The sequence below is a fragment of the Kangiella taiwanensis genome (assembly GCF_020005165.1).
GTDB lineage: Bacteria > Pseudomonadota > Gammaproteobacteria > Enterobacterales > Kangiellaceae > Kangiella > Kangiella taiwanensis.
This window is the reverse complement of record NZ_JAHCLT010000001.1, coordinates 229781-1152526: the sequence shown is the minus strand read 5'-3', so window position 1 is coordinate 1152526 and position 922746 is coordinate 229781. Positions and strand designations below refer to the sequence as shown.

Below are 922746 nucleotides of genomic sequence, written 5' to 3'. Positions count from 1 at the left end.
GCTTTTACCCAGTTGTGGTGGATGTTGAAACGGGTGGTTTTAATGCCCAAACCGACGCCCTACTCGAAATTGCAGCCGTCACCACACGATATAACGACGACGGCCAACTTGAAGTGCATAAAAGCTACCACTTCAACGTCGAACCGTTTGAAGGCGCTAATATTGAGCAACGAGCGTTAGAGTTTACCGGCATCGATCCTGACAATCCGTTGCGTAACGCTGTCAGCGAAGAAGAAGCACTTAAGTCGATATTCAAAGGTTTACGTAACGAGCAGAAAGAAGCCGACTGTAACCGCTGTGTTTTAGTCGGCCATAACGCTTGGTTCGATCAAAGCTTTCTTAATGCCGCAGTTGAGCGCGCCAACATCAAGCGCAGCCCGTTCCACCCGTTCACCAGTTTCGACACCGCATCCTTATCAGCCTTGATGCTGGGCCATACGGTGTTAGCTCAGGCTTGTAAACGCGCAGAGATTGCGTTTAGCCAGAAAGAAGCCCACTCAGCACTGTATGACGCGACCAAAACTGCTGAGCTATTTTGTCATCTGGTTAATCGCGCCAACCTCGCACAAGCCGACGCGCCCTTCGTAAGCGAGCTTGAGCAATCAAAAGACGATTAACTTACTGAGCTCTTACAAATTGACCTCTTACAAAATCAGCTTTGATACAAGCAGCGCCCGCACAACTCTTCGCAGGTCACCTCCAGAATCAAGGCTTTCACTAGCTTTTTTAGTTGCGTCTGGCTGCTTGTTTGCAACTCTTGGTAACTAATCAGGCCAGAGTTAAACAGCTCCTGCAACCTTCGCCCTTGCCAACGACGGACTACCTGCCCGCTATTTTGCTCCACTAATTCCAAGTGCGGCTGACGTTTATCCAGCCACGCATTCACCATGTAATGAATCATCCTGCTTTCTCCTTCGGTAATCGTATTGTTATAAAACAGCATTGCCCAAACCCTCAAATGAGAATAATTCTCATGCGCATCAAAATCAAGTGAAACTTCCTCAATTCTGCGAACCATCACAGATCAGAGTTAACAACGCGCTTACCATGTGATAGAACGTTAAAACTTCAATAAAAATTAAATATGCCGATTATGACCAAATTACTAAAAACATTGACATTAACCGCTCTCCTCGCAGCAAGTTTCAGTGCATTGGCGACAAAACCTGAACGCCCTTATGGCCTAGTGATTCACGGTGGCGCAGGCACTATCCTGAAAAAGAACATGACGCCGGAAGCTGAAAAGGCGTATCGTGAAAAGTTGGATGAAGCCTTAAACGCAGGCTACGCGGTATTGGAACAAGGCGGCAGCAGTATTGACGCTGTCAAAGCGTCCATCGTCATTATGGAAGACTCTCCCCTCTTTAACGCTGGCAAAGGCGCCGTATTTACCCACGAAGGCGTTAACGAACTGGATGCCTCAATTATGTACAGCAAAGATTTATCCGCAGGCGCTATCGCTGGCGTCAGCCATATCAAAAACCCGATTTTATTAGCGGACACGGTTCGCACTGACTCGGTTCACGTCATGATGGCGCGCGAAGGCGCGGAAGAGTTTGCTAAAGAGCAAGGCTTTGAACTAGTTGATACTAAATACTTCTTCACTCAGCGCCGCTGGGACCAGCTAGAAAAAGTCTTAAAACACACGCCAGAAAAGCCTGAGCTTTCAGAAGACGAAGCCAAGAATTCTAAGTTCGGCACAGTCGGCGCAGTAGCCCTCGACAAAGACGGTAACATCGCTGCAGCAACATCCACAGGTGGCATGACCAACAAACGCTATGGCCGTATTGGAGATTCGCCAGTAATTGGTGCAGGAACTTACGCCGACAAAAACTGCGGTGTGTCCGCCACAGGCCACGGCGAATACTTTATCCGTGCTGCCGTGACCTACGACATTTGCGCACGTGTGAAATACAAGCGCCAAGGCATTCAAGAGTCTGCCGACGAAGTAATTCATGACAAACTGGTCGAGATGGGTGGTGACGGCGGCGTTATCGGCTTAGACGCAGGCGCCAACATCATGGCAAGTTTCAATACCGAAGGCATGTACCACGGCTGGAAAACCAGCAACGGCCAAGCCGCAATCAAGATTTACAAAGGCGAATAAAGAGCGATTCACCATGGCACTTTCTCAAACATTATCTAAAAGTCTGATTACGATTCTAGCGCTAGGCGCACTATACGGCTGCTCTGAAGACCCAAAGCCGCAACAGCAACCGCCCGCAGAAAGCGAACAAGAGCAAGTTCAGACTGACGAAGATGTCAGCTCTGAAGGATCTGACACAACCGAAACTCAGCCGGAGGCAGTAGAAGAACCCGTGGCTGGTACCACCGAGATCAAAAAAGGCTTATACGTCTACGACACCGACAACGCCACCTTCACTGACTGTAGCAATAACCAAACTTACCCTGTCGCACAAGAAGGCAACTACTACGAACTCGAAGCAACCTACCTCGCGCTCAAAGACGAAGCGAAGCAAAAGCTTCTGTTTGAAGTTAAAGGTGAATACGACATGCGCGCGCCAGAAGAGGGCGACGACGTCGACATGCTTATTCCCTCTGAGCTAATTGGCGTGGTGCATAAGGAAAGCTGTCTTTGAAAACATTGATTGGAGCTTTGCTCTGCCTAACTGCAACACTTACGCATGCTAACCACGATAGTACAGAGTGGATTGATGCTCCTCATGTACAGATAAGAATTAGCGAGTTAAAGCCCGGCGAAATGATGACAGTCAACTGGGCTGATTACCCTGTTAGCATCCTAAAGCCAACAAAAAATCAGTTGGCAGAGTATCGCTCCATCAAAGGTCAACAACTTGGTGCGCCTTACCCTGCAATGGATATAGGGAACCAATTAAACGACCTACCCTATAATTCAGCAGAAAAGATTATTTTTGCTTATAAGATGCTGGAACAAAGGTTCCAACAAGACATTTCTGTTTTTATCAACATTTCACCCTATATTGGTTGCTCAACGCAATTTAAAACATCCAATGACCCTAAGTACCAATTAAATAATTATCTCTACGACCCATGCGAAGATGTACACTTTGATATTAGCGGAAGAGTGTTATTAGGTCACAAACACCAAACGCAAGAAAACCTCGAACTTCCTCCCTATACCATTGACGGCGATGTCATTACTATTGGAAACACTCTTGATGTAAAAAACTCTGATGTAAAACAATTACTTTCAACTATTGATAAGCGTCCAATAAAAACCGAAGAGGACTTTTTCCACGCGATTGGCTACGGACATATAGAGCAGATAAAAAAATATATTGCGAACAATGATGTAGACCTATCGAAGGAAATTAAAGGGAAATATATAAAATCTCCACCTTTTTCAAAAGCTATAATGCTTAAACATTACGAGGTGGCAAAAGTCGTTAACTATAAAGAAGCTTTCGATTGGGTTGCCCCAAGTGGTGTAGCACTAGGCTGTACAATGCAATACTTTTCTGACGATGACCTCGAAGCATTATTTAGTTTAGGCTTAGATCCCAACAAAGCATACTGCAACTATGAATATAACGGTTGTAAAACGCCTATAGTTTTTCATAGCCCTACTGAATATGGAGACAAAGAAGCCGAGCTACCTAGATTAGCCCAGCATATCAACAATGGTTATAACCTAAGCAATAGACACTGTGGCAAAACCCTCGAAGAAAAATTATCAGAAGATGGATATGCTCACTGGTATTCAGAGCTTCTACGAAGAATAAAAAAGTAACATTACAATTATATAAACCACCACCAGTTAAGGCTTATACGCTTTAATTGATGGCTAAAACACTCGATTTAATACCCTTCTGCATTAGACTAATCCGAACAGTGAATTACCCTTTGTTTATCTTACTTTTCTGTTGCTATACTCAAAAAATCTAGTTTTCTGAAGGGATGCAGAAAACGATCCATACCCCCCTTCTAAAGCTAGCAAAATAATAATCATCAATACCATATAGCATAGAAGGAATCATCGAATGACGTTTAACTACAGTAAGTTTGTCAAAGGAGTCGATCCCGAGCCAGCAGGCGAAAGTCAGGGCTATCCCGTTCCCGGGCCTCAAGGCGCGAGCGCCGACCAAATCGCGGGCAACGCGTTTTTTGCGTCACAGTGCGACTGGAAGTCCATCGTTAACCAAGTCTATGACTACATCGTGATTGGTACTGGCCCAACGGGCGTGGCCTTTATCGATCAAATTTACAAAGAAAACCCAAGTGCGAAAATCTTAGTGCTTGAGCGTGGCGGCTTCTGGCTCCCCGTGCATTATCAAATGCTACCCGATGCGTTTGCCGCGACAACTGGCTCACCACCGACGACGTATCCTTGGTCACGCACCACTGAAATGGTCACCACAGCACCTGAGTTCTTCCAAGCCGGTTACATTCCCGTGGTCGGCGGACGTTCGACTTACTGGAGCGCATGGAGCCCTTCTCCATCACCAGATCTAATGCGCGACTGGCCTCAGTCCATGATCGATACCACGCTTGAGCCTGATTTCTGGCCACGAGCGAAAGAATTTCTACACGTCACTTCGATGGACCAGATTAACGATGGCGTCTACGCTAACCTACAAGCCCAGCTCGATCAAAATATCGCGAAGAACTTTAAAGACTTTGTGCCATCCGCGGAAAACGCCTATCCCGCGCCCATCGCCGTCGATAACTCCGAGTGGAAAACCGTCAAGTTTTATAAGTATTCAACCGTAGGTACGCTACTTAATATTCACCAGCGCCAACAACAACTGGCGAAAGAAGGCAAAGCCACCGAACTGACCATCGTTGACCAGTGTGTAGTGCAAGAACTTCTGCATGACGACAAAGGAACCGTCATCGCTATCGACACTGATCGTGGCACCCTCAATGTATCCAGCGCCCAAATCATTCTCGCCATGGGCGCGATTCCGCCAGCGACCTTGCTCATGAACTCGTTCGGCGACCAACTACCAAACGCAGGCCAACGCTACACAGGCCACTTCATGTCCCACGTCACCGCCCGAGTTAAACGCTCCGCCTATAAAGACCTCTCGGACTTAGAAATCGGCGCCGTGTATCTCGACGGCAAAGACGATTCGGGCTACCAGTATCACGTTCAAGCCAGCGTCTTCGCCGAAACTAACCCTGAACAAGACAAAGTCACCACTGCGCGTGAGTGCCCCGATGCTGCCGCCGCACCCACCATGCAGCAGCTTATCGGCTCGGAAGACTACGTCGTCTTTGTCTGCGCAACCCTAGGAGAAATTAGCGAAAAGAACAGTGACAACTGGATCAAGCTCAACAAAGGCGAAGACCCAACGACCAACATCTCGCTACAATTAATTCTCGGCAACGAAGAAAAAGCCCTGTGGGATCAACTCGACACCGCCACCTACCAAACCATCGCAGCGTTAGCCACGTCTGACGACACCACACCTGAGGTCGAATACTGGATCGACACCCCAGATGGTAGCGGCTACTGGACCACAGACAAACCACCTATCGACCAAATCCGCCTCAACATCATCGTCCACGAAGCCTCACAAATCTGGGCAGGCGAAGATCCCGAAAGCTCTGTGGTTGGTTTAGACTACCGCCCACATGGCGTGAACAATGTCTACGTCACGGGTGCAGGAATTTTCCCAACCTCAGGCTCCTGGAACCCAACCCTCACCATGTGTGGTTTCGCTCAGGACTTGGCGATAAAGCTTACAAAGAAGTCAATATAAAAGGTCAGCACGCACAAAAAAGCCCCAAGCAAAGTTTGGGGCTTACACCCTCACAACTTTACTAAGAATTATTATTACTAGCTCAGCTCCCTAAAGCCTTAACTAAGCTAGCATCAACGCGGCACGAAAAATAACACAATACCGTGACAACAGTTTTACCTTATTTAACAAAAAATGTGATCGCAGCTGTAGATACCAATCGCTAAATCACGCAACCTTAGATGCATTCGTAACATCTTATCGTTAATCGATACATAGGGAGCTATCTATCTATGTACATGTTATTCCGCTCAGGGCTGTTATTTCGCTCAGGGCTGCTATTGATTTCATTGTGCCTGCTAACTGTAATGACAACCAAGGCCAAGCAGCCAAAAACGTATCAGTTGCAATACCACGCCACCATTAATCCTGAGACTGAGCAGGCAGAGGTCCAAATTACCCTGCCCGATGCCAAACTGATCAATAGTATTAATTTCCGTCTCGACGAGGGCTTTCATAGCAACGTTCAGGGCAATGGCGAGCTAGAACTAAAAGATGGCCGAGCAATTTGGCAGCCACCGGAAAAAAACGCTCGCCTGAGTTACAAAGTGAACCTTAATCATGAACGCGCCCCCGGCGAGTATGACTCTATTTATCAAAAAGATTTTGCCATATTCCGTGGCGACGACCTTATTCCGCCGGCCACGGTACGTACCAAACCAGGTGCCCAAAGTAAGGCGACTCTCACCTTTGAACTGCCTCAACATTGGAACAGCGTCAACAGTGGCTGGCCTAAAAAAGACGATCGACACTTTGTTATTGATAATCCAGAACGCCGCTTCGATCGCCCCATCGGCTGGTTTATCGCGGGTAAACTTGGCACCCGCCGGGAGAAATTAAATGGCACTCACATCGCCATCAGCGCGCCTCAAAACATGGGTGTAAAACGTATGGATTTAGTCAGTTTTATACTGATGAATTGGCCACAGCTTCGCGAATTGGTGGATGAATTACCCCCTAGAATACTGATTGTGACCGCACCAGATCCTATGTGGCGCGGTGGATTATCTGGCCCCAACTCACTATTTTTCCATGCTGACCGCCCCATGGTCAGTGAAAACGGTACTAGCACCCTACTTCACGAACTGTTCCACACCCTAACCGGTATTACCGATAAAGGTAACGACGACTGGGCGGTGGAAGGCCTGGCTGAATACTACGCCATTGAAATCCTTTACCGTAGCGGTGGCTTGAGCGAAAACAGACGCAAACGTGTTTTCGACTGGTTAGCAGACTGGAGTAAAGATATCACAAAACTTCGCGGCAAATCCTCAACGGGGCAACAAACCGCGCGCGCAGTCATTTTGCTGGAAGCACTGGCGCAAGAAATAAGCGAAAAGACCGAGGGCCAAAAATCTCTGGATGACCTTACCCGAGCACTCATTAAAGAAAAGCACATCGACCTCGCCATGATAAACGACATTGTGGAAGACCTTATCGGCACACCTGCCGACACCCTGGATTCACCACTATTGAAATAACAAAGGTGTATTTTTTACAGCTAAGGCCGCATTATGAGGTTTTGAATTTTACTCTGTACTCAATTATTAATTATTGAGTGCATAGATTCGCTCGATTTCTTTTTGGTCTAGTTTCAATAATGCAACCTCAACCTCTTCTATTGTGTGTTTTTGGTCTAAGTGCATTGTATGAATCTCACCCTGCTCGTTTTCACTTATGGATAGACTATTCCAATCAAGGTCGCATTCCTCTGTAATATAGTCGTCAATGAAATCGAAAAGCTCATAATCCTCTACAGAAACAGCTACCGCTCCGTACTGATCATGTCCGATTTCAATGTGAGGCAAAACTTTCTTCATAGCATTTAATAAATGTACTCTGACCCCATTAATTCTGCCAAGACTAAGGGAACAAAATTTTGCACATCCACTCGATTTACCTTTTATTAATTTTAATGTTCATCCTCACTATCGAGCAAAGGATTGGTACTACTTGAAGGAAGCTCCTCTGCTCTTGCCTGAGTTCTCCATGCAATTTGGGATAACTCTCTTATTCTATCTACAAAAGGCTTAGCCTTCTTTCCAAATTTACCAATTGCTATACCAGCATCACCAACCAGCCCCCAGATCCGATCAACATCACTCATCTTTTTATGCATTTCTGACTGTAGCGCCTCTAAACGCCTTAATAAACGTCTTCGATGATCTTCTTCAAAGAACTCTGACTCACTTATTTGCTCTCTTAACTCATTAATTATCACTTGAATGCGCTTCAGATCTCCATCGGTAAACTCATAGAAAAATCCTTTATCAAGAATCACCTTCTTCTTGTTTATTTCCGACAGGAACTGATTCCTTCTATTTGAACCAACCTCATCATCAATTAATGGCTGTATAATCTCCCTAATTAAAGCAACATATCCAATAAATTCTTTTAAATTTTTTGTATTGTTGTGTCCCACATCGGGCAAAGGTGGTAACTTTAAATGATTGAAGTAAGGCTCTTCCTCAACATTCGCGACGATTTCAGCAACAAGCTCAACAATCTGTTGATACTTATGTTGGAGCTTCGCATACGACATCGTCTCTAAAGCTTTTCCAAGATAGTCCAATACAGATGTATTCTCTTTTTTTGATGCCACAATAGACTGGTTTACTTGAGGTACACCAGCTACGGCGAGAATGTTGTCAAATTTCCTTATTAACTTTTCTACTTGTATTGCAGGGTTACTCACTTCTTTATCCAGCTTATTAGTCATTCTAAACCTCGTATATACTCTTCGATATAATGTCTGTAGCAAATGCAAAATTGGAGCGTGTAGAACCTTTGCACTGCCGACTCTAATTTTTATTAGTATTATCTGGATCAAACATATGGAATTTTATTTTCTTAGCCCACGCCGACACACTATAAATAGAATTAAGCACTACTAGGTTAAAGCTACCTTCGGCTCGAAGAGTTGAAGGGTACTTTAATAATTGGGGGCAGAGCATCATTTACTTCTACTCACCCCACTTAGAACGATAATTGTACTCTGACCCCATTTATTTCTGACCCCATTTATTTGCGGTGGAAGCCACGCTTTTTGTGGTCGGAACGAATTTGAGCGGTTTGTTATGCCTTTTCACGATTTTTCTTTAACCGCCTCGCCGCTGAACAAACTTGATTAACTAGCTTTGCCCCAGATGTACTGAGTAAATATGCAGATTTATCTACTTCTGACATTGACTTAGTACCGTCAGCCATTGCGTGAGTTAAATCGTTTCGATCTTCTTTCCATTGATGGATACGATCCATAAGAGGATCGTTAAAATATGCAGCCAGTAACGGATCATTCCGCTTTCGCTGCCGAATTTCCTGCATTTTTTTACCTAGCATCCTAATTGGGCGATGGTTAGCGTAAGTAGCGCCACCCGACTGACGAAGAGCAGACAAAAGTCGGTCTTCTAGAACGGTATATGCAAACCAACATGCTTCGAGATAGAACTCATGTTCATGGGCAGCCTTCATTCTGTTCATAAGCTCTTTGTAATGGTTGGTTTTCTCGTTCAAACTCGGAAGCTCCTTTTAGGCATAATATGAGAATACCCGAATTGGATTATAACCCACTAATTTATAAAGTATTATTTTACAATACTAAAAAAGTGGCTAATACCCTAGTAAAGGAGGTCTTGAAGTGCAGTATCGCTCGGAGTTCCAATAAAATGTGTACTTGATGGCGAATGTCCTTCAGCCTTATTCCTATATTCTTAGTTTTGTTTATTTAGTGTTCAAGAAGAGATTACTGTAAGTTTTGGGGAGTGTCAAAAAAGTACCCTACTTTCTCGGCAGGCTTGTCATCCTGACGGAAGTCAGGATCTTATTAACACTTACAATAGCTCTGCCAGATCCTGAATCAAGTTCAGGATGACATTCCTTATTTTTTTCGAGCCCACAAAAAAGCCCCGAGGCTTTCACCTCAGGGCTTCGATCTTTAACGTTGATAGATTGTTTCGAGTTCGCGGCAGAAGTTGTTTTAGGAGCGGAGGTGACCAATTAGGTCATCGAGCACTTCGGAACAACTTCTAACAAAGAAATCGGACAATCTAGCTCGTTAAATTATAGTTTGTCAGCTGACTCAGAAAGATACTTCGCAACACCTTCAGGGCTCGCGTCCATACCTTTGTCACCTTGGTTCCAGCCTGCTGGGCAAACTTCGCCGTGCTCTTCGTGGAACTGAAGCGCGTCTACCATGCGGATCATTTCGTCGACGTTACGGCCTAGTGGTAGGTCGTTGACGACTTGGTGACGTACTGTGCCTTCTTTGTCGATTAGGAATGAACCACGGAACGCGACGCCTGCTTCTGGGTGCTCAACGTCGAACGCTTGGCAGATTTCGTGCTTAACGTCTGCAACTAGCGTGTATCCTACTTGGCCGATACCACCATCGTTGATGGCTGTGTTACGCCATGCGTTGTGCGTGAAGTGTGAGTCGATAGAAACACCAACAACTTCTACGCCACGCTTTTTGAACTCTTCTAGACGGTGATCAAAAGCGATTAGCTCTGATGGACATACGAATGTGAAGTCTAGTGGGTAGAAGAATACAACTGTTGGCTTCCCTTTTGTTGCTTCACCGAAGTTATAATCTTCAACGATCTCGCCGTTACCTAGAACAGCTGCTGCAGTAAAATCTGGTGCCTTACGGCCTACTAATACTCCCATTATTTCCTCCAAGAGTTTATGAATGTTTAAATTTGTGGACGTATTATACGCTTTTGTCCGTCGATGTCTTAAGCCTTTTCACAAAAGATTAACTTTCTCTATAGCTTTATAGAGAATGCCTAATTTGTTTATTTATTAGGCAGTTATGGCTTCTTTTGTGCGCCTTACACTATCACGCATAAGGCCTCTAAACCATTGATGAAGCGCCATCTGATGTTGGCGTTCATGCCAATACAGATATATGTCTAATAGCGGCATTTTCAAGGGTAATTCTTTAATCACGAGGCCATAACGTTCGGCATCTTTTTCGGCAACCAGTCGCGGCATGGCGAAGATTAGGTCCGTCCGACTACAGATATCGAGTGCGAGGTGGAACGTTGGTACGAATAAGGCGATATTACGGCTCAGGCCATCGTTACTGAGTAGTTTGTCGATAATGCCTTGGCCTTTACCCGTTACTGTGACTAGACCGTGGCGCTGCTCGGTATATTGCTTCAGTGTGATTTTGTCTTTTGTGGCTAACGAATGCTGCTCTGACATCACCATCACGAAGTCATGGCGTACTAGATGAAAGTTATGATATTTGGTGCTTTCGAGCGACTTGTTCTCGTCACCAATCAGAAAGTCGATCTCGCCCTCTTCGAGCAAGGTCACGGCATCGGGGCGATAACCGATCGAGCGCATAGCGACGTTGGGCGCTTCTTTTTGTAGATCTTGCCATAGATTCGGCAGGAACAAACTGACTTCCGAGTCCATGGACATAATGGTTAATTCACCTTTGGCCAGCTCTGGCACAAACTCTTCGGGCTGCATCAGGCACATAAAGTCAGCCAGCCAACTTTTGAGCTTGGGCTGGATCTGTAACGCGCGTTCGGTCAGCTGGTAACCATTACCAACACGAATTAACAGTTGGTCGCCGAGCATATCCCTCAACCGTTGCAACGAACGGCTGGCGGCTGGCTGGCTCATATTGAGCCTTAGGGCTGCATTGGAGATGTGCCTTTCTTCTAGAATCACATCGAGCAACAACAGCAGGTTGAGGTCCATGTTTCTGAAATTCTCTATTTGCATAATAGATATCCATTAAATTCATTTCATGCATAACTATAAACCCTATAGATTAGCGGCATCAAGTGAATTAATTGGAGAATGTTATGAGTCACTCAATTGCCGTGGTTTACCACAGTGGTTACGGCCACACCAAAGTTGTCGCTGAAGCGGTTGCGCAAGGCGTAGAAGAATCGAATGCAGAGGTTAAACTCATCCCCGTCGAAGATGTCGATAACCACTGGGATGATTTAGCGGAAGCGAAAGCCATCATTTTCGGTAGCCCGACTTATATGGGTAGCGTGAGCGCTGACTTTAAAGGCTTTATGGATAAGTCATCCAAGGTCTGGGGCGAACAAGGCTGGAAGGATAAGCTGGCTGCAGGATTTACTAACTCGGCATCTTTTAGTGGCGATAAGCTCAATACGCTGATCCAGATGTCAGTATTCGCTGCTCAACATGGCATGATTTGGGTTGGATTGGGCCTGATGCCAGGCAATAACACTAGCGAAGGCTCACCGGAAGATCTTAACCGCATTGGTAGCTATTTAGGCGCCATGGCGCAAAGTAACGCTGACCAAGGCGCTGACGTAGTTCCGCCGAATGCTGACAAAGAGACGGCAAAAGTCCTTGGTCGTCGTGTCGCTGAGATGGCAGCTCGGTTCCAATAGTTTTTAGACTCTCCTATAAGTCCCCTAAACCTACTTACTCCTAGTAGGATCTTTTGGCCACGAAAGTGGCCTTTTTTTTGCTCAGCTTTTTATTTGCTAGTTTGTATTTGCCTAACTTTAGACGTCATTCCCGCGAAGGCGGGAATCTATTTAACAACACTTCTGAAGATTCCCGCCTTCGCGGGAATGACGCAATATCGGTAAGTTAGAAGTGTTTACTCACGCTTGAGTACTTAGGCCTTCCACCGCCTTAACAAAGGGTCAGCTGCTAAGTACAACAATTCCCAAATAACAATACTAAAATTATTGACAATCATTCTCATTTGTAAGAAAATTTCACCCAGACAGTTAAGTAACATCGATTTTAATGGTTCTACCCTATGTACGTTTGCCTTTGTAAAGCAGTCACAGACAAGCAGATTAAGCAAGCAGCCTGTGAAGGCGCCTGTTCTATGCGTTGTTTGAATAAATTAGGTGTTGCCACTCAGTGCGGCAAGTGTGCTCGTGATGCGAAACAAATCTTACGCAGCACTCGTGCTGAAATCGATATTCGATTAAATGCCGACTCAGGCCGAATCGCTATCCAAGCCGCTTAAACAGCGGCTTTTTTGTACCTAATAGCTAAAAAGTTCTCTTCTTCCGCTTTCTTCGACGCAAGCACGATAGCCTACCCTTACCCGCTTTACCTGACTGAGAAACATCATCAAACAAGAATCTTTATTAATTGATAACGTTTCTAATTTCCATTACATTTCAATAACTTATATAACTTTTCCCTTGATAAAGCTGTGTCGTCTTCCTACAATGAAAAGATAGCATGTAAACGAATTGGAGAGAGCCATGAAAGGCGACGCAAAAGTTATTGAGGTTTTGAACAAAGTATTAGGCAACGAGCTGGTAGCCATTAACCAGTACTTTTTACACGCTCGCATGTACAAAGACTGGGGCCTGAAAGAGCTGGCTGATCACGAGTATGAAGAATCAATCGACGAGATGAAGCATGCGGATTGGTTGATCGAGCGTATTCTCTTCTTAGAAGGCCTACCAAACCTACAGGACTTAGGCCGTTTACGCATCGGCGAAGACACCAAGGAAATGCTTGAGTGCGACTTGTCTCTTGAAATGGACGCAATTCCTGATTTACGCGACGGTATTAAGTACTGCGAAGAAGTTAGAGATTATGTTAGCCGTGACCTTCTGAAAGAAATTCTTGAAAGCGAGGAAGACCATGTGGATTGGCTCGAAACTGAGCTAGGTCTCATCGAGAAGATTGGTATTCAAAACTACCTTGCTGAAAAAATGAAAGAAGGCGGTAACTAAAACGTTTGAGTCCGTTACTTACCCTAAGTAACTACTGTTTAAGGCGCTTTTAGCGCCTTTTTTATTGCCGCTGTAGATACGCCAGAACACGATCCGGATAATCGGTAAAAACACCATCAACCTTCATTAATCTCGCTTGATCGATCTTCTCGAGATCATTCACGGTATGCACATACACCTTCATACCCGCGTTGTGGGCATCATCGACTAGTTGTTCATCAAGAATTGAATAACTCGGATGGAAGCTGTAGGCATCCACTTCGTCAGCAAAGTCTAAAGCGATCAGCGGTTGGTCATCGGCAATAACGCCAATTTGAATCTCAGGATCCAATTCGTGCACCAAGTAAAGCTCAGAGAACAGATAAGACGAAATAATAAACTGTTCTTTCTTGAAGCGTTTTTTATCCAGCAACTTTACTAAATCCATAACCAAGCTCGCCGTGTCCAAGCCTTTCAGTTCAATATTGATAAAAGCTTGATCACCAATCAGCTCGACGACTTCGGCCAAGGTAGGGATCTGCTCGCCCTTCCCCGCATCAAGTTTGCGAAGGTGCTCAACCGAATGGTTCAGCAGCTTACCTTCGCCATTAGTGGTACGTTCGAGCGACTCGTCATGAAAAACCAGCAGTTCGCCATGGATATTTTGCACATCGAACTCAACGCCATTAACGCCGAGCTTCAAAGCCTTATCAAATGATCGAAGCGTGTTCTCTGGCTCCAACCCCGTGGCGCCACGATGACCAATAACATCAAACTGTCGCATACAAGCTCTCTATCAGCTTAAGTTAAGCCCATGGTAGCGCATCTTTTTGTCGCTTTGAACTTAGCCCTTACTGATATTGCCATTCGCTCGATTGACCATACGCCCTACTTTCTGGCTAAACAACCAAACAGCGCCAAGCGTAAAGCATAAGGTCATCAATAAGAACTCAGCTTTAAACACCACAATGCTCCCTGATAATACGAGAATCCAACCAGCTATAGTCACGCTACTGGGCCACTGTAATTTGTTACTCATGACCGTATAAATCACTGCGATTAATGACAAGACACCGAGAGTTGTATAGTCGCCTGGGTTAAACAACTCGGTAAAAACAACACCGAACACAATAGCCATTGAACCCGCCAAAATAACCGCTTGGCTTAATTTCGTCACGACCAAATCGCTCGTTGAAAAACCTTTATCACGAAGTCGTAACGACTTGATGGTTATGCCCGTCACCATTACCAATAACAGCGCTAGGGTTAAAAACCAGTAAATCAGTTTGAGCCAAGTACCGCCAAAGCTAGCGAAGTGTAAACTTGGTAAGGCGCTGTACATGTAGCCGCCAGCGCCCTTATCGGTAAAGTCCGTGACGAAAGTGACGCCGCCATTAATGGCGTCAAACGTCACGTGCTGCTGAGTTAGGAACCCGTTCATGAGTTCGCCTTCAAACGTCACGCGCATCGCGGGGTCAGCATAGTTGTGGATTTCGATGGTGCTGATTTTGTATCCTTCCCACTGCTGCTGCGCCAGCTGATACAACGAATCAAGAGAAATAAAGTCTGTCACGCCACCGACAGGTTTCGGCTGGGTTCCTAAAAAGTCGGCAAAGAGCGCCTTAACATCACCGCCATAAGCCGCCATGGCTAATACCAATAACACAATCGAGAATAAGCCCAACAATGCTCCCGTGATTGACATTAAGCCACTAAACACTAAACTCCAGTTGCCTAACAATTTATGCAAGTCCGTGGCGAAAATTTGCCGTCCTTTATGCAACCTTAACTGATAAAAATTCTTACCAATATTTTTATGCGCTAAAAATCCTGTAAATACCAAGTACATCAACAGTAAACCCATCAAGCCGACGAGATACTTACCGATTGAGGTTGGCAGGAGCAGCTTTAAATGCAGATCGTACACGGTTTCACTAAAGCTCGAATGACTCGAATCCAACGCTTCGCCAGATGTCGGATCCATAAAAAGCATATTCTCGGTGCCATCGGTTTTATTGAAAAACAGTACGAAATCGCCGTAACGTTCTTTGTCATGGATACTGAAATCCGAATAGACAAAACCGTGTTCATCGCGTGCTATATTCACCAGCTCTTGCAAGCTTTTGCGCTTAGCACTTGATGCCTCTTCAGTTTTGGGGATTTCTGTTGCTGGAAACTGAAAACTCGACTCGCCCAGTTCAAAATGCGGAAATTGCCACTGGAGCAACTCTGCGCGAAACAGCGACCAAGCACCCGTGATCACAATTACCAGCAGTAAAGGCATAAAAAACACGCCAACTTTACGGTGCACTTTGGTGAAGCTTTTGATGTTTACTGCAGTGCCGTTCTTTTTGTTGTGCTTCTTATTGTCCTGCTTGTTGTTTTGTTTTTTAAGATCCATACGCTAACCTCACTGCAATCAATCCAGCCATGACAATTAGAGCAATCGTCAGATATGCCAACATTCGCTTCATATTGTTTTTTTGCGTCACCCACAGCGCAATGCCTAGCCAAATTGGGGCAACACAAACCACGGTTAACAACAGTCGGTTATGCAGCTCAAAGGGCAAAAACAGCACCATAATCATGCTGAGTGCTATGGCCAGTAAAAACGCCATAATGGTCGTGTTAAACGTTCGTAACATAGGTCTTTTCCAATATTTTTTATTTCAATGTATCGACTTTTTATTCTTCGAATTAAAGTAACTCGAAAGCCTTCAAGTAGCCTCAAGAAGCGTAAGCGGCTTTATTGTGTAGGGTCGCTATCCACACTACCGATGCACATAGTCCAAAAATCACGATGGCAATGAGTAGCATCGGCAACCACCATAGTGAAAACTGTCCATAGCTTAATCCTGCGAATAAACTCCCCAGTGGATAGCCGGCGGTGTGTGCCACTGCTAACTTGCCACTGATTTGACCTTTAGAAGCTTGCGATAAGGACATGGCAAAGCGGCTGTATATCGGGGTAATTAGTGCGATAGCCATTGCGATGGGCACCATCAGCGCCACCACCATCACCTCAGACTGAGTAACACCCAGCGAGAAGGTCGCTAGAATTAACAGTAACGATAAAACCAGCAATACTTTAGGCGAGCGCCAATTCAAACGCTTAACTAATAATAACTGACACAACAACGCCGTTGTCGCGACCACTGTCATGGTGACACTCATCATGAAGGTTGCTTTATCAGCATCCACCAGCCAGTCTAAAAACAAAGGGCCCAACACAAACTGTAAATATCCCACCAATAAAGTGACGCAAAAGGCCAAAGCAAAAAATAACCATAATTCTTTGACGGCGACGGGCTTTGCTCCTTTATCCGTATTCATGCCAGTGCTTTTGTCCAGCCTCAAGTGACTCGACATTGCTCGGCTATATTTCATCACGCCCCACACTAACGGCACTGTAATCAGGCTGTAAAACCCAAGCATCCAATCAATTTGTGAAGCCACCAGAATTAGCACCACCGGTCCACACAGTCGTCCGATAGACAGCGAAGCCGAAACGAAACCGAGACGTTTTAGCGATTGGTCCTCCTTAACGTTGCCAAACTCTTGCTCCTGATGAGAAGCATCTATCGCTAACGACTGACAAACCGGCATCACACCACTGGCACTAACGCCATACAACACTCGGCTCACAGCGATAGTGACAAACCACAGCCAAGGTGCAAAAGACCAGCTTAATCCACACCACCACACGAGTGCCAAGACCACAATCGACAAAGCTAAACCTAAAGCTGAATAACGAATAACATAGCTCGCCCCACGGCGATCCGCCCAGCGCCCCCATTGGGGTGACAGGAACAAAAATAGTAAGGTTGGTAGTGATAGCAATAGCGACCACTCGACCGTCGACAAGCCTGTTATGGACATGAACGTTGGCGTTGCTGCAATTAGCGTACTTTGAAATAACCCCATCAGTATGGGCAACCAATACCAACTGGGCTTACTCCAACGACTTCCTTTATGAGCTTTTGGCTTTTCTTCTTGCTGAGTTTTAGGCTTTGGCTCGGTGTTTTGCGTTCTTTCTGACATAAGTGCTTCTGACATAAGTGCTTTCGGTATCAGTTCTCAAAAAATTAGACAGACATCAAATTAAAGCGAAATTTATCATAAATCATTCTTATTTGCTATTGATAATGATTCTCATTCGATCTATTGTATGCGCAAAAATAAACACTCCACCATGAAAAGGAAATGCTATGTTCGATTCAGGCGCGAACTGCTTTTTGAATGCCTTAGTTCGTGAATTCGACCAATGGGAGTATACGAAGCTTCCAGAAAAACTATCAAAATCAACAGGCTATCGCTACGGCTTCTATTGTAATGTCGATAATCAAAGTTCTCTATATTTACCACTGATTGCGTACTCAGCATTTGGTAGAAGCTACTTTTTCGATAAACAATACCAAGTTGACAACTCAACCAATGACACGAAAGAACTCACATTTTTTGAATTTCTCCAAACTTTAACAAAACATCCTGAGCTATTCAGTGATGACAAGTTAGGGCTACCGGAGTTGAAAAACCTTAACAAAGTTCTTGAGCGTTCAAAGGAAAGTCAGCTCAACATCCAAAAAGTTCTTAAGTACAGGCAAAGTGATTTAGACCGGATATTTAATCAAAACCTCGACTTTATCAACAGCGAGCAAAGCTTGCTGGTCGGCCATTCGATTCACCCCTGCCCTAAATCCAGAAGCGGCTTTGATGAAAAAGACGAGCAAACCTATGTTCCAGAATACGGTAATGAATGTCAGCTGGCGTGGTTTGCGGTCGATAAAGACATTTTGTATGTGTTCGCAGGCAATACAAAACCCATTGAAGAGTACTGCCAAGAACTTGTTGCTAACGATAGTCAGCTTACCCAGCTGTCACATGATCTGCCTAACGGCTATTTATTAATACCCTGCCACCCTTGGCAAGCCAAGCACTGGGAATCGAATCCTCAGTTGGCGGATTACTTTACAAAGGGACAGTTGAGAAACCTTGGGACTTATGGTCAGCCATGGCGCGCCACCTCTTCGTTGCGAAGCCTATACCAAGCAGACTCGCCATGGATGCTCAAGTTTTCACTGAGTACACAGCTTACCAACTCCATTCGTCACCTACAGCCGGAAGAAATGATTCGCGGGCAAGTGATTGAAAAGGTACTCGCTTCGGAAAAGGCTCAGGAAATGGAGCGAGAGCAAAACTGCTTTAGGATTATGCGTGAGCCGATCAGCATTGCACTAAAAGGCTCAAATGGTAAAGCTTTGGATAGCACTGCGATTATTTGGCGCCAAAATCCTTTCTATAACCAGCGCTCAAACTCAACGGAAGTGTTATCAGGCTTATTACAGGATTTACCTAATACTCCTGATAACCGTTTAAGTCTACGCTTGAAGGCACAAGCAGAAAAAACACAGACTGAAACCCGTCACCTAGCTCAAGCGTTTTTGCGAAGCTTTTTGCAGGTAATTATCAAGCCAATCATTGCAGCCCAAGCAAAATACGGTTTGTTGTTTGGCGCACACCAGCAAAACATCGTGATTCAGTTTGATGAGCAAATGATCCCCATTAAAACCTACTTTAGAGACTGCCAGGGTACGGGGTTTTCCGCCTTAGCAAAACAACTCTATGGCGAAGAACTCCTTAGCGACACCGCCGATAGTGGTAATTTGTTTGAAAACGATACGGTAATCCATCTGTTTACCTACTACCTATTGGTTAACTCATGCTTCAACACCATCAGCAGTTTGACCTTAACTAACCTGTTAAGCGAAGAGGAAGCACTGAACATCTACCGAGAGTTTTTAATACAGCTGAAAACTGAGAATTGGCCAGACCAACGTGTCATTGATTATTTATTAGAGTCAGATCACATTTGGTCAAAAGGCAACTTTTACTGCAATCTGCACGCCATTAATGAAAACACCATGGCCGATCCATTTTTAATTTACCACCAACTTCAAAACCCACTAAAAGCTGCTATGAATACAGCTGGAAATGTAGCATAAGGAGTTGACCATGACCGCCTTAAATACACAAAAAACGGAACAGCAAGCTCCTTTTAAGGAATACCCAAATAATGTCCTCTACCGTTATTTCGACCAGTCATCAGGGCAACAGTTTGAATTACGCAAACTGGATATGGAGCAGCACTTAGATCTATTCCATCATTGGCACAACCAAAAGTACGTTTACGAATTTTGGGAGCTAAACCAGTCGAAAGAGGAACTGCAAGATTACCTTACTCAACTCTTTCAACAAGATTTTGTCGAGCCTGTTATTGGTTACATTGACGATACACCCTGCGCTTATTTCGAAATTTACTGGGCGTATTACGACCACATAGCGCCTTATTGTGACGCCACACTTTACGACCGAGGCTACCACTTATTGATTGGCGATAAACGTTTTCTTGGGCACCACAATACAACCCTGTGGCTAAACCTTGTTAATGATTTCATTTTTAAAGATGAACCAAGGACACAACGTATTGTGGGCGAGCCCCGTGCCGATAACTCAGGTCTTTTGAAGTATCTTGAACACACCAGCTTTGTTAAAACCAAAGAGTTTGATTTTCCTCACAAGCGCGCCGCCCTACTCGAATGTTATCGCGAACAGTTCTACCGTGAGGTGACGCTATGAGCTTACCCAAACCAGCTCACAATAAGTCGTTGTGGGTAGTCGCCAATCAACAATTGATTGCGCGCTCGCTATCAGAGTTTGTGTATGAACAGGAGCTTACGGCAACGACATTAGCTACCGACACTTACCATGTTGAGCTAGGAGATGTGTCGTATCAATTTAACGCCAAACTATCCTTGTGGGACCTGTTGATTATCGAACCAGAATCATTAACTCGGAATGACCAAGTTGCTACCGATGCATTACAGTTTTGCTTGGACCTAAAAGTAGAGTTATCGCTAGACGACATTATTTTTGGTAACTGGTTGGAAGATGTGCAAAACACGCTCAATAACGAATTCCAACGCTTGCAAAAACTCGCACCTTATAATGCGACAGAACTGCTACCTATGGATGAGCCAAAACTCCAAGGATTGCTGGATGCTCATCCTAAAATCATCGCCAACCGTGGCCGTTTAGGCTGGGGTGCTGATGACAACCAATCCTTTGCTCCGGAATCTCTGAGCAGTTTCCAGCTAGAGTTTCTTGCAGCACACAAAAGCATTCTGACGACAGGGCATCTTGGCGAGCTAAACAATCGCGACTTGATGCACTCAATGATGACAGATGCCAGTTACCATGAACTGCTTCAGTCGTTAGAGCAATCATTGGTCGAAACAGAATTGAAGGCTGAGGACTACGCCTTTATACCCTGCCACCCATGGCAGTTCCAACACCACATACGTCCTCAGTTCCAGTGGGCTTTACAGCAGAAAAAACTGATTCATCTCGGCCAAGCGGGTGATAATTATCAGCCTCAACAGTCCATCAGAACGCTCAGTAACGTGACTCGACCTGAGCAGTACGATATTAAGTTGGCGATCACTATTTTAAACACATCCTGCTACCGCGGTGTTCCCGAAAAATTTATTGCCGCTGGTCATCATATTTCAAACTGGCTGCAGCAACTCACCAAAACTGATTCACTCTTTGCCAAGCGTAACTTAAGAATTTTAGAAGAGCCCGCAGGTTATTACGTCAGTCACCAGTATCAAAAACAAGTCATGGGCTCCCCCTATCGCTACCATGAAATGCTCGGCTGCATCTGGCGCCAGTCTGCTCCAGCCAAACAGCACGATGGCGAGCACCATATGCTACTGTCGGCGCTGTTACAAAAAGATCTCAACGGTAACTCACTGGTAAAAGAACTTATCAACTCCAGTGAGCTAACAACGCAAGAATGGTTACAACGGCTCTTTAGGGTTATGTCTGTACCGCTTTACCATTTATTGGTTAAGTATGGTGTCGGCGTGATTGCGCATGGTCAAAACGTCGTGGTTTACTTTAAGGACTCCATCCCTAGCGCCATCGCCATCAAAGACTTCCATGGCGATTTACGTTTACTCGATATGGAACTACCCGAGCAATCGGCCCTAGCGCCAGAGGCTCAAGCGCTGCTTGGAAAACTGCCAAAAGAACATTTAGTCCATGATCTACTAACGGGGCACTTTATCAGCGTCTACCGCTTCTTGTCGCCATTAGTCGCGTCTCAGACAGATGTTTCAGAAGACACTTTCTATCAACTACTCGCCGAGCAAATAAACGCCTATCAAAAGGCTCACCCTGACTATCAAGAGCGCTTCAAATGGTTTGATTTATTTAGACCTAAAGTTGAACGAATCTGCCTTAACAATGTGCGCTTTGACATTGGCTATCAAGATAACGCTGAGCGCCCCTTACCAAAGCTTGGCTCGGATTTAGCAAACCCGATTTATCAGGGTTTAAAGAAGCTTCAACACATACAAAACCATAATAGCGAACTAAACATTGGCGCTGATGCTCACACTGGCGCCTCACAACCAATAACAAATTTATCGAAGGAAATCTCACTATGAACACAAAAGATTTAGTCGGGATCGGCATTGGTCCATTTAACTTATCCATCGCAGCGCTCTGTCACGACAGCCCCAAACTCGACGTTGCCTTTTATGATAAAAAGTCGAGTTTCTGTTGGCATCCAGGCATGCTATTGCCGAATACCTACCTGCAAACATCCTTCTTAAAGGATCTGGTGACGGCGGTTAACCCTAAAAGTCCTTTTAGCTTTTTGAACTATCTCGTGAGTAAGAAACGCTTTTATGCCTTTTTAAATAATGATCGTCCGGCGATCAGTCGCCAGGAATACAACGACTATTTACAGTGGGTTAGTAAGCAGATCGATTACCTTAACTTTGGCCAAGGCATCAATGCCGTGGACTTCAAGAATAATCAATTTGAAGTACATTTAGAGAACCATGACCAGCCTATTCAGACACGTAACTTATGCTTAGGCACGGGTAAGCGCCCACATATTCCACAAGCCATTAAAGCTCAACAACACCCAACCCGCTGTTTCCATGCCATCGAAATGGCGAATCAAAAACGTGACTTTACTAACCAACGGGTTACCGTGATTGGCGGTGGGCAAAGTGGCGCAGAGATATTTTTGCACTTGCTCAGCGGCTATGACGGCGCGCCAAGCGAAATCAATTGGATTTCACGCCGCAGTAACTTTTTGCCGATGGACGAAACCTGTTTCACTAACGAATGGTTCTCACCGAACTATATCGACAGCTTTTTCCCGCTACCTTCTAGCACCAAATACGATATTGTCGATGAGCAGAAACTGGCGTCAGACGGCATCTCAGAGTCCACGCTAAAAAGTATTTATGACATGCTATATGAAAAACGCGTTAATGGTGACGAGCAAAACTACCGCTTGCGTCCGAATCGCGATTTAATTGCTTCGCATCAGTCTAACGGCGTGGTTTTAGAAGCACATAACAAGTTTGATGGTTCTACCGAACACTATCATAGCGACATCATTATTCTCGCCACGGGCTTTGAAAATGCTGTGCCACACTATTTGGAACCGATGAAACACCGCCTCGATATTAGAGATGACCAGCAGTTTTTACTTGGGCGAGATTACTCCATTCAATGGGATGGGCCGGCACAGAATAAACTTTATGCGGTAAATGCTGGGCGCTACAGTCACGGTATTTCAGAGCCACAAATGAGCTTAATGTGCTGGCGTTCGGCGACGATTGTTAATGACTTGCTGGGTGAGGACTTCTACGACTTAAAGGACGACTGCTCTTTTGTTGAGTGGAATAACCCTGAGCAACGGGTAGAACAGACCCAGAAACTCTCAGCTTGAAGTGATAATTAACATCAAGCACAAAAAAGCCGCTTATGACAAAGCGGCTTTTTCAATCACAACAAGTGCTTACTCAGGCTTTTTACCGTAAGACTCGTCTAAAACCTGCTGCAATTCGCCTTGCTGGAACATTTCTAAAATAATGTCACAACCGCCGATTAACTCACCATCAACCCACAACTGTGGGAATGTCGGCCAGTTCGCGTACTTTGGCAATTCCGCACGGATATCAGGGTTTTGTAAAATGTCCACGTAGGCAAACTCGTGGCCACACTCCATTAGCGCCTGAACTGCCTGGGCAGAAAAGCCGCACATAGGAAGTTTTGGCGAACCCTTCATATACATAACAACTTTGTTGTCAGCAATTTGCTGCTTAATCTGCTCGATCGTTTCGCTCATGAAATCCTCAACTAAAATTTTGCACTGTCTTTTAAGTGGCGGCGATTATAACGCTTTTCAAGGCGCTTTAGCACCCCTAGCTCCGCTTTCTTTAGCGATTCCGCGCTTGAAGCGCATTAACTCTTTGTTAAACCACCAATGTTCACCCATCAAGTTTGTTTGATTTGCCAATAAATCCCAACAATAACTAGGCATCTGACCTGATGATGGTTACAATGCCAAGCTTAATGAGAATGAATACCACTTCAATTAACGCATGAGCGAGCAGCACCCTCTTCTCCAACTGAATCAAGTTGAGTGTCGATATGGCGATCAGGTGATCGTGAAAGACATCAATTTTTCTTTGAATTATGGAGATAGCGCCTGCTTATTGGGCGCCAGCGGCTGCGGTAAAACCACCTTGCTCAGAGCTATTGCTGGCTTAGAGCCGATTTATAATGGCTCAATCAGTATTCACGGTAAAATCTGTTCAACAGCCAAACACATGCTCCCTCCGGAACAGCGTGACTTAGGCTTGGTATTCCAAGATCATGCCCTCTTCCCTCATTTGAGTATTTTCGATAACGTCGCTTTTGGCTTACGCAAAATGAAGCGTAAAGATAAGATAGCGCGCGTTAACGAATGTCTTGAATTAGTTGGTCTCGATGGCATGGGGCAGCGCTACCCGCATCAACTATCTGGCGGACAGCAGCAACGTATCGCGTTGGCTCGAACCATTGCACCGAAACCGAAATTGGTCCTGATGGACGAACCCTTCTCCAGCTTGGATACGCACCTGCGTCGTTCGTTGGCTCGTGAATTAAAAGCAGTATTAGCCGATCAGGGCATTGCTCACTTGTTAGTGACTCACGATCAGCAAGAAGCTTTTGCCATGGCGGACTATATTGGCGTCATGCATGAGGGAAAACTGCTGCAGTGGGACAGCCCTTATAACCTGTATCACAAGCCGCAAGATGCCCAGATCGCGACCTTTATTGGCGAAGGTTATTTTATCGCAGGTAAAGTGTGCGATCAGAACGATACGGTATCGACAGTCCTCGGTGATTTTAATATCGCCAACGGCACTCACTTCCAGCCGAATCAAGATGTTTTGGTCTTGATGCGCCCGGATGACTTGAAGCCCAACTCACAATCAAAACACCGCGCCAAGGTCAGTCACAAGGTATTTAAGGGTGCCATTATCGAATACGAACTGGAATTACCGAATAAAGAACGCCTTAAAGCGATTTTCCCGAGTCACCACGATTATGCCCTATCACAAGATATAGGGTTCGATCTAGACATCCAACACCTTATCGTCTACCCGAACTTGATTTCTGTCTAAAACATCAAAAAATAAAAAATTCATAAAAGTGCTTGATCACGCGCAAAACCAGACGCCACAAGGGCTGTAAAGTTACACCCCTGTTTCACACAAGTTATCCACAGCAAATTACACAAGATATGCTCTTGCTTCTAATGCAAAAACGCACTATCTTGTATGTATTGGCTTTTAGCACACTATATATAGTAAGTTAATAAGTTGTCCTAACTTATTGATTTATTGCAAAAGCGCATTGATTTTGTATAAAAAACGTACACAACAATAGTAATCAATCCAACGATTCAATCTCTTGGACGAAAGAGTCGTTACAAAGCATCAAAATGTCTGTGGAGGCAAGATGGAAACCGAAGTCAGCAAAGCGCAAAAAACCGCTGCACCAACCCCAACTCAACGTTCTGACGCAAGCCCAGAAATCCAAGCGAATAAACCCGGTGAATTACGAGTCATTCGTCGTAATGGCAAAGTAACACCGTATGACGACAGCAAAATTGAAGTGGCAATGACAAAAGCTTTTCTTGCTGTGGAAGGTGGTAACGCGGCTGCATCGTCACGTGTTCACGAAACGGTTCGTCAGTTGACCAAACAAATCACGGAAGCATTTGAGCGTCGTATGCCGGGTGGCGGTACCATTCACATTGAAGACATTCAGGATCAGGTTGAGCTGGCCCTAATGCGCAGCAGTGAACAAAAAGTCGCTCGAGCTTACGTTTTATACCGCAACGAGCGTGCCAAAGAGCGTGCCGCACGCGATAACGACAAGCTTGATGCCCTTGTTGGCGATAACGCTGTAACCGTTACAGGCGCCGACGGCCAACAAAAACCTCTCGACGTCCAACGCCTACACACCGTTGTGGTTGAAGCCTGTAAAAACTTGAATGACGTTGATGCAGAGCAAATCATCAAAGAAACCATGCGTAACTTATATGATGGTGTAGCGTTAAGCGATGTCTATCAAGCTTTGGTGATGACGGCTCGCACCATGATTGAGGTTGAGCCAAACTACTCTTACGTGACAGCGCGCTTGTTGCTCGACAACATTCGTACTGAAGCGTTACGTGAGCTAGGCGTGACCAAACGCGCGACTCAAAGCGAAATGGCGGCAATCTACCCACAAGCCTTCAAAGCTTATTTAGAGCTGGGTGTTGAGCACGAGTTGTTGAGTCCTGAATTACTATCGTTTGACCTTGAGAAACTTGGCAACGCGATTCAAGCAGACCGTGATTTATTATTTACATACCTTGGTATTCAGACGCTTTACGATCGCTACTTTATCCATAAAGACGAAGTTCGTATCGAGCTACCACAGGTCTTCTGGATGCGTGTTTCGATGGGCCTAGCGGTCAACGAAGACAACCGTGAAGAACGTGCGATTGAATTCTATAACATTCTGTCGACGTTCCACTACATGAGTTCAACGCCAACATTGTTCAACTCAGGTACGTTACGTCCACAGCTTTCAAGCTGCTACTTAACCAACGTTCCTGATGACCTAGACGGTATTTACGGTGCGATTAAAGATAACGCCCTACTATCTAAGTTCGCCGGCGGTTTAGGTAACGACTGGACGCCAGTACGTGGTCTTGGCGCTTACATCAAAGGCACCAACGGTAAATCACAAGGTGTCGTGCCATTCTTGAAAGTGGCTAACGATACGGCAGTGGCTGTAAACCAAGGCGGTAAGCGTAAAGGTGCGGTTTGTGCCTACTTAGAAACATGGCACATCGACATCGAAGAGTTCCTAGAGCTGCGTAAAAACACCGGTGATGACCGCCGTCGTACACACGACATGAACTCTGCGAACTGGGTACCAGATTTATTCTTGAAGCGTGTCAGCACTGATGGCGAGTGGACTTTATTCAGCCCGAACGAAGTGCCAGATCTTCATGACCTTTACGGTAAAGAGTTCGAAGAGCGTTACGAATACTACGAAGAAATGGCCAAGTACGGCAAGATGAAAACGGCCAAAACCATGCAAGCGAAAGACTTGTGGCGCAAAATGTTATCGATGTTATTCGAAACAGGCCACCCATGGATTACCTTCAAAGACCCATGTAACTTGCGTTCGCCACAACAACACGCTGGCGTGGTACACAGCTCAAACTTATGTACCGAGATTACGCTAAACACCAAAGCTGGCGAAGAAATCGCGGTGTGTAATCTAGGTTCGGTTAACCTGCCGAAGCACATGGTTGACGGCAAGCTGGATACAGTACAGCTTGAAAAAACCGTCACTACAGCAGTACGTATGCTGGATAACGTAATTGACATTAACTTCTACCCAGTAGAAACAGCACGTCAGTCAAACATGCGTCACCGCCCTGTTGGCCTTGGCATGATGGGCTTCCAAGACGCGCTTTACGTACAGAACATTCCGTACACATCTGAAGATGCAGTGACATTTGCTGATAACGCGATGGAAGCAATTTCATACTACGCGATTAAAGCATCAACAGACTTAGCCGAAGAACGTGGTTCTTATGAGACCTTTGCCGGTTCGCTATGGTCACAAGGTATTTTACCAATCGACTCGATTCAAAAGTTAATCGAAGAGCGTGGCGAAGAATTTGTTGAAGTCGATACCAGCAGCACTATGGACTGGGATACGCTTCGTGACCGCGTCAAGAGCGTTGGCATGCGTAACTCCAACGTCATGGCGATTGCACCGACAGCAACGATTTCAAACATCACAGGCGTTTCACAATCGATTGAGCCGACGTATCAGAACCTTTACGTGAAATCGAACCTCTCAGGCGAGTTCACCGTGGTTAACCCTTACATGGTTCGTGAACTGAAGAAACGCAACTTGTGGGACAACGTCATGGTTAACGACCTGAAATACTACGAAGGTAGCTTGAAGCAAATCGACCGTGTACCACAAGAGCTTAAAGACTTGTTCGCTAACGCGTTCGAAGTCGAGCCTAAGTGGTTAGTCGAGTCAGCGAGCCGTCGCCAAAAATGGATCGACCAAGCGCAATCACTGAACCTTTACATGAGCGAGCCATCGGGTAAGAAGCTTGACATGGTTTACCGCATGGCATGGTTCCGTGGCCTTAAAACCACTTACTACTTGCGCTCTATGGGCGCGACAAGCACTGAGAAGTCAACTATCAGTGATGGCAAGCTTAACGCCGTATCCGCAGCGCCAGTAGGCTCAGCGGCACCGCAAGCCTGCTCTATCGATGATCCAGACTGCGAAGCTTGTCAGTAATACTATTCGGGGAGCCACGGCTCCCCTTTTAGACATTGAGAACGAATGTGTAACACAGCGAAATTAATGAGGTAGAAATATGTTCAACTGGGACGACTACGAAAAAGAAGAAAAAGCGGAACAAAAACAACCGCCACAACAGCCTAAAGCTGAGCCAGCGGTAAAGCCAGAGCCAACGCCACAAGCTACGGAAGCAGCGAAACCAGCAGCTCCAACAACCGAAGAGTATGTTGAGCCTGAAGCTCTGGATAACGTTGCCAAAGCTCAAGCATCGCTAGACAAGCTTGACGTCGCCCCAGGTTTAGAAGAATTAGAGATGGGTGCTGAGCGTATTGAAGTTGATGACAAAAAGATGATCAACTGTCGTGCCGACTTAAACCAGTTGGTTCCGTTCAAGTACGACTGGGCATGGCAAAAGTATTTAGACGGTTGCTCAAACCACTGGATGCCACAAGAAGTCAACATGACTAAAGACGTTGCCACGTGGAAAGATCCTAACGGTCTCACTGAAGATGAGCGTCGTATCGTCATGCGCTCTCTGGGTTACTTCTCAACCGCCGACTCGCTTGTTGCTAACAACCTCGTTCTTGCGATTTACCGCTTGATTACCAACCCAGAGTGTCGCCAGTACATCTTGCGCCAAGCGTTTGAAGAAGCAATTCACACGCACGCATATCAGTACTGTATCGAGTCTTTAGGCATGGACGAAGCGGAAGTCTTCAACATGTACCGCGAAGTTCCAAGCATCGCTAAAAAAGCCGCTTGGAGTATTAAGCACACTCAAGGTATTTCAAACCCAGCGTTCACCACAGGTACGCCAGAATCGGATCAAGAATTGCTACGCAACCTCATCGGTTTCTACTGCGTCACTGAAGGTGTCTTCTTCTACTGTGGCTTTACGCAAATCCTATCAATGGGTCGTCGTAACAAGATGACTGGTGTTGCTGAGCAATTCCAATACATTCTGCGTGACGAGTCTATGCACCTGAACTTCGGTGTTGACGTGATTAACCAAATCAAACTGGAAAACCCACACTTGTGGACTGAAGAGTTCCAACAAGAAGTGATCCAAATGATTCTTGAAGGTACACAGCTTGAAATCGAATACGCACGTGACACTATGCCACGCGGCGTATTAGGCATGAACGCCAACATGATGGAAGAGTACTTACAGTTCATCTGTAACCGTCGTCTAGCTCAGCTTGGCCTTCCTGCACAGTTCAAAAACGTCTCAAACCCATTCCCATGGATGAGCGAAATCATGGACTTGAAGAAAGAGAAAAACTTCTTCGAAACACGCGTTATCGAGTATCAAACTGGTGGCGCCCTTTCTTGGGATTAATATAATCACCAAGAAAATCTTTGGGGGAACGGAGAAGCTCTAGCAGCTTCTCATCCGAAAGCCTGACAAGAAATTGTCAGGCTTTTTTTGTGGGGCTTTTGTTTGTAGGGATTATGTTTATTGAACCAGATACTGAATTGCATACAATAGACCCCAACGTTACAACTTTTAACTTGGACTTTTTATGACAACCCGTGGCATCGGTGGAAAAACACCTCAAAAAGCGCTATCAGCGCTTAGTAACATGATGCAAGACATTGAGCCAATCAGTGCTGCAGAGCATCAGCAAAGAATCGATAAAGCACAATCATTAATGCGTCGTCACAATATTGATGCCATCTATTTGAACGCAGGGACCAACTTAACCTATTTCACGGGCTTGCGCTGGTACCCGAGTGAACGCCTTGTCGGTGCTATTTTGCCTGCAACCGGCAAGATTCAGTACATAGCACCAGACTTTGAGGTCGGGAGCTTAAACGGTTACATGATGCTTGAGGGACCGATGCACACTTGGCTGGAACATGAGTGCCCTTACAAACTGACAGCACAGGTACTTAACAAGTTGGGCTATGGCTATAACGCGACCATTGGCATTGATGAAAGTACGGCATTTTTTATCGCGGACGGCTTCAAGCAAGCGGCACCACACATTAACTTTTTCAGCGCTAAAGCGATTACGGCTGGCTGTAGAATGCAAAAGTCAGAAGCGGAGACCGCGCTTATCCAGCGAGCGATGGACATGACGTTAGAAGTTCATAAAGCCGCCGCCAGCATTTTACGGGAAGGTATCAGCACCGCTGAAGTGGTTGAGTTTATTGAGCAGGCACATCGAAAAGTCGGCGCCAGTGGCAGCTACTTCTGTATTGTTTTATTTGGTGAAGCAACGTCTTATCCTCACGGCGTGAAGCATGAACAATACCTAAAGCCTGGGGATATGGTGCTGATTGATACCGGTTGTAAAGCTCACGGCTACCTTTCGGATATCACGCGCACTTATGTGTATGGTGAGAGTACAGAAAAACAACAACAAGTATGGCAGCACGAAAAAAATGCACAATTAGCTGCTTTCAAAGAGGCTCAACTAGGCACACCATGCGAAAAGGTCGACCAAGCTGCACGCTCCTATTTGGTAGAGCAAGGCTATGGTCCTGAGTACCAACTACCGGGCTTACCTCATCGAACTGGGCATGGCATAGGTCTCGACATTCATGAATGGCCTTATCTTGTCGGTGGCGATAAGACACCATTAGACATCGGAATGTGCTTTAGTAATGAACCCATGCTGGTGATTCCAAATGAATTTGGTATTCGATTAGAAGATCACTTCTATATGACAAGTCAGGGTCCTAAGTGGTTCACGCAACCTAGCGAAAGCATTGAGAACCCTTTCAATCTTCCTGTGTAAGGATTTAATGACGTCGTGTAAGTATTTTATTAAATGCAATAGCCGTTACCGCAGTGACGGCTAGCGTTACGACAACTAAAACCCAAGGAGCAGCATTAATGACACCGACGAAAAGTGCAGATTTTTTTACCACAACCAAGAACGTCATTACCGCTGCCACACTGAGTGCTGCAATCGCCACCCAAGCAGACAACGCTTTTACTTTTTTATAACGCTGCAACGTCTTAACTTTGTGAGAAACCACACTGACAAGCCGTTCATTAGGTTGCAACTTATCGGCAGCAACATTATCCAATAACTGATACAGTTGATAATAGCTCTGCGTATCTTCATCCTGTGATTTTTGCATTCCCTGATCACTTTTATAATCATCAAAAGCTGCCTCTTGAGCCCGCCATAGCTCTTTATCAAGATCATTTTTCATAAAATACTTCTCCTACTTTCCAGTAAGGTTTTGAGCCGTTCACGAGCTCTAGACAAGTGACTTTTAACCGTCCCTTGCGGCATATTGCAGATTTCTGAAATCTCTACAGTCGTCATGTCATTAAAGTGATACAAACCAATAATGGTTCTTTGTTCAGGAGGAAGTTGTTTCATAGCTTTGCTTAGCGCGTCTTTTATAGCTTGCTGCTGCAAATCATCCAGTTGACCGCTTTTAGTATCGCCTTCTTGCTCTACAGGGTGCTTTTCATCAACTGCAGGTGCTCTTTCCTGCTTTTGTAAAAACCTTAAGCCAAAGTTATACGCGATTCGACCAATCCACGTCGCAAGTGAACTGTCTCCTTTGAACTGCTCAAGCTTATAGTACACTTGCAAAAAAACCTCCTGACTTAGCTCAAGTGTATCATCCTGATTTTGAACCAGTCTTGAAATAACTTGCCAGACAAGTCGTTGATGAGATCGCACAAGTTCATCAAAGCTCCCCGGCTCGTTACTCAACACTCTTTTCACAAGAGCTAAGTCATTCATACTATGATAGATACCTATAATGATGAGCTGGTTGCACTTTTATCGAAAAAAATGCAACCGAACCACAACAGTACGCATCTATTGTATTAGACATTCATTCAAATCCTTTTCATTGAGGCGTTTATGTTCGACATTATTGCCATACTTATACCCATCATATTAGCAATATGCATTGTGCTGGTCATTCGTATCATTAACGATACCAGCCTCAGGAAACGCCTTGCAGAAACGCAAACAGAAAAAGACATCGTTGAAAAGCTGCTAGACACACAGTCGGAACAACGCTCAAGGTCTCTGATTAGCTGGGCTGCTTCAATATTATCTATCGGAATCGCCACTACCATTGTCGGTCTATTGGAGCTAGATGCCAGTGACCCAACAGCTTACGGCATTATATTTATTGCCTGTGGCTTATCGTTACTGATTGCTTATCTCTTAACTAAGCCAAAACACTAACACTTAACTTATACCTCAAGGAAATTGATATGTTCAAATTGCAACATAGGACAACACTCGCCTGTACTTTATGTTTCTTTGCCTTAACAGCTTGTGCAAACCAAGATAAAGAAAACAGTGACACCAATACACAAACCGCGCCTCTCTCGGTAGTCAGCGCTGTATCGGACTGGTCAGAAGCAGCGTCTATTCCAGGCGTGGCCATTGCTTATATTCATGACTCTGAAATCCAGTGGATTTACACACAGGGGCAAGCTACTGCTAATCAAACAGTCACCGAAGACACGCTATTTAATATCGCGTCACTCACAAAGCCCATGTTTAGTATGATGAGTTTACAACTAGTTGAACACGGTAGACTTAACTTGGACGAATCGCTGTCTCAGCACTGGGTTGATCCCGATATAAAGGGAGATCACCGTCATGAAAAACTAACGCCTCGTTTAGCGCTGAGTCATCAAACAGGGTTCACCAATTGGCGTGGCGATAAACCTTTATCTTTTATGTTTTCGCCTGGTCAACGACATGAATATTCAGGTGAAGGTTTCGAATACTTAAAAAAAGCCATAGAACTCAAACTTGATACAAGCATGCCACAACTGATGCAACACTATGTCGTCAAACCATCAGGGATGAATAACACTTACTTTGGGTGGAAAGACAACTTAGGCCACACTATCGTAGAGAGGTTTGACGAAGCAGGAGAAACTATCCAGCAACAAGGCTTTTATCGTGAAAGCTATTCAGCCGCATGCTGCACGCTTTCAAGTATCAAGGATTATGCAGCATTCATTCGGTGGGTTTCTCAAGGTGCAGGACTTTCTGATGACTTACTACAGCAGTTACAAACGGCTCAAGCACAGCATGGCAATCCTATAGAATACTTCAGCTTAGGCTGGCGACTCGTGACAACACCTTCCACAACCTACTTGGTTCATGACGGGAGAGAGCCCGGCGTGCGCGCTTTAACAATTGTCTCGCCGAGCACAGGCGAAGGCTTAGTTATATTGACCAATAGCTCTAACGGCGAACTACTCTACAGACCACTCGCTCAAGTGATGCTTAAAAACCCTCAACACTATTTAAGTCAAACTGACAATGACACATGGCAATACCTAACCTCCATCCCTAGCGAAATGCAGCCCCGTATGATTCAGTTTATTGCACAATCGCCTTCATTTACGTCAAAAGCATTGTACGCAGCAAACGAAGCCGTATTTGCGCAATCTAGAATTAATATTGCCCATGAAAAAGCTGCATTACTGAAGAAAAGAGCAGTGGCTTTAATTGATGCCTTCGTATTGGAGCAGCTCTCCGCTACCCAACCACAAACCCAAGAGCAACTCCGTCAGAACTTTATTGCAGGCATGACGTTTTTATCGACCAACGATAAATCTTTATCCCTTTCGCAGACATTAGACACAAAAGTAACGATAGAAGAATGGATGGTGCAACTAGAGACGATGTCTGAACTTGAAGAGTTACGTTAGTGGAATATAAGAATTTAGGGCTATTGTAGAGTGATAGTCCTAAGCTCTCAGTGCAAGATGAGTAAAAACTAATGCTTTGTATGGCTTTCTTCCTTTTGAAATGTGTAAATCAAGAATCTTTACGACGGCTTGATTATCACTTGGAAGGTAGTTTAAACACTGTTCGCGAGTGAGCTCAAAAGGATTCCTAATAATTTGATAACGGTTAAGTTGGTAATTGTAAAGTCTGACGGCTTGAGTTGATTGTTCAGCATTCGGTATTTTAATAGTAACTTTAACATTAGCACTACCACTAAAGCTTGGAGCGGATAAAACGTATAAGATAATACACAGCGCTAATGCCTTCATCGTACTAACTCCTCGGAAAGTTTAAGTGATAAAACTTAAACCACGTCAAGAGATGAGATATGGCTATTTTGTCTGGCGGCTTAAGTTGTGAAGAGATGATTGAACAATAGTGGATGATTAAAGAAATCCCCCTCACATGATGTGAGGCAAATATGATGGGTTGTGTCCTTACGCTTGCAATTTTTCCACTCTGTATAGTTATAGTTGTATTTTGCATACAACTTAAGGCTATCGAAATAGACTTATAATTTCAAGTTACATGAACTGGATCACATTTTTATAACTGTAACGAAATATTTCAGAGTAGCCGTTTATTGTTTTGTTTGAGTCTCCAGATACTCTTTTATGGGTAATCCGTCAACATAGAGCTCTTTTAGCGTGGCCTTACCATCTAAAACGCTGACTTCAACGTACACGTCATCAACGGTTTCACGCCGCCACACCGCTCGCTCAATATTCGGTGCAGTTTCCTCAGAAGCATAGTATCGGTTAAAAGGAACGTCGACATAGTGCCCTCTATCTTGACCTCCCCAACTAACTTCAACTGTAATGTAGTCTTGCCCTGCGTTTGGTTCATCAGCAACTAATTTCGTGAACATAGCATAGCCTTCACTATCTACCGACAGCAATGCATATGCCCAGTCGCCGCGTTGGAATGTTTGCTCAGTAGGAATTGGGTTCGCATTAATATTATAGGTTAGTGTGACATAGCGTCCCCGAAATGGATCATATGGGTCAATCGGCTGGGTTTTAAACTTATAAACCTCGCCGTGACTTAATATCTGTTGTTGTTCAAAAATCATATAACCAGGAACAGCCAGTTGCACCACGAACAAAGCAACTATCCATATTTTTGAATATTTCATGATTGGCTCCCCTTTACATGTTGCTTCTTTTTAAACCAGATATTGGTGGCAATAAAAGCACTGCCAATCACAATAAAAATCACGCCTTTGTATACAAAAGGTATGTCACTATCGAAGAACCTAAATAGCACCAATAGACTGAACCAAATTAAACCACCATTTAGTAGTAGCAAGCGGTTTCTGTTAATTCCTTGGAACATCAAAAGCACAGAGCCCGTCAAAATATAGAGATTCGAAGCGATGACGAAGACATTCTGATTTTGATGGATAAAGAAGCCCGTTATCCCTAGTAGCACAAAAGCAAAGCTCGACAATGCCACCCAGTTTGATACAGACAATACCTTCCAATTCCGTGTGATAAATAATGCCGTAAACACAATAGAGACCGTAAAGATCGTTAAAATAGCATATTCATTCAACGTCATCGGTGATTCAACCTGCCATAAGTCAGATGGCAAGGTTCTGCCATACCAAGTGAACATTAAACTGATCAATCCGATGATGAGTATTCCGAGGCTCGTTGGGGCATTTGTCCAGAACTTGGTGTTATCAAAACCAAACCACCAATAGCCCAGCGCATAAAATGCACAGCCAAGCGCTAGCGCGATGTAAATTCCCCAGTGATCAAGTGGCGAAGCGTAGTAGCTACTACCGTAAACCACAGAAATGGTGAGCCCGATTAGGCCAATCCATAACGACCAATGCAATAATAATCGGCTATTCTGCCGGTGGAGCTTGTAAAGGTAAGGAGCTAACGCGATATAGAGTAACCAGTAAGGCTCTCGCTCCAAGCAACATAGCCACAGGATAATAGCACTGATCAGCATCAACGTCGTGGCAGATCGCATTAAGTAAACAATAGGCAAAGTCAGCAATAACCAAACAACCAGGAACCGTTCAAGATCACCGTAAATATGATAGGTTTGGCTAATTAAAGCGATGCTCGCGGCTACAGCAAAAAATAATAGTACGGCACCTGATTCTCTTAAAGGCCGTGACTGAGGTTGATACTGCACACCGTACCAACACAAAGCTTGTGCCAAAACTAACGGCAAAAATGACAAGAAAGTTCGCAGCCCTTTTCCGAAGTTTTCCCAATTATGCGCCAATAACAGAATAATACCGCCGCCTATCAATAAAGCACCGAGTGAAACTAAAAGGATATTGCTTAGTGCTGACCGCCGTTCGTCGCCATCCTCTTGGCTACGATAAAGATCAAGAATCGAGTTCTTGGCTTCATTAGAAACTAATCCCTGCTCTTGCCAGAGGTTTGATTCACGTTTTAACCACTGTAACTGTTCAGTAGTGACTATTTTCTTGTTCTGATTGTGCTGAGTCATTCAACCTCCTGAGTTTCATAAACTATAGCATACCGTCTTTTATATTCTATATCCTTGTTTTTGCAAGAAAATCATGGTGTTGACCACTCATTTAAAAATAACGGTAATGCGAATCATTATTATTTACATATCTTTATGTCAGGAGTAGAATGTGCCCCCTATTACAGGACATCAGAAAAACAAGGTACTCAATAATGAACTATCGATTAGGATTCAGCCTTGCTGCTGTGGCATTGAGCGTTTCCATGGGCTTGCAAGCAAACGAAACAACCGCACCTGACGATACTGTCGTGGTCGTCGGCTCACGTACACCAACCAAAATCAGCGAAATCCCAGGCTCTGTCTGGGTTATTGACCGTGCTGGTATCGAGCAACAATTGGAGACCGGAGCAGACTTAAAAACTATGTTGGGCAAGTTAGTTCCAGGCTTGGACTTGGCACCACAAGGCCGTACTAACTACGGTCAAAATCTTCGAGGTCGAAGTGTCCAAGTCTTGATAGACGGTATTTCACTCAACAACTCTCGCGGATTATCACGACAATTTGACTCAATTGATCCGTTCAACGTAGAGCGAATCGAAGTCATCTCAGGCGCGAGTAGCTTATACGGTGGTGGCGCGACAGGCGGTATCATTAATATCATCACTAAGAAAGGCTCTAGCGATGGAGTGGTCATGACGACTCAGATTGGCGCTTCAAGTAGTCTTAACGGTAGCGATGATCTGAGCAAACGCATCAAGCACTCCATCAGCGACGGTAATGAAGACGTTCAAGCATACCTCGGTTTGGCTTACGAAGAAAACGGTCGCTTTTATGATGGTAATGGCGATGAAATCTTCCCAGACATCACGCAAACTGACTTACAAGACAACCGCACCGTCGATATTTTAGGTAGTGTAGACATCAAACTGACTGACGACCAGTCGCTGGAATTAGGCGCACAGATTTACCGCTCAAACTATACAGGTGAACGCGGCCTGTTCTTCCCTAACATTGATGCAGTACCTGTCGGTAGCTTAGCCGATGCTGAAATTCGTGATGGCTTCCGCTCGGATCGCGCACCAGCGACAGATCGCGAAATGCTGAACCTACAATATCACCACGGCGACTTATTAGGACAAGACTTCTACTTACAAGCATTTCACCGTAACGAAGAGTCAAGCTTTAGTGCCTTCCCTCGCCCACGCATTTTACCGGCAGAAGGTCGTTATGCGATTGAGTTTGGTACTTCAAAACAAAATACCCAGCTTTCAGGCATGAAAGCGTTATTCGATACCAACATCAGTGCTTCGACGCACCTTACCTATGGCCTAGACTTTGACCGTGAGAAATTTGACGCAGATCAAATGTTCTTCGACTTAGAAACGACCGACGCTACCGGGGGCTTAGTGCAAAATAAGTCACGCCTTGAGCCACGCTACCCTAGTTATGAAGTAGAAGGCTTATCAGGTTTTGTGCAAGCTGACTGGGCTTTAAACGATAACTGGAAACTTGCAGCGGGTCTTCGCCAACAAAAGATGGACGTTACGGTTCAGGACTTTGATAAATTCAGCTACGATCCTGTTGGCCAACGTGTAAGCGTATTAATTCCAGGCGGTAGCAACGATTATGATGCGACTCTTTTCAACGCGAGTATCATGTATAATGCAGCAAACCACCAAACGTGGTTCCGCTTTAGCCAAGGCTTTGAACTGCCCGATCCAGCGAAATACTACGGCAAAAGCCCTGATGTAAACGTCAACGACAATCCATTAAGCGCCGTGGAAACCGATCAAACCGAGTTCGGCTGGCGTTACTCTGGCGACAGTTGGCAAGCACAAACTTCGATCTACTACTCATGGTCTGATAAAGCAGTAAGCAACGACGCTAACTTAAACGTAGTCGTGGTCGATAACAAAACTCGTGACTATGGCTTTGAAGGTGCTTTCACTAAATATTTGGATCAAGGCTTCGAAACAGGCGCAACACTGCACTGGGTGCGATCTGAAGAAGAAGATGATAACGGCGACTGGCTAAAACGTGACATTCGTTACGCATCGTTATCTTCTGCAACGGCCTTCCTCGGTTGGACCAACTACGACTACACCGCTCGCTTACAGGCGAATCATGCATTTGATGCCGAAGACGCTTCAGATCGCGAAATCGACGGTTACACAACGTTGGATTTAGCCCTGAGCACTGAAACCACAGCTGGCAAATTTAGTTTTGGTATTACCAATTTGCTGGATAAGCAATACTCGACGGTTTGGGGACAACGCGCAACCGCATTCTACTCCCCCGCTTATGGCCCTGAGTACTTATTCAATTTCCAAGGACGTGGTCGCACCTACACACTGAACTGGACGGCGACTTATTAAACACTAGTCTGAAAGGCTAGCTCGTTTGAGCTAGCCTCACCGCGCTGACCAAAACCCTATTTTACATTAACCCCCCTATTTATTAGGATATATCCCCATAGGATAATTTTAATAAATATAAAAAGGGGGAATCTGTGAAGTCACTTCTTTACATATCACTATTGCTAGTTTTACTTACCCATAACACAAAACTGCTTGCTTCCGATAAAAATATAGATACCAGTTCACTTGACTCTGATGAAGGCTACCTACTTTTAAAAGTTTCATTCAATAATGAGTACGTATTCTCTAATCAAGACTCTGGTATTTTGCGCTTATCACTAACTGGCGAAGATGATCACCACTTCAAGAATATTAAATACGGCAATAATATTTATATCGCCAAGCTTCCTGAGGGCAATTATTACTTCGAGAGTATGACCGTTTGGGGTAACAGGGTCTTTGAGATAGATGATATTCCTTATAAAGCAGAGGTTGTTGCTGGGAAAATTGCCTATGCAGGCGACTTAATCATTCATAACAAAGGTGACGGTAGAGCCACATTCGTCTATAAAAATAGAGCTATGAGCAACTATAAATATCTAGAAAAGGAGTACTCTGACTTTTTGAGCAACTACCCATTGGTTTATACCGGATTGGGTAGCGACTACTTATTCACCTACCTTGAAACTGAAGAAAAAGGTGAATTACATGACTAATATTAACCGTTTTTTCATACTCGCAATTTTAATAGCTACGTCCCCACTTTGTATTTCTAACAGTGATGATGACACGCAAGAAAAGTCGAATGAAAAAAAGTCCATACATGAGATTCTATTTTCACCAAATACAATTTACGACTATAGCCTTAGTCCCGATGGCGATAAATATTTGTATACCACGTTCGATGGTTCCGTGTATAAGTATTATGTGAAACTCATTAACTCTGACCAAGAGGCTGTATTTTTTGCGAAGGCTAATGCAGCTTGGGTGGGACCGTCAACGAAAGTGGAGTGGATAGATAATAACGATATCCTAGGTCAGTTTTACAAAAGAGATGTTGGAATCAATAGTTTTATCTATAGCATAAAACACGATGAATCCGGCATAGAAGTGGCAGAAAAACACTTAACAAAAAGGACCTTTATACTTATAAATCCACTTCCACACATTGAAGATAGAGCAATATTTGCAAAGCACAGTAGCGATGTGGGGTTAAACCTACACAAAGTTGATATCAAAGCTGAGCACTTCCCTATGGAGTTTAGAGCTCAGTATCGCATGAACAGAGGGACTGAAGACGTTGAAGGCTGGCTTTTCGACCATTCGGGTGATCCAATCATTTCTCATGAGATTGAAGATGATATCACTACCGTGAAGCAAAACAGATATGGCTCATGGAAAACTATTTTTACCAGTAAAGCCGAACAAGAAGTGTTACCTATTTCGATAGAGTCTAATAATACCACATTGAACTTAATGATTTCCGATAAGAACGCTAGTGTTCTAAGAAAGGTTGACTTAGAGTCTGGTAAGCTACTTGACTATAGATACCCACTTCAAAGAAAAGACTTTTCTTCATTTAAATTTAACCCTGAAACTGGAACAGTTATTGCTGCTGTTTATGTTGAGGATGGTATTCATAAGCATGAATATATCGGCGAATATAAACCTGAGTTACGTGAAAAAATCATACCGTTACTTGATAGAGAGCACTTTAACATCTTAGAGACAAACGTCGAAAAAGGCGTCTCAATTCTTGTTACAAGAAGCTCTGACAACCCAGGAGCTTATTACCTGTACCAAGAAAAGGAAAACAAGCTCACTAAGTTAAACGATATATATCAAGACCTTTCCGGGTTATCACTACAAAAGTCCATAAAACTAGTCTCCAAAGCCAATGATGGGGTTGTCACTGAGTCATATCTACTACCTGCTTTAAATGCAAGTGACGACAACAAATCACCATTGATTGTAATGCCCCATGGCGGTCCTATCGGTGTTAGAGACTACAATTACTTTAATAAACATGCACAACTTCTATCTCAGCTTGGGTACTCAGTATTGATGCCCAATTACAGGGGGTCTTCAGGGTTCGGTACAGAATTTCTTGAGTCAGGGCAAAAACAATGGGGTAGAATGATCGAGGAAGATATCTACTTTGCATCCCAAGAAGCTTTAAAAACTGGCTATATAGACAAAAACCAAGTTTGTATTTTTGGAATTAGCTATGGCGGGTATTCTGCTCTGATGAGCGCCATCAAATATCCAGATTTTTATCGCTGTGCAGCCTCTTATGCGGGTGTGACAGACTTATCTCTTCTTTATAGTAAGCACCAGTTTCATGTTGATGATGATCTCAAAGAGTTTTTTGTGACTTACATTGGAGATCCTGACACGGAAATGGATCAGTTAGTCGCATACTCACCTGTATATAATGCTGAAAAAATCAAAATCCCAGTTTTGGTAGCACAAGGTGGCAACGACTCAATCGTCGACTTTGAACATTATAATCGCATGCTTTACTTCTTAAAGAAGAAGGGAGTGAAACATGAGTCACTTTTTTTGCCTTACGAAATCCACGGGTTTAAGAAAGTTGCCTCTGGTGTTAAGTTCTTTAAAGCTTTGGATACTTTCTTTAAACAAAGCCTGAATCAATAGCCCTAACCACAAAAAAGCCCAGCAATTGCTGGGCTTTTTTAGGAACGCTTTGGATTATGCGAAGTTTTTCTCTGCAAAGTCCCAGTTCACTAATTCCCAGAAGTTTTTTAAGTACTCTGGGCGAGCGTTACGGTAGTCAACATAGTAAGCGTGCTCCCACACGTCTACTGTAAGTAGTGGTGTAACACCTGCGTCAGTGATTGGCGTATCAGCATTGCTTGTGTTAACGATTTCAAGTGAACCTGAAGCATTTTTAACTAACCAAGTCCAACCTGAACCGAAGTTGCCCGCTGCGCTTGCTGTGAACTTCTCTTTGAAGTCAGCGAATGAACCGAAAGCAGCGTTAATTGCGTCAGCGATAGAACCTGAAGGCTCGCCACCGCCGTTAGGGCTTAAGCTATTCCAGTAGAAAGTGTGGTTCCAAACTTGTGCAGCATTGTTGAACACACCACCTTCAGAAGTACGGATGATGTCTTCTAGCGACTTACCTTCGAAATCAGTACCTTCAATCATCTTGTTTAAGTTAGTCACGTAAGCATTGTGGTGCTTGCCGTAGTGATAATTGATGGTTTCTTCCGAGATATGTGGTGCTAGTGCATCACGACCATAAGGTAATTCTGGTAGTTCAATTGCCATGTTAATCTCCTGATTAATTCACGCTATAAATATAAAGGGTTCATTCTACCACGATCATTTTATCGACCCAATAGAATATAAGTATCAGAATATTAAGGATTTATATATTTCAGCGGCTTTTCACAAACTTTGACATTTATGCGCATTCGCTTATTATCAGGTGAACCAATAAATTCTATAACACAGTCTATGAATACTCTTGTTTTGATTTGCGCCTTTATTATGGGCTTCTCCATTATGACGGTTGAGCTCCTCGGAGGGAAAATTCTATCGCCCTACTTCGGTGGCAGCGTCTATGTCTGGGGCAGTATCATCACCGTTTTTATGCTCGCTTTATCTATTGGCTACCTTTTAGGGGGCAAACTGTCATTAAAAGAGCCTAATACCCGTAAATATGGGGTTATCTTCATTGCAGCATCATTAACGACCTTACCACTGGACATATGGCACTCAGAACTATCAGACTGGGTATTCATGCAGATAGAAGACCCTCGCTACGGTTCATTAGTAAGTTCCGTCATTTTGTTTCTAATACCGACCACTATTATGGGTATGGTTGCTCCCTATTCGGTACGTTTACTGGTTGCGAACGCTGAAAGTAGCGGCCAAACTGCTGGCTTCCTTTATTTTGTCTCCACGCTGGGGAGCGCGCTTGGCACCATTATGACTTCTTTCTACTTAGTTTTATGGTTTGAATTAGACTCTATTTTGTACGGTGTGACCATCGTCTTAGCCATTGTTGGCATCATTGCTATGCTATTCCCTAAGCCACTACCTAAAGCTGAGAAAGCGGAGCTGATTAATGAATAAGTTACTATTTGCCCTTTGCGCAGCCTTTATTGTCTTATGTGTTGCGCCAATGGACGGCGAAGCAAAAATCGTCGAGGAAGAACGCTCCCTCTATCAGAACGTCTATATCGTTAAAGAAGTTGGCCTCACCTGCATGCGCTTCCGAAAAAAGAGCCATAACGATCTCAGCCAGTCTTGTATCTTCGATGAAAGACCCAAAGAGTTGGTGTTCGATTATTACAAACTTGCCATGGGCGCGACATTCTTCCTAGACGACCCTAAAGACATGTTAGTCATTGGCTTAGGCGGTGGTGTTCTCGTTAATCGCTACAAAGAGGTGTATCCCAATGCAAACATCGTTTCTGTCGAAATCGATGATGTCGTTGCGGATATGGCGAAAAAATATTTTGGTTACACCGATGATGGCGAACAGTACGAGACCCATGTGCGCGACGGTCGAGTCTTTGTCAAACGCGAGCTACGAAAAGATCGACGTTATGATTTCATATTATTAGATGCCTTCAACAGTGACTATATTCCAGAGCACATGATGACCAAAGAATACCTAGAGGAAGTCAAAGGCTTACTCAAGCCTGGCGGCATCATCATGGCGAATACTTTTAGTTCAAGCGCCCTATTCCACCACGAATCTGAAACTTACCACCAGGTCTTTGGTGACTTGTACCAAATCCACTTTGAAGACGAAAAGACCAATCGCGTTATCGTGGTCAGTAATGACAAGCTACCTGAAATAAAAGAACTACTCAAAAAAGCAAACCACTACAAGCCACTACTATCCGAGTATGGCGTAGATACGCTTCGAGTCTTCGACGCCATTAGTGATGAAGTTAACTGGGATACTGACGCTAAAATACTGACCGACCAGTATTCGCCAGCAAATTTGTTGAAGTAAGCCGATCACCTTTAAAGCTTTGTGTGACTCAATGGCACAAAAAAGGCGCCTAATCAGCGCCTTTTTCATTGATTCCAGCTGTCACTTAGAACTTTAAAGCCGAGTCTAGATCTTCAAGAATATCATCAATATCCTCAACACCTACAGATAAACGCACCAAGTTATCCAAAATTCCAATCTCTTGGCGAATTTCGTAGGGTACAGCAGCGTGGGTCATGATCGCTGGGTGATTGGATAAGCTTTCAATACCGCCCAAACTCTCTGCCAGAGTAAAGACTTTTAGCTTCTTCATGAACTCATGCGAGTTCTTCGCCGCTTCTTCTTCCGTGTCGCCTTTAACCAACACCGACACCATACCGCTAAAGCCTTTCATTTGGCTTTTGGCTAATTCGTGCTGTGGGTGTGATTCTAAACCTGGGTAATACACTTTATCGATTTGTGGATGGTTGCTTAGGAACTCAGCCACTTTTTGACCATTTTCGTTATGCTGGCGCATACGCAGAGCCAATGTTTTCAAGCCACGAAGCGCTAAATAGCTATCAAAAGGCCCTTGAATCGCACCTGCTGAGTTGTGCAAGAACGCCATTTGTTCGCGCAACTCATCATTATCGCCAACAACTGCAACACCACCAACGATGTCTGAGTGACCGTTTAGGTATTTTGTCGCCGAGTGCATCACGATATCGAAACCAAAGTCTAAAGGTGTTTGGTTAAACGGTGTGGCGAAGGTGTTGTCCGCAACAGCGATTAAATTGTGCTTCTTAGCGAAGTCAGCAATCGCTTTCATATCAACCACTTTTAACATTGGGTTTGTCGGACTTTCGACCCAAATCATCTTAGTGTTTGGTTTAAGCGCCTTCTCAAGGTTACTTAAGTCAGACAAGTTCTCGAAGCTGAACTCTAGATTCGCCGTACGTTTACGAACTTTATCGAACAATCGGAAGGTACCGCCATACAAGTCATCCATAGCGATAACGTGCGAACCTGCGTCAAGTAGCTCAAGGATAGTGCTAGTTGCCGCCATACCAGAAGCGAAGGCATAGCCCTGCTTACCATTTTCCAAATCAGCAATACAGCGCTCATACGCCATACGCGTTGGGTTTTGGCTACGCGAATACTCATAACCCGTGTGCTCACCTGGAGATGGCTGGGCATAAGTTGACGTAGTGAAAATTGGTGGCATGACTGCGCCTGTGATCGGCTCAGGCTCTTGACCAGCATGAATCACGCGGCTGGCAAACTTAAATTTCTTGTCTGACATATAATACCTATTGGTTATATCGTTTAGCTCGTTTTAGCTAGAGAATGACTAGATGCATATAACATCTAGTCATTACAGAAAATTTCAAGGGTAGGACAGTTTTATTTCACAAAATCAGATTTCACTCAATAAGCGCTTTAAAAGTCAGGACGATCCTTTTTGGCGAGTTCTTTCTGATACTGCTTAACCTTTCTAAACAAGCTAAAGACCTGCTTATGAAAAGGAATCATCAATAAAACACCCACACCCATGATAATCCAAGGATAATGTGGCCAACTAAAATGCTCGGCTAGAATGCCAGAGTTCTTTTCGTTGATTAAATAGATCTCATAACCCGCAAAGACCACTAACGCCATACCCAAAATATCCAGTAATAACAACCAGATAGAGATATTAGCAGTGGGTGGCGTTAACTGTTTATCCTGACTCATGATAAAAAGCCCTGCTCTTTCATCCACTCGTCGTTATACATTTTCGACAAGTAGCGATTGCCCGTGTCACAAATCAGTGTCACAACATTCTTAGGCTCTGTTTGGTCTTGGCAATACTTCAAAGCCGCCGCCACTAAAGTACCCGTCGATGAACCACCCATCACAGATTCTTTCAGCATCAATTCACGCGCAGTATTTAAAGACTCTTTGTCAGTCACGGTATACGCTTTTGTGAATAAGCTCATGTCGCAAATATCAGGAATAAAGTCTTCACCAATACCTTCGATCACCCAGCTACCCGCTTCAGTCATTTCGCCCGTTTCATGGTAGTGCGTCAAAATCGAACCATCTGGATCTGCTAATACAATATCGATATCAGGGTTCTGCTCTTTCAAGAAACGCCCCACACCCGTTACCGTACCGCCAGAGCCAACGCCGAGCACCACAGCATCTATCTTACCATCTAACTGCTCCCACATTTCTGGCCCCGTGGTCATGTAGTGTGCAGCAATATTTGACGAGTTCGAGAATTGGTTAATGAAGTACCAACCATTTTCTTCCGACAAGCGTTTCGCAACGTCTTGGTAATATTCAGGATGACCTTTGCCAACGTCCGAGCGCGTACGCATGACTTCGGCACCAAAAGCACGCAGGTTATATTCTTTTTCCATGCTCATTTTGTCTGGCATGACGATTTTCAATTTATAACCTTTTTGCGAAGCAACCATGGCTAGACCAAGGCCTGTATTACCCGCTGTCGCTTCTATCAAAGTATCACCCGGCTTAATCCAACCTTCTTTTTCGGCTGTTTCTATCATAGTGATAGCGATACGATCTTTGATCGATGCACCGGGGTTTTGCGACTCAAGCTTACCGAATAATTGACACTTACCAGTGTCCATCTTCTGCAATTTAATCATTGGCGTGTTGCCAACCATCTCAAGAATATTGTTATAAACTTTCATACCGTTCCGATATAACCTAACCTTATATAATGTTGGCGCTACTTTAACACATTCGCGGTTCCAATGAACCTATCCAGAGTTAATGTTTGTAAAGGCTGCGCGATCTGCTCCAACCAGTTGTGCTTGGAGTGACATCCTTATATCCATAAAGCATACTAATCCCCAACTTAGAATCACATAAAATTATTACAATGCTCGACCGTGCCAGTGTCATCGATCAGAACTTCCTCATTGCACTCAAAACCGCTAAATTCCCAAGTAAACTCAGCAACATACCTGCCAGTGCCTCACAGCTGTCACCGCAAGAGTTTGTGCAGTTATTCGAGTCGCAACTGATCAGTCGGCACTTAGATCTGAGAGCCAGAATCTTAAAAGATCAGGGCATCGGGTTTTATACCATTGGCAGTAGCGGCCACGAAGGTAATGCAGTACTTGGGAAAGTGTTTAGGCACAACGACATGGCGTTCCTACACTACCGCTCTGGTGCCTTGATGGCCGAGCGCTCGCGCAAAGTACCTAACATTGACCCGATTCAAGATCAAATTCTGTCGCTAGTAGCCGCTAAAGACGATCCGATTTCACAGGGTCGCCACAAGGTTTTTGGCTCCGCTAAACTGTTTGTGCCACCACAAACCAGTACCATTGCATCGCATCTGCCTAAAGCCATGGGGGCGGCTTGGTCTTTAGGCCGAGCTTATCGCACAGGCTTTGATGCTTCAGTCCCGGGTGATGGCGTGATTTTATGTAACTTTGGCGATGCCAGCTTTAACCATGCCACTTCACAGTCAGCATTTAATGCCGCACAGTACTTGGCCTATAAAGGTGAGCCATTACCGTTGGTGTATATCTGTGAAGATAACGGCATCGGTATTTCGGTATCCACGCCTGACAACTGGATTGAAAACAACGTCAAAAATCGAGAAAGCATCGAATACATTCAGTGCAACGGTCTGCACTTGCCTGACGCTTATATGGCAGCACAAGAAGCCGAAGAGATCGCTCGTTATGAAAAACGTCCAGTATTCTTGCACATGAAGACTGTCCGCTTAATGGGTCATGCCGGCAACGATACCGAAAGTATGTATCACACCGTAGAGCATATAGAAGCTACCGAAGCACAAGATCCACTGCTGCACTCCGCACGCCTATGTATTGAAGCAGGCTATTTATCGACCGATGACATTTTGACCATGTATGAAGATACTCGTAAGAAAGTCGAAAAAGCAGCAGAACAAGCAATCAAACTACCTAAACTTTCTAGCGCCGAAGAAGTATGTGCTTCCGTCGCTCCCGAACGTCCGGCTAAAGAAAAACCTGCTTTACCGACTATCAGCAAACGCCATGAATTATTTGATATTGGCCGTCAGTTCAAGTTTTTGGATAAACCCAGAAGCATGGCACAGCTCATCAACTACGCTTTAACTGACCTGATGGAACAGTACTCAAACATCATCATGTTTGGTGAAGACGTGGGTAAAAAAGGTGGCGTTTATAGCGTATCGACCAATTTACAAAAGCGTTTTAGCGAGAACCGCGTGTTCGATACTATGCTAGACGAAACCAGCATTTTAGGTAACGCTATTGGCGCATCTCATCTAGGTTACCTACCGATCCCAGAGATTCAGTTCCTAGCTTATACCCATAATGCGGTGGATCAGATTCGTGGCGAAGCGTCGACCTTATCCTTCTTCTCGAATAATCAATTTACCAACCCAATGGTAATCCGCATTGCAGGCCTAGCTTACCAAAAAGGCTTTGGCGGTCACTTCCATAACGATAACTCGATTGCCTTCTTGCGTGAAATACCAGGCGTTATCCTTGCTTGTCCTTCCAATGGCCAAGACGCAGCCAAGATGCTTCGCGAAGCCGTTCGCTTAGCTGACGAACAAAAGCGTGTGGTGATTTTCTTAGAGCCTATCGCGCTGTACCATGCCAAAGATCTGCATGAAGCTGGTGATAATGGATGGCTCGGTGTCTACCCAGAGCCCAATGAAGTGGTTAACTTTGGTGAGCCTGCGTTATATCCAAGTGAAGCTAAGAAACCAAGCAAAACCTTAATCATTAGTTATGGCAACGGACATTATTTATCACAGCAAGCGCAGAAGATTTTAAAAGACAAATACAAAACTGCGGTAGATGTCATGGATATTCGCTGGTTAGCGCCACTCAATCACCGAGCTATCGCCGACGTTGCTAAGAATTATCAAAACATCTTAGTTGTCGATGAATGCCGTAAAACTGGCTCTTTGAGCGAGGAGCTGATTACAGGATTAGTTGAACATACAGATAAGATACCAAACATTAAACGCATTACAGGCCATGACACCTTCATTCCGATTGGCACCTCTTGGGAGTTTGTGCTGCCAGGTAAAGACGATATCGTAAAAGCGGTTAGAGAGCTGATTTAAACAGCTCTCTAATTTCACCCTTTAGCTGAAAAGCTTCAGTTGGTCTTTCCTGTCAATAAATTAAAGCGCCTTATAGCGGCTTCTTCATGGCCCCGAGCTTGGGCTTTTAAGTACCACGCGATAGCAGTTTCAATATCTTTGGCCACTCCTAGCCCCTTCTCATAAGACATGCCCAAATTATACATCGCATACTTCTCTCCATCCTCAGCGGCCAACTGGAATAACTGATTCGCTTTTTCGTAACTCTGTTCGAAATATTCGCCTTCTTTATATAATAATGCTAATTCATTATTGGCTGAAGCATGCCCGTTTTTCGCCGCTCGTTCAAACCATTCCACAGCAAGCGGATAGTTTTGTTCAATACCACGGCCTTTAAGAAGCATATATCCATAATTGAACATTCCCTGCGCGCTACCTTGCTCAGCAGCTAAACTATACATTTGAACAGCACGTGTTAAATCCTTTTCAACACCCCTACCCTTTTCGTAGTTATACCCAAGACCAACGATGGCAGGAAGACTCCCCTGTTTAACGGCCATACTTAACCAACGAACTGATTGAGCTAGATCTCGACCGGTGATATCTCCATCATCATAAGCATTTGCTAATTCGTATTGAGCTGCTACAAGTCCTTTTTTTGCAGCCTGCTGCAGATACTTAAATGATAAGTTTTTATCACTGGCTTGAAGGAATTTATATAGAATATAGTCAGCTTTTGGGTGATGTTGTGACTGTGCTTCCTCTATCAAATCTAGGAACTCTTCCTGAACGTCTTCCCACTCTTTAGACTCATCCATAACTAAAAGAGATCCCTTCAGTACTAAGGCTTCTGCGTACTCAAGTTCAGCAGCTAACTCAAGGTATTTTAGAGCTACCTCATCTTGCTCTTTATCATTGAAGTAGTTATATAGGTAATAAGCGCTTCTGCCGTTACCGGCTGATGCAGCCCTTTTAAATGCCTCAACTAGCTGCCCTTCTGGAAGATCGTAAAGAGTAGAGACTAATGCTATCTCACCAAAAGTGCGATCTTCCCCTATAAGTTCTACAGACTTCTGCTCTAATTGTTTGGAAACTGCAAGATCTTTATCAGTATTTATTCCATGCTTGAAAATGACTGAAAGCCTAACAAAAGCCGTAGCTAAACCCGCCTCCGATGCTGAAATAAGCTGATCAATCGCATCATCTATATCATAGCCGTTGATTTTGTCACCGATAATTAATTTATCAGCCAACATTTGCTGAGCCATAGAGTTACCCGCACTAACTGAGCGCAGTAACCGCTCTACAGCTACATCATTATTTTGAGCCCATAATACTCGGGCAGTCCCTAAATCGAAAGCAGAGTTGGTTTCATGCAACTCTTCAAACGTTGCAGTGGGCAGAAAGTTTAACGAATAGATGTCTACAGGCTCTTCCGAGCTTGAGTATAGGATATCTAAAGCGTCCCAGACATTGAAATGAAACGACCTTTGTTTACCAGTATCTTCAGAGTTCGCTACTACTGCATATGAAAACATTGAACCCGCAGCATAAGGCTGAATATAATATTCAACAACCTCATACCCAAGAGCTTTGATAAGATCCGTTGGTTCACCAAAGTCCGTAACTTTTACTGCACTATAATAATTTTTTGCATCGCCATTTTTGAAATAGCCAAGCACCAAGTAGTCGATCATGCTTTCATGGAATTCAATAGCTGTACTATCGTTTGACATTTGTGCACAGTCAGCTGCAAGTTGATGCACACGAATAGATAGTGGCAGAGTTTTTAACCTATTGATGAAGTCAACTGATTCACAAGCAGCTTTTCCGCTGTAAATATCGCTTTCTAGCTGAACAAAACTGTTAAATGCACTACCATTATTTAGGAAGTAACTCGAGTTTAAATAACTCTCAAACAGCCTATCAAAGGGTACTGAGCTTGGTTCAATTAATAGCTGATTAAATACTTTTGTATAGATATTATCATTCTCTACCTGAGGGTCTACTGGCTCTACCGTTTTACAAGAGCTTAATATGAATAGCGCTGTAGTTACTATCAATAGTATCTTTTTCATGTTTTATCCTTTGATAAGATCTTGTAATCGTTTTTTTCGTTGTTGCTTTTGTTGAGACTTACTCGCAGGGAATATCAGTCTATAATTTAAATGGTTTTGCACCTCTATTAGAGACTCGTAATAATTATCCAGCACATCAACATTGACTTCTTTTTCCTTGGCCTTATAGTCAAAGCTCAAATTCATTGAGTTTTGTTTTACAGCTACATTTCTTTCAAAAGAAAAACTCTCGTGATTAATTTCTTTATTCGTTTTCTTTGAGTCTAGAGAATATGTTTCTGGCAAAACCACCCTAATGTTATGAGTTATTTTTTTAGGGAAAGGTATGGCTAGACCGACGTCACGCTCAGGCCTTTCAGGATAATAAATATGATTGTTCATTTCATATGACGAAAAATCCGAATAATAATGATTAGAGTTGAAGCTCCATAAACTTGGAACTATGTATGATTCTTTTATCGTAACAATATTCAGGTCTTCATCATCATTAATATCGATTTCCCCATCAATTTTTAGGGTCGGGTACACTTTCTTGTAAAAGTTAAAATAATTATCTTGAATAACCTTCTTACTATTAACCTTGTACCAACTTCTAACTCTATCAGCCTCGATTCCATAGTAAGTAGATGATATTGAATAACTAGCAGGTTTTGACATGCTACTAAGTTTAAATAGCTCTTCTATATGAATTTTATGCTCGTAATCATGTTGAGGTACTGAGACAATGCCCTGCTCTAACTGAGAGTCAATGACCAATACTTTCTCGAACGGCAATAGGCTTATTGACTTTAAGCTACCTCTTTGGGCTGTTTTAGTCGGATCAACGAAGTAGAATTGTTCCCCATATTCTATCCCTACAATTACATGATCAAATACGCCAGGGCTAGGCAACATTGTTTCAAAACCGCTATTTAAATCTGTCGAGACTAAAGCAGGATATGCAGTTACACCCAGTTGTCTAAGTAACGCAACCAACATGACCGTTTTATCCTTACAATCCCCATACTTTCTGTCGAAAACTGTGTTCGGATGGTGGGGTTTGTGTGAATTAACTCCAAGCTCAATACCAAAGTATCGGATATCGTCCTGAACGTATTGAATAGCTGCTGTAATTTGAGACTCTAAGTCACCTGGGAACTGCTCTTTCCAGCCATTAGCAAGACGGAGTAAAGAGTTGTTTAATTCAAACTTATCTTGATAGTGCGGTAAAGCCCATTCAACAACCTCATCCCATGATTCAAACTCACTCCCCTGGATGTAAGGAAAATAGTGTACTCTATTAGGAATGCCATCGAGTGACTTCTTAGTGGTTACATTATCAATGGATAACTTATACTGATACCTACCAGCCACTTTTTCCGTGTTAAGTTTATCATCATAGGCCGTTGCCTTAATTTGAAGAGGGTTGTCCGATACGGCTTTAAGAAAGAGCTTTTTTATTGGTGATGACCAACCCAAGTTTTGCCTGAAAAATGTTTTGCCTTCAAAAATTGGATTCTGCCCTTTAACCGTATAAGCAAAGTCAACAACATCATTTACTTGCAAACCTTTGATCTGTGTCGAGGCAGTTGCCTTTCCTGTCAGCATGAGACTTTCTTCAGTATCCTCACTTTGAGCAACTGTAATATCTTCTATGGCCAGACGGTTAACAACCTTCCCGTTACGGATAACATTAATATGGTGAACCTCTAGTCTTTGAAAACTAGGGTTATAGTCAATAATGACCTGTGAGTTATCTGCTAACGCTTCCTTTTGATCTATAGAGTAAACCAAACGAAAGTAGTCTTCTGAGTCATTGCCAAAGTCTAGTTGGCGCTCAAGCAAGTAATATGTAACGCCATAATTACCATCTTGATTAACGCCTTTTGGAATGCCTTGCTGGGTCACCCAGCTTGGTACAGGCTGAACTGAATATGTGTCTTTAAGCTCTATCGACTTGTCAGCAGAAACGCTAGCGCAACAAAATACCCATAGTATTATTATTTTATATAATCCATTCATAATCTTATTCTATTAATATTTAAAGTACAGATATTACCAAGGCTCAAAATGGATAACAACTTGCTAAAGGTACCACTCAGCCTTGGCAATACGTCTTACTTACTTGAATGAAAAAAGGAGCCCTGAGGCTCCTTTCTTTGTTTTGAATCAGTAAGATTCTAGTGGCAGCTAGCCAAAGGTGTAGCTTGATTGAATACCTAATGGCATACCTAAGCCCCAATAAGCCAGTAAGAACAAACTCCAGCCGATTAAGAATGCTATCGAGAATGGTAACATCATCGCAATCAAAGTGCCGATACCTGTGTCTTTAACATACTTCTGGCAATAAACCACAACTAACGGGAAGTAAGGCATCAGTGGCGTGATAATGTTAGAGCTTGAATCCCCGACACGATAAGCCGCCTGCGTGAGATCTGGCGAGATACCGAGTTGCATTAGCATTGGAACAAAGATTGGTGCTAACAGTGCCCATTTGGCTGATGAAGACCCTACGAATAAGTTCACAAAGCCCGTCAATAAAATAATACCAACAATAGTCACACCGCTTGGAAGTGACATAGCTTTTAATACCTGAGCGCCTTCAATCGCTAGAAGCGCACCTAAGTTTGACTGAGCAAAAGCTGAAATAAATAGAGCACAGAAGAAAGCCATTACAACGTAGTACGCCATGCCTTCCATCGCTTTGGTCATGGCATCAATCATGTCTTTTGACTTCTTAAAGGTACCGGAAGCAAAGCCATAGATGGCGCCAGGAATCCAGAACAACAAGAAAATCAAAGGAACAATCGACTTCATCAAAGGAGCCGCAAAGTTAGTCAAAGAGCCATTATGGCTTAACGGAGAGTCTTCTATTAACGATGCCCATGCCAGCAAACCCAGACCTGCGATCATGACAGTGGTAGCGATGAGGAACGAGCGCTTTTCTTCTTTAGTAACAATATCAAACTCAGGTAGATCTTCCGTATCACCATCAACTTTTGTTCTTTGTAGGCGTGGCTCGATAATCTTATCGGTAATGTACCAACCCACTAAAATAATGAAGATACTCGATACGGAGGTGAAGAAGTAGTTGTTCAGCGGATTAACTTGCATACCTTCTTCGATGATTTGAGCTGAGCTTTGCGTGAAGCTTTGTAGCAATGGGTCAATGCCCGAAGGAATAAAGTTAGCACTAAAACCACCGCTCACACCAGCAAACGCCGCCGCGATACCAGCTAATGGATGACGCCCCATGGCATAGAAAATCACACCAGCAAGCGGAATCACCAATACATAACCCGCATCTGTCGCAGTATGGCTCACAATACCTACAAGGATAATCATCGGTGTTAGCAACGCTTTTGGTGTGCGCTTTAACATCAATTTAATACCCGTATTGATGTAACCTGAGTGCTCTGCCACACCCACACCCAGCATAGCGACCAATACCACTCCCAACGGCGCGAAACCTGTAAAGGTAGTGACCATGGTCGATAGGAAGTTGGCTAAAGAATCACCGGTTAGAAGGTTTTTAACCACGATGGGATCGCCTGTACGCGGATCAATCGCAGAGAAATCAACACCAGAAAATAACCACGACAAAATCCAGATCGTGATCATGGCAAATAAGAAAATAATGGCGGGATCAGGAAGCTTATTACCGACCCTTTCAATGCCATTCAGAAAGCGGGCTATGGCACCCGTCTGTTGTGCATTATCGTTATTCATGAGTATCCCCAATAGAAGTAAACCTGATTTATACCCTAATTGCCTCACTTCCTTCAAGTTTTAGGCTCATATTGTCGCTCTGACCAGTGCCTTTGTACTCCAACGAAGCTCAGATGCCACTATCTTGAAAAAGACAACAAAGTCCCAATAACACTTATTAGTATCCATTAGTAGGGCTCGCTATGCTCCCTCTTTATATATTCCTTATATGTTGTGCAGCCCTTATCGCCTGGATTGCAACCTCTAGTATTCGCAAACGGCGTAAACGTCAACAGGTCGCCAGCGAGCCATTTCCAAAAGAGTGGCGCCAAATCCTGCGTAAAAACTTAAGCTTTTTTTACAAGATGCCCACAGACTTGCAGCTACAGCTTAAGGACAAGATGAAAGTCTTTCTCGCAGAGAAAGAGTTTAGTGGCCATCAAGGTCAAGAAGTCAGTGATGAAGTGCGCGTCACTATAGCAGCGCAAGCCTGTCTACTGCTTCTCAACCGACACACAGACTTCTATCCTTTCCTACACACCATCTCGGTCTATCCCGCCGCCTTTATCACTAACCGAGCGATGCAGGACGGCTCTGGGGTTGAGCAGCGTGATTCTCGTGTGATACTTGGCGAGTCTTGGAATCGTGGAAAAGTGATACTGTCTTGGAAAGATTCCGCCAGCGGCGGTGCAGATTTCGAAGATGGCCATAACTTGGTGATTCATGAGTTCGCCCACCAGCTTGATGGCGAATCCGGTACAACAAATGGTGCACCACCATTAGGAAAAGAACAGAATTATGACAAGTGGTCAAAGGTATTGTCGACGGAGTTCGAAAAACTTCGCCAACAGGCTCGGCGTGGTGAACCCACGTTAATTGATAAGTACGGCACCACAAATCCAGCAGAGTTTTTTGCAGTCACCAGCGAAGTGTTTTTTGAACGCCCGAAGGATCTGAAAAGCCACCATCCCGAGCTATATAAGCAATTTCAGCTATTTTATAAGATTGACCCAGCAAGCTGGTAAGCCTTACTGGTAAGTCACCTCAGAGTGCATAGGTGCTAGCGTTGATAATAACCGATTCTGGGTCACGTAGGGTATTTGCTGTTGAGTCATCGCCTCCCTTAAATGTGTTACTAATCGATTAAACTCAGCATCACTGATATTGAGGCCTCTGTGCACCTCAGACATGGTTCCCCCAGTATACTCACAAGGTCCGTCTGCTACTTGGCACAGCTGCTCAATTAAGTGCTCTCGAAATATTGGTATATCCACATCCACGAAGCGCTTATTAAGCAGTTCATCCCTAGCAATGAGAACAAGTAACTTATCCACGACCCCGGTTATACCTTGTTTTTCACCAAGTTGTTGATACATGGTGCCCTTATCAGCATGATATGCGCACGCTCCTAGCCATACTACCCAAAGCATGAGGCCACTTTTTAGTAGACTTTTTAGACCACCACTCATTAAAAATACCCTTGGAAGTTAATATAGTAACCGGTCTGATCAGGCAACCCAGCAATAGAACCCAAGTCAACATACGCAGCACTAATGCTCAGGTGTTTATTTACAAACCAAGCTACAAAAAAATCCTTCCAGCTATCTTCTTCAACAGAAGCTAAGACATTGGGTTGCTGGCGATACTCCATGCCTACGGCAATATCCTCTCTAGGCATAACAGCAAAGCTTGCTTCAGCCAACCACTCCCTATCATCATTGTTGATGTCCCCGAAACCCAGTAATCCATTCTGGTTTGCGTTGGAGTAACGTGCTGAGGCATTAAATAGCCAATTATAACCACCGGCACCATGTAAAAATAACTTACTCGCGGCCACATAATAGTCAGTACCGGTATCTTTTCTAGCCCCCAATAACTGCGGGATAGTTGGATCTTTATTTTCCTTATAAATCAATCCAGCAGAAACTTGAGGCCAATTACCGTAAATGATGTCGCCATATAAACGCGCTTTAACCGAATACATCTGTTGCTTAATGCTGCTATTCAGAGGAAGTACGTCTAAGCTCTGTTGGGCAACAGCAATCTCAACGCGATTGTCAAAACTCAATGAAGCGCCTTGAACATCAAGCTTAAAATCATCAAGATTTACCGCCGAGTAATGCGCAGTTGCGCTCCATTCATCAGAGCTACTGTAACCGCTGATCACAGCCCATGGTGTAATTCCGCCACCAGCGATACCTTCAATCGAATTCAAACCACCGGTCGCTAAGATTCGACTACCAGCCCATGAGTCAGGACTCGATAAAATAACTAGTAATAAACCAACGCGAATACCATACTTCAGTTTTAACAAACGATACCCTTACCCACTTAATCAGTTAACACAGTATTGCTATTGAACTTCTCACACCATGCCTCAAAATCATTCGCTCTCAATGCACGCGTAAAGAAGTAGCCTTGGCCTAAATCGCAGCCAAACGTCTTGAGTTGTTGTAAGCATGACTCTGTTTCAACACCTTCAGCAACGACTTTCATACCAAAACTATGCGCCAGTTCCACCGAGGTTTCAACAATCATTCTGTCTTCCTCGTTATTATCAAAATCGATAACAAATGATTTATCAATTTTTAGCTCACTAGCCGGCACTTTCTTCAGATAACTTAATGACGAATAGCCCGTTCCAAAATCATCGATAGCAATGCTGATACCAAGATCTTTAAATATGTTCATTGACTCAACAGCCAGCTCTGGATCCGACATGATGACGCTTTCTGTGATTTCAAAACTTAGACAACGGGGGTTGATACTGTATTTCTCCAACAAACTTCGAACTATAAACCTAAAACCTTTATCCAATAAGTCATCGACCGAAATATTGACCGAAACCCTCAAGGATAAGCCTTTTGCTTGCCAAAGGATAATCTGTTTTATCACCTCTTCTATCACCCAGTTTGTTACCGCTCTAATATTCCCCGATAGTTCTGCTAACTGAATAAACTCTTCTGGTGATATGAAGCCAAGTTCTTTATCCTGCCACCGTAGCAACGCTTCTGCTTCCGTACACTGACCGCTATTAAGGTTCACCTTTGGCTGATACTCAAGGTACATGCTGCCATCAGCCATAGACTCTTCGAAAATACCAATAATGTGCAGCTGTCTTTGGTAATTCTCATCCTGACCTTGTTGGTACAACACAAAAGAGTCCGCGCTGCGTTTTGCTTTACTTAATGCTATATCAGCGCAACGCAGCATATCATTAATGGTTTGAGAGCGATTATTGAGATAATACACTCCAGCGTTAACATAAACGTTAACCTGGCTATCATCAATATTGATGCCTTGTTGTAAAGCAGGCAGTAATTGCTCAGCAAAAAGTTTGCAAATATCGTAATCCGCAGCAATTAAAAATTCATCACTTGCTAACCTAGCCTTAAACACGTCCTTAGGAAGAGTTCCGGTTAATCGCTTGGCAATCGCCTTTAGGATCAGATCGCCATTAGCGTAACCAATCGAGTCATTAATCAAGCGGAATTTTTTTATATTGAGAATAATTAACGTTCCGCGTCCTTTATCCAAAAGCCTCTTTAAATATTGCTCAGCAGCATTTCGGTTTGCCAGTCCAGTTAACATATCGTGCGTGTTGTTATATACAATTTCTTCTTGGCGCTGTTTAATATCAACATTCATTTGCTGCAGTGTTGAGGACAATAAACTTAGCTCTTTGGTTTTGACCTGCGGTGCCTTGGATGACTCGCCTTTTCCGATTCGTCGAGCAAATCTAACCAGCTTTTCTACCGGACGGCTTACTTCCTTGGCGAGCCATATAGCAACCCCTATAGCCACCAGCAATGCACCCAAGAAAACCCAAAGCTGGTAATTTCTAAGTTCATAGTAACGCTTTAACCAGCTGTTACTAGAAACATACATAAAGCTATAAAGCTTAGCGCTCTCTGTCGGACTTGATAATTCACTGACAAAAAGCAGATCATCACTTTCCAGCCTTGACAGGCCTAGAATCGATTGTTGCTGACCCTGTTCATGAGGACTAACTTGCGATTCAAAATAATGCTCTATGCTAGGCTCATCAATCGTGGTGTTCAACGTTGCTCTGGAGCCACTCATAGCTACAAACCCAACATCCAACCCAGTAATTTGCTTGGTCTCCTCCGCAACATCTTTATCAAGTAAAAAACCCATACCTACCCAAGCAACAGTAGTCGGCGCTTTAACTGGAGCAAAAACAATCATGTAAGGCTCTTCGTTTATAACCAAGTTGCGACTAAAGGCACTGCCATTTCGATAGAAATCTTGTGAGCCCTCAACCAATCTCTCCACCTCCTGAGCGGAAACCACTGGTGCAGATAACAGGCGCTCTAATGAATTATTCAATAACAATACGAGGTCTGCGTTAATACGACGGCTGTGGTTCTCTAGTGCTGTCGCTATGGTAGGTCTATCCTCTGTGGCAATAGCAGATTTGAAGCCGAAGTCGGAGACGAGAACCTGGGTTGCTGACCGATATTGAGCTTCTTTTTGCTCCAAACCTTCTCTCAAGATTTTTGAACCGACTTTCACAGATTGTGAAGCTTGCTCTTCTGACAAATTCCGAATCACTTGAAGCGTTGCAAATGATGACCCAAGTTGGACTAGCGATAGGGCCAGAACCATCAATAAAATGAGCTTTCCTCGATAGCTCTTAATCATTGAATGTCCTTAAATAAATCTTGCCACTTATTATCTGGTGGCGAAGGTTTCTCCTTTTCCTCAATATGAAATGTAATGCTGATATCCTTAGTCTCGCTATCTAGCACGATTTGCTGTTGTTCAAAGCTATCCAGCTGCCAAGGATGCCATAGATTCAGTTGATACGTGCCCTTGGGTAACTCTTCAAAACTTACAACACCAGAAGCTGTTGTTTTACCTAACCAAGGACTGCCGCCAACATAGATGTAAGCTTGCATGTAATCATGGATATTACAACCAATAGCGACAATGCCCGCTTTATTAAATCTGATCGTGGTATCAGGACGCCCCACATACAACTTTAGCTCAAAGGTTTTAGCCTCAGAGAAAGAATATACATGATGGCGGGTTTTGTCATAGTTTGGAAAATCAACTTCACTACCGACGGTGACTGCACTAATGAAAGGTACAAAGGTACGGTTTTTTTGTCCGATTTCATGAAAGTCTTGACTAAGGTTAGAATCAGCTTGCGCCGGTTGCTCGTCCAGTTTTTCTGGCAATAACTCAACTACTACATCAGCGATAGGTTGCTGTTGAGCATCCACAACGGTCACAGACAAGCCACTCGCTTTTACAGCAAGGCCTATTACCCCAAGCAAGCCAACGTACAAGCTTTTAATAGCCAGTTTAGTTTTCATACAGTTACTATGCCCAATTATTACTGTTATAGCAATAATTTAGCACTACAACTCTTGCCCACAGGCATGGCCTGAAGCCCAAGCCCATTGGAAGTTGAAACCTCCTAAATGACCTGTGACATCAAGGACTTCACCAATAAAGTAAAGCCCCGGAACTTTTTTGGCTTCAAAGGTTTTAGAAGAAACTTCATCTGTATCAATACCGCCCAAGGTTACCTCAGCGGTACGATAGCCTTCGGTTCCTGTAGGCTTCAATGACCACGACTGACATTGTTTGGCAACCCGCTGTAACGATTCATTCGACAGCTCCGCAAGAGGCTTATCTTTAATATCACCGAACCACATATCAGTTAGGCGATCCGCCAACTTTTTGGTTAGCGTTTCCGCCAATAACGTATTGATATGTGATTTAGGACGCGCTTGCTGGCTGTCTTTTAGTGCTTGGAATAAATCTATATCAGGAAACAAGTTAATTTGAATGCTATCACCCGGCTTCCAGTAGGAAGAAATCTGTAAGATAGAGGGTCCGCTTAATCCACGGTGAGTAAACAAAATGTTTTCACGGAAACTCTCTCCATTACAGCTTACGCTTGCATCAGCAGATGTCCCTGACAATCCCTCAAATTGCTCCAACAGGCTGGGCGTCAGCGTAAATGGAACCAGTCCTGCAGTGGTCGGTAAAACAGTCAGTCCGAACTGTTTGGCGATATCATACCCAAAGCCAGTTGCGCCCATGGTTGGAATCGACAAGCCTCCTGTCGCGATAACCAGGGAGCGGCATTGCCACTTACCTTGGCTTGTAGTCAGTAAAAAACCCTGCTCAGTTTTCTCGACCTGTTCAATAGCACAATGAGTCCTGACATCAGCACCAACGTTGCTACACTCGTCCAATAGCATATTAACGATATCTTTGGCTTTGTTGTCGCAAAAAAGCTGGCCCAGTTTTTTTTCATGATAAGGAATACCATGCTTTTCCACTAACCCAATAAAGTCCCACTGGGTATAACGACTTAGGGCTGACTTACAGAAATGTTCATTATGTGACAGGAAGTTACTAGGCTCGGCATAGTAGTTAGTGAAATTACAGCGGCCACCGCCCGACATCAATATCTTTTTGCCAACTTTGTTGGCATGATCTAAGACAGCTACAGACTTACCTCGTCCGCCAGCACTGATCGCACACATCAACCCAGCTGCGCCAGCCCCAATAATAATAACGTCTTTTTCTTGCATGCCGCTTAATCACTTCGCTATATACTAAAATATTCGAGCAGAATTCTACCATCTATGGCATCATCTGCACATTAAAAGCACCAGCAGTTCCTCAGGCCAGATTATGAAGTTATTGATGTCTACCAGCGTTCTCTACGCTCTTTGTGTTCTAATTTGGGGGAGCACTTGGTTTGCCATTGAATATCAGCTGGATGGCGTTGCACACGAATACTCGACCTTTTACCGATTCGCTCTTGCCGCAGCAATGTTATGGCTCTACTGCATGGTCAAAAAGCTGCCTCTGAAATTTAGTTTAGTACAACACTTATGGCTTCTGTTATTGGGTGTTTGCATGTTCAGCTTGAACTATATGCTGCTGTACCACGCACAAGAGTACCTTAGCTCAGCAATGGCTTCAGTCATCTTTTCATCGGTGCTAATTGTTAATATTATCAACTCTAGGATCTTCTTCAAAACACCGATTACTCCAAGACTCGCCATTGGATCGACCCTAGGGCTTATTGGCATGGTATTTATCTTTTGGGACGAGCTTAGTGATTTTAGTTTTGAAAACACTGCGGTTTTAGGACTCACACTAGCCATTTTAGGCGTACTTGCAGCATCTGTGGGTAATCTCGTTTCAGTCCAAACACAAAAATACGATCTCCCTGTCATACAGATGAACACCTATGGTATGGCTTATGGTGCTCTATTCAGTCTGATAGTGGGCCTAGTTCAAGGCAAAGAAATGACCTATAACTGGTCATTGTCCTATAACGTGAGCTTAGTTTACTTAGCTCTATTCGGTTCTGTGTTTGCTTTCGGGTGTTACTTAACGCTATTGAGACGAATTGGCGTCCACAAGGCTTCTTATGCCGTCGTGCTATTTCCTGCTGTCGCCTTAATTATTTCAACATTATTCGAGGGCTTTCAGTGGACGTGGCCTGTAGCAGTGGGAATTGTATTTATTGCAATTGGTAATACTTTTGTTATCAACCGCAGGGATCTTAAGAAACCTTAAGTCCCTGCCCTGATGTATTGGCTTAGCTGTTCGAGCGGAGCAAAAGAGGCTTCTTACCGCGTACCAGCGTATAAAAACCTAAAGTGATGAGCATCAGCCAAGGTAAGCTCCCCCCGCCGCCACCGCTGGACTGTGGCTCTGATAACGTTAGATTTTGATTAGACACTTTGAGGTTATACGAAGAGTCAGTTCCGCCGGTAATGCCGGCTTGACCGTTTGAGTTTTCGTAATTAGTCCAGGAACCATTATTCCAATCAACACTAGTCGCTGGGTTGGCGTCTAGCTCCAAACCGGCTAAGTCCTGAGCCGCAATATTTATCGTAATATCAGTATTCCCGCTCGTTGAGCTAACAGGAATGTTGGTTGGCAAAGTGAACTCCACTTTAAATGCATCATCGTGATATTGGTTGAAAGTAAAGCCGTCAACACTTTGATTGAGCCAGCTATTATTACCAACATTGATAGCGCGTGTAAAATTACCGCTACCGCCATTACCCGTGATAGTGACGGTAGGTGAAATACTCACCGACTGCCCAGTGTACTGCGAAATATTGCCTGAACTATTGCGTACCCGCATTGGTTTACTGAAGCTAACATATAGGGTATAGGTTTCTCCACCTTGAAGAGTATTGTTAGTCGCAACGTTTAGATTACGACTAGCTCCACCACTCCAACTGGCCAAATAGACATCATTACCACCACTATCAACCAACTGAACCTTGGTTACATAAGCAGGTCCAGCCTGATGGTAAAACATCAATATTTGTGCAGGAGCTAGCTGATTTCGTGTACGCGCGATTTCACTGTCCGGCATAATAAAACCTGAATGACTGGCGCCAGTTCCACCATAAAATGCCCCACCATTGGGCTCACCCGCAAAACCTTGTGGTGGCTCAATCTCTAATGTCCAAGCCGGAATCAAGTCAGTGTAAGCAAAGTAATCAGCTGTGGTAGGAATACCACTGCCGACTTGATCGATGACTGGGAAGTAATTAGCGCCCTGCACTTGTGTTGTACTTTGAAACTTTGCAGCTATGCTATTGGTTATTGTGTTTCTGTTTGCATTATTAGGTTGCGGCACGAAAAGAACTCGCGAAAACGAATGTGTGTCTTGGTAGAAGCGCAAACGATTTCTTGGACCTAACTGAGCAGCAGCTAGCAGCGCTTGGGTTTCTGGCTCGGACTGAGCCGAAGGGCCACCGTATATCAAACTGGTTGCAACGCTGTTATCTGGCTGAACGCCAAAGAATACTGAGCCGTTACGGTTCAGATCAACGCCATTAAGGCGATCTCCTTCTGTTGATAGAACCTCATCCACACTGGGCATATTTTTTCGACGCATACGTCCATCACGAGGCTGGGCAAACTTCTGACTTGGAGTCGAACCTGCGCTGGTGCCAGGCGACTGCGTGACCTGTGTAGGAAAACGTTGAGTTTGCAGAAAACCATCAACGTTCATCACAGGTAAGATAATGATATTGGTATTGTCCAGTAGGTACTGCACCACGCCTTGGTCATCTTTCTGCTCTGTCAGTTGCTCCATCAACTCAGTTACAACTTCTGGACTCTGCCATTCACGAGCGTGAATCGTGCCATTAATCAGAAAAGCAGGCTCTGCTAGGCCATCAGTGGTTTGATTATTGCTATCACCAAATCGATAGACATAGATATCACGATTGTTATGCGTTTGACCAACCACACTGCTCCTGACTTCTGGATGCGTGACCGCCAATGATTGATGTTGGCTGTGCAAACTGTCATAGGTTCTAAAGCCGTCAACCGCCGTCAATGAATCTACCGGTACAGGAACGGGATAGCCAATGGCTAGTTGATTACTCGAGTTTGTATTTTCTGTGTAATTGAGGACCTCAGCTACCGCAGCTCCAGATGAAAAGACTAAAGCTGAGGTTACCATGCAAGCGGTTAATTTACCCATGTCTTTACCTCCGTCTTCATATCGTCAAACTGGATAGAATCATTTTCAAGAATTGTCTTTAATAAGGCTCGTGAATCAGGAGTGTCTACTAACTTCAGTGTCAGTAGGCCATTAGCCACAGCGTGTCGGGAAGATGCTTTCTGTTTTAGGTGGTCGACAACAGCCGAGTAATCAGAACTCTGTTTTAATAGCCTTGAAAGAGCGAGAGCACTACTCGAGCCCAGCTTGTTGTCCGAGAGTTTCGAGTATAAGACCTCCATATTCAGCACGTTTAATGGCAACTTTCCGTACTCAATAAGTGCTTGTGAAGCTAGCTTTGGTTGGTTTAAAGCGTACTCTCTTAACAGCTTTTCACACTCGGTTGCTGAGAAATGCTGCCTCAGTTGGCTCATCACTTGATGTTTAAGCGGTGAATCATACTCTGAGCTAAGTAACGCTGCTGCCGCGGGATAACTTTTATAAGACTCCACTAAAGTCCTAAGCAACACGAAACTAGCTGAATTCATATTATGCTTATAGCCGTCCACCAAAACATCAATGGTCACAGGAGACAAATGACCACGACTCTGATTCAGAACGAGTTTGGCAGCTTCTGTATGAGTTGGTGTTAAAAGGCTAGATTGAGCAAACTGTGCTACGTTTGTATTCAAAACCTTCAAAAGTTCGGGCTTTTTTAAGTAAATGCCTCTCAAAAACAACTTATGTTTGGCAAGAGAAGACACATCAAAAATTGGCACTGCTATAGGTCCTTCTGGGTGTTGTTTATAGGCTAATGCTTGATGCTTTGATGCTTGCTGTAGAAACTCGACCTCATCTTGAGATAACGACTCAGCATCAAGATTGTAGATTTTTCTAGTAAGCAAATACTCATCGACCAAAGGGTCCCCTGCTCCAGACTTTAATGCTGCCAAGTCACGATTCTTTATTCGCTCAATATGAGCATCCGTATAAACCTGCCCAGCTGGCACATCAGAAATCAACAAAGGGCCACTTTCGACTGCATTTGAGCTACTGAATACTGCTAACCCTGCGGCTAAACAGAGTAGCTTCAACCATCTGTTTTTCATCATATTACCCACCCCTACCTATTGCCTGAACCTTAATCTAGTTTACCCAAAAATAACTTAAACGGTATAAAATTTAGACTGCAGAGCAGTGTTTAAGTTTAAGTTAGCTTTTTTGGATCCAAAATTTTCTCTAACTGATTACGCGACAGTGACGTAATTTCAAGTGCCACCTCAAGGATACTTCGCTCTTCTCGCCTAGCCTGATAGACAACTTCAGATGCTTTTTCGTAACCGATTTCAGGCGCCAAAGCGGTTGCTAAAATGGCATTCTTACTCAGCTGTTGCTCCAAGTAGTCAGCGTTAGGCTCAAAGTCTTTTATCGTTCCTGCAATTTGCAGTGATGCTTTTGTGGCTAGAGTTAATGACTGATGCAAGTTATAGGCAATCATTGGTAACATCACATTTAATTGAAAATTACCTGACTGAGCGCCTACAGTAATACTGGTATGGTTTCCCATAATTTGAGCCGCAGCCATAGTCACCGCTTCAGGGATCACTGGATTAACTTTACCGGGCATAATACTGCTCCCTGGTTGAATGGCCTTGAGTTTCACTTCGCCCAAACCACTCACTGGCCCGCTGTTCATCCAGCGCAAATCATTGCTAATTTTCATCAGTGCTGTTGCCAAAGTATTTAATGCACCAGAAGCTGTAACACTAGCATCTTGCCCAGCAATACTCGCGAAAGCGTTTCCTGACTTTTTGTAAGGTAAGCCTGTTTTTGCTTTTAAATTTTTAGCAAACTGGGTGCGAAATTTTGCCGAGCTGTTGATACCAGTGCCGATCGCCGTTCCGCCCTGAGCGAGCTCGCTGACTTGTGGAACGATATTCTTTATATTTTTTAGAGATAACTGAATTTGGTAAGCCCAACCCGACAGTTCTTGTTGCATACTTAACGGCATCGCGTCCATAAGATGCGTGCGACCTGTTTTAATTACTGACTTTAGAGACTTCCCTTTTGCTTTAATGATCGTAACCAAGTTGTTTAAAGCTGGTGTTAAGTGTTTCACTAACTGCTCTGTTGCCATCATGGATATCGCCGTTGGGATCACATCGTTGCTACTTTGCCCCATATTAACGTCATCATTAGGATGAACCTTGGTACGCGAATTTGAAGCTAAGTGCGCAACAACTTCATTCACATTCATATTGGTACTGGTACCCGAACCGGTTTGAAAGACGTCCACAGGAAAGTTGTCGGCAGTTATTAAGCCTTTCTCTAATATCTGCTTGGTCGCTTTAACAATAGCGTTAGACTTTGTTTTAGATAACTCACCCAGCTGATGATTGGTTTCGGCGGCAGTTTGCTTGATCAGAATAACTTGTCGTATGAAGTCCGCTGGTAAGGTTAAGGGGCTGATTTGAAAGTTCTCGACGGCCCGTTGAGTTTGGGCGGCATAAAGGGCATCTTTAGGCACTTTCATTTCGCCCATGCTATCTTTCTCTATTCTGTACTGCTGAGTATTTTTGCTATTCGCTAATGTTTTAGCGGATGGCTTTCTATTAGACAAAGCGACCTCCTTTGGGACTCATAGCTCAGAGGGCCAATAGCCTGATAGCTACTAATAATGTGGTGGCACCTCGTCACTTGGGTTAAAAGGCTTATTCGGTAAATGAGCTTCAATATCTTGAATCTTATCGCCGATAAGGGAGAATTTGCCTTGCATCAAGCGAATGATTTCATCTTGTTTAGTGACGATACGATTCAATTGTTCAATCGTATCGTCCTGAAACGAAAGCTTGGTTTGAAGCTCATCAATTTGATGTTGTAACGATTCCAGTGTGCTCATGGTGTTTTGTTTATGAGGTTATGCTTCCTCAAGTTTTACCATGCGCGTCCCTAAAATAAAAGCGACCACACCGATTGCCAATAAAATTAATACCGGCGTCATCATTTCTGTGTAACTAAAGTTGCGCCAAATTGCACCTTCAAACGCAACGATCGCCCACTTTACGGGACTAAAGTTGCTGATGGCCTGCATCCAGCCCGGCATTACAAACAATGGAATCATAGCACCACCAATCATCCCCATCATGACTAAGAAGGCATTGGTAATACCAGCTACGGAGCGCTCTGTTTTCGCTAACGAAGCGAAGAACATCATTAAGCCGACAAAACATACTCCTGAGGCCACAGCGGCTAACACTAATTTAGGTAAATTAAACCGGACGCCCAGAATGAAATAGGCCACTAAGAACAATAAAGTGACCACAGCAATTTGTGCCATAAAGCAACCGAGGGCTTTACCTGCGACAATTTGTGTACGACTAATTGGCGCAACGATTAAGCGATTCATGGTTCCTAGCGTTTTTTCTTGCACGAGACTGATAGCAAAACCTATAACACACCCCATGATTGCCCAAATAACACCCTGTGGGATCGTGATAGAAAATGCATTTTTAGGTCCAGAACGCTGAACCACCTCTTCCTGCTTGGTCACCTTCAATGGCATCATCGGATTAGCTTCACCATCCCCACCAAAGGTAAATTCTGAATTATCCCCTAACTCTTGCTCAGTCAGCTGCTTCATTTTAGGCAGGTAATCCCCCAGCAAAGACTTCCACTCAGCAGGAATGTCATCACTTTGTTGAATTTCAGCCATTGAAGTATCTAATTGTTCAATCATCGCAGAAGGATCGGAGAACGCTTGCTCAAAGCGATTAATACCAAGCTTCATCAATGAGCCTTCAAGATAACCCGCCTCAGCGGTTCGTGAAGGGTCAATACCGACGAGTACCTCTGGAGGACTTCCAGAAAAGACACCTTTGTAATCTTCGCCAAAACCTTTAGGCAAAATAAAGTAGGCCACGCGCTTTCCACGGCGAACCAAATCTTTTGCTTTCTCTTCAGTAGCCAAAGTTACGGTGAACTCATCGGCATCTTCAATGCTTTTTACAAACTGTTGAGACTGCTCTGTTTGGTCCAAGTCCACAACAGCAACTTTCAAAGCTTTTGAGCCTCCACCGTCGCCGGAGAAAATAGAACCGAATATAAAAGCAAATATGAGAGGAAAAACAAAAGTAAAGAATACAGCCATCTTATCCCGAAATAGCAACTTAATATCTTTTTTCATCAAAGCTACAATTTTTTTCATATCGCTACTCCCTTTAATCCCTTAATTGACGGCCAGTTAGATTTAAGAATACAGCTTCAAGATCCGGTCTATTAACCGAGATATCATAAACCTTGTCACTCGATTGTAGCGCTTGGATAAGATCATTTGAGACATCGTTAGATTTAAATTCTTTAACACCTTGATCTGAGCTGATACTAATCTGCGTTTCACCACCATGTTGATTTAACAACTCCCCGACAGTGCCTAACGCTAATAACTGTCCATGATCAATGATCCCGACTTGATCACATAGTTTTTGAGCTTCTTCCATGTAGTGAGTGGTATAGATAATCGTTTTTCCGAGCTCCTTCAATTCCAAAACGCTATCAAACAGTTTATTTCGCGACTGAGGATCAACACCTGCCGTTGGCTCATCCATAAAAATATAGTCGGGGTCATGCAGTAATGAAGCTGCTAGATTCAACCGACGTTTCATGCCTCCTGAAAAACCAGAAACGCGATCGCCAGCTCGATCTTTCAACCCAACGAAGTCCAAAGCCCACTCCATTCTTGACTCCAATTGGTTCTTAGGAATGTCGTAAAGCGACGCGAAGAATGACAAATTATCGGTCGCTGTCAGCTCTTCATATAAAGCGATACTTTGAGGGATTAATCCAATTTTATAACGAGCCTCTTTAGACTGTGGGTTTAAACCCGATAAATTGACTGAACCTGAGTCAGCATCAATTAACCCTGTCATCATAGAAATACTGGTACTTTTACCAGCACCGTTTGGACCCAGCAAACCGAATATCTGCCCTGGATGTATTTCTAATGATACATCTCTGACAGCATGAATATTACCAAACCGTTTATTTAAAGACTCTACTTGAATCATTCCTTCCCCTCGTGAGTTATTTTCCAACATCTAATCTACATTAGATGCTGGAAAAAAGGAAAAGGTTTAGCTGGTTAAAAGAAAAGAGAAAAAATTAAAGGCAGCAGCGCTTGGCTTTAAGGCCACTGCCACAGGGACAAGGCTGGTTTCGATTAATTTTTTGCGACGTTTTAGGCTGGAATTGACCATCTGTATACAGCCAGTAACCATTCTCTAATACAAAATTTGAAACTTCGTGGAGAGTATGGAGCTTGTCTTTATCGATAAAATTGGCTTTGAACTCGACAACTCCAGAAGTACCCTGTGCAGAACTTTGCACTACCTGCAATCCACACCAATGAGTTGATTTTGCGCTTTGGGTAAACTCATCCGGCGTAACACCACCACGGTAGTCAGGATGATGAGTATCGTGAATGTATTGACCTAAAGCAAAATAATAAGCGCTGTATCGTGATCGCATGAGTTGCTCAGGATGTGATGCAACCTCTTTCCCTAAATGCAATGGCTGACAACACTCCTCATACTTTAGAGCAGTGTTGTTGCTGGTTTTGCCGCAGGGGCATGGTGCGCCATTCATAATAACTCAAACCTTAATCAGTAAGTCGTCCCAGTCAGGGTTGCAAGACTCAATAAGCTCTATCTTCCACTGTCTTCGCCAAGCTTTTAATTGTTTTTCGCGATAAAGGCACTCTTTTATATCGCTGCTTGATTCAAAATATACTAATCGCTTCACTCTATATTTTTTTGTGAAACCTTCAACAAGTCCGTTCTGATGTTGATAAACTCGATTTTGTAGATTTCCTGTGACCCCAATATAAATCACGCCTCTTTTCCTTGAAGCCATAATATAAACATAGTATTCCCTCATGCTAAAACTCCCTTCCCCTATCTTATGAGATCCTGAGTCAAGCTCAGGATGACAAGACTCCCTTATGCGATGGAGGTATGTCATCCTGACGAAAGTCAGGATCTACTCCTTACAAGCCACTACTGCTCTGGCAACTCGCAGTAACCAAACATACAACGAGCTTTGATCTCTTCGCGAATTTCTTCAGGCAGCTGCTGCTCCCAGTCACCTTGCCCTAAAGGAATCTTTGTCGCGATATGGCGCGCTGATATATGCAAGTTTTCGTCATTCCAATTCTCTACTGGAACTAAGAGCTTATTGTGGGTCAGGTGACGTAGCAGATACTTAGCGTTGTCTTCTACTTCAACATTATCCAGCGTGATCAAAGTGTTTTCGCGTCGCGTCGGGTAGACATAGACGTTGGTATTGCCTGAAAATAGCTTACCCATCGCTTCTAAGATGCCACCTTCAAGACCTTTATAGTACTTAGCATCAAACAGCTGATCGAAATCTAAAATACTTAACACGATCCCGATACGGTTTTGTGTGTAGCGACGCATCCAAGAACGCAATCTAAAGAAGCGGAGATAGTCTGAGATGAGGACGTTATAGCCGAGTTTGTTGAGCAAATCGACTCGCGCTAAAAAGTCTGCATCTTCAGTTTCAACATCACTGTCCAACTCGGCCATGGTGATTTCGGCAACGGTGCAAACTTTGTCGCTTTGAACACCCTCTTCTTCTAAAAACTGCTTCATAGCAGCTTCCGTCATATCGACATGAACCTTAGTTGGCGGTTTAAACGAACCACGAATAACAAGTACGTCTTTTTTACGAAGTAAACTCATAGGCACTTCTGAATCGCCTTTGGCATCGAACATAACTGCACGACAACACCAAGAACGCACTAGGTGTAAATTCATTAAGCGATTTTCAACCTGATCAAACTTGTGACCAGAGAAGTGAATCAAGTCAATCTCAATGCGCTTTTGACCAAATGGATTGATCAAGTTGTCCAGCAACGACTCAATAAATACTTTGGGGGCGGAATGATAATTAAATGCACCATAGACAACGTTAACACCTAGAATACCCAGCGCCTCTGACTGCTCACGATTGGTTTCATCTAACATTCGAACGTGCATGAGAATTTCACTGGGTGGCGCACCGGGCTCTAACTGTAAACGTATACCAATCCAGCCATGACACTCGTTCTTTTGGCTGTAGCTTTTCGCTGTGACGGTTGCGGCATAGCTAAAGTACAAGGTTTCTTGTGAGCGAACCGCATCCAAACGCTTATGCAATAGATCATATTCATAATCCAGCATTTGCTCCAAGCGCTCACGGCTAACATAGCGACCTGCTTTACCGTAGATATCATCGCTAACCTGCATATCGTATGCTGACATGGTTTTTGCGACTGTACCCGCAGCTGCGCCCGCCGAGAAAAATTGCCTTGCGACCTCTTGCCCGGCACCGATTTCAACAAAAGTACCGTACTGTTGGTTATTTAAGTTAACCGCGAGAGCTTTTTGCTCGGTTGTTAAGGTTTTATCGTGTTCTACCACAGTTATTCCTTATCAGTATTCACTTTGAAGTGCTTTATCAGCTCTTTGATAAATTGTGCCATAGTTTGTGTCATCAACACAAAATCAGCGTCGAAGCGCGCTAAGCGCTCTTGTGAGTCAATATCGTCATTTTCCTTGAGCAACTCGTCATCAAACTTAATGCTTTTCAATAACAAGTCACTGGTTAATACTGCACTAAACTCATCCGCGCGTCGAATCCCCAGCTTTTGAACCCAGTAACCATCATCCAGCAATTCTTGTACCAACCCTAGATCTTGCTCACCTTTAATTTTCACCACGCGGTCATCTTTGGGATCTTGAAGATCAAACTGTCCCGTCATCTCGATACCGTCAGGTAAATCGCCTAATACCCATTGATTCATGATAGCGCCTGGACTCTCTTCACCCATCAGGCGCACAGCCCCAAGCGATCCTAGCGACTCAATTAATAGTTCTATGAAGGCATCTGCAGCGCTGGCACTGCCGGCGTTAACCACAAGTAGCTCATGACGTGTATCAATATAGCCATAAATATGGCTCGACTTCGTTAAGGCTTTGGGTTTAAGCAAGCTTAAAATATCGTCTTTCAAGGTCGCTTTTTCTTTGCCGTAGACTTTTCTCCCTTCAGCGTCTTCGATTTGTGCGACGCGGTCTTCTAAGGCTTCCTTTACCATACTGGCTGGAATCACTTTCTGCTCCTTGCGCATCGATAACAAGTAAGCACCGTTAGCACCATAAACCAATGACTCATAGCCTCGGCCCAACGGAGAAACCCATCCAAAAGCGTCGGTTTCCTGCCGTCCTATTTCTTTAAATGACTGATTTTGAAGAAGTTCTTGAAGTGACTCTTGAGAGTGCTCGAAGTCTGAGCTGAGATAATAAATAAAACAATTTTTAAACCACATAACGCTGAGTCGATTGGAGTTGAGAGGGGCTATTATGCCAAAACCTTGGTCTGTGACCAGTCATCTTTTACTGTTTTTACATTAAACTAAAGAATTCACGCTACAAGCGCTTTAAATCCTCGCTTTCGCCCCCATTAGTACACCTTAGACACAATATTGGAGACAACATGTCAACTACTGACTTTTCTACAACTGAAGCAAAAGCTTCATACGGTATTGGCCTTCAAATGGGCCAACAGGTAAGCGGCGCATTCCCAGGCGTTACCATTGATGCAGTCATCGCCGGCATCCAAGACGCTTTCGCAGGCAACGAATCACAAGTTTCGAATGAAGACCTAAACGCGGCCTTCCAAGAAATCCAAAAAATAGTTGAAGAAGAAAACGCTAAGAAAGCAAAAGAATTTGCTGCCGAAGGCGAAGCTTTCCTTGCTGAAAACGCGAAGCGTGATGAAGTAACAGTACTTGATAGTGGCCTTCAATACGAAGTGATCACAGAAGGCTCTGGCGAAGTTCCTACTGCTGACTCTACGGTAAAAACTCACTATGCCGGCACATTGGTTAATGGTCAAGAGTTCGACAGCTCGTATAAGCGCGGCGAACCAGCCGAGTTCCCTGTTGGCGGCGTAATTGCTGGTTGGACTGAAGCACTTCAAAAAATGCCTGTTGGCTCTAAGTGGAAACTTTATGTTCCATATAACCTTGCTTATGGTGAGCGTGGCGCTGGCGGCGCTATCGGCCCTTACCAAGCATTAGTTTTCGAGATTGAATTATTAGACATCGTCGCTTAATAATTTTCTTCGAACGTAAAAAAGGTGAGCACTTGCTCACCTTTTTTTGTTTAGTATCTCAAACTATCTACACTGAACCGGTCGATACTTTTCTGCGACAGTACCGCCAGTACAATCCCAGTAACTAATTCGGTCGCCATCAAACATCGGGACATAGACCAAAGTCTGGGGACCATAACCCAAGCGTTCATTCTTGAAGAACATGGTAATCACACCATCATTGACCACAATCTTCTCAATCAATGAGTTTTCGTATTCTTCTGCTGCTTGAATACTTTCATAGCCATTGTCCAAATCCTCAACCTTAGCACCCAGCATCAAAGCCTGCGTAATTTGCACCTTCACAGCTTCAGCGGCATAAGTCGCAGCAGACATTTGAGCTCTTACGGTATAGTCTTGATAAGCCGGTATTGCAACAGCGGCCAAGATACCGATAACCGCAATTGAGCTAGTTGAGCCAAGACCGTGTAGTAGGTCAGTGCCACCATTCTCAAACGCAAACTCCAAACCTAAGATGCTCTTGTCTGAACGTAAGCCAAAACTGATCGCACCTTTTTCAGGGAACCCTAGCTGATTAGCCGTAGGGAAAGACAGTAAATCTACATCCGCACCCGTCAAATCCGATAGAATCATTAACAACTCAAGGTAATAGTGGTAACTGCTTCGTGATAAGCCGTCAACTGATGACGAGAATCCAAGCAAAGTCCCTTCTGGATTATAACCCTGTTGGCTTTTTAGCCAGTCACCAATAGACGTGTCGGCACCGCGCTCCTGCCTCTCCAATAGTAGCTGTGGAACAGATGCAAAAATCACCTGGCCTCCCTCAACTACCCAAAAAATGTTTTCGTGATAGTTTTTCATTAAAGCAACAGGGAGTTTTGACTCTCCATTCGACTGACTATCAAAATCATTAGCTCCGCCAAGAGCTGCTATCGACAGGTGGTGTATTTCCGTTGAATTTTTAGAATACGTTTTGTATTCGACTTCTACTGATTCTCGAGCTTTCTTAAGCAAAGCATCTATGCTGCCTTCGTTATAACTAACGGCTGCAAACATACCAACCTTGTCACTGAAAAAGGTCACTTCTGGCCCAAAGGTATTGAGTAATGTCTCTAAACTCAACCCAATCTCTTTTTCCATGCCGGTATTGATATCCTGCCAAGACTGCACATCTTCTACTCCAGCCTCATAGAGCTTAGTGATAAGTTTTTCACTTTGCTCAGCGGTTGGAATCGAAATAACAGAAGCCCATTTTGGTGTACCAACCGATTTAACATTAATAGTATTGCTGACAGCTGGAAGGTAACGGTTCTGATCGTCAATCGGCATATCCAGCAGTAGCTTTAAACGCGTCTTACCGCCACTGACGCCGTAACCGAACGCAACACCTTCCGCTTTATCAAAGCCAAGCTCTTTTAGCTTTGCTAGTTGCTGTGGCTGCATGCCCATTTGCATAAACGGCAGGGCATTCTTCGGACTTGCCCAGAAGAATAAACCTTCATGGCTGGAATCTATGTCCCCTTCTAGCTTTAGCATTTCATGTTTTTGATTTGGCTTGATAGTCGAGGCGGCATTCTCAAGGCTAGTCACAGACGTTCCCATGCCGCTAATTAACAACAACTGTTGCTCACTCGAGTTATAACGGTAATACACCGCAGCGCCTCTACCAAAGCTCACGATGCCTTTGGCTTCGCCTTCTTGGGGCATCACGTTAGCATTCGGTATATTTTTTACCAGCTCAGAAAAACCCGCATTGAAGCTTTTGTCATCGCTATAATCTAAACGCGTCCCCACAAATACTACTGGCTGGCCATTTTGACTAACGAATGCCAGTTCCACGGGCCCTTTGGTATGCTCCACATAAAACTGCGCTAAAGGCTTAACCTCATCCCCTAGATGGCTAATGATATTGTCATGCACCCCTTTCTGGATCTGCTTAACAGCTTTCACGTGATGTTCGTTACCAAGAGCATACTTGAAGCTATCGTCTTTAGCTGAAAAGCCCGCCCAAGGGTTAGGCACTCGCGCGTAAGCCACGGTGTTTTCGGGCAAAGCACTATATAACCAAGCACTCTGAGTTAATTTCTCGACATCAAAACTTGGCTTCGCTGTACTTTTTTTCTCTGAGTCTGAGCACCCAGTAAGAATCAATCCCCAAACAAGCGAAGCGACCAACACTTTCTTAAGCGATAAACCGCCAGTAAACAATGTATTCATGGAATCCTCTGTATCTTTTTTATATAACGTCCTTTAGGGAAGGCCCCTGCAAAATCATCGCTCAGTGTATTACGGTCCGTTATTTTTCTCAATTAACACAAAGCCAATACGGGTTTTAAATTCACATAATATTCAGGCCGATGGGTTAGTATTCATATTTTGATACAGGATATATTTGCTAAATAACTGTTAATTGCCTAGGTTATAGTCACATTCACAAGAGGATCAACATTTGAAGTCCCCAACAAGAATTATCATTATCGCGCTGGCACTTTTTTCCCTACAGGGCTGTGGCTTTCAGTTTTGGTATAACCGTATTGCTTGGCTATCGACTTGGTACGCGGATGATTACGTCACTTTAAGCTCCGAACAAGAAGAACGTATCGAAGCGCTGGTAGAAAAGCACGCCTATTGGCACCGCACCACTCAATTACCCCGCTATAACCAGTTTATTGATGACGTTACTGCAGATCTAAGAAACAGAACAGTCCCCGAAAACTACGATGCCTACGGTGATCGATTACTCAATTTCTACCACACCATCCTCGATAGAGCACTTGACGATATGATCGCTGAACTCGCTCAGTTAAACGATGAGCAAGTTGATGAGTTGATGAAAAACATCAGCGCATCTGCCAAAAAGCAGTCCGAAGAATATTTTGAAGAATCACCAGAGGAACGTTTAGACAATGCTATTGATAGCTCAATAGAAGGTTTTGAAGAATGGTTTGACGATCTGACTGATGAGCAGGAAGCGCTAATCACTGAGATGACTCGGAGCATGAAGCCTACCGGTGAATTACGCTTTGAATACTTGAAGCAATGGCGAGAAGCATTCTCTTTAGCTTTAAAAGAACGTCAGTCTAAGTCAGGTCAAAAAGCACTGCGTAGCTTACTTCGCAATCCACGACAGCTGCGCTCCCCCGAGCTCGTAAAGCGTTCTGAGACCAATGATAGTCTTCGAAAGGATTATCAACTTAAACTCTTCAACACCTTGTCCGATGAACAAATTGAACACTTCGTTGAGTACCTTGATAATTATCGCGAAGACTTTAAGGATTTAATCAAAGACGCGGATTAAACCAGAGCTTTGAAATAGACATAACCTAAACTGATAGCGATGGCCAAACCAAAGCTGATCAAGGTTCCAATCAAGATGTATTCGGTTAAACGGCGGTCATGAGCTTCTTTCAGATCGCCAAATCGAAAGACTGATTTCGCGGCAAGAAGAAAACCAACCCCTTCCCAGTGGTTAGTCACGATAAACACGAAAATAAACAACCGCTCTAAAAAGCCTATATAACTTCCAGCATTCGCCAATGAATGGTTAGTTTTTCCAGGATCATCGACATTCAGCGGCGTCCAACGTGAAATGAGCACCTTGATAACGATAGACGATACTCTGGTCAGCAATAACAGAGCAATCGCCAGTAACCATAACTGCTCTAGGTTAAAAGATACTTGATATAGGTCTGGGAAGTAATAGCCGACTACTGCAAAAATAATGGTGATATGTAGTAATTGGTCAATGATGAATAAGCTACGACGGTTAAAGAATAACGATTTATCCTGTACCACAGAACGATGACAAATCGATTTCAAGCCATCAATCAGGTAATGCGATACCACCAAAATCAACCAACCCAGCCAGTATTGTGGCGCAAAAGCAAAAGCCATAGCGTATAACAGCGCATGAACCAAGGAGTGCCAGATCAGCTTTTTCGAGACAAAAGCTTTCTGCTCCTTATCCTTAATCCAAGAAAGTGGTTGGATTAGAAAGTCAGCGACTAAATGTGCCATCAATAATTTTAATAATAATATGGTCATGACCTACCCTGTATTCGTTTTCATCTCGCTTCGCGGCTATAATCTTTTTAATATCGCTTCGCGATAATAGCGCTCCACATCCTTTATCGCGTCGAAGCCTGCGCGCGACAGGCGCTCACTGACCCGACTTTGAGGAATAGACAGTAGCGCGGCTATTTCTTTTTGTGTTGCTTGCGGGTGCTCTAAGCTCGCGGCAACTACGTCAGCGCTGGTTTCAGGCCAATCATCGATTGTTAACAACGCTAATTTGATCAACAGGTTAATCGCTTTATCGACATCTTGCCAAGGAGTTTTTACAGCCAGTGTTTGTTTTTTGAGAGAATCGAACTTTCGTCCCGAATAAACGAAGGCTTCGCCATTCGATTGCAACACTTGATCAGCATGGTGCTCTAGGGTGCCGACCCCGATCGCCATTCGCACATCCAAATCTTTTAAGCGTTTAATTACGGCTTTTAGATGCAGAGCCACGCGGAAAGCATCTTCTGGTTGGTACACTATCAACTGAAAACTATCGCCTCGATATACCTGCCAGTCTTTGGGGCTACCACCATACCGTGATAAGTAGTCTTTCAACACTGAAAGCCACTCAAGGCTCTGCTCACTCTGTTGCGAGTTAACGATATCGCCTGTAATAACGGCTACTTGAGGAAGCTCTTTCTCAAAGTGACCGGCTTGATTATTCATAAACTTGGCCTCGGTAAATATACGCTAATTTACGTATATGAGCAAATATACGCTTTTTTACGTATAATATCAAGTATACGCTAATTTCCGTATAACCCCCTTAAGGCAACGCGCTTCCATCAAATTGATCAAAATCTATGCCAAGAATGTGCGCTAAGGTTGGTGCAATATCAGTAGTACTAACGCTTTCCGTAACATGCGCTGGCTTCAGTCCCCCGCCAATAAAGGCAATCGGTACATGCTGATCGTACTTATGGATAGAGCCATGAGTTGTTCCAAGACTGCGGTTGGCAAGATAGTTTTCTTTATAGATCCAATAAATATCACTTGAGCGAGGCTGGTAATAAGCTTTAGCAACGTATCCAGAGACTTCATCTTGCGACGTATCAAGTTCGTCACCAATCACCACTCGCTCAATATAATCAAGCTTCTCTACTTCCTCCGCAAAACGACGCTTCTGCTGAGGAGTTAACTTAAGATGAAAGAAAGGATACGACTCCTCTTTAAACTCAATTAGCGGCTCATCGAAACCAAACTCAAAACGGAGGTTAGACTCTATCGCAGCGATATCATCAAGAAGTGTCATTGTCGGAATACGACGAGCATCCGTACCTTGCTGTGCCAAATATTCAGGTAATGGTTGTACCCCATGATCCGCAGATAGTGCGATCACGACATCTTGTCCAAATTGCCGTGTTAATGTCTCAAAAAACTGTCCCAAGGACTGATCCAAACGGAGCATATGGTCCAAAGCTTCCTGACTATATGGCCCCCATGTATGCCCAATATAGTCAGTTGCAGACAAACCAATCGCCAACAAGTCCGGGGCATCATCCAGCCCTAAATCTTGCGAATCAATAATGTATTCTGCAGCATCTAAAATATACTGATCAGCAAAAGGTGTTCGTTTGACCATAGAGTAAAAGTAGCGGTCATCGCTTGACTTAGTCGCCAATTGATAGGGGAAGTTTTTGTTTCCTACAAGCTTCTCACCAGCAAATAAATCCTGACGGGAATACTGAAGATAGAACGACTCGGCCTTTAATCGACGCCAAGCTTTGGGGTTAAACTTGTCAACAGGACTAGCCAAGTTATAAGACTGAATAAAATCTGGCAACGTTTCTTCATAATAACTGGATGTCACAAGTTGCCCAACTGACGACTCATACCAATAAACACCGTCGGCCTTTTTACCCGCCATTAAAATACCTGAGCGGTCTTTCCCCGATACTGCGAAGACTTTAGCGTCTGGGTTTGAGTCTTTTAGTAAATCACCTAATGTCGGAACCAAAAGATTTTTGGGCGACACGCCGGTTTCATCTAGCGCCCCATCGGAACCAATCACTCGACTATGATGGTCTTCGACACAATAGAGCTTTTCTTCAGCTTCACGATCGTAGAAATAGTTGCCCGTAATACCCGTTTTTGCTGGGTATACCCCAGTAAGTAAGACTGAGTGCCCTGGGCCGGTTAAAGTTGCGGCATGGTCGTGGTAAGCATTGGTGTAAAAACGACTATCCTCCCAAATGGTTTTAAAGCCACCGGTATAATGTTCCTGATAACGCTCCAATAAATCTCGATGCCACTGGTCAATCGAGATAAACACCACTAGCTTCGGTTGGTTTACTTGGTGAGGGTTGCGAGTATTAGAAAAGCAAGACTGAAGCGAAATGAACGCTACTAAAATGACAAAAATGGTACGCATGATCACTGGAAATCTTAGAGGGTGACCAAACAATAGCACAAACGTTTTACAACATCAGCAACCTTAGTATAACTCAGGCTTGCACTAGTCAGGGAGCTAGCTTTTCACCTTCATCTGTACACTTAACACATCACAAGGTGCACCATGCAGTACACCATTTGCTGTTGAGCCTAGTAATAGCTCCCAACCATTTTGCCCATGGGTACCGATAACAATTAAATCGCACTGATGATCTGATGCGAACTTTTTAATGACCCGAGACGGTTTACCGACTTCAATGTGCTGCTTACTTTCAGAAATATTGAAGTGCTTTCCTAGCTCTTTTAAGCGCTTTTTCTTGGCTTTAAGCGCTTCTTGCTCTAGGTCTTCCGTATTAACCACCACTGCACCGAACGGAGCGCCAGCCCAAAGACCTGCATCAATCGGTTCAGCGACGTGCAATAATTCAATCACGCCACCGTCTTCAAGAACGCTTTGTGCTTTTTTGATGACCTTTTTACTTTCTTTACGTAAATCGACCGCAACAACGATATGGTGAAATAATGACATAATTAACTCCTTGGTTAATAAAGCCTCTTTCTAAACTTTATCATAGGCATTTTGGGAAATCTCCTAACCTTAAGACTTTAAGGGACAGTGTCGCACGGGCAAAAAAAACGCCCAATCAAGGGCGTTTTTTAAATGCGTTGTGGCTATTGGGCAAACTCATCAAGAGCGTCACCTGTTAAACGATAGCCTAACCACTCTTTCTGTGGCTTTGCACCAATCGAGTCGTAGAAGTTGATCGCAGGTTCATTCCAGTCTAAAACCGACCAATCTAAGCGTTTACAGTCGTTCTCTACCGCAATTTCTGCAAGACGCTTTAACAAGCCCATTCCGATTTTTTTGCCACGGAACTCAGGCTTAACAAACAGGTCTTCAAGATAGATACCATGCTTACCCAAGAACGTTGAATAGCTGTAAAAATACAGTGCGAAACCAGCCGCTTGGCCATCACTCTCAGCAATTAAACAGTATGCTTTAGGCTGATCTGCAAAGACGGTAGACTCGATATCCTGAACCGTCGCCACGACGTCATCTGACATTTTCTCGTAGTCAGCCAGATCTTTAATGAACTCTAGAATCAGCGGCGCGTCTGAACGCACCGCTTCTCTAATCACAAAGTTACTCATTAACTTTTATACTTCTTAAATTCATTGCTGTACCACTCGAATTGATTGGCAGTTTGCTCACCAACCGTGGTCATTTTACTGACAATGTATATCGTCAATGCTGCAATGATAAAGCCAGGGAGTAGCTCATACAGGCCAAATAACGCGATATCGGTATTATTGCCGATATAGTCCCAAATTAGGACTGAAGCACCACCAGCGATGATACCGGCTAAAGCGCCTTGACGTGTCATGTGCTTCCACAGTAGCGACATAATAATCACAGGTCCGAAAGCAGCACCGAAACCAGCCCATGCTTGGCCTACAAGATTAAGGACGTTCTTGCTACCGCTCATGGCAACGCCAATACCGATACCCGCAACCAGAATCACGACAAAGCGGTTAACCCAAACCAGCTCTTTCTCAGAAGCGTTTGGACGCATGTGTGGTTTGTAGATATCTTCAGTGACCGAGCTTGAAACGGCTAGAAGCTGTGAATCAATGGTACTCATCACTGCCGCCATAATCGCTGCTAACAGGAAGCCCGCTAACCATGGATTAAATAGTGCTTGCGTGAGCAATAAGAAAACTTTCTCGGCGCCCTGCGAAGTATTTAACTCAGCGACTTCTTCTGGCGTCAGTAACTTGTATTCGCTTGCTGTGAAATCACCGCCAAAATAAGCAATACCGGCGAAACCGATAAATACCGCACCAAGGACACAAATCGCCATCCACGTCATACCAATGCGACGCGCTTGTGGCACAGTGTTAACGCTCTTAATCGCCATGAAACGTGCCAAGATGTGTGGCTGGCCAAAGTAACCCAAGCCCCACGCCATTAGCGATAGGAAGGTGATCCACTTAAAGGCATTGTTTTCATCAAACAAGCCAGCAGTAAAGCTCGCTAGGTTTTCTTTGCCAAGGTTCTCACCCGTCGCTTTAACACCTTCAACGATACCCGTCAGACCATTGTATTCAACGAGTAAGACAATAGGTGCCACCACGAGTGAAATCGCAATGATTAAGCCTTGGAAGAAATCTGTCCAGCTTACTGCCAAGAAACCGCCTAGGAAGGTATAAGAAATAATCACGATAGTGCTGACGAGCAATGCCGTGTTGTAATCGTAGCCGAAGCTTGATTCAAACAGCTTGCTACCTGCAACAAGGCCCGAGCCGATGTAATAACCGTAGAACACGATCATGACGATAACCGCAGCAATACGTAGCCACTTGCCGCCATCGTGGAATCGACCCGCAAAATAATCAGGAAGGGTTAAAGCATTGTCCGCAATTTCTGTGTAAGAACGCAGACGGCCAGCGATGAACTTCCAGTTGATATAAGCACCAATGACGAGGAACAATGCTAACCAAGATTCAGACAAGCCAGAAAAATAGATAGCGCCAGGGAGGCCCATCAAGATCCAACCACTCATGTCAGATGCACCAGCACTTAGTGCCGTTACCGCGCCGCCTAGGCCACGGCCACCCAACATATAATCGCTGGAATCATTCGTTCTTTTATAGGCCCAAATACCGATGGCCAACATGAAAACCAAATAAAGGCCGAAGGCAATCTCAATCGGCCCTATGCTCATCCCCCAAAGCTCAAAAACAGATGTACTACTCGAGTCCATACTACTCCTCTACATTTAAGTTAGTTTGGCCCAGCAACTCTTAATTGAGCATATAATTCAACAACTGACTCTGCGAACTATTCAGCAAAGTATTGCTCAAGATATTCTTCAAAGCTGAGATTTTCACTCTTTTCAATCAACTGTTGATCAATGATTGATTTCTCAGCTTCCTGCGCAAATAAATCCTGTATTCGCGGCTCGACTGCTTGTGATAAAAACTGTTGCTGAGCTTTCGTTGAAAGCTCCATCGTATAGCCAAAATATCCTTTACCACTACGCTTTATAGCGTCGTAGTAGAGGCCCGATAGGGTCTTTGATGGATCGTTAGCCATCTCGATGGCTTCCGACAGTGCTTTCGTGTAAGCACGCGTATGGTTACATTTATCGAGCAAGACTGCAACCGGACGCATTTCTTCGAAAATCTGCAAACTGGCGTCTTTTAAAGGCAAAGAGCGGTTATTTCGCAATAAATTAAGGTCAGGTTTGCGACCATAGTAAACCACTCGGCGGAAGTTCTCGTCGTTCTCAGCATTTTCACGATCCGATTGATTTTTACTTTCCTGCAATAAACAGAACAGCATGAAGACATCTAAGAAATCGACCTGAGACTGGCTGATCCCCAAGGGATCAAACGGATTCAAATCTAACGAACGAACTTCAATGTACTGAACACCACCACGGTTTAAAGCTTGTGTCGGACGCTCACCACTATTAATCACACGCTTCGGACGGACTTTAGCGTAGTACTCATTCTCAATTTGCAACAAGTTAGCGTTAAGCTGACGGTACTCGCCATCCACCTTAACCCCTAATTCCTGATAGAACTCGTCAGGGGTTCGAATCGCACGCTCTAACTCAGCTGTATATTCATGCAAGTCGTTGTGACGTATCGAAAATTTCGCTTGAGCATTATTCTGGTAACCTAAGTCACTCATGCGCAGTGACGTCGCATAATCACCGTACATGGTGCCGTCAGGCTCTTCCGTCAAGAAAGCACCACCCTCACCTTTAGTGAAGGACTTACAAATCGCGGGTGACGCACCAAACAAATAAGGCAACAACCAACAATAACGTAAATAGTTACGGATCAGCCCTAAATAATGCTCAGAGATAAAGTCCTGTAAGTCAGAAGAGTCACCATAGAACCGTTGATATGCAGGCCAAAAGTCGTCAGGAAGCGAGAAGTTATAATGCACCCCTGCAATGGTCTGCATGTATCGGCCATACCGATACCCCAGGCCGCGGCGATAAACATGCTTCATCATGCCCACATTCGATGAACCGTATTCCGCCAGAGGCACATCATCTTCCTTGGTCATAATACACGGCATACTGCCCACCCACAGCACCTCATCCTCCATGTGTTGATAAATATAGCGATGAATATCATCTAACCACTGACGAGGGCCTTCGCGACCTTGAGTCACAGGTGTAATCAACTCAGGCAAAGCTTCCGAATAATCGGTCGTAATGTATTGATTGGTTAACGCCGAACCCCACTCTTTAGGGTGTGGACGCTTAGATAAATAGCCATCAGGCGTCACTCGTAGGCTTTCTTTTTCCACACCACGGTTAATCCGCGTCAACGTTTCCGCAGCTTCTGACTCAATAAAGGATAAAGCAGACCTATTTAATTTAGGCTCAAACATAGCTCATAGGCGGGATAGAAAATAGTCCGCTTACTATGCCACAGTGTTTCATAATTTTGAAGATAAGTGTTTGTTATATAATGTATACAGACTATGCATATATTGGAGATTTCTATCGTAGAATGGCATACTTCGCCGTCGGACAGATACTAATAGCATGGAACAACAATGAAATTTCTACTCAAAATTATTCTAATCATTATCATTCTTGGAGTCGTCCTTCTTGGATTGCTGCAAATTGATGACGACTTAACCCCAGAAACAAAAGCCTGGATCGAAAACACGCAAAAAGCCGTCGCCACTGACAATGACGCCTATTTCTACTTTCTAGGGCTGATGGCACCAGAAAATGCAGATCCCATTGAAGTCGGCAAAACAATTCACCAAAAAGTATTGGCACAGCCTATTCCTGAAGTTACAGGAAAGCCTCAGCCAGATAATGACTACTTCGGTATCTACCAAGTTGATAATGGGCTAAGAGTACAACCTAATAGAATTTGCAGGGTGTTTAACGCCATTTGTTTCAATGAGCTTGTTAATAAGAAAGGTAAGATTGAAAAGCTTATTCAGAATAACGCAACGTTACTGACGCGCTATCAAACCTTTTTAGACATGCCTGATTATCAACTTATGCACCCTATCGGTAATTGGCAAAGTATGCCCCGTTACCAACATTTAGTTGAAGCCAACAATATTAACTTAATAGCACTACTAGCAATCGACGACGAAAATCAACTCAATCATCAATTCTCTCAGTTACTTAAACAGACGCGGACAAAGTTAGCACAGTCTGGTTCTTTAATAGAGAAAATGATTTATGTGGCACTGGTAAACCATAACCTAGAGTTTTATAACCTATTGTACATCAACAATATCATCCAAAAACCTCAAAGCTTTACAAAGCTATCTCTAGAGGAAAAAAGTTTAAAAAACGTCATGGGGTACGAAACTTTGTCTGGCTCAGCGATGAGTAATCACTTTGAATTTCCATGGTACTCACTAATTAAAAAAGCCGTCATAAAGAAAAATATGACACTCAATTATCGTTATGAGTTCGTCAGACAGTATAGTGAGTTGAGCCTTCTTCCTCCTCACCAACAATTAGACGCTGACGATACAGAAAAGTATAAGCCATCAGAACTCAGCTTAATGGATAAATACAGAAACTATTCGGGTTGGGTGCTGAACACTGTTGCTGACGCAGCTTATGACGACTATATATTTAGAGTTTCTGATTTAGACGCAAAAATTGCAGTCCTCAACTGGCGATTACAGCAGCCTCATAATGCAGACATAAATCAGTCGTATCTTGAACAGTATGACACAGCAAAACTTAACCCATACAAAACGGGCAGCTTCTTCATTAAAGAAGAGTCGGACAAACAAAGACTCCTCTGCGTACCACTTGAGCAGCATAGAGACCCAAGAAACGTACGATGCGTACAACTATAAAAGGAAATTAATATGAGTAATAAGAACAAACCCTCAATGGCACAAATGTTTGTCGCCTTCCTAATCGCATTTTTTGGCTCAAAAGCCATTTTTCACTTTATGGACTTTAACTACAGTTTATTCAAAGATCCTTTTGATATAGGCAAGCTACTTATCGATATCGGCGTGTTCTTTGGTCTGTTCTTTATCGGTATGATGGTTTACAACTTATTTTCTGCGAGAAAAGCATCATGAACCTTACTAAGAAGGCTTTAAGTATCATTGCCCTTACCCTAACAGCGCCGTTTGCTGCTGAAGCAACCACAGATGACGAACTGTTTATAACAAAAGATTTAGAAAAGTTAGTAGGGACCGCTCAACTCTATACAGAGTTTAAAAATAGCTCATGCGGAGAACTGCTCGATAAAGACTTTCCGAACCTGGTCAAGAAGATACATACTTCGCTTAGAGAAATTGAAACTGAGGTGAAGCCTCAATATCCCAAAGTATGGCAAGAGGTCACAGCTGAAAATAGCAAGATGAATAAACAAGCCAAGAAGTGGATATCACAAAGAATCGAGAAAATCCCTAGCTTAAGCAGCAACCAAGACTTTGGTTGTGGCGTAATCTTTGGAGAATTACTCAGCTTTGGTTACCGGTTTGAGAGGGATCGCGTTAGTTTGATGATCAACCTTAGAAAAGCGTCAGACAATCAATTAGAATCGACTCCTTAGGCAAATAAAAGAAGGAACCCGATATGGAAGCATTAATCAGTTTAATAATTGTAGTTGTCCTACTTGTATTACCACTAAAGTTTGCCGCACAGTTCATCGGCGCCAAAAATACAGGCTTCTTCAACTGTCTTTTCGCCCTAATCGTCTCCGCCCTATTCCAATATGGCGTAAACTACTTCTTCCCAAACTTAGACAATACCTACGGTTGGCTTGTCACCGTGCCTGTCGCAGCCATCGCCTATATGCTCGTTTTAGGCACAAGCTTTATCAAAAGTGTACTGATAGCCATCGTGCAGGTTATCTTAGCTGTGTTATTGACTGCTTTAGTCGCGAGTTTAATGGCGGGAGTATAGGTTAATAGTGGTTTCGCTCTTACAGCGAGTTACTTTCTCTTGTTTGGTCAAGAGAAAGTAACCAAAGAGAAGCCCACCCCAGACGCTAGGTGCTTCGCACTCCCCTCGCTCAACAAAGTTAATCACGCGTCGCTAAACGAAACATCCATGTTTCGTTTTAGCTAAATTAGGCTTCCTGCCTAATTTACGCTATAACTTTGCCTCACTCGGCTAGCTTTAAGGGGTAATTGGAGCTAGCCTTATAGTTAAAACAAAACAGCTAGACTACGATAATATATTACGAGTAGTTTAGTAAAAAATTACAAAAATCGTATTAAGGAGTTCACTATTAAGTGGGAAGTATTTAAAGAAATTGACTGTCCATGTTCGGATATCTCCTACCAATGGAACGCTGAACGAGATCCAAAGTTAATAATCATAATGCATTTTTCTAGAGTTATTGGTGGCCTTAATAAAGACCTAAAGTTTGTCTTCACTAACCCCATAGCTTTGCAGTGGGAAGATGAAAGCTATGGTATTATTGAGCTACCACCTGATTTACCAACATGCTCCAGAGAAGGATTCGAGAATTGGACATATCCCACTCTAATTATTTCAAACTCTAAGTGGGCTAACCAATATGCAGCAACCATTTACACAGAGGTAGAATATATAAACCACAATGTAACTCACTTTTCTTTTATATCAATGGACGACATACTAAACGTACTTTCAGAGAACAAGCCGACTGTGAGCTGGGTCAATGAAAAATAGCTACAGCTTAGCCTCGAAAGAACGTTAGTGATTTCGAGGTTTTAGCGCTAGTTTTTGAGATTCCCGCCTACGCGGGAGTGACGTGAAATTTAGAATGGCTTCGGTTAGGTGAAAGCTTAGATTTTTGTTTAAGACAAGGCGTAAAGCTTTTTAGCTCGCGGAGTTTGCTAGTAGCAAATGAGCACTTTAACCCCAAAGTCCTCCCAAACTGTAAAATCAGAGTTTTCTTTCAAGGCGATATCTCAGTTTAATCAGTAGCTTTTAAAGCAGGATTTTTTCTTCAAGACAAGGCATAAGACTTTTTGAGACGCGGAGCTTACTAGCAGTAAGTGAGCACCTCGAAAAAGTCTTATAACGCAGTATTGGAGGGAAAAGACTATTTAAAATTTAGCCAATGTGCTTGCGGGCGTTGTAAAAGATCCTCTGCCAAGCCCCATCTTCCCTCCACTCATCCGGTCTCCATGAATTCTGCACCGTACGCGCAACACGCTCTGGGTGTGGCATCATGATAGTAACGCGGCCGTCTGTCGTGGTTAGGCCGGTAATGCCGTGTGGTGAGCCGTTTGGATTGGCTGGGTAAGTGTCAGCGATATCGCCGTAGTTGTTAACGTAGCGTGCTGTGACTAAGCCTGATTCGTTAACTTGTTGCGCGGCTTGGTCTGAGCCGAATTGCGCGCGACCTTCACCATGCGATACGGCGATTGGTAGGCGCGAACCTTCCATGCCTTGCATAAATAACGATGGTGACTTAGCGACTTCAACCATGGCAAAGCGTGCTTCGAACTGAGCCGATTCGTTTTTGACGAAGTGTGGCCAATGATCAGCACCAGGAATCAGTTCTTTCAAGTTCGACATCATCTGACAGCCGTTACAAATACCTAAGCTGAAAGTGTCTTCACGCTTAAAGAAGGCTTCGAACTCGTCACGAGCACGGCTGTTAAATAGAATTGACTTAGCCCAGCCCTCACCAGCACCAAGTACGTCACCGTACGAGAAGCCACCACAAGCGACGGCACCGATAAAGTCTTTCAGGCTAACGCGACCGCTCAAAATATCGCTCATGTGAACGTCGATACATTCGAATCCAGCTTTGGTTAACGCCGCCGCCATTTCTAGGTGACTATTAACACCTTGTTCACGCAATACTGCAACACGCGGACGAACACCACCGTTGATCATTGGTGCTGCAATGTTTTCGTGAATATCGAAAGTCAGTTGTGGCTTAAGACCTGGGTTATCAAGATCTAGTTTCGTTTGATACTCTTCTTCGGCGCACTGAGGGTTATCACGTAGCTTTTGCATGTGATACGTCAGTTCAGACCAAATCGCACGCAAGTCTTTCATCTCGCGAGAGATAATGTCTTGATCGTCTTTAGTCACGCTGAAGGTTTTGGTTTCTGCTGGCACGCCAATGAAGTGACTGTATTCATCAACATTATGCGCTTTCAGTAGTGCTTCAACGTCTTGACGCTTAGAAGCAGGAACCTGTAGCACAGCACCCAGCTCTTCATTGAATAGAATTTCTTCTGCCGTGCCGTTTAGACCTGTTAAATCTACGCTAACACCACAGTTACCAGCAAAGCCCATTTCAACTAGAGTCGTTAATAGACCGCCATCTGAACGGTCGTGGTAAGCGCTGACTAGGCCCGACTGATTCAACTCTTGTACGGCATTGAAGAAGTTGCGTAGGTCATCACTTGAATCAACGTTAGCTGGTTCTTTACCTAATAATTTATAAACCTGAGTAAAGGCCGTTGCGCCTAGACGGTTTTTGCCGCGACCTAGGTCGATTAATAGCAGCTCAGTTTCTCCGATGTCGGTTCTGAGTTGTGGCGTTAAACTTTTGCGCACGTCAGTTACTGGTGCGAAAGCAGTGATAATCAATGATAGTGGCGAAGTAACGCTTTTCTTCTGTCCGTCTTCTTCCCATACAGTCTTCATCGACATCGAGTCTTTACCGACAGGAATGGTAATGCCTAATTCAGGGCAAAGCTCCATGCCGACAGCTTGCACTGCTTCATAAAGGTTCGCATCTTCGCCTGGCGCGCCCGCAGCCGCCATCCAGTTTGCTGACAAACGAATCTTTTTAATGTCATCAATTTTTGATGCCGCGATATTCGTCACCGCTTCGCCGACCGCCATACGCGCTGCTGCGGCGCTATCGAGTAATGCCGCAGGCGTACGTTCGCCCATAGCCATGGCTTCGCCCGTGTAGCTGTTGTGCGTCGAAGTCGTTACCGCACAATCCGCCACTGGTACCTGCCATGGACCAACCATCTGATCGCGCGACACCATACCACCAACAGTCCTATCACCAATAGTGATTAGGAAGGTCTTATCTGCAACCGCTGGCAATGCCAAGATACGATCAACGGCTTCGTTAATATCATCAATTTTTGGAAGCTCAGTCGAAGGTTTTGATAACGTTTTCGCTTCACGATGCATCTTCGGTGGTTTGCCAAACAAAATGTCCATCGGCAAATCAACTGGCTTGTTGTCAAAGTGCTCATCGTTGAGTTCAAGATGTAGTTCTTCAGTCGCCTCACCTACAATCGCAAACGGACAGCGCTCACGTGAACAAATCGCTTCAAACTGTTCAACATTATCTGGAGAAACCGCCAACACATAACGCTCTTGCGCTTCGTTACACCAAATTTCTACTGGCGCCATGCCTTTTTCAGCGTTAGGCACACGGCGTAATTCGAACTTACCGCCACGCTCGCCATCGTGCACTAGCTCAGGGATAGCGTTGGATAAACCGCCAGCGCCAACGTCGTGAATAAATTCAATCGGGTTACGTTCGCCCATCGCCCAACAGCGATCAATCACTTCTTGGCAACGACGCTCCATTTCTGGGTTATCACGCTGGACTGAAGCAAAATCTAAATCTTCTTGGCTCGAACCTGACGCCATTGATGAAGCTGCACCGCCGCCTAAGCCGATAAGCATGGCAGGACCGCCGAGTACCACAACTTTGTAGCCTGGCTTAATTTCTTTCTTTTCGACGTGTTGCTCGCGAATGTTACCCATACCGCCAGCAATCATGATTGGCTTGTGGTAACCACGAACTTCTGTGCCATATTCAAAGGTAAACTCTTCTTCAAAGGTACGGAAATACCCGTTAACCGCAGGACGACCGAACTCGTTATTAAAGCTCGCACCACCAATCGGGCCTTCCAGCATAATGTCCAGAGCCGTTACGATACGCTCAGGTTTACCGAAATCAGTTTCCCAAGGTTGCTCATAACCTGGAACTCGTAAGTTGGATACCGTAAAGCCGGTTAAGCCGACTTTTGGTTTACCACCAATACCTGTCGCGCCTTCGTCACGAATTTCACCGCCCGAACCGGTTGATGCACCTGGATACGGAGAAATACAAGTTGGGTGGTTGTGTGTTTCTACTTTACACAACACATGAACGGGCTCTAAGTGGTACTCGTATTCGTTAGTTTCTGCGTTAGAGAAGAAACGGTGCGCGCTAAAGCCTTCAAATACCGCAGCGTTATCTTTATATGCCGATAATACGCCTTCAGAGTTGGTGGCGTAGGTGTTTTTAATCATTTTGAATAATGACAAGTCTTTCTCAATACCGTCGATGGTCCAAGAGGCGTTGAAAATCTTGTGGCGGCAATGCTCTGAGTTCGCCTGCGCAAACATCATTAGCTCAACATCAACAGGGTTACGACCTAGTTGAGTAAAGCTATCGACCAAATAATCAATCTCGTCTTCTGCTAACGCCAAACCGATTTCAACGTTGGCAACCTCTAGCGCTTGACGCCCACCGTTTAGAATATCCACTGTCGAGTAAGGTTTTGGGCTTTCCTGAACAAACAACTGCTCAGCTTCGCTGTGTTCCGTAAGCACGGCTTGAGTCATGCGGTCATGAACCAGCGGTTTCAGTTTCTCAGCCAGTTCAGCGTTAAGAGGCTGACCTTCAGGGTTATTAAAGTAAACCGCAACGCCACGCTCAATGCGAATGATTTTATCCAAACCACAGTTTTGCGCGATATTCGTCGCTTTCGACGACCAAGGCGAAATCGTACCCGGGCGAGGCACCACAATCATACGGTGTCCAGTATGCTCACTGGCAGCGCGATCAGGCCCGTACTCAAGTAAGCGCTTTAATACCTGTAATTCGTCATCTGTCAGTTCCGCACTGACATGAACATAGTGCACAAATTCGCCGTAAACCTCAGCAATTCTAGGTTCTATAGCGCTGGCTTCTTCGAGTAAACGTTGTTTTTGGAACTGTGAGTAGGCAGGATTTCCGCGTAGTATGAGCATAAACTTCTCGGCTTCTCTAAACTGTATGAGGGGTGGATACCAATTAGTGCGCAAATTTTACTCCATCTGGGACTTTTTGATAAGTCATTGAGGAAATTTAAACGCTTAAATTTGCACTTTTTTAGTATTTACCTTCATAATGCAGGTAGTTACTCAACAAGTAATAATAGTTAATGATAACAAGCTTCTATAAAAAACTTGCCCATATTACGCTATTTCTCATCGCCACCGGCGGCCTGACTTCATGCGATTATCAGCAAAAAACACAACTACAACGCATCCAAGAACAGGGCTATATCAAGGTCTACAGCCGAATCTCGCCAACCACTATGTCTGTCGGTGAGAAAGGGTTTTCAGGTTTTGAGTATGAGCTGGTCAAGTTATTTGCCGAAGACTTAGGGGTTCGAGTCGAAATCGTAACGCACAACGATATCGCAAAAATCCTTAGCGAAGTCGAAAATGGTAAAGTGGACTTCGCAGCGGCTGGTCTAACGGTAACCAAGCAGCGCCAGGAGCGTTTACGCTTCGGCCCTCCTTATCAGAGCATCACCAGTAAGCTAGTCTATCTTAAGGGTACCGACCGCCCGCGTGACTTTTCACAAATTGATCAACAGTTGACCGTGATAGCGAATAGCTCTCACTCTGAAGATTTATATGAAATTCAAAAAGACTATCCTGAACTGAGCTGGACCGAGCGCACCGATTTAACATCGCAGGATCTGTTAGACATGGTGCTCTCAGGAGAAATTAAATACACCATTGTCGACTCTAATGAACTTGATTTAATGCGACAGGTGCAACCCGAGCTCGCAGTTGCCTTTAGTGTTTCTGAGCCTGAAGAGCTGGCTTGGGTATTCAACAAAAATGGTGACAACAGCTTGTTCATCAAGGCCATCGAGTTTTTTAGCAAAATACGAGAAGATGGCACCTTATCATACCTTGTTGAACGTTATTACGGACATTTATCTAAATTTGACTATGTCGGCAGCCGTGCTTTCCACCGCGCTATCGAAAGTAAACTACCGGAGTTTAAGTCTTTCTTCTATGAAGCTGCCGGTGATGACCTTGATTGGCGCTTCTTAGCGGCCATGGGCTATCAAGAGTCCCACTGGGAACCTGATGCTCGCTCCCCAACAGGTGTACGTGGTCTGATGATGCTTACTCTGGATACCGCTGGACAATTAGGTATTGAAAATCGCTTAGACCCTGAGCAGAGCATTAAAGGCGGCGCAGATTACTTTAGACTAATGAAGCAAAAGATTCCTGAACGGATTGGTGACCCAGATCGCACATGGTTTGCTTTAGCAGGCTACAACGTTGGTTTCGGCCACCTAGAAGATGCTCGTCGGTTAGCCGATCAGGCTGGAGAGAATCCTGACAAATGGTTAGTCGTTAAAAAGTTCTTGCCATTGCTGCGTCAAAAGAAATGGTACTCCAAGACACGGTTTGGCTACGCTCGCGGTGATGAGCCCGTAAAGTATGTGAATAACATTCGTCGTTATTATCAGGTGTTAAAGAAAGTCGAGGAACCAAAACCTGGAATCATTGAGCTAGAAGAAGAAACAACAGACGGCGAAATCGAGCCTGCAGATGAAGTCATCGAAGAAGCGATGAAACAGCAGGGAGATGTTGACGAGGAAACGGAAGAGAGCAATTAATTCTGAGTTTGAGGCTGGACTCCCAGCCTCGTTCAGCTTCTAGCCTAATTGTTGTCTCTTGGAGATACCCTCAAGACTTCTTCTATGGTCGTGACACCGCTAGCGACTTTATATGCACCACTGACTCGAAGTAAATTCATACCTTGGCTTTGCGCTAACTTCCTTAATGTTCTTATTTCAGCATCATCATGCACCAGAGTTTTTAACTCATCGGTAACGCTCATCAACTCATAAATCCCTTGTCGCCCCTGATATCCAGTATGTCGACATTCATCACAACCAACAGGTTCATACACATGCTCAGGCATGTCTAGAGAGGCCGCATGACTGTTATCAGGTACATCACCGACAAGCGTTTTCCATGCTTCAGGATTAACATCGGTTTGGCGCTTGCAATGTGGGCACAAGGTTCTGACCAAACGCTGCGCCATCACGCCTAACATGGTGGCGTTCAATAAATAAGGTTCTACCCCTATTTCAATTAAACGGGTCATGGCTGAAGGTGCATCGTTAGTATGAAGCGTTGAAATGACAAGGTGCCCCGTTAAAGCTGCTTGAACCGCCATCTGCGCAGTCTCTTTGTCTCGAATCTCACCGATCATGATAATATCCGGGTCTTGACGTAGCAGAGCTTTAACGCCAGCTGCGAAGTCGAGTTTAATATCATGATGCACCTGCATTTGATTCAACTTTGGATCGACCATTTCAATTGGGTCCTCAATGGTGCAGACATTCACTTCTGAGGTCGCCAGCAATTTCAAAGAGGTATACAGTGTGGTTGTTTTACCCGAACCAGTTGGTCCAGTCAGCAACACAATCCCCGTAGACTGTCCAATCATTTCGCGCCAAGTATGCTCAGTTTCAGGCTCTAAACCCAATTCAGCAAACTCACGTGTTAATACCGTTGGATCAAAAATACGGCCAACGAACTTCTCGCCAAATGCCGTGGGTAATGTCGATAAACGAAGCTCAATCTCCTGCCCGTTGGGAGCTTTAGTTTTCACACGCCCGTCCAATGGCTTGCGACGCTCGGCTAAATCCATGCGCCCAAGAATTTTCAGTCTTGAAATCACCGCATGAGTAATGGCGATTGGTAGTTCATACACGTTATGCAAAACACCATCAATACGAAATCGAATTTTGCCAACTTCACGGCGTGGCTCAATGTGAATATCACTAGCGCGTTCTTTAAAAGCGTACTGCAATAACCAATCCACAATCTGCACGATGTGCTTATCATTGGCATCCGCCTCTTCGCTGCCTTTGAGTTCTATCAGTTGCTCGAGATTGGTAACGCTATTCTCACTCTGCAACTTTGTGTTTTTTGCTCCAGCGACTGAAGCTGACAACTGGTAAAACTCACGCTGGTATCGTTTAATTGCAGCAGGATTAGCAAATACTGGAATGATATCCTTACTAACTACCTGCCCTAAGCTTTCTTTCCAAGCGAGGTCATCAGGGTTCATCACAGCGACCTTAACGCTGTTTTCCTCCTCATTAACTTCTACCGCTAGAATACTGTGACGTTGCGCGTAAGCATAGGACATGACTTGTGTAATCTGATCAACATGAACTTTAAGAGGGTCAATTCGGTAGTAAGGTAATTTATAAAGCCCAGCCAAAAAGCGTGTTAAGACTTCCTCATCAATGATCTTCTGATGGTGGTCATGGCGTGTCAGTGATAAATCAGCGACCTGCTCAATAGGATGAAGTTTAGGATCAACCTGACGCAAGTGGATCTTTGCTGCCTCAAACTGTTTATCCGAAATCCAATCGGCATTGAGTAACAGTTTTAAGATGTGAAAGGTTGATAATGGTGACGTCATGTTATCGCTTAGTCCGTGATTTATTACCTCCCAGATTAAAGCATATTGTCCTATTTTCAAAGAGTTAGTCGTTAGCACTGTGAAAAATTCATCGTTGTTCAACCCTGCGAAGGGGTTTTCTGTAGGAGCAGGCACAAAAAATGGGGCCGAAGCCCCATTCTTATTTGATGTCTATCGACTTAGAACTTCATTTTAATCGAAGCATAAGCAAATACACCTTCAGGGTCGTAGACCGATGGATCATAACCGTTTAATGAACAGCTATAACATGCTGGTGGTTCTTCATCTAAGAAGTTATTGATACCAACATTAAGCTCCATATCCATACCATCGACATCAGGGAAGTAACTGAACTGAATATCGTTATAGATACGAGAGTCCAGCGTATTCTTAGACTGTGACTCATCAGCAGTATTTGGATTCGAGCACAGACCTAATGCTGTCAAGCTATCAGGAGAACCATCCAAGAAGTCAGTACAATCTTCTGTCAAACTATCGACATAACGTACTGTCCAACTTACGCCCCAATCATCTTGATTAAGCCCAAACGTCAATACAGACTTCCACTCAGGAATACCGGTATCATTACGCTCGATACCTGCTAAATCCACACGATTTCCTAACGACTCTTCAACATACTCACTAACAAAGGTGTTGAACCAAGTTACCGAGAACATGCCCCAGTCAGACTCTGGTGCAGTATATGAAATGCTTAAGTCGTAACCTGAAGTCTCAATACCACCAATATTCACCAAGCGGTTATTGAAGCCATTAATCGCACCTGTTGAAGCACGACTGATACCGTCACAGTAGAGAGAGTCAAGGGTATTAATACACAAATCTAATTGAGTTTGAGCATCAATCGCCTGCACTGCCCCATCAATTTCATGCTTGTAGTAAGTACCTTTGAAGTCTAACGTATTAATCCAATCCACTGAATTAACCCACTGTGGACTGTATACAAAACCAAGCGTTTGGCTATCTGATGTTTCAGCTTGCAACTCTTCGTTACCACCTGTGGTGACGGAAATTTGGCTGTTTAGCTGGGTATAGGTATCAGGAACACCCAATGTTTGACAATTTGCTTCAAACTGAGTACCGCTATAGTCACTACAGCGATCGGCTAATGTCGCATCAAAGCGTGAACCAGAAGAATACAATTCACCAATACTTGGTGCACGGAAGCCTTCTGACACGGAGCCACGCAGCATGAACTCCTCGTTAATACGCCATAATACGCCTGCTTTTGTTGTCGTTTCTGAACCGAACGTACTGTAATCTGAGTTACGAGCAGCCAGCGACAGAGTTAACTCTTCAGCTGCCGCCATATCTGCTAGCAGCGGTACTTTAAACTCAGCGTAGTACTCATCAACTTCATAAGAACCACTGGTTGGTGATGACGGTACGCCATTACTATCTCCAGCAACCACGATTGGGTCTGGTTCAAAGAAGCCACGATACTCACGTGACTCAACACCGGCTGCAAACGAGAAGTAACCCGCTGGCATTTCAAATAAATCACCTGAAATATTTGCCGAAATCGTATCGATAACGTTTTCACTGGCATCCTTTTGGATGAACTGGATATAGTCCAACATTTCTTGTGTGATAGTTCCAGAACCATTGCCCTGACCACCAAACAAGTTCAGAGGGACACAGCCAGCCATAGCTTGGCAATCCGCCAATGGACCTAAAGCATTTTTGATGCGACGGATGTTATAACCACCACGCTTAATCTGTGTAGCGTAGTTCTTACCGTGATTGTAGTTAACATCCCAGAAGAACACGTTATCCCCAGCGACGAAGTCACCTTCGAAACCTAAACCAATATAGCTAGTATCAACATTTTGACGGAAGATACGAGGGCCACCTTCAATTGGACGACGTCCAGCGAAAATGAAGTTCGACGAATCTAGCGTCATGCCAAATGGGTTGTAAGGGTTAGTTTCGTGAACAATAACCGTGTCAGCCAAACCACCTGTTCCTGCATCAGGACCGATAAAAATAGGCTCTGGGGCTGCTTGGTTAGTTGACTTACGGTTGTTATACAACGCTTTTGCGTAAAAATTAACGTTATCCGTTATTTGATAGTCCGTTTGTCCAAAAATCGACGTTCTTTGACTAGGTGTGACATACAAGTTGTATGAAGCAAAGTTGAAGCGATCAGCGTTAGTGAACACATGGAAATCATCGTTAGGACCGCCAGGGTTATTCGGATCATAACTTGGTATTCCTGTAACACCATCGTTAATCGTCAAGTTAACAACATCTGGATCACCGTCATTATTATTGTCTTGTCCGAAGAACAAGAAACGGCCTTGAGGCGTGCCCGAACTACCGCGAGTTAGCCCTGTTCCAGGCGTTGGGAATCGAGAAAGCTCACGCTCAAAAGAGTCAACCTTTTGTTGGTCGTAGTGGCTAATGCTGAAGAATACTCGATGGCGATCACCTTGCGCACCAAAAGCTAAATCAAACTGACCGGTTTCACCGTCACCTTCATCGTACATGCCGCCATAGGCATTAAACTCCATACCATCAAAGTCTTTACGCGTGATCACGTTAACAACACCAGCAATCGCATCCGAACCATAGATTGATGATGCGCCATCCTCTAGGATTTCAATGCGCTCAATGATACTGATTGGAATGGTATTTAAGTCAACAGAGTTGGAAACACCAGAAGCTGATGAACCGTTTACCCAACGAACACCATCAACTAGAACCAAAGTTCTCTTTGCATCTAGGTGACGAAGCGCAACCTCCGCAGCACCAGCACCGATACCACCCCCATCAGGTGGGAAACCGAAGTTACCGCTACTATTAAAGCGGGTGTTCAACGCAGAACCAGCGGCAGGTAAACGTTGCAAAATATCGCCAACCGTTTTTAAACCTGTGCGTTCTAAGTCTTCACGTGATAATACTTGAACTGGGTTAGCGCCTTCTGCCTGCGCTTGTCGAATACGCGAACCAGTAATAACAATGCTTTCAGCTTCAGCACCATCATCCTCTTCCGCAGCTATAGTTGTGTTACTGAAGCCTAACGCAGCAAAAACAGCGCCAGCCACCAGTAACTTTTTGACGGGTGGAAAAAAGTTACTTTGATCCATAATGATCCCCATTTGTTATTTATTAATTGATTATAAGTGCTTGATCTTTATAGAAACTAAAAGACACAAGCCTTCGGCTTTATAGCTTAATCAATACTGAATAACAATTGAGATATATTTAAAATGTGAAGTGCTTGGTTTTTGTACATTAGGATACGCGAAGCGCATCAAGAGAGTTTTGAGTGGTCTGCTCAGCAATAACTTCTGATGACTCTTCGCGAAGCTCGACCAACGTATTAAAGTTCTGAAAAATATTGAGTGGACTGTTGTGATCTTTCTCGCATCCAGCTGGCATCATGTCTGGTGCGTCCGTCTCTAAGACAATATCTGTTAAAGGAAGGTTAGTAGCTAAGTCCCTAAGCTTCACAGAGCGTTCATAGGTCATGGCACCACCAAAACCTAATTTAAAACCTAAGTCACGGTAACGTTCAGCCTGCTGCATTGAGCCGTTATACGCGTGCACAATACCCCCCTCCTGAAATTTCATGGTCTTCAAGTACAACAAAACGTCTTCGTGCGCTTTGCGTACGTGTAGAACGATGGGGAGTTTACAAGACTTGGCTATCTCAACTTGAGCTTTGAATAAGGCGATTTGGACCTTTCTGTCGAGACTTTTCTCATAAAAGTCGAGACCAATTTCACCAATCGCTGCCAAAGGCTTAATGCCTGCGGCTAACTCAAGGTCATGAATATGTTCCTTTCGATGTTCTTTCAGAAACATCGGATGCAAACCTAAAGCGACGTAAACACCCTGCTTAATTGCCGCTAACTGGCGAATAAAGCGCCAGTTATCTTTTTTAACGCCAGGAATTAAAACACCTTCAATGCCGACTTTTCGCATTTGCTCAAAAATTGCATCTCGATCATTGTCAAAAACGGAAAAGTCCAGATGGCAATGACTATCGAATAACTTGATATTCGGTGCTTTTCGTTTCGGCTTAAACATCGACTTTAGCGGTTCCTAGTTAGTGCTCTCGTGTTTCTAAGAAGTTAACATCAGGCCAGCGTTCCATGGCTAAATTCAAATTAACCATTGTCGGCGCTAAGTAACTCCAATTGTCCCCACCATCAAGAGCAATATTATCTGCGTTTTTGCGTTTAAACTCTTCAAACATCTTTTCATCATCACAAGTGACCCAGCGAGCAGTCGCCACATTCACCTGATCATAGATACACTCTACTTTATATTCGTTCTTTAAGCGAGCCGCAACCACGTCAAACTGCAACACACCAACGGCCCCAAGGACTAAGTCGTTAGAGTTTTGGGGTCTAAAGACCTGCGTCGCGCCCTCTTCTGAAAGTTGAACCAGCCCTTTCAGTAAAGCTTTATTCTTCATTGGATCACGTAAACGAACACGACGGAACAGTTCTGGAGCGAAGTTTGGAATGCCCTTAAACTTCAACTCTTCACCCTCAGTAAAAGTATCACCAATTTGAATGGTGCCATGGTTATGCAAACCAATAATATCGCCCGCATACGCTTCTTCTAAATGCTCACGGTCGCCGGCAAGGAAGGTTAGTGCATTATTCACGGCAATATCACGCCCCAAACGAGCGTGACGCATTTTCATACCCTTTTGGTACTTTCCGCTACAAATCCTCACAAACGCAATACGGTCGCGATGTTGCGGATCCATATTCGCCTGAATCTTAAACACAAACCCCGTAAACTTTTCTTCGGTCGCCACAACCTCTCGATGCTCAGTCTCGCGTGGCAACGGAGCGGGTGCCCACTTCACGAGCCCAGTCAGCATATGGTCAACACCAAAGTTACCTAGTGCTGTACCAAAAAAGACTGGCGTCAACTGCCCATCAAGGAACTCTTGTAGGTCAAATTCATGGCTCGCCCCTAATACTAATTCTAATTCGTCGCGCAAATCACCCGCCAAACTGCCGATGGCCTCATCCAACTCAGGGTTGTCTAAGCCCTCAATGACTCTCTCTTCTTGGATCGTGTGGCCTTGCCCTGATTTATACAGGTAGGTTTTGTCTTCAAGTAAGTGATAAACACCTTTAAACTGCTTACCCATGCCAATCGGCCATGATACGGGTGCACATTTAATTTTTAGAACATCTTCAACTTCGTCTAAAAGTTCAATAGGATCACGAATATCGCGATCCATCTTGTTCATGAAGGTAATAATCGGCGTATCACGTAAACGACACACTTCCATCAATTTAATCGTTCGTGCCTCGACACCTTTAGCGCCATCAATCACCATTAATGCCGAATCCACAGCAGTCAGCGTACGGTAGGTATCTTCCGAGAAGTCTTCGTGGCCTGGCGTATCCAAAAGATTGACAGTCTTACCGCCGTATGGAAACTGCATGACCGAGGTGGTCACCGAGATACCACGCTCCTTTTCCATCTCCATCCAGTCAGACGTCGCATGCTTACCCTTGCGTCCTTTTACCACACCAGCTTCTTGAATTTGCTTACCAAAAAGTAAGACCTTCTCGGTAATGGTGGTTTTACCCGCATCTGGGTGCGAAATAATCGCAAAAGTTCGACGGTTTTCAATTTCAGACGTCAGTTTAGACATGCCACTCTCTTAACAATTAAACAGTTTTATAGGCCGAAGCCCGCAAAAGCGGGCATTATAAGCTAATTATCGGTCGTTTCGCGAGCCTGTTCCGTGTTTATTTGTCTCGCTGCCAGCTTAGAAAAATCATGCCCGGTGGGTGACTGGTGCAAACGCAAACCAAACTCTGGCAAGACGGCAAAGATATGATCAAAAATATCCGATTGAATATTTTCATACTCAGCCCACTTTGTCGTCGCAGTAAAGGCATACACCTCCAGAGGGATGCCTGTGGATGATGACTGCCCCTGCCTCACTAAAAGTGTTAGGTCTTGTCGAATATCGTTTCGATTTTTTAAGTAATTCAGTAAATACGCTCTAAAGGTCCCAAGATTGGTCATACGGCGCCCGTTTGCTCGGGAGCTTAAATCAAACTTGTTCTCTTCGTTGTACTTACTGATTTCCTGATGGCGTTCAGCCAAGTAAGGTTCCAACAGGCGAGCTTTTTTCAAGCGACTCATGTCATCGTCTGACAAAAACTCAACACATGTAGCATCAATCAATACTTGGCGCATGATACGGCGACCACCCACTTCCATCATGCCTCGCCAGTTTTTGAAAGAATCAGAAATCAATGCATAGGTTGGAATGGTCGTAATGGTTTGATCCCAGTTGCGTACTTTTACGGTTGTCAATGCAATTTCTATCACATCACCATCTGCACCATAAGATGGCATTTCTAGCCAATCGCCAACTTCGAGCATATCATTAGCCGATAACTGAATACCCGCGACCAGCCCCAGAATCGGGTCTTTGAACACCAGCATGATGACCGCTGTCATCGCACCTAATCCGCTCAAAATCAACAATGGCGACTTACCAATCAGCGCAGAGACACCCAATATAATGACCACGATTGTGGCAACCAGCTTAACGCTTTGAAATAAGCCTCTTAACGGCAAGCCCTTTAAGCGCGACTCTCCCGATGAAATGTCCAGTAGCGCATCAAGCAGTGAAAAGGCAGCCAGTAGGATAAATAATAACACCCAGAGGATAGAAATCGTTTGCACCCACTGCAACACTTCTGTCTCAGGTTTAAGCCAAAGCCCAGCTTGGACATAAATGATAATTCCCTGAATAGCGAGGGCAATTCGTGTGAAGAGTTTTCTCTCAAAGAAAGCCTTACGCCATCGCTTCTGTGACTTTTGCGCCATTTTATCAAGGAACCGTAACACCACACGATGGAAAATGAAGTGTATGGCAACAGATATTACGAGGATTAAGCCCAATACCATGATCAATGCCGTGATATCGGTAAACTCATACCCTTGAGCCTGTAACCACTGACTAAAACGTTGCTGCATCCTACAAACCTTCAATAACAATAAGTGATGCCTAGTCTATCAATTCGAAGGGAACTGTTGAAGAATCAAGAATAATCCAGTTGGACTTTTGGAGTTGGTTACGCTTCGAGCAACGCTTTTCTCATCACGATGGCTGCTTCACGACCACCTGTCGCAGGATAATAACCAAGGCGTTGACCAATGACTTCAAATTGCTGTCGCTGATAAAACGCTATAGCGGGTTGGTTCGATTCGCGCACTTCCAATAACACACTTTTCATACCCGCAAGCTTCGCATGACTATACAGCGACTGGATCAACTGGGTCGCTATGCCTTGGCCTTGGTGGCTACTCTGAGTCGTTATGTTCATTAAATGGCATTCGTCATACAAGTAATTAAAGATAACGTATGCAAGGATTTGCCCCTCACGCTCTAACACGAGACTTGGGTATTCCTGCTCGATACAGCTGAGGTGAATACTTTTCTTCCATGGGTATTCGTGAGCTTCCTGCTCGATCGTCACCACTTGCTCTAAATCAATCACCTCAAGCGGACGAATAACACTATTGGATTCCATTAGGATAAACGCTGGAGAAGACTCCACCAGTCTTTTTTACTGGCCTGAGAAAGGTTTAAATGTGGTGCAGGAATACTTGGGACATCATGGGAGGATAAATCTTGCCCACAGGCAATGAGCTTACCGCCTAATGCTTCTATTGAGTGTCCTTCATCTGACTGAGCACTTAACTGAGCAATCGCCGCAGAGAACGGCTGCTCAAGCCAGGTGCGCCAAGCAAACTCGAACTGCTTCAGCGCTGCCCGACATTGGGTCAGCTCAGCATCATGAGGTACGACAAAGATGAAATCTGCGTTGACTTGCCCTTCTAACAACACAAGCGTTGTTGCGGTGTCATTGCTTAAGCTCTGACTTGTTACCGACTCTTTAGCTTCGGCCGTGGCGGCAGCTGCTTCATTCTTGGCATCTAAACTTTTCGTATTTTCAGGCTCCTGATCGTTTAGAGGTACCCAAATAGGTACCTCTAACGCATCAAGATAAGCTCGATTCCAATTCGTCATGACATTAACGCTTAACCAAACTCAACAAGTCTTCATCTAAAATGTCATGCTTGCGATCGGCAAGCTCTTTGAATGCTACAAATGCTTCTTTCAGATCATCGTTGTTCTCGAACTGGATACCCAGCTCTGCTAAATGACTTTTGAATGCATTACGACCCGAGTGCTTGCCTAAAACCATACGGTTGTTAGCCCAACCCACGTCTTCAGCACGCATAATTTCGTAGGTTTCACGATTCTTCAAAACACCATCTTGGTGAATACCTGACTCATGAGCAAATGCATTATCACCGACGATAGCCTTGTTAGGCTGTACCGCAAACTCGGTCACTTTTGACACAAGCTGTGAGGTTGGAACAATGTGGCGCGTATCAATATCCACATCCACATTAAAGTAATCTGGACGGGTTTTGATGGCCATGACCACTTCTTCAAGAGAAGCATTACCCGCGCGCTCACCCAAACCGTTAATGGTACATTCAACCTGACGTGCGCCTTTCTGTACCGCTGCCAGCGAATTTGCTACCGCCAAACCTAAGTCATTATGGCAGTGCACTGAGAAAATCGCTTTATCAGAGTTAGGAATACGCTTGATCAACTGCTCAATCGTATTAGCGTATTGATCGGGCATGTTATAGCCAACGGTATCAGGAATGTTAATCGTACGCGCCCCCGCATCGATTACTTTCTCAATAATGCGGCACATGAAGTCTAGCTCCGATCGGCCAGCATCTTCACATGAGAATTCGACGTCATCACACAGACTACGAGCCAATGTTACCGATTTAACGGCCTGCTCAATCACATCCTCAGGTTCCATTTGAAGCTTATACTTCATGTGGAGCGGAGATGTCGCGATAAACGTATGAATCCGCCCGGAGTTAGCGCCTTTTAAGGCATCTCCCGCGACTTCAATATCCTTTGGCACTGCTCGTGATAACGAACAAATAGTGCTATCTTTAATATTATCAGCGACTAATTTAACAGCCTCAAAGTCTCCTGGACTTGCTACTGCAAAACCCGCCTCGATAACATCAACCTTCATTTTTTCTAACTGCTGCGCGATTTCTAGTTTTTCTTCTTTATCCATTGACGCACCAGGACTCTGCTCACCATCGCGCAAAGTCGTATCAAAAATGACTAATTTATCTTTTGACATATATTCGGTCTCTTCAATCTCTTTATGTTGGATGTGGGGCAACGCTTACTATAGCTCTTCATAGTTCTACCCCATATCATAAACTCAATACCTTAGAATACCAAATTATGGTCAATATAGATAAGCCTTGAATACTGGTTAGACATGTACTATTACAGTGATTGCTATAAAAAAGGCGCCAGATGGCGCCTTTGATACGTTTAAGCTAGAGCTAATCCACAACACCAGAAATTTGGTCATTGGAGTAATCATCCACCTGAATCACGTCCATACGGGCCGTTTCTGCATCGGTAAGGATTTGCTTCTCTTCCTCGTTAATGATGCCTTTTTCAATAGCCTGTTCAATACGCTCCATGTTGGTAAGATTTTTATCCAACTCTTTAGCCTTCATTGCTTTACGAAGCTTGTAACGAACGTTATCCGCTGCCAAGACTTTCTTGAAGGCTAACTCGACGCGTCCAGTGATGTCATCGTCGGTGTTACCGACATAGGCGTATTGCGTAATACGATCACGAATTTCGCAATCTTTCATCATCGGTAGAACCAGCTCACGCTCAAGCTTATCCGAAGGTCTGCGATAACTTTTACCATACGGGAACGCGATAAACTGCAACGCTTTACCCACGACCTTGTTCGGGAAGTTTTCATAAAAATCATAGAATGCTTCTTGGATTTTATGTAAGCCATACTCCATGTTCCAACGCACATAAGGCAAATCAGCTAATGGACGCTCATGATCCTCGTAGTACTTCAAAACGGTTGAGCAAAGGTATAAATGACTTAAAACATCCGCTAAACGTGCCGACAAGCGTTCTTTACGCTTTAAGTCGCCACCGAGCGTACCCATCGCAACATCCGAAGTTAGCGCCAGCGCTGAGCTCATGCGCGTCAGTTGCTGATAATAACGACCGGTTTCACCAGCGACAGGTTTGTCCGCAATTTTTGCTGCAGTCAGACCTAAACCTAATGTACGGAAGAAGTTACTGACACCATAACCAATATGACGGAATAACAAGCTATCAAAGCGTTTGACACCTTCTTCTTCATCGTCCAATTGCGCCGCTAACATTTCACGCAAGACATACGGATGGCAGCGTATCGCTCCTTGACCAAATATCATCAGGTTTCTGGTCAGAATATTGGCACCTTCAACCGTGATACCAATCGGTTGGCTCATGAAGCCATTTGCAAGATAGTTACGCTCACCCATGATAATCGCCCGACCAGCATGAACGTCCATGGAGTGATTCATGATATCGCGACCCATTTCAGTCATATGGTATTTAGCGATTGCCGATACAACCGATGGCTTCACACCTAAATCAACTGCACCAGCCGTCATCACACGACTCGCTTCTGTACGATAAGCGAGGCCAGCGATCTGCGCCATCGCCTCTTCAACCCCTTCAAAGCGGCCAATCGGCAACTTAAACTGCTCACGGACCAAGGCATAAGCACCTGTCATGCGGTAAGCCAACTTAGCAACCGCGGTACCCATAGCTGGCAATGAAATCGAACGACCGGCAGCTAAGCTCTCCATCAACATGCGCCAGCCTTGGCCAGCATAATCTTGCCCACCAATCAGCATGTGCATCGGAATGAAAACATCTTTACCTGTTGTTGTACCATTCATGAATGCTTGATTCATGGGTAGGTGACGACGACCAATTTCGACACCAGGGTGATCCGCCGGAATCAATGCACAAGTGATCCCATAGTCTTCTTTATCAGAGTCACCTAACAGGCCCTCTGGGTCATATAACTTGAATGCCAGTCCAACAATCGTCGCCACTGGTGCTAATGTAATGTAGCGTTTATTCCAAGTGATACGAATACCTAGCGTTTCTTCACCATTAAATTCGCCCTTACACACAATCCCTTTGTCCGGAATAGCACCAGCATCAGAACCAGCGACAGGCGACGTTAGTGCGAAACATGGAATTTCTTTGCCTTCCGCTAAACGAGGCAAGTAATGATCTTTTTGCTCTTGCGTACCGTAATGAAGTAATAACTCACCCGGACCAAGTGAGTTCGGAACCATCACTGTTACCGCTGCACTACCGCTACGAGTCGCAATTTTTGTTACTACAGTTGAGTGGGCCAATGCAGAAAAGCCTTTGCCGCCATACTCTTTAGGGATGATCATGCCTAAAAAGCCTTTCTCTTTAATAAAAGCCCAAACTTCTGGTGGCAAATCTTTACGCTTATGAACGATATCCCAGTCATCAAGCATAGAACACAACTCTTCTGTTTCATTATCGACAAAAGACTGTTCTTCTTCAGTTAGCTGGGGCTTTTTATAGTTTAATAGCGTATTCCAATCAGGTTTACCGCGGAATAGCTCACCCTCCCACCAAACATCACCCGCTTCTAACGCAGTTTTTTCTGTTTCATTCATTGGAGGTAATACTTTCTGCATGAAGCGATAAAGTTTGCGTGAGATCCAGTCAACTCGTAGATCTGGCAGGAAGTAAAATAAAGACACCACACCATAAATCAGAAGCGATGCAAAAAAGCCCCACGAATTATCGAAAACAAATAATAGTACGACTAGCGCCACACCATTAATCAGCATCACGGTTTTCATTGCAAGTCTTTGGTAAGCGCAATAAGCAACTACCAATAACATGATGACTAGCTCAATTAACCCTATCATTATCTTTCCTCAATACCTTAAAACTTGTTTATGCCTTCATACCCGCAGCTAAGAAAGGAACCATTTCTTGGATCACATCTTTAACTTCAAGGCTACGGTTAAAATCTGCTTCAGAAATTTGACGTAGTGCATCGCTGCCTGCCAAGGTAAAAATCAAACTGCCTAACATGTAATGCAAACGCCAGAAGATCTGATCATTACTCAACTCAGGATATCCCTTCTGAAATAAGTGTGTAAAACGAACCAATACATGACCATAACGCTCAGTAACATAACGACGTAAGTGCCCTTGAGTTTCAGCGTAGGCTCGACCCAATAATCTCATAAAGATTGAAACCGCATTATTACGTGTCGTATTCAGTGACAATAGCGGATCGATCAGAGCTGAAAGTAACGTTTCAGCTTGCAGCTCTTCTGCAGGCTCACGTTCTAATTGATCCAAGTGACTGCTCAGTTGGGCAGTAAACTCCTGCAAAAAACGGTCAAAAACCGCCTGGATTAGAGATTTCTTTGATCCAAAGTGATAATTGACGCTCGCCAAGTTAACCTTAGCGCGACCAGTAATAGTCCTTAGGCTGGTCTCTGCAAACCCGCGTTCAGCGAATAAAAACTCTGCAGCATCAAGGATCTTGGTTTGGGTAGTATCATGTAAACTCATAAATTCTAGTCTATGGCACAGTAAAACACTTGTTTGAAACATACGTTCAAAACGCAATATTGTCAAGCATCTAAAGCAAACCTTCTAACAGGCATGGGTTAAAGACACGAGCTAAGAAAAAGGTTTTCTATGATTAGAACCCTATAGATAGCGGGACCACCCAGAACCATCTACACAACGAAAAGCTGGCACGAGTGAAATTAATATCGGAATAACGGTTATATAAGAATGTGATTTGATCTACTTTTATCAAAACTAAAGAACAGCAAAAGACCGTGGTTCAAAAAACTATCGTTTTAAAAAAAGAGCCATATAAAATTTAAAGCACTAAGTTAACCACTGGTCCAATTCTTCAAAGCTAAAAGGCCAAAATAATTCTTTTTGAGTAACGGCATTTTTTAATACAGGAATGGTTGTTCGATATTGCTCTAAAATTTTTTCATCATCAATGATATCGTAAGCAATAATATCGAAGCGAGCAGCTAAATTTTTTTGCTGATTTAAAGCAAAAATCATTGCTTCAACTTGTTCGCATAAATGACAACCAAAAGTGGTATAAAAAATTATTTCTTGCTTATTTGGCATAGTTTTTATTAAAAAACATCAAAAAACACTTCAATAAGGCAACTTTATCATAATTAATGTTTAACATTACAAAATTCTTTTCGTATAATTTGATTGAAATTTAATCAAAACATCACACGACAAATAGGGGAAACAACCATGGCTAGACAACCTATTAAGGCTACTGCAAAAAAAGCAAAGTCTAAACCGCAAACTGTAAAGCAACTTGAAGCTGCTGCACAGAAAGCTACCAACGCTACGAAGAAAGCTCGTGACGCTGCAAAAAAAGCTGGCGAGAAAGCGGCAGCTGCAGCTAAGAAAGCGAAAGATAAAGCAAACAAAACTAACAAGGCTGCAGCTAAGAAAGCTAAAGATGCAGCTAAGAAAGCTAAAACAGCTGTTAATCAAGCTGTGAAAGCTCAAGATAAAGCTAAAAAAGCTCTAGCCGATGGAAAAGCTGCAGAAAGAAAGCAAGCTGCTTTAGATAAAGCTATCGCTAAGTTTGAAAAAGATTGGGCTGCTAAAGAAGCCAAAAAAGAGAAAGCCGCGGAAAAGAAACGTATTGCTCGAGAAAAAGCTGCCGCTAAAAAAGCCGCCGCTAAGAAGAAAGCTGCAGAAAAGAAAGCTGCTGCTAAGAAAAAAGCAAAAGCTGCTGCCGCTAAGAAGAAGGCAACGGCGAAAAAGAAAGCTCCTGCTAAGAAAAAAGCAGCGACCAAAAAGAAAGCCGCAACAAAGAAAAAAGCTCCTGCAAAGAAAAAGTCACCTGCTAAAAAGAAAGCCCCAGCTAAGAAAAAAGCTCCGGCTAAGAAAAAAGCAGCCACTAAAAAGAAAGCTCCTGCTAAAAAACGTGTTACTAAGAAGAAAAAGTAATTCGATTGCAGAGCCTTGTGTCCATCAAAAAGCCCAGCACATGCTGGGCTTTTTGTTATTTATGTTGAATCAACCAGCACCGATGATGGTTGCGGCTGTTTTTAAAGTCTGGAGGCAAGGTTTTGCCTGTGATTTCGTGAATGTCAAAAGCTTCAGTTAAACTCTTTTCTAAAGCAAATTTTTTGAAATTATTTGAAAAATAGAGTTTGCCGCCCTGTTTTAACAAACTCATGGTCATCGTAATCAGTTTTTCCTGATCTCGCTGCACATCAAAAGTGGTGTCCATACGCTTTGAGTTTGAGAACGTTGGTGGATCAAGAAATATCAGATCATACTGTGACTGATCTTGATTCTCCTCTAACCACTGCATGCAATCAGATTGAACAAAACTGTGTCCGTAAGGCGAAATACTATTCAAACTAAAGTTCTTCCGAGCCCAATTGACGTAAGTTTTAGACATATCCACCGTTGTGGTAGAAGCCCCACCCATAGCTGCATAGACGCTCACTGAGCCGGTATAAGCAAATAGGTTTAGGAATTTGGCACCATTAGCTTCACCATGAATCTGCTTGCGTGTTTTACGGTGATCTAAGAACAATCCGGTATCTAAATACTGCTTTAAGTTCACCTGAAACTTAAAGCCATTCTCTTGCACCACCTTGAAATCCTCATCAGAAGACTGCTTAGTGTACTGTTGCTTGCCTTTTTGGCGCTGTCTTTGCTTTAAATGAACGTTCACTTCTGGTATTTCGAGCAAACCTGCGGTCACTCGAACGATATCCTGCAATCGCTTACGGCTCACTTTTTCGGGGATATCTTTTGGTGGCAAATATTCTTGAATGTGCGCCTCATCCTCGTACACATCAATAACAGCGGCATACTCAGGAAGATCGGCGTCATACAACCGATAACAAGTCACCTCATTCTGCTTGAGATACGACTTCAATCGTTGCGTATTTTTCTTAAGACGGTTTTTCAGCATCACCGCACCCTCTGGAAGATTTTTATCCCAGTCTGGGTTCCAGCGAGTTGGATCAAACGGTTTGTAATAGTTTTCCGGCGCAACCTCAAATAGATATAGCTTGCAGTCTAAGGCACCATTTTTAAACTTGTATTGCTTATGCGAGCGAATACCAACAGCCTTAGCAAACTGTTCATCGGTGGTAATAAAGCCCGCCTGCCAATTTTGGCATCGAGCCTTCATGTAATCACCAAAATCACGATACAACTGGGTCACTTGCTCTTCCTCGCCTAACCTCTCGGCATAGGGTGGGTTAGATAGCAGTAAGCCCTTGTCGCTCACCGGTGCTTGTTTAGGGTGACGAATGTCTTGCTCGTCGATTTGTATAAACTCTAACAGCCCACTCTTTTCAGCGTTGTCTTTTGCCAACGGTAAGCTTTTACGAAAACTATCGCTACCGTAAAAGTGATTGCTTAGCGTTTGCTTTCCTTGTTCAGCTTTATCCTTAGCGGTGGTTAATACTTCTTGCCACAGCTCCTCATCATGCTGTTTCCATTGATGAAAAGCATAATCATGATTGAGCAAACCTGGAGCCACGTCCGCCGCCATCATTGCAGCTTCAATCAGTAACGTACCACTACCACACATGGGGTCATGGAAGTCGTAGCCTTCTGCCGCTAAACGCGGCCAGTCAGCACGCATCAGAAGCGCTGCAGCCAAGTTTTCTTTAATCGGTGCGCGACCACCTTCTTCACGATAGCCGCGTTGATTTAAACCATGCCCACAAAGGTCAATACCAATTTTAATCTGATTGCCATTAACGACTGCATGAACGCGGTAATCTGGATTGTCTTTATCGATCGAAGGGCGCTGTTCATAACGCTCCATGTAGTAATCAACAATCGCATCTTTTACTTTCTGACCACCGAAGCCGGAGTGACGAATATGTTTGTTCTTTCGCGCAACGCAAGACACAGCAAAGGTTTGCTTGAAGTCAAAGTGCCAACTCCACTCTAGGCTATTCACTTTGCGATAAAATTCATCCAGTGTGTCAAACGTATCATCAAGCAAACACAAATAGATGCGATTGGCCAAGCGAGAATTCAGGCAACTGGTGTACGCCAGCTTCAAGTCTCCTTCAAATGTGACATGAGTAGGATGTTCTTTAAGGTTGGTTGCACCAAAACTTTCTAGCTCCGTAGCCAGTAGTGACTCAACACCTTTGGGACAAATTGCGTAAAACTGCATAAAATTCTCGATATTCAATAAATATTAGCGACTGTAACGTTGCTTAATAGCTTTCGCGGCGTCATGGATTAACTGCGGACCTTCATAGATAAAACCTGAATACACTTGCACTAAAGAAGCACCGGCTTCAATTTTCTCGACGGCTGTTTCACCATCATGAATGCCGCCGACACCTATCACTGGGATTTTGTGATTCATAGCTTCAACTAGGCTCTTAATGACTTTAGTCGACTGAGTTGCCAATGGCTTACCGCTCAAACCACCCTGCTCATCGGCATGCTCCATGCCTTCCACCTGACTACGATCAAAAGTCGTATTGGTTGCTATGACCCCATCCATTTCAAATTGAAGGAATGTTTCGGCTAACTCTTGAATATTATCACTAGACAAGTCAGGTGCTATTTTAATAGCCAACGGTTTATAGGTACCGTACTCTTTTTCAAGTTGCTGCTGCTTTTCTTTTAAGGCGCTGAGTAACGCTTTCAAAGTCTCACCAAACTGTAAATCACGCAATCCAGGCGTATTCGGAGACGAAATATTGACCACCATGTAATCAGCCTTGGTATAAATCTTTTCCATACCAATTAAGTAGTCATCCACCGCCTTTTCGACAGGGGTATCAAAGTTTTTGCCTATGTTAATTCCTAATACGCCGTCATAACTCGCACTGTTGACGTTTTCCAGTAGCTGCTCCACGCCATCATTGTTAAAACCCATGCGATTCACAATAGCTTCAGCTTCCTTAATACGGAATAAGCGTGGCTTTGGATTGCCTGGTTGTGATCGTGGAGTTACCGTTCCCACTTCCACAAACCCGAACCCCAAGCTACCCAAGGCATCAACATACTCACCGTTTTTATCGAGACCAGCAGCCAAACCGACACGGTTCGGGAATTTGATGCCCATCACTTCCACCGGATCGTCCACTAAAGGCTTCGCCAATAAGCCCGTTAAACTCAGCTTTTTAGCAAGCTTGAGTGAATTCAGTGATAGGTGATGCGAACGCTCTGCATCGAGCTGGAATAAAATAGAACGGAGTAAAGAGTACATGTTTTGCCCAGAAATGACTGTCAATTACAGAAAAGATTGCCGTTATATCGTCACGAGCGATAGCAAGACGCGGCGAAATCCACTTTATAAGACGGAGTTTACACTAGTAATCGAGTACTTATAAAGTGGATTTGAACAAAGTATGGCTGAGCGCAGTAGATATAACCAGTTATTCTTTCTCCTGCCACTTACCATTCTTATAAAACGCCGCCCAACCACTGGCTTTACCGTCTTCTTTAACGCCAGCCACATACTGCTCTTTGGTTTTACGGCTAAACTTAACAAAAGTACGGTTACCGTCTGGATCTTTAGTCGGAGCCTTGGCTAAGAATTTATACTTAGGATCGAGCTGGTCTTCAACTTGTTGAACTTCATCGACCGCCGGTGCGCGTGTTTCACGGTTTTTCGGAAACTTGCTCGCAGCCAAGAAGATACCCGCAGCGCCATCACGCAAGACATAATGGTCATCAACTTTTTCACACTGAAGATTTGGCATTGGGATTGGATCGGCTTTCGGCGGAGCTGGTTCACCATTCTTCAGAAGTTTCCGCGTATTTTTACAGTCTTCATTGGTACAACCAAAATACTTTCCGAAACGGCCAGTCTTAAGCTGCATTTCACTGCCACACTTATCACAGTCGAGAACAGGGCCATCGTACCCCTTGATTTTATACTCGCCTTTTTCGACTTCGTAACCATCGCAATCAGGGTTATTGCCACAGATAAACAACTTGGTTTGTTCATCAACCAAATAATCATCCATGGTCGAATTACACTTTGGACAACGTTTGCGGCTGTGTAAGTAACGCGCTTCTTCGTCTTCATCCGCGGCGACAAATTCTTCGCCAGGGATTAGATTAACCGTGTTTTTACAACGCTCTTTAGGTGGCAACGAATAACCTGTACAGCCTAAGAAGACGCCGGTACTCGCATTGCGGATAGCCAGCTTATGTTCACCACACTTCTCACAATCAAGCTCCGTTTCAACCGCTTCATTGCGACGCATGCCACCTTCGTCTTGCGATTGATCGGCTTTTTTCAGCTGCTCTGAGAACTCTTCGTAAAATTCGTCTAAAGTAATGCGCCAATCAGAACGACCCTTGGCAATTTCATCCAAGTGTTTTTCCATCGTCGCTGTAAACGAATAGTCCAACAAGTCATCAAAACTCTCGACTAAACGGTCGGTAACGATTTCGCCCATCTTTTGCGCGTAAAAACGTTTATTCTCCAGACGCACATAGCCGCGATCTTGAATCGTAGAAATGATCGAAGCATAGGTTGAAGGTCGGCCAATGCCTCTTTTTTCCAATTCTTTAACCAGCGCAGCTTCTGAATAACGTGCTGGTGGTTTGGTGAAATGCTGCTTTGGATCAAGCTTCTGTAAGCTCAATTCTTCGCCTTCTTTGACGTCCGGTAATTCTTGATCTTCTTTGCCACGGCTTTGCATCGACTGAACTTTTGTCCAACCATCAAAGCTCATCACACGACCACGAGCTTTTAATTCATAATCACCCGCTTTAACTTTCAAGCTCGTCACGTCGAACTCAGCAGGCATCATCTGACACGCAACAAACTGACGCCAAATCAACTCATACAAACGCTCAGCATCTTTTTCCATGTTTTTCAGTTGCGATACGCGCACACCAACATCCGACGGGCGAATCGCTTCGTGTGCTTCTTGTGCGCCTTCTTTACTGGAATAGACGTTTGGCTCTTTTGGCAGATATTTTGCGCCATATTGATCGTTGATATGATCACGGCAGGCTGACACAGCGTCCGCACTCAAATTCATCGAGTCTGTACGCATATAAGTGATATAACCCGCTTCGTACAAACGCTGAGCCATCATCATGGTTTTCTTTACCCCGAAGCCTAAGCGAGTGCTCGCTGCTTGCTGCAATGTCGAGGTAATAAAAGGTTTGGGCGCTTTACTTTTCTGCGGCTTATCTTCGCGTGACAGAACGCTGTAAGTCGCTTTTTTCAGTTCTTCAAGCGCAGCGTTGGTATCAGCTTCATTGGTTGGCTTAAAGCTTTTGCCTTGATGTTTACTGACCATCAAGCGCAGATCATTATCGCCTTGCGTTAACGTATCGGCATGAACATCCCAGTATTCCTCTGGGATGAAAGCTCTGATCTCGCGTTCACGCTCAACCAATAAACGAACAGCCACTGACTGGACTCGACCAGCTGATAAACCACGAGAAATTTTACGCCATAACAATGGTGACACCATGAAGCCTACCACGCGGTCGAGGAATCGACGCGCTTGTTGAGCATGAACATAATTCATGTCCAATATGCCAGGCTTTTGGAATGCTTCTTGAATCGCTTTCTTCGTAATTTCGTTGAAAATAACACGCTTGAAGCGGCTATCATCACCACCTAAAGATTCGCGCAAGTGCCACGCGATGGCCTCTCCCTCTCTATCCAAATCCGTTGCGAGGTAGACCTCGTCGGCGTCTTTAGCCAGTTTCTTTAATTCATTTAAAACTTTTTCTTTGCCAGGCAAGACCTCATAGGTCGCATCCCAGCCTTCTTCGGGGTTAATCCCCATCCGATCAAACAGCGCCTGCTTTTCTTTACGGGCTTTATGCTTGGCCTTTTCTTCAGGCGATAGCTTTCGAGTCTCGGCAGCTTTTCGCGCGCGTTCTTTGGGATCAACAGGCTTTTTTTTCGAGCCTGTTGGCAGGTCACGAATGTGACCAACACTAGACTTAACAACAAAGTCATTACCCAGATATTTATTAATGGTCTTCGCCTTTGCTGGCGACTCCACTATCACTAAGGATTTACCCATAAAAGAATCTTTTCTTAAAAATCAAACACTTAATTGTTTTATATATACAAAAAACAGGGCAACTTGTAGCGGCTGACCTGTTTATCCTTTTTTATTAATAACAACCAAAGCTAGTCGGTGTCTACCTTTATTTTACTTTAGCGACCTTTTTGTTGGCCTGCTCACATGCTTTTGAACAGGCCAGGTAAGGAGTAAGTAAGGAGTTAGTACTCTCTTAACACCTGATGAGCAGGTTGGTTTAAAAGGTGCCTTAAACCCAACCAGCCAACGATGCCGATAAAGCCCACACTAATCATTGGTACCCATAACCAATACCAAGGGTGCAACACGAGATCGATATCGAATGCTTGTGAGTACAGAATGTTGACCAACACCTCACCCCCGATAACGCCCAGCACGCCAGAGAACGCACCTAGCAATATCAGCTCAGCTAAAATACTGGCGCGAATAAACTTCTTACGGGCACCTAACGCTTTGAGCAACGTTGCTGATAATAGCCGCTCTTCTCGGCTCACCTGAAGCACGGCATACAGCACCGCGATACCCGCCAACAACACGAACAGCATAATAAACTCTACGGCCATGGTGACTTGGTCCAGAATCGACTGAACCTGCTCCATGATGGCATCAAGTTCAATAATGGTGACTGTCGGCATTTCTCTTAAGATCTGGTTCAGCACACCCTTATCTTCCACAGGCAAATGGAAACTGGTGATATAACTCGCTGGAAAGCCATCTAGGCCACCCGGTTCGAAAATAATAAAGAAGTTTGGTTGGAACGAATCCCACTGAATCGAACGCAAGTTAGTAATCTCGCCTTCCACTTCTAAACCGCCAATGGAAAACTTCAGTACGTCACCAATTTCTAGCCCCAATCGTTGTGCAAGCTCCTCGCCAACCGAAAGCTCCGCGCGGTCATCAGCTACATCAGACTCAGACCACCACTCTCCTTGCGTCACTTTATTCGCTTCAGGCACATCCGCCATCCAGGTTAAATTCAGCTCTCGACGCACCGCACCAACTCGCTGTTGATTTTCGTCCAACGCTTCTTCTAACGTCATGTCATTCAAGCCAACGACACGGCCACGAACCATCGGGTAAATACCTTTAGTGCTAACGCCGCTCTCCTGCAAAATCGATTCTAATGGCTCAACTTCTTGCTCTTGAACATTAACCAAGAAATGGTTCGGCGCACCTTCTGGTAACTGGCTCTGCCACTCACTCAAGAGTTCGCTGCGCAACAACACCGTTGATAGCATAATGATAAACGCCAGACCAAAAGCACTGATTTGGCTGATGGTAAAGGCTGGGTATTGTTTTAGTTGGCCCACGCCAAAGCGAACAGGCAAAGAGCCTCGCTTACCCAGCCAGACGCCAATCTTGAAAATAAACCAAGCAATCAAGCGAATCAGTAAGTAAGTCACCACCGCTACCGCTAATAAAATTCCCACCAGCAATAAGGAGTTGCTCTGCCACCACATCAGCAGCGCCATGACACCAATCGAGAGTAAATAAATAACCCAGCTCGACATGGCTCGTGGCAATAATTCTTTACGCAAAACACGCAGAGGCGGTACTTTCGCAATTTGTAAAAATGACGGCAAGGCGAAACCTAAAAGCACCACTAGACCACTCAAGCTACCAGTAATCACTGGTGCCAAACTGATACCCACCATTGGCTTCGGTAAGTAGTCGGAGAATTGATTAATGATCAACGATTGCAATCCTAAACCCAGCGCAAGGCCTAGGCCCGAACCTATCAAACCAATCATTAACAACTGCCACAAATATAGCTTGTGAACCTGACGAATCTGCATGCCTAAACAGCGGTAAATCGCCGAATAGTCAAAGTGACGCTGGCTGTAACGACCAGCAGCAACGGCAATCGCCACACCTGCTAGCACCACTGAAATTAAGCTCGCCAAACGCAAGAAAGTTTCTGCACGCTCTAGCGCTGCTTTTAATGCCGGCGTCCCTTCTTTACCACCGGTAATTTCTTGCGTCGGGTTCTTTTGTGATTTTAACCATTGGATGTAGGGTTCACGCGCCGCGGGCTCACCTGCGATAAACAATATGTGCTCTAAACGGCTTCCTTCTTGAACAATATTGGCTTTTTCGACGTCATCAATGTGTATCAACACTTTAGGCGCGACGTTAAACACTTCGCTGGCTTGTCCCGGTGCTGCGACGATCACGCCATCCACCGTTAGCTGTATCGAGCCAAAATCAATGGTATCGCCAACTTCAACGCCCAGCACACCAAGGATTCTTGGCTCAAGCCAAATAGTGCCCGCTTTGGGCTGCGCTTGCTGCACTACCCCCTGAGTAAACGGCTTTTCTGCAATTTCGATAGTCCCTTTTAACGGAAACTTCCCATCGAGCGCTCGCACACTCACTAATTGAAAATTGTCGTCGCTGGATAAAACCGTGGCGAAAGATTGTGATCTCGTAATCTCCAAACCATCGTTTCGACCACGCTCAATCCACGCATCATCAATAGGACGCGGTGACTCAAAGGTATAGTCGGCCCCTAGAAACTCACTGCTTTGTTCGCCCATCGCACGGTGTACACGATCAGTAATCGAACCAATCGCCACCATCGCCATCACAGCAATAGTCAGCGCGAACAGTAAAACTTTAACTTCGCCAGCTTTCCAGTCACGGCGAAAGGTTCTTAACGCCATATTCAACATGATTATTGCTCCGCAGTGGCAGCTTGAGTTGCTTCGGTTTGAGTAGCTACTGCATTATCAGCAACCACCTTGCCGCCCTCGAGGCGCACAATGCGCTGACAGCGTTCTGCTAAACGGTCATCATGCGTTACCAGAACCAAGGTTGTTCCTAGTTGCTTGTTTAAATCAAACAGCAGGTCACTGACTTTATTACCATTTTTTGTATCAAGGTTACCCGTTGGCTCATCCGCAAACAAAATCTTTGGCTCACTCGCAAAGGCTCTAGCGATAGCTACACGCTGCTGCTCACCACCTGACAGTTGGTTCGGATAATGCTGCAAACGATCTTTCAAGCCGACCTTTTCCAACAACTCTGTGGCACGTTCTTTCGCGCGGTCTTGCTCCTTTAGCTCGATCGGCAACATCACGTTTTCCAATGCACTCAAGCCCGGCAACAAGTGGAATGACTGAAACACAAAACCCACGTTTTGCGCACGAACCGCTGCTCGCTCGTCCTCGTCGAGTTGATGTAAAGGTTCGCCAGCCAAGTGAACTTCACCGCCACTCGGCAGGTCCAAACCCGCCAGTAACGATAGCAATGTCGACTTACCAGAACCCGAGACTCCAACAATCGCCACCGTATCTTGTTCATTTACGGTTAAACTAACGTCAGATAGAATGGTCAAATCTTGACCTTGTGAGTTAACAGTTTTCGTTAATTCTTGTGTTCGCAGCATAGTTTTGACAAACCTTGAGATTATTAATCGGATAATATGAATCAAAAAATGAGTAACAAATTTACCATGTTTAAACAGTTTATGGGCTGGATTTTGTTTCCAGTTGTTACAGCATTGACTTTAATGCTGTCCGTTCCAAGCCACGCAGAAACCACTGACCAAGGAAAAATCCTTGTCCTAGGCGACAGCCTAAGCTCCGGCTATAACTTCAGCCCCGATAAAACATGGGTAGCCCTATTAGACAAAAAGCTGAGTGAAGAAAACATCAATTATCAGGTTATCAACAGCAGCATTAGCGGCGACACCACCACTCAAGGCCTTCAAAGGCTGCCCAAATTACTTGAAGTTCACCAACCTGACATGGTGATTATCGAGCTTGGCGGCAACGACGGTATTCGCGGCTTCCCGCCAAACAGCATTAAAAGTAACCTCGATAAATTGGTCAAAATGTCCAAACAGTCCGGCGCTGACGTCCTACTTCTAGGGATCCGCATTTTCCCTAACTACGGCGAACGCTACGCCGACGCCTTCTTCAACAACTACCAAAAAGTCGCTGACAGCAATGAAGTCGCCCTAGTCCCCTTCTTCCTAGAAAACGTCGGAGGCAAAGACAACCTCATGCAAAAAGACGGCATCCACCCCAATGAAAAAGCACAACCCATTCTGCTCGACAACGTCTGGCCGAAAGTTCAGGAAGTGTTGAAGGCTGAGTAAAACCTTATAAGTAACTGAGTCCCGCTACCTAGTAGCGGGATGACAAAACTAAATTCATAGCACCAGTTACCCCATAATATTGAGCTGAAAAATAATTTAGACATAGCAAATCAAATCTTGGATGATTTGATTAGTGAAATTCAGGCCAAGGATGGACTGTATTTCACGGTGCGTTAAATGGATAAATTGTTACGAAGGTAGCCATTTATGGCCTCAATATTTGGGCGTGCTTCTCTTTAGTTACTTTCTCTTGCACGCACAAGAGAAAGTAACTCGCTGTAAGAGCAAAATCATCATTCAAAATGAATAAAGGATTAAAAACTCCAAGCAAACCCTAACATCGCCACCCATGGATCAATTTCAATATCCACCGTGGTGGCTGTTGCTCCATTGACGATAACATCAGCGTCAGTATCAATATCCACATACCAAACACCGGCATTAATAAACCAGTTATCACCAACTTTCCAATCAGCACCTAACTGCGCCGCTAGACCGACCGAATTATCCAGCGCTAACTCGACATCATCAGAACCTAGAGCTGTCTTGAGTTCTGGCGATGCTTCTTCGTCTAAAAACAAGGTGTAGTTAACGCCTAAACCAAAATACGGATTAAAAATGTCACCATCGACATCAGGGTAATATTGGAACGAAACCGTTGGCGGTAAATGCTTAACTGTTCCGATTGGCAAGCCCGATAAGCTCCCCGTCCCCTCCACATCATGCTCAAAAGGCAACGCCGCGAGTACTTCAAAGCCCCAACGATCGCTGAGCATCCAAGTGCCACTAAAGCCAAGTCCAGTCGCAGAGTCGACCGTGACTCCATCGTCTGTACCTAAAACATTAGAGCTTTCATCGTTCGGGCTTACATGTGCCGCTCCAACCCTTAGAATAAAATCACCTTCCTCGTGAGCTTGCGTTTGAATTGACCCCAGTGAAATGAATGTTCCTACAGCAACTACAGTGAGATTTTTTAAAGATTTGATCATTATTAGCTTCCTTTTATTGTTAAAATCTCATTAACAATAATCAGCTTTTTATTCAAAAAAGTTGAACTAGATCAAGGAATTATTGACTGGTCAGATATGCATTGAAATTTTTATTATTTGATCAAAAAAGGCTCCTTTTTGGAGCCTTTTTCACTGCAATTTTGACTTAAACTTAGCTAACTAAATTCGAAATTGCTTTATCAAAGCGAGCTAAGCCCTCTTCGATGTCTTTATCGGTGATCGTTGCCGCTGGTGCAAAACGTACAACATCAGCGCCAGCGACTAGGCACATAACGCCATTCGCCCAACCTGCTTCTAGGAACTGGCGTGCTTTACCTTTCCACTCATCAGACAAAACCGCGCCAAGCAACATACCTTTACCACGAACTTCTGAGAATACACCGTACTTCTCGCCAATCGCTTCAAGGCCACTTTTGATTTTAGCGCTTTGCTCTTTCACATGACTCATCATTTCTGGTGTGTTAATCGCTTCAAGTACCGCCAACGATACAGCACAACCCAGCGGGTTACCGCCATAGGTACTACCGTGAGTACCTGGCACAAAGCTCGCTGCGATCTTCGTCGTAGTGATCATGGCACCAATCGGGAAGCCACCACCCATTGATTTTGCTGTGGTTAAGATATCAGGAGTAACGCCCATACCCATGTATGCGTACAAGTCGCCTGTACGGCCAAAGCCTGTCTGAACTTCGTCGAATACTAGCAGTGCGTTGTGCTTGTCACACAATTCACGAACCTGCTTAACAAATTCAGGATCCGCAGGAATAATACCGCCTTCACCTTGAATCGGCTCCATCACAACGGCACATGTTTTGTCAGAGATTAACTCTTTGAACGCTTCGATGTTGTTGTATTCTGTGTGCAAAATACCGCCTGGAAGAGGCTCGAAACCTTCTGTATATTTTGGCTGGCCACCGACACATACCGTAAATAAAGTACGGCCGTGGAATGATTTTGAGAAGGAAATGATTTCACTTTTCTCTGGGCCATAGTTGTCATGCGCATAACGACGAGCCAACTTGAATGCAGCTTCGTTCGCTTCGCCGCCAGAGTTAGCAAAGAATACTTTGTCAGCAAAAGTCGCTTCGGTTAATTTATCCGCAAGCTCCAACGCTGGCTTATTCGTAAATACGTTACTTAAGTGCCAAATTTTGTCTGCTTGATCTTTTAGCGCTTTAACCATACCAGGGTGATTATGGCCTAGAATACTGACCGCAATACCGCCAGCGAAGTCTACATATTCGTTTCCATTCTGGTCCCATACACGAGAACCTTCTCCGCGCTCAGGAAGAATTTCTGACGGGTTGTAATTCGGAACCATGACCTCGTCGAAGGTCGCTCTAGTATAATTATCGGACATAAAAACACCTTATTGTTGTCTTAGCTGACGAACTCAGCATACATATTCACCAAAGATTAATCGCACATGATCCCTGTTTTCAACTCAAAATTCCAGCCTTCGCTGGAAAAATACCCATTTTTACTTCAGAATAACGCTTTTACTCAAGGGAACTTTTGTCTATCATCCCTTTCCCTGACTTTCAAATACTAATATTGCATAGTAAAACTTTAAGGACTTAGGTCGCATAGTATGGTAATTCGCCCCGCACAAAACATTGATTTAGAAGACATTCTGGAGTTAGCTGCCAGCGCAGGCACTGGGTTAACGACCCTGCCTAACAACCCTGAAACGATTTCAAACAGAATCTCGAACTCGCAGCAAGCGCTTTCACAAGAAATCAAGCAGCCCGGTTCTGAATGCTACTTTTTTGTGCTGGAAGATAGCGAAGATAATAAGGTTATCGGAACCAGCGCCTTAGTGTCTGCGGTAGGCTTGGACGATGCTTTTTTCAGTTACAAACTTAGCACCCAAGTGACCGCTAGCCCTGACTTAGGTATTTATAATCCCCATCAAATGCTCGTTCTAGGAAATGATTATACCGGAGCCACAGAAATCGCCACGTTATTCTTGGCGGAAGGTCATCGAGGCGGCACCAACGGTCACTTACTATCAAAGTCACGTTTTTTATTCCTCGCAGACCACCCTGAGCGCTTTTCTGAGAAAATTATCGCAGAAATGCGTGGCTACTCAGACGACAATGGCTTTTCACCGTTCTGGGAAGCTTTAGGTAAGAAGTTCTTCAAAATGGATTTTGCTAAAGCCGATGCCGTTCGCGGTCTTGGAAGTAATACCTTTATTTCTGAACTGATGCCGAAACACCCTATTTATGTGGATATGTTGCCGGAAGAAGCTCGCGCCGTTATCGGCCGAGTGCATGCTGACACAGCCCCTGCACTGTCGCTGTTAAAGAAAGAAGGCTTTACGCATCAGAACTACGTAGATGTCTTTGATGGTGGTCCTACGGTTGAAGTTCAGAGAAATGCCATCAGAACTATAGCAAACAGTCACATAGTCGAGCTGGTCGCTGGCGAGCCCACGGGCAACACCTTGCCAATCATGATTAGCAACCGTAAATTAAAAGACTATCGATGCATCGTGGCACAAAGCCGTCTTGACGGTGATCAATTAGTGATCCCTCAGTCATCGATAGATTCTCTTGGCTTAAATGCTGGTGACACAGTGAGAGCAGTCGAATTGTTCAACAAACGACGCACTCCAGTCTCAACTAAAACTCAATAAATTCAGGTTTATTAACATATGTTGCATAAAAACTTATTCATTAACAATCAATGGCTTGCTGGCGAAGGCAAGTCGTTCAAATCGATTAACCCAGCTGACGGCAGTACCGTTTGGGAATCCAACAGCGCAACACCTGATCAAGTCGGCGATGCTATTATGGCAGCGCAAAAAGCAGGCTGGGAATGGAGCCAGAAGACGCTTGATGAACGTATTGAGGTTATCAAAAAGTTTGAAAGCCTAGTTAGAGACAATAAAGAGAAGATTGCAGAAATCATTTCTCAAGAAACCGGCAAGCCATTCTGGGAAACACTAACTGAAGCTGGCGCCATGGCAGGTAAAATTGATATTTCAATCAAAGCCTACCACGAACGTACCGGCGTTAAAGAAACCGAAACAGCCACAGGCCAAACAGCAATCCGCCATAAGCCACACGGTGTTTTAGCCGTATTCGGCCCTTACAACTTCCCGGCACACTTGCCAAACGGCCACATAGTGCCAGCGTTAATCGCAGGTAACACCATTGTCTTTAAGCCAAGCGAACTGACTCCAGCCACAGCTGAGTTGACGATTCGTTTGTGGGAAGCTGCGGGCTTACCAGAAGGCGTAATTAACTTGGTTCAAGGTGAAGTTGAAACTGGTATTGCGTTGGCCAACCATCCACAGGTAGACGGCATCTTATTTACGGGTAGTGAAACCGTCGGCAAGATTTTGCACCAACAGCTTGGTGGCCAACCTGGCAAAGTATTAGCACTTGAAATGGGCGGCAACAACCCATTAATCGTTGGTGATATTAAAGATGTCAATGGCGCGGTTTACCATACTATTCAGTCAGCCTTTATTTCAGCAGGCCAACGTTGTACCTGTGCCCGTCGTTTGTTTGTACCAAACACCAAAGAAGGCGACATCTTCTTAGATAAACTGACTGACGCCACAGCCAACATTCGCGTGAGCCATTACAACGATGATGACCAACCGTTTATTGGGCCAGTAGTGTCAGAAAAAGCTGCTCTTGATTTGTTAGCGGCGCAAGACAAATTGCTCGCTAAAGGAGCTAAACCGTTAGTTAAAATGGAGCACTTAGAAAAAGGCACAGGTTTTGTTAACCCTGCTATCTTAGACGTTAGCAATGTTGAGCTTGAAGACGAAGAATACTTTGGCCCATTGCTACAAGTCATTCGTTATGACAACTTCGAAGACGCGATTGTTGAAGGTAACAATACACGCTTCGGTTTATCAGCAGGTTTATTAAGTGATGACAGAGCCCAATTCGACGAATTCTATACAAAAATTCGCGCGGGTATTGTCAACTGGAACAACCAAACGACTGGTGCCGCTGGCACAGCTCCGTTTGGCGGGGTAGGTAATTCAGGCAACCACAAGCCAAGCGCTTATTACGCAGCAGACTACTGTGCGTACCCGGTTGCGTCGATTGAGAACAATGCATGTTCTCTACCTGAAAACCTAACACCAGGGGTGAAATTGTAAATGAGCAAAAAAGCTTTTGAGTTTAATTTTGATGGCCTCGTCGGCCCAACGCACAACTATGCGGGTCTATCGCACGGTAATGTAGCCTCTACTGCGAACGCTAACCTCGTCGCTAAGCCTAAAGAAGCAGCAAAGCAAGGCCTTGCCAAAATGAAGGCATTGCACGACATGGGCTTAAAACAAGGTGTCTTAGCGCCTATGGAACGCCCTGACGTACATACTTTGCGTAAGCTCGGGTTTACCGGCAGTGACGCCCAAGTCATCATCAAAGCCTCAAAGCAAGCTCCAAAAGTATTAGCAGCGTGCAGCTCCGCATCCAGCATGTGGACTGCAAACGCCTGCACCATGGCGCCATCAAGCGATACAGGCGACGGTAAAGCACATTTCACACCGGCTAACTTAGCTAACAAATTCCACCGCTCAATTGAGCACGCCACGACGGGCCGTATTTTACAAGCGATGTTCAGCGACGATAAGCACTTCGCGCACCACCCTGCTCTACCGATGGGCGATCACTTTGGTGACGAAGGTGCAGCGAATCACACGCGTTTCGTCGATATCAACGCTGATAAAGGCTATGGAAAGAAAGGTTTGCATTTCTTTGTGTACGGCAAACATGCTTTTGATACCAGCAAGCCAGCGCCACACAAATATCCAGCACGTCAAAGCTTTGAAGCATCACAAGCAGTATCACGCTTACATCAACTCGACATGGACAACACGGTATTTGCACAGCAAAACCCGCATGTCATTGATAAAGGCGTTTTCCACAATGATGTTATCGCTGTGGGCAATGGCAATGTTTTGTTTGCTCACCAAAAAGCATTCTTAAACCAAATGCAGGTTTACACCGATCTTGAGCAAGCCTTTGACGGCGAAGAGTTCCACGTGGTGGAAGTTGGTTCTAACGACGTGCCAGTAGAAGACGCGGTAAAGTCCTACTTATTCAATAGTCAGCTAGTGACTATGGATAATGGCGATATGGTAATTATCGCGCCAGGTGAATGTGAAACCACACCATCGGTCAAAGAGTACTTAGACTGGTTAGTTGAGCAAGACACGCCGATTAAAGAAGTTAAAATCTTTGACGTTAAACAATCAATGCAAAATGGCGGCGGTCCAGCATGTTTGCGTCAACGTGTCGTTCTGAATGAGACGGAAGTCGACGCCATGAACCAAAATGTTCTGATGTCAGACGATCTCTTCGCTCAGCTCAACACTTGGGTCGACAAGCATTATCGTGAAACCCTAGAAGAAGATGACTTAGCCGATCCAAGTTTATTAACAGAGTCACGCACAGCGCTTGACGACTTAACACAAATTTTAAACCTTGGTTCCGTCTATCCATTCCAGCTCGATTAATGATTTGAGCCTATTAAAAAGCCCGCCTCACTTTACCGTTAGGCGGGCTTTTTTGTACCTCGAAGTTTTATTTGCTTAAGTCTTTCGTGTCCAAAGCAAACTTCATTTTATATTTCATGCTTTTTTTGCCGTAATCTTTTTCAGCAAAAGTCCACTGCTTAATCGCATCAATCGCGTCTTTATTAAATAAACCGTTATCACTAGACTCAGTAACGCGGATATTGGTCGCTTTCCCGCTGTCGTTGATATCAAACTTTAGATTTACATAGCCCTCAATATTTTGTTCTAACGCAGCTTGAGGATACTCAGGACTCGGCTGATGTATTGGCTTAACAGGAGGTTGAGGTGGTTTAGGCCCTACCACAGAACGCTCTTTGAACACACGCGTAGCCATATCAGGTTTTGGTGGAGCTGGTGGTTTAGGAATAGCTTTCACTTTTTCCTCAAAGAAAGCTTTCTCTTCAGCTGTCATGTCTCTTTCTTTGCCGTCGACCTTAACTCGATAATCACCGTCGGCTTTGATATAAGTTTTACCGCTGTCATCGACCAACTTAATCACATGACTTGAGTGGCTATCAGATTCAAACACTTTTCCATCAACAACAATCCTACGATGCTTATCACCACCTGGGGCTTTACTCACTCGCTTTAGTCGCTTTTCTCGAATATCGACCTTAGCGCGCTCTAAATCCTTTCGCGCACGTTCAATATCAACGCGAACAAACTCTCTATCGCGAGCCATTTCTTCGCGAGCACGGTGCAAGTCTTCTTTAATCTGGTGCATCTGCTCTTTAGTCAAGTTCCCTTTTTCGAACTCTAGCTCTATCTCTTCTTGAGCCTCAGCAATAGCGTCATGAGCGCTTTCCATTTCCACCTGAGCCATTTCGATTTCTTCAGCATGTAACTCCAGTTCTTTATGAGCCTCTTCGATTTCTTTTTCAATCAGAATTAACTCTTCTTCGGATAGCGCTAACTGTTCCATCGCTTCCTCATGTTTACGCTCGAACTCTGCACGTTCCGCCTCCGTCATTTCGCGGCGCTTGCCATTTTCCTCGACGTAAAACTTTCCGTTTTCCTGAATATAAACACCACTATCATCTTGATACTCAACGACGATCTTTTCGTTGTTCTTATCATCAACTAGGATGTTTTCTGAAACAATAATGCGTTCTTCTTTAATCTCCTTATTCGCCGCGTAAACAGCACAGCAACTAAGCACTAAGCCAGCGCCGAGTGTTAAAGCAGCCTTACCTCTACGGTTAATGGGTTTAGTAATATTCATAATACGCTCCTCAAGTTGGTTAAAAACCTTCCATGAGCAAAGCAAACTTACAGAGTGAGTGGCAGAAACTGTTGAAAGCAGCGCATGACCATAATCCTTAGTACGTGACTGGCTGGTTTTATTCAGCACTAAATAATCACAGAATAGCTCTTGGTCATGACGAAAATCTTTTCGAGCAATATAAATCAATGGATTGAACCAACCGACACACACCAACACGTCCCAAAGTAAATTCAACCATAAGTGCTTTTGCTTAATGTGCTGTTCTTCATGCTCAATAATTAACTGAACCTGCTTCATCGAAAGCTTTTCAGCAACGTGGATGGGGAAGTAAATGGTCGGTTTGATAAAGCCGTATACCGCTGGCGACATATCCTTATGATCTACTGCGACAACACGGTATTGACGCGAAGCGAACATGTCAGCTCCAGGTAGCTGGCTCAACGGTCGTTGAATATTCTTTAAATCTTTGCGTAATTCCACATGCTGAATAATCAGTCTCAGCAATAGCAAGGTTGTACCTGAAAGCCATAAAGCTCCCAGCCACCAATAATTCTGTAGGGTTTCCACCGGTTTAATGATCATGGCGCTGACAGCCTGTCCAATATAACTGGAGCTAGCGGTACTGAACTCTATTGACGCGATAATTTTAGCGACAAGAAACCCAACAGGGATGGCTAACCAAAGTAAGTAAGAATTATAACTTTTGGTTGTTTTACGTATAAAGAAACGGACCAGTAAAACCGTTAATACGACCACACTCAGGTCGAGATTAAACTGCCAAAAAGCATCTAACCAGCCGTTAAATTTTAGTTCACTCAACATTGCCGCTCTCCTTGTCACTCTTATTGTCGTCAAGCAAACCTTTTAAATAATCCAATTCGTTCTGCGACAACTGCTTGTTTTCGACAAACGTTGCCAGTAATTCTTTCATGTTGCCTTTAAAGACTTTATCTAAGAAACCTTCGCTTTCGTCGGCTAAGAACTCTTCTCGCTCTATGGCGGGAGAGTACAAATAACGACGCCCGTCTTTCTCAAAAGATACTACACCTTTCTTTACTAAACGATTAAGAAAGGTTTTTACGGTTTTTTCACTCCACTCTTGCGACTGGAGTTTTTCTACAACTTCAACACTGGACAATGGAGATTCCTGCCACAGAACATCCATCACACTTTTTTCTGCTTCACTCACTCTGATCGTCATACTCGACTCATTTCAGCTTTAAGTAGTTCTAAGTTTCGTTAAGTTAATTGATTACAAATGTAATCCAAAGTTAAAGATTACACCTGTAATCCTTATTATGCAAGTATATATTTGCAGTTTTTTGTGCAATGACTTAGAGTTCATGAAATCTTCAATAAACGACTAAAACAATGAACTTAAGCGTTAAAATTCTAATATTCATGGTTCTTGGGGCCATCGTTGGGGTGCTTTTCCTGCAGTTTGGTGATTATCAGTGTGCCAAAGATCTAGCAGAAGCAGAATGTCAGCTCATTCAAGAAAAGAGCTGGGCCTACACCTATTTTGTCGAGGGTTTGTTCAATATTGGCGGTAGCCTTTTCATTAACGCCTTGAAAATGCTGATGGTTCCATTGGTTTTAGTGTCGCTGGTTTGCGGGGTTTGCTCACTGGCTGATCCGTCTAAATTAGGTCGTTTAAGTTTAAAGTCAATTGGCCTGTACCTTCTCACTACCGCAATTGCGCTTACTCTAGCGTTAACGTTAGCTTCCATTTTCCAGCCTGGAGTCGGTATGCCGGTCGGTGAAGCCAGCTTTGATGCGAGCGATAAGCCGCCTTTGTCTGACGTTATCATCAATATTGTACCAACCAACCCTTTCGAGGCCATGGTTAGCGCTAATATGCTACAAATCATCGTCTTTGCGATATTAGTCGGTTTAGCCATTACCCTATCTGGCGAGCAAGGAAAGCGAATTGGTAACTGGTTTGAAGACGCTAACAAAGTAGTGATGGAATTGGTCAACATCATCATGCGATTCGCACCATACGGTGTTTTCTTTTTAATCGCTAAAACCTTTGCCACCTTCCCGTTCTCGGACTTGGTTGGCTCATTGGGCAGCTACTTTATTCTTGTCATCGTTGGGTTATTACTCCATGCCTTGCTGACCTACAGCGTACTGATCACACTGTTTACGCGCTTGAATCCGATTAAATTCTTCAAAGGCATGTGGCCAGCGATGTTAACAGCCTTCGGTACTTCAAGCAGTAACGCAACGCTTCCAGTAACCATGCGCTGCGCAGAGACGAACCTTGGCGTTCATAAAAACACCTTCTCGTTCACCTTACCGCTAGGCGCCACTATCAACATGGATGGCACGGCAATCATGCAGGGTATTGCCACGCTCTTCATTGCGCAGGCTTACAGCGTTGACCTCAGCATGGCGCAACTGTTAACGGTTGTACTCACGGCAACCCTAGCCTCTATCGGTACCGCAGGTGTTCCGAGCGTTGGCTTGATTCTTCTTGCTGGTGTTCTGACACAGGTGAACTTACCAGTAGAAGCTATCGGTATGATTCTTGGTATCGATCGTTTACTGGATATGACGAGAACCGCTGTCAATATTACGGGCGACGCCGCGGTGACCACTATCGTCGCTAAGTCAGAAGACGAGATAGACCTTGAGACGTTTAACGATACCAATAACCGCAGTAACTTCGACGATTAACTCTTATCTTTAAAGTTAAAGGGCAGAACTAACTGCCCTTTAACACCATGGCTACTGTAACTAGAAACTAGCCATAAACAAATTACCCATAAACAAACGTTACAGTTCCAATATCTTCTAAGTTTTTACAATGGCTTTTTAAGTCAGCTGGTGTAATAAAGTCAGCTTGATACTTTTTCGCCAGCGCAAATCGTTTCTCCGCAGAATCCCAGTCTTCAGGCTTTAAACCTAATGCCTTAGCGTTCATGGTAAAGAACAGATCTAAGAAGCTATCGCTGACACTGACCAGCTCCCCAAATAGGTGATTATGTTCATCCATGTTTAGCAATTTAGACTCGTCATCATACGATTCGATAAGCAACTTGATGTCTTCTGATGTAGGTTCAGAAATATCTTCTGTCTGAAGTGTCGTCACTGGCTTTGAAGCCAGTTTGCTGTTTGTCAGGCAGTAATCGATTAGAGTGGTTTCTTGTGCTAATGACTTTGCCTGCAAATTTCCTCCCTCAACCTCTAAAGCATATTGCTCGCCAGCTTCTTCAAAACAAGTCGCTACAAACTGCGAACAAATAAAGTAACGGGTACCGGCTTTATGAGTATGCTTATCGATGTACACTACGGCTTTCTTTAGGAAATAGAGTAATGTTCTATGGTAGAGATCATTGTCCGTCATTTTTTTGAAGAGCAACAAAAATCCAACCATTGCTAGCAGTTCCCAGTCATAGGCTGTGGACTCACCCTCATATTTTTTGGCGATATCTAAAACAGGCGATAGAGGTTGATCCGTTGTTGGCCTTCTAACATACCATAGTACAGGCTCTCCGCCCTGGTGTGTCATGGTGTGTCGCTCTATCCCCTTCAAGCCATCATCAATCAAGTAATGAACGTCATCAACCTTACCTAAATATAAAGCTCCATGCGTCACGTCCGAGTCCGTCAGCCACATAATAGCTTTGTCCAATGCCAAATGTAACGACATGTCTTTCCAGCCCTTGGGGCCCTGCATGACGAGAACGTCACCATCAACTAAATCGTTTAACGTTATTATTTTATTATCCGCGGTCATTATTATCTCCTTCAGTTTTATGAGCCTACATCATAAAGGCGGCAAGCTTTAAAGCCTATCACCCGAAAGAAGGATATGTTCAAACCTAAAGAAGTGTTTAGACAGCGATACCGGCTCGCTTAAGGCTAGCTAAATAATCATGCATCAATTCAGCAGGAACGATCTTACTCGCTACCCCCAGGCTCGCCTGAATAATCTGAGGAGTAATATTTAGGCGTTGAATGTCGGTAAGACAGGTTGATAAGCTCAATTGATCTTGCTCAATTTCAGCAATACTGATCAAGTTAAGGAGTAACGGGACTTTCGGTGAATCTTGATACATCAGCGCACGATGTGCGGCTTGCTTGCTGTTCTCATAATCTTTTGCACAGTAATAGAGAAGTGATAAAGCACCGTAACACAAGCCATCTGCCTCACTTCGAGGAAATTTACGCAGCATCTCATGATAAAGTTCAATGCCTTCTTGTGTATTTCCCTCTAGGGCGAGAACTTGCCCGAGAAAATGCATAGCTTTATATTGACAAGGGTTTGCCTCCAGAGAAGCACGCAAGTGTTTTTTTGCTAATTCCAGATCTGAGCTAAGCATCGCAAAGTAAGCAAAAGATAGCTGTGACCATGAGCTATCTGGGTTTATAGAAAAAGCTGTTTTGGATGATGCAGCCAACTCCATTAGCACATCCTTTTCGTTTTTCGCTTGGCCGAGAGTCACCATTCGATAGAGAAGCGACGACTTAATTGCATAAGGAAGGTGCCAGTTAGGACACTGCTCAATCAACAGTTGGCATAAAGCTAATGCTTTGTCCTGCTTATCAAAGCTTATCGATTCACTCAAAGCTAGCGCTTTTAGCAATAACTCTGATGGGCTAGCGTGCGAATCCTCAATACCCTCAACAAAATGCATCAACATCTGCCGATAACATTGTACGACCGTTTGCACTAAGCCGTCTGTATTGCCTTCAGCACTTTCATGTTCTTTCTTCTCTAACTGTCTTTGCGTACTACTCGCCTCGAATAAAACCACTTGCACCTTCGACTGATCGGCGGCACTGGCTTGAATCTTAACGCGATAGTCAGGTGACAACACTTGGCTTGAGTCTTGCTGAAAGTCTTTAGAAGGATTTGTGATGACTCCAATCGCTTCATAAGCATTCAGTAACTGTACAAAGTTTTCTGAAAATTGATTAAGTTGTGACGACGAACTTTCGACACAAAGCTCGACGAGAATACGCTCAGGAGAGGTGTCGTTCGACGAAGTTACTGCGGTTTCTGGCTGGTGACCTAGGTGTTGTTGAAAGAATACGGATGCTTCAGTACGGTTTGAAACGTTTAATCGCTCTAAAATCGTAGCAATATGAGTCTTTACTGTGTTGGGTGATATGGAAAGTAGTTGTGCAATATCACCGTTCGAGCAGCCTTTACTGACGAGCTCTAAGATTTCCTGTTGCCGACTGGTGAGATCGGACTGTTCCTGAGTTTTAGTCCCCATAAATCCATTATCCTTTCTTATTTATGGGGACATTATAACAAGATTTATATTAAATACTGCTGATAAAAAGCCAATTCGGCTTCAAAGGCCCGGATTATCGTCTCTGGCTTTCTAAACCCATGGCCCTCACCGTCAAAAGTAATGTATTCGTACGGTAACCCTTTGTTTTCTAAAGCGTTAACCATAGCTTGCGCTTGATTCGGTGGCACCACTTTATCCTCCAATCCTTGCAAAATTAAGATAGGACAGGATAGTTTCTCCGTATGATTGACAGGAGATCGCTCATGGTAAATCTCAGCCTTCTCAGGATAAGGGCCAACAACACTATCAAGATAACGAATCTCAAACTTGTGGCTATCTTGCGATAAAGACACTAAATCCGCCACGCCATAACGACTCATGCCGGCTTTAAAAGCATCATGGAAGGTTAGAGCACACAAAGTCGTGTAGCCGCCCGCAGAGCCTCCACGAATCGCCATTCGATCACCATCAATCAAGTCCTGCTCAGCTAAATACTGTCCCATAGCAATGCAGTCATCAACATCAACCAGCCCCCATTGCCCTTTCAGCTTGTCACGGTAGGCTCGACCGTAGCCTGTACTGCCTCGATAGTTAACGTCGGCTACAGCGAAGCCGCGGCTAGTCCAAAACTGCACTTTAGAGTCAAAGCCGCTATCTGCCATGGCTGTAGGGCCACCATGGCTCATGACGATGAGGGGCGGACGTTCACCCTCAGGTCCTTGAAACTGACTATTGATTGGTGGATAAAAGAATCCATGTGCTTTATCACCACCAGAGGTTGGGAAACTAACGTGTTTGGCTTTCGATATATCGTCATCACGAGTATTTTGTTCAAGCTCTGACAAGACTCTGCGGTCAATAATCTGATAACGATCACCGAGCGTAAGCTGGATTACTGATTCGGGCTGTGTCGGGTTAGCTGCTAAAAAGTAAACCCGAATATCATTTTGGTTTGAGCTAACCACCATCTGCCCACTAAACGCCGTCCATTCATCAGTCAGCAATGTGATACGTTTAGTGTCCAAATCGATAAGGTATAACGCTTGATTGCCCTCCTGTGTGCCAATCGCTAATAAGGTTTTCTCATCCAACTGTTGCCATACGCGACAACCAAAGATCCATTGTGGCAACGCGAATTCTATATGTTCAGGCTCATGCAACACATCGGATGCACCCTCCTGGTACAGATGCCACCAGCCGTCATAATCGGCAGCATAAAGCAGCTCATTTTGCTGCGTCCAGTCGGGTTGATAGGCTGAAAGCTTACCTTGCCTCACCACAGCTTTAGGGTTCTTGATCTGCCCATTCGTGATATCCGCAGTCCAAACCTCTGTTTCATCCCAAGGCATGTTGGGGTGATTCCAGCACAACCAGCTTAAGCGCTTTCCATCAGGACTGATTCTGGGGTTAGAGTAGAAGTCATAACCTTCAGCAACGATCTCGATAGTCTGTGATCCATCAAGAGCAATTTTTACTAACTCATTGAGCACCTCATCTGACTCGTGACGCTCACGAACACAAATCGTGAACTCTGATGCTGAGTCAATTGTGCCGTCGTTATAACGCCAGCTTCTTTTACTGGGTGGCTCAGGCGTTAATGCTAAAACTTCTAAAGTCTTCAAATCTTGGCGATACAATTGTTGATGCTCATCATCAACAAATAGTAGATAGTCTTGATTCAGCCAAAAATCGCCGCCTCCATACTCATGAACCCGGGTTCTGACGTTATAACCGTCAGGGGTGATATCTTTTCGCTCACCATCTTTATACCGAACAATCACTCCCCTTCCCTGTTCTTCTGGCCGTCCCTCTAACCAATACAATGCTTCCGTGGTTGCTTGGATTTGGCCAAGTCGGGTTGACTTGCTGGCTAACTGTTCAGCGCTAATTGAAGAATCCCACAAGCCATAAGCTTTTACTGTTTTCTGTTGTTCAGTCATACACTCTATCGGTTAATTAATGTGAATTTCATATAAAACTTCATCGAGGCGGCTTAGCTCGAGCTCACGCCACCTAGGATGTGAATCCAATATACTGATACGATCAAGTTCTTGGATGGATGCCTGAGGAAATAGCTGTTGAAGTTCTTGTTTCGACACAAAGAAAGGTGGCCCAGACATTTCCTCGATGTCATAGTCCATAGTAACAAGCAGTATGTTGCCACCTGGCGATAAAAAGCTGGCTAGATGTTGAGCATATGAAGGCCTTAAGTCATCGGGAAGTGCGACCAAAGCTGCACGATCAAAAATGATTGCAAACTCACCTAAATCTTCCTTTGACAGCTCAAAGAAATCACCACACCACACATCAATACGTTCAGAACGGTATCGTGTTGATGTGCCAGACTTTATCACTTGAGGTTGTATACCACTATCACTAAAAAATGACTCGACAGCTACCGGGTTAAATTCAACACCGATGGCTGAAACGCCCTGCTGAGCTAAGAAGTTAAGGTCTTGGGTCTTACCACAAAGTGGTAGTAGCGCTCGAGAATGCTGGGCAACGTGCCGAGAAAAATAATTGACTAAGAAATGATGGGGAGCCGTTAAGTGGAACGGTTGCGTTGGACGTGCCCAGCAGTTATCCCAAAAATCGTAATCCATAGCTCCCCGTTTTCAATAATTACTTAAATAGATCTTGTCTTGAAGAGCGATGAATCAGCTTAGTAATCAGCTTTTCGACACCGCGCGTCAAGCTAACCGATAAGCGCTCACTGATGGGCTTCTTAATGGTGTACTTAACTGCGTATACGTCTTTCTCTTCCAAAGCCTTCACAATTAAATCATCACTGGTTCCTAGGTCATCTACTAAGCCCAACTCTTTGGCTTTAGTACCATACCAATGCTCACCAGTAGCCACTTTTTCCAGATCAAGCTCAGGACGATTCTGATTAATAAACGACTTAAATAGCTGGTGCGTTTCTTCAAGGTCTTCTTTAAATTTATCACGGCCATGTGAAGTGTTTTCGCCAAACATGGTCAAAGTACGCTTAAAGTCACCCGCCGTATGCTGCTCATAATCCACGTAGGATTTTTTCAACAAACGGTTAAAGTTCGGAAGTTCAGCGACCACTCCAATAGAGCCGATTACTGCAAATGGTGCTGCAGTAATCGTATCGCCAACACACGCCATCATGTAGCCGCCACTCGCCGCCACTTCGTCAACAGCAATCGTTAGCTTATGTCCAGCTTGTCGAATACGCTGCAATTGCGATGCCGCAAGACCATACGAATGTACCATGCCCCCGGGACTTTTCAGGCGTAACATGACTTCATCGCCTTTGTTGGCGGCGGATAGAATCGCAGTGATTTCTTCGCGCATTGACTCGACGTCACTGGCCTCTACATCACCATCAAACTCAATCACATACACTCGAAGCTTGTCATCAGCTTCTGATGACTCACCACCATCACCCTCAGACTCTTGCTTTCCAGCTTTCTTTTGTGCTTTTAACTGCTGCTTTTCTTGTTTATCCTTTTTCTTATCTTCTTGCTTTTCATGTTTTAAAGCCTGCTTATACTGATGCTTCGACATGACTTCGTTTTTAATGGTCTGGCTATTATCCTTAATCGTCTCACCCAGATTGGTAACTTTAATCTCGCCCCTAGTTACCGCTTGCTGGCGATGGCCAGCGTTGATGATCATGGCTAATATCACCATGATACCTACAATAATGGTCGCGGTTTTTAACAAAAATAAGCCGTACTCAGTGATGAACTCTATCATAATAACCTTTAATTAATGCTTGTCGGTTACTCCGTGCGACACGACTAAGCTTTAGCGTAAACAGTGATTTTACTGTAATTTGCTACAAATTGGATCAGAAACAATCACCCACAAAAAAGCCCTCACGAGGAGGGCTTTTCATCCTAATGGATAAGTCCTTACGGTTCAATCAAAGAAGGATCCGTAATTTCAATCAAAGTACCGCCAGAAGCGATAAACTTAGCCGTCGCATTCTGGATTAGTGTGGTCTGATCTAGGAACTGAGTTGCACCGCCAGGGCCAGCTGGCGTCAATGGCGTTGCGTGAGTACCTGTTGAAACCTTAATAGAACCACGGGCTTGCATTGCAGTATCCGTAACAACTGGCAAGCCGTACAGTGCTGCATGTGGCGTGTTACCTGCCAGTGGCGCGCCATCTACAAGGTTTGGTACTACCGTGTCGCCTTGAACCTGAATGCCTAGCGTTGGCTTATTGTTAGCAATCGCTATCGCTGCATAGTTTACTGGGTCAGCTGAATCAACCACCGTTTGCGCTGCAAACATAAATGGTGCCAATACTTCAGTAGCAAATGCAGGATCATCAACGGCGATGCCTGTTGACGCTGATAAACCACCACGAATCACAGGACCAAAGGTTGGTGACCCGTTAAGAAGTTGTGCAATACTGCCTGAAGTAGTCGCTAATACGCCCTGCTTCACGTTGGCAGACAAAGCCATGTAGTCTGAACCAACAATTCCGCCTAGTGAATGACCGAAGAAACTAATGTTATCAGGGTCAAAGTCAGGCGTCGTGTCACCATCAACGTCCATATTGCCAATTTCAGCTTCTAGAGCCAATAGGTCTAGAGCACCTTGACGCACGTTGTCACGCGAGACTAATAGATTTTGTAAGTTAATAAAGTGAGCACCTGAATCATCAGCCATGCCGTCTTGGCCTGGTTGAGTTGGGCTTGAGTCATTGACTACGTAATCTACGCCAAAAGTACGTTCACGCACACCACCTGGCGCATAATCTTCGAAAATACCAATTAAACCACCGCTCGCTTGCTGTAGGCCTAAGTGAACTTGATTATCAGCAGCGATGCCGTGCAATGGTAAATCCATTGAAACGACTGCAGTACAAGCGCTCGCCATAGTATCAGCGATACCTAACATGGCGGTACGGTCACTAGTAATACCGTGCTGGAAAATCATTACAGGGTAAGGCTTAGGACACTGTGGGTTCTTAGGTAAAGAAACCAGTAGTGGAACCGTCTCATCACCAGTTTTCTGTGGTAGAGGGTTAGCGTAGGTAATATTTCCACCAGCGAATGGATTCGCCATCATGCCGCCCTGACCATCTGGTACCATGTCCGCGCCGACCCACTGAGCATTCAATGGTGCAGTAGGGTTAGCCATTGATGGTGCTGACAATAAATAAGGTAATGAGAACTCGCCCTTATAGAGGTTTGCTGCTCCAATACCAGTAAATGGTGTGGTGTCAGTCATTAAGCTTGAGAAGCTTGATGCGCCAGCTGTAGCCAAAGGCGAATCGACATAAACCGTTTTAGACGCAACTAAAGAGTCCGCCACTGATTGGACTGTAAATTGATAAGCAAGAACTACGTCTTCACGCACAACACCTGAACTTTCCGCAGCGGCCAACATCGCGTTGACTAACTGGCGAACCGGCTCTAGGCCTGCTGTGGCCGAACCTTCTGGAATTGGGTCAGTTGATTTAGCAATCGAAAACTGAGTATCAGAAATTATCGCGTTCCCGTTAACATCAGTAACACCATTCGTAACCACGACCATATAGCTTGCTTGAGGTTCTAGTGGTGCTAGAGGCACAACGCCAATAGCAGCTGGACCATTCGGCACTGCCACAAACTCTGTACCAGCAGTTAGCTCAGCTTCAACGCCTGTCACAGGGCCTGTTGGACCAGGAATACCTGGAGCAACTTCTCCGCGAGCAGTCGTTACCTTGAAAACACGAACGTTTTGACCTGGAGCGATAGAACTACCATCGATCGCACCGCGAAACTCTATGTTAAATGGTGCGTGTGTAGACCAACCGTCAAGACCGCTGACAGCATTCTGCGGATCAGACATATCTGTAGGATCATCGGTCGGGATGTTCAAAGTTAAGTCCGCAGAACCGCTGAATAATAAGTCGTTAGGAACTGGAATTTCACCATCCCCAGGAGCATAAACTGGAGCAATAAATTTTGTACTACCGCCACCTGAACCCGGTACTTTTGGTTCTGCAGGCCCATCACTACACGCAGTCAGCACAAGGCTACTGATTAGCGCGACTCCGTAAAATGCTTTTTTCATTTCTAACTCCCGTTTTGGTGAAACGTTTTATACGGTTTTAGTAACCGATAGTTATGTTTATATAAAAAACTGTTCTAATTCAGAAAATTAATCTAATCCTACTCTGTAAAGCCCCCTATTGGCAAGTGGACTTACCAGATGAAAGTTAGCCAATTTCGCTAAAGGATGTCATCTCACCTTTGGCTTTATTCCACAGCTCTCCGCTTTGATGTCCGTATTCCCAAAGAATCTCTACCGCCTTGTCGGCATCTTGTTCTTTAATTGCAGCTTCTAACTGGCGGTAATAATTATGAGCTAGTCGGCGTGTTTGCTCCCAACCGAAATAAAAACGTCCAATTTTGTAATACACAGACTCAAAACCGTTAAGCAATAAGGTATAAATAGGATTGCCTGACGCTCGTGTCGCCGAGTGATGGAAGTGCCAATCAAAATCAATGTAGGCCTCAGCGGTATTCGCCACACTATCAAGGCCCGACAGCACTTCGAGTAACAACTCAGGATTATTTTTTACGGAATCTCGTAAGAAGATGCTCGCAATTGAGGTTCGTGCACGTAGTAAGTTATCTGCTAATGTCATCGAGCCTGCGTCATCTAAAGTAACCAAGGTATCGAGTACATTAAGTGTTGCAGACTGCCAGATATCATTAACCTTCGTTGGCTTGCCGTGCTGAATAGTCAGCCAACCATCGCGCGCCAAGCGTTGTAACACTTCGCGCAGGGTAGTCCTCGTGACCCCTATAATTTCTGCCAGCTCTCTCTCTGCCGGTAAAATAGAGCCTGCTGGAAACTTGCCATTCCAAATAGACTCAACGATATATTGCTCAGCAAATGCTGCTGGCGTTAGTGCTTTAGCTGTAGAAGCCATCAGCGATCCCCGCTTGTATTAATATTGAAATAACTGGTAAGAGGACATCTCTCACCTTGTTTGTAGCATATAGTGTGGAGCTTTTCCAGCGGCAACAAGGTGCTACCGCGATTCTCAGAGCTGGTGGCAACTTTGTAGTACCAAGCTCCTAAATGTAATTATCAGTATACAATCGCAGTAAAATACCCTAAAAGCCAATAAAGATAAACCTTATTACTATAACCACAGATTAAACCTAGAGGTCTAACTTAGGTATATTCACCACTTTTTAAAAACTCGATATCTCTATTGCCCCTTGAATCTTAACGCCCTTAAACTTTCATTAACTAAACATTAACCCAGAATGCTAGCCAAAGCAGGCGACTATACATAGACTTAAGCTGTGCTTTTAAAGCCACAATAAGATTAAAACAATTTGAAAACATAACCTACTCGAAGGAGATCTAGAATGAAATCATTACTTGCGGCAGTTATTGCTTTATTCATTGGCATTGGTTATTCATCAGTGAGCAACATAACGAGTGACACAACTTCAGCAACAAATCTGATGTCGTTTCAAGCAGATGAGCCGCCAGCGACAGGCAACGATAGTGAAGACACCTCAGAGCGTGGCTTGATGTGCCGCTTATTCGGTTACTTCTGTTAAGCTACTGGCCATTGGTAGAAAGCCTTGAAATCGAATCTTCAAGGCTTTAATCGTACTAACGATGACTGCGCTTGAGTGTTACGCTGATAGAGCAACTTATCAGCTTGATGGGAAATGGAAATGAGCCAAGGTGAGCCGTAATAACGCTGAATGAACTCGCGTTTTTGGGTCTGTAGGTCATACCGATAAATTGCCATCTTAGGGAATTTATCGGATAAATAATACAAATCACCCTCTCTCAAATAAATGCTGTTGCTACTAAAAACATCAATATTATCAACAACTAAAACTTCCTGCTTAGAGTCGTAACGTTGATACCACAATCCTTTAGCATGGTATTTCAGATAAAAAATTCCCTGTTGTTCTGGCGACTCAAAAGCTCCATAACCACCTTTTTGAGTCAATCTTTCAACTTCAGCGGTCCCCGAAAGTGGCGTACGATAGATTTGCCAGTCGCCATCTCTATCCGATGAAAACAATACCTGCTTTCCGTCAGCAGTCCAGGACTCGCCTTCTACAGACTCGCCAGCACGAGCTTCATACACAGCAGTTAGCAAAGGCTCCTTATCCTCAATATTGAGAACATACAGTGTTCGGTTGTGCATAAATAACAACGCCTGATCCGAAGGAGACCAGCGCAAGCGGCGAATATCAAAATTGCTTTCGAATTGAGTCAGCTGTCTTTCTCTACCATCGGTACTTTTAAGCCAAACTTGGGCCTCCCCCGTTCTTCTGGAAACGAAAGCAATTCGGTCTGACGTGTTGGCATATTCAGCATAATTATCAATTGAGCTCGAAGAGATAACGGTTAGTGCTTTTTGAGACTCATTAAGTTCGCGCCCGAGCGCTTCTGCCACAATATCCACGACCTTGCGCCCTGTCACCACAACTAACTCCTTATTGACCGGTGAGTAGGTCGGGAATGTTATGGCGTCTACGCTTTTAGCAATATTCTTCTCGATTTTTATCGACAAATCATAAGCGTCGATTTCTTTAGAGTTACGGTTGTAAATCAATGAACGGCCATCATTTGACCAATCAAAGTATCGATTCCAGCCGACAAGTTTGCGTTCCGTTTCACTGGTTAACGTGCCTAGCTCCATCACATCGATGTGGCTATCACGCCAATTCACATCTCTTTGGATAGCCAGACGCTGATTGTCAGGAGATAGCTTAATACTCAAGGCTCCCCGGCTTTCTCCTTGAGTATAATTTGTCAGCTGCTCTGTTTTTCCCGTCTGAATCGTCAACCTAAACACTTGTAACGGTGACACTTTCGTTTCTGCGCTGGTATAGAACACATGCTTATCATCACCTGACCAAGCTAAGTCGTTATGCTGAAGCACGCCCGAACATTGCGTCAAAGTTCCTTCAGAAAAGTTGCTGGCTTGGGCAAAATCGTCCACAACGGGTACATTCACAACGTCTATCAAACAACGCTGATTATCGTATCGTATTAAGGCCAATTGTTGGCCATTAGGCAACCAAGTTGGGCTGAGCTCATCCGTTAAGTCATCAGTAATCTGGTACATGCGACCATCAATTAATGACTCGACATAAATATCCCAGCTTCCTCCAGTTTTTTCTTGGTAGCTAAAAGCCACATAATTACCATTGGGAGAAAAGCTAGGATCGCGAATTGTTCCTTCTAACGTGATAAGCGGAGTGGCCCGATAAAAGCTGGTCATTGAGTGGTAAAAGTAAAACTTCACCGCAAAAACACTGATAACCATCAAAACTACGACAGCCACAGCCCATTTAATCGCTTTTGACCACTTAAGTTTCAGGGCTTTAGTCTTCCTGTTAGTGTTTGAGGCAGCGCTTAAGGTGAGCTCTTGCTCGTGCTCAGTTAACTCCGTATTAAAAGACTCCAAAAGAAGCTCTTGACTGTTCGAGCGCTCTTGCTTTGGCTGTCTGAGCTGGTGCTCTACAGTACAAACCAACTGATAGCCTTTCTTCCGAATTGTTTTGATGTATTCCTGTGTCGTATCTTTAGCGAGAGTTTGACGTAATTTATTAATGATGCGATAAACCGCGTGGTCACCAACAACCCTACCCTTCCAGACAGCATCGATAAGACGGTCCCGACTAACCACCTCATCAGGGTGCTCGGCAAAAAAAACCAACACATCCATGGCCAGTGGCTCTATAAAGAAATCCGTGTCATCGAAACGTAATTTGTTGTTATCGGGATAAACGTACCAATTCCCAATTTTGATTGTTGTGGGCATACAGTAGAGGCTTCTCTTTCAGCTATACAGTTACAAACAGCGCAAATTATTGATTATAAAAGTAAAATACTATTTTTCTAATTGTGTAATTAAACTACCATTAAATTACAATTAACGAAATATCACAACGACATCAGCTAAGTTTTTACCGAATGTGAGACTTTTTTATTGCCTAATTCACAAATAAAAAAGGTTGATACAATCTATGAAAACATTGAAATGTCTCACGGTTGCCTCATTGGTGCCCTTGCTATGGATTTCCTCAGCACAGGCTCAAGAGAAAACTACCGTAAAAAGTCAAAAAGCTGAGATCCAAAGAATCGAGCCTTGTTTAGAGCCACTAAGCGAACCAGGTCAAATTCAACCCAGCAATGAACTCACTCCAATCGATGACTGCGATGGTGGCGGTGGCTCAACAGGGCCTTATGCTCCTCCAGGCACTCCAAGTAACTTGAAACACCCAAACTATACTAACGATAACAATTATCGTGTGACTTGGACTAGCGGTTACGGTGCTGGCTACCCCGTCCGTAACGAACTTTATCAGCAAACCAATAATGGTAGCTGGGTAAAAATATACGACGGTTACGGTAGCAGCAAATATATTTCTATAACGGGTAAAGCCTCAAAACGTTACCGTGTTCGCTCTTGTAATACCAAAGGTTGTAGTAGTTATCGCTACGGCAACAAAATGATTGTGAATCATAGTCCAAAACCGAATCTTTATTCAAAATACAATTTCTTGTCAACGTTAGACCAAAAAACAGCAGCCTATAAATCCTCTGCTCAAAGCTTCAAAAGCGCTTTGATTCGTGAAGATGTTGTTGGTCAATCAAGTGGCGCTTTTACCACCACAAGTGGTGATGAACGTTTCTATCTAGGTGATGGCTATGACTTGGTACGTGGCGCTTTGAAAGAGACTTGCTTGAATGTAGAGCATCCTGACTTTGAGATTACACAAACAGCACCTCTTCAACCAAGTACCTTTAGCATCGACTACGTCAACGACAATAGACATTTAGCAGAGCTTCTAGAAGTGTCCTCTTCAGCTAAAGTTGGCTTTACCAGTGATGATTACAGCTTGGGCTTATCAGGCGAAAAAGAGCGTTACTCTAAATCTGTAACTGACGATCAGCATGTTCGATTTGTAGTAAAAGTTAAAAATCGTCGACAGTTTTGGAAATTAAACACTCCGACCGATGCAATTTATCCAGAACTAGTCAACCAGGTCTTATCACCAAATGACGACGAAGCTAAAGCAGATTTCCGTGAGCGTTGTGGTGATAATTTTATTAACAGTGCTAACTTAGGTTCTGCTTTATACTTGGTATTCGTGTTTGATGCTAAGAAATATAGCTATGAAGAACGTGAGAGTAAAAAAGCTGAGTTAGGATTGAAAATCACTGAATACTTCTCCGCAGGTGGAGCCGTATCTTCATCTTACTCATTAGAGCAAACGTTAAATAATCTTCAAGTTACGATTAACGCTGATCAAGTCGGTGGGCCTCCAGGCTTAGCCGCTAGCATCACTACTTCAAACGTCACTGATAAGTACAATCAGTTTGTTCAAGACACAAACTCTAGCAACTGGGCAGCGGTGGACTTCTCTACCAATAACTACCAGCGTCCAACGGTTTATAACAATTATAGTCACTCAGAGATCTTTGCAGATTACCGCGGTAACCAAGGAATTCTTGCACAAATGAAGCGTTGGCTAGATCTTAGTGTGCAGCACAAAGAACGTTGCTCACCATGGGCAGACTATGATCAATCGACACCATCACAGTGTGGATCGTCTGAAGCAGAGTTGAGCATTGCCATGGATGCCTGCCGTGATACGCGTGAGTGGGCTAACTGTAAACACCCAAGTGTCTACACCACAGGCAGTGTCAATACAACAGGCTCAAATATCAACCTTTATAACTGGCTCAATGCTAACGTTAAAAAATTGAACCGCGAAGAAGCCTCTCAATATTATGATCACCACGTTCACAAAGGCTCGATTTATGTGAATGATCAAACATGCTTATCATCAAGCGCCTGTTTTGCAAACAAACATCGCGGTAGTGGCGTAGGAATGGGTAATGGCTTCAATGTGACCACGTTCTATTACGACAACCCTAAAGGCTCCAATAGAAAGCACAGCATCTCTCCTCAAAGCTGCGTTCGCTCTGAGGTTAACTTGAAAACTGGTACCGGCTGGTTCAGCGACACCACAGCTGACTGGGAATATCGAGTAAACTTTGAAGGTGTATGCCCAGAAACAGAAAACTTTGTTTTAGTTCTATAAGTGTTAACAATAAAAATACCGCTAGTAGCATACTGACCCAAATCACCATACTACCTGATAATTGTGTTCTCGAAAGAATACCGTCTGGCTCATGGCGAGAAATAATACCTAACACACCATTCACGCCGCGCATAAAGACACCGCGAACCGCTCGGTCAATCGCCCAGAACATATTAAAGAATGGCGTTAATATCGCCGGGAATAACCGACGATAGAACCAATCAATATCTAAGTTAACTGAAGGTAATTCTGGCGGATACATCTTCTTCAGGTTAAGCCATACAAAAGCCAACGCTGAGAAGAACAGTAACTGCGTCTGCGTCAGTACGTGTGTCGCGTCGTAAGGGTTGTAGCCCGTGTCGAACGGCAGCAAGCTATACAGCGCCTGCGGGTAAACACCAATAGCGATACACAGAACCGCAGCAATAGTCATGGCGAATAGCATATTCTTTGGTGGCTCAGTGGTACGAATACCTGAATCATGCGCAAAGAATGCAAAGTATGGGATCTTGATACCTGCATGGTGGAATACACCTGCTGCCGAGAACAGTAGCAACAACCACGCCCAACCATAACCGTTGTTTAAGGCAGCCGACATCACCATCGATTTACTGACGAAACCGCTAAACAACGGGAACGCTGAAATCGACGCAGCACCGACCATACACAAAATCGCCGTCTTAGGCATGGTCTTATACAAACCACCTAAGCGCGAACCGTCTATCTTTCCTGTCATGTGCAATACCGCACCCATCGACATGAACAGCAAGCCTTTAAACAGAATGTCGTTGAAAGCGTGTGAAACAGCCCCGTTGACCGCTAACGCGGTACCAATACCGATACCCACCACCATAAAGCCAATCTGGTTGATCATGCTGTATGCCAATACGCGACGCAGATCGTTTTCAATCACCGCGAAGAAGATTGGGAAACACGCCATAATCACGCCGATATAGACCAATAACTCAGTCCCTGGATAGGCTCGTGCTAATGCGTATACCGCCACTTTGGTGGTAAAGGCACTTAAGAATACGGTGCCTGTTGGTGTCGCTTCTGGATAAGCATCCGTCACCCAGTTGTGAAGCATCGGGAAGGCACACTTAATACCAAAGGCGATAAAGATTAACCAGCTGGCCGTATCATTCAGTCCAATAAACTCGAAATCAATCGACTGATGCACATGAGCATAGAAGATGATACCTGCTAACAATATAACACCAGATAGAACTTGAATGATCAGATACCGTAAACCCGCCAAGTAAGCGCGCTCAGTACGTCTTGCCCAAATCAAGAACACCGATGTTACCGCTAGTAATTCCCAGAACACGAATAGGGTTAATAAATCACCTGCAAACACAGCGCCCACAGCACTACCCGCATAGAGCAAACCACTAACTTGCTGTAGCGTGTCTTTGACATGCAACGCAAACAACATGCAGATAAATGCCGCGATATGGAAAATATACCCAAACAGTAGGCTCAACTTATCAACTTCAAACACTTCCAACTGGAAGTTCAAGAAATTAAAGCTCAAAATGGTTCCTGCTGGTACCGTCAATAAGTGCAAACCACTCAACACAGGCGTCAGCAATAATACTGCCTGACGAAGTTTACCCTTGGTTACCAGCGCAATTAACGCGCCAATAAAAAATGGAACAAACGCCGGCAACTCAGCCATCCACATGGTTGCCTCCTTGCTTTTGCTCAGCTTGGTTTGATTCGCTGTCAGCATCTGCAGTCGACTCACTCTTCGCTGGAGCCGGATGCTGCTTTTTCTCTAATTTGTCGTAATAATCTTCGTCACGCATTAAGAAGGTTCTCATCCACTTAGCGACCAATACCAATAACACACAGCCGATAAAGCCGTAGATTGGGTAGAAGGCAAATAAATCTTCCCACGAATGATAAATATGGCGATGAATGACAAATTCCAATAACACCAATACGGCACAGCAGACGTACAAGCCATACAGAATGCGCTTCACATTCTTGGGGTTATCAAATAAGTACTTTTTTTCGCTATTGTTATTACTCTCGTGATTAGCCATTCGTACCTCCAGCGACGCTCGCAAGCGACTCAGCTAGCCCGTAGAAGACTTGCGGCCAGAAAAATAAAACCAGTGTCATAATCGCAGTAATGCTCAATGCTAATAAACTTGGCCAAGGCGCTTCTTTGATGTGCTCGCGTTTAATTGAAACCACACTTCTGTTGCCATCAAAGAAAGCTCGTAAAGGAATCGGTAGTAAGTATGCGATATTCAACAGCGAACTGATCATCAGCACGATCATCACTGCCCATTGATGCGCTTCGAGCGATCCCATCAATAAATACCACTTACTCCACATACCCGCAGCAGGCGGTAAACCAATAATGCTCATGCTGCCGATAAAGAACGCAATCATGGTAATTGGCATAGTTTTACCCAAGCCACGCATATCGCTAATTTCTGTTTTATGGGCTGCGACCATGATCGCACCTGCACAGAAGAACAACGTAATCTTACCGAAAGCATGCGCTACGATATGCATCGCACCACCAAGCACGCCAGCCTGTGTCGCGAGCAAAGCACCGACGGTAATGTAACCCAGCTGCCCTACTGTCGAGTAAGCTAACCGCTTCTTAAGGTTGTCCTGACGCATGGCTACCAGCGACGCAAGCAAGACGCCAGCCGTAGCCAAATAAAGCAACCAGTCAGTCACGTCTAAATCGGCCAATAAGTCGATGCCGAAGACATAAACGCAAACTTTCAATATGGTGAACACACCCGCTTTAACCACAGCTACAGCATGGAGCAACGCACTCACTGGCGTTGGCGCTACCATCGCTGCTGGTAACCAACGGTGGAATGGCATCACTGCCGCTTTACCGATACCGAAGATAAATAACACCAGCAACACCGACATCATCGTTTTAGAGGTTGTGCTGTCGAACACACCTCCTTGTGCAAAGGTTAAAGTGCCGGCCTCTGCCCATGTGCCAATAATCGCGAACAGGAAGAATAAAATCGAGGTCGATAGCAAGATCGACAAATAAACTCGACCACCGTGACGCGCCTTATCCGTACCAGCGTGAGTCACTAGCGGATAGGTCGATAGCGTTAATACTTCATAGAAAACGAACAATGTAAAAAGGTTATCCGCAAAGGCCAAGCCCATCACACCCGAAATCGCCACCGCAAAACAGGTGTAGAATCGAGTTTGGTTGGCTTCACCGTGGCCACGCATGTAACCGATGGCATAGATCGAGGTCACCAGCCATAAAGAGCCAGCAACCAAGCTGAATAAAACACCCAAAGGCTCTGCTCTAAAGGCGATATCCAGCCCCGGCATCAACTCCCACCAATGGACATAACTACCACTTGTCGCATCAAAACCTTGGTAGAACGCAACCACCGCAATGAGCAGCAAAGCGCCTACGATCAAGGTCGAGGCTTCACGTAAGTTTGGCTTCTTATGGAACAGTAGAATCCCTGGGATTGCCAACAAAGGCAATATGATGATCCACTGCATTAACGTTTCTTGATTCATCATGTCACCCATTACTCAGCCACTCCAAACAACAGCTCTGCCGTTGCCTCAGACACACCAGCGGTAAAGCTGGTATCAATACCAAAGTAAATATTCGCTAACACGAAAATCCACGCTGGAATTAAGATGGCGAGCGGCGCCTCTTTGTATGACTGATTATTTTGTAGCGCAGGCTTAAAGTAAGCCACCTCAACAATCCGCCAGATATAAGCGATAGCGAGTAGCGAACCGATTAAAACCAGCACCGCAATTGGCCACCAGTTGCTTTCTAGAAGTGCTAACACCAAATACCACTTACTGACGAAACCAACCGTTAACGGCACACCAATCAAGCTCAAGCCACCAATCACAATCGCCGCCATGGTCCAAGGCATCTGTCGCCCTAGCCCTGCAAACGCTTTAATGTTGACGCTACCAACACGGTAAACCACGCCGGCTAACGCCAAGAAAATCGCACTTTTCATTAGGGCATGGTTAAACAGGTGCAACATGGTCGCAGTTAAACCGGTTTTGGTACCGATGCCAATACCTAGGATCATGTAGCCAATTTGACTGACACTGGAGTAAGCGAATAGGCGCTTCACGTTGGTTTGATAAATTGCCACAATCGAAGCGGCGATAATCCCCAGCAAGCCTAAGCTGACTAAAATTTCTGTCAACGGCAGGTGCGAGAACGAAAACTCGAAACCGTACACCGAGAAAATAAAGCGCAATAGTACGTAAATCGCTACTTTGGTCGCGGTCGCTGCCAAAAATACCGTCGCGATAGAAGGCGCGTAAGCATAGGCATTCGGTAGCCATAAATGCAGCGGGAACAAAGCAAGCTTTAAGCAAACACCAACCAAGAAGAAGGCAAAGGCCGTAAAGACGGTTTTTGTATGCTCAACTTCTGGCAAACGCTCCGCCAAGTCGTACATGTTCAAGGTACCTGTCATCATGTACATCAAGCCAATACCGATCAGAATAAAGGTCGCACCGATAGTGCCCATGATCAAGTATTGATACGAAGCCCACAACGAACGCCGGTCATTACCCATAGCAATCATGGTATACGACGCTAACGACGAAATTTCCAAGAAGACGAAGACGTTAAACGCATCACCAGTCGTCACAATGCCCAGCAAGCCCGTCAAACACAGCATGTAGGCGATGTAGAAGTAGGTAATTTTTGACTCTGAAATTTCTTTGGTCAGGCTTTTACCTGCCGCCATCAAGGTGATGGTGCTGATCGACGTCACTAAAATTAACAAATACGCATTGAGCTTATCAATACGGTACTCGATGCCAACCGGTGCATCCCAGCCACCCAGCGAATAGACCAGTGTGCCGTTTAAGTTGACTTGTTGTAGCAGCATAATACTGACCACAAAAGCCATGACGTTGGCGATTAAAACGAACCAACGAACCAGTCGAGCTTCTTTTAGAATAAAACAGATTGGAGCTGCAAGTAATGGAATAATTACCTGCAAAATCGGTAAATGTTGTATCACTCTGCAGAACCCTCTTGCTGTAAATCTTTTTCTTGAATCACATCTTCTTCAACCGTGCCGTAGGCTTCTTTAATGCGCACTGCGAGTGCTAAGCCTAAGGCTGTCGTCGCGACGCCAACCACAATCGCGGTCAGAATCAAAACGTGCGGCAAAGGGTTCGAATAAACCGTGTATTGATCGTTTAATATTGGAGCAGTACCGCCAATCACCTTACTCACACTGATATACAGGATAAATACCGATGTTTGGAAAATCGTCAACCCCATCAACTTTTTAACCAAGTTACCGTGTGCAATCACGATATAAAAACCACTCATCATGAGCAGAATCACAATCCAGTAATTGTATTGTTCTAAGAAATTCATGCAGTCCCCTCCTTCGTACCAGAATTGGAGTTGCTTTTGCCAATTCGTCTAGCAAAGGTTAAGAAGATCAGAATCATTGCTGTGGCGACAGTAATACCAACGCCAAGCTCAATAATAATAATACCGACGTGTTGCCCCGTGATGTCATTCTCGAACAAAGCATTGTAGTCGAGATAGTTACCGCCATTAAGCATACTGACAATACCCACACTGCCGTAAATCAATACACCCAGTGCAGCGAAGACTTTAACCACGGGCATTGAAACTGCTTTACGCGTTTGTTCAACGCCAAACAACATCGCGTACAAAATAATTGCTGATGCGAAAATCACCCCCGCCTGGAAGCCGCCACCCGGCCCATACTCACCGTGGAACTGAACATACAGGGCAAACAGCATAATAGGCGGAATTAAGATCTTACTGACAATGCGTAAAATCTTGTGCTGGAACATAGGCGCAGGCTTTTCCGTGATATCGCTTTCTTTACGCGAAAACTCCAACAAGGCTAAAACGCCAACAACAGCAGTGAACACCACCACGACTTCACCAAAGGTATCGAACCCTCGATAGCTCGCTAAAACCGAGGTCACGATGTTTGGAATATCAATATCTTCACCTGACTGCATAATGTAGTAAGGCGCGACATGCACTTGCGCTGGCGCAACATCTGAACCAAACGCAGGCATATCCATGGTACCGATAATGAGCATCACACCAGTAACCGCGACCACACAGAGTGCAATGAGAGGATGGTGCAATTTACGATTTTCATAACGCCCAGTCATAGTGAGGGTCGTCACCATCAAGATGGTCGAAATACCTGCACCAACTGCAGCTTCTGTGAAGGCCACATCCACCGCATCCATCAATACGAAAAATGCCGCAGATAGAAGGCTATAAATACCGGTTAACATCACTGAGGCGAATAGGTCCTTAGTGAAGGCTAAGGACAGAGCAGTAATTGCTAGGAACGCCAACAGGATGACATTAATTAAAATCTCTATGGCTCTACTCCTTATCTTTTTCTGATTCGAACGCGCTAGATTGGCGTCCAAAATTATTCAACACATCAGCATCCTGCTCATCTTGTTTGTTCCCAAGCTTGGGTCTCAAACCACCATGCAGTGCGGCTTTAGCCAAAGCATGGCTGCCCGTTGGACTCGTAATCAAAATAAACAACAGCACCAAAACTAATTTCACTAAAACCAGGTACTGACCTTCGATTTGAAGCATTAAGCCCAAGAGAATCAAGGTGCCGCCTAGCGTATCGGTGACACTAGCAGCATGCATTCTGCTGAAAAAATCTGGAAAACGGTGCATGCCGATAGCGCCTGACACACAAATGAAGCCACCTAAAACCAACAGCCCCCAACTCAAACCATCAAGAAGTTCACTCATAAGTTCTCCTCGCTTTCTTTTGTAGTAGCGGCTTTAGAATCAGCACTTTTTTCAACGACATCCACTTGCTTGTATTCAAAGAAACGCAATACACCGATCATGGCAATAAAGTTAATCAAAGCGTAGACCAAGGCGATATCCAAAAACTCTGGACGCCCCATGAGAAAACCTAAGACAGCGATGAACAAAACAGTTTTTGTACCAAACACATTGACCGACAAAATACGGTCATACAGTGTTGGCCCCATGAAGGCTCGCAATAAAGCAAGCGCCATGGCAACTAAAATAGCAATAGCAGCGGCTAGAAACATTATTCCTCCAAGCGCTTAACACGACGATCCATCTCGCCACCTTGCAGGTAACGGATACCGTCGTAAGACAATGCATAAACAATCAGAGTATCGCCTTGAATATCCAACGTTGTGGTTCCAGGCGTTAATGTAATTGAGTTAGCGTAAATGGTTTGGCCCATCTCAGTTTTCTGACTGGTTGGGATACGTGCCACAACAGGATTGATCGCCTTCGGTCCTTGCCAAATACGTTTAACCACAGTGATATTAGATTGAACCAGTGTTTTCAAAAGCCACAACCAATACACGATGATGCGGCGACTAACGCTCAATGGCTGTGACTCTTCATCAACAATACCAAGTCGGTAAGCCATAAAGACAACAAAAGCAACTGACACGGCGCCAAGTGACAACAACAAACCGTTAAAGTAACCCGAATTACCGATCCATATAAGCGACAGCACGACAATCAAACTGATAATGTAACGAAGGCTGATATTTTTTTTCATCTCGTCTTAACGTACCTAATCCGAACAATAAAAAAGCTCCGCAAGTGCAAGGAGCCTTCACCACAAAAAGTGTGTGGTTCACAACAAACTCAAATGATTGTAGCAACCCCCAAAATACCGCGCAAGCAACCCCCAGACTACTTTCTGAGCAAAACGCAGCTCTCGATAACTACATAAATAAGCTGTATAGATTGTGCAATTTTTTTGAGGTTTTGAGCAGCGATAAAACGAATTGAAACGTTTTGAGAGCTAAAAAGATGCAAACAGAGTAAAATGCAGGCTGTACAAAACGGCTCAAATTGATTATTTTTTGAACCGTATTACAGCGATACAAGGCAAGTTTTTCAATTTTTGGACTAGTTATTCTCACGAGACCCATAAGAAAAACTAATTGAAATTCTATTCCCAAAGAGCGTTAGTTAAACTTTTGAGTTTGGCGTTATGGGCTTTAAGCTCTTCATCAGATGCTTGAATGACCTTCAAACTCGGGCGGTTCGTGCCAATTTTCCTGACGGGCAACTCACCCGTTTCTGCACTTGGGCTAGATTGTCGTCCGAGCGTCAGATTGGTTTGACCGCCAGTCATTCTTAAGTAAACGTCGGCTAGAATTTCGGAATCCAGTAAAGCGCCATGTAACTCACGGTGACTATTGTCGATTTCATAGCGCTTACATAGCGCATCTAGACTGTTACGCTGCCCGGGGTGCATTTGACGCGCTAATACTAAAGTGTCTAAAACCGAACAGTAATCTGTGGTTTTACCTTTTGATGGATCCCATAACTTGAGTTCATGATCGATAAAACCGACATCGAACGGTGCGTTATGGATGACTAGCTCGGCGCCATCAATATACTCTAAAAACTGTGGCGCAATATCTTCAAACCTTGGTTTGTCCTCTAGAAATTCATTGGTGATACCATGCACTTCAATCGCACCCTCGTCGATGTCACGATCAGGCTTGATGTATTGATGATAATGATTGCCTGTGAGTTTACGATTGACCAACTCAACGCAACCGATCTCGATGATACGATGCCCGTCTGCAGGCTCTAGACCCGTGGTTTCAGTATCCAGTACAATTTGTCTCATGCGCTACCTACTTATTCTCTTTCAAAGCTTTTTCAACGCCTAAATTGGCCAGTTCATCCGCTATTTCGTTTTCAGCGTGCCCGCTATGGCCTTTAACCCAGTGCCAGTTAACTCGATGCTTAGCGACTTGTTCGTCCAAAGCTTGCCACAGGTCTTGATTCTTTACCGGCTTTTTAGATGCCGTTTTCCAACCTTTGGCTTTCCAGCCCTCAAGCCACTGATTAATACCGTTTTTGACATATACCGAATCCGTGGTTAACTCAACGCTGCAAGGCCGTTTCAAGGCTTTTAGCGCCTCAATAGCCGCCGTTAGTTCCATCCGGTTGTTGGTGGTTTCGAGTTCCCCACCGTATAAACGTTTCTCATGTTTCCCATAGCGCAGCAAAGCACCCCAGCCACCAGGGCCAGGATTACCTTTGCAGGCACCATCGGTATAAATTTCTATTGTTTTCAAAATATGAAACAGCCTTATTGTGAGCGTTAAATATTGGCTAATTTGCCACCAATCGCCAGCGCTTCTTGTTCCAGCGGGCGTAATGGCGTCATTGTAGAGACTTTCTTTTGCGCTTTGACCATGTAAGCAATAGGTGCTGAGAGCCAAGCCTTAGACATGTCTGACTTTTTCTCAAACTCTTTAAAGCCGCGCCACCAAGGACAGCCCACCACTTCAGTTTCTAATGTTTTGAACCCCAGCAGGTTCAGCCACTCCTCGTAGCGATGAATACCAATGGTGTGAGCCGGTAACTCTTTTTTGGTTCGAGACAAACGTCCACGAGCCTTCAGCATCCACGGATTCAGGGGGGCGTACAATAACGCATACAAAATGCCTTGCGGTGCTAAAGCACGATGCACCTCGCCCAACAGCACGCTCGGTTGCTCGGCATATTCAAAGACATTACTGAGTACGACGGCTTGTATTGAGTCCGTCATTATCGGCAACTCATCAGGTTTCGCCTCTACTGAGTGACACAAACCATCTCCCAGGCGCACATGATACTCGAAAACATTGTCAGGCAAGCTCAAACTTTGTGTCAAACTGTCGAGAGTCAGCAGGTAGCCTCCATGGTACTCTTCCATGTGCAGCTGCAACCACTCCTGCCAGAGATACCGTAACCGGTTCCCCGCGGGCATTTTAGGCCAACTCAACTCAAATAATCGTTCCATTGCTACCCGTTTGTTGCTAGGTTTTAGCCTGTCTTGTAGAGTATTCTCATGCTAACCTGAGATCTGCATGCACGCAAATACACTTACTCGATATTGTGAATAATACTATGAAAGTCATACCATTAAGCGCATTTAGCGATAATTACATCTGGGTCATTCACTCTTCTAACTCCAACGCCGTAACAGTGGTCGACCCAGGCGATGCTAGCCCAGTTATTGACTATATCGAAGCCAACCAACTATCGCTTGAAACTATTTTAATCACACACCACCACAATGACCACATCGGTGGCGTAGAAACCTTAAAAAATCGCTATCAGTGTCAGGTTTTTGTCCCTAAGCGCGATAACCAATCGTTTTCTGATCGCGATTTGGTCGAAGGTGATAAGGTGTCTGTGCTTAATGATGAATACCAGTTTCGAGTGATAGAAGTTCCCGGCCACACCATGGGCCATATTGCCTTTTACGGCCATGGTGCCCTATTTTGCGGTGATACTTTGTTTAAAGCAGGCTGCGGCCGCATGTTTGAAGGCACACCTCCTGTGTTTCATGAATCGTTACAAAAACTGGCAGATTTACCAGCAGAAACAAAGGTTTATTGCGCTCATGAATATACTTTAGCCAACCTTAAGTTTGCTCAATCGGTCGAGCCGGACAACCCTGCTATCACAAAAGAAATAGAATACTCTCAGTCACTTAGGGACAAAAACCAACCGACGCTTCCTTCTACAATTGGACAAGAATTAGAGTTCAACCCGTTCCTCAGGTGCCACAAACGTAGCGTCCAAGAAACTGCTACAGAAGCCGCAAAAGAAAAAACTTTCTCCGATCCGGTACGAACTTTTGCTACAATCCGTCGACTAAAAGATAATTTTTAAACAATAATTACTTATGAAGCGCATTGCCATTTTATCGCTATTGGTGCTAAGTGCCTGTAGCAGCTTACAAAAAAAATCTGATGACGATATAGCTGATAACAAACCATCAAGCCGTAGTGAGCCATTACCAACGCCTGATATTGCTCAAGATGAGCTCTCTCCCGAAGTGGAGTTGGTCACAAAAGATTTAACGCCACCTCAGCCAATTAACTTATGGGATGAGCTTGCTAAGAATCAATCGTTGACGCATATCACCAATTCACGCGTACAATCGCACCAAAAACGGTTTTTGCGTCGTACAGACCACCTTGTGGACCGCGCTAATAAAGCGGCTCCTTACCTACACTACATCATCACAGAGCTTGAAAAGCGCAATATGCCGGTCGAGCTAGCGTTCACTCCAATGGTCGAGAGCAATTTCGACCCACTGGCGCATTCAGTAGTACAGGCAGCAGGATTGTGGCAATTTATGCCTCGCACAGCCAAAGGCTTCGGTCTAAAGATTGATCAATGGTATGACGGTCGCCGTGATGTGGTGGCCTCGACGCATGCCGCACTCGACTACTACGAATACCTCAATAAGCTGTTTGATGGTGATTGGTTACTAACCGTCGCGGCCTATAACGTGGGACAAGGTAACGTCCTAAAAGCCATGAAACGCAACCGCCGCCAAGGCAAACCGACCGATTACTGGTCACTAAGCCTACCACGCGAAACCATGCGTCATGTGCCGAAGTGGATAGCTTTATCGAACATCTTTTTGAATGCCAAGGACTTCGGGGTTGATTTACCTTTTATCGAAAATACTCCTGCTTTCCGCGAAGTCACGATTGAAGCCCCAGCAAACCTGATGGAGTTAGCGAAAATCGCCAACATCGATAAAAACGTCTTTTATCGATTAAATCCAGCCTACAATAAGCTCTTTATCCCTGAGGAACATGGTCAAGCTAAGATTTTGGTACCGACTAAAAACGTTCAGTTGTTCCAAAAAGGCATTATGGAGATTGAGCCGGGCAAAGCGCTTGGCTTACTGACTTATACGGTCAAGTCAGGCGACAACTTGAGTACCATTGCCAAAAAGCACAACACCTCAGTGTCTTATTTAAAAAATCTTAACAAGTTAAAGTCAGACTTTTTAAAGATCGGCCAAGTGCTAAAAATGCCAGGGTTCGCCAATGCTTCAGAACACGAACTTAAGTTCATGGCAACCTTGGATAAAAACCGTCAGCGCCGTCGATATCAAACCTATCGCGTTCGTAGTGGCGACAACTTATGGAGTATTGGCAAGCGTTTCGGTGTAAGCTCAGCACAAATAGCTCGCTGGAATAATATCAATAGAAACAGCACTTTACGTGTGGGGCAGCGCTTAAAAGTATGGCCTAAGCGCTACTCTCAGTTTGCATCGGCTAAAACCTCATATACGGTAAAAAGTGGTGACTCACTATCGGCCATTGCACGAAAATTTAAAGTTAAAGTGAGTGATATCACTAAATGGAATCGCTTGAGCAAGCGCAGCATTATTCGCCCAGGACAAACCCTAACAATTTATCAATAAGCGTTACACGATACTCTTTATAAAAAAGGGGTTTATAAAAAAGCGTTTACAAAAAAGGGCCCTAGCGGCCCTTTTCTTTTTCCTGTATTCCGCTAAACAATCAAACGGGACACAAACTAACGTCCAGAAACTAGCTTCTAAACAACACTTTTTCTTTCTTGAAGAATTGTGTGGTGAAGTACAGTAAGGCTCCAGCAATCACTACTGTTGAGCCCAGAAGCACCATGATCATGGTGTAATCAACCGTACCTTTAACCAAGTCTTTCATTGCTAAAGCCACGTTAGTAATAGGAATCATCGCGGTTTTAACATCAAGCTCCATACCGGGAACAAATGCAACGATAACTGGCATAAAACCAAGCATGAATATCGGCGACATGTAGGCTTGCGCTTCTTTCATGTTTTTAGCATAGATCGAAGCACTTAACATGATCGATGCGAAGATACTGGTTAACGGCACCAGCAGTACAGCCACTAACAACAGATCCAGTCCAGAAATATTAGACAAGAAGTCGAGGCCGCCCATCTTGCCACCCATGGTGAAAATATAGGTCCATATGAAGTAACTGAGTAGCGTCACAATGACCGTGAAAAAGCTCGCTGTAAAAATCACCCCAAACTTAGCCATGACAATCTTACCTTTCGTCATTGGCGTTAATAGTAAGGTTTCTAATGTACCGCGCTCCTTTTCACCAACACCAAGCTCTAACGCTGGATACATAGCACCAGAGACCGCCAGTGCAATCAAAATGTAAGCAATTAGAGGCCCAGCAAACTCACCCATACGTTCACGTTCTGAGGCAAAATTCTGGTTCTCTACAGCGATAGGTTTATTGAAAGCCTTAATATTGTCCGTGGACAAATTAAAACGCGCACCGAGCGCCAAACGCTCAGTGTTGTTATACGCTTCAATAATGTCTTTTACACGTTTACTAGAAATATTATCGAGCTTGGAAGAACCTTTATAGTAAAGATTAATCACTTCTTGTTTACGGCTGTTTGACGGCAGCGATGTACCCTCTGGAATTTCGATGATGAAATCAACGTTATCTTCCAAGATTTCAGCTTTGTAATCATCACTTTCAATAGTTACTTTCTTGAAGTGTTTTTCAGCTGTAAACAACGTCGACAAGCCTTCAAACGCGCTAGCATTCACAAATGCCACTTTAAGTTCTTTGGTCTCAGCTTCTTCTGTTTTACTTTGCGTAAACTTACCAATACCGAAAAACAGCACAGGGAAGATAATGGTTGGTAATAAAATCGAAAAAATTAACGTTTTTTTGTCGCGTAAAATTTCCAATAATTCTTTTTTATAAACTAACCACATATTAAGCCACCTCTTCCTTTTTATTCACATTATTCAAGAAGGCATCGTATAAGTTGCCGGACGCTGTTTGCGCTGCGAACTCTTGCGTACTTCCGAAGAACTTGGTTTCACCCAAATCAATCAAGCAAACGTCGTCACACAAACGTTCTACTTCATGCAGGTGATGCGTTGAGAAGATCACCGACATTTCGGTTTCCTTGTAACTCTCGATAAAGTCGAGAACCGTTTTAGCTGAAATTACGTCTAAACCAGTGGTTGGCTCATCAAACACTAAAACTTTTGGATCATGGATCACTGCGCGTGCGATTGAAGCACGCTGCATCATACCTGTTGATAAATCATCGGCGCGCTTGCCAGCAAAGGTGTGCATGTCCAGCATGCTGAAAATCTTATCAATGCGCTCATCCATCACTTGTTTGGACAAACCATGCATACGGCCAAAATACTCAACGTTCTCACGAACGGTAAGGCGATGATATAAACCCGTTTTCCCGGACAAAAAACCGATAAGCTTTTGTGCGTAACGCGGCTCTTTGGTCACATCATGACCATTGATTAAGATTTCACCTTGAGTTGGCTCTAATGCTGTCGATAACATGCGAAGCGTGGTCGTTTTACCGGCACCGTTAGGTCCTAATAGGCCTAAAACTTTGCCTTTATCGCAGCTAAAGCTGACGTCTCTCACCGCATGAAAAACACCATCACCTTCACGTGGGTCAGTCGCCACCTTATTTTTTTTCTTCTTTGCTTCTTTTTTGTCATAAGCAAAGCTTTTTGCCAAGCCTTTGATTTCTATCATGATTTATCGTTCCCCTATTTCTTCTTTTCAATTGCATCGTCACTTTTATCAGCTTTACCAGCCGAGGCAGTTTTAACTAAACCTACGACTTTGTGGTAAACCGACTTCCGTATCTGCCCCAACTTTGGCTTATCATCCTGACCAAAAGGTATGGGGCGACACAAATGCATCGTCTGTAAGCCCATTCGAGCGATTAACACCCCAACACCTATGCCTTGGGCTGCTTTAGCAGAGATCGTTGCTGTCAGGCTCTTACCTAGTAACTCTACGCCAGCATCAGCAACAAGTTCGCTGGCACCGGCCAACATCATATTCTTAAATACTCTTTTCGTCATCTCAAATCTACCCAAAGCTGTTTGTGGGCAACCATAAAGCTGAGATAACTGTTCAATCATTTTGCTACTGCGCCACGCAACCAGCGCCATGTCCGCTGCAGCTAGAGGGCTCAAGGCAACCATCGCGGCGGCTTCTGATGCATGCTTAGTCACAACATCCAATGCCATCTTATCCAGCCCCTGAAGAACTGAACTAGAATAAATGTGTATTAACTCCTGATCGTTGTGCACCTGTTGCTTCTTTTGCTCATACGAAGTTTTGAGCGCCTCTATGCGAACATACTGTTCAACTTCGTCTGTTACTGAGGCGATGAGTTGGTTAGCTTGACCGTAAGACTTACCCTTAAGCAACTGCTCAAATTGTTGCTGTTGTGTCTGTCTATGCTTAAATCGGCGCCTAGCTTTCCAGCCTTTAAATAAACTGTAGCCTCCGCTGATGACTACAATACCCGCTAACAAGCCGACACCAGAACCCAGCAACCAGTTTTCCTGTAGCAAGCCAGTCACAAACTGATAAGCTTCATATCCAGCCGCAGTGATAATAAAAGCTGACAATGATGGCCAGAACAAGCGTTTGTACCATGGCTTTTTTCTATCACTCAAAAGCTGTATTTCTGAGGCTTTGGTAGTGGCTAGAGACTGACCTTGGAACCCATCATCACTCGCTCGCGAGCTTGTTACAGCTTCATTGACAAGCTTTTCCGCGGCTTGATGTGCTTTATCTTTACTGTAAAACTTGACTGGCTTGTCGCTCATAAAAATTTATCTCCGAGCAAAAACTGAATAACCTTATCCATTCGTATCTGTGGCAATGGTTCATCAGGCGTTAGGTTTGGCAGTGCAAAAGCTGAAAAATCAATCTCTAATTCGTCCCAGTGCTGACGTGATAATGGTTTGTCAGGCACAATGCCTGGATAGTGGAGCACAGACTCTCCTGTCCGCTCTTCTTTTCCCTTTACGCATAGTAGTTTCTTGCCCGCATGCTCTGTCGCTACCGCTTCAGAAGTCGCTATGGCGCTTATTGCCATAGTTTCAACTTCCACTCCTTCATAGCCCACATTGTTTTTTGCTTGGGCAACCATCTTTTGCATAAATGACTCAAGCGCAGCATGCTGATCCGGAGGCACCAAATCCGCTTTCGTACTGGCTATCATTAGTTTATCAATCGATGGTGCAAAAAGACGTTTCAACCAGTGCGCGCGACCATAACTAAACCCTTCTAACAACTTTTCTATCGTAAGCTTTAAATCTTGGTAGGCTTCATAGCCTGATTCCAAAACTGTGCATGTATCAATTAGAACAATTTGACGATCGACTCTTGAAAAATACTCATTGAAAAAAGGTTTAATCACATTATCTTTATAATAATCAAAGCGTTTTTCTAATGTTCTCAGCAAAGAATTTTCTTCGAACTGCTCCCAGTCCAGCGACAAAACATCGTCATTAAGCACAGGAAAAAAATCAAGCGTCGGCGCACCCTTAAGCTCACCTGGCATGATAAATCGCCCAGGTAAAGCTAGGCCATAATCATTATAATCAGCTCGGTAGTCTAGTAACGCTGCTTTATACTCAGTAGATAATCGAGCAACTGACTCAGACAGTTCTACTTCATCTTGATGCTGAGATTGATAGTTTTGATTTGAGATTGTTGACGCAATCTTTTGAGTATACTCTTGTCGTCGCTCGCTTTTGAGATAGTCCCTACAAGCTTTAGACCAATCCTTAAAGCTCATATGGAGAAGTGGCAGGTCAAGTAACCACTCTCCAGGGTAATCAACAATATCAATGGTAACCGTACTCTGAGCCTGAATTTTCTTTAACCAAGAGTGTTTTACATTGAATCGGCACTTGAGTTGGGCCTGAGACACACCATTGGTCGATAAAGGCCATTTAGCGGTCTCGTTAGTTAGGCGCTTAATAGCACCAGAGTAATCAAAGCCAGGGATGTGCAATTCATTATGCTGAGAAAGCTTACTGCCTCTTAATCGGTTTTCAGAGTCCGCTTGAAAAAAAGTTAATTGCGATGTTAATGGAGCATGCAGTAATTGATTGATAAAAGAAGTAATAAACGCAGTTTTGCCCGAGTGGCTTAAGCCAGTAACTGCAACCCGAACATTGCGATCTAAACTCCGATCGACAATATCACTAGATTTTTTTGCTATTTTATTTAACCAATCCATACTAACCCCGAAACATTAACAATTAAGTATAGATCAATACCGTCAGCCAAAATATTAATAAACGTAATAAATTATTAATGGTTAGTTGCCAAAGAGCCCTATAGGCAAAAAAAAAGCACTACATGCGTAGTGCTTTTAATTAATAAGATAAATTTCTTATTATTCGCCACCATCTGGAGATGGTGAATCGTCTTGCAATTCCATAGCTGCAATTGACTCTTTCATTTTCTTAAGATCGCTTATGTATTTAATGTATGCATTTGCATTTCGTGCGACCTTTGGGAACTTTGCAGCTTGTTTCATTGTTTCTACAGCCGCGGTCTCACGACCTAAACGGAACTGTGAAACACCAAGGTTCATATACGCATAACCCAAATCACCATCACGTAAATTACCTTTGCGAATCGCAGATTGGTACTTTTTCACCGCATTTTCGTAATCATCTCGATCTTGGTACATGATAGCGACCTTATAGTCGTATTTACCTGACGAGGTGAAAGATGATGCTTTGTCGTACGCTTTTACAGCATTTTCTAAATCTTTCGCATAGAAGAAGTTGTCAGCTACACGCTTCCAATTATCTTCATTAGACTCCACTACACCTTTTTCAATGCCTTCTTGTAAACGCTCAGCAGCAAGGCGTGGCGTTTTATTGTTTGCAAAAAGTGCAGACAGCTGTTTGTAGTTCGTTTCGCTTGTCCAGATGCCATTCATACGCGCTAGTTCAGCTAGAGCCAACATATCCGCTTGCTTACCGCGACGGCTGTAAACTGCGAACAAGTTGTTATAGACCGACTTTTCAGCAGGATAAAGCTCAACCATTTCTTCACCAATGACCTCTGCTCCAGCATTATCATTAAGCTTAATATGGGCACCAAACATCATGCTATATAACGGTTTTTTTGAACTTGAGTTCATCTGCAACGCTATATATGCAGGGCAAATTGAACCTCTGTAATCACCACTGTTGTACTTTAAGCTCGCGTATGAAGCGTAGGCATTTGCCGGTGGCTTAATGACGTCTTGAAAGTACTTATCCATCCAGTTGATTGCTTCAGAAAAGTTCTCTTCAATCGAGTACGTTTGGGCAATAATTCGACGCATTTGAACAATATCTTGCTGTCTTAGAAAACCACTTTCGATGGCTTTTAAGAAAGAACTTCGCGCAGCTCTATAGTTCTCTGTAGCTTGATAATTAACACCCAAAAGTTGATGCGCACGGCCTACGGCAACTTTGTCGCTAGAGTTAGCAATTAAGTCTTTTAATATAGTGATAGACTCATTGTATTTACCGTCAGCATATGCTTCGTTACCAGCGGTAATTTTTTTGAAAGCTGACTCAGAAGAAATAGTGCCTACGCCCTTACCTTCTTCGTACTTACCTTCTGTAGGAGCTAATGGCTTACAAGAGCTAGTATATTTTGTTTGAGGTAACGCCATAGCGCTACCCGCAAATAATAAACCAGCCGCTCCAAATACTAATGATAATTTTTTCATACTCACCACACTGTTATTACTCATCTAGCTGGAATTCCATTTTGTAACGCATGTTACGCTGTGGAATGGGCTGACCATTTACAATTCTCGGCTTAAACTTCCACTTACGGATAGCGCGCATAGCATTTCTTCTAAAGACTCCTCGAGGACTTTCATCTTCTACAGAGATATTTGAAGGAGTGCCGTCAGGCCCGATGTCCATTGTGAACAGTACATAGCCTTGAATACCCTTCAGCTGAGCTTGAACCGGGTATTGAGCTTGTGGTTGATACACTGGAATAGCTTCACCATCGCCCATGCCAGAAAAGTCAGTTTGGCCTTGTCCTAAACCACCGATGTAAATACCAGTTCCATCCATCGACGCATCAATATTATCGATCTTGATGTCGACCAAAGCCGTTACAACTTTTTGCTGCTTTTGCTGCACTTGTTGCTGTGGCGGTGGTGGTTCTTTTGGTGGTGGTGGCTTTTTAGGTGGTCGACGCTCTTTGCGTTGCACCTGCTTGTCTTCCTCAACAAAAGCTACTTCGACTTTAATGTTTTCAACTTCTTTTTTCGTATCTTGGGACGAAATTAAGAAATTCATTAAAAGAAATAGCCCAACCACAATACCAAAGGCGAACAGTGCACTTAATAAAACTCTCAACATAGCTTACTGTACCTTGTCTGTAGCCACTGAGACTTTAGCGCCAGAACTTTTTGCAAAATCGATGACCTGTAACACAAGTCCGGCTTTTGCCTTTTGGTCTGCCTGGATGACGACCTCGCCTTCCAGGTTCTCAGTGCGCAATGATTGGATTTTTGCCTTAACTTCAGCTGGCTGAACAGTCGTTTTATCAATAGTAATCGTATTTTTTTCATCAATTGCGACAAAAATATACGCATTTTTACGCTCTTCAGCCGTCTGCGCTAATGGTTTGACAACATCAACGCCCGCTTGTTTCACAAAAACCGTTGTTACGATGAAGAAAATCAACATGATGAATACGATGTCGAGCATCGGAGTCATATCAATCTCTACATCTTCTTGTTTTCTTTTGTCTTGAATCGCCATCTAGTTTTCACCCAATAATTAATGGTGTGAAAGGTTATCGGCCAACTGGTGACTCTTCATGTAAGACGTTTGCTCTAAACGGCTACTGAAGAAAATACCAGATAATGCAGCAACCATTCCCGCCATCGTTGGAATTGTAGCTTTGAAGATACCACCCGCCATTTGGCGAGCACTACCCGAACCCTGACCAGACATACCATCAAATACATCGATCATACCAGTCACTGTGCCTAGTAGGCCTAGTAACGGACAGATTGCAATCAATGTTTTAATTAACAACATTCTTTGGTTCAAAGCTTCTCTAGCTATTGAGATCCAAGCATCACGAATTTGCTTCGCTCTCCATGATGTTTGGTCTTCTCTCGCGTTCCAACGTGCAATAATTGAACGTGCCTCTTTAGGATATTGACCATAAATGTACCAATAACGTTCAATTAAAAATGTCCACATCAGGAAGAGAACGAGTCCTATCCACCATAGGACCCATCCGCCTTTACCGATAAACTCTAATATCGTATAGATTAATTCCATAAGGAAATTCCTATGCGTTATTCTCGTCGTGTTGAGCCATTAAACCCGTGCTCTGTTCTTCCAAGACATGAATAATGCTTTTACTTTTACCAGCTACAACAGCGTGCAAGAAGGTTAATGGAATTGCTGCTAATAGACCCCAAACAGTAGTTACCAATGCTTGTGAGATACCATCAGCCATCAAACGTGGGTCACCTGTACCGTGTAGAGTAATCGATTGGAATACCTCAATCATACCAACAACAGTACCTAATAGACCTAGAAGCGGACCAAGTGCAGCAATTACCTTGATCAGGTTAATACCACGCTCAATCTTAGGTGTTTCTTTCAACACGGCTTCATCTAGTTTCAACTCTAGGTTTTCAACATCTTCATCTTTGTTCGCTAAGTAAACTTTCATTACGCGACCAAGAGGGTTGTTACCTGGAGTGCTTGATTTCTTTTGCGAAGCAACTTTAGGACCAGTAACCATGTACAGAGTGAATAGACGCTCTAATGCGATTAAAATACCAATCGCAAGCAGGATCATTACAGTCGAGCCAGCGAAGCCTTTAAATTTCCAAAGGCGATCTGGCAAGCTCATTTTTAACTTTTCTAACTGAAGAATACCGCCCTTAGTAGGGTCAATATACAAACCAGCATAACCCGAGTTCGCAGACTCGTAGTCTGATGCTAAGTTACGTACTTCTGCAGAAGGCTGAACTTGTAAAGTTTTGATCTGGCCTTTTTCAAAGATTAAGTAATCTTTGCCTGATAGAAGGTTGAAAGTACCGATACGCTCAACAGTTTGAGTTTCAGTACGACCAGCTTCGTTTACAACGTCCGCAGCAAAGCTCGCTGTGTTGCCTTGCTCAGAAAGCTCTTGAAGCATCAATACGTAAAAACCACGAAGGTCGTCCATTTTAGGAAGCTCTTCTGCTTCGATTAGCTTATTAAGCAATGAACCACGACCTGGGTATTGTGCACTAACCAGTGATGAAGAAATATCGCCAGACAAGCTGTTAGCTGCTTGACGTACAACACCGAACAACTCACCTAAGTTACCTTGCTTAATACGAAGGTCTTCGGCAATTTGCGTTAATTGCTTTTCGTTTTCATCAAACTCAGCTTTCAAACGCTCACTTTTCGCCTCTTCTTCAGCAAGACGTGCTTTAGCGTCAGCCAAAAGGCGGTCTTGTTGATTTTTTTGACGTTGGAATGTTTGAACGCGCTGGTTGTTAACCTGTTCTTGGATACGCTCTTTGTCTCTTACTTTTTTAAGTAAGTCAGCGTGCGACAAACTTTCAGCGGCATTAGATACTGCTGAAACACTGAACGCTAGGACGCCAGCTAGTGATAATGCTAAAACGTTTCTCATTGTGCTGCCTCCGTAACTGGGACTGGTACTTTAAATAGTTCTTGAGTTGCGACACCTTTGGCCATGTTGATTGCTTCATTTACAGAGTCTAAATACTCTTCTGGTAAATCAACCCACTGACCTGATGTTTTGTCCCAATAAGCACCACTCTTACCATCTACAGATAAGTATACGTACGACAAACGTCCAACACGTAAGAAATCTACGCTTAAGTCTTCACCATCTTTCTGGATGTTACCAGAGCTTGCAGATACAGCGTTACCGTACTGCATTTCGATTTGGTAAGCTTCTAAGATTTTACGGTATTTTTCAGAAACCGTAACGTTTGCATCGTCCATCAAAGCGTACAAATTTTGTACACGATCTTGACGCTGCTGAATATTGAATGGAATGTCTAACTGTACGAACTCATCAAGGGTTTTGATCATTTCGTCCATTAAAGGAAGAACACCCTTCTCAGTTTCATCAATCGTTTCCATTTCTTGGCTGCTCTCAGTAATTTGTTTTTCCTGAGATGCAATTTGACGCTCAAGTTGAGTGTTATAGATACGCAAGCTATCAACTTGTTGCAAAGTATTTCTGTACTCTAGCGCCAAGTCAGTGGTTTGCTCTGCTAGGCGATCTACAGTTACTTGTGTGCTCGCTGCTTTTTTATCAATTCGTTTCTCAGTAGTCATAGAAGAACTGAATTCGCCAGCAGCCATCGTGCTGCCCATCACAGCAGAGGCAAGAATGGCAACAGCCGTTTTCTTAAAAAGTACTTGTTTTTTCATAAACTTACCCAAATTTCTGTTCAGAAATCGTTTCATTAAAAAGTCGATGCTAAAGAAACTTAGTAGGTTCGAGACCAAAAATCAAGGAATTAAAGGTCTGAACTGTTAAAAGAGTCTCTTTAAACTTAAACTTTAACCAATTGGTGTTTCTCTGGTGAAAGAAATCAACTATAAAGGACAAGGACTGTAACGGTCAACAAAACATTACAGTTAATTTACATTTAGAAATGTTTTCAGATAACTTTTATTTATAGGGCGATGCAAAGATGTTCTTTACTCTAAAAAAGCATTGCAGAAGTGATTAAAAATTAATGCTTCCGCTCAGTTTGATATACTTTGGCGAGTCAAAAGTATAAGGCATCAATCCCTTCTCATTGAAGTCGTTGACAGTATTGTAAGCGCTATCTTGACCCAGCAAATTCACTAAATCAATGCGTATGACTAACCCCATATCCTGCCAACGCCCTTGATACTGAACCCCGATATCTAAAGTAGTGCTATCAAAGTCTAGACGACTTGATTCTTCACTCACTAGCGATACGATTTGGGGTGATTTCTGTTGATAGCTTTTATGTGTAAGCTGTGTATCTATTGACCATTCTGATGAAAAGTCGATTTGGCTGAAAAGAGAAATACCACTTTCTTTCAGTTCGCTAGCAATCGACTCAAAGCCTTCCAGCTGAAAAGGCTCCCAATCAAATGAATTATTATTTTGAAAAAGGGTACTGCCTACGGATAGCGTCTCACCCACTTGGCGAGTCAAACGGATCTCAATCCCATCGGACGCCTTATCAAAGCTTGGTGCTATGCCTAAATCTGAAAATAGATTAACGGCTTCTGGAAGACCATCTTTATTTAGGTCAAACCAATATTGCTGGTTAATAGGAGCCCCTGACTCGACGCTAAAAACACTGTTGTCAGCGCCTGACTGTTCTAGCTCTGACTTAGTATAACTAATACTTACCGCCCAGTTATCGTTTACATTTTGTTCAAAGCCCAAAGCCATGCCAGAACCCTCTGGGCCGACTTTGTTATAGTCGAGGAAATTATCTACTTTGATTGATACGGGAACACGACGATTCCCATAATTAATATAGAAAGTGGAGTCCCCGCTTTCAGGGCTGTAGGAAGCATTCAGCTGGTACTGCTCTTCTGAAAACATTGACGTTTGTGGCTGTTTAAGATCGAGCGAGAACTTCCAGAATCCTTGATTCTCATCCTCAAGCCCTATTGATAAGGCTTCTGAGTCTAAATAGTCAACATCAAACTCATTAGAATATAGTGGAACAGCGTAAGATGTATCTGCGTCAAAGGAGTACGGAGTCCAATCAGTTGCCGAATGATTCACTTGAGTAACTTGCTCTTGAGCAAAGGTAACGCCCGATATCGACATTAACACTAATGCAGCAGCTGTTTTGAACCGGTTACTAGATTTCATACTGTCACTCAAGTCACTTGGTCTCACCGCCGGTATCATTTTTAGTAACGGCAATGTTATTGGTATAGTTTGAGCAGTTCTGAAACGATGATTTTCGTATGACAGAACAGCCTGACACTCTTACTTTAGTATAGCAGTTTCCCTTGCCCTTTCAACTTGTTACGCTCGAAACTTAGCGCCTGTTCACAGCTTGTTACAAGTCATTACTGACCGCTGAAACAAAACCAAACTCATCCAAGTCTAGGCACTCGGCAATAAGCTTGTTATGATTGATAAATCTAACGAAAACAATGACCTGATGATAAATCGTAGTCTGAACAGAGACACCTATTGGCCAACGACGCTTTTAATGTCGTTAGCGGCCTTAATTTGCTGTTCTTGCACAAGCGACAACAGTCAAAATAAAAGAAGTCAAAAAGACTTGCTCGTTTACTGCTCAGAAGGCAGCCCGGATAGCTTCAATCCTCAACTTGTTACCTCCGGTACTTCCTACGACGCGACGGCGAATATTATTTATAACCAACTGGTTACTTATAAACCCGGCACTACCGAAATAGCCCCCTCGCTAGCAGAGTCATGGGAGATTAGCGCCGATGGGCTACGCTATACCTTTAATTTGAGGGATGATGTTCCATTTCATGGCAGTCAAATCTTTACCCCTAGTCGCACCTTAAATGCCGATGACGTTCTCTTCAGTTTTAATCGGCAGCGCCTCAGCGATCACCCCTATCACGGTATTTCAGGTGGCCGTTATCCATATTTTACAGCTCAAAGTATGGGGCAACTCATCAAAGACATTCGTAAGACTGGTGAGCACCAAGTTGAGTTCGTCCTAACTCGCCCAGAAAGTCCCTTCCTATCGATCTTAGCTACACCATTCGCTTCAATTTTATCGGCGGAGTACGCCAAGCAATTGAACCGGTTGCGTCAGCCAGAATGGATTGATAGCAAGCCGATAGGCACAGGCCCGTTCCGCTTCGAACGATACGAGCCCGATGCGTATATTCGTTACAAGCGGTTTGATGATTACTTCTCTGAAAATAAGCGCGTTAAAAACTTGGTTTTTGCCATTACGCCAGACGCCGCGATGCGCTTCGCTCGGTTCAGTGCTGGCGAGTGTGACGTCATGAGCTACCCGTTACCCGTCCACCTCCGCGTCGCTCAAAAGAATGACTTGGAAGTCGTACAAACCCCAGGGCTCAATGTGGCGTACTGGGCTTTCAATACTGAGAAACCTCCGTTTCATGATGCCAAGGTTCGACAGGCTTTGACCATGGCTGTCGATCGTGAGGCCATTCTACAGACGGTTTATGATCGCCAAGCGACACAAGCAACCAACCCCATTCCACCCTCATCCTGGGCCTATAACAACTCCATAAGTAAAGTCACTTACAGTAAACGTAAAGCAATGGAGTTGCTCAAAGAAGCGGGGTATGAAAATGGTTTTTCGATTGATATCTGGGCCATGCCGATTCAGCGAGCTTACAACCCAAACGCCAGGAAAATGGCTGAAATGATCCAACAAGATCTCGCGGACATTAATGTTGATGCACGTATCATTACCTATGAGTGGGGAACCTTTCTTTCAAGGCTCTCCCAAGGGCTGCATCACAGTGTCTTACTGGGCTGGAATGCCGATAACGCTGATCCAAATAACTTTTTCAGCCCGTTACTGAGCTGTAACTCGGCTATCAGTGGCAATAACTACGCGAAGTGGTGTAACAACCAGTTTGACGAATTAATACTAAAAGGTAGAACCTCTTCCGAACAAGATGAAAGGAAACAGTACTATTTAAAAGCACAAGAAATCTTTAAGCGGGAAGCACCATGGCTGACCATCGCCCACGCTAACAACAGTGTTTTAGTACAACCAGAAGTTTCGGGGATGATGGTATCCCCCATCGGCAATATTAATTTTGAGGGCGTGACACTCGAGCAACAAAGCGTTGATTCTGGTACACAAGGAGTAACGCCATAATGTTTGCCACTTTGCTCAAGCAACTAAGTACTTTAGTCATCAGTTTGCTGGGGCTAACGGTATTAACATTCATACTCAGCCTCCAGTCTGAAACTCCAGTTCACCAATTTCAAAGTGATCATGTCGTAGTGCAATACTTTGAATACTTGCAGTTCTTACTAAACGGTGACTGGGGTACATCGAGTATCCACAAACGTAGTGTTCTGAAAGATTTTCTGCAGCATTTCCCCGCCACTATTGAGTTAATCGTGTTTGCCATGGTCCTAGCAGTAACCGCTGGTCTAGGGTTGGGAATTCTCGCCTCAACACGCCGCGGCGGCTGGCTTGATAATACGTTAATGACCTCATCGCTTGTCGGCTACTCCATGCCTATCTTTTGGTGGGGTATGTTGTTGGTCTTATTATTTTCACTGACTCTGGGCTGGACTCCCGTGGCAGGACGTATCGACTTTGCTTATGACATAGAGCCTTATACTCGCTTCATGCTGATCGATACGCTATTGCATCATAATCAATATGGCTTTGCTGCTTTTCTGAATGCATTGCATCATCTGATCTTACCCGCCGTGACCTTAAGCACCATCCCCATGGCAATCGTCGCGCGCATGACGCGGTCATCCTTACTCGCCGTACTCAAGTCGGAATACATTCGAACGGCCCGCTCAAAAGGTATCAGTAAGCAAAGAATTATATGGGTCCATGCATTACGCAACGCTTTACAACCAATTTTGACCATTGGTGGCGTTCAGATCAGCATTATCATGTCAGGCGTCATCATTACAGAATACATTTTCGCTTGGCCAGGCATTGGTAAATGGCTCCTAGAAGCTGTTTCACGTCGAGACTTCGCGACTATCCAAGGCGGCGTTTTGGCATTGTCCATTATTGTTATTGCCTTTAACTTGGCTCTCGATTTTATTGGTATCTACCTTAATCCACGATTAAGGAGGCCGTCATGATAAAGCCTATGGTCACTAGTCAGCCTAAACCTTCATGGGTGATTTTCAGCCAAAATAAAGGCGCCATGATTGGCTTGGTTGTGCTACTGCTTATTCTTTTGATGGCTCTTATTGGCCCTTGGATAGCACCTTATGATCCAGCTCACCAATTTAACAGCAAGGTTTTAATCCCGCCTATTTGGGATAGCGCAGGCGATTTCCAGTACTTTCTTGGAACCGATGATTTGGGACGAGATATGCTCTCCCGCTTACTGTATGGGGCTCGACTGTCATTACAGTTAACTTTCGTAGTGGTACTCATCGCCGCATTGGTTGGGGTGATGATTGGCGCTGCAGCAGCTTTCATCAATCCAACGCTTCGCTCATTACTTATGCGAATCATGGATTTGTTACTGTCATTCCCTTCGTTACTTTTGGCGATTGCTATTGTCGCCATTATTGGTCCTGGGTTACCGAATGCTATATACGCAGTCATTATCGTGCTCATCCCGCAATTCGTACGCATCACCCAGTCGTCCATCTCTGAAGAGCTGAATAAAGATTACGTTATGGCTGCAAAACTTGATGGGGCGAAACGACTACGCTTACTGACCCATCATGTCTGGCCCAATATAGTCCCAGCCCTTATTGTCCAATTAACCTTCAGTTTTTCAACGGCACTTCTCGATATTGCAGCTTTGGGCTTTTTGGGCCTAGGCGCTCAGCCACCAATGGCAGAATGGGGTACCATGCTTTCTGAGTCTAGAGCCTTTATTCAATTCGCACCTTGGACCATGACGCTACCCGGTCTTGCGATATTCATGACCGTCCTTTCAATCAACTTAGTCGGTGATGGTGTCCGTGACGCACTCGACCCAAGACTTAATCGCTGAGGCTAACGACGATGAGCTTATTACAAGTAGAAAACCTAAGCGTCGACTTTAAAACTGATAGCGGCATTATCCCTGCGGTCGATAGCGCTAAAATTGCGATTAAAGCTGGACAAGTCCAAGGCGTCATTGGTGAATCAGGCTCAGGCAAAAGTGTGATGGCGCTAGCCATTGCAGGCTTACTGTCCCCCGCTGCCACAATGCGAGCCGACTTGTTCAATCTTGATGGGCATGATTTAACTCGAATGAGCCCGGCTGAACGTCAAAAATTAATCAGTAGCAATATTTCCATCATTTTCCAAGAGCCGACATCCAGCCTCAATCCCTCTCTAACTATCGGGTACCAACTGGATGAAACCATACGTTTTCACGGCGGCGGCACGCGTAAGCAACGTTATGACAAAGCCCAGGAGCTTTTGTCGCAAGTAGGTATTATAGATGGTAAACGCCGCTACAAAGAGTACCCGCACCAGTTGTCAGGGGGGCTAAACCAACGCGTCATGATAGCAATGGCGTTAGCCTGTGAGCCTAAGCTTCTGATTGCTGATGAACCAACAACGGCTCTCGACGTGACGGTTCAGTCGCAAATATTAGACTTACTGTTAAAGCTCAACGAAGAGCATAATATGGCACTTATGCTGATCACACACGACTTCTCAATTTTATCGGAAACCACCGATAAGGTTTATGTGATGTATGGTGGCCAAATTGTCGAGTCTGGAAGAACCTATAATTTATTAAGTCAGCCTTACCACCCCTATACAAAAGCTTTGCTAGACAGTGTGCCACACTATGGCTTGCACTATAAAAAAGGGCGACGCCTGTTTAACCTCAAAGGGAGTACGCCCTCGCTGGATCATTTACCTGTAGGCTGCTATTTGGGACCTCGCTGCCCTTATGCCAATAAACAATGTGTCCAGCCACCAGAGCTGCGTTCGCTTAAGGGACGTAAAGTCAGGTGCCACTTCCCGTTGTTGGAGGAAGATAACTAATGCCCAACTTATTAAGCGCAAAAGATATCCGAAAAAGCTATAAAGTCTCCAATAATCCACTGAAGAAGGGGCAGCTTGAAGTACTGCATGGAGTTAACTTTAGCCTCAACGCAGGCCAAACACTCGCGGTGGTGGGTGAGTCAGGCTCTGGAAAATCAACACTTGCCAGAATTTTAGTCGGTGCCGACAAACCGGATAGCGGAGAATTGTTTTTCGAAGGAAAAGATATCCTTAAGAAAAGAAACAAGTTTGAGTGGTACAAAAACATTCGCATGATCTTTCAAGATGCTGCAGCATCCCTAAATCCGAGAGCCACTATTCGTCAGAGCTTGGAAGAACCATTACACAATGGTACACAGTATACCGCGAGTCAGAGGCGGGAAAGGATTGCTGAAGTATTAGAAATGGTTGGATTACGTCCAGAGTATGCAGAACGATACCCCCATACCTTCTCTGGCGGCCAAAGGCAACGTATCGCAATCGCCAGAGCATTACTATTAAGGCCTAAAGTCATCGTTGCTGATGAGCCAGTTTCCGCTCTCGATGTTTCTGTTCAAGCTCAGATCATCAACTTGCTACTCGACCTACAAGACCAACTCGACTTAGCTTATGTGTTTATTTCGCATGATCTAGGTCTTGTCCAGCACTTCAGCAATAAGGTGCTGGTATTGAATAACGGAACCCAAGAAGAATATGGGCGTGTTTCAGATGTGTTCAGTCAACCAAAGTCTGAGTACACACTAGAGCTACTAAACGCGTCAGCAGGATATAAAAAGTCGATCACGTAAAATGTACCCTATTCTGACCAGATATAAAAAAAGCCACTTAAAGTGGCTTTTTTTATGCTTTTTTCATTATTGCGTGACTTCGACCGTATTTCTAAAGTCCTCAATAACCCCTGAAGTTTCAGCTTGTACGCTAAGGCTTTTTGCCGTTTGTTGCAATTGAGCTTTGGTTGCTTCATCCATAGAAGCGACATCAGGATAATTCACGGCCTTTAATTCAATAACAGCATAGTCACCATTAAATAGAGGCTTAACGCTTCGTGCCGCTTCATCTCCATTAGGTGCAGACATCTGGTAAGCAGCCGATACAAGAGCAAAATCCATACCTGAATCACGACGTTTCAATGCAGAGTTCTCTTGCCAGTCCAACTCTTGCTCAGCAATTAAGTCATCAACTGACTCGCCTGACTCCATAGCTTCCAACACTTTATTAGCAAATGCTTCAGCATCTTTAGCTGCTTTTTCTTTGGTTAAGGTTGCAACTATCTGCGGCTTAACGTCTTCTAGAGGCTTTACCGACTCAGCTTTATAGTTTTGTGCCGTAACGTATACGATATCTTTACCACTTAACACAATCTTGTCGCTTACTTGCTGAGAATCTATAACCTGTGCAGAGAAAGCCTTTTCTAGTAACGCTGGTTCAGCTGCAACACCTGTAGCACTCTCACGGCTGAACATGCCTGTTTCTTGCACGTCTAAACCTGCTTGTTGAGCAAACTCTTCGATATCATCGCCGTACTCAAAAAGAACTTCGTCAAGCTTCGACTCTTTCGAATAAAACTCTTCATCAGCTAGATCTGTCGCTAACTTCGTAACGATCTCATCACGTACGTCAGCTAGAGGAGTGGTTTCTCCTTCACGACGCTCAAGCAATTTAATAATATGAAAACCAAAATCAGTTTCAACAACTTCAGTGACATCGCCTTGGTTCTCTAGAGCTAGCGCCGCTTTTTCAAACTCAGGAGCCCAGCCAGTTCCAGCAGAACTATCGCTTTGCTCAACAGCATCAACCCAGTCTAATTGACCGCCATTTTCACCACTGAAAGTATCGCTTGAGTGCTCTTTGGCCAGAGCGCCGAAATCAGCCCCTTCTTTAATTTGCTGCAATAACTCTTCAGCTTTAGCTTCAGCGCCATCTACAGAGTTATCGATCAAAATGTGTGCGACTTGAATTTCACCCGTTTCACTGTAGCTTGATTTTTGCTGCTCATAGTAAGCCTGAATATCTTCTTCAGTTACTTCAGCTTTTTTAGCTTCGATCAATTCATCAGCAGACAAGCGTACATATTTTAAGTCAATTTGCTCTGGTTGCATAAAACGACTTTTGTTTTTGTCGTAGTAGCTTTGGATCTCACTATCATCTAAGGAAACATCATCTGAAAAACTCGATACAGGAACGCGTAATACTCTCACATCACGTGTTTGCTCTTGTAGTCGGTATAATGTTTCAACTTCGTAGTCTAAAGCAAAGCCGCTTGAGTTAAGACCACTTTGTAACTGCTCTGCAGCGATACGCTCTTGGGCGTATTCATTTAAATACTCCTCAGACCAGCCATTGGCTCTCAAAAACTCGCGCGCCTGACCAGAAGAGTACTCACCACCCAGTTGAAATGGCTCAAAAGTACGAATCCACTGCTTAACCTGCTGTTCAGAAGCTGTCATCCCAGCTTTGGCAATACCGGCATTAACCACTTCTTGATTAATTAACTGTTGAGCAATTGACGCGCGTAATTGTTCACGGCTTGCATCAGTAGGGTAGCGCTTTTCGAACTCAGCACCATCACGTTGGCGCATATTATCAATACGACGCTGAACGGTTTGTCCGCTGATTGATACACCTTCAACTTCTGCAATTTGCTCAGGGTCGCCGCCAAACATATTAGCGCCGAAATAACCTGCTCCAATGAAAAACACAATAATAATGAACATCAACGCCTTCATTATTGGGCTTTGCATGCTCTGCTGAATTTTTTCCAACATCATGGCTGAAATTACCTTTCGTTTATCTTTTCACTTGCTTATGACTGACTCTATAACTTGCGCTCTCAATTACAGTTTAAGACCGTAGTTATAAAAAACGCGCCATTAAGGCGCGCTTTAAAGTGGCGGAGCGGACGGGACTCGAACCCGCGACCCCCGGCGTGACAGGCCGGTATTCTAACCAGCTGAACTACCGCTCCGAATTTTTAAGTCCTCACCACAAGCGTTCAACGAGACCTGTGGTGGAAGACTGGTGGGTGGTACTGGGCTCGAACCAGTGACCCTCGCCTTGTAAGGGCGATGCTCTCCCAACTGAGCTAACCACCCGCAAAAAACGGCGCTTAGTTTACCGCGTCTTTAAGCGCTTTACCAGCTTTAAAACCTGGAACTTTAGCTGCTTTAATTTGGATAGTTTCGCCAGTTTTTGGGTTACGACCTGTACGAGCTGCGCGCTCTTTTACAGAAAACGTACCAAAACCTACTAGAGAAACACCTTCACCTTTTTGTAAAGAATCTGTTACTGCGTCAAGCATTGAGTCTAGTGCACGACCTGCTGCTGCTTTAGAGATATCTGCGCCTGCTGCGATAGCATCGATTAATTCTGATTTATTCACTCACTTTCCCCTTTAATTTTTAGAAAATCTGTGATTAAAAAATATACTGCGTTTCTTAGAGTTTTTATGCATAACTCAAGGTGCTCTGTTATATCAACTGACTGTTAAAACTGTCAAGATAATTTAGAGCAATATGGCTAAAAGTCTCTAGAAATCAGCATTTCCCGCTTAATGTGGTTGAATTTTGTTCTGTTCACCTTGCTTCGAAGAAGAGGATTCAGGCTTCGGTTCAACCGGTTTACTGATCGGTTCAGGAAGTCTCTCAAGTGCAATATCAATCACTTCATCGATCCATTTTACCGCAATAATTTTTAAATCCTGTTTGATATTTTTTGGAATATCCTCGAGGTTCCGCTCATTCTCTTTTGGAATGATCACGGTCTTAATACCGCCTCGGTGAGCTGCCAATAACTTCTCTTTAAGCCCTCCAATCGGTAATACCTCACCACGAAGAGTAATTTCCCCTGTCATGGCGACATCTTTTCTTACCGGTATGTCCGTTAAGCTTGAAATAAGCGCAGTACACATACCAATACCCGCACTCGGGCCGTCTTTTGGCGTCGCACCTTCTGGTACGTGGATGTGTAAGTCTTTGGTTTCATAGAAGTCTGGCTCAATGCCAAGGGCTAAACAGCGACTTCTCACCACAGTCATGGCAGCCTGAATCGATTCTTTCATCACATCGCCTAATTGGCCCGTAAAGACTGGTTTGCCTTTACCGTTCACCACGACAGACTCAATCGTTAGCAATTCACCACCAACCGACGTCCAAGCAAGCCCTGTTACCTGCCCTACTTTGTTCTTCTCGCCGGCACGTCCATAATCATGTCGTTGAACACCAAGGTACTTATCAATATTCTTATCGGTGACTTTCACCGTCTTTTTGGCTTTTTTAGCTAGCAGCTGCTCTTTAACTGTTTTACGGCAAATTTTTGATATTTCACGCTCTAAGTTACGAACACCTGACTCACGAGTGTAATAGCGTATGATGCTACGGATGCCATCTTCGGACAAATCTAACTCGTTTTTCTTCAAACCTGCATTTTTCACCTGCTTCGGTAGCAAGTATCGCTTCGCGATCTCAACTTTTTCATCCTCTGTGTAGCCTGGAATTCGAATCACTTCCATACGGTCTAACAATGGCGCAGGAATATTCATTGAGTTGGATGTCGCGATAAACATCACCTCCGATAGATCGTAATCCACTTCAAGGTAGTGGTCGCTAAAGGTGTGATTTTGTTCAGGGTCTAAGACTTCCAACAGCGCTGATGACGGATCACCACGCATATCCATTGCCATCTTATCGATTTCATCCAGCAAGAATAATGGGTTTTTAACGCCGACTTTGCTCATGCGCTGCATTAACTTGCCCGGCATAGCACCAATGTATGTACGACGGTGACCTCGGATTTCCGCTTCGTCACGAACACCACCCAGCGCCATACGCGTATATTTACGACCTGTAGCACGTGCAATCGACTGCCCCAAAGAAGTTTTACCTACACCTGGAGGCCCTACTAAGCATAAAACCGGACCTTTAAGCTTTTTAACACGTTGCTGTACTGCTAAATACTCAAGGATACGATCTTTAATTTTTTCCAAGCCGTAATGATCTTCATCTAGTACTTCTTCGGCTTTAACCAAGTCATGCTTTACTCGGCTACGTTTCTTCCAAGGAATCCCTAGCAGCCAGTCAATGTAACCACGCACAACCGTCGCTTCTGCAGACATAGGTGACATCATTTTTAGCTTTTTCAATTCAGCTTCAGCTTTTTCCTTTGCCTCTTTCGACATCCCTGCTTCTTCAATCTTTTTCGCCAGCTCCTCATGTTCTGAGGCTGTTTCTTCACCATCACCCAACTCTTTCTGAATGGCCTTGATCTGCTCATTCAAATAATACTCACGTTGGTTTTTCTCCATCTGGTTCTTAACGCGACCACGGATTCGCTTTTCAACCTCAAGCAAATCCATCTCGCTTTCCATCTTGCTCATCAAGTGCTCAAGACGCTCCACCACAGATTCCATCTGTAGGATTTCTTGCTTGTCTTCGATGTTCAACGACATATGCGCCGCGATGCTATCGGCAAGACGGCTTGGATTTTCGATTCCGGATAAAGTCGTTAGAATCTCGCTTGGGATCTTCTTATTGAGCTTAACGTACTTGTCAAAGCTATTAAGTGCAGCACGTGCCAATGCATCTTCTTGATCTTCTTGGCCTGTCTGGTTATCGACGTAGCTCACTTCCGCCACAAACATAGGATCCGTTTGTGTATAGTTCACCACTTTTGCACGCTGTACGCCCTCAACGAGTACTTTTACATTACCGTCAGGCAGTTTGAGCATCTGTAAAATGGTCGCCACACAGCCATAGTCATACACTTGGTCTGTATCAGGCATGTCTTCAGTGGCTTCTTTTTGCGCCACTAGCATCACTTGCTTATCGCCGTTAGTGGCTTCCTCTAAAGCTTGAATAGACTTTTCTCGACCAACAAACAGAGGAATAACCATGTGTGGGAACACCACCACATCACGCAGCGGTAACAATGGAAGTTGTTTCGTTTCTAATGGCATGAATTCAATTTTCCTGGGATTGTATCAATCAGTGGGACATGACTGCGCGCAAATATGGCGCAGTCAATCGTATTTATTACTCTGATGCAGCTTTTGATTGATTATCGTAAATCAATAAAGGCTCAGCTTCGCCTTTCACCACTGCACCATCAATACATACTTTGCTCACACCTTCTAGCGAAGGTAAGTTATACATGGTGTCTAATAGAATTTCTTCAAGGATTGAACGCAAACCTCGAGCACCGGTACGGCGAGCCATTGCTTTGTGCGCAATAGCCGTTAAGGCGTCTTTACGGAACTCTAAGTCAACATCCTCGAGCGAGAACAGCTTACTGTACTGTTTTGTCAGTGCATTTTTCGGCTCAGTCAAAATACGTACCAGTGCTGTTTCATCCAACTCTTTTAGAGTCGTCACAATTGGCAGACGACCTATAAACTCTGGGATTAAACCAAACTTCACTAGGTCATCTGGCTCTACTTTCTGTAGCATCTCGCCAACTTTTATGCTGTCGTTAACTTCTTTAACGTCTGCACCGAAACCTATACCACCTTTTTCTGTACGCTCTTGAATGACTTTTTCAAGACCTGCGAAAGCACCACCACAGACAAATAAGATGCTACCTGTATTGACCTGTAGGAACTCTTGTTGTGGGTGTTTACGCCCTCCTTGAGGAGGAACAGACGCTACGGTACCTTCGATCAGCTTCAATAATGCCTGTTGAACACCTTCACCTGATACATCACGGGTAATAGAAGGGTTATCAGACTTACGTGAAATTTTATCGATTTCATCGATGTAAACGATACCACGCTCTGCTTTTTCAACGTCGTAATCGCACTTCTGCAATAACTTCTGGATGATGTTTTCAACATCTTCACCAACATAACCGGCTTCGGTTAACGTTGTCGCGTCAGCCATGGTGAAAGGAACATCAAGCATGCGTGCTAAAGTTTCGGCAAGTAAGGTTTTACCGCTACCAGTTGGGCCAATCAGAAGAATATTACTTTTACCCAACTCAACGTCTTGATGCTCACTGGAGTGCGGTTCGTGTTCTAATCGTTTGTAGTGGTTATATACCGCTACTGACAATACTTTCTTGGCATCTTCTTGCCCAATAACGTATTGCTCTAAGAATTCTGCAATTTCTTTGGGTTTTGGGAGTTTATCTTTTGCTTCTTTAGAGGCAATTTCTTGGATTTCTTCAATAATAATGTCGTTGCAGAGATCCACGCATTCATTACAAATAAATACACGTGGTCCTGCGATCAGCTTTTTAACTTCATGCTGACTCTTACCACAAAATGAACAATAGAGTGTTTTATCGTCGGAGTTCTCGTTACTCATTTTCTACCTCAAGCATGCGCCATAGGTTTATAGCGGGGGCTTTATTTAGTGCTTATCACCTATCTCTATAAAACAGGCTCTATCAAAGCGGCTCTTCCACAAAAGAGAAATAAGGCTGAATCTGGATTTTTCAAGTACGTCTGAGGTACTGAATCTGGCTTCAATGCCTTAATTTCCTCATCGTCATAACTTAACAGTACCAAATAAATCCCAGCAACAAAAGCAAAAAGCCCACGGCGTGGGCTTTTTACAGCGATTTTCAGCGGTTAACTCAGGAAATATTACTTTCTAGAATTGATAATAGAATCGACTAATCCGTAATCCACCGCTTCTTCAGCAGACAAGAAATTATCACGATCAGTATCTTTCTCTACTTGTTCAATTGGCTTATCACAGTGGTGCGCCAAAATGCCATTCAAGCGCTTTTTCATTTCGTAAATTTCTTGTGCATGAATTGCGATGTCAGACGCTTGACCTTGGAAGCCACCCAGTGGCTGGTGAATCATCATGCGAGAGTTAGGTAGACAATGACGTTTGCCAGCGGCGCCGCCAGCCAACAACAAAGCACCCATGCTCGCTGCTTGTCCAACACAGACCGTTGAAACGTCCGGACGTATAAACTGCATCGTATCGTAGATACCCATACCTGCAGTGACAACACCGCCTGGTGAATTAATGTACAAATAGATGTCTTTATCAGGATTGTCTGACTCTAAAAACAGCATTTGAGCCACAATAGAGTTAGCCATATTGTCTTCTACAGGGCCAACACAGAAAATGACACGCTCTTTTAACAAGCGCGAATATATGTCGTAAGAACGCTCGCCTCGAGACGTTTGCTCCACGACCATTGGAATTAAAGCATTGCTGATGGGTTGATCAATTTTGCTCATTATCGACATATTCCTTAATCTAAAAACAAAAGAAGCGGATAAAATCCGCTTCTAATGAACTCTGTGACTGATGCTACTTACTGTTTATTAGTGTTTAGCATCTCGTCAAACTTAACGGCTTTCTCGGTTACTTTAGCTTTTTCTAGCACCAAGTCAACCACAGTATCTTCTAATACTAATGACTCAACTTCACGTAAACGCTGAGGGTCGCCATAGTACCAGTCAATCACTTCTTGTGGCTCTTCATAAACCGAAGCCAAATCTTCAACTTGCTCACGAACTTTCGCTTCATCAGCTTTAAGCTCTTCTGATTTAATGATTTCAGCAACCACTAAACCAAGTTTTACACGACGAGTGGCTTGCTCTTCAAACAGGTCAGCAGGAAGATCAGGCGTTTGATCTTTAGGTGCATTCATACGCTGTGCCATTTCTTGACGCATACGGTCGATTTCTTGATCAACCATCGCTTTTGGCATATCGAATTCATGCTTTTCAATCAGTTTGTCCATCACTGCGCCTTTAACGCGTGACTTGATAGCGTTACGAAGCTCACGCTCCATGTTTTTCTTAACGTCATCTTTCAAAGCTGCTAGGTCGTCAGCACCTAACTGTTCAGCTAACTCAGTAACCGTTGGTAATTCTTTCTTGTTTACTACGTGCACGTGAGTTTCGAAAGTTGCTTCTTTACCTTTCAAATCTTCAACGTGATAGTCTTCAGGGAAGGTCACTTTGACTTCAACGTCGCTACCAGCTGAAGCGCCTACTAGCTGGTCTTCAAAACCTGGAATCATGTTGCCAGCGCCAATTTCCAACGGGAATTCTTTCGCTTCACCACCTTGGAATGCTTCGCCATCCATAAAGCCTTTAAAGTCGATAACAACCTGGTCACCCTCTTTTGCTTTACGCTTGACTTCAACCCAAGATGCACGCTGTTCACGTAGCGTATCCATCATCTTAGACAAATCATCGTCTGAGACGTCAGATGTTGGCTTTTCGATTTCTAAATCTGATAAATCCGCAACTTCGACTTCTGGGTACACTTCAAAAGTTGCCGAGAACTTTAAGTTTTCGCCATCTTTATTGTCGATTAACTCAAGCTGAGGATAGCCGGCAGGTGTTAACTCTTCTTTTTGAATCGCTTCAAAGTAGTGGCGTTGCATAACTTCACCAAGAACTTCTTGACGAACGGCATTGCCATAACGCTTTTTAACGACTTTAAAAGGGACTTTGCCTGGACGGAAACCGTTCATCTTAACGGTACGTGTCATTTCCTGAAGGCGTTTTTGTACCGCGCCGTCAATATTCTCGGCAGGTACATCGATAACTAATTTTCTTTCTAAACCGTTGCTGGCTTCAACTGAAACTTGCATTCGCTGATCTCCGATAGGCTATTTAATAATAGCTAGTAATTAATGACCAGGTTTTCAGATGAAGACTGTTAGGGAGGAGCCATCTTTACCAACCTTTATAGACTGAGATAAAGATGGTGCGAAAGGAGAGACTCGAACTCTCACGCCTCGCGGCACTGGAACCTAAATCCAGCGTGTCTACCAATTCCACCACTTTCGCGTTTTGACTGCGGGCCCTGAGCCCTCATCGAACCATATTGTAATTCCTGCTCAGCGTAAATGCTGGTTTACAAGAATCTGGGGTGGACGATGGGATTTGAACCCACGACAACCGGAATCACAATCCGGGGCTCTACCAACTGAGCTACGCCCACCATCAACCTCTACTCTCCTCGATTCGGCCGCCCATTTCAGCTTAAAGCAATGGCGCGTCCGGCAGGATTCGAACCTGCGACCCACGGCTTAGAAGGCCGTTGCTCTATCCGACTGAGCTACGGACGCATGTTTATCCTGACGTCGAGGCGAGAAATAAATTGGTCGGAGATGAGGGATTTGAACCCCCGACATCCTGCACCCAAAGCAGGCGCGCTACCAGACTGCGCTAATCTCCGATTTTTGTCTCAAGGGGCTTGCCCCTGCGAGACGCGCATATTACTGATTTCCCCCATACCCGTCAACACTTTTTGTCGCTTTTTTTCTATTTTCTTCATTGCTTATAAAAGCATTGAGTAAGTTGCTCAATATTGCGACAATAGCGCCTTTCAAACAATCATTTGAATTTAATCTGCATGACTGCTCAAATCCTTGATGGCAAAGCCATCTCAGCCAAAGTTAAAGACGAATTAGCCCTAAAAGTAAAGGCTCGCCTAGACAAAGGCCTCCGTGCGCCGGGTCTAGCGGTGATCCTTGTTGGAGTGGATCCCGCGTCTCAAATCTATGTTAACAAAAAGGTCGAAGCTTGTGAAAAGGTTGGCTTCATTTCACGCAAAATTGTGATGGAAGATGACACCACACAGGAGGCGCTTCTTGAACAGATCGATTTGCTTAATGATGACCCTGCGATTGACGGTATTTTAGTTCAGTTACCGCTTCCGGAGCACTTGGATTCGAACGTCATTCTAGAGCGCATTAAGGCTGATAAGGATGTCGACGGCTTCCACCCTTACAATATGGGCCGTTTAGCGCAGAAAATGCCAACCATGCGTCCTTGTACGCCTTACGGTGTAATGGTGATGTTAAAAGAAACCGGCATCGACCTTATCGGCAAAGACGCTGTAGTCGTTGGTGTATCCAACATTGTGGGCCGTCCTATGGGTTTAGAGTTACTGATGGAGCGCTGCACAGTGACCTTTACTCACAGTAAAACCAAAGACTTAGCGAAAAAAGTGTCGGAAGCAGATATTGTGGTGGTTGGCGTAGGCATTCCTAACATGGTCAAAGGCGACTGGATCAAGCCGGGCGCCATCGTGATTGATGTGGGTATTAACCGTCTTGAAAGTGGCAAACTGGCTGGTGATGTTGAGTTTGACGTTGCTAAAGAGCGCGCCTCATGGATTACACCCGTTCCAGGCGGTGTAGGCCCGATGACTGTCGCGATGTTGATGAGCAACACCCTGTTTGCCTGCGAGCACCTGCACGACTAAACCTTTCTGGTCGAGCCAGTTCCACTGAGTGTGAATTGGCTCACCTTTTACTACAAAAAACCTATTTGAGTTCAATGACTTGCGCTAATCTTTATGCAACTCATTCTAAAAAAGGACTCAAAGATGGACATTCTCATACCTATACTTGCCATAATCGGCGGCTTACTGGCAGCATCTAGCCTTATCGCGCAAAAGTCACAAGACGCAGGTAATGCTCTAAAAAAGCTAGCGCCTTACCAGGGCATCATCGGCGTTATTTTATTGGTTTTAGGGCTGTATTACTTCTTGTTCCACAGCTTGCCTCATTTGAGCGCGCGCATCCAATTTACAGCAGGGCTGTTTAGCCTTATCACGCAAATCCTAATGATTCTAGTCGGCTTTATTCTTTCTTACGGATTGCTGTCGGAAAAGTTATTGTCAAAAAATGAAACCGCCCAAGAAAAAGGCGCTCAAGCAGCACGGAAATTAACCTCTATCCAGATCCCTCTCGGTATCGCATTAGCGGTTTGTGCACTCTTAGCATTAATCCTTTAAGTACTTTTCGGTGTGTCCCTAGGGCACGCCGCCTCAATTACCCGAGCCCTTTTTATGAAGGGAAATAATAAAAGTAAGATGTATACACGGTAATCCAAGTGATTAACCAAACCACCGTGACTCCCCGTTTGCTCATTTGAATTCTCGACATGAGTAAAACGCTAGCCGCTCTAGCAATGTACGCGATGAGTAAAAAGCGTATAAATCTCGCCACAACAGAGACTGCTATAAAAAGAATCAAACCGATATCAGCGCTTGCAGCTTGTACGGAATACGCCTTGTAAGGCAACCCTTGAAATGGCCCTAGAATAATTGCCAAAGCTCCCTTGTCTTCGAGCTGCTTCGCAACCGTGTCCATGAGATCAGTATTTATTGCTGGTACGGCCTCGACCCAGCTCCAACTGGTTTTAGGCGACATCACTCCCCATGTGAACATGATAACTCCACCAACAAGAGCTCCTAATAAGGCCCAAGCGATAAGGGGCAATAACTTTGCTTTTCGCTCTAAAGCGAAATAGCTTAATAACACGTCAGGTAAAATGAAGAACAATGTTGCTTCAGAAAATCCCCAAATTGACGAACTATATTTCTTGAGCGAAGCATTCATGATCAATCCCACTTTGGCAACTTTACCGACTCCTGCATTCCAACAAACCGTGCTTTTACTGTCTCGTAAAAGCCATCACCCTGAGCTTCATAGCTCAAAGGTTCAGAAAACACTACATCACAAAAGAATGGTACAAATAGTGCATCGCCTTTGGGCAAAGTCTTTCCTAGGCCGTGCATATAAATTGGGTAAAGTGGCACTTTAGGACAGCGCTCAGCCAGCTTTACCACGCCATATTTCAAATCGGTCATCTTCTCTGGCTCGCCACGCGAACCTTCTGGGAAGAAAATTAAGATCTTGCCGCTATCGAGTGCTTTCGCGCACTGCTCAATTGGGTTAACGCTTTTATCTTTACCCTGACGCTCAATCGGCAAAATACCGATAATATTTAAGGCAAACCACGCCAAAAATTTATTTTTTAAGAAATAATCCGCAGCGGCTACTGGTTGCACTTTATGCAATATGTTCAGTGGTAATAATGAAATCAACACCATGGTATCAAGGTGGCTATTATGATTGGCGATCAAAATTGCAGGCCCATCCTTCGGAAGAATAGGCGTATTTTGATAACGCAAGCCAATAACGATTTTGACGATAGGCTTAATGATCACGGCAAAAAACAAACAACGAAGTGCTAAGTTAATGTACTTCATACTCATTCCCTCCTTAGAAGTAAAAGTAGCGCATAACGTGGAAGAACAAGGGCGCAGTAAACGTCAGACTATCGAGGCGATCCAAGATACCGCCATGACCAGGGATTAACTGACCTGAGTCTTTAATACCAATATCACGTTTAATCGCTGATAGAGATACGTCACCAATAAAGCCTGCGATACCAATACCCAAACCAACCAACAGGCCCTGCCACCAGATCATTGGCGTTAACAACCCTGCTAAAATCATGGCGAGTACACCTGTGGTAATGACACCACCGATTAAACCTTCACGGGTTTTGTTAGGGCTAATAGTCGGTGCAATTGGCGTTGTGCCCAAAATCTTACCCCAAACATATTGCGCCACATCATTTAGCTGAGTCAGCATCACTAGGTAAAGAAGTAACGCTGCTCCGTCGCCTGACATGGTTAACGACTGGTACTCCCCTTCACTCGGTAACATCACCAAATACGCCAAGTGGCTTAGAGTAAATACCGTTAACATTAAACCCCAATGGATATTACCCACCGCGCGTAAATAGTTTTTCGTTTCACCAGCAAGCACCATGCGGAACGGTATAAATAGGAAGGCATACACAGGGATAAAAATAATAAACATGCCGTACCAGCCAGTCGCAATCCAGTAGTACTGAAGCGGAATGGTCAGGTAGGCCCAGAACAATACTTTACGATCCACCAAACGCGTCGGTGTCATTGAAAAGTACTCTTTTAGCGCGATAAAACTCAGCATGGCAAATAGCATGACCGTCACTAACGGCCCCATAAGCAGTGCCAAACCGAAAATACCAATCATGATCCACCATGAATTAATGCGTTGCTTTAACTCGGTATAGTCTTTTTCTTTATTCGCTAGCGATAAAGCCCAGCCAATCACGGTTGCTAATGATAATCCTGCCAGTAAAAATACAAAGACTTGGGTTACGGTTCTCATACTGTCGAAATCAAATAACATAACGTTCTCCTTAGAATTCTTTTTGTCCGCTTTTAAAGCGCTGCTTTGATGCGGTTAATCATTGTTAACACCGATAGCGCAACCACACCCATCAGCACATAATTAAGATAACTGCTCACCGCCGGCCAAAGCGGTAATACAATTCCTAATAGACCTAACACTAATGCTCGATCACTTTTCCCCATAGGCCCTTGATATTGACGCTCTTTACCCACCATGGGTGCGATAACACCGACAAACTCAACCAGTACAGCCATAAAAATAAAGGCACCGATGAACCATGGCGAAATGTTTGGCACCATAAATAAAGGCAACAACAAGGCGACGTCAGACACCACATCGCCTAGCTCATTCAGGTAAGCCCCTAACTTTGATTTCTGGTTATGCTCACGCGCCAACATGCCATCGATTGCATTGAGTGCCATGCGTACAAATAACACGACAGGTAGCAGATAAAACCACACTAAACTTTGTTGCCACACAACCACAGCACCTGTCGCTATGCTTAGAAGCATTGCGAAAACCGTTACTTGATTAGCTGTGATGCCAGCTTTGGCTAGACCGTTAGTTAGCGGACGTAAAAGCTGCTGGAACTTGGGTTTAAGTTGATAAACTGAAATCATATTGAATCCTTTTCTTGCGCGCTGTTCTCGCGCCATAACTAAGTTTTGATGATGCCAACTTCCCACAAAGACGATCAAAAGACGACCTTTTGTGCTATAGTCGCCATAAAGTAAGCCTAAAGTATCGTATTAATATACTTTTCACCCTAACACACAGCCAAGGTAACCGCGATGAGTCGACAAACGACACAGCTCATAGAAACGTTAAAACAACACCTGCGCAGCCAAGGTGTGACTTATAAGGACTTGGCCAAGCACTTATCCATGAGCGAAGCCAACGTTAAGCGGATGTTTTCACAAAATAAGCTCTCTTTGGAACGTTTAGAAACGATTTGCAACCTACTTCACATGGATATTCTGCAACTGGCGCAAAGTGCACAAAATCAGCAGCATAACATTTCAGAACTTACCTCAGAGCAAGAAAAAGAACTGATCACAGATTTCAGATTATTATTAGTGGCTCAGCTCTGTTTATCAGACTGGACTTTCGAGGATATGTTAGCGCGCTACCAGTTTACAGAACATCAACTGATTCGGTACTTAGCCAAACTGGATCGCATACATTTCATTGAGCTGCTCCCCAATAACCGGATACGGCAAAGAGTAAGCCCACATTTTAAATGGCAAACGGATGGCCCAGTACGCAAGTTCTTCGCAGACCACATTCAAAGTGAATTTTTTAACTCACGTTTTGATCAACCCACGGAAAAGATTTTGTTTATTTCAGGCATGCTGAGCGACGAATCCAACAAAAAGATTCAGGGATTAATTGAAGAGCTTGGCACGACTTACCGACAACAGTTACGCCAAGACAAAAGTCTATCCTTGGATCACAAGAAAGGGACAAGCTTAGTGGTTGGATTACGAAATTGGGAGTTATCGGTATTTAATGATTTACGGCGGTGATTTATTCATCATTTTGCCATACCGCGGTTAAACCGCGGTATCCAGAAATTAAAAACCTAGATTCCGTATCGTGGTACGGAATGACAATAAGTTAATTACGACTACTTCCGACGCCAACTGGTACCACCCGAGCCATCTTCTAGCTCAATATTCAGAGCATTAAGTTGGTCTCGAATTTTATCGGCAAGCGCCCAGTTTTTATCGGCGCGAGCTTGTAGACGCTGTTGGATCAAGGCATCAATTTCGTCATCTGACACATCGCTGTCACCAGCAGCAGACTTTAAGAACTCTTCAGGATCTTGCTGCAACAAACTCAACACGCCAGCGAGCTCTTTCAGTTTCACCGCGATAGTTGCCGCTTTTGGCATGTCGCTAGCTTTCAGGCGGTTTACTTCTTTGGCTAAGTCAAACAACACAGGCATGGCTTCTGGCACATTAAAATCATCATCCATCGCTTTGACAAAATCAGTTTGTGCTTTTTCCATAATGTCCAAAGACTCGCCTGTGGCTTGCGATAAATCCACACCTCTTAGTGCCGTGTACAAGCGCTCTAAACTGGCGTCAGCAGATTCAATATTAGCCTGCGTATAACTTAACTGACTACGGTAATGTCCGCTCATCAAGAAATAGCGCACGGATTCCGCGCGGTACTGTTTCAGTACATCGCGGATGGTGAAAAAATTACCAAGCGATTTTGACATCTTTTCTTTATCCACTTGCACCATACCCGTGTGAATCCAAGTATTGGCGAATGTGCAACCGTTAGCACATTCCGACTGAGCGATTTCGTTTTCATGGTGTGGGAACTGTAAGTCCGAGCCACCACCATGAATATCAAAAGTTTCACCTAAGCACTTTTTGCTCATGGCAGAACATTCAATATGCCAACCAGGACGACCTTTACCCCATGGCGAATCCCACGAAGGCTCACCCGGCTTTGCCGCTTTCCATAAGGCAAAGTCCATAGGATCTTTTTTCGAGTCACGCACATCAATACGCTCACCCGCATTGAGCTGGGTTAAGTCTTGGCGACTTAATTTGCCGTAATCATCATAAGCAGGAACATGGAAATAGACATCACCATCTTCCGTGGCATACGCCGCGCCCTTTTCAATCAAAGTTTGATTCATCTCGATGATTTCAGCCATAGTAGCAGTGGCACGAGGCTCAATATCTGGACGTTGAAGGCCAATGGCATCAAAGTCTTGATACATTTCGCCAATAAACTTTTTCGTCACATCCTCAAATGCTTGGTCAGTTTCATTGGCGCGATTAATGATTTTGTCGTCAATATCCGTGATGTTGCGAACATAGTTGACGTCATAACCTTTAAACTTCAAATAGCGATTAATCACGTCAAAAGCCGCATAAGTACGCGCATGTCCAATATGACACAGATCATAAACCGTCACGCCACACACATACATGGATACCTTGCCTTCTTCTAATGGCTTAAAAGGTTCTTTTTGACGGGTTAAGTTGTTGAAAATCTGTAACATGCTCACTTCTCTTCTGACTTTTCTATGTCGACTATTTTTCGCTAAAATCGCAATTTAATACTAAAATAAGTATCATATGCGCCAAACAGCCTAGCATTGTAGCGTTCAAGTTACGTGCAGGCTAGCTTAAACAAGGCTAAATCACTAATTTTGAGGAAATCCCCATGAGCAATCCTACGGTCACATTCACCACTAACCACGGCGACATCACTCTTGAGCTATATCAAGACAAAGCGCCTGAAACGGTTAAAAATTTCTTGAGCTATGTTGAAGAAGGTCACTATGACGGTACGATTTTCCACCGCGTGATTCCTAACTTTATGATTCAGGGCGGCGGTTTTACTGCGGATATGGAGCAAAAAGAGACTAAAGAGCCTATCGCTAACGAAGCCAACAACGGTTTAAGTAATGAAGTTGGTACCGTAGCCATGGCCCGCACCATGGAGCCTCACTCAGCCTCATGTCAGTTCTTTATCAACGTTAATGACAACGACTTCCTGAACTTTAAAAATGAGTCTATGAACGGCTGGGGTTACTGTGTTTTCGGTAAAGTCACTGAAGGTATGGACGTGGTTAACGCTATTAAAGAGGTTCCTACAGGCAGTTACAGCATGCACCAAGATGTTCCGACTGAGACAGTGCTTATCGAGAAAGCTGAGATTAACGGATAAGTATGACGTTAGTAATATCCGATCTACACCTTTGCGAAGAGCGCCCAGACTTAACGGCGCTCTTTGAGCATTTTATGCAGGAAATCGCGCCACAGTCTAACGAACTGTATGTGCTTGGTGATTTATACGAAAGCTGGATTGGCGATGATGATGACTCTGCATTTGTTGAGTCGACTATCGCACTCTTCAGAGCTTACTCTGACAGTGGCAATAAGTTGTACTTCCAGCACGGAAACCGTGATTTCTTGTTAGGCGATACATTCGCTCAAAAAACAGGTGGCGAGCTATTACCCGAAGTGCACCCTATCCAGCTTGGCGATAAACAAGCCATTATGATGCATGGCGACAGCCTATGCTGGGATGATAAAGAATACATGCAGTTTCGTGAAATGGTGCGTTCTGAGCAGTGGCAACAACAGCTATTGTCACAACCGCTAGAAGTACGCAGAGGTATCGCGGCTGACTTACGTCGTAAAAGTCGCGAAGCTCAAGAAAACAAGGCCAGCGCCATTACAGACGTTCATCCGCAAGCGGTTGAAGAAGTTCTGAAAGACCACAAAGCGCAGGTATTAATTCATGGGCACACTCACCGTCCAGACTTTCATGACATTGAGGTCGATGGCAAACATTGTCAACGCATTGTCCTTAGCGACTGGGGTGAGAAAGGTCATTACCTGACGATTGAGGGTGATTCGGTCACCGAGCACTATTTTGAAGCCAGCTAAACGCTGGCTTTTTTGTGCGAATGTAAAACTAACAAAAAGGCTTTTCTAAAAACCTCTGCTCTGCCAAGGTACTTTTCCGGCCTAACGCTTTATTCCGATCAGGGAAGCGTCCAAAACGAATGATTTGATCACGGTGACACAAGGCATGACTGGTCGAGTTGCTATCGCCCAAATTAATAAACAATTGAACGCTTCGATCTTGTAAAGCAAGATCTTCTGCATGTTCAAAAGGAAGATACATAAACTTGCGTTGAACCGTTAACAGCCCTTGGTCAAAGTTTTTATTTAGTGCATTCTCTGCAACCTGTCTAGCTTTAGCATCGTTAGCAAAAGCTTCTGCTTGCCCTCGATAAATATTCCTCGAAAACTGATCCAGTAAAATAATTAACGCTAGCGAGCCTCGTTGAGTTTGCATCATGGCATCCAGTTGACCAGCAGCGGCTTGCTGATTGGCTTCCCCAAAACGCTGGCGGACTTCGTCATCAAAAGCTGGATTCGAATCAAACCAAATCGCGCGATTGGCACCCAACTCGGCTGAGTCGGGTGCACCAAACCAAAAGGTAATGACCTCTTCGGTTAGCTCTTGATAATAAGCATGTTCGAGAGGCATGACTAATGAGCTTTTCGCTTCAAAGATGCGTTAACTTTCATTGAGTCTTCTTGGTTCATGGCATTTAAAGCTGCCTGCCACATCGGAATCGCCTTAAACGCGGTGACCATATCGTAATCCAAGGCCACCTGCTTCGGGTCCATCGGCTCGTTACCTGCACGGCTTTGGAACCACTTCATCCATAGCGCAGAACCTGGCTCGGTAAGCACCAAACCACTCTTTGGGCCGCTGGACAGCGGTGGCGCACTGGCTTGTGGTGGTTGCGTAGTCGATGGTAGCAGGAAAGACATCATGTTTGGCTGATCCGTAGTTAAGCTTTTCGGATTGTATTGCGCTGAGCTGTGGCAGCCTAAGCAGCCTGCTGTTGATAGACCTGCTGGGTAATAATGGCCACCAGCCCAAGCTGGCGTCACTACCGCGCCATCGTTAGGTCCCGATAAACGACCGTCCCAACCAAGCGTAGAGCGTGCGTACTCTGGCGTGTTCATATTAATCCAGTTTTGAGTAAGCTTGGTATTGACCTGCGCTGGCGGCGTTAAGGCAGAGCTTGATGTATTAATCACATCTGGATTACCGCCCCATGTCGCGCCCAACGGCACCATTTTATCCCATGAGTCGTCACCTGGAGCATTCTTGTCATAGATCAACGTCGAGAATACCCAGCCGGTTTCAGGTGCCGCTTCGCTATCCTTAACAATAATATCGAACTGCATTAAGTAAATATTGGTCAGCGATGGCTCAGACACCGAGCCTGCGGAACCATTATTAGGGCACTGTGACTTATCAGGGTTATTCCCTGAGCCATTACTTGCGTTCAAAGGCGCGTAAATAGGGAGCATTGCGGTCCCTTCCATTGGTGACCAATCAGCGCCGCAGGGTGTCACGAACGCAAACTTAACGATCACACTCCCTTCAGCGTATTGAGCACCAGGGTTGGTAATGTTGGGGGCGTAGGCTTGTTCAAGCGTGGTTCCCCAAATATTGCCCAAGGTCGCGGCTGCGGTGTTGTCGTAAAGAGTCAATACGTATGTCGTCAAATCAAGCTTTTGATGCGTCAAGGTGCCCGCGGGGAATCCAGAGCCGACATAAAAGCCATGGATAGGCTCACGCTCCGTACCTAACCAAATTGACTGCCACCAAGGTTCTTGGCTTGCATTCCAATTATCGTAATCGAAAAGCAACTTACGCATATCATCAGTGACATAACTCTTCAAAGCTTCCACATAGGCCATAGCATTTTGCTGTGTGATTGGCCCATTATTGGTGACTTTTTTCCAAGGCGGTGATGTTTTTACCGCTGCTGTGCTTGGATAATCATGACGCAATTGAAACAAGTTGCCGTCGTAAACATTATCAGGTGGATTGGGTAGCGCAGAATTGGTAAAAGGATGGATGGGGGAATTTGCGTCGCTAAAATCTATTGAGGTTGAGGTCAGAAACGGAACCTTCCCAACTAAGTTCTCATTACTGTGATTACTTCCTGCAATCGTTGTTATGCTTGATGTCGTCAAAGCCAACGACATCAATGCCAAAATGGATCTCTTCATTGTTATCTCCTTCAGTGCTATAAAGTAATACCATGGAAGGTATCGCTTTTTATTATCACCTTCCATGGTGATTTCACACTAGCCCATTCGGGTGATAGAAGGAAGAATTATTTCAACAAATCCAACCACTTAAGTCATTATTGCAACTAAAGTAGCCAGCTTATGTCAGTATTGCATTTGATTGGTCGTGTTTTTTCTCCGTCACGAAAAACTAACCCCAGCTTTTCACCAACCAACGTCAAATGATTATCCTTAAGTTGCAAGGCTGTACCTTCACGTGTACCTACGACATAACGGTGTGGGTTAGCTCGAACGTATTCGAACAATCGCTCGGCGCGTGTTTCGCCATTGTGGTTCGGCGGCTGATAGTCTGTATAGTGTGGATTGATCTGAAAATTGACTAGCGCCAGTGCCTTAAAACTTCTCGGCTCGACGATCGGCATATCGTTGGTGGTACAAATTGTTAAGCCGGCAACATTCGAGCCAGCGCTCCAGCCCATGTAAGGCATACCTTCAGCAACACGTTGACGAATCGCGTCAATTAGCTCGTTATCATACAGCTCTTTCAACAGATGGAATGTATTTCCACCACCAATAGCGACTGCATCAGCTTGCTGCACCGCTTTAACTGGATCATCAAAGCGGTGGATCGAAACCACTTTTTTGCCAATAGTCTGCAACGGCAGATTAACTTTTTCTTCATAGGCATCGTAGCCCATGGCAAAACCCGCGTAAGGAATGAATAAGACTTCTTTAATGTCTTTACTCAAGAAGTCATCAATTATTGGCAAAGCGTGCTCTAAATACTCCGTTTGCCCTTCTCTTGATGAACTTAACAGTAACAAATTCTTCGACATAACCCACCTTTAATCTAATACAGGAACGCCAGAGTGGAACCTGAACAATGGATCTGGCGATTCAATCAGCTCTTTTTCTTTTGTTAAGAAAAACTGTAAGCGTTGCTCAATCGACTCGCTCGCATACTGCTTTGCCAAATCGATATAATCCATAAAGTGACGCGACTCTGACTTCAACAAAAACCGGTAATATTTGGCTAACTCTGGATGCGAATCTTTGAGGTAAGGCACCAGCGCATGAAAGCGCTCACAGGAGCGAGCTTCGATAATGCCGCCGATAATCAAGCTATCAACAAACCGGTTCGGCTCGTCTTTTTCAACATACTGATGTAAGCCAGCAGCATATCGAGATGGTTTGATGGCTCGGTATTTAATACCTTGTTGCTCTATGAACTCTAAGACTTGCTCAAAATGCAGCACTTCCTCACGAATCAATTGCGATAGCTTTTTCAGCAAGTCAATGCGTTCAGGGTAGCGAAACATTAATTTGACCGCAGTAGCCGCTGCTTTTTTCTCGCAGTGCGCATGGTCAATAAGTAATGTTTCTAAATCTGAAACAGCATGCTCTAGCCATGCCTGCGGGGTATCACAGTGCAAAAACTGCTGAATAGGACTGATATCAACGGCTTTCTCAGCCAGCTTTTCTGTCATGAAGGCGCCAAATAATCAAACATAAAGCGCCGCATTATAACGGTTAGGCCGTCGCTTGTCAGTTGGCTAGACTCTGGATACTTGCTGTTTAAAGCGCTTCAACATCGTGCTATCTATCGCCTCCTGTTGATAACGCAGCGCAATATAAGTCTTTAAAGCGGGAGCGGCTTTTGCATAGGTTTTTTGTGACGTCGCCCTAGTCACTTGTAGCACATCCTTCGGGCCCATAGTTCGATCACAAGGAATGCCTAGCTTCTCTAGTTTTTTCAATAGTAGCAAATAGTGCTTAGTTACAGGTTCTAATCGTTGCGCGCTGCGTAGCACAAAATATCCAAAGATCAGCCCTGCGAGGATAATCGTTGCTAATAAACCGTAACCGAGATAGCGATACTGATGTCGCTCTATTCCAAGCTTACGCAACCATCCAAATTGCATGTCTTGACTATAGCCCATCACCGTTTCACTCCAGAAGCTTTGGATTGCATCCCAGCGCAAGGCTAAGTTTTGAAGCAGTCCTTCAGGAGCTTCGAAGCCTACATCGGCTCCAAACTCTTCCATCCAACCGTCTCGTGAGCTGGCATCGCCACGTAAATCTTCTTCAACTCTAGAAGGATGAATTGCTGCCGTCGGATCAATACGACGCCAGCCTTCCCCATCTAGCCACACCTCTGTCCATGCATGGGCATCCGACTGCCGGACGATGTAATAATCTCCATAGGGATTATATTCAGCGCCCTGATAGCCGGTCACCACTCTGGCAGGAATACCCGCTGCTCGCATGATATACACAAAGGCACCAGCATAATGCTCACAATACCCCTGCTGAGAATCAAACCAGAACCCATCGACGGAATCAATTTCAATCACGGGCGGACTGAGTGTGTAATAAAATTCATTCTGGTGGATGTACGACAATATCCAGCGGATAAATGCTTCGTTACTCGGATGATTCTGTCGCTGCTCTTGCGCCCATTCTCGTGTATCTTCATTACTGCCAGTCGGCAACTGTAAGTAGCGGTCAAGCTGAAGCTCGCTCAATGGTTTTTGGCTAAAATCTATATCGTAGGCTGTGGCAGAATAAATAAATCGCTGAGTCGTCTGGCGGCGTCGATTCCATGTAAAGTCGCTAAATAGGTAAGCGCCATCAGGTGCCTCAGCCAAGTCTTCTAGGCCAAAAATCCAGTTTCGATTATTCGGCTCCATTTGAATTCGGTACTGATAAGTCTGCGTCATTGGCAAGTCCAACTCTTGGCGAATGGGACTGTGTTGATCCTTAAACCAAGTAAACCCGTCGAATTCTGACAGCACCAAACCACGCCAGTACATTTCAGAACGCGCTGGAACCTCACCATCAAAGTCAACTCGGAAAGCAATATCATCAAAGGTATGCAGTGCGCCAATACTGCCGGGGCTCATCGTATCATCGATACCGCTACCGGCTTGAGTATCTGTTGGCATGGACCACAAAGGTGTCGAGCTTCGAGGGAAGAAGAAAAATAGCAGCACCATGATGGGAATGGCTTGCAGCAATGTCACCCCGGATAATTTACCGAGGCTTCCAATCCCCTGAGCACCTTGCGGACTGTTTAAAGCTACCAACCCTAACAAAATGGCCAAAACCGCAATCAGCAAGTAAACACCCATCCAGATTGCTTCGCTATAAAAAAACGCGGTTACTACGATAAAGAAAGAAATAAATAGAATCAACGATGCATCACGATAACTGCGCGCTTCGAGCAGTTTAAAGGCATACATCAAACTAATTAAACCAATACCCGCATCTCGTCCGTTTAAGGTTTTGAACTGCAGAAACACACCACCAACGCAGAGCAGCACAACCACCAAGAGTATCCATCTTGGCGCATGAACACCCTGACGATACATATAATACTTTCCCAACAAGATCGCGATAGTGGTCGCACTAATCCAGCTTGGAATAAAGAACCACAAAGGCAATAACACTATCGCTTGCACGATAATCAGCAAGGGAATAACACCGCTACGAGTGATGGGCAATTCTTTTACATTCATGACGATAACTTTCCTAGCTTACATTAGCGCCAATGCTTTGAGACAAGAATGCATATGTTCAGCACCTTGCCCCGTAGCAATGGTTTGTTGAGGCAGTTCGAGTCCATAGTGTTGCTGACTTTCCTCTGCACTCAACACAGCATCTGCTAAGTACGAAATGGCTAACTCTTTTTCATAGTGAGCGACGCTATCCCAACTAAGTGTCTGCTGCTCACCGACATAGTCTTCAAACTCTTTACTGTATAAACCCCGCTCTCGTGCATATGCTTTCCACATGACCTGTTTAATTGGATCACCGGCTTGATAGTCACGCAAGCTGTGAAAATCTTCAGCACCTTTTTCTCTGGTATTACCGTCTTCGATACCACGATTTGAAGCTACTAAAGGCTCAGGGCATGGAATGGGTTTGGGGTAGACTAACACTTGATATGGTGATCGCACCCATGACCAAGCCTCGAAAATACCAAAAGGAAACATGGTAGTACACGCTAGCCGCGGCACATCTAGCAAGCCACGCTTATTGGTAGCCAAGTTCACTTGAACGCTGGATTTAGACTCTGCCGCAACATCCACATAACGCACGGACTTTTTGCTTAAACCAAGGCCAATTCCAACACGTTGGCTTTGAGTAGTATTGAACAGCTGTACAGTTACAATTGCATCATTACTCGCAAAAACAGGTGCTGACTTGAGGCACCTGACCTCAATACCTTTAAGGTTTCTGAACGTATAAAATAAAGACAAGAATCCCACTGCCAACAATACAAACCCAGCCATAAACCCCATGTTATTTTGGTAATTAGTTGAAGCAATCAATATTAAGACCAAAATACCTAACATTAACCAGCCGTATCGCGTTGGCAATATGTAAATGTTCTTTTGACGGAGAACTGTCGCACTTTGCCTTGGCGAACGCTTATCCACCCAAGAAAAAAAAGATTTCTTAATTGCAGACAACATTACGCAGGCACAGGAACGTCTTTAACTAAAGCCTCTATCAACTCGATAGTTGACGCTGACGACGTCTTAACTGACTGCAGACGGTGACGCGCAGCAGAGACGAAGACTTGTTGGATATCTTCGGGCAATACGTAATCACGACCGTCGACAAAAGCCCAAGCTTTTGCCGCGCTGACGATGGCTAATCCTGCTCGAGGCGACAGTCCATGCGCAAAGTCTGGGCTTTGTCGCGTCGCTAAGATCAAGTCCATGACGTACTGTAACAAATGCTCTGTAACCGTTAGGTCAGAAACCGACTTTTGTAAGCCTTCGAGTGTTTCCAAATCGAGTAAGGACTCTAATGATGGCATTTTAGTTCGTCCAGACTCCCCTTTAAGCAACACTTTCTCCAGCGCAGGATCGGGATAGCCCAAATTAATTTTGAACAAAAACCGGTCAAGCTGAGATTCTGGTAAAGGGTACGTGCCAATCTGATGAGTCGGGTTTTGTGTTGCAATCACAAAGAATGGGTGCGGTAGCTCATAGGTTTTGCCTTCAACCGTCACTTGTTGCTCTTCCATTGCTTCCAATAAAGCACTCTGAGCTTTAGGTGTTGCACGGTTAATCTCATCCGCTAACACTAACTGAGAAAACACTGGTCCGGGATGAAACTCAAATGCAGATTTTTCCCGATCAAAAATATTAGCACCAACGATATCTGCTGGCAGTATGTCACTGGTGAACTGAATTCGTTGGAAGTCTAGTCCAAAAACTTTAGCCATAGCCTGGCCCAACGTTGTTTTGCCCATCCCAGGTAAGTCTTCGATCAGTAAATGTCCCTTGGCTAATAAACACACAACGGCTAATTTCACTTGAAAAGGTTTACCTAACACCACTTTATTAAGTTGTTCAAGTACCGGCAAAATCGGTGAATTCATAAGATTCCTTATTGTAATAACATGTTTTATTGAGAATTTTGTGAATGACTTCTCAGTAAGATACCACTATGGATTTTCAGTTCAGTCAGAATTCAGTTTACTAGAACCATAATACACTTGCATTATTTAACAAGAATTTATGAGGAGACGACAATGTCACTTAAGAAATTATTTGTAGCAACAAGTATCGCACTATCTTCAAGCCTAGTTATGGCTAACGGCGTTAGCTACGACTATGTACAAGGTGGTATTCAGGACTATGATGACCAGTTTGATGGTGTTGAATTTGAAGGCGCTATGTCTTTCAACCAAAACTGGTACGGTAAAGCTGAGTTATTCAAGGGCGACACCAATGTGGGTGATGCTGATGTTGACCGCATTCGCCTAAACGTTGGTTTCCATACACCAATTAACAATGCCGTAGACTTCGTTGGTGAAGTTGGTTTTGAAGATTATGAAGTTGGTGGTTTTGATGATTCTGGCTTCAATGCACTAGCAGGCCTTCGCGGTATGGCCAGCCAAAACTTTGAGCTAGGTGGTTATGCTCAGTACTCAGATGTTTTAGAGTCTACTGACTTGATCTTAGAAGGTCGCTACCACTTCAACCGCAACATGTCTGTCGGTGTGGAAATTGGTAACGATGACGAGTTGGACAACCACTATGGTGCTAACTTCCGTTACAGCTTCTAATGAGTTAGAACTGGAAAGGCCGCTCAAAGCGGCCTTTTTTATGTCCACGTGCAAGTTTCTACACCCAAAACTTTGTAGTACACTAAGCACAAATTTTGTTCGTTTACCAAAAACATCACAATGAAAAAATTATTAACAATAGCAACATTAGCTCTGGCCTCAGTCGCAACTCAAGCAAGCGACAAACTGCGTTACGATTATATTGATTTCGGCTACCTTCACAGCGAAGGCGAGCGTACTAGCGATAAAACTGGCTATGAGCTCAATTTATCGTTGGCTTTTGACGAGACTTGGTATGTCCGTACGACTCTTCAGTCGCAGTCTGCAGATGTTTGGGCCGCCGGCTCAAGAGGTGATGTCTCATCAAAAGAATATGAAATGGTCTTTGGCTTCCATGCTCCAAGCTCTCGTACCGATGACTTCTTCATGGAGGCAGGCTACGTTAAGTTTGATGGGGATGGCATTATTCCACAATCGACTTACGGTAACGATGAAGACGGTTTTTTAGCCAACTTAGGCTTTAGAGGCCGCTTATCGACCAACTGGGAATACAAGCTTTTTGCTGGCTATAAAGATTACGATTTTTCAGAATACGTGAACGAAGCACAGCACGAAGACTCAACGTCGACAACCTATGGGCTGGAAGGACGCTACTACTTGTCAAAAAACTGGTCATTTGGCGTTAAGGTTTCTGAAGAAATCACCGGTTTAACCTCAGGTTTTGACTTTAGGCTCAATCTATAAGACTATAAAAACAAAAGGTTATGGCGTTAATGAGCACCAACTGACACTTTTTATGAGTGTGTAAATGTTCTAGACGCCATTAATCTTACTTTTGCAAACTTGTTCACACAAAATCAAGGTTCTGTGAGACTTAGACCACAGAACCTTTTTTATGAACTGTTAAAATTTCAGACACTGTTAAACGAATCCATTGCAAAAGGTAATAGTCATGAAATACGTGCTTGCTGTTATAGCTGGAGTAGTGGGCATCAAATTCTTAATCGAAGAGCCCATGATCTTAGAAACTGCTCAACAAAATAAAGAGCTTTTGGGTGCTTTGGTGCTAACCTTGTTAGCCAAACCTTTGCTTAAAAGAGTTTTTGATTAAAAAAGCGTTCTTTCCTATAGAGATTTAAAGGTAGCTTAGGCTGCCTTTATTTTTGCCTGCTTGTTTTACAGACATGTTTTACTGACATGATTTACAAAAGAAGTTTTACAAAAAAAAGCCCTGAAAGGTTTTAGCTTCAGGGCTTTTAGTATCAAGGTCTAACTGCTTAAGAGTGGAAAGACTCTGAGTTACTCTTCATTTTGACCAGTACCTCAGCAGGTGCAAAACGGTCTCCATGAAGCTTTTGGTAGTGTTCGAGACGCTCTACCACTTTATCAACGCCTAAACTATCCATGTAACGGAACGGCCCTCCGTGGAATGGCGGGAAGCCAATCCCGAAAATAGCACCAATATCGCCGTCACGCGCACTTCTGATAATGTTTTCATCCAAACAACGAGCGGCCTCATTCGCCATCAACAAAAGACCTCGCTCAGCAATTTCCTTTGCGTCAACGTGCTTATCAGGGCTCACACCAAGCACAGAATAAACACTTTCGTCCACCTCTTTACCTTTAGAGCTGCCATCGTACTTGTAGAAACCACGCTTGTTCTTTTTACCTTTGCGATCATCGTTCTTAAGCTTTTCAAAGGCTTTAGGCGTCGCCATACGTTCGCCAAAGGCATCCTCTAAAATTGGGGCGACTTTCGTGGCAACATCAATACCAACTTCATCCAACAATGTGATTGGCCCCACTGGGAAGCCCGCCTGAACCATGGCTTTATCCAGCTTCTCAATCGCGACACCTTCGCTGAGTAAAATGCCTGCCTCGTTGATATAAGGCGCTAAAATACGATTCACGTAGAAGCCAGCACCATCATTAACCACAATCGGCGTTTTACCTTGTTTCTTTGCTAACTCAACACAGGTAGCGATAACCCAGTCTTCGGTTTTATCAGTTGAAATGATTTCAACCAAAGGCATTTTCTCCACTGGGGAGAAATAGTGTAGCCCAACTACTTTTTCAGGCTTTTTAGCGCCTTCTGCTATCTTGGTAATTGGAATCGAAGAGGTATTTGTTGCAAAGATAGTATTATCAGAACAATGCTTCTCCACGTCTTGAACCATTTTATGCTTCAAATCCAGGTCTTCAAAGACCGCCTCTATGACCATGTCTGTATCTTTGAAGCCCGAATAATCCGTGGTTCCAGTTAAATTCGACATGGTTCGGCGTGCATCTGAAGGGCTAACGATACGTTTCTTCATCTTCTTAGAAATCAATTTCCAAGTGTAATTCAAAGCACTGTTCACGCCCTCTGGGCTAATGTCTTTGATACGGACTTGCTTGCCCGCTTTGTCGACAGAGACATACGCAATCCCCGAGCCCATCAGACCACCACCTAGGACGCCTACTTTTCTTAAAGCGACAGCTTCAGCATCGGAGTCAACGCCGTTATCTTTTTTCAACTCAGTTGTGGCGAAGAAGACACTAATCAAAGCCTTAGCTTCAGGAGAAACAACCAGCTGTCCAAAGTTACGAGCCTCAATTGCTAGCCCCGCCTCCATTCCTTGAGACATACCTTTTTCAACACATTCGATGATTTTTTTCGGCGCGGGATAGTTGCCCTTGGTTTTCTTCTCAACGGTCTTACGAGCCTGATCAAAAATAATGTTACGGCCAATAGGGTTCGACTCTAGAACCAACTTTTGCATGCCTTTCATTGTGAAATAGCTACCAAAAGATGTTTTCTTTTCTTTCCCTTTTCGCAAATCGACTATTCGTTTACGAGCCGCTTTCATTAAGTTGGCTTCTGGCACCACCTCATCAGCCAAACCCAGCTTTTTAGCTTGTTTAGGAAATAGTTGCTTACCTGTCAGCATCATATCTAATGACGGTGCAATTCCGATCATCCTTGGTAAACGCTGGGTACCACCACCGCCAGGTAAAACACCTAACTGCACTTCTGGTAAACCGAGCTTTGTTTTTGGGCTATCAGAAATCACACGACCGCTGCAAGAGAGAGCTAACTCTAGCCCGCCGCCCAAACAGGCGCCGTGTATTGCCGCTACGACAGGCTTATTAAGCTTTTCTAGCGCGTTGAAGAACTTGTGGCCTGTGGTAGAAAGCTGCTCTGCGTCATCAGCAGTATCAACCTTACCGAACATGGTAATGTCCGCTCCAGCAATAAAACTGCCTTCTTTACCACTTTTAATAATTAAGCCTTTAATAGAGCTATCTGTCTTGATTTGCTCAACCACTGGCTCGAGTTCTTCGATAAACTCCATCTTCAAGACATTTTGCGCCTCACCGGGGAGATCAATTGATATAACGGCAATACCGTCATCTTGGTGCTCAAACGTAAAAAATGTATTGTCCGACATTATTCAACCTCCAAAATCATTGCTGCACCAAGACCGCCAGCAGCACACGCAGTGGTTAAACCCAGTCCACCGCCACGGCGCTTTAATTCATGTAACATTTGCGTAATCATTCTTGAACCTGTTGCGGCAAACGGATGCCCGTATGCGATAGAGCCACCAAGCACATTAAACTTATCCATATCAATCTCACCAATCTTGGTACGCTGCCCCAGCTTTTCTTTCGCGAACTGAGTTGAGCCAAAGGCCTGAATATTTGAAATGGTCTGTGCCGCAAATGCCTCGTGCATATCAATTAAGTCTAAGTCACTCAGCTTCAACTTCGCTTTCTTTAAAGCCTTAGGAGTGGCGTAAGACGGCCCCATCAACATGTCATGATCCGCCTCAATCGCCGAAAACGCATAGCTTTTGATATAACCCAAAGGCTCATACCCCAATGCTTTCGCTTGCGATTCTTTCATCAGAATCACCGCTGCCGCACCATCACTCAACGGCGTTGAGTTGGCCGCAGTCAAGGTGCCGTATTTCTTATCAAACGCAGGACGCAGTTTTGCATACCCCTCTAACGTTGAGTTAAAGCGTACAATATTGTCACGAGTTAAAGGTTCTTTGGTGTAGGGCTCTACGTAGGCAGTCATCACCTCATCATCCAGCTTACCCTCTTCCCAAGCCTTCGCCGCCAACGTATGAGAGCGATGCGCCAACTCGTCTTGCTCCTGACGAGTAATACCGCGGTCACGAGCCATCTGCTCAGCATTTTGGCCCATGGTCAGTCCTGTGGAATACTCTTTAATCGCAGGAGGTACAGGCATTAAATCCTTAGGACGCAAATTTTTCAAAATCGACATCTTTTGTCCAAAGGTTTTCGCTTTCTGCAAATCTACCAGCGCTAACGATAATTTTTTACTGACACCAATCGGCACTACCGATGATGAATCCGCACCACCAGCGATACCCACGCTAACGTCACCGACCATGATCGACTCAGCCAAGCTGGCGACACTTTGAAAACTGGTTGCACAAGCGCGGGATACGGAGTACGCATCGGTGTGAACATCCATCGGCGTGCCTAGGACAATTTCGCGTGCAATATTCGGCGCTTCAGGTAATACAACCACTTGCCCGAAAATCACTCGCTCGATTAACTTTGGATCCAGTTCCGTTTTTTGAATAAGTTCATTCACCACCATTTTGCCCAACTCAATGGCGTTAATACCACGGTAGTGAGACGCTTGTTTGGCGAATGGGGTTCTTAAACCCGAAACGATGGCAACACGATCTTCCTTCTTGCTTCGCGTTGTTTTCTTAGCTGTGCTTTTCTTTTCTGTGACTTTACTGTCAGTTTTTGAAGCGTTTGTCTCGCTCATGATGACTCCTGATAAAATATTCTATTCTTGATTCTACCGAAACATTGCCATATTTCAAACACTCGTTTGAATTTATTCATAATCTTACAATTCACCTCAAAGTGAGGCTAAAAGTCTCTAGTCGTAACAATTAGTTGCAACTTTTTATGGTTTTTTGATACAAAACAGCCAGTAAATCCATTACATTGTGACCCATGCAATCGATAAGTGCACAAAGGCAATCATGAGTACAAAAGAACAATTTATTCAACTTGATGAATTTCTAAAATCACGAATTATTGGCCAAGAGAGCTTGGTGCATAAAATGATCATCGCACTTCTTGCGGATGGCCACTTGCTCGTCGAAGGTGCACCAGGCCTGGCTAAGACTCGTGCGATTAAAGAATTATCCACCGCGATGGAAGGCAGCTTCCACCGTGTGCAATTTACGCCTGACTTATTACCGGCTGATTTAACGGGCACCGAGATCTATCGCCCCCAAGACGGTAGTTTTCACTTTCAGAAAGGGCCATTGTTCCATAACTTGATATTGGCCGATGAAATCAACCGTGCGCCCGCCAAGGTGCAGTCTGCGTTGTTGGAAGCCATGGCCGAACGTCAAATCACCGTGGGTCGCGAAAGCTTTGACCTACCGGCCTTTTTCTTGGTGATGGCAACGCAAAACCCTATTGAGCAAGAAGGAACTTACCCGCTCCCAGAAGCTCAGTTGGATCGTTTCTTGATGCATGTCGAAGTTGGCTACCCTGATCATGAAGCCGAAGCACAAATTCTAGCCGTGAATCGACAAGAAGCCCTATCGGGCGAACCGCCAAAGGCATTAAGCATCAGCCAAGACGATTTGTTCACAGCTCGTAAAGAAGTGCTTACGGTTCATATGGCGCCTGAGGTTGAACAATATCTAGTGCAACTGATTATTGCCACCCGAGATCCCGAGCAGCATGCACCAGATTTAGCGAATTACATTGAATATGGTGCTAGTCCGCGTGCCACTATCGCCTTAGATCGATGCGCGCGAGCACAAGCTTGGCTCGATAACCGCGATTACGTCACTCCTGGCGACGTTCAATCGATCTTAGGCGAAATTCTTCGTCATCGAATTATCCTCAGTTATCAGGCGGAAGCCGAAGGCGTGAGTACCAATGACGTGATTGAGCAACTGATTCGCTTAGTCCCGACCCCTTAAACGACTGAATATAGTGTTGCATGACTGAACACAACGTTACGGCAAAACAAGCACGTGAGCACAGTATTGAACTGAGCTTAGAGCAACTGATTGCCTGCCAGTACTGGGCCAAAGAATCGATTCCGCTGCCACACAAGAAAACCCGGGCGCACTTAGTCGGTGGTCACTTGTCGCCTTTCAAAGGTCGTGGCATGGAGTTTGCCGAAGTTCGCCAATACCAGCCTGGCGATGACATTCGCACCATTGACTGGCGAGTGACGGCGCGTACTGGAAAGGTGCACACCAAGATTTTCCAAGAAGAACGCGAACGTCCTGTATTTATTCTCACCGACCTGCAAGACACCATGTTCTTCGGATCGCGTCATCGATTTAAATCAACGCTAGCCTGCTTACATTCGGCACGTGCTTTCTGGGCTGCTTTTAATAGTGGCAACCGTGTCGCTGGACTATTCAGCACGGCGAATGAGCATATTGAGCTAAAACCATCGAATCGTCGTCAGAACGGACTACGCCTTCTGCAACATCTTATGGAACTGCACAACCAGCGTTTAGACTCCGTTTACTCAGAGGCTAACGCTTATGACGTCAATCAGAACTCACTAGAAGATATGTTGATGCGGCTTCGCCACTTGGTAAAAGGTGGCAGCTTGATTTATATCTTCAGTGACTTTATGAACCTGACTGATGACTGTCGCCAACACTTGACCTATTTATCGCAACATAATGATATTTATGGAGTGATGATCGCCGATCCCTTAGAAGCCTCGATTCCCGTCCCAGGTCAATACACATTGACCGATGGCTTACGCCATATTCGAATCGACGCCAGTAATAAACGTGATATGCAGCGGCACCAACAAGCCTTTTTGCAACGCGTCGCCGATATTCGACAAGAGTTTACGCGCGCCCAATCATCTTTTGCATTGTGTAGCACTGCTGACTCGATTACTGACTTATCGCTGGATCCTTCTATTCAAAGTAACCTGCAATTAAAAAACGCTGACATGAACACAGCTTCAACGCTAAGCGAGGAGCAACGATGAACCTGGCGATAGTGAACTCAACTCAAAGCCAACTGTTACAGCAGCTACGCGATGTTCATGTGCCTGATAGCGTGAGCTGGTGGCCACTCGCCATCGGCTGGTGGGTCATTATTGGTTTGGTCGCTTTAATTGCTTTATTGCTACTGATCCGCGCCTTGATCAAAAAGCATCACTACCGTTACGTTCGTTTCGCCGTCGTGGAGCTAAAAGAATTACAACATAACCATGATCCTCGCTGGCTCGCTAAAAGCCAACACATTATGCGTCGATTAAGCTTATGCTACGTTGATCAAACCAAGATATGTTCACTGAGCCAGTCAGAGTGGATATATTTCTTGAAAGCCACTCGTGGCGAGGCACTCAGTGACAGTACTCTTGATGCCTTTGTCGACCTTCCCTACAAACCAGACTCTGCCACAAGCCAGCTCGATAAACCTTTAATCATGAACGAGATTATTCGTTGGGCTGAAAGCTTACCTGAACAGGTGAGAGGCTATGAAGAGCAAAAGGAGCTGGTCCATGTTTGAGTTCCAGTGGCCTTGGTTATTACTTCTTATTCCGCTGCCGCTACTCGTTTGGTGGCTTGAGGAGCGTAAGCAACGTCAACAGGCGTTGCGTGCGCCGCTATTTTTGTACTGGAAAATGCAGCGTGAGCAAGGCAAAAAAGTCAAAAGCCACTTCCCTTGGTACAACTTTTTGTTATGGCTATTACTGGTGGTAGCGATTGCCCGCCCTACTTGGGTTGGAGACTCTGTCGCGCTTCCAAGCAGCGGACGAGACTTGATGGTCAGTATTGATATCTCGGGCTCCATGGAGATGGAGGACATGATGATTGATAATCAACAAGTGAATCGCTTAATTGCTGTAAAAGCCCTGATGAAAGAATTTATTCAGCGTCGAGATGGCGATCGCTTAGGTTTGATATTATTTGGTGAGCAGGCATACCTCCAAACACCACTCACTTTTGACTTGGAAACCGTTCAGCTAATGCTGGATGAAACGGAAATCGGCTTGGCTGGCTCATCTCGTACCGCTATTGGTGACAGCATTGGTCTAGCAGTTAAGCGCCTAAAAGATCGAAATGCTGAAAACCGTGTTCTTATTTTATTAACCGATGGACAAAACAACACAGGTGTTTTGAATCCTATCCAAGCCGCTGAGTTGGCTGAGCATGCTGGCGTTACTATTTATACCATCGGCGTCGGCGCCGATAGAATGGTGGTTAGAAACAGCTTCTTTGGTAATCGTACCATCAACCCTTCCAAAGAGCTGGATGAAGAAACGTTAAAGGCAGTTGCTCAAAAAACTGGCGGACAATATTTCCGAGCAAAAAATACTCGGGAACTGGAACAAATTTATGAAACGCTCGATCAGTTAGAACCAGTAGAAGACTTGGATCAAAGTTATCGTCCAAGCAAAGCGTTATTCTTTATTCCATTGTTGTTAGCAATTGCTTTCAGTTTTATTAAAGTTTTGCTTCGTGTTTTAGTAAATCCGAGAAAGTCCCAAGCTACTCAACAGGAGATTGATAATGCCTGATTTGAGTCTTTTTCACTTCATTAGACCATGGGCTCTTCTGCTTATTATTCCAGCGGCTGTACTTTATTGGCTGTATAAAAAGCACGGTTCTTCTGAGCAAGGCTGGGCCGCAATTATTGATCCGCACTTGCTGAACTGGATTATGCCACGTTCGGATAAAAGCAAAGGGTTAAAGCACTTACCAGTTATGCTCCTAGTTTTCTGGATCATAGCAAGCATTGCGCTAGCAGGACCTACGTGGAAGAAAACACCACAACCGGTTTTTTCAAGCAAAGCGACACAAGTAGTCCTTTTAGATTTATCGCTCTCTATGGATTCAGACGATATTAAACCCAGTCGCTTGGAGCGGGCCAAGTTTAAAATTAAAGACTATTTAAAGTTACACCATGAAGGACTAACCGGTTTAGTCGTTTATGCTGGCGATGGCTTTATCCTGAGCCCACTAACCAGTGACAAAGACACCATTGAAAACTTGCTCGGCGCGGTATCAACAAAAATCATGCCAATTTTAGGTAGTCGTCCCGAAACAGGTTTTGAGCATGCTATTAACCTACTTGATAATACGGGGCTCGCTCAAGGTAAAATTTTGTGGTTTACGGACGGCGCTGACCAAGAAAGCTTAGATAGAATCACGGATTTACTGGATGGCACACCCTACCAACTTAATATTTTGGCTATTGGCACGGAAGATGGTGCGCCGATTAAGCTTTCGGATGAAGAAGGCTTCCTCAAAGACCGCAACGGTAATATTGTCATCCCTCAACTCGATTACTCGAACATGGTCCGTTTTGCGGAAACGGTTAACGCGGTTCTAACTCCAGTAACCGTCGATAATCAAGATGTTGAGCTCATGGCCGAAGCCTCCAGCATCCCAACTGAAGCTGCCGACAAAGACAATAAGTTTGCTGATGACTGGTTCGACCTAGGCTATTGGTTAATCATTTTATTACTGCCCATTGTGCTCTTGAGCTTCAAGCACCGCAGTCTATTGGGCTGTTTATGCATCATGATGTTTGCAGGTTTTGCAACACCGAATGTCCATGCAGCGCAACCGAACGAGCCGGTGATTGAAAACGATGCAACAGAGATAGGCATCATAGAGGAGCTTTTTTTAAATAAAGATCAGCAAGGCAAAAAACTATTCGACAACGATAATGCAACTGCAGCTTATAATACATTTGAAGACTCACGCTGGAAGTCTTTATCAGCCTATCGCATGGGTAGTTACAAGGCAGCTGAAAGCCTTCTTGACAAAATCCCTGAAGATTCTCTTGTAGCAGATGACTATTATAATAAAGCCAACGCTCTCGCTCTTAATGGTCAGTACGAAGAAGCGATTTCTGCTTATGACCAAGCGTTACAAATGGAGCCTTCTCACGAGGATGCGCAGTACAATAAAAAGATTATTGAAGATCTGAAGCAGCAGCAAGATCAACAACAGCAACAAGATCAAAATCAAAATGGCGAGTCTGAGCAACAGCAGGACCAGCAGCAGTCTCAGCAAGAGAACCAGCAAGACTCTCAACAAGATTCCAAGGAAGAATCTTCAGAGCAACAAAATCAGCAACAGCAAGAAGAGCAACAGCCACAAACTCAACAAAGCAAACAACAACTGGAGGATCAGTTTAAGGAAGAGGAAAAAGATCAGGAGATGGAACAGTGGCTCAAACGAATCTCCGATGATCCTGGTGGTTTATTACGACGTAAAATGTACCGTGAGTACCAGCGTCGCGGCCATAAGCAGCATGTTGAAGAAAACTGGTAATAACTGATGACAAAACTAAAGCATCTTATTTCTAACATCACCTTTATGCTTCTCACGGTAGTAGCTGCTAGCGCATCAGCAGAAATCACTCTATCGTTGGATCGAACCGATATCCATGAAAATGAGACCTTTCATTTACGTGTTCAAGTCGAAGAGTCCAATACGTTGAATGCAGGCGCCGGTGTTAACTTTATTCCGGAAGAAATTACTATTCGTGGCCGTCAAGAATACAACAGCAGCATTATTGTCAACGGACAGTACAATACTCAAATGGGCTGGGACTTTGAGTTGCTTGCCACCGAATCTGGAACTTACACAATTCCTCCGCTAAGTATTGGTAACGAGCGCTCTGACGCTTTTACTATCCGTATTTTGCCGCAACAGGATGATATCGGCGACGCCAGTAATGCCAAGATTAAACTTCGAGCCAACCTTAGCGATGAGGAAGTCTACGTTCAACAACAATTATTATTCACAGTCCGTATTTATCGTTCGGTTGTTGCGCGTAATCAAAACATAACCCCTATTCGCGTGACCAATGCGCTTGTTGAGCAACTCGGTGAGAACAAAACCTTCGACGTAGTCAAAGAAGGAAATAACTTTCGAGTGGTAGAACAGCGCTATGCTATTTTTCCACAACAGAGTGGAGAAATGATCATTGAACCTATGACCTACAGTGCAACCGTGCTAGAAGAGAGCCAAGGTCGCTCTCCCTGGCAGCGCTCACAACTGAAACCAATCAGCCTCAGCACTCAGAAGTACACCGTCAACGTTAAACCTAAACCACAAAATGCGCTTGAGCCATGGCTGCCTGCTAAAAAACTTGAATTAGAAGCGGAATGGCAGCCGAAAAACCAAACTTTCCGTGTTGGTGATCCTGCTAATCTCGACTTAATCATCAAGGGAACAGGGTTACTGACAACTCAACTCCCTACTGTGACATTTCCGGAAGAGGATGGTGTGACGATTTACCGTGATACTCCGCAGTACCGTCAACGAATCAATCGATTCGGTGTGAATAGCTACCACTTTGAAAAAATCGCGGTCATACCCAACAAATCTGGAGAGATTACGATTCCTGAGGTCAAGGTTCCTTGGTGGAACGTGACCACAGATCAACAGGAGTATGCAACGCTTCCTGCGCAAACCATTCGTGTAGAGCAAAGTAGTCAACAAATTAATAATAACCAGCCTCAGACGGTGATCCCAGAAGCACAAAAACAAGCAATGCGACCAGACGCTGGACCTGCCAATAATCAAGATACCTCGGCCACGGACAGTACTTATGACTACTGGAAATACATAACGTTTGCATTAGCCGCTATGTGGTTGGTAACTCTAGTGCTCTTCTTGAGACAAAAAAGTCAATCACGCTCGCTAATTCCTCAGGACCGTGACGCCAGTAATGAACAACTTCGTCAAGGTCCACACTCGACACTCAGAGAGGCTATTGCGGCTGCCAAGGTAAACGATGCGAAAAGCACTATTCAACATTTAGCATCATGGCTGAAAAACGATAGCAGCCCCGCTCACCTTGTTAACGTGACGCAATTGATTCGTTACTGTCGAGAACACCAGTATCAAGCTCTCGCGGAAGAACTCGAAATGTTACAGTCAGTATGTTATTCCGCTCAATCAAATCAAAAACAACCCCGTCAGTGGAAAGGGCGTGAGTTGGCAAAACATCTTTCAGGGTTCAATACTGATGATCAAGAGCGTCCAGCAGACAAACTTCCTCAGCTTTACGATAAACGTTAGCGTTATTCGAAAATTGGCATCAGTCACTGGGGTTGGTACAATGCCCAACCTCATACAAACTTCATGACGAGTAACTGACGATGGATTTCTCGCAATCAAAAGCTTTAATTAGTGGCGGTGCCTCTGGCTTGGGCCTGGCTACTGCAAAACACATTATCGCTGCTGGTGGAAAGGTCGCCCTTCTAGACATCAATCAAGAGCAAGGCGATGCTGTCGCCAAAGAGTTGGGTAGCAATGCCGTATTTATAACCACCGATATCAGTAAAGAGCAGCAAGTTGAAGATGCTGCGGACAAAGCTGCAGAATTTATGGGTGGTATCAACCTAGCTGTAGGGTGTGCAGGAATCCTTGGCGCTGGTCTTATTCATAGCAAAAAAGGACCCATGCCAGCTGATTACTTTCAAAAAGTCGTTGATATCAATTTAGTTGGAAGTTTCTTACTGACTCGCGCAGCATCTCGCCACATGCAGGAAAATGAAGCAGTGAATGGAGAGCGTGGAGTGATTATCCACACCGCTTCTATTGCGGCTTATGAAGGACAAATAGGCCAAACGGCTTATTCAGCAACAAAGTCTGCTATTGTTGGGATGGTTTTGCCACTTGCTCGTGAGTTTGCAAGAATTAACGTTCGAGTCATGGCTGTGGCTCCGGGTGTGTTCGAAACCCCAATGATGGAAAAGATCACTCCTGAAGTATGCGAACAAATCGCTGCGGGTATCCCTAACCCATCGCGCTTCGGTACTCCTGAAGAGTACGCAAAGCTTGTTCAACATATTACTGAAAACGCTTACCTAAACGGAACCACGATTCGTTTAGACGCTGCCGCTCGACTTCAATAGCCAGCGGTTTAATCAGTTACGCTTTATAGCAAAGCACCAGCGTTACTGTCTGGTGCTTTTTTTGACCATACTCAAGAACGATCGGTCCTGCACACGTTCTGCTGCCACTAGCTCAGAGCTGTCTTTTTGTTGCTCTTTCCAATAGGCTTCAAAAACTTCCGTATATTCCTTAGACTGTTTCATCTCATCTGGCACTACCAAGACACACATGATTAACTCCTAGTTTCTCTAAATATTGCTGTATTAATCGTTTTGTTGAGTCTAGTAGAACAAAGGATTCTGAAGTTTCAATGAATCAATTATGGCGAATTATGGCAATTATGACTTTCCATTGCCCGTTTCGCGATATAACACGAAAAAGCCCGATTTCTCGGGCTTTAGGAAGGGTTTATAGAATGTTTGATGTGACTTATTTGATCAAACGATGGCTTCGCTGTACCAGAATCTGCAATTCTCTCAATGCTACTGAGAATTTGGCGAACTCATGGGTATTGCTTTGCTTAAAGTCACTCACCATTTCGCTCCAACGGGATAGTAAGTCATCATGATCAGCCAAGAAGTGCTTAATGCGTGTTTCTGGTGACTTATACTTAGCCGTTAAAGGTAGCGCAGCCTCAATCAAGTTCCGCTGCTGATAGTCCAACTCCTCGCGGAATGCCGCACGAGCAAATGCTTGCCAATGATTAGATACCGGTTGTGCAATAATCTGATTCAAGAACCAGTGCAGCTCGATTTCGGCTCCTAATTTATAGTAAACCTCGGCAACTGTGAGGATAGGCAGATCATACTGAGTCGCTAGCTCAATAATGTCCATCGCAGAGAACATGGTGCTGAGATAGCCCACTTGTCTCGCCAGCTTCTCTGGAACGCCTTGCGCGACCAACTCTTTGATGTCCTTCTCGATACCTTGCGCCTCTTTCGCTTCAAGTGTTTTATGAACGTTCTTCTGAAGCTCGGAGACACCTTTCTTAAAGAAGCTAATAACCTCGTCGATACTTTGGTCTTTACGACGATTACGCACAAACCAACGTGTCGCACGGCGTACGATACGGCGAGCCTGGAACATCATTTTGGTTTGAACTTCTGCAGGAACCTTATTATCCAGCGCTTCAATGCTTTCACACAAGCCCGTCAAATTAAAGGTTTCCTTTGCCATGACGTAGCACTGAGCGACTTCGCCAATGTTGGCGCCGACTTCGTCGATCACCCTGAAAGCAAAGTTAGTCCCCATCAAGTTAACCATTTCATTCGCTAGGCACATGGCGATAATTTCATCCTTAAGCGGATGCTTAAGCATGTTATCAACATAATTTTTGCGCAATGGTTTCGGGAAATACTCCAGTAAATAGCTTTCAAAATAACTATTTTCGGTCACTTCAGGAATACATAACGAGTCTTTCAACTCAATTTTGCCATAAGCCAACAACACCGCTAGCTCGGCACGGGTCAAACCACGACCATTCGCTTCACGCTCTAACAGCTCTTCATCCGTTGGTAAAAACTCTAAGCTTCTATCTAGCCCGACAGTTTTCTCCAGGCCATGGATAAAGCGCATGTGCTCTTTAACCATAGACGGCGCTCTCGACTCAGTAATACTGATCGATTGAGTCTGACGATAATTGTCCTTGATTACGATCTCGGACACTTCATCAGTCATTCGCGCCAGTAAGTTATTACGACGCTTAACCGTTAAACCATCATCCGCAACAACACCATTCAATAGAATTTTGATGTTAACTTCGTTGTCAGAGCAGTTTACCCCGCCTGCGTTGTCAATAAAGTCTGCGTTCGCTCGGCCACCATGCTGCATGTATTCAATACGTCCCAGCTGAGTGCAACCTAAGTTACCCCCTTCGCCAATGACCTTAACTTGCATATCTTTACCGTCTACACGCAGATTATCATTCGCTCGGTCACCTACCTGCTGGTGCGTTTCTTTGGATGACTTAACATAAGTTCCAATACCACCGTTCCAGAACAGATCGGCCTTCATTTTCAGAGCCGCGTTAATAAACTCGTTAGGTGCCAAGGTCTTAGCTTTCACGCCAAGCATTTCTTGAATTTCTGGCGTCAGCTCAATCTTTTTGGCACTACGCTCAAAAACGCCACCGCCTTTCGAAATCAGCTTGGCGTTGTAATCGCTCCATCCAGAGCGCGGCAGATTGAACAGTCGTTCACGCTCTTTATAACTTTCTGCTGCATCTGGATTTGGGTCAACGAAAATATGCATATGGTTAAAGGCCACTTGCAATCGAATATGCTTCGATAGCAACATACCATTACCAAACACATCACCCGACATATCACCACAGCCAACCACTGTGAAGTCTTCGTTCTGACAGTCAACACCCATTTCACGGAAATGCTGCTTTACTGACTCCCAAGCACCTTTAGCGGTAATACCCATGGCTTTATGGTCATAACCGTTGCTGCCACCTGATGCGAACGCGTCGCCCAACCAGTGCCCGTATTCTTCAGAGATACTATTCGCAATATCTGAGAAAGTTGCAGTACCTTTATCAGCTGCAACCACAAGATAAGCGTCAGGCTCATCGTGAACTACCACATCGCGTGGGTGAACAAGCTTGTCATTGACGTAGTTATCAGTAATATCGAGTAGAGCTCGAATAAACGTTTTGTAACACTCAACGCCTTCAGCAAAGAAGGCTTCGCGACCGCCAGTTGATGGAAGTTGTTTACAAACAAAGCCACCTTTTGCGCCGACCGGAACAATCACAGAGTTTTTCACTTGCTGAGCTTTCACCAAGCCTAAAATCTCAGTTCTAAAGTCTTCACGGCGATCAGACCAACGTAAACCACCACGTGCGACCTTGCCACCACGAAGGTGAACACCTTCTACTCTAGGTGAATATACGAAAATCTCATACATCAATACCGGCTTTGGCATTTCAGTAATGATGCTAGGATTCAGCTTGAATGAAATGTAAGGTTTATCTTTACCACTCTCATCAGCTTGGAAGAAGTTTGTACGTAATGTTGCTTCGATAAGCTCGATGTATTTGTTGATGATTTTATCTTGGTCAAGGCTTTCGACGTCTTGCACATCTTTCAACAACTGGCTCTTCTTCAAGGCATACTTACGCTGGCTGAACTCTTCATGAGGATTAAATTTTAGCTCAAATAACTCAACCAACCCCGTCGCAATTGCTGGGTATTGAGATAAAGTCTGCTCAATATAAACCTGGCTGAAAGTGAAATTGATTTGCCACATGTACTTAGCGTAAGCTCGGAGTACTGCGACTTGTCGCCAGTCAAGCCCAGCCGCCATAATCAAACGGTTAAAACCATCGTTTTCAGCTTGCTTGTACCAAGCTTTACCAAAGGCCTTGTGGAACTTGTCACGAATCGTTTCTACGTCGATTTCAGATTCTTCATAGCGAACATCAAAGTCTAAAATCCGGTAATCACCTAAAAATTCAGACGATACTTCATACGGCGTTTCATCAATCACCGTCAGGCCCATGTTCTCAAGCATTGGCATGACTGCTGATAGGGCAAGCGGCGTATCTTTGTGGTACAACTTAAAGCGTAGTGACTCATCATCACCCGAGCGATATAAGAACATGCCAAGTGGCCAGTCATCGCTTAAGTTTTCGATATTCTTGATATCGATCATGGCCGAATCAACACTCTGCTGATTCTGGAAGCTTGGCGGGAATGCTTGGCGATACTTTTTCAGCAGTACTGCCGCCTGCTCACCTTCGTATTGCTTATTGATTTCGTCAGATAAGACTTCTTCCCAACTTAACGCAGATTTTGCAAGCTTAGACTCTAAACTATCTATATCATACTCAATCGTTTCCGTATTCTCGACTGGCACACGGAAGTGAGTACGAACCAGATTTGATTCAGAGAAATAAGTCGTAAACTCAATTTCGCCTTTACTGTCGAAGGTATCAGACAAAATTTCCGTCATTTTCAAACGAATACGAGTGTTGTAAGTATCTCTTGGTACAAATGTCAGTACAGAGAAATAACGACCAAAGGGGTCACGGCGAACGAAAGCACGTACCTGACGGCGTTCCTGAATGTGTAAAATACCCATCACAACATCAAGGAGTTTTAGCGTCGGAATTTGGAACAACTCATCTCGTGGATAGGTTTCCAAAATATTCTTTAACGCTTTATAGTCATGCCCACCCGGCTTTAATTTTGACTCTGTTAAAACGTTATTTATTTTCTTACGCAATACAGGGATTAACTGCGGGTCCATGTTGTAGGCCGCAGAAGTGAACAAACCAAAGAAGCGGTGCTCACCAATTACCTCACCCTTATCGTTAAATCGCTTAACACCAATATAATCAACATGGCTTGAACGATGTACCGTGGATAATGTACTGGTTTTAGTCAGCACTAGAATATGGTCCGTTGACAAGGCTAATTTCTGAGCGCCTTTTGGGGAACGAGATAAGTGATACTCTGAATATTTTCGCTCATCAGCAAGAATACCAAGTCCAGAACCTTTTACCGATTTCAAATGAAGATCGTCGCCCTCACCTTTAAGGTCATACGTTCTAGCACCCATAAAGACAAAGTGGTTCTCTTTTACCCAACGTAAAAAGTCCACAGCTTCCTGGATTCGGTCCTGGCGCATTGGCGGTGGAGCAGATTCAAGCTCTGACACAATGCTGTTCATTTTCTCACGCATCGGCTTCCAGTCAGTCACTGCAGAGCGTACATCACGTAAAATCCGAACTAAATCTTCTTCCAATGACTTCATGAACTTAGGGTCAATCATTCGATCAACTTCTAAGTACATCGGGGTTTCGATATTTTCACCTTCTTTGGTGCCTTTATCGTAAGAAACGTCGACTTTTGAGACTTTGCCGTTCTTCGTACGTTTGATGTACATCGGCACATGAATATGGAGTAGGACATCGATGCCATGACGGTTGAGCTCCATTCGAATGGAATCAACCAAAAACGGCATATCCTTGTGGTTGACTTCAATAATAGTATAGCGAGACTCCCAGCCATCGTTTTTCAGGTCTGGGTTATAGACTCGTACTTTTGAAGAACCATCAAAATCTTGTATGAAACTCCATAGGCTGCTGATGGAGTTAAAATACTCTTCAGCACTACGTTCACTGAATTCATATTCAGAGACGCTGGAGTAAATAAGTTCGGAGAATTGTTTTACAAGCTCGGCTTGACGTTTTGAAAATTTTTTATCGCAGATTTGCTGGACGTTTTCCAACAATTTGGAACTATCACTTACACTGGCCATTGTCCTGTCCAAGAATAAAATGTGGGTTAAATCACGTTACTGCAACGTTACCTAATTCTAGGACATTTAGAATAGAAATGGCACCTTAATTTGGTATTAAGGTGCCATTTTTTACAACTGCTACAACCAGTTCCGATTGTTTAGCGACGATAGAGTAATGCAGCTAATGCGGGTAATAAGAAAATTGCACCCAACATGTTCACTAGGAACATGAACGTCAGCATAATTCCCATGTCGGCTTGATATTGAAGCGCTGAGAAAATCCAGGTACTCACACCAATCGCAAGGGTTAAGCCGGTAAATAGTACCGCATTACCCGTCAGCTTTAGAGTTTCAAAGTAAGCATCTGATACCGAGCGTCCCGCACGGATAAAGCCAACCATCCTTGAGAAGATGTAAATACCGTAATCAACACCGATACCAACACCTAATGCAATCACCGGTAACGTTGCTACGGTCAGGCCAATTTCAAGCCATGTCATTAACGTTTGAGCCAAGAGTGATACCACCACCAATGGCAATACAACACAAATGGTGCCACGGACCGAGCGGAAGCTTATTAAGCACAACAAGGTTACTGCTAAGTAGACCCATATCATCATCGGCACCTGAGCGGCTTCGACAGCTTCGTTAGTCGCAGCCATAACGCCCACAGCCCCTGTCGCTAGTCGGAACTTAACAGGTTTGAAACCACTTGGGGGTAATTGCTCTTTCAGCGTCGCCTCAATCTCTGTCACCTGCTCAGCACTAATGTCAGAACTCTTTGCTAACTGCTCCGTCACGTAGTCTTCGAGTGACGGACGATCAGAGTCTTCACTATAAGATAATTCAGAATAATCGGTCATTAAACTGTCTAAATGACTTGTGATCACAGTTTTCTGACTATCGTCAAGCTGGGTGAAGCTCGCTGACACTGCATTAAGCACTTTTGCTTTTTCTTTTGCTAAATAGTCCGCTTTAAACGATTTTACAGAGCCTACCACCCGTTCAATCGTTTCTGCTTTGTGATCTTTCAAGAACACCATCACTGGCATGACGCTACAGCCAGAGTTTAATAATCCCGTGCTCGTTTCAACGCGAGCAATGGTGTAAGGAAGTACAGCTTCATCTTTCGGAAGCATTTTCCATTTCAGGTTACCTTCACTTAACAATCCGTTCACGACCTTCGAAATCTGCGGCAAACTTAATGTTGATTGAACCCCTTCAACATTCGCTAACTGCCACTGAAAGTCATCAATGGTCTCCATAATATTGTAGAAAGTACAACCATCAGCTCGCGTCTCAGCCAAAATCGAGATAACGTCCGTGCCAATAGAGTACTTGTCTGTCACGAACTTGGTATCAATGTTATAGGGCGAGTCTTGCTTCAACGCCGGCGCACCAGCATGCAAGTCTCCGACCTTCATGTTTTGCGAACCCCAGTAACCCAATAAACCTAACACGATGCCAATAACCACAACCACCGTCGCCATAGGACGCTTTGCAAAAACCGCTAATTTATTCCAAATGGCTTCATGAGACTTTTCACGTTTTTGTACGCTCTGCACAAAATTATCGCTGAAGTGTGTGTATGAGATTAACAGTGGCAGCAAAATCAGGTTGGTTAGAATCAATACCGCCACACCAATACTGGCCGTTACCGCCAACTCTCGAATAATATCAATTTCAATCAGCTGCAAAGTCAGGAAGCCTATGGTATCACTCAACAGCGCAACACCACCCGGTACAATAAGACCTGCACACGCCATGATTGACGCATCAAAAACTTTTAATCCCTTGCCAACATTGTGCTGAACGCCATTGATCATCTGCACACCATGGCTGACACCAATGGCGAAGATTAGAAACGGGATCAAGATCGACATTGGATCGATGCCGTAGCCCATAGCAGTCAAAATACCTAACTGCCATACCACCGCAACGCTGGAAGTCAGTAGCGGTAAAATGGTGAGCTTTATCGAGCGAGAATACCAATAAACCAATAAGGCGGTAATCAAGAACGCGATCAAGAAGAAGAAAATAACATTACCCGCGCCATCGCTCACATCACCAATCATCTTAGCAAAGCCGATGATATGAACTTCAATGTTTGGGTATTCGGCTTCGATATCAGTACGCAGCTTTTCAAGCTGGTGCGCAACCTTTACATAGTCTGTCTGCACCATTTGCGACGCAGCCTGACCATTTTCATCGAGCTTAAGTTGAGCATTAGGATCGTTATACTCAGAGAATAATTGCGCTGAAATCATCGCTGAAGTGAAATCATTCGAGACGAGACGACCACGTATACCTGCTTTTAAAATGTTTTCTCGAACTTTTGCGAAGGCTTTATCTTTATTAACTTGCTCAAATTCAGGTGGTATGACTGGCCCACCCTCTAGTCCCTGCTCGCTTGCCTCAATGTAACGCACCGATGGCGAAAAAAGTGACTGAACCTGAGATTGATTAACCCCTTCAATGCCCTCAACGCGGTCATCCGCTTGACGTAAAGCCTCAAAAAAGTTTTCGGTAAAGATCTCGCCTTCTATTGCCTCTAGCGCTACAAATACTCGGTTAGCGCCACCAAACTCTTCCTGATACTGTAGGTACGTTTCCATGTACTCATGCTTCAGGGGAATATTTTTTTCAAAACTCGCATCAATTCTCAGTTGTGAGACAAAATAAGCCATCACTGCCGTGATAATGGCGAATAACCCCACCCATAAACCACGTTTAGAGAAAAATAAGGATTTTACTAAAGGTTCTAGTGTATTTTTTGCCATCTTATTGACCTTTATCTACTGATTGCTTGTCTTTTGACTGCGAGTAGGTTTCTACACCACCTTCGCCAACAATGATGTAATGACTATTATTTACATGAACTAACGCAGCGCGTCCTTTTAGATCGGTTCGTTTATTGAGAGTTAAATCGCTTCCTTTCTTAGTAACCATAACGCCGCCGGTGCCGACCAGTACCAAAGTATTGTCCTCGGCTATGAGCATATCGTGGAAGCCTGATTCACTGCCCAGTTTAATCGATTGCCACGATGCCCCATCATCCGTTGAGTGGAATAGGTTACCTCTTAGCCCATAGACGTAAATATCGCTATTCTTTACCTTTATACCAAAAAAAGACCCTTCATAAGGTGAGTTCAGTTTTTCCCAAGTTTCACCACCATCTTTTGTAACAGCAATCATGCCTTTACTGAATTCATCACCATCTTCGTTAGACTCAGCAATATACTTTTCACCCGCCATGTACCATGTCTCGGCATCAAGCTGCTCAATGTCATAAAAGTGGCTAAAACCATCATAGACATCGCTCAAAGTACTCACTTCACGACTGCCCCAGCTCTCACCACCATTTTTGGTTTCTAGATACAAGCCATAGGACCCTACTGCCGTGATGGAATTTTCAGAAGTATATAAGACACTGAACAGTGCAGGCTGAAAGTTAGAAATCTCTTGATGGCTGATAGACCAAGTCTCACCAGCATCTTCGGTCAATAAGACCGTCTGATCAAATCCGACAGCCACACCATGACTATCGTTTAGAAAATCCACCGCAGTTAAATTAACATCAACAGGAACAGCTACCTGTCTCCACGTCATGCCTTTATCGTCCGACACCAGAATGTGGCCTCTCTGTCCGACCGTGACAAACCGTTCGTCTGTCACTTTGACAATGTCTAACAACAGGGAATCTTTAGCTTTTGGTGCGATTACGGCTGGCTCTGCTTGAGTCAAAAAAGATGCTACTAGAGCCAAGCTACTAAATAGAACTTGTAGGAAACTTTTCATTGTTTTGATATTTTCTTGGTGTTAATAGCAAAGCGGCCGGTGAACCCGACCGCTTATATTGTAGTTATCGACGACCAATTCTACGCAGTGCCGATGGAGTAAAGTGTGACCCTCTGAAGTCAGCATTGAAATTATACATGTCTTCTTGGTTATCTAAGCCAATAACAAGGTAGCGGCCAGAAGGAAGATCATAATAAGTTTCTAATGTAGACCACAGTGTAGGCACATCATAATAGTTAATTGGATATGCTTGTGCTACACGCCATAGTTCACCGCGCTCGTCATACATTTCTTCAGCTACAATCTGATAGCTATCTTCATCAATGTAGAAGACACGTTTCTTGTACTGATGACGGGTCTCAGATTTTAAGTTAGCTTCAAGCACCCACACACGATGTTTCTCGTAGCGAACAAGGTCTGAGTTGATAACGCCCGGCTTGACGATTTCTTCATACTCTAACTCATCCGAGTGAAGTTTATAGTTGTTATAAGGAATATAAACTTCTTTTTTACCTTTGATTGTCCAGTTGTAACGATCTGGCGCACCATTGAACATATCAAAATCATCAGTTGTTCTCAGGCCATCAGAGGCAGTACCTGGCGCATCATAAGCGACATTTGGAGCTCGACGTACACGACGTTGACCTGGGTTATAAGTCCAAGCTTTACGAGGCTCTGCTACTTGGTCCATCGTTTCATGGACTAAAAGTGCCGTACCCGCAAGACGAGCTGGAGCTTCTACGATCTGACGGAATAAAAACAGAACGTTCCCTTCAGCCAACTTCTCAGGAGTCATATCAGGTTCATTATAAATGTGGTGAAGCTCGTCTTTCAGTTTAACTAAGACAAAGTCACCGTCTGGCAGTGGTGCTGCCTGACCTACTTCACGCTCTACTGATACGCCACGATAGCGAGTAATCGAATTCCAGATAAGTTGTAGACCGTTTTCAGGGAAAGGGAAAGGCACACCAATTGAAGCGCCTTTAATACCGTTACCGCCCTCTACCAACTCTGCTCGAGGAGCATTCGCTTTAATAGCATCATAAACCCCTTGTGGGAATGAAGCTGAGCGGCGACTTGGATAGACGTGCATCTTGAAGTTTTCAGGGTAGGTTTTAAACAAAGCTACCTGACCAACGGTTAAGAAGTCTTCATATTCTTTATAGTTAGACGCAGTAATCGTGAATTGAATCTCGTCTTCAGCAAATGGATCAGGATGGTGGTCACCAACCTCATACCCTTCAGGAGCTTGCTGAATACCGCCAGTCCAAGCTGGAATAGAACCATCAGCATTACCCGCTCTTTCCGAGCCCATTGGAGTATAGATGTCTCCGCCTAGTTGAGCAGCTTTTTCCTCTGACACTTTTGCGGTAGCCACGCCTGAAAAGAGTACCGAAGCGACTGAACTCGCCAATAACCATTTATTCATAATCTTAGCCATAAACTGTTAATACCCTTTTATTAGAATGAGTAACTTAGTGCTAGAGAAACGTAATCTCGGTCAGAGATTAAGTTCTTATCTCCAGCGCCAAAGAATGAGTTGTACGCAAAATCAACTTTCCAACGGCGTTGATAATCGAAACTAGTACCTAGTGCTAAAGACTGACGATCTTCTAAGAAGTTCGAAATCGGCGCAGGCGTATTACCTTTGACATCATGTTGGAAGACGATGCGCGGCTGCATGTTCCAACCACTGAAGACATCATTGTAATCCCAACGCATGGCAACACGATAACCCCACGAGAAGTCGTGAGCAAAGCCGTCTGTAGTGCCTTCACACTCAGTTGTTACACGCTGACCATTCGATGGGTTTGTAAAGCCACAAGGAGTACTACCAGGAGGTGCCAATTCAAAAACACCGCCTACGGTGCCGTTTCCGTTTGCGTCAACGCCACGAGCAGGGTTGCCTGAACGGAAGGTGCCTTCAGCCTCATAACGAAGTTCATTTTGCTCTGGCATATCTAAGATCTTGTTCATACCGAATTCCACTAAGAACACAGTTTGATCAGAACCCCATACAGAGCCGAGTAAATTCGTTATGGTCATTTGCGCTTGAATCGTATCGTGTAAACGGTAGCCTGAAATTTCTTCGCCTAGGCCTACACCGTTAGCCACTTGACTTGTACCGCTTGGTATTTGCCCAATTGGCTCTAATGTCGCGAATAACAATTCAACATCATCCACCTGCAAAGGCTCATCAATACGGTATGAGACTTCACCCGCGAGAGAAACACCGCCATCAGTAGCAGTATTAAAGCTAACACCCGCCATTTGAATATCTTCTGGGTACTCTAAGAAACCGTAGACTGTACCAGTATTATCCGCTGCGTTAGCAGAAATAATAGGACGACGGTTGTGGTAGTTCATGTAATAGAAGCCCCACTCAGTACCACCTTCGGTAAAGTAGCCCAACTTCATACCATACTGGCCGTTATCGTCTGCTTCACGAGTATCCCTACGAATTGCCACAGTACCGGGCTGACCCTCTGGGAATTGTGCAAAACCTAAGTGAACCTCAGATCCTTTAAGACCTAGGAAGTCACGGGTTGCAAAATAAGTACCTGGCTCATCGGTGCGAACTGGCTCCCACTCAAACTGATAAAAAGCTTGAGCCGACCAGCTTTCAGAAAGATCGATAGATGCCCATAACATACGCGATGGGATAAATGCTTCTTTTAATTCAGCACCTGGGTTTCTTAACGTTCTTAAATCGACAGCATTCGCTTCCGATAAACTGTGCTGGATAAATGTACTCTCACCCCAGCTAACCACTTGCTCACCAAGACGTACTTGTAGAATGCTGTAATCACCAACTTCAAAGTTTGCCCACGCATATACGTCTAACATGCGAGCATCATAACCCTGTTCTTTTCGAGCAGTCGTTTCGCCAGCACCATAAGCACCTTCTGGATAAGTATCTAAGTCACGGAACCGCAACTCCTTATCCATTAACACGCGGTCGTAGTACCAAAGACCACGAGCAAAGAAACCGTAGTCACCATCTTCGTGGCGCATATCAAATTCATGTGTGCCTTTGATGACTTGAGAGAAGAAATCACCTTTATTGAAGTTCAGGTTACCGTCGTCTGAATTATTCGACCAAGCACCGTCAGGCACCACACCCGAACCATACAGATTCGTAATCGACATGCCTGTTTCTTGCTGATAAAGGTTAGCCTTACCCACCAGATTACGATCACGTTCCTCGACACGCATACTAGCACCCACTGAAATTGTTGAGTCTAAGCTAAACTCAAAGTTCTCACTTTCCCAATTAACAGCTTGAGATGCAGAAGCAGCAACCGCTAGTGAAACACCAGCAGCTATCTTAGATAAGGTCATTAGAGGTTTATTTCTATTCATACAATTCCTTCCCCCATCGACAGGAATTAACTGTTTATTTCGTTATTCGGAAGCGGTTTTCCATAAGACGTCATACCACTTGTTAATTTGCATACTATCAATAATTTCCACTTTTAAGCAAGAAATATAACGGTGAGAAGGATTTAGACGTCTAAACTCAATAATTTTGATACAAAATCATCTCGGTTTTAGGGTAACAGGGGAGTATTAATCGTCGCTGAATATTATCCCAGGTAAACAACGCCTTGTTATTAAAGCTGGGGGCTTCCTTAAAATGTAGCTAGAATACTACCCCATGTTAAACCGCCCCCAAAAGCCAACATAAGCACCCGACTTCCCTCTTTTATTTGGCCGCTTTGCATGGCTTCATCTAGTGCTAATACAACTGAAGCTGCTGAAGTGTTCCCATACTTTTGGACATTAAGAAACACCTTAGCTTGGGGCAACTTATACCTTTTTGCCACCGAATTGATAATACGAATATTAGCTTGGTGTGGAATCAGCATGTCGATATCATCGAGGTGAACACCTTTTTTGGTTTGAACACTTTCAATAAGATCGACAAATTTGCTCACAGCGGTTTTAAAGACATCCTGTCCCTGCATCTGTAAGTATGCATTATCTCCATCTGTTGTATAAGGAAGGCGCTCCTGATGTTTTGCGGTTAAAATATTGCTCCTACCGCCATCAGAGCCGAGTTCAGTGTACTCAATTCCAGGGGTATCACTGAGCTTAATAATAGCGGCGCCAGCACCATCACCAAACAAGATGCTGGTATTGCGATCTTCGGGGTTGCATAATCTTGAGTAGCGATCTACGCCAATGGTTAACACGCATCGAGCCTCAGCAGTTCGAATAAACTTATCGGCAACGCTCACCGCGTAAATAAAGCCTGAGCAGGCAGCAGCCACATCAAAAGCTGTTGCTCCCGCAATACCTAAGCCCGCAGCGACCTCGCATGCCGTGCTCGGCATAACATAGGTAGATGTGGTGGTTCCGACCACCACCATGTCAATTTCGTCAAGGCTTACTCCAGCAGCATCGATGGCCTTTCTTGCTGCTTCAATTGCCATATAAGACGATGACTCTGTATCAGAAGAAATCCGCCTTTCCTCAATTCCAGTACGAGAAACAATCCACTCGTGGCTTGTATCCAGGGTCTGCTCTAACATATGGTTTGACACCACATGCGCTGGAACATAACTCCCCACTCCTTTAATTTTACTGTATAACTCCACAATAGGTTCCCTATCAATGTCGCTTAGCGACTTCGCTTCAAGACACTCTTGGTAAAAGAACTGTCGTCATAACCGTTTCTAAAAGAAAACTCCTTCCAGTACATGGCGGTGCTTTTTTGCGTCTGATGATTTGTCATCACCATTTCTTTTGCTCGCCAAAACTTATCTAGGAACTGTTCATATTCACTAAGAACAAGTGTTTTAAGATGCGAATCCTGATGGTCAAAGTATTCTATTTTTTGGTAACGGAAATGCTCTTTGTCGATCCAGACCTTTTGCTTATTATAGCCAGAGCTTTCATAGCGTGGCTTACGTTCTACTACATAACACTCAAGTCCATTGAACGTATCCTCACCGATAAACACATGCTCATACTTCTCAACTTCTTGTGATAACATATCCTCATAAGCAAACTCACTGCCTACGAAAGGCCCTGACTTGTTGCTAGATGAAATTCGTTTAACACGCTTCAAAGCAGGTAAGAATAGCCACTGCTCATCATCTTCAAGAATATGTGAGTAAGTGAGTAGTGCTGTTCCAGATACATCACTAGGCTCCTTAAACACTAGTAACCGCTTATCACCATCATTCTTAACCTCTAAATTCTTCACTTCCATTAAACGCGTGCTTTTATTTCCATTATTATCTTCTAATACCATCGAGATTTTCGCTGAAAAATCGTCAAACCCCTCATCACGCAGATCAACCTCGGTCATAATTTCTAAACCTTTACTTTTGTCCGTTTCTGCTACTAGTGCCCCCGCGCTGATGGCTAACGTCAACGTAGCTATTGCTCTTATCAGTCTCATAACAACTCCTGTTAGATTTAGTATTTATTTTCTTCAGCAAGTTGTGCTGAAGCTGCTTGATTGAAAATATGCTTACCACTACTTTGGTTAGACTGCTTGGCTAATTCGAGCTCAGCGTCTGTCGCTAGGTTTTGATCCCAGTAAGCCAGTTTGGGTGCCGTATACTGATGCCACAAAGGAGGAATCATCGCTAAAATCATGTGCGCGATGTACCCATACTTCAGTTCCATCACATTCGGGTGCGCTTTTAGCTCCCAAAAAGGCGTTGTTGCACTTGCATGATGATCTGAGTGACGACTTAAGTTATACAATACGTAAGACGCTGCTCGAGTATTGCAGTCCCAACTATGTTTAGGCTCTACTTTGGAGCCTTTTTCTCTAAGCAATCCGTAATGCTCAATATAGTTAACAGTTTCAAATAAGAACTTTGACGTGAGCAATAACACCCCATAAGCTAAAAGCCCCAGCCATCCAGCAATCAAGGTAGTACAAGCTGCAATCACTACCGTCATTGCAACCCCCGTTAACACCCGGTTTCTAAAGGACCAGAAAGAGACGCCTTTATTGGTCAAGCGACGCTTCTCAATCTCACAAGACTCTTGATATTGCCCAATACTTGAGCGAAAAAAGAACGCATAAAGCGATTCACCACGGCGAGCAGTTGCTGCATCTTCGTAAGTAGCGACATTCAAATGATGTGCGTAAACATGCGAAATCGAAAACTGGGCATCACCAACAATCGCAAGTAACCAGCGTCCAACAAACATGGAGAACTTATGGCTAGTACGATGTACCAGTTCATGCCCGACCAATGTATTGGTACTTAGAATAAAGCCCACAGCGAACGCTGCAGACAGTAACTGACTTAAGCTCATCTCATTGTGAGCTTGCAATAAATCAAACGACGTTAGTCCTGATAGCCAAGCACCGAAACCAAGAAAGTCACCAGGGGCAGCTTGCCAGACTAGTACAAAGACTAAAACCAAGGATGCAGGGAGATGCATATACAACATAAAGTTCAGTATCCCTTTATGCTTTATTGGGCGCGTCTGTAAGTCTGGCGATGACACATTGTCATAAATTAGGTGGAACAGAATTACCACATTTGGTGCAATCAAACTCCACCAGCCTCCAGCTAATACACAAACAGCCGTTAATGGTATAAACACCAGTAGTAAATAACTGTATTTCAAATAATCATTCATGGCTTAATCCGTTAGTTTCCTGTCTCTGTCAAAGGTTTTGCTTCCACCACTGTCTGCTCATCACTGACTTTCTTTGCCGAACGATCAAATATCATCATCAAGCACGGTAATAAGAAGAAATCGCCAACAAATGCTATAACAATGGTGATCGCTGTTAGAGCTCCCATTTGTGAGTTAATTTCGAAACCAGAGGTCGCCAGCATGGTAAACCCAGTAGCCAAGATCACTGTTGTACCGAATAAAGCAGGCCCTACTGTGATAATGGTTTCTTTTACGGCCGCAGCGGTGTTCATCCCTCGCTCTCGTCGATAATGCAAATACTTACTCAAAAAGTGAACCGTATCATCGACAACAATGCCTAGGGTCATACCTACAACAATCGAAATGGCCAAACCAACCTGCCCCACAAGTAGCCCCCAAATACCAAAACCTAATAGCGCAGGTAATAAGTTCGGTATTAAGCTCATCACACCAAACTTAACGCTGCGTAATGGCGCAATCAGAAGAATTGAAATCAAAGCCAAAGCAATCAGAGTCCCGCCAAGCAATGCTTGGATGTTTCTTTTAGAAATATTGGCGAAAAGAATACTGGTACTCGCTGCTTCGCTGACCATGCTTTCAGGAGCATTCTCTGTTAACCATTCTTTGGCTCGGTGCTCTAGTGACAACAATTCTTGTGAATCCATATTACTGGTGCGGATCACGAATTTGGTCGCTGATTTAGAAATATTGACTGTATTAGTCAAGTCTAATCCTTTGGGTAATGAAAGCTCATAAACTAAGAGTAATTGTGAGGCCAGCTCTTTTGATTCAGGGACTCTATAATACTCTTGGTCGCCGCCATGCATCTTCATATTCATTTCTTTAAAAATATCAATCATGCTATGAACATGAACAACGCCTTCCTGACTTCTCGCCCAAGCGGTAAATTTCTCCAAAACCTGTAGGTATTCAGGTGACGCAATACCGTTACTTTCACCCGACTCAAGAGACCAATCCAAACGATACAAGCCGGTTAGGTTTTCATTGATAAAATCACTATCTTGTCGGAACTCATAACGGTCATCCAACCATTCGACAAACTTATCGTTAAACTCTAGTTTGCTAACTCCTAACGCCAAGAATGTTGCTAAAAATACAAAAGCGGTCATTACAACTTTATATCTGGTAACGATAAAGTCAGCCAATCTTGCATAAATACCTTCTCGATTTTGAGCCGCCACTTTCTTCGGCTTCAGAGGGAAGATATTCATGATCGCTGGTAGTACAAACAAGCTAAATAAAACCACAAATATTAAACCTCCAGCCACCATATTCCCCAAATCACGGTAAGGTGGTACATCACTAAAGTTCATGGTTAAAAAGCCAATGGCCGTTGTTACATTAGTGACAATCACTGGTGAAATATTAATTTTGTACGTTTCTATGATCGCTGACTTTTTATCAACGCCAGGTCTAAACTTTTGATAAAAAGTCACCAGAAGATGGACACAGTTAGCCACCACCATAGTCATAATAATGGTCGGCGCACTCAAAGAAGGTGCCATAAGAACAATACCAGCCCAGCCTGCAGCCCCCATGCTCGCAATCAACGAAATTATGATCATGAGCCATGTTGCAAACACACCACCAATGGTTTTCAGTAAACCCCCTAATAACACCAATGCGGCCAAATACATCAAAGGCATGACAGATTTGAGGTCCTGCTTAGAGGCATCAGTTAAAGCATAGTTATAAGGTACTGCGCCGGAGATATGGATTTTCACGCCTGGGTATTTGGCTCTAAAGTCGTCTGCCATCTGATAAACATACTCACCAATTTCCTGAACTTGTGCGCGGGGCTTTTCAGACAACAATGTGGTGACATTAACCGCTGCGGTTGTACCTTTTGGATTAATTAACCGGTTGACCAGCAACGGATGCTCTGTTGCCACCCGCTGAATGTAAGTTAATTGCTCTTCGTTAAGAGCGGCCGTTGACTCAACAAGGTCATCAACCAATAAGTCATCACCTTGTGCCTTGATATCTTGGAAGTTGGTAATTGAATCTACACGAGTAGCATAAGGAATTTCCCACGAAGCTTGTGTAAGCTCATGAATGACTTGTAACCTACCAGCAGAAAATACAGTCCCCTCCTCAAAGGTCACCGCAAACAAAACATTGTCCGTCTTTGAATAGACTTTTTGTAGCTCTTCCCATTCTACTAACTGTGGGTTTTCTTCACTAAAAAAGTCACGATAATCGTTACTAAAAGTAAAGTTTTTAACGCCAGCACCAAAAGCAAAACTGATCAATAGTGCGGCAACTAAAACAAGCCATGAATACTGTAGAGAAATCCGCTCAATAAACTTTATAAACATAATATAATCCTAATTCTTATCTGATTAGACAGCCTGCTTTATCGCTACCTTTTCAGCCTCCAGACAATTCGTACTTATCAAAAGCAATATGATTTTTTCTAAAGCCCATATCATCTAACACAGTCAGAGAGTCATCGATTAAGCCCGGTGCTCCACATAGCAAAACACTCCAATCCTCGAAATCACTGCTCAATGAACACTGCTCAAGTAGCTTGCTCAGCTCCTGCTTCAGTTGGAGAGGAATTCTCCCGATCCTCGTATAGCCACTCTGTGTTTGAATGTCGTTAGGTTGGGCTTGGGTTAGAAACGGAATGTAATGACAATCACTCAATTGATTCAACTCATCGATATCACTTTTGGAGTACTGTCCACTCATTGTTTTAGTGCTGCACATAAAAAAGACAGGGCGATGTTTCAGCGTTTCTTTTGAGCTTCTAAGAATGTTCATCACAGCTCCCTGACCACTGCCAGCCACAATACACAATACAGGTCCCTTTGCATTACTGAGGGAGAAGCATCCGTGGGGCTTGCTAACTTTAATCTCGCTTCCAATAGCGGCTTGTGACAACAAGTGTGCAGAAACACGGCCAGCTGCATGATGAGTAATATCAAAACTATAGAGCATTTCGATATCATCCTGCTCTGAAAAAGAATATGATCGGTACTCTCCACTTTCGGGCAACATTAGATTGCAATATTGACCTGGCTTTGGGTAAATCGGTTTTTGCGACCTTACCGTCAAGCGCTTTATCTTTGGAGTTAAGCTTCTAATCGATTCAACCGAAACGGTCGCGTACCCATCGGTATCGCTAAAGTCCTTCAAGGACTCAATCACAACACTTGTTTTCGCAACTGATTGGCACGGTAAAAAGTAACCAGCCTCGATCTCTTCCTTGTCAAAAAGGTAATCTAGCTCTACGTGAGATTTAATATCCCCTTCAATAAGTTTGCAGCAACATTCTTTACAAGATCCCACCTGGCAGTTATGTGCCATAGTCACTCCAGCATTCATTGCTGACTGAAGAATGGTAGCTTTGTCTTGTAAGTCGAATGCAAACCCTGAGTTTAGAATCTCACAACTCAGAGTTTCCCTAGATTTACGTTGGAATAGATGTTTAAGCACAGGCCAACTCCAACTCTTCCTCTGTTAACTGAAGCTGTACATACCCAGCAATAGCCCTTAAGGTTCTTAATTCAATAATGAACTTTTCCGTTGGCACATCCATACCGAACTTCTCACTCAGAAGTTCCTGAAACATCACTACACCCATCGAATCAATGATGCCGCTCTCTAGTAAATCAGCATCCAATTGATGTTCGATATTATTTGCAGGGATAATTTCATACTCTTGGCAGAGTGAAATCAGCTTATATAAGAATGTCATCCGTGACTCCTTAAATCTCTTCAGCTAAATGCAAGCGCTCCAACTCAAACAAAAACTTAATTTTGTGCGTAGGTGTGCGCTCTAATGACTTGGGCAGTAAGTAGATGGTTTTCTTACTTAACTCTGGAGTGATATTCACTATAGATTGAGCATAATCAATCGCTTCCTCAATTCTTTTTCTTAATGCTTCTTTTGGCGACAAACCAGCCTTAAGATCTTCCTGATACTCTTTATCTTTATTAAGACGCTTGTAATCGGGGTAGACATAAACACTTAAGAAATCATCTTCAGGCTTGAGACGCGTTACTAAAGCATCTTTGATGAAGATACTTCGCACCATAATATTCGATAAATGTTGAGGATCAATGTAACTACCATCATCCCACTTGGTCAGCTCTTTTTGTCTGCCCACTATGTAAAGATACCCTTCACTATCCAACCAACATAAGTCACCAGTACTATAAAAGCCGTCACTATCAAGATGGGCACTTTTATCCATACCTAGATAGGAGTGCATGATGGTATCTCCCTTAATTTGTAGCTCACCCACTTCCTGATCAATACCCGGAATCTCCACCATATTGGCGAGCCGGTGCTGCAATGGTTTGATAATTCTGCCGCAGGAACCTGGCTTTACATCGTTGAGTTTATTTCTGGCAATGATTCCGCAGGCTTCTGTTGCACCGTAGATATCAATTACGGTAATTCCAAGCTTACCGAAGATCTCGACCAAGGCGCCATCCAGCTTCATTGAAGAAGACACACCATAACTAAAGTATCCACCGAGCTTATTGCGTAGCAAGGTCCTCATAGCAGTCAACTTCGTTTTATCTAGAGTACCTATATCATGTAAGTTTGCGTTCTTCTCGATGCTAATCAGGTAGTTGTAAAGATTTCGAAGGACTGGCTTCCCTTTCATTTCCTCCAGCAACTCTTTAAGCACGTAGATCCAAAACTTTGGCACAGCCATTAACGCCTTAATTCTTATCCCAAGCTTCTTAAGCTTTTTAATTTCATCTTCAAGAACATCATCTTCATCAGGCTCTCTGGTAAAATAAGTCACCGAAAAGCCTCGAGTCTTAGTCATTAAAAACTCAACCAATGTTGCGATGTGGGTATAAGGCCCGATATTGAGAACTTCTTCATTAGAACGTAGGTTGATAACATCTACGGCTTCATTAACCTCGGCGACAATATTACCGTGAGTGATCTGAACGATTTTAGGTAAACTTGTCGTACCAGAAGTTGGATAGTTTCCCAAAATTGTGTCATCTTTTTTTAGTAATGGGCTCGACACAACCATGACATTATCATCGCACGCCTCAATAATGGACTGAGTAGACAGCTCCCCTTCACGTAACTCAGGCACTTCAAAGCCGATATCTTCGAACACTTCATAGCTATCTGCCAGAAGGATAGTGGTCTCTAGTTCTAGCTCTTCAATAAGCCCTCTAACACGCTCTAGCTGTGCACGTGGCGTTAACATATACTTCGGTGGATTCAGAGTTAATAAGTGCTTTAACTCAGTGTCATTGGTTTTGGTGTCCAGTGGAAAAATGACATTGCCGGTGTAAAACGTTGCCATTGAGGTCATATCCCACTCCGGTCTGTTTTTACACAAAGTGGCGATCACCTGCTGCTCACAGTTTTCCGTCACAAAAAACTGAATCATGGCTTTAATATTCTTGCGATACTGCTCAAAGTTCATGTACTCATAGGTTGATCCATTGTCATAACGTATGGCAACGGACTTGCTGTATGACAGCATTTGCTCATCAAAAATATCAGCGACACTACTAATCGAGTTATAAACCTTGAATGACGTATCTTTTTTCTTAAATGTACTAAACTGAAACATCGTTATGTCCTTATGCGTTCACGGTTGTACTGTCTTTGGTAGTAAGAAGTACATTGTTATTCAATTTCAAGTTACCCAGCTCAAAGCCATGTTCTTCTGCCATAGACATTACTTGGTAAACGTGCTCAGAGCTTAACGGTCCTTTACAGAAAGAGTGGTTTTGGCCCTCAAATCCTAAAATTAATGTTTCAGCCAAACAGCCATATGCTAGGCCGTTTTCGGGCATGCCAACGAACTTAATTTCAGACTGCTCGGGTAATGCAGATAGACCTCCATCAAAAGCAAGGTATTTGTTCGTCTCTTTCTCGAAGCTCTGACTAAGGTTTGATGGGACTGAGGCACAGCAGACTACGGCGCCAGGACGAACCATGTCGGTTTTAATTAATTCGTCGTCTGGTGAGTTTGTCGCAACAACGACAATATCGCTTGACTTTAACTGGCTAAAATCAGCGCGGATCAAAAAAAGCTGTTCGTACTCATCCGAGTGATACTGGGTTAGAATTAAATCTAGTTGCTTGCTCAAATAATCAATATCTGCTTGTTCTTGAACATCGTTAAAGAATTTCAACTGCTGGCTTTCACCTGAGCTTAAAATCAGCTCGTATACCCTTTTACCCACACCAGCCAACTGAGTATGCTCAAACGTTACACCAGCGTTCAATTCTGTCTTTATCGCTTTGATGATTTCAGCTAGACAAGTTTTGCGTGCGTACTTGAGTCGTAATTCGCTGGTTGAACTGCCACTACCTACTAGGCATAAACGCCCGACTTGCAAAGCAAGAATTTGCGACAAGACTGAACCAATATTTCCCGCGGCACCAACAACTGACACTTCAGCTTGAGTAATATCTATCGGGGGCTGCACATTATTTGCAGCAAACATCATACCCTGAAGCGTTAAAGCTGCCGTGTAAGCATTGCCTGTTGTGATAGGAGACTCGTAATCATTTACTGTAATACCATTGTTAGTCACGATAGAGCTATAAGCACCTAACCCGATAATTGATACTGGGATATTGTCATCGCCCAACTCTTTGGCAATAGTGACTGCATCCTGAACCTTATCGCGAACTTCCTGCTCAAGATACGCTTCTTTTTCCTGTACAAGGTACTCGGGTAGGTAAGGTACAAAAACTAAGTTGTTTTCTAAAATAAAGTCCCTCGACGTAATGTAATTACGCTTCACATGCACCGGCTCCAAGAAGCGTGCAATGTTATTCCACCACCCTTTCATTGCACTTTCAGACCATTCGTAACGCTCAAAAGACGGGAAGAAGTAGTCAATTAAGTGCTGTACTTTGGTTGGGTGGACAATAAAACCTGTACGGGCATCAATATGACTTTGCTCTTCATTAAACGGCCATTTAACTTCCATCGTAACAGGTGTTTGACGCTGCTCAGGGGACAGCTTTTGCTCAATCAAATGCGCAACGAGTAAGTACTCATTATTGCTCTGAATAATATCTAATACTTCAGTGAACGCTGTTAATAATGCATCTATTTCTTCGTCGGTAATTGTTGCTGGTGGCTGGACCCGCAGAATCGACATCCGATTTTTTCCCGGATTGCCTTTTAACATGGTTGTAAGAGGTGCCAAAAGCCGAATGTTGTGGTACTCAAGCAAATAACTTGCCACCAACATCGATAAAACACCCTGCTTACCGGTCGCCCTAAAGAATGGTGAGCGGGAGCGTAATGGCGTGAGTTCAACACCTATCATCAACCCCTTGCCGCGTACATTTTTAATGATCTCAGGGTAACGTTTCTGCAGGGTCTCAAGACTCGATAGCAACTTTCCTCCTTGCACATTAACGCGCTTAAGAAGCTCACTATCGTTTTCTTTTAGTAGCTCTAGAGCTTTAATTGCAACTCTCGCAGACAAATCATCTTCAGCAAAAGTAGAAGTATGCAAAATTCCAAAATCTTGATCGTATATATCGCCTCGGATTAGCGTTGCACCGATTTTAACCAGCCCCCCACCAAGAGATTTGCTGAGAGTGATATACTCGGGAGCGATAGCATTCAGAGCCGTGTTTTGATAACTATAGATACTACCAAGGCGGCCACACCCAGTTTGAATCTCATCAATAATAAAAGGTATTTTTAATTCATCGTGAATACTGGCCAATTGAGACAGGGTTTCTTCAGGAACAGGCTTGATACCACCTTCCCCCTGCAAAGTTTCCATGATAAAAGCCATGACACGAGTTATTTTCAGGGTGTGAATTTCAACTTTCCCCCCAACTAAAACTGGGTAATAGAAGACACACGCCATCTCGTTGACTAGCTCTTTTAAACGCTCAGGCTTATCATGATCAACAAATGCAGATTGAATTGAGGATAAGCCTTCAAAACCTTCCCGATAAGATTTATTGAATGTCACCTTCAAAGGTGAGCATGTCTTGCCATGATAACTTCCTTTGAGCCCTGCTATTACCGGCGACTTTTGAAAGCTCTCAAATTGATTAAGGTTGTACTCATCAAGATCGTTGCGGAAATCAATTAAATCATTCTCATCACCAGGTAACTCTACATCAATCCCTTCGCGCTCAACTTTATAGTAAAAGTCATTGAGTATTCTTGTAATCCGCTCGTACTCTCGACGAACTTTATCGAAGTGTACTTTATAGGCATGCTTTATCGCTGCCTCAACACTTTCTGCACCACTATTACTAAAATTAACCTTATAGTTTTGACCATTATCTATGTATTCATTCAGCAACTGAGCCAAGTTAGCCGACTCACTTCTTACCGAACACTGGCTGTTAATAGCGACCCTATTGTCTAGCGCAGCCTTCATCTCATTAATCAACGTCGGATGATTATGTCCTAGAATAGAAACCCCAAAGCCACCGACAAAGTCGATCACTTCCTTTCCATCGTCCGTAAAAAGATAATTTCCTTCAGCTTTGATGTAGTTCTTATCTAACTTTAAAGCAGATAAGAGCTTGTTTAATTTTGGCTTACAAAAGTCATTATAATTATGCTGCACAGTCATTTATTGTCCCTATTAAATTCGTTTCATTGTTAATATAACGTTGGCGTATTACCTTTCGGCGTTTTTTGCCACTTGATGTTTTTTCAATGGTTCCGCGTTCACAGAAAACAATTTTCGTGAGCAACAGATCGCATGTCTGGTATACGTAAGATTGGATATCAAGTTTTTTCTTTTTGAGATCATGACTTGACGTATTCTGCTTCTCTTCAACTAATAATGTCATTTCTAGGACACCTGTTTCTTTGCTTTCTATACCTAACAAGCACGTCCTACCCACTCCAACACCATCTATTTCTTCAGCCGCAATTTCGACGTCATCTGGAACGATATTGCGGCCGTTAGTAATCAACATGTCGTCTTTACGAGAGTAAAAATAGAACTCTCCAGCATAACTAAAGCCAAGGTCACCTGTTCTGAGGCGACCACCACCCACAGATAGTTCTGTTGCTTCAGCATTGTTGTAATAACCCGGTGTCACACAATCACTGACAATACTGATTTCACCCAAAGTTAAATCAGGAAGTATTTCATCGTCCTCGCCTCGAATGGTAATGACATGATTAACGTTGGGAATACCAACAGAAACAAGCTCAACTTGGTCTTGATCGTCTTCTCGAGCTAATGAGACTTTCTCATTAGCAATAACAACGTTTAATGTTTTTATAATTCCGTGAGGAGTTCGCGTACACCCTAATGCGTTTTCCGCCATGCCATAACCGATATGGAAACTTTCGGCCGGCATCCCCAAATTACTGAACAATTTTTGAGCTTTTCGCAGAATGTTTGGATGCACTTTTTCAGCAGCCACGTAGATATGCAGTTTTGATAGATCAACTTCTTTTTCGAGCAGACGTTTGATACTTTTTAAACTCGAAAATAAGACTGAGTTCGTGGTGAAGTTTAAATCCACTTCATGTTCGGACATCAGCTTGAACCAGCGTGCTGGATTGCGCATATAGTACGAAGTCGGCACAAGAATATTTGAACAGCCATCAAACAGCGGCAGTAAAAAACCAATGAATAACCCCATATCATGATTTAACGGTAACCACGAGCCAGATGCTTCGACCTTCCTTCCTTGCCGCGAGTAAAAGTGATTACCATGCAACTGTTCGAGCTGCTCAATCACCATTTTATGGGTGACTATTACCCCTTTTGGCATACCCGTGCTGCCAGATGTAAACTGTAGTACAGCCAGATCGTCCTTGTTCGGCACTGCTACTTCAATATTCCCAATCTCATGCTCAAAACCGTCCAGAATAGTGGTAGCAAAAACCTGCTTGCCGCTTTCTTCAGCCCAAGCAGCCATTGCTTCTTCAGGGATCTCAGGATCATGAAAGAGAACTTTAAGATCACAGATATCATCAATACCCGAAAGGTAAGCATTATACTTAATGTACTTGCCACCCTGTGGCCTTAGTGGAACAACAACAGCATTTAGCATCCAACTCGCTAGCATCAGCGATATATATTGGGATGAATTGCTCATCACAAAGCCGATTCGATCCTGCGCTTTCACCCCACGACTTAATAAAAATGCTGCGGCTGTCTCTGCATCCTTGAGTATCTCAGACAACTGTAGTTGCTTAGATTCCGCCGGAAACCTCCACAATGGATTAGTTTCAACAGCGTGCTTGTATGCTGTAGAGATAATCGAATGATTACTCATACCCCCTCCAATATTTACAAAACTATACGGTTCAATTTATATTTAGATGCATCCTTGTCTGCGCAAGAATATACACCAGTAAAAACTGTAAAAACAATATATTTTTCAATAAAACACCTGAGATAAGACCAGTTACATTGAAAAACTATACGGTACAGTTTACTATATGTAGCAATTCAAAGTTACAGGAATATGACGATGGGTAGCGTAGAAACAAATATCGATGAAGCAATTACACTTAAGGGAAATACTAAGCAGTCGAGCCACCCAATAGCGAAGGCCTTACACCTCTTTTTTAAACTCGGTGATAAATTATTTGTTAACAAGGCAGGCAAAATAGCTAGTGATTTGTGGTTTAAACCTAGGAAGTTTAAACCATCATCTGCAGAAATCAGTATCATCAAGAAGGCAGAGCACCGCACTTTCAAATTGTCTGATGACAAAACGGTTAAGCTGTATCAATGGCAAACTTCCAACGAGTCTCTACTCTATGATAATACTGTTCTCTTAGTTCATGGTTGGGAGGGACGTGCAAGCCAGTTTCATGAGTTTGTATTCAAGCTTTTAGAAGCAGGATATAACGTTATCTCATTTGATGCGCCTGGACACGGCCTCTCTTCAGGGAAGCACACAGATATTCTAGAGTTTCATCGAGTTATAGTATATTTGCAAAACCAGTTTGGTCGGTTTGCAGGGGTCATCGCCCACTCTTTTGGGGCTATTTGTACCGCCTACTCTATCAATAATGGTCTCAATACCGATAAAGTTGTAACTATCAGTACACCGTCTCATTTCAAAGGACTGGTCTATAAGTTTCAAGCAATTCTTGGCTTAACTAACAGGGTCACAGAAAGTCTGTCTCAGCATATCGAGCATCGGTTTGTTACACAAAATACAAATATATGGAATGAGTTTTCAACTTACATGAATGCTCGCAAAAGCTCAGCTAAGGCTATGATAATTCATGATAAAAATGATAAAGAAGTTCCCTACGAAGAGGGGGTTTTAATTCATGAAAACTGGGAGGGAAGTGAGCTACAGTTAACCGAGGGGCTGGGACACAAACGTATCCTCACAAACCCCGAAGTAATCAACGCTGTAGTGCATTTTTTGTCAGATACCCAAGCCTTAGAAACTGTGCTAGACTGAGCTCGTCTAGTGCATTGACAGCGATAGCCATATAAAAAGAACTTATAATATGCCCCAGAAGAAACAATTACCGAAAAGAGAACATATTCTTGATACCGCTATCAAAATGTTTTTGAAGCAAGGCGTATCTAAGACAAGCATTGAGCAAATCGCATCAGCTGCCAAAGTATCAAAGATCACACTCTATAATCATTTTGATAATAAAGAGTCCTTATTTATTGCAGGATTAGAAGAAGTCAATAAACGCGTTGTCAGTAAGATACCAGATATTGACCATATGTCGGGCTCACCAGAGGAGCGTCTACGAAAGTTCTCTCAGAGAATTGTTCGAATTTTAGTTCAGCCTGATACGGTGGCTCTATTTCGAGTAATCATATCGGAAGCCGAGCACCACCCACAGGTACCGATTAACTTCTTACAGTACGTTAAAATTCCGATTATGCAGTCTTTGACCAAATTATTATCGGAATTTACCTTCGATGAGACCGTGGTGAAGAAAGCTGACATCGCAGCAGAGATTTTTTTCGGTATTCTCAAAGAACGCGTCCTTTGGCCACTACTTCTCAAACTGAAAGTCCATTTTAGTGAAAGTGAGCTTGAGTCCATCGCAGACGAATCTGTGTCAGGACTCATGCACTGGGTAAGAAACTAGCTTAATCCAACGTTACAAAAATATTTTTTATTCCCTTATGGATAGACTCAACCGTTTCTAAGCTGTTGAGAACACCCACCTCTGGTTGTACGCGGTTCAGCTTTGCAGCGATGGTATACCCTATTGCTGCAATGGCTATATACAAACAGATTTGACTCACACGTTTACTGGTTTTCCTGTTATACGTCATAAGTGCCTCCTTAAATTATCATCGCACTCAATTAAAATGCTTCGTCACGGAAACGACGGATGTATATCGCACCAGCAATCATCGCCGCACCAAGTAATAAACCTATCCAAAAACCTGAGTCCTGAAACTGCTGGCCAAAACTTAGAAATTCAAACTCGTCGAAAATAGGTAGATCATCTTCGATTTCAGCGCGCTTCTGTGAAAACTCACGAGCTAGTGAGTTAAATGGTGCAATTAACGCCTGCACAACTCCGAACAATTTCTCGCCTAAAAATGATGCAACATTCGCCGTCTTAAAAATCATACCTTCAGCGATCACGACCAGAACAGGCGGTACTGTCGCAACTAGAAACGGTACTTTTTTGGTCCAGCTAGAAATCAGTAACAAGTAGCCAACAAAAGGAATTGCCCACAACATTGCCATATAAATAGCACCGAACTGGTAAATCGCTACTTTGAAGAATCCTGAATTAGCCCACAGTGCGCTCCACGCGTCTACACCCGATAACCAAGCGAAAATCGTACCGATGACCAACATCATGAGGTTAGTCGCTATAATCACCAGCCAGTATAAGAACGGTGCGACCACAGCAACAGACACAAATTTTGATAACACAGTCTGTGAATCTGACACAGGCATCGACTTCCAGAACAGAATACTTTTGTCTTTTCGATCGTCATACAAAGAGCCTAAGCAGTAGAAAAAGCCAACTATCGCCAACACTAGATAATAACTATAGACGCCAGAATAGAGTGCACTTTGTGTCGCAAAGGCTTTTATATCTGGATCAACGGACACATCATAGAGCTTGAATAAGCTGCCCAGATCGTGCGAGCCAAACTCGCCCGTTTCGATATTGCCTGTTGATGCAATAATTAACCCAAGCACCGCAGTGAATATGGTGATTCCCGTAATCACTAACGGAACCCATAAAAAGCTAGTTTTGCTTTCCCAGTACTCACGTTTCAATAACGTTACGAAAGTATTCATGCGACATCTCCTTTCATTTTTGCCACAAACAGATCCGCCACACTGGGTTTCCTCACTTTACCGAATTCCTCAACTTGGCTACGTTCGACACCGTTAAAAAGGCATACTTTTTGCCCAAAAACTTCACGTACATTTATTGGCTTCAATGCTAATGCCGCATCTTCAAACTCCTTCTCTACCATCACCTCGAAGTATGACTGCCCTACCTCTTCCATGCTGTCATCCAATACAATTCGTCCGTCTTGGATAAACACCAAGTCGCTTAGAATGTGCTCGATTTCTTCAACTTGGTGCGTGGTGATAATAATCGTACGCTCAGAATCAAAGTAATCATTGAGCAACGTTTCATAAAATGACTTACGGTAAAGGATATCTAAGCCCAAAGTCGGCTCATCCAGTATCAATAAATCTGCGTCAATTGCCATGATCAGCGCCAAATGTAGCTGCGCCACCATGCCTTTCGATAAGGCTTTGACTTTGCTGTCACGCTTTATTTTGGTTTCAGCAAGGTACTTTTCGCACAGCTCTCTATTAAACTTAGGGTGGACTCCCTCCACAAAATCTATGGCTTGGCTGACTTTAATCCAACGCGGCAATACCGCCACATCAGCCACAAAGCATACCCGCTGCATCAGTTCATCACGTTGCTTGTGTGGGTCTAAGCCAAGAACCTTTAAATCCCCAGAATAGTTAGTCAAGCCTAAAACAGCCTTTAACAAGGTCGTTTTGCCTGCGCCGTTTGGGCCAATCAGTCCCAAAATACGCCCCTTGTCTAAGCTAAAGTTGACATCATTTAATGCTTTAAAGTCGCCGTACGACTTGTTCACATTATTTGCTGAAATGACACTAGCCATTATCCAATTCCTCCTTATCGAGCGCATCCAGCAGCTCTTCTCTTGTAATATTTAATCGTTTTAATTTTCTTAACAAGGCAGGCAGCTCAGTGGTTAAAAACACTTCACGTTCCTGCTGCAATAATTTATCTTTTGCGCCATCTACTACAAACATACCTAGTCCTCGCTTTTTCTCTGCCAACTGATCATCCACTAACAACTGGTAAGCCTTTGACACGGTAATTGGATTCAGCTGATATTCCGCTGACACCGTTCTTACCGACGGCAAAGCTTCACCTTCCGCTAGATTTCCCTCGAGAATCATGTTTTGTACACGATCCCTCAGTTGGAGGTAGATTGGTTGTGAGTCATCCCACTGTATCTGCATACCATCATTACCTTTTACGTCTCAGCCCCTCATATTGTGACTATGTCAGAGCCTGCTTAAGAGTCAGTATGTCGCCGAGCCAGTTGTTAAACCTGTCACGTGTCATACCGATATGGTGTTATACTTACATATAACACCTAATCAGTAAAGCATTTTTAGCATATTTTTTAATCTCAGCCTCAATTAGTAGGTGAATATAAGTGCTTAGAAGCGTACACTGTGCGCCTAAGTTTAAGAGTTTCTAATATAAGAAGATGGCTTTGCAGGACTATAAAAACTTTCAGCGTCTATCAAATATCTTATTGATTATCCTCACAATTTTATGTGTGGTTGGTTTTTTGAAAGCCAGTTACGCATTAGCAGCTGGACTCCTTTGGGGTTGGTTTTTCTCAGGTTCTCACAGTCTTCCCCTAGGCTCTTGGGCCAGCCTGTTACTTAAAGTCGCCATTGTTTTACTTGGCTTTACCCTGCCCTTCGGTGAGCTGGTCAATAACGCTGGGGACAGTTTTTGGCTTACCGTAATCGTTATCGCAAGTGCCATTCTCTTAGGACTGCTTCTTGGAAAACTCTTTCAGTTGGACAAACACCAAAGTTGGCTCATCAGCTCTGGTACAGCGATTTGTGGCGGTAGCGCCATCGCTGCCGTAGGTTCCTCTATCAAGGCCGACCAACAACAAATGGTTGTCTCTTTGGCCATCGTGTTTTTACTAAACGCAGTAGCGTTATTTGTTTATCCCGCCATCGGGCATTGGTTAGAACTCAGCCAACAACAGTTTGGTATCTGGGCAGCACTCGGTATCCACGATACTAGCAGCGTAGTCGGGGCAGCAGCAGATTATGGTTCCGAGGCTTTGGAAATCGCAACCACGGCGAAACTAGCACGCGCACTGTGGATCATACCTGTAGCACTCATAGCATCCTTTGCAGTTCGTTCCGGCAAGTTCCGGTTAACGATTCCACTCTTTATTCTGTTTTTCTTGCTCGCCAGTAGCATCGGAAGTTTCGTCAATCTAAGTACGTTTGCCGAGTATATTCAACCTGCGGCTAAGAACCTCTTTGCTTTGAGTTTGTTATGGATGGGCACCAGTTTGAATAAACAAGCCATCAAAACCATCCCTATTAAAGCTATGCTGCTTGGGTTAATCTTATGGCTCATACTTTCTATCACTACCCTGCTGGTAGTTTTATATTGGTAATGGACTGATCGCATGTTTGCATTTCAGACAAACCCTCTCAATCGCCACGGCGATGTTCGACATACTGACGACTTTATTACACCTATCATCTCTAGCAGCGACGCCTATTATCTACCTGTTTATCAACAATCTATCGCTTGTGAGGTAAATGATAAGCACTTGGCTCCACTTTGGTTAAGCTACCGGCAACTGCACTTCAAATCCCAGCCTCCCGCCCGAAAGCACCTGATATACCTAGGCGAAGTCGATAGTAAGCACTACTTTACATACCGCCTGAAATCAGTCGACTTACTCAATCATGTGACTTTGGATGACCAAGCCCCATCAATTGAGCTATGTGGACTAAGGGAGCTTTTCAAACGTCTATCACCGGAAGAAGCACACGTTTGTAATGTGGCTATTGCTATCGAACATTGGCACAACACCCATCAATATTGCGGATATTGCGGCCATAAAACTTATGCGGCCCAAGCGGGATTTGTACGAATATGCAGTCATGCTCAGTGCCAACAACAGCATTTCCCACGTACCGATAGTGCCGTTATCTGCGCCATAACCTATCAAGACGAGCTACTACTTGGACGACAGAAGTCTTGGCCAGAAAAACGCTACTCCGTCATTGCTGGCTTTGTTGAGCCAGGAGAAACGTTAGAACAAGCAGTTGTTCGCGAAGCCTATGAGGAAACAGGGCTGGCTCTGAGCCAAGTCCGTTATTACCAGTCTCAACCATGGCCATTTCCTCAGTCATTGATGGTCGGCTTTACAGCAGAGGCACAAAGCAACCAAATTTCACTGCTGGATAAAGAGTTAGAGGATGCTCGATGGTTTTCTCGTACCGCCCTCAAGGAAGCTGTGGAGACAGGTGAACTGGTACTACCTTTTGAATACTCAATTTCTAGAAAGCTTATAAATCAATGGCTTATAGAGAGTGTTTAGACAAACCTTTACTTTTGAGATACAAAAAACCTTGAATTGCGTCACATTTAGGAGTATGACTGTAATAACAGTACAAATAATAAACAATGTATCACCATAGCTGAATAAGGAAATACCCCTCATTGAAGGGCGACCATAACATGTGTCAAGGAGGCAATAGGCCATGTCAAAAGTAACAATACTAGCAGGTGATTTTCCCAGAGGGACTGGGTACTTTACATTCCGCAATTTCACGTTGCCGGGCGATCAAAATCATTATCTATGCGAAACTGTCTGCGTTACTCAGGTTGAGTTTATTAATACAGCGAACCCTAAAATGGCTTTACTGCTTAATAAAGATCCTGCCGTCGCTGAAGAGATACAGTTAGAGTTAGAAGAAAAGATAAAAATCGCGGACGAACATGAAATTATCTTTATGGTCAGGCTCTCTGATCAGAGGCGATTTATTGCTGAGACTGACGATGTCACTTTCCATAAAATTAAAAAGTCGATCAAACGGAGTCAAAACGCCGATCAAGTCAGCATGGCGACTAGTGCTTAAATCGATTTTTTGATGCATTTTTAACTTACACTTCAAGCAGTTACGCTTTAACTGCAAGTCAAATTTGCACAAAATAATAACCCCGTCTCAACTCTTTGATGAAAAGAGCCTATTTGTTTGACTGTTTATTTTTCGTTCGATAAAAATAGATAAAAACAACTTTCAAATACATCTTTTAGTTGTAGAAGCAAACTTCAAGATGGATTTAAGAGTCATTCACTTAGTTTGAAGGAATCATGAGGTAAGAAAATGTCCAAACTCACCGTTATAGCTGGAGACTTTCCTACTGGAGTCGGTCGTTTTACCATTCGAAACTTCACTTTGCCTGGTGATGAAAATCACTACCTTTGTGAAACCGTCTCGGCGCAACAAGTAACATCAATAAGCAAAGCCACAGAAGAATTCTTGTTACTATTGGACACTGATGAAGCAACCAAAGAATACATTGAAACAGCTAGTCGAGATCAAGTGTTTTTCATGGCCAAACTTGAAGATAAGCGACGTTTGATCGCTTCAACTGACCAGCGAACCTACATCAAAATTATTAAAGCAGTAGAAAAGGAGGCCAATATTTCACCAGAGCTTACCCCGACGGCAGCCTAAGGGCTTAGGCCCTATTTGCAGGGAATGCAATCACTTCGGTCAGATCACTTAGCTCCAACAAAATCATAATAAGACGATCGAGACCCAAGGCTACGCCAGCACACTCGGGGAGGCCAACATCTAGGGCTGCCATAAAGTGTTCGTCTATGGGCATCTGAGGCAGCCCATTTTCTTTGCGCCATGTATTATCCGCTTCAAATCGACGACGTTGCTCTGCCACATCAGCCAACTCATAAAAACCGTTCGCCAACTCAACTCCATGCCAATAGACTTCAAAGCGACACGCTGTGTCAGGATTGTTTTCATCAACCCTAGCCAATGCGGCCTGACTCACCGGATAACCGTGCACAAAACATACTTCATCGCCCTTCCCCAATTCTGGCTCGATACGGTCTTCGAACAATAAGGCTAAATGGTCATCTCGCTCTAAATCTTGAGGTAAGTCACCTAACAACTGCTCACTCAGTGCCTGTAGCTCAGCATCTGAAATAGTAAAAAGATTGATATTGAGGTAGCGCTCAAAAGCACTTTGATAAGTCAAAGATACCTTTTTTAGTGGACTTGAAGATAAGGTACCCAGTAATTCAAACAGCTGCTCCATGAGCTGATGGTGGTCAAATCCCTCAACATACCACTCCAGCATTGTAAACTCTGGGTTATGCCGACGACCCAGCTCATCCTGACGAAACGCTTTGCAGATTTGATAAATCGAACCTGAACCAGCCGCTAGTAAACGCTTCATCGCATACTCAGGTGACGTTTGAAGATAACCGTCCTCACCCATGAAATCCTTTACCGCGAAAGACTTCATATAGCGATCCGTCACACTGTACTGACTCAGTAAGGGTGTTTCTACTTCTAGGATATCCCGCTCTGAAAAAAACTGACGCACCTGCGCCATAATCTCAGCGCGCGCTTTAAGAGTTTCGATTGAAGCGGTTGGTTTCCAGTTAGGCATAATGATTATGAGTTAGAAGAGAATAAACACTTACTAAGGGAATACTCCTAGCGTCAAAAAATTCTTGCTAGACAAGGCGCACTTACATTTAAAACGCCGAGCCAAGTCCAAACAAAACCCTAATGGAGATAAAATTTGCTTGGACGCGGCGGATAATAATTATTTTGCGGAGTTTACGAACAGTAAATGAGCAAAAAATAATTCCAAACAAAACACAAACGAATCTTCTCACACTAGCGCCGGCAAATTCTTGCTAGACAAGGCTTGTTGCTTTTTGAAACGCGGAGCTTAGATCAACTAAGTGAGCATTTTCAAAAAGCAACGTAACGCTGTATAGCGAGAATTTAGCAAGCTAGGCGCGTGAAACGTACTCCCCATTTCGCGTATCAACCTTCAGCTTATCGCCAATATTCACAAACAACGGTACTTTAACTACAGCACCGGTATGCATGGTTGCTGGCTTTGAACCACCGCTTGAGGTGTCGCCGCGTAAGCCTGGGTCTGTATCCGTCACTTCAAGAATCACGAAGTTTGGAGGCGTCACAGCAATTGGGCTACCGTTCCATAGAGTAACTTGGCACTTATCTTGCTCGATCAGATAATTTTTAGCATCACCCACTGCGTTAGCGTCCGCTTGAACTTGCTCAAAAGTATTTGGATCCATGAAATACCAGAATTCACCATCGTTGTAGATGTAATCCATATCGGTATCAATTACATCCGCTGTTTCGATGCTTTCGCCTGATTTAAAAGTTTTCTCAACAGTACGCCCAGTTAACAAGTATAATACTTTTGTTTTACTGAATGCTTGGCCTTTGCCGGGACGAACAAACTGGTTGTCAACAACCGTGCAAGGTTCGCCATCTAAGATCAGTTTGGTACCATTGCGCAGGTCGTTTGTCGTAATTGTTCCCATGAGTTCCTCTAACAATTGATATATTTATGATTCAAAACGTGCAGATTTTAACGCGAAATGACTCTTATTGGCAGGATAATGAGTGGAAAAAGTTGCTTTCTGGGGCATTTTCCTCACCAATTCAGCTTTTAAAACACCTAGAGCTGTCGCCTGAGTCCCTACCCTACCCTATTTTGGACAATCACGCTTTTGCTCAGCGCGTTCCTCAAGGCTTTGTCGATCGTATGACAAAAGGCAACCCATTTGACCCTTTATTGCTTCAAGTGTTACCGCTTGCGGAAGAGACGAAAACGGTTCCGGGTTATGTTTCAGATCCGCTGGATGAGCATGAAAGCGCTATACCAGGGCTACTGCATAAGTATAAAAGTCGCGTTTTGGTCATGCTCTCCACTGCCTGCGCTATTAATTGCCGTTATTGTTTTAGGCGCGAATTTCCTTACTCTGATAATCAGCTGAGTAAATCTGGGTGGCAAGACATTGTAGACTATCTTCAGGCGCACCCTGAAGTCAACGAGGTTATTTTGAGCGGTGGCGACCCTTTAGCTGTCAATGACGGATATTTCGCCGAATTTATCCGCTTAATAGGCGAAGTTGCTCACATTAAGCGCCTTAGAATTCATAGCCGTCTTCCTGTGGTTATCCCTCAGAGAGTTACTCACAGTTTGGTCGAAACCCTTGAAAATTGTCGCTTTCAGACGGTTTTTGTCACACACGTCAATCATCCCAATGAAGTCGATAAGTGGTTTGGACTTGCTATGGAACGATTGTCTAAAGCCGGGGTAACGTTACTCAATCAAACCGTATTGTTAAAAGACATCAATGATAATGCAACAACTTTGGCGAATTTGAGCGAGAAGCTGTTCCAGCATAAGATTCTACCCTATTACCTTCATTTACTTGATAAAGTTTCTGGCGCACATCACTTTGATGTATCCGAAACTGAAGCCCAAACTCTAACCCAACAACTCCAAGTTGAACTAGCCGGGTTTCTCGTTCCAAAGCTAGTGCGAGAAGAAGGCGGGAAACCGCATAAATCTTGGATTGATTTAGGCAATAATAATCAATAACTTAAGCTTAAAAATAACTAGCACAGGCAGGTGCTTTTCGCTAATATAGAAGTTAATAGACTAGCCAGAATTATAAGGAGAAAATGGTGGCGCTAACCAAAGGAACCTTGGGGTTGACCGTTCGGGTCAAAAACAGTTCGATGATCGCCGATATACCTTCGTCGGTCAAAGCTGCTAAGCAGTGGCTCGAGGAGCTACCTGCTGCCGATATGGGCGAGACAGCGTCTAAGATTTTCCATTACCTGTATGATTTAAACCAATCGCCAGTCTCTCCTAAAATTCGCTTGCAAATTTTAGAAGCCATTAAAAATTCATGTCTAAATACCTTAAACTCTTTGGCAACGGTCTATATCCATAGTCCCTTAAAATACTCACAAAAATTACAGTCCGCATCTGAGTTAGTGCATGCTATTTCTTCTGAGGTAGTATTTGGTTTTAACACAGTGATAGAAGACTTATACGATGATAAAGTGGCTCTGGACAAGTACCAAAAGACCATTTTACCTGCAGCCTGTGCAAACAGCCTTCAATTTCAAGGCTTCATTCAATTACAGCGTTACCAACTTTACAAAACTGTTGGTTCCAAACTCTGGGCTCAACAAAACATCATCTTCAAGCTGGCCCAAGAGTACGACTTGCTTGAGCACAAACTTCGAAAAGACTCTGCATCACTAGGGACCATAAAAAAACAACTTCTGATCAATCTAATTTTACCGGTTTCGAACCCGTATCAGCTGAAGCATGGCGAAATAAGCGATGTCTACAACAGCTTAGAGGAGCTCGCCACCCTCTCGGATTTAAGGCTCAATGACACACAAGACTGTTTATTTGCTTATCTACCCGATAGTGATATCCCTCCCCAACCTGTGAACTCTATTGAGAAGGAAGGGCAAACCGTTATTGGCCTTAGTTTACAGCCGTTAGCAGAGGCCCTTGAGAAAAGTTTAAAGAATGAATCAGGGGGCTTCTTTAGCCGCTTCACACAAAAAGCGCCGCAAGTTGAGTTGGATCAAGAGCTATCTGAACACTTGATTACGCACTGGAGCCAACAACTCAATCGTAACTTTATCCGCATGAACTCGCAGGCAAATACAGAAGTCTGTATTGGGCTCGCCGCTTCGCACCATTTCCTAGTCGAAAAACTCGGCAAAGAAACTGAGCAACGCTTTTTCGGCCAAAAGAAGAGCGTCACTCACAACATTGAACCTGATTCACTGCAGCTTGAGCAAGAAGAAGATAGCCAACACAGCTTTGTTTGGAAAAACCGTTCAAGCGGCTCAACCTTGAGTGGCGATCAACAAAAAGATGCCTTTGCTTCTATTTACAAGCCTCAGAGCAAAGAAGACAAGCAACATCAGATGGAAGATAAGCCATTTAAAGACATTAAAACCAAATCACGCTACCAATGGTCACAAGGCATCGTAAGAGACGTTAGTCCGGCGGGTTTTTGTTTAGGCTTTGAAAAAGCTCCTTCTAGCTACGCTGAAGCCAATGAATTGATTACGATCAAAAACATTAAGAACAGCCAAGAGCAGTACAACCTTGGCATGATTCGTTGGAATCGTTGGCATAAAAACTCGGTTTTTCTGATCGGTGTTGAAATCATAGCTCCTGAAGCCACTCCGGTGCGAGCTACTTTGGACTGGGACTATGCTAAACCAGCCTACCATCATAATGGCTTACTACTGCCTGAAATGCCCAATATTGGTATTGATGCCTCGATTATTTTGCCGCCGCTGGGTTATCGCTCAGGTCAAACTGTAGCCATCATGACACCTGAAGATGAATATAAGGTTGAACTCAATAAAAAAATCATTGAAACGGATAACTTTATTCAGTTTCAGTTTCGTAAAAAATAACAGTTTATGAGGTCACAGGCTTGCGATTATGAAGCTCCTTATTTATTGTAAGGATTTGTGGCCTAGTTACAGTAAGTTCCTAAGAATCTCGTTACAATAATTCTTTGGAGATCAATAAATAACAAGCAGATAGCAATGATGAAAGAAAAGGTTAAGCAGTCACCAATCAATACACTCATCTTCTCCTCTTCACCAAATGATAGTGAGCAGGTAGCGAGCCATCTGAAAAACATGGGGCTACCCATTCGTCACCAGCTTATTTCTGATAGTGAACAATTAAAAGACGCTACCGACACTAAGCACTGGCAACAAGCCATATTTATTGATGAGCTGAACAATCTCCCGATAAAACAGGCCCTGAAGCAACTAAAAAACCAGCCTGTGTTGGTCCCAGCAGTGTTATTATCCAATGAGTATGACGAAGAAAAGCGCTTTGAACTCATAGCTCAGGGACTTAAAGACTATATCCCAGCGAAATCTCTCGACCTACTTGCCATGATCATTAAGCGTGATCAGCAGCTCGTGAATTCTCTCCAATCACTAGAGCAGGCAAATAAAATCGTTTATGAAACGAATAAACGCAACGAACTGCTTCTAGACAGCTCAAAAGATGCCATTGCTTATATCCATGAAGGCATGCACATCTATACCAACCCAACCTATATCAAGCGTTTTGGGTATGAAGAAGATGAAATTATCGTAATGAGCATCATGGATATTATTGCTGATGACGATACAGACGCCATAAAGTCTTTGCTTAAACGTCAAGCCCAAGAAGGTACGGAAGTGAGTGAAGTTTTGAAAGGTAAAACAGCCAACGGGGAAGAGTTTGAAGCAGACTTCATCATCAGTTCGGCAATTTATGATGACGAAGAATGTGTCCAGTTATTGGTTCGGGATATTGGTGATCAGCAAGAGTTGATGAAAAAATTAAAAGAAGTCAGTCAAATTGACCAAGTCACAGGTGTTCTCAACCGTCCAGCGTTTATGGATCACCTAAACCAGACCGTAGATACAGCAAGAACAACAAACACTAATGCACTGTTGTACTTGATAGAGATTGATAACTTTACCAATTACCGTAGCAAATTTGGCATTGCTGACTGCGATGTGTTGCTAAAAGATGTGGCAGACTGGTTGAGAGACCATTGTGATAGCAGCGATGTTATTGGCCGTATTAGTGATACCAGTTTTGCGATTATGCTCAGTGATACCTCAAAGTCACCAACAGAGTTACCTAAAAAGCTGATTGGCGATATCGAAAACCAATTATTTGAAATCTCTGGTCAAACGCTGAAGATCACGTTCAGTATTGGCGGTGTACCTTGTACTGACAATGACGTTGAGCCAAGCAAGCTACTTTTACACGCAACAACTACAGCTCATCACTTGCAAGAGAAAGGTGGCAATAACTACCAAATTTTCAACCCATCGATTGATAGTCTGCTTGATGAACACGAGCGCAAAATCTATGAAGAATTCACTATTGCTCGTGAAGAAGGCAATATGACATTGTTCTACCAGCCAATGATGAGCCTTAAAGGCAGTCCAAGTAAACAATATATGTGTTACTTCCGCTACCAACTAAAAGACGGCGGCTGGGGACTTGGTGAAGATATTTTCCATGTTTTTGAAAAGGTGGGGATTGATGCTGAAATTGATAAAATCACACTGAAACATGCACTTAAAGTTTTAGCTAAGGATAAAGCCGAAAATAATAGCAACAAATTATTTGTAGCTCTTAGTCCAAATACTTTATTGAGAGACGATTTAGAAGACTGGCTAGAAAAGCTTATTACTGCCGCAGGTATTAGTAGTGACAACCTTGTTCTGACATTGAAAGGTAAAACCGCACAAACCTATCTCAAAAAGGTGATTGAACTTAAAGCTGGGCTAAAGAAGATTGGCGTCCCATTCTGCCTTTCAGGCATCGAGACTGACAGTAGTGAATTGGTTCGCTCTATAAAGCCACAGTTTGTCGCTATGGCGCCGCCATTTATCGAAACACTTAAAGAGCATGGCTCCGAGAAAGTTCAACCTATCGTCAACGCTGCAGCCGAAATTGAAGCTAAAACGATTATCACCAGTCTGGAAGATGCATCAACACTGGCTCAAATTTGGCCACTTGGAATCGACTTTGTTATGGGTAACTATGTTTCAAAACCAATTTCAAAGCTTAACTATGACTTTGCTGATAGTGACTTCTAAGAGCTAAAGGCATCCCCCTGATTAAGCCCGTAAGCTGTATGCTTGCAGGCTTTTTTGATCTTGAAATATACCCTTCGCCCCAGTTTAAGCTCTAAACCGCAATACCACCTTAAGAATATCAATCAAGCCATTCATTTCTCCATACTGAATGACACAGTCAGCTTTTTGACGTAACAATGGCTTCGCCTTGTATGCAACTCCTAGGCCAGCGACTTCCATCATTTTGCTGTCATTAGCACCATCGCCCACCACCATGATCTCGTTGCTCCCTATACCTAACTCAGCTTGCCATTCCTTAACCTGATGTGCCTTCACTTCAGCATTGACAATAGGCTCAACGGCTTGTCCTGCCAGCTCATCACTGTCAAACAATAAAGTATTAGAACGAATTTTCGTAATAGGGGCTAACTCTGCCAAAGCTTTTGCAAAAGGCTCAAAGCCGCCAGATGCAATACCAACAACTGCCCCGTGATCAACTAGGTGAGCAATTAACTGCTCCACACCAGCATTAAACGTTAAGCGAGACTTGACCTCACCTACTGCTTGTTTTGACATGCCTCTGAGCAAAGACAGGCGCTTCTTAAAACTTTGATTAAAATCCAAATCTCCCTGCATTGCTTGCTCTGTAATTGCAGCAACCTCCTCTTTAACGCCGGCTTCGGCTGCTAGCTCATCAATGACTTCCATCGGTATTAGTGTGGAATCCATGTCAAATACCGCTAACTTTATGGCTGTAACCTGCTCTGGTGAACTGAGCAAACAGTAGTCGAACTTTACGATTTGGGATAGATGTTCAACTGTCACTTTGATGTCTGAATCAGGAGTATTCGTCGGGATGTTCAAACTCAAGGCAGCAGCGCTTCGATAAAACGCCAAGTCCTCAGAAGCTATAGTATGGATTGCCCGAACCTCAAGACCTGAGTCAAAGCTCTCGGTCTCCCCCGAACTGGCTACGAGTTGTGTCACTAGGGCCTCAAGGTCCAACGCTTGTAAAGAAAAAATAAAACAGGTCACATTTTTTGTCATTGTTTTTGAATATCCCAACCACTTGTTAAGTCACATCTCACAATGGTACTAAGTTAATAGATCTATGATATATTACCAACAAACAAGAACTTCACGAAACTTTGTGAATAAATCGAATCATACAGAGCGCAGTAACCTGCAAACTATTCGTTTACCGATCCTACTATCGACAGCGATTGTTGTTATTATCCTCTGTTCTTCAATGTTTTCATGGTATCAAGAATCCCTGGATAACCAGACTCATGAGTTCAGCCTGCAATATAATCAAGGCATGGCAGATCTCAGTGCGGCTTATCTAGGTCATTTAATTGAAGACGAGAATACAGATGCTATCGAATCCATCGGGTTGCGCTTAAACAACAATGAAAACATCCAAAAGCTAGCAATTTATCGTCGTAACGGTGAGCTCATATACTCAGCCGGTGACGCTGCTAAGCCACACAGCGCTCCCGTCATCGCAAATATCTCTTATGAAGATAATTATAACGGGTATTTAGTAATCTACTTCATCCCTGCAACTGATCTCGTCCAGTCGGAGCCCCCGTTCTGGCTCAAACCCTTTATGATTTGGGGTATTGGTGCTACTTTATGGCTTCTTTTGTTCTTTTTATTGACTTTTATACGTCGTAAAAAAGAACCAACTCAAACAACTCCTGACCAAACGTCAGTAGTGCCGCCTCAAACCGCTAAAAAGAATGAGGTGGTATTAAAAGAGCTGATTAAGCGAAACCGCAAACAACTTCAAAACAAAACGATTCAGCATTCCCTCGTAATAAAAGCTGAGTGGTCCAAATTAGACGCCGAAAGCAATGCTCTATTACTCAGAGTTTTAAGCCGATGGCTGCCACAGAATGGCCTATTAGCCACTCAATTTAGTGATGGTCTCTTGGTACTTGGCCTTGATCCGACCTCAACACCCCTCAACCGAAACCCACTGCATGCGTTGGAGCGATGCTTACAGCAATTACAGCTGCAGCCCAAAATTCTTCTGCATCATCTAAACTTTGATCGCGAAATCTATCACATGTTTTTTGATATTATTGAACCTGGAGTGTGGTTCGAGAAAAAACTCAGACAAAAAGATGACAACTATGATTGGCCATCAACAAAATTGATAGACATTGAGCTAGATACACATGACATCATTGAGCTGTGTCAATTAGAAGAACCTGACGCCGAACAGCGTGGCTTAATCGAGCGCCAGGTACGTTTCTTAAGCGAAGACTAAAGGAGTGTGAGCCCTAAGCCCATTACTTAGGCTCAACCTCCATCGACTCTACACGCTGGAAACCTCTCGGTAGCTTACTTCCTCGACGCCCCCTCTCACCTCGGTAATGCTCAAGATCTTTCGGTTTTAATGTCAAATGGCGCTTGCCCGAATGAATTACCAAGCTATCCTCGGTACTAACAACAGCTATCGAAACCACAAACTCTTCTCGATTTTTTGCTCTCGCCGTGGGGATGCTGATAATTTTATTACCCTTACCTTTGGCTAACTCTGGCAAGTCTTGCAGAGGGAATACCAACATGCGCCCTTCATTGGACACTGCCACACAGTACAAATCACCGTCAGCAGGAATACGTTTCGGCTTGAGTACTTTAGCCCCTGACGGCAGGTTTAAGAAAGCTTTACCGTTTTTAGTTTTCGACACCAAATCGCTAAACTTCCCAATAAAACCGTAACCGGCATCCGATGCGAATAAAAACTTATCGTCATCTTCACCCATGATAGTCGACAAAAACTCTGCACCAGCAATAGGGTTTACTCGTCCTGTCACAGGCTCACCTAAGCCCCGTGCCGAAGGCAGTGTGTTAGCAAGTAATGAGAAGCTTCGACCTGTTGAATCCAAAAAGACGGCATATTGATTGCTTTTGCCTTGTGTCGAGTCTAGATAACCATCGCCAGATCGATAGTTCATGCCTGTTGCATCAATATCGTGACCTTTAGCGCAACGCACCCAACCTTTCTCGGATAATACCACTGTTACAGGCTCTGTAGGCATCAGATCCGTTTCAGAAAGAGCTTTTGCATCTTCACGTTCAACGATTGGTGAACGACGCTCATCACCATGCTCATCCACCACCTCTTGCAGCTCTTTTTTCACAACAGTTTTCATGCGCTGCTTAGAGCCAAGCGTTAATTGTAACCAGTCGGCTTCATCTTCTAATTCAGCCTGCTCACCCTTAATCTTCATCTCTTCAAGTTTCGCCAAGTGACGCAACTTGAGTTCAAGAATCGCTTCAGCCTGCACGTCAGATAATTTAAAGCGCTCCATTAATTTGAGCTTTGGCTTATCTTCTGTGCGAATAATATGAATCACTTCATCAATGTTGAGATAAGCGATTAAAAGACCGTCTAGAATATGTAAACGGTCCATCACTTTATCTAAGCGATATTGTAGACGTCGGCGCACTGTCTCAAGACGGTAGTCGAGCCATTCTTTGACAAACATCTGCAAGTTTTTTACTTGTGGCCGACCATCAAGACCAATCATGTTCATGTTAACGCGGTAGGTCTTTTCTAGGTCTGTTGTCGCGAACAAGTGCTTCATTAATTCATCAGTGTCGACACGATTAGAACGAGGAATAATCACTAACCGCGTTGGGTTTTCATGATCTGATTCATCACGAAGATCGCTGACCATCGGTAACTTTTTCGACTGCATTTGCGCAGCAATTTGCTCCAACACCTTCGAGCCTGACGCTTGGTGTGGTAAAGCAGTTACTATAATTTCACCGTCATCTTTTTCAAAGTGTGCACGCATACGAATCGAACCGCGGCCTTTTTGATACATCTCAAGGATATCGGCCTTAGACGTGATAATTTCAGCATCTGTTGGATAGTCTGGTCCTTGCACATGCTCCATCAAATCTTCTACTGTTGCCTTCGGATTATCCAGCATGTGAATACAGGCATTAGCAACTTCTGTCAGATTATGAGGAGGAACATCCGTCGCCATACCAACGGCAATACCCGTGGTACCGTTCAACAATAAATTAGGAACACGAGCCGGCAGCACCTTAGGTTCTTTCATGGTGCCGTCGAAATTTGGAATCCAATCAACAGTACCCTGCGAGACTTCTTTAAGAAGAACGTCAGAGTAAGCCGCTAAACGCGATTCGGTGTAACGCATCGCGGCAAAAGATTTAGGATCGTCTGGCGCGCCCCAGTTACCTTGACCATCAACCAACGGGTAGCGATAGGAAAATGGTTGTGCCATTAACACCATCGCTTCATAACAGGCAGAATCACCATGCGGGTGAAACTTACCCAAAACATCACCCACGGTACGCGCTGATTTTTTGTATTTAGACGTAGCCTTCAAGCCTAATTCGCTCATGGCATAAACGATACGACGTTGTACCGGCTTTAAGCCATCACCAATATGAGGCAAAGCACGATCCATGATGACGTACATCGAATAGTTTAAGTACGCCTCTTCAGTAAATTCGGCTAGAGAACGTTTCTCAATACCTTCGTAATCTATTTCTTCCACGTTAACTCACTATTCGTTTAAACTTCAATTTCGGCTTTATTGCCTTTTTCTTCTAACCAATTTTTGCGGTCAGCAGAGCGTTTTTTGGACAGCAACATATCCATCACCTGCTCAGAGTTATCACCACCATCAATGGTTAACTGAACCAGGCGACGTGTTGCTGGATCCATGGTCGTTTCACGTAATTGTTTTGGGTTCATTTCGCCCAAACCTTTAAAGCGCGTGACCTGAATTTTTCCTCGCTTTTTCTCAGCTTTGATTCGGTCCACAATGCCTTGCTTTTCGTCTTCATCTAGTGCGTAAAACACCTCTTTACCAATGTCCACGCGGTAAAGCGGTGGCATCGCAACATAGACATGTCCTGCTTTGACGAGTGGTTTAAAGTGACGCACGAAAAGTGCACAGAGCAAAGTCGCAATATGCAAGCCATCAGAGTCCGCATCGGCAAGAATACACACCTTTCCATAACGTAACTTTGATAAATCATCAGTATTTGGATCGAGGCCAATGGCAACGGAAATATCATGAACCTCTTGCGAACCCAGAATTTGCTCAGGCTCGACTTCCCATGTGTTCAGAATCTTTCCTCGTAACGGCATGATTGCCTGAAACTCTTTATCTCGCGCCTGTTTCGCCGAACCACCCGCAGAATCACCTTCCACTAAGAAGAGTTCACTACTCGAGCTATCTTGGCCGACACAATCAGCAAGCTTGCCCGGCAGCGCAGGTCCTTGAGTAACTTTCTTGCGCACCACTTTTTTACTTGCGCGCATTCGTTTGTGTGCATTGCTGATGGCTTTTTCCGCCAAAGCATCACCAATTACAGAGTGCTGATTTAACCACAGGCTAAAAGCGTCTTTGACCGTCCCAGAAACAAACGTTGCGCACTGTCGTGACGATAAGCGTTCCTTGGTTTGTCCCGAAAATTGTGGATCGTCCAGTTTGACTGACAGTACATAGCTGATTCGGTCCCAAACATCATCCGCGGTTAACTTAACGCCGCGAGGGAGTAGGTTTCGAAACTCGCAAAACTCTCGCATGGCTTCAAGTAAACCATTACGCATACCATTAACATGCGTACCGCCTTGAGCTGTTGGGATCAAGTTAACGTAACTTTCTGCTAAACACTCACCACCTTCCGGCATCCAGAAGAATGCCCAGTCAACGGCCTCCGTCTCACCAGCTAAAGAGCCAACAAAAGGTTCTTCTGGTAACTTCTCAAAGTCCCCGGCTTGCTCTAGTAAGTAATCGGTCAAGCCATCTTCATAATACCACTCATCTTTTTCGCCACTACTTTTGTTATCAAAGATAACTTTTAAACCAGGACACAAAATGGCTTTAGCTTTGAGCAGGTGTTTCATTTTAGAGATTGAGAACTTCGGGCTATCGAAATACTGAGGATCGGGCCAGAACTTAACGCTTGTGCCTGTATTGCGCTTGCCCACCTCGCCAGTGACCTCTAGGTCGGAAACTTTTAGGCCATGCTCAAACGCCATTTCATATTGTTGACCACCGCGCTTTACGGTAACTTCTACACGTTTAGACAGTGCATTGACCACTGAAATACCAACGCCGTGCAAACCACCTGAAAACTGGTAGTTCTTATTCGAGAACTTACCACCTGCATGGAGCTTACTCATGATGAGCTCTACACCTGGGATCCCCTCTTCGGGATGAATATCCACAGGCATACCACGACCATCATCTTGGATTTCTAATGAGTTATCTTTGTGTAGAATCACTTGGATGGACTTCGCATGACCTGCCAACGCTTCATCCACACTATTATCAATAACTTCTTGCCCCAAGTGATTTGGACGCGATGTATCGGTGTACATCCCAGGGCGCTTTTTAACAGGGTCTAAGCCACTGAGGACTTCAATATCATCAGCGGTATACTCTTTATTTGCCATAGAGGTTCTTTGCCGTAATTCTTGTATGTTCTATGTGATTTTGTGCTATTTAGCTCAAGAAGACGCTATATCTTGTTATTACGCCTTATCCTATAAAGGCAGATCTTTTTGTGCAAGCAAAATATTTGTAAAGCCAAAGAACAGTTAGATAGTAGCAATAAGATGATGCAACTGAGGGGATTTCAGTCGGAATTTCGTACAACTAGTAACCAGATATTGCTAGGTTCACTGATGGTAAATAACTGTCTGCACGGAAACTGTCGACACTGATAATGCCATCATTATTGCAGTGGTATAAGTTATAGCCAGGCTTTTCTTGGCTCGCCGAAAAATCCACGGAATGCTGTTTAAATTGCACACAAGTTGACGGAACAGAACAGTAACTAACCTCTTTGTGGCGACGGTCAGTGGATTGGTGTACATGCCCAAAAGCGCACATTTTGACTTGTGGATGCTCAGATAGTATATCCACCAAACGCTGCCCATTTTCAATTCCAATCTGATCCAGCCAGTGACTACCGACAGGAATGGGGTGATGATGCGTGAAGACCATAGTTGGTAAGTCCTGGTTGTCACGTAAACACGACTCCAGCCACGATAGCTCTTCGTCAGCCAAGTGACCATGAACTTTACCTGGAACATGGCTGTTCAACATCAATAATTGCCAATGCTCTGTGAGCAACTGCTCAGCTGATGAGAATGGCTTCTGCGATAAAAAACGTTTGAGTTTCGGTCTTTCGTCATGATTGCCTGCTAAACTTAAAACAGGCTTACCAAATGGCGCTAAGTAGTCGACAAATTTCTGGTATGACTCGGGCGTATAATCTTGAGAAATATCTCCTGTGACCACGAAAAGGTCAGGAGTAATGCCACGGCGTTTGATATCGTCCAATACCGCGAGAAGGCTCTCGTCCGTATTGACGCCCAACAACGTTGAAGTGTCATCTGCAAATAAATGCGGATCAGACAAATGCAAGACCTTCATGGTCGAGCGCCCGATAAAAAGGCGTGCCTGCTCTTTATTTAAATACTTTTTGTCCAAAGATTGATTATTCAAACCATGACCTCTTGTGACTTAATTATTATTATCGCTTGATTTCTAATCAAAAAAAACCAATTGGGTCTTGTTTAAACTGTGAGATTGCCCAAATTCTAGACAAAAATTGAGCCATTCGGCTAAAAACCGATTCAACTGAATTTTTTCATCAGGCTGTTTCATTTGTTTGTTTGGATAGGGGAACACTGGAGGTAACATCCCCTGATTCAGGCCAGACAAGACTTCAGCTACTTTCGCATCGTGGTACATTCTGACCAAATAACGTCTTTTTAAACTAATGTTTTGCGATTCCTGTAAAAGCTCGTAGGTGGCGGTGTGTTCACTTCGCTGCTTTAACGAAATCAAAAGGTTAGGTTGCCCATCAATATGTACTGAAAATGATTGTTCGAGTTCAATATCCACTAGATTGACAATGCGAGAGAGCTTGGCATAGTTACTCGAACAAAGCGCCATAAACTCTTTGAGGTTAGGGGTATATTTACGTTTTACTGCTGTCATATCGTATTCACACACTTCTTTAACGGCTTAACACAGTCCTCTTAATGGGTTAACACGGTTTTCTCGTGTAATAAGAACCATTGTACCGCAATTAGCGCCATAGCGTTATTGATCTGCCCACGCTCCATAAGAGTGAACATTTCCGAGCGCTCGAGTACTAAAACTTTGATATCTTCATGCTCAGTTTCTAATCCAGCAAACGCTGCGGCATTATCACTATCCACCAAGCCTAAATATAAATTCACATACTCCGTTGTTCCGCCAGGGCTGACCCAATAACCGGGCATAGGAATTAACCTCTGAATATCACAGCCTGCCTCTTCCTGCACTTCACGGTATGCCACATCTTCCGGCGCCTCTCCTTCTTCAACCATTCCAGCAACAATCTCAACCAGCCAAGGCGTATCCTTACCAAGCAAAGCACCTGGACGACATTGTTCAATCATGACAAAGCAGTCTTTCTCTCGATCAAACAACAACACACCAACGGCATTACCACGCTCAAAGATTTCCCGCTCAACCACAGGGCTCCAGTCACCTTGGTAGCGTCGGTGTTGGTATCGGTATTTTTTCATCGAGAAGAAACCGTTATAAAGCTCCTCTTCACCTAATATTTTAATGTCTTCCTGTGTAAATTGGGTCATTCGATATATTCCTCTACCCTAAATAATCTCGTTGAAATACGCTGGGCGACTGGTTGGTCACTAAAACCACTCCCAATAACATAACACTCTTTCATAATCTGTTACACTTAGCGTGTTGTTTGAAATATAAGAAATGACTATTCTTTAAGCTAACTGTTAAGAGTAAGCTGAGATAGTGAGTCAAAAACCTTAACTAAGTGGGGTATGAATGACAAGCGCAGCAACCGATTTCGAAACAGCAAGACACAATATGGTTGAGCAGCAAATCCGTCCATGGAATGTGCTCGACCAAAGAGTATTGGATAAGATTCATGGCTTGGCACGTGATAAATTTGTACCTAAAAAGTATAAGTCTATTGCTTATGCTGATACGCAAATTCATATCGGCCATAGCCAAATTATGATGACGCCTAAAGAAGAAGCTCGGATGTTACAAGCTTTGGCGATAAAGCCTACTGATATTGTTTTAGAAATTGGTACAGGCACCGGTTACTGCACGGCTCTTTTAGCCAGCCTTGCCGAAAAAGTATACAGCGTCGATATTATTGAAGAATTCATAAACTCAGCTAAAACGGTCACCGAAGAGCTAGGGTTAACGAATATCGAGTTTGAAGAAGGCGATGCAGTGAATGGCTGGCCCCATCACAAGCCCTATGATGTTATCGCGATTACCGGGAGTTATTACCAGCTTCCTGAGCAGTACTTAACGCACCTTACTGTGGGCGGGCGTTTATTCTGTGTCACCGGCACAGAGCCAGCCATGAAGGCAGAACTGATTACGCGCTTAGGCGAGGATGAGTGGCATTATGAAAGCCTCTATGAAACCGTTATTCCAAGCCTAATTAACAGCAAACCCAAACCGCAGTTCAACTTTTAGTACTGCGCTAACCGAACAATAAGCACCAGAGAGACAGTTTCTGATGAAGATGACAACCACATATAAATTAATTGCCGCGGCGTTGATTGGTAGCTTTGCCAATGCCAGCCTTGCAGATACAGACTTATTAACGGTCTATAAAGATGCTCTGCAAAACGATACGCAATACAAAATAAGCGAAGCCAATTTAAAAGCGACTGAGCAAGATCATAGAATTTCGCGCTCAAGCCTTTTACCACAGATTGGCGGCAGCATCAGTCGCTCGCGCTCTGACTCTGATAGCGAAGGACAAGGGGTGGACGGCGCTCCCTCAGATCCTTTCAACCGAGAAGTGAACTCCACGAGCTACGGGGTGCAGCTCGATCAAGTGATATTTGATTGGGGACAATGGATTGCGCTCGATCAGTCGGAAATGCGTGTTCGTGCCGCTGAATTGACCCATGCAGCTAACCTGCAAAGCCTTATCCTAAGAACCGCTCAAGCATACTTCAATGTTTTGGCGGCTGAAGAATCCCTAGAAATCACGCAAAATGAAAAATCCGCACTGCAAAAGCAGCTCGATCTGACGCGTGAGCAGTATGAATCAGGGCTTGCAAACGCCACTGATTTTTTAAACGCACAAGCCAATTATGATCAAGCCGTGGCCAATGAAATAAGTCAAGAAACGGCTTTAATCAATGCCCAAGAGTCCTTGCGCGAAGTTACGGGGCAATATTACAGTGAGCTTGAAAGCGTTGGAAACTCAATCGCCATGCAACAACCTAGTCCATCAAACATGGACGACTGGATGCGTGTAGCTACAGAGTCTAATCTAGGCTTGAAAGCCCAACAAATGAACGTACGAGTAGCACGAGACGAAGTTAAGCGTAATCGCAGTGGTCATTACCCAAGAGCTGACTTCCGCGTAAGCTACTCCGATAGTGATAGCGATACAGACACAACATTCCCTCAGGGAACAACTGGCACACCAGCTTTACCGCCAGGATTTGTTAGCAGTTCTAGCCAACAATCAAATGGTTATCAAGCAGGCATTACCATATCTGTCCCCTTATTTTCGGGCTTTAGGACTTCCGCTCAAACTGAAAAAGCGAAACAGAACTACCTACGAACCACTCATGAGTTAGAGCAAAACACTCGCTCAGTACAAAAAAATGTCCGTTCTGCCTACACCACTTTGGAAGCATCGATTCAATCTTTTAATGCGAATAAGCGAGTTCTTGAGTCAAGTCAAAGCTCTCTTGAGGCAACTCAAGATGGCTACCAAGCTGGTACTCGTAATATTATTGATGTACTACAAGCCACACGCTCACTATATGCTGCAGAGCGCTCACTAAGCAGAGCTAAGTTTGATTATCTGATTAACGGTTTAATCCTAAAGCAAGCTGTTGGAACACTAACCGAACAGGATATTGAGCAAGTAAATGAATGGCTATTAAATAACTAAAGGCTAAAGTCTGATACTGCTTTAGTGCCTTTCCTTCCATTAAAGAAAAGGTACTAAAGCCTTTACGGTACGCTTTAATGCACCACGGCTTTTTTCTACAACCGCTTTTGCTTGGTTTCCTACCTTTTCCCTATACGCTTCGTTTTTGAATAACTCAATGACTATATCGCTGATTTGACGAGCTGTTCCTGCTTTAAACGCACCACCACCTTCCTCTAGCTCTCGGAAAATTTCTTGGAAGTTATGAACATGAGGGCCAGAAATAATCGGTTTCCCTAATACGGCTGGCTCAATCATATTATGTCCACCTACAGGCACTAAGCTACCAGCCACAAAGGCAACATCCGCTAACTCATAAGCTAGCATTAACTCGCCCATGGTATCGCCTAGTAGCACGTCAACCGAGGACTCCCAACTTTCAGCATCAGAACGTCTTGCATAACTGAAATCATTATCCTCTATCATCCTTGCAACATCATCAAAGCGCTCAGGATGTCGCGGAACAATGATCAGCTTAGCCTGAGGAAAAGCATCAATCACAAAGCGATGGGCTTCTAATAGCAGCTGGTCTTCGCCCTTATGGGTACTAGCCGCTAACCAAACAGCGTCTTGATGAGATGACCAAGGCGGAAAATACCCGTTAGCCCCATTCAACTGAAACTCCTGGTCAAACTTAATGTTTCCAGTAGTTTGACAGTTCTCTGGACTAACACCGAGCTTGATAAACCGCTCACAATCATGTTCGCCAACGGCCAGAACCTTTGAAAATGACTGCATCATGCTCGTGCTCAATGACTTTATTTTTAAGTACTTATCTGCAGACTTTTGTGACATCCTCGCGTTGGCTAACACCACGGGGATGTTTTCTTTCCGCATGTGATGCAGCCAGTTTGGCCACAGCTCTGTTTCCATAATAATCAACGCCTTAGGCTTGATTCTTCGCACAAAGCGCTTAATTGTCCCCGGCAGGTCACAAGGAGAAAAGTGATGTGTCACTTTGTCACCTAACCCTTCGATTATTTGTCTAGCACCTGTCGGAGTGGTCGTCGTCACCACGATATTTAAGTGAGGCTGTTGCTTCAATAGCTCGGTAATGATTGTTTTCGCCGCTATAGACTCCCCCATAGACACTGCGTGAAACCAAACTGACTCTGATTTTTGTTTAGCCACAAAACCAAATCGTTCACGCATAGGTTCTCGGTATTGAGGTGGTTTAAAACTCTTATAAACCCATCGAATACACAACAAAGGTGCACAAAGATAATAAATAATAGTATAAAGGTAGCGTAACAATTAGGTTTCCTTTTTTTGTTTTTCTGCTTCTTGCTTAGCTTTTAAAGCTCTCTGTTTTCTCACTTCTTTTGGATCAATTAATAGCGGACGATATATTTCAACTCTGTCTCCATCGTGGAGCGTATCTGACAGCTTAGCGAGTTTACTAAAAACCCCAACTTTATCCTTTTTAAGGTCAATCTCCGGATGTTTCTCTAATATCCCAGAGCGCTCAATAACAACTTGAATAGTCGTATCTGCTGCGACCGATAGCTGAAGTAACGTTTGCTTCTCCGGCAAAGCATAACAAACTTCGACATTGATAAGCTTTTGTGTGGCGCCGTTACCTAACTCAGACATTAAGAATTCCCTTATGCACCATATACCTGCTTTGCCCTACGTGAAAAAGCTTCAACAAACGACTCTGCCAAATGATTAAAAATACTACCAAAAGCCATACTTGTTAGCATATTTGAAAACTCAAAGTTCACTTCAAGCTCTATTTTACAAGCTTTATCATCTAATGAGGTAAAGCTCCAGTGCCCTGTTAAATGCTTAAAAGGACCATCAACTAACACCATATCAATAGCACTATAAGGCGTATTAGTGTTCTTTGTTGTAAACTCTTTCTCAAAACCACCTTTAGATACCGCCAAACTCGCAATAACGGTGTCACCTGTCCTTTCAATCTCTCTAGCGCCTGCGCAATTAGGCAAGAATTCCGGATACTTGTTAATATCATCCACCAACTCAAACATTTGTTGTGCAGAATAAGGAAGTAAAGCCTGTCTTTTAATGGTTTTCATAGTCAAAACACCCTAAAATCATGGCGCAATTGTAACATTGGCCTTTTAAAAAATCCTAGACTATTGAGGCCTAACTCATTGCATCCTATAATCCCTTTACACTAATTTTATGTATATCTAAAACTATAGAGAGCGTTTGTGGCCAAAAAAGGTAAAAAAAAGACGTCAAGCAGTGCGATTGCTTTAAACAAGAAAGCACGTCATGATTATTTCATAGAAGAGACGTTTGAAGCAGGACTCGCGCTCCAAGGCTGGGAAGTAAAGAGCCTTCGTGAAGGCAAAGTCAATTTATCAGAAAGCTATGTTCTGCTAAAGAATGGTGAAGCTTTTTTATTCGGATGCCACATCACTCCCCTTATCAGCGCATCGACCCATGTGGTAGCGGACCCTCTTAGAACTCGCAAGTTATTGTTAAATAACCATGAACTTGCGAAGTTATTCCGAGGTGTAGAGCAACAAGGATACGCTGTCGTAGCACTAAAGCTTTATTGGAAAAAGTCACTTATCAAGTTAGAAATTGGTCTTGCCAAAGGTAAAAAGAAACACGATAAGCGGGCTACCGAGAAAGAGCGTGAGTGGAACAAAACAAAAGAACGCATTATGAAGCACAGTGTGTGACACAGTTCTTAAAATGACTGGCTGGGACTCTGAAAATACTAGATTCCTGCTACTATGATTTGATAAAAATTACTAGGAAATTGAACGGTTTGAATGCACAAAAGCAGTTATCATTGCCCTTTTTAAAGACAGCGAAGCTTTCTGCGATTGCTGTCGCTGTCGTTTTGTCAGGATGTTCTTTTAAAGAAGACCGGAACGATATTGTTGTGCCTATTATCGATGCGCAACCTGCACAGTCATCAAAACTACAATTTCCACAAGAGACCCAGCAAAAAACGAAAACCGTTCCAACGTACAGTTATACCGTGCGCTCTGGTGACACGCTCGGGATCATCGCACAAAAATACCTTGGTTCCTCACAGCGATATACAGAAATATTAGCGCTGAATGAATTAAAGTCTTCGGATGCTATTTACGTCGGCCAAAAACTACAGCTTCCAACAAAGGGGCTCAAGCAACCAGACGAGCTCCAATCTTCAAACAGCAATAAAAAAAGCTCTGACATCGAACCTAACAAGACCTACCCAGAACTTAATGAGCTAGTGGATTCTCAACAATACAATCAAGCGATTCAGTGGATTTTGAATCAACCGGAATTAAGCAACAACGTCGAGTTGCAGGAACAATTGGTTGAGCTGGCATTAACGCAATCAAAAATTTATAAAAGACAACAGCAGGTAGCTGACGCTGAGACGTTACTTTCAGGGCTAATAAGCGAAGCGCCTTTGACACAAAATAACCAAAAGGCCTTAATTAGCGAGCTTTCAACACTCAAAGCTGAGCAAGAGCTCATTACTGCTAAACGCTTTGCAGATCAATCAAAGTTCGATGAGTCATACGATATTTTGTTAGTGGCATGGCAACAAGTAGGACAGCCACTGGAAAATAATATCCTCTTCACGACGACTAGAAACAAAGTTTCTGAACACTATCACCAAAAAGCTCTTCGCCACTATCGAAGTCAAGAGCTTGAGAGTGCTCTGGTCTACTGGAAAAAGATCCTAGCTGTGAATCCTAATGATGATTTAGCGCTGGTCTACCAAGACCGGGTTAAAGCGCTGCAAAATAAGCTGGAAAACCTTTAATGAACCCTTAGCTAAAAGCTAGGGCTTTTCATTTTTTTCAACGTCAGAAGCATCGCCGTTCCTTGATTCGCTAGAGTCTGAAGACTTAGACTCAGGGTAGTCCAATAGCATAGTTTTCTCGACCTCTGTTAAATCACTCAGTGACGAGTCAATGTCAGTAGTACCCATATGTTGGGTTTTTGTTAGGCCTGCAATCTTATGAGTAAGATCATTCACTTCCTGTTGCAAACGGCCGACTTCATCGTGAGTATCAACCTTGATCAAATCAGCTTGTCCATGAGCTCTGATATCTTTGATGATTTGGCGAGTTTTATTAATACGTCGGGTAAACTTATTTGCCAGCCAATACACTCCTGAGAATACAGCTAACATAATCACAAACATCCATATGATCATGGTAAGAAGCGATGAGCGCGTCGCACTAATCAGATTGTTGCGGCCAATGGCGATGTTGGCATAACCAATTTGTTTATCTTGAAACATAATCGGCGTATCAAAAATAAAAGCTTCTTGCGAAAATTCACTCAAATTTTCAAAGATCTGATTATTTCCCCTACGACCAATCAGCTTGCTATTATCTGAACTCCTATAATTTTTTCCGATTTGCTGAGGTTGGCTACTGCTTTGTACTAGCCCATCTTTATCACGAATCGAGAGATAGAGAATCTCAGAGCTATCAACAATATCAACAGTAATAGCTTGCAAAGCCACATCTTCATCCAGCAACAAAGGTTCTGCTGTTTCACTAGAAATGATTTGCACCATTGAACTGCCGTAGTCGTACACTAATTGGTTCATTAAGGTGTTTTGCTTGTTATAAACCCAAATCATTCCCAACACCATCACAACCAAAACAAGTGATGACAGTGATATCGCCCAGCGAGCCCGCATTGAAACAAAACGGATACCAGCTATCCCTTTCCGCTCCTGCTCGATCTCGTCAGACAACGCATCGAGCTCATCAATAAGCTCTTCCGTTTTGCTATAACGCAAATCTGGATTTTTCTGTAGAAGCCTAAAAATGATACTTTGCCAAATAAAACCCTGCTCGGAGTAAGCATTCAATGGTTTGGGGTTTTGTTGTAACACTGCCTGCATCATTGCGCCGTAATTAGCAGCCTGAAAGGGTAACTCTCCTTTAGTGACTTTGTACAAAATAACACCAAGGGAATATAGATCCGTCTTGAATGTGGTTTCGTTACCAGAGATTTGCTCTGGTGACATGTATGCAGGCGTTCCCATCACTTTTGCCTGCTCGTCTTCACTTTCACCCTCTAAGAACTGGTGCTCTATACGAGCGATACCGAAATCGGTAATTTTGAAACGCTTACCATCGTCCAGCACCAACACATTTTCAGGCTTTATATCTCTGTGTACCACGCCTTTATTATGTGCGTAGTCCAAAGCTTGAGTTAACTGCTGCGCTAGGTCTAAGGCCTCGCTAATGGAGAAAGTTCCGTGCTCTTCAAGATAGTCATCTAGGTTCTGACCTTCAAGTAACTCCATAGCGATATAGGGTCTATTTTGCCAAATTCCTACATCATAAATAGTGACAATACCAGGGTGGCTTAAACCACCAGCAGCACGAGCCTCTCGTAAAAATAAATTACGGTACTCATCTTCTTCGACTAAATCATGTTTGAGCAGTTTAATAGCCAAGGAGCGGCCAATCTCGGGATCTTTCGCTAAATAAACAACAGACATGGCGCCACGGCCGATCTCTTCGATCAGCTCATAGCGACCAATAGTTAATTTATCAGACATGAAGGATGGTTTCTAAAGGAATAACCAGACCAAAACACCAATTAACAGTAACGCTGCCACACCGAAAGATCCAGCAAGCATCCAGTTAATTTCAGCCTTATCATCTTCTTCATCTTCCTGCGCATCGACCAAAGTGAATAAAAACTCAGTGTGCCCAATCTGTATTTTATCGCCAAAAGACAGCTCTCGTTCCGAGATTTTTTCACCATTAACGATGGTGCCATTAGAAGACAATAAATTTAAAATTTTCCACTCACCATTATAGTAAGTAATCTGCGCGTGAGTTGACGAAGCAGCAGGGTCATAAATAGTGACACTGTTGCCCTTCCCTCGACCAATAACATTTTTCCCATAGTCTAATAAAAATGCAGTCCCAGCATGAGGTTTTGTTGTTGCTAATAAAGCAGGTACTTTTGTTCCATCATCTTCTAACTTCTGAATTTCAGCAGCAATCATCCTATCGACTTCTTTCGAGTCAAAAACCAGTGTCCCCTGTGGCCCAGCCTTATCTTCTCGGTACCCTTTATTTGAGTCGGGCTTATTATTTGACGAATCTTGTGACGACATACTTACCTCACGTTTAACCTATTTTTAATAATTCTTTAATTTGTTCGATAAAGCTCTTTTTCTTCTTTTTCCGCGCTTTCTTGATTGGCGAGGAAATAAGAATGACAGAAACATTATCGCTACCCCCATTTTTACATGCAAGCGAGACCATATATTCTACTTTGGCCTGATTATTTCGCTGCATGCGTAAAGCACCGATTAGCTCGGTACGCGAGAGCTCATCATACAAACCATCGCTAGCTAATAACAAGTGCTCCCCATAATCCCACTCTCGGCTCAAAAAGCCAATATTTAGTTGATGATCATTTTCTATTCCCAAACATTGCGTTATAACATGGCGCTTTGGATGGTGTTTGACTTGCGAGGGTTCAAGCAAACCTGCATTCAGTAATTTTTGAACAAGAGTATGATCCTCAGTAAGTTGAGTTAACTCTCCGGTTACTTCGTTCCATAAGTACGCACGACTATCTCCAACCCAAGCTATATCATAAGCTTCATCCTTCGAATGCACAGCAACTACCGTTGCTCCACGGTCTTCTTCTTCGTGTCGATTGTATGCTTTAATAACCGAGTGCGCCGAATGCACTGCATTAAACAGATTAGAGCCGTTGGCAATTGACTTGCGGATTTCTTTAACTGTATAAAGGCTGGCTTGCTCCCCCTGTTTCAGGCCACCGACCCCGTCCGATAACAACCATAAGCCTAGCTCTGAGGAACCATAAACTTTATCGTCATTATTCTCGCGAGATACACCTTTATGAGACAGCATCGCCGACTCAAGGCGTTTTTTATTTTGCTCTGACATTAACCCTCCTACCTATAACCCACAAAGTGTAACCTTTTGTTTAACAAAGGAATGTTAACCAACCCACAAATTACTTTTAGTAATATAATCATTGAAGTCTGTATACACAATCCCCATATCAGTTATAATGCGTTGTTCCATGGGGGCGAATTGGCTTCGACGTGGATTACGAAACTTTAGGTGCATGTCGAGATGTTCAGCGAATCTCGTAAAATCAAAGCTGAAAACTTATAGTTGCAAACGAAGACAACTACGCTTTAGCCGCTTAATAGGCTAACTGTCTACTCTGAGCGTCCTTGGTAGGAGCTAGACAGTCATATACAGGGACTCGCAGGTAACTGTGCTCGGCAGCCAACTGTTAAACTTTCCTCGAGACCGCCTTTGAAAGCCTGGCCATTGGCTCATCATCGGTTAAATTAACAATGGTTCTAAACATGTAGATCCTGAAGCAGAGGATTCGCGGACGCGGGTTCGAGTCCCGCCGCCTCCACCAAATAAACAAAAGCTCACCGAAAGGTGGGCTTTTTTTATTTGTGTGCTTGATATGGGCGAGAACCCGCAGAAGGGTTCGACAAAATTGTCGGGAACAATTTTGAATAGCTTTAGCTAATCCTCGCTTTCGAGGGCGAGGCTCAGGAAGAGCCGAGTAATCCCGCCGCCTCCACCAATTATCAATAAAAAGGTCACTATGAAGTGACCTTTTTTATGTCTGGTGCAAATTGCAAGAATCAGCAGCTAGCTGAGCTCACTCTGCATCAACTGTTTTGCTCGCGCTTCAATACCTGGGTAAGCTTGCTCGCTTAAAAACTCGCGCAACTCATCAAGTCGTTTCCCTAGGTCATGTAACGTGGTAGCACTCACATTAATATGGCCCATTTTACGACCAGGCTTTACTTTTTTACCGTACCAATGACTGCGAACATCATTTGTTGCTAATACTTGCTGAGGAATCGCTTCTTGTCCCAATACATTAATCATTGCACTGGGCTGTTGTAAGTCAGTGCTGCCCAACGGCAAACCAGCAACCGCACGCACATGATTCTCGAACTGGCAACAGAAAGCTCCTTGCTGCGTCCAGTGACCTGAGTTATGGACTCGTGGTGCGATTTCGTTAACCAGCAAGTCACCACCAACGTCAAAAAACTCGATTGCCAACACGCCAACATAATCCAGTGCTTTAGCAACTTTATGGTACGCATCAACCGCTTGGTCTTGGATGTCTTGATTAACGATACCCGCAACTGATAATGTCAAAACACCATCAGTATGTTCATTTTCGGTCACAGGGTAAACCTTCACATTACCTTGCGCATCACGCGCGCCAATTACTGACACCTCACGATCAAACGGAATCATCTTTTCACAAATAATGCTATGCGCCGCATCCTTGTCCAGAAATGCCTGCATTTCTTGCCAGATACCATCGGTTTGGTCGGTAGCTTTTAAACGCCATTGACCTTTACCGTCGTACCCCGCCTGACAGGTTTTAATGACCAAAGGTAATCCTAGCTCTTCGATGGCGCTATCAAAATGAGCACGTTCTGTTACCAATACATAAGGAGCGCTGGGTACGCCCGCCCCATCCAATAAGGCTTTCTCTTTAGCGCGATCCCCACCGCATTCGATGGCTTTTTTACCTGGGAAAAATTTACCGCTTTGCTCACACAGCGCCAAGACATCTGCTGGGACATGCTCAAACTCCGCAGTAATACGGTCGCTGGCAGCAATTGCTTGCTCTAGGGTCTGCTCGTAGCGCTCTCCGGTAACTGGGTGCAGCACTTGCTCACTGACAACGTCGTAAGCACGAATATGAATATCTAGGGGAGTCGCTACAAGCGCCATCATGCGTGCGAGCTGCCCCGCTCCGAGTACTAACATTTGCATATCAGGCTCACTATTCGGCTGGGTTTGGGTTGGCTAAAATAGTGTCCGTTTGTTCGCTTCGGAACTGGTCAATTTTCGCCAGAAGCTCTGGTTGCTGACAGCCTAAGATTTGTGCAGCAAGTAAGCCAGCATTGGCTGCACCAGCATCACCAATGGCTAATGTTCCCACCGCTACACCTTTTGGCATTTGGCAAATGGACAACAACGAATCGACACCATTTAAAGCTTTAGACTTCACCGGCACCCCTAACACTGGCAACGACGTAAAAGCCGCCGCCATTCCAGGAAGGTGCGCAGCACCACCAGCACCAGCAATAATAACCTTAATACCGCGCTCTGCAGCGGAAGAAGCATAATCTGCAAGTAATTGAGGAGTGCGATGAGCTGAAACAACTTTAGTTTCATACTCTACACCGAATTTATCGAGCATGTCTGCTGCATGTTGCATAGTGGGCCAGTCAGACTTAGAGCCCATTATAATACCTACTTTCATTGTCACTCCTCATGAGAACGGTACAAATTTAGGTTACGCAGCTCGATGGCAGTACGTCATAGCTGTGCATCGAGGGGCCGCGCCAGCGATTTCTATCTCGCTGTAAAAATTGTTGCGCAATTATACAAAAAACCCCGATAAAAAGCATGGCTAAGTTTCTTATCTCACAGTCTCCGCAGCTAGCGCCTCTTAATTTCACATGTCTAAGTGTCAGCTAATCAGCACGACAACTCCTAGACGACTTCTCTCAACCAATAAAAAAGCTACCCTTGAGGTAGCTTTTATGAGGTCAGTAATGGTCTAAAGCTCGGAGAGTTCCCAGTAGGCATGGTAGCTTTTGCCTTGCCAATCTTGGACTGTGACCCATAACTTGTCGGAGTCAGTGAGACGTTCAGGGAATGGTGCATGAGCATGTTTCACGTCGCCAACTCCATGAATAGCGCCATCAGCATCATGGGGCATTGGCGCAGGCTCTGGGCCTACACTCATATAAGCATAGCGAATGTTCTCAACGCATCCTTGGCAAAATGTCAGGCTAAAGTCTTTAAAGTAATCGTCACCATAATCATACGCAGGCAACTCGTTCAAAGGCATAGGCTGCACACTGTATGGCCCTATGTCCTTTTTTTCTAACGGTGGCGGAAACGTTGGATTCAGCTGTTGGTAGAGATACCAAAAAGGAAGGACCAGCAACAAACCACTCAGACAATAGTACCAACGTTTAGGCGAACCCATCTTCGCTTTACTGTTCTTTTTAGTCATGTGTTACTTCCTCTATATGCTTTTTAGCCCCTGTTTGCTTTTTCGGGGTTTTAACCATGCGTTTACTGTAAATAACAAAGCCGCTGATCGACATAGTGGTGAGTAGCAAACCAAACAGGAACCATATAACTTTGGTCCAAACACCGCCTAAAGTGCCGTAATGCAGTGGATCCGTGATGTGGACCATCGTTTGCAATACATTCATCCGCTCAGGGGTTCTCAACTCATCAACCTCGGCAGTCCATGGGTTAACATAAGCTTGGTGACTGTATTGATCATAAAAGATCTCGCCACCCGATCCCATAATCGTGAAGTGGCCACGACTATGCTCTGGCATGGCAATGTAACTCGGTTGAAAGCCTGGCATGGCTCGCTTAGCACTGTCCATTGCTTGCTCAAAGCTAATTTGCTGTGGAGCATCAGTGCTCGCCTGATTTAAAGGGACTTCACCAATGGCCAAAGCTTTAGGCTCCTCCCAGACATCTGCACCGTTATGCCAGCCTATCGCTTGAATAAAGTAGCATAATCCAGTGATCCCCATGACCAATAAGAACCAAATTGACCAAACACCACTCAACCGGTGATAGTCGCCAAAAAACGTCCGAGCGCCTTTTTTGCGGCGAAGTCTCGGTTGTGTGAAGGACTTCCAAAACTTTTTGTACACCACCAGCCCAGTAATCAGCGCGCCCAAGGTCACGAAAGACATGATAGACACAAGATAATATCCCCAGCTATACCCTTCCTGCCAAGGAAATAACAACCATCCGTGTAGAGAACGCATGAACTCTACAAACGTGACACCGTTATTGATCTCCTGAACCTCGCCGGTATATTGGTTAACGTAAGCCAAGCCAACTGGGTGGTCTTGGCTGCTGAAACGTATCGGCGTCACCAAGTAAGGCTCAAGAACCATAAGCCCTTGAATCTTCGCGTCAGGGATTTCATCCGTAACCACATCAACCAGCTCATACACTGGCTTAGCCTCAAGTTGTTCTGGATTTGTCGCTCTCGCGTTGGGGTTGGTCAGCCACGTTAACTCATGACTCAACACCGCAATCGTCCCTGTTAAGCAGATAAAACTAAACAGAATCCATATGGGTAACGACAACCAGCCATGAACTTGGAACCATAAACGTCTGTTTTTAATTGCCATTTTCTTAACCTTTTTTATCTAGCAGTACTCTTTATGCGAAAAAGCACGGCGCCTGCTTTCACAGACCCGCGCTATTTCGTTTTACGACTACAAGAACAAACTGAATTACATACCCCAACGTAGGGTTAATAGATAATTACGGGGTGCACCATAAAAACCTTGTTCCCAGTACAGACTGGTCAAGTATTTTTCATCGGTCACATTGTCGATATTCAAGGTCGCCGACAAATTATCATTAATCTCATAGCTGGCCATTAAACCGACCAAAGCATAACTATCTTGCTCAATAGTGAAAGGCTGGCCCGCATTAGGTCCATTCGAGGCAGTTCCTTGATTGCGATAAATATCACCCTGCCATCTGACGTTCATACCCAACCTCAGAGCTTCAAATTCAGGAAGCGTATAAGTGCCTGACAAACGTAGTGTGTTCTTTGGTGTAAAACTTCTCACATCACCACCATCAGGACCTTCAATATCCACGTGAGTGAAGCCACCAGAAACTTGCAAGCCTTCAGCGACAACACCCATGATATCCAGCTCATAACCCTTGCTAGATACACCATCGACGGCTGTAAAATAGTCTTCGCCGGTTTGCTGGTTCGTTCCAGCAAACTCAGCAACATTATTTTGCTTAGTGCTAAAGATCGCCACGCTAGCATTCAGCATCTTGTCGAAGAACTCCCCTTTAACACCGAGCTCATAATTCTCACCATCAACAGGATCTAAACGATCACCATTAATGTCTTTTTCGCGTTGCGGGTTAAAGATCTTGGTGTAGCTACCGTAAACCGACATGCTGTCGTTTAAGTCATAGACTAAACCTGCATAAGGCGTGATCTCATTATCAATACGGTACTCTTTTGGCGTACCGTAATTCGTTCCTTCAGAATCTAAGCTGGTTGAACGCGCACCAGTGACTAGCGCCCAATCTTCAGCAAGCGAGAGTCGTGCAGCAGCATAGAAGCTATTGATCTTGTCGGTAAAGTCACTGCCGCCAGTGGCTGGACCAAAGTCTGGTACTGGGTAGTCACCATTCCAGTCATCAAACGAGGGTAACGGCGTGCCAATATCTTGACCATAAACCGACAAGTCATCGGTCTCTGAGCGTGACCAGTTATAGCCTAGAGAAAGTAAGTGATCGCGACCACCTAGCATAAATGAGCCATTCAGAGCGATATCGGCTAATAGCTGATCATTCTCAAAACTGTATAGGCTTGAGTAAGCGTACAACCCCGTATTATCGTCATTCAAACCGCCTAACGCATACTGATAGAATAAGCGGCTATCACTGTCATCTTTACGTTCAGTAATGGTAGTGACGAGCTCCCAGTCATGCCCTAAGTCGTAGACCAGTTCGGCAAACGTGCGTGAGCTGACGTTGTCCCAATATGACCAGTCAGATGCTGTGCTACGTGAGGCATCGAAATCAACTTGAGTGCCGTCGGTATAATTTAAGGTCAAAGCGCCCCACATTGGGCTATTGGGCTTATTGTCCTGTTTCGCATGACCAACGGTAAGTGTCGCAGCCTCAGACAAGTCAAACGCGAGGACACCATAATAAATCGATTTTTCAAGACTGTAGCGGTTAAGGTAGGAGTCCTTATTTTGATAAGCACCAACAAATCGTCCGCGAATCGAACCCTCTTCATTCAGGCTACCCGACACGTCACCCTCAATTCGCTGATTACTCCACGACCCTAAAGAGCCAGCAACAGAAGCCTGAAACGCTTCCGTTGGACGCTTGCGCACAAAGTTAACGGTTGCAGAAGGGTTGCCCGTACCCGACATCAGTCCGTTTGCACCACGAATCACCTCAATACGATCATAAATCGCAACATCGATGTCACCGTAGGTGTTGCCATAAACAAACGGTGTGCCGACACCATCGTATTCAAAATTCGTGATGTCAAAGCCGCGCGCACTGTAATAAGTACGGTCAGTTTCGACCTTCTCGACACTAACGCCTCCTGTCACTGCCAACACATCGTTAATATTCTGCAAAGCAAAGTCATCCATTTGCGCTCGGGTAACGATGGAAATCGCTTGCGGCGTCTCCCTTAATGACAGAGCTAACCCCGTAGCGCTACTGGCGTCTTTTTCGACATACAATCCTTGTTGATCAATGCCTTCACCTAAAACCTGGATGACTTCCGCTTTCTTTTCTTTGTCTTCTTCGCTAGAAGCTTGCTCTTCGGCATAAGCCACTGAGTTAAGCGAACCGAGAATCGTCGCTACTGCAAAATACACTTTTTTAGTTATCACTTGTCACAACTCCAATACTTCATCGGGAACTAACAATGCAACACTGCATTAATTTGCGCGAATGATAACCTTTCTCATTTGCATCTGCAATAGCGTTTGGAGATCTTTTTTATATAATGTTTTAGATAACACCTTAAAAACAAAACGCGGCTCATTGGCCGCGTTTGTCGTAATCGAAAAGGAAAAGCTGTTTTTATAGAATTATCTTGGAGGATCGACGCGATCGGCCTGACTGGTATTTAAACGATACCAGCCCGCTATCGAATAGCGGTCACGAGCAGCGGGCAACACTTCATGTGGAAATTCTTCGCTCAAAAACGCCACTACAGTACCGAAGCTTGGCGTTACCTTAGTTCCTTCTAGGTCTGTTTCGTCTTTATACAGGACCAATTCCCCCTCATCTTCCGGTAACCAATCAGGATTTAAATACACTACCAAAGACAAGACTCGGTTCGACTCGCCTTTAAATGCATCAACATGGCGCTTATAGAAATCTCCGGGAGCATAATGGGCGAAATGACTTTCGAAGGAAAATAAGCCCAGAAACAGTTGAGAATTCAAATATTCTCGTAACTCAGAAGCCCAAACCAACCACTGCTCTCCCGCGCTAGAGCTGCCATCAATCCAACAAATTTCATCGGTACGGACGAAGTTATTCACCATATGATCCTGCTGGCGACCGATACCGGCGGTATCGAACTCGCTCGAGCTCATTAGGTGTAACTGCTCCAACAACCGCTGAGAGAGCTCATAAGGCAAGGCATTGGGATTAATACTGTAGCCTTGCTGCCTAAGATCATCTGCAACTTTCTGAAAAAGAAAGGAAGTTTCGAGTGACGGCGTGCTTATTGCAGCCATAGACTCAGTTTCAACACTGCCCAATAGCGGATTCCTCAAGTAAAGTTACGCGTACAAATTTTGGCTACTTTATATGCTTATTTTTTGTACAAGGCAAGTATTATTATCAGAAATGGTAGGTAGCCGATAATCTTACCGTTCTAGGTTCCAATACATGGTAATGAATATCCTCGGTACCAACACCGGAAGCTTCTGATGACAGGCGTGATGGATAATAATAGTCAATATCATGATCGTTACTATCCAATGCGTTGAGAACATCAACTTTAAAAGTCCAATTGTCTTCCCTGAAGCCCAAGCGAATATTGGCTAAGGTACTAGAATCAGATAAAACTGTTCCCGTCTCTTCCAGCGGGCGTTCACCAAAATAGCGAACACGGCTATTCATAAACCAACCATTAGCAAAATTAGCACTCACACCAGCCTGCAGGACATGCTCAATAGCGCCAGGAATTTGGTCGCCTTCGCCAGCAGCGACGTCACTGTATTTAGCGTCGGTATAAGCATATTCAAGATCAAAAGACCAAGTGTCATTCAGTCGATAATAAGCTGTCCACTCTAATCCAAGCCGTTCCGAAGCACCATTTGCTTCAGTATTACCCGCATCACCAACAAAAAGTAGTTCACTGTCTAGATCTAGAGCCCAAAGCGAGAGCGATGTATTCAGTCGGTCAGTAATAAACCCTCTAATGCCCAGTTCATAGCCGAGCGAACGAACTAATGGGTCAACGCTATCGATGGGCTGCCCCGTCGCAGGGTCGACCCTGCCAGTCACTCCCCGAGCATCATTTGAATGAAAACCTTGTCCTACGGATAGGTACGTTTCCCACTCTGGACTCATTGAATAAATTAAACTAGCTTTAGCAGACAGCAAGTCATCAGTATCTTGACCGTTATTCTGTGTCAGATCGACACCATTAATGTTTGAGTTAGATAGACTGTTAACATCAAAATCATAGTAGTCGTAACGTAACCCAGTGACACTTTTTAGGTTCTCTGTCCACTGAACCGTTGCCTCATAATAAGCACCTAAGCTCAACTCTCCGACCCTGTCACTGCGAATAACACCCAATCGATCTCGGTCCTGCGTCTTATAAAGTCCGACTTCATCAATATCATCGTAGCGGACTTCAGCTCCGACAGAATGTGTAACGATAGAATCTGACTGAGGGAATGTATAATTGAACGAACCACCATAGATTGTTCGCTGATCAACTTGTTCGAACTGATCACCATTATTTTCGTCGTCAAGAAAGTAGGTAAAGTTTGACCACAGATTTAAGTTATACTCAATGGCATAAATATTTGCTGAAAAGTTTTCGTTGTACCATTGCAGATTTAGACTATAACGATCTGACTCCCCTCCTACCGTCGTGTCTAAAGACCCAAGCTCACCAATAATGCCTTGCTCGACGGCTCTTCTCGGGATTTGGTCGGCACTATTCCAGCTATTGTCATACAACATTAATGTGGCATCAAAAGTCATATCATCAAATGTCTGACTGCGCTTTAACCATACATTTTTTCTGTTAAGATCTTCTTCAATGTCAGTCCATGGCCCGTCATAATAGTTGAGATTTAGAGCGTATAGCCAAGACACATCATCACCTTGAAAAGAGTTCACTGACGTGAGTTCCTGATATGAATCCTCCCCTAACGTCAGCTCGACGAACCCTTGCTCAACTCTTTCTTGAGTATTGATTAAAGCTGTACCAGCACCACTAAAGTCACCAACATCGGCGTAATACGACCCTTTTTTGTAGGTTATTTGCTCGATCGCTTCCTCAATAATAAAGTTTAGATCTGTATACCCTTGTCCATGTCCATGACTTCTCATATTGATTGGCATACCATCAATAGAAGTAGCAAAGTCGGTACCATGATCGAGATTAAAGCCCCTTAAAAAATACTGATTTGCTTTGCCTGTTCCGCTGTGTTGCGTGACCACCAGTCCTGGGACCATTTCAAGTATTTCACCAGTCCGAAGCATGGGCCTTTGCGACAGTTCAACCTGACCAATGACACCTTCCGAAGCAGATTGAGAACTTCCAATAAGATTGGTTCTCTGCCCCTCTATCACCATGACCTCGTAACTTTGGTCGGTTGTCAGGGTATCCGATGTTTCATCATTCGCATTAACCGCTGTAGCAGTTATTAGTATCGTTAGTGCCGATAGTTTCATTTTCATCATTATTCCATTCGCGTTCCATCAACTTAAACTCACGCTAGAACGGATGGAGTGAATACTGTGTGAATGTCTAAAAAAATTTTCTAAATCAAGCGGTAACAGCCAACTCATCGGATGTGATTATTTACATAATTTTCACATCGAAGGCTTTAGTGTGGACACAGGTACAAGCTTTCACGATTTGTACTGTTTAAATAGACGGGGGTATCAATGTTGCATACGACTTCACACACACATCCATCGTAATACAACAAAAATACCCCACAGAAACTAGAGGTATGTACAATGAAGAAGCATATTATAACAAGTGCTGTATGCTTATGCATAACTGGCGCTTACATAGCACAGGACGCGGCCGCTTCAAGTCACCGCGAAGCCCCAAATATTACACGATATCCAACACTCGATTCTACTGATTTTTATGTGTTCAACAGTTACGAATCTGGTAGAGAGGATTACGTTACCCTTATCGCAAACTATGTTCCACTCCAAGATGCTTATGGTGGTCCTAACTACTTTGCGCTCGATCCAGCAGCACACTATAACATCCACGTTGACAGTGATGGTGATGCTGTAGAAGATCTGACGTATCAGTTCAAATTTGATAACAACCTTGCAGCCAACGGCGCAGGCATTCAATTAGCGATTGGCCCAGACGGCGATAAGAAACAAATTGCTATTCCGCTTAAAAACGCAGGCGGTATTTCTGCTGGGGATAGTTCAGTTCTTAACTTCATCGAAGAGTACTCTATCGATCTAGTAGAAGGCCCTGTAAGTACGGGTACAAAAACGTCGGTCACTGCTGCAGGCGGTGAAACGACATTTACCAAGCCATGGGACTACATTGGTGACAAAACATTCTCATCATCGGCAGACTACCAAGCTTACGCTGATCAGTATGTTTATGACATCAGTGTTCCAAACTGTGCCCAGACCGGTAAAGCATTCGTTGGACAACGTTCAGACGCGTTTGCCGTGAACTTGGGTGAAAGTTTTGACTTAGTCAATTATGTTCCAGTTGAGGGTGACAGCTCACCAGGTGCTGGTGATGGAAACGGTTTCCCTGGCGGTATTACTCAAGATACAGCAAACGATGACCTTCGTGATAAAAACGTTACAACTATTGCGCTTGAGCTACCAAAAAGTTGCTTAATCGGAGAAGGTAACGGTGTTATCGGTGCGTGGACAACAGCCTATGTACCACAAGCACGCATCCAAAACCCGAACGCAACTTTTGAAAAGCCAGAAGTAAATGGCGGTGCTATGGTGCAAATTTCGCGTCTTAGTAACCCACTAGTGAACGAAGTTGTGATCGGTCTTCCCGACAAAGACAAGTTTTCAACTGCCGCCCCAAGTGGTGATGGTCAATTTGCTGACTATGTGACGCATCCAAGTTTCCCAGAGTTGTTAAACATCTTATTCAAAGATGCTGTTAACGCGACTCTAGGCACAAACTTTGAGACCATTGCACCGACAAACTTTCCACGTACAGATTTAGTCGCTGCATTCCTTACTGGCTTCCCTGGTGTAAACCAACAAGCCACCGTGACAGCGTCTGAAATGTTACGTTTAAACACAGCTATTCCAGCAGTGCCAGCGTCTCAGCAATCACCCTACGGTGTGGTTGGTGATGATTTAGCAGGCTTTCCGAATGGCCGTCGCCCAGGTGACGACGTAGTCGATATCGCTCTACGCGTAGTGATGGGTCGCTTGTGTTACGAGTTTCCTGTCAATGGCACGCCTACAAACCTAGGTTACTGCTCACCATCAGATGCCAATGTCGGTGATGCACCATTTACGGATGGAGCACCGTTATCAGCAGATGATGTGGACGAGAGCTTCCCTTACTTGAAAACTCCAGTAGCGGGTTCACCTAACTAATCATAGGAGTCATTCATGAATACTTTGAAAACATTCAAGTATATGGCAATCGTCTCCTCGGCGTTAGTCCTAGCGGCTTGTAGCGACGATGATAACGCGGGGCCTGATATGAATCAGGCGCCCGTAGCCAGTAAACTATCCATCATGACGGAAACCGACACCCCCGTCATGGACCAACTCCAAGCAGAAGATCCCGATGGTGATGCGCTGAGCTTCGTTATCGTTAATGATCCGCAGTCGGGTACCGTTGAGCTGAGCAATGATGGCAGCTTTACTTATACGCCTGACAGTGAATTTACAGGGTCTGATGTGTTTACTTTTTTGGCAAGCGACGGTCAATCTAACAGTGCAACGACCGAAGTGGATGTCACAGTAAACGTCAAACAGGAAGTGTTTAGCTCATACAGCCGTGAAGCTTATCAAAAGCAAGCTGGCGATGAGCCTTCCGGAGTCAATGGTCGTGAGTTTATATTCGACGTAACAACCACTGATACTTATCAGGACTTGGTTCAAGATGGCGAACAGTAAACTCAAACTAGTAACATCAGCAGCCTTACCGCTGCTGATGTTTTTTCATAGTTCGGAAATATTCAGCAAAGAATGGACTCCGGAAAACCCCACAGACATTATTCTTACTTACGACAAAGACTTCGTTTCCGCCCAAGATGAGTCTCAAGGGCCGATAGACGCACAGAGTACACTGAGCAAAGTTGAACAATTAATTAAGTCAGCGAAGCTGCCAGGTAACAGTCAGAATCTAATGACTGCAAAACAGTGGCTAGCAAAAATTGATTCTCAAGGTCTCAGTAGTCAGCAAAAAGATCGTTACTACTTAGCTCAAGCTAACATTGCGCAGAGTCAGCATGATTTTGAACAATCATTGACCCTGCTCAACAATATTGGACAAAGTAGTCTTTATTTCCCACAAAGCCTTCTGGTGGCTGCAAGGGTTTATATTATTCAAAACCAGCTGGATGCTGCTGAACAGCAATGTCGTCGGCTGATAAGTTACAACTTACCCGCAAGCGAGCTATGTTTAATTGAGGTAAAGGTACACCAGGGAGAACTAAGTACAGCCAAACAGTCAATCCAGCGCCTTGCTAAACGCTACCAAGAACAAAGCTCTCCACTCTCTCAATACTTTCATCAGATTAGCGGTACGCTGTACCGAATTGAGAAGGACTACCAACGCGCTCAAGCAAGCTTTGCAAACAATCTTGCACAAGCACCAGTTAGCCAGTGGTATAGATGGGCAGATATGGCGTTTCAAAACAGCGATACCAAAAAAGTCTATCAAGCAATCCATGAATTAGAGCAAAACCACTCTTCTATTGAAGACGGTTTATTGATCCGTCTGGCAAGAGCCGAACAAGCTACCAATTCAGGTAATAAATATCAGAGCTTAGCCAAAGATAGAGTCCAGCTCAGACAGTTAAGGAAAGACGATCTGCATGCCGCTGACATAGCCTATTACTATACCTACGTCTCTCCAGATTCAGAATTAGCGTCACAGTGGGCACAGAAAAACTGGGAGCATGTAAAAGAACCTGCAGACAAAGAGCTATTGCTACAGGCACAATCATTAGATCACTGAGGGATTTATGCGCAACTTAATCATGATAGCGCTATTACTCGTTGCAACATCATTAAAAGCACACGAGTTTAGTACAGCAAACTTAACACTTGAGCAATCATCAGAAGGCCATCACCAAGGATATATTGCACTATCAGTGAGCGACCTTCATCATACTTTAGGTCTAGATCCCAATAAAGATGGTAACCTCACTTGGGCTGAACTGTCTCAGAGTCATTCAATCATTACTGAGTATCTAAGGAAGCACTTACAGTTCAATACTCCAAATAGCAGCTGCCCTATTACTTTTGGCTCTGATATCAGCTTATTAGATAGTTATGGCGAAACGTTACTAAAACAGCCACTTAACTTTAATTGCACCTTGCCTTTAACGGTACATTATACGGCTTTGTTTGACTCAACATCAGATCACAAGCTACTCATTAACTGGTCGTTCGAAGAAGGGCAAACTCAAACCATTATTGATAAACCTGCTCAGCATTGGGAAGTAGAAACATCGTCTCAATCTGCATGGGATACGTTTCTCTTTTATCTTTACCAGGGAATGATCCACATTTGGATTGGATTGGATCATGTATTGTTTGTTCTCACATTGCTTCTGCATTATGTAAACAAACCCCGCCAGACAACCAGCACCCCGAGCAGGAATACGATTAATCTTAAATCCATGATTTGGTTAGTCACTGGCTTTACGATTGCTCACTCCATCACCTTAACCTTAACCGCTCTTGATTGGATCTCGGTTTCTTCAAAGTGGGCAGAGGTCGGGATTGCGATATCCGTGGCTTACTCCGCTTTAAACGTTGTCACCCATTGGATTAAACGTCTGATGCTTATGACGGTAGCGTTTGGTTTACTGCATGGATTGGGTTTTGCTGGCGCGCTGAGCGAGCTGGGTCTTAGTAAAAGTCACCAGCTCACTAGTATCATAGGTTTTAACCTAGGTGTGGAAATAGGACAAATCGCTATCATTCTAGTGGCAATACCTTTGCTTTTGTTACTGAACAAGCATGAAAAAGTGAGGAAGGTTCTAGTACCTTTCGTCTCAATAGCGATATTCTTACTGGGAATCCTTTGGGTATGGCAAAGAGTCTAAAGCGACTTAAATCTATTAGCTAACGTTGCTGATAGGAATCACATTATTATCATTAAGCGAATCAAGGCCCAGAATTTCTGCGGCCTTTTTCTCATCACCTTTAACGATAACGTCAGCAAGAGTATACTCACTCAGCTTCTTGATAAAAGAACTTAAAGCATTACCAAGAATAGACTTCAGTTCACAAACAGGAGTGATCACACAGTTGCCGTTATGAGAAAAACATTCAACGAGATTAAAGTCTGGTTCTAGCTCTAAAACGAGTTTTCCGATATTAATATTTTCAGGATTTTTACTGAGGCGCATACCACCTTTTTTGCCTCTTAAGGTTTCAATATAACCACACTTATTTAAGTTGTGTACAACCTTCATTAAGTGATTTTTAGAAATGCCATAACTGTCAGCAATATCTTTAATGGTTGAACGCTTGTCAGTATTCAACGAAAGATAAATTAATACCCGAAGCGAGTAATCCGTGTATCGAGTTATATGCATGGTAGTTCCCTGAGTTTAGCTAAGACCTTATAAATAAACACTATTATATTAGAATATAGGTTTACAGCTTCATTTCAGTATACATTAATACCTGAATGCTTGAAGCGCAATTGTCATAAATTTTACATTAACGTGAACAGGTACAAGTCACTTACGACTTATGAAATGCAGATTGTACTTTATAAGCTGGCAGTGCGTCGGAAAACGCACTGCCGGAAGATATTAAGCAGCCCAACCAAGCTCATGCGCTTTTGCTGCAGCTTTCTTTGGAATATCTTGTTTAACAAAGTGATGATGCAGAAGCTGAACGCCAAGAACATGATTCAAGATTGCATCCATCTGAACTTTCGAGTCACGCGACACTGTTGGGTCATCATGGCTTCTGAGCATCGCTTGTAACGCACCATAATCAATCAAACCAGCTTCCTTGATCTTCTCTTCGTTGGCAAATTCCTCCATAAGCTCCATCAGAGCATTCCACTTTTTCTCATCCGTATGAGCTGGTGGCGCCATAAAGGCAAATTTTTGGCGCTTATAGAGTGTTTCAGGTAGCAAACCTTTCATCGCTTCCTTAAGCACATACTTTTCAACAGGACCTTTAATGCGCATTTGTGGTGGAATATTTACCGCATAAGCGGCCAAATGGTGATCTAAAAATGGTGGGCGGGCTTCCATCGAGTTAGCCATATCAACGCGGTCACCACCCCAGGTTAAGATCTGCCCTTCGAGCATGGTTTTAATCCACACATATTGCGCTTTATCCAGAGGATGACGACCTTCAAGTTGCGTCTCGTCAAACTGCTCTGCCATTGCTGTTCCCGGATCATAATCCTTAATATTGGCTTGGTGGTCCTTCGTCATTAAGTCCCGCGCAAAGTTATCGCAACCCATCCAACTCTGGATACAGGTTGGCGTAAATCCTACCTTTTTATCAATGGCTTCTGAGTGAAACTCTTCACGTGGCAACATGGCGCCTTTGAACAACTCATTGGATTCAGCCAATGTTGACTGCAAATCACTTCGTAGATTGTCTGGCAAATCAGACAATCCATATAAGAACATATCTTTTCGGAATGCAGGGTAGCCCGCGAATAGTTCATCGCTCCCCTCACCGGTTAGCACGACTTTGTAACCTTGCTCACGAACCTTTTGACTCATCAATAACTTAGCTACGCCAAGCGTGTTATAAATGGTTCGTTCAGTATGCCAAATAGTGCGTTCAAAATGATCGTATAAGTGTTCAGCCGATAAAGGTAGAACGATTTGTTCTGCATCGGTCATTTCCGCCATTTCTGTGGCGATAGGCGTTTCATCATAATCAGCATCATCAAAACCAATAGTGAAGGCTTTTACTGGATCTTGGCGAACTGCTGCCGACAAACCAAGAATCGAACAAGAGTCGATTCCTCCTGACAAATAAGCTCCAACCGGAACATCAGCATTTAAACGTAGGTGTACTGCTTCAAGTAGATTTTCGCGAACACCCTCAATATATTCTTGCTCTTCTTTTACTTTTAAATGCTCTTCCGCTTGCGGGAAATCAATATCCCAGTATTTGTGCTGCTCAATCTTTAGCTTGCCATCTTTGCGCTGAATCTTAATCCAATGCCCTGGCGGTACTTGATTTACACCTTTAAAAGCGGTCGAGCCCGGTACCATGACTTGAATCAGTTGGTGATACAAACCCTCCGAGTCAATTTCGCGCTTAACGTCAGGGTGTGCAAACAGTACCTTTAACTCAGAACCGAAAACCACACCATGTTCTGTCTCAGTCCAGTAAAGCGGCTTAATGCCAAAGCGATCGCGCACTAAATACATGGTTTCTTCTTCTCGATCATAAATCGAGAAAGCAAACTCGCCACGCAGGTTTTCTACTGTCTTTTCGATACCATAGTGTGGGTACATTTGTAACACGAGTTCAGAATCACTTTTACTCTGAAAGCGAGCTCCTTGTGCTGTCATTGACGCACGAATTCGCTGGAAGTCATAAAACTCGCCATTGTGCACCATCATGTAACGACCATCATCGCTGACATGCGGTTGGCGCCCTCTTTCTTCATCCAAGTCAATGATGGTTAAGCGTGCATGGCTTAAACCAACACCGGCGCCTTGAGGGTTATGATAACCAAAGTTGTCAGGCCCACGATGATATTGAATCGCTGCCATATTAACTAACGTTTGAGAATCAATGGTTCTACTTTTATCACTGTGAATCACACCCGCGATTCCACACATACACTAAATCTCCTCGGATTTAAGTTAAAATAATAAAGTCGTATTGATAGGAAATATTAAACGACGTCGAGTACTCGCTCCGTTCTTTCAACCATACAAGTCAACAACGCCATACGCAGAAATACAGCACCGCGTGCTTGTGAGAAATACCAGTTATGTGACGTTTCATCTAAGTCTGTAGACAATTCATCTCCACGCGCTAAAGGATGTAAAATAATAGCGTCTTCTTTCAATGGAGAGTTCTTATCAAGCTTAAACTTGGTCCCATGCTCTTCATATGAATCACCAACCCAAGCAATGGCGTTTATATAGACTACGTCTAATGTGGGTAAGACATCATCTAAACTTCTGCTTAAGGTTAAGTTCAAGCCCTTCTTTTCTAATTTTTCACGCTGGCCTGGAGTAAAGATTTCATCTTCACCACTGTCATGAATTAAAACAACTTCTGAAAAAATATCAGGGAACAGCGCAAATAATTTTAATAAACTTCTCACCGTTCGCATAAAGCTAGGCACACCAATCACACCAATTTTTATTTTGGTGCCATTATTTTCAAGTAGCTCTGGCTTCCATTTGAAAATCGTATAGAGATCGGCCATTGCCTGTGTCGGATGCTCACGCGTACCGTTACCCGCATTAATGATAGGAATCCGAAGTGTCGAGGTCATCTCCGTCACTGACTCTTCGTTTGATTCACGCAGAACAACGCAATCACCATAGTTGTTAAACATTTCACCGACGTCAGCTAAAGACTCACCTTTCGCAATGCCGGTTGTTGCACGATCAGTGATCGACATAATATCGCCGCCTAAACGATGCCACGCACTTTCAAAAGACAAACGTGTTCGGGTACTGGGCTCATAGAATGCACTGATCAGGATTTTGCCTTTAAGGGGGTCACTAAAACGCAAAGGGTTGCTTTCATACTTACTGGCTAACCTAAACAACTGCAATATTGTGTCCGCATCAAACTGCTCTGCTGAAACAATATGCTGATTAGCAAGTACCTGTAGCTTGTCGCCATCTTCTTGTATTCGCTTTAATAAAGCTTTTGGGTGCGCGTCTCCAAACACATCAGGTTTCACACGCGAGAACTTCATACTTTCATCAACCATTGGGTTCACCATAATTCTTCCTTCAACCAATCCTTGATCATCAAGATAATTAATATTACTGGTGACAAGCAGGTTACGCCCATCGCCACCAGCACTAATGTTTCTAATGCTTCTAGAGAAATAATCACTGTGGTTTCTCCATATTCTTCAGACGTTGCCAATCAAAGTTATCGTTTTTAACCAACAAGCCAATCATGCAAATCACAAATGACACGATACAACTAAAGAGCGCTGCAACGTAGTCACCGACAGTATAGTAACCAATAAGTCCTGCCACACTTCCTAAAACAAAGGCACCTGTAGCAAACTCTCCAGACAATCTCTTTTGGTATAGACCTAACGTTATAGGCCATATAGTGCTAGCCACAAATCCTGCAGTTAGCAGTAAAACACCACCTAATGTTGACAGTCTCGGTAGACAAATTAACCAAGTTACAAACCCAAGTCCAAGAATCACTAACTTACTGATACGGTGTAACTTTTCTTTGCTGGCTTTTTTATCAACTAGGCCGTTATAAATATCTCGTGTGACTAAGTCACTGGTCGCTGCTAACAAAGAATCCAAGCTCGATGCTAGTGCCGAAAAGACTACAATAAAGACAAAAATAGCACCAATATCACCCAGTAAATTCGCAGCCACCATGGGGCCTACCATATCACTAGATTCAGGATACAAACCAAGTGATGGCGCCGCTAGTGCGATGAACCCTGTTACAATTGGTATGGGGAGCCACAACAAGCCAGACATAAGATATGCTTTTTTTCCAATTCCAGATCTAAATGCTAACGCTCGTGACCACCACACATTGGAGTGAAAAATCTCACCAAGTCCAAAAAAGATATTGTTAAACAGAAACAATAATGATGCTGGGAATAATAAATCTAGTAATTTTGGATGATACTGTTTGTTGTATTCATATACGGTCTCTAAGCCAACCGTCTGATAACAAACAAAACCGATGATTAATATGCCGACAATAATGATGATAGTTTGCACATAATCTGTTGCAATTACTGCTTTAAGACCACCCAATAGAGTATAACCAACACAGATCGCTAAAATCACCGTCATCCCAACGTGGTAACTCAAGCCACTTAAAGTACTCAGTAAAACTCCACCGGCCATGCCGAGACTGACTAACCATCCCATGGCATAACAAAAAGAAACTACTAAAAATGCAACCCAAGCAGCTTTACCATAACGAACGCGAATAAAGTCTCCGCAGGTATAACCTTTTGGCATCAACTCTTTGATTCGCTTTGCCATAGGAGCAAAAAATATTAAACCTAACGCAGCTAGCGAGTAACCTACCATGCCCCAAATACCATACTGGTAAGTAAGTTGTGGTGCCACAAGCGTCGTATTACTGGTAATCCAAGTTGCCATTGCTGTTGCGCCAGCAAATGCTAACCCGACGTTACGCCCCGCGAGCATAAAGTCATCTAAGGATTTATTCTTTCGGCCTAACCACCAGCCAAAGAAAATCCATACGACTCCAAAAAGAACCAATAACACTAACGCCGTTGTAATCGAAATCGGGTTATAGTCCATAATTACGCTTCTTCTTTATGACGGAAAACTTTAGTCACCATATAGCCAATCAGAATTAAGAATAATACGGCTCCAGAAGTAAAAATAATCCAAACTTTGGTCATAGAATGATGCTCGACAGTAACTTTCACTTGATTACTCACCGGTTGATCGTTGTTATCAAATAACTGTGCGTAATAAATACCATCGGAGAATCCGGTCAGACTTATTGCACGCTGCGTTGAGTGAATATCAATGGAGTGACTAATTGTCGTGAGAGATTGTTCCGAAGAAATTTTAAGTTGTTTTGCTGGGTGCTGTTCGTAATCGATTAAAGCACCTTTTATATTAGAAGTGTTTTTTTTAGAATTTTTAGCTACAGAAGATTCATCTTCCCTGTCACCCTCAGACTCTTGCGACTCTGAAGTGGTCGACTGCTTTTCGATGGGCCAAACTAAATTAAAGTGGCCTGATGTAATTGCCTCATCCTTGCCTTCTTTGAGTTGTAAGTCTAATGCGCATTGTCGCTCACCACACTCACTACTTATTGCCCCGCTACTCATCATCAGCAGGAACAGGAAGACCGATACCATGTATTTGGTCATAACCTAAGGTTGATGTCTCTGCGAAAGACAACCCACCTTAGCAAAGCTTTGAAATCAAATCAAACGGGTAGATCTAAGGTTCTAATTAAGGTATATATTTTAGACATGACTCACACTAATTAAGGTAATCATTATCAATCCAATCAATATTGAACGAATAGAAAATGATTTATACGAGTTATCAAAGTTTGGTTTCAACGAAAAAGACAAAGGCATTTATCGGCAGGGATTAACCGATATTGATATGCAGGCGCGGCGGTGGATAATGGAGAAATTTAAAAGCTGCGGTCTGACAACTCACATGGACGGTGCAGGCAATGTATGTGGACGCTTAGGCGACCCTGACCAACCAGCCGTTCTTATCGGCTCCCACCTTGACTCAGTCCCTGCAGGGGGGATGTTTGATGGTACTCTGGGCGTAATCGCGGGCCTAGAATGCATTCGAGTTATTCAAGAAAACAATATCGAGGTTAATTGCCCAATCGAAATTATCGGCACCAGCGAAGAAGAAGGCCGTTTTGGCGGCATGCTCGGCGCACAAGCTTTAAGTGGTCATTTAACTCTAGACTGGCTGGAGTCTGCTCGCGACCCTAAAGGAGAATATTTAAAAGATGCCCTGAAAAAATGTGGGCTAGATATTCACGATACTCTTCGTGCCCGACGCGACCCTTCCAGCATGAAGGCATTTTTAGAACTTCATATTGAGCAAGGTCCAGTCTTAGAAAATTCACAAAAATGCATCGGTGTGGTTGATGGTATTTCTGGTGTCTTTAAGTGGTTAGTTAAGCTTAAAGGTAAAGCGGATCATGCAGGTACAGCACCTATGGATATGCGCAGCGATGCTTTTATGGGACTGGCAGACTTTGCTCATGAGATCAGCCGTATTATTGATGAAGAAGGTACCGATAAAAGCCGTCTAACGATTGGACGAGTTGACTTAAAGCCTGGCTATGCTCACACCATTCCTGGCGAAGCACACTTCACCATTGTTGGTCGTGATATGCAGGAAGATATCATGCACCAACTGGCTAACAGTTGTCGCAAAGTTCTTTCCTCCATTGCTCGCAAGCATAAGCTTTATTTTGAGTATGAACAAATGAGTTGGCTTGAACCAAAATACTTTAGCCCTGAAGTGGTTGACCTGATCGAGGAAGAAGTTAAGGCATTGGATTACTCTTACATGAAGATGCCAAGCGGAGCAGGTCACGATATACAGTTCTTTACCGATTTAACACCAACAGGTTTGATATTTATCCCTAGTGTTGGTGGCGTCAGTCACGCACCAGATGAGTGGTCGCACTGGGATGATGTGGAAAAAGGCACACAAGTCCTACTCAACACACTCCTCCGTCTTGCCAAAGATTAAATCAAAATAAAAGGGGCCACCGGGCCCCTTTTTTCTATAAGCAAGATTTAGATGAATGGATCAGTTGATGCTAAGCAGCTTGTTCGCTTTTATCAGACTGATGCTCAATGGTTTTTGCATCGGATTTACCGATAGAAATTTTCTTAGGCTTCATAGCCTCAGGGATCTCTTTAACCAAGTTAATGGTCAGCAAACCGTTATTCATGTTTGCTTCTGTGACCTCAACGTAGTCCGCTAAATTAAACTTACGCTCGAAGGCACGGTAAGCAATTCCTTGATGTAAAAAGTTACGTTCTTTATCAGCATCAGCTTTACGACCACGAACGGTTAGAACGCCTTTTTCAGTCTGAATATCTAATTCATCTTGCTCAAAACCAGCCACCGCAATGGTAATTGCATACTGGTTTTCATCAAGAATTTCAATGTCATAAGGTGGGTAACCACCACTTGTTTGTTCGCCACGTAATGTGCTGTCGAGTAATGACGCTAAGCGGTCAAAACCTACACTACTACGGTATAATGGTGATAGATCGATTCTGTTCATAATTCATATCCTCCAAAAGAAGCAATATTGTTTAAAGTTAATGGCGTTAATCTCTCAGAGACTTAACGCTCAAAATAGATATAGGAACGAATTATTTTTTTTCAAGTGATTTTTTTGCAAACATAAAAAAAGCCACCCTCAGGTGGCTTTAATAAGCAGTTAGATTTACTTACCGATATGCTCTTCAAGGAAATCAAAAATCTTCTCAAAAGACTCAATGCGATAGTCAACATTTTCGAACCCATGACCATCTTCTCTATAATACGTCTTAACCTCTTTTCCTGCCTTCTTTAATGCCTCCTCCATCACGTAAGCATTCTCGATAGGTACACGAATGTCATCCTCACCATGAATTAAAAAAACTGGAACTTTTACTTTATCCGCATTGAATGCTGGAGATCGCTCTTTTAAAACCTCATCTTCTGATGAGCTATAATATCTTTTGAGATATGCGTTTTTTACTGCTTCGCTTGCATTTCGGAAAGAATCAGCTTTATCCCATTGAAGCCTTATATCATATATACCAGCCTCAGGAATGACACATTGATATAAATCTGGATGCCTAACCGCGGCATGCATTGAGGCATAGCCGCCATAACTGATGCCGTGCATACAAACACGATCTTTATCTGCATAGCCTTGCTTAATAGCCCAAAGGGTAGCATCGGCTAAGTCATCTTGCATTTTTGCGCCCCACTCCCCATAGCCTGCATTTCTAAATTCAGTACCGTAGTTACCAGAGCCTCTATAGTTAAGCTGAAGGACTAAATACCCCCTATTGGCTAAGAGCTGAGCTCTCCAGTCAAAGCCCCAGTAATCAGTTACTCCATATGGCCCACCGTGTGGGTATACAACCATAGGCAAATCTTTCAACTCTTTACCTTTTGGAATGGTTATTTGACCATACATTTTTAGACCATCACGTGCCTGCATTACAAATGGCTCGACGATAGACATTTGTCTTGGCTTAATGTGCGGCATAGAACTCGCAATGTACTTTGCTTTATTAGTTTCACGGTTAAAAAGATAAAAATCGCCAGCGCTTCTATCGCTCGATACGCTTGCAATAGTTAACCTACCATCATCGCTATAATTTGTTGTGAAGACTCTTGCTCCCTTAAAGCTTGCCCGAAGAGATTTATGAAACTGCACTTCAGCAGCTACTTCCTTATCCTCAAGATAATAGTAGCTTGGGTACCCAGGCTCATAATAAGCTCCAATAACCTCGCCTTCTGAGCCTCGAATAGGTGCTAAAACACTAGCATCTGGATGTCTAAATAGTTTCTCTATAGATTGATCTTCTGTATCTAATACGAACAACCCTAACGGACCCTCATAGTCTAAGTCGTAATTAGATCTAAAGTAAAACTTAGTATTATCTTTATTAAAGCCAACCCCAAGAACCACCGGCGGCTTTTCTCTATTTTTTGGGAGCTTTAATGTCTGCCAATCACCAAACTTATTTTTAATATGGAGTCTAGAAATATCGTCATTAATATCATCAGCATCTCTTGGGTCGTACTCCAAAGCGACACGAGGTACATCGTTCAAATCAACATCAATTGTTCTAATTGAAGCATCCTCACCTCCCACAGGTCTTGGAGAGTCAGTACTGTAATATAACTCTCCTTTATAAACGTCGAAGCGATGCAACTTTACATCACGCTCTGACCAGTGATACTTTCCCACCAAAATTTTTTCAGGATCGCTGTCAAGAACAGAAACTGTTTCGATATTTGAACGCTGGAAGTCCCACAAAAGAGAACGCCTTGTTCCATCGATGTTTCCAGCTACTAACTCAGACTCTTTTGGAGCACCATCTAGCCAACCTGTAATATTTTCTTGTAGCATCACAACACGTTCGTTATTAGCCCAAAAGAACATGATAACTTCTCGCTCTTCTCCAGCTTCAAAAGAAATTGTTATTTCTTTGCTTTTTAGATTCATAACAGCCAAGTTAACCTGACTACCGTCCTCGTAGGTAAAAGCAACATGTTCGCCATCTGGTGATATTTTTGCGGATTTGAATTGGGACTTTTTCGCAAAGTCCTCTATTGGAATATTTTTAGCTTGGGCCAACCCCAATGTCATCAAGCCTAAAAGGAAAGCTATCGCACTTCTCATTGTAAGTCCTTGTTATTTAATTAATAAATTTAACGCCAAATTATTCTACTTGACTATGCAGCCATCTTTTAGTGTTTTTTTGTAACAAGCTTCTTAAGCAATAGCCCCACAGCGAAGTAACCAAAAGTTGCTGTAATATGTGTCGCAGAGCCCATACCAACGTCGCATGCCATGCGCAGGGCGCGGTCAGAATCTGGCTTCTGTTGCGTTATTCCCCCATCGGGCAGCGGGTAAGAGAGTTGCTCAGTGGAATACACACAGGGAACTTGATATTTACGCTTCAAGTTGCTTGAAAAGCCATAGTCATAACGCAAAATTGAGCGAGTTTTTGCTAACAACGGATCATTATGAGTTCGCGTGATATCAGCCACTGTAATTTGTTGTGGGTCGATTTGACCACCAGCACCGCCGATACAAACGATATGAATTTTATTACGCTTACAGTGACGAATTAATGCCGCTTTGCTCCTAGCGCTATCAATTGCATCTACCACATAGTCAAACTTAGTGCCGATCAATTCACGCGTATTTTCCGGCTTCAATAAGTCTTCGATAACATTGATCTCACACGCTGGATTGATATCAGCGACTCGCTCAACCAGCACATCGCACTTCCCCTTCCCTACAGTGCTCTCTAATGCCACCAGCTGACGATTGATATTACTCTCGCTGACCTCATCAGGGTCAATCATAGTAATCTTGCCGATACCTGAGCGGGCCAAGGCTTCAACAACCCAAGAACCTACGCCGCCAACACCAATCACACACACGTGAGATTGTTTAAACTTTTCTAACCCAGCCTGGCCGTACAGCCTTGCTATGCCGCCAAATCGATTATCCAAAATAATACGCTTATCTATTAAGAAGTCACAATTATAACAATTGAATCGTCATAAAGTCAGGAGAGATAACGGGTTAGGTATTTTTTAGTGTTAAAAACCTTTAAAATAGCATCATCAATATAGAGAGGAGTCCTTATGACATTACGAACATTAATTACAGCTACAGCGCTTATCACAGCTTCAAGCGCAGCAAGCGCTGACTTTCTAGGTGTTTACGCCGGTGCTGATCGCTGGAATTACGATACCGAAGGGTTTATTCGCTCAGGTGGCGAAAACGTCGACTTGAATAACGACCTTGGCTTTAGCGATGACGATGACAACGTCTACTACCTTGCCTTTGAACACCCGGTTCCGTTCCTTCCAAACGTTAAGGTTCAGCAAAATAACTTAGAAGGTAGCGCCGTCGGCACAGCCTCGCAAACCTTCACGTTTGATGGTGTAACCTTCGCTGAAGGTAGCGAACTCACATCCAGCTATGACTTAACTCATATCGACTATACGCTTTATTACGAGCTGCTAGACAACTGGGTAAACTTAGATCTAGGCCTTACAGGTAAAGACTTCGATGGCTTTGCTGAAGTGAACTACACGGCCACGACAGGCGTTGTTGGCTCTCGTGTTGACTTAAAGGGCACGGTTCCAACAATCTATGGTAAAGCTCAGTTTGACCTACCGTTTACGGGGCTGAAAACTGGCGCTATCGTTAATATTGGCGAAAAATCTGGTGACAAACTTTCTGATATCAAAGCTTACTTGGCGTATGAAGGCGAAAGTGGTTTTGGCGTTGAACTTGGTTACCGAACGTTTGATGTTGAGTTTGATGACTTTGATTCACTTGCAAGCGATATTACTTTTGACGGTTTTTATGCGGGTTTCACTTTGCACCTGTAACCGCGAGTCAAAATACGAAGGCGCTGAAAAGCGCCTTTTTTCATTCTTTTTTACTTAGGGTCTTTTCCCGATATAACAATGCCAAAATCAATAATAAAGCAGGAATCCCTAACGAAGCCGCATAAGTAAAAAACATCGGGTAGCCCCAATTATCAATATTAACCCCACTAAAGCCCCCTAGAATTTTTCCTGTCAATGTCATCAGTGAGGTATAGAGTGCAAACTGTGTTGCAGTGAACTCTTGGTTAATTAAGGTCGCGAAATAAGCCATCAACACTCCCATGGAAAAGCCACCAGCCATGTTATCAGCACTGATCACAGCAATAAGAAAGCCAACATCTTTGGGCTGGCTTGCCATATAAGCAAACAGTAAGTTTGTTAAAATGACGAGGATAATACCCCATAACAAACACCACAAAATTTTAACCTTATTGACGACGTAACCACCAATGAAGGCGCCTAGAATGGTCATGATGACACCGTATATCTTCGAGTAATCAGCGATTTCATCTTTAGTAAAGCCCATATCGTCATAGAACACATTGGTCATCACGCCCAGCACGATATCGCTGACGCGGAAAGAAAGAATAAAGGCGATAATCACAAGCCCCCACCACTTGTAGCGGCGGAAGAAATCTACGAATGGTGATAATATCGCCTTAACGAAATACATGAAGGCTGGATGGTTCTGTATTTTGCCTTTGAGCGTTTCTTTATTTTGAGCCAGTGGCTGGAGTAACTTTTCAGAAATATCTTTTTCTAACTCAGTTTCACCAAGCACTTGTTTTTTATGTGGCGGCTCAGGCGATAGTAAACCACCCAAGATACCCACCCCCATACAAATCGCCATAATCTGATAGCTCACTTCCCAGTCGTAACTGGCAGCTATTTTTAATGCGCCCGCACCAGCAACAATCATGCCGATTCGATAACCCATAATATAAGTCGCTGCGGCTGCACCTTGCTTTTTATCATCGTTCGATTCAACTCGAAACGCATCAATGACAATGTCTTGGGTCGCCGATAAAAATGCTGTGATCAACGCAAAGATAACTAGTCGCTGAGTATCTGTTCCGGCATCAGTTTTAGAAATCATGTATAGCCCAAGAGCAATACCAATTTGTGCAAATAGAAGCCAGCTCTTACGTTTACCCAATAATCTACTGAGAATAGGGAGCTTAAAGTTATCGACAACAGGTGACCAAATAACCTTGATCGAGTAAGCAAGGCCTATCCACGATGCAAAACCTATTTCGCTTCGTGAAATACCAGCGTCTTTCAACAGTAGTGACAAAGTCCCCAAAACCAACAACAGTGGTAGCCCCGCGGAGAAGCCAAGGAATAACATTCTGAACACTTCAGGCTGAAAGTAGACGAAGTTTTTAACGCTTTTAGGGAGTTTTATTCTTGTTAAAATCACTATAAGATAATTCTCATTGTATTAAACAGTGTTGCTTATGATTTCAATTCTTGGTGCTGGCGCTATCGGCCAACTGCTTGCCCATAAACTAACTGAAGCGTCTATTGATTGCCAGTTAATTGTCAGAGGCGATAACCAGTATCATTCCAAGCAGTGGGCGTTGGTTCGCCAAGACCATCAAACTTACCACGAAATTCCCGTAAAAACTGCTTCTAATTGTGGGGAATTGAGGCATCTATGGCTCTGCGTCAAAACCTCACAGCTTGAATCGGCGCTTGATTCTGTAAAAGACTCGATATCCTCGAGCACGCAAATAGTACTGTTTCAAAACGGCATGGGTAATGACAACGTTGCTTTGCAATATGTCAGCTCCGAGCAGATTTATTTCGCCAGCAATACCCACGGCGCATTCCGTTCAAGCACACAAACAGTGACCTATGCCGGCGAAGGCTCCGTCACCTTCGGTCGCCTAGCACAAGGATCACAGCCTGAATGGCTAACTGATAAGCTACTCAAAGCTCTGGATGCCACTTGGCATGATGATATCCGTAGCGTTTTATGGCAAAAGCTATTCATCAATGCAGTCGTCAATCCACTTACAGCGCTATATCAATGTAAAAATGGCGAATTGCTTGACGCGGATAAACAATCTCGTGTTCTCGCACTGATTAACGAAAACCGACAGGTTGCAAAAGCATTGAAGCTTGATATTGCCGATAACCTCAAAGAAGTAACGTTGCAGGTGATAAAGTCTACTGCCAAGAACCAGTCGTCAATGCTGCAAGATGTTCTGAACCAACAAACGACTGAAATTAATGCGATTAATGGCTATTTACTGGATCAAGCATCATCATTGGGAGTTGCCGTACCGCATCACTGGAGACTATGGAGTGACTTCCATATCGCCTACCCGCCATTGAAGTCTCTGGCCCAAGAAAAGGCTGAGTCGCTGGATGCCCTAAGTTACCAGGTTACGCAACAACATGGGACTGAACCGCCATTTTCAGGGAGTTATAACCTACATCACGAACAAGGCACGTACCACTGCGTTTGCTGTAACTCGCCGCTATTTAAAGACACTTCAAAATTTGATGCAGGTTGTGGTTGGCCAAGTTTTGATCGTGCCCAAGATAACAAAGCCATTGCTTACAAGCTCGACACTAGCCACGGCATGACACGTACCGAAATTCTCTGTTCGCAATGTGGCTCTCACTTAGGTCATGTCTTTGAAGATGGCCCCACCGACACCGGTCAGCGCTTTTGTGTTAATTCAGTTAGTTTACAATTCCAACAGGAAACCTCATGATGAAACTTACGCTCCTTTTCATATTATCATTAATGATCTTAACGGGTTGCAAGACTACTGAGACACCTTCTAGTGATCACTCACAGCATAGCCGCTTTAGCCAGCACATGGACGCTCAAGGCCCTATCACCATAAATGAATTGCAAAGTGAGTACCCGATATTTGCCGTCAAGCGACAACACGAATTAAATACTGATGCTGTGTATGCCCTCAATCAAATCACAACACCAACCCAAATCATTGCATTCTTTGGTACTTGGTGTCATGACAGCCAACGTGAGATTCCAAACCTTCTCAAACTCAAAAAAGCATTGAACAACCCAAATATTCAACTGCAACTGATCGCACTGGATAGACAAAAAACTGACAATCAAGGACTTGCCGAAAAAGCTGACGTCGAGTACACGCCAACGATAATCGTGTACCAAAATCAAGAAGAGCTCGGGAGGATTGTAGAAACGACTTCTGAGCCTATAGAACTAGAGCTACTGAATATTTTACGCCAAGAGTAATAGGTAACGCTCTGAGTTAAGGCACTAACACACGCTTCAAAGAAGCACCGCTACGCACCCAAGGAGAAACATCAGGGTGTCGACTTTGTATGCCCGCGGCAAACTGCTGCGCTTCAAGCTGCGTCTCAAAGCCGACTGCCACCACTGTAAAGTAGCGGTTCCCCTTTACTTCCGTTTGGAACAACTCGCCTGTATTAAGCCGAGCCATTAGAGCTAATGCCGAAGATTCTTGACTGTAAGCTCCAAGCTGAACAACCCACCATGAAAGCGCACTTTCCTCGTCAGTAACCGGAACGATAGTTTCGTCCGACTCAACAGCTTGCAACTCCTCCGGCTTCTCAGCGTCAGGGCTAGGGAGTTCAGGCTCAACAAAACTGTTCTCAATATCCACGCTTTCAGAGGAACTCGTTTCATTGACCACTACAGGCGACTCATTAAGTTCGAGCTTCTCTGTGGTACTCGACTCTTTGTCTTCAAGACGCTCTCGTTCCGCTAAACGTTGTTTAGCTATACGTTTAAACTCAGCGCTTGATTCTTGGCAGCGCCACTCTTCTTCACTTTCAGGCGTGCAAAACCACTGCTCGTCTTGCGCCTTAATTTTAAATACATCAGGTTTGCTGGCACAGCCAGTCAGTCCTAACAAGGCAAGACTTATCATGAAAACGATTACTGCGAATGAACGAGTCACTGTCATAAATTTTCCGTTAATTAAGCCCAACAAACAACTTGTTGATTTATTTAACAATATTACTTAAACAAATCATCTTCAAGCGGTTTTTGTTGACGGTAACGGTCTAAATGTTCTTGATAGTACTTAATGAGATGTTCAGAACAATGCTCACAGTCGTCAGATTGAGCCAAAGACAACGCTTGTTCCTGAGTGGTGATAGCGGCATTAAAATCATTATTAGCCGCATAGGCCGCAGCTAAAGTATCTAGGTAGCCATGACTTTTAGGGTGTTTCTTGACGGCTTTTTTGGCCAAAGCAATTGCGCCGTTAGGATCAAACAAATCGCTATCACGCGCTAGAGCCTTAATCCATGCCAAATTATTCATTGAGCGGTGGTTGCCCTGCTCTACAGAAAGCTGATACCAATAAGTCGCCTCGTTTGGACTTCGCTTCTGTTCCATATAACCGAACAAAAATACATTCCCCATCCAGAACTGAGCGACATCATCTCCAGCTTCAGCGTATTCTTGCATCTGCTGTATTGCTTTTGTTGCAGTCGCATCATCCACGTCTTTTGATAAAAAAGTCCAGACAGTGCTATGAAAAATGGCTTTTTGAAAGCCTGCCTCGGCTGACCTCTCAATCAACTCACGCCCTTCTTGCCTTTGGCCTTGTCGAAGATAAATCATGCCCAAGAAATATTGCGAAGCACTATCACCATCATCGGCTGCTTTTTGACAATGCTTTTGCGCAATTTTAAAGCTATCAGTATTAAAGTGCGTTTCGCAAAGACGGGAATGTTTTTTAGCCTCACCACACGCCACCAACAACAGTAGGCACAAAGGCGCTACGGCTGCGACCTTGAGGGCAGATAGGTTTTTAAGACTAAAAATCATCGGGATTTACTAAAATTCACGCTATAGATACCTTTATTATGGTAAAACAATCGGTAAAATGCACCATAAATTAAGAAAATATAGAGGAAAACATGTCTGAACACAGTAAAAAGCATGCTCAACCATTAAGCCAAGACGCACTTGATACACTCTTTAACGACGCTCGTACCTATAACGACTTTGAAGATACCGAAGTCTCTGACGAGCTTCTACATAAGCTGCATGACTTAGTGGTTATGGGCCCGACTTCAGCTAACTGTCTTCCAATGCGCGTGGTTTTCGTGAAAAGTGACGAAGCCAAAGAAAAGTTAAAGCCTTGCTTGATGGAAGGTAACGTTGATAAAACAATGAGCGCACCAGTTTGTGCAATCATTGGCATGGATATGGAGTTCTATGAGCACTTACCGAAGCTCTTCCCGCACACTGACGCTAAAAGTTGGTTTGTGGGCAATGACAAATTCATTGAGTCTACCGCCTTCCGCAACAGCTCGCTTCAAGGCGGCTACTTCATTATGGCAGCGCGCGCGCTTGGTCTTGATTGTGGTCCTATGTCTGGTTTCAGCCCCAAAAAAATCAATGAAGCCTTTTTCGATGGTACTAGCACTAAAGTGAACTTCCTGTGCAACTTGGGCTATGGAACGAAAAAAGACTTATTCCCTCGCAGCCCACGCTTTGACTTTGATGAAGCTAACTCTATCGTATAGAGGGTAACCTAATGGACAATAACAACGAGTTTATTCACGAGGACGAGCAAAAGCCGAGCGACTTTGAGCCAGCGCAAAGCCAGACGATCTCGCCCATCCGTGGTTTTTTCTGGTTAGAGCGGAGTTTGAGTGATATTTATGCACCAAACTTCAAAGGCTGGTTTGTTGCTGCTTTGATTTACTCACTGCTGACTAATTTTATTCCGGCGTTGCTACCAGCATCATCGTTTATCATGGCTATAGTAAACCCGTTATTAATTGCTGGGTTATTACTCGGTGCCGACGCTGTGTACAAGAAGCAAGGCAGTGTGAAACCATTGCAAATGTTTGAAGCATTCAAGCATAAAAACATCGGTCAACTCGTGTTATATACCATCGCGGCAATTCTGATGGTGTTTATCGCGACCATGATATTAATGTCTTACATTGGTCTTGAAGTGATTAATGGTATCGACATGGCTCGTATTGAGGCAGGTGATGAGCAATACGGTATGTCTGTTCTCAAAAAAGTCGCGCCAGCGATCCCTTGGGCAGCATTACTGGCCATTCTAATTTCATTAGCTACTTGGTTTGCCGTCAGTTTAATACTGTTTAGTAACCAAAAAGCACTACCTGCTATTGGGAATAGTTTTGTTGGTGGCCTCAAGAACTTCTTTGCTGTGTTGGTTTTTGTCGTTGTTCTCATCGTTTGTTTAGTTGTGATTGTCCTCATCACATCACTCATACTGTCGATGTTTGCTGCGCTAATAGCAAACCCTTACATACAGGTATTAATTAATGTAGTGATCAATGCGTTAGCCGTCCCAGTCTTTATTGGCGTGACCTATATCGCTTATCGCGAGATCTTCTTGGGCGACATTACTAAATCAGAGAACAGTTTGTAAGTTATAAAATAGCTTTATACAAACACATAAAAAAGAGGAGCCGAAGCTCCTCTTTTTTATTACGAACTTGAATCAGACGGTTAGTCTTTCAAGTGCTCTTCAAACAAATAATAAATACGCTTGTATTCATCCAACCAGCTCGATGGCTCTTTAAAGCCATGAGGTTCGATCGGATAGATTGCAGTTTCAAAGTACTCCGTTTTTTCCAGCTCAATTAAACGCTGTACTAAACGTACCGTGTCTTTGAAGAATACATTGTCATCGACCATGCCATGCGCGATCAGCAATGGCTTATTCAAACCCTCTGCGAACTCAATCGGAGAGCTACGCTCGAATGCCACAGGGTCAACTTCTGGTGTGTTTAGGATGTTCGAAGTATAAGGGTGATTGTAGTGTACCCAGTCCGTCACAGGGCGTAACGACGCACCCGCGGCAAACTCGTCTGGCGCTGTAAACAAGCCCATAAAGGTTAAGAAGCCACCGTAAGAGCCGCCATAGATACCGACGTTTTGGCGATCGATGTTAGCGTTAGCCTCCATCCAATTTGCACCATCAACTAAATCCACTACCTCAGGCGTGCCCATTTTACGATAGATTGCTGTTCTCCAGTCACGACCATAACCGGCTGAACCACGGTAGTCGATATCAAGGACAACATAGCCTTGCTGGTTCAAGAAGGTATGGAACATGAACTCACGAAAGTAAAGAGACCAACCTTGGTGCGCATTCTGTAAATAGCCCGCACCGTGAATAAAGATCACCGCAGGATACTTTTCTTCGAGATTCGCGTCATATCCAGCAGGCTTATACAAGCGCGCATAAATCGGCTGATCCACTTCACGCGATGGAATTTCAACGTACTCGGGCTTTGACCATGGCATTAACTTAAATTTTTCAGACGTCGTAAAGGTCACCTGCTTAGCGGCATTGCCTGACACCGACGTTACAAACAACTCAGGCGGGCTCAACGCTTCAGAGTGACTAATGATTAGCTGTTGTCCATTTGGAGATAGCACATAGTCGTTTTTACCACCCAAATCAGTAACTGCTTCAGAGTCACCACCGGATGCCTTAACGCGATACACTTCATAAATACCAGGGTGTTTCTTGTTTGCACGGTAATACAAATAATCGCTGTTTGGATCTTTGCTTACACTATCGACCACGTAACGGCCTTTGGTTAATGCATCAGGGCGGTCACCAAGCTCCTTAACGTATAAGTGGCTATACCCTGTGTCTTCGGCAGTGAAGTAAATGGTTTCGTTATCAACCCAGCCAAAATCATTAAAGTTCCAGTCATTGACCCACGCCATGTCACGTAAATGATGCTCAGTATCCAGCTCTTTATCATCCGTATCGACACTCACTAACCAACGATCTTTATTGTCATCTGAGTAGAGCATTACTAACGCAGTGTCGCCATTGTCGTTCCACTCAATGCCACGGTTAGCAATCCAATCGAACACAGCAACACCACGAGGCTCTTTGCTTGGTTTGTATTTTTCACCATTACGCTTCGCTGTCGCACGCTTAATGTCTGCTAAAGGGTCATCATCCAGCTCAGGTAAGTCATCGTACTTTAGCTCCGTTTTTTCGCCGGTGGTTAAATCCAGCAAATACAAAGTTTCATGACGCGGCGTGTAAGTTCCCACTAAAGGACGAACTTCCTCATTTCTGACATAACCATCTTCAGTTACAAAATGTGGCATGTTGTCATTTTTGCCTTTTTTATCAGACTTATCGTAAGTGCCGACTACGACAAACTTACCATTAGGCGATAAACTTAACGTATGAATTTCTTTCTTTCCTAGATACCAAGGGTCACTTACAGCCCGAGGACTGCTTCCAGCGATATCCTTCTGACGCTGCTTATTATAATCGCGCTCTTCTTGCTGCTTGCGGATATAGTCAAAGTAACGCGTTTGCTGCCTTTCTAAGTAACCGTCTTCTTTGTCTTTATTCGGGTCGTCTTTTAAGCGAATATCAAGCAATTGCGAGACTAACCCAGAAGACAAGTCAATCGTGTAAAAAGAGTTATTATCACGGTAAGCAACTGTATCGTTACCAATAAATTGTGGGTTACCCTCATTGGCATGAGTTTTAGTGAGCTGACGGACATCGCCAGAATCTAAGTACTTAACGTATAAGTCACCACGAAGGTTATAGACTTTAAGCTTCTTATTTGGGCTAATATCACCGCCACGGCTGTCGACTTCGAATAACTCTTCGTCGGTAACGGCTTGTAAATCATTGTTGGCTAAATTCAAATGCCAGAGCTTACGCTCATTATGCCCTTTGACCTTTTGGTGATAGTAAATCGATTGACCATCATCAGCCCAGTAAGGCGACTCAGGCGCATTACCAATCCAGTCAGGATCGGCCATCACTTGTTCTAGGGTTAACTGAGTTTTAACCGTGTCTTTAGCCTCTAGGCTCGCCGCAAACGAAACCGCCGCTGCAACACCCGTCGCCACAACCCAGTTTTTGATTGATTGTTTTATGACCACTTAACTACTCCACACATAACAAATTTTTACTAAGCTTACGCGCCTAATGCTTCCAGTCAAGTCAAAAGGCTGGTGACGTCACAGATACATTAGAGCATGCTTATGTAGAAACAGCTTTCACCAGCAAACCATTGAGATTCGGCCACGCCATGGGTAATATGAGCCCACTAAATCACAAAAAGGTAGCATCATGAAAAAAACAACCTTGAGTTTATCCATTGCTGCGCTTTTATTGACGGCATGTGGTGATAACGACTCAGCGAAAAAAGCTGACGCATCACAAACCGCTGAAAAAGCTCCAGTAAAGGTAGAGCAGTCTGAAAAAGCCTCTGATAAAACTGAAAATAAACATCAGAACAACTTCTTAACAGCTTACGACAATATTGACTTGGACATTTACAAAGATCGCGTAAAAACACTGTCTAGTGATGAATTCGAAGGCCGTAGCCCAGCTACAGAAGGTGGTCGTAAGACTTCTGAATACTTGAAAGAGCAATTCAAAGCCGTAGGTGCCGAGCCGGGTAATGGCGATAGCTATTTCCAGCAAGTGCCACTCATTAGCATTGAAGCAGACGCAGACATGCAGTTACAGCTTGGTGATGCGACACTTGAATACAGTAAAGATTTCGTTGCAGGCACCTCACAAACTGTTGAGTCGATCAGCCTTAAAGACTCGGACTTAGTCTATGTTGGCTATGGCGTAGTCGCTCCTGAATACGATTGGAATGACTATGAAGGCGTTGATATGGAAGGTAAAACAGCGGTCATCCTAATTAATGATCCAGGTTTTGCACAGCCGGATGCCGGCATTTTCCAAGGCAAGGCCATGACCTACTACGGTCGTTGGACTTATAAGTACGAAGAAGCCGCACGCCAAGGTGCAGCAGGCGCTATCATCATCCATGACACAGCCCCAGCATCTTACGGCTGGAACGTAGTTTCAAGTAGCTGGTCAGGTCCCCAATACCACCTGCCAAGCACTGGCGACACGCCAAAGCTGGACGCCGAAATGTGGATTACGCTAGACCAAGCTCACAGTTTATTTAAACAATCAGGTCTCGACCTAGCGCAGCTCCAAAAAGATGCGCTGAGTAAAGATTTCAAGCCAGTTCCACTAGATAGTAAAGCCTCAGTCGATATTAAAAACACTATCCAAGAATCGCAGTCAGCGAACGTTATCGCGACCATTCCAGGTAAGAAACGTCCTGACGAGCATGTAATATATATGGCTCATTGGGATCACTTAGGTTCTCGCGATGGAATGGAAGGCGACCATATTTATAACGGCGCGATTGATAATGCTACTGGTACTGCCGGTATTATTAGCATTGCTCAAGCATTCAAACAGCTACCAGAAGCACCTGATCGCAGCGTAACTTTTGTAGCAGTCACTGCGGAAGAGCAAGGCCTGCTGGGCTCTAAATACTTCGCGGCGAATCCAACTGTACCTTTGACTCAAATCGTTGGCGCATTCAATATTGATAGTATGAACGTCAGTGGTCGCATGAAGGATTTCACGGTTGTAGGTTACCCTAAGTCAGAAGTTGAAAGCTACGTCGAACAAGCAGCCAAGCGTCAAGGTCGTGAATTACGCCCTGAAAGTGCGCCAGAGCGCGGTGGTTATTATCGCTCAGATCACTTTAGCTTAGCCAAGTTTGGTGTTCCGGCAGTGTATGGCGGCGGCGGTACTGAGTTCCGTGATGATGCCGATAAAGACGCTGCTGACAAATGGACTAAGATGCGTGGAGAGTGTTATCACTCGCTATGCGACGAATACCACGAAGATTGGGTATGGCAAGCAGCACTTGACGATATCAAAATCTTCTTCGAAGCAGGCTACTTGTTAAGCAACTCAGAAGACTTCCCAAATTGGTATGAAGGTACTGAGTTCAGAAGTATTCGTGACGAGAGCATGAAGCAAAAATAGATCCACTTCACTGAACGACATAACAGAGGGAGGCGTCAAAACCCTCCCTCTAGTTTTAAAGTTTTAGAAACATGAATATCAAGCCATGATAAGCCTATGACGTAATCAAGTGGCAAAGGCTTTGCAAAGACTCAGGGATTGACATAGTATGCCATTAGGAGGGCGTGTTATTAACCACATACTGTTTACTCTATTTCTTTATATATTCAGCCTTCTCTGTGCTGATACGCTCTCTGCTAACCCATTATCAACCACCCAAACGATAGAACTCAAAGAGTACTGGACTTTGTGCATCCAACATACCGAGGCGCGGAATGTTGAATGTAAAACTCAAGAGTCTGTTGGCGCTATCGAACAAAGCTTTGAAGATTTCGACGGTATCGCTATTTACCGGACTGACTTTACAGTCGATAAGTCATATCAAAACATTCCGCTTACCCTTTATATTCCACACTTACGAGATGCGGATGAAGTGTTTCTAAACGGTTACCTGATTGGCCAAAGCGGACAGTTTCCACCAAACTTTGAAAAAGCCACGCTTTATTCAAGAAGCTACCCATTACCAAATTCTAGACTACACTTTGGCAGCGACACCTATAACGAGTTAGTCATTCGAGTTTACAATCATGCTCGCCAAGGTGGTCTCAGTAGCGGTGCGCCTATTATTCAAAGCTCTCAAACCATCACGGATCAGCAGGTCGCATCGGAAGGCTTACTCATGCTGTACGTTGGTGTGATGCTAATTATCGCTGCGGTTCAAGGGTTTTACTTTGCAGCCCAGCCGCAAAGCCGCGATCATTTATATTTCGGATTGTTCTGTGTTGCCGAAGCAATATACATACTCACCTACTCACACTTTGCATTTGCTTCAGGCCTGAACCTCAACATCATTTTTAGAGCTAACATTGTTTTATTTGGTTTATTAACCATGCTCTTTTTTATGTTCATGACCTCGTTTTTTAAGCGCCGAACATCAAACTGGTTCAAAATACCGTTACTAAGCTTTTTGCTAGCATACTGTGTCGCTTCAATTTTTATTGACATTGACTTGATTTATCACTTAGTACACTTACTGCAAGCGCTTAGTGTTTTTGTGTTAATTCCATTTTATTTATATCTATTCTATAACGCGATCCGCGATAAGCTCCCCTACGCCAAACTTATGGCTTCAACTTTGGCTGCTTTTATCATCGCTGTATTCTTTGATATTTTGGTTGATTTACAAATTCTACCTACATTCATAAACGAACTAGAGGGATTAATATCGCCTGTATTCCTCGTTGCCATATTTATTGTTCTAACCTTAATATTAATTCATAAACACTGGTTATATTATCGTAACGCCACATATGATTACCTGACGAACTGCCTTCGTCGTTCTGCTTTTATAGAACGATTGGACGAGGAGTTACATCGAATCCATAGAAGTGAAAACACCTTGGTTTTAGCGCTACTCGATTTAGATCACTTTAAACAAATCAACGATCAGTATAATCATATTGTTGGTGATAATATTTTGCGTGCCGTGGCGACACGAACCAGCGATGCGTTACGTGATTTTGACTTGTTGGGTCGTTATGGCGGTGATGAGTTTATTATTGCAGCACAAGTATCCAACGAGCAGGATGCCTCTCAACTCCTCAAAAGGATACATATCAGCATTACTGAAAAGCCCGTTATGAATGGTGATAAAAAGCCACTCTACGTTACCGTTACTATTGGTGGAGTGACAACCGATCCAAAGACTCCTAGTTCCGCAGAAGAACTTATTGAGAAAGCAGATGATATTTTAGTTAAAGGAAAAATTAAACAAAAAGGGCGTGTTCATATTTAACTTCTTCGCAACACGCACTTTATTGTTAGCTACTTTATATTCTAGCGAACTAGGTTACTTTAGCTTTTCGGACAACTCTAGCAAACACTTTAGGTAACAACCGCTTCAATAGAACCGCCTTTGTTTCACGACCACCAATATAAGCTTCCGCGTTTCCTTTTGAATAAGCTTTAAGAATCCTTTTAGCACAAACCTCCGCAGACATGCCCTTTTCTTGAGCCTGATCCATGGTGTTTTGCTCAGTACCATCACCAAGCAATGCTTTATAGGTTAAGTTTGTTCGTATAAAGCCTGGGTAAATTGTTGTGAACTGAATACCTTTTCCATGCAGTTCCGCGCGCAGGCTATCCATATAAGCCGTGATAGCATGCTTTGAGGCCGAATAAGCCGACCGAAGCGGTGTTGTAAACTTTCCAACCAGCGAGCTGACAGTAATAACACCGCCCTTCCCTTGCAACAAAAGATGCGGTAATAAAGCTTGAGTCAGAGCAACAGTCCCAAAATAGTTTACTTCCATGATACGGCGATGCACTTCCATCGAAGTTTCCATTACCAACGATCGTTGACTCAGCCCCGCATTATTAATTAATAAATCAACACCCGACATGTCATGCCAAACCTGCTCCACGATAACGTCATAATTAGCACTATCCGACAAATCCAGCTCAACGATTTTATGCTGCTCAGAGTTGCGGCACTGCGCACGTACCCGCTCCAACTCCTCTTTTCTCCGAGCAGAAAGCACGAGTATTGCACCTTCATTGGCGCACTCGTAAGCTAAAGCCTCGCCGATTCCTGATGATGCGCCCGTGATCCAAACAGTTTTATTTTTAAAAAAACTCATACAAAAGATTATTGGTGAAGATTACCTTGTTATAACGAATATCAGTGGCTCCGACTAGGGGTATTTACATTTCTGTTATTTTATATTCAATCCAGCACGTGTTATAACCATGGGCATTATTTACAAAGACTTAGTTCAAGGATTATCTCATGTCCGAACAAATTTATGACGACGCATTGGCTCGAGTCCGAGAAGTTGGTGAAAGTGCTGGTGTTAATGCCGAAGTGATTGAAAGCTTAATGCACCCGATGCGAACCATGATTGCATCACTACCGGTGCGTATGGATGATGGCTCGACAGAATACTTTACCGCTTACCGTTGCCGTTACAATAACGCACTTGGCCCAACCAAGGGCGGTATTCGTTTCCACCCTGAGGTCAACCAGCCTGAAGTACAGGCTCTAGCACTGTGGATGACCATTAAGTGCGCAGTTGTTGGCTTACCCTATGGTGGCGGCAAAGGCGGTGTTACCGTTGATCCTAAGAAGCTCTCTCGCATGGAGCTTGAGCGTCTTTCACGCTCCTATGTGCGTCAAATGGCTGACATCATCAGTCCAGACCGAGACATCCCAGCACCAGATGTTTACACTAACGAACGCATCATGGGCTGGATGATGGATGAGTACGAACACATTACACGTCAAAAATCTCCAGGTGTCATTACTGGTAAGCCGATCAGCCTTGGTGGCAGTTTAGGACGCGACGATGCAACCGGACGCGGTGCCTATCTGTGTATTTTAGAACTTGAGAAACAACATGGCTGGAACCCGTCAGACATTAAAGTGGCCGTTCAAGGCTTTGGTAATGGTGGTTACCATGCTGCCCGCTTACTGCATGAACGTGGCTACAAAATTGTTGCTATTAGTGATTCCCGCGGCGGTATCCACTCAGACACAGGTTTCGATGTCCCAAGCGTTTATGAAGAAAAGCAACGTTCGCGTCAAGTTAAGGCGGTGTATTGCTCACAGTCGGTTTGCGAACAAGTCGAGCACACAACCATTACTAATGAAGAACTGCTTGAGCTTGATGTTGATATTTTGATTCCCGCAGCATTGGATGGGGTTATCGGAAAACACAACGTCGACAACATCAAAGCAAACTACATTGTTGAGGTTGCAAACGGTCCTGTACTTAGCGACGTTGATGCGATTCTTCACCAGCGTAACATTCATGTCGTGCCCGATGTTCTAGCAAATGCAGGTGGCGTCACCGTTTCTTACTTCGAGTGGGTACAAAACCGTTCAGGTTATGCTTGGGACCTACCAACAGTTCATCAGCGATTAGGCGATATCATGTCGAAAAGCTTTAACGAAGTATGGGAGCTAGCCCAGTCAGAAAACCGAAGTATGCGCAACGCGGCTTATACGCTAGCCTTCCGTCGTATTGGTGAGGCTGTCAGCGCACACGGAACCAGAGACTATTTTAACTCTAGTGACGCATAGACCTAAGTTTTCGACCAACAAAAAAGGCGCTAAGAATAGCGCCTTTTTTTATTACTCGCGATACGTACTGAGTGCGTGTCGAGAACTAATATAACACTTCGTCATCGACGTCTTCGTTCACTTTCGAAAGAAGCCACTCTCTAAACGCAACGATCTTTGGACGGTCATGTGAGTTTTCAGGGCACACTAGGTCGTACGAGTGTCCACTGTCGACCACGATGTCAAACGGAGCGACCAATCGTGCTGTGTCTAAGTCCATTTGTGAAAGGACGCTGTGGCCCATCGCTACGCCTTGACCATGACGCGCTGCCTGCAACACCATTCCAGAGTGACTGAACACAGGGCCTTGATCAGGATTAACACCTTTTACATCAGCATGTTTAATCCAAGTACGCCATTCTTCAGTCGTCGCATCATGCAATAAAGTATGATTAGCAAGATCTTGAGGAGTATTTAAACTGCCCGATTCAGCGAGCGCTGGAGAGCATACTGGCGTCAAGTGCTCTTGGAACAGCTGTTCACAGTGCAGTCCAGGGTACTCACCCTTTCCATAATATACTGCAATATCAACATCTTCTCGCACAAAATCAACGTCACTATCCGAGGCTTTAATACGAACATCAATCTCTGGATAGAGTTGACTGAACTCAGCTAAGCGCGGGACCAGCCATAAGGTTGCGAACGTTGGTATGACACTCACCGTCAACGAACCTGTGGCACCTTGCGCTTTCACCTGCTCTGTCGCATTGACCAATTTCTCAAAAATATCACGAATCTTCGGCCAATAAAGCTGGCCTTCGTCGGTCAACAAAAGTTTCCGATTCCTTCGGATAAATAGTTCTACGCCAAGATAATCTTCTAAAGCCTTGATTTGGTGGCTAATTGCAGCTTGAGTCACGAATAACTCTTCAGCCGCTTTTGTAAAACTTAAATGGCGCGCAGCAGCCTCAAAAGCTCTTAGGCTATTCAATGGGGGCAACCGTCTAGGCATCACCGCTCCTTACATTAGTTTTTTTAATTTGAACCATGAAAATATATCGTTTGAATCTGGTCATACTACTGTATATTATTTGACCTGCCTTGAGGGGCAACGCCAAACTAACTTTTAAGGTTCGCTTGGTCTAGACAAATATTTGCCAGATGCCTCTATTTTGTCAAAACCCCTTATCAAAAGGCAAACACTTTGTTAATTTTTTTAATGATTAAAGAAATTAACTCAGTTGGTTTTAAGGAATAAGCCTCGCTTATTCTAGCCAGAAGGAGACTTCTGGTAAGTTGGTAATTTTTAGTTTCATAGACTGACTCCTTTAGTTAGCGAGCGGGACATAATTTATATACCTACCCCCATTTGGTCCTAATGACCCGCAGATTGCTAATATACGGCTTGCACATTGCAAGCCTTTTTTTTATCTTAGCGCCACGTTATACAATTTCCGCGTCCTATGTCTCATACCACTAGCTCAATCATTATGGTGCCACCGAACGACTTCGGTTTTAACCCTGAAACAGCTCAAGATAATGAATTTCAACAAAAAACAGAAGCTCCACACTACCTCATTAAAGAAAGTGCTCTGGAAGAATTTACCCTAATGGTGAACCAGCTTCGCGACCATCACGTGGAAGTACTCCTACTGAATAAGCATCATGGCGATCCTGATATGCCTGACGCCGTTTTCCCCAATAATTGGTTCTGTACCCGCCATAACGGCAACATTGATCTCTTCCCCATGAAAACATCCAATAGGCGTGCCGAAGTGCGTCCAGAGGCGCTGAAAAAGCTTTTAAGCCATAACGGGTATCAGATTACTGACGTCAATGATTACCGAGATAGTAAGGGAGCATTTTTGGAAGGTACTGGCGCTATGATTTTTGATCACAGACATACAAAGGCTTATGCAGCATTATCAGAGCGCTGTGACTCTCATTTGCTCGCCGAATATAACAAACAACGAGGTTACGACACCGTCAGCTTTAACAGTTCAAGCACCCAGGACAAGGCTTTTTACCATACCAATGTCATGATGAGCGTTGGTGAGCAGTTCGCCGTGATATGCCTTGAGTCAATAAAAGACCAACAACAAAGGGCAGCTGTCGAAACTAGCCTTAAACAAGATCAAAAACACATCATCGAGATTAGCTTAGAGCAGGCTGAGAAACATTTCTGCGCCAACTTAATTCAGCTCAGGAACTTAAAGAATGAGCCTCTCATTGTACTTTCAGAGTCCGCCTACCATGGCTTTAGCAAAGAACAGAGGCAGAAGCTGGAGGCACACGGCAAGCTGGTTCCTTGCGACATCCACACCATAGAAACCATTGGAGGCGGCAGCGCTCGTTGCATGATTGCAGAAAACTTCTTACCCAAGCAATAATTTCCTTCAAGTACAAAAAAGCGGCCCAAGAGCCGCTTTTTTTGTATGATGGTTATCTCGTGCTAACCGGCAACGACCATACGCATCATTTCTGCAGTTAAGTAAGCACCGAAAGTACCAACTGCGTAACCTAGAATCGCTAGCAATACGCCAACTGGTGCTAAAGACGGGTGGAATGCTGCCGCGACAACAGGCGCTGACGCTGCACCACCAACGTTAGCCTTACTACCAACAGCGATGAAGAACGCTGGGGCTTTAATCGCCTTAGCCACAATGAATAGTAGAATAATGTGAATCATCATCCATACCGCACCGACGAAGAATAACTGCCAGTTATGATAAATTTCGCCAAGGTTCATCTTCATACCGATGCTAGCCACCAAGACATAGATAAAGACAGAACCAATCTTCGAAGCACCGGCATGCTCATATTCGCGTGTACGGGTAAATGACAAACCAATTCCTGCGAAAGTCGCCGTCAAAATCAACCACAAGAAGTGGCTATCAAGGCTGTATTCTTTTGCCCAATCAAACTGGCCAAAGAAAGGTCCTAACCAGCTGCCCATTAAGTGACCAAGGCCGACCACAGCGAAAGCTATGCCGAGAATAATCATGTAGTCATTTAGATAAGAGACACGCTCGTTTTCACGAGTGTATTTTTCAACCGTACGCTTAAGATCTTCAATTTTTGAGTTGTCCGCGCCGAGCATTTTGTCCATGCCGTCAGACTTTTTCGCCATGATAAGTAGGCCGATCATCCAGATCTCAGCGACCAGAACGTCTACAGCGATCATGGTGCCAAATAAACTCTCTTCGACGTTGTACAGCTCTTTCATCGCGGCCTGATTTGCACCACCGCCAATCCAGCTACCAGCGACCGTGGACATGCCTTTCCAAACGTCGCCCGCTACCCACTCAGGGCTGATCACGTGGAATAACCAGATCGCTAAGGGGCCACCGATGATGATACCGACGGTCGCCGTAAAGAACATCGCCAAAGCACGCCAACCTAAACCAAAAATCTTTTTAAGATCAATGCTTAAGGTTAACAAGAACAAACTCGCAGGAAGTAAATAGCGTGACGCGATATGATAGATGTTGTCACCAGCATCAGCAGTGAAAAAACCTAAAGAGTTCAACGCTCCAGGAACAAAGTAACATAACAATAGCGCTGGAATGTGTTTATAGAATTTGTGCCAAAAGCCGTGCTGACGGCTTGATGTATAAAATATCAGTCCCAATACCGCCATAATGACGCCAAAGGCGACGGCATCAGACTGAATCAGTGCTACTTTCTCAGTAGTTTCGGATACTGCCATGAGTCAATCCCCAAAAGTTGCAAGCTAATTAAAGTGGTTAATCTTATGAAATTAGGTGGATTTTACGCAAGAAATAATTCACTTCCCACGCGGGTCCTACCAATAAAAACAATAAATCTTTGAAAAATGACGGCTTTTTACCTTCGATGTGATGGCCAATAAACTGACCAATCCACGCGATGATAAAGACTACCAGCGCAATCTGCCATAAAGCGAAAGGCGCAACCTGTTCTAACCAAGCGGTGAAGAATAACATCCCCACACTGACTAGCAGCATAGTCGCGAAAATCGCAACACCAAAGATGATATAGAACAGCTGAGCGACCACAACAAAAAGTGTTGCCCAGTTTACCCAAGGGTGAACCTGAAGCGCTTCAGGCACAGGTATCGACCACAAAAAAGCAATCACCGTCCACATAATGGCTGGCACGCAAATCCAATGAAGTCGTTTATTCTTAGGATTCCTGTGGCTTTCGCTATACTCCGCAATCCACTCCTGACCGCTTTTCATGGCACCCTCATGATTCAAAAGAAAATAATCATATCATATAAGAATGTAAAATTAGTGCTAAATCAAAAGCTTTACACTCCCCTCTTCCCAGTAGCTGTGGTATTAATAAATAGTTTTGCCCTATCGGCACAAACACAATAATTATTGAAACTAATACAGGGGATCGATTTATGGGTATGATGAGTGAGTTTAAAAAGTTTGCAATGAAGGGCAATGTGGTCGATATGGCCGTCGGTATCGTCATCGGTGCGGCCTTCGGTAAAATCGTCAGCTCCTTCGTCAATGACGTTTTAATGCCGCCTATCGGTATGTTAATTGGTGGCGTAGACTTTTCCGATTTGGCTGTGACTCTAAAAGAAGCTGTTGGCGAAGAAGCTGCGGTAACCATCAATTATGGTAGCTTCATACAAACAGCGCTCGACTTTATTATCATTGCGTTTGCCATATTCATGGTTGTTAAAGGTATGAACCGTCTTAAAAAGAAAGAAGAAGAAAAGCCAGCAGAGCCTCCAAAGCCATCCAATGAAGAGGTGTTATTAGCCGAAATTCGCGATTTATTGAAAAAAGACTAACAGTCGATATACACTGACAAGCCCGCCTAGCGCGGGCTTTTTATTAACCTTACGAATATTAACCCATGACTAACTCAGAACAACAGCTTCTCGAAGAGAAAAACTATCTCTGGGAACACTTTAAGTTCAATGCAGAGCAACGCCTTAAGGCTTTTAACTTCTTTGTCACCCTATCCATGTTTGCTAATGGCGGTGCCTTCGCCGCTTTTGAAAAAAATGTCCATCCACTCGTTCTACTCCTAATCGGTGGGCTAATCTGTATTCTGGCGCTCTGCTTCGCGGTACTGGATATGCGTAGCCAAGCCTTGCTGCGATTAACAGTCCCAGGGCTGATTCAGTGTGAGGAGAAGTTTTCGGAAACCTCAAGGCTCTTTGCGCTAGACGAAGCTAATCTTAGCCGATACCTGCGTTATACCTTTATTTTCAGGGCATTATTCGCACTACAGGGGTTGTTTGGGTTGGCGATTATCGGGTATTCCATCCATCAAATCATTAATTAACCTCGCGCTTCCCTTGCAACCCACCGGTGTGTATAACCAGGACCCTACTGTCGCGAGGTAGCTTGCCCTGTTGTAGCCAATGTTCTACCGCTAGAAAAACCTTACCGTTGTAGACTGCATCTAACTCAAAGGCGTTTTCATGCTCAATAGATTCAATCAAATGGTTTAACTCTGCTGTCGACTTTGCAAAGCCACCACAATGATGCTCTGTATCAATAGTCCAGTTATCGACTTTCTGTGTCAAAGATGCTTGTAGCTGCTCTTGTAAATATTCCGCGCCCGAGAATGCTGCCACCCCAACAACCTGACTCTTCGGAAATGCTTTAGCTAAACCACAAAGCGTCGCACCAGACCCGCAGCCCACGAACACATAATCATAAGACTCATCCACTTCCTGTCCGATCTCTTCGACGCCGCGCATCGCCAACTGACTAAATCCACCTTCGCCTATCCAGTAGCTTTTGGGAAATCTTTGCTGGAAAGCAGTCCAATCTCGGTGTTCGCGCAGCTCTGCGTATTCTTTACGAGTGACAAAACTCAGCGTCATTCCCCAACGCTTGCAATCTATTAGGGTTGGGGTTAACGGTTGATCCGAATGTGCTCGTACAAAGCCCTGAGTGGGTATCGCAAGCTGATGGCCAGCGTAAGCAAGTGCATGTAGATGATTCGACCAATTACCACCCATGGAAATCACGCTCTGACACTGCTTTTGCTCTGCGTCCTCAAGCAAATATTTCAACTTACGCCATTTGTTTCCCGAGATTACAGGGTGCAGTAAATCGTCACGCTTAATATCAACGCGGATAGACTCTTGTTCGGCTAGCGACCACTTGACGACTTGAGTGGGCGAGTGATTCAGCTCAATCATTGGCTTCTCTTGACTAAGAATACACGTATTGTAGCTGAGGCTGGTTCAAATATAAAAAAACCGGCTAACCTTTTCAGGTAGCCGGCAAAATGCTTCTAAGAGGTAGAAATTTAGACTTATTTAGAAAGCTTGTTCAATTGCATCTCTGCAACTTTAGCTGGTAGTGGAATGTAGCCGTCTTTTACAACAACTTCTTGACCCACTTTAGATAGAACCATTTTCAAGAACTCAAGCTCGATTGGAGATAGAGGCTTGTTAGGGTGCTTGTTAACGTAAACAAACAATTGACGACCTAGTGGGTAGTCACCAGAGATAGCATTCTCAGGAGTCGCTTCAACATAGTTAGTGTCGTTTTTCTTTGTTAATGGTACAGCACGAACGCCTGACGTTTTGTAACCGATACCTGAGTAGCCGATACCATTTTTAGACAAGCTCACTGACTGAACAACAGAAGCAGAACCTGGTTGCTCGTTTACAGAGTTTTTGAAGTCACCTTTACACAATGCTTTCTTCTTGAAGTAACCGTAAGTACCAGATACTGAGTTACGACCATACAACTGAACATCACCTAAACCATCAACACCCATGTCGCTCCAGTCAGAAATATCGCTGTCGCCGCCACATTTACGAGTCGATGAGAAAATTGAGTCAACTTGTGAAATCGTCAAACCCTCGATAGGGTTATCTTTGTGCACGTATACTGCTAAAGCGTCGATAGCAACAGCGATTGGCGTTGGCTTGTAACCGTGTTTCTTTTCGAATGCTTCAAGCTCTTTATCCTTCATCATGCGGCTCATTGGACCGAAGTTTGAAGTACCTTCAGTTAATGCTGGTGGCGCAGTAGAAGAACCCGCAGCTTGGATTTGAATGTTAACGTTTGGGTATTGGCGTTTAAATTCTTCAGCCCAAAGCGTCATCAGGTTAGCTAGAGTATCGGAACCTACGCTAGAAAGATTACCAGAAATACCGCTTGTTTTTTTATAAGTTGGTAAGTTTTGATCAACTTTCGCTTCAGCGAACGCGCCTAGCGAGAATGTTGAAACTGCTGCCGCTAGGGCAACTTTTTTGAACAAATTCATTAGAATTCTCCAAGTGAGTATGATTAACAGACGCTGTCATTATGGTGCTAGAATGTTAAAGCCTTGTGACTGCAATATGACGCTTTTATGACAAGTCGTTTTTGCTTTAAGAGAATAGCTGAAATGATTTAAGTATCGAATTAAAGGTATAAATATCAAACACTTAAATTCTTGAGGTTATGTCTACCCAGAATGTTCTACAGTGTCATAAAAGACAAGAAACAACGTCTATGACAGGCCAAGCTACTTAGCAAGCTCAAGTTGTAATCAAGCAAATTATGACGATTTGGGGAAGCAACAACTGAACTCACTACCTTTCCCTACCGTGCTATCAACATCCAGATAGCCGTCATGCATTTCTAGTACATGCTTGACGATAGCGAGGCCTAACCCCGTACCACCTTGCGAACGGTTACGACCAGAATCAACCCGATAGAAGCGCTCCGTCAGTCGCGGAATATGTTCCTGCTCGATGCCTGGACCGTTATCTTTTACAGTCATCACAAGATGCTCATCGGTTTCCTTCCAGAAAATATCAATACGCCCCTCTTTTTGCGTATATCGAACAGCATTAAACACCAAGTTAGAAAAAGCACTGCGTAACTGCTTTTCAGAACCGGTAAGAGTCGCATTGCTGTGAGAGTGGAACAAAATGGTTTGTTCTTTCTCACCACTCAGCACCCTCGCCTCAGCACAAATACTGTCTAACATGATATTGATATCAATCAGTTGTGGCTTACCGCCTATCGAAGGTTCTTTAGCATCAAGCCTAGACAATAACAACAGGTCATCGACCAAGTGTCCCATATTTAAGGCTTGTTGACGCATCATCTGTAACGGCTTCTCAACCTTTGACAGCTCAGGGTACATGTCTGGGTCCAGCATTTCTAAGTAACCATTGATTACGGTCAATGGCGTACGAAGTTCATGCGAGACGTTAGCGACGAAATCTTGCCGCACTCGCTCTAGACGATAACGCTCGGTCACATCACGAATCATCACCAAACGCTGATCATTGTTGTAAGGCGTGATATGAATATTCAGAATTAAACTTTCATCTGCGGGTGAATGTATTGTAAGTGGCTTTTCATAATCACGCGCTTGCTCATATTCAATAAAACTGGGATGACGTAACAGGTTAAACAAACGCTGACCAATATCGGTACTGGCTTTTAGGCCTAGGAGTTTTTCTGAAGCTTTGTTGAACCAGCGGATCTCACCTTGATTACTAATAATCAAAGCTCCTTCACGAAGTGCAGAAGTGGACGCTCTAAACTCAGAAATAATGCCTTTGAGCTTTTTTAGTTCTTTGCGATTTTTTCGCTGCAGCACATAAAGGTGATTGAAAATCTCGCCCCAAATCCCTGGAGCAGACGGTGGATATAAAGAGCGAGACTTGACTAACCATTTGTACAACCTTGAAAGCTGAACTAAATTCCAAACCAAATAGGCAAAAATAATCACCGCGATACATGCAGCGGCTCGATCGAATAATGATCCAATCAAGCCCATAACCACGATAATAAAGGCTAGTGTCCAAAATTCTGCCTGCCAAAAACGGTTAGTCCACATGGGCAAATGCCTTATTTACTTGAAAATCGGTAACCAGAACCTCGAACTGTTTGGACATAGTTTTCGACTTGGTATTCAGCTAGCGCCTTACGCAAACGTCGAATATGAACATCCACTGTTCTCTCTTCTACCACCACTTGCTGTCCCCAAACGGAATCTAGCAACTGGCCACGTGAAAATACGCGCTCTGGGTTACTCATAAAGAAATGCAGTATTTTATACTCTGTTGGTCCCAGATGAACCTCTGAACCATTGATCAGTACGCGATGACTTGCGGTATCAATTTGAATTGAGCCATGAGACAGCTGCTCACTTGCCTGTGTAGCTAGACCACTACGACGTAATACTGCTTGTACACGAGCAAGGAGTTCACGTGGCGAAAACGGCTTAACGACGTAATCATCTGCTCCAACTTCTAGCCCTTGAACTCTATCATCTTCTTCGCCACGAGCGGTTAGCATAATGACAGGAACCGACTGCATATCTGGATCTTTTTTCAACTTCTTCGTCAACTCAATACCAGACGCTCCTGGCAACATCCAGTCAACGAGAAACAAATCAGGTTTATACCCTTCTTTAATCAACCCAAATACGCGCTCAGCTGTCGCAGCCTGCTCAACCTCATAACCCGCTTGCGACATACAAAACGCTAGCATTTCGCGAATATCGCGTTCATCTTCTAAGATGAGAATATTGGCACTCATTAATTTAATAGACTCCTTTTTACACGGATAATAGCTTTAGTTCCTCGCCATTACCAGCGACTACCGTTTTTTTACCAGCCTATGTATTTCATCCCAAGTCAAATGCCTAACATCTTGACCTTGAACCAAATACACAATGTACTCACATATATTGTGAGCATGATCACCAATACGCTCCAATGCACGTGCCGCCCACAAGAAATCTAAAACCTGTGAAATGCTACGTGGTTCTTCCATCATATAAGTCATGAGCTGACGCGAAATGGCATCATACTCATCGTCCGCTTTTTTATCTTTTTTAGCGACCTTTACAGCTGACTCTGTATCCATTCGAGCGAATGAATCCAGCGCTTCGTGTAGCATAGTTTTAACTAGGCTACCTAAATGCTGCAAGGCACCATAATGTAACTTACCATTAAGCGGTGATTTTTCTTTAGTCTCTGCAATATCAACCGCCATGCGTGCAATTTTTTCTGCTTCATCACCAATGCGCTCTAAATCCGTAATCGTTTTTAGAACGGTCGAAACCAAGCGCAAATCGCTAGCCGCTGGTTGGCGTTTCGCTAAAATTTTTACGCAGGCTTCATCAATATTAATTTCAAAGTCATTAACTTTGTCATCGTTATCGATCACTTCATTGGCTAAATCAACGTCATGTTGATTTAAAGCTTCTAATGCTTTAGTCAGTTGCTCTTCAACCAAGCCACCCATCGCCAAAACTTCTTCACGAATATTTTCCAAGTCTTGGTTAAACTGCTTAGAAATATGTTGCCCTAAGTTTTCAGTATCCATCATTCGTTACCTCAAGTTTAAATAGATTAACCGTATCGACCAGTAATATAGTCTTCGGTTTTCTTCTGCGATGGGTTAGTAAAAATCGTATCCGTTTGATCAAACTCTACCATATCACCCATGTACATGAATGCTGTGTAATCAGAAACACGTGCCGCTTGTTGCATGTTATGCGTTACGATGACGATCGTATAATCATTTTTTAATTCATGAATTAACTCTTCAATCTTCAATGTTGAGATTGGATCAAGTGCCGACGCTGGCTCATCCAGTAACAAAACTTCTGGTTGTACCGCGATAGCACGAGCAATACATAAACGCTGCTGCTGACCACCCGACATACCCAATGCATTTTCGTGTAAACGGTCTTTCACCTCGTCCCACAATGCCGCACCTTTTAGCGCCCACTCAACCACTTCATCTAACACGCGGCGCTTATTAATTCCTTGCAAACGCAAACCGTAAGCAATGTTCTCATAAATCGACTTTGGGAATGGGTTTGGTTTTTGGAAAACCATACCCACATTACGGCGTAATTCTGCAACATCCACCCCAGGACGATTAATATTATTGCCATGAATATTGATATCACCAGCGACTCTAGCAATATCCACTAAATCATTCATTCGGTTAAAACAACGCAATAATGTTGACTTACCACAACCTGAAGGACCGATAAATGCAGTCACCTTTTTCTCAGGTATTTTCATGTCAATATCATAAAGCGCTTGCTTCTGACCATAGAACAAATTGAGTTTTTCAACCTCTATAGCAATCTTTTCATCTGCTAGGTGCTGTTCGATTGTCTTTTCTTCCAATACTTGTGTCATTTCAATTACCTCGATGGAATTCTTTACTGCTCAAGCGACTTATATTTTTCGCGCAGGTTATTACGGATTTTGATTGCCGCAATATTCAATAGGATAATGATCAATACCAACAATAATGCTGTGGCATAAACCAACGGGCGTGCCGCTTCAACGTTCGGGCTCTGGAAGCCTACATCATAAATGTGGAAGCCAAGGTGCATAAACTTACGCTCTAGGTGCAAGAATGGTGCATTACCATCCAGCGGCAATGTCGGCGCCAGTTTGACCACGCCCACCAGCATCAACGGAGCGACCTCACCCGCAGCTCGTGCTACCGCAAGAATCAAACCCGTCATCATCGCTGGGCTAGCCATAGGCAATACCGTTTTACGCAAAGTTTCAAACTTGGTCGCACCTAACGCTAAACTCCCTTCGCGAATCGACTTAGGAATTCGAGCTAAACCTTCTTCGGTTGACACGATAACAACTGGTAGGGTTAATAGCGCCAGCGTCAAAGATGCCCAAATCAATCCTGGTGTACCAAACATGGGGGAAGGACTAACTTCTGGGTAGAACAGCTCATCAATCGACCCGCCTAAGAAGTAAACGAAGAAACCTAAACCAAACACACCGTATACAATCGACGGCACACCCGCCAAGTTATTGACCGCGATACGAATAGTGCGCGTTAAAGGTCCTTGCTTCGCGTATTCACGCATATAAACTGCAGCTACAACACCTAGCGGAGTCACCACAACCGACATCAACAGTACCATCAATACCGTACCGAAAATCGCCGGAAAAACACCACCCTCGGTATTGGCTTCTCGTGGCTCATCAAAAATAAACTCGCCAATTTTAGAGAAGTAGTGACCGAGCTTTGACCAAAAACCCATTTGGTTTGGTTGGAACGCTCGAACAATATTACCCGCGGTTAAAGTGATTTTTTCACCACCGATCAACGTAAACTCAGCAGTGTCTCGCTTAATGTCGGTATACAGAATTTGCAGCTGCTCTTGATAACTCAGAAATTCCTCTTGCAACTCAGCCCTACGTTTATCAAGTTCTGCTTGGGCTTCGTCCGTCAGCTCACCATCTAACTCCAATACACGCTGTTCTAAGCGAAGCTGCTCCATCGCATAGTTAATGGCACCGATATCACCTGTTTCAATATCACGAATTTCGCCATGAATGTCTAAAGCTCGCTCAATAATATCCTGCAAAGCCTGAGGGTCTTCTCTATAAATAGTGCCGTCTTTTGTCACTGACGATAAGAAACCATACAGATTGCCCCATTCACGACGCTCAACAACAATCACATCGTCATTAACCTTGGTATCTTCGATGTTTTTAACATCTAGCCACTTAAAGTCTAGGCCATAAACATCACGATTACCCGTCTTAATCAGGTACTGTTGTCGCTCAACACCATTTTGAATGTCATCTTCGGTGTTATGGATTTCACCCATCACTTGGATGACTTCCTCACCTTGTACAACATCAAAGGTTTTTACCTCAGCTGGCCAGAAGTGACTCAAGCCACGAACAGCGATTAATAGCAACAAGCCCACTACCATGATGATAGAGATACTGATGGCTCCAGCGTTTAACCAAACCCAGTGTTGTCCACTGTTAAAGAATTTTTTACTCATCGTCCATTCCTCCTACAGTGAACCGTATTTATTACGTAAACGTTGGCGAACCACTTCCGCAATCGTGTTGAATGCGAAGGTGAATAAGAACAATACAAATGCTGCTAAGAACAGCACGCGATAGTGTGAACTTCCCACCTCAGACTCAGGCATCTCAACTGCAATGTTAGCGGACAGCGTACGCATACCTTCGAAGATGTTCATATCCATCACTGGCGTATTACCTGTCGCCATCAGTACGATCATGGTTTCACCCACTGCACGACCTAGACCAATCATCAGCGCCGAGAAAATACCTGGGCTCGCTGTTGGCAATACGACGCGCGTTAATGTTTGCCACTGACTTGCCCCTAACGCTAACGAACCGTTTGTTAAGTGCTTCGGCACACTAAAGATAGCGTCTTCAGTGATAGAGAAAATCGTTGGAATCACAGCAAAGCCCATCGCTAAGCCCACAACCAGAGAGTTACGTTGGTCATAGTTCATGCCATGGTCATCTAACCAACGCGGCATGTCACCGTTAAATAACCAAGCTTCTACTGGCTCACCAACCCAGAACGCAAAAACAGTGCCAAGAACTATCACTGGCAATAATAGCGCCGCTTGCCAGCCATCAGGGACCTTATGCTTTATAACATCAGGAGCTTTATTCCAAGCTAAACCAAAAAGTACCGTAAAGACAGGTAACAAAATAATGGTAAGTAAGAACCCGACTAACGTTTCCTCGATAATAGGAGCTAACCATAAACCAGCTAAGAAACCCAAAATAACCGTTGGCAGGGCTTCCATAATCTCAACCGTAGGCTTGACCATGGAACGCATCTTAGGTGCCATAAAATAGGCGGTGAAGATAGCACCGAAAATAGCCAGCGGTACCGCGAATAACATAGCGTAGAAAGCTGCCTTTAAGGTACCAAAACTTAATGGCACAAGAGAGAACTTAGGCTCATAGTCATTGGTTGACGCTGACGATTGCCAAGTGAAGGTTGGTTCCTTATACCCTTCATAGAAGACTTCATTCCACAGCGATGACCATGAAATCTCAGGGTGCTCATTTTCAACAAAGAAAGTGCTCGCTTGATTGTTCTCACCTACAACCAGTAGCTTATTACTTCTAGAGTTAATCGCTAGCGCTTGTACTGGCTGGCCAAAACTAAAATCCTCTAGAAGGCGCTCTGACGTTGTGTAGAACACACCGACCTGGCCTTTGCTATCACTGGCGATAAAACCTTTGCGACGAACTTCTGGAACAATGTGTGTAATGTCGCTATCGGCCAACTTAAAGTCACGGATTTTAGTCAGCGTACTTTCGTCACCGTCTTGTTGCACCTGAAACCATTGGCTGACGACACCGCTGGAGTCTCCGATCATTAACGATACTTGTCCTAATAGAAAGTTCGCCTGAGTTACCTCAACACCGCTTTCTGTTAGTTGCTTGGTTTCTTGTAAAGCCCACTCGCCGCTTTCGAAACGGTAAGCGCTCATTTGGCCTTGTTTGCCAATGGCATACAACCAGTCGGGACCTTGAGTCGCCAAGAGATACTTTGGCTCAAAGCCAAGTTGAATCATTCCGCTATTCGCTTCATCAAGCTCTAAACCTTCGCCAAGGAATGACTGCTCAACATAATACTGCTTAGTAATAACTTGATTATTTTCTGTCAGCCCCGCCAACAATAAGCCATCTTCCCATAGCTTACCGTTTAGAAGCGTTACTTCAGACTGAGCAAAAGACAGGGCATCTTCACCAAACGGGTATAACACTTGAGGTGTTAACTTACGCTTGTTGTTAGGGTAGCTAATGGCATAATCATGTTGAAACAACTGAATACTGCCATCCGCGTAGGCGACCGCCATCATGCCTTTCAGATCAAGTTGTGCGATTGCGGTAGTATTTTGCTGCTGGGGTAACTCAAAAGCGGCAATTTCATCGTTATTGTCGATATCCGTAAACCGCAATTCTCCACTGGGCCCTACTCCAAAAGCAATTTCACCATATTCTTCGACTTCCAAGTGTAATAATTGCTGCTGTGACCAAGAGTAATCCTTCTCTAACTCCACAGAAGCAGGCTTAAATATCGGCAAAACCACCCATAATAGGTAAAAACAGATAAGAACAACGGCAACAATCACTGACATACCGCCAAAAGCGATACCATAACGAGCCAGCAGGTCGTTTATCTTGCGCCTTTTATGCTTACCACTTTGCGTTTGCTGGTCTAACAGCTTACGCGTGGTGTCTTTTATCGAGGTACTCATGGCAAACCAATTCTAGAATCATGCGCAGATTATAAGAAAGGAATGTGACACTATTGTTAAACCTTAGTAATATTAGCCTAGAATTATGACAGCCATGCTATAAGCTATTGATGATTCATAATATAGGATAAAGTTTCTGTAATATTACCTGTTTCACAAACCCTTAGCGTTTCTGTCATGTAACTGTCATAAATTAACCGTAGAATTCACACCGTCTTTTAATAAAACCCTCTTTTTTTGGAGATGACAATGAAATTAAAATTATTAGCAGTAGCAGTAGCAGCTGTAATCTCTACTCCAGCTTTCGCAGAAAGCGAAGTAAAGGCTAAAGCTGGCGGCGGCGCAAAATTCAAGACTGACGACGTAAGCATTAAAGTTGGCGGTCGTTTAATGTATGACATCGACTGGTTCGATGATGAAGCATTTACAGGCAACACAGGTTCTGGCTCTGACTCAGAACTACGTCGTGCGCGTATCTACGTGAGCGGTGAGTTCGGCAACTGGGAAGCAAAAGTACAGGGCGACTTTAAAGATGATGGCGACACAGCTTTAAGCGACGCTTACATCCAATACAACGGTTGGGATGACCTTGAGCTAGTTCTTGGTAAGCACAAAGAGCCTTTTGGCCTTGAAGAGCAAACGTCTTCTAAAGACATCACTGCTATCGAGCGCACAATGATCACTAACGCATTGGCTCCAGGCAAAAACTACGGTGCGTCGTTAGGTTCATTCAGCGATGAGTTCACTTGGATGGTTGGCTTGTATGACCACGGTGACGAAGGTGGCAACATTGCTACTGGCGTTACAGGCCGTATGACGTTCGCTCCAGTAGTGACAAAAAACCAAGTATTACACTTCGGTGCAGGTTTCCGCCAAAGCCGTTTAGCAGGTAACGAATATGGTGATGCTGACCAGCGTCTAGAAATCCACACTGCTGACGAAAAAGTAGGTTCAAGTAGTATCGTTGGTGAAAGCATTACAGCTTACAACTTCGAAGTTGCTTATGCTGCTGGTCCTTTCCACGCACAAGCTGAATTCTTCGACGCAGAAGTAGACGGCGGTTTCAACGCTGATACTGACATCTCAGGTTACTACGCACAATTCGGTTACGTATTAACTGGTGAGTCTCGTCCATACAGCAAAGGTAAATTCAAGCGCGTATCACCTAAAGGCGAAAACGGTGCTTGGGAAATGTTTGGTCGTTTCAGCCAATACGAGCCAGGTTCAGACGAAGCTGACGCTGTGACACTAGGCTTAAACTACTACGCAAGCAAAGCTGTACGTGTTGGCGTTAACTACGTGATGGGTGACATGACTGAAGGTGGCGTTAATAAAGACGGCAACGCTATCGCAGTACGTTTCCAATACGTATTCTAAAATTCTTTAGTTCTTAGATATCAAAGGGCGCTTTCAAGCGCCCTTTTTTATTGCCTACTCTAAAATCATGGGACCATACAATGTGACTCAAAAACATTTTCTTGCGGAAAGCCTGAGTTTAAAATCAGAACGTATAAGGTACTAGTCCTCAGTTACGAAGGAAGCCCAATCGGGTTGAACCCAATAAACCCGTTACTTGCAAGATCACCATAATTCTCTATCATTAAGGAATCTCTACTAAGGAATTCAATATGTTAGATTCTTTCGACTTCAACTTAGCTGATGTATTGTGGCCCGTCGCCGTTCTTGCGATAGGTTTTTTTCTCTATCAAGCGCTACAAAAAGCATTCGACTTAAGCAATAAGAAAAAAAGTAGCCTGATGCTGCAAAAGCAGATCACCAACATCGTCTTTATCCTATTGCTGATCATTATCTTTGTTATCGCCCTGCCGATAAAAGACAGCATAAAAAACCAGATTATCTCGTTGATCGGGATCGTGCTATCAGCTTCTATCGCTCTGAGTTCGGCAACGTTCTTGGGCAATATCATGGCGGGGATCTGGTTACGCTCGGTGCGTAACTTCCGCATGGGAGACTTTATCGAAGTCAAAGATATGTTTGGACGAGTTTCAGGTCGCGGCTTACTTCACACCGAGTTACAAAGCATTGATCGTGACTTGATTACTTTGCCCAATCTCTTTCTAGCGACAAACCCTGTGACCGTGATGCACAGTGATGGCACCATTATTTCGACACAGCTCTCCTTGGGTTATGACGTTGATCATACCGTGATAGAACCGCTCCTGCTCAAAGCTGCTGAAGCAGCCGAACTGGATAAACCGTTTGTCTATATTGACAGTCTTGGCGATTACTCCATCGTCTACAAGGTGCATGGCTTAGCGAAAGATCTCAAAACCACTCTCTCAGCTCGCTCCACACTCAACAAGTGTGTCCTCGATGCTTTACACAAGGCCGACATCGAAATAGTGTCTCCTACCTTCATGAATCAGCGCCAAGTCAACGAGCAAGTGTTTATTCCGAAACAACGCAAACAGCAAGCGAAAAAAGAAAGCGACAGTCCTGAAGACGTGATCTTCGATAAAGCGGACAAAGCCAGTAAGCTTGATGAGATGACCCAACAACACGAGGATTTGTTGGAGCGCATGGAACAAGCCAAAGAAGCCATAAAAAATGCTGAAAATAAAGAGGTCGAGCAAGAACTCAAAGAAAGCTATGAGAAGCTTAAGACCCGAGAGAAACAGATGTCAGAGTTCCTCGAAAGTAAGTCAGAGGAAATCAGCCGTGAAGGTAAAGAAGGCTCCTCGGACAAGCCTCAGGAGTAAACGTTCTGACAACCGATAATAAAAAAGCGGCTAAAAAGCCGCTTTTTTATTATCGAGAATTAGAAGTTCTTGTTATTCGTCACTTGCCATAAATAAACGTAGGATATACAAGAAAAGCATTGCGATACTGGCAAACAACTCAATCGATGCACCAACATACTTATCTTCTGGGTAATGGTGAATAATGTTTGACGTATCGTACAAAATCGCAGCACCAGAAATGCCAATCATAGCAACGCTAAACCAGGTACCTAGCTGGAAGCCAAATATCATACCGCCTACGATTGCTAATGCAGCCAGACCAAAGCCCCACATGACAATACCACGTAAGAAAGAAAAGTCTTTGCGCGTAATAAAAGCAATTGCAGTTAGGATGCCTGCACCAATTAACGTGATAGTCGCGGCACTTTGAATCACTCCAGGAGCTTTCATCGCAGCGACCAGCAGGATTGGCGAGAAGAACACCGCATAAAGCAATGTGAATATCGCCAAGTTCATATACTGGACTGCTTTTGATTCTGCAGTATGGGCGAAACGACTTGCGAACCAACCAATACCAATGAATAAGGCAAACATAAGTAAGTTACCGCCCATACCCATCGAGCCAAAGAACGTAGCAATTTTAAGTGACGTACCAGACTGGAATAACCATACGCTTGCCAAAACGAATAAAAAGATCGCAGCCAACAAATGGTTATAGGTCTTCGTAATAAATTTAGCACGATCGCCTAACCCTGCTCGGCTGACCGCTGATTCTTGTTGTTGAATATCTTGATAGCTCATTATGTTCTCCTTAATTCAAGCCCATCGTTATTATTTAATAGAGTAACTGTTCAATGTGACACTTGGCCGGTCATTAGAACGGAATGTCGTCGTCAAAGTCATCATCCATCGCTGGCGCAGGCTGAGGCTGCTGGTTTTGCTGCTGTGGGCGAGAATTGTTACCGAAAGAGGTATCACCACCGCCGCCACTACGGCCACCTAACATCTGCATTTGACCATTAATGTCGACCACCACCTCTGTAGTGTATTTGTCTTGACCTGATTGATCTTGCCACTTACGTGTTTGAAGCTTACCTTCGAAGTAAACTTGCGAGCCTTTGCGCAAATACTCACCTGCGATTTCAGCTAACTTGCCAAAAATCACAATGCGGTGCCACTCAGTTTTCTCTTGTTGCTGACCTGAATTCTTATCTTTCCATGTTTCAGAAGTTGCTAACGTAATGTTAGCAATCGCGCGCCCATCGGCGGTATAGCGAATTTCAGGATCTTTACCGAGATTACCAACTAAAATAACTTTATTAATGCCACGACTGGCCATGTAGTACTCCTATTTTGTCTATTCTGTCTTGTGTCTAGCCTTCAATTTGGCCTAGAGCCATCAAGTCCTTTTGATTAATACGTGATTTATCAACCTGTAAATATACCTTGCCCTCACCATCATTAGCAATGGCCTCGAGCACTCCCGGCATCTTTAATGCCGAAATTTGCGCCTTTTGCCCTGATTCTTTATCCGTATCGTCCAGTTGTATCACAATTTTCTGTATTTCCGGAAGCTTACCCAAGAAGGTTAAGGCGAGTCCAGCCAAAGCGGCTAAAGCGATATTCATGTACAAAATGCCTTCAAGCCCAAGTTTTGGTAATAAATAGCCCGTTAAGCTACCGCCAAGGAAAGCGCCTAAAAATTGACTGGTACTAAAAATACCCAGCGCTGTGCCTCGATATTGTGAGCCAAATAAGTTAGAAACCGTAGACGGCAGCTTGGCTTCCAGCAGATTAAACCCTGCAAAGAATAACGTTAAAACAACCAGCCAGAACGCTATGTGGGTAAACCCAGTGAATAAACTAACTAACGCCACAACAATCACGAAAAAGGCTAACTGCATGATTTGGCGGTGCATTTTCTTGCGCTCCGCGCCGAGCATCATAGGGACCATCAACGCAATCGATAAAATTAGTACGGTTAAATAGATCCACGAATGTTGTGCCAGCGCAAAACCGCTTTGCTCTAACTTATCCGGCACAATCATGAAAACGGCCACTAGTGACCAGTGAATCACGAACACAGCAAGCGCAAGAACAAAAATTCGCCCTTTCGCAGTGACGTGCTTCCAACGCTCTGCAAAGGTCAGATTTAAATGGACTTTACTGGCCTGATCGCCGCGCGGCACCACCGTCATTGCCACAATCAATGCAATAAAAGCCAATGCAGCAATAACGAAGAATAATCCTTGAAGCGACAACCACTCGCTTAAAATTGGTCCTAAAATCAATGAAATAGCGAAAGCTAAGCCAATACTGCCACCGATCATCGCCATCATTTTCGAGCGCTGTTCAGGGCGGCTTAAATCCGCCGCTAGCGCCATGACAGCACTGGCTATAGCGCCAGCGCCTTGTAATGCACGGCCAATAATTAAGCCCCAGATGGACTCTGAAAATCCTGCGACTAAGCTACCTGCGATAAACACCACTAAGCCACCATAAATCACAGGCTTGCGGCCAATCTTGTCGGACAAAAGACCTAGCGGAAGCTGTAAAACTGCTTGCGATAACCCATAAATACCCAGCGCTAGCCCCAAAAGTGGTAGCGTCGCGCCTTCTAGATCCTCGCCCAGAATACGAATCACAGGCAACAACATGAATAACCCTAACATGCGTAGGGCAAAGATACTGGCTAGGGAAACCGCTGATCGACGTTCTAATGAGGTTAGTGGTGAGGACTTCATAAATGATTCAGTTAATAATCTCTAAAAGGCTTTTCGCAAGGCCTCATTTCACGCTATAGTTAACGGTTTGTGATTCTCGCATTTTATGGCGTAAAGACCAAATTTATTTTCTCGACGCATAGTCCAATGTCAGCAAACGCTGACTTTTGTTTCACATTCAATCATTGATAATGTGCTCAACAAATAATGGCTTACCACGCCATGCGATTTCAACCGAATAAAGCAGTAGGAACTTGATGGATACGATAGACATCCGCGGTGCAAAAACCCACAACCTTAAAAATATTGACTTAGTCCTGCCACGCGACAAGCTGATTGTGATTACCGGCTTATCAGGCTCAGGTAAGTCCTCACTAGCCTTCGACACTTTGTATGCCGAAGGCCAGCGACGTTATGTGGAATCCTTATCGGCTTATGCTCGCCAATTCCTATCGTTGATGGAAAAGCCAGACGTCGAGCATATTGAAGGCCTATCACCCGCAATCTCTATTGAGCAAAAATCGACGTCGCATAACCCTCGTTCTACAGTCGGCACCATTACAGAAATCTACGATTACCTGCGCCTGCTGTTTGCACGAGTGGGCACACCGCACTGCCCAGAGCACCAATTACCGTTAGAGGCACAGACCATCAGCCAGATGGTTGATGCGGTACTGGAGCGTGAAGCCGGCTCGAAGCTCATGTTGTTGGCTCCCGTGGTGCAAAACCGCAAGGGTGAACATATTCAGTTGATGCAAGAGTTACAAGCTAAAGGCTTTGTACGCGCACGCATCGATGGCGAAGTGCATGAGTTGGCCAACCCACCAGAGTTAGAGTTGCGCAAAAAACACACGATTGAAGTCATCGTTGACCGCTTTAAGGTCAAACCCGACTTGCAGCAACGTCTAGCAGAATCTTTTGAGACGGCGCTTGAATTAGCAGATGGTATCGCCCGTGTTGCCGAGATGGATAACCCGGATGCTGAGGAAATGGTCTTTTCAGCAAAGTACGCCTGCCCGACATGTGGTCACTCAATCCAAGAACTTGAGCCACGTATTTTCTCGTTCAACAACCCAGCAGGCGCTTGCCCGACATGTGACGGTTTAGGCGTCGATCAATTCTTTGACCCAGACAAAATCATCACCAACGAAGATATTTCTCTGGCTGGCGGCGCGATTCGTGGTTGGGATCGTCGCAATGTTTACTACTTCCACATGCTCAAATCGCTGGCTAAGCACTATAAGTTTGATATCGAGGCGCCATGGAGCAGCCTTGATAAGAAAACCCAAAAAGTGATTTTGCATGGTAGCGGTACGACACAAATTAATTTCGAGTACACCAATGATCGCGGTGACAACTACCAGCGTAAGCATCGCTTCGAGGGCATCATCCCCAACATGCAGCGTCGCTACCATGAAACAGAATCCAGCGCAGTGCGTGAAGAGTTGCAAAAATACATGACTACGCAAAGCTGCTCAAGCTGTGACGGCACTCGCTTAAACGAAAACTCGCGCAATGTCTTTATTGAAGGCACCGCGCTTCCAGAGATTACTCGCTGGTCGATTGAAGACAGTCATAATTACTTTAATACGCTCGACCTTCCGGGGCAGCGTGGTGAAATTGCAGCAAAAGTCTTAAAAGAAATTTGCGATAGACTGGGTTTCTTGGTCAATGTCGGCCTCGATTACCTAACGCTAGAGCGTAGCGCGGACACGCTTTCAGGCGGTGAAGCCCAACGTATCCGCCTCGCCAGCCAAATTGGTGCGGGTCTAGTGGGCGTGATGTACATTCTGGATGAGCCGTCGATTGGCTTACATCAGCGGGATAATGATCGACTACTAAAAACACTGGTTCACCTACGCGATCTAGGTAACACCGTCATCGTAGTCGAGCATGACGAAGACGCCATTCGTGCCGCCGATTATGTAGTCGATATCGGCCCTGGAGCAGGTGTGCACGGCGGAGAAGTAGTCGCCGCAGGTCAGCTCAAAGACATCATCAAGAAAAAAGACTCACTGACAGCGAAATACCTAACCGGTGAGCTAAAAATTGAAGTGCCCAAAGAACGCACCAAAGCCGATAGCAAAAAATTTATCTCACTCAAAGGCGCCACTGGTAACAACTTAAACCAGGTCAGCCTCGACTTACCAGTCGGTCTTTTAACCTGTATCACAGGTGTTTCTGGCTCAGGTAAATCAACGTTGATTAACGATACGCTCTACCCTATCGTCGCTCGTAAAATCAACAAATCAAGCTTGCAACCCAAAGCTTACGACTCGATTGACGGCTTAGACAATATCGATAAAGTGGTCGACATTGACCAAAGCCCAATTGGCCGTACACCACGCTCTAACCCAGCGACTTATACTGGTATTTTCACCCCAATCCGTGAACTATTCTCTGGTACACAAGAGTCACGCGCTCGTGGTTACAAACCTGGCCGCTTTAGTTTCAACGTCAAAGGTGGACGCTGCGAAGCCTGCCAAGGCGATGGCGTGATCAAAGTCGAAATGCACTTCTTGCCGGATGTGTATGTGGCCTGTGATGTCTGTAAAGGCAAACGCTACAACCGCGAAACACTTGAAGTCTTATACAAGGGCAAAAACATTCATGAAGTGTTAGAGCTGACGGTTGAAGATGCACGTGAGTTCTTTGACGCAATCCCAGCCGTAGCGCGCAAATTGCAAACCCTAATGGACGTTGGTCTGTCGTATATCAAACTTGGACAAGCAGCGACCACACTCTCCGGTGGTGAAGCGCAACGTGTGAAGCTTTCTCGTGAATTATCGAAACGCGACACAGGCCAAACACTATACATCCTTGATGAACCAACTACAGGCCTGCACTTCCACGACGTCAATCAGCTACTAAAAGTCCTTCATCGCCTACGCGATCATGGCAATACCGTCGTCGTAATTGAACACAACCTCGACGTCATCAAAACAGCCGACTGGATTGTCGACCTCGGCCCCGAAGGTGGAAGCAAAGGTGGTCAAATCATCGCCACCGGAACTCCTGAAGACGTCGCCAAAGAAAAAGGCAGTTACACTGGGAAATATCTAAAGCCGATGCTATAAAGATAGTAAAAGTCAAGTTAGCTAGAGTACACAGAATACTCTAGCTAAACTGCACCAAAAGGAATCCGCGAGTGATTTATAGGAAGAGCAGAAGTAATCGTTATATGTTAATTGGAGGCATTGGCCTTCTAATTATAGCAGCCTTTTTGTCACTCTCCATAGTAAATGACTTCAACAAATCTTGGCAAAGTCTAAGCTGGGTTAAAGCAGAAGCCAAGGTAACAAAGAACGAAAGTGCCTCATCAAAATATAACTTCCGTTATCATTATATTTTTAAAGGAAACAACTATACCAATACAAAAATAAGCTATTTTCATAACTATAAAAAATTCTCAGGTCGTTGGGACAAAATACAGAGACAATTAAAAGAATCGTATCAATCTAACAACCCTATTACCGTTTTTGTTAATCCCGAACAACCTAGCGAATCAATGGTGGATGATTACTTTAGTTATCCACAAGCACTGGGACTAATACTGTTTTTGTTTGGCTTATTTCTTCTATCTATTTTAATGATTTTACACTGGTTAAGTCATTACTTAGAGAGTAGGCAAAGAGAAATTCTACAAGTAAAATTTCCACACGAGCCTTGGCTATGGCGAAAAGAATGGATGAAAGGTTCTATCACACCTCGGAATTCAAGTGACCTCAAACATCTCCTTGTAGGCTCTATACTGATAATGACGCTCTTTTCAGGATGCATGGGCTTTTTAGGAAAGAGGTTTTATGTGTATCCTGAAGTACTTTTCTGTGTTCTTATTGGACTAATATTACTCCCTATTATTGTCTTACTTCATCTAAGAAAACGAAAATATGGTTACTCTGAACTTCATCTAAAGCCACTCCCTTACTTTACCGGTCAGAAGAATCATGGACAGCTCTCAGTAAAAAATACAAAAGTAGAGTCAAAGCAGCTCACGGTAAAGCTCGCTTGTCGCCATTATCAGCTAGAACACTCAATCGGGAGAGCCACCGTTAAAATAAGAAGCTTGTGGAGTAAAGAAGCTAAAGTAAGCGTTTCTCGTCAAAACTCATTATCGCTGCTAGACTTTTGCTTTGATATACCTGCTGCGTTGCCAGATTCAGGAAATAACCTCTCTGATGATTGTATTCAGAGGATATTAGAAGTACATGCCGATGTACCTGGTCTAGACTTTAAACACAGGTATGAAATACCTGTGTTTAATTTTTCTCATAAACAAGAACTTATCAAATATCAAATTCCTAATAACTTCACTTAAAAGAAAAAAAAGCCCGCTAAATAAGCGGGCTTTTTATTCTAACCAAACAAATTACTTTGCGATGTTGGCATTAAGGCTCACACCTGCATAAAACCAGCTTGGTTTAATGACAATGTACCAAGTGCCAGACTGTGGATTGGTCATCACGCATTGTTCTTGGTTACCGTGTTTTTTTGAGCGGCACAATGGTTTATTGGTATTGCTGTTATATAAAAATAGATCAGCGTTGCCCCAACCACCATTCAATTTAACCTCCAAGTTGTTAACATCATCAGGTAGTTCGACAGAATAAACGCGAGGGAAGAATGGTAAGCCCCACAATCCATCTAAAGCCATAACCTCAGAGTGTGACTGCGCAGCTGCGAAGTTAAATTCTGCAATAATTGGATCATGATCCGAGGAGCGGTAAGCATCCGTTGAGTAGTAGTTTTGAATCTGTTCCGGTGTTTTGTACTCGACGTTATAGTCCAAAATACGTGGTTCGTCAGCATTGATATGCCACTCAGTCACATCTACCAGCTTGTTGGCTAAGTCACCTGTTGCTAATGCATGATCTAAGCTGCCTGACCAACCTTTGAATACGTAACTGTAGTCCGTTGGTTGCGTTAAATTAACATAACCATTTTGCTCTATCTCATGTACAGGATCTTCTTTAGCATAAGCATTCAAATCACCCAAGATCATGATATTTGAAGTCGAGACACCTGTCGGGTTAGTCGCTAACCAGCTCGCTAAATAAGTCGACGCTTCGGTGCGACGCTCGTTCCAACAGCCTTGGAAATCACCCTGATCGTCATTAGCACTACCATCGCTTGGGCAGCTCCCCTTTGATTTAAAGTGGTTAACCGCAACCGTGATTAACTCGCCCGACTCACTATGCTTAAAGGTTTGTACCAGTGGTTGGCGATTCTTGGCATCGAATGGATAAGCATTCGTGGTAACCGCAGTGCCTTCTTCTGTTACTGAACTTGAGCGATAAATAATACCTACAGCGATGGCGTCAGTACCCACTTGCGATGAGGCAGGTTGCGAGAAAGCGTACTGCTCATTCGCTGGAGCTAGCGAATTCAACCCATTAACCAAGTCTTGAATCGCGCTATCGCTACCAAAGCCATCATTTTCGACTTCCATGATACCGATGATATCCGCATCCATGGCGAGGATAGCGTTGATGATTTTATCGCGCTGACGCTGGAATTCCGTAAAGGTATCGGCACCGCGAGCAGTTGGGAAGCCACCTCCTTGACCATCACCGTTAAAATAATTTAAAACGTTGAAACTCGCGACACGAAGGTTGCCAGTGCCAGCGAGCTGTGGAGCCGTTGTTCTTGTATTAGTTGAACTAAAACTTGGCTGTTGCGTTGGTTGCAGTCGATAGACACCAAAGCCGTAATCAATGACCCCGACTAAGTTGCTGACCGTATCGCCTGTACGAACCGTATTATAAAACGATAAGTCGCCAGTCGGATAAATAACGGTTTCAGGATTCTGCGCCATACTGTAATCATCAAGCACTATGGTACTAAGCGCATTAGCATCCGCCAACTGTTGGGCATCATTGCCCGGACGATGTAATTGAGTTGGCTGGAACAAGCGATCAGTCGCTAATACTAATTCACCATAACGTCCCAGATTATAATTCTCCGTGACTTTTAACGATTGCTGAAACTCAACGAGCATACCTTCTTGAGATTCCAAATCGTTTTCTGATGTTAAAGGCAACTGAATTACCGTCGGAGCAGGAACTGGTGACGTGCCACAATTAATTAAGTCCGTAATGTTCGTCAGCTGGGTTTTGTCGTAATACTCATCAACGGTACCCGCGATACGGACGCGATCGCCAACCGATAAGTTATAAGTGTTTGAACCCAGCCATACCATTAAGCCTTCAGAAGTTGCAGAGTCAGTATCTTGTTCTGCCGCTGTTTCTTGTACGAAGTAGCTGTTCAGCTGTCCTGATGCTGAAAAATCCGCCGTTACAACCGCTTCGATTACCACACTCTGGCCATCGAGTGGACTGACTAAACCACTACCTTGGATTTCATGAATAAAGGTTTTGCTGTCGCCACAAGCACCGATTTCGCCAACAGGATCACTTCCACCAGCATATTGACCCAAGTCTGAAAAGTCGTCTTGCGCCAACGTATCCCATTGCCCAGCCACATCATAAGCATCGCCACTGTTGGTGTCTGCACTTGAGCTTGGTTTACGCAATAAGGTCATGTTTTGCGTCTTAGCAGTGCTATCTCCCCAGTAACTTCCGGGGTCAGTTCCTACTTGACCAATACTATCGACTAGACCTGAACTATTCACTAACTCAATGGCATCATCGCCATTAAACCAACTCGAACCATTGGTTAAATCAGCCACATTTAAAATCGCTGCATCAGCACGATTGTTGGCAATGACAAATGTCTGCTGACTGGCAATAGTCCCCGACAAACTCATTGTTGTCGAGGCTGAGGTATTTCCGTTGAAGTAAAATTTAAGTTGGTAATCGTCTAAAGAAATCGCGTTGCTTGAATTATTGTAAAGCTCAATGGCTTTATTATAACTGCTGCCTTCGATGTACTCTGAAATAATGATATCGGCCTGAGCCTGAGTTGCGACTAGCGTTCCTAAACTCAGTGCAATTAAGCTAGGTAAACGCTTTAAATGATTAAAGTTTGACATAACCCCTTCCGTCTTTCTGTTATAAAAAGGGGATTATTGGTAATTAATATTTCAGGCCAACATCAATTTGATGACAAAAAAGTTACTAACTCTTGCTTTGAGAAGTTATGCAAATATTTATAAATACTCATTATTTGTTCATATGACTGTAACATTGCCTATTTGCTTAATATCTTTTTGACTCTTTCCAACCTTGCTTTACTTTCTAAGTCAACCTTGATCATATTCTCAGGATGATTCAAGCTTTCAGGAAAAACAACATAGTAACTACCGACTTCAAACTCTATAGGCATTACGCAATTATACAGCTTATTGTTTTCTATATTTCTTTCCCTAAGCCTACCTTTACTTAGGTAAATAGGATCGTTTACTTTGTATAAAACCTTACCCTGTTGATTACCTTTTAATTGCTCAACAACTCTAAACTCATAAACCTTAGAAAACTGCCTTATATATTCATTCCAACGAATGTAGGCAGCCTCATTTAAAGAGTAACCCTGACTTTCTAATTCTCCATATGACATCCTACCCTTATTTATAGGAATAGGCGTGTACTCACCTAAGACTTGAACAAAGTACACTTCGTCCGACTTATTTACTATAGTTGTAAGAGTCAGATCCTTGCAACTATAGCCGAACTCTTCTAATAATATTTTTTCTGGGACGAGTGAGTTCACCCAACCATCAGATAACATTATTAAGAAAGCAATCACCAACATGATAAACAACCCTAAATTGCCTTACAGTATTTCTTCTTGCGCCTCTTGCTCAGCTTTAGCCTTTGCAGCGGCTTCTTTTTTCTTCATCAGGATCTTTTGATATTTCGACTGCACAATATCACTCAGTACCATCACAGCAATCACAAAGTAGAAAGTCGCTTTGTTCATTGGCTCAATCGGGTAGCCAAAGAAGTGTAATTCAGATTTATGACCACCATCAGCCAGCAACATAATGCCCACGACTAATAAAATAAATAAACCCAACACTTCAAACATGCGGTTCTTTTGCAAGAAAGCTGATACCGTATCCGCTAACCAAATCATAGCGATACCACTTAAGATAATTGCAATCGCCATGATCCAGAAGTTATCGGTTAAGGCCATAGCACTTAGAATCGAGTCAAACGAGAACACCAAGTTCATCAGTACAATCAGAAAAATTACTTTACCCGCTGACTGAGGTTTCCGCTCTTTGCCGTCACTAACCTCTAACGCCATCATGTGCCAAATTTCTTTTACCGCGGTGTACATAATAAAAATACCACCAAATAGCACGATAATACTTTCGAGATTAAAGGTCCCCGTCACCACACCTTCCCAATTGATGGTAAATAAGGTGTCTTTGACAAGATCAATCAATTTGACCAATAAGAAAAGCAAAATGATTCGCAAAACAACAGCCAACCCAATACCGAACCAACGAACTTTCTTTTGCTGTTCCAGAGGTGCACGTTTCGACTCAAGGGAGATATAGAGCAAGTTGTCAAAACCTAATACGGCCTGCAACACGATCAACATACCTAAAGTAAATAGGTTTTCGATAGTAAATAGTTCCATTCTTTGTTCTCTTTAATTATGATTTACTGATTGCATCTTAGCATAGCCGTTTGATATTTCGAGATCCATCACTATGACCCAAGCCACTGTCGACATCATACCTTTCACGCCAGAGTTAGCCGAAGACTTCAAAGTCATCAATCAAGCGTGGATTGAAAAGTACTTCGAAGTCGAAGCCGAGGATCAACGCGTCCTCAACGATCCTAAGAAATACCTCATCGATACCGGTGGGCAAATACTCTTCGCAAGAAACACTGAAAGTGGGCAAATTATTGCAGCCTGTGCCTTAAAAAAGTGGGCAGATGACGAGTATGAATTATCAAAGATGGGGGTCTTAGAAGGCAATCAGGGCACTGGCGTCGGCAAGCTGCTCGCTCTAGCCGTTATTGAAGAAGCCAAAAAGCGCGGTTGTAAACGCTTGTTTCTAGAATCCAACCGCAAACTCAAGCCAGCCATGAAACTCTATGAAAAGCTCGGGTTTAAAGAGTTTAATAATCACGAATCACGAGTGGATTATCATCGGTGTGACATTGTGATGGAGATGTTTTTGTAGGTTACGCCTACTTTCCCAACGTTCATTTTTTGCACGAGCAAAAAACGAACCAAAAAAATCGCCCCAAACATTAGACCTTCGGCTTCCCTCACGATCAAAAATTATGACGTGCCATCAAACGAAACATCCTGTTTCGTTTTGATTAAATTGGGCTATCCCTGCCCAATTTGCACTATAATTTTCAATCGTTTCGGCTAATGTTTACGGGGTATTGGTGCAAATATCCCATTGATAATATAAATCAATTCTTTAATAAATCAGCTGAAACAATTCTATCGCTTTGCTCTAACTTAATAGCTACCCCCATACCTTCAACGACTTCGCCGAAGATGGTGTAGTTGCTGTCGAGGTGTAGATTGGGTGCTGTGTTGATGAAGAATTGTGCACCGCCGGTATCTTTGCCTATCGTAGCCATGCCGACGGTTCCGGGTAAGTGCGAACGATAGGAGAGTTCTTCACGGATGCTGTAGTCGACATTGCCAGAACCATCCCCATGCTGACTACCTCCCTGGGCGACGAAATTTGGAATTACGCGGTGGAAATAGGTGTTGTTATAAAACCCTGATTCTACCAGTTCGATGAAGTTCAGTGATGTATATGGGGTATCAGCGAACAGTTTTATGGTGATATCGCCTTTTGTAGTTTCCAGTTTGACCAACACTGGTAACTCCGGAAGCGCGTCGCCCGTTTGGCTGGGCTCCTCAGGCTTCGGTGTTTCAGGATTTAACGCTTTTTTGGCTCCACTGGCAATAATTGGTTTATCGCTTTTGGCTAGATTTTCAAGCTTTGACGTATCATTCTTTTTAATAAAGAAATCAATCGCAGCTCGCTGATGATTTGGGTCATCGCTTTGTAACCACAGTTGAGCTATTTTTTTATTTTCTTGCTCGCTGCGGTTCAGGGCCAGTAGGGCCTCTGATTGAACCCAGCTATTATTATCCTTTAGTTTTTTTTGCGCCCTGTCTAATAACTCTTCGTTTTGTAGCCAGTTGGCCCGAATAGTTGTCAATGCAGTCACTTGGCTAATGACGTCATCAAACGATAAAGCCTGCACCACACCTGCAAGTGCAGCGGGGTTATCAGGGTAGTTCGCGAGGCTACGAATCGCATTGACTCGCACGGCAATATGTTCGCTATCCAAGTGAGTCAGCAATGTCGGCAACACTTGGCGTTGCTTGGTTTTTGCTAGAGCACGAATAAGGTTAGCTTTAGCTGCTGGCGCTAGAGTAGGCATGGCCTGCAAAAAGTCATTAGTATTCTCAGTATCAACTAACGGCACTCTGGCCAACAAATAACTGGCTTCAAGCTGTGTTTCAGGACTTTTTAGTCTCTCCAACACCCGTTTCTTATCGATATTGTCGAAGTCCGAAGTTTTGTCTCTGTAAAACGTTGCTAAGATCATCAAACCATGGAGCGCACCGCGAACTTTCTGCACGGAATCATCCTGATTGATGATTTGAGTCAAAGTGAATTGCGAACCGCTGTATGCCATATTCCCTAGCGACAAAGCCAAGCGATACTGAACCTCGGGGGCTTTTTCATTTTTTAGCGCTTTCACTAGCGCAGAGCCAGCACTTGGGCTCTTGCCAATACCCACCGCAAACGCGGCAGCATAGCGAATATTTGGGTTTTCATGCTGCAAATAGGGTATGACCTTTGCTACAGCTGCTTCACCACCAACCCTTCCTAATGAAATCAATGCTGTTTCTAGGGTCTCCTCGGGTAATTCTTCACAGTTTAATACCTCTTGAAAGACATGGTGTTCCGCATCACGCTTATCCGCCCAGTAATAAATATCGTTAACATGAACACACGCCATAGCTTGTGCTGAAAAACCTATAGTAACCGCTCCTAAAAGCACCAAACCCCAATGTTTCATCACTTCTCCTCGATATCCTTCGACTAGGTGTAGCCTAAGCCTAGCAGGCACGGTAAAATGCCGCCAATACTAAGGTCAACCGACCCTAAATGAAGGTTATTATTTAATGGCTCAATATATTTATACCATGAACCGGGTGAGCAAAATCGTTCCCCCGAACAAAACTATCTTAAAGGATATATCGCTATCTTTCTTCCCAGGCGCAAAGATCGGTGTCTTGGGTCTTAACGGCGCGGGTAAATCGACACTATTACGCATCATGGCAGGCGTTGATCAGGATCATGATGGCGAAGCGCGTCCACAGCCTGGTACCAAAATCGGTTATTTGCCTCAAGAGCCGCAACTCGATGAAAGTAAAACGGTTAGAGAAATCGTTGAAGAATCAGTGACTCACGTTAAAGACGCTTTGGCCGAGCTTGATCAGGTTTATGCTGCTTATGCGGATGAAAATGCAGATTTCGATGCTCTCGCAAAGCGTCAGGGTGAGCTCGAAGCGATTATTCAGGCTGCAGACGGTCATAATCTCGAGAATACGCTTGAGCGTGCTGCGGATGCTTTGCGTCTACCAGCGTGGGATGCAAAAGTTGAACACTTATCCGGTGGTGAACGTCGCCGTGTCGCTATTTGCCGTTTGCTGCTTGAGCACCCGGATATGCTACTTCTTGACGAGCCGACTAACCACTTAGACGCTGAGTCGGTAGCTTGGCTAGAGCGCTTCTTAGTCGACTACAACGGTACAGTTGTGGCCATTACCCACGACCGTTACTTCCTTGATAACGCGGCTGGCTGGATTCTGGAACTGGATCGCGGCGAAGGTATTCCATGGGAAGGTAACTACTCTTCTTGGCTGGAGCAAAAATCAAAACGTCTTGAGATTGAAGAGAAGCAGGAAGCTTCGCGCCAAAAGACGATGAAAGAAGAGTTGGAGTGGGTACGCTCGAATTCAAAAGGTCGTCAGGCCAAATCTAAAGCTCGTATGTCACGCTTCGAAGAACTATCGAGCAAAGAGTTCCAACAACGTAACGAAACCCGTGAGTTGTATATCCCACCAGGCCCACGTTTAGGTACTCAAGTCATTACCGCGAAGGGTTTAACTAAAACCTTTGGCGATAAGTTGTTGTACAACGATTTGAACTTCAACCTACCGCAAGGTGGTATCGTTGGTGTCATCGGCCCCAATGGTGCGGGTAAATCGACCATGTTCAAAATGATGACGGGACAAGAACAGCCTGATTCAGGTGAGTTGCAGATTGGTGAAACAGTTGATCTTGCGTACGTCGACCAAAGCCGTGATTCGCTTGACGACAACAAAACGGTATGGGAAGAAATTTCTGATGGTTTAGATGTCATTACAGTCGGCACTTATGAAACGCCATCGCGTGCTTATGTCGGTCGCTTTAACTTCAAAGGCTCGGATCAACAAAAGCGTATCGGCGACCTATCGGGCGGTGAACGTAACCGCGTTCACTTAGCGAAACTGCTAAAAAGCGGTGGCAACGTCTTACTACTGGATGAGCCTACCAACGACTTGGACGTCGAGACTTTACGAGCTCTTGAGGATGCCCTTCTCGCCTTTCCGGGTTGTGCCGTGGTTATCTCGCACGATCGCTGGTTCCTTGACCGTATCGCGACGCACATTCTCGCGTTTGAAGGTGATAGTGAAACGGTCTGGTTTGAAGGTAACTACCAAGAATACGAAGCGGATCGTAAGCGTCGCCTTGGTGCTGATGCTGATCAACCGCATCGTATTAAGTACCGCAAAATTACTAAGTCGTAAACGCTCTTCAAAACTGACTGGTTCACCTTCCTTGCGTGGACCAGTCTTTAAAATCAATAATTTACATCGACAAGCCGCAAAGGGTTTGCTAGTCTAAAAGCAAGTCATTAAGCCACAAAGGACTTGTGTCATAAACACCGAACGTCGACAATTCACCCGCGTGCCCATCAATGCAAAGGCACTGATAGAACAAGATGGCGAGAAACACACCGCCTCTGTGGTAGACGTTTCTCTAAATGGCGCCCACCTGAAGTCCAGTGCTTCGCTTAAACAAGACTCCACCCTCAGCCTAAGTATCATTTTCGACGAGTTATCCCCCCCAATAAAAATGTTCGCCAAAGTGGTTTACTGCAACGGCGAAAATTACGGTGTTGAATGTTTAGAAATAGACATTGATAGCATGTTGCAATTACGCTCGATGTTAACGCTTCACAATAACGACCCTGAGACAATTCATCGGGAGTCACAGGCTTTGTGGGAACGCAACTCTCAAGAACCAGAATAGCGCCGCTCATTTCTCCTCCAACAGCTAAACCAACGGTTTATTCCATTTGTTTATTGGCTGTGGGACAATTTTCTCATGCCAAAACAAAGAGTTACATCAGAACAAGAAGAACTTGCCCAACGTATCGGGCAAGCGTTAGGTCATGCAAAAAAGTCTTTAAGTAAGAGTAAGGCTCAGGTTGCTCAGGAGTGTGGCGTTACCGCGCAAGCAGTCAACAATTGGTTACGTCGTGGCAAAATCAGTAAACGCTCCCTGATCCTATTGGCTGAAGCAACGGCAGTTGATTTTATGTGGCTTTACTCAGGTATATCCCCAGAAAACACTGGTGGTAACTACAAACCGAGCCACCTAACTGATACTTCAACCTCAGATTACTCGATTGACAAAAAGCGACTATCTCACTCCATTGAAAAAGTTCTTACTCGGACCAAGCTCAGCCAACTTAGCGCATCTGACTACGAGCTACTAGCTGACTACATTACTGCAGAATACTATAAAGCCCTAAAAGATGATGACATCATCGACTCATTGCTTGAACTCAATAACGACTAGTTTATTTTTTATTGCAAAATATAAACCATTGGTTTAGATTAATAACAAATAAACTTACTATCTATCCCGTATTTTTTATCAAATAAAAAAATTTAGATTCCGGCGCACAAAGCGTTACTCAGGTCGTTTGCTGGATCTGGATCAACTGATGAATAAGAAAGATTTGCTTGTGCTATTAAAGCTGGCGATTGCCTTGCTGTTAATATCCATGCTTTGCACAACGACTGGGATCTTGTTGATGATTTACCCCTAGGCTTGCGCATTGCCTTGTTGCCAACGATCAAATGCCGTTTGATAGCCCTTGGGCTTAGTTAGCTCCAATTGATGACACACTTCACCACGGGCTAAATATTTGACTTCAAAGTGAGTTCGAGCGCTGTCGGTTGCAACTTGTAGTCGTTTAACAGGAAGTTGCCACTGTTCTTTGGCCAGTTGCTCAGCTTCATCCGCATAGTCTTTAATATTGGTCGCCAAAATAATCGTAGCCTCAGGCTTCATTCGAGACAGCAGAAACTCGAAGAACGGCATATTTAACCATCGTTGGCTCGAATTTTTCGGCTCTGGATTAGGGTACAGCAAGAAAATACCGTCCAGCGATTGCGGCGGTAAGGCATGCACGACCCAAGGTATGGCATCAGCGTGTATCGCCGTTAAATTGCGTAAACCCAACGTTTTGGAGCGCTCTGCGAACACATCATACTTACCTCGAGTTCGTTCAATGGCAATTAGGTGCTTGCTCGGGTTTTGCTCGGCAAACTGCATCGCATGCATACCCTTGCCCGCGCCAATCTCAAGATATTGAGAATCCGACAATATGGGTTGAACGAAGTCACGCGGCTGGAATAGTTTTTCAGGTTTAAATTGGCGGTCTTTAATTGTTGTCATTGCTTTATTTGTTTACCCATCATTGTCACAACGGTCTTCATTTTCTGGAACCTTACTTTTGACTTTGGCCATCACTTGAAGCGTGACAAAGGTGACGATACTCAATAACAAAGCAATTTCCAGACGATGCGTTCCAACGGCGATACCAATCGCAGCCGTGCCCCATAAACTTGCTGCCGTAGCAAGACCAGTCACACTGCTACCATTCTTAAGGATCGCACCGCCGCCAATAAAACCGATACCAGTCACAACACCTTCTAGAATTCTTGCCTGCGCACTGGGCTCACTAAAAATATCCATTGCGATCAATACAAATCCACACGAGGCGATACTGACTAAGGGAAAGGTTCTAATGCCCGCGCTTTTGGTTTCACTTTCACGATTCCAGGCAATCGGAAACGCCAGAATATAAGCTACCATCATGGTGATTAAATGGTTTAGAACTACCGCCCAATCTATGTCTATCATTTACTTTTCCTCACGGAATTTAATGTTGGAATAACCGCTCCATCAAAAAGTCAGAAGAGACTTCTTCACCCTCAAGGTGCATCGCGACTAACTCACCGCCTAGGATTTGCGGCGCTATAACGATGTCAGGTTGAACCAGCTTTACACGTTTGAGGTTATGAGTATCATTCACCGCTGTCACCGTTTTAACATCATGAGTGACTTCCTTCACAGCCAATATCACAAAAGCATTTTCAGAATCATCATCTAAAAGCGAGATGACCCCTTTCGCACTTTTCAAGCCACACTCTTCCAAGACATCGATCTCACTAGGCTCACCAAACACCACATCATCACCAGAAACACTATCTTTATCGATATGCGGTTGGATAATTCTAGTGACATGATTCCCTCGGTTTTTAAGTTCCTTACAGGTATTAATCGCTAATGAGCTGTTACCGATTACAATATAATGATTGTCTCTTTTCATAGAATTTCCTTTGTGCACCATCATTTTCGCCAAGCTGGTTCGAACCATCGGTGCTATCACTGCCGTTAGTGATGTTGCGAAAACAGCAACGCCGAGAATAATCACGGAGATAGTAAAGAGTTTAGCTTCGACAGAAATTGGATTGATATCGCCATAGCCCACGGTCGTCATGGTGACAATAGAATAATAGAACGCTGTTACCCAATCATCAATATGCGGGTCAAACTCTTTGCCTAGGTAAAAACTCCCTATGACGGAATACAACAGCAACATCACCATAGACGTTAAAGCAAAGATAGAGTTAGCCGCAACACTAGACTTATAAAATGACTGTCGAAACAGCGACAAAGAAGTGATTAGGAACACAAAATACAATAACTGCCACATACTGCGATCAGACCAAATAATACTGATCAAAGCTAAGCTTGCTAAGAAAAGCGACATCGACCACGCAACTCTAGAATGCAGCAGTAAACCAAACGACATTAAAATCATTCCACCACCAACCACTAGTGGGGGAACATTTTTAGCCGATAACTCGACTTGCCCGGTGAATAACTGTTTAAGGTAAGGAATCCAGTGATCACCTAAGTCTGTCTGGAATAGCCAAACGCCTCCCAGAACAAACAACACAGCCATAATGCCGTGAGGGAACCAGTACTTAGCTTTTAGCGTTTTTCCGAGAGACTCTAATTGACGACTCCGTTTCTTGCTCAATGTGTTGATCATTGCGCCTCTTAGCTACAAATTGAATTGTGTATAACCCTCAATAACTTATCACAGTAGGTTAATCATTTCCTGTAACCTACTGACGCCATGGACCTCCAAACCCTTGATCGGTTTTGAAGGAAGGTTACCTTTCGGAACAATCGCTTTTTTGAAGCCATGTTTTTCGGCTTCCTTTAAACGCTCCTGACCATTCGGTACGGGACGCACTTCACCCGCCAAACCGACTTCACCAAAAATCACCAAATGTTCTTCTAACGGTCGGTTGCGCAAACTTGAAATAATCGCCGCGATCAATGCCAAGTCCGAACTGGTTTCCATGACCCGTACGCCACCAACTACGTTAGCAAACACATCCTGATCAAACGTTGCTACGCCACCATGGCGGTTTAAAACAGCTAGCAGCATGGCAATACGCTGGTGATCCAAACCAACAGCAACTCGTTTAGGCTGCGGCGCATGAGAAGTATCCACCAAAGCCTGAATTTCGACCAGCATGGGGCGAGTCCCTTCCCAAGTCGAAACAATAGCACTGCCAGCCACAGGATCCGTATATTTGGATAAGAAAATCGCAGAAGGGTTTTTGACTTGCTTTAGCCCTTCATCGGTCATGGCAAACACGCCTAATTCGTTGACTGCACCAAAGCGATTTTTCACCGCACGCAGTAAGCGTAAACGCCCATCGCGCTCGCCCTCAAAATACAGTACGGCATCAACCATATGCTCAAGCACGCGCGGCCCTGCCAGCGCGCCATCTTTTGTCACGTGACCGACCACTAATAAGGTTGTGCCCGTTTGCTTCGCAAAACGAACCAACTGTGCCGCACTTTCACGCACCTGCGCCACACCACCCGGTGCCGACTGCAGCATTTCGGTGTAAATGGTCTGAATTGAGTCCACCACCATGACTTTTGGTTTTTGCATTAAAGCCTGTGTGGTGATTTGTTCGACCTGAGTTTCTGTCAGTAATGAAAAGTCACCCGTCTTTAGCCCAAGACGCTGCGCACGCATCGTCACCTGCTGCATCGACTCCTCGCCCGTAACATAAAGGACAGGCATCTCTTCGCTAATTTTGCACAAGCTCTGTAGCAAGATAGTCGATTTACCAATACCAGGGTCACCACCCATCAAAACCACAGAGCCAGGAACCAAGCCACCACCTAGCACGCGATCCAGTTCTGACATGCCAGAGCCCATACGTGGTACTTCAGACAAGTCCACCTTGTCCATCTTAACGACTTTGCTTTGCTCACCCGCGTAGCCTGTGAAACGTGAACTCTTTTCAGCTTTGCTTTGCTTCACGTCAGCTTGCTCAACCATTGAGTTCCAAGCTTTACATTGACCGCATTGCCCCGCCCACTTAGGGCTTTCTGAGCCGCATTCTTGGCAGACGTAGATTGTTTTTACTTTCGCCATAATTATTAAATACCAAACGCCTTGCTCGTCAGCATGGCTTTGTTAAAGCTTTACTCAGCGCTTATCATTTATTTCCTAATAAACTCAAATCACTTCGTAAAGCTTTGCCGCGCCACGCTATAGCCCAAGCCGTTTTCGATAATTACTCTCCTAACTGGTAATCATTACTAAAATTTCCGCTACTCATCGTTAAAATGTCGCTCAATCTGCTCACTTATCAAACAATAAGCTCCGCTATTTCGCTCCATTTTGCCTTGATTAGCGTCACCTCAGCTTTTCTAACTTCTAGTTTTTGTCGAGCATCCAGACCTTTTCTAATTGCTTTTCAGCCTGACTTATATCATTACTGCTTTCTTTTTCGACTTTTTTGCTCGCCCTTATCTTATGGGATAGAATAACTTTATTGAAGTAATTAAATTGATTTCTCATGGTTGACCACACTGCTGACACTTGGCGTCCAGACAGCTGGAAAGATAAGCCTGTCAGTCAACAAATCAAATACGGTGATCCACAAGCTCTACAGCAAGTGGTCGATAAGCTGTGTCAGCTCCCACCGTTGGTCTCCAGCTCAGAAGTCGATACTTTAAAAGCTCGCATTGCCGAAGCGCAGGCTGGAAAACGCTTTATTGTACAAGGCGGCGACTGCGCAGAATCTTTTTCGGACTGTAATGCTGACGCTATTTCACAAAAGGTTCGCAGCCTATTAAGCTTAAGCCTGTTGGTCAGTCAAAAAACACGTCAGCCAATCACGCGAATCGGTCGTATTGCTGGGCAATACGCCAAGCCGCGCTCTGAATTAACCGAAACACAAGGCGAGACCACCTTAACCAGCTATCGAGGTGATTTGGTCAATCATGTGCACTTCACGGAATCGGCACGAACCCCTGACCCAGCGCGTATGCTAGAGGGTTACAGTTATGCTTCCTTGACGCTGAATTACATTCGCTCGCTTTTGGAAGCAGAACTTGATGAGCTGTTTAACCTTGAGGCTGAAGTTAACTCTTTACATGACTTAGCCCAGCAAAAAGAATTGCACAAAAGCCTGCGTAATTTTCGTGATGCCTTAAGTTTGTTCCACCAATTCAATGGTAAACAAACCGCCCACAGAAACTTAACCGAATTTTATACCAGCCATGAGGCACTGCACCTTCACTACGAGCAGGCCTTAACCCGAAAAGCCAACAATGCCCGCTGGTATAATTTATCGACTCACTTTCCTTGGGTCGGAATGCGCACCGTTCAAAGTGAAAGCGCCCATCTAGAATACTTGCGTGGTATCGCCAATCCTATAGCCATCAAAGTCGGCCCCACCGTTAGGCCACAAGATCTGGTTGAGTTATGCCGCTGGATTAACCCTGACAACGAAGCGGGGCGTCTGACCTTAATTCAGCGTTTTGGTCATGAGCAGATCGCGGATAAACTTCCAGCCATGATTCAGGCTATTCAAGATGCTGATATCAGGGTCTTATGGAGTTGTGATCCGATGCATGGCAATACCCAAGTCAGCGCGAACGGTTACAAAACACGGGACTATAGCCACATACAGTCTGAATTACAGCAAGCCTTTGATATTCATCAGGAAAATGACTCTCATCTTGGCGCGGTTCACCTTGAAATGACGGGCGAAGCGGTGATGGAGTGCGTTGGTAGTAGCTATACTGTAAAACATCAAGAATTAGGTAAAGCCTACACCAGCCTCGTTGACCCACGATTAAATCTCAGCCAAGCCTTTGAATTAATTGATAGTTTAACATTATCTCAGTCCAAAGCTTTTTCCAGCGAGCAAAAAACCTCATCAAACTCTTGATCTATAAACACATTTTGTAATATATTCGGGAGATACTCTAAATCGGGAGTATATAGGCGCGAGAAAAATATGGTGAGGAGATAACCATGTTGATCAAAAAAAGCATAAAACAATTATTTATCACGACTGGTGTTGCATTGAGCATCATGGGTGGTTCTAGTGCTTTTGCTAAAGCTCAGGTCTGTTCCGATAGTAACCATATTGGTTATAACAGCGATGAACTACACATCATTACCTCAATTGAGCCAGAGCTACTGGAACCAGCTCAAACTCAACTTGGCAGCACAAACAGTGTGAAAAAATCAGCAAGTTGGTACTCGTGGCTTACCGAGTCACACACTATGCCGAGCTTGCACTTCATCCAATTCTTGGAGTTGTTTGAAAAGTCTTAATTTTTAGAGAGGGTTGAGTTATATTAACCCTTTCTAAAGTACGATTTAGTGTCAAACAATGAATCAAGAAACCGAAAAAACCAATGACTCCTCATTGGACAACTTTCCTGAGTCCAAAAAACAATCTTCAGAACCCAACACCGAGTCCCAAAGTAGCCGTACAGGCACTGGCTTTTGGTCCACAGTACAAAGCGTTTTAGGCGCCATGTTTGGTGTTCAATCTGAAGAGCAACGCGAGAAAGATTTCGAAAAAGGTAGCGCCGTTCAGTTTATCGTTGGTGGTCTTATTTTCGTGGTGGTCTTTATCGTAACGATTTTATACTTCGTGAACTCAGCCCTAGAAGGCTCGGGCGCTGGCTAATTATTTATAAACAGCCAGTAACTCTTTGGCTTTCGAACGGTTATTCCCATCACAGGAAATAAAGCGCTGGACGTCAAACGTTGCAACAGTCGTGGCCTCTTTATAAATCTCACGGGCTACGACTGTATCATGATTTGAAATAGCCGTTACGACCTTCTTCTCAAGCGCCCTTTCCGCTAAAAAACCCAACTCGGCCTGCTGGTCATAACTGAAGCCTTGTTTAGTGTAGTCAGTAAAGTTCGCGGTTAAGCTCTGCGGGATATAGGGTGGATCGCAATAAATGACATCACCCTGTCGTGCCGCATTAAAACTTTGACGAAAGCTTTGACATCGAAACTCTGCCTTTTGTGCTTTCTTAGAAAATACTTCAAGCTCGTGTCCAGGGAAGTATGGTCGCTTGTACCGACCGAAAGGCACATTGAAGCCCCCCGAACGATTGTATCGACACAAACCGTTATAGCCGTGGCGATTGAAATACAAGAATAATGCCGAACGTTCTTTACCAGCCTCAAGCTGATTAAAGTGTTCACGCAACTCATAAAAGCGTTTTTCTTTATTGTTAGACTCTATGAAGTAATTGGCGCAATAGTTAATAAAGCTACTTTTACCGCGCTTTAAATCACGAAACAGGTTGATCAGGTCCGGATTAATATCTGCTAGCACATAGCGATCGTAATCTGCATTAAGAAAGACGACACCAGAACCCACGAACGGCTCGATTAGCTTTTTTCCTTGCGGCAAATGATGCAGAATCTTTGGTAATAATCTAAACTTGCCACCAGCCCACTTAAGGAAGGGTCTTTGAAACTTTATAGGCTGGGCTATCGACATTCGAATCGGCAAATAAACTGGTATTGTCGGCTAGTTTATCAAAACCGATCACGAATAACAGCGAAATTAACGATTTATAGGTATCTAGCATGGCACAAGCTTGCGCAACCCTGATTCTCGCACATGGTGCTGGCGCCGACTCTCAGTCTGAGTTTATGCGGTATATGCAGCGTGAAATAAGTGATAGTTGCATCGATGTTATCACCTTTGACTTCCCTTATATGCTCCGTCGACAGGAAACAGGGAAAAAGTCTCCGCCAGATCGAATGCCTAAGTTAATCGAAAGCTTCAAACAGCAAATTGAGCAAGTTAACAGCGATATTGTGGTCATCGGTGGCAAGTCCATGGGCGGCCGAGTGGCGACAATGATCGCTGATGAGACAGCTGTCAGTGGTGTCATCGCAATGGGTTATCCATTTCACCCACCGGGCAAGCCAGAGAAAACACGAACGGAACACCTTAAATCTATAAAAACGCCAACGCTGATTTTGCAAGGTACCCGCGATACTTTTGGTAAACCCAAAGAAGTTGCAAGCTATCATCTGAGCAGTAATATTGACGTTACATGGTTACAGGATGGTAATCACAGCCTAGAAACCCTAAAGCGCTCAGAGATTTCCACAGAAGAGAGCTGGGCACTCGCAGTACAACACAGTCGTAATTTTATCCGCGGACTATTCTGACAGCTTTAATGGACGAAGAAAGAGACACCGACTAAACAAAATTCATGATAAGAATCACGGCCCAGACTATAACCAAGTTCAAAATCGCGATCGCAACAGCAGCAGAGCCGATATCCTTCGCCCTGCCTGATAGCTGATGTTGCTCCCCTCCAAAACGGTCAACCACAGCTTCAACCGCAGAGTTAATCAGCTCCATCATTAACACCAGCAACACAGACATTACCATTAAGCCAATTTGCGCAGCAGACTGTCCCAAAACAAAGCTTAAAGGTATCAGCACTACAGCCATGACAAGTTCTTGGCGGAAAGCCGCTTCATGCCTCCAAGCAGCTTTTAAACCTAGCCATGAGTAATGACTGGCATGAATGATTCGGGGCAATCCTGTTTTTCCGGGTTTCATAGTAATACTTTACACTCTTTGTAATTTGTGAGCTATTAGGGAGAACAAAAACCGAATAGAATTATAGACTTATACTATGTATAAATATTGAACTCAACGATACAAGGATTGAATGATGAAGTTAAACCAATTTTTACTACTTGGCTCGATGGCCGTGCTGATGAGCCTCACTCAGTCTTGCTCGCAAGCCAATGGTGGTAACACGACAGCATCGCCGCAAGATTTGTATGCTCAGATCCAACAAGCTGCCAGCACCGAAGGTTGTACTAGCAGTACTGATTGTGGCTTGCTACCGATCGGCAACAAGCCATGCGGTGGCCCCGAAGCCTATATGGCCTATTCTAAAACCAACTCTGACGTCGCAGCGCTCGAAAAGATGGGCAAACAATACGAAGAGATGCGAAAGCAATACAATAAAGACAATCAGGTCATCGGCACATGCCAAGTTACACCTAAACCCAATGTCAGCTGTATTCGCAATCAATGCGTAGCTTCAGAGAAGAACACTCGTATCCAGTAGCTCAGCAACGCTGTTAGCTAACTGCATCTCTGCGTCTTGCCCTTTTGCCTCAGTGCTGTCTTGGAATGGCACGATACCCAGGCAAGGCGCAGTAATATTCTGCTTTAACCACTTCACATTGTCTTCAGCCATGTTCATTTTACCTTGAGCAAAGTTCGCTACCCAGCCCGATACTTTAAGACCGCGGCGTTCAATATCACGAACACTTAACATGGCATGATTTAGACAACCTAGCTTCATCCCTACCACTAAGATTACATCCAGTTGCTCTTGCTCAACCCAGTCAGCATAAGTCTCTTTTTGATTTAGTGGTGTCAACCAACCGCCAGCGCCTTCAACCAAAATAACATCGGCGTTATCTGGCATCACAACCCTATTGGCAAGCTCTTCCACATCTAAAGCTTGGCCTGCTAAATCCGCAGCGATATGAGGAGCAATTGCTGGCTCGAAACACAGCGGATTGATTTCGTTATAACTAAAGGACATATTTGACGCTTGCTGCAGTTGCAACGCATCATCATTTTTCAAGACGCCCTGCACTGGCTCCGCACCCGACGCTATCGGCTTAAGCCCGACAACAGACAGTTTTCGATTCGCAAAAGCACGAATCAATGCCGTAGAAATAAAGGTTTTACCGATCTCTGTATCGGTTCCTGCCACGAAGAATTTACGGTTAGCTTTACTCAATTTGTTATACCTCGCACAATTAATCGAGTATGATTGCTATATACTATGGATGACAACGTTTGGTTCACCCAAGTACTCAACATGAAATAGACACGTAATATGGATAACTTTTTAGGCGATAACACTATCATATTAGTGCTAGGCATCCTAGCGCTAGTGCTGCTGCTTGGCGCTGTTGTGACGGCGACCTTAAAGCATGCGTTAGTGCGTCAGCTTGAGTCTAAAAATGATGAACTCAAACAAGTCATCAAAGAAAACACTCAGAACATCGCCAACAAAAAGCAGAAAATTGAAGACTTAGAGTCCGACTACAAAAAACTTAAAGACTCTCTAACAAGTCTGTCTGAGCGTAACACCTCGTTAATTCAAGAGCATCGCCAACTTAACTCCAAATACGAAAAAACGCTATCCAGCTACGAAGAAGCCCATAAAAATTACATGGATGCCTTACAATCCATTTCTGATACCAAGCGTGAGCTCGAAGCTGAAATGGACGATTTAAAAACATCTCATGAAGAAAAACTCAAAAACGTTCGTAAAGAATCACAAGACGAAATTGAACACTTTAAGTCGAACTACCTAGCCGATTATGAACACATCAAAAAGAGCCATAAGCGCCTGATACTTGCCAACCAAACTTTGAGCAAGAATACCGATAATTTGCGCGACGAACGCGACTTCTACCGTACCGAGTTCGAAACCCTGCGCGACTTTCTACATGACGCGCAAATGAAAAACGTCAAAGATATCCTAAAAGCCAAAGAAAAAGAGCTTGAAGAAAAAGTTGTTAAATTCGAAAACAAACAGAAGTCGTAACAGCTTCATTACTTTAGGAGTCTTTTATCCTTTAATACCATTACCAATTCTTTAAAATTTGACACTTCTTCTGTGATTTCTAATACCCCAGAGTAATTAATCTCAACATAAACAGCTTGTAAGTCATAGGTTATTGCAGAAATATCTTTTAACTCAGCACTAATTACTTCATCAAACCGAACCTCATTAATAACGTTGTTATTTTTCATAAGCTTAAATGATTCAAAGCTTTTATCTATGTCCAAAGTCCAGCTATTTTCACCGTATCTAATTCGCCATATAACATCTTTAATGTAATTATTAATTTTCCTTAACATTTTATTTCTCAATCACTGAAACTTTAAAAGTTTTTCCGAAGTTTATAAATCTAGTCAGTGTACCTTTAAACCTCTCCCTTCCCTTCCGCTAATTCAACAATATACTCATGATAGCTAGTGGCTTGCTTTTTCTCTGAGCCAAAGGCATGTCCATAAACTAATTCATATGTTGCAGGAAGTTGTCCATCATCCAACGCGAATTGTTGGTAAGCTTTTTCAACAGCACGTAATTTTTTTGGGCTCATTAGGCCTGAGCTTCGGCGGTTATCGACGTTGTGGGCGCCGATATCTTTTAAGTCGCGCATTAATTCGGTCGCTTTGTCATAACTAATCACCACTGGCTCCGCATCGACAACAGGATCAAGCATCGTTGCTTGTAGCATGGCGTCACCCACATGGTGCATATCAATGAAATCATTAACGTGTTGGTAATGATCCACTTCAGCAAAGCTTTTCTTTAATTCCATCAAAGTATCTGGGCCAAGCGTTGTAAACAACAATAATCCTTCTGGCTTTAATACTCGATTCAATTCTGAAAACAGTTTGGGCAAGTCTTCAACCCATTGGATAGCCAAGTTCGAGAAGATTAAGTCTTGGGAATTATCGTCGAACGGCAGTGCCAGCGCATCGGCACACACATAGTCTTCAGATTGTGATTGCTGTTTACACCAGGCGATCATGCCTTCGGCAATATCGACACCCGTTGTTTTTGCCTGAGGAAAATGTTGTGATAGCTCACGCGTAAAAACGCCAGTCCCACAGCCCAAGTCGACAATGTTTTTCGGCTCAAGTTTAAAGTAATCCAAACGTTCAAACAAACGCTTGCCAGCAATGCGTTGGAAAAACGCCGCAGCGTCATAAGTCTTTGCGGCCTGACTGAATGATCGTGCAATATCGTTAGAACTTAGATGGCTCATGCGGCTAGAAACTCTTTAACTTTCTCTACAAACTGGTTCGTGTGCGATAAAAACGGTGCGTGGCTCGCTTTCGGGAAAACATGATGCTTACTGTGTGGTGCTAACTGCTGAATGTCATTAGCAGCTTTCGCAGGCACTAAAGAATCTAGGCGTCCGTACAAGCGTAAAAAAGGCACAGAAATATCTTTTAAATGATCTCGCAAATCGACATCGTTAAGAAGGTTTAATCCTTCACGTAACGCTTTTGACGCTGGCATGCCGTGAATAAATACCGTATCGCGTAAACGACGTATATCTTCTTTTTGCGTTTCACTACCAATCGCTTGTATTGCAAGGAAGCGAATAATAGTTCCTTGGTAATCTTCTTCTAAATAACGACAAAAACTATCCATGATGTTCGGCTTCATCGCATGTTGCCAATCGTCTGTTTGTACAAAACGTGGAGAGCTCGACACCGTAATTAACGACTCAACTCTATCAGGATGATTCACGGCAATATTGGTCGCGACTAAACCGCCCATCGACCAACCGAGGTAGTGCGCTTTTTCTGGTGTAACTTTTAGGACCTGCTCAGTCAGTAAGTCAATACTGTAATCGCCACTCGGCAGCGGTGAACGCCCAAAACCAGGCAAGTCAATTAAGTGCAAGGTGTAATTTTGCGACAATTGCTCCGTGATGAGCTCCCAGATACCGGAGTGTAAACCCCAACCATGAAGTAACACCAAGTCGGGACCTTGGCCGATAGTTTCAACAAATGGTTTTAAACGACTCATTGCTTAATTCTCTGCCTGTAGCTGTGTGATGCTTTCGACTAATTGTTGGATCTGTTGACGCGTATGATTTGCGGTTAAGGTGATTCTCAACCGAGCGCTATTTTCAGGTACTGTCGGCGGTCTAATCGCCACCACCAATAAACCTTTGTCGCGCAAGCCACCGCTGACCTTTAACGCCAGTTCATTGCTGCCTAATAACACAGGCTGAATCGCTGTGTCAGATGGCATCAACGGTAGCTTCGCTTCGTTCGCTAACTGTTTGAAGTAAGCAATATTATCCTGCAGTTGCTGGCGGCGCTCTGGTTCAGTCTGTAGTAATTTCAAACCAGCTCGACTAGCCGCGGCAACCGATGGCGGTACCGCAGTGGTATAAATGTAACTTCGCGCGAACTGCACCAAACTTTCTATCAACGTATGGTTGCCTGCAACAAAGGCACCGTAACTGCCTAGAGCCTTTCCAAAAGTCGCCATGTAGATATCTGCTGATGACGGCTCCAAGCCAAAGTGCTCTAACGTGCCCTTACCGGACTCACCAAGCACACCAAATCCATGGGCATCATCGACCATCAGTTTCGCTTTATACTGCCCACCTAGTGTCAGCATGTCTGGCAAGGGCGCTAAATCCCCGTCCATGCTAAAGACGCCATCAGCGACCATGAGTTTCGTATCAACTTTATGTTTTAACTGGCGTTCGAGCGAACTCATATCATTATGTGCATAACGCAGCATTTTGGCGTCGCTGGCACGGCCACCATCGATCAAGGACGCGTGATTCAACTTATCTTGAACCAACAAGTCATTGCGGTCGAACAAACTGGTTAATACGCCGTAGTTGGCCATAAAGCCAGAGGAAAATAGAAGCGCGCGTTCGACACCAAGAAACTCAGCCAACTCTTCTTCTAGCTGGTGATGCTCATGACTGTGTCCAACCACCAAGTGTGACGCACCACTTCCAGTGCCGTATCGCTGAGTGGCCTTTTGGGAAGCTTCGATCAGTTTCGGGTGACTCGCCAGACCTAAATAATCATTGCTACTGAAATTAAGGAAGTGATCGCCATCGACGCTCACTTCTGTATCTTGGCCACTCTCTAAGGTAAGACGGTGGCGCATCATGTCCTGCGCCTGCCGTTGTTTTAAGCGGCTTTCAAGCTTACTCCACATAGAATTCCTAGCGGTTGTAATGAGGTAAACAGTTAGGCTTCTAGGCGCTAATTAGTTCACTTCGGTCGCGTCATAAAATAGCGGCTTCTTGTCAGACGTTGTCTGTTCAGCAGCCTGAGCCGCCATATCAGCAGCTTCTGCTTCAACCTCTTCTTTAGAGTGATGACGCTGTTCAGGCTGAATCCCTAAACGCTTAAACAAAACAGAATCAGCTTCAGCTTCCGGGTTTGCAGTGGTTAGTAGCTTTTCGCCGTAGAAGATCGAGTTGGCGCCCGCGAAGTAGCATAGCGCCTGAGTTTGCTCATTCATATCCTCTCGGCCTGCAGATAAGCGAACGTAAGAATTAGGCATAATGATACGCGCAGTTGCTATCATTCGAATAAAGTCAAACTCGTCTAGCTTTTCCACTTCACCTAGTGGCGTACCTGGTACTGCCACCAGCATGTTAATCGGCACACTCTGAGGATGTTCTGGCATATTCGCCAGTTGCATTAACAAACCATAGCGATCATTAACTTTTTCGCCCATGCCAATGATGCCGCCACTACAGACGTTGATTCCCGCATCACGCACATTTTGTAGCGTATCCAAGCGGTTATCGTAGCTACGCGTGGTAATGATTTGCTCGTAATACTCTGGTGAGGTATCAAGGTTATGGTTGTAATAATCCAGACCAGCTTCAGCCAATTTTCCCGCCTGCTCGTCTGTTAGCATGCCAAGTGTCACACAGGTCTCTAATCCCATGTCTTTAACCTGGCGGACCATTTCGATAACGACATCGAGGTCTTTGTCACGTGGCGAGCGCCATGCTGCGCCCATACAGAAACGCGTGGCACCGTTTTTCTTAGCTTGTTGCGCTTTTTCAACAACTTTCTGTACAGCCATCAATTTTTCTTTAGACAAGCCAGTATTGTAGTGACCAGACTGAGGGCAATAGGCACAATCTTCAGGGCAAGCACCCGTTTTGATACTTAATAAAGTGCTGGTTTGTACTTCGTTTGGGTTAAAGTTCTGGCGGTGGATCAACTGCGCCGCGAACAATAAGTCGTTAAATGGTTGATTATAGATAGCTTCTATCTCAGCCAAGCTCCAATCATTGCGAACCTTGCCACTATTTAAATAATCTAAATTGCTCATTGTATCTTTAACCCTTATAGTATATTTTTTATACGTTTTAGCGTTATTTGCTTGGCTAAAACGCAGTAACTGCAATATGCGTGCAGTTTACTTCCCAAGAATACACTGTCAACCAAGAAAAGGGAATTTAGGTTTACAATGAGCTTTTTCGATAACTTGCGTCGTTCAGCCCAAGAGGCCCTGCTCCAGAGCAGTTGCTCTTTTTGTGGACTGCAGCAATCAGAACTTGGCATTTGCGATCCTTGCCTCTCGGCCATAGAGCCGATGGGCCGTTCTTGTATGACTTGTGCTAGCCCGATTGAAGCCGGTCATATTACCCATAAAAGTCTCAATGATGCCAATAGTTGTGGGCAGTGCGTCAAAAAACCACCAGCATTTGATAAGGTCATCGCAGCCACTCGGTATAAGTTCCCAGTGGATAAAGCGCTGAGTGAACTCAAGTTCAACAAACAACTTCACTACGCACGTAGCCTCAGCCACGTACTAGAGCGCCGAATCAGATTGAGTTACGAAGACACGCCGTTACCGCAAGCGCTTGTCGCTATTCCGCTCCACCCGAAACGTCTCAGTGAACGCGGCTTTAACCAGTCCGATATTATTACTCGCCATTTATCGAATTCTCTTGGAATACAACTGAGCAATGCATTAACCCGTGTTAAAGATACTCCACATCAAATCGGCTTGAGTGAAAAACAGCGTCGTAAGAACTTGAATAACGCTTTTTATTTAAGAAAGTCATTACCCACACACATTGCATTAATCGATGATGTGGTCACTACTGGCTCGACGGTTAGCGAAGCCGCCAAGCTGTGCTTAAACAGTGGGGTTAAGACGGTCGACGTCTGGTGTCTTGCTAAAACCTAAGTCTTTAACTAAGAAGTCCTTTTGTCTACTATAAACAAATCAAAAGCATACAACGTTAATTAGAAGGATAGTATTTATGATGGGTATCAAATGGTGGAGCCTATTAATCAGCGCAGTACTTATTATCGCTTTATCTTCATGTGCACAACCAACTCCTGAAGAAGAAATACAAGCGACATTGGACGAGATGATTCAAGTATTAGAGTCTGGCGAAAAGCATAAAATCGTCACCGAGTATGCCAACCTATCTCCTGATCAGGATATCAAACCCGAGGACTTCACCAATCACAAAGCCGAACAGTTATTGAACTACTTAAATCAGGCAAAAACTCGAAGCCCTATCATTTCTGATGACCAGAAAACCATTCGCTTTCAAGTTCCGGCATCACACAAAGACCTAGTTTTTACTAAAGTTGATGGCCGTTGGAAGCTGAATAATTAATATTGCGGTAGAACAAACATCCCTCTAAATTTGCCTTGACGAAAAGTTTTTCCGAAGTAATCTAGGATGAGCAAACGTTACTGAATGGTAAAATAATGAGTAAAACACCTAACATAACTTTATCAGAGCTTGATGTTGAAAGACTTGAGCGATTACTAGAACAAGTTTCTAGTAAAGATAATCCTGGTATACAGGCATTAGAGATGGAAATTGGACGCGCTAAGATCTTATCTCCCGAGAAAATGCCAAAGGATGTCGTGACGATGAACTCTGAAGTGAAATTTAAGGTTTCGGGTTCAAATGAAGCATTTGATTTGACTCTTGTTTACCCCAAAGGTGTAGATGGTACTGGCAAAACTTTATCTATCCTTGCTCCTGTAGGTAGCGCTTTGATCGGTTTAAAAGAAGGTGACAGTATCGAGTGGCCAAAACCAGGTGGCGGCATGATGGAAGTCACTATTGACCAAGTTGTATATCAACCCGAGCGCGAAGGTAAGTACCACGTCTAACTTATGAGCGAGTGGTTACTGATCGTATTACTGACTCTCGGCGCAGGCTTATCAATGCCCGCAGGTGCCCTACTCGCTCGATTTGAACATATTCGGCCTCAATGGCTTGAGCAAGAACTTCGTCACAGCATCATTGCCTTTGGCGGCGGTGCGCTACTGTCGGCTATAGCTTTGGTTTTAGTCCCGGAAGGAAGCGCCAAACTCAGTACTGCTGAAACCGCGATATACTTCGCACTGGGCGGTATTGCCTTCATGGCGCTAGATCGATTGCTCAACTATCTTAAAAGTCCTGCCAGCCAACTCGCTGCCATGTTGTCCGATTTCATTCCAGAAGCTTTAGCGCTAGGAGCGGCATTTGCCGAAGGTGGCACGGCAGGAATGCTATTAGCTGGCCTTATCGCACTGCAAAACTTGCCAGAGGGCTTTAATGCTTTTCGCGAGATGAATGCAGCAAAAGCCTTCAAACCAAGCGTCATCATTTTTGCGTTTTTGTGCATGGCTTTCCTTGGCCCGATTGCCGGACTCGCAGGTTACTTCTGGCTTGCTGCTTACCCTACCGCTGTGGGCGCCATCATGATCTTTGCAGCAGGTGGCATCCTTTATCTGACATTTCAAGATATCGCACCACAGGCGAAGCTCGATAAGCACTGGGGACCGCCTTTAGGCGCAGTTGCTGGTTTTTTATTGGGCTTAATAGGCCAGCTCTTAATCCATTGAGATTAACCTTTGATTCGTCGAGTGCTAGACTAGCCACCACCATATAAACATTCACGGCATTAGGAGTTGGTTATGGCATGGCTCTATTTATTTATTGCAGGTTTATTCGAGTGTGGCTGGGCTATTGGCCTGAAATACACCGAAGGGTTTAGTAAACCTCTACCAACAGTCTTAACCGTCATCGCGATGGGTATTAGCTTTTGGCTGTTATCTATCGCCATGAAAACAATTCCCGTGGGAACCGCTTATGCGGTGTGGACAGGTATCGGCGCCGTTGGCGTTGCCATCATGGGCATGTTTTTATTTAATGAATCAAAAGATATCTTGCGTATTTTATGCCTACTGTTGATTGTGACCGGTATCGTAGGACTGAAACTTGTCTCGAAGGGGGAAGCATGACCACTTGGAGTGATGTGCTAGGGCAAGAAAAAGAACAGCAATACTTTATCGAAATCATGAATTATGTTGCTGGTGAGCGCGCCTCTGGCAAAACGATTTATCCGCCAAAAGAGCAGGTCTTTAATGCCTTCAAAGCCACCGAATTCGATCAGGTCAAAGTCGTGATTCTTGGCCAAGATCCATATCACGGCCCAAATCAAGCGCATGGCTTATGCTTCTCGGTACAACCAGGGGTTAAAACACCACCATCACTGGTGAATATGTATAAAGAATTAGCGCAATCCATTCCTGATTTTAAAATCCCACAGCACGGCTACCTGCAAAGCTGGGCTGAGCAAGGTGTTTTACTACTCAATACAGTGCTCACCGTCGAACAAGGCAAAGCCCACTCTCATGCCAACATCGGTTGGGAACGTTTCACTGACAAAGTGGTTCAGACGTTAAATCAAGAAAATGAAGGAATTGTATTTTTACTATGGGGAAGCCATGCCAAGAAGAAAGGTCAATCGATTGACCGCAACCGCCACTACGTCTTAACCGCGCCCCATCCGTCACCACTGTCGGCTCATCGCGGCTTCTTTGGCTGTAATCATTTTGTCAGAACCAACGAGCTACTCGTCGCAGACGGTAAGCAACCCATCGATTGGCACTTACCAGCCGAAGTGAGCTAAATCCACTTTAAAACGGACAGACGCCCGCAATAACTGATACAATGCGGGCAATTCTTGTAACACATTTCAGGCGCTCAGTTTGCTGAATAAAGATCGCTCCCGTCAGGTCCTCGAAATATCTTTGCCCATCGTCGGTGGTATGGTTTCCCAAAATGTCCTGAATCTGGTCGATGCTGCTATGGTTGGAACCCAAGGCAGTGCCGCGATTGCAGCAATTGGTATTTCGGGCTTTATCAACTTCATGGCCGTAGCTTTTTTTACTGGCTTTGCTGCGGGTGTGCAGGCCATGGTGTCGCGTCGCATTGGCGAAGGTCGTAGCGAAGAAGCGGCGTACCCTATGAATGCCGCGCTGGCTATTATTACCCTGCTCGCCCTGCCGACCAGTATCGCGTTATTTTTCTTAGCACCGAAGATTTTACACCTGTTAAATGACGATCCTGAATTACTCAAAGAAGGTATCCCTTACCTCCAAGCACGCTTCGTCGGCATTGTCGCGGTCGGCTTAAACTTTAGCTACCGCAGCTATTGGAGCGCAATCAGCCAAACTCAATATTACCTGCGCACGCTACTGATCATGCACACCATCAATATCATCTTGAACTATGCGCTGATCTTTGGCCACTTTGGGATGCCAGAACTAGGTACTCTCGGCGCAGGTATTGGCACCACCGTTTCTGTGGCGCTGGGCACCTTGTACTACCATTATTTAGCCAGTAAACACACCAAAGAATACGGTTACTTGTCGCAGCTTGCTCGCTGGCCAACCATTCGCGGCATTCTGAAAATTTCGATTCCTTCAGCGCTCCAACAGCTGTTCTTCGCGGGCGGATTTACCGCGCTGTTCTGGATCATTGGTATGGTCGGTACGCATCAACTGGCCGCGGTCAACGCCATTACTAACGTGATGCTCGTTGGCATTCTGCCTTGCATTGCCTTGGGTATTGGTGCTGCGACGCTGGTCGGGCAGTCCTTGGGCCGCAAAGATCCTCAAAATGCTTACCTTTGGGGCTGGGATGTTGCCAAGATGGCGATCATCTTTGCCATTGGCTTAGGTGCCATCTTCTACATTTTCACCGACCCTATCATGGGGATCTTCTTGAAGGAGCCTGAAGCCCTGAAGCTGGCTCACTGGCCTTTTAAATTATCGGCTCTGATTATCGTCATTGATGCGGTTGGGCTGGTCTTCTTGAATGCGCTTAATGGCGCTGGCTCGACCAAGTCGACTTTATACGTCTCGATAATTTCGCAATGGATACTTTTCTTGCCAGTCGCATGGTATCTCGGCCCTTACCTTGGTAAGAGCCTAACCATCATTTGGGTTGCTTACTCGGTCTATCGTGTTTTGCAAACCGGTGCATTTGTTTGGCTCTGGCAGCGCAGAAGCTGGAGCCGTATTCAGTTTGATTAACGTTTAGACTCTGCTAACTGAGCATCAGTTGTCGGCTTGGTTTTAAAGGTTCCCACCAAGGCGATAATCAGCAGAATCGGCAAATACCAAGCGTACTGCCCCGGTGCCAATGGTGAAATTGAAAAGCTCGCGCCAAGTAATAAACACTGCGCGCCGTAAGGCAATACCCCCTGGATACTACAAGCCCCAATATCCACCAGGCTCGCACTCTGCTTTGGCAGTACCTTATTCTTTTTTGCCAATTCATGAGTCACATCACCGGTTAACACAATACTCACGGTATTATTGGCAATCGCCAAATTAGTCACCGCGGTGGTACTTAGAATGGCAAACTTCGCCCTTAGCTGCGACTTGGTCACGCTGAACAGCTGGCTGATTTTCTGTACTAACCATTGCAGGCCACCTTGTGCCTTGATAAGCCCCCCGAGGCCACCGACTAACATCGACAATAAGAAGATTTCTTGCATACTGCTGAAGCCCTGATACATGGTGACAGCAACACCTGCTTCTTGGCTAAAGCCACCACCGACAAGGCCAATCACGATCGCGACCACGATACCAATGGCTAGAATCACAAAGACATTCCAGCCGAGCAAGGCCAAGCCGAGAATAAAGGCGTAAGGAATCAGGTTATACCATTCGTAGTCACCAATGGTCACAGCCTCGCCTTCTCCGGCGAAAATACTATAAAGCACCACTGTGACTAGTGCAGCCGGAATGGCCCAGCGTGCATTTTGTTTTAACTTATCAGTCGCTGTCGCGCCTTGCGTACGAATCGCTGCAATTGTGGTATCCGAAATAACGGATAAGTTATCACCAAACATGGCGCCACTAAGCAAGATTCCCGCGACCAAAGCAGGCGACACTTGCAAGCTTTCCGTCAAACCGACGCCGATTGGCGCTAACGCAGCCAAGGTTCCCATCGAGGTCCCCATCGAAAACGACACCACCGCGGCAATCAGAAATAACCCTGGCAAGATAAACGATGAAGGTATAAGGTCTAAGCACAAATTCACTACCGCAGAAACAGCACCAATTTGTGTGGTTAATGCACCGAAAGCGCCTGCTAACAAGTAAATCAAACACATGGCGATGATATTACTGTCGCCCATGCCCGCTAATAAATGCTTAATGCTGGTCTCGATCGTAGCTTTTGCTAATAAAATGGATAAGGCGATAGCAGGCAGAATTGCAATCGGCGCAGGCAATTGATAAAACGCATCTTCGACACCGGTCACACTGTAATAAATACCCGTTCCGAGAAACAGAACAAAAAAGACCAGCATTGGGATGAGCGGAATAAAACTTGGCGTTACGTGGGACGACGCTTGGTTCAGTTGGCTGTCTCGGATGTTCGGGTTCGCCGTGGTTTTGTCATCGGCGGAGATGGTTTTTTCTGTCATGCAAAATACCTAGGTTTTATCACTTATGATTGTGGCTTGCGGACAGAAGGGGCTTTTTGAAGCTCTCTTTAGCAGTTTTACTCTTTTGACGTTGAAAACGTTTTGTTAATAACGTCTATTAAAGAGTGCGCCCGCAAGCGGAACAAATCAGCGCAAGAGGCAACTATAACTAAGTTACCTCGGTAATTCAACAAACAGATATCTAGCAGTCTATTTCAACATGGTAGACGCTGGCTCGTCTTTCGACAGACGTAAGAAGTAGTAATCGTACTTGTAGTCTTTCTCGAAGCCGTAATCGCGGTAAATCTTGTGCAGACGGTGATTTTCCTTACGGGTTGTCACCTCAACACGGACCCCTTTACTCGCTTCACACAACATTTTAGCGGCATCCAATAAGCCTTTGGCAATTTGGCGTCTGTCTGAGCCACCAAAAATGAAGAAATCATTTAACACCCAGATTGGCGCCAAGCCGATGCTTGAAAACGAAGGGTACAGTTGAATAAAGCCCGTTAACTCACCCTCTTCAAACGATAAGAAGATCTTGGATTTTTCTTCTTCAATCAAGGGCTTAAGAAACTCACGGACTTGCTCAGGCTGAGATTCCTGACGGTAAAATTGGCGGTATTGATCAAACGCTGGTACTAACAGCTCTAAATCTTCAATAGTACAGGCTCGAATATCCAAGGCTTGGTCCTTATTCACTGGTTAAATGATGTTCAGTAATAATTCAGTTTACATTTTATATAGTAGCTGATAACGAATGAGCAAGGTCATCATAACAAAGCAACCCTCTCACTCGTAACCGTATTATAGTGTTTTTCGAGGAGTTAGCCATGAATAAAGTCATCATATCTGCAATAAGCGCGTCCCTGTTACTGGGCTTTTCGCAGGTTGGCGAAGCCAAAGAACATAACGGCCAGAAGGCAGATAGAGGTTCGAGTTACAGCTCTAGCAGTGCTCGAGATCATGGTGCAAACCATCGTAGTAACCATCGAGCCACCAATCATCGTGCAGAACGACGGGCCGAGCACCGTGCCGACCGTAGAGCAGATCGTCGAGCTGAGCGCCGTTCAGAACGTCGAGCAGATCGACACGCCGATCGCCACGATCGCAGAGAACATCGTTATCGCGACAATGATCGTCGTCGCCACGCGTCACATGAAAGACGCCATTACCGTAGCCATGATCGCTATCGTAATCACGACCGTCCGCGATATAAGCATCGTCACTACAGACATTACCACCCAAGAAACTATCCTGTCAGCGTGTATTACTTAGGACAAGACTGGTACTACTACGGTGGTTACTATCATCCTTTCCCAAGACACCACATTCATACCAGGTATTGCCACCACCGCTACTGGGAGCCGTTAGCTGTAGGCATCATCCTGGGTTCGGTAATAGGTTGGTAAAAGGATAGGCTTATCGATTAGTTAGTGTTTCCTGACCTTGAGAGGCTCGGATATCAAGTTCCCCTAACACATACCCCCTTAGTGTTATCCGACTCCCCACTCTCAAGGTCAGCTTTTTCTCTCCTAACATTATCCATGACAATGTGATAATGACATTAAAAAGCCGCTTTACGCGGCTTCTTTTTTATTGTGTTTATCAGTATTACATACCAATTGGAGAACCTGGTGGCATCTCAAGTGGTTTAACGTAGTCGACCTCGAACTCACCCGCCTGATACTTCTCAACCAAGTCTTTTAGCCACAAGTAACGCACTGGATTACGCTTCGCTTGCGTCACCAACCATGCACCAAGCTTACCAATCTCAGTGTGTAGGTGAGCACGTACTTCTGGTGAAGCTTCTGGGTTAGCGGCGGCAACTAGAATATGTTTCACTGTTAAGTAATCAACTCGCTGTTGTATCAAAGCACCTAAACCCTGGCTCTCAGTACTGCGTAAGGTCGCCACCAGCAACTCACTCAACATTCCTTCAAGACCGAGCAACTCAGGCGACTGTGCTTTTTGTTGCATTAATCGAGCCAGCCTCTGAGGATTTAGCATCAACTTCAATGTATGCTGTGCCACCACATCGGCCATCGCCACAGGGTCTAAAGCTGAGCCAGTCTGGCTCGGGAAGCTTTCACGATTCTTGTAATAACCATAGGCTTTCGGTGGAATCATGCTAAGAATATGATCCGGCACCTGCAACTGCTCAACAGATAAGGTCGAGAGTAGCATCTCTAACGCAGCATCCTGTTGCTCTTTCGATACAGGTCGTACTGGCTTATAGCTATCGCCCTTAACGCTGTACTCGAAATGCACACCGCCAAGCAACTTCACCGCAGCTTCAACTTGATAACGATGGAATAAATATAAAGGGACTAAGGTCTCAGCCAGCTCAGAATACGGCTGGCCGTCCTTTAAATTAGCATGACCAAAGTTTTGTAATGCCTGCTGACGAACCTGTAGCACTCGACTTAATTCTTGCGCTGGATCTGCGCCATTGTCCCATAAATGAGCTTCTGCTTGTGAGCCGCCTTGCGGACGAGCATCAGCATCAGATATAAAGAACAAACCTTTCGAGCTAGCGTCACGCACGATTTGACGCAGTGCCTCGTCTTCTTCGCCTTCTTCAAATTCAGCATAACCGTAGCGAACCGTTTCGATGTCCCAACGGCCAATCCCCTCGGCGTAAGCATTCTCTAAAGAAATATTACCGTTATTTAAAGTGACCAGGGGGTGTGGGTAATCCATGACTGAGGCGCGATTATTCACGCTCGCTGCAAAATTGTGCGCAATGCCTAAGGTGTGCCCAACTTCATGCGCCGACAGTTGACGAATACGAGCTAAGGCCATGTCCAAGGCTTTCTGTTCTTTATCGTCGTTTGTTGCTGAGCCGGTCAGTGCGTTAGCAATCAACAAGTCTTGGCGCACACGTAATGAACCTAAGGTCACGTGACCTTTCAGAATTTCACCCGTACGAGGATCAGCCATCACCATGCCGTAAGACCAACCACGAGTTGCACGGTGAACCCATTGAATCACGTTATAACGTACGTCTAACGGATCCGCGTCTTGTGGCAACATTTTTACTTCATAAGCACCCTCTAAGCCAACGGCGTCAAAGGCATCCCCCCACCATTTTGCACCTTCTAACAAAGCCGTACGCACTGGCTCTGGCGCGCCAGGATCAAGATAGAAAGTAATCGGCTCAATATTACCCTCTTTATCACGCGTAATACGATGACGGTAGATCAGCTTTTTCTCTAAACTCTGAGTCAATGGCGTCGCATAATCAGCATAGGTCAGCTCAAAGAAGCCACTTTTGGGGTGAAATTTGCGAGGTTGATAGCCGTCATCTGGTAAGGCTACAAACTGCACTTGCTGCTGCACCGTAATAGCGTCTGGCGATGGCGTTACTTGGCGCACATATTCGCCTGGATTAGAGCCCTTAAAGGTCAGAATTGATTCAAAAACGGTATTTTTAGGGAAGTTCTTACTGCTCTGTGTGACTAACGCTGAGCGAGAAGTATCAACGCCATACGAGCCTTGATTAGTCGCTTGTAAACGTTGACCTACGCCATGCAGATCCTGTAAAAGAAACGGTGACATATCGATCAGGTGACGCTTCCCTGAGCGCGCTTCGACTTTAAAACCGTATAGTACCGAGCTGGCGAACGCCTGTTCGACCGATGAGCGCTCGGCTTGATTATCAGTATCAGCGCGATAGCGAGTATTTAACTGCTTTAGGAAAATCTTATCGCCATACTTTTCGAACTGAACCAAACGGCTTTGGCTCATTTGACCACGGTCTAAGCCAATATCGTTCGAACCAATACCGTATGGCAAGCCCGTAAACATAATAAACGGTTCTTCAAACTCACTGACCTCTAACCAGATCTTTCCTTGGCTATTACTGACCTGGTACGGTATAAAACCGTTAATACGATTCGACTGATTTCGAATGTCCGACCAGCTAGCCGCATTGACGCTCACGCATGCAAGGCAAACTAGCGCAACAATAGTAGACTGAATAACTCGTCGCATGAGCGATTCCCTTTATCTTTTTTGTGTTGATACTCGCCTAATTAGAAGGCTTTATTAAAAAACAAACTATTGACCATCAAACGAGCTGAACCAAGCCAATAGCCCCTAAAAACTGGATTGTCGTTAAACACTATGATACTGCCACGTTCTAGGCGCTGAGCCAAGACAGCTGGCGTATTTTTTATGCGCTCGACGTTCTCTTTTGATGAATATCCAGCGGCCAGTGGCGTCTCGGTGTAGGTTGCCACAGTCAAAAAGTCCTGAGCCGCAGGTTTTAGAACCTGAGTACCCGCCTTGGTAAAGGCAATCATATCGTTGCTCAAACCATAAGCCAGCGGATGGCTATTATCCAAATCAGCCTGATAAATAGCGCCGCCAATAATACCCTTTGCAATCACATCGTCACGATGGCTGAACTCATGCCCCTGAGGCTTTGGCTCCTCAACAACATCCACTTCAAACGTCGCCAGCTTATTGCGAATAGCCCACTCCGCAGCAGTACGCGTCACCACCAAAGTACCACCCTCTGAAATCCACTCAGTTAATGCTTGGTGTTCTTCAGGTTTCAAATCAGCATAGAAACCATCCACCAATATCAAGTGGCTGTAGCGATCGAGTTTGGTGAAGTCGACGTGATTGGCATGCTGCATCGACAAAGGCACTTCAACCCGCGTATCCAGTAGATGCCACATTTCACCAGCCTCATAAGGTGATACTTCACCACCAATCAGCAATAAAGGTCGTGGCATAGCAACCGGTTCGATACTTGGGCTGCCTAAATCGATACCGTTTAGCGCTAAGCCTGTATCAACACCAAAAACATCAACGCCAGCGTCTAAAAAGGCATTTTTAAGCGCACCCATGGTTGTCGTTTTTTTCTCAGAGTTGGCAGGAAGCTGGATGACCAAAGCGCCAGGCGCAAACATTTTCTCACTATTGCCGACGTTAAGACTAAAGCTTTTCGTGCTGACTTTGGCTCGAACGCCTTTTTTCAACACACGGCTTAACCCTTTCGCCGCATTAAAGTTATCCCACGGGACAATGACAGCCACCGGATCTTGGCTTCCAAACCAACGGCCTTGCCCGAACTCTTGTAGCTCTTTCGAGCTAACGTGAGACAGGTCACCACGGTCAAGATGGGTAAACTCGACGTTAAACGCCAACGGTAACGTCCACGCGGAAACATCGTAGAAAGTATTGTCTTCAAACTTTTTACGAGTCTCAAACATGGCCTTAATCAAACCATATTGCTGTTGATTAAAGTTCACTACATAAGACGAATCAGCGGGATAGGCGGTGCCATTAACTTTTATCGCTTTGTCCACTTGTCGAACCGCAACCTGATGGCTCTCTAGAATTCGCAAAAACTCTTGCAGGCGGCCTTTGTCCTTCGAAGTGAAAACTACCCCTTTAACCGAATCATCATCTGCGGCGTCAGCTCGACCAGCAAAAAAGTCACGTTGGTAGCTTTGCAGCTTATCTTTCATCGCCAAAGAGGCTTTCAAAGTCGAGAACGAAGTCGCGACTTGGTTACGGATGGCGTATGGAAAGCTCAGGTCACCATTGACCGACTCTTGTAAGTGGCCTCGTGAGCTCGCCTGCTCGAACAATATGCCTACACCACCGTTAATGTCTGGGAACGTTGAGCCTTTACCGTAATAAAAATCATCAAAACCTTCTTTGCTGTAATAGGCAGCGCCTAAATCATCCAACGCTTTGGCATGAAATTCAGCAATATCTGCAGTTAAATCAAAATTAGCTTCTGAGGTCAGTGGGTTTTGACGACTGGGGACGCCCGGCTGGAAGAAATAGGTCGAGTTAGTGCCCATCTCATGAAAGTCACCCACGATGTGGGGACGCCATTCATAAAAATGCTTCACACGAGCTTGGCTTTCTGGATGTTGTAACAATAACCAATCACGATTTAAGTCAAACCAATAATGATTGGTACGCCCCATCGGCCAAGCTTCCGTGTGCTCCATTGAGTTAGCGTCGCTCACCAACTGTTTGCCTTTATAACTATTCACCCACTGCGCAAAGCGCCCCATACCGTCTGGGTTTAACATCGGGTCTATCATCACCACTGTATTGTCCAGTAGCTCCTGAACCCAAGTTTCTTTTGAGGCCGCTAAGCGATAAGCCACGAGTAATGCAGCATTAGCACCACTGGCCTCGTTACCATGCACCGAATAGCCGATCCAAACTAAGTTCGGTCCTTCATAATCATCTAAATCAGCACGCGATGCTTTAATCTCATCCAAGCGAGCAAGATTCTCCGGAGATGAAATATAAGCCGTGATTAATGGGCGGTTCTCATGAGTGCGGCCAATTTCTTTTAACGCGACCTTGTCTGAGAGGTGAGACAAGGACTGGAAATAGGATAAAGACTGATCGGGGCGCACATGCCAAGTGCCTACTTGATGCCCCAAAATATCTTTTGGCGTTAAAACATCATCGGAATACTCTATGGATTGATTGAAGTAATAATCCAATGTCGGCTCGTCGGCCTTCGATTGTAGGGGAAATGTTACGCAAGTTATTAATAATGATAGAAATATCTTAATTTTTAATACAGAAGCCATTGTCAGCAAATTTTAGTCGTTTTCTTCATTCTAACGGTTGCAATTATCGCTGCAAGCCCTCACATACGGTATACTAGGAAAATGAATAGATTTACTGATAGCAAAACGGTTTAGTTATATATGATTAATGTTTCAGAAGCAGCACAAGAACACTTTCGCCGCTTACTCGCTGGGCAAGAAGATGAAAATACTGGGATCCGCGTATTCGTCGTCAATCCTGGTACGGCTCATGCAGAGTGTGGCGTATCTTACTGCCCGCCCGATGCAGTTGAAGATAACGATACCGAGCTTAAGTTTGAAGGTTTCTCAGCGTTTATCGATGAAGACAGCGCACCTTACTTAGAAGAAGCCGAAATTGACTACCAGAAAGAAACAACGGGCGGTCAATTAACTCTGAAGGCACCGAACGCCAAAGCGCGTAAGGTCGATGATGACGCACCAGCGGTTGATCGCATTCGTTACTACCTCGAGTCTGAGATCAATCCAGAACTGGCTAACCACGGCGGTCAAGTCGCTCTAACCGAGTTTACCGACGACGGTATCGCGGTACTTCAATTCGGCGGCGGTTGCCAAGGCTGTGGCATGGTCGACGTCACCCTGAAAGAAGGTATCGAAAAAACCTTGATGGAAAAAGTCCCTGAAGTGAAAGGCGTAAAAGACGTCACTGAACACGCCGCTGGTGAAAACCCCTATTACTAATTTCATTAGTTACTAATAAAAAAAGGCGCTTTTCAGCGCCTTTTTTTATTGTATTAAATGTTTATGCAGTAATTTCAGTATATCCAAAGCGTCATCATCACTGACTAGGAAGGATAAGTGTTGATCGCTTGATGTGTGGCTAAGGAGTAGCCACTGGTCTGGGAGCTCGGCGTCGATTTGTAACAGATGCCACAGCGCTTGGCTGGACTGGCAGCCGACTAGCGTAATGATTGCGCTGTGCGACAGTAATACACTACGGCACATTTCGGCAAGCTTTACCGACAGCTCATTTAGTATGTCTTCACCATGTACACTGTTGCTGGTTTCTACCGCCATGACTAGTGACTCTTTGGTTGAAGCCAACAGTTCACAGCCAAGTTCTAATTCATTAAAAACGGTGAACACTTTTTGCAGCGTTTCAGGCTGTTGACCGCGACGCCCTAGCAACAATGTCATTACAGGAACATTTTGTTTTACGGCAATCGATTTGACCCAACGCGAGTCAGTTTCTTCGCCATTGATCATGGTGCCAGTCTCAAGTGGCTGGTGTGTATTCTTAATTTCAATAGGGATGCGGTACGGCATGACCGTGCTCAAGCACCGCGGGTGCAACACTTTCGCGCCGGCTTCCGCCATTTCAAAAGCTTGCGCGTAACTGACCTGCTCTAACTTCTTGGCTTCGCTTAATTTGTTTGGGTCTGTAGTGAACATACCGGCTACGTCAGTCCATATTTCTAGTTTTTTAGCTTCTAGCAACGCTGCCACATACGACGCCGAAGTATCTGAACCCTCACGACCTAACAACACGGTTTCACCTGCTTCATTGCTGGCGATAAAGCCTTGTGTCAGTACCACATCATACTTATCTGCCCACTGTTGAGACAGTGCATGATCAGGGCGTGGGTGGCACACGGCATTTAAATACTGATCATTGAGATTGTTGTTCGCCTCTACTTCAGAAACAAACAATTCGCGCGCATCAACCCACTGAGTTTGGTAAGACTCTTTAAGTTGGCCTGCTAAAAACTCGGCTCCCAGTGTCGATGATAACAACTCACCGTGCGCTACAACCTCTGCACGTAACTGAGAAGTTAGCTTGCCATTAGTCGAAACCTTGCTGAGCGCCTCTCCTAGTGCCTTTAATCGCTCCGTTAACAAGGAGTTATCCAACTGTAATTGCTGCGCCATTTCAACATGGTACTGCTTTAACTCTGCGAACAGTTCTTCATGCTCTCCACTTGTCGCTTGTTGCGCCAGTTTTTCTAACTGATTGGTGACATTCTTAAAAGCAGAATGCACCACCGCGACTTTAACGCCTTGTTGTAAATTATCTTTGATGATTTGTGCGATGTTATTCCAGTCGTCGAGACTCGATACACTGGAGCCACCAAACTTTAGAACAACCCATGAAGGTCTTTGATTATCTTGTGTCATTGATTGGAATTCGGTTAAGACTTCAAAAGAAAAGTATTACCACAATAAGGGCAATGGCCTTCGCCATTTTCTATCGGGATGAATACACGCGGGTGCTGACTCCATAAAGTCATATCAGGCATTGGACAACTTAATGGCAAGTCTTCGGTGGTGACGTTGATCACCCTTTGACTGACTTTATTCTTGCTCGCTGTCTCAGCAGATGATTTAGCAGTTTGATTGCTCACTGTCAGCTCCCTGTTTTGCGGTGTTGCTTTATTGTACCTCGACATTTGCAAATGTCGAATGCCACAAGTCTACCACTTTGTTACGCTCGCTTTGTAGTTCATTGATCGGAACTAGCTGTGGCTGACTTTGTAATGAGCTATGATTCGCAATATCTCGAAACGTTCGGTAATTGTCTATCAGTTGGTCACGAATTTCTTGTGAGATATGCCCATGCTTTGCCAGTAACTGCAGCCAGTCGACATTATTAAACGGCAGCGACTCATGATCTAAACGTTTCGTTAGCGATGCAGAATGGCTCAATGCCCAGTATTGAACTAAAAACTCAATATCAACCAAGCCGCCATCACCCTGCTTGATGTCCCAGAGTTTGCTGTCAGACTTATTGAGGTTATCGCGCATCTTTTTACGCATAGCGACGACGTCACTGGCCAAGTCTTGATTTTCAGATTGTGCCGAACTCGGCTTTGCGAGAATCTCAGCACGCAACGCCAAGTAATCGTCTCGGAGCTCTTGGTCTCCAGCGATTGGACGAGCCCTCACCAAGGCTTGATGTTCCCAAGTCCAAGCTTCGTTATGTTGGTATTTTTTAAAAGCATCAATGTGGCTTACTAACATGCCAGAGCGCCCTGAAGGACGAAGCCTAGTATCCACTTCATACATAATGCCTTGTTGCGTTCTCGTGCCTAAATAGTGCACTAGGCGCTGTGCAAGTCGAGTATAAAACTGGTGCAGTTCTAACGCTTTTTCACCAGAATGATTTCTTCCCGTGGTTTCGGATTGAGGGTCACCATGATACAAAAACACCAAATCAAGATCCGAGCCGTATCCCAGCTCATCACCACCCAGTTTACCGTAACCTAATACCAAAAAGCCTGATGCTAGCCCCTCTTCACACTCAGGTGGCACGCCGAACTTTGCCACCGTTTCTCGCCATGCAAACTGCAATAAGTACTCAACGATGACCTCTGCTAAGTCGGTTAGCTGTTGCGACACAGCGCTAATATCAAAGCGTCCGGTTAGATCGCCCGCCGCAATTTTGAACTGACTGGATTGTTTAAAACCGCCCAATGCGACCAGTTGCCCCTCTATGTCATCAGCTTCAATCCGTATCAACGCCTGGCGCAATTGGCTCGCTAAATCGCCTTTACTCAGCTGTTTGCCAAAGTTGCTGGGGAATAAGAGTTCGTCCAATAGCGACGGATAAATCGACATCTGTTTAGCCAGCCAGCGGGAGCGAGAGACGAGTTGCACCAAGTACTCCAAAACGGGCAAATTCTCTGCCAACATCTCGAAATAAGCCGTTCGGCGGCCAACACCTTGTAATAACTCAATACAGCGCTGCAATGTGGTTTCTGGTTCAGGTTGCTTACCAGCTTCGATTAACAAATGCGGTAACAATTGATCCAATCGTGTTAAACCACGACTGCCAATTTTGCGTTCTGAAAACTCGTTTCGAAACTGGCTGACCGTATCGATCATATCTTGCGTGATAAAAAGCCTCGCCTTCAAATCCGCTTCTTGTTCTGCGTTGAGGTTTCCTTCAATCCACTTCTGTACCCACTCACAATCTTCATCGACCTTTTCTTCATCGTGCGGATCATGAAAAAGCCCCTTGAAAAAACGCGCCACACAGCCTTGGTGGAGACTTAACGTTTCAACCACTTCCGCCCAAGAATCACTGCCTAACATAGCGGCAACCTGAGATTGCTCCGCGGTTTCCGTTGGCAAGTTTTGGGTCTGTTCTTCATCACGAATTTGAATCGCGTTTTCAAGCTTACGCAAAAATTCGTACGCTTTTTTTAGCGGTGCAGCTTCTTGAGGCGGAATAAACTCTTTGACTTGAAGCGTATCGAGGCTGTGCCACCAGTTTTTCGTTTGTAGTACTGGATGTCGACCACCACCGATTAGCTGCAATGACTGCACGATAAACTCTAGTTCACGAATACCGCCTTCACCTAACTTGATGTTTCCTTTAGCATTCTTCCGCAATAATTCACTGGCGATTTTCTGCTTCAGCTGTCGTATCGACTCCAACACACTAAAGTCGATATAACGGCGGTAACTAAACGGACGTATGATCTGCTCAAGCGTAGCCTTAGTTTCATCATCACCATTGATGACTCTTGCTTTAATCATGGCGAATCGTTCCCACTCACGCCCTTGCTCCACATAATAGTCCTGTAGCGCGTTGAAGTTCGTTACCAAGGCGCCACTTTGCCCATAAGGCCTAAGCCGCATATCAACGCGATAAACAAAGCCATCGTGTGTCATATCGGACAACAAGCTAATAAGCTTTTGTCCTAAGCGCATAAAAAACTTCTGATTTTCAATGGGCTTCGATTCGCGATCCGTTTCCCCTTCTTCAGGAAAAGCAAAGATGAGGTCAATATCCGAGGAGAAATTCAGTTCTCGTCCACCCATCTTACCCATGGCAATGATCAGCATTTGCTGTAACTCGCCATTAGCGCTTAGAGGCCTGCCGTATTGTTGATGGAGCTGATGTTCAGCCCATCGATAAGCTGCTTGCACCAAAATATCGGCTAGGGTCGATTGGTAAAAGGTGATGGCTTTGATATCAGCCAATTGAAAGATGTCATTTACCGCAATCAGTATCGACCAATAGTGACGCTCCAGCCGTAAACGCTTCTTCATATCGAATTCAGACAAGGTCAGCTCAAACCGCTCTGGCAGCTGACTTAATCCTTGCTCTATTGATACCCCATTAATTGCATCAAGCAGCCACTGGGGATGCTTGATTACCCAACGGGCAATATAATCACTCGAAGCGAGCACAAACTTCGCTTTTTCTGGCTCATATTCAGTTACCGAGGAGGATAACGCCTCTTGCCACTGCATATATCGTTTTTCAGCCAGTTCTTGTAATGACGCTGGTAAACTAAAGTCAGTTCTCATGCCGTAAGTGCTAAAAGTGATGGTGATATCGATGCTACGACGATACGTTGATATCGCCCAGAAATCAATTTTCGCTGCATTTCAAATACCGTATAAACCATTGATAATCAGAAGGTTACAGTTGTTTACAAACAAAAAGTAGTTTAAATTATGCTTCACTGCTAGGATTAAATAGATAATTTAAAAAAGGAGTCTGCCACAATGGGTACTATGATCACATTAATCGTGATTGCAGCGTTGGTGTTGTTCTTTGTCACCATTTATAACAAGCTGGTCACGCTTAGAAACCGTTTCAAAAATGCATTTGCGCAAATCGACGTTCAGCTTAACCGTCGTTATGACTTAATTCCTAACTTAGTCGAAACGGCCAAAGGCTACATGAAGCACGAAAAGGAAACCCTGGAAGCCGTTATCAGCGCTCGAAATAGCGCCGTATCAGCGAACCAGACCGCGGCTGCCAATCCCGACGATCCTGATGCAATTAAGCACTTGAATCAAGCAGAAGGTCAATTAACAGGAGCACTTGGCCGTTTATTCGCGTTATCAGAAGCTTACCCAGATCTTAAAGCTAACCAAACAATGGAACAGTTAATGGAAGAACTAAGCACCACGGAAAACAAAATTGCTTTTGCACGTCAGGCTTATAACGACTCAGTTATGGAGTACAACACTTACCGCGAGCAGGTGCCGAATAACTTTATCGCCAACCCATTTGGCTTTAAAGAAGCAGAATTGTTCGAAATCGAAGACGAGCAAGTTCGTGAAGCCGTTAAGGTTGATTTTAGCTAATTCATAACGCTAACTTTCAACTATGGACTTTTTTGAGCATCAAGCAGCAGCTCGGCGTAAAACCAAGCTGCTGATCTTCTACTTTTTATGCGCCGTCATTTTAATCGTTGTCGCCTTAAACCTCGCCATTTGGGGCTTATTCAATTTTAGTGGATTCGCCACTAACAACGATGGACAGGGCATGTCTTTAAGCCAATGGTTTAAAGAAAGTTGGTTCTATTACATCACTTTCGGCTCTATCGGCTTAATTGTCATTGGCAGTCTCTACCGTTGGATATCGCTAGGCGATGGCGGCAAAGCCGTAGCGCGCATGGTCAATGGTCGGGAAATCTTGCCCGATACTAATGATTTGTTAGAGAGACGCTTACTCAACGTGGTTGAAGAAATGTCAATTGCCTCTGGAACCTCCGTTCCGACGGTGTACGTCATGGATCAGGAAGATGCGATTAACGCTTTTGTCGCTGGTATTGAAAGCGCAGACACGGTAATGGTCGTAACCCGAGGCGCTCTAGAACAGCTTACACGCCAAGAGCTCCAAGGCGTTGTTGCTCATGAGTTCAGTCATATTTTTAATGCTGACATGCGCATTAATGTTCGACTTATCAGCATCTTAGCGGGTATTTTAATTCTCGGCCAAGCGGGCTACTTTATGATGCGAGCTTTCCGTTACGGTGGCTCTACTCGTAGCAGTAAAGAAAGTGGCGGCGCAGTAGTCGCTATTTTATTGATCGGCCTGTCCATTTATGCCATCGGCTCCATCGGATTATTCTTTGGGCGTTTGATTAAAGCCGCTATTTCACGTCAACGTGAATTTTTAGCCGATGCCTCAGCCATTCAATACGCTCGGGACAATGAAGGTTTGGCTGGCGCTTTTATCAAAATTCAACGCCAAAGCTCCTTGCTCAACAACTCCCACGCTGAAGAAACCAGCCACATGTGTATCGCTGAGCCAATTAAACTAAGCTTTAACAGTTTAGCGACGCACCCACCAATTGAGAAGCGCTTGTCCGCGATCATGCCAGGTTGGCGACAGTTTAAAGAGCAAAAAGATCAAGAAGCCGAGCGTAAAACACAACAGCAAGCTTTAGAAGAAGAGCGTCAAAAAGCACAGGCAGAAACCGAAGCCAAAGACCGAGGATTTGATATTGGCGGCCTCGCTGATACGGTTGGTAAACCAACCACTATGCACATGCATGCCGCCGGCGAGCTGCTGATGGCCTTACCGGCGATTATTACTACCGCCGCACACGGTCATCATTCTAGCAGCCACGCCATGCACTTGGTTTTCGCGCTATTGTTAAGCGACCATGGGCAAGTAGATGAATCCTCATTAGCCCTCATTCAAAACGTTTACGGCGATGATAGTAGCGATAAAATTTTAGAGCTAGCAAGCCATATCACAAAAGAACAGCGCCAGCTCCGTCTTGCTATTCTTGACTTGGCTATGCCGAGTTTACGCCGTCTATCGCAAGCGGAGCGCAAGCAATTCTTTAGCCTATTACGCAAACTGATCCACCAGGATAGCCACGTTAGCCAATTTGAATACGTCTTGTATTCTCTTATCCACAAAAATCTAATTGGCGCAGGTCAGCAAAGCAAGAAAGCGATCATGCGTTTCAGTAAAGTCGAAGCGGAATTACAGGTGTTGTTATCAGCCGTCATTCACGCTAGTGGTCAAGAGCAGGCAACCAAAGAAACCGTGTTCAAGCAGGTATTCGACGGTTTTAGCTCAAGCCAGCTACAGCTACTGGATGATTCATTTGATGCAGAGACCTTTCATCAGGCATTGAACACCCTGCGTCGTTTGTCGCCGATGCTGAAAAAACCGTTACTCAATGGTCTAGAAGAAGCGATTGAACATGATGGCGTCATCGAGCACCAAGAAATTGAGTTATTGAGAGCCATAGCAGAATGCTTAGACTGCCCTATCCCACCGATTATTGAGAACACTCAGAAAGAAGCCGCAGAAATGCTTAGCTGATAAACGGATGTGGCTCTGTTAATAACAAAAGCCATCTACCCAAGCTCCTTCTTCCTTTATTCATTCCCTTTCTAATATCTCTTTTAATTCCAATACGGATTTCGAGCCAAGGCCTCTTCACGCATACCTTTAAGCACCACCAAAGTTTCCGTTTCCGTATCGTCAATCAGCGGGTCTTCGACACCCTCAACAGCCAGCGCCTTTTCAAGGTAGACCAGTTGTTGCAGCAGTTGAATGTTAGCTACAATATCAGCCCAACCACGGCGATACTCACGACGTGCTCGGTCATCAAACAAGCAGCCAAAGAACAAACCGATATCCAGAGTACGGGTCATCTTAGGTAGATAGTCAATATAGTCTTGCTTACTTAGAGTAACTTTCTCGGATAAATGGCGTCGCATATCACGTAGCAAGTGCTGCAATTGCTTTGTGGCGTAAGAATAAATTTCTTTTTTCTGAATTTTTTCAGCGTTACTTTCACCAATTGCTTCACGCCACTCTTTTAGGTAGAGCCAGCGAGAAAAGCGAAGTAGCTTCAAGTTATACGAAGGCGTTTTTAGGTACTCAACAAAGATTTTATGCTCTTTAATGAATGACTGCTCTAACCCTGACTCTAACTTTGCAAGCTCATCATAATGGAAACCGTATAACTTACTGTTATTTAACCAATTAATTTCTTCAGCAATGGTAAATAGCTTGGAAAAGTTCTTAGTGATTTCGCGCCAATCTTTGCGTAAATGAATCAAACTATGGCGTGGAATTACAGCGGCAAAGACCGAGTACATGGTTTGCATAAACATAAGAGCTCTATTCAGCTGCAACACTGCATCGATGCTTGGTTCACGCTTGATCTTTTTAATGTGATACTGCCAATGCCCGAGCCCTTTATGAGCAACACTTTCAAAAGCGGCTTCAGCGGAGGTTTTGGACGTCAGGTTTACTAAATCCAAATGCTTGGTGTATTCAGGGGCAGAGTGACATAGCCGATAGCCCCGCTCTGCCTTGCTTTCGCTATCGAGCACCAAGTCGAATTGTTCAATCAACTCACGCCCAAGATCAAACAAGACACTGGCTTCACCCTCTTTTAGCTCTAGCTCTACTTCACACAAGTCTTGGCTTTCTTGAGCAATGGTCGACGACTCTTCTGCCATACAGTTGATCTGACCTTGATCCAGTGCCACTTCGACTTGCGCGCCGTTATAGCCAATAGTGACGACGTCGCGATTAAAGTTTGTGGTGAATATTGGGGCGAGAGGACCATCTTCTTCCTCAGCTTCCTCTAACAGGATCATAAGGTAAGGTTCGTCCACTAGCTCTAATTGAAGCTTGTCTTCTGGAATCGTATGCTCAGACTCGTTGCGCTGGTACAAACCACCGACGACACGCCCCGCAGACTTTACCGACTGGATGTAGTGGTCACCGTCTTTGCGAATGCGAAGACCGATATCCGTTCCTCTAAGTCTATGATTTTTCGTATCAAAATAGGTGTTGTGGAGGTATTTCTGCTCCCACTCTAGCTCCGCTGAGTTGCTCTCAGAGCATCCCACTTCCTTCAACCACTGTTTTACCTGTTTAATCTTATCGGTGCTTGCTGACAGCTTTAATTCTACTTCAATCGACATTGTTTATTGTGCTTAATAGCAAACTCATGGCCTCAGTTTACAGCGGGAATTCCATCTTGCCAAACCTTTATCTAGCCATAGCCTTAGTGCTTATTTATAATGTGACATTAAATTTCATTCATTAGTAACCTTTTTGGGGTAGATATGGCCAATTCAATACTCGATATGTTTGCGTCATCACCGATTCGCCCGATGCAGGATCATATGCGCAAAGTACATGAGTGTGCGAAGCAATTGATTCCTTTCTTCAAGGCGACTCTGGCAAAAGACTGGCAAGAAGCAGAAAAAATTAAGGATAATATTCGCCAGCTTGAAAATGATGCGGATGACTTAAAGCACGACCTTCGCATGCACCTTCCTAAAGGATTATTCCTTCCAGTCGCTCGTACTGACCTTCTCTCTCTCCTTAGCAAACAAGACAAAATCGCTAATATCGCTCGCGATATTTCAGGTTTGGTGTTTGCCCGTAAAATGGACTTCCCAGAGAATGTTCATAGCGATCTTATCGGTTTAATACAGCGCTCTATTGATGCGTCAAAGCAGGCGTTTAAGGCAATTAACGAGCTGGATGAGTTGCTGGCTACCGGTTTCCGTGGCCGTGAAGCACATTTAGTTGAAGAACTTATCGAGCAGTTAGATTTGATTGAGAACGATACTGATGACCTTCAACGCGGTCTATTGTTCAAGATCTTCGAGCAGGAAGAAGAACTTCCTCCTGTATCAGTCATGTTTATGTATAAAGTCATTCGTTACATTGGCGATCTAGCTGACAGCGCACAAAGCGTTGGCTCACGCCTTGAAATGACTATCGCGCGTTAATTGAAACACGCACATTAATAAACCAGGTTCAGTAGGGGGAACTTGTGGATTTTTTATTACAAAATGCAGACACCATGATCTGGATCGCCGTCGCTTTCGGCTTCTTGATGGCATTCGGTATTGGTGCAAACGATGTTGCTAACGCAATGGGGACGTCGGTTGGTGCGAAGGCACTAACCTTAAAGCAAGCTATTATTGTTGCAGCAATTTTTGAATTTGCGGGCGCTTACCTTGCCGGCGGTGAAGTAACCAAAACCATCCGTAAAGGCATGATTGACTCGAGTTACTTCAATGGCCAGCCAGAATTACTGGTCTTCGGTATGATGGCAGCACTCTTGGCGGCGGGTATTTGGCTCTTAATCGCATCTAAGCTCGGTTGGCCGGTATCAACAACTCACTCTATCGTCGGTGCTATCGTTGGTTTCGCCGCTGTTGGTGTCGCCTTTGACGCCGTAAGTTGGGGCAAAGTTGGTTCAATCGTTGGTAGCTGGGTTATCACCCCTCTACTAGCTGGTGTTATTGCCTTCCTCATTGTTCTCAGCGTTCAAAAGCTGATTCTCAATACCGAAGATCCTTTCCAAAGAGCGAAGCGCTATGTGCCTTTCTACATGTTCTTGGCGGGCTTTGTTATTGCTCTTGTCACCATCATGAAAGGCTTAAAGCACGTCTTTAAAGACAAGAGTATTGAGCTAAGCATGGTAGAGATTTACTTAATTGCTGCTGGTGTGGGTGTCATCATTGCGGTGATTGGTGCCATGTTCATCAGTCGAATTAAAGTCGATAAGAAAGAAAATAAAGACTATCAATTCGCCAGCGTTGAAAAAGTATTCGCTGTGCTGATGATCGTTACCGCTTGTGGTATGGCGTTTGCACACGGTTCAAATGACGTCGCTAACGCTATTGGTCCGTTAGCTGCGATTGTTAGCGTGATTCAAAGTGGTGGCGAAATTGGTGCTAGCGCTTCTGTTGACCCTCGCATTCTTCTTGTTGGTGCCATTGGTATCGTGATTGGTTTGATTGTCTTAGGTAGCCGCGTCATGGCGACAATTGGTCAAAAAATCACACACTTAACACCAAGTCGTGGCTTTGCGGCAGAGTTAGCAGCCGCTTCAACGGTGATTATTGCTAGTGGTGCCGGACTTCCTATCTCGACTACACAAACCTTGGTTGGTGCGGTTCTAGGTGTCGGTATGGCTCGTGGTATCGCGGCTCTTAACCTTAGCGTGGTCCGAAACATCTTTGTTTCTTGGGTAGTTACGCTACCTGCTGGCGCAATACTATCGGTAATTTTCTTCTATATCTTTAAAGCAATTTTCTCATAATTCTTTTCTGGTATACCGATTAGTTCTAAAGCTTAAAAGAAAGGTGGTCACATATGTTGACCACCTTTTCTTTATTCCCTCCAAAAGAAATATAGCCATCCAGACAGAAATTCTTTATTTATCAATACCTTTTGCAACCTTGCCTTTTGTACTCAATAACTCTTTATTTTTACAGCTTCAATATTTGTAGGGCCTTACTAAGATCCTATAGGACGGGCACTACACAGCTAATGGCATAAAAGGTCTGAAACGCGAATTTACTGGTTGCTTGGGTATAAAAACCTCCATATACTTGCCCACTTAAACCGTTTAATCTGACCAGGATTGATATGTTACGTATCCTGACTTTATGGGCAATATTCTTCGCTTCTGCAGTATCAGTCGAACAGACTCATGCAGCTGATGAAAACACCTCAAACAGCCCAGACACCCCAACCAGTTATTACGTTTCAGACGACATTGGCGTGGTTCTGCGTAGTGGGCCGACTAACCGCTATCGCGTTATCGGAAAAATATCCGCCGGAACTCCAATCACTATCCTTCAAAGCGACACCGCTAACGAAAGCAGTGAAGTACGAGTAGCTAGTGGTGACACTGGCTGGATTCAAACCGACTACATCACCGACGAACCTACGGTTCGTGCTAAATACCAACTGTTGTTACAAGAAAATTCACAATTAAAACAACAGGTTGAAGAACTAGCACAAGATGTCGCTGATAAAGACAATATTATTCAACTCAACAACAACCTTCAGCAGCAAGTTTCAGAGCTTGAGAACGAAAGGGATGTGTTACAACAGCAGGCTTCGTTGCAAAAAGATCGTTTCCATAAAGATGTTTTCTACGCAGGAGCCTTAGTGTTATTGTTTGGTATGTTCATCAGTTGGATACTTTTAAGATTTAGTCAAAAGAAACGTCAACGCTCCGGCTGGCGTTAAGGTTTATAGGTTTATGTTTTAGGTATTAAAAAGAATGTTACGAGCTAGTCATATATTTTCAGATAATTATAAGCACCTGTCACTGGACGAATGGCAGGGATTGATCACCCAAAATTACGCAGTCGATGAATCAGATTATCTGAATGAACTGCTGGCGCTAGCCAAGCCTGATAAGGACACTATCGAAAAAATTACTCGTCAAGCCAGCGACCTTGTCACCGCAATTCGACAAGATGAACGCTCTAAAGACGGCGTTGAAGCCTTTCTTCAACAATATAGTCTGAGCACTAAAGAAGGCATTATTCTAATGTGTTTAGCGGAAGCCTTATTACGAATCCCCGATGCGCGAGTCGCAAACAACCTGATTCGAGATAAGCTAACGTCCGCAGACTGGGAAAAACACACTGGTCAAAGCGACTCTTATCTGGTCAATGCTTCAACATGGGGCTTAATGCTCACTGGTAAAATCGTTGATACGGATAAAGATGGCGATGGCAAACCCGACAGTATGATTCGCGGTTTAATCGCCAAGTTTGGTGAGCCCGTGATTCGCCAGGCAATGAACCAAGCAATGCGTATCATGGGCCGTCAATTTGTTCTAGGCCGTACGATCAAAGAAGCCTTGAAGCGTGGCTCAAAGAGCGTTCAAAAGGGATACACGCACTCCTTCGACATGCTTGGCGAAGCGGCTTATACCGCTTATGACGCGAAACGCTACTTTGAGGCTTACAGCAACGCTATTGATGAAATTGGTGCAGTCAAAACTCAAAGCGGCGTCAAGGCGCCAAGTATTTCGATCAAACTATCTGCCCTACATCCTCGTTATGAAGAAGGCCAGCGTGATCGTGTATTAACTGAAATGGTTGCTACAGTGAAAAAGCTTGTCGAACAAGCTCGTGAGCTGGACGTTGCCGTAACCATTGACGCAGAAGAAGCCGATCGTCTTGAGCTATCGCTTGACGTGTTTGAAGCAGTCTATGATTCAGCCGTGTGTAAAGACTGGCAAGGCTTTGGCATGGTGGTTCAAGCCTACTCAAAGCGTGCTTTGCCTGTTTTAGGTTGGCTGAACGCTTTGTCACAAAAGCATGGCCGTCGAATTCCGCTACGCTTAGTGAAAGGTGCTTACTGGGATCAGGAAGTCAAATGGTCACAACAAGGTGGTTATTCTAGCTACCCCGTATTTACACGTAAGTGTGGTACCGACGTTTCTTACCTAGCCTGTGCCAAGTATTTATTAAAGTCACAAGATGCTTTTTATCCGCAGTTTGCGACACACAACGCGCAAACGGTATACAGCATTTTAGATATGGCTGAAGGCAATCGAGACTTTGAGTTCCAACGCCTACACGGTATGGGTGAATCGCTTTATGATCTGGTTTTAAAGCAATATCCAGACATTAGCTGCCGTATTTATGCGCCAGTGGGTAACCATAAAGACTTACTTCCTTACCTTGTAAGACGCTTGTTGGAAAATGGTGCTAACACATCATTTGTCCATCAGTTAGTTGATGAGAATACAGCTATTTCAGAGCTGGTAGAGCATCCTTGCGACACATTAGAGAGCTTTGAAACCTTACATAACGATCGAATTCCACTGCCGCCACACATCTATGAAGATTTTGGCGAGATGCGTTTAAACTCAAGTGGTGTTAATTTACATATTCATAGTGAGATAGAGCCTTTTATGAACCAGGTCAAACATTTCTTAGATAACCAATGGCATGCAAAGCCAATCATTGACGGTCAGGAATACACAAGCAACGAAGAGCAGGTGATTTGTCCTTACGACCACAGCCATACTGTTGGCACGGTTCATAAGGCGACTGAAGAACAAGCTCTTAAAGCTTTAAGCGTTGCCCATGATAACTTTATTGCTTGGGATGTAACGCCAGTTCAGCAACGTTCTGCATTGTTGGACAAAGTCGCTGACGCGTTAGAAGCCCACAAGCATGAATTGATTGCGCTGTGTAGTCGTGATGGCGGTAAGAGCTTACAGGACGGTATCGACGAAGTTCGTGAAGCGATCGATTTCTGCCGCTACTACGCTTATAACGCTCGTAACCAGTTCGGCCATGAAATTCACTTACCAGGCCCAACGGGCGAAAGTAATGACATGTACCTCCAAGGTCGTGGTGTTTTCGCATGTATCAGCCCATGGAACTTCCCGCTTGCCATTTTCATTGGTCAAGTTGCAGCAGCACTGGTCGCCGGTAACACCGTTATCGCCAAGCCAGCGGACCAAACCACTTTGGTCGCGTACCGCGCTGTGCAGATCATGCATGAAGCTGGTATCCCAACGAGCGTACTACAGTTTGTACCGATTCGTGGTTCTGTATTAGGTAAAGTGATTCTTTCTGATAACCGTGTTGCTGGCGTTGCCTTTACCGGCTCAACCAGTACCGCTCATACCATTAACCGTACCCTAGCCCAACGTGATGGCATGCTATCACCATTAATCGCTGAAACTGGCGGTCAGAACGCTATGATCGTAGACAGTTCAGCATTACCTGAACAGGTTGTAGAAGATGTGATTCACTCAGCTTTCACAAGCGCGGGTCAACGCTGTTCAGCACTTCGCGTTTTGTATTTGCAGGAAGATATCGCAGACAAAATTATCGAAGTCCTTTCTGGTGCGATGCAAGAGCTACGCCTAGGTAACCCAACGGACTTATCGACTGACGTTGGGCCTGTAATCGACATGGCTGCTCGCGAAGAGTTACAAGGTCATATCGACGAGCTAAAAGCTGCCGGTAAGTTTATTGCTGAAACACCGATGCCAGAAGGCCTTGAGGGTCACGGCAGTTTCTTGTCGCCGGTGGCATTTGAAATTGATCATATTAATGATCTGGATCAAGAATGGTTCGGCCCTATCGTTCATATTGTTCGCTACAAAGCTAAAGACTTGGACAAAGTCATCGACCAAATTAATGACTATGGCTTTGGTTTAACGCTCGGTGTTCACTCTCGTAACGAGTCAACGGCTATGTACATCGATAAGCGCGCTCGCGTCGGCAACGTTTACATTAACCGTAATATGATTGGTGCGACAGTTGGTGTTCAACCATTCGGTGGTCAAGGCTTATCGGGCACAGGTCCTAAAGCTGGTGGTCCGTTCTACTTATATCGTTTTGCGACTGAGCATACACGTACCAATAACACTGCTGCTATCGGTGGTAACGCAACACTTCTTTCGCTTGGTGATGAAGACGTTTCTCCAGAGTTTTTACAAAACGACTCTGACTAAAAGGAACTGATATTCGTAAAAATCGTAATAAAAGGCACAGCTCGTCTGTGCCTTTTTTGTAAGCCCCTTAACTAATCGCTCAACCACCATGGCACATATTTCAGAAAACTTTATACAGCATATTGAGCAACAACTACCTGATCATATCAAGCTAGAGGAATTTATAGCGGCTTGTCAGCGTCCTTTAAGGAAAAGTTTTCGTGCCAACCTCTTGAAGACTGATACCCAAGCTTTACAAAGTTTGTTCGAAGCCGAAGGTTACCAACTGACTCCAATCCCTTGGTGCGAAGAAGGCTTTTGGGTTGATGAAAGCCATAAAACACTACCCGAAAACCTTGGGAATTGGCTACCTCATCTGCAAGGGCAACTTTATATTCAAGAAGCCAGCTCTATGCTTCCGGTTAAGGCGCTTTTGCATGACTTTGATTATTCAAGCCAGTCGACCTTTTTGGATATGGCGGCGGCTCCCGGTTCAAAGACAACGCAACTAGCAGCACGCCTAAACAACCAAGGACAGATCATAGCTAATGAACTTTCGTCTACGCGCCTTAAAGGCTTGTCTCATAATATTCAACGCTGCGGAGTCGTGAATACCGCTTTGAGCCATAATGACGGAACTATTTTTGGAACTGCGACACCGGAGTATTTCGATGCCATTTTGCTGGATGCGCCCTGTGGTGGTGAAGGGACTGTAAGAAAAGATGAGCAAGCACTAAACAACTGGAGTTTGGATAAAGTCGTCTCAATTTCTGAGCTACAAAAAGAATTAATTACTAGCGCTTATCACGCCCTCAAACCTGGTGGACGTCTTGTCTATTCGACCTGCACCTTATCGCAAGAAGAAAACCATGCCGTATGCCAACATCTGCTTACGCAATTCCCTGATAATGTGACTATCAAGCCCCTTAATGACTTATTCGAGGGCGCAGAAAAAGCAGCGACCTCTGAAGGCTATTTACATGTATTCCCTAACACCTACGACTGCGAAGGTTTTTTTGTTGCTTGCTTCGACAAAGGTAATGCAATGGGGGCTGCTAAGGAAAACAATCACAACCGAACGCAAACTAAAGTGGGCAAGTTTTCTAAAATATCAGATAAAAATTTTGAGTCAGTAAACAGTTACAGCCAAATATTTGGCTGGGACTTAAGCCCGATCAAAGCGAACCTATACACTAAAACACTACGCAATGGTTCTGAAGAAGTATGGTTGTTAGATGATGCTATGCTAACCTTTAACAACACCTTGAAACTCAATCGTTTTGGTTCAAAGTTGTTCGAACTCAATAAACATGGACCGAAAATACAACACCAAGCCATTACAAGTTTTGGTCAAGAGTTGACGAAACAATCTATCAGTTTGAACGAGAAGCAAGCCCAAGAATATTTGCAAGGAAGGGATATCTTCCTTGAAGACAGTAGCCCACCAAAACATAAAGAAGTCATCGTGAGGTTCAACGGGGTATCGCTTGGCCTAGCTAAACACTTAGGTAATAAGCTTAAAAATAATTTACCCAGAGATTTAGTAAGGGATAATATTTTTACCCAACTGTAATAAAGTTGTTACTCAACATTAACATCTTCAAGGCTGGGAAGAACAAACTCTTGGCCTTTGAACACCACTACCAAGTCATTCTCTAAGATTTCTTTAATTTCCAGTTCTGCACTAATCTTGTCACCTTGTGCGTAAGCCTTGCCATTTAACATGACAAAACGATCTTTCGCCTGAGTGGCATAAATATGGGTGGTATATACTAAACGCGGCAAATCAGTCTTAGTGAGTGATGCTGTTGTGTTACGTTCAGGAGCTTGAGTTACAGTACTCTCCTGGCTTGTGCGGTTAGGCATCGCCGTTTTTCGAACCTTTCGAACAACAGGTTCAGCAACCTGAAGCGGCTTGCTCACCACCTGAGTATCATCAGAACCCTCAACCGTTTTGTATGATTCTTCTACTTCGTCTTTTGTTTGCGTCACTGGTGGATTGGCGACTACAGCTGGCGCAGTTTGCCTCTGCGCCAGTTGCTCAGAAATGTGTTGGGCGGAAGGATTAAGTAAAATAAAAATTAGGACGCCAATCGTAAGAATTAATACTATGACAATAATTGGCCAAATCCATTGCCTAAAACTTTTTTCTTCTTCAAGCTCATGATACGCATGCTCACTCGATAAATCAGGTACCTCATTATTATCCTCACCCGATTTATTCTTTTTTAGTGCATCAAGGATATACGACATTATTGCTCTCCCTGCTGAGTCATTACAGAGCCTTTCTCCAGTTTAGGGATATTAGTCACCACGTTATTATTGAGCATAATGACGGAATGCTTACCTAGAATCCCATCAGCAACCAAACCATTCTCCATTTGAAATAGCATCAACCAATCTTCTACTTTTTTTGAAAAGCGATCAGCTGGTGAGATATCCACGTTATCAATGGTATAAATCGCATCCGTTAACCAGCGTACTACGGGGCCAGTATCACCGTACTTTGTATGCTCGATAAAACCATCAGGCATTTTCCAGAATAACCGATACTCTCCCTGCCATAAAGGATTCAGCTTTTCTTGAGTCATACGTACTTCATGATCACCAAACTGCAACACGAGCTTATTACCTTCAATCGCTTTTAATGTTCCCCAAAAAGATCCTGATTCTTGAGTTGAAAACTTAAGGTTTAATGGGCGATTGAGTTGTTTTATATAGTCCCAATCTGCGGTACCATCATCACAACTCAGGTTGTAGTCAAGTGCAAAGTCACAAGGCTCGGATGCTTGGTATGGATAATAACTCACGCCCCATAATGCAAATAAATTCCTTGCTGACCTTAAACCTTCTCGGTCCCAACTTTGGTCTCCCCAAAACTCCTGAGCCAACTCATCATTACTTTTTGTAAGCGGCTCGTTCTTCAGCTTGTTATTAATGCGACTGTCGTCTAATGCTTTTTGTATTGGTTGAGCAGTACTATCAACCATGGTCTCTTTCTTGATACTTTGAGGATACTGGGTGATGACAATATAAGCCGCTACCGTTAATAATATTGCGAAAGAAACACCAAACCAAACCAGCTTATGATTTTTTGAAGCTTGATTCACAGCTGTATGACTATCACCGAGCACTTCTGGTATAGCTCTTTTCACAATAGGTTCTGTAACCGTATTTTTCTTTTCAACAAAAGCGCCCAGCAAAGCCCTGTCTGAAATAACATTGATCAAACGAGGAATACCGCCGCTTGCTTGATGGATCCGTTTAATTGCTGAAGACTTAAACAAAGGCCTCTGTAATCCAGCAATCCGTAGGCGGTGCCCAATATAAGATGCCGTTTCATTTAGGTTTAAAGGTCTTAAGTGATATCGGGCCGTAATTCGCTGCGCTAGTTGTCGCAACTCTTTCTTTGCTAAAAGTTCCTGCAACTCAGGCTGGCCAATGAGGATAATCTGCAACAACTTTTTATCATTGGTTTCAAGGTTAGTGAGCAAACGAATCTGCTCCATGACCTCAACACTTAGATTTTGAGCCTCATCAATCATCAGAACCGTATTCAGTCCTTGCTCATGATTCTTAAGTAAATAATCACGCAACAAATCCGTGAAAGCTTTTAAACTTCGCTCTCCCTGCTCATATTGAATACCAAGCTCGTCACACATCGTCGCCATGAGCTCAATGGCATCAAGCTTTGGGTTTAAGATATAAGCCAAGCGAACATCGCTCGATAACTGCTCGAGTAAACAGCGACATACGGTTGTTTTTCCAGTCCCAACTTCACCAGTCAGCATGACGAAACCACCGCCAGAGCCTATGCCATACAACAAATGGGCTAAAGCATCACGGTGACGCTCACTCATGAATAAAAAGCGAGGGTCCGGCGCAATGGTAAATGGAGAGCTTTTAAATCCAAAAAAATCGTTATACATATCACGTAGCTCACGTTCGGCATGAGCAGTTATTGTCTAAGTTTGCAGCTTTGCTTATTATAAATAGAGCATGTTAAGCGTTCTAATATATGACAAAGCCTCAATCGGTACAATTGCTATGATCAAAAGATGGTTTGCAGGAAGCCCTATACTCGTATTTTTTACGCTGAGCCTGTTGGCGCTTCAAGCTCCTGCTAAAATTTATAAATGGGTTGATGAAGATGGAAATACACACTACTCAGACAAGCCGCCCAAGGATAAACGCATCAAGGCCAGCCAGCAAAATCTCGATAATATGAATGTGATACAGATGCCGCGCCCCGTGAAAACACAGACTCTCAGTAGCAATCAATGCCAAAAAGCTGTCGATAACTTTACTCAAAATTATTCAAACCACAAAAAAGCCATCGAGAAAGAACTCGCGCAAGGTGTTATAGACGATATGCAATTTGCCGATCGTCTCACTCAGCTAGAAACCCTTAAAAAACAAGTCACTCTAAAAAACTGCCACAAGGCTGATCCTGAGCTTAATACCCTGCTACACTGTATGGCAAAGAATCCGAATACACAGGTTTGCAGTTAATTTATGGAGATTTACCTAGTTGGCGGCGCGGTCCGTGATCATTTGCTGGGACTGGACGTTATCGACCACGATTATGTGGTGGTAGGCGCATCTCCTGAACTCATGAAGCAACAAGGCTTTAAGGAAGTTGGTAAAGACTTCCCTGTGTTTTTGCACCCAGAAACCGGCGATGAATACGCCTTAGCACGAACCGAGCGTAAGTCTGGCAAGGGTTACAAAGGGTTTGAGGTCGATTTTTCAGAGAACATTACGCTTGAGCAAGACCTACAGCGTCGCGACCTGACCATTAACGCCATTGCGCGGCATGAAGATGGTTCGCTTGTAGATCCCTATAATGGTCAACAGGATCTCGAACATAAAACTCTACGCCACATATCGCCCGCGTTTGCCGAAGACCCGCTTCGCGTATTACGTGTCGCCCGCTTTGCGGCACGTTTTCACCATCTTGGGTTTTCAGTGGCTCAAGAGACGCTGGCGTTGATGATGGAACTCAGCAATCAAGGGGAACTTGAATACCTAACACCTGAAAGGGTCTGGGTCGAAACCCATAAAGCGCTTTCAACTCAGTCGCCACAAGTCTTCTTCGAAGTGCTCAGAGAGTGCGGCGCATTAGAGGTGTTGTTTCCTGAAATTAATCAGCTATGGGGTATCCCTAATCCAGAAAAATGGCACCCTGAAATCGATACCGGCGTCCATACCATGATGGTGCTAGAACAGGCGGCACGTAAGACTGATGATATTTGCGTGCGCTTCGCCGCAGTGGTTCACGATCTAGGAAAGGGCGTGACCCCCAAAGATCAGTGGCCCCAACACCGCGGACATGAAGAAGCTGGAGTACCACTCATCAAGCAACTGTGTCGCCGAATAAAAGCGCCAAAAGATTACGAGAACTTAGCGGTTAACGTATCGCGCTTTCACCTCCACAGCCACAAAATGTTTGAGTTACGCCCTAAAACCGTACACAAAGTTTTAAAGTCTATCGGCGCTTATAAAAAGGAGTCGCTCCTTGAGCAATTTATTTTAGCCTGTGAAGCCGACTTTAATGGCCGCCTCGGTCTTGAAGAGAAGCCCTATACTCAAGGCGACTTACTTCGTCAGTGCTACCAGGCCTCTAAAAAAATTGAGTCACAACCGCTCATCGACCGTGGTTATGAAGGCGCAAAGCTAGGAGAAGCCATAGAACGCGAAAGGGTTCGTCGTATAAAATCAGTCCTAGAAAAAGAAAAAGCGGCTAACTAAGCCGCTTTCCTATTAACTGTAGAAGAGTATCAATAAACCAATACCCAACGCTAGACGGTACCAGACGAAAGGCATAAAGCCGATTTTCTCAAGCCACTTCAAGAAGAAGTGAATACAAGCAAAAGCGCTGACCGCTGAAACAATAATGCCTAGAATCAAAAAGCTCCAATCAAACTTCGCGCCTTCCTCAACCAGTTGATAGCCCTTTAGACCGCCCGGAAGCAGGATAGCTGGGATGGATAGCAGGAACGAATAGCGCGCCGCCGCAGTTCTCGAAAAGCCCAGCATGGCCGCTGCGGTCATGGTAATCCCGGAGCGAGAGGTTCCTGGAATTAACGCCAACGCCTGTGCCAAGCCAATTGCAAACACATCACGCAACCGCAAATCGTATTCGCTTTTGAAATCACGACGTTTTTTACCGTTATATCGTGTTTCAGCAAATCCTAGCAACAAACCAAACACTATCGTGGTCGCCGCAATAACCGGGATCGAACGAAGATAATTATCGACGATATCAAACGCCTCAAGGAATAAACCAAACAAGCCAACAGGGATCGTCCCCCAAATCACCGCCCACGCCAAGCGAGAGTTTGGACTCGATCCCTTACCCGTCACCGAACCAAACCACGCAACAACCATCTCCACAATTTCTTTGCGGAAATAAATCATCACCGCCGTCAAAGTCCCCACATGCACTGCAACATCAAACGCCAAGCCCTGATCCTGCCAACCGAGTACCTTCGACGTCAAAATCAAATGCGCCGAGCTCGAAATTGGCAAAAACTCCGTAAGCCCTTGAATTAATGCTAAAAATACCGCCTGAAGCCAATCCATATTATTTCCTAATATTGTATATCACCCGACTCTACTCGTTACTATTTGATGACCAAAGGTTGAGTTTTAGGCTCTTATTGAGCCCTTATATTGAGTTGAAACAAGTTCTAGCTATAGCAATTCAAAACAGGACGTTTTGAATAGTGACATTCAGACCATGGATGGGATGTATGTCACGGTGCGTTAAATAGCTAGCGCTTGTTGAAAGTAGTCATGCCATGCATGACCTCAATATCGGGCCGTCTTTCTTTTGGTTCCTTTTCTTGGACGAGCAAGAAAAGGAACCATAAAACTATTACTCACGAAATAAAGGTAATCATCATTTGGTTAAACCGACATAAAACCCGTAAATCATCACCTGAATGAAAATAATAAACCAAAACCAAGCACCAAAACCCACAGCCTTCAAGGTAAAGGTATTTAATTTTTTACTGCGCCAAACAAGGAGTGATGATAAACAAATAGAAATCACCACGGCCAACGCAAGTAGCCAATACCAGCTATCATCTTTACCTGCGGCGGCACCGAGGGCCAGTGGCGAGAATAGTCCTAAAAAACCTGCAACGATTAATTTTTTCATGCTTGATGTAATCCGAGAGATTGAAAACCTGTGAGCGTGCCTGAAAATTGTTTTGATAAGCCTAACACTTTAATGTTTTGACCCATCTCATTTGGCATCAACAACGTTTGTAGCTGTTGCGCTACCGATAGGTTGGACATTGTATCAGAATCTTGCCCCTGCGCCACGAACTGCTCGATACCACTTAACGTTAGGAATTGTGCTTGTGGCGTAAAGCCTAAGATTTCTGCCCCCGTATCTATCGCTGTTTGTGCTAACTGAGTAAAGTTTACTGAGCTGGTCACATCCTGTAAGCCAAGCAAGGCCAGTGGCATCGAATGCTTCTTCTGACGATAGTAGCACTGCAAAGTACCTTGCGGCCGATACGGAGAGTAAAGTTCCTCAGCTTCGAAGCCATAATCCAATAACAAGATGCAACCTTGCTCAAGTGAACCCAAAACACTTCTCAACCAATCACTTCGTAAATCGCTAGACTCCGCCAAGTAACCTTCAGGCCAGTGTTGTACATAGTCTTCATGACGCTTTTGCCAACCTTGGCTGAATGGAGTCGGTTCGAAAACTAATGTGAAACCTTGGTCATGGCACGCTACAAAACCTTGCGCCACACCCTCTTCGGTCTTCATCAGTAGCTCAACCGGTATAGCATCGACAACTTCGTTACCGATAATCACGCCTTTGAAACTTGCCGGTAAAGTATCCAACCACACGACTTTGGATTTCAAATGAGGACAGATGTCGTTCAATAGATGCTTCTGGCGTTGTCGAAGCTCAGCCGAGACTTCAAGGACATAATAGGTGTGTGGTAAGTTTTTTTCTGACTCCAACTGCAGCAAGATATCGCACATCAACTTCCCTGAACCAGCTCCGAGCTCGAGAATGCAAGCATCCGTGTCCTGCCAAGCTTGCATGATGACTTTAGCTAACGTCTTGCCAAACATTGGTGATATTTCTGGCGCAGTGACGAAGTCTCCACCAGCGCCTAATTTGTAACTTCCGCTACTGTAATATCCCAGACCAGGGCTATAGAGCGCGTGGTGCATGAATTCTGAGTAAGGTATTTTGCCTTTGAAATATACCTGCTGAGCGATTTTTTGCGCGAGCTGGAAACTGGCTTCCTGCGCGACATCATTCGGCTCAGGTACCTCCAGCGTTTGGCATTGTTGCTGTAGTAATCGTTGATACTCTTGAAAGTTACGACAAAACTCTGGCAAAGCCGCTGGCTCAACAGACATTATAAAAACTCACCACCGTCGATCGGTAATACTGCACCGGTAATAAACTCCTGTCCCACAAGAAAAGCTACGGCTTCGCCAACGGCTTTCGGTGATCCCGTACGCGCTAACGGAATTTTTTCAGCCATACGCTCAAAATGGTCTTGGCTAGCACCCGGTGGCGCCATGATCGCGCCTAGCGCCAAACCGTTAACTTGGATGTTCGGGGCTAAATCTTGCGCTAAAGATTCGGTCAAATGCCACAGCCCAGACTTCGATAGTCGATACACCAAATGATCACCCGCAGGCTGATTAATTCGAGCGTCCAATATATTAATGATATGACCTGACAAAGGCGTGTTGTCGACGAAGGCTTGAGATAACATCAGCGGTGCTCTTAAATTCAGCCCCATCGTTGCTTCCCAATCGGCAAGCCCATCCATGATGGTATCGGTTTCGGGAAAAGTAGCAGCGCTGTTGATTAATACAGAGAGGTCATTCTCTTTAAACACTCGATCGACTAGCGCTTTGCACTGCTCTGGCTGAGTTAAATTAGCCTGATAAAGCTTAGCTTTAACACCAAATTTTTTAATCTCTTCCGCAGTTTGTACCGCTTCGTGTGAAGATTGATTGTAGTGCAGTGCAATATCATAACCTTGTTCAGCTAATGCTAGGGCGATAGCTTTGCCAACGCGGATAGCGCCTCCAGTGACTAAAGCGGTTCTTCTTGTCATGGCGTTTTGCTCCATTCAAAATCAATGGCCCACAGTTTTTGTTCTTCTTTTTTACCAAAAGCGTCCCATAACTCTTGATAGGATGTCTTTTCGACAGGGTGCAAAGCCTTTGGTGCAATTTCAGCTAACGGCAACAGTACAAAAGCATGATGCAAAATTTCGCCTCTTGGCAATTGAATCGGTTTATCGCACACCAAGTCATCATAGAGTAGCAAGTCGATATCCAATGTACGATTACTGTATTTCGCTTCACCACGAACACGACCCGCGGCTCTTTCGATCATTTTAAAAGCTTGATCAACTTGAGAAATCGTCAGCTGAGTTTCGGCACTCGCCACTAGGTTCAAAAAATTGTCACCATCAAATCCAACGGCTTCACTTTCATAAACGGCAGACACGACTAAGTCCGTAAAATAGTATTTTAACTGTTCAACGCCAAACCGTATCTGACGCTCCGCATCTTGATTACTGCCAATACTGATATAAATTTTTGGCATAACGAATCTTTTTACGCCTCTTTAACCTTAGTTCCGCGCTCAATTAACACTCCCACGTTCTTAGAGCCGCGCACCGCTCCTGGCTTGCTCAACTTCAGCTTCAACCATGGCACATTGAACTCCGTTTGAATAATTTCGGCAATCTTCTCAGCGAGCGTTTCCACTAATTGAAACTCAGCTTCCTCAACAAAGCTGATCACTCTTTTCGCCACAGACTTATAGTCCAAACATTGGTCAATCGTGTCTTCTTGTGCTGCTGGACGAATATCGTGCGCCATTTCTAAATCAATGCTAATGGTCTGGCGAATCTGACGCTCCCAGTCATAAATACCAATGACCGTATCGACTTTTAAATCTTCTATAAAAACAATATCCACGCTTTTCTCTAATTCTTCTGTTAGTAGCTGGTTAGAATATCAAATTCCAGCCAATTTGTTATCAATAGACGCAATTTTTGTATAAACTACAGTCAATGACCAAAAGCGACCTATTTAAGATGGAGTTTCGAGTCTTCAATGACACGCTTGCAGATAATAAAACATAAGGATACCCCTTAACTCATGGAATGGGACGTTGTAGGACTTTGGATATTGGCCTATCTTACGGGCTCGATATCGAGCGCTGTCATTGTTTGTCGCATTATGCAACTGCCCGATCCTCGAGATTTTGGTTCACACAACCCCGGCGCGACCAATGTCTTAAGACTCGGCGGCAAGAAAGCCGCACTCTTTACCCTCTTAGGGGATATGCTCAAAGCCATTATCCCAATCCTCATTGGCTACGCCCTCGACTTACATAACCGAAACCTCGGTTGGGTCGGCTTTATGGCCTTTATAGGGCACCTATACCCACTGTACTTTAATTTCAAAGGCGGCAAAGGCATGGCGACCTACTTCGGCGCATTGGTCGCTTTATCGCCATTACTGTTGGCCTTTTGTGTCGTGACCTGGGCCGTTACCGCCTTTTTTAGTCGCTATTCGTCTCTTGCATCTCTGCTATCCAGTTTTGCTGTTGCAGCTTTTGGCTTCTACATGGATCATAGGTACTTCTTCCCGCTTTTCGCCATGTTTTTGATACTGACTTGGCGGCATCGCCAAAACATCAAAAATTTATGGCAAGGTACTGAGCGAAAAATCACCGACAAGAAAACGTCGGATAGGAAAGAACCGCCTAAGGTCAACGAATGAGCAAAGCCCACATCAAGAACCCTCTGCGGCTACTACCGCTTTTAGCGTCAATTGTTGCAATCTCGCCACTGGCGATTGATATGTACCTACCCGCAATGCCGACCATTGCCAAAGAATTATCAACCACGCCGACAGCGGTTCAAAACTCCTTGAGCATCTATATGGCGGGCTATGCTCTGGGCATGCTGGTTTTCGGGCCTATCGCCGACCGCATTGGTCGTCGCCGCGTGGTTATCATTGGCTTGCTCGGCTTTGCGTTCTTTTCGGTGGCGTTAGCCTTTTCTGAGTCTATTGAGAGTTTTTTAACCTTACGCTTTTTCCAAGCAGCGATTAGTAGCGGTGCTACTGTCGTTGTGCCTGGGGTGATCCGTGACATGTATGGCAGGCATACCGCAAAAGGGCTGTCATATGTTTCTATGATTATGATGATCGCGCCGATGATTGCACCGAGCATTGGCAGTTTTATTCTGCACTTTACGGGGTGGCGCAGTATATTTTTAGTATTAGCGGCTTACGCCGTGTTAATTCTCGCGCTGGTGCTGTGGAAACTGCCGAGCAGTATGCCAAAGAAGAAAAACCGTCAGTGGCTCAAAGAGTTTGCCAACAACTACAAGTCGGTCTTTGCCAACAAAACGGTGCGTTTGGATATTTTCACCTCCATGTTCGCCACCTTTGCGTTTTTCTGCTACCTCACATCGATTTCGTATCTGTATATCACACACTTCGGCGCCAGCGAAAAATCCTTCAGTATCCTATTCGCTATCAACGTTATCGGCCTATTTATCAGCAACATCGTCAATAGCCGCATCGTCGAACGGTTTGGCTCACGCAAGCTTCTACGCTTCGGCTCCGTTTACGCACTGTTTACGGGCACCGCTTTCTTTACCGTGCTGCAACTCGACTTGGGCCTCTACGTCACAGCAGCCTCAATTTTCCTGCTACTCGGCTCGCTGGCTTTTATCACCACCAATTCCGACGCGCTTGTGTTAAACACCTTTGCTGAAAAAAGCGGCACCGCCACTGCCGTTATTGGCACCCTCCGCTTCGGCTCAGGTGCTCTTGCCGGCCCACTACTCGCCCTCTTGTTTGATGGCACACCGAGTAACTTTGCGTGGTTGGTGCTGGGCTCGGTTGTTTTGGTTTTACTGATGCAAATATTGAATAGGCGCAATACCTTGCCCACCCTATAAACCACCGCCATTACTGCATATATACTTAGGTGATTATTCTCTATGTTTGAATTACTTCTTCTGTTTAGTGCCGGGCTTCTTGGTGGCATGGTTAACTCGATCGCCGGTGGCGGTAGTTTTATCACCTTCCCAGCATTGATGTTTGTGGGTATACCGCCCGTTAGCGCCAATGCCACAAACACTTTTGCTTCCTGCGGTGGTTACTTAAGTGGCGCTTATGCGTTTAAAGATGACTTACGCGCTCACAAAAAAGAATTGCCCAAGCTCATTTTTATCGCACTACTCGGCGGTGTATTGGGCGCTTGGTTACTGCTGCAAATTGCTGAAGATGTGTTCCGCACCTCTATCCCATGGTTATTATTATTCGCAACGCTTCTATTTATCTTCGGCGGACATATAAATGCTTCATTGAAAAAACTCAATTCCCGACATAGACATGCTTCAGCGGTAGGAAAGGTTTTATTAGCACTAACTTTATTCGGGATTTGTGTGTATGGCGGTTTCTTTAACGCAGGTCAAGGGATTATTACGTTAAGTTACTTGGCGCTCGCTGGTTACACCAATATCAACGCGATGAATGGGATTAAACTTCTGCTATCAACGGTGGTTGCCTTAGTCGCCATTGCCATATTCATCTATAACGATGCCATAGCTTGGTATGAAGGTTTAATTGTTTTAGCGGGAGCCTTAGTCGGCGGTTTTATCGCCGCCAACCTATCGAAAAAGCTGTCTCAGCACCACGTCAGACTTTTTGTAATTTTTGCCAGCATTGGTATTACGGTTTACTTCTTTATCGATACTTATGCAAAGGTAAGTCAGTAACCTAGTCTTTTAGACAGTAAGTTAACCTAGCTCAACAATCGGCCAGCGAGGCTTGGCTCTAACCGCTGGCTCTTCAAACTGATCTTGTCCGTTTAGGATTGCTTGATGGCGGCAATAACCCGCGTAAGCAATCATGGCACCGTTATCGGTACAAAATTTAGGGCGTGGGTAATAGGCTTTGCCGCCTTTTGATTCGAGCAAGTCTGTAAGCTTAGCTCTAAGTGCCACGTTAGCGCTAACGCCGCCAGCAACGACCAATCGTTTATGACCCGTTTGCTCTAAGGCTCTACGGCATTTGATAAAAATGGTATCAACCACAGCTTCTTGGAACGCGTAAGCGATATCGGCCATTGATTGCTCTGACTGATCAGAGTCGTTATATAAATTTGCCACAGCGGTTTTTAATCCACTGAAACTAAAATCTAAGCCAGGTCTATCGGTCATAGGCCGTGGTAGTTTATAAACACCGGCTTGGCCTTTTTCCGCGAGCTTCGCTAACGCAGGTCCTCCCGGATAGCCAAGCCCCATGATTTTAGCGGTTTTATCAAAAGCTTCACCAGCGGCATCGTCGATTGATTCGCCTAAAATTTCATACTCTCCTAGGCCTTTTACATCGACCAATAACGTATGGCCTCCCGATACCAGTAACGCCACAAACGGAAACTCTGGCTTATCATCTTCTAACATTGGCGCAAGTAGGTGCCCTTCCATGTGATGCACACCAATCGCTGGAATATCCCATGCATAAGCAAGACTTCTGCCAACGCCAACACCAACAAACAAAGCACCGATTAAACCTGGGCCTTTGGTGTAAGCTATGGCGTCGATATCCTCTTTAGTACAGTTGGCCTGCTTTAATACTTCTTTAACCAACGGGATCGTCTTTCGAACATGATCACGCGAAGCTAGCTCAGGCACCACGCCACCATATTCCGCATGCAGTTCCACTTGACTGTATAAAGCATCACCAATGATCCCTTCTTCAGAATCATAGATAGCGACACCTGTTTCGTCGCAAGACGTTTCTATACCGAGAATTTTCAAAGCAGGTCTAATCTGTTGATGGTGTAAATGATGATTGAATTATATGCGATCTAAACGTCCATAGCGAGAAACAACCATATAACAAACTCGCTAGATTTCTTAATAAGATCGGAACAAGTTCATAGCTTTAAGGAGAGCTCTTCGCTACCTTGTCCGTTCCACATATAGGGGGAATACCATGAAAAAAACCATAATACACGCGGCTGTGGTGGCAACACTTGCAGTCAGCTACTCATCCACCGCCCAATCTGCTGACGAGAATAATAAGGCAGAGAAAGGCAAAAAAGCTGAAACCATGATCGTTACCGGTACTCGTGTCAGCGGCCGTACGATTGAAGACACCGCCGTTCCGGTGGATCTCATCACCAGTGACATCATTGAAGAGTCTGGCGCCAGTGAAGTTGGCGAGTTGCTACAAAAACTCGCACCATCATTTAACTTCTCGCGCACCACCGTGAGCGACGGTACAGACATCATTCGTCCGGCAACCTTGCGTGGTCTAGGTCCTGATCAGGTGCTAATTTTGGTCAACGGTAAACGTCGCCATAGCCAAGCGTGGGTTAACATCCAACAAACCATCGGTCGTGGCTCGGCTGGCACCGACATTAACTCGATTCCAGTGTCTGCTATTGAGCATATCGAAGTCTTGCGCGATGGTGCTGCGGCACAGTACGGTTCTGATGCCATCGCTGGCGTCATCAACATTATCTTAAAAGGTGGCGGCGCAGGTACCACGCTATCTGGAAAGTGGGGCGAGACCAAAGAAGGCGACGGTCAAGTTAACCAAGTGTCAGCCAACAGTACCATTAACATTGGTGACACGGGCTTTTTGAACTTAACCGCGGAATTCCGTGATCGTGGCGCGACCAATCGTGCTGGTATCAGTAATCGCAAAGATCGCGTCATCATGCGTCTAGGCGACTCGTCATCTGAAAATAAATACCTTTTCTTCAACGGTGAAGCCGGTATTGCCTATTTCTTTGGTGGCGTATCCAACCGCTCAGGACAGTCCGCGGGTTTCTATCGCTTTGAAGATCGTGCTGACCGTAACGTACCGCAAGTGTATCCTGATGGCTTCTTACCACTGCAGAACACTCGTGTCGAAGATAAATCCTTAGCTTTTGGTATTCGTGACTTTATCGGCGAATCCTCGTGGGAATACGATCTAAGTGCTGTTTACGGTGATAACCAATTTGCTTTCGCGGCGTCTAACTCGCTTAATGCGTCAATCGCAGCGGAGTATGTGCAAAACAATCCAAACGCTACCGATGCTGAAATCCGTGCCAACTCAGGCCCAACATCAGCTGACAGCGGCAATATCAACTTTACGCAAAGAACCTACAACTTTGATATCAACGGCGCACTGGACTGGGGTTGGTATGATGATATCTACCTCGCCACAGGTCTTGAATACCGTGAAGAACAATATGGTATTCAGTCAGGCGACTTAGTGTCATACTCGTGTGGCTATACTGGCGACACTAACAACCCTTTCCCTTCCGTCATTGACCCTAGCGTGGCGGCGGCTTGCGGTATGCAAGGCTTTCCGGGGTACAGTCCCGAGATCGCGGCTTCAAGCCAGCGTGAACGCGATAACTACGCCTTCTACGTCGACATGGAAACCAACCTGAGTGAAAACTTCTTATTGGGCATCGCAGGTCGTTACGAAGATTACAGTGATGCTGGTGATGCGACGACGGGCAAAATTTCTGCTCGCTGGGACATTACCGACAGCTTCGGTCTACGTGGTGCCGTATCGACAGGTTTCCGTGCACCGAGTTTAGCGCAACGCGCTTTCACCACGGTATTTACCGATGTTGACGGTACTGAGTTGTCACAAACTTTCCACGCGCCAGAAGGTAGTGTGTTCGCTTCTGCCTATGGCGTTGATCAGCTAGAACACGAGTCGTCTGAAAACATCAGCTTGGGCATGGTCTATAGTCCAGGTAACGGCTTAAGCGTGTCTTTAGATGCTTATCAAATCGATATTGAAGACCGTATCGTACTTGGTGGTGGCTTAAATGGTCAGAATGCTGACGCTAACGGTAACCCTGTGGTGAATCAGGAAGCGTTAGATTTCTTAAATGCCAACGGTTATAACAAAGGTCAGTTCTTCTCTAACGCCATTGACACAGAAACCTTCGGTGCGGATTTAGTCCTGACCTACGACTGGGGCACTGATGACTGGGGTGACTTCACCTTCACTTGGTTAACTCACTACAATCGTACTGAGATTAAAGAAATCAACGCCCCTGATGGTGTGCTACCTGAAACCTTATTCTCACAAGCACAAGTGGATAATGTTGAAACAGGACAACCACGTCAGCGTTTACTGCTCGGTTTAGACTGGTCAATCAACAATTGGTCGACCTCATTGAAGGTCAACCGTTACGGTAAAGTGAAAACATCATTCTTTACGTGTCAGGGCTTAGGTATCCCAACTCAAAACCCAGACGTGTGTAACGGCGTTTTAGGAATCGATCCATCTCCTGAAGTTCGCTCGAGCGCCAAATGGCTGGCTGACTTGGAAGTTCGATATGACTTTGATAATGGTGTGACCTTTACTATTGGCGGTAACAACATTACTGATGAATACCCTGATAAACTTCCGGATAATGCGGTTCATCGCTTCATCAGTGATTCGCCAGAATTCGGTAACTATATTTATCCTTGGGAGTCGACGCCATTCGGTATTAACGGTGCTTTCTACTACGTTAAACTCGACTACAGCATCCAATAAGCAAAAAAAAGGCCTCAAATGGGGCCTTTTCTTTGATCTTTTAACCAAAAATGTTTAAAATTTGCGCCCTTCTGAGTGATTTTATATGTGCTTGGAAGATAACACATTGATTTTATTAACATTAACTTAAGGTTAGGTGATTTTTAATGCCAAGCGTAAGAGTAAAAGATAACGAGCCATTTGACGTTGCATTACGTCGCTTCAAGCGCTCATGCGAAAAAGCAGGTATTTTGGCTGAAGTCCGTAAGCGTGAACATTACGAGAAGCCAACATCTGTTCGCAAGCGTCAAAAAGCAGCGGCAGTAAAGCGTGCAGCGAAAAAAGTAGCTCGCGAAAACGCTCGTCGCATTCGCTTGTATTAAGAGCTTATTGAAGCATTTCTTTTTAGAAACCGTGAAAATAAGTAGAGGGTAGCCGTGTCAGCAATACATGATAATCTTAAAGAGGCAATGAAAGATGCCATGCGCGCTAAGCAAAAAGAGCGCTTGACAACTATTCGCCTGGCTTTGTCTGCTATTAAGCAGGTTGAAGTCGATACTCGTGAAACGCTAGATGACGCGGCCATTCTTGCTATCTTAGACAAGCTGGTTAAGCAACGACGCGATTCGATTAAGCAATATGAAGATGCTGGCCGCCAAGAGCTAGCGGACGTCGAAAAAGCAGAAATCGACGTGCTTCAAGAATTCCTCCCAAAGCCTCTGACTGACGAAGAAATCGAAGCCCTTATTGAAGATGCAGTTGCCAAGACAGGCGCTGAGTCGATGAAAGACATGGGCAAAGTCATGGGGATGCTAAAACCACAGCTACAAGGCCGCGCCGACATGGGTGCTGTTAGTGGTAAAATTAAGGCTCGTCTGTCTTAATTAGACATTTCTATTGTACAAGCTAGGTAAACTATTCGCCCTCTGCTATGATTGGGCTCATTAATCGTATTCCCTAAATAAAGTTCCTTATAAGAAAAGATGGCCCTGATCCCTCAGCAGTTTATTCAAGAACTACTGGCTCGAATCGACATTGTTGATTTGATAGATTCGCGTGTGCCATTAAAAAAAGCTGGTACTAATTACAAAGCTTGCTGTCCTTTTCATGGCGAGAAAACACCGTCATTCACCGTCAGCCAGGACAAACAGTTTTACCACTGCTTCGGTTGTGGGGCGCATGGCAACGCCATTGGCTTTGTCATGGAATACGATCGACTAGAGTTCCCAGACGCGGTTGAAGAATTAGCCTCGAGCCTAGGGCTTGAAGTCCCTCGCGACGACAATGCACCAAACCGTCCTAAAGTCGATGTGAGCTTATACGAGCTGATGGAAAAAATCGCTAAGTTCTATCAACGCCAACTAACCATGCCACAAGGCAAACCCGCGGTTGAATACCTCAAAAAGCGAGGGTTAAGTGGCGAAATAGCAAAGACCTTTGGCATTGGGTTTGTGCCGGGCGAATGGCGTAATCTAGAGAAGATTTTCCCTAGACTGGGTACTGATCAAAAGCTTCAAAAGCAACTGATCGACTGCGGCATGCTGATCAAAAAAGAGAACTCGATTTATGATCGGTTCCGTGATCGCATCATGTTCCCGATTAAAGACAAGCGCGGTCGTGTCATAGCTTTCGGTGGACGAATTATTGATCAGGGTGAGCCAAAGTACCTGAACTCACCTGAAACGCCCATTTTTCATAAAAGTAACGAACTTTATGGTTTATACCAAGCTCGCCAAGCTAACCGTAAGCTCCAACGACTATTAATCGTAGAAGGCTATATGGATGTGGTGGCGCTGGCACAATTTGGTATCACTAATGCCGTGGCCACGCTAGGCACAGCCACCACCGAAAGCCACTTGCAGCAACTCTTTCGCACCACGCGTGAGTTAGTTTTATGCTTTGATGGCGATCGCGCAGGCCGTGATGCAGCCCTCCGCGCTTTAGATCATGGGCTATCGCAGCTACGCGATGGTCGAGAAATAAAGTTGATGTTTTTACCTGATGGCGAAGATCCAGACTCGATGGTACGCCAAGTTGGCAAAGACAATTTCATCCAGCAGGTTGAATCAGCGACACCTTTATTTGAATTTTTACTGCAGCACCTTGCGTCACAAGTCGATTTAGACTCGGTTTCTGGCCGTGGTCAGCTAGTACACCTAGCTAAGCCTTATCTCGAAAAGGTGAACGACCCGATTTACCATGAATTTTTTAGCAACGCACTAGCGGCGAAAGCCAAGCTGTCTGTCGAAAAGTTGGAGCGCATTATTGAGCAGCCAGAGGCTAAACCCCAACCGGCAGCCAAGCCTAAGCCGGCTCAAAGCACGGCAAAAGTTAATAAAACCATACAGTTAGCGCTGACATTATTGCTACAAAAACCGTCGCTTGGCCTCCAAATTACTAATTTTGCTTGGCTTAAAACCTTGCCAGACAAGGGCCCGAAACTCCTGCAGCAACTCCTTGAAATTATTCATAACAACCCCAATATTACTACAGGAACCCTGCTAGAATATTGGCGAGATCAGGAAAAACTGTATCAACGCCTTTCACAGCTCGCGGTTAATGAACGTGAAGAGCGCATGCAGGGTAATGAACAAGCGGAACTACAGGACTGCATGAAGCAACTGTTACGTCAGGCGCAAACCCAGCGTTTGGACTATTTAAGGTTAAAGGATGAACAGTCAGGTCAAAAATTAACGGCTACAGAAAAATCCGAATACCAGCAATTACTATTGTTGGCCAAACAAAAGCCTCAAAAAGCAGAAAGAAGCTAACGCTTGCTGTCATGGGGCCTAATTCTGTATAATTTGCGGTTCGCCATGCGTCAACCGCAAGGTTTTGTGTGTCTATCGCAAAGCCAAGATTATGTTCGCAAATGGTGTGTGATCACAACAAAGGTATTCTAGATGTCAGAGAATTCGCAACAGTCACAACAGTCGCAGTTAAAGCTACTTATTGCGAAAGGTAAAGAGCAGGGTTTCTTAACCTACGCAGAAGTGAATGACCACTTACCGCCAGATATTGTCGATCCGGAACAGATCGAGGATATCATCCGCATGATTAACGACATGGGTATTCAGGTGTACGAAACAACACCTGATGAAGATGAGTTAATTATTAACGATGACTCGGTGACTGATGAAGACGCCGCTGAAGAAGCTGCCGCGGCTTTAGCCAGCGTTGACGGTGAGTTTGGCCGTACAACAGACCCAGTGCGCATGTACATGCGTGAAATGGGTAGCGTCGAACTATTAACTCGCGAAGGCGAGATTGATATCGCTAAACGTATTGAAGAAGGTATCCGTCAGGTCCTAACCGCTATCGGTAATTACCCTGACACCATTCGTATTTTGCTAGAGGAATACGACCAATATAAAAATGAATTTATTCGTTTAACTGATATCGTGACTGGCTTCCTTGATGGTGAAGAAGCTGAATTCGTACAGGAAGAATCTGAAGCAGCACAAATCGCTAACGCTAACGCTGAAGCTGACGACGAAGACATCGACGACGATGCTGAAGACGACGAAGATGATGACGATACTTCTGAAGTGGATACTGGACCCGATCCAGAGGAAGCTGAAGAGCGCTTCACTGAACTGTCAAAGCAGTATGAAAAAACAGTAAAAGCCATTAAACGTTACGGTCGAGATCACAAATCAGCCATGAAACAGCTCGAAGCAATGCGTGAGTTGTTCATGAACTTAAAACTTGCTCCGCGTATGTTTGAGTACCTTGTTCAAAACCTCCGCACTAAGATGGACGGTATTCGTGAACAAGAGCGTTACATCATGCACATGGCTGTTAAAAAGTCTCGCATGCCGCGCAAAACCTTCATCACGACGTTCTCAGGTGCTGAAACCAACTCTGAATGGTTGGATGGTCACCTTGCAAAGAAGAGCAAATACTCAGAAGCTTTAGCCGAGTTCGCAGAAGATATTCGTAAAGCACAGCGTAAGATGCAGCTGATCGAAGAAAGCTGTGATCTATCGGTGCTAGAAATTAAAGAAGCCAACCGTGAAATGTCAATCGGTGAAGCCAAGGCTCGCCGCGCCAAGAAAGAAATGGTTGAAGCGAACTTACGTCTGGTTATCTCGATTGCCAAAAAGTACACCAACCGTGGTCTACAATTCCTAGATTTGATTCAGGAAGGTAACATCGGCTTGATGAAAGCGGTGGACAAGTTCGAATACCGTCGTGGTTATAAGTTCTCGACTTATGCGACTTGGTGGATTCGCCAGGCAATCACACGTTCGATCGCGGATCAGGCGCGTACCATTCGTATTCCGGTACACATGATTGAAACGATCAACAAGTTGAACCGTATTTCTCGCCAAATGCTTCAGGAAATGGGCCGTGAGCCGCAGCCAGAAGAGTTGGCAGAGCGTATGGAAATGCCGGAAGACAAAATCCGCAAAGTCTTGAAGATTGCCAAAGAGCCAATCTCCATGGAAACACCAATTGGTGATGATGAAGATTCACATCTTGGTGACTTTATTGAAGACTCCACGATTGACTCTCCTGTCGATGCAGCCACTGGCGAAAGCTTGAAAGAAGTCACTGACGAAATCTTAGCAGGCCTAACCGCTCGTGAAGCTAAAGTTCTTCGTATGCGTTTTGGTATTGATATGAATACCGACCACACGCTAGAAGAAGTTGGCAAGCAGTTCGACGTGACTCGTGAGCGTATTCGTCAAATTGAAGCTAAGGCACTGCGTAAATTGCGTCACCCTAGCCGCTCAGAAAAGCTTCGTACTTACATCGACGAGTAACACACTCTGATAAATCGGATTTATCCCCGATTTGATATTGCACGCGCAGGCGTTTTCTCGTAAACTCCTGCGCGTTAACATTTTTAGCATCGTACTATTCTTATGCGAGCTTCAAATGGGCCCGTAGCTCAGTTGGTTAGAGCATCCGACTCATAATCGGCAGGTCCCCCGTTCAAGTCGGGGCGGGCCCACCATCCATACATAATCATTGATAGTTCCCCAGCTTTCGATAACAATAAACGAAAACAAAGGGAGTACCACATTAATGAAATCATGGGCGTCCAAACTCTATAATATCTGGGAACTGACAAGAAGCAGTTTGTTTTACGTGCCCGTCATCATTTCATTCATGTTTATTGGTGGGATTCTTTTAGTATTTTGGCTAGAGCTCACCTATACCGAATACGTCGAGAAGCTAAAGTTTCTTTATGCCGGCTCCATAGAAGACGCAAAAACTATCCTTCAGACCATCTTGTCGGCCCTTATCACCATGACCACCCTAGTCATATCCATCACCATGGTGGTGTTAAGTTTATCCGCTTCTCAGCTTGGACCAAGATTAATAAAAATCTTTATGAGTAGCCGACGCACTCAGATCTATATCGGTATCTTCTTTGGCAGCATTGCACTGACTCTAACCTTACTGATCCTGCTACACGATCAGTCGACTTTTGAGCAACCACCCAAGTTAACTATTAGCAGTTGCTTTGTTTTAGCCTTCATAAACCTCTTTGTGTTATTGGGTTACGTCAATCATGTTGCTCGCTCTGGAATTGCAGACACCACCATTGAGCGAGTCACCAAAGAGTTAGAGAACTCTCTGGCACGCCTTTGCGATAATACCAACAGCCAACAACATTCAGAGGCATCCTCAATTCCCTCAGAACTGACGCAACACAAGCGCGATATTTACAGTGCAAGCAGCGGTTATATCCAAAATATTCAGTACCCTGCGTTGCTTGAAATAGCTAACCAAAACGATCTTCTGATCAATATGGAGTGTCGGGCTGGAGACTACACCTTCTCTGGGCAGAAGATCGGAACCCTGTTCCCAAAAAATCATGCTCATGCCGATATTGAGATCAAGGTTGTCGAGTGTATTGATATTGGAGCTAACAAAACAGGCGCACAAGATATTGAATACTCCATAAGGCACCTTGCAGAAATTGGGCTCAGAGCTTTATCACCAGGTATCAACGATAACTTCACCGCCATGACTGTTTTGGATAAGTTATCGGGGATCTTAAGCGCCGCCTTAGACACTGACCTCCCGCAACACATTTATCATGACGAAGATAACAAACTTAGGCTTATTGGAAAGTCAGTCACCAAGTCAGATATTGTTCACAGCGCACTCTCACAAATCAGGGACGCCGGTAAAACAAAACCAGATATCCTACACCATATCATTGTGATTATTGGGCAGATTAGCTTAACGTTAAAGTCCCAAGATGCTCAGATAGCCTTGAACCAACAAGTTGAGCTTATTAAGCAACATATTCACGAATACTTTCACGGCAAAGAAGAGGAAACTTATCTATTGAAGGCCATAGAAAAGTATTCCCTATAAAAACAACGGTGGGGCATTTCTCAGCCCCACCACATAACAGAACACCTTCAAACAATACTACTTTGTCATTAGACCTCTGAACCAGCGCTTCACATGTGCTGTCTTGTAGTAAAGTAAAGGTACCAGCACCAGTGTCACCACTGTCGAGAATAGAATGCCAAACCCTAGCGACACGCCCATCGGGATTAAAAACTGAGCCTGAGTCGATTTTTCAAAGATCAGCGGCATCAGGCCTGCAAAAGTTGTTAATGAGGTCAGCATCACAGGGCGCAAGCGTCTTACACCAGCATGTAACACTGCTTCTTTTAAACTTTCTCCGTGAATACGACGTTGCTGGTTAATGTAATCCACCAGAACGAGTGAATCATTCACCACAACGCCCGTTAGCGCCAGCATCCCCATCATACTCATGATCGACAGAGGCATTCCCATAACCCAGTGTCCAATCGTGGCCATGGCTGCACCAAATGGGATCACAGCCATGACAACAAACGGCTGGGCATAGGATTTAAATGGAATCGCCAATAATATGTATATCGTGAATAATACGAAGCCTAGGCTGATCAATAAATTGTAGTTTGACTCTTCTTGTTCTCGCGCTTCGCCCTCTAAGCTAAAAGAAACTCCAGGGTAACTGGAAACGATTTCTGTCGCGTCCTCGATAATGCGACGTTTAATCGCTTCGATGTCAGCACTTTCTTTATCAACATCAGCGGTAATATTTAAAGTTCGCTGACGATTGATACGATAAATACTGGCAGGACTTTTTCCATAAGACAATTCAGCTAACTGAGATAATGGAATCTTCCCGCCCGTCGGCGTGTTAATTAACAGTCCATTAAGCCCTTCAAGGCTCCCCCGCTCTTCTTGCGCTAGCCTTAGCATGACACGAACATCTTCCCTGCCACGCTGAATGCGTTGTACCTCCACGCCAAAATAGGCACTTCGGACCTGGCGAGCGAGGTCACTCAAGCTTAAGCCAAGCGTTTCAGCTTGTGGCTTTAGCTTGAATTGAATCTCTTGTTTACCTTTTGAAAAGCTATCCGTAATATCAAAAACTCCAGACACTCGAGATAAACGTTCTTTGACTTCTTGTGCTGCAGCATTGAGTCGCGTGATATCTGAGCCTCTTAATTGAACATCAATGGGATCACCACTGCGCCCGATTTCAGCTCTAAAGGTTAACGTCTCAACACCCGGTAGCGGGCCAATCAATTGTCGCCACTCGGCGACCAACTTGGTACTGGTAATTGATTCATCACGCTTTTCTGGTGGCATCATTTCCAGCATGACACGACCAATATTTGAAGAAGCCGAACCGCCACCCCAAGTTGAACCACTGGAAGAGAAGATATGCTCGATTACCGAGTTACCCTCATCATCACGGTATTTATCTTGTAGCTTAAGCGCAGCCTCCGTAATTCGCTCAACGTAAGCATCGGTAACTTCAAAAGGCGTGCCTTCTGGCATCTGCAACGATACTCGCGCAATCTCACTTTGGATTCTCGGGAAATACACAAAGCGCGTAATGCCACTGGAAATTGTCGCCCACACAATCAACAATATCCCCACAAAAATAACCAGACTGAGCTGCCAACGGTGTAACACAAATGCCAGCGTAGGCTTATAAAACTTTAATATTCCGCTCTCAAACCCCTTGGCGAACTTTTGCTGGTATTGAATGATTTTGTTGGGTTTCTTTTGGTCCTTGCGAGGTTTCGTGTGACCAATATGTGCTGGAAGGATGAACTTTGATTCAATCAAAGAAAAGATTAACACTGGAATAACGATGTAGGGGATCTGCGAATAAAACACACCCCAGCCACCACCCATGAAAGCTAATGGCAAGAACGCAACCATGGTTGTAATTACACCAAACGTTACAGGAACCGCAACTTCTTTGGTGCCATTAATCGCTGCGTCTAAAGGCTGATCACCTTTATTCAGGTGATTGTAAATATTCTCACCAGTAACAATCGCATCATCGACCACAATACCGAGCACTAGAATAAAGGCAAAAAGACTAATCAAATTTACACTAATACCTAACTCTGGCATAAAAATCATGCCACCGGCAAAAGCAATAGGAATCCCTAGACTTACCCATAAAGCGATACTTGGTCGCAAAAACAAAGCGAGAAGCAAAATAACCAGCAAGCCGCCTTGCAAAGCTGAGCTGATAAGTGTGCTCAATCTCGCTTCTAACGGCTCGGAGCGATCGCGCCAAACTGACAAGCTCACACCTGCGGGAAGCTCCTCACTTTTTGTTTCAACATAATCAATAACTCGTTCTGACACATCAATCGTACTTTGTGTCCCGGTGCGATATATTTCTAGCTCAATGGAAGGTTTTCCATCAAAGCGAGTGTTAATACTTTCTTCTTCAAAACCATCTCGCACATTGGCCAGATCACCCAACTCTAAAATCGTACCATCGGGCCGAGTGAGAATGGGGATACGAGTAAAGTCTTCTCGAGTATATGACTGCCCTTTCAAGCGTAATAAGATGTCGCCGCGCTCAGAGCGAACCTGGCCTGCTGATAAATCCAACGATCGTTGATTAACCGCATTAGCCACATCTTGAAGCGTCAGATTGAATTCGTTGAGTTTGTCTTGATTAAATTCGATGGCAATTTCATAAGATCGCACGCCGGAAGTTTCAATCTGAGACAATCCAGGCAACGAAGCGATTTCCTGCTGAATAATTTCAGCATAACGGCGCAAATCTTTTTCAGGAAGCTCACCACTCACCACCACACTGATCGCTTCTCTGCGACGAATCGACTGCGAAATAATGGGCTTTTCAGCTTCCAACGGCAAGGTATTCATTGCGTCTACACGGCTTTTGACCTGGTCTAGCAAGTCCTTAACGTTATAACCTTCTTCTACTTCAATAGTGACTCGTCCAATGCCTTCAGAAGAGCTTGAGGAAAGCTCTTTGATCCCCTCAAGATCGTAAACAGCTTCCTCAATACGAGTCGACACGGTTTGCTCAACTTCTTCAGGCGTTGAGCCTCGAAATGGAACCGACACGTTAATGTAGTCAAACTCGATGCTGGGGAATGTTTCAACTGTAACTCGTTGCCACATGGTGTAAGAACCAGCAATCAATATCACGAACATCAACAAATTCGCTGCAACAGAGTTTCTAGCAAACCAACTAATCATATCGACTTACTCCACTGTTGAGCTTGTTGATGAGTTCACCATGGGTTTAGATTTTCCGCTGGCGTGACTCATGTCATCTTTCAGTCGTGCTTTAGCACCATCAGCCACAAAGCTCAACCTAGAAGTGACTAACGACTCACCCTCTTCAAGTGCTGGAGTGGCTCCTTTAGGATTAATCACGGTGTTTTTTTCATCTTGCCACAGAATGTCGATATCACGTCGGTAAACAGCACCTTCTCTGTAGACAAAGATCTGGTCATCTGCAGTTAGTACTGTTGACGGTATGACCACAACATCCTGCAATAACTCACCCTCAATTTCAGCACTGACAAACTGCCCAACTTTCACTTTTGGGTTATCCGCTAAAAACTTAGGAGGCAGCTTTGCAGTGATATACCACTGCCGAGTATCTTCGTCGATCACGCTATCACTTCGGTCAACGGGCACAATCCAAGATTCTGTTTGTCCTGCAAAATCTGCAACTAACTTGGCTTGGGCCACGCCATTCGACGGTGACTTTAAAAACTGAACTTTGTTGCTGGGAACCGGCAAGCGAACTTCTAATGAATCACTAGAGAAAATTCTGGCTACAGGCGTATTGCTATTAATCAACTCACCAATACTAACCAAGCGCTCGACGATATAGCCATCGTATGGCGCAACCACAGTCGCTCGGCTCAATGCCAGTTTTGCTTTTTCCAAGCGGGCGCTGGCGGCATCAAGTTTAGCCTGAGCGGATGCTAATTGAGGCTTCCTTAAGACTAAGTCGCTGGCCTTTCTACCAGGATTAATTTTTTCCCAATCTTTAATCGCTTGCTCAGCGCGAGCTTTTTCTTCATTAAGGGCCAACCGAGCATTGGCCACCTCAGCTCTAGCTATCCGCACTTCAATGTCATAGTCACGAGCATCAATTCTTAATAGTTCCTGGCCTTTTTTAATTGGCAAACCTGTTTTAAAGTTTTCAGCAACCGACACAACCTGCCCCGAGACTTGAGCTACCAACTGGCTCGACATAGCCGCCTCAATGTTGCCATATGAGTCAATAAACACTTGATAGTCCTCATAGACCACTGGCGCGACCTCAATGGTTTCAACCGTTTCAGGAGGCTTGCGATTAAAGGCCTTCGGCTTGCTACTGGTCATTATTTTTACCAAGACAATAACCGAAATAAGGATAATCAGCGGTAATATCACTGACAACAACATGTTTTTCTTTTTACTGCTCATAGGCGTCTACTTATAACTTACTGATATAGTTAATAAAATTAGGGGACTTTAAACAAAGCGCAATCATAGCGCATACAGTGTAAACATTTCGTCGATAAGCGACTCTTAAGTGTAGCTTTATAAATGTAACAAGATGTAAATAGCACACAACCATCACTATTAATAAATTGCCCTAAACCATGTATGCTAGTGTCCATCTTTTACAATAAAGGCAATAAAATGAATAAAATAGGACTAATCAGCATTTTTAGTAGCTTCCTGCTTTTAGCTGCTTGTGAACAAAACAGTGATTCCAACGACACCACCAACGATAATGAAACTGTAGTACAGTCATTGGCAGAACAGCAAACAGAGGCATCTTCCAACGAAGCTTTAGCGTCTTCCAACTATCCCAAAACGATTCCCACAGGACGTTTACCTGAATCGATTAGCCCTACCGAATATGCCATACATTTAAAGGTTGATCCTGATCAGCCAACATTTACGGGTAAAGTTGTTATCAACCTTAAGCTAGAAGAAACTACTTCCCATATATGGTTGCACGGCAAAGACATAACAGCCCGAAGCGTCACCCTTACTCCCAAAGGTGGAACAGGCATCACAGGTACTTATGAGGAAGTTGACCCGACAGGAGTTGCTAAACTCACTTTTGACCAAGCTATTACGGCAACTTCTGCGAAGCTCGTCATCGAATACGAAGCCCCATTTAACGAAGCTTTAGAGGGTTTATATCGTGTTAAAGACGGTGAACTTAATTACGCTTTCACTCAGTTCCAAGCAACAGCAGCTCGTTTAGCGTTTCCTGGATTTGATGAACCGGCCTTTAAAGTTCCTTTTAATTTTAGTCTAACAGTACGCAATGAACATAGCGCTTTCACTAGTACTCCAGCGGTTTCTGAAACAGACCTTAGTAACGGCTGGAAAAAGATTGTTTACGCAAAATCCAAACCTCTGCCAACGTATCTCGTTGCCTTTGCAGTGGGTGAATTCGATGTGGTTGAGTGGCAAGACATTCCTGCAACAGAGATTAGAAGCGAGCCTGTACCGCTTCGTGGTATTGCGACAAAAGGCAAAGGACATAAACTCACTTATGCGTTAAAGAATACCAAAGATATCCTCAACGGGTTGGAAGAGTACTTCCAAACTCCATACCCATACAAAAAGCTCGATATTGTGGCCGTTCCGGACTTCAATGCCGGCGCCATGGAAAACGTGGGGTTAATTACCTATCGAGAGCAATTGTTATTGTTTGATAGCACTATTTCTCTCGGGCAGAAGCGAGCTTACATGAATGTCCATGCCCATGAGCTCGCCCACCAGTGGTTTGGTAACCTTGTCACGCCAGTGTGGTGGGACGACATTTGGTTAAATGAAGCTTTTGCAACTTGGATGGCGCATGTGTCGAATAATGAGGTCTACCCTGAGCAAAAATTCCGTCAAGCGTTATTAGAGCGCTCTTTGCGAGTCATGACTTCTGATAGTTTAATTAGCGCGCGCCAGATTCGCCAGCCAATCGAAAGCAATCATGACATTCAATCAGCCTTTGATGGTATTACCTACTCTAAAGGCGGCGGTGTTTTAAGCATGTTTGAATCCTTTTTAGGGCCAGAAAATTTTAGAGCAGGTATCCAGCACTTCATGGATAAGTTCGCGTATAAAAACGCTACTGCACAAGACTTTATTACAGCCATTGGTGAAAAATCCCCGCACATTCCGCTAGAAACCATTCAAGCAGCTTTCAATAGCTTCTTAGAACAACCAGGCATCCCACTGCTCAATGTTGAACTGGCTTGCAGTGACCAAAACAAAGCATCCATTCAGCTACAACAGTCTCGCTACTTACCTCTAGGCTCGAAAGGTTCTACTAAACAGACGTGGCAAGTTCCAGCCTGCTTTAAATATGCGATTGATGGCAACGAGCACCAGTTGTGTGAGGTTCTGGACGGCAAAAAGCAAACCATCGAAATTCCTGAAGAAGGCTGTCCGGCGTATCTGATGCCGAATGCGAATGGCGCTGGCTACTACCGTTTCAGCATGGACAATGATGGCTGGCAGTCGCTTCTAAGCCATAAAACTCAACTGAGCACAGAAGAAATGATGTCCCTGAATAACAGCCTTCAGGGTGCTATTAACGCTGGTAAAATGACGTTCACTGACCTCGTTGAAATCGCACCTCAAATTATTGCTTCTGATGCCGAAGCAATCGCTATGGGGCCGAGCAAACTGTTCAGCTTCGTTTATAACGAGGTTGCAGAGTCTGACGAGCAACGAGCTAAATTAGCCAGCTTAAACCGTGATCTTTATGGCTCTAAGCTTACTCAGCTAGGGCTAGAAACTCAGAAGGAAGATGCGGTTAACACCATTAAAATGCGCACAGAGTTAATTAACTTCTTGTCAAAAGAAGGTGAAGACAAGGCGGTCAGACAATACCTAACCGATATGGCCATCGCTTACACAGGTTACAAAAAAGATGGCAATATTCACCCAGACAAAGCTGATAGTAACGTTATTGGTACTGCACTTTCTGTGGCAGTCGAAGATCTCGGTGTGCCGTTCGCTAAGCACTTAAAAATGCTACTCGACTCGTCTAATGATGGTACGGTTCGAGGCCGTTTGCTTGGAGGCTTAGGCGCTGTTGAAGATCCTGCTTATGCAAAAGAGCTCCGCGAACTGATTTTATCGGAAGAACTTCGTGATAATGAAATCTACTCGATCATGATGGGCCAGCTAAGCAATGACGAATTACAGCAACCTATGTGGGAGTGGTTCAAAACCAATATAGAGGGCGTAAAATCACGCATTCCTCCGTTCGGCCAAAATCGTTTACCTGTGGTGGGGCGTTTCTTCTGCTCAAATGATATGAAGCAAGATTTTAAGTCGTTCTTCAAACCTATCGTCGAAGAACTCGCTGGTGCACCAAGAGCCTACCAGCAAAGCATTGAGTCGATAGAGCTGTGTATCGCCCAAGTCAACTTCCATCGTGACAACGTTCAGAAGTACTTGAGTCAGTAAGACACCAAAAAGCGCTCCTCGGAGCGCTTTTTTATTATCTGAGTAATTCTTTTTTTACTTACTGCTTCTCTGCCAATAACTGTTTTTGGATAACTAGCATGGCAAAAACACCGTACCCTATCGCAAACATCAAGAAGGTCTGAATCGTGTCGAACAAAGAGAATAAATAAGGTGCGATACCGGTTGAAATAATCATTGTCGCTGATACTAAAGCCCTGATGGCACCCAAGTGTGTATTACCAAACACCTCAGCATAAAAAGAATTAATGACGGGGCCACTTGATGCGACTGTCATGCCCGCTAAAAACATAAAGGCCAAAAGCCACACTTTATGCTCGCCGACATACAAACAGACCATGCCTAAAATCAATGGTAATAAATACCAGCGCATGTACACACGCGGATGAGACGCATCCACCAAAGGCCCTGTGACTATCGCACCGAGGAAATGAATCAATCCATAAAGCATCAAGCCGTAAGATAACCACTCCATCGACCACCCCTTACCATCAACTAATAATGTCTGGTGGAAGAAGATGCCTGTAATCAAAAATGCTGGACCAATAATAGCAGGTAAAATCAACCAAAAACGCCAGTCCGCCATCACTTGCGATCGTGACCAGTCTTTGGTTTCTGATGCTTGTTCTGTTTTCTCCGACATTTCGTGAACAGGAACTAAGTCAGTTTTCTTCAACAGCCATAACAGTAGAGGAAACACGATAGCTAGAGCAAATATCGCGTAGCTGTGCCAACTCGTAGTGTGGCCGTAGTTCTTAAGAACATTTACCGCAATCGCAGGCATAATCATCTCGCCAAAGGCCATGCCTTGTAGCGATAAACTTACCGCTTTTCCTCTGTGCTGCGGGATATAGCGCATTAGCGTTGTCACCGCGATATGAGTCATTAAACCCTGACCACAAAGCCGAATACCTAGGTATGAGAAGAACAACATGATCAAGCTTGAGCTATTCGCGAACAGCAAACACGACGCAATTAAACCTAAAATCACTATCGTCGTGAACTTCTTTACTTCAATATCATCAATCTTTGCTCCGACGAAGAAAATCGTAAAGCCACTGATCAAGGTTGCGACCGAATAGACCAGACTCAGGCTGTCCTTTTCCAGCAGTAGATTGCCGATTAGGTCTTTATTGAATAAAGAAATAAAGAAGGTTTGTCCCAGGTTTCCCACAAAAACACAAAGAAAACCAAACAAAAGCAAATACTTATTACTTTTGACGAAATTAAGGTAGTTCATGACGACAGTCGTGACACAGGAGATTTGCTGCGCATTATACTCTTAGGTGACAAAAGTTTCAGCCCAGATAGAAAGCAAAGAAAAGCGGTTAATCAAGGTGAAGTATCAGCGTGATTACTCTTGGACTTCCTTAAGCCCTAACGACAGAAGCGCAGCCAGTAAACACATCACAGCCATTACTGCGAGCACCACCACATGACCAAAATATTGTGCGATAGCACTAAAGCCCACGCCTGTTAACAGTATCAAACCAATGATCGTATTCGACAGCGCAGTATAGGCTGCTCGATTATCAGCGGTCGCCATATCGACAAGGTGAGTCGATCGCCCAAGGCGAACACCGTGATAAGCAATCATCAATACAAACAACAAAGCAGGTAATACTATGCTGTGACGAACCAAGTCTAATTCAGCCAAAAATACAGTCGTACCTAGCGCAACCATTGCCACAATTGACGACAGCAATAGCACCTTACGGCTCGACTGATCAGCTAACCAGCCCCACACATAGCTACTTAAGAAACTCGCTAATGAGGATGCCAAGACCAATGCTCCTAGACCACCCAACATGGAGTCCAGATTTTCAATGCCGCCATTCCCGTTTAGCGTCACCATAAACGGTGGCGCTAATGCTGTAGCAATGAGTAATGCCCTGACACTAATAAATAATAATAATTGTCTATCTTTCAGAAGAGATAAATTTTTCTTCGCAACCTCTAGTGGGTTGCCCCCGCCTTCTGTCGCACCCGGCGCTTCTTCGAGCTTGGTGAACATTAAACTCGCAAAGATCCAAAGCGTGGCCGCAACTCCTAACGCAATCAGCACTAAAGTCATACGCTCGACATAACCTGAGGCAAGTACCAATCCAAAAATAATCACACCAGCCGAAGCAACAGAAGCCGCCAACCCAGTCACTTTACCGCGCATGGATTTCGAGACAGTTTTCCCCAGCACGTCTTTATAAGAAACCGAACACACGCTTCTCGCAATCGCCAGCACGCCCAATAGCACGACAATAACTATTCCCGCAGCCTTGCCCTCAAGGAAAATCGCGCTCAACAACATGCCGACGACCGATAAGCCCTGCACCAAGCTTCCTAGGGCCCACGCCCACTTGCGTTGTGGTAGACGTCTTAAAGCACCTGCAGTAAAAAGCTGAGGTAACAAGGCTCCCGCTTCTCGGATCGGAACCAATAAGCCGACTAGAAAGGTCGAAGCCCCTAATGCAGACAATAACCAGCTAAGAATCAGCTTAGGATCGATGAGGCCATCAGCAACTTTGGTCGAGGCCAATGACACAATATGAGTGGACACATTTTTAGGCTGATGATCGCAGGCCTGCTCAGGAATATCTTTGCAGACCCGCCCATCATCACCACTGTTGATCGCCTCGTAAACTTGCTCAACAGTGGTTTGCTTTGACACGCTAATGTCTAATCTTGGTTGATGAAGTTACGTAATACGTAGTGCAAAATACCACCATTTTTGTAGTATTCGAGCTCAACCTTAGAGTCTAAGCGAGACAACGCTTTAAAAGTCTTGGTTTTACCATCGCTACTTTTGGCTTCCACCTCGAGAGTTTGGCTCACCTCAAGACCGTCCGAAATACCCTTAATGGTGAAGCTCTCGTCACCACTTAAACCTAACGTCTCGGCATCTTCGCCATCAACAAACTCTAACGGTAACACGCCCATACCTACCAAGTTACTGCGGTGAATACGTTCGTAACTTTCAGCGATAACCGCTTTGATACCCAGCAACGTAGTACCTTTAGCAGCCCAGTCTCGCGACGAACCACTACCGTACTCTTTGCCTGCTAACACAATCAGCGGCGTCTTGTCGGCTTGATACTTTTGCGATGCATCGAATACGGTCATCGTGTCGCCGGTTGGGATGTGTCGAGTGTAACCACCTTCTTTATCCACCAACTGGTTTTTAATCCGAACATTAGCGAAAGTACCGCGCACCATGACTTCATCATTACCACGACGCGAACCGTACGAGTTGAACATACGAGGTTCAATGCCACGTCCTTTTAGGTATTTACCTGCCGGACTATCTTCTGCGAAGCCACCCGCAGGTGAAATATGGTCGGTCGTAATCGAGTCACCCAGTTTTAATAAAACGTTGGCGCCTTCGATGTCTCTTGGCTGCTCAACCTCTGGCTTCAAGCCTTGGAAGAAAGGTGCTTGTTTGATATAAGTCGATGAGTCGTCCCACTTATACACTTTATCAGTCGACACTTTCATATCGCGCCACTGCTGGTCGCCGTCAAAAATCTTGCCATAGTTTTTCGCGAAATCAGCAGGCGTTAGAACCTTGTTCATGATCTCCTCGATTTCCTCATTACTTGGCCACAAGTCTTTGAAGAATACAGGCTTTCCATCCGGTGTATGCGCTACTGGCTCGCTGTCAAAATCAATATCGACACGACCCGCCAGTGCATAAACCACCACCAACATAGGCGACATCAAGAAGTTCATCTTCACATCAGGGTGAACACGCGCTTCAAAGTTACGGTTACCTGATAATACAGACGCCACCACCAAGTCATTTTCTTTTACGGCTTTACCCACCGCATCCGGTAGTGGCCCTGAATTACCAATACAGGACGTACAGCCGTAACCGACTAAGAAGAAGTCCAACGCCTCAAGATCATCCAAAAGTCCTGAATTCTCAAGGTAATCCGTGACCACTTTTGAACCTGGAGCCAGTGATGTTTTAACCCAAGGCTTCACTCTTAAACCCAGCTCATTCGCTTTCTTCGCCACGAGACCCGCACCCAACATCACACTTGGGTTCGACGTATTGGTACAAGAGGTAATTGCCGCGATCGAAATCGAGCCATCGTGTAGCTCGTAATCTTGGTCGCTATCTTTATCGTCAACTTTGATCGTTTTCAGTAGGCCATTGTCGTTGTCCGCTGGGCTACGATCTTCAAGCGGCTGATAACCACGGCTGTAGTTTAGCTCCATCAAAGACTTGAACTGAGCTTTTAAATTGCTAATCGCAATTTTGTCTTGTGGACGTTTTGGACCAGACGCCGTAGGAACAACAGTGCTTAAATCTAACTCAACCACACTGCTGTATTCGATGTCGCTCTCGTTCTCGCGCCACAACATATTATTTTTGGTGTAAGCTTCAACACGCTCAATCGTTTCTTCGCTACGGTTGGTATCGCGCATGTAGTCCAGAGTACGATCATCAATCGGGAAGTAAGTCACGGTACAGCCAAACTCAGGTGACATGTTTGAAATCGTCGCACGGTCTGTCACTGTTAAATGGTCCAAACCTTCGCCAAAGACTTCAACAAACTTGCCAACAACGCCATGCTTACGCAGTAGCTCGGTAATCGTTAGCACCATATCCGTCGCCGTCGTACCAAGAGGTAATTTGCCCGTCAGTTTTAAACCCACGACTTCTGGCATAATAAAAAAGATCGGTTGACCAAGAATCGCAGCCTCGGCTTCGATACCGCCAACGCCCCAACCCACAACACCAATACCGTTGACCATTGGCGTGTGTGAATCTGTACCGACTAATGTATCTGGGAACAAAGCTCCATCGCGCTCAACCACGCCCTGTGCCAAATATTCTAGGTTAACTTGGTGACAAATCCCCATGCCAGGCGGGACCACTGTAAAATTGTTAAATGCGGTCTGCGCCCACTTTAGGAACTGATAACGCTCTTCGTTACGCTCGTACTCAATTTGGATATTCTTTTCCAGCGAATCCTTATCTCCGTAAAAATCCACTTGCACCGAGTGATCAATCACTAAGTCCACAGGAATGAGTGGGTTAACCTTTGAGCCTTCGACGCCATGCTTGGCTGCTTCGGCACGCACAGACGCCAGATCAACAACCGCCGGTACGCCAGTAAAGTCCTGCATCAAAACACGTGCAGGCTTATACGGAACCTCTTTCTTCTCAGGATTCGGCTTCCACTGCAACAAAGTGTCCACATGATCGCTAGTAACACCCAGTCCATCATGGTTTCTCAGTGCATTCTCCAACAAAATACGAATGGAAAAAGGCATTTTCTTAATGCCGTGGCCTTGTGCCTCTAGATCTTTTAGGCTCCAAATGTCGAAATCTTTGCCGCCAACCGATAAAGATTTCTTACAATCAATAACCTTGTCGCTCATCATGGGCTCCCTTTGGATTAATATGTTTTTAAAACAATAAAATCAATGAATTAAACTGTTTTCACGCTACTCTTCACTATACATCAGATAATCAATAACTTAAAACTTAGACCGTTAAGATCCTGTAAAATTACTTCAAAGTGCCTGAATACATGGAGAATTTCTTAAATTCTGATATCATTGCGCAGCTGTATTTTGTATTCAGTTGGTGTAAGTACAACGCCGTAAACCTTTGAATTTAACTGCATAACACAATAGGTCACATCCATGAGCCTTGCTGATAAAGTTTTAGCTGTTAATGACGATCTCCCGATCCGTACGAACCAACCGGTTCACAGCGGTAAAGTCCGCTCTGTTTACTGGTTAACCGAAGAAGATAGTGCACGCTTGATCAAAGAGCGCGGCTATGACGTGGTTGCAGACACGCCATTAGCGATTATGGTTATCAGTGACCGCATATCAGCGTTTGACGCAATCTGGCACGGCGAAGGCGGCATGAACGGTGTACCAGGCAAAGGCGCTGCCTTAAACGCTATCTCCAACCATTGGTTTAAGCTTTTCCGCGAAAATGGCCTAGCCGACAGCCACATCCTTGAGATCCCGCACCCGTTTGTGTGGATTGTGCAAAAAGCTAAGCCAGTTAAGATTGAAGCGATTGCTCGCCAATACATCACAGGTTCCATGTGGCGTGCTTACGAAAAAGGAGAACGTGAGTTTTGCGGTATCCGCCTTCCTGATGATCTAGAAAAAGACCAAAAGCTTGATGAGCTGCTAATTACCCCGTCAACCAAAGGCATTTTAAAGGGTATCCCAGGTGTCCCAGAAGCTGACGACGTCAACGTCACTCGACAAAACATCGAAGATAACTATGAAGCTTTCTCGTTCCGCAATAAAGACGATATCGACTTGTACGAAAAGCTACTGAAAGAAGGTTTTGACTTAATCAGCGACGAATTGGCCAAGCTTGATCAAATGTTTGTTGATACCAAGTTTGAGTTTGGTTACGTCAGAGGCAAAGACGGAAACGAAAAGCTAATTTATATGGACGAAGTCGGCACACCAGACTCATCACGTATTTGGGATGGCCCAGCATTCCGTGAACAGGGTAAAGTCGTAGAAAACTCAAAAGAAGGCTTCCGCCAGTTCCTACTGAACCACTTTGAAGACTCAGACATTCTGTTAAACAAAGACCGCATGGACGAACGCAAAGCACTGGCTCGTGATAACGACCTACCAACAGAAGCTTTAATGAACCTGTCAAAAACCTACACGGATATTGCTGAAAAGATCACTGGCGAAAAGATTGAATTGTCAGATAATCCTAAAGCAGAAATCACAGAGATCTTAAAAGACCAGTTTAAGTTGGTGGATTAAATTTTTATAGACACTGGATCCCGCGATTAAATCGCGGGATGACGTTAAATTTTGGTGTTTAAACTATAACACTCGTCATTCCGTGGCTTGACCACGGAATCCAGTCAAACAATACCTTGATATAAATCTTTCCATTCAGGATTTAGCGACTCAATCAACTCTAGCTTCCACTTTCTACGCCAGTCCTTTAAGCGTTTCTCTCTTTGGATAGCAGTGTAAGAACTTTCATGTTTTTCATAATAAACTAAGTCATGAAGCTTATATCTACTAGTAAACCCTTCAATCTCATCAGACTTGTGTTGCCAAACTCGCTGTATCAAGTCAGAAGTTACGCCGATATATAACGTTCCATTTCTTTTACTCGCCATGATATAAACGTAAAATTCCTTTTCCATCACAATCCTTTATGCTTATTTTAACAAAGACTCTGGATCCCGCGATTAAACCGCGGGATGACGTTAAGTGTTGAGGATATTAATAAGAACTTCGCCCGCCCTTCCAACGATAAAATAATCCACCACCGAACTCTCTGTCGGCTCTGGATTTACTTCTATCACTGTCGCACCTTGGCTTTTGGCGAGAGCGGCGAGGCCAGCGGCTGGATAGACTTGGCTAGAGGTTCCGACGGATAAAAAGACGTCGCAGGAGTAAGAGGCGCTTTCAGCGTCGCGCCACGCTTTTTCGGGTAAGGCTTCGCCGAACCAGACAACGGAGGGTCGAACTTGTCCACCACACTTTGGACATTCGATAACATCTTCGACTCCATCAGTATTTCCTTTATATTCTGCGCGACATTGCAGGCAGTGATTACTCCAGATATTGCCGTGAAGTTCGATAACGTCTTTGGAGCCTCCGGCTTGATGTAAGCCGTCAACGTTTTGCGTAATTAACGTAACACGTTGATCTTTAGATTGTTGCCACTTAGCTATGGCTTTGTGGGCATCGTTAGGCTTTTTACTTTTAAGTTCACTACGACGCCATTGATACCATTGCCAGACGCGGTTTGGATTTTTTAAGAAGCCTTCAATGCTTGCCATCTTTTGTGGATCGTATTGGCTCCACAGGCTTTCTTTGGTTTCTTCTTTGTAGGATCTAAAAGTCGCAACGCCAGATTCCGCAGAGACTCCAGCGCCAGTTAGAATGGTCACGCGCTTAGCGCGTTGAATAATACTTAAAACTTCGGGGTCAATCTCCATATCCTGCGGCAAACTACTCTAATGAAAGGCCGCTAAAGTCAAAGCGCGTATCAACAACCTCGCCTTTAGCACCAGTTTCTTTTAACGCTTTTAGGTAGCGTTCCGCAGTTTGAGAATCCACATTCTTCTTTACTATTCGTGGCTCTTCTGCAGACACTTCGAGCAGTTTCTTAGCAACCTTATCATCAATTCCAAACAGCTCAGCTACTGCATGTTCAATATAATACTTCCCTTTGTCTAAATCTCCATATCCCTTTATTACAACTTTATGAGTACCTTCAGACATAGTTTCTCCAATTCTAATTACTTTAAGATTGAGTATCGATCAGCCAAACCTTTATACACTTGGTTTTTAAAGTCTTCTTGAGTTGGGTCAAGCTTTTCCAAAAGCTCAACCAATACTTCGTTGTCTTCAAGACCGTTCCACTCTTTGATGTAAGTACCGTCTTTATAACCGTTATCTTGGCGGAAAAAGTTAAGCGTATTTTTGCCAACATAACTTTTGAATAACTCTTCGAAAGGCATCTCGATTTGCCCCATGCAACCGGCAAAACTCGCACCATCAAAGTGTTGATACATTACAGCTTGGCCAGCCAAAACCTCTAACGTTTGCTTGAAGTCATCCTTAATCACTGGCTCCAACATTTCGCCCGCGAGCTCTTCCGCGATTTCATCGAAGGAAAGCTCGCCATCAATGCGTGAGCTCAAGCCAAAGTGAAAAATATCCACCAGCTCCATTTTTACTTGCTCAACGTCAGGCTTCTGATGCTTCCACCACTTCCAACCATGATGCTCTAACATTTCAGCACACTCGATCCAAATTGCGCGATACCACTCATAATTTTGGTCAAACCATTTTTCATGAACTTTTGTGTTCATCGCGTGCTGCATTTCCAGCATCACCGCGATTTGTTTTACCATCAATTCTTTATTCATTCTACTCTCTATACTTTTAAGTTTTTTTAATGCTAATCAATAATCATTTTATTACGCTCGTAAAACGTCACGAGCGAAGAAAGTGCGAGGCAAAAAAGTTAGTTTAAGAGGCGCGTTTACTCTAGTAAATAAGCTGATTAAATAACTTTTTTAACAAAGCAATTTCAAGCGCAGTAGTTTTACCATCCCTTACTTTTTTTAATCAACTCATACGCAGACTTAATCTCCTGCGTTTTCTCCGTAGCCATCTTAATCATCTCTTCTGGCAGACCTTTTGCCACGAGCTTATCAGGGTGATGTTGCGACATAAGGCGACGATAAGCTCGCTTAACCGTTTTTTCATCATCAGAACTTTTCACACCGAGCACTTGATAGGCTTGGTCAACGCTCGGTGCATCAGGTGGCTGCTGATAGGTACCGCCATGATTTCCGCCCTGTCCTTGCTGTGAATACCGATGGAAACCTTGTTGCGCTTGAACCATTTTGATCAGCTGATCGATCATGAAGCCTGCAAAGCCTAAATGCTTTCCGACTCGATGCAAAATCGCTCGTTCGTGCTCGTGAATCGTACCGTCAGCTAGCGCCATTGTGATTTGAACTTCGAGAAACATTTGCATCAGGTTCCTACGTCGCTGACACTCTTGCTTAAACTGTCTAAGCACAGCCTCTAAGTTAAAGTCATTGGCTTTACCTTGTTGAAATAAATCAATCGCAAACTTCCGGGCATCTTGATCCAAGCCCATTCGTTGCATCACATTTTCAGCATGGCGAATTTCGTTCTGCGTAACGGTACCGTCTGCTTTAGCAATATGCCCCATAACCGAAAAAGTAGCCGTGAAAAAAGCAGCTTGCACTCGCTCCTGATCACCTGGCGCATAACGCTCCTGAAAATCATCACTTTTCTTATCCAGTTGATGCCCCAAAACAGCGCCAATAATCGCACCAAGTGGCCCACCACCCAGCGAAAAACCCAGAACACCACCGATTACTTTTCCAAACCAACTCATTCGTTTAATTTACCGTTCTTAATTTAATACTATAGTTTTCCATCGTACTCGATGGTTTTAATTCGTCGCTGGAAACTTAAATTCAATGCTTCAAGCCTTTCTGGCGTACCGATATCGTGCCAGCGCCCATTAAACAATTCTCCAGTCACTTCAGCCTCTACCATCAACTCTTTCAACACTGGCGCTAAAGGATAAGCTTCGTCTCCCGGCAAATCCTCAAAAACCTCAGGACGATAAACACCAACCCCTGAGAATGTGTATTTACTATCACCTTCTGCGATCACTAGCCCGTCATCCCTTAAATGAAAATCACCTTCAGGATTATGGTCAGGATTTGGCACCATCACGATATGAGCTAACTTTGATGGCTGTTTCAGCAAACCTTTATAGCTAAAATCCGTCCAAACATCGCCGTTGACCACAATAAAAGGTTCGCCATCAAAAAATTCCAAGGCTTTACGAATACCGCCCGCTGTTTCTAGCGCTTTAGGCTCATGCGAAAAGGTCAGCTCAACACCCCAGTAAGCGCCATCACCTAAGTACTCTGGAATTTGGTCACCCAGCCAAGAGGTATTGATCAAGATGTCTTTAATACCAGCCTCTTTGAGCGCCTCTATATGCCACTCGATCAAGGCCTTGCCATCCACCTTTAACAATGGCTTAGGATGTCTGTCGGTCAGTGGACGCATTCGCTCGCCGCGGCCTGCCGCTAAAATCATGGCTTTCACAGGGTGACGCCTTGCTTTTGCTCAAAAGCCGGAATGACTTTCTGTTTGAGCCAGTGATAAAACTCAGACATTTCAGGGTATTTTTCTGCTTGCTGAAGCACATAAGTGAGGGTTAAAGGGATATCTTTCAAGTAATCAGCCTTACCGTCACGATAGTTTAAGCGACAAAAAATACCCGCCACTTTGATATGGCGTTGTAAGCCCATCCAGTCAAACCATTGAATAAACTGCTCTTTTTCTAGAACCGCTGGAGACTTTTCTAAATAATAATCGACCCATGAATCAACCTGCTCAGGCGACCACTGGATATAGCAATCACGTAACAAGGATAATAAATCATAAGTTAACGGTCCTCTCACAGCATCCTGGAAATCAATAATACCAGGCTCGTCAGTGCCATTGCAGTCCATAATGTTTCTAGAGTGATAGTCTCGATGAACAAAGACTTGAGGCTGTGTTTGGGCACTTTTGATCAAGTGATCAAATGTCGTGTCTAATAAACGGTGTTCGACTGAATTAAGCTCCATCTCTAAATGCTTTTGCAAAAACCAGTCGCGGAACAACTCCATCTCTGCTCGTAATAATGTCTGATCATAATCGGGCAAATCACTTGCCGTAATTTCCTGCATGCTTTCTAAGCTATCAATTGCACGGCGGTATAGGTTATCAACCAATTCAAAATCACTGTTTTTCTGTGCTTTTTGCAATAGAGGCAAATACAGCTGATCCCCGAGGTCACTCAGCAACATAAAACCCTGCTCAAAATCTTTCGCTAATACCCGAGGTGCATTGACCTCTTCTAACATATTGGCTACTTTGACAAACTGCTGGCTATTCTCGTGTTCTGGTGGCGCGTCAACCGCTATCCAACTATCGCCACCGTTTTGCGTCCACCTAAAATAGCGGCGGAAACTAGCGTCTCCAGAGACAATGTCCCATCGCAAGTCTGAATCAGAGACCTCATGATGAGTATCTAACTGCTCAATTTGATGTCGTGACCACTCTTTTAGCGCTAACTGTCGGCTATCTTTTGTCATTATTAATTTTCAATCTGTGTCGTAAGCGTTTATCATTAGGACTTTATAACTGATCACAGTTACAAATCGTAAGCCCTTGAATCAACGGGCTGTTTATTTTGTGACCAACCCATAGAAAAACACGAAAAGTACATGGTAAGCAACAAAGTCCGTTGGGTAAAATCTTTTTTAGCATCCGCAATCAGTACTTCGCTGATGGGCATTGCGATGCCAACTTTAGCTGCGCAGCCTCAAGGCGTAGAAGCGTCAGAAGACATTCAGCAAGATGTTGATTCTCAGCAAGCAACGTCTTCCAATGACTCCGTAGAACTTTATCAGTTCCCTGAGTTTAAAACCTGTCCCAGCGAGAACGTTGAGCCTATTCGCTATCAGGCTGACCTAAGCGATCCAAATGAGCCCATCAAGATATATTCTGACACGGCCTCTCGCGAAGGCGACATGGCCTACCTTACGGGGAATGTCCAAGTATCTCAAGATCAGCAACAATTAACCGCTGATCGCCTAACGGCTAACAATCGCGATAAATCTTATCGCGCGGAAGGTGACTTACTGTTTACCAACCAAAACTTCGTGGTAGGCGCAGAAAGCCTAGATTACTTTTCTTTGGAAGGCTCCACAAAAATACAAGACACCCGCTACCACCTCTACAGCAATAATGCTAACGGTGAGGCAGAGGTCATTCGAGTTGACAATAAGCAAGTATTAACGCTCTCGAACACGGATTTCTCAACCTGTCCTGAAGACCAGAAAAGCTGGGTCTTCGAGTCCGAAGAAATTGTTATCGATAGAGCCAGTGGGTGGGGCGAAGCATACAATAGCGTCGTCAAAGTCGCCGATATCCCTGTATTTTACTTGCCCTACATTACGTTCCCTGTTGATGATCGCCGTAAGACTGGATTGCTCCCGCCATCGTTTAGTAATTCCAATCGAAATGGTCGTGATGTCAGTATCCCGTATTACTTTAATTTAGCGCCCAATTATGACTTAACATTAACGCCTCGTTACATGACATCACGCGGTGCGATGTTAGGTAGCGAATTCCGCTATCTTACTCATCAGAATAGTGGTGAGCTGTTCTTTGAATACTTACCCAACGACAAAGCGGCGACCGAGACCAACCCCGAGAACTTGCCCGAAGAGCGTTGGCAATATGATGTAAATCACTTCACACAGCTCAGCGAGCACTGGACAACCGGTATCGCCGCTCGCCAAGTCAGTGATGACGGTTTTTTCCAAGACTTTGGTGGTAGTATTCAAGACAGTAACCAAGACATCTTAGGTCAGAACCTTTACGTACAGTATCTAACTAATGAATGGTTGATGCGCACTGAGTATCAGGACTGGCAGCTACTCAACAGTCCTGTCGAGCGCTACACCATCGCGCCAAAAGTTCAATTAACTCGTTATTTTGAACCTAATGAGAATGATTTTGAAGCCAAAATCCACACTGAACTCACGCGGTTTGATAAAGATAATGCGGTTACGGCCGATCGCTATCATGTTGAACCGTCAATCGGCTGGAGCCATGAAACTCTGTATAGTTTTTTCCGCCCTGAGCTTAGTTTTGCTTACACTCAGTATGAGCAAACGGATATTGCAGGTGTTGACCAAACGATAGATCGCAGTTTACCAACGCTTTCGATTGACACAGGGCTATTTTTCGAGCGTACACTGAACTTTGATGACGGCGATATGACCCAAACACTTGAGCCACGAGTGTTTTACCTGTTCACCCCATACGAAGATCAGCAAAATATTGGGATTTATGACACCAGTCTGCCAACCTTTAACTTCACCCAACTGTTCAGTCGCAACCGTTTTAGCGGTATAGACCGTATTGGCGACGCCAACCAAGTAAGCGGTGCGATTACCAGCCGTTTTCTTGATGAAGAAGGCCGTGAGAAAGCTTCTGTCTCCATTGGCCGAACCGTGTATTTGAAAGACCGCAAAGTCACATTATTAGACATGCCCGTCGAAACCAACAAGCAATCAGGCTTATTGGCCGAGGTAAATTGGCGCTGGACAGACAATATTGAAGTTAAATCCGCTATCGAGTGGGACGATCAAACCAATGAAACCACTCATGGCTTGGTTAACCTTCACTATGAGCCCAAAACCAACCACATCATCAATTTAGGTCACCGCTATCGCAAGACCCCTGCTCGTACGCAAGAAGAAGCCGAGCTTGCATTTGCTTGGCCAATGTCCCAAGATTGGCGTCTTCTCGGTCGCTATAACCAAGATCTTACGGAAAATCGAACTAACGATGCGTTCCTTGGTCTAGAGTATGAGTCCTGTTGTTGGGCCGTTCGAGTAGTCGCAAGACGCTACATTAATATTCAGCTGGATAGTCAAGGTGGTTTGGTTCCTAACCAACCAGATGAGCACAGCTCAGGCGTCTATATCCAGTTTGTGCTCAAAGGCGTGGGAAGCTTACGTGGCAGCACCACTGAATTCTTAGAAGAAAGTATTTACGGATACGAAGATTTATTAGGCAAATAGTATGACATTGAAACATTTGATTTCGGCTTGTTTGTTAGTCGCCTCGGTTGCACTAACAGCTCAAACAGCACACAGTGCAGAAACGATCGATAAAGTCATTGCACATGTTGATCAAGATGTGATCTTACAAAGTGAGCTTGATCGCAAAATCCTTCAAGCAAAAGATCAAATCCAAGCTCGTGGTGGTCAGCTGCCCCCAGATAGCGTGTTAAAGAAAGAGCTACTTGAGCAGCTGATTATTCAAAGCCTACAGTATCAGATGGCAAGTCGTGCTGGTATGCAGGTGCAACCTGCAGAACTGCAACAGTTCGCCAACCGCGTAGCGCAACAGAACAATATGTCACTTGAAGAGTTTCGTTTAGAAATACAAACCAAAGGCATGGCTTGGGAGTTATTCCTCAACGATTTACGCAAAGAAATTGTTACCTCACGCTTTCGTGATGCTTATGTAGCCCGTCGTATAAAAATTAGCGAAAAAGAAATCGACTCTCTTGTGAAAGCAATGAACGCCAAAAGCCAAGTTGAATATCAATTAGGCCACATCTTAGTTGCGGTTGACGAAGGCGCTAGCGATTCAGAGGTCGAAACAGCAAAGTCAAAAGCACTAGATATAGCCAATCAGCTAAAACAAGGCGCTGATTTCGCTGAGATGGCGCAAAAACACTCAGACGGCTCTGAAGCAGCATCTGGAGGCGACTTTGGTTGGAATACGGAACAAAGCCTTCCTGAACTATTTAGAACTCCAGTGTATTACCTAGAGAGAGGAAAAGTCTCAACACCGATTCGAAGCCCTGCTGGATTCCATATTTTAAAGCTTTACGACAAGCGTGGTGATCTTGAGCATGTGGTGCAACAAACTAAATCTCGCCACATATTGGTGAGACCGGATGCTATCACCACGGAACAAGACGCTATTGAGTTACTCAACCACATCCGCGAAGAAGTCTTGGCAGGAAAAGCTGAGTTTGGCAATTTGGCCAAAAAACATTCCGATGATCCAGGGTCTGCCAACCTAGGCGGTGAGCTGGGTTGGAATAATGTTGGTGCCTTTGATCCTGCTTTTGAAGACACTTTGAGTAGCTTGGAAGTTAACGAAATCAGTCAGCCTTTCCAAAGTAGCTTTGGTTGGCATATTGTTCAGCTGACTGGTAAGCGTCAAGATGACCAATCAGAAGACATGAAGCGCCAACAAGCAGCTAAAATTTTGCGTCAGCGTAAGTTCTCGGAAGAAGTCGAGAACTGGATTCGAGAAATTCGTGACGAAGCTTATGTTAAGAAGGTCGTAGAAGAAGAAGCCTAGTCGCACTGACCTAAAGGCTCTTAGGAAAAGGTATGGGCATTGCTAGAATATTGATCACGGCGGGAGAGCCCGCCGGCATTGGCCCAGAGATACTCGTCAAAATGGCGCAGCATGCCTGCAACGACCAGCTTATCGTTTGCGCCGATCCATCCGTTCTAAAACAAGCAGCACAAATCGCTGGCCTTCCGTTAACTCTCAACGAATTTAAGAGTGAGCATGAAGCGCAAGCGCATCGCCCTGGTCACTTGTGGGTTATTCCGCAGAGGGTTTCAGAACCTGTAATATTTGGTGAACTCAATGTTGCGAATGCAGAGTACGTCCTAAACACGCTGAAAGTCGCCAATGATTTAGCCCAACACGGTGAAGTCGATGCCATATTAACCGGCCCAGTCCACAAAGGCATTATTAATGATTCTGGTTTGACATTCTCAGGGCACACTGAATTTTTTGCTGAGAGGAGTGGCTGCAAGAAAGTGGTAATGATGTTGGCTACAGACGGCCTTCGCGTGACATTAGCGACCACTCACTTACCTCTGCGCAAGGTTCCTGACGCCATTACTAAAGAGCTACTCGAAGACGTCATTACCATTATTGATGCAGAACTTCGCAGTAAATTCGCTATCAATCATCCAAAAATCTTAGTCTGTGGCTTGAACCCTCATGCTGGTGAAAATGATCACCTAGGCACTGAAGAGTCGCAGATAATCACCCCGACCTTGGCGTCGCTACAGCAAAAACTCAACGCCACCTTAATCGGCCCTCTGCCCGCTGACACCGCTTTCCAGCCCAATAAAATACAGGGTGTTGATACAGTTCTAGCCATGTACCATGACCAAGGTCTTCCAACCCTTAAATACAAGGGCTTTGGCAAAGCAGTGAATGTAACGCTGGGACTGCCTTATATCCGCACGTCAGTGGATCACGGTACAGGGCTTGATATTGCAGGAAACAATATTGCTGATATCGGAAGCATGCAATATACGCTACAATTCACCCAAGACTTAATTCGCCGCAAGCAACAGCCTTAACATAATTATGGCAAACTCAAAAATTGTTCAGGGTCACCAAGCCAGAAAACGCTTTGGCCAAAACTTTTTATCGGACAATCACTATATCTCTCGCATTGTTGACGCTATTGCACCACAAGCCAGCGATCACATTGTCGAAATTGGGCCGGGATTGGGCGCCATTACCGAACACTTGGTGTCTGCCGCAGGTAAGCTAGAAGTCGTTGAGCTGGATAGAGACTTGATCCCACGGTTAGAATCAAAATTCTCAGAGTCTACAAATTTTACCATCCATCAAAGCGATGCCTTAAAATTCAATTTTGCAGAACTTCAAACTTCAGATCAAAAGCTTAGAATTGTCGGTAACCTCCCTTACAACATTTCTACGCCATTAATTTTCCATCTGCTCGATCAACGGCATGCCATACACGACATGTACTTCATGCTACAAAAAGAAGTTGTTGAGCGGTTGTGTGCCTCACCAAGCACAAAGCAATATGGTCGACTGAGCGTCATGACGCAATACTTCTGCCAATCAGCCATGCTATTTGTCGTGCCCCCGGGTGCCTTTTTGCCTGCGCCCAAAGTCGAATCAGCGATTGTTCGCTTGCAGCCCCATAACAGTATAACCAACCCTGTTAAAGACACTGATTTACTTGCGAAGATCGTGACAGCAGCTTTTAATCAGCGCCGAAAGACCATCCGTAATAGCCTTAAAGAATGGATGCAGCAAGAAGATTTTGAAGCGATTGGTATTCAGGCAACTGAACGTGCTGAACGTTTATCATTAGGGGATTTCATCTCGATCTGCCACTTCATAGAAGATAGCCAAAAATAAAAAAGTGTGGACTTCTTCACACTTTTTGCTTAATCTAAAGCTATTCAAGGACGAATGTTACAGAGGAGCGGGCTATGAGAATTGAGCAAGAAAGTCATCAAAAAAGCGTTTCTTTGAAGCTAGATGATCAAAGCGATGCTAGACGCTTTTTTAGAGTATCCATACACCTTCCGGTTGCCATCCGGCAACAAAATTCTGACGTTTTAATTTCTGAAAGTCTGGACATTTCTGAGGGCGGTATTCTGGTCAAAAATAACCAAGACACCAAACTCAAGAAAGGCGACACCGTCAAAGTTCACATCGAAGGTATTTTAGGCGAAGATCAGGAACAAATGGTGCTTCACCCTATGCGCGTGATACGAGTCGAAGACGATAAGATAGCACTAGAATTCGTTTGACGAATGTGTACAACTCAAAGTCATGAATGCCTTGGCTCAGATACAATGTATCTATGCCAACTACGTCACACTTATTTATAGCGACCTCAGCTATTCTGACCCCGTCTTCAAGACCACTTAGATTCCACCAAAAGCTGGCACTAGCTTAGTCAACTGCAACCAGCAAGAATTTAAGATAAGAGGGGTAGAAACAACAAGATACAAGAAATAACAACATTTAAGCGGCTTTTGGCCGCTTTTTTATTGCTCGTTTCTATGTTCGCTTTCTCGCTTGCCCTCACTGGTCAACCTTAAAGACTTGGGCTTTAAAGGCAAAAAAGGTTATTATAGCGCACTGATTCCACTGACTATTTAGCTCTTCCGCCATGCACAGTTATCAAAAACAGTTCATTGAACTGGCCTTATCCAAAAACGTCCTTAAATTCGGCGAATTCACGTTGAAAAGTGGACGAAAAAGCCCTTACTTCTTTAATACCGGACTATTTGATAGTGGAGCAGACCTAGCCCAACTAGGCCGTTGCTATGCTCAAACGATTGTGCAGCAGCAAGTGCCTTTTGATGTCATATTTGGCCCTGCTTACAAAGGCATTCCTTTAGTCAGTTGCACCACTATGGCGCTATCCGAACAGCATAATATTAATGCTCCATACAGCTTCAACCGAAAAGAAGCTAAAGATCATGGAGAAGGCGGCAACATTGTCGGTAGCCAACTTAAAGGCGACGTGCTTATTATTGATGATGTGATTAGTGCAGGTACTGCTATTAGGGAGTCCATTGATATTATTAAGCAAAACAATGCGAACCCCAAAGCTGTACTTATCGCTCTCGATAGACAAGAAAAAGGTACTGGAGAACTATCAGCTGTTCAAGAAGTTGAACAAGATTACGGAATTCCAGTATTTTCTATTATAAAGTTAACGGATCTGCTAAATTATTTAAAAGATCATCCGAAATTCAGTGACTTCTACCCAAAAGTTCTCGCCTATAGAGAAACATATGGAGTGGAATAAGTCCGAATTAGGTGAAAATCAATATTTCCATTGGAGCATTATGAGTCTGAAGCATTTACTTCTTATTCTTACGCTTGCGATCGCGGCGACCGCTGTTGATGCGAAAAATTTTTATCGCTTTAAGGATAGTAACGGGCGTCTAGTCGTGAAAGACTACCTACCTAACTCAGCCTTAAAGTCGGGTTATGACGTTATCAACGAGAGCGGCCGTCTGGTTGAGCGTGTTCCACCGGTAATGACAGATGAAGAAAAACAAGCCGAACGGCTACGCCAAGAAAAACTTGCTGAACAACAAGCCAAAGAGCGAAAAGCGCGCCTTCATGATCGCATGTTAATGCGCCAATATAGAACAATCGATGACATTAAGCGTACGGAAGAGAACCAAACAGCTTCTTTAGAGATTAACATTTCTATCCTTAACGGCCATAACAAGACACTGGAAAAAAAGTTAACGTCTCTTCAAGTTAGCGCTGCTGATTATGAGCGAAAAGGAAAAGCAGTTCCCAAGTCGGTCCTTAATCAAATAGATGCCACTAAAGAGCAGATTAACGAGAACAATGCTTCACTTGATCGTTATCAAGCTCAAGTGGAAGCGATAAGTGAGCAGTTTAAGAATGATTTAATTCGTTTTAAAGAATTACAGGCAATGCGAGTGGTTGAGCAATATACCCGCGATCAAACATCAATGCCGACAACGACTAAGATTGTGTGTGAGGACTCACGTTCTTGCGAGCGCTCATGGAAGCTGGCACAAATTTTTGCTCATGAGAATGCATCCAACAAGCTAGAAATTGTTACCGACAGCTTAATTATTTCAAGTAAGCCCAAAACAGACGATCAGCTTGGCTTATCCATTACCCGCATACCCGATAAAGAAGATTCGATGCAAATCGTTTTAGAGGTACAGTGTGCAAATAACGAAGCTGGAGAAAAGCTGTGCAAAAGCAGTACCATAGCAGAGCTTAAGCAAGAGTTTGTTCAATACATTTCGCAAAGTGAAGGCTAATCCCTAGCCTTCCTTAATCGTGGTACTAACTACGAGTCAACAGACGTAATTGACTGTAGTAATTGCCACTGGTTATCCCAGCTAGCTAATGGTGACTGTGTAAAGTCGGTACGAACGTACTGCTGAATACGCCCTTCAACCACCGCAACCAACAAGTTAGCACGACTCCCCACATCGGGCGTATATTTTCCCTTAGTTTCAACTTCATATTGCCTGAATAGCTGTTTTATTTGGGTTTCAATACGGTTAAATAATTGGCTTATGCGGCCTCGCAAACGTTCATGCTCACCTGATAAAGCCTCCCCCGTCAAAAGTCGACATATCCCTGGATTACGGCTGGCAAAAGTTAAGATCAGGCTAAGCGTTTGTTGACATTGAGTATCTAGCTCGGATTGCTCCTTGGCAATCAAATTCATGCGTGAAAATATGGCTTCTTCCGTAAACTCAATCAAACCTTCGAACATCCGGGCTTTACTTGGAAAGTGTCGGTATAACGCAGCTTCCGACACACCGACCTGTTTAGCCAGTTTTGCTGTTGTAATACGTTCCCCAGGATCTTTTTCAAGCATCAAAGCGAGTGCCTGCAAGATTTCATTCTTTCTCTTTGATGAATTTCTTGTTGTCATGTTTCTCTCAAATTGTTTTTAAGTAAATGTCTAAAAATTTAGTTTTATTTTAGGTGCGATTTTAAGTAATTGCTTTTTCAATGTGTCTTTAACCGCTTCCAGCGATACTTCATTATCCGCTTCAAATTTAACGACAATGCTTGGAGTTGTATTAGAGGCTCTCGCCAATAACCAGCGGTGCTTATAATCTACTCGCAATCCATCTATAGTACTCACCTCTCCATCCCCGAAGTCCCCTTTAGCGATCAGAGCCTTAATCAGCTTAAACTTCACTTTGTCCGGTACTGGCACATTGATTTCTTCCGACGATAACCCTTCCGGTAGTTCTTCAAAAGCCTCTGAAGAGGTTGCCTCTGCTTTCGCTAAAATTTCAAGTAAACGCGCAGCGGCATACAAAGCATCGTCGAAACCAAACCAACGTTCATTAAAGTATAAGTGGCCACTTCCTTCCCCGCCGAAGGGCGCTTCAGTTTCGCGCATTTTGGCTTTCATTAATGAGTGGCCAGTCTTCCACATTGTCGGCTTGCCGCCAGCTTGCGTAATGACATCTTTTAAGAAGCGAGTACACTTCACATCATAAATAATTTCCGCACCAGGATTTCTCGATAGTACATCTTGCGCAAACAGCATCATTAATCGATCAGCCCAAATGATTTTGCCTCGATTATCTATTACGCCTAAGCGGTCACCATCGCCATCAAAAGCTAAACCGATATCCGCTTTTTCTGACGTCACCATATCGATTAAAGCTTCCAAGTTTTCCGACGAATTAGGATCTGGATGGTGATTCGGGAAGCTACCATCAACTTCAGTGTACAACCCAATAACCTCACAACCTAAGGCTTGTAGCATCTTAGGTGCAAACTCACCAGTTACGCCATTACCACAATCAACAGCAACCTTCAGGGGTTTATCAAACTGAATGTCTGAGGTTAAACGCTCTAAATAGTTTTGCTCGACTGAAGACGTGCTAAGATTCCCCTTCCCGTTGAAGAACTCCTGTGTCTGTATACGCTTCAGCAAATCTTGGATATCTTTGCCATACAAAGTTTCACCAGCTAACACAACTTTCAATCCGTTATGCTCTGGTGGATTGTGGCTTCCAGTGATCATAACACCTGAGCGCGAACCTAACGTATGAGTCGCAAAGTAGACAAGTGGCGTCGGAACCATACCTAAATCAATAACGTCTCGCCCACTGGCCAGTAAGCCCTCCGTTAGCGCCTTATGCAACTCTGGACTCGATAAACGACCATCGCGACCGATAATAATGCTTTGCTCTCCTCGCGAATAGGCTTCACTACCAATAGCTTTACCGATTACATAAACCGTGTCGTAATCAAGGCTCTCACCCATAACACCTCGAATGTCATATTCTCTGAATATCTCCGGAGCAATCGCTTGTGATACAGCATCCTCATTCACATCTTTAGCAACCACATGCTGAGATTTAGGAGTGTCATCCTCAGTAGTCTCACTGGCCTCAGAAACGGTACTTTTATCGTTATTAATTAATGGGCGAGCGCGTCGCTTTCTAGGCTCGTCTTTGGGCTCACTCTCAAGCTCAATTTCATCATCATCCTCGTCCCTTTCATCTGTCTCAACACTACCACTGTCGCCAGAAGCTCGAGAGTACCCAGCGGCCAATTCATTAAAAAAGGCTAATTGGTATTTCCTACCACTGACAGAGTTATTTCTTACCCCTTTGATAAAGCGGCGTGCATCGTTACTGAATAGACGCTTCATGCTCAATAGCGGCATTAATCCCACTATGAGAAAAGCAATAACTGCCGCTATAAATAGCAATAAAGGTAACTGTCCTGCATCTGTCGAAAAAGCGCTGACGCGTTGCCATAACGCTAACGACCAGTTAGCTCCAAACTTTTCAGACTCAATTAATGGAGGGCCTTCCGCTGGTTCATTACCCACAAACGCGACAACATGAGATGTATTACTAAAATTCTGACGAAGCTCTAGTCGACTCTGATTATCTGTTTTACCCAGTAGCGCTTTTACTTGTGACAAACTGATGGTCGCTAGAATTAGTCGGTCATCCGCTAATTTCTGAGTGAACGCAATGTAGCTAGGTTGCCCGTTCTTAAGAATGAGTTCAGGGGGCGTGGGCTCATCATTAGCCGTTTTTCTCAGCAAATCAATCACAACATGCGTAATTGCAGGTTCAGCATCATTTGCAGGCTGCACTAGTGCATTTTCGAACACCACCACCTTATCCAGCTGAGGAACTTGTTTTTTGATTTTCTCAATGACTTCTTGATCATCTTCTGCAAACACAGATTGTCCCGCAAGATCTAAGGTCGCTTGTATTTGCTCAACCCGTTGCTCGATTAGGTTGGCACGTTCAGCTGTTCTTGAGGCTAATAACTGTTGCGCCTGCTTTTCTAGAGGGTCTTGAATCCCTAGATAATACAAACTGGCTGAAACCCCAACTAAAATCAGCAAACCAATAACCAAAGGTACGATAAAAAAGTTAGCTAAACTTTTACCTTTTGTCATCTAAGACTCCTCACACTCCTGAATAATGTCCGTTAATTATTATTGACGAACTTTCTCAATTAATTGTATTAGCTGCTCGGCCACCAACTGCTTACTCGCGGGGCCAATAGCCTTTTGTTTTACGTCGTTTTTATCGCGATAATAAACTTGAAGCTCATTATCGTCACATGAAAAGCCAATATCGCAACGACTAACATCGTTTGCGCATATCATAGTAATGCCTTTACGTTCCATTTTGGCTTTAGCGTATTCGCTAACGTTCTGAGTCTCAGCGGCAAAGCCGACACAAAAAGCGCGACTCTCGCTTGCTACCCATTTTAAAATATCGGGATTTTGCATCAGCTCCATGACTAAACCATCATCACCAGTTTTCTTCATTTTTTCGCTAGCGACTTTTTTCGGGCGATAATCCGCGACTGCCGCACAAGATACAAAAATAGCATCATCGGTTACCGCTTCTTTTACTGCTTGCAGCATTGATGTGGCACTTTCTACGCTAATACGGTCCACCCCGAACGGTGCAGGCAAGCACACTGGACCACTCACTAGGGTCACCTTCGCACCCGCTTTTGCCGCCATTTCAGCCACTGCATAGCCCATCTTCCCAGAACTACGATTTGCTAAATAGCGTACTGGGTCAATAGCTTCCACCGTAGGCCCAGCGGTAACGACCCAATGCTGACCATCCAATATTTTGTGATAAAAAAACTGTTCGACATGCTGCAACAAATCTTGAGGCTCCAGCATCCGCCCTAAGCCAACATCCCCACAAGCCTGATCACCCGAATCAGGTCCCCAAACGGTAATGTGTCTTTTCTGCAAAGTCGCTACGTTATCTTGTGTTGCTGCATTAGCCCACATTTGCTGATTCATAGCAGGTGCGATCGCGACTGGCGCCGCTGTGGCTAAACATAGTGTCGTCAGTAAATCATCGGCACTGCCTGCCACCATTTTCGCCATAACATCAGCAGTAGCAGGCGCAATGAGTACCAGATCGGCCCAGCGAGCCAGCTCTATATGCCCCATCGCAGCTTCAGCTTGTGGATCCAGCAAGTGCTCGTGCACAGGATTCCCTGTTAACGCCTGAAACGTCATCGGAGTAATAAAAGCCTGCGCGCCCTTCGTCATAACACAACGAACTTCCGCGCCTGCTTTAATCAGCAAACGGCTGAGCTCAGCGCTTTTATACGCAGCGATACCGCCTGTTATTCCTAACAGGATTTTCTTACCTTGCAAACTCATGCTAACCGATTGATTTAACTTATAATGAGTTACAAGTTTACGCTTTTACGCACAAAAATTATAGTCATATTCTTAATTACAGAGATTCCCATAAACACTACACTCGCTAACACTCTAATAAAACAGCTGAAGCAACCACTGTCACAAGGATGTGAGCATGAAAATTATGGAATGGCCACAACAAGAAAGGCCTCGCGAACGACTGATGAAGCATGGCGCAGGCTCCCTTTCAGACGCAGAGTTATTAGCAATCTTTCTCCGAACGGGGACTAAAAGTCACAATGTTGTCGACCTATCACGTCACCTGCTTAAAGAGTTTGGTGGTTTGCGCCAATTACTTGAAGCCGATTTGTCCGAATTTACTCAGCAACCAGGGATGGGCAATGCTAAGTATTGCCAGCTTCAAGCAAGCTTAGAGCTATCCAAGCGTTACTTGCAGCAGAGACTGCAACAAAATCAAAGCTTTAACTCACCAGATGATGTTAAAGAATTTCTCTCGTCATTACTAAGTCATCATAAGCGGGAACAGTTTGTCGTGCTATTCCTTAACAACCAACATCAATTGCTGGTCCAAGAAACTCTATTTCAAGGCACAATAAATAGCTCAGAAGTGCATCCAAGGGTTGTGGTTGAGAAGGCCCTGAGTTATCATGCCGCCGCAGTGATATTGGCGCATAACCACCCGAGTGGTTGTAACGAGCCCAGCCCTTCCGATCGGCATATTACCGATAGAATCCAACAAGCTCTCATGCTGGTGGATATTCGAACGCTGGACCACATCATTATCGCGCAAAATCAAAGCTATTCCTTCGCGGAACACGGCTTACTATAACGAATTTGACGTTTACTCGTGGTTTCATCGATTTTTCGTGGAAAACCTGAGTAAATTGGCCTTTTATTGTCAGTTTAGTTGTCAAAGCGACGGCTTTCTGGTATAAAGTGCGCCCTATTTGAAGAGTCGCGGTGGGTTAAGACATTCTCCCCCCGCAATGTAATGATTATTTTTTGGAGGCTATATCATGGCTAAAGTTTGTCAGGTAACAGGCAAGCGTCCAGTGACAGGAAACAACGTGTCACACGCAAAAAACCGTACAAAACGTCGTTTTTTACCTAACTTGCACACTCACCGTTTTTGGGTTGAGTCTGAGAAGCGTTTCGTCAAACTACGCGTATCAGCAAAAGGTATGCGCATTATCGATAAGAAAGGTATCGAGACTGTGCTTACTGAATTGCGTGCTCGTGGCGAAAAAGTATAAGGAGCTGAAAGATGCGCGATAAAATCCGTTTAGTGTCAAGTGCTGGTACAGGTCACTTCTATACCACTGACAAGAACAAGAAAAACATGCCAGGCAAGATGGAAATCAAAAAGTTTGATCCAACCATCCGTAAGCATGTGATCTATAAAGAAGCAAAAATTAAGTAATATTCATTACTTAATATAGCTTTATAGTTTTCTGCCTCCAAGAAAACGACTAAAAAGCCCAGCAGTTTGCTGGGCTTTTTGCTATTCTGCACTACAATATTTGCCATCGATTTAATTATTCGCTTGCCATGCCAGAACTACCAGAAGTTGAAACAACCACTCGAGGTTTAGCACCCCATATCACGGGACAAACCATTAAAGCAGTGAATATTCATCAGCCACAGCTTCGTTGGCCTATCCCTGATGAACTGAAGCATTTAGCAGGCGAAGTTAGTGGTGAGATTATTCGTAGAGCCAAATATATGTTATGGCAGTTCCCGGCGGGGTCGGTTGTTATGCACCTTGGCATGTCTGGCACCATGCGGGTTGTTGGCGAGAATACGCCCCTCAAAAAGCATGACCACTTTGAAGTGGTTTTCGCGAACGGCACATCTTTTCGCCTCAACGACCCTCGTCGCTTTGGCGCCATCTTATGGCAACCTAAAGGAGAAACCCTTGAAATTATCAGCTCTTTAGGCCCCGAGCCTCTCGATGATGATTTTAACGGTGATTACCTTCACCAAAAGCTCAGTAAACGCAAAGGTGCGATTAAAAACGCTATTATGACCAATGCTGTTGTTGTCGGGGTGGGGAATATTTATGCCAGTGAATCCTTATTTCTTAGCGGTATACACCCTAAGAGAGCGGCCAACCGAATCAGCCTTAAAAGATGTCAATTATTAGCTGAAAATATAAAGCAAGTTTTACTGCAAGCCATTGAGAAAGGTGGAACCACGCTAAAAGATTTCACCCAAACTGATGGTTCGCCGGGTTATTTTGCACAGCAGCTTAACGTGTACGGACGTGAGGGCGACAATTGTCTTAAGTGTGGCTCAACCATTCTGAATATCACCCTTGGTCAGCGCTCTAGCTTTTACTGCCCACAGTGTCAGCGTTAAACAAAACTAGCCATCTAAATTGCCAACCCCCTCTTTTAGCGCTATATTGCAAGTAAGCGCTGGTCAGATGACTGCGCAACAGTCATCTTCAAAGCGTTTGATTTCACATCAATGACTAAGGGGTGTCTTATGAAAAAATCTCGCCGTTCAAACAGTACTATTGAGAGCAGTAAAGTGGATATGACCTCTATGCTCGATATTATTTTCATTTTATTACTCTTTTTTATCGTCACAACGAGCTTCACCCGAGCCGATACCCTTAACATAGCGAAACCAACTACGGATTGCGCGCAAGACTGCAAGGGGGATAGCAAACCAATGATCCTCACGATAGATGAACAAAATCAAGTCTCATTCAACAACCGTATTATTGATATAGAAGCTGTTCAGGTAAATCTCGAAGGCCAACTGGCAGAAGATATTGCCGCGCCTCTCATTGTAAAAGTTCACGCCGATGCAACAAATTACACCATGGTTTCAGCTGTAGACCAGGCCAATAAGGCTGGAGTATCAAGCGTAAGCGTCGCCAGCTGGGGTAAATAAGGCTGATAGTTCACATCAGCCATAGCCAGAGGTACGATTTGCTCTTTTTTACAACAAGAGGGGTAGACATTTAAGACTGGATCACATTTAATGTGGCGGTTATACTTTAATGATTACTTTAAACAATGCCGCCTTTGTGGGCCAAGTGCTTTTAGAATATCTAAGAGTAGCAAAAAGTGCGACAGGATAAGATATATTATGCGTAGAAAACATAGAGAAGACGAAGATACGGCGATTGATATGACACCGATGCTAGACATCGTATTCATCATGTTAATCTTCTTCATTGTAACAACATCTTTTGTGAGAGAAGACACGGTTGAGATTTCGCGTCCAAGCACCAACCAAGATTCGACGCCACCTAAGAATCCACCACCATTAATTGTGGTTTCTATCGATGAGCAAAGTAATGTCTTCATGAATGACCGCTCAATTGATCCTGAGGCAATTCGTGCGAATATCGAAACTCAGCTAGCGGCAGATCCGCGCTCTCCTGTACTTGTACGAGTTCACGAAGAGGCAGTCAATAATGTCTTGGTAACTGCCGTTGACCAAGCTAATGCAGCTGGTGTCTCGAAAGTTAACGTGGCACGCTGGATCACAGGTAAATAGTCCTGATGAGTTAATATCAAAGGCGGCATATGTCGCCTTTTTTATTGCTCACTGAAATATAACCGTCTGACTGAAACCACATCACTCAATGTTTAGCCAACTAGAAACCTTTTGTAGCAAACTCCCAGCATCCCAGTTTGATCTAAAGTGGGGTAACGATCGAACCTATTGTATTGCCGATAAAATGTTCGTCGTTTTTTGCCCTGGCAATAAAGACAGCGATGACGTGCAAAGCGTTTGTTTCAAAGTTTCGCCGGCGGATTTCCTTGCGCTGACTGACCTCGAGGGAGTCGTACCTGCGCCTTATCTTGCGCGGTACCACTGGGTTTCTGTTGTGGACGAAGAAGTATTATCACAGCAAGAGCTGGAACTACTGGTCAAAGGGTCTTACGATACGGTCTTTTCCAAGCTTACTAAACAAAAGCAACAAGCCATTCTTAATCAATCATGAGCAATCTACTCGTTATCCTATTCATTGCGTTAGGTGTCGGCTTTTGGGTCTACATCAGGCGCGTGCAAGAGTCAGCCTATAAAGCTGCACAAAAAGCCTGCCAAGAAGCCGCCGTACAAAACCTAGATGGGTACGTCGCGCTCAAAAAAATGTACTTTGATAAAGGTGATGACGGGAAGCTTCGTTTTCTACGCCGATATCAGTTTGAATTTGCGACAGATGGTGCGCAACGTTTCCAAGGCTATATCGTTATGCAGGGAAAGTGGCCTGTTATTGTCGAGATGGAGTCTGTTTAAACCGCTAGAGCGACTTTATGGTCTGAGCCGATATTGCGTCTCAATGCTCTTTTTGTCGCGTTATAAGCCACCAGGTAAGCTTCTGGCCCTTTTTCAAGCTTCGTTGGACCGCAACGCGGTAAATCGAAAAGTTGTAACGAGACCAAGTTACTACGCTGTGGTATTTGTAGCGCTTTAGACTCTTTTTTGCGCCAAGGCGACACCGACACAATATGATGATAAAACACTCGCTCATCATGCCTGACGTCTGCTAGCGCAGGACGGTCTTTAATCCCGCCATCAAGCAAACGATAACCATTGTAATGGATCGGCTGGAAAAGCACAGGGATCGCACACGAAGCGTAAATAGCTGAAATAAGCTCTCCACTGTTAATAATCACCGTTGATTTTGACTGAATATCATAAGCGGATAACGATAATTCTGTGCGACACTCCTCAAAACTCTTAACAGGCAATATCTCGCCGAGCATCCGACGAAACTTATCACCTTTTAGTAACCCCCAGCCAAAGCCTGGGTCCCAAAAGTCCTGACGTTTTAGCTCAAACAAGATCTTTTTTAGCTCTGGCGTGTCCAAGCCAGCGGCCCAGCAGCTTGCGACTAATGCTCCGGCGCTCGAGCCGGTTAGTTTCTTGGGGAGTAAGCGCTCTTCTTCTAATGCAGCGAGCATGCCAGTATGCGCAAAAAAACTAAAAAATCCCGATGATAAGGTTAGAGTGAAAGGTTCGGACGCAAGCCAGTCTTTTAAGGTCATGGTGAAGTTTGTTCATAAAAAAGCCATACTCAGAGTATGGCTTTTAAGTTAAATCTCTACGTAATTTTCGCCAGTTAGGTTCTCGTATTTAGCGATTAACTGTTCCTGAGTCTCTGGATTATCTTCATCCAAAGGGATGCAGTCGACAGGACACACCTGCTGGCACTGAGGCTCATCGTAATGCCCGACACATTCTGTGCATTTGTCTGGGTCAATCTCATAGATTTCTTCCCCCTGATATATAGCCTCGTTAGGGCACTCAGGCTCACAAACATCACAGTTAATGCATTCGTCAGTAATTTTTAACGCCATAACTATTTACACCAAACTATTTACATCAAATGTTGAACATAATCTCTAGACGAGCTTATGAATAAGTGGTTCTATTATCGCTGATATAATGACCAAGTTCGAGGTTATTCTGAAAATTTCTTTTCCAGGGCGTCCTGCACAATAGGATCAACGAAAGCGGTGATATCACCACCTAATGATGCCACTTCTCGCACTAATGAGGATGAAATATACGAATACTTTTCCGATGGGGTTAAAAAGATAGACTCTAAGTCAGGGTCAAGATGGCGGTTCATGTTAGCTAGCTGGAATTCAAACTCAAAGTCTGACACTGCTCGAATTCCCCTCAACACCGCTAAAGCATCTTTTTCTTGAGCGAAGTGCGCCAATAAGCCGTTAAACCCTTGGACTTCTACTTGTGTATTACCTTTAAAGATTTGGCGCACCATGTCGACACGTTCAGCCAAACCAAACATCGGCTTTTTCGATGGGCTTTCTGCTATTGCAATAATGACCGTATCAAATAAACGACAAGCACGCTTAACAAGGTCCATGTGACCCTTTGTAATGGGATCGAAAGTCCCTGGGTATAATACAGTTTTTTTCATAATACTCTTCGTAACATCGTTGTATTAGTGGTAAGGCTTGATCGTTAGCCCATCAAACGTGCCCACCTCAATGTGTAGCTTCTCTTGTCTTCCTGGAACGACTTGTACCCGCTGCTCTGCATATGAATGACCACAGCCATCCTTCCCCATTTGCACAGAAATCACATGCTGACCTTCAATAAGGTTAAGCGTGACTTTTTGTCCATTGTCTAAAAGCGCCACTTCATTACCATCGACCAATATACTATAGGTACAAACGATACCAGTAAACTGGCTAGCTCGAATAATAACAAGCGTTCCTTCAAAGCTGGAAGCAGGCCGATTCCACATAGCTCTATTCATTACCTGATTCGCAGCAACTTCCTCAGCACTTTGCGGGCTTGTGTTCGCGCAACCACTTAGCGTCAATACTGCCGTCACAATGGCTAATAATAACTTCATACTCCCCTTCTCCTCATCATCGCTTCATTAACTTAAGCAACCAATTGGCAAATTTGTTATGCGGTGGATACATTAATTTGGTTCCAGCAAAGCGACTTTGTTTAAAAATACTTTTTGCCTTAGAAAAGGTTTTAAATCCTTCATGTCCATGGTAATGTCCCATACCGCTCGCACCAACCCCGCCGAATGGTAGCTCCTCTTGGCTCACATGTAAGATCGTATCATTCAGGGTCATCCCCCCGGAAATGGTTTTAAGCATATAATCAGACGTTACCTGCTTATCATAACTAAACAAGTACAGCGCTAGTGGACGTGGATGTTTATTAATATAGTCGATAACATCTTGATGATTTTTATAAGGAACCACTGGCAGCATTGGGCCAAAGATTTCTTCCTGCCGAACCAACATACTCTCGGTAGTATTCAATAGTAAAGCTGGAGGCATTTTTCGACCACTAGACTCGATATCATCAAATAAAGGGTAAACTTCCGCGCCTTGAGTGACGGCATTTTGTTTTATTTCGAGATAGCGTTCGAACTGTTTTTCCGAAGCCATAGCAGTGTAGTCTTTGCCTTGCCAGTCTGGATAAAATTTCTGTGCGACTTCACGAGTCAGCCGCTTGAATTCGCTCACACTATCTTCTTGTACAAACACATAATCTGGCGCTAGGCAGGTCTGCCCCGAGTTTAATAACTTACCAAACAGTAAGCGTTCCACAGCAAGCTTTAGAGGAAAGCTATGATCGATAATCGTCGGCGATTTTCCGCCAAGCTCTAATGTTACTGGGGTTAAATTTTCACTCGCAGCCTGCATCACTTTGCGACCGATCCTTCCCGAGCCGGTGAATAACAAATGGTCAAACGGTAGTTTTGAAAAGGCCTCTCCGACCTCTGGACCGCCAGTCACGACTCGAACCCAATCTTTACCCAAGTATTCATGGCATAAGTCAGCAAATAACTGGCTAAACTTAGGCGTAAACTCTGACATTTTCAGCATGACTCGATTGCCCGCCGCGACAGCGCCAATCAAGGGCCCAATCGCTAAGTAAAGCGGGTAATTCCATGGAACAATGATCCCAATCACGCCTTTAGGTTGGTACATGATGCGAGCTTTTGCAGGTTTAAACCACACACTCACCGAGCGCTTTTCAGGAGTAGTCCAGTCTTGTAAATTCTTTTTGGTATGCGTAATTGATTTTAGCGAAGGGTATATCTCTGCAAGCTCTGTCTCGAACGGAGATCGATAGCTGAAGTCATCACTTATCGCTTGAATTATTTGTTGCTCATGCTTGCGAAGAAGCGTCGATAGCTGATCCAGCTTTTGATTCCGAGCCTTAACGCTCGGGTAAGGCTGTTTACTATAGTGTTGCTTGAGGGATTCTAACTCTGCGCTTAAGTCCATGATGAAATATCTTATATTTCAGTAAGTTAATTCTTTCAGCATAGCAGATATCGTCACTATCCGCGAGTTGCTCACTCAAGACTACAGAAAGCGGTCAAAGTAACCCAAAATGGTTTCTTCAAGGTAAAAACTAACACCTTTGCTCGTTGGCGCAGAAACAAAGCCAACATGGCCGCCATGCTCACTGATGAGCAACTCTAAACTATCAGGGAGTTGATCATCTTTTGGAATAATCTCAGGAGACATAAAAGGATCATCAGCTGCATGAATTACTAGAGCCGGCTTTTTGATCGTCCCTAAATAGTAGATACTAGAAGCCTTACGGTAATAATCATCGGCATCATCAAACTCATTCAAAAATGACGTCACACGATTATCAAACTCACGGAAAGAGTTAATCGCCATCACATCCCTTGGCGAGAGGTTCAGCAGCTCTAATAAGCGCTCTGGAGTAAACTTGCGAACAATCCGTTTCTTCATTGACGTCAGCAAGTAAAATTTATAAATCTTAGAAAAGCCTTGATCGATGGAATCAGCGCAAATAGACAAGTTGAACGGCGTTGAAACGGCACACCCAGCGTCAATCAAGGCCTTGTCTTCTTGTTCACCTAACCATTTAAGTAAAACATTCGCGCCAAGAGAGTAACCTGCTACGAATAGCTTATCCGGTGATTTACTCTTATGAATCTCTGCAATGACTTCATCTAAGTCTTCACTGCGACCTGAGTGATAGGTTTTATCAAGGCGGTTCATTTCTTCACTGCAACCACGCCAATATACCAACACACCGCGCCAACGACGTTGCTGAATCTGGAATAACATTCGACGAAGGTAAGGCGAGTTAATATCACCTTCTAAACCGTGCAAAAGCACTACGGTTGGAGCATCACGCTCAGGATTGACCCAGTCCATATCAATGAAATCGCCATCACTAAGCTCGAGCCTTTGCCGACTTAAGTTAGGCAAAGGTAGCTTTGGCGCCAACGGCGCCCAAAATGTTTGCAGATGTCGATTCTTTAACCACCAAGGTGGATCAAAGTGGCTTTCCTTAAGCATACAACCCTTTATTATTTATTGGTGATATTTTTTACTGAGTTCATGTACCGCGTTTATAAACACGCCAGCTTTTTCTGGATTCACAGTTTGATGAATCCCATGACCTAAATTAAACACATGTCCGCTGCCATGTCCATAACTAGCCAAAATAGTCTCGACTTCTTCACGAATTCGGTCGTCTGAAGCATATAATAGTGAAGGGTCCATATTGCCTTGGAGTGCAGTTTTACCATCTACACGCTGTCGAGCTTCACTCAAGTCAGTTGTCCAATCGACACCTAAGCAGTCACAGCCCGTTTCAGCCATTAAATCTAACCACTTACCACCACCCTTGGTGAATAAAGTCACAGGGATCTGCTGTCCGTCTTTTTGGCGTTGTAGACCATCAACAATTTTCGACATATAACGTAGCGAGAACTCCTGATAATCATGCGGGGTCAAGACGCCGCCCCATGTATCAAAAATCATTAATGCCTGTGCACCCGCTTCAACCTGCGCATTAAGATAAACAATAATGGAATCTGCGAGCTTATCCAAAAGCATATGCATTGCTTTTGGGTTTTCATACATTAAGCCTTTGACTTCAGAGAAATTTTTAGTGGTACCGCCTTCCACCATGTAAGTTGCTAATGTCCATGGACTTCCAGAAAAGCCGATGAGAGGCACACTGCCTTTAAGTTCACGTCGTATGGTGCTGACAGCATCCGTGACATATTTTAGCTCTTGATTAGGGTCAGGGATCGGCAACGCTTTTACTGTTTGCTCATCTCGAACTACCTTTTTAAAAGCAGGCCCTTCTCCCGGTGTGAAATACAAGCCTAAGCCCATGGCATCTGGGATAGTTAAAATATCAGAGAACAAAATGGCTGCGTCTAGTGGAAAACGACGAAGTGGTTGCAAAGTCACTTCACACGCCAGTTCTGGATTGGTACACAAGTCCATGAAACTACCAGCCTCAGCCCTTAACTGTCGATATTCAGGTAAATAGCGTCCGGCCTGGCGCATCATCCAAATAGGAGTGCGGTCAGTTTCTTGTCGTAACGTAGCTTTAATATAACGGTCGTTGACCAGTGAGTGGCTCATAACTTGGATTGGTTAGCGTCTAATGGGCGCTATTATAAAGGGAACGACAAGCGAAAACAGCCTAAATCTTACTCTATAGATTGATTAAAGCCGACACGCATTAATTTGCACTGCGAGAAACTTCCTTACTAATCGCAGAAAACTGCCGGATCCATGGTTTTTGTGCCAAGATATCTGACGGAAGAGACTCAATAGCTTGCTTAGCTTCCGCTCGTGTCTCAAAAGCACCCCATAATACGCGATAGCGTATTTTGCCTTCTAAATCAGCGGGATAGACATAACTGTCGGCCAGATCCAGCGATGCCTGAAAGCTTTTGGCTGCACTTTCTTCCGAATGGGAAAACAGCTGCAAACTATAAGCATCTTGCGAGTGTGCCGATAACCACTGCTTGAACCCTTTAGGGGCATCAACCTCTTGTTTGACGGTAGATTTTTTTTCTGCAACTTTAAGTGCTATTGACTCAATAGGATCAGATGTCTTGGAGGCTTCCTCTACGTCCTTCTCGGTCAATGCCTCTTGTTTATCACTTTGTTCAACGACTGAAGCCCCCTCTTCTCTGACGGTTTCTTCAACGGGAGGCTGTTTAGCTAAAGAGCCATCAGGCTTATCAGTACTAACATCTTGATTAAGCTCATGCTGCTGCTCTTTGGGAGCTCGATCTTCAGCAGTCTCTAAAGGCCCTAACTCGAGTTCTGAGTTTGAACTCGTTGCTAAATCCGTGACTTCTAACGATTCCTCTCCTGTCACTGACTCTTCGGAAGACTCTTCATCACCACTCATGCTTATTGCTAGAAAAACAATCAATATCAGCGCAGCTGCCGCAAGTCCCGCTGTCATATACCAACTTTTGTTGGCTTTATCGAAGTTTTCGCTACTTTCTTGTCCAGAAAAGAGTTTGCTTAAGTTCTTTTTTGCTTGTTCAATGATGTCTTTTGGTAAGCCCTGACTCGAATACCATATCGTGTCGCTTTGCATTTGTGACACTTGGACATATTTCGGCTGGTCTTGTAGTTGCTTTTGTAAGAAATCGAAGCAATCTTCTTTTGAAAACAGAGGCAGCTCTACACGTCTCTCAGAAAACTCATCAACGCGATCACTGATGCCGGGCTCAGCCAACAGTAGCCAATAAATATTTTCAGCAGGCGCAGTAAGCTTTTGCAGAAGCAAAGTTGAAGCCTCATGAGCATCGTCAATAATGACGATCATTGGCTTTTCAGGAGCTTTAGGCAGTTGAGCCTGAATCTGTTGGATAGTGCTTAACGGATGAACCTGGACAATTTGGCAATCAATATTTTCGTCCAGAACCAGTTTTTTCTCAAAGATCTTACCAAAGGATGACTTTCCGGCACCAAACTCTCCTTCCATAACCGCAAAACCACCATTAGGAACTTGATATTTGATCAGACTCATCAAGCGATTCCAGCTCGATGGCAGGAAAAGAACGCGGTTATGCTTTTCAAAAACGTTTGGATTGAGTGACTGTGAAAAAGCCATGTAAGTCAGTGCCTTATGCTACCAATGACTCAAGATTTCGCTTTAAGTAGTCTTCTACATCTTGAGGCTTTACTGAATGTTCTATAGTAACTTCACCGATAGCATTTGGCAAAATTAGAGTGAGATCTGCATCAACATTCTTCTTATCCAGAGCCATAGCATCAACTAAGCCCGTTGCTGTAAGTTGTTTGACATAAAGATCAAGCGTGACTGGTAAACCATAAGCACTAATCAAGCGACGGATTTTTTCGGCAGATTGAACCGACAGCATCTGTTTTTCACATGCATATTCAGCCGCCATCACCATGCCAACCGCCACGGCTTCTCCATGCAACAGTGTGCCATAGCCTAGGCAACGCTCAATCGCATGCCCAAAAGTATGACCAAAATTAAGCCAAGCTCTGACGCCTTGCTCTTTTTCATCTAAACTGACAACTTCGGCTTTAATCGAACATGCTCGCTCTATCATCCGTATCAAACTGTCCGCGTCATGCGCCAAGATTGATTGAACATTATCTTCCAGCCATTTAAAAAAACCAGCATCATATAAAATGGCCGCTTTGATAATTTCTGCTATGCCCGCCTTGAACTCTCTTTCAGGCAAGGTCTCAAGGGTTGTGACATCAGTAATAACCCGACAAGGTTGATGGAAAGCACCGATCATGTTCTTACCCAAGGGGTGATTGACTGCTGTTTTTCCACCAACTGAGGAATCAACTTGCGAGAGTAAGGTGGTCGGAACTTGTATAAATCGAATACCACGCTGATAGGTTGCTGCTGCAAAGCCAGCCATATCTCCAACAACCCCGCCACCCAACGCGATTAATGTCGCATTGCGTCTTAAACCCGTCTCGAGCATTGCGTTAAGAATCCGCTGGTAGTTATCGAATGATTTATGTCGCTCCCCATCCTCCAATAAGAAATGATGGACAGAGTAGCCTTTGAGACTATTTTTTAATTTTGATAAGTAAAGTGGAGCAACAGTCTCATTGGATACAATAAATACTTGTTGCCCCTGAATAACGGGTAAAAAATTGTCTTTATCGGAAAGTAGATTATTACCGATAACTATTTGATAATCTGTACTTTTTTCTGGTAGTTTTAAGTCAAGAGTTTTCAAAGCTCGTTACTATGCAATAGGTTGTTCCATCAACTCTACGATTTCCTTGGCTACGGATTTTACCGAGCTAATATTGGTAGCAACGGTTAAATCTGCTATTTCAGTGTAGAGAGGCTCGCGCGATTTCATAAGGTCTTCCAGTGTATCCTTAGGATTATCGTTCTGGATTAAGGGACGGCGCTTGTCTCTACGAGTACGCTCTAATTGCTGCTCAATCGATGTTTCTAAGTAAACAACCACACCTCTTGCAGCAAGGTGATTGCGACTTTTGTCCGAAACAACAGCACCACCGCCAGTAGCGAGAACAATCCCTTGGCGCTGGGTCAATTCCTCAATAATTTTTTCTTCTCTGACGCGAAAACCTTCTTCACCTTCGATATCAAAAATCCAATCGATAGGCGCACCGGTGCGCTCCTCAAGCTCATGATCACTGTCTACAAACTCAAGTTTCAGGATTTCAGCTAACTGTTTACCAATGGTAGTTTTGCCTGCACCCATTGGACCTACTAGGAAGATGTTGCGCTTACCTTTCATTATTAATGTTGAACTCTTTTATTTGACCAAATATAAAAACCAAAAACCCAGGCACGCGATTATACCCGGGTTTTTAGTATTTGGGTATGGCTGTCTAATATTTCAAGCCTTCTTTGATAATTTTCGGTGTTACGAAAATTAGTAGCTCTTCTTTGGCATTTTCTCTAGAAGTGTTTCTAAACAGCCAGCCAAGCAAAGGGATATCGCCCAAAAGTGGAACTTTTGTTTCATCTAGAGTAACGCGGTGTTGGAAAATACCACCTAAAACAATCGTTTCTCCATTGTCCACTAAGATTTGCGTACCAATCTCTTGAGTATTAATTGCTGGAGCACCACCAACAGCTTGGCCGTCAGCGGTCGTAAATACAACTTCCTCGCCTCGGGTATCTTGGCTAATGGCTAAGTCTAAGAAAACTCTACCATCAGGTGTAATTTGAGGCGTCACTTTCAACTGTAAAACAGCCTCTTTAAACTGGATATTAGAAGCGCCTGAAGATCCGCCTTGTAAGTAAGGAATTTCTTCACCAGCTTTAATAAACGCTTCTTTTTGGTTGGCTGTAATGACTTTAGGGCTTGCAACAACCTCACCTCGGTTTTCAGCTTCAAGCGCTGACAGCTCCATGTCAATAATCAAGCCTTCTGCTAATCGAGCAAACGATAAACCTAGACTACCAGCAGCATTGCTTACCGGAAGGTTAACATTAAAACCACTGTTTTGTGATCTATCGCCACTGACGGAACCGTTAATTCGGCCGGCATCTTGTATCGTACCTGACACACCAACTTCACCTGAGTTCATGGCATCGCTAATACCAAAGCGAGCGCCTAAATCTCTCGTGAAACCGTCAGTTGCAGTGACAATTCTAGCCTCAATCAAGACTTGTTGTACTGGTATATCCAACTGGTCAACCAAACGTCTGACATCTTCTAGTTTAGAAGAAACATCCTTAACGATAAGAGTGTTAGTTCTAACGTCTACAGAAACTGCGCCTCGGTCAGATAAGATCCCAATCGTCGGTTCATTACTAGAGCCACCTGACTTTAGAAGGGAAGCAACCTCAGTCGCTTTTGCATAGTTCACTTGTATTAACTCGGTACGGAGTGGAGCAAGTTCTTCTTGTTGCTTGCTAGCTTCTAGCTCTTGTTGCTCACGTGCAGCGATAACGTCTGCTGGAGCAATCATCATCACATTACCATCTTGGCGCTTATCCAAGCCTTTGGACTTTAAAATAATGTCCAGGGCCTGATCCCAAGGTACGTTGATTAAGTTAAGTGCCATAGAACCTTGGACATCATCAGCGAAATCACCCAATGTATGCAAAATAGCCTTCAAATCCATATCTTGAAACTGAAGTGTTAAACGCTCACCAGTATACTTCGGCTTTTCACGCTCACGTCGCTCAATTTCTTGCTTCGATAATGGTTTTAGCTCGATCGTATAGAGATCATCCGCTTGGTAAGCAAGGTACTCAAACGCATCGTTACCGCGCACCGTTAACCTGACATTGTTACCTCTTCTGGATGTTTCAACAAGCTGGGCAGGCGTGCCGAAATCAACCACATCGAGTCGACGAATAAAGCTTGGGTCAATATCACTACCGATGAAGTCAGCAATGACAGTACGCCCTTCTTGTCTTAAATCAACATTCACATTTGCTGCGCCTAGATTCACTAGAACTCGCGCTTCTCCAGAAGTACCACGTCTGAAATCAACAGCAGCGATATCATATTCAGATGAAGAATAGTTACTTTGTGTACTTGGCTTACTATTAGCCATAGCACCTACAGTAGAGCCTGCATCTAGCGTCACCACAAAATCACTACCTTGGATTTCACTATTGTATGAAACAAGCTCTGACAAATTGATGACGACTCGGGTTCTGTTTTGAGCTTCAATAGCGGTAACTGAGCCGATAGCTCCGATACCAATATCCTTGGTTTTGTAATCTAACCCTGAGTCTACGCCCGCAAAATCCATAGATATTCTTGCTGGATTGTTAGTTGTGAACTCTTGAGGCATTGGCGGCGTGTCCGAGTAACTCAAACGGACCATGACTTTATCGCCAGGCAGTACGTTATAGTCTATCGACTGTAACTGGCTGGCTTGTACGCCCAAGGAAAACAGCATCATTCCACTCAAAGCGAAACAGCTTTTCATTAATTTCTTCATCTTTATCAACATAGTCGTTTTACCCAATTCTGACTTGTTCATCCGTTTTTCAATTATAATACGCATATTCAGCCCCTCACTGCCCTATCACTAGGTATTGCGTGCGATTTTCCCAACAGCCTCTACCGTTCGGGACAATCGCCTCAATGGTGATCTGACTGCTATCGATTTTACTGATACGGCCATTGTTTAGACCAATGTATTCACCCACATGAACCGGCTGAATGACACCAGCGCTGTCTCCACTTAAGATTTTTACTAAACCACGCAGCTCTTTTTTATTCGCAATCATGCCCGCATATTGCAGAGCGTCCAAGCCATACCTTTCCATCTCATATTTTTGACGATTTGGATCAGGACGTACATCAGACTCACAATTGCCATCGACTAACATCGAGCTTGTCTCATGCTCAGGGTCTAGCTTTGCAAAAGGGCTTCGAAGCTCCTGAGCTGAATACGTAAAGGGCTCATAAGCAACGACTTTAGGAATTGGCTCAATGCTTTTCTTGGTTTCACTTTTTATTTTATCGATTTCCTTGTTCAACGCTGCCATTCCATCGTCTTCACAACCGCTCAACACCGAAAGCGATAAAAGCGAGTACAGAAGGATGCTAGTTTTATTTAAATTTTTCACTATTACCCCTCCTCAGATTCATATCGGTAAGTTTTGGCCAACACACTAAAGCTCAATGTTTCACCACTACTTATAGTTGAATTAGCATTTCGTTGCCCACCGCCTGCTGCTGAAATTGTAAAGCCATGGAGCGTTACAATACGTGGTAACTTAGAGATACGGCTTACAAAGTCTGCAATTTGATGAAAGCTACCTGTAGCTACAATCTCAATTGGCTTTTCAATATAAAACTGTTTTTTCGTTTCATTCAAATACTTGTGAGACAGTAACTCAACACCTGCGCCAGACGCTGCGTAAGATATTTCATCAAGCAAACCTGGAATTTCTGTATTCTTAGGTAACTGCTCTAGAAGACCTTTAAACGTTTCTTTCATCTCAGCCATTTGCTCACGATAAGCATCTAAATTGACCGCTTTTTCATACTCACGTTTATAGTCACTCAATAACTGCTCTTGCTTCTTGCCTTTTGATTCAAGCTCGTTCAGTTGTTCGCTAGTGTCGAAATAATAGCCAAGCCCTAATACCACTAACATTCCAATTAATATGAAAACGATTTTTCCAGGGAGTGGCCATGAGCCGATATTGTTAAAGTCTTGATATTGATTTAAGTCAGCCATTAGTTGCCCCCCTCTGTGTTCTCTTTGCCTGGAATAACTTGCCTAGCTTCCAAGGTAAAGTTTTGAGCTGGAAGGCCTTTGGTTTGCTTCTGAACATCTTTCAAAGCACTTGTTTGCAAACGCTCAGAGCTATCCATTTTACGCATAAACTCAGATATTCTTGGGTTTGTTTCACCCTGTCCGGTAAACGTTAAGTTGTATTTTAAGTTTTGGTCTTTACCAGCGGACTGCTCTGTACGCTTCCAAGACGATAAATTAATACCTTCTGGAGTCACACGGACAAGCTCGTCAAACATACGAACAACTTCTGGACGACTTTGTTGCAAGTCAGTAATTAAGTCCATGCGCTTGATTAACTCTTCTTTTTCTTTTTTGAGCTTTTCAATCTCTTTGGTCTGCTGCTTTAAAACACCAATTTCGGTATTCAGCTTTTCTATTCGAGCATCTTGCGCTTTAATTCTTGAGTCCATAACTTGGTTCACTAGAAACCAAATTAGGGCCGCTAAAACAATCATCAACGCGAAGGTAATCCAGAACTCTTTGTTGCGTTCTTGGCGTAACTCTTCACGCCAATCGAGTAAGTTAATACGAGCCATTAGTCGAAACTCCTTAATGCTAGTCCACAGCTAATCATCATGGCTGGCGCATCAGCACTTAGCGCTTGTGTATTCACATGGGACGAAATTGACATATCGGCGAAAGGATTGGCTACACGAGTTGGAGTGCCTAAATGCTCCTGAATCATGCTATCTAAGCCATCGATAGAGGCACAACCACCGGCTAAGATAACTTCATTCACAGAGCTTAATTCGCTTGCGGAGAAGAAGAACTGTAGCGCACGCCCCACTTGCTGAGTAATAATTTCAGCGAAAGGCATGAGAACTTCTGTTTCATAGTCATCGGGTAAGCTACCTTGCTTCTTGGCTAAACCAGCTTCTTGATAAGATAAACCATAACGACTTTGAATCTCTTCAGTTAGTTGGTTACCACCAAACAGCTGCTCACGGTTATAAATCACTTGCCCATTCTGCAACACATTCAGGCTGGTCATGGTCGCACCGATATCAATAATCGCAACGACAGAATCTTCTAGGTGTTCAATCGTCTTCTTTTTCGTCAATTGATAAGCTCGCTCAATGGCGTAAGCCTCGATATCAACGATTTTCGGTGCTAAGCCCGCGATATCAAGCGCATCGACTCGCGTATCCACATTCACGCTTCTCGACGCCGCTAGCAATACATCAACTAAATTATCGTCATTAGCTGAATCACCCAGGACTTCAAAGTCTAAGTTGACCTCTTCCAATGGATAAGGGATGTATTGATCGGCTTCAACTTTGATCACGTCTTCCATTTCCTGATCAGAAAGGCCTTTCTCCATTTGAATGGAGCGAGTAATCACTGCGGAGCCAGATACCGCAACAGCAGCATCTTTAGTTTTCGCGTTTGCTTTTTGAACGGCTTTTTTTATTGCATTACCCACAGCCTCGGTATCACGAATATCACGTTCGACAACAGCGCCTTGTGGTAATGGTTCAACAGCATATCTATCGACTCGATAGCGTCCACCAGATTTACCAAGCTGTAAGACCTTGACTGCCGTCGAGCTGATATCAATACCTATGACTGGTACTTGTTTCTTTTTGAATAACCCCAGAACCATAAATCCTATGCCTCATTAAGTTGGTTCAACACAGTCCATTTGTTCATTTTATCTTAATTAATCTCTAAGACATGTCCCCAAGAAAGTGGATACAAATCCACATAAAAGTTAAACTTTTTTGTTAACTAACACTTCTAAGATACTATATTTACACTGATTTACAAAAAAATTCAGCCTTTTTTTTTAGAAAAGGTATACTGGTACACAATTCCTAAACCAGCTACAACGCTCCACAATAAATCTTTCTAAAAAAATGACCATCAATATATTGAAGAAATTAGGCCTATTTGTGATTTTTATCACAATATTTGTGGTTATGACCATTATCGGCGCATTCCTCTACGCGACTCCGCAAGTGCCAGAAATCGACTCTTTGAAGAATGTAAAATTACAAACACCCATGCGCATTTTCAGCGCAGATGGCAAGCTCATCGGGGAGTTTGGCGATGTCAGGCGTGAGCCCGTCACCTATGAACAAATACCCGATAACTTCATCAATGCGTTAATAGCCACAGAAGATCAGCGCTTTTATGAACACAGTGGTGTTGATTTCAAAGGCTTGCTGCGCGTGTTAAAAGTTGCAGCAACGACGGGGGAGTTTTCTGAGGGCGCGAGCACCCTGACCATGCAAACAGCTAGGAACATGTTCCTTACCCGTGATCAGCGCCTCAAACGAAAGTTGATAGAGATGTTCTTAGCCGTTCGTATGGAGCAAGAGCTGACCAAGGAGCAAATCCTTGAGCTCTATACCAACAAAGTGCACTTCAGTCACCGCGCTTATGGCCTTGCAGCAGCTTCAGAAGTCTATTACGGCAAACACCTCACCGAGTTAACGTTGCCTGAAGCAGCAATGATGGCCGGTCTACTAAAAGGAGAGTCTGCCTACAACCCGATTTCCAATCCAGAGCGAGCGCTTGGACGAAGGAACCTTGTATTAAGTCGTATGCTGGACGAAGAGTACATTGACGAAGACATGTATCAATTAGCTGTAGAGACGCCACTATCAGCTAAAAAGCATGCTGCAGACCTTGATGTTGAGGCACCTTATGTTGCAGAAATGGTCCGCTTGGACGTGATTAACCGTTTTGGTCGAGACATCGCTTACAACCACGGACTTGATATTGTCACCACGATTGACTCAAAGCACCAAAACATCGCAAATAATGCATTAAGAGAAGGCTTACTAGAATACGACCGTCGTCATGGGTATAAAGGGCCAGAAAAGCAAATCGATAATTTTGCTGGCAAGGAAACTCAGGAATTATTGCAAATTTTGGATAATACGCCTGTCATAGCAGACCTAGAGCCCGCCATTGTATTAGATGTCCATGAGCAAAGTATTGATGTGTTGGGTCGCGAAGGACGTGAAATCACCATTGAATGGGAAGGTTTGGACTGGGCAGCGAAATTTATTAGCGATAGCCGTATTGGGCATAAGCCGAAGTCAGCCCAGGAATTCGCTACGGCTGGTGACCTGATTCGCATCATGGAAATAAAAGAAGGAACTTGGCATTTAAGCCAAATTCCTGAAGCGTCTGCGGGCTTTGTCTCCATTCGCTCGAAAGATGGCGGCATCACTTCTTTAGTCGGCGGTTTTGATTATTCCACTAACAAATTCAACCTCGTCACTCAAGCTAGGCGCCAACCCGGCTCTAATATTAAGCCGTTTATCTATGGCGCGGCCTTTTCTAAAGGCTTCACGCCCGCGAGTTTGGTTAATGATGCCCCTTACGTCAAAGTGAATAATGAAATTGACGAAGTGTGGCGTCCGCAAAATGATAACCTAAAATACAATGGCCCCACTCGCCTTCGCGTTGGTTTAAAGCGTTCGATCAACACCATTTCAACACGGCTCATCGACGCCATTGATCCTGCCTATGCGGAAGATTTCCTTGTGAAAATTGGCTTGCCTGATGAGCACATGGATCCTTATCAATCCCTAGCTTTAGGCACCGCCAGTTTTACACCGCTTGAGATGGCTACGGCCTATGCCGTACTGGCTAACGGCGGCTATCAAGTGGAGCCGTACTATATCGAAAAAGTCACCACATCTTACGGTGATATTTTGTACCAAGCGACTCCAAAGGTGGTCTGTGAATCTTGTGAGCAAATTCGGATTAACAACCAAATCCGTAACGCGAAATACAAACCCGAAATTCGCAACTACCCAGAATTACCACTACCTGATCATAAAATAGCCCAAGAGGTCATCGACCCTCGTGACGCCTTTATTTTGTATGACATGATGAAGGACGTTATCCATAGCGGCACCGCCACAACACAGCTTAAGCGCCGTAACAGTCCTTTACTTCAGCGCAATGATTTAGCCGGAAAGACGGGTACAGCGAACGACTATAAAGATGCTTGGTTCTCGGGCTTCAACGACAAGCTCGTTGCTAGTGCTTGGATGGGCTTTTCCGACCACAGACGCAGTCTAGGTCGATACGAGTACGGCGGCAAAGCCGCGCTTCCAATCTGGGCATCGTTTATGGAAAAAGCTTTAGACGGTGTGCCTGAGCAGGAAATTATCCAACCACCCGGTGTGGTCTCAGCAAAAATCGATCCTGAAACCGGTAAACTGGCTGCACTTGGCCAACAGAACGCTATTTTTGAGTATTTCCGCGACGATAATGTACCGTCAGAAATTAGTCAAAAGCCAACTGACTTTGGCAAGCTGTATAACAGTAACGAATCCGAAGAACCGAGCACTCGCTCAGAGAGCTTTAATCAGGAAAATTTAGATCAGGAGCAACTCGATCAACTTATCAATTCGATTCAAGATACTCCGCAAGAAGAATCTTCATCGGAAGATAAAGAGCAGCAAGAACCTGAGCCAGAATCGATCTTTTAAGGAAAGCGTTAAGTAGCTTGATTGTGATCAAAAAAAGCACCTCGAAAGGTGCTTTTTTTTATAAGGCATCTCTCGAAAGAGATGCCTCGCAGGCGTTATAGCGCGATTACTTGTTAAGTGAACGGCTACCGAAACGCTTACGGAAACGATCAACACGACCGCCTGAATCAACCATTTTCTGCTTACCAGTATAGAATGGGTGACAAGCTGAACATACGTCTAAGCTGATGTCTGCGCCAGCAGAACCAACTTCAATAACGTTACCACAGCTACATGTAGCCTTGATCGTTTTGTATTCTGGGTGGATACCTTGTTTCATAATTCATCTCTCTTCATTGGAGTCGCCATTTGGGCTATAGCAAGAATTTCAGTCAGTTAGACTGCGCTACGCCAAACACCACTCAAATATTTAGGAAGCGCGATCATACGCGCCATTAAGCTCAAGATCAAGCCATACGCCTAGCAAAGCGGTGAATCTTTGCTACTGAGCAGGTATCATGATGTTGATATCAAACAGAAAGTCATCTTCAATAGTAAATTCACGGTCAGACATCACGTCTCCGTCATCCGTCACAGCCTGTAAAACATACTGTCCGTTGATTAGGCCGTCCACTCGGAAGTATCCAAACTGATCCGTGTAGGTTTCCATCATTTTCTGTCCAGTGCCATCAAGCAACACAACTTTCTGCTGTAGCGCAGGCTGACCATCAGCATCCGTTACACGCCCAGCAGCACTGTATTTCGCTTGCATATCAAAGTCGATACGTGTCACTGATGAAGCTGCGACTTCAACCACATAACTCTTGGTGTCGGGAACCAATTCTATCGGCAAAAACTCACCATCCAAAGATACTCGATGCACCCCTGGCGTCACTTTCTCTAAATAAAAGGTACACCCCTGAACAGGCACTTTGTAGTTCACACCGTTAATCAAAACACTCACATGCTCTAAGTCACACTCTTCGCTATTAGTATTGAGTGTTCCAGCAATAGTCCCTTGCGTGTTGTAACTATTACGATGCGTAGCAGGCACAAACTTATCCCCGGCCACAGCGAAGTCCATAGATACACGCGCAAAAGCTGAGAATCCCCCATCGTACTGAGGGTCGGCATCACGTAATCTCAAATCCAAATAGATGCCTGCCATTAGCTGCGTACGATACTCAGCAAAGAAACCCGTTCCATACTCATTTGAATGGTTGAGTTCAAAACGGAAGCGATCATAGCGAACCCAATCATCTGGTTGCCAATAAAACCCTGCTGCTGATTCGAAAATCGTATTTTCATGCCTTCGCCCTTCAATCGTATCTTTATACATGCGACCAGACATATAGCCCTGATATTGCTCATTAAAATGATGGTCAAAGCGAATGGTTTGCTCATCGGGTTTATGCGTTACCCGATAGCGTGAGTTAAAGTTAGGCCGATAATAGAGTTCGGTCCGGTACGCTCCATCAAAATCAGGCCGCATAGCTATCGAGAAGTTATTGGTTGGGCTATAGAAAACACCAGGCTTAACAAAGCTCACTCTTTCTTGAGGTGAATCTTCGCGATTTTGATAACGCCCAATCAGCTCTAAACGTAAACTCGGATCCGGCGTGTAGTAAAAATATCCATTAGCAGTAGTGGCATCGCCCTCATCTTGTTCATAAAAGCCGGCTTCTTGCTCTCGAATGAAAGTCGCCATGCGCCAATTGTCACCACTACCATCCAACTCCAACTGTTGTGTCGTGGCGCCATTTCGCCACGAGGCTCTATAAGCTCCTACATAATGATTACCTAAAGAGGAAGCGATACCTGCTGTTTTGGTATCCTCATCATCTAACAAATAACCCGCTTCTATTGTAGTGTCGTCGGTTAGGCCATAACGATACAAAAACATTCCAGCCTCACCTTGATCATTAAAGTCTGGGTCTAGCCAATTGCCTTTCTTACCGAAAGCGGCGCTGGTTACCATCTGACCTTTACTCAACAGACTCTCAGAACTTAGACGTGTTTTATTCTGACGCTCTAACTCAGTGCGACTGATTGCATCAATAATAACCACTTCAATATCATTGTATAGCCCGGATTCTGCACGCACCTCACCAAAATCATAGGTGCTGTCTAGGCGAACAAACGTCTCTCCTACCAGCTGGTTATTAACGTAAAGTTGAGCGATGGTCCCAGCTTCAGCAGTACCTCTAATTTTTTGTACAGACGAACCTAACTCACGAAAGAAGCGGGATTGACTGATATCTTGATAAGGGTCATATGGAATATCTTGGTTGCTATAAAAGTATTGCGCCCCAGTTACCGTCACGGTTGGTGAAACTACTGATGGGCTGATAGTTTGCTTACCTAAAAGCCACTGTGAACGGTCACTTCTTTTGAGCCAAAAATACTCATCCAACCGCCAGTTATCTCCTGAGCTTTTTTCCGCTTCAACGAGCCAGGAGCCACCCCATGCCGCGCCGCTTCCCAAAATCTCACTGCGCTCACTGTCACGCTCAAAGTCTAAGGGACCACCATCCTTTTCAGCATACACCTCATGCGACAACCGAAACTGACGGACACTGAAACTATCTGGGTGGTAATCAATTTTCCGTTCCACCTTGTCTGTGCTTTTTGGCTGTTCGGATGGCTCCGACCAAGGTGGCAAGAAAGTTAGAGCATACTTTACTGGGTCAAAGCGTCCATTGACTTTCAGGTGTTGATTCAGAGTTGCCAGCCCCATCCAAATCTCACCGTCAATACGGTACGTCTCACCCATAGAGATGTCGACATCAGCCCCAGGAACACTTACGGTCATCATACCCTGCCCAACGTCATAACTGGCTCCAATAACCGGAAACACCTGCTCGATAGGTATAAGGTAATCTGTTTCTGATTTAACAATGTCTAGCGCGATAAGCTCTCTTCCTCGCACCTCTAGACCAACCAGAATCTTTTCGTAGCCAAGAGAAGTGCTGCTGGAAGCGCTCGCCTCCCAAGCATTCTGAAACAAAGAACTGTCTAGCTGACGCGGGCTATGGTAAGCCAAGAACGCTTCATTAGAGTCAAAATTTTCACGTGGCGCGGGTTTTGATAAACCCAGCGGTGACTGCACCAAAATGGCGCTTGATAATACGCAATATATCCCTAAACGCACCATAGTTACTGTTACTTATCTTTTTTAATATAATAGACTTTCTCGTATAAAGTCCCAGCAATATCGACTTTCACAGCCAGCGCGTATTGTTCGGGGAGCTTCTCTTTAATAGCGTCTTTTAGCGCTATACCCCCCTCTACAACCCGGCGATTTCCTGCAAAGACAGGCTTTGAATTAATTTTTCCAGTAGCAAGCGGCTTCTTACCTTTTACTTCCCCGGTTTTACCATCCAGCATTTGCAGGATGTCTCGCTCATTTTTTCGCTCTCCCTCTTGCTCGGCTTGAACAATCATATAGAACCCTTCCGGGCGAACGTAGGCGTTACCGGAGCTGGTAATATCAAACTGAAGTGACTGGCGTTCGTTTAGGTAACTCATGCTATGTAGCGTTGCCACACGTTTCACATCACCAAAAAAAGCATACACCGGAACACCAACGTTAAATAACACGTTAACACCTTTCGCATCGTCAGCCCGCAACTGCTTAAAAAATACCATTGCTCGGTGCTCACCATCATCAGGCTTTGCTTTAGGACGCACTGCCATTCGGACCGTCTGCTGGCCCTTGGCTGGAATGGTTAAGCGTACTGGATTAATAATCAGCCATTGATCTAGGCTTTGAGGGGTTGGCGGTAGTGCACGGTAATTATTATCTTCGTCAAAATCCCAGTTTTGTACTGAGACCTCAACCTGCATAGGTTTTGCACCTAAGTTGAGCACAGTGACACTCTTAGTAGTCTTCACTTCGTCGGGCTGCAGAACCACTCTAGAAGGCGAAATTGCTAATTTTGGCTGTAGCCCCGACTGAGCACTAAAAGCACTGCTATTAAATAATGCAGCCAATAAAGCTATACAGAATGTTATTGTTCGATACATTTATCGATTTACCTTACTTTACTATGGGCATAATGATGGGTTAGTCGTGTTGTTGTGGTGCAGAGACGTTGTTAAATTTGCACTATAGCTTCCAGCTTCCACCGCTTGCGACAGATCTAGAGTTAATATAACGGTTCCCTCGGCAAAAGTAATGCGCCCGTTCGGCCTTCTTTGATATCGAACGTTCGTTTGCACATTCAGAACATCAAGACAGGAATTACTGCTCGAACAAATTTTATCCGGCCCACCAATGGAATCAAACTGGTAATCTGCAACAATTGTTCCGGTAAGCTTATCTTTGTTCTGCGCGTTTAACCGCCAAACCCAATCTGCACTCTCCGCAGTTACTTGACCCGAACTGATGGCGTTAACATCGACAATGATGTTCAAGTCTACGGTTTGATTGGCCAACGTCCCAGACTGTGTTCCTGAAATACCGAAAGCTTTCTGCGGACCACCACCACTGATCCCTGAAACTTCTGCTCTAGAAACAGAATCCACAAATTGATTTCCGCTACAGCTTACCGCTGCCTCAGACTGTTCGGAAGCTAAGCCCAAAAATACAACAAAAAAAGCCGAACACAAAAGGCCCGGCTTTTTTTGTAAGTTCATCATTGCTCTACTCGATAATCGAATAAGATTATGAGCCAGTTACAGTGATTGTGTAGTTTGCTTCTAACAAACCATCATCTAAATCGTTAGATGTTAAGTCTACATCAAATGACACATCACCTGCAGTTGCAGTCATTGACGGCGTACCAGAAACTGGAGAAATCACTAGGTTAGATACTGCTGACTCGCTACCGTTGTCTGTAACAGATGCGTTAAAAGTACCATAGCCTAGCGCACGAACCGCCCAACTGTTTTGGATATTGATATTTGCAGTTGTACCCGTCGCTGAAAGGTCTGACTCGATACCTAAATCAACAGCACCAGAAGCAATCGAACCTGATTCAGTAGCAGTTATTGCCGAAGAGCAGTCTTCTGAAGTACAGTTAGAATCTAGTAACGCTGCAAATTCACCAGCAGCAAAGTCTAGATCAATGTCAGTGTAAGCATATAAGATCAGAACGTCTGGAATTGTGACATCAACGTCAACGTCTAAATTAGCTGCTTGTGCTGATGTTGCAAATAGAGCAGTAGCGATACCAGTGGCTGCTGCAAGTTTCCCGAAAAAGCTCATATTAAAACCTCGTTCTTAAAATCCAGTCCAAAATTCTGGTGTGAATTCTATCACATAAATCACGAATGAAAAGGGCAAACCAAGTCAAAAGTGACTATTTTTTAATCGATCTGAGATACAAAGTTAAATTTACATTAAATATCATATACTTAAAGCATTGGCTTTACTTTCAGTGGAAGCACTTACAATTTGAGCCAATATATATATCTGAGAATATTTCTAACAATTTGCCGTCACAAAGTGACATTTTTTGTCACAAAATTAATTTTTCAAGCAACAAGATTGTCTGAATCAGTTCAAAAATGCATCAATAAGATACTTTCAGATTACACTTTAAGTCATTTTTGCATTGAAATGCGGTTAATACGAATGATACCCATTTAAATGCTAGATAACAACAGCTTGTATATAAGCTCAATGTTAGATAAATGAGGCTATAGGCCATGTCACATATGACTTGTCTCGAATATTGCTTATGCGAATACTGCCATTGTCTTTTTATGCAAGAAGCCCAAACTAGCTTCCCTAGACAGTAGATGAGATACAGACTGGAACTTGAGCACCTGGATTGGAATGAGACAACCAAGCCACTTAAGAGCGCTTTAGCGATAAAGAAAAAGTGAGTTTAATCCATTATAAAAAAAGCGGCATAAAGCCGCTTAAAGGTTACAGTATGTTATTACTATTATAAGTCGTTATTCTTCTTAATCTTTACTCATCTCAAATAGCGCTTTGATTGCTACTATTAATGTTGCAGCTCCCACCATATAACCAATGTTATGCATGATTGAACCAATAATAGTGCCTAGGCCAGCAAAGTTATTAAGTGCTTGTTCTAGAGGGTAGATTGCTGTTGTCGCCATTAGGAATGCGATACAAGCAATTAAAAATGCTTTTGTTTCGCTTCCAGAAACATTGAGCAACCCAACCAGCAAGCCAATCACTACCAATAGCAATGGGAACCAACTGACGTTTATAAAACCGCCGATCACTGCTACAGCCAATCCAGCCAAAAACGCGATACTACCTATTTTCATACCACTCCCCCTCCTCATTATTTATGATAAATTAGAATATCTTGTGCTTATGCTTGTTATTGATTAGTAAATCTTGTTAGAGACATACAGTATCAGATTTTTTTACAACAACAAGTCCGACCAGAAGGCTTGGCTTTAAACCTCGTTTTAATTCCCTTTACTATCACTATCTAGTATCGAATGGCGAGCCACTAAAACACCGCTGGTATTTCTTAACCAATCAATTTACAGTTGCTAACCAAAGCAACACTCCCTATGCTCTAATCTAATACTGAGTAAAACCAAATTCATGTACCAGCAACGAGTCGCACGACTAGCGATACCAACACCTTTAAGAAAAACTTTCGACTACTTGTATCGCGGTAATCCGCCGTGTGTTGGTGGGCGCGTAGAAGTTCCTTTCGGGCGGCAAACACTCGTTGCTACGGTTTTAGAGCTTTCCGATACAACATCCGTTAATCCAAATAAACTTAAGTTTATAAAGCGCTTCATTGATAGTGAGCCTTTACTTCCAAGCAAGCTCTTCAGCCTCATTAAGTTCGCTGCACAATACTATCAGCACCCTATCGGAGAAGCCTTTTCGACTTGTTTACCGACGCTTCTTAATAAAGGTACGCCCGCATCCATTGAGCCTGAATGGCAATGGTCTTTAACCGAGGCAGGTCGCGAAGCGATACAAAATTTACGTAAAAATGCCGTAAAGCAACAGCATTTGTTTCAACTTTGCCTCGATAACGGCGGTTTGATTCATGAAGCCCAGCTTTCTCAACACGACTTCACACCTTCATATTTAAAAACATTTGAAGCTAAAGGTTGGCTGCACAAAGATCGCGCCGATACTCAGAGTATCTATGAGCCTCAAGCCGAGTATCAAAACCCCGTCACTCTCACCTCAGAGCAAAATGAGTGCCTCGCTAAAGTAAGCCCTCACTTCGGTTCTTTTAAAGGTTTTTTAATAGATGGTGTTACCGGCAGCGGTAAAACCGAAGTGTATATGCAGCTGATGCAACAGGCGCTAGAGAGGCAGGAGCAAGTGTTGATGCTGGTGCCAGAAATTGGTCTTACGCCGCAAACCGTAAGGCGTATCGAGCGTCGGTTTAATGTTCCAATTGCCATGCTACATTCAGGCCTCACCGATAAACAACGACTCAATATCTGGCTTAAAGCTCGAGCTGGGCAGCTTGCAATCGTTATTGGCACCCGCTCGGCATTGTTTACGCCCTTAGCGAAACCCGGCTTAATCATTATCGACGAAGAACATGATCTGTCTTACAAACAGCAGGAAGGTTTCCGCTATTCAGCGCGAGATCTAGCTTTAGTGCGTGCTCAGTATGAGCAAGTGCCTATTGTTTTAGGTAGCGCGACTCCCTCTATGGAGTCTCTGCAAAACGTCCAGCAAGAAAAGTTAGAGCTACTCCGCCTAACCAAACGTGCTGGCGATGCAAAGCCGCCTCACATCAAAGTTCTAGATGTGCGTCAGCGCCACCTTAATCATGGCTTGTCACAACCGCTCATCGACAACATGAAAGCTCATTTGGCCCAAGGCCAACAGTGCATGCTGTTTCTTAACCGACGGGGCTTTGCTCCGACGTTAATGTGCCACGAGTGTGGCTGGATTGCTGACTGCCAACGCTGTGATCGCCATATGACCTATCATCAGCGATTCAAAAGGCTGCATTGCCATCATTGCGATAAGCAAGTATTTCTCCCCAAGCGTTGCCCAGAGTGTCAGTCTCCGCAGCTTAATCCGGTCGGGTTAGGCACCGAACGTCTCGAAGACGCCCTTACTCAGCTCTTCCCTGACAAAACCATCGCTAGAATCGACCGCGACAGCACTCGTCGCAAAGATGCCATGCAAAACTTCGTTAAGGCGATAAAAAACGATGAAGTTGATATCCTGATTGGCACGCAAATGTTAGCTAAGGGCCACCATTTTCCTAAACTCTCTTTAGTCGGTGTCATCGACACCGATGGCTGCTTATTTAGTGCTGACTTCAGAGCCACTGAACGAACCGCGCAGTTATTAACTCAAGTTGCTGGTCGCGCTGGGCGCTCAAAGGACATCAAAGGTGAAGTCGTGATCCAGTCACACCACCCAGATCACCCTTTACTAGTGAACCTGTTCACCCAAGACTACCAAACTTTAAGTCAGCAAATTCTTAGCGAACGCGAAGAAGCGCAATTACCACCTTTCGCTGCCATGGCAATTTTCCGAGCAGAAGCTAACACGCTAGAACTGCCCATGACCTTTTTAAACGACGTCAAACAGCAACTGAGCCAAACTGGATTAATCGTTTATGGGCCTTTCCCAGCACCGATGCCTAAGCGTGCAGGTAAAATGCGCGCCCAGTTGTTGGTACAACATAGCGAAAGAAAAATGCTCCAACGCCTGCTCTCACCAATAACGCCTCACCTGGAGCAACTGCAAACGGCTCGTAAAGTTCGCTGGTCTATCGACATTGATCCACAGGAAGTTTTTTAGGGTTAGCCTCATCCTGGGTCACATTTTTACTTTTTATTGACACTTGTCGTTGGACTTCCCAACGTCTAAGCTTAAAATAGCTCCCCATAGCTACACGGCACCCAACACCGTGACACAGTATTGATAATTAGAGCACAACAATGACTAAAGACTACGCAAAGCGTAAGCGCCCAAAAAGAAAAAGTAATACGCGCACCCCTAAAAAAGCCGCAGCAAAGAAACCGGTGTCGCCGATCATTGTTTTTATCAGTGGTATTCTCATTACTTTATTGGGAGTATTTTTGTGGGCAATCGTCAAAAAGCCGGACGTCATTAAAGAGTTGGTCAGTGACGATAAAGGAGTGGAAAACACCGTACAGCAACAGGCTGAGACCAAGCAGCCAGCGGCTCAACCAAAACAGACAAATGACAAGAAAAACACGGAGTTCACTTACCACGAGACGCTAACCAACAAGAAGGTTGATGTTGAAGTCACGAAACCGAAGGTTTCCGATAGCAATAAAACTTACATCATGCAATGTGGCGCCTTTAAACAACTTGAGGATGCCGAGCGCATGAAAGCCGAACTGGCCTTTATTGGCTTCCAAGCCTCCGTTTTAAGTAAAGGTGAGTGGCACCGCGTTCGCCTTGGCCCATATAGCAGTAAGCGTACCGCCGAAAGCGACCGCCATAAGTTACAGAACAACAATTATCAAACCTGCCAGATTTGGTAGGGTAGCTCTCCTATTAATGTGCTCATAAACTCTATCCCTTTATGAGCACACATATCCGGTAACATTTCCAGCCGACTTTACCTAGTATTTTCCTTGAATTCACTGCCCCAGCCCCCATTTAGCTGAGTAACGAAGAACAAAACTCCGGAGCTGATTTTGGAACAATATCGTGGAACCACCATTTTATCGGTGCGTCGCAATGGAAAAGTCGTCATCGGTGGCGACGGTCAGGTTTCCTTGGGCAATACCATCATGAAAGGTAATGCACGCAAGGTTCGTCGCTTGTATAACGACCAAGTTATTGCAGGTTTTGCCGGCGGTACAGCGGATGCCTTTACATTATTTGAGCGCTTTGAAGCTAAATTAGAGTCTCATGGCGGCAAGTTAATGCGCGCAGCTGTAGAGCTGGCTAAAGACTGGCGTACCGATCGCGCTTTGCGCAAGTTAGAAGCCCTTTTGGCGGTAGCTGATAAAGAGCACTCTTTGATCATCACCGGTAACGGTGATGTGATTCAGCCCGAAGACGATTTAATCGCTATTGGCTCAGGAGGCGCATTTGCCCAGTCAGCCGCCAAAGCCCTAATGCAAAAAACTGAGCTCGACGCTCGCGAGATTGTGGAAACCGGCCTGACCATTGCTGGTGATGTGTGTATTTACACCAATCACAATCAAACCATTGAAGAATTAGAATATTAACGTCATTCCCGCGAAAGCGGGAATGGCAAAGAAAAGTTAAGAGAATTAATTATGTCTATGACACCACGTGAAATTGTCCACGAACTCGACAAACACATTATCGGACAGAGCGGTGCTAAACGCTCTGTCGCTATCGCGCTGCGTAACCGCTGGCGTCGCATGCAAGTCGAAGAAGGCTTGCGCAATGAAATCACGCCTAAGAACATTTTAATGATTGGCCCGACTGGCGTCGGCAAAACTGAAATTGCACGTCGTTTAGCAAAATTAGCTAACGCACCCTTCATTAAAATCGAAGCCACTAAATTTACCGAAGTTGGTTATGTTGGTCGTGACGTCGAATCCATCGTACGTGATCTGGTCGATGCTGCGTTCAAAATGCTGCGTGAACAAGAGATGGATAAAGTCGAAAACCGCGCCCAAGACGCTGCTGAAGAAAAAGTATTAGATGCGTTGCTACCACCTGCACGCAAGTCTGATTCAGCCTGGGATCAGCAAGAGCAACCTAAAGCCGAAGATTCTTCTGCACGCCAAGTCTTCCGTAAAAAGCTTCGCCAAGGCGACCTCGACGACAAAGAGATCGAGATCGATGTCGCTCAAATGGCGGTTGGCATCGATATTATGGCGCCTCCAGGCATGGAAGACATGACCAGCCAGTTGCAGTCCATGTTCCAAAACATGAGTCCGAGCAAAAGTAAAAAGCGTAAAGTTAAAGTTAAAGACGCGATGAAAATGCTTACGGAAGAAGAAGCGGCTAAAATGATCGATCAGGAAGAGTTGAAGATTAAAGCTGTGGAGTCAGTCGAGCAGCACGGCATCGTTTTCCTTGATGAAATCGATAAAGTCACCAAGCGAAGCGACAATCAAGAAGGTGGCGTTTCTCGCGAAGGGGTGCAACGCGACTTACTTCCTCTTGTAGAAGGTTGTACCGTTAATACCAAGTACGGCATGATCAAAACTGATCATATCCTCTTCATTGCTTCAGGAGCTTTCCACCTATCCAAGCCATCAGACTTGATCCCTGAGCTTCAAGGCCGTTTACCGATCCGAGTTGAATTACGTGCACTAACGCCAGAAGACTTCAAGCGTATTCTAACTGAACCTGACGCTGCACTTACCAAGCAGTATCAAGCACTTCTGGCGACTGAAGGCAAGGCTATTGAGTTCACCGAAGACGGTATTGAGAAAATTGCGGAGTACTCTTTTCAGGTTAACGAAAGCACAGAAAATATTGGTGCAAGACGTTTGCATACCGTGATGGAGCGCTTACTTGATGAAGTATCATTTGAGGCAAGCGAAAGTGATGAAAAGCTGATTATCGACGCTGCTTATGTTAGCAAACAGTTATCTGAACTCGCTGATGACGAAGATTTAAGCCGATTTATTCTTTAAATTAGGTTTTCCCTTAATTTTCACAGAAACTTCAATGGCCGACAATCGTCGGCCTTATTTTTTGTAATAACAGCAACTTACGCTATAGCTCCACAATTATCTGACACCATCAATCTCAATAGTTAATGATTCTTATTATTCTTTCAGATACAAAAAAGCTGATTATTCATTAGTTTTTATTGGGGCGATTCTCGTTTTTTTCATCTGACCTTTAGACTTTTTTGTTATATAAGAACTTTCTAAAACAAAAGCTTACATGAGACTCCAGCCTAATAAAAACAAGGCGTTCAAGTCATATTTGCATCACAAATCGCAAGATTAGTTTATCTAATCATCTGACCAGTCATCTATAAATTATTTGATTATTTTAGATTTATCTTTTAGCTTGAATTTGCTTTCCAGTGAATCATGAAAGCAAATAAAAATTAACACTAAGGGGTACAATTTATGAAACTCAACACAATAGTCGCGGGGGTATTACTGGCGACCGGAACTGCTGGCGCATACGCCGGTGAGTTCAAAACGGCGCCCGCCTCCTCTAACGCCATCAAAGGACAATATATCGTTGTACTTAAAGATGACGCAGTAGCAGAGAACCAAGGCATATTCAGTAGCCAAGCCAATGCTAAAGCAGTTCAGGCACTGACAGATAACTTAGGCATGGCCTATAAAGCCCAAGTTACACGTACTTATCAGAAAGCGATCAAAGGCGGTGTTTTCCAAATGTCGGAAGCACAAGCTCAAAAATTAGCACAAGATCCACGAGTAGAGCTGGTTGAAGAAGATCAAATCGTGTCAATTGCCGCCACTCAGAACAACCCCACTTGGGGTATTGATCGCGTCGATCAACGCAATCTTCCTTTAAGCAACTCATACACCTACAACACTGGCGCTTCTAACGTTAACGCTTACATCCTTGATACAGGCATTAACAATAACCACAGCGACTTCGGTGGTCGTGCGTCAAGCGGTTACGACTTTATTGACAACGATAACAATGCAAGCGACTGTCAGGGTCACGGTACTCACGTCGCAGGTACAGTCGGTAGTAACACTTACGGTGTTGCCAAAGACGTTAACCTTATTGGCGTTCGCGTACTTGATTGCCAAGGTAGCGGTTCTTACTCGGCTATCATTTCAGGTATGGACTGGGTAGCAGATAACCATGTCAAACCTGCTGTTGCCAACATGAGTTTAGGTGGCGGTTCATCTAGCTCAGTGGATAACGCTGTTCAGGGTATGACCAATGCTGGTGTGACGGTTGTTGTTGCTGCTGGTAACGATAACTCCAACGCTTGTAACTACTCTCCTGCTCGTGCAGCTAGCGCGATCACTGTCGGCTCGACAACATCAAACGACTCTCGTTCTAGCTTTTCTAACTATGGTAACTGCCTAGACATCTATGCTCCGGGCTCTAGCATTACCTCAACTTCAATCAACGGCGGCTCTACTAGCATGAGCGGTACTTCGATGGCGGCTCCTCACGTTGCTGGTATCGCAGCCCTGTACTTGGCGAATAACCCGAATGCCTCGGTAAGCCAAGTCACTCAAGCAATCACTGATGCTGCGACGCCAAACAAAGTAAGCGACGCTAAGTCTGGTTCACCAAACTTGTTAGCATACAGTCTTTTTGACGGCTCCAACCCTGACCCAGATCCTGATCCGGATCCAACCCCAGGTACAGAGCTTGAAAATGGCGTTGCTGTAGGTATCTCAGGTGAACAGGGCTCGGAAAAAGAGTTTACTTTTGAAGTTCCAGCTGGCGCTACTACGGTAAACTTTGACATGAGCGGTGGCTCTGGTGATGCAGACTTATACGTTAAGTTTGGCAGCGCACCATCGTCTAATGACTATGACTGCCGTCCGTATAAAAACGGTAATAACGAGTCTTGTCAGCTGAATGCTCAAGCAGGTACTTACTATGTACTTGTCCACGGTTACTCTAGCTACTCTAACGCTAGCCTAGTAGCGAGCCATAACGGTAATTCTGAGCCAGACCCAGATCCGGATCCAAATCCAGGTGAAGGCGGCGAAGCAACGCTACCAAACCTTTCTGGTTTCGCAGGCTCATGGTCTCACTACTACCTTGACGTTCCTGCCGGTATGAGCATCCTTGATGTTCAAATCAGCGGCGGGGCTGGTGATGCGGATCTTTACGTACGCCGCGGCGCACAACCAAACTTAAGCGCTTACGACTGTCGTCCATACCAGTGGGGTAATAACGAAAGTTGCTCTATCTCTAACCCAGCAGAAGATCGCTATTACATTAGCTTGTACGCCTACCAATCTTATTCAGGCGTAACGCTGCACGTGGTTTGGGAATAAAAAGTGTGGGGTGAATCATCATTACTGATGATTCCATTTTAGCCGACCTTCGGGTCGGCTTTTTTATGTGTCCAAATTTTATACAACCTATACCTGTAAAAAATACCCAGTTCACTATAAGCCTCTCAAAATCTAACTCTTACTTTGTAACGCTTTGTACAAAACTGAAGGTGTTCAAGTTTTGATAATGGATAATGCGCTTTCACATTATTTAATTTGTCACCACTGTCAGACTTTTATACAGTCGCTGAGTTGCTAACTTACAAAGGCTTCATAAAAGCACAAGCAACAATACATTTATAATTTTGAGGTAATCTATGAAACTAACAAAGGTAGTCACAGGGGTATTACTTGCAACCGGTGCAGCTAGCGCTGTAGCAATGGCTCCTAACCAAATGGCTAGTGCGAAAACATCGAATACGCTGGTCCAAAATCAGCAAGTAGAATATGGCGCTGGTCTTATTGTTAAATACAAGGATTCCGACCAGTTCCAAACGCAGGCAAGCGCAAAATCTATGAAGAACATTAGCAGTGTGGTTGGCGCAAACGCTAAACACCACCGCTTTAATGCCTTCGGCTCACAAATTCTTAAGTTTGACACTCCTAAAACAGTCTCAGAACTTGAAGGTATGGCAAACAAACTAAGCAACCGTTCAGACGTTGAATATGTAGAAGTTGATCGTTATATGTACCCTCTGGCTACCGCTAACGATACACACTACGGCGTTCAGTGGCACTACACAGATCCGACAGCAGGTATTAACCTAGAGTCAGCTTGGGATACGACCCAAGGCCAAGGTGTTACGGTTGCTGTACTTGATACGGGTTATACCAACCATGAAGACCTAGCAGCTAATTTAATTGGCGGTTATGACTTTGTCTCGAACGCGGCTAATGCGCGTGATGGCAATGGCCGTGACTCAGATGCTCTCGACGAAGGCGACTGGGCGGGCGCTGGCGAATGTTACTCTGGTAGTCCTGCGAGCAATTCAAGCTGGCACGGTACTCACGTATCAGGCACTATCGCAGCGGTAACCAACAACAACCAAGGCGTGGCAGGCGTTGCATACAACTCAAAAGTTGTACCTATCCGTGTACTCGCTAAGTGTGGCGGTACGACATCAGACATCGCTGATGCGATTGTTTGGGCGGCAGGTGGCAGTGTTTCAGGCGTTCCATCAAACCCAAACCCAGCACAAGTCATTAATATGAGTCTTGGCGGTCAAGGTTCTTGTTCATCGACAACACAAAATGCCATTAACTCAGCACGTGGCAATGGCGCGGTAGTTGTGGTTGCGTCAGGTAACTCCAATGCAAACGTTTCCGGTTACAATCCTGGCAACTGTAATGGCGTTATCAGTGTTGCTGCTACAAACAATCAAGCTGATCGTGCAAGCTACTCAAACTATGGTTCACTGATCGATATCGCGGCACCAGGCGGTGAAGGCGGCTCTGGTGGTGTTGCTTCGACCATGAACTCTGGTACAACAACGCGTTCAACCGATAGCTATGTATACAATGCAGGTACTTCGATGGCAGCACCACATGTTGCAGGTGTTGCAGCATTAATGTTCGCCGTTAACTCAAACCTTACGCCAGACGAAGTTGAGTCTAAAATTAAAAGTTCAGCACGTCCATTCCCTAGTGGTTCTAGCTGTAACACATCAAACTGTGGTGACGGCTTATTGGACGCAGCAGCTGCCGTTGCAGCAGCACAAGGCGGCGGCACTCCACCTCCTCCAAGTGGTGATGAACTACAGAACGGTGTTGCAGAGTCAATTTCAGGTGCCCAAGGTTCTGAGACTGACTTCACTTTCGTCGTGCCTTCGGATGCCAATTCTGTTGATTTCGTGATGTCAGGTGGTTCTGGTGATGCTGACTTATACGTTAAGTTTGGTAGCGCGCCAACTACATCAAGCTATGACTGTCGTCCATATAAGAGTGGTAATGCTGAGTCTTGTAACTTCACAGCTCAAGCGGGTACTTACTACGTCATGGTTCGTGGCTACAGCAGCTACTCGGGCGCAAGCCTAACGGCAAGCCATGATGGTGGCGGCTCGACTCCTCCTGTAGCAGGCGGTGACGAAACGATCAGCAACATTTCTGCCAGCACAGGTCAGTGGAAGCACTATACGCTCGACGTTCCAGCAGGAATGAGCAACTTGACTGCAACGATTAGCGGTGGCTCAGGCGATGCGGATCTTTACGTCCGCCGAGGTGCACAACCAACAACGTCTAGTTATGACTGCCGCCCTTATAAGAACGGTAATAACGAAACGTGTAACATTTCTAACCCAGCACAAGACACGTACCACATCAGTCTACGTGCCTACAGCACATTCTCAGGTGTAAACCTGAACGTTGTGTGGGAGTAAAGCGTTACTCGACGGTTAATTAACCGCCGATATGACAAAAGCCGGCCTCTTTAGGCCGGCTTTTGTATTTTAAACGATCTAATGCCATACAACTGGCTCTCTCTTGCTTCGCACTACCCCACTCAAAAATTATTAATAATACTCATGCTAACGGATAGAAAAACCCTTATCTGACAGTATATAACTTGGATTTCTAGGATTTATTTTTTAATTGTAAGTCATATTTGAAAATCCACAAATCAACACCTTACATTTCTTTACACTGAAAACCCATACTATAAAAGACTTAAATCGGTAGTAATTACTAACATTGAACTTTTCGATATTTGTAACGCTATGTACAAAAGTGATAAATCTCAAAAATTCTTAATCTAAACCTGCTTTTTGCATAAATAAAATTGTTTTGGTTAGTCAATTTTTATACAGTCCAAGTGCTCTTAAAATAAAGAGTAATAAAAAATTAACACTAAGGGGTTAAAAAAACTATGAAACTAACTAAAGTAGTCACAGGGGTACTACTTGCGACTGGAGCAATCGGCGTTCAAGCTGGTGAGTTCAAAACAGCGCAAGTACCTTCTAATGCTATCAAAGGACAATACATCGTTGTTCTTAAAGATAACGTTGTACAAGAGAACGAAGGTTTATTCGCTTCTCAAGCAAACCTAAAAGCTGTTCAAATGGTTAATGACCAGCTTTCTAACAAATACCAAGCTCGTGTTACTCGTACTTATAAATCAGTACTGAAAGGCGGCGTATATCAAATGTCTGAAGAGCAAGCTCAAAAGCTCGCTCAAGACCCTAGCGTAGAGATCGTTGAAGAAGACCAAATCATGTCTATCAACGCCACTCAAAACAACGCGACTTGGGGTTTAGACCGTACTGACCAACGTGACCTACCACTAAGCGGTACTTACACTTACAACACTAACGCTTCGAACGTTAATGCTTACATCATTGATACTGGTATCTTAAATAGCCACAGTGATTTCGGTGGTCGTTCATTCAGCGGTATCGATACAGTTGATAACGATGGCGACGCGACTGACTGTAACGGTCACGGTACGCACGTTGCGGGTACTGTAGGTGGTAGCACTTGGGGTATCGCAAAAGGCGTAACACTTTACGGTGTTCGTGTACTAGGTTGTAACGGTAGTGGTTCAAACTCTGGCGTAATCGCAGGTATGGACTGGGTTGCTGACAACCACGTTAAGCCAGCAGTAGCAAACATGAGTTTAGGTGGCGGTGCTTCTAGCACTACAGACGCTGCGGTTCAGCGCTTGACTGACGCAGGTGTTACTACAGTAGTAGCAGCAGGTAACGACAACTCAAACGCTTGTAACTACTCACCAGCTCGAGCAGCTAGCGCGATCACTGTAGGTTCTACAACGTCTAGTGATTCACGTTCAAGCTTCTCGAACTACGGTAACTGTCTAGATATCTACGCGCCAGGTTCAAGCATCACTTCAGCTTGGTCTAACGGTGGCACTAACACAATTAGTGGTACCTCTATGGCGTCTCCACACGTTGCAGGTGTTGCAGCTTTATACTTAGCTGAGAACCCAAATGCAACAGTGAGCCAAGTAACTCAAGCTATTACTAATGCCGCAACTCCGGGTAAAGTAAGCGACGCAAAATCAGGTTCTCCAAACCTATTGCTATATAGCTTCTTCGATGGTTCTACACCTCCTCCACCACCACCTCCAGGCGGCGGCGAGTTAGAGAATGGTGTAGCTGAAACTATCTCAGGTGCCCAAGGTTCTGAAACTGACTTCACATTCGAAGTACCTGCTGGTGCAACGTCTGTTGACTTCCAGATGTCAGGCGGTTCAGGTGACGCAGACCTTTACGTTAAGTTCGGTAGCGCGCCAACAACGTCAAGCTACGATTGCCGTCCATACCGTAACGGTAACAACGAAACTTGTAACTTTACTGCGCAAGCGGGTACTTACTACGTAATGGTTCGTGGTTACAGCAGCTACTCAAACGCTAGCCTAGTTGCTAATCATGACGGTGGTAGCACTCCTCCTCCACCACCAAGTGGCGGTAGCGAAACAATCGAGAACATTTCTGCGAGCAGTGGTCAGTGGAAACACTACTACCTAGACGTTCCAGCGGGTATGAGCTCTCTAACAGCTACAATTACTGGCGGTTCTGGTGATGCAGACTTATACGTACGTCGCGGCTCACAGCCAACAACTTCTGCGTATGACTGTCGTCCATACCGTTGGGGTAACGAAGAGACTTGTAACATCTCTAACCCTGCGGAAGACCGTTACTACATCAGCCTACGTGCTTATCAGACGTTCTCTGGTGTAACGCTAAACGTTGTTTGGGAGTAATCTCCACCCGTTAGTTCATCTAACTATAGATGATAAAAAGCCGGCCTCAGGGTCGGCTTTTTTTTGCGTCTATACACTGGTTACCCAGCGCAGTATATTTTCCGTTCAAGATTCTCCTCTGTTACAATAGACACAAGACACATCATCAGCGTTACATCAACATGAGTGAAGCGCCAAGCGCCATCAAACTTCATCAAAAGTCACGACAGCTTGAAGTCTGTTTTTCTGGAAATACCTACTTTTTACCTTACGAATATTTACGGGTATTTTCGCCTTCAGCAGAAGTTCGCGGGCATGGTAACCAAGAGCTGACCTTGGTTGGTGGTAAAAAACATATCACAGTGACCGACGTCGAACCTGTGGGTCAGTACGCGATTAAGCTCAGTTTTGATGACGGGCACGACAGCGGCCTGTATACTTGGCAAACACTGTATGAGCTTGGCCGTGATTATACTGACAACTGGGCAACCTATCTGAAGCGTCTCGAAACAGCCGGATTGAAACGCTCAGCCGACGCCAGTGTTGAAATTTTTCACCCTAGCACTAACTCCAAATCATAGATAAAGAATGACAGCCATGACACAAGACGATCATAAACCCGACAGCACAACTCACTTTGGTTACGAAACCGTCGCCAAAGAAGAAAAAGCCGCTAAAGTTGCTGAAGTTTTTCATTCGGTTGCGGGAAAGTACGACGTAATGAACGACCTTATGTCATTTGGCGTACATCGTCTGTGGAAGCGTTACACCATTGAGCGGGCAGCCGCGCGAGAAGGTCAAAAAATTCTCGACATTGCCGGTGGTACTGGCGATTTGACGGCTAAGTTCTCTAAAATTGTGGGATCTAAAGGTCAGGTCACTTTAGCCGATATTAACGATTCAATGATCAAAGTTGGACGTGCCAAGCTGGTTGATTCTGGCGTTGTGGGTAATGTAGATTTCGTCCAAGCTAATGCTGAATGTCTCCCTTTCCCTGATAACCATTTTGACCGCATCACTATTGCTTTTGGCTTGCGCAACGTCACCGAAAAAGAAAAAGCTCTACAATCGATGTACCGCATCCTTAAGCCAGGCGGGAAACTCTTAGTGTTAGAGTTTTCAAAGCCCGCACTGCCTTTATTATCAAAAGTTTATGATATTTATTCGTTCTCATTACTTCCTGCAATGGGGAAAGTGGTTGCCAACGATTCGGAAAGCTATAAATATTTGGCAGAGTCCATTCGTATGCACCCCGACCAAGAAAGCTTAAAAGGTATGATGTCAGAAGCAGGTTTTGACGATGTTGAATATACCAACTTAACCGGTGGCGTGGTCGCGCTACATATCGGGAAAAAATTCTAATGTTGGTTGAGCTTTTAGCGCCCACCATTGAAACCGTAACCAATAAAGTCATCGGATTCGATCCTGAGGCCAAAGCTCGTTTGGACAAACTCAACTCCAAGATTATTGCTTTTGACCTAACTGATATCCAACAAAAACTCTACTTTATCATCGACGACCGTTATATCTTGGTCAAAGCCCATACCGACAAGGAGATAGATGCTGAGCTATCAGGCACCATCGGCTCCTTCTTTAATCTCGCGGCAGGCGATAATAGCGATCCGATATTCAAAGGTGACGTTCGTTTTGCTGGAGAGATTAGTACCGCTCAGAATTTCCAGAAGTTCTTTACTCAACTCGATATTGACTGGGAAGAGCACCTTTCGCACTATATCGGTGATATCGCAGCACACCAACTGTTTCAAGGCGGACGCCAGTTTGTCGACTGGCTAAAAAATACAGCTACCACAGCCCAACAAAACGCCAGCGAGTACCTGCGTTTTGAAGCCAAAGCTGTTCCAGCTTCGATTGAGTTGGAAAATTTTTATGACGACATTGCCGATTTGAAATCAGGCGTTGATCGCTTATCGATGCGTATCGAACGATTGAAGCAACGTAACCAAACACCAAAGGAAACATCTCAATAGGATGAATAGTATCCGACAACTTCACCATGCGCTAACAATAAACCGTACACTGGTTCGGTATGGCCTTGATGAATTTCTGACGCCTACCCCACTTGCTTTTTTACGCCCAGTTGCAAAGCTATTTTCTCTTAATTTTAAAAAGTCAGCGCAGGATAAGCCTCGAGGTGAACGCCTTCGTTTGGCTTTAATTGAGCTAGGTCCGATCTATATTAAATTAGGCCAAATGCTATCGACTCGCCGAGACTTGGTTCCACCAGACATTGCTGATGAGTTGGCTCGTCTTCAAGATCAAGTGGACCCGTTCTCATCCGAAGCGGCAAAAAATGTCGTTGAGCAACAACTGGGGGCTCGTCTCGAAGCGGTGTTTAGCGACTTTAATACCACCCCTCTGGCTTCAGCATCCATTGCGCAAGTCCACGAAGCCACTCTGAAGACTGGCGAGCAAGTCGTGGTTAAAGTCTTGCGGCCGAAGATCCGACAAAAGATTCGCCGCGACTTAAGTATGATGCACGAGCTCGCTAACTGGGCAGAAAAATATTCCAGCGAGGCACGTCGTCTTCGCATCAAAGAGGTGGTTAAAGAGTATGACGCGACGCTAGAACGCGAAGTCGATTTGCGAATAGAAGCGGCCAACACGTCTCACCTTAGGCACAACTTTAAAGAGTCTGAGTTACTTTATGTGCCTAAAGTCTACTGGGATTTCACCCGCAGCAAGGTCATGGTCGTAGAGAAAATCGCGGGCACGCCTATAGGCGATGTGCGACGCTTGAAAGATGAAGGCGTCAACATGAAAGAACTCGCCGATCGTGGTGTCGAAATTTTCTTCACTCAAGTGTTCCGCGACAGCTTTTTCCACGCAGACATGCATCCAGGGAATATTTTCGTTGATACGACTAATCCCGAGAAACCTCAATATATTGCCATTGACTGCGGTATTATGGGCACCTTGGATGAGGATGATAAACGCTATTTAGCTCACAACTTCCTCGCCTTTTTTGATCGGGATTACAAGCGCATTGCAGAGCTTCACGTCGAGTCAGGCTGGATTGACGAAGATGTTTCTATTCCTGAGTTCGAGTCTGCAATTCGAGCCGCGTGCGAACCAATATTCGGTAAGTCCCTAGCTGAGATATCCTTTGGTCACTTCCTAATCCAGCTGTTCCAAACCGCGCGTCGCTTTAATATGCAAGTTCAACCACAGCTCGTGCTGTTACAAAAAACGTTACTTTATGTCGAAGGTTTAGGGCGTCAGCTTTACCCCGAACTCGACCTGTGGGAAACAGCCCAACCTTACCTTAAAAAATGGCTTAGGGAGCAAATTGGACCTAAAGCTATTTTTGAAGAAGTAAAAACGCAATTTCCCGACTGGCTACATAAAGCTCCCAAAATACCTGGATTGTTATTTGATAACGTTCACCGATTGGGTCAAGAGCTCGAAAAGTTCGACAGTTTAAAGCAAGAACTGACACAGCTAGAGCAGTACAAAATACGCCAAAATGCCGCTCAAAAGCATGCCATACTGGGTATTGGTTTTGCCCTATTAAGTGGTTTGCTCTATTTAGGTATTCCATACGACTGGTGGCCGGCTTTGGGGGCAGCAGCTATATCCGGACTCTTCTTGGTTAGAAGCTTATGGCCGATAAAAACGAATTAATCTTGAAAACACGGAGTTAATAGACAATGAGCGACTGTATTTTCTGTAAAATCATTGATGGTGAGATTCCTTCAGACAAAGTTTACGAAGACGATAAAATCTTTGTGTTTAAAGATATTGCTCCTAAAACCCCCGTACACTTATTGATGATTCCTAAGCAACATATTGCCAGTTTGGCCGAAGTGGAAGATGAGCATCAGGAGCTTTTAGGCTATATGATGCGTAAAGTGCCACAGATAGCGCATGAGGCTGGTTGTGAAAAAGGCTTCAGAACCGTGATTAATACAGGTGATGAAGGCGGACAAGAAGTGTATCATATACACATCCATATTCTTGGTGGTGGCGGTAAAATGCCGTTTGCGTAAGCGCCAATTGATTTAAGTAGAGGTTCAAATGTTCGGTAAATTCGGTATGTGGGAATTAATCATCATTTTGGTGATTATCTTATTATTGTTCGGCACAAAAAAATTACGCAACGCTGGCGGTGATGTGGGTGCAGCCTTTAAAAACTTCAAGAAAGCCTTCAAAGATGAAGACGACAAAAAAGAAGATACAGGTCAATTAAAAGACGACCGCAACGATAAAGCTGAAGATGCTCAGTTCTCAGAGTCCAAAGACACTGAAAGCAATAAAAAGTCTTAATTACGAATCATTTAACTCGTCATGCCTTTTGATATTGGTTTTTCTGAACTGCTATTAGTCATGATCCTGGCGCTACTCGTGCTAGGACCTGAGCGCTTACCTAAGGCCATGCAAACCTTTGGGCGCTGGGCTGGCAAAGCCAAACGAACCGTGACCAACTTCAATCATCAGGTTAATCGCGAACTTGAACTGGATGAGATGAAAAAAAAGTTGGCCCAGCATGAGGAAATGATTAAGCGACAAGCTGAGGGTACTGATCTCCAAAAGCTACGTGACGAAGCTGAACGAAAGATCAAAGCCGCCGAAGAGGCAAAACAGCGAGCTGAAGAATCGATCAAGACCAGTAGTCAATCTCTTAATGATCCCAAAAGCTAATTCCTAGGTTTATGAGCGAATCTAACTCCAACGAAATGCCACTATTATCGCACCTGATAGAGTTACGCTCGCGCTTACTTCGCTCGGTACTGGTCATCATTGTTATCTTTATTGGTTTAGCTTTTTTCGCCAATGAGCTCTACGAATGGCTTTCAAGGCCATTAAAAGAAACGCTGCCTGAGAACTCGACACTTATTGCAATTGATGTTACTGCACCGCTTTTCGCCCCCTTTAAGTTAGCCTTCGTCATGGCTATTTTTATTGCCATGCCATTTGTTCTGCACCAAGCTTGGCTGTTCATATCTCCGGGACTTTATAAGCATGAGAAGGGGTTTGCTGTTCCTTTGCTCGTGAGCAGTGTTATTTTGTTTTATGCAGGTATTGCATTTGCCTATTTCGTCATATTCCCGATCATATTTAGCTTCTTGTCTGGCATCGGACCGCAAGACGTTAATTATTTACCCGATATTAATAGCGTGCTCTCCATTGCACTAAAACTTTTCTTTGCTTTTGGGCTAGCCTTTGAAATTCCTATTGCCACTATGCTATTGATTTGGTCAGGTCTGGTAAGCCATGAAAAACTCTCCAACACTCGCCCCTACATGGTGGTTGGTATGTTTGTTTTCGCCATGCTGCTCACACCACCGGATTTAATCTCACAAGTCCTGTTAGCAATTCCCATGTGGATTCTATTTGAACTGGGATTGATATTCGCCCGAGCTTATTCACCGAAAAAAGCTAAAGATCAGGATGACCAGTCATAACCAATCATGTCTTCTTGAAGATTAGCCCGGCTGACCTAGTCAAAAAAGCTTCTCCTAGGCTTAACTCTTGTAAATTCAACGTCAAGTCCAAGTGATAGAGTAGTTATGCTCCCTATTGCCCCGAGTCTTAAGATCTGATTCAATAAACTCATCCGATCTGTTAGATAGCATCATAATGAAGACACTCAAGCCGAAAACTCTTAAACGCGTACTCAACTTATGGCCACCGCTTTGGGGCGCAGGTATTCGAGTCATCGAGCTCGCTGAAGACTGGTCTTTTGCAAAAGCTCGATTGCGCAAGTACTGGTTTAATCGTAATTACGTCAATACCCACTATGGTGGTTCATTGTTTTCTATGACCGATCCTTTTTACATGCTGCTACTCTTACACAAGATGGGTCGTGACTACGTGGTTTGGGACAAAAAAGCAGAAATTAAGTTTATTAAACCGGGACGCAAAGATGTGTTCGCAGAGTTCAAAGTCACTGAGCATCAAGTTAGCGACTTCAAAGAGCAGTTAAAGACTCAAGACAAAATCGAGCCTGTTTTCGAGGTCGATATTATGGACACAGATGGTTTATTGATTGCCAAAGTATGGAAGACCATTCATATCTCTAAGAAAGAATCAAAAAAACAAAAGGCAGCTTAACGCTGCCTTTTGGGTTTCAATTCCTTTAACGTACCAAGTGCCACTCCGTTTGGCGGCCACCCAAATAAATGACACGCTCACCATCAAACACCGCTGATTGCTCGAGCATGATTTGAATCAACTGGTCATCCCACTCAGGTAAGTTCACTTTAACATTGCCCTCAATCGCATAGCCTGTGTTTGGATACAGTTTCCAATCTCCCTTAACTGGCGTCGGCCCTTGGTTGTCCCACATGCCAATAGTTGGTCCAATTGCATGCCCGACAAAGCCCAGTGGGTGGGTATAAGTGCTAGAGTTAATGCCTTGACGCTTTGATGCCTTATGTGTCGCAGCTAAGATCTCATTGCCTGTTCTTCCTGTCTTAAACTCCGCAGCCAGTATGTCTTGCCACTCGTTGCCGACCTTTAATGCTTTGACTAAGCCCTTTGGAACTTCATACTCACCAAACTTTGCGACGTACCCCATTTCTTGAGTATCAGTGCACAATTTTAAATAACACAAACCTACGTCCGTATGAATGATATCGCCAGGCTCAATAGTCCGATTATTTTTACCAAAAAATGGCGAGTTAGGATCGTTCTTATCGCCATGACGTTGAATGGTGACATAAGGCTGGAACCAAGGCTTTACACCAAGTTCTTCGAACCGCTCTCGAATATACCAAGAAACATCTTGATCGGTTGTCACGCCAGGAGTAATCACTTTATTGGAAAAGGCTTCATCAATGACCCCACGAGCGATCTTGACGATCTGCGGGTAGACCGCTAACTCGGGTGCTGTTCGCGTTTCCATCCAACGAATCACGAGCTCCTCTGAGCTTACCAAGCGCTGCTGATATTTTTGTGGCAAATGTTTTAACAGTTTTTGGTGCAGTCCTTGAGTCAAGCCATCGGCCAACGCCCATTCTTCGCTGACGTTGATTCCGATATTTTTCGGATCGTAATCAGCAATGATTTCCGCTAAGCGGTCCCACTGTTGATCGACAGTCCCTCCTTGCCAACGCGACTTATAGAAATCACCGATATCATAACGACTGACACTAAACCGTTCGACGGTATTTCCCTTTTTGGCAAATACCAGCAACGTCGTTCTTCGTGCTGCAAAGGTTGGATCAGGAACCAAAGTATAAAACAGCGCATCTTCACCGTACTCACGATTAATGACTAGCCACATATCCAAATCGGACTCTTTCATTAAGCGAGGCAATAAATGATCAAGTCGATGCTTTAAAATACGGTTAACGGGCTCTACTCGTTCCCGATGTGATAGCACCTTAGGCGTCTCGGCTATCTCCAAACCTTGTTGATATTCTTCTGCTTTAGTCGTTAATAAACTGAAGCTGATCATGGCGACAAAGCCTAGATGCACCCACTTATTCATAGAAATCTCCTATCAAACCATTTTTCATGATAATTATGGTTGTCGTTAAGTCTTATACAATTGACCTGAAATTATCTGTAATTTCATAACCTTACTGATATTAACACTCACCCAAGTAAAAAACACCTGAGTATATCCATCGAAAGCGACACACAATTTAACACTTTCTCTTTAGCATTATGTTGCATACAGTCCTTAACAAGCATAAAATGAATGAACGTTCATTTTATTTTGATATGCCATGTCCAAACAACACCAAATTCTCGAAGCAGCCATTCGTTTGTTTGTGGAGCGAGGTCTTCAAGGCTCTTCAATGGCACTGGTTGCTAAAGAGGCAGAGGTGGCGACAGGGAGTGTCTATAACTACTTTGAAGGAAAAGAGCACCTGATTAACGAATGCTTCCTCCATGTAAAGCGCAGTGAGGTTGAGTTTTTGCTCGAGCATTATGACGCTGAAGCTGGTTTTGAGGATCGCTTTAAAACGGTTTATACCAAAATAATCCACTTTATGATGGAGAATTGCTCTTATTTCAGGTTTTTACATTTATATGCCTTCTCCCCAGTGATCACGCAAGAAACTCGTGACAAGCTTTTCCCACTGTATGAGATCTTCTTCAAACTATATGAAGACGCGTATAAAGCCGGCGTTATTCGCTCCCCTGATGCGCCTGAACAGCATTTATCTATTTATGGTGGCATGAGCTTTTTGATGCATTACTACTACGTCAATGGCGTAGAGATTACCGAAGAACGAATTCAATCAATGGTCGACTTTGCCTGGTTTGCGCTGAGTACCACTACTCACAATACCCCCACGCAGCAGGCTCAAGGATAAACAGTATGAAAAAATAGTTTTAATCAGTACATTGTTGCTAAGCGCCAGTGCAACCACTGGATTTGCCGCCGAACAAGGTCAACAACAGCAGGCCGTACCGGTTCAAGTAGCTAAAGTCAGCTCCGACACCACGACCATCACGCAGAACTTACCGGGGCGCGTTGTCGCCATTCGTACATCTGAAGTTCGCGCTCGTGTTGATGGTATTCTTGAGAAACGTATTTTCAAGGAAGGCGCGGATGTCGAAAAAGGGCAAGCTCTATTTCAAATCGATGATCGCGTGATGAAGGCTAACGTTGCCGCAGCTAAAGCTGACGTTAGCACGGCACAAGCTCAGCAAAAACTGAACAAGCAAACTCTCAAGCGTTATGAAGAGCTATTGAAGCAAGGTGCTGTTAGTCAGCAGGAATACGACACCTACCTCGCTCAAAGCCAACAAGCTGATGCTCGAGTAGAGCAAGCGAAGGCTGAGCTTGCCAAAGCCCAAATTAATCTAGATTACGCAACCGTAGAAGCGCCTATCTCAGGACGCATTGGCCGCGCACTCGTTACCGAAGGTGCCTTAGTTAGTGCTGCTAGCGCCACCCATCTAGCGACCATTGAGCAGCTTGATGAAGTGTACGTTGACTTTACCCGCTCACCTACTGAACTCAATAAAATGCGTGAACTGTTCGCTAACTCTGACGCTACAGACTCTGCATCACAGCAGGTGGACATTGTTTTTAACGACGGTACTCCTTACGAACACCCTGGCAAACTGGAATTTTCCAGTCTTTCGGTTGACCCCGACACAGGTTCCATCATGTTGCGTGCAACAGTGAAAAACCCTGACAACAAGTTATTGCCTGGTATGTTCGTTCGTGTCAAAGCACCTGTCGCAGACTCACAAACCTTATTACAGGTACCACAAAAAGCAGTTCAAGTAACCGCTCAGGGCGCCATGGTAAAAGTGGTTAAAGACGGAAAGCTCGCTATGCAACCCGTTGAACTAGGTCCAATGATGGGCACCAGTTGGGTCATAAAGTCTGGTTTGCAAGAAGGCGATCAGGTCATCGTAAGCAACACCCAGTTCTTACAGCCCGGAACGCCTGTACAAGTTATGCCAAGCTCCAATACTTCGTCACAACAAAAAGCGTCGAGCACGCAACAGTAGGATCGACTTATGGCACAGTTTTTTATTAACCGCCCCATCTTTGCATGGGTGATATCCCTTTTGGTACTGCTAGGCGGTGCGTTAGCGGTGCAGAATTTGCCTGTGATGGCCTATCCAGACATTTCACCACCGCAAGTAACGGTTACAGCCACTTATCCTGGCGCCTCAGCAAAAGTCATTGAGGACACGGTCACAACCGTGATCGAAGAAGAGATGAACGGTATCGAGGGCTTACGCTACATTAAGTCAGAGAGTTCTCGTACTGGTACTTCGACCATCGTACTAACCTTCGCGACAGGTACCGATACCGATATCGCCGGCGTAGAAGTACAGAACCGCCTGAAACGTGTCGAAGCACGTTTACCGGCCTCTGTACGTACTCAAGGTGTCAATATCGACAAAACCCGTCCTGATTTCTTGATGGTAGTTTCGCTCTACTCACCAAACGGAACGCATGATGCCACTGATCTCGGCGATTACGTCGATCGTGCTATTTTGGGTGAAATGCGCCGCATCGACGGTATTGGTAGTGCGCAATTATTTAGCTCAACCTACGCCATGCGAATTTGGGTTGACCCGAAAAAGATGGCTTCTTACGCCATTACGCCAAGTGAAATTTCGCAAGCCATCCGCAACCAAAATGCTCAGTTAGCGACTGGTGAGCTAGGCTCACTTCCTTCTCCGAGCAACCAGCAGATTAACGCCACGATTTTAGTGCCATCACGCTTATCAACGCCTGACGAGTTCGGCAATATTATTCTGCGTTCTTCAAGCGACGGTGCCACAGTGCGCCTGAAAGATGTTGCCGAGGTTGAGCGTGGCGCTAATAACTATGGTTCTGCGGCCATGCTTAATGGCCAAGATTCAGCGGCATTTGCTTTGAAGCTCAGCAATGCCGGTAACGCTCTAGAAGCTGCTGAAGCGGTAAAAGCTAAAATGTCGGAGCTTGAGCAATACTTCCCAGAAGACGTTGAATGGGTCATTCCTTACGACACGTCAATCTTCGTTGACGAATCGATAAGCCAAGTAGTTCAGACCTTAATCGAAGCGGTTTTCTTGGTAACGCTAGTCATGTTCTTATTCTTACAAAGCTGGCGCACCACCCTAATTCCTCTCATCGTGGTTCCAGTGTCGTTGATTGGTACCGGCATGGGGCTTTACCTGCTCGGTTTCTCGATCAACATGCTCACCATGTTTGCCATGGTGTTGGCGATTGGTATCGTGGTCGATGATGCGATTATCGTTGTTGAGAACATCAAACGTATTCTTGATGAAGAAGATATTGGCCCGTATCAAGCAACCAAAAAAGCCATGAAACAGATCTCGGGCGCGATTATCGGCACCACAGCTGTCTTGATTGCCGTCTTTATTCCAATGGCATTTTTCTCAGGCTCTGTAGGACGCATTTATCAACAATTCTCGCTGACCATTGTTTTAAGTGTTTCTATTTCAGCGTTCTTATCTTTGTCATTAAGCCCAGCAATTGCACAAGGCTTACTGAAGAAAGAAAAAGAAGGCAAAAAGGAATGGGCGCCGTTCCGTTGGTTCAATCATGGCTTTAACAAGTTTACTGATACTTACATGACCAACGTAAAAAAGCTGTTCAGCAAAACGGGACTTTGGGTCACGATGGCTGTGTTCGCTGTGATCACTGCTTTTGTTGGATGGCGCTTTGCCAGTATGCCAACTGGGTTCGTTCCTTCGGAAGACCAAGGCTTCATCGTTGCTTCGTCATTAATGCCATCAGGCTCGACTCGCGCTCGCACACTCGAATTAACGGAGAAAACCGACGCATGGTTCTTAGAACAACCTGAAGTCGAGCGAATCATTACGGTCGCGGGATTCAGCTTCTTTGGTACTGGCCAGAATACCTCGATTACCTTCGTTAACCTCAAACCGTGGGGTGAACGCGAAGAAATGCGTAATGCCGATCAGTTGGCTGCAGACGCCACAGGCAAGTTTGCGCAATTCCAAGAAGGTAATACCTTTGTCTTCAACATGCCTTCGATACCTGGTCTAGGCAACAGTAGCGGTTTTGACTTCCAGTTACAGGATAAATCAGGTGTCGGAACGCAACAATTAATGGGGGCGGCCTTCCAGCTTATCGGCATGGCCGGTGAGTCAGGAAAGTTTGCAGAAATACGTCCGGATACATTACCACCAGCGCCTCTACTCACCTTTGAAGTCGATCGTGTGAAAGCGCGTTCGCTGGGTATCGATATTGGCGAGCTGAATAATACGTTACAAATAGCATTAGGTTCTGCTTACATCAACGACTATGTTGAAGGGCAAAAAGTGCGCCAAGTGTGGATTCAATCTGACGCTGACACTCGTTCAACGCCAGAAGAAATCTTAAGCATGCAAATTCGTAATAACCAAGGCGACTTGGTGAACTTATCGGAAGTGGCGACGGCTCAATGGACCGAGGCACCGGCGAAATTGACTCGCTATAACGGCTCTCCATCGATGCCCATTACAGGTAACGGTGCGCCAGGCGTGAGCTCTGGTGAAGCCATGATGCTAATGGAGCAGTTCGCTGAAAACTTACCTAAAGGGGTTGGCTATGAATGGTCAGGACAATCTCTAGAGGAAAAAGTGGCAGGCAACCAAACGGCGTTGCTGTTTAGCTTATCCTTCTTGGTGATTTTCCTCGTACTGGCAGCGCTATACGAGAGTTGGTCCGTACCGCTGGCAGTAGTCCTAGTGGTGCCTCTGGGTATTCTGGGTTCAATACTGTTCGCTGAACTCAGCTCCATGGCCAACGACATTTACTTTAAAGTCGGCCTCATCACTATTATCGGATTGTCAGCAAAGAACGCGATTCTTATCGTCGAGTTTGCTCGTGAAGCTCAAGGCGAAGGCAAGAGTGCGCTTGAAGCCGTAACAGAAGCTTGTCGCTTGCGCTTGCGTCCGATTTTGATGACGTCACTCGCCTTCATCATGGGCGTGTTACCGCTGGTACTCGCTACTGGCGCAGGCTCAGCCAGCCGTCAGGCCATTGGTACCAGTGTCATGGGCGGCATGATTTCAGCCGCGGTATTAGCGATTTTCTTTGTACCCGTATTCTACCTCTTAGTGCGCAAAATATTCCCGAGAAAGCTTAAACATTATGAGCTAGCCGCTAAAGGTATGGAGATAAAAGATGACTAAAATTTTTACACGTAACAGCCTAACCTCCGTTACAGCCTTGGCAGCCAGCTTGCTTTTATCTGGTTGCTTATCCATGGCGCCGAATAACGAGCGTCCGCAGGCATCAATCGAACAAAGCTTTGGACAAAACGCTGACGCGCAACACGCAGCGTTTAGTTTAGAAGCTTGGCAGGAATTCTTTCCTGATCCGAACGCTCGGATCATGATTGAGGAAGCTCTTGAGTCGAATACCGATCTTCGAATCGCGATTGCACGCATGGCGGAAGTCGAAGGTCGCTATCAAATTCAACGCGAAAACTTATTCCCTTCGATTTCCGGAGAGATCAGCCAAGCTCGCACCAAAAACTCGGCCAATGTTTTCACCGTGCCAGGTGTCGACAGCATTCAAGATGTTTATAGTGCCAAAGTCGGCTTGATGTCTTATGAACTCGATTTATTTGGCCGAGTGCGTTCGCTAAATGACGCAGCGTTGGCGCAGTACCTATCCAGCGCCGAAGCTGCGCGCTCAGTTAAGCTTAGCGTTATCGCACAAACCGCTAATGCTTACTACAGCTGGATTTCCGCCAGCCGTAGTCTGAACCTCGCTAACAAGACACTGAAAAGCCGTGAAGACAGTCTTGGGCTTATTCAAAAGCGCCTCGATACGGGTATTGCTAGCGAACTGGACTTAGCACAAGCGCAAGCTTCATTAGCTACCGTTAAAGCACAAAAAGCGCAGTTTGAGCGCGCGCATGCCGCCGCCAAAAGTGCTTTAGAGCTATTAATTGGCAAACCATTATCAACGGTTGATTTCAACACCGAGCAACTTAGCATGACTGAAATGGCGCTTGAACTTCCTGACAGCATTAGCTCAGAGGTGCTTTTAAGTCGTCCTGACGTCTTGTCAGCTGAGCAGAGTCTCTATGCAGCTAATGCTAATATTGGCGCCGCACGGGCAGCATTCTTTCCATCGATTAGCTTGACTGGTGATTACGGTTACTCGAGCACTGAGTTTGATACTTTGTTTGATAGCGAATCCAAAACTTGGAGCTTTATCCCGTCAATCCGCATCCCTATTTTTAATAATGGACTGCAAGCAAACTTAGATATCGCCGAAGCTCAGCAGCAGCGCTTAATCGCTGAATACGAAAAAGCTGTGCAGCAGGCATTCTCAGAGGTATATCAGTTGATGGCTAATCGCTCGACCTATGGCGGCGAATTAGAGGCAAATCGCTCACTTGTTAAAGCACAAAGCAAACGCTTAACGTTAGCAGAAGCAAAATATAAAGCCGGTTTAGCAAGTTACCTTGAAGTGCTCAACGCACAACAAGATCAATTCACAGCCGAACAGGCGTTACTTGAAACCGAGCGTGCACAACTCGCGAATATCATTTCGCTGTATAAAGCACTGGGTGGTGGTGACAAAGTCGTGTCATACGAACCGAGAAAAGATGCTGATAGTACAGATACCGAAACTCCAAGTTTAGGAGACAATGGATAAACACCCGCAAGTTTATCCGTCTCCGTTCCCCCGGCCCTGCTTTGCAGGGCCTTTTTTAATGCTCAGAGAAAGTTAACGTTTAGGGTAAATGACGCGCGCCTTTTGCGCGCTCAAGCGAAGCGAGTTTGACCCGCTTGTTAGCTGCTTTGCCATAGCTCGTTAACTGTGTATTTTTCAAAGCTACTACCTTTGAAAACCAATAAATATCCATGGCTTAGTATATAGATCTTGTCAAAGTTATACTTGCTAGTATGCTCGTTGAGCCTTTTTGCTAAGTATTTAGCTCCAATATCTACATCTAGGGCAGCAGTTGGCCAATTGTCATATATTAATAAGCTGTTTTCATCAAAAGACGCGTAGCCAGCCTTTAAACCATTAATTTCTTTTTTCTCTATAAAGTACACCATTGCTTCTGACCAGTTAACTTCAACTGAATCACCGACCCACCCGCCAGATGGAACAGTATTATTTATTTCATGTTTTAATTGTTTAGTTGTCTTTTTTGCTTCTTTAGGGTGATGTTTGCTAATAAAGTGCACTTCGTTTTTACCCATTTTGCCACGCAGAAAATCTTGTTTTGCTAGATTTTCTGGTACTGCTTCGGTTTGCTCAATGCCTATGGACTGGCCACAAGCTTTAAATACAAAGTCAGGTCTTTCTCGGTTTACTATTTCAATAGGGTATTTCAGTAATTTGTGTTGCGCTAAAGTAGCAAGCATTTTAAACAGGCAATATTTTTCTGTGTGGTTAGTTGTACGCCCCTTATGCCTCGGAGGTACAGTAATGTCTTCTGATGATAAGATAGACAGCAATTCTGATTTGGAATTTGCTTTTATCATTTTTCTTTAGCTAACGCCGCGCTCTGCGGCAAATTTGGAGCGCAGCGGAAAATTTGTCCAACAGCAGCACCTTGTTATGTTTGCCATTCTTTCTCAAGAAGATCTTCTCCGTTTATTACCCAATACTTATATGCTTGAGGGAATTCTGATAAAAGAGGTACTTAATAACCGATATCATACAGCCCTATTCCAGTATTCTTAACTTATTCATTTAATATTTATATCGAGACTACTTTAAGCTCTAAGCAGAGTCAAAGTCTCGTAGAAGTAATACACGTTTTTTTCATCCGGCGGTACCACAGGCACTTCCTTCGGTCGTTTAACCACGGGAACCAGTGTTTTTCTTAGAAAATAAAGTTCACAGCAAGCCTATACGAGATCCCCACTTTCGCGGGGATGACCAATTCAATTCATGGAAATGAATTGAATTGGTCACTTATCACCCAACATAATACCGATCCATTGTGTTTCTTTATTACTGTCGAGGATGATTTTAACGATGATGGTCAGTGGTACTGACAATAACATTCCGACAGGACCTAAGACCCAGCCCCAGAACAATAAGGATAGGAAGACGACCAGCGTCGATAAGCCGAGTCCTTTACCCATAAATTTAGGTTCAACAATATTACCAACGACAAAATTGACGGTTAAGTAACCCGCTGCAACTAATAGCGGCGTGGTAATCGAATCTTGGGTTAACCAAGCCATAATCACCGCTGGCACGGCGGCGATAATCGAACCAATATTCGGCACGAAGTTAAACATAAAGGCGACTAGGCCCCATAAGAACGGATACTCGACATCTAAAATCACCAGCCAAATACTGATTAATGCGCCTGTCAGCAAACTGACGATCGACTTAATGGTGGCGTAACGCTTAATTTTTTCGATGACTTCGCTTAAACCTAGGTGTGCCTTACTTTCTGCGTTAGGAAACGCTCGCTGCATTTTTTCACCAAAGACGCTCGCTTCCATCAGTAAGAAAATCGAGGTTAAAACGATTAAGAATAAATTACTCAGCATGCCACCCAAACCGTTCAATACCGATGCCGAAAGACTCATCACGGTACTGGGTGAAAAACGTTCTGCAAGTGATGCCTCGGGAATATTGAAACCAAGACCTTCTAACCATGCCATGGCTCCAGCGAGCTTAGCTCTGAGCATCACTTCGTACTCCGGAAGCTTTGCTGAAAACTGCTCAACTGAGTTACCAACTAAACGTCCGATTAAGAAAAACAAACCTGACATTAAAACCACCACCAAAATCATGGCAAGCCAATCAGGTATGGTTTTGTCGGTTTTTGGTACTTTAAGATTGGCTAAAAAGAAATACAGAGGGCCTAAGATGATTGATACAAACAGCGACAAAATCACTGGCACCACAAAGCTGCTGGCGGCTTTCAGCCCCGCTATAACTATAAAAGTAGCAGCGATGGCTAATAAAACATTCGTCACACGACTCATATCTGAAGACATAGGATTCCCTGTTATAATCGGTATTTGGTAGCAAGTATCATTTCTTGTCAAAATAGTTTATAACAAGGAAGCAAAATCACAAGTCTACAAGCTAAAACTACATTTATGTCTTTGATCGATATCGGAGTAAACCTCACCAATAATCGCTTTAATGACGACGTTGAACAAGTCATCGCACGTGCCCGTGACCATAATGTTATTGCTCAAATCGTAACTGGTACTTCACCAGCTGAAAGCCAGCAAGCCTATCAGTTGGCGCAACAATATCCTGACTTATTTTCTACAGCAGGCTGCCATCCGCATGATGCCAAGGACTTTAAAAGCGATGACTTGTCGGTTTTAAATGCATTACTTCAAGACGATAAGGTTGTTGCGGTTGGTGAGTGTGGCCTCGACTTCAATCGTAACTTTTCGCCACAAGACACCCAGCTAGCCGTGTTTGAGCAGCAGCTACAACTCGCTTGCGATACACAAAAGCCTCTATTTCTGCATGAACGTGATGCTGGCGAGGCGATGATTAGTCTCCTCAAGCAGTACCAATCGGAGCTTCCTAATGCAGTCATTCATTGCTTTACTGGAAGCCAAGAAAGTCTTGAAGAGTATATCAACATGGGACTTTATATTGGTATTACCGGCTGGATCTGCGATGAACGCCGCGGGCAAGACCTCGCTAACATGGTCCATCTTATTCCTGACGATAAGTTGATGATAGAAACTGACTCACCATTTTTAACGCCTAGAGATTTAAGCAAAGAGCAGAAGGCGCAACTCAAAAGTAACCGTAACGAACCGTTTTTATTGCCACATGTGGCACAAAAAGTAGCTGACTGCCGCCAACAGTCGTTATCAGAGTTGTCGAAGAACTGCCTTAATAATACGGTAACCTTCTTTAACCTGCCCATAAAACAACAATAGCCAAGGAACTGACAGATGGCGCAAAATCAATTTTCATTATTTAAGAAAAAATTCTTTTCATCTTTTTTTATCACCCAAGCTCTTGGCGCGCTTAACGATAATATTTTCAAAAGTGCCTTATTGATCTTTATAGCTTTTAGAGCAGGAGATGAGTTAGGCCTCAGCTCAGATTTGCTTAATAATATTGCCGCGGGCTTATTTATTATTCCGTTCTTCTTATTTTCCGCTACCGCAGGGCAAATTGCTGAAAAGTACGAAAAGTCCGCTTTGATCCGTAAAATAAAAGTCTTAGAAATCGGTATTATGGCACTGGCGGTGCTCGGCTTCTTTTCAAATAACGTGTGGTTTCTACTCGGCATTCTTTTCTTAATGGGCTTCCAATCAAGTCTATTTGGCCCTATCAAATACAGTATTCTCCCCCAGCACCTCTCAGACAAAGAGTTGCTCGGTGGCAATGGTTTGGTTGAGATGGGTACCTTTTTATCCATCATCATTGGTACGGTAATTGGCGGGGTGTTAATCGGCTTTGATGATCTAGGCGTTAAGATTCTTTGTGTTTTGCTGATTGTGGTATCGCTCAGTGGCTATCTCGCCAGCCGTCGCATACCAGAAACCCCATCTGCTCAGCCCTACCTCAAAATTAATTGGAACCCTGTTACTGAAACCTGGCGAACCTTTCAGTATGCACGAGCCAACCGCGTTGTATTTTTGTCCATTCTAGGTATTTCATGGTTTTGGTTTTATGGCGCTGTATTTCTGACTCAGATTCCTAACTTCACCAAGGTTAGTCTTAATGGTAATGAAAATGTCGCCACCATGATCCTTGCGACCTTTTCTGTTGGTATTGGAGTTGGTTCAGCTTTATGCGAATTCTTGTCTGGTCGTAAGGTTGAGCTTGGCTTAGTTCCTTTCGGAGCCATCGGCATGACGTGGTTCGCCTTAGATATTTACTTTGCCAATCCAACGAGTAGTTATATCGGCGAATTAGGCCCTTCAGCATTTCTTAGCCAAGATGGTGCAGTTAGAACCCTTCTAAATTGCGCCTTTGTCGGTATCTTTGGTGGGTTTTACATTGTGCCACTCTATGCATTAGTTCAAGAGCGCTGTGATAAATCACACCTGTCTCGCGTCATCGCTGGCAACAATATCCTCAACGCATTTTTTATGGTGATCGCCGCTGCGCTAGCCGCTGTGTGTCTTGGTAACGGCATGACCATTCCACAGTTCTTTATGCTGACAGCTATCCTAAACGCTGTAGTTGCTATTTATATCTTTAGTCTAATTCCTGAGTTCTTAATGCGATTCTTGATTTGGATATTAATCAATACGATCTATCGCGTTAAGAAGACTGGGCTTGAGAATGTGCCCGAAGACGGTGCTTGTGTCGTCGTCTGTAACCATGTGAGTTACGTTGATGCCTTAATTATTGGCGGCACTGTTAGGCGTCCTATTCGCTTTGTGATGTACCACAAGATATTTAAAGTTCCGGTGCTCAGCTTTATTTTTCGGACAGCAAAAGCTATCCCTATTGCTGGACACAAAGAAGATCCCGAGCTTCTCAATGAAGCAATGTATACTATCGCTGAGGCACTAGACCAGGGAGAAGTTGTTTGTATCTTCCCTGAAGGAAAGCTTACATCTGATGGTGAGATGAATGAATTTAAGTCGGGGATAGAGCGTATCCTCGAAAAGTCACCTGTTCCAGTCGTTCCAATGGCGCTACAGGGCTTGTGGCACAGCTTATTTAGCCGAAAAAAAGTGAACAAATTTATCGACAGGATTAAGCGTTTACGTACAAAAGTAACATTAGTGATCGATAAACCGATAGCAGCTGATGAAGCGAACAAAGAACACTTGTATACTATCGTTAAAAAGTTAAGAGACGATAAACCTTAACCCGATCTTCTTAAGTAAGAGTTTTAGGCAGAGAACTTATGAAATTTGCAAAATATTTTTTTATCGTAGTTGGTGTGATTTTATTAACCCTTGTCGCTATTGGTATTTTCAAAACGGACTACCAGAGCAAAGCCAGCGTTGAGATTGAAGCACCGCAACACCAAGCGTTTGCAGTCTATAATAATCCTTTACTGTATAAGCGTTGGATGACTAACTACCAAGGTTTTGAGCAACTCGAAGGGCAGTTGAATGACATTGGCAATAAGCATCGCCTAAAGTTCACAACAGGTTCTGGTGAAATTACGACATTAGATCAAACTTTAGCTGAGTTCACTCCAAACGAGCTAATTAGTTATAACTACCAGAACCAATGGCTTGAAGGAACCAGTACAGCTACTTTTACTGACACTGGAAATGGTACAACGAGAATTGATTTGCGCTTAGACTACACAGGCCGTGGCATTGTCCAAAACTCTTTGCTATTCCTATTAAGCTCAACCATCGACCAAGGCCATCAGTACAATCTTGAGCAACTGAAAAGCTTAATTGAAGAGTCAAAACCTGAAGAGCTTGAGTACTCTGCTGAATAACATTAAACCTGCAAGGTAAAGGTGACAGGTCCATCATTAACTAGGTGGACCTTCATATCCGCGCCAAACTCCCCTGTCTCAACGGTTGAGTAGATTTCTTTAGCCCGCCCAGCTAAGTATTCAAACAACTCATGGCCTTGTGCGGGTGGCGCTGCACTTGAAAAACTCGGCCTCATACCGCTTTTCGTATCCGCTGCCAAAGTAAACTGTGGCACCAGCAAAAGGCCACCACCGATCGATTCTAAAGATAGGTTCATTTTGTCATCATCGTCAGCAAAGATTCGATAACCTAAGATCCTCTTAAGCAACTTATCAGCTTTAGCCTGATCATCCCCTTTTTCGACACCAATCAGTGCCATAATGCCCTGCTCAATCTCACCGACGGTCTTATCGTTGACGACAACTTTTGATTGTGTCACTCGTTGGATTAAAGCAATCATACTCATTAACCCTGTTTAGTTATCGCTGTCTGAATCTTCCGAGTTTGAATCATCATTGATGACTTCATCGTCACTGACATCTTTAATAATGACTTCACCATCCGTAGGACGCTCACCAATGCCTTTTTCTTCAACCACTTTTGCGTAAGCCTCTTGGACACACTCCCTCATCCGCTCCTGATCACCCTCGTAATCACCTAAACACACACGGTACTCATACTGCAACGCCTCTTTGACCGTCGTATCTTTAAATACAGATTGATCTGGCTGGCCACCTAAAAGTTTACTAATCGTTTTTAATGCTCCGTTACCGCCGTTAGAGCTGCAGCTCGCAAGAAACAACACCCCAGCGGCCAAAGAAAAACACGAGAATGCCTTACGCATAGACAAACCTACCCTTATCATTTGTTCTGTTTAAAATTCTTGCTCCAATATAACATAGCGACAGAAATAGCATAGCAACAAAAACTCAACTCATAAAAAAACCGCTGACTAAGCAGCGGTTTTATTTAGCAATAGAAGCTACGCGTTTTTCGGCGGACGCGAAGCGCGTTTACGCTCACTTTCAGTTAAGTGCTTTTTGCGCAAGCGAATGCTTTCAGGCGTTACTTCAACCAACTCATCATCGTTAATAAACTCTAGAGCTTGCTCTAGGGTTAACTTGATTGGCGGCGTTAACACCTGTGCGTCATCCGTACCCGCAGCACGCACGTTGGTTAACTGCTTACCTTTAAGGCAGTTGACTGTTAAGTCATTTGAGCGGCTGTGAATACCCACGATTTGGCCTTCGTACACTTCATCACCATGCTTAGTGAATAAGCGGCCACGCTCTTGAAGATTGAACAAAGCATTGGTTAACGCTTTACCTTGTGAGTTTGAAATCAACACACCGCTGGTGCGCTGGCCAATCTCACCACCTTTAAACGGCCCATAGTGCTCAAATGTATGATACATCAAACCACTACCTGAGGTTAGCGTTAGGAATTCGGTCTGGAAACCAATCAAGCCACGACTTGGCATCATAAAGTCTAGGCGAATACGGCCTTTACCATCTGGCGACATATTAGTCATTTCAGCTTTACGCTCGCCCATACGCTCCATCACACTGCCTTGATGCTCTTCCTGAACATCAATGGTGACGCTCTCATACGGTTCTTCTAGTTGACCATCCACCTCATGAATAATCACCTCAGGACGCGATACAGCTAGCTCGTAACCTTCACGGCGCATGTTTTCAATCAGAATGCCTAAGTGAAGCTCACCACGACCCGATACACGGAATTTATCCGGGTCATCAGTCTCTTCAACACGTAGTGCTACGTTATGTACCAGCTCTTGCTGTAAACGTTCAAGGATGTTGCGCGAAGTAACAAACTTACCTTCTTTACCCGCAAATGGTGAGGTATTGACCTGGAAAGTCATGGTTACTGTAGGCTCGTCTACCGATAGCGCAGGTAGCGCTTCCACAACATTAGGATCACAGATAGTGTCTGAAATTTTCAAATCACCTAAACCTGAGATCGCAATGATGTCGCCGGCATCGGCTTCTTTAACTTCATGACGATCAAGCCCCATATAGCCCAGAACCTGGCCCACTTTGCCGTTACGCTTAGTGCCATCGGCAGAAACAACGGTAACTTGTTGATTAACTTTTACTTGTCCACGCTTGATTCGTCCGACACCAATAACGCCAACATACGAATTGTAGTCGAGTTGCGAAATCTGCATCTGGAAGCCGCCTTCCGAGTTTGCTGGTGGCGGCGAGACACTTTCAACAATGGTCTCGAACAAAGGCATCATGTCAGAGCCTTGCTCATCAGCATCACGACTTGCCCAACCGTTTAGTGCAGAAGCATAGACCACATCAAAGTCTAACTGCTCGTCAGTAGCGCCCAAGTTATCAAATAAGTCAAAGACTTGGTCCATGACCCAATCTGGGCGAGCGCCTGGCTTATCAATTTTATTGATAACCAAGATTGGCTTTAAGCCCTGAGCAAATGCTTTTTGAGTTACGAAACGCGTTTGAGGCATTGGACCTTCTTGTGCGTCTACCAGCAACAATACCGAATCCACCATCGACATCACACGCTCTACCTCACCACCGAAATCTGCGTGTCCCGGTGTGTCTACGATGTTGATGCGGTAGTCATTCCACTCAATCGCCGTATTTTTCGCAAGAATCGTAATTCCACGCTCTTTTTCTAAGTCGTTAGAATCCATAACACGATCCTGCTCGCCAGCTCGGTCACCAAGCGTGCCCGATTGCTCTAAAAGCTTATCAACCAAGGTCGTTTTACCATGGTCAACGTGAGCAATAATGGCGATATTTCGTAACTTCTCAATCATAAATAACTCTGCAAATCTGTATGCGCAAAAAAATTGGCGCCATTCTATACTAGATAGCCTAATTCGCACAGAAAATAATCAATATATTTTAAATTATATTGATAAAACTTTTTTGCTCATCAAGCCCTCTTACTATATAATCGCTGTCCATTTTTTGAGCACCGCGCTCCTTCTAAGTTATTGATTTTCAGTTATGACACAAGATATTTCTTCACAAGACGCTAATAATTCACCGAAACAGCGTAAAGCCGTAGCCTTGATCTCAGGTGGCTTAGACTCCCTTTTAGCGGCGAAAGTCGTCCAGGAGCAAGGAATTCATGTTGAAGGAATCAACTTCTACACAGGCTTCTGTGTAGAAGGACATACCCACGCTATTCGAAAAAAAGACAAAGATAAACAGAAGCGGAATAACTCCCTGTGGGTTGCTGAACAGCTCGGCATCAAGTTACATATCATCGATATCTCTGAAGAGTACAAAGATATCGTGCTCAATCCTAAGCATGGTTATGGTGCAAATTTGAACCCATGCTTGGACTGCAAAATTTTTATGGTCAACCAAGCGCAGGCTTGGGCATGGGCAGAAGAGAATGGTTTTGACTTTATTATTACCGGTGAAGTTATTGGCCAACGTCCTAAATCACAACGTAAAGAAACCATGCCGATTATTGCACGGGAGTCCGGTGCTGATGATCGCTTACTACGTCCTTTGTGTGCAAAAAACCTGATGCCGACACTTCCTGAGCGTGAAGGTTGGGTAAATCGTGAGGAGCTTTACGATTTCTCAGGCCGTAGCCGTAAGCCACAGTTTGAACTTGCCAAAAAGTTTGGATTTGAAGACTTTGCGCAGCCTGCTGGTGGCTGCTGTTTCTTAACAGACGCGAACTATTCTAAAAAACTTGCTGACCTATGGGATGCCCGTGGTGAACGACGCTATGAACTTGACGATATTATGTTACTCAAAGTCGGTCGTCACATTCGCCCTAAGAAAAACTTTAAACTTATTGTTAGCCGCGAAGAAGGCGAAAACAACTTCCTGCGTGGCTACAAGAAACAGTTCACCAGCATCCATACAGTAAGTCATGGCGGTCCTTTAACATTACTTGATGGTGAGTTTGATAAAGATGATATTCGTCTAGCTGCCCAAATTGCTGCCCGCTATTCAGGTGGAAAAAATGCTGAACAAGTGACTGTTCAAGTAGAAAACTATAATGGAACCTCTTATGTAATGGACGTTCCTCCTATGCCTGCAGATGAAGTTAAGCAGGAGTGGCATGTATGAGCAAAAACACTTTAGATTGCCGCAATTTATTATGCCCAATGCCCGTGATCCGTACTCAGAATGCTCTTAAAGATATTGCTGATGGTGATACCTTAGAAGTCATTTGCACTGACCCTGGCACTCTAAGTGATATTCCTACTTGGTGCCGAATCAATCAGCACCAAGTAATCTCTTCAGAAGAAATTGATAATGAAATTGTATTTGTTATCAAAAAATAAGCAGTAAAGAAGCATCTATCCTGCGTATTTAAACCAGCAGTTAAAGGCTACGGTTATCCTTTCTTTGCTACCTAAGTAAGGTTTAACCTCGTGTAACAACCAAGACGGGAAAAGCACCAGCTGCCCATCTTTAAGTCTCATCATCTTGTTTTCGCGACTAAACTGTCCCCCTAAGTTTGTACACGACCTGTCAATAAAGCTCGTTGTGCCGATGTGCGGGGAAATAAAGTGCAATGCTCCACTATCAGGCTCATCTTCAACCCCTTCTCCAGCATCTACACAATAAACTCCAGACCATGATGCCATTGGGTGGTTATGTATCCCAAAATAGCCGCCTTTACGAGTTATGTGAAACCACGTCTCACTTGCGATATGCAAGTTTCTTAAGGTATTCATATCGTACTGATTAATCGTACCTATAAACTGATAGAGTTGACCCCAGCAGTATTGTTGAAGTTGTTGCACACTCGGATCTGGCCAGTCAAACAAATCAAATGAACTCTCAAAGACTTGTTTATTTTTTTTCACCGAACCATGCTGATCTGTCTGGCTTTTGATTTCATGTTGTTTAAAAAGTTGAGTTAAATTGCTCTTAAGTTCTTCATGTGCAGTATTATATGAAACCCCCATAGGCACAGAGAACATTGGAACAATATCGTTTTTTACTACCCCCACGATTATCCCCCTCTACTAATTTTTAGTGTTACTTTTTACTGATATCTATAATTTAAAGAATTCTTATTAATCATTTTTTTTTGAGATTCTAAACATTACACCAAAACTCATCCTGTAGTCAAAAGCACGGAGATCTTAATCTAAGAATCTATCACACACTTTATTACTTCTTATCCTCTTTGTTGTATAGTTACTGTTTGAACATAAACTACAGATAACTATGCAGCACTGGACCGATTACTGGAAAAATACGAACGCACTAAATAGCTTTGCAGAAGGCGAGCAAGGCAGCGGTTATAGTAATGAAATAGCTGATTTTTGGAATTCGCAATTCAAATCATTATCAAAAGGAAGTACTTTAGTAGATCTAGGTACTGGTAATGGCGCTGTCGCCGTATTAGCCCAACTTTACTCTGAGGCAAATCAATCTAACTTCCAGGTTTATGGAATTGATGCTGCTGACATTACCCCAAAAAAAATTAATCATAAAGATGCCAAAGTAAAAAAAGCACTAAGCAAAATCAATTTCATACCCAATACTCTGATTGAGCAATCTAACTTTGAATCAAACAGTGTTGATTTTTATTTTTCACAGTTTGCTTTTGAGTATTCTAATATAGAAAAGTCTGTGCAGCATTGTGCCCAATGTTTGAAATCAGGGGGAAAGATAACGCTTTTATCGCATCACCCCGATTCAGAAATCTCAAAAGATAGTCAGGTTGGTGCGAGTGTCATTCACTACATACTTCACGAGTCACCTGTATTTCTACAAACTAGTCTCTTGCTTGATATCGCTTTACAGCAAACCCAGGCTGGGCAGATGCATAATTGGCATAACAATCCTTATCGCCAACAAATATCTACCACAATAAAGTGGATATTCGACTGTCTAATCGACAAGTTTAATGCTAATCAATATGAAAGTTACTGGTGTAAGCTTTTGATCTCCAAAATAACGAATGTTATTACTGCACTGGGTAACTCACATCCTTCACAATTAATGAAGCAACTTGAATTCACCTTTGTACAGCTCGACTCGCATAGAAAAAGGTTAGAAGATCAAAACGAAGCCTGTCTTACTTCAGATAAAATACAATCTTTTAAGGAGTACTCTAACAAGCACAACCTTGATTTCGATATACAGGAGCTTAGTGTGGAAGGGAAGTTGTTGGCCTTTAGAATACATATGACCAAGTAATTATTTTCCATGGCATAAAAAAAAGGCGAGGTTTCCCTCGCCTTTTTTATTTAACTCAATCTTAGAAAGTTTGAGTATAACGGATGTAAGAAATACGTCCGTACGCGTGATAAAGGTTAAAGTTGTAGTTACGATTATCAAACGTTTCTAGTGTAGGTTCTTTCTCAAATACGTTTTGAGCACCTACAGCGATTGTGCCATCCCATGGAGTGTTATAAGACACTTGTAGATCATGAGTTGTCCAAACGCCGATGTTACCGAAACGAGCAACGCCGTCATCTTGGTTGCCGTTATCAACAGTGTCAGTATACTGACCACCAATTGCGCTAACGTTCCAAGCGATGTTGAAGTCGCTGATTGAGTAAACGTTATTTAGGTTTGCTCTCCACTGAGGTACACCGAAGTCACGGATGATGTTACGGTCGATTGTCGCATCAACTTTATCGTCTTCTTTGTACTCGTGAGTCCAGCTAACTAATAGGTTTGAAGTTAAACGGCCTGCTTCTTCGAAGTCGAAGTTAAAGCGAGTGTTAAGATCAACACCAGAAGTCATTAGTGTACCAACGTTACCAAAACCTTGTGTTACGTTAAGGATTGGGTTGTATGTTGTACCACCGATAGTAGTTGTACCACGAGTAACGCCTAGACCTGTTGGAATAGTATCGCCACGCAAGTCACGATTCACTAGGTTTTGAGCACCGAAGAACGTGATTTGGTTGTCGATTTCAATATTCCAGTAATCTACTGTCATGTTGAACCAATCAGTTGGCTGATAAGCCCAACCAAGAGCGTACTGAGTAGACTGCTCTGACTCTAGGTTTGGATTAGCAGTACGAGTACCGTTAATCTGGATGCTGCCCGCAGGAGCACAGTCAACATTACCTGTGAATACGAAACATGTATCAGGATCTACAACAGCGTCAGCAGAGAAAGAATCTGCTTGAGTTAAGATGTCCAGTGTCGGAGCACGGAAACCTTTGCCGTATGAACCACGAAGTAACATACCATCAGCTAAGTCCCACTTGAACGACACTTTTGGCGAGAAGTCGTTACCATAATCTGAATAATCATCGAAACGGCCTGCTAGGTTGATTTCGAAAGTTTCAGTAAATGGAAGAATTGTCTCGAAGTAAGCAGCGTTTACGTCACGGCCACCACCAGCAGAGTTACCAGCAGAACCACCAACTAAACCAGCTTCTGACTGAGAGTCATACTGGTCACTGTAACGCTCTTCACGACGCTCTAAACCAACGAACATCTGAGAAACACCACCGTCCATTTCGAACATATCGAAAGCTGCAGATGCATATACTTCGTCAAAGTCGAAATCACCGATACGTGATGTAGTTACTACAGAACCCGAAAGGATGTCGTCAGGGTTTGAAGATGGGTTTTGGATGTCATAACCAAAACGGTACTGATCAGGGTCAAAAGTACTAGTGTTGTCACCATATACTTCATAACCTGGGTTGAAGTCGTTTACGAAGCCCCAAGCTGTTTGTGCTGCTAGGTAACCGTTACCGTATTCAACAGTGTGGTTACGAACACGACGAGCACCGAAATCTACTTCAACGTTACCAACGTAACCAGTAGCGCCAACTAGGAAATCAACGTTCTCATTTTCAACATTGTTATCACGGTTACCAGCTGCTGCGAAACGGTGGAAGAACCACATCGGGTCGTTAGAACCGATTGCTGGATCGTAAGCTACCGCGTTAGGGTTGTTTGGATCATACATCCAAGCATCTGGGTTTGTTGGGTTGTTGTAGCTGTCAGCTGGAGTAGTTAAACCATTGTAGAAATAGTTTGAATCCGGTGCTGGAGCATAACGACCGAAAGATTCTGTTTGAGCGATGCTCGCGTTAGAATACAATTCCCAGTCATCGTTGATGCGGTGTCTAGCTTTCAAGAACAATGACTCGTTCGCTGTAGAAGCTTCGTTAGCGTTTGTCGCGTTGAAGTTGTACGAACAAGCAGGACCGTTTACGAAGAAGTTTTCTTCGTTACAGCCACCAGGGATGCCTGTGAATGCGTTACTGAAGTCAGTACGTGACCAGTTGTTACCATAAATAGAAACACCTGGTTGTACCCAGTAGTAATCACGCTCAAAAATGATGTCACGGCTGTTCCAAGATACACCACCAATGATGCTAGTAGTGTCGTTAGAAGAACCAAATACAGCACTACCTGCTTCACGGTCACCGCCGTCTGCTGGCAAGCTGATTTCAGATTTGCTCACGCTGATTTCTGCGCCGTTATAGTCTTTACGAGTAATAACGTTCACAACACCACCGATCGCGTCAGAACCGTATACAGCTGATGCGCCGTCACTCAAGATTTCAACACGCTCAATCGCCGCTAGAGGGATAGAGTTCAAATCTTGGCTTGAACCAGTTGAAGGAGACATTGTCAAACGACGACCATCAACCAATACTAATGAACGAGATGCACCGATACCACGTAGGTTTACAGTAGATACACCCTGAGCTGAACTACCTGACTGCGGACGGAATGAACCGAACGAGTTGAATGTAGTGTTACGAATCAAGTCAGCTGCTGAGATTTCACCAGAAAGCTCGATTTGCTCACGATCGATTACTGTTACAGGGTTTGCACCTTCAACATCTGTTCTTTTTAGACGCGAACCTGTTACAACGATTCGTTCTGCATCTTCAGCGCCTTCATCTTCGTCTGCAGCGAAAGATGCTGGAGCGCTAACAGCCAAAGAAGCAGCAAAACCGCTATATAAAGCGACTTTTACAGCCTTAGCTATCATTGTCTTGTTAGTCATAAATTCCTACCTATAGATAAGTTGGTAAATTTTCTTTGTTGTCCCAAAACTATTTTTCGCCTCCCACAAAAAGAGGGCCATGGCAAAATACAGCCTTGGAGTATGCTATAGGTATCACATTAAAATAACTTGGTCAACAAAATTTACATATTAATATTTTAATGCTTGGCCTCATAAAGAGAGTATAACCTTATGTTTTTAAAGGCTTATTTTTTGATAGCCACTAGCACTTTCTAGCGCACAGCTGTACATTTATTAATCATAGTTTAGGGGCTTTATTCAGTGCGAGTTCATTCCGTTAATTTCAGAGCTTTGAATTGCACCAATATGGTGCGCCAAGTTAATTCTCAAGCTATATTTGGCATAGTTTTAACTGATTTGGTTGGTATAATGCACCCTATTCAAATTCATTTGATTCGGAGTAATTCCTAATGTCTGTCGACAATGTTTTAAAAATGATCGAAGAGTACGATGTTAAATTCGTAGATTTACGCTTCACAGATACAAAAGGTAAAGAGCAACATGTCACGATTCCTGCTCGCGTTGTTGACGAGGATCTATTAAGCGATGGCAAAATGTTTGATGGCTCATCCATTGCTGGCTGGAAAGGTATTAACGAATCTGACATGGTCCTAATGCCAAATACAGATACAGCGTTAATCGATCCATTTTATGAAGATGCGACCTTATTATTGCGCTGTGACATTCTAGAACCTGCAACCATGACGGGTTACGATCGTGATCCTCGCTCTGTTGCTCGCCGCGCAGAAGAATACTTGAAGTCTACAGGCATCGCCGACTCGGCTTTCTTCGGTCCAGAACCAGAATTCTTCATCTTTGAAGACGTTAAGTTTAAAACAGACATGAGCGGTTCATTCTACAAAATCGATGATCCTGAAGCGGCTTGGAACTCAGATAAAGACTATGAAGGCGGTAACACAGGCCACCGTCCTCGTGTAAAAGGTGGTTATTTCCCAGTTCCTCCTGTCGACTCATCACAAGACCTACGCTCTCAAATGTGTCTCGTTTTAGAGAGTATGGGGCAAGTTATTGAAGCGCATCACCATGAAGTAGGTACTGCTGGTCAAAACGAGATCGCCACTCAGTTTAACTCTTTAGTTAACAAGGCTGATGAAATCCAAATCATGAAATACGTGATTCATAATGTCGCTCATGCTTATGGTAAAACGGCCACCTTCATGCCGAAGCCACTGGCTGGCGATAATGGTTCAGGTATGCACGTTCATATGTCTCTAGCCAAAGATGGTAATAACATTTTTGCTGGTGACAAATATGCAGGCCTATCTGAAGAAGCCTTGTATTACATTGGTGGCGTCATCAAGCATGCTAAAGCGTTGAACGCGTTAACCAATCCATCGACTAACTCTTACAAACGCTTAGTTCCAGGCTTCGAAGCACCAGTCATGTTGGCTTACTCTGCTAAAAACCGCTCTGCTTCTATTCGTGTACCTCACGTTGGCAGTGCTAAAGCGCGCCGTATCGAGGTTCGCTTCCCGGATCCAATGGCTAACCCTTACTTGGCATTCGCAGGCTTAATGATGGCTGGCTTAGACGGCATCCAGAACAAAATCCACCCTGGTGATGCTATGGATAAAGATTTATATGATCTTCCAGCTGAAGAAGCGATGTCTATTCCGCAAGTTGCTGGCTCATTAGAAGAAGCTCTTAGCGCACTAGACAACGACCGCGAATTTTTAACCCGCGGCGGTGTTTTCTCTGATGATATGCTAGATGCTTACATTGAGCTTAAACGTGGTGATGTTGAGCGCTTAAAGCTAACTCCATCACCAGTAGAATTTGACTTGTATTACAGCCTATAAGCTCAGTCCATAATACTTAGTCTAATTTGCAAAGCCCGGCACAGCCCGGGCTTTTTATTTTTGACATGGAATACACAGTTTCAGATACTATAGAGTGTGTGCAAGCGAAAGGACCCATTATGAAATCGTTATTAAAGCTGTTTTCGGTCGTGTTGTTGGTGTCTACTGGTAGTGCTGTAGTTGCCAAAGAAACCGTCATGTACAAGAAAGTTGATAAAAACGGCAAGATTATATTCACAGATAAGCCGATTCCTGGGTCGACACCTATAACGGTAAAAACCGACACTAACGTCGTTAGCACGCCAAAACCGCAAGCCACACGACGACTTCCAACTATCAGTCCCGAAAAAAATAATAACCAAGAACCCTTCAAGTATGAAGTTCTTGCGATTGACGAACCGTCACACGACCAAGCGGTAAGAGCGAACTCCGGGGACATTAATGTGATCGTTGGAATGACTCCCAACATCCAACCTAACCACAGCCTACAGCTTGTGATGGATGGTTCTCCCGTTGGCCAGCCTCAAACTAGCCCCTATTTCTCATTGAATAATGTCGACCGCGGTACACACCAACTAGCGGTGACCGTCATTGATGAGGATACTAAAAAACAAATTCAAACCAGTGAAACCATTACTTTTCACTTATTAAGGGCTTCTATCTTAAATAGGTAAGTCACAGCTACTAAAAATAAACGCACCACTTTGGTGCGTTTTTTGATGCATTGTTATACTATAAGCCACAACAGTAACCCCCTCTCATCGTTAAATGCCATTTGAACGCTTACTTGACAGCCTTTCTACAGCTATCATCGCCTTTGATGCTCATGGCCGTTTTAGCTATCTCAACCAAGCCGCTGAAAAAGCCTTTTCAACCAGTAGCAAAGTGCTTGTCGGAAAGCGCTACAGCTACTTCATCGCCAGTGATAGCCTTCCTCTAACGGCAATTCTCGAAGGATTACGGCAAAATGGGCAGTTCGTTCTAGACAATATCCATTTAGAACTGATGAATGAAAAACAGCTTACTGTTGACCTGACGGGACACTGGTACCAGGCAGATGAACCTTATCTTATTGTTGAATGGCAAGATCATTCACATTCCCCTAGTCGAGCACTAGGACAAGGCCTTTCCAAGCAAAACAGAGTCAGTGAGCGTTTATTACAGAAGCTTGCGCATGAAATAAAGAATCCTCTTAGCGGCCTTCGTGGCGCCGCCCAGTTGCTAGCCCAGGAAGCAAACGCAACCACAGGCTCAGCCATAAAAGAGTTTACCGATATTATTGAGCATGAAACATCTCGATTGACTCAACTCGTTGACAGGATGCTACTATCAAGTCACAAAGCCAGTCGCATTTTGATGAACATCCATGAGGTCACCGAGCGGGTGGTCGAGCTTTGCTCAATTAAGCTTGCGCGTAACATTACCTTAATCAAAGATTACGATCCAAGCTTGCCTGATTTTTATTGCGCTCCCGACTCAGTGTATCAAGCGATCCTTAACATCACACAAAACGCTATCGAGGCTTGTGAAACGCAAAGTGACGCCGCCGTAACGTTGCGCACAAGAGCTCTTCCTCGCTATACCATAAACGGCAAACAATACCCCCTTACGGTCTGTGTCCAAGTCGAAAACAACGGTCCAGTAATTCCCACGGAACTTGCGCCCAATATTTTCTTCCCTCTAATCAGTGGGAAGAACAGTAGTGGGTTAGGGTTAGGTATAGCTCAAAGTTTGATACAACAGCAGCAAGGCTTAATCGAGTTTCAAAGCACAGAATCTAAGACCACTTTCTCTATTTACCTGCCCGTTATCAATGACGAGGTGAAGGATAACGCAGATGGATGACTCTCTTAATCATACCGTTCTGATTGTTGACGACGACAGCTCCATTCGTTGGGTACTGGCTAGAGCCCTGAGCAATGCCCAGTTCAAGGTCATATCGTGTGATAATGGTCAGCAAGCCCTCGATATGATCCGCTCTAACCATCCGCAGCTAGTGATCACGGATATACAAATGAGCGGTATGAGTGGCCTTGAGCTTTTAAATATCATCAATCAAAACTGGCCTGATTTACCAGTCATTATGATTACCGCATATGCCGATACAGACTTAGCGACCAAAACGCACGAACTGGGAGCTTTTGACTACCTACCCAAACCCTTTGATATTAATCACGTTATTAAGCTTTGTCAGCGAGCAGTAGACAATCAAAAAGACAAAAAAGACTTTCCCCTTTGGCTTCAGCATATTGAGAAAAAAGTCGACAGTGAATATCACCAGGGGAACAGCCAAGTATTAATTGACATGCAGCGCGAATTTGAAGCTTTCATGACTCAATCAGCGCTCAGACTAAGTCATGGCCATAAGCAAAAAGCAGCAAAGCTTCTAGGTTGGGGTCGCAATACTTTGACGCGTAAACTAAAATACTGGCAAGAACTAACCAAAAACACCCCTAAAGAAGAATAACATGCTGCACATTGTTCTATTCGAACCTGAAATTCCGCCTAATACAGGCAATATCATACGCCTATGCGCTAATACAGGCATGCAGCTTCATTTGATAAAACCACTGGGGTTTGAATTAGACGATAAGCGCATGAGGCGTGCAGGCCTTGATTACCATGAGTGGGCTAATGTCATTATTCACGAAAACTTTTCAGCGTTTAAAGACAAGGAGCAACCTCAAAGGCTATTTGCGTTAAGCACTAAAGGGAAGCAGCACTACCATCAAATTGAATACAAAGATGGTGATTATTTTATTTTTGGTCCTGAAACCCGAGGACTGCCTGATTCAATCCTGGAAGAATTAGCGACAACCTTATTGAGGATTCCGATGAAAGAAGGCAGTCGTAGCCTCAACCTGTCGAATACAGCGGCTATCATGGCCTTTGAGGCATTAAGACAACTCGGTTTTGAAGGTTGCCAGTAAAAAATAAAAAAGGTTGGAAGGTGTGAAAATTAACGTTCTATGATTCTGACTTAAGGTCACGGGTCAGAAGTTCACGTGCAGCAACCTTGGGGTCGGCCCCTTCGTAGATAATTTTATAGATCGCTTCGCAAATCGGCATTTCAACACCAACTCGCTCAGATAACATGTGGATCTCATGCGCGTTTCTGACGCCTTCTACGACTTGACCAATGGCCTCTTCCGCTCCTTGACGGTCACCACCCTGGCCTAAAGCCAAGCCAAACCGACGGTTACGGGACTGATCATCCGTACAAGTGAGAACCAAATCCCCCATTCCGGCCATACCATTAAAGGTTTCTGGTTTGCCGCCTAGCGCCACGCCGAGGCGCTTCATTTCAGCTAGCCCACGGGTAATTAAGGCTGTGCGAGCATTGGAACCAAATCCTAGGCCATCAGCAATCCCTGCACCAATGGCAACGACATTTTTCACCGCACCACCGATTTGTAAGCCTATAACGTCGCTACTGATATAAACCCGGAATCGCTCATTGTGTAGATCTAAAGCTAACTCACTGGCCAGTTCTTTTTGATCAGAAGCCAGACTAATGGCGGTAGGCATACCTCGCGCCATTTCTTTGGCAAAGCTTGGACCCGACAGCATCGCATGTGGCTGATCATAGCCGAGCTCCTCAATCAACACATTGCCCAGCAAATCACCGGTATCAGGATCAAGACCTTTGCTTGCCCAAATAATCGGATGAGAAGTCGTTATGTGAGGCTTTATTGCTTGTATTGCCGAACGGAAAGCATGACTGGGGACAGCAACCAATACAACATCAGAAGTCTTTACCGCTTCTGAAATGTCATTGGTCACGCTCAAATTTTCTGGAAACTCAACATCAGGAAGGTAGCGCGTATTACTGCGCTCATGTTGCATGCTTTCAACTTGAGCAGAGTTACGCGCCCACAGCATTACTCTGTGGCCATTACTGGCCAGTACTATAGCTAATGCGGTTCCGTACGAACCTGCGCCTAGAACCGCAAAAGACTTAGGCTCAACCATTAAGCGTTAGCTTCTTCCTGCTGCGCAGCCTGTTGCTGTGCTTGCTGATAGATAGAGTTGAAATTAATTGGCTGAAGCACGAAGCGCGGGAAACCGCCACGAGAAATAGTTTCTGAAACAGCTTCTCTAACGTATGGGAAAAGTTGTTCGCAACAGAACGTTCTTAACAAACGTGAACGAGTTTCATCATCCATTCCTTTTATACCAAAAACGCCGCCGTATTTAACTTCAGCAATATACGCTGTTTTCTCGCCAACTTTAGAAGAAACAGTAACTTGCAACTCTACTTCATGGCTATCATTCTCAAGCTCTTTAACACGGTTGTTCAAGTTAACACTGATCTCAGGCTTATACTGCTCAAGGAAAATTTCTGGGGAGTTTGGCGACTCAAAAGAAATGTCTTTTGCATAGATCGTTTGGATGACAAGCTGTACACCTTCTGGAGTTTCTACTTGTTGCTCGCCGTTTTGATTTACTGAATTTTCATCTGCCATAACTGTACTCTCTTAATTGTTTAATATTTTGATTTGTTGTAATTGTCGCTATTGTTCCAACATAGGTTCTAAATCGCCAGCAGCATGTAGCGCATACAAATCATCACAACCGCCTATTGGCTGGCCATTAATAATGATTTGAGGGACAGTATGTCCGCCAGCGAGCTCAATCATTTTCTGTCGCAACTCACTGTCACCATCAATGGGTATTTCATTATAATCCACATCTAATTTATCCAATAAGTGCTTTGCCCTAACGCAGAATGGACAATACCCTTTTGTGTAAATATCAATTGTCGCCATAATGAACGCTTAACCTTTTGCTAGTGGTAAGTTATCACCAGTCCAAGACTGAATGCCACCTTTTAGTTTATGTACCTGCTGGAAACCGTGTTTACGCAATAAAATTGCCGCGCTGCCAGACTGCATACCAGTGGCGCAGACCATAATAATGGGGCCCTGCTTATTTTTTTCAAGGTCCTTGGTGCTATCCTTTAATTTGGTGAAAGGGATATTGATGGCACCGTGAATATGGCCCTTATTAAAATCAGCAACTGACCTTAAATCAACCACTTGCGCACCTTCTTTGTTAATCATTTGGGTGGCAGTTAGCGGAGTCAGTGACTTTGAACCGCTTGTCATGGTTTTAATGATGCTAATTAATAATAAAAGCGCGAATGCTAACCACGCCGAACCTAAAAACGGGTGATTGCTAAAAAATTCAAATAACTGCTGCATTTGCCAGAAAACCTAGAATTTATGCTGGAATTTAAAACACAGCATTATACACAAAACCACGGTGTAGCCTAGAGTCTAGCGCACTCCTTTTCCTCGAGCTTATTTCCCTAGAGCTTCTTTACAGACTTCTTTCAACGCCTCAACACTGGATAATCGTGTGAAATTCGGTCGTATTAAAAAAGCAATCCGACGATGTGGTCCTGGTTCATTCAGATGCACTGCCGACAACTGTTTATTTTGACTAATCAACTGCTCCATCGCCATTTCAGGAATCAATGTCGTGCCCAGCCTACCCATCACCATCTGAATCAAGGTGTTGAGGCTGGTCGCGCCAAAACCATGACTGGCCGCCTCTTCTGTTAACTTACAGGCATCAAGAATATGATCTTTCAGGCAATGCCCTTCCTTAAGAAGCATTAAATTACTCTGCGTTAGCTCATCGCTGGTAATTTCCTTTAATCGACTAAACTTATCGTCCTTGACCGTGACCCAATAGAAATCCTCCTCCCAGAATTCGAGCGACAGCAGACCCTCATGAGGATACGGTAAAGCCAAAATCGCGGTATCGAGCTCGCCTTTTCGCACCATATCGACCAAGACATGTGACTGCTCCTCTACAATTCTTAACTCAGCCTGCGGGTGGGCTTCGTGCAAAATAGGAAACATCTTTGGTAATAAATACGGCGCAATAGTGGGAATGACACCCACCGATAGAGGAAAGCTCAGAGGCTCTTTGAGTCCTTCAGACAGGCTTTCTAGCGCGTTGACTTGCAATACAATATCTCTGGCGCGCGCAAGTACCTCATGCCCAATTGGTGTCACCAGTACCTTTTTATTGTCACGCTCAAAAATCTGCACCCCTAGCTGCTCCTCCAATTGGTTAAGAGCCGTACTCAAGGCCGACTGGCTGATATTACATTTCTCAGCTGCTTTCTTGAAATGTAACGTGTCTTCAGCCGCTAACGCGTAGGTGAGTTGCTTAAATGAAATCATCCGATTCCTTCTCCTTTATCGTTATTCAGTATTTTAGAACATAAATATCAATTTATTCAAATTTACTAAACAATCGACATCCTTATACTGAACACCGTAACCAATTACAACCTTACATGAATCAACAGGAGGCCACACATGGCACTTATTAATACAGAAATTAAGCCGTTTAAAGCAACAGCCTATAAAAATGGTGAGTTCGTTGAAGTTTCTAATAAAGACATCGAGGGCAAGTGGGCAGTTTTCTTTTTCTACCCAGCTGACTTCACATTCGTATGCCCAACAGAATTAGGCGATCTAGCTGATCACTACGAAGAGCTACAAAGCCGTGGCGTAGAAGTCTTCTCTGTATCAACAGACACACATTTTACTCACAGAGCATGGCACGAAACTTCTGACACTATTGGCAAAATCCAATACGGCATGATCGGCGATCCAACAGGCGAAATTACTCGCAACTTTGACGTCATGCGTGAAGGCCAAGGCCTAGCAGACCGCGGTACTTTCGTGGTGGACCCAGACGGCGTTATCCAAGTCATGGAAATTACTGCTGAAGGTGTAGGCCGTGACGCAGACGAGTTGGTCCGTAAGATTAAAGCCGCTCAATACGTTCGCGATAACCCAGGTCAAGTTTGCCCAGCCGCTTGGAAAGAAGGTGAAGAAACATTAGCACCGTCTTTAGACCTAGTCGGTAAGATTTAGTAAGAAAAATCTAACGGCAAATCACTAGATAGGATGATTAGGGCAAAGCCCTATAGAGTTCCTCCCCCAGCTTGGCGAGTTCATACAGGCTCGCCAAGCTACTAAACTTAAATCGCAAGAAGGAAAGTTCAAATGCTAAACAACCAAATCTTAGAAGCTTTGAAAGGCTATACCGCAGATATGCAAAAGACGGTGACTTTCGTCTTGCAAACCGGTGAACATTCAAAGCGTAACGAATTAAAAGAATTTTTAGAAAGCTTTGCTAGCGTAAACGACAAGATTCAATTCGAAGAACGCGATATTAATGGGAAAGTCCGCAGTCCAATCAGCTTCATATTAGAAGCCGATGGTGACGACACTGGCATTCAGTTTTCTGGAATACCATCAGGCCATGAATTTAACTCGCTAGTTCTTGCTGTCTTACAGTCCGCGGGAACGCCAGTAAAGCTTGATAACTCATTGCAAAGCATGGTCAAAAATATTGACCAAGATATGAAGTTTGAAGTCTTTGTCAGTCTAAGCTGTCATAACTGTCCGGATGTGGTGCAAGCGCTGAATCAATTTGCAGTGCTCAACCCAAACATTTCCGCAGAAATGATCGACGGCGGTTTATTCCAAGACGTGATTGAAGAGCGAGACATTCAGGGCGTACCCAGCGTTTACCTTAACGGTGAATTATTTGCTAACGGCAAAGTTACAGCAGCAGAATTAATTGATAAATTATTAGAGCAAGATCCGTCTATTGCACAAGCTAACTCTGATGAAAAACTACCATTACAAGATGTCGTCGTTATCGGCGGTGGTCCAGCAGGCGTAAGTTCAGCGATTTATAGCGCACGTAAAGGCTTAAAAGTCACCCTAATTGCCGACCGAATTGGTGGCCAAGTCAAAGACACCATGGGCATTGAAAACCTTATTTCTGTACCTAAAACAACTGGGCCAGAACTCTCTGGTGCGCTACAAGCACACCTCAATGAATACGACATCACCGTCAAAGAACACTTGCGGGTTACTGAAGTGAACCAAGGTGATATTAAGAGCATTACTCTGTCATCTGGCGAGATTATTGATAGCAAAACCATGATCATTGCCACTGGTGCTAAGTGGAGAGAACTCGGTATTCCAGGTGAAAAAGAAAACGTTGGCAATGGTGTTGCGTATTGTCCGCACTGTGATGGACCCTTCTTTAAAGGTAAAGATGTCGCAGTCATCGGCGGCGGTAACTCAGGTATCGAAGCAGCATTAGACCTAGCAGGTATTGTGAAATCAGTCACTGTGTTTGAATTTATGCCCGATTTAAAAGCCGATAAGGTATTGGTTGACCAAGCTGAAGCTAAAGATAACATCACGATTCTAAAAAACGTTGCGACTAAAGAAATTCACGCAACAAATGGCAAAGTATCGTCGATTGAGTATCAAGATCGCACAACAGAAACCAACCACAGCATTGACCTTGATGGTGTCTTTGTACAAATTGGTCTAGTGCCTAACAGCCACTTCCTTGGCGACGTGGTAGAAACCACCAAGTTTGGCGAAATCGTGATTAACGAAAAATGCGAAACGTCACAGCCTGGGATATACGCTGCAGGTGACGTCACCACCGTACCTTACAAGCAAATCGTGGTATCGATGGGCGAAGGGTCTAAGGCATCGTTAGCATCATTCGAATATTTGCTAGCTAACTCTTCTCGACTTGAAAAGATGTATCAAGACCACCAATCCCCTAAGCAGTCTCAAAACGCTGCTTAAGTAAGAAAAGCCCTATCTTCAGAGGGCTTTTCTTACAACTGCTACTCAGTGACATCTAGCTTCATATTCACGGACAATGAAGAAATAATCTGAATAAAGAGTTTGATGATCTTTGACTTGTAATAAATTTTCACAATTCATATGGGGCAACATTAACCTCACAAGATCACTTCTTTCTAAGACATAAGACACAAAAAAAGGGTTTTCTCCTTTTGGCTCTCCATCTATTTTTAGGTTAGGGTTTGCTCCAACCGACAGGGCAAAAGCCACTTTCTCTTTTGCGAATAAACTAGAACTGTAACCTCCGTGTCTTTGAAGATACTTATCTGGAAAGAATATATGAATAACATCAACTAGTACTAATAACACAACTAGCACTAGAAATATTCCAAACCTCCACTTTTTAGTACTCAACTCAAACAACCTTGATTAGTTCAATAGTTTACTCTGACCCAGTTTTTTTGATATCACGTAAACTAATGGGGTCAGAGTACATTTTGATTACTGATAAAAAGCCTCTCAACCCATTTTAGCAAAATAAGAAACACTTTTATTGTAGCGGCTCAACCTTCAAAGTCGCGCCTTCAAAACCCACCACTTTAACTTTCTCCCCTTGCGGCAGGTCAGGCCCTGTTACGCGCCAGTAGGTATCACCAACTTTGGCTTTGCCGACACCATCTTCGATAGCAGTTGCTAGAGTAAACGTTTGTCCAATTAACGATTTGCCGCGCTGGTTAAGAGTACCCTCTTCTTCTGGACGCTCTTGTCGGCGTTTTTTACTGACGCTTCGCCAGACGAGAATACTGACGACAGAAAAGATTGAAAAAATGATCCATTGCCACTCAGGCGTGAGGACGTCTCCTAAAAACAGTAATAAAGTTCCGACGATTAATGCCGCGATACCGAGCCAGAGTAAAATGGCTCCTGGCGCGAACATTTCTAAAATCAGCAGCACCAAACCGAATACCATCCAGTGCCAATATTCTGCATTTGAGAAGAAGTCCATACAATCCCCTTATTGGTTCTATGTGATCTTTCTTATGACTTTTTTATATCTTTACTTAAAAACAAGCCTTAAGACTTGTTACCAAAAGCTTCTTTAGCAATTTCAGCAACACCGGCTACCGAGCCTATCACTGACGACGCTTCTAGCGGTAGCATCAAGACTTTCTGGTTATCCGAAGTGGCGATGTCACCTAACGCTTCAACGTATTTTTGTGCCACGAAGTAGTTAATCGCTTGAACATTACCTTCGGCAATCGCTTTCGACACCATGGTTGTTGCATTCGCTTCGGCTTCCGCTAAACGTTCACGAGCCTCTGCTTCGCGGAATGCTGCTTCTTTTTCACCTTCAGCCTTTAGGATCTGCGCTTGCTTCTCACCCTCAGCCTCAAGAATTTCTGAACGCTTAGTACCTTCTGCTTCAAGAATGTGGGCACGCTTTAAACGCTCAGCCTTCATTTGCTGCGCCATGGCATCAACCAAGTCTCGTGGCGGTAAAATATCTTTAATCTCAATACGAGTCACTTTCACGCCCCAAGGATTGGTCGCTTCGTCGACAATAGTTAAGATTCGCGCGTTTATTTCATCACGCTTGGAGAGCATCCAGTCTAGGTCCATACTACCCAGAACGGTACGAATGTTGGTCATAACCAGGTTCTGCATCGCACGATGCAGCTGATTCACTTCATAAGTCGCTTTAACGGGGTCAACTACTTGATAGAAGCATACCGCGTCAATCGTCACCGTGGCGTTATCCTGCGAAATCACTTGCTGCGCTGGGATATCAAGCACCTGCTCCATCATATTGACCTTAGCACCAATGCGATCAATGATTGGCACGATGACATGCAAGCCTGGCGATAACGTTTTACGGTATTTACCAAAGCGCTCAACGGTATATTGACTGCCCTGGGATACCGTTTTAACCCCTAAGAAGATACCGATAACGACAAGAGCGACAACTGCGATAGTAAGTTCCATTAACATATTCCTCTGTTATTTATTGTTTAAAATTATTATCAAACGCTCAATATAGAATGTTTTTTATCTTTGGTTCAATCTATTTTTTTCAGATTTTGTCACAAGCCATTACAAACCTGTCGTCGACCATAGCTTAGCTCTGGTCTCACCACCGCTGTCACGATACAATAGGTTATAAGTTCGTCACTTTTATCAAATTTCATGAGTAATAGCCCAAAACCTGTTGCCCTGATCATTCTCGATGGTTGGGGATATAGCGAAGATCCGAAAGACAATGCCATCATGGCGGCCAATACCCCGAATTGGGATAAGTATTGGGATCAATACAGCCATACGTTAATTTCCGGCTCAGGAACCGACGTGGGCTTACCTGATGGTCAGATGGGTAACTCGGAAGTGGGTCACCTGAACCTTGGCGCTGGTCGCGTGGTTTATCAGGACTATACTCGAATCAGCAAAGATATTGAAACAGGTGATTTTTTCGATAACCCTGCTTTGCTTAAAGCCATCGATAAAGCCGTGAGCAAAGATAAAGCGGTCCACTTGATGGGACTATTGTCTCCTGGTGGTGTTCACAGCCATGAAGATCACATCCACGCTGCCATTAAACTGTGCAAACAACGTGGCGCCAAAAAAGTGTACATCCATGCATTTTTAGATGGTCGCGATATGCCTCCTCGCAGTGCAAAAGCCAGCTTGATTCAGCTCGACGAAGTGTGCAAGGAAGTAGGTGTCGGGCGCTTAGCCAGCATGGTCGGACGTTATTATGCGATGGATCGGGATAACCGTTGGGAGCGTGTCGAGTTGGCTTACGACATGCTGACTCAAGGCGAAGCAGAGTATCAGTTTATTGATGGTGTGACGGCGCTGAATGCAGCTTATGAGCGTGATGAAAATGACGAGTTCGTTAAAGCTACGGTCATTGGTGAAGCAGCACCCATTGAAGACGGTGACAGCGTTATTTTCATGAACTACCGTGCAGACCGTGCGCGTCAAATCAGTAAAGCCTTTACCAATGATGGTTTCGATGGCTTCGAGCGAAAAGTACGTCCAGCATTAGCTGACTTCGTCATGCTGACACAATACGCGACCGATATTGATGCTTCTATCGCCTACCCACCAATAAGTATGAGCAATGTTCTCGGCGAGCATTTAATGAAGCTTGGCAAAAAACAGCTCCGTATTGCCGAAACTGAAAAGTATGCGCATGTTACTTTTTTCTTCAACGGTGGCGTTGAAACACCATTCACTGGCGAAGATCGCGAATTAATACCGTCGCCTGATGTAGCGACTTACGATTTACAGCCTGAGATGAATGCACAGCTAGTAACGGATCATCTAGTCAAAGTTATTGAAAACCAAGAATACGACGCGATAATCTGTAACTTCGCTAACCCGGACATGGTTGGACATACGGGTAACTTCGAAGCGACGGTAAAAGCGATTGAAGCCCTAGACGTTTGTATTGGAAGAATCGTTGAAGCCCTTGAAAAAGTCGGCGGAGAGGCTCTTATCACAGCCGATCACGGTAACGCCGAAAAGATGGCAGACGCTACAACAGGTCAAGCGCACACCGCACACACCAGCGAGCCAGTACCGCTTCTGTACATTGGCCGCAAAGCTGAGCCTGTTGTTAACAACGGTGTACTTTCAGATTTGGCGCCTACATTATTAACCTTGATGGACTTGCCGATTCCTGATGAAATGACAGGCCGACCAATATTTAAACTATAACGTTAACAAGGTTTACCATTACATGACGCCACCAAGATCATTATTATTATGTCTACTGACTTTCTTGGTGGCCTTTGCTTCTCCTTCGCACTCCGCGAACAACAATAAAGCTCAGGCCGAGAAAGAATTAAAGATTCTTAAAGCTGCAATTTCTGATATTCAACAAGAGCTGCAAGCCAACCTCGAAGAACAAAGTGAAGCGCAACAAAATATCCAAACCATCGACAAGCAGCTAGCCGAAGCGACTCAAGCGCTAAGGAATACTCGCAATCAATTAGCAAGTGAAAAACAAAAATTAGAAGCGCTCAAAGTCGAACAAAAAGAAAAAACGGTGCTTCGTGAGAAACAGCGCAATCAACTCGCCACACAATTGAAAAGTGCTTATATCTCAGGTCGCCAAGAGTACGTTAAGTTACTCTTGAACCAAGAAGATCCGACTAAAGTCTCACGCATGCTCGAGTACTTTCGCTATCTCAACCAAGCTCGAATAGACGATATCGAAGAGTTACAACAAACTCTTGAGCGACTGAAAACCATTGAACAAGATATTCAAACAACATTAGTATCGTTGTCCGAGCTTGAAGCCGACCAAGAAACTCAGCAGGCCAAACAGGTTAAGCTTAAAGAGCAGCAAAAAGTTGCCCTGCAACAGTTAAAAGATAGTTACAACAACCAGAACTCTCGCTTATCAAAGCTCAAGCGTGACGAGCAAGAACTGGCCAAAGTTATTCAGTCCATCGAAAAGACCTTACGACAGTTTGCTCCAAAACAGTCTCTTGATGGCTTAGCAAAATATAAGAAAAAATTGCAGTGGCCGGCTAAAGGTTCACTGGTCTATCGCTACGGTAGCAATAAACTTGGAAACCGTTTAAAGTGGAACGGCATCCTAATTGGGGCAAAAGAAGGTGACATGGTACATGCCATTCACCACGGCCAAGTGGTTTTCTCAGACTGGCTCCGCGGCTACGGAATGTTAGTTATCGTAGACCATGGTAAAGGCTACCTCTCTCTTTATGGGCAAAATCAGACATTAATGAAATCGCCTGGGGATTGGGTTGAGGCTGGCGAGCCAGTTGCAACCTCTGGCGGGAGTGGCGGTAGCGGTGAACCTGGTTTATATTTTGAAATTCGTTATAAAGGAAAACCACAAAATCCTATTGCATGGATTAAATAACTGTAAGCTATAACCAAAGGGCAAGGAACTTATGAGCATTAAAACTGTATTTGTCGGCCTGATTTTCTGTTGCTTCCTCGGCACAGTAAATGCTGATAGCCCTGAAAAACCGTCTGCCGAAGACCTCACACCAGAAGACAACAAAACAGCGCAAGAGTCTGGCACATCGAATACTGTCGAGACGCTACCACTGGATGAATTGGCAGCCCTAGCTGATGCTTACGCACAAATCAAAAAGTCATACGTCAAAGAGCTTACGGATAAAGAAATCCTAGATGCTGCTATTCGAGGCATGTTAAGTAACCTTGACCCTTACTCTACCTATTTAACTGCCGAACAGTTCGCCGCACTTCAGGAAAGTGCCACGGGTGACTACGCAGGCATTGGCATCGAAGCTAATCACCTCGATAACGGCATTGAGGTGGTTAACGTCATTGATGACTCACCAGCACAAGAAGTGGGTTTACAAAAAGGTGACCTTATTATAAAAATCAATGAAGTCACGACAAAGGGACTCCCTCCAGAAGATGGTTCCGAGCTGATGCGTGGTGCTCCGGGTAGTAAAGTGAAACTTACCTACCTCAAATCTGGTTCAGACGATGAAAAAGAAGTTCTTATTACCCGACAGATTATCCACACAACCAGCGTTAACTACGAACTCCTTGAGCAGAATATCGGTTTTGCGCGAATCACCGAGTTTCAACTCCGTACAGCCAACGACTTAAGCCAAGCCATCAGCAATATGGAGTACCTCAGTAAAAAACCTTTATCTGGACTGATCCTTGATCTAAGAAATAATCCTGGCGGTCTTCTTGATGGGGCTACAGAGGTCAGCGACTTATTCTTGAATGATGGCGTCATTGTTAAAACAAAAGGTCGCCACGATGAAAATAACGAAGTACATAATGCAACGATGGGCGATATTCTTCGAGGAAAACCACTGGTCGTCCTGATCAATAACCGTTCCGCTTCGGCTTCAGAGATAGTTGCAGGGGCTTTACAGGATCATAATAGAGCAACACTGATTGGCACGGAGTCATTCGGTAAAGCCATGGTACAGACCATTCTGCCAATTCATGGCGGCAATGCCATCAAGCTGACCACATCCTTGTACTACACTCCCAATGATCGTTCTATCCAAAATTCAGGCATATCTCCGGATATCAACTTACCGTTTGAATCGTTAGAGATTAACGAGCCTGAAAAGCTACAAACTGATACAAAAAAAGAGTCCACACCGCAAACTGCTGATAATCAAGACTATCGTCGCGATAATCAGGTCATGGCGGCGATAAAACACATTAAAAACTTAATAAAATAGAATAACGCAACTCGATCAACGCTATAAGTTATATTAAACTGAAAAACTGTTTGGTTTATATATCATAATAAAATCGGGGTAGTGTATGTTTCCTTGGAGATTTTTTTGTGCTTGCGTGGCGCTAATTATCTTATCTGGCTGTGATGTCCCAAATGCTGAAATCAAAGGCACGGTGACTTATGAGAAAGTTCCTCACAGCAGTATTTCACACGGACTGGAATACGATAAATCTTTCGATGCACCGGTTCGAGGTGTTGAAGTTCAATTGATCGAAGATGGTAACATCATCGATACATACGTCACAGGGTCCAATGGTGAATTTAAATTCATAAAAAAAATGGACACCTTCGTTAAGATCCGAGTCCGTGCTGAATTATCTAACGACACTAACGATGACGACGGTAATGAGTGGCAAGTTAGAGTTGTTGATAACACGAACCAAAAAGCACTTTATGTCTTGGAAACTGACACCTTTGAAGTGAAGCGCGAAGATATGAATGTCGATTTACATGCAGCTTCAGGGTGGAGACGAGGCGAAGGGTATGGCTCGACAAGAGCATCTGCCCCTTTTCATATCCTTGATAAAGTCTACGATATTTTTGTCAAACTCGACGCTATTGGTTCTGTGCAGCTGCCCGCCCTAACCATTAACTGGAGTCCAAATAATATCCCCCAGTTTGGTGATATTACTGTTGGCGAAATCGGCACTTCTTATTACCAAAATGGTCAAATTTTTCTGTTGGGCGCAGAGGATGTTGATACCGATGAGTACGACCAACATGTCATTATCCATGAATGGGGACACTTCTTTGAAGACAGCGTAGCACGCTCGGACAGTATTGGTGGTCCTCACGCGGGTGGCGACTACTTAGACATGCGAGTTGCTTTTGGCGAAGGCTTCGGTAATGCATGGTCAGCGATGATCACCGACCAACCGACTTATCAGGATTCTTTTGACCAAGACCAAGCCACAGGGTTCTCTATCGAGATTGAAGACAATGATGTCATCAACCCCGGCTGGTTCAGTGAAGGTTCAGTGCAGTCCCTGTTATATGATATCTATGATGAAGCAAGCGATGGTCAGGACTTTATTAATTTAGGCTTAGAACCCATAGTCGCCGTTTTGACTGGTCAGCAAAAAAACACCGATGCATTCACCAGTGTTTTTTCATTCATGACGTATCTAAAAGACGAAAACCCGTCTTTTGTTAATGATTTCAATAACCTGCTAGAAGCTCAAAACATCACTTCAGATGTAGATATATGGGGCTCAAACGCCACCAACGACGGTTCACTACCTGAGGCGTTGCCGATCTATTTAGAGCTAAACCCTGCGGAAGTCATTCGCGTTTGCACCAGTACCTCTCAAGGCGCTGACGGTAACAAGCTCGCTAATCATCGATTTATAAAGCTTAACGTACCATCAACAGGCAGCTACACTCTGACCCTGACTCCTTCACGCGATAATGATATTGACGGGTATATATTTACTCAAGGTCAAGAAATTGCGAAGAATGAAGCGGCTGGTATTGAGCCTGCGGTGATTACAACGGAGCTGACACAAGGCATCAGCATCGCTGACGTCATTGGATACAACGCAGAAGGCACTGCGGTTGCAGCGACTTGTTTCAACGCTGAGTTTCAAATGAATTAACACACCCTTACCCGGAGTTAACCATGAATATTAATAAACTTCTCACAATAGCAGCTCTCGCTGGGCTTGTTTACGGCTGTGGAGGCGGCGGTAGTGGCGGTGGCGACAGCACACCTCCAGGCGGTGGCGGCGGTGGTGGCGGCAGTAGTGGTGAAGCAGCGACGATTTCCGGGAAGCTGACTTTTGATAGTGTTCCACATAATTCATCTACTAGTGGCCTGAATTACAATGGTACAGTTCAGGTGCCTATACGTGGCGTGACGGTTCAATTACTCGAAGGAACCACAGTTGTTGATACCGATGTTAGTGATGCTTCTGGTGACTATAGCTTTGATGCTGAAACAGGTTCATCGTACCGCATTCGTGTTAGAGCCGAACTAAAACAAAGTGGCACTCAGTCTTGGGATATTGAAGTCGTTGATAACACCAGTAGTAACGCACAGTATGTTTTAGATACCAACACGTTCACCGTGTCTTCAACGACAGAAACTCGCGACATTAATGCAGCGTCTGGCTGGGGAACGAGCTCTTATACATCAACCCGTGCTGCCGCGCCCTTTAATATCCTTGACCGGGTTTATGTCATTATTCAAAAGCTACAAACGGTTGACTCAAACCTAACACTTGACCCTCTGGTCATTAATTGGAGTCCTAACAATATCCCTCAAAGTGGTAATTTGGCCGACGGTCGTATTGGTACGTCGTTCTATACTCAAGACCAAATCTATTTATTAGGTGCTGCAAATACTGACACGGATGAATACGATGGTCACGTTATCATTCATGAATGGGGTCATTATTTCGAAGACAATAATGCCCGCTCAGATAGCATTGGAGGCTCGCATGGCGGCGGTGATCGCCTAGATATGCGCGTTGCTTTCGGTGAAGGTTTTGGTAACGCATGGTCAGGTATTATCACTGACGACCCTTTCTACCGTGACTCTTTTGGTGCAAACCAGGCCCAAGGTTTTTCAATAAACGTAGAAAGCAATAATGTCCAGAACCCTGGCTGGTTTAGTGAAGGTTCTGTTCAGTCAATCTTATACGATATTTATGATGGCTCGAATGACGACTCAGCTGCGCTGGGTTTACAGCCTATCTATGATGTACTAACAGGCCAGCAGCGCAATACTGACGCCTTTACCAGTATTTTTAGCTTTATGACCTACCTGAAAGACGAGAATGCAAGTGACGCTGTCGCGCTGAATAGTTTGCTTACAGGGCAAAATATCAACGTTAATGTCGATATTTGGGGCTCAAATGAAACGGATAACGAAGGTCAGCCAAGTGTTATTCCTGTCTATAATGAGCTAAATCCAGGCGATACACAAAACGTTTGCACTATCAGCACCTTTGGTGGCTTTGGTTCTGGAGATAATCGCAACAAACTTGGAAATCGAAAGTTTGTACGACTCAATATTAACACCAGTGGAAGCTATACTTTGCGACTCAGCCCTTCAGGTAGTCAAGATTTAGATGGCTACATATATCGCCGCGGCGTACTCGTTGCGCTTGACGACGCAGTTACGAGCTCAACGGTGAATATTACAAATAATTTCTCAGCAGGTACACACGTCGCTGACGTTTTATCATACAACGACGCAGCTTGCTTCGATGTATCGCTAATTCAGAATTAATATAGTTTGAGGACATTCCCTATGAAAAAGCTTTTATTACCTTTATTCGTTGCGATACCGTTAATCGCATGCAATAACCAAACTACGGCAGAAGACACTAAAGAAGCTCAAAGCTTCAAAAGCCCGGGCAAGCCTTCAATGAAAGTGCAAATGGATTATACTGTTTCCAAAGAGCGCGTTGCGGTGGGAGAAACTGTTGATATTAGTGTTAACTTCACTGGTAAGCAGCAGCCGAGTCATGCATTGCTGAAAACGACTGACAAGATGGTGCTTCATGGAAACTCGCAACTTAACCTACAGAAGTCGTCCGGCGGGCAAACCCAACACTCTTTCAGTGTTACCCCTATGACAGAAGGCATACACCTAGTCACGGTTGTTGCTGAAGATGCACAACAGTCACACAAGAAACCTTTTGCAATTCGTATTATCGCGGGAGATAAGCCCATTGAAGCTTATCTTGAGAAAAACGGAACTTTAACTACCGATGAGAACGGTGAAAAAATCATCTCAATGCCAGCAGAAGAGCGCTAGTATTGTAGTTTAGAATAAACAAAAAAGCCGCTTCGTTTTAGCGGCTTTTTTGTTTCAAGTATCTTTTTAATAAGTATACAGCCGCAATACTCCGAGCTTCGCTAAACTCTTCTAGTTCAAGTAGCTGATCAATATCTGCTAACTTCCACTCGACCACTTCTATAGGCTCAGGCTCATCGCCTTCAAGTTTACTGGGATACAGATCTTCAGCTACAACTAAATCCATTTGATGACTTAAATAGCCGGGTGCTAAAGTAATGCGTTTCAATTCAGTCAAAGACTTAGCGGCGAACCCTGCCTCTTCTTGCAACTCTCGATTAGCTGCATCAACAGCCTGCTCTCCAGGGTCTATTAACCCCTTCGGGAACGCTAACTCATATCGCTCCATGCCTGCAGCATATTCCTTGATTAATAGCATGGTATCGTCACTAATCAGTGGAATGATCATCACCGCTCCGTGTTTACCAGCTTTTAACCGTTCATAAATCCGATAAACGCCATTAGAAAACTCTAACTCTAATTCCTCTACCGCAAAAATACGTGTTTGAGCGATAACCTTTTGATTCTTAATTTTTGGTAATTTTGAAGGCATAGATTAAATCGGTAATAGTTCAGTTAATTGATTGATACTTTGAAACTCAGTGCTTTTTCTTACTGGCTGTGTCATGTCAGGTTGCTCAACCATAACAACATATTTAACACCCGATTGTTTCGCTTGTATTAAAATGGACTCCGTATCGTCTATAAAGATACAGCGAGACAAAGGCGTGCTAAGTTGTTGCTCTAGCTGTGTCCAAAAAAGTGGTGACTCTTTAGGCTGGTTAAATTCATGTGATGAGTAAAGTCGGTCAAAATAATCGCCTATTCCAGTCTTGTCTAATTTAACCCTTAATGTTTCAGGATGAGCATTGGTGACTAAAAATACATCTTTATCGCTAGCCTTTATTTTTTCCAAGAACTCTTGCGTGCCTGGGCGAAGCGCAATTTTATGCGATAAATCCATTTTGTGCTTAATGATATCTATGCCAAGCTTTTCAGACCAAAAGTCTGTGCAGTACCAATTCAAGGTCCCGCTGTACTGCTCATAATACTGCCCTAAGTGTTCGAAAGATTGTTCTAAACTAATCCCCTTATCTTGGGCATAAATATTGGGAACGGCCTGCTTCCAAAAGTGGTTATCAAAAGACAAGTCGAGCAACGTTCCATCCATATCCAAGAGAATGGCATCAACCTCTCTCCAATGCACTTGCTTCAAGGAAGCCTCCCCCGCCACTCTAAATAGATACGATCACCCTGTTGTCGACCCCATTGGGTAAGCCAGTTTTTAATATTCGCTGGCAATTCAGTAGTCGTATGAATATTCATATTAAATTGCTTATCAAGTCCAATCTCAATATAGCCCTTCAAGTCTAGCACGCCCTGATTGCTTATAATGTCGACCTTAGCGCCATTTCCCTGATTACTCATTTTACTCAACTTAAAGTTAATGTCTCCGAGCTCTAAGTTATTATTAGGGTATTGGATCACGGCATTACGCCACTCCCCCTGCCCTTCTAAGGTTTTCAGATGGTTATTCTCAAAATCCAACTCTGATAGAGCTCCTTCAATTCTTCCCGACAGCCCTTGCAGTGGCGTTTTAATTTTTGAAATGACGTAGGATGTGTCAATATCAAACCTTACGTTCTCCAGCTGATAGTGCTGTGCTGATAATACTGTATCAGCCTTAATATTAATATTGGGATCATTGACAACGACTCCCGCATTGAGTTTACCAACAACCAAACTCAATGGATTAACATCAAGCTCAATATTATCTAGTGTAAAATTTCTAAACTGTCCTCGGTCAATTTTAGCTGACCAAATGGAGCCTTCAACGTTATTTAAATGCAAACCCGGGACGGCATCGCTAACCCAAGGCGTTATGACTTTTGCTGGCGCAAGTGCTAACAGTAACACTAAAAAAAGAATAAGGGCCGCGACAGCCCCTAATATTATTTTCTTCATAGCAACCCTAATGAAACCTACGAGGTCTTAATAAATTTCACTGAAGCATCTACCATCCCTGTTTCATCAGTATCCGAAACCCTCAGCGTGTCAATAATGAGCCCTTGCTGCTGCTCAAGTTGACCAACCCAGCGCAAAAACTGATCAAACTCCACATCGTCGAGTCTTACCTGAATTTCTTCATCACGCTTACGTTCTTCAATTCTCGAGAATTTCAAACCAAACTGCTTGCTGGTGTTAGTTACCAACTGATTAAGCGATTGATTACTTGCTTGCCTGCTATTGCCTGAACGCGCCTGCAGTGCTTTTACCTTAGAGGCTATTTGTGGCAAATCAGACTCCATCCGCTCCACACGTTCATTTAAAGAGGCAATATATTTTTTGGTGGGCAGCACTACTGCAATAAATACAATGAGCAGTATCATCATAATACCCAGTACGGTCACCATACTGCGTTCACGTTGGTTTAAACTGGTATACCAATCTTTTAATACTTTCACTTGTTTAACCCCACCGTAATTCTTGCGGTCCAAACACCGCCATTCTCAGAAGCATTGCGCATACTTACTTCCAAGCCAGAGCTCTCAAGGCTTCTTTGTGAGCGAGTTAGGACGTCGTAACTTTCAGCGCTGACATCAATGCTTAATTGGCCACGGCTCGCAATATACTCCATTTGTGTAAACTCAATATTCTTGGTGTCCATGGCCTTAATAGACTTATCAACCAAACCTGCGAAGCTGACTCCACTACCAGTTTCACCGCCAATATTGCGATAGCTGTTATTAATTTGCACCCGAGCAGTTGTCAGGGGCAAAGTTGGATAAAGCTTCTTAGTTTCAGCTAATGTTCTCTCTTCCAGCAGAGCCTGCTGCTTATTTAAATGGACGATATTGCTAATTAAATACGTTAAACCTAATACGACCAAGGTCACTGCAGCAATTGCTGGAAGCTTCCAAACGCCATAATTTTTTTTCGTTTTCTTTTGTGACGAAAAGCCCTGCTGTAATAAATTAATCGTATCGTTGCCAAAACTATCTGCTAAAAATAAAAAACTATCGTTGACCTGTTGAGGTTGCGTAGCCAAACCCGGGACATCAGCTAAGTTTAGCTGTTCACCTTCAGCAGCATATACCCTAACGGCCTGTGTAACGGCGAGCTCATTACTTTGCAGTTCAAGTTTTAACAACTCTTCTACTAACGACTTATCTGCTGACCAAAATAGGTTGTTCTCTTGGCGAACCAAGACCTGGTCTTCAATTAAAACACTCCATGCATCATCGAAATGAGGCAGGCAAGCAGCTTCAGAGACAACCACATCAGGCTCAATACCCGCATCTTTAAATAGCGCTAGAGTGTCACCCAAGTAACTTTTATCAATAACATTGATTGCCAAGCGCTCTTTGCTATCAAAGCTGCCAAGGGCAAAATGTTGACTATCAACATTATCTAAAATCTGCTCCTCGAGTTGATATGGGATCGCTTTTTCAAGGTGTTTACGATTTTTTGTAGGAGCACTTTCGTTAAAGCATTTCACTCGGTGGGCCGGCAACATTAATATAATCTGTTGCTCAGAAACAGCCTCACCCAGAACTTCGAGATCTTCCATCAATAAACGTCCACGCTCTGAGAAAGTGGCTTGACCATTCTCAGATTGTGATAAACATCCCCATTCTAAGGATTTTTCATCGCTATTGATCCGTATAAATAATTTTTCTTTCATTATTTATTCCCCAATGTGGCGCGCTACCACATGAAATTCGTTATCACTTTTTAACATTAAAGAGCGCACCACAGCAGTACCTGTATTCACTCTCGCTTCTGCAGTTAGCAGCATATACTTACTATCATAGACCAATCGGCCTTTAGCTTGTTTAGAGACTTTGCCACTTCCAAGCGCTTCAAAAAATGAGCTTTCATCGTAACCATCGTCAGGTAATTCCTGTAACGCCTGACGAACTTGTGAAAGCTCCACATCCTCTAACAACATCCATACCAGCTCAGCATGCTCGGGCTTCACCGTATTAACATTTATTGTGCCATCTGTAGTCGGTAACACACAGATATACTCTTTTATAGAGTCATAAATATCGGCATTAAAGCCTTTTACCACCATCAGCTCACTTGTATGAGCGAGTAACGTATCAGCTGTCCTGTAAGGTACTTGTAATCCGGTATAATGATAATCTTCCGCCCCATCAATACCTGCTGGCTCTTGATCTTCATCAATAAAGTCCTTTGTCGCAACAGCGAGCGCCTGTGGTGATGCTTCTTCTGCATCTATACTACTTTCTAGTAACTTAGCAAATAAATCGACACCGGGCATGCCAGAGCTTTCTGAGCCATCATTTCCACTTTTCACTTCGCCCCTACCCCCAGAGTTACTATCACCACCAAGCTGCCGGCCATCCTCGTCACCGACTGTATCTACTGGCTCCATCAATACGCTATTAATGTTGAAGCAGCTATGCATGTCTCTAATCGAACCTTGTAGCTGCCCTAAGCCCTGCTCAATTTCAAAAGCGATCGCACCTTGTGACCAAGGTTGATTTCGATGTACTCGTTCAGCTTTGCTCTCTTTAAAATACTCTTTCAATTGAGCGGTCGCAAAAACTTCTGCGCCATACATGTACTGGTAGGCACGTGAACTGTTAATGATATTTGCCGTTCTCTGTACATGCATTTGTTGCGTATTCAAAATCTGAATTGCCAGTACGCTTAAAACCGAAAAAATAATCAATACGGTGATTAGTGCCACGCCTCGAACTTTACTCAATGCTTTCATGAGCTACCATCTCGTTCACTTTTACCGCGTCCATCACCAGAGTTAGGGGTTCGCCCATTCTCATTGCCTAGGTCATCATTTGGTGCCCCTCGGCGTTCACCATCATCACCTGCCGAGACTTCAAACCTTGGCATCGGGAACAATCGATACAGCTCCCCGTAATCCCTGAGTACAACCGTAACCTTTATTGCTTCAGGCATGGCTAGTCGTTCATCGTTATCAACTAACCACTCCTTTTTCCAAGTTCCTTTAGTCAAAAACTCGAGATTAAACTCTTCTACTTCTGTTAAAAAGTCTCGCGTCAACTCTTGATCTTGTCGCGCGCTGTCGACAAATATCCAATGATGACGTTCAATACGATCATCAATGAACTCATATTTCACATGCTGCAAAGTACTGCGCTGTATCTTTGCCGGATTACGCCAACCACTACGTGTAAACTCTAAGTAATTGTTCGCACTTTGTGACTCGCCTTTTAATAACGGTGCTCGATCGCCAAACTCGTTACGCCGATCACGTGGAACCATATAGCGAATATCTTCTTCTAATTGCCTAAACGCCAGCTGTACTTCGCGTAAACGCTCAATTTGCTTATCATTCGATTCCGATGTTGTTTGTATGAAGTTAAAAATCTGCAATGCACCAGCTAGAACCACACTAAATACAAAAAGTGCTATCAACACTTCTGTTAACGTAAATGCTCTAACCTTAGCTAACTGCATTAACGACGCTCTCCACCGCCGTTATCCGACTTTTGTCCGACAAAGCCTGTCATGGTGAAGATTCCCTGAGCACCATAAGTAATGGATAAAGTGACTCGACGCATACTCTCAACTTGTGTGCCAACGACCTTTCGCTCCCACTCCCACTCTCTATTGGCGTACTCAAGAGTACCTCTCTGAGTACCTACCGATGGCCAATCATCATCAATCTGTAATTCAGCAAAATGATTTTGTGCGACGAAGCTCGCCAACGTTCGCTCTTTAGAATTACCCATTGCAATAATGCTTGATGAAAATAGTCCTGATAACATTGGAGTAATAAAGATTGCTAGAACGGCTAATGCAATCAGCAGCTCCAGTAAACTTAAGCCAGATTGTCTCTTCAATCTTTTACTCATCGTCATCTTCTAAGTCTTTATCCCAATCGTGGCTATAATGCCCTTCAAGAGCATTGGAAAAATCTATTTCTCCAACATAGTTTCCTCGTATACGGTAAAAAATTGGCTCATCGCGATCCAAACCAATGGTAACAACAAACTCATTCATTTCACCGCTAGACAACATATAAATTTGTGGCGTTTTGGCTTTGTTTTTGTCTTCTTCATTTTCACTAGTGGCACTGCCACCTTTAGAGCCGCGTTCCGAATCCCCATCATCTTCGGGCGCTTCATTTTCGAGTAGCGCGTCTTGACCTTCTAGGTTTACTGCAATCCGTACCGGCTCTTCAAGTTGGATATCTTTAAGCAATCGATGGTCTTCTAATGGTTGCCACTTCCCACCGTTGTAAATCATAAAAGAATAGCCATCTGATTCAATTCTGACGCCTAGCTCAATACCCCGAATGATTGACTCTTCTTGTGCTACTTGCAGTAGGCCATATAGTTGACGTGATTTTGTTTTAAGTTCGGCAGCTTCGTTATCGTTCAGCGCGATGGTTGCTACCGATATCATCAAGGCAGCAATCATCAACGCAATCAAAACTTCAACGAGGGTAAAACCTTTTTGAAGAGTGGTTTTGATAGGTTCTAATCTACTGGTTTTCGGTATTGAAATTTGCTTCATGTAAATTCCAAGTGCCGATGTCTTTATTTTCACCTTCGCCACCTTCTTGTCCATCGTTGCCTAACGAATACAAGTCGAAGTCGCCGTACTGACCAGGGTATATATAAATATAATCACGCTTCCAAGGATCTTTTGGTACTGCACTCGAACCTAAGTAGCCAGAACTTTGATAGTTTTGCGGGATAGGATCACTCGTAGGACGGCGAATCAGTGCATCCAGGCCTTGCTCTGTTGAAGGATAAAAACCATTATCAATCTTGTATGAATTCAAAGCTGTTTTTAAGGTGTTCAAATCACCTTTTAACTTCTGCAAATTCGCTTTATCAACGTTACCCATTAAGCTTAACGTCACGAACGTTCCCATAATCGCAACAATAGCCAGCGCAATAAGAATTTCAGTCAAGGTAAAACCTTTTACCTGCTTTTTCATTTTGTGTGTATATAAACGTTTCATTAAAACCATCTCCGTTAATTTAACTGGTAATAGAGTTAGTCATTTCAAAAATAGGTAACATCATCGCTGCCACAATAAACATTACCATACCGCCTAACGCTAAAATAATTAGTGGCCCCATAATATTCAGAGCCACGTCGATACTGTTCTCGAACAAACTTTCTTGGTTTTCTGACACTTGCTCTAACATATGTTCCAGCTCACCTGACGCTTCACCACTGCCAATCATGTGAATCATCATTGGTGGGAACTGCCCAGTTTGCTGTAAAGCCATCTTCAGGCTTCCACCCTCACGTACCTTTACAGCAGCTTCATTAATTGCTCTTCGCATCTTAAGGTTAGACAGAACCTTACCACCAATGTTCATCGCTTCTAATAAAGGTACGCCACTGGAATGAAGGATATTCAAGGTGCTCGCAAATTGGGCCGTATTCAAGTTACTCGACAGCCGCCCGATCACCGGCAGCTTCAAGATGATGCCATGCCACTTTAGACGGTTGTCGTCTTTACGCAGCCACATCTTGATTCCGATACCCGCTAAGATTGCTGCGGCTAGGACATACAAACCGTATGAGATGGTAAAGTCACTAATTCCAATTAAAATTTTCGTAATCGTCGGCAACTCTTCGCCCATGTGCTGGAATTGCTCAACTACCTTAGGTACAGCGAAAACCATTAAGCCCGCAACAACACCTACTGCAACCACAATTAATACAATCGGATAGACCATAGCTGCCGATACTTTAGTACTAATTTTTTGGCGTCGTTCAGTGTAGTCAGCTAAGCGGTTAAGCACTTTATCTAAATGTCCCGCTCGTTCACCAGCGGCCACCATGGAGCGATACAATTCATTGAACACGCTAGGAAACTCTGAAAGACCATCAGCTAGCGTATGACCTTCCATGACTTTGGCGCGAACACCCAACATGATAGTTTTAACTTTGGACTTTTCTGTTTGATCGGCGACAGCTTTCAGCGCTTCTTCAATGGGTAGCGCAGCTTTAACTAACGTTGCTAATTGGCGTGTTACAAGCGCCAAGTCCGATACGCTGATTTTTGGGCCGAAGAAACCACCACTTTTATCTTTCTTGCGGTTAGCGTCTCCAATGTGATTTACATCGAGCGGCGTTAAGTTTTTATCGCGCAGTTGCTGACGAATTTGACGCGCAGTGTCGCCTTCTAAAACGCCTTTTTTTTGCTTGCCTTTGACATCAAGCGCAACATACTCGAACGCAGCCATTAATCCTCCCGAGTAACGCGAAGCACTTCTTCAACAGTGGTAATCCCCTGAAGAACGCGATGACGTCCATCCGCACGAATACTCGGCGTAGCCTGTCGTGCGTGGCGTTCCATTTCCTGTTCACTGTTATTGTTATGAATCATGGTTCGCATCTGGTCATCAATAATCACTAATTCATAAATACCTTGTCGGCCTTTAAAACCCTGCTGATTACAAGTATCACAACCCACAGGATGATAAATTGTTGGCGGGTCTTGAGGATCAAAGCCCATGAGCTCGCACTCTTTTTGGTTTGCCACCGCGGGAGACTTACAATGGTCGCACAAACGACGCACCAGTCGTTGAGCTAAGACACCGAGCAAACTTGAGGACAACAGGAATGGCTCAACACCCATGTCCTGCATACGAGTTACCGCGCCGATCGCTGTATTGGTGTGTAAAGTTGATAATACTAAGTGCCCCGTTAAACTCGCTTGTACCGCGATTTGCGCTGTTTCTAAGTCACGAATCTCACCAATCATCACCACGTCAGGATCCTGACGCAGAATCGCTCGTAAACCTCGTGCAAACGTCATATCGACTTTAGGATTAACCTGGGTCTGTCCAATACCATCAATCAAGTACTCGATCGGGTCTTCGACGGTCAAGATATTACGTGACGTGTTATTCAGTAGCGACAAGCCTGCATACAAGGTTGTTGTCTTACCAGAGCCTGTAGGGCCGGTAACCAAAATAATGCCATGCGGCTTGTGCAGTATGTCATCCATTAATTCCATGGTGTCAGGCTGCATACCCAAATGCTTGAAGTCCAAGCGACCAGCTTCCTTGTCTAATAAACGTAGAACCACTCGTTCGCCATGGCTTGATGGCATGGTAGAAACACGCACATCAACCGCACGGTTTGCAATCCTTAATGCGATACGACCATCTTGTGGAATTCGCTTTTCTGCGATATCCAGTTTACCCATCACCTTAATACGCGAAACCAATAACGGCGCTAATTTTCGGCTAGGTTGTAATACTTCACGTAATACGCCATCCACCCGGAAGCGCACAGATAAGGTTTTTTCAAACGTCTCAATATGGATATCCGAAGCATTCTCTTTGATCGCTTCGGTCAGTAACGCATTAATCAACTTAATAATCGGTGCATCATCTTCTGCTTCTAGAAGATCTTCCGTTTCAGGCAACTCTTCAGCCAAACGGAATAAATCCATTTCATCGCCTAAATCTTCCATTGTCTGACGTGCGTCAGTGGTTCCAGACTGGTAGTAAGCGCTCAGTTCTTTTTCAAACGCTTCTTCATTCAACCATTCTAGATTAAACGATTGCGGGTAATGTCGACGAACTTCGAGTAATGCCTGAGGTGAAGCACCTTCACGCATAAAGCACTTAACACCATCGTCTGTTTCTTTAAGAAACACGCCATGCCTCTTAGCAAAACTAAATGGCATCGGACGGAAACGACCAGCCTCAACGGGCTTTTCAGTTTCCGCTTCTAATGCAATGTCTGTTTCTAGTTGCTCAGACATTATTCTGCATCAACCTCTTGCGGGGACTCTTCTTGATCCGCGTTCTGATCAAGAAGCTTTTCCTTATCGAGATACTCTTCGAAACTTGGTGGCAACACTAAAGCTTCATCGTAAGTCGGCAGCACAGGCGCTTCAGCGCTCGGCATTAAACTAATTCCACGGTTCGCTTGGTCAATTTGCTGTGCGCGCATGTAGCTGTACTTTGCATTGCTCACTTCACGTAAGTCTTTGTCGTCTTTCAGTACTCGCGGATGAATAAAGACCATCAAGTTACGTTTAATCTTTTGTGTTCGCTCAGATTTAAAAGCATGACCCAAAATTGGAATATCACCCAAAATAGGAACTTTCTGCGAACTTTGTTGAATATCATCATCAATCAATCCGCCCAGCACCACCAAGCCGCCGTTTGGCACCAAGACTGAAGTCTTGACTTCACGCTTGTTGGTTACAACGTCTACGGCTGTAGAGCCAGCGATCGATGACACTTCCTGCTCAATATCTAAACGTACATAGTTCCCTTCGTTAATCTGAGGTGTAATTTTCAACATCACACCAACATCTTTACGATCAACATTCTGGAAAGGATTCGAGTTATTGTCACCAAGTGTTGAGCCTGTGATAATTGGAATTTCTTGGCCGGCTTTAAAAATAGCCTCTACATTATCAAGCGTGGTCACACTAGGGCGAGCCAAAGTATTGGAGTCGGTTACACCTTCTAATGCTTTAATAAATGCAGCCCAGCTCAAACCTGTCTGACTCATACGAGCGATACCCAGACCAGCACCTTGTAAGCCACCTAACACTTCCGCTAATGCAGCACCGTTATCGCCACCTGTAGTGATGGTTTCGGTACCTGTAATAGCTCCTGTTTCTGGATCACGCGTGAAGACTTCCTCTTCCTGGCCGCGGTTAGCAATAGCGCCACCAGCAACCTGACCGATCGTCGTACCCGTATTGTTAAAGTTAATAATACCTGCTGGCTGTGTTCCGGAGCCACTTGGTGAGAATAACCACTGGATTCCTAACTCTTTCGCTTTTGTGTCAGAAATCTCAACAATAATCGCTTCAACATGAACTTGTTTACGACGAATATCTAGACTACGAATGACCGAATCAAACTCACGCATCATATCTGGCGGTGCTGTCATCACTAATGCATTCGTTTCTTCGTGGAATTGAACAGAGTAAAGTGCTTTATTCGCAGCGGCACCACCAGCAGCACCGGCACCACCACGCCCGGAGTTCGCGGCCTCTTCTTTTTTCTTAATTTCACCAATACCCTGAAGCACTTCAGCAACTTGCTCAGCTTTAGCAAACTTAAGGAATACAGTTTTAGTGTTACCCGTGTTATCAAGCTGACGATCTAAGCTATGAATCAATGCACGCAGGCGAACTCGCTGGCGGTTACCAGCACTCAATAAAATACTGTTAGTCCGCTCATCCGCAACATAACGAGGCTGTTGAACTTGGTTCACTCGCTCCTGTTGACCACCACGATTTAAGCTCTCAAGAATACGTACAATTTCACTGGCTGACGCATGCTTTAGAGGAATCACTTCAATTTCTTCATCATTGGCTTTATCGGTACGCTCAATGATCTTCGTAATACGTTCAACGTTTGACGCCGAATCGTGCAGAATCAAAGTATTGGTACCTTGCACCGCAAATAAGTGGCCAGACTGGGGCGATACCAAAGGACGCAACACGTTCATGATTTGCTGAGCATCAACGTTTTGTACCGGAATCACCTGGGTAATCGCTCGATCGCCGTAACTTTGTGGGTTTTTTACGTTTACTGGAGAGGCTTCATAACGAGCTTTTTGATCTTGGACGATCTTAATCACACCATTGTTTTCAATCGCTTGAAAACCGTGTATTTGAAGCATTGATACAAACTGATTATAAATGTCTTCTTTACTGTAATCATGGTTAGATATAATAGTGACTTTCAAACCCTTTACACGCGGATCAACAATCATGGTTTTGCCAGTAATTCTGGCAACAGTCTCAACAACTTCTCTAATATCAGCATCTCGAACATTCAATTGCTCAGCTTTTACCATTGCCGACGACAACAGTAATGACAGCGCAAACAGCCCCATAACTGCCCCGTGCTTCCACTGAGTACGTTTTCGATTATAGTTATCCTGACTATTTAATTTCTCTAACATTGCCTTCTCTCTTGTCTAAGTTCGGCTCTATATTTGGTCGTGATCTCGTTGGTGGCTCTTGCCTGGAGCGCTGTTCGTTACCCATATCCGAAATGCCGAGTATCAAAGTCACTGGCCGACCATTCCGCTCAATGGTCACCTCGACGGAGTCTGAGTTACTCAACTCATTCATGACTCCCATCATACCTTCATTGCTTAATTTTTGTCCGTTAACGGACGTGATCACATCATTTCGACGTAAGCCGAGCCGTGTAAACATTCTAGGATCTTTGCCCGGCGACACTTTAAAGCCACTTACCTGGCCATTAGCATCAACCACAGGTTGTACATTGGCGATATCTTTTAATGCCTGAGGGTTACTGTAGATCTGCTCTTTCATTTCAGCCAACTCTTTGCTCAAGCGAGCATCGCGACGTTTATCTATAGTCCGCTCAGGGCTAGAGTCTTCTGACTTTAACTCTGGCTTACGAGCAGAAGATAGTACTTGCTGATTGAGTTGCTCGATGAGGGTCAAAGTTTCATACTTTCCACCGTTTTTAAGGATAACCTGCAGTGGTTCAACCTTATGCAACGTGACTTGACCTCTTACTTTTAACTTATCGCCGATAAAATATACGGACTCTTGGCTACCATTAGCTTCAATAATGGCGCTACTGATCTTTTCTTCCGAAGAAACGTAAGTACCAAGCAACTTTAAATTTAGCTGAGTTTCTTCAGCTTCGACCTGTTCTTCAACAGGGGCGTTGGCTTCACCAAAAAGATGCAGACCAGCGATACCCTCAACATTGATAGTTGCTTGTTTTTTAGGGGCAGGAGCACTTTTTACAGGTGCTAATTCTGGCGGAGGTTGGAAAAACTCAACCCATAACCAGACCAGCTTTGCCAAGACATAAAGGCTTATTATAGCCAATATCATGGCTGCAACTCGTGCCACTAACCTACCCCGCTGTTGCACGAACTGGATAAAATTGTTCATCATTGAATTCATTTATGTTATTTCTACGGGTTTCCGTCTATACCCGAACTAAATCCCCGAGTTAAATTTTAGCCATCTTTCTTTGAGATAGCTTATAATAAGCATATTCCCACTCAAATCGCGGAAAAGCAAGACAAGATACTGTAAATATAAGTAAGGTTCAAGATGACAGTTGACAATTCTGTGAGGTTAGACAAATGGTTATGGGCCGCCCGTTTTTTTAAAACACGCTCAATAGCCAAAGAAGCAATCGACGGTGGCAAGGTTCATTGCGATGGTGTTAAGGGCAAAGCAAGCCGAGCGGTTACGGTCGGCATGAACGTAAAGATCCGGCAAGGCTTCCACGAAAAAACGGTGGTCGTTAAAGACTTATCCGAAAAACGAGGCCCTGCTAAAATCGCTCAAGAATTGTACGAAGAAACCGAAGACAGTATTAAGTTGCGGGAAACTTTAGCAGTGCAACGTCAGTCTATGCCCAGAACAGAAGGCAAGCCTGATAAACGCCAACGACGCCAGATTCATCGCTTTAAGCGCGATCAGTCTTAAATTTATCAGTATTGACACTCTTTTAGACGATACTCTTTTGATATCAACACATTTGGATTAACCATGTCAGACACGATTCAACGATTTACCTTCGCCAAACTTCCAATTCGTGGCGAAATCATTAGCTTAGAACACAGCTTTACGACCATTGTTGAACAGCATGAGTATGCTGCCGCTCCACGCCAACTTCTTGGGCAAGCTTTAGCGGCTACAGCATTAATGGCTGAGATCATAAAAATAGAAGGGAAAGTCGCACTGCAAGTGCAAAGCCCCTCGACACTCAAGCTATTACTTACTGAGTGCACCCATCAAGGTTTTATCCGCGGCTTAAGCCGGCTTGACGAAGAGCAGTCAACGGACGCGCTAGACTTCGCAAAGTGGACTCAGAACGGGCAGATGGCGATCACTATTGAGCCAAATCAAGGCAAACGTTACCAAGGAGTCGTGCCGCTAGAGAACACAACCCTTGCTAGCTGCCTTGAAGATTACTTTCAACGCTCAGAACAGCTACCAACCTATATTCAGCTTTTTGCCAGTGATAGCAAAGTCTTCGGTCTATTTTTACAAGCACTTCCAGGAAACTCTCAAGACACGACTTCACTAGAAGATAAAGTTGGTGCTTTTGAACATGTCAAAACCTTGGCTGAAACTCTCTCTGCTGAAGAAGCTTTGGCTACCAGCCATCAAGATTTACTGTATCGCTTATTCCATCAAGATGAAGTTACTATCTACCCTGAAAAACCTATTGAGTTTCAATGTGGTTGCTCACGAGCACGCAATGAGCAGGCTTTAGCCACAATTCAGCCGGAAGAGCTGGTTCAAATGGTTCAAGAAAGTGGTGGACAGCTTGAGTTGGTGTGTGACTTTTGTAGCAATAAAGAGATTTTCACCGAACAAGACATCATGACATTTCTCAGCAACACGGCACCCAGCACTAGTATTAATTAAAAAAGCCCACACTCAGCCGATTTAAGAGGGTACTATCTAACCTTAACTATAAAAAACTAGTAAAAATAGAGCTCCATAGTTTGAAGCTCTATATTGTTCTTTATCATTAACTGTTTCGAGTCAAGTATAGGTATTGATTTTAATTTCGTATCAATCAATGACATAACCGGTATCCTACTTTCTATACTGTCAGTATGAACTTTATTTCTCCCTATATAAAAATCTAATTTACAAATCCCCTCTCTACACTCAGCACTTGAAAACTTCACAGACTCCTTGATTAGCTCATCATATAATCCCATCTCATAAATTTTGTCATTAATTATAGCTGAGTCCTGCTGATCTCTAATCAACGGTTGAGAGACTCTGAACGTGTTAAACAAGTATTCAGCCTCCCCCTCTATATCCTTTTCTTTAATAAGCGCTCCTACCGCGCCCTCTATACCTTTTAGCTTTTCCTTATTAATTTCAAGCCTGTTATTCATTTCCGTTTCACTGGACTGCTTCTTTTCTTGAGCTTCGCGTTCAGCAATACTATTTACAGAGTTATTGTTAACGCTGAAATTCTGCTGTTCTATATTTTGGGGCTTCTTTTCAATTATCGTACTGACACTCTTTTCGTTAAAAAATAAATTCTGTTTTTTAGTTATATATAAAATACTAAGAAAAAGTACCATTGAAATAGAAAACACTATCAACTTTCTAATCATGTCCTCAATAAGCCTCTTCATTAAAGCGTTTGATTCAGCGTAAATAGTCACAAAACTATCTACGCTCTATCAACTATTTTTCTTTGTTAGGATAGTGTCTTTTACAAACATTATCACTATTGCAAGTGTAACAAACAAGAGTCCCATCACTGTTATAGTAGCAATTCGTCTCAGAAGCGGTAACTTTTTGCGTTGATAATAACCCTGCCACTACTACAGCTCCTAGCAAAAACTGTTTTAAAATCATAATTTCTCCTTTACTTAGGTTAATTTATTATGTCTCGGCAAGAGACAAGAGAGATTATTAACGAAATACTTCTTAGATTCAAGCCAAATAAATCAAAGGATGAATTATTTGTTATTTCTAAACGCTGTAATAGTTATTTTTCAAAAGAGCAAGCTTGTAATTAAGTGGAGCTGTCAATAATTAGCCTACAATCGGAAATTCGAGGCGGGCTTCTAGTCCGCCTTCAGCACGATTGAGTAGCGAAACGTGCCCCCGGTGTAACTTGGCGATACGTTGTACAATGGCGAGTCCAAGCCCTGAACCACCACCGCTTCGCGCACTGTTACCGCGTGAGAATGGCTGGAATAGTCGTTCAATTTCCTTCTCATCAATGCCAGGGCCTTGGTCGAACACCGATACACGGACTTTGTTATCAACGACTTGCGTTTTTACTTCGAGCGGCGCACCGGCATACTTCAGACCATTCATAATAAGGTTAGTCACTAAGCGCTTCATGGCCATCGGCTTAAACGCTAATGGAGGCAGTTCACCCAGCTCATAACTGATGTCTTGTGTTTGGATGCGCACCGACTTCACGCAGTCTTCAACCACAGTATTCAAGTCACCGACTTGATCCCGTTCATCACGGCCATCTCGCACGAAGGAGATAAACTGGTCAATGATTTGGTCCATGTCTTCGGTATCACGAATAATACCTTCTCGAACCTCAGCTTCATCATCGCTCATGAACTCAGTTGCTAATCGAATGCGTGTTAGTGGTGTCCGCAAATCGTGAGACACACCCGCCAACAATAATGTCCGGTCTTCTTCTAGTTGCTGTACATTACGCGCCATTTGGTTAAAGGCCTTGGTCACAGTGACCATCTCTTCCAAGCCTTCTTCTTTGAGCTGACCAGGATTATCACCGCGTCCAATTTCTCGTGCAGCGAACTCCAAACGTCGTAACGGGCGACTGATTTGCTTGGTGAAAATCCAACCACCAAGCAAGCTTAGTAATAAAATAGCCGTGAAATAGACGATAGGGGGATGGATGTAAAAACCTTCGAACGGTTCCATACCGATTCGGAACCAAACATTGTTATGCTTCGGAGACTTAATCCAGTAATAGATTTGATCGGACTCTTCAACTCGCATCTCCGTACTGTCTTCAGGCACACCTAAACTCTCAGCCAGCTGCGAAGTTAGTACCGTATACAACTGCGCTTCTCGAAGTTGTTTCGGATCGCCCATGCGAGTGGAAATCATCTGAATGCGCTGGTCATCCATAATTTCCAGACGGACTTCGTTCGATATCTTGCCTTCAATTTCGAGATCCTGCATCGACATGGCCGTTTTCACGTCTGACGCTAACAGTTGAACCAACTGCTTCATCGACGGCTGCGCTACGTACCATGAGATCGACAAATAGGAGACCCACTGGTTAATGAGCAGTAGCACACCAACCAGTAAGGCTATTCGTCCAAAGGCACTTTTCGGCAAGACTCTCATAAGAAAGGAAACGTAATCGACTTAAGCTTCGCCACCATCTGGAACAAAGACGTAGCCCACGCCCCAGACGGTTTGAATATAGCGTGGATGCGCTGGGTCAGCTTCAATCAAACGGCGTAAACGCGATACTTGTACATCAATACTGCGCTCCAAAGCGGAATAGTCACGACCACGTGCTAAATTCATTAATTTATCTCGCGATAACGGCTGACGCGCATGCTCTACCAAGGACTTTAATACTGCAAATTCACCGCTGGTTAAAGAAATCGATTTACCATCGTCCGTCATCTCGCGCGTCGCTAGATTGAGTGTAAAGCGACCAAAACTAATCACCGATTCAGAGTTACTCGGTGCGCCAGGGATATGCTTTGCCTGGCGACGAAGTACGGCACGAATTCGAGCTAGCAACTCACGAGGATTAAACGGCTTGGCTAAATAATCATCAGCACCGACCTCTAAACCAACGATTCGGTCAACCTCATCGCCTTTAGCCGTCAGCATAATAATAGGGATAGGGTTATTATCCGAGCGCAGGCGACGACAGATTGATAAGCCATCTTCCCCAGGCAACATCAAATCCAACACCATCAGGTGATAGTTTTCACGTTCCAGAAAACGATCCATCTGCTCTGCGTTTTCTACAGTACGCACGATAAAATCTTGTTCCTTTAAATAACGCTCAAGCAAACTTCTCAAACGCACATCATCATCAACCACTAATACTTTTGGTGTTTCTTCAGTCATGGTCTTTCCTGCCTTCCCAACCCAATAAAATGATAACTATCTTTATTTACGAAGCGTTCAAATTTGACAATTTGTAGAATGCTCAACGGAATGTCGAATTTGGACTTTTTTCATATTTCTACAAGCACTATACTATGCCGTCATATTTTTCCCAATACACGAAAACAAGATGTTACAAATTAACCAGCAAATTGCTCAAGAGCTGAATGTTCGCCCACAGCAGGTGGAAGCAGCCGTAAAATTACTCGATGAAGGCTCTACAGTTCCGTTCATCGCACGTTATCGTAAAGAAGTCACGGGAGCGCTCGATGATACTCAGCTACGTGATTTGGAGCAGCGCCTGGGATATTTGCGTGAACTCGAAGACCGCCGAGCTGCGATTTTAAAAAGCATTGAAGAGCAGGCAAAGTTGACTCCTGAGCTTGAAAAGTCCATTAAAAGTGCCGATACCAAAAGCGAGCTCGAAGACTTATACCTTCCGTACAAGCCTAAACGCCGCACCAAAGCACAAATCGCTCGCGAAGCAGGTTTAGAGCCTTTGGCCCATGACTTGTGGCAAAACCCAACCTTGGATCCTGAAAAAGAGGCCGAGAAGTACCTCAACCAATCCGATGAAAAGGACAAAACAGTTGCCACCACGAAAGATGCTCTGGATGGTGCGCGTCAGATTCTGATGGAAGAATTTGCTGAAAATGCCGACTTACTGAAACAACTTCGTGACTATTTATGGGAAAACGCCTACATCCAATCGAAAGTGATAGAAGGCAAAGAAAAGGAAGGCATCAAGTTTTCAGACTATTTTGAGCATAATGAAGCTTTTAATGCGATCCCATCACACCGCATTTTGGCGCTTCTTCGTGGCCGCAATGAGAACATCTTGTCACTGCAAATGCTTTCCAACCAAAGATTGGTCAAGGATGAAGACGCTGCCGATCCTTGTGTCGGCATGATTGCGCAACACTTTAATATTCAAGATCAAGGCCGCCCTGCCGATAAATGGCTACAGCAAGTGGTGCTATGGACATGGAAAATTAAACTGCACCTTTACATGGAAACCGAATTACTGACCAAGGTGCGTGAGCAAGGTGAAGCAGAAGCAATCCGCATCTTCGCTAAGAACCTCAGTGATTTGTTGATGGCAGCACCTGCGGGCGCTAAAACCACCATGGGGCTGGATCCTGGCCTTCGTACTGGCGTAAAGGCAGTTATCGTTGACGATACCGGTAAACTACTCGCGCACAGTACTATCTTCCCTCATGCACCGCAGAATCAATGGGATCAATCTTTACGTAAGCTTGAGACCATGTGTGAGATGCATAAAGTTGAATTGGTCAGTATTGGTAACGGTACAGCCTCTCGCGAAACCGACAAGTTAGTCGCTGAGTTGATGAAAAAAGCGCCGCAACTCAAGCTACAAAAAATCATGGTAAGCGAAGCTGGCGCATCAGTGTATTCTGCTTCTGAGCTCGCGGCCAAGGAATTCCCTGAGCTAGACGTCAGCTACCGCGGTGCCGTTTCTATCGCACGTCGTTTACAAGACCCACTGGCTGAACTCGTTAAAATTGAACCTAAATCGATTGGTGTTGGCCAATACCAGCACGACGTTAGCCAAAGCCAACTGGCAAAAAGCCTTGATGGTGTAGTCGAGGATTGTGTAAACGCTGTTGGTGTTGATTTGAACATGGCCTCGGTGCCGTTGTTAACGCGTGTTTCAGGATTAAGCAAAACCTTGGCGCAAAACATCTACAACTGGCGTAACGAAAACGGTCGCTTTAATTCACGTCAGCAACTCTTAGACGTTGAACGCATGGGCCCAAAGACATTTGAACAAGCCGCTGGCTTCTTGCGTATTACTGACGGTGACAATGCATTGGATAGTTCAGGCGTTCACCCTGAAACCTACCCTATTGTTGAGAAAATCATCAAAGATTTACAACTCCAGGACGTACACCAGTTGATCGGTAATGACAAACACCTGAAGCAAATAAAGCCAGAAAGCTATACCGATGATACTTTCGGTGAACACACTATCAACGACATCATCAAAGAGCTGGATAAGCCTGGCCGAGATCCTCGCCCAGAGTTCCGTATGGTGCAGTACAAAGAAGGCGTTGAAACATTAAAAGACCTCAAGAAAAACATGGAGCTTGAAGGCGTAGTAACCAACGTGACCGCTTTTGGAGCCTTTGTAGACGTAGGTGTGCATCAGGACGGGCTCGTCCACTTATCCGTCATGGCGAATAAGTTCATCAAAGATCCTAGCGAAGTGGTCAAAGCTGGTGATATCGTCAGAGTTTGGGTTAGCGACGTCGACCTACAACGCAAACGTATCGGTCTATCCATGATAGGGCCTGACACCGGAGGTGAAACCAAAGGTGCGAACAAGCCACAGCAAAAACATGGCAAGTCATCCCATAAATCCGGCGGCAAAAAATCGCAAAAGCAACCTCAGGGCGCTTTTGCAGATGCATTATCCGCCGCTCTGAAAAAAGGCTAATTCTGCATCATTGCTCTATAGCCCTTATATGACAACTGCTCCAACATGCGCACTACTACTTGAACTTTTCTCAAAGTCCATGTAGTGTGCGCTAAATTACTTGCTCAGATCGAGCCTTGTACAGAGTAAATTTCATGAATTTAAATAATAGAGGCTGGAACTTCTTCGGCGCATTCATTTGTTACCAGCTAATCGTAACGGCCTTGTATTTTCAGTATGTTGATGGCCTTGAACCATGTCCTCTGTGTATGTTTCAACGAGCCATGGTTGTCGCTCTCGGTGGTGTCCTGCTGATTAACGCTATCCACAACCCAAAGATTTACTCCTGGGCAAATCGTATTTATCAAATTCTTGCACTGCTTCCTGCTATAGGCGGCATCATTATTGCTGGTCGACACGTCTATTTACAGCACTTACCCGAAGACGAAGTTCCAGCCTGCGGTGCTCCTCTAGATGCCATGATGGACATGTTACCGTTTATGGAAGTCATTCAAACCGTCCTTTCGGGTGATGGTGAATGCGCTAAAGTTAGCTGGAATTTTATTGGACTATCAATGCCTGAATGGATGCTGGTTATTTTTATTATTGCCACGTTGGTTATCGGCTTTAGGTTATTCAAGTCTTTTATCCAACCGAAACCTTTCTAATTCACTCAAATACTAGGTGTCCTAATGATTCGTATTATTATTGAGCGTAACATCCTCGATGGTAAGCTCGACGACTATCATGCACTGATTCGCCAAGCAAAAAACAAAGCCAGTAATATTCCTGGCTTCCTTTCAGGTGAGATATTCCACGTCAAAGACAACCGTAATCAGGTCGTGGTGATGTCGTGCTGGGATTCATTTGAAACGTGGGAGGTCTGGGCTGAATCGGAAGAGCGCCAAGACTTACTTGACGATATGCGCCCGCTGCTGGAAAGTGACGAAAAGGTTATGGTGCTACAAGCTTCTCACTTGAAAAAAGACTGACCATTTTACATTCAATTCGTTATTCACGTTTGTCGAAGCCGTTTAGTGATAATTAAACGGCTTTTTTAATGCCTGTCATCTTTTTCTCAGTAGCAAACCGCCCAGTTGAGAATATTTTCATTGACATAATGTTAAATATTATTAACATAGGGTTAGATTTTGATAACTTTAAGGATGTTGATTATGTCATTGAACGATCTAACGTTTAGAGAAAAAAGTGCTCTTATTCATGTCCTAGCGCTTGCTATTCTATTAATTTTCACGCTCAGCATTATCTGGCCTTTCTTCAGCGGATACGAAGAAGTCATTTTAGAAGTTAAACCATTATGGGTCGCGGTGATTATGTTTATTATCATAGAAATCATCGGGCATAGCGCAGTCGCCTTGTGGAACTCCAAAGAAGCTAACGCAGAGGCTGATGAACGTGAAAAGTTGGTCGTCATGAAGTCTAACTTCTACTCGAGCCATGTATTAGGATTTATTCTGATTGGCTATATCAGTCTTAGTATGCTCTTCCAAATACCATTCCTGAGTATTTACTTTGTTTTTATTGCTTTTGTCGTTGCAGAGATCATTAATTACGGATCGCAATTTATTCTCTCTCGCCGTGGGGTATAACCATGGCGAAGCAAATTCCAATAAGCAATAACATCAAAACGTTACGCTTCTTGAATGATGAAATGACGCAACAAGAGCTTGCCGAAAAACTCGGGCTGACACGACAAACCATCGCCGCCATTGAACAGCGGAAATATTCTCCTTCGTTGGAGATTGCTTTTCGAATTGCGAATATTTTCAAGAAACCACTGGATGAAATCTTTGTCTACGAAGGGCGAGATGACTAAAAGTACTTTGGCCACTCATGTTTTAGCCTGCCCGTTAAGGCAAAGTAGAACATCTTATAGTCAGCGGCTAATGACCACAGGGGGTAGGTGAAGGTTGCTGGACGATTTTTTTCGAGGAAAAAGTGTCCAATCCAAGCAGGTCCGTAGCCCGCAATTAACACCAGTGGAATAAACCACCAGTTTTGAGTCAGCACTAACCACACTAAAAGCGCTGTGGATACAAACGTGCCAATATAATGAAGAAAGCGATTTCTGGGCAAGCGATGCTCGCCCAGATAATACGGCCAGAACTCTTTAAAACTTTTCAGTTCTTTGTCTGACATAACGTGGAGCAGTGATTACTGCTCACCATCCGTAGCTTCTTCGACTTCTTCTTTAACTTCAGTAGCACCTTCTTTTACTGCCTCCGCAGCGTCAGAGGCAGCTTCCTCTACAGCATCAGCTGCCTGCTCAACTGTCTCTTCGACGCGCTCTTCAGGTGCCTGGTAAGGTTCTTCTGGATTCACATCCAAAAGCTCTACTTCAAAAATTAAAGTTGAGTTACCTGGGATCTGTGCGCGGTCATTCTCGCCATAAGCCAGTTCAGCTGGAATCACAAACTCGTACTTATCGCCAACTGTCATGTATTGTAGGCCTTCAGTCCAGCCAGGGATAACACCACCCAAGTTAAAGTCGATAGGTTTGTTACGCTTATAGGAGCTATCAAACTCTTTACCGTCAATAAAAGTACCACGGTAGTGAACGCGTACTGCGTCTTCAGCCGTTGGGCTTTCTGAGCCTTCAGCATCTTCGATCACGCGATACAATAAACCTGACTCAGTTTGAGTCACGCCTTCTTTTTTTGCATACTCAGCTTCAAACGCTTGGCCTTTCTTCAGCGTTTCTTCAGCCTTTTTCTTTGCTTCCGCCGCTAGTTCCTCTTGGCGCTCTTTCATCTTTGCATTAAGCGCAGTTTGGAACTCGTTGATATTTGCAGCAACTTCTTCTTCGTTGTACTTCGCGCTGCCAGCAAAGCCATCACGCATACCCTGTACAACTAAGTCTTTATCGATAACAACGTCATACTCTTTCAACGAGTCGAAGTTCTTAGACATTTGACGAGAAAAGTTAACGCCCATCGAGTAGGCCGCTTTCTCATACATATCCTTAAACTCAGCCTGTTGGTTACTTTCAGCAACAGCACCCTTCTCGCCAGCTTTTGTAGTGTTTTTGTTATCGCCTGAATCACAAGCAGCAAGCGCGCCTGCAAGAGCGACAACAACAGCTGTTTTTTTGATTGATAATAGTTTCATTGAGGATTCCCCAAATGGTTATTGATTGTTGAAAACATAACATTTTGCATAGAAATTGCCAAAATGCGAGCCTAATCGCTCAACTTTTGAACCAGAACACCCAGTGCTCTGGCTTCTTTCTCCGCCTCATCGCCACCATCAGTAGCGCGGACATAAGCAATGAGATTGGGCTCAACGGTATTTTCTTCAAGTACAGAATTGTTAAATCCAAGTAACGTTTCCATGGCCTTGGCTTGTACCAAGTTTTCCCCTTTCAGCTCTAAATTTAATAATTCTTCGTATTTTTCACGATCGGTTAGCTTAACTTTTCGACGACTTTCTCGGATTCTTCGAACCCCTTTTCTTAACCTTTCAGTACGTTTAATCAACATACTCCAGCCAGTTTTAGAGATTAGATAGCGACGCTCACCAAGCCAAATGGCTAACAGTAGAAAGTTAACATTACAGTTAAATCGATTTTGCATCGCTAAGCATAAGGTTTGAACCTCGCCATCCGCATATACCGCGCAAGTCCAATCCCAGAATTCATCAGCCCAATCTGCTGCTGAGATATCTTTTTGTTCCAGTACCAAGTCCAAATTTGTTGTGCTATTCATTGGTTTCCGACTGCCTTGTAAAAATTGCCAGTATTAAAGCGACCCAGCTGCTAATTAGCAAGACTCCGCCTACAGGAATGATACTTCGTACCCATTCTTGCTGCGTGATGGCATAAAAATACAGTCCACCGCTAAAACCAATAATACCGGTAAACATTAACCAACCAGCGGTTAGCGTCTTCTTATTCGGGAACTGGGCAAATATGATACCGATGGCCAATAAGCCAATCGCATGATACACCTGATAGTTGACGCCCAGATTAAACAAATGCATCGACTTTTCGGTGAGCTTCGAAGCTAAAGCATGAGAGCCAACAGCGCCCAATGCCACAGCCAGTGCCATGAACATAGCGCCATGCAATAAGAAATTTTTTTTCATAGGTTTTATGTGCTTAACTCATTTATCAAAAATACGGCAACCCGCATTATGACAAAATTCACAGTCGTTGTAATTGGCTTGCGACGCGGTAAAATGGCTAAAACACCAACTTTTACATATTTTGTCAGAAAAGAAAGAGTCACTTACCTCGCGCATTACTCTTGGACTTGCCTTTGGCATCCTAAAGCTTTTTGCAAAACTGCCTTACCCCGTTGTTATGGCCGCTGGACGTACTCTCGGGCGTATTTTATACCGAGTCAAAAGCAGACGTTTAATCGTTGAAGCTAACTTACGTTACTGTTTTAGTAAGAAGACGTTTGATCAACGTCAGGCCATGACCAAGAAGCACTTCTTAGCGCTAGGTGAAGGTTTTGCTGAGCTGACGCTGGCTTGGTATAAACCTTTTGATAAGTTGGAAAAGTACCATGCTATTAAAGGTCTTGAACACTATGAAAATGCCAAAGCAAGCGGTCAAGGCATCTTGTTTTTGGGTTATCACACTACCAGCCTAGAACTCGCGGGTGCGATTATGGCGAAATATCTTGATTTCGCAGCTTTTTATCGACCGAACAAAAATCCTGTGTTGGATAAGCATATCCAGCAAGGCCGTAACAACCGTAGTAAAACCATGGGCCGCAACGATATTCGCTCTATCGGTAAGTGGCTCAAAAGCGGTGAAGGTTTATGGCTGATGCCCGATCAAGATATGGGGCGTCACAGCACAGAGTTCGCTCCATTTTTTGGTAACCCAGCTAGCACACTTACCTCGCCCCAGCGTATTGCCAAGCTTGGCAAGGCTAAAGTTTTACCTGTGAGTTACCACAAAAATCAACAGGGTGTGATGACAATTGAAGTGTTACCGGAGATCGAGTTTACCGGTGATGATTACATTGATTGCACCATGACTAATAAAATACTTGAGGCTTGTGTGATGCAGGCTCCTGAACAGTATTACTGGGTGCATCGACGTTTTAAAACACTTCCAGAGGGCCAGCGTAGCGTTTATTACCAAAAGCCGCCAAAGCTTAAAAAGATTTCCAGCAAACAGCATGATGGTGCCCTTTACTCAGGCAAAATACTGTCTCGCGACAACGGCTTACCTAAGCTCGTGAGAACTATTGATGGTCAATTACTCAACGTGTTCTATCGCGGTACCAGCTTTGGAACTGACTTAACTCGGAAAGAGCTTAGCACCATGCTTGAAAAGTGCGCCATGTTCACTTTCCGTGGTTTTTACACCATCTCTCCCAAAGAGTTTACCTTTTGTGATGAACGAGAAGCTTACATGCTCCGCTATCAAGAAACCCCTGGCGTTGCGCTTCACCATATTCCACAAAGCCGTCGTCACCCAACAGCTATCGTACTCGGGAACTGGCTGGCCCAACTTCATAACGAAGGGATCAAATTAGGTGAGATTCGTGAAAGTAATATTCAGCTACTGCCCAACGGTAGCCCAATATTACTTAACCCAAGAAGTTGTGAATTCTATCAGCGGGAATTAAACGATAAAGCTCGTGAGAAAGATATTACTCAATTTATTGATGCGGTAGGCTTTCTGGCGCAAGACGACTCTAGCCAACAGCTTTTCCGCGAACAATATCAGCTGAATCGTCTGAACGAAGTAGACGACAAACACCTTAATGAGACAGGTCAAGCGTAGCGACTAGGCCATCGACGGTACTCTTGACGTCATCAACATTGATCAATGCCATGGCAGCTCTATCGTGTATCCGGGTTCGCCACGGCACCACTCTCGGATCTTTGTTCAAAATGGTTTTAACTGCCTGATCAAACTTATCAATAGTCGAGTCTTTAAATAAATAGGGTCCCGACAGTCGACTCGAAGCCACAGCATAGAGACCTATGACTGGAGTATTCATCGCATTGGCGATATGCGCCGGCCCTGTATCTGGCGCGATACAGAACTGAGCGTGCTCCAATACAGCAGCCAATTGCTGTAAGCTTGTTTTCGCTACTAGGTTAACGATTGGTATACCACCGACTCGCTGAACCTTTCGCTCTACTTCAGAAGCTAACTGACGTTCAAACTCCGCATTACCGCCAGTAAGAACCGCCGGCAAGCCGTACTGCTTATAACAGTATTCAATCACTTGAACATAACGATCTGCAAACCAGCTCCGTTCAAGTTTACTCGCTGCTGGATTGACGACGATGTATTTTTCCGGGAGTCCAAATGATGTTATATCCTTATCAACGGTTATGCGCCAATTAAAGTAATCATCAGGGTAGTTCCAGTTTATTGGTTGTGAATCCACGCCCAACTTTTTAGCAAATTTACGAAAACTGTCATGTAGGTGTTCGTGTTCGAAGTCAATTCGCTCATTAGTGAACAGCCACTGTAACTCCCGTGCACGGACTTTATCAAAACCTATCTTCCTTTTTGCTTTTACCCATGGATAGATAAGGTTCGCTCGCGTGCTCGCCTGCATTGCTAACAGAACATCATATGACTCGTCGAGTAACTGCTTAATGTTACGATAGTCTTTTAAAGATTTAGGCTTATCTACAGGGATATAGGTTAGTCGCGGATGCGTGGAGTCTTTAAGCAGTTGATAAGCGGCTCTACCGATCAACCAGGTCACTTTAGCTGCTGAATTTTGTTCAAGTATCGAACGAATCACTGGCAACACTAAGGTACAGTCTCCAATAGCAGAAAGGCGTACCACTAAAATGTTCACATGTGTTCCTTTTTGTACAAAGCTATCGTCGATAAGCTGATGTAACGCCCTGCTTTGATGCCGCGATAGAGTAACCAGAACGAAGTGATTGCGCGCATGGCGAGGAAAGCGAAGAACGCCCACCATAACCCATGATTATCATACCCCTTGGTTAAGAAGTACATTGGGATAAAGCCTACCGCCACCGCAAGAATCATGGAGTTGCGCATGGTGGTAATCGCTGATGCACCGATAAAGACACCATCCAACCAGAACCCCCAGATAGCGACCAGTGGGATCAGAATAATATAGATATGATAAGGTTCGGCTTGCTGCCTGACGGACTCGATGTCAGTGATCCAACCAATAAAGGTTTCAATAAAGAGTAAAAACGCTAAGCAAAACAGTAAGCTAGTGATGATCGACCAAAAGCCACCAATATTAATGCTAGCTCGAAAGTCTCTCCATTTATCTCGACCGAGGGCACGACCAACCTGAGCTTCTACAGCATTGGCAAAGCCGTCTAAGCCGCTTGAGATGACCAGTAAGAAGTTAAGTAACACCGCATTAACCGCCATCACTGCATCACCCAGCTCGGCGCCACGGGAGTGGATAGTGAAAAAGACCAACTCCAACGATAAGGTACGAATCAACAGATCGCCATTTAACCGCAATAAGCGCTTGAGTTTAGCCCACGCTAATTGAAATTTTTCCTTAATTGGGAACTTTTTAAGTAAACCCTTTAAGCAAATCGCTGCGTAAATAAAACCTAAAATTTCTGCGATAACACTGGCTATGGCAACTCCATCAACTGCCATGCCAAATCCTTGCACAAACAGCAGATCCAGGCCAACATTGAACAGATTGATAATCAACAACATAACAAACGGCACACGTGCATTTTGCATGCCGATGAACCAGCCAATCATAACAGCGTTCAGCAGCGTAAAAGGCAAACCCCAAATACGGGTATTCCAATACAGTAATACGCTTTCTTCAACATCGCTCGACCCTTCAACCCACCATAAAATAACGTCAATAATCCAAGGGTTGAGTAACAACGTTAGTGTAGCAACCGACAGCGCAAGCAACGAAGAGAGGTAAAGCCATTGTCGAATGTCATGGTGATTGCTGGCGCCGTAAGCCTGTGCAACCAGGCCTGTGGTGATCATGCGCAAAAAGCCCATGGTCCAGACAATAAAGGTAAATAGTGCCGCGCCGAGACCAACGGCAGCCAGATGATGTGATTCTGGGAGGTGCCCCATTACGCCTGAGTCAACCAGACCAACTAACGGCACCGTCATATTAGACAGCAGCATTGGCGCAGCAATGCGCCAAGTACTACGATGTTGTTGCTTGTCGCTTAAATCTTCCTTGATATCCTTCAGCGACCAGATGCTCACAAACCGTCCTTAAAAAGCAGAGAGATTACTGCCCAGCTGCGTGGATATCGCCCGCTTTATCACGCAAAATATTGTAATCTTCCGAAACGGTTTTGATCAGATCTTTGTGTTTCGGTGTTTGATCTGGCGAAATATAAGCATAACGACGGCCTAGAGGATCAATCACAAACCAACGTGCAGTATGTTCGACTAAATAGTTATCAGGATCATCATGTCCCGGAACTTTAAAAAAACTAACGCCAATAGACTTTGTCAGTTTTTGAGTTTCTTTTAAGCCTGCATTCACACCAACAAAGTCTGGATTAAATGCTGGGACATATTTGGCGAGTTTCTCTAACGTATCCCGCTCAGGGTCAACTGAGACCATAATCACTTGAGTATCCTTGAGATACTCTTGTTCAACATTCTTCATCATGCCGTTGATGTTACTCAATGCTGTCGGACACACGTCTGGACAGGTCGTAAAACCGAAGAAAACGATGGTCCACTGACCTAAAAAGTCACTCTCGGAAAACTGTTCACCATTGTGTGTTTTACCTTCAAAAGCGGCAATTGAGCGAGGTTGATCAAAAGTTCGGATAATCTCCATTCGCTTTTCAGCAAATAGCACTTGATAGCCAACCACACCAGCAACCAATGAAAGCAGTGCTGCTATAATGATGATTAAACGCGCAGAACCTAATTGTTTTTTCATAACCATACTCGTCTGTTGTTACGTTTTAATGCAAATGATTAATCAACGTTAGATAAATGGATCAACGTAGTGATCGATTAACAATACTGCAAATAATAGAGTCAAATACCCAATCGAGACGCCGAACGTCTTCATCGCGACGCCTTCTTTTTCGCGGTATTTTAACACCATGGTGTAATACAAGAACCATAACCCTAATGCCACGGCGCCGATCAAATAGATGATGCCACTCATGTGAGTTAAGTAAGGCAACAGTGTCGACAAAATCAGTAAGACCGTATACAACACAATTGACGTTTTTGTGAAATCCTCACCGTGCGTCACCGGTAACATTGGAATCTCAGCCTTAGCGTAATCTTCAATACGATGGATTGATAACGCCCAAAAGTGCGGCGGCGTCCATGTGAAGATAATCAGAACTAACAACCATGCATGTGGATCCGCACTGCCAGTCACTGAAGTCCAGCCCAATAGCGGAGGAATTGCCCCTGACAAGCCACCAATCACAATATTCTGTGGCGTTGCTCGTTTAAGGAACATGGTGTAAATAAAGGCATAGCCGACTAAACCACCTAACGTTAATACTGCGGTTAAAGGATTCACCAAGAACCACAACATAGCCATCGCTATCACTGCCAAAGTCGCCGAGAAGGCAATCGCTTTGGCTGAGCTGACTCGACCTTGCGCCACAGGGCGTTGCTGTGTTCGCGCCATCATGGTATCAATTTTGGCATCCACCACATGGTTAACCACCGCAGCTGCACCCGAGGCAAGCGCGATACCAATAGTGCCGAAAATCAGCGCATTGATTGGGGGGAACCAGCTTTGCGTCACATCATTGGCCAAAAACATGCCGACCACGGCAGTAAAGACCAATAAGTAGACGACTTTCGGTTTCGTCAGTTCATAATAATCGCGCCAAGTAATCGGTCGCGGATTAGGATAATTCTTTTCAGCTGACATTCTTCCCCCTAAATTGCCAGTTGACCACAAAATTGACCATGATCAGTGCCAGTAATAACAAAGCACCGCCGCCGTTATGAGCGACTGCTACATAAAGCGGTAAGCCAAAGACGATGTTGCTGATACCGAGTAACATCTGACCGATTAAGATCAGCATTACAGCTCGCCCAATATGGCGCAGCAACACGCTATCGCGCTCACGGATCAATAAAATGGATAATAAACCAATAACTAAAAATACAATGTAGGCACCGATTCGATGCGTCACGTGGATCGCTACTTTCTCATCATGCTCCAAGACACCACCTTCATAGTTAATGAAAGTTTCGCCGCGGGCATGCGCCAAGTCAGCTTCCATTTTCTCAAGTTCGTGCAACTTGAACTCATCAAATTCGAAGCCCTTCTGCCACAAGTCAAATGCTCCCACAAAGTCCGCATTTTTCGTCCAACCCGTGTTACAGAACGGTAGCTCAGTACAAGCTGTAGCGGCATAGTTTGATGCCGTCCAGCCACCTAGAGCAATTTGCACCACGACCAAGACCAAGCCTGCCATGGCAAGCGTTTTAAATTTCTTTGCCACCACTTGCGATAAAGAAACGATTTTCGGTCGAAGTTGTAATACGTACAGAAACAACAGGGTTAATATCGAGAAACCGCCCAATAAATGCGCCATCACGATAAACGGATGGACCTTGAGCGTTACCGTCCACATGCCAAGAAGCCCTTGGAATATCACCAACGGCAGTAAAATGCAGGGTAATACAATTGGAATCGAAGGGTCTTTGCGACGTCCAACCAAGGCTCCAATAAACAGAATTACAATCAGTAAACCAATACCCGAGGCAAAATAGCGATGGATCATTTCTGGCCACGCTTTGTCTGCTTCAAACTTCTGGTTGTATTTCAATTCCGCGGCATTGATGAATTCAACATCGCTTGGCACCGTATAGTGCCCGTAACATCCAGGCCAATCAGGACAGCCTAAACCAGCATCACTTAACCGTGTCCACGCTCCCAGCAAAATCACGCACAGGGCTAAAAAACAGCCAAAAACCGCCAAGCGGCGTAAAGTTCTTTTTTGCATTGCTCTCTCGCTATACTCTTCGTATACCTTAACGTTTAACTATTAGCTAAACGCAACTTTTTACAAAACCGTCTAAAAGGTCGTTCCAAGCCAGTCGTTACAGGCCGGTAACCTTCATTGCTTTGCGAACGTCATCACGCAAACCTTTACTGCTCGCAATCGCTTCGTCCTGAGTATGGACAGGCTCGTATTGCATAAACAGGTTGCCATGTGGGTCCATTAGATAAACCTTGCCACGCTGTAACTGCGGGTTACCGCCAGCAATTGAACCTTTAGCTAACACGATCTTATCAGCATCTTCTACTTTCTCTTGGCCTATGACCTGAGAGGGAAAGACCACTAAGCGCTTTAACTTGTCAGCTTGTTTGCCCAGAGCAAGATGATTACGTGTTAACCACTTCACCGTGGTATCGCAGGTTTGCGAACAGTCGTCTGATTTAGGAAGGTAGACCCACCACCACTTGGTTTCGAACTCACGAAAGTGAAGTTTCTCACCTTCCGCAGTCTGCCACTGATACTGCTCAAAGTGTGGGTATGGCGCTTCTAGCAAAGTGCCATTATTCTGCGTTGCAATGTTAAACCAACCCATGTAGTGCGCTACATAAGCTAAAATGACGGGGGCTGCGAATAATAAAACCAGTCCAGAAACGACACGACGGTTCTTTGTTCGCTGTTTAGGATCAACTGTTGGTTGACTCATTGTGCTTTACTCGCTTCAAGTTCAAAATGATGAATAACATGACCAGGGCGAATGCCATGGCAAACCACTGAATCGCATAAGCGATGTGCTTTTCTGGGGGACTAGCGACTAGTGCCCACTGACGCACAAACTTACTTTGTGTATCAGGTTGCATCCTGATAATGAACGGGGCGCTATCATACCCCATTTTCTCCACTTTTTCTGCAAGAGTTTGAAAATCAAACTGCCCTAAAAGCCACACACCGTCATACTCTTGCCACACGGCATTACTGGCAACCACCGCGTTAGCGCCTTTTGAAAAATATAACGAACCCTCGAGCTGTTGCGTTTCAAAAGCTGGGATTTCTGGGACCTTCTCATAGAAGTCCTTCCGCGGCAGCCATCCTCGGCTGACCAAAATCGGTTGCTGACCACCGCTAGGTTGCCATAGACCATAAATTTCATAACCCAAGCGGCCATCTCGTGTCTGATTATCAATCACTAACGTCACATCAGAAACGGGGGTTCCATCACTGATGATCCGTGTCATGTCGGGGGTTTTCAGCGCTATCGCCTCATCTAAGGGCACAGGAGCTTGTTTTGACTTAAGCTCCAATGCACTGTTCAATTGGCGCTTTTCCTCAGCACGATCAAGCTGCCAGACACCTAAGCGAAGCAACACTGGTAGCAACAAAATGAAGCCAAGCGTGGGGATCAGGCTAGGTTTAAAGACACGGCGGCCTATTGAAAGGTGAAATAAGGGCTTTTGCCACAATCGCTGCTTTTTTGGAGAATCACTCAAAGCACAACCTTCAGTTTTTGTGCACAAACCGATGACTCAAGACTTTAAGGTTCCACTCATCAACTTTTCTCGTATAATGAGCCGAATAAAGTCAAATTCGTCGTAGAGCACATTATGTGGGTTAAAGTTGTCGTTATTATATTAATGCTGGCCATATTATTCAGCCTTTTTCGTGGTTTATTCTTCTTAAATAAAGGCGGTGAAGAAAACAGCAGAAAACTGGTCAAAAGCCTGAGCTGGCGTATTGGCCTCAGTTTATTGCTTTTCATCGTAGTGATGTTGCTCGACCATTACGGCGTTCTCAACATGCGTGAAGGCGTGTTACCGGTAGAAACCACACCAGAATCAACTGTTGAGACTACTGATGAGTCAGGTCGATAACCAAGCACCTGAACATAAACCGGTAAAATATTGCCAACACTGCGGGCAGAAAACCTTTCGCCCGCACCGAAGTGTTCGTGAGCTCTTGTGGGAGTTTGTTGAAAATTGGTTTGGCTACGACTCAAAGGCCTATAAAACGGCACGAGCATTGTGCAAACCTGCAGCACTGACACTCGATTATTTCCGTAACGCTCACCACCATAATCATTATGTAACGCCGATTCGCCTCTATATTTTCCTTTCCATTATTTTCTTCTTACTGACCTCGTTTGGTGGTTTAAATGTCACCTCTCTCGACATAGAAACTCAGCCGGCTGACAAAATTGAGGAAGAGATTAACCAGGCGGTACAAGCTAACCCCTTGTTGGATGAGGGTGTTCTAGAAGAAAACCCATCAAATGGAGAAACAGAAACCGAGCCAACGCTGCCCAGTAACTCGACACCTGAGGCGGAAGCCCCAAACCCTGCTGCTGGCAATGACGCAAACCGTGAAGTCAACGATGACTTACTCGAAAGCTGCAACAACCCAGAAGACATGATCGTCGTTTGGCCAGAGTGGCTCGATAACTATTTTGACGGAAAAGTTGCTTCGCTGTGTGAAGCGTATCAAGATATCAATTACCTTCCGCAGTACAAACAAACTCACGCCAAGGCGCAGTTTTTCCTAAAGCTGGCCCAAAACGCTATTGAGTCACTGCCGCAGGCATTTTTATTTACCTTGCCATTATTAGCTTTAGTACTGAAAGTTCTCTATATACGCCGCAACCATTTATACGTTGAACATCTAGTGCTGCTAATCCATTCGCACAGTTTTATGTTCGCCGCCATTCTGACCTATCTCGGCTGGCATCAGCTGGAGAAGGTATTTACGTGGCTCGACTATATTCCTGTAGACTGGGCGTTATTAGTGTGGGCGATGATTTATCTTTACTTATCCATGAAGCGCCTGTATCAACAAGGGCACATCTGGACCATCATAAAATTTATTGTTTTTAGTTTTATCTACTTGATGGTATTCGGTTTTATCATGATAGCGGCCCTAATGAAAGCCATGATCTCAGTGTAATGATTATTGCCAGCGCTGCTCTTAGTCAAAGATCATTCGCTGGCATAGCCTTTCATTAACAAATCCCAGTCAGGATTTCGCCAATGAAACTGTGGCCACTTCTTGCTTTCCTTTTCCAAAGATCGCTTCAATCGACTTAAGTTAGATTCTAAGTTAGAAGCGTTCGGCTCAACAAAGCGGCCCTTATCAAAATCAATCAGCCACAATTTTCCTTCATCATTCATCATAATATTATGAATATTGAGATCCGAATGGTAGACCCCTTGATCGTGGAACTGTCGAATCAAGGCTCCAACTGCAACCCACTCACTTTCAGTAAGTGCTCGCTCACGTAAGATATGGAATAAATCTTGAGACTGCTCAATAAGACGAATGATAATAGAAGCGCGGTAAATGAGCCCCGCCTTGGTAACGAGTAAAGCGACAGGCTTTGGCACAGGTAAACCCAGCTTACGCATTTTTTTCAACATGGCTTGTTCTCGGTATGCCCGAGTTTTCCTGATGCCTAAGAAAAAATAACTGTCTTCGACCCATTTTGATAACAAGCCGCCTCGGAAGTATCGCCTAAGAACGAAGCCTTTGCCGTTCTTCTCAAAAAAATACGTGGTACTGCGTCCTACAGACTGACCTATGATGTCATCATTTTGTTGTAATTGTTGTGGGTCAAACCAATCCTTTGAAACCTTATCACGGTACTTTTTAGTCGCTACGAGGTATCGATTCTTATCAACTTGTTGAATTTTCACTCAAACTCAATCAATGTCGCGGTTGGTTTATGCCATACTATACATTAAAATCTGAAGTATCCCTAACACTCATTCTTGGGCATAACCTTGATTACGACGTCAACAAACTCTCCACAATCGATCTGTATTTTAAGACTCTCTGCCATTGGCGATGTTTGTCATGCCGTATCATCGGTTCAGGCGTTACAAAAAACCTACCCACAAGCTCAAGTCACTTGGGTTATTGGTAAAGTTGAAGAAAAATTGATTGGGGATTTACCTGGAGTCGAGTTTGTCGTATTCGATAAAAGTCTGGGCTGGAAGGCTTACCGCCAACTCAAACAGAGCATGAAAGGACGTCATTTTGATGTATTGCTTCATATGCAGTTGGCTTTTCGAGCAAATTTAGCGGCATTCTTCATTCCCGCCAAAACAAAGATAGGATTTGCCAAAGAGCGCAGTAAAGAACTTCATTCCTTATTTGTTAACCAACACATCTCAGACTCTCGTGGGTACCATGTGTTAGATGGCTTTCGAGACTTTGTGCGAGCAATTGGTGTCGAAGATAGCTTACCAACATGGGATATTCCCATCCCACACGAAGCCAAAGCTTGGGCAACAAACTTCCTGCCGAAAGAACCTTTCGTCGTTATATCACCGGCTGCCAGTAAAGCGGAACGCAACTGGAACACGGAACGGTATGTCGCCATTTCCGACTTTTGTCACCAGTTAGGGTATCAGGTATTACTCACGGGAGGTCCCTCAAGCTTTGAAAAGGAACTCTGTGCCAATATTTCTAAAGCCTCTCGGGCCTATACCATTAGTTTGGCTGGTCAGACCGATTTAAAACAACTATTACTGACGTTAAAGAAAGCTCAACTCGTCATCGCACCGGATTCAGGTCCTGCCCACATGGCCGTCACGCAAGGTACGCCAGTCATAGGCTTATACGCGCATAGTAATCCCAAGCGCACGGGGCCCTATTTGTATCAGCGCTTTATTGCAGACGCTTACACCAAGTTAGCTTGTGATGAGCTCAAGATTGAGCCTGACGCGATCCCTTGGGGCTACCGTCTCAAAGGCGATAACCTGATGCAACATATTAGTGCTGAGCGCGTTTGCAACTTGATTGAACAAGCCATCGACTTTTATGCCCTTGAGCAGCCCTTAAGCGAATCACCTAACGAAGGCTCCGTTTAAATTGCTGCGTAAAGCACCATCCCGATTAACACAATCGCCACCGCCGCTTTACAGACATCAATAAAGATACCCTCGGCATCATAATCACTCTCAAGTTCAGTGTTGATTTCGCTGTTCTGTTTCATGGTTCTTCCCCTTTCAGTTTGTTAGTTCACTGAAGTGACACACACTTCCCTTCAGTCCACATAACTATCAAACCCTATTTTTGGTGAAGGGTGTGTTTATAAATGTAAATAGCTGTGTCTAACACTGACAGTTGAGCAAAAATTCAATCACTTAGATCCAACTCATGTCTAAATATGTCGCAAACCAAACCAGATGTTACTTGTTCCGAACTAAAAACTGGCCTTTAGGGTAATACTGAGTTCAACGCCATCAACAAAGTCAGAATTCAAGGGTGATGCCAGATCAATGTTGATCACCTTACGGCCGCTAGAACGCGCGATAAACAAGCGTAACCCAACGCCAGCGCTGACCAAAGTTCCGTCTTCTTGATTGACATAAGGTGTATCGCCACTGACACGTCCTGCATCGACAAAAGCTGCATATCCAACATTCAGTAACTTAAACCAAGTCGTGCCAGGGTAATACCGCTTTTCAAAATTCAATAAGAAGCTTTCTTCACCATGCTGGTACTCAAGTGGATAACCTCGTAGGCCCGACTCTCCACCGAGCGATATGGGACGATCAATATAGGGGTTGTCAGCGCCCCGGTAGTGCAGTTTACTATAGAGAATATGTTCTTGGCTGGAGTGGTAGAAGTGCTCCAAACCCATTCCATAGTATGAGGTGACGCCTAGCGGTCTTCCTTGTGCATCGATGCTGTCACCTTCAGAGCTGGCATTGGCAAAAAAGTGCAGCAAATGGTCGTCATGCGGTTTTGTCACATAACGCCCTTTCCAAAAAGCCACAGCGCCTTTTTCTTTACCGAGTTCATCGGTGTTATAGCCAAGCTTTAGACGATGATACCAGCCGAACTGCACATCCTCGGTACGACCTATCAAATACAGGTTTTTGGTTTGAATAAACTCATCTTTCTGATATTCCAAACCGAACCAAACATACTCCAACCCTCTGTCATAAGGTAACGCTGTCGTATCTGCTAGTGCCTCGAAGTGATGTTCGTCTTTGCTGTAACCAACGGAATATCTCAAAGAATGTCCATTAACAAGCCCCTTAGAAAGGCCAAAAGATAGATCATACTGGTCAATATCTTGCTCAAAAATATTGACCGCTTCGTCATTACTATAAATGGTATCGCGTAATTTTTGTGAATTATAAAAGACCCCAGCTGACCAGGTGTCTTCTAATGTATAGAAAGGTTTTTTCAACGATAATGAATATTGCTCGCCATCTGAATTGTTCGACAAAGCGACGGCACTTTGAATGTGATGCTCAGTTGAAACATCTGTGGCCAGTACTAACGTGTGGCCAGAACGATCGTCTTCTTTAAAGTATTCAAGTGTGGCGCGTAATCCGTGTCCCAGCAAGTTATCATCTTCAATCCCATAAGCATATTCCGTCACACCACCTTCTCGACTGACGTCAACAGTAGGAACCAATGTCCAAGTTTCCCACGTTTCAACTTTAAGATTTATTCCACGGCCATCTTCAGCTTCCTCCCAACTCACTTTGGCATCTCTTAGAAATCCCTGTCGTCTTAGAATTCGGCCGGCCTCTCTGAGGAGACGTTTGTGTACAGTATCCCCTTTTTTAAAAGGTAATAATCGTTCAATCACATAGGGTTTTGTGTCGATATGAAGCTCATCCGCAGTTTCATAGAGCCACCCTGTACGTTCTTCCTCACTGAAAATAGGGTGTATCACGATCTTGATATCGTTAATGAAATATCCGTGCTTATTGACTGCATCACCTGCAGCAACTTTTGAGTCATTCGCTGTAGCGGTCAAGCTGGCCAAAAAGCACAACATGACTCCGAAAAACTGTCGCATATGCTCCCTATGTCATTTTTATTAAACAACATCATAGAGTATATCCATATTTTCCCCAAATAGCTGTCATACACTCGTAAAAATGCTTTAAATTGTAGGATCTTAATCACACAATCGTCACATAAAAGTCATGAGGGGCTGATACAGTAAGCGCAACGAATAGATCAGGTAACACCAATGACATTACCATCTACTCACGCTGAGAAAGCGCGTTATCGAACAATCTGGATCTCAGATACTCATCTAGGCAGTAAAGGCTGTCAGTCTAAGTTACTGCTTGAATTCCTCAAGCACATCGAATCCGAAAAACTATATCTTGTCGGCGACATCATCGACTGCTGGCGACTTAAAAATCGTTGGTACTGGCCTCAAGAGCATAACGATGTGGTGCAAAAAATTCTGCGCAAAGGACGCAAAGGTTGCGAAGTCATATTTATTCCAGGCAATCATGACTCCTTAATTCGTAACTATGCCAACATGTCTTTAGGCAACGTTAAGATTTGTGAAGAAGATATTCACATCACCGCCCAAGGTAAACGTTTACTAGTACTGCATGGCGATATTTTTGATAACGTCATGCGCTTTACCCCATGGTTAGCAACGATTGGCGATCACCTTTACGAGTTTCTTTTAAAACTTAATCGTCCTATTAATAAGTTCCGACAAAAGTTTGGCAAAGGTTACTGGTCTTTGTCCGCTCACCTAAAAATGAAAGTTAAGAATGCCGTGAGTTATATTTCTCAATTTGAGGAAATTGCTTCTGAGCACGCCAAGAAACAACAAGCTGACGGTATTGTTTGTGGCCACATACATCATGCTGAGATTCGCCAATTTCATGGCATTGATTATTACAATGATGGGGACTGGGTTGAGAGCTGCACAGCTTTGGCCGAAGATTTTGAGGGTAATTTATCTATATTGAACTGGCATCAGCTACGACAACACTATATTTTGGAAGAACTTCCTGAGTTAGCAGTCACTCACAACGAAGGCCTTTAGAACTTTTGGTTATAGTAACATCTGACCAGAGAGAAAATATCTAAAATATATTTGCAAAGGTCAGCAGCTGTGTTAATCTCAACTCAAACGCTGAACGCAAAAATGAATTTCGATAGCATTCAGCAGCAACTTAACAAGCATTTGGAACAAAACGTAAGAAGTATTTATGTTGAAACAAGCCCTTAACAAGCTCTCGGTGAGCTTCATTGTGATTAACGTGATTGTGGTGATTTTATTACCGCAACGAGGGCGCGTGTGAGTTAAGAAACACAACGAATGACGAAGCCCTCGAACTGAAAAGTCCGGGGGCTTTTTTTTGATTAACTTAAAGTGCATTTAGCAGATTGGAGGTAAGAAGCAAACTCAAAAGCAGCGAACGATATTTAGGCGAGGCCTAAAATCAAATCAAACACGGAGTTTACGAACAGTAAATGAGTATTTTGAGTTGATTTTTAACGAAGCATAAATAAGTGCAGCAATTTTGAGTAGCTTCTTTAAATTATGAACTTACTAAACTCGGTCATTATCGTCGTCTTAATCATTGTGGTGATTTTATTACCGCAACGGGGGCGTTATTGAGCAGAAAAAAGCAACTAACAACCGAAGCCCCCGCACTGAAAAGTCCGGGGGCTTTTTTTTACATGAAATTTTTTAACTACTTTGACAACACAAGATAATTCAACATTGGAGCAATTATGAAAGTTACGTACGACACAGATATCAACATTGAAGCGCTTAGAGACAAAAAGTTAGTCGTTTTAGGCTATGGTTCACAAGGCTTTGCCCATTCTAATAACTTAAAAGACAGCGGTTTTGATGTGACCGTAGCGCTACGCAAAGGTTCGTCAACGTTTGAGAAACTTGAGCGTAGCAACATGCCTGGTGCCGAGCTTGAGGAAGCGATTAAAGATGCAGATTTGGTCATGATGCTACTACCGGATGAGAACCAGCCTGAAGTTTACCAGCAATTTATTGAACCGCATCTGAAGCCCGGCGCCAGCTTAGGATTTGCTCACGGTTTCAATATTCACTTCAATCAAATCACACCTCGCGATGACATTAACGTTTTCATGGTGGCACCTAAAGGTCCTGGACATACGGTTCGCTCTACTTATATAGAAGACAGCGGCGTTCCCTGCTTAGTCGCGGTATACCAAGACGTCACTGGTAACACAAAAGAACTCGCCTATGCCTATGCCAGCGCTATTGGAGGCGGTCGAGCTGGAGTCATCGAAACCAGTTTCAAAGAAGAAACTGAAACTGATTTATTCGGCGAACAAGCAGTGTTATGTGGTGGAACCGCAGCCTTAGTTCAAGCAGGCTTTGAAACCTTAGTCGAAGCCGGTTACTCCCCAGAAATGGCCTACTTCGAGTGTCTGCATGAATTAAAACTCATTGTCGATCTGATGTACGAAGGTGGCATCAACACCATGCGTTACTCTATTTCTAACACCGCCGAATACGGCGATTTAACTCGTGGCAATCGTTTAGTTACCGAGGAAACGAAGCAGTCCATGAAGAACATATTATCTGAAATCCAAAGCGGGCAATTCGCCAAAGAATATGTCGACGATTGTCGTAACGACTACCAAACATTACATAAATTACGTCACTCGCATTCTGAGCATCAGATTGAAGTGGTTGGTGCCAAGCTTCGTGGCATGATGCCTTGGATTAAGAAGAAACCCTTGGTTGATCAAACCATCAACTAGCACAGGTGAACTTATGCGTGGTGCAGATTATTTAATAAAGACTCTAAAAGATCATCAAGTCGACACGGTTTTTGGCTATCCTGGTGGCGCCATCATGCCAGTCTATGATGCTTTACTCGGCAGTGGCGTAAAACACGTACTCTGCCGCCACGAGCAAGGCGCCGTATTCGCCGCTGATGGCTATGCTCGATCTAGTGGCAGGTTGGGGGTGTGCATCGCGACTTCAGGTCCCGGTGCCACCAATTTGATCACAGGGATTGCGAATGCGCAAATGGATTCGGTGCCGCTTTTAGCAATCACAGGGCAAGTTGCTTCTAACCTAATTGGCACTGATGCTTTCCAGGAAATCGACACCTATGGTCTTTCGCTGTCCGTGGTAAAACACAGCTACTTGGTGACTCGTATCGAGGACTTGCCTCGTATGCTGAACGAAGCTATCCAGTTAGCGCAATCCGGGCGCCCCGGACCGGTGCTGGTTGATATTGCTAAAGATGTGCAAATGGCAACAATGCCAGCAACCACACTTGCCTTTTGTGATGACTTAAGACCCAAAGATCTTGCCACTACTAATGTAGCAATGAACAGCGCTGCTTTGCATTCTGCAGCTGAGCTTTTAGCGTCGAGCAAGCAACCCCTGATTTATGCAGGCGGCGGCGTGGGTCTATCCAAAGCCTCTGAATTACTGACTGCACTGGTTGATCAATTTAAAGTTCCGACTGTTACCACGCTTAAAGGTATTGGTGCTTTGCCAAGTTCGCATCCCTACAACTTAGGGATGCTTGGCATGCATGGCACAAAAGCCGCGAATACGGCGGTACAAGAATGTGATGTATTGCTGGTGGCAGGTGCTCGTCTTGATGATCGTGCAACTGGCGACCTGAAGCAGTTCGCACCCAATGCCAAAGTAATCCATATTGATTGCGATCAAGCAGAGATCAGCAAGCTGCGTTTGGCGGATGTTAGCTTGCTGGGCGACATGCCAAGCATTTTGACAAGCTTGATGAACGCCATGAGCCACGGCTACAAACATGAAACGGCTCACCAGTGGCGCTATCGCTGTCTACAAAATAAAGAGCAGTTAGGCTTTCGTTACGACGCTCCTTTCAGTGGCATTTATGCACCCGCTCTGCTGAAAAGCCTGTCGGAAAAATGCCAACAGCGACAAGCAATCGTTGCCTGTGATGTTGGGCAGCATCAAATGTGGGTTGCACAGCACATGCAATTTAATTCAAGCAGTCATCATTTAAGCAGTGGTGGTCTTGGTGCCATGGGCTATGGTTTGCCTGCAGCGCTTGGTGCCAAATTCGCTAACCCTGATCGCACCGTTATCACAGTTTCAGGCGACGGTTCGATCATGATGAATATTCAAGAACTGGCAACACTAAAACGTTACAGCATCGCGGTCAAAATTTTGCTTTTGGATAATCAACGCTTAGGCATGGTACGCCAGTGGCAAAATCTATTCTTTGAAAAACGTTTTAGCGAAGTTGACCTGTCCGACAATCCTGACTTTGTTGAAATCGCCCATGCGTTCGGCGTTCGCAGCACGAGCATTAATCAATCGTCACAAATCGATACAGCGCTTGATGAATTTTTATCGAGCGAGGAAAGCTATCTGTTACATGTGTCAATCGATCCCGATGACAACGTGTGGCCGCTGGTTCCACCCGGAAAAAGTAACTCGGATTACATTGAAGAAAATCCGACAGAAAGCAGCTCATCATCAAAAATCCCTGAACACAAACGACCTGAGGAGGCCACGCAATGAGTACCAACACTTTTAAAATTATTGTTCGACAATCCGCCGGTAGTTTAGAGCGTATTCTGCGTTTGGTCCGCCACCGTGGTTTTGACGTTAACTACTGCTTAGCCCGTGAAGAAAGCTTGGAGAATGGCATGAGCGTGACCCTGCAGTTAAGTAGCGAACGTTCTGCCGATAACCTTTACCACCAGTTACATAAGTTAGTCGACGTGGTTGAAGTTCATCAATCCAAACCCTCTCGGTTAAGGAGTTGTTTAGGCAATGAATGAACAATTGTTTCTTTACGACACCACCTTACGAGATGGCGCCCAGTACAAAGGCATCAGTTTTTCATTGCAGGATAAACTGAAAATTACGCAGTTGCTGGATGACTTTGGTATGGACTATATCGAAGGCGGTTGGCCTGGTTCGAACCCTAAAGACGAAGCCTACTTTCGCCATGCCAGAACAATGGGACTACGCCAGGCTAAACTGGTCGCCTTTGGTGCTACAAGAAAACCGTTACAAGACGTCGAACAGGATCTGCAGATACAGTCTTTGCTAGCTGCTGACACACCAGTGGTAGCGCTTGTTAGCAAGTTTTGGCAGTTTCATGTTGAGACCGTCCTGCGCACGGATTTGATAGAAAACCTGAAAATGATTTATGACAGCGTAGCCTATTTTAAGTCATACGGTCGTGAAGTTGTTTTGGATGCAGAGCACTTTTTTGACGGTTTTAAAGACAGTCCAGACTATGCTTTTCAATGCATCGAAGCAGCGATCAATGCTGGCGTTGATAATGTCACCCTATGCGACACCAATGGCGGCAGCATGCCCGATGAAATAGCAGCGACTGTAGCAGCCGTAAAAGCTCGGTTTCCACAGTTATCGCTGGGGATTCATTGTCACAATGACTGTGAACTCGCGGTTGCTAACAGTCTGACATCCATCAAAGCAGGAGTGCGGTTAATTCAAGGTACCGTGAATGGTTATGGCGAACGTTGTGGCAACGCGAATCTGGTGTCATTACTTGGCTCATTGTTATTAAAACCATCGTTTAATCAATCGTTGCATTTTAATCACACAGTAAAAGAAAAAAATCTGACAACACTATCGAAGCAAGTTGCCGACATCGCTAACATGCCTCTCAAATCCGATGCAGCCTATGTTGGCAATAACGCTTTTAGTCATAAGGGTGGTATTCACGTCGCAGCGATCGCCAAGGCAAGTCAAACTTACGAACATATCGATCCTGAGCGCGTCGGTAATCAGCGTGAGATTACTATTTCTGAATTATCGGGAAAGTCAAACGTTCAACTTCAAGCACAAAAACTTGGTCTTGATGTCTCCCGAAACTTTGCCCAAGTTCTGGATAGTATTAAGTCACTTGAAAAAACCGGACTGACACTTGAAAACGCACCCGGGTCATTCGAAATGCTGGTGCGGAAACAAGACGAGGCCTATCAGCCACATTTCACGATATTGAATATTCAGATCAATGTTAACGATCTGAATAAATCCACACGGCACAACGCTGAACTCTGCACAGCCACCGTAAAAGTTCGTGTTAAAAATAAAATTGCACACGTGGTAGAAGAAGCGTCTGGACCGGTTGATGCTTTGAACTTGGCATTAAAAAAAGCGCTGACAGTTTTTTTCCCGCACATCAACGATATGCAGCTGACCGATTACAAAGTATCGATTCTTGATCCTGAGAAAGCTTCTGCCGCAACAACACGCGTGTGGCTACAGTCGGGGTATCAAAACCAGCGCTGGGCGACTATCGGCTGTTCGGACAATATTATTCAAGCGAGTACACAAGCTTTAATCGATAGCTACCAATTATTTTTAATTAAATACAACCATGTTGCTGGGGATAACAATCTCAATAACCCACAGCATCATTTTTTATATTCTGATCATGAGGTAACACACAATGGCAACGCTTAACCCTCCGAAATACATCTGGTTTAATGGTAAAACCATACCTTGGCAGGATGCTCAGGTTCACGTACTGAGCCATGCTATCCACTACGGCTCATCGGTATTCGAAGGGATTCGCTGCTATGAAACCAGTAAGGGGCCCGCTTTTTTCCGCCTTCGAGAGCATGTCGAACGCCTTTATCTTTCGGCGAAAATCTATCGAATGCGTATTCCTTATTCTTTTGACGAGCTGATGACGGCGTGTCATGAGGTGGTTAGTAGTAATAACTTGCGAAATGCTTACCTTCGTCCAGTTGCTTTTTTTGGTTATGGTTCAATTGGCGTTAACCCTAGTCAAAATCCGGTTGAAGTATCCATCGCTTCATTCCCGTGGGATTCGTACTTAGGCAATGACTCGATCGAAAGTGGCGTCGATGTTTGTATTTCCTCGTGGAATCGTGTAGCTCCCAACACCATTCCAGCAGCGGCTAAAGCCGGTGGTAATTACTTATCATCACAACTTATTGTCGAAGAAGCCACACGCAAAGGCTACGTCGAAGGCATTGCGCTTGATGTTAACGGTTATATCTCTGAAGGCTCGGGTGAGAACGTGTTTGTAGTTAAAAACAATACCTTGTACACACCGCCGTTTACCGCCTCAATCTTACCCGGCATCACGCGCGATACGGTCATGCAATTAGCGCGCCAAATGGGCTACCAGGTGGTCGAGCAGAATATGACTCGTGAAGCATTATACCTTGCAGACGAAGCCTTTATGACTGGAACCGCGGCGGAAGTCGTGCCTATCAAGAGTGTCGATGATCTTGCTGTTGGTTCTGGTGCTCGCGGTCCAGTAACAGAAAAACTTCAGCAGGCATTCTTTGGTTTGTTTAAAGGCACCACGCCAGACGATCGCGGCTGGCTTGAAATGGTTCAAGGTGTTGAGGATAAAACCTATGCCTGATTATCGTTCTAAAACATCAACTCATGGTCGAAACATGGCGGGGGCTCGTGCGCTATGGCGAGCCACAGGCGTTAAAGATAATGACTTTGGCAAACCGATTATCGCTGTGTGTAATTCCTTTACTCAGTTTGTACCAGGGCATGTACATTTAAAAGACATGGGGCAGCTTGTTGCGAGAGAAATCGAACAAGCTGGTGGTATCGCCAAAGAGTTCAATACGATTGCCGTTGATGACGGTATTGCCATGGGTCACGACGGTATGCTCTATTCGCTACCGTCGCGCGAAATTATCGCTGACTCTGTTGAGTATATGGCAAACGCTCACTGTGCCGATGCGCTGGTGTGTATTTCAAACTGCGACAAAATTACACCGGGCATGTTGCTCGCGTCTATGCGCTTAAACATTCCTGTTATTTTTGTCTCTGGTGGACCAATGGAGGCTGGAAAAACCAAGCTCTCCGACAAGCTGATCAAGCTTGATTTGGTCGATGCCATGGTTGCTGCTGCTGACGAATCCGTTAGTGATGAAGAGAGCGAACAAGTCGAGCGTAGCGCTTGCCCAACATGCGGCTCTTGTTCAGGCATGTTCACCGCAAACTCCATGAACTGTTTGACCGAGGCTTTGGGTTTAGCATTACCCGGCAATGGTTCCTTGCTCGCGACTCACGCAGCTCGTGAACAATTATTTTTAAAGACCGGCCGCCAAATCGTCGAGCTTTGCAAGAGTTATTATCAAGATAATGATGAGTCGGTGTTGCCACGCAATATTGCTAACCGCAAGTCATTCCTCAATGCCATGTGTTTGGATATCGCCATGGGCGGTTCGACCAATACCGTACTGCACCTCTTAGCGGCCGCGCATGAAGGCGACGTCGACTTCACCATGCAAGACATTGATCGCTTATCTCGCCAAGTACCCAATTTATGTAAAGTTGCGCCTGCGACAAAAGACTACCACATGGAGGATGTTCATCGTGCCGGCGGCGTGATGGCCATTCTCGGAGAATTAAAGCGCGGTAACCTGCTCAACCTCAGTCAACCGACAGTATTACAAAAAACCATCGGTAAGGTCATTGATGAGTGGGACGTGATCACGACAGACAAAGAAGCGATAAAACAGCTGTATCGTGCTGGCCCAGCGGGTATCCCAACACAAAAAGCCTTCAGCCAGAGCTGCTTGTATGACTCGTTAGATATTGATCGTCAACGTGGCTGTGTTCGCAATGTTGAGAACGCTTACAGTAAGGACGGTGGGCTTGCTGTGTTGTATGGCAACCTTGCGCCTAACGGCAGTATCATTAAGACAGCTGCGGTGCCGAATAAACTCTTAACCTTTACTGGGCGTGCTCTCGTGTTTGAAAGTCAGGATAGCGCCGTTGAGGCCATCCTTAATGATCAAATCCAAAAGGGTGATGCTGTGATTATTCGTTATGAAGGGCCATCAGGCGGTCCGGGCATGCAGGAAATGCTGTATCCCACTAGTTACCTCAAATCGAAAGGGCTCGATCAAGACTGCGCACTGATCACCGATGGTCGTTTTTCTGGCGGCACTTCAGGTTTGTCGATCGGTCACGTTTCCCCGGAAGCGGCGAGCGAAGGCACCATCGGTCTCGTGCAAGACGGCGATACCATCCACATCGATATTCCTAATCGACAATTGGAGTTACAGGTTGAAGAGCCAGAACTGGATTCTCGTCGACAATTACAGTCGAGCAAAGGCTGGCAACCGGTATCACGTAATCGCCGATTATCCACTGCGTTAAGAGTCTACGCCAAACATGCGTTAAGCGCCGACCAAGGTGCCGCCCGCGTGGTGTAGTCTCACCCTCCCCCAGAGTATAACCCCTACTTCTGGGGGGCTCTTCGCAAGTCTCTTAAGTCATATTTGCAACTATTGACATGTACCTCAGGCTGGCATAGCATAAAAAATAACCCACAGGACTGTTGGGTATAAGGACTTTTAAACCAGTACAAGGAATACAAGGAGTATCGTATGGCTGGAGCAAACCAGGCCGTTGAATTGGCCACCCACCTACCGGAAATTGGTTTTCCGGAATTTACCACCAAGCTTGTCAGTGACGTTTTTGATTCGTTAATTGCATCAAACCTGCGCCAGACAGAGGCTTATGTCGAATTACTTAAAGAAACCAGTAAATCACTCAAAGATTTCATTAACGACACGCGTGATGATATCAGCGGTGAAATGCTATTACAGTTTTTAGGTAAAGTTCTCGGCGCCGACAATGACAATGAACGCCCTGACATTAAAGTTGGTGACTCGTTATCCGCGCAGCAAGCCAACGCTTTAAACGATGCGATAGAGGTAAAAGACGCCGATATTGCTTCCGATAATAAAGTGGCGGCAGCTGGTAACGTCACCGAAAACAAGTTCCAAAGCATTCTTGATGCGATTGCTAATCGCCTTGCTGCGGATAAATACACCATCTTGAAAGAAATGGTCAGACAGGGACTGCTTCGACTTGTGGTTGAAAATGGTGAGATTGAAACCCGCTTAACTTTCAACACTTACGGTTCGTCTTACTATCAAAACCGTTCCACCGACTACAACCGTAAAGACTTCAATTTTAGAGCAAAAGCCAAAACTGGCGGACTTCTTTCCGGCTGGGTAAAAGCTTCAGCTTCAACATCTTACAACAGTGTTAAAGTGTCTACTGCGACCAAGACTGATATTGACCGCTCAAGCAGCAGCGTTCAAATTTATGGTCGTGTGTATATCAACTTTAAAACTGATTATTTACCTCTTGATCAAGATGAAGGTTAGTTAAATGTCGAATGATAATTTAACTCCTATTGATATGGGTTTCGCCGAATTTGTGGCGAAACTCATCTCTGAGGTCTTTGATGCAGTAGTGACCTCTCAAGCGGAGCAACAGGAAAAATTACAGGAACTGCATGAGTTAATGGCTTTACCCGAAGAGCAGCTTGTCGATTATTTTCTTCAACAAGACTCTTTTCTATTGCAAGTCGATGAGTTGCTTGCGGCACACTTCCCTAGCGATGATGATGCGCAGTTACACGGTATCTATGACGGCGCACCTTATCAACCTAAGACCAGTCGACAACCAGAAAAACCTGCAGTCTTTGAGAAGCTGGGGTTAAAGCTTGAGAAGGAAGATATTAACGCCAATGACAAAGTTCTAACCGAGACAGGCGTCCTCAAGATTTACCGCAAGGCAGCGTCAGCCTACACAATCCAAAAGCGTACGGTGATGAATAAACTGATTGAGCAAGGACTCTCTAATATTGTTGTCGATAGCGGCAAGATTAATGCCAAACTGACCTTCAGCACCAGTATGGTGGGCTCTGGGGAAGACGATGATAGCTCAGGCAATACCCCGGAAACTGAAACGTCAGACATCACTCAACCTCGATTGAGCCCCAGTATTTTCAGCACCAACTTATCGCGAGCACATCTATCATCAGCAATTCAGCCTATCCAACCCATCAACCGTTACGTTGGTTTGCTCAAACCCAATATCAACAAACAGGTTAGACTTAAAGTAAAACAAGCGAGCAATAAGTCACCACAGGATGTTGAAGCCAAGAGCAATATTTTTAGCGAAGTTGAACTGAATTTTAAAACCATCCGCTAATGGGTACACCAAATGCCTGAACTGAATATTGATGATGTGTTACTTCTCATCCATGGAGAAATTGCCTCCGCCGTCACCAGCGCGGACATTTACGGTAACAGTCCGGGTATCAAACTTTCTCACGTTCGAGTACGCATGGGTCAGAAACCATCGTCTCCCGAAAGCGGCTCAGATTCAGATACGGAGAGCAATATTTCGCTGAACACCGAACGCTTCCCTCAGGCCAAAGAAGGCTGGCTCATAGATGTCAGCTACAGCCCTTCTGAACAGGAGAACTCACGTTTCAAGTCAGTCGATGGTGACATGCTGCCTAGTCAGATCTCATCGTTTTTCGCACAGTCATCAGTAACGATAATTAGCGGTATTGGTCATCATTATCAAAAAGCTCTGGCTCAACTTAATATCCACACTATTCAACAACTCTCAGAGATAAACCCCAAAAACACGATACTGATTGACTCAGAGTTGACCCACAGCCAAGTCCGTAATTTCCAGAGCCTTGCTCATCTTGTCATGTCCATACCTGAAGCATCAATACCACAACAGTTGCTAAACCTTTCATTTGGTAAGTTGCTGGATCTCATGTGGAAACGCAAACAGTCGCCAGAAGTCAGTGGGATATCAGCATCGATCCTTGAGCCACTGTCGCGATGGCTACAACAACTCGAGCTGTGTCTTGATAATAAGTTCTTTGATCAGCTGACTTTTAAAGACATCACCAATAATAATATTTAGGCATAAAAAAACGGCTGTTAACTGAATAACAACCGCTTTTAAAAGGTTTTGGTGCTCAGAGCGGGACTTGAACCCGCACGGCCTACGGCCACTACCCCCTCAAGATAGCGTGTCTACCAATTCCACCACCTGAGCTAGAACCATAATGGGTTAAAAACCAGAGCTACTGGTTATCACCATCTTCCTTTGCGTCTTCAGCATTTTCTGCTGCAGCGTCGATAGACTCAGGTATAGTCTCAGCCGCCGCTTCATCAGAAGGAATCTCAGTACTGATTTCTTCTTGTGTCTCGGCAGGAATCTCTGTGCTGATGTCAGTATTTGTATCGCTTGGAATTTCTGATGATGCAGCAGCTTCACCAGCACCCTCTGTTTGGGCAGCGTCATCTAACAAGCTTGACTTAGTCGCTTCTTCGCTAGACTTTAAAGCGGCAATTGCCAGCGAGATGGCAAAAAACACGATGGCCAAAACCGTGGTTGATTTTGTCAGGAAATTACCCGAACCCGGAGCACCAAATAAGGTGTTTGACGCACCAGAACCGAACGAAGCACCCATTTCGGCGCCTTTACCCTGTTGGATCAAAATAATACCAATCAATAGTAGTGCGACTACTAGCAGACTGATCATTAAAAATAATTCCATACTCTTTAACCTGCTTCTCTATGTTTGCTGCTTAACCAGCAATTTTGCAAATTGCTATAAATTCATCGGCTTTCAGGGATGCGCCCCCAATCAAGCCACCATCAATGTCTTTTTGCGCCAGTAGCTGTTCAGCGTTGGCTGATTTCATGCTACCGCCGTATAAAATCTGTACCTTGTCCGCAACATCTTGATTAATCTCTGCCAGATAATCTCGAATCGCTGCGTGTACTTCTTGAGCTTGCTCAGGAGTCGCTGTAACGCCTGTGCCGATTGCCCAAACAGGCTCATAGGCAATGACGCCTTGGCCTAAGTGCTCTAAACCTTGCTCTTTATCTTGATAAAAATCAAGAACGGCGTCTATTTGGCTCTTAACTACCTTCATAGTGGAGCCATTTTCACGCTCTTCAAGGGTTTCACCCACACATAAAACCGGCTTTAGGCCTTTTTCTAGGGCCTTTGCATACTTGTCAGCAACCAGCTGGCTCGATTCACCGTATAAGCTACGGCGCTCTGAGTGGCCGACTAGGACATAAGTCGCCCCTAGATCAGACAACATATCACCGCTCACTTCTCCAGTGAAGGCACCTTGTTCTTGCTCAGACAGATTCTGACCACCGACGGCTAGCTTGCTGCCTTGCGCCATCTGGATTGTTCTGTCTAGGTATATATAAGGAGGGCAGACCAGCACATCGCTTTGCCAATTATCGTCTAATTGGCTCTTAATACCGTTAACTAAGGCCTCTACGGACTCTAAGCTACCGTGCATTTTCCAATTTCCTGCGATTAGGGTTTTACGCACTGAACACCTCTTTATATCTGGATTCTTTCTGGTGACTTAAGTCTGTTCAATCAAAATGCTTAATCAATGACCAAAAGACAATAAGAAACCCACCTTTTTAGCAAAAGGGCGCAAATATTAACCGAGGCTTGGCTTGAACACAAGCATTGATGCTTATTTTCAGTCCATTCACGGCTTTTATCCCGAAAACCATGGATCTTACCGCGGTGATCCAAGTATAATACGCGCCGTTTGGGGTCATTGAACATTTTTTGACCTCGATTTAGAGCGATTGTAATGAAAAAAGACCATAAAACAATAGATTAGACTGGTTACAGCCTGCTGTACACCAGGTTTTTGTTTTTGGTCAATTCCAACGTTGCAATTATTGAAGTGACAACCATCAGGTAATAGTTAAGTAGCGACCTATGATTAAGATTAAAAAAGGCCTGGATCTTCCTTTAGAGGGAAAGCCAGAGCAAACAATCTCAACTGGTGCTACGGTCAAAACCGTCGCCATCTTAGGCGAAGATTATGTTGGCATGAAACCAACCATGCATGTTCAGGTTGGGGATCAGGTAAAGAAAGGCCAGCTTATCTTCGAAGACAAGAAAACTCCCGGGGTAAAATATACAGCTCCTGCTTCAGGCACTATCTCAGCGGTCAACCGCGGTGCTAAGCGTAAATTACTTTCTGTTGTGGTAGACATTGCCGATCAGGAAGATGCTGTATCTTTTGACAAATATTCAGCGGATCAGCTCACCAGCCTCGATCGTCAAAAAATCGTCGACCAAATGGTTGAATCAGGTATGTGGACTGGTTTACGCACTCGCCCTTACTCAAAAGTTCCAGCTATTGATTCTCATACGAAGGCTATCGTGATAAGTGCAATGGATACGAATCCATTGGCTGCAGATCCTGAAGTGATTATCAAAGATCGCAACCAAGACTTTAACAATGGTCTTGATGTATTAGCGCAATTGGCTGATGACAAAGTTTTTGTGGCGACTAAGGGTGACTCTCAGATCGAGAAGTCTACCAACGCTAAAGTGAGCTATGAAAGTTTCTCTGGCCCACACCCTGCGGGATTAGTTGGCACTCATATCCACCATTTATGCCCTGCTTCGGCAAGCAATGTGGTTTGGCATATGGGCTACCAAGACGTTATCGCTTTAGGCCGTCTGTTTACTGATGGCGAACTATTCACTGACCGCGTTATCGCGCTTTCTGGTGAAGAAGTTAAGAACCCACGTCTAGTGCGCACACGCCTTGGCGCCAATGTTGACGAGTTATTGAGCAACGAAATCAATGACAACGACAACCGCCAAATCTCTGGCTCGGTGCTAAACGGTGTAAACGCTGTAGACTCTCGCGCTTTCGTTGGCCGTTATCACAACCAAGTCACGGTCATACCTGAAGGTCGTGATAAAGAATTCTTCGGTTGGGCGATGCCTGGTAGCGATAAGTTCTCTGTAACTCGCGCTTTCTTAGGCCATATTTTCCCAAGCAAGAAGTTCAAGATGACGACGTCTACTGGCGGTTCAGCTCGTGCGATTATGCCAATTGGCAACTACGAGCGCGTGCTTCCGCTTGATATCCTGCCGACTCAGCTGATTCGTGCACTTGTTAGTGGCGACACAGACACAGCACAACAACTTGGCTGTCTTGAGTTGGATGAAGAAGATTTAGCATTGTGTACCTTCGTTTGCCCAGGCAAATACGAGTATGGCTCAATTCTCCGCGAAAATCTGACTAAGATTGAGAAGGATGGCTAACATGGGTTTAAAGAATTTTATTGAAAAAATTGAGCCGCATTTTGAAAAAGGCGGCAAGTGGGAAAAGTGGTATGCGCTTTACGAAGCAGCAGCAACTATTTTCTACACGCCGGGTCACGTCACTAAAGGCACGACTCACGTAAGAGATAACATCGACCTGAAACGTATTATGATCATGGTGTGGTTCGCTACTTTTCCTGCCATGTTCTGGGGTATGTGGAACGTTGGTTATCAAGCACAGATCGCTCTACAGGCAGGCATGAGCCTTCCTGATATGTGGCAGGTCGACTTCTTCCAGTTCTTTGGCGGTGCAATAACCCCTGAGACCGGAATCTTCGGCTTAATGTTCTATGGCGCTTGCTTCTTCTTACCAATTTACGCCGTGACCTTTATTGTCGGTGGTTTCTGGGAAGTTTTATTCGCTACAGTACGTGGTCATGAGATCAACGAAGGATTCTTCGTCACTTCGATCCTTTTCGCTTTGATCCTGCCAGCAAAAATACCGCTATGGCAAGTTGCTCTAGGTATTTCTTTCGGTGTGGTTGTCGCTAAAGAAATCTTCGGTGGTACTGGTAAGAACTTTATGAACCCTGCGTTAGCGGGCCGTGCCTTCCTATTCTTCGCTTACCCAGCGGATATTTCAGGTGAAACGGTTTGGGCAGCTGTCGACAGCTTCTCTGGCGCAACACCATTAGCGGCGGCTGCAGCAGGCTCTATTACTGACTACAGCATCAACGCTAGCTGGTGGGACGCGTTCTTAGGCCGTATTCCAGGCTCTATCGGTGAAGTATCTACATTGATGCTTATCATTGGCGGTCTCTTCATTATCTACATGCGAATCGCTTCATGGCGCATCGTTCTAGGTGTCTTGTTCGGCATGATTGCAACCAGTTACATCTTGAACGGCATTGGTAGCGAATCGAATGCTCTATTTGCGATGCCTTGGTACTGGCACTTAGTCACTGGTGGTTTCGCCTTCGGTATGTTCTTCATGGCGACAGACCCAGTATCTGCAGCATTAACCAACAAAGGTAAATGGATCTTTGGTGCCTTGATTGGCTTCATGGTCGTTATGATTCGTGTGGTTAATCCAGCATTCCCAGAAGGTATGATGCTAGCAATCCTATTTGCTAACTTGTTTGCACCGTTAATTGACCACTTTGTAGTTCAATCGAACATCAAACGGAGGACTCGTCGTAATGTCTAAGAAAGAAAGTCCTATCAAAACTATTATTGTTGCAGTTATTTTAAGCTTGGTGTGCTCCATTGTTGTCTCTTTTGCAGCAATTCAGCTTAAACCAGCTCAGGAACTGAACAAAGAGTTAGACCGTAAACGTAACATTTTGATTGCTGCAGGTTTGCTTGAGCAAGGCGGAACTAAAGCAGAGATTGAAGAGTTGTTTAAGCAGGTTGAAACTAAAGTGGTTGACTTATCAACAGGTGAAATTGTTGAGCCACCAAAAGACTTTAACCAACGTCAATTTGCTAAAAATCCTGAAACTAACAAGGTTTTAGAAGGTAAAGCAGATATCGCTGGCATTAAAAAGCGCTCTCAACTGGCTAACGTTTACTTAGTGCGTGATGGTCAGAAGTTGGACACTATTATTCTTCCAGTACACGGTTATGGTCTTTGGTCTACGATGTATGGCTTCTTAGCACTAGAGCCAGACACAACTACAGTTGTTGGTTTCAAATATTACGAGCAAGGCGAAACATCTGGTCTTGGTGGTGAGATTGAAAATCCATCGTGGTTGGCACAATGGCCTGGCAAAGAAGTTTTAAATGAGCAAGGCGAGCCAGTGATTAAACTAGTCAAAGGTTCTGCTCAGAACGAACACCAGGTTGACGGCCTTTCTGGCGCAACATTAACCAGTAACGGTGTTGAGAACACCATGACCTACTGGTTAGGTGAGGATGGCTTTGGCCCATTCTTAGAACGAGTAAGAGCGGGAGAAATTTAAGATGGCATTTGATAAACAAGAAGCCAAATCGGTCTTATTTTCACCGATTTTCAATAATAACCCGATTGCGTTACAGGTACTGGGTATCTGTTCTGCACTAGCGGTTACCAGTAAGCTAGAAACGGCTTTGGTTATGAGTTTAGCTTTGACCTCGGTTATTGCTTTATCTAACCTGCTAATCAGTTTGATTCGCAACCAGATCCCTTCAAGCATCCGAATTATCGTACAGATGACGATTATTGCGTCATTGGTAATCTTGGTTGACCAACTATTGAAAGCCTATGCTTATGAGGTCTCTAAGCAGCTCTCGGTCTTCGTTGGCTTGATTATTACCAACTGTATCGTGATGGGTCGAGCAGAAGCTTACGCCATGAAGAATGGTCCTTTCATGAGCTTCTTAGACGGTCTAGGTAACGGTTTGGGTTATTCCGTCCTCTTGATTGTCGTCGGCATCATTCGTGAGTTGTTAGGTACTGGTGAGCTTTTAGGCTATACAATCCTACCATCGACAGCGAATGGCGGTTGGTACGAAACAAACGGTATGTTGGTTCTTCCAGCAAGTTCATTCTTTATTATTGGTTTCCTAATCTGGGCATTACGTGTCTGGAAGAAAGACCAAGTGGAGGATAAAGAATAATGGAACATTATCTATCATTATTTATTCGCTCTGTTTTCGTAGAAAACATGGCATTAGCATTCCTTTTGGGAATGTGTACTTTCTTAGCAGTTTCAAAGAAAGTTCAAACGTCAATTGGTCTTGGTATTGCGGTCATTATCGTACAAACCATTACGGTACCAGTGAACAACTTGATCGTTCATTATTTACTGGCAGACGGTGCATTAGCGTGGGCAGGTTTCCCTGAGGCCGACCTGAGCTTCTTAGGCTTGATTGTCTATATTGGCGTTATCGCGGCTTTGGTACAAATCCTTGAGATGACTTTAGACAAATTCTTCCCAGCTCTGTATCAATCATTAGGTATCTTCCTGCCGTTGATTACCGTGAACTGCGCCATCATGGGTGGCTCGCTATTCATGGTAGAGCGTGATTACAACTTCCCTGAATCAGTTGTTTTCGGCCTAGGTTCTGGCTTTGGTTGGGCGCTAGCGATCGCTGCTTTGGCGGGTATTCGTGAGAAAATGAAGTACTCTGATGTACCAGACGGTTTGCGTGGCTTAGGTATTACCTTTGTTACCGTAGGTCTTATGGCTATCGGCTTCATGTCGTTCTCTGGTATTAAATTGTAATTTATAAGGAAACAACTAATGACTGAGATTATTCTAGGCGTTGCCTTATTTACCGTAGTTATCCTTGCCCTTGTGCTGATCATCTTGTTCGCGCGCAAGCAGCTGGTTGCTACTGGTGACGTTACAATCAACATCAATGACGACGCTGATAAGTCAATTACCACTGAAGCTGGTGGTAAACTACTTGGCGCACTCGCAAACAATGGCATTTTTGTCTCTTCTGCTTGCGGTGGCGGTGGTACTTGCGGTCAGTGTATCTGTAAAGTAACTGATGGTGGCGGTACTATCTTGCCGACTGAAGAAAGCCATATCACTAAGCGTGAGGCAGCCGAGGGTTATCGTTTATCGTGCCAGGTTGCGGTTAAGCAAGATATGAAAATCGAAGTACCAGAAGAAGTCTTCGGTACTAAGAAATGGGAATGCGAAGTTATCTCAAACGATAACAAAGCGACCTTCATTAAAGAGCTTGTGTTACGTATTCCTGATGGCGAAAGTGTCCCTTTCCGTGCTGGTGGTTACATTCAGATCGAATGCCCTCCGTACAAGTTAAAATACAGCGAATTCGATATTCCTGAAGAGTATCGTCCTGACTGGGATCAGTTTAAATTGTTCGACGTTGAAGCTGAATCAAAAGAAGAAGTGATTCGTGCTTACTCAATGGCTAACTACCCAGAGGAAGAAGGCATCATCATGCTTAACGTGCGTATTGCAACGCCTCCTCCGCGTGACATGTCATTACCAGCGGGTAAGATGTCATCGTACATTTGGAACCTTAAAGAAGGTGACAAAGTTACGATTTCGGGTCCTTATGGTGAGTTCTACGCCAAAGATACTGACGCTGAAATGGTGTTCATTGGTGGTGGTGCTGGTATGGCGCCAATGCGTTCACACATTTTCGATCAGTTACGTCGTATTAAAACTGACCGTAAAATTACCTTCTGGTATGGAGCACGTAGTAAACGTGAAATGTTCTACGAAGAAGACTTCGATATGCTTGCTGAAGAGAATGACAACTTTAATTGGCATGTCGCGCTATCCGATCCTTTACCGGAAGATAACTGGGAAGGTTATACAGGCTTTATTCATAACGTTTTGTATGAAAACTACCTGAAAGACCACCCTGCGCCGGAAGATTGTGAATTCTACATGTGTGGACCTCCAATGATGAACGCTGCATGTATTAAAATGCTTGAAGATCTTGGTGTAGAGCCTGAAAACATCCTTCTGGATGACTTTGGTGGCTAATCACTACTAACTCTTCTAAAATAGGCGACCTTGTGGGTCGCCTTTTTTATACCCGTATCTTTTCGACCGTAATACGTCATTATATAGGTTTGTTGTTATGCGCCTTTTATTAACGCTATCGCTAGTACTGTTGTGCTTATCTTGCACTGATGAAACTCAATACAGCAAGATTACAGGTAACACTATGGGCACCACCTACAGTGTTATCCTTGAGTCCGAGCACGTTTCACCTCAAGACGTATATAAAGATATCGAAATTGAGCTTAAACAAATCAACCAGCTGATGTCGACTTATATACCTGATAGTGAAATTAACCGGTTCAATGCACTACAAGATGCATCATGCTTCCGCTTTTCCAGCAAGACCTGGGAAGTGCTTCTTGCGGCCCAAAAAGTCTATCAAGAAACTGATGGCGCCTTTGATATCACATTAGGCCCACTAATTTCTCGTTGGGGCTTCAATGCAGAAGAATATGAACAGAAAGTTCCTAGTGACAGTGAAGTTCAAGCATTACTCTCACAGGTCGGCACAGATAAGCTTGAATTTGATCGAGTTAACCAGTGCATTAGCAAAAAACATCCCAGCATCACAATAAACTTATCTGCCATAGCAAAGGGTTATGGCGTCGATAAAATTGCCGACATCGTAGAACAACACAAGGTGGAAAATTATCTTGTTGAGATAGGTGGCGAAACCAAAGCCAAGGGCGTCAACCCTAGCGGTTCTGTTTGGCGGGTAGCGATTGAAAAGCCAGTGAGTATTACTCAACAGAAGATGCTCGTCGTTAGCCTAGCAGACACCTCAATAGCTACCTCTGGTGATTATCGAAACTACTTTGAAGTCGATGGCAGGCGTTTTTCTCACACTATTAGTCCCAAGACCGGATTTCCTGTGACGCACAGTCTCACTTCTGTTTCTGTTATACACCCCGAGAACATGTATGCCGATGCGTATGCTACCGCTTTAACTGTGATGGGTTCAGATAAAGCACTTTCATTCGCTAAAGCACATAAACTGCCAGTGTTTTTGATCAGACATGGTGAGAGCGAGCTAGAAACGCTTCAAAGTACCTATTTAGAACCTTTTGTACAACAACACTAACCTGTAACTGTGCTTGCTGAGCTCATCAGCCCAGCAAGCTAAGCATACCATTAGAATGATGGCTCCATTCTAATTCCTGGGTGTAAATATCCACCACACTTAAAGCTCACCGTTAAAATGTAAGGCGACGGACCACTGGCTGACTGTATCACGACATTGAACTCAGAGATATTATGGTAGTAAGGGCTACCGTACATCACTGCACCACCATTGTCTGTTGTGTCAACTTTATTGGTACAACGGGCATCTAAGATAGGCAATAGTACGCCGCTTGATGAACACTGTGATAACGACATACTGCCGCAGTTTACAGTTTCAGTTCCATCAAAGTACTGCTCATACGGATCATTATGATTGCCGTGGTTATACTCTTGTGCTTGAGCCAGGTTGGCAAAACTTACTAATATAAAAGCTAAGACATATTTCATGATTACTCCTAAAATGTGATTAAGGACTTTTAGGCTATCAGTAACCATTTGTTTTATTGATCGATTTTAAGGTCGAAACAGGGCAAGTTTGGGTATTTACCCATTTTTACCAATTGCTTACAGCCCTGTCTCATTGGTGTATTTTTGCACTATTATCAGCCCTTAGCTTTATGGTAAAATACACCTTTATGATGCAGTTAAATCACACTTATGAATAGCACTTTTCTCTTAGCTTTCGCACTATTTATCGCCGTTATAATCATTATGGCGGTGGGCTATATATTCCAGCAGAAACGTATCAGCGGCAGCTGTGGTGGGCTAGACGCTCTAGGAATTGAGAAAGCTTGTGACTGTGAGAAGCCTTGCGCGAAGAAGCGTGCTCGCTTAAGAAATAACGAGCACCGATTAGATATTAGCGTCATTGAAGAGTAAACACTCTATATCTTAGGCGTCCCTATGAGAAATGCTGGAACGCCTTAAGAATACTTTGTCTCGAAATCATACCCACCAACTGACTCTTCTCAACTACAGGGTACATTCGGCAGTTATCTTTTAAATATTTTTCTGCTACATCAGCAATGCTATCATCAGGATGTACCGTTCTTACATCTTTTGTCATTCTATCCATTACTCGATCACCTAAATCGCCATGGTAAATCGCACTGAGGACGGTGTGTAAACAATCTTTTTCAGAGAGAAAGCCAACCAAACGGTTATGGTCATCTAGTACTGGGGCCCCAGTCAAGCGATACTCCATCATGGTTTGAGCAGCTTCAACGACATCAGTTTCAGGCTTTAAAGTTATCATGGCTGAAGTCATATAGTCCCGCACAGTGACAGACTTAAGCATAGGCCGCGCTCCTTTTTTGTAATGTTAATTTTAGTCTTTCTTTGATAGTAGCTTATTTGCTAGAAAAAACAAAGCCCGGTATAAACCGGGCTTTGTTTGATTAATAACTATCAGTGATAATTATTTTTTAGTCTCTGCGTGTGCTTCTGCACGACGGTTAAGAGCACGACCATCAGATGTTGAATTGTCCGCGATTGGACGCTCTTCACCGTAGCCTACTGCGCTTAAACGCGAACCATCAATACCAAAGTTATTGATCAAGTAGTCTTTTACAGAGTTTGCACGACGCTCAGATAGGCCTTGGTTGTACTGGTTAGAACCAGTGCTATCCGTGTGACCTTGGATTTGAGCATTAACGCTTGGGTACTGACGTAAGAACTCAGCAACTTTCGCAATCTCAGAAACCATTTCTGGCTTAATAGCATACTTGTCGACGTCGAAGTTTAGACGCATGTCTACAACAACTTCTTCTTTAGGTTCAATCTTACAACCTTTTTCGTCAACTTTAGCACCAGCTTCTGTTCCTGGGCATGCATCTTTATAGTCAGCAACACCATCGCCGTCGCTATCTAATGCACAACCATAGGCGTCAACTGCTGCGCCCGCTGGAGTACCTGGACAACGATCGTTTGCGTCAATTACGCCGTCGCCATCCGAGTCTTTAGCTTCTTTCTTTGGCTCAACTTTTGGAGCAGCGGCTGCACGCACAGTTTCACCGAAGAACATACCAATGTTGAAGTATGTCATTTTGTCATCGCCACGCTCACCTGAATCTAGGAAATCGTAACCAAGACGCATGAAGACATCATCGTTAGCAAAGTGCTGGATACCAACACCTACTTTGTAAAACTCATCTTCAATCGACGTAGCATACTGATCGTATTTATCGTTATGCTTACCGTAACCGACTTTAATGAAAGGGTGAGTTTCAGTACTACCCATCCAGCTTGTATCATTGTATTGGAAATCCAAACCATAGGTGATCAAGTCTGGGCGAGTACCGTTAGGGTGACCTAAACCATCCGTGTAATGATAGTTACCTTCAACCTGCCAGTTCTTGTTGAATATCCAACCAAAGCCTGTGTTGCCACCCACTCTTTCTGGAGTTTCATGGAAAACATCTAAATCAAGAGTGTGTACACCAAGGTATCCATAAAAACCATGGCGATCTTTCACTTCACCTTCACTTGCAACTGCAGTTGAGCCTAAAGCCAACATACATGCTGCTGCGATTAGTTTCTTTTTCATAGTTTTGCCCTCTTCCTTTTTCCTGTGTTTAAAGAGTAAAGCCATTATACATGAAACAATAACTTACACTCCAAAATATACGCAACTTTGTACAATTTTACAATTTTCTACATCAGCTGCTTTACTTCATTTGCAATCAAATTTGCATTACTTTTTGCTACGTTTTTATCGGTAGCTTCAACCATAACTCTTATCAAAGGTTCGGTACCAGACTTTCGAATTAGAACTCGACCTTCATCATTAAGCTCTTTCTCAACACCCTTAATAACGGCCTTTAATTTTTCGTTTTGTAAAATGGAATCAGCATCTTTTACTCTGACGTTGATCAATTCTTGCGGGAACAGTACATGAGAGTCCGAAAAATTTGATAACGTTTGCTGTGTCTCTGCCAAGGCTTTTAAAACCTGTAACGCTGCAACGACACCATCACCTGTTGAATTATAATCCAAACAAATGACGTGACCCGACGACTCTCCACCAATGTTCCAACCATTCTTTGTAAGTGATTGCATAACGTAACGATCACCGACCTTTGTTCTTTCAAATTCAATGCCAGACTTTTTAAAATCAACCTCAACCGCCATGTTCGTCATCAACGTTCCAGCGACACCGCCTTTAAGCTTCCCTTCATCTTTTAGGTACTTTGCTAGCAACCAAATGAGTTGGTCACCATTGACTAAGCGTCCTTCATTGTCGACCATCATTACGCGATCTCCGTCGCCGTCAAATGCTATGCCTAAATCAGCTTGATTATCTAACACTGCCGCCGACAGGGCCCCGGTAGAGGTCGCGCCACAATCAAGGTTGATGTTTAGACCATTCGGCTTATTACCAATCTCAATGACTTCTGCCCCCAACTCTTTAAAAACATGTGGAGCAATGTGATAAGTGGCTCCATGTGCACAATCTACCACCAGTTTCTGTCCTTTTAATGACAAATTATTGGGAAAGCTGGCTTTACAAAACTCAATGTAACGAGCTGCAGCATCACCAATTCTATATGCTTTCCCCAGCTTATCGCTTGCCAATGTTGTCATATCTTGGTCAAGTAACGACTCGATCTTTAGCTCCACATCATCTGGGAACTTGGTACCGTCGGCTGAGAAAAATTTTATCCCATTATCATGATAAGGATTATGCGATGCACTGATCACGATGCCTGCATCAGCACGAAAAGTTCTCGTTAGGTAAGCTATGGCAGGAGTTGGCATTGGGCCCACTAATAAACTATTCACACCCGCTGCGGTTAACCCAGCTTCCAGAACAGATTCAAACATGTAGCCCGAGATGCGAGTATCTTTGCCAATAACCACGCTTCCTTTGTTACCCAAAGCCTGCCCTAGCGCCCAACCAAGTTTTAGCACAAAGCCAGGTGTGATTGGGAACTCCCCTACAGTGCCTCTAATGCCATCTGTACCAAAATACTTTCTTTCGCTCATTTGATTGTTCCTGTTCTTATAACTATTTATGCTCAAATGCACTTATAATTTTCAACGCTTGCACAGTTTCTTTCACATCGTGCACTCGTAAGATTTTTGCACCTTTAATTGCAGCATAGCTGGCTGCGACAACGCTCCCAATTAAACGCTCAGGTATCTCTTCTTGCAACATCTCACCGATCATTGTCTTACGTGAAACACCAACTAAAATCGGGCAACCTAATTCATGTAGCTTGTCCAGTTGTCGCATCAATTCAATATTATGCTCTAATGTCTTTCCAAAACCAAAACCCGGATCAATAATAATTCTTTTTGTATCGATACCATTCGCTTCGCATTCTGCAATCCGATTTCTTAACATGAGCTGAACTTCATTCAATACATTATTGTACCGTGGATTCTTCTGCATTGTCCGAGGTTGACCTTGCATATGCATTAAACAAACATACGCATTGCTTTTTAATAGCACATCAACAGCACCCTCTTCTCGGAGCGCCCTCACATCGTTAATAATATCTGCACCGCAAGTAAGAGCCTCAGCCATCACCTGTGGTTTGCTAGTATCAACTGAAACTACCGCACCGAGTGATTTAGCAGCTTGTACTAAAGGAATAACTCGACTCAGTTCTTCCTCTACGGTCACTTCAGATGCTCCTGGGCGCGTTGATTCACCACCGATATCAATGATGTCAGCGCCATTCTCCAGCATCGCCTCTATCTGACCCAGAGCCTTATTCTCATCCAAGAACTGCCCACCGTCAGAGAAAGAGTCCGGTGTCACATTTAATATCCCCATTACCAAAGGTCTGGGCGAATTCAATAGTTTTCCCAACATGATTCTCTCTGCTTCTATATAAAAAAAGGGCCCTGCAGGACCCTTTAAGTATTAATCGTCACTCTGACGTGGTGTTGGATTATTTTCCGGTTCCTTTTTTTCTTCACCACTCTCCTGACCATCCTCTGACTTTTTATCTGAGTCATAATCCGATGGCGTACTTTTATCAGACCATTCAGCGGGAGGTCTAGGCTCGTCACCCTTCATAATGTCATCAATCTGTTTTGCATCAATGGTCTCATACTTCATTAGAGCTTGCGCCATAGCGTGAAGTTTATCCATATCTTCAGTTAAGATGTTTTTCGCCCGCTCATAGTTACGATCGATGATATCGCGTATCTCGGCATCAATCATTCGAGCGGTATCATCAGAAATGTTCTTATGCTGCGTTACAGAACGTCCCAAAAACACTTCGTCTTCGTCTTCAGCATAAGACATAGGTCCCAGCTTTTCAGACAAGCCCCACTTAGTCACCATGTTACGAGCGATGTCTGTCGCACGCTCGATATCATTGGAAGCACCCGTTGTCACTTTATCCGCTCCGTTCAGTAGCTCTTCAGCAATTCGCCCACCAAACAATGACGATAGCTGGCTTTCTAAAGCTTCCTTTGACAAAGAGTACTTGTCCTGCTCAGGCAAATACATCGTGACACCCAGCGCGCGACCACGTGGAATAATACTCACTTTGTATACAGGGTCATGACTTGGAACGCGCAGACCCACAATTGCGTGACCCGCTTCATGGTAAGCCGTATTTAATTTCTCTTCTTCGGTCATGACCATCGAGCGACGCTCAGCGCCCATCAGAATTTTGTCTTTCGCCTTCTCGAACTGCTCCATGCCTACGGTGCGCTTATTATCACGTGCAGCGAATAAAGCCGCTTCGTTAACAAGGTTTGCTAAATCAGCACCTGAGAACCCAGGTGTACCGCGAGCAATTAAGCTTGGCTCAACATCATCACCCACAGGAATCTTACGCATGTGAACTTTAATAATTTGCTCACGACCTTTGATGTCCGGTAAGCCAACAATCACTTGGCGGTCGAAACGTCCAGGACGAAGTAGTGCTGGGTCAAGAACGTCAGGACGGTTGGTTGCTGCAATCACAATCACGCCTTCACCACCTTCAAAACCATCCATTTCAACCAAAAGCTGGTTTAAGGTTTGCTCACGCTCATCGTGACCACCACCTAGGCCTGCGCCACGATGACGGCCAACGGCATCAATCTCATCAATAAAGATGATACAAGGCGCATGCTTCTTTGCTTGCTCGAACATATCACGAACACGCGAAGCACCAACACCTACAAACATTTCTACGAAGTCTGAGCCTGAAATAGTAAAAAATGGTACTTTTGCTTCACCGGCAATGGCACGTGCCAGTAAGGTTTTACCCGTACCTGGAGGGCCGACCATTAAAACGCCACGAGGTATTTTGCCGCCCAAGCGTTGGAATTTACGTGGATCACGCAAGAAGTCGACAAGTTCACCCACTTCTTCTTTAGCTTCTTCGACGCCAGCAACGTCAGCAAAGGTTGTCTTCACTTGGTCTTCGCTCAGCATGCGTGCTTTGCTCTTGCCGAATGACAAGGCGCCACCGCCTTTGCCACCGCCTTGCATCTGACGCATAAAGTAAATCCACACCGCGATTAAAAGCAGTATCGGGCCAAAGCTCAGCAAGAAAGTACCGAAACCGCCACTTTCACGCTTCTTACCTGAGTACTGAACTTTGTTCTCCAACAAAATCTCATTCAGTTTGCCGTGTCCACCATCCGGAATTTCGGCGCGGATATTACGGTTCGAACCCGTTTCACGGCCAGACACAACAATGTCGTTAGGGTTGATGACGACATCATCAACTTCCTTGGCCTCAATCTTTTCTACAAATTCAGAAAAAGGAATTTTACTATCGTCGAGCTGCTTCTCCTGAATGGCATCAATGACAACGAATAAAATTACCGCTGCGATAACCCAAAATAGTATGTTTTTTACTAAATCGCTCAAAATTCGAACCTCAATTGTGACAGATTCCTGTCTTTACTTTCTGACTCAGTATTATGCCATGCTTCGTAGCATTAATAAGCCTAATTGCTTAATAAATCTAGCTTTTTAAAACTAGTCTCGTAACAAAACGTAACACATTCCATAGTTTTACCGCCTTAGTTTAGCGGTGCATCACCCTTTAAAGCCGACCGCCACAACGTATACTTCTCGAGAACGCGCTCGCGACGCATCTGGCTTTCGGATCATGACTTTATCAAAGCTTTGCCTACATTGGCGAATATATTCATCAAAACCTTCGCCTTGGAACACTTTAACCACATAATTCGCGCCTTTCGATGACACTTCTTTTGCCAGCTCTAACGCTAGTTCAGCCAAGTACATTGCCTTCGGCTGATCGATGGCATCCATCCCACTCATATTGGGGGCCATATCCGATAATACAAGGGTCGCTTTGTGTTCACCGATCATCTCTAAAAGCTCATTCAACACGGACTCTTCTCGAAAGTCCCCTTGAATAAAATCAACATCTGGCAAGGGATCCATCGGCAGGATATCCAATGCAAAGATTTTACCTTTAGAGCCTACCTTATAAGCGGCGTACTGTGACCAGCCCCCTGGTGCCGCGCCAAGATCGACGATTGTGCAGCCGGGCTTCATTAAGCCGTATTTTTTATCTAACTCTTCCAGCTTATACACAGCGCGCGAGCGATAGCCGTCCTTCTGTGATTTTTTTACATAAGGATCATCAAAATGCTCTTTCATCCAACGCTGGCTGCTTTTTGTACGAGACATGTCGTAGAAAATCACTTGTATTCGGTAAAACAAGTCTCTATTGTACCGTTTTTAAGGTAAAATAACTGCAATTCTCACTATTAAGTTCATCAAATGTCTCAATCTAAACAAACACCTTTAAGTAAGACGCAAATCAAGTTCTTGCGCAGCAAAGCACATAACCTCAAACCAGTCGTCATGATTGGCGATAAAGGCCTGACAGAGAACGTTCTCGAAGAAATTAACTTGGCTCTTAATCATCATGAGCTGATAAAGATCAAGGTTCGTGCAGAAGAGCGTGAAGACAAAAAAGCTATCATAGAAGCCATCTGCAAGGAGACCAAGGGCCAAGAAGTTCAAGTTATTGGGCATATTTTAGCCTTGTATCGTCGCTCAGATGATGTAAAAATCATACTACCTAAATAAATCGCAAAGGATATCAATGGCTTATAGCGTCCTGTTAGTTGAAGACCATGCTGAATTAGCGGCAACGACTGGTGAGTTTCTCGAGTTGTGCGGCTATATTGTCGATTACGCCAATGACGGAACGTCAGGACTTAATCTCGCTTTAACCAACAGTTACGATGCTCTAATCCTTGATATCATGCTACCCGGGATCAATGGCTACGAAATTTGCCGGAAAGTACGCCAAGAAGCTGAATCGGATATCCCTGTACTGATGCTAACTGCAAGGGACCAACTGCAAGACAAGCTAGAAGGGTTCGATACTGGGGCTGATGATTACCTAATAAAGCCGTTTGACTTTGAAGAACTGGACGCTCGCCTAAAGTCTATCATTAAGCGTCATAAAGGTGATTTCAGCAGTAAGACTTTAAAGATCCATGACTTAGAGCTGGATCCAAAAACCATGAAAGTGACCCGCGCTGGCTCAGAACTAAAACTATCGCCTACAGGGTTACAAATACTGAAGATGCTGATGCGACGCTCGCCTGAACTCGTGTCCCGAGAAGAGATAGAGCGTGAACTTTGGGGTGACCTGGTTCCAGATAGTGACGTTTTGAGAAGCCATCTCTACAACCTTCGTAAAGTGATCGATAAGCCTTTTGACTGCGCTCTATTAGAAACCGTTCCGAGCTTAGGCCTGAAGATTGTACCTCCCAAAGATTAACGTTCAGGAATCGTCAGTATTGCTTTAGTGCCCTCACCTTGGTAGCTCTCGATCACTAGCTGCCAACCAAGCTGTTCGCAAATACGGTAAACGATAGATAGGCCAAGTCCGAATCCTTTAATTTTGATATTCTCTCGGTTCTCTCGATAAAATGGCTCGTGGATTCGTTTAAGTGCAGCTGGGTGGATACCACAGCCAGTATCCTCAATAGTAATATCTCTACCCTTGATGCTTACACTGATAGTACCGCTTTCTGTGTAATTGAAAGCGTTGCTAATAAGATTGTTAATGCAAATGCAGAACAGCCTTTCAGGGACTCTTTCTGTCAGGCTATCATCCAAAGCCTTTAATACTTGAATATCTTTGTGCGAATTAATTTTTTGAATTTGAAATAACTGCTCTTCTACTAACTTATCTAGAGCAATTGGGGTTTCACTTTCCTCAGGTGTTTGATCACGTGACAACAATAATAGCGCTTCTAATAACTCTTCCATCTCTCGGATCATCGGGTGCATCCGGCTGACCACTGCTTGCTGTCTTTGATCAAGCTCTTGACGTTCTAATAGCGCAAGTGAGCCCTTTAGTACGGCTAAGGGGGTTCTTAATTCATGGCTTGCATACCGTGTAAAGTTTTTCTCACGATCCACGTACTCTTCTACTTTACGGGCATACTGCTTGAAAGCTTTAAGCAAGACATCGACTTCCGCATCAGCATCTTGCTCCAAATCTGAAAAGTCGATTTCAAAGCCTTGATCTGCATCAACCTTTTCCATTTTGCGTGATAGCTTTATCACCGGAGACACAGCTCGCTTTGCCATGTAGTAACTGATCCAGGCAGGCAAATATATAATCAGTAAGACCAATGCCAACGGTGTGATACCAAAGAACAGAGCCAGTTTAGCAACCTGTCCTTCTTCAAAAACCAAGTATAATTTTCTGCCATACTTCTCAGAAACATGAACTAAAGGGCGCTTGTCACGAGTTTCTAGTCGCTGATAGCCCACTGGTAATTTCGCGATATCTTTCGGAACAGGCTCTGAGTGCGGGCTTTTATCCATATAACCAGTCAGATTTAGGGTGCGAGGCAGGTTGCTGGTTGGATTATCCTTATAGTGATTCCAATAAAACTCAGCCTCACCTTCTAATGCTTGTTTAATTAATACTTTTTCAACGACTTTTGCAGCACCATATACACTAAGCAAAGTCACACCACTAATCAGGACGAGCTGTATCAACATCGCCCTAACAAGTTTATGGTGTATTTTCTTTTGCTTTCTTGCCATTTAGTTGTGTTTAGTTTTGCTGAATCGATAGTGTGCTATTAACCACTCGTTTCCGTTATGCAAACCAAATAGCTCAGCACAAGACATAAAAAATATACGCCAACGCTGTAACCAAATTTTGGCCTCTTTTTCACCATACACTTTTTCAAACACTGATAAAATAGAATCTTTGTTTTTATCGGTATTCTCTAGCCAAGCATTAGAAGTTTTTTCATAGTGTTTACCGCTCAATAACCAGCGCTTTTCTAGATCCAAATTACCTTGGAAGTGTAAGAAGGTATCTGCAGCAGGCATTTGCCCCCCACTGAAAAAATATTTACCCATCCAGTTATCGTCGCCTTCTTCTTCAAAAGGATACATCAAATATCGATGACAAAATATGTGCAAAAAGACTTTCCCTTCATCATTTAGCCACTGCTCTATACGCTGAAACAATTGCTGGTAATTACGAATATGCTCAAACATTTCAATTGATACAATGCGGTCAAAGGTTTTATCGGTTTCAAATTGATTAATATCGACCGTAATAACTTCAATATTGCTCAGTCCACGTTCTTTCGCTTTTGACTCGATAAACTGGCGCTGAGAACTTGAGTTTGAAATCGTCGTAATCTGGCTGTTTGGATATTTTTTAGCAAGGTACAATGTTAACGAACCCCAGCCACACCCCAGCTCTAAAATACTTTGCCCATCGACAAACTCTCCACGCTTTGTATACAGCTCTAGCATGTTTTCTTCGGCTTCCGAAAGCGTCTGTGTATTCTCGTCCCATAAACACCCGCTATACTTCAGGTGCTCGCCAAGAGATAATAAATAAAAATCTGCAGGAACCTCATAGTGCTGCTCATTGGCTTTGTCTGTTTTTATAGCAATATCACTGCGACGTAACTCCTGAAGAAAACGATCATACTGCTCACTCTGCGCCTCGATATCATTAATATGCTCTTCTTCCAAACGCTGTTTACACAGTTTTCTTATGCCTGCTCTAATTACAGTGTCAGGTAAGGTTCCTGACTCCATCATGCTAATAATCGTTTTAATCAAGTTATGTTCCTCTCAGATTAACTCTTGGTGGGACCTATAAAAAATTTATTCGTACGTTTTTGATACTCACGGTAAGCATCCCCTTTAGAGCGAATATTTTGTTGTTCATTAAAAGGAATCCCCGTGAACTTAAGAAGAAATGCTAACATCAGGAATGGATATAGCCACATCATCCACAGTTGATCTGAGCCTATTGATAATAATGGATATGCAAACCAGTGGGTCCACTCAAAGAAGTAGTTCGGATGCCTAGAATATTTCCATAACCCAACATCACAAACCTTTCCCTTACTTTCTGCGCTTTTCTTAAACTGTCGCAACTGGCGATCAGATAACCACACTCCAAGATATGAAAAGAGAATAATTAACAGACCAAAAATATCCCAAAAACTTACCTCGGACGAGTGATTTGCTAATACCCAAGCTGGAAAGCTAAACAGACTGATGATTAAGCCTTGTCCCATAAAAAATGCAAAGAATTTTGCCTGAGTATTATCTTCCCAGTAGTTCCTTAAATAGGCATAGCGTCCATCTTCATTCGATAAATCGTAACGTTCAGCCAAATGCAAAAACAATCTTAAGTACCAAAGTACAGGAATGATTAGAATAATGCTTTTATGGAAAAGATCGCCGGTTGCCTGCCAAAGAATAAGCCCCCCATTAACCACGATCATTCCTGACCAAACCACATCAGCAATATCAGCATGTTGATGTTTTTTCTGCCACCACCAAGCTACTGCCTGCGACAGTAAATTTAAGCCTAGTAGTACGATTAAGAAATTAGTAGGGTGCATTAGCAAGTCCAGAATGTTCAGCTTGCTGAGCACGGTCAACAATCAGTGTTAACACAAACGCTATCACGAACCAACCAATTGCCATTAGCGTTAATGTTATCCATGGCTTATGAATCACCACAGCACCAACACGCTCAGCTGCTAAATAAGACAGAGGCCCACCAACAGCGGCCAAGGCACCAGCAAGATAAGGACTGCTTTGTATCCAGCCGAGTGAATGATTGAAACTTGCTCCGAAGGAAATCCACAGCGCAACGATCCACCAAGGAGCAATTTGGTCAAGAGGCCAATGGTTTTGGTAGACAATCAAATCGCTCGCTGACCAAGCTGAAGCTAATACAAACCCTGCTACAGCGCAAGCGCCAATAGCTATAATGTCACCGTCATGTCGACGTGTTGACCATAACTGCCAAGCCAACATCACAACCAAAAAGACGCAACCTAGCCAAATGAAGTCTTTAGCTGCACCCAATACAAAACCAACCCATACTAATTGGAACAGGATAAAGTTGATAATGTTATTGGAATTTAACGTTGTGCCAGCCATTGCTTCCTCTTATTCTCAGGTTTTGCAAACAGGAGATGAGTATCACTGATTGACTTTTCTATGAAGCCCCCTTCGCAATAACACAAATAAAACTCCCACATACGAATAAACTGGTCACTGTATCCTTGGCCTTTAACCTCTTCTAAGTTGGCGTTGAATCGATCACGCCAATGATTCAGTGTCTTCGCATAGCTTTCGCCAAAGTCTTCCAGATTAATCAGCCTTAAGTCAGAATTATGTGCGGAGCTAGAAACAACCGCTGAGACGCAAGGAATAAAGCTACCAGGAAAGATATATCTCTTAATAAAGTCAACTGACTTTAACGCTTGTTTGTAACGACGGTCTTCTATCGTAATTGCTTGGATAAGTGCCAAACCATTTGATTTTAATAATTCGCTACATTTCTTTATGTAAGTATCGAGGTAATGATGCCCTACAGCTTCGATCATCTCAATCGACACTAACTTGTCAAAGCTTCCTCTCAGATCGCGATAGTCATTCTTAAGTAACTCAACCTTATCCTCGAGTCCCTCTTCAATAATTCTCTTCTTAGCGTACTGATATTGTTGCTCCGAGATGGTCGTTGTAGTGACATGACAGCCATAATTTTTAGCGGCATAAATTGCCATTCCGCCCCAGCCCGTCCCAATCTCAATAACCTTATCTGTTGGCTTTAAATCAAGCTTTTCACAAATCGTTTTTAGCTTTCTTTCAGATGCCTCTTCTAACGACTCATCAGCCTCATATATGGCCGAGGAGTACATCATATGCTTGTCTAGAAAGAGTTTAAAAAATTCATTCCCGAGATCGTAATGAGCAGAAATGTTGCCTTTACTTCCCGATATGCTGTTTTTATTAAAATAATGCCATACTTTTAAAACACTATTTTTTATCCAAGCAAGACCACCCTCCATCTCATCCAATAACTCTATATTTCTTACAAGTATTTGAACTAAACCGGTTAGGTTATCGGTATCCCACTTGCTATCAATATAAGCTTGCGCAGCGCCATTACTTCCTTCTAGTGCAACTAGGCGGTAAAAGTCTAAATCTCGAATGGTTATGGTTACTGCAAGATCTGTTTGTTGCTCACCACAAACATATGTCTCAACTGGGTCTGTCACAGTAATAGACCCATTGCTTATACGCCCAAGTGTATTTTTTACTTGGTTACGGATAACTTTCAACATACCACTGTTTGCTGTTACTGGTTCAATATCAGTAGTACTATTTCGCTTTTCTACGCGTGTCAGCTGGGACATCTAATCTCCTAAGACTGGCTATGTTTGGGGTGGTCAAAAACTCTAAACCGCTTAAGCCAAAGTTTTAAAGCCTGCCAATATATCAATAGACTCATTTTTTGAGGCTGCAATGCATGACTAAAGGCGAACTTTCTCATGTTACTTTTGGTTAATGGTAAAAGCTCCCCCGTGAAGGTGGCGTCAAAATATTTATGTTCATTCTCTGTCAATACTGCCATATGGACTCGTAGTTCTGTTGCGCTAATGATAAAAGTCCAACGATATCGCATATCCATTTGAATAAAGGGTGATACATGAAACTCTTTACTGAAGTTAAACTGGTGAGTTACTTTATTTTTTGCAGCCTGACTCGCTTTTTCATTATCATTTTCGCAGTCAAAAACATAACTGTGCCGCTCCCCCCAAGGGGTATTTGTGATCTCACTAACAATAAATTTTAAATTTGAGTCATGTCCAAAACAAAAGTAGAAACACACGGAGTTAAAGTTATATCCATAGTTCCTCAAGTGCGACATCATAAAAACCTTACCAGTAAACTCTTTTCCTGTTTTGGACTGGATGCTGTTGATTATATTCTGCTTGTTGTTCAAAGGTTGGCTTCTCAGGTTAGAGCCTCCTTCAAGCTTTCTATTTGGCCCTTGGTGAAAATCGTCAGCACGATATGAAACAATATTAACCTTCTCAACCGACCACAGTTTACTTTTTCTAAATTGCTCATCAATGTCATCTAGATCCAGCAAAGTCCATGACATGTCATAATCAAATTCGTGTGGCTTTGGCAGGTATCGTCGGTGTCTAACCCAACCCTTAACAAGACTATTATTCAGCATATCCATTATCACGCAGCAACTGCTGCGCAGCCTCTAAACCACTCCGAGCTCCATCTTCATGAAATCCCCAACCCCAATAAGCACCACAAAAGTAACTCCTATTCTTACCTTGAATATCAATCTTTCTTTTTTGGGCATCAATGGTATCTTGTGTATAAACTGGATGTTCATACTCTAAATACTTCCATACCTTATTGGTATCTACCTGCTCACTCATGTTTAAACTTACGATTACAGGCATGGATGTAGGTAAAGATTGCAATAAATTCATATAGTAGCTCACCGTACATTGCTCCTTGCTACTCTCATTACGGAGTACATTCCAGCTCGCCCAAGCATTTTTGTTGCGCGGTAAGAGTTCAGTGTCCCAATGTAAGCAAACTTCATTACGCTGATATTTTATGGCTCTCAAGACAGCGTCTTCTTGTGGTGTTGGGTTTTCTAATAACATTAACGCCTGGTCACTATGGCAGGCCATAACAATGTGATCGTAAATATCCTCTGTTCCATCCTCCATGACAATTTTCACGTTAGCTGTGTCTCTCACAATATGCTTTATTGTTGAATTTAGTTTTACTGTGAAATTCGCTTTTTCAGTTATCGCCTGTAAATATTTTTTTGAGCCTCCATCAATAGTTTTCCACACAGGTCGGTTATCCAGTTGCATCATGTTATGGTTTTTCATAAAGGCTACTAGATACTTTGCTGGAAAATTCATAATTAAGTCTGCTTTACCAGACCACAACGCTGAGGCCATCGGAATAATATGCTCATTAATAAAATAGTCGCTGTACTTGTTCTTACGGAGGTACTGCCCCAGTGACACATCAGAAAACTCATCCTCTAATAACTCTGATGCCTCACGGTAAAACCGAATGATATCTTTTATCATTCGATAAAACTTTGGGTTAAGAAGGTTCCTGCGCTGGCAAAATAACGTGTTGAGGTTGGTCGCATTATATTCCAAACCAGTAAAGCGGTTTGAAACTGCAAAGCTCATATCACTATCTTTGTAGGCAACCTGATATTTTTCCAAAAGCTGGCTAAAACGGGGATAATTATTTGGGTTAAATACAATAAATCCGGTATCGACATCGATTTCCTCACCACCGACATCAATTCTATGTGTATCTGCATGCCCTCCAACTCGATCATTCTTTTCAAATACGGTGACATCGCACTTTTCTGATAAATATTCTGCTGCCGAAATACCTGAAATTCCAGAACCAATGACTGCTACCTTCAAACTCTTTGCTCCTGTACTTTTGTGCCTTCAGGTTTTTTTAAATCCCAGACTAAACCTAGCTTTTCCATTAACAATAGTAAGTAATAACTAACATCTAATTCCCACCATCGTAAGCCTTGGCGAACTGAGGCTGGAAATTTATGATGGTTATTGTGCCACCCCTCTCCGAGGGTCAGCAGTGCTAATAACGGATTATTTCGACTGTCATCATCTGTATCAAAGCTTCTGTAGCCCCAGCGATGAGCTAGAGAATTAATCAAAAAAGTGACATGGGATAGCACTACTGTCGAGATGAAGAAGCCCCAGATCAATATCTGCCACTTAGTCGCGCCCAGAGTAGGATGAACATGCTCGATGTAAGTACCAAGGAGTAAAATTAAGAACGCGTAAATGATTGGTGGAACCACATCATACCGGTCTAACCACTTCAACTCTTTATATCGAGCTAAATCTTTTACCCGATCTTCATTAGTTGGGAAGTTCTTTTTTGTTAAAAACCATAGCGTATGGCTTCTTAGGAATCCGTGACGCGGCGAATGAGTATCTTTCTCTGTGTCAGCATGTTTGTGGTGATGTCGGTGATGTGCAGCCCACCACAGTGGACCTCTTTGTGTCGCTGTAGCTCCCAAGAAACCAAAAGCTAACTGCACAAAACGGCTTGTTTTAAAGCTTTTGTGTGAGAAATAACGATGATAGAAGGCCGTAATTGCAAACATACGGATAAAGTAACTGGCTGCAAAGATCACAATTGCTATCCAGCTCACACCCACAACCAATACAAATAGGCATGTTAGGTGAAGTAATATATAGGGGATCACTCGCGGCCAGTCGACCGTGTCTTCTGCAAAAGTCCCTACCGCTTTGTTATCAAACCACTGTTTCAATTGAAAAAATCCTCAAGTACTGTTGATGCCAAGATTAAGCCCCAATTCGTGAAGATCCTGTGAACAGCTTATTCACAAATATTTGACGTCCCTACTTATATTCTCTTATAACATCATAAAGTAGGTATTCGCACAATGAAGCTTTTAAAACTTATTACAGCCTTAATACTGAGTATGGCTATTATTTGCTGTTCTTCTGGAGGAGATCGCATGTACAACGACCGTGTTGAAGATTTTTTAACAGTCATCAAAACGATACCGTCGACTAGCTCGCATCCCGATCCCGCATCTCACTTTGAGGTCGTATTCAAAGACTTTCATAAAGATGCAAAAGCGGCCAACATCAAAGAAGTTTACGCTGACTCTTTCTATTTCAATGATACTTTTAAAACCTTCCGTACCATTGATGAGTTAATCCCTTACATGGAAGAAACTGCCGAGAATGTCCAAACAACAACGGTTGAAATACTGGATGTGAGTAAAAGCGATACGGATTACTACCTACGCTGGAAAATGGTCATGGAGTTCACCGCGAAAGGCAGGGATATTCGTTCTGTGTCGATCGGCATGACTCAGCTTCGCTTCAACGAAGCAGGAAAAATCATTCTCCATCAAGACTATTGGGATGGCGCAGAAGGCTTTTATCAACACCTGCCTTACATTGGCTATTTCGTAAGAAAAGTCAGGGATAGTCTTTAATGAACCGCCTTATGCTCACTTTAGTTGGTCTCTCAGCCTGCCTCAGCGCCCAGGCTGAGTTGCCAAAGTCTATTGAACACAGTCAAGGTACCTTTAAGTTGTGTGATAAAGAACGTGTCACCAAGTACTTCTTTGATATTGTAGATGTCGGTATTTATTATCCCAACTGCGACACTGCTAAACATGTATTTGATGACCAGACAAAGCTTTTGCGCTTTTCATACCTTCGTGATGTTGAAGGCCAACAATTTACTGAGGGTGCTATCGAGTATTTAGAAGAGAACCTGACTGAAGAGGAAAAGTCTCGCTGCTCAGAGCACTTTGCTCCCCTTAATAATGTCTATCGTGACGTCACATCTGGCGACAACTATGATCTGTATTTATTTCAAGAAGAAGGTCTAAAACTTTATTTGAATGGTCAAGCACTGCACCAAATGGACAACCCTCAGTGCCACTCAACCTATCTCAATGTGTGGTTTGGTAAAGAAAGTATGGACGGGCAATTCAACGATCTAGCCGAACGAATCAAACGCTAGCCCAGTAATTCCAATGCTCTTTTCCGCGATTCCTTATAGTCGATAATGGGCTCCGGATAACCTGCTTCTTGCCGTTGTTCGGAGCTAGGATTATGAATGGATTTTTTATCCAGATCTTTTAACTCTGGGACTAACTTACGAATAAATTCGCCCTCAGGATCAAAACGTTGCGACTGGGATAAAGGACTCATAATTCGGAAATAAGGAGCGCCATCAGCACCTGTTGAAGAACACCACTGCCAACCGCCATTATTTGATGCAAAATCACCATCAATTAATGTCTCCATAAAATAACGCTCACCCGATCGCCAATCCACGAGACATAACTTATTTAGGAACATCGCAGCGTTCATACGTAAACGGTTATGCATCCACCCCGTTTGATTTAACTGCCTCATGGCCGCATCAATGATAGGAAAGCCCGTTTTACCCTCCTTCCATGCATCAAACGCTTCCTGATTATCAACCCAAACTTCTTTAGCATCAGTATTAAACGGCTTATGCTTAGTCAGCTGTGGGTTATCAATTAATACTTGCCTGTAAAACTCTCGCCACACCAATTCTGAAAACCAGGTATTACCGTACAGTTTCTGTTCCTCACCATCATAATGGTTTAACAAAGCATGGATACATTGTTTTGACGAAATCGCACCAATGGCTAAATAGGGTGATATACAGCTCGTTCCAGCGACGGATGGAATATCACGTTTACTTTTATATTGATCCACTTTATCTAAAAACTTATCGACTCTTTCTAATGCAGCCTGCTCACCCGGCGGCCAAAGATCTTGACGATAGTCTTGGGAAAAGTCCTCTGTAATTTGCTCTCCAATGTTAGCATTCTGCTTGTCAGGTATTGATATAGGCTCTATCGGCGCTGTTTTATGCACCTCTATCCATGCTTTTTTATAAGGGGTAAATACTCGGTAAGGATCGCCTTGCTTGTTTTTCACTTGATTCGGCTCTAATGCCATATCACCATGAAATCGGTTCACATCTATTCCATCAGCACCTAGTTCCTTTTCAACACCCCTATCACGCTCCAACTCATTAATAGGGTACTCATTATTAAAGAACAAGGCATCTGCATCCTTGTCTTTGATCAGCTCTTTAATCAGCGCTCTCTGCTCATCAAAATAATCGCAGGTCATGATGTGAAGAGGAATGTTCAGCTTGTTGAGGTCTTCCCTTAATAGCAGTAACGAGTCATAAATCAAGCCTACTTTGGCCCTTGCTTCATGATGTTGCTCACGCTGTTTTTTTGCCTCGATATATACACATATCACTTCACCCGACTTTGCTGCATGGTGAAGCGCAGGGTTATCTTTAACTCGAAGGTCTTGTCTAAACCAAACTAATTTCTTCGACATTAAATATAATTCCTTAACCCTAACTCGACTGGGTGTGGATTTAGGTAGGCCTGCTGTGCAATATAGTCATTACCAAACTGCTTTATATAATGATTTATCAAGGTGATTGGCGCAATTAAGGTCACAATGCCTTTTCGATATTGCTCAACAACCTCAATCAACTCTTGCTTTGCTTGAGACGTCAGATCCTCTTTTAGATAGCCCATAATGTGATACAAAACATTACTGTGAGATTTTGCATTAGCCAATTTTTTTAAGACTAACATCAACTCTTTTTCATAGGTAATAACTAAGTCATCAAGCCCTAAACCATCATTATTCGCTACCAGTCTCCCCAGAGACTTATACCCAGCATAACTATGCGCCATGACTAAATATTTATAACGACTATGGAATTTCACTAAGGCATTAACTGACGGCTGACTTTTGACACTATTTTTAAAATCCTGATAAGCGAAGACTCGAGTGATAAAATTCTCCCTCAACTTCGCATCCTGCAATCGTCCTTCTTCTTCAACCGGTAACTCAGGTCGCTCATTCATGATCTCATTGATATACACACCACGATCTGATCGCCCAGCTGGGTTTCCATTTTGATGATAAACCTTAACACGCTCCATACCACAACTTGGGGAGTTCCTAATGACAATGTAGCCACAGACGTCATTTAAGTCATGCAGCTTTTCTTTAGCAAATGCTTTAAGTTCATCGGTGACATCGTAAGAGTGGTCATCCACCTGAACGACTCTGATGTCTTTAACATCATCCTCGATTAAGCGGATTGGCGGTCGAGGCGCAGGCATACCTATGCCCATCTCAGGACATATTGGTTGGTAATCAAACCAATCGCTCAGAGTATTTAAACAATACTTTGACTGCTTGTGTCCGCCATCAAAGCGGACCTTGTTGCCCAGTAGGCAAGAACTAATCGCTATCGGTATTTTTTTCATCACTGAATTATCATCTCATACTTGTGAAAACCATGTGAAATTATTTCTGATTTAACAACTCCTCCATGTCCACAGTAACTAGTAAGCTTTTACCGTCAAACTTTGTCACCATGAGCCAAGTCTTATCACTAGAGTAACTTTCTGTTTTTATAGGTCCAGATACCGACTCTCCACTCTTAAACAATTCAAAGTTAATATCAAAAGACCTATTACTCTTAGCTAGCAATTCTAATTCAAAATTCAGATCTTTTTGTATATCGCCTGATACTTTCATTCTTGTAGGTTTATTTTCTTCGGATATCATTTTTGGGTTTGTGAATGGCTTCAGTTCTTGATAGTTTTGTACACCATTACTGACATCCGCGATTTCGAACAATTTAATGTCGAACATATACTTTTTAGTTTCTGCTGAAACAGCTGAAGCAATCACCATTAAACCCACAAAAAATATTATTTTAGCAACTCTCATCTCTTTCCTATGTTATTAATTTCATCTTCATAATTATCTTTACAAAACATGAAATCAATATAAATTACTGATATTCTTGATATTCCTTGTGGAATAATCGAATGTATTTGTCACAATCTAATGAATTTAATTAAAAAATCTATCAATACAGTACAATGGTCAAGTATAAAGCATTAAGACAAATTCGATTAGATAAAGGTTGGACTCAAGGTCAGGCCGCTAAAGAAATAGGTATTCAACAATCCTACTTGTCAAAACTCGAAAATGACCAAGCACTTCCTTCGCTTGAAATACTTAAAAAAATTGCTACTACTTACCACTGCCACATATCAGATATAGCTTTTGCTAAAGAGGTTAAAGAAAACAGTAACGAGTCCTTAGGAAGGCTTTTTTATATCGGTACTGCCTTAATCTTAACGGGGTTTCTATCCATAGCCTTAGCGTATTTTGGTATCATCCAGAACAATACAGCTTATACTTATCAACTCTCCCAATATGAAAACCCCAAGCATCAAAGCGAGGTATTAATACCAAACTTTATTGTTACTGATGAATTCATGGGAGAAAAGTATCGTGAGCCATACCAAGGTACTGATGGAACCTACATTTTACTTGGGGAGCGTACTATTTCACCTTTAATCAATAGAGTTTTTTATTTTGTAGGGATGATTTTAACTTTGATGGGACTAGCCCTACAGACCGTAAGGCTAGTTAAACACAAGAAATAGACTTAGATATAAAGCACTTCAGCGACTTCATACTCCACTTTACCGCCCGGAGTTTGAATGTCAGCAATATCACCTTCCTCTTTACCAATAAGGCCTCGAGCAATCGGTGAATTAATAGAGAGCTTATTTTGTTTAATATCAGCTTCGTCATCACCTACAATCTGATAACGCACTTCGGTGTCTTTACCATCTTCTAGGTTAATCAAAACCACCGTCGAGCCAAAGATCACTTTGCCCGTGTTAGTAATTTTGGTGATATCAACAATTTGAGAGTTTGAAAGCTTCGCTTCAATTTCTTGAATACGGCCTTCAATAAACCCCTGCTGTTCACGCGCTGCATGGTATTCAGCGTTCTCTTTCAAATCGCCATGCTCACGAGCTTCAGCAATGGCAGCGACCACTTTAGGACGCTGCACTTTTTTAAGGTCATTCAACTCAGCCTGCAACTGTTCTGCGCCAGCTGCAGTCATTGGAACTCTATTCATACTGCTTTTACCTGTTTATGTAATTCCTGAACAGAATTAATGGTGCTACGAGTATGCTCTTTCATCGCCGCGCAAGAAGCTACCGCTCCTGCCAACGTCGTGGTGTACGGTACTTTATGCTGTAGCGCACTACGACGAATCAAGAAAGAGTCAGCAATCGCTTGCTTACCTTCTGTTGTATTAATAATGTAGTCTACCTCACCATTCTTGATGTAGTCCACAATATGTGGGCGACCTTCAAACATCTTATTAATACGCTGGCATGGAATACCGGCTTCACGAATAGCGCGAGCAGTACCGCTGGTAGCCATCAGCTCAAAGCCTTGCTCCACCAACTTCTTAGCCACATCGACCAAGCCCACTCTGTCAGCTTCACGCACACTAATAATCGCACGTCCTGCTAAAGGAACAATCTGACCGCTAGCACCACCCAGTTTTGCTTTATAGAATGCATCACCAAAGGTTTTGCCAACGCCCATGGCTTCACCGGTCGATTTCATCTCAGGGCCAAGGATTGGATCCGAACCTGGGAATTTATTAAACGGGAAGACCGGCTCTTTTACAGAGTAATAAGTTGGGATTACTTCTTGCGTGTAGCCAATTTCTTCTAGCGTTTTGCCAGCCATGACAGACGCAGCGATTTTCGCTAGAGGCGTACCTGTTGCTTTCGACACAAACGGAACCGTACGCGAAGCACGTGGGTTCACTTCAAGAATAAAGATCTTGTCGCCCTGAATCGCGAACTGAGTATTCATCAAGCCACGAACTTGTAACTCTTTCGCCATTTTTAGCATTTGATGCCGCATCTCGTCCTGAACTTCTTTGCTCAGGCTGAATGGCGGAATCGAACATGCAGAGTCACCCGAGTGAACACCCGCTTGCTCAATGTGCTCCATAACACCACCGATGAGAATTTTCTCACCATCGAAGATAGCATCAACATCCACCTCAATCGCGTCATCCAAGAAGCGATCAAGCAATACAGGCGATTCATTCGATACGCTTACCGCGTCATTCATGTAACGTCGAAGCTCGTCTTCGTTGTAAACAATCTCCATCGCACGACCACCTAGCACGTACGAAGGACGTACGACTAGCGGATAACCAATCTCTTCCGCTAAACGCACACCTTCTTCAAGGTTACGCGCCGTGCGGTTAGGCGGCTGTAACAACCCTAAACGGTCAATCGCACGCTGGAAACGCTCACGGTCTTCCGCACGGTCAATCGCATCCGGCGACGTACCAATAATCGGTACGCCTGCAGCTTCTAAGTCACGTGCTAATTTCAGCGGTGTTTGACCACCGTAATGAACAATCACGCCTTTTGGCTTTTCTACGTCAACAATCGCAAGTACATCTTCAAGCGTTAGTGGCTCGAAGTATAAGCGGTCTGACGTATCGTAATCCGTAGAAACTGTCTCTGGGTTACAGTTAACCATAATGGTTTCGTAGCCGTCGTCACGCATCGCAAAGGCCGCATGCACACAGCAGTAGTCAAACTCAATACCTTGACCAATACGGTTAGGGCCACCGCCCAAAATCATGATTTTTTCACGATCTGACGGATCCGACTCACACTCTTCTTCATACGTTGAGTACATATAAGCCGTGCTGGTCGCGAACTCAGCTGCACAGGTATCAACGCGCTTGTAGACTGGTACGACGCCAAACTTTTTGCGCAACTTGCGAATTTCTTTTTCACGGCACGCGAATATTTCAGCCAAGCGAGCATCTGAAAAACCTTTGCGCTTCACTTGACGTATCAAATGCTCGTCAAGATCCGACAATGACTTCCCTTCAAGCATTTGCTCGATCTTAATAAGCTCTTCAATCTGAACAAGGAACCAGCGGTCGATACCCGTTAAATCAAATACATCATCAATCGTCCAGCCCTTGCGGAAGGCATCTCCGATGTACCAGATACGGTCTGTGCCAGGCACACGTAGGTTTTGGCGTAAGGTGTCGACCCACTCTTCGTTGTCTTCTTCAAGCTTAGGATCAAAGCCATTCGCGCCAACTTCCAAGCCACGCAATGCTTTTTGCATGGACTCTTGGAATGTGCGACCAATCGCCATGACTTCGCCCACAGACTTCATCTGGGTGGTCAAAGTAGCATCTGTATTCGGGAACTTTTCGAAGTTGAAACGAGGAATTTTGGTTACAACGTAATCGATGCTCGGCTCGAATGATGCTGGTGTTTTACCGCCAGTAATTTCGTTCTGAAGCTCATCCAACGTATAGCCAACGGCTAGCTTTGCAGCGACTTTTGCGATTGGGAAACCTGTCGCTTTTGACGCTAATGCTGATGAACGTGATACACGTGGGTTCATCTCGATAATCGTCATGCGACCATTGTCCGGATTGATCGCGAACTGTACGTTCGAACCACCCGTCTCAACACCGATTTCACGTAATACCGCCAGCGACGCATCACGCATACGCTGATATTCTTTGTCGGTCAACGTCTGTGCTGGCGCTACCGTAATCGAATCACCCGTATGCACACCCATTGGGTCAAAGTTTTCAATCGAGCAGATAATGATGCAGTTGTCATTCTTATCACGAACAACTTCCATCTCATACTCTTTCCAGCCAATTAACGATTCATCAATCAACAACTCGTTAGTCGGCGATAAATCTAAACCGCGGTAACACAGCTCTTCAAACTCTTCTTTGTTGTAGGCAATACCGCCACCCGTACCGCCCATGGTGAACGACGGACGAATAATACATGGGAAGCCCACTTCTTTTTGCACTTTCCACGCATCTTCTAAGCTACGAGCGATATCCTGACGCGGTTGATCCAAACCAATTTTAGCCATCGACTTAGCGAACAACTCACGGTCTTCCGCTTTATCAATCGCTTCACGATTCGCACCAATCATCTCAACGCCATGGATTTCCAGTACGCCACGAGAAGCCAAATCAAGCGCACAGTTCAATGCAGTCTGGCCACCCATCGTTGGAAGAATCGCGTCAGGCTTTTCTTTTTCAATGATTTTAGATACAACTTCCCACTCAATTGGCTCGATATATGTCGCATCAGCCATATTCGGGTCAGTCATAATCGTCGCAGGGTTTGAGTTAACCAAAATAACTCGGTAACCCTCTTCTCTTAGCGCTTTACACGCTTGTGCACCTGAGTAATCGAACTCACAAGCCTGACCGATGATGATTGGGCCAGCGCCTAAAATTAAGATGCTTTCTATATCAGTACGTTTTGGCATATTCTATTTTCTCTCCTAGGCTTTTGCTTGTTCCATTAACTCAATGAAATGATCGAACAATGGCGACGCATCTTGCGGACCTGGGCTCGCTTCAGGGTGGCCCTGGAAGCTAAACGCCGGCTTATCCGTACGATGGATGCCTTGTAGAGAATCGTCAAACAATGAACGATGAGTTGCCGTTAGGTTTTCAGGCAACGTTGCCTCATCCACCGCAAAGCCGTGGTTTTGGCTGGTAATCATCACTCGGTCATTTTCCAGCGTTTTAACTGGGTGGTTCGCACCGTGATGACCAAACTTCATCTTGATAGTCTTAGCGCCACTGGCTAATGCTAATAGCTGATGACCTAAGCAAATCCCGAATACTGGAATATCAGTTTCCAAGATGTCTTGAATCGCCTTAATCGCATAATCACACGGCTCAGGGTCACCTGGACCATTTGATAGGAAAACACCATCAGGATTCATAGCCAACACATCCTTAGCTGGTGTTTGCGCTGGAACTACCGTCAGTTCACAGCCGCGCTCGGCGAGCATGCGTAAAATATTTTTCTTCACACCATAGTCATAAGCTACCACCTTGAACTTAGACTCTTGGCGTTCACCGTAACCATTAACCAAATCCCAGGTCGACTCATTCCAAGAGTATTGCTTATCGGTGCAAACCTCTTTCGCTAAGTCCATGCCTTTAAGGCCAGGGAATTCTTTAGCAAGCTCTAATGCTCTCGCTTCATCAATATCGCCTGCGATGATGCAGCCGTTCTGCGCACCTTTATCACGCAAAATTCGCGTCAATCGACGCGTATCGATATCAGCAATAGCGACACGTTTAGTGCGCTTGAGATAATCAGTTAATGTCTCTTCGCTACGCCAGTTACTGTGTAACAGTGGCAAATCACGAATAATCAAACCTTCCGCCCACACCTGGTCGGATTCAACATCTTCACTGTTGATACCAGTATTACCAATATGGGGATAAGTTAAGGTGACTATTTGTTTAGCGTAAGAAGGGTCAGTTAGTATCTCTTGGTAGCCAGTCATGGCCGTGTTGAAAACCACCTCTCCGACAGCTTGTCCATCGTAACCAATTGATGAACCATGGAAAACGCTACCGTCTTCGAGAACTAAAATGGCGGGTTGCAGACTTGAAAGTAGCTGCTGAGACTCTTGTGTTGGCAAAGAAACCTCCGTTTTTTAGGCGCAAAAAAATCGGATTCATTAATAATGACTCCGCACATTTTTCACAAAAAGACAAAAATTCGGCAAATTCCGTGTATTGTAAGGGATCACTCTTTTTATGTCTATGAGAGTTGCCTAACAATTCCAAATAATCGCGCCCTAAAAAGCAGGTTTCAGTAGCAAGTAGAACTTTCCAAGAATACAAATGAAAAAGGGCGGTAATCCCGCCCATTTTCGAGTGGCCTCATGCCTTTTTAAAGTGCTCCCTGCTACTTCCTTGTCTCACCAAATCCCTCGGCTAATTTTCCTTCTGTGCGTCCTTTGCACTCTTAAAACTCTACGCCGTTTATAAAAAAGAACAATAGGGGGAATCATCAATACAGATTTGAATTAAAGGATAATTACCTTATAAAACAATATATTACTTATTTTCTTAAGGCTAAAACTGCGATCTCGTCTGGAAAATTTCGACTAGGATTACAAGCGGTTGAGATATTTCGCACACGATCTATGGCGAATATCTCAACCATAATGCAAGAATAGAACTGTGTGAGCCTCAAGTTTACTTAGAGCCCTAATACATCCTGCATATTATAGAGGCCAACAGGCTTATCTTTTAACCACTTTGCTGCTGTGACTGCACCGCTTGCAAAGCATTGTCTCGACTGGGCTTCATGACGTAGAGTGACCATTTCACCATTGAGCGCAAACACAACGTCGTGGGTGCCAACAATGTCACCAGCACGCAGCACCGAAAAACCGACAGTACCTTCTTTTCGAGGCGCATCACCATGACGTGCCCATTCTGCAATATCGTTAAGGTTTTGCCCTTTTTCTTCAGCAACCGCCTCGCCAAGCGCTAAGGCTGTTCCCGATGGTGCGTCTTTTTTATGCTTATGATGAGCTTCAAAAATCTCTATATCAGCTTTATCGCCTAATAACTTTGTCGCTTGCTTGACCAGACCAATCAGACTATTGACGCCAATCGAGTAATTAGCGGCTAGCACAATTGGAATCGACTTGGATGCGTTATTAATCTGCGTTAACTGTTCCTCTGAATAACCCGTGGTGCCGATCACCACTGGGCTACCCGCTTCGACCGCACTCTTTATGCTTTCCATCGAATAATCTGGCAAACTAAAGTCTATCAAGACCTTATCGTTACTGAGCTCATTCGCTAGGCTGTCACTAATCACAACACCTTGAGGCTCAGAGCCAATAAGGTATGCTACATCGTTAGCCACCATTGGGTGTCCGGCGCGCGCAACGGCACCTGCCAAACTTGCATCCCTATCCGAAACGGTCGCTTGTAATAACTCTTTTCCCATACGCCCCGTCGCGGCGTTAATAATTATCTGTGTTTTACTCATACCTAATGACTTCAATTGTTACAAAGCACCTTGCTCTTGCAAGAAACCATAAATTCTATTGGCTAATTCACGGTAGCCTTGGTTGTTTAAATGGATCGAGTCCGACTTGTAGGAGCGTGTTTTCAGTAAGTCAGACATCATCTCACCTTCAAACGCCACATTATGCTCATCGGCTAGTTGCTGATAAAAATCCGCGGAGTCTGAAAACAGGTTTTTTTCTGGTATACCTAGCAATACGACCTGCGCACCACTCAAGCGAATCATCTGAATCATCTGCGCTAAATTACTCTTGGCTTGAGCATGGCTCATGTTTCGCAAGATATCATTACCACCTTCCATGAGAATCACTAAGTCCGGTTCATGAGCTCCCAGTACCAAAGGCAATCGAGCTAACCCTTCTACTGTTGTCTCGCCAGAAACACCTTCATTGATGACCCTTAAGCCGGATATTTCAGCCAGAACCTGAGGATACGCACTGTCCCGCGAAGCGCCGACACCTTCCGTCAAACTATCGCCAAAGGCTACAACAACGGCATCTGAGCTTAACGGTTGTAACTTTTCTTCTGCTCCACAGGCAACTAGCAACAGAAGTAAAACACCATAAAGGCTGACTCTTGCTAGCTCAAATAACTTTATCATCTAATTCATTACGCGCTATAACTATTAGGATTACGAGCATAAATCTTTTTTCAGCCAAACACAAAAAAGCCCGCACGAGGCGGGCCTTTCCATAAAGATTGCTTAACTGGTCATCGCATCCCAGAACTTTTTGACTCCGTCAAACCAAGAGCTTTGCTTTGGGCTGTTTTTACCATCCGAGTCATTCACCGTTTGTTGAAACTCTTCAAGCAGCTCTTTCTGCTTCTTGTTCAACTTTACTGGAGTTTCCACAATCACACGGCATAACAAGTCACCAACCATGCTACTCCGAACGCCTTTAACACCTTTGCCTTTCATGCGGAACAGGCGACCTGTTTGCGTTTCTGCAGGAATGGTTAATGAAACTTTTCCGTCTAAAGTCGGCACATCAAGCTTGCCGCCAAGAGCCGCAGTGACAAAACTTAGTGGCATCTCACAGTACAAGTTCACGCCATCACGCTTAAAGATTGGGTGCTCTTTAACATAGACCTGAACGTACAAGTCACCAGCAATCGCGCCAGGACCACCCGCTTCGCCTTCGCCTGTTAAGCGAACACGCATGCCGTCATCAATCCCTGCTGGGATTGTGACTTTAAGCTCTTTGGTCTTATGCACTCGACCTTGACCATGACAATCATCACACGGGTCTTTGACCATCTGCCCCGTACCCTGACAATCTGGGCAGGTCTGCTGTACCGAGAAAAAGCCTTGGCTCATGCGTACCGCACCTTGGCCACCACAGGTAGTACAAGTAGTTGTACCCGAACCCGGTTTAGCGCCGTCACCATCACAGGTATCGCAGTTGACGTAAGTTGGAACTTTAATTTCCTTCTCAACACCGCGAACCGCTTCTTCTAAACTAATTTCAAGGTTGTACTGGAGATCGTTACCGCGGGCTTGACGTCTGCCGCCACCGCGACGACCACCGCCACCACCACCAAAAATGTCGCCAAAAATATCACCGAAGATATCATTAAAGTCGCCACCGCCGCCGAAGCCACCAGCGCCGCCACCGCCCATGTTAGGGTCAACGCCAGCATGACCATACTGATCGTACATTTGGCGTTTCTGCGGATCACTTAAGACTTCGTACGCTTCTTTTGCTTCTTTGAAGCGTTGCTCAGCTTCTTTATCATCGGGATTACGATCGGGGTGATTCTTCATCGCCAGACGACGATAAGCTTTTTTAAGTTCAGCTTTTTCAGCGCCTTTCGAGACACCCAATACTTCGTAATAATCGCGTTTCGACATAGTTAGCTACTTTCTTCTTCAATCTGCTTTAACCGCAAACGCAGGAATCAAATCCTGCGTTTACCTTTTCTTCCTATCAGTTGCCTATCCAACTGATAGTGTATTAAAACGAGTAATTTGGCTTGAGAGCGAGGCGCTGAGTTTTCGAGAAGCGGAGTTTACTCAGGTAAATGAGCACTCGCAGAAAACTCAGCAACAAAGCTATCGAGCCAAAGAGCCGTTTTAATTATGACTTAGATTTATCGTCCTTAACTTCCTCAAACTCAGCGTCTACAACATCATCGCCAGCATTGTTTGAGTCATTAGAAGCTTGCTCGCCACCTGGCTGTTGACCAGCTTCCGCTTGCTGCTGTGCGTTTGCATACATACGCTCAGCCATCTTCGCAGATGCTTGGCTCAAGGCTTCCGTCTTAGCTTTAATATCTTCTAAGTCGTCGCCTTTGATCGCTTCTTCAAGCTCGTTAGCTGCAGCTTCAATCGCTTCTTTCTCACCTTCTTCGAAAGTGATGCTTTCGTCATCTAGTGACTTACGTGAAGCGTGAACTAGGCCATCCGCTTGGTTGCGAGCTTCAACAAGCTCTTGGAACTTCTTATCTTCTTCAGCGTGCGCCTCAGCATCTTTAATCATTTGATCGATTTCTTCATCGCTCAAACCTGAAGAGGCTTTAATCTGAATCGATTGCTCTTTACCAGTCGCTTTATCTTTTGCCGAAACGTGCATGATACCGTTAGCATCAATGTCGAACGTTACTTCAATCTGAGGCGTACCACGTGGCGCTGGAGGAATATCCGCTAAGTCAAAACGACCCAGTGATTTATTCTGCGCAGCCATCTTACGTTCACCTTGAAGCACGTGAACCGTTACTGCAGTTTGGTTGTCTTCAGCTGTTGAGAAGGTTTGCGATGCCTTAGTTGGGATCGTTGTGTTTTTATCAATCAGCGGAGTCATCACTTGGCCCATCGTTTCGATACCAAGCGTTAGAGGCGTTACGTCGAGTAGTAGAACGTCTTTTACGTCACCACCTAGTACCGCACCTTGAATCGCAGCGCCAACTGCTACCGCTTCATCAGGGTTAACGTCTTTACGTGCATCTTTGCCGAAGAAGCCAGAAACTGCTTCTTGTACTTTAGGCATACGAGTTTGACCACCAACCAAGATCACGTCGTCGATTTCTGAGTTAGAAACGCCTGCGTCTTTCAATGCTTGCTTTACTGGCTCAAGCGTACGCTCAACCAAGTCTTCAACCAATGCTTCTAATTTTGCACGAGTTAGCTTGATGTTAAGGTGCTTAGGACCCGTTGAATCTGCTGTGATGTACGGCAAGTTAACTTCTGTCTGGCTGCTTGAAGACAATTCAATCTTCGCTTTCTCACCAGCTTCTTTCAAACGTTGCATCGCTAATGCGTCGCCTTTAAGGTCAATACCTGACTCTTTCTTGAATTCAGACGCCAAGTATTCGATCACGCGCATGTCGAAGTCTTCACCACCAAGGAACGTATCACCATTAGTAGAAAGCACTTCGAAGGTATGCTCGCCATCAACTTCCGCGATTTCAATAATTGAGATATCGAAGGTACCACCACCAAGGTCATACACCGCGATGGTGCGATCGCCACGCTCTTTGTCCATACCGTAAGCTAACGCAGCCGCTGTTGGCTCGTTAATAATACGCTTAACGTCTAGACCAGCGATTCGACCCGCATCTTTTGTCGCCTGACGCTGTGAGTCGTTGAAGTATGCAGGAACCGTAATCACGGCTTCTTTAACTTCTTCACCTAGAAAGTCTTCTGCTGTTTTCTTCATCTTTTTCAAGATTTCAGCAGAAACCTGTGGCGGTGCCATTTTCTTGTCATTCACTTGTACCCAAGCGTCACCATTGTCCGCTTCGATAATTTTGTACGGAACCATACCCGTGTCTTTTTGCACGACTTTGTCTTTGAATTTACGACCAATCAAACGCTTAATCGCATACAAAGTGTTTTCTGGGTTAGTTACTGCCTGACGCTTCGCAGACTGACCGACTAACGTTTCACCGTCTTCAGTGTAAGCGATGATCGATGGGGTCGTGCGCGCGCCTTCCGCGTTTTCGATAACGCGAGGCTTGTCACCGTCCATAACGGCAACACATGAATTTGTTGTACCTAAATCAATTCCGATAATTTTGGCCATGTTTTCACTCCAAAAGGGTCTTTAAATCTTGCTTGTAGCTTATGTGGGGGCTGGGTTTGGTAGATCAACCCCTTAATCCTACTTTTTTTAAGGGTACTCAACTTTGTTGCAGTTGTTTCGGCTGAGCATCCCGACGATAGACTGCAATATTGGTGGTAGTGGCGTTATTTCAAGGGGAGGGGAGGAGATTTAATGCTAAAAATATAAAAGCCGGCCCGAAGGCCGACTTCTAGTGACTATGTATAGGAGTGTTATTTTCCCTTCTTAGGTAGTAGGAGAGAAAATAGTCCCACGCTAAGCATGGGGTGATGCCTGATTATTGAGCACCACGACAAGACTGGCTTGCCTTGCTTTTAATTTCCTGTACTTTAGCCATATCACCGCTTTTCTTCGCCTCTACCAAAGCGTCGTAGTCTGTGTTTTCAACCACGCACTTACAGCTTTCCTGCTGCTTAGTACGAACTTCTTCCGGCAATTGCTGTGCTTGCATATCACAAGCACGCAACTCCTGCAGCTTCATTGTTTCCGCTTCATTTGCCATTGCGCTGCTTGCAATAGCCAGACCAAATACAGTGGTTAGTGTTAATAATGTCTTTTTCATAATAATCACCTTCTAGATTGCAAAATGTATTTCGTTAGTGGGAGTAAGTTCAAGTCGTTAACTATTCAGCACAAGCTTCTTTCGCTTCCTGATTGATTTTTTGGATTTTCGCTAAATCACCTTTTTTCTTGGCTTCAGACAAAGCTTCGTAGTCAGTGTTTTCAATCTCACACTCACAAGGCTTTTGCGTTTGCTCACCGTTTTCGTTAGTCTTTTGCTGTGTTTGAGCTTCACATGCTCGAACATCCATCTGTTTCAAAATGTCTGCGTCGCCTGCGTTAGCCGTTCCAGCAGCAAGACCAAAAGCTGCACCTAAAATTAATCCTAAAACTGTGTTTGACTTCTTCATAACTTTTTACCTTTTGTTGCAAGTGGACTTTTGTTTTAACACGCAAAAGTCATAAAAAAACATGACGAATTTCACACTCAGTTTTTTGTAAAACAGGGTTTAACAATTGGACGTTTTTTTGTGATGAAATTGACTATGAAAGCGTTTAACGCTTTGCACTTTTAAAGTGATCTTATCGAAAGCGCTATAACTGATAACTCATTGATTAATAAAATCTTTTATTGTTTTTTATCCGCTAGAACGAGGTGCTCGTCACGTTTTTGAGAGGAACTTTTTATTGCGGGAACTACTAATTCTTTCGTTAGTCTTAGGGGTATTTTTTGCACGAGCTTGGGAATGATCTGGGAATAAAAAAACCTTGGCGGACTCATGCTTTTACAGCAACCCTAACCAAGGCTTTTAAATTTTTCTTCTGAAAATCGGCACTTACCATCCGTAAGCGCTATTTTAATAAATTAAAACTCAGCGTTGTGATAAACGTTTTGCACATCGTCCTGATCGTTTGCCATATCCATAAACTTTTCGAACATCTCTTTATCTTCACCAGAGATCTGAGTCATCACTTTCGGTACAAACTGAATTTCATCAACTTCAAATTCAATGCCTTCAAAATGCTCCTGAAGTGCGTTCTTTGCTTTGAAGTACTCGGTCTGTGGTGCAAATACCGTGATCTTGCCATCTTCATGCTCAATATCGGTCACATCAACGTCCGCCATCATCAGTGCTTCTAAAGCACCTTCTTCATCATCACTTTCAAACACAAAAATAGCGCTGTGATCGAACATGTGCATCACGCTGCCTTCCGTTCCAATCTTCGACTTGGTTTTAACAAAACACTGGCGAACCTCACCGAACGTACGATTTGGATTATCCGTCAGGCAGTCGACAATCACCATAACATTACCAGGCGCATAGCCTTCATAACGCGCTACAGCGAAATCCTCACCTGCACCGCCTTCAGCTTTATCAATCGCTTTTTGAATAACGTGCGCAGGAACCTGATCACGCTTGGCACGATCCATCAAGCTGCGCAAAGCAAGGTTACTATCCGGCTCAGAGCCACCTTGTTTTGCACAAACATAAATCTCACGGCTGTATTTACTGTAAACCTTGGCGTTTTGATCCGACGTCTTAGCCATCGACTCTTTACGGTTTTGAAAGGCACGACCCATCTGTATTCTCTCAACGTTATGATTTTAAAGTTTGGCGTATTGTATTACGAAATGCTCAGAAAGTGGGCATTAATTAATCTACCGATATAAAAAAAGCCGCCTAAGGTATTTAGACAGCTTTTGTTCACGAAATACAAATGTATTGCTTACTGGGCAACTACCACACGCGCCGGACGAATAATCCGTCCGTTCAATGAATAGCCTTTCTGGAATACATCAATAATGGTATTTTTCTCATGATCAGGGCTTGGCACCATGGTCATGGCTTCGTGTAATTGCGGATCGAACACTTCTTCAACAGGATTCAGTTGCTCAACACCGAACTTTTTCAACGTCGATAAGGTCATTTTTAGAGTCAGCTCCATACCCTCTTTCATCGCCTTCGATTCTTCATGCTCGGCTTTAGCCTGTAAGCCCTGCTCTAAGCTATCGACAACTGCAAGTAGCTCTTCAGCAAACTTCTCAATCGCGTATTTACGGGCATTACTCACTTCGTTCTCAGAACGGCGACGAATATTTTCTGCTTCTGCTTTAGTGCGAAGCGCTAAATCCATATTTTCAGCAGCTTTAGCTTCTGCGTCTTCTAACGCCTTTTCTAACTCAACAATTTTACGCTCTTCATCGCTTAAATCAGCTAAGTTATCGTCTTCAGCCGCTTCAACAGCTTCTTCTAAAGCTTCGTCCACAACTTTCTGCACCTGCTCCTCAGCAGCTTTTTTATCCGCCTCACTCAGCTCTTCTTGTTTTTCAACGCTGTCTTTTTCAACGTCTTGATTCTGCTTGTCTTTCTCAGACATACCAACTCTCCAAACTATTTAACGCTAACCAACGACTGACGTTGTCGCTGGCTGAATATTCTGTGTCTCTCAATATGAGGTTTCATCATCATTATTCAAGGCCGCCGATATCAATTTCGCCGTAATATCGACCATAGGTATCACCTTGTCATAAGCCATACGTGTTGGACCCACCACAGCTAATACGCCCACGGCTTCACCGTCAATACTGTAAGGTGCGCCAACCACACTGCATTGCGATAACACATCGTAGCCCGACTCTTCGCCAATAAAGAGCTGCACACCCTCTGCATTCAAGCATTTATCCAACAAGGTTAACATCTGGGTCTTTTCTGAAAACGCATTAAACACGGACTGTAGATCCGATATATCACCAGAATTGACCCAATTGAGAAGCTGCGACTTGCCGGTGATTTGAACCTCATCGTCTTCACCGCCGGTAAACCCTTTTTCAGCAACTTCCATCATCGAAGCCATCATTTGATCCATCTTGGCCCGATCATCCTTCAGCTCTTGTAAAAGCTCGCGACGTACCGTATCCAGCTCTTTGCCTGCGAAGTGGTGATTCACATAATTTGAAGCCTGCTGTAACTCGCTTCTCGACACCGGTGTGTCGAGCTGAATCACACGATTTTGCACTTCACCGTCACTTAATACCAACACTACCAACACTTTATTCTGCGACAGAGGGACGAATTCTACTTGTTTAACGCGCGTCACGTCTCGGCGCGGTACCCGAATCAGACCAGCCATTTGAGTCACTTGGGACAACATATTCGATACACTCGACAGCATCTCGCCTGTTTCCGAGACTTTGCCTAAATGCTTCTGCAATTGCTGCAGATAAATCTCCTCCACATCGGACACAGTCAGCAGCTGATCGACGAACAAGCGAACCCCTTGCGACGTGGGAATACGCCCAGCTGACGTGTACGGCGCGGTTAGTAAGCCCATACTTTCAAGATCCTGCATGACATTGCGCACCGTCGCCGCACTGACGCTTAACTGCGAGTTTTGCAGTAACGTCTTCGAGCCCACAGGTTGCCCGCTGGAAATGTAAGTTTCCACTAGGGTCTTCATCAAAATCTGTGCGCGTTGGTCAAATTTGCTCATGAAAGTCTTTTCAGGCCTTAGTTCGTTATATCGATTAATAATAAGGTTTAGTCCCGCAAGCAATTGATATTTTTGCGAAACCCTTGCCTATTGGCTGTATATATTCTTAAATGTGGGTCAATAATGCAATTACAAGGGACAAAGGGCAACCGTGGCACCTGCTTTAAGTTTTAACACTATCGGCATCATGGGCAAACCGAAGCATCAAGAAGTCGGCGAAACCATTATGACCTTGTACCGTCATCTACTGGATGATGGCTACAGCGTTTTGGTCGAAGATTCGGTGGCTTCTGGGATCGATGTGAGCGCTGATGATCAAGCGAACTGGCAGACCATCGGCGAAAAAGCCAATCTCGTTATTGTGGTCGGCGGCGATGGTTCGATGCTTTATGCCGCTCGTTTGATGGCTAGCTATAATATTCCGTTACTAGGGGTAAACCGTGGCTACTTGGGCTTCTTAACCGACATTCAGCCGCAACAAGTGACTGAAAAGGTCAGCGAAGTCTTGGCGGGTGAATACACTCAAGAGCGTCGTTTCCTACTTGAAGCCGACATCGAAGGCGATGACTCGCAAGAGCGATACAGCGATGCGCTTAATGATATCGTGCTGTATCCCGGTGAAATCTCGCGCATGATCGAGTTCGAGGTCTATATCAACGACTCTTTTGTGTATAGCTTGCGTGGCGATGGTTTAATCATTTCAACGCCGACAGGCTCAACCGCCTACTCCTTATCGGCTGGTGGCCCCATTATGTCCCCATCGATTAACGCTATATCGCTGGTGCCCATGTTTCCACACACACTTTCCAGCCGACCTATTTCAATTGACGCAGACAGTAAAGTTGATATCGTATTCAGCCAAGCCAACGAAAACGAAGCACGGCTCAGCTGTGATGGGCAGGTTCGATTCCCCGTAGTACCGGGCGAAAAGATTTGCATCCGTAAGCGCAAAGAGGATTTGTGGCTATTGCACCCGAAAGATTACGACTATTTCCGCCTGCTTCGTACTAAGCTCGGCTGGGGATCGAAGTTATAACCCTAACCCATTAGGCTGATATAAATAAGGTTTTCCATGATAAATAGATTGGTAGCGATTGTATTGCTTTTAGTTACGCTATTGCCAATGGCAGCATTATTTTATACCTACGCAACAATGACAACAGCTCCATTTAGCGACAATAACTTCTCTGCATTTCAGAGCTTTATCATTCCATACGCTGTTTCTGTTTTCATACTCGTATTGGGTTACGTCGCTTATATCGCTAAAACGAATAGAGTACCTAAAGACAAGAAAATGTTGTGGGTCATAGCAATTGTTGCTTTTCATGTTTTTGCCATGCCTGTATTCTGGTTTAACTATATATGGAGACAACCATACAATCATTCTGGCACGTTTCAGCCCGAATAAACGATAATAAATATGCTCTCAAGTATTCATATCAAAGACTTTGCCATCATCGATCAGCTTGATTTGGATCTACAAGCTGGCATGACCGTGGTCACGGGTGAAACCGGCGCCGGTAAATCCATTATGGTGGACGCCCTATCCTTTGCGCTCGGTGCACGAGCAGACAGTGGCGTGGTACGAAACGGCGCTAAACGTGCGGAAATTAGCGCTGTTTTTGATATTAAGAAGCTTAAACCTGTCCAAGCATGGCTTGATGAGCAAATGCTGGATGATGAAGATGACTGCATTCTTCGCCGCGTGATTAATCACGATGGGCGTTCACGTGCTTTTATTAACGGGCAACCCGTTAATTTGACGCAGTTAAGCGAGCTTGGCGACTTTTTGGTTGATATTCACGGCCAGCATGAACATCAGTCGTTGTTTAAGCCACAGACACATTTACAACTTCTTGACCGTTTCGCTGACTTATCAGCTGAAACTCAAGAGCTACGTTCTCTTTCTAAGAACATAAGTGACATTTCAACGAAGTTAACGTCTTTTAAAGAATCATTGAAAGACAAAAATGATCGCCGAGACTTACTGACTTTCCAGCTTGAAGAGCTTGAAAAGGCACCGATTGATCGTGCGCACGACATTGAAAATGATCACAAACGTGCCGCAAACGCCAGTAAATTACTGGAGCAGGGCCAGCAAAGCCTGATGGCGCTGAATGAAGACGAGGAGAATATCATTAGTCAGTTGGGACGGGTTATCCATATCATTAGCGACATGAAAAATATGGATGATGGCGTTAGCAACACCCACGATTTACTGCAGTCAGCTTTGGTCGAGATCGAAGAGGCCAGTCACGAACTGCGAGACTATTTAGAGCGCCTAGATATTGATCCCGCAGAATACGAGCAACTTGACCAAGAGCTAACCTTACTTCACGACTTAGCACGTAAGCATCAGGTGACCATGACTGATCTGCCTGAAACTAAGCAAACTATCGAGCAAGAACTCGAACAGCTTTCGGGCGACGAGCAAACCTTTGATGATCTAGAGAAAGAATTAAGTCTTCAGCAAGAGAATTACAGCAAACTGGCGACAAAAGTATCTAAAGCGCGCGCAAAATCGGCTAAAGAGCTCGAAAAGCAAGTTGTTAAGCTGATGAAAGACTTAGGGCTTGGAAACGGCGTGTTTGAAGTTGCACTGAACCCTACGGATAAAGACAGCTTCAAGTCTCAAGGACTCGAAACCGCCGAATTTATGGTCAGCACTAACCCTGGTCAGAAACCACAACCTTTACGTAAAGTGGCTTCTGGTGGTGAACTGTCTCGCATCAGCTTGGCCTTACAAGTGATTAACGCCCAAACCATCCAGCTACCAACATTAATTTTCGACGAAGTTGACGTTGGTATCGGTGGTGGCACAGCCGAAATCGTCGGTAAGCTTCTGGCAGACTTAGGCAAAAAAGCCCAAATTCTCTGCGTCACACACCAAGCACAAGTCGCCGCCCAAGGCCACCAGCACCTAATGGTCGCCAAGTCACAAGATAAGAAAAGCACTCAGACTGAGCTTCAACAACTTGATACCGATCAGCGAATTGAAGAATTAGCCCGCATGATTGGTGGTGTAGAGATAACCGAGACTATCAGAAGTCACGCAAGGGAGTTGTTGGCTCATGGCGAACATTAACGCAGAGTTTGTTAACTCCCTTACCAATATCAATACTCCGGACTCTCGCTGGGAAGGGTTTGGTAAATATAAAGACGGTTCTTTTACCCCATTAACTCTTGAAGAGTTTTCTAAACCAATTTATAAAATAGCTTTAAATGAACATACTCCAACTAATATCGTGACACACTTTGAAACTGCAAAAAATTTAGCCCTTTACTCTTGGTATGTTTACAGGTTCATGCCTATTTCAGAACTATACGCATACATAACTATAGAGATGGCTTTGAGAGATAAACAAAATAATACTAAAACACCATTTTCTAAACTCTTAAAAAAAGCAGTTAAAGATAAAGTTATTATTACTGAAAAGCTATCCTATTGGCGTCAAATCAAAAAATTTAAAGAGCGTCAATATTCAGAAGCTCTAGAATTCTCGAAGCTTAGAGGCGCCCCACCACCACTTCCACCCGAGCTCAGTAATTACGCTGAAACTTTAAGTGATGTCATTCCATTTTTTAGAAATACATACGCTCACGGGAGCTCCTCTATCTCCCCGTTTCCTTATCTTGCTTTGCAGAACAGTGCCGATATTATTAACCAAGTATGTTCACACCCTAGTTTCCACGACTAAGCCGCAGAGTGCTGATTTAAAAGTGCAAAGTCTACAAACATAACCTAAAGGTAAAGAATGACAACAGACACTATCATCATCAACAAAGAACCCGTCGAATTATTCAAGATCCTTAAGTTTGAGGGTATCGTCGGCAGTGGCGGCGAGGCTAAGATGATCATTAGCGAGGGATTGGTCAAAGTTAATGGCGCAGTAGAAACTCAAAAGCGTAAGAAAATTGTCTCAGGAGATACCATTGAGTTTATGGATGAACTTTATAAAATTACTCTTGGTGAATAAGCAAAACAGTTATCCAAAAGAGTCTGGCCCCGAAGTGAGCTAGTTTTTCTACAAGCCACTTCGAGGCTATTCAATCACCGATCACTTATCGTGCATTACCGAGAACTCAGGTCTTAACCTCATGATCTGGAAACTCAAGCTATCAACATGCTCATCAAATCGACTGAATAGATCTTTTAGCTCGTCCTTACCAATTTCTTTTGCCGCCATTTCTTCAAAACCAGGCTTTGGTTGCTCAAAACCGGCAAAATTTTCACTCGGCATTGCAAGCGTTAAATAAACACCATCCATGTTACGCTCATAAGACCAACCCCAAGCACGTTTCCAGCCCATCTTTTTTGCTAAGTCAGAGATTTCTTTGACCACAGGGCCGATGTCTGAGTTAGGCTTGAGTTTATGATGGGTTAACCGCAATAAGTTCGCTTTCGTGCCTTCCGGCCAGTTATTGTTTTCATGATCGACCCAAGAGTAAAAATGGCGAGACTTTTTGACATACTTACCCGGACCATTTGCCCAGTCATTGCCAAGCTCTTCATGCACTTTTAACTCACTGTATTTTTGGTGATCGCTCCACTTAAAACAACAATGGCGCACATAATAGTCCCGTCCAATAATCCCCGTATGCGGCGTGTAAGCTGCCCAGTTTCTAGGGTCACCTTTTTCTTTTCTGAATTTCGCATGTGCTTTTAGAGCTTTTTCAAAGCTTTTCTGATCCGCCGGATCAATTTTAAAGTGCCACATTTCCGCCATTGCCGGTGGCTTTTCATCGGCGGCGGTTGCCGTTTGAGTCGTTAATAAGACAAAAGGTATGACTGCCAGTAGAAGGCTTAAAGTATAGAAACGCTTGTTCATAGCTAACTCCTTTTCGTTAACCGAGTAAAAAACTACAACAAACGCAAGCTTTTGATAGAGATCAAAAAAATCCCCAAGGCCAAAAAGTATACGCCCAACTGTACGAAAATCAATCAGTCAGATTTCTTTACAACTTCTTGAGTTATAAGGTATTAGATAAAAAATAACTAAAAGCAATTAAACAAGACGAGAAATATCCCGCTCCACGCCAGAATGACATAGTTCGAGGAAATTAGAATTTTGGTGTGAGTGCGCAGTTAGAGAAATGCCTTTGGTACCACGAGTTAGCCCTAAAAGCTGGATTTTCTTTTGAGGTCGAGGCAAAAACCGAAGCAAGGCTAGGAGTTTACACCAAGTAAATGACTAGCCTTGAAGAGTTTTTTAACGAAGAGTTCGAAAGAAAAGATGCTTTTTAAATTAGTTTTTCTTCTTAACGTACAAAACCAAACTATGATCCACAATCTCAAAGCCATGTTCTTCAGCAATGACATGCTGTAGACGCTCGATTTCGTCATTCATGAATTCAATCACTGTGCCATCATCGACATCAACCATGTGATCGTGATGTTCGCCATCATCCAATTCAAAGACTGAGTGGCCGCCTTCAAAGTTGTGACGAGTAATAAGGCCTGCGGTTTCGAACTGGGTTAAGACACGGTAAACCGTCGCTAAACCTACGTCATCACCTGAGTCTAGCAACATCTTGTAGACATCTTCAGCACTCAAGTGGCGTTCGTCGGAACTTTCCAGTATTTGCAAAATCTTAACTCTGGGTAGAGTTACTTTAAGACCTGCTTTTTTTAACTGTTGGCTTTCCAAAAATACATCCTCCGATAGATTTGCGCGACAAAATGATTATACTAGGGCGCAGATTGTATATAAAGTGATTTGGAAAGTTAAATAAGAACCTCTAAAATCACTAATAACTCAAGAAATTAGGTAACACATGAAAAAACTGTTTTGTTTATCGCTATTGCTCGTTCTTGCTTCTGCTTGCGTTTACACACCGTCGATTCAGCAGGGCAATATTTTACAACAAGAAGAAGTGAATAAGATTGAACCTGGCATGACTAAGTCGCAAATCGCGTTTATTTTGGGTAAGCCTGCTTTAAACACGAATTTAGAGGACAGCACCTGGTACTACTTGTACTATTTAGAGCCTTCGAGTGGCGAATCGCGTTCTAAGCGTCTTATTTTGCATTTTGCTGACGACAAACTTGAGCGCATGGAAGGAACAATTAAGCCAGAAAAAGAATAGCTGGTCAGTTTACGAGGTGTTCACTCTACTAGGGACACCTCTTTATTGACGCTACTGCTTTGAACTAACCTCTTGATATTCCTTCTTTAATTGTTCAACTTGCTGCTCACTCGGTTGTTTAAATTGACCTTTTGATAACATCACGACGGTCTGCTTGAGCTGCTTGACGTAACGCCGACAATTGACACAAATCATGAGATGCATCTTCATCTCGACCTTGCGCCAAAAGCTCAATTCTTTATCCAAATAATCAGTCCCTTGGGCTATTGTGTGTTTACAACTCAACATTCTCCAGTCCTCTGAAATCTCGCGACTACCTGCTGCATCTTATCGCGCGCACGGTGTAACAATACTCGGGCATTAGATGCAGTGATCTCCAAGATGTTACAAATTGTGTCCATATCTAGTCCGCCGACATCCCTTAAATTTATGATTTGTTGCTGATTGTCGGGTAACTTGACCATGTGTTTCTTGACGCAATCTTGAAGTTCATCAGCTGCCAACAGGTCATCTGGAGAGGAAATATCCCATTCGGGATTTCCACCTGCCCAGTGGCCTTTTTCTGTAAAACGTGTATCCGTCGCCCAGTTTTCATCAACGGCTTCTAAGGATACTGAGCGCGATTCTTTACGCAAGCGAGTTTTTGCTTCATTGGCGGTAATTCGAATTAACCATGACTTTAACGCTGAGCGACCCTCAAATTTATGGATCGCATTGATTGCCGAAACCCAAGCTTCTTGAACCACCTCATCAGCAATAGCAGGGCCGGCGATCGAATAAGCCACGCCAAACATCGCTGAATGGTATTCTTTCACCACTCGCTCGAATAAAACGACATCATTATTTTTCAGTCGCTCAACCAACTCATCTTCAGGCGGTAACGCTTTTTCTGTCACAGGTTCCCCAGTAGCACCGAAATGCAGTTATTAACGTTTATTTTTGACTTATCAGCAAAAACTCAATTACTCTGACGAAGTACAAACGCTTTGAACTAATAGTCTTAAGCACTATTTTAGCGTTAATATAACAGAAAAATTGTATAGATATGTCAATGAGGTAAGTGTTCATGGAATCGGGGTTTATGGCCTTTGCTAAAACAGTGCTCAACTGGATCGGACTTTTCTTTGTTTTGGGCCTGAGCCTATTACTCATAACCATCCTCATCGTCTATATCATCGATAAAACACAAAAAAAACAGGCAATACGCCGTAACTTCCCTGTTATTGGTCACTTCCGCTACTGGTTCGAACATCTGGGTGAATTTTTTCGCCAATACTTCTTCGCTATGGATCGTGAAGAAATGCCGTTCAATCGTGCCGAACGCAACTGGGCCTACCGCGCAGCAAAAGATGTTAGCCGTACGTTAGCCTTCGGCTCTACCCGCAACCTCACGCCGACTGGCACTGTGATGTTTTTAAACGACCAGTTCCCGACCCTAGAGAAAAATGCCGTTGAGTCTCAACCTGTGTTAATAGGGCCTTATTGCCGCACCCCTTATCTCGCCAAGAGCTTCTTCAATATATCGGGCATGAGTTATGGCTCTTTATCCAAAGTCGCAGTTCAAGCACTTGCTAAAGGCGCGGCCAAAGCAGGTTGCTGGATCAATACTGGTGAAGGTGGCTTGTCGCCACACCACTTGTCGGGTGGCGGTGATGTGGTGTTTCAGATTGGTACAGCTAAATACGGCGTTCGTAATGACGAGGGTGGTTTAGACGATGACAAGCTGAAAGAGGCTAGCTCACACCCACAAGTTAAGATGATTGAGCTTAAGTTAGCTCAAGGCGCGAAACCTGGCAAAGGCGGTATTTTACCTGGTCGTAAAGTCACCGCTGAAATCGCCCAAATCCGTCACATCCCTGAAGGCCAGGACTCCATCAGTCCTAACGGTCATCCTGAAATCAATAATGTCAGCGACTTATTGGACATGATCAATCACATTCGCGATATTAGTGGCAAGCCTGTTGGCTTCAAGACCGTCATCGGCACCGATGCTTTCCTATTTGATTTGTGCGAAGAAATACACCGCCGAGGGCCAGAATCAGCACCTGACTTTATCACCATTGATAGCGCGGATGGTGGCTCTGGCGCCGCGCCACAACCGTTGTTCGACTATGTTGGCCTAACCATTAAAGAAAGCCTACCCATGGTGCTCAATGTGCTTCATAAGCAAGGGCTACGTGATCGCATCAAAGTGATCTGTTCGGGCAAAATGATCAATCCATCTGGCGTTGCTTGGGCTTTGGCTATGGGTGCGGACTTTGCCTTATCGGCACGTGGCTTCATGTTTGCGCTCGGCTGTATCCAAGCGTTGCAGTGCAATAAGAATACGTGCCCAACGGGCGTCACCACCCACGATCCTGATTTACAGAAAGGTTTGGTGGTACCAGATAAAGCTGAGCGTGTTTACCATTATCATAAGAATTTAGTCAAAGCGGTGGGCATGATCGCTCACTCGTGTGGCGTCACTGAACCACGCGGATTAAAAAGACATCATGTTAGAGTTGTAACAGAAACGGGGTTATCGACTCCTTTAGATAAGATACACCCTTATCAAGAAAGCAGTATTCCGACTAAAAAGCTCTGATGAGCAGCTCCGTTGAATAGGAGGAATACCATAACAACAGGAGTTTTTTATGAGTAGCATCGCAACCAAATATCACGAGTTTCAAGCTTGTGTGTGTCATTACTTAAAACATTTAGACGGTATTCCACCTTTATTATTCCGCCTTGTGCTCTTCTTTCCGCTTTACGAAGCTGGTTCACGTAAGTTTGAGAATTTCTCAAGCACCTCGGACTGGTTCGCTAGCTTGGGCATGCCGATGCCTGATGTCATGACGTTTCTCGCCGCAAGTGCGGAAATGATCGGCGGTATTTTTATTCTGGTTGGTTTCGCCACACGCTGGGCCGCTATCCCGCTGATGATCACCATGCTGGTCGCCGCTTTAGCTGTACACTGGGATAATGGCTGGTACGCTATTGCTCAGTCGTCGGATCCAGAGGTGGGGAACCGCTTAGATATGGCGCGCAGTATTTTAAAAGAATACGGCAACTATAACTGGCTCACAGCAAAAGGTAACTTCGCCATTTTGCAAAACGGGATTGAGTTTGCAGCAACCTACTTCATTATGCTGGCTTCGCTATTCTTTACCGGTGGAGGACGCTATTTCTCAGTTGATTACTGGTTAGGGAAAGCATTTCCTAAAGCCAAATAAGCCACTCAGCGTTTAAAACATGAATTAAGCCAGTGAAAACTGGCTTTTTTCCAAATAAGTCCCGTTTTACGGTGCTAATCCGACCACAATTGCCGTACAATGAGCGTATCATTAGAGCGCATAAATTTCTCAAAGCTAGCCTTGAGCGAAACGAAACAATCATGAGTGAATTTTTCAAAAAATCGTTAGACATCCACAAATACTTGCGCGGCAAATGGGGCATTAAAAGCAAAGTCCCGCTTCAAAATCGAGAAGATCTTTCTGTCGCTTACACCCCTGGCGTTGCTGCCGTCTCCAATCATATCGCAAAAGATAAAAACTCCAGCTACCTTTACACCATGAAAGGTAACTCAGTCGCTATCGTATCCGATGGTTCAGCGGTATTGGGTCTAGGCGACATCGGCCCTGAAGCAGCACTTCCTGTGATGGAAGGTAAAGCCATTCTATTTAAAGAGTTTGCCGATATTGATGGCGTACCTTTGGTAATCGACGCTGAGTCTGTCGAAGAAATCGTGACCACGGTTAAGACAATTGCGCCAACCTTTGGCGGCATTAACCTTGAAGATATCGCTGCACCGAAATGTTTTGAAATCGAAGAAGCCTTGCAGGATATTGGTATTCCGGTTTTCCACGATGACCAGCATGGTACGGCAATCGTATTGCTCGCGGCCTTAATCAATGCTTGCAAAATTACCGGCAAAGACATCAAAGAACTTAAAGTGGTTATCAACGGGGCTGGCGCCGCAGGTACGGCGATCGCCAAGCTACTGCGCTGCGTAGGCCATGACGAAGCAGCCTGTATTCCCGTTGAAGATGTTCTCGTGTGCGACTCAAAAGGCATCATCTCGCCGGATCGCGATAACCTCAATCATGAAAAGAAGAAAATTCTTGCTTACACCAACCGTCATAATCGTAATGGCGACTTACGTGACGCCATGCGCGACGCAGACGTATTTATTGGTGTGTCAAAAGGTAACTTGCTGAATGGTGACGATATCAAGCTGATGAATGATGACCCCATCATTTTGGCTATGGCCAACCCGATCCCTGAAATCATGCCAGACGAAGCCAAAGCAGCAGGTGCTTCGGTCGTTGGTACGGGACGCAGCGATTTCCCGAATCAGGTCAACAACGTTTTAGCTTTCCCCGGTATTTTCCGTGGTGCGCTTGAAGCTCGTGCGACTCGAATTACTGAGGCCATGAAAATTGCAGCGGCACATGCCTTAGCTAATGCGGTGAATAACTTATCGGCTGATCACGTTCTTCCCGATCCATTAAACCGCAACGTTGCACAGAAAGTTGCCGAAGCGGTCCGAGAGCAAGCGATTAAAGATAACGTTCAACGCCCTCTTTAACACTTAGACAGTTTTACGATTTGCCCTTTGAGCAGGCCAGAACTTTTTCAACGGCCTGCTCAATCATTTCTGGCTGTGTCATCATCAACAAGTGCTCCTGAGTATTCACGGGCCAATAAGCGCCACATGAACTCTTCTGGGCCATCTCAAAGAAACTCTCAATACCTTCTTGACGCCACTGTGCGATAGACGCTTTTATCTTCTCGTCTTCCAGCTTCTCCAGATAAGCCGACTCAAAGTCGGTATCCAACACCACCAGCGGCATCTCAGTTGGGAACCCCTGTTTCTTTGCCGCCTCTAGGTCCTCTTTATAGACACTCGCTTCTAAAAACTTGTGCACTTGATAGTCACGTGTTCTGCGAATCATTGTTATCGCATCATAATAGTCCCAGTCCATGTGCCCAGCATGTTCTTGTGGGATCAACGATTCCAGATGCTGGCGCTCGGCCGCAAGCTTTTCCTCAATACGTGCATCATATTTCCCTGCACGAATATAATCTTCCAGCCCTTGCCAACCTTGTTTATACCCTTCAGTCTCGCCAGTGTAGTGCTCGATGGAATGTGGCGTTAACACGTCCGGGTCAATCAATACCACACCACGGGTCCGGCTCTTAATAGAAGGATCAGCCAGCAATAGATTCAACGATAGATTCGAACTGGCGAAGGCCACAAAAACAAACTCCTCACTCGGTTCGAGCAAGCTCCCTTGTGCTAAAAGTACCTTGAGGTCTTGCGCAAACTGGCGGTATGAAGGGTGATCGATTTTTTGTGACCACCCTTGCCCTGCTCGATCAATCGACAAGGTTTGATAACGTTCCGCCAAGACACTTTGTGCCAAGGCCCACCAAGCGCTATCACTATGCCAGTTGTCGGTTGGCCCTGATAGGAGTATGAGCAAGGGTTGTTCCTTGTGACTTTTCTTTCCTTTTTGATGAACGTGGATGTTATGACCACTCACTTTAATCAAATGGCTCTGTAGTGGTATTGCTGGCAGCTCAGAGCTCGCGTTGCTGGCAGTGGTTGCAAAGCTTATAACAATACCAAGCCAGATGAACGCAATGTATTTTTTATGCTGAGAAAATAAGCCCATAAATCAAACCATTAGCTATTATCCTTGTTTACAAAATAATCACTTTTGGTTCTTTTTAACAGACTTTTTTCATGGAAAAAGCCAAGTTGTTGTTATAGGCTGGAAAATAGACAATTTTAGGAGTCACCAATGAAAAGAGTTCTACCCTTGGGCCTGCTTGCTTTTTGTACGGCGTTTTTTAGTACCGAACCTGCTTCAGCACACAGTGGCGCCCACCCCATTCGCTATGTCGCAGTCGATGGTGTCGACCAAGGTAACTGCTCTAAACCGAGCGAGCCTTGCGCTTCCATCAGCTATGCGGTTAACGAGTCAAGCAAAGGCGACAAAATCTATGTCGCATCCGGCAAATACTACGCCGAGGAAATGGATATCTTTTATTTACTGAATGATATGGTGGCGGTGAAAGGTGGTTTCTCTCAAAACAACGGCTATAAGAAACAGAACCCTGAAAAGCACATCACCACTATTGTTGGCCTTCCTGCAGAGTACCGCGATCAGCTGAGCAAGAAAGGCTTTCGCCTGCTGCAAGACACCAAAGGCAATCAAGAGTTTAGGGTCAAACCTGAATACTTAGACATGCTGGAGCGTTATCAGAAGGTTAACAGCACGAACAAAAAGCAGATTGCTTGCACCAACGGTAACGCTGATGACTTTCCATGCTACCAAGTCGATCTTGTCTCACAATTTTCATTAGCCTCAATCAGTAGTAGCCCTTCAAGTGCGAGTGATATTTGGGGTTATGTCGATCTTAATAATAATCGTGAGTATGCTTTATTAGCCGTAGTTAATGGTACGACCCTAATCGATGTTACTGACGCAGATAACCCAACAGAAGTTGGAACTGTTGCGGGTGTTAACAGTACTTGGCGTGATATTAAGGTTTATCAGTACCTTGATAATGCTAGTGGCAATTATAAGGCCTATGCTTATGTCACCACGGAAGGTCAAGGTGGCTTACAAGTCATCGATTTAAGCGACGCACCGAACAATATTAGCTTGGTTAACACCATTGACGTCTTCCAAACGGCACACAATGTGTATCTTGGCAACATAGATTACACCAACGGCACAGCACTTGATGGCCATGAACCCTATCTTTATATCGCTGGTTCTAACCTCGGCAACGGTTCTTATCGTGTGTTTGATTTAGTCGATCCTGAGAACCCTGCGTTGGTCACTACGCCAAGTTCTACCGGCTATGTTCACGACGCCACCAACATGATCATTGACGACAGCCGTACCGATCAATGTGCCGCAGGACATAACCCCTGCGAGCTGTTTATCGACTTTAATGAAAACACCGTGGATATTTGGGACACCACCGACAAATCATCGCCCGTACGTATCAGCAGCACGCCGTACGATGGTGCGAGTTACACTCACTCAGGCTGGTACTCCAACGATAAAAATTACATCTTTGTCCAAGACGAGCTGGATGAACGCAACCTTGGAGTTAACACTCGTCTTTACGTTATGGATATTCGTGACCTTACGTCGCCACAAGTTGTTGGTCGATATGAAGGCCAAACCCAAGCCATTGACCATAATGGTTTCACGCTTGGTGATAAATATTATATGTCCAACTACAAACGCGGATTAACTATCTTGGACGTAGCCGACCCTACGCAGCCCAAAGAGATTGGCTTCTTCGACACATACCCAATCCCGGCGACCAATGACCCGCAGTTTGATGGCGCTTGGGGTACCTTCCCATACTTACCAAGTGGCAAAATTTTGGTTAGCGATATCTCTAACGGTTTATTCGTCTTAAAAGATAACAGCAACATCGGTGATGAAGGGCCTGGATCTTCACAGCCCGATACACCGACGACACCACCGGCAGAAGATAACGACTCAGGCGGCGGTGGCGGCCCTGTTGAGCTTATACTCTTATTGTTATTAGCGATCTGTATTCTTAATCGCAGACAATTATCACTGGCTAAACATTCTTAATAAACCTTAGCCTTAGGGGCTTAGCCTAAGGCTTTCTATACTGCCTATGAAAATTATTAACTTATGGCTCATCATTATCAGTTTGGCGATTGCAAGCTTGTTAGCAGGTAGCAAAGCTCTCGACTATCATGGTGAACAATATACCGACCAAGCACTGAAACGAAGTTTAGTGGCTTTTGCTGTAGCGAGAGGACTGAACGGTTTAATTTCAGTGGCGCAAGAAGCTGAAATCGCCATGCAGCCAGCAGGCGTTGGCCTGACTTTGTCGCCCGGTGAAATCCTCGACCCAATCAATGATTTAATTGAACGCTTTTCCGTCGTCATGTTAGTCACAGCCAGCGCTATCGGCGTCCAAAAATTACTACTGGCAATGGGTGCTTGGTCACTCTTTAACCTGTTCATTATTGGCTTCTGGGTATTCACGGCCTTCTATCTATTACTCAAACATCACAAAAAACGAGAGGCTCATCCCTTCGTACTCAAGTTAGCCTTGTTTCTCGTATTAGTCCGCTTCGCCACTCCACTCATGGCGCTGGGCTCAGAAGCTTTATACCAAGGCTTTCTGGCTGAAGACTATCAAGTGGCAAGTGCAGGGTTAGAGCAAACCGAAAACCAAATTCGCCAAAACACTCCTGATGAGGATGAGCTACAAGAAGAACTGTCTGCACTAGAAAAAACCAAACGCTGGTTCTCCGAAGCAGCCGATCAGCTGGATGTAAAAAAACAAATTGCCGCGTACCAAGCTGCCGCTGAGCAGGCTAGCCAAAGCGTCATTCAACTCATCACGATTTTCATCGTGCAGAACATTTTATTCCCGTTATTGTTTTTATTTCTATTTATTAAGTTAGGCAAAAGCCTGATAAATAAAAGGCACCCAACTTAGGGTGCCTTTACCACTTAAACTTTCGACAAAGATGAATTAAAAGTCTACGGTTACAGTACCGTCAGCCGTAACTGTTACATTCTGAGTAGTGAAGTTTATGACATCATCGGTTTCTGGGTCATCATTAGCCGCCTCACAAGTAAACGCTAAAGTGTAATCACCCGCTAATACAAAACCAATTTCATACACAAAGCCACCGTCGTTGTTTACTTCCACAAGACCCGTTGTGATAGGCTCAGGTTCGTTTGCATCGACATCATCCACTTCTGCATCTGCACCTGCAAACAAGTAGACAGCGCTAGAGTCCGTACACCCTTCGGCATTGATTAGATTAGGGTCAATCAGGCCGTTAATGTGTCCAACTTGGGCATTATCAACAATCCTTAAAGTTGGGCGTAAATAATAATCTTCGGCATCATTCTGTGGCTCATGGACTGACTTGCGTAAATCAAAATCAATCGTAAAGTCTGTTAAGCCACCAGCAGCAATAACAAAGGGGCGGTTCAATTTTAAGCCTGACTGACTGCCACTTGGGACAAATAATGAGTAGCGGGCACCATTAATATCAATATAAGAGTCGGTTACGCCACGCTCTGCGTTTACCTTTAAACGCATCCACTGATATTCCCCTGCATCCAATTCAGTTTCAGCCAGAAGCTCCAATGACTCATCCCCTGTAAGCTCTAATAAGTCGATGGTTTTTGGAGAATTAAAATCAAAACTTTGCGGGCCACCAGGGCCTTGAATTTCTACACCAGTGAACTGCACTACAACCGCTTCAGCGCCATCAACGGGAGCATCGGTTACTGCTACGGCTAGTTTACCTTTTTCAGGATCATCATCAGATTTACAGGCGACTAGTGCCAACGCGACACTGGTTGCTAAAGCACTTAGTTTTAATAGTTTTTTCATGTTCAAACTCCTATCTACAATTTGATACAAAGGCTACCACACCCCTTTAAACATAAAATATGCTGACTTCCAAAATATGAACTATTTATGGTTAAACACTTTAAATATAGAACTTAATCACTGTTTATTGATATTTAACATGTCTTTACATTTATTAATCATATCTTTTAGCAACAAAGACCCATTGCCATAGGAATGGGTCTATAGATTCCGTATAATCGACGCAAGATTTAAATCATCATAAAGAGAGGAGTCTTTATGCGCCCTAGCGGACGAAGCAGCAATCAATTAAGACCTGTCACCATCACACGCAACTACACTAAACATGCTGAAGGCTCTGTCCTTATCGAGTTTGGCGAGACCAAAGTCCTATGTAACGCCAGTGTGGTTGAAAGTGTTCCACGCTTCCTAAAAGGCAAAGGGCAAGGCTGGCTGACTGCGGAATATGGCATGCTACCGCGCTCAACCCACAGCCGCATGGATCGTGAGGCATCTCGTGGCAAGCAAGGCGGCAGAACCTTGGAAATTCAACGACTTATTGGTCGCTCACTGCGTGCAGCTGTCGATTTAAAACAGCTTGGCGAACACACTATTTACCTTGACTGCGACGTGTTACAAGCTGACGGTGGTACTCGTACAGCATCAATCAGTGGTGCTTGTGTCGCGCTTCACGATGCTCTTTTTTCTATGCGTCAAAAAGGCATGATAAAAACCAATCCGCTAAAACACATGATTGGTTCTGTGTCGGTTGGTATTTATGAAGGCACACCTGTTCTCGACTTGGATTACCCTGAAGACTCTAGCGCCGAAACTGACATGAACCTGGTTATGGATGAACACGGTGGTTTCATCGAGATTCAAGGCACAGCCGAAGGGGAAACGTTTAGCGGTGATGAGCTGATGCAAATGTTAGAGCTGGGCAAACAAGGTATCCGAGAGATCTTTGACATCCAGAAGCAGGCTATCGCTAGCTAACGCTTTCTAACGCTGATGTCATGCTACTGACATCAGCGACAACTAAACTAATTAAAAACGATGTGGAGAAAGCTGTGAAACTGGTCGTCATCCCTGGACTTAATGGCAACGATCAATTGTGCCAAGAATTTCTACAACATCTTACGCTGGAGCCTAATCTCTTAGAGAGCCAGCCCTTAGAGACACAGTTTATCCCCTTGCCCGATGATGGGCCACAAGACCATCAGTCTCTGGCAAAACACATCGCCCCTCTGCTCCCTCAAGAACCCTTTGTGCTATTGGTTGAATCCTACGCAGGCTCGATTGCACCTTATCTTAATGCACACCCCGATATTCCACTGAAAGGGATCATTTTCTTTGTCAGCTTGCTTGATACCCCGAGCAAACCATTACTTGAATTGCCCAAGCTGCTAACGGCTAACACCCTAATGAAACTGCCTTTTGCTGAAAAACACTTAGGCAGTCGTTTTATGAATGATGATGGCTCTGCTGAACAAGTAAAGCATGTCAGAAAAGTGGTTGAAGCGATTCCTCACGACACGCTGAAGAAGCGTACAGAAGCCTTAAAGCAATTAGGGAATTTTCCAATCCAACCAAAAGTCCCCGTTGCTTATGTTGAAGCCTCAAATGACAAAGTCCTAAATCAACGCGCAAAAGACAGCATTGCTAAAATTTATCCGGGCGCTAGAAAGTACCCAATGGAAGGAAGCCACTTCTTGCTTTATACCAAACCTAAGCAGTCAGCGGCTTTAGTAAAAACCATCATCGATGAGTTCCAAGTTCATCAATGATCACAAGTCCCGTGTTGATGCACATGACCGTGGGCGATTTCGTCCTCGGTGCCAGCTCTTACGGATAACACTTTAACTTCAACTTTAACCGCTTTGCCGGCTAATGGGTGATTGGCGTCGATAATCACTACATCGTCACGAATCTCACGAACCATAACCGCATGCACTCCGTCACTTCCCTCGGCAGCAAGTCGCATGCCTTCAGTCAGGTTCTCGACTTCACCAAAGGCTTCACGCGGCACTTCCGTTTTTAAATCATCTTCATAAGGCCCGTAAGCCTCTTCAGGCCCTAGCTCGACTTTTATTTTCTGCCCAATGGCTTTGCCTGTAAGCTTGCCTTCTAATCCCGGCATCACTTCGCCATGGCCATGTAAATACACCCAAGGACCGCCCTCTTTTGAGCTTTCCCAGACATTACCCTCTAAATCCATGAGTTTATAATCCAGTTCTACTACACTATTTTTTTCTATCTTCATCTCAACACTAACTCAGTTTAAAAAACCACTATATCTAGGATTAACACGACCCATAAAGCTAGTAACACAAAGAAACTAGAGATAAAGGCCTTAAAACGATGGAATACATTATTGTAAGTGCAATGGATGTACGCGTGGATAATTCGAGTCACCACATACAACCACGCCAATCCAAGCAACCAGTAGGAAGCACTATTCGTGATGATCGACAACACTGCAGCCAAATAAAATAGTACCGGCATTTCAAACAAGTTTTTAAAGTGATCAGCCGCCCGATCGTCTCCCATGTGCTCAGTCATGCCCTTACGTGTCGCTGTTTTTTGTGGGTGCAAACGTTGCTCACGGTAGAAACGGAAACGTCTTCGAGCCATGACAATCGGTACCACGAATGTCAGCGCTACCATTACAAATACAGGTAATAATATCGGTTGAAAAGCCATGTGGGAGCTCCTTGTTGTTAACCCTGAATTTTATCAATCGCCAATGCTGCCCACGCTTGTGACGTTGGCATCAGCTCAATAGTGTTAATATTAACATGTTGCGGCTGTTGGGCAGCCCAAATCACAGCTTCAGCGATATCTTCTGCGGTCAAAGGTTCAGTTCCTTTATACACATCGTCAGCCTTGTTTTTGTCGCCATCAAATCGTACTAGTGAAAACTCGGTTTCTGCTAAGCCAGGCTCAATATTAGTCACCCGGATTCGCGTTCCCAAAAGGTCAGCTCGCAAGTTACGAGTGAACTGCTTCACGAAAGCTTTAGTCGCGCCGTAAGCATTACCACCCGGATAGGCATAATTTCCTGCAATCGAACCAATGTTAATAATATGCCCATGACGTCGTTCGACCATACCCGGCAAAATCTTTCGCGTCATTAAATACAAACCCTTGATGTTGGTATCGACCATGCGGTGCCAATCATCCAAATTGGCTTCATGCGCAGGCTCCAGCCCCAAGGCCAATCCCGCATTATTCACCAAGACGTCAATCTCGCTAAACGCTTCTGGTAAGGAGGTCATCATCGCATCAATTTGCTCTTCAGAGGTGACGTCCAACGGCATCACAAATACCGTGTCTCGGCCAAACTCCTCATCAAGTTCACGCTTTAGGGTTTCGAGACGTTCTTTACGACGTGCCGCAACGATGACTCGGTGCCCTTCTCCTGCAAAGCGTCTCGCCGTCTCCAAGCCAAAACCCGAACTAGCGCCAGTGACCATCACCGTTTTAACTTTTTTGGTGGACTTGTTATTTGTCATGGGGTTATTACCGTTTTTATGCAAAAAAGTAGCTAAATACTATCACAGGCTTGCGCCTAACACAGTTACATTAGAGAATGATCATAACAATTCAACGCATTAGGTAACTCGATACAGCACATGTCACAACAGTATCAATTTCAAATTAGTGTTAATACGCAATACATCGAAGAACAATCAGAACCAGACAATGAGCGCTATGTTTTCGCTTACACCATTACCATTGAAAACACCGGTGACTTAGGCGCTAAACTTGACTCAAGACACTGGGTGATTACCGACGCCAACGGTGAAGTGACCGAAGTTCAAGGCCAAGGCGTAATCGGCGAACAACCTTATATCGAGCCAGGTAAAAGTTACCAGTATTCAAGCGGTGCAGTGATTCCAACTCCCATTGGAACGATGGAAGGAGACTATAAAATGATCGGCCAAAATGGTGCCGAATTTAACGCGCCGATTCCAATATTTAGCTTAGCTGCCCCTGGAGTATTGCACTAGTTCATGGCGACCTACGCTATTGGCGATATCCAAGGATGTTACGACGAGTTTCGCCTGCTGCTGAACAAAATCCAGTTTAATCCTGCTCAGGACAAATTATGGTTAGCAGGCGATTTGATCAGTCGCGGGCCTAAGTCGCTTGAAGTTTTAAATTACATTTATGATCACCAAGACTTGTGTGACATTGTCTTAGGTAATCACGACTTGCACCTTCTCGCCGTTTATTACACTCAGTCTAAATTACCGAAGAAAGACGATCTTAACCGCATCTTAGAAGCTGATAACGCCAAAAAGCTCATGAAATGGTTACGGAAGCAGCCATTAGCCGTGTATGACAAGCATCTAGACTTTTTGATGACTCATGCCGGCGTTGCGCCAGGTTGGGATCTAAATCAGACACTCGCTTGCGCCTACGAGCTCGAAGAGGTGCTCTCTAAAAAAACTACAGCAACTGACTTTTTTCAGCATATGTATGGAAATAAGCCGAATCACTGGCAAAAAGGCTTAAAAGGTATCGAACGTCTACGATTTATCACAAATGCTTTTACACGAATGCGCTTTTGTCACCAAGACGGCAGCCTCGACTTTAAAAGTAAATCGACGCCCGGCAAGCAGGCCAAAGGTTTAAGGCCTTGGTACGAGCTGAGTGATATTGGGCAAGAAACTCGTGTGGTGTTTGGTCATTGGGCAGCTTTAGAGGGAAAAGCCAAGGCCAAAAACATTTACGCAGTTGATACCGGCTGTGTCTGGGGCAGTCGATTAACCGCACTCAGACTCGAAGATCAAAAACGCTTTCATGTCAAAGCATTACGCAAATGGGCTTGAATTCAACTGCGGTACACAATCTCTTTGATTAAACTATCGCCAATCTGCATAAATATCGGTACAATTGTAGGCTTTCCGTGTCGATTTTCAGTTTAAGGCTGGTACTGACCTTAAGCCCTTAAAAATCAAGACATTTGAAGCCACTGTTCGAATCGGAGTTTGTTCTCGTATGTTAAAAAGCATGACCGCTTTCGCTCGCCAGCAGTTTGCTGCCGAATGGGGCAATGTAACTTGGGAAATTAAGTCGGTAAATCAGCGCTTTCTGGAGCCTAACTTTAGAATGCCTGAATCATTCCGCCATCTTGAGTTTGAGCTACGGAACGTACTGCGTAAACGTTTGAACCGCGGCAAATTGGACTGCTCATTGCGTATTGAGATGAATCCAAAACATGCTGGCCGCATGAAACTGGACCAAGAGATGGCCCAACAACTCTTGACGGCGCATGAAGAATTACAGGTGTTGGCGCAAGATAATCAATCTGCTGATTTAGTTCAGCTGATGCGCTGGCCGGGCTTATTGCAACAAGAAGAAGCCGATACCGACGCCATGGAAAAGGACGTCAAACAAGCCTTTTCACAAGCGGTTGACCAATTGATTGAAGTTCGCCAACGTGAAGGCGAAGCGCTTTCAGACATTATTGAGCAGCGCTTAAAAGGTATTTCAGAGGAAGTGGCTAAAGTTGAAGCGCAAATGCCCGAAGTGATGAAATGGCAGCGCGAGCGCCTGATCAACCGCTTCGAAGAGGCGAAAGTTGAACTCGACTCTGAGCGCTTAGAGCAAGAAATGGTCTTCTTAGCACAGAAGTTGGATGTTGCAGAAGAGCTCGATCGCTTAAACACCCATGTCACTGAGTGCTTGAGGCTATTGAAAGACAAGGGGCCTGTTGGGCGTCGCTTAGACTTCTTAATGCAAGAGTTTAATCGTGAGGCAAACACATTGGGCTCTAAGTCGATCAACGCCAACATCACTAACAGCTCGGTAGAAGTCAAAGTCCTCATCGAGCAAATGCGCGAGCAAGTTCAAAATATTGAATAATTTAGACCATTACGCATAGCACTATGACGCAAACGCAAAAGACGGCAGACAGCTCAACAGCAAAAGGTACTTTATACGTGGTTTCAGCGCCATCAGGGGCGGGTAAAACCAGTTTACTAAAAGCTGTTTTAGAGCAAATGCCAGAACTAAAATTATCGATTTCCCATACCACTCGCCAACAAAGACCGGGAGAAGTTAACGGCGTTGATTATCACTTTGTTGGTGTGGAAGAGTTTCAGCAAATGCTTGAAAAAGAAAACTTTTTAGAGCATGCCGAAGTCTTTGGTAATTTTTATGGCACCAGCCGAGTGTGGCTTGAAAGTCAGCTTGAGCAAGGTCATGACGTTATTTTAGAAATTGATTGGCAAGGTGCGCGTCAAGTTCGCGAGCTGATGCCTGAGTGTCGCAGCATTTTTATTCTGCCCCCGTCACAAGACGAATTATTAAGCCGTCTAACCGGACGCGGGCAAGACAGCGAAGAGGTTATCCAGTCTCGCATGGCAGCTGCCAACCAAGAAATTCAACATTATGACGAGTACGACTATATCGTCATTAATGATAACTTTGATTTAGCATGCCAAGAATTGGCAGCGATTTTTACCGCACGTCGTTTGCGTAAAGACAGCCAAAAAATTCGTCAACAGGCGCTGCTAAAAGAGTTGCTAAATTAAACCATTTTTACTGGGCTAGGCTGTTTCTGGCTCGCTTTTTTGGATACACTATTTTTATTAGTGTGTTAGAAGATTGTTAATGCGGATGTTCCGCAAGGTTGTAAGAGGTAAGTTATGGCACGTGTTACAGTTCAAGATGCGGTAGAAGTTGTTGGTAACCGCTTTGATTTAATTATGTTGGCAGCGAAACGCGCACGTCAGATCGCTAATGGTACTCATGACCCTAAAGTTGAATGGGACAATGATAAGCCGACAGTTGTTGCGCTACGTGAAATTGAAGAAGGTTTAACTACTGCAGAAACGGTTGCGGCTGATGAGCGCGCAGCTGAGCAAGAGCAGGAATCTCGTCCAGTTCTATTTTAATTTGATTCCGACTTCGCATTAGTTACAGCACATAACACTGATACGCATGGCCTATTTTGCAGATCTTAAATACGTTCTTGAAGGTTATTTAGAACCACAGCAGGTTGCCGATGCGGAACGTGCGTATCAAGTGGCTGAGTGCGCCCACGATGGGCAAATGCGCTCCAGTGGTGATCCCTATATCACCCACCCTGTTGCAGCGGCAAATATCTTAGCTGACTTACATCTTGATCATCAGACCATCATGGCGGCCTTAATGCATGATGTGATTGAGGACTGTGATGTCACTAAGCAGGATCTTACCGAGCAATTCGGCGAAACCGTGGCCGATTTGGTCGAAGGTGTTAGTAAACTGACACAAATCGACTTCCAGTCCAAAGAGCAAGCTCAAGCCGAAAACTTCCGCAAGATGATGATGGCGATGACGCAGGATATCCGCGTTATTTTGATCAAGCTGGCGGACAGACTGCATAACATGCAGACCCTAGGAGCCTTGCGCCCTGACAAGCGTCGTCGTATTGCACGCGAAACGCTAGAAATTTATGCACCTATTGCCAATCGCCTTGGTATTCACCGCATTAAAGAACAGTTGGAACTCCTTGGTTTTGCAAACCTGTATCCAATGCGGTATCGCGTCTTAAAAGAATCGGTGAGTAAAGTTCGAGGCCACCGCAAAGAAGTTGTCGAACGCATCACCAAGCAACTACGCAATCGCTTAAAAGACACAGGCCTCAAATGCCAAGTGATTGGGCGTGAGAAGAGTCTCTACAGCATTTACAAGAAAATGCGCGACAAAGTCGGCACCTTTAACGAAGTTATGGATATTTACGCTTTCCGTGTTATTACAGACAGCGAAGATTCCAGCTATCGGGTGTTAGGCCAGATTCACAATTTGTTTAAACCCATTCCTGGTCGCTTTAAAGATTACATTGCCATTCCTAAAGCAAACGGCTATCAATCATTGCACACGGTTTTACGAAGCAAATCAGGCCTCCATATTGAGGTTCAAATTCGTACCGAGCTAATGGATCAAATGGCGGAACATGGTGTTGCGGCTCACTGGCTCTACAAAACCGGTAATTCACACCACCCAGCTGAAACCAAAGCACGCGAGTGGCTACAAAGCTTGATTGAGATGCAACAAAACGTTGGTGACTCGATTGAGTTTATTGAAAACGTCAAAATCGATCTCTACCCAGACGAAGTTTACGTATTTACCCCTAAAGGAAAGATTATCGAGTTGCCTAAGGGCGCGACACCTGTGGATTTTGCTTATGCGATCCACACTGACATCGGCAATACTTGCATCGCCTGCAAGATTGATAAGCAGTTTTCACCTTTGAGTACGCCGCTTGTGAATGGTCGTACTGTTGAAGTTATTACGGCACCAGGTTCACGCCCTAACCCTGCATGGCTAAGTTACGCGGTGACGGGCAAAGCACGAACCAATATCCGTAATTTCGTCAAAAACATGCGTCATGATGAAGCCGTTCATCTTGGGCGACGCTTGCTTGAGCAGTCACTGAAGAAATCGTTAGACGAATTTGCAGAAGACAAATTGCAGCAAATCACTGACGTGACCCGGTATGCCAGTTTTGATGATTTGTTAGCAGGGATCGGCCTTGGCAAAATCGCCAGCGCTTTGGTCGCACACCGCTTAACCAGCGATGCTGAAGAACAGGAAGCTCAGGATAAAAAGTCAGAATCACAAGAAGAGCGCTCTCCGCTTGCTATTAAAGGCACGGAAGGGTTAGTGATTAAATATGCCCGATGCTGTCGCCCCATTCCGGGTGACCCCATCATGGCATACGTCAGTCCTGGTCGTGGCTTTAATATTCACCGCGATAACTGCCCTAATATCCAGCGCGCGCACAAGCAAAATGATCATTATGTACCCGTAGAATGGTCAGACGATTTAGAAGGCGACTTTACTACCGAGCTACGGCTACAGGTATTTAACCAACGCGGTGTGCTCGCACAAGTTACGAATATTATTGCCAACCAAGAAGGCAACATTGTTAACGTTGACATTAACGAGTTGGACGGGGATGTTAACATCATCACTTTCCAAATTGGTGTCAAAAATCGCGTTCACCTCGCCTCGATAATCAAGAAATTACGTGTGGTACCTTTCGTTAATAAGGTTTATCGCCACCCCGATATACAACCAAAAGGACACAAACGTGACCAAACAAGTCATTAATACCGAAAAAGCGCCTGCTGCTATTGGCACTTATTCGCAAGCGGTGAGAGCCGGCAATACGGTTTACCTTTCAGGGCAAATTCCTCTAATTCCTGAAACCATGGAGTTAGTTCAAGATTTTGACGAGCAAGTTCATCAAGTGTTTAAGAACTTAACCGCAGTGTGTGAAGCGGCTGGTGGCTCACTGAACCATATCTCTAAACTCAATATCTTTATGATTGACCTAAGCCACTTCGCGACGGTTAATGACATCATGGCGCAGTATTTCGAGCAGCCTTATCCTGCACGCGCGGCTATCGGTGTGAAAGAACTTCCTAAAGGTGCCCAGATTGAAATGGATGCCATCATGACCCTTGAGGACTAATCGTTGCAAGAACGTTCTCCGAGTCGTTATGACAAAATCATAGAGTTACTATCCAACCGTCAGCCTGATCTGACGGTTTTTATGGATGAAGTGCATAAGCCCCATAACCTTGCTGCTATTGTCCGTACCGCTGACGCCGTTGGCATCGGTCATGTTCATGCTGTATTTCCTGAAGGCGTCAGTTACTCAGGACACCATACTTCTAGCGGTAGCAAACGCTGGGTGACAACGCACAAACACGCTGATTTAGCATCAGGTATTGCTGAAGTTAAAAACCAAGGCATGCAAGTTTTAGCCGCACACTTTTCTGATAGAGCGGTAGATTTCCGCAGCATTGATTACACCAAACCAACCTGTATTTTAGTTGGTTCAGAGTTGGTTGGCGTATCCGACGAAGCTGCAGACCTCGCCGACGAACATGTCATTATTCCGATGGTTGGTATGGTGCAATCACTCAATGTCTCTGTCGCCAGCGCATTAATTCTCTATGAAGCGCAAAGGCAGCGTGCAGAAGCTGAAATGTATGGCGAGTTAAAAGTACCACAAGAAGAAGTCGACTATATTTTATTTAACGCGCTCCACCCAACGATCAAAAAGTACTGTGATAAGCACAAGATGCGCTATCCAAAGCTTGATGAGCGTGGCGATATAGATGACCCAGAGTGGGACGAGCTAAGGCGACAAATATAGTCATAACCTATGAATGGTTACCGAGGCATGTCGCCGGGCTGAACATAAAACACAATAGCGCCCTCCTTGACATCAATGCTGTTAATAGCCAATGGCATTTGTCGCCTCGAAAACTCTGCGTCGATAGCAACGACGGCCTGTTTGATGAAGTGCAACTGTTGAGTAGAAACTTCCACCTCAACTCTACAAGTTAACTCTCTACAGTCCGTTGCTTGAGACATAAAAGGGTAACTTCTTGATGACTCCATCAAGATCACATAAAGCTCATTCTGCCAATACGACTTCCAACCAAAGTCACTGTTAGACTCAGCTAAATACGACTCCTCCAGCATATTGCCGTCAATCTTAAGATCGATCCCCGACAGGTTCTTTTCAGGTTCGGGCTTAGGCTTTTCGGTATCAATCGTCTTGGCTTTAAGTCGAGATTCATTACTCTCTGTTATCTTAGTTTCCAGACCCTTAGTACTACCTTTCACACCCTGAGTTACATTATCTTCTGAGATATCGGCTTTAAAGTTATTTTTCGGTTCAAGTGATAAACTAAAAACAAAGTAGTAAATCAACCAACTCATAACGATGATGAGTAGTCCTGTAATTGAAATATTTTTCATGAAAACTCCCTTTATTAACAATTAGTTACTTAGATACTGTTGGTTAATTAAGTTCATTAGAGCTATACTGCCTGAAAAATAAGCAAAGGATCTGATATGACAACAACTGCACTCACACCCACCGAGTCAACCTCCCGATACCGCTCACTGGATTTGATACGCGGTATTGCCGTTGCGGGTATTCTGATTATGAATATCTATGCCTTCGCCAATATCTATGCCTACTATGTTAACCCTAAAGCGCTTGGCGAACCGTCAACTATTGATTTGGTTACTTGGTTTGTGACTCATACTTTTGCCGATCAGAAATTCTATACACTATTCTCTATGCTCTTTGGCGCCGGAATCATGTTAATGGCCCAACGTGCCACAGCAAATGGCACATCACCAACTGGGGTGCATTACAAACGGATGTTCTGGTTACTCTGCTTCGGTGTACTCCATGCGATATTTATTTGGTACGGCGACATTCTGGTGACGTATGCCATCACAGGATTGTGGGTTTACTGGTTCGCACGTGATACCAAAGCGTCAACCAAAATTATCGTTGGAGCTATTTTCATCAGTATTATGGTCGCCTTAATGACCCTGTTCGCTGTCTTTGGTGGAGACGTTCCTGACGAAGAAATGCAGGACATGTTCGACATGTTTGCACCATCACAAGCGTTTATAGCGCAAGAAAACGCTGTCTACACCAGCACTTACGCCTCTCAACTAGACCATCGAATTGACTTTTTTACCACTAACTTACCGATGATGGCGTTGTTCTTTGGTCTTTTCCGAATCGGTGGTTCGATGTTACTCGGTATGGGACTGTATCAGTTGGGTGTGCTCACTGCAGAGAGAAGCAGGAGCTTCTACATCAAAATGATGGTTATTTGTTTCCTCATCGGTTTTGGCATTATTGCTTACGATAATTTCTTACTGATCGACACTGAGTTCAGCATGCGAACAACCATGCTGTCTTTCATGTCGCTCAATAGCTTTGCTGCCGTTTTCGTAGCGCTAGGATACATTGGTTTATTTTGTCTATGGGTTAAATCCGACAAGCTTCAAGGCTTTAAAAATCGACTTGAGGCTGTTGGGCGTATGGCTTTCAGCAACTATATTTCACAAAGCATTATCTGCACGATACTTTTCTACAGTCATGGTTTTGGCTTGTTTGCACAGCTTGAACGCTATCAACTGATGTTGATTGTCGCAGTCATATTTGTCGCCCAGCTAATATGGTCGCCTTGGTGGTTATCACGGTTCCGTTATGGCCCACTAGAGTGGTTGTGGCGCAGTTTGAGCTACGGTAAGTTACAACCTTTTAAGCGAGCTTAATGACAAATTCATCCGCTATTATCGATTTGCGCCCTCTTGAGCAATTTCTTGAGGGCCACTTGCCTAATGCAGTACACATCCCTTTTAATCAACTTGATGACTTGTGGCACGAGGTTCCTCCGAAAGGAACTGTACTTAGCCTCTGTGTTGAACCCTCTGATCAACGAAAAGTATTAGAGTTATTCTTAGAGCGAAACTTTATCATTGAGGACGTTTTTACATCCGAAAGCTTATCCAAGCTTCCTGTTGAGACTGGGCCAAGCCACCATCGTTTATGGTTCGGTAACCCCGTTGTTGAAGAATACGCACAGCTCATCACCCCAGATACCAAAGCTACATCTGCCATTGATGTTGGTTGTGGCTCTGGGCGCGACGTGATTTTACTCGGGCTAATGGGGTACGATGTTTTTGCTATTGATTACTTTGATCAAGCTTTAGAGCGGGTATCTCACTCAGCGGAGCGCTGGGATGTGAATGTTTCTACAGTACAAATGGACTGTCGTAAAAACCCAGAAAAATTGATTGAGTTGATTCAGAAAGAGCAACCTCAACTCATCATGCAAAGCCGTTTCCTACATCGTCCTCTATTCGATATCTATCAGGAGCACTTGCCTACCGGCTGTAAAATCGTTATTCATACCTTTCTTGAGGGTGCCGCAAAGTTTGGTAAACCCAAAAAAGCGGACTTTTTACTCAAAAACGACGAGCTGTCTGAACGCTTTGAAGATTGGTCAGTCTTACTCAATCAAGTGCACCACCTAGAAGACGGTCGCCCGTTATCCATGTTTATTGCACAAAAAACATGACAATGTGGTGAGGTGTAAACCGTGATAAGTTCTAACCAATAATCAGCAGAAATAGATGACTTATGGATTGACTTATCTCTCTCAGCACTGGATCATAATAGAGAGAGGCTATCAATTATGACACTAACAGAGTTTAAGTATATTGTTGCGGTTGCCCGCGAGCGCCATTTTGGCCGTGCGGCAGAAGCATGTTTCGTCAGCCAACCAACGTTAAGTGTTGGCGTAAAAAAGCTTGAAGAACAACTGGGGATCACCCTTTTTGAGCGTAGTAAATCAGACGTACGTACCACGCCACAAGGTGATCTCGTGGTCGAACAAGCCCAGCGCATTCTTGAGCAGGTCAGCCAGCTCAAGCAAATGGCTAAGCAAAACTCGGATCAACTTGACGGCCCACTAAAAATTGGTGCCATCTTCACCATCGGCCCTTACCTTTTGCCATCGCTGATACCGCAGCTGCGCCAACTCGCTCCAAAGATGCCACTTCATATTGATGAAGATTATACCCATAACCTTCGCACCAAACTGCGTAATGGTGATGTTGATGCAATCATTGTGGCACTTCCCTTTGAAGAGCCCGAAGTTGATGTGATTCCCTTATACCAAGAAGATTTCATCGCTTTATTGCCAGAGCGTCACCCTTGGGTCAAACGCGATTCACTGCAATTAGTGGATATCGCTGATGAAGTGATGATCATGTTAGGTGCTGGACACTGCTTTCGTGATCAGGTACTCGAAGCCTGTCCACAGTGTCGCGACAACAGTTTAAACCCACAAAAAGACTGGATCACAGGCAGCTCGATTGAAACCATTCGTCAAATGGTCGCTAGCGGTCTTGGAATCAGCGTGATCCCGAAATCAGCGGCGGACTTTCATAATGAAAAACTAGGGCTAGTGACTCGTGAATTCGATACCCCGAAACCGAGTCGCCAGGTGGCTCTGGCTTACCGCCGCAGCTTCCCACGAAAGAAAGCTCTCGATTTGATTAAGCAGGCGCTTGAGATTATCGAACTCCCAGGTGAACGCATTAACGATTAATGGCCATTTCTAAACTCGCTTCGGATATCAACCTCGCTAACCTCGACTGCACCAGTCTGAAAGGGGTTGGCCCGAAGCTGGCTGAAAAGCTCGAACGACTGCATATCCGCAATGTCCTCGACCTTCTATTGCATCTCCCCCTTCGGTATGAAGATCGGACTCAAATAAAAACCATCGCCAGTTTACAGGACGGCGATCGAGCCTTGATCAAAGTGCAGGTCGAGATGACCCAAGTGAAATACGGCAAGCGACGCTCGCTTATCTGTCGCGCTAGCGATCAAACAGCCAGCATCGACTTCCGTTTTTTCTACTTCAATAAAAGCCAACAACAACGGCTCGAAAAAGGTGCCGAATTTTACGCTTTTGGTGAAGTTCGCCGTTTTGGGTATCAATGCAATATGGTACATCCTGAACTGACAGCCATCACCGCGACCAGTTCTGCCCCTTTACTCGATAGCTTAACGCCAGTGTACCCTACAACTGATGGGTTACACCAAAACAGCCTTAGGCCATTAACTCAACAAGCGGTGGCCTTATTAGATAAGCACCCAATCGACAACTTACTGCCAGAAAAGGTACAAAGCCAGTTTCAACTGCCCGATATTAACCAAGCTCTGAAGTGGATTCACACCCCTCCAAAAGATGCTCAACCAGAACTATTACAGCAATTTACTTCGCCTTCTGCGCGACGTTTGATTTGTGAAGAACTACTGGCCCATCAGCTCAGTATGATGCTTCAGCGTCATAAACTTGAAGAGCATCAAGCAGCCTCCATGCAAACTAGAGGCACGCTTCAAGACAAGTTGCTTAGCCAGCTTCCCTTCAAGCCAACCAACGCTCAGCAACGTGTTAGCCAAGAAATCATTCAAGATCTCGAAAGCTCCAAACCCATGCTTCGACTATTACAAGGTGATGTCGGCGCTGGTAAAACCCTAGTCGCGGCCATGGCGGCCTTGCAAGCTATCGAGGCAGGGTATCAAGTCGCTATAATGGCACCAACAGAGATCTTAGCTGAGCAGCATTACCTTTCATTCTCACAATGGATGGAAGCTTTGGGTATTCATACGACTTTTTTAATTAGCAAATTACCCGCCAAACAAAAAAACGAGTCATTGGCCCAAATTGCTTCTGGTGAGGCCCAACTGATTATCGGCACTCACGCTCTTTTTCAGAAAGATGTGCACTACAATAAGCTTGGACTAGCCATCATCGATGAGCAGCACCGTTTTGGTGTTAACCAACGCCTGGCTTTAAAGCAAAAAGCCCCCGAAGGCTATCAGCTGCATCAATTGATGATGACCGCCACCCCGATCCCTCGAACCTTGGCAATGACGGTTTATGCCGATATGGATGTTTCGATTATTGATGAGCTTCCACCGGGTCGTACGCCAGTACAGACAGTTGCACTTTCTGACCAAAAACGTGAGCAAGTTATTCAACGAATCGCTACCGCTTGTGGTGATGAGAATCGTCAGGTGTACTGGGTTTGCACCTTGATTGATGAATCGGAAGAGGTGCAATGCCAAGCGGCAGAAACCACGGCTAACCAGTTAGCCGAGCAGCTACCAAACCTCAATGTTGGGCTTGTCCATGGCCGCTTAAAAAGCGAACAGAAACAAATGGTTATGGATAAATTCAAACAGGGTGAGTTGGATATTCTGGTGGCAACCACCGTGATTGAAGTTGGTGTGGATGTACCTAACGCAAGCCTCATGATTATCGAGAACCCCGAACGCCTAGGCTTATCTCAGCTTCACCAGCTTCGCGGTCGCGTGGGTCGTGGCTCAGTTGAGAGTCACTGCGTGTTACTGTACCAGCAACCGCTTTCCAATAATGCCAAGTCCCGCATCCAAGTCATGCGTGACACTAATGATGGCTTTGTTATTGCCGAAGAAGACCTTAAACTCCGCGGGCCTGGGGAAATGCTCGGCACACGCCAAACGGGAGATATCGGCTTGCGCTTTGCCGATCTGGTACGCGATGCTGAATTAGTCGCTGAATTACAAGAAGTTGCGCATCATTTGGCTAAACACTCTCCTCAACTTGCTCAAAAGATTACTCAACGCTGGCTTGGCTCCCGCCAAGACTTCGCGGATGTCTAACCTTAACCCTTATAACCGCCCAAACACCCTAATTATGGGATTTATAGCGACTTTGTGTTAAAGTTGGCGACCTAATTTTAGACACACCCATTAACGATGAGGATTCAGGAATGAAAGAGCCTGTTCGCGTTACGGTAACCGGAGCAGCCGGTCAAATTTGTTACTCTTTACTTTTCCGCATTGCCAGCGGCGAAATGCTAGGTAAAGATCAACCAGTTATTTTAAATCTTCTAGAAATCACGCCAGCACTTAAGGTTTGTGAAGCGGTAGCTATGGAGCTAAACGACTGCGCATTCCCATTAGTAAAGGACGTGGTTGTAACTGACGATCCAGCTGTTGCATTTAAAGACGCTAAGATTGGCTTGATGGTTGGTGCTAAGCCTCGTGGCCCAGGCATGGAGCGTAAAGACCTAATCGCTGATAACGGTAAAATCTTCAGCTCATTAGGTAAAGTGATTGATGACGTTGCTGATAAAGACATCCGCATCTGTGTTGTGGGTAACCCAGCCAACACTAACGCATACATCCTAGCAGCTAACGCACCAAGCATTAATCAGCGTAACATCACGGCTCTAACGCGCCTTGACCATAACCGTGCGATTTATCAGCTTGCTGAGAAGTCAGGTTCAGACATCGCCGACGTTAAGAAAATGACCATCTGGGGCAACCATTCTGTGACTCAAGTACCTGATATTTCTTTCACAGAAATCAACGGTGCTAACGCAGCGGATAAAGTTGACGCGACTTGGGCCAAAGAAGAGTTCATCCCAACCGTTGCTAAGCGTGGTGCAGCAGTGATTGCAGCACGTGGCGCATCGTCAGCAGCTTCTGCAGCTAACGCTATCCTTGATCACATGCGCGACTGGTGCCTAGGTTCTGAGTCTGGTGACTGGGTCTCAATGGCTGTACCTTCAGACGGTAGCTATGGCGTTGAAAAAGGTCTTATCTACTCATACCCTGTCGTATGTAAAGATGGCGATTACGAAATCGTTCAAGACTTAGAAGTATCTGATTTCATCAAAGGCAAAATGGTTGAATCAGAAACTGAGCTTAAAGAAGAACGCGACACAGTATCAGATCTACTGTAAGCACTTTCTTTATGTACAAAAAAGGCGCTTTTGTAGCGCCTTTTTTGTACTTATATACTATTACAATCTCTAGACTTAAAAATACATTACTTATCTTCGAAAATTGACTCGTCAGGTAACTCAAAAATACGTCCAGTTTCGCAGACCTTTTCTCTTTCTTTATTAAGAACAATTCTAAATCGTTTGCTCCTCTCAAGAGTTTTTGCCTCACCTTGCTTTTCATAAGCAAGTAACTCGTATGAGTGGTCTTTTTCTACCGTAACATCTACATACTGACGGTCTATAACACTTGGCGTATTAAGCCCCCCGACATTTTTGCTTACTACAAATACTTCCAACCGGTGCTTCCCTGGTTCTAGCTTAATTATTCCAGAAGAGTTTTTTCTTACTCCCCAACCCATCTTATCGACTCGAAGCTCATTGACTTCTCTAAACCTAATCGGGAAGAAGTGCTGCTTGCTAGTGACGCTCAAATCATGGGAGTATACTTCAGCACACGACTGTAATTCCTTTTTATTACTATTCGTCGCACATGCTGTAATTAACCCTGCAAATATTATAGTTATAATTAATTTCATACTAATCTCCTTCAAGTAAAGTCCTTTAATGTTGCTAATATGGCTAATTGTAATACCCTTATATTCACGGTATAACAAATACTTATACTAATACTTTTCGACTAATTTGCAATTTTCCCATGTTGACTTCTAAATCTGAGAACTTAATCCTTCGACACATTGAGCCGAAAGATGCTGAATTTATTCTCAACCTCTACAACCAAGCCGCTTTTAAACAGAATATTGGTGATCGAGGCGTCAACACACTAGACGATGCAAGAGCGTTTATTGAGGTAACTCAAAAACATTATGACAATCATGGGTTTTGGCTCTACTTAGTTGAAGAGCAATCGACAGGGATGCCCGTTGGTGTGAATGGTTTGATTCAACGCGACTACCTACATGCCCCCGACATTGGCTTCGCCATCGACGAACAACACTGGCGCAAAGGCTACGCCTTCGAATCAAGCCAAGCAGTTGTCCAGCATGCCACCGATCTCGGTTATTACGAATTACTCGCCATAACCAGCACCAACAACCAAAACTCCATACAATTACTTTTAAAGCTCGGATTCCATTTTGCAAAATGTGACGACTTTGAAGGGGGTGGGGAGAAGATAAACTTGTATAAAATCAACCTATTAAGTCAATAACCAGCCCAAAAATCACGTCACATCTGTTAACACTTGCGCACGTTTTGTTGCGACTTGTTACTACCTTTTCACACTTTTCTATTATTAAATATTAGGTAAGCATCTAATCAAGGAAAACTGAATGTCACTACTATTAAATATCTTATGGCTCATCTTTGGCGGATTTTTCGTCTCGATGGGTTATATCGCTGGCGGGATCGCGCTGTGTTTTACCATTATCGGTATTCCGTGGGGCATGCAATGCTTTAAACTCGCTATTTTCGCACTGTTCCCCTTTGGACAGGATACCCGCATGGCCGATCGCCCTGCTACACAAGACTTGGTCAACGTGATTCTTAATATCATTTGGTTAATTTTCGGCGGCATCTGGGTCATGCTAAACCATATCTTCTGGGGCATCGTGCTGTGTATCACCATCATCGGGATTCCTTTTGGTATCCAGCATTTCAAAATGGTCAAACTGTCTATCTGGCCATTTGGTCGAGAAATTTATGGCCTAAAGAATGGCGAGCGCTTGTTTTAGTCAGCCCTTTCCTGCAAAGATATGAGATATAAGCAGCCTACATGGCTGCTTTTTTTTAGCTAGGACCTCTCGATACTAAGGTGAGCTAAAGCAAGCGTACAAGTTTCCAGCTCGCGCAGGTCCAGGCAAGTGACCCGTCTGAATATTACCAGGTAATGTTGATATATAGTTCAATAACCCACTTACTTGGTTTCGGTGCCTGATAATACCTAAATTTCTAATGGTTTTTATTGCCCAACAATCAGCCGTTACCTCTGAGTTACGCGAAGGGTGAACTGCATGGTGGGCACATTCATGAGCGTACCAGAACTGACGCACATACTCAGGCAAGGGTCTTACCACATTAGGGTTGATCTGAATAATTGGCTGACCATTGTATGTTCGATGTGCCACGCCGACATCATTTAAGTTAGGATTTGCAATATAAGGGACTGCTTGCCCGTTAAACGCTCGACACGGCAATGGTTCGCTCAACGCATCGACAGATGAAAAAATAAGGATTATTCCAAAGATAACTTTAAAGCATTTCATTCTACTCTCCTTGTATAAGAGGTTGAAAGCAAGCCTCTGGACGTCCTCCAAGCTTGTGCCTGGTTATTTTTTAATCATATTACCAAATCTGGCTCATCAACGCGACGTAAAATATACCCGCCATTATTTTCATTATGATCTTTTTTCAACAACCGCCAGTGTCAGTCGAGAAATACAGCTTAACTTATCATTTGAATCGTACAGCCGAATCTCCCAAACTTGGGACTTACTGCCGCCATGCACTTGTTTTGCTCGCCCTCGAACCGTTCCTGAACGCACGCCACGCAGGTGATTGCCGTTAACTTCCTGCCCAACACAAATATATTTGTCAGGATCAATGGTTAGCATGCCACCAATCGAACCCAGTGTTTCCGCCAGAACGATATTAGCACCACCATGTACAAGTTTATAAGGCTGGAAAGTTCTATGGTCCGCAGGCATTGTGCCCTCGATATAATCATCGCCAACCGCTGTGATTTCAATCCCTATGTGTTCTAGAATTGTTCCCTCTTTCCAACTATTAATCTCTTCTAAATCAGGCTCTTTGAACCAAATACTCATTATAATCTTCCGACTTATTGATCAATCTTATGTAACTCTACAAACTGATAATTATACTTATTTTTCTCATCCGGTTGATGTGTTTCGCGTGACACTTCTTTCCAGTCATGATGTGTCCAATCAGGAAAACGTGCGTCGCCGTCTGTATCTAGATCGATAAAGGTGAGGTACAGTTTGTCTGCTTGGTCGATCATTTGCCCGTAGATATTAGCCCCGCCGATAATCATGATTTCTTCTTCGCCTGCAGCCACTTCGAGTGCAGCTTCGAGGCTGGTGACGACTTCACAGTGCTCATTGTGGAAGTCTGAGCGGTAGTCTGGATTGCGACTGATAATAATATTTTTGCGGCCAGGCAACACCATACCAATTGATTCATGGGTTTTACGTCCCATGATGACTGGCTTGCCTAGAGTGACCGCTTTGAAGTGCTTTAAATCAGCAGGTAAGTGCCACGGCATCTGATTGTCTTTACCAATCACACGATCATTCGCCATAGCAACAATTAGGCTGATAATAGGTTTCTTATCGGTACTCAAAGACGTCGACATTTTACACCGCCACAGGTGCTTTAATGTGCGGATGACTTTCGTAGCCCACAATTTCAAAGTCTTCAAACTCATAGTCGAATAGCGAGCTAGGCTTACGTTTGATATTCAGCTTCGGCAAAGGCAGTGGCTCACGTGACAGCTGCTCTTTGGCTTGCTCGAAATGGTTGCTGTAAAGGTGCGTATCGCCGCCCGTCCAAATGAACTCACCGACGTCTAACCCAGCTTGTTCAGCCATCATGTGAGTCAATAATGCGTATGACGCGATATTGAACGGCACACCAAGGAAAATATCAGCACTACGCTGATATAGCTGACACGATAATTTACCGTTTGCGACATAGAACTGGAATAAGGAGTGGCAAGGCGGTAACGCCATTTCATCCGCTACGCCAGGATTGTAGGCAACCACCATCAAGCGGCGGCTGTTCGGGTTATTCTTAATCTGCTCAAGCACATTAGAGATTTGGTCGATAGTAGTACCATCAGGCTTTTTCCACGAGCGCCACTGTTCGCCGTAAACTGGGCCTAGGTCACCATTATCATCAGCCCACTCATCCCAAATCGACACACCGTTATCTTTTAAGTATTGAATATTGGTGTCGCCGTTTAGGAACCACAGTAGTTCATAAATAATCGAACGTAAATGCAGTTTCTTCGTAGTCACGAGCGGAAAACCTTGCTGTAAATCAAAGCGCATTTGATAGCCAAACACGCTACGAGTACCAGTGCCGGTTCTATCGCCTTTATCTTCGCCATGCTCAAGTACGTGGCGCATCATGTCTAAGTATTGTTTCATAATTAATCGTTCACAAATTATTTGGTTACTTTCTTAGCCTTTGTTGCTACCTGTGGCTGTTGGTAGGCCTTAACCAACAAATATACACCAATCGCGATCATCGGCACACACAACACTTGCCCCATGGTTAACCATGAGATCACTTCACCTAAGTGAGCGTCAGGCTCGCGGAAGAATTCCACACCAAACCTAAACACACCGTAGCCAATTAAGAATACTGAAAACACCGCTTTTCGAGGACGTGGTTTTGCCGAGTAGAACCAAACAATTAAAAATAATATTAAACCTTCGAAAATTGCTTGGTACAACTGCGATGGATGGCGCAGTAACCCGGCAGGGTCTTGCGGAAACCTAATCGCTAAGAAAAAGTCTGCGCTCGCTTCTCGACCCCATAATTCGCCATTAATAAAGTTGCCAATTCGACCAAACATTAAGCCTAGAGGTACTAAAGGAACCATAAAATCAGCTACGTCAAAGAAAGGCTTGTTGTTCTTACGGGCGAAATACCAACCGGCTGCGATAACACCCAGCAACCCACCATGGAACGACATACCGCCTTCCCATATTTTAAAAATATATAACGCGTCTTCAGCCCAGAACTCTAAACCATAAAACAACACGTACCCAATTCGGCCACCTAAAATAACACCAATGAAACCAAAGAATAGGAAGTCGGAAACTTGCTCAGGCGTCCAGCCAGAGTTCGGCTTTTTTGCACGATAAGTTCCTAAACCCCAAGCTGCTAGAAAACCTAGTAAGTACATAAATCCATACCAATGCAAAGCGATTGGCCCAATTTCAAACATCACGGGGTCTATTCTGGGAAAATCCATAAGCGTCTCTTTAATCAATAATTATTGTCAGTTCTTATATGTGGTCCACGATTATTTTCAGTGCAACGATAATTAACAGCACCGCAAATATACGCTTTATCACTTTTGTCGGCAGCTGATGTGCCAGATAGGCTCCCAAAGGTGCTGTCACCATTGAACCGAAAGCGATCGCAATCATGGCTGGCCAATAGACATAACCCACATGATTAGCAGGCAAGCCCTGAACTCCCCAGCCTGTCATGACATAACCGACGGCAGCCATTATCGCTAAAGGCAGTCCGCAAGCAGCAGCAGTACCGATAGCGGTCACTAGTTTTTCCTTATGATACAGCAAATACGGGACAACAACACTACCACCACCAATACCCACTAAGGATGATATAGCCCCCATAACAATCCCCGCGGGTAGCCGCTGCTTACCTTCTGCTCTATCGCCTTTAGCTTCGGGATTGGCGCCCGATAGCAGCTTGATGCCCACTAAAATCGCAAAGATACTGAAGATCCACGCTAACCACTCTGTATCCATATAGTTAGCAATGAAAGCACCCAATAGCCCGCCAATAGCTATCCCTGGAATCAAAACCTTCAGCAAATCGGTACTTACCGAGCCTCGCTTATAGTGAGAGCGTGCAGAAGATAGGGCTATAAAACATATCGTCGCCATTGAAGTACCCAAGGCAACATGCATCACGTGCGCAGGTGGCACGCCAAGCTGTGGCGCCAACCAAATCATTGCCGGCACAATGACCATGCCACCGCCGATGCCTAACAAGCCCGCGAGTACGCCGTTAAATAAGCCCAAACCTACAAAAGCTAACAACCAAAGAATTTGTGTATCCAAAAGACATTCTAAGTGTTTACGAATGAACTGATTATGGCATAAATGGCGCACGTTTTAATGGCTAAATACACATCTGTTGCCAGTAGCCATTCTTTATTCCCTTTACGGCCTACGATATGATGATATTAATGTCACTCAACATAGAAATACCATGCGACGTTTTAGCGAAGCCTGCGAGAGGAACCAAGGTCCAATACTGGATGTTATCAAACAATACCTGACACATTCCCAAGAGGTATTAGAAGTTGGTTCAGGAACGGGACAGCACGCCGTTTGGTTTGCTGGCGCTATGCCACATCTTACATGGCATACCACTGATCTGCCCGAAAACCACGGCTCGATCATCGCTTGGTTAGAAGCCAGCGAACTACCTAATATTCGAAAACCACGAACTTTGAATGTCGGCCAGAGAGTTTGGCCCGTGAATCAAGTTGATGCCATTTTTACAGCTAATACCTGCCACATTATGTCGTGGGATAGAGTGAAGGACTTATTTGAAGGTGGGAATCGTGTCACAAAACCTGGCGGCTACCTCTTGATATACGGTCCTTTTAACGTCGGCGGTAACTACACTTCTGAATCAAACAAAGAGTTCGACGCATTCCTAAAAGAACAAGATCCAGAAAGTGGCATTCGTGATTATGAGGACATGAACCGAGCCGCGCGCCATAACGGATTCCAGCTGGTTGAGCGACATAAGATGCCTGCCAATAATATGCTGTTGGCTTATCAGAAAAGTTCTAGTTTTTAATTCGAGACCTAAATCACACCATATTCATTTCAGTTCGCAATCCTTACATAATATTTCTATAATTTATCTAAAATATTTAAGTAAGGATACGGAATGCTGTGTATATTCGATGGAGTTATTAACAACCCTAAAGTTACCAATAAAATCATCCCCAATATTGAACATGGAATACTGCCAAAAGTTAAGGCCTTAGTACTTCACCGGACTTCTGCTGGAACCGCTGAATCGACTCTAAACGCTTGGCAGTCTAAAAAATCTGGTGCTCACTTCCTGATCGACAAAACAGGAAAGATCTATCAAACAGCTTCACTAAAGAAACAGTGCTGGCATGTTGGATTACTTCAGTCCCGTTGTCGGCTAGAAGGGTCATGCAGTACAGAAGACGCTAAATTTATTAAGAAAACGCTCCACGGTTCAGGAAGTTGGGGAAGTAAGTTCAAGAAAGTCTACCTCAATGAGAAAAAGAAAGATTACCCTGACAGATACCCTTTAAATAGTGACTCACTTGGTATAGAGCTTGTGGGTGCTTATCTAGGCGGATCTGGCGACAAAGGCCCCTTTGAGAAATTAAAAGAACCACAAGGTAAAAGCTTTTTATGGCTAGTCACAGAGCTACTTTCTCAATACGATTTATCTTTCAAGGAGGATGTTTATGCGCACGGCAGTATCGCCAGGAAGAAAGTCAAAGAAGGTGTCGATGCTTTCGAATGGCTAAAGGATAACTACCAATGAAATATATTATCTTATTATTAACATCTTTTGTTTTAGCTAGCTGCACAAGCAAAAATACCGAGCAAACATCCAAGTACTCAGATATCATAATACACAAACAGGGGCAGAGCCTTGATGATGATGACGTCATTACTCGAGCCTGTGCTGACTTTGTACTAAGCAAAAACTCCGTCTACCACTTTTTTAACCAGTCTCAAGTTATCTCAGAAATTCAGCTGCATAACGAACACGACATTCTACCCTGCTACTCCGAGGGCACACTGATACTAGACGATAAACCATATTCATGGCGTATTCGAGCAGGAGGAACTGGCGTGTTGAGCAGTAATGACGAGGTTATCAACAAAGCGTGTTCAGAGAAGGCGTGTTCTAATATTCCTAACCTACATTAAAAAGAGCAGCTGGTTAGCTGCTCTCTGATTCTTTATTGGAGTTGTTAGCTCTGTAGGGATGCCGTGGCCTGCGACGTCGATTCCCTTGGCGTTGTTGATTACCACCAGAATCATGACTCGCTGAAGCTTGCTCTTGCTTATTATGGCGCGAACTGCCGTGCTTCTTATGTTTCTTTTCCGGTCTATGGCTGGACTTGCCCTGCATTTGGAAACGAAACATAGGTCCCATCAACTCCGATAGCGCTGAACGGTATACGTCACGCTTAAAGTTCACGACATTTCGTACTGGATACCAGTAGTTGACCCAGATAAAACCATCAAATTCAGGATGGTCTGTCGCTTCAAAGTCAATTTTAGCTTCATCGCTCACCAGCTGTAACAAAAACCACTTTTGTTTTTGGCCAACACACAGTGGTTGGGAGTTCTGGCGAATCAGTCGTTGCGGCAACCGGTACTTATACCAGTGCTGCGTACTCCCTAGAATACGGACATCATCTTTTTCAAGGCCCACTTCTTCGTATAATTCTCGGTACATTGTTTGCTCTGCACTTTCGCCCGGGTGCACGCCCCCTTGCGGGAACTGCCACGATGTCTGTCCAAAACGGCGTGTCCAGAGTAACTGGCCTTGGTTGTTACAAATGATGATGCCGACGTTGGCCCTAAAGCCGTCTGCGTCGATCATCTATTCATCCAAATCATAAAACTTTGTTATCATTGTTCCACATACCGATGCTTTCGACAATAATAAATTATGCAGTACGAGAACCCACAAGCTTTACTAGACTACGCTCAGAGCTTTGCTGGCTTTACTTTAGGTGAGTTATGCGAACGCTATAAGGAGCAAATTCCACAGCAGCTCCTCCATAAAAAGGGTTGGGTGGGTCAGTTTCTGGAAATGATTTTAGGTGCGACGTCCGGCTCCTTGGCGCAACCGGACTTCCCTGAAATCGGTGTTGAGCTGAAAACTCTACCAATCGATGAGCTGGGGCGTCCACTTGAGTCTACCTATGTTAGTGTCTTACCTTTGACTAACATACAAGGCTTACGCTGGGAAAACTCCGTGGTCCGTCATAAGTTAATGCACGTACTATGGATTCCTATCGTTGCCAGCAGGGATATCGCTATTGAAAATCGTCAAATCGCCATGCCTTTTCTCTGGCAACCGACGCGAGAAGAAGAGAGCGTGTTAAAAAAGGACTTTGAAGATGTGTTAGATCAAGTTTCTATGGGAAGGATTGAACAGGTTGACGCAAGGTTAGGAGATATTTTGCAAGTTAGACCCAAGGCGGCCAACTCAAAAGCTTTAACCGATGCGATAGGGCCTGATGGTTCAACTATCAAGACATTGCCTAGAGGTTTTTATTTACGCCCCCAATTTACGAAGCAATGTTTACTAAAGCAATTTAGTTAACCAACGCTAACTGCTCTGCTTTAAGTTTTTGTCTTGCTTGATCAAAAGCTAGTTTACGCTGGCGACCCGAAGCGCTTAACCTTTTATCGAGCTCCATATACATTTGAAAATACTTGATAGCCTTCTCTTTTTGGTCAAGCTCAGAATAAATCTTTGCCAAGATTTCACTCGCGCCTTTGGAGCGTTTGATGTCGCCTATCTCCATCGAAACCTTCAATGCTTTTAAAGCTAACTCTTCAGCTTCACCGTATCGACCTATTTTTGAGTACAAATTCGCTAAACTGATTTCAGTGCTTGCATTGAGAACTTTCCACCCATATTTTTTAACTTCGCTATAATTCTCTTCTAAAAGTTTCTTGGCCGAAGTGAAGTCACCTTTTTGTATCGCTATATCTGCCCTGATATTCGGTAAGTGCAATAAAAAAATTGTTTCATTTGCTTTTGTGCATATATCATCTGTTTTAGCCAACCTGTCTACGGCTAGCTCATGCCTATCAGCTGATAATTCCATAAGGGTCATCTCAAAATATGCTTGGCACTGATCAGATAAGTCTTTTCTTTGTATTCCTAGTTTAAGTAACCGCCGAGCATAGTCCATTGCATAATCAAACATGCCTGAGTCATTATAAAAACTTACAGCATTCTGTAAGATACTCGACTTATACTCTTCATTGTTAATGACTGGAACAAATCCTAAGGATTTATCTAAATGATAATAAGATCTCTCGTACTTACCTTGAAACTGCAACACACCCGCGAGGATCGAATGGGCACGCCCTTTATAATCAACATCAGCTTCACTACCGATAATATCTAATAACAACGCTTCTGCCTCAACAAAATTACTATGCATAGTTTCAGAGTGCGCTACCAGTAATAAATAGAGATACTTTTCTTTGCTTGAGAAGTTTGCCTTATGTTTTGATATTTTCTCGAGTGACAACTTAGTATTCGCTAAATTACTCAGCCTTTGTCTTTCAATGACTTGCAACTCGTCCAAATAAGCCGCGCTTGCTATATTGGCCACTATCGAATACAACATACTGATTAATACTATAGCTTTCATATTCATAAACTTAACTCTCTTCTCTACGTGCAATATCGAAAGCAAGTTTCCTTTGTCTTACTTTTACTCTATTTTCAGAGTTCAACTTTCTAAATTCATTGTAATATTTTATAGCTTCTTCTTTTTGACCAGTTTTTGAGTATATCTGTGCTAAGATTTCAGCAGATATTTGTAGCCGGCGTCTATCTTTTCCCTCGCTTGCTTTATGATAGGACGCTAGCGCATACTCTTCGGCCCTATCGTACTTGTTCAACCTAAAATAGTTCTTAGCAATCGCTATATTCAATTGAGCAATTAAATTTTTCCAGCCTATCGCATTGACTGGCCCAATTATTTTAAGTAACTCTGCATTACTTTTTTTAAGTTTACCTTGATCAGCCTCAATTTCATTGAGAGCGATAATAGAGACATATTCAAAAATTTTACTTTCATTGTTTTTACAATAATCAACCGCTAACATCAGACGCTGTTTAGCCATTTTGATTTGCCCCGTTCTCCGCTCTATCATCCCTAATTCATAGTTGGCAATGCACAGGTACTCGCCATGCTTTAACTTTCTAGCTTCAACCTGTAAGTTTCGAGCTAACTCCAGTGCAAACTCAAATAATTCTGCTTGTTGATATATCCCTACTGCCGTTTGTAATATGCTCGCTTTATACCTTTGTCTTGTTAGATTAGGAACTGCTGTCACAGCTTTATCTAGGGCAATAAAACTCTCAACATGGTTCCCTAAAACGTGTTCAGCTGTTGCCAGCAAAATATTTGCTTTAGCTTTAATATCAATACTTTTGGTTTGCTTTATGAGAATAGCCAACCTTTCTTTACAAGCCTCCAAGTTAGATGATAAGTAATCATGATGTGCTCGAAGGAGTTGATAAAAATCTGTTTCTAATGGTGTAAATTTATCTTTATCCTGTGATAGAACTTTTAAACGTTTTTCAATATAACTGTTTCCGTTGAGCATATTTCTCTCAACGCTTACAAGCTCTTGGTAGTAGGCACCCTCTTCGGCACTGACTGCCATGGTTGCCACTATTAAAATAAGCGTGGATATAATACTTTTCAGTTTTACTACCAACCCTAAATTCTACCTCTTCTTGCTATATCAAAAGCTAACTTTCTTTGCCTTATCTTAACTTTATTCTCTGTGCTTAACTCCCTAAACTCATTGTAGTACTTTAGAGCTTCATCCCTTTTCCCTTCATTCGAGTAGATTTGTCCAAGTAGCGACGCGGCTTTTTGCAAACGTCTTTTATCTTTCGCTTCTGTTGCTAACTGATACGACAACAAAGCTCTTTGCTTTGCAGCTTTGTTTTCTCCTAACTCTAAGTAATTCCCAGCTAGATCAGCGTTTATACTCGCTATTAATAACTTCCAACCGATATCATTGGCTTGCTCTAAGGAGGGCAGCAACCTATCAATACTTTTTTTGTACTCCCCTCTTCCACTCTCTACCTTCGCTAAATAATAATCTGTCGCTATTGTCATCAGTTTATTATTTGCTTTTTTGCAATAATTCTTTGTTAATAATAGTCTTTGCCAAGCCATTTTATCGCTATTCACCATGACTTCAATGGTTCCTAGTTCGTAGTTAGCTACACATAAAGACATATTGTCATTACTCTCGCCAACCTCTACTTTTAAACGACGTGCGTGCTCAAGGGCATATTCTAGAAGCTCTGATTCTTTATATATTCCAATAGCCGTATTTAAAATACTGAGTCTGTAATTCTTATTTTTAACTTTACCTAACATGTTTATGGCTCTATCGATTGCCATAAAACCTTCAATACTATTTCCACGTAAATGCTCGATGCCTGCTAATATGATATTGGCTTGCGCCCTCGTATCAGGCGTCACTGGACTTTCTAAAAGCTTTTTTAAAGTTTCCTCTGAAGCTTTTAGTTCAGAATAAAGATATTGGTTGCGAGCTTTAAGTAAACCATAAAGTTCTTTTTCTTCTTGTGTAAACTTTTCGTACTCCCCTTCTATTGAAGCAAGCTTTTCTTTTACAGCATCATTGCCATTCAACATCTCTTTCTCAATATCAAGAAGTGTTGATAAATAACTTTCTTCAGCAACTACTTGCAATGGTAATAGAGTTATACCCAACAAAAAAATCCATCTACTAAACATTTAAAACTCCATCGATTAAATGCATTTTCTTCATTCTATCAGAAATTTTTCACGAAGATCTTTAACTATCATGTATATTCAAGTCCTGTAATCCCTAACTCTCTCAACATAGCTTGGTCATACTCCAGTTCTTGCACGGGCGGAATAACTAAAGTCGAGTGTAATTTAAGTTCTTGTTTTGGCAAATCCATCAGCTTGACTTTTTCTTTCCTAACCTCATCAAGCGGCGTGAATTTTGCTTCATAAATAATTACCTCGTGATCACTTGGGATGTCTTTGTAGAGATGGTTCACTAGACACTGTAATTTACTCTCATCACTACTAAATTTACTTGCCGTATGGTCTCCAGCGATAGCTATTTGCCACAATAATATATAGCCTTTCGTGTTTAACGTATGATCAAACAACATCAACTGAGTTGCTTCAATACTTTGCACCCCATAGTTACCGGGATCTATCTGCAGGTCAGCATATAAACACGCCTCTGCAGAAATACCTGGCTCCATATAAGCAACAAAACCCTCTTTATGTGACTGCTCAATCGCCATGTGGGGCACGCAAGAAAAAACCCCAGCATGCCCATAAAAAGCTCCGCATACTCGTTTCCCTTCACGAACATCATTCATCATAACGTCAACCATCTTTTCGTAAGTCTGCACCCTATTCCTCCCTTTTTTATAATAGGGCTGTAAGCTTTTCACATTAGAATTACAATTTTTAAGCCAAGTCTCACATAATGCATGCGGCACTAAGCAATAAATGACATCAGCTTCTTCTATTATTTTTTGGCATCTCGCTGTAATATGTCCTGCTAAGAGCATGCCTGTACTTACTGCGACAAAACTCCCTCTTTGTTCTTTCATATTATTTTTTCTTGTCCTTGCACATGACAATTATTACCAAACAATTTTGCGGGTCGCCTAAGATATTTTTAATTTCCTTCTGATCGCCTTTCATAATAGCTTTTATTTCGCGCTCCTCTAAACCGAAATCCTTCATAACAGCTTCTGGATTTTCTACATATGACTCGTTGAGTTTTGGATCTTCCGATAGTTTGATAACGAATTCTTCAAATTTCTTTTTAGACATATTAATTCCTTACAATTCCCCGTAATACATGCATTTCAAGCCAAACGCTCCATTTATACCCTAGCATTATAAAAAAAGCCAGCTAACGCTGGCTTTCAAGTCAAGTACTCAGTTGACAGAAATTTATTCCGCATAAGTTTCTGTCGCTGGGCAACTACACATTAAGTTTCTGTCGCCGAACACATCATCAATTCGATTTGTCGTTGGCCAGAACTTGCTGAGAACTGTTGCTTCTGATGGATAAACAGCTTCTGCAATAGAGTAAGGTTTATCCCAATCACGTAGGTCAGCCTGAGTATGTGGTGCGTTAACCAGTGGGTTATTGTCTTTATCCCACTCGCCGCTAGCCACTTTTTCAACTTCCTGACGGATGCGAATCATGGCGTCAACAAAACGATCCAATTCATACTTAGATTCGCTTTCCGTTGGCTCAATCATGAAGGTGCCAGCAACTGGGAAGCTCATTGTTGGGGCATGGAAACCATAATCCATCAAGCGTTTCGCAAAATCGACTTCACTGATACCAGTCTCGTTTTTAATATCACGTAAATCAATGATGCACTCATGAGCGACTTTATCGTTACGACCCACATACAAGACTGGATAGTGCTCAGATAACTTATTTTTCAGGTAGTTAGCATTCAATAACGCAACTTCTGTTGAACGACGCAAACCGACTTGGCCTAGCATTTTAATGTAGGCCCATGAAATCGGAAGAATCATGCCGCTACCATAAGGCGCTGCTGAAACCGCGTTATCGCGCGCTTCTACACTATGCACTTTACGGACTGAGTGCCCCGATACAAAAGGTGCTAGGTGTGACTTAACACCAATTGGTCCCATACCTGGGCCACCACCGCCATGAGGAATAGCGAATGTTTTGTGTAGGTTTAGGTGTGAGACGTCTGAACCAATATCGCCTGGGCGTGAAATACCCACCTGCGCATTCATGTTGGCACCATCCATGTAGACCTGACCACCGTTGTCATGAATGATGTCACAAATATCTTTAATTTCTTCTTCGTAAACGCCGTGTGTTGAAGGATAGGTCACCATTAGTGCCGCTAAGTTGTCCTTCATCTCTTCAGCTTTCGCCTTTAGATCGTCAACATCAACGTTACCGTTCTCATCACACTTCGTAATCACAACTTTCATGCCAGCCATCTGGGCAGACGCTGGATTGGTACCGTGTGCTGAGCTAGGGATTAGGCAAATATTACGATGACCTTCACCCTGGCTTTCGTGATACTTTTTAATCGCAATTAAGCCTGCGTATTCACCCTGTGCCCCAGAATTTGGTTGCATCGAAACAAAGTCGTAACCGGTAATTTCCACCAAGTCTGCTTCGAGTTCCTTGATCATCTTGATGTAACCATAGGTTTGGTCTTCAGGAGCAAACGGATGGATACATGCAAATTTAGGCCAAGTGACTGGCATCATTTCACTGGTTGCATTCAGTTTCATGGTGCACGAACCTAGTGGGATCATGCCATGAACCAATGAGAAATCCTTTGTTTCTAAACGCTTGATATAACGCAACATATCCGTTTCAGAGTAATAGTCGTTAAACGTTGGATGCGTTAAGAAATCTGACTGACGGACCAGTTGCTCAGGGATTGATGGTTGAGCCTCGCTATCCAATTCAAAAATATCTGACTCTGCTCCCGTAATGACTTCGATTAATTGCTCGATATCAGCTTGGCTTTTTGCTTCATCGATCGAGAAGCTTACCAAGTCACCATCGTAACGTAAGTTAACGAGCGCTTCTTTGGCACGATCTTGAATCGCTTCCACATCAGAAGCTCGGAATGTCACGGTATCAAACCAATGGTCATTGACCACTTCCATACCTGAATTGACTACCGCCGAAGCGACGATTGAAGCATAGCGATTGATACGACTGGCAATGGTCGTTAGACCTTTTTTGCCATGATACACCGCATAGAAACTCGCAATATTGGCTAACAATACCTGCGCTGTACAAATATTTGATGTCGCTTTTTCGCGACGAATATGTTGCTCACGGGTCTGCATCGCCATTCGTAATGCATTGTTATCACGCGTATCTTTTGACACACCGATAATACGACCTGGTAACGAGCGCTTGAATGATTCACGTGTCGCAAAGAAGGCTGCGTGTGGGCCACCAAAGCCCATTGGAACACCGAAGCGTTGGGCTGAACCGAATACTACATCAGCGCCCATCTCGCCTGGCGACTTCAATAATACTAAGCTCATAATATCTGCAGCTACGCACGCTATTGCTTTCTTCTCATGTAGCTTTTCGATAATGCTTTCAAGGTTTGTAATGTCACCGTGCACGTTGGTGTATGACAATAATGCACCAAAGACATCGTGACTAGCTGCTTCTTCGATTGGCCCAATAATTAAATCCCAGCCATAGTGCTCAGCACGCGTTTTCACCACATCAATGGTTTGCGGGAAGGTTTTCTCATCAACAAAGAAGGTATTGCATTTTTTATTCTTTGACGATCGTTTTGCTAAGCCCATAGCTTCAGCAGCTGCGGTTGCTTCATCTAACAATGACGCGCTCGCTAACTCCATACCCGTCAAATCCATCGTCATTTGCTGGAAGTTTAGAATTGCTTCCAAACGACCTTGCGCGATCTCAGGCTGGTATGGCGTATAAGCCGTATACCATGCTGGATTTTCAAGCACATTTCGCTGAATGACAGCAGGTGTAACCGTGTCGTAATAGCCCATACCTATGTATGACTTGGCGACAATATTTTCGTCCGCCAGCGACTGTAAGTATTCCAAGGTCTCACGTTCAGAACGAGACGCTTCAACGCCAATCGGCTCTTTCACTTGGATTTTATGCGGAACAGCCTTTTCTACTAAGTCGTCTAATGAAGACAAGCCCAGCTCACTGAGCATTTCTTGAATCTCGTTCTCACGAGGACCTAAATGGCGGCGGATAAAATCATCCGACTGTTGTAAATCTTGCAAGCTTGTTTTATCAGTCATACTGGTCGCGACCTATCAATTTCAATTATGCCGATCTGCATAAACTGTTTAATCGAAAAAGCCTCGAACAACTCGAGGCCCTTAAAATGTGTCACTGTTGGCTAGTGACTGGTGGATTACGCCTCTCGGCTAACCCATCCTATTATTTAATACTGAGTTCAGAGCATTTAGCTCCAAATCTTAAAACTTTAGAAAACGCACCAACCAAACTATTATTGCGTTCAGAGCAAGGCAAATGTGTTAATAACGAGGCGACGTTTACTTTATGCTAAACGAGCTGAGTTATTGATACATTTAACGAAGCTATGAGCCAATAATTTATTCGTCAGCGATTTCTTCAGCGTACTCTTCTGCCGATAGCAGTGAGTCCAAATCACCTGAGTCAATTTTCATCTTGAACATCCAGCCGTCACCGTAAGGATCGCTGTTGATTAATTCTGGTGAATCTTCCAGCTCTTCGTTCACTTCAGTGATAGTGCCCGCTAATGGCGCATAGATATCGGATGCAGCTTTAACCGACTCAACAACCGCGATTTCGTCTTCTACGTCGACTTCGCTATCCACTTCTGGCGCTTCTACGAACACCACGTCACCAAGTAACTCTTGTGCATGCTCAGTAATACCAACGGTTACGATGCCGTCACCTTCATCACGGATCCACTCGTGGCTCGATACATATTTTAATTCTGCTGGAATTTGGCTCATTGTCTCTTCCTCTATAGCCACCCGCCAGGGTAATCTATCAGTTCAAAAATTAATCGTATTGTATATGAAACTTTAGCGCTGCCCAAGCCTTTCTCAGCAAGGGTTTTGCGTTAATGTGTACAAAAAGGTTAGCGCTCTAGGCGCCAACCTTAAATCAATGACTTACCTTTACGTACGAAACTCGGTTTTACCACTTTCGCCGGAATTTGCTTCTTACGAACCTGCACTAGAACGTCTTCGGCATCGACCGAACGCTGCACGCGGGCCATCGCGATGCTTTTACCTGTAGTCGGTGACATAGTACCAGAGGTCACGACGCCAACCACTTCATCGTTTACGAGAACTTCTTGGCCTTCACGCATAATGCCTTTGCCATCAAGCACCAAACCTATCAGCTTACGTGGAATGCCACTAGCCTTTTGCGCTTCTAGAGCCTTACGACCCACGAAATCACGACCTTCCGGCTCCCAAGCAATGGTCCAGCCCATGTTGGCTTCTAACGGCGATACCGTTTCATCCATGTCATGGCCATACAAATTCATGCCCGCTTCTAGACGTAGCGTATCGCGTGCAGCTAAACCGCATGGCTTAACGCCCGCTTTGATCAAAGCATTCCACAGCTCAACGGCTTTATTGTCTGGAACTAAGATTTCGTACCCGTCTTCACCGGTATAACCCGTACGAGCGACGAACAAGTCTCCAGCATAAGCTGCCACAAACGGTTTCAACTCAGCAACGGCTTGTTTTTGCTCATCTGAGAACGTCGACTGCGCTTTCTCAATTGCTTCGGGGCCTTGGACGGCAATAATGGCTAAATCAGAACGCTCTTCGACTGACACATCAAACTGCTGAGCAACATTCTCCAGCCAAGCTAAATCTTTCTCGCGAGTCGCCGCATTAACCACTACGCGGTAATGGGCATCGTTTAAATAATAGACGATAAGATCATCAATAACACCGCCATCTTCGTTTAACATGCCGGTATAAAGCGCTTTACCTGAATCTTTAAGCTTAGCCACATCATTGGCCAATAAATATTGCAAGTACGGCTTAGCTTCGCTGCCTTTAATTTCAACAATGGTCATGTGTGAGACGTCAAACATACCCGCAGCTTCACGCACAGCTGCATGCTCATCAATCTGCGAACCATAATTTAGCGGCATATCCCAGCCACCGAAATCAACAATACGCGCTTCAGCGTCAACGTGCGCCTGATACAAAGGTGTTTTACTGCCCATAACGACACCGTTCCTTAAACAATTGAGTGGTCATAATGGCGCATGATTATACAGGGGTTCGAATGACAAAAGAACCCAAAAGACTCCTCTAAGGGAATGGATACTTGCTGATATACTATTTTGTTATTTTAATGCTTTTCATTTGGGTAAGATTTAATCACGTACTTGATTAAACCTTTATCATCTAAAGCAAGACCCTTCAGCATTACACCTCTTACAAAAAGCCCTTCTAAAAATTTATCCGATGTTATTTCAAGCCGCTGGATTACCTGGGTTACATTCGCGTCCCTTCTGTCCAATATTTCGAAAACATATACTCCGTCATTTTCTCCACCATACCTCAAGCCCCAGCTTTCTAATAAAATATTGGCCGCCTTAAAAAAATTTCCGCTTCCTGATACCTGCCAACGTCTACCTTCCTTTACCCCAGACAGTTGAACCAATGGTTTCTCAGAGTATGTTGTACCATTTCTATTCAGTATTACTCCAATGTTCCCGTGGTAAAAATCAGGGTGCGAATAAACCTTTAAAGTGCCCGAAACCCCATCGTTATAATTATGAGTATGTTGCCATTTATTTGTATTTGGAAACCCAAGATCTGTTGAAGGAGAATGTGTTATAAAAATTTCTCCACCCTTTCCACGCTTTTCTACAGTGAACATTAGCTCACCTAAGCTAGCGCTCGTTACAATGTTGTTTTCTGGGCTTGTTGCAATCGTTACTAACTTTTCTTCGCCAGTAACATGAGTCGACTTTCCTACTTTACTTGTGTAACTTTTATATGAACAACCTGTACTGAGCATCACCAATAGACAAAATAATAAACTCTTCATTTCACTCCCTCCTTAAACCTCACTCTTTTTTATTAATAATATAACCGGAATGATCCCTACGGCAACCAGCATAATCGCAGGTAACGAGGTCAGCTCCCACTGGCCTTCGGCGCTGAGCTCATAGATACGCACTGCCAGCGTGTCCCAGCCGTAAGTTCTTAAGATTAGAGTCGCTGGCATCTCCTTCATCACTTCGACGAACACCAACAGTAATGCGGTAAATACGCCTGGGCGCAGCAAGGGAATATATACTCGAAATAGTCTTTCGCGCTTTCCAGCGCCGAGAATTCCCGCCGTTTCTACGACGCTTGGTTTGATTTGACCCATCGAACTCGACAGTGGGCCGTAACCAATTCGCAGGAATCGAATGACGTAGGCGAGCAGTAAGGCGAACAACCCTGTCGCCAGCCATTGGCTTTGATCATCCATGATGTCAGCGATCCAACTATCGATCCCGTTGAGCGCCATCATAATGCCAACTGCCAACACAGTACCCGGCATGGCATACCCCAACTGCGAGAACTCTGTCATAAAGCTTCTCGACTTAGTCTGTTTTTGGCGCTGCGCCCAGACCATGATGCTAGCGACTAACAAAGTGATCACTGCCGCTAACACAGCCAATATGACTGTGTTGAATAAGAGATCAATCGTGCCTTCGGTATGCTGTTCGAAGCTACTGACGACCCAGTAAAGCAGCTGAATGACTGGCAATATAAAGCCCAACGCAAACACTGACCATGCGCCAACTTGTGCTAATACTCCCCAGAACCCTGTTAGATGCTGACGGTACTGTTTTAATGCGGCACCGGATTGCTCATAACGTCCTTTACCGCGCCCCCACTTCTCAGCAATCACAGCTAAGCTCACGAACAGTAGTAATAAGCAAGCCAACTGCGCTGCTGTGCCATGGCTATAAAAACCGTACCATGATTTATATACAGCTGTGGTGAAGGTGTTGTAGTTAAAGATACTGACCGCGCCAAAGTCGGCCAGAGTCTCCATCAAGACCAAAGCCAAACCTGCAACCCATGCTGGGCGCGTCAGCGGTATGACTAGTCGCCAAAAAGCACCAGCCTTGCTGTAACCTAAAGTTCGCGCACTCTCGTAACTCGAGCGACCTTTTCGCTGCAAAGCACTACGCATCAATAAATAGACGTACGGATAGAGAGAAAGTGTAAAGACTAACCCCACCCCAAGCGGATTACGCATATCTGGCAACCACTCAATGCCTAGACCAAGGGAGAATAAGAGTTTCTGGAGTGGGCCACCGAAATCGGTGAAGCCTAAGAGTACAAACGCTAATATATAAGGCGGGATCGCTAAAGGTAGCATCAGCCCCCATTGCAAAATGTTTCTGCCAGGGAAGTCGTACATAACGACGAGCCAAGCGAGACTGACTCCAAGCAGAAAGCTTGCCGTTCCAACCAGTAGGATCAGAATGATGGTGTTAGAAAATAGTTCAGGTAGCTCAGTTTGCCATAGATGCGACCACAGCTCAGACTCAACTTGCCCCCATGAGCCCAAGAGTGGCATCAGAGGCATGACGCAAATTGCGAATACGGCCGCCAGTAATGTCACTGGCAACCAAGCGCCCATACGCTGACGCCAGCGATAAACGCTGGCGTCAGTGACTTTTGAGTTTAATGATGTTTTTTTCTGCAAGTCTTCTTATTCAGGGTCAAGAAAGTTTATTTGTAACCTGCTCTGTCCATCACTTTAACCGCTTGTGGCTGTAGCTCACCCGCTTTTGATAAGTTCATATCATCCGCTTTGAAACTTCCCCAAGCTTCCACCTCTGGAACAGGCTTAATTTCTGGGTTCGCTGGGTATTCCATATTATGGCCAGCGTACATTTGTTGCGCTTCTGCGCTTGAAAGCCATTCTAACAGCTTTGTGGCATTTGCGACATTAGAAGAGTGCTTGGTGATGCCCGCGCCTGAAATATTAACGTGAACGCCAGACGTTTCTTGATTTGGCCAGAATAAGGCTAAAGGAATGTCAGGGTTTTCTTTTTCTAAGCGTCCGAAGTAGTAAGTATTAACCACACCCACATCACAAGCACCCGCCTCGATAGCGTTCATCACTTTTGTGTCGTTAGAGAAAGGATCTGTTGCTAAATTGCCAACCCAGCCCTCAACAATCTCTTGTGCTTTTTCTTCGCCGTGACGCGCAACCAACATCGCCACTAATGATTGGTTATAGACTTTCTTTGACGTTCTTAAGCACAAGCGACCTTTCCACTGCTCATCGCCCAGCGCTTCATAAGTCGTCAATTCTTCTGGGTTAACTCGCTCTTTGCTGTACACAATCGTACGTGCGCGAACCGTTAAACCGTACCATTCGTTATTTGGATCTTGGAGGCTCTCTGGAATATTACTTTCAAGCACATCTGAATCAATCGGCTGTAGAATGCCTTCTTGAGTCGCTTGCCATAAGTTACCAGCATCAACGGTCATCAAAATATCCGCGGGTGAACGTTCACCCTCAGCCTTGAGTCGACTGATGAGTGGCGCAGCGCCATCAGTAATGTAGACCACTGGAATACCAGTCTCTTTAGTGAACTGCTCGAAGAAAGGCTTGATCAAATGCTCTTTACGAGACGAATAGACCACAATTTCTTTCTGCTCTGCAGCCGGTTTTTCAGCTTTTGATTCTTGTGATTCAGTCACTTTTTGGTCATTCGCAGGCTTATTATCCTGCTCAGAATCGCTGCAAGCGGTTAGCGTTAAAGCCGAACCAACTGCAAGTGCAACAAGCCAGTTATTCATTGTTTTCATGTATAAGGTATCCTAGGAGTTTCCCGTAGAAAGATAATGCACAAATGATAATTATTATCATTTGTCATTTCAAGCAAAGTTTTATGACATTTATCTAGTCATAGTGCATTCGTTCAAAGCCCCATGGCCTTGCGTATCAGTTTTTGCTTAATTAAAGGATGTTTATCGGTCAGCGCTAAGCCATAACTTCGCGCCATCTGTACCACTGGGATCTCTTGTTCAAACAGTCTTTTAAAGCCCTGCATTGCCAACTGCATTGCTTTCGTTTCAGACTTTCGCGCTCGTTCAAAAGGACGCAGTCGATGCTTTAGGCCTATATCCGCGCTTTTATTAAGCGAGACCTCAATGGTCTTAGCTAATTCTTGTGCGTCAGCAAAACCAAGATTCACGCCCTGCCCTGCAAGTGGATGAATGGTATGCGCGGCATCGCCAATCAGCGCCAACCGGTGTTGAACCATGGTGTCTGCGGTTCTTTCAAACAATGGGAAAGCGACCGGTTCACTTTTAAGCGTCACAGCCCCCAGAGTTGCTTCAAAGGTATGGCTCAGGCGTTTTTCAAAATCTGCTGAATCGAGAGCTAACAACTCTTCGGCATAGGCTTCATCGACCGACCACACAATGGAACACAAATGATTGTCTGCTAAGGGCAAAAAGGCCAAGGGTCCATGATGATCGAAACGCTGCCATGCTGTGTGTTGATGGGGGGCGTCGGTTTTCACAGTGCACACAATCGCTTTATGACCATAAGACTTTTGCACCTGCCCCACGTCACTCGCTTTGCGCAACCAGGAAAAAGCACCATCAGCACCGACTAATAACGCGGCCTTTAGCCGCTTACCCGAAACCAGCGTTAACTCAGCACAGTCATCATGATAAGTCACCTCCTGACACTTCTCGGGGCACAGCCAATCAACATTCCGTGCTCGCTCAATTGATTGGTACAATGCACGACGTAACACACGGTTTTCAATGATATAGCCTAAGTTTTTCTCGGCAATTAGACTGGCATCAAACTCAATACTACCGTGAGTGGACTCACCATCCCACACACACATACGGCGATAAGCTGATTTTTCTTCTGCAGCAATGCCAGACCATGCTCCTACATCCTCAAACAATCGCTGGCTTGCTCGTGTTATTGCGCTAACCCGTGCATCTACCGTACCTCGCTGCCACTCAAGCTCCACCGGTTTTGGCTCAATCACCCCCACCCGCAGATCACGTTGCGATAACGCAGCACTCAAAGTCAAGCCCACCATACCGCCACCCACAATGATAACGTCATAGTCGAGCTTTACTGGTCGATTACCCTCGCTCATACCTAGCCCTGCTCCTTATCAAAACACGATTTAAAAACATCCTCAGGGTTAGTTTCTTCTTCTAACACATACGTTAACAGCTTGGGGATCGGAGGGTGTTCTCGCTCAACAATGCCAAGCCTCAACCTTTGTGCATCAATGTCGCTAATCAACGACTTTGTCTTCTGCTCAATCGCATGTTTCTCAAATTCGTGCTCTTGTTCAGGCAGCATGCCTTCCGCCAGCCTGCTACCCAAATCATCACCCAACAGCTTTGAAGCCTGCTGCCACGCTAAGTATTCAAGCTCCAGAGCCTTTACCTGTTCTGGGTTGGCCTCTTCACCCTCCTTGCGGCGCTCGCGGTAAATTTGCGTGGTCAAATACGACGTTTTACACATCACTAAAGCTGTATAACCGTCCGCAATCGCTCTATCACAGTAAGGTTGCGCTCGCTCCATATTGTCTTCGTCACCCTTGAGATAGAGGCGATAGGCTAGTCGTACATTAGCCATTGAGTCACCAGCTTGGGCCATAGTCTCAAGGTCATCAATCTCGTAAAAATCGTAATCAGACTGCTTTTTGATGCCTAGATTTCCTTGTGAATACTCGGTTTCAAAATACCCTCTGGAGAATGCCCAAGCTCTTATCTCTGACATAAACGTCTCGGACTCATACCCCTCACCTTTAGGATACCAGTCATCATATTCATGAATCAGCTGGCATAGCTTTTCGTCGGGTAACTTAACTTCAGAGTCGTTACTAACATCATCCGTAGCATCCGACGATGTGTGCGTCACTTCTGGGGTAGTGATAGTAGGCTGAACGTCGTCATGTTGATCTGGCTGAGCGTCAGGCCTTAGCGTATCAGGCATTTTCTCGGCTTCAAAAGTGGCCGTGTCTTCTACTACTTCATCACGGCTTGCAGTTGATAGCTTGTATGCTAGCACCGCCAAAGCAATAACAACCGCCGTAAGAAGTGCAATGATTTTATTCGTCATTTGCCGCCAACTCACTGTTATTAAAGTTAAAGCCCATGGCTTGTTGAGCAAACACTTCCTTAGCCACTGGCGTTACATCCAGCGCTTTCAATAATAAATTTCGCGTCAACGACATCGGTGCCCATGGATTAGCAAACCAACGAGCGAGTGACTCAGTCGTCCATACCGTCTTGTCTCGATCCGCCTGTCGCAAGCTCTCATAGTGGCTTAGTACGTCATAATGCCCATAATCAGCATCTTTCACACTGTGGAGACACTGACTTAGCGTGGCCACATCACGCAAACCTAGATTAAACCCTTGTCCCGCAATGGGATGCAACGATTGAGCAGCATTACCAATCAGCACGCAACGGCCTCTGAACACAGTTTCTGCTTTTTGCTGCATCAAAGGGAACGCATTGCGCTTGCCGACTTTAGTGATGCGTCCTAAGCGAGCGCCAAACTCTGACTCCAGCTTCTGGGCAAAGTCTTGCTCAGACAGCGTCAAATAATGCTCCACATCTTCTCGTGGTTTTGACCATACCAATGCCATACGGTTTTGAGTTAAAGGCAACAAAGCCAAAGGACCATGCGGTGTGAATCGCTCGAAGGCACAACCTTGATGGGGGCGCTGCGTCGACAAGTTACATACAATCGCCGACGTTTCAAAATCGCGCACATCACTGTCAATATGTAAGGCTTTCCTTAAAGGCGAACGCGCACCATCAGCCAACACAACCAGCGAAGCAGTCACTACTTGCTCTGTTCTCTGGTCACCCTCTTTAGTCTCTACTCTTAAACTGACTTCTTGCGCAGACTGCTCAAGTCGCGTTACTCGTGTTGGTGCAAATAAATCAATCCCTTCATGGTGCTCAATTTTTTCATGCAAGACACGACCCAACTGCCAGTTTTCGACGACGAGACCCAACGCGGTTACGTCACAATCTTCAGCCTTAAGTCGCGCGAACCCGATATGGCCTTGTTCAGACACATGGATCTGCTGAATAGGTTCAGCAATGCTGAATAACTTATCAGATACACCCAAATGTTTAAGAATATTTAACGATGCTGCTGATAGCGCCACCGTTCGGTCATCAAAGCTTGGTTGGCTTGGTTTATCCAAAGCAAAGGCTTCAAACACTCCACAAGTGATACCCTGTTGCGCTAGTGCCAACGCTAAACTCGCGCCAGCCATGCCACCGCCGACAATGACTACTGGATAATGCTGTTTAGGTTGTATTGACTTCATTGACTAACCCGCCATTAATCGCTCGATCTCGGCACGGGTTTTCGGGACATCTTTCGACAAAACATCATACCCCTTACTGGTAACCAGAATATCGTCTTCAATCCGTATTCCAATACCCCGCCACTTTTTAGCAATATTATGCCCATTCACTCGGGTCATGGTTTGCGGAATATAAAGCGCAGGTTCGACCGTAAGAACCATCCCAGCTTCCAGCACTCTAGGCTGTCCATGCAGGTGATAATCGCCCACATCGTGCACATCTAGTCCTAACCAGTGTCCTGTTTTGTGCATATAAAATTCGCGATAAACTCCTCGTTTAACCAAGTCTTTGGGCTCACCTTTAAGAATTTTCAGGTCGACCAAACCCTGCGTTAACACCTCTACCGCTTTATTGTGGATATGATCCCAGTGATTTCCTGGCTTCACCATCTCAATTGCCGCCAGCTGCGCCTCTAGCACCACATCGTACAACGCAGCTTGCTCTTTTGTGTATTGCCCATTCACTGGAATGGTGCGGCTGATGTCTGAGGCATAGTGCTCAAACTCACCACCGGCATCGACTAATAATAAATCACCGTCATGCATTTCATCAGCATTTTCAATGTAGTGCAGAATGTTCGCATTCTCGCCTGAAGCCACGATCGAAGGATAAGCAGGGTAACGGCACTGCCCCTTAGCAAAATGATAGTGCAGCTCCGTCTCCATCTCTCGCTCAGTTTTACCTGGCGCACACGCCTTCATCAATTCAATGTGAGCTTTGGCTGAGACCTTTGCCGCATGACGAATTCTTTGAATTTCAGCAGCAGACTTGACCAAACGCATATCATGCAAATGATGCCCAATATCAATCAGCTCGCCCGGCGAGCCGGTACGCTTGGCTGGTGACGTCATTAATTCACTTCGCCACTCCATCACCTTATGGTCAAATTCTGAGTTAGCGCCTAACGCAAAATAAATACGCTCACGACCTTCCATAAGCCCAGGCAATATGTCGTCTATGTCATCAATAGGAAACGCGTCGTCAGCACCAAGCAGCTCAATCGCACCGTCTTGTCCAAGACGCTTGCCATGCCAACGCTCTTGCGTGATGTCTTTTTCACGATTAAACAGAATAAACTCAGCTTGTTTGCGACCCGGGATAAGTACCATCACCGCTTCAGGTTCATTAAACCCTGTTAGATACCAAAAATTATTATCCTGTCGGAAAGGAAAATTGACATCATGACTGCGAACTTTTTCTTCAGCTGCAGGCAATATTGCGATGGAGTTAGGCCCCATCCATTGCATCAACTTTTTACGTCGCGCAGCAAAATTAATGGCTTTCATATCGTAATAATACGGTTAGTGGAGCTGTTGCTGTTCAGGATCTGGCATTGGCTCAGGTTGATTAGCTTGGAAAAGAAGCAATGCTGACATCTTAATATGTTCGCATACTGTCATAAAGGCTTTCTCCATCTCCTCATCAGGCTCTGACATCTCAAAATCAATCTGCGCAATTTCACCGATATCGTGTAGCGCTTCTTTGGCTTCACCTTCCAACTCTTTACCATCTTTGCTTGGCACGAGCCCATAACCCGCGAGATACCCTTGGCACCACTCTCCAATCGCCCTAGCTCGTTGCTCTAATGGTAAGTCGTCTTCTGGTCTCATCAAATCAATCGAAAACGAATCCACTTGGTAATCTTTCTGACAGAAAGCGATCAGCTGTTCCAGTCCTTCCAATGCCGGATCAGGCAATGGCTCTCCAGAAGCGAGAAACTCACTCATGTGCTGCTGCCAGCGTCCACTTTCGATCACAAAACCATGACCGAAAAGTCCATGGATCATACCGGAAAGTTCCGAGGGCGTTAGATCGGGGAAAAAGTTTTGGCATAGCTCAGCGGCTTGGGTGTAATTCATAATGTCTTGCAATAAACGTCTATCATTTTGGCGTTAGTGTAACCCTTGTAGCCATTAAAACCCAGTTTATCGGACAAAGTTCCATGATCTGCAGCCAAACAGTTGGCTTTGTGGCTGATTATTGATTGACCAGCCTAGCTCAGAACTTTATAGTATACTTTAACAAAATTGGGTAACTTACTATGTTGGCTCACTATGACAGAAAGTCAATTTGAACAGTTAGAAGAAAAAGTTGATGCCTTGCTAGCGCGCTTCAATACCATTGATACTGAAAATAAGCAGCTGCGACAGCAAGTTAACGAACTGCGTGTAGAGCGTGATCGCTTACAAAGTCGTAACGAGTCAGCGCGCAAGCAAATTGATCTGATGATTTCACGTTTAAAGTCAATTTAAAACAACGACGTGAGCTCACAATAACAATAATAGTAAGTAGTCACATAATTTTTGGGGAAGTCCTGTAAACTCTTAGACTCACAGGAAGATTGATAACGATGGCTGATACCATGGCTAAATCCAAAGCAACTCCGGTGAATATCACCATACTGGGGAAAGAATTTCAGGTTGCAAGTCCTGAGGACGAGCATCAAACCTTGCTACAAGCCGCTAACTTCTTGGATCAACGTATGCGAGAAATACGTTCATCGGGGAAAGTTTTGGGCCTAGAGCGTATTGCTGTCATGGCAGCACTCAATTTAAGCTATGAACTCTTAAACTCGCCTAGTATCGACTCCGATGAAGCGTCTGAATTGGGCCAACGCATCCAGTTAATGCAAGCCAAAATTGACGACGCCCTCAAAGAAAGCGAACAAATAGGGCTGACGGACAATCCCTGATTTTGTTATACTGGCTCTGCCTGGACTGTTCGTCAGTAGCGACCGTCCTCGAGCCGATAATTGTTATTTAGGGATTCCTCAATGTGGGTGTTGCGCAAGTCCGCTTAGACCGGAAAGCCTGATCCCGCACATGGTTTCCCCCCTTGAAACTCCGGGTTTCAGGGCTATTACCTACAACGGCAGTCTGGGTTTCTATGAACGAATTTGTTGCACAAAAAAACTATATTCGTACTCGAATTAAGCACGAACGGCAAAATCTTACCTCGCCATTCATGCAACGTGCTGCTATTGCGCTTCTTGGTCACGTTTCTAAATCTCAACTGATTGAAAATCACGAAAACATTGCTTTTTATCTGCCAGTTGGCGGTGAAATTAGTTGCATGCCCATTATCGAATACGCGCTGTCCCTCAGCAAAAAGTGTTATGTCCCGAAAATTCGTACTGGTCGAAAACGGTCCATGTGGTTCCTGCCTTACGAAGGCCGAGATTCAGTCGAAAAAGGTAAATATGGCATCCTAGAGCCAACAGCAAGTCCGAGCCAAGCACTACCTATCAGCGAGCTATCTTTAGTGTTCATGCCTTTGGTTGCTTTTGATAATTCGGGGAACCGACTAGGCATGGGGGGCGGGTATTACGATACTGTTTTTGGCCATCTTAGCGCCAATAAACGTCCTCAATTGATTGGATTGGCCTATAATTTACAGAAAGTCCCTCAAGTGCCCACAGAAAAGTGGGATATAAAAATGGATGGCGTGATTACGCCCAATCATTACCTTCGTTTTGTCGAATAATAATTTGACTCTCCTCTCTTTATCTCCGCCCTAACAATTTCCTCTGCCATGTTTTATACTTGGCCCATCATCAATACACTACACGAGCATTATGGCCTACTGGTTAATGAAATCTGAGCCGGATGTCTTTGGCATCGAGCACTTAAAAGCCCTTCCTAAAAAAACTGATCACTGGGATGGTGTGCGCAATTATCAAGCACGCAATATGATGCGTGATGAAATGAAAGTCGGTGACCAAGTGTTTTTCTATCACTCCAACTGCAAACCGCCCGCGATCGTAGGCATCATGGAAGTGACAAAAGAAGGTTATGTTGATCATACCGCGTTCGATCCTGATGAGAAGTATTATGATCCTAAAAGTGACCCCGAGAAGCCGCGCTGGTATATGGTCGACGTCACCCATGTTCGCGATCTAAAGCGTGAAATCCCACTGGATGAGCTGAAAAGCTATCCAGAACTCTCGGACATGCGCTTGGTTCAGAAAGGCAATCGCTTATCAATTATGCCGATCGAAAAGAAAGAATGGGACTTCATTCTAAGCATTGAGGACGACCAATCATGACACAAGATGAACTTAAAGCCCTAGTTGGCAAAGCTGCCATCGACTATGTTGAAGAAGGAACTATTGTCGGCGTTGGAACAGGCTCAACAGTGAATTTTTTTATTGATAAGCTAGCCAAGATTAAGCATAACATCCAAGGTGCTGTTTCTAGTTCCGACGCTTCTACAGAGCGACTAAAGTCTCATGGCATTGAAGTCTTTGAGCTGAACGATGTTGATCGCATTCCGGTGTATGTCGATGGCGCTGATGAATCGAATCACCTCCTAGAGTTGATCAAAGGTGGCGGTGGCGCGCTGACACGAGAGAAAATTATTGCAGCTGTTGCTGATAAGTTTGTTTGTATCGCTGATGAATCAAAGCTGGTTCGTCGCTTGGGTGAATTCCCGTTACCTGTTGAAGTGATCCCAATGGCGCGTAGTTACGTTGCCCGTGAAATTGTAAAGCTTGGTGGCGATCCGGTATACCGTCCAGGCTTCACCACGGACAATGGCAACGTTATTTTGGACGTTCATAGCCTTGAAATTAACGAGCCAATTAAATTAGAACGCATCCTTAACAATATCGTTGGTGTTGTTACGAATGGCCTATTCGCTGAAAGAGCAGCAGATGTGTTATTGCTTGGTAAGCAAGACTCGGTAGAAACAATCACTCGATAGTTCTTACGCTATTTTCAAACAATTAAGCCCCACTTAAAGCGGGGCTTTTTTAACTTAGAGTTACTTTAACTTTGTATACTGTACTTATCCATCAAGCTATACAGCGTTGGTCTTGTCAGTCCCAACAACTTCGCTGCTTGAGAAATATTCCCATCAGCTAATACAATAGCCCGTTGAATAGCTCGCGTTTCCGCAGCTTCACGCACCTGCCTCAAGTTCAATGGCATTTCTCTCAACTGTGACTCATCAATTTGTAAGTCCTCGGGCGAGATTTGCGTATTATCCGACATGACAACAGCACTTTTAATCTTATTCTCAAGTTCGCGCACATTGCCAGGCCAAGAATACGCTTCCATCGCCTGAACCGCCGATTTAGTAAAGCCTCGGATATTACGCCCAAACTGTTTGTTAAACTTATTGAGCATAGCGCGTGCAATGAGTACCACGTCGCCATCACGCTCAGCCAAAGGTGGTATTGCGATATTAATTTCGTTTAACTTGTAGTATAAATCTTCACGGAACTTGCCCTCTTGCACTTGTTGCTCGAGTTGACTGTTTGCCGAACAGATCACGCGTAAAGCTACGGGTTGTGCCTCACGACTGCCGACTCGCTCAACGACACCTTCCGACAGTACACGCATGAACTTGGCTTGTAGCGACATCGGCATCATACCGACTTCATCCAAGAACAAGGTTCCCTCATTAGCTTCTTCTATTTTACCTTTACTGCTTGATTGCCCTTTACTAAACCCCGTTGCATCATAACCAAACAGTTCCGTTTCTAATAAGTTTTCTGGTATTGCCGCACAGTTTAAATAGACAAAAGGCTTGTCATCTTTTTTACTCAAGTTGTGTACTGCACGCCCCAGAACTTCTTTACCCGTCCCACTATCGCCTTCCAACATTACATTCAGATCTGTTGGAGCCACTTTTTCAATTTTTTGACACACCGCCAACATTTTCGGGCTAGTCGCAACTATGCCGTGGAAACGCATGTTTTCATTTCGACGATATACGCGACTTTCTTCTTCTAAATTCGCTAACTCAAAGGCCCGGTTTATAATCAGCTTCAATTCTTCAGGTTGAATTGGTTTATGGTAATAATCATAGGCGCCAAGCTCTACTGCCTTCATCGCCACTTCGCGCTCGTCATTCCCTGTTACGACAATAATTTTACTGGATGGTGATAATTTGAGGATGTCCTCTAATAACTCTAAACCAGCGCTCGCATTCGCTGGATCGGGCGGTAAGCCTAGATCAAGTGTGATCACTTTGGGTTGGAAGCGCCTTAGCTCTACCAATGATGAATCCTTATCTTCAGCCAGCACCACATGATATTCATCAAAAGACCACTTAAGCTGTTTCTGCAAGCCTTTGTCATCTTCAATGACTAATAATTCTGGTTTATTTTGTGCCATATTCCCCATCCCTCTCTCCCTCTGGAGAGGCTAATATCGCGATACAATGCGTACCTTGATTAACTTCACTATGAATAATTAAATCACCACCGAAGCTTTGTAGCAAATAACGGCACTGATAAACTCCAATGCCAATCCCTGCATTACCCTTGGTAGTCGCAAAAGGCTTGAACAGTTGCTTCCTCATAAACTCACTATCCATGCCCGTTCCTTGGTCATAAATATGCCAATGAACTTGCTCATCTTTTAGTTCTATCCGATGCGTTACTAGGCTGTGTTTATCACTCGCCTCTAAGCCATTTTGGTGCAAATGTTGAATAACGTTGAGTAATGCATCCTTTTCAGCAATGATTTTTACTTGCGGCACTTCTCCAGTCCACTTCAATCGCTCGGCGTGTTTCTTGAACTCATTAACTAAAGTTGTCAGGTCGCAAACTTTCTTTAATTCAGAGGCTGCTCGGCCACGTTTCAGCTGGCTTAGCATTTTGTTAAGACGATTGGTTGCACTAGCCACGGTGTCAAAGGCATCATCAACAAATTCCTGGTTGTCTCTGTACCGCTCAGCATTGTGTGTAATCAGTTCTAACTGTGCGGTAACGTTTTTAATATCATGCACCACAAAAGCTGATAAACGGTTAAATGCATCAAAATGCTGCTGCTCATAAATTTGAGTTGTCGCTTCAAACATTGCGAGATAACTCGCCATCTGTAGCCCTGCAGCTTTAAGCAAGTCATGGTCTTCCCAATTCAGAATAGGCTTACTGTAACTGGCGGCAAGGCCTACAATACCAATCAACTCATCATTTCTTCTGAGAGGAATGAAAATTCTATGATTACGAAACAAGTTATCACTCAAGTCGATATCTAAGCTACGATAGATATCAGCGTTCTTTTGGTACTCTTGGATGTCGATAACCCAGTTAGTTTTATCCATAAAGTCACTTAACGACCGCGGTAATTGGTAACTCATGTCTTCAGCTAGTGGCGACTCCCAGTGGTCGATAAAAGCAAAGCTATCATTACGCAAGCTCCATAATTTACCGGCTGGACTATCAATAATGTTACCGATAGCTTTGATTGATAACTGGTAGTAATTGCCTGTGACGTTTGCTTCATCCAAAGCACGATTGAATCGAATCCAGCTTTCCCGGTAATCGTACTTGTAAGCCGAAAATAATTTTCGATAGAGAATTTTTAACTGACCAAAAAATCGTTTTTTGTATGCCAGCACCATAAAGCCAACGCCAGCAGTTAACAGAAACGCTAAAGCTAACTCAGCGTTGCGAGTCATGACTTCTATCAAAATGTAGCCGACGACGGCAATCCAGCAATAAATAGCAAAGACGTTTAAGCCACTTTCTGGTCGGTATCGCGGTAATGCCTCGTTCAACTGGAATCGGCTATGCTCAATACCCTGCAGGTGGATAATGCTAAAACTGATAGCAAGAGCCGTCACGATCGCTCGAGAAATATCCAAGACCTCTGGGTTTCTCGACTCGTCTAGCATAAAGACCAGCATACACATCAAGTCCCAGACAAGAATAAAGCCGATCGCTCCTGCTAACGTAGCAATTTCTCTGCGATACGTTTCAGCGAATTGATTACCCGCTATTTCAACGAGGTGGAGTAACAATAGCAGGATAAGGCCAGCAAACCCTGGGTTCATGAGTACTGCTATCGTCCCTAAGTCTTGATACTGAATAAACAACCAAGCAGCTAGCACCACGCATACGGCGCCGTTAACCCAAAGGTTTGGTCGCGCAAACTTCCACATAAAAAGTGCTAAAGTGCAGAAAAAACCGAACAGTCGGACCCATTCAACCAGCCAGAACGGCAGATGGTAAGTTTGCTCAACTAATTTTGCGCCACTCCACAGGGTGAGTGTCAGCGCAACCACGATCAATGGCCAGAACAACGCAATACGCCGCCAGCGCATCAAGGTCATTACTAAGAGATAGATTGCCAGCACAATACTGGCGATAAAACCTGCCATGGCAAATCATTTGTTTGAATGAATCTTTGTTATAAAAGAATTGGCTCTAAAGATCCACTCTTTAAGCCTTAAAAATCAATAATATAGTGGTTATTGAGAAGTGTAATAAAGTGCTAGATTGCCGTTGCAGCTTGCTGGATTTCGACAAACTCAGTTAACGACTGAACAGTTTCGAATACGTCACCTGACAACTCATCATCAGGGATTTCAATACCAAAATCCTCTTCGATTTGCATCAAAATGGAGACAATTGCCATTGAATCAAACTCAGGTAGGTTGCCAATAAGTTGAGTGTCTGCAGACAGCTCGTCAGCAGATAGCGACAAAGTGTCGCTTAACAAATCAATCATTTTATTGATGTTCACTTCATATGCCATGTGGCAACTCTCCTCAAAACAAGGCCGATCACAGCCTCAAAAACAACAAAACTCAGCCTTTAGGGGCTAAGTGGCGGCAAATTGTAGCAAAAACAACCCATACAAACACCTTTTTTGTCATCCAATCGCAATAATTTACAGAAACACTTTCTATCGCTTTTTTGATTTGCTTAAATAAACCTCATCTGACCATTTAACTTTTATCAAAACAAGGAACGCACTCGCGAACTGTTATGCCTACGAATACGTCATATAACAAGCAAGACCTTAAAGTATTGTTACTAGAAGGGGTACATCCTGTCGCCGAAGATATTTTTCGCCGGGATGGTTATGACAATGTGACTTACCACAAAACGGCACTGTCCGAATCCGAGTTGTTAGACACTATTCGTGACTATCACTTCATTGGTATTCGCTCGCGCAGTCAGTTAACTGAAAGTGTCCTCAACGCAGCTAATAAGTTAGTAGCTGTTGGCTGCTTTTGTATTGGCACCAATCAAGTTAATCTCGATGCAGCACAAAGTAGAGGCATTCCTGTCTTTAACGCACCCTATTCCAATACCCGTAGCGTTGCGGAACTGGTTCTAGGTGAAATGATCATGCTACTACGCGGAATTCCTGCGAAAAACGCAGCAGCCCACCGTGGTGAATGGCATAAAAGTGCTGCTCAATCTAACGAAGCTCGTGGTAAAACGCTAGGTATTATTGGCTATGGTCATATCGGTACTCAACTTGGTATCTTAGCCGAGGGGATCGGCATGAAAGTTCGCTTCTTTGATATTGAAAATAAGCTGACGCTGGGTAACGCCGAACAAGTTGCAGAACTGAATGATTTGCTGTCTTCATCAGACGTTGTCAGTCTACATGTTCCTGAAACCCCTGAAACAAAAGGCATGATGGGGCAAACACAAATTGCTCAGATGAAGCAGGACAGTATTTTAATCAACGCTTCCCGAGGAACCGTGGTTGATATCGATGCTCTAGCTCAAGCACTAGAAGATAAACGCCTCGCTGGCGCTGCGATTGACGTGTTTCCGACTGAGCCAAAGTCAAATAGTGAAGAATTCCAATCACCATTAAGGGCGTTTGATAATGTTATATTGACGCCACATATTGGCGGTAGCACACAAGAAGCCCAAGAAAATATTGCGATTGAAGTTGCTGATAAGATGATTAAATACAGCAATAACGGCTCAACCATGTCAGCGGTAAACTTCCCGCAGGTGTCGCTACCGGAGCATGATAATCGTCATCGTATTCTGCATATTCACCACAACCGTCCTGGTGTTTTGACCCAAATCAACCAGATCCTGTCTGAGAATAACGTCAACATCTCAGGCCAGTATTTGCAAACTCAAGGCGATCTTGGTTATGTGGTCACTGACATCGAAGATGGTTCGAGTCAGACGGCTTTAGATAAAATGCGTCAAATCGAAGGAACGATTCGGGCTAGGATTTTATACTAGCGGTCAAACCGCTAGTATAAATATATTGCTCTAGGTTTTGTAAATTAATTTGACGATTTTACTTTCTTTATTTTTAGGCTTAAAAGTACTAAGGAAATCCAACTTATCGGTGGTATTATCAGTCCTAAAAAGAAATTCAGCACCCCTATACTCTTTGGGTTTTCAGCAATCCCTTTTGATAAAAAGTACCCTAATGTACCTGATATCACAGCCCAAATAGAGGTAACCATTAGGTAAGTTAGTGCATCAAATTTCATTAATATTGTAACCTCTTATAAACACATACAGTTCCACCTGGCTCATTATAGCAGTATACTTCTACTCTGCCTCCACTACCGCCATAAGTGATCGGTATGCCATTCATTTCGGCCCATTGTAACCAACGACTTAAACTATCATCATGAGTTGTGAACTCGCCATAATACCCATTAAAATCAGCTTGGCTATCAGGAATGCTATTCCCATTACCATCCCTAACTGAACCTTCTACGTATTCAAAAAGAAGTGACTCAGTTGCCCCAATAAGCTTCATGTCTACTTTACTTCCATCTGCAAAATGTATAGTTACAATTATTTGTGTATCTGAAGTAATAAGCCCTACTATAGAACTAGCCACTGTTAAGTAATAAGCTGCGTATTCTACAATATTAGTATCGTTAACAATGTAGTCACTTATTCTGCTTTCGAGCGCAGTATGACTTCCTCCTCTCAAGTCAAAGGCGCTACCATCGGGGTAGTCAATCTTTTGACTGTCAATTGCTCCCTTTAAATCATTATACGATGCAACCAAATCATTAAATTTATTAACAAAAGATGACTCGGGAGTTGTTTCAAATGCGGTTTTAAAAACTCCTGTAGGGAAGGCTGGGTCAGTTTCCAAAAATACGCTATAACGCTTTAATAAGTTATTTTTAACGTCCACAATATAAACATCCCAATTCCCGTAGTATGCATTCTTTGGGATAACTTGATAAGCTTTTTGCTTATATTGATAAGTGGCACAATTATGACACTCGTACACAGCATCAGCAGCTTTTGCATCAGAAACAAATACTAAGGTCAAAAATAATAGCGTGATAAAATACAGCTTTTCATATTGATCCTTTTCTTTTATATTGATATCCCTAGAGCGCGAAAATCTTATTATTTCCTTAAAGGTAAGTCAATAAAGTTTTCAAAAAAGGCCAGCAAATTGCTGGCCTTTTTAAAACATCGACAATACGATTATTTAACGCGAGGATCAAGTTTGCCTGCTTTATAATCCGCAGCCATTTGCTCCATGTTAATCGGCTTAATTTTAGCCGCATTACCCGCCGTGCCGAACGACTCATAGCGTGCTTTACAGATCGCTTGCATCGCGTCTTGAGCTGCTTTGTTATATTTGCGTGGATCAAACTCTTTCGGGTTGTGCTTCAAGAATTTACGAACCGCACCTGTTGCTGCTAAGCGTAAGTCAGTATCGATGTTCACTTTACGCACACCGTGCTTGATGCCTTCTTGAATTTCTTCAACTGGCACGCCGTAAGTTTCTCCTAAGTCTCCACCGTATTCGTTGATCACTTTCAACCAGTCTTGTGGTACTGACGAAGAGCCGTGCATCACTAGGTGCGTGTCAGGGATACGCTCGTGAATTTCTTTAATGCGCTTAATCGAAAGCACGTCGCCCGTTGGTGGACGCGTAAACTTGTAAGCACCGTGGGAAGTACCGATGGCAATCGCTAATGCATCAACGCCCGTATCTTTTACGAACTGCGCTGCTTCTTCTGGATCCGTTAACAACTGATCCATGCTCAACTTGCCTTCCGCGCCTGAACCGTCTTCTTCGCCAGCCATACCAGTTTCTAATGAACCTAAGCAGCCAAGCTCACCCTCGACTGACACGCCACACGCGTGTGCCATATCAACCGCTAACTTCGTCACACGTGCGTTATACTCATAGCTCGCTGGCGTTTTCATGTCTTCTTCAAGTGAACCGTCCATCATGACTGATGAGAAGCCTAATTGAATCGACTGCTGACAAATCGCTGGCGACGCACCGTGGTCTTGGTGCATACACACTGGAATATGCGGGAACTCTTCTGTCGCCGCCAAAATCAAGTGACGAAGGAAGTTTGAACCAGCGTACTTACGTGCGCCCGCTGACGCTTGAACGATAACAGGACTATCAGTTTCATCCGCAGCCTGCATCACCGCACGCATTTGCTCAAGGTTATTCACGTTAAATGCCGGAATACCGTAATCATTTTCTGCTGCATGATCCAGTAATTGGCGTAATGTAATTAATGCCATCTTGTTATCCTCTTAAACTCTTAACTGTTTAATATTTAAATTCTTCACGCACTGCCAGTTAGTTTTCAAAAAGCTACTTAGCGCGCTCTTCTAAAATTGCTACTGCTGGCAACTCTTTGCCTTCTAGAAACTCTAAGAAAGCACCGCCTCCCGTCGAAATGTACGATACCTTATCTTTGATACCATACTTATCAACTGCCGCTAATGTGTCACCGCCACCAGCAATTGAGAATGCACCGCTTTCGGCAATGGCTTTTGAAATTGCTTCGGTACCTGCACCAAACTGATCAAATTCAAAAACACCGACAGGGCCATTCCACACAATAGTTTTGGCGTCTTTTAGTACTTCAGCTAGATGCTCCGCTGACTTTGGACCAATATCAAAAATCATATCGTCTTCAGCCACGTCGTCTACTGACTTAGTCTCTGCCGCTGCTGTTTCTGAGAACTCTTTACCTGTCACAACGTCTACTGGTACTGGAATCTCGCCGCCTTTTGCTTGCGCCTGTTCAATTAAACGCTTTGCTTCAGGGATCAAATCTTCTTCACACAAAGACTTGCCTACTGGCTTACCCGTCGCAGCAATAAAGGTATTGGCGATACCGCCGCCAACGATTAACTGATCAACCACTGTTGAAAGTGATTCAAGAACCGTTAGCTTAGTCGACACTTTTGAACCGCCAACAATCGCCACCATTGGGCGTGCTGGATTATCCAAAGCTTTACCTAGTGCTTCCAACTCACCTGCTAGCAAAGGACCTGCGCATGCCACTGGTGCAAACTTGGCTACGCCGTGAGTCGACGCTTGCGCTCGGTGCGCTGTGCCAAATGCATCATTCACAAAAACATCGCACAATTCCGCGTACATTTTTGAGAGGCGCTCATCATTGGCTTTTTCGCCAACGTTGCAACGAACGTTTTCAAAAACAACCACTTCGCCGTCTTCAACTTCAACACCGTCTAGGTACTCACTGACCAAGCGTACTGGCGCATCAAGTAAATTATCCAAATACTCAGCGATCAGCTTCATCGAATCTTTTTCTGTCAGCACACCTTCGGTCGGACGACCACGGTGCGACATCACCATGACCTTTGCGCCTTTTTCCAAGGCCAACTTAATCGTTGGCAACGACGCCTGAATTCGGACATCGCTGCTAATCTTGCCATCTTTAACCGGCACATTCAGATCTTCACGAATCAGTACGCGCTTACCCTTAAGATCCAAATCGGACATTCTTAAAACGTTCATGTTTTAGAACCTTTATTCAAAGTATTTCTATATTCTGAAAAACGCAAAAGACTTTCCGAAAAAAGCCTTTTATTTTATTCATCTTCGGCGGGCCAAGACCCACCCTACATACTGGTTATTTAAGTTAGGATTTTTGTTCTTTAGGCGAGGCATCTGCTATTTTTGCAGGGTGCGTGTACTACAGTACATAAGCACGAAAAAATAGCAGATAACAAAGCATAAAAACAAAAAGGCAACTTAAACACTCATCATCTTGATGGCAACATCCAGCATTCTGTTCGAGAAGCCCCACTCGTTATCATACCAAGTAACCACTTTAACCAAGTTACCGTCCATAACACGTGTCTGGCCTGCGTCGAAAGTTGATGATGCTGGGCTGTGGTTAAAGTCGATAGACACTAATGGCTCGTCGTTGTAATCCAGTACGTGACCATCTGCTGCTTTTTTAACGATTTCGTTAATTTCTTCAGCCGTTGTATCGCGACCTGCAGTGAAAGTTAAATCTACGCACGAAACATTGATCGTTGGTACGCGCATGGCGAAACCGTCCATCTTGCCGTTCAATTCTGGAAGCACTAAACCTACCGCTTTTGCCGCACCCGTTTTTGTTGGGATAATGCTTTGCGCTGCTGCACGCGCACGACGTAAGTCAGAGTGTTGGTTATCAATTAATTTCTGATCGTTAGTGTAAGCGTGGATCGTGTTCACTAGACCTGACTTGATGCCAACTGTGTCGTTTAATACTTTCGCTAAAGGCGCCAAGCAGTTTGTTGTACACGAAGCGTTTGATACTACTTTGTGCTCTGGTTTTAAGATGTCATCGTTAACGCCGAACACCACTGTCGCGTCTACATCTGCTGCACCTGGCGCAGAAATTAAAACTTTCTTTGCCCCACCTTTGAAGTGCTTAGAAGCGCCTGCTTGATCTTTAAATACGCCAGTACATTCGAAAACGACGTCTACGTCTTGGTCACCCCAAGGAATCAACTCAGGATTACGCTCAGCGTACAACTTAATTTTATCGCCATTAACGATTAGGTGATCACCGTCAGTCGAAACGTCAGCATTAAAACGACCGTGAGTGGTGTCGTATTTGGTTAAATGCTTCGTTGTTTCCGCTGGGTGTGAAGAGTTGATCGCTACAACTTCGATACGGTCACGGTAACCGTGCTCATAGATTGCGCGTAACGCTGTACGACCAATACGACCATAACCATTAATTGCTACTTTAACTGTCATTTGATTCTCCAAATCTTTTCAGTTTAGGGCTTATTTTGTAACCACGCTAAGCAGGTCAGCTCCATGAGCATATCAACGTCATGGGTGCTTCCCGACTCGTTATGATTAGTCCAGTAAGCCACCTTCATCTAACATGTCTTCAGCCACAGCTAAAACGTTCTCCACTGTAAAACCGAAATGCTCAAATAAATCACCTGCTGGCGCTGACTCACCGAAGCTTGTCATGCCAACGATCTGGCCTTCAAGGCCAACATACTTGTACCAGTAATCTGCAATCGCAGCTTCAATCGCAATACGCGCTGGGACGTCCGCCGGCAATACGCTTTCTTTATAACTCGCATCTTGCGCGTCGAACGTGTCAGTCGATGGCATTGATACCACGCGAACCTGTTTACCCTTAGCCGTTAATTGTGCTGCGACTTCAACCGCAAGACTGACTTCAGAGCCAGTGGCGATCAAAATCAGTTCAGGCTTTTCGTCGCTATCTACTAGAACGTAAGCACCTTTAGCCACATCCGCTAGTTGTTGGTCGTTACGTTCTTGATGCGGCAAACCTTGGCGACTTAAGCTCAACGCTGTCGGCCCATCACGACGCTCAATGGCTACTTTCCACGCGACGGCTGTTTCAACCGCATCACAAGGACGCCATACCGAGCAGTTCGGTGTCGTACGTAAGTTTGCCAATTGTTCGATTGGCTGGTGTGTTGGACCATCTTCACCCAGACCGATAGAGTCATGCGTAAACACATATATAGCTTGCTGTTTCATCAATGCAGCCATACGCACGGCATTGCGTGCATACTCCATAAAGATTAGGAAGGTACCGCCATACGGCATTAAACCACCGTGCAGTGCCATGCCGTTCATGATGGCGCACATACCAAATTCGCGAACGCCATAGTACAAATAGTTGCCGCTGGCGTCTTTCGCTGTAATACCTGTAGATTGCTCATTAATCGTCAGGTTAGAGCCTGCCAAATCCGCAGAGCCACCTAACATTTCAGGCAATAAAGGTGCGTAAGCATTTAACGCCATCTGTGATGCCTTACGACTTGCAACCGTTTGGCCTTCGTCTTGCAGTTGCTTAATATACTTATCCGCTTCTGCTGCAAAGTTGTCCGGTAGGCGCTTATCCAAACGACGCTTTAATTCATCTGCAAGCTCTGGATGCGCTTCTCGATAAGCAACAAACTTCTGATCCCAGTCACTTTCTAACTGCTGGCCCGCATCACGTTTATTCCATGCACCAGCGATATCTGCTGGAATTTCGAAGGAAGCATGAGGCCAGTTCAATTCTTTACGCGCCAATTCGATTTCATCATCGCCTAGCGGTGCGCCGTGGCACGACTCTTTACCTTGCTTGTTTGGCGAGCCGAAACCAATCACCGTTTTACAGCAAATCAGTGTTGGGCGGCTGTCGTCAGCACGCGCTTCTTCAATCGCTTTCTTGACCGCCTCAGGATCATGCCCATCAACGTCGGCAATCACTTGCCAGCCGTACGATTCGAAACGCTTTGGCGTATCATCTGAGAACCAACCGTCAACTTCACCGTCAATTGAAATACCATTGTCATCCCAAAATGCAATCAGCTTACCAAGCCCTAGAGTACCGGCTAGTGAGCACACTTCGTGGGAAATACCTTCCATCATGCAGCCATCACCCATGAAAACATAGGTAAAGTGGTCGATAATGTCGTGATCAGGGCGATTAAATTGAGCCGCTAATGTTTTCTCAGCAATAGCAAAACCCACTGCGTTGGCAATGCCTTGGCCTAACGGACCTGTAGTCGTTTCAACGCCCGGCGTGTAGCCATACTCAGGGTGACCTGGAGTTTTCGAGTGTAATTGCCTGAAATTCTTAATATCTTCGATGCTGACATCGTACCCTGTAAGGTGCAATAACGAATAGACCAACATCGAGCCATGACCATTCGACATCACGAAACGATCGCGATTGACCCAGTCTGGATTACTTGGATTGTGGTTTAAAAAATCACTCCAAAGAACTTGAGCGATATCAGCCATCCCCATTGGGGCGCCAGGGTGACCTGACTTGGCTTTTTGGACGGCATCCATGCTGAGCGCACGGATTGCATTGGCTAATTGAAAACGACTCGGCGTGTCATTACCAGAAGTGGGCATCGAATCTCCTAACAGATATGAGTAAGGCCAGCAATTTTTGGGCGCTTATTGTCTCAAACCGTGCTCGGCCAATCAAATAAATTGGGCGTTTTTTGCTCAAATTAACGATCTTTTGCTACTGATGCCAGCAGAATGCTTGGATTACCCCTCTTCTTCTTCGTCCATATCCTGCAAAATATTAAATAAACTACACTCTGGGTCAGTCAGCATCGCTTCAATCTCCCACGGCGGTACTGGCTTACTGAAAATGTACCCTTGTATCTCTTCACAGTTCATAGCCTGAAGCGCTTCAACTTGTAACTTGGTTTCAACCCCCTCTGCAACCACCATAATCCCCAAGTTATGCGCCAAAGTCACTATTGATGCTACTAACTTTTGGTCACGCTCAGAGTCTTCCAAATCCCAGACGAACGAACGGTCAATCTTTAAGGTATCAATCGGGAAGTCCTTCAGGTTACCCAATGATGAGTAGCCGACACCAAAATCATCCAAAGCAAGGCTAATACCCATGTCTTTTAGGGTCTTCATTTGTTGGATAGAGTGAGCCAAATCCTGCATCACCATCCCTTCCGTGATTTCAAACTCCAAAGCTGAAGCATCGATTTTCGCAATATGAAGTGCCGTTTTTACCGTTTCCCACAAATTTTCATGATAAAACTGCACTGCCGATAGATTCACCGCAACTTTACCGTCATAAATCCCTCGATTTTTCCAGTCCCGTAACTGCAAACACGCCTTCTCAACCACTTTCTGACTAATCGGAATAATGAAGCCAGCTTCTTCTGCCAAAGGAATAAACTCGGTAGGCATGACAAGACCACGATTCGGGTTACGCCAGCGCACAAGCGCTTCCATACTGGTGATCTTGCCGGTTTTGAGGCTGACCTTAGGCTGATAAAAGACCACAAACTCATCTTTTTCAATTGCTTGGCGAAGTTCGCTCTCAAGGTTGATTCGAAGTTGAGCCTGCTCGTTCATCTGCCGCGTGTAGAACTGATAGGTGTTTTTACCTTTCTTCTTAGCGTAATACATTGCCATATCGGCATTTTTAAGCAATTCTTCAGCACTTTCGCCATTTTCTGGGTACATCACAATGCCAATACTCGGCGAGACAACAACCTCAGCACTAGAAAGAGATAACGGCTTGGATAATTGGTCTAAGATGGCTTGGGCATATTTCGCTGGCTGACTCCAAGTATCGACATCACTCAGCACCACAGTGAACTCATCTCCCCCCAGCCGAGCAACAATGCCTTGATTGTCTTCTGTGATCTCCAGCAATGTCTTAGCAACCGAGGTAAGTAACTCATCACCTACCCCGTGCCCCAAGGAATCATTAATCCGCTTGAAGTTATCCAAGTCAATGAACAACAAAGCATGCTGATCTGACTCACCTGATAATGCAAGCAACTCCTCAAAGCGTTGTTTAAAGCTGTTTCGATTACGAAGTCCCGTCAGCTGATCGACCGTTGCCAGACGACGTAACTCTTTCTCAGCTTTTTTGCGGAAGGTAATATCAGAAAACACACCAACATAGTTAATAATATTGCCATCACCATCTCGCACCACGTCGATATTAATTTCTATTGGATAGATCTGCCCATTTTTACGAATAGCTTCTAACTCACCGCTCCAACTGCCTTCTGAAATAAGAACTTCTCTCAGTTCTTCAATAAAATTATCCGGCGCATTAACAATGGCAGACTCTCGAATCGGACGGCCTATCACCTCCTCCGACTCAAAACCTGTGATCTTGGTGTAAGCTTTGTTAACGGCGATGTAATTGTAGTCTTCATCAAGAATCCAGACACCATCTGAAATATTATCGAACGACTTCACCACCATACTTAGCTGTTGTTCTGTATCCTTTAAATCGCTGATATTTTTTAACGTTCCTGCCATCCGTAACGGTTTTTTGTTCTCGCTACGCGCAACAACCTTTCCTCGATCGAGGACCCAGATCCAGCCGCCTCGCTCATTACTAATTCGGTAAGTGCTTTCAAAATGAAGAGATTTACCCGCTAAATGTGCGTTAAGTGCTTGTTTAACATAAGGCATGTCGTTGGGATGAATATTTGAATTCGCCATCGAATATCCACTTCTAATCCCATCCCTTGGAAAATCATAAGGCCACTCGTTCGATAGGTGTAAGGCGCCGGTATTAATTTGCCAATCCCATAACTCGTCGCCACTGCCCCATAAAGATAGCTTTAAACGCTCTTCACTTTCTGCCAACTGCTGCGCTGCAGATTGTCGCTCACGCATCCGCGACCAAATCAAGTAAGAGAACGCGAGTATAATTAAACCTAAAATAAAGCCATACACGGTATAAGCTAGCGGGGACAGCCAAGCCAATGTTTGTACTTCGACTTCAATCTCTGCGGGTTCTTCACTCCAAACACCGTCCTTATTAGCTGCATTAACTTTAAATCGATAGCTTCCAGGCTTGAGGTTTGTATACGTCACACGACGGCTTTTCGCGTCGGTTTCAGTCCAATCATTGTCATAACCTTCCAACATATAGCGGAAACGATTACTCCAAGGATCGGTATAATTGAAGCCGGAAAAGTCAAAACTAACCGCTGTATCTTCTGGATAGATTTTTACTGTATCCGCAATATTTGCAGGCTTTGTCAATCTCGTTTGATGGGAATCACCGACAACAATAGAGTTGTTATTTACCAAAATATCTGTAATCACTGGTTTAGGCGGGTTATCATCTTCCGTGTATGCGGCTGGGTTAAAATAAATGATTCCCGTCATACCGCCGAAAAATAAGTTACCCAATCGGTCTTTTGTGGTGGCGCCAGTATTGAACTCAATAATGGGCTGATCTTCGGTAATCGAAAACTGCGACATGCTGTAATCCGAGGCATCTATTCGGTACAGCCCCCCTCCGGTGCCAGCCCAGATGGTACCTGACTCATCTTTCAATAAAGAATAAACCGTTTCATGCAAATTACTTACGGCATTATTTAACACGGTGTACTGCTGGCTAATTAAATCTAAAACAACTAGGCCATTTCCGAAAGTCCCGACCCACAATCTCGAATCATCATCCATAACCAAACTCAAAACCACATCTTGAGCTTGTGGCGGCAACCCCGTGAACAAATTATCTAACGAAATAAAACTTTCGTCTCGAACATTAAAACGATAGACACCACTATCAGATCCTATCCATAAATAGTCACCTGACGTATCCGGCATTAACACGTTAATGCGGTTATCTCGGTGGTAATTGATATCTACTAAGCGGTATTTTTTTAACGAGTTGTCACTATCCAAACGCCACAAACCTCTTACCGTCCCTAGCCATAAGTACTGGCCATCATAATGCGCCGTTAAAAAGTAATCTTGTGGTTCGGTCGCTCGGTAAATCAGCTCAAAAGATAGGGTGAGTTCATCAAATTTCCATATCGACTGCTCTGCTATGAGCCAATGCCTTCCCGCACCGATCTCAATTAATTTATTGATGCTTTTCCCAACTAGCTCAGGCGGTAAAGTTACTTCTACCGATTCTGCTCCCTCATTGGTTCGCTTTAGTACAGTCAAGCCGCTAACGTCTCCGCCGACTAACAGGTTGTCATAGCTGGTCGCGATAAGTGAATAGGTGACATCGCCTTTTAACATTCCATCGTTACTTGGCGTATGGTCAATGTGGACAAAGTTAATAGCGTTCGGATTAATTTTGTTTAAGTAAGATGAAGAACCAATCCAAATGATGTCGCTACTATCTTGATATAACACATTAATTTTGTTGGTTCCCACGGCGCCAGGTTTGCCATAGATATGCTGATCGATCACTTTGCCATTTTTAAGGGTGAACAGCCCCTTCTTCTGAGTGCCAGCCCATAAGCGACCCTCTTTATCAAAATACAAACTGTTCAGCTTAAGCTCATTATCTTCAAAACCGATATCACTGAGTGATAGCCTCTTAAAACTTTGTTGCTCAGGATCAAACTCAACGATCCCTGTCTGCTGAGACAACATCCAAAGCTTTCCGCTCGGCGTTTCTACGATAGAATCCAACAACCCCAGACTTTGCATAGTTGGATTTTCAATCACCATGAAATGGTTCATGCTGGGAAAATATTGCGCTAGGTCACCGCGAGTCGTTACTAACCAAACTCGCCCCTTGCTATCGACTATGATGTCCTTTACTTCAGACAATGAAGCGGGAACTCGGTGACTTTTCATTATCGGCAAGGTTCTAAAGCCTTTGATCGCCGGATCGTAATATGAAGGACCACTGTAAGTACCAACCCAGATCCCTTGGTTTTTATCCACGGCTAAACTGGATACGAAGTTATCAGCAATAGAAAATGGCTCTTGAGCATTATGGTAAAAATTAATGATTTTCCCTGTGCCTTGCTGAAACAACGCTAAGCCATTTTGTGTCGCTATCCACAAGTCCCCTTCACTATCAATGGCAAGATCTTTAATTCGAGTGCTGGGTAACTGGCTATTTTGTTTATTGAATATTTTAACGCTATAACCATCGAATCGATTAAGCCCGTCTTCTGTACCAATCCAAAGGAAGCCATGTTTATCTTCAACAATCGCTGTCACGGTGCTTTGAGATAGCTCCCCTTCAAGCAAAGCCGCTGCTGCATACTGTGCCTTTGCAGGCAAAGATACCATTAGCAGATAACTACAAAATAGCAGCAGTGGGGTTAGCAGATTCTTGGGCATTAAAATCCTTGTAGGTAAAAGCGTTACCTTAAATATCAGTCTTTAGTTTCAACTAAATTACTTTAAAAATCAAAACTCTGTAACTTAATTTCTCGGCCCATCTATATTATCATCAAAGATAACATTCATGACATGGAGTTCCCCATGAAAAAAATTGCAGTCGTTTTGTCCGGTTCAGGCGTATTTGATGGCGCTGAAATCCATGAAAGTGTCTTGACTTTATTAGCCTTGGAGCGTCATGGCTTTGAATATCAGTGTTTTGCGCCTAATATTGAGCAAATGCACGTCATAAACCACTTAACAGGTGATGTAGCTGAAGGCGAAAGTCGTAACGTCTTAGTCGAAGCGGCACGTATTGCTCGTGGTGATATTATCGATCTGGCCGAAGCTAAAGCACAAGACTTTGATGCCGCCATCTTACCCGGCGGTTTTGGCGCGGCAAAAAATCTATCAGACTTTGCAGTCAAAGGGAGCGATTGTTCCGTTAACTCTGATTTAGTCAGCTTTATCAAAGACTTTGCCAAAGATAAAAAGCCTGTCGGATTTATGTGTATTGCTCCAGCCATGTTGCCGCATATTTATGGTCAAGGCACCCAACTGACGATTGGTACAGACCAAGAAACAGCAGACGCTATCAAAGCCATGGGCGGTGTTCATCAGTCATGCCCAGTCGAAGACATTGTGGTCGATGAAGATAATAACTTAGTCACAACACCAGCCTACATGCTGGCTTCCAGCGTATCAGAAGCAGCTAAAGGTATCGATAAATTGGTTGATAAAATCGCCTTGATGCTCGGCTAAATAGCGTGAGTCCCGACAAATTCTTTTAATTGTTCGAAAGACTCTATCGGCGGATAGCATTGGTGTTCACGGCAACAGTAGGCAGCCATGTCTGCTTTTGCCGGGAACTTCTTCTCCAGTGCCACATCATTTATGCCCTTTTCTAACGCAAAAACCCAGCGTCCAGGGTTTAATCCCGTTGCCAAATACTCATGCCACGAGGGCAACTCGAAGCTTTCCCCTCGCAACACCCATAACTCCAAACCCTTTTGCCAAATATCAAGTAGTCGAATGACAGAAGGGTGCTGTAGTGGTGATTGTTTAGCCTGTGCAGCAGCGCTATGGAGACTATTCTCCACAAAACTCAGCTTTTCTGTATCGTTAGTTAATTCAGCCACCACCCACAATGCCTCCAGCGCCTGAGTCGTGCTACTCGGCATAGCATCATCGCTCCAACTTTTGTGGCGAGTGATCACCGTCTCTTGTTGTTCCGATGTAAAATAAAATCCTCCATTCGCTTGATCCGCAAACTCATGCCACAAGATATCGATGATTTGGGTTAACCAAACCCAATTTTGTTGCGAAAACTGATCACTCAGCGATAGCAATAGTGCTTTCGCTAAATAACCGTAATCATCTAAAAATGCTGGTTGGTAGTGCTTTCCATCTTTGAAACATGCCCACAGTTGTTGTTCACTCCATACTTTGCGTCGTAAAAACTCAATACAACCTTCAATCAACTCATCTGTTACAGCTTTGCTCCCTGCTTTTTTAGCTTGCAACAATCCTTGTACCGTCAGCGCATTCCAGCTGGTTAACAGCTTGTCATCTCGAAACGGTAAGAGTCGCTTATCCCTCACCATTTTCATCTGCTGTCTGGCAGATTCCATTAAAATCGGCGATTGTTTTTCATGAACATTAAGGTCTTTCGCCACCTCACGCCAGGACTGACGAGTCACTAAGTGCCACTTACCCTCGAAGTTCGCCGACTGATTAAGCCCATAATAAGCTTTCGCAAAGCGTTGCTCGTCTTCATTAAGGAACTCCAGTTGCTGAAGCTGCCAGCAATAATACGCACCCTCTCGACTGCGTCCCTGGTCATCCTCACTGTCTGCATCTAGCGCAGAATAAAAGCCGCCTTCCGGTGACAACATTTGCTCTTCAAGCCACCGAATAGTCAAATCTACAGCCTGCATTATGTCGCCATCGGCATAATGTTGTCCTGCTTCTGACAAGAGGCTTAGAAGCTGCCCGTTGTCATACAACATTTTTTCAAAATGAGGAATTTCCCAGCGCTCATCTACACAATAGCGAAAGAAACCTCCTCCCAAATGGTCAAACAAGCCATACTGTCTAAAACCTTTTAAAGACTGGTTAATAGCCTCCGTTATGCCTTGGGCCTGCTCTTTTTCTAGCCACTCTGATTGGGCAAGGTGCAATGCCGCGCTCCAAATCGCGGGTTGAGGAAATTTTGGCGCCCCCTCCATCCCTCCGTGACGAGAATCCGCTCGCTCTATAATGTTCGATGCCAAGACTGATGTCAGCGATACGAGCTCACTGCTACTCCCACCGTCTTGTTCACTACCACCAGCGACCACTTGAAGCGCTTGGCTCAGGCGACCATTTTGCTCATGAATTTCTTGCCGTTGCTCGTTGAACACTTCGCTAATTTTCTGTAACAACTCTGTAAATGCTGGCAACCCAAACTTGGCTTCTTTGGGAAAGTAGGTACCGCTAAAAAAAGGCACCAACGTTTGCGGATCCAGTACTGCGGTCAAAGGCCAACCGCCTGCCTGACGATTGAGCAACTGATGTGCCAACTGGTACGTCTTATCTAAATCCGGACGTTCTTCCCGATCAAGTTTAATATTGATAAACAAATCATTCATTACAGTCGCCACGTCAGGATCTTCGAATGACTCATGTGCCATGACATGGCACCAATGGCAGGATGAGTAACCGACCGACAACAGTATGGGCTTATCCTGTTCTTTCGCTAACGCTAGAACGTCATCGCTCCATTGCTGCCAATGTACAGGGTTATCTTTATGTTGCTGTAGGTAAGGGCTGCTCGCTGCTTTCAAAGTATTTTGCATACTTTTCCTTATCGGGTTGATTACTAAGATTCGCTTGTGTTCAGGCATAAAGCATGGCACTTTTAGCCTATTCATTGCAACCGTACCGACAAACTTACGTTATGACCTTTTCTTTCATGCCACCGCTCGACTGGATTGCCCTTGGTTGGTTCCTTGTATGCTGGGTAGGTTACACCTATTTTGCTCGAATCAAACAACGCAATAGTTCAACTATCGCTAATCAGCTCGAAGCTAATCGCGTTGAGTGGCTCGAGCGCATGATTGAACGCGATATGCGTATGGCGGATGTCACTAGCTTAGGGATATTACAAAGAAACGTCACTTTCTTTGCCTCCACCACCATTTTCATCATTGCCGGTTTACTTACCGTCCTTGGCTCGACAGATAAAGCCATTCCACTGCTAGAAGCTCTACCTTGGATTGAGATAGACTCCCGCGCAGCTTGGGAATTGAAAATTTTGATATTAGTGGTGACTTTTGCTTACGCTTTTTTCAAGTTCACCTGGTCGATGCGGCAGTATAATTTCGCTATTGTGCTGTTTGGCTCAGCGCCGGATATAGATGACCCAAAAAGCGATAGAGAGATATTTATAAAACACACTAACTGGCTTATGAGCCGTGCTTCAAACTCGTTTAATTATGGCTTGAGAGCTTACACCTTCGCACTTGCGACTCTTGGCTGGTTCTTTAACCCCGTTGTCTTTATGGTTGCTGCAACCTTAGTGGTTGGTGTGTTATACCGTCGAGAGTTCCGCTCAGCAACCTTAGCAGCGCTGTATAACGCCAGTCACCACTGCAATGAAAAAGTCCTGAAGGACGACTAGTTTGCTATAGCGAATTCAGGTAATTCAGAACTTCTCGAAACTTCTTCACAGTCATGGTACTGCGTGCATCTGTGGCATATTGTCCTTTGACCACTACCGTTGGTACGTATTGAATCGCATAATTTTTAGCTAATGCTTCGGCTTGGTTAATACGTTGATATAAGCTCCGGTCTTCAAGCAGTTCTGCAACTTCTTGCTTGTCGTAGCCTAATTCAAAAATTGCTTCAAACAGTGCATTTTGATCTTTAGGATCAACCTCACCTGCATCAATTTGTTGTTTCAATTTCAACAAAGCATCTGGCTCGCCGTCGAGAATTTGCATAACATAAAATACTTTCGCTGCAGGACGCCACTCTTGGCGAGCAATCAAGGGAACCACTTCGAACCCTTCAAGCTCTTGTGCTAATTCTGCTTCTAACTTACGGCACGAATCACACCCTAACCACGTAAAGAAAAGATTGTCTCCCGTGGCAACTGGGATCCCATCCAACTGACTGATTTTCCAATAATCTTTACCCGCTTTGAATTCCGCAGAAGCTACCGCAGTTACGAATGACAATATGAATAGAATTAATAATCTACGCATTACATTTTCCTAGTTTCCTGAGCACTATATGATTTGCCTTGAATCAAACAGCCAATAAAAAAGGCGACCATCAGTCGCCTTTTTACCTTGAATCTCGCGCTAAATGCAAGTCAATTAGTGTAAACCCAACATAAAGTGAGCCACAGCTTCAATCTGCTGATCTGACATGCGAATCGCAATGTCGCGCATAATAGCGTTAGCGTCATTAGCACGCTCGCCATGTGAAAATGCTTTTAACTGCTTGATTGCGTATTCTGGATGCTGGCCCGATACCGCTGGGTAGCCCGCAAGATTCAGACCTTGGCCTGTAGCACCATGACACGCACTACATGCTGGTACTTTACGCTCAGCGTCACCTTGGAAGTAAATCTTCTTGCCTAAATCCAAGAATTCTTTACTTACAGCACCCAGTTGAATTTCTTGTGACGCAAAATATGCCGACAAATCAGCAATATCTTGTTCGCTCAAGTTTTTAACCATCGGCGCCATCGAAGCGTCGTAACGACCCTGGGTCGGATCTTCTGTACCTGCTTGGAAGTCTTTAATTTGCTTCTCAAGGTACTTTTCATTTTGACCTGCTAACTTAGGCCACATTGGATTACCACTGTTACCGTCTTTACCATGACAGGCGGCACAAGTTGAAGCCAATTCTGCACCTTTCGCTACGTCACCCTCTAGGGCCGTCGTTGGTGCACTCCACGCTACAAAAACAAAAGCAAAAATAGCTAACTTTCTCATCAGGTTACCTACTAAAATATAAAAACTATCCGTGACCTTAACGCCACCGACAAAATAAAATCGAAAAGCTCGGTGAATTATAGGGAACTAACCGTTAAAATGCCAATATCCTAAGGCAAAAAATCCATATTTATGCATTATCAGAAGGCCAAATACTTACTCGGAGCCGCAAAAATTAGCCAGCTACCGCCTGATGAGGGAATTGAGGTAGCATTCGCCGGCCGCTCCAATGCAGGAAAGTCCAGCGCCCTCAACGCACTCACCCAGCAAAAAAGCCTTGCTCGCACCAGTAAAACCCCTGGGCGAACCCAACTGATTAACGTCTTTACTCTTGATGATGAAGCTCGTTTGATTGATCTACCAGGTTACGGTTATGCCAAAGTCCCTGAAGCTACCAAGCTTTTATGGCAAGAAGAACTCTCTAGATACTTGCAAGAACGTGAGTGTTTGCGTGGCTTAGTGTTGTTGATGGATATCCGTCATTTCCTTAAAGATACTGACCAGCAAATGCTCCAATGGGCTTACGAGGTAGGGCTACCGGTTCACTGTTTACTGAGTAAGTCTGACAAGTTAAAGCAAGGCGCTAAATCAAAAGCTTTGTTGCAATGTAAGAAGCAACTGAACGAATTACACCCTGAAGCCACAGTACAGGCCTTTTCTTCGACTAAGAAAGACGGTTTGAGTCAACTTTTAGCAAAACTAGACTCGTGGTACGCTAACCCAGAACAGTCTTTGCAAGATAAGGATTAACCATCATGCTAAAGTCGCTACTTAAAACTGCCTTCTCTGTTTTCTTACTTTTCTTTAGTGCTGCATCAGTGGCCGCTGAAAGTGATAATGAGAAGCCTGCGCAGCCTGAAAAAACCAGTAATTACCAACCTTTGATCGAACGCTACATATTGGATGAACTTAAAGCGATTCGCCAAGATCAACAAGCTCTTCGAGCTGAGATGGAAGAAAAGGTTGCACACGCACGTCTTGATGCTTCGGATAGAGCCATTCGCTATACATCTGACACATTAAACAATATGTTTATTATTATTACGACTGCAGCGTCTATTTTAGTTCTTATGGGCTGGCGTTCGATGCGCGATGTTCGAAGCAAGCTAAACGAGGTGGTTGAGACTAAGATCAACGAACTAACACAAGAGTACGAAGATCGTCTTCACGAGCTTGAAGGTAAGCTACGTAAACGTTCCCAAGAAATCATTGATGCTCAAGAAGATATTTCTAAATCGAATGAAATCCACTCTATATGGATGCGTGCAGGTCTCGAAAGTAACCTGCATCAGAAAATAAAACTTTACGACGAAATTCTTGCCATTAGTCCAGAAGACATTGAAGCCCTAATCTATAAAGCAGATGCAGCATTTGAACTCGGGGACTATGAATGGGCCTTCAGCTTAGCTAACCGCGCCATCGATCAAGATGAAGATTATGGCCTTGCTTACTGGCAACGTGCTTGCGCTAATGCTGCTAACGGTGCCACCCAAGAGGCTTTGAACGATATAAAAATGGCAATCAAAAAAGCTCCTAAGCTAGCTGATGAACTGGAGCGGGAACCAGCCTTTAACGAATTGCATAAGCTGGAAGAGTTCGAGGCTTTAAGACCTCAAGTCTGAGTCTATTGACAAAAAACACACAAGCATAAAAAAAGGGGTGGCCTGAGGGAACATAGGAACCACCCCAAATGAGCAATTCAGCTTGGGGAGGCCGAATTGCAAAGTCCCGCTGTAAGGAGGGAGTCGCGGGGAGCACTTCATTGTGCTCATTTAAATAGACCCGTGTTTAGGTGGTTTGTTTCAAGAGTTTTGTAAGGTTGTGTAAAGAAAATTTCAAAGTGTGACATTAGCCGACGTTCGCGGCAAAAACCTGCGCTATGTCACATCTTAAGTGATAAATAGCGCAAGTTAAGATAGCAGAATGTGCTTCCATTAGTGTGCTTCTTCCCAGTTATCACCAACATCCACTTCTGCTATCAATGGTACCGATAATTCAGCAACACCCTCCATCAACTCGGGTATTTTTCGTTTCGCTAAGTCCAGATACTGTTCTTCTACTTCAAACACCAACTCATCGTGAACTTGCATGATCATTTTGATTCCCGGTTGATCACGCAACCACTTATCGACCTCTATCATTGCCAGCTTGATAATATCGGCGGCACTGCCCTGCATCGGCGCATTGATTGCTGTACGCTCTGCAGCTTTACGGCGCATGCCATTCTTTGAATGAATTTCAGGCAAGTACAGTCGACGTCCATATAAGGTCTCAACATATCCTTTGTCCGCAGCTTTCTCCCGCGTGTTGTCCATGTAAGCTTCGACTCCAGGATATCGCGCGAAATAGGTGTTGATGTAATCTTGTGCGGTATTTCGGTCAGCATCAATTTGCTTAGCAAGACCGAACGCTGACATACCATAAATAAGTCCGAAATTGATCGCCTTAGCATCACGACGCTGATTAGGGCTGACGTCATCTAATTCGACATCAAAGACTTCTGCGGCGGTCGCTGCATGCACGTCTAATCCTTCCTCAAAGGCTTTCAGCAATCCTTTGTCTTGGGATAGGTGAGCCATAATACGTAACTCAATTTGAGAATAGTCTGCAGCCAAAACCTTGCACCCCTCAGACGCGATAAACGCCGTTCGAATACTTCGTCCTTCTGCAGATTTAATTGGAATATTCTGTAGGTTCGGCTCGGTAGAAGACAAGCGTCCCGTTGCAGCAATCGCCTGATGATATGAAGTGTGAACGCGTTTTGTCACAGGGTTAATCATCCTAGGCAATTTATCGGTATAAGTTGATTTGAGTTTACTCAAACTACGATGCTCTAGAATCAACTTCGGCAGCGGATAATCTAGTGCTAGCTCTTGCAAAACTTCTTCCGCAGTTGAAGGCTGTCCTTTAGGCGTTTTTTTAATCACAGGAATGTCTAACTCCTCAAACAGAATAGCCTGCAACTGCTTTGGCGACCCAAGATTAAACTCCTTTCCTGCCATATCAAAAGCCTCAGCCTCAATTTCCTTCAGACGCTGTTCAAATTGCTGGCTTTTTTCTAACAACAGTTTGCCATCAACCAACACACCATTACGCTCTACTTTGGATAAAATCTTAAGCAAGGGCATCTCAATATGTTGGAATACCTGAGCTGGGCCTTCCTCTTTCTTTAACTCCTGCCAAATCTTTTGATGAAGTTTCATCGTAATATCAGCATCTTCAGCGGCATATGGAGCGGCCTTTTCAAGCTCAATCTGATCAAAAGTGAGCTGGTTTTTACCTTTACCCGCAATTTCCTCAAACTTTATGGTCGCGTGATTTAAGTACTTTAGAGACAATGAATCCATGTCATGGCGACTGGCAACCGAGTTTAGACAGTAAGACTCCAGCATGGTATCGAACTCAATACCACCCAAAGTAATGTCATAACGCGCCAGAACACTCATATCATACTTTAGGTTCTGTCCTACTTTTTTAATATCGTCACTTTCTAACAAAGCCTTCATCTGTTTAAGGACTTCATCGCGATCAAGCTGCTTTGGCGCACCCATGTAACTATGTGCCACTGGCAGGTAAGCTGCCTCACCACTCTCTAAAGCAAACGACATACCGACTAAGTCTGCTTCCATGTAGTTCAAACTCGTGGTTTCTGTATCAAACGCAAACAATTCTGACTCTTCTAATTTTTTCAACCACTTATCAAGATCATCCTGTGTCAGGATAGTTTCGTACTTGCTACGGTCAATCGCTGACTCTTCGGCTTCAGCTTCCTCTCCTTCTTCTCCGCTTTCTTTTAAAACTTCGGTTAACCAACGACGAAACTCCATTTTCCCATATAAATCTTTTAATTCACTTAACTGAGGTTCTCTAAGGGATAACTCTTTCGGCTCGAACTCTAAATCACAGTCCAATTTAATCGTAGCCAATTCATAAGATAAGGGCAGCTGCTCCAATGCTTCACGTAAATTCTCACCAATTTTTCCACCGATCTGGTCGGCATTTTCCATAACCCCTTCAAGCGTCTCATATTCATTCAACCATTTCACCGCTGTCTTCGGGCCACATTTATTTACACCTGGGATGTTATCTACTTTATCCCCGACCAGTGCTAAATAATCGATAATTTGATCGGGCTTTACGCCGAACTTCTCGATAACACGCTCGTAATCCGTGATCGGATTGTTCTTATCCATAGTGTTTATTAGGGTCACATTATCACTGACCAATTGCGCCATATCCTTATCACCAGTCGAAATTAACGTTTCTCGTCCTTCCGCACAGGCTTGTTTAGCCAAAGTGCCAATCACATCATCAGCCTCAACCCCATCAACAACCAGCAATGGTAAGCCCATAGCTTTTACAATTTGATGAATCGGCTCGATTTGTTGTCTCAGATCCTCTGGCATCGGTGGACGGTTGGCTTTGTACTCGGCATACAGGTCATTACGAAATGTTTTACCTTTTGCATCAAACACCACGGCCATATGAGTCGGCTGGTACTCATTGATCAAGCTCTTTAGCATATTGATCACACCAAAAACCGCTCCTGTCATCATTCCTTCTGAATTCGTCATACGTTGAAGTTGGGGCACATGATAAGCGCGGAAAAGGTAAGAAGATCCGTCTACGAGTATAAAAGGTGATTGTTTTTCTGGCATGGTGATATACGGTTTCTGAAATTGATTTAAGTGTAACGCAAGTTTTGCATCGTTCCTACTCTGAACTCTTATTGCTCATTTTGTGAACAGCGATAACGTTTTATATTCTTTTATTTGATACTTTCGTGCTGTAGATACATTTTCTACAACCATTCGTTTCATGAAGAAACGTCTTAACCAACACAGGAGGTTATTATGGCTTTTCCAGTCAACCCATTCGCATGTAGTATTGATCCAAATTCTGACGAATGTCGAGAATCCAAACGCTTTTTTCGTGATCTGCTTCAAGCAATGTACATCGCACGATACCTGCCCAAACTGCCGATCCCAAGGCCCATACCTGACCCACCACCATTTTTGCGAGATCCTACCCCTCAACCAAGCTTGGAAGCATTTCATAACGTCGTCACAGCAGAGCTTTTGGTGCACGCTTTACAGGATCCAACGCCAACACCTATGCTGAAAGCGCTCAAAGAATCGAATCTGCAATATGATGTCGCTAAAGACCTGCTGCAACAGTTTGAACTTGCCACTAAAGGTCTTAAGGAAGAACTGAAACAGCTTGGTTAAATAAACCATCTTTTTACCACTAAAAAGCCCAGCATCTGCTGGGCTTATTAATTCTAATGGTTATTTCGTTAGAATGTGCGGAACGCCACGCTGTGTGATGGTTAACTGTCTGTTTTTTACATCAAACTCAATCACGATATCCGCTAGCTTAAAAGAAAAGGTCTTCTGATCAACTGGGGTTAATGGGAAGGCTGATTGCCCAGTCGCTTGTGCATACAAACCCTGTTCTTTTAGTATCACTTCGATATCCAGCGGGAAATCGTCGCTTTGGTAGGTACCCACATATTGCTTCAACCTCTCTAATGGCACCTCTATCGCCTTTTTCGAGCTCTCTTTCTCCACTTTCAAAAAAACATCCGCTCTACCGCCCTGTTTAATCTCAAACTGATCATTTTCACGGTCAAAGCGGATCTCGATTCCTGCTCTTGAAAACTCAAACCTATCTTCACTCAGAGCCGTAAGTGGAAAGCCGCCCTGACCTGTGGCCTGCGCATATAACTGACCGTCTAATAAACTAATACTAATATCCAATGGATGGGTTCCACTTTCGTAGTCACCAACTAATGGCTTCAGCAGCTCTGCATCCAACTCAACCGCTTGGCCAAACTCTGGTACATCAACACCTTTACCAAAATAGGCATCCAACATGGTTTGGTACACCTGTCGAATGTCGTAATCCATACCATTCGTTAGCACCACCACACTCAGGTCCTTTTCTGGGTAATACGCCAAGTGTGAAATAAATGATTCGATACCACCGTTATGCCAATAGCCCTGTAGCTCTGCTCCCTCTAATTCATATTTGACCCCAAATATCCCCTTACCAAAGCCATCTTCCAGCTCAATCATCTGTTCCAAACTCGATGCACTGATTAGCTTTCCGTTGAATAACCCTGTGATAAACAGATTTAAGTCATCAGTTGTCGAGACTAAAGCACCCGCTGAATAAGCGACCGACATATCCCATTGCGGAACTTCTTGCCACTTACCATCGTTCAATTGGTAAGAAAAGGCTTCACCATTGTCAGGGTTAATCGCTTCCCCTAAAAGTGTATTTGTCATCCCCAGCGGTTTGAATATTCTTGCTTCTAACTGCTCTGCGTAGGATTTTTCTTCTATTTGCTCAAGGATATAGCCAAGTAATAAGTAATTACTATTGCTATAGGCAGTTTTCTCTCCTGGCTCAAAATCAGCTTCGAAGCTTCTGATTTTATCGATTAAGAACGACTTATCCTGTAGTGACATGTGGTACTTAATAAAATTGGGATCATCGGTATAGCTGTGTATACCCGATTGATGATTCAGCATCTGCCCAATGGTAATACGCTCCGCATTGGCCACTTTAGGGTAATAGCTACTCAATTTCGTTTGTAGGCTTAGCTTCTTCTCCTCAATCAACTGAAAAACCAACGCCGCAGTAAATGTTTTAGTGATAGACCCTGTTTTGTACTTCAACTCTGTATTATTTTTTTCAACACCATCACCCGCCACTTCCAGCGTCGTGCTATAGAGTTTCTCATTGCCTTTATACAACGCCATGCTACCCAGCAGCCGATTGTTCTCGGCTAGGGCTTCAAAATAAGGATCCAGTTGCTCAGCTAAAGTGCTTTGGTTCACTTTCGCTGTCGCCACACTGGATGTCGATAGCAGCATTGCTGACATCGCCGTGATAGTGAATGCTTTTTTTAGTTTTAGTAACCTCGATGTTACCGTTCGTTCTTTGTTCATATGCTTTTCCTTAATAGTCCAGTGAGGCTTAACGGCAGATCACAATACCTATCGTGTCAGCCTTTTTCTCGTCATTTGTCTATATTATTAACGTAGCACCAGCAAAATTATTCCCAACGAACTAGCTGCTGGTCGAATCTTAGCTAACGTATTGGATCTTTAGGGTAATTTACAGTATCTTTGCTTTTCTGTGTTTGATTATTTTTTCCACAGCACATCAGTTTCTGTGGATAACTTTGTGAAAAAGTTTCTACGAATATGACAATCACAGTAATAAATAAACAGTTTTTGCTTTGGGGAGCAAAAACGCAATATTTAACTCATATAATTCAATAGGTTGCAAAGCCAACTCAAGGCTAAACTTTAAGTGACAGCAAGTTCAGACTATAACTTAGCTGTGGATAACTTATGGATTAACGTATGGGAAAGACATCATAAGAGCCATAAATGCTAAAAACAGCAACACTCAACTTAACTTACTTTCTTGACAGTTTTACCGAATGGACCGGCCGCATCATTTCATGGCTGACTCTATTCATGGTAATCACCGTTGTTTTAGTGCTAATGCTTCGTAACTGGTTTGATTTAAGTGCTATTGCACTCCAAGAGTCAGTAACCTATATGCACGCCATCGTATTTATGCTCGGCGCCGCTTACGCCTTGAAGCACAATGATCACGTCAGAGTGGACGTGTTCTATCAAAACTTTTCTGAAAAAAAGAAAGCTTGTGTCAACATCGCTGGTTTTCTAATTCTTTTGCTGCCGGTCTGTAGCTTTATCTTTATTTATTGCAAAGACTACGTACTGTTCAGTTGGGCACTAAACGAAGGATCGAATCAACCAGGTGGGATTCCCTTAATGTATGGCCTCAAGACTTTACTTCTCGCGATGCCTGTTGCCTTGGCTATCCAAGGATTTGCTGACTCACTAAAATGCGTGACGTTCTTAATGGGTTGGGGCGAAGCCCCTGACTTCATCGCCTCCAACTCCGAACTTCCAAACCAGAGCGAGGAGCATAGCCATGTTTGAATTAATGCCTCTTCTATTGTTTCTCGCCGTATGTGCAGTCTTGCTTTGGGGCTACCCAGTAGCTTTTTCATTAGCTGGAACATCTCTAATATTCGTCGCCATAGGCGCCATGACAGGGATACTAGAGCCTGTTCAACTTAACTTCATGGCTGGGCGACTCTTTAAGATCATGGATCGGAGCACCTTAATTGCAGTGCCCCTCTTTATTTTCATGGGCCTGATGCTCGAACGCACCAAAATTGCAGAAGATCTTCTTGAGTCCATGGCTACCTTGTTCGGCAAATTACGAGGTGGCATGGGCTTTGCGGTAACCATTGTAGGAATGCTCCTAGCAGCAAGTACAGGTATTGTCGGCGCAACCGTTGTCACCATGGGGCTGCTGTCACTACCGGCCATGCTAAAACGAGGCTATAAACCTGAGCTCGCCACTGGCGTCATTTGTGCGTCAGGGACCTTAGGACAAATTATTCCACCCTCGATTGTTCTTGTATTACTGGGTGATGTACTAGCCAACGCCATGACAGAAGCCAAAAGCCAGGGCCTACAAACAGAACAAGTCGCCTCTATCGGTGACTTATTCATGGGCGCGGTGATTCCTGGCATGCTATTGGTTGTAGGCTATATGATATATATTGCCTTTGTCGCTTGGCGCCGACCAAATGATGCACCAGCCATGGAAATTGACGAAGCTGAACTTAGGCAGGCGATTGTTCGTGCGCTTAAAAGCTTATCCTTACCTCTAATTTTAATTGTCGCCGTCCTAGGTTCTATTCTTTACGGCATCGCAACACCGACTGAAGCCGCCGCTATCGGTGCTTTTGGTGCTATTTTGCTAGCATCAATGAGGAAACAGCTCACCTTAGCGCGTCTCAGGGATGTCATGCAGTCAACAGTAAAAACCACGAGTATGGTCTTCCTAATCTTAATCGGCGCCTCTATTTTCTCGCTAGTATTTAGAATGTATGGCGGCGATGAAATGATTCGTCATTTCTTTACTGAGCTACCCGGCGGGCTATTCACAGCATTATTAATCGTCATGATCGTCATGTTTTTACTGGGCTTCATCCTCGACTTCATTGAAATCACTTTTGTTGTGGTTCCGATTATCGGCCCAGTGCTACTCATGATGGGCGCCGACCCAATCTGGCTTGGAGTACTCATTGCGATTAATCTACAAACGTCTTTCCTAACCCCGCCGTTTGGTTTTGCACTTTTTTATCTGAGAGGCGTTGCTCCGAAAAATATCCGCACCGCCCAAATTTACCGTGGCGTGATACCCTTTATCGGGATTCAAGCTATTGTGCTTGCCCTGATTGCATTTTGGCCACAACTCTCCACTTGGCTCCCAACCGCACTGAATTAATGCTGAGAAAATACTATGACTAAAGCCCCTATAGGTGTGTTTGATTCTGGCGTTGGCGGCCTCTCTGTTTATCAGGCTATTCGAAAACACCTGCCGAATGAAAATATTGTCTATTTTGCTGACTCGGCATATGCACCCTACGGCCAGTTACCCAAAGATAATCTTCACAAACGATGCCAATACATTGCGGAGTTTTTCCTAAAGCACAATGCCAAAGCAATGGTCATAGCCTGTAACACAGCGACTGCGATCATGGCCGACTGGCTTCGCTCAGAATATGATTTACCGATAATTGCCATCGAACCAGCGATCAAGCCCGCTGCATCCTTAACACGTACAGGCCATATTGGTGTTTTTGCCACAGAAAACACCCTCAACAGCACTCGCTATCAACGTCTTGTAGCACAATTTGCTCGTGACGTATCAATCCACCAAGTCGCTTGTCACGGCTTCGTGGAGCAAGTTGAATCTGGAGATTTAGACTCCCCAGAAACTCTAGACCTTATAAAAGAATACCTACAACCCCTACTGAATTACAAAGTCGACACATTGGTTCTTGGCTGTACTCACTATCCCTTCCTGGGCAAAAGCATAAAAACGATTGCCGGTGCAGCACCACTAAAATTACTCGACACTGCTGACGCTGTCTCACTCCAGTTAACCCGTATTCTTGCCACTCATGATTTATTCAATAACGAGCCGCATGAGCAGGATCTCTTCTTCACCAGTTCTGATGCTTCGTCAGCCGAAATCGTTTTCTCTAAACTTTTAGGACATAAAACACAGGTTCTTGAAGCCTAACCGGCAGGTATGCGCTGAACATAAGAAATAACCAACACAGCCTTTCTTTAAATCTAAAATACTTTTAAGAATTACCACAAGATATCGCAGTTAGATTGTTAGCTTGCTAGTACTCAATAAAAAGGAGATTTCCAGCTCCTTTTTTCTATTACCGCCTAGCGCCATAATAGCTTTGTTCTGAAACGCGATGCCATTCTTTGGCCTGCTGTTTAAACTCTACAAACGACTTTAAGATTCGTTCATCAAGCTCTGTTTCAGTTTGTTCTTTCAGCATCGCTTCAGAGATCGCCTCTAGCTCAGTCAACACCTCTTTTGGTAACTCTCGTAGTTCGACGCCATGCTTATTGATCAAGGTTTGCAGTGCTTCGTTATTTTTAGCCGTAAAGTCTGCCAATAAATCTGCGTTCGCTGTACGACAAGCTGTCGTTACAATTTCCTGTAAATCTTTTGGTAAGGCTTCGTAGGCTTTTTTATTGATCAAAGCTTCAAGCGTCGTTCCCGGCTCATGCCACCCTGGATAATAGTAATAACGTGCAGCTTTAAATAGGCCAAATGCCAAATCATTGTAAGGGCCAACCCATTCAGCAGCATCAATCGCGCCGGTTTCTAATGAGGTAAACACTTCACTGCCGGGCATTAATACTGGAATTCCTCCAGCACGACGCCATACTTCTCCGCCAAGACCTGGAATCCGCATTTTCATCCCTTTCAAGTCATCCAACGAGTTAATTTCTTTATTAAACCAACCCGCCATTTGCACGCCAGTATTACCGCAAGGTTCGGGAATCAGTCCTAACGGTTCGTATAATTCACGCCACAGCTCCAGACCACCGCCATGCAGCAACCAACCGTTCATTTCTTGCGCATTGAGTCCAAAAGGCACCGCCGCGAAAAACGGCGTCATTGGTAACTTACCTTTCCAATAGTAGGATGCGCCATGGCCGATTTGTGCGGCACCGCTAGCCACCGATTCAAATACCTGTAACGCAGGCACTAATTCTCCTGAGCCATAGACTTTGACTTCCATACGGCCACCACTCAGTCGGTTAATGAGTTTCGCTAAGTACTCGGCGCCTTCGCCTAATCCAGCGAAGTTTTTTGGCCATGTGGTTATCATCGTCCATTTAATAACTTCGCCATCCCACTTTTCTACGGGTGCTGCTTTTTGCTCTTGGTTTATACCAGAACAAGCGCTTAAACCCGCCACTGCGGCGCCAGCCCCCAAAGCACCGATAAATTTTCTTCTTTTCATGGTTAGCCCTATCAGCTAGATATGTTCAGTATTATGTGTAAATTCAAATTGTCCGGGCAAAATTTGTACTAGGCACGGTCTTTTTGAGTAGTTTTCTGGCATCAATGTACCGACTATAATAAGCTATGGCAACTTTGATTAAAAAAAGACCATGCGGGGGCATTGATGTCGAGTTTTATTAATATTTATGAACAAGCACTCGATCCAGAATTTTGTAATAAGTGCATTGAAAAGTTTGAGCAAAGTTCTCATAAACGTCAGGGTGAAACAGGCCATGGTGTTGATAAAATAAAGAAGAACAGCACCGATATTACTATCACTCAGTTTCCAGACGAGTGGCAGGAAGAAATGCAACACCTACAAAACGTCGTTCTTCGCGGCATGATCCACTATGTTCGCCAATATCCATTCTTGTTAGCTGGTGCAGTATCCTTGATGTTCCAAAACCAAGAGGGTGAGATGGAGCAGCTGAGCTATGTCGACGTTGAAAAGATGGATGACCAAAGCTTAGCGCAATTCATTCAAGCTATTTACCGCCTCGGGCCTGTCAACATACAAAAGTACGATAAAGGTGAGGGTGGCTACTTCCATTGGCATTCCGAGCATTACCCTCACCCCAATGATCCTAACCAAGATTCATTACACCGCACCTTACTGTGGATGTTCTATTTAAATGATGTCGACGAAGGTGGGGAAACCGAGTTTTTCTATCAAAACGTCAAGAGCAAGCCAAAGCAAGGGTCACTGGTGATCGCACCAGCAGGTTTTACTCACACTCACCGAGGCCAAAAACCCGTTTCTAATGATAAATATATTTTCACGAGTTGGGTGCAGTATCAACGTGCTGCCCAGATGTATGGACAACAACCTCCTGAAAACAACCAGTAAGCCATAAAAAAGCCCCGCATAAAGCGGGGCTTATAACTTTAACACTAAGGGGTAGTATGGTGCTAAAGTTTTACTGTGTGCTCACAACTGTAGGCAATTTGTTTGTGGTCTATCTTTTCCCTTTTAGGAACGTCCATGCGATAAAATTCGCGAGATAGTATCTTCAGTCTTAACAAAAATCCACAGAAACTTTTAAACTATATTGCCTTTTTGCCAACCCTGTCTCTTTAATCTTACAGTTTATGGTTATCTATAACCCAACCGTTATCCTCTATATATATTTACCCATAAAAAAAGGCCGCCGAAGCGACCTTTTTAATCATTCAACCAATTATAGGTGAATGATTGGGTCTGGGTTACCGTCTGGATCATTACCGGCTGTGCCATCTGTGCTTGGATTACCGTTTTTCAACATAATCACAGCACAAGCTGCTGGAGATGCCATAGAAGTACCTGACATAGTCGTCGTACCGCCACCGTTACGTAGCGACAAGATGCTTACACCTGGCGCTGCATAGTCAACTGGCGGATTACCATAGTTAGACCATGACGGCATGTTGTCGTTAGAGTCAGTCGCAGAGATAGTGTAAACACGGTTACCATTAGCGCGAGCTGGTGAGTGGTTGCTCGCGTGGTCACCGTCGTTACCTGCTGCTAGTACGAAGTAAGCACCTGAGCTTTGAGCTGCTGCTTCAACTGCGTCATCTAGCTCTTGGCTTACTGGACCACCAAGACTCATGTTAGCGCAATCACCCGGAGAAGCGTTCGCTGCAACATGGTCAACTCCTGCGATAACGCCTGAGTATGAACCTGAGCCACGTGAATCTAGTACTTTAACTGGAACAACTGTTGCGCCAGCAGCAATACCCACTACATCTTGGCTATTGTCGATTGCAGCGATAGTACCCGCTACGTGAGTACCATGACCGTTACCGTCGTCAGTGTCCGCATCTTTACCCTTTGTGAAGGCAGTGAAACCACGGCTAGCGTCTACATTCAAGTCACCGTGGTCAGTATCGATACCAGTATCTAGTACCCATGCTGTGTAACCAGCGCCATTCTGAGCACCACCAACACGAGTCACACTCCAAGGAGTGGTTTGGCCGCCACCGCCGCCACCGCCACCTGGCTTACCTTTAAAGCTCACGCTTACTACGCCGTCTGGAGACATACGCTTAACGTTCATGTTACCACCAAATGCTTTTTCAGCGGCGTGACATGGTGCATTTACCGTGAAACCTTTAATCGAATTAGTGTAAACGTGTCGAACTGATGACTTTGCTCGTTGAGCCATTCCTTTTGCTAAACCTTTCACCTCGTCAGCATTCAAATTATCTTGCAGGGTGATGATACAACGGTTCTGTACATTCAGCTCATCATTTGATGAATATGTTGGTTCCACAGCTAGAGATTGTGTCGATACAATTGCCATGCCTACGGCACTAGCGATTACAGTTTTTTTCATTAGGAAATTACCCCATTTGGTTTTTTAAGTTTTGGACCCTATTCTGCTTTTAAAGCTCTGTTTTTATTAATAGAATCCGCTCGACCCAGCTGTTATATCAACTGCTCATTTTACGATCAAGCATTATTTATAATTATGCCAACTGGTTAAACCAATTATTATTTCTAATCAATAAAAAAGGCAGGGATAACCCTGCCTTTTCTAGAAAGTTTAACTAATTATTCGATATTAGCCACACTTTTTAGGACCACCTTTACATGGTTCTGGCTCTGGGTCACCGCCGCCGTCGCCGCCGCCGTTATCTACTGAACCAGTACAACCGTTCGCCGTTAAGTAGTCGCTAGCCAGTTTCGCTTTTACGATACCGTAACCAAAGTAGTCGTCACGACCTGCTGTGCCTTGGTCTTCAGCCGTCGCTTTCATCGCGTTACGAACTTCAGTACCTGAACAGCTTGGGTGATTTGACCATACTAACGCTGCAACACCTGCTACTGCTGGAGTCGCCATCGACGTACCGCTCATGTAACCGTAGTCGCTTGCGCCAACGTTTACTGATGCAGTAGAAGCACCGACGATAGTTGCACGATCTTCTTGAGCTGCACCAACAGCTGGGATAGTCGTAGAGTTAGAAGTACCTAGCGTACCGTAAAGCATGCCTGGTTCATTGTTAACGATAATCGCGCCAATACCACCAGAGTTTTCACAGTTAAGTACCTTGTCGTGGAATGAGATAGCACCACGATCAATTAAACATACTTTACCGTTCGCGCCAGAATCTGTTGCTTCTGCTGTACCCATGAAGTACGTAGAGCCACTTGCTTGGCCGTTGTTTTCCATAGCTGACACAGCAATACCTGCGCCATCAACAGATCCCGTTGCTAAAGAAGCACCGCCTGCTGGATAAGTAGATAGTGTATCAACACCACCCGCTGTTACTTCTACGCCATAACCGTCATGCGTTTCAGTTGTCGCGTTTTTACCACGGCCTGAAGTCATTGTGTTTGACGGGAATTGTGAGAAGTCTGCGATGTTGTTGTTGTTGTCATTAGCACCAATCATCATCACAGATTTATAACCCGCAGGGTATGAACGTACACTGTTACCATCGTTACCCGCTGCAGCCAATACTAAACCACCGTTTGCAGTAAAAGTGTCGAATGCATTTTCTTCAGTGCTGTTCGCACCACCGCCACCAAGAGACATGGTGATGATGTTCGCGCCAGCTTGAGTACATAGGTCAGCAGCGTGTGCTAAGTCTGACGAGTAACCCCAACCCGAAGCGTTGAATACTTTAATGATGTGCATAGGAACACCAGGAGCTAAGCCTACAACACCGATACCGTTGTCAGCTGCGCCTACTGTACCCGCGACGTGTGTACCGTGTGGGCCACCGTCTGTAAACCAGTCGCCAGTGCCAGAATCGCTGTCACCAGTAATAACCGACCAGTCGAAATCGTTATTTTTGCCACCAGTTTCACCTTGTGCACCAGCGATACCTGAATCGATTACACACACTTTCTGGCCTGGGCCAAGCGTTAATTGATCAGCTTGTGATTGATATACAGCGTATGGAGTTAATTGCTGAGCAGTTGGATCACCTGCGTCATCATTGTAAATCGCCATTGGGAAACGCTTCAGATCTTTTTCCATCTTCTTGAAGCCTTTCTGACCACGAATGGCGCTCTTCCCCTTCTCATCTAAATCTACAGCAAACCAGTTTTTGCCTTCTACTAATACTTTATGACCTTTTTTTAGGCCTTGACCATTATCGTTATATGAAACGATCACTCGCTCTGCGTGGGCTGCAGTACCTAGCGCAAGCACAGTAGCTGCACAAGCCATTTTCATTTTAAAATTCATCACTACCCCTTTGGTATTTCTTTTTTGAAACAATAAAAAAGCTCCATCACTATGGGTGAGGTTTTAACTTTCCATAGTTGATGAAGCTCGAGACAGAATTAAACCAGCTTATATAAAGTTATGTCAAACACTATTTTTTCTAATGCAACAATATTCACAATGCTGATACAAACCGTTACAAAGCATATGTATCTAAGATGTGAGATAAATTTTTAAGGCATTGATTTTATTAGCTTTTAAATATAAAAAAAGGCCGCCGAAGCGACCTTTTTACTCACTAAACAGGTGGTCTGATTAGTTCGAACTACCTGTTAAAGTCACGCCAGAGTATGCACGATAACCGCGTAACATGATGTGGTAAGTGCCTTCTTGTGCACTCAATGTACAAGTCTCGCTGTTACCATTTCTGTACGGACGGCAATCATAAGTGCTTGTCGTTGGCTGACTGCCATAACGAACGTATAAGTCAGCATCACCTGAACCGCCAGAGATTGAAACTGACACTGAGCTACGGCCTGCTGGTACTTCTAGCGTGAAGTACTGCGTGCTGCCTTGAGCACCAGACAAGTTAGACTCGTTAATGGTGTCGTTTACAGGAGGGTTAGAACCTGCATCAGTGTAGTCTGCTGTTAAGCTAGTATTTGAGTAAGAGCTATAACCGCGGATCATCACGTGGTACGTTCCTGCCTGTGGCGAAGCGAACGAACAGTTCTCTGTGTTACCGCTTCTGTACGGACGGCAGTCGTAAGTGCTGGTTGTTGGCTCTGAACCAAAGCGTACGTACATATCAGCATCACCAGAACCACCGGCCATGTCGAATGTTAGGTCAGTTGCACCTGCTGGTACTTCAAAGGTGTAGAACACTTCAGAACCTTGTGCACCGCTAATACCTGTTTCAGCAACGCCTTTTGTTAACTCGTTACCACTTGGTGGTGGAGGTGGGTTACCACCGCCACACACTGAGTCTAGCTCAGCAATTGCAGCTTGAGTTTGCACTAAGCCGTAACCTGTACGGTCATCACGACCTGCTACATCAAGATCCAATGCTGTATCTTTTAGAGCTTGACGAACTTGAGCCGCGGTACACGAAGGGTGGTGGCTCCACGCTAGCGCTGCAACACCTGCAACGTGAGGAGTCGCCATTGAAGTACCGTTGTAGTATTCCCAATCTTGACCACCGTCTTTAGACATAGTCACGTTTTGACCAGCTTTGTTTGCCAGCTCAAGTCCCGTCGCACGATCAACTGATACTACTGGCGTATTGCCAATTTTACTGTTGAAGTCGATAAGGAAAGGATGCTGTAAACCTGGGCGAGCAGCATTACTGTATACCACAACACCTTCTGCACCTGCGTCCATACACGCATCGACGCCACGGTATTCTGGGTAATTGTTTTCAGTAGAACTGGTGTTATCACCTTGGTTCTCTGCACGCTCAACTAAACATACTTTACCTGTCATGCTAGGGCAGTTATATGTTGTGCCTGACGTTGTACAAACACCCAGCGTGCCTGAAGCAGTACCAACGTTAGCGCTGTTATCAAAGCTTAAGCTGCTGTTGTAGAAGTTTTGCGGCACCACACCATTGTCAAAATAGTCAACGCCACCAACTTCTAACTGACCTAAGAAACCGTCGCCGATTCCTACAGTCGAAAGAATCGCTTCACCTGGACCTGCGACTTCAACTTGGCTCGTGTATTGCGAGAAGTTCGCGTGCTTGTTACCAGAGTCAACCGCTGCAACCGATACAACTGCATCGTAAGATGCTGGGTATGAGTGACTAGAGTTACCGTCATTACCCGCTGCCGCAATGTTTAATACGCCATTGTCATAGTGGTTTTGGAAAGCGTTACGCTCTGTAGTAGAAGAACCTGAACCACCTAAGCTCATGTTAATAACGTTAGCGCCATTGTTGACACATTCGTCAACTGCGGAGATTAACGATGAAGAGTAACCCCAACCCGACTCGTTGAAAACTTTGATCACGTGGATGTTAACGTTTGCATTTGGCATAACACCAACAACACCTGAGTTGTTCGATACAGCTGCAATCGTACCTGCTACGTGAGTACCATGTGATCCGCCTGGCTGATACCAGTTACCTGTACCTGAGTCATTGGTGCCCGTGTGGTTGTTGCTCGCTAAGTCAGAGTTATTAATGTCATAACCTGAGTCAATAATACAGACCGTGCGGTTGCCTGCGTTGCTGTCTGAAACCACGTCAGCCTGTACGCGAGAAATACCCCATGGCTCGATTTCAACATTGTCGAGATTAGTCGCGTACAATTTACGCTTTAGATCTGGCTCAACATATTCAACGTTAGGATTGTTCTTTAGTGCTTCTAAAGCGTTGGCCGAAACTTCCATAGCGAAAGCGTTGTGCTGCTTTAGATTAATTTTTAACTGACCACCAGCTTTCATAGCCATTGCTTTGGCTTGTTTGCCGTGACCAGGTTTGAATTTAACGATTACGCGCTGATTTTCTTCATCAGCTGCTGGCGCTGTGATGGTTGTTTTACCCATCGCGCCTGAAGCGTGAGCACTTACGCCCATCGCTAATAATGTGGCTGTACAAGCCAATTTCAATTTAAAACTCATTAAACCTACCCCTATAAGTATGTGCCTTAATGTATTGGGACTTTCCTTAAAACGAAAAAAGCCCTGTTCTACGGAAGGCGCTCTGTCTCTTCCTTTTCGAACAAGGCTTTGCGATTAAAGCAGTTAATGAATCTCTGGATCAAGCATTAGTTTTTATATTTTACAAATTTGCTACCAAGCGTTACAAAATAAATATACCTCAGATTATCTCATTATAAATCAATTAGTTATGAAGCAGGCTCTAATTTAGCATATGCTAACATGAGTTTTTTTAACCCTTCTTTTTCGAAATTGACCTGAACAGAAGCTTGGGGGCCATCACCCTCATAATTAATAATAATGCCTTTCCCAAATTTTGGATGTTGAACTAACTGCCCTAGATGGAAACCTTCGGGGCCTTTCGGCTTAATCGGTGATTGTTTTTGAAAAACAGGACGTTGCACCTGAGTATTCAAGCGAACCTCGGTCATCAAATCCGCGGGAATTTCACTGATAAAGCGCGACACGGACGGGTACGTTTCACGCCCCCACATTCTGCGCTTCTCGGCATAAGTTAAATAAAGCTGCTTCATTGCACGCGTAATACCGACGTACGCCAAACGCCGCTCTTCTTCTAAGCCGCCAGGCTCATCAAGCGACATCTGATGCGGAAATAGCTTTTCCTCCATGCCCGCAATAAAGACCAAAGGAAATTCCAGACCTTTTGCCGAATGCAGCGTCATCATCTGCACCGCTTCTTGATATTCATCAGCCTGTGTATCGCCCGCTTCCAATGAGGCATGTGCAATAAATGCAGTTAACGGACTCATGTCAGGCGTTTCTTCGACAATCACCTCGTCAGGATCAAATTCTCGCGTTGCGTTCACCAACTCCTGTAAGTTCTCTTTACGCGCCTGAGCTTTCTCACCTTTTTCCTTGCTCACTTTATCCATCAAGCCCGAGTGCTCGATCACCACTTCGGTTTGCTCCCACAGATCCATCTCCGCTGTGCTGGAATCCAGCTCGTTAATTAAATGCAGGAATCCTGCCATAGCCGTACGAGCGCGTGGTGGTAATAACTGCTCCACCACCATTGTATTCGCCGCTTTCCATAACGAGGTTTCATCGTTGCGAGCTTTCTCTCGCACCAAATCCACCGACTTCTCACCCAACCCCCTTGCTGGTGTATTCACCACACGTTCAAACGATGGATCATCATCACGATTGGTCATCAAGCGCAAATACGCCAAAGTATCTTTAATTTCTGCACGCTCGAAGAATCGCAAACCGCCATAAATACGGTAGGGAATACTGCGGTTGAGCATCGCATCTTCTAGAATCCGCGACTGAGCATTACTTCGGTACAAGATCGCGATGTCGTTATAACTGTTGCCCTGCTGCACCCAATCCTCGATCCGTGCCGCAATAAATCGCGCTTCTTCCTGCTCGTTGAACGCAGAGTAAACCGTGATGGGCTCGCCTTCATTACCTTCTGTCCATAAACTCTTGCCCATGCGATCGCTGTTGTAGGCAATTACGGCGTTAGCCGCTTTTAGAATGGTGCTGGTCGAACGGTAGTTTTGCTCTAGGCGTGAAATTTTGCAGTCGGGGAAATCATTCTCAAACTGCTGAATATTCTCAATTTTTGCCCCACGCCAGCCGTAAATCGACTGATCATCATCACCGACAATGGTGATGCGGTTGTTGTCGTTACACAGCAGGCGGATCCATGCATACTGAATGGCGTTAGTATCTTGAAATTCGTCCACCAAGATATGCTGAAAGCGCTCTTGGTAATGCTTCAGCAGGTGTGGATTGTTCGCCCAAAGCTCATATGCTCGTAACAAAAGCTCGTTGAAATCAACTAAGCCAGCGGTTTTACACGCTTCTTCATAAGCGTAATACACCTTGACCATGGTGCTTACGAAAAAATCACCGTGGTGCTGGATATTGCCGGGACGTAAGCCATCATCTTTCTTGGCGTTGATAAACCATTGCGCCTGCTTTGGCGGCCACTCGTTATCATCAAGATTTAACTCTTTCATCACACGCTTAATCACGCGTAACTGGTCTTGAGCATCCAAAATCTGGAAGCCCTCGGGCAAACCCGCATCACGATAGTGGGCGCGCAACAGGCGATGGGCAATGCTATGGAAGGTCCCAACCCACATGCCTCGCGCAGGCATAGCGAGCATATCTTCGACCCGCCCTAACATTTCTTTCGCCGCTTTATTGGTAAAGGTTACCGCCAGAATCGAATGCGCCGACACCTGCTCTACCTTAACCAACCAAGCGATACGATGGACTAAGACCCGAGTTTTACCCGAGCCAGCACCCGCCAACACCAACAAAGCTTTGTTGGGTGCGGTGACCGCTTCTTTTTGTGCATCATTTAACGATTCGATTATGCTAGGGGCGTCCATATAGGCTATGCTTGTTTTAATTTTCAGTTGATGGGCTATTGTATGAAAAAAGCGACACTATTATTACCCTTTTTCTTATCCTTTTTCGGGGTATCCCTGCTTTTGTCTGGCTGCAGTGGCATGCTGGTTCCCTCGGAAGAAGAAAAGCTGATGCAGGATGCCTATTCATTACAACGAGTTAGCGTCCTTCAACATGCGATTAATGACCCCATCGTCGGCTATAAAGCCGGATTAACCAGTGAGCAAGGCCAACAAGCCTTTAAGGTTGATGAGCCATTGGTTGGTGCTTTATTTGCCAGCGGTTTTAGCCGCAGTCGTGGTGCTTATCTGCTCGGAAACTATCATGATCTTCGTTTAGAGGTTGAGTTGGGCTTTATTCTCAGCAAGCCCATAACCCAGCCGATAACCGTCGATGAACTGCCGCAATACATCAAAGCCATGGTGCCGATTGTCGAGCTGCCTAACCTTCGCTTTGCGCGGAAAGAAGAAATCACAGCTGTCACATTAGTCACCAGCAATGTGGCGTCTAATCACTTCATCATGGGCAACACCATGCCGTTCGATATGGAGTATGTAAACGACTTCCAAGCGACCTTGCTAAAAAACGGCGAACCCATTACTCAAGGCAAAGCGACTGATGCCATGGGTGATCAAAAAGAAGCCCTAGTGTGGATGGTCAATAAGTTGTTGTCTGTCAATTACCCTATCAATAAAGATAACTTGCTGATCACCGGCGCCCTTGGCACAATGTTGCCCGCACAAAAAGGGCAATATGAAGCACGTTTTCGTACCGCTACCATGGACGAGCACGAAACCTACATCATTGCTTTTTCAATTCGATAAGGTCATCTGGGAACACAATTGAGGAGTCATTATGCGCGCCGTATTTTTAGACGCTGATACACTAGGCAACTGGCAAGGAAAATCACACCAACCTATTGCTGATTTATCGCCACTCGCTGAGTGCTTCGATGATTTCGACGTGTATGGTTTAACTAAGCCAGAAGATGTTCTCGAACGCTGTAAAGATGCGGATGTTATCCTTACCAACAAAGTCGTTCTCGATGGCGAAACTCTAAAGGAACTGCCAAAACTGAAAGCTATCCAACTCGCAGCCACGGGTATGAACAACATTGATTTAGAAGCCGCCAAAGAACTCAATATTCAGTGCTTCAATGTGGCTGACTATTCTACTTTCGCCGTAGCGCAGCTCACTCTTCAGTTTATGCTAAATTTCGCCACTCGCGCCTGTGAACATTATCAATTAACAGCCCAAGGAGCTTGGCAAAAGAGCCGTATGTTTACCCTAACCGACTTTCCTATCATGGAACTCGAAGGCAAAACTCTTGCGCTCGTGGGTTATGGCAATATCGGACAGAAAGTTGAAGAGCTGGCCAAAGCGTTTGGCATGAAGGTTATCGTCGCCAATATTCCTGGACGTCCCATGCGCGACAATCAAACAACGCTTGAAGATGCCTTACCACAGGCTGACTTTGTCTCGCTGCACTGCCCTCTAACGGATGAAACCAAAGACTTGGTTAATCGTGATTTCTTTGCTCAAATGAAATCCACCGCTTATTTGATTAATACCGCTCGTGGTCCAGTCATTAATGAAGAAGATCTTGCCAAAGCACTTAAAAACAAAGTGATCGCAGGAGCTGGGCTCGACGTTCTTTCCGTCGAACCACCAAACCCTGATAATCCTTTGCTCGCAACGGATGTTCCCAACATCGCCATCACACCGCACATCGCATGGGCGAGTCACGAGGCTAAGCAACGTTTGATTCAAGGTATGGCGGAGAATATGGCAGGGTTTAAATAAGCTCTGCCCCCTATTTATTTCAAACATTTTTAATACACTAACGCTCTCATAACAACGCTTCTATCTCCGTATAGTCTATATGTAAGTGCTGGCAATCTGCATTAATACTGCTTTGAATATCGGTATCATGGTTATCACCAATATGAAGTAATTCTTGTGGTTCGATATTTTTTAAGTCGCAGATTTTATGTAGCATATCAGCAGAAGGCTTGGCGCGACCATCGACGCCTGCGATGTAGTGCTTTTCAAAGTAGCCCATTAAACCCAGCCAGTATAAGTTCGAGTTACCGTTACTGACAGCGAATAAGCTGTATTGTTTTTTTAACTTGTCTAAAAGCTGATAAGTGAATTCGGGGATCTGAATTTGATTGCGCCAGTAATAAAACACACCAAACGCTTGGTTGACTAAATTTAAGTCGCCTGCTGTTTCTAACAACATGTGCTCAATCACTGCTTTGCGTAGTGTCGTCATATTATCAAAGTGCGGGACATCCTGAGCTAGGAATTGCTCAGAGACGCGATGCATGGCTTCTTTTGAGTAGTGCTCGCCGAATGGTGGGTGCTTTTTACAAAGAAAGTTATAAAGCTCCTGCTCGCACTTTTCGATTACCCCTGAGTTGTCCCACAATGTATCGTCGAGATCAAAGCTAAGAACTTTTACTTTACTCCAATCCACAGCTTGAATTTTTTCTTCGGTAGTTTTCGACATTTTAATTCTTATCTTTTTTATTTTTTCTTGCTCGAGGGTGTGCAGCATCATAGGTTTTGGCTAGATGCTGAAAATCTAAGTGTGTATAAATTTGTGTGGTAGCGATACTAGCGTGGCCGAGCAACTCCTGCACTGCCCGTAAGTCACTTGAAGATTCTAAGACATGCGTTGCGCACGAATGCCGCAGTTTGTGTGGATGTAATACATCCGTTAAGCCTTGACGCTTACCCCAGTAATTGAGTCGCTGCTGAATTGAACGGTTGCCCAAACGCTGCCCTCGGCTACTCAGAAATAAAGCTTTTTCCTCAGGATCTTTTACAAAAGCTACACGATTTTTTATCCACTTCTTAAGCAACTTTGTGGCCGCAGCGCCAAAGGGGACTTCTCTAATTTTCCGACCTTTACCTAAAACTCGTAAGGTTTGATCATTAAAACTTACCGAATCCAAATCCATTGACGATAATTCTGACAAACGAATACCTGAAGAATACAGTAACTCGATTATGGCTTTGTCGCGAATTTCGATTGGCTCGTCTTCCGGCAGGCTATCTATAAAATGATTCAAGCTATCAACGTCGATATTCTTAGGAAGGCGCTTTGGTTTCTTAGGCCCACGTAAACCAATCGCTGGATTGGTTTTGATTTTTTTCTTCGCTACTAAATAATCGAGGAAACCGCGCAATGACGAGAGCTTTAATCCGATGGTAGCAGCTGACGCGCCATTACGGTGATGGTGGGCCATCCAAAGCCGAATATCTTGACTGGACACTAGCGCCCAGTCATCAATCCTTTGTGAAACATAGTCAATAAAATCGAGAATTTGCCGTTTATAATTATTAACCGTATGTTCCGAGTATTGCTTCTGATGAAGTAATTGATCGCAATACTGGTCTACGCTTTTCTTCATTGCTCAGAGTTAGGTTTCTTTAATCAAGCAGGCTTCAGCGACATCGCCAATAAAACGCAAGAACAAAGTTCCCATGTCGGCTGTAAACAATTCGACGTCATGGCTACCCAAAGCAATGATTCCCACCTCAGCGCCTTCACCTAATGGAATTAGAGCATAAGACTCTAAGGTTTGTTCACTTTCAAACAGCTGGCTAATACTTTCAGTAACACGACCGCATACCGGATCATCTTGAATGAACTGCTGATCAGTAAACTTTCGTAAAGTATCAATATCAGACACGTTCACATTATCTAAATTATCATCGTTGTGGCATAGCCAAACCTGGCAGTCATCAATATCAAAATAGTCGTGTATTTGCTTGATCAAAGTATCAACGACTTCTTGCTTATTTGGAGCATGAATTAAATTGACTGCAAGCTCAGAACATTTGACCAATAACGCACTATTAACCTGCGCATTGTTCATCATTTCATTCAAACGGCCCTGTAACGTTTCGGAGCGCTGTCTTAAGTTTAAGATCTGACGTTCGACTAACGAAACCGATCCATAAACTTTGTGATTTATTTTTAAGTTCTCAAGAAGCTGTGGGTGACGCTCAAAAAACTCAGGATTTTTTTCTAAGTAGTTTGCAATTTTGCCTTCAACCCGTAACAAATCTTCCGCAGCTTTGCCCATCTCAAATTCTCATCAATTGTTCAATACGCTGATGTCATTAAACATCAATTTGACCTTCAAAAACCACTTTTGCAGGCCCAGTCATGTACACCGGCTTTCCTTTTCCTGCCCAACGGATCCAAAGATTTCCGCCAGGTAACGTGACTTTCACTTTTTCTTCCAAAATATTTTGCAGACGACCAGCAACTACAGCAGCACAGGCACCCGTTCCGCACGCCAAGGTTTCGCCAACGCCACGCTCAAATACTCGCAGCTTAATTTCACTCGGCTGAATAACCTGCATAAATCCAACATTAGCTTGTGCAGGGAAGTAACTGTGACGGCTTAGCACTGGCCCCACTTTTTCGACAGGTGCATTTTCAATATCATCAACCTGTATCACGCAGTGAGGATTTCCCATCGACACAGCGCCGACTTTATATCGAATGCCCTCTGCGTCAATCATATAAGTATCTGACTGCTCAGCAAAGCGCAAAGGAATCTTTTCAGGCTCTAAACGCGGCTTTCCCATGTTAATGGTAATCAAACCATTATCTTCCAACACCGTGTTCATAGTCGCGGTATTGGTCGATAAACGCAGCTCACGCTTCCAAGTCAGCCCTTTTTGACGCACATATTTCGCTACGGCTCGCGCACCATTACCACAATGCCCGGCTTCGCTACCATCCGCATTAAAGATTCTGAAGTGAAAATCGGCTTCTGGGTGTTGTGGCGCTTCAATCATCAGCAGTTGGTCAAAACCAATACCAAAATTACGGTGTGCCAACTGGCTTATTTGCCCCTGATTGAGGTACACAGGCTGGGAAATAGCATCCACCACCATAAAATCGTTACCAATACCCTGCATTTTAGTGAAAGGAACGATCATTGACCTCCCTCCTCACTCACCTGCTTTTCTTCACTTTTCTGATTTTCTGAGGGTTTTTCTGGTTCTTCCTCGGGCATGAATAAAGGGCCTTTTTGGCCACACCCCGCCAGAAACACCACGGCCAGACTCATTATCCCTAGCTGCCGCAAACGTTTAATCGTCATCATTATCGTTTTATTAAGAAAATAAGCCTTATCTTGCAATAGCTTGGTTTTGACTGCAAGCGTCATTGCAATCAACCGCACATCTGGCACAATATTCAACCAATATCAAAGAACCTCTTTACGTTACGGATTTAATCATGACGACGCTGACTGAAACAGAATTTAACGACAAGATGGATGATACTATTATCGCTATCGAAGAAGCGCTCGACGAACTTGATGAACTGGACATTGACTATGAAACCAGTGGTGGCATTCTGACGATCACCCTCGAAAATGGCTCAAAAGTCATCATTAACCGTCAAACACCTCTGAAACAACTGTGGTTAGCGGCAAAAGACGGGGGATATCACCTTGACTGGGTTAACGGGCAATGGCAAACCGATAAAGAACAAGAGCCATTACAAGCTTTATTGAACCGAGTACTCAGCCAACAATCTGGTGAAACCGTTTCACTCGAACTCGCTTAAATCACAACCCAATTACTACATTTTAGGAAACCACATGAGCGACACTCACTCAGACCTATTGCCTTGCGTTAACGTTGAGCCAACATCTGAACATAAAGCAACTGTTATTTGGTTGCACGGACTTGGTGCCGACGGCCACGACTTTGAACCGATTGTTCCAGAGCTAAAACTGCCAACCGATTTAGGCGTAAAGTTTATTTTCCCACACGCACCCGTGATGCCGGTCACTATTAACGGCGGCTATCAAATGCGTGCCTGGTATGACATTCGTGATGCAGACTTGGCCAATCGAGAAGATAAAGATGGCGTGCGTAAATCTGCTGCATTGGTGGAACAATTAATTGATGCTGAGCAAGCAGCTGGTATCCCCAGCGATAAAATAGTACTTGCCGGTTTTTCACAAGGTGGCGCCATTGCATTACATCTATCAACACGGATACAACACAAATTAGCTGGTATCGTGGCTCTATCGACCTACTTAACCATGCCAGAAAACCTAGCGGACGAAAAGTCACCAGCCAATATCGATACGCCTATCTTTATGGCTCACGGCTCACAAGATCCTGTCGTGCCGATGCAGCGCGGGCAATACAGCGCCAAGGTGCTAGAGGAAAATGGCTTCAGCGTAAGTTGGCAAGACTACCCCATGGCTCATGCCGTCTGCCTCGAAGAAATCCAAGCGCTGGGGCAGTATTTAAACAAAGTCTTAGGTTAGAGAGAGATAGTTACGCCAAATGCGCGTATACACCATCTTGGTTTAGGAACCAACGACTGAATCGGTCCTGCGGTATGGGTTTCGAGATAAAGTATCCTTGCGCCATATCGCAGTCTGTTTGTTTCAAGTAATCGTAAACTTCTTGAGTTTCTACTCCTTCCGCGATGGTTTTTATGCCCATTTTTTGTGCTAACGTCACAGCGGCATCCACTATGTAAACGGCGCCTTTGTCATTCGGAAGTCGCTTAATAAACGATTGATCGATTTTGATCAATGAAGCTGGAAGTCGATGCAAGTACTGTAGAGATGAATACCCCGTTCCAAAATCATCAATGGAAATACTGAAGTTTGCCTTTGCTAAACGCACCAGTTCGTCAATCGCTTGCTCCATATCTACCACAATAGCGCTTTCAGTCACTTCCAGTTCGATCCAGCGACCATCGATCTGGTACTCCTCGAGCAATGCAATAACACGGTCTGTAAAGTTTGGATGCAGAAGGTTGCGTGTCGAAATATTCACTGAAACAGGAATTTCTACGCCCTGAATTTTCCACTGCTTGTGCTGCTCAATGGCTTCGCGCAAAGCGAATTCCGTAATGGTTTGAATAAGAGTACTTTGCTCTGCTCGCGCGATGAAAGCTCCTGGCGTTAATAAGCCTCGTTTAGGGTGCTGCCAACGGAGTAAGGCTTCAACGCTACGAATATCGCCTGTCCGAAGATCAATCTGTGGCTGATAATACAAGCATAACTGCTTTGTTTTAATCGCTGTTTGAAGCTCTCCCAAAATCGATATATTTTCTTCTGTTTGCGTCACTATCTCAGGATTAAACGCTGTCATTTCCATAGCACGCTCTTGTACTAACGCCAGCGCAGCTTCAGCACGATGTAAGTATACCTCTGGAGCGAGTTCAATCTTCTTGAACCCAACATACCCAATCCTAGTTTCAACATGCACAGAAATATCGTTATAGGTTACCGCTTCCTTTAGTAACACGCTTAAGTTGTCTAAAAACCTCTGGTTCGTCTCAGGATCTTTATCAAGAACGATAGCCAATTGCGCTGAATCTGTATGGTAAATATCTTCACCACCATTCAGCGCTAACCTCCGCGCCATTTGCCTCGTTGCGTCATCGATTACACCATATCCAAATACCGATTTAAGCTCTAAAATGTTGTCAATCGCGACCACAGCTAAAATGATATCCTCACCGCTGTAACTGCCTTTTTCGAACCGCTTTAAATCATTAAACAAAGCATTTCGATTGGGCAACTTCGATGTCGGATTAAAGTTTGATAACCAACGTAAGCGCTTCATATATTTAATCACGCTATCGCTAGCAAAACCGCTAACAGATCCAATCAGTAGAAAGAATCCTGTTCGATATAACCAGTTAGCCGTCTTCTGCATCTCACCAGTTTCAACATTGATTGGCATAAATGGGCCGAGAACAACACCAGCCACCATTGCCATTACAACGCCGCCTTTGACTCCAAAAACAAAGCCTGCGAGAACAATAGGGATATACATGGAATGAGAATAGACATACTTTATACCGCCGGTTAGAAAAACCAGCAGATAGACGAGCGCAGCCGATGTTATAAGTATTGGAATCATCAAGCGGCGAATTATTGTTTTGTGCCGCTCTACCCAGTCTAAAAACTTAGGAGCTTCCATTCCGACCTCCAGTGGCAACTGAGTAGCAACCTTCAGCTAAAGAATCACTACTTGTTGAACCATACTAGAACTAACGCTCACTTTTTACAAGTTTCTTCCAATTAAAACATTCTTGTTTTCAAAGAGTTATTCAGGGTTCGTTACGCTTTGTTGTGGATTTTGTCGGCGTTTTAAGCGACTATTGTGGCATGAAAGATTCACAACCAAGCTCAACAAACGCCAGCCAACTTCCTAACTTTTGTCAGGCGGCGACCATTTACCTTACGGTGATAGCCAGTATTTTATTAGCTCTATTGCTAAGCTTGGTTACGCCTGAGTGGCATACTAGTTTTTTTTACAACCTCAGCCTTCACTCCTTTTTTGTGCTATGGGTGTCGCTGACCAGCTTGGGGCTTTTGTGTTTATTACGCCAGTATTTACCTCTTAAAGTACAAGCACAGCTGTCTTTAAAGCGCTTTTCGGGACTCGCCATTGGCATTATTCTGCTGGTGACACTTTGCTTTAGCTTATTGACCAGCTTTTACCTTAGTCAGGAACCATCGCTATGGTTTCTGCTACGTAATATGATCATCGCTTTTATCGTGAGTGGTGTTTTCTTTCGCTACTTCTATTTGCGTGAAGATAGTGTCAGACGCATCCGCTCAGAAGCCGAGGCTCGTGTGCAAGCGCTGCAATCACGCATTCGACCGCATTTTTTGTTCAACAGCCTAAACACGCTCGCTAACCTGGCTGCGGTTGATCCCATAAAAACCGAGCAAATGATTTTAGACATGGCAGATATTTTCCGAGCCAGCATGAAGCGCTCCGATGTTTTGATACCATTCTCAGAAGAAAAACAACTATGCCAACAATACCTCAGTTTAGAGTCTCAGCGCCTAGGCGATCGACTTACCGTCGAATGGCAAGTTAACTACATCGCCGATAATTTATTGGTACCCCCTCTTCTCCTTCAGCCCTTGCTGGAAAATGCGGTCTATCATGGTATTCAAAAGCACCCTGACGGCGGAACAATTCGAATTAAAGGGGTCAGTTACCAAAAGTATATTCAGCTTGAGATTACTAACCCACTTCCTCCAGCCGACGTTGAAGATCACAAGGGTAATTCGATGGCGCTAAAGAATATTCAGCAAAGACTTGAAGTGCTCTATGGAAATAAAGCACAGCTATCGTATCATCAAGCTCAGAACCAGTTTTACTGCATAGTTAAAATTCCAAAGCAGTTGTGATAATTGAGATGGAGGGTGTTTCATCTAATGCTTAAAACCATTATTGTTGACGACGAACAACCTGCCCGCCAGCGTATTCGGCGGTTGCTTGACAATTATTCGGACATTAATATCGCTGCCGAAGCCAGCAATGGTGAAGAGGCCTTAACGCTCATACAGCAACTCCAACCTGAATTAGTATTTCTCGATATTTCGATGCCCGTAATGAATGGCGTTGAGTTAGCCCATATCTTGAGCCAAAACTTTCCGACACTCAAAATCATATTCACCACCGCTTATGATCAGTACGCGCTAGAAGCTTTTGATGTTAACGCAACCGATTATCTACTGAAGCCTATTCGCCAAGAGCGCCTTAACAAGGCTTTATCCAAACTGCTTTCACCGCGGGCAAATGATGAATTTATCACGGTCAGAGAGCGCGATACGGTGCGTAAAGTCTTATTGAAAAACATCCTGTATTTACACTCAGATCAAAAGTACGTTGAAATCCACCTACAGGACAAAACGCTACTGAGCAGTGAAAGCTTGAAAGATTTAGAGACACGCTTCCCGCAACATTTCTTGCGCATCCACCGCTCGACGCTGGTCAACCGACGGCATTTCTATGGCATTGAGCAAGATGATGGTCAGTGTATAGCACTACTTCGTGATTCTGATGAGAAACCGCAGATTAGTCGACGCCACCAAACCGATGCACGGCAATTTTTACAAACTTCTGACGACTGAGTACTGAAACAAGGGCTAACCGACTTCAATTTATGCTAAACTTGCACCAAATTTCTAGTAGTCATGATTGGTCACACGACAGAGACCATTATTTATGAGCATTTCAACCATTCGTATCGCCACCCGACAAAGCCCGTTAGCCCTATGGCAGGCTGAATATATCCAGCAACGCCTTGAGGCAATCCACGACAACTTAACGGTCGAGCTGGTTCCCATGACCACCAAAGGCGATAAAATTCTTGGCACCCCACTCAGTAAAATTGGCGGCAAAGGGTTATTTGTCAAAGAACTTGAGCAGGCTATGCTCGAAGACCGCGCCGATATCGCGGTGCACTCGATGAAAGATGTTCCCTATCAATTTCCAGAAGGCCTAGAACTCAAAGTTATCTGCGAACGAGAAGATCCAAGCGATGCATTTGTCTCGAATAATTATCATGGTTTGGATGACTTACCCGTCGGCGCGACCGTTGGAACCTCAAGCTTGCGCCGTAAAATGCAAATTTTGGCCTTACGCCCCGACCTGCACATTACCGACTTGCGCGGTAACGTCGGTACACGACTCTCTAAGCTTGATATGGGGCAATATGACGCGATTATCCTCGCTTCTGCGGGTCTAATTCGGCTTAAACTTGCTAACCGCATAGCCAGTCGCTTTGATCCTGAGCAGTTACTGCCAGCTCCTGGTCAAGGCGCTGTTGGCATCGAAGCGCGCACCAATAGTCCTGAGCTGGATAAGCTATTAGCACCACTTCAAGACGCTCATACCGCTTACCGCGTTAAAGCCGAACGTATTATCACGCAAACGCTCCAAGCCAGTTGCTCAGTGCCCATCGCTGCCTTTTCGACAATCGCTGATGACACTTTGTCACTCCGAGCGTTAGTCGGTGGTATCGATAACCAGATGATCGAAGCTTCGGCCGAAGGCAAAATCGAAGATGCTGAAACCATTGGTAAAACTGTCGCAGAGTCTTTACTCGCTCAAGGCGCCAAGGAAATGATCCAAGCGCTAGGAACTGACGTTTAAAGGTGGGCGCTTTGTGAGCACTTCGTTGGACGTTATCGTCACGCGCCCTTCGCCCTACGGCGAGCAGCTTTGTAGCATGCTTGAAGAGCAAAAATTTATCAGTGCTCACTGTCCCTTAATTTCTTTTGCAGCCGACGACTCTATAACGCCCACTCAACGGCTTAAGTTATTTTCTCAATCGCAGACTTGGATCTTTGTCAGTCGCCAGGCCGTTAATTTTTGTCTCGATGGCTTTAGCCCAAGTCAGCAACACACCTTACAAGCATTGAGTCGCGATAGAACCATTATTGCAGTTGGTGAAGCGACAGCTGATTCTTTACAGCAAAAACAGATTAGGTCACTAACTCCGGTGACACCGAATAGCGAAGGCATGATCCAACTGCTAGAGCAAAAAAACCTTAAGCAACAGCCCACTCTATTAGTTCGTGGTAATAAGGGCAGACCCTTGTTGCAACAATATTTCGCTGATCATCAGTTATCCATACTGCAGGTTTATCAGCGCAAAACCACATCACAAACATTGCCACCTCAGACTAAGCAATCGGCTATTGTCGTGACCAGCGGGCAGCTGATGGAGTTGGTGGCAGAGCAGTTCCCGAGTAACGCTCAACGCCAAGCCTGCACCATTATTTCGGGTAGCGCCAGAATCAGCGAAATTGCCCAACAATTCGGCTTTACAAATTGTTATACTGCTAACAATGCTTCAAATTCTGAGCTGGTCAAAAGCTGCATTTTATGGCGAAATAACGTAAGTTAACGTCATAATCATGTTCGAAGTGATCGATCACTCATTTGACGAATCCATAACTAGAGAAGGCACTGATGAGCAACAAGGAAAACAACACTGAATCTCACGAACCTCGGAACGATCTTCAAGCCGAGGAACAGTCCCACCATTCTAAAAATAATACAAAGGATAGCGCACAGTCTAACGACGCCGATCAAGTCGCGGCGGACTCTGCTTTTGACGATTCCAGTTCTGAGACGCCCTCTAGCTCACCGCCTAACAAGCCCAAATCCAAGGGAACTTCGGGTGCAAAGCCGATTAAGTGGTTTATTGTTGTTGTCGTGCTGGCGGCTATTGCTTACGCAGTCTATTTTGGCTGGGAAAAGTGGCAAGATTATCAGGACAACATGAATAAAGCGGATCGTATCGATCAAATCGAACAGCAACTGTCGCAACAAAACACCAATATTCAATCCAAGCTTTCATCACAAAACCAGAAGCTCGATAGCTTGGCTTCAGAACTGCAAGATAACCAACGATATATTACGCAGCTTCAAGACCAGTTGCGCACAACACAACGAAAATTCCAGGCGCTAAGCTCCGAAAAACAACAAGATTGGCTGTTTAATGAAGCGGAGTACCTGATTCGTGAAGCTTCTTACAAATTACATTTCACCGATGACGCTGCGTCAATTATCGCCTTATTGCAGGCTGCCGATGCTCAGCTGTCTGAACTCAACGATGGTACTTTAACCAACCTACGTCAGGCTATCAGCCAAGATATTAGTGCGGTTCGCGGTAGCGGTAACTTGGATATTGAAGGTATCGCCATCGCGATTGAAACGCTGAAAAACAACCTTAACCAATTAGAGCTTGCCAGCGTTCAACTTCAAAGCGACTCAGCTCAGCCTATCGAATCTACTGACGAAGCTGATATTTCAAGCTGGCAACATTTCAAGAATTCCGTCTCTGACGCCGCCAGTAAATATTATACGGTTCATCAATTCGATGAATCGACTCAACCCTTTATTAGCCCACAAAAGGACCGCTTGTTACGCGAAAACATTCTGCTGAATCTACAAACCGCTCAGCTGGCTGCGCTGCAAAACAATCAATCTCTGTATGAGTCCAATCTCGATAATGTTAAGCAATGGGTTGAACAATACTTTAAGCAAAAGCCAGCCACCACGCAGGCCTATCTACAACAATTGAACGAGTTGGTGGATCGCTCAGTAGAATTGGATCTTCCTGCCAGTCTTCAGTCTTACCAAGTGATTAGCGAGATTTCACAACAGAAAGTCAATCGCTGGCTTGAGTCCGACAATTCAGCTACAGAAAGCGACTCTTCAACAAGTGACACTTCAATAAGTGGCTCCCCAACAGAGAGCGCTGGCTCTACCCAACCAGACAGCGACGATGAGGAGGAGCCATCAGAATGAAATTGAAGTGGATTCTTCTTATTGCTTTATTTGGAGGTTTGATTCTCGGGCCATTAATCAGCAATGTTCCAGGCTCGACTTACATCTTGCTCGATCAAACCGCTATTGAGTTTAAAAATAACTTCGCTATTGCACTAGTACTCCTTTCTCTACTAGGCCTGTGGATGCTGTGGCTACTCATCCGTTATTTACTCAAGACCAGCAATATCACTGTTGGTTGGTTTGGCGACAGAAACCTGCGCAAAGCACGCCAGCAAACAATTGACGGCATGATTGCCTTAGCCGAAGGTCATTGGAAAACCGCCGAAGACCTACTGATCAAAGGTGCTAAGTTTCGTGATACCAAACTCATTAACTACCTTGCAGCTGCGCGTGCCGCTCAGGAACAAGATGATGACAAAAGTCGTGACCAATATTTGCAGGCGGCGGCTAAAGCTCAGCCTGATGCACACATCGCAATTGGCTTAACTCAGGCTCAACTACAAATTCAACACCGCCAGTTCGAGCAAGCTTTGGCGACGTTAAGCCATTTACGCGAAATGTCACCACACCACCCGTATGTCTTAAAGCTCTTACACCAGCTTTACACGCGTCTCTCTGAGTGGGAGCAAGTCTTGGAGCTACTTCCTAAACTGCGCAAATACCGCGTCTACAATCCAGTCCGCATTGACGATATCGAAGTCATCGCTTGGGCAGAGTTACTTAGCGTTAAAGCCCAACGTGAAGGATTGCCTGCGGTTAATGATTTATGGTTGAAGCTGCCGAAAAATGTTCGCAAGCGCCCACAAACACAATTGTCATACGCTGAGATCTTGGCAGATCAACGTCAATTCGACCAACTTGAGCTACATATCAAGGATTCGATGAAACACGAGTGGCAGGAAAAGCTCGCGGAGCTATTCGGTTTGATAGAAAGTCAAGAGCCATCACGAACTCTTGCCACAGCCGAAACTTGGTTGAAGCAAAAGCCTAACAACACCACATTGCTTACGACTTTAGGTAAATTGTCATTAAGAGCACAACTATGGGGTAAGGCTAAGAGTTATTTAGAAAAAAGTATCGAGCAAAAGCCAACAGCAGAAGCTCATTACTACCTTGGGCAAGCTTATCGTGAATTAGGCCATCCGATTCAGGAACAGGAAGAATATCAGCGTGGATTAGCCAGCTTGATCCAACCGGATGCGGTACCTCAACTCCCGTCATCTGGCGATGAAGAGGAAACCTTATAACTCTTTAATTTTAATGATTTGAGCCGGAGTCATGTTTGTTCCAGAAGCAGCATCCTTCGGCTCTTTCCCTTCTGCCTCATTGTCCGTAATTCGCTCCAAGAAATCACACTCAATACATTCACGCACAAAAACCTCGTCTTCGTAGTAACAGACCGTGGTATCCATCTGTTGGCACTCGGGACAACGAGCGCCCGCGACGAAACGTTTTGGCGTGGTTTTATGGTTCATTGAATTTACTCACCGATTGCTATAAGGTGCTTTTTCGACCCTGATTTTAACTGTGGCTTTTCGCCCATAACCATAAGGCGTGTAGACGATTAGTCTAACATAATCATAACACTATGAGCTGGTTAAGTATCCTTCCGCCAATCGTGGCCATCATCTTCGCAATCTGGAAACGCGAAGTCACTATCGCCCTGCTTTTGGCTATTTTTACGGCGTCTCTTATTCTTGTTGGCGGTAATCCCGTTTACGCCTTTACCGATACGGTTGAACGAATTATCAACGTCTTCTCCAGCGCGTATAACACGCGCATTTTGATGTTCAGCTTGTTAATCGGTGCGCTAATTCAATTAATTAAAATTTCAGGGGGTGTGACAGCCTTTGTCGATTGGTTAACTCGTCGCAGTTTAGTTAATAACCAACGCAAAGCTGGCATGTTACCGACCATTCTCGGTAGTTCTATCTTTATTGACACCAACATGAGCGTCTTAACCGCCGGTCTTTCGTCGCAAGCTCTGTTCGATAAGTTCAAGATGAGTCGACTGCGCTTGGCATACATTATCGACTCAACCTGTGCGCCGATCAGTGTGCTAATCCTTTTAAATGGCTGGGGCGCAGCGATTCTTGGTTATGTCGAAGAAACGGCGGTTGCCGATCCTACCAGCGTGATGCTCGGTAGTATTGGTCTTAACTTTTATGCCATCGTGACGTTATTGATCGTTTTTTACACCGTGTTTAGCACCAAAGTTCACGGCCCCATGCGCACCATGGAGCAAAACATCAAGCAAACCGAGCAAGCCGAACAATCGCTCCCTAAAGCCACTAAAAAGCGCTACATGCTCGCGCCTTTGATTTTTATGGTCGTCAGTATTCTAGTCTTTATGTTTATTACTGGCGATGGCGACTTGCGCAAAGGCTCTGGCTCAGAGTCGGTTCTGTGGTCCGTGATTCTGTCTACCCTATTAGCGCTTGGCTTACTTCGTTACGACGCCAAAAAACCCACAAAAGAATTGATGGAGCAAAGCTTTAAAGGGCTCGGTAACTTATTACCATTAGTTACTTTGGTCTTGTTAGCTTTTGCGCTATCGTCAGCCATGGGCGACTTAAAAACCGGTGAGTTTGTGGCGCAAGCGGTAGGTGATTTCATTCCATTGTGGCTAATTCCAGCGTTAATATTTGTGCTGGCAGGCTTTATTTCCTTTACCACAGGAACCTCGTGGGGCACCTTCGGCATTTTAATTCCAATCGCTATTCCATTGGCTTTAGCCTTAGGTATCTCGCCAAGCTTAGTATTAGGCGCCGTATTAGGTGGTGCCGTATTTGGCGATCATGCCTCACCGATTTCTGACACCACCGTGATTTCGTCATTAGCCGCAGGCTGTGACTTACTTGATCACGTCAAAACACAGCTGCCTTATGCGCTAACTGCAGGCGGTATCAGCATAGTGCTGTATATTATTTTTGGCCTCTCTCAATAGAAAAGAGCAGTAGAAACACAGAGTCATGAACAAACCACTTCGCTACGGGGTTGTCGGCAACCCCATCTCACACAGCATGTCGCCGCAACTGCACCAGCAGTTTGCTGAGCAGCTCGGCATTAATATTGTGTATTCTAAATACTGTCCTAGCGCTAAAGGCTTTACCCGTGTGTTGAACGACTTTTTTCAAAGTGGAGGCAAAGGCTTAAACGTTACCGCACCGTTTAAGCTCGACGCTTTAAACTATGCAGATTTAATTACTGATCGCGCCAAAGACTCTAACAGCGTCAATACCCTGGTCTACACTCCTGAAGGCATTCTTGGCGACAGCACCGACGGCATGGGCTTCTTGCGCGACTTATACGCCAAACAAAAAGAATACCATATTGATTTTCAGAATAAACGCGCGGTGCTGCTTGGCGCAGGCGGAGTAGCACGCTGTATCGCACAGTCGCTATTACTCGATGGTTTTGAGGTTTACTTGATCAATCGCACCCAAAGCAAAGCCCAGCAGCTGGCAAAAGATTTGTCACATTTGGGTACCATTAAGCTCTATTCAGAATCTATCGCGGTTGATCTCATCGTCAACTCCGTCAGCTTCAACGCCGACAAGTTTCTAGCTCAAGTTCACTTTGCCGACAACGCCGTCGCCTACGACCTCAACTACGGCGATAAGGCAGGGCAGTTTTTAGAAGCCGCAAAACCACACACCAAGCACCAATTCCATGGCCTCGGCATGCTGATTGAGCAAGGTGCAGAGTCGTTTGGACTTTGGACTGGGAAGTATCCGGATACATCATTGGTTTCTTTGTAATTTCTATGTCATTCCACGGTTAAATCGCTGAATCTAGTGATTTTTACGATGTCTCGCCTTTCAGCGAGTTACTTTTCTTGCGTGGACAAGAAAAGTAACCAAAAGAAGTCCACCCCTATATTGAGATCATTCTACGAATGATTTCCCTCGAACAAACCAAGTTACTTAACGCACCGTGAAATACAGTCCCTCCATGGACTGTTTTTCACTATCAAAATCATCCACGATTTTGATTGCTATAACTTGCTTTATCCTCAGCTCAATATAAAGGGATTGGGCAATACCAAACTTAGCTGTTATATTCCCTTGTAAACCTTTTCAATAACCTCACTATGGAGCTAGAAAGTAAATTATTAGGATGCAATCAAATAAAGCTATTCACTAGAGAAGGTAAGTTACTTCCGGACCCGAATCTAATCTGGAATATTGACCATCTCATAGCTTTTATTCAAATAACTATTAACAGTTGGGATAAGCATTCAGAAGCTGTAAACCACGAAATCAAACATAAAGCACAACATGATAGTTCGTGGATTAATTTTAAAGGTAAAAGTGCAGATAAAAAGCTTTATCGTGATACAACTCTAAATCAAAAGATTAATGAACGTGTTTACATTAGTTCTATTTTCTCTGTTGCAACGTATTATATTACTACCTTCGAAGCTATGGAGAAACTTCACAATCAACTTAAAACAATATGTCAATTACAGCGATATAATATTAAGAAGCCTAAACTTTATAAAAATAAACATTTCCACCAAAAAATTAAAACAATCAGGAATATATCCTTCATTCACCAAGACTCGACCGATGAAAAAAATCCTATGAACATACGCACAGCTATGTATTGGACACCATCTATATCATTTAAGAGTAATGAAATACCCACCACTGAGGATTATATTTTTGCACTTGGTAAGTGGCATCAAACCATAAACGAGGAAAAAACTGTAACCAACATAGATATAAAAATCCGTGGGTTTACGAAGTTTGCAGACACAGCTTTAGAAATTCTTGAAAAGAACAAAAGCATCTTGAGTGATTACTTTTATAAAATAAAAGAATTTCAAGAATAACGTCCTCATTTTAAGCCAAACCGACAATCCCCTAAAGTTAGCCGAGTAAAAGCGAGTTATAGCGTAAATTGGGCAGGATAGCCCAATTTAGTCAAAACGAGACAGGACGTCGAGTTTGACGGCGCGTGAGTAACTTGCTTGAGCGAGGGGAGCCCGAAGGGCCTAACGTCGGGGGTGTCTTTTCTTTTCGCCCTTTTCTTTGGACAAGCAAAGAAAAGGGTAAAATCCTTTGGCAAAAAAACTTAACTCATAAACCTCTAACTTCTGAGCTAAGGCAAGGCGCGGCAAATCAACATAAGAATGCGGAGCGTACTGAAGTACGTGAGCACATTCGAATACTGTTTTAACAAAGCATTGCCGACGATCAGGAGCTAGCAATAGGCGGATGATGAATCATCTGCACCCTATTCCCATCCGGATCCAAGCAATAAAAGCTGGTCGCGCCGTCACGATGTCTTCTTGGCTCTGTGAGCATTTGAACCCCGTGATGCTTTAGAAATTCATACCATTCGTCCACTTCTTCGGCGTTGTTCATGATAAAACCTAGGTGATCGAGCTTTTGACCACCAGACGTGTCTAAATCCGGCTGTTTACGGTGTAAGGCGAGATTGTCGTGGCCTTTTGAGGTTAAGTAGACGTTATCCTCGTCGGGACGCCATTCGACGTCCATACCGAGCAATTCGACGTAGAAATGTTCTACGGCGGCTAAATCATCAACAAATAGCGCTAAGTGGCGCATGCCAAGATGTTGTGTTGGTCGATTCATTGTTGAATGACTCCTTTATTAGACTGGCACAATTTCGAAGCTGGTTTCGACCGGCATGCTGGGATCCAGCGAATGCATGACCGAACAGTACTTTTCTACCGATAAGTCCACCGCTTTTTTGACTTGTTTGGTCGATAAGTCTTTGCCTCGTACCACGAATTTCAGTTTCAAGCCTGTAAATCGGCGTGGTGGCTTGTCGGCACGCTCTGAGTCAACTTCACAGTGACAACCGGTAATGTTTTGGCGTGCTTTTTGTAGAATCATCACCACATCAACCGATGAACAAGCACCGATCGACATCAATAGATTCTCCATTGGCGAGACGTAATCACCCTCACCACCAAACATGACATTTTGTCTTTTGCTGTTTTTACCAATAAAATTAAGGTCGTTGACCCAGTCGACAGTTACTTTCATGTGATTTGTGACCCAGTTTGAACTTTTAGAGGCTATATAGTGCCACAACAAATTTGATTTTAAAGAGGCACGGCACTAAGATTTCATGCTATATTTTGAAAGATTACAACAAAATAGGAAATAATATATGGCGTTACCTTATCATTTGGCTCAAGACGAGACCATTCAGTGGTTCCTGAATCATTGTCAGAGGCGCCGTTTCCCTACAAAAAGTACACTTATCTACGCTGGCGACTCATCAAATACCCTGTATTTCTTATTAGAAGGCTCAGTTACCGTATTGATTGAAGACGATGAAGGTCGTGAGTTAGTGCTCGCTTACCTTAATCCTGGTGATTTCTTCGGTGAAATGGGTCTGTTCACTGACGAGCATGATCGTACCGCTTGGGTCAGAACCAAAACTGAGTGTGAAGTTGCCGAAATCAGTTACGAAAAATTCCGTCAGCTGACTAAAGAAAATCCTGATGTGTTGTTTAAGTTAGCGACACAGCTAGCGAATCGCTTACAAAAAACCAGCCGTAAGGTCGGTGACTTGGCGTTCCTAGACGTCACGGGCCGTGTTGCTCACGCCTTGTTAGAGCTCGCGAAAGAGCCAGACGCTATGACTCATCCAGATGGTATGCAAATTAAAGTCACGCGCCAAGAGCTCAGCCGTATCGTCGGTTGTTCTCGTGAGATGGTTGGACGAGTGTTAAAAGCGCTTGAAGAGCAAGATCATATCCATGTTAAAGGGAAGACCATGGTGATCTACGGCGCTCGTTAGTCGTAAACAGAATCAAATATTTTGTCGTAATTCAGCCCTGCACATGCAGGGCTTTTTTATGTCTGCTTGCCAGCCTCAATAAAATTCTTGAGTAACTGATGCCCTTTCTGGCTTAGGATTGACTCTGGATGGAACTGGACACCTTCTAGCTTAAGGGTTTTGTGTTTAATTCCCATGATGTACTCTAGCTCACCCTCTTCGTCTTCGGTCCATGCGGTAATTTCGAACTCTTCAGGCAAGCTTGGCGTATCGACGATCAATGAGTGGTATCGCGTCGCTTCAAAAGGATTAGGTAGTCCTTCGAAGACACCGGTATTGTTATGATAAATCGGTGAGGTTTTGCCGTGCATCACCTGTTCAGCGCGAATGACGGTTCCACCAAACACCTGTGCCATGGCTTGATGCCCTAAGCAAACGCCTAAGATTGGATAATCTGTTGCTAGCTTTTCTAGAATATTTAATGTCACACCCGAATCATTTGGTGTGCAAGGTCCCGGCGAAATCACGATGTAATCCGGCTTCAATTCATTGACTTCTTCAACCGTCAACTCGTCGTTACGCTTAACCAAGACATCCAGCTCTAATTGCCCAAAATATTGGACCAAGTTATAGGTAAACGAATCGTAGTTATCTACCATCAACAGTTTTTTGCGACTCACTGGTGCTGACTTGATAATGAAGGTTGCAACAAGAAATCCTAGGCTCAGTAACAACATGGTGATCAATGGCCAGTGATTACCGATAAACCCTGCATCGCCTTCGTAAACAGACTTCTGAGAGCAATAGTCATCATCGTAATGGAAACTGCCTCCAGCTTCTAAGCACTGCTCAATGGCAGCTTGGTCACTGGCATAGTGTCCTAAAGTCGCTACTATCATTAAAGCAGCAAATATCCACCAGACTTTACGCATACATCACCTTACGCATTTATAACCTCACGCATAAACATTGGTCTTTACTGAAATCATTGGGATTAGTTCTTCCAAATTATCTACTACGATATGGGGTACTTCTTGTGGTCGAATATCACTACCCATTAAGGCATAACCATAAGTCACCCCGACAAACGGCATCTTAACATTGACCGCCGCTTGCGAATCTTTTGACGAGTCACCAATCATCCAGCAATGTTCAGGCTTGACGTTAAGTTTCTCGCACACATACAGTAACGGCGCAGCATCTGGCTTTTTCTTCGGTAAACTATCACCACCCAGTACTGCTTCAAAGTAACTGTCTAATTTTAAGTGCTTTAAGATCGGCTCAATCAGTTCGTGAGGCTTGTTACTCACCACCGCCATTTTGACATTTGCCAGTTTCAAGCAATCAAGAAAGCCTTGTACACCATCAAACATCACCGACCGTTCTGCTGGCAGTGCTCGGTAGAATTGCATAAACAGATTGTAAGTTTGATCAAACCATTCTGACTTGCCGAAATAGTTTAAGGCCTGCTCTACAAATACCTGAGCCCCACCACCAATCCAACGCTTGATTTGGTTTAGCGGTTGCTCAGGCAGATCGAGCTCTTCGAAGGTATTGTTGGCTGCGATTTGAATATCGGCAGCACTGTCAACTAGCGTCCCATCAAGGTCAAAAATGACCAGCTTGGGAGAATTCAGTGATGTCATGATTATCGTGAGGCGCCCTTCTCAGCATTGGCCTTCATCTGAGTGACCGTAGCTTGATAATCATCGGTATTGAAGATGGCCGACCCGGCAACAAAGGTATCCACACCACAAGCAGCAATTTCTTCAATGTTGTCGATTTTAACACCACCGTCAATTTCTAAACGGATATCGCGACCTGTTTCATCGATAAGCTGACGCACCTGCTGACATTTGCGAAGTGTCGATGGGATAAAACTCTGACCACCAAAACCTGGGTTTACCGACATTAACAACACGAGATCCACTTTGTCGATAATATACTCTAAAACACTCACTGGCGTCGCTGGGTTTAATACGACACCCGCCTTACAGCCATGTTCTTTAATTAAGCCAATGGTTCGATCAACGTGTTTCGATGCTTCTGGATGAAAACTGATATAGGTCGCGCCAGCTTTTGCAAAGTCAGGGATGATACGGTCAACAGGCTCAACCATTAGATGTACATCGATTGGCGCTTCAATGCCGTAATCACGTAAAGCCTGACAGACCATCGGGCCTATCGTAAGGTTAGGTACATAATGATTGTCCATGACATCGAAGTGAACCCAGTCAGAGCCAGCTTTGAGGACATTTTCAACTTCTTCGCCTAAACGGGCGAAGTCAGCGGAAAGGATAGAAGGCGCGATAACAATATTTTGCATAATAGGTCTATCGTAAAGTTTTTGACCATTCTACAGAATCTTTACCACGACTTCTATTTAAGCAGCGAAAGCTTCCCTGCTCTTCAACTTATCATTAGCTGATTGTGGAATACTCGCAGATTACGCAGCTTTTTCTTGCTCTCTGATAATCGCTGTTAATACTGCGTCCCATAAGCTGGAACGTAACTGTAAACTTTCTACCGCGACATCTTCAGCACTTTGCCATTTAGCTTTGTCATCACCACATAATGCTTGCAAGCATTTTTCAGCTAACGGTCCATGCTCATCACCATCCAACTCAATATGGCGCTCTAGGTAATAAATCAGCGTTGGGCATTCCACTTTCTCTGCTGACATCACGTCTTTTATTGCCGTAAACATATCGGGGATCAGTTTCTCTCGCCCGTACAAAAAAGCTGACGCGACTTCAACATCCGTCCCCTCTCGAGCGACCTTTAAGTTATAATCCACAAACTCACGCGCACCTTCTGGAATTAACTCCATGTTTTGCGTTTCAATAAACTCTTTTACACGGCTTGTATCCGCACCGACTTCTTCCATAGCTTTTAAGTACAGCGAGTAATGACTAATAGCATTTCCATCCGGATCCAGATCACTCTCTTCACCGATCACGATTTCATTAATAAATCGCACGACCTCAGGATCTTGTTTTGATTCAACCCACGGTACATCTACACAGGTCAGTCGTTGCTGTAGCGACTTCAGGAGACTCATAAAATCCCATACCGCATAAATGTGATACTCCATAAATGTTCGAACACTTTCTAAGCTGTCCAATGATTTATAGGTTTCATGGTTGGATAATTCTTGGTTCAACGCTTCCAATTTATCTTTTAACTGTTCTTTTAACATGGTGGCTCCTCACAGTGGTTCGCATCTATCTCCCATCAGATGATGCAGATTTGACTTTATAATTTTCCCTGAACATTTTTTTCAACGCTCTCTATCTAGTAATCACACCACTTTAAAAAAATCTATATTTACAGGCTCATTTTTTTATTTTTTTATGACCTGGTTATCATTTAAATTTATTTTTTGATTATTTCTGCAAATATGAATAGATACTTATGCAATACTGCATAATGCAAATACGCATTATTTCCTTATTTATTAATGAGTTATAGAGATTGAAAATCCTTCATATTTAGTGTCTACTAGGAGAATACTAAGAGAAATAAATTCAATATTTTTAATTAGCTGAGGATCATGCGATGGGGTTTATTAAAGATTTTTTTTCTAAGAGACCTACGGTTGAACAAAAGCCAGCGTCTCCGCCTCCGCCACAGCAAAACGCTGCGCGAAATAAGAAGGGGATACAGTTCGACCCGGGACTTGTTGATAATTTAAAAAACGACCACAGTCATTTGGTGACACTTTTTGGTCAGATGTGGGAACTTGGGTACCAAGCCAACAACCCGCAAAAATTGGCTGACTTAGTCACTCAATTTAAACGCGACTTCCAAGCACACCTTCTTAAAGAAAACGTTAAGTTTTACGTTTATCTTGAGCAAAATTTATCTGATGATAGTACTTCTATGGAGTTGGTTAGAGATTTCCGAAGTGAAATGAATGACATCGCTCATGCAGTGGTTAAGTTCTGTAAGCGCTACTCGAAACCACACGATATGAAAATACTACAAAAGCATTTTCCAAATGATTACCAACAAGTGGGCGAAGTATTGACACATCGTGTATCACTTGAAGAAAACGAACTCTACACGCTGTACCAGCCATAGTTGTAAATTCGTCTAACACGATAGTCGCTGAAAGGGATTTCAGCCAGCTCGACTTATCGCTTGTAATCTGACAAGTAAAATTCCAATCACCAAAGCCATCACGAATAACGTAATATCAGGCTTTTTCCCAACGATAAATAATTGCAACACAGTGATACCCACAGACAGTACAACCAAGAATGTGGTTGCCCAGCGATAATGTCTCCACCATTTGGCATAAAAGTAACCTACCGACGCCAACAATAATGACTCTTCTATCAGCTCGCTTAAATTGTACCAAGTCGAGCCCTTTAAAAAATCATCAAATGGCAACCATTGGAAACTATTTATGCTTTGCTTAAAGGTCAGCGGAAATAGATTTACCCATAGCAAAAGCATCGTGCTGCTAATGGCAATTAATGGAATCATCCACTGCCGGTTTAAGTGATGATGAACTATCATCGCTAGCGGTATCGCGGTAATTTCACTCCAACCCATCTGAGAACGATACATAGCAAGCTTAATAATGATCACAAAGATCGATACCAAGGTGATAAAACTCAAACGGTACTCTTTACCCAGTACGCGCTGTACTAGATGATAAAACACCAACCAGAATAATACGTGTTGTAGCCATAATGATGCAGACCAAGTGCTTCTGACAATGGTATCGAGACTTTGTCCGAACTGTTTGGTTTCAAATACTGGGATATATGGGAAGAATTGCCATCCAATCCAAAGAAATAACACGAGAAACGCCGGTGAAATTCCCAGTCGGAGCCCCTCTGGGATCATGCGCTGGATACGCTGGCTGTTGGAGTAAGCTGCGAGCGAAATACCAATTAGAATACCAATAGCGTTTAATAATGCATCGGCAGCGTGCGACACACGCGAAGGTAGATAAAACTGAATAAACTGTAAGAAAAATGCGAAAAGGATACCAATGCAGAGCATAAACAGTATCGAAAACAAGGTGTTACGACGCTGCTTTTGTTGAACCGTCAAAGCTCCAAAAAATCCGTAAGGGATAAACAGTAGGATATTGGCGATCACGTCAGAACGAATGGTTCGCTGTTGCCAGTTTAACAACCAAGCCCCTAGGTCATCCGGTAGAGGGCGTGAAAAGTCGAAATTAAACGGGTACAAGGAGCCGTATGCAATAAATAGAATAACGATGTACCAAATCAATCTCATTACCAGTCCTTCTCTACCTATCCCGCCATCAGCCAGCCGTAGCTTTGATTGATGGTTATTTTTATCGTCATTAGCTGACGCAGTTAGCCTAAACCGCTAAAATACTGTTTTAGTGACACATTAATAATAACGGAATTCGGATGCTTTGCCAGTTTGACGATATCGTTTCTCTAAGCAGTCAACAGTTTGCAGATAAAGTTGCTCTCGACGATAACAAGCAACAGCTCACTTACCAGCAGCTTAACCAAGCAGTTGACATGTTAGCTGATTACTTTATCGAACTTGGGCTTCAGCCAAATAGCCGAATTGGTATTTATTTACCAAAACAGGTTGAAGCCGTGATAAGTTTTTTGGCAGCCAGTCGCGCGGGCTTAGTGTTTGTTCCTATCAATCCGTTATTGAAGCCTGCACAAGTCAGCTACATTGCGCAAAATTGTAATATTGAGCTATTAGTGACCAGCGCACAGCGGGGCACGATATTACAACGCATATTCGATGAATGCGAGGATTTAGGTCACCTTTTATTAGTCGATGAATCAACAAATTTTTCAGCGCCCGAAACACTGCACACGCATTATTGGTCAAAACTCCCACAAAACACAGACAGCCGAACCCGCTCACGCATCTCAAAAGATCTGGCGGCGATTTTATATACCTCAGGCTCAACTGGGCAACCCAAAGGAGTGTGTTTATCCCATCAGAACCTGATCGCAGGTGCCCAGAGCGTTAGCCAGTACTTGCACAACAATGAAAATGACGTCTTACTCGCCGTCTTACCACTGAGTTTTGATTATGGGTTAAGCCAAGTGACTACCGCACTGCTGGTCGGTGCGAAAGTCGTCCTTATGGAATATCTTTTACCACGGGATGTTATCCGCCAAGTCGAAAAACATCGCATCACTGGGCTTGCTGCAGTTCCTCCTCTCTGGGTTCAGCTTGCTGGACTCGATTGGCCAGATGCTGCAAAGAATAGCTTGCGTTACATTACAAACAGCGGCGGCGCTATGCCAGAGAACACGCTGCAGCAGCTTCGTCGCAACTTACCTCACACCGCCCCCTATTTAATGTACGGCCTGACAGAAGCGTTTCGCTCGACATACTTAGAACCCTCTGAGTTGGACTCACATCCAGGATCAATGGGCAAAGCGATTCCCAACGCTGAGATTTTAGTGTTAAGGCCTGATGGCAGCGAATGTGATGCTAACGAAGCAGGCGAGCTTGTCCACCGCGGTGTTCACGTCAGCTTAGGCTACTGGAATGACCCTAAAAAAACATCCGCTCGCTTCAAGCCGTTACCGAATGACGAATCTGTTCTTCCTGAAATTGCTGTGTGGTCTGGCGATACCGTAAAACGTGATGCCGATGGCTTTCTTTATTTTATCGGTCGGCAGGACGATATGATAAAATGCTCGGGATATCGCATCAGCCCAGCCGAACTCGAAGATACGCTATATCATTTTGAGCTGGTTGATGAGGTTGTTGCGCTTGGCATTGATGACTCCCAATTAGGGCAGGCTGTTCTTGTGGTGATTAAACCAACAGGTGCCGAACCAGCTGATGAAGCTGCGGTCAAAGCGATTAAACGCTTTTGCCAGCAGGAGCTGCCGAATTTTATGCAGCCCAAATATATTGAGTTTGTCGATCAACTGCCGCGCAACCCTAATGGCAAAATCGATCGCAAAGCATTGGCGCAAGAATTTCAATATCTTGCAAACTAAGCATTGCAAAGCTGTTGCTAAACGCTAGAGCGGTTGAAACATATAGGTTAAATATGACATCAAAGACACATACACCCATGACACAGTTCTCCAGTCAGAATGGAGAATTACTGATTGCGGGTAAAACGGTAAGCCAAGTGGTCCAAATCGCTGGGCAAACACCCTGTTATGTCTATGATAAAGCGGTGATCAAAGCAAATGTGGAGCGTTTGCGTCACTTTTTCCCAGACATTAGCCTGCATTACGCGATCAAAGCGAATCCTTTTTCTCCGCTGGTCTGTTATGTCTCGGATTTAGTTGATGGACTGGATGTCGCTTCTGGCAAAGAGCTTGCCATAGCCCTTGCTACCTCAACTGACACAAACAACTTAAGTTTTGCAGGCCCAGGTAAATCATTACAAGAATTGACCATGGCACTGGCCAGCGGTATCACGATTAATGTCGAATCAGCTACCGAATTACAACGGATCGCCGATCTATCAAGCTCGCTTGATCTCGAAGCAAAGGTTGCGCTTCGCCTCAACCCCGATTTTGAGCTGAAATCCTCGGGCATGAAGATGGGTGGTGGCTCTCAACAGTTTGGTATTGATGTTGAGCAATTAAACGACGTCATGGACATTCTCCAGCATCAGAAGCTTGAATTACGCGGCTTGCATATTTTTACAGGCTCACAAAACTTACGTCCAGAGTCGATCATCAGCGCCCATAACAATATCTTCGCTTTAGTCGAGCGGTTGATTGAACAATACCAATTAAAACTGACTCACCTCAATATTGGTGGTGGCTTTGGCATTCCTTACTTTACTGGTGATTCAGAGCTGGATTTAGAGCCAATAGCCAACAACCTTAAAAAATTGCGTCAAGATTACAGCAACACATTTGAACAATGCGAAATCATTCTGGAGTTGGGTCGCTACTTGGTTGGTAATGCAGGAATTTACCTTTGCGAGGTGACCGATACCAAGATCTCTCGTGGCAAACGCTTCTTGGTTACTAATGGTGGATTACACCACCACCTTGCTGCTTCTGGTAATTTTGGACAAGTTATCCGAAAAAATTACCCTTTAGCCGTGGTCAATAAGATGGACGCGAATGAACTCGAGTCTGTCGACGTCGTTGGTCCTCTTTGTACACCCCTCGATATACTTGGAGGAAATGTCGAACTACCTCCAGCAGAGATTGGTGACATTATAGGTGTCTACCAATCCGGGGCTTATGGCTTTAGTGCTAGTCCTAGGGACTTTCTAAGCCATCCGCACCCCGTACAACTATTACTATAAATTAGGTTACTGTAACTTATGTCCTTGTCATCAAGCATTAAAAGCTTTTCACTGGCCATCTTGCGCCTTCCCTTAAAGCTACTGGTTAGAGAAAAGCGCGCGCCATCCGATCCGGTTTCAGAATTTCATTTGTCTGAAGACGATCACATCGTATACGTTCTACGTACTCAGTCCATGACATCAATCGAGCTACTCAAGCGTCAAGGCGAGCAGCTAGGCTTACCCATCGGTAAAGTTACCGATCATAAAAGAAGTATCCCTGCGCAAGGTAGTTGTTTATTTCTTAACAAGCGACCCAGCATTTTCCGAAGAAACAAAGTCAATGCTGAGCACAAAGATTCCATTGTTAAACTACTGAACGCTCAAAAAGCTAATCCAGACACTAAGTTTAAGCTTGTCCCCGTTTCGGTTTATTGGGGACGAAACCCTGGCAAAGAACGCTCTTTCTTTCGCTATTTCATTTCCAGTATCGAAGAGTCGGGGCGACTAGGAAAGTTTTTAATTATTCTCTTTTCAGGACGCCAATGCTTGCTACAGTATGGGCAACCTATAGAGCTCACCTCACCAGAGATCGATCTGAATGCGAATGCTGAGCGAAATGCTCACAAATTGAGCCGAATTATGCGAGTTCACTTCAATCGCGCATGGGTGGCTACTGTTGGCCCCCGCACCGAAAATCGTCGTGACTTAATTGCTGGTATCGTTGCTTCTGATTCAGTACAAGAAGTTATTCAGCGTGAAAAGTCTAAAGGAAAGCGTACTGAGCAGGATCTCAATAAAGAGGCTGGAAAATACGTTAAAGAAATCGCAGCTAATTTCAGCCCACGCATGATTCGCTTCCTGTCGAGTTTGCTGACCCGTGTCTGGTACAAAATCTACGCGGGAATTGAAGTTAACAACCTCAAAGAAGTTCGTCAGATGGCAAAAGATCACGAAATCATTTATGTGCCATGCCACCGAAGCCACGCTGATTATCTCCTGTTGTCGTATCAGTTGTATCATGAAGGACTAGCCCCACCGCATATTGCCGCGGGTATTAACCTCAACTTTTGGCCTGTTGGCTCGATTTTACGCCGTGGTGGAGCTTTCTTCTTACGTCGTAGTTTCCGCGGTAACCGTCTTTATGCTGCTGTATTCAACGAATATTTGTATCGTCTGTTTAATAAAGGCACGCCAGTCGAATACTTCCAAGAGGGTGGGCGTAGCCGAACCGGTCGTTTGCTTACGCCAAAAACAGGCATGCTCGCCATGACCGTGCAAAGCCTTCTACGCGGCCTAAAGAAGCCGATTCTTTTTGTCCCTGTTTATATAGGCTATGAACGCATGTTCGAGGGAAAAAGCTATGTCGGTGAACTGCGCGGTAAAACGAAACAAAAAGAGTCATTTGGCCAATTGCTTGGTGTTCGAAAAGCGCTTAAGCGTTTTTACGGTAAAGTGTACTTGAATTTTGGTGAGCCACTTAAACTTCAGGATTTTCTTGAACAACGCAACATCGACTGGCAACAAGCCTCTTTAGATCAGGAAGATCGTCCAGAGTGGCTTTCTAATAGCGTGTCAGCGTTAGGTGATGAAATCAATCGCCGAATTAACTCCTCAGCCAGCGTCAATAGCGTTTGCTTAGTGAGCTTGAGTCTGCTCGGCACACCGCGTCAAGCTATGGATAAACAAGAGTTGATTTCGCATCTCGACATGCTAATTACATTAGCTAAATCGGCTCCCTATAGCCCTTATATTAACTTGCCTCAAAACAGTGGTCTTGAATTATTAAACACAGCCTTAAAACTGGGCATGGTCCAAGAGTTTTCGGACCCAGCGGGCGATGTTGTCTCTATCGAAGGGGATGAAGCAGTTCTTTCAACCTATTACAGTAACAACATCCTTCACGTTTATGCGTTACCATCACTCATCGCGGCAATCTTTCAGCGCCATGAAAAAGTTAGCCGTGAACAAGTTATCGATTTAGTCCAACTGATTTATCCTTTCCTTTACCAAGAGTTGTATATTCGCTGGACTCATGACGAATTGGATGAGCAGCTCCATCACATCATAGACAGCTTCGTCACCTTAGGTTTACTTAAAGAATCCCAAAACCAGTTGATGGCACCTGCAGATGAAGACAGTAACTGGTCCCGACTAATGACTTTAGCACAAGCTGTCCAACCTGCATTACAACGATACGCTATTAGTTTAACGCTATTGCACAGCTTACGCGAGGATGAAACCTTGCGTCGCGCTGAGCTTGAGCAAGAAAGCCAAAAACTAGCGCAACGTATTGCAGCCTTACACGGCATTAATGCTCCAGAGTTTTTCGATAAAAACTTGTTTAGAAATTTGGTCAAAGTACTCAAAGACGAGGACTGGGTTGATCACACAGAGGGCGCTGGCATGCGTCCAACAGAAGCTTGTCGCCTGCTTTACAATACAGTCTTAAGTTTACTCAGCGTACCGGTTCAGCAAGGCTTGCAACAAGCATCAAGAAGCTTGAAGCAAACCAAGCAATCAACCCAACCAGTAGTGGAGAACAAGCCCGAGAAATAGGCTCATACCGACGTAATTATTATTTAAAAAGGCGTTGAAGCACTCTTTAGGATGACGCTTGCGACAACGCCACATTTGTCCTGCAATCAATGCGACAGATGTTGCCCAAGCGATATAATAATAAAATGTCAGGTCTAACTGTTGGCCGACCAGTAACATTCCGAATAAAAACATTGCTTGAATCATCCCAACTAAAGCTAAATCCATCTCACCAAACAATATTGCGGTCGACTTCAATCCCAATTTAAGATCGTCATCTCTATCGACCATTCCATATAAAGTGTCGTAAGCCAGTACCCAGAGCAACGTCGAGATATAGATCAGCCAAACGATGTGAGGAACCTCACCTGTTATCGCAGCAAACGCCATGGGTATACCCCAAGAAAATGCGGCGCCAAGTACAGCTTGAGGATAATAGGTGTAACGCTTCATGAAGGGGTACATTGAAGCTAACAATAAAGCGATAACGCTTAATCCTATCGTTAGCCAATTTAAGGTTAGGACCAGCCCTAAAGCCAACAATACCAAAACCAAAAATAAGGTTATGGCCTCACTGCTGCTCACTTTATTCTGTGCTAAGGGCCTTTGCCTAGTTCGCTCAACATGAGCATCAAAATCTCGATCAGCGAAATCATTGATCACACAACCCGCTGAGCGCATTAAAAATACTCCCAGAGAAAATACGACCAATATCCATAAGCTTGGGAGTCCTTCAGCAGCAATCCACAATGCCCATAAAGTAGGCCATAACAATAGGTAAGTTCCGATGGGCCTATTTAGGCGCATTAATTGCGCATAATATTGCCAGTGCTCTTTTTTTAGTGTCAGTTTCATGATGTCGTTTTAATTATTGATACAGTGGCGAATCAGGTAAGAATACTTCCAGCAAGAGTAACTTTTTACTTTCGTCCTCATTTGCCCACAGCGAACGTCTTGCCCATAATGGTGTTGCGTCAGCCTTTTCGTCCATATACGTCTTAGCTTTTTGGTACAATCGATGCTCTTTTGACAACTGCATCACTTCTAACGAACGACGCCTTAACTCACTGGAAGTAAATAATATACTTCCTAATGGTGTCTTGCCTAGATCCAAAATCAAGTTTCCATCAGACAATGGCACGATCGTTCGTGCGTAAATCCAGGGCTTTGTTGGGCCATACAACACAACTTCACGAACCTGGCTTAATTCTTCTTTAAGGTTAAGCAAGTCCGACTCCGTTTTTATTGGCTGCTCGGTGGCTTCCTTGAGTAAATCTAAACGAACTTTATCGACATAGTGTCCAAGCTTTTCCGTTAAGGAGCCAAACTCAGCAACCCATTCAGCAACATGATACGGCAGTGCTTGGATGACATCATCGCTTGTACTTCGCCATACCTTAAAATCCATAGATTATTCGCCTGTTGCACAATAAAGTTTCGCTTATTGTACTGGATTCAATCCATAAACCCTAGTTTATCAATATCATATACTGCTCTTGAAAAAATCACAGGTGCATGTCTTAATAACCTAAACAGCGAATTGAAAAGGAGTTGGCTATGGCGCTAGCGGTGGTAGAAACCTATGCTGATAATATGCAGGCTCACATTGCAAAAGGTCTGCTTGAAGCTCATGGAATTGAAGCAACTTTGCTCCATGATGGCTTCCATAGTACCTATGGTTCAGCGATTGGTGAAGTTCCCTTAATGGTAGACGAGGAAAACTTGGTTCGTGCCAAAGAGATCCTTAATGAAGAGTTTACGGATAGTAACTTCGATTCCTTCTCAGCGTAAATTTAGTGTTTAGACTTCCACTGGATGGTTCAGTTTCCAAACCTCAAAACCGCCGTCCATACTGTACACGTCTTCAAACCCTTGCGCTGCGAAGTATTGTGCAGCAGGCTGACTGCTATGCCCGTGGTAGCAGACCACAATTAACGGCGTTTGTTTATCCGCACTTTCTATGTAGTCGCCCGCATTTTGATTATTGATATTGACCGCATGTGGCATGTGACCTGCGGCAAAAGACTGAGGATCTCGAATATCAATCACGTTGATGGTTTGCTGATCGCTCATGCGATTGACTTCATCAATACTAATACGTTTAAAGTTCATACCTATCACTAAAATGCTTTAATTTTCGAGGTTAATACGCCGAGGGCTCCGCCTGTAACCAATCCAATCAGATGCGCAGCGTTGGCAATGCCTATCATGCCAGTTGAGTTCAACACAAAACCAAGCACTAGCCATATCATCATAAACTGCATGATCCCAGGATGCATTTCAACGCGGAAAAAGGGATCAAATTTGCGGCGCATAAAAATAAAGCCGAGCAAACCGTAAACCACGCCAGACATACCACCAAAAATATATCGAGGATTAACAAAACCTTCGATTAAGTACTCGCCAAAATACTGTGCCATATTTGAGGCAATACCAATGATCAAAACTAATCCCAGCAAGTACCAAGGGCCCCGCTCTTTTTCAATCGAGCCTCCCAGATCCCACAACCACATCATGTTAAAGATTAAGTGGATCGGTAACGAGCCGATCATAAAATGAAGAAAAATCGGGGTCACTAGCCGATGGACCTGTCCCTGTAATATCAGCTCCCAGTTAAAAGTGAAATACCCGGTTAACTGATTGCTACCTGACAATGTCACAATCGTAACGATAACGCTAATCGCTACTAGTAGCTTGGTCATCCAACCCGCACGTGCTAAAAAGTCTTTCAACATACGCTACTTCTCTCTCACCATTCTAATATGTGGGATTCCATCCTCAAGATAAGGTTCCGATACCATTTGAAAACCCAGAGACTGGTAAAAGGTTTCCAAATAAGCCTGAGCACTGACCGTGATGGGTAACTTTTGATTTTCCTTGATGTATTGAATTGCATATTCCATTAACTGGCGCGAAACACCCTGTCCACGATATGTCTTAGCGGTACACACACGCCCAATAGCCGCATACTCTTTTTCTTCAATTTTGGTGGTATAGATTCGAGCATAAGCCATCAAGGATTTGTTGCTTGGTGTTCTTGCGGTCAAATGTACCGACTCAAAATCCTGACCATCCAAGTCTTGATAAGCGCACTCTTGCTCCACTACAAACACCTCGGAGCGGAGTTGTAAAAGCTGGTAGAGGTCTAACGTATTCAGCTCTGCCCAGCTTTTTATCGAGTATTGATAGCGCATCAAACTTATCTTAGTCCCAGCTTAATACCACTTTACCTGACTGGCCGCTGGCCATGGTTTCGAAACCTTCTTCAAACTTATCGATATCGAAACGGTGAGTAATCACTGGTGATAAATCTAAACCTGACTGCACCATGGCAATCATCTTGTACCAAGTTTCATACATTTCACGGCCATAAATACCTTTGATGATTAAGCCTTTGAATATCACTTGGTTCCAGTCAATCGCCATATCGCTTGAAGGAATGCCTAACATGGCAATTTTACCGCCATGATTCATGGTGTTTAGCATAGATGCAAATGCAGGTGGCGCACCTGACATTTCTAAACCAACATCAAAACCTTCGGTCATGCCTAATTCATTCATGACATCTTCAAGCTTTTCTTTGGTCACATTAACCGTGCGCGTGGCGCCCATCTGTTTTGCTAAATCCAGACGGTAATCATTCATGTCGGTAATCACAACGTGGCGCGCGCCAACATGCTTAGCAATCGCAGCAGCCATCATGCCAATTGGCCCAGCACCCGTGATCAGAACATCTTCTCCCACTAGGTCAAACGATAAGGCAGTATGCGCAGCATTACCAAATGGGTCCAAAATCGAGGCGACATCATCTGAAATGTCGTCTGGAATCTTATAAGCATTTTCAGCAGGAATTACCAAGTATTCACCAAAGGCTCCGGGACGATTAACGCCAACGCCTTCAGTGTTACGGCATAAGTGACGGCGGCCTGCACGACAGTTACGACAGAAACCACAGGTAATATGACCTTCACCTGAAACGCGATCACCCACTTTAAAGCCTTTTACTTCTTGGCCAACTTCTTCGATGATACCGACATACTCGTGACCGACCGTCATCGGCACAGGAATCGTTTCCTGCGCCCACTCGTCCCAGTGGTAAATATGCATATCGGTACCACAGATGGCCGTTTTCTTAATTTTAATCAACACATCATTGTGCCCAAGCTCTGGCTTAGGATGGTCAACCATCCAGATTCCTTTTTCTGCTTTAGCCTTACTCAATGTTTTCATAATGATCTCGTTTCAATAATTAACTAATCACGCCCAACTCTTTGCCTACTTTTTCAAAAGCAGCAATGGCGCGATCAATATGTTCGATGTCGTGAGCTGCTGACATTTGAGTACGAATACGTGCTTGCCCTTTTGGTACTACAGGGAAAGAGAAACCAACCACGTAAATACCTTCTTGCAGCATCTTGTCAGCAAAATTACTGGCTAGCGACGCATCGCCCAACATCACGGGAATAATTGGGTGCTCACCAGGCACAAGCTCGAAGCCTAACGCTGTCATCTTTTCACGGAAATATTCACTGTTGCGCTTAAGCTTTTGGCGCAACTCATCGCCACTTTCCAGCATGTCTAAGACGCGCAAACTGGTCGAAGCAATGACCGGTGCTAATGTGTTGGAGAACAAATAAGGACGTGAGCGCTGACGTAGCCATTCAACAATTTCTTTGCGCGCTGCAGTATAACCACCTGACGCACCACCAAGCGCTTTACCTAGAGTACCCGTGATAATGTCAACACGACTCATAACACCGCAGTGTTCATGAGTACCGCGACCTTTATCGCCGATAAAGCCCACAGCATGCGAATCATCAACCATCACTAGCGCATTGTATTTATCCGCTAAGTCGCAGACGCTTTCCAGATCAGCAATGATGCCATCCATTGAGAAGACACCATCGGTTACGATGAGCTTGTAACGAGCGCCGTCTGCATCAGCTTGCTTTAACTTTTCTTCTAAGTCAGCCATGTCGTTGTTGCTGTAGCGGTAACGCATCGCCTTGCACAGACGAACCCCATCAATAATTGAGGCATGGTTTAAAGCATCAGAAATAATCGCGTCTTCTTTTGATAAAATGGTCTCGAAAAGACCCGTATTAGCATCGAAGCACGACGAATATAAGATGGTATCTTCCATGCCCAAAAAGTCACTAATGCGGCTTTCTAGTTCTTTATGCACATCTTGGGTACCACAGATAAAGCGTACGGATGCCATGCCATAACCTTGTTTATCCAAGGCTTCTTTACCTGCCTGAATCAATTCAGGACTATTAGCCAAGCCTAAGTAGTTATTGGCACAAAAATTTAAAACACTCTCGCCAGTAGTCACATGGATATCAGCTGCTTGCTGTGAATCGATCACACGTTCGCTTTTATATAAGCCTTCAGCTTTGACTTCCTCGATTTGAGACTGAAGATGTCCTAGAAAATCTTTATTCATGGGGTACCTTTTCATTTATCCGGTGTTAGCCAGTACATTTCATTAATGTTGTGATACAGACTTAGCGCCTAGCCGTTTTAGTGATTTTACAAGGTATAAGCGCCACCTGCCCTCAATTGGCACTATTCTAACATTGATCAGGCCAGCTTTGATACGCTGGCCTGCATTGTGGAGTATCTTGTGGGGCGAAGCAGATCACTTTTCTCTGGCGTTACCAAACGAACTGTTGATGACTGACACGCTCAACCAGCTTATTTTGTATGCGCAATGCGTCATCAAGCATAATGTAGGGAATATCCACATGATGCGCCCCGATCATGGCACCCGCGGTATCGACTTCAAGCTTGGCCATGCCATAGCGACGATCAAACACACTCTCTTTCACCTGAACGGTTTGGATTTTACTTAAGCGGACATAGGTTTCTTTCTTGAAGATAACACCACTTTTAAAGCCAATCATCTCTTGATCGAGACAATAAGCCGTATTTTTTACGTAGGTTCTCGCATACAGCCACCCGAGAAGAGACAAACTGGTAAACGCGACTGGTATCCAGCCCCAATGCACAAACCACAGTGGAGCTGACAGCGCCGCACTCACAAGCACCAGCTTTTTAGTAATTCGCTTCACCGCCAGAGACTCGATTGGTTTCCACTCCACCTCTTGCCAAGATACATCGGGCTGAATCTCCCGCAACAACTCTTCCCGGCGTGATGATACAAACAATGGCGCGATTTCCTTTAAGGTCAAACCTTGGTTTTCGTGGTTAACACCACCCGCTGTTTCAACGCTCATTGTCAGTCGCTTGAACCAGCGATGTAGCAACGAATTACGAATGGTCAGGGTTTGTATACGCGACATAGGAATAGTCGCCTGCATTCGCGTCAGCAACCCCATGGTCGCTTGTAACTTTCCTTTATTTTTTATTAACTCAAAATCATGCAGTTTAAATAACGCAAAGGTAATGGACAGTAACCACAAGCCAAGTAAGCCCAACACGGCCAGCACCAGCACATACACAACAATCGTTAAAGCCCCTAAATCACCAATAAAGCTGTCGAAACTGGCCGTTATCCAATCAGCGAAAGCGACGATTTTGTCTTCAATATAATCTTTTAAAGCACCATCACTCAGCTGCGACATAAATCCGAACACTACTGCCAAGATAACCAAGCCCTTGTTGGTAATCACGCCATAACGAACAATCTCAGCGAAAGGTAGACGCAGTAACGCTGACTTTTTTTCAACAACCTCCTGTTCGTCAAGCGCCTCAGCATCTTCCTCATTACCGTGTACTAGACGTTTAAGCTCCTTTACCGCGTCCATATCAACTACATTGATCACGGCCTCAGGCTTTCCCCCTGAAGCTGACTCCAGTTGCACTGTCACCACCCCTAAAATTCGATGAAGCGGGTTTTGCGTCAAGTTCAGATTTTGTATGCGCTTATAAGGCACTTGTCGTTCATTGCGGAACAGGATGCCTTCTTTGACACGGATTTGATTCGGCTCAAGCCAATAGCGGTAAAATCGGTACTGAATCACTGATGCCAAACTCACGAGTAGCGCAATCGCCAAGGCAATATATTCCCAGTAACTGCCACCAGGTCCGACTAAGGCGATCAATACTGGGAAAATGATTTTTTTGATATTATCCAGCAGGATAAATATTGGTGACGCTTTATGCAGCTTACGCTCTTCTTTAGACTGCATCGTCATCGCCATCTTGTCTGAGTTGTTCGCGAAGCTCGTTAGCTACGCTAAATTCTAGACCATCCAGCGGTACCGAAGCATCGCGTGTGCCAGCGGTATATACGACTAACTTTGCTAGGCTAAACTTTCTCTGCAATGGCCCCTGCGCGACATCGGTGTGTTGAATACGATTTCGCGGCACCAAGGTCTTTCGACGCCAAATAACACCCGTTTGGATATACAGCCCTTCCTCAGTTAACCAGTACCAAGTGTACTGATAAGATTTCCGCGCCCAAATATAACCGATTAAGAAAATCAACAGCACTGCCGATGCAATGATCCCTAACAGCAACCAACTCTCAGCAAAAAAAGCAGCAACGCTTCCGCCTAATAATAAAATGAACGCAAAAATACCATGACTGATGCGCGAAGCTTTAACTGAGTCAGGGTGAAGTCGCTTTGACTCTTGTGGCCTGACGTCGATAAGTGATTGTTTTTCTGACATTATTATCTCCTTCTGTCACTCTTATTATAGTCAGCGGGCAGACTCAGACCAGCGTTGAAATGTTACATTTTTTATCGTAATCCTAATCGCCAAGCTGTCGTTTCCATGCTTCTAACCCACCATGCAAACTAAATACACAGCTATAGTCTGACTCGATTAACCGCTGTGCCGCATTGAAGCTTTTCTGACCTAATTGGCATACTACAACCGTTGGCTCGTCCGGATCCAATTCGTTAATCACACTAGCAAACTCGGTGATCGCCACAGAAAGTGTATTGGTAGCGATTAATGAAGACGCCTCAAGCGCTGTGTCGTCTCCCGTAACATTGATTATCAAAGGCGCATTTTCTTGGGATAGCCATTGTTGTAATTGTGACGGCTCGATAAATTGCACAGTGTCTGAATCTTCGAACAGGAAGTCATTCATGTCGAAACATCTCCATCATTGTCTTGGTCACCGCTTCAGGTTCGTCGGCTTGTGTAATCGCAGATATCATCGCAATTCCCGACACTCCGGTTTGCACCACTTTTGGAAAGCGCTCTAAGTTAATTCCACCGATCGCTACCCAAGGGTAGTCTGGTAGTAATTCCTTCCACTTCATTAAGTTCTCAATGCCGTGAGGAATCCAAGGCATGTCTTTTGAGTCAGTATGATAGACTGGACCGCAAGCTAAATAACTCGGTTTGATGGCATGAGCTCGTGCCACTTCATAGTAACAGTGGGTGCTTAAGCCGAGTCTTAAACCCGCGTTTGATATTGCGCTTAGTTCGGCTGTTTCTAAATCTTCCTGACCAAGGTGTACGCCATAAGCACCATGTTTAATCGCGAGCTGCCAGTAATCATTGATGAATAAACGTGCTTTATATTTCTGAGCAATCTGTATTGCTTGCTCAATTTCAGCTTCTAACGCCTCGCCACTTAAGTCTTTAACGCGTAACTGGATTGTTGTCACCCCGAGTGGTAATAACTGCTCAAGCCATGAAGCGCGCTCGACCACAGGATATAAACCTAACGTCTCTTGATCGCTACCATGCTCAACACACTGCGGAAAATGGTAATCCACAGGATCTGTCATGCTGGCGGTTATTAGCGGTAGATCTTGAGTTTCATTTGGCCAATGCAGAGGTTTTAAAGGACCTTTTTGATAGTCAGTCTCTGTGGTAATGCTGTACCCCTGTCGCAACCCTTGATTAAGTAGCATTTTTCCAATGACTACCGCATCCTCCAAAGAATGGCCAAGTGCTAACGCAGCCGTGATTGCAGAGGCTAAAACACAACCCGTTCCACGTGTATTGTCAGTATCTTGTTTTTTGCTGTGTAGCCAGAATGTATGCCGCTCACTGATGAAATAATCATGTACATAGTCATCATGTATGTTGCCCAAATACTCAGTATGGCCCCCTTTTACTAATACCGCTTTAGCACCTTGGTTTAATAAGTACTGCGCTGCTTTTGCAATAGACTCTTCATCCGTGATCTCAATTCCGCTGAGCAAGGCCAGCTCTGGAATATTTGGCGTTACCAATGTTGCCTTAGCCAATAGTTCTGAATATTTTTCTAAGGTTTCATCATCGACTAGTTGCTTGCCAGAACTGCTTGCGAGTACAGGATCGACAATGACTAGTCCCTTATAATGTTCGAGGAACTCACTCAACGCCTTCAAAGCATCCACGGTTGGCAATAAGCCAACTTTAACTGCCACAGGCGAAAAGTCCTTTTCTAAGGCATTAAACTGAGACTCGATCTGCTCATAAGAAAGAGGATTTAAAGCGACAACTTGTTGATTGTTCTGCGCAGTCACTGCTGTAGTTATCATGCAAGGATGCACGCCCAACGCTTCCATGGCCCTGACGTCAGCCACTTGGCCAGCCAACCCTGCAGTATCAGAGCCAGCAACGGTCCAAGCTACTGGCTTCATCCGGTATGCCATTAAGCATCGCCCTTATCTTGTTGCCAAAAAGGCGTGCCCAAAACTGGCGTACTCGGCTTTGCAATATCGCGAACTGGCATCGCCCCAGCTTTAAACGCATCGCGCCCCGCTTCAACGCCACGCTTAAATGCTTGCGCCATCATCACAGGATCTTCAGCTTGTGCTACTGCTGTATTCAACAACACAGCATCGAACCCCATCTCCATTGCCTGACTTGCATGAGACGGCAAGCCTATGCCTGCATCAATCACCATTGGAATCTCGGGCAATCGCTGGCGTAATGTTTGAAGCGCATAAGGATCGCTTAAGCCACGGCCAGTTCCAATTGGAGCGCCCCAAGGCATCAGAATATTACAACCAGCATCGAGCAATCGTTGACACAACACTAAGTCATCAGTGCAATATGGGAACACCTCAAAGCCACGTTTAGTCAGCTCCTTAGATGTCTCAACTAACTGAAACGGATCGGGTTGTAAGTTATATTCGTCACCGATCACTTCCAACTTGATCCAGTTGGTCTGAAACAACTCACGCGCCATCTCCGCCGTTGTCACAGCTTCTTTCACCGTATGGCAGCCTGCGGTATTAGGTAACCAGTGGCAATCCAATTGATTGATTTGTTTCCAAAAGTTTTCACCACCTTGACCCTCGCGACGCACTGACACGGTAACAATGTCCGCGCCAGATGCTCGTATCGCATCCAACATGATCTGAGGCGACGGATATAAAGCCGTACCTAAAAACAATCGACTGTTAACTTCTTTACCACCGATTTTTAACATCTACTCATAACCTTTTAACTGGTCTGCTATTCTTTTTAGTAATGCTAAAGCCCAAGGCTAAGCAAGTACGCGGCAAAAAACCTTTTTCGAAAAGGAGTTTACTTATGTAAATGACTTTGTAGAAAAAGGATTTTTAACAAAGTAATTGCAACGACTTGGGGTTTAGCCGCCCTGCATCGGCTGAACAATCTCCACCTTATCATTCTCTTTCAGCACTGTTTCACCGTAAAGCGATCTCGGTACAAACTCCATATTCACCGCAACAGCAAAATTACCTTCTTGCTTAAACCACTCAATAAATTGTGACAAGGTCATGCCTTGCTCAATATCCAACACTTCACTATTGACTTCAATTTGCATATTGAACATTTCCTATTTCTTTATTAGCTGCTTGCTCAAACGTATTTATTGCTTGTTCGACTACTGCAGGGGCTAACAATATCCCATGGCGATAGAGACCATTAATTGTCGTTAGGCCATTATCGGTTTGCACTAACGGCAAATTATTGGGTAATGCTGGTCGGCAATTGACGACATTATGAATAATTCTCGCCTCACCAAAACCTCGGTGCACACTATACGCGGCTGACAATAGTTCTAAACTCGAACGCACCGACACAGGACTATAATCCTCACTTTCAATTTCAGTCGCACCAATCAAGTAAACATTATCCGGCCTTGGCACAACATAAATTCGATAACGCGGATGAATCAATCGAGTTAAATGCTTTATCTCGACATCCGGTGCTTTTAACCATAACAGCTCTCCACGTACCGCTCGAAGTGGCAAGTCATTTTTTGCACCGAGTCCACGGCAGTCGAAGACCCAATCAAAGTCCTTTTGCTTACCAGCAATTTCGATCTGGTTTTGAGTAACCGCAGCGATGTTCTGACCATAATGAACGGTAACCTTATCAGCCAGCTCCAGGTCATGTATCACACTCTTCATTAACCCAACCGGATCGACTTGCCCTTCGCTTGGAATAAACAAACAATCACCTAAGTGACTTAAGTCTACTTCTTTGTCACCAACATTAATTTTCTCAACCAGAGGCTGCGATGATCCATCAGCACCAAGCTTTCGCTGAACCACTCGATAAAAATGATCCAGCTCGACCTTGTCAGTGCCATGTGCCGTAACTAAGGAGCCAATTTGTCGATAAAAGACTGGCGTCGATAACTGTTTTAACCACTGTGGATACAGCTGCATTGAGCGGTTGCCCAATGTAAAAATATCCAGCTCCGCCATTTCAAGCTCAGCCAATGGCGATAGAATTCCGGCAGCGGCAAAAGAGCAAGCGTTTTGCTCACCCTTTTCTTGCTTCTCAAAGAGTTCTACTGTGTAGCCGCTTTTTGCCAGACGCCATGCTAGTAGACGTCCAGCAACTCCGGCGCCGATAACCGCTAACTTCATCACGTATGTTAGTCAGTTAGCTCAACGTAAATTTCGCCACCCTGCTTTTTAAACTCTTCTGACTTTTCTTGCATGCCTTGTTCAATTTTCTTTTTCTCAGCTGCATAGTCACGAACATCTTGGCTGATTCGCATGGAGCAGAACTTTGGTCCACACATAGAACAGAAGTGAGCTACTTTTGCAGAGTCTTTTGGCAAGGTTTCATCGTGAAATTCACGTGCTGTATCAGGATCTAAACCTAAGTTAAATTGATCTTCCCAGCGGAATTCAAAGCGTGCTTTTGACAATTCATCATCACGGTAACGCGCGCCAGGATGGCCTTTCGCCACGTCGGCTGCATGCGCCGCCAATTTATAAGTAATGATGCCTGTTTTTACGTCATCACGGTTAGGTAAACCTAAGTGCTCTTTCGGTGTGACGTAACACAACATGGCACATCCGTACCAACCAATCATTGCCGCACCAATACCGGAAGTAATGTGATCGTAACCCGGTGCGATATCGGTGGTTAACGGTCCAAGCGTATAGAATGGCGCTTCATCACACGCTTCCAATTGCTTTTCCATGTTCTCTTTGATCATGTGCATTGGAACATGGCCCGGGCCTTCAATCATCACTTGGACATCATGTTTCCAGGCGATTTTTGTTAATTCACCCAACGTTTCTAATTCACCAAACTGTGCTTCATCGTTAGCATCAGCTAATGAGCCAGGACGCAAACCGTCACCAAGCGAAAAGCTCACGTCGTAAGCTTTCATGATTTCACATATTTCTTCAAAGTGTGTGTATAAGAAGTTTTCTTTGTGATGTGCAATACACCACTTCGCCATGATCGAACCACCGCGAGATACGATACCTGTGACACGATTAGCCGTTAAAGGAACGTAACGTAGCAAGACCCCTGCGTGAATCGTGAAGTAATCGACGCCCTGCTCAGCCTGCTCGATTAGCGTATCGCGGAAGACCTCCCACGTTAAATCTTCTGCAACACCATTCACTTTTTCCAAAGCTTGATAAATCGGTACTGTTCCAATCGGCACAGGCGAGTTACGCAAAATATAATCACGGGTTGCGTGAATATTTTTTCCGGTTGATAAATCCATTACTGTATCGCCACCCCAACGGATGCCCCAGACCAACTTTTCCACTTCTTCTTCAATACTTGAAGTAACCGCTGAGTTACCAATATTCGCGTTAATTTTGACTAAAAAATTACGCCCAATAATCATCGGCTCGAGTTCAGTGTGATTAATATTGGCTGGAATAATTGCGCGACCTTCAGCAATTTCTTTACGTACAAACTCAGGCGTGATCTCATCCGGCGTGTTTGCGCCAAACGACTCACCTTTTAAACGCTTTTCACGTTCTTCTGACGTTTCAGACTCTAGCCATTCTTGACGACGTTGGTTTTCACGAATCGCGATGTACTCCATTTCTGGTGTAATAATGCCTTTACGAGCGTAATGCAGCTGCGTGACATTTTGACCTTGCTTCGCGCGCAATGGCTTTCTTTGTAAATCAGGATTGTGCGTAGCGAAGGCTTTATCATCATCAGTGTAGCCGTTATCAATCGGTTTAATTTCACGGCCTTCATATTCCTCAACATCACCGCGACCAACGACCCAATCACGGCGTGCTTCCGGTAAGCCTTTACGGACATCAATCTCAGCATTCGGATCAGTATAAGGCCCAGACGTATCGTAGACCGTGACTTTGCCTTTATTGGTCAATTGGATTTCACGCATCGGCACGCGAATATCTTTATGGATCTGGCCTTCGATATACACCTTTTTAGATGCAGGAAGGGGATCGCGTGTAATCGTGTGTTGATTTAATTCAATCGGATCGTTCTTTGCCATATCGGTCTCCAAAACTAGGCCTCTCAGTTGAGGCTCCAAAAATTGTGACCGGCGCAAAAAAGATAATAGGACAAGGGACTTTCAGCATTGTATTTCGCCCTTGAGGCTACTCTTCCCTACGCCGATGCTAATCGGATCAGGTAATACGGGTTCTTGGTTACTCATTAATCAATGACTTAGCCCAAGTCTCAGCCTAACGTCTGTTTGCTAGATATTAGCTACTGCGTTTCGGCACCCCGAGAGATGCCATCATTATAGAGATTTTAGTCTTTCACATCTATGGTGTTTGATTATTTTTTAGACTTAATAGAAAAGGCGGCCGAAGCCGCCTCAGGTAACACAAACTCTTTTTAATGCTAGAGTTTATGGGGAGAGAGTCTCAAGGTTATCTCACTAACTTCATCGAAAATGGGTATTTATAAACACCACCTTCGCTGGCTTTGATCGCCGCCAAAATCGTCACGATAAAGTGGAATATGATTAAGCCCACTAAAATCGGGATACCGATTAGAATAAAGCATAAGATAATTGCTACACAGTAAGCGATAAACATTGAAATATTAAAGTTCAGCGCTTCAACACCATTTTGTGCAACCAGTGGCATATCTTCTTTCTTCAATAGCCACACCACTAAAGGTCCTAAAACCATACCGATAACTGGTATCAACGGTATTAACGCCACAAATGCCGCAATATGGCTGAGCATAGCCCAGTTCTTCTCTTCCGGACTAGCCGCTTTGCTACCAATGACTTCAGCTTCACCCTCAACCACGTTGTCATCGCCACTTGGCGCTTCATTACGTGACTGTGATTCGTTTTGTGAAGTCTCTGGTTTATCGTGCTCCTGGTCCGAACCAGTACTCGTCTTTTTGTCATGTTCGTTTGTCATCTGCATGTCTCCTCAATCAATCGACACATTCAGATTAGCAATTATTTATATTTCAGAGTGTTACCAAGCGTCATCATTTTTGACGATAAATCATATCTTTCATTTGCTGTAGATAAGCGGACAGATTATCTATTAACCTATTGAAAAATAAGTAGATTTCTTTGAGTGCAAAACCTAAAGCTATTCTCGGCCGATCCTTCAAATCCCGCGCCACTTTATAACCTTTTGATTTTTATACTAAAAAATATTTTTACTCCGAAGGGAGTACTAATTGAATGGGATAACCTATTGATTTTATTGGCTTATTTTAATTTGAAAAATTATGCCCTTTACCAACCCTTATGCTACAAGGGTTTCAGCCTCACTCCTTTAGCGAAATTATGACGGCCATATTAGCCTTGATCTAATAAAATCGGCTGTTTTATAAGCAAAATGTAACCTTTCGATCACATTTTGCTTAAATCATTTTACAGGTTTTCTTCATTTTGCTGACTTTTAGACTCGAACTGCTCTTTATCTTCTAATTCTTTCTCTTCTAACTCATCAACCATTAAGCCCCGCTTTTGAGCACGGTGAAGCCACTGCTCTCGTGCCAACTTCTGCATATCTTTAACTTCATCAACCTCATCCATGATTTCCATACCCAGTAATGTTTCAACCAAGTCTTCTAACGTTACTAATCCGCGTGTGTCACCATACTCATCGACCACCAGAGCAATATGTTGGCGTTGATTGAGTAAGGTTTCTAATAAATTGGGTAGCGTCATTTCATCCAGCACACACACCATTTCACGTTGTATTTCTTTAAGCTCAAGCGATTCCTTGCCTTGTGCTTGCGCCATCAGGACATCATCCTTAAGCACAAATGCTGTAATATCATCGATATCATTACTGTAAAGAGGGATTCTTGAAAATTTTGTACTGATTACATGCTCAAAGACGTCGTTTATCCGATCGTTTTCTTGTAAATAGTGAATCACCCTACGCGGCGTCATAATATCTTTTGCTTTCAATGAGCCTAGCATGAACAAATTATCGATGATTCTCGACTCATGCTCATCAATATCACCCGTGCGCTTACCAAGCCCGGCCATTGCCAAGAACTCTTCTCGACTAAAGATATGTTGCTGCTTGCCTTTAGATATAAGCTTTGTCAGACCTTCCGACACCCAAATCAAAGGGTACAGTAATTTTGTCAACCAACGAACAAAAAGCGCTGTGATTGGCGCCAATTTTTCCCAATAAACAGCACCAATGGTTTTCGGAATAATTTCTGAAAAGAACAGTATTGCAAGTGTCATCAAGGCGGAGAACAATCCAATCCAAGCATTACCGAACACAACGGTCGCCTTAGCCCCTGCCACGATAGCGCCCACGGTGTGAGCAATTGTGTTTAAGGTCAAAATAGCAGCTAGCGACCTATCAACATTATCCAAGCGAAGCTTCTTTAACAGGGTCGCCCGACGTGGCTGATCTTTCTGCAAATGTTCTATATAGGAAGGTGTAATACTGAGTAGAACCGCTTCTGCGATTGAGCAGACAAAGGAGAAGACTAAAGCAATAAGAATATAAACAACTAGCAACACCCAGTCTGTGCTTGTCACCGCTGTCTCAAGGGTCCCTGTTGAAGCCTCCGCTTGTGCCGATAAGAGCAGAAGAAATAAAGTACACAATGCACTAATAATAACTTTCAAGTATTACTCCGAAAAATGATAATCTTGCAATAATGATAAGGCGAACTCTGCTATCTTTCTAGTCTAGCTATTTATGACTTCCTTCCCCACATTCTAGGAATAATGTCTTTCTGGCTTTTGCTCTTGCGGTGCCATATAGCCATAGCTATATGCCCTACGATTAACGCTAACCAAACCCAACCCAATGTACTGTGAAAATTACTCCCAAGATCCGTCATCCAGCTTATTTTCTCGCCCTCGAAACCCGCAAAAACCGGTATGCCGAGTGGCTCAAATGAACGCCCCGAGCCGTATTGACGTAATAATGCCACTAATGGCACAGCAATCATGAACAAATACAACCCTATATGCCCTACTTTAGCCAGTGCGTTTATAGCTGGAGGTCGATTCGATAGATTTAGTAACGCCCAGATAACTCGAATAATCATCAACACGAATATCGCAAACCCTACAGGTTTATGGGTTGGCCAGAGGAATTTTTCGACAGCCGTTTCATCCAGCAAAAAGTGCGCGCCTGCACTTAGAAACTGCCACACAATTAATAACGCCATTCCCCAATGTAACCAGCGGCTAACTCGACCATAGTACCCTTTGTTATCTTTCACAGGCCTTCCTCGTCATCTTTTTAATGTTAAACAACATAGACCCTCGGCTGACCTTGCCCCGAGGGTCTATGATGCGCTTTTTTACTTATCTAATAGGTGCTCTTTGAAGAACATTACTACCGCTTGTTGATACACATCACGATTTTCTTTCTTGCGATAACCATGACCTTCATTCAAAGCATTCATATACCATACCTTTTGACCTGCATCTCTAAGCGCTTTTACCATTTGCGTTGCCTCGGTTACGGGTACGCGTGGATCATTCTCACCTTGCACAATAAACATTGGAACTTTAATTTTTTCAACATGATTATTCGGGCTAATCGCCTCAAGGTGTTCATTCATTGCAGGATCACGCTCATCACCATACTCCACACGTCTTAAGTCACGACGGTAATCTTGAGTATTTTTGAGGAAGGTTACAAAGTTAGAAATCCCGACAATGTCTATCGCAGCTTTTAAGCGATCGCTGTAATGCACGGCGCTGGCTAACACCATATAGCCACCATAACTGCCGCCAATAACGGCAACTCTTTCTTCGTCTAAGTCTGGTTGAGTCTTTATCCAGTCTAATAAAGCGCCGATATCTTTAACTGAGTCTTCACGATTAAAACCATTGTCTAGCGCCACGTATTCCTTACCGTAGCCTGACGAACCTCGTACATTTGGCGCAATCACTGCTGCACCCACCTGCTTAACCCACAGCTGTACCGTGCTACTAAAGTTCGGACGATACTGCCCTTCAGGTCCACCGTGAATTGAAATAATCACTGGGTGCTTACCTTTCTTGGCTGGCTTATACACGAATGCAGGAATTTTTCTTTTTTCACCATCAACCGTATCAAAGGTTGGATAATGCACTAATTCGGGCTCGACAAACTTTTCTGTGTTAAGGCCGCCTACTTCACTATAAGTCCAGCGCGTTAGCTCCGAAGAATCTAAATCATCATTTACAGACACCACGAAAACATCGGTCGGTGTTTTTGCTGTATTTAACTGCAAAGCTAACTTATCGCCTGCTTTATTAAACGCTAAAGAACCAGCAACACCCACAGGCATATCTTCAACCAACTTATAGTCCAAAGTTTTCGTATCCAATAAGTACAGTTTGCTCATACCATTTTCATTGGTGGTAAAAGCAGCCATGGTTTTATCATCATTTGTGATGAAATTATTCACATCCCAAGGGATGTCCTTAGTAATAATAACCTCTTCACCATTACTCAATGACTTCTTGATTAACTGATTAAAATCGCTGTAACGGTCACTTAAGATAAAGACACTGTTACCGTCCGCAGTAAAGTCTAGTGCAAAATTGCGCGACTTATCGTCTTTACTACCCGCAACTTGAGTCAGTGACTTATTATTGGTTTCTTTTACATAAACCATAGACTGGTTTGCTGAAACATATTGCTGCACCAACATCTTGTCGTTGTTGGCACTAAATGCTCCTGGCCCCCACCAGCTTCCATCTTCAGCAGCGACCACCATCTCATGGCTCACTTCGCCACTCTCATCAATATTCGCTAACCAAATATCATTAGAACGACCATTTCGCTGTGTACTTTGGTAAGCTAATTGTGTCCCTGATTGGTTCCAGCGCAAAGCACCATTACGTGACTTTCCATCCGTAATCATCTTGTAATCGCCACTTTCAATATCCATTAAGAACACCTGCGAGAACTCACTCCCTCCGGCATCCATGGTAAACGCCAAGGAATCGCTATTCGGACGAATCGCCACTTGACCCACAGGCTCTTTGAAGAACGTTAGTTGATGGCGCGCTCCAGCGGGCTTGTCCACGCGATGAAGTTGGCTCACATCACCAAAACGCGTTTTAATGTAAATGCTGTTGTCGTTATTTGACCAGCCATCAAAAGAAGCCGAGCGGACGTTTTGATAACGATTCAGATCATCAACCAGTGACTGTGGGATCTGAGGAATATCCTCAAGGACCAAATTTCCATTATTCAATGTTCGAGTATCGACCGCTTGAGCCATCATGCTCAAACTGAATAAACCTGCCCCAATTAGGCCTGTCATCGGTAATTTCATAGCAAAACCTTGTTGTTAAAATGTAGTACTCATAGTAATCACAGTATCATTTTCATACAACTGACCATACGCATCGACATGTAACAACTCGTTACAACTAGTCCCAACTTTCCCCTATCAACTCACGACGAATCACTCTAACGTCGTCCAATAATCGACGATTCAGATCAGTTACAGAGCCCCATGAATACCATTCAATACTGTAAAATACGCGTTACTCGGAGTAGTATGTACTAATCGATAGTAAAAGGAGTTATTCATGAAAAAGACACACTCACCCAAACAACAGCAGGGTTCAATCACTTCACTTGTAGCAGCCATATTTGCTGTCGCGCTAGTTGTCGGAACCATTATTCTTTTTGTTACAGCACACAATGACTCATCGTCACCCGCCAAAACAGAAAGCACACCACCTGCAAAACCAGAAGTTTTCGCGACTGAAAAACAAGCACCCCGTACTGAAACACCAACAGAAATAGAGGTCGACCCTAATGTTTTCTGCGACCAAGTTGCTAAAGTAGGTGATATATTTGGTGAAGAACTGACTGGCGCAACGGTTAGAACCAATGTTTCAAATGGTCCTCAAGTAGGATGCTCATGGAGTGGCCCTTATGTCATGGTTTATTTTGGCAAGGATTCATACAATAGAAGAAACACTGGTTTTGGCTCTGAAAACCTCGTGGCTTATGAGGGCACCGACCAAGAATCGGTCAAAAGAGAAAAGTACGCCGTACACTCAGGGTTCGAAGTCGAAGTGAAGTCTGACTCAGGCCGTGCCTTCCGCATCAGCCAAAGCACCGGCCGCCAAACCGACCTAACACCTGACGAATACAAACGAATTGCTAATATCGTGAATAAGGTGTTAAACGAGCATTATTAACGTCGCCATATGAAGTAAATTGTGTCCCACATAACAGCATGGTTATGTGTTTTCTATACATTGTAAGACAGCGCCAAAACAGGTTGTTCACCAACCTCTATTAATCTCCAATTAACAAATGCAGTACATTCCACTAAAGCTTCGAATTGTTCTGGACACGTTTTTTTAAACTCCGCTGCACTTTCTATTTGGATTGTAATTACTTTTCCTTTCTCACAATGTATGGAAGTCATTTGATCATCTGGCTCATTCAGCGATGACATACAATCGATCCAACCATTCATGTTTCTACCAAAAAAATCAGGAAATCCAAATTTTTCCTTAAATTCTAAATAGAAGGAATCCCAATCCGTTATATTTTTTCCTTCAATTCTTACAATGGAGTTCATGTAAAGGTTCCCTGCAACGTGGCGACACATAATTATTTGGGTTAGAGTACAGTTTTCTTACTCGTACTCCCTACTTGAAATATTGATTGTACTTTGAATAATGCTGTTCTCACAACGACAGCCTAAAGCCATAAACTGGAAACCCTTCTTGTAAAAAGTCTAAATCAACAGAACGTTTAAAACCAAAGTTTTCGTACATGCTCCACGCTACCTTCATGGCTTCTGTGGTGTGGATAATCAGTTCCTTGTTACCGTCTTTTTTCGCTTTTGCTATGCAATAGTTTGTCAGTGCTTTGCCCACACCTAACCCGCGAGCGTCTTTACTCACGGCTAGTAAACGGAATCCCGATGCGTTCTTTTGCTGCGTTGCCGTTCCTCCAGATCCATACTGCACCATGTCTGAGAAGTACACAACTCCACCCAAGATTTGTTCGCTTCCTACTGCCACAAAAACATCAGTATTTGGGTTTTGATCTAAGTCAGCGATATTTTTTAACATCTTATAGTAATCGGGTTGTTCATCTGGCGACGGAAATCCTGGTAGGTTTGAATAGACCTCAACCATGAGCTCCCCAAGAGTGCTTTTCTCTTTTCTCGATACCGATCTTATTATAATTTCTTGGCTCATTATTTTACTCTTTTATTTTTCCTCTGAGGTGGATACAGGATCCAAGTACCCACGACCAGTATTGCAAACAAGCTATACAGTATTGTAAAAACCCAGCTTGGAAAGTCCCAATAAAGAAGTTGTTGTAACCAGTGTTGGACAAAACCGCCATCGTAGTAATGACCACCTGCCTTTTTTCTCAACCACATTTCAAGCGTGGTTAAAGGGCAAGTCAACCCTAGCCAAGCCTCGGCAACAACAAACAGTATTGTCGTTAAGTGCAATAACCTAAGCCATAACAAATTAACCCACTGCCATTTGAACCAATTGCCGACTATTATGACTATCAAACCAATAACCACAAATACTACAACTAAGATATGCAGTAATAGCGTGATATCTGCGAACACCTGATACGTTGCTTGGTTATTCATTGTTCAAGCTTATCACGTTTGCTTCTATTGATATTCATCATCACAGCGCTTCAACAATGCTCAAACTTCTTTTGAACTTTCTCTATGGTCAATTTCTTACACTAACCACAGTAATTACGCCTTATTAATCACACCTATTTAACGTACCATACCCTTTTTAATTTAGTTGGACATGGAATGTCGCTCGCTATTGTTTATTCACGTGCCGGAATGGGGATTGAAGCTCCCTTGGTTACTGTCGAAGTGCATTTATCGCATGGTTTACCTAGCTTAAATATTGTCGGTTTGCCTGAGGCTGCGGTTAAAGAAAGTAAAGATCGCGTACGCAGTGCGATTATCAATTCTAATTTCGAATTTCCAGCTAGACGCATCACCATTAATCTAGCGCCTGCGGATTTGCCTAAAGACGGTGGTCGCTTTGATTTGCCTATCGCCTTGGGCATTTTGGCGGCTTCGGAGCAAATACCAGCCGAAAAGTTGTCCCAGTTTGAGTTTATTGGTGAGTTAGCTTTGACGGGTGAGTTGCGCCCTATTAAAGGCACGCTCCCAGTTGCTCTATCTTGTACCGATGCGAAACGCACTTTAATTGTGCCCAAAGAGAATGCTCAAGAAGCAGGGTTAGTTCCTTCTAATAATGCGCTTTATGCCGAGCACTTGCTACAGGTCTGCGGCTCTCTAATTCACAACAAAGCTCTTCCGGTATGTTCATCCGATTCTAGAGCTGACGGCCATCAGTTTACGATTGATATGTCCGACGTTATCGCTCAAGAATCAGCTAAGCGCGCCATGACCATTGCTGCTTCTGGCAAGCATCATTTAATGTTTATTGGACCGCCTGGGACTGGCAAAAGTATGCTGGCGTCACGGATGCCGACTATCCTGACCAAAATGTCTGAGTCCGATGCTAAAGAATCCGCCTCTATTTATTCTGTCAGTCATTTAGGCTTTGATGCCCAGCAGTTTTTCACACCGAAATACCGCGATCCGCACCATTCGTGCTCCGCACCCGCCCTCATTGGTGGAGGCAGTCATCCCAAACCAGGTGAGATTTCTCTTGCACATAAAGGTGTGTTGTTTCTTGATGAATTGACTGAGTTTTCTCGGCAAGTGTTGGATAACTTAAGGGAACCGCTTGAAACGGGGCGAGTAACCATATCACGCGCCGCCCATCAGGCTGAATACCCTGCTGATTTCCTATTACTGGCCGCAACCAACCCTTGTCCCTGTGGACATTTCGGTAATCGAAAACAACACTGCCGTTGCACACCTGACAACATACGTCGTTACTTAAGTAAGATTTCTGGGCCTTTGCTCGATCGGATTGATATGCAGGTCGAAGTGCCGTTAATTTCACAAGACGACTTGCTCAACGGACGCGACCGACAACAAATATCCAGCGCCGAAATACGCCAAGCAGTCGAATCAAGCCAAAAACTGCAGTTTAAGCGCCAAGGAAAACTAAACGGCCAACTCGAATCCGCCGATATCGAGCAGTTTTGTACACTAGGTAAAGGCTCCAAGGATTTAATAACTAAAGCGTTAAACCAACTCAACCTTTCTGCCCGCTCTTACCACAGGATCTTGAAAGTCTCGCGCACCATTGCCGATCTGGAGCAGTCCGAGCTAATAGAACCTAAACATATCAGCGAAACCCTAAACTACCGAAAAATGGAGCGTTACTTAGCGCAATTACCCTAACTTTTTACCACTACTTTTATTTTTTCATTTATTTTTGAATAAAACCATTTCCTCATCCGTCACCTTATTGAACTTTGATAATTTTGAGGAAATAATGATGAAAAACTTTAAGTACTCTGCTTTATTTTTAGCACTTGCACTTTCAAGCCACACGGCTCTTTCTGCAGAAGCCAATGCTAACGCTGATGTTAAGGCAAACGCATCCGTGTCTGCTGATACATCGTCTACGACCGATTCAGCCATCGAGTCTTCTGAACAAACTTCAGAGCAGGCAACCACGGCCAGCTCACAAGCAGCAGCTGACACAAAGGTTAAGGCACAATCAACCTTACAAACCTCGCGTGCAGAGTCACAGGAAACTGTTAGTTCAGCCGCTACCTCTGCTGAAGGACACTCAAACACTGCAACATCAATAGCAACTCAAACCGCTAACCACTCTTCACTAAGTGCTACAGCTGAATCAGCTCTTAGTCTTAACACTACTGCTGAAGCTAGCTCGACTAGTGCCGAGTCCTCACAAGAAATGGAAAGCGACAGCTCTTCATCGACCGAAGCCACAGCCGGCCAAACTCAGTCAGAAGATACGTCTACAGAAGAAATGTCTCAAGCTGAAAGCGAGCTAAGCGGTACTGTTGACGGTAGCTTATCTGCAGCCACTAACGCCACGCAAAGCTTAAGCCAGAATGCTGAGCAAGCAGTAAACGTGGGTACTGATGTCACTGCTAGTACACTAACTGAAGCTGAAGCAACGGCTTCTGACGTGGCGAACAACGCTGATGTTAACACTAGCTCGGATGTCAATGCAGAGGTTTCGACGAGTGTCTCTAGCTCAGTTGATGAAGATGTTAACGCTGCCATTAACGGTGATATTAAAAGCTCAGTAAAAGCGGCTGTTGATGAAAACATCACCGACACCATCAAAAACCGTCTACCTCTAGATAGATAATCTCTGTTGTCAGGCCAGAATGACTGGCCTGACACTTATACTAGGAGTTGTTATGAAGTATTTTTTAACACCACTGATCCTTGTCAGCTTTAGTGCTACTGCTTTCGCTAACACCAACTCTGATTATTCACTGACCCTAGAAGCAGGCGCAAGCCACAACTCAGAGCTTGTGGTCGAAGAGATTGATCAGTACAGCGGCAGTGGCGATACGGCACGTTACTTGTCGCTCGACCTTAATGCGAACTGGACATTGTTCGACAACTTAACCGTTGATGCGGGTTACCACGTCTCTGATACTGATTATCAAGACAGTGATAACTTTGATCTGATTATTCAGCGTTTTTACGGTGATGTGTCTTATGATTTTTCTGCTTTTACTATTGGCGCTAACCAACATGAAATCGATGCGAAGCTTGATAGTGATTCATTCTTGGATATGAGCCGAAACGGCATCTATGTTTCAAAACTCTTTGATGACACTATTTTTATTCGTGCCGAGCTCGTAGATACCGATAAAAGTTTTGACTCTGATTCAAACCGTGATGCAAACAACGAATCCCTTGGTGTCGATACTTATTTCTTTTTCAATCAGGCCAAGAGCTTCTTTTCATTAGGCTACTCTTCTGATGAAGAAACAGCCAATGCGGCACAGTTCAGCTATGACGGCGATAACTATCGCGCGACCTACTCGACTAAATTTGGTCAAGGCGACGCTCAACGCTTCCAAGCCCAATGGCGCTTCTATGAGCGTGATTATAAGGGTATTTACCCTGAGGTTGGATTCGCTCGAAATGACACAAGACACTCGTACAAATTGGCATGGGATTATTACTTTACACCAAGCGTTGCTTTAGCAACTGAGTTACAACGAAGCGAATCCGAGTCAAATTATGAGCCTGCTGACTATACCTCGAACGAGGTTAACCTTTTGTTTAGGTTAGAACTTTAATTAATAGTATTACCTGATACCCCCTTGCGGCATGGATGCCATTTTTTTCTTTCTTTTATTCAATATAGCCATAACCAAATACGTTATCCTTACCCTTTTGTCCCAAATCTATAGCTTGGTTCTCTAACCGTTTTATTGCTTCAGCTTTATTCTTTGTTTGTAGGAACTGACAAGCAAGATGTGCGGCTACTATTGGGGATGCCATTGAGGTTCCGCTTTCGGATCCATAATCATTTTCATTTCTTGCCGTATTTATGCCTACTCCTAGCGCCGCGAAATCGATGTAATCCCCTTGGTTAGCCCATCGGTATATATTTCTTTGGTGATCCACGGCGGTTACCGCAATAACGTCTTCATATGCAGCGGGGTATCTTGGCGATGCTGCAGGACCTTCATTACCCGCAGCGGCAACTATTATCGTATTGCTTTTGTGTGCGCCCTTGATTGCTTGTTCCAATATTGGGTTGGGTGGTCCTGTAAGACTCATATTAATGATAGGTACCCGTTTTTCGACTAGCCAATTAATTGCTTCTAAAAGATGCATTAATGTAGCCCCTTGTGAGTATTTGTTGCGCGCATAAAAAACGGAAGCCGCATATAGATTTCCGCCAGGTAACAAGGGCGTGAGGGCGTCTTTTCCAACTAATAAGCCGGCGACAGCTGTGCCATGATTATTTGGTACCTTGAATTTTTCATCCATGAAGTTCTCTTGCCTGATTGTTACATCCACAAAAGCTTGATGTGATTCATTAACGGCGGTATCTATTATACCAATGTTCAATACGTCGGCGCAGGCACTCTTTTTTATCTTTATAACGGCGCTACTGAGTTTGCTTGTTGCTTCCTTGCCACTTGCTTTGTAAATATGGTTTCTTCCAAGCTGTGAGCTTAGTCGTTCTGGCAGTTCTTCTATTAGATTGTCTTTGGTGTAGCCTGCCGGGGTTTTAAATCGCACGACTGTCATCCCAACCCCTTTTAGCTCGTCAAAGCTTAATATATTTAGCTTCAACTTTTCTAATAATGCGATATCGCCTTCACTAGCAATTACAATCCACTCCCTTTCTACTGCTCGCCAATCACCCTCAACAGTCTCCTCAATTATAAGCGTTTCACCTAAAGGTCCTTTAATTTCCAGTCTAGCATCAGATTCAGCCAGAGGGTCAATGGAGTTTATTACAGAGTTGTCCAGCTTAGTTAAATTTTGGTTTATCTGCTTAATAATCTCTGGCGGCATTTGCGGTATCGTTTGCTCTATCTCATTGATTGTTTTATCGACAACAGGAATATCCGGCAATTTCCCACCAATCTCTTTAAGTGCTCCATCGGTAATATTGGTTGCACTTTGTGTCTGCAGACTTATCATCATTAGCAGTGCCATCGCACTAAACTGTTTTTTCATGTAAATTCCTCATCGCAACGCATTTACTCTATATAACAGTGACGTTTGGCAACCTATAAAAATTCTCTGTTTTCGAGAATAAAAGCTAGTTTTGAAACGTTAACATGATATAGGGTATTACTATTGTCATATATATGAGTAACGATGTCGAAATGAATAACCAGTTACGTGATCTTATTCCAGTGATTAGGCGCTTTGCCTTTTCACTGACTGGCTCAGATCATGACGCAGATGACCTTTTACAAAACACCTTAGAGCGAATTCTACAGAAGGGTGTGCCTGAGGATGCGGATCTAATGAAATGGTCATTTCGTGTATGCCGTAATTTATGGATCGATGAATATCGCTCTCGCAAAGTACGACAAGCAGCTACAGAAAATCCTGAACTGCAGGAATCTGCAGTGGATGGCACCAAGACAATCGCTGATCGTATTACTTTAGAGCAAGTTCAACGCGCCATGAACCAACTCCCGGAGGATCAACGCTCAATATTGTCACTTGTTGTTTCTGAAGGGCTTAGTTATAAAGAAGTCTCGCAAACATTAGGTATACCGATTGGAACTGTGATGAGTAGGCTTTCACGAGCGCGACAATCCATGGTGGATTGGTTCAACGACCACGATATGAGGATTCTTGCATGAATTTAACTGATGAAAAGCTTAGCGCCTTTATCGATAATGAGCTGCCTGCAAATGAGATGGATGCTATACGTGATCTAATTGCAACCGATGATTCGCTGGTTGATCGTATCGCCCAGCTGAGCTTTGTTGATCATGCTGTGTCCACGACGTTACATGCGATTGACGACAAACCTTTACCTAATTCCGTGCATCAGCTATTTGAAACTGAGCAAGCCTCTGCTTCTACATCAAATGTAGTTCCGTTCCCAGCAATGCGCAAAGTAGCGACTGTTTTGCGAGAGCATGCCGCTATTGCCGCGGTGTTAGTGTTAGCGATCGGTATTACTGTCGGTACTTACTTCAACACTGATACTGCTGAGGATGTTGACTGGGCCTCTGTTAATCAAGTTCTTGATAACAATTTAAGTGATCAGACTGTGAGCGTAAATGCCGACTGGACAATGCATTTGAAAACAAGCTTTATTAATACGGATAATCACTATTGCCGATTATTTGCTCTGAGTTCAACGTCCTCAGCCCATATGAATATTGCTTGCCAACAACAAGGTGGCTGGCAGTTACACTCAAGAATCCCTTATGAGCCAACGCAAGCTAATGACTACCAAACTGCGTCGGTCGATCCCACAATCAACCAACTTATTGATTCGACGATTCAGGGAGGCTTTCTTAATCGAGCTCAAGAACAAGAAGCCATTAATCAAAAGTGGAAAAGTCAGTAGGGGTAGCAATGAAGAAGCTTTTCGTTTCACTTCTATCCCTACTGTTGGTGTCTTGCGCTTCCCAGTACAGGTTTAATCCCCTACAAAACACAGGTATTGGCCCTTTTCACACCTATGTTGGCCAGAACTTATATCGAGTTCACTTTAAGTCTCTTGATTCCAATAAAGAAACGACTCGTTTGCAAGCGCTAACGCATGCCAAATACCTGACTCTCCAGCAAAACTTAGACTGGTTTATCGTGCTAAAGGAGCAAGTAATCACTGAGCAATTGATCAATCCAGAAACAGATCAACTATCACGCATTACCTGCGCCCAAAGTGGTTGCGATCAAACCACGTATCATAACCCACAATTCAAACACCAGTTTGATCCCACAGCCCCCCCAACCACCACAGAAATCATTCTTATGATAAGGATGGGGCGTGGCATACAACCTGCTGATAAGGATAGTTATAGCGCTCATTAGGCAGAGCCCCCAACTTTACCTGCCCAATTATCGTTTAGCTTGCTAAGCGCCCTGATAATAAGCTATATTAGAGATTATTAATATTATAAATTTCTAATAATATATATGACACTTACAGAGCATTTTTCCCGTTTCAGACAGCATATCATTGGCCATGGCCATGACTACTCTGAAACGAGCGTTAACCGTGATATCTTGTATGCCGATTGGACGGCGAGTGGACGTCTCTATCGCCCCATAGAAGACTTCATTGTTAATGAACTTGGTCCTTATGTAGCCAACACCCATACAGAAACTACGCTAACTGGCACTACCATGACAGAAGCGTATCATGATGCTCAGAAAATCATTAAGCAGCACGTTAATGCACAACCTAGCGATGTCTTAATCGCCGCAGGCTCTGGTATGACATTGGTCATTAACAAGTTTCAGCGCATGCTGGGATTGCGAGTTCCAGAAAAATGGCGGGAACGTCTACAAATTGCAGAGCATGAAAAGCCTTTGGTTCTTGTTACTCACATGGAACACCACTCCAACCAAACCACATGGCATGAGTGTGAAGTGACCTTGGAAATTGTTCGCTCGAACAGTAATGGCCGTCCAGATTTAACTCATATGCGGGAACTACTGGAACAGTATAAAGATCGTCCTGTAAAAATAGGGTCATTTACTGCTTGTAGTAATGTGACTGGAATCACCACACCTTACCACGAAATGGCAGAGTTAATGCATGAGTATGATGGCCTCTGCTTTGTTGATTTTGCGGCATCTGCTCCCTATGTGGATATCAATATGCACCCTGAAAATCCTGCTCAGAAGCTAGACGCTATTTTTATGTCGCCTCACAAGTTTCTTGGCGGACCGGGTAGCAGCGGTATTTTGATTTTCGATGACAAACTCTACGACTGCAAAGTGCCTGATCAGCCTGGCGGAGGAACCGTATCATGGACTAACCCATGGGGTGAGCACCGTTTTTTTGACAATATCGAGGCGCGTGAAGACGGCGGCACACCTGCATTTTTACAGACTATAAAAGCAGCATTATCCATTAAGCTTAAAGATGCGATGCAGGTTTCTAAAATTCAGCAACGCGAAGAAGAGTTAGTTAAAATTTTACTACACGGCTTACGCCAACACCCTGACATCAGAATTCTTGAAGATCAGCAAGATGATCGTTTATGTATCGTCTCATTTTATGTTCTTGGTATTCATCATAACCTTCTTGTTCGGCTCTTAAATGATCAGTTTGGTATTCAAACTCGCGGGGGATGCTCTTGCGCAGGCACCTATGGCCACCTTCTTCTTGGAGTTGACCAGTTACAAAGTCATGAAATTACTCATCGAATTGACCAAGGTGACTTAACCGATAAACCCGGCTGGGTCAGGGTGTCATTACATCCAACCAATACCGATGACGAAGCCCACTTTTTGGTTAATGCTATTCTTCAAGTGATTGATAACGCTGAAGCTTGGTCTCAGTCTTATGATTTCGACCAAACTTCAGGTGAGTTCAGGCCCAAGAGCAATGGCAAGCCCTTAAAGTCACTCAATGACTTCACCCCCCTATGATTGCGTATATTCAAGGGATAAGGCAAAATAACACTAGAATAATAGGCTGGTATTAGGATGGATGTTTTAAATATTACAGATGCAATGCAAAAAAATTCGGCCCAAGCTGCTCGTTTTTTGAAAAATATATCCAACGAGCAACGACTGCTGATTTTGTGCATCTTACATGAAAAAGAACTTTCCGTCGGGCAACTCAATGAAATGCTTCCCAATCTAAGTCAGTCTGCCCTCTCTCAACACCTAGCTTTACTGCGAAAAGAAGGCTTCGTCACGACACGTCGCGACTCTCAAACTATTTACTACAGCCTGTCATCAAACGAAGCAGCTCAAATCATTCATCTACTACATCAGTTATTCTGTAAGGAAGAATGTTAATGAAACCTAGTGTCATCAACTATCTTCAAAGCGTTAAATCTCAAATTAACGAAATCACGGTAGACGATCTTAAGCAAACAACACTTGAAAATGCTTTAATTCTGGACGTTCGCGAGCCACAAGAGCATCAGCAAGGAATGATTCCTAATGCAACGCCGCTCCCTCGTGGTGTTTTAGAGTTTAAAATATTTGATCTGCCACAATTAAAGGAGCTTTCTGAGCAAACCGCTCAGGAAACCCCAATCTATATCTACTGTGCTTCTGGCGGGCGTTCTGCTTGCGCAGCTCTGGCATTACAGCAATTAGGCTTTAAGCAGGTAATGTCTGTTGCCGGTGGCTTTAAAGAATGGGTAAATTCTGGTGGCCAAATCTCTTGATGGGTACATTTTTTGAAGGACAGTTTTCTTAAATGAAAGGGTCAGCCCTGACCCTTTCCAATAATAGCTCTCGCTAACAACATACCAATGATTAACGGCACTAAAAACCAAACCAACTCTGAAATAATCAGCGGTGATACACTAATCGCGGGCCCAGGACAGTAACCACTAAGCCCCCAGCCGATCCCAAACAATACACTTCCGATTACAAGCTTAGCATCAATGACACCTTGCTTTATTCGTGCTTTTTCTTCTTTGCTTAGTAATACAGCAAAACCTGGAACCGATACTAACAAAGCACCACCCATAACCCAGGCCAGTGTTGGATCCCAGTCACCAAAAATATCTAAAAACCCCTGCACTTTATTTGGATCAATCATTTGAGACATAGCCAATCCAAATCCGAACAAAGATCCGCAAATTAACGCTATAACGCCCTTTTTCATGTCCAACTCCCCACCACAGCTACAGTGATAATCGCGCTGACCATAAATAACATTGTCGCTACAATTGAGCGTTTTGATAAACGCCCTATACCGCATACTCCATGCCCGCTTGTGCAACCTTTTCCGATGTAGGTGCCTATCCCCACCAGTAGCCCTGAAGCGACCAGTAGTTCTTTGGGGTAGCCCACTCGTAATGATTCCTCAACACTGTACATCAAGCTGTATACCCAAGTCCCTATCATCAGCGACACTAGAAACACCAATGGCCACCAGCCCTCAGCGCCTTTTTTCGTCTGCGTTAATACTTGTTTTACCATACCGCTGATACCAGCTATTTTTCGCATACTTGCAAAGAGAATTATGGCTGACAGTCCTATTAACATACCACCAACCAATGCTTGCCACTGAAATTCCACAGAGCCACCCTGATTTGCTTATTAGTATTTTCTAATATATTATTCTTCTATCACTTTTTCAATCTTTACCTCATTATGTCAGCCATTAATAGCGACAACATCAGTATTACTCCTTTCTATCATCAAGATACAGGAACTTGGAGTTATGTCGTTACCGATCAGCCGACAGGTTGCTGCGCTATCATTGATCCCGTTCTAGATTTCGACCTAACATCCGGTAAAGCCAGCTTCGACTCAGCGCAGCAGTTAATAGAGCATGTCCAATCTAACCAGCTTAAGCTTGAGTGGATCTTAGAAACACATGCTCACGCCGATCATTTAACAGCAGCTCAGTACATCAAACAGGAATTAGGCGGCAAGATAGCTATCGGGGCTGGTATTAAAGATGTCCAGCAACACTTCGCAAACACTCTCAACCTTGATTTGCCGGCTGACGGATCTCAATTTGATATTCTGACCCACAAGGGTGATTCACTGGCGCTCGGTGAATCACACTTTATTGCGCACCCCACGCCAGGCCATACTGATGACAGTATGAGTTATGAGATTGCTGGTAATATTTTTATTGGCGATACTTTTTTTCACCCTGACCTTGGTACGGCCCGCTGTGACTTTCCCGGTGGTTCGGCGGACAAGCTCTTTCAAAGTCTAACCTTCTTAACGTCGTTTCCAGAAACCTTTAATTTATGGTTATGCCATGATTATCCAAAAGACCGTGATGCGGTTGCTAGGACGACTGTTGCCGAACAACGCGAAAATATTCACTTTAAAAAGTCAGGTGGTAACCCGAGTGCCTACGCAAAATTACGCAATGAGCGAGATAGCACTCTGAGTGTTCCACGCCTTATTTATCCTTCATTACAGGTTAATATACGAGCAGGCCAATTTCCTGAGGATGAGTCAAACGGGCGTAAGTATTTGAAAATACCTTTTTCTTTGCAGAAACCCTGATTTTCGTTGCGCTATTTGGCGGTCAGTTGCTAAACTTGCCGCCAACTTAAACAATAAAATTGCGCACCTTTGTCCCTACCTCAGCTAAACGAACGACAGCAACAAGCACTGCTAAATACCTCTGGTCCGCTATTAGTGTTGGCTGGTGCTGGTAGTGGTAAAACAAGTGTTATCACACGCAAAATTGTTTATCTGATAAAAGAGCGTCAAATTCCAGCAAGAAATATTGTTGCGGTGACCTTCACCAATAAAGCAGCTCGCGAGATGAAGCAGCGGGTCAGTAAAATTGCAGGTCAAAACGCTACCAAAGGCTTAACCGTATCAACCTTCCATAACTTTGGTCTTAATTTTATTCGTCGTGAGTATAAAACTCTCGGCATGAAGTCCAACTTTACTATCTTTGATGACCAAGATAGCTTAGCCCTACTCAAAGACTTAGGCTTTAAAGAAGCAGAAAGTGATAAAGCCTTGTTGTCACAATTACAAAATCAAATTTCTAACTGGAAGAACGATCTTATACTGCCAGAACAGGCCATCGCCCAAGCAAACACACAAGAACTGCTCGTCTTTGCTAAAGTCTACGAAAAATATGCACGTAGTATGAAAGCTTATAACGCTGTCGACTTTGATGATCTTATTTTAATCCCGACGTTACTCTTGAGGGACAACCCGCAGGTTCGTGAAAAATGGCAAAACAAGATCAAGTATTTACTCGTCGATGAATACCAAGACACCAACACAAGCCAATACGAATTAATTAAATACTTGGTTGGTCAGTTTGGTAACTTCACTGTAGTTGGCGATGATGACCAATCTATTTATTCTTGGCGGGGGGCTCGCCCTGAAAACCTAGACCAGCTTGCTAAAGATTTCCCTAAGCTGCAAGTAACAAAGCTTGAACAAAACTATCGCTCATACGGTCGGATCCTTAAAGCCGCTAACGTTTTGATCGACAATAACCCGCACGTTTTTGAAAAGAAGCTGTGGTCAGACAAACCCTACGGTGATCCTTTAAGGGTTGTCACATGTACCAATGAAGATGACGAAGCGCAAAAAGTCGTGACAGAAATCGTTAGTAGAAAAGTTCGCACAAAAAACGGTAAGTATTCTGACTTCGCCATTCTTTATCGCGGCAATCATCAAGCCAAGCTATTTGAAAAAGCACTCATCGCCAATAAAGTCCCTTATAAAATTTCTGGAAGCACTTCTTTTTTCGGACGCGCTGAAATTAAAGATATCATGGCCTATCTTCGTCTTTTAACTAACGAAGATGATGATAACGCTTTTCTTCGTATAGCGAACACGCCTCGCCGTTCTATCGGACCAACCACATTAGAACAGCTAGGGACTTACGCGCAAAAACGACACATCAGCTTATACGCAGCAAGTTTTGAAATGGGCTTAGAGCAATATCTAACAGGTAAAGGCTTGGATGCTGTACGTCGTTTTACTGATACGATTTCTCGTGCTGCCGACAACGTCAAGCGCGGCGATAGTCTAGGTGTTATCCACGACCTTATCGCTAAAATCGGCTATCATTCTTGGCTACATGAAAGTTCAAGCACTCCTAAAGCAGCGGAGTTCCGCTGGAACAATATTCAGGAACTGCTTGGTTGGGTTGAAAAGTATGTTGATGAAAATGAGCATGATGAAAACCCTTTCGCTGCTGCTGTAGCCAACCTTATGCTGCGCGATATGCTTGATCGCAATGAAGAAGAGGAAGAAAACTCAAATCAAGTGCAATTAATGACTCTTCATGCCGCTAAAGGCCTTGAGTTTAATCATGTTTATCTTGTTGGTATGGAAGAAGAGTTTTTGCCTCACAAATCAAGCATTGAAAACGACGATATCGAAGAAGAGCGCCGTTTAGCTTATGTTGGTATTACCCGTGCCCAAAGGACATTGGTTTTCACCCTGTGTAAAAAACGCAACAAGTTTGGCGAGGTCATTAACTGCGAACCGAGCCGTTTTTTAGAAGAAATTCCAGAAGAAGATTTAGATTGGGATGCCAAACGTAAACCCTTAAGTGAGACAGAACAAAAAGAATTGGCCGATGATAATATTTCAATGCTAAAAGCTCTTTTTAACGATTAATTTTTTCGCCATTAACAACGTTTTCCCTGCCCCATTTTTAATACAGTTGTTCTATTTTGCAGTTTCTTACAATGACTCACTTGCTATTGTGAATATAAATCGTCCATAATAAATTCATTGGTAAAGGTCACAGGAGGTGTACCATGTCATTGTTTAGTTGGATATTGGTTAGCATTGGCTGCATTGTTATTGTTGCTATTGGTTACGCGGGCGTTACTGGAAAATCCATTTTTTCTTATAAAGATCGCAATAATAAAAAACCGCATCATTAAAAAGGCTCCCGAAGGAGCCTTTTTTACTTTTAACGTAAAGACAGCGCTAATTTAACCGCTGGAATACTGTCGCAATCCCTTGGCCTAGACCAATACACATGGTAGCTAAACCAAACTCTTTATCTTTGTCTTCCATCAGTCTAAGCAACGTTGTCGAAATTCTCGAACCAGAACAACCTAACGGATGACCTAAAGCGATTGCGCCACCGTTTAAGTTAACGCGCTCTTCAAAATTATCACGAATTCCTAAACCATCCATTACAGCAATAGATTGAGCAGCAAATGCTTCGTTCAATTCGATCAAATCAATGTCATCCAACGTCATGTTGGCTCGTGACAACGCCTTTTTCACTGCTGGAACTGGACCAAAGCCCATGATCGACGGATCACAACCTGAAACACCCATTGATACGATTTTAGCAATAGGTTTTAAACCTAAGCTGTCAGCTTTTTCTTTCGACATCACCAACATCGCCGAAGCGCCATCAGAAATTGCAGATGACGTTGCCGCCGTCACTGAGCCATTTTTCGGATCAAACACTGGGCGTAACTTTGATAAATCTTCGACCGTTGATTCTGGACGAATAACTTCATCAAAATCAAACAGCTTCAACTGACCTTTTTCATCGTGGCCTTCCATCGCTAAAATTTCTTTTGCGAAACGTCCTTCAACCGTCGCTTTATGTGCCAGCTGATGCGAACGGTATCCAAATTGATCTTGCTCTTCGCGAGTCACTTTGTACATATTAGCTAACATTTCAGCGGTAAGCCCCATCATGCCTGCCGCTTTCGCTGTGTGTTTGGCTAACTCGGGATCAAAATCGATACCATGATTCATGGGTACGTGGCCCATGTGCTCAACGCCACCGATAATGAAGACATCACCATCGCCAACCATGATTGAACGACTTGCTGTGTGTAATGCTTGCATTGATGAACCACACAAACGGTTCACCGTTTGGCCTGCAACATGGTGCGGCAAATCGGTTTTTAACATGGCGTTACGCGCAATATTAAAACCTTGTTCTAACGTTTGCTGGACACAACCCCAGATAACATCTTCAACATCTGCCGGATCTAACTTTTTATTTCTGTCTAACAAACCTTGCATCAATCGCGCTGACAATTCTTCGGCACGCGTGTTTCTAAACATGCCACCTTTCGAACGACCCATTGGGGTACGAATGGCGTCTACTATTACTACTTCTTTCATCGTTAACTCCCAGTGGCTTCTTATGATAAGTCTGATTGATAAAATTTCTTGCCTTCTTTAGCCATCTCCAACATTCCTGTGGTCGGCTCGTAGGCTTTACCCAGATGCTGATATTTTTTCGCAAGTTCGACAATGGATTCAATCCCTTGCTCATCAACATACTTAAAGACGCCACCTCGGAACGGCGGAAACCCTAGCCCATAAATTAATGCCATATCACCTTCTGCTGGACTATCGATTATGCCTTCTTCAAGACAGCGAACCGTTTCGATAATCATAGGCAACATCGTTCGGGCGATGATTTCTTCATCTTCAAAACTTTTCGTCTCAGCAGCTACTTCTTTCAATAATTCGTAGGCTTTTGGATCCGCTTCTTTCGTTGGGCGACCTTTTTTATCTTTACCATAGACATAGAAACCGCTGCCGGACTTTTGACCATAACGATCATTCTCGAACATGACGTCAATCGCATCTTTTTCCTCTTTGCTCATGCGATCAGGGAAGCCCTCAGCCATCACTTCCGCTGCATGGCGACCTGTGTCCATACCGACGACATCAAGTAAATAAGCTGGGCCCATCGGCCATCCGAACTTTTTGCTCATTACTTTATCTACTTGCTGGAAGTCGGCACCATCACGAACCAGCTTGGTAAAACCACCGAAGTATGGGAATAACACTCTGTTCACAAAGAAGCCTGGGCAATCATTAACCACTACCGGTGACTTACCCATTTTGCTGGCATAGGCCACAACACTAGCGATAGTTTCATCAGAGGTTTTTTCACCTCGGATGATTTCAACCAATGGCATCTTATGAACTGGATTGAAGAAGTGCATTCCGCAGAACTTTTCTGGACGTTTTAACGACTTCGCTAAACGGTCAATCGAAATGGTTGACGTATTTGAGCAAATAATGGCGTCTTCTGGCATTAATCCTTCAACTTCAGCCAAAACAGATTCTTTAACTTTTGGATTTTCAACAACCGCTTCGACCACAATATCGGTATGCTTGATTTCATCATAACTGAGTGTTGGCTTTATACTAGCGATGCCTTGCGCCATTTTTTCGGTCGAAATCTTCCCGTACTTGACACCTTTGCCAAATAATTTAATGGCCTCTTCCATGCCCTGCTCAAGTGCGTCAGGATTAATATCTTTCATGATCGCTGGCACGCCGCGTGACGCAGACTGGTAGGCGATGCCGCCCCCCATGATCCCTGCACCAAGAACCGTTGCATTCTTTACATCAATATCCGCTGTTTTACCTGCAATCTTCGCTTTCTTTTTCAGAACTTGGTCATTCAAGAACAGCTGAATCAAAGCAGACGCTTGCGCTGTTTGCGCCATATCAGCGAAAGCTTCATGCTCTGCTTTGATCGCATCTTCAAGCTTCATTGCTGCGCTATCTTCAATCAGCTGAACACCACGAACTGGCGCTGGGTAATGTGGCCCAGCTTGGCTTGCAATATAGGCTTTAGAGGTCATGAAAGACATGGTTGCTTCAGTCTTATTAAGCTGTAATGGCGCCTTCTTTTCTGCTCGGCGTGCTTCCCAATCAAGCTTTCCTTCTACTGCATCAAGAAGCATTTGCTCTGTGCTGTCGATCAAGTATTCAGAATCAACTACCGCATCAAGTGTTCCTACCGCTAAGGCCTTATCTGCTTTATACGCCTTACCCGTCGATAACCATTCGAAGGCATTATCCGGGCCAATTATTCTTGCCAGTCGGACGCTGCCGCCAAACCCAGGAACTAGGCCTAACTTTGATTCAGGTAAACCAACTTGTGCTTTATTACTAGCGATGCGGAAATCACAAGTTAGACACATCTCTAATCCACCGCCCAGCGCCATACCATCGATAGCTACTGCTGTCGGAAATGGCAAGTCCTCAAAGCCGGTGAATACTTCGTTTGCTTCAACTAACCATCCCAATAATTCTTCACGGCTAGAAGCAAACAGTTCATTAAATTCTGTGATGTCGGCACCGACAATAAATACCGGCTTCCCGCTAGTGGCGATGACCGCTTTAACATCTTTATTGTCTTTTAATAGCTCAATGACTTGGCGCCACTCATTCAGCGTCGCTCGGTCGAATTTGTTTACCGACTCATTTTGATTGTTGAAACACATGTTTGCGATACCTTTATCGCTTAATGTGCATTGAATCGACTGACCTTCGAAAATCATTCTGTTTCTCCGTTTTGGTTATCAGATGATGGTGTTGAGACTCTGACAGCTCTGATTACAGTAATTAGGGCAATCCAGTGTACTTCAACCGACACAAAGGTCACAACACCAACTCTACGGCTCTATCTGGTCTGACCAATCATAACGAACTTTTTCTTATAACAAAAGCTTCCCACAAGCGTTACCAAGACGCAATGCAACGTCATGGTTTCGATCACTTATTGATTCCGGCAGGGTCAATGCACGGAATCTTCTTGGATGACATGTCTTATCCATTCAAGTCCAATTTCCATTTTAATAGTTTCGTGCCACATGATGATCTGCACGACAGCACCATCATCATCTCTGCCAAGGGTGAGCGCACCCTATGCTATTACCAACCGGTTGATTTCTGGCACAAAGTTGCTGGCGATCCTGATGGCTTCTGGGTTGAGCACTTTGATATCAAGATGATGCGCAAGAAAGATGAAGTTCGTGCCTTCATGCCATCTAGCGGCACCATCGCTTTTATTGGTGAAATGGCTTACCCATTTCTAGATGAAGACTTTGATGCCATTAACCCTGGCAACTTAATCAATGAAATCAACTGGCACCGCGCGACTAAAACCAATTATGAAATTGAGTGCTGCGCCCTAGCCAACAAACGTGCCGCCATGGGTCATATGGCTGCTCGCGATATGTTCTATAATCAAGGTTCTGAGCTTGAAATCCATTTAGCCTATTTATTGGCTAGTGGTCATCACGAAGCTCAGCTTCCGTATAACAGCATCGTGGCGCTTAATGAAAACGCCTCTATTTTGCACTACATGCATTATGATGCTGAACGACCAAGTCAGCACCGCACCTTCTTAATTGATGCCGGCGCTCGTTACAACAGCTATGACGCAGACATCACGCGTACTTATGCCTTTGATAAAGACACTGAGTTTGCTGAACTGATCAATACCATGGAACAATTACATCTGGGTATTGTTGATCGCGTCAAGCCTGGTCAGTCATACGTTGATCTGCATATCGACACTCACCTAGAAATCGCTAAGGTTTTGAATCAATACAAGATTTCTGACATGAGCCCAGAGTCGATGGTTGAAAATGGTGTCACACGAACCTTCTTCCCGCATGGCTTGGGTCATCAAATCGGCTTGCAAGTTCACGACGTAGGCGGTCATCAGTCGAATGCCGACGGCGATCCAGCACCGCCACCGCAAGAACACCCGTTCTTACGGAATACTCGACCTATCGAGCAAAACCAGATCCTAACGATTGAGCCGGGACTTTATTTCATTAAGTCACTCCTTGCTGATCTTAAAGCCAGTGAACATGGCTCCAGCATTAACTGGGATCGCATTGAAGAATTCCGTCCGTTTGGCGGTATTCGAATTGAAGATGACATTGCGGTTACCGAAACGAGCCATCGCAACCTGACTCGTGCTTATCTGAAATAGTCGCTTCGTCCGTCCTTCAATCACACATGAGTAACCCGCCTGCTGCTTACCGCGTGCCCAATCACGCGGTAAGTCACCCTTGCACTTTCGAAGAAATCATCAAAGGCAGTCGCTTTACCACCAGACTGGTATTCACACCAAGCGTAGAAGCAGCCAAGTCTTTCATCAAACAGCTGAATACCGATGAACCCGATGCTACGCATCACTGCTGGGCTTATATTATTGGTAATCCCGATAGCACCACACTGATAGCTTGCTCAGATGATGGCGAACCCAGTGGGACCGCCGGCATGCCAATGCTCAATGTTTTAAAACACTCGGGATTAGGGGATGTTACCGCAATTGTGACCCGCTATTATGGCGGTACCAAACTTGGAACCGGCGGTTTAGCACGTGCCTATAGCGGCGGTGTAAAGATGGCTTTAGAGAAAGTGAGTAGTCACTTCAAAATATACACCACTCCTGTTCAGCTTAGCACCAGCTATGAGCTGCAAAACCAAGTACGATATTTACTTGAAGAACACCAAGCACAAGATATCAATGAACACTTTACAGACAAAGTGGTTATAATGGCGAAGTTGCCAACAAAACAACTGGATTCATTTTTGGCTTCTGTAGAGGCCTATGAGAACAAACAACAATTAACCATTAAGGTAGATCATGACAGCGCTTAAACATATCCACATGACCCTAGCCATCATAACCATTTTAGGCTTTTTGCTACGTAGCATTTGGTTATTCAAACAAAGTCCCGCACTGAATAAAAAGTGGGTCAAAATCACACCACACATTATTGATACGCTACTTCTTGGCACAGGTATCGCGTTATGGGCAACGTGGTACGGCGCCGTGTTTCAGCCATGGATTATCGCTAAAATCGTCATGATCGTACTGTATATTGGTTTTGGTATCGTGACTTTTAAGACTCAGAGCAAGGGCTTACGCGCCGTAATGTTCACCCTTGCAATTGCAAGTTTTGCCACCATTCTTTATTTAGCACGCACTAAACCAATGCTTTGGTAATGAATTTAACAGTAGGTGAATCATGGTCGATCCAAAAAAGTTAGATGATATCGCAAAGAAGCTATCCGATGCTGTTCCTGAACGATTAAAAACAGCTAAAGATGAGATGTCTAAACAATTCAAGCAGGTTTTACAAACTCAACTTGGCAAGCTTGATTTAGTGTCGCGTGATGAGTTCGATACGCAGACTCAAGTTCTGTTACGCACACGCCAAAAACTTGAAGAGCTTGAAAAGAAACTTTCTGAACTAGAAAGTAAGTAAGCATTAAAAAGGGCAGTTATACTGCCCTTCCCAATATTTACCTTGTCTCAATAGCCGTTACGCTAAACACTTGTTCTTGTAGGGTTTGAGATATAGGTTCACGTGATCCTCTAGGCCCGACATAGTAACTAACTTCTGTTACCGCACGATAATCCCCTGGTGGTAAAAACACCCCTGGCTGATCTGTCAATTCTTGATTCCAATCAAAATATTTTTCTTTATATTCTCCAGCATATAAAACAAACTCTCTAATAAACGCCGCCCCCCCACAAAAAATTTTATATGATTCCCATACCATAACATCATCAGAGTTATAAACTTTTACGTTTGCAAATGGGCACTCTGCCCAAGATACTTCCTTGGTCGCCACCCCTTCGTTTTTCAATTTTAGATAGAAAACAAGCTCTTCTCTCTCTTCAAACGAGTTTGAAAGTTCTCCCATTGCAGGCTCATAGGCATCAAATCTTGTCCAATCAATTTTGCTACTATCGAATTTGCGAATCTCTAAGCTAACTTTAAGATGACTGTTTTCTTCATTATCTTTACAACCAGCGACCGTTATGGTGATTAACCCAATTAACAATAATATCCAGCTTTTCATATTATCCTCTTGTGTATATTTTTTATTTCAAACATATACTAATACAAATAGTCTATTTTAACCTTATTGTGCAGGCTCAATTATTAATGTCTGCTCTTGCTCAAGAGTAGTTGAATAGCCGTCGTCAGAACCTCTTGGACCAAGGCCAATGCTTATTTTCGTCACCGCCGTATAGTTTCCAGCCGCTAAGTGCTCTCCGGTTGGAAGAACAGCACCGTCATCTGTGTAAGCATACAGCTCTTGTCCCCAATCTAAAACCTGTGTGATTTCTTCTCCTGCATATAATACTCGATAGTCTATAACAGCTGAACAACCAATCGGACGCTGCTCGGTGTTAAATATGAGTTGATTTGTTGCGTCGTATAGTTCAACAACAGCCCAACGACAGCTCCAAGATACTTCTTCAGTACCGATTCCTTCATTTCTAAGCGTAACCACAAACGCCAATTCTTCTTGTTCTTGAAAGGTATTGCTAACCTCTCCGACTGAAGTGTCTGGGTAGCCCTCGTCCATAAATGATGAATCAAATTTTCTGATTTCCATTGAACCTTTAAGCTCGGTGTCATTATCACTTTTACATCCAGCCAGGCCTATGGTGAGTAAGCTCATTATTATGAGTATCTGTTTTTTCATATTATCCTCTTGTGTATCGTTTTTATTCGAAATGTATTCTAGTACAAACCATTTTGCATTGAAATCTCAGTATATTCTTTCGCCATTTAGCTATATTCTTTTTTCGTTGCCACTTGCCTTTTATTGTCGTTTGTATAATCTGAGTACAGGGAACATCACAAAAGTCAGACTATGCTACTTATCGGCGGTAATCCAAAGAAAGAACACATCCAGCTCAACCCTAAGATGGCCAATCGCCATGGCCTTGTTGCAGGAGCCACAGGCACCGGTAAAACGGTAACCTTACAGATTTTGGCTGAAGGCTTCTCAAAAATGGGGGTGCCAGTTTTTACCGCTGATGTTAAGGGCGATCTTTCAGGAGTTGCTACAGCCGCTGGCTCTCACCCAAAAATTGATGAGCGCATTGAAAAGATAGGCATCAAAGACTATAACCCTCATGATAACCCTGTTATTTTCTGGGACGTTTTCGGCAAACACGGCCACCCTGTCCGAACTACTATCTCTGAGATGGGTCCCATATTACTCGCTAACCTTCTTGAACTGAATGATACGCAAGAAGGCGTGTTACACATAGCTTTTGATATCGCCGACGAACAAGGCCTTTTGTTGTTAGATATCAAAGATTTACGTTCCATGCTGAATTGGCTAAGCGACAATCGAAAAGAGATTATGCGTGAATACGGCAATGTCTCGCCACAAAGTGTGGCTGCTATTGTCCGTCGTTTATTGGTTTTGGAAAACTCCGGCGGTGATCAGTTTTTTGGCGAGCCAGCCTTGAATATCCAAGACATGATGCGCACAGATACCACTGGTCGGGGCCTAATTAATATTCTTCACAGCAAAGAGTTGATGTTGAACCCTCGTATTTACTCAACCTTTTTGCTGTGGATGCTATCAGAGTTATTTGAAGAGCTAGAAGAAGTTGGCGATCCGGATAAACCTCGTTTGGTGTTCTTTTTCGACGAAGCGCACCTACTCTTCGAGAATGCCCCTAAGGCATTACTGGATAGGATTGAACAAGTCGTCCGCCTAATTCGCTCTAAAGGCGTTGGTATCTTTTTTGTCACTCAACATCCAACTGACATTCCCGATGATGTGTTGGGACAACTTGGCAACCGCATTCAACACGCACTTAGGGCCTTTACGCCAAAGGATTTCAAAGCTGTCAAAACAGCCGCTGAAACTTTTCGTCCTAATCCTGAGCTTAATGCAGAACAACTCATTACTCAACTCGGCGTTGGAGAGGCTTTAGTTTCTGTGCTCGATGAAAAAGGCCGCCCAAGCATAGTCCAACAAACCCTTATTTGTCCTCCTGAATCCCGTATTGGCCCACTAAAACCCAACGAACGTAAAGCTATTTTTAATGCCTCGCCTGTTCATGGTGTTTATGATGAGTCAATAGATCGTGAGTCTGCTTATGAAGTTCTTCTCGCTAAAGAGGAGAAACTCAAAGAACGTCAAGAAAAAGAAATGGAAGAAGCTAAACGTTTATGTGAGAAAGAAGAAAGGGCCAAAGCTGCAAGTAAAAAAGCAGCGCGTAAAACATCACGCAAGTCCAACCGCCAGGGAATTGGTGAAACGTTTCTTAAAACACTCGCTAGAACCTTAGGTTCTAATCTAGGTAAAAAACTCTTACGTGGGATTTTGGGTTCTCTTACTGGAAGTAAGTAAGCCAAATATCTTTACTGCCTAAGACGACAAAAATTTTAGATAATAAAAAAGGTGCTGTTTGCACCTTTTTTCTTGAAGGTCTTATCTTTAATCTTTGAGTAGGAAGGTTACCTTTAATACAACACGGAAACCTACAACATCACCGTTTTCGATAACGGCTTGCTGCTCTTTTACCCACGCTGCTTTTACTTGATCGAGCGTTTTATTCGCTCGTTTCACACCTTGTACTACTGCATCTTCAAAGCTTTTTTCTGATTCGACAATAATTTCAGTCACTTTTGCTACAGACATTTCACTCTCCTTTGTTATTCATCATTTGTTTTATCTCTTTTCATATTACGTATTTTTCCTGTATAAACAAGGAACTAGTGTTTAACATTTGTAAAATATTCATCGCTAAGAGGTTTTTATGTTTTCACACACAGAGAATCCGTTTCTAGTCCCTTTTGATAATTCATTCGAACTTGGTGACGTTAGTACCTCTATAACTGACCCACAAAGCAATAAACACTACAAAAAGATTTACAAAAACAACCGTAGCAAACTTTATAATCTTCAACGAAAGCTTTACGCGCACAACAAATTCTCTATTCTTTTTATCTTTCAAGCTATGGATGCTGCTGGGAAAGATAGCACTATCCGGCACGTTTTCAGCGGCGTTAACCCCGCGGGTTTTCAAGTGTCTAGTTTCAAACAACCATCTAAGCGAGAGTTGGATCACGATTATCTATGGCGCACCACACGCCAACTACCGGAGCGAGGCCGCATTGGGATTTTCAACCGAAGCTATTATGAGGAAGTTTTAGTTGTCCGCGTCCATCCTGAATATTTAGGCTCACAGCAACTGCCTTTTGATTACCAGCTCAATACAACATCGCTTAAACAAGGCGACAATCACAACCTTTGGCAACAGCGTTTCCGCTCCATTAACGATCATGAGCACCATTTGGCTTCGAACGGCATGATCATTCGTAAATTTTTCTTAAATGTGTCTAGACAAGAACAACACCGTCGATTTAAAGATCGTATCGATAATCCCAAAAAGAACTGGAAGTTCTCTCCTGGTGATCTCGTTGAAAGTGAACTTTGGGATGACTATATGAACGCTTATCAGGATTGCCTCCGCAGTACTTCGACTCCTTGGGCACCCTGGTACTGCATACCAGCAGATAACAAGCCTATTATGCGTGCTGCGGTCTCTGATATCGTCTTAAAAACACTCGATGAGCTTGATCTCGATTATCCAACTCTTGATGAGAGTGTTTATCAAAAGCTGGGCTCTTACCGCTCTCAACTTCTCGTCTAGAATCTATTCCTTCATAAAAGAAAAGGGGCCATAGAGCCCCTTTTTAACTAGCTGAGACAACTTAAATTATATATCGAGATTCGACACTGATAGGGCATTACTCTCGATAAACTCACGTCTTGGTTCAACGTGATCGCCCATTAGGGTGGTAAACAGCTGATCGGCAGCTACCGCATCCTCAATCGTGACCTGTAACATACGACGTGTCTCAGGATCCATCGTCGTTTCCCAAAGCTGTTCAGGGTTCATTTCACCCAGACCTTTATAGCGCTGTATCGACTGGCCTTTACGTGCCTCTGTCATTAACCATTCAAGTACTTCACTAAAGGTATCGACTTCTTGAATCTTCTCACCACGTTTTACAAAAGCACCCGGCTCAATCAAGCTTTCTAATTGCTCGCCTAAGGTACTGATCTTCTTGTAGTCCTCAGAAACAAAGAACTCTTTTGAGAGTAAGTACTCACTCTCAACCCCGTGATGATACATCGTTAGGTGCGGCATATAGATATTAAGCTCATTATCTTTACGTAATACGAACTCATATCGGTGAGAGCCACTAGTGCGATCTTTGTTAAGTTTTTCCTCTAAGGTATCTGTCCACTGTTTTACCTTGGACTCTTCTTTCATGTCCTCAGGCGTTAACGTCTTGTGGTAGATCATCTTATTCAACATCTCACGCGGCAAACGTCTTGCCACACGATTGATCGTTTTCTTCACCTCACGATACTCATTAACCAGTGTTTCCAAGCGATCACCCATAATCGGTGGGGCATCTTTACTAGTAAACAACTGAGTATTGGTCAACGCTAGATTTGTTAAATACGCTTCAAGGGCTTCGTCATCTTTTAAGTAGGTTTCTTGCTTACCCTTCTTAACCTTATACAGTGGCGGTTGTGCAATATAAACATAACCACGCTCGATTAACTCAGGAACCTGTCTGTAGAAGAAGGTTAGCAATAGAGTCCGAATGTGAGCACCATCGACATCAGCATCCGTCATGATAATAATGCTGTGGTAACGTGTTTTATCAGGATCGAACTCTTCACGACCAATACCGCAGCCCAATGCTGTAATTAAGGTACCAACCTCTTGCGACGACAACATTTTGTCAAAGCGCGCTTTTTCAACGTTCAGAATCTTACCTTTTAATGGCAAAATAGCTTGGTTTTTACGGTCTCTGCCCTGTTTAGCAGAACCGCCCGCAGAGTCACCCTCCACAATATACAGTTCAGAAAGTGCAGGGTCTTTTTCTTGGCAGTCTGCCAATTTACCTGGCAAACCGGCTATGTCCAACGCGCCTTTACGACGAGTCATCTCACGCGCTTTCCTAGCTGCCTCCCGGGCTCTCGCTGCATCTATCATCTTATTGATAACAGACTTCGCTTCATTAGGATTTTCCAGTAAGAAGTCCTTAAGATTCTCACCCATGGCCTGTTCTACAGCACTTTTTACTTCACTGGAAACCAGTTTATCTTTGGTTTGAGAACTAAATTTAGGATCCGGTACTTTGACAGATACCACGGCAGTTAGTCCTTCACGAGCATCATCACCCGTCGTACTAACCTTACCTTTCTTGTTATAACCTTCCGCTTCCATAAAGGAATTCAGGCCACGCGTTAGGGCTGCACGAAAGCCTGCCAAGTGAGTCCCACCATCACGCTGCGGGATGTTATTGGTAAAGCAGAAAATGCTCTCTTGGAATCCATCATTCCACTGCATTGCCACTTCTACCGTAATACCGTCTTCTTCCCGTTCAGCAGTAAAGTGGAATACATTCTCATGAACCGGGTTTTTATTGTGGTTTAAGTACTCAACAAAGGCTTGAATACCACCTTCATACTTAAAATGATCCGACTTACCACTGCGCTCATCCGTTAGTAAAATACTGACGCCAGAGTTTAGAAACGAAAGCTCTCTTAGCCGCTTAGCTAAAATGTCGTATTTAAACTCAATATTGCTGAACGTATCTGTGCTTGGTTTGAAGCGCAATTCTGTACCGGTTGTTTGTGCATCACCAACCACTTCTAATGGTTTTTCTGGTACACCCAGGTTGTAAACTTGTTCATAACGCTTACCAGCTCGACGAATGGTCAGTGTGAGCTCTTCTGATAAAGCGTTAACAACTGAAACACCAACCCCGTGCAAACCACCAGAAACCTTATAAGAATTATCGTCAAACTTACCACCTGCGTGTAAGACAGTGAGAATAACCTCAGCAGCTGACACACCCTCTTCTTCATGAATTTCAGTAGGGATACCGCGACCATCATCACGAACAGATACCGAGTTATCATCATGGATAGTCACTTTAATTTCTGAGCAGTGACCTGCTAGCGCCTCATCGATGGAGTTATCAACCACCTCAAAAACCATGTGGTGCAAGCCTGTACCGTCATCCGTGTCACCAATATACATTCCCGGACGTTTACGCACTGCATCCAGTCCCTTAAGGACTTTAATACTGGAAGAATCGTAATTGTTATTTTCCGACATAAGGTTTCCTTTTAGGTTGTTCATGCCTATTCAGTTGCTGCATTTATTTAACCTCCTCCACTTGACCATGTTCCACGTGGAACATCTTAACGTTTTTGTAGCGTTCGATCAGAGGCTTAATAGGATCTAAATGCACACAAGTTATAAAAATTTGCTGATTTGTTGGCTGTTGGGCTAACAAATCCAGTAACTGTTGTTGGTGATTAGAGTCTAACTCTGCTCCGATATCGTCTAAAAGGAACAGTGGGGACTGTAGTCCAAACTCTTGCATCACTTTTAATTGAGCTAATTTGAAGGCCGTTATTAGAAGCTTTTGTTGTCCTCTAGACAGGTAGTCTCCTGCTTTTTTTGAGTCTTTTAGTAAAAACTTAAGATCGGCTTTTTGGATACTCGACTGGGTAAAACCTAGTCGCTTATCTTTTTCAAATTGCTTTTTATACAGCACTTCGAGCCCTTCACCCTGCTTATCATTCCAACCAGGATAAAGCTCAATTTTGACTTCGGACTCGCCTAGGAACACCTGACAATAGTCCGAAAATAAAGGATTTATTTTATCACAATAAGCCTGTCTAAGTTGAGTAACTTGTTCTGATAAGTTTACTAATTGCTTGTCCCAAGCTGAAATATCGCTGTAAGGAGCTTTATTTTTTAAAAGTTGATTACGTTGTAATAGTATCTTATGACAACGCTGCCAAACAGATAGCACAGAATGTTCCACGTGGAACACTCCCCAATCGAGCTGCTTACGTCGATAGCTAGGGCCTTTTATTAAGAGATCATATTGCTCAGGAGAAAGGATCTGTACAGGAGATAATTTTGCTAGGGTCGATAAACGAGTAACGGGCTCAGAGTTGAGTTTAATGATGGTATCGCCGTTGCGCTGTCGATTGAAACCTAACTGGTGATCGATACCTGAAGAATTCAGTTTAGCAAACAAGGTGAAGTCATTGTATTGATCACCAATAACCTTACTGTGTTTACTTGTTCGAAATGAACGACCATTACCCAGCACGTATAGGGCTTCGAGAATACTACTTTTTCCAGCAGCATTTGGCCCGTAAATGATGTTGAGTTGGGGTGAGAAACTTAAAGAGGGATGCTTTAAGTTTCTTAAGTTTGTGATAGTTAACTGGTTAACGCGCATGGACGCACTAACTTATCAGCTTAGTTGCTACGTAGAATAAGGGTAACAACTAGAGTCTCATCGGCATAACGACATACATGCTTTCGCCGCCATCAACTTCTTCTATCAAGGTACTGCTATTAGCATCAATAAACGTTAACTTAACCTGCTCAGTTTTGATGGTATTCATAACATCGATCATGTAGCTAACATTAAAACCTATCTCTAGGTCTGATCCTTGATAATCAACACTAAACTCGACCTCGGCTTCTTCTTGCTCTGGGTTATTAGCATGTAACCGTACTTGGCCGTTAGATAACATAAAACGGACACCACGAAACTTTTCATTACACAGAATAGATGCGCGGGACAAAGACTCTTTTAGAACCTCTCTATCAGCAATTACAATTTTGTCACCATTTCGAGGGAGAACTTTATCGTACTCAGGGAAACGGCCATCCACTAACTTAGAAGTAAAAGAGTAATCTGAGTTAGTGATTTTAATATGATTAGAACCTAAACTGAGGGTTAATTCTTCGTCAGTATGATCAAGTAGGCGTCCAAGCTCAGAAACACCTTTACGAGGAATAATCGCATTAACACGTTCATCCAACTCGAGCTTTACGGATTCACGAGATAAAGCCAGACGGTGTCCATCTGTTGCAACAGAAGTTAAGGTATCTTCATCAAACTCAAACAGCATGCCGTTAAGGTAATAACGAACATCTTGTTGCGCCATAGCAAACTGTGTTTTCTCAATCAGTTCTTTGAGCGTGTGCTGAGAAACATTCAAAGAAGCTAAGCTGGCGGTTTCTTCTAGATTAGGAAATTCATTGGCGGGCATGGTCGACAAATTAAAGCGACTACCGGGGGTTGAAACGCGTAAACGATTCTCGCCCATTTCTAATTTAACGTTTTCACCATCACCAAGGCTTTTGATAATATCCAGCAATTTTCGTGCTGGAACAGTGATTTCTCCAGGCTCGAACTCACCTTCCAACTCGACTTGAGCTTTCAACTCAATTTCTAAATCTGTCGCAGTTAGTGAGAGCTTACTATCATCAACAACCATTAAAACGTTAGACAAAATTGGTAACGTTTGTCTTTTTTCAACAGCACCACTTACAAGCTGCAGCGGTGATAACAGTTGATCTCGAGTCATGGTAAAACGCATATGAATACCCTTATGAAACCCAATATAAAAATTTTATGTTGATAGTGTCCTTAATAGATTAGAGTAATCTTCCTCTATATCAACACTTTCGTTTTTTAATTCGTCAATTTTTCTACAAGCGTGCAACACCGTGGTATGGTCACGCCCACCAAAAGCATCGCCAATCTCAGGTAAGCTATGATTGGTCAGTTTTTTTGCAAGTGTCATCGCCATTTGGCGAGGACGCGTAATCGAGCGACTTCGCCTCTTTGATAATAGATCAGAAACTTTGATCTTGTAATAGGTGGCGACTGTTTTTTGTATGTTATCTATAGAAATGAGCTTATCTTGTGCTGCTATTAAGTCTTTTAACGCATCTTTAACGAAATCTAAAGTGATAGCTCGTCCAGTAAATTGTGCATTTGCTATGACACGCTTAAGAGCCCCTTCTAACTCACGAACATTTGAACGGATACGCTTAGCGATAAAAAACGCCACTTCGTGAGGTAACTCAATATTAGACTGACTGGCCTTGCTCATCAAAATAGCGACACGGGTTTCAAGATCAGGTGGTTCGATAGCTACTGTTAAGCCCCAGCCAAAGCGAGACTTTAAACGTTCTTCCAAACCTTCAATTTCTTTTGGGTATCGATCACAGGTAATAATGACCTGCTTATTTTTTTCGATAAGATTATTAAAAGTGTGGAAAAACTCTTCCTGAGTACGGCCCTTATTAGCAAAAAATTGTATATCATCTATTAATAGAGCATCGACAGAGCGATAGTAATTCTTAAAAGCATCCATACTATTACTTTGTAACGCTTTAACCATATTAGCCATAAAACGCTCAGAATGAAGATAGACAATCTTGGAGTCAGGTTTATCTTTTAAAATTAAGTTTCCCACCGAATGCATCAAGTGCGTTTTACCTAAGCCGACTCCGCCGTAAATAAGTAAAGGGTTGTAAGAGACCCCTGGATTTTCGGCAACCTGCTCCGCTGCAGCGCGAGCGAGTTGATTTGACTTACCTTCAACAAAGTTATTAAAAGTAAACTTTGCATTAAGATTGTTTTGCGGGAAGCTTGAGTTAGCAGAGTGATTAGGGCGTCCAATATGAGAAGGAGCCTGAATAGATGATGCTTGAGAAGAGCCGCCACTTGCTGGTGATTTTGCAGAAGCCACCGCATTAGGCTGAGTATGTTCAGCGTGACCAACATGTAGTGATATGTGTACCGGCTGGCTATTGTCTTTACTACTTACAAACTCCGTGATCCGATCAAGATACTGCTGACGGATCCAATCAACAAAAAAAGGGTTAGGCGCAAAAAGAGCCATTTCTTTATCTGTTTCTTTCACTTGGAGTGGTTTTATCCAAGTATTGAACTCTGTAACTGACAGTTCTGATTGAAGTCGTTGCAGGCAGTTGTGCCAAACGCTGCTAGACATATCCGCGTGTTCCCAAGTCCATGACTATTATTAATGTTGTTTTATCTGAGAATAACTGGCTAACGTCATTTACGTATGTGTGCCAAGGTTTCTCGACCTGAGGGCTAGTGTAGATCCATCGTTATAAAATATCCACAGTTTTAAATAAAAAAACCGAAAAAAGTGTGAATAAGAAGAAATTAATCAACCGGGGATCATTTGCACAAAATACAAACAAAACACTCTAAAAAGGATAAGCTGTGACTAAATAAGGTATAAAAAAACGTTAAAACTGTGTAAAAGCATGAAAAAGGAAGGAAAACAACAGTTATCCATTTTTTAACCTCATGCTTAAAGACAACTTAAACACTGGTTTATCATTCCTATAACTTATTGTTTGGAAATAAAATAAAAGAGTTATAAACAGCTTTCTGGTTTAGTAATAATAATAATAAGATCTTTAAATACTTATTTATAATTATTACAAGACAAGTATTTCAAAAAGACGATTATGTATTGACTTAATATTTAAAATCCGCAATATTTAATATCAAGTAGACCAAACATAGTGAAAACAATGACTTTAGCAGGGAATGATTTAAATTAACTATATTGGAGTTATCCACAGTTATGGAAAAGGTTTCAGCTATAAATACAATATATAGTGATAAATATATTGCTCTAACACTAGATGGAAGGTTTGATAAAAAAGAGCTCTAGCCCTTAAAAAATAAGGGATTGAGCATTGCAATCACATAGCAATTCCTATAAAATTCCGCGTCCTTGTAGTTATTGTCACGAAGTTTTCGTATTAAGCAGTATTTTTCTGAATAATATTGAGCAAGTGATGTATTTAAATCTTGATGGGTTAAGCAGATGAAAAGAACATTTCAACCAAGCGTCATTAAGCGCAAACGTACTCACGGTTTCCGTGCTCGTATGGCGACTAAAAATGGTCGTAAAATTTTAGCTAACCGCCGCGCAAAAGGCCGTAAGCGTTTAAGCGCTTAATTGCGGTAGCAAAATATTGAATTCTTTGATGTGAGCAATAAGGCGGTATCTGAGAAAGCCTCCGTTTTTGGTTTTCCACGGGAACGTCGATTGCTCACAGCAGAGGACTATAAAACTGTCTTTAGCAACCCAGTCAAACTGGTTTGCCCTCCTTTCACACTTCTAGCCACACCAAATAATCTAGGTCATCCTCGATTAGGTTTAATTGTCGCTAAAAAAAATGTTAAATCAGCGGTTAAGCGTAATCGACTAAAGCGGCTCTGTAGACAATCTTTCCGCTTGAATCAACCGGGCCTTCCCGCTGTTGATATCGTTTTATTAGCGCGTCGTGGTAGTAGTGATATGACGAATGAGGTATTATTCGAGCACCTCAATCGACTTTGGTCGCGAGTAAAGAAAAAATGCAGTGGTTGTTAATAAAGTTAGTGCGGTTATACCAATTGACTCTAAGTCCGTTGATTGGCAACCAATGTCGTTTTGCACCAACGTGTTCCAACTATTCAATTGAAGCATTAGAACAACATGGAGTCCTACGCGGTAGCTGGCTCACCATGAAACGAATTGGCCGATGCCACCCAGGTTGTGAGGGTGGTCATGATCCAGTTCCAACACATCATTCGATCCAACAGACAAAAGCTGTAAAAGAGTAAGACTATGGAATCAATGCGCGGATTTTTTATTCTGGGGCTAGCGGTATGTACTTTTCTGTTATACCAAGCATGGCAAAAAGATTATGGCCCTAAACCTGCTCAACAAGAAGCTGTTGAGCAAAGTAGTGTTGCAGTAGCCAGTGATGAGAAAGTCATCTCTGGTGACTCATTAATCAGTGTCGAAACAGATTTGGTGCACTACAAAATTCAGCCAAACGGCGGTGATGTCGTATATGCAGAGCTAAAAAACTACAACGTTGAGCTAGATAAAACGGATAACAAAGTGGTCTTGTTCGATTATCGCGACCGCATGTATCAAGCGAAAAGTGCTCTGTTGGGACAGGGAGCTCCGGATAACCAATTACCAAGAGCGACGTTCAGTTCAACGCAGCAATCGTATGTTTTAGCTGAGGGACAAGAAGAGTTAAAGGTGCCATTGAGTTGGATTAACAACAGTGGTGTTACTTTCACTAAAGTCTTTACCTTCAAGCGTGGTCAGTACTTGATCAATATGGAATATCAGATCAATAACCAGTCCGCCAACGACAGAACCTATAACTTTGTTGCTGAACTTGCACGTGACCAAAAACCAACAGGTCTGGAAGAAAAGTCTTCTTTTGGTATGAAGCCGTTTATGGGCGTAGCCTATTCACCTGAAGAACAGCAATATGAAAAGGTCGATTTTGAAGAGTTGGAAGAAGAGCCTATCAAAACATCGCGTCAAGGCGGTTGGGTAGGCTTCTTGCAACACTACTTCATTTCAGCGTGGATTCCACCGCAAGAACAACAAATTAATATCACCAGCTCTGTTAAACAAAATAAAGATACGACGATTCGTTTTGTTCAACCGACGATTTCAGTCCCTGCGGGTCAAGAAAAAGTCGTCAATGCAGATTTATACGTTGGCCCTAAAGACCTAGAGCAACTAGAAGCTGCGGCGCCAGGCCTAGATAAATCACTCGATTTAAGTTGGGTGTGGTGGATTGGTTTGCCATTGTACAAAATGATGCAGTTCTTCTTCGGGTTATTAGGAAACTGGGGCTTGGCGATTATTTTAGTAACCATCGTCATCAAAACATTGTTATATCCGTTATCTGCTGCGCAGTACCGCTCTATGGCTAATATGCGCAAGTTACAGCCAAAAATGCAGCGTTTGAAAGAGCGTTATGGCGATGATAAGCAACGCATGCAGCAAGAAATGATGAAGATGTACAAAGAGGAAGGCGCAAACCCATTCGGTGGTTGTTTACCGATGTTATTGCAGTTCCCAATTTTCATCGCATTGTATTATGTACTGTTCGAAGCGGTAGAATTGCGTCACGCGCCGTTCTTCGGTTGGATCCAGGATTTGTCGGTAGCTGATCCTTACTTTGTCTTACCGTTATTGATGGGCGGAAGTATGTGGTTGATGCAACGACTTCAGCCTAAGTCGCCAACCATGGATCAAATGCAGCAGAAGATCATGAGCTATCTACCGATTGTATTTACGGTGTTCATGTTGTTCTTCCCTGCAGGTTTGGTTTTATACTGGCTATGTAACAATTTAATCTCTGTTGCTCAGCAACAATATGTCACTAAAAAAGTTGAAAATGCTCCTGATAAGCCGAAAAAGGCTATCAAGAAAAAGTAGCATTTATATTAGGATTCGATAGTGTCAGCCAATAATACGCAAGACACGATAGCAGCGATTGCAACGCCTCCCGGTCGTGGAGGCGTTGGTATTATTAGGGTTTCAGGCAAGCTTGCCGAAACGGTTGCACAAAAAATCCTAAAACGATCACTCTCAGTTCGAGAGGCCACCTACCTCCCCTTCTATGATCATAATCAAACAGTGTTAGACGAAGGGATCGCGATATTATTCAAAGGGCCTAACTCCTTTACAGGCGAAGATGTTCTTGAGTTACAAGGCCACGGTGGGCCAATAATTCTCGACCTTTTACTGAAAGAAATCCTATCACTTGGGGTGCGTTTAGCGCGTCCTGGTGAGTTTTCAGAAAGAGCATTTCTCAACGACAAACTCGATTTAGCACAAGCCGAAGCGATTGCAGATTTAATTGAATCGACCTCGGAGCATGCTGCGCGCTCAGCTGTCAGATCCTTGCAGGGTGAGTTTTCTCAAAAAGTGCACGAGTTAGTTGAAGCGCTGATTCATTTACGAATTTACGTCGAGGCTGCCATCGATTTTCCTGAAGAAGAGATTGATTTTTTATCCGATGGAAAAGTGCTCGGCGATCTGGACAACATCATTGGTGATATAAAGCGTTTACAGAGTCAGGCACAACAGGGTTCGATTTTGCGCGAAGGCATGACGGTGGTTATTGCTGGGAAGCCTAACGCCGGTAAATCTAGCCTACTCAATGCCCTAGCAGGAAAGGACTCGGCGATTGTGACTGATATTCCAGGTACAACTCGCGATGTTCTGCGTGAGCACATCCATATAGATGGGTTGCCGGTTCATATCATTGATACTGCGGGATTACGTGAGTCGGATGATAAAGTGGAACAGATCGGGATTGAACGTGCTTGGAAAGAAATCGAACAAGCGGATCAAATTATATTGGTGGCTGACTCAAACGAGGTCTCAGAGTTTACACCGCATGCTATTGATTCTGCGTTTGAACGGTTTGAACCTTTTAAAGAGAAGTTATTAATCGTTGCCAACAAAATTGATGTCTCTCAGCTCGATAATCAGTCGATAGACTCAGAGTACAAAACCATCGCGATTAGTGCCAAAGACGGAACAGGCATCGATGAACTGAAAGCTGAGTTAAAACAAATTGTCGGCTATCAGCAAAACACCGAAGGTGCTTTCCTCGCCCGCCGTCGTCATCTGGATGCGATTGAGCGTGCCCTGTCCTTCTGCTACTTAGGTAAAGAACAGCTGGTGGAGTTTAATGCGGGAGAATTACTGGCGGATGAACTGCGCCAAGCCCAAAACTCACTATCAGAAATCACTGGTGAGTTTAGTGCCGATGACTTGCTGGGACGAATCTTTAGTAGTTTTTGTATTGGTAAGTAACTTGTTGTAAACAATGAAGCGAATCTTAAATATTGTACCTAATGAAAATTGGCAGCTCATTATCGAGTTCATTGGCAGCGAATACCGGTTACTCAATACATATTTACCTCGTGATGAGTTTAATTGGGGAGATCTTGCATACCCGCAACACATGAAGCGCTATGTTTTCACACCAGAAAAAATTATTTGGGAATTTGGCGGTGAGTTAAATGCTGAATACCTGTACGAAAAATCGGTAAAGGTTGATAAAAAAGATTTAGAAAGTGAGTACTTGCGACTTGGCTATAAAAATCAGGCGCCGACTAAAGAAGACAAGAGGCACCATGTATACTACGTCTACTTGCGGCCATTTACAAAGCAGTTGTTTAGTTTGGGTGAGTCAATAGGCGGCGGTCATGCAGAAAGAGGTGGTGGTAGAGCTTATTCTTATGAAGAGCTGCTGCTAGATAGTCAATGGCAACAGCATTTTGAATTATCAGGCTGCAGTTGGGCAATTCCCATTATAAAAAGACAGGGGGATAGGAGTTCTGTCATGGCCGATCTCATTGATGAGGCTCGTTACAGAAACGGACTTTGAGTATAACTGGAACTTAAAGTCAGTAGAGTGTCGTTAAATAGAGCCTCTAAAAGTATCACAAGCCCCAAAGCTTCCTGTATTAGCACCACGATTAAACCAGTCCATACGTTCTTTTGAGGAGCCGTGTGTAAAGTTTTCACGACGAGGCGGTACGCCAGCTCGTTTCATAAGAGTATCGTCACCAACAGCTTCTGCCGCTGATAAAGCTTCTTCTAAGTCACCTGACTCTAAGAATTGAGTTCGTTGTTGGGTTTGGTTGGCCCAAACGCCAGCGAGGCAGTCCGCCTGAAGTTCCATTTTTACCTGAAGCGCATTCTGTCCTGCTTTGTTGGTTTGGCTTTGCGCAGTTCGAACTTTTTTAGAGATACCTGTGACGGTTTGAATGTGGTGACCGACTTCATGAGCAAGAACATAGGCTACGGCAAAATCACCGCTAGCGCCCATGCGCTTTAACTCGCCAAGAAAACTTAAATCCAAATAAATCTTTTGATCGGCTGGGCAATAAAAAGGACCTGACGCAGCTTGACCGGTACCACAAGCTGTGGGGGTCATGTCGCGGTAAATAACTAAAGTGGGTTGAGGGTACTTCGAATTAGATTGGCGAAAAATCTGGGTCCAAGTATCTTCCGTATCGGCTAACACAACGCTTACAAAGTCATAAACATCTTGCTCTTCGGCGCTAGGCTGGTAATTGGCCCGCTCGGTTGATGTGCTAGAGGATTGGCCACCGACCATACCAGATACGACTTGCATCGGATCTTGTTTAAACACAAAAATTGCAATTAAAGCCATAATAATGCCACCAATACTGAGCTTGGCGCCTGACTTCATGCGTTGACCACGACGATCATCAATATTGCGGCTCCGCCTACGGTTTCTCCACTTCATTGTGGTGTCCTCTGGATATGGTAGTGATATAGGTTATAGAAAGAATAATCTAAGGTTTGAGTGAAAGGCAAGTTTGAGGGAAGGGATTTGTAAAAAGATAACAAAGTGGATCTGATGATCCACTTTGTCTGACAGATTGGTATTACTCTTCGTTTTCTAATTCTTCACGCTTAACAGATTCCGATTGTACTTCTCGTCGTACCCGTAACTCTTGAATTTCGTTAATTCTAAAGGGCATTTCAAGATAGTTACCGGAAGAAATAAAAGTTTTAATACGTGCAGTTGAACTAGATACTGAGTTAACGGTGCCGACGTAGTCTTTACCACGGTAATTAAAACGGGCTTCGTAACCGACATAAGATCCAAGGCTTGCAGGGTCTGTAGCTTGTAAAGTAAGTCCCTGAACGCGCGTTAGGTTATCATCTTCAACCACAATTACTTGATCGAGCTCAGGAAGTTCAGAAGGTAATGGTGGGTTACCAAATAATTGCAGCACACGCTGATCATTAAAGAATACACGCATGCTCAAAGCACTCATCATGCGCTGAGGCGACATATTCATCACTTCCATTGAGTTAATGGCATCAGCGGGATAGCTTTCTAACTTAATGCTGCGTGGTTGACGAATATATTCTTCGTAGGCGGTATAAAAGTCTTCGCTGAAATGAAGGTTATTATCGTAAAGTACGTGGCGCAGATAATCGATGTGTCGTTGGTAGTACTGTTCGAGTTCTAAACCCTCAAGCTCGGCACAATACTTAAATAACCGCTTGGTCAACTCTGGCGTTGCAGACTCCATGATGATGGATTTTAACTTTGGGTTTTGAACGAGTGCATTAGGATTAATCTGATCCAGCAAGAAGTCCATGTTAAAACTGCCGTACTCACCGGCATTAACATACATATTCCAATTTGCTTGATTGATGTGTTTGTCATAAGTGATGTCGGTACTAAAGTCCATAGTGACTTGCTGATAGCCCATGGCATTTAAATCACTAACGTCGAGAGAATCTTTGTTGTCACAGCCAGCCAATGATATCTGGGTGAACAAATCAGGCTCTGCTTGGTACGATGAACTTGAGTCCATGGATGACGTTAAAGGGAACTGAAGCTGCTTGATCTCTGCGCCCATGTCTTGAACACCGCCAAAATATTGACCAGACTCTATTGAGCGAACTAATTTAAACGATTGGAATAAGCTGTCCGTACCGAAGCGCAATTCTTGGATAGTAACTTTTTGTGTTGAGCCTGGAATGGTGATTTCAATGTCTGTAGTTACTGACTTACCATCAAAGCTAACATAGGTTGAGTCGTAACTGGCCGGTGTTTGCATCTTAATAAATGTAAAGATGTTGTCGATCATCTGCTTATTTTTGTACCAAATATAGCCATAAGCCAGCCCAGCTAAAATAAGTAGAAGAATCAATAATCGAGTAAAAAGTTTCACCAGCCTCTCCTTTTTGTTGTCATCAATGATATTGGTTGGTCAGTTAAAGTACCGGCATTCAGGGCTATGTCAGTAACAAGATACAGGCGTTATAACTTGCATGGCATATTATTGGGCACAGGATTGATCGGCTTGAAAGTCGAAGTAACCCTAGCAGAAACCCCAATAATAGAATGGCGCTCATCCCCACCCAGTAATCACTGTATTCTATTAGGTGGAAGGCCATAAATACAACTGCAGATGCAGAGATTGAGACAAATGCGCTAAATCGATTACGTAAAGCGTCGAAAATCAGGCCTCTAAAGAGGTACTCCTCGAAAAAGGGCGCAAAAACGACAGTGACGACCACTAATATCGAATAAGCTAATTGTCCATGTTGCTGAATTAGACTGAAACTGTTGCTATCGCCAGGATCAGGCGGATAGGACTGACTAATAAAGTGAACTAAAACGGCAACAATAATACCGAGAACCGAAGAAGCTATCCCCCATCCGTAGTGAGCCTTCAGTAAGGGAATAAATTGAGATGTGAAGTATTCTCGAGTCAACAAAATTAACAAGGTATATGAAAAAAGGATAGCGCCCGTTAGGGAGAGAATCAGCACGAGGCCGGAAGGTTGGCTGCTGTGATGGTTTGCAGGAGCGTCAAGTAGAGGCTCAAAAAACAACATGAATAAACTAGTGGTGAGCGATAATATTAATAAGGTAGCCAGTGCCAACCATAAGTGGTAAATAAGTTGAATATTATTGTTCGAGTGACTTGTCTTCTCGTTCGGCACAGTATTTTTATAATAATAAATGTAAAGTGTTGATTTTAGGTTGAATCGATCAGAAAAGATAGTGAAAAACTGTTCAAAAGTTAAACAAATCAGAGTATGATCTCGCTCCCTAAAGACCAAGGGGTTACAATAGCCCTTTAAGCTCAAGACATACTAGGTAAAGTTCGATATATGCGTTATCCAGAAAATTATTCAGTCATTATTATCGGTGGCGGCCATGCAGGTACTGAGGCGGCGCTCGCTTCTGCGCGCATGGGCGTGAAAACCTTATTGTTGACGCATAATATTGATACGTTGGGTCAAATGTCCTGCAATCCAGCGATTGGTGGTATTGGTAAAGGACACCTAGTAAAAGAAATTGATGCGTTGGGCGGTGCTATGGCAAAGGCCATCGATCGTGCGGGTATTCAGTTCCGCACTCTTAACGCCAGTAAAGGGCCAGCGGTACGCGCTACTCGTGCGCAAGCAGATCGTGCGCTATACAAAGCTGCGATACGTGAAACTCTTGAAAACCAGGAAAACTTGAGCATTTTCCAAAATGCTGTGGTTGACCTGATTGTTGAGAACGAAAGCTCAGGTCAGGAAGCGGGCCAAAAGGTCATTGGTGTTAAAACTCAAATGGGCTTGGATTTTTACGCGGATGCGGTGGTATTAACCGTGGGCACTTTCCTCGGTGGAAAAATTCATATTGGTACCGAAAATCATTCGGGAGGCCGCGCTGGCGATCCACCGTCTATTGCATTGGCGGATCGTTTGCGTGAATTGCCGTTCCGTGTGGATCGCTTAAAAACAGGCACGCCACCACGCATTGATGCCAAGTCTGTGGATTTCTCACAACTGGAGCAGCAGCCTGGCGATACGCCAGTGCCGACTTTCTCTTTTATGGGTGATGCTTCGCAGCATCCTGAGCAGATTTCATGCTGGATCACGCATACCAGTGAAAAAACACACGACATTATTCGCGGTGGCCTCGATCGCTCGCCGATGTATTCTGGCGAGATTGAAGGTGTTGGCCCACGCTATTGCCCATCGATTGAAGATAAAGTGATGCGCTTCAGCGACAAAAACAGCCACCAAATTTTTGTGGAGCCAGAAGGCTTAAACACCCATGAGCTGTATCCAAACGGTATTTCCACCAGTTTGCCATTTGATGTGCAGATGGATTTTGTTCGCTCGATCAAAGGTTTTGAGAATGCGCATATTACGCGTCCGGGCTATGCCATTGAGTATGATTTTTTCGATCCGCGCGACTTAAAAGCCTCGCTCGAAACTAAGTTTATCCATGGGCTTTACTTTGCAGGTCAAATTAACGGCACCACTGGTTACGAAGAAGCGGGTGCGCAAGGGCTAATCGCGGGTATGAACGCCGCGCTACAAACCCAAGGCAAAGACAGCTGGTCACCACGTCGTGACGAAGCTTATATTGGCGTCTTAATCGACGATTTGATCACACGCGGTACGCAAGAACCATACCGCATGTTTACCTCGCGCGCTGAGTACCGTTTGATTTTGCGCGAAGACAACGCCGATTTACGTTTAACCGAACGCGGTCATCAGTTGGGCTTAGTTGATGAAGCCCGCTGGGTGGCGTTTAATCAGAAGCGCGAAGCGATTGATAATGAATTGAAACGTATTTCAAAGCTGGTGATCACGCCGGAAAGTAAAGCCGCGCAAGAGTTAAACAAGGTTTTAGAGAAGCCACTAAGCCGTGCTTATAAAGCGCAAGAGCTATTGCGTCGCCCAGATGTTAGCTATGACATGTTGATGTCACAACCAGAGCTTGGTCCTAAGGTCGAGGATGCTAAAGTCTCTGAGCAGGTTCAGATCCAGACCAAGTATTCTGGCTATATCGATCGTCAAAAAGATGAAATCGAGCGTAATTTGCGTAATGAAGATACACAACTGCCAAGCGATATGGATTACACCCAAGTTAAAGGGTTATCTAATGAAGTGGCACAAAAGCTCCAAAATCTAAAGCCCGAAACGATTGGCCAAGCCAGCCGTATTTCAGGCGTCACGCCAGCTGCGATTTCATTGTTGTTGGTGTATTTAAAGAAGCGGAAGCACTTGAAGTCAGCGTAACTTTAACAGGTTAGCACCAATAACCCCGTAAACATTAGCTGAGCGAATTAAAATTATAGAGCGAATTAGGCAGGGATAGCCTAATTCAGTCAAAACGAGACAGGATGTCGAGTTTGACGGCTCGTGATAATTTTAAAGAGAGAAGGCAGCCTTTAGGTCTAATGTTTGGGGCGCCCTTTCTTTTCGCCCTTTTCTTTGGGCGAGCAAAGAAAAGGGTAATAACTGAATAAGACCTTTGTTAAAGGGATACAAACTATCAAGAGATTGCGGAGGCTTCGAGGAAGCCTCGCAATGACGGTGGAAGAAGTCACTAGATTCCGTATCAAGTACGGAATGACAAAAATTAAGTTAAAGAGAAAATAAAATAGTGAACCCTCAGCTAAAACAACTTCAATCTGAATTTAATCAAGAGTGTGAAAAATTAGGAATTACGGTTTCTGATGAGCAAAGTGATCAGTTGCTGAATTATTTGTCGTCGTTATTGAAGTGGAATAAGGCATTTAACCTAACGGCAATTCGTAATCCTAAAGAGGCGTTGTACCTGCATTTGTTGGATTCTGTGGTGGTGTCGCCGGCGGTGGCAGAGTTTGATAGTTGCTTGGATGTGGGGACTGGCGGTGGCTTGCCGGGTATTCCGTTGGCGATCCTAAATCCTGATAAAAGCTTTACCTTGTTGGATACCAATAGTAAGAAAACCCGTTTTTTAAAGCAGGTGGTCTATGAGTTGGGGCTTGAAAACGTGACTGTTGTGAATAAGCGGGTACAAGACTTTAGTCATGAGACAGGGTATGCTTGCATACTTTCGCGTGCATTTGCGTCTTTAAAAGATATGACAGATTGGACCGAGCATTTGTTGGCTGCGGATGGCCAGTGGTTGGCGATGAAAGGTTTGTATCCACAAGAGGAGATCGATGATTTAGATTCTTCATTAAAAATCGTGGATTCAAACCAAGTAAAGGTTCCCAATCTCGACGCAACGCGGTATTTTATTTATCTTCAAAAAACACAATAACAGTAACTTGAGGTGACTTGTGGCTTATATCATCGCCATTACCAATCAAAAAGGTGGCGTCGGCAAAACGACGACGAGTGTGAATCTTGCAGCGTCTTTAGTGCAGGAAAAGCAGCGTGTGCTGATGATTGATATGGACCCGCAAGGTAACGCTACTATGGGTTCTGGTGTTGAAAAGTCAGATTTAGAGCTGTCAGCTTATGATTCGTTGATGGAGCCTGAAGAAGTTAAAAGTCATATCGTGAGTTCCGATGTTGCGGGGTATGACGTATTACCATCCAATGGTGATTTGACTGCTGCCGAAGTACATTTACTCGAGTTTGAGAATAAAGAGAAGCGTTTAAAGCTCGCGCTTGAAGCGGTGACTGACCTTTACGACTTTATTTTAATTGACTGCCCTCCTTCGCTGAATATGTTGACGCTTAACTCTTTGGTAGCGTCGGACTCAGTGATTATTCCGATGCAATGTGAGTATTATGCGTTGGAAGGCTTGTCAGCGTTGTTGAACACGATTCGACAAGTTCAAGAGCACGTGAATCCTAATTTAGAGATCGAGGGGATTTTACGCACCATGTACGATCCGCGTAATCGTTTATCACTGGAAGTGTCGAGGCAGTTGTTTAGCCATTTTGCAGATAAAGTCTACCGTACGGTAATTCCAAGAAATGTGCGTTTGGCAGAAGCACCGAGTCATGGTGTTCCTGTATTATTTTATGACCGAAGTTCGAGTGGCTCGAAAGCTTACTTGGCTTTAGCGGGTGAAATCATCAAGCGTCGCAGCGCAGCATAATAAGCATTAAAGATAGAGGATATTTCATGAGTAAACGTGGTTTGGGCAAAGGTTTGGATGCATTGCTGGGCAACAGCACCAGCAAAACAGCAAAAGCTGCTAAACAATCGGCTTCAAGCGGCGACTCTGAGACGATCTTAAATCAAGACGGCGTGCTGAAAGAGCTTCCTGTAGAGTTTTTGCAGCCAGGACAATACCAGCCTCGTCGTGTGATGACGGAAGAAGGGTTGGAAGAATTAGCTGACTCCATTCGAGCTCAGGGCATGATCCAGCCCATCGTCATCCGTCCTGTGGGTAAAGATAAGTATGAGATTATTGCGGGTGAACGTCGTTGGCGGGCTGCACAGCGTGCGGAACTGCATCAAGTCCCTGTTTTAATTAAAGAAGTACCAGATGAAGCGGCCATTGCCATGGCCTTGATTGAGAATATCCAACGTGAAGATCTCAATGCAATGGAAGAGGCTAACGCTCTACACCGCTTAAAAGAAGAATTTAGTCTATCGCACCAGCAAGTAGCGGATGCTGTGGGTAAAAGTCGTACCACGGTAACCAATTTATTGCGTTTGATGCAGCTCACGGATGCCTGCAAAACCTTGCTAGAGCGTGGAGACCTAGAGATGGGCCATGCCCGTGCCCTACTGGCTTTGAATGGCAGTCAGCAATCAGATACTGCTAAGACGGTAGTTCAGAAAGGATTAACCGTTCGAGAAACCGAAAAACTGATTCGTAATATTAATGAACCCAAGAAAAAACCATCAAAAGTTGAAAAAGATCACCACATTGTCGCCTTAGAGCAACAAGTAGCAGATAAGATCGGTGCTACGGTGGCGATTAACCATGGCTCAAAAGGTAAAGGTAACTTGGTTATCAATTATCACAGCTTGGATGAGCTTGATGGCATATTACAACATTTAGGTATCCAATCAGACTAAAACACAAGTTATAGGGATTACTATAACTAATTGGTCACATGAGGTAAAAAAAACACTTTTGTGACAGTCGTTTGGTTGATAAAAGGCGGGTAAATCTTTATACTTGCCGCCCGAATTGTGGTGAAACTGGTATTGGTGGCATGAGTCAACTACTGGCTAAAAAAGGCAGAAAGCAAGCCTACAAAATGGTACTCGTGCAGTTAGCAATCAGTTTTATCTTGTTTCTGGTAGGTCTTTTCATATCAGGAACGGTCAGCCTATCGCTAGGGGTTGGCAGTCTTATTGTGGTGTTGGTCAACTTTGTCTTTGCCACAATCGTATTTCGCAAATCAGGTGCACAAGCGGCTCTTCAGATAAAAAGAGCTTTTGCAATCGGTGAGAGTGTGAAACTTATGCTCACTATCGTGCTGCTGGTACTTGCGTTTAATGTATTGCCGGTGCATGCGGGTTCGTTGTTAATAGGATTCGTGGTTATTGTGTTATCGCAATGGTTTGCACCGTTAATTATTAAGTGACTGATTTTAAAGGGGACGTTTTCTTTAATTGGCAAGAAAACGTTTTACTTGATTAAAAAGTATAGGGTTTAAGAAGCAATGGCATCTTCAGAGAATCTAGATAGCGTTGGTTATATCAAGCACCACTTACAAAACCTTCAAGTCTGTAAAACCGATGAAGGTTGGGTATGGAATCAGTGTCAAGAAGCTGGTTTTTGGACTATCAACGTTGATAGCCTATTGTTCGCATTCTTATTAGGTGCTCTATTCTGCTTCAGTTTTTGGCGTGTCGCTAAAAACGCAAAGATTGAAAATCCAGGCAAATGGCAGTCCATGGTCGAAATGGTTGTTGAGTTTGTCGATAAATCAGTAAAAGATACCTTCCACGGACGTAATCCTCTTATCGCTCCATTAGCGCTTACGATTTTCGTGTGGGTAGTTCTAATGAACATGATGGATTGGATTCCAGTTGACTTGTTACCTTGGGTCGCAGAGCAGACTAATGTCCATGTATTAGGCAATGAGCCACATACGTCTTACTTGAAATTCTTGCCAACGGCTGACGTAAACATTACGTTCAGTTTATCCATCGGCGTATTCCTATTAATCCTTTTCTATAGCATTAAAGTTAAAGGAATCGGTGGTTTCTTGGGTGAACTAACGTTGCACCCATTCTCGAGCAAGAATAAATTCGTCCAAGTATTATTGATTCCAGTCAACTTGTTAATGGAAACAATTGGCTTGATAGCGAAACCGATTTCATTAGGTCTACGTTTGTTCGGTAACCTTTATGCGGCAGAATTACTATTCATCTTGATCGCTATCTTGATGTCTACAGGAATCGGCGGCTTTATTGGTGGCTTCATCAGTTATATGGGTTGGGCAATCTTCCATATTCTGGTTATCCCACTACAAGCATTCATCTTCATGATGTTGACGATTGTTTACTTAAGTCAGGCGCATGAAGATCACTAATCACCGTTGCCAGTGACTAGTAAAGAGTTTGAGTTTTAGAGTTTAGTTTTAATATTTAGTTTTTAACATTTAACCATTTCTCGATTGGAGGAAAACAATGGAAACTTTGTTCGCGTTCACAGCATTAGGTGTGTTGTTAGTATTAGGTCTTGGTGCATTAGGTACTGCGATTGGCTTCGGTCTTCTAGGTGGTAAATTCCTTGAAGCATCAGCTCGTCAACCTGAACTTGCTCCTATGCTACAAACTAAAATGTTCCTAGTTGCTGGTCTTCTGGATGCGGTAACCATGATCGGTATCGGTATCGGTATGTGGTTCACATTCGCAAGCCCATACGTTGGTCAATTGCAGTCTTTAGTAGGTTAATAAGATTGCACGCTGGTATTTATACCAAAACCATGACTAACTACTAGAGAGGGGGACTCAAAGTGAATGTAAACTTGACCCTAGTTATCAATATGATTTTCTTCGCAGCCTTCGTGTTTTTCTGCATGAAGTTTGTGTGGCCACACATTATGGCTGCTATCGAAGAACGTCAGAATAAAATTGCCGAAGGTCTTGCGGCTTCTGAAAGAAGTCAAAAAGACCTTGAGCTTGCTCAAGAAAAAGCAGCTGAGATTTTACGTGAAGCGAAAGGCCAATCTGCTGAATTAGTAGATTCTGCTAAAAAACGCCACACTGAAATCGTTGATTCTGCTAAAGACGATGCTCGCGCTGAAGCTGATAAAATTAAGTCAGGCGCACAAGCAGAGATTGAGCAAGAAGTTAACCGTGCACGTGAACAACTTCGCGCTAAAGTAGCAACACTTGCTGTGGCTGGTGCTGAGAAAGTTATCGAGCGCAACATTGACGAAGCGGCGAACAATGATATGTTCGATAAGCTAGTCAAAGATCTATAAGGGTTAACTATGGCAGAGCTATCTACTATTGCAAGACCATACGCAAAAGCAGCATTCGAATATGCTCTTGGTTCTCAGACTGTATCTGAGTGGGCAAGCATGTTAGATTTTGTCGCTCAAGCCGTTAGCAATGACAAAGTGGCAGCATTAATCACTAACCCTGCCCTTTCTTCTGAAGAGAAAGGTGACGTGGTGTTAAAGGTTGGCGAAGGCCACTTAGTCGATAAAGTACAAAACTTTATCAAGTTGCTTGCAAGAAATAATCGCTTAGAAGCATTGCCAGCAATTCGCCAGCGTTTCGACGTACTAAAAGCGAATTACGATAAAACAGTTGATGTTGAAGTAACATCAGCGGCAGCCTTAAGTGACGAACAATTGCAACGTCTAACTGACAAGTTGACGACAAAACTTGGTCGTAAGGTTAACATTGAAACACAAGTCGATTCATCAATGATTGGTGGCCTCGTTATCAGAGCAGGCGATCTAGTAATTGACGGATCAATACGCGGTAAGCTCAACAAGCTTTCCGAAACGCTAAGAGCTTAGTGAGGAAGAAGCATGAGTGTGCAACTGAATCCATCTGAAATTAGCGAGCTGATTAAAAAGCGTATCGACTCTTTTGAAGTTGTGAGCGAAGCTCGTAATGAAGGTACAATCGTTAGTGTATCTGACGGTATTTTACGTATTCATGGTCTAGAAGAAGTCATGGCTGGTGAGATGATTGAACTCCCTGGCGGTAAATATGGTATGGCTTTGAACCTAGAGCGTGACTCAGTCGGTGCGGTAGTACTTGGTGACTACTCAGACATCGTTGAGGGTATGACAGCTAAATGTACAGGTCGTATTCTTGAAGTACCAGTTGGTCGTGGTCTACTTGGTCGTGTTGTTGACGCGCTAGGTAACCCAATCGACGGTAAAGGCCCAATCGAAAATGACGGTTTCTCTCCAATCGAAAAAATTGCACCTGGTGTAATTGCACGTCAATCGGTTGACCAGCCTGTTCAAACTGGTATGAAATCTATCGATGCGATGATTCCTGTTGGTCGTGGTCAGCGTGAGTTGATTATTGGTGACCGTCAGACAGGTAAAACAGCAATCGCTATCGATGCAATCATCAACCAAAAAGGCACAGGTGTTACTTGTGTATACGTAGCGGTTGGCCAGAAAGCATCAACAGTTAATAACATCGTTCGCAAGTTAGAAGAGCACGGTGCAATGGACCACACTATCGTGGTAGCTGCAACAGCAGCTGAAGCGGCTGCACTGCAGTTTATCGCTCCATTCTCTGGTTGTTCTATGGGTGAGTACTTCCGTGACCGCGGCGAAGACAGCTTAATCGTATATGATGACTTGACTAAACAAGCATGGGCTTACCGTCAAATCTCATTGCTATTACGTCGTCCTCCAGGTCGTGAAGCATACCCAGGTGACGTATTCTACTTGCACTCACGTCTTCTTGAGCGTGCTGCGCGTATTAACGCAGACCACGTTGAAAAGATCACTAACGGTGAAGTAAAAGGTCAAACGGGTTCTTTGACAGCATTGCCTATCATTGAAACTCAGGCTGGTGACGTATCAGCATTCGTACCAACTAACGTAATCTCGATTACTGATGGTCAGATTTTCTTAGAAACTGACTTATTCAACGCAGGTATCCGTCCAGCGGTTAACGCGGGTCTATCGGTATCTCGTGTAGGTGGTGCAGCACAGACTAAGATCATTAAGAAACTTGGTGGTGGTGTTCGTTTGGCACTAGCCCAGTATCGTGAGCTTGCGGCATTCGCACAGTTTGCATCTGATCTTGATGACGCGACGCGTGCACAGCTAGAGCACGGTCAACGTGTTACAGAACTAATGAAGCAGAAACAGTATGCTCCATTGTCAGTAGCAGAAATGGCTGTGTCATTATACGCGGCAGAAGAAGGCCACCTGAAAGATGTTGAAATCAACAAAATCGGTGACTTTGAATCTGCATTGCTAGACTACTTCAAGAACCAGCACAGCGACTTGTTGAATGAAATCAATGAAAAATGTGATTACAACGACGACGTTAAAGCTAAACTTGAAGAAGCTGTAACTAAGTTTAAGTCTACGCAAACTTGGTAATATTAAGATAAGGGTGCTTTGCGCCCTTTTCTGCTTACCAAACACTAATTTTAGACTGGAAATAGAGTATGTCAGGCGCTAAAGAGATTCGTACCAAAATTGGGTCGATTAAAAATACGCAAAAAATTACTTCTGCAATGGAAATGGTTGCAGCAAGTAAGATGCGTAAAGCGCAAGATCGTATGGCATCATCACGTCCTTACGCTGAAAAAATTCGCACAGTGATTAAACACATTGCGCAAGGTACTCCAGAGTACCGCCACGCTTATATTACTGAGCGTGACGTCAAGCGTGTAGGTTATATCGTGATATCTACGGATCGCGGTTTATGTGGCGGTTTGAACATTAACTTGTTCAAGCAAGCACTGAACAGCATGAAAGAATGGTCTGAACAAGATATTGAAGTTGATATGTGCCTTATTGGCAGCAAAGCTACAGGCTTCTTTAAACGAGTCGGTGGTTCTGTTGTTGCGAAGACTTCAGGCTTAGGTGATACACCTGAGGTTGAAGACTTAATTGGTGCAGTAAAAGTGATGTTGAAAGCCTACGATGAAGGTCGCATCGATCGTTTATTTATCGTAACTAACGAGTTTGTGAACTCAATGACGCAAGAACCTAAAGTTGAGCAGTTACTGCCCCTTCCAGTAGGTCAAGATGATGAATTGCGTCACCATTGGGACTATTTATATGAGCCAGAAGCCAAGCCGCTTTTGGACAAATTAATGGTTCGCTTTATCGAGTCACAAGTCTATCAGGCAGTTGTAGAAAACATCGCCTGTGAACAAGCTGCGCGAATGGTAGCGATGAAAGCTGCTTCGGATAACGCAGGTGATCTTATTGATGACCTTGAGCTTGTTTACAACAAAGCACGTCAGGCAGCCATTACTCAAGAGCTTGCTGAGATTAGTGCTGGTGCAGCTGCGGTTTAACACATTACTTTTTAATAAAGTAAAAAGATAAGTTTTTAAAGCTTAAGATTGAGGAAATCAATATGAGCACAGGTAACATTGTAGAAATTATCGGCGCGGTTATCGACGTTGAGTTCCCGCGTGATAGTGTTCCTAAAGTTTATGATGCACTGACAGTAACTGACACTGGCTTAACGCTAGAAGTTCAGCAACAGTTAGGTGACGGTGTTGTTCGTTGTATCGCGATGGGAGCATCAGATGGTTTACGTCGTGGACTAGAAACAACTAATACTGGCGCGCCAATTCAGGTTCCTGTGGGTACTGAAACCCTAGGCCGTATCATGGACGTGCTTGGTAACCCAATCGACGAAAAAGGCCCAATCGGTGAGAAAGAGCGTATGTCTATTCACCGTAAAGCCCCTACTCTTGAAGAGTTGGCACCAGCTAACGAACTTCTAGAGACAGGTATTAAAGTAATTGACTTGGTTTGCCCATTTGCGAAGGGTGGTAAAGTTGGTCTGTTCGGTGGTGCTGGTGTAGGTAAAACCGTAAACATGATGGAACTTATCCGTAACATCGCGATTGAGCACTCAGGTTTCTCAGTATTCGCTGGTGTTGGTGAGCGTACTCGTGAGGGTAACGACTTCTACCACGAAATGACTGACTCGAACGTAATCGATAAAGTATCGTTAGTATATGGTCAGATGAATGAGCCACCGGGTAACCGTCTACGTGTTGCTTTGACTGGTTTGACTATGGCGGAAAAATTCCGTGATGAAGGCCGTGACGTACTATTGTTCGTTGATAACATCTATCGTTATACACTAGCAGGTACTGAGGTATCAGCACTTCTAGGCCGTATGCCATCAGCGGTAGGTTACCAGCCTACTCTAGCTGAAGAGATGGGTGTACTTCAGGAGCGTATTACATCAACTAAAACTGGTTCGATTACATCGATTCAGGCGGTATACGTACCTGCGGATGACTTAACGGATCCATCTCCAGCAACAACGTTCGCACACTTAGATGCGACAGTTGTACTTTCACGTCAGATTGCTGAGCTTGGTATTTACCCTGCGGTTGACCCACTCGACTCTACTTCACGTCAGCTTGATCCGTTAGTTATCGGTAACGAGCACTATGACGTAGCACGTGGCGTTCAGGGTGTATTACAGCGTTATAAAGAGCTGAAAGATATTATTGCGATTCTTGGTATGGATGAGCTATCTGAAGAAGATAAGCAGACTGTATCACGTGCGCGTAAAATCCAACGTTTCTTATCACAGCCATTCTTCGTAGCAGAAGTATTTACTGGTGCTCCTGGTAAGTATGTATCGTTGAAAGATACGATTTCAGGCTTCAAAGGCATTTTGAACGGTGAATACGATCACTTGCCTGAGCAAGCGTTCTACATGGTTGGCTCAATCGAAGAAGCGGTTGAAAAGGCTAAAAACATTTAATCAACCCTGCTTAATTGTTAAGACAAATTGTTAAGAGGGGGAGACCTAATGGCAATGACCGTACATTTGGATATCGTTAGCGCAGAAGACTCAATCTTTTCCGGAAAGGTTGAACGTTTAGTTGCGACAGGTGATTTGGGTGAGCTAGGTGTAGAGCCTGGCCACGCTCCCCTGCTAACGTCATTGAACCCAGGCCCAGTTAAAGTAACTTTGCCAGGTGGAGAGGTTGAATTATTCTTCGTTTCAGGTGGAATGTTAGAAGTTCAACCACACATGGTAACGGTTTTGGCTGACACGGCAATTCGAGCTGAAGATATGGACGAAGCGAAAGCTTTGGAAGCAGAGAAAGATGCCCGTGAAGCGCTGGACGATCAAAGCTCTGAAATTGAGTACTCAAAAGCAGCTGCAGAATTAGCAGAAGCGGTGGCTCAACTTAGAACTTTACGTGCTATTAAAAAGAAAAGCGGTAAATAATTCTTTTTATTAGTACAGCAAGTATTAAAAAAGGTGGCGAAAGCCACCTTTTTTATTGGTTGACGATATCAAAATTACATATCTTCCGGGGTCATACAAGGTTCAACCATGTACTCTGGTGTACCTTGGCTCTTAAGGCTAAACATCATCATGCTTGAAGCTCCTAAATGACCGTCACCGATTGTTCCACCTGAACCACCGCCTGCAAAGTTAATGTTGTCCCAGTCATTTTGAGAAGCATTAAAATGACCGACATACACTGACGTTTGGAGAATACCATTATTATTGACGTCTAAGTTCGAGCTCGCTGTCCCAGTTAACCAGTTACCATGACGACGAACGCTATAATCAGCCAAATCGGATTCCGTAGTACCACCATAGCCAGACATGGCACTAAATTCACTGATGTTACCAGATATGGCGTTTACTTTGAGTCTCGAATAATCTACAACGCCAGAGTTTCCATCTACAGTCAGCCCAGGCATTTGATAGTCATAGCTCATAATGCTGAGGTAGTTTAATTTACGGTTGGCATTTTCATTACCGCCATGCATTAGGCCTAAATTATGACCAAACTCGTGCATCAAAGTCCCCGCTTGTTGCTGAACAGTACCTCCAGGGGTTGGCCATTGACCGAGTGAAACAACAAAATCATGTGCTGGAATACCACGAGAAATACCGCTTGATGTACCACCGTTATATTGGTCAACAAATAGGGCGTAGTGGAAAAGCTTACTGCGACGTGATTCGAAGTATTTATTTTTAAGAACGTCAAAGTCTGTCCAGACAGGGCTTAGATTGCTGTCTTCGTCAGATGCTGAAATACGATCATCTAAATCGATGGCCAAAGTTATCCCTGTAGAGCCGTCGGGGTTAGACACGGGAGCATCTGCAAAAGCTTGAATGACTTGATCTAGAGCTGCTTGGTCGGGTTTAAACGCTTGATAATAGTCAGCTTCAATTAACAAGGTTTTACGTAAGGGATCGGCACCATAATATCGGATATCTACACCATCGTAACCGAATATTTCTGCAGCATCGCTTAGGCGATCACCATCAGTATCGCTATCATATGGGTCTGTGCCATAGCGACTTTCGGCTGAGTCACAAATCGTGTCGCCGTCGCTATCAGGGCTGCCATATGGACAAAGATAAACCACTGGGGCATCACTGACATAATAGGTTTTACCATCGTAGGTTATCTTTTCGTAATCTGGCTTATGATAAAAGGTTCTAGACTGATAACCGGGTTTAGAAACTAAGAAAGTAACAGCTTCTTCCGCACTTGCAGGGGTTACGAACTTGGTATTGGCGCTTCCATTTCTATCACCGTAAGCGTCGAAAACGTAGAAACCTGAGCTATCTGTACTTTCAGGAAAGCCGCAACCATTGCCTGAGCAGCTACCTTTAACAACAGAAACTTTAGCTTGGTAGACTCCCGAGCCGGTATTGGCGTCTTTTACAGTACCGTAAATACAACCATTGATGAGAACTGCCGAAGTGGCGAGTAATAATAGTTTTTTCATTTCAATCTCCTTTGAAATTCATCCTGTGAATGCTTCCTCTATGAAGCACTTTTATCGTAAAACATGATAAAAGTGTGCATAAGTGGAGAAAACTTAAAAAAAAGTAAGAGATCGCTGAAAAATGTATTCTATAAAAGCCAAAACGTAGCAATAGTGTTAAAATACGCGCTTAATTTCCACTAACTAGAATAATTATGGCACTAAGCGTGGTTATATTGGCGGCGGGTAAAGGAACCCGTATGCGCTCAAATTTGCCAAAAGTATTACACCCTATAGCTGGTCTCTCGATGTTGGAGCATGTCATTGACACAGCCCAACAGTTAAATCCTACACAAACCGTAGTTGTTGCGGGCCATGGCATTGAACAAGTAAAGCATCAACTCGAAAATAGTTCTGTGACAATTGTCGAGCAAGCACAGCAACTCGGCACAGGCCATGCAGTTGATCAAGCCCTACCAGTTATCAGTGATGATGATCAGGTCTTGGTGTTATATGGCGATGTACCGCTGATCAAAGCGTCTACTCTTAAAGCATTAACTGAAGCCCAACCAAAGTCAGGAATTGGTCTGTTAACAGTCAAGCTGGATGATCCAATGGGCTATGGTCGAATCATTCGCGATCAAAAAGGGGACGTCGTTGCGATTGTAGAACAAAAGGATGCCAATGCTGAGCAGTTGAAGATCGATGAGGTAAACACAGGAATATTATGTGCGGATGCGACGTCTTTAAAGAGCTGGCTAGCAAATATCGATAACAACAATGCGCAGGGCGAGTACTACCTAACAGACTGTATTGCCATGGCTGCCCAAGATGGCGGTGTAACAGCTTGTCACCCTACTTCTGCGATTGAAGTGGAAGGGGTAAATAGTCGTGTACAATTGGCTCAATTGGAACGACGCTACCAAGAAGCCAAAGCTCATAAATTACTAGAGCAAGGCGTGACCTTGCTGGACCCTGCCCGCCTAGACATTCGTGGAGAACTAAATTGTGGCAGCGATGTCTTGATAGATGTGAACGTGATTATCGAAGGTAACGTTAATATCGAAACTGGCGCTGTGATCGGTGCCAATGTGATACTGAAAGACTGTTCAATAGGCGCGAATACGGTTATTAAAGCAAATACGATGATAGAAGGTGCGATTATTGGTGAAGCATGTTCTGTTGGCCCTTTTGCTAGAATCCGCCCAGGGACACAGCTTGATGATGAGGCCTTCATTGGTAACTTTGTTGAAACCAAAAAAGCCGTGTTAGGCAAAGGCAGTAAAGCCAGTCATTTAGCGTATTTAGGTGATGCCAAAATCGGTCAAGGCGTTAATGTTGGTGCTGGAGTCATTACCTGTAATTATGATGGTGTGAATAAGTTTTTAACCACCATCGAAGATGGGGCATTTATCGGTTCAGATACACAACTGATAGCTCCAGTAAAAATTGGACAAAATGCGACAGTGGGCGCAGGAACTACTGTAACGAAAGATGTGCCAGCGGAAGAGCTCTGTATTAGTAGAACTCCTCAGAAGCATATAGCAGGATGGCAAAGACCGGTTAAAAAGTCACAACATAAGAAAGAGGAACAATAAGAATGTGCGGAATTGTTGGTGCTATTGCGCAACGTGATATTAGCGAGATATTAGTTGAAGGTTTAAAGCGCCTAGAATATCGAGGTTATGATTCAGCTGGTGTGGCTATCTATCACGATAATCAAATCGAGCGGATTCGTCGTGCAGGAAAGGTATCAGAGTTAAAGGATGCTCTGACGGCTCACCCGATAGCAGGTGGTTTAGGTATTGCGCATACGCGATGGGCTACACACGGTGAGCCGAATGAAAAAAATGCGCATCCACACATGTCGGAAGACAATATCGCTCTAGTTCATAATGGTATCATTGAAAATCATGACGAGCTTCGTGAAGAGCTAAAGAAGAAAGGTTACCGTTTCGAGTCAGATACCGATACTGAGGTTATTGCTCATTGCTTGCATGAGGCGCTTAAGGAGCATGACTCTTTATTAAAAGCGCTTCTTGCCACGACAAAGAAATTAAAAGGTGCGTATGGCACAGTAGCAATTGATGCGAACCAGCCTGATAAAATGGTTGTCGCTCGCTCAGGTAGCCCGTTAGTGATCGGTAAAGGTATTGGTGAGTATTTTGTTGCTTCAGATCAGCTCGCCCTACTCCCTGTTACTCGTGATTTCCTATATCTTGAGGAAGGTGAAGTTGCGGAAGTTCGCCGTGATGGCATCACATTACTTAACCGAGATGGTGATGAAGTACAGAGGAGTTTTGAAACATCTGATATTCAGCATGATGCGGTCGATAAAGGTAACTATCGTCACTTTATGCTCAAAGAAATTTTTGAGCAGCCGTCAGTTGTAGCCGAAACTTTGGAAGGTCGAATTGTTGATCACGAAGTTTATGTTGAAACCTTGGGCGAAAATGCCATAAAGATTTTTGAGCAAGTTGAAGCACTGCAAATCATCGCCTGTGGAACCAGTTATCACGCGGCGTTAGTGGCAAAGTATTGGGTTGAACAGTATTTAAAAGTCCCTTGTTTGGTTGAGATTGCCAGCGAGTACCGCTACAGAGACACCGCAGTTATTCCGAACAGCTTGTTCATTACCATTTCGCAATCAGGTGAAACCGCGGATACCTTGGCAGCTTTAAATAAAGCGAAAGGAGAAAGTTACTTAGCGAGTTTAACAGTTTGTAACTCCCCTGCTTCATCAATGGTACGAGAATCTGATTTTACACTCTTAACGCGTGCAGGGGCCGAAATTGGCGTTGCATCGACCAAAGCCTTTACAGCACAACTCGTATCGCTGCTGTTGTTGATGGTTTCTATCGGAAAGGCAAAAGGCATGGATAAGGCTGTAGAGCATGATATTGTTGAAGCGCTAGAGCATTTACCAAGTGAAATACAGAAGGCGTTAGATCAAGCAGAGGAGATCGACAAGCTGTCTCAAGCCTTTGCTGAAAAGCATCATACTTTGTTTTTAGGTCGTGGACAGCAGTACCCAATAGCCATGGAGGCTGCGTTAAAGTTAAAGGAAATATCGTATATTCACGCCGAAGCCTACGCTGCGGGTGAGCTTAAACATGGACCACTAGCATTGATTGATAAAGAAATGCCTACGGTCGTGGTTGCGCCAAATGATAATTTGCTTGAAAAATTAAAATCAAACGTCGAGGAAGTTCGCTCTCGAGGCGGTAACCTCTTTGTTTTTGCAGACAAGTCAGCTAATATTCAGGATTCAAATGGTATAACTGTGTTCCCTGTGGACAGTCAGTACTGCATTACAGCACCTATGGTGTATACCATTCCAATGCAGTTATTATCGTATTATGTGGCAGTGATCAAAGGAACCGATGTCGATCAGCCAAGAAATTTAGCAAAATCAGTGACAGTAGAATGATTAGGAGTCATGAATGAAATTAAAAGCATTACTCGGTAGCGTTATCGCTTTGGTAGCAATGAGCCAAGTGGCTTGCGCAGAATCAACCACAACAGCTTCAGTAAAAGAAGGCAGTGATTACACGGTTATCAGCGGTAAAGAAGCCAGTGCAAAACCACATGTATATGAGTTTTTCTCGTACACCTGCCCACACTGCTACAACCTAGAGCCAGTTCTAAACAAGTGGAAAGAAAACTCTAAGCCGGAAGCTGTGAAGTTTGAGCAAGTGCCGGTGTTCATGAGCCAGGTTCCACATTTAACTTATGGTTACTACGTTGCTGAAGTTCTAGGTGTTAAAGAGAAAGTTCATCCTGCTATTTTCCATCAGTGGCATGCTGAGAAAAACATTATCCGCACGAAGGAAGACTTAATTCCAATTTTTGAAGAAGCGGGTGTTTCAAAAGAGGACTTTGAAAAAGCTTATACATCTTTCGGTGTTGAAAGCAAAGTTCAGTATGCGCAAAAATTAGCTCGTGACTTCAAAGTGATCCGCTTCCCTATGATTATCGTCAACAAAAAGTATAAAGTTGAGAGCTACAATAACATCAATGAAATGTTAGGAAGCTTTGCTATAGAGAATACAAAGTAGCGCGAAGTTAAACACTTTGTGAATTTTAAAAATGCCAGTTTTAACTGGCATTTTTTATGGTTATACTGAATAGGATAATAAAAAATAGAATATTAACGTCAATTTATTAATAAATTTCATGCAGACTTTCCAATGACAGAGCCAGAAGTTAAAAAAAAGCCTAAAACCAAAGGAAAGGCAATTCAATCAGACCCTCTCAAAGTAAAGGTGATATGCACCTTAATGAGTTTTTTTGCGGCGATGCCGTCTTTTGTCGGAAGCGGTTTTGCCAAGCTATTCGCTATGTGTTCTCGGTTGTTTAAAACCCGTGCTTACAGTACGAGCATGATGAACCTCAACCTTTGTTTGTTGGATAAAGCTCCGTCAGAACGAAAGAGAATTGCTTATGAAAGCTTAAAACATACAGGGAAATTGTTTTTTGAGGCCTCAAAGATATGGAGAAAGTGCCAAGGTGAGCGATTTATAGGCAGCGTTAAAGGTGAGGATAAAGTGCGTGATTGCTTAGAGCAAGGCAAAGGGGTTTTAATTACGGGTGCTCACATTGGTAACTGGGAAGTCGCTTTGTATTATTTGGGTAGTCGCTTCCCCTTCCATTGCATGTACCGTCCGCCCAGACAAAAAGAAATGGATGAAGTGATCAATGTGGGGCGTTGTCAAAATGATACGACGATGGTCAAGGGTGATAGTCGTGGCGTGATGCACCTTATTAAAGTTTTAAAGAATGGTGAGGTCGCTGCTGTGTTAAGTGATCAAGAGCCTGGGCGTCGAGCTGGTGTCTTTGTGCCTTTTTGCGGTAAAGATGCACTGACGATGACTATTGTGCAGAGAATTCAGCAAAAAAGTGGCTCAGATCTATTTCAAATTGCTGCGATAAAAAATGAGCATGGTCTTTATGATATCCACCTGATTCCTATCGATATCGATAGTGAGCAGGATGAGGTGAGTTACGCGAGAGACGTTAATGGTCATTTAGAAGCTGTCATTCGGCAGAACCCAGAGCAATATCAGTGGTCATATAAGCGCTTTAAAACCACAGCTTGTGGCGGACCCAACCCGTATCAGCAGTGATAACAGTAGGTTATTTCCGCCAAAAATACGGTGTGAATAGAACTAACAGTGTGAAAATTTCCAAACGTCCCAGCAACATAGCAAAGCTTAAAATATACTTAGTAAAATCATTCAGCCCGCTATAGTTCACAGCGACATCCCCAAGACCAGGGCCTAAATTATTTAAGCAGGCTGCGACGGCTGAGAATGCTGTAATTTGGTCAATACCGTTTGCCATTAGTAAAATCATCAAGATTAAAAATAGCATGACATAGGTAGCGAAGAACCCCCAAACAGCCTGAACCACTCTATCGCTGACTGACGTTTTACCCAACTTAATCAGGAAAACACCCGTTGGGTGAACCAAGCGCTTAATTTCACGAAACCCCTGTTTAAAGAGAAGCAGTACTCGAATGATTTTTATACCGCCGCCTGTTGATGCAGCGCAAGCACCAGCAAAACTGGTTAAGATAAGAAGGACTGGTAGGAAGCTTGGCCAAGAACTGAAGTCTGAACTGGCAAAACCTGTGGTTGTGGCAATCGATACGGTATGGAAGATACTTTTTACGAGACCATCGGAAAAGTCAAAGCGATCATAAGCAAGTAACACAGTAAGGCACAAAACGGATATACCAACCAGCATGGCAAGATAGCTTCTAAACTCAGGATCTTTGATGTAAGGCGACAAGCTCAATCGTCTCACTGCCATAAAATGAAGTGAAAAATTAACGCCGGATAAGAGCATAAATAGCGAGGCAATTAATTCTATCGTGGCGCTGTCAAAGTAACCAATACTGGCGTCGTGGGGAGAGAAGCCACCAATGGCTACAGTTGAAAAGCTGTGAGCTAAGGCGTCAAATGGCGTCATTCCTGCCAACCAATAAGACACGGCGCAAGCGATAGTTAAGCCAAGATAGATATACCATAAAGCTTTAGCCGTCCCTGCAATTCGTGGCGTGAGTTTGTTGTCCTTCATTGGACCTGGGGTTTCCGCGCGATACAGCTGCATACCACCGATTCCGAGCATAGGCAAGATTGCGACTGCTAAAACGATAATACCCATTCCGCCAAGCCATTGTAATTGCTGGCGATAATAGAGAATCGAGTGAGGTAAGCTGTCGAGGCCGCTTATCACGGTAGCGCCTGTTGTCGTTAAGCCAGAGAAGGCTTCAAACACGGAGTCGGCTAGTGACATATCCATACTGCCCATAAGCAGAAACGGAACGGCACCCATTAAACTTAAGACCGTCCAAAAAAGAACCACGACTAAAAAGCCGTCACGTACTTTGAGTTCGCTTTTTGCATGACGCTTAGGAAAGTAAATAGAGAACCCAAAGATAATGGTTAAGAAAAACGTCAATACAAAAGCGCTACCGCCACCATCTTGATAGATTAATGCGACAACGCTTGGCGGGATCATGGTTAAACTAAATACCATGATAAGTAAGCCTAAAATACGTGTAATGGTAGCGAACTGCATTAAATGTCCTTTAAGTCGCTAAAAGTAGGTCACGTTGACTTGGAACAGGCGTTCGACGTCTTGGATATAGTCTTTGTCGACCATGAATAACACAACATGGTCGTTTTCACGAATAATCACATTGTCGTGAGCAATTAATACCTGATCGTCTCGTACGATAGCACCGATAGAAGTACCTGGCGGTAACGCTAACTCGCTAATGGCACGACCTACAACCGATGAGGTTTGTTCATTACCCTTGGCAATAGCTTCGATGGCCTCTGCAGCGCCGCGGCGTAGGGAGTAAACACTGGAGACGTGGCCGCGACGTATGTGTGTCAGCAAACTGCCAATGGTCACCTGCTGAGGAGAAATCGCGATATCGATTTCATGTCCTTGGATCAAATCGACGTATGCTGTGCGATTGATGAGGACCATGGTTTTGCGAACGCCTAACTTTTTTGCAAGAAGCGCCGACATGATATTGGCTTCATCATCGTTGGTTACAGCAATGAACAAATCAAACTCACTGATATTCTCGTCATTGAGCAAGTCTTCGTCAGATACATCCCCCTGCAGAACCAAGGTGTCTTCAAGGTTGTTGGCAAGTTCTTCAGCGCGCTTTGGATCGCGTTCAATGATCTTAACTAGCATCTTTTTCTCAAGACGCTTTGCTAGTCCTTGGCCAATATTACCGCCGCCCGCAATAATCACCCGTTGATAATTTTTCTCAAGGCGTTGAAGCTCGCTCATCACTGAGCGGATGTGCTTTTTAGCGGCAAGGAAGAATACTTCGTCGTCAGCTTCGATGACGGTGTGACCGGTTGGAACAATTGGCTTACCGCGACGGAAGATCGCCGCAACACGTGTATCGACGTTCGGCAGGTGGTGCTTGAGTTCAGATAAAGCGTTACCCACCAAAGGACCGCCATAATAGGCTTTAACCGCAACCAAACGGAGTAAGCCGTTGGCAAAATCAAGCACCTGGAAAGCACCAGGGTTATCTACCAAGCGTTCGATATACTCCGTGACCAGTTTCTCTGGGCTGATCACTACATCGACAGGAATATGGTTGTTGGTGAAAATTTCGTGCTTTTGATGGTAGTTAGAAGAACGAATTCGAGCAATTTTAGTTGGCGTTTGATACAAACTGTGGGCAATCTGACAGGCGACCATGTTGACTTCATCGCTGCTGGTAACGGCAACCAGCATATCACTGTCATCGATACCCGCATTGGCAAGCACATCTGGATAAGCCGCATGACCGACAATGGTACGTAAATCCAAGTGATCTTGAATATAACGCAAACGTTTAGGATCGGAATCAATCAGGGTAATGTCGTTATTTTCGCCCTCTAAGCTGAGCGCGAGGGTTGTTCCCACCTGACCGGCGCCGAGAATAATAATCTTCATAACGACAAATAATAAGCCTTCTTATTAGTATCTGTTGCTTATGCTAACGCTAACTGCATGGGATCGGAAGGGTTTTTTACTGAACTTGGGATTATATATCAATAATTTATGTGATTTTTTGCTCTGCCGAAGCATACCCTGAAAACTAGGTTAACTTTGCTTTTGTAGCAGCGCATAATAAAACCCGTCCATATTATTGGTGCTGGGTAAGATTTGACAGCCTAACTCAGAGTGACTGATAGCGATTAGGTTTGAGGGTAATGGAATCACTTCGACACTGTCCTGGTTGTCGATAAATTTCTGTATCTGGTTGCTATTTTCTTCAAAAAGTATCGAACAAGTGGCGTAAAGTAGCTTTCCACCAGGCTTTAGTGCATCCCAGGCTGCTGCCAATAATTGTTGTTGAATTTGGGCTAACTCATCAATATCTTCGTCGCGACGCAACAGTTTAATATCAGGGTGACGACGGATAACGCCGGTGGCACTGCAAGGCACGTCTAGCAAGATGGCGTCGTATGCGTTGGCTTTTTTCTGCATAAAGCTTAGGGCATCTTCAGCATGAATCTCAGCGCTTAGCTCAAGCCTTTCCATATTTTCTTGGATCCGGAAACAGCGCTCAGGATCGATGTCAACTGCGTCGAGCTCAAGTTGGTTGTGACTTTGCTCCAACAAGTGAGCAGTTTTACCTCCTGGTGCGGCACAAGCGTCCAAGACTTTTGAGCCTGACTTGGGGTTTAACAGCTGGGCTGCTAGTTGTGCCGCCGCGTCTTGTACGGAGCATAAGCCCTCTTCGAAGCCAGGAAGCTGTTCGACATTAACTGGCTTATCGAGAACAATAGCCGTTGGCACCAAGTCATGCAGACGGAATGAAATCTCAGCCTGATCAAGTAACGCAGCATAGTCGTCCCGAGTAGTTTTACTTAAATTAACGCGCAACGTCATGGGCGCTTGGAGATTAGAGGCTTCAAGAATGTTGTCTACTTGGCCTTTGTAATTTGGCTTTAAGCGGTTAATCAACCAGTCCGGAGTGGCAAACTTAGTGTCCCAGTTTTGATCCAGTTCGTTTGTTATGGTCTCTTTTTGACGACTAAAATTACGTAAAACCCCATTGACCAGCTTGGTTGCCCACTCTTTTTTCAGCTCGCGACAAGCGTTAACCGTTTCGCTGATAGCAGCGTGATCCGGCACACGGCTGTATTCCAGTTGATAAAGACCGATGACCACAAGACAAAATAAATCATTATCTTTAGGCTTGAAGGGTTTGCGTAAGAAGCGCTTGGCGATGGCTTCCAAGCGAATAAAATAGCGGCAACTGCCCAGCACCAGTGCTTTAAATAATGAGGTATCGTTAGGGTTTTCGAACTGGGTTGGTGCCAGAGTGTCACTAGCAGATTGTCCCTCAAAAGCAATATGGTGCAACGCTTTTGCCGCTTGGCTACGAATATGTTGGGCGTTAAAAGGTTTCAAGTGATCACTCTTGATTTAGGTGAAATTGAGAACCTTTTGCCAAAAGTTCTTGGTTTTTAGGGGCATTTAGCAGATCTTTAACCGACATTTTACGTGAGCCAGGGAGTTGCAACTCGGTCAAGAGTAGCTGATTTTGACCGCAGCTAACGAGCACTCCCTCTTTGTCTGCTTTAATAATAGTACCAGCTGTGTCATTCGACGGCTGTAACACGCTCCGTGCCTGCCAGACACGAATAATCTTGTCGCCTAATTGCGCTTGTGCCACAGGCCAACTGTTGAAGGCTCTAATGGCTCGCTCTATCGCGATCGCATCTTTTGACCAGTCAATGAAGGCTTCTTGTTTGCTTAATTTGTGCGCGTAAGTGGCTAGACTATGGTCTTGCGGTTCTGCTGCGATACCATCTTTGGCTATGGTATTCATAGTGCTAATTAACAACTCTGCGCCTTGAAGTGCGAGCTTATCATGCAATGTCGCGCCAGTATCTTGCTTGGTGATAGGCGTAATGGCTTTGCTTATCATGGGCCCGGTATCAAGGCCTGCCTCCATCTGCATAATAGTAATGCCGGTTTCGGCATCGCCAGCTTCGATGGCGCGTTGAATTGGGGCCGCGCCGCGCCAGCGTGGAAGTAGCGACCCATGAACATTAATACATCCGAGTCTTGGCGTATCAAGCACGACCTGAGGCAATAATAAACCGTAAGCGACCACGACCATGATATCGGCGTTGTAGTCTTTGAGGATCTGTTTTGCGTTCTCGTCTTTAAAGTTTACTGGCTGCTCGACAGGTATGTCGTGCTCAAGAGCCAGCTCTTTAACTGGGCTCATGGTGATTTTTTTTCCACGGCCAGACTGACGATCAGGTTGAGTGTATACCGCCACGATCTGGTGGTGTGAATCAAGAAGAGCCTGTAAGCTAGACGCAGCAAAGTCTGGCGTGCCAGCAAAAATAACGTTGAGGGACTTGCTCATGGTAAGTGCTTGCTCACTTTGATTGTCGATGCTGTTTTTCAAGGGCTTTGCGTATACGGTTACGCTTTAGTGGCGATAGGTAATCGACAAATAACTTGCCTTCGATATGGTCATATTCGTGTTGGATACAGACCGCGAGAAGATCTCCCGTATCGATTTCGAACGCTTCGCCATGACGATCTTGAGCCTTAACCACAACTTCGTTAGCGCGTTGAACTTTAGCGTAGACACCAGGGAAGGAAAGGCAGCCCTCTTCCATTTCTTCAACACCACGCTTTTCAACGAACTCAGGATTGGCGAACACTAAAGGTTCACTTTTATCTTCAGAAACATCGATCACGAACAGACGCTTGTGGTAATTGACTTGTGCGCCAGCTAGCCCGATTCCTGGAGCCTCGTACATGGTTTCGAACATATCATCGACTTGCTGCTGAAATTCTGCGCCAAAGTCGGTTACAGGCTCAGCTTTAGTGCGAAGTCGGGTATCTGGGAATTCTAAAATCTCTAGTTTAGCCATTGAGTCTTACAATCTGCCTATTTTAAGGTGGTTCACATAACAAGTATGGGGGCGATCATAATCAATTCGACCCAGAATGACCATTTTTTAAGCCAAAAAAGGCCGTAAAAAGCGTGAAAATATTGATTAGACTGTGATTAAGTTGTAGTAATCTGCTAAGAAATGTTGGTAAGATGATGATCCTTATAGAGTTTGGAGCTCTAAATTTGGGGTTTGGCTGTTTCCTTTTGGCCTATTTTCAAAGCCTGCGGTTCGCGGTATATTCTGGCTATGGGTTAAGAGGATCCGACTATCAGTAAATTACAAAGGATAGCCATGAAAAAATTAGTTTTAGCGGCAGCTGCAACTGCAGCGCTATTTTTGGGGAGTATTGCAGCGCATTCTGCAGAGCTTCGCGCAGATCATCCTGAGACGTACGTTGTCCAAAAAGGTGATACCTTGTGGGACATTTCAGGGCGCTTTTTAACAAAGCCTTGGAATTGGCCTGAAATTTGGCACGTCAATCCACAGGTTGAAAACCCACACTTGATCTACCCTGGCGATATCTTAAAGCTAGTGTACATCGATGGGAAACCTTATTTAGTCAAAGCATCGAACGGAACCATTAAGTTGCGTCCAAAAGCTCGCGTGCTTTCAGAAGGTGATGCGATTACGACCATCCCACTCGACTTAATCCGCCCGTTCTTGATTGATGAGATGGTGGTGGATCCGTCGGTATTTGAAACAGCACCTTACGTTGTTGCCTTAGGTGATGAGCGTGTTATTAGCGGTGGTTTCGATGATCGTTTATATCTACGAGGGTTGGATGCTGCGACAGGATCGTCTTACGGTATCTACCGTAAAGGTAAAGAGTATAGAGATCCTGTAACAAATGAGCTTTTAGGCGTTGAAGCACGTTACTTGGCAAACGGTACCATTTCGAAAGAAGGTGACCCTGCAACGTTAGACGTTAAAAAGTCGAAACTTGAAATACAAAAAGGTGATGTCGCTCTTCCTCGCAACGAAGATCCGTTACCACCGGTATATGCGCCTCGAGCTCCTGAGCAAGATATTGCTGCACAGCTAATCTCTGTTTATGACGGTGTGTCGCAGATTGGTCAATACAACGTGGTGACTTTGAATAAAGGTGAGCGCGATGGTTTAGAGGAAGGACATGTCTTAACCGTTTATCAGCGTGGTAAGAAAGTCTTAGATACGATTGCTGAAAAGCGCGGTGAAGACGATCCGTATGTGACGCTTCCAGAAGAACGTGCCGGAACCTTAATGGTTTTCCGCACTTATGAAAAAGTTAGTTTGGCGCTAATTATGGATGCTGTGCGTCCGATTCACCTAATGGATGTTGCGCGTAACCCTTACTAATCCATCAGTGTTCGTCAGTTCGAAACGATATAAACTGGTCTTGTGTAAAGCAAGGCCAGTTTTTTATTGGTTACTCAATTTACAAATAATACAGCGATTAAAGGATTAATCATGAATCAGAAGGATATCTCTTCAAAAGAGATGCGCGCTTGGTTAGCGCTGTCTCATGTCAATATTAGTGTTCAAAAGCTCCAGAACTTTTTTGAGCACCATACTTCGGTTTGCACACTGTTTGAGTTGTCAGAAAAACAACTGCAACACTTGGGTTTTCGCCAGGGCTTAAAAGAAAAGCTGGATTCAATCGATGACGCCTTGATCGAGCAAGATTTGGCCTGGTTTGATAGCGAAGATAAGCACCTTATTCCCTTTATCAATAATGACTACCCAGACCTATTACGTGAAATTGATTCAGCACCAAAACTGCTTTTTGTCCATGGCAATAAAGATTTTCTAAAGCATCATCAGATAGCAATTGTAGGTAGCCGCAATCCGACACCACAAGGAAAAGATAATGCAATCGAGTTTTCGCGTACCTTAGGTCAGGCGGGCGCGGTAATTACAAGTGGTATAGCGTTAGGTGTCGATGGTTTTGCCCATCAGGCGGTGTTGGATAAAGGGCTTCCGACTATTGCTGTTGCTGGTACGGGGCTTGATCGTGTTTATCCTGCAAGGCACAAAGCGATGGCACAGCAGATCGTTGAGCATGGCGCACTGGTTTCTGAGTTTGCGCTCGGTACTGGCGTTAGAGCGACCCACTTTCCTGCTCGGAACCGCATCATTTCAGGAATGAGTCTAGGGACTTTGGTGGTCGAGGCGGCTGTTAAAAGTGGCTCATTAATTACTGCTCGAATGGCGATGGAGCAAGGGCGAGAAGTTTTTGCCATTCCTGGATCCATACATAATCCATTGGCTCGGGGTTGCCATGCGCTGATTAAACAAGGGGTAAAATTAGTCGAGACTGCAGAAGAGATAATTGAGGAGTTGGGTGCACTGGCTTCTTGGCAAAGTGAACATTTATCGGAGTCGGAAAAGGCATTAGATAGTGAGTCTTACCAGTTTGAGTTAGATGAAGAATATCAGGAACTTATCAAACATATTGACTATGATACTACCGCTATGGACACAATTATCGAGCGCAGTGGGCTTGAAATAGATGTAGTCAGCCACATGTTATTACTGTTAGAATTAAATAACCATATTGTGAGCGTAGCTGGCGGATATCAACGTCGCTCAAGCTAAAGAATGCAGTCCCTTTGGCGACGCTTAGCAAATGGCATAGAGACTTTAACGGCGAATCTAAAGCCTAAACTAAGAGAGTCCAATGAAAGAAGACGTACTAGACGTACTACTTTATATCTTTGAAAACTTCCAAGACGAAGAAAGCAATCATATTCTTGCTAACGACACCCTAGTCGAAGCCTTAGAAGACGTTGGTTTTACTGACGGCGAAATTAAAGGCGCTATCGACTGGCTAGATGGTCTTGTGTTAGCAACTTCTGAAAGCTTTAAACCGACGCCGGAAGCAACTCAATCGATTCGATTGTTTTCACCTGAAGAGCAACTGGTTCTATCGCCAGCAGTTCAAGGTGCCGTAATGTACTTTGAGCAAAGCGGTATTTTAGATGCTCACGCACGTGAAATGGTGATCGATCGTATGACTGCCCTGGGTCAGCAAGAAGATGAAGAAGTTGCCTTAGAGCGTCTGCGCTGGGTCGTGATGATGGTGTTGTTTAACATGCAAGATCGTGACGCTGAATTCGCTTGGGTAGAAAACTTAGAAAGTGGTTCTTCCGCTCATTAGCCTAACTTCGGAAAGCTTTAAGCTTACTAAGTAGACTAGAGAAGAAGTTCCACGCCACAGCGGCAATAAGTCGTAATAATCAATTTGCAGCAAAACCGTGCTGCCCTACTGTTTCACTCTCTGTGTTTTGTAATGTGGAGCGGCCTCTTTACCAAGATTTACAACCCTCTGACGTTATTTGATAACAAAATAACGTACAATCAACGCTCGATAAGTAATTGCTAAATAACGATGTTTCGTTAAACCATGTTCAGTATTTCGATTGGCTCCTTAAGCTTACCTCTAGACAGGTTGTTAGTATTAGTCAGTTTTGGCTTGGCCATGTTGGTTGGTTATATTGTAGGACGGCAACATAAACAATCAGCAGATGGTAAAATAGCGACAATATTTATTATCGCCATGGTAGTAGCCAGAGTCGTATTTGTGATTCAGTATTGGGATGAGTATCGAACAGACTTATGGTCAATGATCGATATCCGCGATGCTGGATTTAATGGCTGGGCCGGGCTGATGACCGTGATCGCACTAACGGCAATAACTTATTGGCGACAACCAAAAATCCGCAAGGCCTTGGTTTCAGGGATTGGTGCTGGTGCTTTGCTGTGGGGGTTAGCGAATGGCGCGCTTTGGATGATTAAAGATACCTCGCAGAAGCTGCCTACTTTGGTTGTGACAGACTTGAACGATGACAGTGTTGAGCTCAACACTATCGAAGCGGGAAAGCCGAGAGTCATCAATCTATGGGCGACTTGGTGTCCTCCTTGTCGGCGTGAGATGCCCGTGTTACAACAAGCTCAGAAAGATTACTCTAACGTGGGTATTGTGTTTGTAAATCAGGGAGAGCACCGCGCGGTCATTGAGCAATTTATGGCGAAAGAATCGTTACAGCTAAGGAATATGGTGGTGGATAGTAAAGCCATGCTAGGGCAGCTAGCGGGTAGCAGAGCCTTGCCAACGACACTGTTTATTAATGGTAAAGGTCAAATCGTTGATGCACATTTGGGTGAATTATCGAGTGCAACATTGGCCTCAAAGCTAGAAAAAATAACTCAACAAACTGATCATCACTTTGATCAAGATGAAGATGTGAGCAAAGAATGAAGTATGTAAAAGTATTACTCTTAGCGGCGACAGTATCGCTAACAGCCTGTGCAGATGACTCATCAAAAGATTCAATGAGTACAACCGAGACGTCAGAGCAGAACCAAGAGCAAGGTGCTTTAGAGCGAGTGAAACAGTATCCAGCGCCTATAGAAAGCATCATCGATCAAGGTGTCGAGATTATTGATACCTTTGAAGCGCCTGCAGGTATGATTGGCTACGCAGGCATGATGCGCGGAAAACCATTAGCGATCTATGTCACTAAAGACAAAGAGCATGCGATTGTCGGCACTTTGATTGACGCTGAGGGTGTCAACTTGACGGTAGACGTGATGGATCAGCTTGTTGAGGGGCCTCGCATGGACCGAGTGTGGAAAGAGTTGGAAGACAGTGCCTGGGTTGCCGATGGTAGCGATGAGGCGCCAGTTGTTATTTATACTTTTACGGATACTAACTGCCCTTACTGCCATAAGTTTCGTGAGGCAGCGGATCCTTGGATCAAGGCCGGTGAGGTACAGTTTCGCCATATCCTAGTGGCTATTTTACGTCAAAGCAGTATGGATAAAGGGGCAACCATTCTGGGAAGCGATGATCCAGAAGCTATGATGGAAAAGCATCATGAGCAGTTTGCGCAAGGTGGTGTGGAAATAGACAAGAAAGCCGTAGAAAAAGGTCAGGTTCGTATTCAGCTAAACACCAATATGATGCAACGCTTAGGCTTTGGTGCCACGCCAACCTCTTTCTATAAAGATCTGGATGGAAAAGTTAAAAGTGTTCAGGGTATGCCGCAAGGTGACATGCTTGAAGATATGATGGGAAGTCCGAAGCCAGACTAAGCCTGGCTTTGAAGCTATAAAGGTCTTAGCGCCACTCAGGAGATATTTTCTTAATCGCTTTGGCGAAAGTACGATGCTCTATCGGGTCGACCGGTTTATGCACAACTTTGATACTAGCTGGATGCCGGGTTAAGCAATTACCATCTTTCCAATTGATTTGCGGCCTGATGGGTCTTGGTGTAAAGCCGCCGCCACAGTTTGGGCAGACATTAAACAAGATATCATCAACGCAATCACGGCAAAAAGTGCACTCAAAAGTACAAATCATGGCTTCAGTAGATTCTGGCGGAAGTAATTTATTGCAGTGTTCGCAGGTGGGTCTCAGTTCTAGCATAAGTATTCATGATTCCTTTTTTGTTAATCCTATGCATATTCTTTAGGAAAAGCGATAATTTTGTGGTCAAAACCTACACAAGAGCTGGCTAAGCCGTTAAAATTCGACCTAAAGCCATAAACCTTATGCTGTAGCAACGAGTCGAATCATTTGGCCTACGTCAACGATTTTCAAATCAAGCGTGCCGTCAACCTTATGGAGCAAGACGGTGTTATTGCCTACCCTACTGAAGCGGTATTTGGTTTAGGTTGCCTCCCCTTTTCTGTTGAAGCCATTGAGCGAATCCTTGCTATTAAAAAGCGCCCTTGGCACAAAGGATTGATCCTTGTGGCAAGTGATATTGCGCAAATTGAACCTTTTGTCGATGAAAACTTTCATGACTTGTTGGTGTGTTTTGATGAGGTGCCAGATCCAGAGGAGCCGGATCAGCCAGTGACTTGGCTGTTGCCTAAAAGTGAGTTGGTATTGCCGCTAGTGTGTGGCGAACACCCGAAAATTGCGATTCGTTTAAGTAAGCATCCTGTAGTGATGGCTTTGTGCGATGAAGCGCAGTCAGTTATTGTCTCTACTAGCGCTAATCGTGCAGGGAATCCTGAGATGAAGCGCACCGAAGATGTGCGGAATCAGATGACCCATCAGTTGGATATGGTGGTATCGGGCGCCGTGGGTGGTTATGATCGCCCTTCTAAAATTATCGATGCTCAAACACAAAAAGTGTTGAGAGCTTAGGTGTTGAGAACTTAAACACCGTTGTATCAATACAAAGAGGTGGTATGCAAACCATTGATATTGAAGCAGTTAAATCCTACCTGCTAGAACTTCAAGAAAACATTTGCCGCGAGTTGGCCAAGGAAGATGGCGAGAAAGATTTTATAAAAGACGAGTGGCAGCGCGCCCAAGGTGGTGGTGGTCTGACTCGCGTGATGGAAGACGGCGCTGTGATTGAAAAAGGTGGCGTCAACTATTCCTATGTTGAAGGCACTAATATGCCTGCATCGGCTACAGCGCACCGTCCTGAACTTGCGGGGCGTGGCTTTAAAGCCATGGGCGTATCATTGGTGATTCATCCAAAGAACCCTCATGCGCCAACGTCACACATGAATGTGCGCTTTTTTATTGCGGAAAAAGAAGGCGAAGAGCCAATTTGGTGGTTCGGTGGCGGTTTTGACTTAACGCCTTATTATGCGCATAAAGAAGACTGCCAGTTTTGGCACCAAGTGGCTAAAGATGCTTGTGATCCTTTTGGTGAAGCGTGTTACTCCAAGTATAAAAAGTGGTGTGATGACTATTTTTACATCAAGCACCGTGATGAGCACCGTGGGATTGGCGGCTTGTTCTTTGACGATGTAAATACAGACAGTACAGAATGGGACTTTGAACAATGCTTCGCATTCATGCGCTCGGTGGGTGATCATTTTATTAAAGCCTACCAGCCGATTTTGAATAAGCGCAAAGAGTTGCCCTATACTGAGCAGGAGCGTGATTTTCAGCTCTACCGCCGTGGACGTTATGTGGAATTCAATTTAGTGTGGGATCGTGGCACTTTATTTGGTCTGCAAACTGGCGGCCGTACGGAATCGATATTGATGTCGTTGCCGACAGCTGTTAGCTGGCGCTACAACTGGCAGCCAGAACCGGGAACTCGTGAAGCTGAGTTGACCGATTATTACTTAAAGCCGAAAGATTGGCTAAGTGTTTCAATTTAAGATAAGGCCGAATTATGAATAGTGGTTTCTTCCCCAGTCGTCGTTTACGCCGAGTTCGTGCGCAGGCCTTTAGCCGTGATTTGGTCCGTGAGTCTAGTTTGTCGGCGAAAGACTTTATTTACCCCGTTTTTGTGCTTGAAGGTGACAATAAAAAAGAATCGGTGGCGTCAATGCCGGGCGTAGAGCGCAAAACGTTAGACTTACTGCTTGAAGAATGTGCTGAAATTGTTGAGTTAGGTATTCCAGCGATTGCCCTCTTTCCAGTGATTGGCGAAGACAAAAAGTCATTGGAAGCTGAAGAAGCCTATAACCCAGAAGGTTTGGTGCCGACGGTGGTTAAAGCGATTAAAGCGAAATTCCCACAACTCGGCATTATGACTGACGTCGCGCTGGATCCTTATACCTCACACGGCCAGGATGGAATCATTGACGATCAAGGTTATATCCTAAACGATATCACCAAAGAGGTGTTAGTGAAGCAGGCGTTATGTCACGCGCAAGCAGGCGCTGACATGGTGGCGCCATCGGATATGATGGACGGTCGCATCGGTGCCATTCGTGAAGCGTTAGAAGCCAGCGACTTTGTCAATACTCTAATCATGTCTTACGCCGCCAAGTACGCATCGAGCTTTTACGGGCCATTCCGTGATGCGGTGGGTTCGGCGGGGGCTTTAGGTAAAGCGGATAAGAAAACTTACCAGATGGATCCAGGTAACACAGATGAAGCGCTACACGAAATTGCTTTGGACATAGAAGAAGGTGCCGACATGGTGATGGTGAAGCCTGGTCAGCCTTATTTGGACATTGTTCGCCGCGTCAAAGACGAATTCAAAATGCCAACTTTTGCCTATCAGGTCAGCGGTGAATACGCCATGATCAAAGCGGCCGCACAAAACGGTTGGCTCGACGAAAAAGCGATTGTGCTAGAGTCACTACTTGGTTTTAAGCGTGCAGGGTGTGACGGGATTTTGACCTACTTTGCCAAAGACGCATGCCGTTACTTATCAGAATCTGACCACTAGGGTAGCCTTTGACCGTCATTTTAAACGCCATCATCCCAGTCGCCCTTGTGGTGCTGATTGGGGTGGTGCTGATAAAGTGGCGGTTGGTGCGAACAGAGTTCTTCGAAGACCTATCCAAGGTCGTGTTCAAAGCGTTCGTTCCGGTCTTTTTATTCGTTAATGTCTATGAGACCGGTCTAGAAGACATCGGCACCACATTATTCGCCTACTTCACGCCAGTACTAATCATCTTTGTTGTATTGGCGTTAACCTTAAGTCATCGCATCGCCCTCACCTCGACCTTCTCCAATAATGTCCTTGTGGGCATTCCAGTCATATTGTCGGTCACGGGTCAAAAAGGCTTAGTCATCAGTCTGGCGGTGATTTCAGGCCATAGCCTCATTTTGTTCAGTAGCTTTTTTCTATTTTCAACACGCGTTAACGTCACGCCGTCCAAGTTTAAGGCAGCCTTAGGTATATTCAGTAACCCGGTCATCCTTGGGGTGGTTTTGGGCTTGCTGTTTAATGTTTTCGAGATCCCTATTCCAAAGCAATTGTTCACGCCCTTAGAAATGGTGTCTGATGCTGCTCTGCCTTTAGCGTTGATTATTTTAGGCAGCTCACTTGCAAGCCTTGGAACCTTAAGTCGGTCGGTGATTAAGAAAACTGTGTTGGTCACTACGATTAAATTACTCTTATTGCCCGCGGCTGTCTTCAGTTTCGGCTACTGTGTCATGGAGCTTGGCCCTACCCACCTGCTGTCGCTGACCATTCTCGCTGCATGTCCGACAGGTATTAGCGTCATGCCTTTTGTTGAGGCGGTTGAGACCGATCGTAAAATCGCTCATAACACCATAGCGTTAAGTACGTTGTTGTCGGTGGTGACGATTCCGACTACGATATGGTTAGTACAAACCCTAAACTAGCCCGATCGGGTGATATGTTCATAGCCCAGTTCGGGGTATCCTAAAGTCGATATATAGAGGTATATCATGAAGTTATTCAAAGTAGCTTTTACTGCAGGTGTTGCACTGTTATTGGCAACAAGCTGTAAAACCACGGATCTTAATCATGTATTAGATGGCCTTGGGGGCAACCAGCAACTGTCGGAACAAACCGTGGTTGCAGGGCTAAAGCAAGCGCTGGAGGTTGGTACCAAAAACAGTGTGACCAGTACTAATCGGCCGGGAGGTTTTAGTAATAATCCACTGATCAAGATTGTGGTGCCTGAACAACTGGATAGCGCTGCCAGCACACTGCGCAAGGTTGGCTTAGGTAGCTACGTGAATAACTTCGAAAAGCAAATGAATCGTGCCGCTGAAAAAGCCTCTGGCGAAGCCAAAGATGTCTTTATTGGCGCCATTAGCTCGATGTCGATTGCTGACGCTTGGGGAATATTGCGAGGTGGTGATAATGCAGCCACTGATTATTTTCGTGATAAAACCCAAAGTAATTTAGAGCGACGATTCCAGCCTATTATTACCAGCAGTATGCAGAAAGTAGGCTTTTATGATGATTATAAGCAGCTGTTAGGGGCTTACGAAAAACTGCCTTTTTCGGATAAGCCCAACATGAACATAGAAGATTATGTCATGCAGGAAACCTTGGATGGTTTGTTTACCTTGGTAGCGCAAGAAGAAAAGAAGATACGTGACAATCCTGTGGCAAGAACGACAGAATTATTACAAAAAGTCTTTTCTCAACAATAAGTTAACCTTAAGTGGTAGGAGTTGTTGGTTATTGAATAACTAGTGCTTGCTAAGTGATGCAGTTCACAGTATTGTAAATTAACTGGGATATATTTGAACGGCATCAAGGACAAATAGGGATCCTAAAGACATTGAGTCAGCATTGAAAAGGATAAGGACAGATTCATGTACAACGTGAAAATAACCAACAACTATTTCCATTCTCTCCATCTGGATGATCCTGCGGCAAATAACGCCAAAAGTGTCATCGGCCCTAGTAAAACCGTCACCTTTGATAATTGGGGCAACCATATTATTTTTGTTCCGGGCATGGGTGAAATCAACTTCATCGACCTCGCCGAAAAGAAACTTCCTCAATACACATCTTCAGATTTACCGTGGACCCAACAGACCTGGGGCGGTTTAATTCGCTATCGTGGCTTAGACGCTTATTTTCGTTATGAAGGCGGGACGACCGTCGAGGCAGTGGTGGATGCTCACGGCTGTTTGGATTTGAAATTTGAAAAAGGTGGCATGATTGTTCATCTCGCAGACGTTACGGTCCACGCTGACGAATAAGACTCGTTAACCCAGACTGTGTTGGTGAAAGTGTTCAAACCTTGTCATTAATTATAACCGTTACATGGACTACCTCATGTTGAAAAAAACTGTATCTAAAACCCGAATAGCCGTATTTGTCACGCTCTCGGCGATGACGTTCAACAGTATGGCTGCGGCACCTGATGTTAAAGTCGAACTCGATGATCAGGTGACCACAGATAATGATAGCGACGGCAATGTGGATCGAGGCGATACCGTTACTTACCAGAGTGACGTGGATAATACAGCGGGTAGCGATGAGGCGCAAAACGTCATGTTTGAAGCCACATTGGACACGAACACAACGTTGGTGGCTGGATCCGTTAGGGTAACTCCTGTTGCAGTTGACGATGACTACAGTACCTTGGGAAATGTGACTTACACTGCGAGCGTAGCTGACGGACTGCTCAACAATGACTTTGATCCAAAGGATGCTAATGCGCCGACTAACGCGGGAATGACGGTGACCGCAGAGGTGGTAACAACAGCTCAAGGTGGCACAGTAACGATTAATGCTAATGGTAGTTTTAGCTACTCCCCTGCCCTTAACTTTACAGGCACAGACACCTTTAACTATACCGCAGTTGACGATGACGCGATGACGGGTTCAGGTACCGTAACGATGAATGTGACTGGCAAAGTCTGGTTTGTTGATGCGAATGCTGCGGCTGGCGGTGATGGATCACAAAGTATGCCGTTTAACAGCTTTGCAGAGATAAATGGTGCAGGTGGCGTTGGCGATAGCGACGAAGCTGGTGATGTCATTTATCTGTTTGAAGGGACTTATGCTGATGCACTCGAGCTGGAAGCTAATCAACGTTTGGTAGGAGCAGGTTCTGAATTAAGCGCTGGCAGCGCAACCATTATTCCAGCCGGAACAGCACCGGGCTTTAGCGGGAGCCTGACTCTGGCTGCTGATAACACTATCGAAGGTTTTGATTTCACACCGAGCGCAGGTTACAGCATTGTTGGATCGGGCGCTTCAGGAGGTGTGTTACAAAACTCAACCATAACGTTGTCTGCAACGGGCGGTGCTTTCGATCTGGATAACCACACGGGGAACTTTGTCTACACCGGGAATATTACGGGCTCGACAAGCACTAATGCCGTGGCAGTCGATGGCGGCACGGCAACCATAACACTGGATGGTGATGTGACGATAAACGGTGGCCGTAATATTGATGTGCAGAACAAGACGGGTGGTGGTTTAAGTGTTACTGGGGCCTTGTCGAATAATGGTGGTTCCGCAATAAATTTATTCAATAACTCAGGCTCCCCTGCCTTTGAGTTTGAAGATGTCATCGTAACTTCAGGCGTGGGAACGGCCGTGAATCTTGAGGATGGTTCGACCGCAAGTTATAGCTTTAACGGCGACTTTGACATCACTACAATAAACGGGAATGGACTGATTGCAAATAGTGGCCTACTTAATCTTAGTGATGCTAATACTTTTAATAATGTGATTGATGCCACTAATGGTGCTGCTGTGATTTTGAATGGTGGCACAACAGGGGTAAACGTCGGTACTTTGACTTTAGATAGCCTAAGTTCAACAAATTCCGGTCAGCGAGGTGTTGATTTGTTTAACTTGGCTGGTGCAGTTGAGGTGCTAGGCGGTATTACCGTAAACAATGCCAATAGCGATGGACTTCGTATCGCAAGAGGCACAGCAGATATTACCGTACTAGGTGACATATCAGTTGACGGTTTTGGAGAGAATGCTTTAGAGGTTGATGCTGATAATACTCTAGGACAGTTGATTTTGGGTAATGTGACTGCTAGAAACTCTAACGGTTTCGGCACTGATGTCGGTGTTTATATCCGCGAAAATATTGATTCTGTAACTTTGGGTGATGTTGATGTAGGAAGCAGTTCTGGCAATGGCATTGAAGTGGTCAGTAATACTGGCAGTGTGACATTTAATAGCGTAACTGTGGGAACAACGGCTAACAATATTGGCGGTAATGGTGTTCAGGTGTCGGGTAATGGTACCGGCAATATTGATTTTGGTTCAGGGACGATCGACAAAGCATCGGGCGCTTTGTTCTTTGTTTCGGGTGGCTCGTCTGATATCCAGTACAGCGGCGACATTAATCAAAGCGAAAATAGCGGAGCTTTCGTGGTGTATTACCATGATACTGGAACCGTGAGCTTCACTGGTAATTTAAACGCAACAGACGGTACGGGTATTCAGTTTCTGCAGGCCGACGGAACCTATAACTTAGAAGGAACAGTAACCTTAGACGGTACTTCTGAAGGTATCGATATCAATCAGGGAAGCGCCAATGTCCGCATGGATAACGCGACTTTTTCTAACATTACACAAAAAGCCATTCAGGTTCGTGACAGCGGCGCCAGTTTAAACTTTGTCGCAGGAAGCGTCAGTCAAACGAACGGCGATAACGCTATTGTGATTACTAATAATAGTGGTGGCACTATTACTCTCGCCCCTTCATTTACCCTTAATACAGCTGCTGCCGATGCTATAAGCATGACGGGTAATGCCTCTGCGCTGACTGTTGATCTCAGCGGTGCTTTAGACATTGATACGACGTCAGGTAAAGGCATAGTCGCAAGTGGTGGTGGTAATTTATCGCTATCAAGCGCATCAAACACTATTGATTCAGTAACAGGGCCGTTAATTGAACTTAATGGGATTACCATCGGTTCTGGTGGCGTCAATATCAGCAGTGCTACAAGTGCCGGTATTATCGTTGCCGATGCGATCAACTTAACCAATGTCGGAGGCGGAATGTTTGCGCTTGGTGGTGTTAATGTCGCGGGAACTTCAGGTGGTGGCGACGGTATTGAAGTGAATGCTTCTACAGCAAACACCAGCTTTGGCTCCGTTACATTGGATAATGTGAGTGGTCGAGGCTTATACCTGAATGGGCCAAATGGCGACGTCAATGTAACCGCTGTAGATTTAGATGGCATTACGGGTAACGGTATCGAAATTGTAGGTAATACCAATGCGGTAAATATCACTAGCGGATCGATTGGCTCGATGACGCCAGTTGTGGCCAATGCCTTTGACGTTAATGGTGGTTCAGGTGATGTCATCATGTCGGCCGGAATTACTAACTCACAAAACCGTGCGGTGGAAGTTACCGGCAGAACCGGTGGGACGGTGAATATCAGTAGTGCTATTAGCGAAACAGGCGCAGGTCTCAATATCGACAGTAATACTGGGGGCACGATTAATCTCAGCGGTAGCTCACAGGTAATTAACACCGCTACCAATACAGCGTTAAAAATTACAAACAATTCAGGTGCGGTGGTTAATGTGACTAACGGTGGCCTAGATATTGATGCGACGGCGGGGCTTGCGGTAAATATCAGTGGTGGCGGTACGGTCAGTGTTACTGGACCTGGTAATACCATTAACGCTGGTATGGGTGGTGCGCTTAACGTAGCGAGCACGACTATAGGCGCAGGAGACCTTAATTTCCAGAGCATTTCTCAAAACGGTGGCGCAAATGCTATCTCATTGGATGATACCGGTACGGTAGGTAGCTTAGTTGTAACGGGCATTGCAACGACGTTCGGTTCGGGCGGTACTCTGGCGAATATCACTACTGAAGCGATACGTTTAACTGATACCAAAGATCCTGTGTTTAATGGTTTGCAAATCAGTAACATCAATCGGGAAGCGATTAAAGGCTTGCGCGTGAATGGTATTACTGTGAGCAATACTACGGTGGATAATGCAGGGAGCACGGAAGCCGCTGCTGACGATGATACCTTCGGCTTTGTTGCTGAAACCTTAGGCCAAAATGGCCTCTTCGGCACTGCACGATTTGAAAACGTAATCATTACCAACACACATGAACGTGCGATTGATATTGTCAATGAAGGTGGTGGCTCACTCGACTTAGACATGGTTAATGTCAGTGTGAACGACAACGATGATACACAAGGCGAAGATGCAATCCGTGTGCAAAGTGAAGGCTCGATTAATACCGATGTATTGCTTTCGGGTGGCAGCTTTAACAATGTTGAATCAGATGTGATTGCTTATTTTGCACAAGGAACGGGAACTAACAACCTTATAGTGACAGGAGTCACCTCTACCAATGGTGGCGGGCCTGATAACTTCCCGAACGGTGGCGGTATTGCCATTATTGGATCTGCGGGCTCGACCACGACCTTTGATGTCAACAACAATAATCTGACGGGTGTGCAAGGTGAAGGTGTGCAGGTGATTGGCCTAGCCGGAGCGAGTTCAACCTTAACCATGAGTGGCTCGATCACAGGGAATACATTCTCATCCGATAATGCTGACGGACTGGACTTAGATTTTGACGGTCACATTTCAGGCACTAGCACCATGAACATCACCATCGATGTCAATAACAATACTATTAGCTTCGATGATGACGGTGTGGGAATTGATTTCCGAGATGCTGCAGGAACTGGAAACTTCACCATTCGCAATAACACCATAACGGCAGTTAATGGTGATGACGGCGTAATTACAGACAGTGACGACGGTATTTTTATCTTTACTGATGATGATACAGCTAGCGGTGCATCCCATTTGAATGTGGCGGCATCAAACAACACGTTCTCAGGTATTCAGGCTGGAAATAAAACGATTGTCGTAGAGGATGTGCGCGACACAGGAAGAAGCGCTTGCTTCAATCTCAGCGGTAATTCAGTCGGTACCATAGAGCTAGACTTTGATAGCACTGGTGCAGGCGGCTCTGTGACTCAAGCATCGGTTGCTGCCATTGCCTCGGATAACAATGGTTCAACAGTGAATGTGGTGGGTGATGCGCCAACATTTAATTCAGCGACATGTGCCAGCGTGCCGCTACCGTAGAGAATAATAACAGAATTTTGATGGAGGAGACTTAGATGTCAGAACCCTTTTTAGCTGAAGTAAGGATGGTTGGTTTTAATTTTGCCCCGCGAGGTTGGGCATTATGTGATGGACAAATCATGCCAATCAATCAAAACCAATCGCTCTATTCGTTGCTAGGCACGACTTACGGTGGTGACGGAAGAACAAGCTTTGCTTTACCTGATATGCGAGGACGTACGCCTATTCATGTGGGTAACGGCCACAGTGAAGGGCAAAAAGGTGGCGAGGAAACGCATACACTCTCCATCAGTGAAATGCCGCAGCATAAACATGTTGTTAATGCCTCACATGATAATGCGACTGCAACTTCTCCGGGTGGTAAGAGCTTGGCCGGGGCAAGGGAAAATACCTACTCAGCTTACGACAGCGCTAATGCAGTTGCGATGGCGAGTAGTTTTTTAACTCATACAGGTGGCGGTCAAGCTCATGAGAATATGCAACCTTACACCACACTAAACTTTTGTATTGCGTTACAAGGGTTATTCCCGTCACGAAATTAAGGAGGAGTTATGTCGGAACCTTTTGTTGGTGAAATTCGAATGTTCGCGGGTAACTTTGCTCCTCGAGGCTGGGCGTTCTGCGATGGGCAATTATTGGCGGTATCGCAAAACGACGCCCTATTTTCATTGTTTGGAACGATTTATGGTGGTGATGGCCGAACAACATTTGGCTTGCCTGACATGCGTGGTCGCTTACCAATTCATGCTGGAACGGGCCCCGGATTATCACCAAGACGATTAGGCTCTCGAGGCGGAGCTGAAGAAGTGACACTCACCGTCAATCAACTACCATCACACGGCCATACATTTAATGGTGTCGATACACCTGCAAGTGAAACAGGTCCTAGTGTGAATGAAACCTTGGCGCAAAGTGTGGGCTACGATGCGTATGTTCCAGCAGGCAGCCCAGAAAACATGGCATCACAAAATGTGGTAAGTGTTGGTGGCTCTAGATCACACCAAAATGAAATGCCGTATTTGTGCGTTAATTTTATCGTCGCCTTGTTTGGTATATACCCATCGCGTCACTAAGGATTAGATATGTCAGAACCATTTATTGCTGAAATTAGAATATTCGCAGGAAATTTTGCTCCACGTGGCTGGGCATTTTGTAATGGACAGCTATTACCCATCTCACAAAACACGGCGTTGTTTTCATTGATTGGCACCACTTATGGGGGTGATGGACGCTCTACGACGGCACTACCAAATATGGAAGGCCGAGCGCCAATGCATCCAGGAAGAGGACCTGGCTTAACGGCAAAGCGCTTGGGCCAAAGCGGTGGTGTCGAAAGCGTGACCTTATCAGAAGCACAAATTCCAAATCATACGCATACGCAGATGGGCTCGGCAGATGAAGCTGAGTTTGATGGAACCAATAATCCGAAAGACTCTGTACCTGGAACCCTTGAAAGTGGGAAAGAGTTGTATGGGAATCCTTCAAATCTACAGCCTCTGGCTGATGCAGCAATTGAGGCATCAGGCGGGAGTCAACCTCACAACAATATGCAGCCTTTTTTAGCGATGAACTTTATCATTGCCTTGCAGGGGCTGTATCCAAGCCGGAGCTAGTATGGATTCTGCTGTGAGCTACAGAGCTGTTGAAGAAAGTGACTTGAGCTTTTTGAAGTCTGTCTATATCAGCACCCGTGTTGATGAACTGAGCGCAACGGATTGGTCACAGCAGCAAATTGAAGCGTTCCTGAGCATGCAGTTTGAAGCACAGCATCGCTTTTATCAGGAGCAGTTTCCAAGCGCGACTTTTGAGATCATCCAGGTGAATCATATCGATGCAGGACGTTTGTATTTAGATTATCGAGAAGATGAGATCCGAATTGTGGATATTGCTTTGTTACCACAGTTTCGAACCAGTGGACTGGGGACCGGCATTCTCAAAACTATCATACGTAACGCAGAAGAGAAAAGTTTGTGTGTTCGAATACACGTAGAAAAAAACAACCCTGCGCTGAGCTTGTATCAGCGCTTGGGGTTTAAGCAAATAGGCGATAAGGGTGTTTACTGGTTGATGGAGAAGCGCACTAGTAAACAAGCTGCCTAGAACAGACGCTAATCCTTTTTACGATTAATGATTGCTTCATATTGGAAGCCATTATCGTCGCCATGAACGGGTACTAAAAATAGTTCATTAGAACCGAGTTCAGCGTGATAAAGAGAGTAAGTTGATTGCTCTAAAAGTGAGTCAGACGACTCGAACAAGAGTGAAAAACGTTCAAAGTCGGGAACGTTATTGGATGTTTGGTCACTACATTCAATAAGCGTAAGTTGAGTGTTGTTGTCGCCTTGTTTGATTGTGAAGTTTGAGTTTAAAGCTTGGCGAAAAGCGTCCTGACTGATTGTTGACATGATCATTCCTTCTTGATGATGAGAATGTCATGTTAACAAAGAAAACATTTATTGCATTAAAAATTTAAGCGATTGCTTAAGAATGAGGAAAGTATCATGAGCCGTAGAAATATTGGCCTAGGATTGTTGAGTGTAATATCGATCATGACGTTGTCAGCACATGCGGCACCGCAAATAAACTTAGGCAATCTACCTGCAGGGAAGAAGGTCACCATCAGTTATGATGTGACGATTAACTCAGACACACCCGGCAATGAAGTGAGCTCTCAAGCCGTAGTAACGGGAGATAACTTTGCTGATGTTTCTAGTGACGATCCTGATACTGTCGCATTAGCTGATGTGACGATAACCACAGTCGATGCTGCGGATACTTCGTTACAATTAATTGCCAGCGATACCACACCGACAACCAGTGAGAACGTGACCTTCACTGCAACGGTTGATACCACGGATAGTAGTTTAGAGACGCCAACAGGTAATGTTGAGTTTCGGATAGATGGTGGTAGCGCGACAGTGGTTGCTCTGGATGCTAGCGGTGTCGCAACTTATGATTCGGCGTTCAGCACTGGCAACTATAATGTGACAGCTGATTATATTGGTAATACTGAAAATAAGAGCTCTAGTAACAATATCAATGTGCTGACTAGTGCAGCAAATACAACGACCAATATTACTGCGGTGAGCCCATCAAGTATTTATCCAGGTGATACGGTCACAGTGAATTATGCTGTAACTGTTGATCCAGTAGCTGGCGGTATTCCTGTTTCGGGAACAGTAGAAGTTACTGACGGGGTAGACAGTTGTACCGCGAGTGCGTCAGCAGGGAGCTGTATGTTGCAGTTTACTACACCTGGGAATAAAGACTTGATAGCAACATTTACCAGCGGATCGACCGAGCTTAATAACAGTGTATCTTCTGTATACAGCATAACAGCCATTAATAATGCTCCTATATTATCAGCAATCGGCAATCAAACAGTTGAAGCAACAAACACTTTAACCTTCACCGCAAAGGCTACAGATGTCGATCCAGCCGCCATTATCACTTATAGCTTAGGTGCTGGAGCGCCAGTTGGAGCGGCAATAAGTCCGATGACTGGAGATTTCTCTTGGACCCCATCAGAGGCGCAAGGAGGAGCGGTTTACACAGTCACTATTATTGCGGCAGATCAATATAATAGTACCGACTCAGAAACAATCAGCATTGATGTTGCAGAACTGGATAACCCTCCTGTCTTAAGTAATGATGTTGTGTCAACGGATGAAGATACTCTAGTAACCTTTAACCCATTCGATAATGATACGGAGGACAATAGTTTTGACTTCAGTACCATAAATATTGTCAGCCAGCCGTCTTCGGGAACACTGACTTTCAGCACAGCGAACGGTGAAATGACATACACGCCTAACGCTAACTTTAATGGTGCAGATCAAGCACAGTATCAGGTGAAAGATGATGCCAGTGCAGATTCGAATATTGCGACCATTAACTTCACTATAAACTCGGTGAATGATTTACCAGTGTTTGATTCGACTCCAATAATGCAAGTATTAGAAGAAGACACTTACACTTATGATATAGCTGTATCTGATGTTGAAGGAGATAGCGTAACGCTCAGTGCTGTAAGTTTACCCAGATGGCTAACTCTCTCAGGAACGCAGCTAACGGGAACTCCACAGGTGGGGGATCGAGGTAACTATGACATAACGATTGAGGCTGATGATGGTACAGGAGTAACAGAGCAGCAATTTACATTGGTGGTTACTGAGCTGGATAAACCGCCAGTATTAAGTAATGACGTTGTGTCAACGGATGAAGATACTCCAGTAACCTTTAACCCATTCGATAATGATACGGAAGACAATAGTTTTGACTTCAGTACCATAAATATTGTCAGCCAACCCTCCTCGGGAACACTGACTTTCAGCACAGCGAATGGTGAAATGACGTACACGCCTAACGCTAACTTTAATGGTGCAGATCAAGCACAGTACCAGGTGAAAGATGATGCTGGTGCTGACTCGAATATTGCGACCATCAACTTTACAATTAATCCTGTCAATGACTTGCCTGTGTTCGAGTCATTGCCAATTACCAGTGTTGTAGAAGGAGATCAATATAGTTATCAAGTAGTAGCAAGTGATGAAGAAGGTCAACCGTTAATACTGACAGCTTCAGTATTGCCAGCATGGTTGCAGCTGATTGGCGATCAGTTAGTTGGTACACCAGTGACAGCGGATCGTGGCGTGCATGATGTCGTACTTAGTGTGTCTGACGGAGAGGATGCAACTGAGCAGTCATTCGAAGTGACAGTGATCTCGATTCATAGTAACGACTTGTCAATGACTCAGAAAGTAGATTCTGTTGCACCGAAACTTGGTGAAGAGTTTACCTTAACTTACACGATCACTAATAGTGGGCCAGATACAGCTTCTAACGTAGAGCTACTGATTAAATTGACGGGTGATACCACGATTATGAGTGTAGATAGTCGATGCCAAGTTAACTTGTTAGTTCTGAATTGTTCAATTCCTAGTGTGGCGGTTGATCAGCAAGATGATATTTTGGTGTCCTTAAGTAGCCATAGCTTGGGGGATATATACAGTTATGCCAAGTTAACATCAAGTGATGATGCTGACACATCAAACAACGAATTAGGTTACGGTTTGTCAGTAACTAATGGCTTAATGGCAGAAAAAGCGGACACGGTTGGTGAGGCAAAGTCGCAAATTGTCACGGTTGGTGATATCGATAACGACGGAGATGACGATGTTGTATTGCTGCGTGGAGCAGATGCTCTAGCAACTGTCTTTGCTAACCAAGGTTCAAATACCTTTGAAAAAATATTTGATGTAAGCGGATCGGAATCTCCAGTTGATGCAAGGTTAGACTATATAAATGCTGATAGTAATATCGATCTGGTTGTCGCGACGGATGATAACAGCCCAACTCTTGTTTTTGCTGGTAACGGTATGGGTACTTTTGTAGAAACACAACAACTGGGGATATCGAGTAGTCATGCTGTAGAAACTGATGATATTAATGGTGATGGTTGGGTAGATGCGATTGTCTTGAATAAAGACAGTGCTGATGAGGTTTACTTGAATCAAGATGGAGCACTACAACTGAGTCATACTTTAATAAACACAGAAACCAGTTTTAGGATAGCTCTTGCTGATGTCGATAAGGATGGCAATGTTGACGCTTTAATTGCAAAGTCAGATGGCACAAGTCATTTCTACCGTAACGATCAATTATTAGATAATACAGGTACTCAAGGTAATTATAGAGTGGTAGAAACAGGTTTAGTTAGTGATTTGGGAATTGTTGACATTAACGGTGATGGTACTAAAGAATTCGTAACCGCGGGAGCAATAAATAATAATGACCTTGAGTCTGTACCCGTAAATAAGATTTATGGTTGGAGCGATTCGCTTATAGAAATGGTAACTTTCGGCGCGGTTGATAGTAGCCAAGTGATTGTTAATGACATTGACGGGGATGGTGATGAAGATCTTTTTGTTGCTAACACGTCTGGCTTCCACCAGATATATTTGAATGAGGATGGATATCTAGCGGTAACTAATAAATTATTACAGAACGAAGCTTATACAAGCTCTGCTTGGGTGCTTGGGGATTATGGGATGTTTAATTTGTTACTTGCTGAATCATTGAGTGAAGGTAGTGCTTTGTACATTAATCAAGGCGGTGGTGACTTCGGTGTGGCAGAAACGGATTTAGTTCTGACCTACTCTGCTAATGTCTCAACAGTAACGACTGACGGTGTGATTGAAGCACAGTTAAGAGTGGTCAACAATGGGCCGAGTTCCGCGCAATCAGTAACACTAACTGCCAGCATCAACTCGCGTCTTAACGTCATACGTTTCGGTTCAGGCAGTGAAGACTGCACCATTACCGACTCTGCGCTCAGTTGTGACATCGGTACCTTAATGCCAGGTGACAGTGTTATGGTTCCGTTAAGGCTTCTGGCGATGAATGTAGGTGAGGCCTTGATTCGTGCTGAGGTGTCTTCCGTAGTAGAAGACTTGAACCCAAGCAATAACTCTCAAGAAGTTCGGATCAAGGTGACGCCAAAAAGAGATTCAGGTGGCGGGCAAATTGGTTTTATACTTTTATTGTTGCTCGGATTGGTGGCAATACGCCGCAGGATATTGTAGCGGCACGCACAAAAGGCCAGAGGTCTGGCCTTTTGTGTCTAAATAAGGTATCAATAGATCATTCTTAAGGTTCTATAGGTATCTTTTTTGGGTTTTAAAGTATCAGAAACCAGTTTTAAGGCAGACGATGGTTATGAGTTACACGGTGCTATTTATACAGCAATAAACCATCATCCACAAAACACAGCTAAAGTTGATCGAGTCTTAATCATCGGCTCAGCTTTTGGTGTTCCTTATCAATATTACAAGCATATTGCTGGGTTTCTAGCGAAACAAGGGATCACGGTTTTAACCTTTGACTATCGAGGGATTAGCCACTCCAAGCATGGAAATATGCCAACCTCCGAAATCCTAATGCAACACTGGGGCCAACAAGATCTAGAAGCCGCCATTCAGTTTGTACAAAAACAGTATCAGCCTGAGCAACTGTATTACTTGGGGCATAGCGCGGGTGGACAAATTATAGGCTTAGCACCCTCGAGCAACCAGTTGGATAAAATTGTGATTGCAGCCAGCGGTGTTGGCGCATGGCGTTTATGGCCAGGGTTACAGAAATATGCGTTAGCAGCCATTTGGTATTTGGTGTTCCCTATAGTTATGTCCCTACAATTCGGTGACGTCTTCAAGTCACGATTTCTTGGGCCGATCCCAGTACCTAAAAATGCCGTTAAACAATGGTTAACGTGGGCGCGGTCTAAGGATTATTTATTTACTCCAGAGCATGGCCTGGATTTATCGGGTTACACCAAAATAGAAGCTGACATAATGGGTATCACCATTACAGATGATTGGTACGCACCCAAAGAAGCTCGGGACGGGCTTCTGAAACACTACATGAAGGCTAAAAAGGCTGTGATCGATGTCTCACCACAATCGTTAGAACTAAAGAGTATAGGGCACTTTGGATTGTTTAAGAAAAAGAAAGAAATTGAACACGGAATATGGCAACCTATAGTTAATTTTTTAACTGATTAGGAACGTCTTAATGTCAGAACGTGAGCAAAAAACCTCTGAAGCCCTGGAAACTTGGAACTTTGTATTTCCGAACCAAAGCAACCCGTATGGCAATATGTTTGGTGGCGAACTACTGGCTATTATGGACTCAACTGCGGCTTTAGCGGCTATCCGTTACTCTGGTAAAACGGTTTCGACTGCTTCAGTGGAAAGAGTGATTTTCAAGCGCCCTATCTTTGTCGGTGATCGCATTAAGACCGTTGCAAAAGTGGTTTTGGTTGGCAGTTCATCAATGATGGTCCGGACGGATGTTTTTGTGGATAAAGGTGGCGATGAAGGCGATATACTGAGTACAACGGCTCACTTCACGCTAGTGGCGTTTGATGAGGACAGAAACCCTGTTACTGTACCTGATTTAGTGATTGAAACGGATAAAGAGCGTAAACACTTTGAGTTAGCTGAGCAGATTAAGTCTCATGTTGGCCGTCGCGAGGGACGAATTAAACATGTTGTTGAAAAATGGAAGTGATGGTTAAGATGTTGGTAGGTTAAAGAATAAAAAAAGGGTTAATCTCGTGAGATTAACCCTTTTAGTTTTAGCGACCTTCAGGCCCCTTCATTCCACCGCTATTTTGCATGTTGCGAATAGCTTCTTTGTCTTCTTTTTGCTTTTGGGCATATTCCTCTGCTGTCCAGCATTGAGTTGTTTTAAAGTGCGTTCCAACTCGCGCAGCACGTTTACAGATAACTTTTTTCTTTTTGTCGTCTGTTGCTACTTGCTTCGCTTCGGTGTTTCCAGCAGCCGGAGCTGAAGAGTTCGTTGCGCAACCTACAAATGAAAATGCTAAGCCTAATATTACCAGTGGTTTCAACATTATTTAGTCCTTTCTTATATAAGTGAGTGTTGAAAGTAGCAAACAATGAGGGTGAAAATGAAGCTGTAGAATGTAACAAAATATATCAATGGGGGCTTGGGCGGTATTAGTGAGAACCAGTTCTCGAAAATACTCAAATTTTATACGATAACACCGCAGGGAAAAAATATTAAATAATAAAAAAGGCCAACTGAGTGGCCTTTGATTTTAACTTTTGGACTGTCGACGTTGGGTCGGGTGGCGCCTTTTTTGTTTTAAGGGAATTGACGGCTTAAGTTCGGCTAAATATTCGGGCTTAATCTCGAGCTTAGGTAACTCGTGACCAACATATTCTTCGATAGCCGTAAGGTTCATCGCAAAGTCTTCACCGGCAAAGCTCACCGCGTCGCCTTCAGCTCCAGCACGTGCAGTCCGGCCAATACGATGGACGTAATCCTCGGCATCGTCTGGTAAGTGGTAGTTAAATACGTGAGTCACATCATCAATATGCAGGCCTCGCGCTGCGACGTCGGTGCACACTAAAACATTAACTGCATTGTTTTTAAGGTCATCAAGCAGTTTCAGGCGCTTTTTCTGATGAACATCACCTGTCAGCAAGCCTGCCTGAATATCGTTACCGCGCAAACATGCCCAAACGTGCTCTGCTGCACGTTTAGTGTTAGTAAAGACGATGGTGCGTGGTGGCTCAAGGCGTTGCATCAGGCCAACTAAAAGTGGCAATGCTTCATCACGGCTAGGATAGAATAAAGCCTCACGAATTTTCTTCGCCGTGACTTGCTCAGCCGCCACTTGGACGTGCTGTGGGTTATGCATATGCTCATAAGCCAACTCTTGGACGCGATGCGACAAAGTGGCTGAAAAGAGCATGTTCATACGATCTTCTGCGGCAGGCATTCTGCGGAATAAATAACGAATATCTTTAATAAAACCCAAATCGAACATGCGATCTGCTTCGTCGAGGACCACACTATCGATGGCTTCAAGACCGTAGGCGCCCTGCTTTAGATAATCAATCAAGCGTCCAGTGGTGCCAATAAGGATATCAACGCCCTTTTCGAGCTGATTACGTTGTTTTTCGTAGTCTTCGCCCCCATATACCACTCGAATCTTGAATTTTGCGTGTTTGGCAAGCTTCAAGGCGTCTTTAGCAATTTGAACCGCCAACTCACGAGTTGGTGCCATGATAATAGAGCGAGGCTCGTTAGGACGGCGACCGTCGATTTCTGGCAGGGTGAGCATATCGTTCATGACCCCAAGCAGAAATGCGATGGTTTTTCCAGTACCTGTTTGTGCTTGGCCAGCAACATTTTGTCCTTTAAGTAATAAAGGTAATGTTTTAGCCTGAATTGGCGTACAGTACTGAAAACCGAGGTCATTGATTGCCGAAAGTAACTTCGGGTGCAGACCTAAATCGCTGAAGCGAGTGTCGGATAAATGTGATTTGTCCATCTATTATAACTTTTTACCATTGGATGCTTGCAAAATTGCAAGTCATTGTATCAAATAGGGCCATTGTGCGTCTGATAGCTACCAAGCGCAAGCGAATTAGTAGGAGAAAACCGAATGAGTGACAAAATTGTATACCTTAGCGACGCGACTTTTGAAGAAGAAGTGTTGAACTCAGATAGCCCCGTATTAGTGGACTACTGGGCTGAGTGGTGTGGTCCTTGTAAGATGATCGCGCCAATTTTAGACGAAATTGCCGAGTCATACGACGGTAAAGTCAAAGTTGCTAAGCTAAATATCGATGAAAACAACGAAACACCGCCTAAATACGGTATTCGTGGTATCCCAACTTTGATGTTGTTTAAAGACGGTAATGTTGAAGCAACAAAAGTGGGCGCGGTATCAAAGTCGCAGTTGATGGCGTTTATCGACAGTAACATCTAAGCGAGATAGCTGTTGAGACAACCATTGATACAAAAAAAGAGGCTTCGGCCTCTTTTTTGATCGATTGTTGCAAAATTAAACACTCCTCACGCTAGACAGCACCTACATCTAGTGCTACATTTAACCTTGCTGAACACAGCGTCCAAATAAAAGCCCTCGGGCAAACTCCGTTTCTATTCCAAAACACTAATTTCACAGGAACACTAAGCATTGTCTATCAATGCGTCAAAAGACAATCATTCAACATTATGAATCTTACAGAATTAAAGCAGAAATCCGCTCAAGAACTGTCTGAGATGGCTAAAGCCGTCGGTCTTGAGCACATGGCGCGTATGCGCAAACAGGACATCATCTTTGGACTACTAAAGAATCACGCTAAAAGTGGCGAAGACATCTTTGGTGGTGGAGTTTTAGAGATTTTACCGGACGGTTTTGGTTTCTTACGCTCAGCGGAAGGCTCTTACCTAGCAGGACCAGACGATATTTACGTCTCGCCAAGCCAGATCAGACGCTTTAACTTACGAACGGGTGACACCATTTTCGGCAAAATACGCCCACCTAAAGATCAGGAACGCTATTTTGCCTTACTAAAAGTCGCAGAAATTAACTACGACAGCCCAGAAAACTCTCGCCGTAAGCTTCTATTCGAAAACTTAACACCGCTTCACCCTGATGACCGTATGCGCATGGAGCGCGGTAACGGCTCTACAGAAGATATTACCGCGCGTGTCATTGACCTTGCTGCTCCTGTAGGTAAAGGTCAGCGTGCACTTATCGTATCGCCGCCGAAGGCCGGTAAAACGATGATGCTACAGAATATCGCACAATCAATTACCTACAATCACCCAGAATGCATGCTAATCGTACTTCTTATTGACGAACGTCCAGAGGAAGTGACCGAAATGCAGCGCTCAGTAAAAGGTGAAGTGGTTGCCTCAACGTTTGACGAGCCAGCAGCACGTCACGTCCAAGTCGCCGAAATGGTGATCGAAAAAGCCAAGCGTTTGGTAGAGCACAAAAAAGACGTGGTTATCCTACTTGACTCGATTACGCGTCTAGCCCGTGCTTACAACACCGTCGTGCCATCGTCAGGTAAAGTTCTGACCGGTGGTGTCGACGCCAACGCACTACAACGCCCAAAGCGCTTCTTTGGTGCAGCGCGAAACATCGAAGAAGGCGGCAGCTTAACCATTATCGCTACTGCGCTAGTCGACACTGGCTCAAAGATGGACGAAGTCATCTACGAAGAATTTAAAGGTACAGGTAACATGGAACTGCACCTATCTCGCAAGATCTCAGAAAAACGTGTCTTCCCAGCGATTGACTTCAACCGCTCAGGCTCACGTAAAGAAGACCTACTGACGAGCCAAGAAGAACTCCAAAAGATGTGGATTTTACGCAAAATCCTACACCCAATGGACGAGTTAGACGCGATCGAATTCTTGATCGATAAGATGGCGATGACGAAGACTAACGATGAGTTCTTCACCTCCATGAAAAAATAACCTAGAAAACGTCTTTTTAGGTTTTTGCTTTGTTAGTCTCTTGCTCGCTCGGTTACGTATTATTATACGCGCCCTCGCTGTGCGAGAGACTGCCTCGCAAAACAACTAAAAATCCAGTTTTCTAGTGATATTTTAAAAGTAAAAATTATCTTTTTCTTTCTACGCCTCGCCTAGAAAGAAAAATCTGTATTTTTAGTTGAGTGTTCTTTTATCAAGAGTCTTAATTTTTAGGACACTGCCTCACAAAATCCTAAAAATCTACTTTTCTAGGAGTATTTTTAATAGAAGGAGCACAAATATTAGTTTTAAGGAAAAAATTAATAAGAACCTTAAGTTTCGTAAGGTTCATCTAATAGCTGCCTTCTTCTTCAGTTTGATATTTTCTGCAGCATTTATTGGTTTTGTAGGCGCTTTAATAGAATTCTTAACCCAAGGAAAATGGTCGCAAGTACTTTCAGCAACTCTCGGCTATTCACTTTTTAGTATTTTTTACACCCCACTCTTAGCTCCACCTTACTTACTATTAATGACTGTCTTGATTTTACTTAAGATAGTAAACCGCTATACACTCGCTTTCACAGGTTGTATCTTTGGCCTCGCATTCTGGCTAACGCTGCATTTAACAGAAAACTGGCTACCATTTTCAGAGTATGGCTATGCACTGTACAGTTTAGCCGGTGCGCTTGGGGGCTGGATAACTTATAAGGTTTTGGATAGAAACTCTCTTGAAAATGAGCAAAAGATTGAGGACGACGAGTTTCCCCGTAAAAGTTAGCTGGATAATACAAAGTACAGACAATACTTTATAGTATGTAGCTTAAAGGCTAGTGCTCTTTGATTCCCCTTTTGAGCTTGCTGAAGGTTTTTAAGAATTATTGGAATAAAGCATTTTGATGTTTGAGCGTAGCGAGTTCCAAAATGCGCCAATCATTCTTAAAAAGCGAAGGTAGCCGTAGGCCAAGCGACTGGGGTGTCTTTTCTTTTGGTTCGTTTTCTTTGGACAAGCAAAGAAAATGAACAGTAAAACACCCAATTGGTAGGGTTTTACTCATAATCTGCTAAAATACCCCCAATACCAAACAACCCCCAATCCCATGCAATACAAAGATCTACGTGACTTTATCGAAAAACTCGAATCAATGGGCGAGCTTAAACGCGTGTCGATGGAGGTTGATCCGAATCTTGAGATGACGGAGATTTGCGATCGGACCTTGCGTGCTGGCGGGCCAGCGATTCTGTTTGAAAACGTGAAAGGTCACTCTGTGCCGGTGCTAGGCAACTTATTCGGCACCACGCGACGTGTGGCGTTAGCGATGGGTAAAGAAGATTTAACGGGTTTGCGTGAGTTGGGCGAATTGTTGGCTTTCTTAAAAGAGCCAACGCCGCCGGCGGGCTTTCGTGATGCATGGCAGCAGTTGCCAGTATTTAAGAAAGTGATGAACATGGCGCCGAAGGAAGTCAAGAAAGCACCGTGCCAAGACATTGTGATTGAAGGCAATGCGGTTGATTTGACAAGCATTCCGGTGCAAACCTGTTGGCCCGGCGATGCTGCGCCACTGATGACGTGGGGCTTAACGGTTACCAAAGGGCCAAATAAGAAGCGTCAGAATTTGGGAATCTATCGCCAACAAGTGATTGGTAAGAATAAGTTGATTATGCGCTGGCTAGCACATCGGGGTGGTGCACTAGATTTTAAAGATTGGTGTGAAAAGCATCCAGGGGAGCGTTTTCCGGTATCGGTTGCATTTGGTGCTGATCCAGCGACCATTCTGGGTGCGGTAACGCCTGTACCCGATACCTTGAGCGAGTATGGTTTTGCCGGCCTATTGCGTGGTCAGAAAACAGAAGTGGTTAAGTCGATGGGTAATGATTTGCAAGTGCCCTCTTCTGCGGAGTTTGTACTTGAAGGTTATATTGAGCCCGGCGAGATGGCTGACGAAGGACCTTATGGCGACCATACTGGTTATTACAATGAAGTGGATAGTTTTCCGGTGTTCACCGTAGAGCGTATCACTCAGCGCGCCAACCCGATTTATCATTCAACTTACACTGGCCGTCCGCCAGATGAGCCTGCGATTTTGGGCGAAGCACTCAACGAAGTGTTTGTGCCAATTCTACAAAAGCAATTCCCAGAAATTACAGACTTTTATCTGCCGCCAGAAGGTTGCTCATACCGTTTGGCAGTAGTGTCGATGAAGAAACAATATCCCGGTCATGCCAAGCGGGTGATGATGGGCGTGTGGTCTTTCTTGCGTCAATTCATGTACACCAAGTTTGTGATTGTGGTTGATGATGATATTAATACTCGTGATTGGAAAGATGTGATCTGGGCGATTACGACGCGAGTTGACCCGACGCGTGATTGTACTTTAGTTGATAACACGCCGATTGATTACCTTGATTTTGCATCACCAGTGTCTGGACTTGGCTCGAAATTGGGGATTGATGCGACCAATAAGTGGCCGGGTGAAACGGAGCGTGAATGGGGCGAGCCGATTGTGATGGATCAAGCGGTTAAAGATAAAGTGGATTCAATGTGGGACGAGCTTGGACTCGAACCAAAAGATAACGAAGAATAATTGAGGTTGTATGACCGAACAGAGCGAAGCGCAATTCGTAGAGTGCCAAGTTTCATTAGTGCGTCGCATGGGACGCGATGTGTACTGGGTAGAGCTAGAGCCGACTGAGGGAGAGTTACCAGCTTATCAAGCTGGGCAATACCTAATGTTAGAGCTTGAAGATGGGTCGTTAAGACCATTCTCAATAGCAAGCTCTCCGTTACAGGATGTACTGGAATTGCACATTCGAAGATTACCGGGGCACGATGAAGCCGATAAGATCGTGAGTCAGCTAAAACACCGCAACAAAGTCCGCGTTCAAATGGCACAAGGCGCATGCTTATTAACGGATAGCGAGCGCCCAGCAGTGTTTATCGCCGGTGGCACAGGCTTTGCGCCCTTCCATTCGATTATTAAAACGGCGCTGAGAGAAGGAAAAGACCGGGAGCTTATTCTCTATTGGGGTGCGCAGACATCACCGGACTTGTACCTCCATCGCGAGCCACTAGAGTGGGCAGAAAAACATACGAACTTTACCTATGTTCCTGTACTGTCAGGGCTTGATGAGGAATGGCAAGGTCGAAAAGGCTTTGTTCACCATGCTTTTATGCTGGATTATGATGACATTACTGACATGGATATTTACATTGGTGGTTCGGAGCCGATGGTGATATCGGTCTATCAAGATCTGCTCGATCGTGGGGTTGCGAAAGAGTCGATTCACTCGGATATATTAGATATCAAACGTCAAATGGGTGTGCTGGACTAGTCTCCTGAACTATTGCTCTGAAGTAAGTGTCACACCCGTTTGAAAATAATGGACGTATTAATCCCACCAAAAGCAAAGTTGTTGCTCATAATGTATTGGTAGTCCATTTCTCGATTTGTTTCGGTGATGTAGTCGAGTTCGGCGCATTCTGGATCAATATTCTGAAGATTTGCGGTAGGCGCATACCAATTATTACGCATCATTTCGATAGAAAGCCAAGCCTCTATTGCCCCGCAGGCGCCTAAGGTATGACCAAAATAGCTTTTTAGCGAGCTAATAGGAATGTTGCGCTGAAAGACATCACGTGTGGCGTGACTTTCCGCGACATCGCCGCGGTCGGTCGCTGTGCCGTGCGCGCTTACATAACCGATATCGTTAGGGGTTAGATTGGCATCTTTTAAAGCCAGCTGCATTGCGACCGACATGGTTTCGCGTTGCGGCTGGGTTACATGCGCACCATCAGAGTTACAGCCAAAACCAACCACTTCCGCTAAAATCGTGGCGCCACGCGCTTTGGCATGTTCGTACTCTTCTAAGATCAAGGTTCCAGCACCTTCGCCAATAACCAAGCCATCTCGGTCTTTATCAAAAGGACGTGGTGTGGTTTCTGGAGAGTCATTCCGTACAGAGGTCGCGAATAAAGAATCAAACACCGCGCCTTGTGTAATACAAAGCTCTTCAGCGCCACCAGCAATCATGACCTTTTGCTGACCGTACTTCACCGCTTCATACGCATAGCCAATGCCTTGACTGCCTGAAGTGCAGGCGCTGCTGGTGGGAATGATTCGCCCTTTAGTGCCGAAAAACACACCCATGTTAACTGGGGCCGTATGGCTCATCATTTCAACATAAGACGTCGAGGTAAACCCAGTCATGGGGCCGCCCTTGATCAAGTCGCCAAACACAGGAATCGTACGGGTGCTACCCGAAGAAGAGCCGTAGGCTATGCCAGTGTCGCCATTAGTTAATGCGGAGTGCTCTAGCAAACCTGCTTGCTGTAAAGCGGTTTGAGTGGCACAAGTAGCCAGTAATGACACTCGGCCCATGCTGCGGATTTTCTTGCGCGGTAGCTTCGGGAAACTGTAATCAACAGGTGCCGCTAAACTGGTGCGAAGTCCTTCACACTGATCCCATTCAGGCATAAAGCGAACGGCATTGTTGCCAGAGCGAAGCTGGGTTGAGATATCTTGCCAGTCGTCACCAAAGGCTGTGATACCAGACATTCCTGTAACGACGACACGATTCATTACGCCATTCCCCCATTTACCGAGATAACCTGTCGTGTTAAATAGGCCGCATTATCGGAGAAAAGATAGCCAACCAGGCCCGCAATTTCTTCGGGACGCCCCATACGACGTGCAGGTATAACTTTCATTGCTTCTTGCGTAATCTCTTCATCCACCATGTCCGTTTCAATTAACCCTGGAGCGACGCAGTTAACGGTGATTTTACGGCGAGCTAACTCTACTGCTAAAGCTTTAGTCGCACCGATTAAGCCCGCTTTTGACGCGCTGTAATTGACTTGGCCACGATTGCCGAGAACGCCTGATACCGATGACATGGCGACGATACGTCCACCTTTTTTGTTGCGTACCATCGGCATCACAAGTGGCTGAACGACATTGTAGAAGCCGTCAAGATTGGTGTGAATAACATCATCCCAGTCACTATCAGTGAGCGCTGGGAAAGCGCCGTCTCGAGTAATACCGGCATTACAAACGACACCGTAGAAGGCGCCGTGGTTTTCAATATCTTGCTCTAAGACTTGGCGGGTTTGTTGGCGATCGGCAATATCAAATTGTATCCATCGAGCTGAACCTCCGGTTGCTTGAATCTCTGCAACTGTTTGTTCTGCTTGCTCAACACCTGAGCGACAATGTACTGTTATGTCAAAGCCATCTTTAGCTAATTGTAAGGCAATACTTTTGCCTATACCGCGACTTGAGCCTGTGATTAAAACGCGTCTATTCATAATGCTAATTAATTAAGTAATTGGTTTTGGTCATTGGTTTCGAACACACTCAGTTTAGCTTCAGCAACGAGGTGCCCTTCACAGCTAATGGAGCAGTGGAACGAGCCCAGTCCTGAGTCATCCATGTAAAGTTCTTCAACCTCAACCTGATAGGTCTCACCTAGTGAGAAGCACGCTCGGTGGAGTTCCATTTTTCGAGTGCCGAGTAAAAAGCCGAGTTTAACGGCCTCTTGTTTGAGGCGTGATCTGACACCGGCTAAGGCGGCAATAGATTGTGCCATGTATTCTATGGCTACAACATTATCAACGCCTTCAATACTGTCATCATAGAAACGACTGTTGGGCTGAATGGTGAATTGAGCACTTAATTTATCGGCTTCAAAGTCAATAACTTGGTCAATAAGCACCATCGGATCGGAGTGAGGTACCAATTCCGAAACAGGGACTGACAGTATCGATTTTTTTCTAGTTGAGTTTAATTCTGGCATAACATGTTACTCGCTACGGCCGATTATAACACTGACGTTATTGCCACCAAAGGCAAAAGAGTTGCTCATGGCGATTGTTACGTTGTTGATAGTCTGATTGTCATCGACGAGACGTAAAGCCGGAAGCTCGGTATCAAGAACGCCATCAAAAACATGTTTCGGTAGCTTTTTTGACTGGTATTCTAATAATAACCAACACAGCGCTAGTTCAGTTGCGCCTGCAGCACCTAGGGTATGGCCAGTTAAAGGTTTGGTGGAGCTGCAATAGGTTGCGTTGCTTAAAACGGATGAAACCGCTTTGCTCTCCATCGCATCATTGAGCTCAGTACCCGTGCCGTGAAGGTTAAGATAGTCGACACGCTGGCTATCAATATTGGCATCTAATAAAGCCTGTTTCATGGCCCTGGCGGCGCCATCTCCTTCAGGATGTGGTGCGGAAATATGGTGGGCGTCAGAGGACTCACCGACGCCAAGTAGTTGTACCGCCGATGGTTGGCGACTCATGATAAACACCGCAGCGCCCTCACCAATGTTAATACCTTTGCGATGGGGGCTGAAGGGATTAGAGAGCTCGTCAGAAATAGCTTCTAAGGAATTAAAACCATTTAAAGTCATGTCACACAAAGAGTCTGCGCCACCAACAATGACGGCGTCGCAGACATTATTCTCGATTAAGCTTCGCGCGGAGGCAAAAACTTTTCCGCTGGAGGAGCAGGCTGTAGAAATCGCGTACGCTGGTCCTTTGATGCCTAGATAGTCAGCAATAAATTCGGCTGGCGAAGACATTTGAATTTGCGAATAATCAAAAGAGTCAGGGAAAGCTTGGTTATCCAGATATTGCGCGAGGGCTTGCTCACCTTCAGCAATTCCTGATGTACTGGTGCCCATGACCACTCCAATACGATGTTTTGGGTGGTGTTCTAACAAACTGTCGAGGGCTGATTCTAAGGATAATAAACAGCTTAGAATCAACTGATTATTGCGAGTCTGGTGATGTTGTAAGTGTTTGGGGATAAGCGGCAACTTCGAAGAAACTTGTCCTGCGATAAAGGTTTTATTATTCAGCTCTGTCACATAGGGCTTCATACCGGATGTGTCACCCGAAATAAGCTTCTGTAGAACCTCATCATGCTCTTTACCCAGAGCATTGGTCATCGACATGTTATTAAGGTAAATCGGGCAATCAGTCATGGGGCATAAACTCTACAGAAAGTGGCGAAAGAACGAGGTGATAACCACGTTCCTTGTGAGTAAATTCAATAGTTCCTTGATAGGCAACGGGATCTGAATAGACGATAGTAATCACTGTCATACCTTGATGGTTAACCTTGCGAAGGTATTTGTCCGGCTGTGAAACAGTGCCTCGCTGTATAGCACCCCTAAGTTCTTCTAGCGGCCATAAACTAAGCTGTAGATCCGCAAGAATGTATTCAGGTTTAATGTTCTCGACTAAGGATGAAAAGCCTTTCGCATCGACAAAGCCCTGCTGCATTCTAATAGTAAAAATCCTTGTTCCTGTTGGCGTAAGGCCAACCATAGTTAGTCTATCCTTTAGTATCTCAGTTTGAAATATGAGGTCATGACTTTCATTATTGTAGGTAATGGTTGCGCTTTGTGTCAGAACCAAGCCATTATCAAAAGGCACTGAGGGAATTAATTCAAAGCTCATGCCTTCAGCAATAAAAACAGAGTTGTGCTTACTGTGATAAGAGCTCAAACACCCGGAGAGGATAAATACAGAGATCGCTAAAGCTAAAATGCGCATAGTTCACCTAGAGTCTGTAGCCGTTTATCGGTCTCGGTATTGTAGGGGTTGTCTAAATCCCATGCGTAGCCGGCTAGAACCGAGCAAATCATTTCACGGATGTTCGAAGGAGCATCTTCGAATTGGAGAATGCTTTGCAGTTCTCCCTGGTACCAAGATTGAACAAATGCTTTGAAGGAATGAACCCCTTTCTGTAGAGGCTGAGAGAAGTCTGAATTCCAACACACATCTTCTCCCTGCAATTGTCTTATGACACAGTCGGAGGCTAACTTTGCAGATTTAAAAGCGATGGTGACTCCTGATGAAAATATGGGATCAAGGAACTCACCAGCATTACCGAGTAACGCAAACCGATCGCCAAACAAACTTTTGACATTGGAAGAGTAGCCCGTCAATTGTTGCACTGGACGAGTCATTGTGGCGTTGGACAAGAGTTTTTGTAGACGAGTTGACTGCCCTATGACCTCGAAAAGCATACTATCTTTTGATGAGTGCGCTTTTTCTAATTCTTCAAAAAAACGAGGCTCTGCAACACACCCTACGGATGCAGTGCCATCGGCAAAAGGGATTAGCCAATACCAAACGTCCGAAAACTCAGGGTGAGTTTCGACCAAAATTTTGTTGCGATCGTAATCGGGATCAGTAATGTCATCCTTTATGTGGCAAAACAGTGAGCTGCGTATAGGGAAATCGCTAGGGGTATCTAAATTAAGCAACCTCGGCAGCACACGAGCAAACCCACTAGCATCGAGAACAAACTCAGCGGTAATGGATCTTGTCATACCCTTTTCATCACAAAGGGTTAAACTTGGTTTTGGGGTAAAAGTAACATCGTTTACCTGTACACCAAAAGTAAAGGTAGCACCTTGATTTTGGGCTTCTTGAGCAAGAAGTTGATCGAACTCTGCCCGCTTTACTTGATAGGTATACTCAGGGCCATCACTAAATTTTTTATCAAATTCAAAAATAGACTCTCGGTTATCCACACTAAATACAGCGCCATTTTTGTATTGAAAGCCGTACTTATCGGCCGCTTGCTCTACTATGCTGAGTAACCCCGCTTCTTCGAGGTAGACCATTGATTGTGGTAACAAGCTTTCGCCAATGGAAAATCGAGGAAAGTGTTGTTTCTCAATGACAAGCACATTCACATCCGCCTGAGTCAATAGACTGGCAGCGAGAGAACCCGCAGGCCCAGCCCCTATAATAACGACATCGTAATGGTTATCATCAGGTTGATGAGTCATGCTTTAGTCCTTTTGCTTGATATATTTGGTGTCCGAGTATTGGTGACAGAACGAAAACTGTCAAGATGCCACTGAGCATGGTTAAGCCAAAGGCATGTATCGCTGGCGTTGCGCTAAGTGACAATAACCCGAAGGATAAAAATGTGGTCATAGCGGATAAGCCGATAGCTAGGTATATGTAGGGAGAGCGTTTCTTTGACTCCGCATAAAATAAACCGTAGTCAATGCCAATACCAAAGACTAAGAACAGTGCCAGCGCGCTGAATAAATTAAAACTACTATTGATGACTATATTCGCTGTGATGGCGACTGATGCCGCAATAATCGGCCCTAATACAATGAGGGAAGCAACAATCAGGTTATACCTTACGGCCAGAACCAGCATTATGAGGGCAATCGCAATGGCAAGCATGATAAGTGATAACTCACGATATTGACTGAATAGTGACGACACTTTTTCGACCTTATTGATGAAATAAAGTGTTGAGTTATTGTCAGCCAAGGATTCAAGCGCAGTAATGTCATTAATGTTATGAAGAGTAATGATTGCTGCGTACTCGCCATCAATCTTGTCCAGCCAAAGATACGAGAAGCGCTGGCCTAATGGTGAGGCTAGCCAATTATTTAAAGTTAAAACATTGCTTTGTGATTCAGATATCGACTGTACAAGCTTTTCTAGCTGTTTAGAGGTTATTAAACCTAACTCAAGCAGTGTTTGTAAGGTTGTTGGATTGGTATGCCTTCTAACCAGCCGGTAGTCGCTTTCCTGTTGTGTTGATGAAGGAACGAAATGGGCAGCATGATGATAATCATCAATGGCCCCCTGTGCAATTAAACCATCAAGTTGGTCATTGACCGACTCAAGCTTTGTTAATACCTGATCCGGCGACGGCCCTTTGACCACAAAGAACTGGTTCGGTGCAGGTGCAGAGACAAGATCTTGAATGGTTTTCTCTTGTTGGTGTAACGCTGGAGGGACCGATTGTAATTGACGGATGTTGTCATTATCGTCACTGGTATTCATTAGTAGCCACAAGGCAATCAGTGGTAATGCGAGTAGCGCCAATAGAAAGGGCTTCTTAGAGGCTGAATGACTGATGCGGCTATGCGCGATAAATACAAGTAGCAATTTGTGCGGTGTTTGGACCTTCGACGGTACGCGATCAAACAATAAGATAACGGTTAAGTAAGCGCCGACAAGCCCTGTGGCACAGAATAAAGCCATTTGTTGTAAGCCAGGGAAAGGCGTAGTAAATAATGCTGCGTAACCAATAACGCTCGATACTAGCCCTAGGCTAATGGCACCGAAAATAATGGGTAAAGGGCGTTTGGACTCATTTGCTGAAGCAAAATAATGAAAGGCGTAATCTACAGCGACACCGACTAGGCTGGAACCAAAAACTAAAGTTAAAATATGTATTGAGCCAAAAAAAGCGTTAACGGCTGTGAAGCCAGCTAAAATACCGACACCAAGAGAAACGAGAGTTAGCGTTAGCGGTAGAACGCTACGGAAAGCAATGATTAGGAGTAAAATTACTCCAATTAAAGAGCCTAACCCTATCGTTGAGATCTCAGATTTGGCCGAAGCTGCGGCATGCTGTGCGTAAAAGATAGCACCTGTGAAAAGCAGCTCTGTGTTGGGGTGGTTTAGCTGAAAACCTTCTAAGATCTGCCTAATACTTGCCTGCGCATCACTGTCAAATGGAGACGCTGCTAGGGTGGCCGTAATCATTGAATAATAGGCACCGTCAGAATAGATAACTAGAATATCGTCAATGAATTCACTGCTATGATCCGTGGTGTTGTTTGGGCTTTTATTGGCAAAGCTAGTGTCAGACATCTGCTGCAAATAACGATAAGACAACAGTAGCGGATCTTGTGGCAATAACTGTATTAATTGACTGGATAGTGGCGAGTAAGCCATCTGAATGGTGTAATCTGTGAACGGCTCTGCACCCTTGTTTTGTAGTAATGCTCGATCGCTATTGCTCAGTAGATGAAAGCGATGCTTGAAGTAAAGTTTGCCTACAGCCTCTTGTTCTTCTTCTGACAACTGGCTTTGCAGAGAATGAACAGAGGCGCTTAGCTTTAACTTGCTTGACAGGAACTGAGCGCCAGCAATGGCGTCAGATTTCTGTTCTGACTTTGTAGCGAAGATAACGTTCTTGAAGTTATTCTCAGAAAAACGTGCGAAGGCCTTTTCAGCAAAAGGGTCGACTTCGGTTTCTGGTAGCAACTTAAGGATATTAGTTTCAACCTTTAAGCCACTGTTTATTTGAGAATAGAAAATCCCACCGACTAGGGCGATGAATAATAACCAAAGAATAAAGCGTAAATTAATCGACAAGGAACTGTCCTAGTTGTGCATGAATCTCTTGAGAATCAATAGTGTCGAAGGTAATTTGAGTGATATCACCATTGGCTTCGGTAAATGTTAAACGCTGAATACTGGTATTCCCCGAAACTTCGATATGTTTGATGACGCGTTGAATATCTGAGTGGGTGGACGTCAAATTCAAGCTCCATCCTGAGGATTTGCATATAGCAATAACGTCGAAATTCGTGTTCAGTTCTTCAAAATCGCCAGACAGAATTGACAGGAATGTAGAAGAAATTAATTGGCTAGTTTGATTGTTACTATTTGCTGGCGCAGAAATAGCCTCATCTTGCTTGTTATATTGCTTAAAGCTATTGGGACCAATAACGGTTGTGCTTTTAATCGGTTTTTGGGTTTGCCAAACGACACGGTCATTATCGGCTAACAGCAAATATCCTGAGGATTTAAGAGGCTGTGTTAAAACGGCAACCGTTTTTAATTGCTTAAATTCGTTCAGTTGAGGCTGGCTGCTGATCTGTTTAGCAATAGAGTTTAGCTCGCAGGGAGTATCAACGCATGCATTAGCGGTTGAAGGGATAAAACAAGAGGCTATCAGCAATAGAAACGCGGTGTATTGTGTCAGTGTTGTCATCATTGTTGTTGCTCCGCGTAACGTTGAATGTTTTCTTTGAGAATTTCTGGAGATGCAAGCTGCATTTCAAAGTCATCGGTGGTGACGGCGACCTGTATGGTATAGCCCTTACAAAGCTTTTCCCCACTTTCTGCGTGTTGAATCAGATATTCAATTTTTAAGCGATTCTCACATTCAATGAAAGTAGCAATACAGACCAGTTTATCGCCAAAACTGGCGGGTTTAATGTACTTAAGCCGCATATCAATAATGGGCCAGTAGTAACCCGAGGCCTTCATTTGCGGGTAGTCATAGTTAATATGGCGCAGTAGTTCGCAGCGAGCTTGTTCGAAATACTTAACATAATTTCCATGCCACACAACATTCATTGGGTCGAGATCGAAAAATGGTACTTCAACGAAGCATTCTGCGGCAATTTTTAATTCTTTGAGTTGTTGATTGTTCATAAGCGGCTTAAGAATAAGTGCTCCAGTGCTGCTGCTGAATCAATGTGACAAAATGACGTAGCTCGTGCTCTAAGGGACGATCTTCGTCAACTAACGAGAAGGTCTCGAACACTTCGCGTAGAGTCGTCGAAACTGTTTCAGATAAAGAGTCCGGATCGAGCTCTTTATTGTGAATCCGGATTTGTACAGCTTGGCAGGAAGCCATTAAAGATGCTGCGGCGATTTGTTCAGTTAATTGAAGAACGCGCAAACAGTCACGGGCTGCGATAGTGCCCATGCTGACTTTGTCTTGGTTGTGGCACTCAGTTGAACGTGAAAAAACACTTGCTGGCATGGTGTTCTTAAGCGCTTCTGCGGTCCAAGCGCTAATTCCGATTTGAACGGCTTTAAAGCCGTGATTGATGGCCTTGCGATCATTTTTTGCTGCAGACAAATTGTTAGGAAGTCCATTATTGAACTTACGGTCCATCAGCAATGCCATTTGGCGATCCATTAAATCAGACAGGTTGGCAATGCCTGTTTTCAGGGTATCCATGACCATGGCGATGTGCCCGCCGTAGAAATGACCGCCATGCAAAACGTGTTGACCCTCGCCATCAATGATCGGATTGTCGTTTGCGCTATTCAGCTCAGTTTCGATCATCTGACGCATCCACGGCATGGAGTCTTTCAGTGCCCCAATAATATGAGGAGCGCAGCGAATCGAGTAACGATCTTGTAAGCGACTCGAATTGCGTGGGTGCTTGTGATGGTTTAAGTCATCACGGATCCACTCGGCGATTTGATTTTGACCTGGATGAGGCTTGGCATCGAATAGGATATTATCAAAGTGAGCGCTGTTTCCCTGTAAGGCGATTGAGCAAAGTGAGGTAATACGCGAGCACAGTTCAATTAAATACTCAGCACGCTGGTAAGCAAGACAAGCTAAAGCGGTCATAACGGCGGTGCCATTCATGATGGCTAACCCTTCTTTGGGTTGCAGCTGAATAGGTTCGATATGGAGTTCTTTGAAGACTTCTTTTGTTGGTCTTAGTTGGCCTTGATAATAAACGTCTCTTTCACCAACCAAAACCGCTGCAACATACGATAGTGGGGTTAAATCGCCACTAGCGCCGACAGAGCCTTCTTGGGGAATCCTTGGCATAATATCGTGCTTCAACAAGGTTTCGAGTTGTTCTAATAAGCGCCATGTAACACCTGAGTAGCCACGGCAGAGCGATGTCATTCTAGCGCCTAATATGGCTCGGGTTTGCTCAATCGAGAAGGTATCGCCGAGTCCACAGCCGTGAAAGCGAGTCAGGTGGAGCGGTAATTCGTGAACATTAGACAATGGTACTTGTTCGGTCACGGAGTCGCCGTAACCGGTCGTCACTCCATAAATAACGCCATCTTCTTGCAGCAGATTATGTAGGAAGTCAGCACCTTTCTGGATTTTAGCCTGAAAGTCTTTGTTGGTATTAAGTTTCCCTTTAGCGTGCCCACGGGCCAGTTCATTGATGTGCTCAATGGTAATGTGAGAGTCGCCAAAGATAATATCGGAGTTCACTGTTGTCACTGAATTACTTCTCGTTGTTGTTTATGTTTGACCGCGAAATATGCGCTTTGTCGTCTTTCTGCCAAAAATTAAAAAAGTTAAACCATTGAAGCGGAGCAATAAGGCAGTAATGCTCAAGTCGCTTGGCGTATCGCTGGATAATTGATTGTAACTGCTGCTTCTTATCAGTTCTACTCAACTTCAAGCTGTCCGCAAAATGCTCAAGATAAATATGGTAACGCCCTTTCTGTTTGAGGCAAAAAATGAGGTAGGTTGGGCAGTCCAGAATATTGGCTAGGATAAAAGGGCCCTGTGAAAATGGAGCTGGCTTGCCTAAAAAGTCTGCGTAATTAACACGACCGTATTGTGTCACCGAGGTGCGGTCGCCAACAATAATGACTACCTCGCCTTGATCGACCTTATCTTTGAGTAAAATAGCTGTTTCAGCGCCAAGAGAGTCAACTTGAATCAGGTTTAACTGCGCGTTGGGGTTAAACTTTTCCAGCGCTGCCTGAAACTTTAATGCATGCTTGGTAAAGACTAAGGCATTGATTTTTATGTCAGAATCATTCTCACCTATAGCTCGGCAGAGTTCTAAGTTACCCAAATGAGATCCTATAAAGACAGCGCCTTGATGTGGATGCTGCTGCCTTAACTGTTGGAATACTTCCGTGTTATGGAATGTGACGTCATCTAGCGTCACGTCACCGAGCCATGCGCGGATTTTATCAACGGCAGCGAGCCCGAATTGATAAAAATGTTGGTAAACATGATACCAGCGGATCTTGGATGGATTTTGGGTGTGAGCGTTAACTTGCCGAAGGTATTGATAGGACGCTTGGCGTGCTTTGTTACCGGTAAGCGTAAAGTAAGCGATGACCGGTAATAAAATTAACCGAAATAGCCACTGACCAAAAATACGGTACAACCACACCAATAGCTGAATACCAAAGGTGGTGCCTCGTTCTTGCGTCGATGACCAGTGTTTATCTGTCATGGCATCGTCCGATTCGCGGGCTTAAAGTGGCGAGCTATGAGTTTAGGCGCTCTGAGTAGCATGCCGAAAACTAGCCGTGTGTGCATTTTAGTGATAAGCCAGTTGTCTTTAAACATTTGAAAGTGGGATGAGCCGTCTTCGGGATAAGTGACACGGGTAGGCAAATTGATAATGGGTACCCCTTTCCAGTCCAGTCTGACCAAAATGTCAGTGTCGAAATCCATTCTTTTGCCGATTCGATTGTTGTTAATAAGATCATAGGTGCTGGATAACGGATACAACCTGAAGCCACACATTGAGTCTTTAATTCTGAACGACAAGGTTTCGACCCAAACCCAAAAATGCGTAATGTAGCGAGGAATCAAACGTCCGAGTGGCACGGTTTTATCATAATCAGGAATACCACAAATGACAGCTTGCGGTGCAGACTGACTCAAAGTAATGAACTGCTTGATATCTGAAATGCTATGTTGACCATCAGCATCAACTTGGATGGCATGGCTATAACCACGCTCATGTGCACAAATGAGACCTTGTATAACAGCCCCACCCTTCCCTTGATTTTGCTCCAAATGAATAAGTTCGAGAGACGGGAAGCGAGAAGGAAGTTTCTTTAAAAACTCGGTAGTTGTGGCGTCGCTACCGTCGTTAACCATGATGACAGGTAATTGCTGACGAATAATCTCGGTCAAAACCTGCTCAATATGCTGAGTATGATTGTAGTTCGGGATGATGACGCAGTAACTGTGAGTATTAATATCAGGCATGGCTACTCATGTCTTGAGTAAGGAACAGTTTACCCGATGAAAAGTTGTGTTCTGGGTTATCCATCTTAAATGTCAGGCAGGATTTCTCGTTATCAAAGTTTAACCTTAGGCTAACTTCGACGTTAGGGGTAATGACATGCTGAAATTTCAGCGCTGACATCTTAGTAACAGTAGCTTGTTGTAACGATGGCGACACCGCCATCAGGCTCTTAAAGAAATGTAATGCCCATTGAATTTGAACGACCCCTGGCACGATAGGAAACTCCTCAAAATGTCCTGCGAAGGCATCTAAGTTGGGTTGGATATCGAGGCTAAGCTGTAATGTGCTTTGGTCGCCTTCTTGATGTAATACTTTGGGGTAATTCATATCAGTTTTCTAAAACAACGCCGTCAGTGAGCTCAATGGCAACTTGCCCTCTGAGTTATAAGGTAAGCGCTCAAAATAGCGCCATTTTCTTGGGATAGCAACTGCTTCAAAGGTGTTAATAAGCTTGGATTTTAATTCTTCATTGAGTTTATGCTTTGAGTGAGAAAGCATAAACTCTTGACCTTCGGCGCTTAGCTCGATGACCGCGCCAATAAATGTTCGCTTGTCTTGGATAACAACTACTTTCGCTTCATTCACCAGCGATGATGTTTTAAGTGTTGTTTCTAGCGCATCGAGAGACAGTCGTTTTTCTTCAATTTTTACGACGCGATCAGCGCGACCAAGAAGGTGAAAATGACGATCACCGTCTAACTCAATCAAGTCGTCGAGAGGCTGAGGCTGGTTTAAATAAGGAGAATAAAGTATGCCTCGATTGGTGGTGTCGGTTTCAATAGTCACCCCTGGGAATAGAGACCAACGAGTATTACCCTTTTCCTGTGTTCTATAGCCAATTCCCCCCGTTTCGGTGCTCCCAAAAACCTCAGTTGGATATATACCGAATTGTTGTGCTGTTTGCTTGGCTGAAAGATTTGACAATAAACTGCCAGAACTAAAGCATTGCTTGAGCTCAATATTAGTTAAGCTTTTGTCATGTCGAGATAAAAAAGCAGGGCTCGAAATCAAACAGATATTGGAATGTGACTGGTATCGATCGATCAGTTCCTCAGGATACAAAATCATATCAGCACAGAAGGGGTGGCGGTAAAGCAGTGGCCACAACAAGCGAAAAATCAGGCCATAAATATGGTGGTGTGAAACGGTAGCAAAAAATTGTGTCTGAGCAACGGATTGACCAAAAAGTTGTTCTAGAGTAGCTGTTTCTAGCAATAATTGATCAAGGGTTTTTACTACAGCTTTGGGCTCACTGCTTGAACCAGAGGTATAAAACTGGATGCGACTATTGAATACTGGAGGTACTGAAAAATTGGCTTCAACCGATGAGTTCTGCCGGTAGTGATCCGACGCAATATGACCATCGATGAAGTTATCAGAAAGAATGACCTGAAAAGCGTGCGAAATTGAATCCAGCCACTCTGCTTTATGGTTTGCAGTTAATACGATGTCTTTTTGGAGTAAGAGTAATGCTACAAAATTAACTGAAAAGTCATAGGTGTTGCGTGCAAAAAGTAAATAGGACTGTTCAGAGCGAGTCTGAAGGTTTGCAACAGCTTGAGACACATGCAAAAGGAACTGCGGGAGTTGGTATTGTCCGTCTCGGCATTCGGCAACGAGGTTCTTACTATCCGACAGTAAGAGTTGATGTAGCTTGGTTTCTGCGGGATTATTCATCATGCTGTTTGGTCATTAACCATTTTCGATACAAAAGCTCAGACAGGAATAAGGTGCCCATTAGTGCATAGGATATGAGGCCATTGTATAGCGTCCATATCTCTGTGCTGGTATAAAATACTGTGTAAAGTGATGCCAAGATGTTAAACACAAAAAAAACACACCAAACCAGAGTAACTTTTTTGGTATAAATGACGCCCTCTTCCGGTAGGTCTGGCTCTTGTAAGCGGGCTAGGCGCTCTATAACCGATGGCGGCTTGAGCAGGCTGTAACTAAAAACGATTAAAAAACTTGCCGTTATAATCACTGGGTAAAGCTTAAGTCCGAGTTGAGTATTATTAAAATAACTCAGGCTAGAGACGCCAAGTCCGGCAATGAGTATCACGACCCATAACCCTTTAACCGCTTTTAGCAACTGATTGTTAGTCAATAATGCTCTAAGGATAACTAGGGCACCTAAGGCTAAGGCTAAATGCTTCGGCTCAAGGTGTTGTAGTCCAAAATATATCGCTATGGGGTAGAGTAAGACCACCATAGCGATGGTGATTTTGAGCAGGATTGACATTGTAAATCGTTAGTTGTGGACTAGATCGTAAACTGCATCGACAACGTGTTGCATCGTACGTACAGCTTTGAATGTCTCAGGGTTCACTGATTTGCCAGTGATTTCTTGTAATTTAATGACTAGGTCAACAGTATCAATACTGTCTAAATCCAGATCGGTATATAAGTTGGCATCAATGGAAATGTCCTCGGCTTCGACCTCAAAGTCATCAACCAAGATTTCAACAAGCTGCTGATAAATTTGGTCTTTTGTCTCTAACATTGCCATTACGCAGCTCCTTGTTTTTGTTGTTCTATGAAATCTGCGAGCGTACGGACAGAATAGAAATGCTTTTTAGACTCTTCAGAGTTAGAGTCCAGTTTGATATCAAACTTCTTTTTTAAAGCAAGGCCTAATTCTAACGCATCAATTGAGTCGAGTCCGAGCCCATCCCCAAATAAAGGCTCTTCTGTTTCAATGTCATCAATGCTGATATCTTCAAGATCAAGAGATTCAATAATGACTTCTTTGATCTCATTTTCTAATGGTCTCATTCTTTAAAGCTTCCTCAATAAAAATGTCTCTAATATGCTCCGTTAATCGTCTTGCCGCGATTGATTCATTTTTTTCCTTAAGTAAAAACGGAGTAATGTTTATCTCCTCGATAACCCGCATTGAAAATTGCGCACGACGCGGGGGGATCTGATACCACTTTTCTTGTTTTGTTAAGGTGGTTGGGTTGCAGTCGATAATCACCGGTAATAAGTTTTGATGGCAACGAACGGCGATATTTGCCGCGCCACGTTGTAGCTTAATCGGCTGATTAGGAACAGTGCGAGTACCCTCAGGAAATATGACCAGATTATAACCTTCTTCGAGGGTCTTTTTACAGTTTTCTATGAGCTTATTCACATCTTGGTCGTTATTAATAAAATCAGCCACGCGGACGACTCGTTTTAAGAAGAAATTATTCCATAATCCCTGCTTTACCACACAGTCGGCCCGTGGAATTAATGAAATGAGCGCCACAACATCAATTAAGGTCGGATGATTTGCAATGATAATTTTACCTTTGACACCTTTAAGGTCTTGTCGTGCTTGCTCTAAATCAAAGGTGAAAATTCCCAAGGCTTGCATGAAATTAAGGAAAAATTGCCATGCACGATGGATTAAGTAGCGGGCTTTGCGTTTACGGACATTCGGATCTCGATTAAAAAGACCTATAACTGGAAAAACAAAAAGAGACAATAACAGTCCGCCAATACCAAACGTAGTAAAAGATAAACCCGTGGCGAAAACGCGCCATATATAATTGATTCTATACAGCATTTTTGCTGAATTCCCAACGTGTATCAGGTGTTTGGTGCTGTAGTGTGAGCTGATTTCCTTGAATGAATTCAAAAAAAGACAGTGCCAATGGGGGAACGGACATGGCGTGTTTTTGAGTATCGCCATTTCGATCAAAAGTAAAGCTAACCGTTTGCTCAGCCTCTAGGGACAGCACTAGTGCGAGGCTATAGCTTGGTTCTGGTCGTGGTTGTAACCGATCAAAGGGTTGACCTACCTGCATATCAAAACAGGTTAATAACACCTTCTTATCGGGATTGCTTTTGAGAATGTTGTAACTTTCGAGCAATGCAAAGCCAAAAGTATTATGGTTGGCGGCAATACTGGTACCAACATTTTTGTTCTTATTAAAAATTGAAAAAAGACCCAGAGATGCATTATGGACCGATAAACTAAAGTCCTTAGGCGAGATATCTTCATTTTGAACTAAGTCGTTGACGATATTGACGGTACGGTTTAACTCACCATGTTGTGAGGCAAAAACGGTAAAAACATCGCTTGGTTCGATTTTCGCATGCTGAAGACACTCTAAAGAAGAATGCATCGCCATCCTACTCAAACCATTCAACCGACGGCGCTTAATAGGCGGTATTTGCTGTAAGCTAATAGCATCAAGATCGGAAAATTTAAGTAGACTTTCGGAGCAGTTAGTGCCATTTAAAGTGTTTTCATCAATCCAGCAGTAGGATGATAGAACGCCTAAGGTAAGCTTGGTAGTAATTGTCATTGATCCTATCCGTGTACTGCTTGATGTGTCTGCGCTATGAGATCGGGAAAGTCTATCCGAATTACCCCGCAACATCAAACGGCGATATGGCTAAGATGTAAAAAGCCGAGCACTGGGCTCGGCGGAATCGTTGTAAGGATATTGGTAATTAAAACTGAGCGATTACTTGCTTAATTTTATCGTTGGCGACCATTTCTTTAATGGCAGCTTGTAGCTCTGTAAGTCGTTTGTCCTGGATGGTTTTTTTACTAAACATGTACGCAACACTGTCGCTTGGGATGTGGACATTGGATGCTTTAATTTTGTCGTCTAGGCGTTTGCGCTTAATGATGTAGTGACCTTCTACAGGATCTGCCAAAACGCCATCAATTTCACTATACAGAATATTGAAGAAACTTTGCTCGCCAGATTTAGAGTCGACAAAAAGGCTTGAGTATTGTGGGTGGTTCATCAACTCGTAAACTTCTTTTCCGTAAAAGTAGTCACTCGTAATGCCGACTTTTTGACTACGGCTTAAGAAACCGCTGAGTGTATTGCCGTTATAGCTATTGCTTCCGCGGATGAATAACGTAAAGGACTCATCACGATAAGGTGTTGAAAAGTTGGCAAAAGCTTCTCTTTCTGGCGTTATCGTTGCGCCTGCAAGCACGTCGACTTCACCTTTTTCTAGATCCGTCAGTAACTGAGTCCATGATTTTTCAACAAAGGTGACATCACAGTTAATTTTATCAGCTGCTTGTGTGAAGATTTGTATATCGATGCCTGTAATCTCACCATTACGCTCGAACTGGTATGGGGCACGAGATTCCCAACCCATAGTTAAATTACAGTCACGCTTTGGTTTGCTCGCTGCTTCTTTTTGTTGTTGTGAATCATCCTCGCCACCGCAAGCTGCAAGTAGGAAGATAGATAGTACGGATATTAGCTTGGTGAATTTCATTAAGCGCCTCCCCAGTCCAGCGTTTATTTATTGTGTGTATTTTATACTGCTACGAAATGTGAACTGGATCAAGTATTGAGAGGCAAAATAGACGGTTTTTTAGGCAAAAAGTGTCAAATTTTTATACAGCAATAGAGTCTGAGTGACAAAATAGGTTCAAATGGATACAAAATGACAAAAAAGTAGGGTACAAAAAAAGCAGGCCGAAGCCTGCTTTTACAGATATAGAGACACGATTAGTTAATCGCGTTCTTAATCTTATTCATGGCGTTCTTTTCTAGCTGACGGATGCGCTCTGCAGAAACACCATATTTATCGGCCAACTCATGTAGCGTTGCTTTTTGATCACTTAACCAGCGTTGCTGCAGAATATCTTGGCTACGATCATCCAAGGTCTTCAAAGCATACATCAAACGTTCTTCACGCTGGCCTTGCCATTGTTCTTGCTCAACACTGACCGCTGGATCGGAATCCGAAGCTTCCAAGTAATGAACAGGAGCATAAGCTGCACTGTCGTCATCTTCCTGGGCTGGTGCGTCAAAAGCAGCATCACGAGCGTTTAAGCGCCCTTCCATTCGACGAACTTCTTCCGGCTTAACGCCTAAGTCATCTGCTACAGCTTTAACTTCTTCATTATTTAACCAGTTCAAAGACTTTTTCTTAGAACGGAGGTTAAAGAACAGTTTACGCTGAGCCTTGGTGGTCGCTACTTTAACAATGCGCCAGTTTCGCAGTACGTATTCATGAATTTCCGCTTTAATCCAGTGTACCGCAAACGATACGAGACGCACGCCTACCGTTGGATCGAAGCGTTTTACAGCCTTCATCAGGCCGATATTACCTTCCTGAATAAGGTCTGCCTGCGGCAAGCCATAGCCACTGTAACTCTTTGCAATATGTACGACAAAGCGTAAGTGAGCCATTACTAACTGGCGTGCAGCGTCAAGATCATTCTCGTCTTTAAAGCGATGCGCTAGTGCCTGTTCGTCTTCAGCGGAGAGAACAGGTATTGCGTTGACCGTGCTGACGTATCCGTCAATGCTACCGGTCGGTACTGCTAGCGCCATGTTCATTGGGATATTGCTCATGCATCCCCTCCTAAAATTAGTGATTACCAAGATGTTAGCACTCTTTTGGCGAGAGTGCTAACTTTTTAGCACTTTGTCAATAAGAGTGCTAAATATAGCAAAAGTTTCAGCCTTATGATCAAAATTGAGGTAAAGAAATGTCAATAAACACGGGGTTTTGATCGAAAGTGTGACTGGCACAAGCCAGCCACCAATAGAACCCAAGCTATGAATAAAAAAATCAATTACTTAGCAGATGCTTCAACTTCAATAATGATGTGAACGTCGTCAGCTACAGCAGGAACACCATAAGTCATGCCCCACTCTGAGCGCTTAATCGTGCCACGAGCAGAAAAACCGACATGTTGCTGTTCCGACATTGGATGAATGCCTGCTTTGTTTAGAGTAACGTCTAAGCTGACAGGGTGTGTTTTATCCAAAATAGTCAGATCACCATGCAAAACACCCGTATTGTCACCTGTTTTCTCAAGCTTGGTGCTGTTGAAGCTCAACTTTGAATATTTATCGACGTGGAAAAAATCAGCATTCTTCATGTGATCGTTCCACTTTTTGTTCTCAAGGTCGATAGAGGCTGCTTTGATTTCAACCTTGGTCGATGAGTTAGACCAGTCGTCTTGGTCAAACGTTAGCTCACCACGGAAAGTTGGGAACTTACCAAACGAATTCGAAAACCCTAAGTGGTTAATTTTGAATATAATCTGGCTATGAACCGTATCAAACTCATATTCAACAGGTTTTGCCGAAGAAACTGTAGAGAAAGTCAAAGCAGCTGTCATTAGTGCAGTAGCGATGGATTTTTTCATGGTGGTTCCTTTGCTTATAAATAAATAGATGCGCTATTTTTATCAAGGTTAGCGCCATCTATCAAATGCATAGTATCAATATTGACTATTTAGCCAGTAAATAGTTGCAGCAGTGGATAGGGCTACTGAGGATTAATGTCTTTTAGATGTTTGCGCACGGAGACCCAGGCACCCGTTAAACCAAGCAAAGCACCAATGACCAGTAGACCAAGAGTGAAGCTGGGCGCCAAGCCAAGCAAAGAGAACTCACTGCTATAGAGTTGGGCGAGTTGGCTGGTGGACTGCTTAAGCAAAACGAACACGATATTGACCATCAATGCCGCTAACAGGGCTGCGATGAGCCCGTACCAAAAACCCGCATACAAGAAAGGGCGTCGAATAAAGGCATCGGTAGCACCGACCAGTTTGATCACTTGAATTTCTTCACGGCGGTTGAGAATGGCTAAGCGAATGGTATTGCCAACAATTAATAAAACGCCAAGCGCGAGCATCGCGCTTACAAATGTAGCGATTTGCTCTGAAATATCGAGAATAGAGTTGTATTTCTTAATCCAGTCACTATCCAGCTTGGCTTGATCGACTTGTTGAAGTCCCGCAAGCTCTTGGGCTAGCGCCTCAAGTTGCTCTGGATCACTGAAGGAGCTGGTAGGCTCTAACGTGATAGTGAAAGGCATGGGATTATTGTCAAGATAGTCCAGTGCATCACCAAAGCCAGAGTAGTCTTTAAATTCAGTTAACGCATCTTCTTTACTGACAAAAGTCACTTGCTTAAATTCAGGCCGTAGATTGAGCTGAGTTAACAGGTCTTGCGCTTGCTTCTCGGTTGTTGAATCGTCTAAGTAAAGCGCCATCTTTACGCCACCATCCCAAGACTGAGAGACTGCTTTGGCATTGGTCATGAATAAATAGAAAGCTGAAGGGAGCGCAAGAGCAATAGCCAGCACCAAGATGGTCATCAGGCTATTCGTAGGCTGGCGCAAGATATCCAGCAGGGTTTGGATGCTATTTTCTTTGTGGAGCTTTAGGGCTGTTCGAAAACGGTCACGGAAGCTGATTTTATAGCTGGTAGCGCTAGATTTTCGTGATGGACTCATGCGAAATCCACCTCGGCTAATTCATTGCGGATAGCGCGACCTTCTTTCAAGGTAATTAAAGGATGCTTCATTCGAGCTATCAGTCCCAAGTCATGCGAAGCTATAAGTACGCTGACGCCAACCTGGTTGAACTGTGCAAAGAGGTTCATAATATCTTCCGACAGCTCTGGATCTAAGTTACCGGTGGGCTCATCAGCAAGAAGCAGTGGAGGTTTGTTAACCACGGCACGGGCGATTCCAACACGTTGTTGCTCACCGCCAGATAATTGAATTGGCAACTGACGCTCTTTATTTAGCAAACCGACTTTATCTAAAGCTGCGCGTACTCGTTTTGGAATATCGCGGTCGGAGACACCAGCTATGATTAATGGCAGAGCAACATTATCGTAAACGGTTCTGTCGAACAGCAGACGATGATCTTGAAAAATCATGCCAATCTTACGACGATGATAGGGAATTTGGCGATCTTTGACGTTAGAAATATTGATATCATCAAGAATGATTTGCCCACGTGTTGGGCGTTCCATCAGTGCAATTAACTTTAAAAGTGTACTTTTTCCCGCACCACTGTGGCCGGTTAAAAAAGCCATTTCGCCACGAGGCAAGCCAAAGCTAACGCCTTTTAGGGCCTCGTGACCACCTTCGTAACGCTTAAAAACCTGATGGAATTCAATCATTTATAGTTATTACATTCCTATTGATGGATTACTCTGGCGACGACTCACTATTGTTCTCTGATGTAAACAAGGCCTCAATAAAGTCGCCTGCATTAAACTCACGCAAGTCGTCGATGCCCTCGCCGACGCCAATAAAGCGGATAGGAATCTGTAACTTATCCGCCAATGCAAAGATAATACCACCTTTTGCGGTTCCATCCAGTTTTGTGATCGTGACACCAGTCAAATTAATCGATTTGTGGAAATGTTCTGCTTGATTCAGTGCATTTTGACCTGTCCCAGCATCGACCACCAACATCACTTCATGTGGCGCGCCTGGGTCAAGCTTTTGCATGACACGCTTCACTTTCGCTAACTCGTCCATCAAGTTGGACTTAGTATGTAAACGTCCTGCGGTATCGGCGATCAATACGTCAATCTGGCGACGTTGTGCAGATTGTAATGCATCAAAGATTACGGAAGCGCTGTCGGCGCCAGTATGTTGGGCCGTGACATGAATATTATTGCGTTCACCCCAGACTTGCAGCTGCTCAACCGCTGCTGCACGGAAGGTATCGCCTGCGGCCAGCATCACAGATTTGCCTTCTTGTTGGAATTTCTTAGCGAGCTTGCCAATGGTCGTGGTTTTACCAACGCCATTTACGCCGACCATTAAAATAACGTGCGGTTTGTGAGTTAACTCCAACGGAGCACTACAAGGCTCAAGAATATCTGAAAGCAGTAGACGCAATCTGTCCATTAAGGCTTGAGCGTCTTTAAGTTCTTTACGCTCAGACTTTTCCGTTAAATCGTCAATAATACGGCGAGTTGCTTCGACGCCAACATCCGCCATTAACAACTGCGTTTCGATGTCTTCAAGAAGGTCGTCATCAATTTGCTTGCTACCAAGAACCAGATCAGCAATTCCGCTGGTGAGCTGGGTGCGAGTTTTGCTGAGACCGCTTTTCAGCCGCGAGAAAAAACCTTTTTTACTCGGTTTCTCTTGAGTCTCTTCGGCAGTAACGGGGCGGGCTGGCTCTGGGATAGAGTCTATCTCTTCAGTGATATCGACGGGTTCATCCGATTGATTATCACGATCTGTCAGATCTGGAGTCGGGTTATCGTGGATAGATTCGGTTGTTACGGGCTGATCTTTTACTTGAGGAGATTCCTGTTCAATGGAATCACTTTCCGTCGCCTTTTGAGCATCGCTTTTCTCAGAATCAGTTTGCTCAGTGTCGAGCTGTCCTTCCAAGTCCTGTTCGATAGCATGCTCAAGGGCTTCTTCAGCCTGCTCCAGCTTTTCCTCTAATTCTTCAGGTGAGAAGTGACTGTTAGATTCTTTGCTAAGTTCGTCTTCTTTCTTACCAAACCAGCCAAAGAGGCCACGTTTTTTAGATTTGTTATCGCTCATGAGCGGATCAGAACCTTATCTATTTATTCAACACAATAAAAGCGCTATCCTATCATTTTAGACAAGCAAGCGTCAGCTTTTTACCTAGCGGTAGAGGAACTTATGGCTAATCGTGATAAATTTTTTAGCGATGAACGTCGTAGCACAAAAAAACCAAACAAGAGCGGTCAGTTTCGAATTATTGGCGGTCAGTGGAAAGGTCGAAAGCTGAAATTTATTGAGGTTGAAGGCTTGCGGCCCAGTTTGGATCGTATCCGTGAAACTTTGTTTAACTGGTTACAAAGTGAGGTGCGTGGAGCGCGTTGCTTAGATTTATTTGCCGGCTCAGGTGCTATCGGGATCGAAGCGTTATCGCGTGGAGCGACACATGTCGATTTTGTGGAGCTTAATAAAAAAGCAGTGCGACAGTTGGAAACCAATTTAGGCGTGTTGGAAGCTGATGACGGTGACGTTATCCATCAAGACGCAAAACAGTTTATTGACAAAGACGCTCAGCCTTATGACATCATTTTTCTCGACCCACCTTTCCACAGGGGCATGGCACAAGAGGTTCTAGGTAAGTTGGCACATACTAACTTGCTAGGCTCAGGCACATTAGTTTACCTAGAAATAGAGCAAGGTTTAGAACTAGACATACCTGAGGGCTGGGATCTACTCAAAGATAAAAAAGCAGGGCAACTGCAATATCGATTATACCGAATACTTTAACTGTTGAGAGTTAACTGGTGTATAAAACCCGAATCAAGTGATAACCAAATCGGGTTTTAACCGGGCCAATGACCGATTTATCATCGCTGCCTTTGCTAAAAACTGCTTGGTCAAAAGGTTTCACCATAGCGCCTTTTTTGAACTCACCGAGATCACCCCCTTGCTTTTTGGAGGGGCACATAGAGTGCTTTTTTGCTAGATCCGAAAAATTAGCACCCTTCTCTATTTTTGCTTTTAAAGCGTTCGCTTCGGATTCCGTCTTAACCAATATGTGTAGGGCTGCGGCAGTTTTCATTGTTGTGAAAGGATTAAAGTTTAGAGTTCTGGCGATGATAACACATAAACGTCAAAACGATTGCCTTTGCTTTCAATGCTCATCGAGGGTTTCTTATTGTTAAGGTGCGGCGCATAGCTAGGGCGTTTAACCACGACACGGTATTTTGCGTGTTCTAAAGCCGCTGGCAAGAGTTCGTCTGCATCTGGATCGTTTCCCACTAAGAGTTTGACTAAGCGCATGTCTTTTTTCACCGCCGCTGACTTCGATTTTGGTGGGAACATGGGGTCAAGGTAGATAATGTCAGGTTGCTGTTGCTGGCTCAGACGCTGGATCATTTGCGCGGACTGGCCTTGATGCAATGAAAAATCTGTTTGGAATAGCTCCGCGTGAGAGAGGCGTGCACGCTGAATCGCATCCTCTAGTAAGCTGGCGACATAGGGCGAACGCTCGATCATGCGTAACGAGCAACCTAGACTGCGTAGCTCAGCGGCATCGCGTCCTAAGCCGGCGGTAGCATCAAGAATTGAAGGGTTCCAGTTATGCTTTAGGCCACAGGCTTTAGCGATGTGTTGCTTGCGCCCTCCTCCATGCTGACGCCGATAGGCGATTTTACCAGAGGTTAAATCAAGGTTGAGACTAGCTACATGATTATCGAGCACAGCACTAAAGGTAAGTAATAAGGTAGAGTCGGACTCTTGATAATGAAAATAACCGTCGTAATCAGTTAGCAGGCTTTCATCAGTGACAGAGGGTAGCTCCCTGAGTAAACTAGGAGCTTCGGGTGCGCTTGGTCTGGAAAAGAAAGCAACGTTTGCGGTCACTAATGGCCTACCAATAAACATTAAAAAGTTAATATATTCAATATGATAGAAACCGAATCATCAATAATTGAACTGCAGGTTCCAGTCACATCATCTGAACAAAATCCGCTTGAATTATTAGCTTCTGAGAGCGGTTTGTCAAAGCAGAAAATAAAAGATGCCATGACCAAAGGTGCTGTGTGGCTATCGAAGAATAAAGATAAAACAGGATCAGCACGCCCTATCCGTCGCAAAAACAGCAAAATAAAAGAAGGCGATCAGCTGTTCCTATACTATAACCAAGGAGTACTAGCCGAAACGGTCCAGATGCCAGAGCTGGTTGCCGATGAAGGTGACTATTCGGTGTGGAATAAGCCTTATGGCGTTTGGGCGCAAGGTTCTAAGTGGGGTGATCACTGTTCGATGGGGCGGTTGGTTGAGCAATACTTTGACTTTAACCGTCAAACCTATGTCGTACACCGGCTGGATCGTGCTGCATCGGGTTTGATGGTGCTTGCGCACAATAAAAAAGCGGCTGCCGCCTTATCCCAGATGTTTGCCAAGCGAGAAGTCGAAAAGATCTATCAAGCGAGTATTGTTGGTAAGTTACCACAGCAGGAAGTCACTGTCAGCAAACCCATAGACGGTAAGCCCGCTGTCAGTCATGCCCGCGAATTGTCGCATGAGGGCGTGAATAGTTTAGTAGAAGTTCGAATTGAAACGGGACGCAAGCACCAAATTAGAAGGCACCTGGCCAGCTTGGGTTGCCCTATTATTGGTGATCGACTGCACGGGGAAGCAGAAGAAAATGATGCCGATCTGCAGCTAAAAGCGGTTAAATTGTCGTTTAGATGCCCTATTTTCGGTGAAATGAGGTCTTATAGCCTGGTGTAGTATGAAGGGTATAAAGGATAAAGTTAGGGCTTGTACTATCTGTGAGGACTTACCCCTTGGGCCTAAACCGATCTTCCAGTTCAGTCCTGATGCAAAAATTTTGATTGCTGGCCAAGCACCGGGGCAAATCACTCACCAACGCGGTCGCCCTTTCGACGATGCTAGCGGTGTAAGGCTCCGTGAGTGGCTTGGTGTTAGCGAAGACGTATTTTACGATGATAGTCAGTTCGCCATATTGCCGATGGGCTTTTGTTATCCAGGAAAAGGTAAGTCAGGCGATCTCCCTCCTCGCCCAATTTGTGCAGAAACCTGGCAACATGAACTCTTGAGTAAGTTATCAAAGCTAGAGCTGGTGGTGGTGATCGGACAATATGCGTTGCATTGGCATTTAGGTATTAAGAAATCACAAGCAATAACTCCAGTTGTGAAAAATTGGAATAAATACCAGCAAATAGATATTAAAAGTAGTGAAAAAGAGAGTAATGGTATCGAAAAGTCATTAACTTACTTCCCTCTTCCGCATCCTAGCCCGCGCAATAATATTTGGTTAAAGAAGAATCCGTGGTTTGAAAAAGAGGTATTGCCCGAGTTGCGGGCTAAAGTGACTCAGGCTTTGTCTTAAGTGACCGTTTTAAAATATCTTTGAAGGTAGCGCCCCCCTTTTCTCTGGCCAGCTTGATGTTATTTTCTGGAATAGATTCGGGGTCATCGTAATTGTCCAAGGCACGGTCGAGGCTGGCTTCGCGAAGAATATGGAGCATAGGATAGGGTGAACGATTGGTATAGTTAGCCGGATCATCGGTTTCAAGGCCGTCAAAACAGTAATCAGGATGGAAAGTAGCGATTTGATAGACGCCAGTGTATTCGAGCCGTTCAAGTAGTTGGTTACTGTAATCGACTAAATCTAAGTAATCATCAAAGGAATTGAAACCTTGTGGCAGTATGATGAGTATGGTTTCGATGTTGGGGTTTTGCTCTAAGGTTGTGAGCTCATCGACCAGCTCATAAAGCACAGGTTCGATACTATTCGACGACGATACTGTGTAGTTAATGGTATTTCGAACAAATTCGCGTCGGGCAAAAGGGCAGAAGTTATAACCAATAACGGTCTGAGAAAGCCAATAACGAGTGCTGGCGATAATATTTTCAACGGGTAGGTCTGTCATGGTGTTCTTATGCTGTTTGGATGTAGGGATTATAGCAAACTGCGAGTTCTTGAGTCTTGCTCAGTAGTTTAGGCTTTCAAAAAAAGGCGCTACTCCAAATAGGGCTTTAGGTCATCGGGAATCGGCATGGGTTTAAAGGGTGAAACGTTCGCGCCGCCAGTATTGCCAACCGGGTATTTGCCGAAAAGTGAGCCTGCTGACCCCAGAATCCGAATAATTTGTCCTACAACTTCACGAAAGTCGATTATTTTTAGTCCGACACGTAGCATCCAATAATGGCTTCTGACGTGCCTGATATAACTTGGCTGACCTAATATATGGGCGCGTTCAAAATGGTGAAAAGCACGATTATAGTCTTTATTTTCAAAGAGTTGCCTACCTTTTGTCAGTTCAGATTGGAACTTTTCAGCAAGTGTTTCCATGATCATTAGTGTCCCAGGGTTAAGCCAGTATTTTGTCCATCAGTAGTTTGACAGACTAGTTGGTTTGTTATTAAATAGCAACACTACTTACTGACTGCTCTTACCTCCTGTCACGGGCGCAAATTAGGCTTTTGATGGCAAGCGAGAGGGAATCTCATGTCGAAAACTACCAATCAAGAACAAAATATCTCAAAGCACAGCAACCAACAAACACGTACCGTAAAGTTTGGGCGTTTTGTAGTTAATCACCCCTGGTTCGTATTAATAGCGTCTTTATTGCTCCTTTTTGGAGCAATGTACGGAGCTAAGTTTTTAGAGATAAAGCCTGATTATCGGGTGTTTTTCGCCGAAGATAACCCTCAACTAGTGGCATTTGACCATATTCAAGATACTTACGATAAGGCCGATAACGCCATGATCGTATTAACGCCAAAAGAGGGTGGGGTGTTTAGCAAAGAAACACTGAAGACCATCCAGTGGCTGACCGAAAAGGCGTGGCATACACCGTATTCGACACGTGTCGATTCGGTGACTAATTATCAACATACTTGGGTAACGCCTGAGGATGAAGACTACATGTTGGTCGGGGCATTACTCTGTGTGCCAGCCAAATCAGCAGATTTCGATAGCACTTGCGAGCACGAGTCGGTAACGCCCGAAATGATTGATGGGATGTCGCAAGATCAACTCGAACGGCTGGAACAGATTGTGCTCAACGAGCCACAAGTCGTGAATCGGATGATTAATCCTCAGAGTAGTGTCACGGCAGTTAACATCACGGTACAAGTACCTGATGATAAGGACCTAGAGGGTCTAGAAGGCGAAGAAAGAGAAAAAAAGAAAACGGAAATCATGACGGCGACACAAAAGGTTGCCGACTTTGTGCGTGACCTAAAAGCTCAAGTCGAAGAACGTAACCCTAATCTAGAGGTCCGTTTAACCGGTGTGGTCATGATGAACACCGCCTTCGCTGAAACGGGCTTAGGTGACATGATGACGTTAACCCCGATCATGCTATTGCTGGTCATTCCCTTAGCGCTATTCTTCATGGTGCGTAGTGTCAGCGGTACCATCGGTAGCGTTCTCATCATCATTTTCTCCATTGCTGGCGCGATGGGTATGGAAGGGTGGTTAGGCATTTTCTTAACCGCACCAGTATTTTCAGTGCCTACAGTTGTAGCGACGATGGCCGTGGCCGACTCAGTTCATCTGTTAGTGACTTATATGCAAAGCTTGCGTCACGGCATGGCGAAGAAAGAAGCAATGGTTGAGAGTATTCGTATCAATATGATGCCCATATTCTTGACCAGTATCACGACCGTAATTGGTTTCCTGACTATGAACTTCAGTGACGTCCCACCATTACAGGATCTTGGTAATGTGGTTGCTATGGGCGTGACGTTTGCGTTTATATTTTCAATTACGTTCTTGCCAGCGTTTATTATGTTATTGCCAACAAAGGTCTCGAGTGGGCGTTCGGCGAAGCATGAAAAAATGGATCAGTTTGCGGATTTCGTGGTGGCAAAGCGAAAAGTGTTGCTACCGATAATGACTGTTGTGTGCATTGGAATAATAGCGTTTCTGCCTAAAAATGAACTCAACGATGAGTTTGTAAAGTACTTTGATAAAACGATCGATTTCAGAGTGGACTCTGACTATACCGCTGAAAATTTGACAGGTCTTTACACCATGTTTTATAGCATTCAGGGTGAGAAAGAGAACGGTATTCACGAGCCTAAATTTATGTCAACGCTACAGGCTTTCGTCAAGTTTGCGGAACAACAGCCGGAAGTGATTCACGTGCAAAGCTATACCGACGTCATGAAGCGTTTAAACAAAAGCATGAACGCTGATCGCGAGGAATGCTACGCGCTACCAGAGAAAAGTTTAAACGAAAACTGTAATCAGGTACTCAAAGAGGCGGAAGAGGGCACCGATCTTAATACGCGCATTCGCGAGCTGACAGCACAGTTTACGTTAATGTATGAAATGTCGTTGCCGAAGGGCATGGATCTCAATAACCAAGTCAGCAGCGACAAAGCGGGAACGCGTGTGCAAATAGCACTGCATAACTTATCGAGTATAGAAGTGTTGGCGCTTGAAGAAAAATTTTCACAATGGTTTGAGCAGAATGCGCCAGATTATGAAGTGCAAGGTTCAAGTCCGGCGGTGATGTTTGCGCATGTTGGTCAGAATAATATTTATTCTATGTTGGAAGGAACCGCGTGGGCGTTAGTACTAATTTCTTTGTTGCTTATCTTCGCGTTACGATCATTAAAGCTTGGGTTATTAAGCTTAATTCCAAACATTGTGCCGATGGCTGTGGCGTTTGGTATTTGGGCGATATTCCAGGGTCAGGTTGGTATGGGTTTATCCGTAGTAACAGGCATGACTTTAGGTATTGTAGTCGATGATACCGTACACTTCTTGAGTAAGTATTTACGAGCTCGTAGAGAAAAAGGGTTGGACTCCCATGCTGCGGTAAAGTACGCCTTCCAAACCGTGGGCATGGCACTAACGGTAACAACGATTGTCTTAGTATTAGGATTCTTAGTATTAGGAATGTCGCACTATGTCATGAATAGCCATATGGGAATACTAACAGCGATTACCCTAGCAGCTGCGCTTATTATTGATTTCTTACTATTACCGCCTTTGTTAATGCTGTTAGACCGTAAAAAGGCCAAATAAATACATTAGTTTTAATGAACACAATCCATTAGGAGTTATTGATGAAAAAGTTTTTGATATTGGCAAGTTTGTTTTTAGCCAGTGTTGGAGTGAGCGCTGACGATGCAAATAAACGTATCGCTGAAATCAGTGACGCGAAAGAAAAAGGACTTGCTGTTGCCAAAGCGATGAAGGCCCATAACACTGGGTGGGGCGATAGTGAAGCAAAAATGACGATGATTTTGCGTGACAAAAGTGGCAACGAAACGGATCGAAAAGTTCGTGTGAAAAGCTTAGAAGTCGAAGGTGACGGCGATAAAGGATTAAGCGTTTTTGACGAGCCGCGTGACGTTGAAGGTACGGCTTTTTTAACCTATTCGCACATCGAAGGTAACGACGATCAATGGCTTTACTTGCCAGCTTTGAAGCGTGTAAAGCGTATTTCCTCATCTAATAAGTCGGGCCCTTGGATGGGGAGTGAGTTTGCTTATGAGGACTTATCATCATTCGAAGTTGAGAAATACGATTACAAATTCTTGCGTGAAGACGAGATAGATGGTGAAAAGGTTTATGTTGTTGAATCTTACCCAACTTACGATAACTCAGGTTATAGCAAAACCATAACATGGGTTGACCAAGAGCACTTTAGAGTTCATCGAATTGAATTTTTCGATCAAAAAGGAGATGCTCTAAAAACAATGGAAGTTTCTGACTTCAAACAATATTTAGACAAGTACTGGCGCGGCCACAAGCAGGTCATGACCAATCATCAAACAGGTAAAAGCACTGTGGTAAAATGGAGTGATTACCAATTTAATACAGGTCTTGATGAAGACGACTTCAACAAGAGTAGTCTTAAAAGAGCGCGCTAATGTCCGTAGCAATAGATAAGGTTAGCGTTAGAAATGCTGACGCAACGCGCCAAAAAATACTTGATATAGCCTTTGAGGAGATCCTCCTTAAAGGCTATCAGGGGCTACGTGTTGATGGTGTGCTTAAAAAGGCAGCCTTAACCAAAGGGGCGTTTTATCACCATTTCAGCAGCAAGAAAGAATTGGGTTTAGCTGTGATTGATGAAGTCTTAAAGCCTTGGGTTGAAGAGCGTTGGATAGAACCGCTTGAAGATTTTAAGAATCCGATAGATGGTTTGATCGAATTATTCCATGAGGCGAGGGACGAGATTACGGTTAAGGAATTGCATACAGGTTGTCCGCTGAATAATTTAACCCAAGAAATGTCGCCATTGGATGAGTCTTTTAGAACGCGGATTGCGGGTATTTGGGATGATTGGCATAACGCTTTGGTAAAAACACTCGAGCGCGGACAAAAGGATGGGTACATCAGAGCTTCGGCGAAACCAAATAATGTTGCTAGATTCTTAAATGCAGCAGTGGAAGGTATTATCGGTCAATGTAAATGCTATATGGATGATAAAGCGTTTTACGAGGCTGGAGAATGTTTGCAAGACTATGTTGAAGGTCTACGTACCTAATAAGTAATTCTGAAGGCTGGTAGTCGATATGAAGACTACCAACCTGTCTACTTTTATTCTTTTAGTCCAGTCCGTCAATTTTATGTAGTTTCTTATACAATGGTTTGAGTCGTTTATACATCTGTTTATAGGTGTCGTTATACAGTTGTGAATAAACTTTTACAGTGTCTGGATTAGGGTGAAAGGTTTTATCTTGTCGACACATGGACTGAACAGCCTCTTTGTAACTATCATAAAAACCCATGCCAACCGCTGCATTGATGGCAGCTCCTAGAGCGGAAGTTTCATAAGTATGAGGTCGAATTGCGGGTAAGTTGAAAATATCAGCAGTAAGTTGCATGCTGGTATCGCTTTGCGATCCGCCGCCTGAGACATACAGATCTGTTATTTTGTGATTAGTTTTTCTTTGGATCTTCTCAAGTCCTTCTTTGAGGCTATAGGCAATACCTTCTAAAATTGCGTGGTAGACGTGTGATTTTGTATGAGTGTCTTTAAAGCCAATAATAGCTCCTCTTGCTTCGGGACCAGGAATTTTTACTCCAGGTGCCCAGTAAGGTTGTAGCATTAGCCCATCGGAACCTGGAGGAATATTTGCAACTGATTGTTCGAGCAATTGTTCTGTGGATATACCAAGCTCTTTGGATCGCAGTTGTTCTGCATGAGCGAACTCTTCTTTAAACCAGCTGACCATCCAGTAGCCGCGGTTAATTTGAAACTCTAAAGTGTAAGAGTCGGTAACAGAGGATGGGTAAGGAGGTATAAACCGAATGGGCTCTAGATATTTTTCGCTGGTGACATTGATCGTTGCGGTAGTTCCATAACTTAAACACACTTGGCTCGGCTCTAAACAGCCCGATCCAAGTACTTCAGATGCTTTGTCTGCACCAGCGGCAATGACTGGTGTGCCTTGTGGTAGTCCTGTCGCTTTAGCGGACTTATCTTGTAAGTGACCAATGAGTTCACCAGGCTTAACCAATTCTGGTAGTTGATTCAATTCAACAGGGGCTATTTGCCACTTCCAATCGGATGGTTTAGCCCATTGGTGATGCTTATAGTCGAAGGGAATGTAGCTGACTTGAGATGCAACGGAGTCTTTGTATTCGCCAGTGAGTTGGTAGTTAAGGTACCCCGAAAGAAGGAGGTATTTATGAGTTTTACTCCAAATCTCAGGTTGATGATGGGCAATCCACGCTGCCTGACAACTGGACTGGAAGTTTTCAAGAGTGTCATTTAACTGAGCTATCTTAAATAAATATTTCCAATAGCCCTTGAGTGGCTCGTAGTTTTCAAACTTACGTTGATCAGTCCAAATAATGGCTGGACGCAAAGGTTGTCCGTCAATACCAAGGTTTACGACGGTATTGCGAAGTGTGGTTACAGATACTGCTTGAACTGCACTAAAGTGGTCAGGAGCAGTAGACTTTAACCTCTGGCATGCCAAGCATAATGTATCCCAAAATTGAGTTGGGTTAAGTTCGTACCAACCTGACTGAGGTGATTGATAGTCTGTAATTGGAATTTGACTTTTAGCGAGGATATTCCCTTCAAGGTCAAAAATAATGGCACGCAGACTTTGCGTACCATTGTCTATCGCGAGTATCGTTTTATCGCTCAAGGAATTTTACACCTGTCCGATACCAGAATGACGGAGGAGGGCGTCTGGCGAAGGCTCACGACCTCTAAAGGCTTTGAACAGTTCATCAGGTTCCGCGGAGCCACCTTTTTGCAAAATATAGGTCAAAAAATCATGTCCGGTTTTAGGGTTAAAGATTCCCTCTTCTTCAAATCGTGAGAAAGCATCAGCAGATAAGACTTCAGCCCATTTGTAGCTGTAATAACCAGCAGCATAGCCACCAGCAAAAATATGGCCAAAGCTATGCTGAAAACGATTAAACTCAGGAGGGCGTATCACCGCGACTTGCTTTCGGACTTGATTCAGTTGCTGTTGAATTTGATCTGGGTTAGAAGGATCAAATTCACTATGGATTTTAAAGTCAAACAAGGAGAATTCTAGTTGACGAACCATTTGCATGGCGGACTGGAAGTTTTTGGCAGCAAGCAGTCGTTCAAGCTTTTCGGTCGGAAGAGGTTCGCCAGTTTCATAATGCTGTGCAATTTTTGCTAGGCCCTCTTCTTCCCAGCAAAAGTTTTCCAGAAACTGACTTGGAAGTTCGACGGCATCCCATGGTACGCCTGAAATACCAGCCACTGAAGCATGATTAATTTCAGTTAACATATGGTGCAAGCCGTGTCCGAACTCATGGAATAAGGTAGTGACTTCATCATGCGTGAATAAAGCTGGCGTGTCACCCACGGGGCCGTTAAAGTTACAAGTTAAGAAAGCAACTGGGCGTTGTATGCCTTGGTTAGTTTTACGTCGACCTATGCAGTCAGCCATCCAGGCACCGCCTCGTTTATTACGACGAGCGTAAAGGTCTAAGTAAAAGCTTGCGATGTAGTTACTATTACGATCATAAATATCAAAGAAACGTACGTCTTTGTGCCAAGTTTCAACGTCTTCACGTTCTTGAAACGAAATATTGAATAAAGTCCCAGTGATTTCAAACATGCCTTTTATGACTTGGTTTTCAGGAAACCATGGGCGCAATTCTTCTTGGGAAATACTGTAGCGATCATTTTTTAGCTTTTCGCTGTAGTAGGCTAAGTCCCAAGCTTGAAGCTCATCAATACCATGTTGCTCTTTTGCGTAACGAGTTAACTCCTCGAGATCTTTTTTTGCTTGTGGTTTTGACTTCTCTGCCAACTCATTCAAAAAGTCGATGACCTGTTCTGTTGATTGAGCCATCTTTGTGGCTAACGAAAGTTCGCCGTAGTGTTTGAAATCAAGAAGTTGTGCTAGCTCGTGTCTTAATGACAAGATTTCGGGCATCAGTTGGCTGTTATCAAATTCACCTGCATTAGGCCCTTGATCTGAGGCTCGAGTTGCAAATGCCGTGTAAACGTCTTTACGTAGTTCTCGATCATTGGCATGCATCATTACAGGTAAGTAGGAGGGAAAGTCTAAAGTAATTCGATAGCCCTCAACGCCAGCCAGTTCGGCAGTTTGTTTCGCTGCAGAGATAGCTGAGTCAGGAAGGCCATCAAGGGATGCTTTATCATCGAAGTCTCTGTGCCATGCCATAGTGGCATCTAATAGGTTTTGTTCGAATTTTGAGGTCAGTTCTGATAACCGTTTTTGAATATCACCGTAACGTTGCTTCTTGTCGTCACTAAGAGCCACTCCGGATAATTTAAAATCACGTAAATCATCTTTTAGGATCTTGCGCTGAACTTCATCAAGCGAGAGCGATTCTGCTTTTTCGTTAAGAGCTTTTACTGCATTAAACAGTCCTTGATGCTGGCCCATTTCCGTTCCGTATTCAGATAATATTGGAAGGCAGGCGTTGTAAGCTTCACGAATCTCATCGGAATTGGCAACTGAATTGAGGTGACTAATAGGGGACCAAGCACGATCCAGTTGATCGTTAATCTCTTCTAGAGGTTTAACAAAGTTATCCCATGTAATGGTTTCAAGGGTTAGGTTGTCAGTAAGGCTATTAATGGCTTGGCGACTGTTGTTAATGATGGTTTCTACCGCTTCAACCATATGAGAAGGTTGTATTTCTTTGAATGGTGGTAAGTTAGTTAAATTCAATAACGGGTTAGACATAAGTACCTACTTAGATGTTTTATTCAGCTCGTATAATTTTGCTTCTTTAGATAACGCATAATATGCGGATAAATGTGAAAATATAAAGCCCCGAGCTCCTGAAAAACAGTAGCGATAAATGAGGTAGTGCCGTATAAACTCAAGAGGGTAGATGAGTAGCAATTTAAGCATGGAGAATCGCTTCCCCTTTTGGTGCTTCTCTTCTGCCTTAAGCGTTGAGTATGTATTATATTTTTTAGTGAGTAAGCTGATATTGGCATAACCGTAATGATTGAAAGACTTAGAGGTGTTCTTTACCTTTCCAGATATCTTAGGCCCTTCATGAACTAAATTATCAAGATAGTACTCGACAGTACCTTTTTTAAATAATCGAGTGTTTGTAGGTAATCTTGTTAGGTTTGAAAAGAAACTTCCTATAAACAGGTCGTTCCTTCTACACTTCAACGCAACGTAATCATGATCAGAGGAAACAAATCGCTTGAATTCATTTATGAGGTCTGGTGTTAACTGCTCATCAGCATCAAGGTTCAAAACCCAGTCACATCGGCACAAGCTCATGGCATATTGTTTTTGTTTGGCATAGCCTAGCCAGTCTTGGTGAATGACTTTGGCCCCTTTATTTTCAGCTATGACTTTTGTGTTATCGCTACTTCCACTATCGACCACGATAATTTCAGCAAAGTTTTGACAGCTGTCTAATAAACGACCGATATGTTGTTCTTCATCTTGAGCAACAATAAAGACGCTTATGGGGAGTTTTTCCATGTTTAATTTTTCCCAGGTGTTTTGTGACGCACTACTTCTATAATTTCGGTCGTAGATATGGACGGAGTGCGCGGTAAATACTTAACCTCGCATAACTCTGAGAAATGATCAAATTTACCTTGCCAATCATCCCCCATGACCAATATATCTGCATTGTATTGTTTGATATATTCTGGTTTAAGCTCTAAAGATTCTTCAGGAAAAACAAAATCGACGCACGCTAGTGCACTGATAATACGCATACGGTCTTCTTCAGAATAAATAGGATAGCGATTTTTTTTTGAATAATTGAGCTGATCGGAAGAAACACCGACATAAAGTTCTGAGCCTAATGCTCGTGCGCGCTCAAGGATGTTGATATGCCCAACATGAAAGACATCAAAAGTACCGAAAGTAATGACTCGCATATGCAGACCTTACGTTATGATGAGTGACTTAAAAGAAAGTGGGCTACGCGTGTAGAACACTGGCCGTCAACAGTACCCACGACTTCATTGGTAATCGAACGTCGAGCACTCTCATGAGTAGAGGGTTGCTCTATATTATTCTTAACCGCTGTTTTTAGTTCAGAGTATTGTTTGATGTTTGTCCCCATTGACTGAAAGAGTTCAAAGTCATCAGATAATCGTTTATTTAAACGAAACCTGAGTAAACCTCGGTAGCCCCAGCGGAGCTTTAAGAAATGGCAAATTATCACGGGTTTGTTTAGAGCAATAAACTCGAATAACGCGGATGAGGTTTCGCTGATCATCAGATCTGCAGTTGCCATAAAGGGTACTAGGTTTTGTTCGCTAATATCTGCTAAATACACATTGTCATAAGTTGCCCAATGCTCTAGAAGCTGGCGCTGCTTTTTATAGGCAGACTTGATCAGTGATAAATAGTGCGGTTTTAACAGAACATTATAGTCGCTAAATTCTTCTGGCCAGTCTTTAGGGAAGTTTTCAATTGTACTGGGATAAAATGTTGGGGAGTACAGCAGTGTAGGCTTTTCTGGGTTAAGCCCAAGGGATGACAAGTCTAGCTTTATGTCATCGTTGTTGATTATTGGATCCAGTTTGGTGTAACCAGTTTTGATAAAGGTTTTATCTGGATAGAGCTGCTGTAGACGTTTTTTCCGGACGTCAGACTCCACAAAGCGGTACTGAATCGAAGCGCTAGAGGCATTGTAATAGGTGGATTTTGGGCCCAAACCATGAAGAATTAATGCCGTAGAGCAGACGGAGTTCAGGTCTTCTGCGATATTAGCTGCATGACCAAAGATAACCCAGTCTGGGCATTGACTTTGATAAAACGACAGCCTTTCTTCGCTAGAGATTAAATGAGTTGTAACATTTTTGTGCTTCAGTGACTCTTCAATGGGCTGGGGCGGTGAGGAAGTGAATACTGCATGTATTTCAACAGCACCGCCACTGTTCGCAGTCAATGCGTCCATGACTGGTTCAAAGTGAGGCAAATAATACAGGTAAGCAACATCAAAATATATTTTCACAGTGATAACGTCTTAACAATTTCTTGATAGTTACGGCAATAGAGAAACTCTCTTCTGATGAATATGTGAATTATTCCGATTCATTGCTCAGAAATTAGTTTCTAAAGCGTGTCCCTGTGATGTGAGTAGCTTCTAAATATTGACTTAATGTGTTTATAATCAGCACATTATAAACAGAATTGGTGAAAAATAACCATGACTGATAGACAATCTAAAAGAGATTCGAGCAACCACTATAATTTTATCGCTATTGGTGGTGGTAGTGGTGGTATTGCTTCAGCTAATCGTGCGGCAATGCATGGTGCTAAGGCCGCCATAATTGAAGCAAAAGCCTTAGGCGGGACTTGCGTAAATGTTGGTTGCGTGCCGAAAAAAGCCATGTGGTATGGAGCTCAAATTGCTGAGGCCTTTAAATACGCACCAGACTATGGGTTTGAGGCAAACAAAGTCGATTTTTCTTGGAGTAAATTAGTCGACAGTCGCGAAGCGTATATCTCTCGAATTCACCAGAGTTATGAAAGGAATTTAGGCAATAATAACGTTGATGTGATTGAAGGTTTTGCTCGATTTGTCGGTAAAAATGCAGTTGAAGTCAATGGTCAGCGTTACACGGCAGATCACATTGTAATAGCAACGGGTGGCTACCCAATTATTCCAGACATCCCTGGAGCTGAGTATGGTATTGATTCTGATGGTTTTTTTGAGCTAAATGAACAACCCAAACGGGCTGCAGTCATCGGCGCTGGGTACATCGCCGTAGAAATTGCAGGGGTGTTTCATGCCTTAGGCACAGAAACGCACTTGGTCGTGAGGAAGCATAAACCCTTGCGTGAGTTTGATGATCTGCTATCAGATACTTTGGTCGATGTGATGCGTGAGTCAGGCCCAACCTTGCATACGCATAGCGTTCCTCGGTCTGTGGAGAAATTAGAGACTGGCGAGCTTGTTGTTCATCTTGAGAATGGAGACACGATTGGTCCAGTTGATACTTTGGTTTGGGCGATTGGACGTGGCCCTGCGACAAAAGACCTCGGCTTAGAAAATACCAATGTTACGAAAGATGAGAAAGGGTATATCAAGACGGATAAGTACCAGAACACAACGGCTAAAGGAATTTATGCGATAGGTGATAACACCGGACGATTAGCTTTGACGCCTGTGGCAATTCAAGCTGGTAGACGGTTGTGCGAGCGTTTATTTAATAATAAAGAGTCAGAGTTTTTAGATTATACCAATGTACCGACTGTGGTTTTTAGTCATCCTCCAATTGGTACCGTTGGGATGTCAGAAATACAAGCAAATGAAACGTATGGTGAAGATAATATTAAGGTTTACACCTCTTCTTTTACCGCCATGTACTCTGCTTTAACTCAGCACCGTGAGCCGACAAAAATGAAATTGGTTTGCGCGGGGCCAGAAGAGCGCGTGGTTGGAATTCATGGCATCGGCTTTGGAATTGATGAAATACTTCAAGGGTTTGCCGTTGCGCTTAAGATGGGAGCGACTAAAGCTGATCTAGATGATACTGTTGCGATACATCCAACATCGGCTGAAGAGTTTGTCACTATGCGATAGTAAGTGTAAAGGTTATTGCATTAAAAAAGCCCTAACATTTTAGGGCTTTTTATTTGATAGCATGAGTAATTAATAGCTAACACGCTCTATTGAGAAACCTTTTTCTTCAAGATAGTGGTTTACACTTTTATCGCCACCATAATGGGCTGCCCCCACCACGGCGAAAACTGACTTACCTTGCTCAATAAGTTTAGCTAATTCATCGGCCATCCCTTTATTTCGTTTATATAAAAGTGTATCCATGAAGTAGCTGTAGTCCTCTTCATTGATTCCAGACTCTTTAGCATCTTCGAAGCTATTTTCGACATAGGCTTCGACATTGCCAGTTTTCCATGCATCAACCAGCTTGTCAGTTTCATCTCCTTCTTTTGTCACCACGGAGTAGAGGAATGCATCTTGGATATTTAGTGGCATACCATCAAGCATATCTAACTGGAAGTTGATCGTTTCTAGTTCAGCAATAGCTTTGGTGTCACGGGCTTGTTTTAAGAAGTACATGTCGATGCCATATTGTTCACTGTAGCCCGATTGTTGCATATTAAGAGCTTCTAAAGTCATCGCCGCAAACCAGGGTTCAAACGTACTGAACATGCCGCAAGGGCTTTTGGTGACTTCGCAATATTCTTTGTACTCCGACAGTGTGTCTTCTTTTAATACTGTTTCTAAAGGATTTTCTGGATCGATCGCTATTTGTTGAATCTTTTGGGCCATCTCCATTTGGTTAACGTTGCTCAGATCAATTTCAACGGCTAGGGTGTCAGAACCTTCAAAGGCTTTTGTCACAGCCTCTGGCAAAGGGTACATGCTTGCGTCGCCCATATGGATAGAGCCAAATAAGTAAGAGGTTTTACCTTTGTATTCAAGTTTCCATAAGGCAGGTGTGTAGTCTTCGCTGACTGCTTGACTAGTCTCAGAGGTACCTTCGTTTTTCGATGAGTCCGCTTTGGGTAGTGGATCAGAGGTTTGAACCCCCTTATTTGCTGGGCTATCGCTTTGTGGTTTGGCAGATTCACTGCTACAGCCCTGCAAGCCAACTAGGCCAGCCAGAAGGATCCCTAAAAATTTGTTCATAATTGTCTCCATAATGAATTCATAATCTCATCTTCTAAAGATGGGTATCGTTAATAAACTTTGCAAGTGACTGTGCAAATAAGCGACAACTGTCTTTACCACCATGCCTGAAAAATAATGAAGGTTCGATGAGTTCCACTTCATTAACATAGGCGGCTCCGTCTTTGTGGTGCAGGAAGTCGACTCTTGCATACAGTGGAAGACTAAACTTTTCGGTCACAAATGCTATAGCCTTCTGCGCCAACGCCAACTCTTCGTCTGATAACTGGTACCCAAAGTCGCTCGCTCCATAATCATCCTGTACTCGGAAGTCTCCCTGTACAGGGACTTTTCGAGTGCCGTGACTGTATTGACCTGCAAAAAAGATTCCAGAAGTTTCACCAAAAGACTCAACGTTGGCTAAGTAGGGTTGTAACACGAGGTCCTCTGCTGGAGTAAGTCGGTCGACATGTTTCTGAGCATCAGCAATACCTTTCGGATTATTATCAAAAGGTAAGCATTCACGGGCATTAGCGCCAATAAGGGGCTTTATAAAGCCTTTTTCCCAACCATGCTGGTGCATCAGTGCTTGGATATCGTACTGTTTTCCCTGTGTTAACCACTCAGAAGGGGCTATTGTGATTCCGGCCTGCTGAAGGTCTTTTAAATACCGCTTATGACTATTCCACTCAATAATCGACTTGGGATTTATTAGGTCAGTTTGAGTGCTGACGTGATTAATCCAGGACATAAACTCGTCTATGCGTTCTTGGTAATCCCAGGTGGTGCGCAGAAGGCAGGCGTCAAATTGACTCCAGTTGATGTCGCTATCCCAAGGGACGACCTGGTATTGGATATCAACATTCTCAAGTTCTTGGAAAAAAGGAAGATCATCTTTTTCCCAGTCTGGGAGATCAAAGCAACTGGCGATAGCAATATTCATTATGAGTATAAACCTTTATATTTTAGTCACTTAGAAGGTGTTAATGATTAGCTTACTATAGCTTTGTGATAATGTCTTTAAACTAATCCGCAGACTGGCAGGAGTCTTATTGGTTGATGGTATTACGAGCTAGGCGTGCTTCTCTATGGAGTAATTTGGATAACTGTGTAGCTGGCATTGGGTGATAGAAAAAGATACCTTGCCCCATGTGACACCCCAGCGATTTAAGAGTGTTGTATTGATTAGGAGTTTCGATCCCTTCTGCAACGGTATTTAGTCCCAGACTTTGAGCAAGCGATATGATGGTGCGGATAATATTCAAATTTACCATGTGGTCTTTGAAATTAGGGCTTAAGCGCGATACAAAGTACTTATCGATTTTTAGGTTATCGACAGGCAGTTGGCTGAGGTAGGCGAGCGAAGAGTAGCCTTTGCCAAAATCATCAATCGATAGTTTTATGCCGAACTGTTTCAGCTGCTTTAGAACTTTGACCGTATTGATGACATCGGTCATCGCTGCACTTTCAGTGATTTCAACTTCAAGCATATTTCCCGAGACACCATAGTGATTGATGGTGTCACGAAGGTTATGTACAAGATCGAAGTACTTGAGGTCTTTTACCGATAAGTTAAAAGCAATTGGGACATCAATGCCCGTGTTATGCCAGTCCACTAGCTGTTGGCATACCATTTCCATGACTAATTGGCTTAGCTCATGTATCAGCCCCGTTTCTTCGGCAATGGGTATAAATATGTTAGGTGGAATACTGCCGCTTTCTTCATCATCCCAGCGACATAAAGCTTCGACACTTCTAATTTTACCGGTATGAATATCGACACGTGGCTGATAAAAGAGGTGCAGGTGACGTTCAGCAATAGCTACTTTCAGTTTTTTCTCGATCATTCTACGCTTGCTTTCTTGCTGACTATACTTGCGTTTATAAAACTGTACTTGGTTACGTTCCGCTTTCGCCGAATACATTGCCATATCAGCAAACCTGAAGAGATCTTCAGCATTGTCGCTGTGGTCGGGGAACATACTAATACCAATACTGGCACTTGTTTGAACGCGATGAGTGCCCACCTTTATGGGGCTTTTCAAATAGCGCAACAATCGTTCAGCAACCGCTTGAGCTTCATCTGTTTCGATGTTGGGCAAAATGACGGCAAATTCATCACCGCCAACGCGTGCAAGCGTATCACCTGATCGAATACACTTTTTCATGAACTCAGTAACCGCGACTAATAAATCATCACCTGTGGCATGGCCCAGAGTGTCATTTATCTGTTTAAAGCGGTCGAGATCAATATACATAAAGGCTAGAGCTGACTCTTTGGCCTGACAGTTTTCAATATCACGAAGTAAACAGCTTTGCAGTAGATTTCGGTTAGCAAGACCTGTGAGGCTATCAAAGTTAGCCAGACGGTGAATTTTTTCTTCCGATTCTTTGCGCCCAGTAATAACGTGGAAATTAATGGTAACGCCTTGGATATCAGGGTCATCGAGATGATTTGCTAGACGACTTTCAATCCACAGGATATCGCCATTTTTATGACGGATACGTCGCTCGACGACGGAGGATGCGCCGGGGTTTTCGGCGACGTAACGGAGATTGACGCTGGCATCCTCGCGATCATCTTCATAGACAAAACCTTCGAGAGTCTTACCCAGCAAATCTTCGTCAGTGTAACCAGTAACACGAGTTACAGAAGGGGATATGTAGGTGACGATACCGTTTTTGTCATACATCAAAATACAGTCGTAACTGTTTTCAACTAAGGTTCGGTAGTACTTGTCTTTTTGTTGTAATGCTAGCTCTGCTTCATGATCTTTATCCATTTTGTGGATAGAGCCAATCTCAATGAGGGGTTCTCCGTCGCTATCCCGAGAGTAAATCGTGCTATGAACTTGAATCCAAAACCACTCGCCACTTTTATGCTGGAGGCGAAACTCTGCTGGAACTACCGTGCGATCTTCACTGTGTCGCAGTTGTCGTTCTTGCTCTTCAACAACGCTAAGATCATCTGGATGGATGAAACTATATACTCCATTAGGCATACCCATAATTTCATCTTTTGAGTATCCGAGTAGTTTGGAGTAATTATTTAAGCCCTCTGAGAAGATCTGTTGTTGATAGTCAAGGACATAAATAAAGATTGGAGAATTTTGTAGAATGGTTTCTTTATAGTCTTTTACCGCATCCTTAAATGCTGGGGTAGCTAGGTTCAGGTTGGGAAGCGTTTGCAGAGTCAAAATCTGATCTGCAAATGATTCTCCTGCTGTCAGCTTATGTGTCGAAAGTACAAATTCTTTATCAACCCCTAGTTTAGGGAGTTTAACGATGGCGCGACGTTGGGTGTTATTCAGTAACTCTGGAGGCAAGATATTCTCGATTTCTTCCCCGAGTAATAAATTAGAAGAAACAACGGGGTCGATCGATACAGCTTTAATAACATAGCGTTTATTGCAGATCAGTAGCGCAGCATAATCATTATCGAGAATGCTGTTGAGAAGATGCTGATCGAATGGCTTAATCCTTTGCTCCAATGGTACCCTTTTCACTCCACGTTGAATATTATTTATAGGATATAGACCTCTTTAGAATAGCTGGTGGGTAGGGTTTGTCAAATGATAGAAGGGAGTTTTATTTTGCGATTGCTGTGTTTATCGCTAAAATAGGGCAAGCTTATCGAAAATACAGTCTATGACTATTCGAACTTTTCAGAAAAAAACACCAAAACTTGCTGCAAAAGCCTTTGTTGACGATACCGCCCTAGTCTTGGGCGATGTTGAGATAGGAGAAGATAGCTCGATTTGGCCTATGGCCGTATTACGCGGAGATGTACACTCTATACGAGTGGGAAAACGAACCAGCATTCAAGATGGTACCGTATGCCATGTCACTCATGCTGGGCCCTATGACCCAGAAGGTCATGATTTAGTGATTGGCGATAATGTGACGGTGGGGCATAAAGCTATTCTTCACGGCTGTACTATCGAAAGCAACTGCTTGATTGGCATGGGAGCAGTGGTCATGGATGGTGCCATTGTGCGTGAGAATGCCATTATTGGTGCCAACAGCCTAGTGCCGCCGGGGCGTGAGCTCACAGGTGGCTTTTTATGGGTTGGCTCACCAGCAAGAAAGATCCGCAAATTGACGGATGAAGAAATCAAGTTCTTTAAATATTCAGCAGATAACTATGTTCGATTGAAAGATGAACACATGGAAGACTAAGGTTTTTGTTGAGAAGAAACTGTGTGTACAAAAAAACCGGCTCTAGGCCGGTTTTTTGAACTCTAAAGCATTAGAAGCTGTAGCTAATACCAACGGTCGTTGTGCGGTCTGTCTTCTCTGCACCAACTGGAACCACAGAGTTATAGTTAACTAAGTAAGATAACTTCATGGCTAAGTTTTCAGAGATCTTAGTAGAAATTGCTGATTTAGAAGTATAGGTATCAACGTCTTGTCCCCATACCGCACTAATGACTTGAGTGAAACGTGCGTTATCTGTCAGCCTGTGAGCGAAGTCAAGGTCGCCACGAATTACACTTTCTTTCTCATCTTCACCAATAAATACGGCGTTGATGCGGTAACCAAGACCAATACCTAGAGAGAAGTGTCCATCATCGCTTCTGTAGAATTGATGACCATAACCTAGGTATGCACCTGCTTGATAGTCATAGGCACCGAAATAATCGTTCTTATAATCTATAATGCCGTATAAGAAGCTTTTCTCGCTAAGGTCATAGCGGTTATTCCAAGCAAAAGTGTACTGTTCTGCATCACGCTCGTCTTCACTAGAGTTACTGACGCCGGTGATTTGAATACCGGTTGCCCAATTTTCAGAAGCGCGTGCAACCCAGTCGAACTCGCCATTCAGGCTTTCGGTTTCGGTGTTACCTGAAGTGCTAATGTAACCAAGATCAATGTGTCCTTGGTAGCCTTCTTCTGGAGCGTCAGAGAGTAGGCCATCAGCAAAAGCTGCTGGAGTAGCAACGCAAAGCGCTAAAGCAATTAAATGTCTTTTCATTGTCATAGTAAAAATCTCGCAAGTTCAATCTTTTGGGGGTTAGCGGGGCAAATTGTAACAGATCGTGCCGGTGGATCACCCCCTAAACGTTAGCTCAATTCAGGTTTTATCTTTGGGTCTCATTAAACCAGTGAAAAATGTCCGGATACTTAAGGCTAATACGCTTGAGCAGCACAGAGTGATATTGCTTATTCGGCTTGGAATCCTCGAACTCTTTGCCTGCAGCATGATCCTGAAGTTGCTGTCGGGTAAAGGCGTGGCCATCGGCAGCAATCGATAAATTAATCTCGCGTTGACCAGCAAAATGCAACCATCTGCATAAATCATCTTCGTGAATCAGATTTAGCCATTTTGGGTCATGGTATTTATCGATATCTAGCAGGCTCTCAATAAGTTTGGGTCGGTTTTCTGAATAAAGGCCTGACGCTCGCACTACAGAAGTATTCTGGTGTAAGTGACGCACACTTTTTTCTGCATCAAGTAGTGCCTTGCCTTTAAAATTAGCTGGCTTTGGTTTAACAGACTCGTCGATCACGGGCTCTAGGTTGCCTTCATAAACAGAAGTAGAGGAAAGAAAGGTACAATGAAACCCTGTTTGTTGCTTGTGCAACTCTTGGACCAGGCGTGACACGGCATGGATATAAGTCTGGCGATAGGCAGGCTCGGTGCGTTCATCAGGTGCAAGAATAACATAAACGTTATCCAGTATAGGAAGTTCTGGAAGCGTATCACTCACCTTTAACAGATCGCACTGAATATGTTTATCCGACCATGATTTCTCAGAGCGAGATAAGGTGTAAGGATGCTCACCTTTGCTAACCAAGTAGTTATAAAAACGCTGGCCTAGTTTGCCGGTGCCTACGATGAGAGTGTTCAATGTATTTCCTCTACGAGCTTAGCCAAGCTCTTTTCAATAGTAATATCTTTGCCAGCGAGTTTATCCAGTGTTTTCAGCCCTTTGCCGGTTAACACCAGAACAAAGTCACAACCAAAGTTTTGTGCGCATTCGAAATCTGATTTGGAGTCGCCGACAAAAACCACTTGCTCTGGTGTAGCGTCAAACTCTTGTGCGATACGCTGTAGCATCAACGGCTTTGGTTTACGGCAATCGCAGCCATCATCAGGGTGGTGTGGGCAAAATTCGATGTGATCAATTTGACCGTTATGCTCTTCGAGCAGCAGTGTCATTTTTTGATGCATTTGCGCTAGAACGTCCTGATCGTAATAATCGCGTCCAATTCCAGATTGGTTGGTCGCAATCGCTACTTTGAATCTTTTATTCAACTGAGCTACGGCAGGTAAGCTACCCGCTATCGGTACCCACTCGTCTGGTGATTTGATGTAATCATCTGAATCGTGATTAATGACGCCATCACGATCCAGAATAATGACTTTCTTCTTTGACCAGTCGACCATGTCTTAGT

The 922746-nt window shown here is 44.2% G+C and carries 853 protein-coding genes, 8 tRNA genes, 2 other RNA genes, 2 pseudogenes and 1 riboswitch (2 of these 866 only partly in view); of the genes and pseudogenes, 370 read left to right on the top strand and 495 right to left on the bottom strand.

Annotated elements, in window-relative coordinates; translation table 11 throughout:
• Window positions 1-617: the 3' portion of a ribonuclease T gene (rnt, locus tag KFK88_RS05420; RefSeq protein ID WP_223577630.1), read on the top strand. The gene continues 34 nt to the left of window position 1, outside the view; 617 of the gene's 651 nt are visible here — the last part of the coding sequence; its start codon lies off the left edge, out of view; it ends in the stop codon at window positions 615-617.
• Between the two features lie 35 nt (window positions 618-652).
• Here rnt and KFK88_RS05415 read toward each other — a convergent pair whose 3' ends face one another.
• Complete coding sequence (locus KFK88_RS05415) at window positions 653-943, bottom strand: hypothetical protein (RefSeq protein ID WP_223577629.1); 291 nt, start codon at window positions 941-943, stop codon at window positions 653-655.
• A 150-nt stretch (window positions 944-1093) separates the two neighbouring features.
• Between KFK88_RS05415 and KFK88_RS05410 the strand changes: the two genes are divergently transcribed.
• The 5 genes from KFK88_RS05410 (at window position 1094) to KFK88_RS05390 (ending at window position 7228) form a co-directional block, all read left to right on the top strand.
• On the top strand, window positions 1094-2107 hold the full coding sequence (locus tag KFK88_RS05410) for an isoaspartyl peptidase/L-asparaginase family protein (protein ID WP_223577628.1): 1014 nt from the start codon (window positions 1094-1096) through the stop codon (window positions 2105-2107).
• A gap of 13 nt (window positions 2108-2120) precedes the next feature.
• Window positions 2121-2600 carry a hypothetical protein gene (locus KFK88_RS05405; RefSeq protein ID WP_223577627.1) on the top strand — a complete coding sequence of 160 codons (480 nt, stop codon included), beginning with the start codon at window positions 2121-2123 and terminating at the stop codon, window positions 2598-2600.
• Window positions 2597-3733: a Rieske (2Fe-2S) protein gene (locus KFK88_RS05400; protein WP_223577626.1), complete on the top strand. Its 1137-nt coding sequence runs from the start codon at window positions 2597-2599 to the stop codon at window positions 3731-3733. The genes KFK88_RS05405 and KFK88_RS05400 overlap by 4 nt, the downstream gene beginning before the upstream one ends.
• 250 nt (window positions 3734-3983) lie before the next feature.
• Window positions 3984-5708: a GMC oxidoreductase gene (locus KFK88_RS05395; RefSeq protein ID WP_223577625.1), complete on the top strand. Its 1725-nt coding sequence runs from the start codon at window positions 3984-3986 to the stop codon at window positions 5706-5708.
• Window positions 5709-5980: 272 nt separating this feature from the next.
• Window positions 5981-7228 (top strand): hypothetical protein, encoded by a 1248-nt coding sequence (locus KFK88_RS05390; protein ID WP_223577624.1) that lies wholly within the window; start codon window positions 5981-5983, stop codon window positions 7226-7228.
• 66 nt (window positions 7229-7294) lie between these two features.
• Here the strand turns inward: KFK88_RS05390 and KFK88_RS05385 are convergent, their stop codons facing one another.
• The 5 genes from KFK88_RS05385 to KFK88_RS05365 all read right to left on the bottom strand — a co-directional run bounded on the left by KFK88_RS05385 (window position 7295) and on the right by KFK88_RS05365 (window position 11483).
• Window positions 7295-7567, bottom strand: a complete 273-nt coding sequence (locus tag KFK88_RS05385) for a hypothetical protein (RefSeq protein ID WP_223577623.1) — start codon at window positions 7565-7567, stop codon at window positions 7295-7297.
• Window positions 7568-7659: 92 nt separating this feature from the next.
• A complete protein-coding gene (locus tag KFK88_RS05380; protein ID WP_223577622.1) occupies window positions 7660-8466 on the bottom strand; it encodes a hypothetical protein in 807 nt (268 codons plus the stop codon).
• A gap of 356 nt (window positions 8467-8822) precedes the next feature.
• Entirely contained in the window at window positions 8823-9227 is a 405-nt protein-coding gene (locus KFK88_RS05375; protein ID WP_223577621.1) for a hypothetical protein, read from the bottom strand.
• 579 nt (window positions 9228-9806) lie between these two features.
• A complete protein-coding gene (locus KFK88_RS05370) occupies window positions 9807-10412 on the bottom strand; it encodes a peroxiredoxin (RefSeq protein ID WP_223577620.1) in 606 nt (201 codons plus the stop codon).
• Between the two features lie 135 nt (window positions 10413-10547).
• Window positions 10548-11483: a LysR family transcriptional regulator gene (locus KFK88_RS05365; protein WP_223577619.1), complete on the bottom strand. Its 936-nt coding sequence runs from the start codon at window positions 11481-11483 to the stop codon at window positions 10548-10550.
• 83 nt (window positions 11484-11566) lie between these two features.
• Between KFK88_RS05365 and KFK88_RS05360 the strand changes: the two genes are divergently transcribed.
• The 3 genes from KFK88_RS05360 (at window position 11567) to bfr (ending at window position 13450) form a co-directional block, all read left to right on the top strand.
• The gene (locus KFK88_RS05360) at window positions 11567-12130 is read left to right on the top strand and encodes a flavodoxin family protein (protein WP_223577618.1); all 564 of its coding nucleotides are present in this window, start codon (window positions 11567-11569) and stop codon (window positions 12128-12130) included.
• Window positions 12131-12510: 380 nt separating this feature from the next.
• Complete coding sequence (locus KFK88_RS05355) at window positions 12511-12726, top strand: (2Fe-2S)-binding protein (RefSeq protein ID WP_223577617.1); 216 nt, start codon at window positions 12511-12513, stop codon at window positions 12724-12726.
• A gap of 244 nt (window positions 12727-12970) precedes the next feature.
• Window positions 12971-13450: a bacterioferritin gene (bfr, locus tag KFK88_RS05350; protein WP_223577616.1), complete on the top strand. Its 480-nt coding sequence runs from the start codon at window positions 12971-12973 to the stop codon at window positions 13448-13450.
• A 61-nt stretch (window positions 13451-13511) separates the two neighbouring features.
• Here the strand turns inward: bfr and KFK88_RS05345 are convergent, their stop codons facing one another.
• The 4 genes from KFK88_RS05345 to KFK88_RS05330 all read right to left on the bottom strand — a co-directional run bounded on the left by KFK88_RS05345 (window position 13512) and on the right by KFK88_RS05330 (window position 17470).
• Complete coding sequence (locus KFK88_RS05345) at window positions 13512-14213, bottom strand: glycerophosphodiester phosphodiesterase (RefSeq protein WP_223577615.1); 702 nt, start codon at window positions 14211-14213, stop codon at window positions 13512-13514.
• 60 nt (window positions 14214-14273) lie between these two features.
• Window positions 14274-15830, bottom strand: a complete 1557-nt coding sequence (locus KFK88_RS05340; protein ID WP_223577614.1) for a PepSY-associated TM helix domain-containing protein — start codon at window positions 15828-15830, stop codon at window positions 14274-14276.
• The gene (locus KFK88_RS05335; RefSeq protein WP_223577613.1) at window positions 15820-16074 is read right to left on the bottom strand and encodes a hypothetical protein; all 255 of its coding nucleotides are present in this window, start codon (window positions 16072-16074) and stop codon (window positions 15820-15822) included. The genes KFK88_RS05340 and KFK88_RS05335 overlap by 11 nt, the downstream gene beginning before the upstream one ends.
• 82 nt (window positions 16075-16156) lie before the next feature.
• Window positions 16157-17470, bottom strand: coding sequence for an MFS transporter (locus tag KFK88_RS05330; RefSeq protein ID WP_223577612.1), 1314 nt, complete (start codon window positions 17468-17470; stop codon window positions 16157-16159).
• Window positions 17471-17637: 167 nt separating this feature from the next.
• On the opposite strand from KFK88_RS05330, the gene KFK88_RS05325 reads away from it, so the two are divergent.
• Genes KFK88_RS05325 through KFK88_RS05310 form a run of 4 tightly spaced genes read left to right on the top strand, consistent with a single transcriptional unit; the run spans window position 17638 to window position 23243 of the window.
• Window positions 17638-19431, top strand: coding sequence for an IucA/IucC family protein (locus KFK88_RS05325; RefSeq protein ID WP_223577611.1), 1794 nt, complete (start codon window positions 17638-17640; stop codon window positions 19429-19431).
• A 10-nt stretch (window positions 19432-19441) separates the two neighbouring features.
• Window positions 19442-20065 carry a GNAT family N-acetyltransferase gene (locus KFK88_RS05320; RefSeq protein WP_223577610.1) on the top strand — a complete coding sequence of 208 codons (624 nt, stop codon included), beginning with the start codon at window positions 19442-19444 and terminating at the stop codon, window positions 20063-20065.
• Window positions 20062-21939: an IucA/IucC family protein gene (locus KFK88_RS05315; protein WP_223577609.1), complete on the top strand. Its 1878-nt coding sequence runs from the start codon at window positions 20062-20064 to the stop codon at window positions 21937-21939. The genes KFK88_RS05320 and KFK88_RS05315 overlap by 4 nt, the downstream gene beginning before the upstream one ends.
• Complete coding sequence (locus KFK88_RS05310) at window positions 21936-23243, top strand: lysine N(6)-hydroxylase/L-ornithine N(5)-oxygenase family protein (protein ID WP_223577608.1); 1308 nt, start codon at window positions 21936-21938, stop codon at window positions 23241-23243. Before KFK88_RS05315 ends, KFK88_RS05310 begins: the two co-directional genes overlap by 4 nt.
• 69 nt (window positions 23244-23312) lie before the next feature.
• Here the strand turns inward: KFK88_RS05310 and grxD are convergent, their stop codons facing one another.
• Window positions 23313-23642 (bottom strand): Grx4 family monothiol glutaredoxin, encoded by a 330-nt coding sequence (gene grxD, locus KFK88_RS05305; protein ID WP_046560841.1) that lies wholly within the window; start codon window positions 23640-23642, stop codon window positions 23313-23315.
• Between the two features lie 256 nt (window positions 23643-23898).
• On the opposite strand from grxD, the gene KFK88_RS05300 reads away from it, so the two are divergent.
• The 4 genes from KFK88_RS05300 to KFK88_RS05285 all read left to right on the top strand — a co-directional run bounded on the left by KFK88_RS05300 (window position 23899) and on the right by KFK88_RS05285 (window position 30921).
• On the top strand, window positions 23899-24966 hold the full coding sequence (locus KFK88_RS05300; RefSeq protein ID WP_223577607.1) for an ABC transporter ATP-binding protein: 1068 nt from the start codon (window positions 23899-23901) through the stop codon (window positions 24964-24966).
• 337 nt (window positions 24967-25303) lie between these two features.
• Window positions 25304-28174, top strand: coding sequence for a ribonucleoside-diphosphate reductase subunit alpha (locus KFK88_RS05295; RefSeq protein ID WP_223577606.1), 2871 nt, complete (start codon window positions 25304-25306; stop codon window positions 28172-28174).
• Between the two features lie 79 nt (window positions 28175-28253).
• Entirely contained in the window at window positions 28254-29516 is a 1263-nt protein-coding gene (locus tag KFK88_RS05290) for a ribonucleotide-diphosphate reductase subunit beta (protein ID WP_223577605.1), read from the top strand.
• Window positions 29517-29700: 184 nt separating this feature from the next.
• Window positions 29701-30921 (top strand): M24 family metallopeptidase, encoded by a 1221-nt coding sequence (locus KFK88_RS05285; RefSeq protein ID WP_223577604.1) that lies wholly within the window; start codon window positions 29701-29703, stop codon window positions 30919-30921.
• 4 nt (window positions 30922-30925) lie between these two features.
• Here the strand turns inward: KFK88_RS05285 and KFK88_RS05280 are convergent, their stop codons facing one another.
• Both KFK88_RS05280 and KFK88_RS05275 read right to left on the bottom strand, forming a co-directional pair.
• Entirely contained in the window at window positions 30926-31345 is a 420-nt protein-coding gene (locus KFK88_RS05280; protein ID WP_223577603.1) for a hypothetical protein, read from the bottom strand.
• Entirely contained in the window at window positions 31342-31890 is a 549-nt protein-coding gene (locus KFK88_RS05275) for an RNA polymerase sigma factor (protein WP_223577602.1), read from the bottom strand. The genes KFK88_RS05280 and KFK88_RS05275 overlap by 4 nt, the downstream gene beginning before the upstream one ends.
• Before the next feature lie 123 nt (window positions 31891-32013).
• Here KFK88_RS05275 and KFK88_RS05270 point away from each other — a divergent pair, with 123 nt between their 5' ends.
• Both KFK88_RS05270 and KFK88_RS05265 read left to right on the top strand, forming a co-directional pair.
• Window positions 32014-32346 (top strand): DUF6249 domain-containing protein, encoded by a 333-nt coding sequence (locus tag KFK88_RS05270; protein WP_223577601.1) that lies wholly within the window; start codon window positions 32014-32016, stop codon window positions 32344-32346.
• A 29-nt stretch (window positions 32347-32375) separates the two neighbouring features.
• Window positions 32376-33836 (top strand): serine hydrolase domain-containing protein, encoded by a 1461-nt coding sequence (locus KFK88_RS05265; RefSeq protein ID WP_223577600.1) that lies wholly within the window; start codon window positions 32376-32378, stop codon window positions 33834-33836.
• 39 nt (window positions 33837-33875) lie between these two features.
• Here KFK88_RS05265 and KFK88_RS05260 read toward each other — a convergent pair whose 3' ends face one another.
• From KFK88_RS05260 to KFK88_RS05250, 3 genes are all read right to left on the bottom strand, one after another.
• On the bottom strand, window positions 33876-34184 hold the full coding sequence (locus tag KFK88_RS05260) for a hypothetical protein (RefSeq protein ID WP_223577599.1): 309 nt from the start codon (window positions 34182-34184) through the stop codon (window positions 33876-33878).
• Window positions 34185-34495: 311 nt separating this feature from the next.
• Window positions 34496-35050 (bottom strand): GDYXXLXY domain-containing protein, encoded by a 555-nt coding sequence (locus tag KFK88_RS05255; RefSeq protein WP_223577598.1) that lies wholly within the window; start codon window positions 35048-35050, stop codon window positions 34496-34498.
• Window positions 35047-36390 (bottom strand): DUF2157 domain-containing protein, encoded by a 1344-nt coding sequence (locus KFK88_RS05250; RefSeq protein ID WP_223577597.1) that lies wholly within the window; start codon window positions 36388-36390, stop codon window positions 35047-35049. The genes KFK88_RS05255 and KFK88_RS05250 overlap by 4 nt, the downstream gene beginning before the upstream one ends.
• A gap of 194 nt (window positions 36391-36584) precedes the next feature.
• Between KFK88_RS05250 and KFK88_RS05245 the strand changes: the two genes are divergently transcribed.
• The 3 genes from KFK88_RS05245 (at window position 36585) to KFK88_RS05235 (ending at window position 41387) form a co-directional block, all read left to right on the top strand.
• Window positions 36585-38747 carry a TonB-dependent receptor gene (locus tag KFK88_RS05245; protein ID WP_223577596.1) on the top strand — a complete coding sequence of 721 codons (2163 nt, stop codon included), beginning with the start codon at window positions 36585-36587 and terminating at the stop codon, window positions 38745-38747.
• A gap of 134 nt (window positions 38748-38881) precedes the next feature.
• Window positions 38882-39445: a hypothetical protein gene (locus tag KFK88_RS05240; protein ID WP_223577595.1), complete on the top strand. Its 564-nt coding sequence runs from the start codon at window positions 38882-38884 to the stop codon at window positions 39443-39445.
• Entirely contained in the window at window positions 39438-41387 is a 1950-nt protein-coding gene (locus KFK88_RS05235; protein ID WP_223577594.1) for an alpha/beta hydrolase family protein, read from the top strand. Before KFK88_RS05240 ends, KFK88_RS05235 begins: the two co-directional genes overlap by 8 nt.
• Before the next feature lie 54 nt (window positions 41388-41441).
• On the opposite strand, the gene sodB is transcribed toward KFK88_RS05235, so the two are convergent.
• The gene (sodB, locus tag KFK88_RS05230) at window positions 41442-42023 is read right to left on the bottom strand and encodes a superoxide dismutase [Fe] (RefSeq protein ID WP_223577593.1); all 582 of its coding nucleotides are present in this window, start codon (window positions 42021-42023) and stop codon (window positions 41442-41444) included.
• 189 nt (window positions 42024-42212) lie between these two features.
• Here sodB and KFK88_RS05225 point away from each other — a divergent pair, with 189 nt between their 5' ends.
• Both KFK88_RS05225 and KFK88_RS05220 read left to right on the top strand, forming a co-directional pair.
• Window positions 42213-42833, top strand: a complete 621-nt coding sequence (locus KFK88_RS05225; RefSeq protein WP_223577592.1) for a fused MFS/spermidine synthase — start codon at window positions 42213-42215, stop codon at window positions 42831-42833.
• Window positions 42826-43725, top strand: a complete 900-nt coding sequence (locus KFK88_RS05220) for a spermidine synthase (protein WP_223577591.1) — start codon at window positions 42826-42828, stop codon at window positions 43723-43725. The genes KFK88_RS05225 and KFK88_RS05220 overlap by 8 nt, the downstream gene beginning before the upstream one ends.
• Window positions 43726-43810: 85 nt before the next feature.
• Here KFK88_RS05220 and KFK88_RS05215 read toward each other — a convergent pair whose 3' ends face one another.
• The 3 genes from KFK88_RS05215 to KFK88_RS05205 form a co-directional block, all read right to left on the bottom strand.
• Window positions 43811-44986 carry a trans-sulfuration enzyme family protein gene (locus KFK88_RS05215; protein WP_223577590.1) on the bottom strand — a complete coding sequence of 392 codons (1176 nt, stop codon included), beginning with the start codon at window positions 44984-44986 and terminating at the stop codon, window positions 43811-43813.
• Window positions 44987-45123: 137 nt separating this feature from the next.
• Window positions 45124-45417, bottom strand: coding sequence for a hypothetical protein (locus KFK88_RS05210; RefSeq protein WP_223577589.1), 294 nt, complete (start codon window positions 45415-45417; stop codon window positions 45124-45126).
• Window positions 45414-46382: a PLP-dependent cysteine synthase family protein gene (locus KFK88_RS05205; RefSeq protein ID WP_223577588.1), complete on the bottom strand. Its 969-nt coding sequence runs from the start codon at window positions 46380-46382 to the stop codon at window positions 45414-45416. The genes KFK88_RS05210 and KFK88_RS05205 overlap by 4 nt, the downstream gene beginning before the upstream one ends.
• 191 nt (window positions 46383-46573) lie before the next feature.
• Here KFK88_RS05205 and KFK88_RS05200 point away from each other — a divergent pair, with 191 nt between their 5' ends.
• Window positions 46574-48790 carry a thiamine pyrophosphate-dependent enzyme gene (locus KFK88_RS05200; protein WP_223577587.1) on the top strand — a complete coding sequence of 739 codons (2217 nt, stop codon included), beginning with the start codon at window positions 46574-46576 and terminating at the stop codon, window positions 48788-48790.
• A gap of 35 nt (window positions 48791-48825) precedes the next feature.
• Here KFK88_RS05200 and KFK88_RS05195 read toward each other — a convergent pair whose 3' ends face one another.
• The 3 genes from KFK88_RS05195 to KFK88_RS05185 form a co-directional block, all read right to left on the bottom strand.
• On the bottom strand, window positions 48826-50847 hold the full coding sequence (locus KFK88_RS05195) for a tetratricopeptide repeat protein (RefSeq protein WP_223577586.1): 2022 nt from the start codon (window positions 50845-50847) through the stop codon (window positions 48826-48828).
• A 3-nt stretch (window positions 50848-50850) separates the two neighbouring features.
• Entirely contained in the window at window positions 50851-52848 is a 1998-nt protein-coding gene (locus KFK88_RS05190) for a DUF3857 domain-containing transglutaminase family protein (RefSeq protein WP_223577585.1), read from the bottom strand.
• Window positions 52849-53016: 168 nt separating this feature from the next.
• A complete protein-coding gene (locus KFK88_RS05185; RefSeq protein WP_223577584.1) occupies window positions 53017-54555 on the bottom strand; it encodes an AbgT family transporter in 1539 nt (512 codons plus the stop codon).
• 182 nt (window positions 54556-54737) lie between these two features.
• On the opposite strand from KFK88_RS05185, the gene KFK88_RS05180 reads away from it, so the two are divergent.
• The gene (locus KFK88_RS05180) at window positions 54738-55559 is read left to right on the top strand and encodes a M90 family metallopeptidase (RefSeq protein WP_223577583.1); all 822 of its coding nucleotides are present in this window, start codon (window positions 54738-54740) and stop codon (window positions 55557-55559) included.
• A gap of 3 nt (window positions 55560-55562) precedes the next feature.
• Here the strand turns inward: KFK88_RS05180 and KFK88_RS05175 are convergent, their stop codons facing one another.
• From KFK88_RS05175 to KFK88_RS05155, 5 genes are read right to left on the bottom strand one after another with little or no spacing between them, the layout of a single operon-like run.
• Window positions 55563-56003 (bottom strand): group I truncated hemoglobin, encoded by a 441-nt coding sequence (locus KFK88_RS05175; protein WP_223577582.1) that lies wholly within the window; start codon window positions 56001-56003, stop codon window positions 55563-55565.
• Window positions 56003-56848 (bottom strand): DUF3034 family protein, encoded by an 846-nt coding sequence (locus KFK88_RS05170; protein WP_223577581.1) that lies wholly within the window; start codon window positions 56846-56848, stop codon window positions 56003-56005. The genes KFK88_RS05175 and KFK88_RS05170 overlap by 1 nt, the downstream gene beginning before the upstream one ends.
• Before the next feature lie 17 nt (window positions 56849-56865).
• Window positions 56866-59199, bottom strand: a complete 2334-nt coding sequence (locus KFK88_RS05165) for a bifunctional diguanylate cyclase/phosphodiesterase (RefSeq protein WP_223577580.1) — start codon at window positions 59197-59199, stop codon at window positions 56866-56868.
• Complete coding sequence (locus tag KFK88_RS05160; RefSeq protein WP_223577579.1) at window positions 59196-59876, bottom strand: methylamine utilization protein; 681 nt, start codon at window positions 59874-59876, stop codon at window positions 59196-59198. The genes KFK88_RS05165 and KFK88_RS05160 overlap by 4 nt, the downstream gene beginning before the upstream one ends.
• A gap of 45 nt (window positions 59877-59921) precedes the next feature.
• Entirely contained in the window at window positions 59922-61109 is a 1188-nt protein-coding gene (locus KFK88_RS05155; RefSeq protein ID WP_223577578.1) for a BaiN/RdsA family NAD(P)/FAD-dependent oxidoreductase, read from the bottom strand.
• A 103-nt stretch (window positions 61110-61212) separates the two neighbouring features.
• On the opposite strand from KFK88_RS05155, the gene KFK88_RS05150 reads away from it, so the two are divergent.
• Entirely contained in the window at window positions 61213-62109 is an 897-nt protein-coding gene (locus KFK88_RS05150) for a DMT family transporter (RefSeq protein WP_223577577.1), read from the top strand.
• Window positions 62110-62131: 22 nt separating this feature from the next.
• On the opposite strand, the gene KFK88_RS05145 is transcribed toward KFK88_RS05150, so the two are convergent.
• The 10 genes from KFK88_RS05145 to KFK88_RS05100 all read right to left on the bottom strand — a co-directional run bounded on the left by KFK88_RS05145 (window position 62132) and on the right by KFK88_RS05100 (window position 72383).
• Entirely contained in the window at window positions 62132-64045 is a 1914-nt protein-coding gene (locus KFK88_RS05145) for a M14 family metallopeptidase (RefSeq protein ID WP_223577576.1), read from the bottom strand.
• Window positions 64033-65115 (bottom strand): hypothetical protein, encoded by a 1083-nt coding sequence (locus KFK88_RS05140; protein ID WP_223577575.1) that lies wholly within the window; start codon window positions 65113-65115, stop codon window positions 64033-64035. Before KFK88_RS05140 ends, KFK88_RS05145 begins: the two co-directional genes overlap by 13 nt.
• A 95-nt stretch (window positions 65116-65210) precedes the next feature.
• Complete coding sequence (locus KFK88_RS05135) at window positions 65211-66545, bottom strand: class II fumarate hydratase (RefSeq protein WP_223577674.1); 1335 nt, start codon at window positions 66543-66545, stop codon at window positions 65211-65213.
• Window positions 66546-66674: 129 nt separating this feature from the next.
• Window positions 66675-66902: a SlyX family protein gene (locus KFK88_RS05130; RefSeq protein WP_223577574.1), complete on the bottom strand. Its 228-nt coding sequence runs from the start codon at window positions 66900-66902 to the stop codon at window positions 66675-66677.
• An 18-nt stretch (window positions 66903-66920) separates the two neighbouring features.
• Complete coding sequence (locus KFK88_RS05125) at window positions 66921-68207, bottom strand: ABC transporter permease (RefSeq protein ID WP_223577573.1); 1287 nt, start codon at window positions 68205-68207, stop codon at window positions 66921-66923.
• Window positions 68208-68220: 13 nt separating this feature from the next.
• The gene (locus tag KFK88_RS05120) at window positions 68221-69066 is read right to left on the bottom strand and encodes an ABC transporter ATP-binding protein (RefSeq protein ID WP_223577572.1); all 846 of its coding nucleotides are present in this window, start codon (window positions 69064-69066) and stop codon (window positions 68221-68223) included.
• Between the two features lie 94 nt (window positions 69067-69160).
• Window positions 69161-69643 carry a YchJ family protein gene (locus tag KFK88_RS05115; protein ID WP_223577571.1) on the bottom strand — a complete coding sequence of 161 codons (483 nt, stop codon included), beginning with the start codon at window positions 69641-69643 and terminating at the stop codon, window positions 69161-69163.
• Window positions 69644-69649: 6 nt separating this feature from the next.
• Window positions 69650-69934: a GIY-YIG nuclease family protein gene (locus tag KFK88_RS05110; protein ID WP_263296341.1), complete on the bottom strand. Its 285-nt coding sequence runs from the start codon at window positions 69932-69934 to the stop codon at window positions 69650-69652.
• 119 nt (window positions 69935-70053) lie between these two features.
• Window positions 70054-71478, bottom strand: a complete 1425-nt coding sequence (locus KFK88_RS05105; protein WP_223577570.1) for a TonB-dependent receptor — start codon at window positions 71476-71478, stop codon at window positions 70054-70056.
• Window positions 71479-71480: 2 nt separating this feature from the next.
• Window positions 71481-72383 carry a recombination-associated protein RdgC gene (locus tag KFK88_RS05100; RefSeq protein WP_223577569.1) on the bottom strand — a complete coding sequence of 301 codons (903 nt, stop codon included), beginning with the start codon at window positions 72381-72383 and terminating at the stop codon, window positions 71481-71483.
• A gap of 167 nt (window positions 72384-72550) precedes the next feature.
• Between KFK88_RS05100 and KFK88_RS05095 the strand changes: the two genes are divergently transcribed.
• A complete protein-coding gene (locus KFK88_RS05095) occupies window positions 72551-73171 on the top strand; it encodes an FKBP-type peptidyl-prolyl cis-trans isomerase (protein WP_223577568.1) in 621 nt (206 codons plus the stop codon).
• Window positions 73172-73234: 63 nt separating this feature from the next.
• Here the strand turns inward: KFK88_RS05095 and KFK88_RS11995 are convergent, their stop codons facing one another.
• The gene (locus tag KFK88_RS11995) at window positions 73235-75388 is read right to left on the bottom strand and encodes a pilin (RefSeq protein ID WP_317851539.1); all 2154 of its coding nucleotides are present in this window, start codon (window positions 75386-75388) and stop codon (window positions 73235-73237) included.
• A gap of 232 nt (window positions 75389-75620) precedes the next feature.
• Here KFK88_RS11995 and KFK88_RS05085 point away from each other — a divergent pair, with 232 nt between their 5' ends.
• A complete protein-coding gene (locus KFK88_RS05085; RefSeq protein ID WP_223577567.1) occupies window positions 75621-76469 on the top strand; it encodes a DUF6279 family lipoprotein in 849 nt (282 codons plus the stop codon).
• Here KFK88_RS05085 and KFK88_RS05080 read toward each other — a convergent pair.
• From KFK88_RS05080 to gshA, 7 genes are all read right to left on the bottom strand, one after another.
• Window positions 76466-77215: a DUF3307 domain-containing protein gene (locus KFK88_RS05080; protein ID WP_223577566.1), complete on the bottom strand. Its 750-nt coding sequence runs from the start codon at window positions 77213-77215 to the stop codon at window positions 76466-76468. The genes KFK88_RS05085 and KFK88_RS05080 overlap by 4 nt on opposite strands.
• Before the next feature lie 36 nt (window positions 77216-77251).
• On the bottom strand, window positions 77252-77899 hold the full coding sequence (locus KFK88_RS05075) for a SatD family protein (protein ID WP_223577565.1): 648 nt from the start codon (window positions 77897-77899) through the stop codon (window positions 77252-77254).
• Between the two features lie 100 nt (window positions 77900-77999).
• Window positions 78000-79604 (bottom strand): alkaline phosphatase family protein, encoded by a 1605-nt coding sequence (locus tag KFK88_RS05070; protein ID WP_223577564.1) that lies wholly within the window; start codon window positions 79602-79604, stop codon window positions 78000-78002.
• 96 nt (window positions 79605-79700) lie between these two features.
• Window positions 79701-80153 (bottom strand): universal stress protein, encoded by a 453-nt coding sequence (locus tag KFK88_RS05065; RefSeq protein WP_223577563.1) that lies wholly within the window; start codon window positions 80151-80153, stop codon window positions 79701-79703.
• A 143-nt stretch (window positions 80154-80296) separates the two neighbouring features.
• Window positions 80297-80776 (bottom strand): GNAT family N-acetyltransferase, encoded by a 480-nt coding sequence (locus KFK88_RS05060; RefSeq protein ID WP_223577562.1) that lies wholly within the window; start codon window positions 80774-80776, stop codon window positions 80297-80299.
• On the bottom strand, window positions 80776-82350 hold the full coding sequence (gene putP, locus KFK88_RS05055; protein WP_396326644.1) for a sodium/proline symporter PutP: 1575 nt from the start codon (window positions 82348-82350) through the stop codon (window positions 80776-80778). Before putP ends, KFK88_RS05060 begins: the two co-directional genes overlap by 1 nt.
• Before the next feature lie 116 nt (window positions 82351-82466).
• Complete coding sequence (gene gshA, locus KFK88_RS05050; RefSeq protein WP_223577560.1) at window positions 82467-84038, bottom strand: glutamate--cysteine ligase; 1572 nt, start codon at window positions 84036-84038, stop codon at window positions 82467-82469.
• A gap of 168 nt (window positions 84039-84206) precedes the next feature.
• On the opposite strand from gshA, the gene KFK88_RS05045 reads away from it, so the two are divergent.
• The 5 genes from KFK88_RS05045 to KFK88_RS05025 all read left to right on the top strand — a co-directional run bounded on the left by KFK88_RS05045 (window position 84207) and on the right by KFK88_RS05025 (window position 87309).
• Window positions 84207-85490 (top strand): hypothetical protein, encoded by a 1284-nt coding sequence (locus KFK88_RS05045; protein WP_223577559.1) that lies wholly within the window; start codon window positions 84207-84209, stop codon window positions 85488-85490.
• A 12-nt stretch (window positions 85491-85502) separates the two neighbouring features.
• Window positions 85503-85724, top strand: coding sequence for a hypothetical protein (locus KFK88_RS05040; RefSeq protein WP_223577558.1), 222 nt, complete (start codon window positions 85503-85505; stop codon window positions 85722-85724).
• On the top strand, window positions 85721-86203 hold the full coding sequence (locus tag KFK88_RS05035; protein ID WP_223577557.1) for a hypothetical protein: 483 nt from the start codon (window positions 85721-85723) through the stop codon (window positions 86201-86203). Before KFK88_RS05040 ends, KFK88_RS05035 begins: the two co-directional genes overlap by 4 nt.
• Window positions 86204-86226: 23 nt before the next feature.
• Window positions 86227-86556, top strand: coding sequence for a hypothetical protein (locus tag KFK88_RS05030; RefSeq protein WP_223577556.1), 330 nt, complete (start codon window positions 86227-86229; stop codon window positions 86554-86556).
• Between the two features lie 420 nt (window positions 86557-86976).
• Complete coding sequence (locus KFK88_RS05025; RefSeq protein WP_223577555.1) at window positions 86977-87309, top strand: hypothetical protein; 333 nt, start codon at window positions 86977-86979, stop codon at window positions 87307-87309.
• Window positions 87310-87696: 387 nt separating this feature from the next.
• On the opposite strand, the gene purL is transcribed toward KFK88_RS05025, so the two are convergent.
• Window positions 87697-91593 (bottom strand): phosphoribosylformylglycinamidine synthase, encoded by a 3897-nt coding sequence (gene purL, locus KFK88_RS05020; protein WP_223577671.1) that lies wholly within the window; start codon window positions 91591-91593, stop codon window positions 87697-87699.
• 173 nt (window positions 91594-91766) lie between these two features.
• Here purL and mltF point away from each other — a divergent pair, with 173 nt between their 5' ends.
• Window positions 91767-93251, top strand: coding sequence for a membrane-bound lytic murein transglycosylase MltF (gene mltF / locus KFK88_RS05015; protein WP_223577554.1), 1485 nt, complete (start codon window positions 91767-91769; stop codon window positions 93249-93251).
• Window positions 93252-93295: 44 nt separating this feature from the next.
• Here the strand turns inward: mltF and KFK88_RS05010 are convergent, their stop codons facing one another.
• The 11 genes and pseudogenes from KFK88_RS05010 to KFK88_RS04960 form a co-directional block, all read right to left on the bottom strand.
• Window positions 93296-95077, bottom strand: coding sequence for a GspE/PulE family protein (locus tag KFK88_RS05010; RefSeq protein ID WP_223577553.1), 1782 nt, complete (start codon window positions 95075-95077; stop codon window positions 93296-93298).
• A gap of 179 nt (window positions 95078-95256) precedes the next feature.
• Window positions 95257-98184 (bottom strand): TonB-dependent receptor domain-containing protein, encoded by a 2928-nt coding sequence (locus KFK88_RS05005; protein ID WP_223577552.1) that lies wholly within the window; start codon window positions 98182-98184, stop codon window positions 95257-95259.
• Window positions 98185-98332: 148 nt separating this feature from the next.
• Complete coding sequence (locus tag KFK88_RS05000; protein ID WP_223577551.1) at window positions 98333-99130, bottom strand: TatD family hydrolase; 798 nt, start codon at window positions 99128-99130, stop codon at window positions 98333-98335.
• Window positions 99131-99149: 19 nt separating this feature from the next.
• Entirely contained in the window at window positions 99150-100727 is a 1578-nt protein-coding gene (gene prfC, locus KFK88_RS04995) for a peptide chain release factor 3 (protein ID WP_223577550.1), read from the bottom strand.
• A 62-nt stretch (window positions 100728-100789) separates the two neighbouring features.
• Window positions 100790-102070, bottom strand: a complete 1281-nt coding sequence (locus tag KFK88_RS04990; protein WP_223577549.1) for a mechanosensitive ion channel family protein — start codon at window positions 102068-102070, stop codon at window positions 100790-100792.
• A 98-nt stretch (window positions 102071-102168) separates the two neighbouring features.
• Entirely contained in the window at window positions 102169-102627 is a 459-nt protein-coding gene (rimI, locus tag KFK88_RS04985; protein WP_223577548.1) for a ribosomal protein S18-alanine N-acetyltransferase, read from the bottom strand.
• Complete coding sequence (locus tag KFK88_RS04980) at window positions 102627-103127, bottom strand: hypothetical protein (RefSeq protein ID WP_223577547.1); 501 nt, start codon at window positions 103125-103127, stop codon at window positions 102627-102629. Before KFK88_RS04980 ends, rimI begins: the two co-directional genes overlap by 1 nt.
• A gap of 13 nt (window positions 103128-103140) precedes the next feature.
• Window positions 103141-104283, bottom strand: a pseudogene (locus KFK88_RS04975) (2-isopropylmalate synthase); the annotation flags it as partial.
• A 211-nt stretch (window positions 104284-104494) separates the two neighbouring features.
• The gene (locus KFK88_RS04970; RefSeq protein ID WP_223577546.1) at window positions 104495-106939 is read right to left on the bottom strand and encodes an acyl-CoA dehydrogenase; all 2445 of its coding nucleotides are present in this window, start codon (window positions 106937-106939) and stop codon (window positions 104495-104497) included.
• A gap of 28 nt (window positions 106940-106967) precedes the next feature.
• A complete protein-coding gene (locus KFK88_RS04965; protein WP_223577545.1) occupies window positions 106968-107597 on the bottom strand; it encodes a TetR/AcrR family transcriptional regulator in 630 nt (209 codons plus the stop codon).
• 327 nt (window positions 107598-107924) lie between these two features.
• Window positions 107925-108182 carry a glutaredoxin family protein gene (locus tag KFK88_RS04960; protein ID WP_223577544.1) on the bottom strand — a complete coding sequence of 86 codons (258 nt, stop codon included), beginning with the start codon at window positions 108180-108182 and terminating at the stop codon, window positions 107925-107927.
• A gap of 138 nt (window positions 108183-108320) precedes the next feature.
• Here KFK88_RS04960 and KFK88_RS04955 point away from each other — a divergent pair, with 138 nt between their 5' ends.
• Window positions 108321-109031: a hypothetical protein gene (locus KFK88_RS04955; protein ID WP_223577543.1), complete on the top strand. Its 711-nt coding sequence runs from the start codon at window positions 108321-108323 to the stop codon at window positions 109029-109031.
• A 55-nt stretch (window positions 109032-109086) separates the two neighbouring features.
• Here KFK88_RS04955 and rlmKL read toward each other — a convergent pair whose 3' ends face one another.
• The 5 genes from rlmKL to KFK88_RS04930 form a co-directional block, all read right to left on the bottom strand.
• The gene (gene rlmKL, locus KFK88_RS04950) at window positions 109087-111240 is read right to left on the bottom strand and encodes a bifunctional 23S rRNA (guanine(2069)-N(7))-methyltransferase RlmK/23S rRNA (guanine(2445)-N(2))-methyltransferase RlmL (RefSeq protein ID WP_223577542.1); all 2154 of its coding nucleotides are present in this window, start codon (window positions 111238-111240) and stop codon (window positions 109087-109089) included.
• A gap of 24 nt (window positions 111241-111264) precedes the next feature.
• Window positions 111265-112290, bottom strand: a complete 1026-nt coding sequence (locus KFK88_RS04945; RefSeq protein WP_223577541.1) for a quinone-dependent dihydroorotate dehydrogenase — start codon at window positions 112288-112290, stop codon at window positions 111265-111267.
• A 169-nt stretch (window positions 112291-112459) separates the two neighbouring features.
• On the bottom strand, window positions 112460-115087 hold the full coding sequence (gene topA / locus KFK88_RS04940) for a type I DNA topoisomerase (protein ID WP_223577540.1): 2628 nt from the start codon (window positions 115085-115087) through the stop codon (window positions 112460-112462).
• Window positions 115088-115290: 203 nt separating this feature from the next.
• Window positions 115291-117771, bottom strand: a complete 2481-nt coding sequence (locus tag KFK88_RS04935) for an ABC transporter permease (RefSeq protein WP_223577539.1) — start codon at window positions 117769-117771, stop codon at window positions 115291-115293.
• A gap of 11 nt (window positions 117772-117782) precedes the next feature.
• Window positions 117783-118496: an ABC transporter ATP-binding protein gene (locus KFK88_RS04930; RefSeq protein WP_223577538.1), complete on the bottom strand. Its 714-nt coding sequence runs from the start codon at window positions 118494-118496 to the stop codon at window positions 117783-117785.
• 48 nt (window positions 118497-118544) lie between these two features.
• Between KFK88_RS04930 and KFK88_RS04925 the strand changes: the two genes are divergently transcribed.
• Entirely contained in the window at window positions 118545-119210 is a 666-nt protein-coding gene (locus KFK88_RS04925) for an arylesterase (RefSeq protein ID WP_223577537.1), read from the top strand.
• 314 nt (window positions 119211-119524) lie between these two features.
• Here the strand turns inward: KFK88_RS04925 and KFK88_RS04920 are convergent, their stop codons facing one another.
• A complete protein-coding gene (locus tag KFK88_RS04920) occupies window positions 119525-120199 on the bottom strand; it encodes an OmpW/AlkL family protein (protein ID WP_223577536.1) in 675 nt (224 codons plus the stop codon).
• A gap of 172 nt (window positions 120200-120371) precedes the next feature.
• The gene (locus KFK88_RS04915) at window positions 120372-121580 is read right to left on the bottom strand and encodes an aspartate aminotransferase family protein (RefSeq protein WP_223577535.1); all 1209 of its coding nucleotides are present in this window, start codon (window positions 121578-121580) and stop codon (window positions 120372-120374) included.
• A gap of 231 nt (window positions 121581-121811) precedes the next feature.
• On the opposite strand from KFK88_RS04915, the gene astA reads away from it, so the two are divergent.
• From astA to astB, 3 genes are read left to right on the top strand one after another with little or no spacing between them, the layout of a single operon-like run.
• Window positions 121812-122861, top strand: coding sequence for an arginine N-succinyltransferase (gene astA, locus KFK88_RS04910; protein WP_223577534.1), 1050 nt, complete (start codon window positions 121812-121814; stop codon window positions 122859-122861).
• An 18-nt stretch (window positions 122862-122879) separates the two neighbouring features.
• Complete coding sequence (gene astD / locus KFK88_RS04905) at window positions 122880-124346, top strand: succinylglutamate-semialdehyde dehydrogenase (protein ID WP_223577533.1); 1467 nt, start codon at window positions 122880-122882, stop codon at window positions 124344-124346.
• Window positions 124347-125708, top strand: a complete 1362-nt coding sequence (gene astB, locus KFK88_RS04900) for an N-succinylarginine dihydrolase (protein ID WP_223577532.1) — start codon at window positions 124347-124349, stop codon at window positions 125706-125708. It begins immediately after the preceding gene.
• Window positions 125709-125775: 67 nt separating this feature from the next.
• On the opposite strand, the gene KFK88_RS04895 is transcribed toward astB, so the two are convergent.
• Together KFK88_RS04895 and KFK88_RS04890 are read right to left on the bottom strand one after the other, a co-directional pair.
• Window positions 125776-127815: a TonB family protein gene (locus KFK88_RS04895; RefSeq protein ID WP_223577531.1), complete on the bottom strand. Its 2040-nt coding sequence runs from the start codon at window positions 127813-127815 to the stop codon at window positions 125776-125778.
• Entirely contained in the window at window positions 127805-128194 is a 390-nt protein-coding gene (locus KFK88_RS04890; RefSeq protein WP_223577530.1) for a BlaI/MecI/CopY family transcriptional regulator, read from the bottom strand. Before KFK88_RS04890 ends, KFK88_RS04895 begins: the two co-directional genes overlap by 11 nt.
• 170 nt (window positions 128195-128364) lie before the next feature.
• Here KFK88_RS04890 and KFK88_RS04885 point away from each other — a divergent pair, with 170 nt between their 5' ends.
• Window positions 128365-129675 carry a dicarboxylate/amino acid:cation symporter gene (locus tag KFK88_RS04885; RefSeq protein ID WP_223577529.1) on the top strand — a complete coding sequence of 437 codons (1311 nt, stop codon included), beginning with the start codon at window positions 128365-128367 and terminating at the stop codon, window positions 129673-129675.
• 82 nt (window positions 129676-129757) lie between these two features.
• On the opposite strand, the gene KFK88_RS04880 is transcribed toward KFK88_RS04885, so the two are convergent.
• The 7 genes from KFK88_RS04880 to fadR all read right to left on the bottom strand — a co-directional run bounded on the left by KFK88_RS04880 (window position 129758) and on the right by fadR (window position 139151).
• Entirely contained in the window at window positions 129758-130738 is a 981-nt protein-coding gene (locus KFK88_RS04880; protein WP_223577528.1) for a hypothetical protein, read from the bottom strand.
• A gap of 97 nt (window positions 130739-130835) precedes the next feature.
• Complete coding sequence (locus KFK88_RS04875) at window positions 130836-132224, bottom strand: response regulator transcription factor (protein WP_223577527.1); 1389 nt, start codon at window positions 132222-132224, stop codon at window positions 130836-130838.
• Between the two features lie 44 nt (window positions 132225-132268).
• On the bottom strand, window positions 132269-134185 hold the full coding sequence (locus KFK88_RS04870; RefSeq protein ID WP_223577526.1) for a S9 family peptidase: 1917 nt from the start codon (window positions 134183-134185) through the stop codon (window positions 132269-132271).
• A gap of 12 nt (window positions 134186-134197) precedes the next feature.
• The gene (tmpT, locus tag KFK88_RS04865; protein WP_223577525.1) at window positions 134198-134848 is read right to left on the bottom strand and encodes a thiopurine S-methyltransferase; all 651 of its coding nucleotides are present in this window, start codon (window positions 134846-134848) and stop codon (window positions 134198-134200) included.
• Between the two features lie 19 nt (window positions 134849-134867).
• A complete protein-coding gene (sohB, locus tag KFK88_RS04860; RefSeq protein ID WP_345251991.1) occupies window positions 134868-135968 on the bottom strand; it encodes a protease SohB in 1101 nt (366 codons plus the stop codon).
• A gap of 161 nt (window positions 135969-136129) precedes the next feature.
• Window positions 136130-138286, bottom strand: a complete 2157-nt coding sequence (locus KFK88_RS04855; protein WP_223577523.1) for a hypothetical protein — start codon at window positions 138284-138286, stop codon at window positions 136130-136132.
• 145 nt (window positions 138287-138431) lie between these two features.
• The gene (gene fadR / locus KFK88_RS04850; RefSeq protein WP_223577522.1) at window positions 138432-139151 is read right to left on the bottom strand and encodes a fatty acid metabolism transcriptional regulator FadR; all 720 of its coding nucleotides are present in this window, start codon (window positions 139149-139151) and stop codon (window positions 138432-138434) included.
• A gap of 448 nt (window positions 139152-139599) precedes the next feature.
• Between fadR and KFK88_RS04845 the strand changes: the two genes are divergently transcribed.
• Window positions 139600-139797: a hypothetical protein gene (locus tag KFK88_RS04845; RefSeq protein WP_223577521.1), complete on the top strand. Its 198-nt coding sequence runs from the start codon at window positions 139600-139602 to the stop codon at window positions 139795-139797.
• 38 nt (window positions 139798-139835) lie between these two features.
• Here the strand turns inward: KFK88_RS04845 and KFK88_RS04840 are convergent, their stop codons facing one another.
• On the bottom strand, window positions 139836-142028 hold the full coding sequence (locus KFK88_RS04840) for a winged helix-turn-helix domain-containing protein (protein ID WP_223577520.1): 2193 nt from the start codon (window positions 142026-142028) through the stop codon (window positions 139836-139838).
• Between the two features lie 205 nt (window positions 142029-142233).
• On the opposite strand from KFK88_RS04840, the gene KFK88_RS04835 reads away from it, so the two are divergent.
• A complete protein-coding gene (locus tag KFK88_RS04835) occupies window positions 142234-144318 on the top strand; it encodes a fibronectin type III domain-containing protein (protein ID WP_223577519.1) in 2085 nt (694 codons plus the stop codon).
• Here KFK88_RS04835 and KFK88_RS04830 read toward each other — a convergent pair.
• The 12 genes from KFK88_RS04830 to KFK88_RS04775 all read right to left on the bottom strand — a co-directional run bounded on the left by KFK88_RS04830 (window position 144233) and on the right by KFK88_RS04775 (window position 154151).
• On the bottom strand, window positions 144233-146002 hold the full coding sequence (locus KFK88_RS04830) for a Na(+)/H(+) antiporter subunit D (RefSeq protein WP_223577518.1): 1770 nt from the start codon (window positions 146000-146002) through the stop codon (window positions 144233-144235). The two genes, KFK88_RS04835 and KFK88_RS04830, sit on opposite strands and share 86 nt — an antisense overlap.
• Window positions 145989-146366 carry a hypothetical protein gene (locus KFK88_RS04825; RefSeq protein ID WP_223577517.1) on the bottom strand — a complete coding sequence of 126 codons (378 nt, stop codon included), beginning with the start codon at window positions 146364-146366 and terminating at the stop codon, window positions 145989-145991. Before KFK88_RS04825 ends, KFK88_RS04830 begins: the two co-directional genes overlap by 14 nt.
• Window positions 146359-147849, bottom strand: a complete 1491-nt coding sequence (locus KFK88_RS04820; RefSeq protein WP_345251993.1) for a monovalent cation/H+ antiporter subunit D family protein — start codon at window positions 147847-147849, stop codon at window positions 146359-146361. Before KFK88_RS04820 ends, KFK88_RS04825 begins: the two co-directional genes overlap by 8 nt.
• Window positions 147850-147857: 8 nt before the next feature.
• Window positions 147858-149336: a monovalent cation/H+ antiporter subunit D family protein gene (locus KFK88_RS04815; RefSeq protein WP_223577515.1), complete on the bottom strand. Its 1479-nt coding sequence runs from the start codon at window positions 149334-149336 to the stop codon at window positions 147858-147860.
• On the bottom strand, window positions 149333-149701 hold the full coding sequence (locus KFK88_RS04810) for a cation:proton antiporter subunit C (RefSeq protein WP_223577514.1): 369 nt from the start codon (window positions 149699-149701) through the stop codon (window positions 149333-149335). The genes KFK88_RS04815 and KFK88_RS04810 overlap by 4 nt, the downstream gene beginning before the upstream one ends.
• Window positions 149698-150681, bottom strand: a complete 984-nt coding sequence (locus KFK88_RS04805; RefSeq protein ID WP_425559478.1) for a Na(+)/H(+) antiporter subunit B — start codon at window positions 150679-150681, stop codon at window positions 149698-149700. Before KFK88_RS04805 ends, KFK88_RS04810 begins: the two co-directional genes overlap by 4 nt.
• A 28-nt stretch (window positions 150682-150709) precedes the next feature.
• Window positions 150710-151099: a monovalent cation/H(+) antiporter subunit G gene (gene mnhG / locus KFK88_RS04800; protein ID WP_223577512.1), complete on the bottom strand. Its 390-nt coding sequence runs from the start codon at window positions 151097-151099 to the stop codon at window positions 150710-150712.
• Window positions 151096-151410, bottom strand: coding sequence for a monovalent cation/H+ antiporter complex subunit F (locus tag KFK88_RS04795; protein WP_223577511.1), 315 nt, complete (start codon window positions 151408-151410; stop codon window positions 151096-151098). The genes mnhG and KFK88_RS04795 overlap by 4 nt, the downstream gene beginning before the upstream one ends.
• Entirely contained in the window at window positions 151410-151898 is a 489-nt protein-coding gene (locus KFK88_RS04790; RefSeq protein ID WP_223577510.1) for a Na+/H+ antiporter subunit E, read from the bottom strand. The genes KFK88_RS04795 and KFK88_RS04790 overlap by 1 nt, the downstream gene beginning before the upstream one ends.
• Window positions 151899-152297: 399 nt before the next feature.
• Window positions 152298-152987, bottom strand: a complete 690-nt coding sequence (dnaQ, locus tag KFK88_RS04785) for a DNA polymerase III subunit epsilon (RefSeq protein WP_223577509.1) — start codon at window positions 152985-152987, stop codon at window positions 152298-152300.
• A gap of 7 nt (window positions 152988-152994) precedes the next feature.
• Complete coding sequence (gene rnhA, locus KFK88_RS04780; RefSeq protein ID WP_223577508.1) at window positions 152995-153441, bottom strand: ribonuclease HI; 447 nt, start codon at window positions 153439-153441, stop codon at window positions 152995-152997.
• A 26-nt stretch (window positions 153442-153467) separates the two neighbouring features.
• A complete protein-coding gene (locus tag KFK88_RS04775; RefSeq protein ID WP_223577507.1) occupies window positions 153468-154151 on the bottom strand; it encodes a methyltransferase domain-containing protein in 684 nt (227 codons plus the stop codon).
• A 107-nt stretch (window positions 154152-154258) separates the two neighbouring features.
• Here KFK88_RS04775 and gloB point away from each other — a divergent pair, with 107 nt between their 5' ends.
• Both gloB and KFK88_RS04765 read left to right on the top strand, forming a co-directional pair.
• The gene (gloB, locus tag KFK88_RS04770; RefSeq protein WP_223577506.1) at window positions 154259-155029 is read left to right on the top strand and encodes a hydroxyacylglutathione hydrolase; all 771 of its coding nucleotides are present in this window, start codon (window positions 154259-154261) and stop codon (window positions 155027-155029) included.
• 13 nt (window positions 155030-155042) lie between these two features.
• Entirely contained in the window at window positions 155043-156584 is a 1542-nt protein-coding gene (locus KFK88_RS04765; RefSeq protein WP_223577505.1) for a lytic transglycosylase, read from the top strand.
• Between the two features lie 130 nt (window positions 156585-156714).
• On the opposite strand, the gene KFK88_RS04760 is transcribed toward KFK88_RS04765, so the two are convergent.
• The 11 genes from KFK88_RS04760 to KFK88_RS04710 form a co-directional block, all read right to left on the bottom strand.
• Window positions 156715-157911, bottom strand: coding sequence for an ABC transporter permease (locus KFK88_RS04760; protein ID WP_223577504.1), 1197 nt, complete (start codon window positions 157909-157911; stop codon window positions 156715-156717).
• Window position 157912: 1 nt separating this feature from the next.
• A complete protein-coding gene (locus tag KFK88_RS04755; RefSeq protein ID WP_223577503.1) occupies window positions 157913-158710 on the bottom strand; it encodes an ABC transporter ATP-binding protein in 798 nt (265 codons plus the stop codon).
• 14 nt (window positions 158711-158724) lie between these two features.
• A complete protein-coding gene (locus tag KFK88_RS04750; RefSeq protein ID WP_223577502.1) occupies window positions 158725-159801 on the bottom strand; it encodes a YcjF family protein in 1077 nt (358 codons plus the stop codon).
• Window positions 159798-161225, bottom strand: a complete 1428-nt coding sequence (locus KFK88_RS04745) for a YcjX family GTP-binding protein (RefSeq protein WP_223577501.1) — start codon at window positions 161223-161225, stop codon at window positions 159798-159800. The genes KFK88_RS04750 and KFK88_RS04745 overlap by 4 nt, the downstream gene beginning before the upstream one ends.
• Window positions 161226-161384: 159 nt before the next feature.
• Window positions 161385-162746: a tetratricopeptide repeat protein gene (locus tag KFK88_RS04740; protein ID WP_223577500.1), complete on the bottom strand. Its 1362-nt coding sequence runs from the start codon at window positions 162744-162746 to the stop codon at window positions 161385-161387.
• The gene (locus tag KFK88_RS04735; protein ID WP_223577499.1) at window positions 162739-163371 is read right to left on the bottom strand and encodes an energy transducer TonB; all 633 of its coding nucleotides are present in this window, start codon (window positions 163369-163371) and stop codon (window positions 162739-162741) included. The genes KFK88_RS04740 and KFK88_RS04735 overlap by 8 nt, the downstream gene beginning before the upstream one ends.
• A 3-nt stretch (window positions 163372-163374) precedes the next feature.
• Entirely contained in the window at window positions 163375-163776 is a 402-nt protein-coding gene (locus KFK88_RS04730; protein ID WP_223577498.1) for an ExbD/TolR family protein, read from the bottom strand.
• An 18-nt stretch (window positions 163777-163794) separates the two neighbouring features.
• Window positions 163795-164307 carry a MotA/TolQ/ExbB proton channel family protein gene (locus KFK88_RS04725; protein ID WP_223577497.1) on the bottom strand — a complete coding sequence of 171 codons (513 nt, stop codon included), beginning with the start codon at window positions 164305-164307 and terminating at the stop codon, window positions 163795-163797.
• Between the two features lie 10 nt (window positions 164308-164317).
• Entirely contained in the window at window positions 164318-165664 is a 1347-nt protein-coding gene (locus KFK88_RS04720; protein WP_223577496.1) for a MotA/TolQ/ExbB proton channel family protein, read from the bottom strand.
• Window positions 165661-166437 carry a DUF3450 domain-containing protein gene (locus tag KFK88_RS04715; protein ID WP_223577495.1) on the bottom strand — a complete coding sequence of 259 codons (777 nt, stop codon included), beginning with the start codon at window positions 166435-166437 and terminating at the stop codon, window positions 165661-165663. The genes KFK88_RS04720 and KFK88_RS04715 overlap by 4 nt, the downstream gene beginning before the upstream one ends.
• A gap of 301 nt (window positions 166438-166738) precedes the next feature.
• Window positions 166739-167875, bottom strand: coding sequence for a hypothetical protein (locus tag KFK88_RS04710; RefSeq protein ID WP_223577494.1), 1137 nt, complete (start codon window positions 167873-167875; stop codon window positions 166739-166741).
• A 265-nt stretch (window positions 167876-168140) separates the two neighbouring features.
• On the opposite strand from KFK88_RS04710, the gene KFK88_RS04705 reads away from it, so the two are divergent.
• The 5 genes from KFK88_RS04705 to KFK88_RS04685 are packed head-to-tail and all read left to right on the top strand — an operon-like array spanning window position 168141 to window position 173461.
• Window positions 168141-169853 (top strand): ABC transporter substrate-binding protein, encoded by a 1713-nt coding sequence (locus KFK88_RS04705; protein WP_223577493.1) that lies wholly within the window; start codon window positions 168141-168143, stop codon window positions 169851-169853.
• On the top strand, window positions 169853-170812 hold the full coding sequence (locus KFK88_RS04700; RefSeq protein ID WP_223577492.1) for an ABC transporter permease: 960 nt from the start codon (window positions 169853-169855) through the stop codon (window positions 170810-170812). Before KFK88_RS04705 ends, KFK88_RS04700 begins: the two co-directional genes overlap by 1 nt.
• Window positions 170809-171684, top strand: a complete 876-nt coding sequence (locus KFK88_RS04695; protein WP_223577491.1) for an ABC transporter permease subunit — start codon at window positions 170809-170811, stop codon at window positions 171682-171684. The genes KFK88_RS04700 and KFK88_RS04695 overlap by 4 nt, the downstream gene beginning before the upstream one ends.
• A gap of 11 nt (window positions 171685-171695) precedes the next feature.
• Window positions 171696-172673, top strand: coding sequence for an ABC transporter ATP-binding protein (locus KFK88_RS04690; RefSeq protein ID WP_223577490.1), 978 nt, complete (start codon window positions 171696-171698; stop codon window positions 172671-172673).
• Complete coding sequence (locus KFK88_RS04685) at window positions 172673-173461, top strand: ABC transporter ATP-binding protein (RefSeq protein WP_223577489.1); 789 nt, start codon at window positions 172673-172675, stop codon at window positions 173459-173461. The genes KFK88_RS04690 and KFK88_RS04685 overlap by 1 nt, the downstream gene beginning before the upstream one ends.
• 66 nt (window positions 173462-173527) lie before the next feature.
• On the opposite strand, the gene KFK88_RS04680 is transcribed toward KFK88_RS04685, so the two are convergent.
• The 12 genes from KFK88_RS04680 to KFK88_RS04625 form a co-directional block, all read right to left on the bottom strand.
• Window positions 173528-175441, bottom strand: coding sequence for a SurA N-terminal domain-containing protein (locus KFK88_RS04680; RefSeq protein ID WP_223577488.1), 1914 nt, complete (start codon window positions 175439-175441; stop codon window positions 173528-173530).
• A gap of 120 nt (window positions 175442-175561) precedes the next feature.
• Window positions 175562-175638 (bottom strand) — tRNA-Asp (locus KFK88_RS04675).
• 51 nt (window positions 175639-175689) lie between these two features.
• A tRNA-Val gene (locus KFK88_RS04670) sits at window positions 175690-175765 on the bottom strand.
• A gap of 14 nt (window positions 175766-175779) precedes the next feature.
• Window positions 175780-176052 (bottom strand): HU family DNA-binding protein, encoded by a 273-nt coding sequence (locus tag KFK88_RS04665; protein WP_223577487.1) that lies wholly within the window; start codon window positions 176050-176052, stop codon window positions 175780-175782.
• A gap of 168 nt (window positions 176053-176220) precedes the next feature.
• Window positions 176221-178623, bottom strand: coding sequence for an endopeptidase La (gene lon, locus KFK88_RS04660; protein ID WP_223577486.1), 2403 nt, complete (start codon window positions 178621-178623; stop codon window positions 176221-176223).
• Between the two features lie 76 nt (window positions 178624-178699).
• Window positions 178700-179968: an ATP-dependent Clp protease ATP-binding subunit ClpX gene (clpX, locus tag KFK88_RS04655; protein WP_223577485.1), complete on the bottom strand. Its 1269-nt coding sequence runs from the start codon at window positions 179966-179968 to the stop codon at window positions 178700-178702.
• 281 nt (window positions 179969-180249) lie between these two features.
• Window positions 180250-180861 carry an ATP-dependent Clp endopeptidase proteolytic subunit ClpP gene (clpP, locus tag KFK88_RS04650; RefSeq protein ID WP_223577484.1) on the bottom strand — a complete coding sequence of 204 codons (612 nt, stop codon included), beginning with the start codon at window positions 180859-180861 and terminating at the stop codon, window positions 180250-180252.
• Window positions 180862-180938: 77 nt separating this feature from the next.
• Window positions 180939-182231 carry a trigger factor gene (gene tig / locus KFK88_RS04645; protein WP_223577483.1) on the bottom strand — a complete coding sequence of 431 codons (1293 nt, stop codon included), beginning with the start codon at window positions 182229-182231 and terminating at the stop codon, window positions 180939-180941.
• Window positions 182232-182345: 114 nt separating this feature from the next.
• Window positions 182346-182430 (bottom strand) — tRNA-Leu (locus KFK88_RS04640).
• Between the two features lie 78 nt (window positions 182431-182508).
• Window positions 182509-182584: transfer RNA gene (locus KFK88_RS04635), tRNA-His, on the bottom strand.
• 50 nt (window positions 182585-182634) lie between these two features.
• Window positions 182635-182711: transfer RNA gene (locus KFK88_RS04630), tRNA-Arg, on the bottom strand.
• A 33-nt stretch (window positions 182712-182744) separates the two neighbouring features.
• Window positions 182745-182821: transfer RNA gene (locus tag KFK88_RS04625), tRNA-Pro, on the bottom strand.
• A 177-nt stretch (window positions 182822-182998) separates the two neighbouring features.
• On the opposite strand from KFK88_RS04625, the gene folD reads away from it, so the two are divergent.
• Together folD and KFK88_RS04615 are read left to right on the top strand one after the other, a co-directional pair.
• On the top strand, window positions 182999-183853 hold the full coding sequence (gene folD, locus KFK88_RS04620; RefSeq protein WP_223577482.1) for a bifunctional methylenetetrahydrofolate dehydrogenase/methenyltetrahydrofolate cyclohydrolase FolD: 855 nt from the start codon (window positions 182999-183001) through the stop codon (window positions 183851-183853).
• Window positions 183854-183976: 123 nt separating this feature from the next.
• Window positions 183977-184387: a hypothetical protein gene (locus KFK88_RS04615; RefSeq protein ID WP_223577481.1), complete on the top strand. Its 411-nt coding sequence runs from the start codon at window positions 183977-183979 to the stop codon at window positions 184385-184387.
• Window positions 184388-184439: 52 nt separating this feature from the next.
• Here the strand turns inward: KFK88_RS04615 and KFK88_RS04610 are convergent, their stop codons facing one another.
• The 4 genes from KFK88_RS04610 to KFK88_RS04595 are packed head-to-tail and all read right to left on the bottom strand — an operon-like array spanning window position 184440 to window position 187243.
• Window positions 184440-184994, bottom strand: a complete 555-nt coding sequence (locus KFK88_RS04610; protein ID WP_223577480.1) for a hypothetical protein — start codon at window positions 184992-184994, stop codon at window positions 184440-184442.
• A gap of 2 nt (window positions 184995-184996) precedes the next feature.
• The gene (locus KFK88_RS04605; RefSeq protein WP_223577479.1) at window positions 184997-185647 is read right to left on the bottom strand and encodes a lysophospholipid acyltransferase family protein; all 651 of its coding nucleotides are present in this window, start codon (window positions 185645-185647) and stop codon (window positions 184997-184999) included.
• A gap of 13 nt (window positions 185648-185660) precedes the next feature.
• Entirely contained in the window at window positions 185661-186620 is a 960-nt protein-coding gene (locus tag KFK88_RS04600) for a phosphatidate cytidylyltransferase (protein WP_223577478.1), read from the bottom strand.
• 32 nt (window positions 186621-186652) lie between these two features.
• Complete coding sequence (locus KFK88_RS04595; protein ID WP_223577477.1) at window positions 186653-187243, bottom strand: CDP-alcohol phosphatidyltransferase family protein; 591 nt, start codon at window positions 187241-187243, stop codon at window positions 186653-186655.
• Between the two features lie 171 nt (window positions 187244-187414).
• On the opposite strand from KFK88_RS04595, the gene KFK88_RS04590 reads away from it, so the two are divergent.
• A complete protein-coding gene (locus KFK88_RS04590; RefSeq protein WP_223577476.1) occupies window positions 187415-188149 on the top strand; it encodes a helix-turn-helix domain-containing protein in 735 nt (244 codons plus the stop codon).
• A gap of 101 nt (window positions 188150-188250) precedes the next feature.
• Here KFK88_RS04590 and cysS read toward each other — a convergent pair whose 3' ends face one another.
• On the bottom strand, window positions 188251-189648 hold the full coding sequence (gene cysS, locus KFK88_RS04585) for a cysteine--tRNA ligase (RefSeq protein WP_223577475.1): 1398 nt from the start codon (window positions 189646-189648) through the stop codon (window positions 188251-188253).
• 164 nt (window positions 189649-189812) lie between these two features.
• Between cysS and KFK88_RS04580 the strand changes: the two genes are divergently transcribed.
• Window positions 189813-190319 (top strand): peptidylprolyl isomerase, encoded by a 507-nt coding sequence (locus KFK88_RS04580; protein ID WP_223577474.1) that lies wholly within the window; start codon window positions 189813-189815, stop codon window positions 190317-190319.
• A gap of 2 nt (window positions 190320-190321) precedes the next feature.
• On the top strand, window positions 190322-191044 hold the full coding sequence (locus KFK88_RS04575; RefSeq protein WP_223577473.1) for a UDP-2,3-diacylglucosamine diphosphatase: 723 nt from the start codon (window positions 190322-190324) through the stop codon (window positions 191042-191044).
• 28 nt (window positions 191045-191072) lie between these two features.
• Here the strand turns inward: KFK88_RS04575 and KFK88_RS04570 are convergent, their stop codons facing one another.
• The 7 genes from KFK88_RS04570 to KFK88_RS04540 all read right to left on the bottom strand — a co-directional run bounded on the left by KFK88_RS04570 (window position 191073) and on the right by KFK88_RS04540 (window position 198617).
• A complete protein-coding gene (locus KFK88_RS04570) occupies window positions 191073-191654 on the bottom strand; it encodes a DUF924 family protein (RefSeq protein ID WP_223577472.1) in 582 nt (193 codons plus the stop codon).
• Window positions 191655-191656: 2 nt separating this feature from the next.
• Window positions 191657-193201, bottom strand: coding sequence for a hypothetical protein (locus KFK88_RS04565; RefSeq protein ID WP_223577471.1), 1545 nt, complete (start codon window positions 193199-193201; stop codon window positions 191657-191659).
• 146 nt (window positions 193202-193347) lie between these two features.
• Window positions 193348-194058 (bottom strand): dipeptidase PepE, encoded by a 711-nt coding sequence (pepE, locus tag KFK88_RS04560; protein WP_223577470.1) that lies wholly within the window; start codon window positions 194056-194058, stop codon window positions 193348-193350.
• 9 nt (window positions 194059-194067) lie between these two features.
• Window positions 194068-194709, bottom strand: a complete 642-nt coding sequence (gene miaE, locus KFK88_RS04555) for a tRNA-(ms[2]io[6]A)-hydroxylase (protein WP_223577469.1) — start codon at window positions 194707-194709, stop codon at window positions 194068-194070.
• 66 nt (window positions 194710-194775) lie between these two features.
• Entirely contained in the window at window positions 194776-196740 is a 1965-nt protein-coding gene (locus tag KFK88_RS04550) for a transglutaminase family protein (RefSeq protein ID WP_223577468.1), read from the bottom strand.
• Between the two features lie 18 nt (window positions 196741-196758).
• Window positions 196759-197580: a DUF58 domain-containing protein gene (locus tag KFK88_RS04545; protein WP_223577467.1), complete on the bottom strand. Its 822-nt coding sequence runs from the start codon at window positions 197578-197580 to the stop codon at window positions 196759-196761.
• 119 nt (window positions 197581-197699) lie between these two features.
• Entirely contained in the window at window positions 197700-198617 is a 918-nt protein-coding gene (locus KFK88_RS04540) for an AAA family ATPase (RefSeq protein ID WP_223577466.1), read from the bottom strand.
• A gap of 153 nt (window positions 198618-198770) precedes the next feature.
• Between KFK88_RS04540 and KFK88_RS04535 the strand changes: the two genes are divergently transcribed.
• From KFK88_RS04535 to KFK88_RS04525, 3 genes are all read left to right on the top strand, one after another.
• Complete coding sequence (locus KFK88_RS04535; protein WP_223577465.1) at window positions 198771-199307, top strand: hypothetical protein; 537 nt, start codon at window positions 198771-198773, stop codon at window positions 199305-199307.
• Window positions 199308-199427: 120 nt separating this feature from the next.
• Window positions 199428-200051, top strand: coding sequence for a hypothetical protein (locus KFK88_RS04530; protein WP_223577464.1), 624 nt, complete (start codon window positions 199428-199430; stop codon window positions 200049-200051).
• A gap of 208 nt (window positions 200052-200259) precedes the next feature.
• Entirely contained in the window at window positions 200260-200418 is a 159-nt protein-coding gene (locus KFK88_RS04525) for a hypothetical protein (RefSeq protein ID WP_169745459.1), read from the top strand.
• 166 nt (window positions 200419-200584) lie between these two features.
• Here KFK88_RS04525 and fadJ read toward each other — a convergent pair whose 3' ends face one another.
• Window positions 200585-202738 carry a fatty acid oxidation complex subunit alpha FadJ gene (gene fadJ, locus KFK88_RS04520; protein ID WP_223577463.1) on the bottom strand — a complete coding sequence of 718 codons (2154 nt, stop codon included), beginning with the start codon at window positions 202736-202738 and terminating at the stop codon, window positions 200585-200587.
• Complete coding sequence (fadI, locus tag KFK88_RS04515; protein WP_223577462.1) at window positions 202738-204102, bottom strand: acetyl-CoA C-acyltransferase FadI; 1365 nt, start codon at window positions 204100-204102, stop codon at window positions 202738-202740. Before fadI ends, fadJ begins: the two co-directional genes overlap by 1 nt.
• Window positions 204103-204325: 223 nt before the next feature.
• Here fadI and KFK88_RS04510 point away from each other — a divergent pair, with 223 nt between their 5' ends.
• From KFK88_RS04510 to KFK88_RS04480, 7 genes are all read left to right on the top strand, one after another.
• Window positions 204326-205285: an AAA family ATPase gene (locus KFK88_RS04510; RefSeq protein ID WP_223577461.1), complete on the top strand. Its 960-nt coding sequence runs from the start codon at window positions 204326-204328 to the stop codon at window positions 205283-205285.
• 20 nt (window positions 205286-205305) lie between these two features.
• Window positions 205306-206328 carry a DUF58 domain-containing protein gene (locus KFK88_RS04505; protein ID WP_223577460.1) on the top strand — a complete coding sequence of 341 codons (1023 nt, stop codon included), beginning with the start codon at window positions 205306-205308 and terminating at the stop codon, window positions 206326-206328.
• A complete protein-coding gene (locus tag KFK88_RS04500; RefSeq protein WP_223577459.1) occupies window positions 206325-206855 on the top strand; it encodes a DUF4381 domain-containing protein in 531 nt (176 codons plus the stop codon). The genes KFK88_RS04505 and KFK88_RS04500 overlap by 4 nt, the downstream gene beginning before the upstream one ends.
• A complete protein-coding gene (locus tag KFK88_RS04495) occupies window positions 206848-207867 on the top strand; it encodes a vWA domain-containing protein (protein WP_223577458.1) in 1020 nt (339 codons plus the stop codon). Before KFK88_RS04500 ends, KFK88_RS04495 begins: the two co-directional genes overlap by 8 nt.
• A complete protein-coding gene (locus KFK88_RS04490) occupies window positions 207860-209632 on the top strand; it encodes a VWA domain-containing protein (RefSeq protein ID WP_223577457.1) in 1773 nt (590 codons plus the stop codon). The genes KFK88_RS04495 and KFK88_RS04490 overlap by 8 nt, the downstream gene beginning before the upstream one ends.
• Before the next feature lie 6 nt (window positions 209633-209638).
• Window positions 209639-211390: a BatD family protein gene (locus KFK88_RS04485; RefSeq protein WP_223577456.1), complete on the top strand. Its 1752-nt coding sequence runs from the start codon at window positions 209639-209641 to the stop codon at window positions 211388-211390.
• Between the two features lie 80 nt (window positions 211391-211470).
• Entirely contained in the window at window positions 211471-212229 is a 759-nt protein-coding gene (locus KFK88_RS04480; protein WP_223577455.1) for an SDR family NAD(P)-dependent oxidoreductase, read from the top strand.
• A gap of 42 nt (window positions 212230-212271) precedes the next feature.
• Here KFK88_RS04480 and KFK88_RS04475 read toward each other — a convergent pair whose 3' ends face one another.
• The 15 genes from KFK88_RS04475 to KFK88_RS04405 form a co-directional block, all read right to left on the bottom strand.
• Window positions 212272-212439: a hypothetical protein gene (locus KFK88_RS04475; RefSeq protein ID WP_223577454.1), complete on the bottom strand. Its 168-nt coding sequence runs from the start codon at window positions 212437-212439 to the stop codon at window positions 212272-212274.
• 199 nt (window positions 212440-212638) lie between these two features.
• Window positions 212639-217477 (bottom strand): NAD-glutamate dehydrogenase, encoded by a 4839-nt coding sequence (locus KFK88_RS04470; protein ID WP_223577453.1) that lies wholly within the window; start codon window positions 217475-217477, stop codon window positions 212639-212641.
• 140 nt (window positions 217478-217617) lie between these two features.
• Entirely contained in the window at window positions 217618-220239 is a 2622-nt protein-coding gene (locus KFK88_RS04465) for an efflux RND transporter permease subunit (RefSeq protein ID WP_223577452.1), read from the bottom strand.
• A gap of 1 nt (window position 220240) precedes the next feature.
• Window positions 220241-221257 (bottom strand): WD40/YVTN/BNR-like repeat-containing protein, encoded by a 1017-nt coding sequence (locus tag KFK88_RS04460; protein WP_223577451.1) that lies wholly within the window; start codon window positions 221255-221257, stop codon window positions 220241-220243.
• Window positions 221258-221321: 64 nt separating this feature from the next.
• A complete protein-coding gene (locus tag KFK88_RS04455; protein WP_223577450.1) occupies window positions 221322-222698 on the bottom strand; it encodes a DUF1329 domain-containing protein in 1377 nt (458 codons plus the stop codon).
• 20 nt (window positions 222699-222718) lie between these two features.
• Entirely contained in the window at window positions 222719-224620 is a 1902-nt protein-coding gene (locus KFK88_RS04450; RefSeq protein WP_223577449.1) for a DUF1302 domain-containing protein, read from the bottom strand.
• 269 nt (window positions 224621-224889) lie between these two features.
• Window positions 224890-225858, bottom strand: coding sequence for a beta-ketoacyl-ACP synthase III (locus KFK88_RS04445; protein WP_223577448.1), 969 nt, complete (start codon window positions 225856-225858; stop codon window positions 224890-224892).
• Between the two features lie 23 nt (window positions 225859-225881).
• Entirely contained in the window at window positions 225882-226667 is a 786-nt protein-coding gene (locus tag KFK88_RS04440) for an outer membrane lipoprotein-sorting protein (protein ID WP_223577447.1), read from the bottom strand.
• A 17-nt stretch (window positions 226668-226684) separates the two neighbouring features.
• Window positions 226685-227872: an alkane 1-monooxygenase gene (locus KFK88_RS04435; protein ID WP_223577446.1), complete on the bottom strand. Its 1188-nt coding sequence runs from the start codon at window positions 227870-227872 to the stop codon at window positions 226685-226687.
• Between the two features lie 11 nt (window positions 227873-227883).
• A complete protein-coding gene (locus tag KFK88_RS04430; protein ID WP_223577445.1) occupies window positions 227884-230232 on the bottom strand; it encodes an efflux RND transporter permease subunit in 2349 nt (782 codons plus the stop codon).
• Window positions 230233-230284: 52 nt separating this feature from the next.
• Complete coding sequence (locus tag KFK88_RS04425) at window positions 230285-231355, bottom strand: 2Fe-2S iron-sulfur cluster-binding protein (protein ID WP_223577444.1); 1071 nt, start codon at window positions 231353-231355, stop codon at window positions 230285-230287.
• Window positions 231348-231617 (bottom strand): phosphopantetheine-binding protein, encoded by a 270-nt coding sequence (locus KFK88_RS04420; protein ID WP_223577443.1) that lies wholly within the window; start codon window positions 231615-231617, stop codon window positions 231348-231350. Before KFK88_RS04420 ends, KFK88_RS04425 begins: the two co-directional genes overlap by 8 nt.
• Window positions 231618-231627: 10 nt before the next feature.
• Window positions 231628-233475: an AMP-binding protein gene (locus KFK88_RS04415; RefSeq protein ID WP_223577442.1), complete on the bottom strand. Its 1848-nt coding sequence runs from the start codon at window positions 233473-233475 to the stop codon at window positions 231628-231630.
• A 10-nt stretch (window positions 233476-233485) separates the two neighbouring features.
• Window positions 233486-236473: an aminotransferase class III-fold pyridoxal phosphate-dependent enzyme gene (locus tag KFK88_RS04410; RefSeq protein WP_223577441.1), complete on the bottom strand. Its 2988-nt coding sequence runs from the start codon at window positions 236471-236473 to the stop codon at window positions 233486-233488.
• Window positions 236457-238142, bottom strand: coding sequence for an AMP-binding protein (locus KFK88_RS04405; protein WP_223577440.1), 1686 nt, complete (start codon window positions 238140-238142; stop codon window positions 236457-236459). The genes KFK88_RS04410 and KFK88_RS04405 overlap by 17 nt, the downstream gene beginning before the upstream one ends.
• A 198-nt stretch (window positions 238143-238340) precedes the next feature.
• Here KFK88_RS04405 and KFK88_RS04400 point away from each other — a divergent pair, with 198 nt between their 5' ends.
• On the top strand, window positions 238341-239291 hold the full coding sequence (locus tag KFK88_RS04400; protein WP_223577439.1) for an alpha/beta hydrolase: 951 nt from the start codon (window positions 238341-238343) through the stop codon (window positions 239289-239291).
• Window positions 239292-239340: 49 nt separating this feature from the next.
• Window positions 239341-239943 (top strand): TetR/AcrR family transcriptional regulator, encoded by a 603-nt coding sequence (locus KFK88_RS04395; RefSeq protein ID WP_223577438.1) that lies wholly within the window; start codon window positions 239341-239343, stop codon window positions 239941-239943.
• A gap of 1 nt (window position 239944) precedes the next feature.
• On the opposite strand, the gene KFK88_RS04390 is transcribed toward KFK88_RS04395, so the two are convergent.
• From KFK88_RS04390 to KFK88_RS04375, 4 genes are read right to left on the bottom strand one after another with little or no spacing between them, the layout of a single operon-like run.
• Window positions 239945-240133, bottom strand: a complete 189-nt coding sequence (locus tag KFK88_RS04390) for a hypothetical protein (RefSeq protein WP_223577437.1) — start codon at window positions 240131-240133, stop codon at window positions 239945-239947.
• 31 nt (window positions 240134-240164) lie between these two features.
• Window positions 240165-241124 carry an ABC-2 transporter permease gene (locus KFK88_RS04385; RefSeq protein WP_223577436.1) on the bottom strand — a complete coding sequence of 320 codons (960 nt, stop codon included), beginning with the start codon at window positions 241122-241124 and terminating at the stop codon, window positions 240165-240167.
• The gene (locus tag KFK88_RS04380) at window positions 241121-241978 is read right to left on the bottom strand and encodes an ABC transporter ATP-binding protein (protein ID WP_223577435.1); all 858 of its coding nucleotides are present in this window, start codon (window positions 241976-241978) and stop codon (window positions 241121-241123) included. Before KFK88_RS04380 ends, KFK88_RS04385 begins: the two co-directional genes overlap by 4 nt.
• The gene (locus KFK88_RS04375; protein ID WP_223577434.1) at window positions 241971-242345 is read right to left on the bottom strand and encodes a GntR family transcriptional regulator; all 375 of its coding nucleotides are present in this window, start codon (window positions 242343-242345) and stop codon (window positions 241971-241973) included. Before KFK88_RS04375 ends, KFK88_RS04380 begins: the two co-directional genes overlap by 8 nt.
• Window positions 242346-242599: 254 nt before the next feature.
• Between KFK88_RS04375 and KFK88_RS04370 the strand changes: the two genes are divergently transcribed.
• From KFK88_RS04370 to KFK88_RS04355, 4 genes are all read left to right on the top strand, one after another.
• On the top strand, window positions 242600-243541 hold the full coding sequence (locus KFK88_RS04370; protein ID WP_223577433.1) for a YeiH family protein: 942 nt from the start codon (window positions 242600-242602) through the stop codon (window positions 243539-243541).
• Between the two features lie 12 nt (window positions 243542-243553).
• A complete protein-coding gene (nudC, locus tag KFK88_RS04365) occupies window positions 243554-244477 on the top strand; it encodes an NAD(+) diphosphatase (RefSeq protein WP_223577432.1) in 924 nt (307 codons plus the stop codon).
• A gap of 163 nt (window positions 244478-244640) precedes the next feature.
• A complete protein-coding gene (locus tag KFK88_RS04360; protein WP_223577431.1) occupies window positions 244641-245018 on the top strand; it encodes a hypothetical protein in 378 nt (125 codons plus the stop codon).
• A gap of 249 nt (window positions 245019-245267) precedes the next feature.
• Window positions 245268-245621 (top strand): hypothetical protein, encoded by a 354-nt coding sequence (locus KFK88_RS04355; RefSeq protein WP_223577430.1) that lies wholly within the window; start codon window positions 245268-245270, stop codon window positions 245619-245621.
• 4 nt (window positions 245622-245625) lie between these two features.
• Here KFK88_RS04355 and epmA read toward each other — a convergent pair whose 3' ends face one another.
• Together epmA and efp are read right to left on the bottom strand one after the other, a co-directional pair.
• The gene (gene epmA, locus KFK88_RS04350) at window positions 245626-246579 is read right to left on the bottom strand and encodes an EF-P lysine aminoacylase EpmA (protein ID WP_223577429.1); all 954 of its coding nucleotides are present in this window, start codon (window positions 246577-246579) and stop codon (window positions 245626-245628) included.
• Window positions 246580-246931: 352 nt separating this feature from the next.
• Complete coding sequence (gene efp / locus KFK88_RS04345) at window positions 246932-247495, bottom strand: elongation factor P (protein WP_223577428.1); 564 nt, start codon at window positions 247493-247495, stop codon at window positions 246932-246934.
• 26 nt (window positions 247496-247521) lie between these two features.
• On the opposite strand from efp, the gene epmB reads away from it, so the two are divergent.
• The 3 genes from epmB to KFK88_RS04330 all read left to right on the top strand — a co-directional run bounded on the left by epmB (window position 247522) and on the right by KFK88_RS04330 (window position 252629).
• Window positions 247522-248562 carry an EF-P beta-lysylation protein EpmB gene (gene epmB / locus KFK88_RS04340; RefSeq protein WP_223577427.1) on the top strand — a complete coding sequence of 347 codons (1041 nt, stop codon included), beginning with the start codon at window positions 247522-247524 and terminating at the stop codon, window positions 248560-248562.
• Between the two features lie 83 nt (window positions 248563-248645).
• Window positions 248646-250421: a hypothetical protein gene (locus KFK88_RS04335; protein WP_223577426.1), complete on the top strand. Its 1776-nt coding sequence runs from the start codon at window positions 248646-248648 to the stop codon at window positions 250419-250421.
• A 135-nt stretch (window positions 250422-250556) separates the two neighbouring features.
• On the top strand, window positions 250557-252629 hold the full coding sequence (locus tag KFK88_RS04330; RefSeq protein ID WP_223577425.1) for an EAL domain-containing protein: 2073 nt from the start codon (window positions 250557-250559) through the stop codon (window positions 252627-252629).
• A gap of 84 nt (window positions 252630-252713) precedes the next feature.
• On the opposite strand, the gene serB is transcribed toward KFK88_RS04330, so the two are convergent.
• Window positions 252714-253595, bottom strand: coding sequence for a phosphoserine phosphatase SerB (gene serB / locus KFK88_RS04325; protein WP_223577424.1), 882 nt, complete (start codon window positions 253593-253595; stop codon window positions 252714-252716).
• A 163-nt stretch (window positions 253596-253758) separates the two neighbouring features.
• Between serB and KFK88_RS04320 the strand changes: the two genes are divergently transcribed.
• Window positions 253759-254883, top strand: coding sequence for a hypothetical protein (locus KFK88_RS04320; protein WP_223577423.1), 1125 nt, complete (start codon window positions 253759-253761; stop codon window positions 254881-254883).
• A gap of 22 nt (window positions 254884-254905) precedes the next feature.
• Here the strand turns inward: KFK88_RS04320 and parC are convergent, their stop codons facing one another.
• The 5 genes from parC to KFK88_RS04295 form a co-directional block, all read right to left on the bottom strand.
• On the bottom strand, window positions 254906-257143 hold the full coding sequence (parC, locus tag KFK88_RS04315) for a DNA topoisomerase IV subunit A (protein ID WP_223577670.1): 2238 nt from the start codon (window positions 257141-257143) through the stop codon (window positions 254906-254908).
• Between the two features lie 26 nt (window positions 257144-257169).
• Window positions 257170-259065 (bottom strand): DNA topoisomerase IV subunit B, encoded by a 1896-nt coding sequence (parE, locus tag KFK88_RS04310; protein WP_223577422.1) that lies wholly within the window; start codon window positions 259063-259065, stop codon window positions 257170-257172.
• A 202-nt stretch (window positions 259066-259267) separates the two neighbouring features.
• Entirely contained in the window at window positions 259268-260122 is an 855-nt protein-coding gene (gene cpdA, locus KFK88_RS04305; protein WP_223577421.1) for a 3',5'-cyclic-AMP phosphodiesterase, read from the bottom strand.
• Between the two features lie 42 nt (window positions 260123-260164).
• Window positions 260165-260620 carry a DUF1249 domain-containing protein gene (locus tag KFK88_RS04300; RefSeq protein ID WP_223577420.1) on the bottom strand — a complete coding sequence of 152 codons (456 nt, stop codon included), beginning with the start codon at window positions 260618-260620 and terminating at the stop codon, window positions 260165-260167.
• 41 nt (window positions 260621-260661) lie between these two features.
• Entirely contained in the window at window positions 260662-261264 is a 603-nt protein-coding gene (locus KFK88_RS04295; protein WP_223577419.1) for an NUDIX domain-containing protein, read from the bottom strand.
• A gap of 208 nt (window positions 261265-261472) precedes the next feature.
• Between KFK88_RS04295 and KFK88_RS04290 the strand changes: the two genes are divergently transcribed.
• Window positions 261473-262141 (top strand): protein-L-isoaspartate O-methyltransferase family protein, encoded by a 669-nt coding sequence (locus KFK88_RS04290; RefSeq protein ID WP_223577418.1) that lies wholly within the window; start codon window positions 261473-261475, stop codon window positions 262139-262141.
• Window positions 262142-262184: 43 nt separating this feature from the next.
• Complete coding sequence (locus tag KFK88_RS04285) at window positions 262185-263585, top strand: TolC family outer membrane protein (RefSeq protein WP_223577417.1); 1401 nt, start codon at window positions 262185-262187, stop codon at window positions 263583-263585.
• A 39-nt stretch (window positions 263586-263624) separates the two neighbouring features.
• Here KFK88_RS04285 and waaA read toward each other — a convergent pair whose 3' ends face one another.
• Genes waaA through KFK88_RS04270 form a run of 3 tightly spaced genes read right to left on the bottom strand, consistent with a single transcriptional unit; the run spans window position 263625 to window position 265663 of the window.
• A complete protein-coding gene (waaA, locus tag KFK88_RS04280) occupies window positions 263625-264878 on the bottom strand; it encodes a lipid IV(A) 3-deoxy-D-manno-octulosonic acid transferase (protein WP_223577416.1) in 1254 nt (417 codons plus the stop codon).
• On the bottom strand, window positions 264879-265217 hold the full coding sequence (locus tag KFK88_RS04275; protein WP_223577415.1) for an RnfH family protein: 339 nt from the start codon (window positions 265215-265217) through the stop codon (window positions 264879-264881).
• 11 nt (window positions 265218-265228) lie between these two features.
• The gene (locus tag KFK88_RS04270) at window positions 265229-265663 is read right to left on the bottom strand and encodes a type II toxin-antitoxin system RatA family toxin (RefSeq protein WP_223577414.1); all 435 of its coding nucleotides are present in this window, start codon (window positions 265661-265663) and stop codon (window positions 265229-265231) included.
• A 138-nt stretch (window positions 265664-265801) separates the two neighbouring features.
• Between KFK88_RS04270 and smpB the strand changes: the two genes are divergently transcribed.
• Window positions 265802-266281 carry an SsrA-binding protein SmpB gene (gene smpB / locus KFK88_RS04265; RefSeq protein ID WP_223577413.1) on the top strand — a complete coding sequence of 160 codons (480 nt, stop codon included), beginning with the start codon at window positions 265802-265804 and terminating at the stop codon, window positions 266279-266281.
• A 113-nt stretch (window positions 266282-266394) separates the two neighbouring features.
• A complete protein-coding gene (locus KFK88_RS04260) occupies window positions 266395-267366 on the top strand; it encodes a LysM peptidoglycan-binding domain-containing protein (RefSeq protein ID WP_223577412.1) in 972 nt (323 codons plus the stop codon).
• A gap of 18 nt (window positions 267367-267384) precedes the next feature.
• Here KFK88_RS04260 and KFK88_RS04255 read toward each other — a convergent pair whose 3' ends face one another.
• Genes KFK88_RS04255 through KFK88_RS04245 form a run of 3 tightly spaced genes read right to left on the bottom strand, consistent with a single transcriptional unit; the run spans window position 267385 to window position 270502 of the window.
• Window positions 267385-269130, bottom strand: a complete 1746-nt coding sequence (locus KFK88_RS04255) for a serine/threonine protein kinase (RefSeq protein WP_223577411.1) — start codon at window positions 269128-269130, stop codon at window positions 267385-267387.
• Window positions 269131-269142: 12 nt separating this feature from the next.
• Entirely contained in the window at window positions 269143-269697 is a 555-nt protein-coding gene (locus tag KFK88_RS04250; protein ID WP_223577410.1) for an FHA domain-containing protein, read from the bottom strand.
• 13 nt (window positions 269698-269710) lie between these two features.
• Window positions 269711-270502, bottom strand: coding sequence for a PP2C family protein-serine/threonine phosphatase (locus KFK88_RS04245; RefSeq protein WP_223577409.1), 792 nt, complete (start codon window positions 270500-270502; stop codon window positions 269711-269713).
• A 141-nt stretch (window positions 270503-270643) separates the two neighbouring features.
• On the opposite strand from KFK88_RS04245, the gene ssrA reads away from it, so the two are divergent.
• Window positions 270644-270995: a transfer-messenger RNA gene (ssrA, locus tag KFK88_RS04240) on the top strand.
• 242 nt (window positions 270996-271237) lie between these two features.
• Here ssrA and KFK88_RS04235 read toward each other — a convergent pair.
• The 7 genes from KFK88_RS04235 to KFK88_RS04205 all read right to left on the bottom strand — a co-directional run bounded on the left by KFK88_RS04235 (window position 271238) and on the right by KFK88_RS04205 (window position 280102).
• Complete coding sequence (locus tag KFK88_RS04235) at window positions 271238-272386, bottom strand: 5-(carboxyamino)imidazole ribonucleotide synthase (protein ID WP_223577408.1); 1149 nt, start codon at window positions 272384-272386, stop codon at window positions 271238-271240.
• A 10-nt stretch (window positions 272387-272396) separates the two neighbouring features.
• Window positions 272397-272879: a 5-(carboxyamino)imidazole ribonucleotide mutase gene (gene purE / locus KFK88_RS04230; protein ID WP_223577407.1), complete on the bottom strand. Its 483-nt coding sequence runs from the start codon at window positions 272877-272879 to the stop codon at window positions 272397-272399.
• Window positions 272880-273179: 300 nt separating this feature from the next.
• The gene (locus tag KFK88_RS04225; protein ID WP_223577406.1) at window positions 273180-273641 is read right to left on the bottom strand and encodes a hypothetical protein; all 462 of its coding nucleotides are present in this window, start codon (window positions 273639-273641) and stop codon (window positions 273180-273182) included.
• Window positions 273634-274794, bottom strand: coding sequence for a PepSY-associated TM helix domain-containing protein (locus KFK88_RS04220; RefSeq protein WP_223577405.1), 1161 nt, complete (start codon window positions 274792-274794; stop codon window positions 273634-273636). The genes KFK88_RS04225 and KFK88_RS04220 overlap by 8 nt, the downstream gene beginning before the upstream one ends.
• 105 nt (window positions 274795-274899) lie before the next feature.
• Window positions 274900-277056, bottom strand: a complete 2157-nt coding sequence (locus KFK88_RS04215) for a TonB-dependent siderophore receptor (protein ID WP_223577404.1) — start codon at window positions 277054-277056, stop codon at window positions 274900-274902.
• Between the two features lie 201 nt (window positions 277057-277257).
• Window positions 277258-277914, bottom strand: a complete 657-nt coding sequence (locus KFK88_RS04210) for a 2OG-Fe(II) oxygenase (protein ID WP_345251997.1) — start codon at window positions 277912-277914, stop codon at window positions 277258-277260.
• Window positions 277915-278020: 106 nt separating this feature from the next.
• Complete coding sequence (locus KFK88_RS04205) at window positions 278021-280102, bottom strand: TonB-dependent receptor (protein WP_396326642.1); 2082 nt, start codon at window positions 280100-280102, stop codon at window positions 278021-278023.
• A 285-nt stretch (window positions 280103-280387) separates the two neighbouring features.
• Between KFK88_RS04205 and KFK88_RS04200 the strand changes: the two genes are divergently transcribed.
• Genes KFK88_RS04200 through KFK88_RS04185 form a run of 4 tightly spaced genes read left to right on the top strand, consistent with a single transcriptional unit; the run spans window position 280388 to window position 284673 of the window.
• On the top strand, window positions 280388-281983 hold the full coding sequence (locus KFK88_RS04200) for a DUF4331 domain-containing protein (protein ID WP_223577401.1): 1596 nt from the start codon (window positions 280388-280390) through the stop codon (window positions 281981-281983).
• A gap of 15 nt (window positions 281984-281998) precedes the next feature.
• On the top strand, window positions 281999-282511 hold the full coding sequence (locus KFK88_RS04195) for a cadherin-like domain-containing protein (RefSeq protein WP_223577400.1): 513 nt from the start codon (window positions 281999-282001) through the stop codon (window positions 282509-282511).
• Entirely contained in the window at window positions 282498-283577 is a 1080-nt protein-coding gene (locus KFK88_RS04190) for a tetratricopeptide repeat protein (protein ID WP_223577399.1), read from the top strand. The genes KFK88_RS04195 and KFK88_RS04190 overlap by 14 nt, the downstream gene beginning before the upstream one ends.
• Before the next feature lie 7 nt (window positions 283578-283584).
• The gene (locus KFK88_RS04185; protein ID WP_223577398.1) at window positions 283585-284673 is read left to right on the top strand and encodes a HupE/UreJ family protein; all 1089 of its coding nucleotides are present in this window, start codon (window positions 283585-283587) and stop codon (window positions 284671-284673) included.
• A gap of 15 nt (window positions 284674-284688) precedes the next feature.
• Here the strand turns inward: KFK88_RS04185 and KFK88_RS04180 are convergent, their stop codons facing one another.
• The 5 genes from KFK88_RS04180 to KFK88_RS04160 form a co-directional block, all read right to left on the bottom strand.
• Window positions 284689-285168 carry an RrF2 family transcriptional regulator gene (locus KFK88_RS04180; RefSeq protein ID WP_223577397.1) on the bottom strand — a complete coding sequence of 160 codons (480 nt, stop codon included), beginning with the start codon at window positions 285166-285168 and terminating at the stop codon, window positions 284689-284691.
• Between the two features lie 222 nt (window positions 285169-285390).
• A complete protein-coding gene (asnB, locus tag KFK88_RS04175) occupies window positions 285391-287403 on the bottom strand; it encodes an asparagine synthase (glutamine-hydrolyzing) (protein WP_223577396.1) in 2013 nt (670 codons plus the stop codon).
• A 56-nt stretch (window positions 287404-287459) separates the two neighbouring features.
• The gene (locus KFK88_RS04170) at window positions 287460-288518 is read right to left on the bottom strand and encodes an aspartate carbamoyltransferase (protein WP_396326641.1); all 1059 of its coding nucleotides are present in this window, start codon (window positions 288516-288518) and stop codon (window positions 287460-287462) included.
• A 124-nt stretch (window positions 288519-288642) separates the two neighbouring features.
• The gene (locus KFK88_RS04165; RefSeq protein ID WP_223577394.1) at window positions 288643-290070 is read right to left on the bottom strand and encodes a sodium:solute symporter family protein; all 1428 of its coding nucleotides are present in this window, start codon (window positions 290068-290070) and stop codon (window positions 288643-288645) included.
• Window positions 290071-290072: 2 nt separating this feature from the next.
• Window positions 290073-290654, bottom strand: coding sequence for a hypothetical protein (locus tag KFK88_RS04160; protein ID WP_223577393.1), 582 nt, complete (start codon window positions 290652-290654; stop codon window positions 290073-290075).
• 133 nt (window positions 290655-290787) lie between these two features.
• Here KFK88_RS04160 and KFK88_RS04155 point away from each other — a divergent pair, with 133 nt between their 5' ends.
• Window positions 290788-292020, top strand: a complete 1233-nt coding sequence (locus KFK88_RS04155; protein WP_345251999.1) for a Zn-dependent hydrolase — start codon at window positions 290788-290790, stop codon at window positions 292018-292020.
• A gap of 70 nt (window positions 292021-292090) precedes the next feature.
• On the opposite strand, the gene KFK88_RS04150 is transcribed toward KFK88_RS04155, so the two are convergent.
• From KFK88_RS04150 to tcdA, 3 genes are all read right to left on the bottom strand, one after another.
• The gene (locus KFK88_RS04150) at window positions 292091-292564 is read right to left on the bottom strand and encodes an Hsp20 family protein (RefSeq protein WP_223577392.1); all 474 of its coding nucleotides are present in this window, start codon (window positions 292562-292564) and stop codon (window positions 292091-292093) included.
• A gap of 165 nt (window positions 292565-292729) precedes the next feature.
• Window positions 292730-294688, bottom strand: coding sequence for an alpha/beta hydrolase family protein (locus tag KFK88_RS04145; protein WP_223577391.1), 1959 nt, complete (start codon window positions 294686-294688; stop codon window positions 292730-292732).
• 68 nt (window positions 294689-294756) lie between these two features.
• A complete protein-coding gene (tcdA, locus tag KFK88_RS04140; RefSeq protein ID WP_223577668.1) occupies window positions 294757-295536 on the bottom strand; it encodes a tRNA cyclic N6-threonylcarbamoyladenosine(37) synthase TcdA in 780 nt (259 codons plus the stop codon).
• A 129-nt stretch (window positions 295537-295665) separates the two neighbouring features.
• On the opposite strand from tcdA, the gene KFK88_RS04135 reads away from it, so the two are divergent.
• Window positions 295666-296421 (top strand): TIGR04219 family outer membrane beta-barrel protein, encoded by a 756-nt coding sequence (locus KFK88_RS04135; protein WP_223577390.1) that lies wholly within the window; start codon window positions 295666-295668, stop codon window positions 296419-296421.
• A gap of 40 nt (window positions 296422-296461) precedes the next feature.
• Here KFK88_RS04135 and KFK88_RS04130 read toward each other — a convergent pair whose 3' ends face one another.
• The gene (locus KFK88_RS04130; protein ID WP_396326634.1) at window positions 296462-297841 is read right to left on the bottom strand and encodes an AmpG family muropeptide MFS transporter; all 1380 of its coding nucleotides are present in this window, start codon (window positions 297839-297841) and stop codon (window positions 296462-296464) included.
• Between the two features lie 37 nt (window positions 297842-297878).
• Between KFK88_RS04130 and msrB the strand changes: the two genes are divergently transcribed.
• Together msrB and KFK88_RS04115 are read left to right on the top strand one after the other, a co-directional pair.
• Window positions 297879-299147 carry a peptide-methionine (R)-S-oxide reductase MsrB gene (msrB, locus tag KFK88_RS04125; protein WP_263296336.1) on the top strand — a complete coding sequence of 423 codons (1269 nt, stop codon included), beginning with the start codon at window positions 297879-297881 and terminating at the stop codon, window positions 299145-299147.
• Complete coding sequence (locus KFK88_RS04115) at window positions 299144-299659, top strand: thioredoxin family protein (protein ID WP_223577388.1); 516 nt, start codon at window positions 299144-299146, stop codon at window positions 299657-299659. The genes msrB and KFK88_RS04115 overlap by 4 nt, the downstream gene beginning before the upstream one ends.
• A 16-nt stretch (window positions 299660-299675) precedes the next feature.
• Here KFK88_RS04115 and KFK88_RS04110 read toward each other — a convergent pair whose 3' ends face one another.
• Together KFK88_RS04110 and KFK88_RS04105 are read right to left on the bottom strand one after the other, a co-directional pair.
• Complete coding sequence (locus KFK88_RS04110; protein WP_223577387.1) at window positions 299676-300353, bottom strand: SPOR domain-containing protein; 678 nt, start codon at window positions 300351-300353, stop codon at window positions 299676-299678.
• Window positions 300354-300406: 53 nt separating this feature from the next.
• The gene (locus KFK88_RS04105; protein WP_223577386.1) at window positions 300407-301225 is read right to left on the bottom strand and encodes a tetratricopeptide repeat protein; all 819 of its coding nucleotides are present in this window, start codon (window positions 301223-301225) and stop codon (window positions 300407-300409) included.
• Window positions 301226-301317: 92 nt separating this feature from the next.
• Between KFK88_RS04105 and KFK88_RS04100 the strand changes: the two genes are divergently transcribed.
• On the top strand, window positions 301318-301929 hold the full coding sequence (locus KFK88_RS04100) for a malonic semialdehyde reductase (RefSeq protein ID WP_223577385.1): 612 nt from the start codon (window positions 301318-301320) through the stop codon (window positions 301927-301929).
• Between the two features lie 11 nt (window positions 301930-301940).
• Window positions 301941-302813, top strand: a complete 873-nt coding sequence (locus KFK88_RS04095; RefSeq protein WP_223577384.1) for a BPSS1780 family membrane protein — start codon at window positions 301941-301943, stop codon at window positions 302811-302813.
• An 80-nt stretch (window positions 302814-302893) separates the two neighbouring features.
• Here KFK88_RS04095 and KFK88_RS04090 read toward each other — a convergent pair whose 3' ends face one another.
• Complete coding sequence (locus tag KFK88_RS04090) at window positions 302894-305320, bottom strand: S9 family peptidase (RefSeq protein WP_223577383.1); 2427 nt, start codon at window positions 305318-305320, stop codon at window positions 302894-302896.
• A gap of 190 nt (window positions 305321-305510) precedes the next feature.
• Here KFK88_RS04090 and KFK88_RS04085 point away from each other — a divergent pair, with 190 nt between their 5' ends.
• Both KFK88_RS04085 and KFK88_RS04080 read left to right on the top strand, forming a co-directional pair.
• On the top strand, window positions 305511-307247 hold the full coding sequence (locus tag KFK88_RS04085) for a M28 family metallopeptidase (RefSeq protein ID WP_223577382.1): 1737 nt from the start codon (window positions 305511-305513) through the stop codon (window positions 307245-307247).
• Window positions 307248-307395: 148 nt separating this feature from the next.
• Window positions 307396-309081 carry a GGDEF domain-containing protein gene (locus KFK88_RS04080; RefSeq protein WP_223577381.1) on the top strand — a complete coding sequence of 562 codons (1686 nt, stop codon included), beginning with the start codon at window positions 307396-307398 and terminating at the stop codon, window positions 309079-309081.
• Window positions 309082-309130: 49 nt separating this feature from the next.
• On the opposite strand, the gene KFK88_RS04075 is transcribed toward KFK88_RS04080, so the two are convergent.
• Window positions 309131-309925, bottom strand: a complete 795-nt coding sequence (locus tag KFK88_RS04075; protein ID WP_223577380.1) for an SDR family oxidoreductase — start codon at window positions 309923-309925, stop codon at window positions 309131-309133.
• 149 nt (window positions 309926-310074) lie between these two features.
• Between KFK88_RS04075 and KFK88_RS04070 the strand changes: the two genes are divergently transcribed.
• Complete coding sequence (locus KFK88_RS04070) at window positions 310075-311367, top strand: Glu/Leu/Phe/Val family dehydrogenase (protein ID WP_223577379.1); 1293 nt, start codon at window positions 310075-310077, stop codon at window positions 311365-311367.
• 85 nt (window positions 311368-311452) lie between these two features.
• Here the strand turns inward: KFK88_RS04070 and KFK88_RS04065 are convergent, their stop codons facing one another.
• On the bottom strand, window positions 311453-312358 hold the full coding sequence (locus tag KFK88_RS04065) for a transcriptional regulator GcvA (protein ID WP_223577378.1): 906 nt from the start codon (window positions 312356-312358) through the stop codon (window positions 311453-311455).
• Window positions 312359-312809: 451 nt separating this feature from the next.
• Between KFK88_RS04065 and ctlX the strand changes: the two genes are divergently transcribed.
• A complete protein-coding gene (gene ctlX, locus KFK88_RS04060) occupies window positions 312810-313736 on the top strand; it encodes a citrulline utilization hydrolase CtlX (protein ID WP_223577377.1) in 927 nt (308 codons plus the stop codon).
• A 62-nt stretch (window positions 313737-313798) separates the two neighbouring features.
• On the opposite strand, the gene KFK88_RS04055 is transcribed toward ctlX, so the two are convergent.
• Window positions 313799-315055: a DUF819 family protein gene (locus KFK88_RS04055; RefSeq protein ID WP_223577376.1), complete on the bottom strand. Its 1257-nt coding sequence runs from the start codon at window positions 315053-315055 to the stop codon at window positions 313799-313801.
• 43 nt (window positions 315056-315098) lie between these two features.
• Window positions 315099-315566, bottom strand: coding sequence for an Mpo1 family 2-hydroxy fatty acid dioxygenase (locus KFK88_RS04050; RefSeq protein ID WP_223577375.1), 468 nt, complete (start codon window positions 315564-315566; stop codon window positions 315099-315101).
• Window positions 315567-315736: 170 nt separating this feature from the next.
• Between KFK88_RS04050 and mscL the strand changes: the two genes are divergently transcribed.
• Window positions 315737-316138 carry a large-conductance mechanosensitive channel protein MscL gene (mscL, locus tag KFK88_RS04045; RefSeq protein ID WP_223577374.1) on the top strand — a complete coding sequence of 134 codons (402 nt, stop codon included), beginning with the start codon at window positions 315737-315739 and terminating at the stop codon, window positions 316136-316138.
• Window positions 316139-316203: 65 nt separating this feature from the next.
• Window positions 316204-316638, top strand: a complete 435-nt coding sequence (locus KFK88_RS04040) for a hypothetical protein (RefSeq protein ID WP_223577373.1) — start codon at window positions 316204-316206, stop codon at window positions 316636-316638.
• Here the strand turns inward: KFK88_RS04040 and KFK88_RS04035 are convergent.
• From KFK88_RS04035 to KFK88_RS04000, 8 genes are all read right to left on the bottom strand, one after another.
• The gene (locus tag KFK88_RS04035) at window positions 316631-317506 is read right to left on the bottom strand and encodes a 1-aminocyclopropane-1-carboxylate deaminase/D-cysteine desulfhydrase (protein ID WP_223577372.1); all 876 of its coding nucleotides are present in this window, start codon (window positions 317504-317506) and stop codon (window positions 316631-316633) included. The genes KFK88_RS04040 and KFK88_RS04035 overlap by 8 nt on opposite strands.
• A 116-nt stretch (window positions 317507-317622) precedes the next feature.
• Entirely contained in the window at window positions 317623-318585 is a 963-nt protein-coding gene (locus tag KFK88_RS04030) for a PstS family phosphate ABC transporter substrate-binding protein (protein ID WP_223577371.1), read from the bottom strand.
• 276 nt (window positions 318586-318861) lie between these two features.
• Window positions 318862-320157 (bottom strand): phosphate regulon sensor histidine kinase PhoR, encoded by a 1296-nt coding sequence (gene phoR / locus KFK88_RS04025; RefSeq protein ID WP_223577370.1) that lies wholly within the window; start codon window positions 320155-320157, stop codon window positions 318862-318864.
• 11 nt (window positions 320158-320168) lie between these two features.
• Complete coding sequence (gene phoB / locus KFK88_RS04020) at window positions 320169-320861, bottom strand: phosphate regulon transcriptional regulator PhoB (protein ID WP_223577369.1); 693 nt, start codon at window positions 320859-320861, stop codon at window positions 320169-320171.
• 60 nt (window positions 320862-320921) lie between these two features.
• Window positions 320922-321656: a phosphate signaling complex protein PhoU gene (gene phoU, locus KFK88_RS04015; RefSeq protein WP_223577368.1), complete on the bottom strand. Its 735-nt coding sequence runs from the start codon at window positions 321654-321656 to the stop codon at window positions 320922-320924.
• Window positions 321657-321679: 23 nt separating this feature from the next.
• Window positions 321680-322483, bottom strand: a complete 804-nt coding sequence (gene pstB / locus KFK88_RS04010) for a phosphate ABC transporter ATP-binding protein PstB (protein WP_223577367.1) — start codon at window positions 322481-322483, stop codon at window positions 321680-321682.
• 23 nt (window positions 322484-322506) lie between these two features.
• Complete coding sequence (gene pstA, locus KFK88_RS04005; protein WP_223577366.1) at window positions 322507-324114, bottom strand: phosphate ABC transporter permease PstA; 1608 nt, start codon at window positions 324112-324114, stop codon at window positions 322507-322509.
• Window positions 324115-324126: 12 nt separating this feature from the next.
• Entirely contained in the window at window positions 324127-326370 is a 2244-nt protein-coding gene (locus KFK88_RS04000) for an ABC transporter permease subunit (protein WP_223577365.1), read from the bottom strand.
• A gap of 249 nt (window positions 326371-326619) precedes the next feature.
• Between KFK88_RS04000 and KFK88_RS03995 the strand changes: the two genes are divergently transcribed.
• Together KFK88_RS03995 and KFK88_RS03990 are read left to right on the top strand one after the other, a co-directional pair.
• Window positions 326620-327747 carry an OprO/OprP family phosphate-selective porin gene (locus KFK88_RS03995; protein WP_223577364.1) on the top strand — a complete coding sequence of 376 codons (1128 nt, stop codon included), beginning with the start codon at window positions 326620-326622 and terminating at the stop codon, window positions 327745-327747.
• 251 nt (window positions 327748-327998) lie between these two features.
• Complete coding sequence (locus tag KFK88_RS03990) at window positions 327999-329090, top strand: mechanosensitive ion channel family protein (protein ID WP_223577363.1); 1092 nt, start codon at window positions 327999-328001, stop codon at window positions 329088-329090.
• Between the two features lie 72 nt (window positions 329091-329162).
• Here the strand turns inward: KFK88_RS03990 and KFK88_RS03985 are convergent, their stop codons facing one another.
• From KFK88_RS03985 to KFK88_RS03975, 3 genes are all read right to left on the bottom strand, one after another.
• The gene (locus KFK88_RS03985; RefSeq protein ID WP_223577362.1) at window positions 329163-329873 is read right to left on the bottom strand and encodes a Bax inhibitor-1/YccA family protein; all 711 of its coding nucleotides are present in this window, start codon (window positions 329871-329873) and stop codon (window positions 329163-329165) included.
• 73 nt (window positions 329874-329946) lie between these two features.
• A complete protein-coding gene (gene ssb, locus KFK88_RS03980; protein ID WP_223577361.1) occupies window positions 329947-330411 on the bottom strand; it encodes a single-stranded DNA-binding protein in 465 nt (154 codons plus the stop codon).
• A 34-nt stretch (window positions 330412-330445) separates the two neighbouring features.
• Window positions 330446-331816: an MFS transporter gene (locus KFK88_RS03975; protein ID WP_223577360.1), complete on the bottom strand. Its 1371-nt coding sequence runs from the start codon at window positions 331814-331816 to the stop codon at window positions 330446-330448.
• Window positions 331817-332052: 236 nt separating this feature from the next.
• Here KFK88_RS03975 and uvrA point away from each other — a divergent pair, with 236 nt between their 5' ends.
• Both uvrA and KFK88_RS03965 read left to right on the top strand, forming a co-directional pair.
• Window positions 332053-334872, top strand: coding sequence for an excinuclease ABC subunit UvrA (gene uvrA, locus KFK88_RS03970; RefSeq protein WP_223577359.1), 2820 nt, complete (start codon window positions 332053-332055; stop codon window positions 334870-334872).
• A 104-nt stretch (window positions 334873-334976) separates the two neighbouring features.
• Window positions 334977-336113 (top strand): DUF3592 domain-containing protein, encoded by a 1137-nt coding sequence (locus tag KFK88_RS03965; RefSeq protein ID WP_223577358.1) that lies wholly within the window; start codon window positions 334977-334979, stop codon window positions 336111-336113.
• Window positions 336114-336164: 51 nt separating this feature from the next.
• On the opposite strand, the gene KFK88_RS03960 is transcribed toward KFK88_RS03965, so the two are convergent.
• The 3 genes from KFK88_RS03960 to KFK88_RS03950 all read right to left on the bottom strand — a co-directional run bounded on the left by KFK88_RS03960 (window position 336165) and on the right by KFK88_RS03950 (window position 340342).
• The gene (locus KFK88_RS03960; RefSeq protein WP_223577357.1) at window positions 336165-338786 is read right to left on the bottom strand and encodes an ExeM/NucH family extracellular endonuclease; all 2622 of its coding nucleotides are present in this window, start codon (window positions 338784-338786) and stop codon (window positions 336165-336167) included.
• Window positions 338787-338944: 158 nt separating this feature from the next.
• The gene (locus tag KFK88_RS03955; protein ID WP_223577356.1) at window positions 338945-339505 is read right to left on the bottom strand and encodes a hypothetical protein; all 561 of its coding nucleotides are present in this window, start codon (window positions 339503-339505) and stop codon (window positions 338945-338947) included.
• A 21-nt stretch (window positions 339506-339526) separates the two neighbouring features.
• A complete protein-coding gene (locus KFK88_RS03950; protein WP_223577355.1) occupies window positions 339527-340342 on the bottom strand; it encodes a TerC family protein in 816 nt (271 codons plus the stop codon).
• Window positions 340343-340415: 73 nt separating this feature from the next.
• Here KFK88_RS03950 and KFK88_RS03945 point away from each other — a divergent pair, with 73 nt between their 5' ends.
• Window positions 340416-340895 (top strand): GNAT family N-acetyltransferase, encoded by a 480-nt coding sequence (locus KFK88_RS03945; RefSeq protein WP_223577354.1) that lies wholly within the window; start codon window positions 340416-340418, stop codon window positions 340893-340895.
• Window positions 340896-341136: 241 nt separating this feature from the next.
• Here KFK88_RS03945 and KFK88_RS03940 read toward each other — a convergent pair whose 3' ends face one another.
• The gene (locus tag KFK88_RS03940; RefSeq protein WP_223577353.1) at window positions 341137-342774 is read right to left on the bottom strand and encodes a peptidylprolyl isomerase; all 1638 of its coding nucleotides are present in this window, start codon (window positions 342772-342774) and stop codon (window positions 341137-341139) included.
• Window positions 342775-342880: 106 nt separating this feature from the next.
• Between KFK88_RS03940 and ettA the strand changes: the two genes are divergently transcribed.
• From ettA to KFK88_RS03925, 3 genes are all read left to right on the top strand, one after another.
• Window positions 342881-344551 (top strand): energy-dependent translational throttle protein EttA, encoded by a 1671-nt coding sequence (gene ettA / locus KFK88_RS03935; RefSeq protein ID WP_223577352.1) that lies wholly within the window; start codon window positions 342881-342883, stop codon window positions 344549-344551.
• Between the two features lie 106 nt (window positions 344552-344657).
• A complete protein-coding gene (locus KFK88_RS03930) occupies window positions 344658-345056 on the top strand; it encodes a PilZ domain-containing protein (protein ID WP_317851543.1) in 399 nt (132 codons plus the stop codon).
• A gap of 75 nt (window positions 345057-345131) precedes the next feature.
• Window positions 345132-345608 (top strand): helix-turn-helix domain-containing protein, encoded by a 477-nt coding sequence (locus tag KFK88_RS03925; protein ID WP_223577351.1) that lies wholly within the window; start codon window positions 345132-345134, stop codon window positions 345606-345608.
• Between the two features lie 249 nt (window positions 345609-345857).
• Here KFK88_RS03925 and trmB read toward each other — a convergent pair whose 3' ends face one another.
• The 4 genes from trmB to radA are packed head-to-tail and all read right to left on the bottom strand — an operon-like array spanning window position 345858 to window position 349572.
• On the bottom strand, window positions 345858-346493 hold the full coding sequence (gene trmB / locus KFK88_RS03920) for a tRNA (guanine(46)-N(7))-methyltransferase TrmB (protein WP_223577350.1): 636 nt from the start codon (window positions 346491-346493) through the stop codon (window positions 345858-345860).
• A 12-nt stretch (window positions 346494-346505) separates the two neighbouring features.
• The gene (locus KFK88_RS03915; protein WP_223577349.1) at window positions 346506-346961 is read right to left on the bottom strand and encodes an MgtC/SapB family protein; all 456 of its coding nucleotides are present in this window, start codon (window positions 346959-346961) and stop codon (window positions 346506-346508) included.
• 19 nt (window positions 346962-346980) lie between these two features.
• Window positions 346981-348159 carry an ion channel gene (locus tag KFK88_RS03910; protein WP_223577348.1) on the bottom strand — a complete coding sequence of 393 codons (1179 nt, stop codon included), beginning with the start codon at window positions 348157-348159 and terminating at the stop codon, window positions 346981-346983.
• A gap of 48 nt (window positions 348160-348207) precedes the next feature.
• The gene (gene radA, locus KFK88_RS03905) at window positions 348208-349572 is read right to left on the bottom strand and encodes a DNA repair protein RadA (RefSeq protein WP_223577347.1); all 1365 of its coding nucleotides are present in this window, start codon (window positions 349570-349572) and stop codon (window positions 348208-348210) included.
• A 427-nt stretch (window positions 349573-349999) separates the two neighbouring features.
• On the opposite strand from radA, the gene KFK88_RS03900 reads away from it, so the two are divergent.
• From KFK88_RS03900 to KFK88_RS03890, 3 genes are all read left to right on the top strand, one after another.
• Window positions 350000-351379 carry a 3-deoxy-7-phosphoheptulonate synthase gene (locus KFK88_RS03900; protein ID WP_223577346.1) on the top strand — a complete coding sequence of 460 codons (1380 nt, stop codon included), beginning with the start codon at window positions 350000-350002 and terminating at the stop codon, window positions 351377-351379.
• An 86-nt stretch (window positions 351380-351465) separates the two neighbouring features.
• Window positions 351466-351771: a hypothetical protein gene (locus KFK88_RS03895; protein ID WP_223577345.1), complete on the top strand. Its 306-nt coding sequence runs from the start codon at window positions 351466-351468 to the stop codon at window positions 351769-351771.
• A gap of 58 nt (window positions 351772-351829) precedes the next feature.
• Window positions 351830-352132 carry a DUF2970 domain-containing protein gene (locus KFK88_RS03890; protein WP_223577344.1) on the top strand — a complete coding sequence of 101 codons (303 nt, stop codon included), beginning with the start codon at window positions 351830-351832 and terminating at the stop codon, window positions 352130-352132.
• On the opposite strand, the gene KFK88_RS03885 is transcribed toward KFK88_RS03890, so the two are convergent.
• On the bottom strand, window positions 352133-352963 hold the full coding sequence (locus tag KFK88_RS03885; RefSeq protein WP_223577343.1) for a Dam family site-specific DNA-(adenine-N6)-methyltransferase: 831 nt from the start codon (window positions 352961-352963) through the stop codon (window positions 352133-352135).
• An 89-nt stretch (window positions 352964-353052) separates the two neighbouring features.
• Here KFK88_RS03885 and KFK88_RS03880 point away from each other — a divergent pair, with 89 nt between their 5' ends.
• Window positions 353053-353646: an alpha/beta fold hydrolase gene (locus KFK88_RS03880; RefSeq protein ID WP_223577342.1), complete on the top strand. Its 594-nt coding sequence runs from the start codon at window positions 353053-353055 to the stop codon at window positions 353644-353646.
• 31 nt (window positions 353647-353677) lie between these two features.
• Here the strand turns inward: KFK88_RS03880 and KFK88_RS03875 are convergent, their stop codons facing one another.
• A complete protein-coding gene (locus KFK88_RS03875; protein ID WP_223577341.1) occupies window positions 353678-354046 on the bottom strand; it encodes a diacylglycerol kinase in 369 nt (122 codons plus the stop codon).
• 112 nt (window positions 354047-354158) lie between these two features.
• Here KFK88_RS03875 and KFK88_RS03870 point away from each other — a divergent pair, with 112 nt between their 5' ends.
• Window positions 354159-354566 carry a hypothetical protein gene (locus KFK88_RS03870; RefSeq protein WP_223577340.1) on the top strand — a complete coding sequence of 136 codons (408 nt, stop codon included), beginning with the start codon at window positions 354159-354161 and terminating at the stop codon, window positions 354564-354566.
• On the opposite strand, the gene bioD is transcribed toward KFK88_RS03870, so the two are convergent.
• Window positions 354540-355253 carry a dethiobiotin synthase gene (gene bioD, locus KFK88_RS03865; protein ID WP_223577339.1) on the bottom strand — a complete coding sequence of 238 codons (714 nt, stop codon included), beginning with the start codon at window positions 355251-355253 and terminating at the stop codon, window positions 354540-354542. The two genes, KFK88_RS03870 and bioD, sit on opposite strands and share 27 nt — an antisense overlap.
• A 99-nt stretch (window positions 355254-355352) precedes the next feature.
• Between bioD and KFK88_RS03860 the strand changes: the two genes are divergently transcribed.
• On the top strand, window positions 355353-356069 hold the full coding sequence (locus KFK88_RS03860) for a hypothetical protein (protein WP_223577338.1): 717 nt from the start codon (window positions 355353-355355) through the stop codon (window positions 356067-356069).
• An 8-nt stretch (window positions 356070-356077) separates the two neighbouring features.
• On the opposite strand, the gene KFK88_RS03855 is transcribed toward KFK88_RS03860, so the two are convergent.
• From KFK88_RS03855 to bioB, 5 genes are all read right to left on the bottom strand, one after another.
• Complete coding sequence (locus KFK88_RS03855; protein WP_223577337.1) at window positions 356078-356386, bottom strand: hypothetical protein; 309 nt, start codon at window positions 356384-356386, stop codon at window positions 356078-356080.
• A gap of 65 nt (window positions 356387-356451) precedes the next feature.
• Window positions 356452-357303: a malonyl-ACP O-methyltransferase BioC gene (gene bioC, locus KFK88_RS03850; protein WP_223577336.1), complete on the bottom strand. Its 852-nt coding sequence runs from the start codon at window positions 357301-357303 to the stop codon at window positions 356452-356454.
• Entirely contained in the window at window positions 357300-358076 is a 777-nt protein-coding gene (gene bioH / locus KFK88_RS03845) for a pimeloyl-ACP methyl ester esterase BioH (RefSeq protein WP_223577335.1), read from the bottom strand. The genes bioC and bioH overlap by 4 nt, the downstream gene beginning before the upstream one ends.
• 3 nt (window positions 358077-358079) lie before the next feature.
• Window positions 358080-359237 (bottom strand): 8-amino-7-oxononanoate synthase, encoded by a 1158-nt coding sequence (gene bioF / locus KFK88_RS03840; RefSeq protein ID WP_223577334.1) that lies wholly within the window; start codon window positions 359235-359237, stop codon window positions 358080-358082.
• A 51-nt stretch (window positions 359238-359288) separates the two neighbouring features.
• The gene (gene bioB / locus KFK88_RS03835) at window positions 359289-360374 is read right to left on the bottom strand and encodes a biotin synthase BioB (RefSeq protein WP_223577333.1); all 1086 of its coding nucleotides are present in this window, start codon (window positions 360372-360374) and stop codon (window positions 359289-359291) included.
• A 138-nt stretch (window positions 360375-360512) separates the two neighbouring features.
• Here bioB and KFK88_RS03830 point away from each other — a divergent pair, with 138 nt between their 5' ends.
• From KFK88_RS03830 to KFK88_RS03800, 7 genes are all read left to right on the top strand, one after another.
• Window positions 360513-361238 (top strand): ComF family protein, encoded by a 726-nt coding sequence (locus KFK88_RS03830; RefSeq protein ID WP_223577332.1) that lies wholly within the window; start codon window positions 360513-360515, stop codon window positions 361236-361238.
• 76 nt (window positions 361239-361314) lie between these two features.
• Window positions 361315-361680 (top strand): hypothetical protein, encoded by a 366-nt coding sequence (locus tag KFK88_RS03825; protein WP_223577331.1) that lies wholly within the window; start codon window positions 361315-361317, stop codon window positions 361678-361680.
• A gap of 95 nt (window positions 361681-361775) precedes the next feature.
• Window positions 361776-362189 (top strand): nucleoside diphosphate kinase regulator, encoded by a 414-nt coding sequence (gene rnk / locus KFK88_RS03820; protein ID WP_223577330.1) that lies wholly within the window; start codon window positions 361776-361778, stop codon window positions 362187-362189.
• Between the two features lie 3 nt (window positions 362190-362192).
• Window positions 362193-362906: a ZIP family metal transporter gene (locus KFK88_RS03815; RefSeq protein WP_223577329.1), complete on the top strand. Its 714-nt coding sequence runs from the start codon at window positions 362193-362195 to the stop codon at window positions 362904-362906.
• Window positions 362907-362978: 72 nt separating this feature from the next.
• Window positions 362979-363305 (top strand): quaternary ammonium compound efflux SMR transporter SugE, encoded by a 327-nt coding sequence (gene sugE / locus KFK88_RS03810; protein WP_223577328.1) that lies wholly within the window; start codon window positions 362979-362981, stop codon window positions 363303-363305.
• Window positions 363302-363976 (top strand): uracil-DNA glycosylase, encoded by a 675-nt coding sequence (gene ung / locus KFK88_RS03805; RefSeq protein ID WP_223577327.1) that lies wholly within the window; start codon window positions 363302-363304, stop codon window positions 363974-363976. Before sugE ends, ung begins: the two co-directional genes overlap by 4 nt.
• Before the next feature lie 79 nt (window positions 363977-364055).
• On the top strand, window positions 364056-365384 hold the full coding sequence (locus tag KFK88_RS03800; protein WP_263296335.1) for an MATE family efflux transporter: 1329 nt from the start codon (window positions 364056-364058) through the stop codon (window positions 365382-365384).
• Here the strand turns inward: KFK88_RS03800 and KFK88_RS03795 are convergent.
• The gene (locus KFK88_RS03795) at window positions 365381-366787 is read right to left on the bottom strand and encodes a Na+/H+ antiporter NhaC family protein (RefSeq protein WP_223577325.1); all 1407 of its coding nucleotides are present in this window, start codon (window positions 366785-366787) and stop codon (window positions 365381-365383) included. The two genes, KFK88_RS03800 and KFK88_RS03795, sit on opposite strands and share 4 nt — an antisense overlap.
• A 210-nt stretch (window positions 366788-366997) precedes the next feature.
• Window positions 366998-367471: a GNAT family N-acetyltransferase gene (locus KFK88_RS03790; protein ID WP_223577324.1), complete on the bottom strand. Its 474-nt coding sequence runs from the start codon at window positions 367469-367471 to the stop codon at window positions 366998-367000.
• 149 nt (window positions 367472-367620) lie between these two features.
• Between KFK88_RS03790 and KFK88_RS03785 the strand changes: the two genes are divergently transcribed.
• The gene (locus KFK88_RS03785) at window positions 367621-368199 is read left to right on the top strand and encodes a hypothetical protein (RefSeq protein ID WP_223577323.1); all 579 of its coding nucleotides are present in this window, start codon (window positions 367621-367623) and stop codon (window positions 368197-368199) included.
• Window positions 368200-368401: 202 nt separating this feature from the next.
• Here KFK88_RS03785 and KFK88_RS03780 read toward each other — a convergent pair whose 3' ends face one another.
• Window positions 368402-370783 carry a zinc-dependent metalloprotease gene (locus KFK88_RS03780; RefSeq protein WP_223577322.1) on the bottom strand — a complete coding sequence of 794 codons (2382 nt, stop codon included), beginning with the start codon at window positions 370781-370783 and terminating at the stop codon, window positions 368402-368404.
• Window positions 370784-370824: 41 nt separating this feature from the next.
• Window positions 370825-373275 (bottom strand): M14 metallopeptidase family protein, encoded by a 2451-nt coding sequence (locus KFK88_RS03775; protein ID WP_223577321.1) that lies wholly within the window; start codon window positions 373273-373275, stop codon window positions 370825-370827.
• Window positions 373276-373485: 210 nt separating this feature from the next.
• Between KFK88_RS03775 and nfuA the strand changes: the two genes are divergently transcribed.
• Entirely contained in the window at window positions 373486-374064 is a 579-nt protein-coding gene (nfuA, locus tag KFK88_RS03770; RefSeq protein ID WP_223577320.1) for a Fe-S biogenesis protein NfuA, read from the top strand.
• A gap of 45 nt (window positions 374065-374109) precedes the next feature.
• Here the strand turns inward: nfuA and KFK88_RS03765 are convergent, their stop codons facing one another.
• The 3 genes from KFK88_RS03765 to glnE are packed head-to-tail and all read right to left on the bottom strand — an operon-like array spanning window position 374110 to window position 378639.
• A complete protein-coding gene (locus tag KFK88_RS03765) occupies window positions 374110-375498 on the bottom strand; it encodes an aspartate kinase (RefSeq protein ID WP_223577319.1) in 1389 nt (462 codons plus the stop codon).
• A gap of 14 nt (window positions 375499-375512) precedes the next feature.
• The gene (locus KFK88_RS03760) at window positions 375513-375725 is read right to left on the bottom strand and encodes a zinc-finger domain-containing protein (protein ID WP_223577318.1); all 213 of its coding nucleotides are present in this window, start codon (window positions 375723-375725) and stop codon (window positions 375513-375515) included.
• A gap of 28 nt (window positions 375726-375753) precedes the next feature.
• A complete protein-coding gene (gene glnE, locus KFK88_RS03755; protein WP_223577317.1) occupies window positions 375754-378639 on the bottom strand; it encodes a bifunctional [glutamate--ammonia ligase]-adenylyl-L-tyrosine phosphorylase/[glutamate--ammonia-ligase] adenylyltransferase in 2886 nt (961 codons plus the stop codon).
• Window positions 378640-378840: 201 nt separating this feature from the next.
• Between glnE and KFK88_RS03750 the strand changes: the two genes are divergently transcribed.
• Together KFK88_RS03750 and KFK88_RS03745 are read left to right on the top strand one after the other, a co-directional pair.
• The gene (locus KFK88_RS03750; RefSeq protein ID WP_223577316.1) at window positions 378841-379428 is read left to right on the top strand and encodes a LemA family protein; all 588 of its coding nucleotides are present in this window, start codon (window positions 378841-378843) and stop codon (window positions 379426-379428) included.
• Window positions 379429-379450: 22 nt separating this feature from the next.
• The gene (locus KFK88_RS03745) at window positions 379451-381409 is read left to right on the top strand and encodes a M48 family metallopeptidase (RefSeq protein WP_223577315.1); all 1959 of its coding nucleotides are present in this window, start codon (window positions 379451-379453) and stop codon (window positions 381407-381409) included.
• 83 nt (window positions 381410-381492) lie between these two features.
• Here KFK88_RS03745 and KFK88_RS03740 read toward each other — a convergent pair whose 3' ends face one another.
• Window positions 381493-383031, bottom strand: a complete 1539-nt coding sequence (locus tag KFK88_RS03740; protein WP_223577314.1) for a CYTH and CHAD domain-containing protein — start codon at window positions 383029-383031, stop codon at window positions 381493-381495.
• Between the two features lie 144 nt (window positions 383032-383175).
• Here KFK88_RS03740 and KFK88_RS03735 point away from each other — a divergent pair, with 144 nt between their 5' ends.
• The 5 genes from KFK88_RS03735 (at window position 383176) to rsmF (ending at window position 390906) form a co-directional block, all read left to right on the top strand.
• Window positions 383176-383850, top strand: coding sequence for a TIGR00153 family protein (locus KFK88_RS03735; RefSeq protein WP_223577313.1), 675 nt, complete (start codon window positions 383176-383178; stop codon window positions 383848-383850).
• 74 nt (window positions 383851-383924) lie between these two features.
• Window positions 383925-385172 (top strand): inorganic phosphate transporter, encoded by a 1248-nt coding sequence (locus KFK88_RS03730; RefSeq protein ID WP_263296372.1) that lies wholly within the window; start codon window positions 383925-383927, stop codon window positions 385170-385172.
• A gap of 329 nt (window positions 385173-385501) precedes the next feature.
• On the top strand, window positions 385502-386110 hold the full coding sequence (locus KFK88_RS03725) for a TIGR04211 family SH3 domain-containing protein (RefSeq protein WP_223577311.1): 609 nt from the start codon (window positions 385502-385504) through the stop codon (window positions 386108-386110).
• A gap of 34 nt (window positions 386111-386144) precedes the next feature.
• Complete coding sequence (putA, locus tag KFK88_RS03720) at window positions 386145-389354, top strand: bifunctional proline dehydrogenase/L-glutamate gamma-semialdehyde dehydrogenase PutA (protein WP_223577310.1); 3210 nt, start codon at window positions 386145-386147, stop codon at window positions 389352-389354.
• 88 nt (window positions 389355-389442) lie between these two features.
• Window positions 389443-390906, top strand: a complete 1464-nt coding sequence (rsmF, locus tag KFK88_RS03715) for a 16S rRNA (cytosine(1407)-C(5))-methyltransferase RsmF (RefSeq protein WP_223577309.1) — start codon at window positions 389443-389445, stop codon at window positions 390904-390906.
• Window positions 390907-390914: 8 nt separating this feature from the next.
• Here the strand turns inward: rsmF and KFK88_RS03710 are convergent, their stop codons facing one another.
• Window positions 390915-391586, bottom strand: coding sequence for a general secretion pathway protein GspB (locus KFK88_RS03710; RefSeq protein WP_223577308.1), 672 nt, complete (start codon window positions 391584-391586; stop codon window positions 390915-390917).
• Window positions 391586-393262, bottom strand: coding sequence for an ExeA family protein (locus tag KFK88_RS03705; protein WP_223577307.1), 1677 nt, complete (start codon window positions 393260-393262; stop codon window positions 391586-391588). The genes KFK88_RS03710 and KFK88_RS03705 overlap by 1 nt, the downstream gene beginning before the upstream one ends.
• 70 nt (window positions 393263-393332) lie before the next feature.
• Here KFK88_RS03705 and KFK88_RS03700 point away from each other — a divergent pair, with 70 nt between their 5' ends.
• Together KFK88_RS03700 and KFK88_RS03695 are read left to right on the top strand one after the other, a co-directional pair.
• Window positions 393333-393845, top strand: a complete 513-nt coding sequence (locus KFK88_RS03700) for a DUF4124 domain-containing protein (protein ID WP_223577306.1) — start codon at window positions 393333-393335, stop codon at window positions 393843-393845.
• A 3-nt stretch (window positions 393846-393848) separates the two neighbouring features.
• Entirely contained in the window at window positions 393849-395084 is a 1236-nt protein-coding gene (locus KFK88_RS03695; RefSeq protein WP_223577305.1) for a multifunctional CCA addition/repair protein, read from the top strand.
• A 12-nt stretch (window positions 395085-395096) separates the two neighbouring features.
• On the opposite strand, the gene KFK88_RS03690 is transcribed toward KFK88_RS03695, so the two are convergent.
• The 6 genes from KFK88_RS03690 to folB form a co-directional block, all read right to left on the bottom strand.
• Window positions 395097-395918, bottom strand: a complete 822-nt coding sequence (locus KFK88_RS03690; RefSeq protein WP_223577304.1) for an undecaprenyl-diphosphate phosphatase — start codon at window positions 395916-395918, stop codon at window positions 395097-395099.
• Window positions 395919-396237: 319 nt separating this feature from the next.
• On the bottom strand, window positions 396238-396498 hold the full coding sequence (locus KFK88_RS03685) for a hypothetical protein (protein ID WP_223577303.1): 261 nt from the start codon (window positions 396496-396498) through the stop codon (window positions 396238-396240).
• Window positions 396495-397730, bottom strand: coding sequence for a class I SAM-dependent methyltransferase (locus KFK88_RS03680; protein ID WP_223577302.1), 1236 nt, complete (start codon window positions 397728-397730; stop codon window positions 396495-396497). The genes KFK88_RS03685 and KFK88_RS03680 overlap by 4 nt, the downstream gene beginning before the upstream one ends.
• Window positions 397730-398443, bottom strand: coding sequence for an SDR family oxidoreductase (locus tag KFK88_RS03675; RefSeq protein ID WP_223577301.1), 714 nt, complete (start codon window positions 398441-398443; stop codon window positions 397730-397732). The genes KFK88_RS03680 and KFK88_RS03675 overlap by 1 nt, the downstream gene beginning before the upstream one ends.
• Window positions 398440-398940: a 2-amino-4-hydroxy-6-hydroxymethyldihydropteridine diphosphokinase gene (gene folK, locus KFK88_RS03670; protein WP_223577300.1), complete on the bottom strand. Its 501-nt coding sequence runs from the start codon at window positions 398938-398940 to the stop codon at window positions 398440-398442. Before folK ends, KFK88_RS03675 begins: the two co-directional genes overlap by 4 nt.
• Before the next feature lie 11 nt (window positions 398941-398951).
• The gene (folB, locus tag KFK88_RS03665; protein WP_223577299.1) at window positions 398952-399317 is read right to left on the bottom strand and encodes a dihydroneopterin aldolase; all 366 of its coding nucleotides are present in this window, start codon (window positions 399315-399317) and stop codon (window positions 398952-398954) included.
• 183 nt (window positions 399318-399500) lie between these two features.
• Between folB and plsY the strand changes: the two genes are divergently transcribed.
• Genes plsY through KFK88_RS03650 form a run of 3 tightly spaced genes read left to right on the top strand, consistent with a single transcriptional unit; the run spans window position 399501 to window position 402139 of the window.
• Window positions 399501-400127 carry a glycerol-3-phosphate 1-O-acyltransferase PlsY gene (gene plsY / locus KFK88_RS03660; protein WP_223577298.1) on the top strand — a complete coding sequence of 209 codons (627 nt, stop codon included), beginning with the start codon at window positions 399501-399503 and terminating at the stop codon, window positions 400125-400127.
• Window positions 400124-401317 carry a Bcr/CflA family multidrug efflux MFS transporter gene (locus KFK88_RS03655; RefSeq protein ID WP_223577297.1) on the top strand — a complete coding sequence of 398 codons (1194 nt, stop codon included), beginning with the start codon at window positions 400124-400126 and terminating at the stop codon, window positions 401315-401317. The genes plsY and KFK88_RS03655 overlap by 4 nt, the downstream gene beginning before the upstream one ends.
• A 42-nt stretch (window positions 401318-401359) precedes the next feature.
• Complete coding sequence (locus KFK88_RS03650; protein ID WP_223577296.1) at window positions 401360-402139, top strand: sulfite exporter TauE/SafE family protein; 780 nt, start codon at window positions 401360-401362, stop codon at window positions 402137-402139.
• Window positions 402140-402160: 21 nt separating this feature from the next.
• Here the strand turns inward: KFK88_RS03650 and tsaD are convergent, their stop codons facing one another.
• Window positions 402161-403183, bottom strand: a complete 1023-nt coding sequence (gene tsaD, locus KFK88_RS03645; RefSeq protein WP_223577295.1) for a tRNA (adenosine(37)-N6)-threonylcarbamoyltransferase complex transferase subunit TsaD — start codon at window positions 403181-403183, stop codon at window positions 402161-402163.
• Between the two features lie 178 nt (window positions 403184-403361).
• Between tsaD and KFK88_RS03640 the strand changes: the two genes are divergently transcribed.
• From KFK88_RS03640 to KFK88_RS03610, 7 genes are all read left to right on the top strand, one after another.
• Entirely contained in the window at window positions 403362-405923 is a 2562-nt protein-coding gene (locus KFK88_RS03640; RefSeq protein ID WP_223577294.1) for a TonB-dependent receptor plug domain-containing protein, read from the top strand.
• Window positions 405924-406069: 146 nt separating this feature from the next.
• Window positions 406070-406285 carry a 30S ribosomal protein S21 gene (gene rpsU / locus KFK88_RS03635; protein ID WP_223577293.1) on the top strand — a complete coding sequence of 72 codons (216 nt, stop codon included), beginning with the start codon at window positions 406070-406072 and terminating at the stop codon, window positions 406283-406285.
• 54 nt (window positions 406286-406339) lie between these two features.
• Complete coding sequence (locus KFK88_RS03630; RefSeq protein ID WP_223577292.1) at window positions 406340-406786, top strand: GatB/YqeY domain-containing protein; 447 nt, start codon at window positions 406340-406342, stop codon at window positions 406784-406786.
• 99 nt (window positions 406787-406885) lie between these two features.
• Complete coding sequence (gene dnaG / locus KFK88_RS03625) at window positions 406886-408673, top strand: DNA primase (RefSeq protein ID WP_223577291.1); 1788 nt, start codon at window positions 406886-406888, stop codon at window positions 408671-408673.
• A gap of 132 nt (window positions 408674-408805) precedes the next feature.
• On the top strand, window positions 408806-410671 hold the full coding sequence (gene rpoD / locus KFK88_RS03620; protein ID WP_223577290.1) for an RNA polymerase sigma factor RpoD: 1866 nt from the start codon (window positions 408806-408808) through the stop codon (window positions 410669-410671).
• Between the two features lie 117 nt (window positions 410672-410788).
• A tRNA-Ile gene (locus tag KFK88_RS03615) sits at window positions 410789-410865 on the top strand.
• Between the two features lie 71 nt (window positions 410866-410936).
• Entirely contained in the window at window positions 410937-412241 is a 1305-nt protein-coding gene (locus KFK88_RS03610; RefSeq protein WP_223577289.1) for a DUF2254 domain-containing protein, read from the top strand.
• Between the two features lie 57 nt (window positions 412242-412298).
• On the opposite strand, the gene KFK88_RS03605 is transcribed toward KFK88_RS03610, so the two are convergent.
• Window positions 412299-415409 carry an efflux RND transporter permease subunit gene (locus tag KFK88_RS03605; protein ID WP_223577288.1) on the bottom strand — a complete coding sequence of 1037 codons (3111 nt, stop codon included), beginning with the start codon at window positions 415407-415409 and terminating at the stop codon, window positions 412299-412301.
• 6 nt (window positions 415410-415415) lie between these two features.
• The gene (locus KFK88_RS03600) at window positions 415416-416636 is read right to left on the bottom strand and encodes an efflux RND transporter periplasmic adaptor subunit (RefSeq protein WP_223577287.1); all 1221 of its coding nucleotides are present in this window, start codon (window positions 416634-416636) and stop codon (window positions 415416-415418) included.
• A 219-nt stretch (window positions 416637-416855) separates the two neighbouring features.
• Here KFK88_RS03600 and KFK88_RS03595 point away from each other — a divergent pair, with 219 nt between their 5' ends.
• Entirely contained in the window at window positions 416856-419648 is a 2793-nt protein-coding gene (locus KFK88_RS03595) for a M1 family metallopeptidase (RefSeq protein WP_223577286.1), read from the top strand.
• Window positions 419649-419706: 58 nt separating this feature from the next.
• Here the strand turns inward: KFK88_RS03595 and KFK88_RS03590 are convergent, their stop codons facing one another.
• From KFK88_RS03590 to acnA, 3 genes are all read right to left on the bottom strand, one after another.
• Window positions 419707-420840 (bottom strand): MFS transporter, encoded by a 1134-nt coding sequence (locus KFK88_RS03590; protein WP_396326627.1) that lies wholly within the window; start codon window positions 420838-420840, stop codon window positions 419707-419709.
• Window positions 420841-421020: 180 nt separating this feature from the next.
• Window positions 421021-422331, bottom strand: coding sequence for an MFS transporter (locus tag KFK88_RS03585; RefSeq protein ID WP_223577284.1), 1311 nt, complete (start codon window positions 422329-422331; stop codon window positions 421021-421023).
• Window positions 422332-422339: 8 nt separating this feature from the next.
• Complete coding sequence (acnA, locus tag KFK88_RS03580) at window positions 422340-425051, bottom strand: aconitate hydratase AcnA (protein WP_223577665.1); 2712 nt, start codon at window positions 425049-425051, stop codon at window positions 422340-422342.
• A gap of 267 nt (window positions 425052-425318) precedes the next feature.
• Here acnA and KFK88_RS03575 point away from each other — a divergent pair, with 267 nt between their 5' ends.
• Window positions 425319-426425 (top strand): phosphoribosylaminoimidazolesuccinocarboxamide synthase, encoded by a 1107-nt coding sequence (locus tag KFK88_RS03575; RefSeq protein WP_223577283.1) that lies wholly within the window; start codon window positions 425319-425321, stop codon window positions 426423-426425.
• A gap of 104 nt (window positions 426426-426529) precedes the next feature.
• Here the strand turns inward: KFK88_RS03575 and KFK88_RS03570 are convergent, their stop codons facing one another.
• From KFK88_RS03570 to KFK88_RS03540, 7 genes are all read right to left on the bottom strand, one after another.
• Window positions 426530-426820, bottom strand: a complete 291-nt coding sequence (locus tag KFK88_RS03570) for a GIY-YIG nuclease family protein (RefSeq protein WP_223577282.1) — start codon at window positions 426818-426820, stop codon at window positions 426530-426532.
• 63 nt (window positions 426821-426883) lie between these two features.
• Window positions 426884-427633 carry an SIR2 family NAD-dependent protein deacylase gene (locus tag KFK88_RS03565; RefSeq protein WP_223577281.1) on the bottom strand — a complete coding sequence of 250 codons (750 nt, stop codon included), beginning with the start codon at window positions 427631-427633 and terminating at the stop codon, window positions 426884-426886.
• Between the two features lies 1 nt (window position 427634).
• A complete protein-coding gene (locus KFK88_RS03560) occupies window positions 427635-427907 on the bottom strand; it encodes a hypothetical protein (protein WP_223577280.1) in 273 nt (90 codons plus the stop codon).
• Window positions 427908-427924: 17 nt separating this feature from the next.
• Window positions 427925-428557 carry a dUTP diphosphatase gene (locus KFK88_RS03555; RefSeq protein WP_223577279.1) on the bottom strand — a complete coding sequence of 211 codons (633 nt, stop codon included), beginning with the start codon at window positions 428555-428557 and terminating at the stop codon, window positions 427925-427927.
• 179 nt (window positions 428558-428736) lie between these two features.
• Complete coding sequence (gene djlA / locus KFK88_RS03550) at window positions 428737-429564, bottom strand: co-chaperone DjlA (RefSeq protein ID WP_223577278.1); 828 nt, start codon at window positions 429562-429564, stop codon at window positions 428737-428739.
• Window positions 429565-429593: 29 nt separating this feature from the next.
• Window positions 429594-430292: an N-acetylmuramate alpha-1-phosphate uridylyltransferase MurU gene (murU, locus tag KFK88_RS03545; protein ID WP_223577277.1), complete on the bottom strand. Its 699-nt coding sequence runs from the start codon at window positions 430290-430292 to the stop codon at window positions 429594-429596.
• Window positions 430289-431329, bottom strand: a complete 1041-nt coding sequence (locus KFK88_RS03540; RefSeq protein ID WP_223577276.1) for an aminoglycoside phosphotransferase family protein — start codon at window positions 431327-431329, stop codon at window positions 430289-430291. The genes murU and KFK88_RS03540 overlap by 4 nt, the downstream gene beginning before the upstream one ends.
• A 132-nt stretch (window positions 431330-431461) precedes the next feature.
• Here KFK88_RS03540 and lptD point away from each other — a divergent pair, with 132 nt between their 5' ends.
• The 7 genes from lptD (at window position 431462) to KFK88_RS03505 (ending at window position 439390) form a co-directional block, all read left to right on the top strand.
• Window positions 431462-433831: an LPS assembly protein LptD gene (gene lptD / locus KFK88_RS03535; protein WP_223577275.1), complete on the top strand. Its 2370-nt coding sequence runs from the start codon at window positions 431462-431464 to the stop codon at window positions 433829-433831.
• 1 nt (window position 433832) lies between these two features.
• Complete coding sequence (locus KFK88_RS03530) at window positions 433833-435131, top strand: peptidylprolyl isomerase (RefSeq protein ID WP_223577274.1); 1299 nt, start codon at window positions 433833-433835, stop codon at window positions 435129-435131.
• 32 nt (window positions 435132-435163) lie between these two features.
• A complete protein-coding gene (gene pdxA, locus KFK88_RS03525) occupies window positions 435164-436159 on the top strand; it encodes a 4-hydroxythreonine-4-phosphate dehydrogenase PdxA (protein ID WP_223577273.1) in 996 nt (331 codons plus the stop codon).
• Window positions 436160-436166: 7 nt separating this feature from the next.
• A complete protein-coding gene (rsmA, locus tag KFK88_RS03520) occupies window positions 436167-436976 on the top strand; it encodes a 16S rRNA (adenine(1518)-N(6)/adenine(1519)-N(6))-dimethyltransferase RsmA (protein ID WP_223577272.1) in 810 nt (269 codons plus the stop codon).
• A gap of 74 nt (window positions 436977-437050) precedes the next feature.
• Window positions 437051-437374, top strand: a complete 324-nt coding sequence (locus tag KFK88_RS03515) for a PilZ domain-containing protein (protein WP_223577271.1) — start codon at window positions 437051-437053, stop codon at window positions 437372-437374.
• A 365-nt stretch (window positions 437375-437739) separates the two neighbouring features.
• Entirely contained in the window at window positions 437740-438384 is a 645-nt protein-coding gene (gene pyrE, locus KFK88_RS03510; protein WP_223577270.1) for an orotate phosphoribosyltransferase, read from the top strand.
• A 40-nt stretch (window positions 438385-438424) separates the two neighbouring features.
• Complete coding sequence (locus KFK88_RS03505) at window positions 438425-439390, top strand: hypothetical protein (RefSeq protein WP_223577269.1); 966 nt, start codon at window positions 438425-438427, stop codon at window positions 439388-439390.
• Window positions 439391-439419: 29 nt separating this feature from the next.
• On the opposite strand, the gene slmA is transcribed toward KFK88_RS03505, so the two are convergent.
• From slmA to coaBC, 3 genes are read right to left on the bottom strand one after another with little or no spacing between them, the layout of a single operon-like run.
• Window positions 439420-440016 (bottom strand): nucleoid occlusion factor SlmA, encoded by a 597-nt coding sequence (slmA, locus tag KFK88_RS03500; protein ID WP_223577268.1) that lies wholly within the window; start codon window positions 440014-440016, stop codon window positions 439420-439422.
• A 30-nt stretch (window positions 440017-440046) separates the two neighbouring features.
• Window positions 440047-442530 (bottom strand): phosphomannomutase/phosphoglucomutase, encoded by a 2484-nt coding sequence (locus KFK88_RS03495; RefSeq protein WP_223577267.1) that lies wholly within the window; start codon window positions 442528-442530, stop codon window positions 440047-440049.
• Window positions 442531-442569: 39 nt separating this feature from the next.
• On the bottom strand, window positions 442570-443772 hold the full coding sequence (gene coaBC, locus KFK88_RS03490) for a bifunctional phosphopantothenoylcysteine decarboxylase/phosphopantothenate--cysteine ligase CoaBC (protein WP_223577266.1): 1203 nt from the start codon (window positions 443770-443772) through the stop codon (window positions 442570-442572).
• Window positions 443773-443929: 157 nt separating this feature from the next.
• Here coaBC and radC point away from each other — a divergent pair, with 157 nt between their 5' ends.
• The 8 genes from radC to KFK88_RS03450 all read left to right on the top strand — a co-directional run bounded on the left by radC (window position 443930) and on the right by KFK88_RS03450 (window position 448035).
• Entirely contained in the window at window positions 443930-444604 is a 675-nt protein-coding gene (radC, locus tag KFK88_RS03485; RefSeq protein ID WP_223577265.1) for a RadC family protein, read from the top strand.
• 187 nt (window positions 444605-444791) lie between these two features.
• Window positions 444792-445028 (top strand): 50S ribosomal protein L28, encoded by a 237-nt coding sequence (gene rpmB, locus KFK88_RS03480; RefSeq protein ID WP_046560555.1) that lies wholly within the window; start codon window positions 444792-444794, stop codon window positions 445026-445028.
• An 11-nt stretch (window positions 445029-445039) separates the two neighbouring features.
• Complete coding sequence (gene rpmG, locus KFK88_RS03475; RefSeq protein WP_018624044.1) at window positions 445040-445195, top strand: 50S ribosomal protein L33; 156 nt, start codon at window positions 445040-445042, stop codon at window positions 445193-445195.
• Window positions 445196-445323: 128 nt separating this feature from the next.
• On the top strand, window positions 445324-446133 hold the full coding sequence (gene mutM / locus KFK88_RS03470) for a bifunctional DNA-formamidopyrimidine glycosylase/DNA-(apurinic or apyrimidinic site) lyase (protein ID WP_223577264.1): 810 nt from the start codon (window positions 445324-445326) through the stop codon (window positions 446131-446133).
• Window positions 446134-446262: 129 nt separating this feature from the next.
• Window positions 446263-446676 carry an ExbD/TolR family protein gene (locus tag KFK88_RS03465; RefSeq protein ID WP_223577263.1) on the top strand — a complete coding sequence of 138 codons (414 nt, stop codon included), beginning with the start codon at window positions 446263-446265 and terminating at the stop codon, window positions 446674-446676.
• Window positions 446677-446874: 198 nt separating this feature from the next.
• Window positions 446875-447288 (top strand): ExbD/TolR family protein, encoded by a 414-nt coding sequence (locus KFK88_RS03460; protein ID WP_223577262.1) that lies wholly within the window; start codon window positions 446875-446877, stop codon window positions 447286-447288.
• An 88-nt stretch (window positions 447289-447376) separates the two neighbouring features.
• A complete protein-coding gene (locus KFK88_RS03455) occupies window positions 447377-447739 on the top strand; it encodes an MmcQ/YjbR family DNA-binding protein (RefSeq protein WP_223577261.1) in 363 nt (120 codons plus the stop codon).
• The gene (locus KFK88_RS03450; protein WP_223577260.1) at window positions 447736-448035 is read left to right on the top strand and encodes a DUF3301 domain-containing protein; all 300 of its coding nucleotides are present in this window, start codon (window positions 447736-447738) and stop codon (window positions 448033-448035) included. Before KFK88_RS03455 ends, KFK88_RS03450 begins: the two co-directional genes overlap by 4 nt.
• Here KFK88_RS03450 and KFK88_RS03445 read toward each other — a convergent pair.
• The 15 genes from KFK88_RS03445 to KFK88_RS03375 all read right to left on the bottom strand — a co-directional run bounded on the left by KFK88_RS03445 (window position 448032) and on the right by KFK88_RS03375 (window position 461901).
• Window positions 448032-448787, bottom strand: a complete 756-nt coding sequence (locus KFK88_RS03445; RefSeq protein WP_223577259.1) for a patatin-like phospholipase family protein — start codon at window positions 448785-448787, stop codon at window positions 448032-448034. The two genes, KFK88_RS03450 and KFK88_RS03445, sit on opposite strands and share 4 nt — an antisense overlap.
• Window positions 448788-448835: 48 nt before the next feature.
• On the bottom strand, window positions 448836-449099 hold the full coding sequence (locus KFK88_RS03440) for a YfhL family 4Fe-4S dicluster ferredoxin (protein ID WP_223577258.1): 264 nt from the start codon (window positions 449097-449099) through the stop codon (window positions 448836-448838).
• Between the two features lie 104 nt (window positions 449100-449203).
• The gene (gene coaD, locus KFK88_RS03435; protein WP_223577257.1) at window positions 449204-449686 is read right to left on the bottom strand and encodes a pantetheine-phosphate adenylyltransferase; all 483 of its coding nucleotides are present in this window, start codon (window positions 449684-449686) and stop codon (window positions 449204-449206) included.
• 24 nt (window positions 449687-449710) lie between these two features.
• Entirely contained in the window at window positions 449711-450127 is a 417-nt protein-coding gene (locus KFK88_RS03430; RefSeq protein ID WP_223577256.1) for a putative periplasmic lipoprotein, read from the bottom strand.
• A gap of 16 nt (window positions 450128-450143) precedes the next feature.
• Window positions 450144-451529: a coniferyl aldehyde dehydrogenase gene (locus KFK88_RS03425; RefSeq protein ID WP_223577255.1), complete on the bottom strand. Its 1386-nt coding sequence runs from the start codon at window positions 451527-451529 to the stop codon at window positions 450144-450146.
• A gap of 81 nt (window positions 451530-451610) precedes the next feature.
• Window positions 451611-452585, bottom strand: a complete 975-nt coding sequence (locus KFK88_RS03420) for a hydrolase (RefSeq protein WP_223577254.1) — start codon at window positions 452583-452585, stop codon at window positions 451611-451613.
• 15 nt (window positions 452586-452600) lie between these two features.
• Window positions 452601-453668 carry a uroporphyrinogen decarboxylase gene (gene hemE / locus KFK88_RS03415; protein ID WP_223577253.1) on the bottom strand — a complete coding sequence of 356 codons (1068 nt, stop codon included), beginning with the start codon at window positions 453666-453668 and terminating at the stop codon, window positions 452601-452603.
• A gap of 100 nt (window positions 453669-453768) precedes the next feature.
• Window positions 453769-455163, bottom strand: a complete 1395-nt coding sequence (locus KFK88_RS03410) for an SPOR domain-containing protein (protein ID WP_223577252.1) — start codon at window positions 455161-455163, stop codon at window positions 453769-453771.
• Between the two features lie 13 nt (window positions 455164-455176).
• Window positions 455177-456283, bottom strand: a complete 1107-nt coding sequence (gene aroB, locus KFK88_RS03405) for a 3-dehydroquinate synthase (RefSeq protein ID WP_223577251.1) — start codon at window positions 456281-456283, stop codon at window positions 455177-455179.
• Between the two features lie 9 nt (window positions 456284-456292).
• A complete protein-coding gene (gene aroK / locus KFK88_RS03400) occupies window positions 456293-456817 on the bottom strand; it encodes a shikimate kinase AroK (protein ID WP_223577250.1) in 525 nt (174 codons plus the stop codon).
• Between the two features lie 94 nt (window positions 456818-456911).
• Entirely contained in the window at window positions 456912-459053 is a 2142-nt protein-coding gene (gene pilQ / locus KFK88_RS03395; protein WP_223577249.1) for a type IV pilus secretin PilQ, read from the bottom strand.
• Between the two features lie 10 nt (window positions 459054-459063).
• Window positions 459064-459621, bottom strand: coding sequence for a pilus assembly protein PilP (locus KFK88_RS03390; protein ID WP_223577248.1), 558 nt, complete (start codon window positions 459619-459621; stop codon window positions 459064-459066).
• Between the two features lie 2 nt (window positions 459622-459623).
• Window positions 459624-460238 carry a type IV pilus inner membrane component PilO gene (pilO, locus tag KFK88_RS03385; RefSeq protein ID WP_223577247.1) on the bottom strand — a complete coding sequence of 205 codons (615 nt, stop codon included), beginning with the start codon at window positions 460236-460238 and terminating at the stop codon, window positions 459624-459626.
• Window positions 460238-460834 (bottom strand): PilN domain-containing protein, encoded by a 597-nt coding sequence (locus tag KFK88_RS03380; RefSeq protein WP_223577246.1) that lies wholly within the window; start codon window positions 460832-460834, stop codon window positions 460238-460240. The genes pilO and KFK88_RS03380 overlap by 1 nt, the downstream gene beginning before the upstream one ends.
• Window positions 460834-461901, bottom strand: coding sequence for a type IV pilus assembly protein PilM (locus KFK88_RS03375; RefSeq protein ID WP_223577245.1), 1068 nt, complete (start codon window positions 461899-461901; stop codon window positions 460834-460836). Before KFK88_RS03375 ends, KFK88_RS03380 begins: the two co-directional genes overlap by 1 nt.
• A gap of 289 nt (window positions 461902-462190) precedes the next feature.
• On the opposite strand from KFK88_RS03375, the gene KFK88_RS03370 reads away from it, so the two are divergent.
• Window positions 462191-464752 (top strand): penicillin-binding protein 1A, encoded by a 2562-nt coding sequence (locus KFK88_RS03370; protein ID WP_223577244.1) that lies wholly within the window; start codon window positions 462191-462193, stop codon window positions 464750-464752.
• 106 nt (window positions 464753-464858) lie between these two features.
• Here KFK88_RS03370 and rpmE read toward each other — a convergent pair whose 3' ends face one another.
• The 6 genes from rpmE to KFK88_RS03340 all read right to left on the bottom strand — a co-directional run bounded on the left by rpmE (window position 464859) and on the right by KFK88_RS03340 (window position 470977).
• Window positions 464859-465071 carry a 50S ribosomal protein L31 gene (gene rpmE / locus KFK88_RS03365; RefSeq protein WP_223577243.1) on the bottom strand — a complete coding sequence of 71 codons (213 nt, stop codon included), beginning with the start codon at window positions 465069-465071 and terminating at the stop codon, window positions 464859-464861.
• A gap of 162 nt (window positions 465072-465233) precedes the next feature.
• Window positions 465234-467840, bottom strand: a complete 2607-nt coding sequence (locus KFK88_RS03360) for a carboxypeptidase regulatory-like domain-containing protein (RefSeq protein WP_223577242.1) — start codon at window positions 467838-467840, stop codon at window positions 465234-465236.
• Window positions 467841-467893: 53 nt separating this feature from the next.
• Window positions 467894-468757, bottom strand: coding sequence for a fimbrial biogenesis chaperone (locus tag KFK88_RS03355; protein WP_223577241.1), 864 nt, complete (start codon window positions 468755-468757; stop codon window positions 467894-467896).
• A 21-nt stretch (window positions 468758-468778) separates the two neighbouring features.
• The gene (locus KFK88_RS03350; RefSeq protein WP_223577240.1) at window positions 468779-469372 is read right to left on the bottom strand and encodes a hypothetical protein; all 594 of its coding nucleotides are present in this window, start codon (window positions 469370-469372) and stop codon (window positions 468779-468781) included.
• 25 nt (window positions 469373-469397) lie between these two features.
• Window positions 469398-469940, bottom strand: a complete 543-nt coding sequence (locus KFK88_RS03345; RefSeq protein WP_223577239.1) for a hypothetical protein — start codon at window positions 469938-469940, stop codon at window positions 469398-469400.
• Window positions 469941-470644: 704 nt separating this feature from the next.
• A complete protein-coding gene (locus KFK88_RS03340; protein WP_223577238.1) occupies window positions 470645-470977 on the bottom strand; it encodes a hypothetical protein in 333 nt (110 codons plus the stop codon).
• Between the two features lie 289 nt (window positions 470978-471266).
• On the opposite strand from KFK88_RS03340, the gene KFK88_RS03335 reads away from it, so the two are divergent.
• The 16 genes from KFK88_RS03335 (at window position 471267) to KFK88_RS03255 (ending at window position 489347) form a co-directional block, all read left to right on the top strand.
• On the top strand, window positions 471267-473459 hold the full coding sequence (locus tag KFK88_RS03335) for a primosomal protein N' (RefSeq protein ID WP_223577237.1): 2193 nt from the start codon (window positions 471267-471269) through the stop codon (window positions 473457-473459).
• Between the two features lie 140 nt (window positions 473460-473599).
• Window positions 473600-474172, top strand: coding sequence for an SPOR domain-containing protein (locus tag KFK88_RS03330; protein ID WP_223577236.1), 573 nt, complete (start codon window positions 473600-473602; stop codon window positions 474170-474172).
• A gap of 156 nt (window positions 474173-474328) precedes the next feature.
• A complete protein-coding gene (gene hslV, locus KFK88_RS03325; protein ID WP_223577235.1) occupies window positions 474329-474868 on the top strand; it encodes an ATP-dependent protease subunit HslV in 540 nt (179 codons plus the stop codon).
• 51 nt (window positions 474869-474919) lie between these two features.
• Entirely contained in the window at window positions 474920-476257 is a 1338-nt protein-coding gene (gene hslU, locus KFK88_RS03320) for an ATP-dependent protease ATPase subunit HslU (protein WP_223577234.1), read from the top strand.
• Between the two features lie 447 nt (window positions 476258-476704).
• Complete coding sequence (locus tag KFK88_RS03315; RefSeq protein WP_223577233.1) at window positions 476705-478582, top strand: S8 family peptidase; 1878 nt, start codon at window positions 476705-476707, stop codon at window positions 478580-478582.
• A 317-nt stretch (window positions 478583-478899) separates the two neighbouring features.
• Window positions 478900-480957, top strand: a complete 2058-nt coding sequence (locus KFK88_RS03310) for a S8 family peptidase (protein ID WP_317851537.1) — start codon at window positions 478900-478902, stop codon at window positions 480955-480957.
• Window positions 480958-481442: 485 nt separating this feature from the next.
• Entirely contained in the window at window positions 481443-483296 is a 1854-nt protein-coding gene (locus KFK88_RS03300; protein ID WP_223577232.1) for a S8 family peptidase, read from the top strand.
• 161 nt (window positions 483297-483457) lie between these two features.
• On the top strand, window positions 483458-483856 hold the full coding sequence (locus tag KFK88_RS03295) for a gamma-butyrobetaine hydroxylase-like domain-containing protein (protein WP_223577231.1): 399 nt from the start codon (window positions 483458-483460) through the stop codon (window positions 483854-483856).
• A 7-nt stretch (window positions 483857-483863) separates the two neighbouring features.
• Complete coding sequence (gene ubiE, locus KFK88_RS03290) at window positions 483864-484637, top strand: bifunctional demethylmenaquinone methyltransferase/2-methoxy-6-polyprenyl-1,4-benzoquinol methylase UbiE (RefSeq protein ID WP_396326624.1); 774 nt, start codon at window positions 483864-483866, stop codon at window positions 484635-484637.
• The gene (locus tag KFK88_RS03285) at window positions 484637-485263 is read left to right on the top strand and encodes a ubiquinone biosynthesis accessory factor UbiJ (RefSeq protein WP_223577229.1); all 627 of its coding nucleotides are present in this window, start codon (window positions 484637-484639) and stop codon (window positions 485261-485263) included. Before ubiE ends, KFK88_RS03285 begins: the two co-directional genes overlap by 1 nt.
• Window position 485264: 1 nt before the next feature.
• Window positions 485265-486917: a ubiquinone biosynthesis regulatory protein kinase UbiB gene (ubiB, locus tag KFK88_RS03280; protein WP_223577228.1), complete on the top strand. Its 1653-nt coding sequence runs from the start codon at window positions 485265-485267 to the stop codon at window positions 486915-486917.
• A 26-nt stretch (window positions 486918-486943) separates the two neighbouring features.
• Window positions 486944-487282, top strand: a complete 339-nt coding sequence (locus KFK88_RS03275; RefSeq protein ID WP_223577227.1) for a histidine triad nucleotide-binding protein — start codon at window positions 486944-486946, stop codon at window positions 487280-487282.
• A 28-nt stretch (window positions 487283-487310) separates the two neighbouring features.
• Window positions 487311-487559 carry a twin-arginine translocase TatA/TatE family subunit gene (gene tatA / locus KFK88_RS03270; RefSeq protein ID WP_223577226.1) on the top strand — a complete coding sequence of 83 codons (249 nt, stop codon included), beginning with the start codon at window positions 487311-487313 and terminating at the stop codon, window positions 487557-487559.
• Between the two features lie 21 nt (window positions 487560-487580).
• Window positions 487581-487934, top strand: coding sequence for a Sec-independent protein translocase protein TatB (gene tatB, locus KFK88_RS03265; protein ID WP_223577225.1), 354 nt, complete (start codon window positions 487581-487583; stop codon window positions 487932-487934).
• Between the two features lie 11 nt (window positions 487935-487945).
• On the top strand, window positions 487946-488698 hold the full coding sequence (tatC, locus tag KFK88_RS03260; protein ID WP_223577224.1) for a twin-arginine translocase subunit TatC: 753 nt from the start codon (window positions 487946-487948) through the stop codon (window positions 488696-488698).
• 175 nt (window positions 488699-488873) lie between these two features.
• On the top strand, window positions 488874-489347 hold the full coding sequence (locus KFK88_RS03255; RefSeq protein ID WP_223577223.1) for a DUF4442 domain-containing protein: 474 nt from the start codon (window positions 488874-488876) through the stop codon (window positions 489345-489347).
• Window positions 489348-489372: 25 nt separating this feature from the next.
• On the opposite strand, the gene KFK88_RS03250 is transcribed toward KFK88_RS03255, so the two are convergent.
• Window positions 489373-490728 (bottom strand): M24 family metallopeptidase, encoded by a 1356-nt coding sequence (locus KFK88_RS03250; protein WP_223577222.1) that lies wholly within the window; start codon window positions 490726-490728, stop codon window positions 489373-489375.
• A 241-nt stretch (window positions 490729-490969) separates the two neighbouring features.
• Here KFK88_RS03250 and KFK88_RS03245 point away from each other — a divergent pair, with 241 nt between their 5' ends.
• Genes KFK88_RS03245 through KFK88_RS03230 form a run of 4 tightly spaced genes read left to right on the top strand, consistent with a single transcriptional unit; the run spans window position 490970 to window position 497346 of the window.
• Entirely contained in the window at window positions 490970-491563 is a 594-nt protein-coding gene (locus tag KFK88_RS03245; protein WP_223577221.1) for a TetR/AcrR family transcriptional regulator, read from the top strand.
• A gap of 34 nt (window positions 491564-491597) precedes the next feature.
• Entirely contained in the window at window positions 491598-492716 is a 1119-nt protein-coding gene (locus tag KFK88_RS03240; protein ID WP_223577220.1) for an efflux RND transporter periplasmic adaptor subunit, read from the top strand.
• 9 nt (window positions 492717-492725) lie between these two features.
• Window positions 492726-495866 carry a multidrug efflux RND transporter permease subunit gene (locus KFK88_RS03235; protein WP_223577219.1) on the top strand — a complete coding sequence of 1047 codons (3141 nt, stop codon included), beginning with the start codon at window positions 492726-492728 and terminating at the stop codon, window positions 495864-495866.
• On the top strand, window positions 495859-497346 hold the full coding sequence (locus KFK88_RS03230) for an efflux transporter outer membrane subunit (RefSeq protein ID WP_223577218.1): 1488 nt from the start codon (window positions 495859-495861) through the stop codon (window positions 497344-497346). Before KFK88_RS03235 ends, KFK88_RS03230 begins: the two co-directional genes overlap by 8 nt.
• Window positions 497347-497483: 137 nt before the next feature.
• Here KFK88_RS03230 and KFK88_RS03225 read toward each other — a convergent pair whose 3' ends face one another.
• Together KFK88_RS03225 and KFK88_RS03220 are read right to left on the bottom strand one after the other, a co-directional pair.
• A complete protein-coding gene (locus tag KFK88_RS03225; protein WP_223577217.1) occupies window positions 497484-498185 on the bottom strand; it encodes a hypothetical protein in 702 nt (233 codons plus the stop codon).
• A gap of 432 nt (window positions 498186-498617) precedes the next feature.
• On the bottom strand, window positions 498618-499664 hold the full coding sequence (locus KFK88_RS03220) for an AI-2E family transporter (RefSeq protein WP_223577216.1): 1047 nt from the start codon (window positions 499662-499664) through the stop codon (window positions 498618-498620).
• Between the two features lie 105 nt (window positions 499665-499769).
• On the opposite strand from KFK88_RS03220, the gene KFK88_RS03215 reads away from it, so the two are divergent.
• The 3 genes from KFK88_RS03215 to KFK88_RS03205 are packed head-to-tail and all read left to right on the top strand — an operon-like array spanning window position 499770 to window position 503065.
• A complete protein-coding gene (locus tag KFK88_RS03215) occupies window positions 499770-500579 on the top strand; it encodes a TatD family hydrolase (RefSeq protein ID WP_223577215.1) in 810 nt (269 codons plus the stop codon).
• A gap of 15 nt (window positions 500580-500594) precedes the next feature.
• Complete coding sequence (locus KFK88_RS03210) at window positions 500595-502475, top strand: MFS transporter (RefSeq protein WP_223577214.1); 1881 nt, start codon at window positions 500595-500597, stop codon at window positions 502473-502475.
• Between the two features lie 38 nt (window positions 502476-502513).
• Complete coding sequence (locus tag KFK88_RS03205) at window positions 502514-503065, top strand: SRPBCC family protein (RefSeq protein WP_223577213.1); 552 nt, start codon at window positions 502514-502516, stop codon at window positions 503063-503065.
• 2 nt (window positions 503066-503067) lie between these two features.
• On the opposite strand, the gene dtd is transcribed toward KFK88_RS03205, so the two are convergent.
• From dtd to typA, 3 genes are all read right to left on the bottom strand, one after another.
• Window positions 503068-503505, bottom strand: coding sequence for a D-aminoacyl-tRNA deacylase (gene dtd / locus KFK88_RS03200; protein WP_223577664.1), 438 nt, complete (start codon window positions 503503-503505; stop codon window positions 503068-503070).
• 15 nt (window positions 503506-503520) lie between these two features.
• Window positions 503521-503889: a hypothetical protein gene (locus tag KFK88_RS03195; RefSeq protein WP_223577212.1), complete on the bottom strand. Its 369-nt coding sequence runs from the start codon at window positions 503887-503889 to the stop codon at window positions 503521-503523.
• A gap of 138 nt (window positions 503890-504027) precedes the next feature.
• Window positions 504028-505851, bottom strand: a complete 1824-nt coding sequence (gene typA, locus KFK88_RS03190; RefSeq protein WP_223577211.1) for a translational GTPase TypA — start codon at window positions 505849-505851, stop codon at window positions 504028-504030.
• A 193-nt stretch (window positions 505852-506044) separates the two neighbouring features.
• Between typA and KFK88_RS03185 the strand changes: the two genes are divergently transcribed.
• The gene (locus KFK88_RS03185) at window positions 506045-507130 is read left to right on the top strand and encodes a tRNA (5-methylaminomethyl-2-thiouridylate)-methyltransferase (RefSeq protein WP_223577210.1); all 1086 of its coding nucleotides are present in this window, start codon (window positions 506045-506047) and stop codon (window positions 507128-507130) included.
• Window positions 507127-507348 carry a sulfurtransferase TusA family protein gene (locus KFK88_RS03180; protein WP_223577209.1) on the top strand — a complete coding sequence of 74 codons (222 nt, stop codon included), beginning with the start codon at window positions 507127-507129 and terminating at the stop codon, window positions 507346-507348. Before KFK88_RS03185 ends, KFK88_RS03180 begins: the two co-directional genes overlap by 4 nt.
• Before the next feature lie 15 nt (window positions 507349-507363).
• Here the strand turns inward: KFK88_RS03180 and KFK88_RS03175 are convergent, their stop codons facing one another.
• The gene (locus tag KFK88_RS03175; RefSeq protein WP_223577208.1) at window positions 507364-508023 is read right to left on the bottom strand and encodes a TIGR02466 family protein; all 660 of its coding nucleotides are present in this window, start codon (window positions 508021-508023) and stop codon (window positions 507364-507366) included.
• A gap of 220 nt (window positions 508024-508243) precedes the next feature.
• Between KFK88_RS03175 and KFK88_RS03170 the strand changes: the two genes are divergently transcribed.
• On the top strand, window positions 508244-509221 hold the full coding sequence (locus KFK88_RS03170; protein WP_223577207.1) for a class I SAM-dependent methyltransferase: 978 nt from the start codon (window positions 508244-508246) through the stop codon (window positions 509219-509221).
• Window positions 509222-509282: 61 nt separating this feature from the next.
• Here KFK88_RS03170 and KFK88_RS03165 read toward each other — a convergent pair whose 3' ends face one another.
• Window positions 509283-512012 (bottom strand): TonB-dependent receptor plug domain-containing protein, encoded by a 2730-nt coding sequence (locus tag KFK88_RS03165; RefSeq protein WP_223577206.1) that lies wholly within the window; start codon window positions 512010-512012, stop codon window positions 509283-509285.
• 431 nt (window positions 512013-512443) lie between these two features.
• Here KFK88_RS03165 and glnA point away from each other — a divergent pair, with 431 nt between their 5' ends.
• The 5 genes from glnA to trmL all read left to right on the top strand — a co-directional run bounded on the left by glnA (window position 512444) and on the right by trmL (window position 516783).
• Complete coding sequence (gene glnA, locus KFK88_RS03160) at window positions 512444-513853, top strand: glutamate--ammonia ligase (RefSeq protein WP_223577205.1); 1410 nt, start codon at window positions 512444-512446, stop codon at window positions 513851-513853.
• 119 nt (window positions 513854-513972) lie between these two features.
• Complete coding sequence (locus KFK88_RS03155) at window positions 513973-514527, top strand: DUF4124 domain-containing protein (RefSeq protein WP_223577204.1); 555 nt, start codon at window positions 513973-513975, stop codon at window positions 514525-514527.
• A 94-nt stretch (window positions 514528-514621) separates the two neighbouring features.
• On the top strand, window positions 514622-515698 hold the full coding sequence (gene glnL, locus KFK88_RS03150) for a nitrogen regulation protein NR(II) (protein ID WP_223577203.1): 1077 nt from the start codon (window positions 514622-514624) through the stop codon (window positions 515696-515698).
• Window positions 515691-516320: a response regulator gene (locus KFK88_RS03145; protein ID WP_223577202.1), complete on the top strand. Its 630-nt coding sequence runs from the start codon at window positions 515691-515693 to the stop codon at window positions 516318-516320. The genes glnL and KFK88_RS03145 overlap by 8 nt, the downstream gene beginning before the upstream one ends.
• A gap of 1 nt (window position 516321) precedes the next feature.
• On the top strand, window positions 516322-516783 hold the full coding sequence (trmL, locus tag KFK88_RS03140; protein WP_223577201.1) for a tRNA (uridine(34)/cytosine(34)/5-carboxymethylaminomethyluridine(34)-2'-O)-methyltransferase TrmL: 462 nt from the start codon (window positions 516322-516324) through the stop codon (window positions 516781-516783).
• A gap of 37 nt (window positions 516784-516820) precedes the next feature.
• On the opposite strand, the gene gpsA is transcribed toward trmL, so the two are convergent.
• The 5 genes from gpsA to KFK88_RS03115 all read right to left on the bottom strand — a co-directional run bounded on the left by gpsA (window position 516821) and on the right by KFK88_RS03115 (window position 520050).
• The gene (gene gpsA / locus KFK88_RS03135; protein WP_223577200.1) at window positions 516821-517825 is read right to left on the bottom strand and encodes an NAD(P)H-dependent glycerol-3-phosphate dehydrogenase; all 1005 of its coding nucleotides are present in this window, start codon (window positions 517823-517825) and stop codon (window positions 516821-516823) included.
• Entirely contained in the window at window positions 517825-518319 is a 495-nt protein-coding gene (secB, locus tag KFK88_RS03130) for a protein-export chaperone SecB (protein ID WP_223577199.1), read from the bottom strand. Before secB ends, gpsA begins: the two co-directional genes overlap by 1 nt.
• Window positions 518320-518367: 48 nt before the next feature.
• Window positions 518368-518622 carry a glutaredoxin 3 gene (gene grxC, locus KFK88_RS03125; RefSeq protein ID WP_223577198.1) on the bottom strand — a complete coding sequence of 85 codons (255 nt, stop codon included), beginning with the start codon at window positions 518620-518622 and terminating at the stop codon, window positions 518368-518370.
• A gap of 9 nt (window positions 518623-518631) precedes the next feature.
• On the bottom strand, window positions 518632-519057 hold the full coding sequence (locus KFK88_RS03120) for a rhodanese-like domain-containing protein (RefSeq protein ID WP_223577197.1): 426 nt from the start codon (window positions 519055-519057) through the stop codon (window positions 518632-518634).
• A gap of 99 nt (window positions 519058-519156) precedes the next feature.
• Window positions 519157-520050, bottom strand: coding sequence for a hydrogen peroxide-inducible genes activator (locus tag KFK88_RS03115; protein WP_223577196.1), 894 nt, complete (start codon window positions 520048-520050; stop codon window positions 519157-519159).
• A gap of 138 nt (window positions 520051-520188) precedes the next feature.
• On the opposite strand from KFK88_RS03115, the gene ahpC reads away from it, so the two are divergent.
• Together ahpC and ahpF are read left to right on the top strand one after the other, a co-directional pair.
• The gene (ahpC, locus tag KFK88_RS03110) at window positions 520189-520752 is read left to right on the top strand and encodes an alkyl hydroperoxide reductase subunit C (RefSeq protein ID WP_223577195.1); all 564 of its coding nucleotides are present in this window, start codon (window positions 520189-520191) and stop codon (window positions 520750-520752) included.
• A 132-nt stretch (window positions 520753-520884) separates the two neighbouring features.
• Window positions 520885-522501: an alkyl hydroperoxide reductase subunit F gene (gene ahpF, locus KFK88_RS03105; protein WP_223577194.1), complete on the top strand. Its 1617-nt coding sequence runs from the start codon at window positions 520885-520887 to the stop codon at window positions 522499-522501.
• 45 nt (window positions 522502-522546) lie between these two features.
• On the opposite strand, the gene KFK88_RS03100 is transcribed toward ahpF, so the two are convergent.
• The 3 genes from KFK88_RS03100 to KFK88_RS03090 form a co-directional block, all read right to left on the bottom strand.
• On the bottom strand, window positions 522547-522870 hold the full coding sequence (locus tag KFK88_RS03100) for a hypothetical protein (RefSeq protein ID WP_223577193.1): 324 nt from the start codon (window positions 522868-522870) through the stop codon (window positions 522547-522549).
• Between the two features lie 181 nt (window positions 522871-523051).
• Window positions 523052-523507, bottom strand: a complete 456-nt coding sequence (locus tag KFK88_RS03095; protein ID WP_223577192.1) for an NfeD family protein — start codon at window positions 523505-523507, stop codon at window positions 523052-523054.
• A gap of 68 nt (window positions 523508-523575) precedes the next feature.
• A complete protein-coding gene (locus KFK88_RS03090) occupies window positions 523576-524490 on the bottom strand; it encodes an SPFH domain-containing protein (protein WP_345251628.1) in 915 nt (304 codons plus the stop codon).
• Window positions 524491-524685: 195 nt separating this feature from the next.
• Between KFK88_RS03090 and gpmI the strand changes: the two genes are divergently transcribed.
• The 6 genes from gpmI (at window position 524686) to KFK88_RS03060 (ending at window position 532535) form a co-directional block, all read left to right on the top strand.
• Window positions 524686-526218 (top strand): 2,3-bisphosphoglycerate-independent phosphoglycerate mutase, encoded by a 1533-nt coding sequence (gene gpmI, locus KFK88_RS03085; protein WP_223577190.1) that lies wholly within the window; start codon window positions 524686-524688, stop codon window positions 526216-526218.
• Window positions 526219-526240: 22 nt separating this feature from the next.
• Window positions 526241-527392, top strand: coding sequence for a murein hydrolase activator EnvC family protein (locus KFK88_RS03080; protein WP_223577189.1), 1152 nt, complete (start codon window positions 526241-526243; stop codon window positions 527390-527392).
• Window positions 527393-527423: 31 nt separating this feature from the next.
• The gene (locus KFK88_RS03075; protein WP_223577188.1) at window positions 527424-528713 is read left to right on the top strand and encodes a S41 family peptidase; all 1290 of its coding nucleotides are present in this window, start codon (window positions 527424-527426) and stop codon (window positions 528711-528713) included.
• 115 nt (window positions 528714-528828) lie between these two features.
• A complete protein-coding gene (locus tag KFK88_RS03070) occupies window positions 528829-530367 on the top strand; it encodes a hypothetical protein (RefSeq protein ID WP_223577187.1) in 1539 nt (512 codons plus the stop codon).
• Window positions 530368-530390: 23 nt separating this feature from the next.
• Window positions 530391-532004, top strand: a complete 1614-nt coding sequence (locus tag KFK88_RS03065; protein ID WP_223577186.1) for a carboxypeptidase-like regulatory domain-containing protein — start codon at window positions 530391-530393, stop codon at window positions 532002-532004.
• A 21-nt stretch (window positions 532005-532025) separates the two neighbouring features.
• Window positions 532026-532535 (top strand): hypothetical protein, encoded by a 510-nt coding sequence (locus KFK88_RS03060; protein WP_223577185.1) that lies wholly within the window; start codon window positions 532026-532028, stop codon window positions 532533-532535.
• A gap of 37 nt (window positions 532536-532572) precedes the next feature.
• Here the strand turns inward: KFK88_RS03060 and nudE are convergent, their stop codons facing one another.
• The 14 genes from nudE to gspC are packed head-to-tail and all read right to left on the bottom strand — an operon-like array spanning window position 532573 to window position 545436.
• The gene (gene nudE / locus KFK88_RS03055) at window positions 532573-533127 is read right to left on the bottom strand and encodes an ADP compounds hydrolase NudE (protein ID WP_223577184.1); all 555 of its coding nucleotides are present in this window, start codon (window positions 533125-533127) and stop codon (window positions 532573-532575) included.
• A gap of 3 nt (window positions 533128-533130) precedes the next feature.
• The gene (yrfG, locus tag KFK88_RS03050; RefSeq protein ID WP_223577663.1) at window positions 533131-533781 is read right to left on the bottom strand and encodes a GMP/IMP nucleotidase; all 651 of its coding nucleotides are present in this window, start codon (window positions 533779-533781) and stop codon (window positions 533131-533133) included.
• Window positions 533782-533786: 5 nt separating this feature from the next.
• On the bottom strand, window positions 533787-534539 hold the full coding sequence (locus KFK88_RS03045) for a type II secretion system protein N (protein ID WP_223577183.1): 753 nt from the start codon (window positions 534537-534539) through the stop codon (window positions 533787-533789).
• A 17-nt stretch (window positions 534540-534556) separates the two neighbouring features.
• The gene (gene gspM, locus KFK88_RS03040) at window positions 534557-535039 is read right to left on the bottom strand and encodes a type II secretion system protein GspM (protein ID WP_223577182.1); all 483 of its coding nucleotides are present in this window, start codon (window positions 535037-535039) and stop codon (window positions 534557-534559) included.
• Window positions 535036-536259 carry a type II secretion system protein GspL gene (gene gspL / locus KFK88_RS03035; protein WP_223577181.1) on the bottom strand — a complete coding sequence of 408 codons (1224 nt, stop codon included), beginning with the start codon at window positions 536257-536259 and terminating at the stop codon, window positions 535036-535038. The genes gspM and gspL overlap by 4 nt, the downstream gene beginning before the upstream one ends.
• A 3-nt stretch (window positions 536260-536262) precedes the next feature.
• Entirely contained in the window at window positions 536263-537321 is a 1059-nt protein-coding gene (gene gspK / locus KFK88_RS03030; RefSeq protein WP_223577180.1) for a type II secretion system minor pseudopilin GspK, read from the bottom strand.
• Window positions 537318-538043 carry a type II secretion system minor pseudopilin GspJ gene (gene gspJ, locus KFK88_RS03025; RefSeq protein WP_223577179.1) on the bottom strand — a complete coding sequence of 242 codons (726 nt, stop codon included), beginning with the start codon at window positions 538041-538043 and terminating at the stop codon, window positions 537318-537320. The genes gspK and gspJ overlap by 4 nt, the downstream gene beginning before the upstream one ends.
• Complete coding sequence (gene gspI, locus KFK88_RS03020; RefSeq protein WP_223577178.1) at window positions 538043-538441, bottom strand: type II secretion system minor pseudopilin GspI; 399 nt, start codon at window positions 538439-538441, stop codon at window positions 538043-538045. Before gspI ends, gspJ begins: the two co-directional genes overlap by 1 nt.
• A complete protein-coding gene (gene gspH / locus KFK88_RS03015) occupies window positions 538434-539105 on the bottom strand; it encodes a type II secretion system minor pseudopilin GspH (protein WP_223577177.1) in 672 nt (223 codons plus the stop codon). The genes gspI and gspH overlap by 8 nt, the downstream gene beginning before the upstream one ends.
• Window positions 539074-539559, bottom strand: a complete 486-nt coding sequence (gene gspG / locus KFK88_RS03010) for a type II secretion system major pseudopilin GspG (RefSeq protein WP_223577176.1) — start codon at window positions 539557-539559, stop codon at window positions 539074-539076. The genes gspH and gspG overlap by 32 nt, the downstream gene beginning before the upstream one ends.
• Window positions 539560-539578: 19 nt before the next feature.
• On the bottom strand, window positions 539579-540799 hold the full coding sequence (gene gspF / locus KFK88_RS03005; protein WP_223577175.1) for a type II secretion system inner membrane protein GspF: 1221 nt from the start codon (window positions 540797-540799) through the stop codon (window positions 539579-539581).
• Window positions 540799-542331: a type II secretion system ATPase GspE gene (gene gspE, locus KFK88_RS03000; RefSeq protein ID WP_317851536.1), complete on the bottom strand. Its 1533-nt coding sequence runs from the start codon at window positions 542329-542331 to the stop codon at window positions 540799-540801. The genes gspF and gspE overlap by 1 nt, the downstream gene beginning before the upstream one ends.
• Entirely contained in the window at window positions 542331-544502 is a 2172-nt protein-coding gene (gene gspD, locus KFK88_RS02995; RefSeq protein ID WP_223577174.1) for a type II secretion system secretin GspD, read from the bottom strand. The genes gspE and gspD overlap by 1 nt, the downstream gene beginning before the upstream one ends.
• Window positions 544483-545436: a type II secretion system protein GspC gene (gspC, locus tag KFK88_RS02990; RefSeq protein WP_223577173.1), complete on the bottom strand. Its 954-nt coding sequence runs from the start codon at window positions 545434-545436 to the stop codon at window positions 544483-544485. The genes gspD and gspC overlap by 20 nt, the downstream gene beginning before the upstream one ends.
• Before the next feature lie 207 nt (window positions 545437-545643).
• Between gspC and KFK88_RS02985 the strand changes: the two genes are divergently transcribed.
• Window positions 545644-546024, top strand: coding sequence for an RNA-binding S4 domain-containing protein (locus tag KFK88_RS02985; RefSeq protein WP_223577172.1), 381 nt, complete (start codon window positions 545644-545646; stop codon window positions 546022-546024).
• A gap of 63 nt (window positions 546025-546087) precedes the next feature.
• Window positions 546088-546972 (top strand): Hsp33 family molecular chaperone HslO, encoded by an 885-nt coding sequence (gene hslO / locus KFK88_RS02980; protein ID WP_223577171.1) that lies wholly within the window; start codon window positions 546088-546090, stop codon window positions 546970-546972.
• 56 nt (window positions 546973-547028) lie between these two features.
• Here hslO and KFK88_RS02975 read toward each other — a convergent pair whose 3' ends face one another.
• From KFK88_RS02975 to ompR, 3 genes are all read right to left on the bottom strand, one after another.
• Window positions 547029-547733: a hypothetical protein gene (locus tag KFK88_RS02975; protein WP_223577170.1), complete on the bottom strand. Its 705-nt coding sequence runs from the start codon at window positions 547731-547733 to the stop codon at window positions 547029-547031.
• A gap of 376 nt (window positions 547734-548109) precedes the next feature.
• Window positions 548110-549417, bottom strand: coding sequence for a two-component system sensor histidine kinase EnvZ (gene envZ, locus KFK88_RS02970; protein WP_223577169.1), 1308 nt, complete (start codon window positions 549415-549417; stop codon window positions 548110-548112).
• A gap of 21 nt (window positions 549418-549438) precedes the next feature.
• Window positions 549439-550161 carry an osmolarity response regulator transcription factor OmpR gene (gene ompR / locus KFK88_RS02965; RefSeq protein WP_223577168.1) on the bottom strand — a complete coding sequence of 241 codons (723 nt, stop codon included), beginning with the start codon at window positions 550159-550161 and terminating at the stop codon, window positions 549439-549441.
• 169 nt (window positions 550162-550330) lie between these two features.
• Between ompR and KFK88_RS02960 the strand changes: the two genes are divergently transcribed.
• From KFK88_RS02960 to KFK88_RS02940, 5 genes are all read left to right on the top strand, one after another.
• Window positions 550331-552658: a Tex family protein gene (locus KFK88_RS02960; RefSeq protein WP_223577167.1), complete on the top strand. Its 2328-nt coding sequence runs from the start codon at window positions 550331-550333 to the stop codon at window positions 552656-552658.
• A 134-nt stretch (window positions 552659-552792) separates the two neighbouring features.
• Window positions 552793-553305 carry a disulfide bond formation protein B gene (locus KFK88_RS02955; RefSeq protein WP_223577166.1) on the top strand — a complete coding sequence of 171 codons (513 nt, stop codon included), beginning with the start codon at window positions 552793-552795 and terminating at the stop codon, window positions 553303-553305.
• Between the two features lie 24 nt (window positions 553306-553329).
• On the top strand, window positions 553330-553629 hold the full coding sequence (locus tag KFK88_RS02950) for an antibiotic biosynthesis monooxygenase family protein (protein ID WP_223577165.1): 300 nt from the start codon (window positions 553330-553332) through the stop codon (window positions 553627-553629).
• Between the two features lie 183 nt (window positions 553630-553812).
• The gene (locus tag KFK88_RS02945) at window positions 553813-554247 is read left to right on the top strand and encodes a hypothetical protein (protein WP_223577164.1); all 435 of its coding nucleotides are present in this window, start codon (window positions 553813-553815) and stop codon (window positions 554245-554247) included.
• Between the two features lie 2 nt (window positions 554248-554249).
• Window positions 554250-554474, top strand: a complete 225-nt coding sequence (locus KFK88_RS02940; RefSeq protein WP_223577163.1) for a helix-turn-helix transcriptional regulator — start codon at window positions 554250-554252, stop codon at window positions 554472-554474.
• Here the strand turns inward: KFK88_RS02940 and KFK88_RS02935 are convergent.
• The 4 genes from KFK88_RS02935 to KFK88_RS02920 all read right to left on the bottom strand — a co-directional run bounded on the left by KFK88_RS02935 (window position 554471) and on the right by KFK88_RS02920 (window position 556741).
• Entirely contained in the window at window positions 554471-554797 is a 327-nt protein-coding gene (locus KFK88_RS02935; protein ID WP_223577162.1) for a DUF962 domain-containing protein, read from the bottom strand. The genes KFK88_RS02940 and KFK88_RS02935 overlap by 4 nt on opposite strands.
• A 15-nt stretch (window positions 554798-554812) precedes the next feature.
• Window positions 554813-555766 carry an FKBP-type peptidyl-prolyl cis-trans isomerase gene (gene fkpA / locus KFK88_RS02930; RefSeq protein WP_223577161.1) on the bottom strand — a complete coding sequence of 318 codons (954 nt, stop codon included), beginning with the start codon at window positions 555764-555766 and terminating at the stop codon, window positions 554813-554815.
• 71 nt (window positions 555767-555837) lie between these two features.
• Complete coding sequence (locus tag KFK88_RS02925; protein WP_223577160.1) at window positions 555838-556362, bottom strand: TIGR02444 family protein; 525 nt, start codon at window positions 556360-556362, stop codon at window positions 555838-555840.
• Entirely contained in the window at window positions 556355-556741 is a 387-nt protein-coding gene (locus KFK88_RS02920) for a DUF423 domain-containing protein (RefSeq protein WP_223577159.1), read from the bottom strand. The genes KFK88_RS02925 and KFK88_RS02920 overlap by 8 nt, the downstream gene beginning before the upstream one ends.
• A 121-nt stretch (window positions 556742-556862) precedes the next feature.
• On the opposite strand from KFK88_RS02920, the gene KFK88_RS02915 reads away from it, so the two are divergent.
• Complete coding sequence (locus tag KFK88_RS02915) at window positions 556863-558401, top strand: lysophospholipid acyltransferase family protein (RefSeq protein ID WP_223577158.1); 1539 nt, start codon at window positions 556863-556865, stop codon at window positions 558399-558401.
• On the opposite strand, the gene KFK88_RS02910 is transcribed toward KFK88_RS02915, so the two are convergent.
• From KFK88_RS02910 to KFK88_RS02880, 7 genes are all read right to left on the bottom strand, one after another.
• Entirely contained in the window at window positions 558379-559440 is a 1062-nt protein-coding gene (locus KFK88_RS02910; RefSeq protein WP_223577157.1) for a glycosyltransferase family 9 protein, read from the bottom strand. The genes KFK88_RS02915 and KFK88_RS02910 overlap by 23 nt on opposite strands.
• Complete coding sequence (locus KFK88_RS02905) at window positions 559437-560822, bottom strand: MATE family efflux transporter (RefSeq protein WP_223577156.1); 1386 nt, start codon at window positions 560820-560822, stop codon at window positions 559437-559439. The genes KFK88_RS02910 and KFK88_RS02905 overlap by 4 nt, the downstream gene beginning before the upstream one ends.
• A 25-nt stretch (window positions 560823-560847) precedes the next feature.
• Window positions 560848-561516 carry an SCO family protein gene (locus KFK88_RS02900; protein ID WP_223577155.1) on the bottom strand — a complete coding sequence of 223 codons (669 nt, stop codon included), beginning with the start codon at window positions 561514-561516 and terminating at the stop codon, window positions 560848-560850.
• 48 nt (window positions 561517-561564) lie between these two features.
• Window positions 561565-562479 (bottom strand): heme o synthase, encoded by a 915-nt coding sequence (gene cyoE, locus KFK88_RS02895; RefSeq protein WP_223577154.1) that lies wholly within the window; start codon window positions 562477-562479, stop codon window positions 561565-561567.
• Window positions 562469-563563 carry a COX15/CtaA family protein gene (locus KFK88_RS02890; RefSeq protein WP_223577153.1) on the bottom strand — a complete coding sequence of 365 codons (1095 nt, stop codon included), beginning with the start codon at window positions 563561-563563 and terminating at the stop codon, window positions 562469-562471. The genes cyoE and KFK88_RS02890 overlap by 11 nt, the downstream gene beginning before the upstream one ends.
• Window positions 563564-563660: 97 nt before the next feature.
• Window positions 563661-564263, bottom strand: coding sequence for a hypothetical protein (locus tag KFK88_RS02885; RefSeq protein ID WP_223577152.1), 603 nt, complete (start codon window positions 564261-564263; stop codon window positions 563661-563663).
• On the bottom strand, window positions 564244-565044 hold the full coding sequence (locus tag KFK88_RS02880) for an SURF1 family protein (RefSeq protein WP_223577151.1): 801 nt from the start codon (window positions 565042-565044) through the stop codon (window positions 564244-564246). The genes KFK88_RS02885 and KFK88_RS02880 overlap by 20 nt, the downstream gene beginning before the upstream one ends.
• A gap of 114 nt (window positions 565045-565158) precedes the next feature.
• Between KFK88_RS02880 and KFK88_RS02875 the strand changes: the two genes are divergently transcribed.
• Both KFK88_RS02875 and KFK88_RS02870 read left to right on the top strand, forming a co-directional pair.
• Window positions 565159-565425: a twin transmembrane helix small protein gene (locus KFK88_RS02875; protein WP_223577150.1), complete on the top strand. Its 267-nt coding sequence runs from the start codon at window positions 565159-565161 to the stop codon at window positions 565423-565425.
• Window positions 565409-566491: a DUF3667 domain-containing protein gene (locus KFK88_RS02870; RefSeq protein WP_223577149.1), complete on the top strand. Its 1083-nt coding sequence runs from the start codon at window positions 565409-565411 to the stop codon at window positions 566489-566491. The genes KFK88_RS02875 and KFK88_RS02870 overlap by 17 nt, the downstream gene beginning before the upstream one ends.
• Before the next feature lie 32 nt (window positions 566492-566523).
• Here KFK88_RS02870 and KFK88_RS02865 read toward each other — a convergent pair whose 3' ends face one another.
• Complete coding sequence (locus KFK88_RS02865) at window positions 566524-567237, bottom strand: 3-deoxy-D-manno-octulosonic acid kinase (protein WP_223577148.1); 714 nt, start codon at window positions 567235-567237, stop codon at window positions 566524-566526.
• A gap of 87 nt (window positions 567238-567324) precedes the next feature.
• On the opposite strand from KFK88_RS02865, the gene KFK88_RS02860 reads away from it, so the two are divergent.
• Window positions 567325-568416 (top strand): glycosyltransferase family 9 protein, encoded by a 1092-nt coding sequence (locus KFK88_RS02860; protein ID WP_223577147.1) that lies wholly within the window; start codon window positions 567325-567327, stop codon window positions 568414-568416.
• On the opposite strand, the gene KFK88_RS11870 is transcribed toward KFK88_RS02860, so the two are convergent.
• Window positions 568413-568541 (bottom strand): hypothetical protein, encoded by a 129-nt coding sequence (locus KFK88_RS11870; protein ID WP_263296328.1) that lies wholly within the window; start codon window positions 568539-568541, stop codon window positions 568413-568415. The two genes, KFK88_RS02860 and KFK88_RS11870, sit on opposite strands and share 4 nt — an antisense overlap.
• 210 nt (window positions 568542-568751) lie before the next feature.
• Window positions 568752-570368, bottom strand: a complete 1617-nt coding sequence (locus KFK88_RS02855) for a BamA/TamA family outer membrane protein (RefSeq protein WP_223577146.1) — start codon at window positions 570366-570368, stop codon at window positions 568752-568754.
• 177 nt (window positions 570369-570545) lie between these two features.
• Between KFK88_RS02855 and KFK88_RS02850 the strand changes: the two genes are divergently transcribed.
• From KFK88_RS02850 to KFK88_RS02805, 10 genes are all read left to right on the top strand, one after another.
• Window positions 570546-571367 (top strand): UDP-2,3-diacylglucosamine diphosphatase, encoded by an 822-nt coding sequence (locus KFK88_RS02850; RefSeq protein WP_223577145.1) that lies wholly within the window; start codon window positions 570546-570548, stop codon window positions 571365-571367.
• 695 nt (window positions 571368-572062) lie between these two features.
• Window positions 572063-573079, top strand: a complete 1017-nt coding sequence (ilvC, locus tag KFK88_RS02845) for a ketol-acid reductoisomerase (RefSeq protein ID WP_223577144.1) — start codon at window positions 572063-572065, stop codon at window positions 573077-573079.
• A gap of 13 nt (window positions 573080-573092) precedes the next feature.
• Complete coding sequence (gene ilvG, locus KFK88_RS02840; protein WP_223577143.1) at window positions 573093-574847, top strand: acetolactate synthase 2 catalytic subunit; 1755 nt, start codon at window positions 573093-573095, stop codon at window positions 574845-574847.
• Window positions 574844-575110: an acetolactate synthase 2 small subunit gene (gene ilvM / locus KFK88_RS02835; protein ID WP_223577142.1), complete on the top strand. Its 267-nt coding sequence runs from the start codon at window positions 574844-574846 to the stop codon at window positions 575108-575110. The genes ilvG and ilvM overlap by 4 nt, the downstream gene beginning before the upstream one ends.
• Window positions 575103-576770, top strand: a complete 1668-nt coding sequence (gene cimA, locus KFK88_RS02830; protein WP_223577141.1) for a citramalate synthase — start codon at window positions 575103-575105, stop codon at window positions 576768-576770. Before ilvM ends, cimA begins: the two co-directional genes overlap by 8 nt.
• Entirely contained in the window at window positions 576757-577707 is a 951-nt protein-coding gene (locus KFK88_RS02825) for a branched-chain amino acid transaminase (protein ID WP_223577140.1), read from the top strand. Before cimA ends, KFK88_RS02825 begins: the two co-directional genes overlap by 14 nt.
• Entirely contained in the window at window positions 577700-579526 is a 1827-nt protein-coding gene (ilvD, locus tag KFK88_RS02820) for a dihydroxy-acid dehydratase (RefSeq protein WP_223577139.1), read from the top strand. The genes KFK88_RS02825 and ilvD overlap by 8 nt, the downstream gene beginning before the upstream one ends.
• 174 nt (window positions 579527-579700) lie before the next feature.
• Window positions 579701-580489 carry a hypothetical protein gene (locus KFK88_RS02815; RefSeq protein WP_223577138.1) on the top strand — a complete coding sequence of 263 codons (789 nt, stop codon included), beginning with the start codon at window positions 579701-579703 and terminating at the stop codon, window positions 580487-580489.
• Between the two features lie 4 nt (window positions 580490-580493).
• Entirely contained in the window at window positions 580494-581321 is an 828-nt protein-coding gene (locus tag KFK88_RS02810) for a hypothetical protein (RefSeq protein ID WP_223577137.1), read from the top strand.
• A gap of 12 nt (window positions 581322-581333) precedes the next feature.
• On the top strand, window positions 581334-582056 hold the full coding sequence (locus tag KFK88_RS02805; protein WP_223577136.1) for a hypothetical protein: 723 nt from the start codon (window positions 581334-581336) through the stop codon (window positions 582054-582056).
• A gap of 49 nt (window positions 582057-582105) precedes the next feature.
• Here the strand turns inward: KFK88_RS02805 and KFK88_RS02800 are convergent.
• The 3 genes from KFK88_RS02800 to tpiA form a co-directional block, all read right to left on the bottom strand.
• Window positions 582106-582191: transfer RNA gene (locus KFK88_RS02800), tRNA-Leu, on the bottom strand.
• Between the two features lie 28 nt (window positions 582192-582219).
• A complete protein-coding gene (gene secG, locus KFK88_RS02795) occupies window positions 582220-582696 on the bottom strand; it encodes a preprotein translocase subunit SecG (protein ID WP_223577135.1) in 477 nt (158 codons plus the stop codon).
• Window positions 582697-582727: 31 nt separating this feature from the next.
• The gene (gene tpiA / locus KFK88_RS02790) at window positions 582728-583495 is read right to left on the bottom strand and encodes a triose-phosphate isomerase (protein ID WP_223577134.1); all 768 of its coding nucleotides are present in this window, start codon (window positions 583493-583495) and stop codon (window positions 582728-582730) included.
• A 407-nt stretch (window positions 583496-583902) separates the two neighbouring features.
• Between tpiA and KFK88_RS02785 the strand changes: the two genes are divergently transcribed.
• The 7 genes from KFK88_RS02785 (at window position 583903) to KFK88_RS02755 (ending at window position 590802) form a co-directional block, all read left to right on the top strand.
• Entirely contained in the window at window positions 583903-585249 is a 1347-nt protein-coding gene (locus KFK88_RS02785) for a Na(+)-translocating NADH-quinone reductase subunit A (protein WP_223577133.1), read from the top strand.
• Window position 585250: 1 nt separating this feature from the next.
• Window positions 585251-586456, top strand: a complete 1206-nt coding sequence (locus KFK88_RS02780; protein WP_223577132.1) for an NADH:ubiquinone reductase (Na(+)-transporting) subunit B — start codon at window positions 585251-585253, stop codon at window positions 586454-586456.
• Window positions 586449-587210, top strand: a complete 762-nt coding sequence (locus KFK88_RS02775) for a Na(+)-translocating NADH-quinone reductase subunit C (protein ID WP_223577131.1) — start codon at window positions 586449-586451, stop codon at window positions 587208-587210. The genes KFK88_RS02780 and KFK88_RS02775 overlap by 8 nt, the downstream gene beginning before the upstream one ends.
• Window position 587211: 1 nt before the next feature.
• Complete coding sequence (locus KFK88_RS02770; RefSeq protein WP_223577130.1) at window positions 587212-587847, top strand: NADH:ubiquinone reductase (Na(+)-transporting) subunit D; 636 nt, start codon at window positions 587212-587214, stop codon at window positions 587845-587847.
• Window positions 587847-588455 carry an NADH:ubiquinone reductase (Na(+)-transporting) subunit E gene (nqrE, locus tag KFK88_RS02765; protein WP_223577129.1) on the top strand — a complete coding sequence of 203 codons (609 nt, stop codon included), beginning with the start codon at window positions 587847-587849 and terminating at the stop codon, window positions 588453-588455. Before KFK88_RS02770 ends, nqrE begins: the two co-directional genes overlap by 1 nt.
• A gap of 18 nt (window positions 588456-588473) precedes the next feature.
• Window positions 588474-589700 (top strand): NADH:ubiquinone reductase (Na(+)-transporting) subunit F, encoded by a 1227-nt coding sequence (gene nqrF / locus KFK88_RS02760; protein WP_223577128.1) that lies wholly within the window; start codon window positions 588474-588476, stop codon window positions 589698-589700.
• Window positions 589701-589797: 97 nt separating this feature from the next.
• Window positions 589798-590802, top strand: a complete 1005-nt coding sequence (locus KFK88_RS02755) for an FAD:protein FMN transferase (protein WP_223577127.1) — start codon at window positions 589798-589800, stop codon at window positions 590800-590802.
• 50 nt (window positions 590803-590852) lie between these two features.
• Here KFK88_RS02755 and KFK88_RS02750 read toward each other — a convergent pair whose 3' ends face one another.
• Entirely contained in the window at window positions 590853-591230 is a 378-nt protein-coding gene (locus tag KFK88_RS02750) for a hypothetical protein (RefSeq protein WP_223577126.1), read from the bottom strand.
• A 210-nt stretch (window positions 591231-591440) separates the two neighbouring features.
• Between KFK88_RS02750 and nqrM the strand changes: the two genes are divergently transcribed.
• A complete protein-coding gene (gene nqrM / locus KFK88_RS02745) occupies window positions 591441-591662 on the top strand; it encodes a (Na+)-NQR maturation NqrM (protein ID WP_223577125.1) in 222 nt (73 codons plus the stop codon).
• Window positions 591663-591684: 22 nt separating this feature from the next.
• Here nqrM and KFK88_RS02740 read toward each other — a convergent pair whose 3' ends face one another.
• From KFK88_RS02740 to rlmE, 6 genes are all read right to left on the bottom strand, one after another.
• A complete protein-coding gene (locus KFK88_RS02740; RefSeq protein WP_223577124.1) occupies window positions 591685-592080 on the bottom strand; it encodes a CBS domain-containing protein in 396 nt (131 codons plus the stop codon).
• Between the two features lie 120 nt (window positions 592081-592200).
• Window positions 592201-593328 (bottom strand): OmpA family protein, encoded by a 1128-nt coding sequence (locus tag KFK88_RS02735; RefSeq protein ID WP_223577123.1) that lies wholly within the window; start codon window positions 593326-593328, stop codon window positions 592201-592203.
• Window positions 593329-593435: 107 nt separating this feature from the next.
• The gene (gene glmM / locus KFK88_RS02730; protein WP_223577122.1) at window positions 593436-594767 is read right to left on the bottom strand and encodes a phosphoglucosamine mutase; all 1332 of its coding nucleotides are present in this window, start codon (window positions 594765-594767) and stop codon (window positions 593436-593438) included.
• Window positions 594768-594789: 22 nt separating this feature from the next.
• A complete protein-coding gene (folP, locus tag KFK88_RS02725; RefSeq protein WP_223577121.1) occupies window positions 594790-595602 on the bottom strand; it encodes a dihydropteroate synthase in 813 nt (270 codons plus the stop codon).
• Window positions 595603-595653: 51 nt separating this feature from the next.
• Window positions 595654-597606: an ATP-dependent zinc metalloprotease FtsH gene (gene ftsH, locus KFK88_RS02720; protein WP_223577120.1), complete on the bottom strand. Its 1953-nt coding sequence runs from the start codon at window positions 597604-597606 to the stop codon at window positions 595654-595656.
• A 171-nt stretch (window positions 597607-597777) separates the two neighbouring features.
• The gene (rlmE, locus tag KFK88_RS02715) at window positions 597778-598398 is read right to left on the bottom strand and encodes a 23S rRNA (uridine(2552)-2'-O)-methyltransferase RlmE (protein WP_223577119.1); all 621 of its coding nucleotides are present in this window, start codon (window positions 598396-598398) and stop codon (window positions 597778-597780) included.
• A 93-nt stretch (window positions 598399-598491) separates the two neighbouring features.
• Here rlmE and yhbY point away from each other — a divergent pair, with 93 nt between their 5' ends.
• Together yhbY and KFK88_RS02705 are read left to right on the top strand one after the other, a co-directional pair.
• Entirely contained in the window at window positions 598492-598803 is a 312-nt protein-coding gene (yhbY, locus tag KFK88_RS02710) for a ribosome assembly RNA-binding protein YhbY (RefSeq protein WP_223577118.1), read from the top strand.
• Window positions 598804-598819: 16 nt separating this feature from the next.
• A complete protein-coding gene (locus tag KFK88_RS02705; protein ID WP_223577117.1) occupies window positions 598820-599506 on the top strand; it encodes a response regulator transcription factor in 687 nt (228 codons plus the stop codon).
• On the opposite strand, the gene KFK88_RS02700 is transcribed toward KFK88_RS02705, so the two are convergent.
• From KFK88_RS02700 to KFK88_RS02665, 8 genes are read right to left on the bottom strand one after another with little or no spacing between them, the layout of a single operon-like run.
• Complete coding sequence (locus tag KFK88_RS02700) at window positions 599503-600789, bottom strand: sensor histidine kinase (protein ID WP_223577116.1); 1287 nt, start codon at window positions 600787-600789, stop codon at window positions 599503-599505. The two genes, KFK88_RS02705 and KFK88_RS02700, sit on opposite strands and share 4 nt — an antisense overlap.
• Window positions 600790-601833, bottom strand: a complete 1044-nt coding sequence (locus KFK88_RS02695; protein ID WP_223577115.1) for an SAM-dependent methyltransferase — start codon at window positions 601831-601833, stop codon at window positions 600790-600792.
• 17 nt (window positions 601834-601850) lie between these two features.
• Complete coding sequence (locus tag KFK88_RS02690) at window positions 601851-602627, bottom strand: DUF1295 domain-containing protein (protein WP_223577114.1); 777 nt, start codon at window positions 602625-602627, stop codon at window positions 601851-601853.
• The gene (locus KFK88_RS02685) at window positions 602614-603174 is read right to left on the bottom strand and encodes a DUF2878 domain-containing protein (RefSeq protein WP_223577113.1); all 561 of its coding nucleotides are present in this window, start codon (window positions 603172-603174) and stop codon (window positions 602614-602616) included. Before KFK88_RS02685 ends, KFK88_RS02690 begins: the two co-directional genes overlap by 14 nt.
• The gene (locus KFK88_RS02680) at window positions 603156-604436 is read right to left on the bottom strand and encodes an SAM-dependent methyltransferase (RefSeq protein WP_223577112.1); all 1281 of its coding nucleotides are present in this window, start codon (window positions 604434-604436) and stop codon (window positions 603156-603158) included. Before KFK88_RS02680 ends, KFK88_RS02685 begins: the two co-directional genes overlap by 19 nt.
• Before the next feature lie 8 nt (window positions 604437-604444).
• Window positions 604445-605266, bottom strand: a complete 822-nt coding sequence (locus tag KFK88_RS02675; RefSeq protein WP_223577661.1) for a DUF1365 domain-containing protein — start codon at window positions 605264-605266, stop codon at window positions 604445-604447.
• Window positions 605256-606512, bottom strand: coding sequence for an NAD(P)/FAD-dependent oxidoreductase (locus KFK88_RS02670; protein ID WP_223577111.1), 1257 nt, complete (start codon window positions 606510-606512; stop codon window positions 605256-605258). The genes KFK88_RS02675 and KFK88_RS02670 overlap by 11 nt, the downstream gene beginning before the upstream one ends.
• Entirely contained in the window at window positions 606509-607396 is an 888-nt protein-coding gene (locus tag KFK88_RS02665) for an acyl-CoA desaturase (RefSeq protein ID WP_223577110.1), read from the bottom strand. The genes KFK88_RS02670 and KFK88_RS02665 overlap by 4 nt, the downstream gene beginning before the upstream one ends.
• A gap of 210 nt (window positions 607397-607606) precedes the next feature.
• Between KFK88_RS02665 and KFK88_RS02660 the strand changes: the two genes are divergently transcribed.
• Window positions 607607-608095 (top strand): nuclear transport factor 2 family protein, encoded by a 489-nt coding sequence (locus KFK88_RS02660; protein WP_223577109.1) that lies wholly within the window; start codon window positions 607607-607609, stop codon window positions 608093-608095.
• A complete protein-coding gene (locus KFK88_RS02655) occupies window positions 608095-608631 on the top strand; it encodes a chalcone isomerase family protein (RefSeq protein ID WP_223577108.1) in 537 nt (178 codons plus the stop codon). Before KFK88_RS02660 ends, KFK88_RS02655 begins: the two co-directional genes overlap by 1 nt.
• Here the strand turns inward: KFK88_RS02655 and KFK88_RS02650 are convergent.
• From KFK88_RS02650 to KFK88_RS02640, 3 genes are read right to left on the bottom strand one after another with little or no spacing between them, the layout of a single operon-like run.
• Window positions 608628-610001 carry a cryptochrome/photolyase family protein gene (locus KFK88_RS02650; RefSeq protein WP_223577107.1) on the bottom strand — a complete coding sequence of 458 codons (1374 nt, stop codon included), beginning with the start codon at window positions 609999-610001 and terminating at the stop codon, window positions 608628-608630. The two genes, KFK88_RS02655 and KFK88_RS02650, sit on opposite strands and share 4 nt — an antisense overlap.
• Window positions 610001-610951: a YbgA family protein gene (locus tag KFK88_RS02645; protein ID WP_223577660.1), complete on the bottom strand. Its 951-nt coding sequence runs from the start codon at window positions 610949-610951 to the stop codon at window positions 610001-610003. Before KFK88_RS02645 ends, KFK88_RS02650 begins: the two co-directional genes overlap by 1 nt.
• 40 nt (window positions 610952-610991) lie before the next feature.
• Window positions 610992-611420: a hypothetical protein gene (locus tag KFK88_RS02640; RefSeq protein WP_223577106.1), complete on the bottom strand. Its 429-nt coding sequence runs from the start codon at window positions 611418-611420 to the stop codon at window positions 610992-610994.
• Between the two features lie 155 nt (window positions 611421-611575).
• On the opposite strand from KFK88_RS02640, the gene KFK88_RS02635 reads away from it, so the two are divergent.
• Window positions 611576-612148: a helix-turn-helix domain-containing protein gene (locus tag KFK88_RS02635; protein ID WP_223577105.1), complete on the top strand. Its 573-nt coding sequence runs from the start codon at window positions 611576-611578 to the stop codon at window positions 612146-612148.
• A gap of 2 nt (window positions 612149-612150) precedes the next feature.
• On the opposite strand, the gene greA is transcribed toward KFK88_RS02635, so the two are convergent.
• The 12 genes from greA to hrcA form a co-directional block, all read right to left on the bottom strand.
• Window positions 612151-612633 carry a transcription elongation factor GreA gene (gene greA / locus KFK88_RS02630; RefSeq protein WP_223577104.1) on the bottom strand — a complete coding sequence of 161 codons (483 nt, stop codon included), beginning with the start codon at window positions 612631-612633 and terminating at the stop codon, window positions 612151-612153.
• The gene (gene carB, locus KFK88_RS02625) at window positions 612630-615860 is read right to left on the bottom strand and encodes a carbamoyl-phosphate synthase large subunit (protein ID WP_223577103.1); all 3231 of its coding nucleotides are present in this window, start codon (window positions 615858-615860) and stop codon (window positions 612630-612632) included. The genes greA and carB overlap by 4 nt, the downstream gene beginning before the upstream one ends.
• Window positions 615861-615875: 15 nt before the next feature.
• Complete coding sequence (carA, locus tag KFK88_RS02620) at window positions 615876-617036, bottom strand: glutamine-hydrolyzing carbamoyl-phosphate synthase small subunit (RefSeq protein WP_223577102.1); 1161 nt, start codon at window positions 617034-617036, stop codon at window positions 615876-615878.
• Window positions 617037-617602: 566 nt separating this feature from the next.
• Entirely contained in the window at window positions 617603-618406 is an 804-nt protein-coding gene (dapB, locus tag KFK88_RS02615) for a 4-hydroxy-tetrahydrodipicolinate reductase (protein WP_223577101.1), read from the bottom strand.
• Window positions 618407-618424: 18 nt separating this feature from the next.
• A complete protein-coding gene (locus tag KFK88_RS02610) occupies window positions 618425-619045 on the bottom strand; it encodes a GDSL-type esterase/lipase family protein (protein ID WP_223577100.1) in 621 nt (206 codons plus the stop codon).
• Window positions 619046-619147: 102 nt separating this feature from the next.
• Window positions 619148-620296 (bottom strand): molecular chaperone DnaJ, encoded by a 1149-nt coding sequence (gene dnaJ / locus KFK88_RS02605; protein WP_223577099.1) that lies wholly within the window; start codon window positions 620294-620296, stop codon window positions 619148-619150.
• A gap of 226 nt (window positions 620297-620522) precedes the next feature.
• Window positions 620523-622466 (bottom strand): molecular chaperone DnaK, encoded by a 1944-nt coding sequence (gene dnaK, locus KFK88_RS02600; protein WP_223577098.1) that lies wholly within the window; start codon window positions 622464-622466, stop codon window positions 620523-620525.
• Between the two features lie 316 nt (window positions 622467-622782).
• A complete protein-coding gene (locus KFK88_RS02595; RefSeq protein WP_223577097.1) occupies window positions 622783-623067 on the bottom strand; it encodes a hypothetical protein in 285 nt (94 codons plus the stop codon).
• 61 nt (window positions 623068-623128) lie between these two features.
• Window positions 623129-623416 (bottom strand): hypothetical protein, encoded by a 288-nt coding sequence (locus KFK88_RS02590; protein ID WP_223577096.1) that lies wholly within the window; start codon window positions 623414-623416, stop codon window positions 623129-623131.
• A gap of 455 nt (window positions 623417-623871) precedes the next feature.
• Window positions 623872-624588 (bottom strand): YebC/PmpR family DNA-binding transcriptional regulator, encoded by a 717-nt coding sequence (locus tag KFK88_RS02585; protein ID WP_223577095.1) that lies wholly within the window; start codon window positions 624586-624588, stop codon window positions 623872-623874.
• Window positions 624589-624734: 146 nt separating this feature from the next.
• Entirely contained in the window at window positions 624735-625322 is a 588-nt protein-coding gene (grpE, locus tag KFK88_RS02580; protein WP_396326640.1) for a nucleotide exchange factor GrpE, read from the bottom strand.
• 132 nt (window positions 625323-625454) lie between these two features.
• Window positions 625455-626498 carry a heat-inducible transcriptional repressor HrcA gene (hrcA, locus tag KFK88_RS02575; protein WP_223577093.1) on the bottom strand — a complete coding sequence of 348 codons (1044 nt, stop codon included), beginning with the start codon at window positions 626496-626498 and terminating at the stop codon, window positions 625455-625457.
• A 151-nt stretch (window positions 626499-626649) separates the two neighbouring features.
• Between hrcA and nadK the strand changes: the two genes are divergently transcribed.
• From nadK to KFK88_RS02550, 5 genes are read left to right on the top strand one after another with little or no spacing between them, the layout of a single operon-like run.
• Window positions 626650-627534, top strand: coding sequence for an NAD(+) kinase (nadK, locus tag KFK88_RS02570; protein WP_223577092.1), 885 nt, complete (start codon window positions 626650-626652; stop codon window positions 627532-627534).
• A gap of 36 nt (window positions 627535-627570) precedes the next feature.
• The gene (locus KFK88_RS02565; protein WP_223577091.1) at window positions 627571-627906 is read left to right on the top strand and encodes a hypothetical protein; all 336 of its coding nucleotides are present in this window, start codon (window positions 627571-627573) and stop codon (window positions 627904-627906) included.
• 12 nt (window positions 627907-627918) lie between these two features.
• A complete protein-coding gene (gene recN, locus KFK88_RS02560) occupies window positions 627919-629583 on the top strand; it encodes a DNA repair protein RecN (RefSeq protein WP_223577090.1) in 1665 nt (554 codons plus the stop codon).
• On the top strand, window positions 629570-630196 hold the full coding sequence (locus KFK88_RS02555; protein WP_223577089.1) for a hypothetical protein: 627 nt from the start codon (window positions 629570-629572) through the stop codon (window positions 630194-630196). Before recN ends, KFK88_RS02555 begins: the two co-directional genes overlap by 14 nt.
• 57 nt (window positions 630197-630253) lie before the next feature.
• Window positions 630254-630475, top strand: a complete 222-nt coding sequence (locus KFK88_RS02550; protein ID WP_223577088.1) for an RNA-binding S4 domain-containing protein — start codon at window positions 630254-630256, stop codon at window positions 630473-630475.
• An 81-nt stretch (window positions 630476-630556) separates the two neighbouring features.
• Here the strand turns inward: KFK88_RS02550 and KFK88_RS02545 are convergent, their stop codons facing one another.
• Window positions 630557-631327 carry a hypothetical protein gene (locus KFK88_RS02545; RefSeq protein WP_223577087.1) on the bottom strand — a complete coding sequence of 257 codons (771 nt, stop codon included), beginning with the start codon at window positions 631325-631327 and terminating at the stop codon, window positions 630557-630559.
• Between the two features lie 417 nt (window positions 631328-631744).
• The gene (gene fur / locus KFK88_RS02540) at window positions 631745-632146 is read right to left on the bottom strand and encodes a ferric iron uptake transcriptional regulator (RefSeq protein WP_223577086.1); all 402 of its coding nucleotides are present in this window, start codon (window positions 632144-632146) and stop codon (window positions 631745-631747) included.
• A 127-nt stretch (window positions 632147-632273) separates the two neighbouring features.
• Here fur and KFK88_RS02535 point away from each other — a divergent pair, with 127 nt between their 5' ends.
• Window positions 632274-632585: an outer membrane protein assembly factor BamE gene (locus tag KFK88_RS02535; protein WP_223577085.1), complete on the top strand. Its 312-nt coding sequence runs from the start codon at window positions 632274-632276 to the stop codon at window positions 632583-632585.
• Window positions 632586-632636: 51 nt separating this feature from the next.
• Here KFK88_RS02535 and KFK88_RS02530 read toward each other — a convergent pair whose 3' ends face one another.
• Both KFK88_RS02530 and KFK88_RS02525 read right to left on the bottom strand, forming a co-directional pair.
• Window positions 632637-632873, bottom strand: a complete 237-nt coding sequence (locus tag KFK88_RS02530) for a zf-HC2 domain-containing protein (protein WP_223577084.1) — start codon at window positions 632871-632873, stop codon at window positions 632637-632639.
• A complete protein-coding gene (locus tag KFK88_RS02525; protein ID WP_223577083.1) occupies window positions 632867-633481 on the bottom strand; it encodes an RNA polymerase sigma factor in 615 nt (204 codons plus the stop codon). Before KFK88_RS02525 ends, KFK88_RS02530 begins: the two co-directional genes overlap by 7 nt.
• A 185-nt stretch (window positions 633482-633666) precedes the next feature.
• Between KFK88_RS02525 and KFK88_RS02520 the strand changes: the two genes are divergently transcribed.
• The 3 genes from KFK88_RS02520 (at window position 633667) to KFK88_RS02510 (ending at window position 637152) form a co-directional block, all read left to right on the top strand.
• Window positions 633667-635169, top strand: a complete 1503-nt coding sequence (locus KFK88_RS02520; RefSeq protein WP_223577082.1) for an FMN-binding glutamate synthase family protein — start codon at window positions 633667-633669, stop codon at window positions 635167-635169.
• Window positions 635170-635218: 49 nt separating this feature from the next.
• Complete coding sequence (locus KFK88_RS02515) at window positions 635219-635797, top strand: HvfX family Cu-binding RiPP maturation protein (RefSeq protein ID WP_223577081.1); 579 nt, start codon at window positions 635219-635221, stop codon at window positions 635795-635797.
• A 161-nt stretch (window positions 635798-635958) separates the two neighbouring features.
• A complete protein-coding gene (locus tag KFK88_RS02510) occupies window positions 635959-637152 on the top strand; it encodes an NAD(P)-dependent malic enzyme (RefSeq protein ID WP_223577080.1) in 1194 nt (397 codons plus the stop codon).
• 13 nt (window positions 637153-637165) lie between these two features.
• Here the strand turns inward: KFK88_RS02510 and KFK88_RS02505 are convergent, their stop codons facing one another.
• A complete protein-coding gene (locus KFK88_RS02505; RefSeq protein ID WP_223577079.1) occupies window positions 637166-638242 on the bottom strand; it encodes an alpha/beta fold hydrolase in 1077 nt (358 codons plus the stop codon).
• Between the two features lie 129 nt (window positions 638243-638371).
• On the opposite strand from KFK88_RS02505, the gene KFK88_RS02500 reads away from it, so the two are divergent.
• Together KFK88_RS02500 and KFK88_RS02495 are read left to right on the top strand one after the other, a co-directional pair.
• Window positions 638372-640195 (top strand): choice-of-anchor B family protein, encoded by a 1824-nt coding sequence (locus KFK88_RS02500; protein ID WP_223577078.1) that lies wholly within the window; start codon window positions 638372-638374, stop codon window positions 640193-640195.
• A 46-nt stretch (window positions 640196-640241) separates the two neighbouring features.
• Window positions 640242-641078: a hypothetical protein gene (locus tag KFK88_RS02495; protein ID WP_223577077.1), complete on the top strand. Its 837-nt coding sequence runs from the start codon at window positions 640242-640244 to the stop codon at window positions 641076-641078.
• 36 nt (window positions 641079-641114) lie between these two features.
• Here KFK88_RS02495 and KFK88_RS02490 read toward each other — a convergent pair whose 3' ends face one another.
• A complete protein-coding gene (locus KFK88_RS02490; protein ID WP_223577076.1) occupies window positions 641115-641990 on the bottom strand; it encodes a DUF4382 domain-containing protein in 876 nt (291 codons plus the stop codon).
• A gap of 258 nt (window positions 641991-642248) precedes the next feature.
• Here KFK88_RS02490 and rph point away from each other — a divergent pair, with 258 nt between their 5' ends.
• Together rph and KFK88_RS02480 are read left to right on the top strand one after the other, a co-directional pair.
• Entirely contained in the window at window positions 642249-642965 is a 717-nt protein-coding gene (rph, locus tag KFK88_RS02485; protein WP_223577075.1) for a ribonuclease PH, read from the top strand.
• Window positions 642966-642985: 20 nt separating this feature from the next.
• Window positions 642986-643756: a hypothetical protein gene (locus KFK88_RS02480; protein ID WP_223577074.1), complete on the top strand. Its 771-nt coding sequence runs from the start codon at window positions 642986-642988 to the stop codon at window positions 643754-643756.
• Here the strand turns inward: KFK88_RS02480 and KFK88_RS02475 are convergent.
• The 3 genes from KFK88_RS02475 to KFK88_RS02465 are packed head-to-tail and all read right to left on the bottom strand — an operon-like array spanning window position 643750 to window position 645484.
• Window positions 643750-644232 (bottom strand): FKBP-type peptidyl-prolyl cis-trans isomerase, encoded by a 483-nt coding sequence (locus tag KFK88_RS02475; RefSeq protein ID WP_223577073.1) that lies wholly within the window; start codon window positions 644230-644232, stop codon window positions 643750-643752. The two genes, KFK88_RS02480 and KFK88_RS02475, sit on opposite strands and share 7 nt — an antisense overlap.
• A gap of 17 nt (window positions 644233-644249) precedes the next feature.
• The gene (locus tag KFK88_RS02470) at window positions 644250-644672 is read right to left on the bottom strand and encodes an MAPEG family protein (RefSeq protein ID WP_223577072.1); all 423 of its coding nucleotides are present in this window, start codon (window positions 644670-644672) and stop codon (window positions 644250-644252) included.
• A 17-nt stretch (window positions 644673-644689) separates the two neighbouring features.
• Window positions 644690-645484: an SDR family oxidoreductase gene (locus KFK88_RS02465; protein WP_223577071.1), complete on the bottom strand. Its 795-nt coding sequence runs from the start codon at window positions 645482-645484 to the stop codon at window positions 644690-644692.
• 120 nt (window positions 645485-645604) lie between these two features.
• Here KFK88_RS02465 and apaG point away from each other — a divergent pair, with 120 nt between their 5' ends.
• From apaG to trmH, 8 genes are all read left to right on the top strand, one after another.
• Window positions 645605-645982 carry a Co2+/Mg2+ efflux protein ApaG gene (apaG, locus tag KFK88_RS02460; RefSeq protein WP_223577070.1) on the top strand — a complete coding sequence of 126 codons (378 nt, stop codon included), beginning with the start codon at window positions 645605-645607 and terminating at the stop codon, window positions 645980-645982.
• Window positions 645983-645985: 3 nt separating this feature from the next.
• The gene (locus KFK88_RS02455) at window positions 645986-646807 is read left to right on the top strand and encodes a symmetrical bis(5'-nucleosyl)-tetraphosphatase (RefSeq protein WP_223577069.1); all 822 of its coding nucleotides are present in this window, start codon (window positions 645986-645988) and stop codon (window positions 646805-646807) included.
• A 169-nt stretch (window positions 646808-646976) separates the two neighbouring features.
• Window positions 646977-647843, top strand: a complete 867-nt coding sequence (locus KFK88_RS02450) for a YicC/YloC family endoribonuclease (RefSeq protein ID WP_223577068.1) — start codon at window positions 646977-646979, stop codon at window positions 647841-647843.
• Between the two features lie 23 nt (window positions 647844-647866).
• Window positions 647867-648514 carry a guanylate kinase gene (gene gmk / locus KFK88_RS02445; protein ID WP_223577067.1) on the top strand — a complete coding sequence of 216 codons (648 nt, stop codon included), beginning with the start codon at window positions 647867-647869 and terminating at the stop codon, window positions 648512-648514.
• A 114-nt stretch (window positions 648515-648628) separates the two neighbouring features.
• Complete coding sequence (gene rpoZ, locus KFK88_RS02440; RefSeq protein ID WP_223577066.1) at window positions 648629-648877, top strand: DNA-directed RNA polymerase subunit omega; 249 nt, start codon at window positions 648629-648631, stop codon at window positions 648875-648877.
• A gap of 46 nt (window positions 648878-648923) precedes the next feature.
• Window positions 648924-651080: a bifunctional GTP diphosphokinase/guanosine-3',5'-bis pyrophosphate 3'-pyrophosphohydrolase gene (gene spoT / locus KFK88_RS02435; protein ID WP_223577065.1), complete on the top strand. Its 2157-nt coding sequence runs from the start codon at window positions 648924-648926 to the stop codon at window positions 651078-651080.
• Window positions 651061-651444, top strand: a complete 384-nt coding sequence (locus KFK88_RS02430; RefSeq protein WP_223577064.1) for a RidA family protein — start codon at window positions 651061-651063, stop codon at window positions 651442-651444. The genes spoT and KFK88_RS02430 overlap by 20 nt, the downstream gene beginning before the upstream one ends.
• 3 nt (window positions 651445-651447) lie before the next feature.
• The gene (gene trmH / locus KFK88_RS02425; protein WP_223577063.1) at window positions 651448-652134 is read left to right on the top strand and encodes a tRNA (guanosine(18)-2'-O)-methyltransferase TrmH; all 687 of its coding nucleotides are present in this window, start codon (window positions 651448-651450) and stop codon (window positions 652132-652134) included.
• A gap of 17 nt (window positions 652135-652151) precedes the next feature.
• Here the strand turns inward: trmH and KFK88_RS02420 are convergent, their stop codons facing one another.
• The gene (locus tag KFK88_RS02420) at window positions 652152-652745 is read right to left on the bottom strand and encodes a hypothetical protein (protein WP_223577062.1); all 594 of its coding nucleotides are present in this window, start codon (window positions 652743-652745) and stop codon (window positions 652152-652154) included.
• A gap of 96 nt (window positions 652746-652841) precedes the next feature.
• On the opposite strand from KFK88_RS02420, the gene KFK88_RS02415 reads away from it, so the two are divergent.
• The 5 genes from KFK88_RS02415 to KFK88_RS02395 all read left to right on the top strand — a co-directional run bounded on the left by KFK88_RS02415 (window position 652842) and on the right by KFK88_RS02395 (window position 659102).
• Window positions 652842-654071 carry a DUF418 domain-containing protein gene (locus KFK88_RS02415; protein ID WP_223577061.1) on the top strand — a complete coding sequence of 410 codons (1230 nt, stop codon included), beginning with the start codon at window positions 652842-652844 and terminating at the stop codon, window positions 654069-654071.
• Window positions 654071-654877 carry a methyltransferase domain-containing protein gene (locus KFK88_RS02410; protein WP_223577060.1) on the top strand — a complete coding sequence of 269 codons (807 nt, stop codon included), beginning with the start codon at window positions 654071-654073 and terminating at the stop codon, window positions 654875-654877. The genes KFK88_RS02415 and KFK88_RS02410 overlap by 1 nt, the downstream gene beginning before the upstream one ends.
• Before the next feature lie 117 nt (window positions 654878-654994).
• On the top strand, window positions 654995-655912 hold the full coding sequence (locus tag KFK88_RS02405) for a LysR substrate-binding domain-containing protein (RefSeq protein WP_223577059.1): 918 nt from the start codon (window positions 654995-654997) through the stop codon (window positions 655910-655912).
• Window positions 655912-658014 (top strand): ATP-dependent DNA helicase RecG, encoded by a 2103-nt coding sequence (recG, locus tag KFK88_RS02400; RefSeq protein WP_223577058.1) that lies wholly within the window; start codon window positions 655912-655914, stop codon window positions 658012-658014. The genes KFK88_RS02405 and recG overlap by 1 nt, the downstream gene beginning before the upstream one ends.
• A 110-nt stretch (window positions 658015-658124) precedes the next feature.
• Window positions 658125-659102 carry a malate dehydrogenase gene (locus tag KFK88_RS02395; RefSeq protein ID WP_223577057.1) on the top strand — a complete coding sequence of 326 codons (978 nt, stop codon included), beginning with the start codon at window positions 658125-658127 and terminating at the stop codon, window positions 659100-659102.
• 86 nt (window positions 659103-659188) lie between these two features.
• Here the strand turns inward: KFK88_RS02395 and KFK88_RS02390 are convergent, their stop codons facing one another.
• Complete coding sequence (locus KFK88_RS02390; RefSeq protein ID WP_223577056.1) at window positions 659189-659680, bottom strand: hypothetical protein; 492 nt, start codon at window positions 659678-659680, stop codon at window positions 659189-659191.
• Window positions 659681-659799: 119 nt separating this feature from the next.
• On the opposite strand from KFK88_RS02390, the gene KFK88_RS02385 reads away from it, so the two are divergent.
• A complete protein-coding gene (locus KFK88_RS02385) occupies window positions 659800-660312 on the top strand; it encodes a GNAT family N-acetyltransferase (protein ID WP_223577055.1) in 513 nt (170 codons plus the stop codon).
• Window positions 660313-660433: 121 nt separating this feature from the next.
• Window positions 660434-660835, top strand: coding sequence for a YccF domain-containing protein (locus KFK88_RS02380; RefSeq protein WP_223577054.1), 402 nt, complete (start codon window positions 660434-660436; stop codon window positions 660833-660835).
• A gap of 75 nt (window positions 660836-660910) precedes the next feature.
• Here KFK88_RS02380 and KFK88_RS02375 read toward each other — a convergent pair whose 3' ends face one another.
• The 6 genes from KFK88_RS02375 to KFK88_RS02350 form a co-directional block, all read right to left on the bottom strand.
• On the bottom strand, window positions 660911-661366 hold the full coding sequence (locus KFK88_RS02375) for a hypothetical protein (RefSeq protein ID WP_223577053.1): 456 nt from the start codon (window positions 661364-661366) through the stop codon (window positions 660911-660913).
• 132 nt (window positions 661367-661498) lie between these two features.
• Entirely contained in the window at window positions 661499-661927 is a 429-nt protein-coding gene (locus KFK88_RS02370; protein ID WP_223577052.1) for a hotdog fold thioesterase, read from the bottom strand.
• A 14-nt stretch (window positions 661928-661941) separates the two neighbouring features.
• On the bottom strand, window positions 661942-662475 hold the full coding sequence (folA, locus tag KFK88_RS02365) for a type 3 dihydrofolate reductase (RefSeq protein ID WP_263296327.1): 534 nt from the start codon (window positions 662473-662475) through the stop codon (window positions 661942-661944).
• A gap of 1 nt (window position 662476) precedes the next feature.
• Window positions 662477-663271: a thymidylate synthase gene (locus KFK88_RS02360; RefSeq protein ID WP_223577051.1), complete on the bottom strand. Its 795-nt coding sequence runs from the start codon at window positions 663269-663271 to the stop codon at window positions 662477-662479.
• 17 nt (window positions 663272-663288) lie between these two features.
• Window positions 663289-664104: a prolipoprotein diacylglyceryl transferase gene (gene lgt / locus KFK88_RS02355; protein ID WP_223577050.1), complete on the bottom strand. Its 816-nt coding sequence runs from the start codon at window positions 664102-664104 to the stop codon at window positions 663289-663291.
• A gap of 34 nt (window positions 664105-664138) precedes the next feature.
• Complete coding sequence (locus tag KFK88_RS02350) at window positions 664139-664945, bottom strand: sulfite exporter TauE/SafE family protein (protein ID WP_223577049.1); 807 nt, start codon at window positions 664943-664945, stop codon at window positions 664139-664141.
• 151 nt (window positions 664946-665096) lie between these two features.
• Here KFK88_RS02350 and KFK88_RS02345 point away from each other — a divergent pair, with 151 nt between their 5' ends.
• From KFK88_RS02345 to KFK88_RS02335, 3 genes are all read left to right on the top strand, one after another.
• Entirely contained in the window at window positions 665097-665696 is a 600-nt protein-coding gene (locus KFK88_RS02345; protein WP_223577048.1) for a DUF938 domain-containing protein, read from the top strand.
• Window positions 665697-665789: 93 nt separating this feature from the next.
• Window positions 665790-666428 (top strand): peptidoglycan recognition protein family protein, encoded by a 639-nt coding sequence (locus KFK88_RS02340; RefSeq protein WP_223577047.1) that lies wholly within the window; start codon window positions 665790-665792, stop codon window positions 666426-666428.
• Window positions 666425-666820, top strand: a complete 396-nt coding sequence (locus KFK88_RS02335) for a hypothetical protein (RefSeq protein WP_223577046.1) — start codon at window positions 666425-666427, stop codon at window positions 666818-666820. Before KFK88_RS02340 ends, KFK88_RS02335 begins: the two co-directional genes overlap by 4 nt.
• Window positions 666821-667025: 205 nt before the next feature.
• Here KFK88_RS02335 and rppH read toward each other — a convergent pair.
• Window positions 667026-667502: pseudogene (gene rppH, locus KFK88_RS02330) on the bottom strand (RNA pyrophosphohydrolase); the annotation flags it as partial.
• 69 nt (window positions 667503-667571) lie between these two features.
• On the opposite strand from rppH, the gene mutH reads away from it, so the two are divergent.
• A complete protein-coding gene (mutH, locus tag KFK88_RS02325; protein WP_223577044.1) occupies window positions 667572-668231 on the top strand; it encodes a DNA mismatch repair endonuclease MutH in 660 nt (219 codons plus the stop codon).
• On the opposite strand, the gene KFK88_RS02320 is transcribed toward mutH, so the two are convergent.
• The 16 genes from KFK88_RS02320 to KFK88_RS02245 all read right to left on the bottom strand — a co-directional run bounded on the left by KFK88_RS02320 (window position 668224) and on the right by KFK88_RS02245 (window position 686486).
• The gene (locus KFK88_RS02320) at window positions 668224-669303 is read right to left on the bottom strand and encodes a tetratricopeptide repeat protein (RefSeq protein WP_223577043.1); all 1080 of its coding nucleotides are present in this window, start codon (window positions 669301-669303) and stop codon (window positions 668224-668226) included. The two genes, mutH and KFK88_RS02320, sit on opposite strands and share 8 nt — an antisense overlap.
• Before the next feature lie 4 nt (window positions 669304-669307).
• Window positions 669308-670321, bottom strand: coding sequence for a tetratricopeptide repeat protein (locus KFK88_RS02315; RefSeq protein ID WP_223577042.1), 1014 nt, complete (start codon window positions 670319-670321; stop codon window positions 669308-669310).
• A gap of 56 nt (window positions 670322-670377) precedes the next feature.
• Window positions 670378-671433, bottom strand: a complete 1056-nt coding sequence (locus KFK88_RS02310) for a hypothetical protein (RefSeq protein ID WP_223577041.1) — start codon at window positions 671431-671433, stop codon at window positions 670378-670380.
• A gap of 68 nt (window positions 671434-671501) precedes the next feature.
• Entirely contained in the window at window positions 671502-672296 is a 795-nt protein-coding gene (locus tag KFK88_RS02305) for an SAM-dependent methyltransferase (RefSeq protein WP_223577040.1), read from the bottom strand.
• 1 nt (window position 672297) lies between these two features.
• The gene (locus KFK88_RS02300) at window positions 672298-672522 is read right to left on the bottom strand and encodes a hypothetical protein (protein ID WP_223577039.1); all 225 of its coding nucleotides are present in this window, start codon (window positions 672520-672522) and stop codon (window positions 672298-672300) included.
• Window positions 672523-672645: 123 nt separating this feature from the next.
• Window positions 672646-675510, bottom strand: coding sequence for an aminomethyl-transferring glycine dehydrogenase (gene gcvP, locus KFK88_RS02295; RefSeq protein WP_223577038.1), 2865 nt, complete (start codon window positions 675508-675510; stop codon window positions 672646-672648).
• A 318-nt stretch (window positions 675511-675828) separates the two neighbouring features.
• Window positions 675829-676215 carry a glycine cleavage system protein GcvH gene (gene gcvH, locus KFK88_RS02290; protein ID WP_046560350.1) on the bottom strand — a complete coding sequence of 129 codons (387 nt, stop codon included), beginning with the start codon at window positions 676213-676215 and terminating at the stop codon, window positions 675829-675831.
• Window positions 676216-676364: 149 nt separating this feature from the next.
• Complete coding sequence (gene gcvT, locus KFK88_RS02285; RefSeq protein ID WP_223577037.1) at window positions 676365-677453, bottom strand: glycine cleavage system aminomethyltransferase GcvT; 1089 nt, start codon at window positions 677451-677453, stop codon at window positions 676365-676367.
• Window positions 677454-677581: 128 nt separating this feature from the next.
• On the bottom strand, window positions 677582-678286 hold the full coding sequence (locus tag KFK88_RS02280; protein WP_223577036.1) for a hypothetical protein: 705 nt from the start codon (window positions 678284-678286) through the stop codon (window positions 677582-677584).
• A gap of 12 nt (window positions 678287-678298) precedes the next feature.
• Entirely contained in the window at window positions 678299-679948 is a 1650-nt protein-coding gene (locus tag KFK88_RS02275) for an ABC transporter permease (RefSeq protein ID WP_223577035.1), read from the bottom strand.
• Window positions 679949-679974: 26 nt separating this feature from the next.
• Window positions 679975-681063, bottom strand: coding sequence for a Fe(3+) ABC transporter substrate-binding protein (locus KFK88_RS02270; protein WP_223577034.1), 1089 nt, complete (start codon window positions 681061-681063; stop codon window positions 679975-679977).
• 113 nt (window positions 681064-681176) lie between these two features.
• Entirely contained in the window at window positions 681177-682382 is a 1206-nt protein-coding gene (locus KFK88_RS02265) for a UbiH/UbiF/VisC/COQ6 family ubiquinone biosynthesis hydroxylase (protein WP_223577033.1), read from the bottom strand.
• 2 nt (window positions 682383-682384) lie between these two features.
• Complete coding sequence (locus KFK88_RS02260; protein ID WP_223577032.1) at window positions 682385-683359, bottom strand: hypothetical protein; 975 nt, start codon at window positions 683357-683359, stop codon at window positions 682385-682387.
• Complete coding sequence (gene ubiH, locus KFK88_RS02255) at window positions 683349-684587, bottom strand: 2-octaprenyl-6-methoxyphenyl hydroxylase (protein WP_223577031.1); 1239 nt, start codon at window positions 684585-684587, stop codon at window positions 683349-683351. The genes KFK88_RS02260 and ubiH overlap by 11 nt, the downstream gene beginning before the upstream one ends.
• Before the next feature lie 3 nt (window positions 684588-684590).
• Entirely contained in the window at window positions 684591-685913 is a 1323-nt protein-coding gene (locus KFK88_RS02250) for an aminopeptidase P N-terminal domain-containing protein (RefSeq protein WP_223577030.1), read from the bottom strand.
• A gap of 15 nt (window positions 685914-685928) precedes the next feature.
• On the bottom strand, window positions 685929-686486 hold the full coding sequence (locus KFK88_RS02245) for a UPF0149 family protein (protein WP_223577029.1): 558 nt from the start codon (window positions 686484-686486) through the stop codon (window positions 685929-685931).
• A gap of 195 nt (window positions 686487-686681) precedes the next feature.
• Here KFK88_RS02245 and zapB point away from each other — a divergent pair, with 195 nt between their 5' ends.
• From zapB to rpiA, 6 genes are all read left to right on the top strand, one after another.
• Window positions 686682-686879, top strand: a complete 198-nt coding sequence (gene zapB, locus KFK88_RS02240) for a cell division protein ZapB (RefSeq protein WP_223577028.1) — start codon at window positions 686682-686684, stop codon at window positions 686877-686879.
• A gap of 98 nt (window positions 686880-686977) precedes the next feature.
• Window positions 686978-687319, top strand: coding sequence for a cell division protein ZapA (locus tag KFK88_RS02235; RefSeq protein ID WP_223577027.1), 342 nt, complete (start codon window positions 686978-686980; stop codon window positions 687317-687319).
• Between the two features lie 14 nt (window positions 687320-687333).
• Window positions 687334-687514, top strand: a non-coding RNA gene (gene ssrS, locus KFK88_RS02230) — 6S RNA.
• The gene (locus tag KFK88_RS02225; RefSeq protein WP_223577026.1) at window positions 687514-688110 is read left to right on the top strand and encodes a 5-formyltetrahydrofolate cyclo-ligase; all 597 of its coding nucleotides are present in this window, start codon (window positions 687514-687516) and stop codon (window positions 688108-688110) included. Before ssrS ends, KFK88_RS02225 begins: the two co-directional genes overlap by 1 nt.
• Window positions 688111-688201: 91 nt before the next feature.
• Window positions 688202-688672 carry an EVE domain-containing protein gene (locus tag KFK88_RS02220; protein ID WP_223577025.1) on the top strand — a complete coding sequence of 157 codons (471 nt, stop codon included), beginning with the start codon at window positions 688202-688204 and terminating at the stop codon, window positions 688670-688672.
• Window positions 688669-689328, top strand: a complete 660-nt coding sequence (gene rpiA / locus KFK88_RS02215) for a ribose-5-phosphate isomerase RpiA (protein ID WP_223577024.1) — start codon at window positions 688669-688671, stop codon at window positions 689326-689328. Before KFK88_RS02220 ends, rpiA begins: the two co-directional genes overlap by 4 nt.
• A gap of 65 nt (window positions 689329-689393) precedes the next feature.
• Here rpiA and prsR read toward each other — a convergent pair whose 3' ends face one another.
• From prsR to KFK88_RS02200, 3 genes are all read right to left on the bottom strand, one after another.
• Window positions 689394-690746 (bottom strand): PEP-CTERM-box response regulator transcription factor, encoded by a 1353-nt coding sequence (prsR, locus tag KFK88_RS02210; protein ID WP_223577023.1) that lies wholly within the window; start codon window positions 690744-690746, stop codon window positions 689394-689396.
• Window positions 690733-692739 (bottom strand): XrtA/PEP-CTERM system histidine kinase PrsK, encoded by a 2007-nt coding sequence (gene prsK, locus KFK88_RS02205; RefSeq protein ID WP_223577022.1) that lies wholly within the window; start codon window positions 692737-692739, stop codon window positions 690733-690735. The genes prsR and prsK overlap by 14 nt, the downstream gene beginning before the upstream one ends.
• A 113-nt stretch (window positions 692740-692852) precedes the next feature.
• The gene (locus tag KFK88_RS02200; protein WP_223577021.1) at window positions 692853-693116 is read right to left on the bottom strand and encodes an acyl carrier protein; all 264 of its coding nucleotides are present in this window, start codon (window positions 693114-693116) and stop codon (window positions 692853-692855) included.
• A 233-nt stretch (window positions 693117-693349) separates the two neighbouring features.
• Between KFK88_RS02200 and serA the strand changes: the two genes are divergently transcribed.
• Window positions 693350-694582 carry a phosphoglycerate dehydrogenase gene (gene serA / locus KFK88_RS02195; RefSeq protein WP_223577020.1) on the top strand — a complete coding sequence of 411 codons (1233 nt, stop codon included), beginning with the start codon at window positions 693350-693352 and terminating at the stop codon, window positions 694580-694582.
• 256 nt (window positions 694583-694838) lie between these two features.
• Here serA and KFK88_RS02190 read toward each other — a convergent pair whose 3' ends face one another.
• The 6 genes from KFK88_RS02190 to KFK88_RS02165 form a co-directional block, all read right to left on the bottom strand.
• Complete coding sequence (locus KFK88_RS02190) at window positions 694839-695645, bottom strand: hypothetical protein (protein ID WP_223577019.1); 807 nt, start codon at window positions 695643-695645, stop codon at window positions 694839-694841.
• Window positions 695646-695806: 161 nt separating this feature from the next.
• Complete coding sequence (gene fba, locus KFK88_RS02185) at window positions 695807-696871, bottom strand: class II fructose-bisphosphate aldolase (RefSeq protein ID WP_223577018.1); 1065 nt, start codon at window positions 696869-696871, stop codon at window positions 695807-695809.
• A 73-nt stretch (window positions 696872-696944) separates the two neighbouring features.
• Window positions 696945-698120 (bottom strand): phosphoglycerate kinase, encoded by a 1176-nt coding sequence (locus KFK88_RS02180; RefSeq protein WP_223577017.1) that lies wholly within the window; start codon window positions 698118-698120, stop codon window positions 696945-696947.
• Between the two features lie 237 nt (window positions 698121-698357).
• The gene (gap, locus tag KFK88_RS02175) at window positions 698358-699359 is read right to left on the bottom strand and encodes a type I glyceraldehyde-3-phosphate dehydrogenase (RefSeq protein WP_046560333.1); all 1002 of its coding nucleotides are present in this window, start codon (window positions 699357-699359) and stop codon (window positions 698358-698360) included.
• A gap of 105 nt (window positions 699360-699464) precedes the next feature.
• Entirely contained in the window at window positions 699465-701501 is a 2037-nt protein-coding gene (tkt, locus tag KFK88_RS02170; RefSeq protein ID WP_223577016.1) for a transketolase, read from the bottom strand.
• 141 nt (window positions 701502-701642) lie between these two features.
• Window positions 701643-706196, bottom strand: a complete 4554-nt coding sequence (locus KFK88_RS02165) for an EAL domain-containing protein (protein ID WP_223577015.1) — start codon at window positions 706194-706196, stop codon at window positions 701643-701645.
• Between the two features lie 144 nt (window positions 706197-706340).
• Between KFK88_RS02165 and elbB the strand changes: the two genes are divergently transcribed.
• The gene (gene elbB / locus KFK88_RS02160) at window positions 706341-706997 is read left to right on the top strand and encodes an isoprenoid biosynthesis glyoxalase ElbB (RefSeq protein ID WP_223577014.1); all 657 of its coding nucleotides are present in this window, start codon (window positions 706341-706343) and stop codon (window positions 706995-706997) included.
• Here the strand turns inward: elbB and KFK88_RS02155 are convergent.
• The gene (locus tag KFK88_RS02155; RefSeq protein WP_223577013.1) at window positions 706994-709072 is read right to left on the bottom strand and encodes a thioredoxin domain-containing protein; all 2079 of its coding nucleotides are present in this window, start codon (window positions 709070-709072) and stop codon (window positions 706994-706996) included. The two genes, elbB and KFK88_RS02155, sit on opposite strands and share 4 nt — an antisense overlap.
• A 53-nt stretch (window positions 709073-709125) precedes the next feature.
• Here KFK88_RS02155 and KFK88_RS02150 point away from each other — a divergent pair, with 53 nt between their 5' ends.
• Window positions 709126-709896 carry a DUF599 domain-containing protein gene (locus KFK88_RS02150; RefSeq protein ID WP_223577012.1) on the top strand — a complete coding sequence of 257 codons (771 nt, stop codon included), beginning with the start codon at window positions 709126-709128 and terminating at the stop codon, window positions 709894-709896.
• A 4-nt stretch (window positions 709897-709900) separates the two neighbouring features.
• Here the strand turns inward: KFK88_RS02150 and KFK88_RS02145 are convergent, their stop codons facing one another.
• Complete coding sequence (locus KFK88_RS02145) at window positions 709901-710482, bottom strand: DsbA family protein (RefSeq protein WP_223577011.1); 582 nt, start codon at window positions 710480-710482, stop codon at window positions 709901-709903.
• 114 nt (window positions 710483-710596) lie between these two features.
• A complete protein-coding gene (locus tag KFK88_RS02140; RefSeq protein WP_223577010.1) occupies window positions 710597-711220 on the bottom strand; it encodes a c-type cytochrome in 624 nt (207 codons plus the stop codon).
• Between the two features lie 132 nt (window positions 711221-711352).
• Between KFK88_RS02140 and yihA the strand changes: the two genes are divergently transcribed.
• A complete protein-coding gene (gene yihA / locus KFK88_RS02135) occupies window positions 711353-711970 on the top strand; it encodes a ribosome biogenesis GTP-binding protein YihA/YsxC (protein WP_223577009.1) in 618 nt (205 codons plus the stop codon).
• A 5-nt stretch (window positions 711971-711975) separates the two neighbouring features.
• Entirely contained in the window at window positions 711976-712842 is an 867-nt protein-coding gene (locus tag KFK88_RS02130; protein ID WP_223577008.1) for a tetratricopeptide repeat protein, read from the top strand.
• A gap of 312 nt (window positions 712843-713154) precedes the next feature.
• On the opposite strand, the gene polA is transcribed toward KFK88_RS02130, so the two are convergent.
• Window positions 713155-715878, bottom strand: a complete 2724-nt coding sequence (gene polA, locus KFK88_RS02125) for a DNA polymerase I (protein WP_223577007.1) — start codon at window positions 715876-715878, stop codon at window positions 713155-713157.
• 195 nt (window positions 715879-716073) lie between these two features.
• On the opposite strand from polA, the gene KFK88_RS02120 reads away from it, so the two are divergent.
• Window positions 716074-716448: a hypothetical protein gene (locus tag KFK88_RS02120; protein WP_223577006.1), complete on the top strand. Its 375-nt coding sequence runs from the start codon at window positions 716074-716076 to the stop codon at window positions 716446-716448.
• A gap of 60 nt (window positions 716449-716508) precedes the next feature.
• Here the strand turns inward: KFK88_RS02120 and KFK88_RS02115 are convergent, their stop codons facing one another.
• Window positions 716509-718176 carry a serine hydrolase domain-containing protein gene (locus KFK88_RS02115; RefSeq protein WP_223577005.1) on the bottom strand — a complete coding sequence of 556 codons (1668 nt, stop codon included), beginning with the start codon at window positions 718174-718176 and terminating at the stop codon, window positions 716509-716511.
• 447 nt (window positions 718177-718623) lie between these two features.
• On the opposite strand from KFK88_RS02115, the gene KFK88_RS02110 reads away from it, so the two are divergent.
• Genes KFK88_RS02110 through murI form a run of 3 tightly spaced genes read left to right on the top strand, consistent with a single transcriptional unit; the run spans window position 718624 to window position 721369 of the window.
• Entirely contained in the window at window positions 718624-719205 is a 582-nt protein-coding gene (locus KFK88_RS02110; RefSeq protein ID WP_223577004.1) for a TRAP transporter small permease subunit, read from the top strand.
• Window positions 719198-720568 (top strand): TRAP transporter large permease, encoded by a 1371-nt coding sequence (locus KFK88_RS02105; RefSeq protein WP_223577003.1) that lies wholly within the window; start codon window positions 719198-719200, stop codon window positions 720566-720568. The genes KFK88_RS02110 and KFK88_RS02105 overlap by 8 nt, the downstream gene beginning before the upstream one ends.
• A 15-nt stretch (window positions 720569-720583) precedes the next feature.
• Entirely contained in the window at window positions 720584-721369 is a 786-nt protein-coding gene (gene murI / locus KFK88_RS02100) for a glutamate racemase (RefSeq protein WP_223577002.1), read from the top strand.
• A 148-nt stretch (window positions 721370-721517) separates the two neighbouring features.
• Here murI and KFK88_RS02095 read toward each other — a convergent pair whose 3' ends face one another.
• The gene (locus KFK88_RS02095; protein ID WP_223577001.1) at window positions 721518-722621 is read right to left on the bottom strand and encodes a TRAP transporter substrate-binding protein; all 1104 of its coding nucleotides are present in this window, start codon (window positions 722619-722621) and stop codon (window positions 721518-721520) included.
• A gap of 165 nt (window positions 722622-722786) precedes the next feature.
• Between KFK88_RS02095 and KFK88_RS02090 the strand changes: the two genes are divergently transcribed.
• Window positions 722787-723509: a 2OG-Fe(II) oxygenase gene (locus KFK88_RS02090; protein WP_223577000.1), complete on the top strand. Its 723-nt coding sequence runs from the start codon at window positions 722787-722789 to the stop codon at window positions 723507-723509.
• 331 nt (window positions 723510-723840) lie between these two features.
• Here KFK88_RS02090 and KFK88_RS02085 read toward each other — a convergent pair whose 3' ends face one another.
• The 4 genes from KFK88_RS02085 to uvrD all read right to left on the bottom strand — a co-directional run bounded on the left by KFK88_RS02085 (window position 723841) and on the right by uvrD (window position 731834).
• The gene (locus KFK88_RS02085) at window positions 723841-724974 is read right to left on the bottom strand and encodes a S8 family serine peptidase (RefSeq protein ID WP_223576999.1); all 1134 of its coding nucleotides are present in this window, start codon (window positions 724972-724974) and stop codon (window positions 723841-723843) included.
• Between the two features lie 228 nt (window positions 724975-725202).
• Window positions 725203-726834 (bottom strand): S8 family serine peptidase, encoded by a 1632-nt coding sequence (locus KFK88_RS02080; protein ID WP_223576998.1) that lies wholly within the window; start codon window positions 726832-726834, stop codon window positions 725203-725205.
• A gap of 294 nt (window positions 726835-727128) precedes the next feature.
• On the bottom strand, window positions 727129-729432 hold the full coding sequence (locus KFK88_RS02075) for a S8 family serine peptidase (protein ID WP_223576997.1): 2304 nt from the start codon (window positions 729430-729432) through the stop codon (window positions 727129-727131).
• Window positions 729433-729659: 227 nt separating this feature from the next.
• On the bottom strand, window positions 729660-731834 hold the full coding sequence (uvrD, locus tag KFK88_RS02070; RefSeq protein ID WP_223576996.1) for a DNA helicase II: 2175 nt from the start codon (window positions 731832-731834) through the stop codon (window positions 729660-729662).
• A gap of 42 nt (window positions 731835-731876) precedes the next feature.
• Here uvrD and KFK88_RS02065 point away from each other — a divergent pair, with 42 nt between their 5' ends.
• On the top strand, window positions 731877-732677 hold the full coding sequence (locus KFK88_RS02065; RefSeq protein ID WP_223576995.1) for a 2-keto-4-pentenoate hydratase: 801 nt from the start codon (window positions 731877-731879) through the stop codon (window positions 732675-732677).
• A 31-nt stretch (window positions 732678-732708) separates the two neighbouring features.
• A complete protein-coding gene (locus KFK88_RS02060) occupies window positions 732709-733656 on the top strand; it encodes a D-2-hydroxyacid dehydrogenase (RefSeq protein ID WP_223576994.1) in 948 nt (315 codons plus the stop codon).
• A 46-nt stretch (window positions 733657-733702) separates the two neighbouring features.
• Here the strand turns inward: KFK88_RS02060 and KFK88_RS02055 are convergent, their stop codons facing one another.
• Genes KFK88_RS02055 through lptM form a run of 5 tightly spaced genes read right to left on the bottom strand, consistent with a single transcriptional unit; the run spans window position 733703 to window position 737063 of the window.
• Entirely contained in the window at window positions 733703-734365 is a 663-nt protein-coding gene (locus KFK88_RS02055; protein ID WP_223576993.1) for an HAD-IA family hydrolase, read from the bottom strand.
• A gap of 1 nt (window position 734366) precedes the next feature.
• Window positions 734367-735272: a tyrosine recombinase XerC gene (gene xerC / locus KFK88_RS02050; protein ID WP_223576992.1), complete on the bottom strand. Its 906-nt coding sequence runs from the start codon at window positions 735270-735272 to the stop codon at window positions 734367-734369.
• A 9-nt stretch (window positions 735273-735281) separates the two neighbouring features.
• Window positions 735282-735950: a DUF484 family protein gene (locus KFK88_RS02045; RefSeq protein ID WP_223576991.1), complete on the bottom strand. Its 669-nt coding sequence runs from the start codon at window positions 735948-735950 to the stop codon at window positions 735282-735284.
• A gap of 37 nt (window positions 735951-735987) precedes the next feature.
• Complete coding sequence (gene dapF, locus KFK88_RS02040) at window positions 735988-736818, bottom strand: diaminopimelate epimerase (RefSeq protein ID WP_223576990.1); 831 nt, start codon at window positions 736816-736818, stop codon at window positions 735988-735990.
• A complete protein-coding gene (gene lptM, locus KFK88_RS02035; RefSeq protein ID WP_223576989.1) occupies window positions 736815-737063 on the bottom strand; it encodes an LPS translocon maturation chaperone LptM in 249 nt (82 codons plus the stop codon). The genes dapF and lptM overlap by 4 nt, the downstream gene beginning before the upstream one ends.
• Before the next feature lie 56 nt (window positions 737064-737119).
• Between lptM and cyaY the strand changes: the two genes are divergently transcribed.
• On the top strand, window positions 737120-737452 hold the full coding sequence (gene cyaY, locus KFK88_RS02030; RefSeq protein ID WP_345251754.1) for an iron donor protein CyaY: 333 nt from the start codon (window positions 737120-737122) through the stop codon (window positions 737450-737452).
• Window positions 737453-737486: 34 nt separating this feature from the next.
• On the top strand, window positions 737487-738167 hold the full coding sequence (locus KFK88_RS02025; RefSeq protein WP_223576988.1) for an alpha/beta hydrolase: 681 nt from the start codon (window positions 737487-737489) through the stop codon (window positions 738165-738167).
• A 10-nt stretch (window positions 738168-738177) separates the two neighbouring features.
• Here the strand turns inward: KFK88_RS02025 and KFK88_RS02020 are convergent, their stop codons facing one another.
• Window positions 738178-739842: a putative bifunctional diguanylate cyclase/phosphodiesterase gene (locus tag KFK88_RS02020; protein WP_223576987.1), complete on the bottom strand. Its 1665-nt coding sequence runs from the start codon at window positions 739840-739842 to the stop codon at window positions 738178-738180.
• A 188-nt stretch (window positions 739843-740030) separates the two neighbouring features.
• Between KFK88_RS02020 and KFK88_RS02015 the strand changes: the two genes are divergently transcribed.
• From KFK88_RS02015 to KFK88_RS01990, 6 genes are all read left to right on the top strand, one after another.
• On the top strand, window positions 740031-741068 hold the full coding sequence (locus tag KFK88_RS02015) for a sensor histidine kinase (RefSeq protein ID WP_223576986.1): 1038 nt from the start codon (window positions 740031-740033) through the stop codon (window positions 741066-741068).
• Between the two features lie 27 nt (window positions 741069-741095).
• Window positions 741096-741794, top strand: a complete 699-nt coding sequence (locus tag KFK88_RS02010; protein WP_223576985.1) for a LytR/AlgR family response regulator transcription factor — start codon at window positions 741096-741098, stop codon at window positions 741792-741794.
• Window positions 741795-741888: 94 nt separating this feature from the next.
• Window positions 741889-742818, top strand: a complete 930-nt coding sequence (gene hemC / locus KFK88_RS02005; RefSeq protein WP_223576984.1) for a hydroxymethylbilane synthase — start codon at window positions 741889-741891, stop codon at window positions 742816-742818.
• Between the two features lie 13 nt (window positions 742819-742831).
• Entirely contained in the window at window positions 742832-743575 is a 744-nt protein-coding gene (locus KFK88_RS02000) for a uroporphyrinogen-III synthase (RefSeq protein ID WP_223576983.1), read from the top strand.
• Between the two features lie 65 nt (window positions 743576-743640).
• Complete coding sequence (locus KFK88_RS01995) at window positions 743641-744984, top strand: uroporphyrinogen-III C-methyltransferase (RefSeq protein ID WP_223576982.1); 1344 nt, start codon at window positions 743641-743643, stop codon at window positions 744982-744984.
• On the top strand, window positions 744981-746213 hold the full coding sequence (locus KFK88_RS01990; protein ID WP_223576981.1) for a heme biosynthesis protein HemY: 1233 nt from the start codon (window positions 744981-744983) through the stop codon (window positions 746211-746213). The genes KFK88_RS01995 and KFK88_RS01990 overlap by 4 nt, the downstream gene beginning before the upstream one ends.
• On the opposite strand, the gene KFK88_RS01985 is transcribed toward KFK88_RS01990, so the two are convergent.
• Complete coding sequence (locus tag KFK88_RS01985; protein ID WP_223576980.1) at window positions 746208-746441, bottom strand: YheV family putative zinc ribbon protein; 234 nt, start codon at window positions 746439-746441, stop codon at window positions 746208-746210. The genes KFK88_RS01990 and KFK88_RS01985 overlap by 6 nt on opposite strands.
• Window positions 746442-746554: 113 nt before the next feature.
• Between KFK88_RS01985 and KFK88_RS01980 the strand changes: the two genes are divergently transcribed.
• The 3 genes from KFK88_RS01980 (at window position 746555) to KFK88_RS01970 (ending at window position 749803) form a co-directional block, all read left to right on the top strand.
• Complete coding sequence (locus KFK88_RS01980) at window positions 746555-747913, top strand: Na+/H+ antiporter NhaC family protein (protein ID WP_223576979.1); 1359 nt, start codon at window positions 746555-746557, stop codon at window positions 747911-747913.
• Window positions 747914-747938: 25 nt separating this feature from the next.
• Window positions 747939-748727, top strand: a complete 789-nt coding sequence (gene aroE / locus KFK88_RS01975; RefSeq protein WP_223576978.1) for a shikimate dehydrogenase — start codon at window positions 747939-747941, stop codon at window positions 748725-748727.
• Window positions 748728-749059: 332 nt separating this feature from the next.
• On the top strand, window positions 749060-749803 hold the full coding sequence (locus KFK88_RS01970; RefSeq protein WP_223576977.1) for a hypothetical protein: 744 nt from the start codon (window positions 749060-749062) through the stop codon (window positions 749801-749803).
• 364 nt (window positions 749804-750167) lie between these two features.
• On the opposite strand, the gene KFK88_RS01965 is transcribed toward KFK88_RS01970, so the two are convergent.
• On the bottom strand, window positions 750168-750569 hold the full coding sequence (locus KFK88_RS01965; protein WP_223576976.1) for a VOC family protein: 402 nt from the start codon (window positions 750567-750569) through the stop codon (window positions 750168-750170).
• An 18-nt stretch (window positions 750570-750587) separates the two neighbouring features.
• Window positions 750588-750986 carry an OsmC family protein gene (locus tag KFK88_RS01960; RefSeq protein ID WP_223576975.1) on the bottom strand — a complete coding sequence of 133 codons (399 nt, stop codon included), beginning with the start codon at window positions 750984-750986 and terminating at the stop codon, window positions 750588-750590.
• A gap of 127 nt (window positions 750987-751113) precedes the next feature.
• Here KFK88_RS01960 and crp point away from each other — a divergent pair, with 127 nt between their 5' ends.
• A complete protein-coding gene (gene crp, locus KFK88_RS01955; RefSeq protein WP_046560294.1) occupies window positions 751114-751749 on the top strand; it encodes a cAMP-activated global transcriptional regulator CRP in 636 nt (211 codons plus the stop codon).
• Between the two features lie 56 nt (window positions 751750-751805).
• Here crp and KFK88_RS01950 read toward each other — a convergent pair whose 3' ends face one another.
• The 4 genes from KFK88_RS01950 to KFK88_RS01935 form a co-directional block, all read right to left on the bottom strand.
• The gene (locus tag KFK88_RS01950) at window positions 751806-752660 is read right to left on the bottom strand and encodes an anthranilate synthase component II (protein WP_263296326.1); all 855 of its coding nucleotides are present in this window, start codon (window positions 752658-752660) and stop codon (window positions 751806-751808) included.
• 24 nt (window positions 752661-752684) lie between these two features.
• Window positions 752685-753374 carry a phosphoglycolate phosphatase gene (gene gph / locus KFK88_RS01945; protein WP_223576974.1) on the bottom strand — a complete coding sequence of 230 codons (690 nt, stop codon included), beginning with the start codon at window positions 753372-753374 and terminating at the stop codon, window positions 752685-752687.
• Window positions 753375-753376: 2 nt separating this feature from the next.
• Window positions 753377-754054 carry a ribulose-phosphate 3-epimerase gene (gene rpe, locus KFK88_RS01940; protein ID WP_223576973.1) on the bottom strand — a complete coding sequence of 226 codons (678 nt, stop codon included), beginning with the start codon at window positions 754052-754054 and terminating at the stop codon, window positions 753377-753379.
• A 120-nt stretch (window positions 754055-754174) separates the two neighbouring features.
• A complete protein-coding gene (locus KFK88_RS01935) occupies window positions 754175-754927 on the bottom strand; it encodes a DUF3050 domain-containing protein (protein ID WP_223576972.1) in 753 nt (250 codons plus the stop codon).
• Between the two features lie 359 nt (window positions 754928-755286).
• On the opposite strand from KFK88_RS01935, the gene KFK88_RS01930 reads away from it, so the two are divergent.
• Complete coding sequence (locus tag KFK88_RS01930) at window positions 755287-755811, top strand: hemerythrin domain-containing protein (RefSeq protein ID WP_223576971.1); 525 nt, start codon at window positions 755287-755289, stop codon at window positions 755809-755811.
• 39 nt (window positions 755812-755850) lie between these two features.
• Here the strand turns inward: KFK88_RS01930 and KFK88_RS01925 are convergent, their stop codons facing one another.
• Complete coding sequence (locus KFK88_RS01925; RefSeq protein WP_223576970.1) at window positions 755851-756984, bottom strand: VanZ family protein; 1134 nt, start codon at window positions 756982-756984, stop codon at window positions 755851-755853.
• Between the two features lie 140 nt (window positions 756985-757124).
• Here KFK88_RS01925 and KFK88_RS01920 point away from each other — a divergent pair, with 140 nt between their 5' ends.
• From KFK88_RS01920 to plsB, 3 genes are read left to right on the top strand one after another with little or no spacing between them, the layout of a single operon-like run.
• On the top strand, window positions 757125-758702 hold the full coding sequence (locus tag KFK88_RS01920) for an acyl-CoA ligase (AMP-forming), exosortase A system-associated (protein ID WP_223576969.1): 1578 nt from the start codon (window positions 757125-757127) through the stop codon (window positions 758700-758702).
• 53 nt (window positions 758703-758755) lie between these two features.
• Window positions 758756-759982 carry a pyridoxal-dependent decarboxylase, exosortase A system-associated gene (locus tag KFK88_RS01915; RefSeq protein ID WP_223576968.1) on the top strand — a complete coding sequence of 409 codons (1227 nt, stop codon included), beginning with the start codon at window positions 758756-758758 and terminating at the stop codon, window positions 759980-759982.
• A gap of 18 nt (window positions 759983-760000) precedes the next feature.
• Window positions 760001-762520, top strand: coding sequence for a glycerol-3-phosphate 1-O-acyltransferase PlsB (gene plsB, locus KFK88_RS01910; RefSeq protein ID WP_223576967.1), 2520 nt, complete (start codon window positions 760001-760003; stop codon window positions 762518-762520).
• Here plsB and ubiA read toward each other — a convergent pair.
• Both ubiA and KFK88_RS01900 read right to left on the bottom strand, forming a co-directional pair.
• Complete coding sequence (gene ubiA, locus KFK88_RS01905; protein ID WP_223576966.1) at window positions 762482-763354, bottom strand: 4-hydroxybenzoate octaprenyltransferase; 873 nt, start codon at window positions 763352-763354, stop codon at window positions 762482-762484. The two genes, plsB and ubiA, sit on opposite strands and share 39 nt — an antisense overlap.
• A gap of 13 nt (window positions 763355-763367) precedes the next feature.
• Window positions 763368-763907, bottom strand: a complete 540-nt coding sequence (locus KFK88_RS01900; protein WP_223576965.1) for a chorismate--pyruvate lyase family protein — start codon at window positions 763905-763907, stop codon at window positions 763368-763370.
• Between the two features lie 149 nt (window positions 763908-764056).
• Here KFK88_RS01900 and KFK88_RS01895 point away from each other — a divergent pair, with 149 nt between their 5' ends.
• Entirely contained in the window at window positions 764057-764290 is a 234-nt protein-coding gene (locus tag KFK88_RS01895) for a putative signal transducing protein (RefSeq protein ID WP_223576964.1), read from the top strand.
• A gap of 9 nt (window positions 764291-764299) precedes the next feature.
• On the opposite strand, the gene glpE is transcribed toward KFK88_RS01895, so the two are convergent.
• The 17 genes from glpE to KFK88_RS01810 form a co-directional block, all read right to left on the bottom strand.
• Window positions 764300-764611, bottom strand: coding sequence for a thiosulfate sulfurtransferase GlpE (glpE, locus tag KFK88_RS01890; RefSeq protein WP_223576963.1), 312 nt, complete (start codon window positions 764609-764611; stop codon window positions 764300-764302).
• Between the two features lie 8 nt (window positions 764612-764619).
• Window positions 764620-765234, bottom strand: coding sequence for a rhomboid family intramembrane serine protease (locus KFK88_RS01885; RefSeq protein WP_223576962.1), 615 nt, complete (start codon window positions 765232-765234; stop codon window positions 764620-764622).
• A gap of 3 nt (window positions 765235-765237) precedes the next feature.
• Window positions 765238-765693 (bottom strand): GNAT family N-acetyltransferase, encoded by a 456-nt coding sequence (locus KFK88_RS01880; RefSeq protein ID WP_223576961.1) that lies wholly within the window; start codon window positions 765691-765693, stop codon window positions 765238-765240.
• Window positions 765694-765703: 10 nt separating this feature from the next.
• Entirely contained in the window at window positions 765704-766729 is a 1026-nt protein-coding gene (gene tdh, locus KFK88_RS01875) for an L-threonine 3-dehydrogenase (RefSeq protein ID WP_223576960.1), read from the bottom strand.
• A gap of 19 nt (window positions 766730-766748) precedes the next feature.
• A complete protein-coding gene (locus tag KFK88_RS01870) occupies window positions 766749-767945 on the bottom strand; it encodes a glycine C-acetyltransferase (protein WP_223576959.1) in 1197 nt (398 codons plus the stop codon).
• A gap of 211 nt (window positions 767946-768156) precedes the next feature.
• Entirely contained in the window at window positions 768157-769653 is a 1497-nt protein-coding gene (locus KFK88_RS01865; protein ID WP_223576958.1) for a PH domain-containing protein, read from the bottom strand.
• Entirely contained in the window at window positions 769643-770137 is a 495-nt protein-coding gene (locus KFK88_RS01860) for a PH domain-containing protein (protein WP_223576957.1), read from the bottom strand. The genes KFK88_RS01865 and KFK88_RS01860 overlap by 11 nt, the downstream gene beginning before the upstream one ends.
• A gap of 82 nt (window positions 770138-770219) precedes the next feature.
• Window positions 770220-770564, bottom strand: coding sequence for a rhodanese-like domain-containing protein (locus KFK88_RS01855; protein ID WP_223576956.1), 345 nt, complete (start codon window positions 770562-770564; stop codon window positions 770220-770222).
• The gene (thiE, locus tag KFK88_RS01850; protein ID WP_223576955.1) at window positions 770557-772068 is read right to left on the bottom strand and encodes a thiamine phosphate synthase; all 1512 of its coding nucleotides are present in this window, start codon (window positions 772066-772068) and stop codon (window positions 770557-770559) included. Before thiE ends, KFK88_RS01855 begins: the two co-directional genes overlap by 8 nt.
• Complete coding sequence (locus KFK88_RS01845; protein ID WP_223576954.1) at window positions 772068-772850, bottom strand: thiazole synthase; 783 nt, start codon at window positions 772848-772850, stop codon at window positions 772068-772070. Before KFK88_RS01845 ends, thiE begins: the two co-directional genes overlap by 1 nt.
• A 162-nt stretch (window positions 772851-773012) precedes the next feature.
• Window positions 773013-773210, bottom strand: coding sequence for a sulfur carrier protein ThiS (gene thiS, locus KFK88_RS01840; RefSeq protein ID WP_223576953.1), 198 nt, complete (start codon window positions 773208-773210; stop codon window positions 773013-773015).
• Entirely contained in the window at window positions 773200-774264 is a 1065-nt protein-coding gene (locus KFK88_RS01835) for an FAD-dependent oxidoreductase (RefSeq protein ID WP_223576952.1), read from the bottom strand. The genes thiS and KFK88_RS01835 overlap by 11 nt, the downstream gene beginning before the upstream one ends.
• Before the next feature lie 8 nt (window positions 774265-774272).
• Window positions 774273-776123: a phosphomethylpyrimidine synthase ThiC gene (gene thiC / locus KFK88_RS01830; protein WP_223576951.1), complete on the bottom strand. Its 1851-nt coding sequence runs from the start codon at window positions 776121-776123 to the stop codon at window positions 774273-774275.
• 96 nt (window positions 776124-776219) lie between these two features.
• Window positions 776220-776372, bottom strand: a riboswitch (TPP riboswitch).
• A 136-nt stretch (window positions 776373-776508) separates the two neighbouring features.
• Entirely contained in the window at window positions 776509-777012 is a 504-nt protein-coding gene (locus tag KFK88_RS01825) for a DUF4870 domain-containing protein (RefSeq protein ID WP_223576950.1), read from the bottom strand.
• A 467-nt stretch (window positions 777013-777479) separates the two neighbouring features.
• Window positions 777480-778706 carry a hemolysin family protein gene (locus KFK88_RS01820; RefSeq protein WP_223576949.1) on the bottom strand — a complete coding sequence of 409 codons (1227 nt, stop codon included), beginning with the start codon at window positions 778704-778706 and terminating at the stop codon, window positions 777480-777482.
• Between the two features lie 71 nt (window positions 778707-778777).
• Window positions 778778-779311: a cytochrome b gene (locus tag KFK88_RS01815; RefSeq protein ID WP_223576948.1), complete on the bottom strand. Its 534-nt coding sequence runs from the start codon at window positions 779309-779311 to the stop codon at window positions 778778-778780.
• 81 nt (window positions 779312-779392) lie between these two features.
• Window positions 779393-781366 carry a S9 family peptidase gene (locus tag KFK88_RS01810; protein WP_223576947.1) on the bottom strand — a complete coding sequence of 658 codons (1974 nt, stop codon included), beginning with the start codon at window positions 781364-781366 and terminating at the stop codon, window positions 779393-779395.
• Window positions 781367-781625: 259 nt separating this feature from the next.
• Here KFK88_RS01810 and KFK88_RS01805 point away from each other — a divergent pair, with 259 nt between their 5' ends.
• Window positions 781626-782246, top strand: a complete 621-nt coding sequence (locus KFK88_RS01805) for a hypothetical protein (protein WP_223576946.1) — start codon at window positions 781626-781628, stop codon at window positions 782244-782246.
• Between the two features lie 53 nt (window positions 782247-782299).
• On the opposite strand, the gene KFK88_RS01800 is transcribed toward KFK88_RS01805, so the two are convergent.
• From KFK88_RS01800 to KFK88_RS01790, 3 genes are all read right to left on the bottom strand, one after another.
• Window positions 782300-782635, bottom strand: coding sequence for a barstar family protein (locus tag KFK88_RS01800; protein ID WP_223576945.1), 336 nt, complete (start codon window positions 782633-782635; stop codon window positions 782300-782302).
• Window positions 782636-782744: 109 nt separating this feature from the next.
• On the bottom strand, window positions 782745-783263 hold the full coding sequence (locus tag KFK88_RS01795) for a GNAT family N-acetyltransferase (protein WP_223576944.1): 519 nt from the start codon (window positions 783261-783263) through the stop codon (window positions 782745-782747).
• Window positions 783263-783676 (bottom strand): DUF2784 domain-containing protein, encoded by a 414-nt coding sequence (locus tag KFK88_RS01790; protein ID WP_223576943.1) that lies wholly within the window; start codon window positions 783674-783676, stop codon window positions 783263-783265. Before KFK88_RS01790 ends, KFK88_RS01795 begins: the two co-directional genes overlap by 1 nt.
• Window positions 783677-783853: 177 nt before the next feature.
• Here KFK88_RS01790 and KFK88_RS01785 point away from each other — a divergent pair, with 177 nt between their 5' ends.
• The 3 genes from KFK88_RS01785 to KFK88_RS01775 all read left to right on the top strand — a co-directional run bounded on the left by KFK88_RS01785 (window position 783854) and on the right by KFK88_RS01775 (window position 787269).
• On the top strand, window positions 783854-785374 hold the full coding sequence (locus KFK88_RS01785; protein ID WP_223576942.1) for a YifB family Mg chelatase-like AAA ATPase: 1521 nt from the start codon (window positions 783854-783856) through the stop codon (window positions 785372-785374).
• Between the two features lie 94 nt (window positions 785375-785468).
• A complete protein-coding gene (locus KFK88_RS01780) occupies window positions 785469-786320 on the top strand; it encodes a hypothetical protein (RefSeq protein WP_223576941.1) in 852 nt (283 codons plus the stop codon).
• Between the two features lie 52 nt (window positions 786321-786372).
• Complete coding sequence (locus KFK88_RS01775; protein ID WP_223576940.1) at window positions 786373-787269, top strand: MSCRAMM family adhesin SdrC; 897 nt, start codon at window positions 786373-786375, stop codon at window positions 787267-787269.
• 55 nt (window positions 787270-787324) lie between these two features.
• On the opposite strand, the gene KFK88_RS01770 is transcribed toward KFK88_RS01775, so the two are convergent.
• Window positions 787325-788668: a S8 family serine peptidase gene (locus KFK88_RS01770; RefSeq protein ID WP_223576939.1), complete on the bottom strand. Its 1344-nt coding sequence runs from the start codon at window positions 788666-788668 to the stop codon at window positions 787325-787327.
• A gap of 134 nt (window positions 788669-788802) precedes the next feature.
• Here KFK88_RS01770 and KFK88_RS01765 point away from each other — a divergent pair, with 134 nt between their 5' ends.
• From KFK88_RS01765 to KFK88_RS01740, 6 genes are all read left to right on the top strand, one after another.
• Window positions 788803-789309 (top strand): RNA polymerase sigma factor, encoded by a 507-nt coding sequence (locus KFK88_RS01765; protein ID WP_223576938.1) that lies wholly within the window; start codon window positions 788803-788805, stop codon window positions 789307-789309.
• Window positions 789306-790028 (top strand): anti-sigma factor, encoded by a 723-nt coding sequence (locus KFK88_RS01760; protein ID WP_223576937.1) that lies wholly within the window; start codon window positions 789306-789308, stop codon window positions 790026-790028. Before KFK88_RS01765 ends, KFK88_RS01760 begins: the two co-directional genes overlap by 4 nt.
• Before the next feature lie 8 nt (window positions 790029-790036).
• Complete coding sequence (locus KFK88_RS01755; protein ID WP_223576936.1) at window positions 790037-790495, top strand: CC0125/CC1285 family lipoprotein; 459 nt, start codon at window positions 790037-790039, stop codon at window positions 790493-790495.
• Between the two features lie 105 nt (window positions 790496-790600).
• Window positions 790601-792064 carry an aminotransferase class V-fold PLP-dependent enzyme gene (locus tag KFK88_RS01750; RefSeq protein ID WP_223576935.1) on the top strand — a complete coding sequence of 488 codons (1464 nt, stop codon included), beginning with the start codon at window positions 790601-790603 and terminating at the stop codon, window positions 792062-792064.
• Window positions 792065-792121: 57 nt separating this feature from the next.
• Window positions 792122-792439, top strand: a complete 318-nt coding sequence (locus KFK88_RS01745) for an ArsR/SmtB family transcription factor (protein ID WP_223576934.1) — start codon at window positions 792122-792124, stop codon at window positions 792437-792439.
• On the top strand, window positions 792439-792816 hold the full coding sequence (locus KFK88_RS01740; protein WP_223576933.1) for a rhodanese-like domain-containing protein: 378 nt from the start codon (window positions 792439-792441) through the stop codon (window positions 792814-792816). The genes KFK88_RS01745 and KFK88_RS01740 overlap by 1 nt, the downstream gene beginning before the upstream one ends.
• Before the next feature lie 41 nt (window positions 792817-792857).
• Here KFK88_RS01740 and KFK88_RS01735 read toward each other — a convergent pair whose 3' ends face one another.
• Together KFK88_RS01735 and KFK88_RS01730 are read right to left on the bottom strand one after the other, a co-directional pair.
• Complete coding sequence (locus tag KFK88_RS01735; RefSeq protein ID WP_223576932.1) at window positions 792858-793262, bottom strand: DUF6691 family protein; 405 nt, start codon at window positions 793260-793262, stop codon at window positions 792858-792860.
• Window positions 793259-793678 (bottom strand): YeeE/YedE family protein, encoded by a 420-nt coding sequence (locus KFK88_RS01730; RefSeq protein WP_223576931.1) that lies wholly within the window; start codon window positions 793676-793678, stop codon window positions 793259-793261. Before KFK88_RS01730 ends, KFK88_RS01735 begins: the two co-directional genes overlap by 4 nt.
• 75 nt (window positions 793679-793753) lie before the next feature.
• Between KFK88_RS01730 and KFK88_RS01725 the strand changes: the two genes are divergently transcribed.
• The 3 genes from KFK88_RS01725 to KFK88_RS11865 all read left to right on the top strand — a co-directional run bounded on the left by KFK88_RS01725 (window position 793754) and on the right by KFK88_RS11865 (window position 796995).
• Window positions 793754-794629, top strand: a complete 876-nt coding sequence (locus KFK88_RS01725; RefSeq protein WP_223576930.1) for an MBL fold metallo-hydrolase — start codon at window positions 793754-793756, stop codon at window positions 794627-794629.
• 69 nt (window positions 794630-794698) lie between these two features.
• Window positions 794699-796723: a DNA helicase Rep gene (gene rep / locus KFK88_RS01720; RefSeq protein ID WP_223576929.1), complete on the top strand. Its 2025-nt coding sequence runs from the start codon at window positions 794699-794701 to the stop codon at window positions 796721-796723.
• A gap of 143 nt (window positions 796724-796866) precedes the next feature.
• Window positions 796867-796995 (top strand): hypothetical protein, encoded by a 129-nt coding sequence (locus KFK88_RS11865; RefSeq protein ID WP_263296325.1) that lies wholly within the window; start codon window positions 796867-796869, stop codon window positions 796993-796995.
• A gap of 46 nt (window positions 796996-797041) precedes the next feature.
• Here the strand turns inward: KFK88_RS11865 and fadA are convergent, their stop codons facing one another.
• A complete protein-coding gene (gene fadA / locus KFK88_RS01715; RefSeq protein WP_223576928.1) occupies window positions 797042-798208 on the bottom strand; it encodes an acetyl-CoA C-acyltransferase FadA in 1167 nt (388 codons plus the stop codon).
• Between the two features lie 20 nt (window positions 798209-798228).
• Window positions 798229-800394, bottom strand: coding sequence for a fatty acid oxidation complex subunit alpha FadB (gene fadB / locus KFK88_RS01710; RefSeq protein ID WP_223576927.1), 2166 nt, complete (start codon window positions 800392-800394; stop codon window positions 798229-798231).
• Between the two features lie 77 nt (window positions 800395-800471).
• Here fadB and pepQ point away from each other — a divergent pair, with 77 nt between their 5' ends.
• From pepQ to ubiK, 4 genes are read left to right on the top strand one after another with little or no spacing between them, the layout of a single operon-like run.
• The gene (pepQ, locus tag KFK88_RS01705) at window positions 800472-801839 is read left to right on the top strand and encodes a Xaa-Pro dipeptidase (RefSeq protein WP_223576926.1); all 1368 of its coding nucleotides are present in this window, start codon (window positions 800472-800474) and stop codon (window positions 801837-801839) included.
• 26 nt (window positions 801840-801865) lie between these two features.
• Window positions 801866-802513: a YigZ family protein gene (locus tag KFK88_RS01700; protein WP_223576925.1), complete on the top strand. Its 648-nt coding sequence runs from the start codon at window positions 801866-801868 to the stop codon at window positions 802511-802513.
• On the top strand, window positions 802500-802862 hold the full coding sequence (locus KFK88_RS01695) for a SirB2 family protein (RefSeq protein ID WP_223576924.1): 363 nt from the start codon (window positions 802500-802502) through the stop codon (window positions 802860-802862). The genes KFK88_RS01700 and KFK88_RS01695 overlap by 14 nt, the downstream gene beginning before the upstream one ends.
• Window positions 802863-802884: 22 nt before the next feature.
• Window positions 802885-803124 (top strand): ubiquinone biosynthesis accessory factor UbiK, encoded by a 240-nt coding sequence (gene ubiK, locus KFK88_RS01690; protein ID WP_223576923.1) that lies wholly within the window; start codon window positions 802885-802887, stop codon window positions 803122-803124.
• 37 nt (window positions 803125-803161) lie between these two features.
• Here the strand turns inward: ubiK and KFK88_RS01685 are convergent, their stop codons facing one another.
• Window positions 803162-803725 carry a hypothetical protein gene (locus KFK88_RS01685; RefSeq protein ID WP_223576922.1) on the bottom strand — a complete coding sequence of 188 codons (564 nt, stop codon included), beginning with the start codon at window positions 803723-803725 and terminating at the stop codon, window positions 803162-803164.
• A gap of 63 nt (window positions 803726-803788) precedes the next feature.
• Window positions 803789-804334: a hypothetical protein gene (locus KFK88_RS01680; RefSeq protein WP_223576921.1), complete on the bottom strand. Its 546-nt coding sequence runs from the start codon at window positions 804332-804334 to the stop codon at window positions 803789-803791.
• 195 nt (window positions 804335-804529) lie between these two features.
• Between KFK88_RS01680 and KFK88_RS01675 the strand changes: the two genes are divergently transcribed.
• Window positions 804530-806029, top strand: coding sequence for a helicase HerA-like domain-containing protein (locus KFK88_RS01675; RefSeq protein ID WP_223576920.1), 1500 nt, complete (start codon window positions 804530-804532; stop codon window positions 806027-806029).
• A gap of 87 nt (window positions 806030-806116) precedes the next feature.
• Here the strand turns inward: KFK88_RS01675 and KFK88_RS01670 are convergent, their stop codons facing one another.
• Window positions 806117-806320, bottom strand: coding sequence for a dodecin family protein (locus KFK88_RS01670; protein WP_046560247.1), 204 nt, complete (start codon window positions 806318-806320; stop codon window positions 806117-806119).
• 118 nt (window positions 806321-806438) lie between these two features.
• On the opposite strand from KFK88_RS01670, the gene KFK88_RS01665 reads away from it, so the two are divergent.
• On the top strand, window positions 806439-807335 hold the full coding sequence (locus KFK88_RS01665) for a PPK2 family polyphosphate kinase (RefSeq protein ID WP_223576919.1): 897 nt from the start codon (window positions 806439-806441) through the stop codon (window positions 807333-807335).
• A gap of 66 nt (window positions 807336-807401) precedes the next feature.
• On the opposite strand, the gene gyrB is transcribed toward KFK88_RS01665, so the two are convergent.
• The 4 genes from gyrB to dnaA are packed head-to-tail and all read right to left on the bottom strand — an operon-like array spanning window position 807402 to window position 813550.
• Entirely contained in the window at window positions 807402-809828 is a 2427-nt protein-coding gene (gyrB, locus tag KFK88_RS01660) for a DNA topoisomerase (ATP-hydrolyzing) subunit B (protein WP_223576918.1), read from the bottom strand.
• Window positions 809829-809871: 43 nt separating this feature from the next.
• Window positions 809872-810972 carry a DNA replication/repair protein RecF gene (gene recF / locus KFK88_RS01655; protein ID WP_223576917.1) on the bottom strand — a complete coding sequence of 367 codons (1101 nt, stop codon included), beginning with the start codon at window positions 810970-810972 and terminating at the stop codon, window positions 809872-809874.
• A 49-nt stretch (window positions 810973-811021) separates the two neighbouring features.
• Window positions 811022-812125, bottom strand: coding sequence for a DNA polymerase III subunit beta (dnaN, locus tag KFK88_RS01650; protein ID WP_223576916.1), 1104 nt, complete (start codon window positions 812123-812125; stop codon window positions 811022-811024).
• Window positions 812126-812158: 33 nt separating this feature from the next.
• Complete coding sequence (gene dnaA / locus KFK88_RS01645; RefSeq protein WP_223576915.1) at window positions 812159-813550, bottom strand: chromosomal replication initiator protein DnaA; 1392 nt, start codon at window positions 813548-813550, stop codon at window positions 812159-812161.
• An 855-nt stretch (window positions 813551-814405) separates the two neighbouring features.
• Here dnaA and rpmH point away from each other — a divergent pair.
• The 6 genes from rpmH to KFK88_RS01615 are packed head-to-tail and all read left to right on the top strand — an operon-like array spanning window position 814406 to window position 818786.
• A complete protein-coding gene (gene rpmH / locus KFK88_RS01640; protein WP_110200198.1) occupies window positions 814406-814540 on the top strand; it encodes a 50S ribosomal protein L34 in 135 nt (44 codons plus the stop codon).
• A gap of 30 nt (window positions 814541-814570) precedes the next feature.
• On the top strand, window positions 814571-814957 hold the full coding sequence (gene rnpA, locus KFK88_RS11990; RefSeq protein WP_223576914.1) for a ribonuclease P protein component: 387 nt from the start codon (window positions 814571-814573) through the stop codon (window positions 814955-814957).
• Window positions 814942-815190: a membrane protein insertion efficiency factor YidD gene (gene yidD, locus KFK88_RS01630; protein WP_223576913.1), complete on the top strand. Its 249-nt coding sequence runs from the start codon at window positions 814942-814944 to the stop codon at window positions 815188-815190. Before rnpA ends, yidD begins: the two co-directional genes overlap by 16 nt.
• 4 nt (window positions 815191-815194) lie before the next feature.
• Window positions 815195-816820 carry a membrane protein insertase YidC gene (yidC, locus tag KFK88_RS01625; RefSeq protein WP_223576912.1) on the top strand — a complete coding sequence of 542 codons (1626 nt, stop codon included), beginning with the start codon at window positions 815195-815197 and terminating at the stop codon, window positions 816818-816820.
• A 21-nt stretch (window positions 816821-816841) separates the two neighbouring features.
• Entirely contained in the window at window positions 816842-818209 is a 1368-nt protein-coding gene (gene mnmE / locus KFK88_RS01620; RefSeq protein ID WP_317851535.1) for a tRNA uridine-5-carboxymethylaminomethyl(34) synthesis GTPase MnmE, read from the top strand.
• A 13-nt stretch (window positions 818210-818222) separates the two neighbouring features.
• Entirely contained in the window at window positions 818223-818786 is a 564-nt protein-coding gene (locus KFK88_RS01615) for a hypothetical protein (RefSeq protein ID WP_223576911.1), read from the top strand.
• 33 nt (window positions 818787-818819) lie between these two features.
• Here KFK88_RS01615 and ypfJ read toward each other — a convergent pair whose 3' ends face one another.
• From ypfJ to KFK88_RS12055, 3 genes are all read right to left on the bottom strand, one after another.
• Window positions 818820-819674: a KPN_02809 family neutral zinc metallopeptidase gene (gene ypfJ, locus KFK88_RS01610; protein ID WP_223576910.1), complete on the bottom strand. Its 855-nt coding sequence runs from the start codon at window positions 819672-819674 to the stop codon at window positions 818820-818822.
• 142 nt (window positions 819675-819816) lie between these two features.
• A complete protein-coding gene (locus tag KFK88_RS01605) occupies window positions 819817-821121 on the bottom strand; it encodes a hypothetical protein (RefSeq protein WP_223576909.1) in 1305 nt (434 codons plus the stop codon).
• A gap of 64 nt (window positions 821122-821185) precedes the next feature.
• Entirely contained in the window at window positions 821186-821791 is a 606-nt protein-coding gene (locus KFK88_RS12055) for a CPBP family intramembrane glutamic endopeptidase (RefSeq protein ID WP_223576908.1), read from the bottom strand.
• A 279-nt stretch (window positions 821792-822070) separates the two neighbouring features.
• Between KFK88_RS12055 and mnmG the strand changes: the two genes are divergently transcribed.
• The 13 genes from mnmG to KFK88_RS01535 all read left to right on the top strand — a co-directional run bounded on the left by mnmG (window position 822071) and on the right by KFK88_RS01535 (window position 834029).
• On the top strand, window positions 822071-823981 hold the full coding sequence (gene mnmG, locus KFK88_RS01595; RefSeq protein WP_223576907.1) for a tRNA uridine-5-carboxymethylaminomethyl(34) synthesis enzyme MnmG: 1911 nt from the start codon (window positions 822071-822073) through the stop codon (window positions 823979-823981).
• Between the two features lie 367 nt (window positions 823982-824348).
• Entirely contained in the window at window positions 824349-824993 is a 645-nt protein-coding gene (gene rsmG / locus KFK88_RS01590; protein ID WP_223576906.1) for a 16S rRNA (guanine(527)-N(7))-methyltransferase RsmG, read from the top strand.
• A 19-nt stretch (window positions 824994-825012) separates the two neighbouring features.
• Window positions 825013-825783, top strand: coding sequence for a ParA family protein (locus tag KFK88_RS01585; RefSeq protein ID WP_223576905.1), 771 nt, complete (start codon window positions 825013-825015; stop codon window positions 825781-825783).
• 26 nt (window positions 825784-825809) lie between these two features.
• Window positions 825810-826715, top strand: a complete 906-nt coding sequence (locus KFK88_RS01580; protein WP_223576904.1) for a ParB/RepB/Spo0J family partition protein — start codon at window positions 825810-825812, stop codon at window positions 826713-826715.
• A 140-nt stretch (window positions 826716-826855) separates the two neighbouring features.
• Window positions 826856-827230 (top strand): ATP synthase subunit I, encoded by a 375-nt coding sequence (locus KFK88_RS01575; RefSeq protein WP_223576903.1) that lies wholly within the window; start codon window positions 826856-826858, stop codon window positions 827228-827230.
• Between the two features lie 78 nt (window positions 827231-827308).
• Complete coding sequence (gene atpB, locus KFK88_RS01570; protein ID WP_223576902.1) at window positions 827309-828184, top strand: F0F1 ATP synthase subunit A; 876 nt, start codon at window positions 827309-827311, stop codon at window positions 828182-828184.
• A 97-nt stretch (window positions 828185-828281) separates the two neighbouring features.
• The gene (gene atpE, locus KFK88_RS01565) at window positions 828282-828548 is read left to right on the top strand and encodes a F0F1 ATP synthase subunit C (RefSeq protein WP_046562163.1); all 267 of its coding nucleotides are present in this window, start codon (window positions 828282-828284) and stop codon (window positions 828546-828548) included.
• 62 nt (window positions 828549-828610) lie between these two features.
• Window positions 828611-829081 carry a F0F1 ATP synthase subunit B gene (locus KFK88_RS01560; RefSeq protein WP_223576901.1) on the top strand — a complete coding sequence of 157 codons (471 nt, stop codon included), beginning with the start codon at window positions 828611-828613 and terminating at the stop codon, window positions 829079-829081.
• Between the two features lie 9 nt (window positions 829082-829090).
• Entirely contained in the window at window positions 829091-829627 is a 537-nt protein-coding gene (locus KFK88_RS01555) for a F0F1 ATP synthase subunit delta (protein WP_223576900.1), read from the top strand.
• 12 nt (window positions 829628-829639) lie between these two features.
• The gene (gene atpA, locus KFK88_RS01550) at window positions 829640-831187 is read left to right on the top strand and encodes a F0F1 ATP synthase subunit alpha (RefSeq protein ID WP_223576899.1); all 1548 of its coding nucleotides are present in this window, start codon (window positions 829640-829642) and stop codon (window positions 831185-831187) included.
• 68 nt (window positions 831188-831255) lie between these two features.
• Entirely contained in the window at window positions 831256-832116 is an 861-nt protein-coding gene (gene atpG / locus KFK88_RS01545; RefSeq protein ID WP_223576898.1) for a F0F1 ATP synthase subunit gamma, read from the top strand.
• Between the two features lie 62 nt (window positions 832117-832178).
• Window positions 832179-833555, top strand: a complete 1377-nt coding sequence (atpD, locus tag KFK88_RS01540) for a F0F1 ATP synthase subunit beta (RefSeq protein WP_223576897.1) — start codon at window positions 832179-832181, stop codon at window positions 833553-833555.
• A 48-nt stretch (window positions 833556-833603) separates the two neighbouring features.
• Window positions 833604-834029 (top strand): F0F1 ATP synthase subunit epsilon, encoded by a 426-nt coding sequence (locus KFK88_RS01535; RefSeq protein WP_223576896.1) that lies wholly within the window; start codon window positions 833604-833606, stop codon window positions 834027-834029.
• Window positions 834030-834103: 74 nt separating this feature from the next.
• Here the strand turns inward: KFK88_RS01535 and KFK88_RS01530 are convergent, their stop codons facing one another.
• Window positions 834104-835555: a zinc metalloprotease gene (locus tag KFK88_RS01530; RefSeq protein ID WP_223576895.1), complete on the bottom strand. Its 1452-nt coding sequence runs from the start codon at window positions 835553-835555 to the stop codon at window positions 834104-834106.
• Between the two features lie 194 nt (window positions 835556-835749).
• Here KFK88_RS01530 and glmU point away from each other — a divergent pair, with 194 nt between their 5' ends.
• The 4 genes from glmU to KFK88_RS01510 all read left to right on the top strand — a co-directional run bounded on the left by glmU (window position 835750) and on the right by KFK88_RS01510 (window position 840660).
• Window positions 835750-837132, top strand: coding sequence for a bifunctional UDP-N-acetylglucosamine diphosphorylase/glucosamine-1-phosphate N-acetyltransferase GlmU (gene glmU / locus KFK88_RS01525; protein ID WP_223576894.1), 1383 nt, complete (start codon window positions 835750-835752; stop codon window positions 837130-837132).
• 2 nt (window positions 837133-837134) lie between these two features.
• Window positions 837135-838964, top strand: coding sequence for a glutamine--fructose-6-phosphate transaminase (isomerizing) (gene glmS, locus KFK88_RS01520; protein ID WP_223576893.1), 1830 nt, complete (start codon window positions 837135-837137; stop codon window positions 838962-838964).
• A gap of 13 nt (window positions 838965-838977) precedes the next feature.
• Entirely contained in the window at window positions 838978-839592 is a 615-nt protein-coding gene (locus KFK88_RS01515) for a thiol:disulfide interchange protein DsbA/DsbL (protein WP_223576892.1), read from the top strand.
• Between the two features lie 222 nt (window positions 839593-839814).
• On the top strand, window positions 839815-840660 hold the full coding sequence (locus KFK88_RS01510; protein ID WP_263296324.1) for a lysophospholipid acyltransferase family protein: 846 nt from the start codon (window positions 839815-839817) through the stop codon (window positions 840658-840660).
• Window positions 840661-840670: 10 nt separating this feature from the next.
• Here KFK88_RS01510 and KFK88_RS01505 read toward each other — a convergent pair whose 3' ends face one another.
• The 5 genes from KFK88_RS01505 to def all read right to left on the bottom strand — a co-directional run bounded on the left by KFK88_RS01505 (window position 840671) and on the right by def (window position 846465).
• On the bottom strand, window positions 840671-842119 hold the full coding sequence (locus KFK88_RS01505) for a TrkH family potassium uptake protein (RefSeq protein WP_223576890.1): 1449 nt from the start codon (window positions 842117-842119) through the stop codon (window positions 840671-840673).
• A gap of 18 nt (window positions 842120-842137) precedes the next feature.
• Window positions 842138-843511 (bottom strand): Trk system potassium transporter TrkA, encoded by a 1374-nt coding sequence (gene trkA / locus KFK88_RS01500; protein WP_223576889.1) that lies wholly within the window; start codon window positions 843509-843511, stop codon window positions 842138-842140.
• A gap of 150 nt (window positions 843512-843661) precedes the next feature.
• Entirely contained in the window at window positions 843662-844978 is a 1317-nt protein-coding gene (gene rsmB / locus KFK88_RS01495) for a 16S rRNA (cytosine(967)-C(5))-methyltransferase RsmB (RefSeq protein WP_223576888.1), read from the bottom strand.
• A 4-nt stretch (window positions 844979-844982) separates the two neighbouring features.
• Window positions 844983-845948: a methionyl-tRNA formyltransferase gene (gene fmt / locus KFK88_RS01490; RefSeq protein ID WP_223576887.1), complete on the bottom strand. Its 966-nt coding sequence runs from the start codon at window positions 845946-845948 to the stop codon at window positions 844983-844985.
• A gap of 13 nt (window positions 845949-845961) precedes the next feature.
• Window positions 845962-846465, bottom strand: coding sequence for a peptide deformylase (gene def / locus KFK88_RS01485; protein WP_223576886.1), 504 nt, complete (start codon window positions 846463-846465; stop codon window positions 845962-845964).
• Window positions 846466-846780: 315 nt separating this feature from the next.
• Between def and KFK88_RS01480 the strand changes: the two genes are divergently transcribed.
• From KFK88_RS01480 to dsbG, 5 genes are all read left to right on the top strand, one after another.
• A complete protein-coding gene (locus tag KFK88_RS01480; RefSeq protein ID WP_223576885.1) occupies window positions 846781-847824 on the top strand; it encodes a LysM peptidoglycan-binding domain-containing protein in 1044 nt (347 codons plus the stop codon).
• Window positions 847825-847935: 111 nt separating this feature from the next.
• Window positions 847936-849063 (top strand): DNA-processing protein DprA, encoded by a 1128-nt coding sequence (gene dprA / locus KFK88_RS01475; RefSeq protein WP_223576884.1) that lies wholly within the window; start codon window positions 847936-847938, stop codon window positions 849061-849063.
• 82 nt (window positions 849064-849145) lie between these two features.
• The gene (locus KFK88_RS01470) at window positions 849146-849625 is read left to right on the top strand and encodes a DUF494 family protein (protein ID WP_223576883.1); all 480 of its coding nucleotides are present in this window, start codon (window positions 849146-849148) and stop codon (window positions 849623-849625) included.
• Window positions 849626-849871: 246 nt separating this feature from the next.
• Complete coding sequence (locus tag KFK88_RS01465) at window positions 849872-850726, top strand: TlpA disulfide reductase family protein (RefSeq protein ID WP_223576882.1); 855 nt, start codon at window positions 849872-849874, stop codon at window positions 850724-850726.
• Entirely contained in the window at window positions 850723-851562 is an 840-nt protein-coding gene (dsbG, locus tag KFK88_RS01460) for a thiol:disulfide interchange protein DsbG (protein ID WP_223576881.1), read from the top strand. Before KFK88_RS01465 ends, dsbG begins: the two co-directional genes overlap by 4 nt.
• 25 nt (window positions 851563-851587) lie before the next feature.
• Here the strand turns inward: dsbG and KFK88_RS01455 are convergent, their stop codons facing one another.
• The gene (locus KFK88_RS01455) at window positions 851588-851896 is read right to left on the bottom strand and encodes a DUF1272 domain-containing protein (RefSeq protein ID WP_223576880.1); all 309 of its coding nucleotides are present in this window, start codon (window positions 851894-851896) and stop codon (window positions 851588-851590) included.
• Between the two features lie 150 nt (window positions 851897-852046).
• On the opposite strand from KFK88_RS01455, the gene KFK88_RS01450 reads away from it, so the two are divergent.
• The 11 genes from KFK88_RS01450 to KFK88_RS01400 all read left to right on the top strand — a co-directional run bounded on the left by KFK88_RS01450 (window position 852047) and on the right by KFK88_RS01400 (window position 863816).
• Window positions 852047-852625 (top strand): L-threonylcarbamoyladenylate synthase, encoded by a 579-nt coding sequence (locus KFK88_RS01450; RefSeq protein ID WP_223576879.1) that lies wholly within the window; start codon window positions 852047-852049, stop codon window positions 852623-852625.
• Window positions 852626-852669: 44 nt separating this feature from the next.
• Complete coding sequence (hemF, locus tag KFK88_RS01445; protein WP_223576878.1) at window positions 852670-853602, top strand: oxygen-dependent coproporphyrinogen oxidase; 933 nt, start codon at window positions 852670-852672, stop codon at window positions 853600-853602.
• A gap of 14 nt (window positions 853603-853616) precedes the next feature.
• The gene (gene hemB, locus KFK88_RS01440) at window positions 853617-854624 is read left to right on the top strand and encodes a porphobilinogen synthase (RefSeq protein WP_223576877.1); all 1008 of its coding nucleotides are present in this window, start codon (window positions 853617-853619) and stop codon (window positions 854622-854624) included.
• 8 nt (window positions 854625-854632) lie between these two features.
• A complete protein-coding gene (locus tag KFK88_RS01435) occupies window positions 854633-855529 on the top strand; it encodes an AEC family transporter (protein WP_223576876.1) in 897 nt (298 codons plus the stop codon).
• Between the two features lie 66 nt (window positions 855530-855595).
• Window positions 855596-856312, top strand: a complete 717-nt coding sequence (locus KFK88_RS01430) for a DUF4197 domain-containing protein (protein ID WP_223576875.1) — start codon at window positions 855596-855598, stop codon at window positions 856310-856312.
• Between the two features lie 165 nt (window positions 856313-856477).
• Window positions 856478-856870: a hypothetical protein gene (locus tag KFK88_RS01425; protein ID WP_223576874.1), complete on the top strand. Its 393-nt coding sequence runs from the start codon at window positions 856478-856480 to the stop codon at window positions 856868-856870.
• 76 nt (window positions 856871-856946) lie between these two features.
• A complete protein-coding gene (locus tag KFK88_RS01420) occupies window positions 856947-861716 on the top strand; it encodes a beta strand repeat-containing protein (protein WP_223576873.1) in 4770 nt (1589 codons plus the stop codon).
• Between the two features lie 35 nt (window positions 861717-861751).
• On the top strand, window positions 861752-862258 hold the full coding sequence (locus KFK88_RS01415; protein WP_223576872.1) for a phage tail protein: 507 nt from the start codon (window positions 861752-861754) through the stop codon (window positions 862256-862258).
• A 9-nt stretch (window positions 862259-862267) separates the two neighbouring features.
• A complete protein-coding gene (locus KFK88_RS01410; protein ID WP_223576871.1) occupies window positions 862268-862789 on the top strand; it encodes a phage tail protein in 522 nt (173 codons plus the stop codon).
• 9 nt (window positions 862790-862798) lie between these two features.
• Window positions 862799-863329, top strand: coding sequence for a phage tail protein (locus KFK88_RS01405; RefSeq protein WP_223576870.1), 531 nt, complete (start codon window positions 862799-862801; stop codon window positions 863327-863329).
• Window position 863330: 1 nt separating this feature from the next.
• Complete coding sequence (locus KFK88_RS01400) at window positions 863331-863816, top strand: GNAT family N-acetyltransferase (protein WP_223576869.1); 486 nt, start codon at window positions 863331-863333, stop codon at window positions 863814-863816.
• 8 nt (window positions 863817-863824) lie between these two features.
• Here KFK88_RS01400 and KFK88_RS01395 read toward each other — a convergent pair whose 3' ends face one another.
• Window positions 863825-864121: a DUF6916 family protein gene (locus KFK88_RS01395; RefSeq protein ID WP_223576868.1), complete on the bottom strand. Its 297-nt coding sequence runs from the start codon at window positions 864119-864121 to the stop codon at window positions 863825-863827.
• Window positions 864122-864217: 96 nt separating this feature from the next.
• Here KFK88_RS01395 and KFK88_RS01390 point away from each other — a divergent pair, with 96 nt between their 5' ends.
• The 3 genes from KFK88_RS01390 to KFK88_RS01380 all read left to right on the top strand — a co-directional run bounded on the left by KFK88_RS01390 (window position 864218) and on the right by KFK88_RS01380 (window position 869783).
• Entirely contained in the window at window positions 864218-868300 is a 4083-nt protein-coding gene (locus tag KFK88_RS01390; protein WP_223576867.1) for an Ig-like domain-containing protein, read from the top strand.
• Between the two features lie 87 nt (window positions 868301-868387).
• Entirely contained in the window at window positions 868388-869275 is an 888-nt protein-coding gene (locus KFK88_RS01385; RefSeq protein WP_223576866.1) for an alpha/beta hydrolase family protein, read from the top strand.
• A 10-nt stretch (window positions 869276-869285) separates the two neighbouring features.
• Window positions 869286-869783, top strand: coding sequence for an acyl-CoA thioesterase (locus tag KFK88_RS01380; RefSeq protein ID WP_223576865.1), 498 nt, complete (start codon window positions 869286-869288; stop codon window positions 869781-869783).
• A gap of 67 nt (window positions 869784-869850) precedes the next feature.
• Here the strand turns inward: KFK88_RS01380 and KFK88_RS01375 are convergent, their stop codons facing one another.
• Window positions 869851-870129, bottom strand: a complete 279-nt coding sequence (locus tag KFK88_RS01375) for a hypothetical protein (protein ID WP_223576864.1) — start codon at window positions 870127-870129, stop codon at window positions 869851-869853.
• Window positions 870130-870336: 207 nt separating this feature from the next.
• Complete coding sequence (gene rhlB / locus KFK88_RS01370) at window positions 870337-871578, bottom strand: ATP-dependent RNA helicase RhlB (RefSeq protein WP_223576863.1); 1242 nt, start codon at window positions 871576-871578, stop codon at window positions 870337-870339.
• A gap of 114 nt (window positions 871579-871692) precedes the next feature.
• Here rhlB and trxA point away from each other — a divergent pair, with 114 nt between their 5' ends.
• The 5 genes from trxA to KFK88_RS01345 all read left to right on the top strand — a co-directional run bounded on the left by trxA (window position 871693) and on the right by KFK88_RS01345 (window position 876851).
• Complete coding sequence (gene trxA, locus KFK88_RS01365; RefSeq protein ID WP_223576862.1) at window positions 871693-872019, top strand: thioredoxin TrxA; 327 nt, start codon at window positions 871693-871695, stop codon at window positions 872017-872019.
• Window positions 872020-872267: 248 nt separating this feature from the next.
• Window positions 872268-873524, top strand: coding sequence for a transcription termination factor Rho (gene rho / locus KFK88_RS01360; protein WP_223576861.1), 1257 nt, complete (start codon window positions 872268-872270; stop codon window positions 873522-873524).
• Between the two features lie 373 nt (window positions 873525-873897).
• A complete protein-coding gene (locus tag KFK88_RS01355) occupies window positions 873898-874299 on the top strand; it encodes a hypothetical protein (protein WP_223576860.1) in 402 nt (133 codons plus the stop codon).
• Window positions 874300-874618: 319 nt separating this feature from the next.
• Complete coding sequence (ubiD, locus tag KFK88_RS01350; RefSeq protein ID WP_223576859.1) at window positions 874619-876103, top strand: 4-hydroxy-3-polyprenylbenzoate decarboxylase; 1485 nt, start codon at window positions 874619-874621, stop codon at window positions 876101-876103.
• Window positions 876104-876113: 10 nt separating this feature from the next.
• Window positions 876114-876851 (top strand): NAD(P)H-flavin reductase, encoded by a 738-nt coding sequence (locus KFK88_RS01345; protein WP_223576858.1) that lies wholly within the window; start codon window positions 876114-876116, stop codon window positions 876849-876851.
• A gap of 29 nt (window positions 876852-876880) precedes the next feature.
• On the opposite strand, the gene KFK88_RS01340 is transcribed toward KFK88_RS01345, so the two are convergent.
• The 25 genes from KFK88_RS01340 to ftsY all read right to left on the bottom strand — a co-directional run bounded on the left by KFK88_RS01340 (window position 876881) and on the right by ftsY (window position 899366).
• Window positions 876881-878098, bottom strand: coding sequence for a beta-ketoacyl-ACP synthase (locus KFK88_RS01340; protein ID WP_223576857.1), 1218 nt, complete (start codon window positions 878096-878098; stop codon window positions 876881-876883).
• A complete protein-coding gene (locus tag KFK88_RS01335; protein ID WP_223576856.1) occupies window positions 878098-878823 on the bottom strand; it encodes a 3-ketoacyl-ACP reductase FabG2 in 726 nt (241 codons plus the stop codon). The genes KFK88_RS01340 and KFK88_RS01335 overlap by 1 nt, the downstream gene beginning before the upstream one ends.
• An 8-nt stretch (window positions 878824-878831) precedes the next feature.
• Window positions 878832-879311 (bottom strand): ApeP family dehydratase, encoded by a 480-nt coding sequence (locus tag KFK88_RS01330; protein WP_223576855.1) that lies wholly within the window; start codon window positions 879309-879311, stop codon window positions 878832-878834.
• 6 nt (window positions 879312-879317) lie between these two features.
• The gene (locus KFK88_RS01325) at window positions 879318-880502 is read right to left on the bottom strand and encodes a beta-ketoacyl-[acyl-carrier-protein] synthase family protein (RefSeq protein WP_223576854.1); all 1185 of its coding nucleotides are present in this window, start codon (window positions 880500-880502) and stop codon (window positions 879318-879320) included.
• Window positions 880495-881076, bottom strand: a complete 582-nt coding sequence (locus KFK88_RS01320) for a DUF3261 domain-containing protein (RefSeq protein ID WP_223576853.1) — start codon at window positions 881074-881076, stop codon at window positions 880495-880497. Before KFK88_RS01320 ends, KFK88_RS01325 begins: the two co-directional genes overlap by 8 nt.
• A complete protein-coding gene (locus KFK88_RS01315) occupies window positions 881064-882323 on the bottom strand; it encodes an NAD(P)/FAD-dependent oxidoreductase (protein WP_223576852.1) in 1260 nt (419 codons plus the stop codon). Before KFK88_RS01315 ends, KFK88_RS01320 begins: the two co-directional genes overlap by 13 nt.
• Window positions 882307-884670, bottom strand: coding sequence for an MMPL family transporter (locus KFK88_RS01310; protein ID WP_223576851.1), 2364 nt, complete (start codon window positions 884668-884670; stop codon window positions 882307-882309). The genes KFK88_RS01315 and KFK88_RS01310 overlap by 17 nt, the downstream gene beginning before the upstream one ends.
• On the bottom strand, window positions 884660-885295 hold the full coding sequence (locus tag KFK88_RS01305; protein ID WP_223576850.1) for an outer membrane lipoprotein carrier protein LolA: 636 nt from the start codon (window positions 885293-885295) through the stop codon (window positions 884660-884662). The genes KFK88_RS01310 and KFK88_RS01305 overlap by 11 nt, the downstream gene beginning before the upstream one ends.
• Window positions 885292-885738 (bottom strand): acyl-CoA thioesterase, encoded by a 447-nt coding sequence (locus tag KFK88_RS01300; protein WP_223576849.1) that lies wholly within the window; start codon window positions 885736-885738, stop codon window positions 885292-885294. Before KFK88_RS01300 ends, KFK88_RS01305 begins: the two co-directional genes overlap by 4 nt.
• Before the next feature lie 7 nt (window positions 885739-885745).
• Window positions 885746-887293 carry an HAL/PAL/TAL family ammonia-lyase gene (locus tag KFK88_RS01295; protein ID WP_223576848.1) on the bottom strand — a complete coding sequence of 516 codons (1548 nt, stop codon included), beginning with the start codon at window positions 887291-887293 and terminating at the stop codon, window positions 885746-885748.
• A 4-nt stretch (window positions 887294-887297) separates the two neighbouring features.
• Window positions 887298-888269: a lipid A biosynthesis acyltransferase gene (locus tag KFK88_RS01290; protein WP_223576847.1), complete on the bottom strand. Its 972-nt coding sequence runs from the start codon at window positions 888267-888269 to the stop codon at window positions 887298-887300.
• A complete protein-coding gene (locus KFK88_RS01285) occupies window positions 888266-889036 on the bottom strand; it encodes a glycosyltransferase family 2 protein (RefSeq protein WP_223576846.1) in 771 nt (256 codons plus the stop codon). Before KFK88_RS01285 ends, KFK88_RS01290 begins: the two co-directional genes overlap by 4 nt.
• Window positions 889029-889403 (bottom strand): ApeI family dehydratase, encoded by a 375-nt coding sequence (locus KFK88_RS01280; protein ID WP_223576845.1) that lies wholly within the window; start codon window positions 889401-889403, stop codon window positions 889029-889031. The genes KFK88_RS01285 and KFK88_RS01280 overlap by 8 nt, the downstream gene beginning before the upstream one ends.
• Before the next feature lie 9 nt (window positions 889404-889412).
• The gene (locus tag KFK88_RS01275) at window positions 889413-890756 is read right to left on the bottom strand and encodes an AMP-binding protein (RefSeq protein ID WP_223576844.1); all 1344 of its coding nucleotides are present in this window, start codon (window positions 890754-890756) and stop codon (window positions 889413-889415) included.
• The gene (locus KFK88_RS01270; protein WP_223576843.1) at window positions 890746-891318 is read right to left on the bottom strand and encodes a COG4648 family protein; all 573 of its coding nucleotides are present in this window, start codon (window positions 891316-891318) and stop codon (window positions 890746-890748) included. Before KFK88_RS01270 ends, KFK88_RS01275 begins: the two co-directional genes overlap by 11 nt.
• A 9-nt stretch (window positions 891319-891327) precedes the next feature.
• A complete protein-coding gene (locus KFK88_RS01265) occupies window positions 891328-891585 on the bottom strand; it encodes an acyl carrier protein (RefSeq protein ID WP_223576842.1) in 258 nt (85 codons plus the stop codon).
• Window positions 891585-891851: a phosphopantetheine-binding protein gene (locus tag KFK88_RS01260; protein ID WP_223576841.1), complete on the bottom strand. Its 267-nt coding sequence runs from the start codon at window positions 891849-891851 to the stop codon at window positions 891585-891587. Before KFK88_RS01260 ends, KFK88_RS01265 begins: the two co-directional genes overlap by 1 nt.
• A complete protein-coding gene (locus KFK88_RS01255; protein WP_223576840.1) occupies window positions 891832-892626 on the bottom strand; it encodes a lysophospholipid acyltransferase family protein in 795 nt (264 codons plus the stop codon). The genes KFK88_RS01260 and KFK88_RS01255 overlap by 20 nt, the downstream gene beginning before the upstream one ends.
• Window positions 892616-893371, bottom strand: coding sequence for a beta-ketoacyl synthase chain length factor (locus KFK88_RS01250; RefSeq protein ID WP_223576839.1), 756 nt, complete (start codon window positions 893369-893371; stop codon window positions 892616-892618). The genes KFK88_RS01255 and KFK88_RS01250 overlap by 11 nt, the downstream gene beginning before the upstream one ends.
• A gap of 148 nt (window positions 893372-893519) precedes the next feature.
• Window positions 893520-894311: a substrate-binding periplasmic protein gene (locus KFK88_RS01245; protein WP_223576838.1), complete on the bottom strand. Its 792-nt coding sequence runs from the start codon at window positions 894309-894311 to the stop codon at window positions 893520-893522.
• A gap of 236 nt (window positions 894312-894547) precedes the next feature.
• Window positions 894548-895399 (bottom strand): RNA polymerase sigma factor RpoH, encoded by an 852-nt coding sequence (gene rpoH, locus KFK88_RS01240; protein WP_223576837.1) that lies wholly within the window; start codon window positions 895397-895399, stop codon window positions 894548-894550.
• Between the two features lie 224 nt (window positions 895400-895623).
• Window positions 895624-896202, bottom strand: coding sequence for a YceI family protein (locus KFK88_RS01235; protein ID WP_223576836.1), 579 nt, complete (start codon window positions 896200-896202; stop codon window positions 895624-895626).
• Between the two features lie 122 nt (window positions 896203-896324).
• Window positions 896325-897296, bottom strand: a complete 972-nt coding sequence (ftsX, locus tag KFK88_RS01230; RefSeq protein ID WP_223576835.1) for a permease-like cell division protein FtsX — start codon at window positions 897294-897296, stop codon at window positions 896325-896327.
• A complete protein-coding gene (gene ftsE / locus KFK88_RS01225) occupies window positions 897293-897973 on the bottom strand; it encodes a cell division ATP-binding protein FtsE (RefSeq protein ID WP_223576834.1) in 681 nt (226 codons plus the stop codon). Before ftsE ends, ftsX begins: the two co-directional genes overlap by 4 nt.
• A 28-nt stretch (window positions 897974-898001) precedes the next feature.
• A complete protein-coding gene (gene ftsY, locus KFK88_RS01220; protein ID WP_223576833.1) occupies window positions 898002-899366 on the bottom strand; it encodes a signal recognition particle-docking protein FtsY in 1365 nt (454 codons plus the stop codon).
• Window positions 899367-899468: 102 nt separating this feature from the next.
• Between ftsY and rsmD the strand changes: the two genes are divergently transcribed.
• Window positions 899469-900074, top strand: coding sequence for a 16S rRNA (guanine(966)-N(2))-methyltransferase RsmD (gene rsmD, locus KFK88_RS01215; RefSeq protein ID WP_223576832.1), 606 nt, complete (start codon window positions 899469-899471; stop codon window positions 900072-900074).
• 10 nt (window positions 900075-900084) lie between these two features.
• Here rsmD and KFK88_RS01210 read toward each other — a convergent pair whose 3' ends face one another.
• Complete coding sequence (locus KFK88_RS01210; protein WP_223576831.1) at window positions 900085-900369, bottom strand: peptidylprolyl isomerase; 285 nt, start codon at window positions 900367-900369, stop codon at window positions 900085-900087.
• Between the two features lie 20 nt (window positions 900370-900389).
• A complete protein-coding gene (locus KFK88_RS01205; protein WP_223576830.1) occupies window positions 900390-901172 on the bottom strand; it encodes a class I SAM-dependent methyltransferase in 783 nt (260 codons plus the stop codon).
• A 42-nt stretch (window positions 901173-901214) separates the two neighbouring features.
• Between KFK88_RS01205 and KFK88_RS01200 the strand changes: the two genes are divergently transcribed.
• On the top strand, window positions 901215-902045 hold the full coding sequence (locus KFK88_RS01200; protein WP_223576829.1) for an RluA family pseudouridine synthase: 831 nt from the start codon (window positions 901215-901217) through the stop codon (window positions 902043-902045).
• Between the two features lies 1 nt (window position 902046).
• Window positions 902047-902667, top strand: coding sequence for a uracil-DNA glycosylase family protein (locus KFK88_RS01195; protein WP_223576828.1), 621 nt, complete (start codon window positions 902047-902049; stop codon window positions 902665-902667).
• Here KFK88_RS01195 and KFK88_RS01190 read toward each other — a convergent pair.
• Both KFK88_RS01190 and KFK88_RS01185 read right to left on the bottom strand, forming a co-directional pair.
• The gene (locus tag KFK88_RS01190; protein ID WP_223576827.1) at window positions 902642-903211 is read right to left on the bottom strand and encodes a DUF1415 domain-containing protein; all 570 of its coding nucleotides are present in this window, start codon (window positions 903209-903211) and stop codon (window positions 902642-902644) included. The two genes, KFK88_RS01195 and KFK88_RS01190, sit on opposite strands and share 26 nt — an antisense overlap.
• 89 nt (window positions 903212-903300) lie before the next feature.
• Window positions 903301-903633 carry a DUF3703 domain-containing protein gene (locus tag KFK88_RS01185; RefSeq protein ID WP_223576826.1) on the bottom strand — a complete coding sequence of 111 codons (333 nt, stop codon included), beginning with the start codon at window positions 903631-903633 and terminating at the stop codon, window positions 903301-903303.
• 156 nt (window positions 903634-903789) lie between these two features.
• On the opposite strand from KFK88_RS01185, the gene KFK88_RS01180 reads away from it, so the two are divergent.
• From KFK88_RS01180 to KFK88_RS01170, 3 genes are read left to right on the top strand one after another with little or no spacing between them, the layout of a single operon-like run.
• Complete coding sequence (locus KFK88_RS01180) at window positions 903790-906324, top strand: efflux RND transporter permease subunit (RefSeq protein ID WP_223576825.1); 2535 nt, start codon at window positions 903790-903792, stop codon at window positions 906322-906324.
• 41 nt (window positions 906325-906365) lie between these two features.
• Window positions 906366-907175: an outer membrane lipoprotein-sorting protein gene (locus tag KFK88_RS01175; RefSeq protein WP_223576824.1), complete on the top strand. Its 810-nt coding sequence runs from the start codon at window positions 906366-906368 to the stop codon at window positions 907173-907175.
• Window positions 907175-907795, top strand: coding sequence for a TetR/AcrR family transcriptional regulator (locus tag KFK88_RS01170; protein WP_223576823.1), 621 nt, complete (start codon window positions 907175-907177; stop codon window positions 907793-907795). The genes KFK88_RS01175 and KFK88_RS01170 overlap by 1 nt, the downstream gene beginning before the upstream one ends.
• A gap of 61 nt (window positions 907796-907856) precedes the next feature.
• Here the strand turns inward: KFK88_RS01170 and KFK88_RS01165 are convergent, their stop codons facing one another.
• The 5 genes from KFK88_RS01165 to KFK88_RS01145 are packed head-to-tail and all read right to left on the bottom strand — an operon-like array spanning window position 907857 to window position 913722.
• Window positions 907857-909410: an FGGY-family carbohydrate kinase gene (locus KFK88_RS01165; protein ID WP_223576822.1), complete on the bottom strand. Its 1554-nt coding sequence runs from the start codon at window positions 909408-909410 to the stop codon at window positions 907857-907859.
• A gap of 6 nt (window positions 909411-909416) precedes the next feature.
• Complete coding sequence (gene prlC / locus KFK88_RS01160) at window positions 909417-911465, bottom strand: oligopeptidase A (protein ID WP_223576821.1); 2049 nt, start codon at window positions 911463-911465, stop codon at window positions 909417-909419.
• A 6-nt stretch (window positions 911466-911471) separates the two neighbouring features.
• Window positions 911472-912230, bottom strand: a complete 759-nt coding sequence (locus KFK88_RS01155) for a glycosyltransferase family 2 protein (RefSeq protein ID WP_223576820.1) — start codon at window positions 912228-912230, stop codon at window positions 911472-911474.
• 2 nt (window positions 912231-912232) lie between these two features.
• Window positions 912233-912637 carry an adenylyltransferase/cytidyltransferase family protein gene (locus KFK88_RS01150; RefSeq protein ID WP_223576819.1) on the bottom strand — a complete coding sequence of 135 codons (405 nt, stop codon included), beginning with the start codon at window positions 912635-912637 and terminating at the stop codon, window positions 912233-912235.
• Window positions 912638-912651: 14 nt separating this feature from the next.
• Window positions 912652-913722, bottom strand: coding sequence for a CDP-glycerol glycerophosphotransferase family protein (locus tag KFK88_RS01145; RefSeq protein WP_223576818.1), 1071 nt, complete (start codon window positions 913720-913722; stop codon window positions 912652-912654).
• A 195-nt stretch (window positions 913723-913917) separates the two neighbouring features.
• Between KFK88_RS01145 and gorA the strand changes: the two genes are divergently transcribed.
• A complete protein-coding gene (gene gorA / locus KFK88_RS01140; RefSeq protein WP_223576817.1) occupies window positions 913918-915297 on the top strand; it encodes a glutathione-disulfide reductase in 1380 nt (459 codons plus the stop codon).
• Window positions 915298-915366: 69 nt separating this feature from the next.
• Here the strand turns inward: gorA and KFK88_RS01135 are convergent, their stop codons facing one another.
• The 3 genes from KFK88_RS01135 to KFK88_RS01125 all read right to left on the bottom strand — a co-directional run bounded on the left by KFK88_RS01135 (window position 915367) and on the right by KFK88_RS01125 (window position 919853).
• Entirely contained in the window at window positions 915367-916368 is a 1002-nt protein-coding gene (locus tag KFK88_RS01135; RefSeq protein WP_223576816.1) for a TraB/GumN family protein, read from the bottom strand.
• 34 nt (window positions 916369-916402) lie between these two features.
• On the bottom strand, window positions 916403-917290 hold the full coding sequence (locus KFK88_RS01130; RefSeq protein WP_223576815.1) for an ATP-grasp domain-containing protein: 888 nt from the start codon (window positions 917288-917290) through the stop codon (window positions 916403-916405).
• 106 nt (window positions 917291-917396) lie between these two features.
• Window positions 917397-919853, bottom strand: a complete 2457-nt coding sequence (locus KFK88_RS01125) for a bifunctional diguanylate cyclase/phosphodiesterase (protein WP_223576814.1) — start codon at window positions 919851-919853, stop codon at window positions 917397-917399.
• 142 nt (window positions 919854-919995) lie between these two features.
• Here KFK88_RS01125 and KFK88_RS01120 point away from each other — a divergent pair, with 142 nt between their 5' ends.
• On the top strand, window positions 919996-920526 hold the full coding sequence (locus tag KFK88_RS01120) for a gamma carbonic anhydrase family protein (RefSeq protein WP_223576813.1): 531 nt from the start codon (window positions 919996-919998) through the stop codon (window positions 920524-920526).
• A 70-nt stretch (window positions 920527-920596) separates the two neighbouring features.
• Here the strand turns inward: KFK88_RS01120 and KFK88_RS01115 are convergent, their stop codons facing one another.
• The 4 genes from KFK88_RS01115 to glyS all read right to left on the bottom strand — a co-directional run.
• On the bottom strand, window positions 920597-921328 hold the full coding sequence (locus tag KFK88_RS01115; RefSeq protein ID WP_223576812.1) for a DUF481 domain-containing protein: 732 nt from the start codon (window positions 921326-921328) through the stop codon (window positions 920597-920599).
• 100 nt (window positions 921329-921428) lie between these two features.
• On the bottom strand, window positions 921429-922199 hold the full coding sequence (locus KFK88_RS01110; RefSeq protein ID WP_223576811.1) for a sugar nucleotide-binding protein: 771 nt from the start codon (window positions 922197-922199) through the stop codon (window positions 921429-921431).
• Entirely contained in the window at window positions 922196-922738 is a 543-nt protein-coding gene (gene gmhB, locus KFK88_RS01105) for a D-glycero-beta-D-manno-heptose 1,7-bisphosphate 7-phosphatase (RefSeq protein ID WP_223576810.1), read from the bottom strand. The genes KFK88_RS01110 and gmhB overlap by 4 nt, the downstream gene beginning before the upstream one ends.
• 3 nt (window positions 922739-922741) lie before the next feature.
• A protein-coding gene (glyS, locus tag KFK88_RS01100; protein ID WP_223576809.1) for a glycine--tRNA ligase subunit beta crosses the window boundary here: on the bottom strand, window positions 922742-922746 show its 3' end. Its footprint extends 2071 nt past the window's final position; 5 of the gene's 2076 nt are visible here — the last part of the coding sequence; the start codon falls outside the window, past its right edge; the stop codon is at window positions 922742-922744.

Coding starts and splice junctions, on each gene's coding strand:
- KFK88_RS01505 (WP_223576890.1), bottom strand. CDS start 842,119: ATGCAGTTCGCTACCATTACACGTATTTTAGGCTTACTTATCATGGTA.
- KFK88_RS05245 (WP_223577596.1), top strand. CDS start 36,585: ATGAACTATCGATTAGGATTCAGCCTTGCTGCTGTGGCATTGAGCGTT.
- KFK88_RS04285 (WP_223577417.1), top strand. CDS start 262,185: ATGAAGATGACAACCACATATAAATTAATTGCCGCGGCGTTGATTGGT.
- KFK88_RS01930 (WP_223576971.1), top strand. CDS start 755,287: ATGGGGTTTATTAAAGATTTTTTTTCTAAGAGACCTACGGTTGAACAA.
- KFK88_RS01575 (WP_223576903.1), top strand. CDS start 826,856: ATGAGTCAACTACTGGCTAAAAAAGGCAGAAAGCAAGCCTACAAAATG.
- KFK88_RS02165 (WP_223577015.1), bottom strand. CDS start 706,196: ATGCCCAAGAATCTGCTAACCCCACTGCTGCTATTTTGTAGTTATCTG.
- KFK88_RS04080 (WP_223577381.1), top strand. CDS start 307,396: ATGCCATTAGGAGGGCGTGTTATTAACCACATACTGTTTACTCTATTT.
- tdh (WP_223576960.1), bottom strand. CDS start 766,729: ATGAAAACATTGAGTAAGGCTAAAGCAGAAAAAGGAATCTGGATGGTT.
- KFK88_RS04715 (WP_223577495.1), bottom strand. CDS start 166,437: ATGAAAAAACAAGTACTTTTTAAGAAAACGGCTGTTGCCATTCTTGCC.
- KFK88_RS03250 (WP_223577222.1), bottom strand. CDS start 490,728: ATGAATAAGTGGGTGCATCTAGGCTTTGTCGCCATGATCAGCTTCAGT.
- KFK88_RS01880 (WP_223576961.1), bottom strand. CDS start 765,693: ATGCGCTATCAATACTCGATAAAAAGCTGGGCAGAGCTGAATACGTTA.
- pstB (WP_223577367.1), bottom strand. CDS start 322,483: ATGACACAAGTATTGGAAGAAAAGACAATCGAACAGCACCTAGCAGAT.
- KFK88_RS01300 (WP_223576849.1), bottom strand. CDS start 885,738: ATGAACAATCAACAACTCAAAGAATTAAAAATTGCCGCAGAATGCTTC.
- KFK88_RS05070 (WP_223577564.1), bottom strand. CDS start 79,604: ATGCGTACCATTTTTGTCATTTTAGTAGCGTTCATTTCGCTTCAGTCT.
- KFK88_RS04830 (WP_223577518.1), bottom strand. CDS start 146,002: ATGTGGATGGCTGAGTTGCCGGCGTTTGTTCCATTTTTTATTGGCGCG.
- KFK88_RS03095 (WP_223577192.1), bottom strand. CDS start 523,507: ATGGACTTCTTCTCAAATGCAGAATATTGGCACTGGATGGTATTCGGT.
- KFK88_RS03530 (WP_223577274.1), top strand. CDS start 433,833: ATGACATTGAAACATTTGATTTCGGCTTGTTTGTTAGTCGCCTCGGTT.
- asnB (WP_223577396.1), bottom strand. CDS start 287,403: ATGTGTGGAATCGCGGGTGTGATTCACAGTGATAAAAGTAGAACCATT.
- KFK88_RS03610 (WP_223577289.1), top strand. CDS start 410,937: ATGAAATCATGGGCGTCCAAACTCTATAATATCTGGGAACTGACAAGA.
- zapB (WP_223577028.1), top strand. CDS start 686,682: ATGACAGAAAGTCAATTTGAACAGTTAGAAGAAAAAGTTGATGCCTTG.
- KFK88_RS02675 (WP_223577661.1), bottom strand. CDS start 605,266: ATGCTGAATAATAGTCTTGTTAAGGGTTGGGTTAGACACCGACGATAC.
- KFK88_RS04200 (WP_223577401.1), top strand. CDS start 280,388: ATGAAGAAGCATATTATAACAAGTGCTGTATGCTTATGCATAACTGGC.
- KFK88_RS04115 (WP_223577388.1), top strand. CDS start 299,144: ATGATGAAACTTACGCTCCTTTTCATATTATCATTAATGATCTTAACG.
- grxC (WP_223577198.1), bottom strand. CDS start 518,622: ATGGCGACAATTGATATTTACACAAAAGGGTATTGTCCATTCTGCGTT.
- KFK88_RS02770 (WP_223577130.1), top strand. CDS start 587,212: ATGGCATTTGATAAACAAGAAGCCAAATCGGTCTTATTTTCACCGATT.
- KFK88_RS03155 (WP_223577204.1), top strand. CDS start 513,973: ATGAAATCGTTATTAAAGCTGTTTTCGGTCGTGTTGTTGGTGTCTACT.
- KFK88_RS05260 (WP_223577599.1), bottom strand. CDS start 34,184: ATGAAGGCATTAGCGCTGTGTATTATCTTATACGTTTTATCCGCTCCA.
- glmS (WP_223576893.1), top strand. CDS start 837,135: ATGTGCGGAATTGTTGGTGCTATTGCGCAACGTGATATTAGCGAGATA.
- KFK88_RS02785 (WP_223577133.1), top strand. CDS start 583,903: ATGATTAAGATTAAAAAAGGCCTGGATCTTCCTTTAGAGGGAAAGCCA.
- KFK88_RS05135 (WP_223577674.1), bottom strand. CDS start 66,545: ATGGGCGAAATGAAAGTGCCTAAAGATGCCCTTTATGCCGCCCAAACT.
- KFK88_RS01805 (WP_223576946.1), top strand. CDS start 781,626: ATGAAAAAGACACACTCACCCAAACAACAGCAGGGTTCAATCACTTCA.
- KFK88_RS05205 (WP_223577588.1), bottom strand. CDS start 46,382: ATGAAAGTTTATAACAATATTCTTGAGATGGTTGGCAACACGCCAATG.
- KFK88_RS03860 (WP_223577338.1), top strand. CDS start 355,353: ATGGATAACTTTTTAGGCGATAACACTATCATATTAGTGCTAGGCATC.
- KFK88_RS03185 (WP_223577210.1), top strand. CDS start 506,045: ATGACACAAGATATTTCTTCACAAGACGCTAATAATTCACCGAAACAG.
- nqrE (WP_223577129.1), top strand. CDS start 587,847: ATGGAACATTATCTATCATTATTTATTCGCTCTGTTTTCGTAGAAAAC.
- KFK88_RS05145 (WP_223577576.1), bottom strand. CDS start 64,045: ATGGGTAAATTAACCGCTTGCATGGTAACCTCAGCTTTAGTCTTTTCA.
- KFK88_RS04875 (WP_223577527.1), bottom strand. CDS start 132,224: ATGGGGACTAAAACTCAGGAACAGTCCGATCTCACCAGTCGGCAACAG.
- topA (WP_223577540.1), bottom strand. CDS start 115,087: ATGGGTAAATCCTTAGTGATAGTGGAGTCGCCAGCAAAGGCGAAGACC.
- KFK88_RS03965 (WP_223577358.1), top strand. CDS start 334,977: ATGTTAATTGGAGGCATTGGCCTTCTAATTATAGCAGCCTTTTTGTCA.
- KFK88_RS05345 (WP_223577615.1), bottom strand. CDS start 14,213: ATGCGACAGTTTGATGTTATTGGTCATCGTGGCGCCACGGGGTTGGAG.
- ftsY (WP_223576833.1), bottom strand. CDS start 899,366: ATGAGCGATAACAAATCTAAAAAACGTGGCCTCTTTGGCTGGTTTGGT.
- KFK88_RS01260 (WP_223576841.1), bottom strand. CDS start 891,851: ATGAGACCATTAGAAAATGAGATCAAAGAAGTCATTATTGAATCTCTT.
- rsmF (WP_223577309.1), top strand. CDS start 389,443: ATGGCACATATTTCAGAAAACTTTATACAGCATATTGAGCAACAACTA.
- KFK88_RS01935 (WP_223576972.1), bottom strand. CDS start 754,927: ATGTTAAAAGAACAGTTAAAAGATAAATTGGAAGCGTTGAACCAAGAA.
- rpmB (WP_046560555.1), top strand. CDS start 444,792: ATGGCTAAAGTTTGTCAGGTAACAGGCAAGCGTCCAGTGACAGGAAAC.
- gpsA (WP_223577200.1), bottom strand. CDS start 517,825: ATGGTTGAGCCTAAGTCTTTTGCGGTTCTAGGCGCAGGTTCGTACGGA.
- KFK88_RS04935 (WP_223577539.1), bottom strand. CDS start 117,771: ATGGCGTTAAGAACCTTTCGCCGTGACTGGAAAGCTGGCGAAGTTAAA.
- clpP (WP_223577484.1), bottom strand. CDS start 180,861: ATGAGCAAAATTGATCAACCCATCAGCAATGCTTTAATTCCAATGGTC.
- KFK88_RS02080 (WP_223576998.1), bottom strand. CDS start 726,834: ATGAATTTTAAAATGAAAATGGCTTGTGCAGCTACTGTGCTTGCGCTA.
- crp (WP_046560294.1), top strand. CDS start 751,114: ATGGCGTTACCTTATCATTTGGCTCAAGACGAGACCATTCAGTGGTTC.
- KFK88_RS03225 (WP_223577217.1), bottom strand. CDS start 498,185: ATGATAAAAGCAAATTCCAAATCAGAATTGCTGTCTATCTTATCATCA.
- KFK88_RS04385 (WP_223577436.1), bottom strand. CDS start 241,124: ATGAATACTTTCGTAACGTTATTGAAACGTGAGTACTGGGAAAGCAAA.
- KFK88_RS04225 (WP_223577406.1), bottom strand. CDS start 273,641: ATGACTAAAAAGAACAGTAAAGCGAAGATGGGTTCGCCTAAACGTTGG.
- KFK88_RS02645 (WP_223577660.1), bottom strand. CDS start 610,951: ATGAAAAAAATACCGATAGCGATTAGTTCTTGCCTACTGGGCAACAAG.
- KFK88_RS05320 (WP_223577610.1), top strand. CDS start 19,442: ATGACCGCCTTAAATACACAAAAAACGGAACAGCAAGCTCCTTTTAAG.
- KFK88_RS01845 (WP_223576954.1), bottom strand. CDS start 772,850: ATGTTAAAAATCGGTGGTAAAGAAGTTAACAGTCGATTGTTTTTAGGT.
- KFK88_RS02520 (WP_223577082.1), top strand. CDS start 633,667: ATGGCCTTTGCTAAAACAGTGCTCAACTGGATCGGACTTTTCTTTGTT.
- KFK88_RS05325 (WP_223577611.1), top strand. CDS start 17,638: ATGTTCGATTCAGGCGCGAACTGCTTTTTGAATGCCTTAGTTCGTGAA.
- dprA (WP_223576884.1), top strand. CDS start 847,936: ATGAATCAGAAGGATATCTCTTCAAAAGAGATGCGCGCTTGGTTAGCG.
- hemF (WP_223576878.1), top strand. CDS start 852,670: ATGCAAACCATTGATATTGAAGCAGTTAAATCCTACCTGCTAGAACTT.
- KFK88_RS04565 (WP_223577471.1), bottom strand. CDS start 193,201: ATGAAGAGATCCATTTTGGCATTGATGTCGTTGGCTTTGACGACATCA.
- KFK88_RS04575 (WP_223577473.1), top strand. CDS start 190,322: ATGACGTTAGTAATATCCGATCTACACCTTTGCGAAGAGCGCCCAGAC.
- trxA (WP_223576862.1), top strand. CDS start 871,693: ATGAGTGACAAAATTGTATACCTTAGCGACGCGACTTTTGAAGAAGAA.
- glnL (WP_223577203.1), top strand. CDS start 514,622: ATGCCATTTGAACGCTTACTTGACAGCCTTTCTACAGCTATCATCGCC.
- KFK88_RS05185 (WP_223577584.1), bottom strand. CDS start 54,555: ATGAATAACGATAATGCACAACAGACGGGTGCCATAGCCCGCTTTCTG.
- KFK88_RS04535 (WP_223577465.1), top strand. CDS start 198,771: ATGTCACTTAAGAAATTATTTGTAGCAACAAGTATCGCACTATCTTCA.
- KFK88_RS03725 (WP_223577311.1), top strand. CDS start 385,502: ATGTTACGTATCCTGACTTTATGGGCAATATTCTTCGCTTCTGCAGTA.
- KFK88_RS01580 (WP_223576904.1), top strand. CDS start 825,810: ATGAGTAAACGTGGTTTGGGCAAAGGTTTGGATGCATTGCTGGGCAAC.
- KFK88_RS01825 (WP_223576950.1), bottom strand. CDS start 777,012: ATGACAAACGAACATGACAAAAAGACGAGTACTGGTTCGGACCAGGAG.
- KFK88_RS02180 (WP_223577017.1), bottom strand. CDS start 698,120: ATGAACGTTTTAAGAATGTCCGATTTGGATCTTAAGGGTAAGCGCGTA.
- KFK88_RS11865 (WP_263296325.1), top strand. CDS start 796,867: ATGTCATTGTTTAGTTGGATATTGGTTAGCATTGGCTGCATTGTTATT.
- KFK88_RS04085 (WP_223577382.1), top strand. CDS start 305,511: ATGAAAAAAACAACCTTGAGTTTATCCATTGCTGCGCTTTTATTGACG.
- gph (WP_223576974.1), bottom strand. CDS start 753,374: ATGACATCACTGAATTCTCCCAAGCTGGTCATTTTTGACCTTGATGGG.
- KFK88_RS03900 (WP_223577346.1), top strand. CDS start 350,000: ATGGTTGACCACACTGCTGACACTTGGCGTCCAGACAGCTGGAAAGAT.
- KFK88_RS05065 (WP_223577563.1), bottom strand. CDS start 80,153: ATGTCATTATTTCACCATATCGTTGTTGCGGTCGATTTACGTAAAGAA.
- KFK88_RS01970 (WP_223576977.1), top strand. CDS start 749,060: ATGGAGCTAGAAAGTAAATTATTAGGATGCAATCAAATAAAGCTATTC.
- yidC (WP_223576912.1), top strand. CDS start 815,195: ATGGAATCAATGCGCGGATTTTTTATTCTGGGGCTAGCGGTATGTACT.
- KFK88_RS04680 (WP_223577488.1), bottom strand. CDS start 175,441: ATGATGTTGGAAAAAATTCAGCAGAGCATGCAAAGCCCAATAATGAAG.
- KFK88_RS02300 (WP_223577039.1), bottom strand. CDS start 672,522: ATGTCTAAAAAGAAATTTGAAGAATTCGTTATCAAACTATCGGAAGAT.
- KFK88_RS03915 (WP_223577349.1), bottom strand. CDS start 346,961: ATGATAGACATAGATTGGGCGGTAGTTCTAAACCATTTAATCACCATG.
- secG (WP_223577135.1), bottom strand. CDS start 582,696: ATGGAATTATTTTTAATGATCAGTCTGCTAGTAGTCGCACTACTATTG.
- KFK88_RS03465 (WP_223577263.1), top strand. CDS start 446,263: ATGAAAAAATCTCGCCGTTCAAACAGTACTATTGAGAGCAGTAAAGTG.
- KFK88_RS05150 (WP_223577577.1), top strand. CDS start 61,213: ATGAAGTTATTGATGTCTACCAGCGTTCTCTACGCTCTTTGTGTTCTA.
- KFK88_RS02495 (WP_223577077.1), top strand. CDS start 640,242: ATGAAAATTATTAACTTATGGCTCATCATTATCAGTTTGGCGATTGCA.
- uvrA (WP_223577359.1), top strand. CDS start 332,053: ATGGATACGATAGACATCCGCGGTGCAAAAACCCACAACCTTAAAAAT.
- hemE (WP_223577253.1), bottom strand. CDS start 453,668: ATGAGCCACTCACTGGTCAACGACCGTTATATTAAAGCTACGTTACGA.
- KFK88_RS01470 (WP_223576883.1), top strand. CDS start 849,146: ATGAAAGAAGACGTACTAGACGTACTACTTTATATCTTTGAAAACTTC.
- KFK88_RS03075 (WP_223577188.1), top strand. CDS start 527,424: ATGAGCATTAAAACTGTATTTGTCGGCCTGATTTTCTGTTGCTTCCTC.
- KFK88_RS04960 (WP_223577544.1), bottom strand. CDS start 108,182: ATGCCAAATAAGCAAGAAATAATTTTTTATACCACTTTTGGTTGTCAT.
- gshA (WP_223577560.1), bottom strand. CDS start 84,038: ATGTTTGAGCCTAAATTAAATAGGTCTGCTTTATCCTTTATTGAGTCA.
- KFK88_RS02260 (WP_223577032.1), bottom strand. CDS start 683,359: ATGACGAATAAAATCATTGCACTTCTTACGGCGGTTGTTATTGCTTTG.
- KFK88_RS03060 (WP_223577185.1), top strand. CDS start 532,026: ATGAAAAAGCTTTTATTACCTTTATTCGTTGCGATACCGTTAATCGCA.
- mutM (WP_223577264.1), top strand. CDS start 445,324: ATGCCAGAACTACCAGAAGTTGAAACAACCACTCGAGGTTTAGCACCC.
- KFK88_RS02015 (WP_223576986.1), top strand. CDS start 740,031: ATGAAAGATTCACAACCAAGCTCAACAAACGCCAGCCAACTTCCTAAC.
- KFK88_RS05415 (WP_223577629.1), bottom strand. CDS start 943: ATGCTGTTTTATAACAATACGATTACCGAAGGAGAAAGCAGGATGATT.
- dapB (WP_223577101.1), bottom strand. CDS start 618,406: ATGAGTAAAACACAGATAATTATTAACGCCGCGACGGGGCGTATGGGA.
- KFK88_RS04840 (WP_223577520.1), bottom strand. CDS start 142,028: ATGCCCACAACAATCAAAATTGGGAATTGGTACGTTTATCCCGATAAC.
- KFK88_RS05375 (WP_223577621.1), bottom strand. CDS start 9,227: ATGAACAGAATGAAGGCTGCCCATGAACATGAGTTCTATCTCGAAGCA.
- KFK88_RS03595 (WP_223577286.1), top strand. CDS start 416,856: ATGAATAAAATAGGACTAATCAGCATTTTTAGTAGCTTCCTGCTTTTA.
- KFK88_RS01920 (WP_223576969.1), top strand. CDS start 757,125: ATGCTTTGCCAGTTTGACGATATCGTTTCTCTAAGCAGTCAACAGTTT.
- ilvG (WP_223577143.1), top strand. CDS start 573,093: ATGCGTGGTGCAGATTATTTAATAAAGACTCTAAAAGATCATCAAGTC.
- trmB (WP_223577350.1), bottom strand. CDS start 346,493: ATGACAACAATTAAAGACCGCCAATTTAAACCTGAAAAACTATTCCAG.
- KFK88_RS03990 (WP_223577363.1), top strand. CDS start 327,999: ATGTTAGATTCTTTCGACTTCAACTTAGCTGATGTATTGTGGCCCGTC.
- KFK88_RS05295 (WP_223577606.1), top strand. CDS start 25,304: ATGGAAACCGAAGTCAGCAAAGCGCAAAAAACCGCTGCACCAACCCCA.
- KFK88_RS02810 (WP_223577137.1), top strand. CDS start 580,494: ATGTCGAATGATAATTTAACTCCTATTGATATGGGTTTCGCCGAATTT.
- KFK88_RS04170 (WP_396326641.1), bottom strand. CDS start 288,518: ATGGTTGATGAAAGTATGAAGTTCTCGCGTGTGAAACCTGATGTGTTT.
- KFK88_RS05370 (WP_223577620.1), bottom strand. CDS start 10,412: ATGGGAGTATTAGTAGGCCGTAAGGCACCAGATTTTACTGCAGCAGCT.
- KFK88_RS01245 (WP_223576838.1), bottom strand. CDS start 894,311: ATGAAATTCACCAAGCTAATATCCGTACTATCTATCTTCCTACTTGCA.
- KFK88_RS02680 (WP_223577112.1), bottom strand. CDS start 604,436: ATGTCCCAGCTGACACGCGTAGAAAAGCGAAATAGTACTACTGATATT.
- spoT (WP_223577065.1), top strand. CDS start 648,924: ATGGCCTATTTTGCAGATCTTAAATACGTTCTTGAAGGTTATTTAGAA.
- KFK88_RS04765 (WP_223577505.1), top strand. CDS start 155,043: ATGAAGCGCATTGCCATTTTATCGCTATTGGTGCTAAGTGCCTGTAGC.
- KFK88_RS02395 (WP_223577057.1), top strand. CDS start 658,125: ATGAAAGAGCCTGTTCGCGTTACGGTAACCGGAGCAGCCGGTCAAATT.
- KFK88_RS04220 (WP_223577405.1), bottom strand. CDS start 274,794: ATGGCAATTAAAAACAGACGTTTATGGTTCCAAGTTCATGGCTGGTTG.
- KFK88_RS01115 (WP_223576812.1), bottom strand. CDS start 921,328: ATGACAATGAAAAGACATTTAATTGCTTTAGCGCTTTGCGTTGCTACT.
- KFK88_RS01515 (WP_223576892.1), top strand. CDS start 838,978: ATGAAATTAAAAGCATTACTCGGTAGCGTTATCGCTTTGGTAGCAATG.
- gap (WP_046560333.1), bottom strand. CDS start 699,359: ATGACAGTTAAAGTAGCAATTAATGGTTATGGTCGTATTGGTCGTACA.
- atpB (WP_223576902.1), top strand. CDS start 827,309: ATGGCATCTTCAGAGAATCTAGATAGCGTTGGTTATATCAAGCACCAC.
- pyrE (WP_223577270.1), top strand. CDS start 437,740: ATGCACAGTTATCAAAAACAGTTCATTGAACTGGCCTTATCCAAAAAC.
- KFK88_RS01665 (WP_223576919.1), top strand. CDS start 806,439: ATGTTTTCACACACAGAGAATCCGTTTCTAGTCCCTTTTGATAATTCA.
- KFK88_RS02850 (WP_223577145.1), top strand. CDS start 570,546: ATGACATTACCATCTACTCACGCTGAGAAAGCGCGTTATCGAACAATC.
- KFK88_RS03730 (WP_263296372.1), top strand. CDS start 383,925: ATGATCTGGATCGCCGTCGCTTTCGGCTTCTTGATGGCATTCGGTATT.
- KFK88_RS01835 (WP_223576952.1), bottom strand. CDS start 774,264: ATGAAGTTAGCGGTTATCGGCGCCGGAGTTGCTGGACGTCTACTAGCA.
- KFK88_RS04295 (WP_223577419.1), bottom strand. CDS start 261,264: ATGACCCAATTTACACAGGAAGACATTAAAATATTAGGTGAAGAGGAG.
- KFK88_RS03995 (WP_223577364.1), top strand. CDS start 326,620: ATGAAATTAAAATTATTAGCAGTAGCAGTAGCAGCTGTAATCTCTACT.
- KFK88_RS04275 (WP_223577415.1), bottom strand. CDS start 265,217: ATGTCTGAGTTAGGTAACGGCGCCACACAAAAGCTTATCAATGTCGAA.
- KFK88_RS04430 (WP_223577445.1), bottom strand. CDS start 230,232: ATGTTTATAAAGTTTATTGAGCGGATTTCTCTACAGTATTCATGGCTT.
- KFK88_RS01290 (WP_223576847.1), bottom strand. CDS start 888,269: ATGACAGATAAACACTGGTCATCGACGCAAGAACGAGGCACCACCTTT.
- pstA (WP_223577366.1), bottom strand. CDS start 324,114: ATGAGTAAAAAATTCTTTAACAGTGGACAACACTGGGTTTGGTTAAAC.
- KFK88_RS02500 (WP_223577078.1), top strand. CDS start 638,372: ATGAAAAGAGTTCTACCCTTGGGCCTGCTTGCTTTTTGTACGGCGTTT.
- KFK88_RS05045 (WP_223577559.1), top strand. CDS start 84,207: ATGAAATTTCTACTCAAAATTATTCTAATCATTATCATTCTTGGAGTC.
- ilvD (WP_223577139.1), top strand. CDS start 577,700: ATGCCTGATTATCGTTCTAAAACATCAACTCATGGTCGAAACATGGCG.
- KFK88_RS03235 (WP_223577219.1), top strand. CDS start 492,726: ATGGCACAGTTTTTTATTAACCGCCCCATCTTTGCATGGGTGATATCC.
- KFK88_RS05035 (WP_223577557.1), top strand. CDS start 85,721: ATGAACCTTACTAAGAAGGCTTTAAGTATCATTGCCCTTACCCTAACA.
- KFK88_RS05010 (WP_223577553.1), bottom strand. CDS start 95,077: ATGACGTCACCATTATCAACCTTTCACATCTTAAAACTGTTACTCAAT.
- KFK88_RS03505 (WP_223577269.1), top strand. CDS start 438,425: ATGAGTCTGAAGCATTTACTTCTTATTCTTACGCTTGCGATCGCGGCG.
- prsR (WP_223577023.1), bottom strand. CDS start 690,746: ATGGCACAAAATAAACCAGAATTATTAGTCATTGAAGATGACAAAGGC.
- KFK88_RS03825 (WP_223577331.1), top strand. CDS start 361,315: ATGATGGGTATCAAATGGTGGAGCCTATTAATCAGCGCAGTACTTATT.
- KFK88_RS05270 (WP_223577601.1), top strand. CDS start 32,014: ATGTTCGACATTATTGCCATACTTATACCCATCATATTAGCAATATGC.
- KFK88_RS02155 (WP_223577013.1), bottom strand. CDS start 709,072: ATGCAAAATACTTTGAAAGCAGCGAGCAGCCCTTACCTACAGCAACAT.
- fadA (WP_223576928.1), bottom strand. CDS start 798,208: ATGAAAGAAGTAGTAATAGTAGACGCCATTCGTACCCCAATGGGTCGT.
- lon (WP_223577486.1), bottom strand. CDS start 178,623: ATGCCATTAGAAACGAAACAACTTCCATTGTTACCGCTGCGTGATGTG.
- KFK88_RS02935 (WP_223577162.1), bottom strand. CDS start 554,797: ATGTCAGACAAAGAACTGAAAAGTTTTAAAGAGTTCTGGCCGTATTAT.
- atpA (WP_223576899.1), top strand. CDS start 829,640: ATGAGTGTGCAACTGAATCCATCTGAAATTAGCGAGCTGATTAAAAAG.
- KFK88_RS01685 (WP_223576922.1), bottom strand. CDS start 803,725: ATGAAAAGCTGGATATTATTGTTAATTGGGTTAATCACCATAACGGTC.
- KFK88_RS01870 (WP_223576959.1), bottom strand. CDS start 767,945: ATGAATAAAGATTTTCTAGGACATCTTCAGTCTCAAATCGAGGAAGTC.
- gspG (WP_223577176.1), bottom strand. CDS start 539,559: ATGAAACGTTTATATACACACAAAATGAAAAAGCAGGTAAAAGGTTTT.
- KFK88_RS02470 (WP_223577072.1), bottom strand. CDS start 644,672: ATGGCTTTTCAACCGATATTATTACCTGTATTTGTAATGGTAGCGCTG.
- KFK88_RS02510 (WP_223577080.1), top strand. CDS start 635,959: ATGAGTGAATTTTTCAAAAAATCGTTAGACATCCACAAATACTTGCGC.
- bfr (WP_223577616.1), top strand. CDS start 12,971: ATGAAAGGCGACGCAAAAGTTATTGAGGTTTTGAACAAAGTATTAGGC.
- KFK88_RS04570 (WP_223577472.1), bottom strand. CDS start 191,654: ATGCCTCTCGAACATGCTTATTATCAAGAGCTAACCGAAGAGGTCATT.
- rpoZ (WP_223577066.1), top strand. CDS start 648,629: ATGGCACGTGTTACAGTTCAAGATGCGGTAGAAGTTGTTGGTAACCGC.
- KFK88_RS04525 (WP_169745459.1), top strand. CDS start 200,260: ATGAAATACGTGCTTGCTGTTATAGCTGGAGTAGTGGGCATCAAATTC.
- KFK88_RS02985 (WP_223577172.1), top strand. CDS start 545,644: ATGACAGTTGACAATTCTGTGAGGTTAGACAAATGGTTATGGGCCGCC.
- KFK88_RS02475 (WP_223577073.1), bottom strand. CDS start 644,232: ATGAAGATAGAAAAAAATAGTGTAGTAGAACTGGATTATAAACTCATG.
- KFK88_RS02825 (WP_223577140.1), top strand. CDS start 576,757: ATGGCAACGCTTAACCCTCCGAAATACATCTGGTTTAATGGTAAAACC.
- ftsX (WP_223576835.1), bottom strand. CDS start 897,296: ATGAGTCCATCACGAAAATCTAGCGCTACCAGCTATAAAATCAGCTTC.
- dtd (WP_223577664.1), bottom strand. CDS start 503,505: ATGATTGCTTTAATCCAACGAGTGACACAATCAAAAGTTGTCGTCAAC.
- pepE (WP_223577470.1), bottom strand. CDS start 194,058: ATGTCGAAGAATTTGTTACTGTTAAGTTCATCAAGAGAAGGGCAAACG.
- KFK88_RS05030 (WP_223577556.1), top strand. CDS start 86,227: ATGGAAGCATTAATCAGTTTAATAATTGTAGTTGTCCTACTTGTATTA.
- KFK88_RS01195 (WP_223576828.1), top strand. CDS start 902,047: ATGAAGGGTATAAAGGATAAAGTTAGGGCTTGTACTATCTGTGAGGAC.
- KFK88_RS04210 (WP_345251997.1), bottom strand. CDS start 277,914: ATGGCTGCAATAAGCACGCCGTCACTCGAAACTTCCTTTCTTTTTCAG.
- KFK88_RS03445 (WP_223577259.1), bottom strand. CDS start 448,787: ATGACCTTAAAAGACTGGCTTGCGTCCGAACCTTTCACTCTAACCTTA.
- KFK88_RS05380 (WP_223577622.1), bottom strand. CDS start 8,466: ATGACTAATAAGCTGGATAAAGAAGTGAGTAACCCTGCAATACAAGTA.
- KFK88_RS04470 (WP_223577453.1), bottom strand. CDS start 217,477: ATGGCCAGTGTAAGTGATAGTTCCAAATTGTTGGAAAACGTCCAGCAA.
- KFK88_RS01265 (WP_223576842.1), bottom strand. CDS start 891,585: ATGGCAATGTTAGAGACAAAAGACCAAATTTATCAGCAGCTTGTTGAA.
- rsmD (WP_223576832.1), top strand. CDS start 899,469: ATGGCTAATCGTGATAAATTTTTTAGCGATGAACGTCGTAGCACAAAA.
- folK (WP_223577300.1), bottom strand. CDS start 398,940: ATGCCAAAAATTTATATCAGTATTGGCAGTAATCAAGATGCGGAGCGT.
- djlA (WP_223577278.1), bottom strand. CDS start 429,564: ATGAGTTGGTTTGGAAAAGTAATCGGTGGTGTTCTGGGTTTTTCGCTG.
- rph (WP_223577075.1), top strand. CDS start 642,249: ATGCGCCCTAGCGGACGAAGCAGCAATCAATTAAGACCTGTCACCATC.
- cysS (WP_223577475.1), bottom strand. CDS start 189,648: ATGTTACAGATTTTCAACAACTTAACCCGTCAAAAAGAACCTTTTAAG.
- KFK88_RS01465 (WP_223576882.1), top strand. CDS start 849,872: ATGTTCAGTATTTCGATTGGCTCCTTAAGCTTACCTCTAGACAGGTTG.
- rpmH (WP_110200198.1), top strand. CDS start 814,406: ATGAAAAGAACATTTCAACCAAGCGTCATTAAGCGCAAACGTACTCAC.
- KFK88_RS04135 (WP_223577390.1), top strand. CDS start 295,666: ATGACATTACGAACATTAATTACAGCTACAGCGCTTATCACAGCTTCA.
- polA (WP_223577007.1), bottom strand. CDS start 715,878: ATGCCAGAAAAACAATCACCTTTTATACTCGTAGACGGATCTTCTTAC.
- dnaK (WP_223577098.1), bottom strand. CDS start 622,466: ATGGCCAAAATTATCGGAATTGATTTAGGTACAACAAATTCATGTGTT.
- KFK88_RS02455 (WP_223577069.1), top strand. CDS start 645,986: ATGGCGACCTACGCTATTGGCGATATCCAAGGATGTTACGACGAGTTT.
- KFK88_RS03875 (WP_223577341.1), bottom strand. CDS start 354,046: ATGAAACCCGGAAAAACAGGATTGCCCCGAATCATTCATGCCAGTCAT.
- phoB (WP_223577369.1), bottom strand. CDS start 320,861: ATGAGTGCCAATATTCTCATCTTAGAAGATGAACGCGATATTCGCGAA.
- KFK88_RS02555 (WP_223577089.1), top strand. CDS start 629,570: ATGGCGAACATTAACGCAGAGTTTGTTAACTCCCTTACCAATATCAAT.
- KFK88_RS01750 (WP_223576935.1), top strand. CDS start 790,601: ATGACACTTACAGAGCATTTTTCCCGTTTCAGACAGCATATCATTGGC.
- KFK88_RS03780 (WP_223577322.1), bottom strand. CDS start 370,783: ATGCGACGAGTTATTCAGTCTACTATTGTTGCGCTAGTTTGCCTTGCA.
- KFK88_RS01985 (WP_223576980.1), bottom strand. CDS start 746,441: ATGAACCATAAAACCACGCCAAAACGTTTCGTCGCGGGCGCTCGTTGT.
- glnA (WP_223577205.1), top strand. CDS start 512,444: ATGTCTGTCGACAATGTTTTAAAAATGATCGAAGAGTACGATGTTAAA.
- aroE (WP_223576978.1), top strand. CDS start 747,939: ATGAACAAACCACTTCGCTACGGGGTTGTCGGCAACCCCATCTCACAC.
- KFK88_RS02635 (WP_223577105.1), top strand. CDS start 611,576: ATGGTCAAGTATAAAGCATTAAGACAAATTCGATTAGATAAAGGTTGG.
- KFK88_RS01790 (WP_223576943.1), bottom strand. CDS start 783,676: ATGAATAACCAAGCAACGTATCAGGTGTTCGCAGATATCACGCTATTA.
- KFK88_RS01990 (WP_223576981.1), top strand. CDS start 744,981: ATGAAATTGAAGTGGATTCTTCTTATTGCTTTATTTGGAGGTTTGATT.
- ahpF (WP_223577194.1), top strand. CDS start 520,885: ATGCTAAACAACCAAATCTTAGAAGCTTTGAAAGGCTATACCGCAGAT.
- gmk (WP_223577067.1), top strand. CDS start 647,867: ATGACGCAAACGCAAAAGACGGCAGACAGCTCAACAGCAAAAGGTACT.
- KFK88_RS04415 (WP_223577442.1), bottom strand. CDS start 233,475: ATGTTTCAGTTTAGTACATTTAAGAAAAAAGATACGTCATTCAAGGTT.
- cimA (WP_223577141.1), top strand. CDS start 575,103: ATGAATGAACAATTGTTTCTTTACGACACCACCTTACGAGATGGCGCC.
- KFK88_RS03295 (WP_223577231.1), top strand. CDS start 483,458: ATGAGTGAAGCGCCAAGCGCCATCAAACTTCATCAAAAGTCACGACAG.
- tatC (WP_223577224.1), top strand. CDS start 487,946: ATGAGCGAATCTAACTCCAACGAAATGCCACTATTATCGCACCTGATA.
- KFK88_RS05250 (WP_223577597.1), bottom strand. CDS start 36,390: ATGACTCAGCACAATCAGAACAAGAAAATAGTCACTACTGAACAGTTA.
- astD (WP_223577533.1), top strand. CDS start 122,880: ATGTTGCATAAAAACTTATTCATTAACAATCAATGGCTTGCTGGCGAA.
- radC (WP_223577265.1), top strand. CDS start 443,930: ATGAAAATTATGGAATGGCCACAACAAGAAAGGCCTCGCGAACGACTG.
- clpX (WP_223577485.1), bottom strand. CDS start 179,968: ATGAGTAACGAGAACTCCGACGATAAAACACTCTATTGTTCATTTTGT.
- KFK88_RS02020 (WP_223576987.1), bottom strand. CDS start 739,842: ATGGAAGCTCCTAAGTTTTTAGACTGGGTAGAGCGGCACAAAACAATA.
- KFK88_RS02065 (WP_223576995.1), top strand. CDS start 731,877: ATGAAAAAAGCGACACTATTATTACCCTTTTTCTTATCCTTTTTCGGG.
- KFK88_RS02335 (WP_223577046.1), top strand. CDS start 666,425: ATGAAATATATTATCTTATTATTAACATCTTTTGTTTTAGCTAGCTGC.
- KFK88_RS01695 (WP_223576924.1), top strand. CDS start 802,500: ATGACAGCGCTTAAACATATCCACATGACCCTAGCCATCATAACCATT.
- KFK88_RS04330 (WP_223577425.1), top strand. CDS start 250,557: ATGATGAAAGAAAAGGTTAAGCAGTCACCAATCAATACACTCATCTTC.
- KFK88_RS04380 (WP_223577435.1), bottom strand. CDS start 241,978: ATGGCTAGTGTCATTTCAGCAAATAATGTGAACAAGTCGTACGGCGAC.
- KFK88_RS04965 (WP_223577545.1), bottom strand. CDS start 107,597: ATGAGTTTACATGATACTACCCAAACCAAGATCCTTGATGCTGCAGAG.
- KFK88_RS04180 (WP_223577397.1), bottom strand. CDS start 285,168: ATGCATATAACTCGATACACGGATTACTCGCTTCGGGTATTAATTTAT.
- KFK88_RS04895 (WP_223577531.1), bottom strand. CDS start 127,815: ATGTTGAGTGAACTAAAATTTAACGGCTGGTTAGATGCTTTTTGGCAG.
- KFK88_RS03285 (WP_223577229.1), top strand. CDS start 484,637: ATGTTGGTTGAGCTTTTAGCGCCCACCATTGAAACCGTAACCAATAAA.
- KFK88_RS02700 (WP_223577116.1), bottom strand. CDS start 600,789: ATGGCAAGAAAGCAAAAGAAAATACACCATAAACTTGTTAGGGCGATG.
- trmL (WP_223577201.1), top strand. CDS start 516,322: ATGCTGCACATTGTTCTATTCGAACCTGAAATTCCGCCTAATACAGGC.
- KFK88_RS04835 (WP_223577519.1), top strand. CDS start 142,234: ATGAAAACATTGAAATGTCTCACGGTTGCCTCATTGGTGCCCTTGCTA.
- KFK88_RS03680 (WP_223577302.1), bottom strand. CDS start 397,730: ATGTCTGTTGAGCCAGCGGCTTTGCCAGAGTTTTGTCGTAACTTTCAA.
- murI (WP_223577002.1), top strand. CDS start 720,584: ATGACTAAAGCCCCTATAGGTGTGTTTGATTCTGGCGTTGGCGGCCTC.
- KFK88_RS01740 (WP_223576933.1), top strand. CDS start 792,439: ATGAAACCTAGTGTCATCAACTATCTTCAAAGCGTTAAATCTCAAATT.
- ssb (WP_223577361.1), bottom strand. CDS start 330,411: ATGGCCAGTCGTGGCATTAATAAAGTTATTTTAGTTGGTAATCTCGGT.
- KFK88_RS02610 (WP_223577100.1), bottom strand. CDS start 619,045: ATGATAAAGTTATTTGAGCTAGCAAGAGTCAGCCTTTATGGTGTTTTA.
- KFK88_RS03460 (WP_223577262.1), top strand. CDS start 446,875: ATGCGTAGAAAACATAGAGAAGACGAAGATACGGCGATTGATATGACA.
- KFK88_RS02735 (WP_223577123.1), bottom strand. CDS start 593,328: ATGAAAAAGAAACTAATCGCAGCAGCATGTATGTTGGCTTTAGGCTCA.
- rpsU (WP_223577293.1), top strand. CDS start 406,070: ATGCCAAGCGTAAGAGTAAAAGATAACGAGCCATTTGACGTTGCATTA.
- coaBC (WP_223577266.1), bottom strand. CDS start 443,772: ATGAGTTTGCAAGGTAAGAAAATCCTGTTAGGAATAACAGGCGGTATC.
- thiS (WP_223576953.1), bottom strand. CDS start 773,210: ATGCAAATTGAAGTCAATAGTGAAGTGTTGGATATTGAGCAAGGCATG.
- KFK88_RS02875 (WP_223577150.1), top strand. CDS start 565,159: ATGTGGGTTAAAGTTGTCGTTATTATATTAATGCTGGCCATATTATTC.
- epmB (WP_223577427.1), top strand. CDS start 247,522: ATGATTCAAAACGTGCAGATTTTAACGCGAAATGACTCTTATTGGCAG.
- ypfJ (WP_223576910.1), bottom strand. CDS start 819,674: ATGAAGTGGAGAAACCGTAGGCGGAGCCGCAATATTGATGATCGTCGT.
- rsmA (WP_223577272.1), top strand. CDS start 436,167: ATGGCAAACTCAAAAATTGTTCAGGGTCACCAAGCCAGAAAACGCTTT.
- KFK88_RS05110 (WP_263296341.1), bottom strand. CDS start 69,934: ATGAGGGAATACTATGTTTATATTATGGCTTCAAGGAAAAGAGGCGTG.
- KFK88_RS04920 (WP_223577536.1), bottom strand. CDS start 120,199: ATGATCAAATCTTTAAAAAATCTCACTGTAGTTGCTGTAGGAACATTC.
- KFK88_RS01480 (WP_223576885.1), top strand. CDS start 846,781: ATGAAAAAATTAGTTTTAGCGGCAGCTGCAACTGCAGCGCTATTTTTG.
- KFK88_RS04925 (WP_223577537.1), top strand. CDS start 118,545: ATGAGTAACAAATTTACCATGTTTAAACAGTTTATGGGCTGGATTTTG.
- pilQ (WP_223577249.1), bottom strand. CDS start 459,053: ATGCGTATTATAATTGAAAAACGGATGAACAAGTCAGAATTGGGTAAA.
- KFK88_RS05310 (WP_223577608.1), top strand. CDS start 21,936: ATGAACACAAAAGATTTAGTCGGGATCGGCATTGGTCCATTTAACTTA.
- KFK88_RS03700 (WP_223577306.1), top strand. CDS start 393,333: ATGTTAAGCGTTCTAATATATGACAAAGCCTCAATCGGTACAATTGCT.
- KFK88_RS04545 (WP_223577467.1), bottom strand. CDS start 197,580: ATGTTAGGTATTTTGGTCTTAATATTGATTGCTTCAACTAATTACCAA.
- KFK88_RS04400 (WP_223577439.1), top strand. CDS start 238,341: ATGGGTAGCGTAGAAACAAATATCGATGAAGCAATTACACTTAAGGGA.
- KFK88_RS02940 (WP_223577163.1), top strand. CDS start 554,250: ATGGCGAAGCAAATTCCAATAAGCAATAACATCAAAACGTTACGCTTC.
- KFK88_RS05290 (WP_223577605.1), top strand. CDS start 28,254: ATGTTCAACTGGGACGACTACGAAAAAGAAGAAAAAGCGGAACAAAAA.
- KFK88_RS01405 (WP_223576870.1), top strand. CDS start 862,799: ATGTCAGAACCATTTATTGCTGAAATTAGAATATTCGCAGGAAATTTT.
- KFK88_RS05265 (WP_223577600.1), top strand. CDS start 32,376: ATGTTCAAATTGCAACATAGGACAACACTCGCCTGTACTTTATGTTTC.
- miaE (WP_223577469.1), bottom strand. CDS start 194,709: ATGACAGAAAAGCTGGCTGAGAAAGCCGTTGATATCAGTCCTATTCAG.
- typA (WP_223577211.1), bottom strand. CDS start 505,851: ATGATTGAGAAGTTACGAAATATCGCCATTATTGCTCACGTTGACCAT.
- KFK88_RS01185 (WP_223576826.1), bottom strand. CDS start 903,633: ATGGAAACACTTGCTGAAAAGTTCCAATCTGAACTGACAAAAGGTAGG.
- KFK88_RS01210 (WP_223576831.1), bottom strand. CDS start 900,369: ATGAAAACTGCCGCAGCCCTACACATATTGGTTAAGACGGAATCCGAA.
- KFK88_RS03830 (WP_223577332.1), top strand. CDS start 360,513: ATGAGCTTTTTCGATAACTTGCGTCGTTCAGCCCAAGAGGCCCTGCTC.
- KFK88_RS01865 (WP_223576958.1), bottom strand. CDS start 769,653: ATGCAGTCTAAAGAAGAGCGTAAGCTGCATAAAGCGTCACCAATATTT.
- KFK88_RS02405 (WP_223577059.1), top strand. CDS start 654,995: ATGACACTAACAGAGTTTAAGTATATTGTTGCGGTTGCCCGCGAGCGC.
- dnaG (WP_223577291.1), top strand. CDS start 406,886: ATGGCCCTGATCCCTCAGCAGTTTATTCAAGAACTACTGGCTCGAATC.
- pdxA (WP_223577273.1), top strand. CDS start 435,164: ATGGGCATTGCTAGAATATTGATCACGGCGGGAGAGCCCGCCGGCATT.
- KFK88_RS01325 (WP_223576854.1), bottom strand. CDS start 880,502: ATGACTGATTGCCCGATTTACCTTAATAACATGTCGATGACCAATGCT.
- KFK88_RS05125 (WP_223577573.1), bottom strand. CDS start 68,207: ATGAAAAAAATTGTAGCTTTGATGAAAAAAGATATTAAGTTGCTATTT.
- KFK88_RS04485 (WP_223577456.1), top strand. CDS start 209,639: ATGACAAAACTAAAGCATCTTATTTCTAACATCACCTTTATGCTTCTC.
- KFK88_RS04030 (WP_223577371.1), bottom strand. CDS start 318,585: ATGAATTTGTTCAAAAAAGTTGCCCTAGCGGCAGCAGTTTCAACATTC.
- coaD (WP_223577257.1), bottom strand. CDS start 449,686: ATGAAAAAAACTGTATTATACCCAGGGACTTTCGATCCCATTACAAAG.
- KFK88_RS02585 (WP_223577095.1), bottom strand. CDS start 624,588: ATGGGTCGTGCCTTTCAAAACCGTAAAGAGTCGATGGCTAAGACGTCG.
- KFK88_RS02870 (WP_223577149.1), top strand. CDS start 565,409: ATGAGTCAGGTCGATAACCAAGCACCTGAACATAAACCGGTAAAATAT.
- recN (WP_223577090.1), top strand. CDS start 627,919: ATGCTCTCAAGTATTCATATCAAAGACTTTGCCATCATCGATCAGCTT.
- prlC (WP_223576821.1), bottom strand. CDS start 911,465: ATGTCTAACCCGTTATTGAATTTAACTAACTTACCACCATTCAAAGAA.
- KFK88_RS03740 (WP_223577314.1), bottom strand. CDS start 383,031: ATGTCGATTGAAGTAGAATTAAAGCTGTCAGCAAGCACCGATAAGATT.
- gloB (WP_223577506.1), top strand. CDS start 154,259: ATGAAAGTCATACCATTAAGCGCATTTAGCGATAATTACATCTGGGTC.
- KFK88_RS03690 (WP_223577304.1), bottom strand. CDS start 395,918: ATGGATTGGCTTCAGGCGGTATTTTTAGCATTAATTCAAGGGCTTACG.
- KFK88_RS03870 (WP_223577340.1), top strand. CDS start 354,159: ATGATGAAGTTAAACCAATTTTTACTACTTGGCTCGATGGCCGTGCTG.
- KFK88_RS02380 (WP_223577054.1), top strand. CDS start 660,434: ATGTCACTACTATTAAATATCTTATGGCTCATCTTTGGCGGATTTTTC.
- KFK88_RS01535 (WP_223576896.1), top strand. CDS start 833,604: ATGGCAATGACCGTACATTTGGATATCGTTAGCGCAGAAGACTCAATC.
- KFK88_RS04375 (WP_223577434.1), bottom strand. CDS start 242,345: ATGCAGATACAGTGGGATGACTCACAACCAATCTACCTCCAACTGAGG.
- KFK88_RS11870 (WP_263296328.1), bottom strand. CDS start 568,541: ATGAAACAGAACAGCGAAATCAACACTGAACTTGAGAGTGATTATGAT.
- ilvC (WP_223577144.1), top strand. CDS start 572,063: ATGAAAGTTACGTACGACACAGATATCAACATTGAAGCGCTTAGAGAC.
- pilO (WP_223577247.1), bottom strand. CDS start 460,238: ATGGCTGACTTAAATCAATATCAAGACTTTAACAATATCGGCTCATGG.
- KFK88_RS04750 (WP_223577502.1), bottom strand. CDS start 159,801: ATGAGCGACAAGCCAGTCAAGTTTTACAGTAAAGATAAAGCACATCAA.
- KFK88_RS05075 (WP_223577565.1), bottom strand. CDS start 77,899: ATGAATAATCAAGCCGGTCACTTTGAGAAAGAGCTTCCTCAAGTAGCC.
- KFK88_RS02550 (WP_223577088.1), top strand. CDS start 630,254: ATGACAACAGACACTATCATCATCAACAAAGAACCCGTCGAATTATTC.
- KFK88_RS01250 (WP_223576839.1), bottom strand. CDS start 893,371: ATGACAATTACTACCAAGCTTACCTTAGGCGTTCTATCATCCTACTGC.
- KFK88_RS01965 (WP_223576976.1), bottom strand. CDS start 750,569: ATGAATCGACCAACACAACATCTTGGCATGCGCCACTTAGCGCTATTT.
- KFK88_RS03885 (WP_223577343.1), bottom strand. CDS start 352,963: ATGTCGATAGCCCAGCCTATAAAGTTTCAAAGACCCTTCCTTAAGTGG.
- KFK88_RS02805 (WP_223577136.1), top strand. CDS start 581,334: ATGCCTGAACTGAATATTGATGATGTGTTACTTCTCATCCATGGAGAA.
- KFK88_RS03600 (WP_223577287.1), bottom strand. CDS start 416,636: ATGAGCAGTAAAAAGAAAAACATGTTGTTGTCAGTGATATTACCGCTG.
- acnA (WP_223577665.1), bottom strand. CDS start 425,051: ATGAGCGACAAGGTTATTGATTGTAAGAAATCTTTATCGGTTGGCGGC.
- KFK88_RS04745 (WP_223577501.1), bottom strand. CDS start 161,225: ATGGATTGGTTAAATAAAATAGCAAAAAAATCTAGTGATATTGTCGAT.
- KFK88_RS02115 (WP_223577005.1), bottom strand. CDS start 718,176: ATGAACAAAGAACGAACGGTAACATCGAGGTTACTAAAACTAAAAAAA.
- KFK88_RS01255 (WP_223576840.1), bottom strand. CDS start 892,626: ATGCTGTATAGAATCAATTATATATGGCGCGTTTTCGCCACGGGTTTA.
- KFK88_RS04255 (WP_223577411.1), bottom strand. CDS start 269,130: ATGTCTGATAAATTAACTATTGGTCGCTATGAGCTGATCGAAGAGATC.
- recG (WP_223577058.1), top strand. CDS start 655,912: ATGGCCATTTCTAAACTCGCTTCGGATATCAACCTCGCTAACCTCGAC.
- KFK88_RS04945 (WP_223577541.1), bottom strand. CDS start 112,290: ATGTACTCTTTACTCCGTTCTATTTTATTCCAGCTCGATGCAGAGCGT.
- KFK88_RS02490 (WP_223577076.1), bottom strand. CDS start 641,990: ATGAAAAAACTATTAAAACTAAGTGCTTTAGCAACCAGTGTCGCGTTG.
- msrB (WP_263296336.1), top strand. CDS start 297,879: ATGATTTCAATTCTTGGTGCTGGCGCTATCGGCCAACTGCTTGCCCAT.
- KFK88_RS01755 (WP_223576936.1), top strand. CDS start 790,037: ATGAAGAAGCTTTTCGTTTCACTTCTATCCCTACTGTTGGTGTCTTGC.
- KFK88_RS02545 (WP_223577087.1), bottom strand. CDS start 631,327: ATGAACAAGCGTTTCTATACTTTAAGCCTTCTACTGGCAGTCATACCT.
- KFK88_RS05385 (WP_223577623.1), bottom strand. CDS start 7,567: ATGAAGAAAGTTTTGCCTCACATTGAAATCGGACATGATCAGTACGGA.
- KFK88_RS03455 (WP_223577261.1), top strand. CDS start 447,377: ATGTTTAGCCAACTAGAAACCTTTTGTAGCAAACTCCCAGCATCCCAG.
- KFK88_RS05180 (WP_223577583.1), top strand. CDS start 54,738: ATGCTCCCTCTTTATATATTCCTTATATGTTGTGCAGCCCTTATCGCC.
- ettA (WP_223577352.1), top strand. CDS start 342,881: ATGGCTCAATATATTTATACCATGAACCGGGTGAGCAAAATCGTTCCC.
- KFK88_RS01170 (WP_223576823.1), top strand. CDS start 907,175: ATGTCCGTAGCAATAGATAAGGTTAGCGTTAGAAATGCTGACGCAACG.
- KFK88_RS02055 (WP_223576993.1), bottom strand. CDS start 734,365: ATGTCGAAAACTACCGAAGAAAAAATTCAAGCTGTGGATTGGAGTAAA.
- KFK88_RS04825 (WP_223577517.1), bottom strand. CDS start 146,366: ATGGCTAATCACGAGAGTAATAACAATAGCGAAAAAAAGTACTTATTT.
- rpoD (WP_223577290.1), top strand. CDS start 408,806: ATGTCAGAGAATTCGCAACAGTCACAACAGTCGCAGTTAAAGCTACTT.
- KFK88_RS03045 (WP_223577183.1), bottom strand. CDS start 534,539: ATGAAGAAAATAATATTAGGGGCTGTCGCGGCCCTTATTCTTTTTTTA.
- KFK88_RS04190 (WP_223577399.1), top strand. CDS start 282,498: ATGGCGAACAGTAAACTCAAACTAGTAACATCAGCAGCCTTACCGCTG.
- KFK88_RS03215 (WP_223577215.1), top strand. CDS start 499,770: ATGTCTTTGATCGATATCGGAGTAAACCTCACCAATAATCGCTTTAAT.
- KFK88_RS01420 (WP_223576873.1), top strand. CDS start 856,947: ATGTTGAAAAAAACTGTATCTAAAACCCGAATAGCCGTATTTGTCACG.
- KFK88_RS04695 (WP_223577491.1), top strand. CDS start 170,809: ATGATAAAGCCTATGGTCACTAGTCAGCCTAAACCTTCATGGGTGATT.
- KFK88_RS02890 (WP_223577153.1), bottom strand. CDS start 563,563: ATGCAAAAAAGAACTTTACGCCGCTTGGCGGTTTTTGGCTGTTTTTTA.
- KFK88_RS12055 (WP_223576908.1), bottom strand. CDS start 821,791: ATGTTGTTTTTTGAGCCTCTACTTGACGCTCCTGCAAACCATCACAGC.
- KFK88_RS03785 (WP_223577323.1), top strand. CDS start 367,621: ATGAATAAAGTCATCATATCTGCAATAAGCGCGTCCCTGTTACTGGGC.
- KFK88_RS04990 (WP_223577549.1), bottom strand. CDS start 102,070: ATGCAGCAACGTTTTAGTCAGTGGTTACAGGCTCAAGGGTATGAGTTT.
- KFK88_RS01795 (WP_223576944.1), bottom strand. CDS start 783,263: ATGAGCCAAGAAATTATAATAAGATCGGTATCGAGAAAAGAGAAAAGC.
- secB (WP_223577199.1), bottom strand. CDS start 518,319: ATGGCAGATGAAAATTCAGTAAATCAAAACGGCGAGCAACAAGTAGAA.
- atpG (WP_223576898.1), top strand. CDS start 831,256: ATGTCAGGCGCTAAAGAGATTCGTACCAAAATTGGGTCGATTAAAAAT.
- KFK88_RS04930 (WP_223577538.1), bottom strand. CDS start 118,496: ATGCTGCGAACACAAGAATTAACGAAAACTGTTAACTCACAAGGTCAA.
- KFK88_RS01700 (WP_223576925.1), top strand. CDS start 801,866: ATGAGTAACCCGCCTGCTGCTTACCGCGTGCCCAATCACGCGGTAAGT.
- KFK88_RS05405 (WP_223577627.1), top strand. CDS start 2,121: ATGGCACTTTCTCAAACATTATCTAAAAGTCTGATTACGATTCTAGCG.
- KFK88_RS03080 (WP_223577189.1), top strand. CDS start 526,241: ATGACGCCACCAAGATCATTATTATTATGTCTACTGACTTTCTTGGTG.
- KFK88_RS04300 (WP_223577420.1), bottom strand. CDS start 260,620: ATGACAGCAGTAAAACGTAAATATACCCCTAACCTCAAAGAGTTTATG.
- KFK88_RS04050 (WP_223577375.1), bottom strand. CDS start 315,566: ATGAAAAGCGGTCAGGAGTGGATTGCGGAGTATAGCGAAAGCCACAGG.
- KFK88_RS01785 (WP_223576942.1), top strand. CDS start 783,854: ATGTCGCTCGCTATTGTTTATTCACGTGCCGGAATGGGGATTGAAGCT.
- bioF (WP_223577334.1), bottom strand. CDS start 359,237: ATGTGGAGTAAGCTTGAAAGCCGCTTAAAACAACGGCAGGCGCAGGAC.
- KFK88_RS04505 (WP_223577460.1), top strand. CDS start 205,306: ATGACTGAACACAACGTTACGGCAAAACAAGCACGTGAGCACAGTATT.
- KFK88_RS02920 (WP_223577159.1), bottom strand. CDS start 556,741: ATGAAAAAAAATTTCTTATTGCATGGCGCTATGTTCATGGCACTGGCT.
- KFK88_RS03555 (WP_223577279.1), bottom strand. CDS start 428,557: ATGAATAAAGAATTGATGGTAAAACAAATCGCGGTGATGCTGGAAATG.
- KFK88_RS01200 (WP_223576829.1), top strand. CDS start 901,215: ATGATAGAAACCGAATCATCAATAATTGAACTGCAGGTTCCAGTCACA.
- gcvP (WP_223577038.1), bottom strand. CDS start 675,510: ATGACTGATAAAACAAGCTTGCAAGATTTACAACAGTCGGATGATTTT.
- KFK88_RS03450 (WP_223577260.1), top strand. CDS start 447,736: ATGAGCAATCTACTCGTTATCCTATTCATTGCGTTAGGTGTCGGCTTT.
- KFK88_RS03315 (WP_223577233.1), top strand. CDS start 476,705: ATGAAACTCAACACAATAGTCGCGGGGGTATTACTGGCGACCGGAACT.
- KFK88_RS03195 (WP_223577212.1), bottom strand. CDS start 503,889: ATGCGTAAGGCATTCTCGTGTTTTTCTTTGGCCGCTGGGGTGTTGTTT.
- KFK88_RS01680 (WP_223576921.1), bottom strand. CDS start 804,334: ATGAGCTTACTCACCATAGGCCTGGCTGGATGTAAAAGTGATAATGAC.
- KFK88_RS04185 (WP_223577398.1), top strand. CDS start 283,585: ATGCGCAACTTAATCATGATAGCGCTATTACTCGTTGCAACATCATTA.
- KFK88_RS03880 (WP_223577342.1), top strand. CDS start 353,053: ATGGCACAAGCTTGCGCAACCCTGATTCTCGCACATGGTGCTGGCGCC.
- gspE (WP_317851536.1), bottom strand. CDS start 542,331: ATGTCTGAGCAACTAGAAACAGACATTGCATTAGAAGCGGAAACTGAA.
- KFK88_RS05330 (WP_223577612.1), bottom strand. CDS start 17,470: ATGTCAGAAAGAACGCAAAACACCGAGCCAAAGCCTAAAACTCAGCAA.
- KFK88_RS03575 (WP_223577283.1), top strand. CDS start 425,319: ATGAGCCTTGCTGATAAAGTTTTAGCTGTTAATGACGATCTCCCGATC.
- hrcA (WP_223577093.1), bottom strand. CDS start 626,498: ATGAGCAAATTTGACCAACGCGCACAGATTTTGATGAAGACCCTAGTG.
- KFK88_RS05395 (WP_223577625.1), top strand. CDS start 3,984: ATGACGTTTAACTACAGTAAGTTTGTCAAAGGAGTCGATCCCGAGCCA.
- KFK88_RS01135 (WP_223576816.1), bottom strand. CDS start 916,368: ATGAACAAATTTTTAGGGATCCTTCTGGCTGGCCTAGTTGGCTTGCAG.
- KFK88_RS02385 (WP_223577055.1), top strand. CDS start 659,800: ATGTTGACTTCTAAATCTGAGAACTTAATCCTTCGACACATTGAGCCG.
- KFK88_RS04245 (WP_223577409.1), bottom strand. CDS start 270,502: ATGTCAGAGCAAAATAAAAAACGCCTTGAGTCGGCGATGCTGTCTCAT.
- KFK88_RS03230 (WP_223577218.1), top strand. CDS start 495,859: ATGACTAAAATTTTTACACGTAACAGCCTAACCTCCGTTACAGCCTTG.
- KFK88_RS05255 (WP_223577598.1), bottom strand. CDS start 35,050: ATGAAATATTCAAAAATATGGATAGTTGCTTTGTTCGTGGTGCAACTG.
- KFK88_RS02740 (WP_223577124.1), bottom strand. CDS start 592,080: ATGCTTAAGTCTGTCACTGTGCGGGACTATATGACTTCAGCCATGATA.
- trkA (WP_223576889.1), bottom strand. CDS start 843,511: ATGAAGATTATTATTCTCGGCGCCGGTCAGGTGGGAACAACCCTCGCG.
- KFK88_RS04955 (WP_223577543.1), top strand. CDS start 108,321: ATGGCTAGACAACCTATTAAGGCTACTGCAAAAAAAGCAAAGTCTAAA.
- rpe (WP_223576973.1), bottom strand. CDS start 754,054: ATGCAAAATATTGTTATCGCGCCTTCTATCCTTTCCGCTGACTTCGCC.
- KFK88_RS04490 (WP_223577457.1), top strand. CDS start 207,860: ATGCCTGATTTGAGTCTTTTTCACTTCATTAGACCATGGGCTCTTCTG.
- sodB (WP_223577593.1), bottom strand. CDS start 42,023: ATGGCAATTGAACTACCAGAATTACCTTATGGTCGTGATGCACTAGCA.
- KFK88_RS03895 (WP_223577345.1), top strand. CDS start 351,466: ATGTTGATCAAAAAAAGCATAAAACAATTATTTATCACGACTGGTGTT.
- KFK88_RS03375 (WP_223577245.1), bottom strand. CDS start 461,901: ATGGTTCTGGGGTTATTCAAAAAGAAACAAGTACCAGTCATAGGTATT.
- KFK88_RS04615 (WP_223577481.1), top strand. CDS start 183,977: ATGGACATTCTCATACCTATACTTGCCATAATCGGCGGCTTACTGGCA.
- phoR (WP_223577370.1), bottom strand. CDS start 320,157: ATGTGGACTAACCGTTTTTGGCAGGCAGAATTTTGGACACTAGCCTTT.
- KFK88_RS04870 (WP_223577526.1), bottom strand. CDS start 134,185: ATGACTGAACAACAGAAAACAGTAAAAGCTTATGGCTTGTGGGATTCT.
- rlmE (WP_223577119.1), bottom strand. CDS start 598,398: ATGTCTCGTACAAAAAGCAGCCAGCGTTGGATGAAAGAGCATTTTGAT.
- KFK88_RS03685 (WP_223577303.1), bottom strand. CDS start 396,498: ATGAAAAAATTAATCGTTGCAGGTTTTTTAGGACTATTCTCGCCACTG.
- KFK88_RS02590 (WP_223577096.1), bottom strand. CDS start 623,416: ATGAAGAAGTCAAACACAGTTTTAGGATTAATTTTAGGTGCAGCTTTT.
- KFK88_RS04580 (WP_223577474.1), top strand. CDS start 189,813: ATGAGCAATCCTACGGTCACATTCACCACTAACCACGGCGACATCACT.
- KFK88_RS01270 (WP_223576843.1), bottom strand. CDS start 891,318: ATGTCAATCCTGCTCAAAATCACCATCGCTATGGTGGTCTTACTCTAC.
- KFK88_RS02960 (WP_223577167.1), top strand. CDS start 550,331: ATGTTACAAATTAACCAGCAAATTGCTCAAGAGCTGAATGTTCGCCCA.
- KFK88_RS04980 (WP_223577547.1), bottom strand. CDS start 103,127: ATGACGAATTGGAATCGAGCTTATCTTGATGCGTTAGAGGTACCTATT.
- ctlX (WP_223577377.1), top strand. CDS start 312,810: ATGTCTCATACCACTAGCTCAATCATTATGGTGCCACCGAACGACTTC.
- apaG (WP_223577070.1), top strand. CDS start 645,605: ATGTCACAACAGTATCAATTTCAAATTAGTGTTAATACGCAATACATC.
- KFK88_RS02660 (WP_223577109.1), top strand. CDS start 607,607: ATGTACAACGACCGTGTTGAAGATTTTTTAACAGTCATCAAAACGATA.
- KFK88_RS05120 (WP_223577572.1), bottom strand. CDS start 69,066: ATGATTCAAGTAGAGTCTTTAAATAAACGGTTTGGTAATATTCATGCT.
- KFK88_RS02420 (WP_223577062.1), bottom strand. CDS start 652,745: ATGAAAAATATTTCAATTACAGGACTACTCATCATCGTTATGAGTTGG.
- KFK88_RS02045 (WP_223576991.1), bottom strand. CDS start 735,950: ATGGGCAAAGCTGCGGAAGATTTGTTACGGGTTGAAGGCAAAATTGCA.
- folD (WP_223577482.1), top strand. CDS start 182,999: ATGACTGCTCAAATCCTTGATGGCAAAGCCATCTCAGCCAAAGTTAAA.
- KFK88_RS03245 (WP_223577221.1), top strand. CDS start 490,970: ATGTCCAAACAACACCAAATTCTCGAAGCAGCCATTCGTTTGTTTGTG.
- KFK88_RS04755 (WP_223577503.1), bottom strand. CDS start 158,710: ATGATAGAAATCAAAGGCTTGGCAAAAAGCTTTGCTTATGACAAAAAA.
- KFK88_RS03925 (WP_223577351.1), top strand. CDS start 345,132: ATGCCAAAACAAAGAGTTACATCAGAACAAGAAGAACTTGCCCAACGT.
- envZ (WP_223577169.1), bottom strand. CDS start 549,417: ATGAGAGTCTTGCCGAAAAGTGCCTTTGGACGAATAGCCTTACTGGTT.
- KFK88_RS03560 (WP_223577280.1), bottom strand. CDS start 427,907: ATGTCTGAAGGTACTCATAAAGTTGTAATAAAGGGATATGGAGATTTA.
- gspJ (WP_223577179.1), bottom strand. CDS start 538,043: ATGCAGTTAGCTAAGGTTAGAGCATTTACGTTAACAGAAGTGTTGATA.
- KFK88_RS01800 (WP_223576945.1), bottom strand. CDS start 782,635: ATGAACTCCATTGTAAGAATTGAAGGAAAAAATATAACGGATTGGGAT.
- KFK88_RS04250 (WP_223577410.1), bottom strand. CDS start 269,697: ATGTCGTCACAAGATTCGTCAAATAATAAGCCCGACTCAAATAAAGGG.
- slmA (WP_223577268.1), bottom strand. CDS start 440,016: ATGACAACAAGAAATTCATCAAAGAGAAAGAATGAAATCTTGCAGGCA.
- rpmE (WP_223577243.1), bottom strand. CDS start 465,071: ATGAAACAAGGTATCCACCCAGAATACAAAACGATCAAGGCTACATGT.
- KFK88_RS04600 (WP_223577478.1), bottom strand. CDS start 186,620: ATGTTATTTGATTTCGACAGTATGAGAACCGTAACCCAAGTCTTTGTA.
- KFK88_RS02955 (WP_223577166.1), top strand. CDS start 552,793: ATGAATTTAAATAATAGAGGCTGGAACTTCTTCGGCGCATTCATTTGT.
- KFK88_RS01960 (WP_223576975.1), bottom strand. CDS start 750,986: ATGAAAGTAACTGTCGACTGGGTCAACGACCTTAATTTTATTGGTAAA.
- KFK88_RS04355 (WP_223577430.1), top strand. CDS start 245,268: ATGTCCAAACTCACCGTTATAGCTGGAGACTTTCCTACTGGAGTCGGT.
- KFK88_RS01390 (WP_223576867.1), top strand. CDS start 864,218: ATGAGCCGTAGAAATATTGGCCTAGGATTGTTGAGTGTAATATCGATC.
- KFK88_RS04360 (WP_223577431.1), top strand. CDS start 244,641: ATGTCAAAAGTAACAATACTAGCAGGTGATTTTCCCAGAGGGACTGGG.
- KFK88_RS05195 (WP_223577586.1), bottom strand. CDS start 50,847: ATGAAAAAGATACTATTGATAGTAACTACAGCGCTATTCATATTAAGC.
- KFK88_RS02755 (WP_223577127.1), top strand. CDS start 589,798: ATGCGCCTTTTATTAACGCTATCGCTAGTACTGTTGTGCTTATCTTGC.
- KFK88_RS02465 (WP_223577071.1), bottom strand. CDS start 645,484: ATGACAAATAACAAGTCCACCAAAAAAGTTAAAACGGTGATGGTCACT.
- KFK88_RS02515 (WP_223577081.1), top strand. CDS start 635,219: ATGAGTAGCATCGCAACCAAATATCACGAGTTTCAAGCTTGTGTGTGT.
- KFK88_RS01780 (WP_223576941.1), top strand. CDS start 785,469: ATGATGAAAAACTTTAAGTACTCTGCTTTATTTTTAGCACTTGCACTT.
- glmM (WP_223577122.1), bottom strand. CDS start 594,767: ATGAGCGAAAGAAAGTATTTTGGTACAGATGGCATTAGAGGCACTGTA.
- KFK88_RS01745 (WP_223576934.1), top strand. CDS start 792,122: ATGGATGTTTTAAATATTACAGATGCAATGCAAAAAAATTCGGCCCAA.
- gpmI (WP_223577190.1), top strand. CDS start 524,686: ATGAGTAATAGCCCAAAACCTGTTGCCCTGATCATTCTCGATGGTTGG.
- dnaN (WP_223576916.1), bottom strand. CDS start 812,125: ATGCGTTTTACCATGACTCGAGATCAACTGTTATCACCGCTGCAGCTT.
- KFK88_RS05300 (WP_223577607.1), top strand. CDS start 23,899: ATGAGCGAGCAGCACCCTCTTCTCCAACTGAATCAAGTTGAGTGTCGA.
- KFK88_RS03815 (WP_223577329.1), top strand. CDS start 362,193: ATGAGCGAGTGGTTACTGATCGTATTACTGACTCTCGGCGCAGGCTTA.
- gspK (WP_223577180.1), bottom strand. CDS start 537,321: ATGAAAGCATTGAGTAAAGTTCGAGGCGTGGCACTAATCACCGTATTG.
- fadJ (WP_223577463.1), bottom strand. CDS start 202,738: ATGTCGGACAATACATTTTTTACGTTTGAGCACCAAGATGACGGTATT.
- KFK88_RS04760 (WP_223577504.1), bottom strand. CDS start 157,911: ATGTGGTTAGTTTATAAAAAAGAATTATTGGAAATTTTACGCGACAAA.
- KFK88_RS02265 (WP_223577033.1), bottom strand. CDS start 682,382: ATGAGCGAGGGTAATCGACCAGTAAAGCTCGACTATGACGTTATCATT.
- recF (WP_223576917.1), bottom strand. CDS start 810,972: ATGCGCGTTAACCAGTTAACTATCACAAACTTAAGAAACTTAAAGCAT.
- KFK88_RS04035 (WP_223577372.1), bottom strand. CDS start 317,506: ATGATTGAGCTGAATCACTCGCCCACTCAAGTCGTCAAGTGGTCGCTA.
- KFK88_RS02225 (WP_223577026.1), top strand. CDS start 687,514: ATGAACGAATTTGTTGCACAAAAAAACTATATTCGTACTCGAATTAAG.
- KFK88_RS01765 (WP_223576938.1), top strand. CDS start 788,803: ATGAGTAACGATGTCGAAATGAATAACCAGTTACGTGATCTTATTCCA.
- KFK88_RS01980 (WP_223576979.1), top strand. CDS start 746,555: ATGAGCTGGTTAAGTATCCTTCCGCCAATCGTGGCCATCATCTTCGCA.
- ubiD (WP_223576859.1), top strand. CDS start 874,619: ATGCAATACAAAGATCTACGTGACTTTATCGAAAAACTCGAATCAATG.
- rho (WP_223576861.1), top strand. CDS start 872,268: ATGAATCTTACAGAATTAAAGCAGAAATCCGCTCAAGAACTGTCTGAG.
- KFK88_RS04440 (WP_223577447.1), bottom strand. CDS start 226,667: ATGAGACTGATAAGAGCAATAGCTACGTTGACGTTAGCCATCAGCGCG.
- KFK88_RS05275 (WP_223577602.1), bottom strand. CDS start 31,890: ATGAATGACTTAGCTCTTGTGAAAAGAGTGTTGAGTAACGAGCCGGGG.
- KFK88_RS02010 (WP_223576985.1), top strand. CDS start 741,096: ATGCTTAAAACCATTATTGTTGACGACGAACAACCTGCCCGCCAGCGT.
- KFK88_RS01555 (WP_223576900.1), top strand. CDS start 829,091: ATGGCAGAGCTATCTACTATTGCAAGACCATACGCAAAAGCAGCATTC.
- KFK88_RS03115 (WP_223577196.1), bottom strand. CDS start 520,050: ATGATTTCATTTAAGCAACTCACCTACGCGTTAGCGGCTGAAGACACG.
- KFK88_RS04475 (WP_223577454.1), bottom strand. CDS start 212,439: ATGTGTGTCTTGGTAGTGCCAGATGAGATGAAACAGTCTAAGGAATAT.
- KFK88_RS03310 (WP_317851537.1), top strand. CDS start 478,900: ATGAAACTAACAAAGGTAGTCACAGGGGTATTACTTGCAACCGGTGCA.
- KFK88_RS05165 (WP_223577580.1), bottom strand. CDS start 59,199: ATGATTAAGAGCTATCGAGGAAAGCTCATTTTATTGATGGTTCTGGCC.
- KFK88_RS01860 (WP_223576957.1), bottom strand. CDS start 770,137: ATGTCAGAAAAACAATCACTTATCGACGTCAGGCCACAAGAGTCAAAG.
- nudE (WP_223577184.1), bottom strand. CDS start 533,127: ATGCCTTCAAAATTACCAAAAATTAAGAATCAAAAGGTTATCGCTCAA.
- KFK88_RS05220 (WP_223577591.1), top strand. CDS start 42,826: ATGAATAAGTTACTATTTGCCCTTTGCGCAGCCTTTATTGTCTTATGT.
- KFK88_RS01770 (WP_223576939.1), bottom strand. CDS start 788,668: ATGAAAAAACAGTTTAGTGCGATGGCACTGCTAATGATGATAAGTCTG.
- KFK88_RS02480 (WP_223577074.1), top strand. CDS start 642,986: ATGCTACTGACATCAGCGACAACTAAACTAATTAAAAACGATGTGGAG.
- mnhG (WP_223577512.1), bottom strand. CDS start 151,099: ATGAGTGAACTTCTTGATGGTTTGAGTTGGGGGCTGTTGGTTTTAGGT.
- KFK88_RS04845 (WP_223577521.1), top strand. CDS start 139,600: ATGAAATCATTACTTGCGGCAGTTATTGCTTTATTCATTGGCATTGGT.
- KFK88_RS01675 (WP_223576920.1), top strand. CDS start 804,530: ATGCTACTTATCGGCGGTAATCCAAAGAAAGAACACATCCAGCTCAAC.
- KFK88_RS01380 (WP_223576865.1), top strand. CDS start 869,286: ATGTCAGAACGTGAGCAAAAAACCTCTGAAGCCCTGGAAACTTGGAAC.
- parE (WP_223577422.1), bottom strand. CDS start 259,065: ATGGCAAATAAAGAGTATACCGCTGATGATATTGAAGTCCTCAGTGGC.
- KFK88_RS01735 (WP_223576932.1), bottom strand. CDS start 793,262: ATGAAAAAGGGCGTTATAGCGTTAATTTGCGGATCTTTGTTCGGATTT.
- KFK88_RS03940 (WP_223577353.1), bottom strand. CDS start 342,774: ATGAAACATTGGGGTTTGGTGCTTTTAGGAGCGGTTACTATAGGTTTT.
- KFK88_RS02415 (WP_223577061.1), top strand. CDS start 652,842: ATGACAACAACTGCACTCACACCCACCGAGTCAACCTCCCGATACCGC.
- KFK88_RS04885 (WP_223577529.1), top strand. CDS start 128,365: ATGAACTTAAGCGTTAAAATTCTAATATTCATGGTTCTTGGGGCCATC.
- rpoH (WP_223576837.1), bottom strand. CDS start 895,399: ATGAGCAATATCCCAATGAACATGGCGCTAGCAGTACCGACCGGTAGC.
- rpiA (WP_223577024.1), top strand. CDS start 688,669: ATGACACAAGATGAACTTAAAGCCCTAGTTGGCAAAGCTGCCATCGAC.
- thiE (WP_223576955.1), bottom strand. CDS start 772,068: ATGGCATACCGGATGAAGCCAGTAGCTTGGACCGTTGCTGGCTCTGAT.
- KFK88_RS02060 (WP_223576994.1), top strand. CDS start 732,709: ATGCGCGCCGTATTTTTAGACGCTGATACACTAGGCAACTGGCAAGGA.
- KFK88_RS04720 (WP_223577496.1), bottom strand. CDS start 165,664: ATGAGAAACGTTTTAGCATTATCACTAGCTGGCGTCCTAGCGTTCAGT.
- KFK88_RS05365 (WP_223577619.1), bottom strand. CDS start 11,483: ATGCAAATAGAGAATTTCAGAAACATGGACCTCAACCTGCTGTTGTTG.
- KFK88_RS04690 (WP_223577490.1), top strand. CDS start 171,696: ATGAGCTTATTACAAGTAGAAAACCTAAGCGTCGACTTTAAAACTGAT.
- KFK88_RS04775 (WP_223577507.1), bottom strand. CDS start 154,151: ATGGAACGATTATTTGAGTTGAGTTGGCCTAAAATGCCCGCGGGGAAC.
- KFK88_RS01375 (WP_223576864.1), bottom strand. CDS start 870,129: ATGTTGAAACCACTGGTAATATTAGGCTTAGCATTTTCATTTGTAGGT.
- KFK88_RS04335 (WP_223577426.1), top strand. CDS start 248,646: ATGGTGGCGCTAACCAAAGGAACCTTGGGGTTGACCGTTCGGGTCAAA.
- KFK88_RS03300 (WP_223577232.1), top strand. CDS start 481,443: ATGAAACTAACTAAAGTAGTCACAGGGGTACTACTTGCGACTGGAGCA.
- KFK88_RS04205 (WP_396326642.1), bottom strand. CDS start 280,102: ATGAAAATGAAACTATCGGCACTAACGATACTAATAACTGCTACAGCG.
- fadB (WP_223576927.1), bottom strand. CDS start 800,394: ATGATTTTCGAAGGTCAGTCGATTCAATGCACATTAAGCGATAAAGGT.
- bioC (WP_223577336.1), bottom strand. CDS start 357,303: ATGAGCCATCTAAGTTCTAACGATATTGCACGATCATTCAGTCAGGCC.
- bioH (WP_223577335.1), bottom strand. CDS start 358,076: ATGAGTCGTTTAAAACCATTTGTTGAAACTATCGGCCAAGGTCCCGAC.
- KFK88_RS02360 (WP_223577051.1), bottom strand. CDS start 663,271: ATGAAACAATACTTAGACATGATGCGCCACGTACTTGAGCATGGCGAA.
- KFK88_RS04810 (WP_223577514.1), bottom strand. CDS start 149,701: ATGAATTTCTTAGAACAATACAATTACTGGATTGTGATTCTGCTCATG.
- KFK88_RS05215 (WP_223577590.1), bottom strand. CDS start 44,986: ATGTCAGACAAGAAATTTAAGTTTGCCAGCCGCGTGATTCATGCTGGT.
- KFK88_RS01285 (WP_223576846.1), bottom strand. CDS start 889,036: ATGCCTGATATTAATACTCACAGTTACTGCGTCATCATCCCGAACTAC.
- KFK88_RS01400 (WP_223576869.1), top strand. CDS start 863,331: ATGGATTCTGCTGTGAGCTACAGAGCTGTTGAAGAAAGTGACTTGAGC.
- KFK88_RS04420 (WP_223577443.1), bottom strand. CDS start 231,617: ATGACATTCTTATATAAGCTGATTTCACTCTGCCAAGAGTATGAAATT.
- KFK88_RS01345 (WP_223576858.1), top strand. CDS start 876,114: ATGACCGAACAGAGCGAAGCGCAATTCGTAGAGTGCCAAGTTTCATTA.
- KFK88_RS01775 (WP_223576940.1), top strand. CDS start 786,373: ATGAAGTATTTTTTAACACCACTGATCCTTGTCAGCTTTAGTGCTACT.
- bioB (WP_223577333.1), bottom strand. CDS start 360,374: ATGAGCAATTTAGATTATTTAAATAGTGGCAAGGTTCGCAATGATTGG.
- KFK88_RS05340 (WP_223577614.1), bottom strand. CDS start 15,830: ATGGATCTTAAAAAACAAAACAACAAGCAGGACAATAAGAAGCACAAC.
- KFK88_RS04100 (WP_223577385.1), top strand. CDS start 301,318: ATGTCTGAACACAGTAAAAAGCATGCTCAACCATTAAGCCAAGACGCA.
- KFK88_RS02530 (WP_223577084.1), bottom strand. CDS start 632,873: ATGTTGAGTTGTAAACACACAATAGCCCAAGGGACTGATTATTTGGAT.
- ubiB (WP_223577228.1), top strand. CDS start 485,265: ATGAATAGTATCCGACAACTTCACCATGCGCTAACAATAAACCGTACA.
- KFK88_RS01410 (WP_223576871.1), top strand. CDS start 862,268: ATGTCGGAACCTTTTGTTGGTGAAATTCGAATGTTCGCGGGTAACTTT.
- KFK88_RS02535 (WP_223577085.1), top strand. CDS start 632,274: ATGAAAAAACTGTTTTGTTTATCGCTATTGCTCGTTCTTGCTTCTGCT.
- folP (WP_223577121.1), bottom strand. CDS start 595,602: ATGTTGGGAAAACTATTGAATTCGCCCAGACCTTTGGTAATGGGGATA.
- KFK88_RS04040 (WP_223577373.1), top strand. CDS start 316,204: ATGACTAACTCAGAACAACAGCTTCTCGAAGAGAAAAACTATCTCTGG.
- KFK88_RS01235 (WP_223576836.1), bottom strand. CDS start 896,202: ATGAAAAAATCCATCGCTACTGCACTAATGACAGCTGCTTTGACTTTC.
- KFK88_RS02885 (WP_223577152.1), bottom strand. CDS start 564,263: ATGAGTCAACCAACAGTTGATCCTAAACAGCGAACAAAGAACCGTCGT.
- KFK88_RS02375 (WP_223577053.1), bottom strand. CDS start 661,366: ATGAAATGCTTTAAAGTTATCTTTGGAATAATCCTTATTTTTTCATCT.
- KFK88_RS02750 (WP_223577126.1), bottom strand. CDS start 591,230: ATGAAATATGTCTTAGCTTTTATATTAGTAAGTTTTGCCAACCTGGCT.
- KFK88_RS02705 (WP_223577117.1), top strand. CDS start 598,820: ATGGCTTATAGCGTCCTGTTAGTTGAAGACCATGCTGAATTAGCGGCA.
- KFK88_RS01530 (WP_223576895.1), bottom strand. CDS start 835,555: ATGAAAAAACTATTATTACTCGCCACTTCGGCAGTTCTCATCAATGGT.
- KFK88_RS03425 (WP_223577255.1), bottom strand. CDS start 451,529: ATGGACTTAAGCGCAGAGTTAGAATCCCTCAAGCAACACTATAGTAAA.
- KFK88_RS03795 (WP_223577325.1), bottom strand. CDS start 366,787: ATGACAGAAAAAACCATCTCCGCCGATGACAAAACCACGGCGAACCCG.
- KFK88_RS05115 (WP_223577571.1), bottom strand. CDS start 69,643: ATGAATGGCGCACCATGCCCCTGCGGCAAAACCAGCAACAACACTGCT.
- KFK88_RS01280 (WP_223576845.1), bottom strand. CDS start 889,403: ATGAATTACCCCAAAGTATTACATCAAGAAGGCGACCAAAGCACATTA.
- KFK88_RS03180 (WP_223577209.1), top strand. CDS start 507,127: ATGAGCAAAAACACTTTAGATTGCCGCAATTTATTATGCCCAATGCCC.
- KFK88_RS02245 (WP_223577029.1), bottom strand. CDS start 686,486: ATGAATTACACCCAAGCCGCTGAGCTATGCCAAAACTTTTTCCCCGAT.
- KFK88_RS05200 (WP_223577587.1), top strand. CDS start 46,574: ATGCTCGACCGTGCCAGTGTCATCGATCAGAACTTCCTCATTGCACTC.
- KFK88_RS01320 (WP_223576853.1), bottom strand. CDS start 881,076: ATGCGCATTTTAGCTTTAGCGATCTCTGTATTTATCCTCTCCGGGTGT.
- KFK88_RS05160 (WP_223577579.1), bottom strand. CDS start 59,876: ATGAAAACTAAACTGGCTATTAAAAGCTTGTACGTTGGCTTGCTTGGG.
- KFK88_RS02390 (WP_223577056.1), bottom strand. CDS start 659,680: ATGAAATTAATTATAACTATAATATTTGCAGGGTTAATTACAGCATGT.
- gspL (WP_223577181.1), bottom strand. CDS start 536,259: ATGAAAGAAAAATTATTTATACGGATCAATAGCGATGAAAAATCCTTA.
- KFK88_RS04065 (WP_223577378.1), bottom strand. CDS start 312,358: ATGCCTAGACGGTTGCCCCCATTGAATAGCCTAAGAGCTTTTGAGGCT.
- putP (WP_396326644.1), bottom strand. CDS start 82,350: ATGAGCATAGGGCCGATTGAGATTGCCTTCGGCCTTTATTTGGTTTTC.
- KFK88_RS02120 (WP_223577006.1), top strand. CDS start 716,074: ATGGCTTTTCCAGTCAACCCATTCGCATGTAGTATTGATCCAAATTCT.
- KFK88_RS02855 (WP_223577146.1), bottom strand. CDS start 570,368: ATGCGACAGTTTTTCGGAGTCATGTTGTGCTTTTTGGCCAGCTTGACC.
- KFK88_RS03675 (WP_223577301.1), bottom strand. CDS start 398,443: ATGACAAGAAGAACCGCTTTAGTCACTGGAGGCGCTATCCGCGTTGGC.
- KFK88_RS04070 (WP_223577379.1), top strand. CDS start 310,075: ATGTCCGAACAAATTTATGACGACGCATTGGCTCGAGTCCGAGAAGTT.
- KFK88_RS04395 (WP_223577438.1), top strand. CDS start 239,341: ATGCCCCAGAAGAAACAATTACCGAAAAGAGAACATATTCTTGATACC.
- KFK88_RS03540 (WP_223577276.1), bottom strand. CDS start 431,329: ATGACAAAAGATAGCCGACAGTTAGCGCTAAAAGAGTGGTCACGACAT.
- purL (WP_223577671.1), bottom strand. CDS start 91,593: ATGCTCATACTACGCGGAAATCCTGCCTACTCACAGTTCCAAAAACAA.
- KFK88_RS04795 (WP_223577511.1), bottom strand. CDS start 151,410: ATGTTTCTAGCCGCTGCTATTGCTATTTTAGTTGCCATGGCGCTTGCT.
- aroK (WP_223577250.1), bottom strand. CDS start 456,817: ATGAAAGGTAAGCGCAACATCTTCCTAGTAGGTCCAATGGGTGCAGGC.
- KFK88_RS03945 (WP_223577354.1), top strand. CDS start 340,416: ATGACCCAAGCCACTGTCGACATCATACCTTTCACGCCAGAGTTAGCC.
- KFK88_RS03350 (WP_223577240.1), bottom strand. CDS start 469,372: ATGATGAACTTACAAAAAAAGCCGGGCCTTTTGTGTTCGGCTTTTTTT.
- KFK88_RS03340 (WP_223577238.1), bottom strand. CDS start 470,977: ATGAAAATAGGTAGTATCGCGTTTTTGGCTGGATTGGCTGTAGCAGTG.
- KFK88_RS04150 (WP_223577392.1), bottom strand. CDS start 292,564: ATGAACAGAATCGATCTATCACCATTATACCGTAGTAGTGTAGGTTTT.
- KFK88_RS05315 (WP_223577609.1), top strand. CDS start 20,062: ATGAGCTTACCCAAACCAGCTCACAATAAGTCGTTGTGGGTAGTCGCC.
- KFK88_RS01150 (WP_223576819.1), bottom strand. CDS start 912,637: ATGCGAGTCATTACTTTCGGTACTTTTGATGTCTTTCATGTTGGGCAT.
- thiC (WP_223576951.1), bottom strand. CDS start 776,123: ATGGCAAAGAACGATCCGATTGAATTAAATCAACACACGATTACACGC.
- KFK88_RS05390 (WP_223577624.1), top strand. CDS start 5,981: ATGTACATGTTATTCCGCTCAGGGCTGTTATTTCGCTCAGGGCTGCTA.
- KFK88_RS01670 (WP_046560247.1), bottom strand. CDS start 806,320: ATGTCTGTAGCAAAAGTGACTGAAATTATTGTCGAATCAGAAAAAAGC.
- KFK88_RS02595 (WP_223577097.1), bottom strand. CDS start 623,067: ATGAAAAAGACATTATTAACACTAACCACTGTATTTGGTCTGGCTATT.
- KFK88_RS04890 (WP_223577530.1), bottom strand. CDS start 128,194: ATGACGATCAGAGTGAGTGAAGCAGAAAAAAGTGTGATGGATGTTCTG.
- mscL (WP_223577374.1), top strand. CDS start 315,737: ATGGGTATGATGAGTGAGTTTAAAAAGTTTGCAATGAAGGGCAATGTG.
- KFK88_RS02450 (WP_223577068.1), top strand. CDS start 646,977: ATGTTAAAAAGCATGACCGCTTTCGCTCGCCAGCAGTTTGCTGCCGAA.
- nudC (WP_223577432.1), top strand. CDS start 243,554: ATGTTTGCATTTCAGACAAACCCTCTCAATCGCCACGGCGATGTTCGA.
- KFK88_RS04790 (WP_223577510.1), bottom strand. CDS start 151,898: ATGAAAAAAAATATCAGCCTTCGTTACATTATCAGTTTGATTGTCGTG.
- KFK88_RS03430 (WP_223577256.1), bottom strand. CDS start 450,127: ATGAAGTTATTATTAGCCATTGTGACGGCAGTATTGACGCTAAGTGGT.
- KFK88_RS03440 (WP_223577258.1), bottom strand. CDS start 449,099: ATGGCGTTAAAAATTACTGACGAATGCATTAACTGTGATGTTTGTGAG.
- yihA (WP_223577009.1), top strand. CDS start 711,353: ATGCATTATCAGAAGGCCAAATACTTACTCGGAGCCGCAAAAATTAGC.
- KFK88_RS04460 (WP_223577451.1), bottom strand. CDS start 221,257: ATGAAAAGTTTCCTACAAGTTCTATTTAGTAGCTTGGCTCTAGTAGCA.
- KFK88_RS05095 (WP_223577568.1), top strand. CDS start 72,551: ATGTCAACTACTGACTTTTCTACAACTGAAGCAAAAGCTTCATACGGT.
- KFK88_RS03495 (WP_223577267.1), bottom strand. CDS start 442,530: ATGACAAAAGGTAAAAGTTTAGCTAACTTTTTTATCGTACCTTTGGTT.
- KFK88_RS01340 (WP_223576857.1), bottom strand. CDS start 878,098: ATGAATCGTGTCGTCGTTACAGGAATGTCTGGTATCACAGCCTTTGGT.
- KFK88_RS03165 (WP_223577206.1), bottom strand. CDS start 512,012: ATGACTAACAAGACAATGATAGCTAAGGCTGTAAAAGTCGCTTTATAT.
- KFK88_RS02370 (WP_223577052.1), bottom strand. CDS start 661,927: ATGAGTATTTGGTTCAAAGAGCCTGATTTAGAAGAGATTAATAGTTGG.
- lgt (WP_223577050.1), bottom strand. CDS start 664,104: ATGGATTTTCCCAGAATAGACCCCGTGATGTTTGAAATTGGGCCAATC.
- yhbY (WP_223577118.1), top strand. CDS start 598,492: ATGTCTCAATCTAAACAAACACCTTTAAGTAAGACGCAAATCAAGTTC.
- ftsE (WP_223576834.1), bottom strand. CDS start 897,973: ATGATTGAATTCCATCAGGTTTTTAAGCGTTACGAAGGTGGTCACGAG.
- KFK88_RS02690 (WP_223577114.1), bottom strand. CDS start 602,627: ATGCACCCTACTAATTTCTTAATCGTACTACTAGGCTTAAATTTACTG.
- KFK88_RS02270 (WP_223577034.1), bottom strand. CDS start 681,063: ATGAAAACAATGAATAACTGGCTTGTTGCACTTGCAGTTGGTTCGGCT.
- KFK88_RS04820 (WP_345251993.1), bottom strand. CDS start 147,849: ATGATGAATCAAGAAACGTTAATGCAGTGGATCATCATATTGCCTTTG.
- KFK88_RS03255 (WP_223577223.1), top strand. CDS start 488,874: ATGAAGACACTCAAGCCGAAAACTCTTAAACGCGTACTCAACTTATGG.
- KFK88_RS02280 (WP_223577036.1), bottom strand. CDS start 678,286: ATGAAGAGTTTATTATTTTGTCTATTGGTGATGCTCAGTACAGGTTGT.
- fadR (WP_223577522.1), bottom strand. CDS start 139,151: ATGGCTTCTACAGCTAAAGCACTAACGCCAGCAGCATTTGCTGAGCAA.
- dsbG (WP_223576881.1), top strand. CDS start 850,723: ATGAAGTATGTAAAAGTATTACTCTTAGCGGCGACAGTATCGCTAACA.
- KFK88_RS04195 (WP_223577400.1), top strand. CDS start 281,999: ATGAATACTTTGAAAACATTCAAGTATATGGCAATCGTCTCCTCGGCG.
- KFK88_RS04550 (WP_223577468.1), bottom strand. CDS start 196,740: ATGAATGTAAAAGAATTGCCCATCACTCGTAGCGGTGTTATTCCCTTG.
- KFK88_RS02815 (WP_223577138.1), top strand. CDS start 579,701: ATGGCTGGAGCAAACCAGGCCGTTGAATTGGCCACCCACCTACCGGAA.
- KFK88_RS04880 (WP_223577528.1), bottom strand. CDS start 130,738: ATGACCGCGGATAATAAAATAATAACGTTAAACGATTTAGTTGATGGT.
- KFK88_RS04970 (WP_223577546.1), bottom strand. CDS start 106,939: ATGATAGGGTTAATTGAGCTAGTCATCATGTTATTGGTAGTTGCTTAT.
- KFK88_RS02140 (WP_223577010.1), bottom strand. CDS start 711,220: ATGAGAAAGTTAGCTATTTTTGCTTTTGTTTTTGTAGCGTGGAGTGCA.
- ilvM (WP_223577142.1), top strand. CDS start 574,844: ATGAGTACCAACACTTTTAAAATTATTGTTCGACAATCCGCCGGTAGT.
- KFK88_RS05360 (WP_223577618.1), top strand. CDS start 11,567: ATGAGTCACTCAATTGCCGTGGTTTACCACAGTGGTTACGGCCACACC.
- sugE (WP_223577328.1), top strand. CDS start 362,979: ATGGCATGGCTCTATTTATTTATTGCAGGTTTATTCGAGTGTGGCTGG.
- KFK88_RS04595 (WP_223577477.1), bottom strand. CDS start 187,243: ATGATTTCAGTTTATCAACTTAAACCCAAGTTCCAGCAGCTTTTACGT.
- fmt (WP_223576887.1), bottom strand. CDS start 845,948: ATGAGCAAGTCCCTCAACGTTATTTTTGCTGGCACGCCAGACTTTGCT.
- KFK88_RS05080 (WP_223577566.1), bottom strand. CDS start 77,215: ATGACCATATTATTATTAAAATTATTGATGGCACATTTAGTCGCTGAC.
- KFK88_RS04000 (WP_223577365.1), bottom strand. CDS start 326,370: ATGAGTACCTCGATAAAAGACACCACGCGTAAGCTGTTAGACCAGCAA.
- gspI (WP_223577178.1), bottom strand. CDS start 538,441: ATGAGTAAAAGATTGAAGAGACAATCTGGCTTAAGTTTACTGGAGCTG.
- KFK88_RS04700 (WP_223577492.1), top strand. CDS start 169,853: ATGTTTGCCACTTTGCTCAAGCAACTAAGTACTTTAGTCATCAGTTTG.
- KFK88_RS01120 (WP_223576813.1), top strand. CDS start 919,996: ATGACTATTCGAACTTTTCAGAAAAAAACACCAAAACTTGCTGCAAAA.
- KFK88_RS04055 (WP_223577376.1), bottom strand. CDS start 315,055: ATGGCAGTATCCGAAACTACTGAGAAAGTAGCACTGATTCAGTCTGAT.
- gcvH (WP_046560350.1), bottom strand. CDS start 676,215: ATGAGCCAAATTCCAGCAGAATTAAAATATGTATCGAGCCACGAGTGG.
- KFK88_RS03380 (WP_223577246.1), bottom strand. CDS start 460,834: ATGGCTCGTATTAACTTACTCGATTGGCGTGAAGAGTTACGCCAAGAA.
- KFK88_RS03345 (WP_223577239.1), bottom strand. CDS start 469,940: ATGAGCTTTTTCGGGAAACTTGCAGCAGCCACTGGTATCGCTACTGCT.
- KFK88_RS02945 (WP_223577164.1), top strand. CDS start 553,813: ATGTCATTGAACGATCTAACGTTTAGAGAAAAAAGTGCTCTTATTCAT.
- KFK88_RS02200 (WP_223577021.1), bottom strand. CDS start 693,116: ATGGCATATGAAGTGAACATCAATAAAATGATTGATTTGTTAAGCGAC.
- KFK88_RS03220 (WP_223577216.1), bottom strand. CDS start 499,664: ATGTCTTCAGATATGAGTCGTGTGACGAATGTTTTATTAGCCATCGCT.
- KFK88_RS04590 (WP_223577476.1), top strand. CDS start 187,415: ATGAGTCGACAAACGACACAGCTCATAGAAACGTTAAAACAACACCTG.
- gspH (WP_223577177.1), bottom strand. CDS start 539,105: ATGAAGCAAATTTCAATACCGAAAACCAGTAGATTAGAACCTATCAAA.
- KFK88_RS02250 (WP_223577030.1), bottom strand. CDS start 685,913: ATGAAAGCCATTAATTTTGCTGCGCGACGTAAAAAGTTGATGCAATGG.
- purE (WP_223577407.1), bottom strand. CDS start 272,879: ATGAAAGTAGGTATTATAATGGGCTCTAAGTCTGACTGGCCCACTATG.
- ubiA (WP_223576966.1), bottom strand. CDS start 763,354: ATGAAACTGACACTAAAAAAAGAGCACTGGCAATATTATGCGCAATTA.
- KFK88_RS02025 (WP_223576988.1), top strand. CDS start 737,487: ATGAGCGACACTCACTCAGACCTATTGCCTTGCGTTAACGTTGAGCCA.
- KFK88_RS04730 (WP_223577498.1), bottom strand. CDS start 163,776: ATGGCGATTCAAGACAAAAGAAAACAAGAAGATGTAGAGATTGATATG.
- ung (WP_223577327.1), top strand. CDS start 363,302: ATGACCACTTGGAGTGATGTGCTAGGGCAAGAAAAAGAACAGCAATAC.
- KFK88_RS02310 (WP_223577041.1), bottom strand. CDS start 671,433: ATGTTTAGTAGATGGATTTTTTTGTTGGGTATAACTCTATTACCATTG.
- tig (WP_223577483.1), bottom strand. CDS start 182,231: ATGCAAGTTTCAGTTGAAGCCAGCAACGGTTTAGAAAGAAAATTAGTT.
- KFK88_RS01175 (WP_223576824.1), top strand. CDS start 906,366: ATGAAAAAGTTTTTGATATTGGCAAGTTTGTTTTTAGCCAGTGTTGGA.
- KFK88_RS04450 (WP_223577449.1), bottom strand. CDS start 224,620: ATGAATAGAAATAAACCTCTAATGACCTTATCTAAGATAGCTGCTGGT.
- KFK88_RS03960 (WP_223577357.1), bottom strand. CDS start 338,786: ATGTCAAACTTTAATCATTTAAAGCGTTTACCTAGCTTAATTGCACTG.
- KFK88_RS04110 (WP_223577387.1), bottom strand. CDS start 300,353: ATGACAGTGACTCGTTCATTCGCAGTAATCGTTTTCATGATAAGTCTT.
- KFK88_RS05210 (WP_223577589.1), bottom strand. CDS start 45,417: ATGAGTCAGGATAAACAGTTAACGCCACCCACTGCTAATATCTCTATC.
- KFK88_RS03410 (WP_223577252.1), bottom strand. CDS start 455,163: ATGGCTTTTTCACAGTCACTCAATCCAAACGTTTTTGAAAAGCATAAC.
- KFK88_RS04495 (WP_223577458.1), top strand. CDS start 206,848: ATGTTTGAGTTCCAGTGGCCTTGGTTATTACTTCTTATTCCGCTGCCG.
- mltF (WP_223577554.1), top strand. CDS start 91,767: ATGATAACAAGCTTCTATAAAAAACTTGCCCATATTACGCTATTTCTC.
- KFK88_RS02345 (WP_223577048.1), top strand. CDS start 665,097: ATGCGACGTTTTAGCGAAGCCTGCGAGAGGAACCAAGGTCCAATACTG.
- KFK88_RS01810 (WP_223576947.1), bottom strand. CDS start 781,366: ATGAAATTACCGATGACAGGCCTAATTGGGGCAGGTTTATTCAGTTTG.
- KFK88_RS02650 (WP_223577107.1), bottom strand. CDS start 610,001: ATGTCGAAGAAATTAGTTTGGTTTAGACAAGACCTTCGAGTTAAAGAT.
- epmA (WP_223577429.1), bottom strand. CDS start 246,579: ATGCCTAACTGGAAACCAACCGCTTCAATCGAAACTCTTAAAGCGCGC.
- elbB (WP_223577014.1), top strand. CDS start 706,341: ATGAAAAAAATTGCAGTCGTTTTGTCCGGTTCAGGCGTATTTGATGGC.
- KFK88_RS04270 (WP_223577414.1), bottom strand. CDS start 265,663: ATGAAAACCATTAAAAGACAGGCTTTACTTCCTTATTCTGCACAACAA.
- KFK88_RS01950 (WP_263296326.1), bottom strand. CDS start 752,660: ATGCGTAAAGTCTGGTGGATATTTGCTGCTTTAATGATAGTAGCGACT.
- radA (WP_223577347.1), bottom strand. CDS start 349,572: ATGGCGAAAGTAAAAACAATCTACGTCTGCCAAGAATGCGGCTCAGAA.
- uvrD (WP_223576996.1), bottom strand. CDS start 731,834: ATGGACGCCCCTAGCATAATCGAATCGTTAAATGATGCACAAAAAGAA.
- KFK88_RS01425 (WP_223576874.1), top strand. CDS start 856,478: ATGTACAACGTGAAAATAACCAACAACTATTTCCATTCTCTCCATCTG.
- KFK88_RS04095 (WP_223577384.1), top strand. CDS start 301,941: ATGGACAATAACAACGAGTTTATTCACGAGGACGAGCAAAAGCCGAGC.
- def (WP_223576886.1), bottom strand. CDS start 846,465: ATGGCTAAACTAGAGATTTTAGAATTCCCAGATACCCGACTTCGCACT.
- atpD (WP_223576897.1), top strand. CDS start 832,179: ATGAGCACAGGTAACATTGTAGAAATTATCGGCGCGGTTATCGACGTT.
- KFK88_RS03705 (WP_223577307.1), bottom strand. CDS start 393,262: ATGTATAACGATTTTTTTGGATTTAAAAGCTCTCCATTTACCATTGCG.
- yidD (WP_223576913.1), top strand. CDS start 814,942: ATGCAGTGGTTGTTAATAAAGTTAGTGCGGTTATACCAATTGACTCTA.
- KFK88_RS11995 (WP_317851539.1), bottom strand. CDS start 75,388: ATGAATACATTGTTTACTGGCGGTTTATCGCTTAAGAAAGTGTTGGTC.
- KFK88_RS03695 (WP_223577305.1), top strand. CDS start 393,849: ATGGAGATTTACCTAGTTGGCGGCGCGGTCCGTGATCATTTGCTGGGA.
- KFK88_RS01180 (WP_223576825.1), top strand. CDS start 903,790: ATGTCGAAAACTACCAATCAAGAACAAAATATCTCAAAGCACAGCAAC.
- KFK88_RS02130 (WP_223577008.1), top strand. CDS start 711,976: ATGCTAAAGTCGCTACTTAAAACTGCCTTCTCTGTTTTCTTACTTTTC.
- glmU (WP_223576894.1), top strand. CDS start 835,750: ATGGCACTAAGCGTGGTTATATTGGCGGCGGGTAAAGGAACCCGTATG.
- KFK88_RS01995 (WP_223576982.1), top strand. CDS start 743,641: ATGAGCAACAAGGAAAACAACACTGAATCTCACGAACCTCGGAACGAT.
- KFK88_RS02900 (WP_223577155.1), bottom strand. CDS start 561,516: ATGAAAAAACAATTAGGTTCTGCGCGTTTAATCATCATTATAGCAGCA.
- KFK88_RS04855 (WP_223577523.1), bottom strand. CDS start 138,286: ATGAAAAAAGCATTTTACGGAGTCGCGCTAATCAGTAGCCTTGTGCTG.
- KFK88_RS04740 (WP_223577500.1), bottom strand. CDS start 162,746: ATGAGTAATAACAGTGTGGTGAGTATGAAAAAATTATCATTAGTATTT.
- folA (WP_263296327.1), bottom strand. CDS start 662,475: ATGTCGACGTCTTTGAGTACCGATAAGAAACCTATTATCAGCCTAATT.
- KFK88_RS02110 (WP_223577004.1), top strand. CDS start 718,624: ATGCTAAAAACAGCAACACTCAACTTAACTTACTTTCTTGACAGTTTT.
- KFK88_RS02220 (WP_223577025.1), top strand. CDS start 688,202: ATGGCCTACTGGTTAATGAAATCTGAGCCGGATGTCTTTGGCATCGAG.
- hemB (WP_223576877.1), top strand. CDS start 853,617: ATGAATAGTGGTTTCTTCCCCAGTCGTCGTTTACGCCGAGTTCGTGCG.
- KFK88_RS02340 (WP_223577047.1), top strand. CDS start 665,790: ATGCTGTGTATATTCGATGGAGTTATTAACAACCCTAAAGTTACCAAT.
- KFK88_RS04605 (WP_223577479.1), bottom strand. CDS start 185,647: ATGAAGTACATTAACTTAGCACTTCGTTGTTTGTTTTTTGCCGTGATC.
- KFK88_RS03145 (WP_223577202.1), top strand. CDS start 515,691: ATGGATGACTCTCTTAATCATACCGTTCTGATTGTTGACGACGACAGC.
- KFK88_RS01510 (WP_263296324.1), top strand. CDS start 839,815: ATGAGTTTTTTTGCGGCGATGCCGTCTTTTGTCGGAAGCGGTTTTGCC.
- cyoE (WP_223577154.1), bottom strand. CDS start 562,479: ATGTCAGCTGAAAAGAATTATCCTAATCCGCGACCGATTACTTGGCGC.
- KFK88_RS04435 (WP_223577446.1), bottom strand. CDS start 227,872: ATGAATGATTATTTGAAATACAGTTATTTACTACTGGTGTTTATACCA.
- KFK88_RS03065 (WP_223577186.1), top strand. CDS start 530,391: ATGAATATTAATAAACTTCTCACAATAGCAGCTCTCGCTGGGCTTGTT.
- KFK88_RS04235 (WP_223577408.1), bottom strand. CDS start 272,386: ATGCAAATGTTAGTACTCGGAGCGGGGCAGCTCGCACGCATGATGGCG.
- KFK88_RS05005 (WP_223577552.1), bottom strand. CDS start 98,184: ATGGATCAAAGTAACTTTTTTCCACCCGTCAAAAAGTTACTGGTGGCT.
- KFK88_RS05140 (WP_223577575.1), bottom strand. CDS start 65,115: ATGATGAAAAACAGATGGTTGAAGCTACTCTGTTTAGCCGCAGGGTTA.
- KFK88_RS03735 (WP_223577313.1), top strand. CDS start 383,176: ATGGCCAATTCAATACTCGATATGTTTGCGTCATCACCGATTCGCCCG.
- KFK88_RS01760 (WP_223576937.1), top strand. CDS start 789,306: ATGAATTTAACTGATGAAAAGCTTAGCGCCTTTATCGATAATGAGCTG.
- efp (WP_223577428.1), bottom strand. CDS start 247,495: ATGGGAACAATTACGACAAACGACCTGCGCAATGGTACCAAACTGATC.
- KFK88_RS01335 (WP_223576856.1), bottom strand. CDS start 878,823: ATGAATAGACGCGTTTTAATCACAGGCTCAAGTCGCGGTATAGGCAAA.
- KFK88_RS04480 (WP_223577455.1), top strand. CDS start 211,471: ATGGATTTCTCGCAATCAAAAGCTTTAATTAGTGGCGGTGCCTCTGGC.
- lptD (WP_223577275.1), top strand. CDS start 431,462: ATGGTAAGCAACAAAGTCCGTTGGGTAAAATCTTTTTTAGCATCCGCA.
- KFK88_RS04510 (WP_223577461.1), top strand. CDS start 204,326: ATGAGTACAAAAGAACAATTTATTCAACTTGATGAATTTCTAAAATCA.
- KFK88_RS03650 (WP_223577296.1), top strand. CDS start 401,360: ATGTTTGAATTACTTCTTCTGTTTAGTGCCGGGCTTCTTGGTGGCATG.
- gorA (WP_223576817.1), top strand. CDS start 913,918: ATGACTGATAGACAATCTAAAAGAGATTCGAGCAACCACTATAATTTT.
- KFK88_RS04915 (WP_223577535.1), bottom strand. CDS start 121,580: ATGTCCGATAATTATACTAGAGCGACCTTCGACGAGGTCATGGTTCCG.
- KFK88_RS02145 (WP_223577011.1), bottom strand. CDS start 710,482: ATGCGTAGATTATTAATTCTATTCATATTGTCATTCGTAACTGCGGTA.
- KFK88_RS02655 (WP_223577108.1), top strand. CDS start 608,095: ATGAACCGCCTTATGCTCACTTTAGTTGGTCTCTCAGCCTGCCTCAGC.
- KFK88_RS04540 (WP_223577466.1), bottom strand. CDS start 198,617: ATGAATTCACCGATTTTGCCGGTACTTGAACAACTTAATAAAGTGGTG.
- KFK88_RS05175 (WP_223577582.1), bottom strand. CDS start 56,003: ATGAGTGGTGGTCTAAAAAGTCTACTAAAAAGTGGCCTCATGCTTTGG.
- KFK88_RS04390 (WP_223577437.1), bottom strand. CDS start 240,133: ATGACGTATAACAGGAAAACCAGTAAACGTGTGAGTCAAATCTGTTTG.
- KFK88_RS01900 (WP_223576965.1), bottom strand. CDS start 763,907: ATGGATTTTAAGGTATGGCGAAGTACAAGCGATGATGTCATCCAAGCA.
- nqrM (WP_223577125.1), top strand. CDS start 591,441: ATGAATAGCACTTTTCTCTTAGCTTTCGCACTATTTATCGCCGTTATA.
- KFK88_RS02105 (WP_223577003.1), top strand. CDS start 719,198: ATGTTTGAATTAATGCCTCTTCTATTGTTTCTCGCCGTATGTGCAGTC.
- KFK88_RS03640 (WP_223577294.1), top strand. CDS start 403,362: ATGAAAAAAACCATAATACACGCGGCTGTGGTGGCAACACTTGCAGTC.
- KFK88_RS01855 (WP_223576956.1), bottom strand. CDS start 770,564: ATGAATGACTTCCTGTTCGAAGATTCAGACACTGTGCAATTTATCGAG.
- atpE (WP_046562163.1), top strand. CDS start 828,282: ATGGAAACTTTGTTCGCGTTCACAGCATTAGGTGTGTTGTTAGTATTA.
- KFK88_RS03950 (WP_223577355.1), bottom strand. CDS start 340,342: ATGGAACTATTTACTATCGAAAACCTATTTACTTTAGGTATGTTGATC.
- KFK88_RS03335 (WP_223577237.1), top strand. CDS start 471,267: ATGTACCAGCAACGAGTCGCACGACTAGCGATACCAACACCTTTAAGA.
- KFK88_RS01895 (WP_223576964.1), top strand. CDS start 764,057: ATGGCGCTAGCGGTGGTAGAAACCTATGCTGATAATATGCAGGCTCAC.
- nfuA (WP_223577320.1), top strand. CDS start 373,486: ATGATTAATGTTTCAGAAGCAGCACAAGAACACTTTCGCCGCTTACTC.
- tatA (WP_223577226.1), top strand. CDS start 487,311: ATGTTCGGTAAATTCGGTATGTGGGAATTAATCATCATTTTGGTGATT.
- gspF (WP_223577175.1), bottom strand. CDS start 540,799: ATGGCTGCGTTCGAGTATGTTGCGCTTGATGTCAAAGGCAAGCAAAAA.
- rnk (WP_223577330.1), top strand. CDS start 361,776: ATGAGTAAAACACCTAACATAACTTTATCAGAGCTTGATGTTGAAAGA.
- fba (WP_223577018.1), bottom strand. CDS start 696,871: ATGGCATTAATTACATTACGCCAATTACTGGATCATGCAGCAGAAAAT.
- KFK88_RS05410 (WP_223577628.1), top strand. CDS start 1,094: ATGACCAAATTACTAAAAACATTGACATTAACCGCTCTCCTCGCAGCA.
- KFK88_RS04530 (WP_223577464.1), top strand. CDS start 199,428: ATGAAAAAATTATTAACAATAGCAACATTAGCTCTGGCCTCAGTCGCA.
- tkt (WP_223577016.1), bottom strand. CDS start 701,501: ATGCCCACTTCTGGTAATGACACGCCGAGTCGTTTTCAATTAGCCAAT.
- KFK88_RS03750 (WP_223577316.1), top strand. CDS start 378,841: ATGGGTACTATGATCACATTAATCGTGATTGCAGCGTTGGTGTTGTTC.
- KFK88_RS03975 (WP_223577360.1), bottom strand. CDS start 331,816: ATGAAGTCCTCACCACTAACCTCATTAGAACGTCGATCAGCGGTTTCC.
- xerC (WP_223576992.1), bottom strand. CDS start 735,272: ATGAAGAAAAGCGTAGACCAGTATTGCGATCAATTACTTCATCAGAAG.
- KFK88_RS04145 (WP_223577391.1), bottom strand. CDS start 294,688: ATGAGAAGTGCGATAGCTTTCCTTTTAGGCTTGATGACATTGGGGTTG.
- gmhB (WP_223576810.1), bottom strand. CDS start 922,738: ATGGTCGACTGGTCAAAGAAGAAAGTCATTATTCTGGATCGTGATGGC.
- glpE (WP_223576963.1), bottom strand. CDS start 764,611: ATGAACTTTAAACGTATTAGTATTGATGAAGTCAATCGCATGAGCGAT.
- mutH (WP_223577044.1), top strand. CDS start 667,572: ATGCAGTACGAGAACCCACAAGCTTTACTAGACTACGCTCAGAGCTTT.
- KFK88_RS02320 (WP_223577043.1), bottom strand. CDS start 669,303: ATGAATATGAAAGCTATAGTATTAATCAGTATGTTGTATTCGATAGTG.
- KFK88_RS04405 (WP_223577440.1), bottom strand. CDS start 238,142: ATGAGTAATCATTCGATTATCTCTACAGCATACAAGCACGCTGTTGAA.
- cyaY (WP_345251754.1), top strand. CDS start 737,120: ATGACGACGCTGACTGAAACAGAATTTAACGACAAGATGGATGATACT.
- KFK88_RS02075 (WP_223576997.1), bottom strand. CDS start 729,432: ATGAGTTTTAAATTGAAATTGGCTTGTACAGCCACATTATTAGCGATG.
- gcvT (WP_223577037.1), bottom strand. CDS start 677,453: ATGGGCAGTAAAACACCTTTGTATCAGGCGCACGTTGACGCTGAAGCG.
- KFK88_RS05100 (WP_223577569.1), bottom strand. CDS start 72,383: ATGTGGTTTAAAAATTGTTTTATTTATTATCTCAGCTCAGACTTCGAG.
- gyrB (WP_223576918.1), bottom strand. CDS start 809,828: ATGTCGGAAAATAACAATTACGATTCTTCCAGTATTAAAGTCCTTAAG.
- KFK88_RS04165 (WP_223577394.1), bottom strand. CDS start 290,070: ATGGACTATAACCCGATTTCGATTACAACGGCGTTAGTGTTATTGGTT.
- KFK88_RS03655 (WP_223577297.1), top strand. CDS start 400,124: ATGAGCAAAGCCCACATCAAGAACCCTCTGCGGCTACTACCGCTTTTA.
- KFK88_RS04105 (WP_223577386.1), bottom strand. CDS start 301,225: ATGATTTTTAGTCTTAAAAACCTATCTGCCCTCAAGGTCGCAGCCGTA.
- KFK88_RS02095 (WP_223577001.1), bottom strand. CDS start 722,621: ATGAAAAGAAGAAAATTTATCGGTGCTTTGGGGGCTGGCGCCGCAGTG.
- KFK88_RS01305 (WP_223576850.1), bottom strand. CDS start 885,295: ATGATGACAACACTGACACAATACACCGCGTTTCTATTGCTGATAGCC.
- KFK88_RS01275 (WP_223576844.1), bottom strand. CDS start 890,756: ATGATGAATAATCCCGCAGAAACCAAGCTACATCAACTCTTACTGTCG.
- KFK88_RS02925 (WP_223577160.1), bottom strand. CDS start 556,362: ATGAATAGCACAACAAATTTGGACTTGGTACTGGAACAAAAAGATATC.
- KFK88_RS04610 (WP_223577480.1), bottom strand. CDS start 184,994: ATGAATGCTTCGCTCAAGAAATATAGTTCGTCAATTTGGGGATTTTCT.
- KFK88_RS03090 (WP_345251628.1), bottom strand. CDS start 524,490: ATGTTAATGGAACTTACTATCGCAGTTGTCGCTCTTGTCGTTATCGGT.
- KFK88_RS03985 (WP_223577362.1), bottom strand. CDS start 329,873: ATGAGCTATCAAGATATTCAACAACAAGAATCAGCGGTCAGCCGAGCA.
- KFK88_RS03330 (WP_223577236.1), top strand. CDS start 473,600: ATGACTAAAGACTACGCAAAGCGTAAGCGCCCAAAAAGAAAAAGTAAT.
- ahpC (WP_223577195.1), top strand. CDS start 520,189: ATGGCACTTATTAATACAGAAATTAAGCCGTTTAAAGCAACAGCCTAT.
- KFK88_RS05285 (WP_223577604.1), top strand. CDS start 29,701: ATGACAACCCGTGGCATCGGTGGAAAAACACCTCAAAAAGCGCTATCA.
- glnE (WP_223577317.1), bottom strand. CDS start 378,639: ATGAGAACTGACTTTAGTTTACCAGCGTCATTACAAGAACTGGCTGAA.
- KFK88_RS03765 (WP_223577319.1), bottom strand. CDS start 375,498: ATGACACAAGATAATCAAAGACCTTCATGGGTTGTTCTAAAGTTTGGT.
- KFK88_RS04370 (WP_223577433.1), top strand. CDS start 242,600: ATGGCTTTGCAGGACTATAAAAACTTTCAGCGTCTATCAAATATCTTA.
- KFK88_RS01155 (WP_223576820.1), bottom strand. CDS start 912,230: ATGGAAAAACTCCCCATAAGCGTCTTTATTGTTGCTCAAGATGAAGAA.
- plsY (WP_223577298.1), top strand. CDS start 399,501: ATGGAATGGGACGTTGTAGGACTTTGGATATTGGCCTATCTTACGGGC.
- KFK88_RS04725 (WP_223577497.1), bottom strand. CDS start 164,307: ATGGAATTAATCTATACGATATTAGAGTTTATCGGTAAAGGCGGATGG.
- KFK88_RS04290 (WP_223577418.1), top strand. CDS start 261,473: ATGACAAGCGCAGCAACCGATTTCGAAACAGCAAGACACAATATGGTT.
- KFK88_RS03275 (WP_223577227.1), top strand. CDS start 486,944: ATGAGCGACTGTATTTTCTGTAAAATCATTGATGGTGAGATTCCTTCA.
- KFK88_RS03910 (WP_223577348.1), bottom strand. CDS start 348,159: ATGATCAACACATTGAGCAAGAAACGGAGTCGTCAATTAGAGTCTCTC.
- KFK88_RS01130 (WP_223576815.1), bottom strand. CDS start 917,290: ATGAATATTGCTATCGCCAGTTGCTTTGATCTCCCAGACTGGGAAAAA.
- KFK88_RS04455 (WP_223577450.1), bottom strand. CDS start 222,698: ATGGCTAAGATTATGAATAAATGGTTATTGGCGAGTTCAGTCGCTTCG.
- KFK88_RS05040 (WP_223577558.1), top strand. CDS start 85,503: ATGAGTAATAAGAACAAACCCTCAATGGCACAAATGTTTGTCGCCTTC.
- KFK88_RS01330 (WP_223576855.1), bottom strand. CDS start 879,311: ATGCCAGAATTAAACTCAACTAGAAAAAAATCGATACTGTCAGTCCCT.
- KFK88_RS01725 (WP_223576930.1), top strand. CDS start 793,754: ATGTCAGCCATTAATAGCGACAACATCAGTATTACTCCTTTCTATCAT.
- KFK88_RS05280 (WP_223577603.1), bottom strand. CDS start 31,345: ATGAAAAATGATCTTGATAAAGAGCTATGGCGGGCTCAAGAGGCAGCT.
- fkpA (WP_223577161.1), bottom strand. CDS start 555,766: ATGAAACTATTATCAATCAAAAAAACAGCTGTTGTTGTCGCTCTTGCA.
- KFK88_RS02235 (WP_223577027.1), top strand. CDS start 686,978: ATGGCTGATACCATGGCTAAATCCAAAGCAACTCCGGTGAATATCACC.
- KFK88_RS02640 (WP_223577106.1), bottom strand. CDS start 611,420: ATGAGAGTTGCTAAAATAATATTTTTTGTGGGTTTAATGGTGATTGCT.
- carB (WP_223577103.1), bottom strand. CDS start 615,860: ATGCCAAAACGTACTGATATAGAAAGCATCTTAATTTTAGGCGCTGGC.
- mnmG (WP_223576907.1), top strand. CDS start 822,071: ATGCGTTATCCAGAAAATTATTCAGTCATTATTATCGGTGGCGGCCAT.
- rhlB (WP_223576863.1), bottom strand. CDS start 871,578: ATGGACAAATCACATTTATCCGACACTCGCTTCAGCGATTTAGGTCTG.
- KFK88_RS05225 (WP_223577592.1), top strand. CDS start 42,213: ATGAATACTCTTGTTTTGATTTGCGCCTTTATTATGGGCTTCTCCATT.
- KFK88_RS04735 (WP_223577499.1), bottom strand. CDS start 163,371: ATGTTGAGAGTTTTATTAAGTGCACTGTTCGCCTTTGGTATTGTGGTT.
- hslU (WP_223577234.1), top strand. CDS start 474,920: ATGTCTATGACACCACGTGAAATTGTCCACGAACTCGACAAACACATT.
- KFK88_RS03210 (WP_223577214.1), top strand. CDS start 500,595: ATGGCGCAAAATCAATTTTCATTATTTAAGAAAAAATTCTTTTCATCT.
- KFK88_RS02090 (WP_223577000.1), top strand. CDS start 722,787: ATGTCGAGTTTTATTAATATTTATGAACAAGCACTCGATCCAGAATTT.
- KFK88_RS02565 (WP_223577091.1), top strand. CDS start 627,571: ATGATAAATAGATTGGTAGCGATTGTATTGCTTTTAGTTACGCTATTG.
- ubiE (WP_396326624.1), top strand. CDS start 483,864: ATGACAGCCATGACACAAGACGATCATAAACCCGACAGCACAACTCAC.
- hslO (WP_223577171.1), top strand. CDS start 546,088: ATGTCAGACACGATTCAACGATTTACCTTCGCCAAACTTCCAATTCGT.
- KFK88_RS05355 (WP_223577617.1), top strand. CDS start 12,511: ATGTACGTTTGCCTTTGTAAAGCAGTCACAGACAAGCAGATTAAGCAA.
- KFK88_RS02685 (WP_223577113.1), bottom strand. CDS start 603,174: ATGGCTGGCACAACGTTAAATTCCAATAACATTATCAACTTTATCCTG.
- KFK88_RS05190 (WP_223577585.1), bottom strand. CDS start 52,848: ATGAATGGATTATATAAAATAATAATACTATGGGTATTTTGTTGCGCT.
- hemC (WP_223576984.1), top strand. CDS start 741,889: ATGAGCATTTCAACCATTCGTATCGCCACCCGACAAAGCCCGTTAGCC.
- plsB (WP_223576967.1), top strand. CDS start 760,001: ATGTCCTTGTCATCAAGCATTAAAAGCTTTTCACTGGCCATCTTGCGC.
- ubiH (WP_223577031.1), bottom strand. CDS start 684,587: ATGAAGTCAATACAACCTAAACAGCATTATCCAGTAGTCATTGTCGGC.
- KFK88_RS04710 (WP_223577494.1), bottom strand. CDS start 167,875: ATGAAATCTAGTAACCGGTTCAAAACAGCTGCTGCATTAGTGTTAATG.
- KFK88_RS03605 (WP_223577288.1), bottom strand. CDS start 415,409: ATGATTAGTTGGTTTGCTAGAAACTCTGTTGCAGCGAATTTGTTGATG.
- KFK88_RS03890 (WP_223577344.1), top strand. CDS start 351,830: ATGAATCAAGAAACCGAAAAAACCAATGACTCCTCATTGGACAACTTT.
- KFK88_RS02780 (WP_223577132.1), top strand. CDS start 585,251: ATGGGTTTAAAGAATTTTATTGAAAAAATTGAGCCGCATTTTGAAAAA.
- KFK88_RS02410 (WP_223577060.1), top strand. CDS start 654,071: ATGACAAATTCATCCGCTATTATCGATTTGCGCCCTCTTGAGCAATTT.
- KFK88_RS04685 (WP_223577489.1), top strand. CDS start 172,673: ATGCCCAACTTATTAAGCGCAAAAGATATCCGAAAAAGCTATAAAGTC.
- KFK88_RS01430 (WP_223576875.1), top strand. CDS start 855,596: ATGAAGTTATTCAAAGTAGCTTTTACTGCAGGTGTTGCACTGTTATTG.
- KFK88_RS03955 (WP_223577356.1), bottom strand. CDS start 339,505: ATGTTGGTGATTGCTTTCTTAATAATGTTATCTGATGGTTGGGTGAAC.
- prsK (WP_223577022.1), bottom strand. CDS start 692,739: ATGGCAGGTTTTATCGCCAGTATTGTGCTGGCAATCTATCTCTTAGTA.
- KFK88_RS05155 (WP_223577578.1), bottom strand. CDS start 61,109: ATGCAAGAAAAAGACGTTATTATTATTGGGGCTGGCGCAGCTGGGTTG.
- KFK88_RS03515 (WP_223577271.1), top strand. CDS start 437,051: ATGAGAATTGAGCAAGAAAGTCATCAAAAAAGCGTTTCTTTGAAGCTA.
- KFK88_RS01455 (WP_223576880.1), bottom strand. CDS start 851,896: ATGCTAGAACTGAGACCCACCTGCGAACACTGCAATAAATTACTTCCG.
- KFK88_RS02085 (WP_223576999.1), bottom strand. CDS start 724,974: ATGAAAAAAACTGTAATCGCTAGTGCCGTAGGCATGGCAATTGTATCG.
- KFK88_RS05025 (WP_223577555.1), top strand. CDS start 86,977: ATGCATTTTTCTAGAGTTATTGGTGGCCTTAATAAAGACCTAAAGTTT.
- rpmG (WP_018624044.1), top strand. CDS start 445,040: ATGCGCGATAAAATCCGTTTAGTGTCAAGTGCTGGTACAGGTCACTTC.
- KFK88_RS04705 (WP_223577493.1), top strand. CDS start 168,141: ATGATTGATAAATCTAACGAAAACAATGACCTGATGATAAATCGTAGT.
- KFK88_RS01885 (WP_223576962.1), bottom strand. CDS start 765,234: ATGTTGAAAGACTTTTTAGCACGTGCGGGTTGGATGACCAAGCTACTA.
- KFK88_RS02775 (WP_223577131.1), top strand. CDS start 586,449: ATGTCTAAGAAAGAAAGTCCTATCAAAACTATTATTGTTGCAGTTATT.
- rimI (WP_223577548.1), bottom strand. CDS start 102,627: ATGGAATCCAATAGTGTTATTCGTCCGCTTGAGGTGATTGATTTAGAG.
- KFK88_RS05000 (WP_223577551.1), bottom strand. CDS start 99,130: ATGTTTAAGCCGAAACGAAAAGCACCGAATATCAAGTTATTCGATAGT.
- ompR (WP_223577168.1), bottom strand. CDS start 550,161: ATGACTGAAGAAACACCAAAAGTATTAGTGGTTGATGATGATGTGCGT.
- astB (WP_223577532.1), top strand. CDS start 124,347: ATGAGCAAAAAAGCTTTTGAGTTTAATTTTGATGGCCTCGTCGGCCCA.
- ubiK (WP_223576923.1), top strand. CDS start 802,885: ATGGTCGATCCAAAAAAGTTAGATGATATCGCAAAGAAGCTATCCGAT.
- KFK88_RS03120 (WP_223577197.1), bottom strand. CDS start 519,057: ATGCAGCAGTTATTTGAATTTTTTAGCAATCACCCGTTTTTAGGTTCG.
- tmpT (WP_223577525.1), bottom strand. CDS start 134,848: ATGGATTACGATTTTTGGGATAACTGCTGGGCACGTCCAACGCAACCG.
- KFK88_RS01315 (WP_223576852.1), bottom strand. CDS start 882,323: ATGACTCATCAACCTGATGATAACCATTACGATGTCGTTATTATAGGG.
- serA (WP_223577020.1), top strand. CDS start 693,350: ATGCCTACGAATACGTCATATAACAAGCAAGACCTTAAAGTATTGTTA.
- KFK88_RS01395 (WP_223576868.1), bottom strand. CDS start 864,121: ATGTCAACAATCAGTCAGGACGCTTTTCGCCAAGCTTTAAACTCAAAC.
- gspD (WP_223577174.1), bottom strand. CDS start 544,502: ATGTTAGAGAAATTAAATAGTCAGGATAACTATAATCGAAAACGTACT.
- KFK88_RS01925 (WP_223576970.1), bottom strand. CDS start 756,984: ATGAGATTGATTTGGTACATCGTTATTCTATTTATTGCATACGGCTCC.
- dnaA (WP_223576915.1), bottom strand. CDS start 813,550: ATGTCTAGCAGCGTTTGGCACAACTGCCTGCAACGACTTCAATCAGAA.
- nqrF (WP_223577128.1), top strand. CDS start 588,474: ATGACTGAGATTATTCTAGGCGTTGCCTTATTTACCGTAGTTATCCTT.
- KFK88_RS03420 (WP_223577254.1), bottom strand. CDS start 452,585: ATGCTTAAGGAAAGCCACTTTGATCCACCTTGGTGGTTAAAGAATCGA.
- putA (WP_223577310.1), top strand. CDS start 386,145: ATGTTACGAGCTAGTCATATATTTTCAGATAATTATAAGCACCTGTCA.
- KFK88_RS02950 (WP_223577165.1), top strand. CDS start 553,330: ATGATTCGTATTATTATTGAGCGTAACATCCTCGATGGTAAGCTCGAC.
- KFK88_RS04410 (WP_223577441.1), bottom strand. CDS start 236,473: ATGACTGTGCAGCATAATTATAATGACTTTTGTAAGCCAAAATTAAAC.
- KFK88_RS03570 (WP_223577282.1), bottom strand. CDS start 426,820: ATGGAAAAGGAATTTTACGTTTATATCATGGCGAGTAAAAGAAATGGA.
- KFK88_RS02505 (WP_223577079.1), bottom strand. CDS start 638,242: ATGGGCTTATTTTCTCAGCATAAAAAATACATTGCGTTCATCTGGCTT.
- astA (WP_223577534.1), top strand. CDS start 121,812: ATGGTAATTCGCCCCGCACAAAACATTGATTTAGAAGACATTCTGGAG.
- phoU (WP_223577368.1), bottom strand. CDS start 321,656: ATGATGGATACTGAAAACTTAGGGCAACATATTTCTAAGCAGTTTAAC.
- KFK88_RS03355 (WP_223577241.1), bottom strand. CDS start 468,757: ATGTATCGAACAATAACATTCTGTATAGCTTTATTGGCTGCATTATTT.
- KFK88_RS01615 (WP_223576911.1), top strand. CDS start 818,223: ATGAAGCGAATCTTAAATATTGTACCTAATGAAAATTGGCAGCTCATT.
- KFK88_RS03855 (WP_223577337.1), bottom strand. CDS start 356,386: ATGTTAAGGAAAATTAATAATTACATTAAAGATGTTATATGGCGAATT.
- KFK88_RS04465 (WP_223577452.1), bottom strand. CDS start 220,239: ATGGCAAAAAATACACTAGAACCTTTAGTAAAATCCTTATTTTTCTCT.
- KFK88_RS05130 (WP_223577574.1), bottom strand. CDS start 66,902: ATGAGCACACTGGAATCGTTACAACATCAAATTGATGAGCTTCAAACC.
- KFK88_RS02150 (WP_223577012.1), top strand. CDS start 709,126: ATGGCACTTTTAGCCTATTCATTGCAACCGTACCGACAAACTTACGTT.
- KFK88_RS01190 (WP_223576827.1), bottom strand. CDS start 903,211: ATGACAGACCTACCCGTTGAAAATATTATCGCCAGCACTCGTTATTGG.
- greA (WP_223577104.1), bottom strand. CDS start 612,633: ATGAATAGAGTTCCAATGACTGCAGCTGGCGCAGAACAGTTGCAGGCT.
- KFK88_RS02305 (WP_223577040.1), bottom strand. CDS start 672,296: ATGAAAGAACAAAGAGGGAGTTTTGTCGCAGTAAGTACAGGCATGCTC.
- grxD (WP_046560841.1), bottom strand. CDS start 23,642: ATGAGCGAAACGATCGAGCAGATTAAGCAGCAAATTGCTGACAACAAA.
- KFK88_RS04160 (WP_223577393.1), bottom strand. CDS start 290,654: ATGACCAAATACATGGTATCGGTCTTCCTGTTCCTGCTGATGATGAGT.
- rlmKL (WP_223577542.1), bottom strand. CDS start 111,240: ATGCAGTTTTACGCAATTTGTCCCAAAGGTGTTGAGTCACTACTGGCT.
- prfC (WP_223577550.1), bottom strand. CDS start 100,727: ATGTCTAAACTGACGTCTGAAATTGAAAACCGTCGAACTTTTGCGATT.
- dapF (WP_223576990.1), bottom strand. CDS start 736,818: ATGATCGTTCCTTTCACTAAAATGCAGGGTATTGGTAACGATTTTATG.
- fadI (WP_223577462.1), bottom strand. CDS start 204,102: ATGAGCGAGACAAACGCTTCAAAAACTGACAGTAAAGTCACAGAAAAG.
- KFK88_RS01915 (WP_223576968.1), top strand. CDS start 758,756: ATGACATCAAAGACACATACACCCATGACACAGTTCTCCAGTCAGAAT.
- KFK88_RS03170 (WP_223577207.1), top strand. CDS start 508,244: ATGCAGCACTGGACCGATTACTGGAAAAATACGAACGCACTAAATAGC.
- KFK88_RS03745 (WP_223577315.1), top strand. CDS start 379,451: ATGGACTTTTTTGAGCATCAAGCAGCAGCTCGGCGTAAAACCAAGCTG.
- KFK88_RS05060 (WP_223577562.1), bottom strand. CDS start 80,776: ATGAGTAACTTTGTGATTAGAGAAGCGGTGCGTTCAGACGCGCCGCTG.
- KFK88_RS02315 (WP_223577042.1), bottom strand. CDS start 670,321: ATGGCAGTCAGTGCCGAAGAGGGTGCCTACTACCAAGAGCTTGTAAGC.
- KFK88_RS05335 (WP_223577613.1), bottom strand. CDS start 16,074: ATGTTACGAACGTTTAACACGACCATTATGGCGTTTTTACTGGCCATA.
- KFK88_RS03205 (WP_223577213.1), top strand. CDS start 502,514: ATGAAATTTGCAAAATATTTTTTTATCGTAGTTGGTGTGATTTTATTA.
- KFK88_RS04500 (WP_223577459.1), top strand. CDS start 206,325: ATGAACCTGGCGATAGTGAACTCAACTCAAAGCCAACTGTTACAGCAG.
- KFK88_RS04075 (WP_223577380.1), bottom strand. CDS start 309,925: ATGAGTTTTTTTAAAAATAAAACTGTTTGGATCACGGGCGCATCATCA.
- dnaJ (WP_223577099.1), bottom strand. CDS start 620,296: ATGTCGAAACGCGATTATTACGAAGTATTGGGTGTCTCGAAAGGCGCT.
- KFK88_RS01415 (WP_223576872.1), top strand. CDS start 861,752: ATGTCAGAACCCTTTTTAGCTGAAGTAAGGATGGTTGGTTTTAATTTT.
- tatB (WP_223577225.1), top strand. CDS start 487,581: ATGCCTTTTGATATTGGTTTTTCTGAACTGCTATTAGTCATGATCCTG.
- KFK88_RS03710 (WP_223577308.1), bottom strand. CDS start 391,586: ATGTCGTATATCCTTGATGCACTAAAAAAGAATAAATCGGGTGAGGAT.
- KFK88_RS05235 (WP_223577594.1), top strand. CDS start 39,438: ATGACTAATATTAACCGTTTTTTCATACTCGCAATTTTAATAGCTACG.
- dnaQ (WP_223577509.1), bottom strand. CDS start 152,987: ATGAGACAAATTGTACTGGATACTGAAACCACGGGTCTAGAGCCTGCA.